This is a genomic window from Fusibacter sp. JL298sf-3, assembly GCF_053842995.1.
On record NZ_CM132608.1, the window covers coordinates 2,300,969 to 3,223,714 of the forward strand.

General features: G+C 47.0%; 858 protein-coding genes, 19 tRNA genes, 6 rRNA genes, 5 pseudogenes, 9 riboswitches and 3 other annotated features (1 of these 900 running past the window's edge). Of the genes and pseudogenes, 635 read left to right on the plus strand and 253 right to left on the minus strand.

What is annotated here, in order from left to right; genetic code table 11:
* Positions 1-189 precede the first annotated feature (189 nt).
* The 5 genes from ACR6HW_RS10960 (at position 190) to ACR6HW_RS10980 (ending at position 8,122) form a co-directional block, all read left to right on the plus strand.
* The gene (locus ACR6HW_RS10960; protein WP_455727766.1) at positions 190-3,414 is read left to right on the plus strand and encodes an S-layer homology domain-containing protein; all 3,225 of its coding nucleotides are present in this window, start codon (positions 190-192) and stop codon (positions 3,412-3,414) included.
* A gap of 410 nt (positions 3,415-3,824) precedes the next feature.
* Positions 3,825-6,836: an S-layer homology domain-containing protein gene (locus ACR6HW_RS10965; RefSeq protein WP_455727767.1), complete on the plus strand. Its 3,012-nt coding sequence runs from the start codon at positions 3,825-3,827 to the stop codon at positions 6,834-6,836.
* 392 nt (positions 6,837-7,228) lie between these two features.
* Positions 7,229-7,426, plus strand: coding sequence for a CsbD family protein (locus ACR6HW_RS10970; RefSeq protein WP_455727768.1), 198 nt, complete (start codon positions 7,229-7,231; stop codon positions 7,424-7,426).
* 33 nt (positions 7,427-7,459) lie between these two features.
* Positions 7,460-7,621 carry a DUF1328 domain-containing protein gene (locus tag ACR6HW_RS10975; protein WP_455727769.1) on the plus strand — a complete coding sequence of 54 codons (162 nt, stop codon included), beginning with the start codon at positions 7,460-7,462 and terminating at the stop codon, positions 7,619-7,621.
* 423 nt (positions 7,622-8,044) lie between these two features.
* The gene (locus ACR6HW_RS10980) at positions 8,045-8,122 is read left to right on the plus strand and encodes a Fic family protein (RefSeq protein WP_455730880.1); all 78 of its coding nucleotides are present in this window, start codon (positions 8,045-8,047) and stop codon (positions 8,120-8,122) included.
* A 496-nt stretch (positions 8,123-8,618) separates the two neighbouring features.
* Here the strand turns inward: ACR6HW_RS10980 and ACR6HW_RS10985 are convergent, their stop codons facing one another.
* The 10 genes from ACR6HW_RS10985 to hypB all read right to left on the minus strand — a co-directional run bounded on the left by ACR6HW_RS10985 (position 8,619) and on the right by hypB (position 19,286).
* Positions 8,619-10,001, minus strand: a complete 1,383-nt coding sequence (locus tag ACR6HW_RS10985; protein ID WP_455727770.1) for an FtsW/RodA/SpoVE family cell cycle protein — start codon at positions 9,999-10,001, stop codon at positions 8,619-8,621.
* Entirely contained in the window at positions 9,988-10,335 is a 348-nt protein-coding gene (locus tag ACR6HW_RS10990; RefSeq protein ID WP_455727771.1) for a PadR family transcriptional regulator, read from the minus strand. The genes ACR6HW_RS10985 and ACR6HW_RS10990 overlap by 14 nt, the downstream gene beginning before the upstream one ends.
* Before the next feature lie 200 nt (positions 10,336-10,535).
* Positions 10,536-11,324 carry a family 1 encapsulin nanocompartment shell protein gene (locus ACR6HW_RS10995; protein WP_455727772.1) on the minus strand — a complete coding sequence of 263 codons (789 nt, stop codon included), beginning with the start codon at positions 11,322-11,324 and terminating at the stop codon, positions 10,536-10,538.
* Positions 11,325-11,359: 35 nt separating this feature from the next.
* A complete protein-coding gene (locus tag ACR6HW_RS11000; RefSeq protein WP_455727773.1) occupies positions 11,360-11,707 on the minus strand; it encodes an encapsulin-associated ferritin-like protein in 348 nt (115 codons plus the stop codon).
* Between the two features lie 618 nt (positions 11,708-12,325).
* On the minus strand, positions 12,326-13,552 hold the full coding sequence (locus ACR6HW_RS11005; RefSeq protein ID WP_455727774.1) for a transposase: 1,227 nt from the start codon (positions 13,550-13,552) through the stop codon (positions 12,326-12,328).
* Positions 13,553-14,202: 650 nt separating this feature from the next.
* Positions 14,203-14,427: a hypothetical protein gene (locus tag ACR6HW_RS11010; RefSeq protein WP_455727775.1), complete on the minus strand. Its 225-nt coding sequence runs from the start codon at positions 14,425-14,427 to the stop codon at positions 14,203-14,205.
* Positions 14,428-14,503: 76 nt separating this feature from the next.
* Positions 14,504-15,430, minus strand: coding sequence for a DUF5692 family protein (locus tag ACR6HW_RS11015; RefSeq protein WP_455727776.1), 927 nt, complete (start codon positions 15,428-15,430; stop codon positions 14,504-14,506).
* A gap of 15 nt (positions 15,431-15,445) precedes the next feature.
* Positions 15,446-15,787, minus strand: a complete 342-nt coding sequence (locus tag ACR6HW_RS11020; protein WP_455727777.1) for a hydrogenase maturation nickel metallochaperone HypA — start codon at positions 15,785-15,787, stop codon at positions 15,446-15,448.
* Positions 15,788-15,846: 59 nt separating this feature from the next.
* Complete coding sequence (locus tag ACR6HW_RS11025) at positions 15,847-18,621, minus strand: FAD-dependent oxidoreductase (RefSeq protein ID WP_455727778.1); 2,775 nt, start codon at positions 18,619-18,621, stop codon at positions 15,847-15,849.
* A 2-nt stretch (positions 18,622-18,623) separates the two neighbouring features.
* Positions 18,624-19,286, minus strand: coding sequence for a hydrogenase nickel incorporation protein HypB (gene hypB, locus ACR6HW_RS11030; RefSeq protein WP_455727779.1), 663 nt, complete (start codon positions 19,284-19,286; stop codon positions 18,624-18,626).
* 652 nt (positions 19,287-19,938) lie between these two features.
* Between hypB and ACR6HW_RS11035 the strand changes: the two genes are divergently transcribed.
* The 6 genes from ACR6HW_RS11035 (at position 19,939) to ACR6HW_RS11060 (ending at position 25,968) form a co-directional block, all read left to right on the plus strand.
* On the plus strand, positions 19,939-20,916 hold the full coding sequence (locus ACR6HW_RS11035) for a helix-turn-helix domain-containing protein (protein WP_455727780.1): 978 nt from the start codon (positions 19,939-19,941) through the stop codon (positions 20,914-20,916).
* A 10-nt stretch (positions 20,917-20,926) separates the two neighbouring features.
* Positions 20,927-22,150 (plus strand): FAD-dependent oxidoreductase, encoded by a 1,224-nt coding sequence (locus tag ACR6HW_RS11040; protein WP_455727781.1) that lies wholly within the window; start codon positions 20,927-20,929, stop codon positions 22,148-22,150.
* Positions 22,151-22,455: 305 nt separating this feature from the next.
* A complete protein-coding gene (locus tag ACR6HW_RS11045; RefSeq protein WP_455727782.1) occupies positions 22,456-23,583 on the plus strand; it encodes a GGDEF domain-containing protein in 1,128 nt (375 codons plus the stop codon).
* A gap of 95 nt (positions 23,584-23,678) precedes the next feature.
* Positions 23,679-23,948 carry a hypothetical protein gene (locus ACR6HW_RS11050; RefSeq protein ID WP_455727783.1) on the plus strand — a complete coding sequence of 90 codons (270 nt, stop codon included), beginning with the start codon at positions 23,679-23,681 and terminating at the stop codon, positions 23,946-23,948.
* Between the two features lie 248 nt (positions 23,949-24,196).
* Entirely contained in the window at positions 24,197-25,444 is a 1,248-nt protein-coding gene (locus tag ACR6HW_RS11055) for a hypothetical protein (RefSeq protein WP_455727784.1), read from the plus strand.
* Positions 25,445-25,455: 11 nt separating this feature from the next.
* Positions 25,456-25,968 carry a hypothetical protein gene (locus ACR6HW_RS11060; RefSeq protein ID WP_455727785.1) on the plus strand — a complete coding sequence of 171 codons (513 nt, stop codon included), beginning with the start codon at positions 25,456-25,458 and terminating at the stop codon, positions 25,966-25,968.
* 520 nt (positions 25,969-26,488) lie between these two features.
* Here ACR6HW_RS11060 and ACR6HW_RS11065 read toward each other — a convergent pair.
* Positions 26,489-26,764, minus strand: coding sequence for a hypothetical protein (locus ACR6HW_RS11065; protein WP_455727786.1), 276 nt, complete (start codon positions 26,762-26,764; stop codon positions 26,489-26,491).
* A 134-nt stretch (positions 26,765-26,898) separates the two neighbouring features.
* Positions 26,899-28,938: a methyl-accepting chemotaxis protein gene (locus ACR6HW_RS11070; RefSeq protein WP_455727787.1), complete on the minus strand. Its 2,040-nt coding sequence runs from the start codon at positions 28,936-28,938 to the stop codon at positions 26,899-26,901.
* 239 nt (positions 28,939-29,177) lie between these two features.
* On the opposite strand from ACR6HW_RS11070, the gene ACR6HW_RS11075 reads away from it, so the two are divergent.
* From ACR6HW_RS11075 to ACR6HW_RS11090, 4 genes are all read left to right on the plus strand, one after another.
* Complete coding sequence (locus tag ACR6HW_RS11075) at positions 29,178-29,798, plus strand: copper amine oxidase N-terminal domain-containing protein (protein ID WP_455727788.1); 621 nt, start codon at positions 29,178-29,180, stop codon at positions 29,796-29,798.
* A gap of 47 nt (positions 29,799-29,845) precedes the next feature.
* Positions 29,846-30,736 carry a cation diffusion facilitator family transporter gene (locus tag ACR6HW_RS11080; protein WP_455727789.1) on the plus strand — a complete coding sequence of 297 codons (891 nt, stop codon included), beginning with the start codon at positions 29,846-29,848 and terminating at the stop codon, positions 30,734-30,736.
* A 15-nt stretch (positions 30,737-30,751) separates the two neighbouring features.
* Positions 30,752-32,377 (plus strand): sensor domain-containing diguanylate cyclase, encoded by a 1,626-nt coding sequence (locus tag ACR6HW_RS11085; protein WP_455727790.1) that lies wholly within the window; start codon positions 30,752-30,754, stop codon positions 32,375-32,377.
* Positions 32,378-32,534: 157 nt separating this feature from the next.
* Positions 32,535-32,660 (plus strand): hypothetical protein, encoded by a 126-nt coding sequence (locus tag ACR6HW_RS11090; RefSeq protein ID WP_455727791.1) that lies wholly within the window; start codon positions 32,535-32,537, stop codon positions 32,658-32,660.
* A gap of 152 nt (positions 32,661-32,812) precedes the next feature.
* Here ACR6HW_RS11090 and ACR6HW_RS11095 read toward each other — a convergent pair whose 3' ends face one another.
* Positions 32,813-33,376 carry a hypothetical protein gene (locus tag ACR6HW_RS11095; protein WP_455727792.1) on the minus strand — a complete coding sequence of 188 codons (564 nt, stop codon included), beginning with the start codon at positions 33,374-33,376 and terminating at the stop codon, positions 32,813-32,815.
* Positions 33,377-33,662: 286 nt separating this feature from the next.
* On the opposite strand from ACR6HW_RS11095, the gene ACR6HW_RS11100 reads away from it, so the two are divergent.
* The 6 genes from ACR6HW_RS11100 (at position 33,663) to ACR6HW_RS11125 (ending at position 42,965) form a co-directional block, all read left to right on the plus strand.
* Positions 33,663-33,800 carry a hypothetical protein gene (locus ACR6HW_RS11100; protein WP_455727793.1) on the plus strand — a complete coding sequence of 46 codons (138 nt, stop codon included), beginning with the start codon at positions 33,663-33,665 and terminating at the stop codon, positions 33,798-33,800.
* Between the two features lie 227 nt (positions 33,801-34,027).
* Complete coding sequence (locus ACR6HW_RS11105) at positions 34,028-35,200, plus strand: AfsR/SARP family transcriptional regulator (RefSeq protein WP_455727794.1); 1,173 nt, start codon at positions 34,028-34,030, stop codon at positions 35,198-35,200.
* 257 nt (positions 35,201-35,457) lie between these two features.
* Positions 35,458-35,676, plus strand: coding sequence for a hypothetical protein (locus ACR6HW_RS11110; protein ID WP_455727795.1), 219 nt, complete (start codon positions 35,458-35,460; stop codon positions 35,674-35,676).
* Between the two features lie 27 nt (positions 35,677-35,703).
* Positions 35,704-35,792, plus strand: a riboswitch (cyclic di-GMP riboswitch).
* A 28-nt stretch (positions 35,793-35,820) separates the two neighbouring features.
* Positions 35,821-39,846, plus strand: coding sequence for an InlB B-repeat-containing protein (locus ACR6HW_RS11115; protein ID WP_455727796.1), 4,026 nt, complete (start codon positions 35,821-35,823; stop codon positions 39,844-39,846).
* 421 nt (positions 39,847-40,267) lie between these two features.
* A riboswitch (cobalamin riboswitch) is annotated at positions 40,268-40,609 on the plus strand.
* Between the two features lie 86 nt (positions 40,610-40,695).
* On the plus strand, positions 40,696-42,465 hold the full coding sequence (locus ACR6HW_RS11120; protein WP_455730881.1) for a ribonucleoside triphosphate reductase: 1,770 nt from the start codon (positions 40,696-40,698) through the stop codon (positions 42,463-42,465).
* Positions 42,462-42,965: a 4Fe-4S cluster-binding domain-containing protein gene (locus ACR6HW_RS11125; protein WP_455727797.1), complete on the plus strand. Its 504-nt coding sequence runs from the start codon at positions 42,462-42,464 to the stop codon at positions 42,963-42,965. The genes ACR6HW_RS11120 and ACR6HW_RS11125 overlap by 4 nt, the downstream gene beginning before the upstream one ends.
* Positions 42,966-43,268: 303 nt before the next feature.
* Here ACR6HW_RS11125 and ACR6HW_RS11130 read toward each other — a convergent pair whose 3' ends face one another.
* The 6 genes from ACR6HW_RS11130 to ACR6HW_RS11155 all read right to left on the minus strand — a co-directional run bounded on the left by ACR6HW_RS11130 (position 43,269) and on the right by ACR6HW_RS11155 (position 51,413).
* Complete coding sequence (locus ACR6HW_RS11130) at positions 43,269-43,496, minus strand: thioredoxin family protein (RefSeq protein ID WP_455727798.1); 228 nt, start codon at positions 43,494-43,496, stop codon at positions 43,269-43,271.
* A 24-nt stretch (positions 43,497-43,520) separates the two neighbouring features.
* Entirely contained in the window at positions 43,521-44,525 is a 1,005-nt protein-coding gene (locus tag ACR6HW_RS11135; protein ID WP_455727799.1) for a permease, read from the minus strand.
* Between the two features lie 12 nt (positions 44,526-44,537).
* The gene (locus ACR6HW_RS11140; RefSeq protein WP_455727800.1) at positions 44,538-44,882 is read right to left on the minus strand and encodes an ArsR/SmtB family transcription factor; all 345 of its coding nucleotides are present in this window, start codon (positions 44,880-44,882) and stop codon (positions 44,538-44,540) included.
* Positions 44,883-45,032: 150 nt separating this feature from the next.
* A complete protein-coding gene (locus ACR6HW_RS11145; RefSeq protein ID WP_455727801.1) occupies positions 45,033-48,131 on the minus strand; it encodes an S-layer homology domain-containing protein in 3,099 nt (1,032 codons plus the stop codon).
* Positions 48,132-48,931: 800 nt separating this feature from the next.
* Complete coding sequence (locus ACR6HW_RS11150; protein ID WP_455727802.1) at positions 48,932-50,500, minus strand: Na+/H+ antiporter NhaC family protein; 1,569 nt, start codon at positions 50,498-50,500, stop codon at positions 48,932-48,934.
* A 75-nt stretch (positions 50,501-50,575) separates the two neighbouring features.
* Positions 50,576-50,754: riboswitch (Lysine riboswitch) on the minus strand.
* Positions 50,755-50,822: 68 nt separating this feature from the next.
* The gene (locus tag ACR6HW_RS11155) at positions 50,823-51,413 is read right to left on the minus strand and encodes a TetR/AcrR family transcriptional regulator (RefSeq protein WP_455727803.1); all 591 of its coding nucleotides are present in this window, start codon (positions 51,411-51,413) and stop codon (positions 50,823-50,825) included.
* 103 nt (positions 51,414-51,516) lie between these two features.
* On the opposite strand from ACR6HW_RS11155, the gene ACR6HW_RS11160 reads away from it, so the two are divergent.
* Complete coding sequence (locus tag ACR6HW_RS11160; RefSeq protein ID WP_455727804.1) at positions 51,517-52,857, plus strand: MATE family efflux transporter; 1,341 nt, start codon at positions 51,517-51,519, stop codon at positions 52,855-52,857.
* A 503-nt stretch (positions 52,858-53,360) separates the two neighbouring features.
* Here the strand turns inward: ACR6HW_RS11160 and ACR6HW_RS11165 are convergent.
* Positions 53,361-54,140: a prolipoprotein diacylglyceryl transferase gene (locus ACR6HW_RS11165; protein ID WP_455727805.1), complete on the minus strand. Its 780-nt coding sequence runs from the start codon at positions 54,138-54,140 to the stop codon at positions 53,361-53,363.
* An 8-nt stretch (positions 54,141-54,148) separates the two neighbouring features.
* A complete protein-coding gene (locus ACR6HW_RS11170) occupies positions 54,149-54,430 on the minus strand; it encodes a DUF4190 domain-containing protein (RefSeq protein ID WP_455727806.1) in 282 nt (93 codons plus the stop codon).
* 244 nt (positions 54,431-54,674) lie between these two features.
* Here ACR6HW_RS11170 and ACR6HW_RS11175 point away from each other — a divergent pair, with 244 nt between their 5' ends.
* From ACR6HW_RS11175 to ACR6HW_RS11185, 3 genes are read left to right on the plus strand one after another with little or no spacing between them, the layout of a single operon-like run.
* Positions 54,675-56,681 (plus strand): methyl-accepting chemotaxis protein, encoded by a 2,007-nt coding sequence (locus tag ACR6HW_RS11175; RefSeq protein ID WP_455727807.1) that lies wholly within the window; start codon positions 54,675-54,677, stop codon positions 56,679-56,681.
* 17 nt (positions 56,682-56,698) lie between these two features.
* Complete coding sequence (locus ACR6HW_RS11180) at positions 56,699-58,357, plus strand: putative bifunctional diguanylate cyclase/phosphodiesterase (RefSeq protein ID WP_455727808.1); 1,659 nt, start codon at positions 56,699-56,701, stop codon at positions 58,355-58,357.
* Positions 58,354-59,619, plus strand: coding sequence for a chloride channel protein (locus ACR6HW_RS11185; RefSeq protein ID WP_455727809.1), 1,266 nt, complete (start codon positions 58,354-58,356; stop codon positions 59,617-59,619). Before ACR6HW_RS11180 ends, ACR6HW_RS11185 begins: the two co-directional genes overlap by 4 nt.
* Before the next feature lie 775 nt (positions 59,620-60,394).
* On the opposite strand, the gene ACR6HW_RS11190 is transcribed toward ACR6HW_RS11185, so the two are convergent.
* Positions 60,395-61,327 (minus strand): magnesium transporter CorA family protein, encoded by a 933-nt coding sequence (locus ACR6HW_RS11190; protein WP_455727810.1) that lies wholly within the window; start codon positions 61,325-61,327, stop codon positions 60,395-60,397.
* A gap of 234 nt (positions 61,328-61,561) precedes the next feature.
* Here ACR6HW_RS11190 and ACR6HW_RS11195 point away from each other — a divergent pair, with 234 nt between their 5' ends.
* Both ACR6HW_RS11195 and ACR6HW_RS11200 read left to right on the plus strand, forming a co-directional pair.
* A complete protein-coding gene (locus ACR6HW_RS11195) occupies positions 61,562-62,671 on the plus strand; it encodes an HD-GYP domain-containing protein (protein WP_455727811.1) in 1,110 nt (369 codons plus the stop codon).
* A gap of 184 nt (positions 62,672-62,855) precedes the next feature.
* Positions 62,856-63,593: a GNAT family N-acetyltransferase gene (locus ACR6HW_RS11200; RefSeq protein WP_455727812.1), complete on the plus strand. Its 738-nt coding sequence runs from the start codon at positions 62,856-62,858 to the stop codon at positions 63,591-63,593.
* 59 nt (positions 63,594-63,652) lie between these two features.
* Here ACR6HW_RS11200 and ACR6HW_RS11205 read toward each other — a convergent pair whose 3' ends face one another.
* Together ACR6HW_RS11205 and ACR6HW_RS11210 are read right to left on the minus strand one after the other, a co-directional pair.
* On the minus strand, positions 63,653-65,476 hold the full coding sequence (locus tag ACR6HW_RS11205) for a hypothetical protein (RefSeq protein WP_455727813.1): 1,824 nt from the start codon (positions 65,474-65,476) through the stop codon (positions 63,653-63,655).
* 306 nt (positions 65,477-65,782) lie between these two features.
* Positions 65,783-67,234: a M14 family zinc carboxypeptidase gene (locus ACR6HW_RS11210; RefSeq protein ID WP_455727814.1), complete on the minus strand. Its 1,452-nt coding sequence runs from the start codon at positions 67,232-67,234 to the stop codon at positions 65,783-65,785.
* Between the two features lie 149 nt (positions 67,235-67,383).
* Here ACR6HW_RS11210 and ACR6HW_RS11215 point away from each other — a divergent pair, with 149 nt between their 5' ends.
* On the plus strand, positions 67,384-67,788 hold the full coding sequence (locus ACR6HW_RS11215) for a bacteriohemerythrin (protein ID WP_455727815.1): 405 nt from the start codon (positions 67,384-67,386) through the stop codon (positions 67,786-67,788).
* A gap of 39 nt (positions 67,789-67,827) precedes the next feature.
* Here the strand turns inward: ACR6HW_RS11215 and ACR6HW_RS11220 are convergent, their stop codons facing one another.
* Complete coding sequence (locus ACR6HW_RS11220; protein WP_455727816.1) at positions 67,828-68,514, minus strand: YjjG family noncanonical pyrimidine nucleotidase; 687 nt, start codon at positions 68,512-68,514, stop codon at positions 67,828-67,830.
* A gap of 88 nt (positions 68,515-68,602) precedes the next feature.
* On the opposite strand from ACR6HW_RS11220, the gene ACR6HW_RS11225 reads away from it, so the two are divergent.
* From ACR6HW_RS11225 to ACR6HW_RS11240, 4 genes are all read left to right on the plus strand, one after another.
* Positions 68,603-69,403, plus strand: a complete 801-nt coding sequence (locus ACR6HW_RS11225) for an undecaprenyl-diphosphate phosphatase (RefSeq protein ID WP_455727817.1) — start codon at positions 68,603-68,605, stop codon at positions 69,401-69,403.
* 156 nt (positions 69,404-69,559) lie between these two features.
* Positions 69,560-70,174 (plus strand): stalk domain-containing protein, encoded by a 615-nt coding sequence (locus ACR6HW_RS11230; protein WP_455727818.1) that lies wholly within the window; start codon positions 69,560-69,562, stop codon positions 70,172-70,174.
* A 29-nt stretch (positions 70,175-70,203) separates the two neighbouring features.
* Complete coding sequence (locus ACR6HW_RS11235) at positions 70,204-70,821, plus strand: DUF6273 domain-containing protein (RefSeq protein ID WP_455727819.1); 618 nt, start codon at positions 70,204-70,206, stop codon at positions 70,819-70,821.
* A 295-nt stretch (positions 70,822-71,116) separates the two neighbouring features.
* Positions 71,117-72,895 carry a 5'-nucleotidase C-terminal domain-containing protein gene (locus ACR6HW_RS11240; protein ID WP_455727820.1) on the plus strand — a complete coding sequence of 593 codons (1,779 nt, stop codon included), beginning with the start codon at positions 71,117-71,119 and terminating at the stop codon, positions 72,893-72,895.
* An 83-nt stretch (positions 72,896-72,978) separates the two neighbouring features.
* Here ACR6HW_RS11240 and ACR6HW_RS11245 read toward each other — a convergent pair whose 3' ends face one another.
* On the minus strand, positions 72,979-74,796 hold the full coding sequence (locus tag ACR6HW_RS11245; protein WP_455727821.1) for an HD domain-containing phosphohydrolase: 1,818 nt from the start codon (positions 74,794-74,796) through the stop codon (positions 72,979-72,981).
* A 201-nt stretch (positions 74,797-74,997) separates the two neighbouring features.
* Between ACR6HW_RS11245 and ACR6HW_RS11250 the strand changes: the two genes are divergently transcribed.
* The 4 genes from ACR6HW_RS11250 to ACR6HW_RS11265 all read left to right on the plus strand — a co-directional run bounded on the left by ACR6HW_RS11250 (position 74,998) and on the right by ACR6HW_RS11265 (position 80,348).
* Entirely contained in the window at positions 74,998-76,341 is a 1,344-nt protein-coding gene (locus ACR6HW_RS11250; RefSeq protein WP_455727822.1) for a TraB/GumN family protein, read from the plus strand.
* Between the two features lie 103 nt (positions 76,342-76,444).
* Positions 76,445-77,149: a coenzyme F420-0:L-glutamate ligase gene (locus tag ACR6HW_RS11255; protein ID WP_455727823.1), complete on the plus strand. Its 705-nt coding sequence runs from the start codon at positions 76,445-76,447 to the stop codon at positions 77,147-77,149.
* 13 nt (positions 77,150-77,162) lie between these two features.
* Positions 77,163-78,401 carry a histidine--tRNA ligase gene (gene hisS / locus ACR6HW_RS11260; protein ID WP_455727824.1) on the plus strand — a complete coding sequence of 413 codons (1,239 nt, stop codon included), beginning with the start codon at positions 77,163-77,165 and terminating at the stop codon, positions 78,399-78,401.
* An 18-nt stretch (positions 78,402-78,419) separates the two neighbouring features.
* Positions 78,420-80,348: a sensor domain-containing diguanylate cyclase gene (locus tag ACR6HW_RS11265; protein WP_455727825.1), complete on the plus strand. Its 1,929-nt coding sequence runs from the start codon at positions 78,420-78,422 to the stop codon at positions 80,346-80,348.
* On the opposite strand, the gene ACR6HW_RS11270 is transcribed toward ACR6HW_RS11265, so the two are convergent.
* A complete protein-coding gene (locus ACR6HW_RS11270; protein WP_455727826.1) occupies positions 80,340-81,401 on the minus strand; it encodes an endonuclease/exonuclease/phosphatase family protein in 1,062 nt (353 codons plus the stop codon). The genes ACR6HW_RS11265 and ACR6HW_RS11270 overlap by 9 nt on opposite strands.
* Before the next feature lie 148 nt (positions 81,402-81,549).
* Between ACR6HW_RS11270 and ACR6HW_RS11275 the strand changes: the two genes are divergently transcribed.
* The 18 genes from ACR6HW_RS11275 (at position 81,550) to ACR6HW_RS11360 (ending at position 104,208) form a co-directional block, all read left to right on the plus strand.
* Positions 81,550-83,505: a sensor domain-containing diguanylate cyclase gene (locus tag ACR6HW_RS11275; RefSeq protein WP_455727827.1), complete on the plus strand. Its 1,956-nt coding sequence runs from the start codon at positions 81,550-81,552 to the stop codon at positions 83,503-83,505.
* Positions 83,506-83,598: 93 nt separating this feature from the next.
* Positions 83,599-86,394 carry an S-layer homology domain-containing protein gene (locus ACR6HW_RS11280; RefSeq protein ID WP_455727828.1) on the plus strand — a complete coding sequence of 932 codons (2,796 nt, stop codon included), beginning with the start codon at positions 83,599-83,601 and terminating at the stop codon, positions 86,392-86,394.
* 398 nt (positions 86,395-86,792) lie between these two features.
* Entirely contained in the window at positions 86,793-87,968 is a 1,176-nt protein-coding gene (locus ACR6HW_RS11285) for a TolC family protein (protein WP_455727829.1), read from the plus strand.
* Positions 87,965-89,089, plus strand: coding sequence for a hypothetical protein (locus tag ACR6HW_RS11290; RefSeq protein ID WP_455727830.1), 1,125 nt, complete (start codon positions 87,965-87,967; stop codon positions 89,087-89,089). The genes ACR6HW_RS11285 and ACR6HW_RS11290 overlap by 4 nt, the downstream gene beginning before the upstream one ends.
* 90 nt (positions 89,090-89,179) lie before the next feature.
* Positions 89,180-89,725, plus strand: a complete 546-nt coding sequence (locus tag ACR6HW_RS11295; RefSeq protein WP_455730882.1) for a DUF4358 domain-containing protein — start codon at positions 89,180-89,182, stop codon at positions 89,723-89,725.
* 3 nt (positions 89,726-89,728) lie between these two features.
* Positions 89,729-91,105 carry an MBOAT family O-acyltransferase gene (locus ACR6HW_RS11300; protein WP_455727831.1) on the plus strand — a complete coding sequence of 459 codons (1,377 nt, stop codon included), beginning with the start codon at positions 89,729-89,731 and terminating at the stop codon, positions 91,103-91,105.
* 17 nt (positions 91,106-91,122) lie between these two features.
* Entirely contained in the window at positions 91,123-92,244 is a 1,122-nt protein-coding gene (locus ACR6HW_RS11305; RefSeq protein ID WP_455727832.1) for a DHHW family protein, read from the plus strand.
* A gap of 168 nt (positions 92,245-92,412) precedes the next feature.
* On the plus strand, positions 92,413-93,567 hold the full coding sequence (locus ACR6HW_RS11310) for a double-cubane-cluster-containing anaerobic reductase (RefSeq protein ID WP_455727833.1): 1,155 nt from the start codon (positions 92,413-92,415) through the stop codon (positions 93,565-93,567).
* Positions 93,567-94,343 (plus strand): acyl-CoA dehydratase activase, encoded by a 777-nt coding sequence (locus tag ACR6HW_RS11315; protein ID WP_455727834.1) that lies wholly within the window; start codon positions 93,567-93,569, stop codon positions 94,341-94,343. Before ACR6HW_RS11310 ends, ACR6HW_RS11315 begins: the two co-directional genes overlap by 1 nt.
* A 372-nt stretch (positions 94,344-94,715) precedes the next feature.
* Entirely contained in the window at positions 94,716-95,591 is an 876-nt protein-coding gene (locus ACR6HW_RS11320; protein WP_455727835.1) for a lipoate--protein ligase family protein, read from the plus strand.
* A gap of 3 nt (positions 95,592-95,594) precedes the next feature.
* Positions 95,595-96,680, plus strand: a complete 1,086-nt coding sequence (gene pdhA / locus ACR6HW_RS11325; protein ID WP_455727836.1) for a pyruvate dehydrogenase (acetyl-transferring) E1 component subunit alpha — start codon at positions 95,595-95,597, stop codon at positions 96,678-96,680.
* Positions 96,681-97,658, plus strand: coding sequence for an alpha-ketoacid dehydrogenase subunit beta (locus tag ACR6HW_RS11330; RefSeq protein ID WP_455727837.1), 978 nt, complete (start codon positions 96,681-96,683; stop codon positions 97,656-97,658).
* 9 nt (positions 97,659-97,667) lie between these two features.
* Positions 97,668-99,023: a dihydrolipoamide acetyltransferase family protein gene (locus tag ACR6HW_RS11335; RefSeq protein WP_455727838.1), complete on the plus strand. Its 1,356-nt coding sequence runs from the start codon at positions 97,668-97,670 to the stop codon at positions 99,021-99,023.
* Positions 99,024-99,046: 23 nt separating this feature from the next.
* Entirely contained in the window at positions 99,047-100,432 is a 1,386-nt protein-coding gene (lpdA, locus tag ACR6HW_RS11340) for a dihydrolipoyl dehydrogenase (protein ID WP_455727839.1), read from the plus strand.
* A 214-nt stretch (positions 100,433-100,646) separates the two neighbouring features.
* A complete protein-coding gene (locus tag ACR6HW_RS11345) occupies positions 100,647-100,862 on the plus strand; it encodes a FeoA family protein (protein ID WP_455727840.1) in 216 nt (71 codons plus the stop codon).
* 1 nt (position 100,863) lies between these two features.
* Positions 100,864-102,615, plus strand: a complete 1,752-nt coding sequence (locus ACR6HW_RS11350; protein WP_455727841.1) for a FeoB small GTPase domain-containing protein — start codon at positions 100,864-100,866, stop codon at positions 102,613-102,615.
* 20 nt (positions 102,616-102,635) lie between these two features.
* Positions 102,636-103,280, plus strand: coding sequence for an SAM-dependent methyltransferase (locus ACR6HW_RS11355; protein ID WP_455727842.1), 645 nt, complete (start codon positions 102,636-102,638; stop codon positions 103,278-103,280).
* Entirely contained in the window at positions 103,204-104,208 is a 1,005-nt protein-coding gene (locus ACR6HW_RS11360; protein ID WP_455727843.1) for a lysylphosphatidylglycerol synthase transmembrane domain-containing protein, read from the plus strand. Before ACR6HW_RS11355 ends, ACR6HW_RS11360 begins: the two co-directional genes overlap by 77 nt.
* An 88-nt stretch (positions 104,209-104,296) precedes the next feature.
* Here the strand turns inward: ACR6HW_RS11360 and ACR6HW_RS11365 are convergent, their stop codons facing one another.
* On the minus strand, positions 104,297-104,488 hold the full coding sequence (locus tag ACR6HW_RS11365) for a hypothetical protein (RefSeq protein ID WP_455727844.1): 192 nt from the start codon (positions 104,486-104,488) through the stop codon (positions 104,297-104,299).
* A gap of 59 nt (positions 104,489-104,547) precedes the next feature.
* The gene (locus ACR6HW_RS11370; RefSeq protein ID WP_455727845.1) at positions 104,548-106,479 is read right to left on the minus strand and encodes an endonuclease MutS2; all 1,932 of its coding nucleotides are present in this window, start codon (positions 106,477-106,479) and stop codon (positions 104,548-104,550) included.
* 793 nt (positions 106,480-107,272) lie between these two features.
* On the opposite strand from ACR6HW_RS11370, the gene ACR6HW_RS11375 reads away from it, so the two are divergent.
* The 3 genes from ACR6HW_RS11375 to ACR6HW_RS11385 are packed head-to-tail and all read left to right on the plus strand — an operon-like array spanning position 107,273 to position 111,838.
* A complete protein-coding gene (locus ACR6HW_RS11375; RefSeq protein ID WP_455727846.1) occupies positions 107,273-108,685 on the plus strand; it encodes an aldehyde dehydrogenase family protein in 1,413 nt (470 codons plus the stop codon).
* Between the two features lie 37 nt (positions 108,686-108,722).
* The gene (locus ACR6HW_RS11380) at positions 108,723-110,090 is read left to right on the plus strand and encodes an EAL and HDOD domain-containing protein (protein ID WP_455727847.1); all 1,368 of its coding nucleotides are present in this window, start codon (positions 108,723-108,725) and stop codon (positions 110,088-110,090) included.
* Positions 110,087-111,838, plus strand: coding sequence for a sigma-54 interaction domain-containing protein (locus ACR6HW_RS11385; RefSeq protein WP_455727848.1), 1,752 nt, complete (start codon positions 110,087-110,089; stop codon positions 111,836-111,838). The genes ACR6HW_RS11380 and ACR6HW_RS11385 overlap by 4 nt, the downstream gene beginning before the upstream one ends.
* Here the strand turns inward: ACR6HW_RS11385 and ACR6HW_RS11390 are convergent.
* On the minus strand, positions 111,816-113,120 hold the full coding sequence (locus tag ACR6HW_RS11390; RefSeq protein WP_455727849.1) for an L-cysteine desulfidase family protein: 1,305 nt from the start codon (positions 113,118-113,120) through the stop codon (positions 111,816-111,818). The two genes, ACR6HW_RS11385 and ACR6HW_RS11390, sit on opposite strands and share 23 nt — an antisense overlap.
* 169 nt (positions 113,121-113,289) lie before the next feature.
* Here ACR6HW_RS11390 and ACR6HW_RS11395 point away from each other — a divergent pair, with 169 nt between their 5' ends.
* Genes ACR6HW_RS11395 through ACR6HW_RS11405 form a run of 3 tightly spaced genes read left to right on the plus strand, consistent with a single transcriptional unit; the run spans position 113,290 to position 114,748 of the window.
* Positions 113,290-113,682, plus strand: a complete 393-nt coding sequence (locus tag ACR6HW_RS11395; RefSeq protein ID WP_455727850.1) for an OsmC family protein — start codon at positions 113,290-113,292, stop codon at positions 113,680-113,682.
* An 11-nt stretch (positions 113,683-113,693) separates the two neighbouring features.
* On the plus strand, positions 113,694-114,311 hold the full coding sequence (locus ACR6HW_RS11400; protein ID WP_455727851.1) for a glucosaminidase domain-containing protein: 618 nt from the start codon (positions 113,694-113,696) through the stop codon (positions 114,309-114,311).
* Positions 114,308-114,748 carry a 23S rRNA (pseudouridine(1915)-N(3))-methyltransferase RlmH gene (locus ACR6HW_RS11405; RefSeq protein WP_455727852.1) on the plus strand — a complete coding sequence of 147 codons (441 nt, stop codon included), beginning with the start codon at positions 114,308-114,310 and terminating at the stop codon, positions 114,746-114,748. The genes ACR6HW_RS11400 and ACR6HW_RS11405 overlap by 4 nt, the downstream gene beginning before the upstream one ends.
* Positions 114,749-114,985: 237 nt before the next feature.
* Here ACR6HW_RS11405 and ACR6HW_RS11410 read toward each other — a convergent pair whose 3' ends face one another.
* Positions 114,986-116,116, minus strand: a complete 1,131-nt coding sequence (locus ACR6HW_RS11410) for an IS4 family transposase (RefSeq protein WP_455727853.1) — start codon at positions 116,114-116,116, stop codon at positions 114,986-114,988.
* Between the two features lie 232 nt (positions 116,117-116,348).
* Between ACR6HW_RS11410 and ACR6HW_RS11415 the strand changes: the two genes are divergently transcribed.
* The 9 genes from ACR6HW_RS11415 (at position 116,349) to ACR6HW_RS11455 (ending at position 123,773) form a co-directional block, all read left to right on the plus strand.
* A complete protein-coding gene (locus ACR6HW_RS11415; RefSeq protein ID WP_455727854.1) occupies positions 116,349-116,873 on the plus strand; it encodes a sigma-70 family RNA polymerase sigma factor in 525 nt (174 codons plus the stop codon).
* Positions 116,870-117,175, plus strand: coding sequence for a hypothetical protein (locus ACR6HW_RS11420; protein ID WP_455727855.1), 306 nt, complete (start codon positions 116,870-116,872; stop codon positions 117,173-117,175). The genes ACR6HW_RS11415 and ACR6HW_RS11420 overlap by 4 nt, the downstream gene beginning before the upstream one ends.
* The gene (locus ACR6HW_RS11425; protein WP_455727856.1) at positions 117,168-117,800 is read left to right on the plus strand and encodes a hypothetical protein; all 633 of its coding nucleotides are present in this window, start codon (positions 117,168-117,170) and stop codon (positions 117,798-117,800) included. Before ACR6HW_RS11420 ends, ACR6HW_RS11425 begins: the two co-directional genes overlap by 8 nt.
* Positions 117,801-118,008: 208 nt before the next feature.
* Entirely contained in the window at positions 118,009-119,070 is a 1,062-nt protein-coding gene (locus ACR6HW_RS11430) for a siderophore ABC transporter substrate-binding protein (RefSeq protein WP_455727857.1), read from the plus strand.
* 269 nt (positions 119,071-119,339) lie between these two features.
* Positions 119,340-120,296 (plus strand): ABC transporter permease, encoded by a 957-nt coding sequence (locus ACR6HW_RS11435; protein WP_455727858.1) that lies wholly within the window; start codon positions 119,340-119,342, stop codon positions 120,294-120,296.
* Complete coding sequence (locus tag ACR6HW_RS11440; RefSeq protein WP_455727859.1) at positions 120,286-121,227, plus strand: iron chelate uptake ABC transporter family permease subunit; 942 nt, start codon at positions 120,286-120,288, stop codon at positions 121,225-121,227. Before ACR6HW_RS11435 ends, ACR6HW_RS11440 begins: the two co-directional genes overlap by 11 nt.
* Positions 121,224-121,979, plus strand: a complete 756-nt coding sequence (locus ACR6HW_RS11445) for an iron ABC transporter ATP-binding protein (RefSeq protein WP_455727860.1) — start codon at positions 121,224-121,226, stop codon at positions 121,977-121,979. The genes ACR6HW_RS11440 and ACR6HW_RS11445 overlap by 4 nt, the downstream gene beginning before the upstream one ends.
* Positions 121,980-122,018: 39 nt before the next feature.
* Positions 122,019-122,200: riboswitch (cobalamin riboswitch) on the plus strand.
* Positions 122,201-122,346: 146 nt separating this feature from the next.
* Positions 122,347-123,195, plus strand: a complete 849-nt coding sequence (locus ACR6HW_RS11450; RefSeq protein WP_455727861.1) for a YitT family protein — start codon at positions 122,347-122,349, stop codon at positions 123,193-123,195.
* Between the two features lie 14 nt (positions 123,196-123,209).
* Positions 123,210-123,773 carry a radical SAM protein gene (locus ACR6HW_RS11455; protein ID WP_455727862.1) on the plus strand — a complete coding sequence of 188 codons (564 nt, stop codon included), beginning with the start codon at positions 123,210-123,212 and terminating at the stop codon, positions 123,771-123,773.
* A 186-nt stretch (positions 123,774-123,959) separates the two neighbouring features.
* On the opposite strand, the gene ACR6HW_RS11460 is transcribed toward ACR6HW_RS11455, so the two are convergent.
* The 5 genes from ACR6HW_RS11460 to ACR6HW_RS11480 all read right to left on the minus strand — a co-directional run bounded on the left by ACR6HW_RS11460 (position 123,960) and on the right by ACR6HW_RS11480 (position 127,954).
* Positions 123,960-125,006, minus strand: a complete 1,047-nt coding sequence (locus tag ACR6HW_RS11460; RefSeq protein WP_455727863.1) for a zinc-binding metallopeptidase family protein — start codon at positions 125,004-125,006, stop codon at positions 123,960-123,962.
* Between the two features lie 69 nt (positions 125,007-125,075).
* Complete coding sequence (locus tag ACR6HW_RS11465) at positions 125,076-126,455, minus strand: alanine/glycine:cation symporter family protein (RefSeq protein ID WP_455727864.1); 1,380 nt, start codon at positions 126,453-126,455, stop codon at positions 125,076-125,078.
* A 337-nt stretch (positions 126,456-126,792) separates the two neighbouring features.
* Entirely contained in the window at positions 126,793-127,131 is a 339-nt protein-coding gene (locus ACR6HW_RS11470; protein ID WP_455727865.1) for a DsrE family protein, read from the minus strand.
* Positions 127,132-127,204: 73 nt separating this feature from the next.
* Entirely contained in the window at positions 127,205-127,447 is a 243-nt protein-coding gene (locus tag ACR6HW_RS11475) for a hypothetical protein (RefSeq protein ID WP_455727866.1), read from the minus strand.
* Positions 127,448-127,471: 24 nt separating this feature from the next.
* Positions 127,472-127,954 carry a glycine/sarcosine/betaine reductase selenoprotein B family protein gene (locus tag ACR6HW_RS11480; RefSeq protein WP_455727867.1) on the minus strand — a complete coding sequence of 161 codons (483 nt, stop codon included), beginning with the start codon at positions 127,952-127,954 and terminating at the stop codon, positions 127,472-127,474.
* A gap of 265 nt (positions 127,955-128,219) precedes the next feature.
* Here ACR6HW_RS11480 and ACR6HW_RS11485 point away from each other — a divergent pair, with 265 nt between their 5' ends.
* The 3 genes from ACR6HW_RS11485 to ACR6HW_RS11495 all read left to right on the plus strand — a co-directional run bounded on the left by ACR6HW_RS11485 (position 128,220) and on the right by ACR6HW_RS11495 (position 132,853).
* The gene (locus ACR6HW_RS11485; protein WP_455727868.1) at positions 128,220-128,555 is read left to right on the plus strand and encodes a winged helix-turn-helix transcriptional regulator; all 336 of its coding nucleotides are present in this window, start codon (positions 128,220-128,222) and stop codon (positions 128,553-128,555) included.
* 67 nt (positions 128,556-128,622) lie between these two features.
* Positions 128,623-129,636 carry a threonine aldolase family protein gene (locus ACR6HW_RS11490; protein ID WP_455727869.1) on the plus strand — a complete coding sequence of 338 codons (1,014 nt, stop codon included), beginning with the start codon at positions 128,623-128,625 and terminating at the stop codon, positions 129,634-129,636.
* Between the two features lie 676 nt (positions 129,637-130,312).
* Positions 130,313-132,853, plus strand: coding sequence for an S-layer homology domain-containing protein (locus ACR6HW_RS11495; protein ID WP_455727870.1), 2,541 nt, complete (start codon positions 130,313-130,315; stop codon positions 132,851-132,853).
* A 75-nt stretch (positions 132,854-132,928) separates the two neighbouring features.
* Here ACR6HW_RS11495 and ACR6HW_RS11500 read toward each other — a convergent pair whose 3' ends face one another.
* The 11 genes from ACR6HW_RS11500 to ACR6HW_RS11550 all read right to left on the minus strand — a co-directional run bounded on the left by ACR6HW_RS11500 (position 132,929) and on the right by ACR6HW_RS11550 (position 143,957).
* Positions 132,929-133,912, minus strand: coding sequence for a lipoate--protein ligase (locus ACR6HW_RS11500; protein ID WP_455727871.1), 984 nt, complete (start codon positions 133,910-133,912; stop codon positions 132,929-132,931).
* Positions 133,905-135,590 carry a dihydrolipoyl dehydrogenase gene (gene lpdA / locus ACR6HW_RS11505; RefSeq protein WP_455727872.1) on the minus strand — a complete coding sequence of 562 codons (1,686 nt, stop codon included), beginning with the start codon at positions 135,588-135,590 and terminating at the stop codon, positions 133,905-133,907. Before lpdA (ACR6HW_RS11505) ends, ACR6HW_RS11500 begins: the two co-directional genes overlap by 8 nt.
* Before the next feature lie 52 nt (positions 135,591-135,642).
* Positions 135,643-135,996: a carboxymuconolactone decarboxylase family protein gene (locus ACR6HW_RS11510; RefSeq protein ID WP_455727873.1), complete on the minus strand. Its 354-nt coding sequence runs from the start codon at positions 135,994-135,996 to the stop codon at positions 135,643-135,645.
* Positions 135,997-136,177: 181 nt separating this feature from the next.
* Positions 136,178-137,926 carry an ATP-binding cassette domain-containing protein gene (locus tag ACR6HW_RS11515; protein WP_455727874.1) on the minus strand — a complete coding sequence of 583 codons (1,749 nt, stop codon included), beginning with the start codon at positions 137,924-137,926 and terminating at the stop codon, positions 136,178-136,180.
* Positions 137,919-139,709 (minus strand): ATP-binding cassette domain-containing protein, encoded by a 1,791-nt coding sequence (locus tag ACR6HW_RS11520; protein WP_455727875.1) that lies wholly within the window; start codon positions 139,707-139,709, stop codon positions 137,919-137,921. The genes ACR6HW_RS11515 and ACR6HW_RS11520 overlap by 8 nt, the downstream gene beginning before the upstream one ends.
* A gap of 160 nt (positions 139,710-139,869) precedes the next feature.
* Positions 139,870-140,253 carry a MarR family winged helix-turn-helix transcriptional regulator gene (locus tag ACR6HW_RS11525; protein WP_455727876.1) on the minus strand — a complete coding sequence of 128 codons (384 nt, stop codon included), beginning with the start codon at positions 140,251-140,253 and terminating at the stop codon, positions 139,870-139,872.
* 101 nt (positions 140,254-140,354) lie between these two features.
* Positions 140,355-140,819: a pyridoxamine 5'-phosphate oxidase family protein gene (locus tag ACR6HW_RS11530; RefSeq protein ID WP_455727877.1), complete on the minus strand. Its 465-nt coding sequence runs from the start codon at positions 140,817-140,819 to the stop codon at positions 140,355-140,357.
* Between the two features lie 12 nt (positions 140,820-140,831).
* Positions 140,832-141,299 carry an isochorismatase family protein gene (locus tag ACR6HW_RS11535; protein ID WP_455727878.1) on the minus strand — a complete coding sequence of 156 codons (468 nt, stop codon included), beginning with the start codon at positions 141,297-141,299 and terminating at the stop codon, positions 140,832-140,834.
* A gap of 21 nt (positions 141,300-141,320) precedes the next feature.
* A complete protein-coding gene (locus tag ACR6HW_RS11540; protein WP_455727879.1) occupies positions 141,321-141,962 on the minus strand; it encodes a lactate utilization protein in 642 nt (213 codons plus the stop codon).
* 382 nt (positions 141,963-142,344) lie between these two features.
* A complete protein-coding gene (locus ACR6HW_RS11545; RefSeq protein ID WP_455727880.1) occupies positions 142,345-143,316 on the minus strand; it encodes a prenyltransferase/squalene oxidase repeat-containing protein in 972 nt (323 codons plus the stop codon).
* Positions 143,317-143,351: 35 nt separating this feature from the next.
* Positions 143,352-143,957, minus strand: coding sequence for a hypothetical protein (locus ACR6HW_RS11550; protein ID WP_455727881.1), 606 nt, complete (start codon positions 143,955-143,957; stop codon positions 143,352-143,354).
* Positions 143,958-144,147: 190 nt separating this feature from the next.
* Between ACR6HW_RS11550 and ACR6HW_RS11555 the strand changes: the two genes are divergently transcribed.
* On the plus strand, positions 144,148-144,666 hold the full coding sequence (locus ACR6HW_RS11555) for a YdeI/OmpD-associated family protein (protein ID WP_455727882.1): 519 nt from the start codon (positions 144,148-144,150) through the stop codon (positions 144,664-144,666).
* Between the two features lie 47 nt (positions 144,667-144,713).
* On the opposite strand, the gene ACR6HW_RS11560 is transcribed toward ACR6HW_RS11555, so the two are convergent.
* The 4 genes from ACR6HW_RS11560 to ACR6HW_RS11575 form a co-directional block, all read right to left on the minus strand.
* Positions 144,714-145,496: an alpha/beta fold hydrolase gene (locus tag ACR6HW_RS11560; protein ID WP_455727883.1), complete on the minus strand. Its 783-nt coding sequence runs from the start codon at positions 145,494-145,496 to the stop codon at positions 144,714-144,716.
* On the minus strand, positions 145,493-146,113 hold the full coding sequence (locus tag ACR6HW_RS11565) for a TetR/AcrR family transcriptional regulator (protein ID WP_455727884.1): 621 nt from the start codon (positions 146,111-146,113) through the stop codon (positions 145,493-145,495). The genes ACR6HW_RS11560 and ACR6HW_RS11565 overlap by 4 nt, the downstream gene beginning before the upstream one ends.
* Positions 146,114-146,281: 168 nt before the next feature.
* Positions 146,282-147,139 (minus strand): SDR family NAD(P)-dependent oxidoreductase, encoded by an 858-nt coding sequence (locus ACR6HW_RS11570; RefSeq protein WP_455727885.1) that lies wholly within the window; start codon positions 147,137-147,139, stop codon positions 146,282-146,284.
* 11 nt (positions 147,140-147,150) lie between these two features.
* Positions 147,151-149,088 carry an FAD-dependent oxidoreductase gene (locus tag ACR6HW_RS11575; RefSeq protein WP_455727886.1) on the minus strand — a complete coding sequence of 646 codons (1,938 nt, stop codon included), beginning with the start codon at positions 149,086-149,088 and terminating at the stop codon, positions 147,151-147,153.
* 134 nt (positions 149,089-149,222) lie between these two features.
* Here ACR6HW_RS11575 and ACR6HW_RS11580 point away from each other — a divergent pair, with 134 nt between their 5' ends.
* Positions 149,223-150,737, plus strand: a complete 1,515-nt coding sequence (locus ACR6HW_RS11580; protein WP_455727887.1) for a PucR family transcriptional regulator — start codon at positions 149,223-149,225, stop codon at positions 150,735-150,737.
* Here the strand turns inward: ACR6HW_RS11580 and ACR6HW_RS11585 are convergent.
* Positions 150,729-152,732 (minus strand): sigma 54-interacting transcriptional regulator, encoded by a 2,004-nt coding sequence (locus tag ACR6HW_RS11585; protein WP_455727888.1) that lies wholly within the window; start codon positions 152,730-152,732, stop codon positions 150,729-150,731. The genes ACR6HW_RS11580 and ACR6HW_RS11585 overlap by 9 nt on opposite strands.
* A gap of 214 nt (positions 152,733-152,946) precedes the next feature.
* Here ACR6HW_RS11585 and ACR6HW_RS11590 point away from each other — a divergent pair, with 214 nt between their 5' ends.
* The 10 genes from ACR6HW_RS11590 (at position 152,947) to ACR6HW_RS11635 (ending at position 162,812) form a co-directional block, all read left to right on the plus strand.
* Positions 152,947-153,309, plus strand: a complete 363-nt coding sequence (locus tag ACR6HW_RS11590) for a RidA family protein (RefSeq protein ID WP_455727889.1) — start codon at positions 152,947-152,949, stop codon at positions 153,307-153,309.
* A gap of 1 nt (position 153,310) precedes the next feature.
* Positions 153,311-154,417 carry an alanine racemase gene (locus ACR6HW_RS11595; protein ID WP_455727890.1) on the plus strand — a complete coding sequence of 369 codons (1,107 nt, stop codon included), beginning with the start codon at positions 153,311-153,313 and terminating at the stop codon, positions 154,415-154,417.
* Positions 154,418-154,428: 11 nt separating this feature from the next.
* Positions 154,429-155,280 (plus strand): carbon-nitrogen hydrolase family protein, encoded by an 852-nt coding sequence (locus ACR6HW_RS11600; protein WP_455727891.1) that lies wholly within the window; start codon positions 154,429-154,431, stop codon positions 155,278-155,280.
* A 242-nt stretch (positions 155,281-155,522) separates the two neighbouring features.
* On the plus strand, positions 155,523-156,326 hold the full coding sequence (locus ACR6HW_RS11605; RefSeq protein ID WP_455727892.1) for a DeoR/GlpR family DNA-binding transcription regulator: 804 nt from the start codon (positions 155,523-155,525) through the stop codon (positions 156,324-156,326).
* Between the two features lie 158 nt (positions 156,327-156,484).
* A complete protein-coding gene (locus ACR6HW_RS11610) occupies positions 156,485-157,351 on the plus strand; it encodes a carbohydrate ABC transporter permease (protein WP_455727893.1) in 867 nt (288 codons plus the stop codon).
* 10 nt (positions 157,352-157,361) lie between these two features.
* Complete coding sequence (locus ACR6HW_RS11615) at positions 157,362-158,192, plus strand: carbohydrate ABC transporter permease (RefSeq protein WP_455727894.1); 831 nt, start codon at positions 157,362-157,364, stop codon at positions 158,190-158,192.
* 14 nt (positions 158,193-158,206) lie between these two features.
* Positions 158,207-159,538: an extracellular solute-binding protein gene (locus ACR6HW_RS11620; RefSeq protein WP_455727895.1), complete on the plus strand. Its 1,332-nt coding sequence runs from the start codon at positions 158,207-158,209 to the stop codon at positions 159,536-159,538.
* 12 nt (positions 159,539-159,550) lie between these two features.
* On the plus strand, positions 159,551-160,996 hold the full coding sequence (locus ACR6HW_RS11625; protein WP_455727896.1) for a CehA/McbA family metallohydrolase: 1,446 nt from the start codon (positions 159,551-159,553) through the stop codon (positions 160,994-160,996).
* Positions 160,989-161,714 (plus strand): HAD family hydrolase, encoded by a 726-nt coding sequence (locus ACR6HW_RS11630; protein ID WP_455727897.1) that lies wholly within the window; start codon positions 160,989-160,991, stop codon positions 161,712-161,714. Before ACR6HW_RS11625 ends, ACR6HW_RS11630 begins: the two co-directional genes overlap by 8 nt.
* A 12-nt stretch (positions 161,715-161,726) precedes the next feature.
* Positions 161,727-162,812 carry an ABC transporter ATP-binding protein gene (locus tag ACR6HW_RS11635; RefSeq protein WP_455727898.1) on the plus strand — a complete coding sequence of 362 codons (1,086 nt, stop codon included), beginning with the start codon at positions 161,727-161,729 and terminating at the stop codon, positions 162,810-162,812.
* Positions 162,813-162,878: 66 nt separating this feature from the next.
* Here ACR6HW_RS11635 and ACR6HW_RS11640 read toward each other — a convergent pair whose 3' ends face one another.
* Positions 162,879-164,588: a hypothetical protein gene (locus tag ACR6HW_RS11640; protein ID WP_455727899.1), complete on the minus strand. Its 1,710-nt coding sequence runs from the start codon at positions 164,586-164,588 to the stop codon at positions 162,879-162,881.
* 399 nt (positions 164,589-164,987) lie between these two features.
* On the opposite strand from ACR6HW_RS11640, the gene ACR6HW_RS11645 reads away from it, so the two are divergent.
* Together ACR6HW_RS11645 and ACR6HW_RS11650 are read left to right on the plus strand one after the other, a co-directional pair.
* Complete coding sequence (locus ACR6HW_RS11645) at positions 164,988-165,137, plus strand: hypothetical protein (RefSeq protein ID WP_455727900.1); 150 nt, start codon at positions 164,988-164,990, stop codon at positions 165,135-165,137.
* Positions 165,138-165,360: 223 nt separating this feature from the next.
* Positions 165,361-165,612, plus strand: a complete 252-nt coding sequence (locus tag ACR6HW_RS11650; protein WP_455727901.1) for a hypothetical protein — start codon at positions 165,361-165,363, stop codon at positions 165,610-165,612.
* Positions 165,613-165,788: 176 nt separating this feature from the next.
* On the opposite strand, the gene ACR6HW_RS11655 is transcribed toward ACR6HW_RS11650, so the two are convergent.
* The 4 genes from ACR6HW_RS11655 to ACR6HW_RS11670 all read right to left on the minus strand — a co-directional run bounded on the left by ACR6HW_RS11655 (position 165,789) and on the right by ACR6HW_RS11670 (position 169,476).
* Positions 165,789-166,913 carry an aminotransferase gene (locus tag ACR6HW_RS11655; RefSeq protein WP_455727902.1) on the minus strand — a complete coding sequence of 375 codons (1,125 nt, stop codon included), beginning with the start codon at positions 166,911-166,913 and terminating at the stop codon, positions 165,789-165,791.
* Between the two features lie 104 nt (positions 166,914-167,017).
* Positions 167,018-168,190 (minus strand): PucR family transcriptional regulator, encoded by a 1,173-nt coding sequence (locus ACR6HW_RS11660; RefSeq protein ID WP_455727903.1) that lies wholly within the window; start codon positions 168,188-168,190, stop codon positions 167,018-167,020.
* Between the two features lie 32 nt (positions 168,191-168,222).
* Entirely contained in the window at positions 168,223-168,660 is a 438-nt protein-coding gene (locus ACR6HW_RS11665) for a GNAT family N-acetyltransferase (protein ID WP_455727904.1), read from the minus strand.
* 45 nt (positions 168,661-168,705) lie between these two features.
* Positions 168,706-169,476 (minus strand): IclR family transcriptional regulator, encoded by a 771-nt coding sequence (locus tag ACR6HW_RS11670; protein ID WP_455727905.1) that lies wholly within the window; start codon positions 169,474-169,476, stop codon positions 168,706-168,708.
* Positions 169,477-169,670: 194 nt separating this feature from the next.
* Here ACR6HW_RS11670 and ACR6HW_RS11675 point away from each other — a divergent pair, with 194 nt between their 5' ends.
* The 4 genes from ACR6HW_RS11675 to ACR6HW_RS11690 all read left to right on the plus strand — a co-directional run bounded on the left by ACR6HW_RS11675 (position 169,671) and on the right by ACR6HW_RS11690 (position 173,952).
* A complete protein-coding gene (locus ACR6HW_RS11675; RefSeq protein WP_455727906.1) occupies positions 169,671-171,041 on the plus strand; it encodes a YjiH family protein in 1,371 nt (456 codons plus the stop codon).
* 9 nt (positions 171,042-171,050) lie between these two features.
* Positions 171,051-172,217: a pyridoxal phosphate-dependent aminotransferase gene (locus tag ACR6HW_RS11680; protein WP_455727907.1), complete on the plus strand. Its 1,167-nt coding sequence runs from the start codon at positions 171,051-171,053 to the stop codon at positions 172,215-172,217.
* A gap of 673 nt (positions 172,218-172,890) precedes the next feature.
* Positions 172,891-173,403 (plus strand): hypothetical protein, encoded by a 513-nt coding sequence (locus tag ACR6HW_RS11685; protein WP_455727908.1) that lies wholly within the window; start codon positions 172,891-172,893, stop codon positions 173,401-173,403.
* 39 nt (positions 173,404-173,442) lie between these two features.
* Positions 173,443-173,952 carry a hypothetical protein gene (locus ACR6HW_RS11690; RefSeq protein ID WP_455727909.1) on the plus strand — a complete coding sequence of 170 codons (510 nt, stop codon included), beginning with the start codon at positions 173,443-173,445 and terminating at the stop codon, positions 173,950-173,952.
* A 267-nt stretch (positions 173,953-174,219) separates the two neighbouring features.
* On the opposite strand, the gene ACR6HW_RS11695 is transcribed toward ACR6HW_RS11690, so the two are convergent.
* Positions 174,220-174,903 (minus strand): hypothetical protein, encoded by a 684-nt coding sequence (locus ACR6HW_RS11695; RefSeq protein WP_455727910.1) that lies wholly within the window; start codon positions 174,901-174,903, stop codon positions 174,220-174,222.
* A 195-nt stretch (positions 174,904-175,098) separates the two neighbouring features.
* Here ACR6HW_RS11695 and ACR6HW_RS11700 point away from each other — a divergent pair, with 195 nt between their 5' ends.
* The 6 genes from ACR6HW_RS11700 (at position 175,099) to ACR6HW_RS11725 (ending at position 185,316) form a co-directional block, all read left to right on the plus strand.
* A complete protein-coding gene (locus ACR6HW_RS11700; protein ID WP_455727911.1) occupies positions 175,099-176,229 on the plus strand; it encodes an IS4 family transposase in 1,131 nt (376 codons plus the stop codon).
* Positions 176,230-176,606: 377 nt separating this feature from the next.
* Positions 176,607-178,235 (plus strand): ATP-binding cassette domain-containing protein, encoded by a 1,629-nt coding sequence (locus ACR6HW_RS11705; RefSeq protein WP_455727912.1) that lies wholly within the window; start codon positions 176,607-176,609, stop codon positions 178,233-178,235.
* Positions 178,219-179,796 (plus strand): ATP-binding cassette domain-containing protein, encoded by a 1,578-nt coding sequence (locus ACR6HW_RS11710; RefSeq protein ID WP_455727913.1) that lies wholly within the window; start codon positions 178,219-178,221, stop codon positions 179,794-179,796. The genes ACR6HW_RS11705 and ACR6HW_RS11710 overlap by 17 nt, the downstream gene beginning before the upstream one ends.
* Positions 179,797-180,011: 215 nt before the next feature.
* Positions 180,012-181,997 carry an oxidoreductase gene (locus ACR6HW_RS11715; RefSeq protein ID WP_455727914.1) on the plus strand — a complete coding sequence of 662 codons (1,986 nt, stop codon included), beginning with the start codon at positions 180,012-180,014 and terminating at the stop codon, positions 181,995-181,997.
* A 177-nt stretch (positions 181,998-182,174) separates the two neighbouring features.
* Positions 182,175-182,777: a TetR/AcrR family transcriptional regulator gene (locus ACR6HW_RS11720; protein WP_455730883.1), complete on the plus strand. Its 603-nt coding sequence runs from the start codon at positions 182,175-182,177 to the stop codon at positions 182,775-182,777.
* 295 nt (positions 182,778-183,072) lie between these two features.
* Positions 183,073-185,316, plus strand: coding sequence for a U32 family peptidase (locus tag ACR6HW_RS11725; protein ID WP_455727915.1), 2,244 nt, complete (start codon positions 183,073-183,075; stop codon positions 185,314-185,316).
* A gap of 288 nt (positions 185,317-185,604) precedes the next feature.
* Here the strand turns inward: ACR6HW_RS11725 and ACR6HW_RS11730 are convergent, their stop codons facing one another.
* The gene (locus tag ACR6HW_RS11730) at positions 185,605-186,306 is read right to left on the minus strand and encodes a hypothetical protein (RefSeq protein WP_455727916.1); all 702 of its coding nucleotides are present in this window, start codon (positions 186,304-186,306) and stop codon (positions 185,605-185,607) included.
* 273 nt (positions 186,307-186,579) lie between these two features.
* Between ACR6HW_RS11730 and ACR6HW_RS11735 the strand changes: the two genes are divergently transcribed.
* The 9 genes from ACR6HW_RS11735 (at position 186,580) to ACR6HW_RS11775 (ending at position 194,173) form a co-directional block, all read left to right on the plus strand.
* Positions 186,580-186,984, plus strand: coding sequence for a pyridoxamine 5'-phosphate oxidase family protein (locus ACR6HW_RS11735; RefSeq protein ID WP_455727917.1), 405 nt, complete (start codon positions 186,580-186,582; stop codon positions 186,982-186,984).
* Between the two features lie 73 nt (positions 186,985-187,057).
* A complete protein-coding gene (locus ACR6HW_RS11740) occupies positions 187,058-187,507 on the plus strand; it encodes a MarR family winged helix-turn-helix transcriptional regulator (RefSeq protein WP_455727918.1) in 450 nt (149 codons plus the stop codon).
* Positions 187,508-187,533: 26 nt separating this feature from the next.
* The gene (locus ACR6HW_RS11745) at positions 187,534-188,370 is read left to right on the plus strand and encodes an encapsulin (protein WP_455727919.1); all 837 of its coding nucleotides are present in this window, start codon (positions 187,534-187,536) and stop codon (positions 188,368-188,370) included.
* A gap of 10 nt (positions 188,371-188,380) precedes the next feature.
* Positions 188,381-189,121, plus strand: coding sequence for an NADPH-dependent oxidoreductase (locus ACR6HW_RS11750; protein WP_455727920.1), 741 nt, complete (start codon positions 188,381-188,383; stop codon positions 189,119-189,121).
* 310 nt (positions 189,122-189,431) lie between these two features.
* Complete coding sequence (locus ACR6HW_RS11755) at positions 189,432-190,271, plus strand: MurR/RpiR family transcriptional regulator (RefSeq protein WP_455727921.1); 840 nt, start codon at positions 189,432-189,434, stop codon at positions 190,269-190,271.
* Positions 190,272-190,274: 3 nt separating this feature from the next.
* Positions 190,275-191,168 (plus strand): N-acetylmuramic acid 6-phosphate etherase, encoded by an 894-nt coding sequence (murQ, locus tag ACR6HW_RS11760; RefSeq protein ID WP_455727922.1) that lies wholly within the window; start codon positions 190,275-190,277, stop codon positions 191,166-191,168.
* Between the two features lie 9 nt (positions 191,169-191,177).
* Positions 191,178-192,650, plus strand: coding sequence for a PTS transporter subunit EIIC (locus ACR6HW_RS11765; RefSeq protein ID WP_455727923.1), 1,473 nt, complete (start codon positions 191,178-191,180; stop codon positions 192,648-192,650).
* A gap of 1 nt (position 192,651) precedes the next feature.
* Positions 192,652-193,731, plus strand: coding sequence for a MupG family TIM beta-alpha barrel fold protein (locus tag ACR6HW_RS11770; protein WP_455727924.1), 1,080 nt, complete (start codon positions 192,652-192,654; stop codon positions 193,729-193,731).
* Positions 193,718-194,173, plus strand: a complete 456-nt coding sequence (locus tag ACR6HW_RS11775) for a PTS sugar transporter subunit IIA (RefSeq protein ID WP_455727925.1) — start codon at positions 193,718-193,720, stop codon at positions 194,171-194,173. The genes ACR6HW_RS11770 and ACR6HW_RS11775 overlap by 14 nt, the downstream gene beginning before the upstream one ends.
* 358 nt (positions 194,174-194,531) lie before the next feature.
* Here the strand turns inward: ACR6HW_RS11775 and ACR6HW_RS11780 are convergent, their stop codons facing one another.
* Complete coding sequence (locus ACR6HW_RS11780) at positions 194,532-195,323, minus strand: hypothetical protein (RefSeq protein WP_455727926.1); 792 nt, start codon at positions 195,321-195,323, stop codon at positions 194,532-194,534.
* 21 nt (positions 195,324-195,344) lie between these two features.
* Complete coding sequence (locus ACR6HW_RS11785) at positions 195,345-195,845, minus strand: NUDIX hydrolase (protein ID WP_455727927.1); 501 nt, start codon at positions 195,843-195,845, stop codon at positions 195,345-195,347.
* A gap of 215 nt (positions 195,846-196,060) precedes the next feature.
* Between ACR6HW_RS11785 and ACR6HW_RS11790 the strand changes: the two genes are divergently transcribed.
* Complete coding sequence (locus tag ACR6HW_RS11790; RefSeq protein WP_455727928.1) at positions 196,061-197,380, plus strand: IS1380 family transposase; 1,320 nt, start codon at positions 196,061-196,063, stop codon at positions 197,378-197,380.
* 223 nt (positions 197,381-197,603) lie between these two features.
* Here ACR6HW_RS11790 and ACR6HW_RS11795 read toward each other — a convergent pair whose 3' ends face one another.
* The 4 genes and pseudogenes from ACR6HW_RS11795 to ACR6HW_RS11810 form a co-directional block, all read right to left on the minus strand.
* Complete coding sequence (locus tag ACR6HW_RS11795) at positions 197,604-198,281, minus strand: ATP-binding protein (RefSeq protein WP_455730884.1); 678 nt, start codon at positions 198,279-198,281, stop codon at positions 197,604-197,606.
* Positions 198,282-198,350: 69 nt separating this feature from the next.
* Positions 198,351-198,785, minus strand: a pseudogene (locus tag ACR6HW_RS11800) (ATP-binding protein); the annotation flags it as partial.
* A 236-nt stretch (positions 198,786-199,021) separates the two neighbouring features.
* Positions 199,022-199,852 carry a hypothetical protein gene (locus ACR6HW_RS11805; RefSeq protein ID WP_455727929.1) on the minus strand — a complete coding sequence of 277 codons (831 nt, stop codon included), beginning with the start codon at positions 199,850-199,852 and terminating at the stop codon, positions 199,022-199,024.
* 123 nt (positions 199,853-199,975) lie between these two features.
* On the minus strand, positions 199,976-200,560 hold the full coding sequence (locus ACR6HW_RS11810) for a TetR/AcrR family transcriptional regulator (protein ID WP_455727930.1): 585 nt from the start codon (positions 200,558-200,560) through the stop codon (positions 199,976-199,978).
* Between the two features lie 167 nt (positions 200,561-200,727).
* Between ACR6HW_RS11810 and ACR6HW_RS11815 the strand changes: the two genes are divergently transcribed.
* Positions 200,728-201,297 carry an NAD(P)H-dependent oxidoreductase gene (locus tag ACR6HW_RS11815; RefSeq protein WP_455727931.1) on the plus strand — a complete coding sequence of 190 codons (570 nt, stop codon included), beginning with the start codon at positions 200,728-200,730 and terminating at the stop codon, positions 201,295-201,297.
* 344 nt (positions 201,298-201,641) lie between these two features.
* On the opposite strand, the gene ACR6HW_RS11820 is transcribed toward ACR6HW_RS11815, so the two are convergent.
* The 4 genes from ACR6HW_RS11820 to ACR6HW_RS11835 all read right to left on the minus strand — a co-directional run bounded on the left by ACR6HW_RS11820 (position 201,642) and on the right by ACR6HW_RS11835 (position 205,776).
* Positions 201,642-202,226 (minus strand): hypothetical protein, encoded by a 585-nt coding sequence (locus ACR6HW_RS11820; RefSeq protein WP_455727932.1) that lies wholly within the window; start codon positions 202,224-202,226, stop codon positions 201,642-201,644.
* Positions 202,227-202,297: 71 nt separating this feature from the next.
* Positions 202,298-202,642 carry a transposase gene (locus ACR6HW_RS11825; RefSeq protein ID WP_455727933.1) on the minus strand — a complete coding sequence of 115 codons (345 nt, stop codon included), beginning with the start codon at positions 202,640-202,642 and terminating at the stop codon, positions 202,298-202,300.
* Between the two features lie 413 nt (positions 202,643-203,055).
* Positions 203,056-204,179, minus strand: a protein-coding gene (locus ACR6HW_RS11830; protein WP_455727934.1) for an IS3 family transposase whose coding sequence is annotated in 2 segments (ribosomal slippage) — positions 203,056-203,927 and positions 203,927-204,179 — 1,125 coding nt in all. Because the reading frame shifts where the segments join, the coding sequence is not laid out codon by codon here.
* 181 nt (positions 204,180-204,360) lie between these two features.
* Positions 204,361-205,776: an ISNCY family transposase gene (locus tag ACR6HW_RS11835; RefSeq protein ID WP_455730885.1), complete on the minus strand. Its 1,416-nt coding sequence runs from the start codon at positions 205,774-205,776 to the stop codon at positions 204,361-204,363.
* Positions 205,777-206,028: 252 nt separating this feature from the next.
* Between ACR6HW_RS11835 and ACR6HW_RS11840 the strand changes: the two genes are divergently transcribed.
* The 8 genes from ACR6HW_RS11840 to ACR6HW_RS11875 all read left to right on the plus strand — a co-directional run bounded on the left by ACR6HW_RS11840 (position 206,029) and on the right by ACR6HW_RS11875 (position 215,258).
* Entirely contained in the window at positions 206,029-206,172 is a 144-nt protein-coding gene (locus ACR6HW_RS11840; protein WP_455727935.1) for a hypothetical protein, read from the plus strand.
* A gap of 349 nt (positions 206,173-206,521) precedes the next feature.
* Entirely contained in the window at positions 206,522-207,505 is a 984-nt protein-coding gene (locus ACR6HW_RS11845) for a hypothetical protein (protein WP_455727936.1), read from the plus strand.
* Positions 207,483-208,853 carry a hypothetical protein gene (locus ACR6HW_RS11850; protein WP_455727937.1) on the plus strand — a complete coding sequence of 457 codons (1,371 nt, stop codon included), beginning with the start codon at positions 207,483-207,485 and terminating at the stop codon, positions 208,851-208,853. The genes ACR6HW_RS11845 and ACR6HW_RS11850 overlap by 23 nt, the downstream gene beginning before the upstream one ends.
* Complete coding sequence (locus tag ACR6HW_RS11855) at positions 208,828-209,406, plus strand: hypothetical protein (protein WP_455727938.1); 579 nt, start codon at positions 208,828-208,830, stop codon at positions 209,404-209,406. Before ACR6HW_RS11850 ends, ACR6HW_RS11855 begins: the two co-directional genes overlap by 26 nt.
* 8 nt (positions 209,407-209,414) lie before the next feature.
* The gene (locus ACR6HW_RS11860; RefSeq protein WP_455727939.1) at positions 209,415-210,740 is read left to right on the plus strand and encodes a radical SAM protein; all 1,326 of its coding nucleotides are present in this window, start codon (positions 209,415-209,417) and stop codon (positions 210,738-210,740) included.
* Positions 210,741-210,750: 10 nt separating this feature from the next.
* Positions 210,751-211,713 carry a radical SAM protein gene (locus ACR6HW_RS11865; protein ID WP_455727940.1) on the plus strand — a complete coding sequence of 321 codons (963 nt, stop codon included), beginning with the start codon at positions 210,751-210,753 and terminating at the stop codon, positions 211,711-211,713.
* Positions 211,706-213,520, plus strand: a complete 1,815-nt coding sequence (locus tag ACR6HW_RS11870; protein WP_455727941.1) for an ABC transporter ATP-binding protein — start codon at positions 211,706-211,708, stop codon at positions 213,518-213,520. Before ACR6HW_RS11865 ends, ACR6HW_RS11870 begins: the two co-directional genes overlap by 8 nt.
* Entirely contained in the window at positions 213,486-215,258 is a 1,773-nt protein-coding gene (locus tag ACR6HW_RS11875; protein ID WP_455727942.1) for an ATP-binding cassette domain-containing protein, read from the plus strand. The genes ACR6HW_RS11870 and ACR6HW_RS11875 overlap by 35 nt, the downstream gene beginning before the upstream one ends.
* An 89-nt stretch (positions 215,259-215,347) precedes the next feature.
* On the opposite strand, the pseudogene ACR6HW_RS11880 reads toward ACR6HW_RS11875, so the two are convergent.
* From ACR6HW_RS11880 to ACR6HW_RS11905, 6 genes and pseudogenes are all read right to left on the minus strand, one after another.
* Positions 215,348-216,522: pseudogene (locus tag ACR6HW_RS11880) on the minus strand (IS3 family transposase).
* Between the two features lie 126 nt (positions 216,523-216,648).
* Positions 216,649-218,244 carry an IS66 family transposase gene (gene tnpC / locus ACR6HW_RS11885; protein WP_455727943.1) on the minus strand — a complete coding sequence of 532 codons (1,596 nt, stop codon included), beginning with the start codon at positions 218,242-218,244 and terminating at the stop codon, positions 216,649-216,651.
* 132 nt (positions 218,245-218,376) lie between these two features.
* Positions 218,377-218,676 carry an IS66 family insertion sequence element accessory protein TnpB gene (gene tnpB, locus ACR6HW_RS11890; protein WP_455727944.1) on the minus strand — a complete coding sequence of 100 codons (300 nt, stop codon included), beginning with the start codon at positions 218,674-218,676 and terminating at the stop codon, positions 218,377-218,379.
* Positions 218,669-218,980, minus strand: coding sequence for an IS66 family insertion sequence element accessory protein TnpA (gene tnpA / locus ACR6HW_RS11895; RefSeq protein WP_455727945.1), 312 nt, complete (start codon positions 218,978-218,980; stop codon positions 218,669-218,671). The genes tnpB and tnpA (ACR6HW_RS11895) overlap by 8 nt, the downstream gene beginning before the upstream one ends.
* Positions 218,981-219,149: 169 nt before the next feature.
* The gene (locus tag ACR6HW_RS11900) at positions 219,150-220,304 is read right to left on the minus strand and encodes a DUF262 domain-containing protein (protein ID WP_455727946.1); all 1,155 of its coding nucleotides are present in this window, start codon (positions 220,302-220,304) and stop codon (positions 219,150-219,152) included.
* An 8-nt stretch (positions 220,305-220,312) separates the two neighbouring features.
* The gene (locus ACR6HW_RS11905; protein ID WP_455727947.1) at positions 220,313-221,518 is read right to left on the minus strand and encodes an FRG domain-containing protein; all 1,206 of its coding nucleotides are present in this window, start codon (positions 221,516-221,518) and stop codon (positions 220,313-220,315) included.
* A 229-nt stretch (positions 221,519-221,747) separates the two neighbouring features.
* Between ACR6HW_RS11905 and ACR6HW_RS11910 the strand changes: the two genes are divergently transcribed.
* On the plus strand, positions 221,748-223,067 hold the full coding sequence (locus tag ACR6HW_RS11910; RefSeq protein WP_455727928.1) for an IS1380 family transposase: 1,320 nt from the start codon (positions 221,748-221,750) through the stop codon (positions 223,065-223,067).
* A 222-nt stretch (positions 223,068-223,289) separates the two neighbouring features.
* Here the strand turns inward: ACR6HW_RS11910 and ACR6HW_RS11915 are convergent, their stop codons facing one another.
* Positions 223,290-223,697: a 23S rRNA (pseudouridine(1915)-N(3))-methyltransferase RlmH gene (locus ACR6HW_RS11915; RefSeq protein WP_455727948.1), complete on the minus strand. Its 408-nt coding sequence runs from the start codon at positions 223,695-223,697 to the stop codon at positions 223,290-223,292.
* 139 nt (positions 223,698-223,836) lie between these two features.
* Here ACR6HW_RS11915 and ACR6HW_RS11920 point away from each other — a divergent pair, with 139 nt between their 5' ends.
* A complete protein-coding gene (locus ACR6HW_RS11920) occupies positions 223,837-225,033 on the plus strand; it encodes an S-layer homology domain-containing protein (protein WP_455727949.1) in 1,197 nt (398 codons plus the stop codon).
* A gap of 49 nt (positions 225,034-225,082) precedes the next feature.
* On the opposite strand, the gene ACR6HW_RS11925 is transcribed toward ACR6HW_RS11920, so the two are convergent.
* The 4 genes from ACR6HW_RS11925 to ACR6HW_RS11940 form a co-directional block, all read right to left on the minus strand.
* Positions 225,083-226,243 (minus strand): helix-turn-helix transcriptional regulator, encoded by a 1,161-nt coding sequence (locus ACR6HW_RS11925; RefSeq protein ID WP_455727950.1) that lies wholly within the window; start codon positions 226,241-226,243, stop codon positions 225,083-225,085.
* A gap of 152 nt (positions 226,244-226,395) precedes the next feature.
* Positions 226,396-226,644 (minus strand): hypothetical protein, encoded by a 249-nt coding sequence (locus ACR6HW_RS11930; protein WP_455727951.1) that lies wholly within the window; start codon positions 226,642-226,644, stop codon positions 226,396-226,398.
* Positions 226,645-226,665: 21 nt separating this feature from the next.
* Positions 226,666-227,382, minus strand: a complete 717-nt coding sequence (gene cobS / locus ACR6HW_RS11935; RefSeq protein WP_455727952.1) for an adenosylcobinamide-GDP ribazoletransferase — start codon at positions 227,380-227,382, stop codon at positions 226,666-226,668.
* 74 nt (positions 227,383-227,456) lie between these two features.
* The gene (locus tag ACR6HW_RS11940) at positions 227,457-229,001 is read right to left on the minus strand and encodes a DUF3369 domain-containing protein (protein ID WP_455727953.1); all 1,545 of its coding nucleotides are present in this window, start codon (positions 228,999-229,001) and stop codon (positions 227,457-227,459) included.
* A 153-nt stretch (positions 229,002-229,154) separates the two neighbouring features.
* Between ACR6HW_RS11940 and ACR6HW_RS11945 the strand changes: the two genes are divergently transcribed.
* From ACR6HW_RS11945 to ACR6HW_RS11960, 4 genes are all read left to right on the plus strand, one after another.
* A complete protein-coding gene (locus ACR6HW_RS11945; RefSeq protein ID WP_455727954.1) occupies positions 229,155-230,867 on the plus strand; it encodes a DUF4153 domain-containing protein in 1,713 nt (570 codons plus the stop codon).
* 83 nt (positions 230,868-230,950) lie between these two features.
* The gene (locus ACR6HW_RS11950) at positions 230,951-231,604 is read left to right on the plus strand and encodes an HAD family hydrolase (RefSeq protein WP_455727955.1); all 654 of its coding nucleotides are present in this window, start codon (positions 230,951-230,953) and stop codon (positions 231,602-231,604) included.
* Positions 231,605-231,736: 132 nt separating this feature from the next.
* A complete protein-coding gene (locus ACR6HW_RS11955; RefSeq protein ID WP_455727956.1) occupies positions 231,737-234,337 on the plus strand; it encodes a glutamate-cysteine ligase family protein in 2,601 nt (866 codons plus the stop codon).
* Between the two features lie 14 nt (positions 234,338-234,351).
* Entirely contained in the window at positions 234,352-235,377 is a 1,026-nt protein-coding gene (locus ACR6HW_RS11960) for a TRM11 family SAM-dependent methyltransferase (protein WP_455727957.1), read from the plus strand.
* A 550-nt stretch (positions 235,378-235,927) separates the two neighbouring features.
* On the opposite strand, the gene ACR6HW_RS11965 is transcribed toward ACR6HW_RS11960, so the two are convergent.
* Complete coding sequence (locus ACR6HW_RS11965) at positions 235,928-237,226, minus strand: MATE family efflux transporter (RefSeq protein ID WP_455727958.1); 1,299 nt, start codon at positions 237,224-237,226, stop codon at positions 235,928-235,930.
* 95 nt (positions 237,227-237,321) lie between these two features.
* On the opposite strand from ACR6HW_RS11965, the gene ACR6HW_RS11970 reads away from it, so the two are divergent.
* The gene (locus ACR6HW_RS11970; protein WP_455727959.1) at positions 237,322-238,116 is read left to right on the plus strand and encodes a MerR family transcriptional regulator; all 795 of its coding nucleotides are present in this window, start codon (positions 237,322-237,324) and stop codon (positions 238,114-238,116) included.
* Positions 238,117-238,318: 202 nt separating this feature from the next.
* Here the strand turns inward: ACR6HW_RS11970 and ACR6HW_RS11975 are convergent, their stop codons facing one another.
* From ACR6HW_RS11975 to ACR6HW_RS11995, 5 genes are all read right to left on the minus strand, one after another.
* Positions 238,319-238,543, minus strand: a complete 225-nt coding sequence (locus tag ACR6HW_RS11975) for a DUF3955 domain-containing protein (RefSeq protein ID WP_455727960.1) — start codon at positions 238,541-238,543, stop codon at positions 238,319-238,321.
* Positions 238,530-238,763, minus strand: coding sequence for a helix-turn-helix domain-containing protein (locus ACR6HW_RS11980; RefSeq protein WP_455727961.1), 234 nt, complete (start codon positions 238,761-238,763; stop codon positions 238,530-238,532). Before ACR6HW_RS11980 ends, ACR6HW_RS11975 begins: the two co-directional genes overlap by 14 nt.
* A gap of 13 nt (positions 238,764-238,776) precedes the next feature.
* A complete protein-coding gene (locus tag ACR6HW_RS11985; RefSeq protein ID WP_455727962.1) occupies positions 238,777-239,253 on the minus strand; it encodes a DUF2975 domain-containing protein in 477 nt (158 codons plus the stop codon).
* A 213-nt stretch (positions 239,254-239,466) separates the two neighbouring features.
* Positions 239,467-239,889, minus strand: coding sequence for a hypothetical protein (locus ACR6HW_RS11990; protein WP_455727963.1), 423 nt, complete (start codon positions 239,887-239,889; stop codon positions 239,467-239,469).
* Between the two features lie 10 nt (positions 239,890-239,899).
* Complete coding sequence (locus ACR6HW_RS11995; RefSeq protein ID WP_455727964.1) at positions 239,900-240,097, minus strand: helix-turn-helix transcriptional regulator; 198 nt, start codon at positions 240,095-240,097, stop codon at positions 239,900-239,902.
* A gap of 95 nt (positions 240,098-240,192) precedes the next feature.
* Between ACR6HW_RS11995 and ACR6HW_RS12000 the strand changes: the two genes are divergently transcribed.
* Positions 240,193-241,170 (plus strand): AraC family transcriptional regulator, encoded by a 978-nt coding sequence (locus tag ACR6HW_RS12000; protein ID WP_455727965.1) that lies wholly within the window; start codon positions 240,193-240,195, stop codon positions 241,168-241,170.
* Between the two features lie 167 nt (positions 241,171-241,337).
* On the opposite strand, the gene ACR6HW_RS12005 is transcribed toward ACR6HW_RS12000, so the two are convergent.
* Complete coding sequence (locus tag ACR6HW_RS12005; RefSeq protein ID WP_455727966.1) at positions 241,338-241,550, minus strand: hypothetical protein; 213 nt, start codon at positions 241,548-241,550, stop codon at positions 241,338-241,340.
* A 260-nt stretch (positions 241,551-241,810) separates the two neighbouring features.
* Between ACR6HW_RS12005 and ACR6HW_RS12010 the strand changes: the two genes are divergently transcribed.
* From ACR6HW_RS12010 to ACR6HW_RS12055, 10 genes are all read left to right on the plus strand, one after another.
* Positions 241,811-243,541, plus strand: a complete 1,731-nt coding sequence (locus ACR6HW_RS12010; RefSeq protein ID WP_455730886.1) for an ABC transporter ATP-binding protein — start codon at positions 241,811-241,813, stop codon at positions 243,539-243,541.
* The gene (locus ACR6HW_RS12015) at positions 243,534-245,258 is read left to right on the plus strand and encodes an ABC transporter ATP-binding protein (RefSeq protein WP_455727967.1); all 1,725 of its coding nucleotides are present in this window, start codon (positions 243,534-243,536) and stop codon (positions 245,256-245,258) included. Before ACR6HW_RS12010 ends, ACR6HW_RS12015 begins: the two co-directional genes overlap by 8 nt.
* A 309-nt stretch (positions 245,259-245,567) precedes the next feature.
* Positions 245,568-246,308 (plus strand): Fe-S cluster assembly ATPase SufC, encoded by a 741-nt coding sequence (gene sufC, locus ACR6HW_RS12020; protein WP_455727968.1) that lies wholly within the window; start codon positions 245,568-245,570, stop codon positions 246,306-246,308.
* Between the two features lie 9 nt (positions 246,309-246,317).
* A complete protein-coding gene (gene sufB, locus ACR6HW_RS12025) occupies positions 246,318-247,721 on the plus strand; it encodes a Fe-S cluster assembly protein SufB (protein WP_455727969.1) in 1,404 nt (467 codons plus the stop codon).
* A gap of 9 nt (positions 247,722-247,730) precedes the next feature.
* Positions 247,731-248,780 (plus strand): SufB/SufD family protein, encoded by a 1,050-nt coding sequence (locus ACR6HW_RS12030; protein WP_455727970.1) that lies wholly within the window; start codon positions 247,731-247,733, stop codon positions 248,778-248,780.
* Positions 248,780-249,985 (plus strand): SufS family cysteine desulfurase, encoded by a 1,206-nt coding sequence (locus tag ACR6HW_RS12035; RefSeq protein ID WP_455727971.1) that lies wholly within the window; start codon positions 248,780-248,782, stop codon positions 249,983-249,985. The genes ACR6HW_RS12030 and ACR6HW_RS12035 overlap by 1 nt, the downstream gene beginning before the upstream one ends.
* Positions 249,975-250,418 (plus strand): Fe-S cluster assembly sulfur transfer protein SufU, encoded by a 444-nt coding sequence (gene sufU, locus ACR6HW_RS12040; protein WP_455727972.1) that lies wholly within the window; start codon positions 249,975-249,977, stop codon positions 250,416-250,418. Before ACR6HW_RS12035 ends, sufU begins: the two co-directional genes overlap by 11 nt.
* A gap of 104 nt (positions 250,419-250,522) precedes the next feature.
* Positions 250,523-250,987: a hypothetical protein gene (locus tag ACR6HW_RS12045; protein ID WP_455727973.1), complete on the plus strand. Its 465-nt coding sequence runs from the start codon at positions 250,523-250,525 to the stop codon at positions 250,985-250,987.
* A 247-nt stretch (positions 250,988-251,234) separates the two neighbouring features.
* A complete protein-coding gene (locus ACR6HW_RS12050) occupies positions 251,235-252,770 on the plus strand; it encodes an ATP-binding cassette domain-containing protein (RefSeq protein ID WP_455727974.1) in 1,536 nt (511 codons plus the stop codon).
* 187 nt (positions 252,771-252,957) lie between these two features.
* Complete coding sequence (locus ACR6HW_RS12055; RefSeq protein ID WP_455727975.1) at positions 252,958-253,635, plus strand: ABC transporter ATP-binding protein; 678 nt, start codon at positions 252,958-252,960, stop codon at positions 253,633-253,635.
* A 64-nt stretch (positions 253,636-253,699) separates the two neighbouring features.
* On the opposite strand, the gene ACR6HW_RS12060 is transcribed toward ACR6HW_RS12055, so the two are convergent.
* The gene (locus ACR6HW_RS12060; RefSeq protein ID WP_455727976.1) at positions 253,700-255,673 is read right to left on the minus strand and encodes a stalk domain-containing protein; all 1,974 of its coding nucleotides are present in this window, start codon (positions 255,671-255,673) and stop codon (positions 253,700-253,702) included.
* Between the two features lie 218 nt (positions 255,674-255,891).
* Here ACR6HW_RS12060 and ACR6HW_RS12065 point away from each other — a divergent pair, with 218 nt between their 5' ends.
* The gene (locus ACR6HW_RS12065; RefSeq protein ID WP_455727977.1) at positions 255,892-256,554 is read left to right on the plus strand and encodes a hypothetical protein; all 663 of its coding nucleotides are present in this window, start codon (positions 255,892-255,894) and stop codon (positions 256,552-256,554) included.
* A 332-nt stretch (positions 256,555-256,886) separates the two neighbouring features.
* On the opposite strand, the gene ACR6HW_RS12070 is transcribed toward ACR6HW_RS12065, so the two are convergent.
* Positions 256,887-257,873 carry a S8 family serine peptidase gene (locus tag ACR6HW_RS12070; RefSeq protein ID WP_455727978.1) on the minus strand — a complete coding sequence of 329 codons (987 nt, stop codon included), beginning with the start codon at positions 257,871-257,873 and terminating at the stop codon, positions 256,887-256,889.
* Positions 257,874-258,079: 206 nt separating this feature from the next.
* Positions 258,080-259,165: a [FeFe] hydrogenase H-cluster radical SAM maturase HydE gene (gene hydE / locus ACR6HW_RS12075; RefSeq protein ID WP_455727979.1), complete on the minus strand. Its 1,086-nt coding sequence runs from the start codon at positions 259,163-259,165 to the stop codon at positions 258,080-258,082.
* Positions 259,166-259,526: 361 nt separating this feature from the next.
* Here hydE and ACR6HW_RS12080 point away from each other — a divergent pair, with 361 nt between their 5' ends.
* Genes ACR6HW_RS12080 through ACR6HW_RS12095 form a run of 4 tightly spaced genes read left to right on the plus strand, consistent with a single transcriptional unit; the run spans position 259,527 to position 265,345 of the window.
* Entirely contained in the window at positions 259,527-261,449 is a 1,923-nt protein-coding gene (locus tag ACR6HW_RS12080) for an amylo-alpha-1,6-glucosidase (RefSeq protein WP_455727980.1), read from the plus strand.
* A gap of 52 nt (positions 261,450-261,501) precedes the next feature.
* Complete coding sequence (gene malQ / locus ACR6HW_RS12085) at positions 261,502-262,983, plus strand: 4-alpha-glucanotransferase (protein ID WP_455727981.1); 1,482 nt, start codon at positions 261,502-261,504, stop codon at positions 262,981-262,983.
* Positions 262,983-264,752: a glycoside hydrolase family 13 protein gene (locus ACR6HW_RS12090; RefSeq protein WP_455727982.1), complete on the plus strand. Its 1,770-nt coding sequence runs from the start codon at positions 262,983-262,985 to the stop codon at positions 264,750-264,752. Before malQ ends, ACR6HW_RS12090 begins: the two co-directional genes overlap by 1 nt.
* An 11-nt stretch (positions 264,753-264,763) precedes the next feature.
* Positions 264,764-265,345 (plus strand): SOS response-associated peptidase, encoded by a 582-nt coding sequence (locus ACR6HW_RS12095; protein ID WP_455727983.1) that lies wholly within the window; start codon positions 264,764-264,766, stop codon positions 265,343-265,345.
* A 4-nt stretch (positions 265,346-265,349) separates the two neighbouring features.
* Here ACR6HW_RS12095 and ACR6HW_RS12100 read toward each other — a convergent pair whose 3' ends face one another.
* Both ACR6HW_RS12100 and ACR6HW_RS12105 read right to left on the minus strand, forming a co-directional pair.
* A complete protein-coding gene (locus ACR6HW_RS12100; RefSeq protein ID WP_455727984.1) occupies positions 265,350-265,514 on the minus strand; it encodes a hypothetical protein in 165 nt (54 codons plus the stop codon).
* Positions 265,515-265,592: 78 nt separating this feature from the next.
* Entirely contained in the window at positions 265,593-266,162 is a 570-nt protein-coding gene (locus tag ACR6HW_RS12105) for a DUF6709 family protein (RefSeq protein WP_455727985.1), read from the minus strand.
* Between the two features lie 179 nt (positions 266,163-266,341).
* Between ACR6HW_RS12105 and ACR6HW_RS12110 the strand changes: the two genes are divergently transcribed.
* Together ACR6HW_RS12110 and ACR6HW_RS12115 are read left to right on the plus strand one after the other, a co-directional pair.
* Positions 266,342-268,102, plus strand: coding sequence for an ABC transporter ATP-binding protein (locus tag ACR6HW_RS12110; RefSeq protein WP_455727986.1), 1,761 nt, complete (start codon positions 266,342-266,344; stop codon positions 268,100-268,102).
* A gap of 59 nt (positions 268,103-268,161) precedes the next feature.
* Positions 268,162-269,619: an aminoacyl-histidine dipeptidase gene (locus ACR6HW_RS12115; RefSeq protein ID WP_455727987.1), complete on the plus strand. Its 1,458-nt coding sequence runs from the start codon at positions 268,162-268,164 to the stop codon at positions 269,617-269,619.
* Positions 269,620-269,696: 77 nt separating this feature from the next.
* Here the strand turns inward: ACR6HW_RS12115 and ACR6HW_RS12120 are convergent, their stop codons facing one another.
* Both ACR6HW_RS12120 and lipA read right to left on the minus strand, forming a co-directional pair.
* Positions 269,697-270,572 (minus strand): DegV family protein, encoded by an 876-nt coding sequence (locus ACR6HW_RS12120; protein WP_455727988.1) that lies wholly within the window; start codon positions 270,570-270,572, stop codon positions 269,697-269,699.
* 56 nt (positions 270,573-270,628) lie between these two features.
* Positions 270,629-271,516, minus strand: a complete 888-nt coding sequence (lipA, locus tag ACR6HW_RS12125) for a lipoyl synthase (protein WP_455730887.1) — start codon at positions 271,514-271,516, stop codon at positions 270,629-270,631.
* 549 nt (positions 271,517-272,065) lie between these two features.
* Here lipA and ACR6HW_RS12130 point away from each other — a divergent pair.
* The 6 genes from ACR6HW_RS12130 to ACR6HW_RS12155 all read left to right on the plus strand — a co-directional run bounded on the left by ACR6HW_RS12130 (position 272,066) and on the right by ACR6HW_RS12155 (position 277,359).
* Positions 272,066-272,869 (plus strand): transporter substrate-binding domain-containing protein, encoded by an 804-nt coding sequence (locus tag ACR6HW_RS12130; RefSeq protein WP_455727989.1) that lies wholly within the window; start codon positions 272,066-272,068, stop codon positions 272,867-272,869.
* A 100-nt stretch (positions 272,870-272,969) separates the two neighbouring features.
* Positions 272,970-273,707, plus strand: coding sequence for an amino acid ABC transporter permease (locus ACR6HW_RS12135; protein ID WP_455727990.1), 738 nt, complete (start codon positions 272,970-272,972; stop codon positions 273,705-273,707).
* Between the two features lie 3 nt (positions 273,708-273,710).
* Complete coding sequence (locus tag ACR6HW_RS12140) at positions 273,711-274,430, plus strand: amino acid ABC transporter ATP-binding protein (protein ID WP_455727991.1); 720 nt, start codon at positions 273,711-273,713, stop codon at positions 274,428-274,430.
* 254 nt (positions 274,431-274,684) lie between these two features.
* Positions 274,685-275,641: an FAD-dependent oxidoreductase gene (locus ACR6HW_RS12145; RefSeq protein ID WP_455727992.1), complete on the plus strand. Its 957-nt coding sequence runs from the start codon at positions 274,685-274,687 to the stop codon at positions 275,639-275,641.
* 10 nt (positions 275,642-275,651) lie between these two features.
* Complete coding sequence (gene pdo, locus ACR6HW_RS12150; RefSeq protein ID WP_455727993.1) at positions 275,652-276,296, plus strand: protein disulfide oxidoreductase; 645 nt, start codon at positions 275,652-275,654, stop codon at positions 276,294-276,296.
* 115 nt (positions 276,297-276,411) lie between these two features.
* Entirely contained in the window at positions 276,412-277,359 is a 948-nt protein-coding gene (locus ACR6HW_RS12155) for an alpha/beta hydrolase (protein ID WP_455727994.1), read from the plus strand.
* Here the strand turns inward: ACR6HW_RS12155 and ACR6HW_RS12160 are convergent.
* Positions 277,316-277,876 (minus strand): hypothetical protein, encoded by a 561-nt coding sequence (locus ACR6HW_RS12160; RefSeq protein WP_455727995.1) that lies wholly within the window; start codon positions 277,874-277,876, stop codon positions 277,316-277,318. The two genes, ACR6HW_RS12155 and ACR6HW_RS12160, sit on opposite strands and share 44 nt — an antisense overlap.
* 97 nt (positions 277,877-277,973) lie before the next feature.
* Between ACR6HW_RS12160 and ACR6HW_RS12165 the strand changes: the two genes are divergently transcribed.
* From ACR6HW_RS12165 to msrA, 9 genes are all read left to right on the plus strand, one after another.
* Positions 277,974-278,852 carry a GGDEF domain-containing protein gene (locus tag ACR6HW_RS12165; protein WP_455727996.1) on the plus strand — a complete coding sequence of 293 codons (879 nt, stop codon included), beginning with the start codon at positions 277,974-277,976 and terminating at the stop codon, positions 278,850-278,852.
* Between the two features lie 14 nt (positions 278,853-278,866).
* Positions 278,867-279,919 (plus strand): A/G-specific adenine glycosylase, encoded by a 1,053-nt coding sequence (gene mutY / locus ACR6HW_RS12170; protein ID WP_455727997.1) that lies wholly within the window; start codon positions 278,867-278,869, stop codon positions 279,917-279,919.
* The gene (locus ACR6HW_RS12175; protein WP_455727998.1) at positions 279,900-280,661 is read left to right on the plus strand and encodes a GNAT family N-acetyltransferase; all 762 of its coding nucleotides are present in this window, start codon (positions 279,900-279,902) and stop codon (positions 280,659-280,661) included. Before mutY ends, ACR6HW_RS12175 begins: the two co-directional genes overlap by 20 nt.
* The gene (locus ACR6HW_RS12180; protein WP_455727999.1) at positions 280,658-281,005 is read left to right on the plus strand and encodes a glutaredoxin family protein; all 348 of its coding nucleotides are present in this window, start codon (positions 280,658-280,660) and stop codon (positions 281,003-281,005) included. The genes ACR6HW_RS12175 and ACR6HW_RS12180 overlap by 4 nt, the downstream gene beginning before the upstream one ends.
* Positions 281,006-281,045: 40 nt before the next feature.
* Positions 281,046-281,918, plus strand: coding sequence for a YegS/Rv2252/BmrU family lipid kinase (locus ACR6HW_RS12185; RefSeq protein WP_455728000.1), 873 nt, complete (start codon positions 281,046-281,048; stop codon positions 281,916-281,918).
* 156 nt (positions 281,919-282,074) lie between these two features.
* Positions 282,075-282,974, plus strand: coding sequence for a phosphogluconate dehydrogenase (NAD(+)-dependent, decarboxylating) (gene gnd, locus ACR6HW_RS12190; RefSeq protein WP_455728001.1), 900 nt, complete (start codon positions 282,075-282,077; stop codon positions 282,972-282,974).
* A gap of 10 nt (positions 282,975-282,984) precedes the next feature.
* A complete protein-coding gene (gene zwf / locus ACR6HW_RS12195) occupies positions 282,985-284,364 on the plus strand; it encodes a glucose-6-phosphate dehydrogenase (protein ID WP_455728002.1) in 1,380 nt (459 codons plus the stop codon).
* Complete coding sequence (locus ACR6HW_RS12200; RefSeq protein WP_455728003.1) at positions 284,345-284,983, plus strand: cyclase family protein; 639 nt, start codon at positions 284,345-284,347, stop codon at positions 284,981-284,983. Before zwf ends, ACR6HW_RS12200 begins: the two co-directional genes overlap by 20 nt.
* A gap of 21 nt (positions 284,984-285,004) precedes the next feature.
* Positions 285,005-285,475: a peptide-methionine (S)-S-oxide reductase MsrA gene (msrA, locus tag ACR6HW_RS12205; RefSeq protein WP_455728004.1), complete on the plus strand. Its 471-nt coding sequence runs from the start codon at positions 285,005-285,007 to the stop codon at positions 285,473-285,475.
* Between the two features lie 59 nt (positions 285,476-285,534).
* Here the strand turns inward: msrA and ACR6HW_RS12210 are convergent, their stop codons facing one another.
* The 5 genes from ACR6HW_RS12210 to sdaAB all read right to left on the minus strand — a co-directional run bounded on the left by ACR6HW_RS12210 (position 285,535) and on the right by sdaAB (position 289,142).
* On the minus strand, positions 285,535-286,044 hold the full coding sequence (locus ACR6HW_RS12210; RefSeq protein ID WP_455728005.1) for a hypothetical protein: 510 nt from the start codon (positions 286,042-286,044) through the stop codon (positions 285,535-285,537).
* Positions 286,045-286,046: 2 nt separating this feature from the next.
* On the minus strand, positions 286,047-286,235 hold the full coding sequence (locus ACR6HW_RS12215) for a hypothetical protein (RefSeq protein ID WP_455728006.1): 189 nt from the start codon (positions 286,233-286,235) through the stop codon (positions 286,047-286,049).
* Between the two features lie 522 nt (positions 286,236-286,757).
* A complete protein-coding gene (locus ACR6HW_RS12220) occupies positions 286,758-287,564 on the minus strand; it encodes a rhomboid family intramembrane serine protease (RefSeq protein ID WP_455728007.1) in 807 nt (268 codons plus the stop codon).
* Between the two features lie 14 nt (positions 287,565-287,578).
* A complete protein-coding gene (sdaAA, locus tag ACR6HW_RS12225; RefSeq protein WP_455728008.1) occupies positions 287,579-288,457 on the minus strand; it encodes an L-serine ammonia-lyase, iron-sulfur-dependent, subunit alpha in 879 nt (292 codons plus the stop codon).
* A gap of 10 nt (positions 288,458-288,467) precedes the next feature.
* Positions 288,468-289,142, minus strand: coding sequence for an L-serine ammonia-lyase, iron-sulfur-dependent subunit beta (gene sdaAB / locus ACR6HW_RS12230; RefSeq protein WP_455728009.1), 675 nt, complete (start codon positions 289,140-289,142; stop codon positions 288,468-288,470).
* Positions 289,143-289,280: 138 nt separating this feature from the next.
* Between sdaAB and ACR6HW_RS12235 the strand changes: the two genes are divergently transcribed.
* From ACR6HW_RS12235 to ACR6HW_RS12245, 3 genes are read left to right on the plus strand one after another with little or no spacing between them, the layout of a single operon-like run.
* Complete coding sequence (locus ACR6HW_RS12235; protein ID WP_455730888.1) at positions 289,281-291,068, plus strand: DegV family protein; 1,788 nt, start codon at positions 289,281-289,283, stop codon at positions 291,066-291,068.
* Positions 291,061-291,828 carry a DUF1295 domain-containing protein gene (locus ACR6HW_RS12240; RefSeq protein WP_455728010.1) on the plus strand — a complete coding sequence of 256 codons (768 nt, stop codon included), beginning with the start codon at positions 291,061-291,063 and terminating at the stop codon, positions 291,826-291,828. Before ACR6HW_RS12235 ends, ACR6HW_RS12240 begins: the two co-directional genes overlap by 8 nt.
* Positions 291,825-293,603 (plus strand): methyl-accepting chemotaxis protein, encoded by a 1,779-nt coding sequence (locus ACR6HW_RS12245; protein WP_455728011.1) that lies wholly within the window; start codon positions 291,825-291,827, stop codon positions 293,601-293,603. Before ACR6HW_RS12240 ends, ACR6HW_RS12245 begins: the two co-directional genes overlap by 4 nt.
* Positions 293,604-293,650: 47 nt before the next feature.
* On the opposite strand, the gene ACR6HW_RS12250 is transcribed toward ACR6HW_RS12245, so the two are convergent.
* A complete protein-coding gene (locus tag ACR6HW_RS12250; protein WP_455728012.1) occupies positions 293,651-295,207 on the minus strand; it encodes an ABC-F family ATP-binding cassette domain-containing protein in 1,557 nt (518 codons plus the stop codon).
* A gap of 141 nt (positions 295,208-295,348) precedes the next feature.
* Here ACR6HW_RS12250 and ACR6HW_RS12255 point away from each other — a divergent pair, with 141 nt between their 5' ends.
* The 4 genes from ACR6HW_RS12255 (at position 295,349) to ACR6HW_RS12270 (ending at position 299,918) form a co-directional block, all read left to right on the plus strand.
* Positions 295,349-297,139 carry a thiamine pyrophosphate-dependent enzyme gene (locus tag ACR6HW_RS12255; RefSeq protein ID WP_455728013.1) on the plus strand — a complete coding sequence of 597 codons (1,791 nt, stop codon included), beginning with the start codon at positions 295,349-295,351 and terminating at the stop codon, positions 297,137-297,139.
* Positions 297,136-297,696 carry an indolepyruvate oxidoreductase subunit beta gene (locus tag ACR6HW_RS12260; protein ID WP_455728014.1) on the plus strand — a complete coding sequence of 187 codons (561 nt, stop codon included), beginning with the start codon at positions 297,136-297,138 and terminating at the stop codon, positions 297,694-297,696. The genes ACR6HW_RS12255 and ACR6HW_RS12260 overlap by 4 nt, the downstream gene beginning before the upstream one ends.
* Before the next feature lie 94 nt (positions 297,697-297,790).
* Positions 297,791-297,931, plus strand: a complete 141-nt coding sequence (locus ACR6HW_RS12265) for a hypothetical protein (RefSeq protein WP_455728015.1) — start codon at positions 297,791-297,793, stop codon at positions 297,929-297,931.
* Between the two features lie 283 nt (positions 297,932-298,214).
* Positions 298,215-299,918: a DEAD/DEAH box helicase gene (locus ACR6HW_RS12270; protein WP_455728016.1), complete on the plus strand. Its 1,704-nt coding sequence runs from the start codon at positions 298,215-298,217 to the stop codon at positions 299,916-299,918.
* 87 nt (positions 299,919-300,005) lie between these two features.
* Here ACR6HW_RS12270 and ACR6HW_RS12275 read toward each other — a convergent pair whose 3' ends face one another.
* The 3 genes from ACR6HW_RS12275 to ACR6HW_RS12285 form a co-directional block, all read right to left on the minus strand.
* Positions 300,006-301,949, minus strand: a complete 1,944-nt coding sequence (locus ACR6HW_RS12275; RefSeq protein WP_455728017.1) for a 5'-nucleotidase C-terminal domain-containing protein — start codon at positions 301,947-301,949, stop codon at positions 300,006-300,008.
* A 202-nt stretch (positions 301,950-302,151) separates the two neighbouring features.
* Complete coding sequence (locus tag ACR6HW_RS12280) at positions 302,152-303,570, minus strand: polysaccharide deacetylase family protein (protein WP_455728018.1); 1,419 nt, start codon at positions 303,568-303,570, stop codon at positions 302,152-302,154.
* A 3-nt stretch (positions 303,571-303,573) separates the two neighbouring features.
* Positions 303,574-304,776 carry a class I SAM-dependent rRNA methyltransferase gene (locus ACR6HW_RS12285; protein ID WP_455728019.1) on the minus strand — a complete coding sequence of 401 codons (1,203 nt, stop codon included), beginning with the start codon at positions 304,774-304,776 and terminating at the stop codon, positions 303,574-303,576.
* 96 nt (positions 304,777-304,872) lie between these two features.
* On the opposite strand from ACR6HW_RS12285, the gene ACR6HW_RS12290 reads away from it, so the two are divergent.
* Both ACR6HW_RS12290 and sfsA read left to right on the plus strand, forming a co-directional pair.
* The gene (locus ACR6HW_RS12290; protein ID WP_455728020.1) at positions 304,873-306,207 is read left to right on the plus strand and encodes a deoxyribodipyrimidine photo-lyase; all 1,335 of its coding nucleotides are present in this window, start codon (positions 304,873-304,875) and stop codon (positions 306,205-306,207) included.
* Between the two features lie 8 nt (positions 306,208-306,215).
* Positions 306,216-306,950, plus strand: coding sequence for a DNA/RNA nuclease SfsA (sfsA, locus tag ACR6HW_RS12295; RefSeq protein WP_455728021.1), 735 nt, complete (start codon positions 306,216-306,218; stop codon positions 306,948-306,950).
* Positions 306,951-307,069: 119 nt separating this feature from the next.
* On the opposite strand, the gene tpx is transcribed toward sfsA, so the two are convergent.
* Positions 307,070-307,570, minus strand: coding sequence for a thiol peroxidase (gene tpx, locus ACR6HW_RS12300; protein ID WP_455728022.1), 501 nt, complete (start codon positions 307,568-307,570; stop codon positions 307,070-307,072).
* Between the two features lie 117 nt (positions 307,571-307,687).
* Here tpx and ACR6HW_RS12305 point away from each other — a divergent pair, with 117 nt between their 5' ends.
* The 3 genes from ACR6HW_RS12305 to ACR6HW_RS12315 are packed head-to-tail and all read left to right on the plus strand — an operon-like array spanning position 307,688 to position 309,870.
* Positions 307,688-308,467 carry an inositol monophosphatase family protein gene (locus ACR6HW_RS12305; protein ID WP_455728023.1) on the plus strand — a complete coding sequence of 260 codons (780 nt, stop codon included), beginning with the start codon at positions 307,688-307,690 and terminating at the stop codon, positions 308,465-308,467.
* A complete protein-coding gene (locus ACR6HW_RS12310; protein WP_455728024.1) occupies positions 308,460-309,047 on the plus strand; it encodes a flavodoxin family protein in 588 nt (195 codons plus the stop codon). The genes ACR6HW_RS12305 and ACR6HW_RS12310 overlap by 8 nt, the downstream gene beginning before the upstream one ends.
* Positions 309,048-309,051: 4 nt before the next feature.
* The gene (locus ACR6HW_RS12315; RefSeq protein ID WP_455728025.1) at positions 309,052-309,870 is read left to right on the plus strand and encodes a carbon-nitrogen hydrolase family protein; all 819 of its coding nucleotides are present in this window, start codon (positions 309,052-309,054) and stop codon (positions 309,868-309,870) included.
* A gap of 141 nt (positions 309,871-310,011) precedes the next feature.
* Here the strand turns inward: ACR6HW_RS12315 and ACR6HW_RS12320 are convergent, their stop codons facing one another.
* Positions 310,012-310,776: a hypothetical protein gene (locus tag ACR6HW_RS12320; RefSeq protein WP_455728026.1), complete on the minus strand. Its 765-nt coding sequence runs from the start codon at positions 310,774-310,776 to the stop codon at positions 310,012-310,014.
* Positions 310,777-310,872: 96 nt separating this feature from the next.
* The gene (locus tag ACR6HW_RS12325) at positions 310,873-312,237 is read right to left on the minus strand and encodes a hypothetical protein (protein ID WP_455728027.1); all 1,365 of its coding nucleotides are present in this window, start codon (positions 312,235-312,237) and stop codon (positions 310,873-310,875) included.
* 385 nt (positions 312,238-312,622) lie between these two features.
* Between ACR6HW_RS12325 and ACR6HW_RS12330 the strand changes: the two genes are divergently transcribed.
* Positions 312,623-313,306 (plus strand): early set domain-containing protein, encoded by a 684-nt coding sequence (locus ACR6HW_RS12330; protein ID WP_455728028.1) that lies wholly within the window; start codon positions 312,623-312,625, stop codon positions 313,304-313,306.
* Positions 313,307-313,385: 79 nt separating this feature from the next.
* Here the strand turns inward: ACR6HW_RS12330 and ACR6HW_RS12335 are convergent, their stop codons facing one another.
* Positions 313,386-313,634, minus strand: coding sequence for a hypothetical protein (locus ACR6HW_RS12335; RefSeq protein ID WP_455728029.1), 249 nt, complete (start codon positions 313,632-313,634; stop codon positions 313,386-313,388).
* A 227-nt stretch (positions 313,635-313,861) separates the two neighbouring features.
* Here ACR6HW_RS12335 and ACR6HW_RS12340 point away from each other — a divergent pair, with 227 nt between their 5' ends.
* Both ACR6HW_RS12340 and ACR6HW_RS12345 read left to right on the plus strand, forming a co-directional pair.
* On the plus strand, positions 313,862-315,955 hold the full coding sequence (locus tag ACR6HW_RS12340; protein WP_455728030.1) for a hypothetical protein: 2,094 nt from the start codon (positions 313,862-313,864) through the stop codon (positions 315,953-315,955).
* 23 nt (positions 315,956-315,978) lie between these two features.
* Entirely contained in the window at positions 315,979-316,437 is a 459-nt protein-coding gene (locus ACR6HW_RS12345) for a hypothetical protein (protein WP_455728031.1), read from the plus strand.
* A 727-nt stretch (positions 316,438-317,164) separates the two neighbouring features.
* Here the strand turns inward: ACR6HW_RS12345 and ACR6HW_RS12350 are convergent.
* Positions 317,165-317,821 (minus strand): IS630 family transposase, encoded by a 657-nt coding sequence (locus ACR6HW_RS12350; RefSeq protein WP_455728032.1) that lies wholly within the window; start codon positions 317,819-317,821, stop codon positions 317,165-317,167.
* The gene (locus ACR6HW_RS12355) at positions 317,791-318,345 is read right to left on the minus strand and encodes a helix-turn-helix domain-containing protein (RefSeq protein ID WP_455728033.1); all 555 of its coding nucleotides are present in this window, start codon (positions 318,343-318,345) and stop codon (positions 317,791-317,793) included. The genes ACR6HW_RS12350 and ACR6HW_RS12355 overlap by 31 nt, the downstream gene beginning before the upstream one ends.
* Before the next feature lie 10 nt (positions 318,346-318,355).
* Between ACR6HW_RS12355 and ACR6HW_RS12360 the strand changes: the two genes are divergently transcribed.
* The 9 genes from ACR6HW_RS12360 to ACR6HW_RS12400 all read left to right on the plus strand — a co-directional run bounded on the left by ACR6HW_RS12360 (position 318,356) and on the right by ACR6HW_RS12400 (position 326,052).
* The gene (locus ACR6HW_RS12360; protein WP_455728034.1) at positions 318,356-318,610 is read left to right on the plus strand and encodes a DUF6883 domain-containing protein; all 255 of its coding nucleotides are present in this window, start codon (positions 318,356-318,358) and stop codon (positions 318,608-318,610) included.
* A 19-nt stretch (positions 318,611-318,629) separates the two neighbouring features.
* Positions 318,630-318,824: a DUF4926 domain-containing protein gene (locus tag ACR6HW_RS12365; RefSeq protein WP_455728035.1), complete on the plus strand. Its 195-nt coding sequence runs from the start codon at positions 318,630-318,632 to the stop codon at positions 318,822-318,824.
* Positions 318,825-318,838: 14 nt separating this feature from the next.
* Entirely contained in the window at positions 318,839-319,423 is a 585-nt protein-coding gene (locus ACR6HW_RS12370) for a hypothetical protein (RefSeq protein ID WP_455728036.1), read from the plus strand.
* A gap of 14 nt (positions 319,424-319,437) precedes the next feature.
* A complete protein-coding gene (locus tag ACR6HW_RS12375) occupies positions 319,438-319,956 on the plus strand; it encodes an ankyrin repeat domain-containing protein (RefSeq protein ID WP_455728037.1) in 519 nt (172 codons plus the stop codon).
* A gap of 166 nt (positions 319,957-320,122) precedes the next feature.
* A complete protein-coding gene (locus ACR6HW_RS12380; RefSeq protein ID WP_455728038.1) occupies positions 320,123-320,383 on the plus strand; it encodes a hypothetical protein in 261 nt (86 codons plus the stop codon).
* A 394-nt stretch (positions 320,384-320,777) separates the two neighbouring features.
* The gene (locus ACR6HW_RS12385; protein WP_455727774.1) at positions 320,778-322,004 is read left to right on the plus strand and encodes a transposase; all 1,227 of its coding nucleotides are present in this window, start codon (positions 320,778-320,780) and stop codon (positions 322,002-322,004) included.
* Positions 322,005-322,105: 101 nt separating this feature from the next.
* The gene (locus ACR6HW_RS12390) at positions 322,106-322,294 is read left to right on the plus strand and encodes a hypothetical protein (RefSeq protein WP_455728039.1); all 189 of its coding nucleotides are present in this window, start codon (positions 322,106-322,108) and stop codon (positions 322,292-322,294) included.
* A 641-nt stretch (positions 322,295-322,935) separates the two neighbouring features.
* Complete coding sequence (locus tag ACR6HW_RS12395; protein ID WP_455728040.1) at positions 322,936-324,858, plus strand: PEP/pyruvate-binding domain-containing protein; 1,923 nt, start codon at positions 322,936-322,938, stop codon at positions 324,856-324,858.
* Between the two features lie 27 nt (positions 324,859-324,885).
* Positions 324,886-326,052 (plus strand): copper amine oxidase N-terminal domain-containing protein, encoded by a 1,167-nt coding sequence (locus tag ACR6HW_RS12400; RefSeq protein WP_455728041.1) that lies wholly within the window; start codon positions 324,886-324,888, stop codon positions 326,050-326,052.
* A 77-nt stretch (positions 326,053-326,129) separates the two neighbouring features.
* On the opposite strand, the gene ACR6HW_RS12405 is transcribed toward ACR6HW_RS12400, so the two are convergent.
* Positions 326,130-326,873 (minus strand): HAD-IB family hydrolase, encoded by a 744-nt coding sequence (locus ACR6HW_RS12405; protein WP_455728042.1) that lies wholly within the window; start codon positions 326,871-326,873, stop codon positions 326,130-326,132.
* A 128-nt stretch (positions 326,874-327,001) separates the two neighbouring features.
* Between ACR6HW_RS12405 and ACR6HW_RS12410 the strand changes: the two genes are divergently transcribed.
* Genes ACR6HW_RS12410 through ACR6HW_RS12420 form a run of 3 tightly spaced genes read left to right on the plus strand, consistent with a single transcriptional unit; the run spans position 327,002 to position 329,738 of the window.
* On the plus strand, positions 327,002-327,781 hold the full coding sequence (locus ACR6HW_RS12410; RefSeq protein ID WP_455728043.1) for an ABC transporter ATP-binding protein: 780 nt from the start codon (positions 327,002-327,004) through the stop codon (positions 327,779-327,781).
* A gap of 8 nt (positions 327,782-327,789) precedes the next feature.
* Positions 327,790-329,448 carry a hypothetical protein gene (locus ACR6HW_RS12415; protein WP_455728044.1) on the plus strand — a complete coding sequence of 553 codons (1,659 nt, stop codon included), beginning with the start codon at positions 327,790-327,792 and terminating at the stop codon, positions 329,446-329,448.
* A gap of 53 nt (positions 329,449-329,501) precedes the next feature.
* On the plus strand, positions 329,502-329,738 hold the full coding sequence (locus ACR6HW_RS12420) for a hypothetical protein (protein WP_455728045.1): 237 nt from the start codon (positions 329,502-329,504) through the stop codon (positions 329,736-329,738).
* Between the two features lie 63 nt (positions 329,739-329,801).
* On the opposite strand, the gene ACR6HW_RS12425 is transcribed toward ACR6HW_RS12420, so the two are convergent.
* Entirely contained in the window at positions 329,802-330,443 is a 642-nt protein-coding gene (locus ACR6HW_RS12425) for a lactate utilization protein (RefSeq protein ID WP_455728046.1), read from the minus strand.
* A gap of 217 nt (positions 330,444-330,660) precedes the next feature.
* Between ACR6HW_RS12425 and ACR6HW_RS12430 the strand changes: the two genes are divergently transcribed.
* Positions 330,661-332,967 carry an ATP-dependent Clp protease ATP-binding subunit gene (locus ACR6HW_RS12430; RefSeq protein WP_455728047.1) on the plus strand — a complete coding sequence of 769 codons (2,307 nt, stop codon included), beginning with the start codon at positions 330,661-330,663 and terminating at the stop codon, positions 332,965-332,967.
* 565 nt (positions 332,968-333,532) lie between these two features.
* Positions 333,533-334,129: a hypothetical protein gene (locus ACR6HW_RS12435; RefSeq protein ID WP_455728048.1), complete on the plus strand. Its 597-nt coding sequence runs from the start codon at positions 333,533-333,535 to the stop codon at positions 334,127-334,129.
* A gap of 375 nt (positions 334,130-334,504) precedes the next feature.
* Here the strand turns inward: ACR6HW_RS12435 and ACR6HW_RS12440 are convergent, their stop codons facing one another.
* Together ACR6HW_RS12440 and ACR6HW_RS12445 are read right to left on the minus strand one after the other, a co-directional pair.
* Complete coding sequence (locus ACR6HW_RS12440) at positions 334,505-335,107, minus strand: hypothetical protein (RefSeq protein WP_455728049.1); 603 nt, start codon at positions 335,105-335,107, stop codon at positions 334,505-334,507.
* A gap of 2 nt (positions 335,108-335,109) precedes the next feature.
* Entirely contained in the window at positions 335,110-335,814 is a 705-nt protein-coding gene (locus ACR6HW_RS12445; protein WP_455728050.1) for a hypothetical protein, read from the minus strand.
* A gap of 204 nt (positions 335,815-336,018) precedes the next feature.
* Here ACR6HW_RS12445 and ACR6HW_RS12450 point away from each other — a divergent pair, with 204 nt between their 5' ends.
* The gene (locus ACR6HW_RS12450) at positions 336,019-336,891 is read left to right on the plus strand and encodes a TrmH family RNA methyltransferase (protein WP_455728051.1); all 873 of its coding nucleotides are present in this window, start codon (positions 336,019-336,021) and stop codon (positions 336,889-336,891) included.
* Between the two features lie 256 nt (positions 336,892-337,147).
* Here ACR6HW_RS12450 and ACR6HW_RS12455 read toward each other — a convergent pair whose 3' ends face one another.
* Positions 337,148-338,455, minus strand: coding sequence for a D-serine ammonia-lyase (locus ACR6HW_RS12455; RefSeq protein WP_455728052.1), 1,308 nt, complete (start codon positions 338,453-338,455; stop codon positions 337,148-337,150).
* Positions 338,456-338,555: 100 nt separating this feature from the next.
* Between ACR6HW_RS12455 and ACR6HW_RS12460 the strand changes: the two genes are divergently transcribed.
* Both ACR6HW_RS12460 and ACR6HW_RS12465 read left to right on the plus strand, forming a co-directional pair.
* Complete coding sequence (locus ACR6HW_RS12460; protein WP_455728053.1) at positions 338,556-339,056, plus strand: hypothetical protein; 501 nt, start codon at positions 338,556-338,558, stop codon at positions 339,054-339,056.
* 143 nt (positions 339,057-339,199) lie between these two features.
* Positions 339,200-339,820, plus strand: coding sequence for a hypothetical protein (locus tag ACR6HW_RS12465; protein WP_455728054.1), 621 nt, complete (start codon positions 339,200-339,202; stop codon positions 339,818-339,820).
* 97 nt (positions 339,821-339,917) lie between these two features.
* Here the strand turns inward: ACR6HW_RS12465 and ACR6HW_RS12470 are convergent, their stop codons facing one another.
* Genes ACR6HW_RS12470 through ACR6HW_RS12485 form a run of 4 tightly spaced genes read right to left on the minus strand, consistent with a single transcriptional unit; the run spans position 339,918 to position 344,382 of the window.
* A complete protein-coding gene (locus ACR6HW_RS12470; RefSeq protein WP_455728055.1) occupies positions 339,918-341,654 on the minus strand; it encodes an NADH-dependent [FeFe] hydrogenase, group A6 in 1,737 nt (578 codons plus the stop codon).
* Between the two features lie 24 nt (positions 341,655-341,678).
* Entirely contained in the window at positions 341,679-343,472 is a 1,794-nt protein-coding gene (locus tag ACR6HW_RS12475) for an NADH-ubiquinone oxidoreductase-F iron-sulfur binding region domain-containing protein (protein ID WP_455728056.1), read from the minus strand.
* Positions 343,473-343,483: 11 nt separating this feature from the next.
* Entirely contained in the window at positions 343,484-343,879 is a 396-nt protein-coding gene (locus ACR6HW_RS12480; RefSeq protein WP_455728057.1) for a (2Fe-2S) ferredoxin domain-containing protein, read from the minus strand.
* Between the two features lie 2 nt (positions 343,880-343,881).
* Positions 343,882-344,382, minus strand: coding sequence for an NADH-quinone oxidoreductase subunit NuoE family protein (locus tag ACR6HW_RS12485; RefSeq protein WP_455728058.1), 501 nt, complete (start codon positions 344,380-344,382; stop codon positions 343,882-343,884).
* A gap of 255 nt (positions 344,383-344,637) precedes the next feature.
* On the opposite strand from ACR6HW_RS12485, the gene ACR6HW_RS12490 reads away from it, so the two are divergent.
* Positions 344,638-344,970 (plus strand): hypothetical protein, encoded by a 333-nt coding sequence (locus ACR6HW_RS12490; RefSeq protein ID WP_455728059.1) that lies wholly within the window; start codon positions 344,638-344,640, stop codon positions 344,968-344,970.
* A 153-nt stretch (positions 344,971-345,123) separates the two neighbouring features.
* On the opposite strand, the gene ACR6HW_RS12495 is transcribed toward ACR6HW_RS12490, so the two are convergent.
* Entirely contained in the window at positions 345,124-345,771 is a 648-nt protein-coding gene (locus ACR6HW_RS12495) for a peroxiredoxin-like family protein (RefSeq protein ID WP_455728060.1), read from the minus strand.
* A 178-nt stretch (positions 345,772-345,949) separates the two neighbouring features.
* Here ACR6HW_RS12495 and larC point away from each other — a divergent pair.
* The 3 genes and pseudogenes from larC (at position 345,950) to larB (ending at position 348,743) form a co-directional block, all read left to right on the plus strand.
* Positions 345,950-347,169, plus strand: a pseudogene (gene larC / locus ACR6HW_RS12500) (nickel pincer cofactor biosynthesis protein LarC).
* Positions 347,156-348,010 carry an ATP-dependent sacrificial sulfur transferase LarE gene (larE, locus tag ACR6HW_RS12505; RefSeq protein ID WP_455728061.1) on the plus strand — a complete coding sequence of 285 codons (855 nt, stop codon included), beginning with the start codon at positions 347,156-347,158 and terminating at the stop codon, positions 348,008-348,010. Before larC ends, larE begins: the two are co-directional and overlap by 14 nt.
* Entirely contained in the window at positions 347,991-348,743 is a 753-nt protein-coding gene (larB, locus tag ACR6HW_RS12510; protein ID WP_455728062.1) for a nickel pincer cofactor biosynthesis protein LarB, read from the plus strand. Before larE ends, larB begins: the two co-directional genes overlap by 20 nt.
* A gap of 59 nt (positions 348,744-348,802) precedes the next feature.
* Here larB and ACR6HW_RS12515 read toward each other — a convergent pair whose 3' ends face one another.
* Both ACR6HW_RS12515 and ACR6HW_RS12520 read right to left on the minus strand, forming a co-directional pair.
* Entirely contained in the window at positions 348,803-349,057 is a 255-nt protein-coding gene (locus tag ACR6HW_RS12515; RefSeq protein ID WP_455728063.1) for a hypothetical protein, read from the minus strand.
* Between the two features lie 158 nt (positions 349,058-349,215).
* Positions 349,216-350,412, minus strand: coding sequence for a helix-turn-helix transcriptional regulator (locus ACR6HW_RS12520; RefSeq protein ID WP_455728064.1), 1,197 nt, complete (start codon positions 350,410-350,412; stop codon positions 349,216-349,218).
* A gap of 170 nt (positions 350,413-350,582) precedes the next feature.
* Here ACR6HW_RS12520 and ACR6HW_RS12525 point away from each other — a divergent pair, with 170 nt between their 5' ends.
* From ACR6HW_RS12525 to ACR6HW_RS12570, 10 genes are all read left to right on the plus strand, one after another.
* On the plus strand, positions 350,583-351,128 hold the full coding sequence (locus ACR6HW_RS12525; protein WP_455728065.1) for a flavodoxin family protein: 546 nt from the start codon (positions 350,583-350,585) through the stop codon (positions 351,126-351,128).
* Positions 351,125-351,880 carry a nucleotide-binding protein gene (locus ACR6HW_RS12530; RefSeq protein WP_455728066.1) on the plus strand — a complete coding sequence of 252 codons (756 nt, stop codon included), beginning with the start codon at positions 351,125-351,127 and terminating at the stop codon, positions 351,878-351,880. Before ACR6HW_RS12525 ends, ACR6HW_RS12530 begins: the two co-directional genes overlap by 4 nt.
* A complete protein-coding gene (locus ACR6HW_RS12535) occupies positions 351,877-352,779 on the plus strand; it encodes an ABC transporter substrate-binding protein (RefSeq protein WP_455728067.1) in 903 nt (300 codons plus the stop codon). Before ACR6HW_RS12530 ends, ACR6HW_RS12535 begins: the two co-directional genes overlap by 4 nt.
* Before the next feature lies 1 nt (position 352,780).
* Positions 352,781-353,779 carry a FecCD family ABC transporter permease gene (locus ACR6HW_RS12540; protein WP_455728068.1) on the plus strand — a complete coding sequence of 333 codons (999 nt, stop codon included), beginning with the start codon at positions 352,781-352,783 and terminating at the stop codon, positions 353,777-353,779.
* Complete coding sequence (locus ACR6HW_RS12545) at positions 353,766-354,536, plus strand: ABC transporter ATP-binding protein (protein ID WP_455728069.1); 771 nt, start codon at positions 353,766-353,768, stop codon at positions 354,534-354,536. Before ACR6HW_RS12540 ends, ACR6HW_RS12545 begins: the two co-directional genes overlap by 14 nt.
* Positions 354,537-354,549: 13 nt before the next feature.
* Complete coding sequence (locus ACR6HW_RS12550) at positions 354,550-355,845, plus strand: nitrogenase component 1 (protein ID WP_455728070.1); 1,296 nt, start codon at positions 354,550-354,552, stop codon at positions 355,843-355,845.
* Positions 355,845-357,071, plus strand: coding sequence for a nitrogenase component 1 (locus tag ACR6HW_RS12555; protein WP_455728071.1), 1,227 nt, complete (start codon positions 355,845-355,847; stop codon positions 357,069-357,071). The genes ACR6HW_RS12550 and ACR6HW_RS12555 overlap by 1 nt, the downstream gene beginning before the upstream one ends.
* Positions 357,072-357,198: 127 nt before the next feature.
* A complete protein-coding gene (gene hcp, locus ACR6HW_RS12560; RefSeq protein ID WP_455730889.1) occupies positions 357,199-358,842 on the plus strand; it encodes a hydroxylamine reductase in 1,644 nt (547 codons plus the stop codon).
* 240 nt (positions 358,843-359,082) lie between these two features.
* Positions 359,083-360,204, plus strand: a complete 1,122-nt coding sequence (locus tag ACR6HW_RS12565; protein WP_455728072.1) for a radical SAM protein — start codon at positions 359,083-359,085, stop codon at positions 360,202-360,204.
* A gap of 20 nt (positions 360,205-360,224) precedes the next feature.
* Complete coding sequence (locus tag ACR6HW_RS12570; RefSeq protein ID WP_455728073.1) at positions 360,225-361,241, plus strand: MFS transporter; 1,017 nt, start codon at positions 360,225-360,227, stop codon at positions 361,239-361,241.
* 55 nt (positions 361,242-361,296) lie between these two features.
* On the opposite strand, the gene ACR6HW_RS12575 is transcribed toward ACR6HW_RS12570, so the two are convergent.
* A complete protein-coding gene (locus tag ACR6HW_RS12575) occupies positions 361,297-361,752 on the minus strand; it encodes a hypothetical protein (protein ID WP_455728074.1) in 456 nt (151 codons plus the stop codon).
* 134 nt (positions 361,753-361,886) lie between these two features.
* On the opposite strand from ACR6HW_RS12575, the gene ACR6HW_RS12580 reads away from it, so the two are divergent.
* The 3 genes from ACR6HW_RS12580 (at position 361,887) to ACR6HW_RS12590 (ending at position 365,098) form a co-directional block, all read left to right on the plus strand.
* The gene (locus tag ACR6HW_RS12580) at positions 361,887-362,780 is read left to right on the plus strand and encodes an ABC transporter ATP-binding protein (protein ID WP_455728075.1); all 894 of its coding nucleotides are present in this window, start codon (positions 361,887-361,889) and stop codon (positions 362,778-362,780) included.
* Positions 362,773-363,531: an ABC transporter permease gene (locus ACR6HW_RS12585; protein WP_455728076.1), complete on the plus strand. Its 759-nt coding sequence runs from the start codon at positions 362,773-362,775 to the stop codon at positions 363,529-363,531. Before ACR6HW_RS12580 ends, ACR6HW_RS12585 begins: the two co-directional genes overlap by 8 nt.
* Positions 363,532-363,838: 307 nt before the next feature.
* Positions 363,839-365,098, plus strand: coding sequence for an aminotransferase class III-fold pyridoxal phosphate-dependent enzyme (locus ACR6HW_RS12590; RefSeq protein WP_455728077.1), 1,260 nt, complete (start codon positions 363,839-363,841; stop codon positions 365,096-365,098).
* 129 nt (positions 365,099-365,227) lie between these two features.
* Here ACR6HW_RS12590 and ACR6HW_RS12595 read toward each other — a convergent pair whose 3' ends face one another.
* The 3 genes from ACR6HW_RS12595 to ACR6HW_RS12605 all read right to left on the minus strand — a co-directional run bounded on the left by ACR6HW_RS12595 (position 365,228) and on the right by ACR6HW_RS12605 (position 368,281).
* Positions 365,228-365,827, minus strand: a complete 600-nt coding sequence (locus tag ACR6HW_RS12595) for a response regulator transcription factor (protein WP_455728078.1) — start codon at positions 365,825-365,827, stop codon at positions 365,228-365,230.
* A gap of 12 nt (positions 365,828-365,839) precedes the next feature.
* Positions 365,840-367,846: a sensor histidine kinase gene (locus ACR6HW_RS12600; RefSeq protein ID WP_455728079.1), complete on the minus strand. Its 2,007-nt coding sequence runs from the start codon at positions 367,844-367,846 to the stop codon at positions 365,840-365,842.
* 216 nt (positions 367,847-368,062) lie between these two features.
* The gene (locus ACR6HW_RS12605) at positions 368,063-368,281 is read right to left on the minus strand and encodes a hypothetical protein (protein WP_455728080.1); all 219 of its coding nucleotides are present in this window, start codon (positions 368,279-368,281) and stop codon (positions 368,063-368,065) included.
* 516 nt (positions 368,282-368,797) lie between these two features.
* Here ACR6HW_RS12605 and ACR6HW_RS12610 point away from each other — a divergent pair.
* Positions 368,798-370,639, plus strand: a complete 1,842-nt coding sequence (locus tag ACR6HW_RS12610; RefSeq protein ID WP_455728081.1) for a GTP-binding protein — start codon at positions 368,798-368,800, stop codon at positions 370,637-370,639.
* 229 nt (positions 370,640-370,868) lie between these two features.
* On the opposite strand, the gene glnA is transcribed toward ACR6HW_RS12610, so the two are convergent.
* Positions 370,869-372,308 carry a type I glutamate--ammonia ligase gene (gene glnA / locus ACR6HW_RS12615; RefSeq protein WP_455728082.1) on the minus strand — a complete coding sequence of 480 codons (1,440 nt, stop codon included), beginning with the start codon at positions 372,306-372,308 and terminating at the stop codon, positions 370,869-370,871.
* A gap of 376 nt (positions 372,309-372,684) precedes the next feature.
* Here glnA and rsgA point away from each other — a divergent pair, with 376 nt between their 5' ends.
* The 3 genes from rsgA (at position 372,685) to ACR6HW_RS12630 (ending at position 374,985) form a co-directional block, all read left to right on the plus strand.
* Complete coding sequence (gene rsgA, locus ACR6HW_RS12620) at positions 372,685-373,674, plus strand: ribosome small subunit-dependent GTPase A (RefSeq protein ID WP_455728083.1); 990 nt, start codon at positions 372,685-372,687, stop codon at positions 373,672-373,674.
* A 71-nt stretch (positions 373,675-373,745) separates the two neighbouring features.
* Positions 373,746-374,564 (plus strand): Cof-type HAD-IIB family hydrolase, encoded by an 819-nt coding sequence (locus tag ACR6HW_RS12625; RefSeq protein WP_455728084.1) that lies wholly within the window; start codon positions 373,746-373,748, stop codon positions 374,562-374,564.
* A gap of 148 nt (positions 374,565-374,712) precedes the next feature.
* Positions 374,713-374,985, plus strand: coding sequence for a hypothetical protein (locus ACR6HW_RS12630; protein ID WP_455728085.1), 273 nt, complete (start codon positions 374,713-374,715; stop codon positions 374,983-374,985).
* Positions 374,986-375,028: 43 nt separating this feature from the next.
* Here ACR6HW_RS12630 and ACR6HW_RS12635 read toward each other — a convergent pair whose 3' ends face one another.
* Entirely contained in the window at positions 375,029-375,370 is a 342-nt protein-coding gene (locus ACR6HW_RS12635; protein ID WP_455728086.1) for a LapA family protein, read from the minus strand.
* 118 nt (positions 375,371-375,488) lie between these two features.
* On the opposite strand from ACR6HW_RS12635, the gene aroB reads away from it, so the two are divergent.
* The 4 genes from aroB to ACR6HW_RS12655 all read left to right on the plus strand — a co-directional run bounded on the left by aroB (position 375,489) and on the right by ACR6HW_RS12655 (position 380,449).
* Positions 375,489-376,559: a 3-dehydroquinate synthase gene (gene aroB, locus ACR6HW_RS12640; protein WP_455728087.1), complete on the plus strand. Its 1,071-nt coding sequence runs from the start codon at positions 375,489-375,491 to the stop codon at positions 376,557-376,559.
* A complete protein-coding gene (aroA, locus tag ACR6HW_RS12645; protein ID WP_455728088.1) occupies positions 376,552-377,808 on the plus strand; it encodes a 3-phosphoshikimate 1-carboxyvinyltransferase in 1,257 nt (418 codons plus the stop codon). Before aroB ends, aroA begins: the two co-directional genes overlap by 8 nt.
* Positions 377,805-378,824, plus strand: a complete 1,020-nt coding sequence (gene aroC, locus ACR6HW_RS12650; protein ID WP_455728089.1) for a chorismate synthase — start codon at positions 377,805-377,807, stop codon at positions 378,822-378,824. The genes aroA and aroC overlap by 4 nt, the downstream gene beginning before the upstream one ends.
* 86 nt (positions 378,825-378,910) lie before the next feature.
* A complete protein-coding gene (locus ACR6HW_RS12655) occupies positions 378,911-380,449 on the plus strand; it encodes a putative polysaccharide biosynthesis protein (RefSeq protein WP_455728090.1) in 1,539 nt (512 codons plus the stop codon).
* 101 nt (positions 380,450-380,550) lie between these two features.
* Here the strand turns inward: ACR6HW_RS12655 and speB are convergent, their stop codons facing one another.
* The 16 genes from speB to acpP form a co-directional block, all read right to left on the minus strand.
* Positions 380,551-381,402, minus strand: a complete 852-nt coding sequence (gene speB, locus ACR6HW_RS12660) for an agmatinase (RefSeq protein WP_455728091.1) — start codon at positions 381,400-381,402, stop codon at positions 380,551-380,553.
* Between the two features lie 8 nt (positions 381,403-381,410).
* Entirely contained in the window at positions 381,411-382,256 is an 846-nt protein-coding gene (speE, locus tag ACR6HW_RS12665; RefSeq protein WP_455728092.1) for a polyamine aminopropyltransferase, read from the minus strand.
* An 11-nt stretch (positions 382,257-382,267) separates the two neighbouring features.
* Complete coding sequence (locus ACR6HW_RS12670) at positions 382,268-383,719, minus strand: aminotransferase class I/II-fold pyridoxal phosphate-dependent enzyme (RefSeq protein ID WP_455728093.1); 1,452 nt, start codon at positions 383,717-383,719, stop codon at positions 382,268-382,270.
* A 10-nt stretch (positions 383,720-383,729) separates the two neighbouring features.
* Positions 383,730-384,545 (minus strand): adenosylmethionine decarboxylase, encoded by an 816-nt coding sequence (speD, locus tag ACR6HW_RS12675; protein ID WP_455730890.1) that lies wholly within the window; start codon positions 384,543-384,545, stop codon positions 383,730-383,732.
* Positions 384,546-384,769: 224 nt separating this feature from the next.
* Positions 384,770-385,249: a 4Fe-4S ferredoxin gene (locus tag ACR6HW_RS12680; protein WP_455728094.1), complete on the minus strand. Its 480-nt coding sequence runs from the start codon at positions 385,247-385,249 to the stop codon at positions 384,770-384,772.
* 232 nt (positions 385,250-385,481) lie between these two features.
* Positions 385,482-387,584, minus strand: coding sequence for a heavy metal translocating P-type ATPase (locus ACR6HW_RS12685; protein WP_455728095.1), 2,103 nt, complete (start codon positions 387,582-387,584; stop codon positions 385,482-385,484).
* A 12-nt stretch (positions 387,585-387,596) separates the two neighbouring features.
* Entirely contained in the window at positions 387,597-387,953 is a 357-nt protein-coding gene (locus ACR6HW_RS12690) for an ArsR/SmtB family transcription factor (protein WP_455728096.1), read from the minus strand.
* Positions 387,954-388,089: 136 nt separating this feature from the next.
* Positions 388,090-389,031 carry a DUF5692 family protein gene (locus ACR6HW_RS12695; protein ID WP_455728097.1) on the minus strand — a complete coding sequence of 314 codons (942 nt, stop codon included), beginning with the start codon at positions 389,029-389,031 and terminating at the stop codon, positions 388,090-388,092.
* A 167-nt stretch (positions 389,032-389,198) separates the two neighbouring features.
* Positions 389,199-391,358, minus strand: coding sequence for a M3 family oligoendopeptidase (locus tag ACR6HW_RS12700; RefSeq protein ID WP_455728098.1), 2,160 nt, complete (start codon positions 391,356-391,358; stop codon positions 389,199-389,201).
* A 182-nt stretch (positions 391,359-391,540) separates the two neighbouring features.
* Complete coding sequence (locus tag ACR6HW_RS12705) at positions 391,541-392,014, minus strand: MarR family winged helix-turn-helix transcriptional regulator (RefSeq protein WP_455728099.1); 474 nt, start codon at positions 392,012-392,014, stop codon at positions 391,541-391,543.
* Positions 392,015-392,406: 392 nt separating this feature from the next.
* Positions 392,407-392,829 carry a 3-hydroxyacyl-ACP dehydratase FabZ gene (gene fabZ / locus ACR6HW_RS12710; protein ID WP_455728100.1) on the minus strand — a complete coding sequence of 141 codons (423 nt, stop codon included), beginning with the start codon at positions 392,827-392,829 and terminating at the stop codon, positions 392,407-392,409.
* Between the two features lie 8 nt (positions 392,830-392,837).
* A complete protein-coding gene (gene fabF / locus ACR6HW_RS12715; RefSeq protein ID WP_455728101.1) occupies positions 392,838-394,076 on the minus strand; it encodes a beta-ketoacyl-ACP synthase II in 1,239 nt (412 codons plus the stop codon).
* Between the two features lie 15 nt (positions 394,077-394,091).
* The gene (fabG, locus tag ACR6HW_RS12720) at positions 394,092-394,814 is read right to left on the minus strand and encodes a 3-oxoacyl-[acyl-carrier-protein] reductase (protein WP_455728102.1); all 723 of its coding nucleotides are present in this window, start codon (positions 394,812-394,814) and stop codon (positions 394,092-394,094) included.
* 13 nt (positions 394,815-394,827) lie between these two features.
* The gene (fabD, locus tag ACR6HW_RS12725; RefSeq protein WP_455728103.1) at positions 394,828-395,787 is read right to left on the minus strand and encodes an ACP S-malonyltransferase; all 960 of its coding nucleotides are present in this window, start codon (positions 395,785-395,787) and stop codon (positions 394,828-394,830) included.
* Positions 395,788-395,795: 8 nt separating this feature from the next.
* Positions 395,796-396,740 (minus strand): enoyl-[acyl-carrier-protein] reductase FabK, encoded by a 945-nt coding sequence (gene fabK / locus ACR6HW_RS12730; RefSeq protein WP_455728104.1) that lies wholly within the window; start codon positions 396,738-396,740, stop codon positions 395,796-395,798.
* A 74-nt stretch (positions 396,741-396,814) separates the two neighbouring features.
* Entirely contained in the window at positions 396,815-397,039 is a 225-nt protein-coding gene (acpP, locus tag ACR6HW_RS12735) for an acyl carrier protein (protein WP_455728105.1), read from the minus strand.
* A gap of 165 nt (positions 397,040-397,204) precedes the next feature.
* On the opposite strand from acpP, the gene ACR6HW_RS12740 reads away from it, so the two are divergent.
* Together ACR6HW_RS12740 and ACR6HW_RS12745 are read left to right on the plus strand one after the other, a co-directional pair.
* Complete coding sequence (locus ACR6HW_RS12740) at positions 397,205-398,359, plus strand: sensor histidine kinase (protein WP_455728106.1); 1,155 nt, start codon at positions 397,205-397,207, stop codon at positions 398,357-398,359.
* Positions 398,356-398,991 carry a response regulator transcription factor gene (locus ACR6HW_RS12745; protein WP_455728107.1) on the plus strand — a complete coding sequence of 212 codons (636 nt, stop codon included), beginning with the start codon at positions 398,356-398,358 and terminating at the stop codon, positions 398,989-398,991. The genes ACR6HW_RS12740 and ACR6HW_RS12745 overlap by 4 nt, the downstream gene beginning before the upstream one ends.
* A gap of 432 nt (positions 398,992-399,423) precedes the next feature.
* Here ACR6HW_RS12745 and ACR6HW_RS12750 read toward each other — a convergent pair.
* From ACR6HW_RS12750 to ACR6HW_RS12760, 3 genes and pseudogenes are all read right to left on the minus strand, one after another.
* Positions 399,424-399,626, minus strand: a pseudogene (locus tag ACR6HW_RS12750) (transposase); the annotation flags it as partial.
* 152 nt (positions 399,627-399,778) lie between these two features.
* The gene (locus ACR6HW_RS12755; protein WP_455728108.1) at positions 399,779-400,603 is read right to left on the minus strand and encodes an aspartyl protease family protein; all 825 of its coding nucleotides are present in this window, start codon (positions 400,601-400,603) and stop codon (positions 399,779-399,781) included.
* A gap of 248 nt (positions 400,604-400,851) precedes the next feature.
* The gene (locus ACR6HW_RS12760) at positions 400,852-402,078 is read right to left on the minus strand and encodes a transposase (RefSeq protein ID WP_455727774.1); all 1,227 of its coding nucleotides are present in this window, start codon (positions 402,076-402,078) and stop codon (positions 400,852-400,854) included.
* A gap of 712 nt (positions 402,079-402,790) precedes the next feature.
* On the opposite strand from ACR6HW_RS12760, the gene ACR6HW_RS12765 reads away from it, so the two are divergent.
* From ACR6HW_RS12765 to ACR6HW_RS12780, 4 genes are read left to right on the plus strand one after another with little or no spacing between them, the layout of a single operon-like run.
* Complete coding sequence (locus ACR6HW_RS12765) at positions 402,791-403,681, plus strand: hypothetical protein (RefSeq protein ID WP_455728109.1); 891 nt, start codon at positions 402,791-402,793, stop codon at positions 403,679-403,681.
* Positions 403,674-404,603 carry an ABC transporter ATP-binding protein gene (locus tag ACR6HW_RS12770; protein ID WP_455728110.1) on the plus strand — a complete coding sequence of 310 codons (930 nt, stop codon included), beginning with the start codon at positions 403,674-403,676 and terminating at the stop codon, positions 404,601-404,603. Before ACR6HW_RS12765 ends, ACR6HW_RS12770 begins: the two co-directional genes overlap by 8 nt.
* A 9-nt stretch (positions 404,604-404,612) precedes the next feature.
* Positions 404,613-405,923 carry an ABC transporter permease gene (locus ACR6HW_RS12775; protein ID WP_455728111.1) on the plus strand — a complete coding sequence of 437 codons (1,311 nt, stop codon included), beginning with the start codon at positions 404,613-404,615 and terminating at the stop codon, positions 405,921-405,923.
* Complete coding sequence (locus ACR6HW_RS12780) at positions 405,916-407,067, plus strand: ABC transporter permease (protein ID WP_455728112.1); 1,152 nt, start codon at positions 405,916-405,918, stop codon at positions 407,065-407,067. Before ACR6HW_RS12775 ends, ACR6HW_RS12780 begins: the two co-directional genes overlap by 8 nt.
* 5 nt (positions 407,068-407,072) lie before the next feature.
* Here ACR6HW_RS12780 and ACR6HW_RS12785 read toward each other — a convergent pair whose 3' ends face one another.
* Entirely contained in the window at positions 407,073-408,086 is a 1,014-nt protein-coding gene (locus ACR6HW_RS12785) for a metallophosphoesterase family protein (protein ID WP_455728113.1), read from the minus strand.
* A gap of 12 nt (positions 408,087-408,098) precedes the next feature.
* Positions 408,099-408,542, minus strand: coding sequence for a MarR family winged helix-turn-helix transcriptional regulator (locus ACR6HW_RS12790; protein ID WP_455728114.1), 444 nt, complete (start codon positions 408,540-408,542; stop codon positions 408,099-408,101).
* Positions 408,543-408,733: 191 nt separating this feature from the next.
* Here ACR6HW_RS12790 and ACR6HW_RS12795 point away from each other — a divergent pair, with 191 nt between their 5' ends.
* The 5 genes from ACR6HW_RS12795 to ACR6HW_RS12815 all read left to right on the plus strand — a co-directional run bounded on the left by ACR6HW_RS12795 (position 408,734) and on the right by ACR6HW_RS12815 (position 414,551).
* Complete coding sequence (locus ACR6HW_RS12795) at positions 408,734-411,976, plus strand: DEAD/DEAH box helicase (RefSeq protein WP_455728115.1); 3,243 nt, start codon at positions 408,734-408,736, stop codon at positions 411,974-411,976.
* A 315-nt stretch (positions 411,977-412,291) separates the two neighbouring features.
* Positions 412,292-412,636 (plus strand): ArsR/SmtB family transcription factor, encoded by a 345-nt coding sequence (locus ACR6HW_RS12800; RefSeq protein WP_455728116.1) that lies wholly within the window; start codon positions 412,292-412,294, stop codon positions 412,634-412,636.
* A gap of 11 nt (positions 412,637-412,647) precedes the next feature.
* A complete protein-coding gene (gene arsB / locus ACR6HW_RS12805) occupies positions 412,648-413,697 on the plus strand; it encodes an ACR3 family arsenite efflux transporter (protein WP_455728117.1) in 1,050 nt (349 codons plus the stop codon).
* Positions 413,687-414,076: an arsenate reductase ArsC gene (locus tag ACR6HW_RS12810; RefSeq protein WP_455728118.1), complete on the plus strand. Its 390-nt coding sequence runs from the start codon at positions 413,687-413,689 to the stop codon at positions 414,074-414,076. The genes arsB and ACR6HW_RS12810 overlap by 11 nt, the downstream gene beginning before the upstream one ends.
* A 76-nt stretch (positions 414,077-414,152) precedes the next feature.
* Positions 414,153-414,551 (plus strand): secondary thiamine-phosphate synthase enzyme YjbQ, encoded by a 399-nt coding sequence (locus tag ACR6HW_RS12815; RefSeq protein WP_455728119.1) that lies wholly within the window; start codon positions 414,153-414,155, stop codon positions 414,549-414,551.
* 106 nt (positions 414,552-414,657) lie between these two features.
* Here the strand turns inward: ACR6HW_RS12815 and ACR6HW_RS12820 are convergent, their stop codons facing one another.
* Positions 414,658-415,575, minus strand: a complete 918-nt coding sequence (locus ACR6HW_RS12820; RefSeq protein WP_455728120.1) for a selenium metabolism-associated LysR family transcriptional regulator — start codon at positions 415,573-415,575, stop codon at positions 414,658-414,660.
* A 154-nt stretch (positions 415,576-415,729) separates the two neighbouring features.
* Positions 415,730-415,954: a binding site (T-box leader), on the plus strand.
* A gap of 148 nt (positions 415,955-416,102) precedes the next feature.
* Between ACR6HW_RS12820 and cysK the strand changes: the two genes are divergently transcribed.
* From cysK to ACR6HW_RS12835, 3 genes are all read left to right on the plus strand, one after another.
* Positions 416,103-417,014: a cysteine synthase A gene (cysK, locus tag ACR6HW_RS12825; protein ID WP_455728121.1), complete on the plus strand. Its 912-nt coding sequence runs from the start codon at positions 416,103-416,105 to the stop codon at positions 417,012-417,014.
* A 19-nt stretch (positions 417,015-417,033) separates the two neighbouring features.
* Positions 417,034-417,600 carry a serine O-acetyltransferase EpsC gene (gene epsC / locus ACR6HW_RS12830; RefSeq protein ID WP_455728122.1) on the plus strand — a complete coding sequence of 189 codons (567 nt, stop codon included), beginning with the start codon at positions 417,034-417,036 and terminating at the stop codon, positions 417,598-417,600.
* A 234-nt stretch (positions 417,601-417,834) separates the two neighbouring features.
* Entirely contained in the window at positions 417,835-418,554 is a 720-nt protein-coding gene (locus tag ACR6HW_RS12835) for an ATP-binding protein (protein ID WP_455728123.1), read from the plus strand.
* A gap of 75 nt (positions 418,555-418,629) precedes the next feature.
* Here the strand turns inward: ACR6HW_RS12835 and ACR6HW_RS12840 are convergent, their stop codons facing one another.
* On the minus strand, positions 418,630-419,160 hold the full coding sequence (locus ACR6HW_RS12840) for a Holliday junction resolvase RecU (protein WP_455728124.1): 531 nt from the start codon (positions 419,158-419,160) through the stop codon (positions 418,630-418,632).
* Positions 419,161-419,952: 792 nt separating this feature from the next.
* Here ACR6HW_RS12840 and ACR6HW_RS12845 point away from each other — a divergent pair.
* From ACR6HW_RS12845 to ACR6HW_RS12855, 3 genes are all read left to right on the plus strand, one after another.
* Positions 419,953-420,186 carry a glutaredoxin family protein gene (locus ACR6HW_RS12845; RefSeq protein WP_455728125.1) on the plus strand — a complete coding sequence of 78 codons (234 nt, stop codon included), beginning with the start codon at positions 419,953-419,955 and terminating at the stop codon, positions 420,184-420,186.
* A 102-nt stretch (positions 420,187-420,288) separates the two neighbouring features.
* Entirely contained in the window at positions 420,289-422,763 is a 2,475-nt protein-coding gene (locus tag ACR6HW_RS12850; protein WP_455728126.1) for an FAD-dependent oxidoreductase, read from the plus strand.
* Positions 422,764-422,784: 21 nt separating this feature from the next.
* On the plus strand, positions 422,785-423,045 hold the full coding sequence (locus tag ACR6HW_RS12855; RefSeq protein ID WP_455728127.1) for a metal-sensitive transcriptional regulator: 261 nt from the start codon (positions 422,785-422,787) through the stop codon (positions 423,043-423,045).
* 114 nt (positions 423,046-423,159) lie between these two features.
* Here the strand turns inward: ACR6HW_RS12855 and ACR6HW_RS12860 are convergent, their stop codons facing one another.
* Complete coding sequence (locus tag ACR6HW_RS12860; RefSeq protein ID WP_455728128.1) at positions 423,160-423,624, minus strand: hypothetical protein; 465 nt, start codon at positions 423,622-423,624, stop codon at positions 423,160-423,162.
* Between the two features lie 93 nt (positions 423,625-423,717).
* Between ACR6HW_RS12860 and ACR6HW_RS12865 the strand changes: the two genes are divergently transcribed.
* The 4 genes from ACR6HW_RS12865 to ACR6HW_RS12880 are packed head-to-tail and all read left to right on the plus strand — an operon-like array spanning position 423,718 to position 427,653.
* Positions 423,718-424,974, plus strand: a complete 1,257-nt coding sequence (locus ACR6HW_RS12865) for an efflux RND transporter periplasmic adaptor subunit (RefSeq protein WP_455728129.1) — start codon at positions 423,718-423,720, stop codon at positions 424,972-424,974.
* A gap of 1 nt (position 424,975) precedes the next feature.
* Positions 424,976-425,671: an ABC transporter ATP-binding protein gene (locus tag ACR6HW_RS12870; protein ID WP_455728130.1), complete on the plus strand. Its 696-nt coding sequence runs from the start codon at positions 424,976-424,978 to the stop codon at positions 425,669-425,671.
* A complete protein-coding gene (locus ACR6HW_RS12875; protein ID WP_455728131.1) occupies positions 425,668-426,891 on the plus strand; it encodes an ABC transporter permease in 1,224 nt (407 codons plus the stop codon). Before ACR6HW_RS12870 ends, ACR6HW_RS12875 begins: the two co-directional genes overlap by 4 nt.
* 21 nt (positions 426,892-426,912) lie before the next feature.
* Positions 426,913-427,653: a YIP1 family protein gene (locus ACR6HW_RS12880; protein WP_455728132.1), complete on the plus strand. Its 741-nt coding sequence runs from the start codon at positions 426,913-426,915 to the stop codon at positions 427,651-427,653.
* Between the two features lie 68 nt (positions 427,654-427,721).
* Here ACR6HW_RS12880 and ACR6HW_RS12885 read toward each other — a convergent pair whose 3' ends face one another.
* Complete coding sequence (locus ACR6HW_RS12885) at positions 427,722-428,486, minus strand: hypothetical protein (RefSeq protein WP_455728133.1); 765 nt, start codon at positions 428,484-428,486, stop codon at positions 427,722-427,724.
* Between the two features lie 197 nt (positions 428,487-428,683).
* A complete protein-coding gene (locus ACR6HW_RS12890; protein ID WP_455728134.1) occupies positions 428,684-429,874 on the minus strand; it encodes an NAD(P)/FAD-dependent oxidoreductase in 1,191 nt (396 codons plus the stop codon).
* A 264-nt stretch (positions 429,875-430,138) separates the two neighbouring features.
* Here ACR6HW_RS12890 and rd point away from each other — a divergent pair, with 264 nt between their 5' ends.
* The 5 genes from rd to rbr all read left to right on the plus strand — a co-directional run bounded on the left by rd (position 430,139) and on the right by rbr (position 432,345).
* Entirely contained in the window at positions 430,139-430,300 is a 162-nt protein-coding gene (rd, locus tag ACR6HW_RS12895; RefSeq protein ID WP_455730891.1) for a rubredoxin, read from the plus strand.
* Positions 430,301-430,331: 31 nt separating this feature from the next.
* On the plus strand, positions 430,332-430,736 hold the full coding sequence (locus tag ACR6HW_RS12900; protein ID WP_455728135.1) for a Fur family transcriptional regulator: 405 nt from the start codon (positions 430,332-430,334) through the stop codon (positions 430,734-430,736).
* A 20-nt stretch (positions 430,737-430,756) separates the two neighbouring features.
* Positions 430,757-431,134, plus strand: coding sequence for a desulfoferrodoxin (locus tag ACR6HW_RS12905; protein WP_455728136.1), 378 nt, complete (start codon positions 430,757-430,759; stop codon positions 431,132-431,134).
* Between the two features lie 70 nt (positions 431,135-431,204).
* Positions 431,205-431,714, plus strand: coding sequence for a ferritin (locus tag ACR6HW_RS12910; protein WP_455728137.1), 510 nt, complete (start codon positions 431,205-431,207; stop codon positions 431,712-431,714).
* A 55-nt stretch (positions 431,715-431,769) separates the two neighbouring features.
* Positions 431,770-432,345, plus strand: a complete 576-nt coding sequence (gene rbr, locus ACR6HW_RS12915) for a rubrerythrin (protein WP_455728138.1) — start codon at positions 431,770-431,772, stop codon at positions 432,343-432,345.
* 61 nt (positions 432,346-432,406) lie between these two features.
* On the opposite strand, the gene ACR6HW_RS12920 is transcribed toward rbr, so the two are convergent.
* Positions 432,407-432,949 carry an RNase H family protein gene (locus ACR6HW_RS12920; protein WP_455728139.1) on the minus strand — a complete coding sequence of 181 codons (543 nt, stop codon included), beginning with the start codon at positions 432,947-432,949 and terminating at the stop codon, positions 432,407-432,409.
* 110 nt (positions 432,950-433,059) lie between these two features.
* Here ACR6HW_RS12920 and ACR6HW_RS12925 point away from each other — a divergent pair, with 110 nt between their 5' ends.
* Positions 433,060-434,379, plus strand: a complete 1,320-nt coding sequence (locus ACR6HW_RS12925) for a hypothetical protein (protein WP_455728140.1) — start codon at positions 433,060-433,062, stop codon at positions 434,377-434,379.
* Positions 434,380-434,720: 341 nt separating this feature from the next.
* The gene (locus tag ACR6HW_RS12930) at positions 434,721-435,338 is read left to right on the plus strand and encodes a class I SAM-dependent methyltransferase (protein WP_455728141.1); all 618 of its coding nucleotides are present in this window, start codon (positions 434,721-434,723) and stop codon (positions 435,336-435,338) included.
* A gap of 247 nt (positions 435,339-435,585) precedes the next feature.
* Here ACR6HW_RS12930 and ACR6HW_RS12935 read toward each other — a convergent pair whose 3' ends face one another.
* Positions 435,586-437,358 carry a M3 family oligoendopeptidase gene (locus tag ACR6HW_RS12935; RefSeq protein ID WP_455728142.1) on the minus strand — a complete coding sequence of 591 codons (1,773 nt, stop codon included), beginning with the start codon at positions 437,356-437,358 and terminating at the stop codon, positions 435,586-435,588.
* A 372-nt stretch (positions 437,359-437,730) separates the two neighbouring features.
* Positions 437,731-438,933, minus strand: coding sequence for a sensor domain-containing diguanylate cyclase (locus ACR6HW_RS12940; protein ID WP_455728143.1), 1,203 nt, complete (start codon positions 438,931-438,933; stop codon positions 437,731-437,733).
* A 198-nt stretch (positions 438,934-439,131) separates the two neighbouring features.
* Between ACR6HW_RS12940 and ACR6HW_RS12945 the strand changes: the two genes are divergently transcribed.
* From ACR6HW_RS12945 to ACR6HW_RS12980, 8 genes are all read left to right on the plus strand, one after another.
* Entirely contained in the window at positions 439,132-439,572 is a 441-nt protein-coding gene (locus ACR6HW_RS12945; RefSeq protein WP_455728144.1) for an NfeD family protein, read from the plus strand.
* 38 nt (positions 439,573-439,610) lie between these two features.
* On the plus strand, positions 439,611-440,579 hold the full coding sequence (locus tag ACR6HW_RS12950) for an SPFH domain-containing protein (RefSeq protein ID WP_455728145.1): 969 nt from the start codon (positions 439,611-439,613) through the stop codon (positions 440,577-440,579).
* 194 nt (positions 440,580-440,773) lie between these two features.
* Positions 440,774-441,151 (plus strand): DUF2089 domain-containing protein, encoded by a 378-nt coding sequence (locus ACR6HW_RS12955; RefSeq protein WP_455728146.1) that lies wholly within the window; start codon positions 440,774-440,776, stop codon positions 441,149-441,151.
* Positions 441,144-441,512, plus strand: coding sequence for an SHOCT-like domain-containing protein (locus ACR6HW_RS12960; protein WP_455728147.1), 369 nt, complete (start codon positions 441,144-441,146; stop codon positions 441,510-441,512). Before ACR6HW_RS12955 ends, ACR6HW_RS12960 begins: the two co-directional genes overlap by 8 nt.
* A 10-nt stretch (positions 441,513-441,522) precedes the next feature.
* On the plus strand, positions 441,523-442,482 hold the full coding sequence (locus ACR6HW_RS12965; RefSeq protein ID WP_455728148.1) for a DUF4097 family beta strand repeat-containing protein: 960 nt from the start codon (positions 441,523-441,525) through the stop codon (positions 442,480-442,482).
* A 5-nt stretch (positions 442,483-442,487) separates the two neighbouring features.
* Positions 442,488-444,134: an ABC transporter ATP-binding protein gene (locus ACR6HW_RS12970; RefSeq protein WP_455728149.1), complete on the plus strand. Its 1,647-nt coding sequence runs from the start codon at positions 442,488-442,490 to the stop codon at positions 444,132-444,134.
* The gene (locus tag ACR6HW_RS12975; RefSeq protein WP_455728150.1) at positions 444,131-445,750 is read left to right on the plus strand and encodes an ABC transporter ATP-binding protein; all 1,620 of its coding nucleotides are present in this window, start codon (positions 444,131-444,133) and stop codon (positions 445,748-445,750) included. Before ACR6HW_RS12970 ends, ACR6HW_RS12975 begins: the two co-directional genes overlap by 4 nt.
* Before the next feature lie 148 nt (positions 445,751-445,898).
* Positions 445,899-446,999, plus strand: coding sequence for an FAD:protein FMN transferase (locus tag ACR6HW_RS12980; protein WP_455728151.1), 1,101 nt, complete (start codon positions 445,899-445,901; stop codon positions 446,997-446,999).
* A 96-nt stretch (positions 447,000-447,095) separates the two neighbouring features.
* On the opposite strand, the gene ACR6HW_RS12985 is transcribed toward ACR6HW_RS12980, so the two are convergent.
* From ACR6HW_RS12985 to ACR6HW_RS12995, 3 genes are all read right to left on the minus strand, one after another.
* On the minus strand, positions 447,096-448,034 hold the full coding sequence (locus ACR6HW_RS12985) for an FMN-binding protein (RefSeq protein ID WP_455728152.1): 939 nt from the start codon (positions 448,032-448,034) through the stop codon (positions 447,096-447,098).
* 142 nt (positions 448,035-448,176) lie between these two features.
* A complete protein-coding gene (locus ACR6HW_RS12990; RefSeq protein WP_455728153.1) occupies positions 448,177-448,497 on the minus strand; it encodes a YbjQ family protein in 321 nt (106 codons plus the stop codon).
* 12 nt (positions 448,498-448,509) lie between these two features.
* Positions 448,510-448,737 (minus strand): hypothetical protein, encoded by a 228-nt coding sequence (locus tag ACR6HW_RS12995; RefSeq protein WP_455728154.1) that lies wholly within the window; start codon positions 448,735-448,737, stop codon positions 448,510-448,512.
* Positions 448,738-448,907: 170 nt separating this feature from the next.
* Positions 448,908-449,136, plus strand: a binding site (T-box leader).
* A gap of 65 nt (positions 449,137-449,201) precedes the next feature.
* Here ACR6HW_RS12995 and ACR6HW_RS13000 point away from each other — a divergent pair.
* The 5 genes from ACR6HW_RS13000 (at position 449,202) to arcC (ending at position 454,701) form a co-directional block, all read left to right on the plus strand.
* Entirely contained in the window at positions 449,202-450,362 is a 1,161-nt protein-coding gene (locus ACR6HW_RS13000) for a dicarboxylate/amino acid:cation symporter (RefSeq protein ID WP_455728155.1), read from the plus strand.
* A gap of 368 nt (positions 450,363-450,730) precedes the next feature.
* Positions 450,731-451,006 carry a Veg family protein gene (locus ACR6HW_RS13005; protein WP_455728156.1) on the plus strand — a complete coding sequence of 92 codons (276 nt, stop codon included), beginning with the start codon at positions 450,731-450,733 and terminating at the stop codon, positions 451,004-451,006.
* Positions 451,007-451,290: 284 nt separating this feature from the next.
* On the plus strand, positions 451,291-452,526 hold the full coding sequence (arcA, locus tag ACR6HW_RS13010) for an arginine deiminase (protein WP_455728157.1): 1,236 nt from the start codon (positions 451,291-451,293) through the stop codon (positions 452,524-452,526).
* A gap of 139 nt (positions 452,527-452,665) precedes the next feature.
* Entirely contained in the window at positions 452,666-453,658 is a 993-nt protein-coding gene (gene argF / locus ACR6HW_RS13015) for an ornithine carbamoyltransferase (RefSeq protein WP_455728158.1), read from the plus strand.
* Between the two features lie 98 nt (positions 453,659-453,756).
* Positions 453,757-454,701 carry a carbamate kinase gene (arcC, locus tag ACR6HW_RS13020; protein ID WP_455728159.1) on the plus strand — a complete coding sequence of 315 codons (945 nt, stop codon included), beginning with the start codon at positions 453,757-453,759 and terminating at the stop codon, positions 454,699-454,701.
* Between the two features lie 97 nt (positions 454,702-454,798).
* Here arcC and ACR6HW_RS13025 read toward each other — a convergent pair whose 3' ends face one another.
* Positions 454,799-456,007: an FprA family A-type flavoprotein gene (locus ACR6HW_RS13025; protein WP_455728160.1), complete on the minus strand. Its 1,209-nt coding sequence runs from the start codon at positions 456,005-456,007 to the stop codon at positions 454,799-454,801.
* A gap of 383 nt (positions 456,008-456,390) precedes the next feature.
* On the opposite strand from ACR6HW_RS13025, the gene nifJ reads away from it, so the two are divergent.
* The 3 genes from nifJ to ACR6HW_RS13040 all read left to right on the plus strand — a co-directional run bounded on the left by nifJ (position 456,391) and on the right by ACR6HW_RS13040 (position 461,970).
* Positions 456,391-459,927 (plus strand): pyruvate:ferredoxin (flavodoxin) oxidoreductase, encoded by a 3,537-nt coding sequence (gene nifJ / locus ACR6HW_RS13030; RefSeq protein ID WP_455728161.1) that lies wholly within the window; start codon positions 456,391-456,393, stop codon positions 459,925-459,927.
* A 158-nt stretch (positions 459,928-460,085) separates the two neighbouring features.
* Positions 460,086-461,216, plus strand: coding sequence for an aldo/keto reductase (locus tag ACR6HW_RS13035; protein ID WP_455728162.1), 1,131 nt, complete (start codon positions 460,086-460,088; stop codon positions 461,214-461,216).
* Between the two features lie 109 nt (positions 461,217-461,325).
* Positions 461,326-461,970 carry a hypothetical protein gene (locus ACR6HW_RS13040; protein ID WP_455728163.1) on the plus strand — a complete coding sequence of 215 codons (645 nt, stop codon included), beginning with the start codon at positions 461,326-461,328 and terminating at the stop codon, positions 461,968-461,970.
* A gap of 168 nt (positions 461,971-462,138) precedes the next feature.
* Here the strand turns inward: ACR6HW_RS13040 and ACR6HW_RS13045 are convergent.
* Positions 462,139-462,214, minus strand: a tRNA-Val gene (locus ACR6HW_RS13045).
* Positions 462,215-462,743: 529 nt separating this feature from the next.
* Here ACR6HW_RS13045 and pyrE point away from each other — a divergent pair.
* The 11 genes from pyrE to ACR6HW_RS13100 all read left to right on the plus strand — a co-directional run bounded on the left by pyrE (position 462,744) and on the right by ACR6HW_RS13100 (position 473,081).
* Positions 462,744-463,376 (plus strand): orotate phosphoribosyltransferase, encoded by a 633-nt coding sequence (gene pyrE, locus ACR6HW_RS13050; RefSeq protein ID WP_455728164.1) that lies wholly within the window; start codon positions 462,744-462,746, stop codon positions 463,374-463,376.
* Positions 463,377-463,398: 22 nt separating this feature from the next.
* Complete coding sequence (gene trmB / locus ACR6HW_RS13055) at positions 463,399-464,040, plus strand: tRNA (guanosine(46)-N7)-methyltransferase TrmB (RefSeq protein WP_455728165.1); 642 nt, start codon at positions 463,399-463,401, stop codon at positions 464,038-464,040.
* Positions 464,041-464,057: 17 nt separating this feature from the next.
* Positions 464,058-465,611 (plus strand): cardiolipin synthase, encoded by a 1,554-nt coding sequence (gene cls, locus ACR6HW_RS13060; RefSeq protein ID WP_455728166.1) that lies wholly within the window; start codon positions 464,058-464,060, stop codon positions 465,609-465,611.
* Positions 465,612-465,619: 8 nt separating this feature from the next.
* Complete coding sequence (lspA, locus tag ACR6HW_RS13065; protein ID WP_455728167.1) at positions 465,620-466,075, plus strand: signal peptidase II; 456 nt, start codon at positions 465,620-465,622, stop codon at positions 466,073-466,075.
* Positions 466,076-466,100: 25 nt separating this feature from the next.
* Entirely contained in the window at positions 466,101-466,874 is a 774-nt protein-coding gene (locus ACR6HW_RS13070; RefSeq protein WP_455728168.1) for an enoyl-CoA hydratase-related protein, read from the plus strand.
* Positions 466,875-466,883: 9 nt separating this feature from the next.
* Positions 466,884-467,729, plus strand: a complete 846-nt coding sequence (locus ACR6HW_RS13075) for a 3-hydroxybutyryl-CoA dehydrogenase (RefSeq protein ID WP_455728169.1) — start codon at positions 466,884-466,886, stop codon at positions 467,727-467,729.
* Positions 467,730-467,831: 102 nt separating this feature from the next.
* A complete protein-coding gene (locus ACR6HW_RS13080; RefSeq protein WP_455728170.1) occupies positions 467,832-468,881 on the plus strand; it encodes an LCP family protein in 1,050 nt (349 codons plus the stop codon).
* 353 nt (positions 468,882-469,234) lie between these two features.
* Positions 469,235-470,401, plus strand: a complete 1,167-nt coding sequence (locus tag ACR6HW_RS13085; protein WP_455728171.1) for a hypothetical protein — start codon at positions 469,235-469,237, stop codon at positions 470,399-470,401.
* Between the two features lie 37 nt (positions 470,402-470,438).
* The gene (locus ACR6HW_RS13090) at positions 470,439-471,116 is read left to right on the plus strand and encodes a hypothetical protein (RefSeq protein ID WP_455728172.1); all 678 of its coding nucleotides are present in this window, start codon (positions 470,439-470,441) and stop codon (positions 471,114-471,116) included.
* A 231-nt stretch (positions 471,117-471,347) separates the two neighbouring features.
* Positions 471,348-472,019, plus strand: coding sequence for a hypothetical protein (locus ACR6HW_RS13095; protein ID WP_455728173.1), 672 nt, complete (start codon positions 471,348-471,350; stop codon positions 472,017-472,019).
* Between the two features lie 381 nt (positions 472,020-472,400).
* Complete coding sequence (locus tag ACR6HW_RS13100) at positions 472,401-473,081, plus strand: hypothetical protein (protein ID WP_455728174.1); 681 nt, start codon at positions 472,401-472,403, stop codon at positions 473,079-473,081.
* 249 nt (positions 473,082-473,330) lie between these two features.
* Here ACR6HW_RS13100 and tnpA (ACR6HW_RS13105) read toward each other — a convergent pair whose 3' ends face one another.
* Both tnpA (ACR6HW_RS13105) and murC read right to left on the minus strand, forming a co-directional pair.
* Complete coding sequence (gene tnpA, locus ACR6HW_RS13105; RefSeq protein WP_455728175.1) at positions 473,331-473,804, minus strand: IS200/IS605 family transposase; 474 nt, start codon at positions 473,802-473,804, stop codon at positions 473,331-473,333.
* A gap of 200 nt (positions 473,805-474,004) precedes the next feature.
* Positions 474,005-475,381 (minus strand): UDP-N-acetylmuramate--L-alanine ligase, encoded by a 1,377-nt coding sequence (gene murC, locus ACR6HW_RS13110; protein WP_455728176.1) that lies wholly within the window; start codon positions 475,379-475,381, stop codon positions 474,005-474,007.
* A 157-nt stretch (positions 475,382-475,538) separates the two neighbouring features.
* Between murC and purR the strand changes: the two genes are divergently transcribed.
* The 42 genes from purR to ACR6HW_RS13320 all read left to right on the plus strand — a co-directional run bounded on the left by purR (position 475,539) and on the right by ACR6HW_RS13320 (position 522,518).
* Positions 475,539-476,360 carry a pur operon repressor gene (gene purR / locus ACR6HW_RS13115; RefSeq protein ID WP_455728177.1) on the plus strand — a complete coding sequence of 274 codons (822 nt, stop codon included), beginning with the start codon at positions 475,539-475,541 and terminating at the stop codon, positions 476,358-476,360.
* Positions 476,361-476,496: 136 nt separating this feature from the next.
* Complete coding sequence (spoVG, locus tag ACR6HW_RS13120; RefSeq protein WP_455728178.1) at positions 476,497-476,787, plus strand: septation regulator SpoVG; 291 nt, start codon at positions 476,497-476,499, stop codon at positions 476,785-476,787.
* Between the two features lie 229 nt (positions 476,788-477,016).
* Positions 477,017-478,384 (plus strand): bifunctional UDP-N-acetylglucosamine diphosphorylase/glucosamine-1-phosphate N-acetyltransferase GlmU, encoded by a 1,368-nt coding sequence (gene glmU / locus ACR6HW_RS13125; RefSeq protein ID WP_455728179.1) that lies wholly within the window; start codon positions 477,017-477,019, stop codon positions 478,382-478,384.
* Between the two features lie 9 nt (positions 478,385-478,393).
* Complete coding sequence (locus tag ACR6HW_RS13130) at positions 478,394-479,350, plus strand: ribose-phosphate diphosphokinase (protein ID WP_455728180.1); 957 nt, start codon at positions 478,394-478,396, stop codon at positions 479,348-479,350.
* Between the two features lie 182 nt (positions 479,351-479,532).
* The gene (gene pth, locus ACR6HW_RS13135; protein ID WP_455728181.1) at positions 479,533-480,138 is read left to right on the plus strand and encodes an aminoacyl-tRNA hydrolase; all 606 of its coding nucleotides are present in this window, start codon (positions 479,533-479,535) and stop codon (positions 480,136-480,138) included.
* Positions 480,138-483,614 carry a transcription-repair coupling factor gene (mfd, locus tag ACR6HW_RS13140; RefSeq protein WP_455728182.1) on the plus strand — a complete coding sequence of 1,159 codons (3,477 nt, stop codon included), beginning with the start codon at positions 480,138-480,140 and terminating at the stop codon, positions 483,612-483,614. Before pth ends, mfd begins: the two co-directional genes overlap by 1 nt.
* 50 nt (positions 483,615-483,664) lie before the next feature.
* On the plus strand, positions 483,665-484,717 hold the full coding sequence (locus ACR6HW_RS13145; RefSeq protein WP_455728183.1) for a peptidylprolyl isomerase: 1,053 nt from the start codon (positions 483,665-483,667) through the stop codon (positions 484,715-484,717).
* Positions 484,718-484,850: 133 nt separating this feature from the next.
* Positions 484,851-486,500 carry a putative polysaccharide biosynthesis protein gene (locus ACR6HW_RS13150; protein ID WP_455728184.1) on the plus strand — a complete coding sequence of 550 codons (1,650 nt, stop codon included), beginning with the start codon at positions 484,851-484,853 and terminating at the stop codon, positions 486,498-486,500.
* Between the two features lies 1 nt (position 486,501).
* A complete protein-coding gene (gene yabN / locus ACR6HW_RS13155) occupies positions 486,502-487,971 on the plus strand; it encodes a bifunctional methyltransferase/pyrophosphohydrolase YabN (RefSeq protein WP_455728185.1) in 1,470 nt (489 codons plus the stop codon).
* A gap of 79 nt (positions 487,972-488,050) precedes the next feature.
* Positions 488,051-488,329 (plus strand): HU family DNA-binding protein, encoded by a 279-nt coding sequence (locus ACR6HW_RS13160; RefSeq protein ID WP_455728186.1) that lies wholly within the window; start codon positions 488,051-488,053, stop codon positions 488,327-488,329.
* A 250-nt stretch (positions 488,330-488,579) separates the two neighbouring features.
* Entirely contained in the window at positions 488,580-488,840 is a 261-nt protein-coding gene (locus ACR6HW_RS13165; RefSeq protein WP_455728187.1) for an RNA-binding S4 domain-containing protein, read from the plus strand.
* Positions 488,841-488,860: 20 nt separating this feature from the next.
* Complete coding sequence (locus ACR6HW_RS13170; RefSeq protein ID WP_455728188.1) at positions 488,861-489,184, plus strand: septum formation initiator family protein; 324 nt, start codon at positions 488,861-488,863, stop codon at positions 489,182-489,184.
* Positions 489,165-490,073: a Ppx/GppA phosphatase family protein gene (locus ACR6HW_RS13175; protein WP_455728189.1), complete on the plus strand. Its 909-nt coding sequence runs from the start codon at positions 489,165-489,167 to the stop codon at positions 490,071-490,073. The genes ACR6HW_RS13170 and ACR6HW_RS13175 overlap by 20 nt, the downstream gene beginning before the upstream one ends.
* Before the next feature lie 70 nt (positions 490,074-490,143).
* Positions 490,144-490,220 (plus strand) — tRNA-Asp (locus tag ACR6HW_RS13180).
* Positions 490,221-490,225: 5 nt separating this feature from the next.
* Positions 490,226-490,301: transfer RNA gene (locus ACR6HW_RS13185), tRNA-Thr, on the plus strand.
* Between the two features lie 379 nt (positions 490,302-490,680).
* Positions 490,681-492,009, plus strand: a complete 1,329-nt coding sequence (gene tilS / locus ACR6HW_RS13190; protein ID WP_455728190.1) for a tRNA lysidine(34) synthetase TilS — start codon at positions 490,681-490,683, stop codon at positions 492,007-492,009.
* 62 nt (positions 492,010-492,071) lie between these two features.
* Complete coding sequence (ftsH, locus tag ACR6HW_RS13195) at positions 492,072-494,057, plus strand: ATP-dependent zinc metalloprotease FtsH (RefSeq protein ID WP_455728191.1); 1,986 nt, start codon at positions 492,072-492,074, stop codon at positions 494,055-494,057.
* Positions 494,058-494,125: 68 nt separating this feature from the next.
* Positions 494,126-494,521, plus strand: a complete 396-nt coding sequence (locus ACR6HW_RS13200; protein WP_455728192.1) for a thioesterase family protein — start codon at positions 494,126-494,128, stop codon at positions 494,519-494,521.
* An 8-nt stretch (positions 494,522-494,529) separates the two neighbouring features.
* On the plus strand, positions 494,530-495,372 hold the full coding sequence (locus ACR6HW_RS13205; protein WP_455728193.1) for a fumarate hydratase: 843 nt from the start codon (positions 494,530-494,532) through the stop codon (positions 495,370-495,372).
* A 7-nt stretch (positions 495,373-495,379) separates the two neighbouring features.
* Complete coding sequence (locus ACR6HW_RS13210) at positions 495,380-495,931, plus strand: Fe-S-containing hydro-lyase (protein WP_455728194.1); 552 nt, start codon at positions 495,380-495,382, stop codon at positions 495,929-495,931.
* A gap of 20 nt (positions 495,932-495,951) precedes the next feature.
* Entirely contained in the window at positions 495,952-496,533 is a 582-nt protein-coding gene (locus ACR6HW_RS13215; protein ID WP_455728195.1) for a class I SAM-dependent methyltransferase, read from the plus strand.
* A 249-nt stretch (positions 496,534-496,782) separates the two neighbouring features.
* Positions 496,783-498,162, plus strand: a complete 1,380-nt coding sequence (locus tag ACR6HW_RS13220; protein ID WP_455728196.1) for an aspartate-alanine antiporter-like transporter — start codon at positions 496,783-496,785, stop codon at positions 498,160-498,162.
* A gap of 65 nt (positions 498,163-498,227) precedes the next feature.
* Positions 498,228-498,563 (plus strand): DUF3870 domain-containing protein, encoded by a 336-nt coding sequence (locus tag ACR6HW_RS13225; RefSeq protein WP_455728197.1) that lies wholly within the window; start codon positions 498,228-498,230, stop codon positions 498,561-498,563.
* 155 nt (positions 498,564-498,718) lie between these two features.
* On the plus strand, positions 498,719-500,227 hold the full coding sequence (locus tag ACR6HW_RS13230) for an acetyl-CoA hydrolase/transferase family protein (protein ID WP_455728198.1): 1,509 nt from the start codon (positions 498,719-498,721) through the stop codon (positions 500,225-500,227).
* Positions 500,228-500,358: 131 nt separating this feature from the next.
* Positions 500,359-502,035: an acyl-CoA mutase large subunit family protein gene (locus tag ACR6HW_RS13235; protein ID WP_455728199.1), complete on the plus strand. Its 1,677-nt coding sequence runs from the start codon at positions 500,359-500,361 to the stop codon at positions 502,033-502,035.
* Between the two features lie 25 nt (positions 502,036-502,060).
* Positions 502,061-502,462: a cobalamin B12-binding domain-containing protein gene (locus tag ACR6HW_RS13240; protein ID WP_455728200.1), complete on the plus strand. Its 402-nt coding sequence runs from the start codon at positions 502,061-502,063 to the stop codon at positions 502,460-502,462.
* Positions 502,463-502,489: 27 nt separating this feature from the next.
* Complete coding sequence (gene meaB / locus ACR6HW_RS13245; protein WP_455728201.1) at positions 502,490-503,422, plus strand: methylmalonyl Co-A mutase-associated GTPase MeaB; 933 nt, start codon at positions 502,490-502,492, stop codon at positions 503,420-503,422.
* A 176-nt stretch (positions 503,423-503,598) separates the two neighbouring features.
* The gene (mce, locus tag ACR6HW_RS13250; RefSeq protein WP_455728202.1) at positions 503,599-504,003 is read left to right on the plus strand and encodes a methylmalonyl-CoA epimerase; all 405 of its coding nucleotides are present in this window, start codon (positions 503,599-503,601) and stop codon (positions 504,001-504,003) included.
* Positions 504,004-504,026: 23 nt separating this feature from the next.
* A complete protein-coding gene (gene mmdA / locus ACR6HW_RS13255) occupies positions 504,027-505,574 on the plus strand; it encodes a methylmalonyl-CoA decarboxylase subunit alpha (protein ID WP_455728203.1) in 1,548 nt (515 codons plus the stop codon).
* Positions 505,575-505,590: 16 nt separating this feature from the next.
* Entirely contained in the window at positions 505,591-505,995 is a 405-nt protein-coding gene (locus ACR6HW_RS13260) for an OadG family protein (protein ID WP_455728204.1), read from the plus strand.
* Positions 505,996-506,028: 33 nt separating this feature from the next.
* Entirely contained in the window at positions 506,029-506,424 is a 396-nt protein-coding gene (locus ACR6HW_RS13265; protein ID WP_455728205.1) for a biotin/lipoyl-containing protein, read from the plus strand.
* A gap of 44 nt (positions 506,425-506,468) precedes the next feature.
* Complete coding sequence (locus tag ACR6HW_RS13270; protein WP_455728206.1) at positions 506,469-507,629, plus strand: sodium ion-translocating decarboxylase subunit beta; 1,161 nt, start codon at positions 506,469-506,471, stop codon at positions 507,627-507,629.
* Positions 507,630-507,782: 153 nt separating this feature from the next.
* Entirely contained in the window at positions 507,783-509,855 is a 2,073-nt protein-coding gene (locus ACR6HW_RS13275; RefSeq protein ID WP_455728207.1) for a methyl-accepting chemotaxis protein, read from the plus strand.
* A gap of 396 nt (positions 509,856-510,251) precedes the next feature.
* Positions 510,252-511,280 (plus strand): biotin--[acetyl-CoA-carboxylase] ligase, encoded by a 1,029-nt coding sequence (locus ACR6HW_RS13280; protein ID WP_455728208.1) that lies wholly within the window; start codon positions 510,252-510,254, stop codon positions 511,278-511,280.
* A gap of 8 nt (positions 511,281-511,288) precedes the next feature.
* Positions 511,289-512,083, plus strand: coding sequence for a type III pantothenate kinase (locus ACR6HW_RS13285; RefSeq protein ID WP_455728209.1), 795 nt, complete (start codon positions 511,289-511,291; stop codon positions 512,081-512,083).
* The gene (dusB, locus tag ACR6HW_RS13290; RefSeq protein ID WP_455728210.1) at positions 512,073-513,035 is read left to right on the plus strand and encodes a tRNA dihydrouridine synthase DusB; all 963 of its coding nucleotides are present in this window, start codon (positions 512,073-512,075) and stop codon (positions 513,033-513,035) included. Before ACR6HW_RS13285 ends, dusB begins: the two co-directional genes overlap by 11 nt.
* A gap of 142 nt (positions 513,036-513,177) precedes the next feature.
* Positions 513,178-514,647: a lysine--tRNA ligase gene (gene lysS / locus ACR6HW_RS13295; RefSeq protein ID WP_455728211.1), complete on the plus strand. Its 1,470-nt coding sequence runs from the start codon at positions 513,178-513,180 to the stop codon at positions 514,645-514,647.
* A gap of 810 nt (positions 514,648-515,457) precedes the next feature.
* Positions 515,458-516,987: ribosomal RNA gene (locus ACR6HW_RS13300) — 16S ribosomal RNA — on the plus strand.
* Between the two features lie 289 nt (positions 516,988-517,276).
* Positions 517,277-520,191, plus strand: a 23S ribosomal RNA gene (locus ACR6HW_RS13305).
* An 80-nt stretch (positions 520,192-520,271) separates the two neighbouring features.
* A 5S ribosomal RNA gene (gene rrf, locus ACR6HW_RS13310) occupies positions 520,272-520,388 on the plus strand.
* The 16S, 23S and 5S rRNA genes sit together here, the layout of an rRNA operon.
* A gap of 67 nt (positions 520,389-520,455) precedes the next feature.
* Entirely contained in the window at positions 520,456-521,181 is a 726-nt protein-coding gene (locus ACR6HW_RS13315) for an MBL fold metallo-hydrolase (protein WP_455728212.1), read from the plus strand.
* Between the two features lie 170 nt (positions 521,182-521,351).
* Positions 521,352-522,518, plus strand: a complete 1,167-nt coding sequence (locus ACR6HW_RS13320) for a GGDEF domain-containing protein (RefSeq protein ID WP_455728213.1) — start codon at positions 521,352-521,354, stop codon at positions 522,516-522,518.
* 27 nt (positions 522,519-522,545) lie between these two features.
* On the opposite strand, the gene ACR6HW_RS13325 is transcribed toward ACR6HW_RS13320, so the two are convergent.
* The 7 genes from ACR6HW_RS13325 to ACR6HW_RS13355 all read right to left on the minus strand — a co-directional run bounded on the left by ACR6HW_RS13325 (position 522,546) and on the right by ACR6HW_RS13355 (position 527,046).
* The gene (locus ACR6HW_RS13325) at positions 522,546-523,097 is read right to left on the minus strand and encodes a thiamine phosphate synthase (RefSeq protein ID WP_455728214.1); all 552 of its coding nucleotides are present in this window, start codon (positions 523,095-523,097) and stop codon (positions 522,546-522,548) included.
* A gap of 12 nt (positions 523,098-523,109) precedes the next feature.
* Positions 523,110-524,216 carry a 2-iminoacetate synthase ThiH gene (thiH, locus tag ACR6HW_RS13330; protein WP_455728215.1) on the minus strand — a complete coding sequence of 369 codons (1,107 nt, stop codon included), beginning with the start codon at positions 524,214-524,216 and terminating at the stop codon, positions 523,110-523,112.
* Positions 524,209-524,994 carry a thiazole synthase gene (locus ACR6HW_RS13335; protein WP_455728216.1) on the minus strand — a complete coding sequence of 262 codons (786 nt, stop codon included), beginning with the start codon at positions 524,992-524,994 and terminating at the stop codon, positions 524,209-524,211. The genes thiH and ACR6HW_RS13335 overlap by 8 nt, the downstream gene beginning before the upstream one ends.
* Entirely contained in the window at positions 524,991-525,602 is a 612-nt protein-coding gene (gene thiF, locus ACR6HW_RS13340) for a sulfur carrier protein ThiS adenylyltransferase ThiF (RefSeq protein ID WP_455728217.1), read from the minus strand. Before thiF ends, ACR6HW_RS13335 begins: the two co-directional genes overlap by 4 nt.
* A 2-nt stretch (positions 525,603-525,604) precedes the next feature.
* On the minus strand, positions 525,605-525,808 hold the full coding sequence (thiS, locus tag ACR6HW_RS13345) for a sulfur carrier protein ThiS (protein ID WP_455728218.1): 204 nt from the start codon (positions 525,806-525,808) through the stop codon (positions 525,605-525,607).
* Positions 525,809-526,463: 655 nt separating this feature from the next.
* Positions 526,464-526,742, minus strand: coding sequence for a hypothetical protein (locus ACR6HW_RS13350; RefSeq protein WP_455728219.1), 279 nt, complete (start codon positions 526,740-526,742; stop codon positions 526,464-526,466).
* Between the two features lie 178 nt (positions 526,743-526,920).
* Entirely contained in the window at positions 526,921-527,046 is a 126-nt protein-coding gene (locus ACR6HW_RS13355; RefSeq protein WP_455728220.1) for a phosphoheptose isomerase family protein, read from the minus strand.
* 470 nt (positions 527,047-527,516) lie between these two features.
* Here ACR6HW_RS13355 and ACR6HW_RS13360 point away from each other — a divergent pair, with 470 nt between their 5' ends.
* The 10 genes from ACR6HW_RS13360 to ACR6HW_RS13405 all read left to right on the plus strand — a co-directional run bounded on the left by ACR6HW_RS13360 (position 527,517) and on the right by ACR6HW_RS13405 (position 536,538).
* Positions 527,517-528,245 (plus strand): GntR family transcriptional regulator, encoded by a 729-nt coding sequence (locus tag ACR6HW_RS13360; protein ID WP_455728221.1) that lies wholly within the window; start codon positions 527,517-527,519, stop codon positions 528,243-528,245.
* An 11-nt stretch (positions 528,246-528,256) separates the two neighbouring features.
* Entirely contained in the window at positions 528,257-528,463 is a 207-nt protein-coding gene (locus tag ACR6HW_RS13365) for a beta/alpha barrel domain-containing protein (RefSeq protein WP_455730920.1), read from the plus strand.
* Entirely contained in the window at positions 528,460-528,579 is a 120-nt protein-coding gene (locus ACR6HW_RS13370) for a hypothetical protein (RefSeq protein ID WP_455728222.1), read from the plus strand. Before ACR6HW_RS13365 ends, ACR6HW_RS13370 begins: the two co-directional genes overlap by 4 nt.
* Positions 528,580-528,594: 15 nt before the next feature.
* Positions 528,595-528,900, plus strand: coding sequence for a class II D-tagatose-bisphosphate aldolase non-catalytic subunit (locus tag ACR6HW_RS13375; RefSeq protein WP_455728223.1), 306 nt, complete (start codon positions 528,595-528,597; stop codon positions 528,898-528,900).
* Between the two features lie 43 nt (positions 528,901-528,943).
* Positions 528,944-529,123 (plus strand): hypothetical protein, encoded by a 180-nt coding sequence (locus ACR6HW_RS13380; RefSeq protein ID WP_455728224.1) that lies wholly within the window; start codon positions 528,944-528,946, stop codon positions 529,121-529,123.
* A 1-nt stretch (position 529,124) separates the two neighbouring features.
* On the plus strand, positions 529,125-530,003 hold the full coding sequence (locus tag ACR6HW_RS13385; protein ID WP_455728225.1) for an aldose 1-epimerase family protein: 879 nt from the start codon (positions 529,125-529,127) through the stop codon (positions 530,001-530,003).
* A gap of 76 nt (positions 530,004-530,079) precedes the next feature.
* A complete protein-coding gene (locus ACR6HW_RS13390) occupies positions 530,080-531,546 on the plus strand; it encodes a methyl-accepting chemotaxis protein (RefSeq protein ID WP_455728226.1) in 1,467 nt (488 codons plus the stop codon).
* Positions 531,547-531,637: 91 nt separating this feature from the next.
* Positions 531,638-532,303, plus strand: a complete 666-nt coding sequence (locus ACR6HW_RS13395; RefSeq protein WP_455728227.1) for a M48 family metallopeptidase — start codon at positions 531,638-531,640, stop codon at positions 532,301-532,303.
* A complete protein-coding gene (locus tag ACR6HW_RS13400; RefSeq protein ID WP_455728228.1) occupies positions 532,300-533,961 on the plus strand; it encodes a SulP family inorganic anion transporter in 1,662 nt (553 codons plus the stop codon). The genes ACR6HW_RS13395 and ACR6HW_RS13400 overlap by 4 nt, the downstream gene beginning before the upstream one ends.
* A gap of 54 nt (positions 533,962-534,015) precedes the next feature.
* The gene (locus ACR6HW_RS13405; RefSeq protein WP_455728229.1) at positions 534,016-536,538 is read left to right on the plus strand and encodes a diguanylate cyclase; all 2,523 of its coding nucleotides are present in this window, start codon (positions 534,016-534,018) and stop codon (positions 536,536-536,538) included.
* A gap of 53 nt (positions 536,539-536,591) precedes the next feature.
* Here ACR6HW_RS13405 and mgtE read toward each other — a convergent pair whose 3' ends face one another.
* The 4 genes from mgtE to ACR6HW_RS13425 all read right to left on the minus strand — a co-directional run bounded on the left by mgtE (position 536,592) and on the right by ACR6HW_RS13425 (position 540,708).
* Positions 536,592-537,908 (minus strand): magnesium transporter, encoded by a 1,317-nt coding sequence (gene mgtE / locus ACR6HW_RS13410; RefSeq protein WP_455728230.1) that lies wholly within the window; start codon positions 537,906-537,908, stop codon positions 536,592-536,594.
* A gap of 12 nt (positions 537,909-537,920) precedes the next feature.
* Positions 537,921-539,654, minus strand: coding sequence for an EAL domain-containing protein (locus ACR6HW_RS13415; RefSeq protein WP_455728231.1), 1,734 nt, complete (start codon positions 539,652-539,654; stop codon positions 537,921-537,923).
* A 175-nt stretch (positions 539,655-539,829) separates the two neighbouring features.
* The gene (locus ACR6HW_RS13420; RefSeq protein ID WP_455728232.1) at positions 539,830-540,120 is read right to left on the minus strand and encodes a hypothetical protein; all 291 of its coding nucleotides are present in this window, start codon (positions 540,118-540,120) and stop codon (positions 539,830-539,832) included.
* Positions 540,121-540,300: 180 nt separating this feature from the next.
* Positions 540,301-540,708: a hypothetical protein gene (locus ACR6HW_RS13425; RefSeq protein ID WP_455728233.1), complete on the minus strand. Its 408-nt coding sequence runs from the start codon at positions 540,706-540,708 to the stop codon at positions 540,301-540,303.
* Between the two features lie 314 nt (positions 540,709-541,022).
* Positions 541,023-541,104, plus strand: a riboswitch (cyclic di-GMP riboswitch).
* Positions 541,105-541,141: 37 nt separating this feature from the next.
* Between ACR6HW_RS13425 and ACR6HW_RS13430 the strand changes: the two genes are divergently transcribed.
* From ACR6HW_RS13430 to ACR6HW_RS13440, 3 genes are all read left to right on the plus strand, one after another.
* Positions 541,142-542,701 carry an LPXTG cell wall anchor domain-containing protein gene (locus ACR6HW_RS13430; protein ID WP_455728234.1) on the plus strand — a complete coding sequence of 520 codons (1,560 nt, stop codon included), beginning with the start codon at positions 541,142-541,144 and terminating at the stop codon, positions 542,699-542,701.
* A gap of 122 nt (positions 542,702-542,823) precedes the next feature.
* Positions 542,824-544,470 (plus strand): thioredoxin, encoded by a 1,647-nt coding sequence (locus ACR6HW_RS13435; RefSeq protein WP_455728235.1) that lies wholly within the window; start codon positions 542,824-542,826, stop codon positions 544,468-544,470.
* Positions 544,471-544,494: 24 nt separating this feature from the next.
* Positions 544,495-545,376, plus strand: a complete 882-nt coding sequence (locus tag ACR6HW_RS13440; RefSeq protein WP_455728236.1) for a putative ABC transporter permease — start codon at positions 544,495-544,497, stop codon at positions 545,374-545,376.
* On the opposite strand, the gene ACR6HW_RS13445 is transcribed toward ACR6HW_RS13440, so the two are convergent.
* Positions 545,367-545,882 carry an HD family phosphohydrolase gene (locus ACR6HW_RS13445; RefSeq protein ID WP_455728237.1) on the minus strand — a complete coding sequence of 172 codons (516 nt, stop codon included), beginning with the start codon at positions 545,880-545,882 and terminating at the stop codon, positions 545,367-545,369. The genes ACR6HW_RS13440 and ACR6HW_RS13445 overlap by 10 nt on opposite strands.
* Positions 545,883-545,956: 74 nt before the next feature.
* On the opposite strand from ACR6HW_RS13445, the gene ACR6HW_RS13450 reads away from it, so the two are divergent.
* From ACR6HW_RS13450 to truA (ACR6HW_RS13475), 6 genes are all read left to right on the plus strand, one after another.
* The gene (locus tag ACR6HW_RS13450) at positions 545,957-548,623 is read left to right on the plus strand and encodes a cation-translocating P-type ATPase (protein WP_455728238.1); all 2,667 of its coding nucleotides are present in this window, start codon (positions 545,957-545,959) and stop codon (positions 548,621-548,623) included.
* 347 nt (positions 548,624-548,970) lie between these two features.
* Complete coding sequence (locus ACR6HW_RS13455; protein ID WP_455728239.1) at positions 548,971-549,540, plus strand: LemA family protein; 570 nt, start codon at positions 548,971-548,973, stop codon at positions 549,538-549,540.
* Between the two features lie 29 nt (positions 549,541-549,569).
* The gene (locus tag ACR6HW_RS13460; protein ID WP_455728240.1) at positions 549,570-550,343 is read left to right on the plus strand and encodes a TPM domain-containing protein; all 774 of its coding nucleotides are present in this window, start codon (positions 549,570-549,572) and stop codon (positions 550,341-550,343) included.
* Between the two features lie 137 nt (positions 550,344-550,480).
* Positions 550,481-551,641 (plus strand): O-antigen ligase family protein, encoded by a 1,161-nt coding sequence (locus ACR6HW_RS13465; protein ID WP_455728241.1) that lies wholly within the window; start codon positions 550,481-550,483, stop codon positions 551,639-551,641.
* Positions 551,628-552,938: a peptidylprolyl isomerase gene (locus ACR6HW_RS13470; RefSeq protein ID WP_455728242.1), complete on the plus strand. Its 1,311-nt coding sequence runs from the start codon at positions 551,628-551,630 to the stop codon at positions 552,936-552,938. Before ACR6HW_RS13465 ends, ACR6HW_RS13470 begins: the two co-directional genes overlap by 14 nt.
* Positions 552,939-553,679, plus strand: coding sequence for a tRNA pseudouridine(38-40) synthase TruA (truA, locus tag ACR6HW_RS13475; RefSeq protein ID WP_455728243.1), 741 nt, complete (start codon positions 552,939-552,941; stop codon positions 553,677-553,679).
* Between the two features lie 97 nt (positions 553,680-553,776).
* Here truA (ACR6HW_RS13475) and ACR6HW_RS13480 read toward each other — a convergent pair whose 3' ends face one another.
* Positions 553,777-554,268, minus strand: coding sequence for a cupin domain-containing protein (locus ACR6HW_RS13480; protein WP_455728244.1), 492 nt, complete (start codon positions 554,266-554,268; stop codon positions 553,777-553,779).
* A 157-nt stretch (positions 554,269-554,425) separates the two neighbouring features.
* Here ACR6HW_RS13480 and ACR6HW_RS13485 point away from each other — a divergent pair, with 157 nt between their 5' ends.
* Positions 554,426-555,250, plus strand: a complete 825-nt coding sequence (locus ACR6HW_RS13485) for a ZIP family metal transporter (protein WP_455728245.1) — start codon at positions 554,426-554,428, stop codon at positions 555,248-555,250.
* Between the two features lie 55 nt (positions 555,251-555,305).
* Here the strand turns inward: ACR6HW_RS13485 and ACR6HW_RS13490 are convergent, their stop codons facing one another.
* Positions 555,306-557,030, minus strand: a complete 1,725-nt coding sequence (locus ACR6HW_RS13490; protein ID WP_455728246.1) for a methyl-accepting chemotaxis protein — start codon at positions 557,028-557,030, stop codon at positions 555,306-555,308.
* 185 nt (positions 557,031-557,215) lie between these two features.
* A riboswitch (cobalamin riboswitch) is annotated at positions 557,216-557,397 on the plus strand.
* Positions 557,398-557,502: 105 nt separating this feature from the next.
* On the opposite strand from ACR6HW_RS13490, the gene ACR6HW_RS13495 reads away from it, so the two are divergent.
* The 4 genes from ACR6HW_RS13495 (at position 557,503) to ACR6HW_RS13510 (ending at position 561,533) form a co-directional block, all read left to right on the plus strand.
* Entirely contained in the window at positions 557,503-558,540 is a 1,038-nt protein-coding gene (locus ACR6HW_RS13495) for an ABC transporter substrate-binding protein (protein WP_455728247.1), read from the plus strand.
* Positions 558,537-559,580 (plus strand): FecCD family ABC transporter permease, encoded by a 1,044-nt coding sequence (locus tag ACR6HW_RS13500; protein WP_455728248.1) that lies wholly within the window; start codon positions 558,537-558,539, stop codon positions 559,578-559,580. Before ACR6HW_RS13495 ends, ACR6HW_RS13500 begins: the two co-directional genes overlap by 4 nt.
* Positions 559,580-560,338, plus strand: a complete 759-nt coding sequence (locus tag ACR6HW_RS13505) for an ABC transporter ATP-binding protein (protein ID WP_455728249.1) — start codon at positions 559,580-559,582, stop codon at positions 560,336-560,338. Before ACR6HW_RS13500 ends, ACR6HW_RS13505 begins: the two co-directional genes overlap by 1 nt.
* 97 nt (positions 560,339-560,435) lie before the next feature.
* Positions 560,436-561,533, plus strand: a complete 1,098-nt coding sequence (locus tag ACR6HW_RS13510; protein ID WP_455728250.1) for a zinc metalloprotease — start codon at positions 560,436-560,438, stop codon at positions 561,531-561,533.
* On the opposite strand, the gene ACR6HW_RS13515 is transcribed toward ACR6HW_RS13510, so the two are convergent.
* On the minus strand, positions 561,530-562,045 hold the full coding sequence (locus ACR6HW_RS13515; protein WP_455728251.1) for a MucBP domain-containing protein: 516 nt from the start codon (positions 562,043-562,045) through the stop codon (positions 561,530-561,532). The two genes, ACR6HW_RS13510 and ACR6HW_RS13515, sit on opposite strands and share 4 nt — an antisense overlap.
* Positions 562,046-562,177: 132 nt before the next feature.
* On the opposite strand from ACR6HW_RS13515, the gene ACR6HW_RS13520 reads away from it, so the two are divergent.
* The 8 genes from ACR6HW_RS13520 to ACR6HW_RS13555 all read left to right on the plus strand — a co-directional run bounded on the left by ACR6HW_RS13520 (position 562,178) and on the right by ACR6HW_RS13555 (position 568,680).
* On the plus strand, positions 562,178-562,774 hold the full coding sequence (locus tag ACR6HW_RS13520; RefSeq protein ID WP_455728252.1) for a GNAT family N-acetyltransferase: 597 nt from the start codon (positions 562,178-562,180) through the stop codon (positions 562,772-562,774).
* Positions 562,775-562,806: 32 nt separating this feature from the next.
* The gene (locus tag ACR6HW_RS13525) at positions 562,807-563,295 is read left to right on the plus strand and encodes a COG2426 family protein (RefSeq protein WP_455728253.1); all 489 of its coding nucleotides are present in this window, start codon (positions 562,807-562,809) and stop codon (positions 563,293-563,295) included.
* A 55-nt stretch (positions 563,296-563,350) separates the two neighbouring features.
* Positions 563,351-565,051: a sensor domain-containing diguanylate cyclase gene (locus tag ACR6HW_RS13530; protein WP_455728254.1), complete on the plus strand. Its 1,701-nt coding sequence runs from the start codon at positions 563,351-563,353 to the stop codon at positions 565,049-565,051.
* On the plus strand, positions 565,020-565,874 hold the full coding sequence (locus ACR6HW_RS13535; protein WP_455728255.1) for an alpha/beta hydrolase fold domain-containing protein: 855 nt from the start codon (positions 565,020-565,022) through the stop codon (positions 565,872-565,874). The genes ACR6HW_RS13530 and ACR6HW_RS13535 overlap by 32 nt, the downstream gene beginning before the upstream one ends.
* 12 nt (positions 565,875-565,886) lie before the next feature.
* Entirely contained in the window at positions 565,887-566,846 is a 960-nt protein-coding gene (locus ACR6HW_RS13540) for a nucleoside hydrolase (protein WP_455728256.1), read from the plus strand.
* On the plus strand, positions 566,843-567,724 hold the full coding sequence (gene galU, locus ACR6HW_RS13545; RefSeq protein ID WP_455728257.1) for a UTP--glucose-1-phosphate uridylyltransferase GalU: 882 nt from the start codon (positions 566,843-566,845) through the stop codon (positions 567,722-567,724). Before ACR6HW_RS13540 ends, galU begins: the two co-directional genes overlap by 4 nt.
* Before the next feature lie 69 nt (positions 567,725-567,793).
* Complete coding sequence (locus tag ACR6HW_RS13550) at positions 567,794-568,465, plus strand: GNAT family N-acetyltransferase (RefSeq protein WP_455728258.1); 672 nt, start codon at positions 567,794-567,796, stop codon at positions 568,463-568,465.
* Positions 568,466-568,527: 62 nt separating this feature from the next.
* A complete protein-coding gene (locus ACR6HW_RS13555) occupies positions 568,528-568,680 on the plus strand; it encodes a hypothetical protein (RefSeq protein WP_455728259.1) in 153 nt (50 codons plus the stop codon).
* 115 nt (positions 568,681-568,795) lie between these two features.
* On the opposite strand, the gene ACR6HW_RS13560 is transcribed toward ACR6HW_RS13555, so the two are convergent.
* Complete coding sequence (locus tag ACR6HW_RS13560; protein ID WP_455728260.1) at positions 568,796-574,297, minus strand: Cna B-type domain-containing protein; 5,502 nt, start codon at positions 574,295-574,297, stop codon at positions 568,796-568,798.
* Positions 574,298-574,325: 28 nt separating this feature from the next.
* Positions 574,326-574,412, minus strand: a riboswitch (cyclic di-GMP riboswitch).
* A 299-nt stretch (positions 574,413-574,711) separates the two neighbouring features.
* Between ACR6HW_RS13560 and ACR6HW_RS13565 the strand changes: the two genes are divergently transcribed.
* The 3 genes from ACR6HW_RS13565 to ACR6HW_RS13575 all read left to right on the plus strand — a co-directional run bounded on the left by ACR6HW_RS13565 (position 574,712) and on the right by ACR6HW_RS13575 (position 579,398).
* Positions 574,712-575,647: a M15 family metallopeptidase gene (locus ACR6HW_RS13565; RefSeq protein ID WP_455728261.1), complete on the plus strand. Its 936-nt coding sequence runs from the start codon at positions 574,712-574,714 to the stop codon at positions 575,645-575,647.
* Between the two features lie 161 nt (positions 575,648-575,808).
* Positions 575,809-578,370, plus strand: coding sequence for a DUF5050 domain-containing protein (locus ACR6HW_RS13570; RefSeq protein WP_455728262.1), 2,562 nt, complete (start codon positions 575,809-575,811; stop codon positions 578,368-578,370).
* 17 nt (positions 578,371-578,387) lie between these two features.
* Positions 578,388-579,398, plus strand: coding sequence for a DUF5050 domain-containing protein (locus ACR6HW_RS13575; RefSeq protein WP_455728263.1), 1,011 nt, complete (start codon positions 578,388-578,390; stop codon positions 579,396-579,398).
* Between the two features lie 63 nt (positions 579,399-579,461).
* Here ACR6HW_RS13575 and ACR6HW_RS13580 read toward each other — a convergent pair whose 3' ends face one another.
* On the minus strand, positions 579,462-580,427 hold the full coding sequence (locus tag ACR6HW_RS13580; RefSeq protein WP_455728264.1) for a DUF4097 family beta strand repeat-containing protein: 966 nt from the start codon (positions 580,425-580,427) through the stop codon (positions 579,462-579,464).
* Between the two features lie 151 nt (positions 580,428-580,578).
* Between ACR6HW_RS13580 and ACR6HW_RS13585 the strand changes: the two genes are divergently transcribed.
* Positions 580,579-581,598 carry a DUF7309 domain-containing protein gene (locus ACR6HW_RS13585; RefSeq protein ID WP_455728265.1) on the plus strand — a complete coding sequence of 340 codons (1,020 nt, stop codon included), beginning with the start codon at positions 580,579-580,581 and terminating at the stop codon, positions 581,596-581,598.
* Positions 581,599-581,676: 78 nt separating this feature from the next.
* Here the strand turns inward: ACR6HW_RS13585 and ACR6HW_RS13590 are convergent, their stop codons facing one another.
* The 3 genes from ACR6HW_RS13590 to ACR6HW_RS13600 form a co-directional block, all read right to left on the minus strand.
* Positions 581,677-582,825, minus strand: a complete 1,149-nt coding sequence (locus tag ACR6HW_RS13590) for a pyridoxal-phosphate-dependent aminotransferase family protein (RefSeq protein WP_455728266.1) — start codon at positions 582,823-582,825, stop codon at positions 581,677-581,679.
* 6 nt (positions 582,826-582,831) lie between these two features.
* Positions 582,832-583,359, minus strand: coding sequence for an ECF transporter S component (locus ACR6HW_RS13595; RefSeq protein WP_455728267.1), 528 nt, complete (start codon positions 583,357-583,359; stop codon positions 582,832-582,834).
* A 126-nt stretch (positions 583,360-583,485) separates the two neighbouring features.
* Complete coding sequence (locus tag ACR6HW_RS13600) at positions 583,486-585,246, minus strand: LTA synthase family protein (protein ID WP_455728268.1); 1,761 nt, start codon at positions 585,244-585,246, stop codon at positions 583,486-583,488.
* 140 nt (positions 585,247-585,386) lie between these two features.
* On the opposite strand from ACR6HW_RS13600, the gene ACR6HW_RS13605 reads away from it, so the two are divergent.
* From ACR6HW_RS13605 to ACR6HW_RS13620, 4 genes are read left to right on the plus strand one after another with little or no spacing between them, the layout of a single operon-like run.
* Positions 585,387-586,265, plus strand: a complete 879-nt coding sequence (locus tag ACR6HW_RS13605; RefSeq protein WP_455728269.1) for a sensor domain-containing diguanylate cyclase — start codon at positions 585,387-585,389, stop codon at positions 586,263-586,265.
* Positions 586,240-586,881, plus strand: a complete 642-nt coding sequence (gene pcp, locus ACR6HW_RS13610) for a pyroglutamyl-peptidase I (RefSeq protein ID WP_455728270.1) — start codon at positions 586,240-586,242, stop codon at positions 586,879-586,881. Before ACR6HW_RS13605 ends, pcp begins: the two co-directional genes overlap by 26 nt.
* Before the next feature lie 12 nt (positions 586,882-586,893).
* On the plus strand, positions 586,894-587,973 hold the full coding sequence (locus ACR6HW_RS13615; RefSeq protein WP_455728271.1) for an Ldh family oxidoreductase: 1,080 nt from the start codon (positions 586,894-586,896) through the stop codon (positions 587,971-587,973).
* A 16-nt stretch (positions 587,974-587,989) separates the two neighbouring features.
* Positions 587,990-589,237 carry a diguanylate cyclase gene (locus ACR6HW_RS13620; RefSeq protein ID WP_455728272.1) on the plus strand — a complete coding sequence of 416 codons (1,248 nt, stop codon included), beginning with the start codon at positions 587,990-587,992 and terminating at the stop codon, positions 589,235-589,237.
* 387 nt (positions 589,238-589,624) lie between these two features.
* Here the strand turns inward: ACR6HW_RS13620 and ACR6HW_RS13625 are convergent, their stop codons facing one another.
* From ACR6HW_RS13625 to ACR6HW_RS13645, 5 genes are all read right to left on the minus strand, one after another.
* Complete coding sequence (locus ACR6HW_RS13625) at positions 589,625-590,977, minus strand: aldehyde dehydrogenase family protein (protein WP_455728273.1); 1,353 nt, start codon at positions 590,975-590,977, stop codon at positions 589,625-589,627.
* 17 nt (positions 590,978-590,994) lie between these two features.
* Positions 590,995-592,110, minus strand: a complete 1,116-nt coding sequence (locus ACR6HW_RS13630) for a 4-hydroxybutyrate dehydrogenase (protein WP_455728274.1) — start codon at positions 592,108-592,110, stop codon at positions 590,995-590,997.
* A 9-nt stretch (positions 592,111-592,119) separates the two neighbouring features.
* Positions 592,120-593,394 (minus strand): acetyl-CoA hydrolase/transferase family protein, encoded by a 1,275-nt coding sequence (locus tag ACR6HW_RS13635; protein WP_455728275.1) that lies wholly within the window; start codon positions 593,392-593,394, stop codon positions 592,120-592,122.
* Positions 593,376-593,678: a NifU family protein gene (locus ACR6HW_RS13640; RefSeq protein ID WP_455728276.1), complete on the minus strand. Its 303-nt coding sequence runs from the start codon at positions 593,676-593,678 to the stop codon at positions 593,376-593,378. The genes ACR6HW_RS13635 and ACR6HW_RS13640 overlap by 19 nt, the downstream gene beginning before the upstream one ends.
* A 151-nt stretch (positions 593,679-593,829) precedes the next feature.
* On the minus strand, positions 593,830-595,296 hold the full coding sequence (locus tag ACR6HW_RS13645) for a 4-hydroxyphenylacetate 3-hydroxylase family protein (RefSeq protein WP_455728277.1): 1,467 nt from the start codon (positions 595,294-595,296) through the stop codon (positions 593,830-593,832).
* A gap of 536 nt (positions 595,297-595,832) precedes the next feature.
* Here ACR6HW_RS13645 and ACR6HW_RS13650 point away from each other — a divergent pair.
* The 3 genes from ACR6HW_RS13650 to ACR6HW_RS13660 all read left to right on the plus strand — a co-directional run bounded on the left by ACR6HW_RS13650 (position 595,833) and on the right by ACR6HW_RS13660 (position 601,912).
* Positions 595,833-597,920, plus strand: coding sequence for a methyl-accepting chemotaxis protein (locus ACR6HW_RS13650; protein ID WP_455728278.1), 2,088 nt, complete (start codon positions 595,833-595,835; stop codon positions 597,918-597,920).
* A gap of 545 nt (positions 597,921-598,465) precedes the next feature.
* Positions 598,466-599,737: a S8 family peptidase gene (locus tag ACR6HW_RS13655; protein WP_455728279.1), complete on the plus strand. Its 1,272-nt coding sequence runs from the start codon at positions 598,466-598,468 to the stop codon at positions 599,735-599,737.
* A gap of 651 nt (positions 599,738-600,388) precedes the next feature.
* A complete protein-coding gene (locus ACR6HW_RS13660; protein ID WP_455728280.1) occupies positions 600,389-601,912 on the plus strand; it encodes a S8 family peptidase in 1,524 nt (507 codons plus the stop codon).
* 200 nt (positions 601,913-602,112) lie between these two features.
* Here ACR6HW_RS13660 and ACR6HW_RS13665 read toward each other — a convergent pair whose 3' ends face one another.
* Positions 602,113-603,051, minus strand: a complete 939-nt coding sequence (locus ACR6HW_RS13665) for a helix-turn-helix domain-containing protein (RefSeq protein WP_455728281.1) — start codon at positions 603,049-603,051, stop codon at positions 602,113-602,115.
* 55 nt (positions 603,052-603,106) lie between these two features.
* Between ACR6HW_RS13665 and ACR6HW_RS13670 the strand changes: the two genes are divergently transcribed.
* Together ACR6HW_RS13670 and ACR6HW_RS13675 are read left to right on the plus strand one after the other, a co-directional pair.
* Positions 603,107-603,280, plus strand: coding sequence for a hypothetical protein (locus ACR6HW_RS13670; protein ID WP_455728282.1), 174 nt, complete (start codon positions 603,107-603,109; stop codon positions 603,278-603,280).
* Between the two features lie 148 nt (positions 603,281-603,428).
* Entirely contained in the window at positions 603,429-603,932 is a 504-nt protein-coding gene (locus ACR6HW_RS13675; protein ID WP_455728283.1) for a VanZ family protein, read from the plus strand.
* Here the strand turns inward: ACR6HW_RS13675 and ACR6HW_RS13680 are convergent.
* Entirely contained in the window at positions 603,889-604,551 is a 663-nt protein-coding gene (locus ACR6HW_RS13680; protein ID WP_455728284.1) for a CDGSH iron-sulfur domain-containing protein, read from the minus strand. The two genes, ACR6HW_RS13675 and ACR6HW_RS13680, sit on opposite strands and share 44 nt — an antisense overlap.
* Before the next feature lie 117 nt (positions 604,552-604,668).
* On the opposite strand from ACR6HW_RS13680, the gene ACR6HW_RS13685 reads away from it, so the two are divergent.
* Positions 604,669-605,682, plus strand: coding sequence for an alpha-hydroxy-acid oxidizing protein (locus tag ACR6HW_RS13685; protein WP_455728285.1), 1,014 nt, complete (start codon positions 604,669-604,671; stop codon positions 605,680-605,682).
* Positions 605,683-606,039: 357 nt separating this feature from the next.
* Here the strand turns inward: ACR6HW_RS13685 and ACR6HW_RS13690 are convergent, their stop codons facing one another.
* Positions 606,040-607,077, minus strand: coding sequence for a M42 family metallopeptidase (locus ACR6HW_RS13690; protein ID WP_455728286.1), 1,038 nt, complete (start codon positions 607,075-607,077; stop codon positions 606,040-606,042).
* Between the two features lie 147 nt (positions 607,078-607,224).
* Between ACR6HW_RS13690 and ACR6HW_RS13695 the strand changes: the two genes are divergently transcribed.
* From ACR6HW_RS13695 to radA, 15 genes are all read left to right on the plus strand, one after another.
* Entirely contained in the window at positions 607,225-607,863 is a 639-nt protein-coding gene (locus ACR6HW_RS13695; protein ID WP_455728287.1) for a flagellar brake protein, read from the plus strand.
* 15 nt (positions 607,864-607,878) lie between these two features.
* Complete coding sequence (locus ACR6HW_RS13700; protein WP_455728288.1) at positions 607,879-608,757, plus strand: B12-binding domain-containing radical SAM protein; 879 nt, start codon at positions 607,879-607,881, stop codon at positions 608,755-608,757.
* 216 nt (positions 608,758-608,973) lie between these two features.
* A complete protein-coding gene (locus ACR6HW_RS13705) occupies positions 608,974-609,990 on the plus strand; it encodes a LacI family DNA-binding transcriptional regulator (RefSeq protein ID WP_455728289.1) in 1,017 nt (338 codons plus the stop codon).
* 19 nt (positions 609,991-610,009) lie between these two features.
* Positions 610,010-612,220: a TIM-barrel domain-containing protein gene (locus ACR6HW_RS13710; protein WP_455728290.1), complete on the plus strand. Its 2,211-nt coding sequence runs from the start codon at positions 610,010-610,012 to the stop codon at positions 612,218-612,220.
* A gap of 44 nt (positions 612,221-612,264) precedes the next feature.
* On the plus strand, positions 612,265-614,631 hold the full coding sequence (locus tag ACR6HW_RS13715; protein ID WP_455728291.1) for a glycogen/starch/alpha-glucan phosphorylase: 2,367 nt from the start codon (positions 612,265-612,267) through the stop codon (positions 614,629-614,631).
* Between the two features lie 6 nt (positions 614,632-614,637).
* Complete coding sequence (locus ACR6HW_RS13720; RefSeq protein ID WP_455728292.1) at positions 614,638-615,606, plus strand: ROK family protein; 969 nt, start codon at positions 614,638-614,640, stop codon at positions 615,604-615,606.
* On the plus strand, positions 615,596-616,894 hold the full coding sequence (locus ACR6HW_RS13725) for a glucose-6-phosphate isomerase (protein ID WP_455728293.1): 1,299 nt from the start codon (positions 615,596-615,598) through the stop codon (positions 616,892-616,894). The genes ACR6HW_RS13720 and ACR6HW_RS13725 overlap by 11 nt, the downstream gene beginning before the upstream one ends.
* A 375-nt stretch (positions 616,895-617,269) precedes the next feature.
* Positions 617,270-618,289, plus strand: coding sequence for a hypothetical protein (locus ACR6HW_RS13730; RefSeq protein WP_455728294.1), 1,020 nt, complete (start codon positions 617,270-617,272; stop codon positions 618,287-618,289).
* Between the two features lie 16 nt (positions 618,290-618,305).
* Positions 618,306-618,905: a hypothetical protein gene (locus tag ACR6HW_RS13735; RefSeq protein WP_455728295.1), complete on the plus strand. Its 600-nt coding sequence runs from the start codon at positions 618,306-618,308 to the stop codon at positions 618,903-618,905.
* A 320-nt stretch (positions 618,906-619,225) separates the two neighbouring features.
* Positions 619,226-619,768 carry a hypothetical protein gene (locus tag ACR6HW_RS13740; protein ID WP_455728296.1) on the plus strand — a complete coding sequence of 181 codons (543 nt, stop codon included), beginning with the start codon at positions 619,226-619,228 and terminating at the stop codon, positions 619,766-619,768.
* A 799-nt stretch (positions 619,769-620,567) separates the two neighbouring features.
* On the plus strand, positions 620,568-622,919 hold the full coding sequence (gene nrdJ, locus ACR6HW_RS13745) for a ribonucleoside-triphosphate reductase, adenosylcobalamin-dependent (RefSeq protein WP_455728297.1): 2,352 nt from the start codon (positions 620,568-620,570) through the stop codon (positions 622,917-622,919).
* Positions 622,920-622,934: 15 nt separating this feature from the next.
* Positions 622,935-623,753 carry a hypothetical protein gene (locus ACR6HW_RS13750; protein ID WP_455728298.1) on the plus strand — a complete coding sequence of 273 codons (819 nt, stop codon included), beginning with the start codon at positions 622,935-622,937 and terminating at the stop codon, positions 623,751-623,753.
* A gap of 160 nt (positions 623,754-623,913) precedes the next feature.
* A complete protein-coding gene (fusA, locus tag ACR6HW_RS13755) occupies positions 623,914-625,995 on the plus strand; it encodes an elongation factor G (protein WP_455728299.1) in 2,082 nt (693 codons plus the stop codon).
* 157 nt (positions 625,996-626,152) lie between these two features.
* The gene (locus ACR6HW_RS13760; protein WP_455728300.1) at positions 626,153-628,606 is read left to right on the plus strand and encodes an AAA family ATPase; all 2,454 of its coding nucleotides are present in this window, start codon (positions 626,153-626,155) and stop codon (positions 628,604-628,606) included.
* Positions 628,607-628,608: 2 nt separating this feature from the next.
* Positions 628,609-629,967: a DNA repair protein RadA gene (radA, locus tag ACR6HW_RS13765; protein WP_455728301.1), complete on the plus strand. Its 1,359-nt coding sequence runs from the start codon at positions 628,609-628,611 to the stop codon at positions 629,965-629,967.
* A 77-nt stretch (positions 629,968-630,044) separates the two neighbouring features.
* Here radA and ACR6HW_RS13770 read toward each other — a convergent pair whose 3' ends face one another.
* The gene (locus ACR6HW_RS13770; protein WP_455728302.1) at positions 630,045-630,395 is read right to left on the minus strand and encodes a nucleoside triphosphate pyrophosphohydrolase family protein; all 351 of its coding nucleotides are present in this window, start codon (positions 630,393-630,395) and stop codon (positions 630,045-630,047) included.
* A 208-nt stretch (positions 630,396-630,603) separates the two neighbouring features.
* Here ACR6HW_RS13770 and ACR6HW_RS13775 point away from each other — a divergent pair, with 208 nt between their 5' ends.
* The 8 genes from ACR6HW_RS13775 (at position 630,604) to ACR6HW_RS13810 (ending at position 637,558) form a co-directional block, all read left to right on the plus strand.
* On the plus strand, positions 630,604-631,086 hold the full coding sequence (locus ACR6HW_RS13775; RefSeq protein ID WP_455728303.1) for a CarD family transcriptional regulator: 483 nt from the start codon (positions 630,604-630,606) through the stop codon (positions 631,084-631,086).
* A gap of 243 nt (positions 631,087-631,329) precedes the next feature.
* Positions 631,330-632,415 (plus strand): PIN/TRAM domain-containing protein, encoded by a 1,086-nt coding sequence (locus ACR6HW_RS13780; RefSeq protein WP_455728304.1) that lies wholly within the window; start codon positions 631,330-631,332, stop codon positions 632,413-632,415.
* Between the two features lie 14 nt (positions 632,416-632,429).
* Positions 632,430-633,140 (plus strand): 2-C-methyl-D-erythritol 4-phosphate cytidylyltransferase, encoded by a 711-nt coding sequence (ispD, locus tag ACR6HW_RS13785; RefSeq protein WP_455728305.1) that lies wholly within the window; start codon positions 632,430-632,432, stop codon positions 633,138-633,140.
* Positions 633,137-633,622: a 2-C-methyl-D-erythritol 2,4-cyclodiphosphate synthase gene (ispF, locus tag ACR6HW_RS13790; RefSeq protein WP_455728306.1), complete on the plus strand. Its 486-nt coding sequence runs from the start codon at positions 633,137-633,139 to the stop codon at positions 633,620-633,622. The genes ispD and ispF overlap by 4 nt, the downstream gene beginning before the upstream one ends.
* A 9-nt stretch (positions 633,623-633,631) precedes the next feature.
* On the plus strand, positions 633,632-633,907 hold the full coding sequence (locus ACR6HW_RS13795) for a cysteine-rich small domain-containing protein (RefSeq protein ID WP_455728307.1): 276 nt from the start codon (positions 633,632-633,634) through the stop codon (positions 633,905-633,907).
* Positions 633,908-633,926: 19 nt separating this feature from the next.
* Complete coding sequence (gene gltX / locus ACR6HW_RS13800) at positions 633,927-635,420, plus strand: glutamate--tRNA ligase (protein WP_455728308.1); 1,494 nt, start codon at positions 633,927-633,929, stop codon at positions 635,418-635,420.
* A 140-nt stretch (positions 635,421-635,560) separates the two neighbouring features.
* Positions 635,561-636,295, plus strand: coding sequence for a LytR/AlgR family response regulator transcription factor (locus ACR6HW_RS13805; protein WP_455728309.1), 735 nt, complete (start codon positions 635,561-635,563; stop codon positions 636,293-636,295).
* A gap of 9 nt (positions 636,296-636,304) precedes the next feature.
* Entirely contained in the window at positions 636,305-637,558 is a 1,254-nt protein-coding gene (locus tag ACR6HW_RS13810; RefSeq protein ID WP_455728310.1) for a sensor histidine kinase, read from the plus strand.
* Positions 637,559-637,636: 78 nt separating this feature from the next.
* Here ACR6HW_RS13810 and ACR6HW_RS13815 read toward each other — a convergent pair whose 3' ends face one another.
* Both ACR6HW_RS13815 and ACR6HW_RS13820 read right to left on the minus strand, forming a co-directional pair.
* Complete coding sequence (locus tag ACR6HW_RS13815; RefSeq protein WP_455728311.1) at positions 637,637-637,759, minus strand: AgrD family cyclic lactone autoinducer peptide; 123 nt, start codon at positions 637,757-637,759, stop codon at positions 637,637-637,639.
* Positions 637,734-638,324, minus strand: a complete 591-nt coding sequence (locus tag ACR6HW_RS13820; RefSeq protein ID WP_455728312.1) for an accessory gene regulator B family protein — start codon at positions 638,322-638,324, stop codon at positions 637,734-637,736. The genes ACR6HW_RS13815 and ACR6HW_RS13820 overlap by 26 nt, the downstream gene beginning before the upstream one ends.
* A gap of 315 nt (positions 638,325-638,639) precedes the next feature.
* Between ACR6HW_RS13820 and cysS the strand changes: the two genes are divergently transcribed.
* The 57 genes from cysS to truA (ACR6HW_RS14105) all read left to right on the plus strand — a co-directional run bounded on the left by cysS (position 638,640) and on the right by truA (ACR6HW_RS14105) (position 679,621).
* Positions 638,640-640,031 carry a cysteine--tRNA ligase gene (cysS, locus tag ACR6HW_RS13825; protein ID WP_455728313.1) on the plus strand — a complete coding sequence of 464 codons (1,392 nt, stop codon included), beginning with the start codon at positions 638,640-638,642 and terminating at the stop codon, positions 640,029-640,031.
* 6 nt (positions 640,032-640,037) lie between these two features.
* Entirely contained in the window at positions 640,038-640,493 is a 456-nt protein-coding gene (locus ACR6HW_RS13830) for a Mini-ribonuclease 3 (protein ID WP_455728314.1), read from the plus strand.
* Entirely contained in the window at positions 640,471-640,791 is a 321-nt protein-coding gene (locus ACR6HW_RS13835) for a hypothetical protein (protein WP_455728315.1), read from the plus strand. Before ACR6HW_RS13830 ends, ACR6HW_RS13835 begins: the two co-directional genes overlap by 23 nt.
* A 9-nt stretch (positions 640,792-640,800) precedes the next feature.
* Positions 640,801-641,568, plus strand: coding sequence for an FAD-dependent thymidylate synthase (thyX, locus tag ACR6HW_RS13840; protein WP_455728316.1), 768 nt, complete (start codon positions 640,801-640,803; stop codon positions 641,566-641,568).
* Between the two features lies 1 nt (position 641,569).
* On the plus strand, positions 641,570-642,301 hold the full coding sequence (rlmB, locus tag ACR6HW_RS13845) for a 23S rRNA (guanosine(2251)-2'-O)-methyltransferase RlmB (RefSeq protein ID WP_455728317.1): 732 nt from the start codon (positions 641,570-641,572) through the stop codon (positions 642,299-642,301).
* Between the two features lie 129 nt (positions 642,302-642,430).
* Positions 642,431-643,069 (plus strand): RNA polymerase sporulation sigma factor SigH, encoded by a 639-nt coding sequence (sigH, locus tag ACR6HW_RS13850; protein ID WP_455728318.1) that lies wholly within the window; start codon positions 642,431-642,433, stop codon positions 643,067-643,069.
* A 96-nt stretch (positions 643,070-643,165) separates the two neighbouring features.
* Entirely contained in the window at positions 643,166-644,356 is a 1,191-nt protein-coding gene (tuf, locus tag ACR6HW_RS13855) for an elongation factor Tu (protein WP_455728319.1), read from the plus strand.
* A gap of 244 nt (positions 644,357-644,600) precedes the next feature.
* Complete coding sequence (gene rpmG, locus ACR6HW_RS13860; RefSeq protein ID WP_204663619.1) at positions 644,601-644,750, plus strand: 50S ribosomal protein L33; 150 nt, start codon at positions 644,601-644,603, stop codon at positions 644,748-644,750.
* Positions 644,751-644,783: 33 nt separating this feature from the next.
* Positions 644,784-644,993 (plus strand): preprotein translocase subunit SecE, encoded by a 210-nt coding sequence (gene secE, locus ACR6HW_RS13865; protein ID WP_455728320.1) that lies wholly within the window; start codon positions 644,784-644,786, stop codon positions 644,991-644,993.
* Between the two features lie 55 nt (positions 644,994-645,048).
* Entirely contained in the window at positions 645,049-645,573 is a 525-nt protein-coding gene (gene nusG / locus ACR6HW_RS13870) for a transcription termination/antitermination protein NusG (protein WP_455728321.1), read from the plus strand.
* Between the two features lie 29 nt (positions 645,574-645,602).
* Complete coding sequence (gene rplK, locus ACR6HW_RS13875) at positions 645,603-646,028, plus strand: 50S ribosomal protein L11 (RefSeq protein ID WP_455728322.1); 426 nt, start codon at positions 645,603-645,605, stop codon at positions 646,026-646,028.
* A gap of 49 nt (positions 646,029-646,077) precedes the next feature.
* Complete coding sequence (gene rplA, locus ACR6HW_RS13880) at positions 646,078-646,770, plus strand: 50S ribosomal protein L1 (RefSeq protein WP_455728323.1); 693 nt, start codon at positions 646,078-646,080, stop codon at positions 646,768-646,770.
* A 37-nt stretch (positions 646,771-646,807) separates the two neighbouring features.
* Positions 646,808-646,938: a sequence feature (ribosomal protein L10 leader region), on the plus strand.
* A gap of 12 nt (positions 646,939-646,950) precedes the next feature.
* Positions 646,951-647,454: a 50S ribosomal protein L10 gene (gene rplJ / locus ACR6HW_RS13885; RefSeq protein ID WP_455728324.1), complete on the plus strand. Its 504-nt coding sequence runs from the start codon at positions 646,951-646,953 to the stop codon at positions 647,452-647,454.
* 37 nt (positions 647,455-647,491) lie between these two features.
* On the plus strand, positions 647,492-647,857 hold the full coding sequence (gene rplL / locus ACR6HW_RS13890; protein WP_455728325.1) for a 50S ribosomal protein L7/L12: 366 nt from the start codon (positions 647,492-647,494) through the stop codon (positions 647,855-647,857).
* Between the two features lie 408 nt (positions 647,858-648,265).
* Positions 648,266-651,940 carry a DNA-directed RNA polymerase subunit beta gene (gene rpoB / locus ACR6HW_RS13895; RefSeq protein ID WP_455728326.1) on the plus strand — a complete coding sequence of 1,225 codons (3,675 nt, stop codon included), beginning with the start codon at positions 648,266-648,268 and terminating at the stop codon, positions 651,938-651,940.
* 37 nt (positions 651,941-651,977) lie between these two features.
* Positions 651,978-655,502, plus strand: a complete 3,525-nt coding sequence (gene rpoC / locus ACR6HW_RS13900; RefSeq protein WP_455728327.1) for a DNA-directed RNA polymerase subunit beta' — start codon at positions 651,978-651,980, stop codon at positions 655,500-655,502.
* Positions 655,503-655,581: 79 nt separating this feature from the next.
* Positions 655,582-655,830, plus strand: coding sequence for a ribosomal L7Ae/L30e/S12e/Gadd45 family protein (locus ACR6HW_RS13905; RefSeq protein WP_455728328.1), 249 nt, complete (start codon positions 655,582-655,584; stop codon positions 655,828-655,830).
* Between the two features lie 33 nt (positions 655,831-655,863).
* Positions 655,864-656,280 carry a 30S ribosomal protein S12 gene (rpsL, locus tag ACR6HW_RS13910; protein WP_455728329.1) on the plus strand — a complete coding sequence of 139 codons (417 nt, stop codon included), beginning with the start codon at positions 655,864-655,866 and terminating at the stop codon, positions 656,278-656,280.
* Positions 656,281-656,591: 311 nt separating this feature from the next.
* Positions 656,592-657,062: a 30S ribosomal protein S7 gene (gene rpsG / locus ACR6HW_RS13915; protein WP_455728330.1), complete on the plus strand. Its 471-nt coding sequence runs from the start codon at positions 656,592-656,594 to the stop codon at positions 657,060-657,062.
* 70 nt (positions 657,063-657,132) lie between these two features.
* The gene (gene fusA / locus ACR6HW_RS13920) at positions 657,133-659,199 is read left to right on the plus strand and encodes an elongation factor G (protein WP_455728331.1); all 2,067 of its coding nucleotides are present in this window, start codon (positions 657,133-657,135) and stop codon (positions 659,197-659,199) included.
* A gap of 18 nt (positions 659,200-659,217) precedes the next feature.
* Positions 659,218-660,408 (plus strand): elongation factor Tu, encoded by a 1,191-nt coding sequence (tuf, locus tag ACR6HW_RS13925; RefSeq protein ID WP_455728332.1) that lies wholly within the window; start codon positions 659,218-659,220, stop codon positions 660,406-660,408.
* A gap of 254 nt (positions 660,409-660,662) precedes the next feature.
* Complete coding sequence (rpsJ, locus tag ACR6HW_RS13930) at positions 660,663-660,974, plus strand: 30S ribosomal protein S10 (protein WP_455728333.1); 312 nt, start codon at positions 660,663-660,665, stop codon at positions 660,972-660,974.
* Positions 660,975-661,080: 106 nt separating this feature from the next.
* Positions 661,081-661,713, plus strand: a complete 633-nt coding sequence (gene rplC, locus ACR6HW_RS13935) for a 50S ribosomal protein L3 (protein ID WP_455728334.1) — start codon at positions 661,081-661,083, stop codon at positions 661,711-661,713.
* Between the two features lie 24 nt (positions 661,714-661,737).
* On the plus strand, positions 661,738-662,364 hold the full coding sequence (gene rplD, locus ACR6HW_RS13940; protein WP_455728335.1) for a 50S ribosomal protein L4: 627 nt from the start codon (positions 661,738-661,740) through the stop codon (positions 662,362-662,364).
* The gene (gene rplW / locus ACR6HW_RS13945; protein ID WP_455730892.1) at positions 662,361-662,654 is read left to right on the plus strand and encodes a 50S ribosomal protein L23; all 294 of its coding nucleotides are present in this window, start codon (positions 662,361-662,363) and stop codon (positions 662,652-662,654) included. The genes rplD and rplW overlap by 4 nt, the downstream gene beginning before the upstream one ends.
* Before the next feature lie 26 nt (positions 662,655-662,680).
* Positions 662,681-663,511: a 50S ribosomal protein L2 gene (rplB, locus tag ACR6HW_RS13950; RefSeq protein ID WP_455728336.1), complete on the plus strand. Its 831-nt coding sequence runs from the start codon at positions 662,681-662,683 to the stop codon at positions 663,509-663,511.
* A 24-nt stretch (positions 663,512-663,535) separates the two neighbouring features.
* Positions 663,536-663,808, plus strand: coding sequence for a 30S ribosomal protein S19 (gene rpsS, locus ACR6HW_RS13955; protein ID WP_455728337.1), 273 nt, complete (start codon positions 663,536-663,538; stop codon positions 663,806-663,808).
* 28 nt (positions 663,809-663,836) lie between these two features.
* Positions 663,837-664,172 carry a 50S ribosomal protein L22 gene (rplV, locus tag ACR6HW_RS13960; RefSeq protein ID WP_455728338.1) on the plus strand — a complete coding sequence of 112 codons (336 nt, stop codon included), beginning with the start codon at positions 663,837-663,839 and terminating at the stop codon, positions 664,170-664,172.
* A gap of 15 nt (positions 664,173-664,187) precedes the next feature.
* Positions 664,188-664,937 (plus strand): 30S ribosomal protein S3, encoded by a 750-nt coding sequence (gene rpsC, locus ACR6HW_RS13965; protein ID WP_455728339.1) that lies wholly within the window; start codon positions 664,188-664,190, stop codon positions 664,935-664,937.
* A 30-nt stretch (positions 664,938-664,967) separates the two neighbouring features.
* Positions 664,968-665,399, plus strand: a complete 432-nt coding sequence (gene rplP, locus ACR6HW_RS13970) for a 50S ribosomal protein L16 (RefSeq protein WP_455728340.1) — start codon at positions 664,968-664,970, stop codon at positions 665,397-665,399.
* A gap of 26 nt (positions 665,400-665,425) precedes the next feature.
* Complete coding sequence (gene rpmC / locus ACR6HW_RS13975; protein WP_455730893.1) at positions 665,426-665,596, plus strand: 50S ribosomal protein L29; 171 nt, start codon at positions 665,426-665,428, stop codon at positions 665,594-665,596.
* A 17-nt stretch (positions 665,597-665,613) separates the two neighbouring features.
* Positions 665,614-665,868, plus strand: a complete 255-nt coding sequence (rpsQ, locus tag ACR6HW_RS13980; protein ID WP_455728341.1) for a 30S ribosomal protein S17 — start codon at positions 665,614-665,616, stop codon at positions 665,866-665,868.
* Between the two features lie 24 nt (positions 665,869-665,892).
* Positions 665,893-666,261, plus strand: a complete 369-nt coding sequence (rplN, locus tag ACR6HW_RS13985) for a 50S ribosomal protein L14 (protein WP_455728342.1) — start codon at positions 665,893-665,895, stop codon at positions 666,259-666,261.
* Between the two features lie 18 nt (positions 666,262-666,279).
* Complete coding sequence (gene rplX / locus ACR6HW_RS13990; RefSeq protein WP_455728343.1) at positions 666,280-666,591, plus strand: 50S ribosomal protein L24; 312 nt, start codon at positions 666,280-666,282, stop codon at positions 666,589-666,591.
* Positions 666,592-666,615: 24 nt separating this feature from the next.
* A complete protein-coding gene (rplE, locus tag ACR6HW_RS13995; RefSeq protein ID WP_455728344.1) occupies positions 666,616-667,155 on the plus strand; it encodes a 50S ribosomal protein L5 in 540 nt (179 codons plus the stop codon).
* Between the two features lie 13 nt (positions 667,156-667,168).
* Positions 667,169-667,354: a type Z 30S ribosomal protein S14 gene (locus tag ACR6HW_RS14000; RefSeq protein ID WP_455728345.1), complete on the plus strand. Its 186-nt coding sequence runs from the start codon at positions 667,169-667,171 to the stop codon at positions 667,352-667,354.
* 24 nt (positions 667,355-667,378) lie between these two features.
* Entirely contained in the window at positions 667,379-667,780 is a 402-nt protein-coding gene (rpsH, locus tag ACR6HW_RS14005) for a 30S ribosomal protein S8 (RefSeq protein WP_455728346.1), read from the plus strand.
* 25 nt (positions 667,781-667,805) lie between these two features.
* Positions 667,806-668,351 (plus strand): 50S ribosomal protein L6, encoded by a 546-nt coding sequence (gene rplF / locus ACR6HW_RS14010; protein ID WP_455728347.1) that lies wholly within the window; start codon positions 667,806-667,808, stop codon positions 668,349-668,351.
* Between the two features lie 17 nt (positions 668,352-668,368).
* A complete protein-coding gene (gene rplR / locus ACR6HW_RS14015) occupies positions 668,369-668,737 on the plus strand; it encodes a 50S ribosomal protein L18 (protein ID WP_455728348.1) in 369 nt (122 codons plus the stop codon).
* Between the two features lie 16 nt (positions 668,738-668,753).
* Positions 668,754-669,260, plus strand: coding sequence for a 30S ribosomal protein S5 (gene rpsE, locus ACR6HW_RS14020; RefSeq protein WP_455728349.1), 507 nt, complete (start codon positions 668,754-668,756; stop codon positions 669,258-669,260).
* 12 nt (positions 669,261-669,272) lie between these two features.
* Positions 669,273-669,449 carry a 50S ribosomal protein L30 gene (gene rpmD / locus ACR6HW_RS14025; RefSeq protein WP_455728350.1) on the plus strand — a complete coding sequence of 59 codons (177 nt, stop codon included), beginning with the start codon at positions 669,273-669,275 and terminating at the stop codon, positions 669,447-669,449.
* 23 nt (positions 669,450-669,472) lie between these two features.
* Complete coding sequence (gene rplO, locus ACR6HW_RS14030; RefSeq protein ID WP_455728351.1) at positions 669,473-669,913, plus strand: 50S ribosomal protein L15; 441 nt, start codon at positions 669,473-669,475, stop codon at positions 669,911-669,913.
* A complete protein-coding gene (secY, locus tag ACR6HW_RS14035) occupies positions 669,914-671,179 on the plus strand; it encodes a preprotein translocase subunit SecY (protein ID WP_455728352.1) in 1,266 nt (421 codons plus the stop codon).
* A 10-nt stretch (positions 671,180-671,189) separates the two neighbouring features.
* Positions 671,190-671,834, plus strand: a complete 645-nt coding sequence (locus ACR6HW_RS14040; RefSeq protein WP_455728353.1) for an adenylate kinase — start codon at positions 671,190-671,192, stop codon at positions 671,832-671,834.
* A 1-nt stretch (position 671,835) separates the two neighbouring features.
* Positions 671,836-672,600: a type I methionyl aminopeptidase gene (gene map / locus ACR6HW_RS14045; protein WP_455728354.1), complete on the plus strand. Its 765-nt coding sequence runs from the start codon at positions 671,836-671,838 to the stop codon at positions 672,598-672,600.
* Positions 672,597-672,878, plus strand: coding sequence for an RNA-binding protein (locus ACR6HW_RS14050; protein ID WP_455728355.1), 282 nt, complete (start codon positions 672,597-672,599; stop codon positions 672,876-672,878). Before map ends, ACR6HW_RS14050 begins: the two co-directional genes overlap by 4 nt.
* Positions 672,879-672,899: 21 nt before the next feature.
* Entirely contained in the window at positions 672,900-673,121 is a 222-nt protein-coding gene (gene infA / locus ACR6HW_RS14055) for a translation initiation factor IF-1 (RefSeq protein WP_455728356.1), read from the plus strand.
* Positions 673,122-673,132: 11 nt separating this feature from the next.
* On the plus strand, positions 673,133-673,246 hold the full coding sequence (rpmJ, locus tag ACR6HW_RS14060; RefSeq protein ID WP_455728357.1) for a 50S ribosomal protein L36: 114 nt from the start codon (positions 673,133-673,135) through the stop codon (positions 673,244-673,246).
* 101 nt (positions 673,247-673,347) lie between these two features.
* Complete coding sequence (rpsM, locus tag ACR6HW_RS14065) at positions 673,348-673,719, plus strand: 30S ribosomal protein S13 (RefSeq protein WP_455728358.1); 372 nt, start codon at positions 673,348-673,350, stop codon at positions 673,717-673,719.
* A gap of 18 nt (positions 673,720-673,737) precedes the next feature.
* Positions 673,738-674,136, plus strand: coding sequence for a 30S ribosomal protein S11 (gene rpsK, locus ACR6HW_RS14070; RefSeq protein WP_455728359.1), 399 nt, complete (start codon positions 673,738-673,740; stop codon positions 674,134-674,136).
* A 25-nt stretch (positions 674,137-674,161) separates the two neighbouring features.
* On the plus strand, positions 674,162-674,782 hold the full coding sequence (rpsD, locus tag ACR6HW_RS14075) for a 30S ribosomal protein S4 (RefSeq protein WP_455728360.1): 621 nt from the start codon (positions 674,162-674,164) through the stop codon (positions 674,780-674,782).
* A 68-nt stretch (positions 674,783-674,850) separates the two neighbouring features.
* Positions 674,851-675,801, plus strand: coding sequence for a DNA-directed RNA polymerase subunit alpha (locus tag ACR6HW_RS14080; protein ID WP_455728361.1), 951 nt, complete (start codon positions 674,851-674,853; stop codon positions 675,799-675,801).
* A 13-nt stretch (positions 675,802-675,814) separates the two neighbouring features.
* Positions 675,815-676,156 carry a 50S ribosomal protein L17 gene (rplQ, locus tag ACR6HW_RS14085; RefSeq protein WP_455728362.1) on the plus strand — a complete coding sequence of 114 codons (342 nt, stop codon included), beginning with the start codon at positions 675,815-675,817 and terminating at the stop codon, positions 676,154-676,156.
* 186 nt (positions 676,157-676,342) lie between these two features.
* Positions 676,343-677,173, plus strand: coding sequence for an energy-coupling factor transporter ATPase (locus ACR6HW_RS14090; RefSeq protein ID WP_455728363.1), 831 nt, complete (start codon positions 676,343-676,345; stop codon positions 677,171-677,173).
* Positions 677,158-678,081, plus strand: a complete 924-nt coding sequence (locus tag ACR6HW_RS14095) for an energy-coupling factor transporter ATPase (RefSeq protein ID WP_455728364.1) — start codon at positions 677,158-677,160, stop codon at positions 678,079-678,081. The genes ACR6HW_RS14090 and ACR6HW_RS14095 overlap by 16 nt, the downstream gene beginning before the upstream one ends.
* Entirely contained in the window at positions 678,075-678,869 is a 795-nt protein-coding gene (locus ACR6HW_RS14100; RefSeq protein WP_455728365.1) for an energy-coupling factor transporter transmembrane component T family protein, read from the plus strand. Before ACR6HW_RS14095 ends, ACR6HW_RS14100 begins: the two co-directional genes overlap by 7 nt.
* Positions 678,869-679,621: a tRNA pseudouridine(38-40) synthase TruA gene (truA, locus tag ACR6HW_RS14105; RefSeq protein WP_455728366.1), complete on the plus strand. Its 753-nt coding sequence runs from the start codon at positions 678,869-678,871 to the stop codon at positions 679,619-679,621. Before ACR6HW_RS14100 ends, truA (ACR6HW_RS14105) begins: the two co-directional genes overlap by 1 nt.
* 83 nt (positions 679,622-679,704) lie before the next feature.
* Here truA (ACR6HW_RS14105) and ACR6HW_RS14110 read toward each other — a convergent pair whose 3' ends face one another.
* Positions 679,705-681,120: an ISNCY family transposase gene (locus ACR6HW_RS14110; protein WP_455730852.1), complete on the minus strand. Its 1,416-nt coding sequence runs from the start codon at positions 681,118-681,120 to the stop codon at positions 679,705-679,707.
* 325 nt (positions 681,121-681,445) lie between these two features.
* On the opposite strand from ACR6HW_RS14110, the gene rplM reads away from it, so the two are divergent.
* Entirely contained in the window at positions 681,446-681,880 is a 435-nt protein-coding gene (rplM, locus tag ACR6HW_RS14115; RefSeq protein WP_455728367.1) for a 50S ribosomal protein L13, read from the plus strand.
* 14 nt (positions 681,881-681,894) lie between these two features.
* Positions 681,895-682,290, plus strand: a complete 396-nt coding sequence (gene rpsI, locus ACR6HW_RS14120) for a 30S ribosomal protein S9 (RefSeq protein WP_455728368.1) — start codon at positions 681,895-681,897, stop codon at positions 682,288-682,290.
* A 331-nt stretch (positions 682,291-682,621) separates the two neighbouring features.
* Here the strand turns inward: rpsI and ACR6HW_RS14125 are convergent, their stop codons facing one another.
* A complete protein-coding gene (locus ACR6HW_RS14125) occupies positions 682,622-683,623 on the minus strand; it encodes a helix-turn-helix domain-containing protein (protein ID WP_455728369.1) in 1,002 nt (333 codons plus the stop codon).
* A gap of 168 nt (positions 683,624-683,791) precedes the next feature.
* Here ACR6HW_RS14125 and ACR6HW_RS14130 point away from each other — a divergent pair, with 168 nt between their 5' ends.
* The 4 genes from ACR6HW_RS14130 to ACR6HW_RS14145 are packed head-to-tail and all read left to right on the plus strand — an operon-like array spanning position 683,792 to position 687,488.
* Positions 683,792-684,664, plus strand: a complete 873-nt coding sequence (locus ACR6HW_RS14130) for an ABC transporter ATP-binding protein (RefSeq protein WP_455728370.1) — start codon at positions 683,792-683,794, stop codon at positions 684,662-684,664.
* The gene (locus ACR6HW_RS14135) at positions 684,585-685,499 is read left to right on the plus strand and encodes an ABC transporter substrate-binding protein (protein ID WP_455728371.1); all 915 of its coding nucleotides are present in this window, start codon (positions 684,585-684,587) and stop codon (positions 685,497-685,499) included. Before ACR6HW_RS14130 ends, ACR6HW_RS14135 begins: the two co-directional genes overlap by 80 nt.
* A 26-nt stretch (positions 685,500-685,525) precedes the next feature.
* The gene (locus ACR6HW_RS14140) at positions 685,526-686,491 is read left to right on the plus strand and encodes a FecCD family ABC transporter permease (RefSeq protein ID WP_455728372.1); all 966 of its coding nucleotides are present in this window, start codon (positions 685,526-685,528) and stop codon (positions 686,489-686,491) included.
* Positions 686,484-687,488, plus strand: a complete 1,005-nt coding sequence (locus ACR6HW_RS14145) for a FecCD family ABC transporter permease (protein ID WP_455728373.1) — start codon at positions 686,484-686,486, stop codon at positions 687,486-687,488. Before ACR6HW_RS14140 ends, ACR6HW_RS14145 begins: the two co-directional genes overlap by 8 nt.
* A 98-nt stretch (positions 687,489-687,586) precedes the next feature.
* On the opposite strand, the gene ACR6HW_RS14150 is transcribed toward ACR6HW_RS14145, so the two are convergent.
* A complete protein-coding gene (locus ACR6HW_RS14150; protein ID WP_455728374.1) occupies positions 687,587-688,033 on the minus strand; it encodes a helix-turn-helix transcriptional regulator in 447 nt (148 codons plus the stop codon).
* Positions 688,034-688,171: 138 nt separating this feature from the next.
* On the opposite strand from ACR6HW_RS14150, the gene ACR6HW_RS14155 reads away from it, so the two are divergent.
* From ACR6HW_RS14155 to ACR6HW_RS14165, 3 genes are read left to right on the plus strand one after another with little or no spacing between them, the layout of a single operon-like run.
* Positions 688,172-688,330 (plus strand): hypothetical protein, encoded by a 159-nt coding sequence (locus tag ACR6HW_RS14155; protein ID WP_455728375.1) that lies wholly within the window; start codon positions 688,172-688,174, stop codon positions 688,328-688,330.
* Between the two features lie 2 nt (positions 688,331-688,332).
* Positions 688,333-688,551, plus strand: a complete 219-nt coding sequence (locus tag ACR6HW_RS14160) for a hypothetical protein (RefSeq protein ID WP_455728376.1) — start codon at positions 688,333-688,335, stop codon at positions 688,549-688,551.
* Positions 688,552-688,561: 10 nt separating this feature from the next.
* Entirely contained in the window at positions 688,562-688,789 is a 228-nt protein-coding gene (locus tag ACR6HW_RS14165; protein ID WP_455728377.1) for a hypothetical protein, read from the plus strand.
* A 27-nt stretch (positions 688,790-688,816) separates the two neighbouring features.
* On the opposite strand, the gene ACR6HW_RS14170 is transcribed toward ACR6HW_RS14165, so the two are convergent.
* Positions 688,817-689,455 carry a LexA family protein gene (locus tag ACR6HW_RS14170; RefSeq protein ID WP_455728378.1) on the minus strand — a complete coding sequence of 213 codons (639 nt, stop codon included), beginning with the start codon at positions 689,453-689,455 and terminating at the stop codon, positions 688,817-688,819.
* 231 nt (positions 689,456-689,686) lie between these two features.
* Between ACR6HW_RS14170 and ACR6HW_RS14175 the strand changes: the two genes are divergently transcribed.
* Positions 689,687-690,214, plus strand: a complete 528-nt coding sequence (locus ACR6HW_RS14175; protein ID WP_455728379.1) for a sigma-70 RNA polymerase sigma factor region 4 domain-containing protein — start codon at positions 689,687-689,689, stop codon at positions 690,212-690,214.
* A 111-nt stretch (positions 690,215-690,325) separates the two neighbouring features.
* Here the strand turns inward: ACR6HW_RS14175 and ACR6HW_RS14180 are convergent, their stop codons facing one another.
* From ACR6HW_RS14180 to ACR6HW_RS14190, 3 genes are read right to left on the minus strand one after another with little or no spacing between them, the layout of a single operon-like run.
* The gene (locus ACR6HW_RS14180; RefSeq protein ID WP_455728380.1) at positions 690,326-690,475 is read right to left on the minus strand and encodes a hypothetical protein; all 150 of its coding nucleotides are present in this window, start codon (positions 690,473-690,475) and stop codon (positions 690,326-690,328) included.
* Positions 690,476-690,495: 20 nt separating this feature from the next.
* Complete coding sequence (locus tag ACR6HW_RS14185; RefSeq protein WP_455728381.1) at positions 690,496-691,038, minus strand: hypothetical protein; 543 nt, start codon at positions 691,036-691,038, stop codon at positions 690,496-690,498.
* Positions 691,039-691,048: 10 nt separating this feature from the next.
* The gene (locus tag ACR6HW_RS14190) at positions 691,049-691,561 is read right to left on the minus strand and encodes a hypothetical protein (RefSeq protein ID WP_455728382.1); all 513 of its coding nucleotides are present in this window, start codon (positions 691,559-691,561) and stop codon (positions 691,049-691,051) included.
* Between the two features lie 593 nt (positions 691,562-692,154).
* On the opposite strand from ACR6HW_RS14190, the gene ACR6HW_RS14195 reads away from it, so the two are divergent.
* The 29 genes from ACR6HW_RS14195 to ACR6HW_RS14335 all read left to right on the plus strand — a co-directional run bounded on the left by ACR6HW_RS14195 (position 692,155) and on the right by ACR6HW_RS14335 (position 710,879).
* Positions 692,155-692,583, plus strand: a complete 429-nt coding sequence (locus tag ACR6HW_RS14195; RefSeq protein ID WP_455728383.1) for a phage scaffolding protein — start codon at positions 692,155-692,157, stop codon at positions 692,581-692,583.
* Positions 692,573-692,980: a phage tail terminator family protein gene (locus ACR6HW_RS14200; protein ID WP_455728384.1), complete on the plus strand. Its 408-nt coding sequence runs from the start codon at positions 692,573-692,575 to the stop codon at positions 692,978-692,980. The genes ACR6HW_RS14195 and ACR6HW_RS14200 overlap by 11 nt, the downstream gene beginning before the upstream one ends.
* 12 nt (positions 692,981-692,992) lie before the next feature.
* Positions 692,993-694,270 carry a phage tail sheath family protein gene (locus ACR6HW_RS14205; RefSeq protein WP_455728385.1) on the plus strand — a complete coding sequence of 426 codons (1,278 nt, stop codon included), beginning with the start codon at positions 692,993-692,995 and terminating at the stop codon, positions 694,268-694,270.
* 18 nt (positions 694,271-694,288) lie between these two features.
* Positions 694,289-694,756 (plus strand): phage tail tube protein, encoded by a 468-nt coding sequence (locus ACR6HW_RS14210; protein ID WP_455728386.1) that lies wholly within the window; start codon positions 694,289-694,291, stop codon positions 694,754-694,756.
* Positions 694,757-694,782: 26 nt separating this feature from the next.
* On the plus strand, positions 694,783-695,214 hold the full coding sequence (locus tag ACR6HW_RS14215; protein ID WP_455728387.1) for a phage tail assembly chaperone: 432 nt from the start codon (positions 694,783-694,785) through the stop codon (positions 695,212-695,214).
* A 266-nt stretch (positions 695,215-695,480) separates the two neighbouring features.
* Positions 695,481-697,400 (plus strand): tape measure protein, encoded by a 1,920-nt coding sequence (locus ACR6HW_RS14220; protein WP_455728388.1) that lies wholly within the window; start codon positions 695,481-695,483, stop codon positions 697,398-697,400.
* Positions 697,400-698,053: a LysM peptidoglycan-binding domain-containing protein gene (locus tag ACR6HW_RS14225; protein WP_455728389.1), complete on the plus strand. Its 654-nt coding sequence runs from the start codon at positions 697,400-697,402 to the stop codon at positions 698,051-698,053. Before ACR6HW_RS14220 ends, ACR6HW_RS14225 begins: the two co-directional genes overlap by 1 nt.
* A 3-nt stretch (positions 698,054-698,056) precedes the next feature.
* Positions 698,057-699,013: an XkdQ/YqbQ family protein gene (locus tag ACR6HW_RS14230; RefSeq protein WP_455728390.1), complete on the plus strand. Its 957-nt coding sequence runs from the start codon at positions 698,057-698,059 to the stop codon at positions 699,011-699,013.
* Complete coding sequence (locus tag ACR6HW_RS14235; protein ID WP_455728391.1) at positions 699,006-699,320, plus strand: DUF2577 domain-containing protein; 315 nt, start codon at positions 699,006-699,008, stop codon at positions 699,318-699,320. Before ACR6HW_RS14230 ends, ACR6HW_RS14235 begins: the two co-directional genes overlap by 8 nt.
* A gap of 4 nt (positions 699,321-699,324) precedes the next feature.
* Complete coding sequence (locus tag ACR6HW_RS14240; protein WP_455728392.1) at positions 699,325-699,732, plus strand: DUF2634 domain-containing protein; 408 nt, start codon at positions 699,325-699,327, stop codon at positions 699,730-699,732.
* On the plus strand, positions 699,725-700,789 hold the full coding sequence (locus ACR6HW_RS14245; RefSeq protein ID WP_455728393.1) for a baseplate J/gp47 family protein: 1,065 nt from the start codon (positions 699,725-699,727) through the stop codon (positions 700,787-700,789). The genes ACR6HW_RS14240 and ACR6HW_RS14245 overlap by 8 nt, the downstream gene beginning before the upstream one ends.
* Complete coding sequence (locus ACR6HW_RS14250) at positions 700,782-701,321, plus strand: putative phage tail protein (protein WP_455728394.1); 540 nt, start codon at positions 700,782-700,784, stop codon at positions 701,319-701,321. Before ACR6HW_RS14245 ends, ACR6HW_RS14250 begins: the two co-directional genes overlap by 8 nt.
* Positions 701,321-701,695 carry a hypothetical protein gene (locus ACR6HW_RS14255; RefSeq protein WP_455728395.1) on the plus strand — a complete coding sequence of 125 codons (375 nt, stop codon included), beginning with the start codon at positions 701,321-701,323 and terminating at the stop codon, positions 701,693-701,695. The genes ACR6HW_RS14250 and ACR6HW_RS14255 overlap by 1 nt, the downstream gene beginning before the upstream one ends.
* Positions 701,696-701,706: 11 nt before the next feature.
* Entirely contained in the window at positions 701,707-702,357 is a 651-nt protein-coding gene (locus ACR6HW_RS14260) for a LysM peptidoglycan-binding domain-containing protein (protein WP_455728396.1), read from the plus strand.
* Positions 702,350-703,285, plus strand: coding sequence for an XkdQ/YqbQ family protein (locus ACR6HW_RS14265; RefSeq protein WP_455728397.1), 936 nt, complete (start codon positions 702,350-702,352; stop codon positions 703,283-703,285). The genes ACR6HW_RS14260 and ACR6HW_RS14265 overlap by 8 nt, the downstream gene beginning before the upstream one ends.
* Positions 703,285-703,611 carry a DUF2577 domain-containing protein gene (locus tag ACR6HW_RS14270; RefSeq protein ID WP_455728398.1) on the plus strand — a complete coding sequence of 109 codons (327 nt, stop codon included), beginning with the start codon at positions 703,285-703,287 and terminating at the stop codon, positions 703,609-703,611. The genes ACR6HW_RS14265 and ACR6HW_RS14270 overlap by 1 nt, the downstream gene beginning before the upstream one ends.
* Positions 703,608-703,994, plus strand: coding sequence for a DUF2634 domain-containing protein (locus ACR6HW_RS14275; protein ID WP_455728399.1), 387 nt, complete (start codon positions 703,608-703,610; stop codon positions 703,992-703,994). The genes ACR6HW_RS14270 and ACR6HW_RS14275 overlap by 4 nt, the downstream gene beginning before the upstream one ends.
* On the plus strand, positions 703,994-705,052 hold the full coding sequence (locus ACR6HW_RS14280) for a baseplate J/gp47 family protein (RefSeq protein WP_455728400.1): 1,059 nt from the start codon (positions 703,994-703,996) through the stop codon (positions 705,050-705,052). Before ACR6HW_RS14275 ends, ACR6HW_RS14280 begins: the two co-directional genes overlap by 1 nt.
* Entirely contained in the window at positions 705,049-705,621 is a 573-nt protein-coding gene (locus tag ACR6HW_RS14285; protein ID WP_455728401.1) for a putative phage tail protein, read from the plus strand. Before ACR6HW_RS14280 ends, ACR6HW_RS14285 begins: the two co-directional genes overlap by 4 nt.
* Positions 705,591-705,989, plus strand: coding sequence for a hypothetical protein (locus ACR6HW_RS14290; RefSeq protein ID WP_455728402.1), 399 nt, complete (start codon positions 705,591-705,593; stop codon positions 705,987-705,989). The genes ACR6HW_RS14285 and ACR6HW_RS14290 overlap by 31 nt, the downstream gene beginning before the upstream one ends.
* A 3-nt stretch (positions 705,990-705,992) precedes the next feature.
* Positions 705,993-707,192 carry a lactonase family protein gene (locus ACR6HW_RS14295; RefSeq protein ID WP_455728403.1) on the plus strand — a complete coding sequence of 400 codons (1,200 nt, stop codon included), beginning with the start codon at positions 705,993-705,995 and terminating at the stop codon, positions 707,190-707,192.
* Positions 707,193-707,203: 11 nt separating this feature from the next.
* Positions 707,204-707,464: a hypothetical protein gene (locus ACR6HW_RS14300; protein ID WP_455728404.1), complete on the plus strand. Its 261-nt coding sequence runs from the start codon at positions 707,204-707,206 to the stop codon at positions 707,462-707,464.
* A 253-nt stretch (positions 707,465-707,717) separates the two neighbouring features.
* Positions 707,718-708,737, plus strand: coding sequence for a hypothetical protein (locus tag ACR6HW_RS14305; protein WP_455728405.1), 1,020 nt, complete (start codon positions 707,718-707,720; stop codon positions 708,735-708,737).
* A 15-nt stretch (positions 708,738-708,752) separates the two neighbouring features.
* Positions 708,753-709,157, plus strand: coding sequence for a hypothetical protein (locus ACR6HW_RS14310; RefSeq protein ID WP_455728406.1), 405 nt, complete (start codon positions 708,753-708,755; stop codon positions 709,155-709,157).
* Between the two features lie 18 nt (positions 709,158-709,175).
* Positions 709,176-709,292, plus strand: a complete 117-nt coding sequence (locus ACR6HW_RS14315) for a CD1375 family protein (protein ID WP_455728407.1) — start codon at positions 709,176-709,178, stop codon at positions 709,290-709,292.
* Positions 709,293-709,386: 94 nt separating this feature from the next.
* Entirely contained in the window at positions 709,387-709,494 is a 108-nt protein-coding gene (locus tag ACR6HW_RS14320) for a CD1375 family protein (RefSeq protein WP_455730894.1), read from the plus strand.
* Positions 709,495-709,560: 66 nt separating this feature from the next.
* Positions 709,561-709,938: a hypothetical protein gene (locus tag ACR6HW_RS14325; protein WP_455728408.1), complete on the plus strand. Its 378-nt coding sequence runs from the start codon at positions 709,561-709,563 to the stop codon at positions 709,936-709,938.
* A gap of 33 nt (positions 709,939-709,971) precedes the next feature.
* A complete protein-coding gene (locus ACR6HW_RS14330) occupies positions 709,972-710,157 on the plus strand; it encodes a hypothetical protein (protein ID WP_455728409.1) in 186 nt (61 codons plus the stop codon).
* The gene (locus ACR6HW_RS14335; protein ID WP_455728410.1) at positions 710,154-710,879 is read left to right on the plus strand and encodes an N-acetylmuramoyl-L-alanine amidase family protein; all 726 of its coding nucleotides are present in this window, start codon (positions 710,154-710,156) and stop codon (positions 710,877-710,879) included. The genes ACR6HW_RS14330 and ACR6HW_RS14335 overlap by 4 nt, the downstream gene beginning before the upstream one ends.
* A 685-nt stretch (positions 710,880-711,564) precedes the next feature.
* Here ACR6HW_RS14335 and ACR6HW_RS14340 read toward each other — a convergent pair.
* Entirely contained in the window at positions 711,565-712,791 is a 1,227-nt protein-coding gene (locus ACR6HW_RS14340; protein WP_455727774.1) for a transposase, read from the minus strand.
* Positions 712,792-713,714: 923 nt separating this feature from the next.
* Between ACR6HW_RS14340 and amrA the strand changes: the two genes are divergently transcribed.
* From amrA to ltrA, 6 genes are all read left to right on the plus strand, one after another.
* Positions 713,715-715,169, plus strand: a complete 1,455-nt coding sequence (gene amrA / locus ACR6HW_RS14345) for an AmmeMemoRadiSam system protein A (protein ID WP_455728411.1) — start codon at positions 713,715-713,717, stop codon at positions 715,167-715,169.
* Between the two features lie 9 nt (positions 715,170-715,178).
* Entirely contained in the window at positions 715,179-716,966 is a 1,788-nt protein-coding gene (locus ACR6HW_RS14350) for a glycosyl hydrolase family 18 protein (protein ID WP_455728412.1), read from the plus strand.
* A 9-nt stretch (positions 716,967-716,975) separates the two neighbouring features.
* Positions 716,976-717,194: a hypothetical protein gene (locus ACR6HW_RS14355; RefSeq protein WP_455728413.1), complete on the plus strand. Its 219-nt coding sequence runs from the start codon at positions 716,976-716,978 to the stop codon at positions 717,192-717,194.
* Positions 717,187-718,800, plus strand: coding sequence for an NAD(P)/FAD-dependent oxidoreductase (locus tag ACR6HW_RS14360; protein WP_455728414.1), 1,614 nt, complete (start codon positions 717,187-717,189; stop codon positions 718,798-718,800). Before ACR6HW_RS14355 ends, ACR6HW_RS14360 begins: the two co-directional genes overlap by 8 nt.
* A gap of 364 nt (positions 718,801-719,164) precedes the next feature.
* Entirely contained in the window at positions 719,165-720,583 is a 1,419-nt protein-coding gene (locus ACR6HW_RS14365) for a sodium-dependent transporter (RefSeq protein ID WP_455728415.1), read from the plus strand.
* 777 nt (positions 720,584-721,360) lie between these two features.
* On the plus strand, positions 721,361-722,779 hold the full coding sequence (ltrA, locus tag ACR6HW_RS14370; protein WP_455728416.1) for a group II intron reverse transcriptase/maturase: 1,419 nt from the start codon (positions 721,361-721,363) through the stop codon (positions 722,777-722,779).
* Between the two features lie 90 nt (positions 722,780-722,869).
* On the opposite strand, the gene ACR6HW_RS14375 is transcribed toward ltrA, so the two are convergent.
* The 3 genes from ACR6HW_RS14375 to ACR6HW_RS14385 form a co-directional block, all read right to left on the minus strand.
* Positions 722,870-723,298, minus strand: a complete 429-nt coding sequence (locus tag ACR6HW_RS14375; protein ID WP_455728417.1) for an aspartate carbamoyltransferase regulatory subunit — start codon at positions 723,296-723,298, stop codon at positions 722,870-722,872.
* Positions 723,285-724,214: an aspartate carbamoyltransferase gene (gene pyrB, locus ACR6HW_RS14380; protein ID WP_455728418.1), complete on the minus strand. Its 930-nt coding sequence runs from the start codon at positions 724,212-724,214 to the stop codon at positions 723,285-723,287. Before pyrB ends, ACR6HW_RS14375 begins: the two co-directional genes overlap by 14 nt.
* Before the next feature lie 470 nt (positions 724,215-724,684).
* A complete protein-coding gene (locus tag ACR6HW_RS14385) occupies positions 724,685-726,100 on the minus strand; it encodes an ISNCY family transposase (protein WP_455730852.1) in 1,416 nt (471 codons plus the stop codon).
* A gap of 399 nt (positions 726,101-726,499) precedes the next feature.
* Here ACR6HW_RS14385 and ACR6HW_RS14390 point away from each other — a divergent pair, with 399 nt between their 5' ends.
* Genes ACR6HW_RS14390 through ACR6HW_RS14405 form a run of 4 tightly spaced genes read left to right on the plus strand, consistent with a single transcriptional unit; the run spans position 726,500 to position 730,386 of the window.
* The gene (locus ACR6HW_RS14390; protein WP_455728419.1) at positions 726,500-727,753 is read left to right on the plus strand and encodes a dihydroorotase; all 1,254 of its coding nucleotides are present in this window, start codon (positions 726,500-726,502) and stop codon (positions 727,751-727,753) included.
* An 11-nt stretch (positions 727,754-727,764) separates the two neighbouring features.
* Positions 727,765-728,703, plus strand: coding sequence for an orotidine-5'-phosphate decarboxylase (gene pyrF, locus ACR6HW_RS14395; RefSeq protein ID WP_455728420.1), 939 nt, complete (start codon positions 727,765-727,767; stop codon positions 728,701-728,703).
* Positions 728,704-728,711: 8 nt separating this feature from the next.
* Positions 728,712-729,482: a dihydroorotate dehydrogenase electron transfer subunit gene (locus ACR6HW_RS14400; RefSeq protein ID WP_455728421.1), complete on the plus strand. Its 771-nt coding sequence runs from the start codon at positions 728,712-728,714 to the stop codon at positions 729,480-729,482.
* Entirely contained in the window at positions 729,475-730,386 is a 912-nt protein-coding gene (locus ACR6HW_RS14405) for a dihydroorotate dehydrogenase (RefSeq protein WP_455728422.1), read from the plus strand. The genes ACR6HW_RS14400 and ACR6HW_RS14405 overlap by 8 nt, the downstream gene beginning before the upstream one ends.
* Here the strand turns inward: ACR6HW_RS14405 and ACR6HW_RS14410 are convergent.
* Together ACR6HW_RS14410 and ACR6HW_RS14415 are read right to left on the minus strand one after the other, a co-directional pair.
* The gene (locus ACR6HW_RS14410) at positions 730,376-730,987 is read right to left on the minus strand and encodes a YczE/YyaS/YitT family protein (protein WP_455728423.1); all 612 of its coding nucleotides are present in this window, start codon (positions 730,985-730,987) and stop codon (positions 730,376-730,378) included. The genes ACR6HW_RS14405 and ACR6HW_RS14410 overlap by 11 nt on opposite strands.
* 171 nt (positions 730,988-731,158) lie before the next feature.
* A complete protein-coding gene (locus ACR6HW_RS14415; protein ID WP_455730852.1) occupies positions 731,159-732,574 on the minus strand; it encodes an ISNCY family transposase in 1,416 nt (471 codons plus the stop codon).
* A 464-nt stretch (positions 732,575-733,038) separates the two neighbouring features.
* On the opposite strand from ACR6HW_RS14415, the gene ACR6HW_RS14420 reads away from it, so the two are divergent.
* From ACR6HW_RS14420 to ACR6HW_RS14560, 29 genes are all read left to right on the plus strand, one after another.
* Positions 733,039-734,568: ribosomal RNA gene (locus ACR6HW_RS14420) — 16S ribosomal RNA — on the plus strand.
* 243 nt (positions 734,569-734,811) lie between these two features.
* Positions 734,812-734,887, plus strand: a tRNA-Ala gene (locus ACR6HW_RS14425).
* Positions 734,888-735,151: 264 nt separating this feature from the next.
* Positions 735,152-738,065, plus strand: a 23S ribosomal RNA gene (locus tag ACR6HW_RS14430).
* Between the two features lie 149 nt (positions 738,066-738,214).
* Positions 738,215-738,331 (plus strand): 5S ribosomal RNA (rrf, locus tag ACR6HW_RS14435).
* A gap of 5 nt (positions 738,332-738,336) precedes the next feature.
* Positions 738,337-738,411: transfer RNA gene (locus ACR6HW_RS14440), tRNA-Asn, on the plus strand.
* Between the two features lie 5 nt (positions 738,412-738,416).
* A tRNA-Leu gene (locus tag ACR6HW_RS14445) sits at positions 738,417-738,503 on the plus strand.
* 17 nt (positions 738,504-738,520) lie between these two features.
* A tRNA-Met gene (locus ACR6HW_RS14450) sits at positions 738,521-738,595 on the plus strand.
* A 4-nt stretch (positions 738,596-738,599) separates the two neighbouring features.
* Positions 738,600-738,674, plus strand: a tRNA-Glu gene (locus tag ACR6HW_RS14455).
* Positions 738,675-738,699: 25 nt separating this feature from the next.
* Positions 738,700-738,775, plus strand: a tRNA-Val gene (locus tag ACR6HW_RS14460).
* A gap of 5 nt (positions 738,776-738,780) precedes the next feature.
* Positions 738,781-738,857, plus strand: a tRNA-Asp gene (locus tag ACR6HW_RS14465).
* 5 nt (positions 738,858-738,862) lie between these two features.
* Positions 738,863-738,938: transfer RNA gene (locus tag ACR6HW_RS14470), tRNA-Thr, on the plus strand.
* 17 nt (positions 738,939-738,955) lie between these two features.
* A tRNA-Tyr gene (locus ACR6HW_RS14475) sits at positions 738,956-739,040 on the plus strand.
* A gap of 4 nt (positions 739,041-739,044) precedes the next feature.
* Positions 739,045-739,119: transfer RNA gene (locus ACR6HW_RS14480), tRNA-Gly, on the plus strand.
* Between the two features lie 5 nt (positions 739,120-739,124).
* Positions 739,125-739,201: transfer RNA gene (locus ACR6HW_RS14485), tRNA-Arg, on the plus strand.
* An 8-nt stretch (positions 739,202-739,209) separates the two neighbouring features.
* Positions 739,210-739,298, plus strand: a tRNA-Ser gene (locus ACR6HW_RS14490).
* A 13-nt stretch (positions 739,299-739,311) separates the two neighbouring features.
* Positions 739,312-739,388: transfer RNA gene (locus ACR6HW_RS14495), tRNA-Ile, on the plus strand.
* A gap of 6 nt (positions 739,389-739,394) precedes the next feature.
* Positions 739,395-739,470 (plus strand) — tRNA-Phe (locus tag ACR6HW_RS14500).
* Between the two features lie 141 nt (positions 739,471-739,611).
* On the plus strand, positions 739,612-739,875 hold the full coding sequence (locus tag ACR6HW_RS14505) for a chorismate mutase (protein ID WP_455728424.1): 264 nt from the start codon (positions 739,612-739,614) through the stop codon (positions 739,873-739,875).
* A 110-nt stretch (positions 739,876-739,985) separates the two neighbouring features.
* Complete coding sequence (cdaA, locus tag ACR6HW_RS14510; protein WP_455728425.1) at positions 739,986-740,819, plus strand: diadenylate cyclase CdaA; 834 nt, start codon at positions 739,986-739,988, stop codon at positions 740,817-740,819.
* Positions 740,809-742,101 carry a CdaR family protein gene (locus ACR6HW_RS14515; protein ID WP_455728426.1) on the plus strand — a complete coding sequence of 431 codons (1,293 nt, stop codon included), beginning with the start codon at positions 740,809-740,811 and terminating at the stop codon, positions 742,099-742,101. The genes cdaA and ACR6HW_RS14515 overlap by 11 nt, the downstream gene beginning before the upstream one ends.
* A gap of 2 nt (positions 742,102-742,103) precedes the next feature.
* Complete coding sequence (locus ACR6HW_RS14520; RefSeq protein ID WP_455728427.1) at positions 742,104-743,822, plus strand: sigma-54 interaction domain-containing protein; 1,719 nt, start codon at positions 742,104-742,106, stop codon at positions 743,820-743,822.
* Positions 743,823-744,042: 220 nt separating this feature from the next.
* The gene (buk, locus tag ACR6HW_RS14525; protein ID WP_455728428.1) at positions 744,043-745,134 is read left to right on the plus strand and encodes a butyrate kinase; all 1,092 of its coding nucleotides are present in this window, start codon (positions 744,043-744,045) and stop codon (positions 745,132-745,134) included.
* Positions 745,127-746,029 carry a phosphate butyryltransferase gene (locus ACR6HW_RS14530; RefSeq protein WP_455728429.1) on the plus strand — a complete coding sequence of 301 codons (903 nt, stop codon included), beginning with the start codon at positions 745,127-745,129 and terminating at the stop codon, positions 746,027-746,029. The genes buk (ACR6HW_RS14525) and ACR6HW_RS14530 overlap by 8 nt, the downstream gene beginning before the upstream one ends.
* 13 nt (positions 746,030-746,042) lie before the next feature.
* A complete protein-coding gene (buk, locus tag ACR6HW_RS14535; RefSeq protein WP_455728430.1) occupies positions 746,043-747,116 on the plus strand; it encodes a butyrate kinase in 1,074 nt (357 codons plus the stop codon).
* Between the two features lie 14 nt (positions 747,117-747,130).
* Positions 747,131-747,820: an ATP-binding protein gene (locus ACR6HW_RS14540; protein WP_455728431.1), complete on the plus strand. Its 690-nt coding sequence runs from the start codon at positions 747,131-747,133 to the stop codon at positions 747,818-747,820.
* 39 nt (positions 747,821-747,859) lie between these two features.
* The gene (locus ACR6HW_RS14545) at positions 747,860-748,081 is read left to right on the plus strand and encodes a 4Fe-4S dicluster domain-containing protein (protein ID WP_455728432.1); all 222 of its coding nucleotides are present in this window, start codon (positions 747,860-747,862) and stop codon (positions 748,079-748,081) included.
* 17 nt (positions 748,082-748,098) lie between these two features.
* Positions 748,099-749,163, plus strand: a complete 1,065-nt coding sequence (locus ACR6HW_RS14550; protein ID WP_455728433.1) for a 3-methyl-2-oxobutanoate dehydrogenase subunit VorB — start codon at positions 748,099-748,101, stop codon at positions 749,161-749,163.
* Positions 749,163-749,909 (plus strand): thiamine pyrophosphate-dependent enzyme, encoded by a 747-nt coding sequence (locus ACR6HW_RS14555; protein ID WP_455728434.1) that lies wholly within the window; start codon positions 749,163-749,165, stop codon positions 749,907-749,909. Before ACR6HW_RS14550 ends, ACR6HW_RS14555 begins: the two co-directional genes overlap by 1 nt.
* Positions 749,910-750,452, plus strand: a complete 543-nt coding sequence (locus ACR6HW_RS14560) for a 2-oxoacid:acceptor oxidoreductase family protein (RefSeq protein ID WP_455728435.1) — start codon at positions 749,910-749,912, stop codon at positions 750,450-750,452.
* A 44-nt stretch (positions 750,453-750,496) separates the two neighbouring features.
* On the opposite strand, the gene ACR6HW_RS14565 is transcribed toward ACR6HW_RS14560, so the two are convergent.
* Positions 750,497-751,003, minus strand: a complete 507-nt coding sequence (locus tag ACR6HW_RS14565) for a hypothetical protein (protein ID WP_455728436.1) — start codon at positions 751,001-751,003, stop codon at positions 750,497-750,499.
* Positions 751,004-751,135: 132 nt separating this feature from the next.
* Here ACR6HW_RS14565 and ACR6HW_RS14570 point away from each other — a divergent pair, with 132 nt between their 5' ends.
* Both ACR6HW_RS14570 and glmM read left to right on the plus strand, forming a co-directional pair.
* Positions 751,136-752,128 (plus strand): TMEM165/GDT1 family protein, encoded by a 993-nt coding sequence (locus ACR6HW_RS14570; RefSeq protein ID WP_455728437.1) that lies wholly within the window; start codon positions 751,136-751,138, stop codon positions 752,126-752,128.
* An 18-nt stretch (positions 752,129-752,146) separates the two neighbouring features.
* A complete protein-coding gene (gene glmM, locus ACR6HW_RS14575) occupies positions 752,147-753,490 on the plus strand; it encodes a phosphoglucosamine mutase (RefSeq protein ID WP_455728438.1) in 1,344 nt (447 codons plus the stop codon).
* Between the two features lie 601 nt (positions 753,491-754,091).
* On the opposite strand, the gene mnmH is transcribed toward glmM, so the two are convergent.
* Entirely contained in the window at positions 754,092-755,111 is a 1,020-nt protein-coding gene (gene mnmH, locus ACR6HW_RS14580) for a tRNA 2-selenouridine(34) synthase MnmH (protein WP_455728439.1), read from the minus strand.
* A gap of 92 nt (positions 755,112-755,203) precedes the next feature.
* Between mnmH and ACR6HW_RS14585 the strand changes: the two genes are divergently transcribed.
* The 9 genes from ACR6HW_RS14585 to ACR6HW_RS14625 all read left to right on the plus strand — a co-directional run bounded on the left by ACR6HW_RS14585 (position 755,204) and on the right by ACR6HW_RS14625 (position 762,440).
* Positions 755,204-756,286 carry an HD-GYP domain-containing protein gene (locus tag ACR6HW_RS14585; RefSeq protein ID WP_455728440.1) on the plus strand — a complete coding sequence of 361 codons (1,083 nt, stop codon included), beginning with the start codon at positions 755,204-755,206 and terminating at the stop codon, positions 756,284-756,286.
* 310 nt (positions 756,287-756,596) lie between these two features.
* Positions 756,597-758,423 (plus strand): glutamine--fructose-6-phosphate transaminase (isomerizing), encoded by a 1,827-nt coding sequence (gene glmS, locus ACR6HW_RS14590; RefSeq protein ID WP_455728441.1) that lies wholly within the window; start codon positions 756,597-756,599, stop codon positions 758,421-758,423.
* Positions 758,424-758,603: 180 nt separating this feature from the next.
* Complete coding sequence (locus ACR6HW_RS14595) at positions 758,604-759,197, plus strand: DJ-1/PfpI family protein (protein ID WP_455728442.1); 594 nt, start codon at positions 758,604-758,606, stop codon at positions 759,195-759,197.
* Between the two features lie 7 nt (positions 759,198-759,204).
* A complete protein-coding gene (locus ACR6HW_RS14600; RefSeq protein ID WP_455728443.1) occupies positions 759,205-759,414 on the plus strand; it encodes a DUF4268 domain-containing protein in 210 nt (69 codons plus the stop codon).
* Between the two features lie 196 nt (positions 759,415-759,610).
* Positions 759,611-760,462, plus strand: a complete 852-nt coding sequence (locus tag ACR6HW_RS14605; protein WP_455730895.1) for a SatD family protein — start codon at positions 759,611-759,613, stop codon at positions 760,460-760,462.
* Positions 760,462-761,262: a DUF3307 domain-containing protein gene (locus ACR6HW_RS14610; RefSeq protein WP_455728444.1), complete on the plus strand. Its 801-nt coding sequence runs from the start codon at positions 760,462-760,464 to the stop codon at positions 761,260-761,262. Before ACR6HW_RS14605 ends, ACR6HW_RS14610 begins: the two co-directional genes overlap by 1 nt.
* Before the next feature lie 17 nt (positions 761,263-761,279).
* Positions 761,280-761,735: a GNAT family N-acetyltransferase gene (locus ACR6HW_RS14615; protein ID WP_455728445.1), complete on the plus strand. Its 456-nt coding sequence runs from the start codon at positions 761,280-761,282 to the stop codon at positions 761,733-761,735.
* Between the two features lie 27 nt (positions 761,736-761,762).
* Complete coding sequence (locus ACR6HW_RS14620; RefSeq protein ID WP_455728446.1) at positions 761,763-761,963, plus strand: DUF6199 family natural product biosynthesis protein; 201 nt, start codon at positions 761,763-761,765, stop codon at positions 761,961-761,963.
* A 21-nt stretch (positions 761,964-761,984) separates the two neighbouring features.
* Positions 761,985-762,440, plus strand: a complete 456-nt coding sequence (locus ACR6HW_RS14625; protein ID WP_455728447.1) for a hypothetical protein — start codon at positions 761,985-761,987, stop codon at positions 762,438-762,440.
* 66 nt (positions 762,441-762,506) lie between these two features.
* Here ACR6HW_RS14625 and ACR6HW_RS14630 read toward each other — a convergent pair whose 3' ends face one another.
* The 3 genes from ACR6HW_RS14630 to ACR6HW_RS14640 all read right to left on the minus strand — a co-directional run bounded on the left by ACR6HW_RS14630 (position 762,507) and on the right by ACR6HW_RS14640 (position 764,471).
* Positions 762,507-763,319, minus strand: coding sequence for a histidinol-phosphatase HisJ family protein (locus ACR6HW_RS14630; RefSeq protein WP_455728448.1), 813 nt, complete (start codon positions 763,317-763,319; stop codon positions 762,507-762,509).
* A 162-nt stretch (positions 763,320-763,481) separates the two neighbouring features.
* Positions 763,482-763,557: transfer RNA gene (locus ACR6HW_RS14635), tRNA-Thr, on the minus strand.
* A gap of 74 nt (positions 763,558-763,631) precedes the next feature.
* The gene (locus ACR6HW_RS14640) at positions 763,632-764,471 is read right to left on the minus strand and encodes a YitT family protein (RefSeq protein WP_455728449.1); all 840 of its coding nucleotides are present in this window, start codon (positions 764,469-764,471) and stop codon (positions 763,632-763,634) included.
* A gap of 136 nt (positions 764,472-764,607) precedes the next feature.
* Here ACR6HW_RS14640 and ACR6HW_RS14645 point away from each other — a divergent pair, with 136 nt between their 5' ends.
* The 4 genes from ACR6HW_RS14645 (at position 764,608) to ACR6HW_RS14660 (ending at position 768,947) form a co-directional block, all read left to right on the plus strand.
* Positions 764,608-765,573, plus strand: coding sequence for a UbiA family prenyltransferase (locus tag ACR6HW_RS14645; RefSeq protein WP_455728450.1), 966 nt, complete (start codon positions 764,608-764,610; stop codon positions 765,571-765,573).
* Between the two features lie 53 nt (positions 765,574-765,626).
* A complete protein-coding gene (locus ACR6HW_RS14650) occupies positions 765,627-767,624 on the plus strand; it encodes a methyl-accepting chemotaxis protein (RefSeq protein ID WP_455728451.1) in 1,998 nt (665 codons plus the stop codon).
* Positions 767,625-767,659: 35 nt separating this feature from the next.
* Positions 767,660-767,824, plus strand: a riboswitch (cobalamin riboswitch).
* Positions 767,825-768,054: 230 nt separating this feature from the next.
* Positions 768,055-768,456, plus strand: a complete 402-nt coding sequence (locus tag ACR6HW_RS14655; RefSeq protein WP_455728452.1) for a DUF4430 domain-containing protein — start codon at positions 768,055-768,057, stop codon at positions 768,454-768,456.
* Positions 768,447-768,947 (plus strand): hypothetical protein, encoded by a 501-nt coding sequence (locus ACR6HW_RS14660; RefSeq protein ID WP_455728453.1) that lies wholly within the window; start codon positions 768,447-768,449, stop codon positions 768,945-768,947. The genes ACR6HW_RS14655 and ACR6HW_RS14660 overlap by 10 nt, the downstream gene beginning before the upstream one ends.
* A gap of 23 nt (positions 768,948-768,970) precedes the next feature.
* On the opposite strand, the gene ACR6HW_RS14665 is transcribed toward ACR6HW_RS14660, so the two are convergent.
* Complete coding sequence (locus ACR6HW_RS14665; RefSeq protein ID WP_455728454.1) at positions 768,971-769,573, minus strand: class I SAM-dependent methyltransferase; 603 nt, start codon at positions 769,571-769,573, stop codon at positions 768,971-768,973.
* Positions 769,574-769,744: 171 nt separating this feature from the next.
* Here ACR6HW_RS14665 and helD point away from each other — a divergent pair, with 171 nt between their 5' ends.
* Positions 769,745-772,000 carry an RNA polymerase recycling motor HelD gene (helD, locus tag ACR6HW_RS14670; RefSeq protein ID WP_455728455.1) on the plus strand — a complete coding sequence of 752 codons (2,256 nt, stop codon included), beginning with the start codon at positions 769,745-769,747 and terminating at the stop codon, positions 771,998-772,000.
* Positions 772,001-772,015: 15 nt separating this feature from the next.
* A complete protein-coding gene (locus ACR6HW_RS14675; RefSeq protein WP_455728456.1) occupies positions 772,016-772,738 on the plus strand; it encodes a GNAT family N-acetyltransferase in 723 nt (240 codons plus the stop codon).
* 85 nt (positions 772,739-772,823) lie between these two features.
* Here the strand turns inward: ACR6HW_RS14675 and ACR6HW_RS14680 are convergent, their stop codons facing one another.
* The gene (locus ACR6HW_RS14680) at positions 772,824-773,492 is read right to left on the minus strand and encodes an HAD family hydrolase (RefSeq protein WP_455728457.1); all 669 of its coding nucleotides are present in this window, start codon (positions 773,490-773,492) and stop codon (positions 772,824-772,826) included.
* 119 nt (positions 773,493-773,611) lie between these two features.
* Here ACR6HW_RS14680 and ACR6HW_RS14685 point away from each other — a divergent pair, with 119 nt between their 5' ends.
* The 6 genes from ACR6HW_RS14685 (at position 773,612) to ACR6HW_RS14710 (ending at position 780,059) form a co-directional block, all read left to right on the plus strand.
* Positions 773,612-775,483 carry an ABC-F family ATP-binding cassette domain-containing protein gene (locus ACR6HW_RS14685; RefSeq protein ID WP_455728458.1) on the plus strand — a complete coding sequence of 624 codons (1,872 nt, stop codon included), beginning with the start codon at positions 773,612-773,614 and terminating at the stop codon, positions 775,481-775,483.
* 510 nt (positions 775,484-775,993) lie between these two features.
* A complete protein-coding gene (locus ACR6HW_RS14690) occupies positions 775,994-777,310 on the plus strand; it encodes an SPFH domain-containing protein (protein ID WP_455728459.1) in 1,317 nt (438 codons plus the stop codon).
* A 4-nt stretch (positions 777,311-777,314) separates the two neighbouring features.
* Positions 777,315-777,728: a hypothetical protein gene (locus ACR6HW_RS14695; protein ID WP_455728460.1), complete on the plus strand. Its 414-nt coding sequence runs from the start codon at positions 777,315-777,317 to the stop codon at positions 777,726-777,728.
* Positions 777,729-777,844: 116 nt separating this feature from the next.
* Entirely contained in the window at positions 777,845-779,071 is a 1,227-nt protein-coding gene (locus ACR6HW_RS14700; protein ID WP_455727774.1) for a transposase, read from the plus strand.
* 113 nt (positions 779,072-779,184) lie between these two features.
* Positions 779,185-779,460, plus strand: a complete 276-nt coding sequence (locus tag ACR6HW_RS14705; RefSeq protein WP_455728461.1) for a hypothetical protein — start codon at positions 779,185-779,187, stop codon at positions 779,458-779,460.
* A gap of 224 nt (positions 779,461-779,684) precedes the next feature.
* Positions 779,685-780,059, plus strand: coding sequence for a C2HC5-type zinc finger protein (locus ACR6HW_RS14710; RefSeq protein ID WP_455728462.1), 375 nt, complete (start codon positions 779,685-779,687; stop codon positions 780,057-780,059).
* Positions 780,060-780,214: 155 nt separating this feature from the next.
* Here the strand turns inward: ACR6HW_RS14710 and ACR6HW_RS14715 are convergent, their stop codons facing one another.
* The gene (locus ACR6HW_RS14715) at positions 780,215-781,285 is read right to left on the minus strand and encodes a M42 family metallopeptidase (protein ID WP_455728463.1); all 1,071 of its coding nucleotides are present in this window, start codon (positions 781,283-781,285) and stop codon (positions 780,215-780,217) included.
* A gap of 226 nt (positions 781,286-781,511) precedes the next feature.
* Between ACR6HW_RS14715 and cls (ACR6HW_RS14720) the strand changes: the two genes are divergently transcribed.
* The 14 genes from cls (ACR6HW_RS14720) (at position 781,512) to ACR6HW_RS14785 (ending at position 795,801) form a co-directional block, all read left to right on the plus strand.
* On the plus strand, positions 781,512-783,038 hold the full coding sequence (gene cls / locus ACR6HW_RS14720) for a cardiolipin synthase (protein ID WP_455728464.1): 1,527 nt from the start codon (positions 781,512-781,514) through the stop codon (positions 783,036-783,038).
* A 19-nt stretch (positions 783,039-783,057) separates the two neighbouring features.
* Positions 783,058-785,745 carry a sigma 54-interacting transcriptional regulator gene (locus ACR6HW_RS14725; protein WP_455728465.1) on the plus strand — a complete coding sequence of 896 codons (2,688 nt, stop codon included), beginning with the start codon at positions 783,058-783,060 and terminating at the stop codon, positions 785,743-785,745.
* Between the two features lie 255 nt (positions 785,746-786,000).
* Positions 786,001-786,258 (plus strand): HPr family phosphocarrier protein, encoded by a 258-nt coding sequence (locus ACR6HW_RS14730; RefSeq protein WP_455728466.1) that lies wholly within the window; start codon positions 786,001-786,003, stop codon positions 786,256-786,258.
* A gap of 1 nt (position 786,259) precedes the next feature.
* The gene (locus ACR6HW_RS14735; RefSeq protein ID WP_455728467.1) at positions 786,260-787,165 is read left to right on the plus strand and encodes an N-acetylglucosamine kinase; all 906 of its coding nucleotides are present in this window, start codon (positions 786,260-786,262) and stop codon (positions 787,163-787,165) included.
* A gap of 9 nt (positions 787,166-787,174) precedes the next feature.
* Entirely contained in the window at positions 787,175-787,474 is a 300-nt protein-coding gene (locus tag ACR6HW_RS14740; protein WP_455728468.1) for a PTS sugar transporter subunit IIB, read from the plus strand.
* 87 nt (positions 787,475-787,561) lie between these two features.
* Complete coding sequence (locus ACR6HW_RS14745; RefSeq protein WP_455728469.1) at positions 787,562-788,839, plus strand: PTS sugar transporter subunit IIC; 1,278 nt, start codon at positions 787,562-787,564, stop codon at positions 788,837-788,839.
* Positions 788,840-789,001: 162 nt separating this feature from the next.
* Positions 789,002-789,301 carry a PTS lactose/cellobiose transporter subunit IIA gene (locus ACR6HW_RS14750; protein WP_455730896.1) on the plus strand — a complete coding sequence of 100 codons (300 nt, stop codon included), beginning with the start codon at positions 789,002-789,004 and terminating at the stop codon, positions 789,299-789,301.
* A 15-nt stretch (positions 789,302-789,316) separates the two neighbouring features.
* Positions 789,317-790,399 (plus strand): DUF871 domain-containing protein, encoded by a 1,083-nt coding sequence (locus ACR6HW_RS14755; RefSeq protein WP_455728470.1) that lies wholly within the window; start codon positions 789,317-789,319, stop codon positions 790,397-790,399.
* A 3-nt stretch (positions 790,400-790,402) separates the two neighbouring features.
* The gene (nagA, locus tag ACR6HW_RS14760) at positions 790,403-791,551 is read left to right on the plus strand and encodes an N-acetylglucosamine-6-phosphate deacetylase (protein WP_455728471.1); all 1,149 of its coding nucleotides are present in this window, start codon (positions 790,403-790,405) and stop codon (positions 791,549-791,551) included.
* Positions 791,548-792,291 (plus strand): glucosamine-6-phosphate deaminase, encoded by a 744-nt coding sequence (gene nagB / locus ACR6HW_RS14765; protein WP_455728472.1) that lies wholly within the window; start codon positions 791,548-791,550, stop codon positions 792,289-792,291. Before nagA ends, nagB begins: the two co-directional genes overlap by 4 nt.
* Positions 792,248-792,535 carry an HPr family phosphocarrier protein gene (locus ACR6HW_RS14770; protein ID WP_455728473.1) on the plus strand — a complete coding sequence of 96 codons (288 nt, stop codon included), beginning with the start codon at positions 792,248-792,250 and terminating at the stop codon, positions 792,533-792,535. Before nagB ends, ACR6HW_RS14770 begins: the two co-directional genes overlap by 44 nt.
* Positions 792,536-792,548: 13 nt before the next feature.
* The gene (ptsP, locus tag ACR6HW_RS14775) at positions 792,549-794,249 is read left to right on the plus strand and encodes a phosphoenolpyruvate--protein phosphotransferase (protein WP_455728474.1); all 1,701 of its coding nucleotides are present in this window, start codon (positions 792,549-792,551) and stop codon (positions 794,247-794,249) included.
* A gap of 29 nt (positions 794,250-794,278) precedes the next feature.
* A complete protein-coding gene (locus tag ACR6HW_RS14780; protein WP_455728475.1) occupies positions 794,279-795,091 on the plus strand; it encodes a mechanosensitive ion channel family protein in 813 nt (270 codons plus the stop codon).
* Positions 795,092-795,279: 188 nt separating this feature from the next.
* Entirely contained in the window at positions 795,280-795,801 is a 522-nt protein-coding gene (locus ACR6HW_RS14785; protein ID WP_455728476.1) for a peroxiredoxin, read from the plus strand.
* Positions 795,802-796,172: 371 nt separating this feature from the next.
* Here ACR6HW_RS14785 and rpsD (ACR6HW_RS14790) read toward each other — a convergent pair whose 3' ends face one another.
* A complete protein-coding gene (gene rpsD / locus ACR6HW_RS14790) occupies positions 796,173-796,772 on the minus strand; it encodes a 30S ribosomal protein S4 (protein ID WP_455728477.1) in 600 nt (199 codons plus the stop codon).
* Between the two features lie 258 nt (positions 796,773-797,030).
* On the opposite strand from rpsD (ACR6HW_RS14790), the gene ACR6HW_RS14795 reads away from it, so the two are divergent.
* Entirely contained in the window at positions 797,031-797,780 is a 750-nt protein-coding gene (locus tag ACR6HW_RS14795) for an NYN domain-containing protein (RefSeq protein WP_455730897.1), read from the plus strand.
* A gap of 224 nt (positions 797,781-798,004) precedes the next feature.
* On the opposite strand, the gene ACR6HW_RS14800 is transcribed toward ACR6HW_RS14795, so the two are convergent.
* Together ACR6HW_RS14800 and ACR6HW_RS14805 are read right to left on the minus strand one after the other, a co-directional pair.
* The gene (locus ACR6HW_RS14800) at positions 798,005-798,220 is read right to left on the minus strand and encodes a hypothetical protein (protein ID WP_455728478.1); all 216 of its coding nucleotides are present in this window, start codon (positions 798,218-798,220) and stop codon (positions 798,005-798,007) included.
* Positions 798,221-798,368: 148 nt separating this feature from the next.
* On the minus strand, positions 798,369-799,373 hold the full coding sequence (locus tag ACR6HW_RS14805) for a YeiH family protein (protein ID WP_455728479.1): 1,005 nt from the start codon (positions 799,371-799,373) through the stop codon (positions 798,369-798,371).
* A gap of 114 nt (positions 799,374-799,487) precedes the next feature.
* Between ACR6HW_RS14805 and ACR6HW_RS14810 the strand changes: the two genes are divergently transcribed.
* The 3 genes from ACR6HW_RS14810 to ACR6HW_RS14820 all read left to right on the plus strand — a co-directional run bounded on the left by ACR6HW_RS14810 (position 799,488) and on the right by ACR6HW_RS14820 (position 803,122).
* The gene (locus tag ACR6HW_RS14810; RefSeq protein ID WP_455728480.1) at positions 799,488-800,360 is read left to right on the plus strand and encodes a LysR family transcriptional regulator; all 873 of its coding nucleotides are present in this window, start codon (positions 799,488-799,490) and stop codon (positions 800,358-800,360) included.
* 67 nt (positions 800,361-800,427) lie between these two features.
* Positions 800,428-802,875: a heavy metal translocating P-type ATPase gene (locus ACR6HW_RS14815; RefSeq protein WP_455728481.1), complete on the plus strand. Its 2,448-nt coding sequence runs from the start codon at positions 800,428-800,430 to the stop codon at positions 802,873-802,875.
* Positions 802,876-802,906: 31 nt separating this feature from the next.
* A complete protein-coding gene (locus ACR6HW_RS14820; protein WP_455728482.1) occupies positions 802,907-803,122 on the plus strand; it encodes a heavy-metal-associated domain-containing protein in 216 nt (71 codons plus the stop codon).
* A gap of 325 nt (positions 803,123-803,447) precedes the next feature.
* Here ACR6HW_RS14820 and ACR6HW_RS14825 read toward each other — a convergent pair whose 3' ends face one another.
* Both ACR6HW_RS14825 and ACR6HW_RS14830 read right to left on the minus strand, forming a co-directional pair.
* Positions 803,448-804,392 carry a DUF1848 domain-containing protein gene (locus ACR6HW_RS14825; protein ID WP_455728483.1) on the minus strand — a complete coding sequence of 315 codons (945 nt, stop codon included), beginning with the start codon at positions 804,390-804,392 and terminating at the stop codon, positions 803,448-803,450.
* A 95-nt stretch (positions 804,393-804,487) separates the two neighbouring features.
* Positions 804,488-804,940 (minus strand): hypothetical protein, encoded by a 453-nt coding sequence (locus tag ACR6HW_RS14830; protein ID WP_455728484.1) that lies wholly within the window; start codon positions 804,938-804,940, stop codon positions 804,488-804,490.
* Between the two features lie 302 nt (positions 804,941-805,242).
* Between ACR6HW_RS14830 and ACR6HW_RS14835 the strand changes: the two are divergent.
* Together ACR6HW_RS14835 and ACR6HW_RS14840 are read left to right on the plus strand one after the other, a co-directional pair.
* Positions 805,243-805,761, plus strand: a pseudogene (locus tag ACR6HW_RS14835) (MBL fold metallo-hydrolase); the annotation flags it as partial.
* A 35-nt stretch (positions 805,762-805,796) separates the two neighbouring features.
* Positions 805,797-806,420, plus strand: a complete 624-nt coding sequence (locus tag ACR6HW_RS14840) for an alpha/beta fold hydrolase (RefSeq protein WP_455728485.1) — start codon at positions 805,797-805,799, stop codon at positions 806,418-806,420.
* Positions 806,421-806,603: 183 nt separating this feature from the next.
* Here the strand turns inward: ACR6HW_RS14840 and ACR6HW_RS14845 are convergent.
* Positions 806,604-806,679: transfer RNA gene (locus tag ACR6HW_RS14845), tRNA-Ala, on the minus strand.
* A gap of 107 nt (positions 806,680-806,786) precedes the next feature.
* Here ACR6HW_RS14845 and ACR6HW_RS14850 point away from each other — a divergent pair.
* Together ACR6HW_RS14850 and ACR6HW_RS14855 are read left to right on the plus strand one after the other, a co-directional pair.
* Positions 806,787-808,133 (plus strand): Na+/H+ antiporter NhaC family protein, encoded by a 1,347-nt coding sequence (locus ACR6HW_RS14850; RefSeq protein WP_455728486.1) that lies wholly within the window; start codon positions 806,787-806,789, stop codon positions 808,131-808,133.
* An 88-nt stretch (positions 808,134-808,221) separates the two neighbouring features.
* Entirely contained in the window at positions 808,222-809,070 is an 849-nt protein-coding gene (locus ACR6HW_RS14855) for a DegV family protein (RefSeq protein ID WP_455728487.1), read from the plus strand.
* Between the two features lie 81 nt (positions 809,071-809,151).
* Here the strand turns inward: ACR6HW_RS14855 and ACR6HW_RS14860 are convergent, their stop codons facing one another.
* The 13 genes from ACR6HW_RS14860 to ACR6HW_RS14920 all read right to left on the minus strand — a co-directional run bounded on the left by ACR6HW_RS14860 (position 809,152) and on the right by ACR6HW_RS14920 (position 817,072).
* Positions 809,152-809,856 (minus strand): alpha/beta fold hydrolase, encoded by a 705-nt coding sequence (locus tag ACR6HW_RS14860; RefSeq protein WP_455728488.1) that lies wholly within the window; start codon positions 809,854-809,856, stop codon positions 809,152-809,154.
* Between the two features lie 8 nt (positions 809,857-809,864).
* On the minus strand, positions 809,865-810,302 hold the full coding sequence (locus ACR6HW_RS14865) for a hypothetical protein (protein ID WP_455728489.1): 438 nt from the start codon (positions 810,300-810,302) through the stop codon (positions 809,865-809,867).
* 13 nt (positions 810,303-810,315) lie between these two features.
* A complete protein-coding gene (locus ACR6HW_RS14870) occupies positions 810,316-811,923 on the minus strand; it encodes a complex I subunit 5 family protein (protein ID WP_455728490.1) in 1,608 nt (535 codons plus the stop codon).
* Positions 811,920-812,303, minus strand: coding sequence for a sodium:proton antiporter (locus ACR6HW_RS14875; RefSeq protein ID WP_455728491.1), 384 nt, complete (start codon positions 812,301-812,303; stop codon positions 811,920-811,922). Before ACR6HW_RS14875 ends, ACR6HW_RS14870 begins: the two co-directional genes overlap by 4 nt.
* The gene (locus ACR6HW_RS14880) at positions 812,290-812,679 is read right to left on the minus strand and encodes an MnhB domain-containing protein (RefSeq protein WP_455728492.1); all 390 of its coding nucleotides are present in this window, start codon (positions 812,677-812,679) and stop codon (positions 812,290-812,292) included. Before ACR6HW_RS14880 ends, ACR6HW_RS14875 begins: the two co-directional genes overlap by 14 nt.
* On the minus strand, positions 812,669-812,941 hold the full coding sequence (locus ACR6HW_RS14885; protein WP_455728493.1) for a hypothetical protein: 273 nt from the start codon (positions 812,939-812,941) through the stop codon (positions 812,669-812,671). Before ACR6HW_RS14885 ends, ACR6HW_RS14880 begins: the two co-directional genes overlap by 11 nt.
* A complete protein-coding gene (locus ACR6HW_RS14890) occupies positions 812,938-813,480 on the minus strand; it encodes a Na(+)/H(+) antiporter subunit B (RefSeq protein WP_455728494.1) in 543 nt (180 codons plus the stop codon). Before ACR6HW_RS14890 ends, ACR6HW_RS14885 begins: the two co-directional genes overlap by 4 nt.
* Before the next feature lie 3 nt (positions 813,481-813,483).
* The gene (mnhG, locus tag ACR6HW_RS14895) at positions 813,484-813,777 is read right to left on the minus strand and encodes a monovalent cation/H(+) antiporter subunit G (RefSeq protein WP_455728495.1); all 294 of its coding nucleotides are present in this window, start codon (positions 813,775-813,777) and stop codon (positions 813,484-813,486) included.
* 13 nt (positions 813,778-813,790) lie between these two features.
* Entirely contained in the window at positions 813,791-814,042 is a 252-nt protein-coding gene (locus ACR6HW_RS14900; RefSeq protein WP_455728496.1) for a monovalent cation/H+ antiporter complex subunit F, read from the minus strand.
* The gene (locus ACR6HW_RS14905; protein WP_455728497.1) at positions 814,039-814,530 is read right to left on the minus strand and encodes a Na+/H+ antiporter subunit E; all 492 of its coding nucleotides are present in this window, start codon (positions 814,528-814,530) and stop codon (positions 814,039-814,041) included. Before ACR6HW_RS14905 ends, ACR6HW_RS14900 begins: the two co-directional genes overlap by 4 nt.
* Positions 814,531-814,654: 124 nt before the next feature.
* A complete protein-coding gene (locus tag ACR6HW_RS14910; RefSeq protein ID WP_455728498.1) occupies positions 814,655-815,686 on the minus strand; it encodes a M42 family metallopeptidase in 1,032 nt (343 codons plus the stop codon).
* Between the two features lie 67 nt (positions 815,687-815,753).
* Positions 815,754-816,350 (minus strand): redoxin domain-containing protein, encoded by a 597-nt coding sequence (locus tag ACR6HW_RS14915; protein ID WP_455728499.1) that lies wholly within the window; start codon positions 816,348-816,350, stop codon positions 815,754-815,756.
* An 11-nt stretch (positions 816,351-816,361) separates the two neighbouring features.
* Positions 816,362-817,072 carry a cytochrome c biogenesis CcdA family protein gene (locus ACR6HW_RS14920; protein WP_455728500.1) on the minus strand — a complete coding sequence of 237 codons (711 nt, stop codon included), beginning with the start codon at positions 817,070-817,072 and terminating at the stop codon, positions 816,362-816,364.
* A gap of 160 nt (positions 817,073-817,232) precedes the next feature.
* Between ACR6HW_RS14920 and ACR6HW_RS14925 the strand changes: the two genes are divergently transcribed.
* Positions 817,233-817,400 carry a hypothetical protein gene (locus tag ACR6HW_RS14925; protein ID WP_455728501.1) on the plus strand — a complete coding sequence of 56 codons (168 nt, stop codon included), beginning with the start codon at positions 817,233-817,235 and terminating at the stop codon, positions 817,398-817,400.
* 265 nt (positions 817,401-817,665) lie between these two features.
* On the opposite strand, the gene ACR6HW_RS14930 is transcribed toward ACR6HW_RS14925, so the two are convergent.
* Positions 817,666-818,901 carry a diadenylate cyclase gene (locus ACR6HW_RS14930; RefSeq protein ID WP_455728502.1) on the minus strand — a complete coding sequence of 412 codons (1,236 nt, stop codon included), beginning with the start codon at positions 818,899-818,901 and terminating at the stop codon, positions 817,666-817,668.
* 353 nt (positions 818,902-819,254) lie between these two features.
* Between ACR6HW_RS14930 and ACR6HW_RS14935 the strand changes: the two genes are divergently transcribed.
* From ACR6HW_RS14935 to ACR6HW_RS14945, 3 genes are all read left to right on the plus strand, one after another.
* The gene (locus ACR6HW_RS14935; RefSeq protein WP_455728503.1) at positions 819,255-820,454 is read left to right on the plus strand and encodes an HDOD domain-containing protein; all 1,200 of its coding nucleotides are present in this window, start codon (positions 819,255-819,257) and stop codon (positions 820,452-820,454) included.
* 98 nt (positions 820,455-820,552) lie between these two features.
* A complete protein-coding gene (locus tag ACR6HW_RS14940) occupies positions 820,553-821,296 on the plus strand; it encodes a peptidylprolyl isomerase (protein WP_455728504.1) in 744 nt (247 codons plus the stop codon).
* 100 nt (positions 821,297-821,396) lie between these two features.
* A complete protein-coding gene (locus tag ACR6HW_RS14945) occupies positions 821,397-822,356 on the plus strand; it encodes a 3'-5' exoribonuclease YhaM family protein (protein ID WP_455728505.1) in 960 nt (319 codons plus the stop codon).
* 66 nt (positions 822,357-822,422) lie between these two features.
* Here ACR6HW_RS14945 and ACR6HW_RS14950 read toward each other — a convergent pair whose 3' ends face one another.
* The gene (locus ACR6HW_RS14950) at positions 822,423-822,938 is read right to left on the minus strand and encodes an SEC-C metal-binding domain-containing protein (protein WP_455728506.1); all 516 of its coding nucleotides are present in this window, start codon (positions 822,936-822,938) and stop codon (positions 822,423-822,425) included.
* A gap of 138 nt (positions 822,939-823,076) precedes the next feature.
* Here ACR6HW_RS14950 and ACR6HW_RS14955 point away from each other — a divergent pair, with 138 nt between their 5' ends.
* From ACR6HW_RS14955 to ACR6HW_RS15015, 13 genes are all read left to right on the plus strand, one after another.
* Complete coding sequence (locus ACR6HW_RS14955) at positions 823,077-824,594, plus strand: carboxypeptidase M32 (protein ID WP_455728507.1); 1,518 nt, start codon at positions 823,077-823,079, stop codon at positions 824,592-824,594.
* A gap of 9 nt (positions 824,595-824,603) precedes the next feature.
* Positions 824,604-825,824, plus strand: coding sequence for a 6-phosphofructokinase (locus tag ACR6HW_RS14960; protein WP_455728508.1), 1,221 nt, complete (start codon positions 824,604-824,606; stop codon positions 825,822-825,824).
* A gap of 186 nt (positions 825,825-826,010) precedes the next feature.
* Positions 826,011-826,907 (plus strand): GDSL-type esterase/lipase family protein, encoded by an 897-nt coding sequence (locus tag ACR6HW_RS14965; protein WP_455728509.1) that lies wholly within the window; start codon positions 826,011-826,013, stop codon positions 826,905-826,907.
* Positions 826,900-827,349, plus strand: a complete 450-nt coding sequence (locus ACR6HW_RS14970) for a DUF4358 domain-containing protein (RefSeq protein ID WP_455728510.1) — start codon at positions 826,900-826,902, stop codon at positions 827,347-827,349. Before ACR6HW_RS14965 ends, ACR6HW_RS14970 begins: the two co-directional genes overlap by 8 nt.
* 187 nt (positions 827,350-827,536) lie before the next feature.
* The gene (locus ACR6HW_RS14975) at positions 827,537-829,009 is read left to right on the plus strand and encodes a UDP-N-acetylmuramoyl-L-alanyl-D-glutamate--2,6-diaminopimelate ligase (protein WP_455728511.1); all 1,473 of its coding nucleotides are present in this window, start codon (positions 827,537-827,539) and stop codon (positions 829,007-829,009) included.
* Between the two features lie 9 nt (positions 829,010-829,018).
* Entirely contained in the window at positions 829,019-830,869 is a 1,851-nt protein-coding gene (gene asnB, locus ACR6HW_RS14980; protein WP_455728512.1) for an asparagine synthase (glutamine-hydrolyzing), read from the plus strand.
* Positions 830,870-830,879: 10 nt separating this feature from the next.
* A complete protein-coding gene (locus ACR6HW_RS14985) occupies positions 830,880-832,100 on the plus strand; it encodes a carboxylate--amine ligase (RefSeq protein ID WP_455728513.1) in 1,221 nt (406 codons plus the stop codon).
* 11 nt (positions 832,101-832,111) lie between these two features.
* A complete protein-coding gene (locus ACR6HW_RS14990; RefSeq protein WP_455728514.1) occupies positions 832,112-833,176 on the plus strand; it encodes a lipid II:glycine glycyltransferase FemX in 1,065 nt (354 codons plus the stop codon).
* Positions 833,176-833,313, plus strand: coding sequence for a hypothetical protein (locus tag ACR6HW_RS14995; protein WP_455728515.1), 138 nt, complete (start codon positions 833,176-833,178; stop codon positions 833,311-833,313). The genes ACR6HW_RS14990 and ACR6HW_RS14995 overlap by 1 nt, the downstream gene beginning before the upstream one ends.
* A 10-nt stretch (positions 833,314-833,323) precedes the next feature.
* Positions 833,324-834,523, plus strand: coding sequence for a C39 family peptidase (locus ACR6HW_RS15000; protein ID WP_455728516.1), 1,200 nt, complete (start codon positions 833,324-833,326; stop codon positions 834,521-834,523).
* Entirely contained in the window at positions 834,520-835,230 is a 711-nt protein-coding gene (gene cuyB / locus ACR6HW_RS15005) for a cysteate racemase (RefSeq protein WP_455728517.1), read from the plus strand. The genes ACR6HW_RS15000 and cuyB overlap by 4 nt, the downstream gene beginning before the upstream one ends.
* A gap of 22 nt (positions 835,231-835,252) precedes the next feature.
* Positions 835,253-836,200, plus strand: coding sequence for a D-2-hydroxyacid dehydrogenase (locus ACR6HW_RS15010; RefSeq protein WP_455728518.1), 948 nt, complete (start codon positions 835,253-835,255; stop codon positions 836,198-836,200).
* A gap of 29 nt (positions 836,201-836,229) precedes the next feature.
* Complete coding sequence (locus ACR6HW_RS15015; protein WP_455728519.1) at positions 836,230-837,582, plus strand: aldehyde dehydrogenase; 1,353 nt, start codon at positions 836,230-836,232, stop codon at positions 837,580-837,582.
* Positions 837,583-837,742: 160 nt separating this feature from the next.
* On the opposite strand, the gene ACR6HW_RS15020 is transcribed toward ACR6HW_RS15015, so the two are convergent.
* From ACR6HW_RS15020 to ACR6HW_RS15035, 4 genes are all read right to left on the minus strand, one after another.
* A complete protein-coding gene (locus ACR6HW_RS15020; protein ID WP_455728520.1) occupies positions 837,743-838,183 on the minus strand; it encodes a MarR family winged helix-turn-helix transcriptional regulator in 441 nt (146 codons plus the stop codon).
* A 6-nt stretch (positions 838,184-838,189) separates the two neighbouring features.
* Positions 838,190-838,723, minus strand: coding sequence for a glutathione peroxidase (locus ACR6HW_RS15025; RefSeq protein ID WP_455728521.1), 534 nt, complete (start codon positions 838,721-838,723; stop codon positions 838,190-838,192).
* A 108-nt stretch (positions 838,724-838,831) separates the two neighbouring features.
* Complete coding sequence (locus tag ACR6HW_RS15030) at positions 838,832-839,524, minus strand: response regulator transcription factor (protein WP_455728522.1); 693 nt, start codon at positions 839,522-839,524, stop codon at positions 838,832-838,834.
* A 3-nt stretch (positions 839,525-839,527) separates the two neighbouring features.
* Positions 839,528-840,973, minus strand: coding sequence for a sensor histidine kinase (locus ACR6HW_RS15035; protein ID WP_455728523.1), 1,446 nt, complete (start codon positions 840,971-840,973; stop codon positions 839,528-839,530).
* A gap of 218 nt (positions 840,974-841,191) precedes the next feature.
* On the opposite strand from ACR6HW_RS15035, the gene ACR6HW_RS15040 reads away from it, so the two are divergent.
* The 8 genes from ACR6HW_RS15040 (at position 841,192) to ACR6HW_RS15075 (ending at position 851,222) form a co-directional block, all read left to right on the plus strand.
* Positions 841,192-842,127, plus strand: coding sequence for a hypothetical protein (locus tag ACR6HW_RS15040; RefSeq protein WP_455728524.1), 936 nt, complete (start codon positions 841,192-841,194; stop codon positions 842,125-842,127).
* 10 nt (positions 842,128-842,137) lie between these two features.
* Entirely contained in the window at positions 842,138-843,073 is a 936-nt protein-coding gene (locus ACR6HW_RS15045) for an OmpA family protein (RefSeq protein WP_455728525.1), read from the plus strand.
* A gap of 8 nt (positions 843,074-843,081) precedes the next feature.
* Positions 843,082-845,802 carry a phosphodiester glycosidase family protein gene (locus ACR6HW_RS15050; RefSeq protein ID WP_455728526.1) on the plus strand — a complete coding sequence of 907 codons (2,721 nt, stop codon included), beginning with the start codon at positions 843,082-843,084 and terminating at the stop codon, positions 845,800-845,802.
* A gap of 243 nt (positions 845,803-846,045) precedes the next feature.
* The gene (locus tag ACR6HW_RS15055; RefSeq protein ID WP_455728527.1) at positions 846,046-847,038 is read left to right on the plus strand and encodes a hypothetical protein; all 993 of its coding nucleotides are present in this window, start codon (positions 846,046-846,048) and stop codon (positions 847,036-847,038) included.
* Positions 847,039-847,050: 12 nt separating this feature from the next.
* Positions 847,051-848,376, plus strand: coding sequence for a protein kinase domain-containing protein (locus ACR6HW_RS15060; RefSeq protein WP_455728528.1), 1,326 nt, complete (start codon positions 847,051-847,053; stop codon positions 848,374-848,376).
* Positions 848,377-848,389: 13 nt separating this feature from the next.
* Positions 848,390-849,067 carry a vWA domain-containing protein gene (locus tag ACR6HW_RS15065; protein ID WP_455728529.1) on the plus strand — a complete coding sequence of 226 codons (678 nt, stop codon included), beginning with the start codon at positions 848,390-848,392 and terminating at the stop codon, positions 849,065-849,067.
* Entirely contained in the window at positions 849,033-850,574 is a 1,542-nt protein-coding gene (locus ACR6HW_RS15070; RefSeq protein ID WP_455728530.1) for a PP2C family serine/threonine-protein phosphatase, read from the plus strand. Before ACR6HW_RS15065 ends, ACR6HW_RS15070 begins: the two co-directional genes overlap by 35 nt.
* A gap of 171 nt (positions 850,575-850,745) precedes the next feature.
* On the plus strand, positions 850,746-851,222 hold the full coding sequence (locus ACR6HW_RS15075) for a MarR family winged helix-turn-helix transcriptional regulator (RefSeq protein ID WP_455728531.1): 477 nt from the start codon (positions 850,746-850,748) through the stop codon (positions 851,220-851,222).
* Between the two features lie 221 nt (positions 851,223-851,443).
* Here ACR6HW_RS15075 and ACR6HW_RS15080 read toward each other — a convergent pair whose 3' ends face one another.
* The gene (locus tag ACR6HW_RS15080; RefSeq protein WP_455728532.1) at positions 851,444-852,319 is read right to left on the minus strand and encodes a helix-turn-helix domain-containing protein; all 876 of its coding nucleotides are present in this window, start codon (positions 852,317-852,319) and stop codon (positions 851,444-851,446) included.
* Between the two features lie 250 nt (positions 852,320-852,569).
* On the opposite strand from ACR6HW_RS15080, the gene ACR6HW_RS15085 reads away from it, so the two are divergent.
* Both ACR6HW_RS15085 and ACR6HW_RS15090 read left to right on the plus strand, forming a co-directional pair.
* Complete coding sequence (locus ACR6HW_RS15085; RefSeq protein ID WP_455728533.1) at positions 852,570-854,234, plus strand: 2-oxoacid:acceptor oxidoreductase subunit alpha; 1,665 nt, start codon at positions 852,570-852,572, stop codon at positions 854,232-854,234.
* A complete protein-coding gene (locus ACR6HW_RS15090; protein WP_455728534.1) occupies positions 854,224-855,102 on the plus strand; it encodes a thiamine pyrophosphate-dependent enzyme in 879 nt (292 codons plus the stop codon). Before ACR6HW_RS15085 ends, ACR6HW_RS15090 begins: the two co-directional genes overlap by 11 nt.
* Before the next feature lie 570 nt (positions 855,103-855,672).
* Here ACR6HW_RS15090 and ACR6HW_RS15095 read toward each other — a convergent pair.
* From ACR6HW_RS15095 to htpG, 3 genes are all read right to left on the minus strand, one after another.
* Entirely contained in the window at positions 855,673-856,368 is a 696-nt protein-coding gene (locus ACR6HW_RS15095) for an LrgB family protein (protein WP_455728535.1), read from the minus strand.
* Positions 856,368-856,724 (minus strand): CidA/LrgA family protein, encoded by a 357-nt coding sequence (locus ACR6HW_RS15100; protein WP_455728536.1) that lies wholly within the window; start codon positions 856,722-856,724, stop codon positions 856,368-856,370. Before ACR6HW_RS15100 ends, ACR6HW_RS15095 begins: the two co-directional genes overlap by 1 nt.
* A gap of 129 nt (positions 856,725-856,853) precedes the next feature.
* A complete protein-coding gene (gene htpG / locus ACR6HW_RS15105; protein ID WP_455728537.1) occupies positions 856,854-858,728 on the minus strand; it encodes a molecular chaperone HtpG in 1,875 nt (624 codons plus the stop codon).
* A 253-nt stretch (positions 858,729-858,981) separates the two neighbouring features.
* On the opposite strand from htpG, the gene ACR6HW_RS15110 reads away from it, so the two are divergent.
* A complete protein-coding gene (locus tag ACR6HW_RS15110; RefSeq protein WP_455728538.1) occupies positions 858,982-859,608 on the plus strand; it encodes a CBS domain-containing protein in 627 nt (208 codons plus the stop codon).
* Entirely contained in the window at positions 859,598-860,578 is a 981-nt protein-coding gene (locus ACR6HW_RS15115; protein WP_455728539.1) for a YbgA family protein, read from the plus strand. The genes ACR6HW_RS15110 and ACR6HW_RS15115 overlap by 11 nt, the downstream gene beginning before the upstream one ends.
* Positions 860,579-860,672: 94 nt before the next feature.
* Here ACR6HW_RS15115 and ACR6HW_RS15120 read toward each other — a convergent pair whose 3' ends face one another.
* Positions 860,673-861,377 carry a TIGR01906 family membrane protein gene (locus ACR6HW_RS15120; protein WP_455728540.1) on the minus strand — a complete coding sequence of 235 codons (705 nt, stop codon included), beginning with the start codon at positions 861,375-861,377 and terminating at the stop codon, positions 860,673-860,675.
* 120 nt (positions 861,378-861,497) lie between these two features.
* On the opposite strand from ACR6HW_RS15120, the gene ACR6HW_RS15125 reads away from it, so the two are divergent.
* The 4 genes from ACR6HW_RS15125 to ACR6HW_RS15140 are packed head-to-tail and all read left to right on the plus strand — an operon-like array spanning position 861,498 to position 869,796.
* Positions 861,498-864,869, plus strand: a complete 3,372-nt coding sequence (locus ACR6HW_RS15125; RefSeq protein ID WP_455728541.1) for a PD-(D/E)XK nuclease family protein — start codon at positions 861,498-861,500, stop codon at positions 864,867-864,869.
* Positions 864,856-868,362 carry a helicase-exonuclease AddAB subunit AddA gene (gene addA, locus ACR6HW_RS15130; RefSeq protein WP_455728542.1) on the plus strand — a complete coding sequence of 1,169 codons (3,507 nt, stop codon included), beginning with the start codon at positions 864,856-864,858 and terminating at the stop codon, positions 868,360-868,362. Before ACR6HW_RS15125 ends, addA begins: the two co-directional genes overlap by 14 nt.
* A 13-nt stretch (positions 868,363-868,375) precedes the next feature.
* The gene (locus tag ACR6HW_RS15135) at positions 868,376-869,170 is read left to right on the plus strand and encodes a 3'(2'),5'-bisphosphate nucleotidase CysQ family protein (RefSeq protein ID WP_455728543.1); all 795 of its coding nucleotides are present in this window, start codon (positions 868,376-868,378) and stop codon (positions 869,168-869,170) included.
* A gap of 11 nt (positions 869,171-869,181) precedes the next feature.
* On the plus strand, positions 869,182-869,796 hold the full coding sequence (locus ACR6HW_RS15140) for a HutD/Ves family protein (RefSeq protein ID WP_455728544.1): 615 nt from the start codon (positions 869,182-869,184) through the stop codon (positions 869,794-869,796).
* Positions 869,797-869,982: 186 nt separating this feature from the next.
* Here ACR6HW_RS15140 and ACR6HW_RS15145 read toward each other — a convergent pair whose 3' ends face one another.
* From ACR6HW_RS15145 to ACR6HW_RS15165, 5 genes are all read right to left on the minus strand, one after another.
* Positions 869,983-871,605 carry a sensor histidine kinase gene (locus ACR6HW_RS15145; RefSeq protein WP_455728545.1) on the minus strand — a complete coding sequence of 541 codons (1,623 nt, stop codon included), beginning with the start codon at positions 871,603-871,605 and terminating at the stop codon, positions 869,983-869,985.
* Positions 871,589-872,278 carry a response regulator transcription factor gene (locus ACR6HW_RS15150; protein WP_455728546.1) on the minus strand — a complete coding sequence of 230 codons (690 nt, stop codon included), beginning with the start codon at positions 872,276-872,278 and terminating at the stop codon, positions 871,589-871,591. Before ACR6HW_RS15150 ends, ACR6HW_RS15145 begins: the two co-directional genes overlap by 17 nt.
* A 136-nt stretch (positions 872,279-872,414) precedes the next feature.
* On the minus strand, positions 872,415-872,909 hold the full coding sequence (locus ACR6HW_RS15155; RefSeq protein WP_455728547.1) for a DUF4342 domain-containing protein: 495 nt from the start codon (positions 872,907-872,909) through the stop codon (positions 872,415-872,417).
* Between the two features lie 22 nt (positions 872,910-872,931).
* Entirely contained in the window at positions 872,932-873,384 is a 453-nt protein-coding gene (locus ACR6HW_RS15160; RefSeq protein WP_455728548.1) for a UBA domain-containing protein, read from the minus strand.
* 220 nt (positions 873,385-873,604) lie between these two features.
* Positions 873,605-873,838, minus strand: coding sequence for a hypothetical protein (locus ACR6HW_RS15165; RefSeq protein WP_455728549.1), 234 nt, complete (start codon positions 873,836-873,838; stop codon positions 873,605-873,607).
* A gap of 24 nt (positions 873,839-873,862) precedes the next feature.
* Positions 873,863-873,948, minus strand: a riboswitch (cyclic di-GMP riboswitch).
* Positions 873,949-874,208: 260 nt separating this feature from the next.
* Between ACR6HW_RS15165 and acpS the strand changes: the two genes are divergently transcribed.
* From acpS to ACR6HW_RS15210, 9 genes are all read left to right on the plus strand, one after another.
* On the plus strand, positions 874,209-874,580 hold the full coding sequence (gene acpS, locus ACR6HW_RS15170; protein WP_455728550.1) for a holo-ACP synthase: 372 nt from the start codon (positions 874,209-874,211) through the stop codon (positions 874,578-874,580).
* A 23-nt stretch (positions 874,581-874,603) separates the two neighbouring features.
* Entirely contained in the window at positions 874,604-875,788 is a 1,185-nt protein-coding gene (alr, locus tag ACR6HW_RS15175) for an alanine racemase (RefSeq protein ID WP_455728551.1), read from the plus strand.
* A gap of 96 nt (positions 875,789-875,884) precedes the next feature.
* The gene (locus ACR6HW_RS15180) at positions 875,885-876,109 is read left to right on the plus strand and encodes a hypothetical protein (RefSeq protein ID WP_455728552.1); all 225 of its coding nucleotides are present in this window, start codon (positions 875,885-875,887) and stop codon (positions 876,107-876,109) included.
* Positions 876,099-876,455 carry a type II toxin-antitoxin system PemK/MazF family toxin gene (locus ACR6HW_RS15185; RefSeq protein WP_455728553.1) on the plus strand — a complete coding sequence of 119 codons (357 nt, stop codon included), beginning with the start codon at positions 876,099-876,101 and terminating at the stop codon, positions 876,453-876,455. The genes ACR6HW_RS15180 and ACR6HW_RS15185 overlap by 11 nt, the downstream gene beginning before the upstream one ends.
* A gap of 50 nt (positions 876,456-876,505) precedes the next feature.
* Entirely contained in the window at positions 876,506-877,267 is a 762-nt protein-coding gene (locus tag ACR6HW_RS15190) for a WecB/TagA/CpsF family glycosyltransferase (RefSeq protein WP_455728554.1), read from the plus strand.
* Positions 877,268-877,277: 10 nt separating this feature from the next.
* Positions 877,278-878,432 (plus strand): 30S ribosomal protein S1, encoded by a 1,155-nt coding sequence (gene rpsA / locus ACR6HW_RS15195; protein ID WP_455728555.1) that lies wholly within the window; start codon positions 877,278-877,280, stop codon positions 878,430-878,432.
* 243 nt (positions 878,433-878,675) lie between these two features.
* Positions 878,676-880,601: a DUF5693 family protein gene (locus tag ACR6HW_RS15200; RefSeq protein ID WP_455728556.1), complete on the plus strand. Its 1,926-nt coding sequence runs from the start codon at positions 878,676-878,678 to the stop codon at positions 880,599-880,601.
* Positions 880,601-881,698, plus strand: a complete 1,098-nt coding sequence (gene csaB / locus ACR6HW_RS15205) for a polysaccharide pyruvyl transferase CsaB (protein ID WP_455728557.1) — start codon at positions 880,601-880,603, stop codon at positions 881,696-881,698. The genes ACR6HW_RS15200 and csaB overlap by 1 nt, the downstream gene beginning before the upstream one ends.
* Before the next feature lie 179 nt (positions 881,699-881,877).
* The gene (locus ACR6HW_RS15210; RefSeq protein WP_455728558.1) at positions 881,878-884,283 is read left to right on the plus strand and encodes a Lon protease family protein; all 2,406 of its coding nucleotides are present in this window, start codon (positions 881,878-881,880) and stop codon (positions 884,281-884,283) included.
* A gap of 132 nt (positions 884,284-884,415) precedes the next feature.
* Here the strand turns inward: ACR6HW_RS15210 and ACR6HW_RS15215 are convergent, their stop codons facing one another.
* Positions 884,416-884,982, minus strand: a complete 567-nt coding sequence (locus tag ACR6HW_RS15215) for a 5-formyltetrahydrofolate cyclo-ligase (RefSeq protein ID WP_455728559.1) — start codon at positions 884,980-884,982, stop codon at positions 884,416-884,418.
* 186 nt (positions 884,983-885,168) lie between these two features.
* Here ACR6HW_RS15215 and ftsE point away from each other — a divergent pair, with 186 nt between their 5' ends.
* The 35 genes from ftsE (at position 885,169) to ACR6HW_RS15390 (ending at position 921,660) form a co-directional block, all read left to right on the plus strand.
* Positions 885,169-885,855, plus strand: coding sequence for a cell division ATP-binding protein FtsE (gene ftsE / locus ACR6HW_RS15220; protein ID WP_455728560.1), 687 nt, complete (start codon positions 885,169-885,171; stop codon positions 885,853-885,855).
* Positions 885,845-886,738: a permease-like cell division protein FtsX gene (gene ftsX / locus ACR6HW_RS15225; protein ID WP_455728561.1), complete on the plus strand. Its 894-nt coding sequence runs from the start codon at positions 885,845-885,847 to the stop codon at positions 886,736-886,738. The genes ftsE and ftsX overlap by 11 nt, the downstream gene beginning before the upstream one ends.
* Positions 886,739-886,747: 9 nt before the next feature.
* Positions 886,748-887,878, plus strand: a complete 1,131-nt coding sequence (locus ACR6HW_RS15230; RefSeq protein ID WP_455728562.1) for a murein hydrolase activator EnvC family protein — start codon at positions 886,748-886,750, stop codon at positions 887,876-887,878.
* Between the two features lie 9 nt (positions 887,879-887,887).
* Entirely contained in the window at positions 887,888-889,072 is a 1,185-nt protein-coding gene (locus ACR6HW_RS15235) for a S41 family peptidase (RefSeq protein ID WP_455728563.1), read from the plus strand.
* Positions 889,073-889,084: 12 nt separating this feature from the next.
* On the plus strand, positions 889,085-889,273 hold the full coding sequence (locus ACR6HW_RS15240; RefSeq protein WP_455728564.1) for a hypothetical protein: 189 nt from the start codon (positions 889,085-889,087) through the stop codon (positions 889,271-889,273).
* Positions 889,274-889,475: 202 nt separating this feature from the next.
* Positions 889,476-891,458: an excinuclease ABC subunit UvrB gene (uvrB, locus tag ACR6HW_RS15245; RefSeq protein ID WP_455728565.1), complete on the plus strand. Its 1,983-nt coding sequence runs from the start codon at positions 889,476-889,478 to the stop codon at positions 891,456-891,458.
* Positions 891,459-891,465: 7 nt separating this feature from the next.
* On the plus strand, positions 891,466-894,291 hold the full coding sequence (gene uvrA / locus ACR6HW_RS15250) for an excinuclease ABC subunit UvrA (protein WP_455728566.1): 2,826 nt from the start codon (positions 891,466-891,468) through the stop codon (positions 894,289-894,291).
* 140 nt (positions 894,292-894,431) lie between these two features.
* The gene (gene uvrC / locus ACR6HW_RS15255; RefSeq protein ID WP_455728567.1) at positions 894,432-896,330 is read left to right on the plus strand and encodes an excinuclease ABC subunit UvrC; all 1,899 of its coding nucleotides are present in this window, start codon (positions 894,432-894,434) and stop codon (positions 896,328-896,330) included.
* Between the two features lie 247 nt (positions 896,331-896,577).
* Positions 896,578-897,063, plus strand: coding sequence for an NADH-quinone oxidoreductase subunit NuoE family protein (locus tag ACR6HW_RS15260; RefSeq protein ID WP_455728568.1), 486 nt, complete (start codon positions 896,578-896,580; stop codon positions 897,061-897,063).
* A gap of 11 nt (positions 897,064-897,074) precedes the next feature.
* Positions 897,075-897,440, plus strand: a complete 366-nt coding sequence (locus ACR6HW_RS15265; protein ID WP_455728569.1) for a (2Fe-2S) ferredoxin domain-containing protein — start codon at positions 897,075-897,077, stop codon at positions 897,438-897,440.
* A 28-nt stretch (positions 897,441-897,468) separates the two neighbouring features.
* Positions 897,469-899,268: an NADH-quinone oxidoreductase subunit NuoF gene (gene nuoF / locus ACR6HW_RS15270; RefSeq protein ID WP_455728570.1), complete on the plus strand. Its 1,800-nt coding sequence runs from the start codon at positions 897,469-897,471 to the stop codon at positions 899,266-899,268.
* 41 nt (positions 899,269-899,309) lie between these two features.
* A complete protein-coding gene (locus ACR6HW_RS15275) occupies positions 899,310-901,061 on the plus strand; it encodes an NADH-dependent [FeFe] hydrogenase, group A6 (RefSeq protein WP_455728571.1) in 1,752 nt (583 codons plus the stop codon).
* 325 nt (positions 901,062-901,386) lie between these two features.
* A complete protein-coding gene (gene tmk / locus ACR6HW_RS15280) occupies positions 901,387-902,019 on the plus strand; it encodes a dTMP kinase (protein ID WP_455728572.1) in 633 nt (210 codons plus the stop codon).
* Positions 902,020-902,103: 84 nt separating this feature from the next.
* On the plus strand, positions 902,104-902,451 hold the full coding sequence (locus tag ACR6HW_RS15285; RefSeq protein ID WP_455728573.1) for a DRTGG domain-containing protein: 348 nt from the start codon (positions 902,104-902,106) through the stop codon (positions 902,449-902,451).
* A 9-nt stretch (positions 902,452-902,460) separates the two neighbouring features.
* Complete coding sequence (locus ACR6HW_RS15290; protein WP_455728574.1) at positions 902,461-902,907, plus strand: ATP-binding protein; 447 nt, start codon at positions 902,461-902,463, stop codon at positions 902,905-902,907.
* A 36-nt stretch (positions 902,908-902,943) separates the two neighbouring features.
* Positions 902,944-904,200 carry a [Fe-Fe] hydrogenase large subunit C-terminal domain-containing protein gene (locus tag ACR6HW_RS15295; RefSeq protein ID WP_455728575.1) on the plus strand — a complete coding sequence of 419 codons (1,257 nt, stop codon included), beginning with the start codon at positions 902,944-902,946 and terminating at the stop codon, positions 904,198-904,200.
* Positions 904,190-904,525 carry an AraC family transcriptional regulator gene (locus ACR6HW_RS15300; protein WP_455728576.1) on the plus strand — a complete coding sequence of 112 codons (336 nt, stop codon included), beginning with the start codon at positions 904,190-904,192 and terminating at the stop codon, positions 904,523-904,525. Before ACR6HW_RS15295 ends, ACR6HW_RS15300 begins: the two co-directional genes overlap by 11 nt.
* On the plus strand, positions 904,522-905,229 hold the full coding sequence (locus ACR6HW_RS15305; RefSeq protein WP_455728577.1) for a PHP domain-containing protein: 708 nt from the start codon (positions 904,522-904,524) through the stop codon (positions 905,227-905,229). Before ACR6HW_RS15300 ends, ACR6HW_RS15305 begins: the two co-directional genes overlap by 4 nt.
* 20 nt (positions 905,230-905,249) lie before the next feature.
* Entirely contained in the window at positions 905,250-905,771 is a 522-nt protein-coding gene (locus tag ACR6HW_RS15310; RefSeq protein ID WP_455728578.1) for an ATP-binding protein, read from the plus strand.
* Between the two features lie 28 nt (positions 905,772-905,799).
* Positions 905,800-906,540, plus strand: a complete 741-nt coding sequence (locus ACR6HW_RS15315; RefSeq protein WP_455728579.1) for a class D sortase — start codon at positions 905,800-905,802, stop codon at positions 906,538-906,540.
* Between the two features lie 118 nt (positions 906,541-906,658).
* The gene (locus tag ACR6HW_RS15320) at positions 906,659-909,025 is read left to right on the plus strand and encodes a diguanylate cyclase (protein ID WP_455728580.1); all 2,367 of its coding nucleotides are present in this window, start codon (positions 906,659-906,661) and stop codon (positions 909,023-909,025) included.
* Positions 909,026-909,147: 122 nt separating this feature from the next.
* Positions 909,148-910,974 carry a translational GTPase TypA gene (gene typA / locus ACR6HW_RS15325; protein WP_455728581.1) on the plus strand — a complete coding sequence of 609 codons (1,827 nt, stop codon included), beginning with the start codon at positions 909,148-909,150 and terminating at the stop codon, positions 910,972-910,974.
* 156 nt (positions 910,975-911,130) lie between these two features.
* Positions 911,131-911,520 (plus strand): hypothetical protein, encoded by a 390-nt coding sequence (locus tag ACR6HW_RS15330; RefSeq protein WP_455728582.1) that lies wholly within the window; start codon positions 911,131-911,133, stop codon positions 911,518-911,520.
* Positions 911,513-912,817, plus strand: coding sequence for a DUF5702 domain-containing protein (locus ACR6HW_RS15335; RefSeq protein WP_455728583.1), 1,305 nt, complete (start codon positions 911,513-911,515; stop codon positions 912,815-912,817). Before ACR6HW_RS15330 ends, ACR6HW_RS15335 begins: the two co-directional genes overlap by 8 nt.
* Positions 912,818-912,825: 8 nt before the next feature.
* Entirely contained in the window at positions 912,826-913,383 is a 558-nt protein-coding gene (locus tag ACR6HW_RS15340) for a hypothetical protein (protein WP_455728584.1), read from the plus strand.
* 10 nt (positions 913,384-913,393) lie between these two features.
* Entirely contained in the window at positions 913,394-913,999 is a 606-nt protein-coding gene (locus tag ACR6HW_RS15345; RefSeq protein ID WP_455728585.1) for a protein kinase domain-containing protein, read from the plus strand.
* A 134-nt stretch (positions 914,000-914,133) separates the two neighbouring features.
* A complete protein-coding gene (locus ACR6HW_RS15350) occupies positions 914,134-914,289 on the plus strand; it encodes a hypothetical protein (RefSeq protein ID WP_455728586.1) in 156 nt (51 codons plus the stop codon).
* A gap of 489 nt (positions 914,290-914,778) precedes the next feature.
* Positions 914,779-915,660: a Rossmann-like and DUF2520 domain-containing protein gene (locus ACR6HW_RS15355; protein ID WP_455728587.1), complete on the plus strand. Its 882-nt coding sequence runs from the start codon at positions 914,779-914,781 to the stop codon at positions 915,658-915,660.
* On the plus strand, positions 915,629-916,462 hold the full coding sequence (gene panB / locus ACR6HW_RS15360) for a 3-methyl-2-oxobutanoate hydroxymethyltransferase (RefSeq protein WP_455728588.1): 834 nt from the start codon (positions 915,629-915,631) through the stop codon (positions 916,460-916,462). Before ACR6HW_RS15355 ends, panB begins: the two co-directional genes overlap by 32 nt.
* 17 nt (positions 916,463-916,479) lie before the next feature.
* Positions 916,480-917,328, plus strand: coding sequence for a pantoate--beta-alanine ligase (panC, locus tag ACR6HW_RS15365; RefSeq protein ID WP_455728589.1), 849 nt, complete (start codon positions 916,480-916,482; stop codon positions 917,326-917,328).
* Between the two features lie 14 nt (positions 917,329-917,342).
* Positions 917,343-917,726 (plus strand): aspartate 1-decarboxylase, encoded by a 384-nt coding sequence (gene panD / locus ACR6HW_RS15370; protein ID WP_455728590.1) that lies wholly within the window; start codon positions 917,343-917,345, stop codon positions 917,724-917,726.
* A 270-nt stretch (positions 917,727-917,996) separates the two neighbouring features.
* The gene (murB, locus tag ACR6HW_RS15375) at positions 917,997-918,899 is read left to right on the plus strand and encodes a UDP-N-acetylmuramate dehydrogenase (RefSeq protein ID WP_455728591.1); all 903 of its coding nucleotides are present in this window, start codon (positions 917,997-917,999) and stop codon (positions 918,897-918,899) included.
* Positions 918,900-919,060: 161 nt separating this feature from the next.
* Complete coding sequence (locus ACR6HW_RS15380) at positions 919,061-919,789, plus strand: PHP domain-containing protein (RefSeq protein ID WP_455728592.1); 729 nt, start codon at positions 919,061-919,063, stop codon at positions 919,787-919,789.
* A 9-nt stretch (positions 919,790-919,798) separates the two neighbouring features.
* Positions 919,799-920,668: an RNase adapter RapZ gene (rapZ, locus tag ACR6HW_RS15385; protein ID WP_455728593.1), complete on the plus strand. Its 870-nt coding sequence runs from the start codon at positions 919,799-919,801 to the stop codon at positions 920,666-920,668.
* Positions 920,665-921,660 carry a gluconeogenesis factor YvcK family protein gene (locus ACR6HW_RS15390; RefSeq protein WP_455728594.1) on the plus strand — a complete coding sequence of 332 codons (996 nt, stop codon included), beginning with the start codon at positions 920,665-920,667 and terminating at the stop codon, positions 921,658-921,660. Before rapZ ends, ACR6HW_RS15390 begins: the two co-directional genes overlap by 4 nt.
* A 309-nt stretch (positions 921,661-921,969) precedes the next feature.
* On the opposite strand, the gene ACR6HW_RS15395 is transcribed toward ACR6HW_RS15390, so the two are convergent.
* On the minus strand, positions 921,970-922,746 hold the 3' portion of the coding sequence (locus ACR6HW_RS15395) for an IS4 family transposase (RefSeq protein ID WP_455727911.1). The gene runs 354 nt beyond the window's last position; the window shows 777 of its 1,131 coding nt (coding positions 355-1,131); its start codon lies beyond the right edge, outside the window; it ends in the stop codon at positions 921,970-921,972.

Below are 922,746 nucleotides of genomic sequence, written 5' to 3' on the forward strand. Positions count from 1 at the left end.
TACAATAAAAAACTTTGATTGACCATCCTATTACAGAAGTGATATAATCAATACTAGGTTTCGCGGCCTGTTTTTTGTCAAGCGGTCGAGACACCGAGGCGCGCTTTGGCCTCGGAAGGGGGTTATTGATCAAAACTCTCTTCTGTAAAAGGAAAGCAAGATTACCTATATTAAAGGGAGGATTTACACATGAAGAAAGTATTATCGTTAGTATTATCACTTGTGTTAGTACTAGGAATGATGCCAGTATTCGCTGTTGAGGACATGGGTAGTGCAGGTGAAAACCTTAAGCATTACGAGTTCATCACTGGCGGAACTGGTGGCGATCTTATGGAAGACAAAGAATTCACAAGAGAGCAATTAGCTAAAATTCTTGCTGAATTAAACGGCAAAGCTGAAGAAGCAGCTGCATTTGAAGGTACTGTAAACTTCAAAGACGCTGACGAAATCGGCGCATGGGCACTTCCATACGTTGCTTACGCAGTTGAACAAGACTGGTTAGTAGGTAACGACAAAAACGAATTCATGCCAAAAGGTATCGTATCTGGTAAAGAGCTTTTAACGGCTATGTTAAGAGTTTTAGGTTACGAAACTGAGTGGGCAACTGTAGTTGAAGAAGCTGCTGAAGTAGGTTTCACTGCATCAGAAGGCGAATTAACTAGAGGTCAAGCATTCGAAACACTCTGGACTGTAGTAAGTGAAATTCCTGCTAAAGGTTCAGACGTTGCACTTGGCGTTGAGCTTGGTAAATTAGAGCCAGAAACTCCAGTTGTAACTGATTTAGAAGTTAAGAATGTTGTTTCTAATAACTTAAAAGTTTTAGCTGTAGAATTCAATCAAGCTGTTGACAAAAAGACAGTTAAAGACTCTACAGTAAAAGTTTATGAAGGTTCAGCAAGCGCAGTCTCATCAACTGAAGTTTCAGAAGATGGTATGACGGTATTTGTTGAATTGAAAAACATCACGCAATCAGATTCAGTTAAAATGACTATTGAAGGCGTAAAAACAGCTGAGGGTAAAGAAGTTGTTAAGTATGAAGAAGAGTTCATTCTTAACGATGTAACTGTTCCGGCGCTTGAAAGTGCTGTTGCATTAAACCCTAAGCAAGTTGAGTTAACATTTACAGAGCCAGTTCAATTATCTTCTCCAGAGTTATTCACTTTGATGAATGATGTTAAAATTGACAACACTTCTGTAATTGCTAAAGCTGCACCAAACAATTTTAAAAACACTGTAATCTTAACTCTTTCAACTGCTTTAGCTGAAGGTACGCATACTATCGAAGTTAAAGGTGTTAAAGACTATGCACAGTTTGTTGCTCCTACAATGACTTTAGATTTCACGGTAGTAAAAGATGAAGCTGCTCCAGTAGCAACGTCACTTACTGTTAAAAGCAAAGATGAAGTAGTTGTAACTTTTGATGAACCTGTAAATGTAACAGGTAGCTTCAAGATTGATCCAAATCTTGCTGCATACACTCCAGCTAATGGAGATTGGAATGCTCAAAGAACTTCAGTTACTTTAAAAAATGCAAACTTAGGTATTGCTGCAATTGTTGAAGTAAAAGTTCAGTACAAAGGTCAAAAAGACATCATGGGTAATGAAGTAAAAGAATGGGCTTCTATTGTTACTAATGTAGAAGATGATTCAACACTTCCTACTGTAGAACTTACAAGTGTAGGTGAAAAGAACAAATTGACTTTCACTTTCTCAAAGCCTATGGCAAGTGCTGGTGAAATTCAACTTCTTAACAAAGATGGTAAGCTTGTTACTAAGTTAGTTGTAAACAATGACAACTTATTTAAAGCTGACACTAACCACACTGTAATCGAGTACACACCAGCTGAATTAAATAAAATTGATCCAGCAGATTACAGTGCTAAACTTGTTGATATGAAAGACAGAACTGTAAGAGCTAATCCATTAGCAACTACAACCTTAGCTTTCAAAGCTATCGACACAAAAGCTCCAAGCATTGCAGACAAATATGTTGTAACTCCTAATACTTCTACACCTGTAAACAATGACAAAGATACAATTACTGTATTCTTTACAGAGGCTATGAATGTAGAAACAATTCAAAATCTTGGTAACTACCAAATTGCTGGTAAACCATTAAGCGCTGACAGCAAAGCGGTTTCTGCTAAAGCAGCTTCTGATGCTAAGAGCGTAGTTATCACTTATAAGGAAGCTTCACTAGTTGACCCAGGTATGATCACTGTATATGCAGTTAAAGATGTTGCAGGAAACATGATTGGAACTGTAGGGAATACAGCAAGTAAGGGTAATACGGCAGACTTAACTGTTACGGGTTCTGCTCAAGCAACTGCTGTTAACAAAATAAGAGTCACGTTTGATACAGCTATTAAAAATGTAGCACCATCAGTATTTGGTGTATTTGAAGGTAACTCAGCAGTAACAAACTTTGTTGATGCGAAAGTTCTTTCTGATGGTAAAACAGTTGAGTTTACAACTGGCAGTGATATCAAGCCTAATGCTGAAATCTACACTATCAAAACTGTAGGTCCAACAAGTATTACAAATATCTATGGTAAAAATTTAGCTGCTACACAAGCTGATGTTGGCGTAGTAGATAAAATTAGACCAGAGTTGAAAAAAGTAGAACAATATAAAGCAAACGATGTAGTTATTAATAACAAAATTGCGTTCACATTTACTGAACCAGTACAAGGTAATTTTGTTAACCAGTTAATCGTTAAGTCGTCTGCTGGTGTAATTCTTGGAACAGGCGCTAACAACGCTGGAGATTTCCATGTAGTAATGGAAGAAAATGATACAAGAGTTGTTCTTGAAATCACTGGTAGTACTCTAGTAGCTATTCAAGATTCTGAAGCTGGAGAGAAAACTATTAAGGTTGGCTATCCACTTCCAGGTAATGTGACTGATAAAGCTACTCCAGCAAATGGTATCTTGTCAATTGCTGATCAAGAAGTAACAATTAAAGTAGATGCGACTAATGCTGCTGCTGAAGTTGCTGCTACAAACGCAGTTGTAGCATACGAACAAGCATCATTAGAAACTATCGCTGGCGTTACAACTGCTGAAGGTTTAAAACTCGATGCTGAAACTAAAGTAACTAATTTAAATGACGGTACTGTTAAAACAGATTTAACACAAAGAATCTCTAATAGAGCTGCAGTAATCACTGCTGAAAGAGCGAAGATTCAAACTTTGACAGACGCTGTTGCTGCTGCACAAACGCAACATGATAATGCAATTGAAGGTAATAATTCTGGTGAGTATCCAGCTCCAGCGAAAGCAGACTACCAAACTGCAATCACATCTGCTAATAGCGTAGCTACTACAGGAACTTCAACTATTATAGAAGTTGAACAAGCGACTACTGACTTAGGTAATGCTAAAACAACTTTTGAAGGTTTAGTAACTCCATAAAATTATAAAAAAGTGTTAATAGCAGAAAAGCATCTTGAGTATTTATGACTCAAGATGCTTTTTTCTAGTTCAAAGTCAGGCTCTAAGTCAATAATCGAAGTGGGATTCTAAATGAACCCCACCTCTTCTTTGTTGAGAGAGATTTGTCCAAATCCTCACTCGACTTTGAGGCACGGTTCTTTTAAAACAGAATCCCATCCATTTACCAAAAATAGAAAACCCATTGCCCCCGCAATGGGTTTTTTATCGTTGCACCATAGTTGACCGAGGGCACTTGTTACCCATAATTTATAAAAATAAACTGTAAACTAAAAGAAATAAATCTAACAAAATAAATAATTGTAATGATTATTTGGGTATGGTACACTTATAAAGCAAAAAACAGAAAGAAAAAAACAATAGGAGGAAAGATGAAAAAGATAATAGCGAGCACACTTGCGCTTTTGATGGTCTTTGCCGGCATTCCCGTCGGTCATGCCGAAGGGGCTACCGAAAGTAGCGTAATGAGTAAGTACCATAGCCTTAGCAGTCGTATCTCAAGTATCCGATCTGGAGGCGATGGGAGCGACTACTGGACAACAGAGGAATTCATGCCCTCAGATGATTTTGGTGGCATGGATGATATGTCCATGATACAGATGGACTTACACAGTTTTGAATCAGAATATGTGTATAGGCATCCAGATGATGGTTCTACATTGGACTGGGATCGTGCCCTTTCGAAGCTTGAAAGAATTGAAAGCAGTCTTTGGCGTGTTCAAAATGGCTACACGGGTCAAAGCAGTGTCAACTCTTCCAACAACAGAATTGAAAACTACAAAACACAGCTTACAGATTTTGTGACCAGTGTGGACGGTTCAGAGGTGGAGAGCACTCAAAAGTGGCTGACAGCAGATCAAAAGACGGCAGTGCTTGCCAAGCTAGACGCCTTAAAAGTCGTCAACGACAGCCTAGATTTTACAGGTAACTGGCCGGGGATGAGTGTTTCCAGTTGGCGAAATAAAGAGTCTGAAGCATTTGACTTCGTCACTTCAACCTTTAACGCCGCGCCGTACGGCAGCATCGTCTTACCTACAGAAGCGTCGTTGAAAACCCTTTACGATGCGGCAAACTTAAAGTGGTCGCGCATCTTTGTTTCAACAGATTCTGAAGAGGTTCTCACAGGCCACTACTATGTGGATCAAGCGGCATACGATGTCATGAAAAGTGCTCTTGAAACAGCACAGAGCTTTTTAACGGCGCATGCAGGCGATACAGACGCTGATTGGACAAGTGCAGAAACCGCTCTTGAAAATGCCAAACTGGCTTTTGAAGGGGCGATGCACGAAGGGTCGTTTAGCGTTATGGCAGACGACATTGACACAATCAATCAAATGGAACAAGCTGCAGCTGACCAGAAAGCGGCCATTGAAGCCCTCGTGGTCAGTGTAGACGGTACCGATGTGTCGGTAGAAGACAAGTGGATCACAGCGGATAAGAAGCAAGAGCTGTTGGGACTTCACACACAAATGACGTCGCTTTTAAGCGATTTAAAAGCTTGGGTACTTAATCCTGGCGATACGTTTAATGCGATTCAAATGACAGCGAGCGCATTTAGTGCGCTTAACGCATCGTACACTAACTTGTACAGTGCCTCAGTACAAAATGCGCCGGCGGGGACAAATGGGCTCGCCACAGAGGACAGCTTCGACACACTACTGGGTACCGTCGAAGCGAAGTTTTCGCGCATTCTCGTAGAGACACATACGGACAATGTTTTAAAAGGGCATCACTTTGTGAGCCAATCGGCGTACGACGCTATAAAAGCGGCTGTGGAAACAGCGCAGCAGTTTAAAACGGCACATGTAGGCGATGCAGATGCCAACTGGCAAAGTGCTCAGACGGCACTTAAAACAGCCCAAACCGCCTTTGAAGGGGCGATGCAAGTGGGAACAGACGAGCTTATCCCTAGCGAAATCGAAGCTATTGATGAGGCTTTAGCGACACTTGAAACGCAAAAGGCAGACATTGATGCCCTCGCAGTGAGCACTGACGGTAAAAACGTGCCAAAAGAACAGAAGTGGGTAACAGCGGCACAAAAAGAAGCGGTGCTTTCGCAGTATAATCGCGCTTATGACGGCTTAAAAGCACTGAAGGCGTGGAGTGCTGACCAAGATACTGATGTGTTTAACACCGTAACGGAGCTTGTAAGCACGATTGAAGAAGCGTATGTCACATACCTTTCGACATACGATGCTGTTGTCAAAGTGGCGGCATTCGGTCAGGGACAAACCCCAACCACACCAACGCCTGAACCGGAGGACGATGCCGATGACACGGATTCAGGCGTCACTATTGTGGTTAACGGCACAACGCAAAATGCCGGCACCATTCAAGTCAAAACAGTTGCCGGTGAAAGACGTATAGACATCGTCGTCAACGAAGCGATGATTCGCTCGAAATTAAAGCGTGACGCGGAGAAAGACGATGTGGACAAACTGGTCGAAGTACCGGTAAATAACGTCGGAGACGTAACACAAGCGGCTTTAAGCGGCGAAACTGTTTCTGAGATGGTCAAGGGTGGGTACACCTTCGGACTCAACACGCCGAACTTCCGCTACGATGTTAAACTCGACGCCGTGGACATTCTCACAGGTGAAACGGCTCTAAATGTCGCCGTTGCCCTCGATATCCGTAAGCTTTCAGACGAGCGATTAACAGCGCTGAACACCGTGGCAAAGGCAAGTGGTCACACACTGGTAGGCGAGCCGAGAGCGGTAGGCGTCACAGTGACCAACGGCACAGCAGAGACCCGCATAGAGAATTTCAGCACCTATGTGCCGAGAACATTTTCTTTTTCAAAAGTAGAAAAAATCACCACAGGCGTCGTGATGAATGCCGACGGCACTTACGAGCACGTACCGACAGTCATCACCATTGATGAAAACGGCAAGCAGCAGGTGCGTGTCAACAGCCTGACCAATTCAGAGTACGCGCTGATTTACAACCCGGTGAAACTCGAAGTCGCCGAGGGACACGCCTACGAAGACCAAATCAACGACATGGCGTCTCGACTCATTGTGACAGGTACCGGCTCATTTGACCCTGACGAAGCGATTACTAGAGGGGCGTTTATCGAGTACGTGACCAAGACGTTGGGGCTTTATAGAAAAGACGTAGAAGCGTCAAATACTTTTACAGATGAAGGCACTGAAAGCCAAGTGCGCGCTGTGGCTATTGCTGAGGCAAGAGACATCGTCAACGGCTATGTCGACGGCACATTCGGCTACGACAAAGCGCTTACAGTGCAAGAGCTGAACATCGTCTACAACCGTTTGTTGCCGATTATCGGTAGCGATGAAGAAGCGCGTGAAGTGGTGAAATCCATGGAAACCGTGACACACGGTGAGGTATTGGCACTGCTCAACGCATTAATGTTCTAAAGGGGACGGTTCTTTTGAGACAGAATCCTATATAATTTACCAAATATGGAACCCTGGCGTATGCGCCGGGGTTTTGTACGTTGACGTGCGGTTTGAACAGCGGTTGTAAAATACCCCAAAATAGCGGGCTAATGAGGCCTTTCATAGGGTACAACGTCTAGCCGCACGGAAGTCGGATATTTCTAATGAAAAAAGTTGTTACAAAACATTTAAAATCGCTCTAGGTATGTAATAACAGTGGGTACACTGGGGACTCACTTGTGTTTGCAACGACGCCACGTTTAAAATCATCACAGCTCGGGTAGATAAGTAGTGTATTCTATTTTAGCCGTTCGACACAACAGACGGTTGTACTCTAATTGTAAAACGATTTTAATAAGGAGGCCAATACGATGAACACAGATATTTTAGAAGGCAAATGGACACAAGTAAAAGGAACTGTTAAGACCAAATGGGCAAAATTCACTGATGACGATGTGGCATACATCGACGGTTCTAAAGATAAATTAATCGGCAAGATTAAAGAAAAGTACGGAAAGACGAAGGAAGACGCTGAGAAGGAAATCAAGGCGTGGCTTGACAGCTTCTAGTAAACGAAAACGGACGAATGAAAGGAGTTGACGATGCTTAAATGGGCAGTTGTATTTTTAGTGATTTCAATTATTGCCGGCATCTTTGGCTTTAGGCGTGTGGAGTCAGTGAGCACATCCATTGCCAAGGGTCTGTTCTTCATTTTTATTATTATTTTTGCGCTGACGGTGTTGTTTGGAAGCGCATTGTTTTAACTTAAATCCCGCCTAACATGGCGGGATTTTTTTGGGGACGGTTCTTTTGAGCACTAGCGTTGCACCACTTAGTTGCCTGATTATGATGATCAAGCCACTTGGTGGGTTATTTTTTTGTTTTATAACAAACAGAACTAAAGGGAACACCGCAAACATTAAATTTCTTGATACGAGATTTTTTTAAAAATGGAACGTCATTCTTCAAATATGAAGAAAATCATGCCAAAATCAAAAAAAAGGTGAGATAAGTGGATGTGTTGATGAACTTGGGTCAGGAGTCAGGAACATTTATAAATACAACAAGATATACTCAGGTGTCAATCCTGAATTTATTGAAGGTGATGTGTTTAAGACAATTATTCCATTGACCATCCAAGGTACCAACCAAGACACCAACCAAGATAATGAGGCTATAATCCTTTAATTAAAGGAGGTCTTCTCAAAATGACCCTTCCTGACAAGCCAACAAGCAGGAATCAAAAATATTATTCTAATAGATAAATGAAGAGCTCATCACAATGTGGTGGGTTTCACTAATATGGATAGTGAAACCCACCAAGAAGGTCTCTAGCATCGGAAAAGCACCGAACAGAGATGGGATATTGGCGGGTTATTTGTTTTTTTAATGCAAAAATGACTAAATCACTTTTGTGGGCAATTTCAGGAAATTAGCCCTTGTATGGAATACGGGGCATAAAATTTATAAGAAGCCGTTACAGGGCAAACTGAAGCGTCGTTTTTTAGTGACCCTTCAAAATTCCCTGTTGCTTGTAAAGCTTTTATTTCTAGTGCTTGCTTGGCAATTTAACGGTTTATGCGCATGGCGTTCTCTAATGCTTAATCCGTCAAGCAGCCATCTGAATGCACGCTCATCGACTTCAAGAGGTGAGTCTTCAGTACAATCACTTCGCTTTATTGGCTTCACGTGCCTTCAATTGAATATGGCTTTCTGTTTAACGTTTAGGCACGGTGCCTCTTCCATCATAAGTGATGTAGACTATGCTTTAAAATCTATAATTAATTTGCCGTCTCGATATGTGAATATAGGCCTTCTGCTTGAAGACTTTTGGACGAGAGTATGGTCACTGAATATATCGCCTGTGCGAAAAACAGAGAGCATAAATCCAATGAGTGCTGAATTAATTAAAAGGTTCACATTACCATAAGAAATAAAGGGTAATGAAGTAGAAAAAAACAAACCATATCCAAGATTAGAAATCAAATAAAAAAAGGCTTGTATAACAAATGTTAATATGATTGTTAAAGAAACGACTCCTCCCAACAAACTTTTTTCTTTTAACGCCTTATGGATTCCAAACACTGAAAAAATCACGAGAAGCAGTACAAGAACAACCATTATTACAAATCCAAACTGATGAACTAAATAAACAAGAGAATAATCTGTGCTAATATTGGGCAATCTTTCTGTAACATTTAAAGAATGACCTTTTCCGAAGAGAACGGATTGCGATAAAATATCTCTTATTACATAATATAAGTAGCCACTGCCCCAATGGTCTTGTTCTGGGTTGAAAAGACTATTAATGCGATTTAAAGCGTAGGGACTTCTAAGTAGCCGAGCCAATAATAGTATTGAAAATATGAAGGCGGGCATTAAAACGACCATAAGACCTTGTTTTTTAGGAATACCATACCACCCGCGACATATTGTAAAACAAAGAACCAGTAAAGCGGTCATTGTGTAAATGATAAAACCCGAAAAAGATGGGGCAACTGTTAATATGATTGCAAAAGGCAGATAGGCGATCCCACTTAATAAAACACCAACTTTTCCTTTATCCCTCATACTATAAGCAAATAAGGCAAAGGCAAGTGGAAAAATCAGTGATAAATAAAATGGTGAAAAATGAATACCTAAAATTCTAATCCAAACAACTGCGTTGTTCGCTTTTGTGGATGCAATTAAAGCAATGATCGAAGTCACTAAAATAGCGGTATATAGCGTTTTAGGGTATTTAGCTAAAATGGAGAAATCAGATAAGTAGCAAAGTATAAAAACACCAAAACCTAAAACATAAGGCAGCGTACTAAAGGTATTAGACGAATCGACAGAGGTCTCGATGAAATAATTTATTGATAGGCCAACTAACATAAAAAGAATGGTTAATGTTATCATAAAAAATTGTGGTTTTGGTTTATAGGCTTTATCAAGTTCTTGTCCTATGGTAACCGCATCGCCCATTTGCATTATTGCCTTTTTTGTTGCAGAGGTTTCATCATCACCCGTTGACATGTAGGCATTAGATTGGTCATACAGATGATTTTCTATTTCTTTTGATATAAGTGGTCGTGCCTTTTTCCACCGAACTTGTTCACATATTTTTTTGCAATATTCTTTTATTGAACTAAATTCTTGCATAATTTAGGCCTCCATTTAAAACTTTGTTTACCGCTTTAGAATAGGCAATCCATTCCTGATGTTTTTCTAGCAACAGCCTTTCCCCTTTTTCTGTAAGATGATAATATTTGCGAACTCGGTCATTATCTGCTTTTTGCTCATACGACTTAACAAATTGTTTTTTTTCAAGAGTGTGCAAAATCGGATAAATTGTTCCTGCCTTTAAATCAAAAGTATGGTCTGATTTTTCTGAAAGCGTGTTAATCATTTCATAGCCATACATATCCTTTTCTTGCAGCAGCTTTAATAATAAGGTGGTGGTACTTCCTGATAGCAGACTTTTATCAATGCGCATATGTGTATCTCCTTTATATATAGAATATCTATATATGATTATATATTGGGCATCTATATATGTCAACGACATTTTGGGGACGGTTCTTTTGAGACAGAATCCTATAATATTTACCATATATGTAAAGGGGGTTCTGGCTTTTTTTAAAGCTTTTGAGATAAAAAAACCGGCACCGAGAGCATCGGTGCCGGTGGGTGTGTTTATTCAAAAGCGACTATTAGAGCCGGGTCGAGGACTCTAAAGGTAAACGATTCGGTGATAAAGAATGTGATGGTTTGATCGGTATGGTGCTCGTAGCCGATTGAGAAGTCTTGGCCGATTGTCAGCTCCAGGTCCTCGTGGTTGTACGGTACCAGTAGCGCGCCTTCAAGTACTTCGGAATAGACGATGTCGCCGCCGATAAGGGTTTTGACCACATCTGCTAAAAGGCAGCCGTCGTGCAAGGTGTTTAGCTGTTTGTAGGCTTTTTTCCCCACAATCAGTGTGTACGGCTTTTTAACATACGCCTGATTGAGTGTTAAAATCGCTTGGGAAAGGGCTTCGAGAACTTTGCCACCTGTGTCCCCAAAAGACAAGGTTGTTTCGGCGACGGCTTTTAGACCTTGGATGTCCCCGTCTTTAAAGCCGTTGTACACGGCATCTTCTTCAAATAGGGCGAGTTTTTTGACGCCGTCTTCTAAGGCATCCAGTGCTATGTCTTTTGCACCTCTTGTGATGTCGTCCAGCTCCCACTTATTTAGTTCGAACTCAACACGTGCTTCTACGAGCGGTTTTACTCTGTAAACGCCGGTTTTAACGGCTTTGTCTTTTTGTTCGCTTACATCGAGTCGACCTTCGGAGAGGACGGTGTAGTCCCAGCCTTTCGGGCCGTTTACATTGACGACTCTGCGAGCCGATAGAACGCTGAACAATACGTCTTCTGCTCGAGCGTCTATTTCTTTCCAAGCACTTTTTGAGATGGGTGCCAATTCACGTTTTAATATATCCATTCTTGACCTCCTTTGTTCTCTACAGTTAGATACGCTTATTTTTTAAGATCGCCAATGGCCAAACCGCCATCGGCTTTTTCGTTATTTGATTGACCGGATGTTTCTACTTCCAGTATGGAGCCTTCTGTAAACAGGTACATTCTGAGTTGTTCGTCCCAGCCGGGCATGTTGCGTCTGAGCCATTCGATGGTCATGCAGGCGTGCTCGATTTCTTCGTCTCTGTTGTGCGCCATGATTTCTTTTAGCGCTTCATTGCCTGATGCATCGACCCGTTGGTTGTACCAGTCGACAGCTTCGATTTCTTCTCTCAAGCTGTTGAGGGCTCGGGTAAAGTCTTTTGTTTCTTCTGATAGTACGTCCATCGCTTCATGATAATCTTTCATAAGTACCTCCTTTTAAAGTTGTTTGCATCTGCACGTATACCCAGCTGTCGTGTGTTTAATCCCATTTACGAAAATTTATTTTAAAATATGCTTTTGGGGACGGTTCTTTTGAGACAGAATCCTATAAAATTTACCATTTGTGTAAAAATGGCGAGGCGTTTACCGGTATTTGATGTAAGCGGATTTAGGACGTGCTTTTATAGGGAGATTCGCAGTTTTTAGAACGCTTCTATGCTATGATAAAAAGCCTTTGAGAAGGTTGTTATCGGTGTATAGGGATCTGAAAGCGAAGACGCATCATGTGTCTTGGAGTCTATGTGTCTGAATATTCACAATCTTGTTGTTGAAAGGGGGTGTATGAAATGTTAAAATGTAGTAGCATCGACTTGAATTCTTTGTAGGTTCATCGAAAATATGGATTTTTAATGAGTGATGTAAACTGACGTAGAATTTGGGGTGGGAAAGTTGAGTCAACTCAATTAAAGTTGGAGGTGAAAATTTTATGAAAGAAACATTTACTTGAGACTCTTGCATAATTAACTCGATAATTTGAGAAAAAGGCTTAATCCTAAGTAACAGCCCCTGCCATGCTTTCAAATTTCAATCTTTTGTTGTTCATTATGCTACTAAGAGTTCCTCATTTCTGTTTACTTTAACTTTTGAAGCGATGGTTCCTGCAACCAACGCAATGCAATTTAACAACGCATGAACAGTTGCTTTCTTGATACCTTTAGACCGGATTGAATTCAAATTTAAAATCGTCTTTAGTCGACCGTTGCAACGTTCAACAGAAGTTCGCTTGTTGTATAGAGTCTTCCATTGATCAGATGATCTTAACGGATATCCGATTTGTCTTGGATTTTCTTTACGATTTATCTTGAGCGTATAACCATAATTGCTTGATGAACACCATGCACTCCCATGTGGACAGTTACATTTCCCCAGTACTTGTGGACATCTAAATTTCATGTAATCGCCGTCAATCCCCCAATAAACGAGTTTGTAACCACCAGAACAGACTGGATGAAACTCATCATCTAACCCTTCTGGGGCGGCGTGACTGCCTCTTGGGTTGTAGGCTATGATTGGAGTAGCTTCAAAGTGATTTATTACTGCATCATAGACAGAATTATAATCATATCCAGAGTCCATCGCATAGAACAATGGTCTAAACAGATCTCTATACTGCTTTAGAAACTCTTCAATCAGTGGAACTGCAATTGTTCCATCATGAACATTCGCTGGTGTTACCATAACTGAAAGTGGTAATTCACTGTATGAATCGCTCAGGATATGAAGTTTCCATCCAAACCAACGAATGTTATTACCGTGAGTATCGCGCTTCATTCCCCAGTTTGGGTTGGTGCCGTCATCTACAATATCTTTCTTTGGTTTTGAGGCTTCGAAAGCATCTACCTTAGTAGAGTCTATTGAAATATGACTACCATCAACAATTCCTAATTCTTTAGCATGAACAACTAAATCACCGAATAGTTTCAGCAACGCATCTGATTCTGACAGCTTATCTGCGAATCTGCTGAAAGTGGCTTCTGATGGTACTTTGGATAACACCTCAAAACCACAGTTATAACGTAACACTGGGTTCTCTTTCAACTGTCTCACCAACTCGCTGGTGGTCGAAATTCTCAGAATTTGCTTAGCAATTAATGCGTAAATCATCGGTGCGACTCTGTAACCTTTTGGACCTCTCAAATGACTCTGTTTAGATAATGCCGCAACCAAAGGTGAGATGTTGATCTGAGCAAGAATTAATTCCAATTTCGTTTCTTGCTGAAAGTTCATAATTTCTTCAAAGGAAAATAGACATGTTTGTCGAATATACATAAGTGGAAACTTCCTCCTTCGTTTGGATTGTGTTTGCTGCCACTTATATAATTCGACGTTTGGGGTGAAGTTTCCTTTTTGTTTCTTTAAAAACTTGTTAAATCAACGGTTATAAATTATGCAATTTTCTCACTTATTATATTGATGCAATAGTGTTTGCAGCAATCTTTGCTTTGACATTTAAGTTATTGGCGTATTTTAAGATTGATCTTAACTATATTTACATTATTATATTGACTTTAATTATTTTTGTTGCTGGTAAAATGGGATTGAAAAAATTTCTTTATAACAGAAAGAACCAACAGAGCAAAAGCGATAATTGATGCACTTCAGGGATAGGTTACAATAAACTCGACAACTGATTGTGTTAAGTGAAAAGCCATCTTTATAATAGCCGTTTTTCACGATTGTCTGATTTTGATAGTCTTCTAAAAAATTCATTTTGGCATATCACAGGTATTGGTTTATGGGGCTTTTAAAAAGAAGTTCATTGAAATTGATCTTTAATAAAAAGAGAGGTTACAAGTCGTTTTATTCCGGCTTACAACCTCTTTTATCATTTGAGTGTAAAATAAAGTCACCCCATCAAAGCGTAGGGGAGCCAATCCACTGTACGCAGCGTTGCTCAGTGGGTTTTGTGGTTTGGGTGGCTAATCGCCACGTTCAGACAGAAATTTGACCAGTCGTTCTTCTACGATGTAGGTGTAGGTCATGCCGTAGGTGGCTGTTTCAATACAGAAATCAGTCCCTTTTAGGCTGGCGACGACGAGGGTGGTGCTGTGTTGACTGAGCACCACCAGTGTTGTTGCATCTTTGATGACCCGATATTCTGTATCAAATACCAGTGTCCAGTCGCCTAAAGTGTAGAGATGCATGCTAGGCCTCCGTACAATTAAATGACAAATTAGGCGTGTAAAAAACCCCGCCAGTGTGATCCGGCGGGGCGACGTGCTACAAGTTGTTGTCCGCGATGGTACGTTTGTAAGCCGCTGTGTGTGTGTAGAGTTCTTGTTTCAGCGGGTTGATACGGCGCTTTTTCATCGTGTAGAGCATGTAGGCGAAGACGCCGACATTAAAGGCAAACGCCAGGCCGCTGACGATGAGCAGTGCCGATTCTGAGTACGTCGGCAAGATTTTGAAGTAAGATGCCGACTGATAGTCAAACGACAGTGAAAAAAGTGCGTAGAGCGACAGAATCTGTGCTCTGTGTTGAAGCCATACGCCGCGTTTGAAGACGTATTCGGCGATAATGGCGGCGATGAGGATGCCGAAACCCGCGTACATGGAACGGGTGGAGATGCAGTTGTACACGTAGGCGAAGTTCCAAAGGGTGTAGCCCACGACGTACATCCAAGTCATGTCCGGCCACACCATGTCGCGGCTGCGGTCTCTCGACACGCGAATGCCCACGAAGCCCGTTAGTGTCACAATGGTCAAAATCCCTGCGACGGCGTTGAGCAAGTTCCAAGTGCCTCCGAGAACGAGGATGCCGCCGGCATCTACTGTGAGCGTCTTGTAAGTTGCGTAGATTTCAAATTCTCTGTAAACCGCCTCGGCGATGTTCAGCGACAGGATGGTCACTGGGAAGTACGCCGCGAATTTGCGGTCGCCCAACTTGGTGAAGCGAATGAGCATAAAACCGTAGACGCCTGCCAGTGCGGAAACGACCTTAACCCAGCCAAACCACGTATTCCCCGTCGGCGAACCGAGAGGCCCCCAGAATACGCCAATGGCGAGTAGAATCGGCATCACGCAGTACACGGCGATGGAGACGCCTTTTGAACGCCTCGTTATTTCATTCACAAAAAGAAGGACAGCGATAAAACAAATTAGTGCAAAGAAGCTTTGCAAGGTGATCCCCTCATATAAAAAACCCATTGTTTACCCCTTTCTTTAATACGCCACAATCTCTTTAATATTAAATTCCTGACCGGAGAGCAGTTTGAAATCTTCGCCGCCACACGACGGACATACTTTGCGGTGTTCGACGATGTTGTACACCGCGTTGCACCCGTTGCAGCAGCCGTTTGCCGGTAGCGTGACGATTTCCAGTTGTGTCTCTTCATAAGCCGTCTCGCTGACGGCCGCCGGATAACATTCTTCGATAAATCGAGGAATTGCTTGCGACAGCTGGCCAATCTCCAGGACGATTTTATCGACTTTGGTCAGTTGGTTTTCAAGTGCGAAGTGATCCACGATTTTAATCACTTCGTAGACGATACCGAGTTCGTGCATGCTTTAACTCTCTTTCATAGTGGGGAAAGGCGGTGGCGCCTTTCCCTATGGGTGATGGTCTATCGCGTTTCAGAGAACGGATTGATTTTGTTCAGTGTAATTTTGGCCTTTCGGGTCAACGCCTTTTTGAGCACTGCTTTTGGCAAGTCGTCGATTTCGTAGCCTTTGACGTCGTGGACTTTCTCCAGTTTAATGGCGTCGAATTTACAGCGCAGTGTACAAGCGCCGCAACCGACACAGAGGTATTCGTCCACTTTGGTGGCGCCACAGCCGAGACAGCGCGCCGTCTCTTTTTGAATCTGCTCCTCTGTTAAGATACCGCGGAGGTCTTTGAACGTCGTTTTTGAGACCTTGCCGTCGACGTGGTCGATTCTTTGACGCGCCGTGCCGTCGTAGTCGATACCGGCATCGAGGTTGTCTTTGTCGAACATCTTGTAGGCGTGGTTGTCTCTGCCGAAAATCAGCGACTGACCGTTTTGAACGAATCGGTGAATGGAGACTGCCGCCTCTTTCCCTGCTGCAATAGCGTCGATGGCGAGTCTAGGGCCACTGGCCACGTCGCCGCCGGCGAAGATGTCTTCACGAGACGATTGCAGGGTAACTGGGTGCACGGCCACTGTGCCGCGTGGCGATAAGTCCACAGATTCGCCGGCGAGTAGGTTGCCGTAGGCAAATGTCTGTCCTACAGAGAGCAGGACGTGGTCGCATGGCACCACTTTGGTGTCGGTTTCGTCAAATATCGGGTTAAAGCGTCCTGAAGCGTCAAAAGTGGACAGGCATTTCTTGAACTCGACGCCTGTGACGCGACCGCCCTCTGTGAGGATGCGCACAGGGCCCCAAGCGTTGTGGATGCCGATTTCTTCTTCCAGTGCTTCGTCGACTTCTTCTTTGTGTGCCGGCATGTGGTCTCTCGCCTCTAGGCAATAGAGGTCTGTTTGAGACACGCTGTCGAGACGGGTGGCGCTACGTGCCACATCGATGGCCACGTTGCCGCCGCCGATGACCACGACTTTTCCGGTGACGCCGGTGTCTTCGCCGAGGTTGAGTTTTCTGAGGAAGTCCACACCGCTGAACACGGCGTCTGCGTCTTCCCCTTCGATGCCCAGCGCTCTGCCGGACTGCGCGCCAATGGCGATGTAGAACGCGTCGAACCCTCTTTTTCTCAGGTCTTTAAGGGTCACGTCGACGCCCACTTCCACACCGGTTTCAAAAGTGACGCCCATCTCTCGAATGACGTCGATTTCCGCTTCGAGCACGTCTTTTTCAAGTCGGTAAGAGGGGATGCCCAGTGTGAGCATGCCGCCCATGCGCTTTTCTTTTTCGAAGATGGTCACATCGTAGCCGTCCAGTGCCAAGTCGTAGGCACAAGTGAGCCCCGATGGGCCAGAGCCGATAATGGCGATTTTCTTATCGCTGTAGTCGTGGCGCTTTTTAGGAATAAATCGCGTCCCTGTTTCAAGGTCTTTTTCGGCGATAAATTTCTTGATGTCGTCCACTGCCACGGCTTCGTCGATGTCGCCGCGGGTACAGTCTTCTTCGCACAGTCTCGGACAGATACGGCCGCAGACAGCAGGCAGTGGGTTGTGCTTTTTAATCAGTTCAAGGGCTTCGGTGTACTTGCCTTGAGACGCCAGTTTGACGTAGCCCTGTACCGGAATATGTGCCGGACACTTGGTGATACAAGGTGCCGTACCGGAATCGAGGGTATTTTTGCGGTTGACGCGGTAGTCGCTGTTCCACTTGTCTTCTTCCCACGCGCTGTTTCGCGGCGTCACTTTGGTCACGGTTTCGTCCAGCGGCGTCTTTGAACAGAGCTTTTGACCGAGGCGCAGAGCGTTGGTCGGACACACGTCTACACATTCGCCACAGGCGACGCACTTGCTCTCGTCCACCACCGACTTGTAGTTGGAACGCACGATGTCGTTGTTGAGGTACTCGTTGGCCAAACGCATGGCGTAGCAGCCGCAGCCGCAGCAGTTGCAGATGGCGTGTGTGTGTCCCGGTGAGTCGAGGTTGGGAATGGAGTGCATCAGGCCGTTGTCTTCCGCTCTGCGGATGATTTCGTAGGCTTCTTCCCTTGTGATTTCACGGCCTCTGCCGGTTTTAATATAGTATTCCGCCGCGTGGCCCAGCTGGATGCACATCTCTTCTTTTAAGTGACCGCAACCTTCGCCCATGGCCTCTCTCGACGTTCTGCACGAACAGTCGGATACAGAGAAGACGTCGGATTCTTCAAGGTGTTTTGAAAGTTCTTCGTAAGACGCTTTGCGCGAGTTGCCGTCGATGGAGCGTTCAATAGGTAAAACGCGCATCGGGCCGGCGCCGATGGGCATAATGCCGGCGGCCATAGGGCCCTTTTTGCTGCCGAAGTAGTAGAAGGCCTCAGCCACTTCCGGGTGCTTTGCCACCAGTTCTCTGTTGTTGTTAATCATCTCGAGGTGGCCCGGTACGAAGATGTCGTGCCAGTACATGTCCACGCCGTCGACAGTGTTCCAGAACGTCACCCCTGTCCACGCCAAGTGATCGAGGGCCTTTTTAACTTTGTTTAGCGGCTCCCCGGCGGCTTTGGCAATGGCCTCGGCGCTCATTTTTTCTCTAAACGCCACATGGAGGGCGATTTTTGCCTGATACGGTGTGAGAATCGGCTCCAGCGCGTAGTATTCCGGTCCGAATGGAATGGCCTCGCGGCTGCTGCCCGCTTTGGTTCTGCCGATTTTATTGGCAAGATCGAGAATTTCCTGACGGTAAGGTCTACCGTCGACATCTGCCCAATTCAGCGCAAAGTTAAAGCGCTCGGATTTGTTGAAGTTGGTTTTTTGTTGATTTTTAGCCATGGTTACCCCCGCCCCATTTGTTTTTTAATCCAGTTTGCCCAGACGTCTATGCCTTCGCCGGTCTTCGCTGAAATCGCAAAGATTTCAATGTCTGGGTTCAATTTGCGCACGCGCTTTTCCAGCAGCGGCATGTCGAAGTCAAAGTGCTCGATGGTGTCCACTTTGTTAATGAGCAGTGCGTCGACTTTTGCAAAGATCATCGGGTACTTCAGCGGCTTGTCGTCGCCTTCCGGTACGCTGAGTATGGCGATGTTCTTCATCGCGCCCGTGTCGTAGCCCACCGGACAGATGAGGTTGCCGATGTTTTCGAGAAACACCAGATCCAAATCGTCGATGCCCAGTTCGTCAATACCGGCACGAGTCATTGTAGCGTCCAAATGGCACAACCCGCCAGTGTGCATTTGAACCGCTTTTGCCCCTGCCGCTTGGACGGTCTTGGCGTCTACGTCGGAATCCACGTCGGCTTCGATGACGCCGACGGCCATGTCGCTTTTCAGCGCTTCAATGGTGCGCACCAAAGTCGTGGTCTTGCCGCTGCCCGGCGACGACATGACGTTGATTAAAAAGGCGTTCTTTTCGCGCAGTGCCGCTCGGCTTTCGTCGGCTACTTTTTTGTTGTCTTCATGAATGTTCTTTTGGATTGAAAAAATTTTGAGTTCACTCACACGGTCACCCCTCTCCTAAATACAAGAAACACTAGTGTCCTGTAGCGTTGAGATTTAATTAAAAATGTCAGATAGTCTGTATCAGTGCAAGGCAAAAGATCGACGACAATGCGGGACATTGTCGAGAGATTTTAACGCCGCAATGATGCAGAGTAGATGAGCAGTTTTTTTAATTATGAACGCTACAGGACACTAGCATATACCCTCTATAGAAACAGCCCGTACGGCATGGTCGCCGTCAAAAAGGATTTAAAAAGCCCCAATCGTCGACTGTTTTTATCAATAAGTTTTATTCGGCGGCCTTCGCGATGACAAACAGCCCGCCGGCAACTGACTTTGTGGATTTTTTTACAGGGCAGAACCACTTCTCAACTTGAAAAATCGGTTCTGTTACGGTGATTATAACAAGCCGATTTTTCAGTGGCAACAGACGCCAACAGGTAAATTTAAGCCCCTTTTTACTTTGGCAAAGTGTTTACAAGTGTACGCATTGATAAACATTGGGAAAACGTGCGATTTCTTTGCGTTTTGGTCACAAACTGTTAACAGAAAGCTAAAGTAAAATAATTTTTTCACAAACGTTCTCATGTTGTGGAAATGCAGTATCCATGTTAAACTTTTCATAAAGTTAGGCACGCGAAAGGGGGGCGCCGTGAACCGAGAACAGAAGTTTAAAATTATCGCCGAAGGCCAGAAATTTGGCGTCTCGGAGACTTGTCGTCAGTACGGGATTTCGAGGACGCTTTACTACCGTTGGTTGAACCGCTACAAGTCCGGCGGTATCGAGGGACTCGACCCCGTCAAAAAGCAGTTTACGCCGGTGAATAAGACGGGTCGAGACGCGGTGGAGAGCATTTTAACGCTTGTGAAGATTTACCCGAAACGCGGGCCTAGAGAGCTGAAATTCTTGCTGGAGGAGTTCGGGTGTCACATGAGCGAATCGGCAGTTTACAATGTGTTAAAGCGCCACAATTTGTCCACGAGAGATCGGCGCCTAAAGTTTTCGAGAAAGAAACCACCTGCTGCCCGTGCGCCGCTGCCCGATTTCGGCACAATGGCCAGTGGGGAATGCTGGCTCTTTTGGGCGACGCCGTACGGCAAGTTTGAAACATCCGGCACAATTTACGAGTACACGATTTTCGACTGTAAGAGCAAAATCGCCTGCTCCAGACTCTATCAGGAGCTGTCGTTTGAGAACTTCGAGGACTTGCTCACTGCTGTGGCCATGCCGGTTGCGCAAGGCCTCGATTTCAATATTAAACACCTGTGCTTTTTTGAAGACGACCAGCGGAACAAGCAGGCTTTTTTAGACGGCGTACAGAAAACGCTTCAGGCGGGGGGCTACGACAGCGCCATCCACTTGTTGAAAGACGCCGACGTACCGAAGGGCGTCGGGCAACTCCGCGAGGGCTACACCCGCTACTGTCTGACATTTTTAATGCCCTTTGTGCAGTCGGGGATGGCGTTTGCGGGGCTGAAGATGCTTTTGCAAAAACATATTCGCGATTACAACCTGCACCATGTGTTCGACTACGATGGGCAGATGTGTTCGCCACTGGAATACCATATGAACGCCACAGGTAGCGACATGATTTTGCCGCTCTGGGCGTATATCGACCGTTTGTACTAAGGGGGGTTACATGCGTGTAGCGATTATAGGGGCCGGGTTCAGCGGAATGCTCGCCGCGTACCTGCTTGAAAAAAAGGGCGTTGAAGTGACGGTTTTCGAAAAAGAGGAGCAAATCGGCGGACATTTCCGCACGCTGGTGAGCAAAGATCTGTACGTGGAGCTCGGCACGGTTTTTTGCTTTGGCGAGCAGATTAAGGAGCTGTTGTTGGAACTGGATGTGCGCTATTCTGAGCGCTACACGTATCGAAACTTTGTCGATGCGCATTATGAAAAGGTCGAACACCTGTCGCACGAGGAGGTGGCGATTCTAATTGAGGAGCTTTCGAGATTGGAAGGGCTGTTGCAAGCCTATTGCCCGGGAGACAAGTGCTTAAACTACGGAGAGATTCACGAGGACTTGCTGTTGCCTCTCAGCGATTTTTTAAAGTTTCACAATTTGGAGACCATTCGCGAGGTGTTGGCGCCGCCGCTGTCGTCGTACGGTTTCGGCAATCTCGAGTCGCTTCAGGCGTACTACGCGTTTAATGTGTTCACCCTCGAGACGATTTATTCGTTTATCAAGGGCGACAAGCTCTTGTTTGTGGACGAGGGGGTGTCCACGGTGATTCACAAGCTCAGTCAAAACATCTCGGACATCCGTTACTCTATTGAAGTGAAAAACATTGAGCCGGTAGGTGACGCGGTAAAGGTGGAGACGGATTTCGGCTTCGAGTGTTACGACAAGGTGTTGATTACGACGAAGCTTCCGAGGGATGTTATCAAGGACGCGCTGTACAACGAGTTGATGAAAAAAATCGATACGAATCCCTATGTGACCTGTGCTTACGAGGTGAAGGGCAAGAACATCGTCACCACGTATTACAAGCAACATCTCGGGCAAAAGGGCAAGATTCAGTTTTTTCACACATACAAGCAAAAGGACAAGACGATTTTGGTGGCCTACGCCTACGGCACGGCTGAGGTGGATCTCGTCAACGGCATTACGGAGGACATTCGGCGCACGGGGATTGAGGTGAAGCATCTGATTACAGCGAAACAGTGGTACATATTCCCGCATCTAAAGCGCGGCAATTTGACGCCTCAGTTTTACGCGGATATTGAGAAACGCCAAAAGACCAGCAACATCTGTCTTATCGGTTCGCTCGTGTCGAAGCCGTCGTTTTCAAATCTGTATGTGTCGATTAAACGATTTATTGGGGACGGTTCTTTTGAGACGGAAAAACCTAATATTTGACAAAAAAGACATCTGCAGAAGGTGGGCAGTCGGTTTAAATAAAGAACCGTCCCCAAGTGGTTGCAAGGTGTGACACGTTTTCACTTGGCTAAATGTCCGGTTGTTTGCACATTGAGCGGGTGGTGTCTTTGGCGGCTACCGTGAAGCGGCAGAAGGCTGTGTAAAAACGGCGCAAAATAGCCGAATGCCTTGATTTGTGGAAGGCAGAGAGGTGTCCCTAAAGGCACAATCCGTGGTTTTGAGTGGTGTGCACCACATGAGGGTGGCGTTAAAATCTCAACGCGACCGGACACTAGACTTTTTTTATGACAGCTATGGAATCCCTCTACACGGCAGTTCCAAAGGTGTGTAAACTGCCGATTTATGGGTATTTATGTCACTATATATTTAAACCTATAGAGGGGAGAACGGGCATGTACCGGGAGATTGAAGTTAAGTTTTTAAAGCGCGTGTTGCTGTTTGCCATGGGGCTATCGTTTTTAAATATGGTGGTGAATACGCTGATTCACTTTCCCATGCAGGTGAACATCAAATGGGGGATATTATTTTTGGCTTCTGCTGTGACGTTGGGGGCGGTGGTGTCCTCTGAAAAAAGGCGGTGGGTGGTACTCGGGTACTTTGTCTTGGTTATCACGGTTTTTTTGCCTTTCGGCTATGTGGATTCCGGTGGGACGGCCAACAACACCATCGGCTACATTTTTTTGATTTTGCTCGCCATTACGTATATTTTTAGAGGGCGTCAGCGGCTTTTTTTGGTGTTGACGCTGATTGCGGTGTTTGTGGCTGTACAGGTGGTGGAATACCGGTATCCGGAACTTATTGCCGTCCACGGGGCGCAGACGCAGTTTGCCGATCGGTTGATTCAGATCCCGCTGATTCTGTTGACGGCCTACTTGATTATCGTGTATTTTGCAAAGGATTACGAGCGGGTTAACGCGGCGCTTGACAAGGCGGCACACTACGATGCGCTCACGGGACTGCACAACAGGCGGGCGTTTAATGAACACCTGGCGATACTTGAGGAATCGGCGGAGACGCGGTATTTGGTGCTGATGGATCTCGACAATTTTAAAAGCCTTAACGACAACCACGGGCACCATGTGGGCGACGCGTTTTTGGTTCGGTTCAGCAGACTGCTTCAAACGCATTTTTCGGTGGATGAAAATCTGCTGGCGCGATGGGGCGGCGACGAGTTCGCAGTGGTTTTTACAGGTGAGGAGAAGGAGCTGTTAAAGCGCCTCTGTGCGGTTAAGGCGGGGTTTGAACGCGAGGCCTCGACATACGAATCCGGTGTCAGTGTGAGTTACGGCTATGTGCGCATTGAGCCGGAAGCGGCTATGTCCGCTGTGCTCATTCAAGCGGATACGCTGTTGTACGCGCACAAGAGGGACGGTTCTTTTGTGTCGGAATCTCCTTTTATTTTCCAAAAATAGAAAATGAATAAGGCGCGTGTATTTTCTTACGAAGACTTTACACAGTGCCCTAATGCGTTTAACAAGCATCGGCTATGCTAGAGGTGGATAAGGTTTTGTGCATAGGAGGTGTTGTTATCTGTAAATCTGATTTTGTGGTGAAGCAAACATCTAGGGATTGGGTTGTGCGCCGAAAGGGCACCGACAGACATGGACATTATAAGACGATGCAGGGCTGTGTAAAGATTATCGAGCTGTTGTGCGCCAACAGACTGCCGCTAAAAAAGTACCATCGCGACTGTGCGCGGCGCCTATTGACAGAAGAGGAGTTTTCAAGACTGAAAAGTGGTCATAAGCAGAAATACTACAACCGTTCTCGACTTTAGGGGACGGTTCTTTTGTGTCGATAAACACTGAAATTGACCATTCTAAAAGGCGCTGTCCTATTGGTGTGGCTTTTTGCGCTAAATATTGACAAAAAGTAATAAAATGTTAGACTAGTAAGTGAGAAAACAGGCAATACACCTGTATACATATGAACGATGCGACAATTGATTCAGCCCAATCCACCTGTTTTCACTGTTGGTAAAGTCCGGATATCCGGACGCAATTTGGACGTTAATGGAGGGCAATAATGAAAAAAGTGGCAAGTGTTTTACTCGTTGTGTGCTTACTCGCTGCGATGATTCCGACGGCGTTTGCACAACCGAGGGACAAAGAAGTAATTCTGACAGCGTATGTGGAAAATCTCAGTGCCGACAGCGCCAGTTTAAAGACGCAGACATTGGACGGTGATAGGTACGCGGCGAAGTCTCAAAATGTACGCCTGTCTTATCGCGACGGCGTTTTAAACGCGCAGGGCAAAATTAAAGGGCTCAATAAGAAATTTGATATTCAAGCATCGGCAAAAAATACGGCCAGTGCGGGCTTAGTGGCCTTTGAGGGCTCCGATCGCCATAAGAATTTTGAAGTGATACATATGGCGTATTCCCAGCGCATTGCGGATACGGCGTTGTACCACGATGGGATGAAACGGGTATCGCCGGAGGCGTCGGTTTTAAAGCTCTATTTGAAGGCGCCAGGTGAGAACGCGTTGGCAGTTGTGGAGATTTTCAATCCGGCGGCTTTGGACCGCAGCGATTTGATGCGTGAAAAGCGCGCGCTGCCAATGGATGAGAACGCGGCGTTCTGGTACTCGAAGGTGTTTGCTGCTGAGGCGGAGGAGTTGCCGTCGCTGGCGCGCACGAAACATAACAACGACGGCACGTACCGCTACACGTTTGAGCATTTGGGTGGCAAGGTCTACCACAACATGACGTTGAGGCGCGAGGTGACGGTGCCGCAAAATCTATACGGTCAGGCGGATTTCGGCACGGTCCTGGAAGTGGTTAAGGAATGGTCGACGAGTACGGATTTTCCGGATCAAAACACGGACAACTCTTGTTTTTCTGTGAGCGATGTGAAGATTGAAATCGGCACGGGCGCATACGATTACATCGAGTCGTATCAGATTACGGGTACGGTGCATACGTCGTGGTCGGTGGATGTGAGTTTGGATTTCGATACGTCTATTCCGATTTACGGTCCTGTGAGCCTCGGTCTCAACTACACGAAGTCGGATCCGAGTGCTAAAATCAGCAACGATTTTTTCGACCTCAGCGGCATGCCGCGGGCGGCGCTTTCTTCTCTTGAATCGAACAAGCGACTGGAGAGCAAGGGGCACAAGTACTCGACGTGGTGGCGCATCAGCAAGCAGGACAGCACGACGCGCACCAACGATTTTAAAGTGCGTTTTTACTACGATCTCTCCAACATCTACGATTACACTTGGGGCGGTCCGAGAACGTTGACGAAGACGTATTCTTACACATCTAACAACTAGAGAGGTGCTGTATGAAACAGAACAAGTTTTTATGGGTGGTGGTGCTGATACTGGCACTTGCGGTGGTGTACCTCGTCTACGATAAGATGCTCGTACAGACGGCGGTGTACACAGAGGCACTGGACGACTTTAGAAGTCAAACGGTTCGCCTTTCAGATGCTGCCAAGGCACCGGAAGAGGCGCAGGCTATTGAGGCACTTGAAGTGGAACTCGCAGTGATGCGCGAGGTGATTGGGCGCGTGTACGACGCGGGTCTCGAAGCGGAGTGGGATGCCCTTCAGGAAATGACCATTGCCTACGAATACTATGTGAGTGACCTCAAGTCCGGCGCTGTTGACAGAGGTGAGGCTTTGAAACTGCTGGAAAGGGATTTTTCAAGTATGACGGCACTCATTGACACACCTGTAAAAATGACGTCTAGAAGGGCCCTCAGAGCGGCGCTTTCTAAGGTTTTGCTGGAGAGCGACAAGGTGGAACCGGTAGAGGCGGTGATGCAGGCGCATACGTACTTTAGAATGCAATAAAGGGGGACGGTTCTTTTGTGCCGAAAAACCCTAATATTTAACAACTGTAAAAGGGGAGAACAAGCTTGTACAAACGGCCGTTCCCCCAAGCAATAGCAAGGTGTAGCGTGTTTTCAATGAGTCGAACGCTCAGCCGGATGGGCACTTTTAGCGGTGCGCATCTACGACAGCTGCGTTAGTCCGTATGATAACGACATCAAAACGACATGAAAACGACGTAAAAACGGTTCAAAACGTTCTAAACCCTCAATATGGGGTGCAGTGGCGAAGGCCCGAGAGGTGTCCCCAAAGGCACGCCGGTGAAACTGCAAACGCGCCTTACAAGGCGGCCGCGGAGGACGTTAAAAGTATACGATAAAAGGCCTAGAGCACGGTAAATCCGTGGCTTTAGGCCTTTTTTATGTGAGCGTTTACATCCCTCTATAAAGCAGCGGGTTTTCCGCGGCAAAGGGCGTCTGTGTTTTGGCGGCGCGAAGAGCCGGTGCTCTGCACGCCTTGAGCTTCTGTTTTCAAACCCTATTTATTTTTCGGCTTTTCCGATGATAAAGGCTTCCGCCATGAGACAGCACGATGTAATGGCAATGGCCAGGACCCAGTAGGGATCGGTTTCTATGCCGAGGGCCTCTGCGACAGCGCCTTCAAAGTAAGCGGCGGCGACGAGGGCCAGTAGCCACAACAAGGTGTTTTGAAATACGAGGGTGCGGAGTGCCTTGTTATGTCTGTTGCGGGACAGTCGGTACAGGTTGTGTCCAACTGCTATGACGACAATTGTGTAAAACAAACCGATGTATTGCATCATCACCTCCTGCGACGATGGTCGCAAGTATAGAATACCTCAAAGGGTATGGCGTGTAAAGCGTCACATCACTCTAAGGGCGCAAAAAAGCACGCGCCGAGTGAAAGCCCGATGCGTGCCTTTGATTAGACCGGTTATTCGATTTTAAATGCGCGGAGCTCGTCTTGGAGCACCTTGGCGATATCGCGGAGATCTCTGGTGTAGCTTGCGAGCAGCTCAATGCTGGCCAGCTGCTCTTCAGTGGAAGCGCTCATCTCCTCAGTGCCGGCAGAAACTTGCTGTGCCGTCGCTGTAATGGAGCTGACGAGACCGACGATTTCGTCTTTCTTACGCGACATAATCAACCCGTCCTCCTTCGTCATTTCCGTAATGTCGATGAGTTCGCTGAGACGTGTGGAAATTTGCTCAAATGCCGCACGGGTTTCCTGAACAATCGCCTCGTTGTTTTTGACGATTTGTTCAGACGATTCCGTTTCTTCCACAGCGTGCTTGGATTTTTCCTGTATCGTCATAATCTGCGAGCGAATGCTCTCAGTAGAGCCCGACGTCTGCTCGGCGAGCTTTCTGATTTCCTCGGCCACCACGGCAAACCCTTTGCCGGCTTCTCCTGCTCTTGCGGCTTCAATAGAAGCGTTGAGCGCGAGGAGGTTGGTCTGTTCTGAAATCTGATTGATGGTGTCCACAATGCTCGAAATCTCGTTGGAGCTCTTGTCCATATCGGCTGAAATGGCTTTAATCGACTGGATGGAAGTCATGCTGTCGTGGCTGTACTGGGTCAGTGCCTGAATCGTATTGGCGCCTCTTTGAGACGTTTCAAAAGCGTCCTCGGTTTTTTCGTAAATGGCGTCGGCATTTTTGAGCACTTTTTCAATTTCCTGAGCCAGCACCTTGACTTCGCCGGAAGTGCTCTCGGTGTCTCTCGCTTGAGACGCCGTCCCCTCGGTGATTTCGTTAATCGTGGTCGAGATTTCCGACAGGGCCTTAGTGGATTCCTCTGAGATGTCGACGAGGCCTTCAGACGACTGATAGAGCTTTTCAGATGATTGAATCACTGTTGTAAACACATGTTTCAGGTTGCCACTGACGGTGTTAAAAGCATCGGCAATTTGACCGATTTCATCAGACGACAGGTCTTCCATGGCCACGGTGAAGTCGCCTTCGGAGAGCGTCTGAATGTTCTGGAGTAGGTACGGGACGCGCTTCAGCGTCGAGCGGGTAATCAGGGCGATTAGGAGCACCAGTACCAAAGTGCCCACGACAAACATGGAGATGATGCCAAAGGTCAGTTCGCGCACTTGTCCGGCGATTTCCGACTGGTCGATCATGACGCCGATGGACCAACCGTTTGAGAGAATCGGCGCGTAGGCGATGTACTTGTCGGTGCCTTCAAAAGAGTACGTGGACACGCCGGTTTCTCCGGCCACCATGCGCTCTCCTGGGAGGGTGATGTCGCTGTCCAGTTGTGTGACGTTGTCGTTTAAGATGCGGTCGGGATCGGGGTGGTACACCACGGTGCCGTCGGCGGCCACGAGGATGCAGTAACCGGACTCCCCAATTTCAAAAGACGCCAGATAGCTACCGATTTCCGAGATGGTGAGGTCCATGGCGGTGTTGCCGACGACCTTGTCGCCGACTTTCAGCGGGTAGGCGATGGTAATGACCAGTGCGTCGGTAATGGCGTCGAAGTAAGGGGGCGTGTATGTAAGGCCGTCTTCTTCAATCATTTGGGTGAACCACGGTCGACCGGTGATTTCAAAATCCGGTTTCGACTGGTAGTCGGTGTTGCTGAGCACGAGGTCTGAACTTTCTACAATCCCCAGCCAAGCGATGGAAATGTTGGGATCGGTGTTTTCAATGGCGCCCATTTGTCCCGCAATTTTTTTAAACTCTGGGTGATCAAATTTGTCCTGTCGCGTTTTAATGGCATTGACAAAGTCTGTAAAATCTGGATTGAGGGCCATTTGTTCCACAATGGTACCATTTTTATCAAAAAAGGTGTTGAGCTCTCCGGCGATGTTTTCAGCTTCGTACGACAGCTCTGATTTTGCCTGTTCCGTCAACTGTTTGTGCACTTGCAGGCCGATAACGGCGCCGAGGCAGACGAAGACGATTAAGGCCACTGAGATAGATGAGATAATTAACTTTCGAGACAAACTCTTTTTAAACCAATTCATAGATGAACCTCCTTCGTTCATTGGCACAATAAAATCTACTGAATGTGATACCCGTGATTAAGCCCTGTAATCACAAGGATGGCGATAAATGTTACGTAAAATTAAAAAAAGTTGTCTTTAAACAGTTGTTTAAAACGAGGCACTTTTTAAGACAAAGAATCATTATCGTTTCGTCAAATCCCATCTGTTATACTCAGTTTATGTACATAATCTATCTTATACTATGAGGAGGTATTGTTATGAAAATGGTAAAACGCACATTGAGTATGGGGCTCGCTTTATGGCTTGTACTGTCAACCGGCGCGGGCTTTGCACATTCGGGGAGAACAGATGGTTCAGGCGGTCACCGAGACAACCGCAACAAGAGCGGTCTCGGCAGCTACCACTACCACTGCGGCGGCTATCCGGCACATCTCCATTCAGGTGGTGTCTGCCCCTACAGCACGCCGCGCACCGAAACCTATGACGCCTCTGAGGCCGCTTCAAAACCCGCCGCAAAACCGGCTTACCATCGAGTAGAGGCGCAGTTCGACATCGGCGGCAACGCTCTCGCCCTCAATGGTATCGTCGAAGAGGGCACGACATTGGTGCCTCTGCGCGGCCTTTGCGATGCGCTTGAAATCGACGTCCAGTGGACAGCTGAAACGTCGACGGTCACCTGCCGAAAGGGGACTCAAACCGTGGTGCTCAAAGTCGATGCCACCACTGCGACCATAGACGGCGAACAGGTGGCACTTACCGTGTCTCCGAAACTGGTGGAGGGGCAGACCCTTTTGCCTGCGCGCTTTATTGCCGAAGCGTTCGGCCATTCAGTGGCCTATGACCCCGAAACCAAAAAGACCTGCATTGGGTGCAAGTGATTAAATGACCGGCATCGAGGGTAATTAAGGGTAGAGGAGGTGGTACTATGAGTGAGCACCATCATCACCATCATCACGAGAACGGCGGTGCCATCGGCGTCGCATTTTTACTCAATTTATCGTTTACCCTACTGGAAATCGTCGGCGGCGTTCTGACCAACAGCATGGCCATTTTGTCAGACGCACTCCACGATCTGGGCGACTCCCTGTCGCTGGGCATCGCCTGGTACCTCGAACGGTACGCCAAAAAAGGCCCCGATGTCAAATTCTCCTTTGGCTACGCGCGCTTTTCACTCCTAGGCGCCCTAATCAACAGCGTTATCCTCATCACCGGATCGCTGTTCATCCTTTACAAAGCCGCCTTCCGCATCTTGTCGCCGGAAAGCGTGCACCCCAAGGGGATGATGCTCCTCGCCATCATCGGCATCGCCGTCAACGGTCTCGCCGTGTTGAAACTCAAAACCGGCAGCTCCCTAAACGAAAAAGTCGTCTCGTGGCACCTACTGGAAGACGTCCTCGGCTGGGCAGTGGTCTTCGTAGCCAGCATCGTCCTTCTCTTTGTGGACTTGCCGGTAATAGACCCGCTCTTGTCCGTGGGCATCACACTTTATGTGCTTTGGAACGTCTATAAGAATTTAAAAGAAATTTTAACGGTGCTTTTGCAGGGCGTCCCACAAAACCTGTCCATTGAGCAGATGGAGCGGTTGATGCTTGACAAAACAGAAATCCTCGACGTCTACCACACGCACATTTGGTCGCTTGAAGGCGAAAAGCACTTTATCAGCACCCATGTAGTGGTTGCAGACGGTTCGACCCGCGACGACATTGTGGCGCTTAAAGAGGCGCTGCGCCAGTTGATGCACGCAAACGGCATCGAGCACGTGACGCTGGAGGTCGAGTTTGAGTGTGAGCGTCGACAGGACACATGTCATAGGTAAAAATAGGAGGTTGTTATGAAGCGTTACTACCGCTACACGTTTAAAAATTTTTTGGTCTATTTTCTGGTGCTGGGAATAATAGCCAATACCATCGCTTTTCTTATTTTCTACTATGTTGAAAATGAGTTGCAGGACTCGGAGTTAGAAGAGCTGAAAAACCATGAACGTGAGATACTCCAAATGGAAAGCGTCTTTTTTGGCAGAGAGTTTTCCATGGTGCTATCAGATCTACTGTATATTCACGATGTGAACAGAGAAGCCATAGTCGAAGGGCGGTATGAGGCCTTTATAAAAGACTGGGAGATTTTTGTAGAGCAAAAGCGTGTTTACGACCAGATTCGCTATATAGACGCACGCGGGAGTGAAAAAGTGCGCATTGATAAAACGGACGATGGCGCTGTCGTACGGGACGAAAGCGTCCTTCAGTATAAAAAAAATCGGTACTATGTGAATGAGGCCCTAAGATTGCCAAGTCGATCGGTTTATATTTCACCTATGGATCTCAATGTTGAAAATGGAAAAGTAGAAGAACCTTACAAACCCACCATACGTTTTTCTATGCCTATTTATGATAGTTCTGAAACGGTTCAGGGGGTGATTGTTTTAAATTTACTTGGGGAGTATATTTTGTCCGGCGTAGAGCAAATTGGGGATCAAAGTGAGGGCGAGTTTTTTTTACTCAATAAAGCAGGCTATGCACTGGTGTCAAAGGAACCGGAAAACAATTGGAATTTCATGTTTGTAGATAGACGCGAGCAGTCGTTTAAGAACATGTACCCTGAAATCTGGAATAAAATCGAACACGGAGAAATGCAGTTTTTAGTGGACGATGGCATGGTTTCAGTGGAACCGATTGATTTGTCGTATCAGTTTGAATCGACTAAAGTGGAAGCGCATCTCTACGACATTTTGACGGGTGAAGATCGCTGGTATGCGGTTACTATAGTTGGCGCGACAGACAAATATCGTGAAGTGTTTTTAGAAGGGGTTTTGGATTTTTCAATAGAAATATTTAAACACTACAGAATGTTTTTTGTTTTAATACTTAGTGTGTCGACTTGTGTCAGCTATATCATTTATTCGAGGCGTAAAGCCTATATGAAAATTCGTTATCATTCTGAAATAGATGATTTGACCCAGGTTTACAACAGACGTGCAGGCATTGAACTCATTGAAGCTCGAATGGCAAAAGGTCTTTCTAAAGATTCTATGATAAGCCTTTGTTACATCGACATCAATGGCCTTAAAGCTGTCAACGATACTTTGGGCCACGTTTCAGGAGACGCGTTAATTATTACGGTTGCGTCTGAGATTAAGTCTGCTATTCGTCGAGATGACGTGGTGGTTAGGCTCGGTGGAGATGAGTTTCTACTGATGCTGAATAAAGTCCCTGCAACTCAAGCAGAGGCGGTTTGGAAGAGGATTGTGACCCGGTTTGATTACATCAACAAGACAGAAAATCGAGCGTATGTTGTCAGTGTTAGTCATGGTATTGTAGAAGTTACAGATACTAAAAAGTATACGTTAGATGAACTGCTTCATATCGCTGATGAAAAAATGTATGAAGAGAAAAAGCGTATCAAACAAGACGTGACTGTTTTAAGGGACGGTTCTTTTGTGCCAGAATCCCCTAAAAATTGACAGGTGTTCTCGTGGTAGTGAAGCTGTTTGAACGGTTTGGTGCGTGAAGGGCATTGTGATAAATGGGTTTCGTGTAGGGCAAGGGGGCTTTGCGCGGCACAGGTGGACGCAATGAACGAAGTCATGGATTTCTTCTGTTTTCAATGGGTTGAGGGGGATGAGAGACATGCCTGTGCCGCGAGGGACGGTTCTTTTGGGCACATACTTGGGTGAAGAAAGAGGCGCCACCAGCGATGGTGCGCTTTTAAAGGGCGTTAGAAGAAAAGAGACGGTGTCCCTGTGACGCCGTTTTTTTATGTGGAGAAGAGGGGGCGATGGGGCGGTCTCTGAATGTGTGAAAACCGGCACACACCGGTAGTTGAAGCGGCGGCGCCGGTTTTGTGAGTTGGAATAAATGGTAAATTAAAGGCGAATTGTGCCCAAAAGAACCGTCCCTTAAAGCAAAATCTTGTTGAACACCTCGGCATCGGTCTTAACGCCAAAGATGCGCTTTAGCACCGACAGCACTTCGCTGTTTTTCTTGAGGGCGTCGAGCGCGTAGGGCCTATTGGCTTTTTTTTCATCTTGGTTCTGGCGCTCGTCCATGAAATCGACTAGCGTCATGCGCTTTGCACGGCGTCGTTGCGCCTTTTCCTCGGGGCTGTGTTCCACTTCAAACCGTTGGCCGTTGACGACAACCCAGCGTTTTTCATCGTCGACGCCGAGCTCTTCCCATTTGGGATCGCCATAGGTGGTGTGGCTCACAATAGTGTCGAAGGCGTTACGGTTGATTTGAACGGTCGTTTCTGCAGCAGTCCCCTTGTCTACTGAGAGAGGTCCCGAAAGTGTGCCGGGACTCACGGTGTTGAGGGTGCCTTGTTTGGTGTAAGTATCGATGTCGTACGCATGGGTCAATGAGCTGTTTTTAAAGGGTTTTTGTGCTCCTCTTGACTGCGAGAGCGCATTTAGCGCTGAAATTTGCTGGACATTGAGTCCGGCACTTCTGCTTGTTATTTTCATAATTTATCACCTCAAAGACATTATCGGCAGGTTGGCGATTAAACTGAGCCAGGGGGGACGGTTCTTTTGTGCCAAAATCCACTAAAAATTGACAGGTGTTCTCATGGTAGTGAGGCGGTTTAAACGGTTTGGTGCGTGATGGGTGCTGTGATGAAAGGATGCGATGTGGGGCGTGGGGGCTTTGCGCGGCACAGGTGGACGCAATGAATGAGGTCATGGGTTGACGGTGTTTTCAATGGGTTGAGGGGGATGAGAGACATTGCCTGTGCCGCGAGGGACGGTTCTTTTGGGCACATACTTGGGTGAAGAAAGAGCCGCCACCAGCGATGGTGCGCTTTTAAAGGGTGTGAGAAGAAAAGAGACAGTGGCATCGTGGCGCCGTTTTTTATGTGGAGAAGGGCGCGTAATACGCCGGTGGCTATAGGTGTATAAAACGGCGCGAACCGGCGATTGAAGGAGCGGCGCACATAAGTGGAGTTGTAAAAAAAGGTAAATACAAGGCGAATCGTGCCCAAAAGAACCGTCCCCCCAGGTGGTGCAATATAAACAACTATGGTATAATAAAAAATTGAAAAGGCACATCCATTACAACATTAAAATCATTGTAAAATAACAACTACCTATATAACAAAAACAGCAGGAGGCGTCATCATGTTACAGGTTCAAACACAGCCTATCAAAGTACATACGCTTGGACATTTCGACGTCGTCAAAGACAACCGATCGCTTGTCACGGCAAATGCCAGCGCCAAGAAAATCTGGGAGCTGTACAAGTTCATGCTCACACACCGCGAACAGCCCTTCACTCCCGAAGCTCTTATCGACCAGCTTTGGGTGGCGGAAGACTACCAAGACCCGCGTGCGACGCTGAGACGTCAAATGCACCGACTCAGAAAAATACTTGAAGAATCCGCAGAACAGGACAAAACAGGCGAGACGCTGACCTTTGAAGGCGGGTACTACCGGTGGAACACAAACGTTCCGATGGAAATTGATGCCGAGGTCTTTGAGGCCCTCGTGCACCAAGCGGAAAACACAGCGGATGCCGATGCGGCGCTGAGCTACTATCTCGAAGCCCTCCAACTCTACAAAGGGGACTACCTGCCCGATTGCGTCGAACAGCATTGGGTATTTTCCGTGCGCTACCACTACCGGCGCATTTACCTCAGAGCGGTTACCGGCGCCATTGAGTTGCTCAAATGCGGCGCAAAACACGACGTCGTCATCGACATTTGCCAAAAGGCCATGAAAGTCGACGTCTACGAAGAACCGTTCCACATCTACTACATGGAAGCCCTCGCAGCGCGCGGGGCCCACAAACAGGCACTTGAACACTACGAACACATCACGGGTTTCTTCTATAGAGAGATGGGCATCAAGCCCTCGGAAGAAATGAAAGCCGCCTACAAGACATTGCTCAAAACCAACAAAGGCGAAAACGTATTCGAAGCCCTCGACCAGAGTGCCCCCATTGACAACGCCTTTTACTGTGACAAAGAAGTCTTCAAGTCCATCTTTGAGCTGGAACGGCGCAGGAGCGAGCGGTCGGGCATCGACTTCAGCATCGCCGTCATCGAACTCAAGCCCATGCGCACCCAAAGCCTCGCACAGGGCGAACTGCGCTTCAAACTGTTAAAAGACCACCTCATGACCCACCTGCGCAAAGGCGACAGCTTCACCCAATGGGACGACAGACAACTGGCGCTCCTATTGCCCGGCGTGGACAGCCCCTTGATGCAAAAAGTATTGACCCGCGTCCTCAGCACCTTTAAGGGCAACGAAGACGTTAAAATTTCTAAAATAGAACACTTGGCGGCCAAATAACACGCGTTATCGCTTCCACATTAAAAAACCGCAACCGAAACCGACGAGGATGACAAGGGCAAACACAGCCCTTGTTTTTTTACGCCCTAAAATGCCCTAAAACGTCCTAAAGGCTTCTGATGTACCCCGAAATTTCTTCAAAACAAGCCGTGTCACGCAGATGTCACACAGGTGTACGGCACATGTCACAGCGGACTGGTATACTGGCTACAGTAGAACGAGAAATGTTCGCTTAGAGCTAAGGAGGCGATGAACACATGAAAGGTCACACAAATTTTTTAATATCCGTTCAGCGACAGGAAAATCACAGCTGGCAAGGTACCATTCAGTGGCTCGATTCCGGCAAGACCGTTCACTTTCGAAGTGAACTGGAAATGCTGGCGCTTATGGACGAAGCCGTCAAACAATCCGGTGAGGCAGAGGAAAAACGCTCATGGGATGAAGCGAACACCATTCAAGTTGTAAAAGGTCTGTAACCGCAGCTCGAACGCGGTAACATAGAGAAACCTTATGGGCAAACCCAGTGAAAGCTGGGGACGCAAAGTCAGGAGTCTAAGGTGGCCGAGGCCATGATGACCGTCCGACTGCCAAAAAATATAAATTTGGCGAAGGAGATAACTATGAAAAAGAAAGGTTTATCTGTTGTATTGTCGGTGTTTTTAATACTGACATCGTTTATGCCACTAACTTTTGCGGTGGAAGCGCAAAGTCCCGAGGCATTTGGCAACCTCGACATCGTCGAAACGACCAACAGCCCAAGCGCAACAGTCGCCGCATTGAGCGACGGCCAAATCTGGGCGGGCAAAGAAGTCACCTATAAAGGCGACGGCACCTTTGACATCACATTGAAAGCTGCCGGTCAAAACTACGCCGTAGAAACCGTATTGCCACAAGAGCAGTACGACGTCGTCCTCGTTTTAGACCGTTCCAGCTCCATGAGAGGCGGCGGTCTCACCAGTGCACAGACAGCTGCACGGAGCGCCGTTGAACAGCTCTTAACCGTAGAAGGCAACCGCGTCGCCATCGTATCGTACGCAGGTGGTGTACAGCGAAACAGCGGTTTAACAAGCAGTCGTCGACAACTCGATAGTGCCATCAACAGCCTGAGAGCTGACGGCGGTACCAATATCCAAGCGGCTTTTGTAGAAGCGCAAAGTATTTTGGGCAACAGAAGCGGGAGCGATGCCGAGCGCAAGTCCCTTGTCGTCCTTATGAGCGACGGCGAGCCGACGTACTACATCGACGCCTCAGGTGTTCGAAGAGGCGACGGTACACTTCAAGGTGAAGTGTTTTCGCGAACAGCGGCATGGCACACCATTGAACAGGCCAATGTACTGAAAAACAGCATTTCAGGTCTCCAAATCTTTACCATCGGCTTTGGCGTGGACAGCGCTTCCGGCAAAGCGACATTGATGCCGACGGCGGCCAATACCGCAGAAATGCGCGTAGAAAGCGTTGTACAGAAGCAAACGTATACCGAAAAGGGCGCGTTTCAAGTCCGTCGTTACAAAGAGTGGGAGTTGTTTGGGGGATGGTCTGATTGGTCAGAGTGGGCACCTACAGGCGCCGCTCGAAACACCGTCGCATCAGACCACTCGAACTGGTCGGATGCCGATCGCTACCCAAGCGACCTCAGAACAGAATACACGGCGCCACTTTTGAAGGGTTCTATTGTAGACATCGATAAATACTCTGGATGGGGTGTAAAATACGAAACGGGTTACCAATCGGGCGAAAGACAAGCGACAGCTTACAAAGTCGTCGACAGGGAAATCCCTTTTGCACACCAATACTGGTCTGAAGGCAGTTCTTTGACATCGGGCAACACCGATGCGTTAATCAAAGCGTTTACAGACATCGTTAAGAAAGCCACTGATGCAAAACCGAACAAAATCGACGAAGTGGACAGCTATTCAGACGTCGTCGTTACCGATGTACTCGGTACGGGCTTTGAATTGGTTGATGCCCCACAAGGCGTCACTTACGATGCCACCACCGGCACGGTAAAGTGGACCATTGAAGGGGAAGCTTTTGAATCACACGCGTCGGGCACAGCAGCCGTAGATGCGGCACTTGTCCAAAGCGTCACTTTCGGTGTAAAACTTAAAGCCGATGTGACAGCGGGCACTTACAACACCAACCAATCGGCCTCTGTCGCCTTTGAAGTGGCGAAAGACAACCCGACTTACACGACGACGCCAGTAACCGTTCCGGTTAGCGGCAACGGTACAATTGTCCTCAATGCGGCACAGGGAACTATCGTCGAAAAACACGTTTTCACAGACGACAGTCAAACCGTTGCACCGCAAACGCATACGGGCAATGTCGGCGAGAGCCGTACCTTTGAACCGATGGACGTTGCACACTACACGTACACCGTTTCACAACCGGAAACAAACGGCACCAGCGCGTTAACGTATACAAGAGCACCACAGACCATCGTCTACACTTACGCACCGATGACACACACGTTGACCACTGCTGTGGAAGGTGAAGGCAGCGTCACAGGTGCAGGCACCTATGCAGAAGGCACAGAAGCCACAGTCACAGCAACACCTGCAGAGGGCTGGACATTCGTCGGCTGGGAAGGTGCTGTAAGCGGCACTGAAACAAGTGCAACCGTGACAATGGACGCAGACAAAGCGGTAACGGCTGTGTTTGAAGAAAAAGCCGTACAATACACCTTGACCACCGGCACAACGGGTGAAGGGTCCGTAACAGAAGGCGGCACTTACGAAGCGGGCACAGAAGTTACAGTTACTGCAACACCTGCAGAAGGCTGGACATTTGTCGGCTGGGAAGGTGCTGTAAGCGGCACTGAAACAAGTGCAACCGTGACAATGGATGCAGACAAATCGGTAACGGCAATCTTTGAAGAAATCGTCGTCGAACCGACAGAATACACTTTGACCACCGGCACCAAAGGTCAAGGCTCAGTATCAGGTGGCGGCACCTATACAGAAGGTACAGAAGTCACTGTAACAGCAACACCTGCAGAGGGCTGGACATTCGTCGGCTGGGAAGGTGCTGTAAGCGGCACTGAAACAAGTGCAACCGTGACAATGAATGCAAACAAATCGGTAACGGCTGTCTTTGAAGAAACGCAAACGACACCAGATCCCGATCCGGTAACAGAATACACACTTTCTACTGGCGTAACCGGCCAAGGCTCCGTATCAGGCGGTGGCACGTATACAGAAGGTACAGAAGTCACTGTCACAGCAACACCAGCAAGCGGCTGGACATTCGTCGGCTGGGAAGGTGCTGTAAGCGGCACTGAAGCAAGTGCAACTGTGACAATGGATGCAAACAAATCGGTAACAGCAATCTTTGAAGAAATCGTCGTCGAACCGACCGAATACACTTTGACCACCGGCACCAAAGGCCAAGGCTCCGTATCAGGTGGCGGCACGTACACAGAAGGTACAGAAGTTACTGTAACGGCAACACCTGCAGAAGGCTGGACATTTGTCGGCTGGGAAGGTGATGCAAGCGGCGGCTCAAGTGCAACTGTGACAATGGATGCAGACAAATCGGTAACGGCTGTCTTTGAAGAAACGCAAACGACACCAGATCCCGATCCGGTAACAGAATACACACTTTCTACTGGCGTAACCGGCCAAGGCTCAGTATCAGGTGGCGGCACGTACACAGACGGTACAGAAGTCACTGTAACGGCAACACCTGCAGACGGCTGGACATTCGTCGGCTGGGAAGGTGATGCAAGCGGCGGCTCAAGCACAACTGTGACAATGAATGCAGACAAATCGGTAACGGCTGTCTTTGAAGAAACGCAAACGACACCGGATCCTGATCCGGTAACAGAATACACACTTTCTACTGGCGTAACCGGCCAAGGCTCCGTATCAGGTGGCGGCACGTATACAGAAGGTACAGAAGTCACTGTAACGGCAACACCAGCAGAGGGCTGGACATTCGTCGGCTGGGAAGGTGATGCAAGCGGCGGCTCAAGCACAACTGTGACAATGGATTCAGACAAATCGGTAACGGCTGTCTTTGAAGAAACGCAAACGACACCGGATCCCGATCCTAATCCGGACCCAGATCCAACACCGGATCCCGATCCGGAACCGGTCGACCCGACACCAGTCGATCCAACACCTACACCAGAACCGGAACCAGAACCAGTTCCAGCGGGCCCACAAGGGTTTGTAGAAGTCAGCTACATCGATCAAGACGGTTCGGAATTGGCATCTGCTTTTACCTTCTCAGGTGAAATCGGCACCAATTACGGCACATCGGCGAGATCGTTCAGTGGTTACGAACTGGTAGAGTCACCGTCTAACGCATCAGGTACTTTTGCTGACGGCACGATCTCAGTCACTTACAGATACTCAGACGGCTCAGATGAAGTCGAGCTCGAAGTAGAAGAAACGCCACTTGGCCCTGCTATCGACACGACAGAAGAAACGCCTGAAACGACAGAACCGGTTGTCGAAGAAACTGAGACAACAGAAGAAACAGAAACCCCTGTGGAAGTACCGGAAGGTGAGATTGTTCTCATCGATGAAACCACACCGGAAGGCCCTGCGGCATTGCCTAAGACAGGTCAACTGCCAATAAGCCTCTACTTCGGTATCGGTAGTATCCTTTCAGCAGCAGGTGTTTATTTAAGAAGAAAATAAAGTGAGATAGAGCCAAAGGCTGTCCCGAAGGGGACAGCCTTTGGCATGTGTGTTTAAAGGGACGGTTCTTTTGTGCCGTTGGTGGCAAAAAGGGCCGTGTGAAAAGGATGTACACCGTGAAAAATCAAAGGCTGTGGCCTGTGTACGGTGCATTTGGCGCCTTCGGTACGGCTTATGTGAAAGAGACGGCGGCAACAAAGAGTTCAGAGGCATTTTAAATGGAGAGATGCGGTAGAAAAGAGGCGTTTACGAACGTTTAGAGGCCGTTGGGGGTGTGGTAAAAATGGAAAAAACCAGTGGATTCCGGCACAAAAGAACCGTCCCCCCTTGACAATTAATTCACTTAGCGCTACAATCAAATTAGCTACAAATTGTGCATATGTGGATAAAAAACGCCACTTATCCACAATATATTGTAATACAACTGTATAGCATCTTTGGTGCGTACTTGAGAAATCAGGGCGCTTAAAAGGGAAGATTGGTGCAAAGCCAACGCGGTCCCGCCACTGTAAAAGACTGCAACGCTCATACCTCTGTGAAAACGGGAAGGGAGCGATTGCTAGTGTACTGTCTCGTTGAGATTTAATTAAAAATGCCAGATAGTCTGTATCCGTGCAAGGCAAAATATCGACGACAATGCGGGACGTTGTCGAGAGATTTTAACGCCGCAATGATGCAGAATAGATGAGCAGTTTTTTAATTGTGAACGATACAGTACACTACTGTCTTGAGCCAGGAGACCTGCCTGAGATGTGAGAACGCTAAAGCTCACGAGGATGAGACATGCGAACAAGCGCCGTCACCGGCGTCAGTTCCCTGTGTATTCGTGTCTTAAAGACACTTTTTTTTATGCGACAAGGAGGAAGGGCAATGCTCAAAAGCAAAGATATCGTGGAATCGTATTTACTTAAAAGCGACTGGCGGGTCAAAGAAAACTCAAACTCACCGTTTTCATTTGGCGCCTTAAACAAACATATAGCGGCAGAAGTCTCCAAAGACTATTGGCTCAGAGAAGTGTACCCAAAGGCCATTGCAGAGGGTTACATAAAGGGCGATTACCACATACACGACCTCGGCGGCATCACCCTCTACTGTTGCGGCTACTCGCTGAGAAGCGTCATACGCAAAGGGGTTCAAGGGGTTCCCAATATTCCGACGTCCACGCCGGCGAAACACTTTGCCTCTATACTCAACCAGTTGGCCAACCTCATCACCGTCTTTCAAAATGAAATCATGGGTGCCGTGGCCTTCAGTTCCGTCGACACCTATTTGGCGCCGTTTATCAAAGAAGACGGCCTCTCGTACGAAGATGTCAAACAGAACCTGCAAAACTTCATCTTCTCCATAAACTCCAATTCCAGAGGTGGCGCAGAGCCTGCTTTTAGCAACATCACACTGGATTTGACGCCGCCAAAAGACCTCATCGACCAAAGCGTCTACGTCGGGGACGGACAGCTGGACTACACTTATCGCGCCTGCCAAGAAGAAATGAACCTCTTCAACCGAGCGTTTTACGAGTTGATGAACACAGGGGATGCCAACGGCAGACCGTTTGCGTATCCGATTCCCACCTACAACATTCACGAGCGCTTTGACTTCGACAACCCGCTCAACGACGCCCTCTGGGAAATGGCAGGCAAATTCGGCTACCCGTATTTTGCCAACTTCATCAACAGCGACATGAGCCCTGAAGATGCGCGCAGCATGTGCTGTCGCCTGCGACTGGACCTCCGAGAACTGGAGCGCAAAAACGGGGGACTTTTCGGCGCAGGAGAAAGCACGGGCTCCATTGGCGTCGTCACATTGAACATGGCGCGGTACGGCTATAGGGCCAAAACCAAAGCCGAACTGTTCGACCTCATCGACTGCAACATGACCCTTGCGAAAGAGAGCCTCGAAATCAAGCGTGCCTTCCTTCAAGAAAACGTACTGGACGCCGGCCTCATTCCGGCATTCAGCACTTATGTCGGCACTTTTGACAACCACTTCAGCACCATAGGCCTCGTGGGCCTCAACGAAATGTGCGAGAACTTCCTCGGCAAAGACATCTTAGACGAAGCGTCCAGTGCGTTGGTCCTGGAAGTGCTCCATCACATGCGCGAAAAACTGAAGGACTTTCAAGAAGAAACCGAGCACCTCTATAACCTCGAGGCGACACCGGCAGAATCCACCGCCTACAGATTGGCGCGAAAAGACAAAGCACAGTACCCCGACATCTTGACACAAGGTACCGACGAACAGCCGTACTACACCAACAGCTGTCATATTCCGGTAAACAAAGTCGAATCGATACATCAGGTTTTCGAACACCAAGAGCCGATACAATTGTTGTTTACAGGGGGCACCGTCATCCACGTGTTCTTGGGCTCTCCGGTGTCCGGTGAAAAGGCCAAACACATCGTCAAAACCGTCTGTGAGCGGTACAAAGTGCCTTACGTGAGCCTTTCCCCGGTAAACCATTACTGTACGGCACACGGCTATATCGACGGCGCAGTGGACACCTGTCCCATCTGTGGCGAAACCGTGGAAAAATACCAGCGCATCACCGGCTATCTGCGCAATGTCAAATACTTTAACGACGGCAAAAAACAAGAGTTCATAGAGAGGCGACAGCTATGAAAATTCGATACAAATGCATCGAGCACGAACGCGTCGAAGACGCGCCTTTCGTCGGTGCGCTCATCGGTGCCATCGGGTGCCGCATTGGATGTAAGGACTGTTTTAACGCCCCGCTCAAGCAGCTGCCGACGCTGTTTGAAGACGTCGAAGCGGTGCTGGACGCCGTACAGAGCAACCCGTTTAACGAGGGGCTGATCTTCGGCGGTCTCGAGTGGTCAGAGCAACCGGAGGAACTGGTGGCACTGGCTTCAGAAGCGCTGAACAGAGGGCTGAAAGTCATGGTATACACAGGCCTCACACTGGAGGCGTTTCTCAAGAGCGTCCCTGCCATCGACAGCTTGGAAGGGACACTCTACCTGAAATACGGCAGCTTTAATGTGACGGCGCTCAGCACCGACCATCTGGACCACGGCGTCAAGCTGGCGAGCACCAATCAGCACATCGCTACTTTAAGGGACGGTTCTTTTGTGCACGATTCCACTAGTATTTACCATATTTAGGCGCCTAGCAATGCGTGGACAGCTTGTGTAATGGGTTGACAGATATAAGACTAAATCCTTATAAAAACTATATTATTAGAGGCGCCATTCCAAAGTAATCGCCTGAGGGCAGCAGAACAAGGGACACCGCGATTTTTATGAGGTGTAGGTGTTTTCAAAAGTGGTGGTTGAGCTGTTTTAGGCTGCCGCACCACAAGTGTATGAAACGACAAAAACCGCTCGAGAGAGCGGTTTTGCTGTTGTTTGGCATTAAGTTTTATCCGTAGACGGCATATGAAGTGCACAAAAGAACCGTCCCTTTGGTTACAGCAACTTTTCTATAGCGCTGGCGGACAACACTTTGCCCGTAGCCACCACTTTGCCGTCGACGACGAGCGCCGGTGTGGACATGACGCCATACGCCATAATGTCCTGAAGTGCTTCCACTTTTTCCACAGAGGCGGTAACGCCTTTGGCGTTTAGAGCCGATTGGACATTGTCGTACAAATCGTTGCATTTTTTACAGCCGGTTCCCAAAACTTTAATGGTCATAATAACCCTCCTAATGAATAATCGTTAGACAAAGAGAAACGCAAAGGCGTTGAACAAGAAGCCGATAATGAGAATACCGGCGGTGACGATACCGGTGAACACCACGAGCAGCCGTGTTTTCACCACTTTTTTAAGCAAAATCAAAGACGGCAGTGACAGCGCCGTAACCGCCATCATAAACGAAAGTGCCGTGCCGATGCCCACGCCTTTTGAGACCAGTGCCTCTGCAATGGGGAGTGTGCCGAAGATGTCGGCGTACATTGGAATACCTGCAAAGGTCGCCAGCGGCACAGCGTACCATTTGTCGTCGCCGAGAATCAGCTCAATAAACGATTGCGGCACCCAGTTGTGAATAAGAGCGCCGATGCCGACGCCGATGAGAATGTAGAGCCAGACCCGCTTTACAATGTCGGTCACTTGTTCCTTACAGAACGCCAAGCGCTCCCCAAATGTCGGGGCCTCTGAATCTTCTGCTGCCACGTGACCGTTGTACACAAAAGGCTCCACATACTTTTCCATTTTGGCCTTACTGATAAGCGTGCCGCCGACGACGGCGAGTAAAACGCCGGTGACGACATACGCCAGTGCAATGCGCCAGCTGAAGACCCCTGCGAGGAGCAACACCGATGCGAGGTCCACAAGCGGCGACGAAATCAAGAAAGAAAATGTCACGCCAATGGGCAAACCGGCGCTGGTAAAGCCGATGAACAGCGGGATAGACGAACAGGAACAAAACGGCGTTACAGTGCCGAGCAATGCGCCGAATAAGTTGGCCTTGACGCCGGTGAAGCGCCCGAGAATTCGGCGTGTCCGTTCAGGTGGAAAATAACTCTGTATATAAGAGATTGTAAAAATCAATACCGACAGCAACAGAAATATTTTGATGACGTCGTAGATAAAAAAATGCAAGCTGCCGCCGAGGCGTGTGGAAGTGTCCAGACCAAACACCGATTCCAGTACTTGGCGCACGCCGTCGTTCAGCCAATTCATTTTAAGCAGTTGATCGTTTAAGAAACGAAGTAATGGCATGGTGGTCTCCTTTTAAGGGGTACATTTTTCGAGGTACTGCGCGCGACCGGAGAGGCGCTTGACGTCCTCGGCGTACAAGGCGTAGGTTTCAGGTGCAGTACTTACAGCCGTTTCGACCGTTTCCAGCACTTGGCGCAACCAGTGACAGTCCGCTTTCAAATGGTAGACGATGAACTTATCTTTTCGAACCGATTCGACGAGGTCTAAGTCTCTGAACTTGGCGAGATTTTTAGAAACCCTCGGCTGAGGTACATCGAGGATGCCCACCAACTGGCAAACGCACAGTGGCTCTTCTTTTAAAAGCATGAGCATTCTCAGTCGCGTTTCATCAGAAAGGACTTTGAAGAGTTCAACCACAGCACAAACCTCCTTTATATTTTTATATTCCCATATGAGTATATGAAGAGTATAAACTGAATTTAAACGGCTGTCAAGAGGGCGGTTTTACACACTATAAAAAAAGCGCTCGTCCCCAAAATCCAAAGGGGTGAGCGCTTTTAAAAGTACCTATGAAATCAATTGTGCTTGTGTCAGTAGGTTGTGTAGAACTTGTATAGCTTCAGCAGCGGTGATTGCCGCCTTTGGTGCAAGGGTGTCATCGGGCTTGCCGCGGTAGAGTTCAGCGGAAACCGCATATGCCATAGCTGTTTTTGCCCAGCCCGAAATTTCTTCGGCATCGGCAAAGCGCTCGAGCGATTCAGAACCATCGGCTTCTACCGCGAGGACGGCGCCTACATTGGCCATTATTTGTGCCATTTGCTCACGCGTGATGGTATCCTCGGCACCGAAGTCGCCGTTGTCATACCCTTTGATAAACCCGCGGGCAGCTGCGATTTCAGCTGCTGACGACAAGGTGCCGACAGTCGTGATATCTTTGAATCGAGTGGTTTGAGGTGTCTCAGGCATTAAGCCAAGCGCCACAACAAGTGTTTCAACAAACGCACCACGCGTCATAGGCGCATCTGTGTCCAGTGTATCGAGATCGATAATACCGCGTCCTGCAAAGTCTTCCAGAACCGGAGCTGCCCAGTGGGCTTTCACAGAAGAGGCGTCAAAAGTTCGTTCGACAATGCCGTAGACAGAGTTCGTCATGCTGTAGACTCTAGCAATATAGCGACCGTTTTCATCTTTTACAATCCGCGTTGGCACGTGGCGGAAAGAACCGTCTTCGTTAAAGACAACACCTGTGGTCCCTTTGTTAGGGTCGTAGTCGGCAGGGAGTTCAAAAGTTCTCTCTACAGGCTTATTAAATGAGCGCACGGTGTTGTAGTGTCTCTTGCCATCCTTGGTGGTTACAGACATTTCCACACGGAACATAACAGGTTTGGTAATGGCGCGTATCTTCTTTTCTTTGTGTAATTTTTCAATGCGTTGACTGAGTGCTTTGTCTATAAAATCGTCTACCACAATACGCATCTCAACGGATCGGACGTCTTCGGCTTTGATGTCTGACGCCTTATAAAATGCCGTAGGGTCTAGTGCCTTTGCCGGAACGGTGTATAGAGCGCCGCCCTTGGTCACCTGTACCATACTGTCTTTGGCCAACAAACGCTCGACAGCAGCGCCGTCTAGAGCCAATCTTTTGTGCGATGCTTTAAGTTCAAATTTGGCGACATCTGAAGCAGTGGCTTTTTCAAGTGCCTGCTTTGACGGCCTTAGAACCGTCTCCGGTTGCTTCGGTGTCGTCACTGGTGTCGATGGTACTTGAGGCGTGTTGTTGTTTTCATCCGGTCGATAGAGTTTTGCCGTTCTAAGCGGGAAGCGCTTTTCAAATGTTTTTAACCCTTCCGGTGTTTCACGATCCATTTGAATGACGAAGTGGTAAGGGGTGTCTTCTTTTAAATCGTAAAAGTGAAACATGTTTTGTGAGTCAATGACGCGTTCTACCAATTTGCTTCTGTCTACAAGCCCACTCGGCGTGTCTGGGTCGATAAGGCCTACGTAGCACTTGTTTATGTCCATTCTATTGGTATTGACAGTCACGAAAACCATGTTGGTTGATTGCATCGACAACTCTATCTCACCCCACTCCAAGGGCTCATAGGGACCTGTTTTAAATTCTAGATATTCGGGAAGTACTTGACGATAGACCGAATCTGATTCTAGAGTCTTGTAAAAGGCAACGCTGTATGGCGTGTCAAACTTTAACCCCTCAATTTTTATAATAGCCCCTTCCGCGGGTAGGGTATGTCCCCAAGAGTGTTTGACGTTTCGAAAATCGCTTTCAGTTTTGTCATGCCCTTCAATGAGGATTCGAGAGAGGTCGATGTCTTCCACATTGTTCATGTTTACTTCGATGAGGGCAAAGGTGTCGTGGACTTCTACAACTTTCGGCGTGCCGTCTGTCCACGCATCTTTGGTCATCAGATCTTGTGAAAAAGTAACCGGGTAGCGAATAATAGTGAGATCATCTAGGGTTGGGGTGTCTACTGATGCATAGGCGAGGACGAACTCATAAGTTTCACCGATGACGCAGTTGCCAATGCCTGCTCCAGTTTGATTGTATTTGAGTTCCCTAGCGACTTGCAGGTACCTTTCCAATACATTTTCGTTGGAGAGAGCGTTTTCAGATTTAATTACATTGGTATAAACTTTTGTCAAAGGCAAAGACTCATCCAAATCGGCACTAAAGAACAACCACTCTTCAGTCGTAAGATACGGGTCCACAGTGACCTCAATTTTCCCCCTATCATTGAGGTTGGGTTCCGTATAAGTAACTTGATTAAAGGTGATAGAATCTGTAGGTGCCGAGGTTACGCGATAAGTAGACGCCTTGTATACCTCTGCGTCTGTAGCTAGGGTTTTGAGCGTCTCTGAGTCGTTTAAAAGCGTCTGATGCGCGTCGTTAGACAACCAGAACCCCTTGTTTAAGCCGTTTTGAGACAAATAGGCCAAGGCCTCTTCCTGTGAATCGGCGATGAAGTGGTTGGTCTCTGTTTGGATTTTTTGGATTTTTGCCTCCATGGCGGCAGCAGTGGTTTTCAGTGCCTCGATAGTGGCGTCATCGGTGTAGTAGCGGTAGGCATTCCCTATTCTTTCGCCGACCCCGACGATAAACGTTATGTCTGTCTGAATACGGGCTTGGTTAATGTCATTGCGCAGAGCGTTTGCATCGCTAGAAGTCATAAACGACGTTTGGCCGGCCAGTGCAGCAGACAGTTGCGCTGAGTCTGTAAGAACCCCATCTGGAACGATTAGCGGGTTGAGATTCAAGAACGCTTCAGGCAAACTGCCGACACTGACGCTCCCCGGTTGCCAGTCGATGGCTTTAACCGTTTCGTAGACGTCGGTGAATTCGGTTTTGTAGCGTTCTGCGTCGACAGTCTCGTTTAGAATAACCGTTCTAAAGGCTTCGAACCCCGAGAGTGTTGTCTCGAGTTTGTTGTAGTCTTCCGGTGTCATAAAGACGCCATCTACGGAGACGTCCGAAGACTGAGACGCTTTAACGCAGTTGATATCTGTGTTGTAGCGGTTTAATTTGCCCTTGATTTCGGCGATGGCAGGATCGATTTCGTCTGTTGTAACGGCGGTGTTGGCGAACACCGGTAGTGTGCCGAACAGTACGACCAAAGCCATAACGAAGGCGAGTATTTTCTTTAAGTACATTGTGCCCCTCCTAAAAAATATGTGTTTGCCGCTGTACGGGTAATTGAATTTTAATAAGTATAAAGATACAACTAAGCAAACCATCCATATCATACCATTTATGAGTCAGCATGTATATACATATTATGTTAAATGTAATTAATAATAGGAATTAAGTTTTGTTTGTATACAGTATTACGCAAGTTAACTCTACGAAAATGAATATATACAATTAAAACTATATGCAAATAAATCCTAAAAAAGATGCTGGGTGAAGGGGGTGTCAACGCTGATAAAAGAGCGGAAAAATAAGGTGAAAACCATGTGTTGTTGGCATACGATTGTTTTCAATCGCCTGGAATGGGTAATAATAGAAAAAGATGCATAAGCGATAAGGTGCGAAATTTTTTTCGCGGAAGAGATGTTATTTTATTTTGAACTGTGATAAGATAGATTATAAGGGTGTTTAAAAATACATCGCGATTGTGTAAAAATTAACAAATAAGTCATAAAAAGTTTTCAATAAAATTATCAAAGTCTATTGACATTAAATTCAAGATAAACTATAATTATCTCAAGTTGATGTATCTTTGCATTGATGTTATATAACAGTATATCGATGTACATCAGCCGCGTTTAGGTGCGTAAGTGTGGCTTTGATCTGTTATCAATGCTTTATTACGTCCGAGAACCTACTCTTCTCAAGAGTGTTCGGTTGTTTTTAATGAGTAGGATTAAAAACAAACACAAGAGTGCCCACAGGAAAAAACCAATTCACCCGAATTGGTTTTTTCTTTTTTTGGAGCACCTGTATGTGGGGCTTATGGCCGCTGTCCCACCACTTTTAGAGTCCCTATAAGGGCTGCACCTCCAAGGAGCAGTGAGAAGATGGCGGGGAAGCCCAAGCCGGCTGGGATGAATCCTACAGCTATTGAGACGGCACCGACCAACAGGGCGTACGGCATCTGTGTTTTAACGTGTGAGAGGTGGTCGCAGCCAGACGCCATAGAGGACATAATGGTCGTATCTGAAATCGGCGACATGTGATCGCCCATTACTGCACCTGTTAGCACTGCGCCGATGGTGGGTATCATTAAGTCGACACCGCCGGTCATGTACGACAGCGGAATGGCAATGGGCATGACGATGGCGTTGGTGCCCCAAGAGGTTCCTGTTGAAAACGCCACAAGAGCCGGAATGAGGAACATAAATGTCGGAATGAGGAACGCGGGCACGTTCTGTCCGATGGTGTCCACCATGAAAGTGGCGGTTCCAAGTGCTTCGTTGACGTTGCCCAGCGACCAAGCCAGCGCGAGGATCATTGCCGGAACAGTCATGGATTTCACCCCTTCCACAAAGGCGTCGGAAGTTTCTTTCACGGTGAGGTTTTTACCGGCAACAGACAGTACAGCGGCTGTAATAATGCCTGCAAACGATGCCCAAAGCAGGACGACGCTGGCGTCGGCATTGGAGTAAGCTTCTCGAAGGGTGGCGCCGTCAAAGCCGCCGCCGTTTTGATAGAGGCCGATAACGGTGACGCCGAGAACTACGAGAATCGGCACCACGGCAAGGGGCCATTTAGAAGCGTTTCGTCGAATCACTTCCGACTGTGCTTTTTCTTTATGTGCGGCCAGTGCGGCGCGCTCAGCCTTTAGCATCGGCCCGAAATCGCGGTTCATTAAGATGACGACGAGGACGAAGAAGAGGGCGAGCACACTGTAAAAGCGAAACGGAATGGACTTTAAGAACACGTCGTAAGCGCCCATTTCCAGACCTAAGCTTGCGAGGCCTTCTTGGATGAGGCCCAGTTCCATACCGATCCAAGTTGAAATTAGAGCCATTGATGAAATCGGCGCCGCGGTGGAGTCGATGATGTACGACAGCTTTTCTCGAGAAACGCCGAGGCTGTCGGTGATGCTGCGCATGGTGTTGCCCACAATAAGGGAGTTGGCGTAGTCGTCAAAGAAGATGGCGAGACCGAGGAGCCAAGTGGAGAGCAGCGCCGAACGCGTGGTCAGGGACTTTTGAACGAGTAGGTGGGCGATGCCCTGGGTGCCGCCATTTTTATCGATTATCCCAATGAGACCGCCGATGGTGAGGCAGAACACGAGAATGGAGATGTTCCACGAGTCGGTAAGTGCGCCGACGAGGTGGGTGTTGAGTGCCTCTTGAAACCCGAGGACGATGTTGCCTGTGATGATTGAAGCCCCCACGAGGACGGCGATAAACAGCGATAGCAAAACTTCTTTTGTGAGCAGTGCCAGCACTATGGCGATAAGCGGTGGTAAGATTGAGAGCCAGCCGAATTCCATAATAAACCTCCAAAATACATAAGTGATGTGATCGGGGACACGTGCCGATGATGCGGCCTTCCAGTGTCCTGTAAGCATAAAAAAACACCCGACAAAGTCGGGTGCTGTATTCCTAATAACATAAATACGCGCGCGACATTACCTTTAACCCTAAGACGAGATAGCACAACGGTAGACAGCGGGTACTGCAAACCGACAGTCCTGCACCTGTTCGATGCAGACCCAGCAAAGGCTTTGGGCGCCTAAGCTTCGGCGGTGGTTCCTTTTCGTGAATGTCTCGGGCTTCCGACCTCTTTTCACGTACTCATAAACACCGCGCCTCTACCTCATCGACGGATGAGGTAATGTATTCAATTGAGACCCATTCTAGCACGGATGACGGCGTCGTGTCAACCGCTTTTTAACAAATGGCGTCTTTTGCGAACATTTTGTAATTCATGGTGCCGTCGATTTGCTTGAACAAAATGTCGATAATCTCGGTGGGCGATTCCCGTTTCCCGTTGTTTACCCACTGTACGAGGATGTTGACAGCAATTCCCGAACGCATGGCGAGAAAATAGTTATAATGGTCTATATCGACACCGCCCTCTGAGTAGTAGGCTTCTATGCCGCTGCGAAGTAGGGTGACAAAGGCGTCTTTGAGGATGTGGATTTTGTCTGAGACGATGAGCAGTTCGATAATTCTAGAGTCCGCTTCCCAGTAGGTGAGGAAGGGGACGATAAAGAACTGCATGACGTAGTCCGGTTTGCTGGCGTAGTATCGGTTTAAAAATGTTTTAAGCCCCTTGAACTTGAGATCGATTTCGTAGTGAAGAATATCTTCGATGTGGTCGAAGTTTCTATAAAAAGTCGCTCTGGCAACTTGTGCGGCCCCTGTGAGTTCTGTGACGGTTATCTGTTCAAACGCCTTTTCCGCCATAAGCTGACAGAGGGCGTTGTAGAGCCGGGTTGCCGATTCAATTGAGCGCTTGTCGTCTTTAATACGATACATTTGCCCCTCCTTTGTTTCTTATCTTTTGCCCGTGTTGACTGACAGTATAGCGTATGGAATAATAAGAGTCAAATGTTTCGTAAAATTGGGAAGAGAGGTCTGTATGAACGATAAACGCATATTGATTTTAAAGGAGTACCCCATCCCCAAAGCGGTGATGAAGATGGCGATGCCGTCGATTGTGGGGCTCTTGGTAATGGCCATCTACAACATTGTGGACACCATGTTTGTGGCTTGGCTGGGTACGGAAGCCACCGGCGCCACGCAGGTTGTCTTTCCCATGGTCGTCGCACTTGGCGCTGTGGGGATGACTTTTGGTATCGGCGGCAGCTCTTATATCTCAAGGCTCCTCGGCGAGGGCAACAAGGAGCGGGCTGAGAGTGTGGTCACGTCAAACTTTGTGTTGGCCATTCTCAGTGGGATTGTTTTAACGATTTTAGGTATTTTGTTTATTGTGCCGACACTGAAAATCTTCGGCGCCACTGAGCGGATGATGCCGCTTTCAAGAGATTACGGTACTTATATACTGCTGGGGTCCACGGCGATTATTACCAATCAGACGCTGAACAATTTGCTCAGAGCAGAGGGCAGTGCCAAGAATTCCATGATTGCCATGATTGTCGGTGCGGTGCTCAACATTATTTTGGACCCGATTCTGATTTTTGGGTTCGACATGGGCATTAAAGGGGCAGCTATTGCAACGACGCTTTCGCAGTTTGTGACCACGGCGATGCTCATCAGTCAGTACACGCGCAAGAAGAGCGTTCTTCGCCTCGACATCAAGCGCTTCACCGTTGACAAAGAGCTGATTTTGGAAGTGTTTAGAATGGGCAGTCCTTCGTTTGCGCGACAGATTTTGACCAGTATTTCCATGGCGGCGCTGAACCTGCTCGCCGGCGTTTACGGCGGTGCAGAAGCCATTGCGGCAATGGGGATTGTCCTCAGGACGATGATGATTGTCATGTACATTATTTTCGGTTTGTCACAAGGCTTCCAACCGGTGGCCGGGTACAACTACGGGGCCAAGGACATCGGCAGGTTGCGGCAGGCTTTTTGGTACACCATGGGCGTTTCTTTTGCCATTGCGGCGGTGTCTTCAGCGGTGTTCGTGCTCTTTGACGATGCGATTTTGGGCATCTTTAGGCCGACGGCAGAGGTATTGGCGCTGAGCAAATCGTTCCTCAAGGTGTATGTGATTTCGATTCTGCTCATGTCGCTGACCAATGTGGTGGCGGTGTACTACCAGGCGGTGGGCAAGAGCTTGCCGGCGTTGGTACTGTCTATTTCGAGACAGGGCCTGTTTTTGTTGCCGGCGGTGTACTTCTTGCCGATGCGCTTTGGCTTGACGGGGGTCTTTATTGCACAGCCGGTGGCCGATGTGCTGACGCTGCTCGTAACGGCGTATTTGTTCTCGAGAAATAACATCAAAACGCTTGAGCTTTAAAGGGGGACGGTTCTTTTGTGCCGAAAAACACTATCTCTTTCCATTAATGGGACTTTGGAATGAGGGGGTGTTTTTTTCTTTGAGCAATTCCAAAGGGTTGAGAGCAGAAGGAAGACTGGAGGGGAAGGTGGGAGCTTCCGCAGGTGGATGCCCTCGGTTCAGAGGTTTTCTAGACAAATGTTCAAATTTCAACGGTTGTTTGCGTAAGGTGTGTCCCTTTGGGCACGACTGGGTACGACTGAGCACGATTGGGCGTGACGGGGCGTGACTGGAAACCGTCAGACAAGCGGGTGTCGTTTGCGAGTCCCATGTGGAGGATGCCCTAGGCGACGAGAGTCCAGTGGCCATAGGGCGGTCGATGCACTGACGAAGGCTTAGAAATCACATGTGTTAATCGCTATCTATTAGGGCGTTAAATCCTTCAAATGACATATTTCGGACATTAAAGTCTCCTATCTAGCTACACAAAAAAGCCTTCTTTACAAAATAAGAAGGCTTTTGGTTTAATGTGCCGATGTGTCGGCTTTTCTTTTGGCCCAGAAGACGGCGGCGATGGCGAATACGGCGAGGCTGATCCACTGTGAGGTGGAGAAGAGCCAGAGGTGGCCGCGAACCAAATCGCCTCTGAAAAATTCCAGTGTAAAGCGCATTATTGCGTAGCTCATGGCGTAGAGTGCCAGCAGTTTGTAACCGTCGCGAACGCGGTTCATGGCGTAGACGAGGGCGATGAAAAGGGCGAAGTTCAAGCCGCTTTCGACAAGCTGTACCGGAAAGAGTGGTATGGCACTTGGGGCGATTAGCGATTTTTCAAAGGTGACGCTAAGCGGTCCGTCGTAAGCGATGCCGTAACAGCAGCCGGCGCTGAAACACCCCAGTCTGCCGATGCCGTGTACCAGTGGAAATATCGGCACGAAGCAATAGAGCATGCGTTCGATGGAAAGTTTGTACCGTTTTGCGTACCAAATGAGTGCAAAGGTGCCGCCGATGAGGCTGCCGTAAAACACAAAACCACCGGTCATTAAATGTAGGAATTCTTCCGGGTGCTCGATGAACACACGGCGTGCTGCCCAAATACGCGGTGCCTCGACGAAAAGATACAAAATCTTTCCCCCAATTAAAATGCCGAGAACGCCGTAAATGTAGGCAAATAGGCAATCTTCACGCGTCAGACCGGCTTTCCTTGAAAAAACCAGTGCCACGAGCGCCCCTACGAAGATGCCTATGAGGATGATCAGGCCATACGACGCAATGGTATGGCCTAAGATGTGTACCGTCGGTAACATGTGGTCTCCTAGTAGTTGTATTCAGAAGGCAGAGACGCGAAAATTCCGACACATGCAACACAAGCGGCAATTGTTAAAGACGTCAATACGAGTGAGATGATTGAGAGAACAATCCCCGCAGTTGCCATCCCCGACGGATTTTCTTTACGCGAGTTCAGACCCAGAATCAGACCGACAATTGAAAGAACGATTCCAATAAAAGCAAATACACCCGTAAAGATTGTGACGAGCGAAATAATCCCTAGGACAAGCGACGCAACCGCTTTGCCGTCGTTATTTCTTTGTTCCATTTGGTATACCCCCTTTAAAATAAGTGTTGTACTAAATCAATAGTTTCGTTTATTTTATCATTCTCAAATCCGCTGTGCAATAAGGGATTACCGATTTTGAAAATATAAAACGGCTCTCCCAATTTCCGTAAGTGTCGCAAATTCCCATAATATTAAAATAAATTAAATAGACGATAATTCTTAGTTAATATAAAATAACCTTTGGGTTATGGTTGTTAGAGAGTATACATTGAAGGAGAGTTTTATGAAGAGTATCAAAGCAAGGCTAATAGGCTATTTTTCAGCGCTCATTGCACTTGTTTGCGTATTGTTCGGGATTTTCACCTTGATGACCACAGTATCGATTGTCAAAGAAGAATCGAACTATCTCATCCAAACGGTGTCCGAGAATACGGGACAAGTCATTGAGAGCAAAAATGAGAACCATTTTGTTTACTTAGAAGGGGTCGCCAAGCGCGAGCTGATTATGGACCCCTATGCCAGTCTTCAGCGGAAAATCGACCTGCTCGCCTTAGAAGTGGGGGCGGGCAACCACTTCATCTACATGGGGTTTGCCGAAAAAGACGGTCAGTTCAAGGGCATGGACAGACGCGAAGTCGATATTTCCGAAGAAGCGTATTTTAAAGCGGCAATGGCGGGTGAGCGCGTCATGCTCAACCCAACCACCGGCCTAAGCATCGTCGAAGACGGTGGCCTAGCCATGGTTTACGCCGTTCCCGTAACGTATCGCAACAAAATCGAAGGGGTGGTCATCGCTGTGGCGGACGCTTGGACACTCTCTGCGATAACAGACGACCTCGGCTATGGCGAAAAAGGGTACGCGTACATGGTGGACTCCCAGGGCACCCTGCTGGCGCATCCCAACAGAGACTATGTCAGCAACCAACTCAACGTGTTGGCACAGGCAGAAGTTGACGACGCTTATAAAGCCATTAAGCCGACGATAGAACAAGCAATTGCCGAGGAGAGCGGCGTTTCAGAGTACAAATTCGGCGGTAACAATCTATTGGCGGGGTATTCTAAAATTGCCGACACCGATTGGACCGTGCTGGTCATTGCCGACGAAAGTGAAGTGTTGTCCGAGCTCCCGAGTATCAGAGGCAAGATTTATTTGATGACTATTGGACTATTTATATTGAGTGTCCTACTGTGTTATTATGTAGGTAAATCCATTGCCAAACCCATCCTCAAGACAGTGGAGTATTCCGAAAAAATCGCTGCACTGGACTTCAGCAGCGATGTCGACGCGTCATTGATCAACAGAAAAGACGAAATCGGCCATCTCGCAGGCGCCTTTCAAGTGATTATCGAAAACCTTCGCGGCGTCGTGCGCAATGTGGCAGTGACTTCCGAGCGGTTGTCGGCGGCGTCACAAGAACTTACAGCGATTACACAGCAGTCGGCGGCGAGCAGTGAAGAAGTGGCGAAAACCATTGAAGCCATTGCAGAGAGCGCCAGCGAGCAAGCAGAAGAAACCGGCACGGGGATGACCGGCGTCGAAGCACTAAGCGAAATTGTAGAAGAAGACGCGGCGCTGTTGGTGACCCTGAACGATTCGGCCAACGCAGTGAATCAACTGAAAGACGAAGGGTCGTCGTTGTTAAAAGAGCTCGAAGAGAAGTCCGTCTTGACAAACGAAGCGTCGCTTCGCGTCAAGCGCATGATCTTTGAAACCAAAGCCAAGACTGAAAAAATCAACACGGCCAGTGAAATGATCCGCAACATCGCCGACCAGACGAATCTCCTCGCTCTAAACGCCGCTATTGAAGCAGCGCGTGCGGGAGAAGCGGGCCGCGGTTTCTCGGTGGTTGCAGACGAAATTCGCAAACTGGCAGAACAGTCGAACCTCTTTGCCAATGAGATTTCTGAAATTATTCAGGAGTTGACGGCGAAGACCGGAGATGCCGTGGTGGAAATGACGGAGAACGAAAAACTCTTAGACGTGCAAATGCGGTCGATGGCTGAGACCAGCGACAAGTTTACGGGAATTTCCGATGCGGTGGCTCGCGTCGACGGCATCATCAACCGCCTCAACGCTTCCAGCACCAAGTTGATGGATGAAAAGGAAGGCATTTTAACCATTATGCAAAAGTTGGCCAGCATTTCTCAAGAAAATGCAGCCGGCACAGAAGAAGCATCGGCTTCTGTAGAAGAGCAAACAGCGGCACTTGAGCAGATTTCAAGCTCTAGCGCATCGCTTTCTGAGCTCTCTGAAGAGATGCAGGAAATGATTCGCAAATTTACACTATAACACATCGAGGGGGCGCAATGTTCTTGGATAAGGCAGTGAGTTCGAACTACAAAATTCATAATTTTACACATCTCAACGCCGCTTATGCTCTATGGAGCTGGGATCTGGAAGCCGCCCCCCTCGAATCTTCACTGGGACTTGAGGAACTTAAAATCTGGCGGGGAAAATTGCACCCTGAAGACGCAGGCGCCGCTTATGACAAGCTGCTGCACTTTATTAACAGCCGGGAGATTTTCTTTGAAAACACCTACCGCATCGAAACGGTGTCCAGCGCGTACCGCTATGTGTTCACAAAGGCCATCGCGGAACGCAACGAACAGGGGGCATTGCTACGAATGTCCGGTATTCACATCGACATTACCGACCAGATGGACATGAAGTCTCAGATATACAGGCTTTCCAATTACGATGAAATGACCAGACTGCCCAACACATCAAAGCTCTGGGCGGATTTTGACGCCTACGTCGCACCGCATCTCAACACGAAAAACATCTACATGGTGTGCGTCGACGTCGACAATTTCAACTACATCAACAACAAGCTCGGCTACCACATCGGCAATGAAATCATTCTGAAGGTGGTCGAGCTCCTTAAACAATGCACACAGCCAGGCGACTATTTGGCGCGGGTCAGCGGCGACGAGTTCGTCTTAGTCATCGCCAGGGATTTCAACACTTACGATATTAATAGGGAACTGAAGGGGTTCCTCGATTTCATGCGCAGTCATTTGAGACTTGAAGCGTACCACGCGCAAATCACAGTAAGTGCCGGCTGTTCTGTCTACCTCAATCACGCTCAAAACTTACATACATTGATGCAAAAGGCCAATACGGCTCTACACTACGCTAAAAAACAGGGAAAAGACCAGTACAGAATCTATGAGAAAGACCTTGAAAGCGACGCCTACCGCACCATCGAGTGGAAGCAGCAATTGAAGGAGAGCATTAGAAACAGCGAACTGGAGATGTACTACCAGCCGATTTACGCTTGTGCGTCTGGGGAATTGGTGGGGTTTGAATCGCTGTGTCGGTGGTATCATAAAGTACAGGGCTATGTTCCGCCAAGTGTGTTCATCAAGATTGCAGAAGAATCCGACTTGATTATCGAACTCGAAAAATGGATTATTCGGGAGGTTTTTCAACAGGTAGAGCACTGGAATCAGCGGTTTGAAAAGCACTTTTTCGTCTCGATCAACCTCTCTGCCAAATGCATGACGGCTTACGATTTGCCCGAGTACCTAAGCCAGTTGCTCAGGTACTACACCATTCGAACAGAGCAAGTGGAGTTTGAAATTACTGAGACCAGCGTCCTTAAAAACCTCAATCTCTCGATGAAAACCCTCAACGCTTTAAAGGGAATGGGCTTTAAAATCGCTCTGGACGACTTCGGAACGGGCTATTCTTCTTTGAACTACTTGCGTTCCCTCCCCATTGACAAGGTCAAACTCGATAAGACGTTTATCGAATGCATGACGACAGATGAAAAGGATCAATTTTTGGTGAAGACGATTATCGATTTGTCTCGGGGGATGGCGCTTAAAACAGTGGCTGAAGGCGTTGAGACCGATGAACAAATTCTTCTTTTGAGGCGCTTTAATTGCGACTTCTTACAGGGCTATTTCTATTCTAGGCCACTTCATGTTGACGATGTAGAGAAATTGAAAGGTATTTTATGACGGAAAGACGATTGGAACATTTGGAGAATTTTGCGATTGCCATTGTCATCGGCATTGCCACCGGTGTGATTGCAGCGGGTTTCAATGAGGCGGTGGTACGACTCATCCAGCTTACGTCACCTGCACTCAGTTGGCACCGACTGTTCTATGTTGCACTCCCCCTTATCGGTGCGGGTCTGACCTATGTGATTTACCGCTCGGGCATCGATCGGGACGACATGGGCTTCGGCGTCGGTCAAATTCTCGTGGAACTGCGCTATATCAAACGCCAAATTATCAAGCCTATGGGGCTTGTCTTCAATACGCTTATGAGTCTTGTGACTTTGGCCACAGGGCTTACAGCAGGCCGTTTTGGCCCGACGGTGCACATCGGTGCTTCTGTGGGGTCTTTTGTTGCGTATCGCATGAAGTTAAAGGCCGAGAGCGTGCGCTTGCTCATAGGCTGCGGCATCGGCGGGACGCTTGCCAGTGTGTTCGGTCTTCCGTTTTTTGCGGTGGTGTTCGTGGTGGAGGTGATTTTTAGGGAAGCGGTTTACAAGAACGTGGCACCGCTTCTGATTACAACGTATGCCTCCTACGAGCTGTCTGCCACTCTGGGGTTCAGCAAGCCGCTCTTACCGGTGGTTTCGGATTTCTCGGGGTTTGTGTGGACGCAGAATCTGATTCTGTTTTGCATCGGCTTAGGGTGTTTTACCGGTGTGCTTTCAATTCTCTACATTAAGAGCCTTGAGTGGTGGCAGGTGGCGCTGGGCAAAATCGGAAGTCCCCACAAGCGCCTGTTTTTTGGCGCGCTGCTAGTTGGACTCAGCGGCTTTGTCTTGCCGATGCAATTCGACTTGCACAGCAGGACTTTGTCCTTGATTCTGGGGACGACGCTGTCGGTGGGGACGCTTTGTCTGTACATCGCTCTTCACTTGATGACGACGGGGATCACGCTAGGCGCCGGCTTTGTAGGCGGCAATTTTTTCCCGGGGATCGGCATTGGCGCAGCAGCAGGTGTCCTCTATACGAAGTTTTACACGTTGGTGCGTCCGGTACAGTTTGATGCGCAGAGCGTCGGCATTTTGGGCGCATGTGCCATGATGGCCGGTTTTCTCAATGCGCCGCTGTCGAGCATTGCCTTGTGTGCGGAGCTGACACAGTCTACTGCATTTGTGTTGCCGATTATCCTCATTTCGGCGCTCTCCACGATTTTTACTCAGGTTGGGCTCAAACGCGATGCCTTTACTCAGGCGGTGCAGAACACCATAAAGAAAATTTAAACAAAGGGGGACGGTTCTTTTGTGCCGGATTCACCTTGATATTACCAAAAATGGTGTGTGGGTATAATGCAGCTGCGACGGCATAGAGTAGGGTTGGAATACTTGCAATCACACGATATACCCATCGTTTTTTCCGCGGACAGCACCGGTGGTCGGGCGTGCATTTAAGGCCCTGTGTGCTCAAGGCCGAGACATTAGACCAACGTAAAACCGCCTTCTGCAACAGCTGGTGCCCATCATGTGATGTGCCGGTGTGCAGAAGGCGGTATTTTGTATGGATGGTTTGAGTTCACAGGCGTTCATAAGTGCAAGTGGGTATCGAAGGCACACCCAAAAATGGAAAAAACCAGTGTTTTCGAGCACAAAAGAACCGTCCCTTAAAGTGCAAGGGCTTTTGGGGACGGTTCTTTTGTGCCACAACCACCTTGATATTACCAAAAATGGTGTGTGGGTATAATGCAGCTGCGACGGCATAGAGTAGGGTTGAAATACTTGCAATCACACGATATGCCCATCGTTTTTTCCGAAGACAGCACCGGTGGTCGGGCGTGCATTTAAGGCCCTGTGCGCTCAAGGCCGAGACATTAGACCAACGTAAAACCGCCTTCTGCAACAGCTGGTGCCCATCATGTGATGTGCCGGTGTGCAGAAGGCGGTATTTTGTATGGATGGTTTGGGTTCACAGGCGTTCATAAGTGCAGGTGGGTGTCGAAGGCACACCCAAAAATGGAAAAAACCAGTGTTTTCGAGCACAAAAGAACCGTCCCCAAAAGCGTTAAAACATTTTCTTGCGCGCCATGAACAAAGCGAGGACGCTGGAGAGCGCCATAGAAATAGCGATAATAATGGCAAAAGCGTGCGGACTGCTTGTGAGTGGCACCGGCACATTCATACCAAAAAAACTGGCAATCATCGTTGGAATCGTCAGGACAATGGTCACCGACGTCAAAAACTTCATGACGATGTTGAGGTTGTTGGAAATAACAGAGGCAAAAGCATCCATTGTACCGCTGAGGATGTTGCTGTAGATGTTGGCCATCTCAATGGCCTGCTTGTTCTCGACAATAACGTCCTCCAGAAGATCCTCGTCTTCAGGGTACTTTTGGATACTGGCCATTTTAAGCATTTTTTCGAGAACGATTTCATTGCCGCGAAGAGACGTCGAAAAATAGACGAGACTTTTTTCAAGGGCGAGCAACTGAATCAGTTCCTTGTTTTTCATGGATTTATGGAGTTCCTTCTCAATCAAACTGCTGAAGCGGTCAATTTGCTTCAGGTAATTGAGGTAGTAGGTTGCATTTTTGTACAGGATTTGCAGAATGAAACGCGTCTTCTTAAACGTGTAGAAACTTTTTATTTTTCCCGACATAAAATCGGCAATTAAGGGTATCTCTTTGGTACATACAGTTATAATATTTTCACCGGAAAGAATAATACCGAGTGGCAATGTCGTGAAAATACTCGCACCGTCTTCTTTTTCTTTAAGCGGAACATCGACCAAAATTAAGGTGCTGTTGTCCTCCGTATCAATACGGGAACGCTCCTCTTCGTCAAGTGCCGCTCTCAGATGATCTTCCTCGATGTTAAACCGCTGGGCAATCATTTGGATTTCCGAAGCGGTGGGCGCGACAAGATTGATCCAAATGTTGTTTTCAATCGCATCGAGCTCTTTGAGTTGATCGTCAAGTGTTTTAAATAATTTGATCATGGGTGGCTCCTTTCATAGCAGCGACAGCTCTATGAAAAGAGTGGACGCTGCTGTTTTATTGAGTTGTGTTCAAATGCCAGGGAACAGTGTCCATATGTCTACTCCTTTTCTTTCAGTACAAATCCATTTCGTCATTATACATGAAAATATAAGCGGTGGCAAGTCTTGGGGGTTGCACATTGATAAATTTAAGCGTATAATGTCAACTTGATATCAATAAATGAGGATACAGGTATGAGACTAGTAAATATCTTTGAAATGTCACCGGATGACTACATAGCGCAAAACATCTTTTCAGCGACGGGCTCACTGCTTGTTAAGTCGGGCACGCCCATTAGTGTGAGAGTAATCAACACGCTGAACAACAACAAGATTTTTTCCGTATACGTCACCGATGAGATGACCGAAAAAATAAAAGAAGAACTGGGACTGGACGAGGCGTTTGATTTGGAAGATATTATCGACCCCAATTTGAGACGGACGTTCAATCAAAACATGAAAGACCAGTTTGAGCGCTTTAAAAAGTCGCGCGGTATTGGCCGATACAGTGCGGACGGCAACGATTTTATCGACCACATCACCGATATGGCCCAAAGTATTGTAGGGGAGCTCACTGTAAAAAAAGACCCCGTTGTGTCGCTGACGGATATTAAGCATCTCGACATATACGATTACGAACACTCTGTGAACACGGCGATTTTGTCGGTGTTGACGGGGATTAACATGGGGTTTAGTGAAGCTGACTTGACCGTACTGGCGCAGGGGGCGCTATTGATGAACGTCGGCAATGAGTTTATCGTCGACAAAATTAAGCAAAAGGAAGACGCTGTAGATGCCGACGAATGGCTGGTGTTAAAGCGCCACACATTGCTCGGGCGCGAGCTACTTTCAGACCGCACAAGCATCAATGCCTATGTGAAAAACGTCGTATTAAACCATCACGAGCGCATGAACGGTAGCGGCTATCCAAGGGGACTCGAAGGCGAAGACATCGACAAGTATTCGCGCATCGTCATGATTGCAGATGTGTACGACGCCATGACCTCCGACCGCTCGCACCGGAAGGCACACACGCCAAACGAGGCCCTCGAATATTTGATGGGGGCAACCAACCTCTTCGACCACAAATCTCTTGTGGCATTTACGCGCAACATCGTGCCCTACCCCGTCGGCGAGTTCGTCGCACTGGACAACGGCGACATCGGGTTGGTCATCGGGAACAACAAACACCTTCCCCTCAGACCGATTATACGCGTCACAGAGGGCCTGCACATCAACCAGTTGGTGGATTTGTCCGTGAACACCAACATGGTCATCACCCGAAGAGTCAAACGCCCGTGGTAGCCTTTCGCAGGTACCGGAATCTATAAATCTGAGTTCGTATGGCGTTCAGCTGGGGAAATTTTGCCCCAATGAACACCTATCAAAAGCACCTGTACCCGCGTATAGGTGCTTTTTCAATGGAAAATACAGATGAAAGTTTAAAATTCAGAAAATTTATGTTATTATGATAAAAAAGGAGGGCAAGATGATCGTTTCATTTTTTGAAAAGCAGTTGGCATGTGATTACGCATGCGACGTCACTCTCATAAAAAACAAAGAAAATGTGTTTGCACTCAGAAAGCCACAGACGGGTCGACGGTTGGGAGACGCTGAAGAAAGCGTGCTGAAAGTCGCCGTGTACAACGGCAGTCTCCTGTTTTCATCCACCGATGCCGAATTGTTGGCGTGGTGCAAAGACACCTATGGCGAACGCGATGGCACTTGGTTCTCCGACGTGGCAAGTCTGCGGCGCCTCGATTCAAAATTAGCCGACATAGGCCATGAAATTGCCGACATCCACCAGTACTACCTACCGTCGGGAGAAGCGGTAGAAGTGACTTCCACTCCCGAGCTCAAATGGTACGACGCCGAGGCCATCCGGGCATTTGAAGGCGACGAACGCTTCGACGAAGCGTTTTTATTTTCAGATCGGGTACCGGATATTTTGGCCGTGGCCGCTGTGGAGGACGATGAAATCCTAGCCATGGCCGGTGCCACAGAGGACAGTCAGCAGTTTTGGCAAATTGGCGTCAATGTCACAGCCGCCGGTCGAGGCAAGGGACTGGGGAGTTGTGTCGTCACACATCTGAAAAACGCGATTCTCAGTCGTGGAAAAGTACCGTACTACGGCACTGTCGGCTCTCACGTCAAATCTCAAAGAGTCGCCATACGATCGGGTTTTATCCCCATTTGGCTGGAGCTTTACACGCAAAAAATAAAGTAGTGGGTCGTCAACTTGGGCATTAAAAAAGCGCGAAGGCTTTTCCTTCGCGCTTTTACAATTTAGTTGATGTTAAAGTCGTACTCCACGAGGTCGTAAAGTGTCCACCACATATCGTCATCGCCGGCAATGGTGACCACATAAGTGTTACCATCTTCGACAAAGGCGTAAAGGGTATAGGTCACAGCGAAATCGTCGGAAGTCGCGTAGAGTTCATATGCGTCGTAGGAAGCAAAGTAAGACTCGTACGCTTCTGCCTCGAGGTCGAGCTTTTTAGCATGGGCTTCTAAGAACGTCTTTAGATCGTCGGAACCGTCTTTAAATCGGCTCACAATAACGGTGCCGTTGTCGTCGGGGCTCTTGTAACCAATGAGGTATTCTGAATTTTCACCTGCTGGCAGTGCTTCAAAGGCTTTTGGCACGTAAAAGCTTGCAAAGGCCTCTTCGCCAACGACTTTGCCAATAGCTTCGTAATCGGTTTCTTCGTAAGCGTAGTCGTCATCAAAATCGTAAGTGTCAAATGGGTTCGGAATGAACATCAACATCATGCTTGCGCTCTCCACAAAGCTGTCCAGTTGCATTTGAAGCGCATCTTTTTCAGCTTTAGGCAGTACAGCGGCTTTCTTTTCGATGTCTTTTAAGACATTGTCTACCGCTTCGCCCTTGATGAACGCCGGTAAGTGCTCGCTCATAATTTCGTTGTATATGTCTTCTGCAAGCGCTTCGTCTTCTGTAAACGCCAACATGTCGATGCTGTTCTCAACACTTGGTTTTTCTAGAACCACCGCATCACCTGTGGCGTTGACGGTGAAGTCATAAGTGAGTTTCACACCCATCATATCCATTGAGTACTGGTAGCCTCTGATGACAAAGTCTTTGTCAACGTAGAACTCGATGGTGTACTTGAGATCTTCAAAGCCCGGTACTGCTCTCATTTCGCTTAAATCGATGCCGTCGTACACATCGATGAGCTCGTCGATAAGATCGTCCCATTCTCTCTCGATGCCGCTTTCAAATTCTTCGATGGCTTCATCGATTTCTTCTTCAGGAATTTCAAGCGTTTTGTAATCGCCACTGTCTTTGAGGTGGTTGAGCATATCTAAAACCACTTCTTTAGCAAGCGCCTTGGCGTTTGGATCGTCTTTAACCACATTGAGCAACTGGATGTAATCTTTCATGAGTTTTTCAAGATCCAGTGTCCAAACGAGGGTATCGCAGTTGTATCCGGTGCCGTCTGCTGTTGTCACAGTTTTGCTTTCACCTTGTTCTATGCCGCTCAACATCGTTCTCAGTGCTTCTTCATAAGGCGCTTTGTTGTCCAAAAGTGCTTTGTAAGCGTCTTTTTCTGAGACGTCTAAGAGTTTGATATAAGCAGAGAGGTCGATTTTGCTAAGGTCGACACCTGTTTCTTCTTCAATCATTTTTAAAACGTCGTCTTTTTCAATTGTAAACGCTTTGTTGTAGAGTTCGGGAACAGAAATAAATCCGGTGCCTTCTGCGTAGCCGAGGTTAAACGAAAGCATTCTGTTTTCCCCATAGTTGAGGCCGAGGTCTTGTTGAAGGCCAATGGCGCCGTCGGACACGTCGAGGTCCACTTTGCCGCGACCGGCGTATTTCAGTTCAGAGACAATGCTGCTGACAAATGTCTTCATAGCTTCAGGGTCTTCAGAAGCAGTGGCCACTTGATCGAGCATGTCGCCTTCGACATCGACGCTCACCTCGTAGGAGAGGTCTAGTGCTTTAGACTGTGAGTTGCTGCTGGCGTAGAGCAAATAGTCTACAGGGTCTTTTTTTATCATTTCCGCCCTAATCATAGGATAGGCGAATGCCGCTGTCGTCGCCAACACAACGGCGAGTACAATTGCGACGATAACTTTCTTGTTCATAATATCCTCCTAAATAAAACTTAAGTGGTTCGCTTCAATTTCAACCCATTGCCCCCTCTGGCGAGGCCTATAAGGTTTGGCACTGCTCTATGATAACATATTTTTTGTTTGAAAATATAAAAAAACACTTAAAAAAGACAAGACAAAAGCATAATATGCCAAAAGACCTAGTGTTCTGTCTCGTTGAGATTGAATTCAAAATGCAGATAATCTGTATCCGTGCAAGGCAAATTATCGACGACAATGCGGGATAATGATGTAAAGTCGATGGCAGTTTTTTAATGGTGAACGCTACAGGACACTAGATTACGGCGTCGGCAGGAGCCAGTAGCCGTCGGCTGCGCCTTTAATTGCAGCGGACAAAGGCGGCAGATGCGCCTCCAGCTGCGACAGCGGCAAGTATTTGCCGTCGATTAAAGCGTCCACCGGGAGTTTAAAGGTATCCCCCGGTTGCGTCATACGCAGTTCGCGGTCAGGGGCGTAATAGTAGACGGTGTAGCCGAGGGCTTCAAAGGTGTTTTTAACCGGTAGGTAAAGGCCCTCTTCAGCATGCAGCACCTCAGAGACGACGACAGCGGTCTCCCCAAAATCCAGTGTTGTGGTGTGCGTCGGCGTCAGTGTTTCAACAGGGTTCCCGTCGTACGCAAACACCCTGCCGCCGTCGCGCTCTGCTATGGCTTCGGCATAGATCTTTGAACTGTAATCGCGGACATATGCCCCGTCTTTGTAGAGCTTGTAGGTGTCGTAAGGCCGCTCGGCCACCGCCTTTAGGAGCGTAAGCGGAATGCGGTCGAGGTGATAGGTGTCGTACTCGCTTTTAAAATACTTGTGTGGCGTCGGGAAACCGCTGTAGCCATGCGTCTCCACGACAATGGCGGGTTTTAACGTCTCGTTTTTAAAGTAGTGCGTCGAATACCCGTAGTCTCCGGCGTCCCCTTTGTATGGGCGATAACCGGTGACCGCTTCTATCTGGCGGACATAGGCGGTCGAAAGCGCCGCGTGTTCTTCGCCGAGATGTGTGTTGTAGTAGTAGAGGACCCGCCCCATGCTGTGATAGCTGAGATAGGCTTGAAAGTTGTAAGCGTTCATATAGGCCATGAGGACTTGCGTCTCCTTTTCACTGGCAGGTGAAGGCCCTTTTAAGAGGTGGGTTGGCGCATATGTCGCCCATCGGTCAACCCAGTCGCCGAGCGCCGCGTCGTAGTACGCGTCGGGAAAATTCCGATTGAGATCGACGCCGTTGAGGTTGCCTTTAAAACGCGCCGGCTGTGTCAGCGTCTGCACGAAATCGGCGTAGTTGACTTTGTCGGCGCCGTACTTGGCGACGTTGTAGCCGTCGGGATTGGAGAGTGGGATCACGTGAAGCACTGTTTCCCCAAGCAAAGTCCTCAGCGGAAAGCCTTCGTATGTACCGTCGCCTTCTGTCAGTGCAAGGCAGTAAGCTTCCAGTGTTTTCAGCACCAAAAATGGGTTGTATTGTTCTCTGGCGTGTAGCCCGGCTTCCACGAGCAGGTGTTTTTTGATGCCTGTTTTGGAGCGGTCGGTTAACGTCAGCGCGTAAATGGGGAGGCGGTCGGTGGAAAAGCCGATAACCGACAGTTCGAGGTAGTCCGGATACGTCTCCACAAGGCGTTTTGACAGCTGGTACAGGTTGTCTGCACTGTAGTCGTTGGCGGCTTCAAATGAGAACACATCCGCCCAAGACGGTGCGGCACTCAGAAGGCATAGGACGGCTATTAGGGCAAGGCGTTTGATCATATAGGTCTCCTCATATTGTTTTAATTAAAAAAGAAGTTACAAGGTGTATTTACCCGTTCTTATTACAAGGCAAACCGAGTGACTGAATTTTTAGACAAATACTGTTTAGCTGTATAAACCGCGGGTAAATTTCTGATGGAGGTGATGGAATGGATTTTTATAAATGGGACGATCGCTTGAAGATTAACCACTCTAAAATCGATAGAGATCACAAGATGATTATTGAAAAAGCTCGAGAGTTGAGCGAAAGTATGATGAAAGGCAACGACCGGAATCAGATTATGCAGACAGTGGATTTCTTAAACCGCTATGTGAAAACGCACTTTGAAGAAGAAGAGCGGCTTCAGCGTCAGCACGGTTATCCGAAACTCGCAGAACATCAAGCGAGCCACAAGTATTTTGTGAACCAGCTGTCAGATTTGTCAATGCGCATAAAAGCCGACCCGACGTCGGCAAAAAATGCCATCGATCTGAACAAGTTGATTTCGGGATGGTTCGTCAATCACATCAAGCGCATGGATGTGGAAGTCGGTGCCCATATTAAACATACTTAAATGTAGACGCTGCCTTTTTAGGGCAGCGTTTATACGTTTTTAGCCACAGACCACAGTTTCGAGCGCCTCAAAGTTGCGGACTTCGTAAGTCGGGTGTACATCGCTCGTGTTCGGAAGGCCCTGAGGGTTGAACCAAACGCTGTGGAGCCCGGCGTTGTGGGCGCCTTTGATGTCGCTGGTCAGGCTGTCGCCGATCATGAGAACACGTTTGAAATCGGAAATGCCCAGCTGACGGAAAGTCGCTTCAAAGATGGCGGGATCGGGCTTTGAAACGCCGATGCTTTCAGAGATGACGATGGCGTCAAAGTATCCGGCGATAATGGATTTGGCAATCCGGTTCTCTTGCACTTTTGTCAGACCGTTGGTGACAATGGCGAGTCGGTGCGTCTTAGAGAGTTTTGCCACCAGTGCCTCGGCGCCGTCCAGTAGAATGGACTGCCGCCCCAGTGCCTCGATGTACGCCGCAGCCATGTCTTCAGCCGATTGGGCAACGCCGACTTGGTCGAGCAACTTTGAAAAGCGTTCTACTTTGATGCGCTCTTGTGTAATGGTGCCGCTTTCAAGGGCGGCCCATAAGGCGCTGTTAATGGTTTCGTAAGCTGTCCGATTTTCAGGGGTATAGGGAACGCCGAACGCTTCAAAAGTCTCTTTCAGTGCGGCGCTTTCAGATGCTTTAAAATCGAAGAGCGTGTCGTCTGCATCAAACAGTAAAGTTGTATAGGTCATAAATGCCTCCTTGTGTATTAAGATAAATTATAACATACGAAGCAAAACTGTGTTATAATGAATCGTCAAACAGCACAAGGAGGTTAATATGACGACAATTCAAGCCATTATTTTGGGGATTATTCAAGGGTTTGCAGAACCGATTCCGGTCTCTTCCAGTGCGCAGACGAAAATAGCTGCTTTTTTAATGGGGGTAGAGACGCCGGGGATTATTTTCGAAGTGTTTTTAAATTTTCCTTCATTCTTAGCTATTTTATTTTTGACGCGTAAAGATGTTATCGCCATTATCAGAGACTTTTTTATGTTTATCGGGACGCGTAAAGACGCGTATAAGGTGAACTTTAAAATGGCACTCTACATTGTGGTGGGGACGATTCCGGCAATGGTGGTCGGTTTCACAATGAAAGACCTAATCGATGCGTATTTCAGTGGCATGACGAGTATCGCACTCTTCTTGACGCTGACTGGAGCGATGCTGTTTGTGGTGCGCAAGCGCAAGGGACTCAGAGACTTTTCTCAGATGACCTATAAAGATGCGCTGATTATCGGCGCCATTCAGGGCACTTTGGCCGTTATCCCAGGGGTATCGCGCTCAGGTGCGACAATTGTAACGGCGCTGTTATTGGGACTCAACAGAGACACGTCTTTTCGTTTTTCGTTCCTGCTGTACTTGCCGATCGGTTTCGGCAGCATGTTGCTCGGTTTCGGCGATTTAATGGCTTCGGCACATTTTAAGGCGAATACCGCACAGTACGGCTATATGTTTGTCGCGGGCTTCTTTGCGACGATCGTCGGCTACAAGCTGTTTAAGTCCGTTGTTGAAAATGGCAAATTGGCAGTGTTTACGGCTTATTGTTGGGTCGTAGCCGCTTGTTTATTGTTCCTTTAGGGACGGTTCTTTTGTGCACGAAAACACTGGTTTTTTCCATTTTTGTAAGTGGGAAAAACCTTTTTTTAGAGCTTTAACTCAAGGGGTAAAGGGCATAGGTAAATTAAGACATTAGAGACCTTGAGGTCTTGGAATAGGAGAAAGGAAGTCCGTATTTTGAAAGGAAAAGTGTTCTTGAGCTTCGTGCTCGCAGTGGGCTTAAGCGTCGGTTGTGCCTTTGCGCAGAAGGCGGCACCCATTGAAACTGTGGAACGACTGGACGTGACAATGGTACCGGTCCGCACCACTTTAGAGGCCATGGGGTATGAACTCCAGTGGCTGTCAAAAGAAAAAACAGTTGTCGTCAGAAAAGAAGCTTTTAAAACGGCGATTGTCATGGATAAAAATCAGTATGGCGATTCGGGAATGGCTTTGAGCCAATCGCCTTATGGGGCAGCGGGAAAAAGTTATGTCCCAATAGAATACCTGCAAGCGGTGCTTCAAGAGCCGATTGTCGTAAGTGAGGGACGCGTTTACCGGTCGGAAGGTGCCAATCGCATTCATGAAGGGATTGTTGAAACGGTTACTGTAGACAGTGACGGAACCCTTTCGCTCAAACTTGTAAAATCGCTGGAAGACACCGCTACGGAAAGCGCTCTAATCGTTCATACCTCATTGGAAACGACATTTTATCAAAAAGCTTTGGTGGAAGGTGAGTCGGTTAAAATTGTTGCACCTGATTTTATGACCACAGGTGTCCCCCCGCAGACGCCGGGGTATATTGTTTACTGAAGGGTTTCAGTAGAGGAAGGGGGAAAACGGTGATAACGTTTGGAGGGTATCAATGGCGGGTTCTTAAGGAACGAGGGGACATGGCTTTAATCATGACGGAGCAAATCATCGGACAGCTGCCGTATAACGATTGCGCCGGCGAGGTGACTTGGCGAGACTGTTCTTTAAGAAAGGTTCTGAACCACGACTTTTACAACGCGTTCACAGCGGAGGAGCAGTCCAGAATCCAATGGGTGGTCAACCGAAACGCCGACAACCCGTGGTACGGTTCCGCAGGTGGCGGCGATACCCGAGACGCCATCTTTCTTCTCAGTATTGAGGAAGCGGTGTGTCACTATTTTGGCGACAGCCGTAAAAATCTCGACAACCGCAGCGCCAAACAGAGGTATTGGTTTCAAAAGAAAGACGCCAACAACTGTAAGCGCAGGGCGACTTTCCAAGACTGTTCATGGTGGTGGTGGCTACGGTCTCCCGGTCGAGACAACAAGCGGGCGGTGTACGTCCACGGCGATGGCAACATAGGCATTCAGGGGAACGGTACCTTCCGGTACAGCAGCAAAACGGTTCACCCGTTAACCGGTGACAACTGCGGCGGCGTTCGTCCGGCACTGTGGTTGAAATCAGCGTCCTGTACCGTTCACAAGTAAAAAATGCATCGTCGTCAGTATTTTGCCGTGCACGGAAGCGAACGGTCTGACGTTGCCACGACACTATAAAAATAAAGAGCAAACGGGCGCCTGTTAACGCAAGCGCCCGTTTGTTGTCTTTCTAAAAGGTACAAAGTACCCTTTTAAAAAGACAATGGAAAACCGTGTAAAATGAAAATAAAATGTTTGTAAGTTCTCCACAAGAGTATACATATGATGTGGTGCTTACCACGCGGAAGTGATATAATTTACTATGCGAAGATTAAATTTTCGACAAATTTATGGAGGTACAATCGTGAAAAATGCATTTCTAAAAAAATGGTCTTCACTGTTACTCGTGGCGGTACTCGTGGGGATGTTTGCCATGCCGGTGGGCGTTTATGCCGAAACCACCGATGCAGCGGACACCATTAAAATCGTAACCTTTAACGATTTCCACGGCGCATTGGCCGAGGATACGAGAGAAGGCAGAAACGCCGGTATGGTCAAAATGATTGCGGCGGCAAGAGCGCTTAAAGAAGAAAATCCCAACACGATTTTCGTCTCAGCAGGCGACAATTACCAAGGCTCGGCCATGTCCAACTTGCTCTATGGCAAGCCCGTCTCTGAAATGTTGAAGGCGATGGACGTCAAAGCCTCTGCAGTGGGCAATCACGAGTTCGACTGGGGCGTCAAGTGGATGGCTCAGTGGCAAGAAGACGGCGGTTTCCCGTTCTTGGCATCGAACATTTACGACACGACAACAGACGAACCCGTCACTTGGGCAAAACCTTACTTAATTGTAGAACAAAACGGCGTTAAAATCGCATTTATCGGATTGGCGCATCCTGAGACCTCTGTACTTACAAAGGCAGAGTATGTCGAAGGCATCGAGTTTAGAGATCCGTCAGAAGCGGCACAAACTTGGGTAGATTACTTAAAAGCAGGCAAGGCCGAAGAGGGAACGCCTGACGTCATTATCGCATTGACACACATCGATTCAGCTCAAGACAAAGCGTCTGGTGTGATTACAGGCAATGCGGCGACGATTGCAGAAAAGGTCACTGGTCTCGATGCAATTGTTTCGGCGCACAGTCATCAAGAAGTTTCAGGCTATGTCAACGAAGTGCCTATCGTTCAAGCAAAAGCTTACGGCAGAATGCTCGGCGTGCTGACGTTGACACTTGAAGATGGCAAAGTTAAAATGATTGAACCGTCGATTGACCCAATTGGCGTTAGAAAAGTGGACATCTTGCCAATGGCAGAAGATACAGCACTTTTCGAGAAGTACGCTAAAGAAGTGGAACCGGTACTCAACGAAGTGGTGGGTACTGCAAAAGGCGAATTTACGCATGAACGCAGCATTCCGAACGTGACGCCTCTGGGCAGATGGGTATCGGAAGTAATGATTGAAAAAACAGGTGTGCAAGTGGCCATTCAAAATGGCGGCGGCTTGAGAAGAACGCTTGAAGAAGGCACCATCACCATGGGCGACATGTATGAAATCATGCCGTTTGACAACATGCTCGTTACATTTGAATTGCCGGGCAAAGACCTTAAAGCGGCCATTGACCACGGCATCTTAAACCCGGACATCGGCGACGGTCAGTTTGCCGGTCTCAAAGTGGTTTACGACGAAGAAAAAGAGTTTGAGAACAGAGTGGTTTCAATCACTTTACCAGACGGGACACCGTTGGATATGGACGCGTACTACACCGTTGTGGTGAACGACTTTATGTTCACAGGCGGCGACAGCTACGATTTCTCAAATGCGCGAAATGTGGTCGAAACGTATATCCCAGTTAGAGATGTCCTCGTGGAAGCCATTAAAGAAGCGGGCACAATCGAAGCGGTAGCGGCAGACTACATTATGGCGTACGAGCCGACAGACAAGCCGGATACAGGTGAGACGGAGAAACCGGACACTGGTGAAACTGAGAAAGAACCTGTGGTCTACGTCGTAAAATCAGGAGATGTGCTCTGGAAAATTGCGGCAAAATACAACATGACGTATCAAGAAATTGCAACGTACAACAACCTTGAAAATCCAAACTTTATCGTTACCGGACAAAAATTATTAATTCCGGTGAAGTAATAGCCATCTCATAAGAGAAGCCCCGCTGTGAACGTCAATCGTCACAGTGGGGCCTTTTTAATGTTCAATACGGGGCGGGTGTTTTATGTGCGCCCTGAAGCGATGTTTTTTAGGAAGGTGTGAATTTTTTTTGAGTCGTCGAAGTGGTTGTTTTCGCGGATTCTTTCTATGGCGTCGAGGTTTTCTAAAAAGAGGTCGACGAGTTTGGGTTCAAAGAATTTGCCGCGTTCTTCTTTGAGGTAGTCCACCGCTTTTGACACCGGCCAAGACGCCTTGTAGACGCGGTTGCTCCTCAGGGCATCGTAGACGTCTGCAATGCTGGTAATACGGGCAAAAATGTGGATGTTGTCACCTTTTTTGCCTTCCGGATAGCCGGAGCCGTCCCATCGCTCGTGGTGTTCAAGGGCCACAAGGGAGGCGTAGTGCAGCATCTCCTTGTCGCCGCTCTTGAGGATTTCATAGCCGATTTGCGTGTGGTACTTCATAATTTCAAATTCTTCTTCGCTGAGTTTTCCCGGTTTGTGGAGAATGGTCTCAGCGATGCCGATTTTCCCCACGTCGTGCATAGGGGAGATGGTTTGTAGCATCTTGGCGTCGGCATCTGTGAGGCCGTAAGCTCTCGCCAGCAGGCAGGAGACTTCTGCGACGCGGCTCACATGACTTGCCGTTTCGTGCGAGCGGGTCTCGATGACATCTCCCAGTCTTGCGATAATATCCTTTTGGGTTTCAATAATATCGAAGTTGAGCCGCGCGATTTCTTTGGTTTTGTCGTAGACGGCCTGTTTTTGTCTAAGGCCATAGGTGAGCAAGCCGATGACCGTGGCCATGGCGCCAACCACTAAGACAAAGGCGATAATGAGCACCCTGTTCTTTTGAAAATAGGACTGCGGTGCGTTGAGAACGACGGCGCCATCGGGAATGTGGCGGATGTTGTAGCGGGAGATAACCGGTGCGTCAAACACGTACCGCTGCCGTTCTCCCGTCTCATAGAGCAGCGCGGGGACGGGAATCGACTGCCACTGCTTGACGAGGACTTCAGCCGCCAGTTCACCGTAAAGCGCCGATGAGGCGACATGACCGCCGACGACGCCGGTACCGATGTAGAACTCCCAAAAAGTATAGATGGGCGTAGGTGCGCGCTTCGTTATGTACAGGGGGACTTCATCGTACTTGTAAGCTTTGCCGTTGCGGTCGCTGGTGTAGACCACGAAGAAAAACAATTCAGTGAGCGCCGCGTTATCAATGCGAGTTTTCAGCTCTTCCGGGGTGAGGTCGTCGTAGTGGTTCACACTGTATGCCGTAAAATTTTTCAGCGTCAACGTCTCGACGCGCTCCCGCATCAAAGCGCCTGTTGTCGATTGATCGTAGATAAAATTCAAAGTTTGAATGCCGTGAGCTGCATTTTGCCTGAGCGCAGTTTGAACCGTCTTCTTAATATCGGGCTTTTCTTCTATTAAAACCATGTTTTCGTCAATAGGGTCGTAGGGGGCCAATGTCGTGATCCCTGTTGCCACAACAGGCGGTGCCTCGTCGAACAGACGGTCTTTGTAGGTTAAGTAAAACCTGAGCGCGTCGTCGTCACCTAAAATAACGCCGTCGAGGTCGAGGGTTCTGTACTTGTCTGCCATAATGTCTGCAAGGGCCTCCAAGTGCAGCGGGTTGTTGCTGTTTTTGGTATCGAGGTACTCGTAGCGCAACCGGACTTTTTCATCTGAACTTTTAAAGTAGCTTTCAATGCCGCTTTCCATTTGAACCGTATGGGCATAATCTCTTTGGTAAGACTGGATGACGAGGACTTCTTTGGTGTAGAGGTCGAGGTCGGTGGAGAGTGAAAACCCATAGGAGAGGGTGACGAGTATGAGGGCGCATGCGAGTACGAACAACTTGAACGGGGATTTCAACGAAAACACCTCCTTAAAAATCGCGTAGTTGTTCATTTATTACCCACCCTTCGAAAGGTTATGCAAATAAAATAATCGAGACCTTGTCGCGTGAATTCTTAAAAGATTATTAAAATTCGCACCGCTGACGTGCAGGGCGTTAGAAAAGTGCTATAATGTGTTTTAGATATAAGTTTCACACAAAATTACTGGGAGGGTTTCATGAAAAAAATAGGATCATTGTTATTGAGCCTCGTGTTGATTTTCAGCGTGGTGCCGGCATTTGCAGCCGATGTAGAAGTCAGTCCTTGGGCGGTGGCCGAACTCAACGAAGTAGAACGCTACGGCATCCACAAGATCGATTGGTACACACAGGGCTTTTTAGGGGAAGTGAAAGCAGAAGAACTCGCGTACATTCAAGAGGGCTTTTTCTACAGATTGGAAGAAGCGGGCGTAAAAGCCGATGAAGCGTACGCGTTTACGGCGATTGAAGCGCCTTATACACGTGAAGACGTGGTGACACTTTACTACGATATTCTCAAGGCACACGGACTGGCAGGCGCCGACGACAGCGTCGAAGCGCTCAAAGCGCGTCAAGTGTTAAAAGGCACTGCGGCAGGGCTTGACCTCGACGCAGTTTGCTCGACGCAAGAAGCGGTGATTATGGGCAAGCGTCTGCTGGAAAACGTCATTAGAGAACTGGACAAAGACGCTAAAGGCCTACTGTGGAAAGTGTCTAAAGACGATGTGACCGTTTACATGCTCGGTTCAATCCATGCGGCAAACTATAAAACGTATCCAATGGACGAAGAAGTCATGCAGGCGTTTGGTGAAGCCGATGCCCTCGTGGTAGAGGCGTTAATGGGCCCTGAGCAGATTGCGGCTTTTCAAGAAGTGATGGTCTACTCAGGTGATGAAACCATTAAAGACTACATTTCTGAAGAGACGTATGCAAAATTGGATACGGTTCTTCAAAAATATGGGCAGACTGCGCAACAAGTAGAAAAAGTGAAAGTTTGGAACATCATCAACTCTTTGAGCAGTGTTTTGAATGCTGAACAGTCGGGGGCTGAAAACGCTAAAGCCTCTGTAGGTGCACAGCTTGCCATCGACACGTATTTTATGAACACGGCAAACCTCATGGGCAAACCGGTTGTAGAACTCGAAGGCCTTGTAAAACAGGCGGGATTTTTCGATACATTGAGCCAAGAAGGCAACGAAAAGCGTTTAAATGAAGTGCTCGACGCCCTATTGACACCGGAATCGGCAGAGGAAGAAGGCGAGAACTCAGGCGACCTCATCACTCAGTGGCTGGCGTACTGGCAGGCGGGCGATGAAAAGGCGTTTACAGAGTCTTTCCAAGCTTCTCAAGGGACTGATGAAGTTTCCAACATGCTCTTCGGTGAACGCGATGTGTACATGGCATCGAGAATCGACGAACTTCTCAAAAGTGGTGAAGAAGCGACGTACTTCGTCATGGTCGGTGCGGGACACTACACCGGAAAAGCTTCTATCCTCAAGAATTTGACAGAGATGGGCTACGAAGTGGAGTCTTTAAATCAATAAAGAAATTTCAGGAGACACAGCATCCGAAAGGGGCTGTGTTTCTTTTGATTTTTTGATTTTTTCAAGGTATAATGGGAATAATCAAAAGGCTCGGAGGCTTAATATGAGTGAATCAAATCGACGCAAAAAACACCCGGAAGTTCAAATTGAAAACGAAACATACCTGAGAATCCCGATTAAAACCCATGTCGTCATGCGCGAAGACCGCCTTGAAGATGTGGTAAAACAATATACGGAGGGGCAGCTGGAAGCAGGTGATCTCTTATTTGTCAGTGAAAAAATCGTCGCCATCACACAGGGGCGCGCCATCCCGGTAAAGGACATTCAGCCGAGAAAACTGGCGACTTTGCTGGCGCGTTTTGTCACAAAGACGCCTGCGGGTATCGGTCTCGGCATGCCGGAGACCATGGAGATGGCCCTTAGAGAAGTGGGGACGCCGCGCATCTTGTACGCGTCTTTCCTCAGTGCGGTGACCAAGCTCTTTGGCAAGCGCGGCGTCTTTTACGACGTGGCGGGATACAAGGCGCAATCCATCGACGGACCGACGCCGAACACACTGCCGCCGTACAACACCTATGTGGTTCTCGGACCGGAAGCGCCGGACGAAGTGGCTAAAACGCTTTCAAAATTGATTGGGGCGCAGGTAGCTGTCGTCGACATCAACGATCTCGACGGGGTGATCCTCGGCGCTTCAGACGCTTCTATCGACCGCGAAAAGCTCGTCAAGATTTTAAAAGACAACCCACTTGGACAGGATCACGAACAGACGCCGTTAGGCATTATTAGAAAAGTAACCCAAGTATCGTAAGGAGGCCATAGAGATGAAGACAAAATTACCACCGAGCGGCATGCGCGATTTTTTGCCGAGAGAGAAAGCTGTTAGAGAATACGTGATGAGCGCTATCCGAAAGGTCTACACAGCAAGTGGCTTTACTGAAATTGAGACCTCTTATCTCGAAAACATCGAAAACCTCACCGGCGGCGACGGCGGCGAGAACACCAAGTTGATTTTTAAGGTGATGAAGCGCGGCGACAAACTGAAGATTCAAGATGGGAAAACGGAGGACGACCTCGCGGACATGGGGCTTCGATTCGACCTCACGTTGCCACTTGTGCGCTATTACGCCAACAATAAAAACGAACTGCCGAACATCTTTAAGGCCATTCAAATGGGACCGGTTTTTAGAGCAGAACGCGCTCAAAAAGGGCGTTACCGTTGCTTTACCCAATGCGACATCGACGTTATTGGCGACGAAACGAATATGGCTGAAATGGAAATTATCCTAACCATTGCCAAGGCCCTTAAAACTTTAAATCTTAAAGATTTTACGATTAAAATCGGCGACAGACGCGTCTTGAAGGCACTGTGTATGGCAGCGGGCTTTGAGGAAGCCGCTTTCTCCGATGTCGCCATTACACTGGACAAACTGGACAAAGTAGGGGTAGAGGGCATCCGAAAGGAACTTTTGAAAAAAGGGTACCCGGAAGCGCCGATTGAAGCGTTGATGGCGCTGAATGAAAAAGTGTCACGCGAGGGGCTGGAAGGTGTTCGCACACTTTCAGAAGAGGGGTACGACAACCTCAAGGCGATTAAGGAAGTGGTCGGCGAATTTGAAGACGGTTTTAAAATTGAATTCGACCACACACTGGTCAGGGGCATGGGCTACTACACGAGCACTATTTTCGAAGTGACATACGGCTCGCTGGGGTACGCTATTGCAGGTGGCGGCCGATACGATAAGATGATTGGCAAGCTCATCGGTTCAGATGTCCCAGCGGTGGGCTTCTCCATTGGCTTTGAACGCATTATAGACATCTTGCTGGAAGAAAATAGAGCTATTGCCACGGGCAAAAAAATCGCGCTACTCTACAGAGAAGACTGTGACCTCAAATGTGTGATGCGTCTGTCGGAAGAGTTTAGAACGGCTTATGACATCGTCTCGCTGTTTAAGGCGAAGAAAAAGCTCGGCAAGCAGATTGACCAGCTTCAAAAGAGTGGATACGACGGCTTTGTCTTCTGTGAAGAAGAGCCTGTTATCAAGTGGTTCGACGCTGAATAAATGAGCTGAGGTGGTGCAATGAACGTAAGGCAATTGATTCGCGAAGTGGAAGCGCATCCAAGAAAATACCTTGACGTGTGTACTGAGATGACTGAGGAGAAGACACAGGAGGGCATTGACGCCCTCTTGTTTGGTCGCGCTCTCCTGTTGGTCGGGCGGCACGAAGAGGCGATTGGGCCACTGACGGATTGCTTTGAAGCCTATAAGAGTCAAAAGGCCTCTGAAGCGGCTTTTTACGCGGCACTGAACCTCAGCATTGCCTATAGAGAAGTGCAGGCGCCCTATATCGCCCTGAACTACAGCGAGTACGCTTTAGATGTGAGCTATGACCTCGCCGCGTTTTCCTACGTGATAGAAGCGCTGGTGACCCTCGGCTCCATATACATAGAAATGGGCAACGGCACACGTGCCCTGCAGTATTACGAAAAAGCCGCCACTTACGAAAATCAGCTGAAAGACACGCGCTTGCTCAGCCACCTCTACAACAACTACGCCTACGCCCTCATTGAAAACAACCGCCTGGAAGAGGCGATGATCTACTATGTAAAAGCCAAGCAGATGGTGGACCAACTGTACACCGACTACAGCAATGTGAACCGATTGATTTTGGAAATCAACATCGCGGAACTCTATTTTAAAATGGGGGCGTTTCGCGCCGCAAAGGCGTGCTATGAAACGTGTCTGACCTATGCTCAGCGCGAAGACATTCTCTTTCTAAAAAACGCCGCCCATCTCTACCTCTCAAAAATTGCCGAGTTCGAAGGCGATTACGCGTCGGCATATGCCCATTACAAAGAGAGCGCCGCCCTAAACCGTCAAGAGGAAGAACGGGGCGATCGTCACACCATAAAAAACGCCGCCGACCATCAGGAAAAACTGGTGGCACAGGGGCGTCACGTGATTCGAAACACGGCCCTTGAAAACCGGACGAAACGTCTGCAAGAGACGCTCAAACACTTGGGACGGGTTTCAGAAGTCGGTCGCAAACTCGTGTCGACGACAGACAACGACGCGATTTACAAATTGTTTAGAGATGCTGTGGTTGTAGACGAGTCAGTGGACGTGGTGTATTTGGCACTGCTCAACGCGTCAAAAAACGAGCTCACTTACGCGTACTTTGAAGAACGGGGGAAACGCCTTCCCGAAGTGTCGAGATCTGTGGACGACGCCTCCGGACTCGGGGCTTACGCCGTCGTGGACGGATGCGATATTTTTATTAAAAACTTCGATGTGGAATACACGGTGTACTTTGAAGAGGCGCCTTACAACCCGCATGGGAATATGGCGCGGCACAGTCGGTCTATATTGGTGAGCCGCCTCTTGATAGAAGGGCGTTGCATCGGCATCATCTCCATACAGAGTTACGCAGCCAACGCTTTTAATGAAGCGGATTTTGAAGTGTTTAAAACATTGGCGGGATTTGTGGCTATTGCAATAGAAAATGCGCGTAAGCATGCAATTATCAAAAGGGAGGCGCAGCGTCTGGAGTACCTCAGCTTCAGGGACTCGCTGACAGGGCTGCGCAATCGGCGCGCGTTTACGCGGGACATCGCCGACTACGAAAGCCGTCGCCTCGGTGTTATCGTCGGCGATCTCAATCACCTGAAACAGATTAACGACACGCTGGGACACCTCGTGGGGGACGGGTACATCCGTCGGGCGGGGGACCTTTTGAGGGCATTTGCCCAAGACGACTTGCTCTACCGCATAGGAGGCGATGAATTTGCCCTGCTTTTACCCGAGGTAACAGAAGCGGATTTAATCGGGTATCTGGACGCCATACAGGAGAGCTTCTCTCAGGAGAGCGTTATGGGCACGCCCCTATCTATCGCTCTGGGCTACGCCGTGAAAGAAGCGGCCAGTACGGCTTTTGAACACGCGTTTTCCGAAGCGGAGTCGAGGATGTACGCCCATAAGGCATCGGCGTTTAAACGGGCGTTACTTTAATCGGAAAGTTAGGGTCACCGGGTTGTGATCGCTGTGGACAAACCCTAAGTCGTGCCCTGTGATGGCGTCGATTTGAACATTTGGTGAGACGAGAAAGCCGTCGATGGTGGCTTCAAAAGTCTCACCTTTTTTGTAGGCGGTTTTTAAATCCCGCACAGTGTTGACATCGGTATCGTAGGCCCATTTAAAGCCGGACTCTACGAGGTCGCCGGGGATAGCTTCCAGCCATGTCGGCCAGTTTTCCATAAACTCGGCATCGCGCATTTGAGTGGGGTTGAGTTGCTGATTGAAGTCGCCGCCGAGGACGACGTAGTGTCCCGCATCGTACAACGCGTTCATGTAGCGCTTGAGATGTTCGATCTGCTGGGTTCGAAGAACGCCGCCCTTATCGTAGGCCGATAGGTGGAGGTTGATGAGGTACAGTTTCTTCCCGCCTTCAACGGGGAGTACGTGTTCCGAAAAACAGCGGTCGAGTTCGGCTAAGACCATTGGCCAGTCCGGTTGACCGTCCAGTGCGTGTCGGGCGGCGCTTCCAATGGTGTATTTGGCGTATGTGGCAAGCCCCGAGTTGGAATAGCCCAGCGGGTCGAAGAGCGGAACAGGTACCCAAAGGGCGTTGTAATTGTAAGTAAACGTTCTGTCATAGGTGCTCAAAAGGGTGTTTAGGCGCGTCAGTTCGTCTCGGTCGTAACTTCTATAGGCGCGAACATCGACCTCTTGAAGCAGGTATATATCGGCGTCTTCAGAAGCGATAAACGCCTCGATGCCCTCCAAGTTCGCGTCGACGATGTCGGCACTGATGGCGCGCGCGCTCTTGCCGCCGTCTGCAAAGAAATCGGCATCTGTCCCCAGACCGCCGTAGCCGATGTTAAACGTCGTCGCCGTATAGGCCACATCGGTTTCCAGTGTCGGGTTGTCGAAACGGGTCACTTCTAGGGGTTCTATAGGTGCGTGCACAGGATTAAAAATCGTGAGAAACGCAAAAAAACCGGCTACGAGGGCAATTGCCACAACGAGTAGGGCGAGGACGCCCTTTAAGAATCTTTTTTTCATACGGACCTCTTTTGATCAAATTTTATACTTCATCTTATCACAAAAAATAATGGGGAACAATTGGCAGGTGCTCCGGTGTTCGGAACGCTTGTTTTACGCGTTTTATGATATAATGAAAAAACAACCGTCTTTACTGAAAGGAGGGGGCATGGACAGCATCAAAGAGAAATTGCGCGTTGTAGACAGCGATCCCAAGTCGTATTTAGAGGCGCACACCTATGAACGAAGTGCCTACAGCACTTTAGAAGCCGCAGAAGAAGGCCTTCTGTTCGGGCGGGCGTTTTTACTCAGCGGCGCTTATGAGCGCGCCAATGAGATTTTTGAAGCCGTTTTGACTTTTTTTGAAAAAGGCGGCAGCTGTCTGCATCGGTTTTACGTCTACATCAATCGAGGCGTTTTGTTTAGAGAAATGGGGCGCTTTGAAAAGAGCGTCAAGGCATTTAACGCGGCGTACACGTTGAGCTATGAGCTGGACGATTTCGAATACATCATCGGCGCACTTATACACCTCGGCTCGGTCTACAGCGTTTTGTCGGACAACCAAAAGGCAAAAGTCTACCTCGAAGAGGCACTGGCACACGTCCATCAGCTGCCGGCCGGTAAAATGGCGGGGGATCTCTACAACAACTATGCGTACACCCTGCTGGAAGAGGCCCGTCTCGAAGAGGCGCTGGACTATCTCTTTAAAGCCTACGAAGCCTATAAAACGTATTACGGCCACCAAGAACACATCAATTGGATCGTCGTTCTGGGGAACATCGGCGAGACGTATTACAGACTCGGCGACGCCGAGGCGGCGGAACGGTATTTACACGGTGCACTAGATGGCGCCAAGCGACGGGGGACTATGCCGGTAATGGTAGAGGCGTCTTACTACCTGTCGAGAATCTATGAGGACCGAGGCGATTTTAAGAAAGCGCTGGATTACCACAAACTCTACGATGAAACGCGCTCTGCGCTGAACAAGCAAAAGAAAGAGACGTTGCTCGAGACGTTTAACAAGCGCTTTGAAGACGAGGCGCTCCGCTATAGAGAGGAAATACACGAGCTCAGAAACGTCGCCTTAAAGAGCAAGACAATGGAGCTCGAACGCACGCTGAAAAACGTGTCTTTGATTACCACCATCGGTCAAAAACTCACGTCGTCTATGGATATGGATGAGATATTCAGCATCTTGAGGACGTCGGTGTACAGTTTGGCCGAGGCGCATTTGTTTGGTCTCGCCGTTTACGACGACGCCGAAAAAAAGATTCGCTACAAGTATTTTGAAGAGGGTGGCAAGCCGCTGGAATGTCTCGAAATCGACATTTATCAAGGCGCTTCCCTAGGCTCTTATTGCATTTTAAATGAAACCGATCTCTACATTGCCGATTTCGACAGCGTCTACGAGCAGTATCTGCCGAAAAAGACCTTTGTCCCCATTGGCAACTCCAGGGGCGTCGACACACAGAGCATCATCTTTTGTCGACTGACCACAGAAGAGGGCTGTGTGGGGTTGATGACGCTTCAACATTACGAGCGGAACGCTTACAAGGCGTCGGATTTTGAAGTCATTAAGGCGCTGGCATCGTATGTGGCTATTGCCATTTCCAACGCGCAGAAAAAAAACATCATCAACGAAAAGGCGAAAGCACTTGAATTTTTAAGCTACAAAGACCCGTTGACGGGGCTTTACAACCGCCGGTACTTCAGCAAAATATCCGCTGTATACGCCGAGAAAAAGAGCGGTGCTCTAGGGCTGATTATGGGAGATATGAACCATTTGAAGCTCATTAACGACCACTATGGGCACGCCGTGGGCGACGCCTATTTAAAAACCGCCGCGGAGATGCTCACAGCGTGTGCAGAGGGGCACGAGGTGTTCAGGCTGGGGGGCGACGAGTTCGCCATTATGGTGGCAGATGCCACGACGACACAGCTGGAGAACATGGTGGCAAAAATTCGCCACGCCTGCGACGCCTTTGTGTTTGAGTACGTTCCGCTGTCTATCCCCCTCGGGTTTGAAATCGTCTCCGGGGCGCACATCGACGTATCGGCACTTTTTTCAAAGGCGGAGTCTAAGATGTACCGTGATAAAAGTGTTTTTCATAAAAAAGAAATGTAACGGTAACCTCAGCGGCATATTAAAATGTTATAATAAGATGCATTTTTAAATGCACTTCAAGTGACAGATTGAGAAAAAAATAGGGAGGCAACAATGAAGAAATTGATAACCCTTTTCTTATGTGTCGTCGTGTTGGCAACTGTGCCGACAGTGGCGGCACCCAAGACAGGTGCTGAACTTTTAAAAGAATACGGTTTCGTACAGGGAAACGAAAAAGGGGAGCTCATGGTGGACAAGCAGCTCACTCGGGCAGAGGCCTGTGTCCTCGTCGCCGAAATGTACGGGCTCAAGTCGTCGGCACAGCAGTACAAGCCGTCGACGTCATTTAAAGACATTACCAAAGACCAGTGGTACTACGGGTATATTTCCTATGCGCAGCAAAAGGGCTGGGTCAAGGGGTACACTGACGGGACCTTTAAGCCGAAAGACCCCATTGCCGCCAAAGAATGGGCGAGTATGCTTATGAACGCGCTCAATTACGATATGAACTGGGCCACTGTGGTAGACGACCTCATGACCCTCGGCGTAGTGGTCGTGGCAGAGGATGCAGAAGCCATTTCCAGAGGCGAGGCGTTTGAAGCCATGTGGCAAGCGGTGAACACCGCGCGCAACGGCGAGGAAATCTCGTTGGGCGCTGAACTGGGCAAACTTGAAAAGCCCGCTGAAAAGCCAAAGGCACCGAAGCTGACTAAGGGCACCATCGTCAGTTTGAAAGAAATCGTTCTCGAGTCCAACACGCCGCTGAACACCACAGAGGCGTTAAAGGCTGAAAACTATGAAGTGACCACAAAGGGCATGTACGACTTAAAAGTCGAAGATGTGCTTTACGATAAAGACGCGAAGCGGTTGTTTTTATACCTCAATCGCCCGGTTCTCCAGCAAGCTGATGTAACGCTGAAGGTGCGCAATTTAAAATCTGAAACAGGCGGTGTCTTAGAGGCGCAGACGCTGACGCTCAACATGCTGGACAACGTGCCGCCTAAAATTACCGGCGTACACATACTGGGCAAGCGCTTTATCAAAGTCGTTTTTTCAGAACCGATTATAAGCGGACAGGAGCAGTCGGGGAACTACGCTTCCGATACGGCGCCGACCTTGCCGTCGACGTCGTTTAAAGTGAACGACGGCAAAGTTTCCGTCAAAGGGGTAACCCTTCAAAAAGGTCAGACGGAAGCGTTAATCGAGACGTACGCCGACCTTAAAGACACGGTGAAAATCGAAGCGACGGAAACTGTTAAAGACTATGTCAACTTCGTCGTGGCCGATGGGAAAATGGAAGTGGCGTACAGCGCCGACAACACGGCGCCGACAGTTGTGGGGTATGAAAACGCTTCGCCGACAGGTGTTACGCTGATTTTTAGCGAAGACATACGAATTGTCAACAGCAGCCCAACAGCTTATTACCACAGCGTTTCAACCAATGTCGTCGACGGCCTCGTAACGATGAAAGACGTCGACGGCAACCGATTGAGAATGGCCTTTACTAAGAACCTGCTCATGCCCGGAAACAACGGCGTCATGGTAAACCCAAACGCCATTCAGGACTACGCGGGGAACAAAAACAGCACGGTGCACATCACAGTGCCTCTTGAAAAGGATTCGGTAAAGCCGAAGGTGCTCACTCAAGTGACGCCGGTGACGGAAACGCGCGTCCGAATTCCGTTCTCGGAGCCGCTTTACAACCGAAACGGCGAGGCGCAGAGCCGCGCACATTACCGACTTAAAAACGCTGAGGGCAACGATGTGACCCATCTCGTCAGCACAGTAATTTACAGAGCGGAAGACGCTTCAGTTGAAATCAGTTTTTTAGAAGCGCTCAACGGCACGTATTCCCTTGAAATTTCAGGGGTGAAGGACTACTCTGAAAACGTCATCGACACCCAGTCGTACGCGTTTGAAATGCGCGATTTGACCCCGCCGGATCCCGCTAAGTGGTCTGCCCGCGTCTACAACGCCGGCAAGGCCGATCAAATGATTAAAGTGCGCTTTGACGAGCCGATGGCACAGGAAGGTGCCCACTCCGTGCTCGAAGCGGAAAAATACATCGTCAACGGCAAGGCGCTGGACAGCCTCGAAGCGGGCTTAATGCGCATTGAGAGCGTAGACGACGGGGCTTCTGTGTTGATCCACTACCCAGGGGTCAACGTGAGAGGCGGTTACAACTTCACATCGGGGTCGACTTCAAAAGTGGAAATCGGCCGCGTCGCCGACACCATCGGCAACTACATCCAAGCGTTTTCAACGACTGTGAAACTCGAGGGCAAGGGGTACATGACCCTCGTCGAGGCATCGCAAGTGGGTCGAAATCAAATTGAGGTGGTTATTTCCGACGTGGTGACCGCCGTCAATCTGCCGGACTTCCGCATTGAGGGCAACGGCCAGACGTACAAGGCGATTGAATACGGATTCAAAACAGTGAACAACCGCGAGACGGTTCTGCTGTTGACGTTATCGGAAGACCTCACAGGCGATCCTAAAGCGGTGCGCGTTCGTGCAACCGGTGGCGGTACGACGAACCAATACGGCGAGACCCTAGACCCCAATGCCCCTGCAGTGGTGCTAAAGGATAAGATGGCGCCGTTTGTGAGACGGGCGTCGTTTGACGGCGTCGTAGGCGACTACGTGACGTATACGAGAAGTACAGGTGTTCTCGAAATTCAATTTTCAGAGACTATTGATCCAAAGACGGTGTCCCTGTTGTCCTTTGGCATCGGCAACTTTAAAATCAGCGACATCCGCGTAGACGACAGAAGCGTAAAACTCGTCGTCGATGCCGCCGATAGAGACAAAGTATCGCCATACGACGTGGTGACACAGCAAGTTGAGATTCGCGACCTCGCCGGTAACGGCGTGAAAAATCTCGCCCTTCAAATTTCAAAAGTTTATTAAGAGATAAAGACCGTTCCGAGAGGGACGGTTCTTTTGTGCCAGAAAACACTAATATTTAACAAAAATGACAACTAAAAAGCAGTCATCATCTCTTGAAATCCACAATCTGCGTCATGCTTGCAGACAGTTGGTGCAGAAGGTCGGTGATTTGTGGTAAAATAGTAGAGAAGAATCATTTAATAAAACGCTAATCATTTTTTAAGTTCAAATCAATGGACGCCTATTATACTGATGTCGTATAGCGTTCACAAGTAAAGCAAGTCCCCCTCATAGGTTGGCCACGGCGTTAAAGGCGCATGACTATGCACCATGTGGGCCTGCCTAAAGCAGCTGGGAACTTTATTTGATAGGAACGAGAGGCGATGCGGAATGCTAAAGAAATCAATTGGGGAGGCGACATGTTAAAGAAAGTAAAGAGAGGGGTCTGCGCTGTTTTGATACTCTGCTTGTCAGGGGTGGGCGCGCCGGTTTTTTCAGCAGATGAACTGACGCTAGACAGAGAGACCGCTATAGAACGGCTTTTGAACGAAGGCGGGCTCGTCGAACAAATGGATCGAGCGCTGTCGGATTTTGAAGACGCCTATTGGCCTGTGCGCAATGCCGCGGCAGAACAACGCTCTTTTCAAGACGACTACAATCAAATCGTTTCTTTTATGGGCGATCGGCTGCCCGATAGTTTTTTTCTAAATCATGAAGAGCAATTTAACAGCTTTTATACCATGCGCATACAGGAGGCGACGCTAGAGGCGCAATACGCGAATCTAAAGCTCGATCGCGACCGCCTTCGGGAAACGGCTGCAGCGCAAATCGACGGGGTGCTCCCGACCCTCTTACAGCTTCAAGCCCTGCTCGAAGTGCAGGAGGCGAGGTTGGCGTTAACCCAGAGGGAACTGGCGGGCGTTACAAAAAAATACGCGTTGGGACAGGTGTCCCAAAATGCCCTTTCCCACAAAGAAAAGGAAACGGCTATTTTAGAAGAAGAAGTGGCCATAACGACGCGTCAGGTTGAAAATCTCGAGTTGCAGCTCAAAAAAATGTTGGCCATAGAAGTAGAGACCCCTGTTCAGTGGCGCAACAGTTACCGCTTGATGACACACGCGCCGCTGGAGCCGGTGGACACCTACATCGCCTCTGCACGGACTGGGCAAACGGCGGTGTTAAAAGCTGAAAATCGTTTGGAAGGTGACGAAAAGGCGCACCGCCTGTATCGAGAAGTGTATTACAACCTCACCGACCGCGCCCGTGCAGAACTGACAGCTCAAAATTCAAAGCAGGCGCTTGAAACGTTGAAAACGGAAATCGAGATCTCCGTACGAGACGCTTACCGAGATATTGAAGGCAAGCGCGAAGCGCTGGAAGTAGCCAAGTTGCGTCTTGAGAACGCACAGGCGACTTATCAGACGCAGCGAACGCAACGCGCATCGGGACAGATAACGGCGCTGCAACTGGAAAGCGCGTATCTCAATACCGCAATGCTTCAAAATGAAGTGATGCAAGCTCTGGCGGACTATCAACTGGCTGTCGAACAGTTTATAACTGTAAATAGCAAAACCACTGAAGGAGAAGGACAATGAAGAAAAGAGGCCTCGCATGGTGCCTGTTGGTACTGTGCCTAATAAACGGTGCAGCTTTTGCAGATGCGTCTGAAGTCATCACCTATTACCCGCTTACACAATTTATCAACAGAGCCGTCGAAGTCGATCCGACCACTAAAACGCTGGAAGCGGAACTCGAAATCTTAGAAGAGGAACTGAAGAAACTTGAAAAAGACAACAAAGACCGTTCCAAAATCCACAACGACGCCGACGCGTACGTGGCCATTTACATGGACCTCGAATACAAGCCCAAGGCGAAGGCTGTGGCAATAGAGCAGGCGAAGCGCAAAATCGCCTACAGATCGAAAGAAGTCGCTTGGGAAGCGACTAAGAAATACTACAGTTTGAAAAACGCACAACTGGACGTCACCGAGCAGAAGAAGGCATACGACAAAGCAGTGGCCGATTACCAACTTAAAGAAAAAGCGTTTGAGAAAGGCTACATAACAGCAGCCGTACTAAAGAACTACGAAATCGCCAGAGAGAGTGAGGCGCTCGCCTTAGAACGCGCAGAGCGGGCACTGTCACTGGAGCAGATGACCATCAATGCGTATTTGGATCAAACCATCGATAAGGAAATGCAGTTGCCGTCACTGGTCAATACCGATATCCCCCTTGAATCCTTTAAAGTGGATATGGCGTTAATCGAACAGACCGAAGCGGTTACAGCGGCAAAAGAGGCGTACGACCTCGCCGTCTACAAACTCGATGTCTACGACCGGCACATGTACAACAGCAAGCCGCAGCTCAGTGACAAAGCGCGCTACTACGAGTCGCCGACGGGTTACTACGACGTGAAAAAAGCCGTGGCAGATGCAGAAGAAGCCTATGAAAAGACTAAGCGTACGTCGTACATCGATGCATTAGTGGACCGGAACGCGTGTCTCAATGCGCGGTCTCAAGTGCGTATTGAAACTTTGAAGTTTGAAAAGGCAGAGATGGACTACGAAGCGGCTAAAGTCAGACACGGCCTCGGGCTGGTAACCGATGCTGAGAGAGACGACGCCTATTACGCTTACAAACAGGCGCTGTACGCCAAACGAGATGCCGAAAGGGCACTTTATTACCAATGGCATGCGTTCAAAGGGAACTTTTTATAAGAACCCGTCGTCTAATTAATGAACGTTTGGGAAAGGCGTAAATAGAGAGAGCGCCTTTCCGTTATATGGAGGAGGTTTATTTTGAAAAAGATGAAACAGTGGACCAGTGTGTTGGTTCTTCTGACAGCCCTTGTGGTTTTTGTAGGCTGTACAGGTGGGAATGACGACAAAGCGACGTTGGGTGATGATTTCTTATTGATGGCACATGGAAATGTCAAAGAGGCTTATGGCGAAGATTACATGCCGAGTATGCCAATCGACGATGTGTACTTACAGGAAATTTACGGCATCGATCTCGAAATGGTGGATAAAGTCATTGCAGAAGGGCCGATGATGAGCGCCCATGTGGACACCTTTATCGGCATTAGAGCCAAGGAAGGACAAGCAGATAAGGTGGAAGAAGCGCTAAACGCCTACCGAGAAAATCTGGTATCGGAGAGTCTTCAATACCCTTCAAATATCGCAAAAGTTAACGCGTCGACAGTTTACAGAGTTAAAGACCACGTCTTTTTCCTCATGCTTGGAGCGATGGACTACGAGACAGAGCGCACCGAAGAAGAGGCACTTGACTACGCCAAAGAGCAAGTTCAAATCGCCGTCGATGCCATTGATGAAACGGTTAAGGAGATTGAATAACCCATGGTATTTAGCAGCTTAATGTTTCTATTTAGATTTATGCCATTGGCACTTTTGGCTTATTATATAGCACCCCGTTTTATGAAAAATGGGGTGCTGTTGCTCGTTAGCCTCATTTTTTATGCATGGGGAGAGCCCAAGTACGTTTTAATTATGTTCCTTTCCATCGCGGTAGATTACATAGCCTCCAACGGCATGGCGCGGTATCGGGAATCCAAATTTAAGAAAAACGCATTTATGGCGCTTTCAGTAGCCACCAATATGGGGCTGCTTTTGACGTTTAAGTACACCAATTTTTTTATTGAAAACATCAATTGGATCGGCGGTTTTTCACTGTCGCCTGTGGCGCTTACGCTGCCGCTGGGGATTAGTTTTTATACTTTCCAGACGATGTCGTACTCCATTGACGTCTTCAGGGGCAAGGTGGCGCCGGAGAAGAACCTCATCGACTTCGGCGCGTACGTCTGCCTGTTCCCTCAGCTCATTGCAGGGCCTATTGTCAAATACGTCGATGTTCAAAGAGAATTGAAGCAACGCCGTATGAACCTCGATCAGATGACCGAAGGGGTGCGCTACTTTATTATGGGGCTTTCGAGCAAAGTGTTAATCGCCAATCCCATGGGTCAACTGTGGAACGACGTCACTGTCCTCGGCGTCGACCAAGTGTCTACGCCACTGGCTTGGATTGGGATTATCGGCTTCGCCTTTCAGATTTATTTCGACTTCAGCGGGTACTCGCTAATGGCCATTGGCCTCGGCAAGATGCTCGGGTTTGAATTCCCTAAAAACTTTGACTTCCCCTACATGTCCAAAAGCATTACGGAGTTTTGGCGCAGATGGCATATGACGCTGGGCAGTTGGTTTAGAGAGTACGTCTACATCCCGCTGGGCGGCAACCGAAAAGGGGTGCGCCGTCAAATGCTCAACTTGTTTATCGTGTGGTTTTTAACGGGGTTTTGGCACGGCGCCAGCTGGAATTTTATCTTTTGGGGCCTCTACTTTGCGCTGTTCTTAGTTGTGGAAAAAGTCTTTTTGCTCAAGCGCCTAGAGCGGTACCGAGGGTTCTCCCATGTGTACGCCATGTTTGTCGTGCTCATTGGATGGGTGATCTTCGCCAACGAAGACCTCAGCGCCCTAGGGGCGCATCTCAAGAGTTTGTTCACCTTAAATGGCGGAGACGATTACAAGTACGCGCTCTCTCAGTACGGAACGACCCTCGTCTTAGCGGTATTCTTCTCGACGCCGATAATTAAAAAGATTTACCAGCGCCTTGAAAACCGACCGATTTTGGTTGGCATCGGCCTTATGGCGTTGTTTGCGCTATGCGTTGCTTATTTGGTAGACGCCAGCTTTAACCCGTTTTTATATTTTAGATTTTAGAGAGAGGAGAAGGGCCTATGAAAATAAAAAAACAACACCTGCTCTTTTGGGCGTTTGCCGTGGTACTGCTCTTGCTCTTCGTACTCGACGTTACTGGGGAAACCGTCGCCTTTTCAGATATGGAGAACCGCTATCTGAAGACCCGGCCGAATTTTTCGCTTAAAGCGCTTTTTTCGGCTAAGTACACAGCGGATTACGAAGCCTATGTGGACGACCAGTTTGTGTTTAGAGAGACGTGGATGAAAGTCAAGTCTTCCGCTGAACGCATCCTCTTAAAAAAGGAGAACAACGACATCGTCTTCGGCAAAGACGGTTACCTGTTTAACAAGTTCCTCGAGGTCCCGGTGCACTATCAGAAAAACCTCGTTGAAATCAAGGCGTTTTCTGAGCGGTACACCGACGCGACAGTGCGTTTTGCCCTCGCGCCGAACTCTTATGCGGTGCTGAGCGATAAAGTCCCTGAGGGCCTTTACAATGTCGATCAGCAGGCGGTGATGGCGACCAACGCCGAGAAACTCGGTCCTCGGGTTCAAATAATCGACCTATACGAGCCGCTGGAGGCGGCAAGGGGGGCTGAAATGCCGCTCTATTTCAAAACCGACCACCACTGGTCTCTTTACGGCGCCTACACGGGGTATGCGACTTATGCGAACGCCATTGGCGCCTCGCCGGTTCCTTTTACCCCGGAGACCATCCAATCGGTGCCGGATTTTTACGGGACGTTTTTCTCAGCTGCCAAACGGTTTAACAGCGCACCGGACACCTTGTATTACGACGCCGCGCTGTCAGAAGCCTATACGGTTACCATAGGTGACGAAATGCCGTCGTCGATTTACGACCTGTCCTTCACAAAGGGGCGCGACAAGTACGGCCTGTTCTTGCACAACAACCCGCCGCTCCTTACCCTCGAGAACAAAGCGCCTGACGCCAAAGGCCGTTTGCTGGTGTTTAAAGATTCGTACGCCAACAGCTTTCTGCCTTATGCCGCACAGCACTATGCAAAAGTGGACATCGTCGACTTGCGCTACTTCAACGGCACCGTTACCGAGCTGATGAAAGCACCCTATGACGACGTGCTGTTTATGTACAACTTTATAACGTTCTCACAGGACAAAAATTTAATCAAGCTGCGCTTTTAAGACGCACAATAAAGAAATGTCGCCTCCACGGCGGCATTTTTTATGGGTATAAAAATGCGTTATAATATCTCTAAAAACATAAACAACGCCGATTAGACTTTGTTGTCGTTTTAACATAGTATAGAACATGAGGATTAACAACTGTTCATGTAAAATGGGAGGAAAACTATGGAGTTAAGAAAGGCGTTACCAGACATATTTGATCAATTTGCGGAAGCTCGCAAAAACGGATTTTTAACAGCCAAAGCGTTAAAGGAAGAAAATGTTCCAATGGTGGGCACATTTTGTACGTACATGCCCCAAGAATTGCCTCTTGCAATGGGTGCGGCAGTGGTATCGCTCTGTGCCACATCAGACGAGACCATCGGCGCCGCCGAAGAAGATTTACCGAGAAACCTCTGTCCGCTGATTAAATCCAGCTACGGTTTCGGTAAAACAGACAAGTGCCCTTACTTCTATTTTTCCGACATCGTGGTGGGCGAAACCACTTGTGACGGGAAAAAGAAAATGTACGAATACTTAGGCGAAATCAAACCGGTACACGTGATGCAGCTACCGAACACACAAATCGGCGACGACGCGTTTACCCTGTGGAAAAACGAAATCATTCGATTGAAAGACGTATTAGAGGCTCAATTTGGCAAAGAAATTACCGAAGACGCCATCAGAGAAGCCATTCAGCTTAAAAATAAAGAGCGCAAAGCACTCAAACGCTTTTACAGTCTCGGTCAATTGAACCCACCGGCCATCAGCGGCCAAGACATCTTAAAAGTGCTCTACGGCACGACTTTCAAATTCGACCGCGCTGCAAATATCGAAGAAGTCGAAGCGCTAACCGACAAAGTGCTCGAAGACTACGCAGCGGGCAAAAAACTCGACAAAAAGCCACGCGTACTGATTACAGGCTGTCCAATTGGCGGCGTCACTGAAAAAGTGGTTAAGGCCATCGAAGACAATGGAGCGCATGTGGTGTTCTTTGAAAACTGCATGGGTGCCAAGGCGATAGAAGATTTGGTAGATGAAAGCAACCCGGACGTGTACGAGGCACTTGCCGAGAAGTATCTGAACATCGGTTGCTCGTGTATGACGCCGAACAACAACCGACTAGACCTGTTGTCTCGCGCAATAGACTTATACGAAGTGGATGGCGTTGTAGACGTGGTGCTTCAAGCTTGCCACACTTACGCCATTGAGACGCTGAGCATTAAACGCTTTTGCAACTCTGAGAAAAACGTGGCGTACACCAGTGTTGAAACCGACTACTCAACTTCTGACATCGGCCAGTTAAACACCCGTATGGCGGCATTTGTGGAAATGTTGTAATGATGAAAGCCATCGGTATTGATTCGGGGTCGACTACGACAAAAGGGGTTGTGATTTGTGGGGATAAAATCGTTCAGACGATGCTTTTACCCACAAGCTACAATCCGAGACAGACTATCGAGACGGTCTATTCGACATTAAAGGGAGACGACGATGCGGTGGTGGTGACTACCGGTTACGGTAGAGAACTGCTGGATGCCCGAAGCAAAGCGGTGACTGAAATTACCTGTCACGCCAAGGGCGCGCGGTTTCTCGCCCCAGACGTAAAAGCTGTGGTGGACATTGGCGGGCAGGACAGCAAGGTGATTGCACTGGACGGCGATTTCGGCGTAAAGGATTTCCTGATGAACGACAAATGCGCCGCCGGCACCGGTCGCTTTATGGAAGTGATGATGCGGATCTTGCACAAAGACCTGTTGGAGCTGGACGGCCTTATTGACGGCGTCGAGCCCGAGCCCATCAACAGCATGTGCGCGGTGTTTGCCGAAAGCGAAATTATCGGACTCCTCGCCGAGGGCAAGGAGCGGGGCGCCATTGCCATGGGCGTGGTGGACTCCATCTGCAAGCGGACGGCTAATTTTGCAAGGCGCGTCGCCGTAGGCGACAAGGTTTTCTTCAGCGGTGGTTTGGCTCAGAGCGCCGTGGTGAAGGGCACACTTGAAAAATACCTCGGCGTGCCGGTAGTAACACATGATATGGCGCAGTTTGTGGGTGCCGTCGGTGCAGCGGTAATCGCCAGGGGGGACGGTTCTTTTGTGCCAAGAAACACTAAATAATGGAAGTGCGAATCGACAAAGGCGGGTTGTGGCCTAGTCTCTATCGATTCAGTAAAAGGTGACTGATAACGGTCGCCTTTTTTCATGCGCATAAATCGAAGCCTTTGCATGCGTCGAGCAAAGAGGGGATCGAGACAACTATCTGGTGAGTAGCAGCAGTGCACAAGGCGGTTCTTTTGGGCGTATCGCCTCAAAAAGGCGCCTGCTGATAGCGTCGCGGCCAGTGAACGAATATGGAAAAAACTAGTTGATTCTGGCACAAAAGAACCGTCCCCTTTAGTTACATTTTCTTAATGAAAATAATTATCAACTAGATGTGTTTATAAAAGCTTATTCGGGTATAGAAAGAATAACAAGCGAGGTGAAAACTTTATGGGAAAGTCGTTGGTATACCTTTCGCCGCACAAGGACCCTTTTTTGAACCACGCCATTGAAATGACTCTATTCAAAGCGTATGAAGCTTATGAGTCTATTTTAATGCTATGGGTCAACGCGCCGGCCTTTGTGCTCGGCCGAAATCAAAATCCTTGGCGTGAAATCGACATCGAACAAGCAAAACAACAGAATATTCCGATTCTCAGACGCTATTCCGGTGGCGGAACCGTCTATCACGACGAAGGCAATCTTAATTTTTCCTTTATTAAGCACCATCAAAAATACGATGAGGCAGCACAGTTTCAAATGGTTATCGATGCGGCAAAGAAACTTGGCATACCGTTGGCGTTGTCAAACCGCAAAGACCTTCTGTGTTGTGATAAAAAAATTTCTGGGAATGCCTTTTACTTAAAGGGTAAAAGGAGAATGCACCATGGCACACTTTTAATCGGCGCGGATCTCGAAGCCATCAAAGGGTTGCTCAAAGCAAAGGATCCCGAGCATTTGAGCCGCTTTACCAACATGAAATCCGTCGCCTCAGTTTCCAGTCCGGTGATGAACTTAAACGCGTATGTGCCGTCGCTAACAGTGTCACAGATGATTAACGCCATTGTGGACACTTATTACAAAGCGGCCGGTTACGACGCCGACGTATTGGAAGACGCTGAGCTCTTTGAGCGTCACCGATCACATATCGACCAAATGGCAGAAGACTTGAAGACTTGGGAATGGACATTTGGACAGACGCCGTCGTTTGACTACAGAGCAGACGACAACCGGATTGTAAGTGTGAAATCCGGGAAAATAATACCTAGTGGTGTGCTTGAACCCACCGTGGTTCATCACTTGGAGAACAATCATTTTAGGAGGTAACGTATGTTTTTAGAAAATTATGACCCACTTAAAGACGACATGATTCAGATACTCGACAAAGACGGGAAAGTGGTAAGACCGGAGCTTTTGCCGGAGCTCTCAGAAGAAAAATTGATTGAAATGTACAAGACCATGCGCTTTAGCCGCATTATTGATGAAAAGACCCTACAGTATCAAAGACAAGGGCGTATGCTTACCTATGCGCCGAACCTCGGGCAGGAAGCCGCCCAAGTGGGGTCCATAGCAGCTGCTGAGAAAACCGACTGGGTGGCACCGTCGTTTAGAGAGCTCGGTGTTTGGCTTTACAAAGGCGCACCGCTCAAGAACATCTTCCTCTACTGGTTTGGAAACGAGTGGGGCATGCACATGCCGGAAAATGTCAAGATGCTTCCGGTTTCCGTGCCGATTGCCTCTCAAATGCAGCACGCCACCGGCCTCGCCTATGCGAGCCAGTACAGAGGTGAGAGCGATATTGCACTGGCCTATGTCGGCGACGGCGGTACGAGCCAAGGCGACTTCCACGAGGCGCTGAACTTTGCAGCGGTTAAGAAGACGCCAAATGTGTTTATCATTCAAAACAACCAATTTGCCATCTCTACGCGCAGAGGCATTCAAAGTATGACCAAAACCCTCGCCCAAAAGGCTCTCGCCTATGGTATTCCGGGGTATCAAGTAGACGGCAATGACGTTCTCGCCATGTACGTCGTCACAAAAGAAGCCGTGGACAGAGCGCGCGGCGGCGACGGACCGACCTTGATTGAGGCCTACACTTACCGCATGGGGGCTCACACCACCTCAGACGACCCGACCGTTTACCGCGACGATTCAGAAGTCGATGCATGGCGCGACAAGGACCCTATCGACCGCTTTAGAAAATACCTTATGGCAGAGGGCATCTGGGATGAAGAAAAAGAAAACGCTTACACCGAAGAACGCAACCAATTCGTTAAAGAAGTCTTTGAAGAAATAGAAAAACAAGGTGTCGTCGACATTGAAGACGTATTCGACTACGTTTATGCTGAAAGAACACCGCTACTCGAAGCGCAATATCAAAAGAAGAAAGCATTTTTTCAAAAGGAGGGCAAGTAAATGTTAGTACTTAATCTCGTAGAGGCATTAAATAACGCTATGGACGTCGCCATGACTGAGGACGACAGCGTCGTGGTATTTGGCGAAGACGTCGGTTTTGAAGGCGGTGTGTTTAGAACAACTAAGGGCCTACAGGCCAAACACGGCGAAAAGCGCTGTTTTGATAGTATTCTCGCGGAGTCGTCAATCGTCGGTTCCGGTATCGGTATGGCCATTAACGGTTTAAAGCCGGTGGTTGAAATGCAGTTTTCGGGCTTTATGTTCCCGGGATTTAACCAAATCGTCACACATGCAGCGCGTATGCGCAACAGAACCAGAGGCCTTTACACCGTGCCAATGGTCATCCGTATGCCATATGGCGGCGGCGTTAGAGCGCTCGAGCACCACTCTGAGAGCCTCGAGGTTTTATTTGCGCACACGGCGGGCTTAAAAGTGGTTGTGCCGAGTACGCCATACGATGCCAAGGGCCTATTGCTCGCGGCAATCAACGACCCCGATCCGGTTATCTTTATGGAGCCTAAGCGCATTTACAGGGCGTTTAAGCAGGAAGTACCGGAGGAATTCTACACAATTCCAATTGGCAAAGCCCGAATTGTCAAAGAGGGCAGCGACCTCACAGTGGTCACTTGGGGCGCCATGGTGCGCGAAACGCAAAAGGCCATTGAAAAGCTTGAAAAAGAGGGCCACAGCATCGAGCTCATCGACTTGAGAACGATTTCGCCAATTGACAAAGACACCATTATCGAGTCGGTTCAGAAGACCGGCAGATTTGCAGTGGTACACGAAGCGGCCACCAGTTTCGGTCCGGGGGCCGAGCTCATGAGCATCGTCAACGAAGGGGCGTTTTTATCCCTCGAGGCACCGCCGACTCGAATCGGCAGCATCGATACCATTGTACCGCTTCCAAAGGGCGAGCACTACTATGTACCGAATGCAGACTGGATTGCTCAAGAACTTAAACCTGTACTCGAATTTTAGGAGGTTCATATGTTTCATGTAAAATTTGCAGACATCGGCGAGGGCATACACGAAGGTGTGCTCCTCAAGCATTTCTTTAGCGAAGGCGACGAGGTCAAAGAGGGCGACTCCCTCTTTACCCTCGAAACAGATAAAGTTAACGCGGAAATTCCGTCACCTGTTGACGGCACCGTGAAAAAAATTAAATTTGGCGAAGGCGATGGGGTGAATGTCGGTCAAGTCATCTGTATTATCGACGACGGGCAACCCGGTGAGCGCTCGAATATGTCCGAGGGCGAGGACCTGGTACCACTGGACGGTTCAGCGCCTGTAGAGGCGTCTAGCGAAGCGCCGAGGGAGACGGAGACCGCCGGGGAAGACGGCAGTACCTCTGTGGTTGGGGCGATTGAAGTCTCGTCGGAAGTCATCGCTTCCAGCAACGAAATCGGCGAGAGCAAAAAGGCAAGTGCCACGGGCAAGAAAGTTTTGGCGACGCCGGTAGCGCGGAAGATGGCCAAGGACCTCGGTGTGGATATTCAAAAGATCGAGGGATCCGGGCCGCAGGGACGCGTTATGAAAGCGGATATTCAGCGCGCTGCAGATGCCGGTCAATCGCAGTCGACTTCTAAACCGCAAACGGAAGTGGCAAAACCGCCGGTAGGCGGCAAACACGCTGTACCGGAGACGGAGGGCACCACGCGCGTACCGATGACCATGCTCAGAAAAACCATCGCTCAGAATATGACGCTTTCGAAGTTTTCAATTCCGCATACGGCGGTTATGGACGAAATCGACGTCAGCGACCTCGTGGCGTTTAGAAGCCGTGTCAAAGAAACGGCGCAGGCACAGGGCATTAAGCTGACGTACCTCGCGTTCTTTATCAAGGCGATGATTAAAGGGCTCAAGGCCTACCCATACCTCAACGCATCGCTGGATGAAACCACTGATGAAATTGTGCTGAAGAACTTCTTCAACATCGGTATCGCCGTAGATACGCCAGACGGCTTACTCGTACCGGTGATTAAAAACGCCGACCGCCTGAGCATCTTCGAACTGGCGGAAGCCATAGAAGATCTCAGCGAAAGAGCGCGAGAGAAGCGCTTGACCCTCGACGAGCTGTCGGGCGGAACCTTTACCATTACCAATTACGGCGCTGTGGGCGCGAGCTTCGGCGTTCCGGTCATCAAGCACCCTGAAGCCGGTATTTTAGGCGTCGGTGCCATTGTGAAGAAGCCGGTTGTCGTCGACGATGAAATCGTCATCCGAAGCATTTTACCGGTATCGCTGTCCTTTGACCACCGCATTATCGACGGTGCTGACGCCGGCCGATTTGTCGGCGAAGTCAAGCAGTTGCTCGCAAATCCGGATTTACTCTTATTACGTTAGACAGAAGCTGAAGGAGGCGTATTATGAAATCGTATGATGTCATTGTAATAGGCGGTGGGCCAGGCGGCTATGTGGCGGCGATTAAAGCCGCCCAGCAAGGTCTGAAAACCGCACTTGTAGAAGGACATAAAGTCGGAGGCGTCTGTCTCAACTACGGGTGTATTCCGACGAAGACGCTGTTGAGAAGCGCCAAAGTGTATCAGGAAATTATGGAAAGCGCCGAGTTCGGCATCGACTTGCCGGCGGGCACCACACCGACGGTCAACTGGGACAAACTCATGAACCGAAAAGGCAAGGTCATCGATAAAATTGTCGGCGGCGTGGAACAGCTTTTAAAATTCAATAAAGTCGACGTGTACAGGGGCTTTGGAGAAGCCCTAGACGCGAAGACCGTGGTGGTGGGCGAAGACAAATTGTCGACAAAGCATCTGATTCTCGCCACGGGGTCCTCTGTAAAAGTACCGGATATTCCGGGGATACAAGAGGCCATGAAGGCGGGGAAAGTCATCGACAGCACCGGCGCCATTCAACTTAAAGAACAACCGAAGCGCTTGACGATTCTCGGCGGCGGCGTCATCTCCGTCGAGTTCGCGACCCTCTTCCGCACACTGGGCACAGAGGTCACAATTCTTCAGCGTTCGGACACCATTTTAAAAATGCTCGACAAAGATGTGCGCGACGTGATGCAGCGCCATCTTAAAAAAATCGGTGTGGCCATAGAGACCGGCGTATCGCTGAAACGCGTCGACGGTGCAAAAGTGGTCTATGAGAAGGGCGGCAAAGAGCTGTCCGTCGACGGGGACTACGTCTTGGCCAGTCTCGGCAGAAGCCCGAACCTCAAAGGGTTTGAAAAACTTGGCATAAAGACGGGCAAGAAGGGCGTCGAAGTGGACGACCATATGCGCACCAACGTCAGCGGCGTGTACGCCATCGGCGATATGTGCGGCAAGATGATGCTGGCGCATGTGGCGTCGGCAGAAGCGCTGGTGGCCGTAGAGGCCATTCTGGGCAACAAGACCACCATTGATTACAAGAAGGTGCCGTCTTGTATCTACAGTTTCCCTGAGGTCGGCGTCATCGGCTATTCCGAGGATGAGGCCAAAGAAGCCGGTTACGATGTGGGAACGAGCACATTCCCGCTTAGTGCCAACGGCAAAGCCATGGCAGAAGGCGAGACCACCGGTTTCGTGAAAATTGTTCACGATAAGAAGTACGGCGAAGTCATCGGGGTTCACATTGTGGCATCGCACGCGACGGATATGATTTCCGAAGCGGCAGTGACCATGGAACTGGAAGGGACGGTTCACGATGTGGCGAAGACGGTTCACCCGCATCCGACCCTATCTGAAATCGTGATGGAAGCCGCACACGGCGCCGTCGATCAACCGATTCATATGATAAAGCGCTAAACTCAATAGAATTTTACAACCGCTTTGGAGAGCACCTGTCTCCAAAGCGGTTTTTTTATGCCAAACGCCGTGCCTTTTACCTCTGTTAAAGAAACATTTGTCCAGAATAATTTGTCTAAAATAAAAAATATTTATTGAGGTTGATAATCAATTTAACTAGTGTTATAATCTTAACTAATTGTGCAAATGAAAGTCATTATCTTTTGGAGGGGCTATGTCTTTATATGAATTGGGAAAAGAAACAACCTGTTTGGTGCTGGAAGTACCTGATGAGGTGCTTTTGCAGTCATTGGGCCTTAGGGCGCAGATGACGGTGACGGTTTTAACGCGTCAGCCGTTTGGAGGACCTGTGGTCGTCAAACTTCGCAATCGCAACATTGCTATTGACAAACACATCGCAGAAAAAATCAAAGTGAGGAGTGTGACATAAGATGAACTGCCACAACGTGGAATCAAAGTGTTACAAGCGCGACAAAAGCACCTTGAGTGTGCTGCTTATGGGGAACCCCAATGTGGGGAAGAGCGTCGTGTTTTCAAAGTTGACCGGCATGGAAGTGATGACAGCCAATTACGCCGGCACAACGGTTTCGTATACACAGGGGAAAATCAAAGGGGTGGAGCCGCCGGTGACGCTGATCGACGTCCCGGGGACGTACAGTCTCGACGCCCTTTCACAAGCGGAAGAAGTCGCTGTGGAAATGCTGACACAAGGTGCCGATGCGGTGATTTGCGTTTTAGACGCCACCAATCTCGAGCGGAACCTCGACCTCGCGCTTCAAGTTGAGGCGTACGGTCTACCGATGGTCTACGCGCTGAATTTATCAGATGTCGCCCGTCGGCAGGGGATTGAAACGGATTTAAAGGCCCTTTCAAAGGCGCTTGGGGCGCCGGTTGTAGAGACAGTGGCCGTGAGAAACGAAGGCCTTGAAGCCTTGGTAAAAGCAGCAGTTGATGCCTGTGAGCAGGCGCCGAAAGCGGTCACTCAGGAAGAATCGCCTTCAGAGCGATGGGCGCGAGCCGAAGCCATCTGTGCCGCGTCACAGAAGGTTAAACCGGTAAAGCGCACGCGGGCAGATCGATTGGGTGACGCCATGATTAAACCGTGGCCGGGGATTCCCATCGCCGTGTTTATTCTCATTGCGTCGCTGGGGATTGTCGTCGGCGGCGGCAAGGCGTTGAGATCGCTGATTTTACTGCCGATTATTAACGACGGCATCGTGCCGTTGCTGACGCGTGGGGTCTCGTATATCGTCGACGACGGCATACTTAAAAACGTATTGGTCGGCGAGTTCGGAATTCTCGTCAAGGGCATCGAATGGCCTTTTGCTCTGATTTTGCCTTATGTGCTTCTGTTTTACGTGGTGATTTCATTTTTGGAAGACAGCGGGTACTTGCCGAGACTCGGCGTTCTCGTCGACGGCGTCCTTCGAAAGTTGGGGCTTCCCGGTGGCAACATCGTCCCATTTGTCATGGGATACGGCTGTGCCGTCCCGGCGATTCTCGGAACGCGGGCTTCCAACGCCTATAGAGAACGGTTGATTTTAAGTACCATGGTAGCGCTGGCAGTGCCGTGTACGTCGCAGTCAGGCGCCTTTTTTTCGCTGCTCGGCGACCGGTCGCTGGCGGTGTTGCTCCTGGTTTACGGCATTTCTTTTGTCGCCATTGTGCTCACGGGGTTGGTTATGAACCGCGTGATTCCCGGCGAAAGTGCCAAAATGCTCCTCGAGATTCCCAACTTACTCGTGCCGAGTCGCGGCGCTCTGTTTAAAAAGATTTGGGTGCGAATGAAACACTTTGTCGTGGAAGCGGAAGTACCGATGCTTCTGGGAATCGCCCTTGCGGCACTGGTGACGGAAACGGGCTTTTTAGACGTCATCGGCGGTGCACTTGAGCCCGTCGTAGAAGGGTGGCTCGGCCTTCCGAAGGAAGCGAGTCTGTCGCTGATGCTCGGTATCATCAGAAGAGAACTTGCGGTGATGCCGCTGCTCGACATGGAACTCACAACACTTCAAATGGTTGTCGGCGCAGTGGTGGCACTGTTTTACCTACCGTGTCTATCGGTGTTTGCAGTGCTCATCAAGGAGTTTAAACTGAAGACCGCGACGATAATCGCCTTGTCGACGATTGGCATTGCGTTCCTCGTAGGGGGCTTGATCAACCACGGCGTCGGTTTGTTTCTTTAGGCATTAGAAAAGAGGGGCATATGAAATGGATAGGAATCTACACGCAGAAAATAGAAGGGCTGTGCTGCCGGCAACCGCTTTTAGCGGCGGTGTGTCGCGGGTATTATAGAAGGCTCGTTCAAAGAGAAGCGGCATTGGGAGGCGTCAACAGCGACGATTGCGTACTCTGTATCGGCGGGGGGCCGGTGCCCAGTACCGCCATTGAAATCGCCCGACAAACAGGGGCAAAGGTGACCGTTGTGGACAACGATTTGTCCGCTGTACAGCAGGCGGCCTGTCTCATAAGAGGCCTCGGTCTCGAATCGAGAGTGACGGTTTTACACGCGTGTGGTGAAAACATAACGGCGGCGCCGTATTCTGTGGTGCATGTGGCGAAACAGGTGTCGCCGCGCCAGCAAGTGGTGGAGGCGGTGCTTCGCACAGCGCGCAGAGGGACGCGGGTTCTCGTTCGAAACCCCAAGTGCCGTTTTAAGAGGCTCTATGCGGAAATTGATGAGCGCGCTTGCGCACGGTGTACGGCGTCGATACAGGCGTCGGCAGACTGGTGGAGCGAGACGCATCTTTTGATAAAGGAAGAGGGACGAGAATATGAAAAAACGCCATGTGCTGTACAGCATCGGGCTGGCGGCAGTCGCCGCACTGCTCTATCAGACGGATTGGCCTAATGTCCTCTCGGGCATTCGAGGTTTCAATCCGGCGCACCTCGTTGTCGTCTGTGCGCTTCAAGTGATGACGCTTTTGCTAATTGCCTTTCAGTGGCGAGGCATTGCGGCACAGCTTGGGGTGCGGATGCCCTTTTGGCAGATGTTTACCATCAATTTGGCGGGCACCTTTGTCGAATGCGTTACGCCGGCTGTAAAAGCCGGTGGCGAAGCCTACAAAGTGGTGTTGCTCAAGGAAAAAGTCGGTTTGACCGGCGGGGCATCTGCCGCTGTGGTGGCTACACAAAAAGCGCTCTCTTCACTGGTTTTTGCCATTTTGTGTACAGGAAGCCTGCTCGTCTTTGCCTGGCGGGCTTCAGTACCGAGGGTGTACGAACACGCGCTTGTTATCGGGTTTATCTGTGTTGTACTCACGGCGTTTTTACTTATCGCTTGTCTGAAATCGCCGAAGGTTCTGGAAGCGGTGCTGTTGAAAGTACCGTTTTTAAATCGGCGACAGGTACACGTCAAGGGCTTTTTCAAACACTTTCAATTGGCCACTGCGCAACTCAGCACCGACAAAGTGGCTCTCGTTCAGCAGTTGGGCACGTCTTGCGTCATCTGGCTGTTGTTTCCGATTAAAACAGCTTACATTGCATACGTTTTGGGTGTTCCCCTTGATTTTGCCACGGTTAGCGCGGTGACGTACTTGACGTACATGATCGGCATGGTGCCGCTTTTGCCCGGTGGCATCGGTTCATTTGAGGCCGCAGTGGTCTTCTTGCTCATGCCCTTTGGCGTGACGCCTGATGTGGGCATGGCGCTGGCACTGGTTCTGCGCTTTGTGACATTTTGGTTTGTCTTCGGCATAAGCGCCGTCTATATGGGCATCGATATGCTGAAAAAAGGGCGAACAGACAAACGGCAGGTGGTTGAACTCAAGGAAGAGTGACAAGATGTGGATAAGTATGGGAAAGAGGGGTGACGGATCACCCCTCTTTTTTAGATGACACCAAAGACGTCGATGTCGAAAGGCGGCTTTACGATTTGTACCGCATGGCGTTCATAAGTGCAGAACAGCCCACTGTAAAGACGGCGCCTAAAAGGCCGATTAGGACAAGCGCCTTTAAGGTAAACGACACCGGGGTCGTGAGGACGATGACGCCATAGAGAATAAAGGCGCCGGCAGTTGCCGTCAGCCCCGCCCATTTTGCAGATGTGTTGAGTTTCATATTGCAGACCTCCTTTCGACGAGTTGTGCCTTTAGTGTACGCCTGTTTTCAGGCGTTTGTCAACTTTCTAAAACCACGTCTTTCTTGCCTTTTGAGAGGGCCTTTCGGGTTTTCCGTTCATCTTTGGATTTGGTGACAATGTCCATATCGTAGGCGTCTGGGTAAAGTGCGTCACCTTTGATGTTGAGAGACAGGCGTTTGTGGTTGACTTTGATTTTTTTCCCCAGCACTTGAACGGTGACCTCGCCTTTGCTGTTTTCGGTTTCGACGACAATCCCCGAGCGCTTCATGGTGTGAATCCAGACGTTGTCGCCAACGGCGAACTTCGGCTTTTTCTTTGGCGCGTAGACAGACTTCTGCACCGCTTTTGAAGCAGTCGGTTCAGTGGTGACATTTGGCGCTGGCGGCTGTGCAGCACGTTTTGGCGCTTCAATCACAGGCGCCTTATAGCGCTTTTTGGCGTTGTACGCCAGTTCGTGAGCCCGCTCGATCATGTCTTTGGGCATGCCGAGTCTAAGGGCGATGTGGAGGGCACTGCTCTCGCCGGCCGCGCCAAGTGTCAGCTGATACAGTGGGCTCAAAGTCTCGATGTCGAAGCCCATGCTCCCGTTGACGAACTTCGGGTGCTCAGAGGCAAAACGCTTGATTTCCCCATAGTGCGTCGAGGCGAGGATATAAGCCCCCTTTGCTTCGAGGGCTTCCAAGACGGCGATGCCGATGCCCATGCCCTCACTCGGATCTGTTCCGGAGCCGATTTCATCGAGGATGACCAGGGTCTTGTCATCTGCCTCGGCGAGAATTCGGTTGATGTTGGTGATGTGTGACGAAAAGGTACTGAGGTTTTGTTCAACGCTTTGTCCGTCGCCGATATCGCATAGAATACGGCTGAAGATGGGCAAAGTGGTTCCGCAATCACACGGCAGGTGAAGTCCGGATTGGGCCATCATGCAAAAGAGCCCCACAGTTTTCATGGTGACGGTTTTGCCGCCGGTGTTTGGACCGGTGATGACGAGGTTGTGACACGTCGGCTCAAGTGTGAGGTTCAGCGGTACTGCATCGGTGCCTAGAAGCGGGTGCCGTCCGGCTCTTATGGCGATGAGGCCCTGCGTATTTACAGCCGGCGCCGTGGCGTTCATCTGCTTAGACAACTTGGCCTTAGCAAAGAGCACATCGTAGGTAACCATACACTCGTAGTTGAGAGAGAGCGCCGGCAAGTCGGCGGCCACTTCGTTAGAGAGTTCCGACAAAATGCGGTAGACTTCACTTTCCTCTTGAATTCTTAGAGCGCTCAAGGCGTCGTGTAATTTCTTTATTCCCGCCGGTTCGATAAACAGCGTGCCGCCGGAACGCGAACGGTCCAGTATCTGACCGCCGACGTGCTTTTTGTGCTCGCTTTTAACCGGAATGACGTAGCGGCCGTCCCGTTGAGAAATAACGGTCTCAGAGAGGACGTTTTGGTAGCGGTTGTCGACTAAGTAACCTTGAAGTTTGTTCTTAATGTCCTGTTCGGTTTTAGCGCGTTTGCGCCTGATTTTAGCAAGGGCTTGAGAGGCCGAGTCGAGTACCTCGTCGTGGTAGACGCTCTCGGACAGCGCCGCATAGAGGGCGTCGAGTACATCGATGCTCAAGGCGTAACTGCTGACTTTGGGCGCATCGCTTTCTTTCCCGTACATATAGCGCTTCATACGCGTACAGTCTTTGATGAAAGTGGCTAAGAACCAAAAATCACCGGCTCTCAGCACTTCACCTCGTTTTATTTTTTCCAGTGTGTTGCCCACGCCGGATAAGCCGTGGAGCGGCACGCCTGAGGCTTGATCCACGAGGCGTCGCGCCTCAGTGGTTTCCGCCTGCATGTTTTCTATGAGGTAGAGGTCCTCTACAGGGGCTAAGTGTTTAAGTTTGACTTTGGCTTCTTCAGAAACCGCTTTTTCAATCAGTTTATCGGTAATATGTGCCCAGTCCAGCATTTTTTTTGTATGGGTATTGTCCATTGGGGATAATCTCCTTTTTAGTTAAAAAATTAAATTTAAACGTCAAAAAAGCAGCAGACACACGGTCTACTGCTTGCAATCAATCAAAAATAGATAGAAGAATAGCGTAGGTTGTGTTCTAAACGTCAGCTGGGAACACAGGTACGACGAAAAAACCTATCCTGTAGGTCACCTGTATAGTCCCAATCTTTAATTATGCGTTTAGAACGACCCCACTCATAAAAATTCTCCTAATTACGGTTTTACTTAGTCACTTTTGAGGATAGCATAAAAAAAATAAAAATACAAGCGGGAATTTTCAAAAAAGTGTTTTCGATGCGCCCAAAGGGGTATCAGTGCAATAGATAGGTATTGAAGAACGTTTTAAAAGTAAGTTTTAACTCAGAGGCCCTGCATTTTAGGCTTCTTCGGTGTACAAGCACTATAAGAATTACCGTTGATGATCCAAAAGTAGAATGAAAATAGTTTGAAACCTTTTTTGTTTAGTGTTGGTAAGTCAATCCGGGCTTAGGTCATGGGATTGCCTCAAATGAAAAGTTTTGAAAGTTAGTTTTAAGAAGTTTGCAAAGTTAAGCTTCGATACCTATCTTAAATATAAAGGCGGCCTTTGGGCCGCCTTTTGTTTGTCGGACACGAGGTGCTTGAATCCATATAGTTTATACAGATAAACCAATTCTGTTGTATGGGCGAAAGAAAGGGTTGTTCGTGTCCTTCTATAGGAATGACGAGACGAGTTGTGTTACAATAGTAACAACAAAATTGAGAAGCCAAATTAGTGAAGAGAGGTGTTAGAATGTACGATAAGCTTTATATAGACGGACAGTGGTGCACCGCTGTGAACCCCGATACCATCGCCGTGGAGAACCCCGCAGACAAGTCGGTTATCGCCAGTGTGCCCAGAGGCGGTGCCGCCGATGTGGATGCGGCAGTTGCAGCTGCAAAGCGGGCGTTTGACCAGTGGTCGACGACACCGCTCGCCGAGCGAAAAGCGGTTTTAGAAGCGGCGCTGTCGGCGTTTAAGACGTATGAGTCGGCGCTGGTGACACTGGAGGCACAAGAACTCGGCGCACCATTGAACTGGTCGCGTCAAGCCCATGTCGTGGGTCCTATTAAGCGGTTTGAGCACTTTTTGAAAATTATCGACGACGTCGCTTTTGAAAGCCAGTTTCCCAAGTTCCGCGTAGTACGTGAACCCATTGGGGTGGTGGCCTGTATTACCCCTTGGAACTATCCGCTGGGACAGGTGATGCAAAAGGTTATTCCGGCGTTGCTCTGTGGAAACACGGTAGTTTTAAAACCGTCTCAAATCACGCCGCTTTCCGCTTTTTATCTGGCTAAGGCCTTTGAAGCGGCACATCTGCCGGCAGGGGTGTTCAACCTCGTAACCGGGCGCGGTGGTGAAGTTGGGAACGCTTTGGCCGGCCACAGTGACGTCGATATGGTCTCCTTCACCGGTTCTACCGACGGTGGAAGAGAAGTGGGAAAATGTGCCATTGACGGCATTCGAAAGCTCTCCCTTGAACTGGGAGGCAAATCGGCAGCGGTGCTCCTCGAAAGTGGCGATATCGACCTCGCAGTGGACAGTGTTCTCGGATCGTGTTTTTTAAACACAGGACAGACCTGTGCGGCTTTGACCCGTTTTTTGGTGCCGGCGTCACTTATGGAAGCGGTAAAAGCCAAAATAGTTGAAAAAGCCGCCGGCTATTGTGTCGGCAATCCTTTTGACGAGGGTGTACACATAGGCCCCCTCGCCAGTGAAAAGCAATTTAATAAAGTAAAGCGCTACATTGAAATCGGTATTGAGGAAGGCGCTGAGTTGTTGGTGGGGGCTGTTCCGACGACACCGGACGGCGGTTACTATGTAGAGCCCGTTGTGTTTGCCGGCGTACACAACGCCATGCAGATTGCGCGGGAAGAAATATTCGGACCGGTAATCTGTCTGATGGCCTACGAGGGGGTAGACGAGGCGGTGGCAATTGCCAACGACAGCCCATATGGGCTCTCCGGAGCGGTCTATGGCACTGTAGAAGAAGCGGGCGCCGTAGCGAGACGCCTCAAGACGGGATCTGTGACACTCAACCGGGCAAAATGGGATGCTTCTGCACCTTTTGGCGGCTACAAACAGTCGGGTATCGGCCGCGAAGGCGGGCCATTTGGCATAGAAGAATTTTTAGAGATTAAGACCATTTTTGATGTCGGTGCTTAGTAGCCTGTAGGGTTCACAATAAAAAAAGGCTCGTATCATGGACGTCCTAAAAACAGTTGATCATGTGCTCTATGGCCGTCGTATACGAATGATGGATCCTTTTAAAATTTACAATACGTACATTACGAGAAAAGATGTGACCATATCACGGCGGCAGTCGATGCCGTCTTCAAACACGGGGGAAAGAATGTATATTGCAAGACAGCCTATATTTAATGAGCGCCTCGACGTCTTCGGTTACGAATTATTGTTTCGAGGTGATAAAGGGTCCGGCGGCTACGACGCCAAGAGTTCTGCCTATGCCACGGCAACGGTTATCGGCGGTTTATTTGAGTCGGGTATAGAGGAGATTGTCGGCGGACACCGTGCGTTCATCAACTTTGACGCGGCGTTTTTAAGCATGGATATTCCGGAAATCATTGAGCCCGATCGATTGATTATCGAAGTGCTCGAAGACGTCGTCGTAGACGATGCCCTTATTGAACGCCTTTTGACGCTTAAAGAAAAAGGCTACAAAATTGCCTTGGACGATTTTATTGAAGATTACCAACTCTACCCCCTGGTTCCACTGGCAGATATCATCAAGTTTGATTTAATGGCGACGCCGCTCGAGAGCATTGAAACCACCGTTGGCGAAGCCATCAGACAAGGCAAAATTCTCCTCGCTGAGAAAATTGAAACAGAAGGGGAATTTCTGAGGGCCAAGCAAATGGGCTTTAAGCTCTTTCAGGGCTACTTTTTTTCTAAGCCGCATATTGTGGGACAATCGTCGGCTAAGAAAATGGTCAAATCAAACTACTTGCAAATACTTACAGAATTGAAGAAAGAGGAGCCGTCGTATCAGGTGCTCGCAGAAATTGTTGAAAAGGACGCGCAGATGGCGTACCGCTTAATGCGCATCATCCATTCGCGCGCCGGAGACGACCTCGTGTACAGCATCAAAAAAGCGCTGACGTACATTGGGCTCAAGGAGTTGGAGCGTTGGATCAACGTGTTGATGATTCAAGACCTCGGTGGCGAAAAGCCTCGGGAACTTATGAAGTTGTCCTTGATGCGCACGAAGTTCTCTGAGCTGATTGCAGCGCACAGCGTCTTTAAAAACAGGAAGTACGAAGCGTCGATGCTCGGACTCTTCAGCACCATAGATGCCATGCTCGACGTCTCTATGGAAGAAGCCATGTCGAAGGTGGCATTGCCGAAGACCATTAGCGACGCCCTCGTCTCTTTCAGCGGGAAGCTTTCGCCGGTGTACAAATTGTTGCTCGCTTACGAACAAGCGGATTTTAATGAAGCGGATGAACTCTCAAAGGCGCTTGACATGAACTCGGAAGCGTTGTTTGAGTACTATAAAGAATCGGTTAAATGGGCAGATGAAATGATGTTGTTGATGGGAGTGAGTACATGAGTTTAAGTAAAATTATCGGCGATGTTCAAACGGTATGTGAAGCCATTGCCAGCGTCGTTCACATCGACGTCACCATTGTGGACGACGATTTGATACGCATTGCGGGAACTGGCCGCTACCGAGACACCATCGGTCGAAAGGTCAGTACCCGCTCGGCTTTTCACTATGCGCTGGACCACGATTTGGCGTTTACCATAGAAAATCCCGGCGAGCATCAGGCTTGTCTCGACTGCGAGTGCAAGGACAAATGCTCGGAACACGCGGAAATGTGCTGTCCTATTGTGACTGAAGACGGGGTAAAGGGCGTTATCGGCCTCATTGCCTTTATGCCCGACCAACGGCATAAGCTCATTGAAAATCAAGCGGATTTGATGCGTTTTTTAAGTAAGATGGCGGAACTTATCGCCTCCAAACTCAAAGAGCAAGCGGCGCGTGAGGCAATGGGACTCCTGGCTTCCGAGCTCAAAGTGGCTATGGACGCCATGGAAAGTGCTTTCGTCATCTCCGATGCTCACGGTGTCATCACCCGTAAGAACCAGCGGTTTGAAAAACTGTTTAAGGGGATTGAAGGCAAGCACTTGAACGAGTTTGTCGAGACAGAAGACATCTTGGCGTCTGTTAAACCCATGCGCAACAAGCGTTTGACTTTTCCAAACGGCTGTAAGGGGATTTACGATGTGGCGCCGGTTAGAAGCGAGGGGGGTATCGGCGGCTATGTCCTCACCATAACGCCGCTGGAGACCGTCCTGCAAACGGTGAACGCCATGACGCAAGATGGTATACTGACCACTTTTGATGCCATCATCGGCAGTTCAGAAGCGCTAAATCGCGTCAAGGAAATGGCTTATAAAGTGGCGCTTCAAGGGTCGACTGTTCTCATCGATGGCGAGAGCGGTACGGGAAAAGAGCTCTTTGCCCGTGCGATTCACAGCGCCAGCAAACGCGCCAATGCGCCTTTTGTTACAGTGAACTGTGCGGCGATTCCCGATACGCTTCTGGAAAGCGAGTTGTTCGGGTATGAAGAAGGGGCGTTTACCGGTGCGCGTCGCGGTGGCAAAGCCGGCAAATTTCAACTGGCTGACGGGGGGACGTTGTTTTTAGACGAAATCGGCGATATGCCCTTACACTTGCAGGCAAAGTTGCTGAGGGTGCTTCAAGAGCAGGTCATCGACCCCATTGGAGGCATCCACCCCATAAAAATAGATGTGCGCGTTATCGCCGCGACACATCAAAATTTAGAAGAAAAAGTATTGGAAGGTGCCTTTAGACAGGACCTCTACTATAGACTCAACGTCATACCGCTGTCGGTACCGCCGCTGAGAGCGCGGACAACGGACATTGAAGTGCTCGTCCGCCACTTTATCAGGGTGTGCAACGCGAAGCTCGAAAAATCTGTAACAGATGTCCACCCGGCCTGTCTCGACAAGTTTAAACACTACCCGTGGCCCGGCAATGTCAGGGAGTTGATGAACGTCGTCGAGTACGCTGTAAACATGTGTGAGGGAGACGAGATGTACTGCACGCATTTGCCGAGACATTTTCAGTCGCATTTTGAAAAGCGTACAAGTGACGGCGACACTACAGAGGCCGCGCCGCCACAAACACTGGAAACGATTGAACGCGAGGCCATCCGACGGACACTGGCGCTGTACGCCTCGGACAAGAGCGGGGTGGAGAAGGCGGCAAAAGCGTTGGGCATAGGACGCGCAACGCTTTATCGCAAAATTAAAAGTTATGAGCTTGATTGAGCATGACTTCGAGCATGGTGTGGTCCACAGTCGGCATGGCTTTGTCGGATAAGACGCCGAGGTTGTAGAGGCTCTTGTCGGCATTTTCGCCTACGATGCCGTTGCCTGAAGGCACGGCGATGCCCTCTGTGGCGAGAAGACACGACTGGATAGCGGACTGAACCGCTGTGGCCAGTTTTAGGGCACAACCCACTTTGGCACCGTCGCACACCATCCCGGTGGTGTTGGCGATCATGTTTTGTACTGTGGCGTCGAGGGCCGCGTCGTCTGCGCCCATAAGCCATGCGAGGGCGACGGCGGCACCTGTTCCCGCGGCGACACCGCAACCGCACAGGGCGGAAAGTCTGCCGATTTTATGCTTGACGACACTGTTGACAATGTGGCTCATCGCCGCCGCTTTGGCGAGGCGCTCGTCTGAGACGTCGAAGAGATCGGCGTAAGCGGCCAGTGGCAGAAGAGCGGTTAGACCGTTGTTGCCGCTGCCGTTGCTGCTCATAACCGGTAGTGAAACGCCGGACATTCGGGCATCTGATGCGGCGGCAGTGAGTACCATGGCCCATTGCATCAAATCTTTGGACAGGAGGCCGTCGGCGATTTTGCTGTTGAGCACGTAGCCGACAGCGAGGCCAGAGGGTTTGGCAAGGCCGGCATCGGCCACTTTTCGATTCATCTTAATGCCGTCGAGCATCCAGTCTACGGCTTCGGCAGGGAGGGCTTCTATGGTGTGTAACAGCTCCACAATGGGGGTATCAAACAATTGGGCGTTGTCGACGCCGGCGGCACAAGCGGCTTCTTCAAACGCTCGGCGTTCGAGATGGCTTTCCTCCAGTATAAACTGGTCGTGACGCCCTTTGATGACCGTGTGGCCGAAGTGCTCGCCACTGTGCGTGTCGACCCAGGCTTCAATGTATATTTTTTCTTGGGTGTCTTTGATGTGCATGGCGATTTGGCCGTTTTTAATCAATTGGCGCGCCTGTTGGATGGCGTCTGAATGAACTTTTTGAAAAACCTCAAGACCATCGGCGCTTTCGCCGATAATATACCCGAGGGCAGCGGCGTAGAGAATGCCGACTTCCTCTGTACCCGGAATGCCCACAGCTAAGGCGTTTTTAAACACATTGGGACTCAGGTGCAAAGTGACCTTTTTCAGTGTGTTGACGTCTGCGCCGGCGAGTTCGCGGGCACGGCAGACGGCGAGGGCGACGGCGACGGGCTCTGTACAGCCCATGGCGGGGCGCACCTCGGCTTCGAGGGTTTTAAGAATAACGGTTTCAAGTGACATTGGGGGTTTTCTCCTTTACAATAGGTTTTACCGGTAATAAGTGCAAGACTTATGCCAACGCGAAAAGCAGGATAACCAGACGAATTTTCTCGTTTTGAGACGATAGACAACAAAAGAAGTCTCAAAACGAGAAAAAATCTCAAAATGATACTAACGGGAGGCAGTTCATATGATGCAAAAAGAAGTGACACTGGCGTTTAAAAACGCTTTTGAAGGTGAAATGACCGCGCCTAAGGCGACGGCAAAAATAGGTGGAGAAGAAGGGATGCTCGCCCCTTATGACATGTTGTTTGGCGCGCTTGCCTCTTGCCTTTACGCGACGTTTTTAGATGTGGCGAAAAAGAAACGCATCGGCTTTGAAAAGGTGACGATGACCGTCACTGGGGAAAAGCGCGAAACGGTGCCGACGACACTCAAATGGGTCAATGTGTCGGTGACGGTTGAAAACGCCGAGAAGCAAAAGGGACTGGAGCAAGCCATGCAACTGGCGACGGAATACTGTTCGATCTATCAAACGGTGGGACATGTGGCGGAAATGTCTTACGACATCTCATTTGTTTAAAGGAGCCGGAAATGAAAGTCAATTTGCAACAGAAATTGCATATTCAAGTACCGTCTGTTCAGACATCTAGCAATTACGCCACAACCAAAGCGCGTTTTGATCGCATTTTGTCTGAAAAGTTGGGCGTTAGGCCATCGACACAGGCGGTTTCAACGCCAAGTCGAGAAGGCGGCGGGGCATCTGTAGACGCCGTGTATAACGACGTGCGCCTCAAGAGTGGTGCCACAGCTTCTGAAATCGACGAGCGGTTAAAGGGGACGCAGATGGCGGGACTGGGTAAGGCCTTTGTCGACGCCGAAGCCAAATACGGCATCAACGCGTGGTTTTTAACGGGACTTGCCGCCCACGAATCGGCGTACGGTTCCAGTCCAATTGCCCGGGATAAGAACAATCTGTTCGGTTACGGCGCCTACGACCAGACGCCGTACACCAGTGCGCGGACGTTTTCCTCTATGGCGGCCGGTGTGGAAAAGGTGGCGGAGAACTTGTCGAGAGCGTACCTCACAGAGGGCGGCAGTTACTTTAACGGCTACGGCATGGAGGCGATTAATCAGCGTTACGCCACCGATAAGAACTGGGCGCGTGCTATTAAAGCCCATATGAACCGCCTTACGGGGGCCTCTGAGTGAAGGTGACTGTGATTTCAGTGGGCAAGCTCAAGGAGGCGTATTTTAGAGACGCTGTGGCGGCCTTTCAAAAAGCCCTCGAGAAGCGCCACGAAGTTGCTTTAATAGAAGTCCCCGACGAGAAGGCACCGGAGTCTTTGAGCGACAAGGAGATGGTGGCTATTAAGGCGGCGGAGGGCGTGCGCATTTTGGATAAGATTGAGACAGGGGCCTTTGTGACGGCGCTGGCAATAGACGGTGAGCGCCTGACCGACGAAAAATTTGAAAGGCTCCTTCGCCTAGAAGGGCATCGGCCAATGGTCTTTGTTATCGGCGGTTCGTTGGGCCTTTCTGACGTCGTGTTGAATAGGGCGCAAAAGAAAATATCATTTGGTCAAGCAACATTTCCACATCAGTTGATGAAGGTGATGTTGCTTGAAAAATTGGAATCGTCTCTTTAGGGGACGGTTCTTTTGTGCCAGAAAACCCTTGAATTTTACATATATGGAATTAGAAAAAACGATTTATTGAAAAATGCACTAGCGTTGCATAAACTCAACTACAAATCTAGAGCAAATCCATATTACGCTTTATAAGGATAAAAATGTAACCCTGTCGATTCTACTAATGAAAAAAAGCTGACTCTAAGCAGACAGTCTCGTTGCACAGTGATGGGAGCCACATATGGATAGATTAATCTAAAAAGGATTGAGCCTCATAATCTTTCGTTTGAAACTTTCAAAAGTACTGTAAAGACTTGCTCTTATAGCAACCCTGATCTTGTTTAGTGGTGCGTCTGTTCTCAGGTTTTGCTTAAACAGAGCGAGTAGACAGTAGAGAATGAGCGAAAGGTAAATTTGGTTTACCGCGCCGACTTCATCAGTCGCAAAGAAATGCTTGACTTTAGAATGCTGTTTAAGCCATTTGAAAAAGAGTTCAATTTTCCACCTGAGTTTATAGAGATTACAGACGTCTTCAAAACAGAGCCCTGTGTCGGTTTCAAGGTCAGGGACGTTTGTCAAAAAGTGATAAATAGTTCCGTCATCATCTGCTTGCTGAATATAGTGGTATTCATGCCTAGTCTTTTTGCTGCCTGAACCCACAGGGCCTTTTGAGGCGTAAAGAACGCCCTTTGGATTATCATAGCGCGTATTCGCCCATGTCACAGAGTTGCTCTTCATGCGAACGACAAAACAACCACCAGCTTCGTGGATTTGATCTAGGCGATCGTAATCCACATAGCCTCTGTCATAAACATTGATGACGCCTGGTGTAAAATCCGTCACGCTGAGCATTTCACTCACATCATGTTCTTTTGCGCCAGTGACAGTGGCTTTACTTGGATAAAGTGCGTTTTCACCATAATAGCGAAGGCCGAGATGTAATTTGACACCCGCTTTTGTTTTTTGGTACTTCGCCCACGCCATGCCCGTTAATGCTTTTGTGATAACGCTGGCATCAACAATATTCAGTGCCAATGTATCTTCATTCAACTGGGCGCTCTCAAACTGCCCGTGAAGCTGTGACACCAGATGCGTGAAGATGTTCTGGAGCACAGATGTATCGAGAGCTGACAGTCGTCTATAGAGCTGGGAAGGGCTTATAGAATCTAGTTTAAGATACCTCTGATAATTGTCATCAAACAGCAGATCCGTTGAGATGGCTCTGAGGCCATCATGTTCTTTCAGGTTTGCGGTGACAAAGAGTTTGATTAGGTTTTGAGTCGTTAACTTCTTGGCATAAGCATCACAGTTATTCGTTTTGATGATATTTTTAACTTTTTTTGAATTTAGGGGTTCAAGTACTTTACCAATGGTCTTAAATTTCATATAATATAGATGTTGTGTTCCTTGTATTAGATTTGTGCGAGACCATCTATGTGTGCTCCATGAATCTAGTATAAGGACTTTTTTATTGATTTTAAACCCCTTAATAGACATTATTGTTATTTATTGTTCTTTTGCTATTGATTAAGTTTTATGCAACGCTAGTGTGAAAAATGGGTAAAAAAAACTGAACCTTTTGGCTTCACACTCGTATAGTCTAAGTGGAGGTGAGGATTTGAATCTTGAAACATGGCTCCTCTATTACAAAGAGCCGATATACAGGCTGTGTAGACAGCTTACTAAAGATGCGCACGAGGCAGACGATCTGTTTCAGGAAACGTTTCTAAAAGCCTACAGCGCACAGGGACGCGTTGCCGTGGACGACAAGACGGTTAAAAATTGGCTGTACACCATCTGCATCAACACTTATAGGGACGGTTACAACAAGAAAAAGCGGTGGCTCAAGCGGTTGATGCCCTTTTACGACACTGAGGCGCAAGATAGGGCGCTTGAAAAGGCTGTGGATTCATCGGCGGACATTGAGGAAGCGGTGTTTAAAAAGGCTTCTCAAGAAGCGGTTACTGCAGCTGTCCGAACCCTTGATGAAAAGTATAAAATAGTTGTTTTGCTGTACTATTTTGAAGAAGTAAGGCTCGACGAAATCGCCGAGATTCTGAATATCCCCGTGGGAACCGTTAAGTCGCGGCTGTATGCCTCGAAAAAACAGCTGAAAACCCTACTGGAAAGGAGTGCTTTATGAAGGAACTGTTGAACCTCGAAACAGTGCTTGCAGAAAGTGTCGAGGCGCATAAAGCCATGACGCCGGATGAGGCACTGGTGCGGCGCGTATTGGCTCGTGCGGAAAAAAGGCGGAATAGGCTACACGTTTCAGCGCTGTGTTTTATGGGGGCTTCTACAGTCGCTGGCATGGCGGGCGTGCTGTATGTGGCTTCTTTGTCTTCTCATCTGCAGTTGACAATAGGCCTCGCTCTTTTTTACGCTGTAGGTGGTTTGGCCGGCGCCTACGGTCTCATTAGAAAAGGAGGTGAACACCATGCTTAAGCTGGGTCTGCTTTTTTTAGGACTTTATCTAGCGGCGAAAATTTACGCGGCGTCACAGCTTCCGAAGGCATCGCTGCCGGTTCGGGGGCTGATTGTTTTAATGCCGCTTTACCTAGGGTTTGTTATTTATTTTGTAATGCATTATAGAAAGGAACGTGACATCATGACAACGATGAAAAAAACATTGGTGGCTTTGGCCGTCGGGGTATTGCTGCTCGCTGGCGCGCTAACGGCATTTGTGAAATTTTTAGATACGACGTCGGAAACGGCTTACCCGGACTACACGTCGGCAACGGGGATGATTGAACGCGGTTGGATTCCAGAGGTGCTTCCTAAAGTGGCGGTAGATGTGTACAATGTTTCGGATGTGGACAGCAACAAGACGTTTGGCTATTTCAAAGTGCCTGTAGAATCACTGGGAGACTTTGAGGCCGTACTTGAGCCGTCAAGTGACGCCCATGCACTGGAGCCCCTTCTCAAGACGGGCAGACAGTGGAAAAACGCAGTGGCCGGTGTCGAGGCCATTCGCCAGTCGGCGCGCGCTTATAAGGATGACGCTTTTGAATACCTCGTCTTTGACGACGGCACAGTGTTCTATTGGGGCATTCCGCAAACGTGGGAGTGATTTATAACAAAAACAGAATTGTATGTGTTAAAAGCGCTGAAATATAAAGGTTCTTCGGAACCTTTATATTTTTTTTAGTTTAAAAAACAGATGTGAAAAAGACTTAATAGCCCAATTGGACAACTGACAATTGACAGGGCATAGTGGCTATAGTATGCTGTTAAAACGTAATGATAATCGTTATCAAAAACATGGGAGGCATTAAATTATGAAAAAATTACTTGTTATGGTGTTGTCACTTGTGATGGCAGTGGCTCTAGTGGGCTGTGCCAAAGAGGCAGACGCGCCAAAAGCAAACGAAGACAATAAAGAAGCCGTTTCTGAGGAAGCGTCAAAGGAAGCATCTGAAGCGGAAAAAGCTGAGACAGAGGCGCCTGTTGCAACAGAGCGCACAGTGGCATTTGACTTCTCAGGCGAGACGAAAGAAGTCGTTATCCCGGCAGAACTCGAACGCGTTGTGGTCATCGGTTTTGACGTTCTCGATATTATCGATGCGCTTGGGTACAAAGACAAGGTTGTCGGCGTCGTCGATCCGAGCAGCCCGATTTTTCCAACGTATTTAGAAGGCTATGAAGGCGTTCAATCTGTGGGCAGCCTTAGAGGCGATGACCTCGAAGCCATTGCGGCATTAAAGCCAGACGCCATTATTGGCGGCGCGAGAACGCGTAAAGCGTACGACAGTTTAAATGAAATTGCTCCGACTGTTTGGTTTGCCATCCCGGGAATGGGTTCAGGCTACGAAGAGAAGCTGACGTCGAATATCGAACTTCTCGGTACGATGTTCTCTGCTGAGGAAAGAGCGGCGGAACTCGTGGCAGATGTCCAAGCAAAACTTCAGACGTTAAAAGACGAAGTGGCTGCTATTGAAAACAAATCGGCTCTCTTCTTATCGATTACGGGAAAAGAAATTTCTGTATACAGTGACGATGTGGAATCGCGCTACGGTTTTGTCTTCAACGAGTTTGGCTTTGAAACACCGGCGTCGTTAGAAGAAATTGAAAACGATGCGGCGACACACGGCAATTCGATTTCTTATGAGTTTATCAGCTCTAAGAACCCGAATTACCTCATTGTCCTCGATAGAGGTGCCTCCACCGGTGAAACGGATATTGTGGCAAGTGACACGCTTGACAACCCGCTTGTAGCGGCAACAGACGCAGTGAAAAACGACAACGTCCTCTACCTCGACGGTACTTCTTGGTACCTCGGTACAGGGGGGTACGAGGGTACGTTGATTATGATCGACAACTTATTAGAGCAGTTGAAATAGGCCGAAGGCGTTAGCGCCTTAACCGGCTTGCAAAGCCATAGCAGTGCTCTCCGCAAGGAGAGCCCGGGCTCTGCCCACAGTTAAAACGGAGGCATGGCCTCCGCTTTTTTTTATAGAATGAGCTCTTTGAAAGCCGGAAGTGTTCGCGATGCGAATGTCTTTCGGCAAAAAGTGTTTTAGGGCCTTTGTGTATGAGGGCAGTTTATCAAAAATGCAGAGATTGGCGCATAGATAGCGCCTTGCAGAGAAAGGGTGTAAACGTGAACAGAGTGAGGAAAGGATTACTGCTCATCGCCGTTTTGGCGATGGCGGCATTGTCGTTGAGTATCGGAGCACAGGAAATCGTCTGGTCGGATGTAGCGGATCCGGCGTCGATTTCCCATGTGATGTTCTTTAAAAGTCGCGTGCCGCGTACGTTGAGTATCGTCATCGCGGGCTTTGGCATGAGCATATCGGGCCTTATTTATCAGCAAATCAGTCGCAACAAATTTGTATCGCCGACCACTGCGGGATCGGTGAGCGGTGCGCAGCTGGGCATCGCTTTATCCATCGCCTTGTTTGGGAATTTGCCCACAGTGGGGAAAATGGGGTTTGCTTTTGGGTTCAGTTTGCTCGTGACGGGGATTTTTATGGCGATTATGAGCCGATTGAAGTTTAAGGAGCGGATTTATGTGCCGCTTTTGGGCATGATGCTCGGCAGCTTCGTCAGCGCCATCACGACATTTATCGCCTATAGAAGCGATGCGCTACAGGTTTTACAGGGCTGGTTTTTAGGCAGTTTTTCTCTTGTGACGTCCGGACGCTACGAGTTGCTCTGGCTCGTCGTCCCCGCCATTTTGCTCTCCTATCTGTATGCAAAGGCGTTTACAATAGCCGGAATGGGTGAAAATTTTGCAGTCAACTTAGGGCTCAATTATCAAAAGGTTGTGGGCATCGGCATGGGGCTGATTTCCCTTGTGAGTGCGTCAGTGGTCATCGTCGTCGGTAGCATTCCCTTTTTAGGGTTGGTCATTCCCAACCTGGTCTCTCTTTACGCAGGGGACAATCTCGAAAAGAACCTTTTGGATGTCGGGCTGTTGGGAACGCTCTTTTTGTTGGCGAGCGATGTGCTCTGTCGCCGCATCATCTACCCGTATGAACTGCCGATTGCACTGGTTGTCGGCGTACTGGGATGCGGTATTTTCTTAGGACTCGTCATCAGAAGGGAGGTGCGCCATGCGGCGTAAAGGACTGATTCTCTTAGGGGCAACTGTTACAGTCGTCTGTCTGATGATGTTTTGGAACCTCAATTTCGATATTATCGACTACATTATTAAAAAGCGTTCCGTTAAATTGCTGGCCATGCTGGTCGTGGCTGTGGCGACGGCAGTTTCCACGCTGGTTTTTCAAACGATTGCCACCAATCGCATTTTGACACCTTCTGTGCTGGGGCTAGACGCGCTTTACGTGTTGTTCAACTTATTGATGGTGGTGGTATTCGGTGCGTACACCCAGTGGGTGCACAACCCGTACCTGAATTTTGCGGCATCCGGTTTTTTAATGATGTTGTTTGCACTGCTGTTTTACAAGGTTATTTTTAGGAAGATTAAATCCATTTACACCATTGTCTTAATCGGCGTTATCATGGGGACGTTTTTTTCAAGTATCACAGGGATGCTTCAAATTCTCATTAATCCCGATGAGTTCAGTCTCGTTATGGACAAGCTCTTCGCCAATTTTGCCGATGTAAAAGACACGCTCTTGTATTTGTCACTGGGGATTGTGGCGGTCGCCACAGGACTTGTTTACCGATCTCGCCACGAGCTGGACGCCATGAGCCTTGGAAAGGATCATGCGCTCAACCTCGGCATCGATTACGATCGGCGCGTAATGGGGTATCTGATGCTCGTGTTCCTGCTCGTGGCTGTGGCCACGGCATTGGTCGGGCCGATTACCTTTTTAGGCTTTTTCAGTGTCAATATGAGCAAGACGTTGTTTAAGACCCATCGTCACGATGTGTTGTTGTTCGGGACGGTCTGCGTTGCGGTGATGATGCTGTTTTTGGGGCAGTTCTTTGTGGAACACCTCTTTAATTTCGGCATTCCGGTGAGTGTGGTCATCAACCTCGTGGGCGGCGGTTACTTTATCAGGTTGTTATTAAAGGAGAATAAGAGATGATTCAGTCAAATGGGTTAACCAAGCGCTATGGCGAGACGGTTGTGGTGGATGGCGTAAGCCTATCTATCCCAAAGCAGAAAATTACGTCGATTATCGGGCCCAATGGAGCGGGGAAGAGTACGTTTTTGGGGATGGTGAGCCGTACGCTTGAAGCCAGCGGCGGGTCGGTGAGTATCGACGACGTGGGTCTCTCCGGTTGGGATTCTACGGAACTGGCCAAGCGCCTCGCCATTATGAAACAGTCGGAGTCGATTTCGGTTCGGATTACGGTTCAGGACTTTGTGAGTTTTGGTCGCTATCCCTATTCAAAAGGGCGCCTCAAGCCCGAGGACCACGAGAAGATTGAGGACGCTCTGCGCTATATGGATTTAGACGCTTTTAGAGGGCGTTACATCGACGAGCTGTCGGGGGGACAGCGCCAACGCGCGTATATTGCGGCGATTTTGGCACAGGATACGGACTACATTCTTTTAGACGAGCCGCTGAACAACCTCGATATGAAATACGCTTCGGAGATGCTTAAAACACTTAGGCGGTTGGTGGATGAAAAGGGCAAGACCATCGCCATTGTTATTCACGACATCAATTTTGCCGCGTGTTACTCCGACCACTTGGTGCTGCTTAAAGACGGTAAGCTCGCCGCCGAGGGGCCGGTAGAGAAGGTCATGCAGTCCGACGTGCTGGAAGCTATTTACGAAATGCCTTTTAAAGTGTTTCAAATGGATGGCAAATGCCTCTGTGCTTATTATTAGTATTGACAATATGAGGTATTTAATGCTATCTTTATAGTACAAGTCAATAAGGCTATTGGTGCAATACACGTATTGCTTAAAAGGGAAGTTTGGTGAAAATCCAACACGGTCCCGCCACTGTAAGAGAAGAGCTGTTTTTAAAGGCCACTGTGCTGTGCATGGGAAGGCAAAAACGGCGTCGACGCTCGAGTCAGGAGACCTGCCAATGGTAACAGCGCAATAAGTCTCACGAGGATGGGAGGTGTTTAAATGATGAAACCGACGTTTCTTTTGTTTAAATTACCCTCTTCACATGGTGAAGAGGGTTTTTTTAATGACGCTTAACCGCCGTATGTCTTAGGGATTAACTTATTTAAGGAGGCATAGGGTGAAGAAGACGATTCAATCGTATGGGTTAATACATTTAGGGTTATTGGTTATGGCTGCCGGTCTGTATTTCTTTTTGATTCCTGCAGACCTTGCTGTGGGTGGGATCACCGGATTGGCAATGGTCATTCAATACTTTTTTAAAGGGGTCAATCTCGGCGTGTTGATGCTGGCGTTTAATGTGATTCTATTCGGACTGGCTTTTATTGTCATCGGCAGAGCTTTTGGTGGTAAAACCATCTATTGCAGCTTTTTGCTTTCGGGGATTATCGGTTTTTTTCAATGGCTGTTGCCACTGGAGGGCCCGATTGTCGACGATTTGATGATGAACTTGATTTTCGGCATTCTCATACAGGGCATCGGCATGGCCATTATCTTTTATGAAAATGCGTCCACAGGCGGCACAGATATCGTCGCCAAAATCATCAACACGTTTACGAGGATTCCCATTGGGAAGGCGCTCTTTCTATCAGACGCGTTGATTACCCTTGGGGCGGGGGCAGTCTTTGGCATAGAATTGGGGCTGTACGCTTTTCTCGGAATTTTAATCAACGGGCTCATTATCGACCAAGTCATCGCCGGGCTCGACAAAAAGGTTCAGGTATTTGTGATTTCAGAGGCATTTGAAAGCATCAACGCCTATGTTAAAAACGATTTGGTACGCGGCTCCACGGTGTTTACAGCCACAGGGGGCTATACCAACCGACAAAAGAATATTTTAAATGTCATTTTGACAAAAAAAGAGTATATGCGCTTGAGGCATTATATAAAAGAAGTGGATCCCAACGCTTTTGTGACGGTGAGTTTTGTACACGAAGTGTTTGGCGAAGGCTTCGGCTTAACCGGATGAGAGGAGGACCGAACATGAAAGTCAAGCAATTTGTACCGTGTTCGTACACGGATTTTCCAGGGTTTGTGGCCTGTGTGGCACATCTCGGATCGGTGATAAACTTGAAAGATTATTGGAACGAACACAAGATTATACGTTATCTCATGGAAAACAAGCAGCTGGTAGACGGTATCGTCCTCACCGGAGACGAGCCGACGCTGGATATGAGTGTTTACAATTTCTGCAAACGGGTTAAACCGCTGGGGTTTAAAATCAAACTGGACACCTGCGGCACCGGCCCGGGAATTTTAAAGCGTTTAATAGACGAGGGGCTGGTGGACTACATCAGCATGGAGCTGAAGGCGCCGCCTGAAAAGTATCTGAGCCTCACGGGGACGGAGTTTTCGAAAGTCAAAGAAGCGTACCGATTGGTGCGGGGGTTTGAGCATCACGAGTTCAAGACCTATGTCAGCGATGCGCTAGATCTCAACGATATTCAAAAGATTTCGGCGCTTACAGACAAGGAAAATTACTTTCTCAGCGGTAAAGGCGACATCATCAGATGGTCGCACGACCTCGGCATCAGAGCGAGAATTTAGCTGTTACCAGACAATCTGTTGTCATCACAAGCATCTGTCACAGGCCGTGCAGATGTGCCCAAATACTGTTCGCAAAGTTTGTCCTCAACCGACGAGTGAACTGTTGTCAGGTATTGTTGTGATATAAAAAGGACTTATCCGCGGCGCCACGCGCCGGGATAAGTCCTTTTTTTATGAAGAGCGGTGTTAAATTTCTACAGGGTAGAGGTTCTCTTTCCCCGTCATGTCTTTAATCATGTCGACGATGAGGCGCACTTCTGCGTCGATGTCGTCGAGGCTCACCACTTCACTTGGCGAGTGCATGTAGCGTAGTGGCAGGGAAATCAGTGCCACTGGGACGCCGTCACCTGTGAACCGGATGCGGTCGGCATCGGTGCCTGTCGCTCTCGGCGTGAGTTCGATTTGAAGGGCGTGGTCGTGTTTCTCTGCAGCGGCAGTAATCAAGCCGTTGACTTTGACGCTGATTTGAGAGCCCTTTGAAATGACCGGGCCGCCGCCGAGTTTGACATCGCCGTCTCTTCTGGCGCTGCTGTCCGACTCGTCTGTGGCAAATGTCACGTCCAGTGCGAGACCCATCTGCGGTTTGATTCTCGACGCAGCAAAGTAGGCCCCGCCCATGGTGGTCTCTTCGTTGACAGTGCTGACGCCGTATACGCCGACATTTAAATTTTCTTTGCTCAGCGCTTTGATGACTTCACCGACGATGTAGGCGCCGGTTCTGTTGTCAAGGCCTCTGGCGGCAATGCGGTTATTTAAGAGGTACGTGTAATCCACATCGTAGATGATGTAATCGCCGACGGCGACGATGTCTTTCAGTTCTTCTTTTGATTTCGCGCCGACATCGATGGTGAGATCTTCAGCTTTGATGCTGTCCTTTGCGCCACCTTTGTGCTGTGCCTTGACGCCGACGACGCCGTGGAGCACTTTTTGACCTAAGACGCGGACGCGGTTGCCCAGCGCCACTTTAGGGCTGATGCCACCGGCTTCAGTCACATAGAGGTAGCCGCGGTCGTCGATGTGTTTAACCATAAACGCGATTTCGTCACAGTGTCCCGCGAGCATCACTTTAAAGTCTGCCTCGGGGTTTAAGACAGCAATGGCGTTGCCGGCAAAATCCACCTCGATTTTATGCGCATACGGCTTCATTTCTTCTATCCAAAGTTTTTGAATGGCCGCTTCATCACCTGAAGGCGACGGACATTGGATTAATTTTTCTAAAAATGCGTTGTTCATTTTCTCGCCTCGATTCTTTTAGATTCAGTACTCTCTTTAGTATAATGTTTTTTCTGTCGGTGTGCAATGTTACTTGCGAGGCTCGAGTTTCTCCACATTGGTTTCGTAGTCGTTTAAAATCTTGACGACAATGCCGGTGAGGCATACGATACCGATGAGGTTTGGTACCACCATAAGGGCGTTGAACATATCGGCCATTTGCCAGACGACGTCGACGTTAAACAGTGGGCCGACGACGATGCACGCCAGTACCATCGGTCGGTAGACGTGAACGCCTTTAGAGCCGAAGAGGTACTTGACGTTCTGCTCTCCGAAGAAATACCAGCCGATAATGGTGGAGAAGGCGAAGAAGAACAGACAGATGGCGATAAAGTAGTTCCCGAAATCGCCGAAAGTCGAAAAGCCGACTCTAAAGCCCTCTTGGGTCAGTGCGGCACTGGTGAGGCCGGTGTCTAGGACACCTGTCGTCAAGATGACGAGGGCGGTAATGGTACAGACGATGCCCGTATCGATGATAACACTGATAATGGAGACGAGACCTTGTTCACCTGGGTGCTTGACCTTTGCCACGGCGTGGGCATGTGGTGTAGAGCCCATACCGGCTTCGTTGGAGAAGAGGCCTCTGGCGACACCAAAGCGCACAGCTTCTTTAACCGTTGTCCCCACGGCGCCGCCTAATGCCGCCTGTGGCGTAAAGGCGCTGACAAAGATCATTTTAAGTGCCGGTAGCACATTTTCCGCATGTAGGCCAATGATGGCAATCCCGCCTAAGATGTAAAGTGCAGCCATTACCGGCACAACGCGCTCAGTAAAGGCGCCGATACGGGTGATGCCGCCGACGAGAATTAGAGCGACGAGAACAGCTGTAAAGAGACCGATGGCAATCGGTGGCACCGGAAGGACTTGCTCAATGGCCATTCCCAGCGAGTTGGACTGTACGATGTTGCCCATGAGGCCCAGCGCCAAAATAATGGTGATGGCAAAGAAGCCCGAGAGCAGCTTGGCCACGGTTTTGTTTCGAATCCCCTTTTTAATATAGTAAGCGGGGCCGCCGGTGAACTCGCCGTCGCGCACTTCTCTGTATTCTTGCGCGAGAACGGCCTCTGCAAAGATGGTTCCCATGCCGAAGAAACCACTGATCCACATCCAAAAGATGGCGCCCGGTCCCCCGGAGACAATGGCTGTGGCGACACCGGCGAGGTTTCCGGTACCCACCTGAGCGGCGATGGCGGTGGCCAGCGACTGGAAGGAAGACATCCCTTTGGTACCGTCTTCAGACTCCGGTTTTTTAAAGAGTTGTCGCGCAGCGGCTTTTACTTTTCGGAGTTGTAAAAATCGGAGCTTAAATGTAAACCATATCCCGGTTCCTAGTAGGAACGCGAGCATTAATGGGCCCCATAAGACATCGTTAATCTGTTTTAAAATGGTGAGCATTTGTTCGGTGTTCATTTTTTCCCCTCCTAATTTCAATTTGATGTTCCATTGTGCTTATTTACTTATAAATTATTCTTTATTATAAGTTAAATTAATACTACCACACTCTTGTTAAATTATCTACAATATTTCACGCTTTTCCTGAAAAATTCAGAAAAAAACAAAATATTACACCACCGACTTTATGAAAAGGAAAGGAGTAGAAGCCGCATCACACCCGTGCAGAGTTCTTTTGGTCACAACTGCTGGAAAGAGAAAACGCCGATGCACGCATTTTAATTGCGGCACACGGCGGTATTCTGACGATGCAAACGGCGCGGTGCGCCTGATATACCTCAATCGAACCTCATACTTAGAGGGTGAGGACGTGGGCTTTGGACTTTAGAGCTTCTGAAAGCGGCACGCCCATGTAGTCGACGGTGACGCCCAGGTTTTCGAGTTTTTCTGTGACGCCGTAGCGCTCGGTACAGACGCGGCACGCTTTGACGTCGACGCCGATGTCCAGCGCTTTTTCCACCAGTGCCTGAAGGCCTTCGTCTTCGCTGAGACATTTGGAACTCGGCCCCCATATAATGAGTTCAGCGCGTTCAAACCAGCCGTTCATTTTGGCGTTGATGAGATAGAGAAAGAGCATTTCTTCTGCGACTTCTCTATCTTTTGTCGTCCACAATACCGTCAGTCGTTCAGTCATAGTATCCTCCTTGTGTGCATAGTCTTTGCGGCGTTAAAAGTTCTCGACACGGCTTTGCATTGTCGTCGATAAATTAGTCATTAAAAGGCATTTCGATTTTTTTAATCTGACCGGCGTGTTCGCTGGTCAGCAGATGTTCCAGTGCTTCTGATAAAACGGTCTTTTGGGTTGTACTGTCGTGCGGTGCGCCGAAGGGTGCGCCAAAAGGCAAGTTGCTGAGGAGTGTTCTCGGCGCCATGGTGAGGTGGCTCATCTCTTCAAAGACACTAATGGTAATGGTGTGAATCCCCTCGCGTTCGAGGACTCGTGCGATCAATCCCACGGATTGATGGCAAACCGGTCAAACCGGCGCGAGGAGCACGGCGTCGACCTTTTGACGTTTAAAGTGTTCGGCAATAGCCGCCGAAGTGTCGTTGATGAGTTGGTCGGTTTTGAGGATAAACCCCGAGATGCTGATGTGGCTTTCTGCGATGCCGCCGATGCATCCGTCGTTTTTAAAGTCCTCCAAATGCGCAAATGGCACGGCGACGTTTAAATCGGCTTCGATGTACTTGTGGTCGTAGTGCGTGTGGGCGATTCTGAGCGTCTCGTGTGTGGCGAGGTGCGGAACGACTCTAAAGGTCGCGTCGCCCTTGGAATCTTCTGTATCGAAAGGTTCTTCGCCTTCTACATAGATGCCGGAAGAAGTGACCACTCCGATTTTAAGTTTTGATAAAGGCTTTTCAAGAGGCGCGTAGGGCGTCCTGATGTTCCGATTGTCGACGAATTTGAATTTGCGATCCACTTTGAATTTTAAGAATTTTTCAATCATTTTTAACTGCATGTTATCGCCTCCCTTAACTTTTTTGAAAAACAGCCGTTAACTAGGATATAAAAACCACGACGGAGTGTTGGATTTCAGCATACGCGATGGATTCGGTGGTTAAATGGGCACATAGGTTCTTTAATAGCATAATTATTTGACGCAACGCCGTGATTGATTATAATTATATGTAAAAGATAACGGATTTCAATACCGCACATTTAGGTAGCTAAGTTACTTTTATGTGACCTTTAGGTGTTTTGCAGGCGATGAGAAGGAGAAGAAAATGAAAATTAAGAAGGAGACCTACACCTGTCCAATGCTGTTGACCCGAGATCTTGTCGGCGGCAAGTGGAAAATTTTAGTGCTTTGGCGGCTCAGCAAGGGGACGAAGCGCTTCAGTGATTTAAAGCGAGAAATTCCCAAGATTACCCGCAAGGTGTTGACCGAGCAACTAAAGGACCTCGTCGAAGCAGCACTTGTACACCGAGAAGCGTATGCAGAAGTCCCGCCGAAGGTCGAATACAGTTTGACGAACAAAGGCCTTGATTTTGTCCCCGTTCTCGACGCAATGGCGACTTGGGGCACCGCTTATCTGGAAGATGTCGACGGTGGTATTTAGGGATTTCGATGGGGTTCAAAAAGCGTTATAATGAGGAGAGAAACTCACTGTTAGGAGCGTGAAAAAAATGATTAGTTTTAAGAATGACTACAGCGAAGGGGCACATCCGAGTATCCTCGAACGCCTCGTCGCAAGCAATGGGCAACAGGAAGAAGGCTATGGCTACGACAGCCACAGCACGCGCGCACGCGCACTTATCGGCGATGCCGTGGACGATTCGAAAGCGTCGGTGCACTTCGTCGCAGGGGGAACGCAGGCGAACTACATCGCCATAGGAGCGTTTTTAAGGCCTTTTGAGGCGTGTATCAGTGCGGCGACGGGACACATTGCCGTCAATGAAGCCGGCGCCATAGAGCACGCGGGACACAAGGTGATTACGGTGCCTTCAGAGGACGGCAAAATCACTTCGGGTCAAATCGAGGCGGTGGTTGCCGCACATCCCAATGAACACGTGGTAAAGCCGAAGCTCGTTTATATTTCACTTTCCACTGAACTGGGGACGGTGTACACCCGCGACGAACTCGAAGCGCTCTACGCTGTTTGTCAGGCCAAGGGTTTGATTTTGTATATCGACGGTGCGCGCATTGGCAATGCGATTGCCTACGAGCCGGCACAGCTGGATTTTAAATGCATCTACGCGTACAGCGACGCCTTTTTTATCGGTGGGACGAAAAACGGCGCTCTCCTAGGCGAGGCCATTGTGATTAAGTCGTCGGCGTTAAGCGATGATTTCAGCCGCCACCTCAAGCAAAATGGGGCGCTTTTGGCAAAGGGACGCGTCGTGGGCATCCAGTTTGAAACACTCTTTGAATCGGGGCTCTACCTTCAGCTTGCGTCTTGGGCCAACGAGCGGGCACAGCAACTCGCCGAGGGACTTAAAGCGCGCGGCATTCAGTGTTTGGTGGCATCGCCTACCAATCAGGTCTTCCCGATACTCCCGAATGAAACGGTGTCTAAACTGCGGTCAGAGTACGCGTTTCACGACTGGAAGGCCATTGATGAATCGCATACGGCGGTGCGGTTTGTAACGTCTTGGGCGACTTCTGAAGCGTCTGTATCCGCTTTGCTCGAAGCGCTGTAGGGGAAGGGCTGAATGCCTTTTTGCCAGTGTGGCTATACGGTGTAAAATAAGAAAATACTTTTGCAATCTTGAACTGTCCTTTGCCGTGTAGACAAGCCATTAAAGTTTAAGCATCAATAAGTGCTTGGTTTCGATATCCCATCGAAGCCAAGCACTTTCCTTTTTTTGACTTCTTTTTTGCTGCATGCCACTGTCTCCAAGTTTTTTTGAATCCACAGGGTGGTGTACTCAGGGTAATGAAAGTGTCGTTTGGTTGAAGGGCTTAATAAAGACAGCCATTGGATTTGTTTGTCAACATGGGCGCACGGTGGTAGTGGGAGAGAGTGTTTGTCCTCATAGAGTTTCACAATAAGGTTCTGTAGCTGTTAAAACCGATACTCCTTTGCCATACGAGCGGTTTTAGCGGCTGGATCAAGTCAAGTGCATTTTGTGTCTGCATTATGATGCAAGAAATCAGTTGTTGGGAACAAATATGTTTTTATGAGAAGAAATTCCATTATAATAAAATGCAATTTTAAGTGCGATGGAGGGGATAGCCACAGCAAATGTTTTTTTGTGGGGTTTAGGGGTATCGTATGTTGTTTGAAAAATGTGATTAAAACAAGGAGGTACAATGAATCGAAAAGTTGTTGCAAGTCGTATAGGCTTCTATGGAAAAAAAACTAAATGGCTAAGTATGTTGTTAGTCTTGACGCTTTTGTTAAGTACCACAACACCAATGGTAGCCATGGCAGTCACCACCTCAGAGGAGATAATAGAAACGGGAACGCCACCTGTCCCCGAAGATGCAGTGGAAGGTGAAGGTACAGCAGTTCCCCCTACAGAAGGCGACACTGTCCCAGAAGGTGTTGTAGAGGGCGAAGATACAGCGGTTCCCCCTACGGAAGGCGATATGGCCCCTGAAGATGCAGTGGAAGGTGAAGGTACATCGGTTCCCCCTACAGAAGGCGATACGGCCCCTGAAGATGCAGTGGAAGGTGAAGATACATCGGTTCCCCCTACAGAAGGCGATACGGCCCCCGAAGATGCCGTAGAAGGCGAAGCGGTAGATCGTGTTTCAGAGCCCTCGAAAGTTATTAATGAGTTAGGAAGAATGACAGATACGCCAGTGGCTGAGCAATTTAACCTCCCCTTGGGAGAAACGTATTATTTTGATTTGTCTGGCGAAACTGGGGATGTTGGTAGCATTAATATGGGTTATCCAGGAAGTCTTGCGAGTATTCCAGACACCAGCTTACACTATGTGCCCTTTACCTACGCAGGTACAATAGAGGCTTATAGTCTTGACAGCAGTAGTAATGGAATTGTTACAACTGAGGAAATGGCAAATTCAAACCAAGCCCTTCGCAGTCTCTTTCTATCGGATTATAACGTCAGCCTCAGCCACACGACAAGTTGGAATGATTTAAATGCAAGTGACCTCATTTTTGGTAAAGACTTTGATACCCATTACACTTTGCGTTCCTTAAGTGTTGGTAATGGGAGTGGGAATGGAGGTGTGCCAGCTAATAATGAATGGGATCAACTTTTAGCAAAAGAGTCAGCTTTCATCAAAAAATGGTCTAATGTGTATTCTTGGGGACAAGATACTGATGCTCATTTTGAGGATTTTCGCGCGCATCGTGGTCACTCGGTCGCCGCCGATTGGAATACCGGTAATGCTACAACTCACTATTACCTCATTGGCTGGCGCCCCGCCCTTGAAGTTCTGAACGCTGGCTCATTGGGCTCTGACGGCTTGAAGGCAGTGACCCTTGACCTTAACGGCGGCAGTTTCGTAAGTGAACGCGACACTATTGGAGCTGTGGTTACCACAGTAAACACTGTCAACATCGTCTGTGCCGGCGACAGTTTTACGGCAACAAGCAACGTAGGGTTAACACGCCCTAATGGTAATACAGACACTTATTTTAAATGGAATACTAAAGCGGATGGTAGTGGCACTTACTATGATGTCGGTGAGAGCGTGCCCAGCACGGTTACCACTTTGTACGCACAATGGGCACCACCACAGACACATGCCATTACTGTAGTAAATGGTTCTTCGGATAAGCCAGTTGCCGAGGCAGGTGCAACAATTACGCTTACAGCAGATTCCCCTGCAAGTGGACAGGTCTTTGATCAATGGACAAGTGCAGATGGCGTGACCTTTGCCGACAAGACGGCTACAAGTACAACTTTCACCATGCCGGCTAAAGCGGTGACGGTGCACGCAACTTATAAAGAAGCACCACCACAGACACATGCCATTACTGTAGTAAATGGTTCTTCGGATAAGCCAGTTGCCGAGGCAGGTGCAACAATTACGCTTACAGCAGATCCCCCTGCAAGTGGACAGGTCTTTGATCAATGGACAAGTGCAGACGGCGTGACCTTTGCCGATAAGACGGCTACAAGCACAACTTTCACCATGCCGGCTAAGGCGGTGATGGTGCACGCAACTTATACAGGTGAGGGTACAGGTAACGGTACAGGTGATGGCGACTTAGCCGTTGACCCTCCAGAGACCTTCCCAGAAGGAGACGAAGCAAGTCGTGTCGAAGCGGGCGACGGGGGCACACTTGCGCCAGTGCTCAACAACAGACCTTATATCGTGGGCATGCCTGACGGGACCTTCCAGCCGGATAAGCTGTTGACACGTGCAGAAATCGTGGTGATGTTCGACCGCTTTTACCAACTGGAAGAAGACTATGAGGTGTTGGAAACGTACAACTGCTACAGCGATGTAACCCCTTCTGCATGGTACGCAGATGCTGTGAATCGAATGACCCAGCACGGTTTGGTTAAAGGCTATTTGGACGGTACCTTTAAACCCCATGCGACGATTACTCGAGAAGAATTGGCTCAAATTATCTACAATCAGCTCGATATCGATGCCTGTTATGAGCGAGAGCGCGTCGACCCCATGGACACTTATATGTACAATGACATCAATGGTCTTTGGTCGACACGGGCTATAGTGGGACTTCAGTCGCGTGGTTTGCTAAACGACTTAGCACAAAAACGCTTTAACCCCACAAAACCTGTGACCCGTGCAGAGACAGTTGTCGTGCTCAACCGCTACTTTAAATACGATGGTGCCAGTGGTGATGTCATAGATTTTAAGGATATTCCACAGGATTCAGAGTTGGCACCTGCAGTTGCTATGGCACATAAAGGCAACATTGTGTATTCACCATTTATAGAAGATTTAGTTCAGTGTGATGATTGCAATTAAATATGAGGGGTGTTAGTTAAAAAGGTGTTGTTGCAAATTGATAGGATAAGCGACAGCACCTTTTTAATGCCCTTTTTAAAACAAAGTACCGAGCCATGTGCTCAGTTCGTCGGCGATGGACGCGTTGTCGAGGGTCTCGAAAAGTACGGTTTTTAGTGCCTGTGCGTCGAGGGGGGTGCCTGGGAGTGCAGACGCCAATTCAGAAAATGCGTCGTCCTGCAGCGCATCGGTGTTGATTAGGCAGGTGTCGATGCGCCCGTTTGTCGCCGTCACTGCGAGCTCGAAAAGCCCCCAAGAGAATTTGTGGCTGTACGAAGCGTCAAACGCCGGTGTTTCACCAATAAGCCACTGCCAAGTGCGGTACGTCTCGGCGGCGTCGAGCACCGCCTGAGGCGCTGTGTCCTCTGTGAGCTGTTGTACAGTAGCTGTCGTCCCATAGGTCTTGCAGAATGTTTCAAACAAGGCGCGTATCAGGCATTCGGTATCGATGGTAGGTTCCAGTGTGCGCAGGTTGACCACTCTCGATTTTACCGAGTCGATGCCCTTTGAAGCTATTTTGGCTTCTGAGACGGTGAGGTAGTGTGACAGTCGCGTCAAATCTGCGTCGACGAGCACGGTGCCGTGGTGGAGATGGGCGTCGTCCAGCGTCATATAGGCGTTGCCTGAAAACTTGAGACCGTCTGTGGTGAGGTCGTTTCGACCGCTCATCTGCCCCTCTATGCCAAAAGTGCGCAAGGCGTCGAGAATGACGCCGCACTGTTTGGCCACATCGTAGTGTGCCGCATCGGTGACGAAGGTGAAGTTCAGGTTGCCCAGGTCGTGGTAGACGGCACCGCCACCGGTGGCCCTTCTGACGAGCTGAACGCCGTCTGCTCTAAGGGCGTCCAGTCGACATTCTTTGTAGGGGTTTTGGTGTTTGCCGATGACCACGGTTGCATCGTTTTGCCAGAGGTAGAACACCAGTGTGTCCGGCTCTGCGTGTTCCAGCAGGTACTGTTCGTAGGCGAGGTTGAACGCCGCATCGGTTTCCGCCGAACGGTACAGCTTGAGGTTAAGCAAAGTGCAGCCCTTTGCCGTCGAGCATGAGCAGTGCTTCGTGTACGGCTTCCGAAGTGGTCGGATGGGCGTAGATGACTTCTGCGGCGCTGTCGATGGTGGTCTTTGACACAATGAGGTTGGTGAGCACCGCCAGTAAGTCGGTGGCGTGTGCGCCCACAGCTGTACCGCCGATAAGCGTCCGAGTTTCGGCGTCGGCAATCAGTTTAATAAAGCCTTCCGGCGCGTCCATTGTGAGGGCTTTGCCGTTGGCCATCATCGGGAACTTGCTGACGAGGACTTCACCAGTGGCATTTTTTTCCGTTTGACCGACGTGCCCGATTTCAGGTGATGTGAAAATAGCACTTGGTACGGTGTCGTAGGCCATTGGGTGCGCCTTGCCGACGATGTGGTCCACGGCGACAATCCCTTGATGCGATGCGACATGTGCCAATTGAAGGCGGTTGGTCACATCGCCGATGGCGTAGATGTTTTCCACATTGGTACGCATGTAGGCGTCGACTTCAATGCCGTTTTGACGTTCGTTGAGTGCTACGCCGAGGGTTTCGAGGTCGAGGGTGTTCAGTGCGGCTTTTCGGCCTACTGCCATGGCGATGTGCTCTGCACAGAGGGCACTTTTTTCACCGTCGGTTTCCACTTCGAGGAGTTTTGAGCCGTCCAGTGTCTCCTGTATGGCCACGGCGCGTGTGTTTTCATAAATGCCGATGCCCTTTTCGGTGGCCGCTGTTCGAATGACTTCGGCGACGTCTGCGTCGACGAGGCCGAGAATTTGCGGTGCGAATTCCACCACGTTGACACGGGTGCCGAGGGCGTTGTAAATAAAGGCGAACTCCATGCCGATGACGCCGCCGCCGACAATGGTGAGGCTCTTAGGAATCTCTGTGAGGGTCAACAGTTCTTTGCTGGTGAGCACAGTGTCTGCCGTCGCCCCCTCTATAGGGAGCAGTGCCGCTTCTGACCCCATGGCGAGAACAAGTGATTTAAAAGTGCAGGTGTAATGCGCTTTTTTGGTTTCGACTTTGATGGTTTTGTCATCTGCCACTTCGGCTTTGCCGTTAATCCAGAGGATGTCGTGCGCCTCCATTAAGTGTTCGATGCCGCCTACGAGCTGGTCGACGATGCCGTCTTTGCGCTCGACAATTTTGGCGAGGTCGATGTTTAAGAGGTCGGCGTCGATTCCGTGTGACGCCGCCGCTCTGATTTTTTCGAGGACGTCTACACTGGCCGTCATGGCCTTTGTAGGAATACAACCGTAGTTGAGACAGGTGCCGCCGAGGCGATGCGCTTCTATAACAGCCACTTTTAAACCGGCTTGAGCGCCTCTAATGGCCGCGACGTATCCGCCGGGACCGCCGCCAATAATCAGGAGGTCGACATCGACGTTTTCTTTAGACGGCTTTGCGAGTCCGAAACTGTAGCCGCTTTTTTTAGGCGCCGATTGACCGTCGCTCTCCATTGCGCCAATGACCTGCCCTTTAACCACTGTATCGCCCTCTGAAACAGTGAGCGCTGTAATTTGTCCGGCGTACTTGGATTTAACCGGTAGAGAGCCTTTTCCAGATTCTATGGTCAAGAGGGTGCTGCCTATTTCGACGGTATCGCCTATGGCGACGGCGAGCTTGCCCACTTGGCCCTCTTTGTCGTGACCGTTGAGTTTTTCTATTTTAAGTTCTACTTTCATATGTTTGCCTCCAAAAAAAAGAATGGGGGAAGCCCCCCATTCCTACCGATGATTACTTGAATTCGTTTTCAAATTCTTCAATACACGCGTTGAGCAGTGTAACGGTGTACGCCATAGACGGACCGCCGCCGAAAGCGACTGATACCATGGCAGACTCTAAGATTTCTTCTTTTGTTGCACCGGCTTCAAAGGCTTTGTAGCAGTGGTATACGATGCAGTATTCGCATCTGTTGTAACAGCCGATGGCAACGCTCATCAACTCTTTTGTCTTGATGTCTAGGTGATTCGGTTCGTATGCCGCACCGAGAAGCCCCATAAAGGCGCCGACGTGTTCTTCATTGGTTTGCGCTAAGTTTTCAAGTCCACCTACGAAACTGTTGAGCATTTCTCTTACGTTGTAAGCCATAATAGCCTCCTTGTTTGTTTGCCTGAGCAATGATTGCTATAGCAAGTATTAAGTTAAGTATAGCAAGTATATTGATAAATTTCAAACGATATATTATTAAAAAAAAGTAATAAAATGTTTGGCAGTCAGAGAAAGCCCCCCGATAAACCATGGGTCAGTTTATCGGGGGGCTTTAAGGGCGTTAACTTCTGAGTGTTTGGTAGAGAAGATTTGAGGCCATGAGTTCTTCATGGGTGCCGAACCCGTGGACGCGGCCATCGTCCAGTAGGAGCACTTTGTCGACATATTGGACGGCCCCCATGCGGTGGGTGACGACAAAACTGGTGCGCTCTGCCATTATTTTGTGAAACAATTGATAAAGTGACGCTTCCATAACGGGGTCTATTGAGGCTGTGGGTTCGTCTAGGAGGACGATAGGGGCATGGCGATGACAGGCGCGTGCCAGTGCCAGTTTCTGCCATTGACCGCCGGATAAATCCGTAGAGCCAAAGGTTTTAGAGAGAATGGTTTCACCGCCCTCTGGAAAAGGCCCTTCTAGAGAAAGTCCCACAGCATTAAGCGCTTCTCCCAGTGACGCATCGTCTAGAAGTGTGTCATAATCGCTTAGACAGACGTTGTCCCTCAGGCGCATTTCGTACCGCTGGTACCGCTGAAACAGCTGTGTAAAATCTTCTGTACGGCGCTTGGACTCGGGGAGGCCTTCCCAGACAATATGCCCTTCGGTGGGGGTCAGGAGACCGGCGATAAGTTTGGTCAAAGTGCTTTTTCCAGCGCCGTTAACGCCTACCACGGCGATGCGTTCGCCTCTATTTACTGTAAAGGAGACCCCTTTTAGGGCCGACTCGCATCCTGGGTAAGCAAAGTGCACGTCTTTGAAGTGTAGGGCCTTAAAGGCCCCTTCATCATAGGCGGATAAAGTGGTCTGTTCCATTTCGGGCAGTTCGAGAAACTCGTAAAAGCTCGCCAGTTTGCCATATTGCATGGCCATTGGGCCGAAGCGCGAGACCAGAGCTTCTTCAAGGATTTTATAGAGTTCGTCCACGGTGTAGAACACAGCGGCAAAGGTGCCGACAGTGATGTCGCCACTCTTTAGAGCATCGAACAACAAGTAGAGGACGCCTATGTATCCCAGAACGGATACAAGGCGTGCTGACGCCTCCCAGAGAGAGCTCCTTACCTCTGCTTGGAAACGCTTGTCTTCTGCTTCGAAAAAGGTCTTTTTAAAAAGTGATCTGAAGTAGCTGAAGGCGCCGAGGACGCGTGTTTCTTTAAAAGCGGCCTTGCCACCGGCACATGCTGCGTAGTGCGTGTATGCGCGCCTTAAAGGAGCTGTTTCTAATTCAACGGTGCGCATGGTACGCATTTTGACCCATTGGGTGTACAGCACCGGTATGAAAATAAACAGCAGCGCACCCAGCAGTAGCGGTTTTAAGTAAAAGAGGTAAACCCCCATAAAGACAAACACCGGTGCGTACATGAAGACGAGGTCCATAGCGCTGTTTAAAAAGCCCATGGCGTAGTGACCACCACTTTTGGCCCGTTCGATTAAGTCCAGCTTGGAAGGCGTTTCAAAGTCTATTTGCGGCAATTTGCCCAACTTGTCATTGATTTTTCCGTTGATTAATTTGGCCATGTTGGCGTCGTAGGTCTCAGCGATGTAGTTGGCAAGGCCGTTTACGGAGGCGATGACGATTTCAAGTGTAAACAGTGCGCCCAAAGCCAGTAGAATTGGCGAAAGTCTGGTATCGCCTTGAGTAAACTGGACCACGGCGTCAAAGACGTTGGCTTTAAAATACACCATAAGGCTGAAGAGCATACCGCTTATGGCAAAGCCACCGTAGAGGCCTATAAATTTAATCGGTGCGTAAGAGAAGGCCTCTTTTAACAGACGTCCTATGATTTTTACAAATGACGGCGTTTTTTTAGGCATTGTACCACCCCCTCTGTGCGTCGTAAAGATCAAAATAAGTGCTTCTTTTTTTGAGAAGATCCGCGTGACAACCGCATTCAGACAGGCGGCCCTCTTTTAGTACGAGTATTTCGTCGGCGGTAACGGCTGCACCGAGGCGGTGGGTGATGATAAGTGCCGTCTTGCCGGCTTCAGTTTGCATGAAAAGCCTGTAAAGGGCGCGTTCCTGTATGGGGTCAATGGCGGCTGTGGGTTCATCTAGGATAGTAAAAGGGGCGCTTTTTAAAAGGGTCCGTCCAATGACCAGTTTTTGAAGCTGTCCTCCTGAAAGCGTCACGCTGCTGTCGGTCAGTTTCCCAAGAGACGTCTTGAGGCCTTTAGGCAGTGCTTCAATTTTTTCGCGCAAGTCCATTTGTTCGAGACAGCCCCAAATCGTCGCATCGTCTTCAGGTTTCAAAGCGGGATTTCCAAGGCACAGGAAAGCGTCAATGCCGATTTCGTAAGGTGAAAAATCTTGAAATGCCACGCTGTAGAAAGCCGATAAAGCCTCGCGAGAACACTTTTTGAGGTCGACACCACCGACGTAGATGGCGCCTTCATACGACAGGTAGAGACCGAGCATCAGTTTAACCAAGGTGGACTTGCCGGCGCCGTTTTCCCCCACCAACGCGTAGCGCCTGCCGTATTCGAATTCAAATGAGAGGTCTTTTATCGTGTAGGTGTCTGAACCGGGGTAGCGGAAGCTGACGCGGTCAAACACCACGAGTTTTGAAGCTTTGTGAGAAGGGCCAGCAACACCGGATGTTTGAATCGTCGGCCCTGATGCCGTCTCGAGATAAGAGAGGTATCGACGGATAAATCGGTTGTCTCCCGCCAGTGTTTTTAAAACCTGAACCATGTCCCGTGAGATGTAATCCACGAGGAAAAAGGCGTTGCCGAGTAAGCTCATGTATACCCCCGGCGTCATGTGCGCGCGGTTCAAGGGGATTAAAAGCAACAGGCCGATCACCACAGCGATGCTCTTTGAAACCACATGTGTAGCAGACATTTTCAGCATGAGTTTTTTCAGCGCTCGGTTATTGGCCACCACGCCTTTTTCATACCAGTTGTCCCAAAGACGGTGGACATAGGGGTGGTATTGAAACAGTGTGCGTTCCTCAGAGGCTTCTTTAGAAGAGAGGACACTTTCAAAGTAAGAGGCTCGGTGGTAATAGGTTTCGGCTTCTTCAAAAGCCTCGTAATCAAATTCACCGAGGCGACGAGAGAGCTTGAACATCAAAAGGCTCATGGCAACGACCAAAAAACCCAGCCACCATATGTATTGGGAAAGAATCCAAGTAAAGCCCACAATTCGAACAGTCAGTTCTAATATGGTAAGGCTTTGATTGAAAAAGCGCTGGAGCTTGAGTTCCGGTTCTTTTTCTACAATGGCCATCTCTTGCCAAAACGCTTCGCTGTCGACGTGTTCATAGGAAAGGCTCTGTCGTTTGTCTAATAAAGCCAATTGTACATGTGCGCGTACTTTTTTGTCCCTAATGAGCCCGCGCCACTTGATGAGTTCCCCAACGGCAAATTGAATGAGCAAGAGCCCCAGGAGTTGAGCCAGTATCCGGGTCAAATGCGCCGAGGTCATTTCTTTACCGGCAACGGCCAGTGCCACATCGATAAACTTTGCGGTGTAAACAATCATAGCAGTGGGAATCAGCGCTCGAGCCAAAGTCAAAATGGTGATAAGCGCGTTTTCAACAGGGGCGATACGGAGAAAGTGTTTTTTGTAGTGTTTAAAGGTTTGTCTGTGTGTCATGGGGACTCCTCGTATATGTATAGAATAAGTGATGACAAAGTCTTAAATCAGTAGTGTCTTTATTGTAACATTTAACTATAAAAGTTTCTATAAGATAATACTGCTTTTAAAATCAAAAAAACCGTTGCACCTTTCGGCACAACAGCTCTTTTATCACAAGTTAATCATTGGCTATATTTTGGATCATTTGATCGAGCACTTTCTCAAAAATCATCAATTCCGATTGGTCGATGCCTTGAATCAGCGCGTCGTTAAAGGCGTTGCCGTAGGGCAGCAGCTTTTCAAAGGTGGTTTGACCAATTGCGCTGAGTTGTATCAATGTAACGCGTCGATCAACTTCGCTTTGGAGCCGTGTAATCAAACCGTCGCGTTCGAGCCTTTCAATAAGGCGGCCGGCGCTGGAGTCCTGAACGTGCATGTAGTGGGACAGCTCTCTTTGTGAAATCGGCTGATGTTTGTAGAGGTAATAAAGGGCAATCCACTGGATGCGCGTCACCCCTGTGTCTTTGAGCCTTCGACCGAAGGCTTCGGAAATTTGCTTCATGGCATTTTCCGTTATGTGGCCAACTCACCTGTCTAAATTAAAATACACCGTCATCACCCCCTTATCTCTGTACCATTATAGCCCAAGGTGGGGGGCTTTGTCTATCGACGGCCTTTTCCGGTGAGGTGCTCAATGTCGATTTTGTACACCGCTGTCTTGGCGTGTGCATTTTGAATGTACTGTTTACCGGCGTCTACGAAGTCAGGCGAATACTTCTCAATGAGCTTGAGCAGCGCCCGCTGTTTTTCATCCCCTTCGACTTGAGACGCTCTGCCGAAGGCGACGGCGCTTTCGTACTTTGTACTGAACTTATCCGGCAACACCTCAGTAGAAGCGACGACACTGAAAGAAACTTTTGGGCAATAGGCGATATTATCGAGCTTTTGACCTTCGAGGGCGCAGTGAAAATAGAGGGCGCCTTCGTCGTAAACATAGCTCAGCGGTACGCTGTAAGGGTAGCCGTCCTCACCGCAAGTGCTGAGGGTTCCGTATTCCCCTCGGTTTAAAACGGCCTGTGTTTCAGCGGCGTCAAAAGCCCGCTGTGCCTTTCTCATAGGTCTGAACATAAGAGGTCCTTTCTATAACAATTGGTTTAAAAAGTTGAAGTGGACAACCGGACGGTTGTAAAAAATATCGAGAAGACCAGCTTCTTTCTCCGCCAAGACGCCTTTTTGAAGGTAATAGGCGTTGAAGTCGCGTTCCACAGCGCCGTTGTAAGTGGCGAGGACGCAGTATTCCGCCGCACTGCCGCAGAGGATGAGGGTATCGATGCCCCGCGCTTTTAACAGCGCTTCGAGATCGGTGCGCCAAAAGGCGTTGTTGTAGGATTTAAGCACTTCGAGGTCGCTCTCGGCGCCTTTAAAGTCCGAGACGGTGGGGCTGTCACCTTCTGAGAGGTCTCGAATCACCACGACGGGCTTGCCGGCGGTCCTAAAGACGTCTGCCGTGGCGTTAAGCGTCCAGAGCGCCTCTTCATAAGCTGCGGTGCCGCGTCTGTGGCCGACAGTGGCTTCTTGAATATCGATAACCAGTAATGCTGTGTTCATAAGAACCCCCTTACAGAACCTTTAATACCCGAGGACGTCGTCGACGATGAGGACTTTTATGCGCTCTGGGTCAAATTGTCCCCTAATGCTGACAAAGTCGTTGCAAATGCGCTCCGGACTGTTGCAATCCACACAACGTCCTGTGACGGCACAAGGGGTTTTCTTGTTGAGGCGTTTGGCGTCAATAGGCGCCGCGTATTGGCGGACGCGCTGTTCAGCAGCTGCCATGTCTCTCACCAGTTTGTTGCGCCCTACGACCACGATGACCTGACGGGGACCGTAGAGCATTGGGGCGACACGGCTGCCGTTGCCGTCGATGTTGAACAGTTCTCCGGCTTCAGTGACGGCGTTGGTGCCGGTGATAAATGTATCGGCAGAAAAGTTGGCTCGATACAACGCCTGTTTTTCTTCGCGGGTGATGCCGCTTGCGTACTTGTCTAAAAACCGATAGGACCCTTCCCTTAAAAAATCGACGACGCCGGTTTCAAAGAGCGTCATAGAGTCGCCTATGCCCACAGTATGCCCTTCGGGAATCAGCTGCTTTAGATGTGCAGTCAACTCGAAGGCGTCAGCGACAAAATAGCCTTTCATCCGTCGTTTTTCTAAATTTTTCAGTACGTTTTCCACTTGTTTTTCAATATACCATTTAACCGAGGGTTCCACGAGGCACTTCCTTTCTACAGAACTTTTGTTCTATTATACAGGAGCCTTCAAAAGATGCAAGCCTCTTTTGAACGAGCGGTATCGTCACCTGCATCTAAGCGTTTGCAAAGTGAGTCAACCAGCTGTTCAGGGGTCTTCACACTGTCTACGAGGTGTTCGCCCTTTAAAGGGACAATGGCGTAAGCGGCGTAGTGGGCTTTGGCGGCTCTTACGCTTTTAAAGCTTTGATTCGGCGCTTCAGGGGAATCGATGCGCGCTTGGATGCGCCTTTCCCAAATGGCGTCATCGCTACAAGTGAACAGAAAGAGGCGCCTTTCCGAAGGCGGCAGCGTCTAGACGCTGTGCGCAAAGGGCTGCTACTGTGGATTTACCGGTTGCGGCTTTACCGCGAAAAAATAGAATCATGAGAATCCCCTACCTGTTGTGGGCGTATACGGCTTTCGAGCGCCGATTGATAGAAGGATGCGTCGTAAGCTTTTAAGACGCGAAGCGCCCTCAACGTATTGATGCGGCCGCCGCGCGTTGCCTCTAGGGGAAAGTGTCTTTTACCGCTGTATTGCGGCCCTCTGAGCATGTAGCCGTTTTGGCCGAACTGTTTGCGAAGGCGATCCAGCGCTTCAGTCATACGCGGGTCAAACGGGCTGCCGGAGGTCTGAAAGTAAACGAGTGCGCGCAGGTAATCGTAGTACCAACGCGGTGGATAATGGGCGGTGAGGAAGCGCTTATCGGGGATTTTGCCGCTTCTCAACCCGTAGAGCAAGTGCCTTTCGAGCAAATAGGCTTCGCCTTCGCGCCTTTGCTTTTCGAGGACATCTGATAGGTACTGTGGATGGCAACGGGTAAAATCGTCATAGGCTTCCAGTACGGAGAGCGTGGTGTGAAAGGAGCTTACTGTAGAAGGTCTCGAGGTGCTGTTGCACCGACAATTCCAGCCGCCGTCGGGCATTTGAACCTCTGAGAGTTTGTCGATGATTTCAAAGAGTCTCGGGTCATCACTTTTGCCGTAAGCGGCGAGACTGGCCACCATGGCGATGACGCAGACATCGTATTGAGGTGTGGGCGATTCGTCCACTGCGCGCCACTCGCCGGTTAGCAGCAGATCGAGTGCCCGCTGGTAAAAAAGGTGCTCTGGGTCGACTTCAAGCGCCTTGAGCTCGCGCATGGTGTAGTGCGTCGACACCCACTTGGGGCCGTAGAGGCCGCCGCCCCAAAGGCCGGTTTCCGTATCGTAGAGCGCTAAGAATTTGGCGATTAGGCCCTCGTCGGCGTATGGTACGGATTCGCCGAGCAACTGTTTGCGTACAAGTCGGCTGATGGAGGGGTCTCCATCCAGCAACCAGTCCAGAAGTTTCATCGCGTGCCTCCTTTCAAAGGCTATAAGCGGTACAGTTACCGCTTGATAAAAAGGTAGTTGTCCGCTTGGTGTCGGTAGCGTGGCCCCTTCATTTTACTTTTTACGGCTTCGACGTCGATGGCTCTGTCCTTAGGCAGTCGAAACCACGTGTCCAGTGCATCGGTACTGATGTCGCCTGAAAGAGTCACTGTGCCGACGAGCTGGTAATCTGGGTCTAACTGTGCCAGTGTGGCGTCGCCGTGGCTGTCGTTACAGAGGAGAATGCCGCCGCTCTTTAAGTATTTTTTAGTCGATTGCCCGACAAAGCCGGCGTACTGTGAAATGAGCAGGTCAAAGGGGCCGATATCCAATGAGGCCGTGTAATCCGACGCAATAAACGCTATTTCGGATGAAGCGTCGTAAGTTTTGTTGGCTTCGACATGTTGCCGGATGGCATCGAGGGCCTTAAAGAAGCGCACGGTGCCTTTGAAGTTGTCGATGTAAGTGACCTGTGGGATGAAGAAAGATGGCGTGATGTCGACGTGGCTGCCGGGATACAGCGCCGAATGCACGTTGTAATGCTTGGCGATGCTCCGGTAGAGCGCGCTGCGGTCGCCGGTCTTTTGCATGTAGTCGACGTAGATGTCACGGGTTTTAGACATGGGGTACCTCCTCATTAGAAACTCTCCGGACGAGAGGGCTGTTAGAAAAGTAGAGAAAGGCCCTCTTTCACGTCGTGCGTTATTTTAATGATAGCACATTTTTGAAGTTTTATTCAAAAATTGAGTGCCCGGCGGCTGTTTTCAGATGGCGTGGGGTAAGAATAAGAAAAGGGGAGAAAGGAGGACGGGTATGAACAAAGCATTTAAAGCGGTGCCCGCCGTCGTCGAAGGGCGTACCATTGTCGTACTGCCTGAAGCCGTCAGCGCCAAGTTGCCGTCCCGGGGCATGGTTATGGCAGAAGTAACTATGGAGGGCCGGGTGTTTGAAGTGCCACTAGAACCCGATGGCAGAGGCAGTCACTGGTTTGAAGTGCCGCCGGAGATGTCAGGTGTCGCAAGTGTTTCAGAAGGCGGGATGGTGACTGTAATGGTGGCTGATGTGGCGGTGTGGCCGGCGCCGTCGATGCCAAGCGATATCCTGTCCGCTTTAGAGGCCGAAGCGCTTATGGCCGTTTGGCAGACCTTAACGACAAAGGCGCAGTGGTCTTGGCTGAGATGGGTGCGCTCGACCAAAGTGCAGGCCACTCGAACCAAGCGCATCGGGGTCATGTGCGATAAGCTTAAAAAAGGCGATCGCCGGCCTTGTTGCTTTGACCAGACGCGCTGTACCGTGCCGGAACTGTCTAAATCCGGCGTTTTAAACGTATAGGCGATTGAAAAGCTTCTCTGTCAACCATGAGACGAGAGAAGCTTTTTTTATGAGGTGGGCACCCACGTATACGCCGAAGTCGTCTCCAGGGGCGCATTTTTAAAAACCTGTGACAGAAGCTCAGTAAGGGCGGTTGGGTTTTCATAGGGGATCCCATGGCCACAGCCTTTGAACTGGATAATGCCACGGCACTTAAAGCCTTGCGCCAGCTTTCGAGCGGAGTTTAAGAGCATTCGGTGTTCATCTTCACCCACGACGATGACGATGCCCGATCCCTCGGGAAGCGGCGGTGTGAGTTCAAACAGTTGATTGGCCCTCAATAAATTTTCAAGTGTGGTTCGGCTAATGGAAAGCGACGTTTTGAAGTACGCTTCAAATAGGTCGTCAGTGATTCGGAGCGTTTTGCTCTGAGCTTTGGCAAACCATCTGTAGCGCGCCAGAGGCATCGCCAGTGCGGCGGCGATACCGACCCATTTTGCCGTGAATTCCGATCGACGGTTGAGGCAGCTGATCAGCACGGCGTGGGTAATAACCGCTCTGTGATGGGCGTAGAGGTAGGCGGCGATTTGTGCCCCGATGGATAAGCCTACGACGGCGCCTCTGCCGTCAGGGCTCTCTGCAGCGAGAATTTTGAGAACTTCTGAGGCGGTGGCTTCAATGGTGGTGAAGTCGAGTTCTGAGTTGGCGCCGTGTCCCGGGAGATCGAAGGTCACCCATTTGTAGGCGCTGAGGGCTTCTGACACTTCTGTCCACAGCCACGGACCGGTGCCGGCGCCGTTGATGGCGATGACGAGAGGGCCGTCGGGATTGCCCGTACAGGTGTAGTTCATAGGACACCGCCTTTCAAAAGACCTGTTTTTACAAGGGTCAGATGCGGTTTTAAGACCGTCTCAACACAGGTTTCCAGAGCGTCTTGTCGTGCCATCATCTGAAGGGCCATGGCATTAAAGCCGTTGAGTATCAGCGATACATGAGCGATTACAGCTTCTTTTGACGCCGTGTATTGAGACCAGTCGACGCCTTCGACCAGCGTCTTCTCATAGCTGCCGAGCACCGTTTGCCTTAGCGCGTGAATTTCGGCGGCACATGGCGTTCCGAAATCGAAGGACACTTTTAAAATCAGTTGGTACACTTCCGGCGCCGAGCGCCGGAAACCGATACTGCTCTCTGCCAGTGCCCATACCCTGTCGATGTAGCAGTGGGTATTCAGCGACGCGTGGGTGAACTGGTAGTCGACAAATTGTTTCAGCGCACACTCGATGACGTAGAGGTACAGCGTCTCCTTTTTGTCGATGTACTTGAATAAGCCGCCTTTTGAAATGTCGGCGGTTTGAATGATGCGGTTAATAGAGGCCTCTTCAAATGTATGCGCGGAGAACTCGGCGGTGGCGGCTTCCAATAGCCGCCTTTGGCGTGTGGCATCGGTTTTAAAAAAAGCTGCTTTCAAATGGCATTCCTCCTTTAGAGACTAATTGGTCTCTAAATAGTATCACAGAGGAGAGACGTCGTCAAGTACGTCCTTATAGTTGGACGAGGAAAAAATAGCTTTAAATGGCAACAAAAAACAGACAACTAAGCTTCATAAGAGAAGGGTTGTCTGTTTTGGTTGAAAAACCTATTGTTGCTTAAACAAGGCTATATCTGGATTGTGTCCATCTAATACATTTTTTACACGCAATCCGATTAGTGGGGTGTAATTAGGGTGTGTCAAGATATAAAAGTTTTCATCTTCAATGCCTTGGAAGACACTCATCCCCACTGAGTCAATGGGAAGACCGGTCTCAATTACGAATTTACCGTATTTTTGTCCGGCTGCATATTCAGGGCTCTTGTAGTAAGGGTCGTCGTTTAAGGCAAACTTGCCAGTTCTTCGAGAGTCACAGTTGTGAAGATCTGTTTGAATAAATCCCGGGCAATAGACGGACATTTTAATTTTACTTTTAATGGATTGAAGCTGATAGCTCACGGACTCACTTAAACCCACATTTCCGAACTTAGTCATATGGTAAGTTGGCATTGTTGGAGAACTTACTAAGCCGGCAACGCTGGCAACATTGACGATATGACATTCAGTATCTTGCTCAAGCATAATTGGAATAAAAGCTTTTAAGCCGTACATCACACTGTATAAGTTAGATTGCGTAATATAGTCCATATCGTTAACAGGAATTTCCCATATCTTCCCTTCAACCACAACACCTGCGTTGTTGACCAAAAGGTCGACTTGACCAAAACGCTCAATAGTCTTCTTTGCGACATCTTCTACTTGGTCATATTCTGTGGCATCTGAAACGAGTGAGAGCACTTCAGTACCTTCTGCTATCAGAGTATCAGCTAATTTCTGTAGATTGGTTTCATCTATGTCGGTAATAACGAGTTTCATTTTTCTTTTAGCGGCTTCTTTCGCTAAAGCATGTCCAATGCCATTGGCTGCGCCAGTAATAACCGCGACTTTGTTTTCAAATGCTTTCATGATGTGCTCCTTTATAGAATAAATGCTTTTTCCATACCCGTTTCAACAGCTTGACCAATTCTACCAGGTCTTACAGCATCGCCTAATACGAATACGCGGTCAAAGGCTTCTTTGAATTCATTAACGGCGGTTCTGTTAACTTTTACACCTAGTGACAACACAACGGTTTCTGCTTCCATAAACTCAGGTGCATTAGAAAACGTATCCATAAGATTTACACCTTCAGCGGTAATGCCCATTAAGCGCTTTCTCGGAATTAAATTGACATTGTGCTGTTTTAAGCGCATTGTAACGTCTACAACATTGGCTTTATAAGCCTCCTTAGCAATTTCATTTTGCATTTCAATCACTGTGACGTCGTTCCCTTTTTCGGCAAGGTATTCAGCGGTTTCAAGTCCAGTTAGGCCACTACCGACGACTACAACTTTGCTAGAACTGATTTGTACGCGTTCAGCTAAGACGTCTTCAATCGTGCAAACATTTTTACCTTGTACGCCTGGGATTGGCGGAATGTTAGGTTCAGCACCTTGTGCCACAAACACGGCATACGGTTGAAGTGCCTTGACGACATCGACGCTGGCTTCAGTACCCATGCGAACATCAACACCTAGGCGTTTCATTTCAGCTTCTAAATGCAATAAGAATTTGGTTAATTTTGTTTTTAATGGCGGTTTGCTGCCTAAATAAACGGAGCCCCCTAAAACGTCGTTCTTTTCAAATAAAGTCGTTTTGAAGCCGCGTTCAGCTAAAGTAATAGCGCTTTGCATACCAGCGGGACCGCCACCGATTACTGCGACTACTCTGCCATCGCCATCTCTTTTCATGCAATCGAACTCTTTTTCTCGACCCATTTTGGGGTTCACGGCGCATTTTAATCGTTTTCCGGACATGAGCTCTTCTATACAATACAAACAAGAAACACATGGTCGAATTTCTTCATGTTTGTTTTCAAGGGCCTTGTTAGACCATTCTGAATCGGCGAGTTGTGCTCTTCCCAATGCGACAAAGTCAAGGTTATCTTCTTTGAGAATGTCTTCCGCCACCTGTGGTGTGCGTATAACATCACAAGCGATTACAGGAATTTTAATGGCTGACTTAATCGATTTTGCCAAGTGTCTTTTCCAACCTTCTGGATAAGAAATGGGTTCGATGATTGTCAGCATGGAATCGTAGGTCCCAGAGCTTACGTTAATGGCATCAACGCCTACACTTTCAAGATAGCGTGCAATTTTAACGGCTTCATCTAACTTAATGCCACCATCGAGGTATTCATCGCCGTCAATACGGACAGATATAGGAAAGCCCTTACCGCAAATATGGCGGATGCCGGTGATGATTTCTGTAATAAAGCGCATTCTGTTTGCAAAGGAACCGCCGTATTTATCCGTTCTAAGGTTTGTTAGCGGGCTTAAAAATTGATTGATAAGGTAGCCGTGAGCACCGTGCAGCTCAATACCGTCAGCACCTGCAATCTGAACAATTTTAGCGCCTTTAACAAATTTTTTAACCAGTTCTTCAACTTCAGAAGTTTCTAAAGCCCTAGGCATCTCGCCAATGACGTTGCTCATCACCGCGCTAGGCGCTACAATTTGCTTGCCTCCAATTAAGCGGCCATGTGATTGACGGCCAGGATGGTGAAGTTGGAAGAAAATTTTTGAATCGTAACGGTGCACCGCTTTAACAAGTTTTTCAAGTCTGGGAATTTGATAAGCTTCTGTGGCACAAAGTTGGTTAGAGGTTCCAACGCCATATTCGTCATCAACTCTAGTGATTTCAGTAATAATTAAACCACAACCGCCTTTAGCCCTCTCTTGATAATAACGAATAATTTCGTCTGAAGCTTCCCCAGTTGAGGTCGCTAAAGAAGTACCAATCGCAGGCATAACAATTCTGTTTTTAAGCTCAAGTTGGCCAATAGTGCCTGTAGAAAATAATTTTGAGTTTTTCATAAACGTCACCTTTCTTTTTTATTTGTTAAAAAGATAACACGAAATCACTGTGCAGGACTATGTTTAAAAAATAGAAAATAACGTTGAAATTTGTGCACAGTGCACTATAATGAATGTATAAACGGAGGTGCAATATGGGTGTGACCATGCGTGAATTGGCACAGAAAATAGAAGGGAATCTCGAGTATAAGGCGTTTATTCATGTGTCGAACACGGAAATTAATAAGATTAAGTTTCTTTTAGAAGGGCAAAAAGAGTTTTTTGAAGACCATTTGTATATAGGTGATTTGGAACTGTTAAGCACATTGTCTGCAACAGAATTAACAGGCAACTTTGTGTTTTTTGTTGAAGCGTACGTCGACTTTGAAGACTGGAAATATCCAGGTATTAATGTGCTTGTTGTGAAAGGCAAGAGCAAACTGTACGAAGTCTCTAATCTTATAAATGAAGTGTTTACTGACGCTATGACTTTGTCTGCTTTTAAACAGTACACGTCTCTTCAACAGTTGGCAGACCACGGAGAGCATTTGTTCAACAACCCTGTTATTATTGTAGACAGCAGTTTTAGAGTGATTGCCCACTCCAATAGGGACAGAATTGAAGACGCGGTGTGGAAGCTCAATGTCCAGCGCGGGTACTGTTCCTATGAGTTTATTGCTTACGTCCGCACTATGGACGATATGAAAAATTCGAAAAACAATTCTGTACCATTTCCGCTCAAATGTTACAAAAGTCCCTACGACAGATACGCTTCAAAAGTTTTTTTAGAGGGCAAGTTGGTGGGGTATATTTTAGTTCTTCTACAGAACAAAGGTTTATCAGAATCGGATAAAAACATGTTGTATGAAATTGCTGGTTTAAGTGGGGCGTGTTTCAAGGCGCTGTTAAGCCATAAAAATATGTTGTATATAGAACATGAAAATTTCTTAATGGATCTTCTAGACAAACGCATTAGCAGCCAAGAGGTTTTAGATGAGAAAATTAAAATTCACAATGAATTTCTAAAAAGCAAGTATGTGGTCATTTGTTTTGACTTGACGGATTTTAAAGTTGGGACAAAAAAGAACGATTTTTTAGCGGAGAGCATTAATCATCTCTTTTACCGTCGACATATTTACTATGAAAACTATATTGTGCTTCTGTACGACTATGACCATTGGTTAGACAGCGATCGCCTTAATGAAATTAATGATTTTGCTGAGTTGAACAACATCGTCATTGGTATAAGCGATGAGTTTGTCGATTTAACAAGAGCGTCGGCGTATTATAGGCAAGCCAAGCAAACGGTTTTATCAAAAAAGCGATACAAGCTCAAGTCGAGTTGCTTGCGGTACAAGCAAATTAGCTATTTGGCTTTGGCGCTTGATTTCGAAGAAAAAGGAGGGGATACCTATTGCTATACCCATCCTTCTTTAGAAAAACTCAAAGCGTATGATGATGTAAATGGCACAGAGTTCTACTTGACCCTGTACACGTATTTGTTAAATGATCAAAATGCGGTTCTTACTGGAAAGGATCTATTTATTCACCGAAATACCGTTAAATATCGAATAGAGAGAATTGAAGAAATTGCAGATGTCTGTCTAAATGATCCCTATGAGAGAATAAATTTGCTCGTATCGTATACTCTAAAGGGGTTTTTACTTTGAACAATAAGTGGTTAAGTACGCATCGCCTTTAGAGGTGAGTACGGTGCCTCTTCGGCCTTGTTGTAAAAGAATGTAGCCCATTTCGCTTAAGTTCTTTAAGTGTTTTCTTACTTCGGCTTCTGAGATAGTGCACGTGGTTTTATTTAGGTGCTCTGTTAAACTGCGGCGCCCTGTGCTGTGTCCCGATTTTTGCCTCGTGGAGAGGGTTCTGAGAATAGCCATTTTAATCTCTGTGTCATCCAATGGGCGCATGAATGCCGGCCGTTCAATATAATCGGGCAAGCTTTCCACAGATAGGGCCGTATCGTCTATAACGCTCAAGTACTCGATGATGTTCTGTAGTTCGCGAACATTTCCAGGCCAAGTATAAGCGCTGGCGAACTTGTAAAAATCGGAGGTGGCTTCTAAGTTGTGAGGGGCCATGAAGTGCTGACATAGCAGTTGGATGTCATTCTTGCGTTTTCGAAGCGGCGGCAATGTTAAGGATAAAACGTTCAGTCTAAAAAACAGATCTGTTCGAAATGTTCCATTTTCTGTCATATCTTTGAGGTTTCTATTTGATGCGGCAATAACTCGGACATCTACAGAAATCATTTGGGTACTCCCAACTCTTCTTATTTCTTTTTCTTGTATGGCTCTAAGCAACTTCCCTTGAAGTGGGTAGGGCAGCTCCGAAATCTCATCTAGAAACAAGGTGCCGTTGTGCGCTTTTTCAAACAGGCCCATTGCGCCTGTTTTTTTAGCGCCTGTAAAAGCAGCACCTTCATAACCGAAAAACTCTGATTCTATAAGGGTGTCGGGAACTCCAGCACAGTTTACTGCCACAAAAGGGCCATTTTGCCGTGTAGATGTGTTGTGGATAGCGCTGGCAAAAAGTTCTTTTCCCGTACCACTTTCGCCATATAACAATACGGGGAGTTGAGACTTCGCAAACTTAGTTGCCAGTTTTTTTGCAGTTAGGAGTGATTTTGAAGTTCCGATAATATCCTGAAAATCATATTTTCCAATAAGACCATCACCTGTCAATTGTTTGTGAACGCGGTGGTGAGCAGCGGCTATGTGATTGTATTTTTCCATGAAAACAACTTTTCCGAGCCGCGGGGTATCGGGATCTAAAAAGCGAGTGTTGACGATATAAGTGTGGTTGTTTAACTGTACAACTTGTTCGTGTATTTCGCCAGGTGCCTTTAAAATAGATATTTCTGGGACGGCTTCGCAGAGGTCTTCTAGGTGGAGAGGCTGACGAGATGGGGGTGGTATCAACTTGCTGAAGTGCGTGTTGTAGGACGTAATGCGTTGGTCCTCTGATAGAACAGCCACTGCGTGTTCCAATTTGTCGTAGAGTAAACGCCATTGTAGAGAGAGAAATTTGTTGTTTTCTAAAAGGGTTTGCACCCCTTTGAGAAAATTTGGGACCATGGGGAGGTAGTTTGAAAATACACAATCAATGGTCTTCATATCCATATTAAAATAGCTTAAAATATCCATGATTACATCGGCTGTGATGATTCGACTTCCAATAATCGTCATAGGCACATCTAGTGACGGAAGAAAATCATATTTTCGGTGGGTTATCACCCATGAGACGTCAGGGAAAGATGTTTTCATATCAGGTGCCCACGGCAAAAGTTCAAGGGTATTGATACCGAGCTGATAAATGTTTGTCATGGTTTCGTGAGCCATGTAGCTGTTGATGTTCACAACAGCTGTTTTGGTGCCAGGAGGAATGGTTTTAAGCTTTTCACAAGCGTCTGCGGAAATGGTTCGCCGCATAAGAAGCAGTGGGGCTTTGCACCGAATATAAGGCTGCATTTCAATGAGGGCAGAGGGTTCGTGCAGCAAGATCAAGTCTGCGTTGTATAGAGGGTGTATTGGGACGGTGTCAGAAGCGTGGCAGGTTATGGTAAAAAGCTCTCCAAAGATATGCTCAAGTTGTTTGACTAAAAAAGTACTGCTCCAAGCGTACTGGGTAATGATGCTGATGGTGGGTTTCATAGGCACTCCTTAATTAACGGGAATAATCCCGTTTGTAAATGGGATACTCCCTATATTTATGTGGTTATCGTCAGTTTACATCAATTCACCAATGGGTTCAAGACTCTTTTGTCAGTGGGTTGAGTAAGGTAGGCGCTATTGGCATCATATTTGCATAATAAAGAGTTGTGAATAAATAGAAGCAGAGCCGTATTTGATTTTTTAGGAGGTTTTTATGTCAAACAAAAATGAGGCACACTATGTGCCGGTCTTAGCACACAATGGGCTTATTTACACTTCTGGACAGTTGCCAATTGACCCGACAACAGGCGTTAACGTTGACGGTGGGGTTGAAGAACAAACACTTCAAGCCCTGCAAAATTTAGAACGTGTCCTCAAATCAGCCGGATCGTGTAAAGAAGCGGTGATTCAATGTCGCCTCTATACACCGAATGTATCGAACTGGGACTGCATAAATAGAGTTTACGCTGCTTTTTTCGGAAAACACCGCCCTGTGAGAACCATTGTACCGACGACGACTCTCTATGGTGGCGCTCTTATAGAAATTGAGGCAATCGCTGTAGAAGGGGGGGCTTAGAATGAAGATTTCTGAATTGACAACACCTACTTTACTGGTGGACATAGACAAGGTCTTGGAAAACTGTGAGCATATGCAAAGGTACGCGCAAGAACAAGGGGTCCAACTGAGGCCTCATGCTAAGACACATAAAATGCCTTTTTTTGCGCAAAAACAAATTGCTTTAGGCGCGTCAGGGGTGGCCGTTGCAAAAGTTAGTGAAGCAGAAAGTATGGCGCGTCACGGGGTCAAGGACATTTTTATAGCCAATGAAATTGTGGGTAGCAGCCAGTTAGAATGTCTTAAACAATTAAATAAGCGTATTGAGTTGTCCTTTGGCGTCGATTGCGTAGACCATATCAAAAAAATTGATCAAGCGTTTAAATACTCTAGAAAGCCCGCGCAAATCCTTATTGAAATCGAGGTCGGCGAAGAACGCTCAGGCGTTGTTGAAGAAGAAGCTTTCCTAGAACTATTGGCGGCGATTAAACAGACTAAAAATGTTTGCTTAAAAGGTGTGTTCTCTCACGATGGGCACTCTTACGAGGCTGAAACTATAGATGAACTCCGTAAGATACACTTTGACAGTCAGGAAAAAACACTTTATTTTGCCGCTATAGCTAAATCTCAAGGTTTTCAACTCCAAGTAGTTAGTATTGGTTCGACACCGACACTTATTCGCCAGTGGCCTATTCTACAGGGGATTACAGAAATACGGCCGGGAACATATATTTTTATGGACAGTTCACAAGCACATGCGCTTGGAGACGAAAGTCGCTGTGCTGCCACTGTCTTGGCGTCGGTAATAAGCAAACCTACTGAGTCGAGGGTTGTACTGGATGTAGGCGCAAAAGGTCTGACGCAACAAGTACGCTCTATAGGCCTTTTGAAGACGCGGGGAATGGGGACGCTGAAGGGTTATGGCGAAACGACTATTCATCGCATGTTTGACGAGCACGCCATTGTTGAACAGGCGGCTTTTTCAAAAAGCGTTCAGATCGGTGATAAAGTTGAAATCATTCCCAATCACATCTGTCCGGTAGTGAACCTCTATGACAAAGTGCACTTGGTTCGTAAAGGCTTAGTTGTAGGAGAAGCAGTCATTGCTTGTAGAGGCAATGTTCAGTAAAGGAGATTTCAATGCGTGTTGCAGCTTTTCAAATGCTTATTGAGCAAGATTTAAAGTTAAATCTAGATACTGTTTCTAGAGTGCTGGAAACTCTGAAGGCAGAAAATATCGATATGCTTGTGTTGCCCGAAATGTTTGTTTGCCCTTATGATATTGAACTCTTTGCAAATTTTGCACAGAAAGAAGAGGGAGAGGTTTGGAAGGCTTTATCGAACCTCGCTAAAACCTATGGGATTTTTTTAGTAGGAGGCTCTGTACCTGAAAGTGCCGATGGACACTTATACAACACTTCTTATGTCTTTGATCCCATGGGCAAGGAAGTTGCCAAGCATAGAAAAATACATCTGTTTGATGTTTCTGTGACAGGTGGACAGCATTTTAAAGAATCAGAAGTTTTGTCGGCCGGTGTTGAGCCGACTGTTTTTCAAACACCTTTTGGCAAAGTTGGCCTTGCCATTTGCTATGACTTTAGGTTTCCAGAGTTGGCGCGCTTAATGGTGGATGCCGGTGCTGAAATTTTGGTGATTCCAGCGGCTTTTAACATGACGACAGGACCCTCACATTGGGAAATTTTATTTAGAACCCGCGCTTTAGATAATCAAGTCTATACCATAGGTGTGGCGCCTGCGCGTCGAGAACAGGCTTCCTATGTTTCTTGGGGGCATTCTATAGTGGTGTCACCCTGGGGCGAAACGGTTGAACAACTGGGAGCAGAAGAGGGTGTTCTCGTGGCCGATCTAGATTTGAGTCAGGTACAGTCGGTACGAAAATCTCTGCCCCTTTTAAAACACAGACGTCTAGATGTGTATCGATGCGAACCTGTTAAGTGCTCAGAAGGGGATAGACGACGCCGTCGTTTGTAGCTAAAGAAGCGATGACTGATTGTGTTGAGTCACTGCGTAAAAAGTTCTCGACTATCTTTATGCTGTCGAGAACTTTTTATCGCGTGTAAGGGGGGGCTTTCGCATGGCGTAAAAGCCCCCCTAAAAATCACTTTTTCCTTTTCAAAGCTTTAACGTCAAATTAACAGAGGCCCCTTTGAACGGAGGCCGCTCGATTGTTAAGATAGCGTAGTAAAGGCTTTAAGGCGAAGGGAGGCGTGTTCATGGCGATGACACAGAAAGTTAAACGGCGGCACAGAGACATTATCCGGTTGCTGGAAACCGAAGGGGAGGTGTTTACAGGGACGGTTGCCGCGCGGTTTAAGGTGACCAAAGAAACGGTTCGAACGGATTTCGACCACATTGCAAAAGTCTACGGGTACGAGCGTGTTCACGGCGGCCTTAAAGTTAGGGCACACGAAGAAGCGACGATGACCTATTTCTATCAAAGGCAGAGCGCCGAGCACATGGAGGTGAAAAAACAGATTGCTCATCGGGCAGTGGATCTCATTTCCGATCACGACTGTATTTACCTCGACGGCGGTTCGACGACGGCCTGCCTGATGCGGTACTTAAGTCGCAGGCGGCATTTGACAGTGGTGACGCCCTCTGTGGCCATTTTGCTGTCGTATGTGCTGGAGGGCGGCGCAGAGGCGTTTGAAGAAGCCGGACACCGATTGGTCTTTATCGGTGGTGCTGTGGACCTTGCCATTCACACCACTTATGGGGTGGTGTTTGATGCGGCGATTGAGGCGTACAACTTCGATGCCGTATTGGCTTCTTGCGACAGCGTGGACCTCGAGGCAGGGGGCAGTAACCGCGATGAAGTGGCACATCGCGTCGCCGTTGGCGCCGCCAAGCGCGCAAAGCGCGTCGTCTTAATGGCAGACAGTTCAAAGTTTCATCAGGTGCGCCCATACAGCACGTTTCAGTGGGAAAAGGTGCACTATTTGGTGACCGATTGCGTGTTAGACCCATCGGCGGAAGCGCAATTAAAGCAAAAAAATGTCGTCTATTACAAGGCGTAAACTTTGTAAAGCCAAATAAAATAACAAAGAATTGACAGAGAGACCAAGAAAAGCGGTAAATCTTTACACAGCTTAACGCGGTCTTTATTTTTTTTGCATGTTTCGGTGGTATGCTCAAATCGACAACAGATAGGGACTTAAAACGCTAGGAGTGAAACATGAAAAAAGTCAAAATGCACTGGGGCTTTGTGTTGCCGTTCGGCATACCGTTGTTGCTCTTTTGGATTGTACCGCTGGTCAGTGCGCTGTGCATCAGCTTCACAGACTGGGACTACATTTCCTCAGACTTTAACATCGTCGGGCTGGACAACTACATCGGCTTGTTTCGAGACCCCGATTTTTCAAAAGCGGTTTGGAACACCTTTGTCTTCAGCGCCGGCACCATCGCCGGCACGCTTGTCTTGGGATTGCTGTTTGCACTGCTTTTTCAGCGCAAGTTTACCGGTAGCCGATTTTACCAGATGGTGATTTTCTCACCGTGGATTACGCCGACGGTGGCGGTGTCTATGGTGTGGTCGTGGCTCTACGACCCGGAAAAGGGGTTTGCCAACTACTTGCTGAATCTTTTGGGGCTGCCCGCTTCCAAATGGCTTCAGAGCAGTGAAACGGCCATGCTCGCCATTGTCATTTTCACCGTTTGGAAGTCCATCGGGTGGACGATGTTGTTTTATTTGGGGGCTCTGGAACGCGTCCCTAAAAGTGCCTACGAGGCGGCGCGCATAGACGGTGCAGGGTACGGGTCGCGCTTTTTCCACATTACACTTCCGTTGATTTCACCCACGACGTACTTTCTGTTTATTGTCAACCTAATTTCGGCGATACAGGTTTACGATCAGATTCAGATTATGACGCAAGGCGGCCCCGGCGGCAGCACGAAGACGCTGCTTTACTTTTACTACGAGAAGGCTTTTCAGAATTTTCAAATGGGTGCGGCAAGTGCGGTGGCCATGGTCATACTTCTGTTGATACTGGGGCTTTCAATTGTCAGCACGGCCATCAGTCGAAAATACGTTCACTACGAATAGGAGGCCTCTTATGAAAAACAAAGCGGCAGTGGTCGCCAAACACTTTTTTCTATTGCCTGCGGCAGTGGTCTTCGCCTTTCCGTTTGTGTGGATGGTCATGGGGGCTTTTAAGACCAACAACGAGATTTGGCAGACGCCTTACAAGCTTTTACCGGCACAGTTTGACATCGGTGCGGTTCTAAAGACGGCGTCGGAAATTCACTTTGGTCGGTATGTGTTCAACAGCTTTTTTATCGGCGTAGTGGGTACCTTGGTCATGCTTGCCGTCACCACGCTGTTTGCGTATGCTGTGGTCTTTATGCCCACGCGTTGGACCCGCGGCCTATTTGCCGTCATTATGGGGCTGTACATGTTGCCCGGCGCCGTGACTTATGTGCCTTCATATGTGATTTTAAGTCGCATCGGTTTAATTGATACCCTTACAGGGCTAATGTTCAGCTATCTGGCGAACATCTTTGCGCTCTTCTACCTGAGGCAGTCGTTTATGAAGACCAGCCGGTCGTATGTGGAAGCGGCGCGCATTGACGGTGCCGGTCATCTGAAGACATTATGGCACGTGATTTTTCCCATGAACCGGTCGGCTTTTTTCACCGTGTTTGTACTGACGTTTATACAACAGTACAACAATTACATGTGGCCGAGCATTATGTTGAACGACCCGGAGAAGTACCTAGTGTCTCAAGGACTTAGACAGTTCTTTATACAAGAAGGGGCCTACGGCATGAACTGGTCTGAGGTGATGCTGGCGAGCACTCTCGCCATCTTGCCGGTGGTCGTCCTCTTTATCATCGCTCAAAAGTGGTTTCTAACGGGCATTGCCCAAGACAGCGGTTTAAAATAAGAAAGGATAATTAAATGAAAAAATTGATGTTATGGATGAGTGTTTTGTTAGTGATGGTTTCGGTTTTGGCGGGGTGTGCGCCCAGTGGGGCAACAGGGGGTGTCGATTCGACGGCGGAACCGATTGAAATTCCGTTTTGGCACGCGCTTGGTGGCAGTCTCGGCGACGGGATGCAGGCCATTATTGAGGCGTACAACAGCGGACAGTCGCAGTATGTGGTAAAGCCCGTAGTGGTGGGAAGCTACTCAGAAATCGACGAAAAGCTTCAGGCGGCGTATGCGGCAAAGAATGTTCCGGCACTTGTAGTAGGCGGTTCTCAGGAAATGTTTTATCAAAAGGGACTCGTAGAGCCGTTTGAGCGCTACATGCCGGACACATACGACAAGGCCGATCTCGTCGGGGGCTTTTTAAAAGCAGGTGAAAAAGAAGGAGAACTCGTGTTTGCACCGGCTTACGGCACCTCGCAAGTGCTCTATTACAACAAGGCGATTTTAGAGGCGGCAGGCCTCGACGATACGGCGCTTGAAAGCTGGGACAGCTTGGCGGCCATGTACCCGAAAGTCAAGGGCATCGACACCGGTGTTAACGCAGTGAAGTACGTTTGGGAGCCCATGTGGGGTTCTGGCAACATTATCGACATGGCGCAGAGCAACGGCGCAAAGTTCCTGTCAGATGACGGCAAGACGGTGTTAATCAATAGCCCCGAGTGGGTGGAGGTCCTGGAGCAAGTGCGCGTTTGGCTTCACGAGGACAGCTCTATGGCCATTCACTCCGGCGGACAGGGTTGGGAATACTGGTACAAGACGATGGACGATTGGGTCTACGGCAAGTCAGTGGGGTATACCGGCAGTCCGGGAGATTACGCCATTGCTCTTGAAGCGGTAAAAAAGGCGGTGGCAGAAGGGCATATTAACCAATTTGCCGTCGCGTGTCAGCCGGGGTGGGGCGACAATGCACCGGCGCCGAGTTTTTCAAGCTTGATGTATTTTATTCCGAAGAGCGACAACTTGACTGAAGCGCAGAAAAAGGGCGCGGCGGACTTCGTGACGTACGCCACCAACACCGCTAATACGGCGGCGTTTTCCATGGCGACGGGGTATGTTGCCGTGCGAAAATCGGTTTTAGAGTTACCTGCGTATCAAGCGTATCTAGGCGCTAATCCCGATGCCGATAGGGCACTTAAGCAAATTGACCAATACGCGGTACCGAGTTTTATCGATCCCACTGGCGGTGCGATTTTAGAGGCGCTCAGTGAAGCGGTAGATAAAGTTGAAATTGAAAATATGCCGGCTCAAGAGGCGCTGGATGCAGCAGCTGCTAAAGCACAGAACAAACTCAATCCCTAGAGAGGAGGGCGTATGAAACCGATGCAGGTAACACTAGATCAAGAGACGACGGTGCTTGAGATCGGAAGCCCAGGCGTGCCGATGGACCGACTGGTGCTCAAGCTGTCCATCGCCGCGGATACCCTTGTGTACTTGTGGGTCTACAGTCCGGAAGGCGTTTATTTGGGAGGGATTCATACGATGCCTACCAATTTGCCGCCGGCTCTGGTGCTGGGGGCGTCTCAATGGAGTCTCAACGGCGCCTGTCGGCCGCTGTCCGGCGGCAAATTTCGAGTGGTTGTCCAGCGCTTTGAACCGGTGTCTGCGGTTTTGACATATGCCGTAGACGGCGCAGGCGACGCAATGGTCGCAGCGCTGCCGCCGCATTTTCTTAAGAAGGCACCGCCTGTGGCACCACCGATTAAACCGGCTGTTTTTCAGTTCTACAAAGGCGATTTCCACGGTCATACGGTTTTTTCAGATGGCGAGATGAACGATTTAGAAGCGGCCGACGCTCTGAGGGTGCAGGGGCTGGATTTTATGGCGCTCACTGAGCACAACGCCATGCGCCTAGAGCCCCTCGAAGCGCCGTGTCCCATCATCCCGTCGTTTGAACTGACGCTGTCGACGGGGCATTTCAACATACACGGTGTTAAAAAGCAGCCATTGACGATGCCTAAGGCGCTCCTAGAAGGCGGTACATCGCTTGTGAACGCGTGTTTGAGAACATACCGTGAAGGGACTTTTATCACCGTGAACCATCCGTTTATGGCGCCTTGGCATTGTACTGAACAGGCGCTGGACATGGCGTTAGTGGACGCACTTGAAGTCATCTGCGACCCGACGTACCCATCGGCACCGGAAGCCAACGACCGAGCGGTGGCCTTTTTAGATTTTTTATGGCAAAAGGGGCTGAGACTGTTCGGCGTCGGCGGGAGCGATTGCCATCAAAAACCGACGGCGCGCTACGAGGGCGCACAACTCCCCAGTGTGTACGGCGATCCGTCGACGACTGTGTACAGCGCATCGGCGCAACCGGAAGCACTTTTGGCCAGTGCTCTAAGTGGGCATATGTATGTCGCGCGGTTCGTCTCTCTGTCACTGGACATCGACGGCGGTCTGCTTCCAGGGGAACAGTTCGACCCCGGTGAAGGGCGGCTGTTGACCTATGCAGTGACGCTGAACTGGCCGACGTTCTTTGCAGATGTCCCGCTCTGGCCGCTATTGGCACGTGGAAAATGCCAGTTCATTTTAAATGGCGAGGTGGTATCCAGTGAGCCGCTGTGTGAAGATCAAACACATGTGTACCGATTTGAGACGGCGGTATCTAGGGGTGCGGACATGTGGCTGAGATTCGGGATTGTCGATGGAGAGGGACATGAGCTCGTCTATGTCAATCCGGTTTATACAGTTGGCGAGCACGGTAAACGCCAAACCTTTGGCAATTATTTAGAGGAGTTTAAAAGACGGTATGATTAAAGGAATATTGTTTGATAAAGACGGCACCTTAATAGAATTTGAAAAAACATGGCATGCGGTTATGGGGCGTGTTTTCAATAAAATGGCGACGACGGGACTGGCTGATACAGACACCCTTCGGCGCATTAAAGCCTACTCGGGGTATTTGCCCCAGGGCTTTGCAACGGAAAGCAATGTACAGCACCTGCCCACGCGCGTTTTGGTCAGGGCGTGGGCAGAGCTGGTGTATCCGGAATCAGATGCCGCTTGCGAAGCGTGTGCAGGGCAGCTGATGCGCTGGGTGGACGAAGCCAGTCTCGATGCGTCCACACCTGTGGCCATACGCCCAGGCGTTCTAGAAACCCTTCACTACTTGTACGACAGAGGGTACAAGCTCGGCGTCGCCACTGCCGACACTCAGCGGTCGATGATGCACTCGCTGTGCAAAGCGGATGTGGTGCGGTTTTTCGACTATTTCGGCTCTGACGACGGCTTGACTCGCGGCAAACCCGCTGTGGACATGGCGGAGCGCTTTCGGCAGTGTTGTGGCCTCGAAGAAGGCGAACTGCTCATCGTCGGCGACAGCGTCAGCGATTTGGCATTTGCTCAAAAGGCAAAGGCCCATTTTGCAGGGGTGTTAAACAGCTACAGCGGTTTGACCAAAGCGCTTGTGGAAGCCACTGAAGACGCTGTGGGCATCGACCACATGGGTGAACTCATCAAAGTCTTTGAACTGTAAAGGAGGCGCAACGTGGCAACTTTAGCTTTAAATAATGTCAAAAAAACGTATGCAGGCGGGGTAATCGCTGTGGACGGTTTCACCCTCGACGTAGACGCTGGGGAGTTTATCATCTTTGTCGGTCCGTCGGGATGTGGCAAATCGACGACGCTGAGGCTGGTGGCCGGTCTGGAAGACATCGACGCCGGTGAAATCGCCATCGACGGCGTCTGTGTAAATCACATGGCGCCGAAAGACCGCGACATCGCCATGGTGTTTCAAAACTACGCGCTGTACCCGCATATGTCGGTGTACGACAATATGGCGTTTGGTCTTAAAATTCGAAAAGTTCCGAAGGCGCTCATCGATGAAAAGGTGCGCGAAGCCGCAAGAATCCTCGATATAGAGCCGTTGCTCGCGCGAAAGCCCAAAGCCCTTTCCGGCGGACAGCGCCAACGGGTGGCCATGGGCAGGGCGCTTGTAAGGGAACCCAAGGTCTTTTTAATGGACGAACCCCTGTCGAATTTGGACGCCAAGCTACGCGTTCAGATGCGGGCGGAGATTTCAAAGCTCCATCAAAAGCTCGGCGCGACTTTTATTTACGTCACCCACGATCAGGTGGAAGCCATGACGCTTGGGACGCGGATTGTGGTAATGCGCGAAGGGGTCGTTCAGCAAGTGGGCACGCCTAAAGCCCTCTACCAAACGCCGGCCAATGTCTTTGTCGCCGGATTTATCGGGTTGCCCCAGATGAACTTTATGCGTGCCGACGTGGTGACAACGGGAACCGATGTCGTTGCACTTCGTGTTGCCGGCGGGCAAATGCCACTCGCCCCTTTGCAGGGGGAGCGCCTTCATCAGGGCGGCTATATCGGCAAGCAGGTCATCTTGGGGATTAGACCTGAAAATATACAGCTGGGGGCAGGCGCATTTGATATGGATGTAGAAGTGGTGGAGATGTTGGGGGCCGATATGAATTTCATAGGCAAAATAGCCGGCGAATCCGTTGCTGTGGCCACACGTGCCACCGAATCGGTTTCCGTGGGCGATCGCCTGTCGGTGACAATTGACGCCGAAGCTTGTCATCTCTTCGACTGTGAAACAGAGAAGCGCATCTGATAGAGCGTAAAAAAACCCGCTCAAAGCTTTCATGCCTCCGAAAGCTTTGGCGGTTTTTTTAAACGCTTAATCGATAATGCCTAGGCGCTTTAAGTCTTCAACGTGCAAGCTGTAGCCGTGCTCGCTGAAGATGTATACGCGGATGCCTCCAAACACGTGCTCGCCGGTTTTGGAATGTCTTGCATCTGTAAGGCCTTCAAGGCGGTAGGATTTACCGTTTGCCACAATGGTAAATTCGTAAAAAGACCCCTTTGTTTTTTCAGGAACAAACTCTTTTTCTATCTCGATGCCCGGCATCTCTTCAAGTTTTGAAGAGGAAAGCCAGGTTTCGGAAAAGCTATCTGTTTCGTTTCTGTAGGCTTCATAAGGCTCAGCCACTTTTTTGATAAAAGAGGCTTTGTCGAAGTGTATCGATTTGTCTTTTAGAATTTTCAGCGTCAAACCGTCGACGGTTTGCTCACCGACTCGATCGAGATCGAAGTCGCCTAAAGCATACGAGAATCCCCAGTAGTGAGTATCCTCAGAGGCGATATTAGCAGGACCTGCAAGGCCCCCTTCATAGATGGCCATACCGTATACTTCCGACAATTCTGTTTCGTCGACCCATTGTTTTTGAAGGTTTAGAGCGGGTTCGATGAAGGCGTTCAACAAAGGCATAACATGTGTTTCAATATCCGGTCGATAGAGTCTGAGCACGCCGTCTTGTGCAATCATGCGTACCTTATTAAATTCTAGATAGCCGTTTTGAAACTGTGCGTATCCCGGTAACTCGTAGGTGTAGCCCAGTGTGAAGCCGTCTTTAGACCAGATGAGTTCCGGTGTTTCCTGACGAAAACCGCCGCCGGTATCCAACGTGAGGTGGTAGCTTTTTTCGAGTTCTTTCAGTGTCAGCCAATCTTTGTCGTGAATTTTAAAGTCGATGGTATCCGGTCTATAAGCGCCGTTAATGTAGTCTCTGACATATTCATCTGCACGTTGGTTCATGTCGAAATCGTCAAAGTAGTCCACGGCAAATTGACCGAAACTCTTTTCGATAACTGACCAGTTGACGCGGCCGAGTAAGTCGGTGATATGGCTATAAGCTTCTTTACGTGTGACAGTGGCGGAGATGCCGTTGTAAGTGATTCGGCCTCTATCGGACATAGAGAGCGGTTTCTTACGCTGAATAAAATACGTTGCATCCGGGTTGTCTAAAATATCCGACGCCACGTAGAGGGTGTAAACATCTTGCTCCGGAAAGCCGGAGAGAACGTCAAAGTCCTTGTGCTTATTGGATTTACCGGAAATGGTATAGGTCGGCTTTGTATTCGGTGGGGCGATTTTGTATTTGCCGACCTTTTTGGGGGCTTTTTTCGGGTCCAATTTAACCACATAGAGCGTGTTGTTGGCGTAATCGATGTGGGCATCATAGCCGATAACTTCGAGCAATGTAATGGCGTGCATATACGTTTGGCCGCCGCTCTTTTCAAACGGTTCTTGGAATGTGTAGCGGTATTCTGCGTTGGACAGCACGTTTTTGCCGTTTGAGTAAATTTTAATGCCGTCAAGTAAGGCGTAAGTCGACTTGAATTCTGCCCCGAAAAGTTTAAGTGTCGCTTCGTAAGGCAGCCATAATTCGTCGTATTCTCCGCCGAGCTTAGGTGCTTTTTCAAATTCAATGACGTCGCCGTTAAAGATGTAAACAAAGTTTTCCGCAGGCTTTAGGTCTGCAAATGAAGCTGCAGAGGCCATAGCGATGAGCACTGTCAGTGCAAGTATTCTAAGTATTTTTTTCATTTTGGTTGGTGAAAGACCGTTCTTTCACGCCTCCTTTCCCATTTTATAAAGCTGTTGTTGCCAACCCCTCCCTTTCTCTTACTTGTCAGATAAAAACAATTATTTCCTTCAAATAAAATTATAACATTATAATTTATGGGGTTCAAACAAAATGTGCCGAATTTTGGAAGGGGGGATAATTGGTAAGAAAATTTATAAGTATACAAAAAATATCGATTTAAAGTGTAAGATTTCGGCGTCTGGTACGTTATTATAATGAGTAGAAGAAAAAAGCTAAAGGGCCGTTGTTGAAGTGCTTAGAAATATCGGAGAGACAACATCAAAAGACTTTATTTTCCAAGGAGCAGGTGTATGACCCCATTAAAAACCTCTAAAAGACTCTTACTAACAATTCTCACCATGATTGCTTTAGTTGTACCTACTTTTGCTACAGACGAAAGTGCTGAAAGAGATGTCGACGACAGGAGTGGCCGCGTCACACGAATAGATATTCCGAATAATAAGCACGGTACGGTGTGCGCAATGAGGTCGAGCAATCTAGTCGATTGAGCTGCAAATCGGTTGTTATATTGACGCTCATTGTATGGATGATGTTGAGCGCTGGGGGCTTGAAAAAATGATGGGGGCTGATAGAGTCTTGTAGCACCTGTTGACGGTCTATATGAATAGGGTGACCATGTGAGTGTTTTAGAAAAGATGAGATTCTAACACCATGACAATGAACGCTTTTTCTTTGTAATTAATAAGAACTGTGAACAAAAGGAGACGAACTATGAATTTTAAAGCGCTGCCATTAATCGCTGTCTTTTTGGTGATACTTTTTTTAACCTATTTGATTTTGGGAACGTACAAAGCTGTTTTTTTGGTTGCAGGGGTATTTTTTATCGTATTGGGGCTCTTAAACTTTCTTAGAGACAAAAATAAGTTTGCCCGTTATGTAAGCTCTTTTCTCGTCAATAAGCAGTCGATCTCTTGGTATTTAATTCTCAATGGCGGCATACTTTTGTTACTCCGAGTGCTGTAAGGCGGCTGGTGAATACGTCCTAAAAATATGAAGGTGTACATAAAGCGTCGTGAGTAAACGCAAAGAGCGCGTTGTTAGGTTCCGTATAACCGGACGAAGACAACGCGCTCTTTTTTGATGGCGCTTGTAGACAGATGGTATTTAATTAAAGGGTATCGACGATAGGTACTGCGACTTTAGAGTGAATCAAATCGTCTGAGGTAGCGTTTAAACGCCGCCAATCCCCGCTTCAGTTCACTTGGGTTGAAGGCGTAGCCGATGCGCAGGCACCGCCCCATGTCAAAGCAGTCGCCCGGTGTCAACATAACACCCTCCACGGCAATGAGGTCGTGTGCGAGTTCTGTTGAAGCAACGGGCATGTCGTAATAGAGCAGTGCCGTCGTGCCCGCTTGTGGCGGTATATATTCGATATGGGGTTCCGAGGCGACCCACTCGTCTAAGAGCTGTCGGTTTTCAGCAATGATGGCATGGCTCCTCTTCAGCAACGCCGTCTTGTGCTCAAGGGCAAAGGCGCCGATGCATTCGTCCAGTATGCCGCAGCTGATTAGGGTGTAGTGGCGCATGTCGTAAGCCTTTTCAATGAAGGCCTTGGGTGCCGCCAACCAGCCCAGTCGCAGCCCTGCCATAGAAAAGACCTTGGACATGCTCCCAGTGCTGATGCCCTTTTCGTAGAGGTCGGCAATAGACGGTGGGTACGTTTCGTCGTGATTTAAATGGCGGTAGACTTCATCGCAGAGCACCCAAGCGTCGTTTGTTCTGGCGATATCGACGACGGCGTTTAGCGTTGCGAGATCGGCCAAAGCGCCTGTGGGGTTGTTCGGGTTGTTGAAGCAGATGACTTTTGTCTTTGGTGTAACGGCGGTTCTCAGCGCGTCGAGGTCCGGCATGAACCCCTGATCTTTTCTCAAGGGGACTGCTTTAACCACTGCGCCTAAGCTCTCTGGGACGCTGGTGTGCTGTTGGTAGGTGGGCACAATGACGACGCATTCGTCTCCGGGTTCGATTAAAGTCAATAATGCCAAGAGATTGGCGCCAATGGCACCGTTGGTACTGAGCACGCCGTCAGGCGACACCGTTTGATAAAGTGAAGCGACACCTTCTCGAAACGCCTGTTTGCCGGGGATTTCGCCGTAGGTGAGACGGGTGTTTTTCAGCACCTCGTCCAGTGCGCCGGCCGTACCGGTCAATTTCTCTAAATCGGCTAGGCTGAGGGAATCTACACAGGTTTCAGCCAAATTGTACGTGCAGCGCGTCTCGTATAGATCCATCCAGCGCTCGACGCCAAAAGGGGTAATGTGCATGCGAAAACTCCTTTCTCTATGGGGTAACGGTTCTATAGACAGTATAAGGCATAAAAAGAGCCGCGGGTTTGTAGCGGGTACAAACCGAGCGGCTTTTGTTTGAATTACAGACAAATGTTCAGTTCTATCAAGGCGTAGAGGCGGATAGCAATGGAGAGCTCTTCATAAAAAGTCCACGCGCCGGCCTCGGGGCACAGACGCTCGTGTATGGTTTTAATTCGATAGCGCACTGTGTTTTCGTGAACATACAGTTTCTGCGCCGCCACTTTTAAATCGCCACCGGATTCAATGTATTTAAGAGCCGTTTTTACCAACTCCGTGCCGTTTTCAGCATCGTGCGCCAGCAACGGCGCCATGTACTGCGCTTGGTAACTGCCGAACCAAAGCGAGTCCCGATGGGGCAACAGAAGCTTGTAAAGGCCGATGTCTTTGAAAGCGGTGACTGTGGCGGCACCTTTTGCGGCCATTTGCGCCCACACCGCTTCTCGAATGGCAAGGGACAGGGCATGAAAGGTTTCGACGACGCCACTGGCGCCGACGGACAACGTATCCGGCGAGAGCCCCATTTGAATGAGGGCGTCGTCAAAGGCGTGCCGATAGGCGGAGAACCGGTCTGTGCTTTTTGAGAGCAGCAGGAGGACGCCGCCTTTGTAGCAGAAGAGCGCACTGGAAGGCGCTTTGTCACTGCTTCGCGCGTAAGCGCCAGTCAAGCGTCTCGGGTCAAAAGTATCGCTTGACGAACGGGCGTAGAAGGCGACGACGTGGCTTTGAAAGCGCCTGTTCAGCGTGTAGACGATATCGCGATGTGCGTCGGGAGAAAGCGAACCGTGCATCAGCGTTTCAATTTGAGCTTCAAAGTACGCCAGCTGCCTCAGGGTGCGGAGGGCGTCGGTGAGCTCGACGATGATGGCTTCGAAATAAGTGCTGTTGTCAAACAAAAAGATGGGAAAGCCTTCGGCGTCCGCCAGTTGAACAACAGCTTTGGGCAAGGTTTTCACAAAGACGGTTTTAATGGCTAGGGCACTGACATTTAAGTCGATGAGCTTTTGTACCGTCTCCAGGAGACCGTCTTCATCGCGACAGGTGTTAAAAAGGCTGCTGAGCACAAAGTCCCCAGCGGTAAATTGGCGGGGGTACGCTTCTGAAACGGCGCTTGAGAATTCATAATCCAGAATGGCCGTCTGTTCAATAGAGGTGTCCAGCCCCTTTGAACCGGCGACGAGCTGAAGGTGCTCAAAGGTTTTGAGTGCCATGGCCTCTCGAACGGTTAGCGGCATGTGGCCTCCTTTCTCTTTGTCGTGTGCGGTGTCTATAGGCACATTTTTTCCATGAAAATGGCGGTGCCCTCCGATGCGTAACCGCAGGCTTTGTAAAGCGGCTCTGCACTTTGGTTTGCATACAGGCGGAGCCCCCTTGCACCTCTTCGTTCAGCGCATTCGTCGGCTTTTGACATAAGTGCCCTGCCGATGCCGCGCCTTCTGTATTCGGGCTGTACCCAGAGTTCGTCGACATAGAGGTAGCCGCGACCGCCGTATTTGCCCACTTTTGGCAAATAGATTAAGGCAATCCAGCCGACCATCTGGCCGTCTGCTTCAGCGGCGTACAGCGTGAGGTTAGGATTTTCCAGTTCTTTAAGAACCCTAGGGGCGATGCTTGTCGTTTCTTTTTTTTCGCACCCGTTTATGCGCCGGTAGACCATGGCGTCAAAAGCGTCGTAGTTGTGCGGTGTGATCTGTGTCAGCGTCATAGAGGACCTCCATAAGTTCGCATCGTGTTTAAGGGGGCAACAGAGCTACAACAAATTGTCGGGCTCGAGGTAGTCGATTAAGTCGGAGATGGTTTTGGCCGCCAGTTTAATTTTGCCTTCTAGGTCGGTCATGCCCTTGAGGGCCAATCTGGACTTGGGGCCACTGATGCTCACCGCAGCGACAGTGTTGCCGCGGTGGTGGACAGGCGCGGCGATGCAGTAGAGACCGTACTCGTATTCTTCGTTGTCGTAGGCGATGTGCCGTGTCAGTATGGCCTCTCTTTCGGTTAGAAAGGTGTTGTAGTCGACGATGGCGTTTTCCGTTCGCTTGACACAACGCTCGCTGCTGAAAAAGTCGGCCAGCGCCGCATCGGACTTGGTGCTCAAGAACAGTTTGCCGGAGGCTGAGCAGTTTAGCGCACTGATGGGAATTAGACGCGAAGCGAGGATAGAGTTCCCCGTGGACGACTTGTAGAGGTTGAGCGCATAGCCGGCGTGCTCGATGCTCAAGCTGATGCTTTCGCCGATGTCTTCTGAAAAGTTGTCGATGACAGGTTTGGCGAGAGAGACCATTGAGAGGCCGGCAGCCACTTTAGCGCCGTATTTAATGAGCACGAGGCCCAGACGGTATTTGTCGGTTTGTGGGGCCTTGTCCACGAGACCCCACTTTTCGAGGGTGGTGAGAATTCTAAATACAGTGGCTTTCGGAAGGTCGAGGTCGGCAGAGAGTTTGCTCACGCCGACAGCTTTGTCGGCCTTGTAAAGGTAATCCAGCACTTCACCGGTGCGGTCGATCATGGTATTGATATTGGACATGTGTGTGCTCCTTGTGTACAGATTCGCAAGATGCGTTTAGCGGTTATTTGACTCCATTATACCACAGGAAGGGGGCTTGCGTGGAGAACGTCGAGATTATCTTGAAACAACGTTTCAAAAAACTCTGGACATTTGTTAACAAAGTGTTATAATTTAAACAAATAATGAAACGCCGTTTCAAAAAGGAGGTCTGTATGTCAACAGATGTGAAGAGGTCGTTTACAGCGGGTCAAAAACTCAAATTCATCGTGCCGTCACTGGTGGGTTTGCTGCTCTTTGTGGTGCCGTTGCCTTGGGGCGGCGGTGATTTCACCATAGGCGTCGGTTACATGGCGTCGGCGTTTAAAGCCGCCTACGGCAGTTTTTTGCCCGCTTTTATGGTGGGCGTCGTCGGCGTGAGCGCGCTCCTCGCCACCCTGTGTACGGTTTTAAAACCCAAAGCGGTGATGGCGAGTACGTTTCTTAAAAACCTGTTGGTGCTGAGCCCCATGGGACTGGCGGTGCGCCTTGTATCGGCTTTTTTCGGCGCAGTCATCATCGGCGGTGTCGATGCCATGGGACTCGACAAAATATCGAGTGCGGTTACCGGCGGCGTGGTGGTCAACGATTTGTTTCCCGTTCTCGCCACTTGGTTTTTCTTTTCGGGGTTCTTTTTGCCACTGCTCATGGCGTTTGGCTCCATGGATTACCTCGGTACCTTGATTCGCAAGTTTATGCGGCCGCTCTTTAAAGTCCCCGGCCGTTCGGCTATAGATGCCATCGCTTCGTGGATTGGTTCGGGGCCGGTGGGCGTGGTCATCACCGACAAACAGTACCGCGAAGGGTACTACACGACCAAAGAGGCATCGATTATCGCCGTGTGCTTTTCACTGGTGTCGCTTCCGTTTGCCGTGTTTATCCACGAGTTTTTGAAATTGACGACGAGCTTTTTAGCCTTTTACGGTGCCATTAGCTTGGCGTCTTTTACCGCGGCGTTAATTCTTCCGCGCCTCTACCCTCTGTCGAGAAAACCGGAACGCTACAAAGACGGCGTCGAAGTGAAGATTAACGAAGTCGTTCCCGAAGGGCGGACGACGCACAGTTGGGCTTTTGAGCGCGGCGTGTTGAGAGCATCGGAGGCACCGGGCGTTAAAGGCCTCGTCCTTTCGGGTCTCCAAACGGTGGTTGACGTGTATTTCAGTTTGATGCCCATCGTCTTGCTGTTGGGGACGCTCTCCCTTATTGTCGCCGAATACACGCCGGTTTTTCAGTGGATTTCAAGGCCGCTGGTTCCCGTGTTCCAGTGGTTACAAGTTCCTGAGGCATCGGTGGCGGCGTCGGCGGCACTGGTGGGTTTTGCCGATATGTTTTTGCCGTCGATTTTCGTACAAGGGGCGCAACATGAAATGACGCGTTTTGTTATCGGGGCGCTGTCGTTTACTCAGTTGATTTACATGACGGAGACCGGCGCCATTATCTTGCGCTCAAAAATACCGCTGAGTTTACCGGAATTGCTGCTTATCTTTATCGAACGCACACTGATTACGCTCCCGATTGTCGTATGGATTGCACATTGGGTCTACTAGGAGGACAGAATGAAACACAAACACATCGCCAAACGCTATTGGAAAGACAAGTCGACGCCTATGGGCGCTGTGGATGCACTGGCAAAAAAATACGACGACGTCATCGATTTGAGTTTGGGCGATCCGGACCAAACCACTGACGTGGGCATTATTGACTTTGCTTTTGAAGAGGCGAAAAAAGGGCATACGAAATACACGGATTTTAGGGGCGATCCCGAACTGCGTACAGAGGTGCGCAAGTTTTACAAATCGGCTTACGAGGTGACGCTTGAAGACGAAGAAGTGATGATTTCCGCCAGTGCCTGCCTCGGCATGTTCTTAGCACTGGAGGCAATTGTCGATCCCGGCGACGAGGTGATTATTCACGCGCCGTACTTCACGCCGTACTACCAACAGATTGAACTGGTAGGAGGTGTACCGGTAGAGTTGGCCACTTACGAAAAAGACGATTTTCAAATTGATGTGGCACTTCTCGAAGCGGCGATTACCGAGCGGACGCGGGCCATTGTTATCAACTCTCCCAACAACCCCACCGGAAGCGTGTTCAGTTTGGAGACATTAGAAGCGGTGGCGGCACTGGCCATTCGCCACGACCTCGTCATCATTGCCGACGAAATCTACGGGGCGTATACTTTCGACAGGCCTTTTGTTTCACTGGTGACACTGCCGTCGATTCGAGACCGCTTGATTGTACTGAACAGCTTTTCAAAGGATTACACCATGACGGGGTGGCGCGTGGGCAACATCATCGCACCAAAGGCGATTGTATCGGTGTGTCAGACGATTAATGAAAACGTCGTCTTTACTGCGCCGTCCATTTCTCAGCGCGGAGCGCTTTACGCCTTGCGTCACCGCGATGAGATTCAGCCACCTGCTGTGGCACTTTACAAGTCGCGTGTGCTGTATGCCGCAGAACGCATTAACCAAATTCCGTGGATGCGCGTGTTGAAACCGAAGGGGACGTTTTACCTCTTTATCAACATTGAGGCGACGGGGTTGACCTCTGCTGAGGTGAGCAAACGGTTGCTCGATGAAGCGCAGGTGTTGACCATTCCGGGCAATGCCTTTGGCACATGTGGCGAAGGGTACATCCGCATCGCCTGTACGGTGGGCATCGAGACGCTGAAAACGGCTTTTGATCGCATCGCGCAGATACAGTTAAATACGATTCAATAGAAAAAGCGCCTGAGACCGCGTGGATGTCGTGGTTTTAGGCGCTTTGCGTCTGTGGAGGGCGCGTGATAATGTTAAATAAAATTAACAAGTGTAATGTTTAACCTTTGTTGTTCGTTTTTATAGGTAGAGATGAAAAAAATATTAAACATTCGTAAAATGTGTCCCTTTTTTGGGTTCTGGCGACATTATCTTATAGAAAGCTTGTTGTGAACACCCCATGTAATAGAGACGATGCTCAATAAAGTCATTTAAATCAGGGGAAAAGAACAACGGCTTAATAATGCGCGGCTGGAACACAGCTTAGTTGGATGATTTTTAACAATGGATTCGGTATGTTTAGAAATGAGGTCGAAATGAAAAAGTATGTTTTTATAGGGTGTGCATTTTTATTGGCTACTTTATCGCTGTTTTGTGTGAATACTCAAGACCAAGCGATTGGGGGAACGTGGAAGCTGGAGACGATATCTGACACAGATAAAAAAGTGCCTTGCGATAGGGGGGATATGATTTTAACCTTTGATAGAAACAACGCTTTCCGGTGTTTTGCGTACAAGGAGATATGAAGACAACACAAAAGATTTTTCCATTACGCTTACGATGGGAGATAAGATTTTATCGTTTGTTTCGGCGTAAATAATCTTATTGACAGGGTAATTTTTTAGGGGAGGATGACATGAAAAAAATATTTTGGTTTGTGATAATTGTTTTGTTGGTAGGCGGCTGTTCTAATTCTACGGGAGATACATCAAAGGTTGTAGATGATAATCAGTCGAGGGGGCAAAAAATACATGACGATGAGACCTATACGTTTTTCGTTAAGTTGGATGCCGATATGCCTGATTTTGAGTTGAAACTGCCCAAGGTCTTTTTCAGTTCAGAGGCTGCGTTTGGAATTCAAGTAGAGACAGGTGATAATAACAGCGCCTCTGTTGATTTTCTCTATTATGAAACGACTAAAGAGGGGATTGATTGCGGTGGCACTATTTTTCGAGTTCTTGTCTTTGAGCGTTCTAATCCTGATATTTATGGTGATGTTCTTGAAGAAACAGATGCGTTTACCTATACTTTTTGGACTTGGACTATGGAGACAGAGGAAAATGAGAGCGCTTCATTCTCTGAACTGTACAATGAGAAGTTTGTAGAACTTATGCCTTCAATCAAAAATTCTATTAAAATTATCGATTAAAAGGTTGTGTTCACAGTACTAAGAGAGGGAGGGGCGTTTATGAAAAGAGGGGTATTTTTTATAGGGTGCGTAGGTCTTATTTTAGGGCTGACTATTTTGGTTTGGGATGTCTATAACGCCATGGGTGTAACTGGAGAAGCTATTGAAGTTCAAGCCAGAGAAAGTCAAAATATCCCTGAAAGTTGGGAAGTGTCTAAACAGACCACTGAAAACCTGTCGGCTATGATTTTTTATAATGACACTCAAACTCAGCATACTTTTTCACTGTATGTGCGTCGTACAGGGGGCTATTTTTTTAGGCAAGGGGGAATTGCCACGGCTGTTGCGGCTGATGTAAGAGTGTTTAATCTAGAAGGGATAGAGGAGAATGCTTATATTTCTATGAACTCAAAAGGTTTGAGTTTGGTACAAATTACAAAAGGTACAGCTATCGAGACGGTAGATCTCGACCCCAATAAGCCTTTTGCTGTGATTGTGCACGAGAACGCAGGGGTAAGTTTTTTTGATGCCGATGGGAACGTCCTATACGAAAAACAACCGGAACAATAGCAATAGTGGTGTTCTGGAAAAAGATTTTAAGATGTAAAAAGGATAGACGGTGAAGTAATCTTATATTATTAGAGTGCTGTGTTTCCATTTGTCGCATTTTCATGGATATCTCCAGTAGAGATACTTATAAGCGTGTGTCTGTGAGACCTTTCTGTACGTTCGATGTGGTATCTCGGTGGTCTGTCTCCACCGAAAAGGGCCTGTAAAGTATTCTACAAAATAATACGCAAAAAACAGCCACCGTTTGGTCAGCGGTGGCTGTTGTGATTATTTCCCTACAGCCGTGAAGATTTCAACGGCCTCTTGGACTTGGGTTTCCAGTGCAAAGCGACCGTTGGTTGCGTCGTATTCAAAAGTCGAATTTTTTAAATCGGCGGCGGTTTCATAGACGTATAGGGCCACTTTTTTGTTGTCGATGTAGAAAATAACGCCGTCAACAGCGCCTACCATGTCGAAAAAGGGCTTTTCTTCGATATCTACGTCATGGCCTTTTTCGGTATAGGCTGCGACAAAATCTTCAAGTTGCATGTCGGCGTTTTCTGTAACCTCGGGCTCTTCGGAAGCTGTGTCTGCGGGCGCTTCTTTTGCCGTGTCTTTTGCGGTTTCCTGGCCGACTTCTGTTCCGGTGTTCTCAAAGAGGGTCTTGGCGGTGGCACTGCGCGTTTCAAGACCGAATCGACCGTTGACTGCATCGAATTCAAAACCGGAGTCCTCTCGCTTTTTGTCGCTTTCGTATGCGTAGATGGCGACTTTTTCGCCGTCGACTTCGAAGAGGATGCCGTCGGTTGCCTGAATCAGTGCAAACAGCGGTTTGTTTTCAAGAGTGACCGTGTAGCCTGCTTCGGTGTAGGTGTCGACAAAGTTTTCAAGTGTCAAAGGTGTCGACGACGAACAGCCTACGACACTGCCGATGAGCAGTAACATCAGCAGGAACAGCGTTGTTTTTTTCATGATGACCTCCATAATGATGTGTTTGATTTATCACTAGCGTTGCATAAAACTTAATCAATAGCAAAAGAACAATAAATAACAATAATGTCTATTAAGGGGTTTAAAATCAATAAAAAAGTCCTTATACTAGATTCATGGAGCACACATAGATGGTCTCGCACAAATCTAATACAAGGAACACAACATCTATATTATATGAAATTTAAGACCATTGGTAAAGTACTTGAACCCCTAAATTCAAAAAAAGTTAAAAATATCATCAAAACGAATAACTGTGATGCTTATGCCAAGAAGTTAACGACTCAAAACCTAATCAAACTCTTTGTCACCGCAAACCTGAAAGAACATGATGGCCTCAGAGCCATCTCAACGGATCTGCTGTTTGATGACAATTATCAGAGGTATCTTAAACTAGATTCTATAAGCCCTTCTCAGCTCTATAGACGACTGTCAGCTCTCGATACATCTGTGCTCCAGAACATCTTCACGCATCTGGTGTCACAGCTTCACGGGCAGTTTGAGAGCGCCCAGTTAAATGAAGATACATTGGCACTGAATATTGTTGATGCCAGCGTTATCACAAAAGCATTAACGGGCATGGCGTGGGCGAAATACCGAAAAACAAAAGCGGGTGTCAAATTACATCTCGGCCTTCGCTATTATGGTGAAAACGCACTTTATCCAAGTAAAGCCACTGTCACTGGCGCAAAAGAACATGATGTGAGTGAAATGCTCAGCGTGACGGATTTTACACCAGGCGTCATCAATGTTTATGACAGAGGCTATGTGGATTACGATCGCCTAGATCAAATCCACGAAGCTGGTGGTTGTTTTGTCGTTCGCATGAAGAGCAACTCTGTGACATGGGCGAATACGCGCTATGATAATCCAAAGGGCGTTCTTTACGCCTCAAAAGGCCCTGTGGGTTCAGGCAGCAAAAAGACTAGGCATGAATACCACTATATTCAGCAAGCAGATGATGACGGAACTATTTATCACTTTTTGACAAACGTCCCTGACCTTGAAACCGACACAGGGCTCTGTTTTGAAGACGTCTGTAATATCTATAAACTCAGGTGGAAAATTGAACTCTTTTTCAAATGGCTTAAACAGCATTCTAAAGTCAAGCATTTCTTTGCGACTGATGAAGTGGGCGCGGTAAACCAAATTTACCTTTCGCTCATTCTCTACTGTCTACTCGCTCTGTTTAAGCAAAACCTGAGAACAGACGCACCACTAAACAAGATCAGGGTTGCTATAAGAGCAAGTCTTTACAGTACTTTTGAAAGTTTCAAACGAAAGATTATGAGGCTCAATCCTTTTTAGATTAATCTATCCATATATGGCTCCCATCACTGTGCAACGAGACTGTCTGCTTAGAGTCAGCTTTTTTTCATTAGTAGAATCGACAGGGTTACATTTTTATCCTTATAAAGCGTAATATGGATTTGCTCTAGATTTGTAGTTGAGTTTATGCAACGCTAGTGTTGATTTATGTACTGTCTCCTATTTTATCCGATTTTGTCGCTTATGACCATATAATTATAGCATCTTTTAAATAAACAGCCTTTGGACGGTATGGCTGTGAGCTGGTTTGTGGTTAAGTCGGTCTTATTGCATTGAAAAAAGATGGAAAACTCTAAAACTATCGTATATAGTAAAAAGGAAGAGACATCTTTTACAGACTGTATATTGGAGGGGTTATGGGGAAAACTTTAAAGCGCATACAGGACGTCGTGTCACTTGTGAAAAAGAAACACGCGCTCATCCTGTTGTCTGTGCTCAGTGGTGTACACCACTTAATCGGCTTTGTCGGCGTACCACTTGCGTTTGTCGAGGTGGTAACGGTTATGACGGAGAAGCGGTTGTCGGCGTTTAGAGGTGCATTTGCGGTATTGGCTGTACTGCTCATATGCAATGCGATTGTGTTGAGGCTCAGGGCTTATTTGTCTAAACACATCACCTATCAGATGGCGTTGACACTAGAGATGCACGGTTTGTCCAAGCTTCAAGCGTTTAAGACGTGGGGCGACATGGAGAAGGGCGCGTACCTTTCAGTGATTAAAAATCTGGCGTCGACGATCTGTGGAACCGTTGTTCGTTTGTGCGAAGACGGCGTGGCGATAGGGGTGATGCTCACTGTCGGAACCGGTGTGGTTTTTAAAATAAGCCCATTGGCCGTTGTGACCAGTTACATATTGACGTTTTTTCTAATAGCCCTCAATCGAAAAAACGTGTCGGGGATTCCCAAACTTGAAGAAGCGCAAAATCAGTCGATGGACGATATGAATTCGATGATTGTGCATTTGGTGAACAACCACGAAATCACCCGTTTTCTCAATCGCTTTAAGCTGTCGCATTACTTCTTGGAGAAGAGTGAGGCCATTACGTCAAAGATGGTTGCACTGAGACGTAAAACGTACCGTGCCGATCAGATAAAGCGTTATGGGAATCTCGTGGTGGTTATCGCCGTTCTCTTGGTATCCGCTCTTCAATACAATCGGTTCGACGGACATCAAATTGCGTCTATTGTGTCCTTGTTGTTAATTGTGCCTAAAGTGACGGAACAGCTGTTTAAATTGCCCGATTTTCTCGTGTCGTTGAACACCACTGCAGGTAAAATTGACCGTTATTTTACGGTTGTAAACGGGGCGGCTTATGTCGGTGGTGAGACGCCTTTAGACGCCTTTGAATCCATTTGCTTTTCAGAGGTGAAGTTGCCTTTTGAGGGCTGCGACTTTAAAATCGACCTCGCTATTCAAAAAGGTGAAGTCATCGGCTTGACTGGGGCTTCCGGTGTCGGCAAGAGCGCCATTGTCAAAGCGTTGCTGGGTATTTCACCTTATGAAGGCGCCATACTGATAAATGGCATCGGTTTGGAAGCATATGACCGAAAGCAGTTGTGGCAAAGCGTCGGCTATATCGGCAATCAGGTGACGGTTTACAGCACAACTGTGAGACACAATGTGGTGTTGGGGCGAGTGGATGTAGAGGATATAGAGGTTTTAGAGGCACTGAAAGCGGTCGGTTTAGACGCTTTTGCAACTGAAGAAGGGCTGGGGCGCGCGGTGACAAAGGCGGATTTTTCGACGGGGCAGCTGAAGCGACTGGCGTTTGCAAGGGCGTTGATTGGTGCACGTGGGCTGTATCTTCTCGACGAGCCTTTGGCCTCAATAGACGAGGCGTCGTACAAGCCTTTAATCGATTTGTTAATGTGCAAGGTGCGAAAGGAAGAAGGCACAGTCATTTGGATCAGTCACAAGAAGACGCTGTCAGAATACGCCGACAGAGTTTATGAGATTACAAGGGGGAGTTATGAAAGGCTTTCGTGAGTTTTGGGCGATCAATAAAATCGCCATTCGGGGTTCTGTAAAACCCTTCGTCAGTTTTTTAGTGGCGTTTAGCGCTGTCCTTATTCTCTCGCCAATTGTAAAGCCCTTGATTTTTGTCGAGGCGTTAAATGCGTTTGAAAAAGGGCAGATTACCGCGATTTACAAGGCGTGTTTTTGGGCATCGGGTATTATCTTAGGGCTCTTTGTGGTATCGTATTTTCTAAATGTCTACGGCGACTCGTGGATTACGCGCATTATGAACAACGGTAAATTCTCTGTTTTAAGGCTGTACAGCGAAATGAGCTTTTACCGGACGAAGAAAGACCGTTCTTATGGCGCTGTTCAAAACACTATTGAAAGTGGCATCTCCGACAATATGGTGGTGTGGGCGAAGTTGACAGTAATCTTTTCAAAAGTCGTGTCAATTGTGTTTTTAACGGCGATGGGGCTTGAAATATCCAGGGCTTTTTTGGTTATTGCATTTTTCCTGATTCTACTGGAGTTTGTCATCTACAGCTTGTCAAGTAAATGGGTACGGTTCTATTCAAAGCAACAGGAAACGCTAAAGGGCGTGCGCAACACGTATTTAAACGATATGGTGTTGACGGTTGAAAACAGTGTTCTGGACAATATGTACGACTGGCAGTTGGCCGAGTACAGGCGCGTTCGGATGACCATGAACGACGTCTTGAATGCGAGCAATAGAAAACTGGCACTCTACAAAGGCATCAGCGATGGGCTAATCATCGTGACCAAGCTGACAACGGTTTTGGTTGTTTTAAACGCACTGGACAGCCGCGTGATTTCAGCGGGAATTATTTCAACGGTGTTTTTGGTGATTGACGCGCTCAGGGATTCTATTGTTCAGATGCGCGACGACGTGGTGAGCTTACAGACGATTTTCGTCCCGTCTGTGAATTTGAAGAACTTTTTAGATGCCGGTGCGCCTGCCCTTGTGTATGGGACAAGTGACACGCATGTGATTGAAGCGGACGCCATCAGTTTCAGTGTCGACGGTACATGTATTTTTGAGAACGTCAGTTTTGGCGTAAAACCACATGAGAAGGTGGCCATTATCGGTGAGAACGGCACCGGGAAAACGACGTTTGTTCGATGCCTGCTGTGCCTTTACGAGGTGGAGAATGGGGGGATTCGTTACAATGAGGCCTTTGTTGAGCATCCGCATACGCTGGCGTATATCCCCAACGACAATCAGCTGTTTAACCTATCTGTGACGGAAAACATCGAGATTGCTACCGCCGAGGCTGAGGCGCTAACTCTGGAGGACATTAAAGCGTTTGAAACTGGGGCGGTGGCGCACTTATCTGACGGTGAGAAGAAGCGCGTCTGCATCTCGAGAGGGGTCAATATGCCGTCTCGGGTATTAATTGCCGATGAGCCCTTTGAGGGATTGGATGCGAAGAACAAAGAGCGGTATATGGCATTTGTATGGCGTCATTTTGAAACGGTGGTGATGGTCACCCACGCCGGTGAGGATTTGGAGCGGTTTGATAAGGTCTATGAGATGAAAGACAAAGGACTGGTGTTGGTAGCCGGTTAGCGATAGGGTGCCCACGTGCATCGGGTATGAGAAAGGGATAGATGGGAAGGCATTGAGAGGCTTTCAACACGGTAATAGGTGTTGAAGGTCTTTTTTTGGGTGAGAATTCTCAAATAAAAGGCGTGCCTAAAACATATTGACAAGGTGTTAACAAGGGTATATAATTTGACATAACGTATTCGGCGAATATATTATGTCAAATTAGGAGGGTACTTATGACCATTGAAACAGGCAAGTTATTTGAACCGATGACCATCGGTAAGTTAAGACTGAAAAATCGCACGGCGATGGCACCAATGGGTTTGGTCGGCTATTCCGATGCTAGCGGCGGCTTCACTGAAGAAGCCCAAAACTACTATATTGAACGGGCTAAAGGCGGCGTCGGTCTGATTATTACGGGAATATGCGCTGTTAATCACAATGAAATACAAGAACAGGGACTTCCGTGTCCAACTTACAACCCGCTGCTGTTCAACATGTCGACGGCGCCGATGAATGAAAAAATCCACGCTTACGACGCCAAAATTCTATTGCAGATAACAGGCGGGCTTGGACGCTCTGCAATGCCCAACTTTATTAAGGTGGCCTATGCGCCGTCGGAGCAATCCAACCGTTTCGATCCGTCACTTAAACACCGCGAAATGACTGTAGGAGAAATCGAAGGCTTGGTTCAAGACTTTGTGAAGAGTGCTGCAATCGCCAAGCAGTCCGGATTCGATGGCGTTGAGATTCACGCTGTTCACGAGGGTTACCTCCTAGATCAATTTGCTATGGCTTGCTACAACAAACGTACAGACGAGTACGGAGGCGATTTAAGAGGGCGTTTAAAGATTGCAACCGATATTGTAAAGGGCATTAAAGCGGCTTGTGGAGAAGACTTTACGGTTTCTCTGCGCTTTAGTGTGAAGAGTTTTATGAAGGGGATGCGCCAAGGGGCTTTGCCGGGTGAAGTTTTTACAGAGTTTGGCAAGGACTGTGACGAGGGGATTGAATCGGCTAAAATTCTCGTGGAATCCGGTTACGACATGCTCAATGTAGACGCCGGCACTTACGACGCTTGGTATTGGAACCATCCGCCTATGTATTTTGAGAAGGGGATGTACCGTGAGTTTGGTCGAATGGTCAAAGAAGCGGTGGATGTCCCTGTTATTTTGGCGGGGAGAATGGACGATGTCGAAGTGGCTGTAGACGCTTTGAAGGACAGTTGTGACATCGTTGCGTATGGGCGACCGCTTCTGGCCGATTCTCATTTGGTGGAGAAAATTCAAATGGGGCAACTTGAAGACATACGACCGTGTCTGTCGTGTCACGACGGCTGTATGGGACGCATCGCCCACGGCTTGCCGCTGTCTTGTGCGGTGAATCCAGCCTGTGGTCGCGAGGTCAAGTACGGTTTGCAGCCGGCAGCAGCAAAGAAGAAAGTACTGGTTGTAGGGGGTGGCGTAGCCGGTTTGGAAAGCGCCAGAGTTTGTGCAACCCGAGGTCATGAGGTGACATTGGTGGAAGCGACAGACAAGCTCGGTGGGAACATCGTCCCCGGCGGTGTACCGGATTTCAAGGAAGACGATCGCCAGCTGATTGTCTGGTATGAGACACAGCTTAAAAAACTCGGCGTAGAAGTGGTTATGAACACTTCTGCTGACGCCGACTATGTCAAGGGTTTTCATGCAGACGCAGTGATTGCCGCCACGGGGTCTACCCCTATAGCACCTGATTTCGGCAATAAAAACAAAATTGTGTCCGCGGTGGACGTTCTCCTCGGCAAAGAGACTGTTGGTGATAAAATTGCCGTTATCGGTGGCGGTTTGGTCGGCTGTGAGGCGGCTTTGTGGTTGGCTGAGCAGGGCAAGAAAGTGTATGTCATCGAGATGCTTTCCGATATTCTCGGCGGCCCGCACGGCATGCCGTTTATGAATTACGACATGCTCAAAGACTTGCTTGCGTACAACCATGTCGACGTTTATCGCAACACAAAAGTGACCCGTGTCCACGAGCAATCGATTTCAGTTGAAGGCCCTGACGGCAGTGGCGACATGGAAGCGGACACGGTGATAACTGCGGTGGGCTTTAAAAGCGAAAACAAGCTGCAAGAAGCGCTGAGAGGCTGTGGTGTACCGGTGTACAACATAGGCGATTCCCGCAGTGTTAAAAACATTATGAACGCCATCTGGGACGCATACGAGGTTTCGAGGTCAATTTAATCTGTATGAACAAACAGTGGTTACGAAGACTGTGTGCTGTTGCCCCACTAAGAGGTTAGGGGGCAACAGTACTTTTTTAGGGGTAGGGGGTCAGTCGTTTCAAGCACCTCTCGATTTATGGTATAATTAAGGACAGCATGTACAATAAAATCGGAAAGAGGTAGACGGGTGAAACAAATGACAAACAGGCAACTCCAGGCGTTGGAAACGAAAAAAAAGTTGCTCGATGTATCGATAAAAATGATTCAAAAATACGGGTACGATACGGTGACGATTCAGCAGATTTGTGAAGAGGCAGGGGTATCTGTCGGCGCATTTTACCACCATTTTCAAAGCAAGGCGGGGATTGTCGTCGCTTCTTATGCGCAGTGCGATGACTATTTTGAAAACGAAGTCTATGGCAAATTGTCTAATGAAACTTATATTGACCAAATCGTCGCGTACATCGGTTATCAAGCACAGTACGCGATGACGTCGGGGCTAGATGTCACTGTTCAAATTTATAGAGCTCAAATAACCGAGGGGACGGCGTTTTTTCTGTCCGATGAAAGAGCACTGCCCAAGGGGCTCTACGCCCTCATAGAAAAGGCTCAGAAAAACGGCGAATTGACTGCGGCGGTTCCTCATAAACAAATTGGGCGGGAGTTGTTAATCATCTCTCGAGGGATTATATACAACTGGTGTCAATGCGGTGGCACTTATGATTTGACGCAGAAGGCCGAGGACATGGTGAGAAATTACCTCGCGGTGTATAGGGATTCGGGAAGTGCTGAAAGCTAAGAAGGCGATTTGAAAAAGAGGTCTGTAGAAGCCGGTAGGGCTTCTATGGGCTTTTTTTAAAAGTTTTTTGGTGACTTTTAGGGGGTACCGCCTCTAGGCGTATGGGGTCATCGGCTGTTGATTTTCCCCCTGAGAACCACAACTTTTCTTGTGTTGTGCAGTGTGACTTGTTATAATGTACTGTGGCAAATTGGGACGGATTTTAAAAATAGAGACACTCAAATAGTCCAACTTGGAAAAACTGTGTAAGCCGTGTAGCCCTTAGTGCTCAGTGGCGGGTATTGTGGAGGAAAAAATGACTGAATTATTGGCGCCGGCAGGAAATATGGAGGCTTTAAAAGCAGCTGTTTCTAATGGGTGTGATGCGATATACTTAGGTATGCAAAAGTTTGGGGCACGTGCCTATTCCTCGAACTTTGACTTAGAAGCGTTAAAAGAGGCCGTTGCATATGCACACCTCAGACAAGTTAAAATTTATGTGACGATGAACACCATTGTTTTCGAAAACGAAGTGGAAGAGATGCAGGCGCAGATGGACGCGTTAAACGCCATTGGTGTAGACGGGATTATCGTTCAGGACTTGGCGGCATTCGACTATATTGTAAAAAACTTCGTCGATATGGAAGCCCATTGCTCTACCCAAATGGGCATAGACGATTTAGACGGCACATTGCTCTTTAAAGAATTGGGCGCTAAAAGGGTGGTGTTGTCCCGAGAGGTTGAAATTGAAAAGGTAAAAGAGATTAGGAAACAGGCCAAAATCCCTTTGGAGATTTTCGTTCACGGCGCCCTATGTGTCTCTTATTCAGGCAATTGTCTCATGTCCGGCTTAATCGGCTATCGAAGCGGGAACCGCGGCAGATGTGTGGGGTCGTGTCGAAAGACTTACGAGCTCATCGACACCACCACAGAGACCATCTTGGGTAAAAACTATATTTTGTCGACGAAGGACTTAAACACCATCGATCATATTGACGCCTTAAAGGGCATCGACTCTTTAAAAATAGAAGGTCGAATGAAAGAGCCTGCATATGTTGCCAACGTCGTCTCCAGATACCGCATGGCTTTAGATGGCGAGATAACGCCGGAAGACAAAGAAAATCTAAGCAAGACGTTCAACAGAACTTTTACTAAAGGCTATCTGTTTCACGAGGACCAAAAAGAGATTACCAATATCTCAAGACCTAACAACTCAGGTTATGAAGTGGGCTGGATAAGCAAGCGGATTCAGGATAAGTACGAAATAACGCTTTCGCGGCCGCTCAATCAAAATGACATCATTCGAATCAGTCACGGCGATGAAGATGTAAATCTGACCGTTGTCAAGTTGTACGATAGGGAAGGGCAACTCATCAATAGGGCGGAGACGGTCTGTTACATTAAGGTTAAGGAAAAGTTGTCCAAGGGCGACCGGGTATATATTTCTAAAGATTACGCCTATTACAAAGCTTTAGAGGGGTCAATGGAACAAGAGTTTAGACGCTTTGATCTGGACATCAAAGTGTACGCGTATCCGGGGTCAAAGCTTGTGATAGAAGCGGCGGGCTTAGGCTGTCAGTACCTCTATGAAAGCGATGAGGTACTGGGTGAGGCCATTAACAATCCGACGACCGAGGAACAGGTAGTCAAGCAGTTTTCAAGAGTAAACGACACGGTGTTCAGGCTCAATGGCGTCGCGTTTGAGGCGGGCAATGCCTTTGTTCCCGCCAAGCTGTTAAATGTGGCGAGAAGAGAGATTGTGGCAGAGTTATACGCTCTTAAACTCAACAGCCAAAAGAAGAGAACGAAGGCGCCAAAAGCGAAAGATAAAATAAGCTTCGCCCCTGTGAAGCCGTATTTGACGGCGACGGTGACGACTCGGGAACAGTATGACGCTTGTGTAAGCTGCGGTATAGAACCCGTCTATTTTGAGAACGTCGTTAGAAGAAATCAAATCGACTACAAGCCCAAAGAGGGGGAGTTGCTCATAGGCGGTTATGGCGGCATTCACCATTACAAAGAGACGAATCCCTTTGTGACGGATTATTCTTTAAACGTTGTCAATTCAACAAGCTGTTACGAGTTGTTTAAACTGGGAGCCAAACGCGTTACTTTGTCTTATGAGCTGAACAAGCGACAGATTGAAGAGTTAGTATCGGCGTATCACAGAGAAAATGACGGTTATCCCGCTCTAGAAATGGTTGTATACGGCAGGGCGCCGTTGCTGTTTACAAAGTATTGCCCGCTGAAAAAGATGGATCAATGTGGCAAGTGTAGGACGAACCGCTATGAACTAAAAGACGAGCACGGAACGTTTCCGATTCTTTCTCATGAGGATTGTACGGCGACGATTCTCAATGGGAAAACACTGAACTTGCTGGATGAACTGCAAGCGATTAAAGACGTCGAGGCGTTCCGACTAAACTTTACAATAGAGTCGAAGGCACAAGTTATCGAAGCGATTCACCATGCGTTAGGCAAGCTGAACGGGTCGTTGACGGAGACGGTCTTTAATCAGGAGACAGATACAAGAGGTCATTTTAATAAAGAAATTATGTAGTGCGCTTCCCACCGGCCATGTGGGAGTTGTTTCTAAAAATAAACGCCCGAACCCCGCTGGCAGCATAGGGGTTCGGGCGTTTATCATTTCTCCAGTTCAAAATAACGCATTTCATTTTCATCCACAATATGCTTAAACCCAAGCTTTCGTAGGATATGCTTGCTTCTAACGTTTATTTTATTTAAGTTTAAATCGTTAAAGGCATAATCGATTATCAGCTGTTCTGCTTCATACCCTTTTCCTTTACAGAAATGTCTCCTAGCTTCATGTTTTAGGCGTTTTATTTACTTATTTTCCGACAGTAAAGCCGTCAAAGTAGTCGCCGCCAAATGGCGAGAGCATTTGGTCAATGAGTTTTATCAGAATCGCCTTATCTCTCGATGTGTAAAAACTTAGAATCTGTTTTTCAAACACTTCGGCAAATTTGGGGTCGTGTTTGTACATGGCGCGCTTAATCCATTTGGACTTACCAATCCAAGCGTTGTGAGTGAGCAAATAGAATTCATGTAGTTTGACCACGAGTTCATTTGCGATGAGAAGGGTTTCAAAATCATCTGTGCTTCCGACGAGATCTTCTTTTAAATCGGTAATAAAATACCTCATGGTGTCAACTGTTCTCTCAGACGGTTTTCCGGGCCCTTTTGAAATCAAGTTTGTCGCTTCTTTTCTCAGGGCGTCTAGAAAGTCGTTTTGGCGTATGTCGACGGATTCTTGTACCATAACCGGCAAGCTGGGCATTTTTCTATCACAGTCCTCTTTGAAGTAGTGTTTAAAGGACGCTTCGTTGTGTACAAATGCCTCTATGGGGACCCCTTCAAAAACAAACGATTCCCGATACCCTTTATGAATGCAGCTGTTGTAGATGATTAAATCAATATCAGAGGTCTCGGTGCCTTCACCTCTGACGATGCTTCCCGCCATTAATGCGCCGTCGCAACTAGGGTATTTGAGCTCGACAATTTTATGGGCTATTTCTAAATAATTGATCATGTGTTCAACTCCAGTGGGGTGTTCTAAGTATTTGAGACAGCAAATTGAGGGGATGGCGTTTCCCAGTCGCATTAAGTTGTTCTTCTGGGCGCGTACTTATAGTATAGCTTATTTTGAGGTGCGGTGTTCTTTTAAAATTCAAAATAATTTTACAAAAGATAATTGACAAAGACTCTCAAGAGGTATATAATCAATCTTGCAAGATTAATCTTGCGAGATTAAATTATGTTAAGTATGGCAAATCTAAATATATGACGAGAGAGGATGGGTATTATGCAAGAAGTTATGAGTTTTTTTGGCGATGTGAATACACCTGTAGCTTTTGCAACAAGCGATGGAGATAAACCAAGCGTGCGTTTCTTTTCGTTTAAAATGGTAGAGGATGGGAAGTTGTATTTTCTGACTTCTAATAAGAAAAATGTTTATTCAGATTTATCTAAAAATCCTAAGGTGGAAATTTGCTCTATGCCAAACGCAAATCAAGAATGGCTTCGATTAAATGCCACTGTAGCCTTTGACGACAATTTGGCGCTGAAAAAGAAAGCTTTTGAAATGCTTCCAATGCTTAAAAAAGCTTATGGAAAGCCTGAAAATGAAGAAGTGGTGTTGTTTTATCTGGAAAATATCGAGGCTAAAAAACACACCCTGTCAGGGACCGTAGAAGAAATTTGGGCTTAATAGGGCCGGGCTGTATGTTAATTGCAGCCTACTGAAGAAACCATTTTATTTAGAAAGGACAGGTGTCTTTTAAGTGACAACTGATGATAAATTAAAACTGGACAACCAACTTTGCTTTCCCATGTACAAAGCGGCTAAAGAGATTATCACAAAGTATGGCGAACTGTTGGAACCGCTTGATCTCACCTACACACAATATTTGGTGATGATGGTCTTATGGGAGTTTGAAACCATTGATATGAAAACTTTAGGGGATAAACTGTCCCTCGACTCCAGCACGTTGACGCCGCTACTCAATCGCTTAATTGAAAAAGAGTACCTTTCAAAGACGCGAGATGAGAAGGATCGTCGCTTGGTAATCGTCCAAATTGAGCCAAAGGGCATGGCCATCAAAAAAAGTGCCTTGTTAATCCCCGACCAGATTTATAAGAAGGTGGCTTTGACACCGGAAGAAGCAGAAAATCTGAGAAGTATTTTAGACAAAGTGGTCGAAAAGTTGTCTTCTAGCAAGTCTAAAAAGTAAAAGCAACTAAAAAAGGAGTGAACGATATGACTGTAGAGAGTACTGTTGGCTTAAAGGTATCTGATGAAGTGGTCAGTGAGTTTTTAAACACCATAGAAAAAGTGAAAAACACAACACTGGGCTTACATGATTTGAGGGGTACTGAAGCACTGGATTCTGTAGATATGGAAGTTATACAAGAAGTTGAAAACAAAAAAAATGCTGTTCAGGGACGTCGATTTAAGTTGCCTGAAAGCACAACGAAGTCGCAGAGCGTTTATACTTATGAGTCGATGCCTTATCTTGAGCCACGTTTTCCTTTTGCCATAAGCAAAGAAGAACTCAAGATGATTGAAGAGGGGCTAGAGCCGTTTGAACTTGCCCCTTTGGAAGATGCCATGAGAGCACTTTTACACTTTGAACAAGAGGTGTTTTTTAACGGCATCGGTCAACCTGGGGCGATGGGACTATTTTCAACTTTGAAAACCCCATCAGTTGTCACCGATGGCAGTCCACAATCGGTGATAGACAACCTTTTAAAAAGCGCTATGATTTTAAGAGAAAATTTCTTAAAAGGCCCTTATCGCATCATTATGGGAAGAGATTTTTTACGACACACATCGCAGTTGGTTAGCGGTCGCACGCTGGCCAGTATCATTGAAGATGAGTTGGGCAGAGATATTGAATTTTCTAATGTTATTAAAGGTGCTGTTCTTATGCCGGCTGAAACAGATGATTTTGTCATTGAAACTGGAAAAGAGTTGACTTTGGTGGTGGATCATGTCACAGAAGAAGCCGTTCATTTTTACTTGACCAAATCTTTTAGAGTTCAGTTCTTAAATCCCAACTTGGCAACACGACTACAACTATCTGAAAATCAATAGGGAGGCTTATATGAAAGATATCTATGAAGTGATGATGAATCACAAATCGATTCGCAAGTACAAAGAAGAACCCGTCCCTCAAAAGGACCTTAAAAAAATTCTCAACGCCGCTATTCACGGCCCAACGTCTATTAATGGTCAGCAGTTTAGCATTTTGGTCGTAAAAGACCAAGCAAAGAAAGACAAGATTGCCGAACTGGCTGGTGGACAGCCTTGGATTGCTCAGGCACCTGTGTTTTTAATCTTTTTAGCGGATTACCATCGCGTGGCGGAAACGATGAAGCGCGACGGCCTCGCCGTTGAAAACATGGACTCTATAGAAGCCACTATGGTGGGTTCTGTGGATTGCGGGATTGCCTTTGGCAATGCGATGACCATGGCAGAGAGCATGGGGTATGGTATCGTCCCTATTGGCGCCATTCGCCGAGAACCGTACGAAATTATCGAGATGCTCGAACTTCCGAAATACGTCTATCCAGTGGTGGGCATGTGTGTGGGACTGCCGGATGAAAGTCCAATGCTCAAACCGCGCTTCCCTTATGAAGTGATGGTTCACGAGGAGACGTATGCTGCCGATGTGAAAGCCGCTATTGAGGCTTATGATCAGGTGGTAACCGACTACATGAACGAACGTACGCAAGGCGCCGATGTGAGAACTTGGAGCCAGACGGTTAGTGGCGTATACAAGCAGGTTTATTTCCCTAAAGTGAAAGGGAGTCTTGAAAAACAGGGCTATACAAACGAGAAATAGCTTTAATCGGCGCGTGCTGGTAAGGGCTTAAAGAACAGCGTTAAAAGTTTTTTTAAAAGGGCTTTTAACGCTGTTTTTTCATTTTTTGCTGTTGGTATGCGAATACCTCGTCTTGATTGTATGAAAAATATCCGTTGAAATAAAGAAACGACTTTAAAAAAGGCCGTTTTTTGTACTGTCTGTTACAAAAGTTTCACATTCCCCTGTTATTTCTGTAAAATATACCGTATCATGAAATAAAGTTTCGTTCTAATTCGGTAATCTTGAAATAAAGTTCTCTTAACCGTATAGTGAAAATAAGGAGAAAAAGATGAAAAGCGTTGTTGTCAGATTGAGGGAGTATCTAAAAGAGACAAGTGGTGCAGAAAAAGAAGTCATCGACTATATTATTGAACATCAAGAGGAAGTTGCCCAAATAAATATTCACGAACTTGCGAGCCGAACGTACACATCGGCGTCGACAATTGTGAGGGTGTGTCAAAAGAACTCTTTTAAGGGGTTCAAAGAACTCAAAAACAACCTTGTTCAAGAGCTTGCCATTCAAAAACAATCGGCCAAAGAGTTCAATAGAGACCTCTCAGACGCAGATGACTTGGAATCGATTGTCGATACCATTACACATATTAACATGAAGTCTTTGGATGTCACGCGGAACTTAATTGATTTGCAAACGTTGGAACAATGCATTGAATCGATTGTAAGGGCCGTCAACATAGGCATCTTTGGTATAGGCTCTTCTCTGATTGTCGCTAAAGATGCACAGCAGAAATTCATGCGTATCAACAAACAGTGCTTTGTCTATGAAGACTGGCACCTACAACTGTTGCAGGCCAAAAATATGAACAGCAGCGACATCGGCATTGTCATTTCCTATTCCGGAGAAACCGACGAGATGATTCAGTGCATTCAAGAATTAAAGAAAAACGGTGTAGAAGTGATCTCCATTACGCGATATGTCGAGTCGAGGATTTCAAAGTTGGCAGACCACAATATCTTTGTGGCCGCCAATGAATCGACATTGAGAAGTGGTGCCATGTCCTCGAGAATTTCACAGCTGAACATCATTGATATATTGTACACAGGTTGTGCAAATAAGAACTATGATGCGTCCATTAAACGCATTCAAGCGACCTCTATGAAGAAAGGATAACCCATGACAAACTTAAGTGAGCTGGTGACGGAAAATAGAAATAAAAAGACGATGGATTTAGACGGCATGTCCATCGAAGAAGTGCTTCACGTGATGAATGAAGAAGACGCCTCTGTGGCCAAAGCCGTCGAAAAAGAACTCGGCGATATAGCCAGAGCCGTCAAGGCCGTTATAGAAGCGTTTGAAAACGAGGGGAGGTTGATATACGTAGGGGCGGGAACCAGTGGGCGTCTGGGGTTGCTCGATGCCGTTGAATGTCCACCGACATTTGGAACGCCCCCGGAAAAAGTTGTCGGTCTTATTGCCGGTGGCGACCAAGCGTTTTTACGCGCTGTGGAAGGCGCAGAAGACAGCGAGGCACTGGGTGCAGAAGACCTAAAGAAAATAGAACTCACGCGTAGAGACGTCGTTGTGGGTTTAGCCGCCAGCGGGCGCACCCCTTATGTCATCGGTGGTTTGAACTATGCGCGGCGGTTAGGGTGCAAGACCGTCGGCATCACATGTAACAAGGGGTCAAAAGTGGGGGCAGCAGCTGATATCCCCATTGAAGTGGTCACAGGCCCTGAAGTGCTCACCGGTTCGACGCGGCTCAAAGCCGGTACGGCTCAAAAAATGGTGGTCAACATGATCTCGACAGCTTCTATGGTCGGCATTGGAAAAGCGTATCAAAATTTAATGGTGGATGTACAGCAGACCAATAGGAAGTTAAAAGTAAGGGCTGAAAACATCGTTATGCAAGCGAGTGAAGTGGATCGTGAGACCGCGAGAAAAGCTTTGGAACAAGCAGAGGGACATGTCAAACTTGCAATTTTAATGCTGCTGTTGTCATGTGATGCAGAGACGGCAAAAGCAAAACTTGTAAAAGGGAAGGGACACATTAAAAACGCATTGATTTAGGAGGCCAGTATGGATTACAATCAATTATCAAAAGATATTATTGAACGCGTTGGGGGAACTGGTAATATACGAAGTGCCACAAATTGTATGACGCGTCTAAGGCTCGAGTTAAAAGAGGACAGTTTAGCCGATATTGAAGGTTTAAAAAAGCTCGAAGGCGTTATCGGCGTTATAGGCGATGGGACGTTACAGATTGTCGTGGGTCCCGGAAAAGCCAAACAATTGCTGGATGCGTTTTTAGTTGTGGCGCAACTCGGTCACGCGTCTGAAGAAAATTGGAAGGCCAACAAGGCCGCGGTTAAGGGGCATCAAAAACAAAGTCGATTAAAGCAAAGTCTTAGAACCATCGGCGAGATTTTTATTCCGCTGCTTCCGGCCATTATTGCCGCCGGTATATTCAACGGTTTTGCCGGCTTGATTACGAACCTTCAATCCACTGGGAACCTACCTGCAAGCGATGTTTGGAATACGATTCGGTTGTTGTTCTCACTTATTGGCGGCTCTTTCCTCGGGTACTTCACTATTTTTACCGGTATCAATGCAGCTAAAAAATTTGGGGCGACAGAAGCGCTTGGCGGGATGGTCGGAGCGATGTCCGTTATGGGACAAATTAACGAGCTCTCAGGGATTTTCGGGATGTACAACAGCGAGGCCCCTCTATTGTCGGTATTGCGCTCGGGTAAAGGTGGCGTTATCGGCGTTATTATCGGCGTCTATATACTGTCCAAAATAGAAAAACGCGTTAGAAAATGGGTGCCAGATGTTTTAGACCTTATTGTAACGCCTTTGGTGACACTGGGCGTAACCACTGTCGTATTTGTGGCTGTTATTATGCCGATTTCAGGTGTTTTCTCAGATTACCTTGTAAAAGCACTCGAAGTGCTGGTGTCCTCAGATATAGCAGCTGTTAACATCATCTCCGGGTTCTTATTGGCGGCTTTGTTCCTCCCGATGGTGCTGTTGGGCCTTCACCACGGGCTGATTCCCATATATGCGGTTCAACTTGAGGCTGTGGGCGGTGTCTCGCTATTTCCTGTACTCGCAATGGCAGGGGCGGGTCAAGTCGGTGCAGCTATTGCCATTTATATGAAGGCGAAGAAAGTCGGCAACCATCAAATGAAACAGGTGATTTCAGGGGCGTTGCCTGCGGGAATCCTCGGAATAGGCGAGCCGCTCATTTACGGCGTCACATTGCCTATGGGCAAACCCTTTATTACAGCGGGAATCGGAGCGGGCTTTGGCGGTGCGTACGTTATGATTACCAAAGTGCTTGCAACTGCTTGGGGGCCGTCGGGGATTACGGCGATTCCGTTGATGCAACCGGATTCGATGCTCAATTATTTTATCGGCTTAGTGGTCTCCTACATTGGCGGTTTTATTGTCACCACCCTCTTTATTAAAGAAAGCGACGTTGCAGAAGTGGGTAAGGGAGGCCTTGAAATACGCGGTGGCGTAGGTCAAGAGCGCTTAGGTGTGAAGTGATATGTGTAAAAAAGCGGACTTCGGATTTTCTGTATACGTGTCGTCTTATGAGCGGCAGAAGCCTTTTCTGAAGCAGCTCGCAGGTGAAGACGTTTACATCTTCACCTCTTTGCACATTATGGAGGAGGCCGCCGATGAGACCGATTACAAACGGCGCGCGGTCAGCATGTTGCGTGAACTCAAAAGTTTTGGATTTAAAATTATAGCGGATATATCCCGCCGCACCTTACAGCTTTTCAAGTGTGCCACGATGGTTGAACTGAAAGCGCAATTAAACGTCGATAGTTTCCGCGTCGATTATGGTTTTACCGTAGAGGAGATTGTTGAAGCCATGGAGACAATACCGGTTGCCGTCAATGCGTCAACACTTGATTTGGAGGCGATGAAGGCGCTGTCTCAGACGGAAAAAAAGCCGCTGGCCATACACAATTATTACCCGCGCCGAGAGACGGGACTGGCAGAACACTTTTTTAGGGAGAAAAACCGGCAGTTGCGCCTGTACGGGTATCGCGTCGCCATGTTTATCGCTGGCGACTGTGACCGGCGTGGCCCGATCTTTGAAGGGCTGCCCACCTTGGAGCATCAAAGAGAGGTAAATCCTTATGTGAGTTTTATGGAAGCTGTCAATCGGTACGAGATGGATTTGGTTCTTCTAGGTGATTTGTCTATGGAAAGCTTGCAGTTACAATGGGTAATGGCGTATGTCCGCGACGGCGTCATCAGTGTTCCGATTCATTTGAATCCTAAAGACGACGGGTTTTACGACATGACGTATACGGTGAGGGCGGATTCCGGGGCATATGCGTTCCGGTTCTTGGAATCGAGGGCATATTCGGTGGACAGTGGTCTACAGATTGAGCCAAGCAACTGTATTGAGAGACGGAAAGGCGCTTTGACGCTGGACAACGGGTTGTACAAACGGTATAGCGGTGAAATGCAATTGGTTTACAAGGCGCTTGAAGCCGACGCCCGTGTGAATGTCATCGGACAGGTGGACGATGTCTATTTGGGGCTTGTCGATGCGATTCAGCGCGGCGACCGCTTGCGTTTAGTTAGGAGGAAAGGGTATGGTGACAAATAAAGCTGTTCAGGTGTGTTCTCCTGTCGATGGAGAAGTGATGACGATGGATAAGGTGCCGGATGCTGTTTTCTCCCAAAAGATGATGGGAGATGGCTTTGCCGTGGCGCCGACAAATGGTCGGATCGGTGCGCCGATTAAGGGCGAGGTTATGGTGGTTGCTGAGACGGGGCACGCCTATGGACTGAAAGGTAAAAACGGCGTTGAAATATTGGTGCATTTTGGACTGGACACGGTGAAACTCAAGGGTGAGGGCATCTGCGTCAAGGTGAAGGTAGGCGATTGGGTCGAGGTGGGCGATGTGCTCTGTGAAGTGGCGATAGAGCGCATAAGCGCTAAAGTGCCGTCGCTTATTACGCCTGTCGTCGTCACTTCAGGACATGAAGTGACCATCGAGAAACTGGGAATCGTGACGGCTGAAGAGGAAGTGATGTCGGTAGGGTAGGGGTGCGAATGAAGCACTTTTATTCGCACATTCCGAGACTTTTTTCAATAAAAGTACCCCCTGCGAAGGAGGGGGAATACTTACGACCGCTGGCTAAGCCAGCGGTTTTTGTGTTTTTTTAGGTGATGGTGTTTGAAACTCATCGTCATGAAAAAGGTGAGCGTATAGCCTTTCAAATGGTACGTAACACCTTTTTTCATGCACACAATGTCCTGTAGGGGGTGGGCGCGGGACATTTCCATACTTGGAATCCTCGCCATGTTGGTAAACGTGAGTACCATAAACACCCCGATTTTGCTTTAAAGCAATTGTTCTAAAATCCGTTAATAGTAATCGTGCGATAAGTCGCCGCAAGGCACTAAACGGATGCGAGCGGTCTCTCGAGAGGCTCTGCTTCATTGGATGCCGACAACGCGCTTAAGCACCGCTCAAAATACGAATACACTTCATCGGCTTTTTCTTTAAACGCTTTAACGTCGACATCGCTATGGAGGTAACAGGTGTACAGATACTCAACTAAAGCAGGATCGATTTCAGAAAAGCTAATAATTGATTTTTTAATTTCAGCCATATCGTCTTGCCAGACACCCACATCCTCTAGTACTAACGAATACAATGCGCGTAGCAGGCGCTTAGAATACCCTTTTATATACCTACATTTAGCCTTAGAGTCTGTTGCATGGATTAGCGCATGATTGACACGGCTAATTTCTTGTTGAGTGTCCGAGTTTAAATCTAAAATGAACTGTCCAGAAATGACGATTGGTGGAACAGCTTCTCCGAAATCATCGCCATGTATGTTCACACAGATAATTTTAATCCAAAAGCCCCATTCGTTGGGCATATTTCTTACATCGTCTAGTGTGCAGATTGTCGTATCGATTTTAGTAACGAAGGGAAACTGCTCCAAGTGTTTTTCTTTGAGATGGGCCAGTTGAACTCTGTCGATATCTCCGGAGTTCTCGCAGAGAATAGTAAAATCTGCATCGGATTTATAGGGCTTAGCTGTTCCCTTGGGAATTGAGCCGCATATATAGAGGCTATGTATCTTGTCGCCAAATGCCTTTAAGAGCTGGTTTTTAAAGGACTCGACGAACACTTTGTAGTCACTGGTAATATGGGGAGGTGGTATTGTTTTTTGTAGAATCATAATTTTGCCTCCATTAGGTTTTTAGCCGTTCGTTTTTACGCTTTGTATGTACTCATTTATAATCGGCAATACGGTTTTGCTAATGTTTTGAGGTATGTCTGAGAGGTTATAAAATCTAGCGTCTCTACCTTCTGTTTCTTCCACTTTTATATCACCTTCATAGTCCCTGCACAAATAGGTTACAGTCACATTGAAAACTTCGTTTCCATCTGGATATTTGTAGTACTGGTCTTTTCCTGAATAGACGTTGAAGAGTTCTAATTTCAAACAGTCGATGTTTATTTCTTCTAATACTTCTCGACGGGCGGTATCTTCCATACTTTCGCCTAACGCCATTGCACCGCCCGGAAGTCCCCACCAATCTCTGTCGGTTCTGTGATGAAGCAATATTTCATTTTTCTCATTGATTATAATGACATTAGCACCACACATTATAATCGGCTGTGTTCCAATAAATTTTCTTAAATTTGAGATATAGTCCATTTTATACTCTCCTTTGGGTTGAGATGGTTTATCAATCATCTTTTTGAACGTCTTATTCGATCGAGTGCCATTATATCTTACCCTGAATTATTCATGACGGTTCACGAAACACTCCCCAAAACCGCATAGTTACTGTGTTTTAGACTACTTTTGCTTTTCACTTATCAAGTGAAACCTAAATAAATAGAAGAAGAGCTCCAACTTTGTTAAAATGAAGTTACCACACTCACAAACTAACAAAGGAGAAACTCTTCATGTCTAGTGTAAGTTCACTTCAGCTCGAAAGCAATAGTAAAATCAAAATAAATTTCAATGGAGGCGATTTATCCTCCGATTCGGGGCTGCTTCTCATAAAAGAATTCGCCCATAAGTTTGGCTTCAATAAACACATCAGCCAGTTTGTAACGGACAAAAATGATAGCTTCCGTAAACACAAAGACCATCAAAATCTATCCCAGCTAATTTATCAAATCCTTGCTGGATACTTTAATGACAATGATGCAGACGAACTGACCAATGAACCTGTCTTTAAAAGTATTCTGGGTAAACAGGCTCTTGCCTCACAACCCACACTGTCGAGGTTCTGGAACCGTATGGATGGAGATACAGTCAAACAGTTTGAAGATATCATCCGTCATATGAGATCATCGGCCTACAGGACTAAAATGCCAGAACAAGTTCTGCTTGATCTTGATTCAACCCTACTTAACACGTACGGCAAGCAGGAAGGCGAAGGCTTTAATTACCACTATCAAGCTCATGGATATCACCCCTTACTCTGCTATGACGGACTCACTGGAGATCTTCTCAAAGCAGAGCTTCGAGATGGTACCGCCTATAGTTCTACAGGCGTCTGCGAATTCATGCAACCTTTATTAGATGAATACTTTACGAAGTACCCTGATGTCCATCTGTTCCTCCGTGGAGACAGTGGTTTTGCAACACCAGACTTGTACAAACAGTGTGAAAGCAATGGTGTATCCTATGCCATACGTTTGAAAGCAAACAAAATACTGTATGCTCACGCAAAACATTTGGATGATGAAATAACCGAAGCTACAAAGGATAACATGATTGATTATGTGGTCCGTTATGATGAGTTCTTGTACCAAGCCGGTAAATGGGACTATCCTAGACGGGTTATCGTCAAGGTCGAGAAACCGTACAATCAGCTAACCAATCAGTATGCCTTTATTGTGACCAACATGGATCTCAGTCCTGAAGAACTAATTAAGTTCTATCGACATCGAGGCACCATGGAAAACTTCATCAAAGAAGGTAAAAGTGGCTTCAACTTTGCATCAACGCCAAGTAAGGACAAAGTCGTTAATGCGAATCATCTACTGCTCCATGTCCTAGCATACAACCTATTTAATTACTTTAAACGATTGGTATTACCTAAAAGCATGAAGAAAATGTTGATAGATACCATTCGATTGAAGCTGCTCAAAATCGCATCAAAGGTTGTTAAAGCAGCAAGATATATTCATTTCAAACTGTGTAGCAGTTGTCCATACAAGAATGAGTTCTATGAAATTCTTGAGAACATCCGTCGACTTCCACAGTTGGAATAAACGTAACTGATGAACTTTGAAATCTGAAAATCGAGAAAAGTATTGTCCACAGGATAAGTCTGCCCATTTTTAGGTGATAAACAGGAAGACGTCTTCTATGATAAGCATTATGAAGCGCAAAAACTTAAATCCGCTCGATTTTTGGTGATATCATGGGTTCATGAATAATTCAGGCTTACTTTTCGTGCCGACACTTTTTTTAAATTGTGAACGATATAAGACACTAGTCCTCTAACAAAAATTCGATAATGTTCTTGTGCTCAATACCATTTCTGGATCGATTGACTCTATCCATTGAAATCACTATCTTAGGAAAATTATCTTCAATGGCATCAAGAACAGAAAACTCTCTTTCTATTGTGGATTCTTCTGCGAGTAAATACGCCACTTGAATATACTTCATTGTATCGCCGTCAACAGCTATAAAATCAACTTCTTTATCGTCATATTTCCCAACATAAATTTCGTAGCCCCTCCTGCGCAGTTCTAAATAGACTATATTTTCAAGTGCTTGGCCTATGTCTTTCTCATTGTCGAAGTAAAGATTTCTAATCCCTAAATCATTAATGAAATACTTTTCATTAGTCTTCATGAGCTCTTTGCCTTTAATATTATACCGTGGCACGCCATGAACCAGGTAGGTGCTCTTTGCAGCTTCAATATAGTTGTAAATGGTTTCTTTTGAAAGGTTTCGACCTTCACTTTTTAGGTAGTTCGTTATAGTTACTGCAGAAAAAGTCTGACCGATATTATTGATGAGATAGGACATAAATCGCTGTAACAAGTCGACATTTCTCACATTGTAGCGTTTAACGATATCTCTCAATAAGATGGACTGATACATATCCATAAGGTAGTTCTTTGCAGTTCGTTCTTCTTCAAACTGGAACTTCCCGGGCATGCCACCTGTTTGTAGGTATTCTAGGAAAACGTCTTCACTTTTTGAAAAGCCTTCACTGATTTCTTTATAGGATAATGGCAATACTTCGATGGTATAAAAACGTCCTGTCAAATAGGTTGCTAGTTCTCCTGACAAAAGTTTTGAGTTCGACCCGGTGATGAATACTTCGACATCGCCTTTAGCGTTTAATGAGTTTACTACTTTTTCAAAATCTTCTACTTCCTGAACTTCATCAAGAAAAACATAGTTCTTTTTGCCTTTAACCTTCTTTGATTCAATGTATTCGTAGAGCATCTTATATTCTTTAAGCGTTTCAAACTCTAATCACTCAAAATTTAGGCTTATAATCTGATCGCTTTTTACCCCCTGGCTCAACAGCTCTTCTTGTATCTGCAACAGCAGTGTAGACTTTCCAACACGGCGCATACCAAGAAGCACCTTGATTACTTGCTTTCCCATGACTTTTTTTATTTCTGCTAAGTATCTTTCACGCTTGATCATCATAATTGTCCCCTCAACTTAAAAATGTCACACAAAAGTCTTTTGTACAAGACTTTTGTGTGATATTTTGTTTTTTAGTCTTTTGTAAAAGACTTTTTGAAAATTGTTTGTCCTTATTTATGACTCAGATAGGGGGCATGTGGACTTTTGACAAGCTCTATTTCATCCACAACAATATAGTTTTGTCCTTCACGGACGACATTATCAGACAACTGCTGATTGTATATCAAAAACTATTGCTATAAACATTTAAGAAAGCAGTAGTTATTGTCATATAACTGAAAACCGTTTTCTATTCCGAGGGATTCCTCATCAGTATCCTCTGTATACAAATCGATTTTTTTGACATTTTTCTTATATGCAGTCGATATAAATGCCTTTAATAGCTTTTCTTTAATGGCTTCGTCTCCACTAAAGCCTATTATTTCAGTGTAGTTAACAGAACCTCTGCCGATGATATGGCCTTTTAATTCTTTATCAAAATACCCAAGGATAATAAATCTCTCTAAATTTTCATTTATTCTTGTAGAAGTCCAATAGGTATTTTCATCAATATCTTTTTCAATCCACTCGTACATATCTTTTTTATTGATTTCATTTAACTCTTGAACAAATTCATTTGAATAATCACTATTGAAGTTCTCTAATTTAAGCATTACAGCGTCTTCGATTTTCTCGAAACCTTTACTCTCATAAAATCTAATTGATTTGGTATGCTCACGAGCTGTATTAACATAAAACTTATATCCCTTGAAATTCTCTGCTACATACTCGTACAAGGCATTTGCAACAGCTTCGTAGTCATATCCATAGGGGCCTTGAGTAAATGAAACATACAAATCTTTTGCCATCCAATAAATTGGGGTAACCCCCATCAACTTTCCGTCTTTTTCAACAAGTAATAGGTCTTGTTCTTCACGTTCAATATAGCGTAAAAACAGTTCATAAATCTCTTTCCTTGTAGCATCCACTAACAATGGCCGGCATCTGGTTTCAACGGATCCTTGCAGACTGAATGCCAAATCAACTGCTCTGTTAATAGCGTCCTTTGTAGCTTTAATTACTTTCATAGCATCCTCCTAAAATAGTTTTGTAGTGACATCTAATATACTGTGATTCTCGGTGACTCAAAAGCTGAAAAACAGGCGTTTAATAATGTATATAGAAAAAAATGCAGTTGATTATAATGGGGTTCATTGCACTTCACTAGACCGCGGTTTAGTGCTCGTATCGCTACTAGAAATAAGCTCATAATACACAGCAGACAGTTCCTCAGAGGATTCTTTTTTTCCAGTTCTAATCCAAGTTTTAAGAATACTAGCTAAACCATCTGCATAAAGAGGGTTGGCATATTTAGTAGCTGTATCCGACAACTCACACGCATTGCTTAAAAAATAGGTGCTGCATATGATTTCAAAATGATAATCCAAATGGTTCAAAGTCATCAACAAATCATGTTCATTGAGAAGCTCTAACAATTCTAGTTGTTCAAACCAAACTTCAAAGTAAAGAGGGACAAAATCCGCGTCTTGGATTGAATTTTCCAAACTGTATTCTTTATATTTTTCATCAAAAATCTTGTATATATGATAAGAGAGTACTTCTTCTTTTGAATTAAAGTGTGCATAAAATGTGTTTCTGACGACACCTGCATGAGACGTCAATTCTTTTATAGTAATGCGCCTAAAGGGCTTTATTTTCATGATACTCAAAAGTGCATCGACTAGCAATTGAATAGATCTCTTAGCATTCATGTTCATAGGTTCGTGTTTAAGCATAATTTCTCCTTTATCTGAGCAAAAATGGCTATGTGTGTAAATACTCTTTATAGCATTGACGTTTAACCATAATGTTATTATACTTCATTTATACAAGTTGAGCAAATGCTCAATTTTACACATAGTTTCAACTACTCGTGCTTAATATTTGAGAGAAAGGAAAAACAATGAAAACAACTATTATTTTAGCTCACCCTTGGCATGGAAGCTTCAATAAGGCTATTATGGATAAGGTACAAGAAAAACTTGAAACAAGAAAGAAGCAGTATCAGGTTATCGATTTAAATAAGGATGGTTTTAACCCAACTCTAACTGAGAGAGACCTTTCACTCTTTTCTAAAGGTGAATCGTCTGATGAGAAGGTGGGGATGTATCAGGATATGTTGATGCAATCCGACGAAGTCATCATAATTTTTCCTGTCTGGTGGTATGATACGCCTGCAATCCTTAAAGGCTTTTTTGACAAAATAATGTTAAAGAACTTTGCATATAAGGAAACCAAATCTGGATTGAAAGGTTTGCTAACTCACATCAAAAAAACAACGGTCATTACGACCTCTGAATACCCTACTTGGTACCTATTTCTTTTAGGTAACCCAATTAAAAGACTCTTTATTAATCTTACACTCAAAGGCATAGGATTAAAAAGAGTGAAATGGTTGAACAATGGCTCCACATCTACGGGAAAAGCGAAGGATAGAAAGAAGTTTTTGAGCAAGGTCTTACTTGCGGTTTGATATGAAGGAGAAATTCGTACGAAGGCTTTGGCGTTGCTGGGTGTTTAAAGGAAAATGCAAACGCTGCAGCGTTAGTGAATAAGTATTTGGAAGGGTTAAATGCCTGCAACAATAGCAAGAGCACTTCTAGGATCAATTTAGATTTAAAAGATATTAAAAGATGTAAAATTTATAATGCTTGTCAAATGGGCAAAACGGATTATTATGTCAACAAAGATGATAGGATTGACTTTGATAAGGGAGTAGGGGGCTGTAGGGATCATTGATTTGCAGCACCTAGGCAGTGCTGAAATAATTGATACTCTTGCATAATTATCTCGATAATTTGAGAAAAAGGCTTAATCCTAAGTAACAGCACCTGCCATGCTTTCAAATTTCAATTTTTTGTTGTTCATATATGATACTAAGAGCTCCTCTTTTCTTTTATTTTTTACTTTTGATGCTATGGTTCCCGCAACCAATGCAATACAACTCAATAATGCATGAGTTGTTGCTTTTTTGATCCTTTTCGATCTGATGGCATTTAGATTCAAGATTGTTTTTAGTCGACTATTACAGTGTTCAACTGAAGTTCGCTTGCTGTATAGGTCTCTCCACATCTCGGAAGATTTCAAAGGATATCCTATCTGCCGTGGATTTTCTTTACGGTTTATTTTGAGTGTGTATCCGTAATTGCTTGACCAACACCATGCGCTACCATGTGGACAAATGCACTTTCCCAAAATGTGTGGACATCTGAATTTCATGTAATCGCCATCAAGTCCCCAATAAACAAGCTTGTTACCTCCAGAGCATGTTGGATGCAAACTATCATCAAGCCCTTCTGGTGCAGTACGACTGCCCCTTGGATTATATGCAATAATCGGGATTGCTTTAAACTGATTAATTATGGCATCATAAACGGATTTATAATCATAATCGGAGTCCATTGTATAGTACGATGGTGAGAAAGCACTTACCTTAGTAGAGTCTATTGAAATATGACTACCATCAACAATTCCTAATTCTTTAGCATGAACACTAAATCACCGAATAGTTTCAGCAACACATCTGATTCTGACAGCTTTTTTGCGAATCTGCTGAAAGTGGCTTCTGATGGTACTTTGGATAATACCTCAAAACCACAGTTATAACGTAACACTGGGTTCTCTTTCAACTGTCTCACCAACTCGCTGGTGGTCGAAATTCTCAGAATTTGCTTTGCAATTAATGCGTAAATCATCGGTGCGACTCTGTAACCTTTTGGACCTCTCAAATGACTCTGTTTAGATAATGCCGCAACCAAAGGTGAGATGTTGATCTGAGCAAGAATTAATTCCAATTTCGTTTCTTGCTGAAAGTTCATGATTTCTTCAAAGGAAAATAGACATGTTTGTCAAATATACATAAGTGGAAACTTCCTCCTTCGTTTGGATTGTGTTTGCTGTCACTTATATAATTCGACGTTTGGGGTGAAGTTTCCTTATTTGATTCTTTAAAAACTTGTTAAATCAACGGTTATAAATTATGCAATTTTCTCAATTATGAACGCTACAGGACACTAGCTTAAGTGAAGCTGTTTTTTTATTGCCATTTGTATCGACGAGCTTTTTAATGATTTCATATTTTAGATTTTCATTCATACATAATTCTACCTTTGTCATTTAATTTACCTCGATGCTTTCATTCATTGAGGTATTATTATAGCATTATATCTTTTGGGACAAAATCACGTTTGATTACTTAAGAAATTTAACATGTTGGATTGTCAACACTTTATTAGACAATTTTCTTAAGGGTATTTCTTTTAAATTCTATAGGCGTCAGGTAGCCTAGTGTTGAGTGGATTCTTATGTTATTATACCAATTCACATAATCTGCTAATTCGATGCTAAGTTCATCTAGCGACTTGAATATATACCGATTTGAAAACTCTGTTTTAAATACTTTGAAAGTGGCTTCAGCAACCGCATTGTCGTATGGACAACCCTTTTGACTCAGAGATCTTTTTATATCAAATGTTTCGATCAGCCCTTCAATTACATTGTTTTTGAACTCACTGCCACGGTCCGTGTGGAATATCGAAATATCATTCAAATTTGCGTTTATCCGTGAGAAAGCTTGATAAACAAGGATTGCGTCCTTCTTTGGACCAGCGCTATAGTCAATAATTTCTCGATTGAATAAATCAATTAATATACAGACATAATTCCATTTTCCTGCAACCCTGACATAAGTCAGATCACTTACAACGACTTCTAATTGCTCTCTATTTGAGAACTCTCGTTTGACTTCGTTAGCAGTTAAATCTTCATTTGAAGGCTTTTTAGAAGGCTTGTATTGCGCAATTGTATAGGTTGAAACTAGACCATTTTCCCGCATAATTCTTCCGATTTTTCGCCTTGAAACGACTTTGCCTTCGTCATTTAGTTTTTTCTTGATTTTACGGGTACCATAATTGTTTCTGCTTTCTTTGAATATTTTTATGATATCTTGGGCTAAAGCTTCATCTTCTACGTTGACTTTTATTTCATAATAGTAAGTACTTCGAGATAGGTTAAGGACGGCACACATTGCTGATATCGAGTATTTGTCTGTATTCACTTTAATGACTTCTACTTTCGTCCTAATATCAGCGCTGCTTGCTTTAAAATGTCATTTTCCATCTTCAGATGTTCATTTTCTTTGCGAAGCTTGATTAATTCGTTTTCAGCATCACTCCTGTTGTCTTTTTCTTTGAAAGAACCCGACTGCTGATGCTGCGATATCCATCGATCTAGTGAAGAGGGGGTAAGCTCATATTCTTTGAGAATCATAGATTTGGACTTGCCATTGAGATATAACTGTACCATTTGATTTTTGAATTCATCTGTGAACTTTCTTCTTGGTCTTTTACTTGGCATTCGTGGCCTCCTTAAGGTTATTAGTTTATTCTAATTCACCTTAAGAAATCTGTCCAGTTAAGTATAGCCTATCCATGTGAATCATACACTTAAGTGTACAATATAAATATATATGTCAATCACTTTTGAAAATGTCCCAAAATAAATCAAACATGAGCACCAGTAAAAAGCTGGTGCTTTGTTAATTAGCGGAGAAAAAGTTTTCTTGAGTGTTAATGATGTCCTCAAAAGTATAATTGTGTTGAGCATAGTGTGTTTTGATAAATTTCTTGATGGCGCTCTTCCGCCATGGATGTATCATGGAAGGGATATTGCGTTTTTTAGGAAGAGCCTCGAACTCGTCCTCAAAATCAAAGTTCTTAGATTTTCTTAGATGAGAAGGGATAAGTTCGAGTTCATAAACGTTCTCGTTGACAGAGGCCATCAAGCAGCTGTTAAAAGCTTTAATAATGACAGCCGGAGTGCCTTTGTGGTAATAAATAGGGAGGCCTCTGTCATCTATCAGTTTAAAATATTGATTTTCAAATTTAATGCAATGGCCTGTATCAATTTTGCGCTCAGCAATTACCGCAAGCGTTAGATTGATTTTTTCATCAGACGGTTGCGTTTCAAACACAGATTTGTTATTATCAAAAGGCAGAGCAAACTTGTCATTGAATTTCTTTATGTAGGAGTTCAGAAATTCGTTGGCATGCTCTACGCTTGATACGCCTGCGTTTCTTAAGTCGATCGGCAGTCGTGATTGTAGTGTTTGGAATAAGCGTTCTACGCGTCCTTTGGCCTGTGGAACGCTTGTTACTTTTATATCTACCCCCAGTTGATGGCAAGCGTAAGAAAACTGAGTGAAGGTGTCCTTTTCAAGTGAAGGGGCCTTTTTTTGTTTGTACTCAAAAACAGTTCTTCTGTCAGTGTAAAACAAGTTTGGGATACCATAGGTCGTTAAAATTTGATGAAAGACATTGTAATAGCCTTTAAGTGTTTCTTGGTGGTCAAAGTAAGCCCCCACGATTCGCCCTGTGGCATCGTCTATAGCAGCGTGTAAGTGGGTTTTGACGCCGCCAAACCAGATGTGGACTGAAGCGTCCATCTGAAGCATTTCTCCAAAGTAGGCGGATCTAGGTCTTCTAGGGTGGCTTTCATCGAGTTCAACGATCTTGTGCTGAATAATCGCCATGTCCCTTTTAGAAGTAGTCTTTTTCTTTTGGGCTTCTAATTTTTTACGAAGGGCTTTCTTTGTTGACCTGTGAGCCTTGGGAGATAAAACATCTTGTTCCATAAGGATATTTTTTACAGTAGTTGGAGAAAGAAAAAGGTGTTCTTGCTCTGCTAGGATTTCAGTAAAATGAGCGAAATTCGCATCGGGATACTTGGTCCTGTAAAGTCCTAAAATCAACGTTTTAGTTTCGCTAGACAGGGCGTGAACGGGTTTCTTTCCACGGTTTCCATGGACAAAGAAGTCTTTCCCTTCTGACCGATAGCCCTGGATTAATCGATTAACCGTTCTAATACTACAGCCTAGCTTAAGTGAAGCTGTTTTTTTATTGCCATTCGTATCGACGAGCTTTTTAATGATTTCATATTTTAAACTTTCATTCATACGTAATTCTACCTTTGTCATTTGATTTACCTCGATGCTTTCATTCACTGAGGTATTATTATAGCATTATATCTTTTGGGACAAAATCACGTTTGATTACTTAAGACATTATCACATGTGAATCATACACTTAAGTGTACAATATAAATATATATTGACAATTTAAAGAAAATAATATAATATAATTAATGTAATTAATCAGATTTTTTGCATAAATCTATTTAATTAAAATATTTATAAGGAGGCGAGTATATGGGAAACAAAAATTTAGAGTCTAAAATTGATGAGTTAGTCAATCAGTTCAAAAATGTTAAAGATATTACAGATTTGATGCCTGAGTTCGACCAAGATGCATTAATGGTACACTGGACAAATAATACTGTTTCACCTACTTAGAGTTATCATTATCTAGCTTTTACTTGTTGTTGAGAATTAGGTGTATTTGCACTCTTGATTTGAAACAGTCTGTTCAATTATACTTACATAAATTATATGTATGTGGCTAAAATAATATAAGCTAATAGTGAGCTATGGTTTCTGATCATAGATGTATAGCAATATAAATAATTAATTATTGCAACAAGTTGTGAACAAAATAAGGTGAAGCTGAGGAATCATTAACAAAAGAAATGTAATTGTTCTTAGAGTTTAATCTTTGTTATTTCGATAGTGAGTACTCTAGGGACTATCAAAAGTGAGAGGTTACTCTCACTTTTTTTATCGATTTTAGTTTAGGAGCTTGTAAGTGGAAAAAATAATAACGAGTTTTTTTTCTGGACTGATTCAATATGATAAGAAATGTATTGAGTATTGGGATCCGTTGTCAAGAGAGATGTTTAGAACAAGTTTTGAAATATTCAAAGAAAAAAATAGCAATTGTAGAAAAGTAAACATATTAAAAAAGATTACTTTGAGTAGTTTAACTTTCTTGATTGTTGAACAGATGTATTCTGACTCACATAAACCAAAAGAAAAGAAAACTTACACAATAGTAAGTAAAAATAATAAATTTTATTTCTGTTACTTATCGAATTATCTTGAAAATCTCATAAGTTTTGATAATCTAAATGAGTATGAAATAAATAAAGTGAAAGTGTTTTCAGAAAATGTAAGTCGAAATGAATTGGAGATTCAAGAACATGTTCATACAGCTTTAGATTCAATAAGTACATATTTTATACTCTCAAATAACGGTTTTACAAATTTAAGACTATACTGGTTGAATAAAACTCATGTAATATACAAGTTACTTAAAAGAAGTTTTTTTGTGGATGCAAAAACGAAATGTATCTTTTGCTTTAATGATAATATTGACAGTCAGCAATTAGCACATGAAATCATTCATTCTATTTATGCAACCAAAGCGAATCATCTTGTTCATGTTCTTTTTAGAGAGGGCATTGCAGAAGCATTTTTTGAAAGAAAATACTACATAGAAAGAATAAAAGATATTAATAATTTAAAGTTCGATATAATTGAGTCTATACAATTTGATCAAAGCTTTGATGAAGAAACCGCTATTATTTATGGATTATTTTGTAGATATATTATTGAAAAGTATAATGTTGGCAAATTTGACGAAGCCTATTCAATGAATAGTAATAACTTAGAGTATATTTTTAGCAAAGTATACAAATGTGATTTTGCCACAATTGTAGATGAGTTTAACACATGGACTAAGTTTAGCTTTAGGAGTTGGAGTTATAATGAAGAAAATATTGATTGTTGAATGTAAAAATGACAAGAATTTTAATTATTATGTTAAAGAAAACCATGAGATGCGAATGTTAATGGACTATCTTATTTTGAAAGGATATTCTACTAAGCAAATAGTGATGGGATTAGAGAGTTATAGTGAAGATGATTTGTCAATGCAATTAGCTGATATTGATAATATCATTTATTCTGTAAATGAGTCGAACATCCACTCAACTCAAAGATTCATTAAAATAATTAAGGGTTTATGTCCACAATTACTGTGGTTTATAAGAAAAAAAAGTTATGAAAGGACTAAGAGCCAGATTAAAATGCTTGATTATCCGATTATTGTCGGTTCAGATTTTAATTTAATAACTGAACGCCTTAAAAATGCTAGATTTGACGAGAAGCTTGTTATTGGTGAAAGTAGTGTTATTGTAGCTAGAAAAAAAGAAACATTGAGTTCTACATATTTAAATTCAATAGTTTTGAATGGTGGGCTATGTGAAATAGTTAATTCACGAATATGCACAGAAAAATGCCCTGATTGTGAGAGACTTCTCAACTCAATTGATAGTAATAGTAACCCAGAGCTATACAATGAAATAGAGATTGTTTCCAAATATGCGAAAACGAGGAAAATTAGTATAGTTGACCTTAATATTTTATCAAATGGCAATAGATTTTCTAGTATAGTCGACATGCTAAACATGTCAAGTGAGAAATACAATGTTACATTTAGTATAAATTGTTGTTATAGAAACTTGCTAGATAATTATTGCGTTTTAAAAAATATGTTAACGTCGCTACACAATATTGAGTTATATATTGATTTTAACGATCCAAAATCATATGAAGTACTAAATAAAGTGAAGGATTTAGATGTGAGGATAAAACTTCATTTTATCATGGCTAATGAAAGTACAAATCAAATTAGGTTGTATAAACAATTAGATTACTTAATAGCATCAAATTTTGTTTTTAATCAAGATTTATTATTTAAGAGTGAAGGAATAATTGATGAAAAAGTTCATTGTATTTTAGAGGTGTGGAGGTTTTTGTACACAGAATTCATTATTCCGGAAGTGGTAAAACTTATTGATTTGGAGAATCAAATGAAACTACCTTTTCGTGAAGGAATTGACAGGAGATATGATTTACTACCAAAAATTGATAATAACATTAAATACATCTCAAAAGAATTAAACTGCTACACATACAACTTAATGAAATCATCAGCAATCTTATCAAAGCAGTCGGGTTATGATGTACGAAATACAATTATTGAACTCCTAAAAACTAATAAGGAGGTTTTGGTTAAGTTATCAAAAGTGATTAAGGAGAGTGATATTGTTGGAATTGACAGATATTCTAGATGATTTAAAGTATAGAGTACTTTCGAATAGTAGTAAATTTATACTTATTAAGGGATCATACGACTATGGTAAATCTACTTTGCTAAAGCAAATATATAGTAGCATAAAATATAAACCCAAAATATTTCAAGCAGGTGTAAATCCAAAGAATAGGGTCGTTGTTGCGAAAAGATTAATAGCTATTTCTAAGCACATAAATGAAAATAATATAATACCAATAACACTAATTATAGATGAAATTGATGACTCTGATTCATTAGGTATATTATTTGAAAATCAAAGTTTATTTAATAAAATGATTCTCTGTACTAATAGTCAAATACCATTAAAATATAGTGAAAAATTTTACGAAATTAATTTGGATAATGAGTTTCAAAGATCACATGACTTTGTTTGTGGCGATAGAAGTCCTGGTGAGATATTGAGGAGTAATTGTGGAAACACAAACTTGAAAAGTAAAGAAGAGTTAACTTCTGATAAACAGAGTGTAACGCATAGTATTACTGTGATAGAAACAAGCAATTATACAGATACATCTGTGATAGATTTTTGTTAGGAGGCACAATGAAGTTGTGTTCATATAAAGAATGTTCAATAATTATTAATGAGAAAACAGGTCGATGGATAAGCATGAAGTATCCAAATGATTTGGATCATAAGAAAACAATAAGAATTAACTCAGTTGATGAATTAGATAAATATTTTCCTGAGAAAATAGTGCGGTATATTAGATTGAATTATGATATGTTGAACCAAGAACACATTCAAAATGAAGTTGAAAATGGTAAGGTGTTAATTATACTTACATCAAATGTTTGTAATTTAAGTTGTGAATACTGTTATATGTCTTCTGGAAATAAAGGAGAGCTCATTTCAACTCAGATGATCATTAGAATTATCGATTCTTTAATAGAATATAGAGGTAATGATCAATTCAAAGTACTTTTTCAAGGTGGTGAACCAATGCTTTCTTTTAGTGAAATAAGAGAAGCTGTTGAGTACTATAAGAAGCTTGGATCAAATTTGAACTTCTCGATTCAATCTAATGGTACAATAATGACTAAATCAATGATTAAATTTTTTAAAGATAATAATATAAGTCTTGGAATAAGTCATGATGGTTCTAGCAATAAAGAAAATATCGGAAGGTTTAACGATAATTGTGTAAATAAAAAGATTGAAGGAACAAAAGAAAATCTTGAAAAATCAAATATTCCTTTTGGGATACTCTCAGTAGTATCCAATAATAATGTTGATAATCTTTATAGCTTTTACCTTGAAGAATCTTCTAATAATAGAGGAGTCTCATTTAATCCATTATATCCAATTGGCAAAGGTAGCGTGTTGTCAGATTTGGTAGTGAATCTAAATAAATATACTGAACTGAATAAATCAATTGTCAACAATACAATAAACAAGAATTTTCAAATGAATAAGAAGCCATTTGAAATTTGCTATGAAGGTAATCTAAGGGTTCTTCGTGATAGAGTATTCTATAGAAATTTTCACTCTTCAGTTTGTACAAAATCACCATGTGGTGCTGGAACAGAAACTATAACAGTGGATTTTAATGGATATATATATCCTTGCACATACTATTATAGTTTATTTGATAACAGTAATAAGATAGGCACAATAGACAATCTGAAAACAGCTTTTATTAATGGGCAAAATTGCAAAGCAAAAGAGAGAAGATGTGAGAATATAAGTATATGTTCTGATTGTGCATTCGCTGTTTTCTGTGGTGGCGGAGGATGTACAGGGGCAATTAACAACAGTTCAGAAGTATTAGCCGAGAGTCCATATTGTGAGTATTATAAGGAAATAATTCCATATATGATTGTTAAATCTATGGAGAGTTTAAATACACTAGTTTTGAAGAATTTTTAAGGAGTTTAATATGAAACTATTTTTGGAAGTGAATAATTACTGTGAGTTGAAATGTAGATTTTGTATAGCGGATAATAATCATCTTTATAACGCTACCAATCTTGAGTATGACTTTGTAAAAGAACTAATGGAAAAGTATAAAGATGAAAAACACAAAGCCGCATTTATTACTGGTGGAGAACCATTACTCCATCCTAGAATTAATGAAATTATTAGTCTTTTGAAAAGTGGCGGTTATTATATTTATATTACAACGAATGGTTTGCATTTCGCCAATCCAGATTTTCTTGTAGACATTCTAATGCGCGGAGTTGATAGAATTGCTATACCTATATATGGTAGCGAAGCAAGATTTCATGACGAAATGACAGGAGTAAAAGGTAGTTTTGACCAGTTAATGACGGCATTAGATAATCTTTTTTATATTAAACGCAAATATAAGTTGAATACTTTAATTGAATTACGTTTATTAATGTCAAGATTTACATGTCAAGATAACGTAAGTATTGTGAATTTAGTTTCAAAAAAATATCCTGATGTTGATTATCTTGCTCTATCGGGTTTACAGTTATCTAGTCAAACAACTAATTATGAAAGCATGATTGAACTTAGCTTAACTGAGGCTGAATCATACTTACGAAAAACAATTGATGCTATTTGGAATAGTAATATCAAGAGTATGGTAACGGGGATTCCTATTTGTATAATGGGAGAGAAATATGAAAAATTGTATGGATACGATAAATTAAATGACACTAAAGAGAAAATGTCAATGTTTCCTCATTTAAGCGTCGGTCCATATATGAGAGATTTTAAAGAAACTAGGTTTAGGAAGGAAAGTTCAAAGCAAAAGAGCCCATTGTGTAACTTATGTAAATATTTCAAGGTATGCGATGGATTGCAAGGACGCTATGTTGAAAGATATGGATTCGAAGATTTAAAGCCAATATTGGAAGCGGGTAAAAATGTATAGCACAGTAATTAATTATTTTAGACTATTAAAGTTATCATTTAAATGGGCACCTACTTGGGTAGTTTTTACACTTCTACAATATGTTTTAGGTGCGGTAAACATAGTTTTATCATCAGTATACGTAGTTCAGTTAGTATACCAAGGTATTATTGGAGAAATTGTCATAGAAGAGGTTTATCTTGGAGTAGCAATAGTAGGTCTCCTTGCTCTTTGTTTAGGTTTTGTTAACTCTTTATACTATGCAAGGGTTGATCCTATAGCAAAGCAAAAGATAAAATCTGGACTGATATGCTTGATAAGTGAAAAGTCAACAAAGGTCGATTTAAAAGAATATGCATCTTCTGACTTTATGCATCTTCATTTTTTAGTACAAGACAAGTTCTATAACACACTAATTAGTTCTACTGTATATTTTGCATTTTATGTGTCCAACATAGTTGCGATTGCTTTATGTGTAATCTTTGCGGTTACAATAGACTTAAAAATAATTGCATTTTCTATGTTGGTTGTACCATTATTGTTAAAACTAAATCTTTATAAAAAAGATATCTTATTGCAAAAAGAAAAAAAAGTTATCTCATATAAAAGAAAAATAGATTATATTAACAGTCTCTTTTTATCAAAATCTCATGCAGAGGAAATACGGATTTTTGATATTAAAAATTACTTTGATGGTGAGTTAGATGAAAATTATAGTTTACTTACAAAAATTATAACAAAGGCGCAGAAACGTATTTACGTATTGACAGCAATAAGTGAAGGAGCACTAGAAGTTATTATCTATTTCGGAGTTTTATTCTATGTGATATTGAACATTTCTAATGGTCTAGCAGATGTAAGCACCCTTATTCCATCTACTGCAATTGTTTACCAATTAGTTACTAGAATGAGTTCTTTGGTTAATGTTTTACCCACTATGAAGGAATTTTCTTTTTACTCAGATTACTTTTATGATTATATGAATTTTGAGAGTGTTGTTGAGAACCGTGAGGGCATTAAAATAGATAAACCATTTGAAAAATTAGTTCTAAATAATTTATCCTTCAAATACCCAGGAGAAGAGAAATTTGTTTTAAACAAAATTGATATGGATATAAAGTGTGGTGATAAAATTGCAATAGTTGGTGAAAATGGGGCGGGAAAGACTACTTTAACAAAGATAATATTGGGCTTATATAATAATTATTCTGGCAGTGTTTTTTTAAATGATATTGATGTAGATAGGTTAGAAATCAGTTCATATAGAGACATGTATTCTGTTGTTTTGCAGGATTTTAATCATTTTGCATGTTCTATTTCTGAAAATATTAAAATGGGATTTGAGGAAGAAAATTCAGATTTCCAAATTTCAAAATCATTAGAAGTGGCAGGACTAAGATCGAAAGTTGAAAAAATGGATGCTGGATTAGATACTATAGTAACTAAAGAATTCAGCGATCAAGGTATTGAACTGTCAAAGGGACAGTATCAGAGAATGGCAATAGCTAGAGCTTTCTATAAAAATAGAGATATAATTATTATGGATGAGCCGACAAGTGCTTTAGATCCGCATTCAGAATATGAGTTATATGATAGATTTATGAAAGAAAATACTAATAAGACCGTTATAATCATTTCTCATAAATTATTTACAATAAAAAATGCAGATAGAATATATTTTTTAAAGGCTGGAAAAATAACGGAATTTGGTAATCACGAAGAGTTGATGCAATTAGATGGCAACTACTCAAAAATGTACAAAGCACAAATGAGTAAATATGAGGAGACTATAAATGAAGAATTACAGTATAATTTTCATGAATCTTAAATATATTTTACATCATTTAATGAAAGCAAGTAGAAAAATAGTTTTTTTCGAATTATTAAGTATGGTAATAACAGTTACTGAATTTTTTTTGGTGAATGTACTAATATTGAAATATATTATTGATAGTCTTACGACAAATAGTTCTATTAGAAGTATAATTGCAGTTATATTAATCGGGATGATTTTAAAATCAGCTAAAATAGTTGTATGCAATTATTATAAACATTATGTGTTAGAAAATGAAAAGTTAAAGTTAGAAAAATACTTTAACTCTATTATTAATAAACAGGCAGCCACTGTTGACTTAGGTTGTTATGATAACGTTGAATACTTTGATAGTTATGTAATCACATCTAAGCGCATAAATGAAAATAGTTTGATTTTACTTCAAGACATTTCAATATTAGTAAGTACAATATTAACAATTATATTGACAACATCTTATGCATTGATTGTAGATTTTAAGTTGATATTACTTATTATTATACCTATTTTATTAGATAGTAGATTACGTATAATTATAGGTAAACTAGAAGCAAAGAAGGATATTGAACTAGAAAGGAAGAGAAGATTTCAAGACTACGTTGTAAAAATATGTAAAGACGTTAAGTTTGCAAAAGAAATGCGATTAACAAAAATGTCTGAATTTTACATGAATAAGTTTAATGAGAATAATAGCGATATTTTATATATTCACAATTCTTATTTTGGGAAACTAATGAGAATGTATTTATTTAGTGACTTTCTGTATGAACCTAAAAACATTATTGTTACACTTTATTTAGCGTATAACGTTATTGAGACTAAGAGTATAAGTCCTGGAGAATTTTTAGCTGTACAGGCTTCATTACTAGCTCTAAGTTCAAACCTTGGTAAGATAAATAAAAGATTGGTTGTATTTGATAAACATAGTCGATATATAGATAAATTTAAGGAGTTCATAGAGTATAAAACCAATCTGGTAGATGGAGATGTTACATTAGATAAAGTTGAATCAATAGAGTTTAAAAATGTTGCGTTTTCATATAGTGAGGATTCGGTTTTAAAAAATATTTCATTTAAAGTGAATAGAGGAGAATCTCTTGCTCTAGTTGGTGAAAATGGTGAAGGCAAAACTACAATATTAAAACTTTTAATGAGATTTTATGATGTTGATTCAGGAGCAATTTTGATTAATGGCTCGAATATTAAAGATTATAATTTAAAGAGTTTAAGAAGATCTTTTCAACCGGTGTTGCAATCCTTTAATATTTACAAAACAAACATTGTTGGAAATATAGCATTTAAAGGTGCTGATTTGACGGAAGAAAGTGATGTGACTAATGCAATAAAAAAAGTTGGATTATCAGAAAAATTTGTTGATTTATGTTGTTGTAATAATATGTATATAGGTAAAGATTTACATGATAATGCGATTGAGTTATCAGGTGGTGAGAAGCAGTTGCTAGCAATTGCAAGATCAATCCATTTTGAGGGAAAGATTGTTTTAATGGATGAACCTTCTTCTGCTTTAGATGCTCATGCAGAGTCAAGACTAGTAGATCTTCTAGATGCAATTAAATTAGATAAGATTTCTATAATAGTATCTCATAGATTAACTCTAGCTCATAAGGTTGATAAGATTGCAGTAATAAAATCGGGTGAGGTTGTAGAACATGGGAAGTTAATTGAACTCTTGAATAAAAAAGGTGTCTATTACGACATGGAAAACGCACAGCGTGAAACAAGAATTATCTAATTTATAAATGCTTACGTATAAAGCATTTATTGAAGTATTATCAATTGTATATGTCAAGTAAGAAATGGGGCTGGATTGTCAACACTTTATTAGACAATTTTCTTAAGGGTAGTTCTTTTAAATTCTATAGGCGTCAGGTAGCCTAGTGTTGAGTGGATTCTTATGTTATTATACCAATTCACATAATCTGCTAATTCGATGCTAAGTTCATCTAGCGACTTGAATATATACCGATTTGAAAACTCTGTTTTAAATACTTTGAAAGTGGCTTCAGCAACCGCATTGTCGTATGGACAACCCTTTTAACTCAGAGATCTTTTTATATCAAATGTTTCGATCTGCCCTTCAATTACATTGTTTTTGAACTCACTGCCACGGTCCGTGTGGAATATCGAAATATCATTCAAATTTGCGTTTATCCGTGAGAAAGCTTGATAAACAAGGATTGCGTCCTTCTTTGGACCAGCGCTATAGCCAATAATTTCTCGATTGAATAAATCAATTAATATACAGACATAATTCCATTTTCCTGCAACCCTGACGTAAGTCGGATCACTTACAACGACTTCTAATTGCTCTCTATTTGAGAACTCTCGTTTGACTTCGTTAGCAGTTAAATCTTCATTTGAAGGCTTTTTAGAAGGCTTGTATTGCGCAATTGTATAGGTTGAAACTAGACCATTTTCCCGCATAATTCTTCCGATTTTTCGCCTTGAAACGACTTTGCCTTCGTCATTTAGTTTTTTCTTGATTTTACGAGTGCCATAATTGTTTCTGCTTTCTTTGAATATTTTTATGATATCTTGGGCTAAAGCTTCATCTTCTACGTTGACTTTTATTTCATAATAGTAAGTACTTCGAGATAGGTTAAGGACGGCACACATTGCTGATATCGAGTATTTGTCTGTATTCGCTTTAATGACTTCTACTTTCGTCCTAATATCAGTAGATACCGGAAGATACCGGCGCTGAAAGCGGTTTACGAAGTAAACTTATGAGCTGCTTGCTTTAAAATGTCATTTTCCATCTTCAGATGTTCATTTTCTTTGCGAAGCTTGATTAATTCGTTTTCAGCATCACTCCTGTTGTCTTTTTCTTTGAAAGAACCCGACTGCTGATGCTGCGATATCCATCGATCTAGTGAAGAGGGGGTAAGTTCATATTCTTTGAGAATCATAGATTTGCATTTGCCATTGAGGTATAACTGTACCATTTGATTTTTGAATTCATCTGTGAACTTTCTTCTTGGTCTTTTACTTGGCATTCGTGGCCTCCTTAAGGTTATTAGTTTATTCTAATTGTAAGCGTAAAGCAGGTCACACATTGAAATCTGATGGCGAGCCTAGTAAACTAAAAAAGCCACCCAAGAGAATTGGCTGGCGTAAGAGTTCTAGTCTTGTTTGTCCGCAGTATTGCAGATCTCATCTGGTATAGATTTTGCCCATGGCAACAAAGCGTCCAAAGCTTTATCATCCTCGATATCGATGTTTGGAAGCTGCTTGAATAAATAGGTTAAGTAGAAAAACGGATTGAGCTTATTGGCTTTAGCCGTTTCAATAATGGAATAACTCATCGCACTTGCCTGAGCACCTTTAGGCGATCTTGAGAACAAGTAATTTTTCCTCCCAATTACAAAAGGTTTAATGGCACGCTCTGCAAGATTGTTATCGACTGCAATATGTCCATCAAGCATGAAGTTAATGAGCTTATCCCATTGATTAAGGCAGTATTTAACAGCCTCTCCAAGCTTGCTCTTCGGAAGTGTGCAGCGATTTTGCTCTTCAAGCCATGACCTCCAAGCGTCAAGAACAGGTTTAACAGCCTCTTGCCGTTTTTTAAAACGTTCCTCTGGCGTTAAATTCATATACTGCTTTTCATAATGGTATATCTGATTACAGAACCTAAGGCCTTCACTGGATTTGGTCCTCGAAAGCTCAGCATCTTCTGGAAGCGCCTTTAGGGCATCATTAAATTTACGGCGTGCATGAGCCAGACATCCCACCTGCGTGACATTTTCGACCGCATTATAGCCACTATAGCCATCTGTTTGAAGATACCCTGAAAATCCTTCAAGAAACTTCTGTGGATTTTTCTGAGATCTAGAGGATTGATAATCGTATAAAAACATAGGGTGCATGGCACTTTTAGCTGACGCATAGAGCCACATGTAGCCTTTTGAATTCTTCTTCTCATCAATGACTTTCAGAGGACTTTCATCGGCATGGACGACAAGCTCGTTTTTAAGAAAAACATGCATACGTTCATAAAGTGGCCTCAGCCAATTATTTGCGCCATACATTATCCAAGCGGCCATATTCTGTCTTGAAATATCGATGCCAAAGTTTTCAAAGGCCTTCTCTTGGCGGTATAGTGGCAAATGCTGATTGTATTTGCGCTCCATAATAAAGGCCAGAAGAGACGGTGAAACCATGCTGCCTAGCATAAGAGACTTTGGCATAGGTGCTCTTACAATCGTCCCTTCAGTGCCCTCTTTATCACAGCATCTACAAGCATAAACCTGACGGATGTGGTGAACGACTTTAACCTGCGCTGGAATGATTTTAAGTTCTCTTCGAATCTCTGTCTTCATTTCGTGCAAAGTGCCTTCACAGTTTGGACAATCCATCTGATCTTCTGACAGTGTGTAATGTACTTCTTCAACAGGCAGGTCGTCATAAGTTTTACGTGATTTTGAACGTCCATTCTTACGATTTTTAAGAATCACTTCCGTATGAGGTTCTTCGCTTTTTTGTGCAGACGCCTTTTCTGCCTCATTGAAAAAACTAAGCTGTTCTGGATTTGTCTGTTCACTTGAAGCTGCGTATTTCTGGTGTTGATTTAGACGAAAAAGCTCTTCATAGTGAGTCACTTTTGCTTGTAAAGCTTCTATTTCTAGTGCTTGCTTGGCAATGGTTTGCTCAAGTGTTTGAGTATTTTTGTCACTTGATGAAGTTGTATGTGATGTCGTGTTTTTTATAGTTTTCATACGTTTATTATATCAAAATTTACGGCTCAAAAAAAGAGATAAATCTCAGAAAACATAAATATTTGACTGTTTTCTGAGACTATATAATTTGTCGTTCGTTTAACGGTTTGTGCGCATGACGTTCTCTAATGTTTAATCCGTCAAGCAACCATCTGAATGCACGCTCATCCACTTCAAGATGTGAATCTTCGCATGATCAGGCCACTGAAAACGGTCTCTCTCAAGACGTTTGTAGTGTAGCCAGCCCGTATGATCCCACTCAAGAATCTTGATTTTATCACGTCTTCTATTACAGAAGACAAACAGACTTCGTGAGAAGAGATCAAGACTGAATTTTTCTTGAACGATTATCGAAAGGCCATCGATAGATTTTCTGAGATCGGTTGGTCCCAGTGCTAAGTAAACTTTGTAGGATGAATATTTGCTAAGCATAATGCATCAACACTTTTACAATAGCCTCAAGTAAGGATAGATTTGCGGCGTCGTGAACTTCAATACTGGCTGATCCTATACGGACTGTTAGTGCTTTACTTGATTTTACAGATGGCTTTAAGGACACAAATTCAAAATTACTTTTAGGTATTTTGTCACGTTCAGAGGTCAGGCGGCTTTTCCAGTACCTAAAATTATGAATGTTAATAGCGTTTTCCGCGCACCACTGAGCTTGAGTTTGACCACTTGCTGTTTGCTCATTGATTAGACCATGCCACTTTGCTTTATTTGCTTCGCGTTTCATTGGGATTCACCTCATTTCTAAGATGATTTTAGCAGAGACTGTTCTGTTTGAATATGTGCCTTCTGTTTGACGCTTACTTATAAAATACTTATTAGAGTGTGGTGGCTTGTCATCAAATATTCATGTTAGATACCTAAAGTCCTATTATTTTTCAAATAATGAAGTGTTATCAGTCAACTCCTCTTTTAAAGTAATGAAATCTTTTTTTAGGAATAATAGATTCATTCTTTGAAAAATCATAATTAGTAAAATCTGCAATAATTCTTTTAATATTTGTACTCGATCCAGAGTAAGTTGTATCAAAAAATAGAGTTTTTTCAAAAAAAACTTGTAACTCGTCAAAAAACTTTAAATCTTTTTTAATTTCAAAATAGTGATATAGTGCAGCTAAGTAAATTGCAATTCCAATCTGAAATTTATAATTTCTAGAATTAACATCTGAAAATAACTCCGCAGAAAACGGAAATGCAATTTTGGAATTGATGAAAATCATCATATTGTTAAAGTCATCAAAAAGTTTTCTAGTAGCATCTGTATTTTCATTACCATTTAAGTATTCATCTCTTTTCTTATGCATATATTTTTCTGCTAGTTCAGGTGATCTTCCACTTACTACTGCAAAACCGTTTTCAAGTACAGATAATATTGTAAAAATATGCTGATGTACTTTTTGTTTTTCCTTCCTATCTTTAGTAATATTATAAATTGAAAACAGCTGAGATGTTTCGCACTTAAACTCTTTTAATACGAATTCAGAAACAAACTCACTAGTCTTTGAATGATAAGTAGCTGCCCTAATTTCCTGATCTTCAAGAGGCTTTGTTTGTTGATTATAACGTTTGAATAATTCTATCTCTAAATCATCATTATTCAAATTACTAAATTCTAACACTGATATATGTGATGTTAAAATTTTTACTCTATCTTGCATTGTTAAATCTTTAAAAAACTTTCCTTCATAAATTTCTTTATCCAATATAACTAAACCAGAAAGCTTAAACTCATTTTTTACATATCTATAAATAGCATTTAATCGATGCTTTCCATCCATTACATTTCTAATATTACTTGTTTCATTATCTACTTTCACTAAGAATACTTCAGGGATCGGAATATTCAATAATATGGATTCAATTATTTGACTTTCTTCTTTTTCTCTTGACCTGTATTCTCTCTGATATGGAGGATTTAAAATTATTGCTTGAAGTACTTCTAGAGGATCTTCAAAATCTTTAATCAAATACTTTTCACCTTTGTCAATAAACGCAACAATATCTTGTACAGAAATTAAAGGTCTATTAAATGATATTTTCTTAATTTTCATAATATCCATTAACCATCTCTCCCATCTAAGAAACTTTTAAATTTTATACTTCGTACAGCATTATCTAAATCCGGATAAATACTCTCAAAATTCATGCCAATTTTAAATAATTCTTCAATAAGTTTTTCTTTAATATTTTGAGGAATTATTACAAATGTCGAATGCTTTGATACTTCTTTAATTCTCATATAGTTACCATTTTTATTAAGATCAACTTCATTTGGAAAGAGTAGAAATACTCCCTTTTGAAAATGAATACGATCATTTAAAGAATCTGACTTTACAAATATTGGCATTTTTATTTCTTTAAGAACTACATCTGTAGTATTCCCATTCGAATTCACAAAGTCAACATCACTACAATCTACAATATAATCAAGAGAATGGTACTTTGAATTATAACCTTGATAATCTATAAAAAGTACAATTCCAGCGGATGTACTATCTAAATTCTCTAGTGAAAATAATAATGAAACTAAATGCGACTCAGTAAAATCAAGCATATAAGTTGGTAATCCATAATGTTGTGCAAATGCTGTAATTTCCCAAGCTGTTTTATTTTTAAATTCAGGATAATAATGAGTTGCTTTTCTTTTAAATTCTGCTTGTAAATTTCTAATGTCTAAATTAGAAAAATATACATTATTAAAACTTCGATGGCCTGAAGGCAAAAAGTGATATTTAAAGTTGCTATAACCGCGTGAAACAATTTTACCACTTAAATTTTTAACATAATCCATGTATTCACTTAAACTAGTGACTTCAGTTATTTGATCATTTTCGATACCATATTCATTCATTAAAAAATTTACTACACTAACTTCTTCTCCACCAACAAATTCTATCGGTCTAGCAGACTCGCTTAAATCTTTTTTTGTATTATCATCTTCACAAACGTTTTGATTTGTCAAAAAACTTAACGCATTTTTTTTATTATACAATTCATAGCCAATAATACTTATTTTCTTATCAATCTCATCTTTAGAATCAATTTTAAATTCGAGAACAGACTCTGCTTTTAGAATCAGAGGCTTGTCTATCTTTTTAAGTTCATTATTGATGCTCAAGATTAGTTCACTTAAATTACTTGTGGAAAATTCTTTCTGAATCAAATTTTCTATGCTATTTAAAATTTCGCTAATATTTCCCTCTAAATTTAAACTATCTAATATTCTTTCTGTATACATTTTAACATTATCTAAATTATATAACATAGATCTTCCTCATTTTACTTTGTCTATCTATCATATTAACATTTTTATAGTCTAATCCTGAATTATTCATGACGGTTCACGAAACACTCCCCAAAACCGCATAGTTACTGTGTTTTAGACTACTTTTGCTTTTCACTTATCAAGTGAAACCTAAATAAATAGAAGAAGAGCTCCAACTTTGTTAAAATGAAGTTACCACACTCACAAACTAACAAAGGAGAAACTCTTCATGTCTAGTGTAAGTTCACTTCAGCTCGAAAGCAATAGTAAAATCAAAATAAATTTCAATGGAGGCGATTTATCCTCCGATTCGGGGCTGCTTCTCATAAAAGAATTCGCCCATAAGTTTGGCTTCAATAAACACATCAGCCAGTTTGTAACGGACAAAAATGATAGCTTCCGTAAACACAAAGACCATCAAAATCTATCCCAGCTAATTTATCAAATCCTTGCTGGATACTTTAATGACAATGATGCAGACGAACTGACCAATGAACCTGTCTTTAAAAGTATTCTGGGTAAACAGGCTCTTGCCTCACAACCCACACTGTCGAGGTTCTGGAACCGTATGGATGGAGATACAGTCAAACAGTTTGAAGATATCATCCGTCATATGAGATCATCGGCCTACAGGACTAAAATGCCAGAACAAGTTCTGCTTGATCTTGATTCAACCCTACTTAACACGTACGGCAAGCAGGAAGGCGAAGGCTTTAATTACCACTATCAAGCTCATGGATATCACCCCTTACTCTGCTATGACGGACTCACTGGAGATCTTCTCAAAGCAGAGCTTCGAGATGGTACCGCCTATAGTTCTACAGGCGTCTGCGAATTCATGCAACCTTTATTAGATGAATACTTTACGAAGTACCCTGATGTCCATCTGTTCCTCCGTGGAGACAGTGGTTTTGCAACACCAGACTTGTACAAACAGTGTGAAAGCAATGGTGTATCCTATGCCATACGTTTGAAAGCAAACAAAATACTGTATGCTCACGCAAAACATTTGGATGATGAAATAACCGAAGCTACAAAGGATAACATGATTGATTATGTGGTCCGTTATGATGAGTTCTTGTACCAAGCCGGTAAATGGGACTATCCTAGACGGGTTATCGTCAAGGTCGAGAAACCGTACAATCAGCTAACCAATCAGTATGCCTTTATTGTGACCAACATGGATCTCAGTCCTGAAGAACTAATTAAGTTCTATCGACATCGAGGCACCATGGAAAACTTCATCAAAGAAGGTAAAAGTGGCTTCAACTTTGCATCAACGCCAAGTAAGGACAAAGTCGTTAATGCGAATCATCTACTGCTCCATGTCCTAGCATACAACCTATTTAATTACTTTAAACGATTGGTATTACCTAAAAGCATGAAGAAAATGTTGATAGATACCATTCGATTGAAGCTGCTCAAAATCGCATCAAAGGTTGTTAAAGCAGCAAGATATATTCATTTCAAACTGTGTAGCAGTTGTCCATACAAGAATGAGTTCTATGAAATTCTTGAGAACATCCGTCGACTTCCACAGTTGGAATAAACGTAACTGATGAACTTTGAAATCTGAAAATCGAGAAAAGTATTGTCCACAGGATAAGTCTGCCCATTTTTAGGTGATAAACAGGAAGACGTCTTCTATGATAAGCATTATGAAGCGCAAAAACTTAAATCCGCTCGATTTTTGGTGATATCATGGGTTCATGAATAATTCAGGCTAATTGTAAATTATTAAATTATTAACTAGCTATTTGCTACCCCCCCTTCACTTATGATACGGTTCCCCCCGCATAATCCGAAACCCCCGATACACCTGCTCGAGCAGCACCGTCAAATCGAGCCCCGAGGAACTGCTGACACCGCTTAACGAAAACGCATCGTCAAAAGCCACCGCATCGTAAGTTCCCAAAACCAATTGAAGAGTGGAGTAACCGGATACCGCAAGCGTTTCCATGCGCTCGGACAGCGCTTCAGAACTTATCGAAGGGGCAGAGGGGGTAACAGAAAACGTGTAGACGCCGTCTTTTCCCACATTTTTAATTTGCTGCACCTTGGATACAGCGACTTTTTTCAGCTTACAGTAACGAGACAACCGCTTTTCATACTCGGCGGCAGAAGCCTTGTAGAAATCGGGCATGCCTTTGTCTTTTTCATAATAAACCACAATGTTCATGTGTAATCTCCTAACATATCCAGTTCTATTAGTATATCACAAAATAATCGAAAATTCTCACAGAAACACATTTGACAGAATAAAATAGAGATGTTACCATAAATAGGTATTAAAATACAAGTATACTGGAGGGGAAATAATGAAAAAAATTACCAGCTTAGTATTGGCATCTTCTGTATTGGCCGCATCTTGGGCGATGCCGACCTATGCAGCAGAAGTGCCTACATACGGCACACTGCTTCACGACATGAAACTTATTGGGGGGACAGACAAAGGCCTTGAAGAGGACAAGACCCTGACGCGAGCTCAAATGATGGTTATACTGGACAGACTGACCGTCGCAGAAGCAGACGTGACGCTGCCGGAAGAACCGACATTTACAGACGTTCCAAAGACGCACTGGGCGTATACCGCCGTAGAAAAAGCCTTTGCAGAAGGCGTTACCACAGGTGTGGGTGAAGGGACATTTGGAGCCAAGCAACCGATAACGCGAAAGCAACTGGCGCTTTTTATGGCGAGAGTCCTAGGGTATGACACCAGCGCCATCGACTACAAAACGGCAGAAGACGCCGTGGAAGAACTGACGGGTATCCGACTTTTAGGGCCGTATTCAGACAGCAAAAACGTCACCAGAGGTGAAGTATTCGACGTCATGGTACAGGGTCTTGCGAGTAAGCCGGTAGGCAGTGAAAAAACGCTTGTAGAAGTGCTCGATCTTTCAGAGGATGCCGTAGAGTTGTTTGTTGCCACAAAGGACAAAGCAGGGCGCTTTGTGGAGAGGGAGACAGCTTCTGAACCCGTTTCAAAAGCAGCAGAAGAAGTAACCGTACGCTACATCAGCGGCAACTACGCCAAATATTTGGAAAAAGACATTCCGGAAGATAAAAAAGCGTATGTAAAAGAAGCCATCAAAATCGACGAGGCGTCGAAAGCCTTTATCGACACGTATTTTAAAGACGGCGACAAAGCCGTTAAAGTGGCAAATGACGCAGTCGAAGTGACTCTTCCGAACTTTTACGGCATCGGATTCGCGTTTTACGAAAGCGGCTTCTACCAAAATGTCATGAACTTTATGCCGCGGTTCAGAGACGACAGCGTATTAATGGACATCTCGGCAACAGAGGGTGGCGCCTATGCAGGTGGCGGCATTAAAAGCGTCTACAAGTTTCCTAAAGTCAACGGGAAGACGCCATACCTCATCAACCTCTCTTACGGAGATGGTGAAACCGTCGACGAGCAATTGGCATTCACTTTAAATGCCTCAGGCGACGTCGACACGCTGTACGGCAACACCTCCTATGGCTACGGCATCTCAGGTGTGTACACCAGACCATAAAGTTATTGGCCGCTCGGAAGAGCGGCTTTTTTCATGTGAAGACGAGGGCTTACCCCCGTGTGTGCTCCAAGCGGTAGGCCTTAGGCGTCGTTCCGGTAATGGTCTTAAACACCGTCGAAAAATAGTGCTGGTTGTCGAAGCCGGCGTCTTTGGAGATGTCGTGAATGGACAGCGTCGTGTACGCCAAGAGGCGCTTGCTGTAGTGGATGCGCGTACGACGAATGTAATCGGTGAGGGTCATGTCCATTTCACTGCTGAACAGGTTGGAGAGGTAGCCGCTGGACAACTTGGCGTAGTCGGCCACATCGGCGAGTGTTAGAGGGTGTTTGAAATGTTCCTTAATGTACAAAATCGCTTTGCGTATTGGCGCCGACTTACCCTCTAGCACCTTGAGGTGTTGGTATTCCGAGTAGACCTTGAGAATCTTTTCGCCGATTTTAGCGAGACAATTGTAGCTCGTCGCCTTCATCAACTGGACGTAGAAGTGGTTCTTGGCGACGAGAATCTTATCGGCGCCGTTGTCGTCGTAGAGTTTGCTGCTGATAAGCGTCTCGAGGGTCAAAAGGCGCTGTTTTAAGAAGAAGGCCTCGTCTTTGAGGAGCACGTACGCGTTGTAGAGAGCGAGGGCTTCTTGCTTTTCGGCGTGCAGGACGAGATCGGCAATGAGTGCGAGGTGGGCGTGTGTCGAGACAATTAACCCCATATCCGACAAACTGTCCACAAAAGTGGGGGAGCTGGCGAAGTTCAGCACCGCGTTTTCCACAAGCGTGTGAATCAAATTGGCGGTGTAGAGGTCTTTTGGCGCGGGCTTGTACACCGTGTGCGGTATCAGGTACGCATAAGTGTCACATTGAACCAGCGGCAAGTTCATCGTCGTCGTAGGGCCCGATACAAAGGCGCCGACGTATACCTGCTCTTCGTAAATCGGGGAGAGGGTAAATTGAAACGCGCGGCCCAGCGTTACGGTGGACGTCTGCGTCTTCATACAGCATTGGCCTGTTTTAAACCGTTCGAGGGACCGTACCAGTTCCAGCATCACCGGCACAGCGGCGCCGTCTGTGAGAAAGTGACCGTGGGGAAACGCCCCGACAATGGCATCGGCGGCGTCAAAAAAACACACGGGGACATCGGTAAGGTAGTAGAAATTTTTCATAATGTGGTGTACCTGTTCATCTATAACTTGCTGCTTCTTGAGGGCAGTTGTGTTCATAAGAGAAACCCCTTTCATTAAGTGAAAATGATTACCATTATATATTAATAGATGTCGAGGGAAATGACAATAGAACCTTTTGTCATAAAACGGGATTTTTAATGGCAGGCCGCATTAAAAAAGCGCCCTCCTTTTGGAGAGCGCCTGTCTGGCTACCCGATGCGGGACTGTACAAAGGCCGCGAGAATAATGGCGACGATGCAAAGGTAGACGATTCCCTGTTGCCTCAGCTCGTTTTGAAGCTTCGCCTGTCGGTGCTGATAAGTGAGCAAGCGCTTTTCTTTGTCGTCGAGTAGTGGGTCGTTTTCAATTTCTTCAAGTGCTTTTTCTCGGTGCCAGTTGTTCATGGCGACGAGAATCAAGAAAAAAGCCGCTGCAATGATAAGTGCTAAGTAAACCATAAACCGTCCTCCTCCCAGAGATTAAAGTGCTGAAGCCGCCAGCAAAAAAGCCATTTGGGTCACTTCGATAACCAGCCCTACGGTGTCGCCGGTCATGCCGCCGATTTTTTTGTGAGCGTCCAGTGTGAGCAGCGCGCCGACGCCGGTGGCGAGAAGCAGTGCGCCGATGCCCGTTAGGCCGAAGAGGAAAAATGTGAGGCCAAAGAGGCCGAGGGCGTACACACACGATTTAGCGCGGGTGATTTCCGTGATAAACACATACCCCATACCTTGGTCGGGACGGGCGTAGGGGCTGAACCCCGCAAAGCAGAACCCCAGCGTCTTGCCCACCACAGGCATCCAAATCAGGTAGAGTGGGGGTGCGTCCAGAGCGGCGATAAAAAACGCCATAAAGTAGAGAATCAGTGCAATGACTCCAAAAGAGCCGATGCGTGAATCCTTCATAATCTCAAGTATGCGCGCCTTGGGTCTGCCGCTGAGAAGGCCGTCGGCGCTGTCGGCGAGGCCGTCGAGGTGAATGCCGCCTGAAATCCACAAGTAGACGAGAATCGTCAGAAACGCCGTCAGAGGCGATGCAAATCCCATCAGCAAACTGGGCAGAAAAATGATCCCCCCAATGATCAGCCCCACCAGAGGGAAAAACAAAATACTCTTTTTGTACCGTTCATCTGTATACGTCACAAGCGTGCCCACCGGCAAGCGCGTGAAAAAAGACACCATTAAAATAAAAGCTTTCATAAAACACCGTGTTGACGCATTGCGCCATCCTTTCTACGTCTATATTGTAGCGGAAAAGCGCTTTTTTGTCATCTCTAATCGCTGAATTGGGTTCTGATGTCGAGAAAAGCGTCGAGGTTTTTAAAGAGCAAGTCGATGAGGACCGGATCGAAATGGGTGCCGCTTCCGGCGCGCATGTAGTCGAGAATCTTATCAATAGGCCATGCGGCCTTGTAGACGCGGTCGGTACCGAGGGCATCGAACACATCGGCCACCGCCGTGATGCGACCGGCGATGTGGATGTTTTCACCTGAGAGCCCCTGCGGGTAGCCCGTGCCGTCGTACCGTTCGTGATGCTGCAGCGCCATCGTGGCGGCCATCTGCATAACGGGACGCGTGGACTTTCTCAGCATCTCATAGCCGGCAGTGGTGTGGGTTTTGATGACCTCGAACTCAGCCGGGGTGAGTTTGCCCGGCTTGTTCAGTATCGCATCGGGAATGGCGAGCTTTCCCACATCGTGCATAGTGGAGGCGATGTACATGACTTCGCACTCGGGTTCGGGGACTTTTAAAAGGCGCGCCAAAAGCCGCGTGTACTCCGCCATGCGCTTGACGTGCTTTCCCACTTCTTTTGAACGGGCTTCTGTGAGCTCGCCGAGACCAAAGATGATCTCCCTTTGCGTCTCTTCGCTCTCCTGTCTCAAATAGAGGTTGTCATAAGCCACGGCGACATTGGTGATAAAGAGCTCAATCAGTTCGATGTCAAAGAGGTCCAGTGGGTGGTTGCCCTCCATGTACAGCACGTGTTCAGAACCGGTGTCGGTATGGAAATAGAGGGCGATGTAACCGTCGCCGTAACAGTTGCTCTTGTCGGTGATCACCTGCCGGATGTACGCCTGTGCCTTGTCGTCTTCAATGGAGAGGACGTCTCGATGGAGGTAGGGGGCGTATTTGCCTGTGGCGGAGAGCACTTCAAAATGGGTTTGCAGTCTGCAGGCGGCGAGACTGGGGAGCCCTGCGTAGAGGGCGTTATGTGAAAATTCGAGGATGCCGGTGAGTTGCATCAGCACCCCTTCGATAAAGTCGTTTAAAGAGTTAAACTGTCCGAGGGTGTTGGAAGACTCGATAATGCGCTCGAGCCCCTTGCGGTTGTTATCGATTTTCATCAGATCTCTGTAGGAGCGCAATGAGGCCATGGTCGTGGTGTAGAGTTTGTTCGACGTGAGCTCGGTTTTCTCCTTGTAGTCGTTGATGTCGTAGTGGTCGATGACGTAGCGCTCCGGCGCCTGTCCGGGCTGGCCTGTGCGCAGAACGATGCGGACAAACTGGTTGTTCAGCGATTCGCGAATGGCTTGCACCACTTTTAGGCCGCTGTCGTCTTCTTCCATGACCACGTCGAGAAAGACCAGTGCCGTGTCGGGGTGTTCTCTCAGCTGTTCTATCGCCTCGTGACCGTTGTAGGCGCTGAGGAACATAAGCCCTCTGCCGGCGAACTCAAAGTCCGATAGCACCAATCGCGTTATGGTGTGGACTTCGCCGTCGTCGTCGACGATTAGGACTTTCCAAGGGCCTTCATTTATGGAGTTGTCGGTATCAATAAGTGCGTCGTCAAGTAGAAACATTAAATCGTCTGCTGCCATGTGTGTGCCCCTTCCTCGTTAAATTACGTCAGTAAACTGCACTAACATATATACCAAATTCTAATGCATTCATTCACTTATAAAAGAGAAAATTTTATCGGGTTTAAAAACCCGCGAAAAGTGTGTATACTTAAGAAAAAGGGAGGGATTCTAATGAAGAAATTGTTTGGTGCCATCCGAGATAAATTGGTACACGCCGGTCGGCGGTTTCCACAGACGGTCTTTGTGGCGCTGGCGACGACAGTACTCATGTTGGTGATGCCACGTGTGCCGTCAGACGCTTCTGCTCACGAGATCATCGGCAGGTTGGTGGCCATTGGCTGGCTGCTGATTCCCATGACGCTCTTCGTCTTGGTCTACGCCGAGCGCGCGGCATTTCAGCCGAGGAAAAAAGCGCTGTATCTCGCTGGGGCGGCAGTGATCGCAACGGTCTTTGTGTATCCCGCCAAACTCACGGAATTTTATTGGCTTCAGTATGCGGGACTTATGATAATCACCGCGATACTGTTCACCTTGGTGCCGTATTTTCCTAAAAAAGAGGGGTTGTCGCACTACGTGTTTCAACTTTTGGCAGGTGTCGCCGAAACGCTGATGTTCAGTGGTTTTCTATACCTCGGCATCGCGGGGATTATCGGCAGTATCGACGTCCTCTTTGAAGTGAACATCGACGGCGAACTGTATTTTGACGCGTTTAAAATCATCTTCGGCACTTTCGCCGTGGTGTACTTTATCGGCGTCATCCCCGACCGCTCGACGTTTTTTACACCGGCAGACGACAGCACGCTGTTTAAAAAGTTGTTGACGCACATCGTCATGCCGATTTTAGTGGTATACGCGGTGATTTTGCACGCGTACTTTATCAAAGTGCTCCTCGACCGACAGATGCCTCAAGGCGTCGTGGGACACCTCGTGCTCTGGTACGCCGTGGTCAGCATGGTGACGCTGTTCTTTATTAAAAATCACGCGCATACCAGTGCGTGGGTGCGCAGGTTTAGCAAAACCTACAGCTTTGCACTGATTATTCCGGTGGCGATGTTTTTCAGCGCCATGGCCATTCGAGTGGGGACTTACGGGTTCACAGTACCGCGCACCTTCGGGTTCCTCCTCGGCGTCTACACGACGCTGGTCTTACTCCTCATGCAACTGAGCAAAAAAGACATTGGCGTCCTCTGCGTCGCCTTGAGTATACCGATTGTGCTCATCGGGCTCTTTGGACCGCTTTCAGCGTATCGCGTATCGCTTCGCAGCCAAGAGGCGCGCCTTGAAACCATGCTCGAAGACTACGGCCTGTGGACGGAGAGCGGCGGCCTCGTGCCGAACGGCGCCCTCACTGTCGATGAAAAATACGCCATAGAGCGGCAAGTGTCCTATCTCGTGGACGCATACGGCGCCGACCGCATTGATGTGTTGCCGGACGATTTCACCTATGAAAAGGCGCCGGAACTGTTTGGGTTCGAATTCTTCAAGGGCTGGGGCCGCGACTGGACGTACTTTAATGTAGAGGCGCTTCAAAACCGGGACAAACTCATCGACGTCCGTTCGGCCGACTACCTGATGCACGTGCGCGCCTACGAACGGGAGATGACGCTGGCATTGGAAGACGGTTACGCCTTTGCCTTTAAACCGGATGAAAGCGTCGTCGTGCTGACACAGGATGGGGCGGAAAAAGCGCACATCGACTTTGAAGCGCTGGCACAAGAGGTGAAAGCCGCGCCGGAAGAGCCCCTTGAAAAAACCGTGCCGTATAGAAAAGGCAACTTGGTGTTGACGTTCTACTTCACCGACTTAAACGGCGAAATCGGCACACAGGGCGATTTGAGACTGGGCTATTACGAAGCGTACATCGCCATTCGCGTGGCGCCGTAATAAAGACCTAACGAAGCTTTAAAGAAAAACAGATGCGCTGTTAATAAACCGTCTGTATGCTATAGGCACTAGGAGGTGACCTAATGGTACAGACGGTTATTTTTGATTTTGACGGTACGATTATCAACACGAATACCTTGATAGAAGACGGCCTCAACTATTTTGCGTACCGCTACAGGGGCTACCGATTGACGCGTGAAGAAATCCAAATGCTCACAGGGCGACCGCTGGAAACCCAAATGGCTTATATATCAGAAGAAAAAGCGACGGTGATGACCGAACAGTTTCGCATCTGGTACGCGCACAATCACAATGAAAAAGTCAGCCCGTTTCCCGGAATGCTTCGCCTGATTAAGCGGCTGAAGACCGAGGGGTACACCCTCGCCATTGTGACGAACAACGGCAGGCAGGCCCTGTACATGGGGCTGTCGCATCTGGGACTAGAAGGCGTATTCGACGCCGTTATCACGCGAGAAGATGTGACGGAGACAAAGCCCTCAGCCGAAGGTCTGCTGAAAGTCCTCGGCACCACCGGAACGCTCTCTGAGGACGCGGTGTACATCGGCGACACGGCGAGCGATATGACTGCGGCGCGCACAGCGGGCGTGACCGCCATTCTCGTGGGATGGAGCATCCTATCGCCACAGGCGAAGGTGAGCGCCAACCCCGATTTTCTCGCTGTGAGCACCACCCATCTGGAAAATTTAATTAAGGGCATTGACGCAGAAGTGGCGTAGAAAGTGATGATTTTATAGCTTTTGGGGTATACTTTTAGACCCTAAGGGCTTTTTTTGTGCCTACTTGCGCGTAGGGGTAAAAGTGTTTATACTATTTAGATAGACGAAAGATTCGAGTAGAGAGGAAGAAATATGACAAATGCATCTTATATTGAAAATCAGGTGACGTACTTTAAAAACAGTTGTCAGGCAAAAGCCGACAAACTCGGTGTCGAAATGGAGCATTTGCTCGTGGACAAAGACACCTTGAGAAGCTATTCTTATTACGAAAAAGACGGTCAGAAAGACGTGGTGGAAAAATTGATGAAGCGCGGGTGGACGCTGTTCCTCGAAGAGGAAGGCTATCCCCTCGGCATTGTAAAAGACGGGACGACCATTACGTTTGAGCCGGGCGGTCAATTTGAATTCAGCCTGAAGCCTCTCAAAAGCGTGGCCGACGTGGCGCGCGTGTACAGAGACGTTTTAACCGACGTCCACTGTGTGTTACAGCCGAACCAAGCGCTTGTCTCAGTGGGGTATCACCCGAAGACGACCATAGCGGAACTGCCGCTGCTCCCCAAAAAGCGCTATCAGATGATGTACGACTACTTTAAAACCCATGGGGCAAAATGCCACAACATGATGAAGGGGTCTGCGGCGACGCAGGTCTCCATAGACTTCACCAGCGAAGAAGACTTTATTAAAAAGTTCAGAGTGGCGCATTTCTTGGCGCCGGTGCTCTCGGCGCTGTTCGATGCGACGCCGGTATTTGAAGGGGCGCTCTACGAAAAAGCCAATGCCCGTGTGGCCATTTGGCAGGAGACCGATTTGCCGAGATCCAAACTTGTGCCCGGTGTGCTGGACAAGCGCTTTGGCTTTGCCGACTACGCCGAGTACCTCCTCGGCGTGGCGCCGATTCTCATAAAAAAAGGCGATACCTACTATTATACAGCAGACGACACACTGGAGACCATTTTAACGCGCGAGACCTTTAACAACGATGAACAAGAGCACCTCCAGAGCATGGTGTTCCCCGATGCGCGCCTTAAAAAGTACATTGAAATCCGCATGGCGGATGCCATGCCGTTCCCGTACAATATGGCCGTTGTGGCCGCAGTGGAGACGCTGTTCTACCAAGACGACGTGCTTGACGCGGCATATGCCCTGTCGCTAGAAGTGGGCGACGACTGGGTCAAAGCGCAGAACATTGGCTTGACGCAGATGCCGGTTCAAGTGGACGAGCGCTTCAGAACCCTTAAAAAATGGGTACTGGAGACAGTTCAGGAGTCGATCAAACCCGAGAGCCGCGCGTACTGGATGCCATTTTTAGAAATCGTCAAAACCCACGGCAGCGTCGCGGGATGGCTTAAAAAAGTTTACAGTGGCGGTACAGCCGAATTTCTCAAGGCCATTGACGTCACCTCGCTCGTCGGCGTGCGGGAAAAAATGATTGAAACCGTCGTGGCACACCCAGAGGCACATGTGTCGGATTACCGCCAGATGATCGACGGCGTGGCACATTCAAAAGCCATTTACAAAGGGGCGCCTGTGCCGACCCTCTACGTGCCCATGGTCTACACCGAACGCGATGAACAGACCTTCAAACAGGCACTTGGCGGCATGATGGACGTGGTGCGCCGCACCATCGACCTCTACCTTGAAAAACCCGATGTTCGAGCGCTGTTCGATTTCGACGAAAAACTCGACGCCCTCATCCGTGTGCCGCATCAGTACGATGCCCACGTGCCAATGGGCCGCTTTGACATCTTCTACTACGGCGACGGCGACTTTAGATTCTGTGAACTCAACGCAGACGGCGCCTCAGCCATGAACGAACAATACGAACTGGCAAAAGTCTTCGAGCAAACGGCGCTCTTAAAAAGCTTTGGCGACCGCTACCAATTTGAAACCCACGAACTCTTCCACAGTTGGGTACACAGCGTTTCGGAGATTTACAAGAGCTATCAGGCCAACAGGGGCTTTGAAAAGGCGCGAAAGGATACCAATGTCGCCATTGTAGACTTTGTCGACAAGTCGAGTCCTATTGAGTTTGAAGTCTTTAAGGCCGCTTTTATAGCCGAAGGGTATCGATGTGACATCGTCGATCCGAGGGACATCGTCTGCGAAGACGGGAAGATGGTCAAGGACGGACAGGTCATCGACGTGGTGTACAGACGCCTCGTCACCAAAGACCTCATGGACCGCTACGATGAAATCCCGGGATTTGTCGAGGGGCTGCGCGCAGGGGAAACTTGTGTCATCGGCTCTGTTAAAACGCAAATCGTCCACACCAAGCGGTTTTTCGAGGTGCTTTACCGCCCCGAGTTCAGACAATACCTCTCGGCGGCTCAAATTGCCTTTATCGACGCTCACATCCCGATGACCAAGCGCTTAACCAATGCGCCGGATTACGTTGTCGACAAAGACGCCTATATCATCAAGCCGGTGGATTACTACGCGTCTAAAGGGGTCTGTGCCGGTTCGGACTACACGGAGGCCGAATGGGCCGAACTCATTCGAGAAAAAAGTGCAGAAGATTTTATCGTTCAGCGCTATTGCCCACTTTCCCTTCAGCCCAATGTGCTTTATAATGAAACAAGTGGTTTTGAACGGCATCTTTTCCGTACGATTACGGGGCTGTTCACCTACAATGAAAAACTGTCGGGCGTCTATGTGAGGGCAGGTCTCAATGCGATTATCTCAGGTCTTCACAGCGGCTACACGCTTCCGACGTTTATTGTGAAAGAAAAGTAGATTGGGAGGCATACATGCAATTTGGCTTGTTAAGGGTTCCACATGCCAATAGTCGGTATTTTGAATCGTCTAAGGTAATTTTGGAAAAAGAGGTGCGCGTGGTGCTCACGGCACTTAAGGTCCCGCACACGGTGCTGGGCTACCGCACAATCGGCGGTGTGGAACTGTTTTGTTTTGAACTGGAGAATGCGCTGGACGATGTGGTGAAACAGGCGCTGTACCGCGTGTCTTCAGGCTATGTGTTGTTTAAGGTAGAAACGGAGGCTCTCGTGCCGTTAAACGCCGACAAGGCGACGTATTTTAAGGACGATCTCGCGGGCATTTTAAAATACAGCGGCAAGACCAACGAGGACTTTACTCAGGCGCTTGTTAATTTGGCGGTGTTTTCGAGTCGGTTCGCCCATCAGTTCAATACGCCCCTCTGGGTACTGGATCCCATGTGCGGCAAGGGAACGACGTTGTACAGGAGTTTGATTCACGGCTACAATGCCGCGGGCATCGACGTGGATAAAAACGCGATTTTGGAGATGCAGAAGTTTTTGAAGCGGTATTTAAAGTACCATATGTACAAACACGAGGACGCGCATCAGACCATACACACACCGCATATGAAAAACGGTCTGAAGTACACGTTTAAGACGGCGGACACGAAGGAACATTACAAGGCACAGGACATTCGCACGCTGCAGTTCGCCTACGGCGACACGCGGGAAGTAAATCAGTTCTATAAGAAGGGTCAGTTTCACGTGTTTGTCACGGACTTGCCCTACGGTGTACAACACGCCGGCACATCGGACAACAAGGTGTTCGACATGGTGAAGCTTTTGAAGAGTGCCGCTCGCGAATGGTACAAGATGCTGAAGACGGGCGGTGCCGGTGCTATTGCGTACAACACGTACCACATCGAGCGCGCCGCGCTGGCTGACGTGTTTGAAGGCGCAGGGTTTAAGGTTTTGAACGCGCCGCCTTACGACAGTTTTGAACACTGGGTCGAGCAAGCGGTTAACCGCGATGTGCTCGTCGTGGTGAAAACAACATAATCGGCGGCAAGAGGCAATAAAGGACAAGGAAATGCAGTTCTCGTGAGAGAACTGCATTTTTTATCTTTTGGGGACGGTTCTTTTGTGCCAGAACCCACTAATATTTACCATAATTAAAAGAGTCGCATAGGCGTGCACGCCAGTGAAACAGCGCCTTGAGGTCGTCCGGCGGCACCATAGCCTGTGAAGCGTCCGGAGGTGCCGCCAAGGAGGCGTGTTAATGGCACCTGCTGGTGGGAGGTGCCGGGGAAAGTGGGGATTTCACGGCGCTGAGGGCAGGTGAAACGGCACAAAAGAACCAAGGGGGACGGTTCTTTTGTGCCAGAATCCACTAATATTTACCATAATTAAAAGAGTCGCATAGGCGTGCACGCCAGTGAAACAGCGCCTTGAGGTCGTCCGGCGGCACCATAGCCTGTGAAGCGTCCGGAGGTGGCGCCAAGGGGGCATGTAAGTGGCACCAGCTGGTGGGAGGTGCCGGGGAAAGTGGGGATTTCACGGCGCTGAGGACGTGGAGCGCTTGTGAAGCGGCACAAAAGAACCGTCCCTTTTAACCAGTGACGGGCAGGCGATTGGAGCTTTGAAGACAGCAGACGCCCATTACGGCAGCCTCGGCGATGACAATGCCCAGCCAGACCGCTCTCGGTCCCCAGAGCGCAGGCACGGCGAAAATGAACAACGCGTTCAACACAAAGCTTCTCAAAACGGCGATTTGCATGGCGCGCCCTGTCTGTTTCACAGCGAGGTAATACGTCGTGTAGACGATATTCACCGCTGCAAACAAAAACGAAAGTCCATAGAGCATCATGCCGTCGTAGGCGATGGCAACAAGAGTAGGCTGATTGTTGAACAGCCCGATAATGGCTTTGCCGAAGACGACCATCACGAGGTTTACGGCAAGTGATAAAGCGACGTTTACAAATAGCCCCGTCTTAAAATACCAACGGACATCTTCGTGTGCACCGGCACCATAGCTTTGGCCGATGAGTGGCTGAATCCCCTGTGAAACGCCCACAAAGATTGCAAGGGTCAGCGTAATCAGATAACCGACAACTGAAAATGCGGCAACGCCCATATCGCCGAAGATTTCAATGACCACGATGTTGTAACAGAAGATGGTGATAGAGGGGCCCATTTGTGTGATAAACTCCGGAAGTCCCCTGTGGAGAACCTCTTTTAACAAGCCGGGTTCGCGATCCGTTTTAGCGAGCCTCAAGACACCTTGGCGCCGGATAAAATGGGTCAAAAGAATGCCACAGGCGAGCACTTGACCGAGACCGGAAGCCACAGCGGCACCTGCGATGCCCAGTTGAAGCGGGAAGATAAAGAGCCAGTCTAGAAAGACATTGGCAAAGGCGCCGGCCATCATACCCCAAAAAGCGAGGCGCGGGTTTCCATCGTTTCTGACAAAGGCCGCCAAAGCGGCTGCACAGCAAAAGAATACGCCGAACAGCACATAGTATTTCAGATAGGTGGCAGTAGCTTCGACGAGTTGAGGGCTGGCGCCAAGTGCCGTTGCAATGGCGTTTGGAAACAGGAGACCGAGAGCGGCGACAGCCAGTGCAAAGGCGCCAACTGCTTTTAGACTCAGCGCAAATGCGCGATTGGCACCTTCGACGTCACCGCCGCCTAGGCGAATGGCCGTTATGGTAGCACCGCCCATGGTGACCATCATCGCCACCGCTGTGAGAAGGGTGATAAACGGCACTGAAAGGTTGACTGCCGCCAGCGCCGATGCGCCGATGCCCCTGCCGATAAAAATGCCGTCTACGACAATGTATAGAGCGGTAACCAGCGTGGCGCCAATGGCGGGCACGACAGACCGGACAAATTTTTGATGCTTGGACATAATAAAACCTCATTTCTTTACGGATTGTGTTGTGTTTGATAGAATTGAGTATAAACTATCCTATAATGGGAGAGTCAATAGGAGTTGAGGAAAAGATGAAAAAATATTTGTCCATTGGAGAAGTGGCAAAACTCAAAGGCGTCGGTGTAAAATCACTGAGGTATTACGACCGGATTGGCGTCCTTAAACCGGCCTATGTCGATCCGGAAACGCGTTACAGGTATTACGCTGTCGAGCAGTTGGCGACACTCGATATGATTTTCGTCTGTTTGGAACTGGACATACCGTTGAAAACCTTTCAGACGTATCGCGTCGACGCGCACACGGTGGATTTAAAAGCCCTTATAGAAGAAGGACAGCGCATAGCGGCGGCTAAGATTGCGGCGATTCAGGAAGTTTCGGCAAAAATGGCGTCTTTTTCGCGCAACATGGCGGATTTTAACCAAATAAGAGACCGACAGGGGCCCTATGTGCGCATTTTTGAAAAACGAGGGTTTCTAGTGGCGCCGTACGACGGGGCGTGGGACGATGCTTACCGCTATGCAGAAGCCACAACGGCACTCTACTTTAAAGCCAAAGCGCTCGGGTTGGTGATGCTTTACAACCAAGGGTATATGCAGTGCTTCACAGAGGCGGGGGTTGAGACCGCGGTCTGTGTCGAAGTAGAAGGCGATGATCCCGCTGTGATGACTTTACCGGCAGGGGATTGCGATTGCGAGCTCTTAAAGGGTGCGGCCATAGAAGAGCTTCAAAAACGGGCAGAAGCAGTGGTGTATCCGGCGGGCACAGTGGTGGTGTATATGGAGTTGTTTGACGTGCACTTTGAAAAGCAACCGGCGTATATGGAGATTCAGATCTGTCGAGGGGCGTTTGGGACGTCTGACAAGTGACGCCAGTGGTATAACCATAGAAAAAGCGCTGCTTAAACAATTAATGGAGGGGGTGATGAACCAGGTGGGCTAAAAGTGTCTGGATTACCTTGTGGCACTTCTTTTGCTATTTGAGAGCTGATTTGATGAGACTTTCCTTTATATACGCCGGCAAATTGAGGGCGTAAAAAAACAGCAGGGGATCCTACCTGCTGTTTGGTTTCTATTGCTTGTCTGACAAAATGTGTTTGATGCGCAGCACGGCTCTGGCGATGAGCAGAACCATGCCCACAACGGCGGCGAAAAAGCCGAGGGGAATTAAAAAGAACGGTTCTTGAAGGACGCCGTCAGCGCCCACTTCTGAGCCAATAGCGCTGTAGGCCAATGCACAGGCTGCGCTAATGGCAAGTGCGACAAATGCCGCGATAAACAACTTACGATAAGCCATCTGAGGCCTCCTCTTCTGTGTGTACGTATTCTAAAATATCGCCGGGTTGACAATCCAGCGCCTCGCAAATTTTATCCAGTGTGGAAAAGCGCACGGCTTTGGCTTTTCCGTTTTTTAAAATCGAAATGTTGGCCATTGTAATGCCGACTTTTTCCGTGAGTTCTGTGACGCTCATTTTACGCTTGGCCAGCATCACATCTAAATTGACAATAATAGCCACGACAGGACTCCTTTCATATGGTGAGATCGCTTTCTTCCTGCAAAGCGAGTGCCGTCTTGAGAATACTGTGCAGCACATCGGCAAAGAAGCCGACGCAAAGTGCAGCGAAAACGACACTGACGCCGATGATGAGGACTGCCGGATGCAAAGCATTTTGTACAAACATGAGAACGGCGCCGAAAACGTACCATGCCGATACGAAAAATGCGGCGTATTCAATGGCGCGTAAATGTGTGAGCGCCTGACGGCTGAAAGCCTGTTTTTTGTCTATGAGCCCCAAGAGCTGGTGGCCGGAGAACAACACCCATAAAAACGGTACTAAAGTGGCGTAGACGAAGATGAGTACGGGAAACTTTAAAAAGGCGAATTCCGGATTGGTCTCGGCAACTTTGGAAGCAAATCCGGGCATATAGCCGAAAGCCAGCCACAGAGCAGCTGCCCCCATGATGTAAATCACCCCTCTTAGAAATAGGGTTCGGTAGTTTTTCATAAAAACCTCTCTCTCAAAACTGTAATCTTCTATTAAAATACCATGTGTTTTATCGAAAGTCAATAAAAAAAGATTGATTAAAGTGAAAAGAAAGTACAATGAGCTCGGTGCTTGACAGCTAATTGAGAACGATTGTATACTAGACGTGGAGACGATATGTAAAGCTGTTTTCAACAGAAGAGGGCTTACCTCTGGCAGCCCTCTTTCGGTGTGTTACATCTTGTTTTGGTAGTGAACGGTGTAAGCGATGGCGAGGACGTGGTAGGCGCAGTAGATACCCACCAGCGACAGTGTGAGCCACAGCGGCAGTTCAGTCAGTATGGTGACGTAGGCGATGACGATGAGCATTAAGTTGGTCCACGTCGCCGCTTTTGAACGCGCTTTAAAGCGGATGGCCAAAAGGCGTTCGTCTTTCTGTTCAATAGCGCTGATTTTGGCGAGATGTGGGTGTTTGTCGTAAAACTTCACACTGGCGAGACCTGCAAAGCTCATACCGGCGAGGCCGGCGCCGATGCCGAACATAATGCCTTCGACGGGCTTTTGCACCTCGAAGACGTTAAAGGCGGCGAGTACAATTAAGACGATGCCGACGACGATTAAGCCGGCGTACAGGTACAGTTTCTTTCTTGAATCCATAGAACCCTCCTTATGTCTCTTCATCTGAGAAGACCGTTTCGATGGAAACGCCGAAGAACCGGGCGATTTTAAAAGCCAAGGTCAAAGAGGGATTGTAGCGCCCTTTTTCAATTGAACTAATGGTCTGTCGGGAAACTTCAAGGTGTAGAGCCAAAGCCTCTTGGGTGATGCCGCGCTTCTTTCGGAAATCCTCTACATAGTTTTTCACATAAATGCCCCTTTCACATGGTGTAAAAGTTCCTTTACATAACAGTAACATTTGCTTCTCAAAATGTCAAACAAACTTTACAAAAGAGGTCGATGATGAAAAGTGAAATTATGGATCGATTTTTTGACGGTATCTCTCGGCAACACAATGCCGAGGTGACACAGTCTGAATTTGTACGAGCCTACCGCATAAAGATGGAAACCGGGGAGCTGTTTTTGGAACGCATCCGAATTTCCTCTCATATTCAGTTGGTAAAAACGACGGTGAAGGGGACGGTGTACACGTCTTTTGACAACCGCTGTTTTGGCGACAACTACCTCGAAATCGGTTATGCATTTGCAGGTGAAAGCGATATGCTGACTTTGCCGGATAAAGAGCGTATGCACATCGACGCAGGAGACGTTTTTCTTTACAAGATGAAAAACAATGTGCCGTATTTTAAGTTTCGCCACCGCGAAGGTCAGAGCATATCCGTGTCTTTCGGCAGCGCGTTTATCAAAGAAGTCTCTGACGAGCAGTGGGCGGCGCATTCGGATGAGAACTGGAACGGCTACCTCGACCAACTGTTTAAGAACGACCGAGTGCTCGAGGTGCATCCCGCTTCAGAACGAACTCGGGAGATTGCCGCCGAAATTGTAGCGTCGGATACGACCAGTTGGATGTCCTTTATTTTGCTTAAATCCAAAGTGCTTGAAATGGTGGCGACGATTTTAAGCGCGCGTCAGAGGGACTGTTCAGTTTCTGCGCGCCTCGTGGAACAGGTGGCCGCCATTGTCAAACAAGATGTGGCGTCGGCGCCGAAGCTCGAAGAGCTCTCTAGGAGGTGTCATTGCAGTATTTACAAGATTCAGACGGCGTTTAAAAAAGAGATGGGCATGACGGTGTACCATTTTATCAAACGGGAGAGGGTTGAGGCGGCGAAAGCGCTTTTGGAAAACACCGACGCCAGTGTAATGGTTATCGCCGGTGAAGTGGGGTATGAAAACCCCAGCAAATTTGCCAGTGTCTTTGACGAACTCGTGGGGATGACGCCGCTAAAGTATCGAAAAGACTTTAGGGGACGGTTCTTTTGAGCACGAAAACCCTTGAATTTACCAAAAATAGGTTTTTCGAGGTGGGAAGAAGGTGCCCCGATTGAACTGTCAACTCTATAGAACTGCTTTTAGAAGAGCAAAACGACCGGTGGTTGCCGTGACCCATCTTTAAAAAACGGTGGTGAAGAGAACCTCACCGCCGTTTTTTAAAGGTGGGTCGCCATGGAAATTAGCGTCACGACAATAAAGAACAGCAGGATGCCAAGGCGCAGTTCACAGCTGTGGATGTACGCGACAAGGTGTTTGGAGTTGTCGTCATTTTCCACGGCATTCAGTGCTTTTTCGCGGCTTTTGTGACTCTTGTAAAAGAGGCCGACGACGAGTGCATAGGCGACTATTTTCATAAAAGTTGTATTCATTGAGAAACGTTTCCCCCTTTCTACTAACGGTGGTATCTAATAACTTCCATATCTACTATAACAGAATCGCCTGCGCAGGGCGATTTTATTTTTGGAGCATTTTATAACTCTTTTGGAGTGGATATTGATAATCGATATCAATAGAATAGGAAAGGTAAAGTTATATTTTTATTATAGGAGGGGCATCATGGACAGCAAAACCTATGGCAACCGATACAGTATACGCGCCTGTAACGGCGAGAAAAGCACAGGAGGCAGATATGGGAGAATCCAACTTTAAGTTTCTACTGCGCGTTTCCGGCAGGGAGAAATACAAACTCTATCTATCGGCAGTGCTCAGTGCGGTCAGCGCCATTTTGGCCATTGCGCCGTATGTACTGCTTTATAACATGATTCTGGAAATGCTCAACGACACAGGGGATTTCGAATCGTTAAAGGTACAATCGCTTTGGATAGCGGGACTTATTGTCTTTAGAATGGTCATCTTTCTCGCGTCCGGCATATTTTCACACATAGCGGCATTTACCATCCTCTATGAACTCAGGATGAAAGTCATCGAACACATCGGTAAGCTCAATATGGGCTTTTTTACGGGTAAGACCATTGGGGAGGTTAAAAAGACTGTCAATGAGGACATCGAGAAGCTCGAAAACTTCATTGCGCATCAAATTCCCGATTTAACGGCAGCATTTGCGACGCCTATTGTCGTCATCAGCTTTTTGTTTTACATGGACTGGCGTCTCTCTTTGGCGCTTTTGATTCCCGTGGTGCTCTCTATCTTTATGCAGTTCGGCATGTTTGCCGGTATTAAAGAGCGCATGGCAAAGTTTCACGAATTGTCCGGCCGGTTAAACGGCACCATTATCCAGTACATTCACGGCATACAAGTGATGAAGGCGTTTAATCTCAGCGCGAAGAACTTTGAAAAGTACAAGGCGGAAGCCAAGTCCTACGCCGACTACTGGTGTGAGATTTCCAAAACGTCGAGCAAGTACTACGCCGTCTTTCTGTCGCTTATTGATTCGGGACTGCTTTTTATCATTCCCATAGGCGGCGTTTTGGTTCTCGGCGGTACGCTGGACATTCCGACGTATATTTTGTTCCTCATATTAAGTTCCGTATTCCTGAATTCGCTTAAATTGTTAATGGAGTTTGGCGGACATTTTTCTATGTTGCTCGAAGGGGCGGGGAAAGTGCGCCAGATTTTAGAAATTGAACCGCAGGTCGATACGGAAGGGACTTTCGGCGGCGCTGTGGAAGGGCGCGTGACGTACCGAAATGTGTCGTTTAAATACGATAAGAAAACGGTATTGAAGCACATCGACCTCGACATTGCACCGAAAAAAGTGGTGGCACTGGTGGGGCCTTCAGGTTCCGGCAAGACCACAATGGGACAATTGGTCGGCCGTTTTTGGGATGTGGTAGACGGCGAGATTCTCATCGACGGTCGCAACATCGGCAGCGTCGGTATCGGCGAGCTTATGAACACGGTTTCTTTTGTGTTCCAAAGTGCGTTTATGCTACAAGACACCCTTTACGAGAACATCAAGATGGGCTTGGACGTTACACGTGAAGCGGTTGAATCGGCGGCAAAAAAAGCGCAGATTCACGATTTTATCCTGTCGTTGCCAAAGGGGTACGACACGTCGCTTGCAGAAGAGGGGATTAAGCTCAGTGGCGGTGAAAAACAGCGCATTGCTATTGCACGCGCCATTTTGAAAGACAGCCCGATTATCGTCCTCGACGAAGTGACCTCGTATTCCGATGTGGAAAACGAATCGAAGCTTCAAGAGGCGTTGTCGACGCTCCTGAAAAATAAAACCGCCATTATTATCGCCCACAGGCTCTACACCATTAAAAATGTCGATGAAATAATCGTCCTCGACGAAGGGGCTATTGTGGAACGCGGTACGCACGATGCGCTTATGGCCAAGAAGGGCTTATACGAAAAATTGTGGCAGATCCACGAGATGGGAGGATCAAATGTTTAGTTGCATAAGACGGGTCTTGGGCGCGGAGTCCAAGCATTTGAGAAAACCGATAGTGCTCTTGGTCATCGACACCATTTTCAGCATGTTCTTCTATGGGATGCTCTACATGGTCTTGATTGACCTAATTCACGGCACTTTTTCCTACGACAACATCAAGACGTATACGATGATTATGATTGGCGCCTTTGTCGTCCGAACGCTGGTGGGCATGGTGGCCTACGAACTGATACAGGTGCGCGGCGCGCGCGCCATTCAAAAGATACGCATTGATTTGGGCGACCACATTAGAAGCCTGAATCTAGGGTATTTCAACAAAAACTCCATCGGTTCGCTGTCCAACATCATGACCAATGACCTTCAGGACTTTGAGCAGATTTTGACGCACAACACCAGTGACCTCATTAAAACAATCCTGTTAACGGTCTATTTAACAGCGATTATCTTCGCCATTGATACGCAAATCGGTTTGATTCAACTCGGAGTCCTCGCGGTGTCCATTCCGATTATCTTGTTTGGCGGTCGTCGCGTCAGTAAAATCGGCGCAAAGAAGAAACGCGTGATGAACGACGTTATTTCCCGCATGGTCGAATACCTTTCAGGGATTCGCGTCTTTAAATCCTACGGGATGGTGGGCGATCGGTTTCAGCGCCTCGAGGCCACTTTTAGAGCGTTTAAAGTAGAGTGCATCCGCACAGAAGTGGCCATTGTGCCCTTTGTCATGATGTATCAGGTTATCGTCGACCTGAGCTTTCCGATTTTGCTCTGGATTGCTCTGTCGCGGTATGGGGCGGGGGCATTTTCAAAGCAGACGCTGCTCACGTACATGATTGTCAACTTGGCGCTGACCAATGTCCTCAGAGGATTCGGGCCACAGTACGGCATTTTTCGCTATATGAAACTCGCGGCCAGCAAACTTTCGAAGACGCTGGAACAGCCACCAGTGCCATACAAGTCGCGCACTGTGGCTTTCGACCACTACGACATCGAGTTCGACGACGTCAAGTTCAATTACGAGGCGGATACGCCGGTACTCGACGGCCTTTCGTTTAGGGCAAAAGAAGGAGAGATGATGGCGCTGATCGGGCCGTCGGGCTCGGGGAAGACCACTGTTACCAGCTTAATTGCCCGGTTTTGGGATGTGGACAGCGGTGTGATTCGAATCGGCGGAAAAGACATACGGGACATCCATCCCGACGCGCTGCTGGAGCACATCAGCATGGTGTTCCAAGACGTCTATTTGCTCAACGACACGGTGTACAACAACATCCAACTGGGCAACCCGAAAGCGACCCGTGCCCAAGTGGTTGAAGCGGCTAAAATCGCCAGATGTCACGAGTTTATTGAACAGATGGATAGCGGCTACGACACTGTTGTAGGCGAAGGCGGCTCCACCCTTTCAGGTGGGGAAAAACAACGTATCTCCATCGCCAGAGCGCTCTTAAAGGACGCGCCGATTGTGTTGCTGGACGAAGCGACGGCTTCTCTCGACGCCGACAACGAGTACGAAATTAGACAAGCCGTGCGCAAGTTGACCCGCGACAAAACGGTTGTGGTCATCGCCCACAGGCTCAACACCATTCAGGAAGCACAGCAAATTGTCATGCTCAGCGACGGCAAGATGCTTGAAAAGGGCACACATGAATCGCTAATGGCCCAAAATGGGCGCTATGCAAATCTTTATCAAGAAATTGAAAAATCGAAACAATGGGTTCTATAACACACAAGCTGTTTTAATGAGGGCTGTACAAAGCCTGAGAATAAACCCGTGGCGTCATGTGCTGTGAAACGGCACATTCCCCTGTTTTGTCATTCGGTTCTCAGGCCTATACAGCGCTTGGGAACCGTTTTTTTAGGTGGGGTTCTCCGGCGCTTCAGTGGCGGTTAAAATTGTGCGAAACCCTCGGGGCAACAGCGCTTGACAAGGACAAAAAAAAGCACTACAATAAAACCGAGATAATTCATATTAAATTAATAGGATATAAATTACTAGGATAAATAATGCATCAATAAAAGGAGGCCGTGTGGCATGGAAATTTTAAAAGTGACCGGACTGAAGTCTGAAGCAGAAGGTCAAAGCATATTAAAGGGGATTGATTTAACCATTCGCCCCGGTGAAATTCACGTGGTAATGGGGCCAAACGGCGCCGGGAAGTCGACACTTGCCAACGTTTTAATGGGGCATCCGGCACATGAAGTTACAGAAGGCGACGCCGTATTTGTCGGAAAAGATTTGCTCGACATGAAAGTCGATGAGCGCGCTAAGGCGGGGCTCTTTTTATCGTTTCAATACCCGCAGGAAGTCCCAGGCGTCACTGTGCGCAACTTTTTAAAGACGGCAAAAAAAGAAGTTTCGGGCATTATGCCGATGATGACGGCATTTGACAAAGAGGTAAAAGGCCAAATGACGACGCTGCACATGGATGAGAAGTACCTCGATCGCTACCTCAATCAAGGGTTTTCAGGTGGTGAGAAAAAGAAAAATGAAATTCTTCAAATGGCGGTATTAAACCCGAAGCTGGCCATACTGGACGAGACCGATTCCGGCCTCGACGTCGATGCCATCAAGGTGGTTTACGAAACTGTACAACAATTGAAGAAGGCCGATAACGCCATTTTGGTCATTACACACTACAACAAGATTCTCGATTACATCGAACCGGATTTCGTCCACGTCCTCGTCGACGGGAAAATCGTCAAGAGCGGCGACATGGCGTTGGCACACCAAATTGAAAAAGAAGGCTACGAAGTCTTTAGAACCGCACAATAGGGGGCGCATATGGCTAAAAAGACAGTCATTGCAGATGTCGATCGCGGCATCTACGATGTCATCAACAGGGAAGACCATCGCTTTGTCGTCGACAAAGGGCTGACAGAGGCGATTATACGGGAAATCTCCCGAGAAAAAAACGAACCGGAGTGGATGCTGAACTACAGGCTCGACTCTCTCAAAGTATATAAAGAAAAACCGATGCCCACTTGGGGCGCCGATTTAAGCGACCTCGATGTGGAAAACATCGTCCACTATGTACGCCCGAATACTGACATGCAGCACAGCTGGGACGACGTACCTGAAGACATTAAAATGACCTTTGAAAGACTGGGCATTCCGGAAGCCGAGCGCAAGTCGCTCGCAGGCGTCGGCGCACAGTACGACTCGGAAGTGGTCTACCACGCCATGCGCGACGATTTAAAGGCACAGGGCGTCATATACACCGACATGGAGTCCGCTGTACGCGAACACGAAGCCATTGTGAAAAAGTACTTTATGAAACTGATTACCAACCGCTGTCACAAGTTTTCGGCACTTCACGGTGCCGTTTGGTCGGGCGGCTCTTTTGTCTACGTTCCCGCAGGCGTCAAAGTGGACTTCCCACTTCAGTCGTATTTCAGACTCAACGCCAAGGGTGCCGGTCAGTTTGAGCACACGTTAATCATCGTGGAAGAAGGGGCGGAACTGCACTTTATAGAAGGCTGTTCGGCGCCGAAGTACTCGGTGCAAAACTTACATGCCGGCGCTGTTGAACTCTTTGTTAAAGAAGGGGCAACGCTGCGCTATTCCACTATTGAAAACTGGTCGCGGAATATGTACAACCTCAACACCAAGCGCTGTTCGGTGGAAAAAAACGGCCGCATCGAATGGGTGTCCGGTTCATTCGGCTCCAAAGTGTCGATGCTTTATCCAATGAGTATTTTAAAAGGCGAAGGGGCCTCAAGCGAGTTTACCGGTATTACCTTTGCCGCAAAGGGGCAGTACCTCGACACCGGTACCAAAGTGGTACACGCCGCGCCGAACACCAGCTCAGTGGTGAATTCAAAATCGATTTCCAAAGACGGCGGTCACGCCTTCTACAGAGGGCTCCTCAGGGCGACGCCAAATGCCAAGAACGTCAAGGCGACAGTCAACTGCGAATCCCTAATGCTCGACAACCGTTCAAAATCGGATACGGTGCCGATTATAGAGATGGGCAACGACCAAGTGGACATCGGCCACGAAGCCCGCATTGGCAGAATTAGCGACGAGACGATTTTTTATCTCATGAGTAGAGGCATTCCGGAAGCAGAAGCTAAGGCGATGATTGTCAGAGGCTTCGTAGAACCGATTACCAAAGAGCTTCCGCTGGAGTACGCCGTTGAACTGAACCACCTCATCACATTGGAACTCGAAGGCACTATAGGATAGGAGGGCATTATGTACCAAACGCCAAAATGGCAGCGCGTTAAACTGGAAGAGGGGCTGTTTGAGGGTTTAAAAGACCATCAAGATGCCCGCTGTAACGTGTCTCAGCCGGAACATCACATCAGCGCCGTGCCCGTCGAGTCACTGGGCATCGCACCGGCGCTCTATATAGAAGACGCTATGACCAAACACTTAGGGGAATCGTTTCTCGCCTACACCAACGAGCAGGCCAAAAACGGTTACTTCTTTACCGCAAAGGGGCGCAGTGAGACCCCGGTAAAAGTACAAACCGCCGTAGGGCGTCTCAATATTGAAAACCACTGGATTATAGCTGAAGAGGGCGCTCACGCGACGTTTATTTTCGACTACAGCGCCACAGACGAAGCCCCTTCCAAACACTTCGGCATCACCCGCGTCATTGCAAAGCCAGGCGCGGACATTACGCTGATTAAAGTCCAGCGCCTCGGTGAATCGGACAGCTTCTTTGACCAGTGTTTCTCCAGTGTCGCCGAAGGGGCGCGTCTCCGCATGGTGGACATTCAAATGGGGGCGAAGACCAAAGTCGTCACTTACGAATCACATCTCGAAGGCCGTCACAGCGCTGCAGAGCTCAAGTCGCTCTATTATGGCGCCGGCGGCGAACAGCTGGATCTGTCGTTTACCATGCGACACAAGGGCAGTAAATCCGAGTCGGACATCTTGTCCAAGGGCGTCTTAGACGGCGACAGCAAAAAGATTTTCAGAGGGAATCTCCTCTTTGACACGGGATCGCCGCAATCGGTGGGGAGAGAGCGGGAATACGTGACGCTCCTCTCTGAAAAAGTCCAATCGGATTCCATACCGGCACTGCTCTGTTCTGAAGACGACGTCATCGGGGAACACGCTGCCAGTGTCGGACAGGTGGATGAAATGAAACTCTTTTACCTGATGAGCCGCGGCATTTCTGAAAGAGAAGCCAAGCGTCTCGTCATTAAAGCCGCCTTTGAAGAAGTGCTCGGCACTGTGGCGGACGAGCAGGTGCGCAACGACGTGACAGAAGCACTCGACAGGAGGCTCGACTGATGATGAACAGCGGGTATAAACAGGACTTTGACCTCTTTAATCAAAAACCCGACTACGCTTACCTCGATCACGCGGCGACGGCACTCAAACCGGAAGTCGTCATAGACGCCATCGCCGATTTTTACAGAGGGTGTAGTGGCAGTCCGCACAGAGGCGCCCATGTGCTCAGTGTGGAGGCAACGGCACTTTACGATAAAGGGCGGGCGCGTATCAAATCTTTTATCGACGCGGGCGACGCCTACGACGTCGTCTTTACTAAGAACGCCTCTGAAGCGCTCAACTTCGTGTTTAAGAGCTATCTCGAAAACCGCTTAAAGACAGGAGATGAAGTCGTCCTCAGTGTCGATGCGCACCACAGCCTCATCGTGCCGGCACAAGAAGTGTGCCGGCGCAAAGGGGCGGTTTTAAAATACCTTTATGTGACGGACGACGGACAGTTACCTGCAAGTGAACTGGAAAAGCTGACACCGCGCACCGTGCTGGTGGCGGTACCTCAGCAGAACAACGCCTTGGGCAATGCTCACGACATCGCCGCAGTGGTGGAACGCGCACATGCCGTGGGCGCTGTGGTGCTCGTAGACGGCGCGCAGGCCATCGGTCACCAAAAGACATCACTTGACGCACTGGATTTCGATTTTTACGCTTTCTCAGGCCATAAACTGTACGGACCGCAGGGCATCGGTGCGCTCGTGGCGAAAACGGCACTCTTAGAAACCTGTGTGCCGTTCCTAACCGGCGGCGACACCATCGACTACGTCACAGAGCAGGAGACGACGTTTGCACCGGTTCCCGAACGGTTTGAGGCCGGTACGCAAAACGTCGCCGGCGTCGTCGGACTGACGGCGGCCATCGACTACGTCTCAGGCATTGGGCTCGACGCCGTGGCGGCACACGAACACGCAGTGGCGTCGGCGGCGCGCCTTGCACTGGCGGCACTGCCCTATGTCACTGTCATCGGACGCGGCGAGGGGCCGATAGTGGCCTTTACTGTAGACGGGGTACATCCCCACGACGTCGCGTCGATATTAGACGCCGAAGGTGTCGCCATCAGAGCGGGGCACCATTGTGCGCAACCGCTGATGCATCATCTCGGGCTGCCTTCAACATGCCGCGCGAGCTTTTCACTCTATTCGGATACACAAGATGTCGAGGCGTTGGTTAAAGCGCTTGAAAAAGTGAAGGAGGTGTTTGCACTTGAGTATTGACCACATGTACACAGAACTGATTATGATGCACAACAAAAGTGGGCACAACAAAGGGCATCTCGAAGCGCCTTCCGCCGTAGAACGTGGACATAACCCCAACTGTGGCGACGACTTGACTTTAGAAGTGTCGGTGACAGATGGCGTTATCGTAGACGCTGCCTTTGTGGGGACGGGGTGTGCCATCAGCCAAGCGTCTATGTCAATTATGATCGACCTCGTCAAAGGGCAGACGCTTGAAGAAGCCGGGGCGTTGGCGACACTTTATCTCAATATGATTAAAGGTGCTGAACTCACCGATGAAGAAAAAGAGCGTTTAATGGATGCCGCTGTTTTCGAGTCTCTATCCAAGATGCCTGCACGGGTTAAGTGTGGCACCTTGGGGTGGCATTGTCTCCTCACGGCGAAAAATGCCCTTGAGAAAACCCCCGACTAAGCATATAATAGTCCAGTGAGAAATTTTGCGCGTGTTTCGGCCAAAATAGGATATAAATAAGAAAAGCGTAAAATGACAGGACAATTATAGAAGTAGAGGGTGTTATGTACGATATCAGAGATGTGCTTCGAAAGGCGATTGACATCGCCCTGAGAAAGCGCGAAATGTTTGAAAAACTCAAAGAAGATGCTGGTGATATGCGCGTCCGAATGCAGATTGGCGTTTTCATCAAAGCGATGGACGCCGATATTCATTACTATGAAAACGTGATCAAAAACATCAGCGATGCCATGGCGGAGGGCATTGACTTCGGCGTTTACGATAAAATATCGTTTCTCGTCAACCAATTTACCCGTACCATTGTACCGCCGAAAATCGGGGATCCCAAGACCATGATGAAGTATTTTATCGAACAGGAAAAGGCCGCCTACGCGTTGCTGGTCGATATTCAGGGGCGCATGGTGACAGACGAACGCATTGCGTCGTCCATTGCGTACTATGTACTGCTCGAAGCCATCGAGGACAAGTCCAAGAAAATTGCGGATCTTGAAAAGTTTATACATGAATAAAGGGCTTGCTGCCGTTTGCAGAGGAAACTGTAAGCTGTAGCGCGTAAAACCGTCTGTTGCCAGACGGTTTTTTTAATGAAACAACAGACCTTTCTCACATAGGCCGCTTGCTAGACATTTTTAAAGACGTTCCAGCTGTATGGCATCCCCGTAACCTTTTAAAAATCAACATAAAAATTATAAGAATATTGTAACTATGGCAGCGAAATGTTATAATTTCTTAAAAAAGAGTAAAGAGAGGGGTAATATGCGTAAAGAAATTTCACTTCGGTATAAGTTGGGCGCTCTGATTTTCATTTTCTTCTCGGCGATTACCAGTGCGGGGTTTGGAATTTACATTGGAAAAATTGTGGACGTTATCAGCAAAGGGGAAAGAAGCGCTTTTTTGGGAACTCTTTTGATAATTTTTATGATTATTACAGTTAATGTCGTCTCTACACTTGGCGGCAAGTGGTGTGTGTATCGAAATGCCGCTGAGAAAGCCAAGGCGTTGAAAGATGCTCTCTACAATCGGGAGATGCGCCAAACAAAATCGGTCGGCGTCGACATTGCCAATTTTTCGAGTAAAATCGATGTGATTTTCAATGACGATTATTTGAGCCGATGGTTAATTGTCGACAATGTATTGATTTTTATTTTTTCAGCGGCGGCTATTATACATATCAACTGGATTATGTTTGTCGTTGCCATCGTTGTATCGGTTATTCCGATGCTTACGCCGATGCTTTTTAAAGCGTATGTTCAAAAGGCGGCGAAAGGGTACGCGGACACGTCCAGTCTGTATTTAAAGTTTTTAAACAGCACGCTGTCGGGGCGCAAAGAGGTCATGCGGTACAGAGTACTCGAGCAATTTGAACGCCGGCACAGTGGGAACAACGAGACAACAGAAGCCAGTCGCGTCCAGAACCGTTTTGCCAACTACAGTGTACAGGTTGTCACCGAAGGCGTCGGCAACTACGCGTTTATACTGGTGTTCTTAGTCGGCGGTCTCTTGTCCTTTAACGGTTATTTGGCTATTGGCGGGGTTATCGGCGTGGTACAACTGATGAACAACATCGTACGTCCGGTAATTGAGATTGCCAGCTTAAAAAGTAAGATTGGCGCGTGTGCACCGATACTGGCCGACTTAAATGCCCCTTTTGAAGAAGCGCCTGTCTCTATTCAAATTGAGGCATCGGAGGAAGAAGCGCTCCTGAAGGCCGAAGGCCTATTCTTTGCTTACGAAGGGGGTGGCCCCTTAATCGAAGATTTTTCATACGATTACTTAAAGGGAAAGAAATATCTGATACAAGGCGAGAGCGGCTGCGGCAAATCGACATTGGCCAAGTTGCTTGTAGGGGAACTCGCGCCGCATAAAGGCGCTGTTTACTACACAGGTGAAGCCCCTTTTGAAGCGCCGGATCTCATACGGTATGTGGAACAGCAAGCGTACCTGTTCAACGGTACCATCGATGAGAACATCGCTTTTTACAGAGGGGTTGCAGAAGAGCGGTTAACAGGGCTCAAAAAGCGTTTGGGGCTCGACGGAATCGATGCATCCAAGCATTTAGACGATGCCAACGGCTTGTCCGGGGGGCAGAAGTCCAGGGTCAACTTGGCCAGAGCCACTGTTCACTTGCCCCGAGTTTTGATTGTGGACGAACCGACATCGGCTTTAGACCCTGCAAATGAGCTGAGTATTATGAAGTTCTTGGCGGAGTTGCCGATAACAGTGATTGTCGTTTCGCATGCCTGTAGTCGAGAAATCACTGAGCTGTTCGACGACATCATCACTTTGTCTTAGCGCCTAAATCATCAATTCGGTATAATGTTACAATTCCATAATGACTGTTTCGAAAACTTAATGTGCTTAAACCCCGCTTACTTCAACGGATTCAGAATTTTGAGAAAATTCACTCGAAATACCCATTGTCAACAGTGGAACCATTATGATAGCATATTTATAAACACATCAAATGAGGGGGGCATTTATGGCGGAACAGTTGATAGAGTTAAAAGGCGTTACGAAAGTTTACGGCAAAGGGGCACTGAAAGTAGAAGCTCTAAAGGGCATTGATCTCTCAATAGAGCCGGGGTATTTTTACGCGATTATCGGTAAGAGCGGTTCCGGAAAATCGACACTCTTACATATACTCGGCGCTTTGGATAAGCCGACTGACGGCGAGATGTACTTAGAAGGGCAAAATGTCTTTGACCAAAAAGAAGATTTTATCACCTTACTTAGAAGGCGTCGAATCGGCTTTGTCTTTCAGTCGTTTAACTTGTTGCCGGAACACACCGTTCTGGAAAACATTCTATTGCCGGCGCACTTAGACGGTGTGGAACCGGAGCAAAAGCATCTCGATGAAATTGTAGACACACTGGATATACGCGAAAAGCTCAACTACTATCCCGACGAACTTTCAGGCGGTCAGCGGCAGCGTGTTGCCATTGCGCGGGCGCTGGTGACGAACCCCGCGATTATCCTCGCAGACGAGCCGACGGGCAACCTCGACGAAAATACGGGCAAAGAGGTAATGGCGCTTTTAAAGGCCTCTGCCAAACGTTTCAATCAAACGCTGATTTTGGTCACTCATGACCTCGGCATCGCAAGTGAAGCCGACCGCGTTATTGAAATCTCAAATGGTCATGTAATCTCTTCAATATAAAAAATCAAACGCCAAGGCTGAGAAGTCTTGGCGTTTGATTGTATAGACGCTCTCCGGCGCCTCTTTAGTGTTTAACTTCCGGTAGGGGCTCTAACAGCAGTGCCAGTGGCAAGTTGCTACCCGATGCCGGAATAAATTGAATCTCTAAAAGTTCCTCTGTATCGCCGGTGCGGTAGAGGACGACTTTTTCATCCGGCGTGAGCAAATGGCTCACCTTTGTCGCTTGGATGATTTCGCCGTTGATGCTGAATGAACCGCTGTAGTACCCGCCGCGTGCGTTAATGCTCACGAGGGTATTTGGTGCGACGCGCTCCAGCTGTACCGTGTGTACGACGCCAAAGATGCCGTCGTTGTCCACGACTTCGCCTGTGATGCCGTCGCGGCCCTTGTAGTTGACATCGCGTGTGCCGTCGCCAAGAGAGAGGCGCATCGGCGTTTCGCCGAGGAGTCGATCGAGGCGGATAGACTTCGTCGCGTTGTTGTAAGTGCCGCGTTTATGCACACCGTCAGGCATTGTTTTCTTAAGTGTCGGCAGCGATTCGAACAAGTCTTTGCTGTCTTTTAAGATAACCATTTGAAGCTTCAACGGGTTGTCGGTAAGGATGTCGCCATGTGCCGAAATAGTGCTTAGATAAGGCACCTTAGCAGCGCTCATCGGCGTCATTACAACTTTACTTTCCCCTGGTTTTAAAGTGATGACGCGGTTGTCCGGCGTGTTGAGTGTTTCGAGGTAGCGCGCGACGCTGAGTTTACCGGTGAGGTAGATCGATTCGTGAGGGCCGCCGATACCCACATGTGGTATTGTGATTTTTATCGGCTCTGCATTGGGGTTCGTCGCCACGAGGTAGAACCGCACAGGTGCCGCTTGATGGTTTTGGTGGTGAATCATAACGCGGGTCGGACCGCTGATGATGTCTTCGTAGTAGATGCCGTCTTCCAGCGCCGATTCCGGGCTGTTGCTTCTAAAGAGGTTGTACCCCCTGTTGACGATGGTGTAAGGGACTTTCTCTATGGAAGGCACTAAGTTGCCTTGGAAGCTGTACTTTTCACCCACTGGAACGAAGAGTTGATTGTACTCGTCGCGTGTGTACATGACCTCGTCTGTAATGGTAATCGTCTTAGAGAAAGTGCCTGTAAGGCCGAAGTCGTCAGTGACTTTAATCATAATTTCTTGTTTGCCCGCTTCGAAGAAGGCGGGTTCTTTGTTGAACCAGTCGGTGGAGACAATTGCGTCTTCAGCGTCGGTGCTGTCGTCGTAGTAGTTTATAGGTTCGCCAATTTTGTAGACGTCTTTGTTGGTTCTAAACGATGCCTCTGGCGCTTGGTTTGGCGGCAGAACCGTTACAGTGACGCTGTAAGGCGGTTGCCACACGCCGTCTTCTGTGAGGACGCTGCGCGTAATGGTGTAGACGCCGGCTTCCGGGAAGACGTCGTATTTTTCAGACCAGACTTCATCCAGTATCGGTGCGCCGCCCCTGTCGCGGTAGTCGTCGATATAAGTGACTTCTGTCTGTGTGGCGTAAATTTTGGTGGGCTCGATGCTGAACTGGCCGTAGGCCACTGTCGACCAGAAGAGATCGACGGTTTTTGGCGCTTCCCCCGGCATGACGACGATGTCGAAAGGCTGTGCAAAAAGTTTCACAGGCACCATGAGGACGCCTTCGTCGATAAAGGGAACGCCGTGTTCAGAGGTAAACGCTTCGCCGTCTACGGTGTAGCGTTCGGAATCTGCCTGAAACGATAAGTGAATGCCTTTTCCGATTAATGTAACGATTTTGGTTTCGTTGTCAAAAGACAATGTGAGCGATAAGCGCTCTGCAAAGCTTCTAAGTGACGTATAGGTGACGCCGTCGACAATGGTGTTTTCCCGCTGGCTTTCAAAGCGTTCCCCGTTGTGATAGAGGCTCTTGCTGTCAATCATCAGCGTAACCGTATCGGTGTAACGGCTCTTTTCATCTGATTGCGCATAAGATGCCGACGGGATAAAAGCGGTGACAACGAGGGCTAGAGCCACAAGTGTTCTTATCCAGTTTCTCATTCTATAACCTTCCTAACTCCATAAATTTTGTTTAACTGCCGCGAGCTTTGTCACGGCATCATCTTCATGATAACAGAAATTAAAGCCTTTTGTATTACAAGCGTATTAATTTCTTATAGCATTCAGATTTCCATAAAATATAACAAAGGCTTTGCCAGCATTGCATAATAAATGCTATAATGGGTATAAGTTTGTTACATTATATTTGGAGGTTTAGAATGAGCGAAGCAAATAAAAAAATATCGCAAACATCCATCCGTTACGCGCTCAGCATTCATATGAAATACGGTGAAGTCCTTCATCTCGAAGACATTACGAAAGAGGAGAAAGACAAGTATCTCAATTTTGCAAGACAAGATCATGCAACTTTGCTAGTAGAAGACAAACGGACGCTTAGAAACTTACACAGCAACGACGTCGCTAAAATTTCTGTTGTGGTGTACGACGCAGAGCAAGATAAACTCAGCCATACGATGAAGCAGATGTTCTACACGGAGAGCACACTGGGCAGACCTTTATTTAAGGGCATCATTAAAGCCTTCATTTGGATTGCCATTCTCGGCATCATCGGTTTTTTCGGAATAGCCATGGTGGAAGGGGGCTTTCTCGACGTGTTCCTCGAAATGGACAAGTTTGTCGCGGCATTTGACAAAGGCTTTGACTTCGCGGGAACACTGTTTACTGTAACGACAGTGGTACTCGTCTTACTGGCCCTTTTAGACATGGGACTCGGCGTTAAAAGCCGTTATTTTAGAAACCAAGACGGTGAAGAACCCGCGATGACCACGCGTCTGAGCAACGCCGGTCTGGTAGTCACTTTTATCGCCGTTATCGTAGTTCTCAAAATGGTGGCCAATGGCGTTTTAGGCGCTTTAAACTAATAGTGAAAACGACGTCCCACAGGTGGGACTCAATTTATGATGACAAACGAAAAAAACACCGTTGCCCCTCTAGACGATTAGAGGCGCAACGGTGTTTTTTATGCTTTCTGTTTTAAAGTGGCACAGATGAGGACTGAGTGGGCCTCTAAAGACCCCACACAGTCCTTTTGAACATTCGGCTGTTACAGCCGTGCTCTCCATGAGAAAAACACTCTATGTGGCGATTTCCGGCGCTGACAGCCGCGGGCTTTATAGGAGGCCGATACGTCATCGATGCAGGTTAAGAGCGCTACTGGTTTTTGCGCTCAGTTCTCATCGATTGAAGACCGTTGTTACTTGATTAAAGCCTTTACAGCGGCTTCGCTGTCGACCAGTCCGTTGCCGTATTCGTAGGCTGCCGGATTCGAAATTTGATCCCAAGCGTCATTTCCTGTTGCGGCGACTACAACGCAGTTTTTATCGACAGCATAATTACAGGCGTTTTCCATAGCTTGGGATGCAGGACCACCCCCTAGAGACATGTTGATGACATCGGCCCCTTGATCGGCGGCGTAGGTGATGCCCTTTGTTACCCAGTAGCCTTCTCCATAGCCGTTATCTGCGAGAACTTTCACAGGAAAAACAGTGGCCTTTTGCATAACACCTGTGAGACTGCCACTCGCTGCAATGATTCCCGCCACGTGGGTGCCGTGCCCCAAGCGGTCCATGGTATCGGACGCGTCACCACTGGTAAAGTTTTTTCCGAGACTTGCGCCGACATTTTGTTTTAAATTCTTGTGGGTATAGTCGATGCCCGTGTCGAGCACCGCTACCTTAACGTCGGCCGAACCGGTGGTCATTTCCCACGCCTGAGGCAGTTTAATCATTTCGTAATGCCATTTTTGCTTTTCTGGTATTTGTTGTTTGGTCACTGCAGGCGTCTCAAACGCTTTCACTCGGTAATTGGGCTCAATATATTTGACCTCATACCCCATGGCCTTCAGTTCTTCTTCCAGACCAATTTTCGCGGCGTTAAAATCTTTGTAAAGTTCTTTCGAATACGTCATGAGGAAAATATCCCCCATATTCTCTTTAGCAGGGTCCGCCTGTAAGGCGCTAACATCTTCTGAAGAAATGTCGCTCCAAAAGGCGTCTTTTACCGTAAAGCCCTCAATTTTGTCCATCGTGTTCACAACTCTTTGATTAGAAAATGCCACCGAGACAATCCGTTCGTTGTCAATGGCGTCAGGAGTTTTCTCCGTCGTTTGATTAACTGCGCCAAAAGACATCGACATCGAGACCATGCACAGCACCAATCCCACTGCAAACCATTTTTTCATGACACAACCTCCTTTTTGCAACAGTAAAGTTCATGATAGAACCGTTTTACACCAAGAGCCTCTATAAAAGCCTTCACTAATGTAATGTATTTAGCGGAGCAAAAAGGGACATTTTTTTAGCATTGATTTGTTAATTTTTCACGCCGACAAAAAGGGCCGCTTTAAAACGCTTTAACGCATCTTAAAACAGCCTTGCTCATCAGTTGTTAAAATTGAATTTGAACGCCCTCCGGTTTGGAGAGATCTGCCAGAGCGATGTGATCGCCGCGGCCCATATCGACCCTGAAACCGACACTTTTAATGCGCCCTTCAATGCACTGTCTGCAGTGGGCGGCTTCATCGCCGGTACAAATTTTGTCTTTGTAGAGTTCGTATTTTTCTCTGACGTCAATAGGGGACAGGTTTGGCATAACCACATTGCCACCTGCTTTTAGCGCTTTTTCACGGCCTTTGGGGTCCAGTGTCCCCATGGCCGTCGTCGACGGCAGAAGTACCTTAGGCAGCAGGAGCCGCGTAAGTGCCAACATGAGACAGGTTTTTTCAACTGTGCCGCCGGTATTGCCCTTGAGCGGTGTTTCATCGTGCGGAATGTACGGGCCGATGCCAATCATCTCGGGTTCAAGCGTCTTCAAAAATCGCAAATCTTCTACGAGGTCGGCGTTGGTTTGTTCAGGAAGGCCCACCATAAACCCGGCACCCACTTGAAAGCCAATGGCTTTTAAATCGAGGAGGCAGCGTCTTCTGTTTTCAAAAGACATATGGGGGTGGAGCGCTTCGTAAAGGGGCTTTGAAGCGGTTTCATGTCTGAGCAAATACCGATCTGCACCGGCATCGCGCAAGCGCTTGTAGCTTTCAGTGCTTCTCTCGCCGACGGACAACGTGATGGCGCAGTCCGGATAGGTGGCTTTAATCGTGGAGACGAGATCGGCGAGGACATCGTCTGTAAAATAAGGGTCTTCGCCCCCTTGGAGGACGAAGGTGCGATAGCCGAGTCGGTGGCCTTCCGCACAGCAGTTCATAATCGCCTCTTTGCTCAGTCGATAGCGTTCGACTTTACCGTTGGCCGCTCGAATGCCGCAGTAGTTGCAATTTTGCTTGCAGTAGTTGGTGAATTCTATTAAGCCGCGCATAAACACGGTGTCTTCGTAGTATTCGGATTTACGCTGCAGTGCTTTTTCAAATAAGTACGGGGTGTCTTCTTCGGAAATGGTGTCTAGAATGTAAAGCAGCTCAGCGTCAGAGAGGTTTTCCTCTCGGTACAATTGGTCAATCAAGTCTCGTACTCGGTGCATGCATTAACCTCCAAAAAATAAAAAGCCCTCGAGAAACATCTTTCAAGAGGAGACACAAATAGACCGGGTACGCCGTCCGGTTATTTTCCTGCAAGATAAGAACACGCTTCTCTTTTAGGTGATGTGTTTTCAATCTCTTCAGACGAGGCACAGCTTATCTGAAAAGAAAAGATTGTAAAAAGATTCACAAACTTATTCTTACTTTAACGAAAAAGCGCCAAAAAGTCAAGGGGTCTTGTGATTGTCAGCGGTCTTAAATTTTGCTATAATGACTCAAGCTAAAAAAAATATAAACCCTGATTAAGTGGGTATACATGCAATAGACTACGAAGTTGGTAACGTTACCAGAAAGGAGTACGACATGGTGAAGCCAGTTGAAATAATAATGAACAGGGAGTATTTGCTGACCAATGGGCTGGGGGGGTACAGCTTTTCCTCTTTGGATGAGGTGAACTGCAGAAAGTACCACAGTTTGTATACGGTGAGTGAAAACCCGCCGATTCAAAGGATGCATCTCGTCGCCAAGATGGTGCCGACGGTGCGCATAGGCGATCGGACGGTGCGGTTTACAGATGAAAACGAAAGGGGACGTCCTGAGACCGACAGCGCTTTGACGGCGTACAGCAAAGAGGGAGTCGTTCGACAGACGTTCGTTTCAGAAGGGGTGAAACTCGTGAAAACATCCGCCTTTTTATACGGCACACACGAGTTCGCCGTCGCGTATGAAGTGTCTGTAGATGCGCCGGCTGTTCTGACACTGGAGCCGTGGTTTCACTTTAGAGACCACCACGACGTCATGCCCATCGATGTAGAGGCGTACAGCGCCGAGTGGCTTCCGAGCGAAGGGCTTTTAACCGTTTCAAACGGCGACCGAAAAGTGTATTTAAAAACCGACGGGCACTTTGAAGCCGACCGGTTGACCACACCGATTTCGTACTACCCGATAGAGACGCGCAGAGGCTACCCGGACAGCGAACAAAACGCCGTATTGGGACGTTGGACGTATCCGATTTCCAAAGGGGTGACGCAAGTGACGGTAGGCCTCAATATCGAACCGAGTTTTACTGCGCCGGACACCGTACTGGAAAGTGCCAAGGTGCGTTACAAAGCGCTGACGGAGCGCGCCGAGTTTAAGAACGGCGCCGTTAACCGCTTGGTTCAAGCAGCAGACGACTTTATCGTCTGGCGTCAAAACACGGGGAAAAAGACGATTATCGCCGGATACCCTTGGTTCACCGACTGGGGGCGCGACACCATGATAGCGCTTCCGGGGCTGACGCTTTCCACTAAGCGCTACGACGAGGGGCTGGAAATGATTGAAGGGTTTTTATCGAAGGTCTACAAAGGCATTATCCCCAACAATTTTCCGGACGAAGGGGAGGCGCCGATGTACAACACCTCTGACGGCACACTTTGGTTGTTCAACGCCGTCTACGCCTATTATGAGCGCACAGGTGACGCGGCGTCGGTAAAGCGCCTTTTGCCGGACTTGCTCGGTATCTTGTCCCATCATATGGCGGGCACCATCAACGACATCTACATGGACACAGACGGTTTGCTCAGCACGGGCAACGAGACGACGCAACTCACTTGGATGGACGTGAAGGTGGACGGCTGGGTTGTGACGCCGCGTCACGGCAAGGCGGTGGAAATCAACGCCCTGTGGTACAACGCCCTCTCTATTACGGCGCATTTGACAAAGGCGCTAGAGGTGGCAACCGACATCGATTTCGACGCACTGATACCGAAAGTGAAGCAGGCGTTTAACGAAACCTTTTGGTGTGAAGAGGCGGGGATTCTCTACGACCTCGTTATAGACGGCGTACCGCATAATATTCCGCGTCCCAATATGCTGTTTGCCGTGAGTTTGCCGTTTCCCGTCCTCGAGAAAGCGCGGTTTAAATCAGTTGTGGACTTTGTGACAGCGCACCTGAAAGTGCCGTACGGGTTGTTGACCTTGACTCCTTCCGACCCCGATTTTAAAGGGCGTTATGGCGGCGACCTGCTGTCGAGAGACGGCGCATACCACCGCGGGACGGCGTGGGCTTGGCTTCTCGGCGCCTATTTTGACGCCCATTACAAAGCCTATGGTGACAAAGAGGCGATATTAAAAGAAATTCAGCACTTCTTTAAACATTTGGAGGAAGGTGTTTTGGGCAGTGCTTCTGAAATATTTGAAGGCGATGCGCCGCACGCTCAAAGAGGGTGTCCGGCACAGGCGTGGTCTGTTGCCGAAGTGCTTCGCGTCTACGAGGCACTGGGTCTCGACGCGTTGGTGTTATAACGCTTTCGGTTAGGGTATCACAAGTGTATGAGAACATGAAAGGATGAAGCTTATGAGAGAAAGAAGCAGTGGCGTATTGCTCCATATCGCATCTTTACCGGGTGCCTACGGCATCGGCGATTTGGGCAAAGGGGCTTACGAGTTCCTAGAATTTTTAAAAGAAGCGGGACAAAAGAACTGGCAGATACTGCCCATTGGCATCACCGGCTACGGCGATTCCCCGTACCAGTCCTTTTCAGCCTTTGCCGGAAACCCTTACTTTATCGATTTAGGGGAATTAATCGACATGGGGTACCTCGATAAGAAGGCCGCTGAAAAAGCGGATCTCGGCAAAAACAAGCACCGCATCGACTACGAGAAACTCTATCGGAATAAGATGCCGCTTTTGAGAACGGCGTACGACAACGCAAAAGTCAAATTGTCTCATGAGTTGGCGCGCTTTTACGAGGCGGAAAAAGACTGGTTAGAAGATTTTGCCGTGTTTATGGCGCTAAAAGCAGCAAATGGCAACCAGTCGTGGACAGAGTGGGCGCCGGGCTACGAAAACGCCTCTACCGAAGCCGTTGAGGCTTTTAAAGCCACCCATCGAGACGACATCGATTTTTGGGTGTTTACACAGTATTTCTTTTTTAAACAGTGGTTTGCGTTGAAGGCCGTTGCCAACGACATGGGCATTAAAATTATCGGCGACATGCCGATTTACGTGGCTGAAGACAGCGCCGACGTCTGGGGCAACCCCGAGTATTTTAAACTCGATGCAACGGGGAAACCCACTTGTGTCGCCGGTTGTCCGCCGGACGCCTTTTCTGAAACCGGCCAGCTTTGGGGCAATCCGATTTACGATTGGGCCTATATGGAGAAAGACGCGTACAAGTGGTGGATTGAGCGCACGCGTTACAGTTTTAAACTCTTTGACACCGTTCGAATCGACCACTTTAGAGGCTTTGAAGCGTACTGGGAAATCCCGTACGGCGACGCCACCGCTGAAAACGGCCAATGGGTCAAGGGGCCGGACAAAGCCTTGTTTAAAGCCATCAGAGAGGCACTTGGCGACGTAGACATTATCGCAGAGGACCTCGGCTACTTAACTGAAGAAGTGGTGGCGCTCAGAGAGTACACCGAGTTCCCGGGGATGAAAATTCTCCAATTTGCCTTTGACCCTCGCGAAGAGAGCGATTACCTGCCGCACAACTACACCGCCAACACCGTGGCCTATACGGGGACGCACGACAACGAAACCGTCGTCGGCTGGTTGAACAGCGTACCGAAGGCGGACAAGGCTTTTGCCATGGACTACCTGGGCTTGAACCGCGGCGAAGGCTATCACTGGGGCTTTATCCGAGGCGTTTGGAGTTCGGTCTCCTACCTCGCAGTTGCGCAGATGCAGGATTTCTTAGGACTCGACAACAAGGCGCGTATGAACTTTCCGTCTAAACTCGGCGGCAACTGGATGTGGCGTATTCACCACAAAGACTTGTCGCGGAGCTTGGCCCAAAAAATGTACGCGCTCACCAAACTGTATGGGAGATTATAATGAACGTTTACGGCATCGTGCACGAAGCAAAGAGCAAATACGCCTATCAAGCTGAAGAAGGCGTCTTACACCTTCGCATTAAAACGGCGGTAGGCGACGTTTCCGGCGTCGACCTCGTCTGGGGCGACCCCTTTTTCTGGACGCGTCGAGAGGGATGGCAAGCGGAACCCGAATCGCCGAAAGCTATGACCTTAGAGCACAGTGACGCGTATTACGATTATTGGTTTATCGCCATTGAGCCGACTTACAGACGCGTGCGCTATGCATTTGTCCTAAAGTCGGAAGAAGGCCGGTGGGTCTTCGGTGCCAATGGCCTTACCGATACCGCTGTCCACAAAGACGCCCACCGCAACCTGCGCTACTTTTTCAACTTTCCGTACCTCAATGAAGAAGATCGGTACAAAGCACCGGCGTGGGTCAAAGACACCGTTTGGTATCAAATTTTTCCGGAGCGCTTTGCCAACGGCGATTCGACGCTGAATTTAAAGGGCACCTTACCTTGGAACAGTCAACCGGAAGTGACCAACGAGATGCGCTTTGGCGGCGACCTCGAAGGCGTGGTGGCGCATCTTGACGACATACAGGCGCTCGGCGTGACCGGCATCTACTTTACGCCGATTTTTGAAGCGCCGACAACGCACAAATACGACACCATTGACTATTTTAAAATCGACCCGGCCTTTGGCGACAACGCGACGTTTAAACGGCTGGTAGAAGAAGCTCATAAACGCGGTATACGGGTTATGCTCGACGCAGTGTTCAACCACTGCGGCTTTAAACACCCGTATTTTCAAGACGTGGTGGAAAAGGGATTCGACGCTTACTACGCTCAGTGCTTTCACCTGCTAAGGGAGCCGGTGGTCAACTTTCCACTCGATAAAGACGGGTTTCCGGATTGCAGGGCGATGGACACAAACGGCACGCTCAACTACGAGACCTTTGCCTTTACGCCGAATATGCCGAAGTGGCGAACAGATAATCCGGTGGCCGCTGAGTATCTACTGGATGTGGCGACTTACTGGATTGAGCACTACGACATCGATGGCTGGCGCCTCGACGTATCCAACGAAGTGTCTCACGCGTTTTGGAGACGCTTTAAAGAACGGGTTCAAAAAGTCAAGCCCGATGTCTTTATTATGGGAGAAAACCTCGACAACGCAGAGCCGTGGCTAAAGGGCGACCAGTTTCACTCGATTATGAACTACAGTTTTACCTATGCGGTTTGGCGTTTATTGGGGGGAGATGAGACGGCATTGGATTTTACTGTGGCCGACTACAAAGCGGCGGTGAGCGCCCTTTTGGTAGACTACCCCATACCTGTGGCGGAGAACCTGTTCACGTTCTTAGACTGTCACGATACGTCGCGGATTATGACGTTGCTCGGCAAATCTACTGAAAAAGTTGAGATTGCCTACTTGCTCCAAATGACGTTTCCAGGATGTCCTTGTATTTACTACGGCAGTGAAATCGGCTTAGAAGGCGTTCACGACGGCAACAGGGTCTGTATGCCTTGGGAACCGGAGCGACAGGCGCATCCGTTAAAAGCGCATGTACAGGAATTAATTCGGCTGCGAAAGGCACGGCCGGCTATGCGGGGCACGAGATTTGAGTGGTTGGCGACTGATGACACCGGACGCGTATTGGCTTTTGAAAAATCTGCCGAAGGCGACCGGATGGCGGTCGTTATCAACACAGGCGATTCAGAGGTGACTTACGCATATGGAAACGACGTCTACAAACTGTTGCCTTACGAATGGCGGATACTCTAAAGGAGGCGCGTATGTGCGGACAATTTTTATTGGCAGAAGACGCCGCGGCGCTGGCAGAGTTTTACGACATTGTCAACAAAATTGGGGAAAAGTCGGCACCAAAAGTGATTTATCCACAGATGGCGGCGCCGGTGATTATCGATGTCGGAACTGAAAGGCGCTTGGGGGAGATGCTTTGGGGCTTTAGCCCCGTGAAAAAAGGCCGCCCGCTGATCAACGCACGCAGTGAAACTGTTCACCTGAAGCCCACTTTTGCACCGCATCTGGTCAAGCGGCGGTGTGTCGTGCCGTTTTCGGCGTATTACGAATGGGATAAAGCCAAACAACCGCACACGTTTTACCCGGAAGTGGGGACGCATGCCGGTTTTGCCGGACTCTATAGAAAAGAGGCCGACGGCATTTGGCGATTTGTCCTGTTGACGCGAGAGAGCACAGGTGCCTGTGCCGAAGTGCACCACCGCATGCCGGTGGTTCTGAATGCCGAGGAAGTGGGGGCTTATCTCCAATCGGAGACAGCCCTGCAAGAGGTGCTGGAAGCGCCACCACACGCGCTTCGCATTGAAGCTGGAAAAGATGAAGTGGGCACCGGATAAACGTTTAGAAAAAGTTTGCCATCGTCTTCATTATTGCAACTATTTTTGTGGCGATGCCAGTGCCATCGGCCTCAAGACGGGATTTTATACTGACGCGGCGCATGGTCAACACTAGGGAAGTGGTCGACCCCAGCAGAGGGACAGCCATTACCACCACACTCGCCTTCATTCTAAACGCAGTGCTTTTCTACAGTGTCTCTTTCTAAGATAAAGCCCCTTCGGGAAAATAACCGAAGGGGCTTCATTTTTATGAATGAAAGGGGATTTCGATAAATTGGCGTATACAGTTTTCATAAGTGGCGAGGTATTTGGAAGAATAGCCGACCACCATGTGCTCAAACCGATGGGCGTATGTATGTAAGGCGTAATCCGTGGCGTTTGAGCTTCTAAGCACGAGGTGTATCGTTTTTCTTCGACGCGTTTTCAGCGTTAACGTCCTGTTGTCAGCGGGTTTTGCATCGCAGGGATTTGAGTGGCGGTAACACCAGATTAAGTCGGCATTGGCAAGCAGGTGGGCGTGGCATCCCTTTAGGTAAAATGTCCATTTATCACCGATCCAGAGGCCTTTTTCTACAGGGGTGGCAGTACTGAAATCCGCTTTCAGGTCTTGGGCGTGTACCTGGGGATGTGTGGCGAGGTACTGTCGAAGTGCTTTTAGATGATGATTTGAAAAGCCTTTGTAAAGGCAAACGAGCAATGCGGCAAAGCCTAGTGGCCGTACGTAGTGAGAAAACGGCGCGTATACAATCAAGGCGATAAGTGCCGCGCTTTGTGCAAGCGCACATAGAAGCCCTCTTCTTTTTAATGTAGCGTTCATAACCGGTCCCCCCCCTTTTTGCAGTCTATATAAATTATCGGCGAAAAAGCGGTCGATGCTAAAGTCTTTATATAAAAATAGTTATAAAGTACTAGGGCTAAAAAGGGCACTTGACTTTTCTAATCAGAAGTGTAGAATAACATTCCATAGAGATACGAAATAATTTAAGGGGGGAAGGTATGTTTAAGAAGTTTATGAGTTACTACAAGCCGTACAAGAAGCTTCTGTTTTTCGACTTAATAGCGGCGATTATCTTGTCTGCAGTTGATTTGGTATTCCCGATGGTATCGAGGGAGATTATTAACAATCATATTCCAAACGGCGCTGTACAAGCCATTGTGCGCCTAGGGGTTATTTTAGCGGTGCTGTTTGTCATTCGAGCGGTCTGCATGTGGTTTATGAACTACTGGGGACACGTCATGGGCGCCAAAATGGGGCGGGATATGCGAAAGGATCTCTTTGAGCATTACTTGACGTTGCCATTTAAGTTTTACGATGAAAACAAAACCGGTAAATTGATGAGCCGTTTGACCAATGACCTCGGCGACATCGCTGAGGTGGCGCATCACGTTCCCGAAGACGCCTTGATTTCCACCATTATGCTCGTGGGAAGTTTGGGTTTCCTCATGACCGTCAACGTTCAATTGACCTTGATTTTATTAGCAATGGTGCTCTTTTTATTTGCGTTTGCCCTGTACAAACGCAAGGCGATGCAGTCGGCATTTCGAGTTCACAGAGAGCGTGCAGCAGTGATTAACGCACAAATAGAGAATTCGATATCAGGTGTCCGACTCTGTCAGTCATTTGCCAACGAATCGTTTGAATCCGGCCGTTTTGAGGAAGTGAACGACGAGTACTTGGATTCGAGAAAGAACGCTTTTAAAGCCATGGGCGAGTTCATCGCGGGAACGAACTTTTTCACGGACATTATGAATCTCGTCATCATAATACTCGGGGGGATTTACGTCATAAACGGTTGGATTAACGCCGGTGACCTCGTCGCCTTTTTGCTTTACTCCAACTTCTTTATGCGACCGGTGAAGGGCCTCGTCATGATGATTCAACAGATTCAGTCGGGTATCAGTGGCTTCGAACGGTTCTATCAAATCATCACTTTAGAATCTGAAATTAAAAACACCAATGCGCCGGCGCCAATTGACAGCTTGTCGGGCGATATCACTTTCGACGATGTGTCCTTTGGCTACGAAGCTAAAAACACGGTGCTCGACCACTTGAATTTAGACATCAAAAGCGGGAAGCACATTGCCCTTGTCGGGCCTTCAGGTGTCGGCAAATCCACTATTATCAGTTTGATTCCGAGATTTTACGATGTGACTGAAGGGGCCATCTACATCGGTGGACACAACATTAAAGACATCGATTTAGGACTTTTGAGAAAGTCCATCGGCATCGTTCAGCAAGACGTTTTTATGTTCCACGGCACCATTCGGGACAACATCGCCTACGGCGACCCGAATGCCACAGATGAAGCCGTCGTCGCCGCTGCCAAACAAGCGTATATCCACGATTTTATCAATCAGTTACCAAGTGGGTACGACACCGTCGTGGGCGAACGCGGGGTGAAACTCTCCGGCGGTCAGAAACAGCGAATTTCCATTGCACGGGTCTTTCTTAAAAATCCGCCGATTGTCATACTCGATGAAGCGACATCGTCACTGGACAACGAGAGCGAACTCTTCGTTCAAAAGGCCCTGGACAGACTCGCCGTGGGCAAGACCACTGTGACGGTAGCCCACCGGTTGTCGACGATTATGAACGCAGATGAAATTCTCGTCCTCGAGGACAACGCCATCGTCGAACGTGGACGCCATGCTGAACTCCTTGAAAAAGATGGTATCTATCGAAAGCTGTACACCGCCCAATTCAAAGGCTTTATGCCGGACGATATCGAGAAGCGACCGGCGCGACAAGGTGCATAATGCCCCTAAGTGTGTTAAAATGTGAAAGAAACACATCAAAATTGAAAGGAGCTTTTTTTATGAACGAATGTCTTAAAGACCTCAAACCGGAAAAAGTTTTTAAGTATTTTGAAGCGCTCACAGAGATACCGAGAGAGTCGGGAAATGAAGCAGCTGTTGCCAGTTATTTAGAAGGCTTTGCCAAGACACACGGCCTGGATGTCGTACGCGATGAAGCCAACAATGTCATCATAAAGAAGCCGGCTACCCAAGGGTATGAGACGGCTAAACGCGTTATCTTGCAAGGACATACAGATATGGTATGCGTCAAGCGAGACGATTTGACCTTTGACTTTGAGAAGGATCCGATTCCATTGGTCGTCGACGGCGACTTTGTGAAAACAGAGGGGACGACACTTGGCGCCGACAACGGCATCGCCGTGGCTATGGCCATGAGTATTCTCAGTGACAATACCCTAGAACACCCTGAAATCACAGCACTTTTTACGACGTCTGAAGAGACGGGCATGGACGGCGTTATGGCGTTAAAGCCCGGAGATGTGACGGGAGATGTTCTCATTAACATCGATTCTGAAGAAGAAGGGGTGGTTCTGGCTTCTTGTGCAGGCGGTGTGAACAACATTACTGAAATCGATGTCCAAACGACACCATGTGCTTATGACGCAGCCTTTGAACTCACTATTTCAGGCTTACAAGGCGGGCACTCGGGAATAGAAATCGGCAAGAAGCGCGCCAACGCGCTAAAGCTTCTCGGCCGTACGATGACCATCTTTAAAAATCACTTTTCCTATGGTGCTTACGAAGCGTGGGGCGGGGAAAAAATGAACGCCATTGCCAAGACGGCACATATGAAGTTTGCCCTTAGCAACAGCGACGTCTTCTTAATGGAGGACTTGGTGGCGTCTATTCAAGAGACGTTTAAAAACGAATACGCTGTCACTGAACCGACGCTCAGTATAACCGTTTCGGAAATCGATCCGCCAGAAACCGTCTTTGAGCCGGTGACGCAAATGGCTTTAGAGAAGTTGTTGCGGTTTACACCCTTTGGCGTTTACGCCATGAGCGCCGGTATGGAGGGGCTCGTCGAGACTTCGAACAACCTCGGCGTATTGGAAATGAAAGACGGCGTCATTCGGTTGACAAACGCTGTGAGAAGTTCTGTCAACAGCAAAAAACAAGCGCTTAACGAGCTTATGGCACTGATTGCGGAATCCATAGGCGCGAAAAACCACACGGTTGCCGACTATCCGGAATGGCCGTTTAAGGTTGAGTCGCCTGTGAGAGAACTTATGAAGTGCGTTTACGCCGAACAGTATGGCGAGGAGATGAAAGTCGACGCCATTCACGCGGGTCTCGAATGCGGCTTCTTAAAAGAAAAGGTAGGCGACATCGATATGGTGTCTATTGGACCAAATCTATACGATGTCCACACGCCTTACGAACACCTGAGCATCTCGTCGACAGAGCGCGTTTACAACTTCCTCGTGGAAGTGCTCAAACGCATGAACACTCTGTAGATCAAGTGATAAATAAAAACGTCTTTCTCGGCCCCAGTCGCCGAAAAAGACGTTTTTTGTATAAGTGCTTATAAATGCTATTCTCTTTCATCGCCTATAAAAGCGATGGCGAGCATATTGGGTCCGACATGTGAAGCGATGGTCATGGAGAGTTCGGAAACGATAATCTCGGCATTTTTTGCATACGGCTCGACGGCGGCTTTTAAGGTTAGCGCGTCGTCGATGGCGTTGCCATGACCAATAAGTACAGTTTGTGTAAGTGTTTCGCTAAAATGTTCTTTAAACTTAGACGCCAAAAATGAAATGGATTTCTTGCGCCCTCTGACGTTGCCATAGGGCTTGAGTTTGCCTTCGTGATCGACGATTAGCGTCGGCTTGACGTTGAGTACGCTACCGACAATAGCCGAGGCCGCTGAAATTCGGCCGCCGTTCTTAAGATAGTTTAAATCGTCTACGCCGAACCAGTGTTGCGCGTTGAACTTGTGTGCTTCCAACCAGTTGACGATATCTTCTGTGGACGCGCCCGACTTGACGAGGTCTACGGCACGAATCACCAGTGCCCCGAGGCCTATGGACGCAGAGAGCGTATCGACGGTGTAGAGGCCGGCTTCCGGCGTTTCGGAAAGAACGGTTTCTTTCGCGATGCGAGCGGAGTTAAATGTACCACTCATCCCGGAGGAAAAGCCGACGTATACGACGTCGTAGCCTTGATTTAAATATTTTTTAAACAGCTCTTCAAATCGGAAGGCATTAATCTGAGAAGTCGTCGGCATAGTGCCGTTTCTCAGCGCGTTGTAAAAGGTCTCATGTGCGTAGGATTTACCGAGGTCGTCGATGATCTCCTTGCCGTTTAACTGAACCGGCATACCGATGACATCGAGGTGCTCCGTGTTGGACTGGGTAAAAAACAGGGGTAAATCGCAACATGAATCGGTGATGATTTTAATCTTCATTTGGTCCTCCTGAGCAAGGAAACAGTTGAACTGCTTCTTCGGATTTGAAGAATCCCTTACACTTTATTATAACTTAAATGTGTAAAAGTTTCCATTGCATTGTACGAACTTCTCACCAGAGGGGCCGAAGCAACTGCTTTTATACCGACACTTCTCGCATAGGCGCCATAGGCGTCAAAGGCGTCGGGATGGATGTAAGCTTTCAATGGCGCGTGCTTTTTAGACGGCGGGAGATACTGCCCAATGGTTAAAATGTCTACGTCGTGTGCTTTTAAATCGTCGATGAGGGCATAGACGGCGGTTTCGTCTTCGCCGAGTCCGAGCATAAAGCCGGATTTTGAAAAAATACCAGAGTCCAGCTGTTTAATGCGTTTTAACAGCGTTAAACTCTGTGCGTAGTCCGCTTCAGGGCGTATATCGTCGTAGAGCCCCTGAATGGTTTCGACGTTGTGGTTGATAATGTCGGGATTGGCGTCTACGACGGCTTTTAAGGCTTCTAGACTGCCGTTGAAATCGGGAATTAAAACTTCCACAACAGTGTCCGGCATACGGGCTTTTATGGCGCGAATAGTATCGGCGAACAAAGAGGCGCCGCCATCTTCGAGATCGTCTCGCGTCACCGATGTAATGACGGCGTGCTTGAGGCCGAGCGTCGCTACGGCTTCCGCCACACGAGACGGTTCTGTGATGTCCGGCGGGAGCAGTTGTCCGCTCTCGATGTTGCAAAAACGACAGTGTCTGGAACAGACGCTGCCTAGAATCATAAATGTCGCCGTTTTTTTACTGAAGCACTCGAGGCGGTTGGGGCAATTGGCGCCGTGACAAACCGTGTTGAGGTTCAGGGAGCGGATGAGGGTGTTCACCTGTGTCAGATGTTTGGGGCGCTCTATTTTAACTTTGAGCCATTCCGGTTTCTTCTGCATAAGAGACCTCCTTTTTGCAATGTCGTTGCCCCTATTGTAACAGGCTCATCTTAGAAAAGCATTAATTTTCTCCAAATAGGTTATTGTAATTCTTTATAGGGGTTATAAAGCGGGGATTTCCCGGGGTTTAGCGGGACATCTGAATCATGAAGAAATTTTGAAATGCTAGCGGCATGATACAAGGTGAAGTCTATGAAATGTAATGACATAAAAACGTTTGGTTGAGCAATACCGTCTAGACAGCCATGATTATTAGCCGTTTACGGGTATTTAAATGAAAAGATGTACTTGCTGCTACCCGTGTTCGGCGTATTGCTCTTAACTCTGAAGGACATTATCGACGTTGATGTCAAATGTGTCACTAGAAGGCGCTCACTACAAAGGCGCGTGACATGTAAGCTGTTTAGAGTTTTAATGAACGGTTCGCTTGCATTTTCAAGTTGTTTTCAATCGATTTTCATAGCACTCCCACGAATAAGTCACGATTCTGATTAAAAAAGTTTAAGTACGGGGCTTTTTTGGTATATACATAGCATCTTTTATTAAAATAACCACTATTAGGAGGACACTATGAGCGGAAGAATGCGATTAGGCGCTTTTTTATTGTTTGTTTTTATCTTGGCGGTCGCGCTGGCCGGCTGTACAAAAACGACTGACGATACAGTGCTGAAGGTTGGGATGGAACTCAAATACCCACCTTTTGAAACAAAAGATGAAGCGGGGAACCCAACGGGGGCATCTGTCATGTTGGCAGAAGCGCTTGGCGAGCACCTCGATAGAGAAGTCGAAATCGTCGACACGGCCTACGCGAGTTTGATTCCGGCACTGGAGCAAGGTGATGTCGATATAATCATTTCGTCGATGACCATTACGCCGACACGTGAGGAAGTTGTGGACTTTTCAGATCCTTATACAAATTCACAGCTGATGATGCTGGTTTACAAAGATTCAAAAGTTCAATCGCCGGACGATGTGAACAGCGAAGACGTCATCATCGCCTCTAAATCGGGCACCATCGGCGCCATTTGGGCCGCTGAAAACGCGCCTAAGGCAAAGATACTCAACATTGAAGAAGAAGCCACAGCGGTACTGGAAGTGGCACAGGGGAAAGCGGATGTGTTCATATACGACCCGCTGTCCATTATTCGACACCATGAAAACAACCCGGACACCACGCGTGCTGTTTTAGAGCCATTGCCTAACACTAGGGGCTGGGGCATCGCCATGAGAAAAGGTGAAGACGACTTAAAAGAACAGATTAACGCGTTCTTAAAAGAGGCCAAAACAGACGGTACTTACGACACGATTCGGGAGACTTTTTTACAAGATTACATGAAGGAATTTGAAGACAACGGTCTCGATTTCTTCTTCTAAAATGCCGTATGAAGCGGTTGAAGTTTAAGGCGTTCTGCATGCAGGCGTCTTAAAACTGTGTGGGGCGTTTTATGCGCCTCTTTCTATCGAAGGAGCAAAAATGAAGAAGCTACTCAACTTTACATTGGCCTTGATGATTTACGCTTTGTTCTTTCTTTTCGTTTATAAAATAACGGTAGGAAAGCCCTTGGATTTTGAGCTGTACAGTACTTACAAGCGCGTTATTTTTAACGGCTGGCTCACCACGATTGCCATCAGTGCCGTCGCCCTCGTCATGGCGTTGGCCATCGGTCTCGTCCTCTACTTTATGCAACTTTCAAAGTGGGGCGTCGTCCACTACCTTGCAGAGATTCACAAAACCATCGTCTTTGGAACGCCGTTGCCGGTCATTTCGATGATTGCTTATTATTATATCGGCGACGCCTTCGGTCTCAAATCGAAGTTTTGGGTCGGTGTGGTGACTCTGGCGCTTTATATCGGCGCCTATGTGGCGGACATCTACAAAGCGGCTGTGGAAGGGATTCACGTCAATCAGTGGCAGACGGCTAAGATGTTTGGGTTCACGCGCTACCAGACCTACCGTTACGTGGTTTTTCCACAGGTCATCACCAGCGTGCTGCCGCCCCTTGCAGGACAGTTTGCCATGACCATTAAGGGCAGTGCCATCCTCTCGTATTTGGCAACCGACGAGTTTTTCAACACCATTCGAACAGTTCAATCGGTGAGCTTTAAGTACCTTGAGGGATTTATCATTGTCACAGTGGGCTATCTGCTGTTAACGGTTCCACTGATCTTGCTCGTCCGCTATATGGAAAAAAGACTAAATTACAAGGGGTAGGACATGCGATTAAAATTAGACCAATTGGTTAAACGATACGACGACAAAACAATATTGAGGGGCATCGATTTGGACTTCAGCGACATCAGCGTTTTAGCGCTCATCGGTGCTTCAGGAAGCGGAAAGTCGACACTTCTCAGGCTTATAGCAGGTCTCGAACTCTTTGACGGCGGCGCCATAACCGTCAACGGCAGAACGCTGTCGCAGGGAGACGATCCCGAATACAGAAAAAAGGTGGGCTTTGTTTTTCAAGACCATAACTTGTTTTCCCATCTGTCGATTCGAGAGAACATCTACTTGGTTCTGGAAAAAGTGCATGGGAAAAAACGCGCCGAAGTGGAAGCCAAAGTCGACGGATTGCTCACGCAGTTCGGCCTTTTGGAACACGCCGACAAAAAACCGCATCAAATCAGCGGCGGCCAGTCCCAGCGCGCTTCAATTGTTCGGGCGCTCGCCATTGAACCGGAGATTATCTTGCTCGACGAGCCCACTTCGTCGCTGGACCCCGTGCTCACCTACGAAGTGCTCACCGCTGTGAAAAAGCTTGCCGAGCAAAAAGTGGACTTTATCATCGTGACACACGAAATCGGCTTTGCCAAACGGGTTGCCGATAAAACGGTCTTTATGGAAGACGGGCAAGTGGTCGAAGTCGGTGGCAGCGAGATGTTCGATGTGCCGAAGACGGCCCAGCTTCAAAATTTTTTAGAGAAAATTGTACATTAGTGTCCTGTATCGTTCACCATTAAAAAAACTGCTCATCTACTCTGCATCATTGCGGCGTTAAAATCTCTCGACAATGTCCCGCATTGTCGTCGATATTTTGCCTTGCACTGATACAGATTATCTGGCATTTTTAATTAAATCTCAACGAGACAGTACACTAGTGCGTTGTCTCACTACCGTAAAAAATGCCGTCCGACAATGGATGATGCATTTTGAGAGAGACTGTACGCGAACAGAGCAGAAAGGATAAAGATATGGAACTCAATTTAAATTTAGGTGATAAAACAACGGGATTTGACAAGAGCATTCAGTACGATGTGTTGATTATCGGTGCGGGACCTGCGGGACTCAGTGCGGCACTTTACGCCAAGCGCAAGGGACTCACCGTGGGCATCGTCGGTGCCAAAGCAGGGGGGCAGGTGGTGGATACCACGTCTGTAGACAACTACATCGGCATTCAAGACGTCACAGGGGAAGAACTCTCCAAGCGCTTTTCGGCACATATCGATCAGTATGGCGTCCCGATTTTAAGAGATGAGACGGTAAAGACGTTTATTAAAAACGGCGATGTGTTTACGGTGTCGCTGTCCAGCGCCGATGTGATTAAGACGCGTGCACTCATTATTGCAACAGGCAGCAAGCCCAGACCGCTCGGCGTCGAGGGGGAAGAGGCCTTTAAGGGACGCGGTGTCGCTTATTGCGCCATTTGCGACGGCCCGTTGTTTGAGGGCATGGACGTCGTTGTCGCAGGGGGTGGTAACTCCGCAGTGGAAGCGGCTATGGACCTCAGCAAAATCGCTCGGACAGTAACCATCGTCCACCGCAGCCAGCTGAGAGCCGATCAAATACTTGTGGATCAAATGCAGAAAATCGACAACATCAAAGTGCATTTGGAAACGCAGATTGAAGCCATCGTCGGGGAACAACTGGTCAGCGGTGTCGAGGTGCTCGACAAAAAGAGCGGTGAGCGCTTTAAAGTAGAGGCCTCAGGCGTGTTTGTGGAAATCGGCTACTTGCCGAACAGCGATTTTGTGAAAGGGATTGTGGCGTGTAACGATCGAGGGGAGATCAAAGTCAATGCGCGCAACGAGACCTCGGTACCTGGGGTGTTTGCCGCCGGAGATGTGACGGACAGCCCTTACAAGCAGATTGTCATCAGTGCAGGAGAAGGCGCGAAAGCGGCGCTGACGGCAAATGATTATTTGAGATAGGAGGCCTAACGTGGGGTTGATCAATCAAGATATTCGGAAACAATTAGAAGTGGTTTTTAGCGAAATGAAGAAAGACGTGACCATCGCCGTGTTTACAAAAGAAGGGCTTTGTCCCACTTGTGATGAGACACTTTCTTTTATGAAGGAAATTGAGGACATCAGCGCACACATTCATTTTGAACATCTCGATCTCGACAAAGACGCTGAACGCGCAGCGGCGTACAATGTGACTATGGTGCCGAGCATCGTCTTGTTAGACGAGGCAAAAACGTATGTGGGCATTAAGTTCAACGGCATCCCGGCAGGGCATGAAATCAACTCGTTCCTACCGGCAATTCTATCGGTTTCAGGTGCCGGGGAAGGCCTTCCGGAAGCGCTTAAAGAGCGCATTTCGGGCCTTGATAAGCCGGTGAACATCAAGGTGTTTGTCACACTCTCTTGTCCACACTGTGCAGGTGCAGTCCAAAAGGCGCACGCCCTGGCACTAGAGAGCCCGTTTATCGACGCCGAGATGATAGAGGCGCAGACCTTTGATGTGCTCTCCACGCATTTCAAAGTCTCCAGTGTGCCGCTAGTGGTGTTTAACGACGACAAACGCTTTGTGGGAAATCAACCGATGGAGGTGTTTATCGAAGAAGTTGAGCGGTTTGTCTAAAACAATAAACAGCCGATTTTCCGTCAGAGGAAGGTCGGCTGTTTTAATAATGTGATGCGCCTCGGTGGGGATGATGATATAATGAAACAAAAGGATAGGAAAAGGAGAAAGCACAATGATCGTATTTGGCCTGTTGTTTGCAGTTGTCATCGCAGGAGTGATTGGCCTCAGCTACCGGTTTACCGTCTATGCCCTCTACCCTAAGACGCGCACACATGAAAATGCGCTGGAAAGAGAAATGGAGATAGGCAATTGGGAAGCAGAGACGTTTGAAGCGCTTGAAAAAGAGGCGTTTGAATATCCCACGCCGAGGGGGTACAACCTCTTTGGGTACTGGATTCCCTGTGAGGGGAGTAAAAAGACCATCGTCTTTGTACACGGTATCACGTACAACCTCTACGGTTCAGTTAAATACATGTGGATGTTTCGAAGATGGGGCTTCAACGTTCTGATATACGACCATCGCAATCACGGTAAAAGCGGCGGTTCGGTAACGACTTTTGGCTATTATGAGAAACAGGATTTAAGCTTAATGATTGACGAAGCACTTCGTCGAACGGGTGACGGCGCTCTTATCGGCACACATGGGGAATCCATGGGGGGCGCCACAGTACTTCAGCACATCGCCGTAGACCCCAGACCGGCTTTTGTCATCGCCGACTGTCCCTTTGAGAGCGCCTACGCAGAGTTTGAACACCGTTTAAAAGAAGACTACAACTTGCCGCCATTCCCCCTATTGCAGATGGCGTCCTTAATGTCGTATTTGAAAACCGGCGCTTTTTTTTCGGAGATGTCGCCGATTAAGACCATTGAGTCTGTGGAGACGCCTATTTTATGGGTACATGGCCTCGACGACCGCTATGTGCCACCGGAGCACTCCATGCATATGTATGAAAAAAAAAGAGGCGCAAAGGCCTACTACTGGGTAAAGGGTGCGAGACACGCCAAAGCGTATTATCAAGACCCTGTTCTCTATGAGAACGCCGTTCGACAGTTCTTAGAAAAAGAAAGCATCCTCACTAAGCCTGAAAGCGTTCGAGAACAGGCGTCATATTCGAAATAAAACCCTCGTACAAGATGGTTTCGCCACCGATGTCGAGGAGGTCGAGTGTGGTAATGAGACCCGGGTGTTTTTCCAAATCGACCAATCGGTGTTTGTAGAGGAGTTCGTAGACAAACTGGGTACAAAAGTAATGGTTTTTTCTTTTGATCGGTCGATTGATTAAAACGCCGAACAATCCGATAAAATTGTAGCCGTAACGGTGTTGATTTCGATAGAAATATTCGACATCTCGCTTAAGTCCGTCAAACTGCTTGGCAGAGACCTCGACTTTGAAGATGATACACTCACTTTTCCCCCATTTTTTAAAGACGCCTTCGTAGAGATTTTCTCTTACGAAACCGCCTGAAAACGGGTTGTTTGGGTTTTTGCGTCCAAATGAATACATTTCTTTAAACGAGCTGTCAAAGCTGATGGAGGTATGGACGTATTTGGTTTCTGAAAAAATTGAAATCGTCCGCGCAAGCCATGTACCTGTTCGAGTGAAAACCAGATAGATGTGTTTTGACATAGGGTCCATGCGTGTACTCCTTTTATTGTAAATTCTTTATTTACTGAATTATTTAATACCGTGATATCTTATTATAATACAAAATAGGCTAAAAGAGAAACATTTTATGAGAAAGCGAGGTTTTGTAATGAATGTCCGTTCTGTTCCGTTATTAGAAGGCGTTATGTATTTGGATACGTCGTACCGCTATGTCAAAATCAACGAAAGTGCAGAGCGCTTGACCGGCTTTAAGAGCGAAGAGGTCGAAGGGCGTTATTGCCACGAAGATTTGTTGAATCCGGTGGACTTGGACGGGCATATGTTATGTCTCGAGCCTACGGAACTCGGCGACGCTGAACTCTACCGCGAGCGCGACATCTTTTTGCATCACAAAAACGGGCATCGCGTGCTCGTCACCAGTCGTTTGACCCGCTGGATGGAGGGGGACATACACATTGGCTACATTGAGATGTTTTTAAAGAAACACGTGCAACTTCCCGTCGACCCGTATCCGGACGACTTCGAAGACCCTGTAACGAAACTGTGCAACATGTCTTACGCAAAGACTTTTCTAGGGCTTCAAATTGAACTCGAACGCATTGTGGGCATCCCCTTCGGCATCATCATTATGGATATCGACAACTTTGAAGGACATAACCTCACTTACGGCAGGGCACTTGGCGACGAAATGTTGCGCGTCGTTTCTCAGAGCCTCAAGGAAGTGTTTTACGAAGCGTCTCTAATTGCTCGGCTGGAAGGCGATGAGTTCATGTTGGTGTTTTCAAACATTTCGAGCAACCGTCTGAAGGACATGGGGGAGAAACTTCGCATCGTCATGGAAAATACCAGCCTTCGGGGACAGGCGTTTAAAGAAGTGGATATGACCGTTTCCATTGGCGGCACCTTAATTCGCCCGAGGGATACGACGACAGTAATTCTAGATAGGGCAATGGACTTTTTAAGAAAATCAAAATCCCGCGGCGGCAACCGCGCGGCAATAGTATAACGAAAGAGCAGGTTATGTTTTACAAGCAACTCAACAATTGGTTTACTTCGGCAAAGCGTTCACTTCCTTTTAGGGAGACGCGCAATGCCTACAACATATGGCTGTCTGAGGTAATGCTTCAGCAGACGCAGGTGGCGACAGTCATCGACTACTACAACCGATTTACAGCGCGCTTTCCCGATGTGTACAGCTTGGCAGAAGCAGATGAAGAAGAAGTGTTTAAACTTTGGGAGGGCCTCGGTTACTACTCCAGAGCGCGGAATCTCATGCGCACGGCACGCCTCGTAGCGGACACTTACGACGGCATCTTTCCGGACAATCGACCGGAGTTGCTGAAACTTCCGGGGATAGGGCCTTACACGGCAGGGGCAATCTTAAGTATCGCCTACGACGTACCGACGCATGCTGTCGACGGCAACGTCATGCGAGTGATGTCTCGGGTGTTTGACATGGATGCTGATATCAGCGATCCAAAGTCCCGCAAGCTTTTTGAAGACGTGGTCATGCGGGAAATGGGCGGTGCGCCACATGTTTTCAATCAAGCGCTTATGGAGCTCGGTGCCCTCGTCTGCACGCCTAAAAAGCCGAAGTGCGCCACGTGCCCTGTACAGTCGATGTGCGCAGCTTACGAGCGGAACATCGTCGATAAGCGACCGGTAAAGCTCAAAAAAATTAAAAAAGGAAAAGTAAAAATTGCTGTGATAGTCGCCCGATATCAGGGTAAATATTTAATAGTAAAGCGACCAAACGAAGGGCTTATGGCCAACTTGTGGGGCTTTCCGAACCAGCCTTATGAGACGCTTGCCTACGGCGACATCGAAGCTCATCTGGCGTCGGAGTTCGGCGTTGAAAGCCGCGCGTATGCGGACAGAACCGGAAAGAAACACGTCTTCACACATTTGATTTGGGAAGTACAGCTGGTGTTTGCCGAAGTCACAAAGGCCCCGGGGACTGTTGAGTCGCCTGAAGTCAAGTGGCTTGAACGCCAAGCGTTTGAGACGTTGGCCTTTCCCACGGCGTTTAAGAAACAGTTTGAGGCGATAGAGGATGAAATGGAAAAAAGCTGAACGACAGACCGTTTACGAGAAAGCGCTTTGCGACCCCGTGAGGCACTATTTTATTGCCCTGTCATTAAAAAAAGTGCCCTCACCTTACAAAGAAATATTGGTTTCCGAGGACGGTGCGTGTTGGGTACTGTTTAGAAAATCGGGCGGCGTACAACTCCTGGTGGACACCCCCGTGGGTTATTCACACATCGCCCGGCTGTTAAACAGGCGGCAGTACACAGAAGTCGTCTGCACGGAAGCTGCGATGACGGCGCTTATGGCACAGGGACTCCGCGCCCGTGTTAGAAAGGGCAGCTCTATTGCGGTGTTGACACGCAACGCGCTCATTGAGCCCGAAAAACGGCACGCAACACAGCCGCTCGACAGCACCCTGTTAGAAGCTGTCGAGGCCCTATACCGAAAAGTTTTCAAAGGCTTTCCATCCTCTGCATACATGCGGGAGAAACTCGATACCCTTAGAGGGCGGGGGGAAGTGATTTTGGCATCGGGGCTTCCCGTCAGCGTCGCACAAAGCGATTTTGAAACGCAGACGCAGGCGGTTATCGTGGGGGTTGCCACAGACGCTACGGCACTTTACAGGGGCTATGCGACAAGTTGCACCTATGCACTTTGTCATAAACTGATAACTGCCGGCAAAACGGTAGGGTTAATTTATGAAAATGAACAGGCTGGTCGGATTTACAAACGTTTGGGATTTGTTGAAGTAGACCATCTGTATCATTTGGAAAGGATGGGAGTATGAAAGAGATCGTCATGTATACCACCTCAACATGCCCGCACTGCAAGACGGCGAAAGCTTATTTGCAGGAAAAAGGGTACCATTTTATTGAAAAAAACGTACAGTTGGACAAAGCGGCCGCCGAGGAAATGCGGCATCGAAAACTCATGGGCGTCCCTGCATTTGTCATTGGAGAGGAGACCGTCGTCGGGTTTGATCCGGCTAAAATAGAAGCCGTTTTAGACTACACCGTGGAAGCTTGTCCGAACTGTAGCAGACGGGTGCGCCTTCCGAAGGGAAAAGGCAAAGTGCGCATTACTTGTAAACACTGTCAAGAAGCCTTTGAAGTCGTTTCAAAAAAGATGTAAGATAGTCATATAAAACACATTATCAGAAAGAAGGGCTATTATGTTCGTATTACTGCTTTACAATCCGAAGTCCGGAACGGGAACGATGGGCGACAACCTCGACTACATCATTAAGCGCTTTCAGGAGAAAGGACAGCATGTCGTCCCCTTTCGACTGGACGATAGAGCGGCGCTCAAGTGCTTTATGTCCGATTTGCCTAAGTCCATAAAAAAAATTATTGTCTCAGGTGGCGACGGCACCATCCATCAAGTGGTGAATCTGATGATTCAAAACGACATCGACTTGCCCATTGCACTTTTTCCAACGGGAACCGCCAACGATTTTTCGCAGTATTTCGGAATTCCAAAGGATTTGGACGGCATGATAGACGTCGCAATTAAGAATTCATTTACCCGCTGTGACGTCGGTAAGGCAAACGAGCAGTATTTCATCAACGTGGCTTCGCTTGGCAACCTCGTAGACATCAGTCAGCGGGTAAACGATCAAGCAAAAAACGTCTTGGGCGTCCTGGCGTACTACATCAAGGGCATCGAGGAAATACCGAGGCTAAAGGCTTTTGACGTCCACATAAAAAACGGCGACGAAGTGCATGAGAGCACGGTGTTTTTCGTATTGATTATGAACGGTAAATCGGCTGGTGGCTTTAGAAAGCTGGCGCCGCGTTCAGAGATTAACGACGGCCTCTTAGACGTTGTGGTATTTAAAAAATGCCCGGTGCTCGACTTGATGCCGCTTTTAGTGAAAGTGGTTAACGGCGAACATCCGAAAAGCGATCACATCGCCTATTTTAAAACGGCCGATGCCACGATAACCTGCAGTGAAGCTGTGGGAACGGACTTAGATGGCGAAGAGGGTCCTGACTTCCCGTTACATGTCAGCGTATTGAAAGAAAAATTGAAAATCATCTCTTAGTGTACGGTTGTTCTCTCAATCAAAATGTAAGGCAAGACTGACGAGACAACACACGCGTGAGAAGGCGCATCTGACGGTTTCTTTTAGAATTCAAAAAGATGCGTTTTTTATGTGTTTTTAAAGGGTAAGAATTGAAAAAACTGAAGGAGAGAGTTTATGAAAATAGGAATCGTAGGACTGGGAAAAATGGGTTATGCCCTTGCACTGAACATGCGCGACAACGGCGTAGAGGTACTTGCGACCAATCGTTCACCTGAGAAAGTAGAGGCTATTCGCAAAGAGGGCGTCAAAGGGTTTGAGACGACAGAAGCGCTGATTGCCGATTTCAAAGACGATAGGAAAGTCATCTGGCTGATGGTGCCTGCGGGAGAGGCTGTGGACAGCAACATTGCGGCGCTTTTTCCGCAACTTAAAGAAAACGACATCATTATCGACGGTGGCAACTCCAATTACAACGACACCGTGAGACGTTACAATTGGTTGAAAGAAAAAGGCATTTGTTACGTGGATGTCGGTACCAGCGGGGGAACTGAAGGCGCCCGAAACGGCGCATGCCTTATGGTGGGCGGCGATACAGAGCCTGTGGCGTATCTGGAGCCCGTTTTGAAGAAACTCGCTGTGGAAGGCGGTTACGGGTACTTTGGGGACGCCGGCAGTGGTCACTATGTTAAAATGATTCACAATGGCATTGAATACGGCATGATGCAGGCCATTGGGGAAGGCTTTGATATTTTAAAGGCCTCTGAGTACGATTTGGATTTTGAGAAAGTTTCAAAAGTGTGGGCCAACGGTTCGATTATAGAAGGTCTCTTAATGCGCTTGATGCACGAGGCGTTTAAAGACAGCGCCACCTTAGAGGGTATTGCCGGCAAAGTAGACGCCTCTGGAGAAGCGGATTGGACGATGCAAGAGGCGGTTCGTCTACGCGTGTCGGCGCCTGTAATTGCACAGAGCCTCTTTGTCCGCTACAAATCCAAAGACGACGATCTGTTCAGCGAACGCTGTGTGGCGGCATTGCGCAACCAGTTTGGCGGCCATAAAATCTACAAAGCGTAGGTGATGACAGATGCTGTTTACGTTATTTGGGGCAACAGGCGATTTAACGACGAAAAAACTGATTCCGGCACTGTACCATTTGTATTTGGAACAGGCGCTGCCCGAGGGCTTTCGAATTATTTGCGTCGGTAGGCGCCCCTACACATGGGACGAATTTGAGGCGCACTTGGTCAACAAGATGGACGTAACCAAGTTTGAGCAGTGGGCGGCCTTTAAAGCCCACCTCTGTTACCACGCCATGGACATCGGTGACGAAAGTGCTTATGCGGGACTCAAGGCCACTGTCGACGGCCTCGACCCCTTTAAGCACCGCATTAAAATTTACTATTTGGCTACGGCACCGAGATTCTTTCCGGTAGTGGCGCGGGCGCTTGTGGCCAACGACCTCATTCACAAGAGCGAAGCGCGCGAAAAAATGGTCTTTGAAAAGCCGTTTGGGGAAAACCTCGAGACGGCAAAAGCGTACAACAAAATTTTACTCGAGTTCATTGACGAGAGCCAAATTTACCGCATTGACCACTACCTCGGAAAAGAGATGCTTCAGAACATTTTAACGGTGCGTTTTGCCAACAAGATTTTTGAAAACATTTGGTCGGCAGAACACATTGACTACATTAAGATATTTGCCCTGGAAAGCGAGGGGGTAAAAGAGCGCGGCGGTTATTATGACAGAGCGGGGGCGTTAAAAGACATGGTGCAAAACCACTTGTTTCAAACGCTTTCCCTTGTGGCGATGGACCCGCCGAGCGGCATTAACGACGACTGGATAAAGGATGAGAAAGTCAAAGTGATGCATCATTTGAGAATTGACCCATCGGTGGTCAAAGGGCAGTACGTCGGTTATCTCGACGAAAAAGACATTCCCGATGCGTCTACCACAGAGACTTTTGTGGGCATTAAGGCATTTGTAGATACACCGAGATGGTTGGGAATGCCGTTTTATCTGATTACCGGTAAAAAGATGAACGAAAAGCACGCGGGGATTGAAATCGTCTTTAAAGACACGGCGTACTTCTTTGAAAAAGGGCAGCCGGAACGCAACCGACTGACCATAGAGATTTATCCGAGAGAGGGGATTGTCCTACAGTTTAACGGCAAGGCCCCAGGGCTTCAGGCGTATACGATGCCCATGAAACTCGACTACTGTCACAATTGCCATATTATGGGCAACTCGCCGGAAGCTTATGAGAAGCTGCTCTTGGATTGTTTGCACGACGAGAGCGCACTGTTTACCCGCTGGGATGAAGTTGAAAAAGCGTGGGAAGTCATTGAGCATATGGCGCAGGTAATGGCTGCAGTGCCGCTACACGCCTATAAAACCGGCGAGGACATCTATAAGGTTATGACGGACACTTGGAAGGAGGCACTATTTGACTACGAAATGGATTGATGTGACCATGCCCATTTCACCGGAAATGATGGTCTATAAAAATAAAGCGGAAAAGCGCCCGGTGATTATCAGCCGAGCGACGCATGCGGAAAACGGCTATTGCGAAAGCGGTATTCAGATGGATTTGCACACGGGAACACATGTGGACATGCCCCTGCATATGGTTGACGGCGGTGCGGATTCGACGGCTTTCGATGTGACGAAAATCAACGGTAAGGCGCTGGTTATCGATTTTAGCGGAGAAGAGGCGACGGCCATTACCGAGGCCTTTCTAAAACCGCATCTCGATAAGATACGCCCCGGCGACATCGTCATCTTTAAGACAAAAAATGCCTTGAGCGATGCCTTTAATTTTGAGTTCGACTACCTAGATGCCTCCGGTGCGGCGTGTTTAGCCGCGCTGGACATTAAAGCGGTGGGCATCGACGCGCTGGGGATTGAACGCGGGTCGAAGTCACATGAGACGCACAAGACTTTGATGGGTGCAGACATCTACATTATCGAGGGGTTGGCGCTTAGAGAAGTGGCGCCTGGCCGTTATGATTTCCACTGTCTGCCGATGAAAATAGAAGGCGTCGACGGCTTGCCGGCACGTGCATTTTTATCGGAACTCGGTTAAAATAGAGACAGGAGGTAGAGCATGAAAAAAATAGTTTTAGCAGGCGGTTGCTTCTGGGGCATGGAAGCCTATTTTAAAAGACTTGCCGGTGTATTGGAGACGGAAGTCGGCTACGCCAATGGCCAAACAGAAGCGCCGACATATGAAGAGGTGTGCAAAAACATCACCGGACATGCAGAAGTGCTGCACATGGTATACGATCCCGATGTCATTGCGCTGGACGATATTCTCGGTCACTTTTGGAAAGTTATCGACCCGACGCTTTTGAATCGCCAAGGTGGCGACATCGGCAGTCAGTACCGTACGGGGATTTACTACATTGACGACGCCGACCTCCCGGTTATTCAAGCGTCGGTGAAGGCGGAACAAGCCAAATTGGACAAACCTATTGTAACAGAAGTGATGCCGCTCAACTGTTATTACAAAGCCGAGGCATACCATCAAAAGTACCTCGATAAAAATCCAAACGGCTATTGTCACATCCCACTTTAGAATAAAGGTGCTGTTGCAAATCTAAGAAATTAGATGAGCAACAGCACTTTTTTAGTTTTTTAATTTTTATCGTTTGATTGACGCTCTTTTTTATATCGGTAAATATTATATTCAAACCACGCAAAATCTGTTACAAAAGCAAAACTGATTGCCATGCACAGTTCGAAAAAAGTCTGAATAACCTTGTTTTCGGAAATCAGCGAGAAAACATAGTCTTTATCTAATACAAAATGTACAACTATTAGAAAAAAAAACGAAAAGACAGTTGAATCTAAAAAGTAATGCAAGATTCTTTGCTTTAAAGGTCTTCTGTACATCGCAATAGTTTTATTCCCCGTCAAAGTTAGTGGTAGGTCGTATTTTTTGATAAGGATTCGATGAACGCTAATTGAAAGCGACATAGAACAAAGTAACACAATCTCAAAATAATAACGACTTACAGGATAATTTTTTAAGACCTTATAAACGATACTGATAATAGTAATAATATATGCAATATAAGCGGCAACGCTTAATGAAGCAGCAACATCCTCAAGAGCTTCTTTATTAACTTTAGCCAATTTACTCATACTTATACGTATCCTCCTAATCTGTAGGGACAGTCCCAACCATCACTTGAAGTATACACTATCCCTTCTGATGTTTTTCTAGCAACTAAATCGTTTAAAGCTCTGTTTAGTGTATGTCCATAAGAAAAGTGCTGTCCAATAAAAGAAAAACAGAAAAGTAAAGTAAAACAGCAGACAAAAAATTTTTTCATGAATGTCCTCCTATTTTTCAAAATCGTATTTTGGGTTATTATTCCAACGAAATTTAAACATTTTAGAAATCACTCATTCAACTTTAGCTTACCCTTCAGAATAAAAACGAGTAACTCGCTGAAATCTTACACTTGTTAACAAAACTTAACATTCGAATTGAGAAGGCGCCTCACACGAAAGGGAAGGAGACAACAAAAATGAAAAGAAAAACCGTACCTGATGATAGACACTGCACGAAAACACTGAGAAAACGTAGACCTCCGCTTTTGGAGGTTAATCGGGTCAACGGCTGGTTTTTTACCTTGTTTTCAGTAGAGTGCTTTTAAATTCATCTCCTCTACTTTATTGCACGCCAGTCTGACTTTACTGTCCTTGGGAGGGTTTTTCAGAGTACAAAAATGATAACTCATCTGAAGCGGTTCTAAGCCTCTCAACATAAAAATGACTAGAACACCTCCTTAGGAGCATTCTAGTCATTTTTTAGTTACGGGCTATTTTGCAACAGCAGCTATTGTACGGGTCTAGCTGTTCTTAACGTGTTTGTGATCTCTCAGGTGGTCGATGCAGTACTCCGATAGGTCGTCGCATTGGCTACAGTAACGGAACTCCATATTGGGATCGTCCTGCTCGGTGATGCCGCAAATGGCACATTTGTGTACGACTCTCAGATGGTTGTGCGCACGGGTTTGACTGTTGAACCGGCGTCTGTTGGCCGAAACGGTTCTGCGAAAGGACAAAGTTTCGTAGATGTCTCTGGCAAAGAACAAGATAAAGTTAAAGAGCGCCATTAAAATAGCGAGCTTCATCGTTGCAGAAGCACCGAGGAATCCTACAAAAGTCAAAATGCCACTGATGCCCGCGAGGTACTTCACCTTCACCGGGAAGATAAAGTAAAGCTGCAGGGTGAAGTTTGGATAGACCATGGCAAAGGCCCAAAAGATGGACAAATCCAGATAAAATGTCGTGGCGACACCACCGCCGATAAATGCGGAAAGCGTCGTACAGAGGTAGCCGATGAGGTAAAACAAGTTGAATCTGAAGGTGCCCCATTCGTGTTCCAGTCCCTGACCGTAAGTATAGATGAGCATCAGTGCAAAGATTACAAATATCGGACTGCTGCTCGGCGGTGTGGCGATGTACGTAAACAGACGCCAGACCTCGCCTCCGAGGACTCTGCTTGGAATCAGCGCGATGTTGTACAGGTATCTGCCGCTGGGATCCATGTAACCGATGACATAGGACACGGCTTTGAGAAGAACGATAAACGCCATGAGGTTGGGAATGCCCTTGTCATGGTATTTACGATCGAGTTTGTTGAGCCATTTCATAGGGGTAAGCCTCCTTATTTTCCGAAGAGTTCTGTGTTGATTTGGACAGCGGTTTTTGTAACGGCGAGACCGCCCATAGACGTTTCTCTAAGCGACGGCGGCATCGTTCTGCCGACGCGATACATCGCCTCCACGACTTCGTCAAAGGGGACGATGCTCTCGATGCCGGCGAGCGCCATTTCGGCACACATTAAAGCGTTGGCGGCGCCCATGCTGTTTCGCTTGGCACAAGGGCTTTCAACGAGGCCTGCAATAGGGTCGCAGACGAGGCCCAACAGGTTTTTAAAGCACATAGCAGAGGCGTTAAAAGCCGCTTTGGCGTCGCCGTCCATCATGTGAACACAGGCAGCGGCGGCCATGGCACTCGCTGTGCCTACTTCTGCTTGACAACCGCCCTCAGCCCCAGAAATCGTCGCATTTCGTGCGACGACGCTCCCCACCATATTCGCGGCGAGCAAACCGTCTACGAGGGTGTCGTCATCCAGTTCAAAGCGCTCCTTCATTGTAATGAGGACGGCGGGCAAAACCCCGCAGGAACCGGCTGTGGGCGAAGCGACGACTTTGCCCATAGAGGCGTTGACTTCCATGGTACTAAGGGCGTAGGCGGCTGCAGTGGCCACTGTTTTTCCGCAAATGGTACGCGTGGACTCAAAACGCTTTCTCAAGAGCACGCTGTCGTTGCCGATGATTTTCCCGTGGATGGCGTTGTCGTTGTCGTTAATGCCTGCGTGAACGGCGACAGACATGGTTTTGAGGACGGTTTTAAGGTAGTCGCGAATGTAGCCGTAGCTTCTGCCTGTTTTTTGAATTTCGTATTGAAGCGCCAGTTCGCTTAGCGACAGCTGTTTGGACTCGCAGAGCGCAATGGCGTCTTGTGCGTTTTTAATGTTCATAAGGGACCTCTTAATCGTAAACTTTCTGAATGACGTTGACATAGCGAATGCCGTCGACTTTCAGGAGTTCGTCGATGACGTTTTGCGCTATCTCTTCATCGGTTTCAATAATACTGAGGGCCTTGATGCCCTTTTCTTCTCGATAGACTTTCATAAAAGCGATGTTGATGCGGTTTTCTGAGAGGATGGTGGAAATTCTCGAAAGCATGCCGGAACTGTCGCGATGATGTGTTACCAATGTGTTGTATTCGCCGGTGTAGTTGACGTCTATGCCGTTGATGGCCTTGATAATCATCTTGCCGCCGCCGATGGACTCGCCGATAATTTCCCAAGTTTCCAGTCGGTTGGTCTTGGCGATGATTTTAACAGTGTTTGGGTGTGGCATCTCGTCATCAGTGGCGATAAAGGCGTACTGGAGTCCCCGGTTGTCCGCAATTGCAAAGGCGTCGACTATCCGTTCGTCATCGGGTTTCATGCCGAGAAAACCGCCGAGAAGGGCGATGTCCGTGCCGTGGCCCTTATAGGTTTTGGCGAAAGAACCGTAGAGCACAAAGGTCACTTCAGTGATTTCGAGTTTGATAATGCTCTGGGCCGTGTACCCAATCCGGCAGGCGCCTGCGGTATGTGAACTGGAGGGGCCGATCATAATCGGACCAATAATGTCGAAAATACTGTAGTCTTTCATTTCAGCTCCTTTTGAACCCTTGGTTTTAGTAGTGAACTTTAGGTTAAATTAAATCACAATTCCACTCGATTGACAATATTATTTTAGAAAATGGGTATAAAGTTTACACTTGAATACATGTATGGAGGCGAATAAGTGATGGAAACCGTATTAAATGGAAAAGACTTTTACAATTTTTTTAAATCAGGTGCTCATGAAGTATCCAGCAAAAAAGAAGCGCTTAACGCCATTAATGTATTTCCGGTGCAAGATGGCGACACGGGCACCAATCTCGTTATGACGCTTCACGCAATCGTAGATGAAACGACTCTCCACGAGGATTTTAACTTAGTGGTTCAATCGATGTCGGATATAGCGCTGGAAAGTGCCAAGGGCAATTCCGGCCTTATATTTGCCAGTTTTATAAATGGCTTTTACAGCGCCTGTGACAACCTTAAAGTCGTCACTATGGCCGAGTTCGGCACTGGTGCTTATAAGGCGGCAGAAGAAGCCTACAGCGCTGTTTCAGAACCTGTAGAGGGGACGATGCTCACCGTTATGAAAGCGTGGTCCGGGTATCTTTTTGAGCACCACGCACAGCATCTGTCTTTCAAAGAGTTGCTTAAAGCAGCGTATAAAAAAGCCCTGAGTGCGCTGGAAGAAACGCCGGAGAAACTCGAAGTGCTTCGGCGCAACAAAGTGGTCGACGCAGGGGCCAAGGGATTCGTGCTCTTTTTAGAGGGTGTCAACCGCGTCTTTTCAGATTTTAAAGAGGCTGTGGTCGACGCGCAGTCGGCGGCGCCAATAGTGGAAATGCAGGTACACAATCAGACGGAAACGGCGCTGACCTATCGGTATTGTACCGAATTTATTCTGAGGTGCGGCGCAGAAGAAAAAGGGGTTATCAAAGCCATTGCTGAGAAATCAGCAGATTCTGTGGTGGTTTCAGGGAATGCGAGGATTGTCAAAGTGCATCTCCACACAGAGCATCCTGAAAAAGTCGCTGAAGAACTTGTACAGCGCGGGTACGTCATCGGTAAGGCAAAAGTCGATGATATGCGGGTGCAAAGAGCTGTAACAGAGCATCCCAAATCAAAAGTGGGTATTTTGACGGATTCCATTGCCGACATCCCAGATGATATACTTTTAAAAGAACAAATTCACATGCTCCCACTGAGCATAGTGGCTGACGGCAATACTTATTTGGACAAAATGACGTTGACCGCCGGACAGATGCAGCGCCTAATGGACGAAAGTGCCGTATACCCGAGCACTTCACAACCGGACGTCAAAGGCATTCAGTCGAAACTCGACTGGATGCTCGCACATTACGAGGAAGTCGTGGTCATCAGTGTTTCACAGGCACTTAGCGGCACGTACAGTCAGTTTCAAAAAGCCATCGGCGAGCGGACAGACGTCGTTCACCTCGTGGACTCAAAACTGAATACAGCAGGTCAAGGGCTGGCGGTACTCCAAGCGGCAACACTGGCCAATGCAGGGGCATCAGCGGAAGCCATTGTCTCTGAAGTCACCTCTCTCGTAGCGCGTACAAAAGTTTTTGTAAGCCTCGATACATTTAAATACGCTGTGAAAAGCGGTAGGGTGCCCAATGTCATTGGGCGGTTCTTAACCGCCTGCGGCGCCAAACCGATTATGAGCCTCAAACCCAGTGGCGAGGGCACGGCGTTTGGTCTGGCGCTTTCAAGGCGCGGAATCGACCGACAAATCGAACGCCTTGTACGCACCATTCGCGATAAGAGGGGCATCTCAAGGTACGCCGTTGTACACGCCGGCAACGAGAAGTTGGCAGAGCGCTATGCAGAGCGCTTCACTCAGCTGATTGGAACGCCACCGGCATACCTTATGGCGATTTCTTCGGTGACGGCAATTCACGCCGGCGTCGGGGCAGTTGCTATTGCACTGATTGAGGAGGTACCAAATGACTGAAGCGGTTTTATTGGTGTTTATCTATTTTACAGCTTTTTTTATCGTGGGTACCGCGATTAAAAACAACAGCATTGTAGATTTCGGTTGGGGCATCGGTTTTGTCTGTATCAGCGTTTTTACCATGGTGCGAAACGGTGCCTACACGAGCGTATCCCTAGTAACGACTCTATTGGTAGCGCTGTGGGGCGTCCGGCTCTTTGTCCATATCTTGAAGCGCAACCTCGGTAAATCCGAAGACTTTCGGTACGCCAATTGGCGAAAGGCTTGGGGCAAATGGGTGGTGCCGAGGGCTTTTCTACAAGTGTATATGCTGCAGGGCTTTTTTATGTTGGTAATCGCCGTTCCCATTGTGTTTATTCACGCTCAAACAGGGGCGACCTTTACTGCGTTAACAGCGGTGGGGATTGGAATTTGGTGCGTCGGCTACTTCTTTGAGGTGGTTGGCGACGCTCAGCTCAAAGCGTTTAAAAATGAGCCGGCCAATAAAGGCCAATTGATTACCACGGGACTTTGGCGTTATACGCGACACCCCAATTACTTCGGCGAAGCGTTGATGTGGTGGGGAATCTGGGTGATAGGCTTGTCTGTCGACCTCCCGGTCTGGACGATTGTCAGCCCACTTACCATAACGGTTTTACTCAGGTTTGTCTCCGGCGTGCCGATGCTTGAGAAGTCGATGCGAAAACGCCCCGGATTTGAGGCGTACGCAAGGCGTACGAACACCTTTATACCGTGGTTTGCGAAAGGGGATAAGAAATGAGAAGCATTCGGGGAAAAATCATTACATTGGTTTGTGCGAGTTTACTCGTCTTGACACTCGTGCTCGGTACCGTTGCCATTTACGGCATCTACACGACCAACATGGAGCGCGTGGACCAGATGGAAGCGAACATGCGCACCAGTTACGACATGAACATCAAGCACAATGTGCAGATTGTCGTCAGCCAGTTAGACGGCATACTCAGTCACGAAAAGAGCGGCCAAATCGATAAGCGCACAGCTGAAAGTTTAGCAGCGGATACCATTCGAAATGCCGTTTATGAAAACGGCGGCTATTTTTGGGCAGATACACTAGAAGGCGATAATGTGGTGCTGCTCGGTAGAGACGATGTTGAAGGCAAAAACAGACTCGATCTGGAAGACCACTTTGGCAATAAAATTGTGGAGCAGATGGTTGCACTTGCAAAATCAGAGGGCAGTGGCTATCTCGAATACTATTTTCCAAAACCGGATACCACGGAGCCACTTCCGAAGCGCGCCTATGTACAGCTTTATGAGCCGCTGGGGTGGGTGATAGGAACCGGCAACTACGTCGACGATATCGACGCTGTGGTCGCTCAGGAGCGCGCCCTTGTGGACAAGCAGATACGAGATGCCGTAGTGATTGTACTCCTTGTCGTGCTGGGAACCCTCGCACTGGCGATTTTTACTGCGTATCTGGTCAGCGGCAGAATCTCCAAGCCGATTTTGAGTTTGGCGCTGATTCTCGATAAGACATCTAACCTCGATGTCCAAGACGACGACTCTTACGATTACTTACTCAAGTACAAAGATGAAACCGGCGTCATTTCCAAGTCGGTTGCCAACTTACGCGTGGTGTTAAGGGAGATTGTCAAGACGATGAACGGCGACGCGCTAAAACTCGACGACGCATCAGAGGTGCTCTACAACGCTGTAGAAACCGGAAAAGAGAGTATCGATGCCGTTACGCAAACGGCGGGGGACTTCGCACAAGGTGCGACTGAGCAGGCAGAGGACGCCCAAAAGGCCTCCGAGAAAATGGTGGAACTCGCCGGTGCTATTGAAGAAACGGTGAAAGGGGCCGAACAGCTCAAGGCGTATACAGAAGAAGTGGTTCAAAGCAATATGGAGGGCGTGGACGAGCTGAAGGCACTTAGTGAGCAGTTCGATGTGACGACCAAAGCCAACGACTCTCTCAGTGCAAATGTCAAGACGCTGAGCATTAAATCGTCTTCAATTGTGCAAATTACCAGCACCATTCAAGAAATTGCAGAGCAGACGAATTTGCTGGCGCTGAATGCCGCTATAGAAGCTGCACGCGCCGGTGAGGCGGGTCGCGGGTTTGCCGTTGTCGCAGAAGAAATTCGAAAGCTCGCCGAAGAAACGTCAAAATCGACGACGCAAATCGACGGCATCATACAGGAAATTCTCAAAGAAATCAGCACCACTGAGACCAATATGTCCAGTTCCAGCGCAGCGATTAAGCTTTCAGATGAAGTGCTGACACGCGTAGAAAGCGCTTTTGAGACGATTGAGTCGGCCATGCATAAGACGGTGACACAGCTTAGAAGTATGAGCGCCAGCATCGAAACAGTCAACGTCAACAAAGATGCAGCGACCTCTTCTATTCACGGCATTTCCGCAATTACTGAAGAAAATGCCGCTGCAGCAGAAGAAATTGCAGCGACGATGGATACCCAATCGGATCTCATGGGCAGTATTCAAGACAGTTCACACGAAGTCAAGAAAATATCCGGTGAAATGACCGAGATTATCAGACGTTTTAAACTTTAACTTCAAAAGCCGCAATGGGCGTTTCTGCTCATTGCGGCTTTTTGCGGTTAGATAATTTTAGTCGTCCACTGCTCTAGGTTCCATACCTCAGTGACCACATCGTTGTAGAATTCGGGTTCGTGGCTGATTAACAGAACAGTGCCTTTGTAGGCTTGGAGCGCTCTTTTGAGCTCTTCTTTTGCGTCGACGTCCAAGTGGTTGGTCGGCTCGTCGAGAACGAGGACATTTGACGGCTCGTTAATCAATTTACACAGGCGCACTTTGGCTTGTTCGCCGCCGCTAAGCACGAGGACCTTGCTTTCGATGTGCTGGCTGGTGAGGCCGCACTTGGCCAGTGCGGCGCGCACTTCGTATTGCGTGTAGGCGGGAAACGCTTCCCAGACTTCTTCTATACAGGTTTTGTAGTTGGCCTCTTTGATTTCCTGTTCAAAATAGCCGATGTGTAAAAATTCCCCGGTTTCGACGGTGCCGCTGATGCTCGGGATGTGACCGAGGAGACTTCTTAAAAGGGTGGTTTTTCCGAGGCCGTTGGCGCCGACGACGGCTACTTTTTGCCCGCGTTCGAGTTTAAGGTTAAGCGGTCTGCAAAGCGGGTCGTCGTAACCGATAACGAGGTCTTTGGCTTCGAAGATGAGTTTGCCGGATGTACGGGCAACTTGAAAATGGAACTCCGGTTTCGGTTTTTCGCGGCCGAGCTCAATGCGGTCCATTTTATCGAGCTTCTTTTGTCTCGACATGGCCATGTTCCGCGTGGCGACACGGGCCTTGTTTCGAGAGACGAAGTCTTCCAGTTCGGCAATTTCCTGTTGTTGTTGCCTGTAAGCCGATTCAATTTGCTTTTTCTTGGCCTCGAAGATGCGCATAAAGTTGTCGTAGTCGCCGACGTATCGGTTGAGTTCGCGATTGTGCATGTGGTAAATCAGATTGACGACGCTGTTGAGAAACGGGATGTCGTGTGAAATCAGGATGAACGCATTGTCGTAGGCTTGTAAAAAGCGTTTGAGCCACTCGATGTGTTCTTCGTCTAAGTAGTTGGTCGGCTCGTCGAGAAGCAAGATGTCGGGTTTTTCGAGTAGGAGTTTTGCAAGCAACACCTTGGTGCGCTGGCCACCGCTCAGGTCGCCAACCGCTTTGTCGAGGCCGATTTCCAGTAGGCCGAGGCCCTTGGCAACTTCGTTGATTTCGGCGTCAATCATGTAAAAACCGCTGTGGTCGAGAATGTCTTGAATGGTGCCGACATCTTCCATCAAGGCGGTTAGCGCATCGCCGTCCACATCGCCCATCTTCATGTACATGTCGTTGATTTCGGTCTCGAGATCGTAGAGGTACTGAAACGCACTTTCGAGAACCGCTTTTATGGTATCGTCGTTGTTCAGCGCTGTGTGTTGATCTAAATAGCCTGTACGAACGCGTTTAGACCACTCGATTTGCCCTTCGTCCGGTTCGAGCTTGTGGGTGATGATGTTCATAAAAGTCGATTTGCCTTCGCCGTTGGCGCCGATTAGGCCGATGTGTTCGCCTTTTAGAAGTCTAAATGAGACGTTTTCAAAAATGGCGCGGTCACCGAAGCCGTGGCTGAGGTCTTTTACCGTTAATATGCTCATGGGTCTTTCCTTTCTTGTTTAAAAAGGCACCAAATTAGGTATAAATTCTATTAGTGCACAAAATCCTTCAAGATACATCTTAATAGGAAATGCACAGAAATTCAACCCATAGGTTGAACGTTTTTTAAGGAGGCGATCGTTTTGGGAAAAGTACTAATGACAGGCAATCAAGCAATAGCAAGAGGGTTCTTTGAAGCGGGTGGCCATTTGGCGGCGAGCTACCCGGGTTCCCCGACGGTGGAAATGCTGGAAGACATTAAGGCGCATTACAAAGAGATTTATGCCGAGTTTTCAGTTAACGAAAAAGTGGCCCTCGAGGTGGGCATCGGGAGTTCGTTTGCCGGTGCTAGAACGCTCGTAGCAATGAAACACGTCGGCGTCAACGTCGCGGCAGACCCCTTGATGACGTTTACACAAACTCGGACAAAAGGCGGTTTTTTACTCATGTCCGGCGATGATCCGGGGATGGCGAGCTCGCAAAATGAACAGGACAATCGCCTGTTTGCACAGTTTGCCAACATGCCGGTTCTCGACCCTTCTGACAGCCAAGAGTCGAAGGACTTCGTCCGCATCGGGTTAGAGGTCAGCGAGACCTATGAAGCGCCGGTAATGCTTCGGATTACTTCGAGGCTCTGTCATAGCAAGAGTGCGGTGACACTTGGTGACCGCGTGGAGAAAGAAATAGCCGGCTTTGAAAGAGCGCCTCAAAATTTCGGTATGATACCGCCGAACACATTTGACAAACAACACCATATGAAGGCCCGCATCGAATCACTTGCGGAAAATCTAGAAGCACTTGGGGTCAATCGGTACGAGCCGAAAGCAGGCGCCAAAGTTCTCGTCGTCACTTCAGGCCTCGTCTATCAGCACGTCGCGTCTTTAGAAGCCGACGTCAGTGTCTACAAGTTGGGGATGGTCTACCCGCTCCCTATTGAAACACTGCGCGAGATAAGCACGTCTTACGAAAAAATCGTCGTCGCCGAAGAGATGATGCCCTTTATCGAAAATCAGTTAAAGCTGGCCGGCATCGCCTGTGAGGGCAAATCGCTGTTTTCTTTTACGGGAGAAGTCGATGTCAAAGAAGTACGAGAAGCGTTTGAAACACTTGGCGTCCTAGAAAAGTGTGAGACAGAACCGGTCGATGGGGCCGAAGTTATGGGGCGTTTGCCGATGTTTTGCGCAGGCTGTCCGCATCGACCGGTGTTCGACATACTAAAAAAATCTCGAAGACGGGTTATTGGCGATATCGGTTGCTATTCAATGGGCATCCTCTACCCGCTGGAAGTACTTGATACGGTCATTAGCATGGGCGCCAGTCTGGGCATCGTCAAAGGGATACAAAAAGCCCATAAAATGGCGGGGAAATCGGAGCCGCTTGTAGCGGTAATCGGCGACGGTACTTTTTACCACTCAGGTATGACGGGCATGTTAAATCTATTGCACAATTTGGACGACGACGCCAATACCACCATTATCATTTTGAACAACGGCACGACGGCCATGACGGGCGGTCAACCCAACGCCAGTTCTAAGGCGTATGGCGACGGCAGCGATATGGCATTGGACTTGCCGAATCTGTTATCGGCAATGGGAATTGAACGCGTTAAAGTGGTCGATCAGTTTAATTACAAAGAGGCGAAGGCTGCGATTGACACTGAAATTAAGTACGAGGGGTTGAGCGTCGTTATGACGACGCGGCCATGTGCCTTAAAGTATAAAATCAAGTCGCCGCACTTTTACGTGGATCCCGAGGTGTGCATTGCTTGCAGAAGCTGTGTGAAAACCAATTGCCCGCCGATTCACATGAAGGACTACGAGGGCTTTGACAAACAGAAGTCTTCTATTGACCCCAATTTATGTGTCGGCTGTTCGGTTTGTTCACAGGTTTGTCCCGTAGGGGCCATAAAGTGTTCAGAGGAGGTGTCTCAATGAATATTATCTTAGCAGGTGTTGGCGGACAGGGACTGGTTTTGACAACCGATATGATTTGCGAGGCGGCCTTTAGAGACGGTAAAAGTGTTAAGAGCAACGACGTTATCGGCCTTTCGCAAAGGGGAGGCAAAGTTTGGGGGAGTGTGCGCTTTGGCGACAGGGTACACACGCCTAATATCGAAGCGGGAACGGCTGATGTTCTTTTGGCGCTAGAGCCTCTAGAAGGCCTTCGGTGGCAGTCGTATTTGAAGCCCGGTGGGGTTTTGCTCATGAACACAGAGCCGATTTACCCGGTGTTTGCCATTGCGGAGCGCGCGCCTTATCCACACGACTTCATCGAACAAGTACGGTCTGATGTAACACTTGTCCACGCCAATGTACAGGAAATTGCAGCGGAGATTGGTACGGTTAAGATTGTCAACGTCATTATGTTGGGGATGCTCGCCAAGCACACGACAATTCCACTCCCAACTTGGCGATCGGTTATTGAGGCGAAAGTCCCACCTAAGTTTTTGGACATGAATCTAGTGGGATTTGAAAAGGGTTATGCCCTTTAAAATCTATACTTGTATACATGGGGGATATGTGGTAAAATGAACTGTTATTTTCAGATGAAATCATGTGCTTAGGGGCGCGAAAGGGTCCTTTTTTATGATGCTGAACATACCATCAGGTAAAGACCTGTTGAGTTGGGAAACGACAAGGCTGACAACAATTGCCGTCTATTACGAGACGCCAAACCGATTTTTGACGATGCCTTCGCACCAAGTGTACACGCTCGTTCACAATTAAAAAAACTGCTCACCTGTTCTGCAGCATTGCAGCGTTAAAATCTTTCGACACTGACCCCTATGGTCGTCGATATGTCGCTTTGCATAGATACGAACTATCGGGTATTTTTAATTGAATCGCAACGGGACCGTACACGCGTGTGTGCTTATATGAACGCTTTTCGGCTCAAATCTTGTTGTGTAGCAGCATGTCCAAGACAGTAGAACTGCAGGGCAGTTGCTTTATTTTAGACTTGTGGTTTCCTCATATAGAGACAGTCATAAGAAATACGAAAGGAATTATAATGAATAACACTCAATTCAATGCGTTAAATTGCTCGGAAGAAATATTAAGAGCTGTAGCAGATATGGGCTTCGAGGAGATGACGCCGATTCAAGCGGCGGCGATTCCAGTTGCGTTAACCGGAAGAGATCTCGTCGGACAGGCTCAGACGGGTACCGGTAAAACGGCGGCTTTCTCGATTCCAATGCTCGAGCGCATTGACCTAAAAACCAAAAAAGTACAATCTTTGGTACTCTGTCCGACGCGAGAGCTCGCCGTTCAGATTGCCGAAGAAGTGAAAAAAATCGGAAAACAGTTTAAAGGCTTGCATATCCTCCCCGTCTTTGGCGGACAAGATATAGAAAGACAGATTAGAGGTCTTAGAAGCGGCGCACAGATTATTATCGGTACACCTGGGCGCGTCCTCGACCACTTGAGACGCGGCACGCTGAAAATGGACCATTTGAAGATGTTGATTTTGGACGAAGCTGACGAAATGCTCAACATGGGCTTTAGAGAAGATATTGAAATGGTGTTGGATCAAGTGCCCCATGCTATCCAGACCATGCTCTTTTCAGCGACGATGCCAAAAGAAATTATGAACATCATCAACAAGTATCAAGAGGATCCTGAAATCGTCAAAGTGGCGCATAAGGCACTCTCTGCGCCGAGCATCGAACAGGTTTATCTCGAGATGAAAGACCGCGATAAAGTGGAAATTTTAACGCGATTAATCGATCTCAAGAACTACAAGATTTCGATTATTTTCTGTAACACCAAGAAGCGCGTAGACGAGCTCACGGACATGCTTCAGGCGCGTGGCTACCTCTGTGACAAAATCCACGGCGATATGAAGCAGACATTGCGCCTCAATGTAATCAATAAATTTAAGCGCGGGGATATTGAAATTCTCATTGCGACAGATGTCGCGGCGAGAGGACTGGATATCGACAACGTAGAAGCTGTATTCAACTACGATATGCCGAGTCACGAAGAGTATTATGTTCACCGAATTGGCCGTACAGGCCGTGCCGGCAGAGAAGGGGTTTCGTACACGTTTGTCACGTACAGAGATTACCACTTGCTGCGCAGCATTATCCGCTACACCAAGTCGGACATCAAACCGTATCCGATTCCGAAAATCAGCGATATCGAAGCCATCAAGCGTGAAAATTACCTCGAGCAGGTGAAAGAGCGCATTGAAGCGGGTATCGATCGCAAGTTTATCGATGTTGTCGAGGCATTCACTGATGAAACGTACAGCCCGATGGAAGTTGCGGCGGCACTTCTTCAGATGGAACTCGAAGTTGAAGACATGAGAGAAATCGACAGCGTGGACAACAACCGCTCGTACGTCATCAAAGGCGAGAAGACAAAAGAGCGTAAGAGCAGCCGTGCAAAAGGTATTCGAAGTGGTATGGCGCGTCTTCACATCAACGTCGGTAAAAATCAGGGTGTGAGACCGAGAGACATCGTCGGTGCAATCGCCAACGAAGCCGGTATTGAGGGCAAGAAAATTGGTAGCGTCGACATCTTTGATTCGTTTACGTTTGTAGAAATTCCTGAACAACAAGCTAAAAAAGTCGTCGATCGCATGAACGACCGCATGATTAAAGGCAAGAAAATCATCGTGGAGACGGCAAAGGGCAAGGGCAAACCGTCCGGCGGCAAGCGCAAGCACGATGCCGGTAAAGATCGAAAACGTCCAAAGCACAAGCGTTCATAAGAGGACTTGCAATGGCCAGAAGTGCCTAAAGTCCGAGCAATAATAAAAAGTTCCGAAGCCATTGCAGGTTTCGGAACTTTTTTTAAGTTACATAGGGACCACGAGGTTTTGTCCCGGGAAGATGAGGTTTGGATTTTCCAGTGCGTTGAGTTCCTGCAGGGTTTGCCAAGTGGTCTTGTACTTTTCAGCTATACGCCAAAGCACATCGCCACGCTGAACTTCGTAGACGCGGTCTTCAATATAACCGCCTGCTTTGAGCATTTCGACGGTAATCGGTTTGACGTTTAGCGTGCGACCGTCTTCTGAAGTTGGCAACGTCAGTGTGCCGTCTGCTAAAAGCGCTTTTACGCGGTCTAGATACGGCGAGTTTTCAATTTCTGTACCGATAATCGACCAGTTGTCGTCAACTGACGGAACGAGCGCGCCGTTTTTCACCTCTTGTGTGTAAGCGATAATGAGATCGCGGATACGGCCGGCATCTTGCATGGCCTCGTAGCTGTCGTAATATTTGTCAGCCATGGTCACGAGGTCGAGACTGAGCAAGGTGCCGAATCTGTAATTGTTCACAGCAAGTTTATAGACTTTTTCGCTATCGATGGGGGCACCTTTAATAGTAGCCTCTGTAATTCTCTCGCCAACCGGCTTAGAGATATCGATGCGGTAATCAATCCCGCTGAACATATCGTAGTTATAGCCCCTAATCTCCGGGCTGAAACTAATGGTCAAATCGCCCTCAGCATAAGTGTTGTAATACGCAGCGGACCATTCCATGTACTTGAGTAGGTTTTCACCGGTGATGTTGACACCCATGAGCGTGTTGTCGTATTTGTAGATGAAAGCGACATCTTTCTTCTTGAATGGACCGGCTTTTAGGTTCGATCCGAAGTTAAAGAGCGCAGCACTGCTGACGTCGGATTCGGCGTAGTGCATTTGCACCGCGTTGATGAGGTCGATGATAGCTGTGTCTTCAATTTGTGCCGTCGGAAGTGTGGTGATGGTGTCTTCCCCTGTGTAGTAATCGGGACGCTCGATAAAATCTTCCGAGATTTGTCCGACCACTTTATTGGCCTCTTCCAGAGAGCGTTCGTGGACGCTTTTAAATGTTTCTAACAGCTGTGCGTCGGGTTCTACCGACTGCGTTTCCACATTGACCACGTCGACGGATACAACGTTCCACCCGTCGGCGGTTTTTTCCAGTGCAATATCGGATTTGGCAACTGCCCAACCGTAGCGACCGGGTTCGATGAGCTTGACGCCGCCGATGTCATTGGTGTACTTGCTGTGTGCGTGACCGCCGAAGATGACGTCGAACTCTGGAAATTTCTCTGCGACAGTTTCGAGACCATCGTAACCGTGTTCGCCTTCAGGGCCGATGTGATAGGCGCCGACGAGGACATCGTATTGGCCTTCAAGCGCTTTTAGTGTCTTTTCAGTCTCTTTGATAACATCAGTGAACTCGAGATTTTTAAAGTGATCCGGTGTACTGGCTTCCCAAATTGGCACATTTGGCGGCATCATGCCGACTACGGCGACGCGGACGCCTGCTGTTTCGTAAAGTGCGTATGGGGCGACAAAATGCGTTTGCGTATCGGCGTTATAGATGTTGGCTGCGAGGACATCCCCTTCAAAGGCGGCGATGTTTTTGTTTAAGAAATCGAGCCCGAAGTTGAACTCGTGATTTCCCACGACCCATCCGTCGTAGCCGATGAGGTTCATGGCTTCTATCATGGGGTGGACGGGGTTTTCATTAAAGAGCTCGGCGCTGTTGTCTTGTAACGTGTCGCCACAATCGAACAGCAGCGTGTTTGGGTTTTCGTTTCTAATGGTTTTGACAACGGTGGCGACTTTTGCCAAACCGGCATCTGCATCTTCAGAATCAGTGGCGTACTCGTACGGGTAGATGCGACCGTGAAGGTCACTGGTGCCGAGGAGGGTGATAACAGTTTCTTCAGCTGTTTCACCAAAGGCTACAACCGGCAGTGTCATAAGTATGAGCAGTAGCGAGAGTAACAGGGACAGTTTTTTCTTCATCTTAGCCTCCCTAAAGTTAAGTATAGTTGTCGAGGGCCAGCCCCTCGAACACTTTTATTATATCAAAGAATCGTAGGGGAAATGTCTTAAATATTAAAAAAAATAAACATTTCCAGAAATCTATGGCGCTGTGCGCCCTAAAAGTCTCCCCTTAAGCCTTTACCTGCTAAATAAAAGCGCTGTCAATGACAGCGCTAAAAAATTAATTTTTACTTGTGAACACCCTCAATCGGTTGGAGGCGTTGTGTGCATTGATGTTTAAGAGTTCCGATACGGGGACGATTTCATAGCCGGCCTCGTTGAGGGCGTCAATCATGGCACCTATTGCCTGCGCCGTCCCCACTTGTGTATCTCTCAGACGGACGATGGCGCCGTCACTGGCATAGGCCAGTACATGTGAGGTGATGTAGTTGGGATCGTTGTACACATTGTCTTGCGGGTCGATGTTCCACAGCACAATCGGCATGCGGAGGCGCTCGATAAGCGCTACATCGTATTGACCAAAGGGTGCTCTAAAGAGAAACGGCGGCGACCCTGTGAGTTTTTCTAAAATGTTCTGAGAGGCTTCTATTTCGCCAGACCGTTTGTTCTCGGGTATTTTGAGAATTTGCGGGTACGAATAAGAAGCGTTCCCGATATCGTGTCCTAGTGAGGCCGTTTCTTTGACGATGCTCGGGTACTCCTTTGCCCGTTTCCCAATGTAGAAAAATGAAGCGGTGACATCACGTGCCCGAAGTGTTTCGAGAATAATCGGCGTGTAGACCGGATGTGGACCGGATTCAAATGTCAGGGCAATCTTTTTGTCTTTTCTGACGTTGGTACTCGGGTAGGTGATGGCGTCGTCTCCTAAAGTCACCGGGGTGTCGGCGTTGTGATTTTCAATTATCGGCGGGCCGATTTTTATATTGAGCGCTGTGTACTGCTCAAGGGCTTTTAACGACAGGGAAACGCTCATGGGTGCATCGGTCTTGTACTTGAGTTGATCGGGGTTAAACCAGAATTTCATCGCGTGATCGGTGAGGATAAAGTTGACGAAGTTGCTGTCGATTGGCTCTATCGGCGGGTCTCCGACGACGATGTTTTCTTTATAGTAGGCGTCCAGCACCAGTTCGTAAAGAATTTGGGTGGTGGCAGTTCCCTGAGTCAAGACATCTTCCAGTTTAAGCTTTCGGTTGTTTTTGATGTCGTAATTAAAGGTATAGACTTTTTCAGATTGGTTGCTTTCACCGACGTAGAGGCGCTCGACAAACTGAATTGATATCAGCTCTTTTGATCGAAACAGAATCTCGTAGTTGAGGTGGAGTTCATAAGGCAGACGTTCCTCTTCATCTGTTGTCGCATTCTTGACGAGCTCTCTGTAGTTGCCGATGAGACTGTCGGTAAACAGCTGCATCTCTTCGTCGATAAAGGCATATCCCGTCACAGGGTAGTGCACACTCATGGTGTAGCGCTCTTTTTCTTCGATGATCGACTGGACGCCGACCTCAGATGACCGATCGTTTTCTGCAAAAATCGACACTTCGTTGTGGTGTTCCAGCGGCGCCTCAGGGTACTTGGCGTCACAAGCGGCGAGCAAGAGCAGAAGGCAACAGATTGTAAAGATCAAACGTCTGACAGACATACCTTAACCTTTCTTTTTCAGCACTTTGATAAAGTGTACTTTGAGATAGTCGCTCGGCTCATAGAGTCTGTGTGTTCTAAAGTCTCTAGGCAGTGTGAATGTCTCTAAGATTTCAAAACGAGCGTTGGCGAGATTGAAGCCTTTGCCTACAATTTGATTGAATTTGTCCATTGAAATGGTGGACGTGTTGTTGCTGGCGATGATAACGCCTTCGTTTTCAGTGATTTCCACAGCGCCAGCTAGGAGTGCCGGGTAGTCTTTTTCCGCTGAAAACACATAGTTCTTGGATTTGGCAAAACTCGGTGGGTCTAAGACGACGAGGTTGTAGTGCAGGCCTTTCTTTTGAGCCAATTTGTAATACTCAAACACATCTTCAACATAAATGTCTTCGCTAGACGGGTCGATGGCATTGAGCTTGAAGTTGTCTTCTGTCGCCTCTTTGCTTCTGTTGGCGAGGTCGACGCTAACAGTGTGCTTGGCACCTCCGATTTTGGCGAAGACGGAAAAGGCACCTGTGTAGGAAAACGTGTTGAGAACCGTTTTGCCTTTGGCGTAGCGATCTCTGAGCGCTTTACGAACCTCTCGCTGATCGAGGAAGAAGCCCACCATAGCGCCTTCGTCAAATCGAACGTTGAGCTCGACGCCATTTTCTCGAACGACAATTGGGAACTGTGCCGGTTTCCCGGCGACAAAGCCGTCGTCTTCGGTAGTCTCTTTGCCAAAGCGTTTCTTTTCGTAGATGCCGTCGTACTCGACGATCTGCTTTAGGGCGTTTACAATGGTGTCTCTAAAGTGGTAGATGCCTTCGGAATACCAAGAAATCAGGTAATAGCCGTTGTAAAAGTCCACAGTGAGACCGCCGATGCCGTCTCCTTCGCCGTTAAAGACCCTAAACGCATTGGTCTTAGGATTGTTAAAGAGGCCGAGGCGCTTTTCTATTGCGCCATACAGTTTGCGCATAAAGAATTGAACATCGATTTTTTGCTTGGGGTTTTGCGTTAAGACCCAGCCAATGCCCTTGTTTTGAATGCCGTAGTAGGCGGTACCGATGTATCGGGCGCGTTCATCGGTGAGTTTCAGCAGGGTGCCCTGTTCGAAATCGGGCTGTTCAAAGAGATGACTACCCATAACTGCTTCTTTAAAGAGCAATGGGTAACCGCTTTTAAATTTTTCTACGTGACGATTGTGTATCTTAATTTCAATCATGATTCCTCCAAGTATAGTCTTTTGAATGCTTTAATTATATTATAAAGCGTCGATTAAAACAATTGTTTGTGATAGAATTAAAAAAAGGAGGTTCCGATGCAAAGAGGACGTGTCGTACAGATAAAAGAAAATAAAAACTCAGAAACAGGGGCGTATGTCCTATACTGGATGCAGGCGGCTCAGCGCACCGTTGACAATCACGCGCTGGATGTTGCGATTCGCCTTGCCAATGAACGCCGACTACCTGTGGTGGTGGCCTTTGTATTGATGCCGAATTTCCCGGAGGCCAACCTCAGGCACTTTGAATTTATGCTGGAGGGTATGGAAGAGACTGCGGCGACGCTTCAAAAGATGGGCGTTGGATTCAAATGGTTTGTCGGTGTCGAAGGCGCCTTTGAAAAATTCGCAAAGCAGGCGGTAGCTGTCGTGCTCGACAAGGGATACGGACGCTTTTTAACAGCGCTTAGAACGGCGTTTGTAAAGACGCTGCATCAGCGGACTTACCTCGTCGACACCAATGTGGTGGTACCGGTTGAGGAGGCTTATTCTAAAGAGGCTTACGCGGCGTACGCCATTAGACCGTCACTTACAAAGCTGTTGCCACTTTACGGCGATGCTTTTCATTTGACAGAGGTTCTTTGCCGATGGGATGGCGTGCCGGAACGATTTTCTAAAGAAGCGATTGTCGAGGGGCATCTGAAGCATCTGCCAGTTTTAGGCCGGACGCAGACTTTTCGAGGCGGTGAACAGAATGCTTTAAACGCGTTAAATTCATTTATTGATGCGAACCTCGCAAATTACGAAACACTTGGCGGCGACCCTTCAAAGGATGCGACCAGCCGTTTAAGCCCCTATTTGCATTTTGGCCAACTGTCGCCTGTCACGGCGTACAGTCGCGTGTTAAAGAGTGGTCTGGATTCCCGTGCGTTTGTGGAGCAGCTCGTCATCAGACGGGAGCTCAGCTTTAATTTTGTACACTATAACCCGCAATACGATGGGGCTCTTGAAGCGATATTGCCAAATTGGGCCAATGAGACACTGGGACGTCACCGTTTGGACACTCGGGACGTGACGTATACGTCGAGTATCTTAGAGGAAGCGCGTACACACGACATCTATTGGAATGCCGCGCAAAGGGAAATGGTGCGCACCGGATACATGCACAACTATATGCGGATGTACTGGGGGAAGAAAATCATCGAATGGATGCCCTCCTATGAGGCCGCTTATGCTTTTATGAAGGCTCAAAACGATAAGTATCAGTTAGATGGTCGAGACCCCAACGGCTATGCGGGTATCGCCTGGTGCTTTGGGAAGCACGATCGACCGTTTTCAGAACGCGCTGTCTTTGGTAAAGTGCGCTACATGAATGCAAAAGGACTCAAACGCAAATTTGATATCGACGCGTACGCGTTTAAACATAGAGAGTGAGGCAGGATATGGTGTTGTATACGATTGAAGGACTGACGCCCGGCGTGTTTTTGGAGCGCCCCAATCGCTACGTAGCCAAAGTGGCTTTAGAGGGGGCGCCGGTAACGGTACATGTGCACGACCCCGGTCGATTGAGGGAATTGCTCTACGAGGGCAATCCCTGCTTAATTCGCTATGCGGCAAGTGAAACCCGTAAAACGGACTGGGATATGATCGCCGCGGCGAAAGCTGATGACTACGTTCTTATTCACTCAGGCTATCACCGCTATATTGCAGAAGCGCTCATTCGAAATGAAGCGCTCAACCCCTTTGGTGAGGCTTTTTCTGTGAAGGCTGAAGTCAAACACGAGAACTCTAGAATTGACTTTAAGTACGTCGATGCAGAAGGGCGAAATGTGTGGGTAGAAGTGAAAGGGTGTTCGCTTTCGGAAGACGGCGTCGCCAAATTTCCGGACGCCCCGACGGTGCGGGGAACGAAACACTTGAGAAGCCTGATAGACATTAAGGCGAGTGGCGATCGCGCCTGCGCCCTCATACTGGTTTTAAGTGCCTCAGAGGTTTTTGCGCCCAAAGTGGATACCGACCCGAAGTTTTCAGCTTGTTTTTACGAAGCGCTGGAGGCGGGCGTAGAGATTGCACCTATAAAGGTACTTTTCGATCCTGAAACCGGTGCGTTGGTCTACAAAGGCCGCTTGCCGATTATGCCGAAGGCTGAAGCCTATGCGCTTTCAAAGGGAGAATAGCAGGAGTGAGGGCTTTGGTTACCTGTAGTGATGCTCTCTCAGCGCTACTTATTGAACAAAAATTGACCCTTGCCAATTGGCAAGGGTCAGGTAAATGGGGAAAATGGGAAAAAAAGTTTTTATAAGGTCTCGACAAATTCGAGGACTTTATCGTAATCAGGGTGTGAACCGACTTCGTTCACGTATTCGACGTAGCGAACTTTGTTGTCGCCGTCTACGACGACAATGCCTCTTGCGAGGAGTCGTAAGCCTTCAATGGCGAAGCCATATTTTTCGCCGAAGTCTAATGTTTGGTAGTCAGAGACGACGATGGCATTTTCAATGCCGTTGGCTGCGCAAAAACGTTTTTGTGCAAATGGCAAGTCGACACTGATGGTGAGGACGGTGACGTCCGGACGCTTAGTCGCTTCTTCATTGAAACGTATGGTTTGAAATTCGCATACGCGCGTGTCGACAGAAGGGACGACGCTGATGATTTTAATTGGCGTTTCCAGTTCTGAAAACTTAAATTCCGACATATCTTCTTTAACGGCTCTAAAGTCTGGTGCACTATCGCCGACTTTGATTTCGTTGCCAAGTAATTTGATTGGGTTGCCCCCCATCGTGATATTAGATCTCATTTCTACCTCCAAAGTATTCTATAAAGTTGCCTCGATTTCAGTAATATAGTTACCCTATGAAATGGGTTTAAACCGTCAAAATTTAATTTTACAAATTGTTAAAAAGTGAGGTGTAAAATGCCAATTAGCAGCCAATACGTGCCGATCGTTGAATTGGCCAAAGCGGTAGGCGCTTATCAAAAAACGTATTTTCGAACCGATAACCTAAAGGTGGAAACCAAGAGTACGGCCATTGACATGGTGACAGAGGTGGATATTGCCTGTGACCAAAAGATTGTCAAGAAGTTAAAAAGTTTGTTCCCAGAAGATAATATTTTATCTGAAGAACAAGGGTACTGTGATCGCTCGGGAGCGTACACTTGGATTATCGACCCCCTTGACGGAACGACGAACTTTTCTGTCGGTCTGCCTGTATTTGCTGTTTCCATCGCACGTTTTCACGGCCATCATCCTGTGTTCGGCGTGGTATACGTGCCTATGCTCGACGAGCTCTTTGTTGCAGAAAAGGGGAAGGGATCGTACTTAAACGGCAGCAGATTACACGTATCCCAGAGGACAATACTTTCTGAATCGGTACTCGCCACAGGGTTCCCCTACGACCGTGCAACTGCGGTGAACAACAACTCTAAGAACATCGAGACAATGGTTCCTCTTGTGAAAGGCATTCGGCGCATGGGGGCGGCAGCATACGATATTTGTCTCGTCGGCGCAGGGATTCTGGATGGTTTTTGGGAGCTTAAGCTGGGCAAGTGGGATATTGCGGCGGCGTGGCTTGTGGTAACGGAAGCCGGTGGCGCTTTCTTTGCCAAGGAGGGTGAGAAAGGGTATAATGTAATATGTGGCAACAAAGCGCTATGCGATGCAATAGATGAGGTGGTGGATTTTACAGGTGCATGATGTCTTGCTGCTGATAGGCAGCCATAAACGCGGTGGTTTTTCTGAACGCGCCGCAGAGTGGATGAAAAACCAATTGGAAGCTTCGGGTAAAACCGTCGAGACCTTAACTATAAGAACCCTAAGATTGGAACACTGTTTGGATTGCCCCTATTGTGAAGAACACTGTGGCAAGTGTGTTATTGACGACGATATGAACCACGTGTACGCTAAACTTAAAGCGGCGCAGCATTTGGTGGTTTTGACGCCGGTGTACTTTAACGGCGTACCAAGTCGCCTCAAAGTGCTCATCGATCGAACACAGATGATTTTTATGACGGGATTTGCACACAAGCAGGTATTCCCACTCTGTCCAGATGAATCACAAAAAGGCGCTTATATTGTGAGTTTTGGCGGTGCAAAAGCCTATGAACATCAATTCTACGGCGTGGCGTCGACACTGGACTGGGTCTTTCGAAATCTAAAGATGCCGCTTCGCGCACATGCGGTGTTTTCGGGAACCGATCATATAGAGCGCGGTTTGCTAACAGAGGCTATGATACGGGAGCTCACAGGTATTTTAAAGGAAATTGTCGAGAGGTAAGTGTATGGAAAACATGATGAAACTGGCTGTTATTCAAATGCAAGTAACGGCGGATAAGGAAATCAATGTTAGAAAAGCGATGGACAACGTCGCCAAGTTGGCTTCGAGAGGGGCTCAAATGGTGGTTTTGCCGGAGATGTTTAACTGTCCTTACGATACAGAGCGATTTGCCGATTATGCGGAACGCGAAGGGGAGATGACTTGGCTCGAAATGTCCCATACGGCACGGGCAAATGGCATATACTTAATCGGAGGGTCTATTCCCGAACTCGATGGGAAAGCGCTTTACAACACCAGTTATATTTTTGATCCCGAAGGCGAGCAGATTGCAAAGCATCGGAAAATCCATATGTTTGATATCGACATCAGCAACGGCCAGTATTTTAAGGAGTCTGACGCCTTGACCGCAGGTAAAAAAGCGACGGTGTTCGATACGGCATTTGGAAAAATAGGTGTGGCGCTGTGTTACGATATTCGGTTTCCAGAGCTTGCACGTCAGATGGTCAATAAAGGTGCACGGCTTTTAATTTACCCGGCTTCATTTAATATGACAACCGGACCTGTTCACTGGGAGCTCTTGTTTAGGGCGCGTTCTGTGGACAATCAAGTCTTTACAGTGGGTTGTGCCCCTGCCCGTGACGAAGAGGCCAGCTATATTTCGTATGCCCATTCTATTGTGGTAAACCCTTGGGGCGATGTGGTAGGCGGTCTTAACGAAGAAGAAGGGTTTCTAATGGGCACCATCGATTTTAACGAGGTCGATCGCATTCGTACTCAGCTGCCATTGCTGAAGCATCTGAGACCGGATGTGTACAAGCGTTAGATAGGGTTCTTAATTGACAAAACCAGCCGTGGCGGCTGGTTTGTTTGTTTTTTGTTCAATTGATGTTGAGTTTAAAGACGGCCTGATGTGTCGTGGGTGTAAAATTGTTTTAAGTGGTGAGATGCGTATGCGTCATCGCGGTTATTGAGCCGGTTTGAACAGTTCGTAAATATCACTTATAATTTTTTGTCCGTCTGTAGTGTAGAGTACAGCTTTTACGTAGGTAGGATTGCCGACCATGTCAATAGTTGCGATAGAAGTATTGTTTTCTGAAGGTGTAGCCAATTCAAAAGAAGTCGCATTTTCAAGATTAAATGTATCACCGACAAAAACTTCTATTTTCTCTATTGAACTGTTTTCGTAGGCGTTGTGGTGAATACGTAGTGTCGATTGAGATTCTCCAACGGCAACATCTGTAAAAAACATATGGGGTTGGGTCATTGCAACTTGCAATGGCAGCGCATAGTGCCAGATAAAATCCCAATCTTCATTTTGCTGAAGGTAAGCAAATGTGTAAAAATAAGTTCTTGCGGGTTCTAATCCTTCCAAAGCTTTATGGAAAACCAAGGTGTTGTCGGTTGGGTTTAATGTGACGACGCCATCTTTAAGGTAGACGCCTTCAGGGAATCCAGAGACCGGCGTATTTTCAAGGTTTTTCAACGACCAGTAGTCTTCGCTGTAAAGCAACATGAGGTGCGTTTCTTCTTCAAAGGTACTTTTATAGGACCCGTTTAAGAAAGTGAGGGTCGTAAAGTCCGTTTCGGTATCAAGGGCTAAAATTTCAAATATTTTGTTTTCCACAGGGGCAACCACGCTGGCTGGTGACGTGTTTGTCGCGTAGTTTGGTGTAGAGATACTTGCAGTTGCTAAGAATGTTGCGAGTGCACAGGCGGTTAGTCTTTTCATAATAAGTCTCCTTAATAATATAATAATGTGAGGGATATCTCCCAAAGTAACATTGATACGTTCTATTCCATCGTTATCATTTTTATAACCAGTGGGTTAGCTGTTTTCAGAAGTCAGTTCGATTATTGAAGTGCTATACGTGTCGCCGCCCTTAAGATGTACTGTCGCTTGAATGTAGGTCGGGTCAGCTGGTGGGTCGAAGTGTATTTCAAGTGCGCCGTCTTCAACGTCACGGTATGTTTTCGTCATGTAGATGTTTTGAAAAGATATTTCTGTGTAAAAATCGACGACAATTTTAGTAATTTCTTTTGCGGGGATTTTTGGGTACATAAGCGTAACGCTTGCATCGACTGGCGCATAGTGCACCTTACCCAAATCGGCAAAGTATTCTCTAATCATAGGGACTTCCACGTAGTAATCTTGAGAAGTATTTTGGGGGTCAAAGGTGTTGTCGTCTTTAAATACACTGTGTTCCGTGAGGTCTTTCTCTTCGGTATTGACTTTAAAGTGTTTTGTGTAGCCTTGGGCATAGGCGAAGCGTTCTGAGTGGATATTTATTAACTTCTTCAAGTCCGCAACGCAGAGGTTAGCACGATTTCTAACATTTGAGAAAGCTGGAAGTGGAAATTCGATTTTGCCATTGACAATACGTCTTGTCGGGTAGATGCCTATTAACGTATACCCGCTATGATCCAGTTCATAAAAGTCGAGATAGAGGTCTGTTCGAGACAGGTAACTTGGGTTAGAGAACGTCACTGTATAGGTATTGACCGTCTCTAGAAACGACGTACTCTGAAGGGAGATAATCCCTTTTTGACTCATGGTGCTGCGCTTAATCTTCTGAATGTCGGTGTAAAAGGCTTTCTCAGAAGGGCGCGGCAGTTTCTTTTGTACGAGAAAGTGACAATCACTTTTTTCATCTTTTGCGATTGGGAAATACAACACGCTGTTGACTAAAGCTGTCTCTGTGTGTCTACCGTAGCGGTCAAATCCCATGTTGACTCTTACGACCTCATCCGATTGAGTTTTTGTTAAAGGCATTTTTACCAGTGCATGTTCAAAAAAGACCACTTTAAATGGGACTTCACCATTGAAATAGCCTGTAATCGCTATTACCTCATAGGGATATTCAGTAGGGTAACTGTAGAGCGTGGCATTTTTTTCATCGATGCGGATGCTTTTAGGGGCAAAATTAGAAAAATCAATTGATACCGGCGTACCCTCGCCGTCTTTTGCCGAAAGCTGGATGTTTTTTTTCATGGGTAAAAACAACAGCCACATCTCTGCTTCTTGATCCCAAACAATTTCGCTTTCCGGGATTTTTCCAGTGAGCTTGCTGACAACTTCAACTGTGTAGTCTGAACCAGCTGCAACCGGAGGCGTCTCGGATGCAAATAGTGGTGTTGACAGGCATAGGAGAACTAAAACCATAGCTGTCATAAGAACTTTGTACTGTTTCATTGAAACCTCCATAGAGTATAGTAGTAGCTCAGTGTACAACGCTAATATGTATTTTTGAGCCCATAGTCTAGTTTAATTTTATTAAGATGAATTGTCAATAAAAAGAAAAATAATTACTTCTAGGAACTATTATTATAGTGTTTCGTATAGATTGAATCTTTAGCCGCCTTATTGTTTAGTTTAGATGACTTCAAATAGGTCTACAGAACTATTGTGCAAAGAATACAATATCGTTTAAACTACAATTATATTTAAAAATCAAATAAAATTGAATAATTTCATATTTTTGTGAAATATAGATTTTATTATTTTTTATCAATCTAAAGTGTGTCCCCTTCACTAGATACATACTTTTAAAACTAAATAGAGAAAAAAAGGAGGCATTATGGCCATTACACTACGTTATGAAAATACGGAATATTTTGAAATTAAAACGCTGTCGGTCATTGGGAGCTTTAATGATTACGACCCCGGGCGTGGACGAATGACATTAGAGGGGAATGAATGGGTCTACACTTTTGAGGTGGGGCCTGGAGAACATCTGTATAGATTTTGGGTCAACGACGCCTATGAATTGGTAGATCCCGAAGCCGGACTGTTTTCCGTTGATGACGCCGATAAGTTGTGGTCACTTGTACTTATTGATGAACAGAACCAACGGCTTTACAACTCTGAAGATTCGAGTGTGCATGTTGAACAGTATTTTATGTACAACAAAATCACAAACGAAGCGTTAAACGGAAGCAAGAAGATTTTCAACTTAATGTTTGATCAGGAGGTTTGCGTCAAATTTGAGTTCACCGATATTGTCGGTCTACATAATGCAACAATTGTTTGGTTTTCACCATTTGGCGATGTGTTACAAGTCGATGAACACCCCATCTTTTTAGAAGACGAAACTGTATCTGAGTTTCATTTATGGTCAGCGCTTCCCATTGCTGAGATTGGCGGGCAATACGCCCAAAAAGGATGGCGAGTAAATTTATTTATCAACGGAAGTTTTGTGCTTGAAGATATGTTTGATGTTCATCGGTCATCTGGGTATTCTTCATTGGGCAAGTTTAAGTAACAAGCGCTTGAAATAGACAGCACTGCAAGGTATATTGCCTCAAAAGGCTTTATATAAATTATCTTAAAGGAGTATTTGTCTATGGCAAGAATATCAAGCAGTTATCGGTACTCGACGTATTCAAGAGCGTCATCTTCAAGAGCGTCGTCTTCAAGGTCATCGTCTTCGAGGTCATCGTCTTCGAGGTCATCATCTTCGAGGTCATCATCTTCGAGGTCATCGTCTTCGAGGTCATCATCTTCGAGGTCATCGTCTTCGAGGTCGTCGTTTTCGAGGTCGGCATCTTCGAGGTCGGCATTCTCGAAATCAACGTATTCAAAGCCGACATCTTCAAGATCAACGTATACGAAAGCGGCTGCGTCGAAACCTACACCATCGAAACCGACGTCGCGGAAAAAAGCCTCAGGTGGATTTTTTTCAAAAGTTTCAGGTGGACTTAAAAAGGCTGCCAGTTCTGTTAGACAAAAAGCAGTTGCCTCGACAAAGGCAGTTGCAAAGGCAACAGTATCTGTAGGAAATCAAGTTAAAAACAGTGCAAAGAAAGCTGTCAGCACTGTGAAATCAGTAACAACTAAAACCGTTCGAAAGGTTTCAAGAACAACGGCTACAGTTGCAAAGAAAATTGCGAAGTCGACAGCGTCTACGGTATCGTCTTTCAAACGGCGGGCATCCACGGCAGTAAGGCAAACGCGTACAGCTGCGGTGAAGTGGAGCGGTCAAGCTAAGAAAACCGTTACGAGTGTCAGTCGCCAAGTTAAGAATACGGCGGCCAAAGTTGCTTCAAAGGCGAAGGTTGCCGTTAAGAGAACCGTTGCTGCAGGCGCTTCTGTTGCACAAAAGGCAGTGCGAACTTCTGCAAAAATGGCAGCCAGTGTCAAACAGCATACATCTAACATGGTGAGGCGCGTTAAAAGTGTCGGAACAACGTGGGTGAATCGCTCGAAAAAAGCGGTTGTAAGCGTTGGTAACCAAGTAAAGCGCACGGCATCAAAGGTGGTTACGACAACAAAGGCCGTGGCAAAGAAAGCTGTAAAAGCCGCGTATGTGGCTGGTAACAAGGTTGCTCAGAGCTCAGCTAAGCTGGCGTCGAGTGTAAAGCATCACACTTCTAACCTAGTGCGGCGCGTGAAGCGTGCGGGAACATCTGTGGTAGCTGGAGCTAAGAAGGCAGTGGTAAGCGTCGGAAACCAAGTGAAGCAAACGGCTTCAAAGGTAGCTACGACAACAAAGGCCGTGGCAAAGAAAGCTGTAAAAGCCGCGTATGTAGCCGGTAACAAAGTTGCTCAGAGCTCAGCTAAGCTGGCGTCGAGTGTAAAGCATCACACTTCTAACCTAGTGCAGCGTGTGAAGCGTGCGGGAACATCTGCGGTAGCCGGAGCTAAGAAGGCAGTTGTAAGCATAGGAAACCAAGTGAAGCAAACGGCATCAAAGGTGGTTACGACAACAAAGGCCGTGGCAAAGAAAGCTGTAAAAGCCGCGTATGTAGCCGGTAACAAAGTCGCTAAGAGCTCAGCTAAGTTGGCGTCAAGTGTGAAACATTATGCTTCAGACCTCGCGCAACAAGTAAAGCGTGTGGGGACATCTGTGGTAGCAGGTGCAAAAAAAGCGGCGGTAAGCGTTGGCAATCAAGTGAAACAAACAGTATCAAAAGTAGCTGTGGGAATGAAAAACACGGTGAGGAGAATATCGGCGGTGGCTTCATCGGCTTCAAGTAAGCTGAAATCGCTGTCTGCTTCTATGGCCTCTAGTGTTCGGCACCATGCTTCCAATATGGTAACTCACGTGAAAAATGCTGGTGTTACTGTTGGCAAATACGCTAAGAAAGCTGCTGTAACTGTCGGCAATGTTGTAAAGGGTATTGCGCAATCGTTTAAGGAGAGCAAACCGATTGATAAGGTTCAAACGGTGCTCGACATAGCCGGTATGGTACCGCTCATCGGTGAGGTAGCCGATGGCGCCAACGCGTTAATTTACCTCGCACGAGGTGATTTTAAAAACGCTTCGCTTTCAGCGGTGGCCTGTATTCCGGTAATTGGGAGTGCGGGAACCGGTGCCAAATTGGGTATAAAAGGCGTGGATGGTGCGACTTCGGCGTACAAGGCAGCAAAAACCGTTGGGGAAACTGCTGATCTAGCGACGGATGTAAAGCGCGTTAAAGCCACTGTTGAGGTTGGTGAGCAAGTGGCATCAACTGCAAAAGTGGTGGATTCAAATACGCTAAAGGCCGCTCAGGATATCGGTTCTGCGAAAAAGGCTGGACAGGTTGTTGAGGGGGCTGGAGAACTTGCTGAGGCAATGCTCAAAACAGATTCAGCTAAACTTTGGGGAGTTGCTACAGATGGTACTAATCAAGGTATTAAGCACTTTAACAACTATTGGACAAGTCAACCAGATAGAATACCTTCATTAGCAAAACGTTTAGGTGTAGATGCTAGTGACTTCGCTAACACAGTAGATGGATTTGAGAATTTTACCAAGCAAGCTCAAAGAGTTGTTGATAATGGTTTAGTTAATGATGTTGGTGGTGGAAAATTATATCATTATTTGGCAACAGATGCTAAGAATGGTGTTATTGCAATAACATATGATGGTAAACTACAGACTATGATGCCGAGCAATCTAAAATACTTTAATAAACAAGTAAAATAGTATCAATGAAAGGAGAGGTACATGTGGTTGGTAAAGTAGAAGAAATAATGATAAATGGTACAGGTTATGAAGCGATTCTATTAATGGACTTTGAGGAACTTGGAAAAATATACTGTTCTGTTATGTTAGACCATGAGCATGACCCCGCAAAAAGTTATGATATTATTGAGGTATATTTTGAAGATAATCCTTCTATGAAACTGGAAGTCGGTTCTATCCTTAATTCAACTTTGAATGTTAACTATGGGAATGATATACGAGTTGCCGATAGTAGAAAAAAGGGTTATGTACAAAATATTGAAAAATCCCCTCATGGACTATTTACATGTAGAGTCTTAGAAGTGTTAGAAGATGACATGTTAGTTTGCGATTTAGGAAGTGTACTCAATGAAGTTAAAGCTGAGTTTGAAGAATCGACTGAGAAGATAGCACTAGGAGATATGATTTGCTTCTCAGGGGAGTTTGTTTTAACACTTAATTAAGAATGAGCTTTGCTCTAATTGCGATGGTGAGATGAAATTTCAGCATCGCTTTTCTTTGTGCGCCCAGCATGGGCGCACTCTAGTCGGTTCAAGTCCGATACGGGGGCTGGTAGTGCCAACCGTTAGCCAAGAGCAAGGGTTGGTCGCAGACAAAGTCTGCTGCTCACCTATGCAACCGGGGTGTCGTGGGTGACTGCGAATCTGAAGGAAGCTGGAGACAAATTGCCGAGCTGAGGTACACGAATCACATTTGAGGCTTTCCCAAATGGATAAGGTTGCAAAACAAACTGAATTCCAATAACTACCCGAAATTTGGAGAGTAAATGTGGCGGCTACATGGCATGAAAGAGTGCGCTCTTACCTGGGGAGATCTCAGGAACAAGTCCAAAAAGAATTTTTTTTCACGGAACAACCCGTGCAGTGATGCACGACTGAATCCTGAGAAGTCAGCAGAGGTCATAGTAATCAAAGGGTCATGAAACTTTGATGAAGGACTGAATATTAAACGAGGTGAGTATTTATGAATCTCTCAAGACGAGAACAAAGACGGCAGAAAACTTCATATGAAGGCTAATTGGAAGAGATAAGGCTGGAAGTCGAAAAGGTACCAAGAGCGCAGAGTTACGACTTGGCGAATTCATCAAAGAAAGCCAGAACCGAAATCTATACAGAGAATCTGCTAGTGTAAAGACACGTTCATTAATGAACTATAATTAGCCTGTCCTCTCTATATTTCAGGATAAAGTGATGCCAGTTTTATCCTTGCATCCTTTGTTCTAAACTGCCAGTTGATTTTTGCATAGCTGTTGTTCTTCTTACTTTCCCAAGCAAAAAGTTCTTTGCGAAGTAAATCGATATTTTCGATTCTTCGTGATAAGCATTGTCGGGTCATAACATTAAGTTCTATCTCAGCAATATTCAGCCAACTGCCATGTTTTGGTGTATAGTGAATTTCGAGTTTCTTTAGTATTCTTCTGGCTTCTGCTGGTGGAAACGCTTTATATAATGACGATGGTTTATGTGTATTGAGATTATCCATGACAAGAATGATTTTTTCATTATGAGCATAAAATTCATCCACAAGATATTTGATTTCTTGTGCCCAGTCTATAGCTGTACGTTGTGTTCTAACACTGACATGGTGTTTGCCTCCAAGCGGTTCCACAAATGAAAATATACTACAAGTACCTTTTCGAACATATTCAGAATCCACTTTTTTGTGATCGCCAGGTCGCATTGCCCATGAATCGCGTGCCTCACCAAGTAATTGGTAGGGTTTCTCATCCATACAAACGACTGGAAGGTTTGGATTATAGGGCAGTTCATAGACATCAAGAATATCTTCTAAACACGCTATGAATTCGGGATCTCTTTTTCTTGGCAAACACCAATAGTCGGAGCGGTGAGGTCGAAGCCTGTTTTTTTTAATGATCTTCGGATTGCTTCTCGGCTGATCGACTCATCAAATTCAATTCTCATATGTTCTTCTAATAAACGGATCGTCCAGCGGCTATGACCTTCTGGAACGGGACCACATGCAAGCTCAATAATATGTGCTTCAACTCTTCCATCTACTTTGCGGCGTGCATTATCAGAATTGATATTTCGGTGCGTAGCAAGCGCTGAGTCAATACCGCCAGAAGCATATAGTTTTACCATTTTTGCGATAGTCGCTCGACTTACATTTTGCCGCTGAACACATTGTTCATATGTTAGAGCAGGTAAGTGGTTTTCATCAAGATCAATTAAAATTCGGCAACGATTGCAGATGGTTTGGGTTGTATTTTTCTTCTTTAGAAGAGCTTTTAGTTGTTTTAACTCAATGTCTGTTAACAATATTTTATTTTTCTTTGGACGCGCCATAGGGATAACCTCCGATAGTAATATTTTATCATCAAAGACTATCATATCAAAGTTTATGAATTGTTTCAATTTTCATCGTGTCTATACACTAGGTTATACTCAAGATAATATGGATTCGCTAGCAAAGCAAATTGTATTTGATCCAAGTAAAGCTGTTCAAACAGGTGTAACGAAGTATGGAACAAAGTTTAATCAAACTATCTCAGTTACTGGGGCAAATGGTAAAGTTATTGATGTAGCATTTGCTTGGATGAAGAGTGCCAAAGACGATGTTGTGAGACTTGTAACTGCAATTCCAACTAAGAAATAATATGCATAGGGAGGTTTTGATGTATAAGGAATATGATGTTGTATATGCAAAAAGAAATTTGAGTGAAATGGTGAAAAAAGGCACAAAAGGGGCTATTGTACTCATACTAGATGAAAAGTGTAGTGAATATGAAGTTGAATTTATCAATGATATTGGGGAGTTTCTTGAACTTCTAAGTGTTGATGAGAGTGATTTAGACTTGAAAAAAGGGTAACCTTAAAACGGTGAGTGGATTATCTACTCACCGTTTTAACTGACTGCAGTTTTCTACCTAAGGGGACGAGTAAACTTACTGATTTAGCTAAGAGTTATGTTGATGATATTGTTGATGTAGCCGGTAATGTAGATGCAACTAAAATGAATGATTTGAGATTAGCTCTACAAAAAGGTACTTTTAGTGCTGATGAAATCAAACAGATTAGCAAGCATATGGGTGATGTTGGAGCAACAGAGGCATTTGAAACAGCGATGAAGAATGTTGACTTTGGTAAATATCTGAGAACAGTTGCGGGGGCCCCTCCAGTAGATATGGTTAATCCTCATGCGCATCATATTCTTTTTAAGACAGGATCAGGAGCTGCACAAAAATCGTTAGTACAGGAAGGTCAAGATATCTTGAGGAAACATGGAATTGACCCGATAGTTGGTGTAGAAAACCTTGTATGGGCCCCAAATGCTGTGAAAGGTCAACATAGTTTCGAAGCAATTGAGAATGTAGTCAATCAGATAAAAGCTGTTGATGCTGCTGGTGGTGATTACGATGATATCGTTGAGATACTTCAATACCTTGGAGAATTTGCAAGTCAAAGATAGATAGGAGTGAAAACGTGGAAGATAAGGCGATTATTAAGGAAATCAGAAATGGCATAAAAAAAGGCGATACAGAAAGTGTTATTCAATTACTAGAAAAGCATCCGCATCTTTTGAATGAGATGACCCCTTTTGGTACATGGCTACATGTTGCCGTAAAAAGAGGAAACATGAAAATTATCGAATACCTTATTTCAAAAGGTATAGATGTTAATGTTAAAGGCGGAACTTTTGATGCAAATGCTTTAAAAACTGCAGCTGGAGCTGGTCAATTAGAAGTAGTGCGTTATTTGATTGATAATGGTAGTATAATGGATACGAGTCTTGCACAAAGAAATCCACTGTTTGGAGCTATTTACAGCGGACATATGAATGTGGTAAAAGAGTTAGTTGAAAGGGGAATTGACGTTTCAGTTAGATACACTAGTGAAAGCCTTGATAACATGGATGCTCATGATTATGCAAGAGAATTTGGTCAGACTGAAATTGCAGATTATCTCAAGGGTAAAATTAGAAATCAACCTATTTTTAACTAACTACAAAAGTAAACAAAGAAGTGGTGGAATTGACAATCATAGCCGTTCCATCACTTTTTCTGGTTTTGAGGAAATAGATTACACTGCATACTGATGGTTTTGCTAAATGACATGAGAGCCCATCAGAATCAAACGGAATGTAGGTGAAAACGGTTCTAATTGGAACTTGGGGAGATTTCAAAAAAATATTGGGGGCATGGGAACCGGTGCCAAATTGGGTATAAAAGGCGTAGATAGTGCGACTTCGGTGTACAAGGCAGTAAAAACCGTTGGGGAAGCTGCTAATCTAGCGACGGATGTAAAACGCGTTACAGTCACAGTTGAGGTTGGTGAACAAGTGGCATCAACTGCAAAAGTGGTGGATTCAAATGCGATAAAGGCCGGACAGGTTGTTGAGGGGGCTGGAAACTCTACCGCTTACTATTGAGTTCAAGGTGGCGTCGGAGATAATACAAGTCAATTTAGAATTTCTATTGATGATGTTGGTGATTTGTCAATTAGTATCAATCCTTTGAATCAGGGTAAAACTGCTCCTAAAATAGTTGACCCATCTAAACCAGGATGTGCATATGACTTTCCAGAGCCATGGATAGAATGGTTAGAGGAATATGGCACTCCGAAGTAATGTGATATAATGTAGAGAACAATGGAAAGGATAAGAGTATGGCGAATAATGATACATTTACAATTGAGAAAATTGCATAATTTATAACCGTTGATTTAACAAGTTTTTAAAGAAACAAAAAGGAAACTTCACCCCAAACGTCGAATTATATAAGTGGCAGCAAACACAATCCAAACGAAGGAGGAAGTTTCCACTTATGTATATTCGACAAACATGTCTATTTTCCTTTGAAGAAATTATGAACTTTCAGCAAGAAACGAAATTGGAATTAATTCTTGCTCAGATCAACATCTCACCTTTGGTTGCGGCATTATCTAAACAGAGTCATTTGAGAGGTCCAAAAGGTTACAGAGTCGCACCGATGATTTACGCATTAATTGCTAAGCAAATTCTGAGAATTTCGACCACCAGCGAGTTGGTGAGACAGTTGAAAGAGAACCCAGTGTTACGTTATAACTGTGGTTTTGAGGTGTTATCCAAAGTACCATCAGAAGCCACTTTCAGCAGATTCGCAGATAAGCTGTCAGAATCAGATGCGTTGCTGAAACTATTCGGTGATTTAGTTGTTCATGCTAAAGAATTAGGAATTGTTGATGGTAGTCATATTTCAATAGACTCTACTAAGGTAGATGCTTTCGAAGCCTCAAAACCAAAGAAAGATATTGTAGATGACGGCACCAACCCAAACTGGGGAATGAAGCGCGATACTCACGGTAATAACATTCGTTGGTTTGGATGGAAACTTCATATCCTGAGCGATTCATACAGTGAATTACCACTTTCAGTTATGGTAACACCAGCGAATGTTCATGATGGAACAATTGCAGTTCCACTGATTGAAGAGTTTCTAAAGCAGTATAGAGATCTGTTTAGACCATTGTTCTATGCGATGGACTCTGGATATGATTATAATTCTGTCTATGATGCAGTAATAAATCACTTTGAAGCTACTCCAATCATAGCCTACAACCCAAGAGGCAGTCACGCCGCCCCAGAAGGGTTAGATGATGAGTTTCATCCAGTCTGTTCTGGTGGTTACAAACTCGTTTATTGGGGGATTGACGGCGATTACATGAAATTTAGATGTCCACAAGTACTGGGGAAATGTAACTGTCCACATGGGAGTGCATGGTGTTCATCAAGCAATTATGGTTATACGCTCAAGATAAATCGTAAAGAAAATCCAAGACAAATCGGATATCCGTTAAGATCATCTGATCAATGGAAGACTCTATACAACAAGCGAACTTCTGTTGAACGTTGCAACGGTCGACTAAAGACGATTTTAAATTTGAATTCAATCCGGTCTAAAGGTATCAAGAAAGCAACTGTTCATGCGTTGTTAAATTGCATTGCGTTGGTTGCAGGAACCATCGCTTCAAAAGTTAAAGTAAACAGAAATGAGGAACTCTTAGTAGCATAATGAACAACAAAAGATTGAAATTTGAAAGCATGGCAGGGGCTGTTACTTAGGATTAAGCCTTTTTCTCAAATTATCGAGTTAATTATGCAAGAGTCTCAATTATGAAAGATACATTTGGAAAAGAAGGTTCAGACGAGAAATGTGAAGGTCTTACATTAATTATCGATGGCAAGTTAAAAGAGGTCTTTGATACAATAGTATCTAATTCAGATAATTTTGAGGATTATACATCAGTTCTTAGTGAAGCTGTCATTCATGGATTGAATTACATTCTTAAAAACCGTATGTAGTCACTGCATATTAATACAATCTCACAACTTAACTCAATAAAAAATCCATAGAAATGGCAATGCTAGTCGTTCTGTGGATTTCTTTTCGTATGCGGAGAAAAATTGCATTACACATCGATGATTTTATTCATATTAAGGCTATTACAAAAAGAATAGACTGAGCCAGTCAACAAAAATTCGACGAGAAACAAGAAGTATATCAAGCACTTGAAGGCAGTGCCAGTTATCAAACATCTTAAGTCAAAAGAGATTTTATCTAATTTGTATGTTGAGCCCATTGGCCGATAAAATGAGGATTACTATACATCTGTAAAGCGCAATAAAGTATAGGTTAACCCAGTGGGTAGAAGTGGTGAAAGAACGGATGACGGCTTTACAACTTTACCTGAGCTAAGTTCACCTTGTTCACATAACTAATCCTCAAAATCTTTGCGCTAAAAGCTCAATTGATTTTTTCCACAAACAAACATGTTTGTGATAAACTAATAACTGTAAAGAAGCGGGTGATTTGAACGATTAATCGACGAAACGTTTTAAGAAGCTGCAATCAAAATCAATATGTGTTGTCCTAAAAAAGGCGTGTTTATCTATAGTCAGAAATTTAATGGCGATGACTTTCTAAAATAGTATAAGGAGCGGCTATGGTTTTAATCCCTTTATTAAAAGAAAACAAGTTTCCACCAACAGCAGTGGGGGCAAAGGCTTATAATTTATGCTTGTTGAAAAATCTATCGGTGAAAACTATCGAAGGTTATGTGATTTCCACTGATATTTTTGAGAAAGTGGTAGCGTACAATAATGTTTCTACACAGCTGGCAGAGCTAGACACGCCCAATACAATTGCCAGCTTTAGAGAGCGCATTAAGACGTTCGTGTTGCCGGAGGATTTCATTAATGAACTGTATAAGAAGGCAAATGCGCTAGGTTATCCGGTTATACTAAGATCGTCGTCTCCTTTAGAAGACCTTGAGCAATCGAGTATGGCGGGTATGTTTTTATCAAAGGGGCCTATTGACAACCAAGAGGCTTTGATTGACGCACTGTTGGAAGTGTGGGCAAGTGCCTATTACAATAATATCTCTGAAAATCAGCCTATTGCAGTCATCATACAAAAGTATGTCATGGTAGATTTGGGCGGTGTTCTCTTTTCAAGGCACCCTCTTGGAAAAACCGGGTGTTATGGAGAGTACTCGGCAAATGGCACAGCCGACGTTGTCAACGGACTAGAAGCCAAAGCTTTTGAGCTGAATGGAAAGGGGAGTCTGGTTAATAGTGATCCCTTTATTGAAAAGTATGTCTCGCACTTATTCTTTTTGATGACACGTATTCAAAAGTACTTTAACTACGATGTAGATATGGAGTGGGGCGTTGTCGATGGAGAGATTTGTGTGTTTCAGGTGAGACCCATGACTGCCGTTGTACGGAAAAAAAAGCAACATACTTTCTCTATTATTGACGTCGACGATAGGGAAGCACTTCAGACGATAGAGATGGAGGGGTTTTATGACAAGTATATGAAATGGTTTGATAAACGGCATGATTTGCGTGCTGCTTGTTTAAAGCATGGTGTGCATTTGCCAGTGGTTAAGTACTTGTTCTATAATGAGAAAAACTTAGATATGGACGCTCTGTTTAAGGTGTTTGAAGACACGGAGGTGTTTAAAATCGAGTTTTCGGATAAGGTAAAAACGCGTTCGAGAGAAGAACTCAAACAGACTTTGAGAGAATACGCCAGTGCCTCGGGAAAACTGATTAATATTGTGCGTATACAGCAGGTAACTGCCACCAATTATTGCGGCAACGTTTGTATTTCGGGTGACGATAGTGTCTACATAGAGTTTATGCCCGGTGGTTTTGGGGGCTTTCTTTCTGGGAAATTAGATTTTTCTAGGTATATTTTAGATGGTAGTGGGCAGCTGGTATTCAGTGATTTGTTAACGTATCGCTCCATTTGGAAGATGCATCCCCTGACGAAGCGTTTTATTGAAGTCGAGTTGAATAAACCAGTGAAAGCAGCACTACCAGTACATTTGATGAAAGAAGTCGAACAGATGGCTCGTTCTATGAATCGAGAATTTCCCAATATAAAGATAGAGTTTGAAGCGACAGCGGAAAAAGCCTATTTTAATGACGCAACTCTTGAAAAAACTATGCTTCCAAGTGCAAATGCTGAGAGAAGAGTCTTATCTGAAGGCAGTTTCTCAGGGGTTTTAGAGTTTTTAACGCCCGAAACTTTTGAGCGGATAAAGTGTAACCTGGGAACACGAAGTATTGTTGCGGAAAGCGAGTTCATCTTAAAAAGCAGACACTTTCAAATGGACGTGCCCGCTGAAAAATCAGCAAGGCGCAAGATACTGGTTGCCCCTTATCCGGATCCTTGTTTATCAGTTATGTTTCCCTATTATGAAGGCTTTATCTTTGAAAGAGGCGGCTTGCTTTCTCACTTAGCCATTTTATTGAGAGAACATGACAAACCGGCCATTGTAGATCCTGAAATAATTAAGTTTTCTGAAGGGGCGTGTGTCACCGTAAAGCAGGGGCAATTGATGGTTCAAATTGAGTAAAACAGCTTGCATAGAGGAGGTATGATGATGAAGAAGGTATCGAAAATAGTATGTTTGATTGCATTTATTGCGCTGTGCAGTATCAAAGTAGGTTACACCATTTCTGAAAGCGACGTGCGCGTTGTCTACAACACAAAGGTACTTCCATTGGAGCAAAGTTGCCTAAGCCATGAAGACCGTGTCTACATCCCCTTAAGAGCTTTTAGCGAACAGCTTCACTACACAGTCAGTTGGAACAATAGAGAAAAATGTGCACGTGTACAAGACACTCTAAACGATTTACATATCTATATGGCGGGCTCAACAAGCCTAAATGGTGTAGATGGAACCGTTTCAGCCCCGCTCCTGTCTGTGGAAGGAACGGTCTATGTCCCGCTGCGTTTCGTTTCAGAGTACCTGGGCATTGACGTCGAGTGGAACCCGCGCCACAATACAGTGGCTATGACGGGGCGTACGCTTTACACCCTCTCTAATCAAAATGAACTGATTGCGTTTACCAAAACGGGAAAAGAGAGGGTCACTCAAATTACAGCTGTTGATAATGACACTGTAGAGCTGGATCTGGTGAACCGAACTGAATACAGCGATGTGGTTGATGTACACTATACATCGTATGGTGCAATAACAAGAGCGGTAAACGCACAGCTGTATATAAAAGAGGGACACTTGGTCTATCAGACGCCTTTTAAATCAGAAAGGGCAATGCCTTATACGGGAAAGGCACTTGGCGTTCGATATTACGACGATAGAGTGGCTTTTTTAACACGAGATGAGCGTTCTAACGCTTTAATTAAAATTTTCAATGACAAAACGGGAACGCTTTTAGAGACCATTAACACGACGGCGCTGTATCGGGATGTGTACAACATACAGGCTGTAGGAGAAGATTTTTTAGTTGTCAACATGTTGCTGGAGGGCGAAAGTCTGTCTGACGGTTCTTTCTCAGACAAACACTTTATGACGACGGTTGTTGAGTTAGGTGGCGGTTCGATGACGCCGGTTTACGAAAATGCGCCGTCACCCGACAGCTACCTTATAGAGGCGACGAGGACATCGCAGTATATTATTACCGGTCTTCTTCCAAGTGATGGCATAGTCTTTATGGAAAAAAACGGCGACGATTTACGGTTTGCTTGTATGCCAAGTGCTGTTGAAACGGTGGAAGTGATTCATAGGTTGACCCATCCACAATAAGAGCGAATCAACAGACTAAAAGTGGTATGTTCAACATAAAAAAAGCACCTGAAAATCAGATGCTTTTAGAGGGTTGCTTACTCACCAATGTCCGATTCTTCCAGTAGTGTTACATCGGAATCGAGCTTGTAGATGACATCTTTACGCTCAATGATAATTGTGGCGCGCGCTGCGAGGTCGGGGTCGCTCTGAATGCTTTGAATAAGCTCCTTAGCGGGATTGATGGCAATAGGGTTGCCGACCTTTCTCAGCATGGATAAATCCCCGTTGGTATCGCCATAGGCATAGCTTTTCGAAAGGTCGATGTGAAACGCTTTCGTGAAGCCGTCTATGGCCTTGTCCTTGTTGACCGAATCCCACATGGGCGCTACTTCTCCGGTAAAGTGCCCGTCTTCATCTAAGATGTAGCCGGTGCCGCGATAGCCGTCAATATCGTATTTTGACGCCATCTTGGAGACGAGAAAATCAGGACTCCCCGAAATGAAAAACACTTTGTGACCTTGTGCTTTATGCCATAAGATTCGGTTGCGCGTGTACTTGTACACGATGTCGCCGTTGAGGTGGATAACTTGGTTCGAGATAAACTCCAGGTCTTGTGCTTTGCGCCCCTTTAAGGCTTCGTAGTAAACTTCTACGAGTTCAAGCATGTAGTCTTCGTATTCGCCGACGCGTTTACGCCATTCGACGAAGGTGTCTTTTAAACTCGTATGCCACAAGCTGGGATCGATAACTTCGTACTTCACCATTTTTTTAAAGTGCTCAATCATCAGTGAGTTTCGGTACAAGGTACCGTCGATGTCTAAAAATGCAGCAGTATTCATAAGGGCCTCCTGATCATAAATTAGGATTTGTAAAGCGTATTTTAATGAAAATTTCATTTATAAGCGCGTATAAAGTGTTAGAATAATTATATCATAACATCTCGTATGTAACCAAAGGGGGACAATTTATGGAAAACGTTATTGAAATAAAGGACTTAAAAATGCGCTATGACGCCGGCGGTGAATGGGTACTTAAAGGCGTCGACCTCGACGTCGCGCCTGGACAGATTATTGGCTACATTGGACCAAATGGCGCCGGGAAAAGTACAACAGTCAAGATTATATTAGGTATGGTTACCCAATACGACGGCTCTGTACACATCTTTGGCAAAGACATTAAAGAGGATCCTATTCAATACAAGTCGAGAATTGGCTATGTGCCTGAAATCGCCAACCTGTACGACAGTTTAACAGGGAAAGAGTATTTGAATTTTATCGGAACGCTTTACGGCCTCGAAGAAGGTGTTATCAAAGATAAAGGCGAGGCGCTCTACAGACTCTTTGGCATTGAAGACGCCCTCCATTCGAGGATTGTTTCCTATTCCAAAGGGATGAAGCAAAAGCTGATGATTATCGCGGCGTTGATACACGACCCCGAGTTGCTATTCTTCGACGAACCAATTAACGGCCTCGACGCCAACAGCGTCATGATTTTTAAAGCGCTGCTCAAAAAATTATCCGAGCAAGGCAAGACCATTTTTTACTCGTCACACATAATGGAAGTCGTTGAGAAAATCAGCGATCGAATCGTCGTTCTCAACGACGGTGTCGTCGCTGCAGACGGACATTTCGACACCTTAAAGGCCGAGGGACACGTCGAGTCGCTTCAAGATGTCTTCAATCAATTGACGGGCTTTCACGAACACGACACCATCGCCCAATCGATGGTGGATGTCATAGTAAGGTAGGGGGATGTATGCTTGGTAAAGACTATATGCTCATAAAAATTGTCAAGCGTTTTAAGCCGCTCATTGAAAAAACAGGCATTAACTTTTGGCAGTTCGTTTCGATACTACAGCTTAAATTGACACTGGACGACCGAAAGACATCGCTTCAGGAGTCCATGGGCAATAAAAGCAAGCTTACGGGTACGCAGCAGAATCTTTTGGTTCTCGGATTTGTGGGGCTCTTTAGCGGTATGCTGATGCCGATGCCACTGGATCTTTACTACAAAGTGGCCAGCCTCGCGGGCATCAACTTGTTTTTCCTCGTCATGTACATGGTCTCCGATTTTTCGTCGGTGTTGCTCGACGTTAGAGACTCGACCCTTATTATGACGAAACCCGTGGATGCAAAGACGATGAACGCGGCGCGAATTGTACACATTACGTATTATATGATGACGATGTTTGCAGCACTCAACGCCATTTCACTGGTTCTGGGAACCGTGGCGCACGGGCCGATGTTCGCAGTGAGCTTGCTGATTACAATGTTCTTTTTATCGTTCCTCATCGTCTTTTTAACGACGATTCTCTACAGTTTGCTGTTGAAATTTTTCAGTGGTGAAAAGCTCAAAGACGTCCTGAACCTGTTTCAAATCGTATTGTCTGTAATTACTGTTGTCGCCTACCAAGTGTTGGCGCGCATGTTTGAGTTCGTGGATATGAACTTGACCATTAACATCAAGTGGTGGTCGTACCTGTTGCCACCGACGTGGTTTGCCGGCTTGTTTAAAATCCTTGTGGAGGGCGACACGCAAGTTGCCTTTATCCTAATGGCAGTACTGGCCATTGTGGTTCCAATTCTATTGGGTATTGTCCTCAAAACGTGGATTTTGCCAAAATACGAATCGTATTTGACAAAACTCGGTGTGGAGGGGCAGCTTAAAGAAAAGCGCAGAGGGCCTATTAGAACGCTTAAAGAAGCGGTGATGAAAGCGCTCTCGAAAGACCATGTGGAGTTTGCATTTATGCAGTTCACCGACGCCAACCTCAGCCGTGACAGACGACTGAAGTTAATGGTCTATCCAAACCATGCTCTGGGGATGCTGTTCCCGTTTATTATGCTGTTTTCGATGACGCGTTCTCACGAGAGCATCGGTGCGGCACTTACCAGTTTGTCCGGTTCTTCTTATTATTTGGCACTCTATTTTTCAGTGATGTTCCTCGTCACAAACTTTGATTTTCTAAAATTCAGCAGCAATGCCGATGCGGCCTCTATCTATAAGAGTCTCCCGGTGGAAAACATGGCGCTGTTTTATAGAGCGGCGGTTAAAGCGTATTATCTCAAGTTTGCTTTTCCGACGATGTTGGCTCTCAGTGTGTTGTTTATGCTGGTAATAGGACCGTCGGGGTACTTGGGGATTTTAGTCGTCAATGTGATGGTGCCGCTGTTGCTTATTTTAAAGGGGTTTGTCGTCGGCCTGTTCTGCCCGTTTGCAACGCCATTCGGTACGACGGGCAATAAAAACCTCGCTGCGACATTTGCCATGATGTTTGTATGTGGTGCCGTAACAGGTGTGCACTACGTGACGACAAAAATTCATTTTCTAGCACCTGCCGTGCTCCTCGTGCTCTGCGTCGTGTTGTGCAAAACCTTTTCGTATGGATTGCTCAAGAAAAAGCTGGTCTTGTAATTTGACTGAAAGATGTGTAAAATGAAAGTACAGTTTATCGACAGGAGGTTCTGATGGCAGAGCAGTTATTGAAAGTACGGATAGAAGCAGATCAGTCGACCATGCCCTTTTCAGAAGAGACGATTTTCAAGGCGATTTCGGAGAACATCGAGAGCGTCACAACCGATTCCGATGAAGCGTGCTTGCTCGTCACAGGGCCGATGGCCATCGTTCTCTATTGGGAAGAGGATGTCGCGGTGGTACAACAAGTGTTGTACGCATCCGATATTATGAAAGACCACGAGTGTTAGTTTAGATGTAAACAAAGGCAATGCCCGTTGTATGACGAGAGCATTGCCTTTTTTCATAAGCGTTTAGAACCCCAGCGGCTCGTCGACAAAGAGCACCTTGATTCTGCCGGATTGTCGTTGATAGCCGATGACGCTGTAACTGCAGCAGATGCGTTCAGGGCTGCTGCAGTGTTCGCATTTTCCCGTGGTCTTACATGGGGTCTTAGTGCCCAGACGCACGGCGTTTGCAGGTGCCGCGAGAGTTTCGTTGCGCTTTATGGCATCGTCGAGTGTCGGGACGATTTTGTTGGTCCCCGCGATGATAAAGACCTGCTTAGGGCCATAAGTAATGGCGGCGACGCGGTTGCCGTTGCCGTCGACGTTGTAGATAAGGCCGTCTTCTGTAATGGCGTTGGCACTTGAAAAGTAGACGTCTGCGTCAAACGATTGAATGTAAAGCCGGCGTATGGCTTCTGCGTCAAGTCCCGGTTTGTAGCGGTTTAAAAAGGTATATCGGCCGCTGTCGAGATGGTCGATAAGACCTGTTTCAAACAGTGTCATCGAGCCGCCGACAGAAACGACGGCATTGGCGTCTACGGCATTTTGAACGTAGTCGATTAGCGCCGTTTTTGAAGGGAGCAAGACCGCGTCCATTTGATGTTTTTTGAGCGCCTCTACTGTGCGTTCAATTTGCTTCTTACGAATAAAAGTGACCGGTTGTTCCATAGTAACCTCCTAAATGTGATGCTCTCTTTATTTTACCGTGACCAATTGTTTGTCGCAAGGCTTATCGGGTAAAGCATAGAAAGTGGAATGTTCATAAAAAATTAAACTTTGGTCTATGAACTGTTGAACAAAATAGGCTATAATAAAACCATGCAAAAATTCAGGCTTATGTAGGTGAAGTAACCGCATTTGATATAGAAAAGAGAGTGTGATGACTATGAAAAAATGTTCCAATTGTAAAAAAAACGTCGCCATGATGCGAACGGCAAAAATTGAAAACGGCAAAACCGAATACATCGACCTATGTCTTGAGTGCGCGGAGAAGAAGGGGTTCCCCGTAATGGATGAGATTATGAACCAAATCAATCTCACCCCTGAAGAAATGGACAACTTGTCCAAGCAGATGAACCACTTATTCGACAACATCTCTCACGACGAGGATAACCCTTTAATGAACTTGATGAACTACGATGCCGAACAGGCGTCACACGAGGCGTCGGAAGACGAAGACGTGTATTACGATGATGAAGGCTATGAAGTGCTGGAAGACGAGGCGGCTTTCTATGAGGACAAAGAGCCGGAACCGGATCAAAAAATGGGTAAGAAGAAGCGCGTTTTCAAGCAGCTGAGCAAGTACGGGAGCAACCTCATTGAAAAAGCTCAAAATGGCGAAGTCGACCGGATTATCGGGCGACATCGAGAAATCGATCGCGTGGTTCAAATTTTAAATCGACGCAATAAGAACAACCCGATTCTCCTAGGAGAGCCCGGCGTCGGTAAAACGGCCATTGCAGAGGGGCTTGCAGTGAGAATTGTGGAAAAAAGTGTTCCCGAGAAGCTGCTCGACACAGAAGTGTATTTGCTCGATATGACTGCAATTGTCGCGGGTACGCAGTTTAGAGGGCAGTTTGAAGGCCGCATGAAAGCCATTATTCAAGAAGCGACAAAACATGGCAACGTGATTTTGGTTATTGACGAAGTGCACAATATCATGGGCGCCGGAGAAGTACACGGCGGCGTCATGAATGCGGCAAATATCTTAAAACCCGCACTGGCCAGAGGTGAGATTCAGGTCATTGGTGCGACGACTTTAGAAGAATACCGCAAGCACATTGAAAAAGATGCGGCGCTGGAAAGACGTTTTCAGCCGGTTGTGGTAGATGAGCCCAACATCGAAGACAGCATTGAAATTCTCAAGGGAATTAAGGATTACTATGAAGCGTACCACAAAGTTCACATTGACGACGCGGTTATTGAAGCGGCAGTTAAAATGTCCAGTCGCTACATTACAGACCGTTTCCTACCGGACAAAGCCATTGATGTTATCGACGAGGCCGGGTCGAGAGCCAACCTTAAGAACCACGGGCTCGTGGAGTTAAAGGCACTTGAGGAAGAAGCGGAAAAGCTAGAAGCCGAGCGCGTAGAAGCCATTGAAATGGAAGACTTTAAACGATCTGCAGACCTTCAAGTGGAGCTGTTGCGCATTGCTGATAAAATCAAAGCGCTGGAAAAAACCTCTCAGGAGGTAGCGTTAACGGTAGAAGATGTGGCTTATGTAATTGAAGCGTGGACGAAAATTCCCGTTCAGAAGATTACAGAGGAAGAAGCGGCGAAGCTTCTCGCCCTTGAAGAACGTCTTCATGGTCGCGTCATTGGGCAGGATACGGCGATTGAAGCGATTTCCAAAGCTATCAGAAGAAGTCGATCGGGCTTTAGGAAAAAGAGAAAACCGGCGAGTTTTGTTTTCGTCGGGCCGACAGGGGTCGGAAAGACTGAACTTGCGAGAGCACTTGCTGAAGAACTGTTTGGCTCTGAGGACGCGATGATTCGCGTCGACATGTCGGAGTATATGGAGAAACACACTGTTTCCAAGTTGATTGGTGCCCCTCCGGGATACGTCGGTTACGAACAAGGCGGTCAGCTGACAGAGAAAGTACGCCGAAAGCCGTATTCTGTTATTTTAATGGATGAAATGGAAAAGGCACATGGCGATGTCTTCAACCTGTTGCTTCAGATACTGGAAGACGGTCGACTGACAGATGGTCAAGGACGTACGGTCTTCTTTGAAAATACAGTGATTATTATGACCTCCAACATCGGTACACAGCTTAAGAGCACGGGAATCGGCTTTGGTAGCGATTCGGTTACCCGACATGAAGAACAAGTTAAAGCGATGATGAAAGAGGCGTTTAAACCGGAGTTTCTCAATAGAATTGACGATATCATCGTCTTTAAGTCATTGAGAAGAGAAGAACTGAGACAAATTGTCGAGCTTCAACTCGGCGAGGTCAACTCTGAGGTGGCTGAAAAGCATATGAAGTTGTCCATTAGTCCAGAGGTTAAGGAACTGATTGTCGCACAGGGCTTTGATGAGAAGTACGGTGCGAGACCACTTAGAAGAACCATTCAGCGATTGATTGAAGATGAAATCGCTGAACTCTATATCCGAAAACTCTTGAGGGAAGGCAACTTGCTCAGAGCCGTTGTGGAAAATGAAAAAGTCAAGATTAAGGTAGAAGCGTAACTTGGTACAAAGGTTTTAAGTCAACAGTCGAGGTGGTATTCGTTTAGAATGCCACCTCGTTTTGTATAGGGGACATCCTTCTAAATGAGGCGCTATTTTCGGTGTGTTATAGCTGTGCGGAGTGCTGAGCAGACAGATTGAGCCTCTATGAAAGTAGGCTTGGCAATAGATTTTTTGGGGAAATTAAGGACTTTTCAATAGCACAATAAATACATCCTCTGCTTGGGATCACAATAATTGATAAATTAGTTTTTTTCAAAGGTATTGAGAAAGGTATGAGAAAAATGTTAAAATGTAGAAGTAACTGTTTGGAATCTTCTTAAGTTCATTGAATGTATCAAGTTTGAATACTTTGCATAAAATGATGAGCTGTTTTGAGAGCCTATTTTTGTGTGAAAGTGGTTTTGAAAATGTGAATTTTACTAAATCATCAATTAAATTATGGAGGTTTTTATGAACAGCAGTTAATTGCAAAAAAATACATAATTACACTCAGTTGACTCTTGTCAGCCAATTACAATAATTTGAGCTTCTATTTTAGTTCGTATAATAAAGGGGTGTAGAAATGAAAATAAACAAAAAACATCTGAGCCTGTTGTTGGTTTCGGTTCTTGCTATCGTTCTGTTAATAATCAACTTGTTTATCATGGCTAAAAATAATCAATTGGATAGATCTGCTGATTTTAAAGACGTTATAAACTGGGAAGATTATCAATCGTCTTTTGAATACGTCGTTGACAATTTCCAGGTTGATGGCTTGTCGGTTAAAGCAAGTACTAAAGGGGGGAATGTAACGGCTGTAAATGTGTATGAAGGCCTTAATAATAGACCTTTTTTAACACTTGACGGAGAGTACAATCTAAAACCAACAGAAGAACAGTTGATTATTGAAAATCCCGATCAAACTATCCAAATAACGATTACACTTGCTTTTACAAGTCATTTTATAGGTTATGACATTTTAGCCTATCCTACAAATGAAGGGTTTGCAAAACTGAATGAAAAATTAGTGAAATCATCTACAACTATATTGGGTTCTTACAATAACTTGATTTTTAACATCAGTCAATCTTCATTGAGTGCATACGACCCTGACCTAATGGATCAAAGTGTCAACGAACTTGTTCGATTGATTGAAGAGTACTTTGATAACAAGAATTAAGTACAAAAGAAAGACTTACAGATACTATTAAGGCGACACTCGTACATAGGGCTGTTCTGAACATCCAAGCTGTCAGGGACGACTTTTTGATGCAGGCATTGCTGACGAGCAGCTTAGGAAAGCGGTTATTGAACTTAGAAATGGAAATGGTGCACAGCATTGTAGTGGCAAGTAGGAATGATGGCTTCTCAACAGTTGTCTGTAAGCGGCAGAGTGTCTTCTTTCAAATGGTTTGCCATAGGGTACCGTTAAGAATTTTGTAAACATCCTTTCACTCCCTATTGAGACACATAAAGAAAAGCACAAAAGTCCTCAAACGACTTTTGTGCTTTCTTTCTAGTAGGAAAATAAAATGACGTTACTTTTGGAGACGCACTAAGCATCGTATTCTAACAGAAACTTTTGAATGGTTTCTGTTAAATTTTGTAGAAAATCACTTTGATCTAAAGCGGTTTTTTTACGGTCTGTCGTCTCTTCAACTGAAAACACCGTCACTTGAACGACGAGTCCGGGATTTGTAAATGTTTCTTGACAGATGAGAGGCACTTGATACGCATCGCCAATTACAAATTCGGAGACTTCATCTAAGTGGTTAATGGCTAGGAAGTCACGCCCTTTTATGCTAGGATTGTAATGAAGACCGACTTTGGCCATCAAACTTTTATCTTCTGACAAGGCGAAAATCTCCACCTTAAAAGAGTCCCCAATTTCTAAGTTTTTATCATTTATCACCTGAAAATGGTCGCCGATAGTTTCTGCCCAAGCGTCGTCTTCATTGTGGCTATAAGGCTGAATGTTTATGTGAGTAAAACTTTTCTCGTAGACATTAAAAGTGCCTTTTAATTGGTTGTACAAGCTTTCCGTTAAGTCGACAAACGCTTCATAGGTTGGGACTTCATCGGTACTAGACGGTATGCCACATCCACTTAGTGAAAACGCGAAGAAGAAAATGAGCGTCGTGTAAAGAAGTCTTTTCATAATTAGCGTTTGTAAGCAGCAGACGCGTGAATGGTTGTATGTTTCGTCGGATAAAGTGCACCGCCTTCTAGAGGGTAAGTTATTGTGCCACTGTTCCCGGTTATATCGTCCCATCTGTATTTCGCACCTCCACTTGTATAAATCCCATGATAAAAAATGTCTATATAATATACAGCACGGTCATTAAGATTGTGGACATTGTATACAGTGCCCACAGCACCGGCAGTAGAATTGGCAGTAACAAGCTCGACATCATGTTCCAGTTGAACACCTTGGTTAATAACAGGGGCTGTTAAATAGTCACTGCCTTTTCCAGAAAACGAATGTGACCCTGTAACTGTTCTTGAAGAGTTAAATGTAAGCTTATACCCGTCTTTTGTGTAGTTGCCTTTTCTATTGTCGGCACTAGCGGTGTAAACTAAAAACGCATCGGGCTTGTAAGTAACGACCTGAGGAACGTATGAGTCGAAGTATTCTTTATACATAGAACTGCTTGGAGAAATCCTTTGCGTTTCATCATAGTGTAACCCCTGTATAGAATGCGTGTTCAGTTGCCACTGATCCTCTTGAATGAGTTTTTCTAAGTGCGTTTTACCGTATTGTTCGATTGCTTCTTCCGTATACGGTGTACTTTGTGTATAAGTATTTGTAGATAGTAAAAGTGTTCCGCACATTAAGGTGCATAGAATCAATTTAGGTAATTTCATAAAAAAGCCCCTTGTATGAGATGATTGCTTTCGGTTACAGTTCAACACCAAACTGTTTCCCAGATGTTGAAAACGATTTAAGTTTTTTCACTCTAAGTATTAACAGTTACATCCTTTTTATAGCTTTATGATTTGAATATATCACAAGAAACTAAAAATTGTCAATTCGTTTTTCTATGTTATACTATCAATGGAGGAAAGCCTATGTTTACACAAAAAAACGTTGAACAAAGAGAACAGCATATCCGAAAGCGGTGGGGCACAAAAGTCAGCTTTAAAGGCAACAAAGCAAAAGAAGTAAAGCAAGTGACGGAGATATACAATAATAAGAAGGGCAACCGTGGTCTCTATGTGCCTGTTGAAGGGATCTGGGCCAATCGATTTGTCGAGGATAATGAGCTGGAGCTCATCTATATACTGGTGGCTGTAGAAGACGTGAACACGCCGGAGGCATACGCGCTGATGTGTGCACTGGGCGATCGCGCGCCGAAAGTACATTTGGTTTCCGCCAAGACGATGAAGAGCCTATCGGAATCGGGGAACCCCGCCGGTCTAATTAGCGTGTGCCGATTTCCAAAGCGCCCTTTGACCCAATTGCTACATAAGAAAAACAACCTCATCGTCATTATGGACGGTCTGGAGATTCCGGGGAATGTGGGCACCATAACGCGGTCGGCAGACGGTACAGATGTGGACGCGCTCATCATCTGTAATAAAAAGACCCGTCTGACGCATCCAAAATTTATAAGGAGTTCACAGGGGTCGTGCTTTAAAGTGCCCATTGCAGAGGCGACTTTCGACGAATTGGCCGATTTTTTGCAAAAGCACCATTTTAAAATTGTGCTGAGTGATACGCGTGGTTCGAAACCGTATTATGAAAACGATTATGCCGGAAATGTGGCCATTGTCATGGGGAGCGAACGCTACGGCATCTCCAAGGGGTTTTACGAACTCGCCCACGAAGCCGTACACATCCCGATGTTTGGAAGCTGTGACTCACTTAACGTCGGCATTGCGGCAACGGTGATTCTGTACGAGGCGGCGCTAAAACGCAAAGGGTTTTTAGGACGCAACTAGTGTACTGTATCGTTCACAATTAAAAAAACTGCTCATCTACTCTGCATCATTGCGGCGTTAAAATCTCTCGACAATGTCCCGCATTGTCGTCGATATTTTGCCTTGCACTGATACAAACTATCTGGCATTTTTAATTAAATCTCAACGAGACAGTACACTAGTGTCCTGTATTTTTATTCAATTTCAACGAGACTGTACACGAGTAAAAGCACGTCGAAAGACGTGCTTTTACTCGTGTTGTTTTTTAGTGGAAGTGCTACAGCGCCGTCATCTGTATGGCCTTGCCTTTTTCGATTTCGCGAGCCATCGCATCTGCCGGTACAAGGCTTCCGCCGGTTGCCCAAGAAATGTGAACGGCCTGCGTCATTTTTTCAAGCAGGTTGTGCTTTAACAGAACCTCAAACCCTTCTTGTGTATAGAAGAGCTTGATGGGGCCGAGTAAACCGGCTGTTGCCGACGGTTCCACCTGAATGTTTTCAGAAACATTTAACAAGTGGACAAGCCACTGCATTTTATCGTCTGAGACCGTGTAAATCCCATCGAGGATAGGCGCCATCAGCTGACCGACAAAACCAGAAGGGCGCCCGACAGCTAGCCCATCGGCGACGGTGTGACCATCGAGGCCCAGTTCGTCAATGTGGCAGTTGCCGTGCTTACCGCTGGCCATCCCATAGAGCATACAAGGGGCGCCGGTGGGTTCAGCAAAAAAGAGATAGACATTTGCGCCAAAACACAGTTTGGCAGCGTGTGCGATGCCTCCCGGCGCGCCGCCGACGCCACAGGGCAGGTAGAGAAAGAGCGGTTTTTCCGAGTTGATGACAGTGCCCGCCTCAGCAAGTTGGTCTTTTAACCGGAGTGCCGCCACGCCGTAACCGATAAAGAGGGTTTCGGAATTTTCGTCGTCTACGAAATACGCTTTGGGATCCAGTGCCGCCGCATCGCGTCCGGCAGTTACGGCAGCGGAGTAATCGGTTTCGTGAAGGACAACGGTTGCGCCGAGTGCACGTAGCCTGTCCATCTTCCAAGGTTTTGCATCGCTGGACATATGAACAGTCACATTGAAACCAAGGGCTCTTGAAATGGTGCCGATGCTCAAGCCGAGGTTTCCCGTAGAGCCCACATAAACGGTGTATTGGTTGAAAAGGTCTTGAAACGGCGGGGTCAGAAGACAGCTGTAGTCGTCACTTAACTTGAGGTGTCCCGATTCAAGGGCGATTTGTTCTGCCCATGTGACGATTTCATAGACGCCGCCTCTGGCCTTTACCGATCCCGAGATGGGCAAGAGGTCATCGCGTTTCAGAAACCAGTCGCCGAGAACGCGACCGCCTACAAAGGGGATAATACCCAGTTTAAAGTGTTCAAGGGGGGAGAGCGGCGATTCAATGAGACCGGTGACGTCGTCAAAAGCAGCCTTGAAAAACGGATCAAATCGTCGTAACCGAGCGTCGGCCTCTTGTATATCTGCCAGCGTTGGGGGCGTTGTCACCTCAGTAGCGCATTTGTCGGTATTGACCCAGAAATATTCCGATTGATTTTTTAAGGCGTTTAAAGTTGCAGCTTGCATAAGTTACGCTCCTTTATTTTAGTCTTATCAACGATTGGTTAAAATGTTATAATAGAGTTGATTTTTATTACCCCCAGAATGATCATAGGAGGCAGTATGTATGGCCAATCTTAAAAAGTTTAGACAAACGATTTTAATGGCGACGAGCTTGTTGATTGTCATCGCGTTTTTCCTTTCGTGGCTCTCAGTTAATCCGGACTTCGATATGTTTGCGGCATCGAGAGACAGCTACTCAGGGTTCCACCTTGTCAGGGGGATTCAATTGGCGGCGCCCACAGTAGACCTCCTCGGCAAGACATACAATTTTGAACTCGCAGCCAAACTGATTTACGTCGGCTACCTGCTGTGGCTGGTACCGATACTCGGTGTCATTGCCATTGTACTCAGTGGGCTGGGCAACAAGAAAGCAAAGTGGTTCCATTTGGGGCAGTACGCCATTATGTTGCTCATCGTACTCGTATTTGCCGTTGCAGTTAATTACAATCAGGATATGAGAACACTCTTTAAATCGATGTTTCGCTTTGGCTTCGGGTTTTACATGAGCCTGCTGATGTCGGTTCTCGGCATAGGGACGCTGGTTATGACGCGTTCACGACGCTAACCCTATTATACAGGAATTAAAGTTTAAAATCACTTGTCTAACAGGTGATTTTTTCTTTTGGCAAACAATTGACTTCAAATGGAATAAATGGTAACGTGGGTATGAAGTGAACCTGTTAAACAGACATGAGAAGTGGGGGACTTATGAAACGTACGACAATTTTAGAGTTTGTTCGGCGACTCCTTATCGTTGGATTGGCGATAGCCATCGTCTATTACGCCTTTCGGAATACGACGACTGCTAATGACGCCGTGTGGGTGATTTTGGGGTACTACGCGATTTTTGCGCTCTTATGGGGAGGCTATTGCTTCGAGCGCTTGCGCCGAGCGCCGATTTTTGAGTTGCGTATACTCTGCACGATTCTAATTCTTTACGCCTTATCGCCGCGGCTTATTTACTACAAGGACTCAGAACACATCATCGTTTTTCTACCGGGATACATCAACGAGTTCCTAAAGTGGAGGAAGCAAGGAAACCATTGGCACCACCTCTTTGCAGCGGTAAGTGTGTGGGTAATTATCACCCTCTTGCCGTTTCAAACAGCATCTAAAGTAGAAAACGCTCTAGACACATTCCTCGAACAGCAGTACCCGGAAATGACCTCTGTTATCGTGCAGCAGAACTTTCCCACAAAAGGAGCAAAACTCAGCTACGTCTACGTCAACATCTGGTATGAGACGCCTACAGGGGAGCAGATCGCAGACCGCTGGCTTGTTTTTGAAGACGACGTCTTAAAGGAACGGGGGGATGCGGTATCCAAATGAAAAAACATTAAAAATGCACAGAGCCTATGCGCCCTGTGCATTTTTTTACGAAACGGTATCGCCACCTGAGCAAAGGGGGTTAAACCGCGCGTATGGGTTATATTTTTTCTTTAGGGATGTAGTGCGTGTGAAGGAGTTCATGCGCCTTTTCGCTGTTCGGTTTCCCTAAGTACTCATCGTAGAGTTTTTTGATGTACGGGTTCTCATGGGATTTTCTCAGCACCTTGTACTCATCCTCTTTGTAGATGGCCGCTTGACGCTTTTTGATAATCTCCATGTCACCGTGATGGTAAGGCTGGCCGCCACCACCGATACAGCCGCCCGGACAAGCCATAATTTCAATGGCGTCAAAGTGCGACTTGCCGTCTCTAATATCTTCTAGCAACTTTCTCGCATGACCGAGACCGTGCGCAATACCGATTCTAAGGGTCATATCGCCCACTTGAACTTCCGCGGCGCGTATGCCTTCAAGGCCTCTCAACTGGTGGAAATCCACTTTTTCAAGGGTTTCACCAGTCATCCAATCGTATGCGGTTCGCACAGCGGCTTCAATAACGCCACCCGTTGTACCGAAAATGACAGAGGCACCGGTGCTCTCGCCGAGGATTTGATCAAATTCTGTATCTGGAAGCCCTGCAAAATCGACACCTGCTTCTTTGAGCATTTGACCGAGTTCGCGGGTGGTAATGACGATGTCGACATCGTTGTTGTGGTCTTTTGTGAGTTCCGGTCGAGCCGCCTCTGCTTTCTTGGCGAGACATGGCATTACGGATACGACGACAATGTCTTTGGCTTTCTTGCCGATTTTGTCGGCGTAGTAAGTCTTGGCCATGGAGCCGAGCATAATTTGTGGCGACTTACAAGTAGAAGGAATGTCCAGAAGGTCCGGAAACTGATGTTCGAAGAATTTGACCCAAGCGGGACAACAACTGGTGAGCATCGGTAATCTACCGCCGTTTTCAATGCGGTGGATCAGTTCGGAGGCCTCTTCCATAATGGTGAGGTCGGCGCCGAAATCCGTATCGAAAACAGCGTCGAAGTCGAGACCTCTAAGAGCGCTGACGAGTTTGCCCGTGGCAATTTCACCGGCGGGCATATCGAAGAGTTCGCCGATGGCCACGCGGACAGCAGGCGCCACTTGGACGACGACGTGCTTAGACGGGTCGTTGAGTGCTTCCCAAACTTTGCCTGTATTGTTGACTTCAGTGAGCGCCGCAGTTGGACAGACGGCGACGCACTGACCGCAGAACGTACACGAAGTGTCCACCATATCGAGGTTAAACGCCGGGCCGACGAAGACGTCGAAGCCGCGGTTGACCGCCGACAAGATGCCGCACGTTTGAACGTCGTTGCACATGGTTTCGCATCGACGGCACATGACGCATTTGTTCGGGTCTTTCACCAGCGAGTACGACGACGTATCTTTCGGGTAGTCCATCTTTTCACCGGTATAACGTATTTCATGAATCCCCAGCTCTTGAGCGAGCTTTTGAAGATCGCAATCTAAATTTTTAGGACAGACGAGACATTCGAACGGGTGATTGCTCAAAAGGAGCTCCACAGCAGTTCTTCTGGCGGAAATAGCGCGGATTGAATCCGTTCTAATGGCCATGCCCTCTACACAGAGCTCGGCACACGACGGTACCAGTGCCGGTCTGCCTTCAACTTCCACCACACAGACGCGGCAGGAAGCGGTTTGGTTCACAATGCCGAAATCTTTAAGATTGAGGTGGCAGAGTGTCGGAATTCTAAGGTTGGCCATTTTAGAGGCTTCGAGCACAGTTGTGCCCTCAGGTACCTTATAGTCCACGCCATTGATTTTTATGTTTAACATATTCAAAGTCGATACCCCCCTTTATTATGGCTTCAACACGGCGTCAAATCGACAAGCTGTAAAGCATGCGCCACATGCGATACAAGCCGCTTCGTCGATGACGTGTTTTTCTTTTGGTTTACCGGCGATACAGTTGACAGGACAAACTCTAGCGCACGCCGTACAACCGATACATTTTTCTTCGATAATCTTGTATTTGGAAAGTGCTTTACAAGCACCTGCAGGACAGCGTTGTTCTTTAATGTGTGCGATGTACTCATCGTAGAAGAAATCCAGCGTACTGAGCACCGGATTCGGCGCTGTTTGACCGAGACCGCATAGGGCGCTATCCTTGATGGACTGTCCCAGCTGCTTCAGTTTGGTGATGTCGGACATCTCGCCTCTGCCGTCTGTAATCTTCTCGAGGAGTTCGTACATGCGTTTTGTCCCGAGACGGCATGGCGTACATTTTCCGCAACTTTCGTCCTGAGTGAACTCGAGGTAGAACTTTGCGATGTTGACCATGCAGTCGTCTTCGTCCATGACGATCATACCGCCTGAACCCATCATAGACCCGATGCCCTTGAGGCTCTCGTAGTCAATTGGCGTATCGAGGTCTTCAGTGGTGATAACGCCGCCGGAAGGGCCGCCGGTTTGAACCGCTTTAAAAGCTTTGCCGCCGATGATGCCGCCACCGATATCGTAAATGATTTCTCTGAGTGTGGTGCCCATAGGTACTTCCACGAGGCCGACGTTGTTGACTTTCCCTGCGAGGGCAAAGACTTTCGTCCCTTTAGAGCCTTCGGTGCCGATACTTCTAAACCATTCGGCGCCTTTTAAGAGAATCGGCGGCACGTTGGCAAACGTTTCGACGTTGTTAACAGAAGTCGGTTTTTTCTTATAGCCTTCAATAGAAGGGTACGGCGGCTTTTTCGTCGGTTCGCCGCGGTTCCCCTCGACAGAATGTATCAAAGCGGTTTCTTCACCGCAGACAAAGGCGCCTGCGCCGAGTTTAATCCATATGTCAAAGCTGAAATCCGTTCCGAAGATATTGTCGCCTAAGAGGCCGTAGCTTCTCGCCTGTTCGAGGGCGATTTCAAGGCGCTTAATGGCAAGTGGGTATTCTGCGCGAATGTACACGATGCCCTCAGAAGCGCCGATGGCATAGCCCGCTATGGCCATGGCCTCAATTATCGAGTGCGGATCGCCCTCCAAAATGGAGCGGTCCATAAAAGCACCGGGATCGCCTTCGTCGGCGTTGCAGATGATGTACTTTTGCTCTGAAACCGGCTTGCGCGTAAATTCCCACTTGAGTCCCGTCGGGAATCCGCCGCCGCCACGACCGCGTAAGCCACTGGTTTTGATAACTTCGATAACGGCTTCAGGCGTCATGTCGCTCACAGCGCGTCCGAGCGCCTCGTAACCGTTAAAAGCAATGTATTCATCGATATCTTCTGGATTGATTAAACCGCAATTTCTGAGCGCGATGCGGTATTGCTTTTTATAAAAGCCCATATCGTCGTGCTTCGGAAGCGGTTTTTCTGTTGCCGGCTCTTTGTAGAGCAGGCGTTCAACAGTACGCCCTTTGATAATGTGTTCATTGACGATTTCGTCGACGTCGTCGAGACCGACCTTGACGTAGAAGACATTGTCCGGATGTATTTTAACAATAGGACCTTGGCCGCAGAATCCAAAGCAGCCGGTCTTTAGAACTGTAACTTCCTTATTGTAGCCCGCGTGTTCGAGTTTGTTCTTAAAGGCCTCGACCATTTCGAGGCTCCTCGAAGAAACGCAACCGGTACCGCCACAGACCATAATGTGCGTTCTTTGTGTAGGCATCCCCAACCTCCTTATAGTGCGCTGTTAAAAGTTTTAATTAGAACGTGGTCGTCTAATATTTCGCCGCCAAGTATGTGTTTTTCCACAATTTCTTTAACAAAGGCCTTATCGACATTGCCGTAGATAATCGGTTCTTTGCCCGGCATATTGATCTGTACCGTCGGCTCGCTGTGACAATAGCCCATGCAGCCGACCTGAATCACTTTGACGTGATCGATGGCCTTTTCGCTGACGACGCTAACCAGTTCGTTGAGGACGTCTCGACTGCCTGCAGCGATGCCGCAAGTCGCCATGCCGACGAGGACTTCTACCGTGTTCTCATCTGCTTCGCCGTTGTCTCTGAGCTTGACTTTTCTAACGTGTTCATCACGTATCTTTTTCAGTTCTTCTAAAGATTTGATAGGCATGTCTACTCTCCTTCTAATGATTTACATTCGTCGATGATTTTGGTTACGTCTTCCGGCTTGACATGGCCGTAAACCTTTTCATTGACCATGACCACCGGTGCGAGACCACAAGCGCCAATACAACGCACATCTTTAAGTGTGAATAAGCCGTCTTCTGAAGTGCCGCCGTTTTGAACGCCTAGTTGGTTTGAAAATTCGTCCATGACTTTGTCGACGCCTTTGACAAAGCAAGCTGTTCCCATACAGATGTTGACTGTGAATTTACCGCGTTTTGTTTGAGAAAAGTACGAATAAAAACTCACCACGCCGTAGACTTTAGCTGCGGGGACGTTTAGTTTTCTTGCGATATACAGTTGAAGTTCGCTGGGTAGATAGCCGAATAGGTGTTGTGCTCTGTGCAATACTGCAATAATGGCGTCCTCTTTTGAGGGTTGTTTTTCTATAAACGCATCCAGTTGCTGAAGTTTTTCAGCGGCGTTTTCGTGAGATAAAACATCAACCATCGTTCAACCTTCCTTTCATAAATTCGGGGTATCTCCACGTGATACCCCTTTGAGTTTGCGCACCTCAATTAAAAGTGGAAAAAATACAATTTCCAGAATAATTAAGATAATTACATTATATCGTTAAAAGAATGAAAAGAAAAGTTAAAATGACTGAACTATCGGCTTATTGATGTGAAAGGTTGATTTTTTTGAAAATTACGGTAAACTGAGAGTGGAGCACGAACAGCCTCACAAAGACAAAGGGGGATAAAGATGACGAGTAAATATTCAGTCGTCGCAGTGGCGTATAAGGACATTACCGACGACGTAAGAGAAACGATTGGCAAATACAGCATAAGAAAGATTGACGAAGCTTCTGACCTGCAGACGTTTTCAAATTACGGCAGACAGCTCAGCCAAGACACGCGCACGGAAATTTATCTCGAATGGTATCAGAAGAAGATATTGGCGTACCTGAACAAAGGGTATGAAATCATGCTTCTGGAAATACCGCACAGCAGCAGCAAACCCGTTAAAGAAGCACTAAACGATATCGACAAGGCGCTTGGCGAGCAGGTTCTTGTCATAGAAGAAGACGATGTTTAAAAAATAGGAAAAACTGTCTCCGGCACAAGGGTGTGGAGACAGTTTTTTTAATAAAGGAGTAGGGCGTATGTGACGTGCGCTCTCGACCATGTGTTTGCCTTGCGTCCATAAAGAGCACGCCGGTATTTTTAATGATATCTCGACGAGACCGTATTAAATCAAGTCTTGTAAAGCGTCGATGGCGACTTGCGGGTCGAGGCGCTGGGTGTAGTCCGCGTTGACGTAGCTCAGAGCGATGCTGCCGTCGGTATCGATCACGTAAGTGGCGGGAATCGGCAGAGAGTAGTGTGCACTCCCGTGGCGTTTTTTTAGGTCGATGCCCAGGCTTTCGTACGCGTCTCTATAGGTGCCGTCGACGTCGAAAACGATGCCGAAGTCTCTGGCGGCTTTATTGCCGAGGTCGGAGAGCACCTCGTAGGCAAGGGCGTGTTTTTCGACGAGTGTAAGGGACTCGTCGGGAACTTCAGGCGACACGGCGATAAACTGTGCGCTGAGGGAACGAATGTCTTCAAGGCGCTCTTGATACGCCTGGAGTTCGAGATTACAGTACGGACACCAGCTCCCTCTGTAAAAACTGAGGACCACGGGCCCTTCTTCGAGGAGGTCGTAAAGGGCCACGGCCTCACCGGTGGCGCTCATCAATTTGAAGTTCGGCGCTTTGTCGTGTGTTTGAAGCGCTTTTGAAGCGACGTCGTCGTTGATGAGTTTGGTCAAATGGCGTTTGAGCATATCCACTATCGGAGCCGGGGTGTTTTCCACAAAAGAACGGTTGACTTGTTCCAGTTCAAATTTTAAATTCATAAGTAGCCTCCATTTGTTTTTAGTAACTATACCACTTTGAGGCACTTGAAAACAGGTAAAATCATCACGAGAACCTTAAACATTGTCAGCACTTCGTTCGGCGGCGTAAAAAATGTTTCGATTTTCGAAATAATACGGTATAATATGAGAGAAGTCAAACTATTTTTGAGGAGGCGCAATGAAAACTTTGTATTACGATTGTTTTGCAGGAATTAGCGGCGATATGAATTTGGGCGCCATGATAGAGCTTGGGGTGTCATTTGAAGAACTCAAGCGTCAGCTAAGTTTGCTGGGGCTCGACGACGAATTTGAGATAACGCTGGAAAAAGGCGAAAAACAAGGTATAACGGGATCAAAAGTAACGGTTGTCGATAAAAACAACCGCGACCACAATCACGGTCATCACGACCACGATCACGTGCATCAGAGGGATTACGGCGCGATTAAGCTGCTGATTGTGGACAGCCCATTGGCCGTAGGCGTAAAAGAGAAGGCCATTGCAATTTTCGACGAAGTGGCGCAAGCAGAAGCAAAAGTGCATGGTAGAACAGTTGAAGACGTGCATTTTCACGAAGTGGGCGCTATTGATTCCATTGTAGATGTCGTCGGAGCGGCCATCTGTTTTGAACTGCTCGGTATCGACCGCGTATGTGTTTCAGACGTGGAAGTCGGCTCGGGTTTTGTGAAATGTGCTCACGGATTTATGCCCGTTCCCGCACCGGCCACCGCGGAGATTTTAAAAGGCCTTCCAATTGTGTCGAGAGTCGATAGATTTGAAATGACCACGCCGACAGGTGCCGCCATATTAAAGGGGATGGGTGCGCTTCACACAGACGACAAGCAGTTTGTGATAGAGAAAATCGGTTACGGTCTTGGAACGTGGTCACTTGAGATTCCCAATGTGTTGAGAGCGATGGTGATTACCGAAAAAAAAAAGAACCGGTTCAGTGGCTTGTAGAGACCAACATCGATGATATGAGCGCTGAGCAGTTGGTATACGCAGAAGAAAAACTACTGGAATGTGGTGCTTTAGACGTCTTTAAGACGCCGATTGTCATGAAAAAAGGGCGTCCGGCGGTGAAATTGTCCGTCTTGACAAAAGCGTCCATGCTCAGTGCTGTACAGCGGCTGATAGTCACTGAAACCACCGCTATCGGCATGCGTTATTATCCAGTAGAGAAACTAAAGTTAGAAAGAACATATGAGACCCTTGAGACGCCGTACGGCGCAGTGACGCTAAAGCGGGCTTTTTTAGACGGGGTTTGTGTCAATGAAAAGCCGGAGTACGAAGACTGCAAACGCCTTGCTAAAGCACAAAACCTATCTTTAAAGGCGGTGTACGAGGCCGTATCAAGGGCGAGATGGACCGAGAAAGGATGGGGAAATGACAACAGTTGAAACGCTTAGAAGGGAGTCGTCTAAGTTTGATGAACTCTGTAAAAAACTCGAAAGTCTAGGGAGTATCGTCATCGCGTTTTCCGGTGGTGTCGACAGTACGTTTCTCGTCAGCGTCGCTTCCCAAGTGCTGAAGGGGAAAGTGCTGGCGCTGACTGTAAACGCGCCGTACATTGCCGATTGGGAGATAGAAGAAGCGAGGGCGCTGACGACGACGCTCCAAGTAAGACACGAGTTTATCACGGTATCGATTCCGCATTGCATTGAGAAGAACCCGGAGAACAGATGTTATCTGTGCAAAACGGAGATTTTTTCCACAATAAAGGCTTACGCCATTGAGCGCGGCTTTCACGCTGTTTGCGACGGCTCAAATGCCGATGACGTCGGGGACTATAGACCTGGAATGCGCGCACTTCAAGAACTGGACATCAAAAGTCCCCTGCTGATGTGCGGCATTACAAAAGCCGAAATCAGGCAGTGGTCGAAAGCGTTAAACCTCGAGACTTGGGACAAACCCCCATACGCCTGCTTGTTGACGCGATTGCCTTATGGCACTGAAATCGCCGTAGAAGATCTCAAGATGATCGAGGCGGCGGAGCACTACTTGATTCAACGGGGAATTCGCGCCGTACGCGTGCGGAAGCACGGTGAAATCGCGCGCATTGAAGTGGACTTTTCAAGGACGGAGCATCTCTTGTCTCTCAATGTGTTCAAAGAAATCTCGGAGGCTCTAAAAGGCTTTGGGTTCAAATACGTTACGCTGGATTTAGACGGCTATACCATGGGCAGCTTTAACCGCGATTTAAAAGAGAGTGAGGCGGCAGATGAAACGCAGTCGAATTGAGGCACTTTTGGCGTCGGTCAAAGCGGGGACAACCCCGGTGGAAAGTGCCGTCAAGCAACTGGAAAGTTTGCCTTTTGAAGATTTGGACTTTGCGGTAATCGATCATCACAGGGCGCTGCGGGTCGGCGTTCCGGAAGTGATTTACGGCGAGGGAAAGACCACCGCTCAAATCTTGGCAATTGCTGAAGAACTCTGCCGAAAAGGGCAGGATGTGTTGGCGACGCGTCTTTCAGAAGCGAGTGCCGCGGCGCTGGTCGCCGCTTATCCCTCGGCGCGACACAACGTGCTGGGGCGCACTGTGTACATGCGTTTAAATGCAGACGAGGCGCCGCCGGAAGACGGTCTAATCGTCATCGTCGCAGCGGGAACATCGGATTTACCCGTAGTGGAAGAGGCGTATGAAACGGCCCTTGCTCTCGGCAACCGCGTCGAGAAAGTCGTGGACGTCGGCGTGGCAGGTATTCATAGACTCTTTGCCAAACTGGAAATTATAAGGCGCGCCAAAGTGGTGGTGGTAGTCGCCGGCATGGAAGGGGCGCTGGCCAGTGTGGTCGGCGGTCTAGTGGACAAGCCGGTTATCGCCGTTCCCACCAGTGTGGGATACGGCGCCAGTTTCGGCGGCATCAGCGCTTTGCTGACGATGTTAAACAGTTGCTCGAGCGGTGTGACGGTGGTGAACATCGACAACGGCTTTGGCGCTGCTTATGCCGCGTCACAAATCAATAAATTGTAGTGGCACAAACAAAGCCCCTTGGCATCGGTTTAGACCGAGTCAAGGGGCTTTGTGAGTCTCTATGGTGTTTGGGATTCCAAAGCCTCGATAACCGCTTCGAGTTCGCGCCGAGCTTCTTCAAGTGCTGCGTCATCGGACGGGTTTTCTTTGAGCGTTTCAATGATGGCCTCTAGCTTTTCAGCTTCGGCCTCGAGGTCGGCGGTGAGATCGATCTGAAGTGTTGACGTTTCTTGGGGTTCAGCTTTGTTTCCACAAGCTGTGAAGAGGCATAAAATGAGGATGTAGAGTGCCCCTTTTTTTAAGATGGACGACATGGAAAACCTCCTTTTGTATGTAAATAAATACAATTTGTTTGTTGCGGTCATTCTACCACCTTGGCGTATAGAAGTCAACAGCTTCGAGGGAGGCGCTTTATAACAGCCCCCCGGTACAGAGCCGGTTGACTCGGTACTCGGAGGCTATTGAAGGTCTTCTATTGACGCACACTTTTTCTGTAGCCATTGGGGGTCATCCCGGTTTGGTTTTTAAACACCGTCGAGAAATAGTTTTGTGTTTCAAAGCCGGATTCATGGGCGACTTCTAAAATGGATGCGTCGGTGTGTGCGAGCAGTTGTTGGCTGTATTCGATGCGCGTGGAGCGAATGAATTCTGTAAGGGTAGCGCCGGTTTCTTCACTGAAAAGGGTGGAGAGATAAGCCTTGGAAAGTCCGACATTTTGACAGATGTCCTCTAAGTGTATCGGGGCGCTAAAGTGCGTTTTTACATATTGGATGGTTTTGCGCACCGGCTGGGATTTGCCGTCTAGCAGCTGTTGATTGGCCAAATCGCTGTAGACGGTTATAATGCTTTCTCCAATGGCAACGAGGTCGTCGTAGTGTTCGGCGTGCCAAAGCTTTAAGAAAAATTTGCTTTGGAGGGCGACCACTTTGTCGACGTCGCAGGCGTCTTTTAAGAGTTCGTGACTGATGAGCGATTGAAGTGCCGTAAGGCTTTGTTTTAACGCCATTAAGCCGTCGCCTTTGAAGGGGCAGCCTTCCACTTCGCATAAAAAGTCGTCGAAGAGGAGACTCTTTTCATAGAGGTCGAGGGCTTTTTGCTTTTGATGCGTGACGACCATCTTTACAATAAAGGCGAGGACGGCACCTGTATGCGGCGTGCTCTGACGCATGCGCATGTCTTCAAATGTAATGTACTGCGGTGCTTGGTCACTGCGCTTAACCCCCTTGATGTAAATGCTTTTGGAAATTAAATGATGCATCAATTGGCCGAGGTAAAAGTGTCTCGGGGGCTTTTTATATACCGCGTGTTTAGAGAGGTCGGTCTGCTCGAGCACAGCTGTCACGCGGTGGTGATCGGGTTGAGTAACGATAGGGCCTGCCACAAGAGTGCCTTTTAATACGCCTTGACTGAAAATAGCTGCGAGCAAGAACAAGTAGTGTTGGGCAACGGTATGGGTGTACAAGGCGCCGTCGCTGTTTGGCAGTGGGGCCAGCGCGGTCTTTAGTTCATCGGTGAACAGCGATGCCGCAGACGCCGGATAAGTGGCCAACACGTGTTTTTGTTCGCTGAGATAGGCTATGGGGACTTCTGTACAGTAGTAAAAGCTTTTGAGTGTGTGGTCGAGATGGGCACGTATCAAATGCCCTTCTCGCGTAAAAAGAACGTTCACAGCATCACCTCCTAAATGATAACAACTCTTATTTTAAAGTATTTATCAATAAAAAACAATCGACCGAATCAAATTTAAAAAAATCCAAAAAAGCTGTAAGACATTTTGGCGCAATTGGCATAACATATTTGCGTAAGTGATAACTATTTTCAATTGATAAAGGAGGCCGTATGAAAGCGACCATTTTATATTCCTCACTCACAGGGAATACCAAGCGCGTTGCCGAAGCTGTACAAGCAGAACTTGAAGTCAATGCGTTCTCGGTGACGCCGGTACATTTAGAGGCGAACAAGCCGGTTGATATGGAGGCGTGGCCTAAAGAAGCCCTTTACGCCGTCGGGTATTGGGTTGACAAGGGGACGGCCAATCAGGGCATTATCAACTGTGCAGATGCCTTTGAGGGGAAAGACGTCTTCTTGTTTGGAACACTCGGCGCCTCACCGGATTCTGAACACGCTAAAAAGTGTATTGAGCGCGTCGAAGCGCTTTTTGAAAAGAGCCGCGTACACGGACATTTTCTATGTAGAGGCAAAATAGACCCCAAGTTGACGGCGCGTTTGAGACAGCTGCCTGAAGACCATTCGCACCGTATGACCCCTGAGCGCGAAGCCCGTCACAGAGAGGCGGCAAAACATCCGAATGAAGCGGACTTTGAGGCGGCAAGAGTCGCAGTGAAATCCGCTGTTAAAGGTCTTAAGGAGAAGCGGAGATTATGAAGCGTATCGCCATTTACGGCAAAGGGGGCATAGGCAAATCCACGACGGTTTCCAACATTGCCGCGGCGCTTTCAGTGCTCGGTTACACAGTTATGCAAGTGGGGTGCGACCCCAAAGCGGATTCCACAAAGAACTTAAACGGCGGGCGCAACATTCCCACAATATTGGACAGGCTGAAGGTCGATGAAGACGCTGAACTGGAAACGCTTGTGACTACAGGGTTCAATGGGGTCAAGTGTTTTGAGGCCGGCGGGCCGACGCCGGGGATAGGCTGTGCCGGTCGAGGCATTATCACGGCATTTGAGAAGTTGGACGAGCAGAAGGCGTTCGAGTGTTACAAGCCGGATATCGTCCTGTACGATGTGCTTGGAGACGTCGTTTGCGGCGGTTTTGCCATGCCGATTCGAAACGGCTATGCAGAAGAGGTGTATGTGGTGACGTCGGGAGAAATGATGAGCCTCTATGCGGCACACAACATCGCCACAGCAGTTCGACAATTTAAAGCCAGAGGCTATGCGCGTTTGAGGGGCTTGATACTCAACGGCAAAGGCATCGATCGAGAACTCGAACTCGTCGGCGCGGCAGCTGAAGAAATCGGGACGGAAATTATACACTGCGTGCCGCGACACCCTCTTGTGCAAGAGGCCGAACACCAAGGCATGACTGTTGTAGAAGCTTTTCCCGAATCGGAAATGGCCAAGCAGTATTTTGAACTCGCAGAAAAAATAATGGACAAAGGAGCAGACGCATGAAAAAAATAGTGAGTCTTATAGGTGTATTTGCAGTTGTAATCGGTCTTTTTACAGGATGCGTTCAAAAAGAATCTGAGGTGGAGAATCCGCCTGTCGAGGAAAAGACGGCAGAAGTTGAAGCCCCTGTCGTCATTGCGGGAACAGTGAGTACAGCGCGCATTCTTCACGGACTGGGGGTGCCGCTTACAGCCATCCCCACCACTCAAAAAGAACTGCCTGCAGAATTAAAAGCACTTCCTACAGTGGGGTCGCCTATGAGCCCCGACATCGAACTGGTGAAGTCGTTTAATCCCGATTTCTTTGTAACAGATGCCGGTCAAAAAGAAAAACTCGGTGACGCCATGAAAGCGCAATCGGTTGAGACGCTCTTCGTCGAAACATCGAGTTACGATGCCATCGTTTCGGCGATAGAAACGCTAGGGGCCCAGTTTGACAAAGAGGAAGCGGCAACTGAGATGGTCGAAGGCATTCGCGCCTATGAGGATGAGGCGCTGAAAGTCGTGGAAGGAAAAGAACCTGTAAGCGTTGCCGTTATATTCGGAACCCCTGAAAACTTTATGTTTGCCACACCGGCCTCTTTTGTAGGCGATTTGATCAGTCGTCTCGGTGCTGTAAACATCGCAAGTTATGTCAAAGTCGGGAGTCCCTATGTGCCGTTTTCTCTAGAGACACTTGCCGAAAAAGACCCCGACTACATTTTGAGATTGACACATGTGGCCCCGGCGCAAAGTAAGCAGATGTTCGATGCCGCTTTTGCAGAAAACGCGTTTTACAGCACTTTAAAAGCGGTGAAAAACGAACAGGTTGTGGATTTGGATCCCGCGCTCTTCGGCGTCGTCGCGACAATTGATGGTGGTGAAGCGCTGTTAAAGCTCGCAGAAATTTTGTATGGAGAGTAACATGTCACAGCGCAGTCGAAACAAAGTGATGAAAATCCTTGTAACAACAGCGCTTCTCTTAGCGGCGGTCTTCTATGCCGTCGCCAAGGGGAGTGCCCAGTATACCTTTTCAGAAGTTGCCGCAGCTCTTTTGACGCAACCGGAGACAATGGCCACAGCAGTGGTATTAAACCTTCGGTTGCCACGTGCGCTGCTTGCGATTTTTGTCGGTGCCAACTTATCGGTGAGCGGCGCCTTGCTTCAAGCGGTGATGAAAAACCCGCTGGCAGACCCCGGATTGACGGGGATTTCCGCAGGGGCGAGTCTCGTTGCCATTATTATACTGATTCTCTTTCCCACCTCCTACGGCCTCTTGTCTATAGGTGCCTTTTTAGGCGGTGGCATCGCGTGTCTAATGGTCTATCTCCTCGCCTGGCAAAACGGCATCAAACCCATACGCATTATCTTGGCTGGGGTAGCGGTGAACGCCATATTGGGCGGCGCCACTTCTCTTATTTCCATTTTGCACGCCGACAAAGTTCAAGGGGTGCTCATGTGGCTCAACGGCAGTATGAACGCCAAAACGTGGGTACACGCTCAGACCCTCATCCCCTATTCCGCAGTGGGCCTTTTGGTCAGTGTGCTCTGTATCCGTGGGGCCAATCTCTTACAGCTGGGCGACACGGTGGCGACAAATCTCGGCGCAAATGTCAATCGACTGCGACTGATTCTTTCGGCGGTGGCCGTTTTCTTAGCGGGCATTTCTGTGGCGACAGTTGGGCTTATTGGATTCGTCGGATTGATTGTGCCGCATATTTGCAGGCGGCTCGTCGGTACAGATTACCGCTTCCTATTGCCGCATGCCATGGTACTCGGCGGCTTGACGGTTTTGTTGGCCGACACGCTGGCGCGTACGGTAGCGGCGCCGATTGAACTGCCTGTAGGCGTCGTTATGGCTGTAATAGGCGGGCCGTTTTTCTTGTACCTGCTCAGAAAGGAGGTCGACCATGCTCACAGCTGATGGCATACGAATTGGCTACCACGAAAAATGTGTGGTCAACGATTTTTCATTTCATTTCGAAAAGGGCAAAATTTATACGATTATCGGGCCCAATGGCTCGGGCAAGTCTACTGTGGTCAAAGCACTTTCACGTCTGTTGCCCCATCGCGCCGGAACAATCGACGTAGCGGGGAAGCACATCGAATGTTACCACACCAAAGCGCTCTCTCAAATTTTAGCGGTGCTGTCCCAAACCAATCACGCGCCGAGCGATTTCACCGTACGGGACTTGCTTCGATTCGGTCGGATGCCCCATAAGAAGTTTTTCCAGCCCATAGACGCCTCAGACGAAGCTGTCGTCGACTGGGCCATGGCGGAGACGCATCTCGAACCGTTCGCGAACAGGCGGGTTTGCAGCTTGTCAGGTGGCGAGCGGCAGCGCGCTTGGATTGCCATGAACCTCGTCCAGCAACCGCAAGTATTGATATTGGACGAACCGACCACGTATCTGGATATCCAACACCAGTTTGAGGTAATGGAACTGGTAAAGACGCTCAATCGCACCTTGAAGATGACAGTCGTCATGATTTTACACGATCTCAATCAAGCGAGTCTTTATTCAGATGAAATCATCGTTATAAAAGACGGCGTCGTCGTCTCTTCAGGACCGCCTGAAGCGGTGATGACCGAGCAGTTAATCGGAGACGTATACAAAATCCAAGTGACCATCGCCCGCCACCAATCCGGACGGCCGATGGTTTTTCCAGTCGGCATATAAGAAAGGAATCGACATGCATTACGAAGAAAACATCAAGAAGGCCAAACCACTGAGCGCCATCTGTTCAGATGAAGACATTGCAGAGCTTTCAAGTGCAGTTTTCCCGGGGACACACTGCCCTCTGTTTGGAGCGTTGCTGGCGGCGAGTTACATCAAAGACCTCGCCGTGCTCAACATCGGCACGCAGGAGTGCACCTTTTACGGAAAAGATTTTTCGAGGTTGAGACAAGGAGGGAGCGATTGCGTGTATTCGTATGTCCTGAGTAAAAACGACGTGACATTCGGTGCTTCAGAAAAAATTGCAGACGCTGTCTCGGAAATTATAGCCCTCGAATCGCCAAAAGCGCTCCTTCTAATTTCCACTTGTGTTATGGAGCTGATAGGGGAAGACATTGCCGCTGTGGCACAGGCGCTCGACGCGAAGTACAGCCTTCCCGTCCTGTATGTTAAAACAGAGCATTTCAAGTGCAACAGTCATATGCCGGGGCTTATGGATACGCTGGCGGCTCTGGTTCACGTTATGACCCCCATGCCTCAGAAAGAAAAGACTGTAAACGTCCTCGGACATCGCTTCGACGATTTTCACCGCACAGAATTGGCTAAAGTCCTTTCAAATGCCGGTGTAGAAGTGCATATGAGCATCCCGTCTCAGTGTACAGTCGAGCAGCTGAAAGCCGCCGGAGAAGCGGCGCTCAATATCGTGACGGATTTCACCGCTTTGCCGCTGGCAAAAGCCATGGCGGAAAAATTGGGTCAGCCGTATGTGGTCTTTGACAAACACTTGCTCCCCGAACGCATTACCGCCTGCTACAAGGCGCTTTCAGAGGCGCTTGCCGTCGATTTAACCCAGTGGGTGGCGGCGTCTGAAGCGGCCTGCCAAACCGCCTTGGAATCGGCGCGAAAACAGTTTCAAGGCAAGACGTTCATCTACGGGAACACGCCGATGAAGGCTCTGGAATGCACCCATTTTATGGCGACACTGGGGATGGCCCCCCTCTGGGTACAGATGCGCGAGCTCTATGACGATGACGCGCAGTACCAATCGGCTATTTTGACGACGGGGCACGATCCTAAAGTGTCTCGTATCGCCAACATCGTGCCGATGCGCGAACTGTACGGTACATTAAAACCCGACTATTACATCGGCCATGAAAACCCGATGTTCTTAATGGAGAGGGGAATCGTACAGCTCACGTTTGACCGCGAAGCCGGAGGCCTCGGGTATCAGCTCCCAATGGCCGTTGTAGAGAAAATGAAGACCGCCGGCGAAATGCCGATGAAGATGATGAAAAAAGGAGGGGGACACTGATGCTGCACAAATACTATCCGACGCCGTCTTGTCGCATGGGGGCGCTCTTTGCACTTTCAGAAATTCGAGATATTGTCGTCGTAGAGTTTGGCCCTGCGGGAACGACGCATTTTTCACTTGAGGGAATCGCCAACTTTAACGGCGAAGCCCTTTCCCACGCGTATACCACCCACATAAGAGAGCGGGACTTGACCTTTGGGGACACGGCGCGGTTAGAGGCGGCACTGCGAGAAATCGATCGGACAAAGGCGCCGAGAGTCGTGTTTGTAATGGCGTCGACGCTGAGTTCCGTCATCGGTATCGACATCGCCAGTGTGTGCGAGATGATGCAGCCTGAAATAGCGGCGACACTTGTTCCGCTAAAAAGCGACGGGTATCGAGGGGACTATACTTACGGCGTTGAAGAGGTGCTTCTCGCCGTTGCAGAGCACATTGTAAAAGCGGCGACAAACAAGTCCCCAATGACTTACAACATCGTCGGAAGTCAGATGGACGGCTACACCGCTAAAAGCGATGTGAAGGCGCTTAGACGCCTAATGCGGGACGTGTTTGGCGCCCAGTGTCACACGGTGTTTACCTCGGGGACCACTAACGATGCACTTGAAAACGCCGGCAGTGCTGAACTGAACCTGTGCCTTAGAAGAGAAGGGGTGAAGGCCTGTCGGTTGCTGGAGGAAAAATGCGAACAACCCTTTGTGACTCAGATGCCTTACGGCGTTGAGAACTTGGCGCACTTCGTGTCAGCAGTGGAAGCGGCAACGGGTTGGAAGCGGGACGAGGGGGTGTACCGACAGATGATGCTCGAGGGCAAGCGTTTGACGCGTCGGTTGTCCGCGGCGTTTGAAGTAGCGCCTAAAAAAGTTTTGGTTTCGGGGAATGTCGACACAGTGATAGGCGTCTTAGAGATGCTAAGTGAGAGCGGCGTCTCGGAGGTCTTCGGCCTCGTCAATCACAAAGTCAAGGGAAAAGAGACTCTCCCTTATCCGGTTGCCAACCAAGTGAGCGAGGGGCAAAAAATGGAGACCCTAAAGACTTTTTGGCCCGACATCGTCCTCGGCGACGGCGTTTTGTTGACCATGGGGGTGAAACACGGCATTTTTAGTGCGGACAAGGGCATGCAGATTTCCAATCCCAATATGAACCGGGTACTTTTGCATCACGAACTTCCCCTCGTCGGCATTGATGGCATGCGGGTTCTGGCGGAGAACCTCCTCAACCGATTTTAAAATTTTGCACTGCGTAACATGGGTTACCGATTAATCTTCTTTTTTTGGGTATTATGCATATGTAAGCACAACACCTACGGAAGTATTCATAAAGATCACGCGAGTGAAAGGAGATTAAGTTATGAGCATGTTTTGTTACCAGTGTCAAGAGGCAGCCGGCGGCAAGGGCTGTACGAAAATCGGCGTCTGCGGCAAAAAAGACGATGTCGCAGGTTTACAGGACTTATTGATCTATACGTTAAAAGGTCTTTCAGAGTTCAATCAACAGGCGAGAAAAGCGGGTCTTGCAAAGGCAGAGACCAACGCCGTTTTACTCGATGGTCTCTTTGCAACGATTACCAACGCCAACTTTGACGGCGCGGCTATTGCGAAAAAAATCGAAAACGCCTTAAAAGTAAGAGATGAAATTAAAGCGACACTTGAAGCAAAGGGTGCGCTCGAACAAAAAACATACCATAAGAGCGCCACTTGGATCGGAGCGGCAAGTGATTTTGAATCGATTTCAAATCAGTCGGATATCGGCGTTTTAGCAACTGAAAACGAAGACGTAAGAAGTCTGAGAGAGTTGATTATCTACGGCCTCAAAGGGATGGCTGCTTATGCAGAGCACGCGGCAAATCTCGGATTTTTCAAAGAAGACATCTACGACTTTATGGAAAAAGCCCTCCTCGCAACCATCGACGATACGTTAACTGCAGACGATCTCGTGGCGTTGACACTTAAAACGGGAGAGCATGGCGTCGGCGTTATGGCATTGCTCGACGAAGCCAACACCAAGACCTACGGCAATCCTGAAATTACAGAGGTCAACATCGGCGTGCGCAACAAACCGGCGATCCTAATCAGCGGCCACGACCTCAAAGACATGGAAGAACTCTTAGCGCAAACAGAAGGCACCGGCGTCGACGTGTACACACACAGCGAGATGTTACCGGCGCACTACTACCCTAAGTTCAAAAAATACGAACACTTTGTAGGCAACTACGGCAACGCGTGGTGGAAGCAAAAAGAAGAGTTTGAAAGCTTCAACGGACCGATTCTCTTTACAACTAACTGTATTGTTCCGCCACTTGCAAGCTACAAAGACCGCGTTTACACAACCGGTTCATCGGGATTTGAAGGTTTCCCACACATTCCGGCTCGCGTAGACGGCCAACCGAAAGACTTCAGCGCCATTATCGAGCACGCCAAGCGTTTACCGGCGCCAACTGAAATTGAAACCGGTAAAATCGTCGGTGGTTTCGCACACAACCAAGTCCTCGCATTAGCGGACAAAGTGGTTGACGCTGTGAAGACAGGTGCCATTAAGCAGTTCTTCGTTATGGCAGGCTGCGACGGTCGTATGAAGTCCAGAGACTATTACACTGAGTTTGCAGAGGCACTGCCGAAGGATACAGTAATCTTAACAGCGGGCTGTGCCAAGTACCGTTACAACAAGTTGAACCTCGGCGATATCGGTGGCATTCCAAGAGTTCTCGACGCCGGTCAATGTAACGACTCGTATTCACTTGCCGTCATCGCCCTTAAACTTAAAGAAGTCTTTGAGCTCAACGACATCAATGAACTTCCGATTTCGTACAACATCGCATGGTACGAGCAAAAAGCCGTTATCGTATTGTTGGCGCTCTTGTTCTTAGGCGTTAAAAACATCAAGCTTGGACCGACACTGCCGGCATTCTTGTCGCCAAATGTAGCGAATGTACTGGTCAATACTTTTGGCATCAACGGCGTTACAAGTGTTGAAGAAGACATGAAGCAGTTCCTTGGCTAATGCCTTTTGAAATAGAATAGTACTTGAAGCCAATGACTGGCTTCGAGCCGATCTTTTGACGTACAAGTTCGGTCAAAAACCCTTTCTGGAAACTTCGGAAAGGGTTTTTTGTTGGTATAAAAGCATATAAAATATCATTTTAAAAAGACAAATAACGCTTAAAAAAGAAAAAAAGTAATAAAATTTCTTTACAAATTCGGATGAAGATGCAACAATTATGTAAAATATTTTAATTATATAATGGAAGGTAAAAATACTTATGTGCGATTTGTTAAGCATGTATTTAGACAACGGGTTACGGGTCGTCATGCACCGCATACCAAAGAGACGACGTCGTTTTACATGACGGGTCTAAACGATACCATCGATTTGTGCCTGGATTGTCTTTCTAATATCGTCATTGACCATACGAGTTTTGAGAACGACTTCTTTGAAAACGAAAAGAAAGTCGTCTTTAAAGAAATCGACAGTTATCTGAGCTCCTTTAATCAAATTAAAGAGCGGATGACACAGCAGGTTAAAAAACTGGTGGTTACGTGGTTCGGTGGCGAACCGACATTGACCTTAGAAGAAATACGCTATTTGTCAGAGGGGATAATCGCCAGTTGTGAAAAGAACAACTGTGCTTATGAAGCGCTGATGGTAACCAATGGGTACTTGTTAGACGAAGAGACCTTGAACTATTGCCTTCAAAACGGCATTGAACGGTTCCAAATCACCATAGATGGCACTGAGGCAGCACATGACAGTTTGAGACCACTTGAAAACGGAGAGGGGACCTTTTCGAGAATCGAGGCCAATTTACTGAACCTTTTAAATCACGACGTCGAGCTGGTGCTCAGAGTCAATGTCAATGCGATGAACTACCAATCCCTTGACGACGTTCTGGACATCATTCCCGCGGAACACCGCCGCAGGGTGTCTTTAAGTCTGGTCAACGTCTTTCAAAACGCCAGCAAGTTCAGGTTGTACGACGGCTACGTCAAAGCGCTGGAAAAGGGCTACGACATCAGTTTTATCAATCTGACCAAACTCTGTACAGAGTGCCGAAAAAATGCCATGACGGTGGAACCTGACGGCGATGTGGTCTTTTGCTCTATGGCGGGCGAAGCCGGCATCAAATTCGGCAAGCTCACAGAAGAAGGCATTTTGGCTATTGTAAATCAGTCGGTCTACTACAAGTTTAAAACGCTTTCAGCTTTTGACTCTGAAAAGTGTAGAACTTGTGATGAGGCACCGTGGTGCTTAGGTGGATGTCGACTGGCGCGGCTCGGGAATGCCCAGTTTTGTGTTAAAGAAAGAGGGGTAGACCTCACAGTGCGCGATAAAATCAAGTTGTCGCTGATGTCGGCAAATGGTTAAATATACAAGGGGAGGGGCATATGCTCAAAAATCACATTCTGATAAAAAATAAAAATTTTAGGCGTTTGTTGGCGGGCGGTTTTGTGTCTTCGCTGGGCACGAACCTTCAGAGCTTTGCCCTTTCGCTATACGTCTTAAATTTGACGGGGTCTGCAGCCGCGTTTGCCGCAGTGCTTTCAGTGGCGTTTATTCCGAGACTGTTGTTGCTGCCTTTTATGGGGGTTGTGGCCGATTGGTTCGACCGTAAAAAAATGCTGGTCAGATTGGATGTTCTCAGCGGGGTGATTATCTTGGGCGCAGCGGCGTATTACGCTGCTTATAAGACATTGCCGCTTGCAGGGGTATACGTTATCGTCATTGCATTAACCGTCATCAGCTGCTTGTTCGGCCCGACGGCAGGGGCGGTGCTCCCGATGATTACCACCAAAGAAGAGCGACCGGCGGCTAACAGCATGAAGTCTTTTTTTTCAACCCTCTCGGGGATTGTATCGCCAATTGTCGCCGGCATGTTGATGGGGATGTTCGGCATCGGCATCATTTTATTTCTCAACGGCATCAGCTTTATTTTGTCTGCCATCAGCGAACAGTTTATCGAGATAGCGTCTCCAAAACTGGATAAGAGCAAACTCAATGTCAAAGGTTTTGCCACCGATTTGAAAGAGGGGCTCCAGTACACGTTTACTTCCCGTGCACTCGTCTCTATGATGACGGTGAGCATGCTGATCAACTGCTTTTTAGGTGCGGTGTACAACGTCGTCCTGCCGTTTTCTCTCAGAGTTGAACTCGGTTATTCAGAGACGCTCTATGGGATTACTTCTGCCCTTGCGATGTCGGGAATGTTTATCGGCATGTTTTTTTACACGCGTCTCCAAAAGCGCCTCTCTTCTGAGAAAATTGTCACTCTCAGTACCTTTATGATCGGGGCGTTTACCGTGGTCTCAGGCGGGGCCGGATGCTTGGTGGCGCTCTTCTACTATAAAATTGCCACTAAAAAATTACCGGAGGCATCGGTTCAGCCCAATGCGGTGTCTTCTTAAATCAAAACTATAAAAAAATAGCGTTGCAGGTTGGTTAACTTGCAACGCTATTTTTTTATAGTTTTTGGAGTTCGTCTAAAAAGTATTTTTTGTCCTCGGCGCCTGCGATGTGTTCGGCGGCTTCTAGCGCATTGGCCTTACAACGGTTGTAAGCCTCTTGGTCACCTAAGCATTTGTGTGCCCGCGTCAGCCCTTCGTACGCGAAGGCGATGTCGAAGTCTGCAATGTCGTGTTCAAGGCAGATGTCGAGGCACTGTTGGGCGTGAAAGAGTGCTCGGTCGCCGATGCCGGCCTCGGCGTAGGCCCTTGAGACCAACCACTCGCCTCTTTCGAGGTTTTTGGCGTCGCCGACTTTTCCCCATAGGAACCGAGAGGTATGCGCCATGTGGATCATTTCGAGCGTCTCTGCTGCCGTCCTCTCTTGATTATCGATAAAATCCCAAGTTGCGTTGTTGTACGCAACGGCGTACTTCTTATGGAACGCTTTTTCCTGTTCGTTTAAATTGGACATGACCCCTCCTAAAATAGTTGATACTTTATTTTAATAAAAATCAGAATATTTGTACAGCAAATCTGCACAATGTACTCATTTGTAAGAGCCGTCTTCTTGATAATATAAATAAAAAAGCAGTGAGGAGACCGTTTATGATAATAGAAGGGCGTAGTGTAAGTGTGTCTTATAGTGGCAAACTGGCGCTTGATAAAGTTGATTTTAAAATACAAAAAGGAGAGGTTTATTCGATACTCGGACACAACGGTGCAGGAAAGAGCACATTGATTAAAGCCATTATGGGGTTGGTGGACTACGAAGGTGACATCGACGTCGCATTTAATCGTGAGTACCTTTACAAAAATATCAGTGTACAATTGCAGACCAGTTCTTTTGAGGAGGGCGTTAAGGTGATAGAAGTTTGCAAACTTTACAAAGCGTTGATGAGGCGTGCACTCGATGTTGAAGAACTGTTGTTGGAATTTAATCTGTACGAGCATCGCAATAAATACGTCAATGTATTGTCCGGTGGTCAGAAACAGAAATTGACTATTTTACTGACACTGCTCAACAACCCGGAGATTATCATTTTCGACGAGCTGACGACGGGGCTAGATGTCGTTGCAAGGCGTAAAATATGGGCTGTTTTGAAGAAAATCAACAAGGAAAAAGGGACGACGCTGATATTGACAAGCCATTTTCTAGAAGAAGTGGCGTTCTTAGCGGATAATCTGCTGATTTTGGAGCGAGGGAAGGTAAAGGTCGTTGGAAAAGTCGATGAAATTGTCCACAACTTGTTTGGCGATAAGAAGAAAGCGGTGTTCTCTGCGGACAATCGGTTCTTGTACACGAAATTTGACTTCCCGTTTACACGTGACGACAACCGAATGGTGGTGACGTACAGTGCCGAGGAAGAAAAGAAAGTCTATGAAAACATCGTCGACTGCGGTGGCTACAACATCACTATTAAACACCATACATTTGAAGAGGCGTTTTTAAAAATACTGGGCTATGAACTAGGAAAGGCGGGTGAAATCCAGCATGTATAATCTGTACATATTATCGAAACATCAGACCAAGATGCTCATGCGAAATGCTAAAATGACAATTATCGGTTTTCTTGTTCCCGTGATGATGTTTTTGGTTTTCAGCAACTTGCTAAGCAGCATGACGGTACCGGATACGGGAGCATCCATCGTCAACTACTTGATACCGGCGTATATTCCGATTATCGTCATCAATGCTGTGGTCGTCATATTTGGGCAGTACTATTCGCTGTACAAAGAACGCGGCGATTTGCTAAAATACAAACTCATTGGAATAAAGCCGATTGTCGTCGCTTCAGGCATTTATTTTTCGACAATCCTCTTTCAAATTCTCGCCATCACACTTTTAGTGGCTGTCGGCAATTTGAGCAAAGGGCTCGTCGTTCCGATTGTCAATATGCCGGCAATACTATTGGCGCTAGGGCTCATCAACGTCTATCAGTTTTCACTGACGTACTTGATTGCCGCCCTAGTGAAAAAAAGTACGACGTATCAGTCGGTGGCATTGGTTGTATTTTATTTGCAACTATTTTTGGGCGGATTGACTTTTCCACCTGAAATGTTCCCGGCATTTTTGAAACGGCTCGTCTATGTCTTCAACCCAATTGTTCACGGCCTTGAAATTATGAGAGGGGTTTGGACAGAGGGGGCCGGTATAACGCGTTTTCCCCTTGAAGCGGGGGTGTTGGTCGGCGTTTCTTTCATTCTAATAGCGGCGGGCTCTCAAGTGAACAAACGCCGTAAAGAGTTTTAGTTGGTAAATCCCCTGCGAAGAGAGTAAGACCTTGTAACACGAGATGAGCGGTTTACAAACGCCATAGAATACTTAAAAAACCTGCTTTTGCAGGTTTTTTTGTTGAATTCATAAAAGGTGGGGCATATATATGATAGCATGTTCTTTAATATATAAAAACCGTGAAGGTTTTTTCTGGAAAATAAATAAGGGTTCTCGAGAAACTGTGTTCGGTTACAATCAGTTTATCAAGCAATTTGAGCAGTTGGTTTCTTTCGAAAGCTTGAGGCAATTGCCGACGGACAAGTTATTATAGAAGGAGTAGGCTATGGCGTATTACCATTATCCAATGACAAAGTTTAATCAGGAAAATCATGCAGCACTGAATGTCTTAAAAAGTACAGAGAGCTACTTGTTCGACGATCGTAATGTAAGATACGTCGACTTAAAAAGCGGCTTGTGGAATGTTTCGCTAGGATATGACGCCGAATGGCTGTCCAGTGTGGAGGAACATGTTAAAAGTGTTTTGCACGACGGGTTATTTTACCTCGACGCACACGCCTACAAAACGCCTCTTTACGACCGCTACGCCAAGTCCTTGTTGACGTTTGCCTGTGAAGACGAAAACCGTCCTAAAGCGTTTGCTAAAGTTTTTTATACCAACAGCGGCTCTGAATCTACGGAGCTCGCTCTTAAGTTATCGCGATTGGCAAGACCTAAAGAAACACGGAAGAAGAAAATCGTCGCGTTTTCAGAAGGGTATCACGGGACATTTCTAGGAGGGCTTCAGGTGAGTGGTGTCGATCAAGCGGTTGCCGAGCGCTACGAAGTTGAAAATCCCGCTGTTGTTTTTTTACCGACGCCGAAAGATTTTATTTCGTTTAGCGCTTACATGGAAACCATAGAAGCTATGCACGAAGAAGTCGGGCTGATTATAGTCGAATCGGTGGTTGCTTCTGGCGGCGCTTTAACCGTTGCCAAAGAGCATCTCAATGCAATCATGTCTTTTGCAAAAACGCACAATATCTACGTTGTTTTTGACGAGGGCGTCACAGGCTTTTATCGTCTCGGTAGGCGTTTTAGCTTCACCGGTCTTGAGCACACGCCGGATTTGGTCTTACTGAGTAAAAGTATTAACAACGGTTTTCTCCCCTTTGGCGTTGTTTTGGTTTCAGAAAAGATGGCTGTTGATTTAGATGATAAGTTTGTGGACCACTTTTCAACCCAAAACGGCAACGTTTTAGGGGTGGCTTCTGCCATGGCCACACTTTATTACATGCAAAAGAAAGAGCGTGATATTCTAAGGCGTGTTCACGCCTTTGAAGCAATTTGGTACCGCAACCGAACCGAGAGAGAAATGCGTGGTGAAGGCGCGCTTATCGGCCTGCCTATGCACTCTAAAGAGCAGGTGAGTGCTGTGGTGTCAGCACTTAAAGAAAAGGGGTATTTGTGTTGCTGCTATGGGAGTGGCGTCGATGACGACGGCCTTTTGCTATTGCCCAATTATTTAATGTCGGAAACGCTCTTTGAAGAAGCCTTGAAAGAAGTCATTAAGAGCATGGACCGTTTTGACGGCGGGCTTTTATGAAGCGGTTTGTACATTTTTATGTACAGGGGTCTTTTTAGAGGCACAACAGCCCCCCACGTAGGGATACCGCCGTACAAATAGAAAAGCTGCACTTCATGTGCAGCTTTTGTTATGGGATGAGGTGATTTTTCATCGCGTTCTGCCGTTGAGGCTTACAATTCCGAGTTCGATGCCCCTTACGATAGCGGCAATCGTCGAATGGACATAAAATTTCTCGTTGATGGTTTGGATGTGGTTGTTTACTGTGCGTCGACTGATAAAAAGCCTTTCTGCAATCTCTTGTTGTTTTAAGCCTTCCGCTGCCAGTTGGAGGACTTCTTTTTCCCGAGGGGTCAAAGGTTCAGTGTCACAGGTGTACTTCGGGAAAATTGTGCCGCCGCCGGCGACGATGTTGACTTTATCGACAAAGTCGTGAATGCCGACATTTTTGTTGATAAAGCCCTTTGCCCCCATTTTAATGGCTTCATTGTGGTATTCAATCAAATCGTAGCCGGACAAGAACAAAATTTTCAGTTCTGGGTAAAGCGCCAACAACTCCCTAGCGATGTCCAAGCCATTGTACGCGCCCATATGAATATCGAGCAACAACAGGTCGGGGTGCTTGTTTTCGACAATTGAGACGATGTCTTCGGGACTCGTGTAGATTTCAAAGGCGGTCACGTATTTTTTTATGGCAAATTCCAGACTTCTTGCAAACAACTCGTGGTCGTCAAAGAGAATGAGTTTCATAGAGAGGCCTCCTTAGTGTTCATCAATAGGCAACTGAAACTGAACCTGTGTGCCCTGTGGTATCTTGTTCTGAATAAGCAAATCACCATTGAGCATTTGGAGTTCTTGCTTTAGTGAAAGCAGGCCGATATGTTGTGTTTCTTTGGCCAACTCCAAGGCATTTACGGCAATGCCAACCCCATCGTCTAACACGCTGATGTACAGATGACGTTTTTTCTCATCATAGGTAATCTTAATTTCTATAACGTTTGCACGGGCGTGTTTAATAGCATTTTGTACCAACTCTTTTGTCATTCTGAAAATCGGAAATTTTAAAGTGCTTGGCACGTCAATTTCTTCATTGAAATTGCATTTAATGAGTGGCGCTTGTGGTGAGCTTCTGAACTTTTCGCAAAGTGCGTTTAAGCTTTGCCCCATGCTTAAATCGGATAATGTCGAAGGATAGAGCTCAAACATCTGGTCTCTAAGCGATTGATTGAGCTGAGACATTTGAGTCAAAATAAAGGCCTTCATTTCTTCATCTGAACCGGGCAACAACGCCATTAGGTTTTTGACGGCGAGAACGGTCTGTAACACGTCATCGTGAAGGTAGAGCGACAGTGATTTTCGCATCTCGTCGGACTTGATGACCATCTGTCGCTTGAAGCGATTGTCGTAATTGACCTGTGGCAACGTCAAGTAGCGGCTTTGGTTTTGATTTAAAATCTCCGTTGTTTTAAGAATTTCGCAGAGGGTTCGCGATAGGTGTTTCAGTTTTTCAATTTCGAGTTCGCTATAGTGAGAGCCATTGGATTTAGAACCAAATGTCAGTCGACCAAGTGTGGCGTCTTCGTAGACGAGCGGAAAGGAAAAGAAAGACTTTCCGCAAATTTCGATGGCGTATTCTTCATTGTAAATCGATTTTATCAATTCTGTTGTCAAAGTGACTTCTTCAAAGCATCCTTCTTGATGTAGGATGAAGGGGGTGTCGTCTTCACTCCAAATGAGCAGTGTGCCGTCGACTTCAATGGTATTTCGTATAAGTTCCACAATCAAGTCGGTGAGAGAGTCAAGGTAATTGTCATAAGTGATGTTTTGATAGATATCCAATCGTTCCTTTTCAAAAGTACGCTTTGTTTTATCAATAAGATCGAGCTGTTTTTCATCGAGTTGACGCTGTAGCATGCTATAGAGAAAAGCGCCTATTGACACAAAGAGCAAGACAATCAGCGTGTTTGTGAAAGTTAGCCCCATAATAAAATACAGCAACGCCGCAAGGGCGATGGCGAAAAACAGTTGAAAGACAATTTTATAAAGAGTCAGTTGGTAGTCGTGTTCTAAATAGAGTTCAGAGCGTTTGATCAAGATGCCGCCTATTGTAATAGGTAGTATCAGCACCGTATGGTGTGAAAGGCGAATCAGCACATCGTTCTGAATCAACGGGACAAAGGTTCGTGTGAGAACAAATGGCAAAAATGCCACTGCAAGTGCCAGCAAGAGGGTCTTTTGATGCTTTTTATGAAACGGTCTCCGTTGACGCGCTGCTTTTCTAGAAAGCCCGATGATGCAGAGTAAACTCAAAAAAATCAAGAAGTAAAAAGTGTAATTGAGTTTGTAGATAAATGTTTGCAGTGCGATGATTGTCAGTGTGGAAGCTGCACAGAGAACCGTCAGCAACTTCTTGTACGAGGGCAATTGGGTAAGCGATGAAAAATGTGCTAAAAAAACGTACAATAATACTGGGGCAATACCCATTAAAAGTCGACTCAGCCTATGAGAAATCCGGTACGGGCCGAGTAAGAGTAGCAGGATCCATGTGGTAACGGTTAACAATAGAAAAAAGTACAAGTCCACTTTTTGTTTTGCCGAGTAGACGTAGAAAAAATTGCCAATAAGTATGAGCAGAGACACCAGAATGGATTCTGCCAAAAAATAACGAGGGGAAACCGTTGGCATGTGGTTGTAGAAATAAATAAGTGTCAAAGCTGAAAAAATCAAGTTTACCGGTACGAGTTTAACAAGGGTATCAGCACGCTTCATACAAATTCTCCATTTTAAAGTAGTTGAGCAGAGGCGACTTTTTTACAGCCATGCAATCGTTGTACGGTTCTTTTAGATACATATAACCCCTCCATTGATTGTTTATTTACACTATTATACAATTGTATTATAGGGCGTTCAACCCAATGAAAGTCATTGGTCACAAAAAGCGTTTCCTAGACGCGCGTGTCAATGGGCACACATGTTCTTTTTCCTTCAGCACCATGAGCCGTCGTAACGGTATCTGAGCCAATCGCCGTTTTTAAAAATCACTTTGAAATACCGTTCTTCGCTTTCGTCAATAAGGGCAATGGGCACATAAGCCTTCCGTTTTTTAGAGCTTAGCGTCGCCCGATGGTTGTCATAGACTTTTCGAAATAGGCGTTTTTGATGTTCTGAAAGTGGCCCGTAACCTTGAATGCAGTGAAAGTTCATCAAATGACCTCCCAAATGTCTTTATTCTGATGCCCTCTTTTGTAGGGTCGGTTTCTTTGCATACTTTGAAGTAGGCAACTTTAAGCTGACTATGTATTAGATTACTGTCATTATAGCCCTTCAAAACGGCCCTCACATGAGTAAATTGTGCAACAGTTCTGAACTTTATTACAATTTGGTGACAAGTCTTTCAAGGAACTTGCTAGAAGGGGTGGAAGCCTCTATAATGGAACCATCATAGAAAAGGAGGGTGCAAAGATGAGAAACAAAAAGCAGACAACGGATTTAAACAACACATCTTTGCAGCTGGGGTTATTTTAAGGAGAACATCACTATTTTCTCGCCGCAGACTGCTTCTGCGGTAAGTATTTGAATCATTCTCAAAGCTTTTTTGAAGCGCCATTAAAAAGACTACCGCAGTAAAAGACTGTGGTTTTTTTGTGCTTAAAATTAGGGCACTGTCTTTTGCACTTTTGGCAAATGATAGGGTGCCAGACGCGAAGAGGAGACGATGAGATGTTTCAACATAAAATAAGTGTGGGTATTGTCGCCCACGTAGATGCGGGGAAAACGACATTAACAGAACAGTTGCTCTATAAGACGGGAACCATTCCACAAGCTGGGCGCGTTGACAAACGGGACACCGTCACGGATTTCATGTCGGTTGAGCGAGAGCGCGGCATTACGGTCAATGCTGTAACGGTGGGATTTCAATGGCAGGAGACGCAGTTTTACTTACTCGATACGCCGGGACATATGGATTTTATAGCAGAGGTAGAACGGTCGCTGGCGGCGCTTGACGTAGCGGTGCTCGCCATTTCCGCTAAAGAAGGGGTACAAGCGCAGACGCGGGTACTTTTTAGTGCGCTGAGACGTTTAAAGATACCGACGTTGCTGTTTGTAAATAAAGTCGACAGAACCGGAGTCGATTTGGAGAGGGTTTATGAGCAAATTGAAATGTATCTGACAGAAGCTTTTGTACCGCTACAGAAAGTAGGTGGTGAGGGGACGCGCGATATAACTCTCGCACCGCAGACAGGCGACGAACGACTCGCCTACGTATCCGACCGCTATATGGCCGCGTATTTGAAAGGTGATGTCGAACCCGCCTGTTTTCAAGAAGCGTTAAAAGAAGTGTTTAACAAGGGGGAGTGCTTTCCGGTTTTACACGGTTCCGCCTTGCATGGCATCGGCATAGAGCCGCTTTTAAAGGTGCTTGCAACACTGTGTGCACCGGAGCGCACCACGGTGTTGTCGGCAAAATGTTACAAAGTCGACCGAGATGAGAAGGGGCTCAGGCGTTGTTACGTTAAAATAGAAGGCGGCACTTTGGCGTTAAGAGAGACTTACCCCGTGGCCGGTACTGAGCGGCACTTTAAAATTCTCAAAATGGCGGCCTTAAAAGGGGCGAAGCCTGTGACAGCAGCTGCGGCGTATGCAGGGGACATCGTGTTAATTTACACTGGAGAAATCGGCATCGGTGACCGATTGGGCGCAGAAGCGTCTGAACCAGAGGTAGAGGTGTCGCTGGGGACGCCGACACTGGTGACAACTTTGGCGCCGGCAGAAGCTTCTGAGCGCCGGTCATTGCTCGAAGCATTGACCGTTCTAGCAGACGAAGACCCCTTTGTGCGGTTTGAGATCAATCCGCGTACAGAGGCCATTGGCGTTCAGCTTTTTGGAGAAGTCCAGCTGGAAATTTTAGAGAGAACTATAAAAGAGCGGTTTCAATTGAGCGTTGTCACCGGGTCGCCGAAGACGCTCTTCAAACAGACGCCTGCCGAGGCGGCTTCTGCAACATGCTATATGTACAAAGACACGCACTATGCGGCGACCATTGGCTTCGAGGTGCTTCCTTTGCCGGTAGGGAGCGGTATTCAGTACGAGACCCAAGTATCGTATGGCGATTTAAGACAGTCTTTTCAAACCGCGGTAAGGGATGGGGTGATGAAACGCGCCGAAGAAGGTGTCGACACATGGCCACTGACCGATATGAAAGTGTGTTTTGTGTACTCTGAGTACGACAGCGTCATGAGCACGCCGTCTGCTTTTCGCCACTTGGCATCTGAAGTGCTTGAAAAAGCACTTAAAGACGTGTCACTTACCCGCTTAGAGCCCTATTTGGCCTATACCGCCTATGTCCCTCGAAGTGCCGTCGGTAAGGTGGTTTCAGAAGTGCTGAAGTCCAGGGGATCAGTGGCACCCCCGCAGTTTGTCGGTGAAAACGCGACAATCACCGGTGTGATTCCGGTGGAGACCAGCAGAACATTCGCCCTTGAAATGGCGGCGTACACCGGTGGTGAAGGGGTTTTCCAAACGGAGTTTTCAGGCTATAGACCTTACGGCGGGGCCTCGTAGCGGACGATTTGAGTTACATCAGAAGTAAAAAAGCCAGCCCAAAGTTCTTGGGCTGGCTTTTCAATAGACTAGTGTACTGTCTCGTTGAGATTTAATTAAAACTGCCAGATAGTTTGTATCAGTGCAAGGCAAAATATCGACGACAATGCGGGACATTGTCGAGAGATTTTAACGCCGCAATGATGCAGAGTAGATGTGCAGTTTTTTTAATTGTGAACGATACAGTACACTAGAGTTCATAGTACAACTTAAATTCTTCAGGGTGCGGCAGCGACTGGATGTAGAGGTGTTCTTTCTGTAGGCGCGCCATCTGGTTGTGGATGAGGTTTTCTGAGAACACGTTGCCTTTAAGCAAAAATTCGTGGTCGTCGCTTAGCGCTTCGCAAGCTTCTACAAGCGAAGTCGGAAGCGATTTTATCTGCTTTTGCTCTTCTGCACTGAGCTTATACAAGTTGATGTCCAGTGGACCAAACCCTTCAACTGTCGGATCAATTTTGTTTTCAATGCCGTCGATAGCGGCCATCAACATGGCGGTATACGCAAAGTACGGGTTGGCCGTCGCATCTGGGGAACGCAGTTCAAACCGCTTGGCATCCGGTGTTGTGGCATAACCTGGTATCCGAATGACAGCGCTTCTGTTGGCTGTGCCGTAGCAGATGCTCACAGGCGCCTCATACCCGGGAACCAGACGTTTGTAGGAGTTGGTACTCGGGTTGGTGAAAGGCATGAGTGCACTGGCGTGTTTCAGAATACCGCCAATGGCGTAGAGGGCCGTTTGACTGAGTTGGCTGTAACCGTCTTTGTCGTAGAACAATGGCGTCTCACCGTTGAAAAAGTGCATGTGGATGTGCATGCCGCTGCCGCATTCGTCGGTGAATGGCTTCGGCATAAACGTCGTCGTCAAGTTGTTCTTGAGTGCGTTGTTCTTGAGGACGTATTTGAGTTTTTGCGTGCGGTCGGCCATTTCCAATAGCGTGGCAAACTCGACTTCGATTTCGACTTGACCGGGACCGCCGTTTTCAGAGTGGTGGTATTTGACAGGAACGCCGTTGTCTTCTAAAAGGCGGACTGTTTCGTTTCTAAAATTGTAGCTGGAATCAAAGGGCAGGTCGACGTGGTAACCACCGTGACCCGGGACGTGAGCGCCGAGATTTTGTCTATCGGAGATGCCGGCGTTCCAAATTGCTTGATTGGAATCAATCTTGAGTTCCATGTGGTTGGTGCTCGTGTTGTATGAAATGTGATTTAAAACGTAAAATTCAAATTCCGGGCCGAAGAGGGCTCTATCGCAAATGCCCAAATCCTTTAAGTATTGTTCCGCTTTCTGCGCCATGAAGCGCGGATCGTCTTCAAATCGCTCTCTTAAACCGTCTTTAAGTCTGTAGATATCGGCGATAAAGACCAAGGTCTTTTGTTGCGTGAAGGGGTCGATAAATGCGGTGTCTAAATCCGGGATAAAGACCATGTCGGATTTTTCAACGGTTAAGAAGCCATAGCTCGAGCCGTCGAAGCCGATGCCGTCGGACATGACTTTTTCATCAAAGCGTTCTGCGGGAATGGAGAGGTGATGCCATCGACCTTTCATATCGATGATTTTAAAGTCGACGATGGTGATGTCGTTTTCCTGAATAAACGTCATGACGTCTTGTGCAGATTGAAATACGAACATAAAAAAACCTCCTATATGAGATGTGGTGGTGCTTTTACTTTATTGTAACCTTTATACAGAAAGAGTCAATAGAATATTCAGAATAAATAGATGTTGACAAACTATTTAAAACAAATTATACTGAAAGAGTCACTGATAGTTGTGTTTATAGAAAGGAGTTGTGTAATGATGACTGTATTATTTGGAGGGTTTATAGGATAACTGAATAGCGCGCAGTGTGATGCTGTGCACCAACTCCGGCAATCTGAATCGTGTTTTAACTGCGCGCTTGGAAGGCGTGTTTTTTTATGCTTAAAATTAAATCGAAAGTGAACACCGCAGAAGATTGGTCTGCGGTTTTTTTGTACCCAAAATTAAGAAAATATGAGGTGAACACATGATAGAATACTATGGATTTAACAAGACTTGGCTCGACGGCGTATCAGATGGTATGGGCGGCCGCATTGTAGCGGATTTCGGTATGCGCTACAAAGTGGTGACAGATTTAGGCGAGAAATGGCTAGAAAGAGGGGCGGCGCCCTTGGCCGTGGGCGACTTTTTAATCGTCCGCACACTGGGGGATTCAGAGCACGTAGAACTGGTGAAATGCCTTGACAGGAAGACCAAGTTCTCGAGACAGGCGGCAGGCATAGAAGTGAAAGAGCAGATTGTCGCCGCCAATATGGAAACTGTTTTTTTGATGCAGTCGCTGAATTACGACTTCAATATGAAACGGTTGGAGCGTTACTTAATCGCCACCTATGAAAGTGGTGCAATTCCCGTCGTCGTCCTGACGAAAAGCGACCAATGCGACGATGTGGAGGCGAAAATTGAAACGGTGCGGACAGTAGCGCCCTTTGAGCCGATACACGTAGTGAGCAGTCACACCGGAGAAGGGCTGGAGGCATTGGAGGTCTATTTTAAAGGCCACCGTACAGTGGCGCTTTTGGGCTCATCCGGCGTGGGCAAATCGTCGTTGGTCAACGCGCTTCTCGGCGATGTGTATTTAAAGACACAGGGCATTCGAGAAAACGACAGCAAGGGTCGACACACGACGACCCACCGAGAACTGGTACGTCTAGAGGGCGGTGGGCTCATTATGGACACCCCCGGTATGCGGACAATACAGTTCTGGGATGCCGAGGTGGGAATGGCTAAGCATTTCTCAGAAATTGAGGCACTTAAAGACAAATGCCGATTTAACGATTGCAGACACAAAGGCGAGCCGGGTTGCGCTGTCGAGGCGGCGATTCTAAACGGCACACTCACCAGAGAAGAGGTCAAACGGTTTGAGAAACTCAACCGAGAAATCGCGTTTCAAGAAGCGCGGCGTGCGCACAAATTGAAGCGCTTAAACCGTCGGTCATCTAAGCGAAAAGAATATTAAAGTCCATTGGCCTTCAAACTGTGGTATAATGGTGCCCAAACATAGAGGAAACAGAAAGGAATTGTATAGTAATGAAGGATAAAATTAAAGTGGTGATATCAGACCTCGACGGCACGCTTTTAATGCCGGATCACCAATTGGGCATTTATACAAAACGCGTTGTAAAAGCGGTGAAAGAAGCCGGGTATCACTTTTGGATTGCCACAGGCAGACACCATAGCGATGCCAAGGGCATCAGCCGAAAGCTGGATGTTGAAACCGTTTTAATTACAGCCAATGGTGCGACCGTTTCAGACGCTTCAGGAGCACTTACGCGAGAAGAGCAAATACCGCGAGCGGCGGTAGAGGGGATTCTGGCGTTGCCATTTGACAGCGGCGTTTATCAAAACCTTTATCAAGGGGAGCTGTGGTTGATGGAACGCGAAGACAAAGTCTTTGAAAACTATTACGCCGATGAAGACTTTAAGTACACTTTGTGTCGCTTTGAGGACCATTTGCACAAGCCGGTCAATAAGATTTTTTACACGTCATTAGAGCATCAAAAGTTGTTGCCGATTGCAAAAGCAGTAGATGAGGCATTTGGGGATGTGGTTGATTGGACATTCTCTATGCCGGAGTGTCTGGAAATCATGCCGAAGGGCTCTAACAAAGGCGACGCTATTTTAAAGACGCTCGAAGCTCATGGGTTCAAGGCAGAAGAAGTGGTGGCTTTTGGCGACGGTCTCAACGACTTGGAGATGCTCTCCGTTCTGCCCCACGGCAAGGTTATGCAAAACGCCAATCCGATTTTAATTGAGAAATTACCGCATCGCGAAATCATCGGACATAATGGTGACGAAGCCGTTGCAAGATGGTTGGTTGAGCATTTAGAACTGTCTGTCGACGAGTAGTTTTACAAAACGCCTGTTTTTCAGGCGTTTTTTTATAGGCGGTATGTTGTGTTTTAAACGGCATGTGGTATCCTATAGATGTAAAGTTATGGATTTGAAAGATGGATAGAAGTGTGCAACTATGGCAATTGGCCGTTGGGAGGACAGTATGTGGACTAAAGACTATGCGCGCATGAAGACTGTGGCAGTAAGTGCCGGAAAGCGATTTTCTTTTGAAAAGGCGCAGGGTTACATAGGGGTGGTTCTTATTTTTCTAGGCATCGCCTATGGCGGTAATATAGCGGCATTTTTAAGCGGCGGGTTCAATCAATCGGTAGTGTTCATAGACCCATCACTGACGCGTGGGGTGACAGTAGGGCTCGTTGTCCTCGGAGGCTATCTCATGGCGATAGACCTTATACGTCGTGTAAAAGCATCGTGAGGCCACTAAAAAAATCCGACAGTTGTCGGATTTTTTAATGATTTTACACTTGGTCGTCAGGTGTTTCAGGTGTCGCTTGTACTACGGGCTCGGCAGGTTTTTCCGCTTCGGCTGCCGCAGATGCTTTAAGTGCGTCCAGTTCTTTCGTCAACGTCTCGATGGTCTTTTCATTGCCTTTGATAATCTTCTTGTATTTGAAAAGCGCAATGGCATCGATGGAGTAGACGATAATGGCGCCGATGCTCGCCGCAATTAAAATAACCAGAGCTGCAGATATTTGAACTTTAGCGAAGATCAGATTGACGGGAACCGCACCTGCGTTTAAAATCGCAAAGAGCGCAATGACAATGGCAAAAAGCAACGTGACGATAATGTTTTTTTGCATAACCCCTCCTCATATTCTTTTTAATATTATAGCATCAACAGCCCTAAAAACACAATTGCACATTTCGCTAAAAACTGTGGTAAAATAAGTGGAACACACGATAAGGAGGGACATGAAGATGACCACTTTTTTTAAAATGCATTTAAATGATAATGAAATCCCTTTTTACTTAGAAAATTTAGAGGCGTTAGACACGTGTATCGAGGCCGTTTGCAAAGGTCGAAACCGCTTGTTGGTCACCGACGCACATGTCTTTGAACTCTACCCCACACTGTTTGAAGGCGAACCTGTTGTCGTCATTGAGGCGGGGGAAAAAAGCAAAAATGTTTCGGTTTACGCAGAAATATTAGAGGCCTTGCACAAAGCGGGCCTGAAGCGCGACGATTATCTCGTTGCAGTAGGCGGTGGCGTCGTCGGCGATGTAGCGGGTTTTGCGGCGGCGACCTATCGGCGCGGCATGCGGTTCGTTCAAGTGCCCACCACACTGCTGGCGATGGTGGACAGCAGCATCGGCGGGAAGGTCGGCATCGATTTTCTCGGCGGCAAAAATAACGTGGGCAGCTTTTATCAGCCGGAGGCTATTGTCTATTGTACGGCTTTTCTAAAAACACTCCCTGAAAGGGAATTGAACAGCGGCATGGCAGAGGTGCTCAAATACGCCATCGGCATGGACAAAGCGCTTTTAGAACGGCTTTTTGCCCACCACTTGGCGTGGCGATACGAAATAGCGCTGGATGCCTTTTGGCGAGAAATCGTTTGTACCTGCGCCCAAATTAAAGCGCGGGTTGTCGAAGCCGATGAACGCGATGTGGGATTGAGACAGACGCTAAATTTCGGTCACACGGTGGGACATGCCATTGAGCAGTACTGCAATTTTGAGACGTACACACATGGCGAAGCGGTAGCCATCGGGCTTTGGGTACAAGTGGAGCGGGCGCGTTTAGAAGGCGCTTTAGAGGCCGGTGTATACGAAGCGCTCTCGGCGCTGTTCGACCGATTGGCACTGCCTAAACAATTGCCTGAAACGGTAGATCTTCGCGCGCTGACGGCTTTGATGAAAGGCGATAAGAAAAACGTCGATGCGTCTATTGTCTGGATGCGGCTTTCGGAGATTGGCAAGTTGGAACGGGAATGTTTGTCAGAGGATGCTTTATACGATTTGCTTAAAGGAGGACTTTTATATGCGTAAGGGTGTATTGAGGCTAATTGGCGGCGCCCAACTTCGCGGAGAAGTTGTGGTGCCCCCATCTAAGAGTTTGTCGCATCGGGTATTGATTGCAGCGGCCCTTTCTGAAGTGCCTTGTACAGTGGGACCGATTATGGTCTCAGAGGACATCGACGCAACACGAGGCATTTTAGAGCAACTGGGCGCTGTATTAACCCCCGTTGCAGGCAAGAGCGGTTATTACATTGTGGATAACCCTAAAATTCGAGAATTTTATACACAGGGCGGCACGCTCTGTGCCGAGGGCGCTCGCTTTCAGTGCAACGAATCGGGGTCGACGCTCAGGTTCCTAATCCCATTTTCTTTTTTGGCACCTTCTTGTACATTTGAAGGGCGGGGACGTCTCGTCGAGCGGCCACTAACGCCGTATTACCGGTTGTTCGAGGAAAAGGGCATCGCCTATCAAACAGCAGACGGCTTGTTGCCGCTCGCTGTTGAAGGCGGCTTTAAAAGTGGCGTATTCTCTATTCCCGGCGATGTGAGCTCGCAGTTTGTCACAGGGCTTTTGATGGCACTTCCGCTCCTAGACGGGCCCTCGGAAGTGCGCGTTGAGCCGCCGTATGAGTCAAAGCCTTATGTCGACCTGACTTGTTCCGTATTGAAGGCATTTGGCATACGTGTGGAGAGTGTCGATGACTTCACGTACAAAATTAGCGGAAACCAGCGTTACTGCGCCGAAAAAGCAACTGTTGAAGGCGATTACTCACAAGCGGCATTTTGGCTAGTTGCGCAGAGTCTCGGCGCGGCTATTGACGTCAAGGGCATCGCGGTGGATTCGGAACAGGGCGATCGGGTTATCGTTTCGTACATCGAGGCCTTTAACAGAGAAGAGAGGCGTCTCGACGTTACCGATTGTCCGGATTTGTTGCCGATTCTCGCGGTAAAAGCGGCGCTGACTGAGGGGGAGACAGTGCTGTTCGGTGGGAAGCGCGTTCGCCTTAAAGAGTCCGACCGCATCCATGCGATGGCATGCGAGCTCGCGAAACTCGGTGCCGATGTCGAAGAAGTGGCAGACGGCCTAATAATCCGTGGCAAACAGACTTTAACCGGTGCATCGGTAGACGCTTGGGGCGATCATCGCATTGCCATGGCGTTGGCGGTGGCCTCTTTAAAGACAGAAGGCGATGTGGTGCTTTCAGGTGCAGAACACGTGAAAAAATCCTACCCGTCGTTCTGGGAAGTCTTTAAGCAGCTGGGTGGTGACTGTCGATGATGGGGACACTGTTAAAATGGACGCTTTTTGGCGAGTCTCACGGCACCGGTGTCGGCTGTGTGCTCGAGGGGCTGCCGGCGGGGATAAAAATCGATAGGGCGTTGCTCGAGCGCCGGATGGCAGAGCGTCGTCCGGGTCAATCGGGGTTGACGACGCCGCGACGAGAAGGCGATGAGGTGCGATTTCTAAGTGGCGTTTTGGACGATGTCACCACCGGTGCACCGCTGACGGTATTTATAGAAAACCGCGACCAGCGGTCAAAAGACTACGAGGCCCTCAGACGGCGATACAGACCGAGCCATGCGGATTACACCGGTGCTGTTAAATACGGTGGACACAACGACTACAGGGGTGGCGGTCATTTTTCGGCGCGGCTTACAGCCGGCGTCGTCGCGGCGGGCACTTTGGCGGAGCAATTTTTAAGCGCCGAGGGCATAGAGATTAAGAGTCGACTCGTCTCGGTGGGACCGGTGTCTGTGTCGCCGGCAGAAATTGAAGACGGCTGTTTAGATGCGCGACTAACGGCGCCTATTGAATCGGCGCGACGCTCTGGCGACTCTGTCGGGGGGATTGTGTCGACGGCGATTACCGGATTGCCTGTGGGTCTCGGCGGTACGACTTTCGACGGCATCGAGGGGCGTTTGGCTCTGGGGCTCTTCGGTATTCCGGGGATCAAAGGCGTGGACTTCGGCGCGGGCTTTGAGCTGTCTAAAATGCATGGGTCTGAGGCCAATGACTGTTTTTACGAAAACAACGGCTGTGTTCAGACGCGTACCAATGCCTCGGGGGGCATTAACGGCGGCATTTCAAACGGTATGCCGGTAACGCATCGATGTGTGTTTAGGCCGACGCCGTCGATTGCAATGACGCAGACGTCGTTGGATTTTGAGTCGATGACAGAGGTGGCGTTTGCCATTGAGGGTCGCCACGACCCCTGTATTGCCGTTAGAGGGGTTCCCGTCGTCCGTGCGATGACGGCACTTGTCACAGCAGATTTGTTTCTCATGGGTAAATAAGACTTTATCAGAACTGAAATTTGAGCTATAATAAGACTATTCGCTAAATAAAGGGCGTTACGTCCAATTGTAGAAAAAGAGGTACTATGAAAAATAAATTTGCAAAGAATCTAGGTATTATGGGGATTATAGGGGTTCTGATTAAAATAATCGGCGCCACTTACCGCATACCCCTCGTTCATTTTATGTCGGAAGATGCCGTGGCCTATTACGGCCTCGCTTACCCTTGGTACACATTTCTCATTACGCTGTCATCGGTTTCTGTGACGGCGGCTATTGCGAAACTCGTCGCAGAGTCTATTGCACTGGATGATAAGCGCGGTCAGATGGAAGTCTACGTGGTGTCGTCGTGGTTAATGCGCGGTTTCGGTCTTTTGTCGGCGCTGTTCTTAATCGGCGGTGCCGGGGTTATTTCAGGTATGCTCAACGAGCCGGGAACGGTGTATTCGTTTTACGTACTGGGGATTGCGACGTTGTTCGTATCCTTCAACGCCGTTTTCAGAGGGTTTTTCCAAGGCCATCAGCGCCTTGAATACTATGCCAATGCCCAGCTGATTGAGCAAGTGGCACGCGTGGTACTCGGTATCGGCGCCGTGGTAATCGTGGCACGCCTTCAGTTTGGAGACGCGCAACTCGCAGGTGCGGCGACTTCAGGGGCGCTGTTCGGTGCCTTTGCCAGTTGGCTGTACGCCAACTACAGGTTTAAAAAGACCATTGGCATTCAAAAGGAAAAAGTTCGAGACTTTAAGGGACTGGCTAAGAAGATTATCAAGATTGCGGCACCGGTTGCCGTCGGCGCTTCTATTTTGCCGATTCTGGCCATTGTCGACAGCGTTATGGTTCAGCGAATTCTCTACAGCATCGGCATGGGGGATTCGGCAAAAGTGCTCTACTCGTATATTTCAAGTTACTCCGCACCGATTGTCAATTTGACGCAAATCGTGTTTTCAGCGCTCTCACTGAGCTTGTTGCCTATGATTGCGGAATCCTTTGTTCAGAAAAAAACAGAACTCCGGCATCAAGTGGGGTTGGGCGTGCTCTTGTCGCTTGTGCTGGGGCTGCCGATGGGACTTGGCATCGCCACGTTGGCGGAGCCGATTCTGATGCTCCTCTACCCGTCAAAGGCAGAGCTTATGGTGGATGCGTCGTCGGTACTGGCACTGCTCGGCGTCGGTACGATTTTCCTATCGCTTTATTTGGCGACAACCAGTATCTTGCAAGGGCTCAATGCGTACAAAGAGCCTGTGCGCCATCTGGTCATCGGCGCGGTAATTAAAGTCGTCGTCGGTTTCTTGCTCATTAGAATGCCATCTGTCAATGTGGACGGCGCGGCGATTTCCACGCTTCTTGCGTACATGGTGGCGTCGTTGCTCAACCTCAGGCTGGTGTTTAAACTTCAAGCACCTGAGGCCGAAGTGGTTAAAAAAATCGGCATGACACTGGTCATCAATGTGTTTATGGCAGTGATTGCAAAGTTCAGCTACGATTTCGTGGCGGGTATGGTGGTCGGCCGCAAGGGGCTGGTCATTAGCTTGTTTGTTTCAATTGTCCTCGCAGCGGGCTTCTATGGCGCGGCGGTACTGGGGCTTAAAATTGTAACGAAGAAGGATTTTGAACGTTTGTAATAGAACGGTTTGGTTAAAAAGCGCCGCTGGAAAGCGGCGCACTTAAAAAGACTTAAACGCAACGGTTTAAGTCTTTTTTTTATTGCCTTTACAGCAAGCACTTATTTCAAAATCGTCAACATCAGTTCGCGGATTACCTTACAGGCGGTTGCCGTACTCACGCCCGTGGGGTCGTAATGCGGCGACAGTTCCACCACATCGGCGCCAATGATATTGAGCCCCTGTACGGTTTTTAAAATCGCCATCATGTCGTGCCACCAGATACCGCCTGGTTCTGGGGTGCCGGTACCGGCGAAAATCGACGGGTCAAAGACGTCGAGGTCGATGGTGATATACACAGGGGTTTCAGTACCGATAGCGGCCACAGAGGCCCCTAGCGTCTCGTAAGTAAACTTTTCGAGATGCGTGTGGGTCTTTGCCCAGTTGAACTCCTCGCGTTCTCCTGATCGAATACAGAACTGATAGATGGTGCCGTCGCCCATAAAGTCCCAGGCACGCCGGATAACCGCTGCGTGGGAAAGGGGTTCGCCCATGTAATGGTCCCTCAGGTCGGTGTGGGCGTCGAAATGCAGCAGCACCATGTTTGGGTAGTGTTTGTAAGCCGCTCGGATACTCCCCAGCGAAACGAGGTGCTCGCCGCCGATTAAAAAGGGGATCTTGCCGTCGGACAACACGCGATCAGCTGTATCTTCGATACACTTGAGTGATTTTTCCGCATTCCCGAAGGGCAAATCGAGGTTGCCGACGTCGGTGAGCGGGTAATCTGCTAGGTCTTTGTCGAGGTACGGGCTGTAGGTTTCGAGGCCGAAAGAGTCCATTCGAATGTAGTCGGAAGCAAAGCGCGTCCCGGGTCTAAACGACGTCGTGGAATCAAACGGGGCGCCGAAGATAATCAGTTTCGCTTCTTCGTAAGGGCTGTCGCAGCCAATAAATGTGTGGGTATTGGATTGCATAGGCGCCTCTATTCTTCGAGCATGCGTCTTACAAATGTCGGCAGTGCAAAACAGCCGGTGTGCAAGTCGGTGTTGTAGTAGCGCGTATCGATGCCGAAGCTCTCCCATTTCTCTTTATTGAAATCGGCAATTGGATCGAGTTTCTTAGAGGCAAAGCCAAACAGCCAGTGTCCCGAAGGGTATGTTGGCATGTGGAACTGGTAGACTTTGCTGATTGGGAAAATCTTTTTGATTTTACTGTGTGAGCGCTTCATCTCTCTTGCATAGCTCGGGTAGTAAGGGCTCTCGTGCTGGTTGACGAGGATGCCGTCTTCTGAAAGCGCTTTGAAGCAATCGGTGTAAAACGCTTCTGAAAACAGCCCTTCGCCGGGACCGATGGGGTCGGTGGAGTCTACTAAAATCAAGTCGTAGGCGTTCTCTTTGCCGTGGATAAATTTAAGACCGTCTTCAAAGTACAGCGTCACGCGCGGGTCGTCGAGTTTGGATGCGGTGAGCGGCAAGTATTTTTCGCAGGCGCGTACCACCATCTCGTCGATTTCCACCATGTCGATTTTTTCAATATGTGCGTAGCGGGTCAACTCTCTTACTGTACCGCCGTCGCCGCCGCCGATGACGAGCACGCGTTTAATAGACGGGTTGGTGGCCATGGCCACATGGGTAATCATATCGTGGTAGACGAACTCGTCTTTTTCATTGACCATCATTAAGCCGTCTAGGGTAAAGAACGTGCCGAATTCTTCTGATTTAAAGAAGTCAATGGTCTGAAAAGGGCTTTTTGCCGTATAGAAATGTTCTGTAACTTTAATTGAAAAGTCCACTGTATCGGTGTGTTTTTCAGTGTACCATAATTCCATGTGAAGCCTCCTTATTTAATCACTTTGATAAAGTTTGCATCTGGGTCTTCCATTCCGGTGATAATCCCGTGAGACGCTTTAAACAGTTGGATTTGAGCGACAACGGATGCGTTGATGCGCTCGCCGTAACTGACGACGGGAATCCCCGGCGGGTAGCTCATCAGGGATTCGGCACTAATTCTGCCGACGGTGTCTTCAAGCGGCACCATTTCTTTGTCGGCGTAAAACGCCTCTCTTGGTGTTAATACCACTTCAGGGTAGTGCAAATCGATTTTTTTATAGTCGAGCCGTTTGACTTCGGTGCGTTTGCTGCGAATCGTCTTTAGAGCGTCGATAAGAGCGTTTACCCCGTCGTAGTCATCGCCCAGACTGAGAATGGCCAGCGAGTTGTAGACGTCGCCGGTTTCCATCTGGATGTTGTAGTCGTCTCTGAGCAAATCGTAGAGTTCCATACCGTTGAGGCCCATGTTGCGCGTGGTGACGCTGAGTTTCGTCGGATCAAAAGCGTAGACGCCGGGGGAACCCACGGCCTCATTGCCAATGGCGTAACAGCCGTCGATGGCGTTGATGGCGTCTCTGGCGTAGTCGGCAACAGCCAGTGTGTGTGCCAGCAGTTCTCTGCCACGTGTGGCCAATTGATGACGGGCGAGGTCGAGCGATGCCATCAAAAGGTACGATGGGCTGGTGGTTTGCATAAGGTTGATGATTTTTCGAACATAGGGGGCCGCCATGCGCCGGGTGTTGAGCAATAGTGCCGAACTTTGTGTCAATGAGCCACCGGTTTTATGGAGGCTCACGGCGGAGAAATCTGCCCCTGCCGCCATGCCGCTTATAGGAAAGGCGTCGCTAAAGTGAAAGTGCGTACCGTGGGCTTCGTCTACGAGGGCGTAGAGGCCCTTCTCGTGGCAGAAGTCGACACACGCCTTGAGATCACAGGTGGCACCGTAATAGGTGGGGTTGATAAACAATGCCGCCTTTGCTTCGGGGTGCGCCTCGTAAGCGGCGCGGAGTGTTTCAATAGTTATGTTGTGCGAAACGCCCATTTCCGTATCGAGCTCCGGCGCCATAAAAACGGGAAGTGCCCCGCAGAGAATCAGCGCGTTGATTACCGACTTGTGGGCATTTCTCGGCAAGATGATTTTGTCGCCGTTTTGAACCACCGCCATAATCATGGTCTGGACGGCAAACGACGTGCCGTTGACGATGAAGAAGGCGTTGTCGGCACCGAAGGCGTCGGCGAGAAGCGCTTCAGCCTCTTTGATGACAGAAGTCGGGTTGCCGAGAAAATCCAGTGGTTTCATGGAGTTGACATCCAGCTCGAGAACGGTGTCGCCGAAGTAATCGGCAAATGTGCGGAGACCTTTGCCGTGCTTGTGTCCGGGGACGTCAAACGGGACGACGTTTCTCCGGTGGTAGGCCTTCATGGCGGTAAAGAGCGGCGTTTTATTTTGATCGAGTCCCATGGCGCACCTCCTAAATCTTTCGGATATTGCGACCGTAATAGATCTCACTCATTTCCTTCGTGAGTTTGCTTTCGATTTCACGTTGTTCCTTAGGGGTCAAATCGTCTTTTTTAACTTCAAAAAGGTAGTCGTTGAGTTCAAAGTCTTTGAGCATCATCTTTGTGTGGAAGATGTTCTCTTGGTACACGTTGACGTCGATCATTTGATACTTCATCAAAGTGCGTTTGGCGATGAAGTTTTGAACGGAGTTGATGTTGTGGTCGATAAAGAGCTTTTGTCCCGAAGCAGCTCTTGTGAAGCCTCTGACGCGGTAGTCGATGGTGATGATATCGGATTCAAAGCTGTCAATAAGGTAATTGAGGGCTTTGAGGGGCGATATCTGACCGCAGGTAGAGACGTCGATATCGACTCTAAACGTACTGATGCCGTTGTCAGGATGGTATTCCGGATACGTGTGCACCGTTAAGTGGCTTTTGTCCAAGTGACCGACGACATGTTGGGGGATGTTGACTAGGAGCCCTTTGTTGCACGAGGGGTCGAGGTCTTTTTCCGGCACTTCTTCTTCAGAGATGAGGATGGTGACGCTGGCGCCTTGGGGGTCGTAATCTTGTTTGGCGACGTTGAGCACTTGAGCACCAATCATCTCTGTAACATCTTTTAGAATGGTGGTCAAACGCTCGGAGTTGTATTGCTCGTCGATGTAATCAATGTATTTTTGACGTTCTTCACTAGAACGGGTATAGCAAATGTCGTAGATGTTAAAACTCAGTGTCTTGGTGAGGTTGTTAAAACCGTGCAGTTGAATTTTTTTAGAACCTTTCAATATGAACCTCCTTAATACGCGCCTTATGAGTGCAATAATACTTAAAATATTAACCTTTAAGTATACTAATACTATTTTTTACACAAGACTAATTATAACAGATAACCGTGAAAATACTAGCTTTTTTTGAAATTTATTCGTGTAAAATTTTTGGCTGTTTTTCCAAAAGAATAGTTTAAAATATTAAGGAAAGTAAACGGTTTAACCAAACAAAAAAACTCTAAAGACTAGGCATTAGAGTTTTTAACCTGAATTTGCTTAATGAGGTGTGTGGCGTGGCCCATAGGGCAAACAGTGCACCAGCTTCGTGGCTTGAAGACGATACCGATGAGAATCCCGACGATAAACGACATGCCCATAAATCTGAAAAAGGCGCCGGCGAGCTTGCGAAAATCACCTCCGGAATGGTAGACGGCCAGGCTGAAAACTGAGAGCATCAAAACGAGCAATAGGTTTTTAAACCTCTTTGTCGTCATCCATTTGGGCATCGGTGCACCAATGCTGATTTTGTCGAGAAATTTACCGAGGAACGAACCACGCGGACAATACTTGACGCAGTGGATTTTGCCGCGGCCCCTGACGGCGTGGTAAATGGGGGCACCCATACAGAACATTCCCAGTATGCCGAAGCGCATATCGATTACACCGAGCACAAAAAAGCTGACGATAATCACCCAAGACCAAGACATGTGACTTTTTTTAGACATAAAGACCTCCTTATATTCTACCCCCTATATGGGGGGTAGAAACATCATAACAAAAACCTTATAGAGAGACAAGATGTCACGTGAAATATGAAGGAATTTTAATAGCTGTTGAAGTCGGAAAGGGTTTTGTCTAACGTGGTCATGAGTGTTGGGAGGTTGGGGATACTCAAAGGGGTAGATAGAAAAAACCAGTGAGCCCTCATTGGGTACCCACCGGTTTTAAAGTTGTTTTTTAAGATCTTAGTGCACGCATGGCGTTGAGTACGGCGATAAGGGTTACGCCGACATCTGCGAAGATGGCCATCCACATGGAACTGACGCCTACGACGCCCAGCGCCATAATGGCAAATTTTATGCCCAGTGCCATAACGATATTTTGCATAACGATTTTAACGGTGCGTGTAGAAATATCAATGGCTTTTAGCAGTTTATGCGGTTCGTCTGTCATTAAGACGACGTCGGAAGCCTCAATGGCCGCGTCGCTGCCGATGGTTCCCATGGAAATCCCCACAGTAGCACCTGCTAGAACCGGAGCGTCGTTGATGCCGTCGCCGATAAAGGCGACTTTCTTTTCGTCTTTAATTAAGCCGGAAACGATGTTGTACTTGTCCTCAGGGAGGAGTTCACTTTCAAACGACTCGAGCCCCAGTTCTTGGGCAACGGCCTGTGCAGCCGGTTTTCGGTCGCCGGTGAGCATCATGGTGTGGAGGCCTTTTTGATTGAGGCCTTCAATGGCCGCTTTGGCATCTTCTTTAACCTTGTCTCGGATTTCAAAAGCGCCGAGGAAGACATCGTTTTGCGCGAGGAAAATCAAAGTGTGTACAGAGTCTATGGCTTCTACATCTATTTTGTTTTCACGCATCCACTTGCGATTGCCGACGACGGAGACGCCTTCTGCAGTGGTAAGGCGGATACCGTGACCGCTGACTTCTTCGTAGTTTAAAATCTCGGATTCATCGAGTGTGCCGTCGTAGTTTGCGACGATGGACTTGGCAATGGGGTGATTGGAGTGCATTTCAGCCAGGGCCGCCAGCTTCTCCACTCGACCGTGCGCTTTGCCCGCTTTTGACAGGTGGAGACGCGATACTTCAAAGACGCCCTCAGTCAATGTGCCGGTTTTATCGAAGACGACGGTATCGATGCCGCCCAGCGCTTCGAGGTAGTTGCTGCCCTTAATGAGGATGCCGTTTTTAGAGGCGTTGCCGATGCCGCTGAAAAAGGTTAGCGGAACGGAGACGACGAGGGCACAAGGACACGAGATAACGAGGAACACGAGACCGCGGTACAACCAGTCGGAAAACGTCCCCATATTGAGTAGAAACGGCGGAATCAGCGCGAGGCCAATAGCGGCGAAGACGACGACCGGCGTGTAATAGCGTGCAAACTTAGTGATAAAGTACTCGGCCTGTGCCTTGTTGGCAGTGGCGTTTTCCACGAGGTCGAGAATTCTTGCCACAGTACTCTGAGAGAACTCAGAGGTGACTTTTATCTTGAGAACCCCGTCTTGAACCACAGAGCCCGAGAGTATTTTTTGATCGGGTTTAACCGCTTGAGGCAGAGATTCACCGGTAAGTGCCGCCGTGTCTACGAGGGCTGTACCTTCTACGACGATACCGTCTAGGGGCACGCGTTCGCCGGGTTTTACCATAATGAGTTCGTCGACGGCGACATCGCTAGGGGACACCGTCATCCAGAAGCCGCCGCGGTTGACATTGGCAGCGTCGGGGCGGATGTCCATAAGGCCGCCAATTGCTTTTTTAGAACGGGCAACGGCGAGGCCTTGGAAGTATTCACCGATTTCATAGAAAACCATAACGGCAACGGCTTCAGGATACTCGCCAATGGCGATGGCGCCAATAGTGGCAATACTCATCAAGAAGTTTTCGTCGAAGACCTGACCGCGTCTGATGTTGCTAAGGGACTTCCAGAGCACCTTGTAACCGGCAATGGCGTACGATACGAGTAAGAGCGCCGGTGCGAAAGCCGATTTGTCCTCGAGGACGATACCCAGAATGAGCAATAAGAGGGCGCCACCGAGGCGTAAGAGCGTCGGTTTGTCGTGAGTGCGTCCCGAGTCGTTACTGTGCGCGTGACCGAGGTGGGCATCGGGATCTTCTAGTGTGACTTTAACATGGGGTTCAAGGGACATGACGATGTCTTTTACCTGAGTGACCAGCGGCGTCTTGTCTTTGGCTTCGGTAAACGCCACGAGCTTTGAGCGCGAAACGTCGACGACGACATTGCTGAGTCCTTCGATTTTAGAAGAACGTTCTTCTATTTTTGCCGCGCAATTGGCGCAGCCGAGACCTTCCAGTCGAATACTGATTTTTTCCATAGCAGTTCACTCCTATTTGTGTGCAATATGATCGATACCCTGAGTGAGCAAGTTGAAGACATGGGCATCGTCTAGACTGTAAAATACGACTTTTCCTTCTTTTCTATTCTTAACAAGCCCGGCTTGTCGAAGCGTTTTTAATTGATGCGATATAGCGGAGTGCGTCATGTTTAACACGTGTGTGATGTCACAGACACACATTTCAGAGAGTGACAACAACTGCAAAATTTTAACGCGCGTGGGGTCGCCAAGGGCCTTAAACAGTTTAGCTGTCTCTACAGCCGTGTTTTCATCAATACCTTTTTCTTTTCCAAGTGCGACAGATGCATCGTTGATTACCGTGCATTGGCACGTCTCTACAGCTACCATAGTACCTCCCGTTAATAAAAAAACATTTGAACATATGAGCAATTATTCATATGTTAATCATACTACAACACTCGGAATTAATCAATGCCCAAAAAAATTAAAACCCCGTAACAATTACGAGGTTTTAATAAGTGCTTTAAGCCATGGTATTTTCTGCGACGACGCGCTGGTATGCGGCTGTATCGGTATAGAGTTCGTCTTTGAGCGGGTGCAATTTTTGTCTTCTTATTTTAGAGAACTGATAAATGACCAATGCGAGGTTTGCCAGCAGTGCTACGGCACTTACTGCAAAGAACGCCGTCGGGTTGTGTGTCGTCGCCACTGGTGCAATGCGGTCTGCAAACTGTGGCACGGTCATGACGAACATAATCCAAAGTGCCAAGGTCTGTGCCCTGTGCTGCAACCACGCGCCTTTTTTGATAAAAAAGGTCGGGATGGTACAAGACAAGAGTAGGGCCAGGCCGCAATAAAACGAGTGGTCGGCGATACAATTGTAAGTATAAGCAAAGTTCCAAAGGTCGTATGCAATGACCCAAGCCCAGATCATATCCGGCCAGATCATATCTTTGGTTTTGTCTTTAGAAATGAAAATCCCCACCCAGCCGCAGATGGCAACGATGTTTAACAGCCCTGCGATGCCGTTCATAATGTTCCACGGGCCGGACATCATCCAAAGGTTGTCGATGTAAGCGCCGTTCCAGGCCCCATATGAAAATACCTGAAAATCTCTGATGGCGGCTTCGAGAATGTTGAGTCCCAAAATAGCCGGCGGAAAGTAAAGAATCCATTTTTTTTGCATAAGCGCCGGTCTATAGCGCATGGCCATAAAGCCTAAGCACCCTGCCAGTGCAGAATAAGTTTTTACCCAGTTAAACCAAGTGCCGGTGCCGTATTCGTTGCCCGGTGCAGCGGTCTTTGGCCAAACGAAAATAGTGAGGACAATCGGCACCACTAAAAACAGCGCGATACCGCCCCATTTGGTGGCGCGTCCGAATTCGTTGAATGCCATCAAGGCAAACAACACGAAAAGCCAAATTCCCCAACCGGATAAACCGGCTGATTCATACAAAATTCCCATTGTTTTTCCCTCCCAATATATGTTGTGCAACCCACTGAGTATTGTAACACTTAAGTTTCAAAATGACCAGTCGTCAGTTTATAAGTTTTGTTAACTATCAGTTAAAGGTTTCACACAGTATGGGATAAAAAAACCAGACCGGTTTAGAGGTCTGGTTTCGTATTAAATTACAGTGGCCAATCGGCGTCATCGTATCCCCTGTCCTCGGGAGTTGAAAGCCTCTGTGCCTTGAGATAATCGTTTTCTTCAACAAGTGCCTGTGCCTTTTTCTTGTATTTTGAGCGAGAGACTAAGGCGAGCATGAAGCCTATTGTAATGCCGACTAGGAGGAGCACAGCAAAAGCCATCGTGACAAAGAGTAGGGCAAATGCCCCCTCGCGCATGTCGCCGTCAGCGCCCCCTGCGAGATTGTAATAAGTGAAGTAATCTTCAATTTCATCTAGCGTAATCATGGTCGCAGGGTATTCTAAAACGCGCTCAGGGTCTTTTAGCGCTGTGTCGATACGCGCTGTTAAGCTGCGCATTTGATTGAATACATCGTCGTAAACAGCACCGTCTGTAAAATCGACGCCGACATCAGCGAGTGCGTCTAGAGGCATTTGTGAACTGCCTACTTTCAAAAAATCGAGGTATGCTGAGACGCCGTCGACATCTGTAATGGTTTTGATTTTTTGTGCTGCTGCGAGGCTCATGGCATAGGCGTAGACATAGTGGTTTTGGTAGAGATGTGGCACGCTCATCCAGTAAGTTTCATAAGAGGGTTCAATGGTTACTTCCTCTCCGAAGTAGTGCGCCGCCGTCTCTTTAAACAATTGGTTTAGTACATCTAAGCTCAGCACCTCTCCGTTGTCCACAGCTTCGTGGACGCGCATTTCAAAATCTGCCAGCATAACTTGTTCAAAAAATGTTTGAATGAAAAAATCCAGTTCGTTTTGTGTGTAAGCCAGCTGTTCTTCAGCGTCATCTGTCTGTGTGCGCAAGTAGTCCATTAGCTGAAGTTCGTTGTAAATCGAAGTGACTTCCGCCGGAAACGGGGTCAACTGGGTGTCGAAGAAAGACTGATTTTCATTAATATAAATCTGATGGATGGCGTGTCCGAGTTCATGAGCCACTGTGGAGACGTCTGCAAGGGTCTTTTCATAGTTGAGTAAGACGTATGTCGGTGAACCGTAAGCCCCCCAAGAATACTGTGAGGTGGTCTTGTAGTCGGCCGGATAGACGTCGATGAGGCCTTCTTTAAAATAGGCGCCTAACTTTTGAGCGTAGTCGTCACCAAGGGGCTTTAACGCCTGAGTGACCATTTTGACGGCGTCCTCATAAGGGTAACTCTTAGAAAAATCGGTACCGTAGGGGAGCAACAGGTCTGACGTGGTGAGTTCTTCGAGACCGAGCGCTTCTTTTTTCATGCGCAAATAGCCTTGATACGCATCGACGTTGTCGCGCGCGGCTTGAATTAACGTCTTGTAGGCATCGACGTCTATTGTACCTGAGAGGGCGTAGGCCAAGCTGCTGTCAAAGCCGTTGGCTTCTGCCTGAAAAGCATTCTTTTGAACCTCTGCAATATAGGTCGCTGCAAGCGTGTTCTTTTGGTCGATATAGGGCGAGTAAAGGGCTTCAAAGGCGCGTGAGCGCATATTGGCACTGTCTGAATACAGGTAAACCGTGTCCCATTCGGGATCAAAAGTGCGCGTATTGCCGAGGTGGTTGGTAAACTGCCCAAAGCGCGCGTCGGAGAGCGTCGCTTGAGAATAGATTTCTTCAGGTGCCGTGACGAGGGGCGTCATCATGGCGAGCAGTGCTTGACTCTCCTCGCTGAGCGCAGTGTCACGCATTGCGGCGACAGAGAGAATTAAACTCGAAAAGCGTTTAAAACGCGGGGCCTCAGCCAATGCGGAAAGCTCGGCATCACTGCGCTCTAAAAGCGCGCTGTTCAAATAGGCGCTGGCTTTATCAAAGGCGCTTGAAGCATCGTAAGCCCTCGTACGCAACGCTTGATAGGTCGTGTTGGTGCTGTCGGTGTCTTCGAGCATAGAAGCGTACGTTACCAGTTTTGTCGCTTCAATTTGTGCGCTCTCGTAGAGTTCGAGACACTTGAGCAGTGTGTCGTCGTCTGCGAGATTTCCCTTGTAACGCGTCATCGCCTCGACGGCCGTTTCAGATAAAAATGCCACCCCTTCGTCAAAGGCCGCCTCATCTGCATACATGCCCGACAGGTCCCATTCGACGGGGAAGTTCTCTGCGGCATAAGCCGTACTCAGAGGGGTGATAAGCAGTATTAGAGAAAAGGCCAAAACAATGGCGCGGTTCTTAAACAATTGACGTTTCATTGGCAAAGCTCCTTTATCCTTTAATGGGTTGATGTACTTCATTATAGCATGGTTTTAATTGGAATGACTTAGGAGTTTTCTTAAAATATCATAAGAAGCGCGCAATGCCGACCCTTTGAGAACGCGCCTCTACAGACAAAAAAATGAAAAGACCTCGCAGTGCGTTGCGAGGTCCGTGCAAGCTAGTGTCCCTTGTGTGTCGGTGGTAAAAGCGTTTCTGAGAGCACAGTGTTTAAGTTGGCCATAGATTCGTCTAAGCGTTCTAAACTCGCGCCGTCGAGGTCGACGAGTTGCTGGCTCATTTCGTTGGAAAAACGGCTCAGCGTGCTTTCCACAATCATTTTGCCTTGTTCCGTCAGCGTGATGTAATAGACGCGTTTGTCATCGCTGTCGATTTGCTTGTAAAGGTAGCCGTCTGCAATTGCAGTTTTTATGTATCTGCTGCAATTCGGCAAAGAGATGTTCAACAGTTCTGATAGCTCTGATATGGTGAGTTCTTTGCGGCGATATACGGTATGCAACATTCTGAATTCTAATTTGCTAACAGAGGCACTCTGATTTTTAATGAAGTTGTTTTGGATGACTTCTTCATAAAAATCGTTAAAAATCATGACTTGTTTCAAGATGCTTTGGATTTTGTTTTTATTATCTTTCATAGCAACCACACTCCTAAAATAATTATAAATTGAAATGTATAGATTTGCAAGTGAAGGTTCTAAAAATTGTCACTGTTTATTAGAAAATTCAATAAACTCTAGACAATTTAAAGACTTCCTATATCTTATTGCCCAAATTAAACTGTTTTTAAACAACAAATGTAAAATTTAATTAATAAAAAAGTAAAACGTCCGCTTTTCTTTATTTTTCCTAATGTTAATCGAACAACGTATGAGGCGTTTTTCACTGACGACTAAGTCTTTGGGCTCCATGCTTGTTGCCTAAAAAAAATAAGAACAACAAATGAACTGTTGTTCTTATTATAACATAGATTTGATAAAACAAGTTAAAAAACTATAAAATATGTGAAAACATTACTTATTTTTACTTATTATGACAATGCGAATGACAATTCACACGTACACGCAGCTTCGTCTCCGACATAAGCAGCGGCTTTACCGACGCCGTAGCCGTCCCGCATTCGGATGAGCTCGAGTTCTAATCTCAAGGTGTCTCCCGGAACCACTTTACGTCTGAATTTGCAGCTTTTTATGCCTGCGAAGTAAGCGATTTTGCCTTGGTTCTCTTCTTTTTTTAGCAGGAGTACTGCCCCGACTTGTGCCAACGCCTCGACAATGAGAACGCCCGGCATCACATGTTCTTGTGGAAAATGTCCTTGAAAAAAATATTCATTGACAGTGACATTCTTTATACCGACTATTTTTTGGTCGTCTACAATTTCGACGATTTTATCGACGAGGACAAACGGGTAGCGGTGGGGAAGTATTTTTTGAATGGCGTTGCTGTCTAACATTGCGCCTCCTATTTCTCGTATTTTCCGAAAATCAATGTGGCGTTATGCCCGCCGAAGCCGAGAGAGTTGGTGAGTGCGTAACGCACTTCCATCTCGCGTCCTTTATTAGGCACATAATCCAAATCGCACAGCGGGTCGGCTTCGTTGAAGTTGATGGTTGCAGGGACGAAGTTGTCTTTGACGGCGAGGGCGCAAACAGCGGACTCGATGCCTCCGGCGGCTCCGAGAAGGTGACCGGTCATGGACTTGGTAGACGATACCGGCAATTTTGGTGCGCAGTCGCCAAAGGTCGTTTTAATGGCCGCAGTTTCAAAGATGTCGTTATAAGGGGTGCTCGTACCGTGGGCGTTGATGTAATTAATGTCTTCCGGTGCGAGACCTGCATCACGAATGGCCATTTTCATCGCTCTTGCGCCGCCTTCTCCGCCTGGAGCCGGCGTGGTGATGTGATGGGAATCGCTTGTTGAACCGTAGCCCACCAGTTCGGCATAGATGGTGGCGCCTCTTTTGAGGGCGTGCTCGAGCTTTTCTAAAACGAGCATGGCGGCACCTTCTGCCATAACGAAACCACTGCGGTCTTTGTCGAACGGAATGGATGCGCGGTTGGGGTCATGGGCCTCACAGAGAGCCGTCATCGCTTGGAAACCGCCGATCCCCAGTGGGGAAATCGAAGCTTCTGTGCCACCGGCGATGATGACGTCGTGTTCGCCGTATCGAAGCTCTTTTAGGGCTTCGCCAATAGCGCTGGCACTAGAGGCACACGCTGTGTTGTAAGTCAGACAAGACCCTTTAGCGCCGACTTCAATAGAGACGTTACCTGCGGCCATATTGGAAATAGACATGGGAATAAAGAACGGCGATATACGCTCTACACCTTTGGCGTACAGTTTATCGGTGTTTTCCTGAATGGTGATCAGACCTCCGATGCCGCTGCCCATGTAGACGCCGACTTTTTCGGCGTTGGCATCGTCAATAGTCAGTTCGGCGTCTTCAAGCGCCAACTTCGATGCACCAATGGCAAAATGGGTGAAGCGGTCCATACGTTTGGCTTCTTTTTTAGAAATGTAGTCCTTGACCTCGAAATCTCTGATCTCACCTGCTACTTTAACTTTGAAGTCAGCTGTATCGAACGATTCGATGGTTTTGATGCCGCATGTACCGGCTTTAATAGCGTTCCAAAATGTTTCTCTTCCCGTACCGATAGGGGATATCACACCGATTCCGGTGACGACAACGCGATGTTTCATATTGACCTCCATAAATTACATAGCCATCCCGCCGTCGACGGCGATGACTTGACCTGTGATATACGATGCTTGTTCAGATGCGAGGAACAGGACGAGGTTGGCCACGTCTTCCGCACTTCCGAAGCGTCCGAAAGGAATTTGTCCCAATGCCGCAGAGCGTGCGTCCTCGGAGATGGCGTCGGTCATATCGGTTTCAATAAACCCCGGTGCAATAGCGTTGACCGTAATGCCTCTCGGCGCAAGTTCTCTGGCGACAGATTTGGTAAAGCCGATGACGCCGGCTTTTGAAGCGGCGTAGTTGGACTGTCCGGCATTGCCTTTAATGCCGACAACAGAGCTGATGTTCACAATGCGGCCGCTTTTTTTCTTCAGCATGTACCGCGAAACGTGCTTGGTTAAATTAAAAGTGCCTTTTAAATTGGTTTCGATAACGTCGTCAAAAGCCTGTTCGTCGAGGCGCATTACGAGATTGTCTCGCGTAATACCGGCGTTGTTTACCAAGAGGTCGACTTTGCCGTAGGCATCGATGGCCGTTTTGACGATGAGTTCCGCTTCGTCGTAGATGCGCACGTCGCCTTGAACGAGGGTGTAGGGTGTCTTCAGCGTTTCGAGAAACGCTTTGAAATCGTCGGATAACGAACGGTAGTTGAGCACCAAGGTGTACCCGGCTTCTGAGAGACTTTGCGCAACGGTTTTTCCGATGCCGCGCGTCGCTCCTGTTACAATAGCTACTTGCATGTTGGTCTCCTATCTAGATGGCCGTTTTGACCTCTTTTAGTGTCTTCAAAGTGTCCACCGCTTCTTTCAACGACGGCATATCGTAGATGGAAATGACTTTAATCGATCGGTCGATTTTACCGATGAATCCCGAAAGGGCTTTACCGGGGCCGAACGCCACAATGGTCTCTATCCCCATCTTTTTCATAGAGTTGACACAATCGATCCAGCGGACGCTAGACGTCACTTGACGGGCAAGTGTTTCGGCGATGGCTTTTTCCGAAGCGACGATGCGGCCGTCGACGTTGCTGATGACCGGCGTTTCCATATTGTAAAAACGGGTGGTTTCAAAGGTCTTGCGAAGGTTTGTCTCGGCGTCTGCGAGCATCGACGTATGAAAAGGTGCGCTCACCGGTAAGTCGATGACGCGGCGCACGCCTTTTTCAGTGGCAATGGCTTTCGCATGTGCCAGTGCTTCCAGTGCGCCTCCTAGTACCGTTTGCTTCGGTGAGTTGTAGTTGCAGACCTCGACACAGCCTGCATCAGAGGCTTCTCTGGCGATGGCTTCTGCCGTTTCTACGGAAGCGCCGACGAGAGCGATCATGCCGCCGACGCCAATTGGCACGGCTTCTTGCATAAACTTGCCGCGTTTTTGAACGAGTTGAACTGCGTCTTCAAAGACCAAGCTGCCGGCGGCAACGTGTGCGGTGTACTCGCCTAGCGATAGGCCGCACACGGCATCAGGTGTTATTTCAACTTGAGCCTGCAGTGTTTTCATCATGGCGACAGAGGTCGTCAGGATGGCGGGCTGTGTAATTTCCGTTTGGTTGAGGGTTTCCTGTGGTCCCTCAAAGCAAAGTGTTTTCAAATCGTAGCCCAGCGCGAGGTTTGCTCTGTCGAATACAGCGCGCGCGCTTTCATGTGCGTCGTAAAAGTCTTTTCCCATACCGGTGCACTGGGCACCTTGACCTGCAAATACAAATCCGATTTTCATAGAGCCTCCTATTTAAAACGCGGTTTCATCGCGTCGTAGGCGACGCGACAGCCAGTGACAATATCTTCGATAATGGCTTGGCAACTCTCTTGCTTCTTCACCAAACCGGCCACTTGACCGGCCATAATAGAACCGTAAGTGACATCTCCGAGTACAGCGGCTTTTCGCAGTGTCCCGGCACCGAGCGCCTCAATGGCCTCGATGTCCGCACCGGATTTTTCAAGGGCGTTGTACTGGCGGTAGAGTTTGTTTTTAATGATGCGCACAGGATGTCCCGTGCTTCTGCCTGTAACGACGGTGCTGGTATCTTTGGCGCCGATGACGGCGCTCTTATAAGCTTCGTGAACGGTGCATTCGTCGGCAACTAAGAAACGCGTGCCCACTTGTACCCCTTCTGCCCCCAGCATAAAAGCAGCTGCGGCGCCTCTGCCGTCTGCAATGCCACCTGCGGCAATAACGGGGATGGAGACGGCGTCCACCACTTGGGGGACGAGGGCCATCGTGGTGAGTTCACCGACGTGGCCGCCGGCTTCGGTGCCTTCGACGATAATGGCGTCGACCCCCAGCGATGCCATGCGCTTTGCAAGGGCAACAGAGGGGACGACAGGGATAATTTTAATGCCGGCGGCTTTTAAGCGCTCGACGTATTTGCCTGGGCTTCCGGCGCCGGTGATGACGATGGGAACCGCTTTTTCTATAGCCAAATCAATAAGGTCGTCTGCATAGGGACTGAGGAGCATAACATTGAGTGCAAACGGTTTATCCGATAAATTTTTTATTTGATCCACCTGCTCGGCGATAATGTGTTTCTCCGCATTGCCTCCTGCGATAACGCCAAGGCCACCGGCGTTGGAAACAGCAGCGGCCAACTGTGCGTCGGATATCCAAGCCATCCCGCCCTGTACGACGGGGTGGTCGATTTTAAGTAAGTCACAAATGGATGTATGAATCATACGGCCTCCTAAAACGCGATATTAAGAAAGAAAATCCTCGGATTTGCCGGGATTTTCACTAAAGGGATGGTTGATTATTGTTTGTCGATGTAGTTGACGATGTCTGAAACCGTGACGATAGAAGCTGCTTGGCTCTCGTCCACTTTGATGTCGAAAGCGTCTTCGATTGACATGATTAAGTCCACCATATCGAGTGAATCGGCACCGAGATCGTCTTTTAACTTGCTCTCAAGTGTTACTTCATCTGCATCTAAGTCTAATTCTTCTACTAAAAGATTTTTTACTTTTTCAAAAGTCATATGATTTCCTCCTCAGAAAATACGTTTTTATTTCAGATTTTGCTCAAGACACTCAAAGTATATTTGAATGATTCAGAACATTCAAGGGCTTTTATAAATTGTTTATAATTGAGCATAATTTCTTAATATGGTAAAGTAAAAAGAAAACGACGAAATGAGGCCCTTATGAAATACAAATGGCTTAAAGTGGCGATGCTCGCAGCGCTGTTTGCCGTCGCCATGCAGTTTGAAAACGCCATGCCGCCGCGCTCGCAGTTGCTCTATGGATTGATGGCGCTACTGTGTGCATCGACATTTCTCAACCGCAAAGCACATCCCGTAGTATTCTTTATCGACATCGGCGCGATTTTGGGACTGAACCTTTACTCCCAGTACGTGGTGAGCCCGCTTTTTTTGCTGATGTTCGGCGTGGTGATTTTAGACGTTATGCAGACGCTAAAAAAACCGTACCACGTGATGTACGCTATTTTTACGTTGCTCGCACTGGCGTATGTGCTCAGTCGCCGTTTTCTCTACCAATTGAATTACCAGTCGGTAGCTGAGGTGATTTTCACCGCTTTTATGTTTGCCACCTTTGCGGTGATGCTGTTTTACGTGCGCTCCTACCGGGAGGCAAAAGAAGACCTCGAACACATCAATGAAAAGCTGTGTGAAAACAACGACGCACTTAGGGCATCGCAGCGGGCGCTGGAAGAAGCCCGTGCAGAAGTAGCGCGTCTGGCAAAACTCGAGGAGCGCGGGCGCGTGGCACGGGAACTGCACGATACTGTAGGCCACGATATGACAGGGCTGATTATGGAACTGGAGATGCTGAAACTGTCAGCCACCGACGAACCTCAAAAGACGGCGTGTCAATCGGTGACGCGTCACGCTAGAGATATTTTATCGGCACTGCGCCAATCGGTGACGGCACATGTGAACGAGACACCGCTCTTTGAAAAGCTCATGCAACGCATCGACAAGTTTAAAGAGCAGACGGGGCTCACCATCCACAGGCACTTTGAGCCCATATGGCATCTAGTGGACGACGCCACCGGCGAGTGCCTTTACAGAACGGTGACAGAGGGGCTTACCAATGTCGCCAAACACGCCGGCGCTACGGAAGTCTGGCTCTCTATTCAGCGCTTTGGCGAGGCACAAGTGCTGCTTAAAATCGTGGACAACGGTAAAAGCGGCGGGGCATTTGACGAGGGGCACGGTCTGAAGTTTATCAAAGAGCGCGTCGTCGCTTTAGGCGGTGACGTCACTTATAGAAAAGACGCCGATGGGTTTGCCATCGTCGCAAAACTCAATTGTTTTAAAAGGGAGAACATGTCATGATAAAAGTGGGCATTGTAGACGATCAGAAGTTGTGGTTAAACGGTCTAAAGATGATTTTATCCGCTGTGGGCGGTCTCGACGTCATCTGGACGGCGGAAAACGGGGAAGTGGCGACATTTATGGCGAAACAGACGCCGCCGGATGTGCTTTTAATGGACATACGCATGCCGGTAATGGACGGCGTCGCCGCGACAAAAGCGATTTTAAAAGCCAATCCGGCGATTAAGGTTCTCATCTTAACCACCTTTGACGAAGAAGCGTACATCTACGAAACGCTTAAATACGGCGCTTGCGGGTACTTGCTCAAGGAGTCGGAGCCCGAGGTCATCGTCAAGGCGATTGAAAATGTCCACATGGGCGGTGCTGTGGTGGATAGAAGTGTTGCACAGAGAGTGTTTCAAAACATAGGGCCCGTTGCCGGCACCCATCTCAACTGTCTCTCTGAGCGAGAGCAAACGGTGGCGCGTGCAGTGGCCGATGGTTTAAACAATAGGGAAATTGCCGCTTTGTGTCATGTGTCGGAGGGGACGGTAAAGAACCATTTGACACATATTCTAGAGAAGCTGTCACTTAGAGATCGAACTCAACTCGCCATTTGGGTGCTTAAAGGCGTTTATGAGCGAAAGGGGTAGGGGGCGATTCGCCCCTTACTCATCACTAAACGTGTTGGAGTTGTACTGCCTTAGTGTCGTTTGATGGTACAATGCCAACAAGCAATACCTGTCAAACTGGAAATATCCAACGGGTTTACGAGAGAAAAATTTGTTTACCACTATGCAAATCACTTGAACATAAGAGAGTTCATATCCGGTTGACTCCAAATAAAAAAGGTAATTTTATGAGTGGTTTTGTCTATCTTGCCGCTTTTCATCGGTCAAAGCGGCATGTTGGATAAAAATACAACTTGTATTTTGTGTTTTTGCCAACGTCTCTGTATTTTTCAATATCTATGCGACGTATCCCCTTTATTGACTTAATATAGTTGAGCAATCTGCAATTATTCTATTTCTATCATTTGAAAAATTGCCATTTAAGTATTCTTCCTTATAGAGGTTCCATAAACCGCATAATTCGTAAAGCCCAGGTGTGGCAAAGCCACTGTCTCCTCTTGTCAAAATATGTGCTTTAGGATAGTGTTCTTTAAGCCATTTGAGCTATTATAAAGCATTAAGGGATGATAGTCATTGGAATTATAGTGATAATTATAAGCCCTTTGTTCTTGTTTGCCATAAACTTTAAAAAGGGTAGAATCAATATCTAAAACAATTTGCTTATTAGAAATTAGGTGAATAGTTCAGGTTCAATATGTATTGATACACGAGGGCGTCCAACACAACGATTCTGATGCATTAAAAAAAGTGTTACTTAAAGCGTTATTGTATAATTACATGAGGAACATCACTATATGTTAGACGAAGCTTACTCAATTAAAAATTTATTGCTTTTAAAGTCTAGCCACAGAATTCTGTTTTCTATCAAATCCGCACCTAATAACCCTTGTACCTTAAACCTCTTTGTAGGAAATACCTCTCTATCTAACAGTGTTAAACTCTTTAAAACAATTTCATTGCCACATACCTTTAAGTTTAATGCCTCTAGTTTTTCAACTTCAATTTCCTCTCTTCCATCAATTCCAACCATCAGTTCTTTTTCGTGATATGTGTTCCTTAAAGTTGCATCGAAGTTAGAGCCTAGAATACTTTCAGTGTTACCTGTATCAAAACCAAAATGTAACTCTTCATTGTCTGTATTAACGGAGATAATTGGCATGTTATCCCAAAATAAATTATTTTCCTCTTCTGTTTGAGCTGAAGTAAAGACTTCAATTTCATTATTTATACGGTCTACTTTCCAAGAAAAGTTCTGAATGATATCCCACCCTAGAAATCCATCAATTTTCAATTGGATACCCTCTTTGTCAACACCAAAATCTAGCCTTGAATCTTCTACAACTATGACTTCTAAGTCAGAAATTATTATACTACCAATTCTAATTTCTTCGATTATTTTTGTATTGCTGCTAATTTTTACGCCTAAATTTCCAGCGCAATGAACTTCCTTTCCTTCTCTTACAATATGAGCTTTCTTTAGCGTTGATTCATTAATGATAGTCATGGAAGCACCAGTATCAAATACCATTGGTATTTTGTTGTTGTTAATATTAACATTAATTAACGGAAGATTTGCAAACTTTTTTTGTACTGTTTCTAACACTTGAGGTTCTATTCCGTATTGTATTCTCATTTATTTCTCCTAAGGTGATTTTTTGTACAACACTGTATTTTAAGATATTTAAGCAGTTTTTTAGAAATTAGGTGAATAATTTAGGTCAAATATTGTTTAGAGTATTTTTCTTTAAACTCGATGTACTTGGTGTCCTGTATCGTTCACAATTGAGACTCTTGCATAATTAACTCGATAATTTGAGAAAAAGGCTTAATCCTAAGTAACAGCCCCTGCCATGCTTTCAAATTTCAATCTTTTGTTGTTCATTATGCTACTAAGAGTTCCTCATTTCTGTTTACTTTAACTTTTGAAGCGATGGTTCCTGCAACCAACGCAATGCAATTTAACAACGCATGAACAGTTGCTTTCTTGATACCTTTAGACCGGATTGAATTCAAATTTAAAATCGTCTTTAGTCGACCGTTGCAACGTTCAACAGAAGTTCGCTTGTTGTATAGAGTCTTCCATTGATCAGATGATCTTAACGGATATCCGATTTGTCTTGGATTTTCTTTACGATTTATCTTGAGCGTATAACCATAATTGCTTGATGAACACCATGCACTCCCATGTGGACAGTTACATTTCCCCAGTACTTGTGGACATCTAAATTTCATGTAATCGCCGTCAATCCCCCAATAAACGAGTTTGTAACCACCAGAACAGACTGGATGAAACTCATCATCTAACCCTTCTGGGGCGGCGTGACTGCCTCTTGGGTTGTAGGCTATGATTGGAGTAGCTTCAAAGTGATTTATTACTGCATCATAGACAGAATTATAATCATATCCAGAGTCCATCGCATAGAACAATGGTCTAAACAGATCTCTATACTGCTTTAGAAACTCTTCAATCAGTGGAACTGCAATTGTTCCATCATGAACATTCGCTGGTGTTACCATAACTGAAAGTGGTAATTCACTGTATGAATCGCTCAGGATATGAAGTTTCCATCCAAACCAACGAATGTTATTACCGTGAGTATCGCGCTTCATTCCCCAGTTTGGGTTGGTGCCGTCATCTACAATATCTTTCTTTGGTTTTGAGGCTTCGAAAGCATCTACCTTAGTAGAGTCTATTGAAATATGACTACCATCAACAATTCCTAATTCTTTAGCATGAACAACTAAATCACCGAATAGTTTCAGCAACGCATCTGATTCTGACAGCTTATCTGCGAATCTGCTGAAAGTGGCTTCTGATGGTACTTTGGATAACACCTCAAAACCACAGTTATAACGTAACACTGGGTTCTCTTTCAACTGTCTCACCAACTCGCTGGTGGTCGAAATTCTCAGAATTTGCTTAGCAATTAATGCGTAAATCATCGGTGCGACTCTGTAACCTTTTGGACCTCTCAAATGACTCTGTTTAGATAATGCCGCAACCAAAGGTGAGATGTTGATCTGAGCAAGAATTAATTCCAATTTCGTTTCTTGCTGAAAGTTCATAATTTCTTCAAAGGAAAATAGACATGTTTGTCGAATATACATAAGTGGAAACTTCCTCCTTCGTTTGGATTGTGTTTGCTGCCACTTATATAATTCGACGTTTGGGGTGAAGTTTCCTTTTTGTTTCTTTAAAAACTTGTTAAATCAACGGTTATAAATTATGCAATTTTCTCAATTAAAAAAACTGCTCATCTACTCTGCATCATTTTTAATTAAATCTCGACGAGACAGTTCGCTAGTTTCACCATTCATCCGGATATTTACAATATCAAACATAATCATCCTCTCATAAATCGAGCTCATAAAAAAGGTCAAATGAGGATTTGACTGTGGTCAATGACATTATACCATATCCTAAAAAGCTTTTAACTGCAGTAAATAACTTTTTACTTCTCCTCTATTCATAAGAAAATCGACCGCGTTCAAATGTGGTCGATCCCATTGTGTAATAAAAGTCATCAGTTCTACTGGTGGTTCTCTATTTCAGTGCTTTCAATGGATTCCCATTCGTTCAACCAACCCTATATAAAAGTGCACGCAACAACCCCCCCAAGATGAACTGGATAGGCAAAAACAGAGATTTTAAATACACCCCATGTGGTAAGCGCGTCCGCGGCCCCCATATCGTCGGAGAATCTCATAAGTAACACACAACCATGACTTTAGTCATGGTTTTTTTTATAAGTTGTGCCAATCGTCTATGTGCTGCGGTAGCCGAGGGGGGTATACTGGTAATGAAAAGGGGGTAGAGCTCATGAAAAAATGGTTATGGGTACTGGTGGGCCTTTTGGTTCTCGCCGGTTGCGGTCGAGACGACTACGCCGACTACATGGCGGCAGTGGACAAAACGGAAAATGCCGAGTCCGGCAAAGTCGTTATCGATGTCGTTATAGAAAATGGCTTCGGTGAAGCATCGGACACTGAAACCCTGTTGGTTAAAACGGTACACCGCTTTGAGAATCGCGGAGCGACATCGGTGTCAGATATTCATTATTTTGGTGGGGAACTGGGGATGGACAGCAGTTTCTACAGGTTGCCTGACGGAAAGGCGTATTTAAAACTGCCTTATCTGCCCTATTATTTTGAACCGGAAGTGCCGCGGGAAACCGCCGAAATTTCCGGTATTGCAGGGCCGCTTAGAAAGGCGTGGTACGCGCTGCTCACAGCAGATAACGTCTTCAGCGGAAAAGACGAGGTGCTCGAAACCGATAGCGGTGAGGTTAAAGCCAAGGTGTATTCGGTGAAGCCCACCAGTGAGCAGCTCCGAACATTTAAAGAGCGCGTCGAAGAGATGTTGCTTACAGAAGAAGAGACCGTTCGGTCCTATGTGGCGTCTTTTGTGACACAGGAAACTCAGGTGCCGGATATACAAACCGTGTTGTCCCATTTAGAAATCGTCGGCTATGAAGAAAAGGCCTATGTCAACTTCGACGGCTATCTCGTCGGCGAGGCGCTGGAATTTCATATACGCGTGGCATCGTCGGAGGCCTTTGAAAGCCGCTTGACAGAACAAAAAATCGTCGTAAAGACGCACTACTCAGAACTGGGGCTAAAGCAGGGACTTTCTTTCGACGCCATCACTGAAGAGACCATTAAGCCGTTAGAGGCACTAGCGGAACTATACGAGGAGGCTTTCCATGATTGAACTGATGAATGTGACCAAGAAATTTGACGACTTTACAGCGGTGGACAACTTGTCCCTGAGCATTCCCAAAGGTGAAATCGTCGGCTTACTCGGCCCTAACGGCGCGGGTAAATCCACGACGATTTCCATGATTGCCACCTTGTTTAGGCCCACCACCGGTCGTATCTTATACGGCGGGGAAGACATTATTAAAAAGCCGAAAGCCATCCAGCCCAATCTCGGTTACGTCCCACAGGAAATCGCGCTCTACGGTAGCCTGTCAGGCGAAGACAACCTGCGGTACTTCGGCGGTCTCTACGGCTTAAAAGGCGCGGCACTGAAAGAGCGCATGGCGGTTGTCTCGGAAATTATCGGTATCGGCGATCGGATTAAAGAACGCGTTGAAAACTACTCCGGCGGTATGAAGCGTCGTCTAAACATCGGCGTGGCGCTGTTGCACAATCCCGAGTTTATCATTATGGATGAACCCACCGTGGGCATCGATCCGCAGTCGAGAAATCATATCCTCGAGACTGTCAAGCGGCTCAATGAAGCGGGGACGACGGTGCTTTACACCAGTCACTACATGGAAGAGGTGTCGGCGATTTGCTCCCGCGTTCACATTATGGACAAGGGCAAGTTAATTGCCTCAGGGTCTCAGAGTGCGCTTTTAGAGCAGTCCGGTATTCAGACGGCACTCCACATGAAGTTTGAAAAAGACATTCGCGATAAGGTCGCACAGTTAAAGGCGCTGACGCATGTTATGGCGGTAACGGTGTTGGGCGACTGCGAACTGTCCATAGCGGTATCGTTTGAACACGCCGTCAAAGACATCTTAAAAGAAGCGATGCAACTGGATGCGGGTCTGGTGGCCTTCGACGTGGTCAAACCGAATCTCGAGCAGGTGTTCTTAAAGATGACGGGCCGCGCGCTGAGAGATTAGGAGGCGGGCATGAGAGAATTGTTTAAAAAAGACATCAAACTGCTGTTTGCCAATAAAAAGACGATGGTGACGTTTATTCTGATGCCGATTATCCTCACCGGTATTTTGAGTATGGCCCTTCGAGGCAGTTTCGACACGGGCAGTTTTAAGAACCGCATCGATGTCGCCATTGTAAAAGGCTACGATATAGAAGTGGAAAATGCGAGGATTCGCGAGACGCTTGGGCAGTACGGCATTGTGCCGGAGCCCGGAGATGAGCCCGTGGACCCTGAAAAGTTGTTTTTCGACACCTTCTTGGGTTCAGAGGGGATTAAAAAAGTGTTGGAAATCCATGTGATGACAGAGGCGGAGGCCATGTCGGCACTGGAAGCAAAGGAAGTGGGCGTGGTGCTGACGTTGCCGGAGGGGTTTGTCTACAATCAAGTGGTGAACTTCGTCCTGCCGGTACGCAACGATATTGAGATAGAGCTCCTTCAGCATCCGGAGTTCAATTTTTCAGGCAATATTGCTACGAGCATTTTCGAAGGGTTTTTCACAGAGATCAACACGTATTTTGTCAACAAGAACGTCTTTTTAGAAGTGGGTTCTAACTATACGGAACTCGCCAACCTCTTTCCGGAACTCGAGCGGGTATACGCGTTTGACAGTGCTGAAACGAGCGCTTTATCCGTCGCAGTTGAAGAAGGGCGGCGCCCGATTGACAGCGCTACGTACTACGCTGTGGCCATGACGTCCATGTTCATCCTCTACGGCTCTGCACTTGCGGGGCGGGAGTTGCTCAGCGAGAAAAAAACCCGGACACTGGACCGGAACTATGTCGCCGGTATAGGGTATACCAAAGCGTTGGTTTCAAAAGGGCTCATGGCTGTTATCCTATGTACTTTTCAGATGGCTGTGCTCTTGTCGGTTTCAAAACTGGCCTTTGGTGTGGACTGGCAGCGGTTTGACCAGCTGTTTGTGTCCATTGTCTTTTCAAGCATTGCCATTGCGGGGTTAGGGGCTTTTCTCAGCGCCATCACCCTCATTAACGACAACTACAGAGTAGCCAATATTTTTGAAAACGTCGTGGTTCAGTTTATGGCATTGGTCGGCGGTGCGTACATTCCGATGGAAGTTCTACCGGGGATTTTTCAGCACCTGAGAATTTTTGCGCTGAACAGCATTGTTCTGGACGTCCTGCTCGACATCTATCAGGGGACGACTTGGGAAGCCCTTGCCGGCAACTACTTGAAACTCGTCGGCGCAGGGGGCATCTTCTTGATGCTGGCGTATATATTGGTGCGCAGAAAGGAGAAAGCGGCTTATGTGGGCGATGCTTAAACTGAAATTCAAATTGATGAGAGACAACAAAACCTTGTATTTGATTATGATAGGCATGGCGCTTCTGATGGCAGGGGTCTTCAGCGGCAATATGGGTGGCAGTTACAAAAGTTCCGTGGCGTTTGTGGGTGACAACAACGCACTGCTGAGCTCTGACCTCGCTGTCGGCCTCAGAGAACGTCACGCCATAAACGTCGAGCTGATGACGGCGGAAGAAGCCAAAGAAGCGGTGAAACAAAGAAGTGTCGTCGCCGCCATAACGCTCCCTGAGGGCTATCCCGTCGAGGGTACTGTCGAGTTCCTGACTTGGGGCGAGACGGTGGAGTACTTCCAACTGGAGCAGGCTGTCGCCAGTGAAATGGCGAAGGGCGCCAACCTTATCGCCCTTACGGAAACGATAAGCGACGTATTGAAACCCTATACCTCTGAGAATCTGGAAGGCGTCATCGAAAGTGCTTACGACACGCACTGGCGGTATAAGCGACCGATAGACTTTGAGCGCGTCGTTCTCGAAGGCCGTTTCACCTCTTACGCTCAAAATCTGCAGGCGGTGGTGGGGATGACCCTGTTCTTCCTGACGTATTCGGTGCTGTTTACAGTGGGCGATATGCTGGAAGATCAGCGGCTGCGCACCATGGACCGATTCGTCGTCTCTTCTGTGAGCCGCAGCAGTATTTTGGCGGGAAACCTCATACCGGGGTTCTTTATCGGCATGGTGATGCTGGTGGTGATGGTGTTTGCCGGACAGTACCTGTTTAATGTGACATGGGGCAATGCCGTCGGCGCGGTCCTCGGCGTCGGCACCTTTTACGTCCTTGCCATTGCCGCGCTGAGTCTTCTCGTGGTCAGCGTGGTTCGGACGATGTCTCAGCTGGGCGTCTTGGCACCTATTGTGTTGACGGGAATGGCCATGATAGGCGGTTGTATGTGGCCACTTGAAATCGTGTCGTCTAAAATCTTGTTGACCCTAGCGCAATTGACGCCGCACAAGTGGGCTCTGTCCGCTATTACCCAGCTCGTTCAGACTGGGAAGGTGACACAGGACACGTATTGGGCGATGGGGGTGTTGCTGGCTATGAGTGTCGTTTTCTTTACAATAGGAGAGCGCATTCTCTATAGAAAATCGAGAAATGCGCTCCAGTAAATGCGTTAGTATAAAGGAACAGGCGTCGGTGTCAGCGTCTCTGAAAGGTAGAGTATTTTCGGTGTGACGCGTTGGTAATAACTGTCGGTGGACGGTGCGCCTGACGAAAACACAGTGGTGACTTTGCCGCCGAAGACGGTTTCAATGCCGTCTTCGATGCTCTCGTGTCCTCTGACGATGCCGTCGATGCCCGTGTGCGTTGCAAAGGCATCGTACTCGGCTTCGGTAAATTTAAAACGTTTGAACGTCAATCGACGGTCTTGTTCCCCTCTGTGCGGGTCGCTCCATTGGAGCACATCGCACAGGGCGTGTCCAAGGGCGTCTTTTTTAGTGGCATCAGTGAGGTCGATGAGCTTTTCAATGTAGCCGTAAGGGGTGATTCCTTCAGCATCGGGTTTGGGGATGCCACCGTGAACGCACATGAGGACTTTTTCGTCCCCGACGAGGTAGTGGATAATAGGCAGTGTGTTGAACCACTCGAAGGTTTTTTCAAGGAGCGTCATATCGCCACCGTGTTCGCGCGTCAACCGGTCTTTAAAGTAGTGTGGGAAATAGGCCAGAGGGTCGTCGTCTTCGGGAACGCGGTAAGGCAGTTTAAAGCCACCGTCTGACAGCAGTTCGCCGCCGTCGTGGTTGCCTCTAAGGAGGACGATGTGACGCGGGTACTGAATTTTAAGGGTCATTAGAAGCGTCAGCGTTTCAAGGTGCTGTTTCCCTCTGTCTACATAGTCTCCGAGAAATATGAGCTGGATGGGGTGGCCTTCCCGAACGCGTCTGTAAAAGTCGGTGGTTTTGAGAACCTGTTCAAGGGCGTTTAGGTCGCCGTGTAAGTCGCCGATGACGTAGGTGGCGCCCACTGCTTTTGAAACAGAGATTCGGTGACTGAGGTAAGGGAGTTTTAAAGTGCTCAGCGCCGCTTTAATACAAGGTGTTTTAGACAGTGGCGTCCCTTTAACAGCGGTGACCACAGTAAGTGTGTCGAGTTTTTGCCTATAGGTGCCGTCTTGTAGTGCGTTCATGTTTCAAGCCTCCTAGGTGTGTGTTTTCATTGAGTCAATATGTGCCAACACTTTCGAGTGAATGGCATGCAGCTGTTCCACTTCTTCTAGAGAGACGGTGTTGTAATAGCTCTCTAAAAGCTGTGTGCGTCTCATGTCATAGGCGCTGACAGTCAGCTGGCCCTTTGAGCCGAGAGAGACAAAGACTTCTTTTCGGTTGTGTGGGTTGATGCGTCTGCTAATCAGTTTTTTTCGGCCCATTCGAGAGAGAAGCTGGCTCATGGAACTTCTCGAAATATCCAGCAGCGTCGCGAGTTTGCCGACAGTAGACTCACCGAACTCCGCCAAGAATAAGAGCACTTCGGTTTGCTTTGGCGGCAGACCTGCGAGTTCGTCCGCTTCGAGAGACTTGTTCATCTCGTAAGCAATTAAATGGTTCATACGATTGGTCTCTTTCAAAAGTTCGATTTTTTTCATAGTAACCTCGATTTCAAAAATTGGTTGCCGACATTAATTGTTAACATTATACCATATGTTTGTATAAATACATTCTCGATGGTGTGTACGGCCAATTTATTGTAGCGAAAAACAAAAAACTGGATGTCGACGAGCCGTTGAGGTATAATTAAATTTTAGGACACAAACATCTTTTTTAAAAGGAGTCGCAGATGTTTACAGAACAGTATATTAGATTTGAGGCCGGCGACGCAAGGGTATTTCAAAAGGGCAAAGACTATTATTTGGCAGGTTGCGTCTTTGAAATCGATTACCAGCCGCTGTTAAAGCGTTTTTCAGCCATGGTGGAGGGTACATACGACTACCACGTCCTCATCGATATAACGGGAGACTCTAAAGTGGACAATTACTCGTGCACTTGTCCGGCGTTTTTTAATTATGGGGGCGCGTGCAAACACATTGTAGCGACGCTTTTTGAAATTTTATCGCGCAAGAGCGAATGGGCCGTGCAAAAGCAAGCCTGTGAAGTTCAACCGGCGACGCGGACGCTCTTCAGTTGGGCGGAACAACTTTCTTCAGTTGTATCGAGTCGCGAGACTGTGGCTCTGACGCCAGTTCTCTGTGTGCGCAGCGATGCTGCTGTTTGGCTCGAGCTCACCATCACCAGCCAGCGGACCTATGTGGTAAAGGACATCAAGGCCTTTGTGGAAGCTTATTTACACGGGACGCCGCTTCACTTCGGCAAGCAGCTGACTTACGATGCCCGCGAGCATACTTTAAACGATGTGGGCGAGGCGCTTATGGCCATTTTGATTTCACAATACCACGACGAGGCACCTACGAGACAGTACAAAGTGACGGCACTTGGCGCCAAACTCTTAAAGAGTGCGTTTTCTGAACCCAGACAATTTAAGCTGACCCATGCACAGCTCGAAGCGGTCATCGCCGTTCTCGAAGGCGGTGCGTTCAATATGTACGTCAATGAGATTTTGAGAGAGGACGTCGTGGTACGTGACGGTCGACCGCCGCTGGACTTATCGGTTCGCCTTTCGGGAAGAGGTGCACAGGTGGCACTGGATGTTCCGTACGACCACTATGTTCTTTTAGACGCAGAGGGCCGCTATGTGTTTTACAAAGGGGTTATCTACCGAATGAACCGCCGCGAAGGGGCGTTTTACAAATACTTGATGGCGTGTTTTTCCGAATCGAAAAAAAGCGCTTTTGAAGTGCCGGAGCTGCTAATGGATCGCTTTGTCTACGATGTGTTGCCCACAGTGCGGGCGCATGCGAGAAAAGTGGATTATTCGGCGATACTCGCCTTATACGAGACGCGACCGTTAAAGACTTCGGTGTATTTTGACCGCTTTGAAAGCGGTGTGACAGCAAAGGTGCTTTTCGATTACGACGGCAAAGTGTTCAATCCGTGTGTGGAAGCAGAAGAACCTGTGGTTCTGGGCGGTAAGCGCCTTTTCCGAGAGTTTTATGAAGAGCGCCGCGTCACGGATTTGCTCACGGCCTTTGGCTTTGATGCCAGCACACAGCATTATGTGTTACACGATGAAAACGCGCTCTATTACTTCTTAGAGGCTGGGGTAGACCCCTTAAAGACTCTGGCCGACCTCTATTATTCAGATGACTTCAAACAGATTAAAATTCGAACGGACTTAGAGTTCAGCTTTAAAGCACAGGGCAGTGGAGAACACAATTGGCTGGAGGTGACATTTGACTACAGTTTGGACGAGGCCGAAATGCTTCTCGCCGTGTACGACGCGTATGTGCAGAAGAAAAAATACCATCGGCTGAAGGACGGCACGGTCTTAAAGCTCGATGCACCGAAGACCGTGGAAGCCATGACTGTTTTGGAGCACATGGCACTCAGCAAAAATCAACTGGCAGCCGGCGCCGTTCAAATGCCGCTGCACAAAGGTCTGTATCTGATGCGTCTTCTCGAGCGTCAGAGCGGCGTCACCCATGAGATGAGTCCCGAAGTACACGCGCAGTTGAATGCACTTAGACAACCCGGCTTTACTGAGGACGCCATTGTGCCGGCACACCGGACACTTCTTAGGGACTACCAAAAAACCGGTGTCCTTTGGCTAAAGACTTTGGCGCATCTCGGGTTGGGTGGGATTCTCGCCGACGATATGGGGCTGGGCAAAACCCTTCAGGTGCTGTCCTTTCTCGTAGGCGAAAAGGTCGACGGAAACCGTCGTCACCCGGCGCTGGTGGTAGCGCCGACGTCTCTGGTGTACAACTGGCAGGAAGAAGCGAGGCGCTTTACGCCGTCGCTTGACGTCCACGTCGTCGTCGGCACCCGAAAAGAGCGGCTGGAGAAATTTGAAGCCGCTGTAGACGGCGACCTCATTGTCACCACCTATGGCATGCTCAAGCGCGACATCGACGTCTACGAACAATCGGCATTTGACTTTTGCTTTATCGACGAAGCGCAGCATATTAAGAACCCTAAGACGCTCAATGCCCGAGCGGTTAAGCGGGTGCGTGCCAAAGCGTTTTTCGCGCTGACGGGGACGCCTATAGAAAATGCGCTCACAGAGCTCTGGTCCATATTTGACTTTATACTGCCGGACTACCTCGGTACCTTGAAGCAGTTTATGGCGCGCTATACAAGTGAAAGTGACGGCGGGGAACACCTGGGGCTGCTTAAGCATCAAATTGAACCCTTTGTTTTGAGACGTGTGAAAGAAGACGTGTTAACCGAGTTGCCGGATAAAATCGAGAGCAAAATGATCTGTGAGATGACCAAGGGCCAAAGTGCGCTTTACAAGGCGCAGCTTTTGGCGGCGCAGGAATCGGTGCGTGCATCGGTGGAGGCGGGCAGTTTTAAAAAAGACCGCGTGCGCATATTGTCGCTTTTGACGCGGTTGAGACAAACCTGTTGTCACCCGTCGATGTTTTTAGAGGACTACAAAGGAGGCAGCGGCAAAACCGATCAATTGATGGAAATTATAGGGGACGCCGTGGCAGGGGGGCATCGACTGTTGATATTCTCCCAGTTCACCAGTTATTTAAAGATGATAGAGACCCAACTTGCCGAGCGCGAGCTAAGTTACTTCTATCTCGACGGTTCCACGCCGTCACTGCTTCGCCTAGAGTACTGCAAGGCGTTTAACAGTGGAGAGGGCGATGTGTTCCTCATCAGCTTAAAAGCCGGGGGCACGGGACTCAATCTCACCGGTGCCGACATGGTCGTACACGTGGATCCGTGGTGGAACCCCGCCGTGGAAGATCAAGCGACGGACCGGGCGTATCGAATGGGTCAGACCAAAGCCGTTCAGGTGTTTAAGCTGATTACCAAAGACACCATAGAAGAAAAAATCTTCGATATGCAGCAAAAGAAAAAAGCGTTAATCGACGCGGTTATTGAATCCGGCGGCGAACAGCTTATGACCATGGACGAATCGGCTCTGCTGTCCCTGTTCGATATCGATCATTAGAGGCAGCCATCAGTGCGTTCACTCACCGAACGCACTGATTTTTTATGCCACCGTGGCAAATCAAATGTTGTAAACAACAAGGTTTGCGCCGAAAGGATTGCCGCGAATGTTTAACGCGGAAAGCCGTCAGCGCAGGCCGTTTTGATGGGTTGAAGGCAAATCAAATGTTGTAAACAACAAGGTTTTCGCCAAAAGGGGTGCCGCGAGTGTTTAACGCGAAAATTAAAGTGGCCGATTAGGGTTGAAAAACGGCGGCAAACATGCTAGTATATGCGTATATTCAATTATGTGAATATACGAAAAGTGGAGGTCACTATGGAAACGGTTTTTAAAGCGCTTGGAGATGAAAGCAGATTGCGCCTGCTGAACTTGCTGACAAAAGGCAGTCTTTGTGTTTGTGAGTTGGAGTCGGCACTGGATATGTCTCAATCCAATGTGTCGAGGCATTTGACGCGGTTGAGACGCGCCGGTATCGTCTGTGCTTCTAAGAAGGCGCAGTGGGTATACTATCGCGTAGACGATCGATTTGCGCAAAAGTATCCGAAACTCTACAGTCAGCTGTTGGACGTCTTTGATACAGAGCATCTCTATTTGGCGGACGCGAAATGTCTCACCGTGCTGAAAGAGAGTGGATACAGCTGCGAGGTCATCAAAAAGTAGGAGGGGGAAACATGGAAAATAAATTAGGGAAATTTGGCCGTTACTTAACGGTTTGGGTCATTTTATGTATGGCAGCGGGGATTCTTATTGGACATTACTTCCCGGCAGTGCCAAAGGCGATGAGTCGTTTGACTTACGCCAATGTGTCGTTGCCGGTGGCGGTTTTAATATGGTTGATGATCTTTCCCATGATGCTGAAAGTCGATTTTACATCGATTAAAAATGCGGCGAAAAAGCCGAAGGGATTGACACTGACTTGCGCCGTCAACTGGTTGATTAAACCGTTTACCATGTATGTCATCGCGGCTTTCTTTTTAAAGGGCGTATTCAGCTTTGCCATTGATTCAAGTCAGGCGGATGCGTATTTGGCAGGGGCGATTTTGCTCGGAGCGGCGCCGTGTACAGCGATGGTCTTCGTCTGGAGTTATCTCACCGATGGCGACGCGGGGTACACTGTGGTTCAAGTGGCACTCAACGACATCATCCTGCTGTTTGCCTTTACGCCAATTGTCATCTTTTTGCTCGGCATAACACAGGTGACCATACCCTACGATACTTTGCTTTTATCGGTTGGCCTATTCGTCGTCATCCCATTGGTCGCAGGGTACTGGGTGCGCCGTCTGGTTATTCAGCGGAAGGGACTGACGTACTTTGAGACCGTCTTCTTAAAGAAATTTGACAAGACGACCATTTTCGGTCTCTTGGCCACCTTGGTGTTGATTTTTTCATTTCAAGGTGAAACGATTCTCAGCAATCCCGTACACATTTTGCTCATAGCAGTGCCGTTGATTCTTCAAACCGTTTTAATTTACGGCGTGGCCTACTTCTGGGGCTACAAATGGCATCTGCCGCATCGCGTGGCGGCACCGGCAGCGCTTATTGGCGCCAGCAACTTCTTTGAACTGGCCGTGGCCGTGGCCATTGCGCTGTTTGGACTGGAGTCCGGCGCCACACTGGCCACAGTGGTCGGCGTTCTGGTGGAAGTGCCTGTAATGCTGATGCTCGTCGCTTTTTCCAATAAGACAAAAGGGTATTTTAAGGAGGGGGCTTATGAAAGCTAAAGTCGCGTTTATCTGTGTACACAATTCTTGTAGGAGTCAAATGGCCGAAGCGTTGCTCAAAGCCTATGGGGGCGATGTGTTCGACGTGTATTCTGCCGGAACAGAAGCCTATCCTGAGGTGAAACCCCTTGCGGTGGCCGTCGTCGAAGAACTCGGCATCGACATGTCCGGTCATCATCCGAAACTGCTTACCGACATCCCCGAGCACGTGGATTATTTAATCACCATGGGGTGCAACGTCGTCTGTCCGACAATGCCTGCGGCGCATGTAGAGGACTGGGGGCTGGAAGACCCTTCTGGGGGGCCGATAGAAGCGTTTAGGGTCACTAGGGACCTGATCTCTGAAAAAGTCAAGGCGTTTATCGCCGAGCATTCGTAAACTTCGTGTTTAAATCCTTGGGTTTCGCAGTATAAGTATAAAAAGGGATACTGTTTGAAAATGCGAGGAGGAGCTTATGTTCGAGGTGCTCAATATTAAAACGAGAGACAAGATTAAGATGTACGAAATACTCGACGAGGTCAAGGCGTTTGTCAGTGCTTCAGGTGTTTTAAACGGCATTGTCTGCCTGTCGGTGCCACATACGACAGCGGGACTGACACTGAATAAAAATTACGATATCGTCGTACAGGAAGACATTATCAACAAGATGCAGGAGTTGATTCCTAAGGAAGGCAACTACAAACACATAGAGGGGAACAGTGCCGCACACGTTCAGGCATCCCTCTTCGGCAATACGGCGACGATTATTTTAAACGAGGGTCACTTGGAGCTCGGGATGTTTCAATCGATTTTCCTCTGTGAGTTCGATGGCCCTAGAAAAAGAAAAGTGTTGATGAAAATCGTGTCGGGTTAGACCGATTCTCTCAGACCATTTAAATTAGAAAGACGCTTTCTGTCGGAGAAAGCGTCTTTTTTAAACAACAAATGGTTAACGTGTATTAAAATAGTGTTAAAGCCGGCTACACATAAGCCGGTTGTGTGTGCGGTTCTTCAGCGGCCTGCTTGATTAAGAGTTTCACAAAATCTTCTGTGGCCGGAGACAGCGTGCGCCTCTTGTTGGTGATTACGTGCACGTGGCGCTTAATCTCAAGGCCTTTGATGGCAAACGATTCGACATCTAAAAAGTTTTTGTAGCAGTCGTAGATGCTCTTAGACATGTAGGAAATCCCTCGATTTTGTCTGACGAGCCGCATGATAAAGTTCATGTTGTCGCTCTCGATAATCGTGTTGAGAAGTGAGGTGTCGTAACCGATTTCAGTCATGGTGCGTTCGAGCTCACGGCGCGTGGACGACTGTTCGGTGCGGTGGATAAATTTGTAGCCGCAGATTTCCTGAAAAGAGACGGTGCCCTCTAGGGCGGCCTCCTTTGAACAGACGAAGACGAGGGGGTCTTCAAACAGCGGGTAGGTGTTGAAGCGTTCGCTCTCCACCCCCATACTGACGATACCCACATCGGAGTTCAGAGAACACACGTCTTCTAGAATCACAGTGCTCGGTTTTTCTTCTACGATGAATCGCACGTCGGGATGCGCGTCTTGAAACGTCTGGATGGCCTTGGGCAACACGGTTAAGTTAGGCGTCAACGTGGTGGAAATGTGGATGCTGCCGGAGATGGCGTTGTTGGCTTTGACCACGTGATGGATGGCCTTGTTTTTCATATTGATCATATCCAGGGCGTAGTTGAGAAACTCACTGCCCGCAGGGGTGAGGTTGACCTCTTTCGACGTTCGGTCGAAAAGTGAGACGGAAAGCTCCTTTTCAAGATTGGAGATATGTAGGCTCACTGTCGGTTGCGATAAGTAAAGGGCCTTGCCCGCCTTTGAAAAACTTTTGTATTTGGCGACGTTTACAAACGCCTCTAATTGTCTAAAATCCATGGAATCACCTCTTTGTTTATTTTATCACAGAAAATGCGTTATCCCAAATTTTCTCCAGAGAAAAAAGTTTTTTTAAAAAAAGTATTGACAAGTGTGCAAAAGGCATGTACAATCACTTACAACGAAACCTTACTAGAATGGTGGGGATTAATTAAAAGAAGCGTTGAAGAAGGAAAGTAACGAAGTAGAGGCTTTTAGAGAGGAAACGGTTGGTGAAAGTTTTCAGTTTTTAGTTTGTGAAGTGCCCTTCGGAGCTATGTACCGAATGTCAAGTAGGCTACATCGGGGTTGCCCGTTACAGCAATAGAGCATGCCAGTGCTCGAAAAGTGGACTTTTTGTCAATGAAGAGTGGAACCGCGGATGATATTCGTCTCTTTGCATCGTTTAAGCATGCAATGGGGCGTTTTTTATTGCTCTAATAACCGTCGATTCATGTTTTAGAGTGTTCTTTAAAGCGTGATGCGAAAACAACCACACAAACTGGCTATCGAGAGACTATTAATTTTGAAAAGCGAGGAGAAAGCGTATGAAATTCGAAAAAGCACTTGATTTGGTTGGTAAAACACCTGTGGTAAAGTTGAACAAAGTAACCGATGCCGATATGGCGGCGGTTTATGTGAAACTCGAAGGGAACAACTTCACCGGCAGCGTAAAGGTAAGACCGGCACTTGGTATGATTGAAGGCGCCGAGAAGGACGGGGACCTCAAGCCGGGGATGACGATTATAGAGCCGACCAGTGGCAACACGGGCATCGCCATTGCCCTAATCGGTAAAATGAAAGGATACCGCGTGGTCATCGTTATGCCGGATACCATGAGCGTTGAAAGACGCAACATCTTAAAGGCATATGGCGCCGAATTGATTTTAACAGACGGCACAAAGGGCATGAGCGGTGCCATTGAAGAGGCGACACGCCTTTCAAAAGAGCCGAACTACTTTATGCCGCAACAGTTTGAGAACCCTTACAACAGCCAAGTACATTACGATACCACGGCGGTTGAAATAATAGAAGACTTTGAGCGCGTCGACGCCTTTGTCGCTTCTGTCGGTACCGGTGGCACCATTACAGGTGTCGGCAAACGTCTGAAGGAAACTTACGACGGCGTTCAAGTGGTTGCCGTAGAGCCGGAAGAATCAAAGGTACTTTCGGGAGAGGGCCCGGGGCCGCACAAGATTCAGGGCATCGGTGCCGGTTTTGTCCCTCGAATCCTCGATACCACAGTTTACGACGCCATTGAAACGGTAACCAGTGAAGAAGCGTTTGTCATGACAAAGCGCCTCTTTGAAGAAGAAGGGCTCTTCGTGGGGATTTCCACAGGTGCTGTCGTCGCAGCGGCGCTTAAAGTGGCCAAAGCTGTCGGCGCCGGCAAGACCTTAGTGACCATTTCACCGGACAATGGTGAAAAATATATTTCAAATAAAGTTTTCGAGTCCTAGAACGAAAGGAGAGCGTGCCATGCGCAGTTACTTGAAACACATTAGAAACAGCGATCCCGCTGCAAAATCGTATCTGGAAGTTCTTTTGTACCCGACGGTATACGCCATGGCGTCTCACCGCATCGCACATGTGCTCTATCGCCACAACTTCTATTTTCTGTCGAGGCTGTTGTCTCAAATGACGCGTTTCTTTACCGGCATTGAGATACATCCCGGCGCCCAAATCGGCAAGCGCTTCTTTATCGACCACGGCATGGGCGTCGTCATCGGCGAAACCACTGTTATCGGCGACGACGTCACCCTGTATCAGGGGGTGACCCTCGGCGGCACCGGTAAAGATACCGGCAAACGGCATCCGACCCTCGGCAACCGCGTGGTGGTCGGCGCAGGTGCCAAAGTCCTCGGACCGATTCACATTGCAGCGGGTTCGAAGATTGGGGCGGCTTCAGTCGTCCTTTCAGACACTAAGACAGAATCTACCGCCGTCGGTATTCCCGCCAAAATCATCGGCGGTCGAGAAGCTTCTGTTATTCCCATTGAATTTCGTAAAGACCACACCGCTGTGTTTAACGACATGGTTATTTAAAACCTTTTTAAAATACGCCTTTAAATAATCACTATACCGCCATTTAGCTGATTAAAAATGCCGCCGTTTCCTCGGGGGCATTTTTTGTTTGTACGCGATGTGCAGAAGGCGTATCAAATGCTGTTCTATAGAAGAAAGATTTAAAAAGTAACATTTGTTACGGACACGATACGGGCGATGGTGTATGATAGACTCAACAAGAAAACAACGGGTGCGAAAATAGGAGGTTCTGAAATGAAGAGAAATGTGATTCAAATTGATGAAGATAAATGTATCGGCTGTGGCCTATGTGCAGGCGCGTGTATGCAAGGGGCTATTGAAATTATCGACGGCAAGGCGAAGTTGGTTAGCGATTCATACTGCGACGGCCTCGGCATGTGTTTGCCGAAATGTCCGGTAGACGCCATTCATATGGTGGAAAAAGAAACAGAGGCATTTGATCAGAGCAGAAAAAACATCAAGGCGCAGGGCGAGACCCTCGGATGCGGTTGTCCGGGAACGGCACAGCAGAAAATAGAGCGCTTGGCGACGCTTCAACCAATGCCGAAAGCAGCGCCGGAGGCAAAACCGACTTTCGAGGGGACAGTGCCATCTGAACTTATGCAATGGCCGGTTCAGCTGAAACTGGTGAGTCCCAATGCACCGTATTTCCAAGGTGCAGACTTGCTCGTGGCCGCCGACTGTACCGCATTTGCTTACGGCGACTTCCACAAGGACTTTATCAAAGGTAAAATCACGGTTATCGGTTGCCCGAAACTCGACGACAACGCCTACAACGTCGAAAAGCTCACGGCTATATTGTCGGCAAACGACATTAAGAGCATTACGGTGGTACGCATGGAAGTGCCGTGCTGTACGGGGATTGTCAGCGCGGTAAAAGAGGCGATGCTAAACGCTAAGTGCATCGTGCCATATCAAGAAGTAACCATTCGCACAAATGGCGAGCGGATGTAAAGGACTATAGACATAAAGAAAACTGTTGTATGCCAGAAACGGGCTGTACAACAGTTTTTTTATGGGATTATTGTATTAGAGGGCCTTGTCTTTCTTCAGCGCAACATAGGTGTTGAGCGCTTCTAAGTAATCAATGGTGCTGCCCCCCCTGGTCTTGGGGATGAGCAGGCGCTCGTCCATCGCTGAATAGGGAATGGACTTTCTTTCATTTTGCGTGTAGTAGCGCTCAAGGGTTTCAAACGGCAACAGAAAGTACGTGTCGTTAAACTTAAAGTGGGTGATGATGAATGCAAGCCCCCCCTGGCGGGTAATATCTTTCATATAGGCCACTTGATGGTCGTGGATGTTTTTAAGAGGCAAGCTCTTCAAATTGGTCTCTTTTGCATCAAAGGCGACAAAGACGCCTTGAATAATGCCAATAAAGTCGACGGTAGATTTCTTTTCAAAAAAACCCTTCACAATATGCCCTTGCTGGTCGATTTCAACCACCTTCACGGGGGTACTTACCTTATCGATTCTGCACAGGCCCAGCTGTCGGTAATAGTCGTGTGTATAATTTAATGTCTCTTCCAGAACGTCGCCTCGAAGACCTCTTTTTCCCCACATAATGGACTCCTTTTTTTGATTAACCCTCATTGTAAAATGATTTCTACAGTTTGTCAAGGTGTGAACAAATGGATAAGTCCTGTGGATTAAATTGTGGATAGTGTGTATAACCGAACTTTTTTTAATTGTAAAATTCTTTAAATAGCCGATTGAACTTAATTTATGTGCCCAATTCGGAATGAAACAAGCACTTTGTTAAGGAATGTTCGAAAAAACCATACGCGAATTTAACAATTCGTTAAAAGCCCTGAATATTAAAAGCTTTTTAAATAACCGCGATAGAGGGTGGAAATGTGGATAATCTGTGAAAAAAGCTGTGAAAAGCGTCTTTTGGAGAATTTTTTGCGAAAAGGGGTTGACACGTTTGGGGAAATACGTTAATATGAACCCAAGATAACCCCTACCCCCTAGGGGGTGGATTTAGAAAGGAGAGTCTCATGATTGTAGAATTGGCTCAAAATGCTTTAGAGCATTTGAAGAAAGATCCGAATCAAGACAAGACATACCGCATTCACGTCGCAGGGTACGGTTGAGGCGGCCCAACATTTGGTATTGTTCGGGACGAACAAAAGGAAAATGATTATTTAGAGACCAAAGAGGGTATTAATGTTTTGGTCGACAAATCTCTGCTGGAACAGTACGGCGGCTTTCGCGTAGAGTACTCGTCGTTTTGGTTGACCAAAGGCTTTTACGTTTCAGCAAAAAATATCGGTTCAAGGTGCTAAATTCGACAAGCACTGTTATACTGTTAAAGTAGACACACAAATTATCATTACAAATGGAGGAAAACAAATGTCTAAGAATGTAGTTGTATTTTCAAGCAATTCATGTGGTTACTGTACAATGGCGAAAGAATACCTCAATGAAAAAGGTATCGAGTTTACAGAGCGCAACGTGTCAACAGATGTGGAAGCGAGAAAAGAATTAATGGCAAAAGGCTTTATGGGCGTTCCCGTTATCTATGTCGGTGAAGAAATCATCCAAGGTTTTGACAAAGCAAAATTAGAAGAATTGCTCGGACTATAAGAAGGGGAGGACCTCTGAGGTCCCCTGAGCAGGATTAAGCCCCTTCTGGGGCTTAATTTGTTGCCTTATAAGTAAAAAATATCTAAAAATGGAGGTAAAAGTATGAGTCGAAAAATTTTAATTGTCGGCGGTGTAGCCGGAGGTGCGAGTACAGCGGCACGTCTTAGAAGAATGGATGAAAACGCTGAAATTGTCATGTTTGAGAAAGGGCCCTATATCTCATTCGCCAACTGTGGTTTGCCTTACTACATAGGCGGCACCATAGAAGAACGCGATGCGTTGTTGCTTCAGACGCCGGAGGCGATGCACGCGCGTTTTAACATCGACGTGCGCGTTGAAAACGAAGTGCTGTCAGTGGATGCTGAAAAGAAAACTGTGACAGTAAAAGACCATCGAGCGAATAGAACTTATGAAGAAACGTACGACAAACTCGTCCTCTCGCCGGGCTCTACGCCACTGAAGCCACCGATTAAAGGCATCGACGCACCCAATATTTTTACCCTCTGGAATGTACCTGACGTGGACCGCATTAAAGCGTCTATCAACGATTTGAAGCCCAAGCGTGCAGCGGTTATTGGCGGCGGTTTTATCGGTCTCGAAATGGCGGAGAATCTCCACGACTTAGGCATTGAAGTGGCCATAGTGGAAATGGCCGATCAAGTGATGGCACCGCTCGATTTTGATATGGCGCAAATTGTTCACAAGCACTTGAGGCAGAAGGGCGTCGATCTCAGGTTGTCCGACGGCGTCGACTACTTCGATTACAGCGACGGCGTGACGCGCGTTCACTTGAAAAGTGGTGCCGTTGTAGAGGCGGACTTGGTGATGCTGTCCATTGGTATCCGTCCGCAAACGGAACTGGCCAAAACAGCGGGGCTCGAAATGAATAAGCGCGGCGGCATTGTCGTCAACGACAAACTCGAGACTTCCGTTCCCGACATTTACGCCATAGGAGATGCCATTGAAGTGGTGGACTTTATCACCGGTGAACAGACGATGATTCCGCTAGCGGGACCTGCTAACAAACAGGGGCGTATTTGCGCCGACCAGCTTGCAGGGGTTGACAGCCGCTACAACGGGACACAGGGTACTTCCGTGGCCAAGGTCTTCGATTTGACGGTTTCAAGTACCGGCATTAACGAAAAGGGGTTGAACCGCGACGGTAAAGTTTATGGGCGCGACTACCAGACGCTCATTATTCATCCGAATGATCACGCCGGTTATTATCCGGGGGCGCTGCCAATGTCGCTTAAACTCATCTTTGACAACGACGGCCGAGTGCTAGGGGCTCAAAATGTCGGTTACGAAGGCGTTGAAAAGCGCATCGACATCATCGCCACGGCTATTCGCTACAAGGGCACTGTCTATGACTTGACGGCACTTGAACTGGCTTATGCGCCACCTTACGCATCGGCGAAGGACCCGGTGAATATGGCGGGCTTTGTGGCAGAGAATATCTTAAAGGGTGTCGACAAGCCGTTTCAATGGCATGAGTTTGAAACACTGGAAGAAGACGCAATCGTCTTAGACGTCAGAGAGCCTATTGAACGGGATATGGGCGCTATAAAGGACTCTGTCAACATACCAATTGATCAGTTGAGAGGGCGTTTAGACGAGCTCGACCGCTCCAAGAAAATTGTCGTTTATTGTGCGGTGGGCATCAGAGGTCACGCCGCTTCGAGAATTCTACTTCAAAACGGCTTTGAAAACGTGTATAATCTTATAGGAGGTTACGCGACGTATGCGGTGACGTTGTGTCAAGATGATACGACGCCGTGCGGCGGCATAGCCCTCGACGAAGAAATGCATGTAACGGAGTTCGGCGATATAGAAAATTTGCCGAAGGCCGATGGGCGCACCGTTAAGGTCAATGCCTGTGGTCTTCAGTGTCCCGGCCCGATTATGCAGGTGAGCAAAGCACTTGAAGAAATGGAAGTGGGCGATGTCCTCGAAATTAAAGCCACCGACCCCGGCTTTATGAACGATATCGGCGTCTGGTGTGACAAGACGGGCAACACGCTCCTCGAATCGTATAAGGAAGACAAAGCGTTTTTCGCCCGTGTGCGAAAGGGCGCAAAAAAAAAGCCTAGCGGCATGGCGCCTGTAAAGGACGATAAGACCATGGTGGTCTTCAGCGGCGAGCTCGACAAGGCTATTGCGTCACTTATTATCGCCAATGGTGCGGCGAGCATGGGCAAAAAGGTGACGATGTTCTATACGTTCTGGGGCCTCAACATCTTGAGAAAGCCTGAAAAGGTCAAAGTCAAAAAAGACTTTATCGGTCGCATGTTCAGCGGCATGCTCCCGAGGGGAACGAAAAAGCTGGGGCTCTCTAAGATGAATATGTTCGGCATGGGCCCTAAAATGATTCGCATGGTTATGAAAAAGCACAATGTGGACTCGCTTGAAACACTGCTTCAAACGGCGATAGACAACGGTGTCGAAATGGTTGCCTGCAACATGTCCATGGACTTAATGGGCATCAAAGCAGAGGAACTTATCGATGGCGTCACTTTCGGCGGCGTGGCTTCTATGCTCGGGGCTTCAGAGGATTCCAATATGAGTTTGTTTATTTAATAGAGAAGTAGGAGGCGTTTAGTGGCAGAACAAGAATCTAAAAAGAAAGTGATCAATCGTTTGAGAACGATCAAGGGACATATTCAAGGTATCGAGAATATGGTTGAAAGTGGAAAGGGTTGTAATGAAATTTTAATTCAGATCGCTGCCATTAAGCAATCCATTCACAAAGTGGGCCTCGTGATTATGGAGGAACAGGCGTCGCAGTGTCTTTCAGATGAGAATATGGACAAGGACAAAATTGAAGAGCTCATTCGCTTGATGTTCAACTACACGAAATAAGACCATTGTAAGTTGTACGGTTGCACCTTGAGGTGCAACCGTACTTTTTTCATTTTTTGAGGGACGGTTCTTTTGTGCCGTCTCACGGTGGCTGTCCACTGCCTAAGTGTTGCACTAGGCAGATTCTAAGGGGATGGCGTGTCGCGTCGCACAGGCGCAGGCATGCATTTGCCCCATTGCAGTATCGGGAACTGAACGCCGGCAGCACTTTGTGAGAAAAAAGCGGACTGCCGGCAATTGCACCGGTTGTGTGCGCTCTAAACTGTAAAATATTAGTGGATTCCGGCACAAAAGAACCGTCCCTCTAGCACAGCGCGACAAAGGGGACGGTTCTTTTGTGCCGGTGTACGGTGGCTGTTCACTGCCTAAGTGCTGCAATAGGCAGGTTCTAAGGGGGCGGCGTGTCGCGTCACACAGGCGCAGGCATGCATTTGCCCCATTGCGGTATCGGGAACTGAGCATCGGCAGCACTTTGTGAGAAAGGAGCGGACTGCCGGTAATTGCACCGGTTGTGTGCACTCGAAACTGTAAAATATTAGTGGATTCCGGCACAAAAGAACCGTCCCCCCTTGGTGGCATGTACTTTTTTAATGATTTTTTAATGGATGATTTACCCCATTTTACGAAATAATCGTGTAAAATAAAATTAACTTATATATAAAGGAGTTACTTATGAGCAAAAAGAAAAAAGTGGGCATCGCAATGGGGATTATCGGCGCGGTAATTGTCTTTGTTGTCGTGGCACTTGCCAGACAAGGACAAAATGCAGGCGCTGCCGATAAAGCGGAAACATACTACGTTCAAACAGGCACTGTAGAAAAAGAGCCGATAGAATCAGTTATCTACACAAAAGGCGACGTCGTTGCAGAGGCGTCTGTTGCCATTGTACCCGAAGTGCCGGGAACGGTTGAAACCGTCTTTGTCAGCGTTGGCGACGCTGTAAAAAAAGGCGATCCAATACTGAAGCTCGAGACGGCGACCATTGAAAAGAGCATTCGCGACGCCAAGTTACAACTGGACATCGCGCAGACCAACTACTCGAACAGTGTGAGCCTCTCCAGTCAAGAGAACAGTGCACAGGCCAACCGTCAGGCGTCTTCAGTGAGAAACGCGAAACTCGTTTATGAAAACGCACTGAAATCGTATGAAGAAGCCAGCGCCTTGTTCGAAGCCGGTATCATCAGTGCAAAAGAAAAAGACGCGGCAAAATTATCTTACGACCAAGCGTACAACGCTTATGTCGATGCACAGAACGATCAAACCGTGAAAACAGACACCGTAAAGGTCAATGCGCTTCAACTGGAATCGACGCGCAATGCGTACAACGACCTGGTCGCAGAGAAAGAAAAGTACACGTTGAGAGCGCCGATAGACGGCGTTGTGACGACACTCGATGTGGCCGCATACGATACGGTTATGCAAACTTCTCAGGCGGCCACTGTGGAAACGGTGTCGGACTTGAAAATAAAAACCTACATCGGCGAATACGATATTGCCAGCATTGCAGTGGGCATGCCGGTTAGAATCACGGGGAACGCCGTTGGCGACGAGGTCTATGATGGCGAAATTTCAGAAGTGGGCGCTTCGGCAGTGGTACAAGGACAGGAACGCAGTGTACCGGTTACCGTTAAACTCTCCGGTGAGACGGCGTTTAAACCCAACTTCACAGCAGATCTTGAAATCGTGTTCGCCCGTTCAGAAGAGGCGCTGACCATTCCCTATGAAGCGTGGGCTAAGCGCGACGGGAAAGATTATGTCTACACCGTTAAGGACGGCAAAGCCGTACAGAACGAAGTGACCGTCGGCGTCATCGGCGACATTCGAATCGAAGTCATCGGCGAGGGCATCGACGCAGACAGCGTGCTCATCTTAAAGCCTCAAGCGACCCTTGAAGACGGAAGTCCGGTGAAAGTCATCGGAGGTGAATAAGATGATTCACATTTCTAAATTGTGGAAGGTGTACGACACCGGCGCCGTTAAAGTCAAAGCGCTGAAGAATGTCAGCCTCTCCATAGAAAAGGGGGACTTCGTCGCCATTATCGGTGCGTCGGGGTCTGGGAAATCCACATTGATGAACATCCTCGGCTGCCTCGACAAGCCCACGGCGGGCTCTTATGTGCTGGATGGCATTAAAACGGACGAAATGAATCCGGAGGCACTCGCAGAAGTGCGGAACGTCAAAATCGGCTTCGTCTTTCAATCGTTTAACCTCATCCCCAGGACGAGTGCGCTTCAAAATGTGGAACTCCCTATGATTTATGCGCGAGCGGGCAGAAGGGCGCGACTAGAGAAAGCACAATCGGCATTGGAACGGGTCGGTCTCGCAGACCGAATGGACCACAAGCCCAACGAGTTGTCCGGCGGTCAAAAACAGCGTGTGGCCATAGCGCGGGCGTTGGTTAATTCGCCGTCGATTATACTTGCCGACGAACCGACGGGTAATCTCGATTCCCATTCTACGGAAGAGATTATGGGGGTTTTTCAAGGGCTCAACGCCGAGGGCGTCACCATTGTCCTGGTAACCCATGAGTCGGACATCGCCGCTCAGGCAAAGCGCGTCATCACTTTTAGGGACGGTGAAATCATCAGCGATGTGCGAAACGACGGCAAGGAGGCGACACAATGAATTTTATAGAAAGTGTGCGCATTTCGCTAAATGCCATTCGCGTCAACAAGATGCGCTCCCTGCTCACGATGCTGGGCATTATCATCGGCATTGCGTCGGTGATTGCAGTGTTTGCCATAGGCAATGGCGGTGAGTCTGCTATTAACAGTGAGTTCGAGGCATTTGGCGTCAACCGCATTATGTTGATGACCAACTGGGAGGAGGAGACGACGCAGCGCGATATGATGACTTTGGACGATGTCGATGCCATCGGTCGCGTCTTTTCAGACGATATTCTGGCGATTTCGCCTTCCTATACTGAAAGCATGATGCTGATTCAAAAAACGCAAAAGAAAAACGACAAGGGCACCTCTGTCAGCGTGACCGGGGTCAGCCATCAGTACATCGATATACAGAAAATCGACTTGCTCAACGGGCGCTTCCTTTTAGAAAGCGATTACGCGGGGATGCGCAATGTCGTGATTATTCCGGATACCTTTGCAAAGGACGTCTTTGGCAAGACCGATGTGCTCGGCGAGAAGATTGCCCTGAAATACCGCAACCAAAATGTGGTGTTCACTATTGTAGGCGTTGAAAAAACCGAGAGCGAAGGTCTTTTGTCGAGTTTCGTTCAAACGGTGACGGTCTACGTGCCCTTTACGACGCTCTCCAAAATCAACGGCATGGGCAATGAGGTTTCAATGATTGAAATCAACACCACTTATGAAGCTGACAAAAAAGCGCTTGAGTCAGATGTCAAGGCACTGCTGTCACAGCGGCACCGAAACGAACCGGAAAAATACAGTTTGTTCAGTGCACAAAGTCAGATGGAAGTCATCAATACCGTTACCGGTGTCGTCACGGGCGTTATCAGCGCCGTCGCCGCCATCTCCCTTTTGGTTGGGGGCATCGGCGTCATGAACATCATGCTCGTTTCCGTCACAGAGAGAACGCGGGAAATCGGCATCCGAAAAGCGCTGGGGGCTCGGCGCAAAGACATCTTAACACAGTTTTTAGTGGAGTCCGTTATCATCTCCCTGATTGGCGGAATCGTTGGGACGGCAATCGGCGCCGGTGTCGCAGCACTTGTGGCGTCTAGGCTGAACTTGCCGCCGACAGTGCCGATGGATGCCGTGTTGTTGGCGTGGGCCTTTTCAGCAGGCGTCGGTATCTTTTTCGGACTCTATCCGGCAAACAAGGCGGCAAAACTCGATCCAATTGAAGCCTTGCGATATGAATAACACACAAATGAGGAGGAAATCATGTCTGATCCAATGTTTAACGAAGAAGAATTGATTTTTGAAGAAACCGATTTCTTAAAGAACCAGAAACCCCAACTCAACGTCTTTCAAAGGTTTTTAAACGTGTTTATCGCACCATCTAAAACTTTTAAGGACGTCGATGTGGCACCGAGGATTTTGGTGCCGATGTTGATTGTCTTTGTTCTCTTTCTCGGCATTAGCGCCATGAATTGGGATGCTTTAGTGGCTATGCAGGAAGAAGCCCTCGCGAGTTCCCTGCTCCAAACCACTGGTGAAGTGCCCACAGAGAGTCTCTCCCTATTTGTGACGATTACTTCCGTAGTGGGCTTGGTCGTCGGCGCGGGTTTTATCCTCATTTCAATTGTCATTAAGTCCGCCTTTGTGCGCGGAATTGCGACATTTATGAACGGAGAGGGCCAGTTTAAGCGCATTTTCAGCGCCTTGTTGTATGCGTATGGCATCGTCCTCGCAGGTATGTTGCTGAGACAGATACTTGTCATGGCACTTGGCCTCGACAGTTTGAGCTTCTCGCTGGGGATGCTTTTACCGGCGGATTCAAACGGTGTCCTGGTGGCGGTACTCAATGCGTTTGAGTTTTTCACGTTGTGGTACTTGTTTGTATCAGCAGTAGCGATTAAAATTATCGAGCGCATTTCTTTTAAAAAGGCGCTTGTGTGTTCGGTGATACCGTTTGCCGTCAATGTGATGATTTCTATAGTCATCAGTCAGTCGGTGGTATAAGGTAAAAAACATAAAAAAGTCGAGTCCCTCGAGGGGGCTCGACTTTTTTGCGTGGCCGTTTTCAGATTTTAATTGGAAAACGGCCTCAGCTGGAACGGTATGTTGGTTAATAGAGGCGCTTTTTTATCTGGCGCATCTTTAGATGGGACGACGGCATACAGCACATCAAAAGAGAGGCGCTCAATTTGATTGCGGCGAAGGGCCTCGTCATCGGCCTTGACTTTGTGGCGATAGGTACTGTCGTCAAAGGTCAACGCGTTGGTTTTTAGATAGCCTTCCGCCTGTAGGCTTTGGGGGAGATTCACTTGAATCTTAGGTTGATTCAAGGCGCCGTTAAAGTTTAGACCCATCACTTCATAGGTCATGTCTTCAAGTAAGCTATGTTTTTCACCGATGGTGTAACCGCCTATGGTGTAGTCCGACTGTTCGAAACTGTAGTCGCCCGTGTATAGAAACCGCTCCTCTTCATGTTGGGTGACTTTAATCTTGTTAAAGGCTTTTACGTACTCGTGAAGTACTAAGCGCACGTGGTCCTCTTTAACAGCGATGACTTCAAAGTTGACGGACAGGCGGGTATCGTCGTGGTACAGCGCCACATCGTCAAAGGTGTACTGAGAAATGTCTTCCGGAAAAAAGAGTTCGACTTCCTTTGCACTGTCTTTTAAGAAATACAGGTAGTTGACCTCGTGCGCCGCATAGTTTTTAAACAGACTGTTTGAATCGGCGTCGTAGTAGGGAGACACGGCGGCCTTTTTTGAAGGCAGAATGAAAACCATTAGGCAAATAAGGGCAAGTGCGATTGTTTTTGCGACGCTGTTTTTCTGAGTGTCCAAGTTCAAACCTCACTTTCGTTTAGATGATTTTACAAGTTGTGGGAATCATATTTATCCTTATGTTAGGCTCAAAGCCTATATTTGTCAAGTTTTGCGAAAGGCATCTGAAATGGAGACGTCTTAGCTCTCAGGTTGCAGCATAAAAAGCCACTGGATGTTCTCCAGTGGCTTAACGGTTGAAAGTGAGGTGGATGAGCTTAACGCTTGCCTTCTAAAATGGCGGCGTTAAAAGCTTCGCGCGTTGTTTCAGTGGCGAGGGCTTTCTTCAGATAACCGGATTTTGAGATGTCGCCGATGAGAATACCGCCGACGAGTCGATTGTCTATGAAGAAGAATTTCTCCAGTGTGTCCAATGTCACCGACTTATGGACATCATAGGTTTTAGAGGGATCGTTGCCCACATCGCCAATAGAAAAGAGGCGCAGGTTCATGCCGTGGTACAAGTGAAACGGTGTAATCGGATCGTAGGCCACGGATTTTCCAACGGCGCTCAGACCGGCGACTTTGCCCTGGGCGCTGGCTTCAGGCCAGATGGCGTAGTTGATGCCGTGGTGTTCGGCGCAATCGCCTGCTGCGTACACATCCGGAAGCGACGTGCGCATGTAATCGTCTACGATGACGCCGCGCGAGACTTCTGCGCCTGCTTCGCCGAGCAGCTTGGTGTCTGCGCGTACCCCTACAGAGAAGTAGACGAGGTCGGCGGGGAGAGTGGTGCCGCTGGAGAGGGCGACGCCCTTTGCTGAAAACTCGCCTTCAATGGCAGTGGTCTGAACCCCTGTGTGGAGATTCATGCCGGTTTTCTCCACAGCTTTCTGGAAAAAAGCCGAGCTCTCTTCATCGAGTTGTCTCGGTAAGAGGCGATCCATCATTTCCACGACGTCCACCGAGTGGCCGAGCTTTTTGAGTTGCCAGCCGAGTTCGAGGCCCAGTAAGCCGCCGCCGATGACGACGACGTCTTGGGTACCGTCTGTCGCCGCTTTAATGTGTTCGGCATCTTCTAATGTGCGGAGGCTGCCGACGCCTCTCAGGGTATAGCCCGGTAACGGCGGCACAAAATTGTAGCTGCCGGTTGTGACGATAAGTTTGTCGTATGGGAGACGCGTACCGGAATCGAGCACGACCGTTTTCTCCTGAGAATCAATGGCATCCACCGCCGAGTTTGTGAGTGTCGTCACATTGTTTTCGCGGTACCATTCAATGGGCTTTATAAAAAAACGCTGAGGCAACGTTTCTAAGCTGATGTATTCCGACAACATCGGTCGGTAGTACACGGGCGTTTTTTCTTTGGTGACAACTGTGATGTCGCAAGGTTCCTTTGATGCGATAATAGCTTCAAGTGCTGAGTGTCCAGCAGCTCCATTCCCTATAATGACAATTTTTTTAAACATGTAAGAACCACCTTTCTAATAGTAGCCTGTTGTGATACAATAAATTTATACCAAATTTTTATACGTTAACGCATCTTTGATAAAAAAATGTTTAACAAATATAAGGGTTTGGGTATATAAATTATCGGTTGAACCGTTAGCGTTTTTAAGAGAAAAGGTTAAAGCGTTGACAAGTTCACGCAAACGTGTTAATATCAATTTGTAATCATTACAAATTGAAAATGATGTTGCGCATGCAACAAATATCTTATAAAAGGAGAATTTATTATGAAGTATGAATGTGTAGCATGTGGTTATGTGTACGATCCAGAAATCGGCGATCCAGACAGCGGTATTGCACCGGGTACAGCATTTGAAGATATTCCTGAAGATTGGGTTTGCCCTCTTTGCGGCGTAGGCAAAGACATGTTCGAACCGATGGCATAACATTAGATTTTGAAAGCTAGTAGGTGAAGAGATGCAGGAAAATTTTGTTGGCGATTTTTTAAAGTCAAACGGTATTAAGCCGTCTTTCCAAAGAATCAAAATTTATGAATACTTGATGGATAACAGAGAACATCCAACAGTGGAAACGATTTACAATGCGTTAAACGGTCAGATCCCAACGCTTTCAAAAACAACTGTTTACAACACGCTTAAAGTATTCATCGACAAAGGCATCGCCATGGCGATTACCATTGACGACAATGAGGTAAGGTTTGATGCCGATGTCGGTGTGCACGGTCACTTTAAGTGTGAAAAGTGTCATAGAATTTTTGATTTTAAAGTGAACTTAGATGCTGACGTACGCGAAGAGCTCGACGGGTTCGAAGTGCTGGACCAGCAGATGTTTTTTTATGGAATCTGTAAGGACTGTAAATAAAACGACAAGGGGGTACTCAAGTGAAAAGATTAGATGTTTACAAATGCGAGAAATGTGGCATTATCGTAGAAGTTTTACAAACAGGCGCAGGCACATTGGTATGCTGTGGTGAAAACATGGTGAAGCTCGATGAGAAATCAGCGGATTCTACAGTTGAAAAACACGTACCTATGGTTGAGGCAGTAGATGGCGGCTACAAAGTGACTGTCGGCTCAACACTTCATCCGATGAAAGACGAGCACTACATCCAATGGATTGAACTCGTTACGGAAAGTGAAACGCTGATTGCATTCTTAAAGCCTGGCGATGAACCTGTTGCGACATTTAAAACGGATTCTAAAGCTGTATTGGCAAGAGAATACTGTAATTTACACGGACTTTGGAAAAACGAAATGTAAGCCTAATACCTCTCAACACGAGAGGTATTTATTTGATAAGCACGTTACTTTGTAAAAGGAGGTTGCAGAAATGATTCATGTAAGATTAGAAGAAGCGATTAACAAGCAAATCAACGCAGAGTACTATTCGGCGTATTTATACCTTTCAATGTCGGCGTATTTTGAAGAGCAAAATCTTCCGGGTTTTGCAAACTGGATGCGCGTACAGTTTGAAGAAGAGCAATTCCACGCAAAACTCCTCTTTGACTACTTGGTAGAAAGAGGCGGACGCGTTAAGCTCGAGGCAATTGAACAACCAAGAATCGAGTGGGACACAATTATCGAAGTATTTGAAGAGACGTTGGAGCACGAAAGACATGTGACCAAGCTTCTCAACGACGTTGCTGAAATTGCAGAGCAGGAGAAGGACAGAGCGTCTCAAAACAAACTCAACTGGTTTATCGATGAGCAAGTTGAGGAAGAGAGTACAGCGGAAGGCATTCTCAATCAGTTGAAACTCATTGGCGGTGAGGGACACGGAATGCTTATGCTCGACAGAGAATTTGCGGGCCGTACTTTTGCACCTCCTACAAATGTCTAGACATTTGTAGGGCGTGTACAGTTTATAAAATCAAGTTCACACAGGAGGTATTGAAATGGCGAGTATTAAAGGAACTAAGACAGAACAAAACTTGTTAAAGGCGTTTGCCGGCGAATCACAAGCGAGAAACCGTTACCAATTGTTTGCAAAGCAAGCTGAAAAAGAAGGGTACAGACAAATCGCAGATTTCTTCATGGAAACAGCTGACAACGAGCGCGTTCACGCGGCGAGATTCTTCAGCTTCTTAGAAGGTGGCGACCTCGAAATTACAGCGACTTATCCTGCCGGAAAAGTGGGTACGACACTTGAAAACTTAAAAGCAGCGGCAATGGGCGAAAACGAAGAGTGGTCAGAACTCTATCCTGAGTTTGCTCGAATCGCAAAAGAAGAAGGCTTCCCAAAAGTAGCCATCGCTTTTGAAATGATTGCTAAAGCTGAAGTTGAGCACGAAGTGCGTTACAACAAGTTAGCTGAAAACATCGAAAAAGAACGCGTTTTCAAAAGAGAAGAAACCGTGCGCTGGAAATGTAACAAGTGTGGTTATGTGCACGAAGGCAGCGATGCGCCTGAAGTTTGCCCATCTTGCTTACACGGCAAAGAGCACTTTGAGTTAAAAGAAGCCAACTACTAGGTTACAAATACAAAGCAGGCCATTCGGCCTGCTTTTCTTTATAGGTAGCGTTAGACGGTGCCTACTTAAAAGGCGCCATCCCTTCGTTGGCCAGCGCGTCTGCGCGGTGATTTAAAAGGACAATTTCTTCAAAGAAATCGCGGGTGACGCCAAGTGCATTGTCTTTGTTGAATTTAGCGTACCACTTGTCGACATCTGACGGCTTGTTTAAATCGAGATGCCCTTTTATTTTATAAAAGTTCACGCGGTGGAACCCCTCGACTTTTGATAGGAGCAGTTGCCAGAGTGCCTTGTTTTCGACGGGCTCTTTTTTAGAGTTTATCCAGCCGTTCTTCTGCCATTTCACATACCAGCCCTGCTTAAAGCAATTGACGACATAGGCGCTGTCGGAAAAAATGGACACTTCGAGGTCAGGGCTTTTGAGGGCGTCTAGAGCCTCTATAACCGCAGTGAGCTCCATAATGTTATTGGTGGTCGACGGCGCGCCGCCGCAGAGTTCTTTGGTGTTTGTGCCGTATTTTAAAACGGCGCCCCAGCCACCGGCACTGTTGCCGTTGCCGTTTCCCGAACAGGCGCCATCGCAAACAATGGTTATTTTTTTCATAAGTCACCTCTTTCGTTCTCTATTATAGCATATGAACACAGATAGATTCTTGTAAAAACCGCCTTAAAATGAGATAATATAAAATAAATTAAATCGACAAGGACAATTTTATGAGTGATAAGAATTTAACCCGCCAAGGCACGGAGTCTTTGAACCAACTCCACAGTGTATTGGCCGAGACGACATATTTTATAAAACGACCGAAGACCCTTCAAGTTGAAGAAGCTTATGACGCTTGGTCGGTGCCGGCGCTCTGGGGTCTTGTAGACAACGGCGCGGAGAAGACGTGCCTCTTCTTTGTGACGCCTTCAAACGCGGTCGCTATCGACCTTTTAAAGCGTCTTGTAGATGCGACACTCCCTGTCAACCTGCTGATTCTTTCAACGGTTTTAACAGAATCTATATACAAAGAAGCGTATACGCTAAAACAGCTGAAGAATCACTTGGCGCAGCGTTTTAACTTGGCGCTTGTCACAGGTGTCGATTGCCGCGTAAGCGGCATGCTGGAAGAGGGCGATGTCGAAATCAATTCGGGCTTCACCGGTCAGCTTCAACCGTTTGTATTGGTGAAAGGCGATGTGTCCGCGGCGTACGAACCCTTTAGCGGTCTCAGCAGCTTGGGGATTCTCATGGAAGTGGTCAAGGCTATTGAGCTCAATACGGAAATGTGCGATCGCGCCTTTGGTCAAATGTCTGCACCGCCGACGTTCTTGGGACTTGGAGATATTCGTTGCCGTGAAGAGGCCGCCACGCCGCCATACGCGGCGGGGTATTTTAATTGGCCGTATTACACAGAGCACATCGGCGAGAAGTTCAACCAACTGAAGGCCCTTGTGATCTGGTCTGCTGAAGATGCCATTAACCAATACAATTATTCGTTCAACGAGTACTTGAGGAAACAGCGAAAGCCCAGCTATCAAAACTGTCAGGAGATTCCCGTTGAAGTGTTGCTGTACGAGGAGCTGATTGCTCAGTACAACGGCGTCTTCCCCATGAACACGGAATGTGCTCTAGAGGGGACTCTCGATATTGTAAAACACATGGTGGCGACACTGGAACGCAGCCATCCGGTCATTGTTATGGGGCTGTTGCCCACCGCGTATCCTTCACAAGACAACGATGCATTTTTTAGTGCCGTTTTGTTTAAAGTTCTAGAAGCTTTGGGAGAGAAAACCGGTGTACAATGGCGGCACCGCCATTACAGTAGAGTGCCGAGCGTCTTGAGTTTCTTCGACGGCAAGAGTCACCCGTCAGAGGTAATGCGTGTAAAAATGCCCCTTGAGCCCGACGGGCATTACATGAAGGCGCTTGAAGAAGAAGAGCAGTCGATGCCCTGTGTTCAGGTGACGTTTTCGGAGCGATATGGTGCTTCTGAAGCCGCTCCGACGTTTTTAGAGTATCTGATTAGAGAGATGATGACTCAGGAGTAAAGTCGTACTCGAGTCCCGTGGAGGGCGTTGGTGTCTGCAAACGGAGAAGGCACTCGTGTCGTGTAGCGTTGAGATTTAATTAAAAATGTCAGATAGTCTGTATCAGTGCAAGGCAAACTATCGACGACAATGCGGGACATTGTCGAGAGAGTTTAACGCCACAATGATGCAGAGTAGATGAGCAGTTTTTTAATTGTGAACGCTACAGTACACTAGATGCGATGATTTTGAGGCAGCTGCCTAAAGCATTTAGACCGCTCTTCCAGTGGTATTGTCGCGTATTCACATCAAGTCATAAGAGGATAGATTAAAATAAAGTTGATTCATAAGGGGAGCGTGTGATGTTAAACAGCAAGGGGTTTGATCTTTGGGCAGACGGTTATGACAAAAGCGTCAATATCAGTGAAGAGAGGGACGCTTATCCATTTGCGGGATACAAAAGCGTACTGGGGACAATCTATAGTACAATTATGCAGGAAAAGGGAAAACAGATTCTCGATGTCGGTTTCGGAACAGGTATCTTGACAAAAAGACTGTATGACGCCGGTTGCCTCGTCACGGGAATTGATTTCTCAGACCGAATGATAGAGATTGCAAAGTCGAAAATGCCCAGCGCAGATTTGTTCCAGCATGATTTCACAAAGGGGTTGCCTTGTTCTCTGTCTAACATAGAATTTGATTTTATAATTTGTACTTATGCAATCCACCATTTAAACACCCCTCAGAAGATATCATTTATTAGGCAGATGGTCGAGCACCTTTCTGCCAACGGTAAGGTCTTAATCGGCGATGTCGCGTTCAGTACAAACGTTGAAATGGAAGCCTGCAAAGTTAAAAGCGGCGACGCGTGGGATTCTGATGAGGTGTACCCGGTAGCTGAGATGCTTTATTCCGAATTTCCTAATATGGTGTTTGAGAAAATTGGTTTCTGCTCGGGAATTTTTACATTTACAAAATAAGTTCGTGTCCGTAGCTAATTTAAATTTGTTCGACTAAAATTATAATGAAAATTTAGGGCCTCGCCGTCTGTTGTAACGGTGAGGCCCTAAAAAAGCTTTTCTTCTGAATACGCTCTGAATTTGTTGTCAAACACCATTTTTCAAGTGTTTATCCACAGGGATTAAACGGTTCGTCAACAAGGTGTGTCTATTTAATCACAAGGAATGTGGATAACTCTGTGGACAATGTGGGCAAACGGGCGTTTGCTTATTTTAATAAAAGTTCATAGCGGGCGACTTCTTCTTTTATTTGATCCAATGACGCTTGCCAGAAGGCTTTTTGTGTCGGATCGATACCGACGCTCATGCAGACGTCTTGAATAGACATTTTCCCGGTGGCGTTGAGCAGCTGATCGTATTTCGGTAGGAAACTATCGCCTTCTTTTTCGTAGAGGGCGTAAAGACCTCTGGCAAATAAAAGACCGAAGGCATACGGGAAGTTGTAGAAGTTGCGCTGTGCGTAGTAGTAGTGCGTTTTATTGAGCCACATATACGGGTGCAGAACGTCTTCGTCGAGACAGTTGCCGTAAGCTTTCTTTTGAGCTTCCAGCATCAGCGTTTTGTACTCATCTGCAGAAAGCGGGTGGTCTTTGCGCGTTTCAAAGATAGCTGTTTCGAAGTAATAGCGCGACAGAATGTCCATAACCACTTGTGAAGCACCGCTGAGGCTGCTTTCTAAGATAGAGAGCTGCAGCGTGTCGTCGGCCCCTTTAAGTGCGGCATTGCGCACAATGGTCTCGCAGAAAATAGAAGCGGTTTCTGCCAGAGGCATTGGGTACGTCGTGTTGAGTAGGCTTTCACCTCTCAGGCAGTCTCCGTGGTAACCGTGACCGAGTTCATGTGCAAGTGTAAAGACGTTTTTAAGTTTTCCGGTAAAGTTGAGTAGGAAGCGACTCTCGCCAATAGGTGCGAGGTTAGAGCAGAAAGCACCACCGACTTTTCCGGCACGCGGCTCAAAATCGATCCACTCTTTATCGAAGGCTTTTTGAGCAAATGCCTGTAATTTTGGATTGAATGCACCGAAATGTTTCAGGACGAAATCGCGCGCCTGTTCGATGGTGAAGTCGGCATCGCCTGAAGAAACAGGGGCAAACAGGTCGTAAAACGGCATCGGGCCGTCGTGTCCCAAGAACTTGGCTTTTATGCCGACGTATTTTCTGAAAGTCGGAAGATTTTCCTCCATGGCTTCGATCATAGCGTCGAGTATGGCGCGGTCCATGCGGGAGTTGTAAAGGGTTTCAGCAAGTGGAGACTCAAAGCCTCTAGCCTCTGAAACGGTGAGCACTTCGCCTTTAATCCCATTGAGTGCTGCGGCAGAGACGTCTTCGTGTTTTTTGTAGGCTGCGAGTTCGGCTTCGTAAGCGGCCTTTCGCGTAGCGGGGTCTTTGGTAAACGCGAGGTTGCGGATGCTCATAATCGGCAGTGTCTCTTCTTTGCCGTCGATAACGACGGTACCGGTGAGTTCTGACGATACTTTTCTCTGAAGCGTCTCCCAAGCGACGGAACCTGTAAGTCTCAGTTTTGAGAGCAGAACTTCTTCCCCGGTGCTGAGCATGTAGCGGGTTTTGTCTTTTAAAGAGGTGAGGTAGAAGCGGTGTTCGTCGACGACGAGGTCTTTACCGAAGAGGTCGTCAAAAGCTTCTAGTTCTTTAAGCCAATTGTTAAAAGCGGTGGTTACTTTGGTCAAGCGACTGCCGGCGAGACCGACTTTATTGCTCAGTGTCAGCGCTTCTTGGTTTTTAGAGTTCACAGAAACCGACAGGCTTCCGAAAGCTCCGGCCTTTCTAATAAGAGAGAGGTCGCCCATGAGCTGGTCGAGGTAGAGACGGGTGGTTTCTACCGGCGTGTTGTGATGACATAAATGCGTTTCGATAAACGCGTCGTATTTTTCTTGAAGGTGCTCTAAGGTTTTAAGGTCGGCGGCCAAAGCCGGATCGTCAAACCCCGTGTAAAGTGAATCGAGTTGCCAAGTGGTTTTCATAACGCCTCCTTTAAAATGTTTAGTGCGACGAAATAACTTCATTTCATTATAGCATATTTTTGCGACAAAAGGGGACGGTTCTTTTGTGCCGGAAAACACTATAAATTTACATATTAACCAGTTTGGTGTTTGTGAAAACACAGCAATTGCAATGGTGGTGACTGAGACGCTCTCTGAGAAAAGGCGCGATAGTATCGTAAAGGGCATACCCGTGAGTTGTCAGTATATGTTTGACGACGGGAGATGCCAGTAGATGAAACGCTGTGTTTTCAGGGGCACTGACCCGATGGGAACGATAGGGCGGCACAAAAGAACCGTCCCCTTAAAACCAAAACAAAAAGCGCCCCTGAACCCAGGGGCGCTTTAAAAACGCTAGAGCGTACTTTGCTTGACCGCTTCTTTAAAAGCGTACATGCGCTCATCAGCTATTTTGACTAAGACGTCGTAAATCATGGAATCTTCAGGTGAAAAGGCCAGACCGTAGCTAAATGAGATGGGTATTTGATGTTGGTGGTACTGAACCGGACTGCCGTTAACGGTTTGATAGAGCTGATCCATCTTCAACTGTGCCGCCGCTTCGGACTTGTTGCGAAATAAGATGACGAACTCGTCGCCGCCGATTCGGGAAAAGACATCGGTGTCGCCGAGGGTGTTTATAACGCGGTCGGAAAAGGCGACGAGCAGTTGGTCGCCGGCGGCGTGCCCGTAAGTATCGTTGACCACTTTTAGGTTGTTTAAATCGCACAGAGCCAGTGCATACGATTCGAGATTTTCCAGTGTTCGGTGGCGCTGAGCCGCAAATATTTTTTCAAAATAGTCTCGGTTGACGGCGCCGGTCAGTCTGTCGTAGCGGTTGAAATGCAATGTTTCGTCGACGAGCTCTTTTTGTTTCAGCGCCATGCCGATTTGTTTGGCGAAAAAGTGAATGAGCTGTTCGTCTAGGGCGTCAAAGGCATTTGAGCGTTCGCTGTCGATGTTGAGAATGCCGATGATTTTACCGTCGATGAGGATGGGCGCCGAAAGCGCTTCTTTGACATTCATGCCGCCGGCGCGCTCGATGTTGGCGTTGACCGTCGGGTCGAGAAATTTCGAGTCGTGGTGACGAATGTCTTTGACGACTACAGGTTTGTCGATGTGGCCATTGGCATTTTTATAGAGAAAGGTCTCCTCGAGTAGAAAACTGACTGTTTTGAGCCCGTCGAGGTCATACCCGTGACACGCTTTAAACTCAAAGCGGTTGTTGAGCGGGTTGAGGATTAAAAAACTGCCTTTGTGACCGTTGGGAATGACCTCAATGGCTGCAGTTAAAATAAATTCGTAGTGGCCTTCTGCCTCTTCTATGTTCCAAAAAATACTGCCGACCTTTAGAAGGGTGTCCAGTGTGTGATTTTTGAAGGTGACGACGCGCTCCAGTTCGGTGAGGCGTGCGTGTCGGGCGGTGGTGATGTAGAGCAGAATCCATGCGAGTAAGGCGAGAAAAACTGCTGAGAGTGTCGTGGGGAGTTTTTCGTAGACGAAAGCGACGAGAAATGCAGCTAAAGTGATGAGTAGAATTTTGAACGGTTGTCGATGCATGAGGCTACTCCTTTATGGGTAATGACTGCGTCTAATGGCGTGTAAAATACAGGTTGTTTAAGCCGGTGTTAAGAGTTTTTTAATATTATTGGTGTATAGTTTAGATAAAGAGATCATTGGCTTGAAACTTATACTGTTATTATACACGAATGAAATGGTATAATAAAGTACAAGTCAAATGAAAGGAGGCGTTACAACGTGGATTATTCTATTATTCTATGGGCAGCATTAATTGTCGTTTTTACAATTGCTGAGGCGTTGACACTCGGATTGACTTCAATTTGGTTTGCAGTGGGTGCTCTTGCAGCGCTGATTGCCGCATCATTGGGGTTTGGCATCGTGGTTCAAATCGTCGTGTTCTTGGTGGTGGCGTTTATTTTATTGTTTTATACGCGACCGATTGCCAAGAAAGTGTTCAAAGTGGGGCAGAACAAGACCAATATTGACGCACTAATCGGAAAGACCGGCTTTGTCACCATGGCGATTGAAGTGCAGTCGCTTGGACAAGTGAAACTGGGTGGCCAAGTGTGGTCCGCCAAGGCACAGGGGCACGAAGCCATCGACGTTGGGGAAGAAGTCGAGGTACTTGCAATTGAAGGGGTGAAACTCATCGTCAAGAGGGCAAACGCAACAGCTTAAGCTGTTGACGATAAAATTATGAACAGGGAGGTTTTACTATGGGATTAGAAATTGGCGTTTTTGTAGCATTGGGCCTAGCGGCATTTGTTTTGATAGTCATCGTTTCCAACGTAAAAGTTGTTCCACAGTCCAATGGCTACGTTATTGAGCGTCTAGGGGCGTACTTAACAACTTGGGAGACTGGGCTGCACTTTAAGATTCCGCTAATCGATCGCGTGGCAAAGAAAGTGACACTCAAAGAACTCGTCGTCGACTTTCCACCGCAGCCGGTTATCACAAAAGACAACGTCACCATGAAGATCGACACCGTCGTCTACTATCAAATAACTGACGGTAAGCTTTACACTTACGGCGTGGCACAACCGATTGTGGCGATTGAAAACTTAACGGCTACAACGCTGAGAAACATCATCGGTCAATTGGAACTCGACGAAACGTTGACTTCCAGAGACCTAATCAACACGCAAATGAGAAGTATCCTAGACGAAGCGACTGACCCTTGGGGGATTAAAGTCAACCGCGTCGAGGTTAAAAACATCGTGCCGCCAAGAGATATTCAAGACGCAATGGAAAAACAAATGAGAGCAGAGCGTGAAAGACGTGAAGCCATCTTAAGAGCTGAAGGCGAAAAGCGTTCGGCAATCCTAACTGCTGAGGGCCGTAAGGAATCGGTTATCCTCGATGCAGAAGCGGATAAGCGCTCGGCGATTCTTAAGGCAGAGGCGAAGAAGGAAGCGCAGATTAGAGAAGCAGAAGGTCAGGCAGAGGCCATCTTGAAAGTCCAGAAAGCGACAGCTGAAGGTCTCGAAATGCTCAAGTCGGCAAACGCCGATCAAGCGGTCCTCATGCTCAAGAGCTTTGAAGCCCTTGAAAAAGTGGCGGACGGCAAAGCGACGAAACTCATCGTCCCTTCAGATCTTTCAAGTGCAGCCAATATGGTTGCCAGCGTGTCCGAAATAGCAGGCTTCGGCAAATCGGCGCCGGCTGACTCACCGCAAACTAAATAATATTAATATTCAAATTTAAAATTAAGCATCTTTTAAAAGAGATGCTTAATTTTTTTTATTCTGTAGTTAAACAAATTAATAGAGAATGGTTAGAAAATGATTAAAAAGTTCAGAATATTATTGACGATTAAGCCAAACTGCTTTATTGTTAAGATAACGTAAAAACCAACGCGTTTTAGAGAAAGGAAAGTCTAATGGAAAAGCCCGTTTTGGGACAATGTCCGGTATGTGATGAACGACTTCATGTTAAAAAACTTCAGTGTCAACATTGCAGAACGACGATTGAAGGCGACTTCGTTCTCGACAAGTTTACCTACCTCTCCAAAGAGGACAAGGCGTTTATTGAAATCTTTGTTAAGAACCGAGGCAACATAAAAGAAATTGAAAAGGAGATGGGGCTGTCTTATCCCACTGTCAGACGTAATTTAGAGCGCGTTATCAAAGCGCTGGGTTACAACACTGAAGAAGAAAAACCGCAGGTGGACAAACAGGCAGTCCTCGAACAACTTCAAAAAAAAGAGATTACTTCGGAAGAAGCCCTTAAATTATTGAAAGGAGAACGCTATGAGTAACGAAAAAAAGAAAATACTAAAGATGATTGAAGACGGTATTATTACAGCTGAGGAGGGCTTTAAGCTCTTGGAGGCGATTTCGGAAGAAGATGTACAAAAATCCCAATCCAAAGGGGGCGCGAAGTGGGTGCGCATTCAAGTGGTCGACGAGCGCACGGAGAAAAATGTAAACATTAAACTCCCTATAAGCGTTTTAAAGGTCGCCATTAAATTCGGGACGAAGTTCTCCATGAACATCGACGGTGTCAAAGCGGAGGATTATTACGACGCATTGATTAAAGCTATTGACGACGGCGTTATTGGAGAAGTGGTCAATGTAGAGACAGACGATGGCAACCACGTCTGCATCAGTTTGGAATAGGAGGCGCATGATGAGTCAAAGATTAGAGATTTTAAAGATGATTGAAGCCGGCGAAATTTCAGTTGAGAAGGGGTTAGAGCTCTTAGAGGCCGCAGATCAAACGGAAAAAATTGAAGAGGATTTGATGCGTAAAGAACGCCCACCGGTTTACGAGCGCTATGGCGACCAAGGGGAAGAGATGGACATCAAAGTATCGCTTATTAACAGCAAGCTCAATGTGGAGCGCTCCAATGTGAACGAAGTGACGGTTGAACTCTACGACAATCGGACGCGTGAGCTCATTCATCAGCCGGAGTGGCTGGAAATTCGAGAGGAAAAACAGACGCTCTATATTAAAGAGACTAAAAAAGGGACCATTATCAACCTCTTCGACATTTTTAAACCCGACAAAGAGTCGGTGGGCACGGCGTTTATCAATGTCAAACTGCCGAAGAACACTTTTTTATCCAATTGCAAGATACAGAGCATCTCCGGCAGTATCGGTTTAATCGGTCTCAAAGGCGATGCCATTTCCGCCACGACGGTTAGCGGCAAAGTACACGTGGCAGATATCCTCTGTGAAGAACTTAAACTCAAGTCTACATCGGGGAGTGTCATAGGCGAGCATGTTCAATCAAAAGTCGCCGATTTCGGTTCGACTTCCGGGAAAGTCAAAATTTCAGGGGAAAACGAGACGCTTCGGTTGAAATCGGTTTCCGGCAGCATTCACTACGTAGGGAACGAACAGCTTAAAGCGCTGACCGGCGGAACGGTTTCAGGTAAGGTAACGGTAATCGTTCCGACACCGGAACAGTACAACCTCGATATCTCTTCGCTGTCGGGACGCGTAGATACCAGCGGGTTTGCACCAGTGGACCGCGACATGTCCGGAAAGCGCAGAGTTTTGGTAGAGAACCGGTCGAAAGAAAATCAGATTAAACTTTCTTCCGTTTCAGGCAGTATTTTGTTAGATAGGATGACAAAGGAGTAACGTGTATGAAGACGTTGTTGATGAGTCGAAAAAAAGCTTTTAGCATTTATATTATCGCCTGTTTTATTCCAGTTGCATCGCAACTTATGGGGAACTTTGTCTTTGCCTATTTGCTGGGGGGCATTGAAAATGCCTCCCTGTCTTTCGCCTACCGCGGGATGGTCATCGGAATCGGCTTCGTCGTTTTGTCGACACTCATGTACATGACATCGAGATTTTTGAGAATCCGATTTATGCGCGATACGATTCTCGACGTGCGGCTGTCGGCATTTGATAAAATTCTCAAAATGGATTTTCACAACTTTTCGAAGAAATCAAAAGAAGTGTACATATCCAATTTGATCAACGACGTCAATCTCTTTGAAAAGAATTTCTTTCTCAAGTTGCTCAATGTCATTTTCTTAGGGGGCACTTACGCTTTTACCGTGTTGATTTTGCTCTTCTTGGATTTGAAATTCGGCCTCGTGGTATTTGGCTTGTCACTGGTGCTGTTTTACATCACCAAGTCTTTTGAAGGGAAGACTGTTGCCTTGCAACAAGACGTTTCTGACCTCAATGAAACATTTACAGTGGAGGTTTCCAATACGTTTAACGGGATGGAAATTCTAAAGCTCAACAGCATCGAGTCTATTTTCTTAGACAAAACCATGCGTTCAGTGGACCGTGTAGAGCGCCGTAAGCTCTATTACTCGGTGTTTACAGCGGGGCAACGCAGTCTCTCGATGATTATGGGCAGCTTCATTTTTATTGGTTTGCTCATTTACCTGCTTCTACAGGTGAGAAACGGTATGAGCATCGAGCAAATGGTGTTTATGCTCCAACTGGGAACTGGGTGTATTTGGCCGCTTCAAAATCTCGTGCCGACTTACAATGAGCTCAAATCGTCGGTAAACATCTACAATAAAATTACCGCTGCGCCGGAAGTTGAATCGGTACAAAAAGGTACGGTACCGTATCGATTTGAAAAAGCGATACAGGTTGAAGATCTGACGTACACTTACGATGATCGAACGGTACTCGACAAAATTTCCTTTACACTGGAAAAGGGCAAGAAGTATTTGTTGAAAGGCGAAAGTGGCTCGGGAAAGTCCACGCTTATTAAAATTTTGTCGAAGACCTACACCGACTACAAAGGCAGCGTGGCCATCGACGATGTGGATTTGCGCTCGACGGCAGATGAACACTTTAACCGACACGTGTCGTTTATCTATCAGGATGTCTTCTTATTTGAAGACACATTGGCCAACAACATCACGCTTTTCGGCGATGTCAATGAAGAAAAGCTGAAGTACGCCGTCTCGGTCTCCGGGTTAAACGACTTTGTCGAGCGCGATGCAGCAGGTTGTCATCAAATGCTTTTGGAAAACGGCAAGAACCTCTCCGGGGGCGAGCGCCAGCGCGTTTCTATCGCTAGGGCCGTTTACAAAGAAACCGATATTTTGTTTGCCGACGAAGCGACGTCAAGTTTAAACCACGAGTTGGGACTGGCCGTCGAGAAGGCGATTTTAGAACTGCCGTGTACGGTGGTTGCCGTATCGCACCGGTATTATGACGGCATTACCAATCAGTACGATTACGTGTTGGCCTTAAAAGACGGCGTTTTACACGTGACACCGGCTGAAGACTATTTTGAGAAGGAGCGTGTGGCATGAAGAAGGTGTTCTTAAAGCAAATTCCCAGACATTTTTATCTGCCGGTGCTCATGTTGTTGGTAATCGGTGGAGAAGCGTTGTTTTCCATTGCCCTTATGGAAGTGGTGGATACGGTGAAAGCCGTGGATATCGATGTCTTTGTCGACGCGTGTAAAAAGTTGATCGGCATTGCCGTCTTATTGTTGCCGCTGACGTTGCTTTTGGCGTATTCAAAAGGCGTCTTTGTAAAGGACAGCGTTATGGCGCTGAAAGCCCGCTATTTAAAAGGGGTATTTGAAAAGGACATTCACGCGTTTCACGGCACCAATACCGGCGACTACGTTTCCGGGATTACCAACGACATCCACATCATTGAAACGCAGTATATAGAAGGTCTTTACACGTTGATTTACGGTGGCCTCTCATTTGTGGCCAGCGTCGCAGTAATCGCTTATGTGAGCCCTTACATCCTCTTGGGCGGCGTCGTGTTCGGCGGATTGGTGGCGGTGCTCTCTATTATAATGGGCAAGCCGCTGAGAAAGCAGCAGGAAGCACGCAGTGAATTGCTCGACGGGTACACCGGGTTTATTAAAGAAGTGTTGAGTGCCTTTCACATTATTAAGGTTAACGCACTGGACGAAAAAGTCAAAAGCGATTTTTACAAAAAGAGCAAACACATCCAGGACCGCGGCTACGCCATCGACAAGATGGTGACCTATGTCTCTTCTTTTCAGCAAGTCATCTCCTTAGGCATATTGGTGGGCGTTATAATCTTCGCCATCTTCTTGAGCATTAAGGGGCAGTTGACATTTGGTGGCGTCATCTTAATTGTCAACAGCATGGAACGCATTATGCGCCCGCTTAACGAGGTGGGGGAATGGTTTCCTAAGATTACAGCGGCAAGCGGTCTGTTTAAGAAGCTCGAAGGCAAAATCCACGACGATGCCGTCGTGTGTGAATCCTTGGAGATGGCGCAATTCGAAGACAAAATCGAACTGGAAGATGTGGCCTTTGCCTATGAAGACAAGTCGGTTTTGGAACGGGTTGGCTTGACGATTGAAAAGGGTAAAAAATACTTGGTTGTCGGCCCAAGTGGCGGGGGCAAGTCCACAATGCTCAGAATTTTAAGGAAGTATTTTTCGCCGACCTCAGGGGTGGTGCGCATCGACGGCAAGCCGCTTGACCAGGTGAAAAAAACAGATTATTACAAGCTCATTGCCAATATTGAACAGCAGGTTTTTCTGTTTGAAGACACCTTGCGAAACAACTTGACACTCTACAAGGACATTTCCGATGAAGAATTGATGGCGGCACTTGAAAAGGCGGGCTTAAAAGGTTTTGTCGACACCCATTCCGAGGGACTGGATTACCGTATCTTTGAAAACGGCAAAAACCTTTCCGGCGGTGAACGCAGTCGGATTGCCATAGCGAGGGGGCTGCTCCAAAACGCCCAGATTCTCTACCTTGACGAAGCGTTTTCAAGCCTTGATGCAGCAGTGGCTTCAGAGATTGAAAAGACCCTTCTGGAACTGCCCGATATGACTGTGGTCAATGTGAGTCATGTTATCTTTGAACAGCGAAAAGCTCAGTACGACGCAGTGGTGCACGTGAACCGCACCGTCACTGTTGGCGCGTAGCGCTTTGGTATTTAAAAGCCGTTGTATCCCATCTCAATCAGATGGCGGCACAACGGCTTTTCGTCTGTTTTGCTCTCGAATCCAGATGCTTTTGTGTTATAATGTTTCATGGTAGTAATGACACATTTGAAAAAGAGGAGCAGATACGATGAAAAAAACCAACAGCGTCATTTTAATTTTGTGCGCGTTGCTTCTCGCTGTAGGTTGCGAGAAAGCTGAGAATAACGTTGAAACAGGAGACGTCATAAGAAGTGAATCCACGGTCAAAAAAGACCCTGAGAGCGGACAAGTGCTGACGACGCAGCAAAGCTATCAAATAGGGACCCAAGTGAGCATTGGTATCTATTCACAAGAGCAGGTACCGGACACTGTGTTTGACGAGTTGTTTGCCGCGGTAGACGGCTACGAGCAGACAATCAGTAAGAACATCGAGGGAACAGAAGTGGACCTCATTAATCAACAGGCGGGCATTGAGCCGGTGAAAGTATCCGAAGGCTTGTTTGAGTTGGTGACACAGTCCCTAGCGTATGCGAAGGCTTCCGATGGCCTTCTCGACGTGAGTATCGGCCCCGTGGTCAACCTTTGGGACATCGGAACAGATGACGCAAAAGTCCCGACGACAGAAGCACTAGAGGAGGCCGTATCCCATGTGGGGTATGAAAACATTGAACTGGACGCAGAAGCACAGACCGTATTCCTCAAAGAAAAAGGCATGGTGCTGGATTTAGGCGGCATTGCCAAAGGGTACATCGCCGATGAAGTGGCAGCGCTCATTCGTGCAAAAGGCTATGAACGCGCCATCTTAAATTTTGGCGGCAATGTGCTGGCGCTCTCGGATAAGCGACCTGGAACCCCTTGGGTCATCGGTGTGCGCAACCCGCTGGGCGAGGGCTTGGTCGGCACTGTGAAAATGGTGAATCAGGCAGCCATCAGCTCCGGCGTCTATGAGCGCTTCTTTATAGAGGACGGGGTGCGTTACCACCATATTCTCAACCCTGAAACCGGCTTCCCGGAGCAAAACGGCCTAGTCTCTGTGACCATAGTCACACCAATGGCCATAGACGGCGATGCCCTGTCGACGACGCTTTTTTTAATGGGACTCGACGACGCCCTCGCTTTTGCTGAAGAAGACGCGCGCTTTGAAGTTATACTGATTACAGACGACTACAAGCTCTACACTACCAAAGGCGTTGAAGAGGCCTTTGAACTTGAGAACGACGCCTACGAATGGATTAAATCCAGCCGGTAATTCGTTTGTTGCCTAAAAAGAAAGCCCTTGCAGTTTGCCTGCAAGGGCTTTTAATTCGTGTTTGTCTGTTGTTTGCAAAATCTGATTTTTTATTGACTATCTTAAAACAAGTGCTTCCTTTGCAAGTTCAACAAAGTCACCAACGCTGATTGTTGCGCCTGTTACAGCATCTGTTTTACCTTCATCATTCAGCACGATTGCATCAACATCTTGAGTTTCGATTAAGAAGTTTTCAACTGCAGCTGCTTGTTCATGCCAAGGTGCAGAAGCGTTGCCGTTTTCTACCATGCCGTACTCGCCATCGATAGAAGCCGTCTTCTTGTCTTTTTCCATACCTTCTTTAACGCCGTTCCAGTTAGCTGCAACGATGTTACCGTTGATTACTGTGAAAGAAGCTGTTGATTTCCATCCTGAGCTAGCTGCTTCGTCAGCTTCTACATAGTAGTTGCCGTCAGCGTACTTGCCAGCGCCTACAGGACCGTTTTCAAGCGCTTTGTTCACGAGGTCTACGAAAGTACCGACTTTGATTGTCGCGCCAGAGATTGCATCTGTGTGACCTTCTTCGTCAGTGATTGTGATTTTGTTCACATCTTGATTTTCAACTAAGAAAGCTTCAACTGCAGCCGCTTGCTCGTGCCACTCAGCGATTGCTTTACCTTTTTCTACCATGCCGTATTCGCCATCAGCAGAAACTGTTTTTTTGTCTTTACCCGCATCTTTGTGCGCGCCGTTCCAATCTACAGTTGCGATTTTACCGTCTTTAACTTCTAAAGTTAAAACGTACTTCCATCCTGAATCGCTGAACGCGTCTTCAGAAGCGAAGTAGATGCCGTCTGTAAGTTCGGCACCAGCTTCATCGCCAGTTTCGTCGCCAGTTGTATCGTCTTCTTTGTCAGCTGGCTCCTCATCTTTGTCTGCAGGTGCTTCAACATCTGGTGTATCAGGTGTCTCTGCTGGATCCTCAGTCTTACCACATCCAATAAATAAGCTACCTACTAATGTTAAAATTAGCATTAACCCTATTAATTTCTTCATAATTAATATCCTCCTCAATTGTTGCAAACAACCTACACGTATTATACCCAAAAAACAAAAAAAACACAAATGATATTTGTACATTGTAATAAAGCAAATTAAAAAAAGAAGCCCAATCTATGACGGGCTTCTTTAAAAGCGACTATTCCGATTCCAGAACCACAGCGGTGCCGTAGGCCAAAATTTCTGCGGCGCCCTGCATGACGTTTGAGGTCGAGTAGCGAATATTGACCACGGCGTTGGCGCCGAGCATTTCTGCTTCGTCAATCATTTGCTTTGTCGCAATTTGACGCGCTTCTGTAAGCATTTCGGAGTACTCTTTCATTTCGCCGCCGACAAGGTGTCTAAAGGCAGACGAGATGTCCTTTCCGATGTGCTTGGCGCGGATGGTGCTACCGCGAACCAACCCCAGCGTCTTTTCAATTTTTTTCCCGGGAACTTCCGGTGTGTTAACCAGTAACATAAGCGCCTCCTTTTACAAATCTTTGTAGTCGTCGCGATCCTTCTCCTCCAGTTTCGCGTCTTTGTAACGGTCGACAATTAAAGCGATAATCGACAAGATGCCGGCAATTAACATACCGAGAGACGCAATGTTGATAATCAGCGGAATATAGACGGCGCTCTCTATAAAGACGGTTAAAAAGCCGACGACGATAATGCAGGCGAGAAAGAAAACAAACAAGAAGCTCGACAATTTAATCATGAGAAAGCCTCCTTTCGATGTCTATCGTACTCTATAGTCTTATTGTACCAAAGTTTAAGACTTTTGAATCTTAAGAAAGCATTAAACTGATTGTAAATATTACAAAAAAGCATTAGAAATAATGTTGACATAACCATAAAGCCTATGCTATCATGAGCCATAATCCAAAACAAAAGGCGACGAAAGAGGAAAGTAGTTTGCGGTGACGTTGTAGAGAGAGGGTGATGGTGGAAATCCCTTACGAAGCAGTGAACGAAGTGCCCTCTCGAGCTGTGCACCGAATGACGAGTAGGCTGCAACGGGATCTCCCGTTATAGAGATAGGGTATGCCGGCACCTGAACAAAGTGGATGCGATGCATCAAATAGAGTGGAACCGCGGAGTTAACTTCGTCTCTATCGATAGATAGAGGTGGGGTTTTTTTGTGTTTAAAATTTTAGGAAAAATAAGAACAGGGGTGATTGTATGTTAAAAAAAGTGGGGTTAATCCCCAAGCTTCTCATTGGAATCGTGCTCGGATTTGCTGTAGGACAACTGGCACCGCATAATGTTGTGGCCTTTTTCGGTACGGCGAAATCTATTTTAGGATCTATTGTATTCTTTGTTGTGCCGTTGGTTATCTTGGGGTTTGTGACACCGGCGATAACAGGACTTAAGAACAACGCAAGCAAGATGCTTGGCGCCTTTTTGTCCATGTCGTATCTTTCGGCTGTGGGGGCATCGATCTTTGCGGCAGTGATGGGGTATTTAATTGTCCCTAAGCTCGGGATTCACGGCGAGGCGTCGACACTTCTCGAAGCGCCGAAGTTTGATTTTACATTGGCTATTGAACCGGTAATGCCTGTAATGACGGCACTCATCTTAGCTATTTTTATCGGTCTCACGGTCATCTGGACGGACGCGCGCCGAGTAGAGGCGCTGTTAAATGAAGGGCAGCAGATGATTATGGCACTTGTAAACAAGGTGATCATTCCGATTTTGCCCGTTTACATCTTTTCGACTTTTGTCGGCCTTTCGTACACGGGAATTTTTACGGAACAGTTGCCGACATTCTTTAAAATGATTGTTCTGGCACTGGTGGGACACGCTATTTGGCTGACGGTGCTTTACAGTGTGGCGGGGATTGTCTCAGGTGTCAATCCGCTGAAAGTCGTGAGACACTACTTGCCCGCTTATTTGACGGCTATGGGAACGATGTCCAGCGCCGCGACGTTGCCAGTTGCCATCCAGTGTGCAAAGAAATCGGAAGTGCTTCCGGATGAAGTCGTGGACTTTGCCATTCCTTTGGGGGCGACGACACACCTCTCGGGGTCTGTGCTCACAGAGACGTTTTTTTGTATGACCATTGCGCAGATGCTCTACGGTCAGATGCCTTCAATTGGTGCGGTGGTAACGTTTGCCTTTTTATTCGGCATATTTGCCATTGGGGCTCCCGGAGTTCCCGGCGGTACAGTGATGGCGTCGCTGGCCATTGTTTTCAGCGTGTTGGGCTTTGATGAGACAGGCGTCGGTCTTCTAATTGCTGTATTTGCCATTCAGGACAGTTTCGGAACAGCAGCCAATATCACAGGCGACGGTGCGTTAGCTTTAATGCTCAAGGGCTTGTTTTATAGGAAAACGACGTAGGAAATCGTTACAGAGCTGGGCCCTTATAAAAAGGTCCAGCTTTTCTAATGGCTTTAGTAGGGTCTCGTTGAGATTTAATTAAAAATACAGGGGCGTGTCGAGGGCGTTTAACGCCGCAATGATGCGGTGTAAATGAGGAGACATTTCCTGAGAACGATGAAAAGACGGCTGTATTGAGCCCCCATAATGCCCGTAAAGCCGCTCATTTAGCGCTTTTTTATATTACATTATGATGACAAGTTTGAAAAAAGTGTTGAAAGATTGGAAAACCAGTATTGACATCTGTTGAGAATGGTTGTATAATAATTGACTTTTTTGATTATTTGTGTTATGGTTTTTGTAGTATGTGTAAAGGATGGTGGTATATTTTGGCGACAAGACAGACGTTAGATGGCATTAAAAGTAATGTAATGGCGTGTTTGGGCAAGAAGGTCATCCTAAAAACCGATAAGGGAAAGCGTAAGGCTAAAGTGAGTGAAGGTGTAATCGAGAAAGCTTTTCCAAGTGTTTTTACAGTAAGAGTCGATCAGGGACAGGATTCAGAAAGAACTGTATCGTACAGCTATTCAGACATTTTAACCGAAACTGTAGAAGTTACATTATTTGGAAACAAAGAACTGAAGGAATTAAAGGAGATCTCTTAAAAATAAGGTGTAGACCTTATTTTTTTTTATGAAAATTTATAAATATTTATACATGAGATAGGGATTTTGGGGGAGATGACAGCAGGTATACTGTGCGTTTACATAAAATAACATTATATTCAGCGGATGAATATACAGAAATTTCACTACAAAACACAGCTCTTGAAAGGCGCTTAAATTCAAAGGCTTGATAAATATTTGCTTTTGATGATATACTGAAATGGTGAAAGACAAAATGAATAAAATTACAAAATATGTAATTAAAATAAGAAAGAGGTGCAATCATGAGTCTTAGTGGTTTAAATGTCTATTCGGAGATTGGCCGGCTGAAGAAAGTGTTGCTTCATCGACCGGGAGCCGAAATTGAAAATTTAACACCAGATTTAATGGAACGCTTGTTGTTCGACGACATTCCGTACTTAGAAGTGGCACGTCAAGAACACGATGCCTTTGCAAAAGTGTTCAGAGACAACGGGGTTGAAGTTTTTTATCTGGAAGACCTCGTTGCAGAGGCGCTTGAGAAACCGGAGATTAAAGGACAATTTATCGCTCAATTTTTAGAAGAAGCGGGGATTAAAAACCCACAGCACTTGGAGCAACTTACGGCTTATTTCGAAGCTTTTGAAAAGAATCGCGATATGGTGGATAAAATGATGGCGGGGGTTAGGAGAGAAGAGGTCAAACTTTCTGAAGGGCGCTCGCTCTCTGAGAGACTGGGACAATCTTATCCGTTTGTTATCGATCCGCTACCGAATCTTTACTTCACGAGGGATCCGTTTGCAAGCATCGGGCGCGGCGCTTCAGTAAATAAGATGCGTACTGTGACACGTTGCAGAGAGACGATTTTTGCGGATTACGTGCTCAAGTACCATCCGGAGTTCGCATCTACAGAAATTCCTTTCTATTATAATAGAGATGAAGCTTTTGCTATTGAAGGCGGCGATATGCTCGTTTTAAGCGATAAAGTCATCGGCATCGGTATCTCCGAGCGCACCGACGCCGAAGCGGTGGAAAAGTTCGCCGAGAATCTGTTTAAAACCGATGAGTCTTTTACCACTGTTCTCGCCTTCGACATTCCTAAGGTTAGAGCGTTTATGCACCTCGATACCGTCTTTACAATGGTGGACAAAGGCGTGTTTACCATCCATCCAGAAATCGAAGGACCACTGTCTGTATACGCGTTAAACAAAACTGATGCTTCCGGCGCCTATACGATTGAAAAAGAAGAAGGGGAACTGGAGGCCATATTGGCAAGACATCTCGAATGTGAGAGGGTTAAGCTGATTCGCTGTGGCGGTACGTCTTCTATAGACGCAGGCAGAGAGCAGTGGAACGACGGCTCCAACACGCTGGCCATTGCGCCTGGAGAAGTTATTGTCTATTCGAGAAACCACGTGACGAACAAGTTGCTCGAAGCGGCGGGGATAAAGCTTCACGTCATCCCATCTTCAGAACTCTCAAGAGGACGAGGTGGCCCGAGATGTATGTCGATGCCGCTTGAAAGAGAAGCCTTAAAATAGGTTTTTAAAACAGCTATTGAGCGCAATGCTTTAATAGCATGGTACGCACTAAAGGCCCAATTAGGTGATTAAGGCGAATGGTCTTTGTGCACGGCCATGTCATAAATAAACTGCAACTATTTTGAAGGAGGAACGAAACATGCCTGTTAATTTAAGAGGAAGACACTTGTTAACTTTAAAAGATTTCACACCGGAAGAGATCACTTACTTGCTCAAACTTTCAAAAGAACTTAAAGCGAAAAAGAGAGCGGGCGTAAAAGGCACTTTGTTAGAGAGAAGAAATATTTGCTTGTTGTTTGAAAAAACGTCTACGAGAACGCGTTGCGCATTTGAAGTAGCTGCTTATGACGAGGGGGCCAACGTCACATTCCTCACCAACAGCCAAATGGGTAAAAAAGAGAGCATCGAAGATACGGCAAAAGTGCTCGGTCGCTACTACGACGGCATCGAGTTCAGAGGCTTTAAACAAAGCACTGTCGACGCGCTCGCAAAACATGCCGGTGTACCGGTATGGAACGGCCTGACAGATTTGTACCATCCGACTCAAATTTTAGCTGACTTTTTAACGGTTATGGAACATGTCCACAAGCCGATGAACAAAGTGAAGTTCGTTTACGTCGGCGATGCGCGAAACAACATGGGCAACTCCCTTATGATTGGTGCAGCTAAGATGGGCATGCATTTCGTCGCCCTTGCGCCAAAATCGCTTTGGCCGTCTGAAGAGCTTGTTGAAGAAATGAATGCTGTCGCAAAAGAAACAGGCGCTGTTATTGAACTCTCTGACGACATAGCCTCTGTAGACGGTGCCGACGTCCTCTACACCGACGTTTGGGTGTCTATGGGTGAAGAGCATATGTTCGAAGAGCGCATCAACTTATTAAAACCTTACCAAGTCAATATGGATATGGTGAAGAAGACCAACAATCCGGATGTCATTTTCATGCACTGTCTGCCTGCTTTCCACGATGTGATGACTGAAATCGGCTTAGACATTCAAGAAAAATTCGGCATTTCAGAGATGGAAGTATCGGACGAAGTCTTTAGAAGCAAGCATTCTGTAGCATTTGATGAAGCGGAAAATAGAATGCATACCATTAAAGCGGTTATGGTAGCCACTATCGGCAACTTGTAATCACTTTTAAAGACAGAGCGTCCTCGCAGTTGCCACTCGAGGGCGCTTTGCGATTTTTATGCGGCGACGCAATACTAAGATTTGGGAGGGTGAAGTGTATGAAAGATAAGATTGTGGTTGCCCTGGGCGGCAACGCATTGGGTAAAACGCCAAAAGAGCAGCTGGCGCTTGTTAAAAACACGGCGAAGCCGATTGTCGATTTAATTGAAGCCGGTCATGAAGTCGTGCTGGCACACGGTAACGGGCCCCAAGTTGGGATGATCAACCTCGCCATGGCGACGTCTGCCGCTTCTACAGCGGGGACGCCGGAAATGCCGTTCCCTGAATGCGGTGCAATGAGCCAAGGTTACATTGGGTATCATCTTCAAAACGCTATTCGCGAAGAATTGCTTTCCAGAGGAATGAAGACGCCTGTTGCCACTGTGGTTACACAAGTAATCGTAGACAAAGAAGACCCGGCGTTTGAGCATCCGACAAAGCCTATTGGCGCGTTCTATTCTAAAGAAGAAGCAGAGCGTCTGATAAGTGAAAAGGGCTATGTCATGGTGGAAGATGCCGGTCGTGGTTACAGACGCGTCGTGGCGTCGCCTAAGCCGATTGATGTGGCTGAAAAGCAGACCGTGGCGGCACTTGTCGAAAAGGGCCACGTGGTAATTACTGTTGGCGGTGGCGGTATTCCAGTGTACGAAGACGGTCATGCGCTCATCGGAGTGCCGGCGGTTATCGACAAGGACTTTGCCTCTGCTAAAATTGCGGAAATTTTAGACGCCGACTACCTCATCATCCTCACTGCGGTAGAGAAAGTAGCGGTAAATTTCGGTAAGCCGGAAGAAAAGTGGCTTTCGGATCTTTCAATCGATCAAGCACGTGCTTACATTGAAGAAGGACACTTTGCGCCGGGCAGTATGTTGCCAAAAGTTGAAGCGGCGATGCAGTTTGCCGCGTCTAAGCCGGGAAGAAAAGCACTGATTACGTCGCTTGAAAAGGCGAAAGAGGGCATTGAAGGCAAGACGGGCACTGTTATTGTACAAAGCGCGCGCTAAACCGCCAGCGCTTTTGCAGCGATACACATAAAAATAAGGGACTGTTTTCAAGGCGATGACATCATCGCTATGAAACAGTCCCTTTTTAGGTGCCGTGCTACGCCTCTTCAGGGTAGAGGGCGTTGAGTTTTGTAGAAATTTCTTCTCCAAGTGCTTTAAGTGCTTCAAACTCCGCGTCTTTAGGAGAATAAGTGGCTTCAATTGAAGGGCCAATTTTTTCCCAACCGATGTCCTCGACGAAGGCTTCGATGCCCGAAACGCCGCCACCGGACCAAGATTTGTTGCCGAACACAGAAATCAGTCGGTCTTTAAGTCCCGAGTTGCTCAATTTTGCCAATACGGTTTCGACAGAAGAGAACACCTTGGTGTTGTACGCACATGAACCGATGACAACAGACTTGTATTTCCATATTTCACTGAGAATATAGGAGTTGTGTGTTTTAGAGGCGTCGAAAACTTTGACGTTTTTGATGCCGTTTTCGGCGATAATACGTGCGAGGTAGTCCGCCATTTTCGCAGTGTTGCCGTACATGGAGCCGTAGACGATTACCACGCCTTTTTCAGCTTCAAATCGAGACCACTTGTCGTAGAGTTCGACGATTTTGCCCGGATTTGAACGCCAAACTGGCCCGTGTGTCGGTGCAATCATCTGAATGTCCAAGCCGCCGAGCTTCTTTAAGCTTCTTTGAACCATCGGGCTGTATTTGGCCACGATGTTGGAATAATAGCGGCGCGTTTCGTCTTCATAGAACTCGTAGTTGATTTCATCGTCGAAGATACCGCCGTCGAGTGCGCCAAATCCGCCAAAGGCGTCCATTGAGAAGAGAATTTTACTCGTCTCGTCGTACGTCATCATCGTTTCAGGCCAGTGAACCATCGGCGTCATATAAAAAGTGAGTTTGTGATGACCGAGGTCGATGGAATCGCCTTCGCCCACTTCGTAAAAGTTTTTATTGATGCCATAGAACCCTTCGATGAAAGGAAATGTTTTTTTGTTGCCGACGATTTGCATGTCGGGGTAAGCGCCAAGCAGCGCGATCATAGAACCAGAGTGGTCGGGCTCCATGTGGTTGACGATTAAGTAATCCACTGGGCGATCGCCGATGATCTCTTTGATTTTTTCAAGATACTCAGTCGTTTTGTTGAACTTAACGGTATCCAAAATAGCAACTTTTTCATCGTTGATAATGTAGGAGTTGTACGCAACACCTTTTTCCAGTGGCCAATAATTTTCAAACAAAGTCGTTTCGCGGTCGTTGACCCCAATCCAATGCACTTTGTCTTTGATACTCAGTCTACAATTCATGTAATGTCCTCTCCTTATCAAATGTTTGCGCCAAAAACGCTTAAATTAGCATACATTATACTTTATTTTACCCCATTTAAAGACAAAAAAATACATCAAATTCGTAATAAATAAAGATTTTCAGAATTCATTAACAAAAAGCAGTGTTGTTATTGTATACAAAATACAAATATGCTATAATGCTAACGTGTCCAATTTAAAAAGGGTTCGGTTTACATTGTTTTGAATCTCTTATATAATGAAGAAGGACACGATTGGGTGAGTGACCTAAAGACTTTGTATTTTATTTAACGAAATAGTAATGCGAGTCAGAAAACAGTGTTGTATGGCGAATACGATATTGTTCTTGTAATCAATGATGATTAAAAGGAGGCTATTTTAAAATGGGTAAAAGAGTTATGAAAACCATGGATGGCAACACGGCTGCTGCTTATGTGTCATACGCATTTACAGACGTTGCCGCAATCTATCCGATTACCCCATCATCAAACATGGCGGAAGTAGTTGATGCATGGGCTGCCAATGGCAAAAAAAATATTTTCGGTCAACCTGTATTAGTTTCTGAGCTTCAATCAGAGGGTGGCGCAGCAGGTGCTGTTCACGGTTCACTTCAAGCCGGCGCATTGACGACGACGTTTACAGCGTCTCAAGGCTTGCTCCTTATGATCCCGAACATGTACAAAATCGCCGGCGAACTTTTACCAGGCGTCTTCCACGTCAGTGCGAGAGCGGTTGCATCACATGCGCTTTCAATTTTCGGCGATCATTCTGACGTCATGGCGACGAGACAAACGGGCTTTGCAATGCTCGCTTCAGGTTCTGTTCAGGAAGTTATGGACCTCGGCGGCGTGGCACATTTATCTGCCATCAAAGCGCGCGTACCGTTTTTACATTTCTTCGACGGTTTCAGAACGTCTCATGAGATTCAAAAGATTGAAGTCATCGATTACGATGAGTTTGCAAAACTCGCAGACCATGAAGCGATTAAAGCGTTTAGAGCCAGTGCGCTTGCACCGAACCATCCTGTAACAAGAGGAACTGCTCAAAACCCAGATATCTTCTTCCAAGCAAGAGAAGCTTCGAACAATTTCTACAACGCTGTCCCTGAAATCGTTGTAAACTACATGAATGAAATCAATAAAATCACAGGCAGAGACTACAAGCCTTTCAACTACTACGGCGCAGAGGATGCAGAGCGCATTATCATCGCTATGGGTTCTGTGGTGGAAACTGCTGAAGAAACTATAGATTACTTGTTGGAGCGCGGCGAAAAAGTCGGTATGATCAAAGTCCGTCTTTACAGACCTTGGGTACCTCAATACTTCTTCGACGTATTGCCTTCAACTGTTAAAAGCATCGCCGTACTCGACAGAACAAAAGAACCGGGTTCTGATGGCGAGCCGCTCTACAAAGATGTTAGAGCGATGTTCTACAACAGAGAAGCGGCACCGGTGGTGGTCGGCGGTCGTTACGGCCTCGGCTCAAAAGACACCACACCGTCTCAAATCAAGCGCGTCTTTGACGAACTTAAAAAAGAGACACCTGCTAACGACTTCACTATCGGTATCAACGACGATGTAACCAATTTGTCTTTAGATGTGGAAGAAAACATCGTAGCAGAAACCAAAGGTACAATCAGATGTAAATTCTGGGGTCTTGGTTCTGACGGTACAGTTGGGGCGAACAAAAACGCCATTAAAATCATCGGTGACGAGACCGACATGTACGCTCAAGGTTATTTCTCATACGATTCTAAAAAATCCGGCGGTATCACGGTATCTCACTTGAGATTCGGTAAAAATCCAATTCGTTCAACGTACTTAATTGACGAAGCGGATTATGTAGCGTGCCACAACCAATCGTATGTGTACCAATACGACCTCTTAAAAGGGCTTAAAAAAGGCGGTCGCTTTGTCCTCAACTGCAAGTGGAATCAAGAAGAGGTAAGCGCCCTTCTTCCAGCAGCGATGAAGCGTTACCTCGCTAAAAACGAAATTGAATTCTACACCATCGACGCGACGAGCATCGCAGAAGAAATCGGTCTCGGCAATCGCATCAACATGATTATGCAAGCGGCATTCTTTAAACTCGCCGACGTCATCGACATCGACGATGCTGTTAAATACCTCAAAGACGCTATCGTAAAATCTTACGGCAGCAAAGGTGAGAAGATTGTTGCGCTCAACAACAAAGCGGTAGAGCTCGGCATTGAGAAACTCGTTAAGGTCGCTGTTCCAGCTGAGTGGGCAAATGCTGAAGAAGCAGTTGTTGAAGCCAAAGGTGAGCCGACGTTCATCAAAGACATCTTGAGACCGATTGCGGCTCAAAAAGGCGATGATCTTCCGGTAAGTACTTTCAAAGGTAGAGAAGACGGTACATTTGATGCCGGCAGTGCAGCCTTTGAAAAACGCGGTATTGCAGTTAACGTACCGGAATGGCAAATTGACAACTGTATTCAGTGTAACCAGTGTTCGTTTGTATGTCCACACGCTGCGATCCGTCCGTTCCTTCTCACTGAAGAAGAAGTGGCAAATGCACCGGAAGGCTTCAATACGAAAAAAGCTATGGGCAAGGGCTTAGAAGGTCTTGCTTATAAGATTCAAGTGTCTCCGTTTGACTGTACAGGTTGCGGTAACTGTGCTGACGTATGTCCTTCAAAAGTTAAAGCACTTGTTATGCAGCCAATTGAATCTCAAGCAGAAGTTCAATCTAAGAACTGGGATTACGCAGTAACATTACCGGTTAAAGACGATAAAATGCCACTTAGCACTGTAAAAGGTTCTCAATTTGCACAGCCGTTGTTCGAATTCTCAGGCGCTTGTGCAGGTTGTGGTGAAACGCCTTATATGAAAGCCGTCACACAATTGTTTGGCGATAGAATGATGATTGCCAATGCGACAGGTTGTTCTTCAATCTGGGGCGGTTCTGCACCATCTACACCATACACCAAAAACGCAGAAGGCAAAGGTCCGGCTTGGGCGAACTCGCTCTTTGAAGACAATGCCGAGTACGGATACGGTATGGCCATTGCAGTAAAAACCATCAGAGAGCAATTAAAAGAAAAGTTTGCTCAAGTTGCTTCAACCGGTGCTGACGACGCAGTTAAATCGGCGTTTGCCAACTGGATTGAAACGATGGAAGACGCCGATGCTTCTGAAAAAGCCTCTGAAGAAGTCCTTCGAATTGCAGAAAGCACAGAGACGTCAGATGAGACGTTAAAAGCGGTCTTCAAATTCGCTGTAGACAACAAAGACTACCTCGTGAAGCGTTCCGTATGGATCGTCGGTGGCGACGGCTGGGCTTATGATATCGGCTTCGGCGGTCTCGACCACGTCCTCGCTTCTGGTGAAAACGTCAACGTTCTCGTATTCGATACAGAAGTATACTCTAATACCGGTGGTCAGGCGTCAAAATCGACACCTGTTGCGGCGGTTGCAAAGTTTGCAGCTTCCGGTATGAAAGTTAAGAAAAAGGACCTCGGCATGATGGCAACCACTTACGGTTACGTTTACGTGGCACAAATTTCCATGGGTGCCAACCAGGCTCATGCACTTAAAGTCCTCCAAGAAGCAGAAGCGTACGACGGCCCGTCACTGATCATCTGCTACGCGCCATGTATCGCTCACGGTATCAAAACCGGTATGGGTACAACACAAAGAAGAATGAAAGAAGCCGTGACTTCTGGCTACTGGCATTTATGGCGTTTTGACCCTAGAGTGGAAGCGGAAGGCAAGAACCCGTTTGTTCTCGACTCAAAAGAGCCGACAGAGAGCTTCAGAGAGTTTATCATGGGTGAAACCCGTTATACCATGCTTCAAAAAGACTTCCCTGAAATTGCAAACGATTTGTTTGACGTTGCAGAGAAGCAAGCGAAACATCGCTATGAAGGTTATGTAAGATTGGCTAAAATGGAATACTAAAATAAACGGTTGACCATTTGTAAAGAGCGAGGCGCAAGCCTCGTTCTTTTTTACGTGGTGCGCAGCGTCTAAATGTCTGAAAAATGAATATAATTTGACATTTGGGCGTCTGCCACGTACAATTAAATTAGTTCGGGTATAGAAATAAAGGAGGCACTATGAAAACACGTTTAATTGGGAAGACCGGTATTGAAGCATCTGTTCTGGGATTCGGCTGCATGCGCTTGCCGATTGTAGACGGCGACAGTAGCAAGATTGATGCCCCGGAAGCCATTGCACTTATTCGACATGCAATTGATTCCGGTGTCACATACATCGACACGGCGTATCCTTACCATGGCGGGACGAGTGAAGCGCTAGTGGGCAAAGCCTTGAAAGACGGTTACAGAGAGCGGGTGACTTTGGTGACGAAGTCGCCGAGTTGGCTTCACAAAGCGCCGGAAGATTTTGAGAAGTATCTCGATGAACAACTGGCGAACTTAGAGACGGACTGTATTGATATTTACCTGCTTCACGCCCTTAACCGGAAGTACTGGGAGACATATAAGTCTATGGACGTCTTTAAGCATATTGAAAAAGCTAAGGCAGATGGGAAGATTAAACACATCGGTTTTTCGTTCCACGATGACTACCCGCTTTTTGAAGAAATTGTCGACAGCTACAATTGGGACGTCTGCATGATTCAGCTCAATTACATGGATACTGAGGAGCAGGCGGGACTGAAAGGGCTCGCATACGCTGAAGAAAAGGGGATACCAGTTATCGTTATGGAACCACTTAAAGGCGGCATGCTCGCCACACCTTCGGAAGATATCGCAGAGATGTGGCAAGATGCCCAGATGACAATGTCACCTGTGGAATGGGCCCTTTCTTATGTGGCGAATTTCGAAAATGTCAAAGTGATTTTAAGCGGTATGTCCAATAGAGAACAGCTTGAAGAAAATCTCGCCATTGGCAATCGGTTGGCGGTGGGGCGTTTGGATAGCGACGCGCTGGCCGTTGTAGCTCAGGTCAAGGCAGCTTATGATTCAAAAGTTCAGGTGAAGTGCACCCAGTGCGAATACTGTATGCCGTGCCCACACGGCGTGGAGATACCAAGGGCATTTACGTACTTCAACCGTGCGCATATCTTCAATGCCCACGATGCTATTCGCAAGCAGTACCACACGGCGTTTAAGCCGGAGTCCATGGCGGGGCAGTGTGTGGCTTGTGGTGCCTGTGAGCCGAAATGTCCGCAGAAGATAGAAATCATCGAGAATCTCAAGAGGGTGGCGGCCGCTTTTGAATAGTATTCCACAAAAAATTGACCTCTTGTAAAATTTGTTGAAGTTTTAACGCAAACAGTCTATAATGAGGGGGGACTTATTTTAACTTAAAACAAAGAATAGAGGTGACATTTTGAAGAAAGGCGATTTTATTTGGGGGGCAATACTCATTGCGTTTATCGGCTTTGTCGCTTATCCGACGACGCATGAAATCTTTGCTAGCACAACGGCAGCACATCCGTATCTCGGCGGTTTTTTCAAATTTGCGTTGCTTGCCACAATGGGTGAAATGCTCGTTTTGCGTTTGACAAAGGGCAAGTGGGAAACGGCACCGGGATTTGTATGGCGCGTCGTCATTTGGGGCTTTTTAGGGATGGTCATTACATTGATTTTCCAAATCTTTGCCGGCGGTGTTCACGCTGCATTTGACAAAGGGTACTTAATCGGCGGCGAGTACAAAGTCTTCGTGGCGTTTATGATCAGCTTCACCATGAACTTAACTTTTGCGCCGACGATGATGGCTTTTCACCGATATACCGATACGTATTTAGACCTTAAGTACGGCGAAGGGGTAGCCAAGCCTACAGTACATCAAATTGTAGGTCGCATCGACTGGAACGGCTTTGTTAGTTTTGTACTGTTTAAGACGGTACCATTCTTCTGGGTACCTGCACATACCATCACGTTTTTATTGCCTGAGAATTACCGCGTTTTAGCGGCGGCTATGTTGTCGATGGCATTGGGCCTTTTGCTAACAGTGGCAAAGAGAAAGAAATAAAACATTTAACAACCGCGAAGATGCACAGTCATTGCGGTTGTTTTTTATTGAGACAATAGAAAGTGAGCGGGGGCGGTTGTGATGCGTCTATAAAACTTATGAGAGCAGCCTAGAAAAGTACGTATAAAAAAAGCAACTTCGGAAATATTCCGAAGCTGCTTTCGCTTTTGGTGGTTGATGCGGGACTCGAACCCACGACCCCTACCATGTCAAGGTAGTGCTCTACCAACTGAGCTAATCGACCGTCAGTAATAATATTGTACCACAAATTTCAGATTTGTGAAGGGGGAATTTTGAGAAAATGGAGGTAAGTTTTGGAGCTCTTTAAATTCTAAAAAAAGGCATTTTGATTGAAGGGAGAGTTGCCGACTGTCATGTCTATTGAGTAGATGCTAAGCTGAATGAGGGACGACGAAAACAGAAGCGGTAACAGAGACGGGATAGCGGCTGATGTTCAATGCAATTACCGGTAAAAAGGTTGAGTGCCTCTTTTTTAAACAGATAAATACATCTCTTAAAAAAGAATAACGCACTGCTACACAGGTTACTTAGAAGGTTAAAGGCTACGGCCGCGCACTCAAATAATGCGGTAGCATACAAAAGAAAAGCACCGATGCAGAGGACGCTTCACCGGCTGTAAAAAGTGCTTGGCGCACACGTCGCGAGGTCGGGTGTAAAAAACCATAGCCTTTACGCCGGTATTTTGATAAAATAGTAGCATGTGAACAGCCGTTAACGGTTGCCATATAAAAAAACTTAAAAGGAGCTTACACATGGTATCAAGAGAGATTGCAGAATCATTATTAGAGATTAAAGCTGTAACGGTTGTCGATGAAAACCACTTGTTTACATGGGTATCTGGGATAAAATCGCCAGTTTATTGTGACAACCGTATGACCATCAGTTATCCGGCGGTAAGAAAGCGCATAGCAAAGGGGTTTGCCGACGCTATTCAAACGCGCTTTCCGTCAGTGGAGATTATAGCGGGAACAGCTACAGCGGGAATACCACATGCCGCTTGGGTCGCCGATTTATTAGATCTTCCGATGGTCTACGTGCGCAGCACGCCTAAAGGGCATGGCAAGGGCAAACAGACGGAAGGACATTTACCTGCAGGTGCAAAAGTCGTCCTAATAGAGGATCTCTTTTCAACTGGTGGCAGCTCGGTAAAGGCGTGTGAAGCCCTTATATCAGAAGGGGCAGACGTCATTGGTTGTCTGGGGATTTTTAGCTACAACTTCAAACAGGTTGCAGAGCGTTTTGAAGAAAAGCACATTCCGTTTGGCACATTGACCGATTACGAAACGCTGTTGCCGATAGCCGTTGAAAAAGGGTATATCGATGCGTCATCCTATGAAACGCTCTTAAAATGGCGAGAGAATCCAAGGATGTTTACAGAAGACTAAATAGAAAATTGAGGTGTTACATTTGAGAGTTAGAAGAAAGCCGGGGTCTTATGAGGCGCTACAGGCCATAGACGCGTATTTTATCGAGACGCCGGAAAGCTATAAAGGCAGATGGTCGGAAGCATTTGGAAACGACCGACCAATCCACGCGGAGTTTGGCGGCGGAAAGGGGCGCTTTATAGTCGGGATGGCGAAGTTGCATCCTGAAATCAATTATATTATGGTAGACGTCGTCCCCGAAATCGCTTTAAAGGCGGCGCAACTGATGGAGGCGGAAGGACTGTCCAATGTCAAACTCATTTTGATGGACCTTGCAAATCTCGAAGAGGTCTTTGAAGCAGAGGCGCTGGATCGCATCTACTTGAATTTTTCAGACCCGTGGCCTAAGAGGCGTCACCATAGAAGACGTTTGACGTACAGACGCTTTCTTGAGCGCTATGCGCGGGTTCTAAAATCCGACGGGTGGGTACACTTTAAGACGGACAACCGACGCTTATTTGAGTTCTCGTTAAACGAACTCGCAGAATGCGATTGGGTGATGCGTTCCATATCACTGGACTTGCATCACAATTTAACAATTGAAAATGTCATGACAGAATATGAAGAGAAGTTTGTGAACCTAGGTCAGCCGATTTATAGGCTGGAAGCGACGTTCAGGACTTAGTAGACAAGAGGTGTATTATGGAAAAGACAGTCAAAAAAATAGTTTTTGGCGGTGCAGTGGTGGCGATTCTCGCTCTCGTTTCATGCTTTGCTTTCGGCGCTTTTGACGCGTTCTTTTCCTCAACGCCCCTGTTGAGAACGGTGTATACCGTTTTGCGCGTGTTGATACGCGTCAATGTACTTTGGATTGGTCTGGTCATTTTTTTAGAAAACAAAAACCCTTCGCGGACGATTGCGTGGCTCATGGTGCTCGTATTGTTGCCGCTTTTCGGATTTTTGTTTTACATGCTTTTTGGCAGAAGTTATCGCAAGAAGTCACGTGCGGAAAACAAGATACTCATCGACTCCGACCGCATGACCAAGGCGGCAGAAGTCCAAATGAGTCTATTGAACTATATGATTTTGCCCAACAGTGAAGATCCGGCCAATAGGCGACTCATGCAGTTGCTTTTAAAAAATGCCAAAGCGCCATTTTCACTTTCGAATGAGGTCGAAGTGCTCTCTGACGGCAAGACAAAGTTCAAGCGTCTCATGGCGTATATGTTAAAAGCCAAACATCATATTCACATGGAGTACTTTATCATCAAAGACGATGCCATAGGGAACGAAATTGCAGAAGTTCTCATTAAAAAGGCAAAAGAAGGCGTTAAAGTACGGGTGGTTTACGACGACGTGGGATCGTGGGCGCTCGGTAGGCGTTACACGGGACGGCTTCAAGCGGCAGGCGTGGAAATAAAGCCGTTTTTTGAAGTGGCGCTCCCGGTTTTTTCGAGGGAACTCAATTACAGAAATCATAGAAAAATCGCCATTATCGATGGTGAGGTAGCTTTTTTAGGGGGATTGAACATCGGCGACGAGTACATCGGCGGCGGGCGAAAGTTCACCTATTGGCGCGACACCCACCTCGTTTTAAAGGGGGAGGCGGTGTATGCTCTCCAGACGATTTTCTTAAACGACTGGAACTTCGTCTCAGGCGAGCAAATCGAAGAAGAAGTTTACTTCCCTAAAATTGAAGTGTCTCATCAATCGCTGCTTCAAATTGCCGCGTCGGGACCAGATTCAGAATGGAAGAGCATTTTACAAGCGTTCTACAAGATGATTGCAGGCGCCAAAGACCGGCTGTGGATTACCTCGCCTTATCTGGTGCCGGAAGAAAGTTTGCTCATGGGGCTAAAGACGGCGGCGCTAAGCGGCGTGGACGTCCGCATCATCATACCGGCAAACCCCGATCACTTTTTTGTCTACTGGGCCTCTCAGTCCAATATTGAAGGCCTGCTTGAAGCGGGGGTTAAGATTTACAGCTATCAGAAAGGGTTTATCCACTCTAAAATCGTTATCGTCGACGACCTTTGTGCATCAGTGGGGACGGCCAATTTCGATATACGGTCTATGGAAATCAACTTTGAAGTGAACGCATTTTTATACGATACTGAAGTGATTAGGCGTCTTGAAGACGACTTTTACAAAGACTTGGAGTCTTGCGAAACATTGGTACTTGAAACTTTTAAAAAGCGAAAATGGCATCGCAAGTTTTTAGAGGCTTTGGGCCGACTTGTGTCGCCTTTACAATAGGAGAATCTATGATCAGTTATTTCTTGGCGGTAGTGGCGCTAATCGGCGCCGATCAACTCACCAAACTATGGGCTGTAAAAACCCTTGTCGGCAAAGGACCGGTTAAATGGCTCGATCCGATTTTAGGGTTTAGATACACGCAGAACACCGGCGCAGCATTTAGCATTTTACGCGACAAGCAGCTGCTTTTAATCGGACTGACGTTCCTCATTATGCTGGGGATGACCGGGCTGATGGTCAAGGCGATTAAAACGGGTCAACACTGGGTCGTCAAATGGGCGTATGTGTTGATTATCTCAGGCGCAGTGGGCAACTTTATCGATCGCGTGCGCCTCGATTACGTCGTCGACTTTTTGGAATTTCGATTTGTTTCGTTTCCAATATTCAATTTGGCAGATGTCTTTGTCGTGTCTGGCGTGTGTTTACTCGTCATTGCGACGGTGTTTTTAAAGTACGACTTTTAACAGGAAACAGGTAAAGGTTTAGGAGGTGTTGATGTCACATATTTTATTTGAAAAGATGGACGGTGTCGGCGTAGTGACGTTTAATCGGACGTCCGCTCTAAACGCATTGAACACTGAGGTTTTAGGCGCGCTGGAAAGGCTTGTTGAAGAAGTGAAAAAGGATGACAGCCTGCGCGTATTGGTCTTTACCGGTGCCGGAAAAGCGTTTGTTGCCGGCGCGGATATTAAAGAGATGTCCACAATGTCGGCTGAAGAAGCGCGACAGTTTGCGGGAAGGGGTCAGCGCGTCTTCTCGGAAATCGAAAAGATGGATAAAGTCACCATTGCAGCAGTGAACGGTTTCGCCCTTGGCGGGGGTTGCGAAATGGCACTGGCATGCGATATCAGACTGGCGGGAACCAAAGCGAAGTTCGGACAACCGGAAGTTAAACTCGGCATTACCCCGGGATTTGCAGGCTCTCAACGTCTGCCAAAGCTCATCGGCGTCTCGCACGCGAAGTACATGATCTTGACCGGTGATATGATCGGTGCTGACAAGGCCCTTGAACTGGGCTTAGTTAGCGGTGTGTACGAAGATGTTTTAGAAGAGGCTATTTCGTTAGGAAGCCGTATTGCCCGCAATGCGCCACTGGCGCTCAGCTACAGCAAGAAGGCAATCGACGAAGGGCTCACCGTGCCTCTTGAACAGGGCAATCGCATTGAAGCGGCTTATTTCGGCCTTTCCTTTGCAACTGAGGATCAAAAACGAGGCATGAAGGCTTTTATTGAAAAGGAAGAAGTTGAGTTTAAAGGAAGATAGGAGGCGTATATGTTAGTTGGTGTATTAGGAGCCGGTACCATGGGAGCCGGTATTGTCCAAACGCTCGCGCAGAGCGGTCACGAAGTCGTATTGAGAGACATTGATCAAGGCGTTTTAGACAAGGGCTTTGCAGGTATAGAGAAGGTGTTTTCAAAACTTGTAGCAAAGGAGAAAATTGCTGAAAGCGATAAGATTTCTTTTTTGCAAAAGATTCAACTGACGGTTGCTGTGGAAGATTTGAAGGACTGCGACCTCATTATAGAAGCGGCTACTGAAAATATGGCAGTAAAGAAAAAGATTTTTGAAGAGCTCGACCGCGTCGTCTCTGAAAAGACTATCCTTGCCACCAATACGTCGTCGCTGTCGATTACGGAAATTGCTGCGGCAACCCAGCGCCCCGATCGCGTCATCGGCATGCACTTTTTCAATCCGGTGCCGTTGATGAAACTCATTGAAGTTATCAAGGGCATTGCCACTTCCGAAGAGACGTTAACTAAGGTGACTGCGCTTTCAGAGAGTCTTGGCAAAACACCTGTAAAAGTGGAAGAAGCTCCGGGATTTGTGGTCAACAGAATCTTAATTCCGATGATTAACGAAGCGGTGGGCATTCTCGCAGACGGTGTTGCGTCGGCAGAAGACATCGACCAAGCGATGATGCTCGGTGCCAACCACCCGATCGGTCCTTTGGCACTGGCGGATTTAATCGGCAACGATGTGAACCTCGCCATTATGGAAGTGCTTTATGAGGAGTTTGGCGATACCAAGTACAGACCGCATCCACTTCTGAGAAAGATGGTGCGCGCTGGATTGCTTGGACGTAAAACCGGCAAGGGTTTTTACGACTACGCCAAGTAAACTGTAACGTAAATTTAAAAATGTATTTTCAGAAGGTTGTGATAAAATATAATGCGTACTATGATTCTAATAAGGCGAAAAGAGGCGTGAAAGGACTTTTAAATGAAAGCATATTTAAAACTTTTTCTAGTGGCATTTTTCTCGTTCCTCGTTCTTTTCACCGGTGTTTATTTTGCAATTGAGGCTATTTACGATAAAGGCGACGGCAAGACGACAGATCCGGTAGAAGTGGGCGTTGACGGAAAAGATAAAGACGATAAAGACAAAGAGCCGGTTGCGGAAGTGGATTTAAGCACGCTGGAAAGCGCCATAGAAACCAGTGGACGCATTAATGTTATCGCGTTTGGTTTAAACGGCATGTTGGCGGATACGATGATGTTTCTCAGCTTCGACCCTGAAAAGCCGAGTATCGATATTCTCTCCATTCCTCGGGATACGTACCACCACGTTCAAGGGTACAATAGAGCCGATCAAAAGAAGATGAACGCTGTTTACGGCTTTGGGAGTGACAATGGCGGTCCCAATGGCATGAAACGGTACTTATCCGAGTTTCTCGGCGTGCCTATTGACTATTACGTGCGTGTAGACATGCAGGCGGTGGAAAGTGTGGTTGATACATTGGGCGGCTACGAGGTAGAAGTCCCTTACAATATGAATTACAACGACTACGCTGGGAACTTCCATATCAATTTACAAAAAGGTTACCAGACGTTAAACGGCAACCAGACGCTACAGTTTTTAAGGTTTAGAAAAAATGACTCAGGTACAATTCAAGAAGGCGATGTGATTCGTATTCCGAGACAGCAGGCTTTTGTCAAGGCGATGATTAGCAAAACGGTTGGAGAAAATCTCTCGGCAGTTCTCAACACAGTTATTTCTAATAAATACGTTAAAACGGATTTGACTTTTGAAGAGGCGTTGACCTATGGGTTAAAAGCGGCGACGCTAAATCCTGACGACATTCACCTTTACACAATTGAGGGTGAAGCGAAGTATATGAACGAGGCATCTTACTGGATTCACAACCCTGAGAAACTGGTTGAGACGATGGAGGCCATCTACCGCGTTGAAAAGCCGGAACCTGAACCCGAGACGGTTGAGGGGGAAGGCGACGCGACGGAAGAGGCGCCTGAAACAGATGAAACGGAATAAAGTATAACACATTCGTGTGTAAGAAAGCCCTACGCATCATCTTTTGTAAGATGTGTGGGGCTTTTTGATTGCAGTTTTGCTGAGTTGCATCACGCTAAACGCTCCCCAAACGATAATCAAAATGTTTTATATCTTACAAATAATAAATTAAATAAAATTAATAAATAGAATTATGGTGGAATAAACGGATATATATGGTACAATTAAAGTGATTTGGTCGTGCGTGGGGTTCAAATCAATAATTGTTATATTAATTTGAAAGGAGGGGTTAATAGTTAAACATCTATAAATTTCAAGTGACAAAATCGTAGTTTTGAATTTTATTCGCTAGTACAACTATATTAGGAGGAATTATGAGTAAAGTTAAAAAATTATCAATTTTTGTAGCACTGGTTATGGTTTTTACTAGTATGTCGCATGCAATGTCGGTACCGCTTGAACAAGTAGGTTCAATGACTGTTGAAGTTGATTCATTTGATGTTTCTAATGGCAAAGTAGACTGCAAAATTAATGTAAATGTAGGCGCTTACAATGAGTCGATGGAAATTCATGGTGAGTTCTATAATTCTGTGGTCACACCTAACCGTAAAATTGTTTCTATTCAAGCGAGTGAAAACAGAATAGTGCCTACGGCGATGTCTTTTGATGATCAAAATTTAAAATTGTATTTGTACGATAAGAAAACAGGTAACCTTGAAGGGATTGAAGTGCCCTTAGATAACTCTAGACGTCGTATGACCCATCAGACTTTATCTGCTAATAGTCCTAGGGCAGTTGAAGCAGAAGAACTATACAGGATGGAGTACGGTTGGATGCGTTATGCTACCCCGGATATTAAAGTTGAGCCTGTTGATGATAAGCATAATATGCTTAAAGAACGACTATCGTCTTCAGGAGACTGGATGCAAACTTATACGCTTCAAGCTACATATAGAGATCCTCTCTCTACAAAACCGGTAGAACTTACAATTGTCTACGAGTTAGGAATAACTACATTTAGAAATGGAGAAGTAGGGTATATGTCGAGCTCTTTAGAGATTGTAGATGAGTATCAAGTGGACAACGGTAGAACGACGACTTTCAAAATGTTAAGCATGAAAGATATCACTTGTGATATGGGAATGAAGGAACGCTCTTTCAATTCTGGCTATATTTATAGCGCTTCGGCACCTTTTGAAGGGGAGTATTTAGTGGATGCAGACATCAGTATATCATTTGGTGTATCAGCCTACGGTGCTTCGCTCAATTATACCCCCCCATTTATAAGACGTGCAGGGAGAAGTGATATTCCTATGAGGTATGGGGAAAAATCTCAAATAAAGCGTATTAAGGCAAATACTCCGGCCCAACTAAGAAATAATGGAGTAGATTTGGTAAACTTTAAATTAGAATATCGGTTAGAAAACAAGAACACTTACACGGTATATGGTAGTAGTGTTGTATCCTACAATGCGTATTTGTTTGAAAGTACACGGCTTGGTAGCTCACCAGTGCACGAGCGAACTTGGCGTATTAATTAATGAGATGTAGGCTTTTGTTTTTAGGAGAAGGGAGACGATGATGCACAGCGAAAATAGCCGATTGGAGAAACTATTTTTATGGAAGTACCGGTGGCTTGCACTCTTGCTTATCGTCGCTATGCTTATTTGGTACATTCACGGCATCGTCGAGGCACGCAATCGCGCTGAACAACATATTGAAGAGCTATTTTTTCAAAAAATGGATGAAGTACATTTTAATCGCGTGAATTTTGCAATATCAGAAATCGAAAGCTATTTGTCAGAGGGTGGATCGGAATTTGTAAAAAGAAAAAAGCTGGAATGGGTGGCTAATGACCTCGAAGAAATTGTTATCGGTAATTATATGGATGATTTTGGTTGGTATTATCGCTATATCGATGAAAAATCAGATTTTAATCCAGCTGCGTATGAAGAGCTTTTTACCACTTATGCAAATTTGGCTAGAATGTGGTCTGAGGCTGAAACACTTCCCGAGAGGGCTACGGTTGAACTTTACTTGGAAGAGGTTGCACGCTTGGGCGATTTTTTTAAAGTATCGGACACCGGCGAGCTCGACCCAGAAAGTGATTCTCAAGTGGCAGGACGCTCAACATATAGAGATTTTGGCATTGCTTTGGGCGCACTTGTTGAACAGATAGAACTTCCCTATATAAAAGAGAATCTTAGCTATGTACTATATCGCTATGGTCGATTGGAGTCGCCTAACATCGACTGAAGTCTAAGCCTTGCTGCGACCAGCAAAGTCCTAAAAACCTTTTAGAAAATTAAGCAAAGAGCCCCACGCATCCTCTTTTGTGAGAGGCGTGGGGCTCTTTGAGTAGGCATAGACTATTGTTTGTTTGACTTTCAATACAGTGGGATTATTTATATCGAATGGCATACACGCTACAGTTAACGTACTGTGTTGCTTAACAAACAGCGTTTAGTACTAGATAGAGGAGGATGCATGGAAAATCAAATTAGCCGATGGGAGAAGTTTTATTTGAATAAACGCCGGTGGCTTTTGCTCTTGCTTATCGTCGCCGTGCTCGTTTGGTACATTTATGGGATTGTCCAGGAGCGTAACCGCGCTGAACGATATGTTGAAGAGCAATTTCTGAAGAAGATGAATGAAGTACATTTTCGTCATACCGAGTTTGCAATAATGGGGCTCGAAGGCTATTTATCAGAGGGCGGATCGGAGTTTGAAAAAAGAAGGGATTTGGAGTGGGTGGCAAAATGTCTCGAGGGGGTAGCTCTCGGCAATTATATGGATGATTTTGGTCGGTATTATCATTATGTCGATGAAAAATCAGATTTTTATCCAGATGTGTACGAAGAACTTTTTACCACTTATGCAAGTTTGGTTAGAATGTGGTCCGAGTCTGAAGAGCTTCCCGAGAGGGCTTCAGTGGAACTCTTCCGTGAAGAGATTACACGTTTACGCAATTTTTTTAAAGTATCGGATACCGGCGAAATCGACCCGGAAGGTGATTCTCAAGTAGCGGGACGTACGACTTATAGACATTTTCGAGTTGCTATAAGTACGTTAGTTGAACAGATTGAATTTACTTATATCAAGGAGAATCTTAGTGTTGGGCTTTACTATTATGCAATGTTAGAACCACCGTATGAGTAATGACATTGCGCCTTGCTTTGACGAGTGAAGCCCTAAAAACCTTGTAGAAAATTAAGCAAAAAGCCCCACGCATCTTACTAAAGATGATGCGTGGGGCTCTTTAAGTAGGCATAGACTATTATTTGTTTTGAGTAAGAAGGAATATTTATATTAAACGACAAATTCGATTTAATTAATGTGTTGCTTAACAAACAACGTTTAGTGCTAGTGTCCTGGATCGATCACCATTAAAAAAACGGCACATCTACTCTGCATCATTGTGGCGTTAAACTCTCTCGACACTATCCCGCATTGTCGTCGATAGTTTGCCTTGCATGGATACAGACTATCTGGCATTTTTAATTAAATCTCAACGAGACAGGACACTAGAGAGGAGGATGCATGGAAAATCAAAATAGCCGATGGGAGAAGCTTTATTCATATAGACGCCGGTGGCTTTTGCTCTTGCTTTTGCTTATCGTCGGCGTGCTTGTTTGGTACATTTACGGGAGTGTTCAGAAGTGTAACCGCGCTGAACAGCATATTGAAGAGCAGTTTTTGAAGAAGATGAATGAAGTGCATTTTCATCATGCGAAGTTTGCATTATCAGGACTCGAAAGCTATTTGTCAGAGGACGTATCGGAGTTTGTAAAAAGAAAAAATCTGGAATGGGTGGCTAAAGACCTCGATGGAATTGTTATTGGTAATTACATGAGAGATTTTGGACGATACTATCATTACATCGATGATGAATCAGATTTTTATTCAGATGCGTATGAAGCGCTTTTTACCACTTATGCAAATTTGGCTAGAATGTGGTCCGAGTCTGAAACGCTTCCCGAGAGGGCTACGGTTGAACTCTTCCGTGAAGAAGTCGCGCGTTTACACAACTTTTTTAAAGTATCAGCCACTGGTAAGGTCGACCCAGAAGTTGATTCTCAAGTGGCAGGACGTTCAACTTATAGAGGGTTTGATACCGCGCTGAAAGAGCTGATTGATCAGATTGAACTCCCTTATATTAAGGAGAACCTTCACGAGTGGGTTTATGAGTACGCCGGAATCGAGTCGCCTAGCATCGACTGAAGCGGCGCCTCACCGGTCGTCTAACAACATTAGTCATGCCTCCGGCATCGCTAACCGTTTTTCGCTGACGCCTTGCCGTGTTAAACATTCGCGGAAAGCCCTTCGGCTCAAATCTTGTTGTCTAAATCATGACCGCCGGCTTAGCCGGCGGTTTGTTCTGCCCCTATAAGGGGCTGGTACCTGCTGCACTCGGAAGTGCATGAATAGTCCGCCTTGCGCACTAACTTTCTCAACTACCGCTAAAGCGGTTTATTTTTTGTTTTTAATCTCCTGCTTACCCGTAAACGGGTCAATGTACTCTTTCAGACTGATCTGATCAGCTATCTTATCTTCTTCTATCTGATTTCTAATGTATTCCTGAATCTTCTTTGCATTCTTTCCCACTGTGTCGACATAATATCCTCGGCACCAGAAATGTCTGTTTCCATACTTATACTTTAGGTTTGCATGTCTATCAAATATAATTAGACTACTTTTTCCTTTTAGATAACCCATTATTTGAGATACGCTGTACTTAGGTGGAATTCTTATCAGCATATGCACATGATCTGAACACAGTTCGGCTTCAACTATTTCTATCCCTTTTCGATCACATAAATCTCTTAATATTTTCCCAACATCAGTCTTCAATTTTCCGTAAATAACTTGTCTTCTATACTTCGGTGCAAACACTATGTGGTATTTGCAGTTCCATCTTGTGTGTGTTAAACTCTGATTGTCCATACGGGACGTTCCTCCTTTTTAGCTAGTGCGGTCGGCAAACCAACACTAGTATACTAAAACGGAGGTTCTTTTTGCTTGAAGCTAAAGCCAATCCCTCCACTCGCATAGCGAGTGGTTTATTTGTTTTGAACACTTCGTGATTCAAAACACACTAAAGTGTACAATAAAAATAAGGAAGCCCTTGGGCTTCCTTTTAGTCGTTATTCTGTTGCTACAAGTCGTGGCGCTATTTGCGTCACAGAGCCTGCGCCCATTGTGAAGATCAGTTCTCCTGCGGCAGCGGTTTCTCGGATATAGGCGACAATGTCGTCGAAGTTGTCATAGTATTTTGCAGAAATGCCTTCTGCGCGAATGAGTTCCAACAGGTCTTTTGAATGGATGTTGTAAATGTCCTCTTCTCGCGATGGGTAAATATCGCATAGAATGACCTCGTCTGCTTGATGAAAAGCACTGGAGAACTCGTGCAAATGCTCTTTAGTACGCGTGTACGTATGCGGTTGGTAGATGACCCGCGTTCGCGTGACCGACTGGATTTTAGAGGCGGCTTCAAGTGTGGCCTTAATCGCCGTCGGATGGTGGGCATAGTCGTCGACAACGGTGGCGCCGTTGAACATGCCGATTTTTTCAAATCGTCGATGCGAATTTTTAAATGCTTCCAAACGCGTTGCGATGTCCTTGACTTCTACACCGATTTCAAGGGCTACGCAGATGCTTGCCAGAGCGTTGTAAATGTTGTGGCTCCCCGGAACATTGAGGTTAAATGTGCCAATGCGCTCGCCTTTGACAGAGACGCTGAAAGTCGAAAGACCGAAGTCATCGTAAGTGATGCCGTGCGCCACGACATCGCAACTGTCCGAGATACCGAAAGTGCGTGTGCGGCCTTTATAGTAAGGTAAAATCTTCTTAGAGTTGTAGTCGTCGCCATTGATAATGAGGACGCCGTCGTCTTTAATATTCTGCGTAAACGCCACAAACGACTGGATGATGTTGTCCAGATTTTTAAAGTAGTCAAGGTGGTCTTCGTCTACATTTAAAATAACCCCTATTTTAGGGAAGAACGATAGAAAGCTGTCTGTATACTCGCAGGCTTCCGTTAAGAAAATAGAGCCTTCGCCAATGATGACGTTGCTGTTGAGGTCTTCCAGTAGGCCGCCGACCAATGCTGTGGGGTCGAGACTAGGCGTGTTGAGAATCTTGGTCGTCATAGACGTCGATGTCGTCTTGCCGTGTGTGCCGGCGATACAGATGCTGTTTTCGTAGTCGAGCATCAGTTGACCGAGCATCTCGGCGCGGCTGAGGCACGGAATGGCGCGTTCATTTGCCCGTACCATCTCCGGATTGCTATCGTGGACTGCGGCTGTGTAGACGATTAAGTCGGCACCGTCAACTTGCTCAGCTTGGTGACCTAGGAAAACTTGAATGCCTATCGCTTCTAGGTGTTTCGTGTAGGCGGAATGCGACTTGTCGCTGCCTGAAACTTCAAATCCACGCTTGGCGAGAATTTGTGCAATAGCGCTTGTACTAACGCCTCCAATGCCAATAAAATGAATGCGTTTGACAGTGCTTAAATCTATCATAAATGAACTCCTTTTCGTCTAAATTAAAACCATATAGATTATAACACAGATTGCATTAAATTGATAATACGATTATTTTAAGTAAAAACTATTGAAGTTCACTCAAAAAACGAATAAAATTAGAGTAATAAAGCTAAAATATTCGGAGTGTGATGTTGTGAGTAAATTAAAACGAAATGAACGCATTGGCGCCATTGTGAAAATTCTTTGCGATGCGCCCAATAAAGTCTTTACACTGAACTTCTTTACGGAGATGTTCGACTCTGCCAAATCGACCATCAGCGAAGACCTCGTCATCGTCAAAAAGATTATGGAGGATTTGTCGCTAGGGAAGGTCATTACCATAGCCGGTGCCGCAGGCGGCGCCAAATACGTCCCGAGCAGAGGCAAGGCGGAAAAACTCGCACTGATTGAGAAAATCTGTGAGGACATTCGCAAACCCGAACGAATTATGCCGGGCAAGTACCTTTATATGGCGGATGTCCTGTACAATCCCGCGTATACACAGGGCATTGGAGATATCTTTGCCGAACGTTTTAGTGGCGAGCACAACCGTGTGGACTATGTGCTTACAGTTGAGACAAAGGGGATTCCCATTGCCATGATGACTGCTCGCGGTTTAAATGTACCACTGGTTATCGCTCGACATGAGAACAAGGTGACAGAAGGGCCTAAAATAAGCATCAATTACATTTCGGGCACCACAGGAGCGCTACAGACCATGTACATTTCTAAGAACGCCATTGCGCGCCACTCGAAGGTGCTTATCGTCGACGACTTTATGAAGGCGGGGGGCACGGCAAAGGGGATGGTGCAGCTCGTGGAAGAACTCGAATGCGAAGTGGCGGGAATCTGCGTGCTGTTCGACTCCATTAAACCGGAGGTCAAGCTGGTGCAGAATTACATGTCCCTTATTCAGTACGAAGGCGTAAACGATCGTGAAGAAATTGTCGTTTACCCAAATCAAAATTACCTGTAAAAACGTCTAAAATCCCTTGAAAAATGCTTAAAAGTAAAAAAAATCGAAAAAAATAATAAAAAGTCTCAAAAAAAAGAAGGAAAATTAACATTTATATCGAATATAACTTTTACAGCTAACTTAAGGGGGATAGAGAATGAATATCACGGACGTAAGAATTAGAAAACTCAAAGATGATGGAAAAATGAAAGCCGTCGTATCGTTAACATTTGATGATGCATTTGTTATCCATGACATCAAAGTAATCGAGGGGCAAAACGGATTGTTTGTCGCCATGCCGAGTCGCAAGGTGGGAGAAGCGGATTACAGAGATATTGCGCACCCGATTAACCAAGAGACGAGAAGTAGGATTCAGGACATTATTTTTGCCGCATACGATGAGGCAAAAAACGCACCTGTTGAAAGCGACGTGTACGAAACAGTGTAATCGTCGAAACAATTGTTTTGAGCTGTACAGAAAAGGTTAAGGCCGTGGCCTTAGCCTTTTGTGCGTCTGTAAGCTGTTTACGAATTATTTGTCATTTTTCGCATTTGATGTTTCGTTTTTAATTAAAAAGTGTTATAATTTGCGTGACTAAAATTTAAGAAACGCCTGTTGTAAGAGATATTATAGGCGGTTGTTCCGTACAATCGCTTTTTTAGAGAAAGGATTGTCTATGTCACTAACGACCATTATATTGGCAGCCGGTTTTGGCAAACGCATGAAATCTGAAAAACCGAAAGTGCTTCACGAAATCGCGTTTAAGCCGCTTGTGAAACACGTGACGGCGTTGTCGAGACAATTGGGCAGCGACCAAACGGTGGTTGTGGTCGGCCACGGTAAAGAAGCGGTTATGGAAGCTCTAGGCGATGAAGAAGTGGCGTTTGCGGTTCAGGAAAACCCACAGGGCACGGGACACGCAGTGATGATGGCGGAAAGCTATTTGAGTGAAGGACAGGTTTTGATTCTCTGCGGTGACACGCCGCTCCTGTCGGAAGAAACGCTTAAGGCATTTGTCGAATTTCATCGCACCAGTGGCAACGAAGCGAGCCTTATATCGATGGTTGTAGACCCACCACAGGGCTACGGGCGCATCGTACGCGACTCAAGCGGCCAGTTTAGTTGTATCGTTGAGCAAAAAGACGCCACAACAGAAGAAGCTTTGATTACAGAAGTCAACAGCGGCATCGGTCTCTTTGATGCGGCATCCCTCAAGTGGGCGCTAGGGCATTTGACCAACGACAACGCACAAAAAGAGTACTACCTTACAGATGTGTACAGCATATTGAAAAATAAAGGGAAGAAAGTAGACGCATACGTTGCGCCGGACGCGGAGTCTTTTTTAGGGATTAACGACAAGGCGGCACTTGCAGAAGCTGATGAAGTGTTGCAGGCGCGGTTGCTGAGAAAGCATCAATTGTCTGGCGTCACCTTCCTAAGACCTTCTACGACATACCTTGGAGCAGATGTGGTGATTGGGCAGGATACGGTCATTTACCCGAACTGCGTGCTGAAGGGGCGCACCGTCATTGGTGCCCACTGCGAAATCGGACCGAGTGCCGATATTGAAGATACCGAGATACGCAATGGTGTCACTGTTAAGCATTCCACGCTAAAGCAAGCGTTTGTAGACGACATGTCAAAAATAGGCCCTTATGCGTATTTGAGACCGGGTTCAAAAATTGGGAAAGATGTCAAAATCGGCGACTTTGTGGAAGTTAAGAACACTTCAGTGGGCGATCATTCCAAAGTGTCTCATCTGACGTATATCGGCGACGGTGAAATCGGTGAAAACGTCAACCTCGGTTGTGGCGTCGTGTTCGTCAACTACGACGGGGTGAACAAGCATCTTACAAAAGTTGAATCGGGGGCGTTTGTGGGGTGTAATAGCAATCTGGTTGCGCCTGTTACAGTGGGACAGAATGCCTATGTGGCCGCCGGTTCAACTATTACAGAAGACGTGCCGTCAGAGGCGCTCGGCATAGCGCGTGCGAGACAAGTTAATAAGACCGATTGGTCTGGTAAATACAAAAAGAAAAAGTAGGAGGAAACAATGCATACTAGGGGTAAGAAGATAAAGGTTTTTGCTTGTAATGCGAGTCAAGGCCTAGCGAAAGAGGTTTGCGGAGAGCTGGGACTGCCGATGGGAGACGGCATTGTAAAAACTTTTAGCGACGGTGAGATATCAGTCAATATCAACGAAACGGTTCGCGGCGTGGACGTTTTTGTCGTTCAATCGTTCTCACTTCCCAAAGTCAACGATTACTTGATGGAACTTTTAATTATGATCGATGCGCTTAAACGTGCGTCTGCCGGTCGCATTACAGCGGTTGTACCGTATTACGGCTACGCGAGACAAGACCGTAAAGCAAAGGCGAGAGATCCTATTTCAGCGAAGCTGGTGGCGAACCTTATTGTGGCTGCAGGTGCAGATCGCGTCTTGACGATGGATCTACACGCATCACAAATTCAAGGGTACTTCGACATTCCGCTGGATCACTTAAAAGGTGCACCGATTATCGTCGACTACTTTAAGCAAAAAGACTTGAAAGACCTAGTAATTGTAGCTCCTGACCTCGGTTCTGTAACGCGTACAAGAGACTTTGCGCACAAACTCGGTGCGCCGATTGCCATCGTCGACAAAAGAAGACCGGAGGCCAATGTCTCTGAGATTATGAACATCATCGGAGAAGTTAAAGGTAAAAATGTCGTCCTTATTGACGATATGATCGATACAGCTGGTACGATTTGCAATGCGGTTAAAGCTTTAAAAGACCTCGGTGCCAAAGACATCTACGCCTGCTGTACACACGGTGTGTTCTCGGGTCCAGCAGTTGACAGAATTAAAGATGCACCGATTAAAGAACTGATTGTTCTCAACACCATTAACATCTCAGACGAAATGAAAGCGCTGGACAACGTGACATCGCTGTCTGTTGCTCCGATTTTTGCTGAAGCGATTAGAAGAATTTTCAACAACGATTCTGTAAGCACCATGTTTTCAGAGTAGATAATAAGGGCGCTGGAATGACTTTAGCGCTGCTGTACAGATGGTGGTGCGGAAAATGACAAGGCGATTGGCCGTTTTCCGTACTGCCCTTTGAACGAGAGAGACGCCGAAACCATTCGGCGTTTTTTTGTGGTATAATGGTTTACGATTAACCGTATGATAAACAGCGATGAGGAGAAGTTATGTATATAATTGTAGGCCTGGGGAACCCGGGGAAAAAATACGACGGCACGCGGCACAATGTCGGTTTTGACTGTATCGACTATTTAAGTGAAGCGTATCATATAAAAGTGAACAAAATCAAACACAAAGCCCTTATCGGCGAAGGGATGATCGGCACTGAAAAAGTGCTGCTCGTAAAGCCTCAAACATTTATGAACCTCAGTGGCGAAACGGTGTTGAGCTTATGTAACTATTATCAATTGCCACTGGAAAACCTTATTGTCGTCTACGACGACATCGACACCGAGTCGGGGAACTTGCGCATTCGTCAAAAGGGCAGTGCCGGTACGCACAACGGTATGCGGCATATCATCTACATGTTGAAAGACGACCAATTTCCGCGGGTGCGCATTGGCATCGGTAAATCCGACACCATTCCTTTAAAAGACTATGTGCTTCAGCGGTTTAGCAAAGAAGAAGCGCACCAGATGATGGCGTGTATTAAGCAGGCGGGCGACGCCGTGGCGACAATTGTCAAGGAGGATGTCGAGAAAGCGATGAATGTTTTCAATACGCGCAAAAAGGCGAAGGAGACTAAACCGGAACAGGATGAAAGAGGTCACTGATGGAAAACTTACTGTTGAATGTATTTGAACAGTCGACGGAATACCACAATCTCATCACCAGCGTTCGAGAAGGCATTTCCCCTGTACTGATTCACGGCTCAGATGCAGCGGTGCTCAAGTGGGCCTTTGAAAAACTTATGGCGGATACCGGTCGACCGGTCATCGTCTGTTTTGACGACGACTACAAGGCCAAACTCGCTGCGGAGGAAGTGCCGTCTTCTAAGTACCTGCCCACGCCTGAAATGGTGTGGTTCGAGTCTTTTGCACACTCCAGTCAGACGCAAATCGAGCGCACGGAAACACTTATCGAAATGGCGCAGGCCCCTCAGACCCTCGTCTTTACCTCTATTCAAAATTTATCTTACAAATACCCGACGCGCCAAACGCTTTTGGAGAGCCGTCTGGTTTTTGACATGACGACGACTTGGGCGCTTCCGGAGCTTCAGAAGACGTTGTTTTACCTAGGCTATGAACGCGTCGACATCGTAGAGGCCAAAGGGCAGTACGCTATGCGTGGAGGGATACTCGACGTCTTTGCCGTGGGGCATCAGCACCCGCTTCGCGTGGAGTTCTTCGGCGATGACGTGGACTCTATTCGCTATTTTGACATCGAATCTCAACAATCGCTTGAAAAGCTCGAAAGTGTTGACGTTTACCCGAGACAGGAGTTGGTGCTGAATGCGGATAGATTGGCGACGACGGTTGAGACGCTTCAAGCGCTAAAAGACGATTACGACGCCTCTCGCGCAGAGAAAATCGGACGCTTGCTCGAAAATTTGACCTCCGGCACTTTTGTCGACGGGTTGGACCGCTACTTCTCACTGATCTACAAAGAGACTTCGACACTACAGGGGCTTGTGAAAGACCCTATTGTCTGCGTTATTGGTCACAACGCCACATTCCAGCGGTTAGAGCAGTATATTGACGAGTACAACCGACAGTTTGCAGATTACTTAGAGCGCGGCGACGTCATTAAAGAGCAGTTCGGCAGAATTAATACCTTTGAAACCGTCCTTGAAACGCTCAAGCGCGAGACTTTGGTTCTCAACGAACTGTTGATTAAACGCGTGGCGCATTTTGAGGTGGCGCAGATCATCAAATTTACCGCAAGGGAAATGAACAAGTACTTCGGGAAGTTTGAGCAGGTGGCACAGGATATTCTACACTGGAAACTCAAGGGCTACCGCGTCTTAATCGCCCTCAGCACTGAAGAGCGCATGGATCGATTCGTCAAAAGCATGACCGATCTCGATGTCATTGTATCGCCTAGGGGCGATGAGACGCGTGTGGTCAGTGGTCAGGCGCTGTGTTTTGTCCACCCTATTGGGGCGGGCTTTTACTTCGATACATTTAAAACCGTCTTGCTTACGGAAAACGAAATCTTCGGTGAAGGCAAGCGGATTACCAGAAGGAAACAGACCGGTAAAGTCATTAAGGCCTTTACGGAACTGAAAATCGGCGACCACGTCGTCCACGAGAACCACGGGGTCGGTCAATACGTCGGCATTCAGCAAGTTAAAATCGACCAGACGCGAAAAGATTTTATTAAAATCAAGTACGCCAGTGAGGACTACCTCTACATTCCTGTAGAGAGCGCCGGATTGATTCAAAAATACATCGGAACTGATAAAGAAAAACTCAAACTCAACAAACTCGGTGGTACAGAGTGGAAAAAAACCAAGCACCGCGCGAAAAAAGCCATTGAGGAGATGACGGACGAACTCATTGAACTCTACGCGGCGCGACGGGCAAAAAAGGGCTATGCGTTTTCAAAAGACACCGAATGGCAACGTGACTTTGAAGCCATGTTTCCCTATCAAGAAACCGGTGACCAGCTCAAGTGTATCGACGAAATCAAAACGGATATGGAAAAGGCGTCCCCAATGGAGCGCCTGCTTTGCGGCGACGTGGGGTACGGCAAGACCGAAGTCGCCATGCGTGCGGCATTTAAAGCGGTGATGGACTCCAAACAAGTGGCTTTTTTAGTGCCGACCACTATTTTGGCACAGCAACATTACAACAACTTGAAAGAGCGGTTTTCTAAGTTTCCCGCGAACATTCAGGTGTTGTCGCGATTTAAGACAAAAGCGGAGCAAGATAAAATTATCGACGACGTGAAGGCGGGGGTCGTCGACGTGGTGGTGGGAACCCACCGATTGCTTTCAAAAGATGTGGTCTTTAAAGATCTCGGGCTTTTAATTGTCGATGAAGAACAGCGGTTCGGCGTTAAGCACAAAGAGCGTCTTAAACAGCTTAAAGAAAACATCGACGTGTTGACATTAACGGCGACGCCAATACCGAGAACGCTTCACATGTCCATGATTGGCATACGGGATATGAGTGTCATCGAAGACCCGCCTGAGGACCGCTACCCGATTCAAACCTACGTGGTCGAACTCGACGAGCACCTCGTCAGAGAGGCGATTATCAGAGAACTGGAGCGGGGCGGGCAAGTGTATGTCGTCCACAATCGCGTGTCGGACATCGACCAAGTGGCAGCCAAGATTCAAAAGCTCATACCGGATGCCCGTATCGCCTACGCACATGGGCAGATGAATGAACACGCTCTCGAGGCGCTGATGATGGGTTTTATGAACCACGAATACGACGTTCTCGTATCTACGACAATTATTGAAACGGGATTGGACATCTCAAATGTCAACACCATTATCATCAACGACGGCGACCGCTTCGGCCTCTCTCAGCTCTATCAGTTGAGAGGGCGCGTGGGCAGATCGAATCGTCTGGCGTACTGTTACATTTTCTATCGACAAAACAAAGTGCTAAACGAAGTGGCTGAGAAGCGCCTTAAAGCCATCAAAGAGTTTACTGAACTCGGGGCGGGCTTTAAAATCGCTATGCGGGATTTGGAAATCCGGGGTACCGGCAATGTACTTGGGACGGCACAGCACGGTCACATGGAAGCTGTCGGCTACGACCTCTATTGCAAAATGCTCGAGGAGAGCATGCTGGCGAAGAAGGGAGAGATCGTTCAAGAAAAACCACAGGCTAAAATCGACTTTCATATTAACGCCTACATTCCCGAGCGCTATATTGAACACCCGCAGCTTAAAATCGAGATGTACAAGAAGATTGCTTCTATTGACACCCGAGTGGCGTATGACAAAATCTACGAGGAGATCGAGGACCGTTTCGGCACCGTTCCGACGCCGGTTGACAACCTGATGCGTATCGCCTATATTAAAGCTCTGTGCGAGCAGATGGGCATCGAGGAAATAGGACAGGATGTAAGAAGCTTTAAATTGGTGTTTTCAACGGATGCGCGCATCAGTCCGCTGTTTATCAGCGAAGTGCTTAAAGACGACAGCCGGGACATCGCCTTTGAAGCCAAAACCCCTGCTGCATTTAGAATTAAAATTACAAATGCGTTAAGAAACAAAGAAGAACAATTAAAAAGGCTTGAAAAAAGCGTCGAAAAAATATATAGTTTTCATAGCGATTATATCAACCATTGATACGCGTAAAAATATGTTTTAAATTAAAGGAAAGTTAGGGGAGAAAAGTGATGTTTAAACATAAAAGCCTTTTGCTGGTATGTTTGTTAAGTGTTGTGCTGTTGGTTGCAGGCTGTTCCAAGGACGAGACGCCAAAAGAGGAAGTTCTGGAGTCCGGCTTGGTAGTGCCTGCCGATGTCATCGTGCGCGTTGACGATGTTATGGTCAATAAAGCGATTTTTGACAAGTACTTGGCGCTTAATTTCCAGTGGTATGAAAACGACTTTGGTAAAGAGTCTTTAGATCTAGAATACAAGGGCATGCCGGTTAAAGACGTGCTCAAGGAACTCGTGGTCAATCAACTTTTAGACCAAAGTCTCAAACAAAAGTATGTGACTGAGAACGGCTACACCATTGACCAAGCTGTTTTTGACGAGAAACTGGCAGAACAAAAGAAAGTAATTGCTGAAGACGAAGCCCAAAAGGCGCTTTTTGATGCTGTGGGCATTGACGATGCGTTTATTAAATACGCCGTTAACGTGAGTATCGTTCAGAGCGCCTACAATGAGATGGTAAAAGAAGTGATTCTCAGTGATAAGGAACGCGTGACGCAGCTGTTCTCGCAATATCCGGTAGAAGTTAAAGCAAAGCATATCCTAGTGGAAACAGAAGAAAAAGCAAAAGAAGTCAAAGCGAAATACGATGCGGGAGAGCCGTTTGAAGAGTTGGCGAAAGCGTATTCGACAGATAGTGCCAACAAAGACAAAGGCGGCGACTTGGGTTACTTCCCGAGAGGCGTCTGGTCTGCAGAGTTCGATGAAGTAGCGTTTGCCTTGCCGGTAGGTAGCGTGAGCGACCCTGTAAAAACAGCATTTGGCTACCACATCATCTATGTGGAAGGCATTAAGACCATTGATAACCTCACTGAAGAAGGTGAAGACGAAGTGCTTCTCGAAGGGTACAAGGACATGGTCCTCGGCACGGTATTTAACGAGTACAGTGAAAAGCTATTGACGGAAACCAAGCAAAACAATGAGACGGAAATTTACTACGATCGTCTAAACACGCCTGAAGAAGAGACTGACGGCGAAGGTGAAGGCGATACATCGGGCGAAGACAAGTAGCGCGATAAGTTGAATAAGAGCTTTAAAACCTGCCGAAGAACAAGGGGCTTAGCCACCGGATGTCTTCGGCAGTTGGCTTGTTTAAAATGAGAGGTCGGCAACTGCTGGCCTCATTTAAATCGAGGAGCGTGGCATGAGAGACACCCACAACAAAGAGTCCTCTTCAACGTTTGTAAGAGGCGCATTGATATTAGGGATAACCGGTGTCGTCATTAAAGTAATCGGTGCATTTTTTAGAATTCCTCTCGGCAACTTAATTGGCCCCGAGGCGATGAGTTATTATCAGAGCGCCTATCCGATTTACATCTTCTTTATCGCCCTTGCGACGACGGGTTTCCCTTCGGCGCTTGGTCGCATGGTTTCTGAACGGAAGGCGACAAAAGACTACAACAACCTGAATCGAACGGTGCAGACGGCGATGGTATTAATGCTCAGTATCGGCGCATTTGGAACGCTTGTGATGTTCTTTGGCGCCGGTTGGATCGCCAATGCGTTTAACAATCCCGAAGCGGTCTACTCGTTTAGAGCGCTGGCCCCTGCTGTGGTCATCGTCACAGCGCTCGCCATCTACAGAGGCTTCTTCCAAGGGGTTCAAAATATGAAACCCTTTGCGACATCGCAGCTGATTGAACAGTTGGGGCGGGTATTCTTCGGTTATTTTCTCGCGTATGTCCTTTTAAAGAAAGGCTTGCCTTTTGCGGCAGCCGGTGCGACGTTCGGTTCCACAGCCGGCGCCTTTCTCGGACTTTTGGCCATCTACTGGATGTACAGGCTCTTTAGAGCCTCGAACCCCAAGTACTTTACGTACAACCCCGCGCTGCCGGTATCGTCTCGAAAAGCCATAGCAGGGGAGCTCTTTCGTATCGCCATCCCAATTTCACTTGGCGCTGCAGTTATGCCGCTTATGGGCCTTATTGACGTGAGCATTGTCATGAACAGACTGGCCGACATCGGTTACGGGGCGCAGGCCAAAACGCTTTACGGGTTGCTCAGCGGCTACGTCATGACCCTGATCAATCTGCCTCAGGCCATTACAGCGGCGATTCAAATCAGCATTGTCCCCGCAGTGGCCAGTTGTTTCGTCAAGCGCGAGTTTAAAGCGCTTGGGCGCACTGTGGAAAGTGGTATACGAATGGCACTGGTTATCGGTATGCCTGCGGCGGTAGGGTACATGGTGCTGGCGGAACCGATTATCAACCTCTTGTATCCAAAACTCACAGAAACGGGCACCGTGGCGGCTTCAATACTGGCTGTGTTTTCGTCCGGCGTCATCTTTCTGGGACTTTTTCAGGTGACCACCGGAATTTTACAGGGCATGAACCTGCAGATGAAACCGGCGTTTAACTTGTTAATCGGTGCGACAGTGAAAGTGGTCTTGACCTATATTTTGGTGGGCATCCCCAGTATCCATGTTAGAGGCGCGGCCTTTTCGTCGGTTATCGCCTATTCTGTGGCGGCAATTCTCAACATCTTAACGTTGAAACGGCATGCCGACGTGGAACTCAAAGCCTCCCATGTGGTCTTTAAGCCCCTGGCCTCGTCTGCAGTCATGGGGATTGTGGTCTTTGGCGTATTTAGAGGTCTACATGTGTTTATGAGCAGCAATAAGGCAACGTTGCTTTCGATTTTAGTCGGCGTCGCCGTTTACGGCTATATGTTGTTGGCCACGCGGACATTGACCGATGAAGATTTGTCGATGATGCCGGGAGGTCGCTACATGAAGCGCCTTAGAGATAAACTGGAATCGAAAAAACTGATTCCGAAGAGAATAGATAGGAGATAACATGCACACACTTCAAATCGTTGGGATGGGCCCGGGCAGCATGGCGTATTTGACCATGAGCGTCCACGAGCTCCTCACAACAGCTGAAAGGGTCTATTTGAGAACGGCAAAACATCCGGTGGTGGAAAAACTCGTCGAAAACGGGATGCAGTACACTTCTTACGACGCATTTTACGAGAGTGCAGAAACCTTTGAAGAGACGTATAGTCGTATTGTGGCGGACGTGGTGAGTCGATTGAAAGACGGTCCTGTGGTCTACGCAGTTCCGGGGAACCCGTTTGTCGCAGAGGAGACCGTCCGGCTCCTAATGGGGCAGTCGGAAGTACAGGGCTTCCCGGTAACAGTTCACCACGGGGCGAGTTTTCTCGATGCGATGATTACAACGCTGGGTTTCGACCCCGTAGAGGGGCTGGTGGTTCGAGACGCCCTCAAGGTGGCAACCAATCAAATTACCGACAAGACCGATCACATCTGGATTCAAGTTTACAGCCCGCAAGTGGCTTCGGAGTTGAAGCTTCAGTTGATGACTTGCTTTGACGACGAACACGAAGTGACGATTATCAGAGCCGCAGGGATTCCCGACCTCGAAGTGGTTGAGACTGTGCCGCTTTGTGAGATGGATCGACACGGCACGCTGTTCGACCACTTGACCAGCGTCTATGTGAAAAAGGCCTCGACGCCCCGCCGCGACTTATGGGATTTAATCGATATTATGGCTAAACTTCGCAGCGAAAACGGTTGTCCTTGGGACCGCGAGCAAACACACGAAAGCCTGACGCGTTATTTGATTGAAGAAGCGTATGAAGTGAAACAAGCTGTTGAGAACGGCGACGACGAAGAATTGGTCGACGAGCTCGGCGATGTTTTGCTACAAGTGATCTTCCACGCGCAATTGGGCGATGAAGAAGGGTACTTTAACTGGCGCGACATTGTCGATGCTATTTGCGAAAAGATGGTTCGTCGCCACCCACATGTCTTTTCAGATGTATCGGTTAGAGACAGCGCTGAGGTGCTCACCAATTGGCAGGCCATTAAAAACAAAGAGAAAAAGCACACGCGCGTGTCGGAAAGCATGAGGGGGCTTCCTATGAGTTTGCCCGCACTTATGCGTGCACAAAAAGTACAAAAGCGCGCTTCAGATGTGGGCTTTGATTGGCAAGATGTAAAGAAGGCCGTCGAAAAAATTATGGAAGAAGTGGACGAGGTATCCCATGCCTTAGAACATTCTCACAGTGCACATGTTTTTGAAGAACTTGGCGATTTGCTTCTCATTGTTACCAATGTCATTCGGATGCTCGGCGGCGACGCGGAGCTCATTATGAATGAGGCGGTTGACAAATTCGTCAAACGGTTCGAATTTGTGGAAAAAAGCATGGAAGAAGCAGGCATTGAGATGAATTTTAACCAACTGGATGCAATGGAGCGCTTTTGGCAGGCGGCGAAATCAAAAAAACACGATAAAAGTGAATGAAAAGTCTTGTAAAAGTTGAAATTTCAACGTATACTAGTAATAGTTAAAACAACTTAATAAATAATCAGGAGGTTTTGTTGTGAATAAAGCTGAATTAGTGGCTAATATGGCCGAGAAATCTGGATTAACAAAAAAAGATGCAGAATTGGCATTGAACGCTTTTATGGAAAGTGTTGAAGAAGCTTTAACAGGTGGTGGAAAAGTTCAATTAGTTGGATTTGGTACATTTGATGTTAGAGAAAGAAAAGAGAGAACGGGAAGAAACCCTAGAAATCCTGAAGAGACAATTAACATTCCAGCTTCTAAAGCACCTGTATTCAAAGCAGGTAAGGCTTTAAAAGAATCCGTTAACAAATAAGACGCACTTTAGTGGGTACGGCTGTAATGCTATTTTTAAAATAATAAGTTGTTTTGCGAACGTACAGACAGTTTGTACAGACGGATTTAAAACTTGAGAAATTGTATCGCATCGTGCGAAATAGATGAGAAAAGCAGCCTAGCTGCTTTTTCTCACATTTAAAATGCACGGGCGCCGTCTGGCACTCGGTCTATAAGAGAAGATAGCATTCAGCCGACACTAGGCGTTTGATCTACTGAGGAGAGGCAAAATGAGAGTTGATAAATATTTAAAGAATGCGCGTTTTATCAAGCGCCGTACACTGGCTAAAGAAGCGTGTGACGCGGGGAAAATAGCGGTCAATGAAAAAGTGGCCAAGCCCGGTACTGAGGTGAAAGTAGGCGACAAAGTGGCGATGCGTTTCGGTTCCAAAGAAATTGTCATCCAAGTGACTGCCGTCAGTGATCACGTATCAAAAGACGATTCCAAAAACCTTTACGAAATCGTTTCAGAAAAGGCTTTGACAGAGTAAGTTGAGACAAGGAGGTGGCCATGAGAAAATTCGTAAAAAGAAATAAGTTGATTTTATTCTTTTTAACGGCTCTAGGGGTGTACTTTTTTGTGAATTTGCATTCGACCAATGTCAAACTGAAGGAACTAGGGGCGACGCGAGAGGTGCTCTTGGGAGATATTAAAGCGCTCGAGGCACAAGTGGAGCGCCTGAACGACGAGTACGAGTATGTACAAACAGAAGAGGCCGTGGAAAGAGAGGCCAGAGAAAAGCTAAAGATGGTCAAGAGTAACGAGATCATCTATTTGATTCGAGGCTCCGAAAATACAGAAGAAGGAGAGGCAGATGAAAAGAGCGACAATTGATATAGGAACAAATTCCGTGCGCCTTCTTATAGCCGACTATGAGAACGGCGCTTTTTATAATGCCGAAAAAGCCGTGGAGATTACGCGGTTGGGCAAAGGCGTCAACGAGACAGGACGGCTGTTGCCCGATCGAGTTGAGGCCACAGTGGCGGCGGTTTCGAACTTTTACCAGAAGGCGCTGTTGTCCGGAGCGGAGACTGTCGACGTTATGGCGACCAGTGCGGCGAGAGATGCGTCCAATCGTTCGGAACTCGTAGAAGCGATTGCCGATCGTACGGGGATGACGCTGGCGATTCTTTCTGGAGATGAAGAGGCGTCAATTGGTTTTCTCGGCGTCGTCGCCGGGTTGGAGCCGGACGTCAACCGTTGTCTGGTTATCGACATCGGAGGCGGTTCGACGGAACTGATTGTCGGCGATCGCCAAGGCATTGCATTTGGGAAGAGTTTGGACATCGGTGCCGTTCGGCTCACCGGTGCTTTTGTGAAAGGCGAAACGGTGGATGCGCCAACTTATGAAGCCATTAAGCAGTATGCGCTCGATGCGCTTTCAACGGTGCAGGACGATTTAAAAGCACACGCTTTTGAAGTGGGCGTCGGCATAGGCGGAACTGCGGCGACATACATTACAATGGCGCACCGCATAGGCGTGTATACGCGTGCGGCAGTGCACGGCCAAACGGTAACACTTGAGACCGTAAGGGCGCTTAACCGGAAACTCGGTGCTCTGTCACTGGAAGAACGAAAGGCCGTTGTAGGCTTGGAACCCAAGCGGGCAGACGTTATTGTCGCCGGCGGCATTATTCTCGAGGCGGTACTCGAATGCCTAGGGCTTGAGGCGGTCGTGTTTAGCGATTACGACAATCTCGAAGGGTATATGATAGAAAAATAAGTATAATGAAAAAAATATAGAAAAATAGGTTGACAACTTTGACGATTTGTTATAAGATATATTTGTTGCTGGTCCAGTAGTTCAGTTGGTTAGAACGCTAGCCTGTCACGCTAGAGGTCGAGGGTTCGAGTCCCTTCTGGATCGCCAAATATGCCGGTGTAGCTCAATTGGTAGAGCAACTGACTTGTAATCAGTAGGTCGCGGGTTCGAGTCCCATCACCGGCTCCATTTAAACACAGTGTTTGAACACTGTGTTTTTTTTGTGTGCTTTTGGGGACGGTTCTTTTGTGCTCGAAAACACTATAAAATGGTAAAAAAGGAAAATTTTAAATGGTTTGAAATTTGCACGCGACAGCGATATGAGCGGCTTGAGTTTTTGAAGACAGTTGGTTACAATGAAAAGGCCAATCAGCTGTTTAAAAAGAGTTTACAAAGTCTGTTGATTTCTAGTGACAATTATGCGGTATGATAAGTTTAACTGTCTGGAACGGATTTTGAAGAGATACAAAGCTCTTTAATTGTAATTGTTGTAGATTTATAAAAAAATGTTTAAAGGGGCTGAGACCGGTCGATAAATGTAACAGATTAGAGAATAGAGGGGACGCGTGTGATTGACAAAGTATTGAAGACCATCGATAAAGAACAGTTACTTACTCATGGAGACGGCGTCGTCGTCGCCTTATCCGGTGGCGCAGATTCCGTGGCGCTAGCGGAAATGCTCATGGCACTTCAGCCGACTTACGGTTTAAAACTCGTTGCGGTACACGTCAACCATCTTTTGAGGGGAGAAGCGGCGGAAGCAGATGCCGAGTGGGTCGCCAAGTGGTGTGCCGAAAAGGGTCTCCCTTTGGAAGTTTTTCGCAAAGATGTCGCCGATTACGCACAGCGTCATAAGCTTTCGGTGGAGCAAGCGGGGCGCGATGTACGCTACAGGTGTTTTGAGGAGATCCGGCAGGCGTATGGCTTTCAGAAAATTGCCAGTGGCCATCACAAAAACGACGTAACGGAAAGTTTTTTTCTCAACTTGTTTAGGGGCGCCGGTATTACAGGGCTGAGCAGCATCGCCTATCGGAAGGGCAATCGCGTACGGCCGCTCTTGGATGTGACCAAAGCTGAAATCAACGCTTACTTGGACGCGAAAGGGATTGCGTACTGCACGGATCACACAAATGATGAAAACGACTACACGCGCAACAAGATACGCAATGTTCTGTTGCCTCAGCTGAGAGCATCGTTTAACCCGAACATCGATGAAACCATCGGGCACACCGTGGCACTGATGAAATGTGAAGAGGCCTTTTGGTCTGAGCACATTTCAAACGTGTTAAATCAGATTTCAAAGGTGGATGAAGCGCAAAATTATGTTATGATAGAAAGAGAGGGCTTTGCCCGTTGTCATCGCGCAGAAAAATACCGTCTGCTGAGAGCATGTGTCGAACGCCTCGAAGGGTCTTTAAAAGACATCTCATACGGCGCATTGACAGAAGTGTTGGCATTAAATGAAACCGGCAAGCAGAAGGCGCTTTCAGGGGCATATACTGCCTATTTGACCGCGGAGCACCTCTACGTGGCCAAAGCGGATGTGGCGCTTTACCGGCGTGGCGATTATCGGCTCAGCGTGTCGCGCATCACTCGAAGCGCGTGGTCCGGGAAGACGGCATCTAAGTGTGAAATCGCCGTCGATGCAGATGCCGTTGTCGGCGCATTGTCCATACGCTACAGGCAGAATGGGGACAGCTTCATCCCGCTCGGCATGACCGGTCGAAAGAAGCTCAAGGATTTTTTTATCGACGAAAAAGTGCCGAGAGAAAAACGCGATACAATCCCACTGATATGTGACGATGAGAAGATTTTATGGGTTTTCGGCATGAGGCAGGACGCCCGTTCAAAAGTATGTAAAAAAACTGAAAACATTCTGATAATCCGGCTTGAATGAGTTGTTTAAGGGCGATTATTATGCTAAAATAGTACGATGTATACTCTATAAGGGAGGAAGCTATGAAGAAAGGACTAAAGGGTGCATCAATATATATTGTCATATTTATAGGCATATTGATATTGGTGACGTTGTCGGGTGTGAATACCAACAAGATAGAAAACATCACATACGACGAATTTATGCAACAACTGAACGACAAAAAAATCATATCGATGAAAGTGGATGGCAATAAAATAACCGGTGAGTTGAGCGACACGACAAACTACAGTGTCGACGTACCGACGATGCTAGCGCTGACAACAGGGGACATTATTTCTTCATATCGCGAAGACAATCCCAACGTCAAAGTTGAAGGCGTGCCTCCGGCAAGTCGCCCTTTCTTTATCGACATATTGCCGACGCTTATAATGATATTGGTCGTCGTGGTCTTCTGGTTTGTGTTTATGCAGAATTCACAGGGCGGCGGCTCTAAGGTGATGAATTTCGGAAAGAGCAAGGCTAAGATGGTTAAAGACGGCGGTAAGAAAGTGACTTTTGCCGACGTAGCCGGCCTAAAAGAAGAAAAAGAAGAAATGGCGGAAGTCGTGGACTTCCTCAAGAATAAGAGACGCTATCTCGCACTTGGAGCGCGTATCCCAAAAGGCATCTTGATGGTGGGCCCTCCGGGAACGGGAAAAACGTATTTGTCTAGAGCGTGTGCCGGTGAAGCCGGCGTGCCGTTCTACACGATTTCAGGTTCCGACTTCGTCGAGATGTTTGTCGGCGTCGGGGCGTCTAGGGTACGTGACCTCTTTGAAGAAGCGAAGAAAAATGCACCGTGCATCGTCTTTATCGATGAAATCGATGCCGTAGGTCGACGCAGAGGTGCAGGTCTTGGCGGCGGTCACGATGAGCGCGAGCAAACGCTCAACCAACTCCTCGTCGAGATGGATGGTTTTGCAGAAAACCAAGGTGTTATCGTTATTGCAGCAACCAATAGACCGGATATTCTCGACCCTGCGTTGTTGAGACCAGGTCGATTTGACAGACAAGTTATGGTCGGTGTACCGGACGTTAGAGAGCGTGAGCAGATGCTGAAAATTCACGCGAAAAACAAACCGATTGCCGACGATGTCGACTTTGCAAAATTGGCACAGAGCACACCGGGCTTCACACCGGCGGATTTAGAGAACGTCATGAACGAGTCGGCGTTGCTTTCGGCTAGACGCAAAGATCGCATCATTCGCATGGAAGCGATTAAAGAATCCATTACCAAAGTCATTGCAGGGGTTGAAAAGAAAAGCCGTATCGTCAGTGAAAAAGAACGCAAGCTCACGGCATACCATGAAGCAGGGCACGCTGTGTTGGCAAACGCACTACCGGAGTCGGATCCCGTGCATCAAGTGACCATTATTCCAAGAGGCCGCACAGGTGGTTTCACCATGCAGTTGCCTGAAGAAGATAGAAGCTATGCGACGAAAAAGAGCATGGAGAGAGAGTTGGTTATGCTCCTCGGCGGCCGTGTGGCAGAAAGCCTCGTCCTCGGGGATATCAGTACCGGTGCTCAAAACGACTTGAGCCGTGTGACGAAGATTGCCAAGGCGATGGTGATGAAGTACGCGATGAGCGATAACCTCGGTGCCATGAGTTATGAGACAGAAGAAGAAGTCTTCCTCGGCAGGGATTTTGCATCGCAGAAGAACTATTCTGAACACGTCGCAGCGGAAATCGACAGAGAAGTTCGCAACATCGTAGACCGCGCTTATGAGACGGCAAAAGAATTGCTTACAGAGCATATGGACGAACTCCACGTCGTCGCTGAGGCGCTTCTCAAGTACGAGACCATCAGTGGCGAAGAGTTTAAACTCGTTCTTTCAAACGGCCTTGAGGCGCTGACGGCGAAAATCGATTCTCAACGAGAAAAGATTGAGGCAGAGCGTCAAAAAGTAATGGAAGACGAACAGCGTGAAAAAGAAGCCTTTGAGAAACTTAAGGCGGAATTGGACAAAAAAGAACAGGAAAGTACGCAAGTTAAAGATGACAATCCATTTAACGCCAATGCTTAAAGTTCTACAACGATTGAAAAACAGCGTTAGCAGCGCTGTTTTTTTTATAAAAATCAGGAGGTCTTATTATGCATCAATTAAAAATCGGCGATTTATTTGAATCCAAACTCATCGTTGAAGAAAAACACACAGCAGCCGCATTTGGTAGCGGCGATATTTTGGTGTTTTCAACGCCGATGATGGTTGGGCTAATGGAAAATGCGGCGTTAAAATGCGCCGAGTCCGGGCTTGAAAAGGGCTACAGCACAGTGGGGATTTCTCTAGATATCAAGCACACGGCGGCGACCCCCGTCGGTCAAGAAGTGGTAGCCAAAGCGGAGTTGGTTGCCATAGAAGGCAAGAAACTGACTTTTAAGGTCACGGCAACTGACGAAGTGGAGGGTATAGGGACAGGTGTTCACGAGCGCTTTATCATCAATTCTGAAAAGTTTCTCGCCCGCGTTAACGATAAGAAGAACAGATAGGAGCCCCCATGAAAACCATTTGCGTAAGCGAAATTGTAGAGGCTGTGGAAGCCGCGTGTATAGCGTGTAACAAAGTCATTGATCCGGCAGTGCGTGCCGCTTTTGACAAGGCGCTTGAACAAGAGACTTCGCCAGTCGGTCAGCGTGTGATTCAGTCGCTGGTGGAAAACGCAGCTGTGGCGAAAAATAGAGAAATGCCCATCTGCCAAGACACCGGTATGATTGTCGCCTTTGTTACGGTAGGGCAATCCGTCGTCGTCGAAGGCGGTGGGATTGAAGCCGCTATTAACGAAGGCGTGCGGAGAGGGTATGAGAAAGGGTATCTGCGAAAGTCAGTTGTGGCCGATCCGTTGCTTCGCACAAACACGAAGGACAATACGCCTGCTGTTGTGTATTTCGAAGTTGTAGAAGGCGATTGTTTTAAGATTGAGCTGGCGGCAAAGGGGTTCGGCAGTGAAAACATGTCCAAACTGGCGATGCTCAAACCTGCAGATGGCGTTGAAGGTGTTGAAGCTTTTGTTGTCGAGACAGTAAAGGCAGCGGGGCCCAATCCGTGTCCCCCTATAGTGGTCGGCGTCGGACTCGGCGGCACCGTGGACAAGGCGGCGCAGATTGCTAAAAAAGCATTGCTTAGGCCGCTTGGAGCCTCAAATGCACAAGCGCATTTAGCAGAACTGGAAGAGCGGTTGCTCGAAAAAATCAATGCACTCGGCATCGGACCGCAGGGGTTGGGTGGCAATACGACGGCTTTGGCCGTTCATGTAGAAGCCTTTCCCACGCATATAGCGGGGCTCCCTGTAGTGGTGAACATCAACTGTCACGCATCGAGACATGCGGTTATAGAGTTGTAAGGAGGGCATGATGATTTATTTGACGACACCATTGAAAAAATCCGATGTGGCTGCGCTTAAAGCCGGCGACGAAGTGGCCCTTTCAGGGGTGATTTATACTGCGAGAGATGCGGCGCACCTCCGGATGATTGAGGCACTGGCCAGTGGTAGAGCTTTGCCCTTTGAACCGGAAGGACAGGTCATCTACTATTCGGGGGCTTCTCCGACAAAGCCTGGAGATGTCATCGGCGCCTGTGGCCCGACGACCAGTTACCGAATGGACAAAATGACGCCGGCACTTTTAAAACGCGGCGTTTTGGGTATGATAGGAAAAGGAGATCGATCGCCTGAAGTCATCGATTCGATTGTAGAAAACGGCGCAGTTTACTTTGCGGCGATTGGCGGTGCAGGTGCTTTAATTGCGAGCACTGTTGTGAGCAGTGAAGTTATCGCCTATGAAGATCTCGGGACAGAAGCGGTTCGAAAACTCGAGGTAAAAGACTTCAAAGTCACGGTGGTCATCGACGCCGAAGGCAACAATCTATACAAGACAGAAGCAGAGCGTTATCGAACACTGTAATAAAAGAAAGGGGTGTGCCTATGATTCAACAATACTACAATGCAAACGCCAGAGACTTATATGAGAAAACCATTGACATCGACTTGCAGGACATCTACGATGCATTTGAAGCCTACCTAAAAATGGGTGATAAAATACTGGATGTCGGTTTTGGTTCAGGTCGGGACAGCCTCTATTTTTGTGAAAAACGCTACAACGTCGTTTCGATTGATTTTGCGAAAGAAGTGGTGATGCGCGGCAAGAACTTGCTCAACAACGAAGTGCTCTTAGTCGACGTGGAAGACATACGCTACGAAAACGAATTCGACGCCATCTGGGCCAGTGCAGTGTTGCTACATTCCACAACCGATAAGATTCACGACATTTTGAAGCGTTGCCATGCGGCGTTAAAACCGGGTGGGATTCTCTATGTTTCGTTTAAATACGGCGAAGGAGAGGCAACGCGCAAGGGGCGTTATTTTAATGATTTCAACGAAGAAAAGTTCCAAAAACTCATGTCGACTGAGGAGGGCTTTGCCATTGAAAAGATGTGGCAGACAGAAGACGCCAGACCGAGTCGAAAAGGGTATTATTGGTTAAACGCCTTGTTGAAAAAAGTTTAAGAACGCGCATGGAAATGAAAAAAACTTAACAACTCCTGTTTTGTATGTTATAATATTATCAAGTTAACGAACAACGCCATACCAATATTTGGTGATTCCCCATCACCTCTCCATATTGATTAGACGGCATAGCATTTATTTGCTATGCCTTTTTTGTTGTCTGCCTGCATCGTTTCGACATAGATGCACTAGGGACAATACGCGCGCGGTTAACAAATAACAAGCAACAAATAAAGGAGGAATTGAGTTATGAGTTTTGACTACATGAAATGGCTAATGAATCCCTTTGTTCTTATGTTTGTAACAGTCGTTTCGGGATTGCTGTTCGGTAAAATCAAGTTCGGAAAATTCAAGTTTGGCACATCCGGAGCGCTCTTCACAGGGCTTCTCATTGGGTGGTTAATGCTTGGAATGGCACAGAACGTCGACCCCAAAACGGCTAGTGAGAGTACTGTCAAGGCGTCAGAAGCGCTGATAAAAAGCGGTGTGGTTGACAAGGGATTTTTCACGCTGTTTCTGATACTCTTCGTCGTAGCAGTCGGTTTGCTGGCGGCAAAGGATATCGACATTGTGTTGAAAAAATACGGCGCCAAGTTTATCATTATGGGTTTTTTAATTACATTTATAGGGGCCGGCACAACTTACGGGATGACGCATTTTTTTAAGTCAAACAACCCGTATGAGGTATCCGGTGTGTACACCGGGGCGTTGACGAGTTCGCCGGGGCTAGCGGCGGCAATAGAAACCGCAACCAAACACGCCACCAACGAAGTGACCAAATTCGATGATATGTCCACAGAAGATCGTGAACGATTTATCAATATGCTGGACAAGAATTTAGATCCGAGTTCAGTGACCACCTTAACGGAAGAGCAAGAGAAGCAGTTTATCAACAACGCAGCGGCCAGCATAGGCGTCGGACATGCCATCGGCTATCCTTTCGGCGTTCTCATCGTTATAATTGCCATGAATTTCTTCCCGAAGATTTTCAAAATCGATGTGGCTGCTGAGAAAATACAGTTTGCACAGGAAATGGCTGAAGCGCGAAACGGTAAAACCGGCAAGGTCATACCGGAAGTCAGCTTTGATATGATTGCTTTTGTAATTGCCTGCCTGTTCGGGTACACGGTGGGGCAAGTCACCATCGACCTCTCGTTCATCAAGCTCGGCAATTTTAGCCTCGGTGCCACCGGTGGGGCTTTAATCGGCTCGTTGTTCTTGGGGTATATCGGCAAAATTGGCTTTATACATTTTAGAATGGACACGAAGATATTAGGCGTTATCCGGGAGTTGTCTCTGACATTTTTCCTCGCTATCGTCGGTTTGCGATACGGCTTTGCTGTAGTTGATGCCTTAAAAGGACCGGGAATCAATCTCGCCATCGTCGCGCTGGTGGTCGGCATCGTGGCTATGATGGTGGGCTATTTACTCGGACGGTACGTGTTTAAAATCAACTGGATTATGTTGTCCGGCGCCATTTGCGGCGGTATGACATCGACGCCGGGACTGGGAGCGGCTGTTGAAGCCATCGGTTCCGACGATCCGGCGGCAGGTTATGGTGCGACGTATCCATTTGCGCTTTTAGGTATGGTTATTTTCACAATTGTCTTGCATCTCCTACCGATGTAACAGTAGAAATGCTATAATAAAATCATGGTACAATCCCTCTTAATTTAAAGAATAAGGAGCGTATTATGGACACGACACAAATATTCGTAACAGGCTATGCAAAGCTCCCGCATGGGATTACTGCAAAAGAACTTTACTCGGTGATTGCCGTCGGTCTGGTTGTCGAAAGGCATACTGGTGTGATTATCGATTCTGATTGCTCCCTTGCGACAGACCTTGCTAAGAACTTCGTTAAGAGAATTTTAGTGGGCACCAATTTAAACGATATGGATGCCATTGAAAAGAGAATTAAGACTTATTATTTTGGTAGTGCCAAAAAAGCCATTACTTCTGCGGTAAAGACCTGTGGTGAAAAATACAGGCAAATTATGGAGAACGGCGATTTGGTAAATGAAGATTAGATAAAGGCGCGACAAAGAAGCGTCTAACTCAAGAGGGTATTGAACGCAATTGCCAATGGGGACAAATGACCTTTGCCTCTTTTACTTGGTGACAGCAAGTCAAATAGCCAATCTTAACAGATGGGTTATTTGGCTTTTTTGTTTGCCGCAAAGAGATGACGGAGGTTATGATGATTGAAAATCGTATAAGATATGAGGCGTTAAAAGAGAAAGTTATGAGTGCCGACGAGGCAGCGAAGCTTATTAAAACAGGTGATTTGGTTGCGACAAGTGGATTTACACCGTCTGGTTATCCGAAAGCGGTGCCGCTTGCATTGGCAAAGCGCGCTGAAAATGGTGACAAAGTGGAGATTACTTTGGTGACGGGGGCATCTGTTGGCCCTGAACTTGATGGCAAACTCGCAGAATTGGGTATTATTAAAAGGCGATTTGCCTACCAGACGAACTGCGACATGCGCGACGGGATTAATAACGGGAACATTTGTTATGCCGACATGCACCTGAGCCATGTGCCGCAGTATTTGGAGTATGGTTTTTTCGGTGACGTCGACGTCGCCATTGTCGAAGCGATTGCCATTACTGAAGACGGCGGGATTGTCCCTTCCACTTCTGTCGGCGTGTCGCCACAGGCAATACGCAACGCCAAAGCGGTTATCGTGGAAATTAATACGGCACAGCCTGAAGCGTTAGAAGGGGTGCACGACATCTATATGACGGAAAAACCACCGTTCCGTAAGCCGATACCGATTGAAAGCTCAGGCGATCGAATCGGTACGCCGTTTATTCCGTGTGATCCCGACAAAATTGTCGCCATCGTCGCGTCGGATATCACCGATAAAGTTCGCCCACTTGGCGCCATTGATGAAAATTCTAAGCGCATTTCACGGCATATCATCGAGTTCTTTAAGAAAGAAGTGGCTGCCGGCCGCTTGCCGGAAAACCTCTTGCCGCTGCAGTCGGGGGTCGGTTCTGTTGCCAACGCCGTTTTAGGCGGGCTTGTAGAATCGGATTTTACCGATTTGACCTGCTACACAGAAGTAATTCAGGACTCGATGCTCGACCTCATAGATGCGGGTAAAGTCACCGTGGCGTCGGGGACATCGTTCACCCCTTCAGAAGAAGGCCTCGTACGCTTAGTGGCAGACATCGACCGCTACACTCAGTATTGTATTCTAAGACCGATGGAAATCAGCAACCATCCGGAAGTGGCCAGACGTCTCGGGGTCATCGCTATGAACACGGCCATTGAAATCGACATGTACGGTCACGTCAACTCCACCAATATCATGGGGTCGCGGATGATGAACGGCATCGGCGGATCCGGAGATTTTACGCGGAACGCGTACATTTCCATCTTCACGACGGTTTCCACGGCTAAAAATGGCGACATATCTTCGATTGTTCCAATGGTTTCACATGTAGACCACACGGAGCACGACGTACAAGTGGTCGTCACTGAACAGGGGATTGCCGATTTGAGAGGCTTGTCGCCGAAGGAGCGCGCGTTGGCGATTATAGAAAATTGCGCACATCCCGATTACAAACCACAGTTGCTCGATTACTTCAATCGCGCTTGTGAGACGCGCTTTAAACACGAACCACACCTCATGGAAGAGGCCCTTTCTTGGCATGCAAGATTTCTTGCAACAGGCAGCATGAAATAGCGTTCATTTTTATAAAAAGTTAAGAAAGTATACAATTATACTTTAGAGAAAAGCAATGAATTTTCTAAGGATTTGTGGTACTCTTATAGAGGTTAAAACCAATGCGGTCATTAAACAAGGAGGAGTAAAAGATGTTTAATAAGGATCAGATTTCTATTTTAAAAGAAGCTGTAGATAAAGAGAAAGCTAAAACGCAAGAAATATTGCAAAAACGTCCTGAAAGAAAACAACAATTTACAACGGGATCCGGTGCACCAATTGAAAGATACTACACGCCAGCCGATATAGAGAACTTGGATTACTTCCAAGATATCGGTCTTCCGGGACAATACCCTTACACGAGAGGGGTACAGAGCACTATGTACCGTGGTCGCTTCTGGACGATGAGAATGTACGCCGGTTTTGCTACGGCAGAAGAATCCAACAAGCGTTACAAGTTCTTGGTTGAGCAGGGATCTAGCGGACTTTCCGTCGCCTTTGACTTACCGACTCAAATCGGTTACGACTCAGACCATCCGCTTTCAGAAGGTGAAGTTGGTAAAGTTGGTGTCGCCATCGACTCGCTTGCCGACATGGAGATTTTATTCGACGGCATTCCGCTGGATAAAGTCAGTACTTCTATGACCATTAACGCACCGGCATCCGTACTGCTCGCGATGTACATCGCAGTAGCGGAGAAGCAAGGTGTGGATTCCACTGCCCTCAGAGGGACCATCCAAAATGACATATTAAAAGAATACATCGCAAGGGGGACTTATATTTTCCCAACTGAGCCGTCTATGCGATTAATTACCGATATTTTTGAATACTGCTCTAAAGACGTACCGCTTTGGAACACGATTTCCATTTCAGGGTACCACATTAGAGAAGCGGGCTCTACCGCGGCACAAGAAGTGGGTTTCACTCTGGCCGACGGTATCGCTTATGTAGAAGCAGCCATTAAAGCGGGCCTCGATGTCGATGCGTTTGCACCGAGATTGTCGTTCTTCTTTAACGCACACAACGACTTATTAGAAGAAGTTTCTAAGTACAGAGCGGCGAGAAGACTCTGGGCGCGCATTATGAAAGAGCGTTTCGGCGCGAAGAACCCTAAATCTATGGCGCTTAAATTCCATACGCAAACAGGTGGTTCTACACTCACGGCACAACAGCCGGACAACAACATTGTCCGCGTGGCCATTCAAACGCTTGCAGCTGTACTGGGCGGAACACAAAGTTTGCACACCAATTCAAAGGACGAGGCACTTGCGCTTCCAACAGAGGATTCGGTTAGAATCGCCCTTAGAACACAACAAATCGTCGCACATGAAAGCGGCGTAGCAGAGACGGTAGATCCACTTGCGGGTTCTTACTACATCGAAGCTAAGACCAAAGAAATTGAAGACGAAGCCATGACGTACATCAAGAAAATCGACGAAATCGGCGGCGCGCCGAAAGCCATCGATATGGGCTACATCCAACAGGAGATTATGGATGCGGCTTACGATTATCAAAAGAAGGTTGAGAACAACGAAGTCATCGTCGTCGGTCTCAACAAGTATCAAGTACAAGAAGAAGCGCCAAAAGGTCTCTTGAGAGTAGACCCTTCTGTAGGCGAAATGCAAAAGAACAAGCTGAAGGAACTTCGTGCAACTCGTGACAACGCAAAAGTTGACGCGGCACTGGAAGCGCTTAGAGGCGCTTGTGAAGGCACGGAAAACGTCATGCCGTTTATCTTAGAAGCCGTTAGAGCGTATGCGACGCTTGGAGAAATCTGCGGCGTTATGAGAGAAGTTTTCGGCGAGTACCAGCAAGCGGTAAGTCTTTAATTTGGTGTAGATGAGGAGGATCAAAATGGATAGACCTATTAGAGTATTGGTAGCAAAACCGGGATTAGACGGTCATGATAGAGGGGCGAAAGTTATCGCTAGAGCACTTAGAGATGCAGGGATGGAAGTCATTTATACAGGCTTGAGACAAACACCTGAGCAAATTGTAAACGCGGCAATTCAAGAAGATGTCGACTGCGTGGCGCTGAGCATTCTCTCAGGGGCACACAACACACTCCTTCCGAAAGTGGTCGAACTTTTAAAAAGCGAAGACGCTGACGATATTCTCGTTATCGGCGGTGGCGTTATTCCGGAAGACGATATTCCGGGTTTAAAGGAAAGAGGCATCGTCGAAGTCTTTACGCCGGGTACACCGACGCAAACGACCATTGCATTTATCCAAGAGAACGTAAAGAGAACCGTTTAATTACAATAGAAAAAGTTAGGGGTTAACATGGACATTGAAAGCAGAGTACTTAAAGGCGATAAACGCGCTACTGCTCGCTTGATAACCTTGCTGGAGAACAAAGTGCCGGAGGCGGTTGAAATCCTAAAGCGCCTCTATTCGCACAGCGGCAAAGCATATGTTGTCGGTATTACAGGTCCCCCCGGCGCCGGAAAGAGCACGTTGACAGACAAGCTCGTCAAGGCGCTGAGAAAACAAGAGTACAAAGTGGCCATCGTTGCCGTGGATCCGACATCGCCCTTCACTGGAGGGGCGATTCTCGGAGACCGCGTCAGAATGAACGACCTCAGTATGGACCCCGGTGTCTTTATTAGAAGCATGGGGGCAAGAGGCCATCTAGGCGGTATTTCAGAAGCGACGGCTTCTGCTGTGAAGGCACTGGACATCATGGGTGTCGATTACATCTTTATAGAAACCGTCGGCGTCGGTCAGTCGGAAGTGGACATCGTCAAGAATTGTGATACAACGGTGATGGTGATGGTGCCCGGACTCGGCGACGACATACAGGCCATAAAAGCGGGCGTAATGGAAATCGGAGATGTTTTTGCGGTAAACAAATCCGATCGGGACGGCGCGAAGAGAACCGCTAGAGAAATCGACATGATGCTCGATTTCAATAAAGATGTCTTATGGCGACCACCGGTAAAAATGGTGGTGGCAACAGAAAATAAAGGGATTGATGAGTTGTTAGAAGCCATTGCCGCTCACCGAGCACACATGGCAGAAGACGGCAGATTTATGCAACGGCGCACACAAAACGCCAAAGACGAAGTCGTCGGTCTCATCAAAGAACGGATAGAAAGTCAGATACTCGATCAATCGGATCGAGAGAAGCAATTGACGGCATTTGCCGAACGCATAGCAGAGCGCAAGCTCGACCCATTCTCAGCAGTAGACGAGGTTTTTGCGATGATTCAGTAACCCGTCCGTTCGGCCAACAGTGAATAAAGGTCTTTTTTAACAATCTGCTTTATTTTGAAAGCGCCCTTGTGAAATTGCTTTAATTTGATAAGTTAAGGGGCGTGAAACGTTTAAATATTCCGTTTACTAAAAATAATCAAATTGTTAAAATAGACAGAGTAAAATAGGAGGGACAGATGAAAACGTTAAAAGTGGATCACATTGGTATTGCGGTTAAAAATCTAGAAGAGACACTGAGCTTTTATCAAGATGTTCTCGGCTTAGACCTTCAGGGAACAGAAGTCGTAGAGGAACAAAAAGTAAAGGTGGCATTTCTACCGGTGGGCGACACGGAAATCGAACTGTTAGAGTCGACTTCTGAAGACGGCCCAATTGCCAAGTTCATCGAGAAGAACGGTGAAGGCGTTCAACATATCGCGTTTAAAGTGGACGACATCGAGGAAGCTATCGCGTATATGCAGTCAAAAGGCATGAGAATGATCGATGAGAAACCAAGATACGGTGCAGGCGGCGCTAAAATCGCGTTTGTACATCCGAAGAGCTCACATCGTGTGCTTGTGGAACTCAGCGAAAGATCATAAAAATACAGGGTTGGAGGGACAAAATGTCTGTGAATAAGTTAGACGATTTAAGACAGAGAAGAGAGACGATTCTCGCTGGCGGCGGTCAGAAACGCATTGATAAACAGCATAAAAACGGCAAGCTGACAGCGCGTGAGCGCCTCAATCTTCTCTTTGATGAAAACACGTTTGTCGAGTTGGACGCGTATGTGAAACACCGTTGTACAAACTTCGGCATGGAAAAAGTTGAAGCGCCTGCAGAAGGTGTTGTAACCGGCTACGGAAAAGTCGACGGTCGCCTTGTATACGCTTACTCTCAAGACTTTACAGTCGTGGGGGGGTCTCTAGGCGAAATGCACGCCAACAAAATTTGTAAGACGCTTGACAACGCGATGAAAATGGGTGCGCCAGTCGTCGGTTTAAACGACTCAGGTGGTGCCAGAATTCAAGAGGCGGTAGATGCGCTTTCCGGTTACGGTAAAATCTTCTTTAAAAATACGATGGCGTCAGGGGTTATTCCTCAAATCACGGCAATTATGGGGCCGTGTGCAGGTGGAGCCGTCTATTCACCAGCGCTTACGGATTTCGTTTTCATGGTAGACCAAACCTCTCAAATGTTTATTACTGGACCACAGGTTATTAAGACTGTAACTGGTGAAGAAGTTACTGCAGAAGCACTTGGCGGCGCTATGACACACAACTCCGTCAGCGGTGTTTCCCAGTTTATTGCGTCAAATGACGAAGCGTGTATCGCTGAAATCAGAAGATTGTTGAGTTTCTTACCTTCAAACAATATGGAGACAGCGCCTGAGTTCGCTTGTGAAGAAGACGTCAATGCACTTGACGAAGCACTCGACGCGATTATTCCTGACAATCCCAACAAGCCTTATGACATGTTTAACGTTATTTCAAGTATTGTCGACGGTGGCGACTACATGGAGTACCTGCCACATTATGCGAAAAACATCATCACGTGTTTTGCGAGAATCAACGGCAAGTCCGTGGGCATTATCGCCAATCAGCCAAGTGTGTTGGCCGGTTGTCTCGACGTAAACGCTTCCGACAAATCGGCGCGTTTTATCAGAACTTGTGATGCATTCAATATTCCTTTATTAAATATTATCGACGTACCGGGCTTCTTGCCGGGGACGCAACAAGAATACGGCGGCATTATCCGTCACGGCGCCAAAATGCTTTACGCATACAGTGAAGCAACTGTGCCTAAAATCAGCTTAATCGTCAGAAAAGCATACGGCGGTTCGTATCTCGCCATGTGTTCAAAAGACCTCGGTGCCGATCTCGTATTGGCGTGGCCTTCTGCTGAAATCGCAGTAATGGGACCTCAAGGCGCTGCCAACATTATCTTTAGAAATGAGATTAAGGAAGCAGACGATCCGGTAGCGACGAGAGCACGTGTGATCGACGACTACACAGCGGAGTTTGCAACACCTTATAAGGCGGCGGAACGCGGGTTTGTAGACGATGTCATCGAGCCTTCAGCCACAAGACCTAGACTTGTAGATGCTTTTGACATGTTATCTTCAAAAAGAGAGAGTAGACCTGCTAAAAAACACGGCAACGTGCCACTGTAATGGGAAGAGGTGACTCATGGATATTTTAGAACAATTTAAACACGCAGAATCGTTTGAACTCATGAGCATGGGGGATAAGCTGATCGCGACGGGATACGCCATTTTACTAGGCATGTTCGTTACGTTTACAGCGCTAATCCTCATTATGTACCTCACCAAGCTTATGTCGTTCGTTCTCGGAAAACTGGAATCGGGTAAGAAAGAACCGGCGCCGGTAGTTGTGAAACCTGAACCCGTTCAGACAGTCGTTGAAGAAGCAGACGACGATGAAGAACTTATCGCGGTTATCACAGCGGCAGTAGCGGCTTCGATGAATACGTCGATGCACAACATTGTGGTGACGAATATTACAAGAGTGCAGGATACGACACCTGTTTGGGGTAAGAGCGGTCGTAACGAAGTAATGGGATCGCGTTTATAAATAGTGGAATATAATTTTGGAGGATAATTCATCATGAAAAAGTTTAATATAACGGTAAACGGTAAGGCATATGAAGTTGAAGTAGAAGAAGTTGGCGGCGTATCGACAGCGGCGCCTAGAGTGGCGGCACCGGCTCCTAAAGCAGCGCCTGCAGCCCCTAAAGCAGCAGCGGCAAAACCGGCTGCAAAAACGGCACCAGCACCGGTTGCAGAAGGCGGCGAAACCATAAATGCACCGATGCCGGGAACGGTTCTCGACATCAAAGTTGCCGTGGGCGATACCGTTAACCAAGGCGACTGCGTCGTTATCTTAGAAGCGATGAAAATGGAAAATGAAATTTCTGCACAGACATCTGGAAAAGTACTTTCTATCAATGTCAATGCAGGTGCATCAGTAAATTCAGGGGATGTATTATTGGTAATCGGCTAAGAGGTTCCGGCTAATCTACCAATAATCTTGAAAGGAGATGCATTATGCTTCAGACGTTAAAAGATTTTATAGGAACCACGGGATTTGCGCATATGGACCTCGGTTCACTTGTGATGATTTTGGTCTCGTTTGTGCTCCTATATCTTGCGATTCACAAAAAGTTTGAACCGCTCTTGCTCGTCCCAATTGCGTTTGGTATGTTCTTGACGAACTTGCCTGAGGCCAACCTAATGGCTGAGCCTCTGTACAATTCAAAGGGCGAACTTCAGGAAGTGGGCGGTCTGCTCTACTACCTCTATCAGGGGAATAAATTGACGATTTTCCCGCCGCTCGTCTTTTTAGGCGTCGGCGCTATGACGGACTTTGGTCCGCTTATTGCCAACCCGAAGTCCCTTTTACTCGGTGCGGCAGCGCAGTTCGGTATCTTTTTTACCTTCTTCGGTGCCATTGCATCGGGACTGTTTACACCGCCGGAAGCGGCGGCTATCGGCATCATCGGTGGTGCCGACGGCCCGACGGCAATTTTCTTGTCGTCTAGATTGGCACCGGATTTAATGGGTTCCATCGCGGTAGCGGCTTATTCTTACATGGCACTTGTGCCGGTTATCCAGCCGCCGATTATGAAACTGTTGACGACGAAAGAAGAGCGAAAGATTAAGATGAGCCAGATGCGCAGCGTCTCTAAGCTCGAAAAAATCGTATTCCCAGTTTTGGCAACGTTAATTGTCACCATGATTGTACCGGCTGCCGGTGCGCTCGTGGGTATGTTGATGCTCGGTAACCTCTTTAAAGAGAGTGGCGTCGTAGCCCGTTTGGTGGACACGGCTCAAAATGCACTGATGAACATCGTTACCATTTTCTTAGGCCTCACAGTTGGCGCCACAGCAACTGCGGAGAAGTTCCTTCAAACAGAAACCCTCGCCATTATCGCATTAGGCGTTGCGGCATTCTGTGTGGGGACGGCATCCGGTCTTCTCTTGGCGAAGTTGATGAACAAATTGTCTAAGGATCCGATCAACCCATTAATCGGTTCAGCCGGCGTTTCGGCAGTGCCGATGGCGGCCCGCGTATCACAAGTGGTCGGTCAAAAAGAAGACCCATCGAACTTCTTGCTGATGCACGCCATGGGACCAAATGTCGCAGGCGTTATCGGCTCGGCTGTTTCAGCGGGGATCCTGCTGAACCTGTTCGGTAATTTCTATTAATTAAGTAATAAAAGACATTAAGACAACTATTTAAAGATATTTGTCTTAATGTTTTTTTTATGTTAAAAAAGCCTATCTATTTAACAGAATTTTAGGTATAATAAAAATATTGTAATATACAATGAACTGTTAAAGTTACATCGAGGAGGGTTTATGAGTGAGTCATCTTCTAAGGGGTTGAAGAAAGATCGTTTTAAACGCAAAAAGAAGGCCAAGCGCTTGAAAAAGACAAAAAACAAACAGCACGTGGGAAGAACGCGATCGAAGTTTGGGCAAAAACTAGCGGGAATCTTGATTTTGAGCATGCTCGTCCCCGTCGTCGTCATCGGTAGCGTGCTCTATTTGAGACTGAGCAACTACATTGACAAAGACGTGAGACAGAACAACGCCGTGGTGCTCAACGAGGTCAACGCCTACATACGGTCTGAACTCAATAGCGTGGCCAGCGTGGTGTCTATTTTAACAGAGGTCGACTACGTCAAGCGGATGCAGCCGTTTATCGTAAAATCGATGTTTGAAAGCGTTCAGGGGTCTTATGATTTGGTTGAGACCATTAACGTTATCGATAAAAACGGAAAAATCATCTATTCTTCCCGAGGGGATACGGGCACTGATTCAGGTGGCTATATACAGCAGACTTTTGACGACGGCGTCTTGCGCTTTTCAGAAATTACTGTCAACGCGTCTGGTGCAAAAGTCATCAATAAGGCATTCCCTATTTTTAGCGATACGGGGAGGCCGCGTGGCGTGATGGTCTGTGAGCTTTCAGTGAGCGCTATTGAAGAAAAGCTGAGAGGGCTTACCCTTCCAGAGGGCGCCGATGTTATGCTCATCGACAAGTCCGGCAACCTAATTGCGCATTCGTCTCCGGAAAAATACGTCGAGTTGGCGGAACAGTCTTTTGAAACGTATACGCCTTTCGTCGAAGCTGATTTCGGAGCGGCTGCGTCGAAGGACTTTGCCTTTGGTGGCGACAAAGTTTTGGCTTCCTATGAAAAAATTGAGGGCTTGGGCTGGACCACTTCTGTTCAAATACCGGAGGATAAAGCGTTTAAAGAAGTTGCCAACAGCCAGTTGCTCTTTGTGGTGATTTTATTAGGTGCAGCACTTGTCGGCTTTGGCGTTTCTCGTAGAATTGCACGCTCAATTGTAAAACCGCTCACCGATATATCCACTTCCGCTTTGGTGGCGTCAGGTGGCGACTTTACGGTGCAAATCGACGATCGAATCATTTCTCGAAGCGACGAGTTCGGCGACTTAGGACGCGCGTTTATGAGTATGGTGGAAGCCTTTAGGAACATCGTTCTACACATTAAAAACTCTACAGATGTCCTAGACGATACTTCAGATGAGCTGGTCAACGCGTCACAAGTGTCAGCAGAGGCGTTCAAGTCGATTATCGACCAGTCATTCCACCTCAGCAATACGGCAAAAGACGACATCGATCACGCCAAACGGGTTTTGGTCAATGTAAACGACATGAGTGAAGGCTCGGAAAACGTGGCACAAAATACAGATCAATTAAACATGCTCATTAAGAACAATGTAGACTTTTCCAATAAGGGCGTTCAGAAGCTGGATCATACAGTGGGATTGATTGATGATACGGTTAGAGCGCATGAGCGTATTGAACAGAATATCAAGGGTCTTCAAAAGTCAGCAGTGGACATCGGTGGCATTACCGACTCCATAATGGCCATAGCCGACCAGACCAATTTGTTGGCGCTGAACGCAGCCATTGAAGCGGCAAGAGCCGGAGAAGCCGGCAGAGGTTTTGCCGTGGTGGCAAACGAGATTCGAAACTTAGCGGATCAGTCCAATAAATCGGCGAGCAACATCACACATATTATAAAAGAGATTCAAAAGGATATTGAAGACACATCCAATGTCTTTACTGAGGCTTCTAACTTGCTTGAAAATGTAGCGGATGCCTCTCAAGAGACGGTTTCACAAATGAACGAGGTGTTGGCAGATTCACAGAAAGCCGCCCTTGCCATTGATGAAATCAGCGCCGTCACCGAAGAACACGCGGCGACGTCGGCGCAAATCAACGAGATGATGGCGAGTATGCTAGAGACATTAGAAGATACCTCGACAACATCTACAGGTATGTCGGCACTTGTTAATGAACAACAGGAAAAGAACCAGACGACCGTAGAGAAAATCGCCAATATCAAAGAGATCTCAGGCGAGTTTAAAAACATTACAGAAGCTTTCAAATGCTGATGTTAAAAGTAAACAGCCCTTTAACAGTTGACACGCTTTAGTCTGTTGATGAAGGCCTTGAACTCAATGCTTGTCGTCTAAACGAGAGCAGCGCATTTTATAAAGAATGCGCTGCTTTTTGTGTGTAAGATATGCTATAATTAAAAGGTTAATGCACTAGGAACGTAAAATAGGCGTGTGTTGCCAGAACATTCAGGCTGTCTCACATTGTGTCGCATGGACAACTCTAAGAGGCGGCATCGCCAAAATAAAGAGCTCCCGACGGCTCATCTACGCCGTACAATTGTGGCATTAAATGCCCTCGATAGCTTGCACACACGGAGACGATGGTCGGGCATTTATAATGTACTCTAAACAGTAAAAGACACTAAGGGCCGGTTTAGAAAGAGGACTAACGTGAAGAAGAAAATTTTACATGCTCTTTTAAACAAAGAAGACGACTACCTTTCAGGAGAACAGCTGAGCCAAATGCTCGGCGTTTCGCGCACTGCAATTTGGAAACATATGAAACGGCTAAAACAAGAGGGCTATGAGATCGAATCGGTAACTAAAAGGGGCTACAAACTGATAAAGGCGCCAACCGACATCGATGGCAGCGCTCTAGAAAAAGCGTTGATGGACGACGGGACCATGGATGCCTTTATAAAACAGGTCTGTTACTTTGATACCATCGACTCAACCAATACCGAAGCCAAGCGCCTTGGTGAGAAGGGCGCGGTGGTCAACACGCTAATTGTTGCAAATGAACAAACCCGGGGGAAGGGCAGACTCGGGAGAAACTGGGAAAGTCCTAAGAACCAGGGGATTTTCATGAGCTTGTTGTTAAAGCCCGAATTGGCACCTGCGTTTGCTTCGCGCTTTACTTTAGTAGCGGCAGCAGCTGTCGCTGAGGCGCTGAAAGAAGTCACCGGGGTACAACCGAAAATCAAGTGGCCCAACGACCTCATTTTGGACAATAAAAAAGTCTGTGGCATCTTGACGGAACTCAGTGCCGAAATGACTCAAATTCATTATATTGTTATCGGCATTGGCATCAACATCGCCCAAGAAGCATTTGAAGAGGCGCTTGCAGATAAGGCAATTGCCATTGGACAGGTCGCCGACGATAAAGTCAATCGTCTGGATATTGTTAGAGCTTTTGTTTCCGCTTTTCGTAAATATTACGATGCGTTTGTAACAGAAGGGGATGTAAGTGCGGCCATTGCATACAACAAAGCGCATTCTGCGACACTTAATAGAGAAGTTTGGCTGATTGAGCGCACGGCTAGACGGCGCGTCCACGCCGTGGATATAGACGAAGCCGGTGCGCTAATTGTAAAAACCGAAGACGGTATTTTGGAGACGATCACCTCAGGTGAAGTCTCCGTAAGGGGCATCAACGGCTACACAGATGACGCTGCTGCACCGAGTAACAAGGAGGTTTAGGAGGGAATATGTTATTAACTTTTGATGTCGGAAACACCAATATTGTCATGGGCGTCTACAAAGACGATGTCTTGCTAACCAATTGGCGCATGGCCACGGATCACAGTCGATCTGCCGATGAAATCGGGATTTTTATACTGCATCTCTTTGAGCATGAAAACTTAGACGCTAAAGAAGTGACGGACATCATCATTTCATCTGTTGTGCCGCACGTGATGTATTCGCTTCAGCACATGGCGCAAAAGTATTTTGATAAAGAGCCTATCGTTATCGGCCCAGGTATCAAGACGGGGATGAACATAAAATACGACAACCCGAGACAAGTTGGCGCCGATAGAATCGTCAATGCTGTTGGCGCTTTTAAAAAGTACGGTGGCCCGTTGATTGTCGTAGATTTCGGAACGGCGACGACCTTTTGTGCCATCAATGAAAAATGTGAGTACCTCGGTGGCGCAATTTTACCGGGGATTAAGATTTCGGCAGACGCATTATACGAACGCGCCGCCAAGTTGACGCGCGTTGAACTGATAAAGCCTGAAAAAATCATCTGTAAGAATACCACGCAGAGTGTTCAGGCGGGCATCGTCTACGGTTACGTCGGCAGTGTGGATTACATTGTGAAGAAGATGAAAAAGGAACTCGGCGGCGATGTCAAAGTCGTCGCCACTGGCGGTCTTTCTACGCTGATTGCATCGGAGTCAGACGAAATTGCCATTGTGGACAGAAACTTGACGCTGGATGGGCTGAACATCATCTACAACATGAACAAGCACCCAAAGCATGGAGATAAAAATGAACATTAGAGAAGTCGTTCTCAAAAACGACGTCGTATTGGCGCCGATGGCGGGTGTGACGGATTTGCCCTTTAGGACGATTGTCCGCGATTTCCACGAAGGGCTGATGGTAACGGAAATGGTCAGTGTCAGCGCCCTGTATTACAACGACCGGAAAACTGAGAAGCTCATGACCATTACCGATGGCGAGCAGCCCATGGCGCTACAGATATTTACGAAAGAACCGGACAAAGTTGAGGCGGTTATGGATAGGCTCAACGCACATAACCACGAAGTTCTGGACATCAACATGGGCTGTCCGGCACCGAAAATCGTGAACAATGGTGAGGGATCGGCTTTGATGAAGACCCCTGAGCTGGCGGAAGCGATTATTAAAGCCGCTGTAAAAACATCGAAAAAGCCCGTGACCGTGAAATTTCGTAAAGGGTGGGACGCGGCGTCCGTCAATGCCGTCGAGTTCGCAAAAATGGCAGAAGCCGCCGGTGCAAGTGCCATTGCGATTCACGGCAGAACCCGTGACCAAATGTACATGGGCGAGGCCGATTGGTCGATTATCGGTGCGTGTAAACGCGCTGTTTCTATTCCCGTTATTGGAAATGGCGACGTCTTCTCTGTAGACGACGCTGTGAAACTTAAAGAAGAGACGGGCTGTGACGGCATAATGATTGGCCGAGGCGTTCAAGGCAACCCGTGGTTGATGCAGGCGGTCGCCCACTATTTAAAAACGGGGCAACGGTTGCCGGAGCCCACGCCGGAAGAAAAACTCGCAGTTACTTTAAAACACTTTGAGGCGTTGCGACAGTTTAAAGGGGACCATATTGCCACTTTGGAAATGCGCAAGCACGCCGCTTGGTATTTTAAAGGGTTGTATGGTGCGGCGCGCTACAAGAACCTCATCAACAAGGCGACGTCAGCAGAAGTTGTCAAAGCGCTATTAAAGGAAGCTTTTTTAGAAGGGTAGCAATTGAGTGGAAAGGTCGACGGCGCCGCGGAGAGACCATAAGGTTTAACCGTCGGCGAATGCCGAATTGACTTTAACTTATCAATATACTATAATGTAACGAATCAAAAAGGTTCAAAATAAAAAGAAGGAGGTTAAATTGATGGAAAATTTAAATGAGTTGTTGCAAATCCGTAGAGAAAAACTCGAAAAACTAAGAGAAATGGGGCAAGATCCTTTTAAGATAGAGAAATATGAGCGCACCAATTTTTCTAAGGAAATTGTAGACAACTTTGAAGACTTTGATGGCAAACATGTACGCGTGGCAGGGCGTGTTATGGCCAAACGCGATATGGGCAAAGCCTCCTTTATCGATATTCAAGATAGCGAAGGCCGTGTTCAGTCTTATGTCAGAAAAGATGCAATCGGCGAAGCTGTATACGATGTCTTTAAGACTTATGATATAGGGGATATCGTCGGCGTGTCCGGCGTTGTCTTTAAAACTAAAAAAGAAGAAATTTCAATTAGAGCTGAAGAAGTGGTCCTTTTGTCCAAGTCTCTTCAGATATTACCGGAAAAATGGCATGGGCTTAAAGACCAAGAAATCCGATACCGTCAGCGGTATGTCGACCTAATCGTCAATCCGGAAGTTAAAGAAAAGTTCTTGCAGCGCTCTAAGATTATTAAAGCGATGAAAAGTTACTTTGATAGCCAAGACTTTATAGAGGTGGATACACCGACACTTGGCACTATTGCCGGCGGCGCTTCTGCAAAGCCGTTTATCACACATCACAACACCTTAGATATCGATATGTACATGCGTATTGCCAATGAGCTCTACCTCAAGCGCTTAATTGTAGGGGGCTTTGACAGAGTTTATGAGATGGGCAAAATGTTTAGAAATGAAGGCATGAGCATCAAACATAATCCGGAGTACACAGCCGTCGAACTCTACGCGGCGTACGAAGATTACGAGTTTATGATGGAACTGACTGAGAACGTGGTCGCTCATTGTTGCAAAGAAGTTCACGGGACGACGCAAATCGATTACCAAGGGACGACGCTCGACTTCACACCGCCTTGGAGACGCGCAGCCATGCACGAACTGGTTGAACAAAAGACAGGCGTAGACTTCTACGGCGTAGCGTCTGATGAAGAAGCCCGCCGCATTGCTAAAGAGAAGCTTCATTTAGAGGTAGAGGCACATATGACAAAAGGCCACCTCGTCAACTTGGCGTTTGAAGAGTTCTGCGAGGAAGATTTAATTCAACCGACATTTGTCTTGCATCACCCGGTTGAAGTCTCTCCACTTTCAAAGAGAAACCCTGAAAATCCGCACTATACCAATAGATTTGAAGCATTTGCAAATACGTGGGAGATTGCCAATGCCTTCTCCGAGCTCAACGATCCTATTGACCAAAGAGCCCGTTTTGAAGATCAGTTGAAGCAAAGAGATGCAGGGGATGAAGAGGCGCATATGATGGATGAAGATTTCCTCAACGCCCTAGAAGTAGGCCTTCCGCCAACTGGTGGTTTGGGTATTGGCGTCGATCGATTGATTATGTTGTTGACCAACGCAACGTCTATTAGAGATGTTATCTTGTTCCCGACAATGAAGCCGAAGGCTGAGTAAAAACTCGTCTCATAAATAGATGACGGTTAAAATTAATGCTGTTGCCCATCTGAGAAATTAGACGGGTAGCAGTTTTTTTATAGATTTTTATAAAGTTGATGACGCACCGCTGTCAGTATCGAATAATTGATTGAGTACTTTCCGTTGATGCTCATGGAGAATAGGGGCTTCAAATGCCGTAGTAGAGTTGCTTTGGTAGCGCGAACCTTAATAAGGGTGCTGTGACAACTGTGCAGGCGTCTTTGCTTCAATGGTTTAAAAGAAAGTAAAATAAATGTTTGAAGCATGTAAAAACGGGTAGAAGTTATAAAGACGCTATAATTTCAGGCGACGCTTAAAATGATAATTCTGACTATTGAAAAGGCCCTTGACGACTAGGGGGATCTGTAGTAAACTTGTCTAAGTTGCCAAGCGGAAGTTATGACAACAAAAATAAAAGATAAAAAAACAGTTGACAAACCTCATCGGGTTTGATAAACTAAATAAGCTGTCGTCGAGAGGTGACACACTAGAATCTTGAAAATTAAACAGTGTAAATGCAAGAAAAACCAAACGTCAAAACCTACTCGGAGAAATTCGAGAAGAGTGATGAAAAACGGAAAAACAAATGCGCGTGTGTTGTTTCGTATCCGCTTTAGAAAAGATGTCAGATGTTTTGCGGCAGTGCAAGGAAAGTATTTGAAGGCAATGTGGTACATTGTCGAGAATGCTTGACGAAGCAATGGCGTAAAACAGGTCGGCAGATTTTCAAACTGGGAGCGACACAACACACACAGTTAGCTCGTTTTGAGGTAACAGGCGTCAAACATTATAATTAAGAGTTTGATCCTGGCTCAGGATGAACGCTGGCGGCGTGCCTAACACATGCAAGTCGAGCGAGAAGAAATGGAATGCGGTTTCGGCCAAATGAAGTTTTGGAAAGCGGCGGACGGGTGAGTAACGCGTGGGCAACCTGCCCCATACAGAGGGATAGCCACTGGAAACGGTGATTAATACCTCATACTTCGCACGGGACACATGTTCTGAGCGACAAAGATTTATCGGTATGGGATGGGCCCGCGTCTGATTAGCTAGTTGGTAAGGTAACGGCTTACCAAGGCGACGATCAGTAGCCGACCTGAGAGGGTGATCGGCCACACTGGAACTGAGACACGGTCCAGACTCCTACGGGAGGCAGCAGTGGGGAATATTGCACAATGGGCGCAAGCCTGATGCAGCAACGCCGTGTGAGTGAAGAAGGTTTTCGGATCGTAAAACTCTGTCCTAAGGGAAGAAAAAAATGACGGTACCTTAGGAGGAAGCCCCGGCTAACTACGTGCCAGCAGCCGCGGTAATACGTAGGGGGCAAGCGTTATCCGGAATCACTGGGCGTAAAGGGTGCGTAGGCGGCTTAGCAAGCCAGGGGTGAAAGGCATTGGCTCAACCAATGTAAGCCTTTGGAACTGTTAAGCTTGAGTGCAGGAGAGGTAAGTGGAATTCCTAGTGTAGAGGTGAAATTCGTAGATATTAGGAGGAACACCAGTGGCGAAGGCGACTTACTGGACTGTAACTGACGCTGATGCACGAAAGCGTGGGTAGCGAACAGGATTAGATACCCTGGTAGTCCACGCCGTAAACGATGAATACTAGGTGTCGGGTGTCAAAGCTCGGTGCCGCAGCAAACGCAATAAGTATTCCGCCTGGGGAGTACGCACGCAAGTGTGAAACTCAAAGGAATTGACGGGGACCCGCACAAGTAGCGGAGCATGTGGTTTAATTCGAAGCAACGCGAAGAACCTTACCAGGTCTTGACATCCCTCTGAAGTAGCCTTAGCCGGCTATGTCCTTCGGGACAGAGGAGACAGGTGGTGCATGGTTGTCGTCAGCTCGTGTCGTGAGATGTTGGGTTAAGTCCCGCAACGAGCGCAACCCTTATGTTTAGTTGTTAACAGGTTAAGCTGAACCCTCTAGACAGACTGCCGTGGAGAACACGGAGGAAGGTGGGGATGACGTCAAATCATCATGCCCCTTATGATCTGGGCTACACACGTGCTACAATGGTCGGTACAACGGGCAGCGAAGGGGTGACCTGGAGCGAATCCTAAAAAGCCGATCCCAGTTCGGATTGTAGGCTGCAACTCGCCTACATGAAGTTGGAGTTACTAGTAATCGCGGATCAGAATGTCGCGGTGAATGCGTTCCCGGGTCTTGTACACACCGCCCGTCACACCACGGAAGTTGGGGGCGCCCGAAGCCAGTGGCCTAACCGTAAGGAAGGAGCTGTCGAAGGTGAAATCAATGACTGGGGTGAAGTCGTAACAAGGTAGCCGTATCGGAAGGTGCGGCTGGATCACCTCCTTTCTAAGGAGTAAATAGACATTTACACTGTTTAATTTTGAGGGTTCTAGGAACTTTCAAAACAAGATGTAATCTTGGACGAGTATTCGTCACTTTCTTTCAGAAAGTGCCTCACGCAAATTCAAGACTGACGTCTTAGGATGCTGACGCATCCGGCGAACTTTGCTGACGCAAACTTCGTAAATTAGCACCTTGAAAACTGTATATATAAAGAACCGACTATTAAGTTAGTAAAAAAGCAAGCATTGAAAAAACAATGTAAGCCAAAGTAAAAACTCAAACTCAAAAGTAAGGTCAAGTTACTAAGAGCATAGGGTGGATGCCTTGGCACCAGGAGCCGAAGAAGGACGTGGTAAGCTGCGAAAAGCTACGGGGAGCTGCAAGCGAGCGCCGATCCGTAGATGTCCGAATGGGGGAACCCACCTAGAGTAATGTCTAGGTATCCATGACTGAATTCATAGGTCATAGGAAGGGAACTCGGGGAACTGAAACATCTAAGTACCCGAAGGAAGAGAAAACAAAAGTGATTTCCTAAGTAGCGGCGAGCGAACGGGAAACAGCCCAAACCCAAGTCTTCGGACGAGGGGGTGTGGACAGTATATCAAGTAGAAGGTACCCTAGCCAAAGGACTTGGGAAAGTCCGCCGAAGCGTGTGAGAGCCACTTAGGCGAAAGGGGAAGATCGAACGTACTGATCCGGAGTACCACGGAGCACGTGAAACTTTGTGGGAAGCAGGCAGGACCATCTGCCAAGGCTAAATACTACCTGGTGACCGATAGCGCACAGTACCGTGAGGGAAAGGTGAAAAGAACCCCGGGAGGGGAGTGAAAAAGAACCTGAAACCCTATGTTTACAAGCAGTGGAAGTTCGTTAAAGAACGACCATGTACTTTTTGTAGAACGGGCCAACGAGTTACGTTATGCAGCAAGGTTAAGCGCTTCAGGTGCGGAGCCGCAGCGAAAGCGAGTCTGAATAGGGCGAATGAGTTGTATGGCGTAGACCCGAAACCGGGTGACCTATCCATGTGCAGGGTGAAGCGAGGGTAAAACCTCTTGGAGGCCCGAACCCATATCTGTTGAAAAAGGTTGGGATGACATGTGGATAGCGGAGAAATTCCAATCGAACCCGGAGATAGCTGGTTCTCCTCGAAATAGCTTTAGGGCTAGCCTTGAGTTAAGAGATACGGGGGTAGAGCACTGAATGTCCTAGGGGCTTTCACCGGCTACCGAAGACTATCAAACTCCGAATACCGATATCTTTTACTCAGGAGTCAGACTATGTGTGATAAGATTCATAGTCGAAAGGGAAAGAGCCCAGACCATCAGCTAAGGTCCCAAAATGCAAGTTAAGTGGAAAAGGATGTGGGATTGCACAGACAACTAGGATGTTGGCTTAGAAGCAGCCACTCATTTAAAGAGTGCGTAACAGCTCACTAGTCGAGTGATCCTGCGCCGAAGATTACCGGGGCTAAAACTTGCTACCGAAGCTATGGAATTGTTTAGACAATTGGTAGAGGAGCATTGTGTGAGAGGTGAAGTAAGATCGCAAGGACTTATGGATATCACACAAGAGAGAATGTTGGCATGAGTAACGAGAGACGGGTGAGAATCCCGTCCGCCGAAAACCTAAGGTTTCCTGAGGAAGGTTCGTCCGCTCAGGGTAAGTCAGGACCTAAGCCGAGGACGAAAGTCGTAGGCGATGGACAACAGGTGAAGATTCCTGTACCACCGAGACCCGTTTGAGAGAAGGAATGACACAGGAGGTTATGCTGAGCATGCGAATGGAAGAGCATGTCCAAGCAGCGAGTCTGTAGCGTAGGCAAATCCGCGCTACTGAGGATGAGCTGTGATGGGGAGTGAACTTAAGTAACGAAGCAGCAGATATCACACTGTCAAGAAAAGTTTCTATCGAGGGAGCAGGTGCCTGTACCGTAAACCGACACAGGTAGGAGAGTAGAGAATACTAAGGCGCGCGAGAAAACCATTGTTAAGGAACTCGGCAAAATGACCCCGTAACTTCGGGAGAAGGGGTGCCGGATCAGGTTTAGAGCTAGATCCGGCCGCAGAGGATAGGCCCAAGCGACTGTTTACCAAAAACACAGGTCTCTGCTAAATCGAAAGATGATGTATAGGGGCTGACGCCTGCCCGGTGCTGGAAGGTTAAGGGGAAGTGTTAGTTTAGGCGAAGCACAGAACTGAAGCCCCAGTAAACGGCGGCCGTAACTATAACGGTCCTAAGGTAGCGAAATTCCTTGTCGGGTAAGTTCCGACCCGCACGAAAGGCGTAACGATTTGGGCGCTGTCTCAACAATGGACTCGGTGAAATTGTAGTACCGGTAAAGATGCCGGTTACCCGCAGCTAGACGGAAAGACCCCGTGGAGCTTTACTGCAGCTTGGCACTGGATAATGGTATATGATGTACAGGATAGGTGGGAGACTAAGAATATAGGACGCCAGTCTTATAGGAGTCGCTGTTGGGATACCACTCTTTGTATACCGTTATTCTAACTATGGACAGTGATCCTGTTCTAGGACAATGTCAGGTGGGCAGTTTGACTGGGGCGGTCGCCTCCTAAAGAGTAACGGAGGCGCCTAAAGGTTCCCTCAGCGCGGTTGGAAATCGCGCGAAGAGTGTAAAGGCAAAAGGGAGCTTGACTGCGAGAGAGACATCTCGAGCAGGGACGAAAGTCGAGCTTAGTGATCCGGTGGCACCGCATGGAAGGGCCATCGCTCAACGGATAAAAGCTACCCCGGGGATAACAGGCTTATCTCCCCCAAGAGTCCACATCGACGGGGAGGTTTGGCACCTCGATGTCGGCTCGTCTCATCCTGGGGCTGAAGTAGGTCCCAAGGGTTGGGCTGTTCGCCCATTAAAGAGGCACGCGAGCTGGGTTCAGAACGTCGTGAGACAGTTCGGTCCCTATCTGCTGTGGGCGTAGGAAATTTGAGAGGAGCTGTCCTTAGTACGAGAGGACCGGGATGGACAAACCTCTGGTGTATCAGTTGTTCTGCCAAGAGCACTGCTGAGTAGCTAAGTTTGGAAGGGATAAGCGCTGAAGGCATCTAAGCGCGAAGCCCCCCTCAAGATGAGATTTCCCATCTTTTAATAGAGTAAGACCCCATGAAGATAATATGGTAATAGGCCTGAGGTGTAAGTGCAGCAATGCATTCAGCTGACAGGTACTAATAGGTCGAGGACTTGACCACGCTTTAGAGTAAGAGGATTTATCGGTTCTTATATATACAGTTTTGAAGGTACTAACCTTCACAGTTTCATAGTTAAGCAATTCAGTGACGAAGGCGGAGGGGCAACACCTGTTCCCATACCGAACACAGAAGTAAAGTCCTCCAGCGTCGATGGTACTTGGCGGGCAGCTGCCTGGGAGAGTAGAACGTTGCTGATTTATTGAGACCTCATTCCGTAATTGGAGTGAGGTTTTTTTACAAATAAAAATCATAGGAGGAGACCTGATGAAAGTTATAGAGTTGTCAATTAATCACGACCACAAGGGGGTGCGCCTTAAAATTCACCCGGTAGTCGTTCAAACTGATAAAATGACTGTACTTGTTGACTGTGGACATCCAGGGGACTTAAAGGCTTTAAAGTCGGAACTGGGCGACTCACATTTGACGTTTGACGAAATCACGCATCTGTTTATCACGCATCACGACCACGATCATATGGGGGCAGCTGCAGAAATTTTGGCACAATACCCACATATTCAGGTGGTGACTTCAGAAGTAGAGGCCCCTTATGTACGAGGAGAAGAAAAATCACTGAGATTGACGCAAGCAGAAGAGATATACGATTTTTTACCGGAGAGCGAAAAAGATGGCGCTCGTCAATTTCAGGCGTATTTAGAGCGTATAGAACCTGTTGAAGTGCAGCGGACACTTGGAGACAGGGAATTTATAGACGACGAAAGAGGTATAATGGGTGTAATGTCTCCAGGGCATATGCCGGGGCACATGTCTATTTACCTGCCGGAAAAGGCGCTGCTAATCACTGGTGATGCATTAATGTTGGCAAAGGGGCATCTACATATCCCCAATCCCCAATACGCGATGGACCCCCTAGCGGCAAAAGAGACGCTTAAAAAGTTGACGACTTTGAAGATTAATGAATGTCTGTGCTATCATGGGGGACATTATCAAGGCGATTTTAAAACTGAAATAATCAATTTATTAGATAAATAATAAACAGCTGGAACTGAGCGTTCGTAACGAGGGAAGACTTCAAACATGGGCGTTTCGTTCCTTTTTTATTTGAAGAAAAAGAACAAAGAAATAGGACTTTAGAACTAATTATTGAACTTCGTAATAAGTTATTGTAAAATTAATAGAGAACCTTAAACAGGAGGTAGATTTTGGATTTAAAAACGGTTGTCATATTAAATTTTCTAGGGACGGTTCTAACACTTTATATGACTTTTACATATAGCAAAGCCACTTTCTCGAATCCCGTCATACGTTTACATACTTTTTCTTTGGCTGTTGTCTCCGTCGGATACTTTTTCTTTTTTTTAGGCTGGGAAGGCATTGGTGGATTACCAAAAGGATTTGATGCCGTCGCTGGGAACACAGGGATGATTTTTGGTGCCACACTTGAGTTTTTGGCGATTAGAGCACATATATACCCACAAAAAAGGCAACGCCACAGCATCTACTACACCATCGCCGGTCTGCTAGCGGTATTGAACAGTTATTGGGTCTTTTATAAAGACGTACCGTTACAACGGATTGTGATTGTCAGTTTGTCAGTGGCTGTACTGTGGGGGATATCCGGTATTTATTTGCTTAAACCCGCTGAAAAGTCTAAACTTCAAAAGTCTATTGGCCGTATGTTTGTCATAGCCGGAACTTTAATGTTATACCGCGTTGTCGAGGCGCTCATCTACGGTTCCGACTACCATATTCAAACGGGAACACCGGGCCATGTATTTGCTTTTATTGGCCTCTTTGCCTATATGATGGTCTCAGGTGTCGGGGTGGCATTGCTCACTAAAGAGCGAACAGATGCCGCATTAAAACGAGCGGCAGAGACAGACGCGCTGACGGAGGTCTACAATCGAGCGTACTTTATGGAGCGGCTGCAAAAGAGTTTGATAGAACGCAAGAAAAAGCCTTTTAGTCTCGGTGTCGTTATGATGGATCTCGATGCCTTTAAAGCCATAAATGACAAACATGGGCATGTGATTGGCGATGAAGTGTTGAAGTATTACGCTGAGGCAATTTTGAAACATACAGCGCCTGATGACTTATTGGCACGTTTTGGCGGCGATGAATTCTTGTTGCTCTATCAAAATGTATCTGAAGAAGACATGCGCTATAAACTGTCGTATTTATGCACACACATTAACGCACTGCGCTATAGAGATATTGAGATTTCATCGAGTTTTGGTATGGTCTATCTAAACGCTGAACAGCCATATGAGCCTCGGGACGCCTACGATTTAATCGTCAGTGCCGACGATGCGCTTTATAGCGCAAAACACAGTGGTGGTGCACAAGTGTGCTGTCAAAAGTGTTCATAAAAAAGCCCCTGTAACACAGGGGCATCTTTACAAGTACGGATAGACGCCGGACAGCATACAAATACCTTTTGCGCCTACGGAGTGGGCGCTTTTAATATGGTTTAAATTGAGCCCACCGATGCCGTAGACGGGAATGGGGACCGCCTTGGATACGGCATTTAAAAATTCAAATCCCCTCGGAGGGAGGCCCGGTTTGGAGTGGGTTTTTAAAATATGACCAGCAATGAGTTGATGGGCGCCGTTTTCATAGGCGAAGCGCGCTTCTTCGACGCTATGTACGGAGACGCTGATGTCACAATGAGGGCGCTGACCGATGTTGTCTACAAAATGACCGTAGGACATATGAACGCGCCTAAGAGCGAGTTTGTCGAGCAGAGAGAGGTGTGTATGCAAGCGCAAAGGAATGCCGCTACGTTTGCAGTTGGACAATAGTTGCTCGGCAAGCGCGCAGTAGGCGGTGACGTCGAGTGTCTTCTCCCTTAAGATTATTTCGTCCGGTTGCATCTGGCAGACGCCTTTGATATAGGTTTCTACATCAACCGGACAGGTTTTGAAGTCTGTAATAACAATAAAAGACATCGAAGGGCCCCCTTACAGGTGAATATGACTCGAAAAAACGGGCTGCAAGTTCTGTGCTTCTAACATGTGTACCATTTCTTCAACCGTTCTTGAATCTGCAATTTCAAATTGAACATCGCTTTTTTCTTGTGCGACATGTCCACCGACACCGACCTTTGCTTCAGCAGAGAGTTTGTTGACAACCCATTGACACGCGTGGTCTCGGTAAAAAGCGCGTTCCCTTGTGGATAAAGTGATGGTTGAAAAAGGCATAAAAAGACGATAGGCGAGCATAATTTGCAGCAGCTGTCTTTCAGAGACCGGCTGAACGTCGACGACAGAACCTTCGGAACTATGGATCGGTCGCATACGCGGCACTGAAAAACCGATTTCAGCGTAAGGGTATTTTTGGTGGATCAGCATTGCGTGGAGTCCCGTTGCCAAAGCGTCTTCAAAGGGCGTTCCAAGTCCAAAAAGAGCGCCAAATGCGACGCCGTGCATTCCGGCAGTAAGTGCACGTTCTTGCGCGTCGAATCGGTAGCGAAAATCGCGCTTACGCCCTTTTAGATGAACTTGGCGGTATAAGCTTTCATCGTAAGTTTCCTGATAAACGCTGACAAAATCGGCACCGGCTTTGTGGAGCTTTGCGTAGGCGTCGACATCCAAAGGCATGATTTCCAGTCCGACACATTGAAACTGAGCCTTACTTTCTCGCACAACTTGGGCGAGGTACTCTAATGGCGTGTGGCGGACGGACTCTCCCGTTAAAAGAAGAATTTCTCTCAGCCCTGTCCGCCGTATAGCGGCGAGTTCCTCAGAAGCTTCTTCCAAAGAGAGCTTCGTACGCGCCATTGGATTTTTACAGCTGAAGCCACAGTAGAGACAGTGGTTGTCGCAGTAATTGGACAGATACAATGGTGTAAATAAGTTGACAGCGTTGCCGTGATGCTTTGATTTAAGGTCTCTTGATTTTCCGGCCATCTGCTCGAGATGGGGTTCTGCTGCAGGTGACAACAGTGCGGCAAAGTCCTTAGGCGACAGGCGCTCTTTTGAAAGGGCGGACAGAACGTCCCCCGAGGTATGGTGCAAGGGCAGCAGAGCGGTTTTTAAATCGTTAAAAGTTTCGTAGAGATTATTCATGGTCGAGTGCCTCCAAAAATCCGGTTAGCGGGCTCGAAGCTTCTGCTCGGTGTCCTAGGGTTCTACCAAGCTTGGCAATGTAGGCCAATCGTCCTGCAACAATGGCGTTTCTAAAGGCTTCTGCCATAAGGGGGATGTTTTCTGCAGTGGCGATTGCGGTGTTGGCCATCACCGCAGCACAGCCCATTTCCATAGCTTCACATGCTTGTGAAGGGCGTCCAATGCCGGCGTCTACGATAATCGGCAGGTCGATTTCATCTATGAGCATTTGAATAAAGGGTTTCGTCAAGATGCCTTTGTTTGTTCCTATAGGCGATCCAAGGGGCATAATAGCAGCCGCCCCCGCATTTTTCATATCCCGCGCCACGTTTAAGTCCGGATACATATAGGGCAGGGGAATAAAGCCTTCATTGGCCAAAGCGTCAACCGCTTTAAGGGTTTCGTAGTTGTCCGGTAAAAGGTAGCGGCTGTCGCGAATGACTTCAATTTTGATAAAATCGCCGCATCCAAGTGCGCGGGCGAGTTTTGCAATGCGCAGTGCTTCGTCAGCGGTACGCGCTCCGGAAGTGTTGGGCAGTAGTTTGACATTAGAAGGGATACCAGTGAGAATATCGTCAGTGGCATCTGGCGCTGCGCGTCTGACAGCTATTGTGGCCATTTCCACACCGCCGGCGCTGAGAACGCGCTGCATCATATCTACTGAGAATTTACCGGATCCGAGAATGAATCTCGATTGGAATGTTTGTCCGCCTAATACAAAAGGGTCGTTTGGTTTCATCGTAAAGTACCTCCTGAGATAAGTTCAATAACTTTATGGGCTTGATGTGCGGCGCAGAGCTGAACGCGTGTCGATAAAAGCCCAACGGCTGGTGTGTAGTCGGTCGTCATGTCGCCACATACCCATAGGCGTTGCATGACTCTTTGTGTTTTGATGGTATCTGCCCCTTGTGTGCCCGCCATTCCGGATCCTGAGACGATAGTCATATTCGGGCATTGAGAGAGCAAAGTAGAAATAAGCATCGCTTTCGTCTCGGCGCCGTCAAAAGCTTCTACGACGATATCAAACGCACCGAGCAGATCAGGCGCGTTTTCGGCATCGAGTTTAACTTGATGGGTGTGCACGACGAGTTCTGGATTGATATTGAGCAGGTGACGTTTTAAAGCGTCTGTTTTTGGGTGTGTGAGGTCTTGAATAAAATAATGCTGTCTGTTTAAGTTGCTGTACTCAACGGTGTCGTAGTCGAAAAGACTTAGAGCGCCGATGCCTGCTCGGGTCAAAAGCACTGCGACATTAGACCCGAGACCACCGGCGCCTGCAACGGCAACATGGGCCTTTTGCAGGGGCGATTTTAAGGACTCTGGACAGCGTTCGGTATGTTTGTACATGATTACCCTCCTCCGACAAAGCAAACGATTTCAATTTTATCTTCGTGGTTGACGGTTCTGTCTTTAGCGGCTGTATAGGGGAGAACATCGCCGTTGATTTCTAGAGCAATACGCTCGCCGATGTAGCCGAGCTTTTCGATGAGTGCTTTGATGGTCAGCCCAGCCGGAAGGGCTTCGCGACGCCCATTTAGCCTATAATACATCATATTGCGCCTCCTAAAAAAAATATTGTAAACAAAAAAAGCACAAAAAGTTTGACACCCTCGGTGGTGTCCCCCTTTTTGTGCTTCTGTTAGAATATTAACACATCAAAGATGCTTTGTAAAGGTCTATGCCAGAGAAAATCGTAAACTCTCTGCAAGTTTGACATGGTATCATATTATGTGCTAATATTGTTTTAAATAGATAATTAAATTTACAGAGATACGCTTTATAAGACTTTATTCTCAGTATAGGACTTTTTATTTAAAAAAAACAACAATTTAGTTGACAATTGAAAATCAAAATGCTATTATGTATATAACGTACCAATAATTGACAAAATATTGGTGCGTAATATTACTGAGGGGTGGAAGTATCATGAGTAAAAAGAATGAAGTATTAGGAAGCGAGCAAAAAGAGAGCACCTGCTGTAATTGTAAAGTTTGTAATTCTACTTACAATACGGTGCCTTTCAAAGACAGCTATATTTGTGAAGACTGTGTCACTTTTGTGAAGTCTGAATCGTAGCAGCTGGCGTTGCTCCTTGACCCAAGTACTGAAGACATGGTATCAAAAGAGTGCTTGCATCAAAGTACATAATGGGTTGAAAATGAAACAAAGCGGGAACACTTTTGGCGTTAAGTGTTCCCGCTTTGTTTTTTATTTTACTTGCGCTTTGGCAATTTCAATGGCACCGTATAGGGGGTCAATGGCCTTTGGATGTCTTATTAACCGCGTATCAACTTTGGTGAGGGCTTCGTCAAAATACGCCATAAAAGGGGTACTGTGATGAAAGATACCACCTGAGCACGAGAGGGGAATGGCGAAAAAATCGTCCCAGTGTTCAAAGCAAGCGGTGTCTTTTAGACGGTGACCTTTCTGAAATTGGTCGCGTCTGACCGGATTGGGTTCGACGACGGCGACTTTTACATTTTTCATAACAGTACCTCCTCATATGGATGACAACACCTTGGACGACACGGTTTACTTCGCCTGAAGGACACGGGGTGTCGGGCACATTTGAATCGGTCAGGCGCAACCAGTGTACCGACTTACGGATGTCCGTAGGCTTAACTAAGCCGTTTGAGAGGACGAGCAACTGTGCGACGCGATTGTCTTAATTAAACTCTTTAATGAGGTCAAAGTCGTACGCATTGCTGTAGGCGTCGCTGCTCAATGCCACGACGACGAAGGTCTTGGGACCGTATCTAAAGCTGAGGGGGGCGTCATGTGTAGCGACCACTGCCCAGATAGACGCACCTTTTAAAGGGCCCTGTGGCAAACGCCTCTAGAGCATTCATAAAATCGGGAGTGTCTATCAACTGACGACAGCACTGTGCTGTAGCCATATAGGGGGCCGCTACAAAGTCTGGTGAAAAGAGAGCGATTGCGCTGAGGTAAATTGTTGTGAGACCGCTTGTCATGGCAAAACCTCGATTGTTGCTGCCATCAGGCATTAGCCAAGCCAAAGTACGCGGGTGTCGGGTATGCTGTTTGTAGAGAGCCCCTCTACATTACAGGTTATAAAGAGGTGATAGACAGCGTCGACGAGCTGGTTGGCGAGTTCCACGACTGCGAGGCTTTCAGGGCTGTTACCGGAACGTGCAAGTGATTCACAAGTCGTCAGACTAGTCGATGCAAATTGACAATTCGGAAAAATTTAGTTATGATAAACGAAACTGGTTATTACCAGTTTTGAAGGAGCGTGTAGAAATGACTAAAATAGATAAAAGAAGCCGTGTCCCGTTGTATGCGCAATTAATGGACGCCATCATAGAGAAAATTGAAAACAAAACCTTGCTTACTGGGGCGCAATTGATGTCTGAGCGTGAAATGTGTGCGTACTACGACGTGAGTCGATCGACTGTGCGGCAAGCAATACAGGCACTTGAACGCGAAGGGTATATTGAAAGTGTACACGGCAAGGGCACCTTTGTCAGCGACCACAAGATGACTCAAAACCTGTCGACTTTTTACAGCTTTACCGAAGAGATGAAACATCAGGGGAAAGTCCCGTCGTCGAGGGTATTGCAGTATCACATTATACAAGCCGACAAACACCTGTCGAGTAAGATTGGCGTCTCAGAAAAGGCACCTGTTATCCGATTTGAGCGCCTAAGGCTGGCCAATGGCGAACCGATGATGCTCGAAACGACTTATCTACCAGAAGTGTATTTTAAATCATTGACACAAGAGGCTTTGGAAACGCAACCGCTTTATACGTTGCTTGAGTCAACTTACGGCCTGGTGTTGACGCATGCAGAAGAAAGCTTTTCTCCTGTACTCACTGACGAGCGAGAATCTGCGTTGCTCGGAACAGATACAGGAACGCCCAGCTTGCGCATCAGCCGGTGGGCTTATGCGGGCACATTGCTCGTAGAATATACGGAGAGCATTACGCGAGGTGACTGCATCAAGTACCGCGTCGTGCTCAAAAAATAAGGGGGAGTCCGATGAAACCGGTAGGGAAATCAGCAAAGGCACACTTGTTGGAGGCACAGCTTCAGGGGTATGCTATTCCAGCGTTTAACATTCACAACTTAGAAACTTTGCAAGTGGTTTGGGAAGTAGCGGTACCACTGGTGTTGCATGGTGCCAGTGGCTTTCTAACGAGGTGGTCAAGGCGTGCATACAGCGAGGCGTCTGCAAGGTCAATGTGACAACAGAACTGAAATATGCATTTGCTCGTGGCCTTAGACATTACTTGGCCGAGTATCCCGAGGCGACGGACCCCATACAGTATTTTCAATACGCCAAAGAGGAGAAGAGCACATGAATATTTTAAAACGCATTGTCCGAGGACAAAAACAAGCAGTTCCAGTGGGAATATACGCCGTTTGGGAGGACGCCTGTCGTCGGTAGCGAGGTGCCGGCACTGACCTTTGCATTGAGAGAAGCCTTGTTTGCTTTGGAGGCCATCGAACGCGAACTGATTTTAGAGCGTCACTCACAGTCGCATTTGACACATGTTATTAAAAAATTATGCAAAAGGAGCCAACGCACTGGTCGCGCAACTACACGGGGAGCGACGTGGAAATTGCCGTGGCCCAAAAATTCAGTTATTTCGATTGCATCCGCAGGTGGAATAGGCGGTTAAGAAGCTCTTTTACAACATCGATCGACACTCAACGCGTATACCGATGCCTATTTTCAGTCAGTATATGCCGCTGGAATATGCTAAAATAAAAGTGGGGGCAATTCTCATACGTGCACGTGAACTGGTTATGGCGCATGTGCAAACGTGTTTGGTGCCTTATGTCGAAGCGTCACAATTGCATTTGTTGAATGAAATTAAAGGGTATACAGATGAGGTGGTATAAGATGAGTCCAGTGTTTACTGTGGAAAATGAGTTTTTAAAAATAGCTGTAGCGCGTCATGGCGCTCAGCTGGAATCCGTTTGGGATAAAGAGATGGGGTATGAGTACATATGGCAAGGCACCCCGCCTTACTGGCGGAGAAAGGCCCCAATTCTATTCCCGATTGTCGGTGCACTTAAAGAAAAAACTTACAGTTACAGGCATCAGACCTATACTTTGTCACAACACGGGTTCGCTAGGGATTTGCCTTTTGACTGTCTAGAACACGATGAAACCGCCGTTAAAATGCGGCTGACGTCCAATGAGGCGACTAAAAAGAATTATCCGTTCGATTTTTCGCTGGAAGTATGCTACCGACTGGAGGGGCGTACACTGACGGTTTCGCACGATGTACAGAACATCGGTGCACTGGATATGTACTATGGTTTAGGGGGACATCCCGGTTTCAATGTGACCTATCCCTGCGATGTCGTCTTTGAAGAAATGGAGCGCTTAACCACCTATAACGTGAATTTGGAAAACGGTTTGATTGCCACACAGAGGCGTCGAATCAACGAACATAGGATTACCTCTGATGGACATTTGCATTTTACATTGACGCCGGAAGTTTTTGAGCAAGACGCGATTATACTCGACGATATTCACTCAAAGACAGTCACTTTACACTCAGGCAATGCAGGACACGGGGTGGCACTCACAATGGAAGCGGCACCTTACTTGGGCATTTGGAGTGACAAAGGCCCCTTTGTCTGTCTTGAGCCGTGGTGGGGGATTGCAGATTTTGAAGATACCGATCAAAACATAGAGCATAAAAAAGGGATGCAGTGTCTTGAACCCAATGCTTCAAAAAAACATGTCTATTGTCTCGAATTTTTTAAATAGACCCGTTCCCCGTTTTCCTCTGTATGGTATAATAGCAGTGGCTTTACACGTATACAGACATAATAGAGGAGGGGTTATGCGTTACGATCTTAAAAGAGCCGTCCGGACGAACTTGATTATACTGTGGGTGTTTTCGATTGTTTTACCGATGACAGCATGGATAAGCAGTGGTTCGAGTTACGGCATTAAAGCATTTGTTGCAGCAGGTGCCACATCTTTGGTCGCCACGGGACTTTATTTTTTACCGATTAATTTGCATATCAAAGGGCAGATTATTGTGGCATTTCCATTTTTAGCGGCGTTGGGCCTTTCCGCAGTTAGCGGTGGCGTCTCCAGAATGTTCAATGTCTACATGGTGGCGTTTGGGATGCAGGCACTTTATTTCAACAAGAAAAAATCGCTATACTTCGGCATGGGGCTCATCGGCGTCTTGGTGGCATGTTTTGTTATCGACCCGCAGCTCATATTGGATGACGGTATGGGACTGGGAGAGTTTATACCTAGAATCGGCGCCGTATTTACCATTTGGGCGGTGCTCTACCTGCTGACAAAGTGGGGAGAGGAGACCCTTAAAAGTGTCGAGGCATCTGCGAGAGAAAACGCTCAGAACTTGGAGCAGCTTCAATACACTTTTGATAAAGTTGAGACGTCGACAACGGAACTCGAAAACACATCCCGTAATTGCGCGGACATGATGGCTGAGAATCAGCGCAATACAGAGGCGATTAATTGCGCCATACAGGAACTTTCCAAAAGTGTCGACGATGCGGCAATAACTGTTTCTGGCGTCAATGAGAGCACTCAAAAATCGTCTCAAAATGTCGGGGCCACATACGACATCATGCAAAAGTTGACGGCAGTTTTCGAGACTTTAAAAGATGATTTTAAAACCAGCAGTCTTTCAATGGGACACATGAAAACCAGCATTGAGACGACGCATCTATCGGTGGACAATTCTATGGGCACTGTTCGTACACTGGCAGAGCAAATGCAGCAAATCGACGCTTCTTTAGAGGGGATTCGACGCATTGCAGAGCAGACGAATCTCTTGGCGCTCAATGCTTCTATTGAGGCAGCGCGAGCAGGTGAACACGGGAGAGGATTTGCAGTCGTTGCTGAAGAAATCCGAAAGCTCTCAGTGGAGAGCGATGCGTTCGCCGGTAAAATCGGGGACATCGTCGGCGAGTTGGGCGAAGCTTCCAAAGAAGCTATCGCACATTCTGAAGAGGGGAGACTGGCCATGCGCAGCATGGAAGAGGCAATGGTCATGCTCAATACACGCTTTGAGTCCGTGGCTTCTATTCTGGGAGAAGTCGAGGGCTATATGTCGCAAGAAGCGGCGTTTGTTACAGCCGTATCCAAAGAGTTTACGAGTATCGACGATGCCGTTACCAATATAGCGGCGTTGCTAGAAGAAAATGCTGCACACTTTCAGGAAATTTCGGCTCGTGTTGAAACGCAGACGGCGACATCAGAGGCCATTAAAAACGAAGTCGATCAAATTGCAGTTATAGGGAAAGTCCTCGCAGAAAGTGTTCAATAAACAAATCATTTTAAACATATGTTATAAAAGCACCCGTCGGGGTGCTTTTGTGTTACAATATAAGGCGCTAATAGTTGAAGGAGGGCGGCAGATGATCAACAGCCCTATTAAAATTGTTTACTCTAAGAGAAAAACTGTATCGTTTAGGTTAACTGAAGAAGGTGCTTTAAAGGTGCAGGCACCGTCGTATTTAACAGAAGAACAGGTTTTAAAAATCGTCGAAAAGAATGCTGATAAAATCAACCGGTGGTTGGAAGGTCGGCGACAGTCTCGTTCTATTTTTTACGGTGGTGATACGGCGTACTACTGGGGGACGGCATACCGCGTCTGTGAAGGGACATCGCGTTTGGTACCGGAAGTGACGGTGGACGAGGAGAAACACGTGCTATGGGTTCACAGCGATGGCCAATTGGGCTTGACGACGGTTCTATTGAATTTTTACAAAGAGGAGACACAGGCGTTTTTAAAAGCGGATTTGCCACGTTGCGCAGCCGCTGTAGGCGTTGAGCCGAAACGCATTCGGGTGAAGAATCAAAAGACGCGTTGGGGAAGTTGTTCTTCTAAGCAAAATCTCAATTTTAATTTGAGGTTGGCAATGGTGCCGCGAGAAGTTGCGCTGTATATCGTGGTGCACGAGTTGTGCCATTTGGTTCACATGAACCATTCGGCAGATTTTTGGAACCTTGTGGAACACCATGTCCCCAATTGGAAATCCCATAGACATTGGCTAAAAAAACACGCGGGGGTACTAATATGAACCACTTTAAACCAAAACTGCTGACAACGCTCAAGACTTATGATAAAGCACAGTTTCTAAAAGATCTCACGGCGGGTCTCATTGTGGCGATAGTTGCGTTGCCACTGTCTATTGCACTGGCCATCGCTTCAGGGGTATCGCCTGAAAAGGGGCTACACACGGCGATAATTGCCGGATTTTTAATTTCGTTATTAGGAGGCAGTCGCGTTCAAATCGGCGGGCCGACAGGTGCGTTTATGGTCATTGTCTACGGCATCGTGATGACGCACGGTGTGGACGGTTTGATTATGGCGACGGTAATGGGGGGCTTCTTTATGTTTTTAATGGGGCTGTTCAAGCTGGGCAGTGTCATAAAATTTATACCGCATACGATAACGACCGGTTTTACAGCCGGCATTGCCGTGACCATTTTTTCATCTCAAATTAACGATTTTTTCGGCATGAACCTCACCGATGTGCCGGCGGCTTTTCTCGACAAATGGCAGCTCTATGCAGCGCATGTCAGCGCAATTCACTGGCCGACAGTTGCTATTGGTGCAGTGGCTTTGGCCATTATTGTCTTTTGGCCTAAGACAAAGCTCAAAATACCGGGAACTCTTGTCGCGCTCATTGTGGCGACGGCGATAACACAACTCTTTGCATTAGATATTATGACCATCGGCGGTAAATTCGGCGAGCTTTCTAAGAGTTTGCCGGCACCACAGTTGCCTGCTTTTAGCATGGAAAAGATGTCGGCATTGCTGGCGCCTGCGATGACGATTGCCGTTTTAGGTGCTGTGGAATCGCTGCTGTCAGCAGTTGTTGCCGACGGCATGATCGGCGGCAAACACCGTTCGAATACAGAGTTAATGGCACAAGGTGTGGCCAATATGGCCTCGGGACTTTTTGGCGGCATTCCGGCAACCGGTGCAATTGCACGGACGGTAACCAATATCAAAAGCGGTGGACGAACGCCTGTGGCCGGAATGATTCACGCCGTGGTGCTCCTTTTAATTATGCTTTTGTTTATGCCGTTGGCGCAAATGATTCCGCTTACGGCGCTTGCAGCCGTACTGATGGTGGTCGCTTACAATATGAGTGAGTGGCGTGAATGCGCGGCGCTTATGAAGTCTCCGAAATCCGATATACTGGTTTTGACAGCCACTTTTCTCATTACAGTGTTCGTCGATCTGGTCGTCGCCATTGAAGTGGGGATGGTGCTTGCGGCTATGCTTTTTATGAAGCGCATGGCAGAAGAATCCTGTGTTCGCGAAATGACTAGAGACACTGCTGAAGAGGCCGAACACTTTACGCCGGCTTTTGATGTCGAGGTAATGAATGCCCTCCCCACAGGTGTCCAGATGTATGAAATCAACGGTCCGATGTTCTTTGGCGTGGCCGACAAGTTCTTAGAAGTGTTGAACAGTATCGATTCTGAAACAGAGGTTATTATTTTAAGACTGCGCAATGTGCCTTGTGTCGATGCAACGGCTATTCACAGTATGAAGCGCTTTATTACTCTGTGTAAAAACAAAGGAATTCAGTTGCTTGTTACGGGTATTCAACCTCAACCGTATACAAGTTTTGAAAAAGCCGGTCTCATTGAGGCCATCGGCAAAGAGCATTTTTATGAAAAGTTTGAAACAGCTCTGGAAAGAACAGCGGGAATAAATGATTAACCCTTCTTGTAGAAAGGTATAATTATAAGGAGATTTACCGCAGAGGAGGGCGCTATGATAAAGATTATCAGAAAATTTTACGGAGTAGGCATTGTGCTAGTCGTACTCATAGCGCTTGGTATGACGCTACAAATGGTTTATTTTAACCGGGTACTCGAAAAAGAGATGGTACGCATTTTAAACGTGGAGGAAGAACACGTTGAGTTCTCTGTAAATGCGTACTTCTCAGAGTACGAACAGATTGTTGAAAGCGTTGCACTTCTCGTCGAAACGTCTGAGGGCGCGGCACCATTGCTGTCCTTTATGGAGGAACTCTTAGAAAACCACCCTTTTTTTTCGTCGGTTTACTACGCCACCGAAGACAATGAAATGGTGAACGGCAGTGGCTGGATACCACCACCGACTTTTGATGCGCGGGTGCGCCCGTGGTATATAAAAGCAAAGGCAGAAGGCGCTTTGATTTACACAGACGCTTTTTTAAATGCCAGTCGTGAAAATTGGATATTGACCATTGCAAAGCCTGTTTACAACAAGGGCGACGAGGTCGTGGGCGTCGTCGGGGGCGATGTAGACATTAGCAATCTTTTAGAGATTATCATCGACATCAAGCCGTCTGAAAACGGCCTAGTCTTTATTGTCGATGAGGAAAATCGCGTTTTAGCACATCCCATGTTGGACACTTCTGGAGAAACTGAACCGCCGATGATTAGCGATATTGTCCAGTTTACAAATTTTCAAAATGACGATGTCTACAAATCCAAGATGTTGGGCCATCGAGGGTATATGAGCGACCGTCTGTTGCCGCATAGCAACTTGCGTGCCTATGTCTTTATACCTGAAAGCGATACAGTGAACTACTATGAACAGCTAGGGCTGATAGGGGGCAGCGCAGTACTCATCCTCATTTTAATGACAGTTGTGTTTGCTTACCGAATGACAAGCTTGATTTTCAAACCGGTCTTGGCCATCTCTAGAGAGGTCAAAGCAATCCCTGTGGACAACTTGCTAGGTTATCGTCTCGAGCATACAGAAGGCGAAATTTACGGCGATTTAAAAGAAACGATCAATGCGCTTATTGAGAAGTCTGAGCAGTCTGCCGAGGCACTTCAAGCCTCTAACAGTCGTCTCGAAGAAATGCTGGCACATTTGACGTCGGTCGAAAAGGAGTTGCGTGCCAATCACGAGAATTTGGTCCAGAGTGAAATGCGCAATGCCGCTATAATCAACGCATTGCCGGATATTTTGTTTAGACTGGATTACAACTGCCGCTTTATCGATTGTCAAGTGGGGGATGAACGGCGCCTCATTGCTGAAAAGGACTTTTTTATTGGCAAGCACTTTGACGAAGTACTCCCGAAGGACGTTGCCAAAATGGGCGAAAAGGCAATCAAGAAAGTAGAAGAAGGCGGTGTATTAGAAACTTTCGAGTATGCTTTGGTATTCCCGACGGGTAAGTACTATTTTGAGATGCGTATGGTACCAAGTGTCAACAACGAGGTGTTGGCAATCGTTCGAGATATTACACACCAAAAAGAACATCAACAGCGTATTACGTACCTCAGTTACCACGACCAGCTGACGGGGCTTTACAACAGACGCTATTATGAAGAACTCTTAGCGTCGATTGATTATGAAACCGCTTTACCTTTAAGTGTTTTGATGATGGATGTCAACGGCTTAAAACTAACGAACGATGCCTTTGGACACGTCAAAGGGGACTTGCTTTTAAAGAGTTTTGCTAAGATTTTGACCACCATCTGTCGACCTTCAGATATTATTGCTAGAGTAGGCGGCGATGAGTTCGTCGTCATTCTGAAGGAAACACCTAAGTCTGAGGCGCTCAAAGTTTCTGATCGCATCTACGATGCCATCGGTCAGATGAAGCACGATTTAATTGTGCTTTCCGCCTCTATTGGCGTGGCGACGCTAGACCATGAAGAGCAGATGCTGGAGTTTGTTCTACGAGAAGCGGAAGATTTAATGTACGCTAAAAAAGTCTATGAAAGTCAAAAAATGCGCAATGAGACCATCGCTCTAATTTTGAAAACCATTGATGCGAAGGCGACATATGAGAAGATACACTGTATGAGAATGCACGCTTTTGCCGAACGCCTTGCGACATTTTTCGGTTTATCAAGACAAGAAGAAGAAGACCTTGAGCAGGCTATCCTTCTGCATGATGTGGGAAAAATCGCCATTTCTGAAGCTGTTCTTTACAAAGACACGGCCTTGACTCCACTTGAGTTTAAAGAGATTATGAAGCACCCTGAAATAGGGTATCAGTTGCTCAAAAGCACAGATGCTTATGCCCCGATTGCTGAGATTGTCCTCTCACATCACGAGTGGTGGGATGGCACGGGGTATCCGAGAAATCTATCGGGAAACAAGATTCCGCTGCTCTCCAGAATTATCTCTGTTTTAGAGGCACTGGAATCGATGACTTCCGAGCGACCGTACAAGATGGCGTTGACCTTTGAAGAAGCGGCAGTCGAATTGAGTAAAGGCGCGGGCAGTCAGTTTGATCCCTATGTCGCCGGTATCGTGAGCACACACATGGATATGATTTCAGATATATAAGAAAAAACGCTTTAAAGCAAAGGCTTTAAAGCGTTTTTTGAGTTCTAAGTCAATTACAAAAGCAATACAGTGGCAAGGCCTAAAAAGAAGAAAAAACCTAAAACATCTGTAAGTGTGGTGACAAAAATTGAAGATGCCAGTGCAGGGTCAACGCCTATTTTTTTGAGACTGAGGGGGACAAAGTACCCTGAAAGCGTAGCGACAATAAGGTTGAGGAATATAGCGGATCCGATAACGATGCCAAAGACGATATCCCCTTCCCAATAGGCACCCAGTGCACCGATAAGTAAGCCGAGGCAGCAGCCGTTAATCAGTCCGATAAAAGCTTCCTTTACTAAGATGCTCTTCTGATTTTCAAAGGTGAGTTCGCCGAGGGCAATCCCTCGAATAATCATTGTGAGCGTCTGAGTACCTGCGTTGCCGCCCATACCGGCGACAATGGGCATAAATGCTGCTAGCGCTACAATCTTTGAGATGGTTCCTTCAAATAGAGAAACCATGCCGGCGGCTAAAAGAGCGGTAAAAAGATTGACAATTAGCCAGGGCAGTCTCGAAGCGACAGCACCGCGAATGGTCCCTTCCAGTTTCTCTTCCTCATCTAATCCGGCGAGGCGGAACAAATCTTCTGTGTATTCTTCTTTAATAATTTCAAAGATATCGTCAAAAGTTACGATACCGATGAGTCGACCGGTTGCATCGACTACCGGCATGGCCATGAAACCGTATTTTTCAAAGAGAATCCCGACATCCTCTTGGTCCATTGTGTCGGGAACGCTGATAATGCTCGTATTCATAATATCTGAAATAATCCGGTCTGGCGTTGCGATGATAATTTCTCTCAAAGGAACCACACCTTTTAGAACCCCGCCTTCGTCTACGACATAAATGTAATAGGGCGTCTCTGAGTTTGGAGAAACCTGTCTTAAATATTCTATTGTATCTGCAATGGTCATCGTTTCGCGAATGGCAATGAACTCGGTCGCCATAATACCGCCGGCGGTATCGCTCTTATAGGAGAGTAGGGTTTGAACTTCCTGTGCATCTTCATGGCTCATTTGGGAAATCAAGGCGTCTTTTTCGTCTTCCTCAACATAACCGAGCAAATCGACGAGCTCGTCTGATGACATTTCGTTCATGATTTGTTTTTTTCGCTTTTGTGAAAAGTATGAGAGCAATTCGAACTTCTCATCGTCTTCTGCGGTATCGATGACAAGGGCGATATAATCGTCGGGTAATTTTTCCAAAATGGCGTATTTGTCGCCTTCATAATGGCTGAGAGACTCGAGAAAGTCCACGGGGTGAATATCGTCGATTTCGCTTAAAATAGTAGAGATGGGAGCATTTTTTATGAATTCAATGATGTTTACCATAGGTCAACTCCTTTATTGGCTGTGCTGATAAAAGTAATGTTTGAAATCCTCAGTGGTCATAGGGGCCTGTTCCAGATACCCTTGACAAATCCTACAGGCAGTCTTTTTAATTATAGACAATTGGCGTGAAGTTTCAACCCCCTCAGCAACAGTTTCAATCCCCAAATCACCGAGCATTTCGACAATGTGGATAAAGAGTTTTTCCGATTTTTCAAAGGAATCGATGTCCTTGATAAGACTGCGGTCGATTTTAACTGTATTGAGAGGCAAACTGAGAATGCTCGAAAGGGCTGAATACCCCGACCCAAAATCATCCAACGACAAGTGAAAGCCGTTTCCCCAAAGGTGATGCAGTTGTTCGATGGCCTTTTTATCGTTTTCAAAAAATGTGCGCTCAGTAATTTCAAGCTCAATTTGATCGGGTTTTATGCCGTACTTCACACAGTGGTGTTCCAAAAGACCGACGATGTTTTGGTGAACGAGTTGATACGCTGAGAGGTTAAAGCTGATTCTAAACTGACGGCGGTTGCTGAGCAGGTCGCCGAGGCTTTCGAAAGTTGCGTCTAAGAGCACCTCGGTAAGTTTACCTATAAGGGGCGTGTCTTCAATATAGTCGATAAAGGCGTAGGGGGTGCGAATGTCGGCATCTGAGTAATGCCAGCGCGCCAGAACTTCTCCTCCGATAATTTCTCGCGTATTCGTATCCCATTTTGCCTGAACATAGGGGACGAATTGATTGGACTTTAAGCCCTCTGCGATGGTGTGAATAATGTCCTCTTTTAATGTCGTATGGTCGGAGCGCCTCTGTAAAATGACGTGTAAACTTTCCAGTTCCGCTGCAAGCTGTGTGTTTTGAGAAGCCAAATGATGAATGCTTTCAAGTTCTTTCAGCAAAGAACCTGTGTGCTTTACAACAGCAGGCTTCTCACGATTTAACGTCATTTTAATGTGACTGTCCAGGTACATATTTAAAATGTCATTGGCTTTGTCCAATTGATTGCTTCGACGGTAGTAGTCTGAGATAATCTTAATAGAGCCTTGTAGAAAGGGAAAGAATCCCTGCTTATTTGCAATTTCAAGCGCTGTATCTATGTAGGAAATGGCTTTCGAACTGTTTTCTGATTGAAAATAGGCTTCGCCGATATTGACCAGTAAAACGCAGTAGTTGAGATACTCATCTCGTTCATCCAGCTTGGCATAGTAATTTTCGGCGTGGTGATAAGCGTTAAGACAGGCTTTTAGCTCATGGCGTTCGTGCAGGAGAAAACCGTAGTTCATATAGATGTCTCCTTTTAGAGCCGGGTTGTCCACATATGGGGTCATTTCTACAGCTTTTGTTGCGTATGAAATGGATAGACTCAGGTCTTCAATGAGGTGAAACGAGGTACTTAGATGAACAAGAGACCGTGCAATAAGTGCAGGGTCGTCTAATAGAAGTGCTCGATCGTATGCGTTGACGAAGCTTCTAAGTGCATTAGTCGGTTGCATAATGCTCCTCGACATAATCCCTTCTGCACAGAAGTAGATGTAGGCGCGAAGTGGGTCGCTCAACTCGTCGTGTTTGCTCTCTAACTGCGCTTTGACTTTATCGAAATAGTAAACGGACTCGTAGTTGGCACTGGAGAGCATAAGAAATAACAGGTTGTCAGTCGAAACCGAATCCAGCGCATCTTCAAAGAGGAGAAGGTGTTCCCTTAAATACTTTTTGGGATTTTTTCGAATCAATTCGATTTGTCGTTTAAACATGGCAACTCCTTTTCGTAACGGGATTATTGGTAATAAAATTGGTTGCGACCATTGACTTTTGCTTTGTAGAGCAAGGTGTCGCAGAGCTGAAAGTCTCTATCGAAATCCTCAGTCCATGTCGTCAATAGATCAACGCTAACGGTGATATGATTTTCGCTAAAAAACCATCAGTGCTTCAATCCACTGGACAGGTTCTTGCACAGCCGATAACGACAAGTGTTAGTGAGAAAAGCACTAAAAAAGCTACGAGCACCCTAAGGGGCGTTTTGGGGTAGCGGATGAGACGCATTGAAGCATTTCTCTCTAGGGCGTTGAGTAGTTGTTGAGAACGTACTGATTGTTTAACGTAATCATTCATATCATACGCTGAAATGTCTTCCACTGCAATGAGCAATTCCGCAGATTTTTTGTACGAATCGAGGGCGTAGTAAGATTTGGCCATGAGGAATCGAATTGTATTTGTCATGTAGTTGTCAAGAGCTTCTACGTCGATTTTTCGTCAAATCCTCGATAAGTACTTAGAAGTATCAGTGCTTCTTCAACAGGCAGATCTTCTTCAATTAACTTGAGCAATGAAAGGGGGAGTGTTGTATGTTGTTGCACATAGGGCAGTAGAATCTCTTGAGCCTCTGTCTCTCGAAAATTGTTATTTAGATACAGATATTTTTCCATTAAGAAGTAGCGTTTGGCTTTTGTGGGTCCATATTAACTCGTACAAGAGGCGTCCCTTTAGAAAATTGGCGTCGGCTTCGAAATGAAAATCATTGTTTGCAACAGCCCAATCATTGGCTTTACTCCAGTAGTAAAAAGCCATGCCTTTGTTGTACTGGAGCGCATAGATTTGGCCGATATACAGATAGGCAACGGCGTGTTTCAGTAGCTGAGACGCCTTTTGAAGCATGTTGTAATAGCTCATAAGAAAGTCGTCTATTTCTAAAAGATACCCCAGTGCCTCAGCGCGCTCTGAACAAGAACGATTGGAATCGTTTACCATTGTCTCTAAGGTGTTGTAAACAAACTTTAAACTACTGTTACTATAGACTTTATTTCTCATGAAATTAATATCCGAATCCGACTTCGACGATTTGATTGAAAAAGCAACCTCTATAGCATTCGTTCATATGGTGAGCAGGCGTATGCAGATGACCGCGGGGTCAACATGTAACGCCCTCGTACTTTATCTTTTATAATTTCATTATCATCTATACCCAATTGACCTTAAATAAAACCTCCTGGAAAGGCCTCAAAGGTCTAAAAAAGTGTGATAAAATGCGTAGGGTCTATGTGAGTGGGTATAAAGTTAACATCAAATTCAACCGATAAATATAATGTAACCACTTATAACCGATTAATTAAATTTACGTCAATAAATCGTAAGGGTGTGATGAACCTCATTTCGTATTTGGGCACTTGAAATGAGAGGAGCAAGTAGTGCAACCGACCTTGACTTAATGGTGTAGACACACCATCGAGAAAGGGTGTTGTATATGAAAAAAAGGACAGCTTACAATGGGTTTAACCGAAAGCAAAAAGCATGGCGAGCCAATCAAGCAATAAAGAGAAAGATATTAACCACTGTTTTGATTGGTAGCTTTGCACTAATGAACGTTTTTAGCGCGAGTAGTGCCTACGCACTTTCGTCGAGCTCTATGACAAAGCACTCGGGAAACACACCGTCTCACGCCAATGCGCATAAAACCGACGTTGTCGGTGACACATGGGATGGTTCGACTTTCCAAGTGACCTACAATTACATGGGCAAAACGGTAGTCATTGACATAACATTTGATGAAGATGGGCGATACATGGATTGGTCGATAAACGTGGCAACTGATGACGATGTTATCGTAACCGGCGTTTATGTAAAAGGTGGCAATGGTTATTATTATTACGATTATGCGGGAACGGGATTAGATGCTGATACAGGTTTGTACTCACCAGAGAACAACGGCGGGAAAACACCTGAAATCAGCCATTTTAATTTTGAATTTGATTTGGACGACGATGGCGACGCCGATGCAGACGCCGATGCCGATGCCGATGCAGATGCTGATGCTGATGCGGATGCCGACGCAGATGCAGACGCTGACGCCGATGCAGACGCAGATGCAGATGCTGACGCAGATGCCGATGCAGATGCTGACGCCGATGCCGACGCCGATGCAGATGCCGACGCCGATGCAGACGCTGATGCCGATGCCGATGCCGATGCTGACGCTGATGCCGATGCGGATGCAGATGCTGATGCCGATGCCGACGCGGATGCAGACGCAGATGCAGACGCAGATGCAGACGCAGATGCAGACGCCGATGCAGACGCCGATGCAGACGCCGATGCAGATGCCGATGCAGATGCTGATGCAGATGCCGATGCTGACGCTGATGCTGATGCCGACGCTGATGCTGATGCGGATGCCGACGCAGATGCAGATGCAGATGCAGATGCAGACGCTGATGCCGATGCTGATGCCGATGCTGATGCCGACGCCGATGCCGATGCCGATGCAGATGCTGATGCAGACGCAGACGCAGACGCCGATGCAGACGCTGATGCCGATGCTGATGCCGACGCAGACGCCGATGCGGATGCCGATGCTGATGCTGATGCCGACGCCGATGCTGACGCCGATGCCGACGCAGACGCCGATGCAGATGCCGATGCAGACGCAGATGCCGATGCCGATGCAGATGCTGATGCCGATGCGGATGCCGATGCCGATGCTGACGCTGATGCAGACGCAGATGCGGATGCCGATGCCGACGCCGATGCTGACGTAGACCTTCCAGATGAACCGACTCCAGAAGGACCAGGTACTGAAATAATTGAAGAAGAGCCTGTTCCAGAGGGACCGGGTACCGAAATAATTGAAGAAGAACCTGTTCCGGAAGGACCAGCAGTAGATCTCTCCACTGAAATTGAGTTAACTGAAGAAGAGGTGCCATTGGGAGACGCATTGCCACAAACAGGACAAGCTTCAGCGGGAATGTTTGCAGGAATTGGCAGTTTGATGACTTCATTGGGCATTTACATCAAACGCAAGAAATAAAGATAGAAAATATTAGCCGAAACAGTTTAAAAGTTGCTATAATAGAGTCATATAGAGAAACTATAAGACGCTATATGGCAACTTTTTTTCGTATAAATCTGAGTGGCGTAAGGGGTACTTGTATGGAAAATAAGATGATTAATGTTGTAAAAAACTACTTTGAAACACGTGTCTCAGAAGAGCGTGCATCGCAGGCTCAGCCTGTAGTGTTTCTATCGTTTACAGATGGCGAGGAGCGGGCTACCGTGGTTAAGGGGCATTCGGACACGTATGCTCTGAGCTTTGATGAAGCGGCGGATAAGTTGAAACGCCACATCCAAAAGACAGGACATTTTCCCAAATGGCTGAAAGTCGATTGGGTGAGAGAGACGGCTGTATTGCCGTACAAAGTTTTTAAGGAAGAATGGTTAGGTGCTAAGCTGCATTATTATCGAAAGGGTGTTTCTTTTGACCCTGCGTTTAAGTTGGCATTTTTGGAACAGGAAATGAACGCCAATGCTTTTATCGTCGAAGACAAGAAGCAAAAAAAGAAGCGCATCCACTGGCGTAATGTGCATCACTACATTAAGCAAAATTCGGGACACCAACTTTGGATTGACGAGCGGATGATACGGCAAGTCATTGTCTTTCAAACGGAAAGCTTTTTCTTCGATGGCAGAACTTTTGTCGATTTGTCAACAGCGCCTTATTTTAACGGTCAGAGGAAGCGAGAGCGCTACAATATCGGGACACTATACGAAATGATAGATAACGCGTCTCAGTATTTAGCGGGACAAGTGGAAGACAGTGGCGCTTATCACTACGGGGTCTTTCCCTATTTTCAGCGAGCCATTAACCACTACAATATCCTAAGGCACGCCAGTAGCACATACGCACTAATAGAAAGCTATGAAGTTACAAAGCGTTCTGAGTTTATCCCGAAGATACAGGTGGCACTGGATTACTTAATTGATACGGCCTACTATGAAAAAGTGTTCTCTGACGGGACGCGTGTAGGGTATATTCGAGAGACGTCATCTGAAAATGAAATTAAACTCGGCGCCAATGCAGCAGCACTGCTGGCTCTAAGCAAGCACTATGAGGTGTTTGGTAAAAACACCTATAAAACGGTTGCCCAGAGGCTTTCACAGGGGATTGTCACTTTTTTTAGAGAAGGGCGTTTTATCCATGTTCTCGATGCCGATGCCGACGAGGTTAAAGAAGCTTTTAGAATTATTTATTATGAAGGAGAGGCCGTTTTTGCTTTGCTAAAGTATTATGAGTGGTGCGGCGACGCCGCTTTGCTCGATTTTTGTGAAACGGTTTTTGAACATTTTTACGAGGCGCAGTACGAACAGTTTGCCGACCACTGGCTAAGCTATGCGTCGTACCATCTGTTTAAGCATCGACCGAACACAAAGATTTTTGCTTTCAATCTCGCCAATGCCGGTAAAATTTTACCGTTTGCATCGACTCGAGAGACGACCTATGCAACGCTTCTCGAGCTCTTTATGGCAACAGATGCGTTGCTTGAGCACAATCGCCACTTACCGAAGCCCTATGAGATCCCAGAGACATTCGACGAGGCTTTTTTCCGAGAGGTTGTTAATTTCAGGGTGGTTCAAGGCTTTTCGGGTTATATGTATCCGGAAGTGGCCATGTATTTTAAAGCACCTATGGCGATTCTCGACAGCTTTTACATCCGGCACCACAGTTTCAGAATTAGAATTGACGATGTCGAGCATGCGTTATCGGGCTACTGCCGTTTCTATTACAAATTGCGCAGGTAAAAATTATGAATGGAGTTTAATTCTATGGGTATAATAGAAGTCATGTGGTTGTTTTTAACCTACGGTTTTATCGGCTGGTTATGGGAAACGCCCTATGTATCCCTATGTGAAAAAAGGTGGATTAACAGGGGCTTTTTGAGGGGACCGTTTATTCCTATTTACGGGTTTGGTGCTACGACAATTGTGTTGTTTATGAATTTTTTCGAAACCCACGTCCAGCTGGCACCCCCTCTAGACGTTTTAGTCGGCATGTTTTTTGCCATGGTGGTGGCCACAGTCCTCGAGTATGTGACCTCTTATCTGATGGAAGTTGCTTTCAGCACCCGTTGGTGGGATTACTCCTCTAGGAAGTTCAATATCAACGGACGAATCGCGTTATTGCCGTCCCTTTTTTGGGGCGTTGGCGGCTATACCTTGTGGCGGTATGTCAATCCGACGATAGAAGGGCTCGTCGACACGGTTTTTGGCCCGTACAAAATGGCAGCACTTATTTTCTTTTACGGCGTTTTGGCAATAGATACTGTTTCCACTGTTGGCGAACTGGTGTCTTTGAGAAAAGTGTTGACGCGAACGCGTGCGTTATCGGATAAGTTTTCCGAGTTTATTGAAGAGAACGAAGGCCTAAAAGAATGGGTGGACGAAGCCAAGAGCACGCTTAAAGCCAACAGCGTCTACAAGAGGCTGGAAGGCTTTAAGGAGTTAAACGATTTTACAGAGTTTATCAAGTCCAAAGCTCAGGAGCTTCAGGGCAAAAACTTAGAAGAGATTACAAAAGTTATGTCCAAGCTGAAAAAACACGACCGATTTGCACGGAAGTATCCAAATGCCCGAACCAAGAAGATGCCCGATATCTTTTTTAGCATACGAAAAAAAGACCGTGATAAAAAGGCCGAGGATCAAAGTTGAAGTTTTTTGAGCACAGCAGCTCGAAGGGCTAGAGCTTGGTGCCTGTGTTTAGAGCTGACGCTTTCAACTACGGCACAGTATTTGTCGACGGCGCAGAGCAACAGAGCACTTTTGTAGCGCGGTATGGCGAGTGGGGTCAATGGCCACATATGCGATAAAATCATGTTGGAGAGTTCGTCATCTACATCAAAAACGGCTTTTACATTTTGTAGGGCGATTTTCGGATGCCGAATACCGTGCAGTTTAATGCGCCCGGTGGCCTCGGGATGACCGATGTGCCAATCGTAAAGGTACAAGTCGTGTAAAAGTGCCCCTCGAACCACTTGATGCGATGCCCAATTAAAAAAATTACAAATCCGATAGATTGTATAGGCGACGAAGAGTGCATGCGCCATGCAGCTCACATCTCCATGGTGTGGGAACGCGTCGCTTTCTTGAAAAATTTTCGAAGTGAGCACCGCTTGGTGATTGTCAATCATTTCGTACAGCAATAATTCATTTAACATAATACACCACCTCTACAACACATTATAGTAGGTGGCGGTTACAGACTCAAGAGAAAATGCAGAAAGGAGCCAGTATGTACTACAACAAAAGCAGTAACGAAGTCGTAGAAGCACTGAAAGTTGTGCCTGAATCGGGCCTCTCAGATGCGGAAGTTTTGGAAAGGCGCAGTCAATATGGTGAAAACAAGCTCAAGGAGGGTCAAAAAAAGTCGCTCCTCGCCATGTTTTTCAGCCAAATGAAAGACCCTTTGATCTACGTTCTTTTAGCGGCGGCAGTTGTGACGATCGTTGTAAAAGAGTACACCGATGCGATTATCATTTTGGCTGTTGTCTTGCTAAATGCGGTCATAGGGCTTGTACAAGAGAGCAAAGCAGAAAAAGCTATTGAGGCACTTAAGCAGCTGACGTCACCGCATACCATTGTCAGACGCGGTGGGAAGACTGTGGAAATCGATTCCAAAGAGCTCGTCCCAGGTGATGTTGTCATTTTAGATGCCGGACGTTTCGTACCCGCGGATATTCGATTGACGGAAACTAAGACCCTTCAAATTGAAGAGTCGTCCCTTACGGGAGAATCGGTTCCTACAGATAAAGACGCGACATTTGTATCCGATAGCGATAAATGCCCGCTTGGCGACCGCCAAAACATGGCGTTTATGTCAACTTTGGTCACCTATGGACGAGGAGAAGGCGTCGTCGTCGGCACCGGTATGCAGACTGAAGTCGGAAAAATTGCCGAGAGCCTTAACGAAGCGACTGATCAGTTGACACCTCTTCAGAAAAAATTAGAAGAAATCGGCAAGTTGCTCGGCTTTATGGCACTGGGGATTACCATTATTATGTTTGTTCTCGGTCTTGTTCAGAATAGGGACTTGTTTACAATGTTTATGACAGCCATCTCACTTGCTGTTGCCGCTATTCCAGAAGGCCTTCCGGCAATTGTCGCCATCGTTCTCGCACTTGGCGTGACGCGAATGTCCAAAGCGAATGCCATTGTTAAGAAGTTGCCGGCAGTTGAGACGCTAGGCGCTGTCAATATTATTTGTTCCGATAAGACGGGGACTTTAACGCAAAATAAAATGACGGTTATGTCCATTTACACGCAAGGAGGCGCCACTTCGGTGAAGTCACCTGATGCAAAAGCGCTCACTGACGATGAAAAAGCGCTGATTCGCTCCATGGTGCTTTGCAGTGACGCCACGGCGGATGAGACGGGCAGTACAGGCGATCCCACCGAGGTGGCACTCGTTGTCCTAGGCAACCAGGTGGGTCTCGAAAAGGCGTCTATGGCGCGTCAAGCCAAGCGCGTCGGTGAAAAACCTTTCGATTCCGACCGCAAGATGATGAGTACATTGGTAACGGTTGAAGGCGGCTATGAAGTCCACACCAAGGGCGCCGTAGATCAGTTGCTAAAAGTGGTGACACATATTCAAGACGGTGGCGTGGTTCGCGCCATTGAAGACGCGGACAAACAGGCGATTTTAGAAGCAGCAGAACAGTATTCGAAAGAGGCGCTTCGCGTCTTAGGGGCGAGTACCAAACGCGTTCAGACTGAAATCGCTCCAGATGCCATGGAGTCTGAGTTGATCTTTTTAGGTTTGGTGGCCATGATCGATCCGCCGAGAGAAGAAGTTAAGCCGGCGATAGAAAAAGCCAAGGCAGCAGGGGTAACACCTGTGATGATTACAGGCGACCACGTCGTGACGGCTTTTGCTATTGCCAAAGAGCTCGGCATCGCAACAGAAGTCTCACAGACTATTTCCGGTGAGGAACTGGATGCGCTTTCAGAAGAAGCTCTAAGCGATAAAATTGAGAGCTTGCGCGTCTTTGCGCGGGTTTCTCCGGAACACAAAGTCAAAATTGTAAAGGCATTTAAGTCCAAAGGCCACATCGTTTCTATGACCGGCGACGGCGTCAACGACGCACCGTCTCTCAAACATGCGGACATCGGTGTCGCCATGGGTATTACGGGAACGGATGTTTCTAAAGGCGCCAGCGATATGATTTTGACAGATGACAATTTTACAACCATTGTCAAAGCGGTTGAAGAGGGCAGAACCATCTACAAGAATATTAAAAAAGCGGTGGTGTTCTTGCTGTCGTGTAACTTTGGTGAAATCGTCGCCATCTTCACATCTGTGCTGATGAACTTTGCCATACCGCTTTTACCGACCCAAATACTGTGGGTAAACCTCGTAACAGATTCACTCCCGGCGTTGGCACTTGGTGTAGATCCTGGGGACAAACGCGTTATGTCGGAAAAACCGCGTCGACCGGATGAGAGCTTTTTTGCAGGCGGCGCCGGCTTTAGAGCCATATTGGGTGGCCTACTCGTCGGTGCGACGACTTTAGTCGCCTTTGCAATCGGCCTTCAAGAAAACGGCTACTCTTTGATGACGTCGCAAGCGGCGAGTGAGTCGGCCTTGACATATGCACGTACCATGGCGTTTGTCGTATTGGCTTCGTCACAATTGTTCTACGCTATCTCAATGCGCAGTCTAGAAAAACCGCTTTACAAAGTGGGCGTTTTTAGAAACAAGCGTCTTTTCGGTGCTGTTGTCGTCGGTTTGGTGCTTCAAGCCATTGTCATTTCAGTACCGGTGCTCGCAAGTGCCTTTAAAGTGATGCCGTTGCCGCTTCACGACTGGGTGATTGTTTTTGCACTGGCGGTGATTCCGTTTATTGCCAGTGAAGTGGTTAAAACCGTTCGCTACGCATTAAAAAAAGGCGATGTTCAATAATTTTTTAATACTTCTTTAATCTATGTGGTATACACTATAGGAAATGATTCGATCATTTCCTATTTTGTTTAACAACAAGCCTTGAACCAAAAGTGTTCTCGCGAATGTTCAACGCGAGAATGCGTCAGCGAAAGGGGGTCTGATACGCTAAAAACGTGTCAAATGTTGTAGACAACAAGCCTTGAACCAAAAGTGTTCTCGCGAATGTTCAACGCGAGAATGCGTCAGCGAAAGGGGGGTTGATACGCTGAAAGCGTGTCAAATGTTGTAGACAACAAGCCTTGAACCAAAATGGGATGGCGGCATCGTGCTGCTAAACATATTTAAATTCAAAAGGAGAACAAATTATGAAAAAAGGATTGATTGCGGTGATTATCGTGCTGGTTCTGCTAGCGGGAACCGTGTTCTTAACCATTTCCAAGTACAATGGACTCGTCGTTTTGTCTGAAGAGGTCGAGATGAGCTTGAGTCAAATTGACAACCAGCTTCAGAGACGGAACGATTTGATACCGAATCTCGTTGAAACCGTAAAAGGGTATGCCAGTCAAGAAAAAGAAATTTTCTCGGATATTGCCGATGCACGCTCTAAACTTGTTGGCGCCGGCAGTGTAGCGGACAAAGCCAATGCTGATGCAGAGCTTTCAGGCGCTCTTTCGAGATTGCTCGCCATTTCTGAGAGCTATCCCGATTTAAAATCAGACGCCAACTTTAGACAATTGGCCGATGAGCTCGCCGGTACTGAAAATCGCATCGCCATAGCCCGACAAGATTACAACGAAGTGGCTAAAAGCTATAATCAGAGGACGAAGCAGTTCCCAATGGTTCTTTTTAGAACGGTGATGGGCTTTGAGGAGTACAGCTACTTTGAAGCACAAGAAGGTGCTGAAAACGTGCCCACTGTAGATTTTAATAACTAGAATCGGTGTGTCAAAGAGAGGGGGACGCGTTGAAACAATTGAGAGTTAAGAAGGTGGCCGTCTTATTGTTGTTCGTCTTTGCTTTAGGGATGGCAGCGGGTTTTGCGGCAAGTGAGTACCCCGAACCGACGCAAAACTTTTTTATTAACGACTACGCCGGTGTTCTTTCAGAAGCCACAGAAATTGAAGTGCTGCAGATGGCAGTGCCGCTGAGCGAAGGCACCGGGGCCCAGGTGGCGGTACTCACCGTCCCCACTTTGGGCGATGCGGATATTGAAAGCTATGCCAACGGCGTGTTTAGACAATGGGGCGTAGGTGATGCCAAAAAGAAAAACGGTGTTTTAATTGTTGTTGCGACAGAGGACCGTCAATCACGAATTGAAGTGGGATATGGTCTGGAAGGGCGATTAAACGACGGCAAAACGGGCCGAATTCAAGACGCCGCTTTAGAGGCCTTTCAAAGTGGCGACTACGATACGGGCATTCTCAGCATGGTCGATGCCCTCACCTCGGAAGTTCTCGTCGAGTACAACCTCACGGCGGCGGATTTACCGTCGGTAAACGTTCGCTATTACCCTTATGAGGCGTCTGGAGCCGAGCCCAAAGAGGGCCTGACAATAGGCAAGGTGTTTTTAGGGATTATCGTCTTTACTCTCATCGTATTAGACGTCCTCTTTAATCGCGGTAGATTGACGCGGTTCATTCTCTATACGGTGTCTCGTAGAGGTGGCGGCAGTTCTGGTGGCGGCTACTCAGGGGGCGGTGGCAGTTCCGGTGGTGGCGGCAGTTCGCGCAGTTGGTAAGGTGAAATCGTTTTTGAAACGTCGCAAAGAGCCTTTGCGGCGTTTTACATATTGAGGGGGTCGAAACTTATAACAATTGCATTTAGAGGATAAATCTGTTATGATAATTGCGTTTGTTAGTGAGAAGGAGACCAATTATGAACACAGCACTCATTATGATATTTCTGTCGCCGTTTACCGCTTGGCTCGTGTTGGCTTATGCGTTATACGATGGCTTAAAAAAAAGACCCAGACGTCCGCTTGACGCCATTGATAAATGCTTGCTGGCACTGTCGGCACTATCCGTTGTCAGCGGTGTCCTAAACGGCGACTGGCTGTCTATAGGCGGCGCTTTTGTTTTTATTGGCTTTATTGGCTTTAATCGGTGGCTTAAAGCGCATCTTACCTCGAGAGATAAGGTGGAAAAACTACTGGAACGCTTTTGGCACCTCGGCCTCCTAACTGGCGGTATCGGTGTCGTGGAAAAAGTGGCTTCAACTTTTATAGATATGAGCTGGTTCCCCAAGCTCTTTTTTAACCCGACGTACTATCCTACGGCAGAAAGCTACAGGATTATGTCGACTTTCGGCAACCCGAACATCGCTGCAGATTGGTTTGCAATACTGGCGTTGCTCAGTTTTTATTTTATGGAAAAAGGTAGAAAGCATTACAAAGCCGGGGCAATTCTCTTTGTGGCCAATTTGATGTTCACAGGCTCCAAGGGCGCTTTAGTGGCTTTTGTCGTATCTATTATTTTCTACTGTGCCCTTAAAAAATCCAAGCAACTTTGGCATTACTTAAGCGGTGTCATGGTGTTTATAGGCGTTACGCTGACGGTGTCATTTGACCTGTTTAACAGCATTAACTTGAGAGGTGAGATATGGCGCCGATGCCTTCAAATGATTTATGAGAAGCCGATTTTCGGATCGGGATTTTACGGGATTTATCAGCGTATGGGTGAACCGCATGCACACAATATTTTTATATCGATTACCACCAGCCTAGGGGTTGCGGGTTTGATAGCCGGTATTGCACTTTCGTTATTTTGTTTAAAAGACGGCATTCACATCGTCCGGCACAAAGTGCCGATGAGCAGACTGCTACTTTCGGTTATGGCGGTGTTGTTTATACACGGTCTTGTGGATTTTACATTGTTAGCGCCTCAGACCAGTGTTCTTTTCTTCGGCACCATGCAGTTAATGCGTCTTCTTTCTGAACAGACCAGTGCTGAAAAAGCCCGGGTTTATCGTCTGAAGAAAACGGATTTAAGCCACTACACGTGGCACGCGTACAAGGAGGGAAATCGTGAAATCTATTAAGAGCCTTTTATTGGCGGGGCTTATAGGCCTCAGCGCCGTGGGTGTAACCTATGGTGAAACCCCTACAGGAATCAAGTGGGTGAAGCCTATGGCAATCGATGCCGAAGAGCGGTTGGTTCCTCAAGTGGTTATCGACGACCGCACCTACGTGGGCGTACGCCATCTGTCGGAAATTATAGGCAAAGAAGTAACCTACAACAGTGTGGAGAAGACGGTTTATGTCACAGACGGTACCAAAGTGGTTCAAGGGATGTCGGACGACGCACCTTCTGAAGAAAAAGTGGCGGCTGTGCCGACAACTGTACACCTTGTGTATGATGGTCTAAGCGTGGCGGAAGCCGGGGTTAATGTCGAAGGGCATTTGTACGTCCCCCTTCGCGCGGCGGAGCGGGCTTTGCCCATCGACGTGGAATGGGATGCTGCAAAGCGCCATGTCGTCGTGAAGACTTTTGAACGCCCTCTGATGGGTACCTCCAGAGAAACCATTCGCTACGGGGCGTTTCACAACGAGCGCACCATACAAGCCAACGCCTATAAAGCGCAGTACGGAGACGCTATTATGGCTTCTGTCATAGACGGAGAGCCGTTTGGTGTGAAACTCGATGCCGCGGTACTGGAAAAATTTAAAATGGATTTGCTCGTACGGGATTTTTTAATCGGTGAAGGAATCGATTACACGCCGATTTCTGAAGCACAATACCTACGTTTTCTCGAGGATTACGCAGAAGACGCCAATATGCAAACCGTTCTCGAGGGGGTTGCTTTGACGCGGACGTTTGTCGACGAGGTCTATAGGACGCAGCACTATCAGCGTTCATTTGAGACGCGTATTCACGAGCAACTTCTACCGGAGATGGCGGCGTTAAAAGCCGACGAAATCGTCGAAGTTGAAGTGCGTCACATCCTCTGCGCGACGTTTGAAGAGGCGGAAGCAGCTAAACGCCGCATTGAAAAGGGCGAAGCGTTCGATACCGTAGCAGATGCCGATTCTTTGGATGTCAATGCCAAAGGGGGCAAATTAGGGCGCTTTGGTCGTGGGACAATGGTACCTGAGTTTGAAGAGGCGGCATTTGAGCTTCCAATCAATACAGTGAGTGCGCCCGTTAAAACATCGTTTGGCTATCACATCGTCGAAGTCACAGGGCGATGGACTGTAGAGACGCTTGAAGCTGAAGGGGAGACGTCGCGAGCGGCGGCGTATTACGACGCACTTTACACGATGAAGAGAGATGCTGCGGTGACGGCGTTCATTGCGCAACTTTCTGACTCTGTTGAAATTCAAAGGTGGGATAAATAGATGCAAAACTATAAAGGCATCGTACACTATGAGGGGACTAAGTACAAAGGCTGGCAGCGGCTCAAACAGTCTGGAGACACCGTACAGGGCAAAATCGAGGAGACGTTGAGTCGTTTGCTCAACGAAACCGTGGCCATTAACGGTTCCGGCAGAACAGATGCCGGTGTTCACGCCAGAGGGCAGGTCTTTAATTTTCAAACGGCACACGCAGTGGCGCCGGAGTGGCTTTTGCAACAGGTCAACCACTACTTGCCGGAAGACATTGCGGTGTTGGCCATCGAACCTGTGGACGCGCGGTTTCATGCGCGCTTTCACGCTGTGTCAAAGACGTACGTGTATCGGATATGGCGTGCACCTTATCCACCGGTCTTTCAGCGCCGAACAGTGTGGGCTTATGACGGCGAACTGGATAGTGCCACCATGCGCCAGATGGCGCAGCTCATGGTTGGCAAGCGGGATTTTAAGGCGTTCAGCACCGATAAGACGAAGAAATCGACCGTGCGCACTTTGACCTCTATTGACATCGTCGAGTCGGAAGAACTGATGACGTTGACGTTTAAAGGCGACGGCTTTCTCTACAATATGGTGCGCATCTTGGCGGGGACACTGTTAGCGGCAGGGCGCGGCGAGTTCACACCTGAAAAGTTGAATCGGGCTTTTGAAACAGGCGACCGATCGCTGGTAGGAGAAACGCTTCCGGCCAAAGGCCTCACTTTGGAGGCTGTCGTATACGATAAATAGCGCAAAGGCATAAAAATAGCCGGGGGATTACATCGCTTTTTAGGCGATGTGGTCTCACCGGCGCTTTGTTTTTTTGGGAAAAAGTTTGAACGACAGATTAAAGAGTTAACTTTTCAATGATGTCGGCATGGTCGGGATACGCCTCTGTCAGCGCGTCTCTTTCGAAGAGCTCAAAATCGTCAAAGTCAAAACCGTAAGAAACGACGCAACCGACGAGACTAAAACCGTCTGGTGTGTCGCTCAATGGCGCAGAGCCAAAAATCACACCTGCGGGAACGAGCAGCTGAGGTCTCTGCCCCGCTTCCAAGTCGAGGCCAAGGGTTTCCACGCGTAAAGTCCCCTCAGTATCGATCATGTAAATGTTCAGTGGCTCGCCGTCGTGGAAGAACCAGAGTTCATCGGACTGTAAGCGGTGAAAATGGGAGACATCGTCTTTTTCAAGTAAAAAATAGATGCTCGTAGACAGTGGACGCGTCTCGCCGTCGGCCTTTTTAAAGACGTCGGGGCTGGCATAAGTTTGCGCATAGTACCCGCCTTCCGGGTGCTTGTTCATTTTTAAAACTTCGATGTAGCTTGTTGCTTTAGACATGTGTAACTCCTTCTTTCCTAAACCATGCAACTGATGTAAAAGTATTTCGAAATGAGTATATCAGAAAAAAAACAGATGTACAACAAAAGGGCGTTTTAAAAACGGGTGGACAGGCGTATAATAAGACTAGATCTTTTTACAGAAGGGAAGGGGTTATATGTTAGAATGGTTTGAGCAATTTTCGCCTGTACAACAGGCGCTGATAGGCACGCTGTTTACCTGGGGCGTAACGGCTTTAGGAGCGGCACTTGTATTTTTCTTTAAGCAAATCAACAAAACGGTGCTCAACGGCATGCTGGGATTTGCCGCAGGGGTAATGATTGCCGCGAGTTTCTGGTCGCTGTTGGCGCCGGGCATCGAAATGGCCGAAGCACTTGGTCAAACGGCCTATCTGACCGCTGCGATTGGCTTTTTATCCGGTGGCGGGTTCTTGTTTCTAGTGGACAAGCTCTTGCCCCATCTCCACATGGGTCTGGATACGAGCCAAGCCGAGGGGGTAAAGACCAACTGGCAACGCAGTGTTCTGCTGGTATTGGCCATTACGCTTCACAACATTCCGGAAGGGTTGGCCGTCGGGGTCGCCTTTGGCGCCGCTGCAAAAGGCATTGGATCTTCTGCAACGCTGGCGGGCGCTATTGCCCTCGCCATCGGTATCGGTCTTCAAAACTTTCCTGAGGGGGCTGCTGTATCCATTCCGTTGAGGCGGGAAGGTTTCAGTCGTAAGAAAGCGTTTTTATACGGCCAGGCCAGCGGCATTGTGGAACCGATGGCAGGGGTTGTCGGTGCGTTTGCAGTCACCCGTATGCAACCGATATTGCCCTATGCATTGGCCTTTGCCGCAGGGGCGATGATTTACGTGGTTATAGAGGAACTGATTCCAGAAGCCCAGCGGGAAGAAGGCGGCTCAAAGACAGATGTAGCGACCATCGGCACCATGCTCGGCTTTACGGTAATGATGATTTTAGATGTGGCTTTAGGTTAAAAAAAACGTCGGCACAGCGCAGTTTAACAAGCGCTTGTCGACGTTTTTTTTAGGGTTACAGTTTTAATTTTTCAATTATTTTTGAAAGGGCGGCGGACAGTGTGCTCAGTCCTTCGATTTCGTCGGCGAGTTGGCCGATGTTTTGATTTTGAGCGATAACTTTGTTCATCACTTCTTCAACACTGCTGTCACTGAGATCAAACGAGGTGTTGAGCGCGTTCATTTCGCTGTTGACGGTATCGCTGAACGCCGTAATTTCCTCGGTGGCCCCGTGCATCTCTTGTACCATGGCCGTCACTTGGGCGATATCGGCGGCAATAGCTGTAAACTGCCCTTCTACATTGCCTACCATTTCGTGTTCCTTTTCAATCAGCGCTAGGGTTTTGCCCATTGAAACTTGCGTGGTGTCGATGCGCTCTTGAATGTTGACAATGAGGGCTTCAATAGAAGTCACTTGTTCGGCGGATTCTTCGGCGAGTTTCCGGACTTCTTCTGCCACCACGGCGAAACCGCGTCCCTGTTCACCGGCTCGAGCCGCTTCTATAGAGGCGTTAAGTGCGAGCATATTGGTTTGACTGGCGATGTTTCGGATGCTGGTGACAATGGAGCTGATGGCCAAAGATTCCGCCTTGAGCTCGGCGACCTTTTCACCGGTTCCGGAAACTTGTGAGACCGTCTCGTCGACGAACTGGCGCATCTCGGTCATTAGTGTCGTCCCGTCTTCGGCACTTTCAGAAGTTTTGATGGCCACTGTGCTGAGAGAGGCCGTGTGTTCCGCCACTTGTGTGATGGCATCGTTGATTTGGGCCACCTGGTCGACAACGCGCCGCGTGGATTCGGTGCGCGTTGCAATGGTGGCGTCGCTTGCCTCCATGGCGGTTTCAATAACAAGGGCGTTGCTCTCTGCTTCTTCGAGCATGGCGGTAAAGCTCGCCGTATTTTCTGTAAGCTGTGCAGACGATTGGCGAATGGTGGACATCAAACCCTGAATGGTGTCGAGCAGTTGGTTGATGTGCGTGGCCATTTGACCGATTTCGTTGTTGCTCTTAATTTCAATGCGCTTAGTGAGATCGCCTTCGAGATTTGATATCTCCTCAACTTTTTCAACCAGTGTTTGCATCGACCGCATCTCAGCTTTAACGATAATACTTACGACGATGTTTACAGTGGCCAGTACGAGGAGGAGTAAGGCGACAAAAGACCCGATGATACCGCCGATGACCAACCAAATTAAATCGGTTTTGATGGTGGTGTGAATGACGAGTCTTTCGCCGTCAGCTGTTTCAGCGGGGAAATAGAAATCCAGGGGCTTTCGGTTGAGTAAAAACTTTCCGGACAAATCGGTGCCAGTGGCCGTACCGGTGGCATACGCCTTTTCGAGATCTTCAGAGACCTCGGCAAGCGGGTCTCCGGTGTCATGAAATTTCCCGTTTTCAATGCCGTAGAGGTACACCCATGCCCCGTCTTTTTTCGTCAATATATGCAATCTGTCAGATACTGCAGAGATGTCTTTTTCAAGAGCGACGATTTCTTCCTTAATGCGTTCAAAGGTACCGTAATCACTGTTTGTTTCGTCCCATAGCCCGTCGGATGTCATGTGGCTGAAGCTTTTTTCAAGCCCGGTGCCGACGGCGTTAAAGGAGAGTTTGGCAAGTGTCGAGACGTTGTCAAAAATAAAAGAAGTCACGACGATGCCGACGACGAGAAACAAGAGGGTCATAACCAACATAATTCTCGTTGTAATCTGTCGACCGAGCTTTTTCGTTTTTTGCTTTTTCATGGTCGTAGCAATGCCTCCGTAATATTTTATAGTGATAACCTATTGGTAGCGTAATCTTTTTTCACAAAGTTGTCAATTCATCTGTTTAAAAGTTTGCAATATTAATAATGTGTTTACAAATATTATGACCGGGCAACCGGCTATTGCTTGACTTTGTATAAGATGTTGGGTATAATCAAATGACTTAAAAAAATAGGTTGCGAGGTTGGCGTGTCCTGCACGTCATTAAAAGGGAAGTTTGGTGAAAATCCAACACGGTCCCGCCGCTGTAATAGAGGAGTTTTATACGAAAGCCACTGGGTGACCGGGAAGGCGTATAAAATGATGAGACTAGAGTCAGAAGACCTGCCTTGCAAACGCACCGATACTCCACGGACGATGGAGGGGGCTGTTTCGCGATAAAGCGATTATTCAACCCTTGCCGTCTGTGGTAAGGGTTTTTTTATGCACACAAAAGACTAAGGAGAAGAAGATGAAAAAACTGAGTACCTTATTGATGGCATTTGTGTTGCTTTTTTCACTTGCCGGATGCGGAGCGGACGACTCCGCGAAAGAGACGCCTACGACGCCAACGGATACGACGAAAGAAGCCGACGCTGAGAAAGCACCTGATGAAACAGCAGATGGTGCAGAGGCACATTACCCTGTGACTATTACGACGTACAACTACGCAAAAGAACCGGTAGAGATTACATTTGAAAAGGCGCCTGAGCGCGTAATTGCCGTTTACCAAAACTCGATAGAGACACTTTTGGCACTTGGCTTAGAAGATAAAATTGTGGCGGCGTCCGGGCTGGACCATGAGGTGAAAACAGAACTGCAATCGGCTTTTGAAAATGTGACCTATTACGATCAACGCATTAGCAAGGAAGAAGTCATTGGCCTTCAACCGGACTTTATCCTCAGCTGGTTTTCACTGTTCGGCGAAAAGAACCTCGGCGATGTGTCGTTTTGGCACGAAAGAGACATCAACACATACATGGCACAAAACAGTGGTGTGATTCAACCCAACACCCTTGACAACGAGTACGAAGATATTTTAAATATAGGCAAGATTTTCGATGTGGAAGAGAAAGCGAAAGCCATTGTCGAAAATATGAAAGCAGAAATTGCTTCAGCACAGGCGTATGTCGCCGACAAAGAAAAGGTTAAGACCGTTATCCTCGAAGTTCAAAAAGACGGCGTGTACAGAATTTACGGTGAAGACAGCATCGGCGGGGACATTGCTACGAAAGTCGGTGCAGACCTCGTCGCTAGAGAAAACGGCAAAATCGGTTCGGAAGATTTGGTCGCTTTGAATCCGGAAGTTATTTTCACCGTCTACTACGGTGACGCAATCGTCAGAGACCAAGCGTTGGAGAGTCTTCTAAACAACGAAGGGCTTAAGAGCATCCAAGCAATTGAAAATGGACGCGTTCACCCTATTATGCTTAGCGAAGTGTACGCAAGTGGTATCCGTACACTCGACGGGATTCAATCGATTATCAAAGGGCTTTACCCAGAGAAATGAAGCCATTTAAAATGACTGTAATTTTGAGCCTACTGGTCGTAGTACTGGTGGGCTCTGTCCTCGTCTCGGTCTCCATCGGCAGTGTCAACATACCGGTTGGAGATGTTTTTGGTGTCATTTACGGTAAAATTGCCCATGACGATACCCTGCTGAAAACGTTTGAAAGAGGCACGGAAGACATTGTGTTTTATATAAGGCTGCCGCGGGTGCTGTTGGCCCTTTTGGTCGGCGTGGGCCTTTCCATATCCGGTGTTGTTATGCAAGCTGTGGTGAAAAACCCACTTGCCGACCCCTACATCCTCGGGATATCCTCTGGCGCCTCTCTCGGGGCGACTCTCGCTCTCGCCGCGGGCATCGGTACTTTTTTTGGGCCGAATTTTGTCGGCATCTGTGCGTTTATAGGGGCTTTCTGTACCGCGCTGTTGGTGCTGACTTTGGCGGGGATACGCGGGAAGACCAGCGGTACGCGCCTGATTTTAGCGGGGATGGCCCTCAGCACGGTGAGCTCTTCTATTTCGAGTTTTGTCATCTATTTTTCAGACGACCGCGAAGGCATTCGCAGCATCGCCTACTGGTTAATGGGCAGTGTCTCCGGTGCCAAATGGGACTCTTTAAAGATTTTGGCGTTGCTGACGGTTTTGGTCACCGTGTTTTTTATCAGTCAGTGGCGTACACTAAATTTAATGCTCTTAGGCGATGAAGTGTCGCTGACACTTGGAAAAGAGCTTCATCACTACAGGACACTGTACCTTTTGGTGGCGTCGCTACTCGTCGGTTTTGTGGTGTACAGCTCGGGGATTATCGGCTTTGTGGGTCTTATCGTGCCACACTGTGTGCGGATGCTCGTTGGAACAGACCACAAGAAGGTCTTGCCGGTGGCAACCCTCGCCGGAGGGATTTTCCTAGTGTGGGCCGATCTCGCGTCGCGTGTAATTGTCAAGGGAAGCGATATGCCCATTGGCATTGTGATTTCCATGATTGGCGCGCCGCTTTTCATCTATTTGATGCTTAGAAGATCCTATCATTTTGGAGGCGCGTAATGGTCATAGAAAGTCAATCGGTTTTTTATGAAATCGAAACAAAGCAGATATTGAACGGTGTGGATTTTATTGCCCCTGAAGGGGCATTTGTGGGCATCATCGGCCCCAACGGATGTGGCAAAAGTACTTTTTTACGCTGTTTGTACAAAGCCATTAAACCTTCTAAAGGTGCTATTTTCCTGGATGAAACCTCTGTGGATAAAATCAAAACGCGCCAAATGGCGCAAACTATAGGCGTTGTAACGCAACACAACGATTACGTCTTTGATTTTAAAGTGGAGGAAATCGTCCGAATGGGTCGAACGCCTTACAAGAAGTTTCTAGAAGGCGATTACCATAAGGACACGGCCATCGTCTTAGAGGCGCTTAAGAAAGTCGATATGTACGGTTTCAAGGACCGCAGCTATGCGTCTTTATCAGGCGGTGAAAAACAGCGCGTCGTGCTCGCGCGGGCACTGGCGCAGGAGACGCCGTTTTTGATTCTCGACGAACCCACCAACCATCTCGACATCAAACACCAACTCAGTTTTATGAAAACGGTTAAGAAATTGCCGTGTACAGTGATTGCCGCTGTGCACGACCTCAATATAGCCGCAGCGTACTGTACCCATTTATACGCCATGAAAGACGGTGTGATGTGTTACAGTGGCACACCTTCAGAAGTCTTGACGCCGGAGGTGATTAAAGAGATTTACGAAGTCGACGCGCAAATTGTCCACGAGCAGGGGATTCCCCACATTTTGTACAAAGCGCTTTAAGATTAAAAGTCTGTTAGATTCTGATAACTTTCAAAATCTATCGGACTTTTTGTGTTATGATGGTACTAAAGTTTTTGAAAATGGGAGGCGTTGTCCAATGAAAAAGCAACGTAAAAAAGGGTTGTATTATGTCGTGCTCATAATTATAGGTGGGGTAATCGGTGCCCTTGAAGGCCGCTTTGGCGTGCTGAGTGGTTTTTTAGGCATTTATTCCCCTGTGGACTATCTTTCACTGATACCACTTTTAGGGGTTGCATTTTACCTTACCGTTATCGTACACGAACTCGGACACCTGTGTATGGGCGCGTTGGTCGGTTTTCGCCTGATTCGATTTAACACTCTGATTTTAACCGTTGTGCGGGTAAATGATCGACTGAAATGGCGCCTTGAAAAGATGCGAAAAGGCCAGAGCTACATCGGTTACTGTGCGATGATGCCAAAAGATGAAACCGTGGGCAACAAGGCTTACGCATGGTTCTTTCTGGGGGGCTTGTTGATGAACGCACTGGTCTGCGCTTTGTTGATCATCGCTTTTGCTGTTGGAATAGACAGTGCTCTAACCAGACGATTTTTCGGGCTTTTGCTCGCGTTGAACGGTTTGTTTTTCTTATTTAACCTTTGGCCTAGAAAAGAGGGGATGCTGTTGACAGACGGTCTTTACTTTAAGAGTCTGTACCGAGAGGTGCCTCAAAGTGCAAAGATTCGTGCTCTCTTCAATTTATCCGGTGCATTGGGCAACGGAAAGCTCTATTCAGAAGTAGAAGTAACGACCCCTTACCATTCGGATTTTGAAGATGTCCTCGATTATTCTCTTGCTATTGTCACAGGGTCTAAGGCACACTATGAAAATCAAACAGCTTTGTGGCTAAAAGTTGCAGGCGACTTGGAAGACCATTTGACGGCTGCACCGGGGTATCTTAAAGCCGATGCAATGCTGTGTGTGTTTATGGCGATGTGCACAGAAGAACGGTTTGACGACGCCAAGGGCGTATTTGAAAAGTTGGCACCTCTGTTAATAGCGGAGAGCACGCAGCAAATTATAGGGCATGCTTACAAAGCTGTGTATCTGGATCGGGATGCAGAATCGTTTGAGCTCTGGGCAACTAAAGTGGGAAGCCTCAAGGTGCCGGCAAGTGATAAGGCATATTGTGTCGAGGTACTTCAGCGCCTTGAGGCTGTGTTAAGAAGCTGTTAGCGTCTTAGATAGGCACCTAAGAGCAAAAGACCGCATCCGATGCCAAATGCAATGCCGGCAGGTGCGTGTCCGGTTTGAGGCAAAGCGTCTGACAGCGGTATGTCTTCATCTGTCAACGTAGGTGCCGAAAGGCTCTCCTCAGTGACATAGGTGTCAGAGAGGCTCTCCTCAGTGACGTAGGTGTCAGAGAGGCTTTCCTCAGTGACATAAGTGTCCGATGAGGTGACTGTGAGGGGGCGGTAGCGTATTTCTACGCGGACGCTGTCGTGCCCGTAAAACCCCACGGCGTTTTCCGGCATTTGTCCCGGACCGTAGCCCTCAAAGTCCAGTGCAACAGCGTAGTAGGCATCGCCTATTGGACCGTTCATGACGACAGGTGGTGCCAAAACGTCGCCATCTTCTGAGAGGTGAAAGACGACGACATCGCCGGCGTCATTAGTTGCAAAAACGGTCGTTCCCAACATCAGTAGAAGACAGGTGAGCAGAAACAGATTTTTGTACACAAACCTCATGATATACTCCTTTCTCGTTCTTTATGGCCTTTTAAGTACATACCCGATTTTATCTTAAAGTTCACTTAGAGATGGTTGTCTTGTCTTCCTTTTTATATGGGAATTTGGTATGCTAAGACGAGAGGTGAGACGATGAAAATAATTAAACAACCTAGGGAGGCTTTTGAGCGTATCTACGAGCGTTTGGAGGCGACCTTTCCACCAAATGAGCTCAAATCGAAGCGCACTTTTTATAACTTAATAGACGACGGTGCCTACGACATTATTGAAGCGTTTGACGAGACAAGTGACGCGTATGTGGGGTTTGCTTTACTGCATACAATTGAAGAGACGCAAACGCTGTGGTTAGACTTTATCGCCATCGATGAAGAACAGCGGTCAAAAGGCTATGGCAGCCGTTTTTTCAACGCATTGTGTGCCTATTATATGCCGAAGTACACCAGTATGTTGCTAGAGGTAGAAATGCCCACAGGAGAAGATGAAAATCAGCTGCGCCGGATTCGATATTACGAAAATCTCGGCGCCAGTGTGTTGCCAATGGTTTACGCCTTACCGACATACGACGGTGCGTTTCCGATGCACCTAATGTACAAAGGCCTTCAAGACGGGGCAGTACCGAAATCAACCTGTATTTTAGCGTCTATAAAAGCCACTTTTAACTATATTCATAGAGATATTCCGCATAAAGATGCTGTTTACACAACTGTAAAATGGGGTAAAAATATCTAGCTTATGAACTGTTTTAGCGTTTAGGTGAGCGTATGTTTACAACTCTATCAGAACTGTTGGACTTTTTGTCCATTGAATTTAAAGTCTTGTTGACGGCGGCCATGCCGGTTGTGGAACTAAGAGGCGCCATTCCCGTGGGTATTTCATTGGGCTTGGAGCCATGGCATGCGATGCTGCTCAGCATTGTAGGGAGTATGTTGCCCGTCCCCGTCATCTTGTTTACGGTTAGGCCGGTCTTCAACTGGCTGAAAAAAACGCGGGCCTTTGGCACGCTGGTCGAGGGCCTTACCAAGCTCTCGCTAAACAACAGCGGACAAAAGGTTCAAAAATACGGCGCTTGGGGACTCGTTCTCATTGTGGCCATTCCGCTTCCGGGAACCGGTGTTTGGAGCGGCAGTTTGGCTGCGGCGCTCCTCAATATTCGGTTTAAGTGGGCTTTTCCGGCGATATTCGCCGGAAACCTCATCGCGGCTTTTGCCGTGACCTTTCTCAGCAAAGGCGTTGTGAACATTCTAAGCTGAGTGTGCCGCTTTTTAAGCGGCGATACATATCGTATTAAAGTCTTGAAGGTGACGCATGTTTGATAAAAAGAGAAAGCTTTTATTCACATACAGTTGGACGCTTTTAATTGTCGTACTGTTGGTATTTTTATCTCGCTTTTTTTACGGCGAGACTCTAAAACTTCATCAAAGGGGTGTCGCGTATCTCGACAGCGGTTGGACTTTTGAAACGGACGGGCGCACAGAGGCGGTAGAAGCGCCTCTCCCGACACATTACCATCTGCCGGAGAATATGCAGTACGCTGTTAAAAAAGTTCTCCCAGAGGCTTTTGACGCCGAGCAGACCCTTTGCTTTCGCGGCTCTTTGCAGCGCGTTTCTGTTTGGTTAGATGGCGTCGAACTCTACAGTCGACAGTTTGAATCGATACGAGGGCTATCGATGCCCGTGGCCAGCGCTTGGCATGTGATGACGCTTCCACCGAAATCAGCGGGCAAAACGATTGAAATCAGATTGTCATCGCCTTATGAGGATATGTCTGGCTACCTCAACCCAGTTTTTTACGGTGGACAAGGCGATGTTATGCTGGAAGTGATAGAGACACATGGTTGGGATTTTGTGACATCCTTTATCATCCTCGTCATCGGTGCCGTTATGGTGGTTTTTCCGATGCTGTTTAGATTGCCTAATCGCAAGCAGTTTCTCTACCTGGGTCTATTTGCCATCAGTATTTCACTTTGGCTGATTGCTGAATCTAGGCTCATTCAGTTCTTTGTCGGCAGCGCCTTTTACATAGGCAGTAGCGCCTACATCATGCTGACGCTCTTCCCCATTCCCATTTTACTATTCGTTAGGGAGTTTGTACTCATCGGTTATAAAAAGTACTATACATTTGCTGTGCGCTTGTTCGCTTTCGAAGCAGTTGCCATTTTACTGATGCAGCTTTTCTCAATAATGGATTTTTACGAATCGGTTCGCATAACGCATTTTACCATTTTTTTGACGATTTTAATGTTGGCGTACACGATGCTCTATGAAATTAAGAACAAACGCAATGAAGAAGCCCTGTACTTTTTTAAGGCCCTGCTCGCCCTTTTGATATTCGGAATATTTGAGTTGATTCACTTTTACTTTATTGGGGTTATCGCCGTGTCGCTTTGGGTGCGCTTAGGGTTTTTATCCTTTGTGGTAACGCTGGGCGTTCACACGGTTCAGAGACTTTTAGATGCGTTAAGAGCCTCGTTTGAGACCGAGTATTACCAAAAACTCGCCTATGAGGACCGCGTTACAGGGGGGCCTAATCGAACGGCCTTTGAAGAGGCGTTTGAGGCATTTTTTAAGGCCCCTGAAAAACTCAAAACGCTACGGCTGGTCATTTTTGACTTAAATAAACTGAAGATTATCAACGACCAGTATGGGCATGTAGAAGGCGACCGGGCTATTCGATTGGCCTACACTTGTATCTCGGAGACCTTTGGCCTCGTGGGGACATGTTATCGAATTGGAGGCGATGAGTATGCATGCCTTATTGAAGGCAGTCAGTGCGATGACGCGCTGTTCAATAAATTGGAAGTCCTTTTCCATAAGAAAATCGATCAAGCCAGTCGTTCAGTGACTTACCCGTTTGGCGTCGCCTTTGGCGATGTGACCTATGACGCGCGCTGCGACACCACCGTAAAGGCCATGATGTACAGAGCGGATCAGAAGATGTATGAAGACAAGATTAGAAGGCAGATAGGAGGGAGCTATGCTCAGCGCAAAAGCGAAGCTGGCGCATGATGCGCTCAAGACCATGGGGTACAAAGAAAGTCTCGATTTTATCAACCCACCGCGCATTCGCCGCAATAAGTTGCCGAAGTTTTTACTCAAGCTCTACGAAGTCGCCGAAAAGCATCTGGACGGGTGTCGCTACTTTACGGTAGGGCAGTCTTGTGAGCGGCATGTGGTCTTTTTCCACGGCGGTGGGTACGCGTTTGAAGCGGCTATCGGCCATTTTCTCTGGATGAAGCGCATATTAGAGACCTACCGTTGCCAAATAACGTTTATTGAATACCCCTTGGCACCTGAAAATGAAGCGACTAGAACTTTTGATGTGGCAATCAAGTTGTACGAGAGACTTGTCGCCGAGAATCCCGACCAGGTGTTTACGCTAATGGGGGATTCGGCTGGAGGTGGCCTTGCACTGGCTGTCGCCGTTGAAATCAAGCAGCGGGGACTAAAGCAACCGGTCTCCAACATTCTCATATCGCCGTGGCTCGACGTCAGCCTTTCAAATCCTGAAATTCCCGCTCTCGCCGAGCGCGATGTGGTACTCGATATTGAGAAAACACGAGAAATCGGAGCGGTGTACAGTCGTGTGCTCGGGAAGGCGCATTACAAAGTCTCACCCATCTATGGCGATCTCAATGGTCTCGGTGATATCCTAGTCCTCTATACCAGTGAGGAGATTCTGAAACCCGATTGTCTAAAGCTCATTGAGGCGGCGGATTTAATAGGGACGCGGATTAAAGGCATTGAATTTAAAAATCTTTGGCACGACTTTATCTTGTGGCCTATCCCCGAGCGGGATGAGGCGTTGGCATTGTTGTGTGCATATTTGTAAGGAAGGCATAAAATGACAGATAAAATTAAAATGATACTCGATGTCGACACCGGCATCGACGACGCAATTGGGATTGTTTTAGCGGCGACTGCACCGGAGGTGACGCTCCTAGGGATTACCACGGTTTCGGGAAACATCGATTTGGAGTCGGCGACAAAGAACACCCTTCGCGTTCTCGACTTAATCGATGTGACCACTGTACCTGTTCACATGGGCGCGGCAAAACCGCTAAAGCGGTCCATACGCTATGCTACTGAAGTTCACGGGGCCTCCGGAATGGCGGGGCAACTTGAGGATGTGGCGGTGGCGCTGCCAACTGGTAAGGACGCTGTTTCATTTATAATTGAGCAACTTGAAGCACACAAAGGTGAAGTAACACTTGTGATGACCGGTCCTCAGACCAACTTTGCGCTGGCACTGGAAAGAGAGCCTAGAGTTGCCCAGTGGGTGAAGAACATCGTCATTATGGGCGGCGTGGTGCTCGGGCGCGGCAACGAGTCACCTGTGGCGGAGTTCAACATCGCCATAGATCCAGAAGCCGTAGACAAAACGTTTAACTGTGGTGCGCAAGTGACGATGATCGGTCTCGACGTGACTAAAAAGGCTATTTTAACAAAGGCACATTTGGAGGCACTCGACGCTTCGAAACCCCTGACACAATTTGTGAAAGGCGTGACCAAGCAGTATATGGATCGTTATTTCATGGACGACGGCATCTATGGCTGTCCGATGCACGACCCGCTTGCAGTAGCGGTGGCCATTAACCCTGACCTCGTTAAAACACAAAGGCATTTCGTCGCTGTGGAGCAAAACAGCACTTACTGCGATGGTCAGACCATCTGCGACTTCAACGGCAAGTGGGGAATAACCCCTAATGTAGATGTTGCACTGGAAGTGGATGACCAAGCCTTTTTAAGCCTGCTAATCGATCGACTGAAAACGGCCGGCGTCCCTCGAGGAGGTCTGAAATGAAAAAGGTGCGAAAAGCCGTAATTCCCGCAGCGGGGATGGGCACGCGGTTTTTACCTGCGACAAAGGCCATGCCCAAAGAAATGCTGCCGATTGTAGACAAGCCGACGATACAGTATATTATCGAGGAGGCTATAGCTTCCGGAATAGAAGAAATTTTGATTATTACCGGGCGCAACAAGCGCGCCATTGAAGATCATTTCGACCGCTCTATAGAACTTGAACTCTTGCTCGAAAAACAAGAAAAAGCCGAACTTTTGGCCTGTGTTCGCCGCGTATCGGAAATGGCGGATATTCACTACATCCGCCAAAAAGAGCCGAAAGGTCTTGGGCATGCAATCCACTGTGCCAAAGCATTTGTGGGCGATGAGCCCTTTGCGGTTTTACTTGGGGACGATATTGTATATGCCCCGGAAAAACCGTGCTTAAAGCAGTTGCTCGACCAGTACGATCGCCTTCAGACGTCTGTTTTAGGGGTCCAAGAAGTCCCCATGTCCAATGTCAACCAATACGGTATCGTCAGTGGCACTTCTATGGAAGAAGGTCTGTATGCTGTAGAGGAACTCGTTGAAAAGCCCGCTGTAGAAGATGCGCCGACAAATGTGGCCATATTGGGGCGCTATGTGATTACGCCTGAAATTTTCGAAGTTTTAGGGAACACAGCGGCGGGGAAAAATGGAGAAGTCCAGTTGACGGATGCCTTAAATACCCTTTTATCAAAGCAAAAAATATGTGCTTACACATTTGAAGGCAAACGCTATGACGTCGGCAACAAACTGGGCTTCTTAGAGGCGACAGTTGAAATGGCGTTGCGTCAAGAAGCCTTAAAAGAGCCTTTTTTGGCGTATTTAAAAAGCGTTCTAAACACCGACGTCCTGTAGGGCGCGACGGATAAATCCTCGAAATGACTTCTTCGGGGATTTTTTATGGTATAAAAGGAGGGAATTGTCTTGAATTTTAACAGCGTTGATATGAAGCGCTCTGCTGACAAACGGGCTGAGATCGAGCGCTTGCTGTCCGACAACTTTATGGAGGACCCCTTGTATGAGTATATATTTCCTCGGGAGGAGACGCGGAAAGCGTGTCTGTCCATTTTTTTTAAAGCCTATTGTCGTTATTTGGCGTCGACGTCGTCTTTTATGGTATCGGAAGACGGTCATGCAGTGGGCGTCGTATATGACCCGATGCTTTACAAAGGGGGGCTTGTCGAACGCTTTCGGCAAATTCGATTTGCAGTCGAGGCTTTGCCCATGGTGCGATACGTGGGCCTAACAGGGTATCGGCGTTGGTTTCAGGCGGTGTCCAAAATGAGTTCGGCGTGGATTGAACGGCATTTTGATGCCCCTGTTTACCGACACCTCGATTTAATGGTTGTGTCGCCGTCGCAACGAGGGAAAGGGTATTTTAGAGCGTGGTTTGATGCTGTATGCGCCGCCTGTCCACCTGAGGTTGTGGGGTTGACACTGGAAACGCAGAGTGCAGAAAATCAAAAACGCTATGCACATATGGGGTTTAAGACCGTTGAAACCATTGATTTTAGAGAGGCGCAACTCACACAGTACTGCATGGTGTATTTTGTAAAAAATTCTAATAAAAATTCGTTAGAATATTTACAAAATTAAAAAAATGTGATACACTATTGGTAAGTTTAATGAACTTACTAACAAAAGGGAGGTTGCGTGTAATGAAAAAAAGAGTTGTTTCGGCCATGGTTCTTTTTGTATTAATGGCAACAAATGTTTCTGGGGTGCTTGCAATGATGGACAATTCCAACAGAGGAGCAGAGGTGCTCTACGATCCCCCTCCAGTAAGATCTTCTACAGATTTAATCGAATAGCAGACTTTAAAACGATTTATGTGTTGGTGCATAAATCGTTTTTCATTGTAATGGAGCGTCAACAGTAAAAAAATCAGTACAGTCAAAGACTGTACTGATTTTTTTTGTTGTGCGCTTAGCGTTGAAGCTTAAGGAAGATACCAAAAGCGGAAATCATGCTGCCGACGAGGAAATACCATTCGTAAGGCAATTGGCCTGTTTCAGGTAATGCCGGTCCAAGTGGCGTATCTTCATCGTCGATGTCTACAGTGTCCGTAGGTTCTTCTGGTGTGTCGGTATCCGTATCGGTACCCGGTCCGAGCGGTGTGTCTTCATCATCGATATCAATAGGTTCTTCGCCGTTTGAGTAGACGTAGGTGACTTCTATTGTACCGCTTTCAAATGCACCAGTGGCATTTGAAGGTGTTTCGACCAGTTCGTAGTCGGCAATGCTTCTTGCGGAAGTGCCGTAACCGGTACCGATTTCACCTGTAAAGCTGAAAGACGGTGCCAACGTGTTGCCTTCGGTATCGACGTAATTGACGATGACGGTGCCGGAAGGACCTGTTGGGTCCGGATCTGGATCTGGATTCGGGTCTGGATCCGGATCTGGGATAACCGGTGTTGGGTTGACGGTTGCGGTGGCCGTATCTTCGTCAGTAACTTCTAGGTCACCATAGTAGCCGTAGGCATTGACTTGATTGTCGTAAGTTCCGGCGACGGAAACGGTCACTGTGTAGTTAAAGGTCATACTTTCATCAGGCTTAAGCGGACTGTCAAACGTGTATTTCACAGTGCCATCTGTTAAGATCTCTGATGGTGCCGGATCGTAAGTTTTGATGCTCCCTGTCGGCGTTGTCAACGCATCGTTAAAGAAGATGCCGTCGAGAGTTCTGTTGCCGCTGTTTTTAATCACGACTTCGTATCGGATGGTTGCCCGTTGATTAGAAGCCAATGTAACCAGTGGTGTCAGCGCGGTCTTTGTGACTTCGATGCCCGGTGCATCTTTGGTACGGTTGTTTAAAATAACTGAAGTCGCTTCAAGTGCTCCGGATTCAAAGGTGATTTCTTCACCGTCGTACGAAACTTCAAAAGCTTCTAAAGTGGTGATTTCTTCAATGCGGTATGTGTTTTCTACGTTCAGATTCTCACGTACCACTGTCCAGTTGTTGTTTTCAGATAGAATCATTGTGGCGTCTTCTGCCACACCGTTGATGTAGAGCTGAACTTCAACTTGGTCAACAGGTGCTTGCATCGGTTCGCCTTCTTCGTCAAACCAACGTTTTTCAATCGTAAGCGAGCCCTTCTCAGGTGCGTACGCGTTGACGATGGTCAAGTCGACGGTTTCGTTTGGTACAAGGACAGGTGTCTCTGTGTTTTCTTCGTCGTAGAGGTCTAAGCCGCTACCACTTTCAGTTGCTTTGTAAGTGTACTTCACACCGCCAGGGCCGTAGACGTCAAGGCCTGTTAAAAGCATCGTCCAGTTGTCCTGAGCTGTGAGTGTAAAGGTTCTAATAAAGTTGTCGTCTATGACATCGCCGACCATTCTTTCAATTCGGATGTCGATGCTATCTGGCACTTGAACGCCATCTGAGACTTCCCATGATTTCACAAATCTCAAGTTGCCGACTTCTGGGATATACGTGTTGGTAATCGCAATTGAGCCAGGAGGAACGGTGCCGTTGGATTTGCTTGGGCTGTAGCTGTTGTTCGAAATTTCTGTGGTGTACTGTGTGACGGCGTGTTCTCTCACACTGTACGTTGAACCGAGGTCTAAATCTGTAAAGGTGTGTGAAGCTGTAAACGTCACAGTATCTACAACGGCATCGTCTTTTAATAAATCGACGGTGACTTCAGACGGTGGGTTCGGGTTGTTGCCGTGATTCCAAACTTTAGAAACGGTAAGGCTGCCCTTTGGATCGGTATAGGTGTTGGTGATTTCAACCGCTTGATTGTTTTCAAGAGTGAAGTCGTTAACACTGTAAGCACTGGTGTAGAACGGTACTGAAACTTCTGAAACTCTGTAGACAATATGCGTACCCGTTTCTAATCCGACAAACGTGTAACTCGGGTTATCTCGCGTCAAGGTTACCGTGCCAACGAGCTCTTCAACTGGTGCCGCTTGAATGGCTTCGGCAACAGAGGTTGTCGGTTGCTCTTCATTAGCCGGTTGCTCTTCACTAGCAGGTTGCTCTTCATTAGCAGGTTGCTCTTCATCAGCAGGCTGTTCTTCATCAGCCGGTTGTTCTTCATTAGCCGGTTGTTCTTCATCAGCCGGTTGTTCTTCATCAGCCGGTTGTTCTTCATCAGCCGGTTGTTCTTCATCAGCCGGTTGTTCTTCATTAGCCGGTTGTTCTTCATTAGCCGGTTGTTCTTCATCAGCCGGTTGTTCTTCATCAGCAGGCTGTTCTTCATCAGCCGGTTGTTCTTCATCAGCCGGTTGTTCTTCATCAGCTGGTTGTTCTTCATCAGCTGGTTGCTCTTCATCAGCAGGCTGTTCTTCGTCAGCTGGTTGTTCTTCATCAGCAGGCTGTTCTTCGTCAGCCGGTTGTTCTTCATCAGCAGGCTGTTCTTCGTCAGCAGGCTGTTCTTCATCAGCAGGCTGTTCTTCGTCAGCCGGTTGCTCTTCATCAGCAGGCTGTTCCGGTTCGACCGGTATTTCTAAGCTAACCGGCATGAGGTTTTGATGCACTGTTCTGTATAGAGAGACTTCAACTTGGTACGGTTGTTCAGCCTCTGGGTTGTTGCCATCGACCCAAGATTTGGTGATGGTAACGGTGCCTTTAGCGTAGGTGTTGGTTAAAGTCGCAGTCGCTTCTCTCGTGTTTGGACCATACGCGATACTGGTGCCACCTGTAGAGTAGACGATATTTTGCTCATAATTCGCAAATTTCTCAGCGTCTGTTGAACTTTCAGTGACATAATAGGTGTCGTTTAGAGGGAGTTCTTCAAACGTATATTGCCAATTGTTGCTTGCACTTAAGTTGATGGTGTCGATTGGACCATTTGAGCCGTAAAGGGTGACGTCGATACTCGCCGGTCTGACGAGGTCTGGTGAAACGTCTTCAACCCAGTTTTTCACGACGTTTAACTTACCGGTTGGGTTGTTAAATGTGTTCGTAATGTTCAGGGTTCCAGTGCGCTCGCCGTCGATGGTCAATTCAATCGGTGCGCTATAGGTAGTGGTGTAGTCGTCAACTGCGACTTCTTCCACCGTGTAAGTGCCAAATGGCAAGTTCTCCAAAGTGACTTCCCAAGCGCTTGATGAGAGTTCTACATCTTGTACAAAAGTACTGTCTCGGTAGAGCTTAGCGGTTATGGTTTCCGGTCTGAAAGCGAGGTGGTTGTTGTCTTCCGCCCACGCCTTTTTCACTGTAACAGTGGCAGTCGGTTCAACATAGGTGTTGTTAAACGTCACGCTGGCTTTTCGGCCGGCAACTGGTGAAAGTGTAATGGTTGCGCTCAGCGGATTGCCTGTGACGGTGTAGTCTTGTGGGACAACTTCTTCAATGGTATAAGTGCCAAAAGTTTCTGTCTGGTAAATCTTCTGCCAGTTGTCTGAGGTGTCGGGAACCATTGTGAGCATTTCTGTCCCGTTTGGACCGGTCAATTTAAATTGAAGTTGAGTCGGTCTTCTACCGGACGCGTTGTCGTCGTCTGACCAGTTTTTATTGATTTCAATGGTGCCGATTGGCGTGTTGTAATTGTTAGTGATCTCGACTTCCGTTTCCAGAGCTGTCGGTGTAAAAGTGAAAGTCGTTTGACTGTATTCAGCATCGTAATCCAATGGAATCGGTGTTTCGACGATGCGGTAGATTTTATTCAGATCCAAGCCACCGATGACCACAGGTGCTGTGCTCCCAGCAGAAATACCGTAGGCATCGCCGACTTTTTGCCATGTGTTTTCGGCAATTTTTTCTTGGAGTTCAAACGTAATGTCATATTTCGGACCATTGCCTGTCCAAGATTTGGTTACGGCAACAGACCCTTTTGGAGCGTATTGGTTGGTAAAAGTGACTGATGCGCTGGTATCGCCTCTGTTGATGAGAATCGGTTTACGCGCGCTGTTGTCGTAATTCCAAAATTCAGGGGCGGTATCGATTTCGTCTGCATAGTAAGTCACCTGACCATTTGCATCGAACTTAGAGTCTTCAATACTGAGTTGGGCGACTTTACTTGCTGTACCGGCACCTGAAACGGTAATGGCGTGAGGGCCGCTGACGAGGTTGCCGCCTGTCGGCGCATCGTAGAGGTTAATGGTAAAGGTGTTGTCACCAGTTACCGGCCCTGTGACCGTTTTGTTAATGGTGAGGGCGACTTCGGTGTTCGGCATAGTGAGGACGACCCAACCGTTGTTTGGTAGTGTCGTTTCGAGTAAACTGCCACGATTGTCTTCATACGGTGTGTATGGGTTGCCTTCATGTACTGTAAATTTCGACTTGGCGCTATCGTTGGTGTAGTGTGTTCCAGCAGACGCCGAGTCTTTAAGTTTGACTTTGATGATAACGGCGTTGACTTTCTCAGTGTCTACAGAAGTGGCGCCTGAGTCCATTGTTTTAAATTCATCTCCCGGGATGGTCCAAGTGAGTTTGCTGCCGTCTTGTGTGACGCCTGTAGGAAGGGCGCCGTCCACTTCAAAAGCGTCTCCGAGAACGTCCTCGATGACGACGTTTGAATAAGTGCCAGACGAGAGCTTTTCAATTGGTTTGACATTGATGTACGGGTCGATAATATCGACGATGATGTCGAGGAGCTCAGAAGCGCCGTCGACAGTGGTGCTGCTACCGTCAGACCAGTATTTGTGGTTGAAAGCATCGCCGCCTCTGTAATAGACAGTATTTGATTCTGTCGGCATGAGGGTGGCAATGGCGTAGGGTGATGTCCCAATTTCAAAACCAATGGTGTAGATGTCGAGGTTGGCGGTGGCGTTTTTCGCCTTCATGGCTTCTTTTACAGTCTCCCAGACGTGGTCACCACTGCTGTTTGCACCGTTTCCACCGCGGTATTCAGTTCCAAACATGTTTTTCTTGTAGTAGTAAGTTGGGTAGCCATCGCTCATAAGGATGATAATTGGTTTGCGAGAGGTGTCGGAACGGTTGGTCATCATTCTGCTGGCGTCTCTGAAAGCGTCCTGTGTAAATGTACCACCATCTGCCTCCAAGTCGTCGATCTTGTTTTCAAGCGTCGTCGCGTTGTTAGTGAAGTCGACGCGGTTGCTGTAATTGGCGTAAGAACTGAACGGCAAAATCGCCACGCGGTTGCCGTCGACACTTAGAATCTTGTCGATAGCCGATTTTGCGGCGTTTTTCATGGAAGTCATTCTGCCGTTGCTGCCCATTGAACCGGAGCGGTCCAGGACCAGTAAGACGTCGATGAGTTCCTGTGGATCGGGATTGTCCAGTTTGAAGTTTTGCCCGAGTGCGGTGAGTTTGATTTCAAAGTTGCCGTCGCCCATGTCGTAAACGGACTTATCGGTAAATACTTGTCCGTCAGAGAGCGCGGTCGGAAGAGGTGTTGGCGCATCGGCGCCAGAATCCGACAATATCGGCGTCAATGCCGCTGCAAAAGACAGTGGCGGCAAGGTGCCGACTATGAGCAGTAAGCTCAATAGAAGGGAAAAGATTTTTTTGGTTCGCATGTAAACACTCCTTTGCCAAAAAATTGATTTTGGCAGTCGGACGATCATCGTGGTAAACCACCTTAGACTCCAGACTTTGCGTCCCAAGCTTTCGCTAGGTTTGCCTTTTTCGTTACATGTAAAATAAGGATAGAGTTTTCTATCGGCATGTGTGTAAGAAATGGAATCCCCCAGTAGTCACAGATGATGTATGTATTGATTGATGGAATGCTTGGTAGGATTATCGGTATGACAATCACTTGTGAAAAACAGATGCCCCCAATTTCTAACTTGTATTTATTATAATACGCAATTTCAGCAAAAGTAAACCTTTGTTATTGATTTCACGATAGGAAAAGTAGATAAATTGGGCTTTTTCCATTATAATATTAAAAGAAATTCAACCTCAATAAAAAGATATGACAGGAGTAAGAGATGACTAGGCAGGAAATTGAAAAAAAGCGTTTTTGGTTTCGCGTGAGGGTACTCACAGTATTGGCACTAATTGTATTAGGAGGGCGATGGGCTTTTAAGGGGATTCAAAGTATGTTGTCAGAAGATGGACAAGTGCCGGCAGTGGCGGAACCCCCTATGGCAGAAGAAGCGCAGCCGGTAGTTGAGACACCGACTGTGGAGGCGGCTTTGCCTTTTGAAGAGGTGCCTTATTACACGTCAGAAAATGCCGAGCGGTATGAGGCATATGCTACGCGTTACCCTGAATACGACGATGCGCGTGTGGTGCGAGAGGTCAACATGAAGCTCGATTACGCATTTTACAGCGACGATGCCATTGAGCCGGCAGCGCAGATGAACACGCTTATGGTACTCTGCAACAAGTTCAATCAAATTCCTGCGGACTACAAAATCGAACAGTTGACTGATGTGCCGGCGTCCTATCATTTGAACGATTCGAAGACCTACAGACTCGACCAAAGAGCTTTAGATGCTTTTGTAGAGATGCACAGTGCGGCAAAAGCCGAGGGCGTGTCCTTGACCATTGTCTCTGCTTACAGGACACATGATTTTCAAAAACGCCTCTACGACAACTATGTGGCACGTAGTGGTAAATCTGAAGCCGATCGCTTTTCTGCGCGTCCGGGACATTCTGAACACGAGACTGGGCTCGCCATAGACCTCAACCAGATTGCCGAGCGGTTTGAAGATACGGAGGCCTTTCGATGGCTTTCTGACAACGCGCACACTTACGGCTATATTTTACGTTACCCAAAGGGACTTGAAGGGGAAACGGGGTATATGTATGAGCCCTGGCACTATCGATTTGTCGGAAGAGAAGTGGCAGAATTTATAAAAACAGAAGACATCACTTTTGACGCGTACCACGCCATGTACCTCGTCAATCCTTCAAAATAATTAAAACCCAGTGACGACGAAATGCCCTCTGTCACCTCGATGGAGGTCATTGCTTCTTCACTGGGTTTTTGTAATTTTCTGAAAAATGTAAGGGTTTAAGATGACGTTTCCGGCGATAATATGTTAAACTATAAAAAAATATTTTTTTATGGGGGATACATATGAAGGGGTATAAATGGCTTGTGATGGTACTTTTGTTGACGTTGGTCGGATGTCGGGGAACTGTTTTAGAAGCGCCTGAAGAAAAACCGTTAGGAGACGAACCCTATGCGGCAATGAACTGGATGCATTTTAAGAAGATGGCAATGGACGACTCGTATTACTATATCTCAGATGATGTTGTACATTCTGAAGAAATGTACCGGCTGAACAAAGTGAAACGCGATGGGACGACGCGAGAAGTGCTGCTGGATACAGGCGTGAGCTTTTTATGGGATAAAGACGACTGGCTGTACTTTGTTGCCCCCTTAGAAGAGGTTGGCGAATACGATAACCCTTATCGCGTTTATAAAATGAAGAAAGACAGCACTGAACTGACGCAAATTGAAAAGGCACCGTCTTCAGCGGCGTATCTCTATGAGGAGAAGCTTTATTATACGGTAGAACTGGATAATGCGCCCTTGAGGAATTTATGTGCTTACAATATTGTTACTGAGGAAAAGCATGTATTTGAAGACATCTACCCAAGAGATTATATGATAATTGGTTCGGGCCTTTACTATATGACTCATGGGTTCGATACACTTTGGTATTTAGATTTAGAGACTTTGGAAAACAAAGTGTTTTCAGATGAGATTGCCACATTTGGTGGTGTATTCAACATCATAGATGATTATTTTTATGCGAACTGGAATCGATACAATCTCGAGACAATGGAAGTGGAGCCTTTAGGCACCGGTGGGCGCGCTGTTCAATACGAAGAAGAGGGTGCCTATCATATATACTACCGAGAGCCAGAAAAGCAAGATATGGACGATTACACCGTATGCTACACCGATTACGTTTCAGGGGAAACTCAGGTGTTTGACGTGCCGCTAATTGTATCTAACAACTATCTGATGCGCATGGAGGACTGGCTTTACTTCCACGCACGTCCAAAAGAAAAAGACAGTGTGTACCATTGGTACCGCATCCAAATTGATGGGAGCGGCCTTGAGAAAGTCGAACTATCTGAAAATGTAGAGCGTAACCAGTCGAAATCACATACGAAAGAGTTTAGTAGTGAGCCCCATGAGACAGTTCCAGAAGGCGCGCTATTAGTTGTAGACGGCGCACCGTACGATATTGAACAGGTTTTGATGCTAACAGAAGCAGAGCGGTTGAATGTCGGCATAACAAATGAGTTAGTGGAGCACTTTATAGAAGGTCTGCCGCCGCAAATCTATGACAATCATATCGATCTAATAGAGTCATGGACTCAGACTTCTAAAAATACCGTAGACTTCGCTGAGGAATGGGGACCTACCGAAAAGTTACCTGATGCGGCAATGAACTGGATGCATCATAAGACGATGGCAATAGATAAGGCGTATCGCTACATTTCAGTCACATTGGAGGGCAGAGAAATGTTTTACAAAGTGAGCCTAGACGGCAAACAGCAGCAGGTGCTTATGGATTCAGGGGTACGCTTTATCTGGGAAAAAGGAGCGTGGCTGTATTTTGTTGCGCCTATTGGCGAGGTCGAATGGTATGGTAGCCTAGATAGGGTGTGCAAAATGAAAAAAGACGGTACAGAGTTTGCCGTGATTGAAACAGATCCCTCCACAGGGGCGTATTTGTCGGGTGATTGGTTGTACTACATTGTACAGTCTAACAGCGTAGGCAGTTGGATGTTGCACGGTTACAACACAACGACTGGTGAAAAGAAAGAGGTGGCGGGGGTTTCGCCCTACTACTATGTGGTTTTCGGTCAAAAGCTTTATTACATCGATAGCTATACCGGAAATTTTGAAATGAGGAACTTGGAAACGGGAAAAGAGTACACTTATGAATGGGGGAACGAGTCGGATAGGCCTTCACGGTTCAGAGTCGACCGCAATACTTATAAAATCAATTGGAGGTGTGTGGATGTAAGAACTCAAGGGCAACGGTTGCTGGGGCTTGGGAGTGAAATGGTTTGGTATGATGAAACTTGCGCTTATTTTATTGATAAGGCTGAAGGGGAGAGTAGAAATAAACTTTGTCGCATCGTGTATGAAACGGGCAAAACGGATTGCTACGATATGCCATTGGAGATTTCCGATGAGATGTTAATGTGTCTAAACGATAGGCTCTACTTTTATGCGAAGGCTTCAGATAAAGGTGATTCTTTCAATTTGTACTGTATTCAGACCGATGGGACAGGCCTCGAAAAAATAGTGCTACCTCAAAGCACGCAGGATACAAGTCCCCCGAAAGAAGTGGCAGATGATGGTACTGAGTATGCTCAAGGAGAAACTTATGGCGAAGTTGGTCGCGTGGTAAATGGGGTGCTCTACGGTATGGAGGATATCATTGCAATGCCTTATTTCATAAGGGAAAATTATGGTATACCCACAGAAGATGTTTTGCGGATAATTGAAATGCTCTCACCGGAAATGCGAGAGAAAAATAAATTGCCTCTTGATGAAGTAGCGCGGACAGTAGGGGGAGAACAAGCGTATCTAAAGGCTCACCCGCTGATTCGTTACATTGAAGTGAAGTCGCCGCCAATTGAGCCGGTTCTTCCTTTGTCAAACGACTAGTGAAAAGGAGTGCTCATATGAAAAAATACAGTTGCATATTACTTTTAATGTTGCTTCTTCTAAGTGGCTGCCAAAGCACCGGTGAAGAAAAAACGTTAGGAGACGAACCCTATGCGGCAATGAACTGGATGCATTTTAAGAAGATGGCAATAGACGACTCGTATTACTACATCTCAGACGATGTTGTACATTCTGAAGAAATGTACCGGCTGAACAAAGTGAAACGCGATGGAACGACGCGAGAAGTGCTGCTGGATACTGGCGTGAGCTTTTTATGGGATAAAGACGACTGGCTGTACTTTGTCGCTCCCTTAGAAGAGGTTGGCGAATACGATAACCCTTATCGCGTTTATAAGATGAGAAAAGATGGCACTGAACTGACGCAAATTGAAAAGGCACCGTCTTCAGCGGCGTATCTCTATGGGGAGAAGCTTTATTATACGGTAGAACTGGATAATGCGCCCTTGAGGAATTTATGTGCTTACAATATTGTTACTGAGGAAAAGCATGTATTTGAAGACATATACCCAAGAGATTATATGATAATTGGTTCGGGCCTTTACTATATGACTCATGGGTTCGATACACTTTGGTATTTAGATTTAGAGACTTTGGAAAACAAAGTGTTTTCAGATACAATAATCACGGGCGGGAGTGTATTCAACATCATAGACGACTTTTTTTACACAAACTGGAACCGATACAATCTCGATACAATGGAAGTGGAGTCTTTAGGCACTGGTGGGCGCGCTGTTCAATACGAAGAAAAGGGTGCCTATCATATATACTACCGAGAGCCAGAAAAGCAAGATATGGACGATTACACCGTATGCTACACCGATTACGCTTCAGGGGAAACTCAGGTGTTTGACGTGCCGCTAATTGTATCTAACAACTATCTGATGCGTATGGAGGACTGGCTTTACTTCCATGCACGTCCAAAAGAAAAAGACAGTGTGTACCATTGGTACCGCATCCGAATTGATGGGAGCGGCCTTGAGAAAGTCGAACTATCAGAAACGCAGTAAGCCTATCTGTCACTACAAAAAACAGCCCCTTTCCGCAGAAAGGGGCTGTTTTAAAATGGGTGTTTAGAGCGCTTCAAAGTAAATTTCACCGACATTGACATCGAGGTCGAGTTGATAGTCGGCGTCTTCTTTAGCGCCGTTGAGGAAGTAGGTGTTGTCATTATCCACTAGGTAAGAGAAGCCTTTGAGGTGAATCTCCGATGTGTACTTGTTCAAATCGGTTTCAACAGCTGCGACGAGTGTTGTAGGCGCTGTGACTTTAATATCGCCGGTGTCAGTGTCCATATTGGCGTCGAGTCCCTTAGAGAAGTCGCCGGAGAGTATCGTCTTGATGTCGCCCACGTTGGAAACTTCTCTCACAGAAAGTTTTTCGTCGAAAGTGCCTGCCAGTTCCACGGTGATATCGCCGACATTGGTGTCGTTGTCAATTTGAGTAAGCGCTTTGTAATCGCCTTTGAGAACGACTTTGACGTCGCCCACATCACCAGTTGTCTTAACCAGTTCCAACGCTTCGGATTGATCCAAGATTACTTGGGTGTCGCCGACATTGGAGTGGAGTTCAATACGTGTGAAAGTCAGGGCATCGCCTGTAAGACTTTGGTCGCCCACATCAATAGTCGTGTAAAACTCTGTCGCCAGTTCTTTTGGCAGGCGGAGGGTTACCTTGCTGTTTTGGACGGCGTTGTTCAGTTTAAACTTCGGCGCGTTTTTAAAGCGGATGGTAAGGGTATCGCCGTCTTCTTTGGTGTCCATATCGGCGAGAAGTTCTTCTTTGTTGGCTTTTTGGTCGAAATACACCGTATCGTCATCGCTTTCGAGAACCGTCAAATCGGTGACCGTCATTTCCACTTCGATTTTCAGCGTTTTAAATCCTTCAGTGGATTGCTCATAAGACTGCTCTTGGTCGAGTTCTTGAGACGTGGCGTCCGCTATTTTATCAAGCGTGTTTTCTGCAGCCTTTTCCAGCTGGCAGCCGGCAAATAGGATGAGAACCATTGAAAGTGTAAGTAAGTATTTAATCCATTTCATTATGAATGCCTCCTTTTTAATTAAGTTCATTATACCGTTTGAGCGCTTCAAAAGGGTTAGAGTGAGATTAAAAATAACTTAAATTTTGTTTTTTGAAACGAAGCTGTTATAATAATGTCAGAATTAAAATACAATTGAAGGAGGCAGCCGAGTGAAACAAGCGACAAAAGCGCAGTGGCAAGCACTTTATGACATTGCCTACGATATACAAAAACTCAAGCCGTGGGAAGTCTACGGCGATATTGAACTCATCGGTTTGACGCCGCGAGGGTTTAGCGATTCGTTCTACATCAGCGTTATGGGCATGGAAGGCGAGTTTAAAGAGGTTGTCGTCTACATGGGCATCGAAGGGTTTAGAGACTTTTACAGGCTCATTGCCTCGGAACAGCTGGGCATCCCGCCGCGATACGCCTTTTACGAACAAACGTATCTCAGCTGTCAGTACGAACCTGTAGAGCGTTTGACCTCGGAACAGGCCGAGGCCGCTCAGATGCTCCTTGGAGAAGCGGTGTATGGCAGCGTCCCCGTCTTCGAATCGTTTAAAAAAGGGTACGAGCCCTCTGAACTGGATGAACTCGCAGTGCTCTTAATGACGCATCTGTTGCACGAACTGAAAAAAGTGCTTGAAGATACAGAAATAAAATCCCAGTGCCGTTACGGCTCTGGCGAATATGTTCACAGACGCTATGAGATGCCGCTGGGGACTTATGTACACGCCATAGATGCCCTACCGCTGGACTTAAACCTCGTCGAGGAAATTGAAGTAACGGATCAACTGCTTGTCAAACGGGTGGAAAAACAGCCGGAGAGCGCTTATTCCGTTGAAGTCGACATCGATTACGCCCCACTGAGCGTAGAGGGGGTTGACGGCAATCGACGGATACAGCCTAAAATGCTCGTCATCTGTGACAGCGAAAGCGGCGATGTGCTCGGACACGAAAGCATCGGTCCAGACATGGACGAAATCGCCATTGTTTTAAAAAAACTTTCTGAAGTAATTATGGCACAGGGGAAGATGGAAGCGGTCTATGTGCAAAATGCCATTGTAGAGGGCATGATCGGCGACCTCTGCGACAAGACGGGCATACAGCTTGGATTCGTTCCCAACTTGCCGCAAATCAACTCTTTTTTAGAGGCGTTTTACCGCTCTATTGAAGATGAAAATGCTTAGGCTGTTGGTTAAAACTCAAAAAGTCACCACCGATGTTTGTCGGAAGGTGACTTTTTTGTGCCCTGTTGAGGGGGAAATCTACTCTTGTTGAATCAAGGTTTCAAATGTCGTATGAAGTGGTACTTCAAGTGGGACGCCTGCCTTAGTAAAGACCGTATTCAGAGCTTTAAGCGTCTTATAAAGGTTCTCTTCAGAACAGCCCTCACCCATATGACCCATTCTAAACACATGCCCTTTTAAATAGTCGATACCGCCGCCAATCATAATTCCGTAGTCGTTCACGAGGGTGTTGAACAGCGTTTCAAAGGCGATTTCAGAAGGGACCATAACGGTTGTCACTGTGTTGGCATGGCCCTCTTGAGCATAGAGCTCCAAACCGGCTTTTTCAAATGCACCGCGTACAGCCTCGGCCATTTCTCTGTGACGTGCGACGAATCGACCATCTTCTAAAAGCACCTGTACGGCTTCATCGAGTTGGTAGATGGCGCTAATCGGCTGTGTATAGGGGAACCACTGATCTGCCACGCAGTTTTTGAACAGCGTCAAATTGGTGTAGAAGCCCGGAAATGGTGTCTGCCTGTTTTCCATGTGGTGCCATGCTTTTTCACCGATACTCATCAGCGTCAATCCAGGCGCTGCCGAAAGACATTTTTGCGTACCGGCGATGACGACGTCCATTTCCCACGCATCGGTTTCCAGTTCTTCCCCTCCCAGTGCTGAGACGGCGTCTACTACGGATAAGATACCGTAGCGACTGAGCAACGGGCAGAGTTTGTCGACGGGGTTGGTAATTCCCGACGGGGTTTCACAGTGTACCAGCGTGGCCAGCTTAAAGTGGTGGTCGGCTTCTAAGAAGCTCTCGAGAACCTCTTCAGTGACGGCTTTTCGATAATCCGCCTTGAGGGTGACGACTTCAGCGCCATACATCTTCGCAAAATCGCCAAAGCCTTTTCCGAACACGCCGTTGTCTATACAGAGGACGCGGTCTCCAGGCTCAATTAGCGATGCACAAGCGGCTTCAAGTCCTAAAATGGCCTCTCCGGAGAGTACCACTACGTCGTTTTGCGTTTTAAAGAGCGTTTTAAGCCGGTCTAAGACGACACCGTGGTACTGAAAATAGCGCGCGTCTAAATCCGGATTGGTAATAGGGCGCGCAGCCGCATGGCGCACGCGTTCGTTTATTGCTGTGGGACCGGGGGTCATCAGCATAGGCGTCTTAAAAGTCATAATCGTCTACCTCCCCATGGCTTTCATAATCATTGGTGCGACAAAGAGTGCAAGTGTACCGAACACCAGCTGGATAACATCGCCGGGAATCGAAGTCAGCGGTGTAATCCAGTTATGGTATAAAATAACTTCTGTGATGTAGTAGCCCGGAATCATCCAGAGGCTTGCGAGCAGGATGCCCAATGCGTTTCTAAAGAAGCTCTTACCTTCAGCGCCACCGGAATAGGCGATAGCACCGACGATGTAGCCCATAACCCCTCTAATGACAAAGGTGAACGGTGCCCAAAGATACCAGCCGCCGACGATGTCAAAAAGGCCCATACCAAAAGCGCCGGCAAGTGCCCCCTTGTTTTTACCAAATAAAATTGCAGACAAAAACAGCGCGACGTTACCCATGTGAATCAACCCACCTTTAAGTGAAACCGGCAGCTGAATATTGATAAACAATGTCGAGACAAAAACCAGCGCAATGAGCAAACCGGTGAGCACGATGTCTTTTACAGCAATCTGCGTGTGTTTCGATGATTTAACCATAGCAATCCCTCACTTTACATTTTTCTTACTTCTATTATATAAGGAATTTGTCATTGGCCAAATGGTTAATTGTCCGTTTTTCAATCGGGTCACTTGGAAGGCCCTTTTATGTAAAAACCCCCGACATCAGTTGTCAGGGGGTGTGTCTGTACCGTGATACAGTGCGCGCTCTTGTAGCTGCGCGTATATGGCTTGGATTTCCTTGTAAGCTTCTGTGGTACTCGCGTAAGCTTCTCCTTGAGGCGTCATAAAGTAATCTCTTAGAAAAAGGGGGGCGCGGCTGGCAAGGCGGTCGATGGCCTCGTAAATTGGCGGTTTGTTAAGTCCCGCCTGTTCCAGAAGCACCGGGCTCATAAACGATGCGTTTTTAAGCGGTTGTTCACCGGTTTCAATCGGGTAGTTGGCCCAAAGCACATACGGCACCGTCGTCATGCGCAAGTCGTCTTTTAAGGCTTCAGACGATTCGTCGTCGATGTAGCCCGTCTCGCGGTAAACGGCGTAGTCGTCTCCGAGCATCGGCAAATGGTCGCCAAAGAACAGCACCAGTGTCGGCTCATCCATTTTTCTGAGCGATTCAACCAGATGCCTAAGTGCCGTTTCCGAATGGGAAATGCCCTGTGTGTAAGTGGACAAGAGCGTTTCGGAAGCCTCAGTAAGCGGTGTGCGCACTGCGATGGGGTCTTCGTAACGGTTGTCGTCGTAAGGACCGTGGTTTTGCATGGTCACTGTATAGTTAAACACGGGCTTTTCCTCTTGTTCAATGAGTTTTAGAAGTTCGTTTGTCACGACGGCGTCGGATATAAAAGGCTGGTAATCGCTTTCGTCCAGCGTCGGTGCCAACTCCTCTATGGAAATAAAGGCGTCGAAGCCCAAAAGTGGATAAACTTCGTTACGACGGTAGTACCATGGGTAATAAGGATGTAAGGCAACTGTTTTATAGCCGTACGTCTTAAAGGCTGTGGCCAGCGACGGGTGCGGTTCGAAGATTTCTTCCCGATACACCATATGCCAATCGTAAGGGAAATTTTTGATGCTCATTCCCGTGAGAACCTCGTACTCCGTATTGGCAGTGCCACCGCCGAATACCGGAACATAGAGTTCGCCGTATTGACTCTCGGTCTTTAACTGGTCGAAGTAGTGCAGCGGGTCGTATTCGAACTCGACGCCGAGTTTTCGCACATCCCAAAAGGATTCGCTCATAATCACGAGGACATTGGGTTTCACTTTCGGCGCCACTTTCTGCCAGCGGTCTTGGTCTAGGATCGGCGCAATTTTCTCATGGGCTTTCTCGACGATGGCGTCATCGATTTTCGGCGTCGGTCGCGTGCTGTTTGACAGCGAGTAAATAAACCCGGCGTCCCACGCATCCATATCGTTTGTATAGGCGAGTTGGCCAAAGGTGAGAATGACGACGCTTAAAAGACAGGCGATGTGTATCGGCTTTTTATAGTCTTCAAACTTGACAATCCCAAAGAGCTTTTTAAAGAGTTTCAACGAGCCGTAAACCAATGGTACGGCCAAGACGATAAGGACCAGCGTCTTGGTGTTGATGAGCTTCGGCAGAAGCACCCAGACTTCCTTTAAAAGAAAAATGTCTTCAAAGACCAGAGGGGTGCTCCTAAGGCTAAACTTATTGGCATTTGCTATGCCAAGTGATAAACTGGTAATAGTGACGAGCCATATGGCCAGATAGGGTCTTTTCGTTAAATAAGTCAACAGCGCTGTGGCGGCGATTAAAAACGCGAGGTTCATAAGTGCCGGCAACGGATTGTGCCACAACCAACTGAAAATTGCGCTGGGACTGAGGCGGAACATGAATTCGTTGACGAAAATGAGTACGACGAGTAGTGTCAGTATGCTCAGACATTGTTTCCATTTAGATTGCATGATGGTCACCTCTTTCGCAAATATGCATTCATTATAATTATAATCTTCTTTGAGAGTCCTGTAAAGTTTGTAAGCATTTTGACATAATGATGTAAAAATTGGGTAAAAGAAACTTTATAATATGGCAATTGGAGGGGCACATGCAAAGAGAAGAGGAACTGCAACGGTTGAAACAGAGCTATGATATATTTTTTATGAAGTCGCCTATCAATTATGCGGTATTGAACTCAGAATACCGCATTGTAGATTTTAATATAGCTTTTGAAGCCACTTTTGGCGTAGAACGCAACTGTGAGCACATTTTTACGAATTTTGTGGAGTTCGACGACCAAAGCAACATCCGCCAGTTTTTTGAAGAGGTTCAAGCGCAAATGAGACCGCAAGAGATTTTGGTGAAAATGACCGACGGCATGCACGCTTACGATATTAAAATTATCTGTAGGCCGGTGCTGGATCGAGAGGAAATGACGTATTATTGTGCTTTAATCGATGTGACCAATGAACTCAGTGCCATTCAAACAGTGGATTTTTTAAGTGTCCACGATCAGTTGACGGGTCTTTACAATCGACAGTACTTTGAAGAAAAGCTGAGTTTACTTAAACGCAATCGCACCCTGCCCATTGCTATGATTATGGGCGATGTGCTGGCCTTAAAAAAAATCAACGGCAACCACGGGTTTGACACGGGCAATCAAGTGCTGTATGCCATCGGCGTGCTCTTAAAGGAAAAAGTGCGCGGCGACGACATTGTTGCCAGAGTAGGGGAAGACGCTTTTGCCGTTTTGCTCGCCAGTACCACAGAAGAAGAAGTGAAAGCCCTCGTCCACCGACTTGAACTCTGTTTTGAAGACCTGGTTGTTCGCGGCATTCACGTGGACGTCATCTGGGCCTACAATGTCATGTCAGATGCGCAGGACTCATTGCTTGACTTCGTTCAATGCACTGAAATCGCAGTAATGAATAAAAAATCCAGTATAAAAAAAGGAGATCATCATGACAATACTCGTAACGGGGTTTGACCCCTTTGGCGGAGAATCCATCAACCCGGCGATTGAGGCCGTTAAACGCTTGCCGGACACCGTGGCAGGTGCCACCGTAATTAAAGAAATGCTACCGACTGTCTTTAAAACAAGTGGCGAGGTTTTGCGCGGGCTGATTGAGCAGCATGCACCGGATGTGGTCATCTGCGTGGGTCAGGCGGGAGGCCGCTCACACATCACCGTGGAGCGCGTGGCCATTAATGTCGACGACGCGCGCATTGCAGACAACAGCGGGGAAGCGCCTATTGACGAAGCGATTGTAGCTGAAGGCCCAGCCGCTTATATGACGACGTTGCCGCTAAAAGCGATGGTGGCACATATGAAAGACCAAGGGGTGCCGGCGAGTGTGTCTAATTCAGCAGGCACTTTCGTGTGCAATCACATTATGTACGTGGCGCTTCACGAGGCGCAATTAGCTGAAAAGCCATTTAAAGCCGGTTTTATTCACATTCCGTTTTTGCCGGATCAAGTGCTTGAAAGAGCCGGAGTGGCGTCGATGCCGCTTGAAACAATTGTAAAAGGCTTGACACATGCTGTCGAAGCAGCAGTTCAAATAAAAGAAGACATTAAAACAACTGGAGGCACTATTTGTTAAAGGAGGTTGCCGATGAGATGGGTACCATTTGATGAAATGGAACAGTTTATGACAGAGGTTTTCATCAATGCAGGCGTTCCAGAGAACGATGCAAAACTCTGTGCAAAGGTGTTGATAGAATCCGACAAACGCGGGATTGATTCACATGGCATCGGGCGCCTTAAACCGATTTATATCGATAGAATCAACGGGGGGATTATCGATCCCGTAACGCGTATAGACGTCGTCAGAGAGGGGCCGACTACAGCGGTTTTAGACGGCAACAACGGCATGGGGCAGGTGGTGTCTCAAAAGGCTATGGAAATGGCCATAGACAAGGCCAAGCAGTATGGTATGGGCATGGTGGCTGTTCGCAATTCTAATCACTACGGCATTGCCGGGTATTACGCGACAATGGCGACGCAAGAAGGGCTTATCGGTATCACAGGGACCAATGCGCGACCGTCAATTGCACCGACTTTCGGCGTCGAGAACATGCTGGGAACCAACCCGTTGACGATTGGCATCCCCACTGATGAAGCTTTTCCTTTTGTCCTCGACTGTGCGACGAGTATTTCTCAGCGGGGTAAAATCGAAGTGTATCAGCGCGAAGGAAAGGCGCTTCCCGAGGGTTGGGTCATCGGTGCCGATGGCTCTGCCCGAATGGATACAGAACAAATTTTAGCGGATCTCGTCACAGGTGGCGCCGCTTTGGCACCACTTGGTGGTATTGGTGAAGAACTGGGCGGTTACAAAGGGTATGGCTACGCGACAGTGGTTGAAATTCTATCGGCTGCGCTTCAAGGCGGCGCCTTTTTAAAAGCGCTCTCAGGTGTGAGAAATGGTGAAAAAGTGCCGTATGCGCTGGGACATTTCTTTATGGCTATAGATGTTCGCGCCTTTACAGAACTGGAGACCTTTCAAAAGACGACAGGCGATATTTTACGTGCACTTAGGGCGTCTAAGAGAGCACCGGGACACGACCGCATCTACACAGCCGGAGAAAAAGAATACTGCGCCTATCTCGATCGCAAAGAGAAAGGTGTTCCCATAACAGAGGCACTTGAAAAGGACATTCGTGCGTTAAAAACACTTTACGGTGTAGAGGTGTAGGGGCGAGGAGGCAACTGTGAGATCAAAAAAAATCAAGTGGCTCGTCGGGGGTTGGATACTGACCATTTTAGCGGTAACCGTCGTGGCATTTGTCAGTGCTCAAGAAGGTGTAAAAGAAAAGCTGGGCAGCGGCGTCGAGTTACTCGCCTTGAACATCGCTCAGAACACCAAGGTGACACCGGCTAAAGTAGCGACGTTAAAGTCAATTGAATACGATGATTTGGTGGATGATCCTACAAACAGAGCGTTTGAGGAGAAGGCACGCGTTTTAATGGCGCGTTCGGAAATCCAGTACATCTATGTGGAGGTACTCGCATCGGAGACACCTTATGCGGTGTTAGAGGGAGAGACTTCTATCTATGAGGCCCGTGAGGGCACACCACTTGATGTTATGTACCTCTTAGACGCAGTTCCCAATGAAGTCGATCGATTTTTGGATGAAGGCACGCGGCCTTTTGCAGACAAGAGCCGCTATTCGGTTTTGAGTACTGCCGGACAAAGACTCCATGGCGTTAGGGTGAGTAGTTACTATGTCGCCGAGGACAAGTGGGGGAAATATATCAGCGGCTATGCGCCCTTTTACGACACTGCGGGCAACTACGTCGGCATGCTCGGCGTCGACTTAGATTTTGCTGTTTACCAGCGTCAACTGACCAAATACTTAATTTTTATCGGGATTTTTGTAACCACCAATCTGTTGATGCTCATTTGGGTTCTATACCTTGTTTTTAAGGTCGATCGCCACGTGGCGATCTCCAGTGTGGACACGTTGACGCGGGTATACAACCGAGGCCGTATATGGGAACTTTTGATAGAGAAGTGGTATGTGGCCAAACAAGGGCAATCGCCACTGGCGGTGTTGATTTTAGACATTGACTATTTTAAGGAATACAACGATTACTATGGGCACATTGCAGGAGACGAAGTGCTCAAAAAGTTGGCACTTGTTTTCAGGCGATTTGCCGAAACGCATGGCGGTTGCGTCGGACGCTACGGCGGTGACGAGTTTATTTTTCTCTTGCCGGAGTTATTGCCGGACGACTGTGAGGCGTCGCTCAAGAAACTTTTCCGAGAGATTAAGGCCTTGAAGATTCCGCATCTCAACTCGTCGGTTTCCGATTGCGTGAGTGTGAGTATCGGCGGGGTTGTAACTGTGCCGCGTCTACATGCGACGCCGGAAGAGGCATTTGATATTGCCGATGCGGTATTGTACGAAGTGAAACAAGCCGGGCGCAATCAGTACAAGATGAAAGCGCTCCACTAGAGTAAGAAAGTGAAAACCGACGTACGTCGGTTTTTTTGCTGTGCCCGGGGGGACGGTTCTTTTGTGTCGTCTTGCGATATGAGAGAGGCCGCTAGCTATTGATGGCGGCGCTTTTGAAGCCATAGGGTCGTGAGCTGAACCGGTGGAGAAACTGCGAGCGGGTCTGTCGCATGGAAGCAGCACCTGTGGTATTTACCCAGTTGATATGCAGAGGCCAATACAGTGTTTACAGGGGGGAGAAGGGGATTGGCGCCGCCTGAGAATTGTAAAAAAATAGTGGATTCCGGCACAAAAGAACCGTCCCCCCAAAAACAAAAAAACAAAAATAAAACGACCCCAGCCACCCGGAGTCGTTTTTTAATAGAGGATAACGTTTAAAATAAAGTGTTACACAGCCCAGATTTGTTCGTCGTCGAGAACTTTAACATCTTCTCGCAACAAACCGATTCTGGAGATGTTGATTAAATGCTTGTAAGTGAAGTTTTCAGAAATAGAGTTGTTGCCCCAGCTGCCGCAACCGAGCGTCGTCGTCGGCGAGAAGCCGTTGAAGAAGCTGCCGCCGGCAGTTGTAGACGATGGTGCGTTGACCACGAGACGCGAAATCGATAAGCGCTCGCCGGCTTTCTTGATGTTTTCAAGCGTGTTCGAGTGAATTGCCGCCGTATGGCCATTGCCTTCTACTTCTAAGTTTGTCTTAGCGATGTGAACCGCTTCGTCGATGTCTGAATAAGTGAGCATTGTGAGCACCGGGCACATTTTTTCCTTGCAAAGCAACTCGTGTGCACCGTAAGTGTCCGCTGGCAACAAGATGACACGAGTGCCTTCAGGAATAGCCACACCAGCCATTTCAGCAATCTTTTGAGGCGATTGTCCCACCACGTCTTTGTTCATATGACCTTGGTGGAAAATCGTGTTTTTAAACTTCTTAATCGTGTCGGCGTCTTTTACATAGAACGCGCCATTGGCTTCAAAAGCTTTAACTACTTGAGCGTAGTCTTCCTTGTGTGCAATGACCGTTTGCTCACCAGAGCAGATGATGCCGTTGTCAAACGTACGGCCGTCGACAATCTTTTTAGCCGCATCGCCGAAGTCCACATCTCTGTCCACAATAACCTGAACATTTCCGGCTCCGACGCCGTAAGCTGGTTTACCGCTTGAATAAGCCGCTTTAACCATAGCCATACCGCCTGTTGCAACAACCACATCTGCCTGTTGCATCAACGCATTGGTCTTTTCAATAGAAGGTTCGTCAATGACTTGAATGAGGTGTTTCGGCGCGCCGAGCTCAGCCAATCTTTCGTTAATAAGTTCCACCGTCTTGGCACTGCACTTTTTAGAACGTGGATGCGGTGCGACGACGATAGCGTTCTTGCCTTTAATCGCGAACATCGCATTGCACATTGGGGTTACAATTGGGTTCGTCGTAGGCGTTACAGCACCGACGACGCCAATTGGCTTGGCAATTTCAACGATGTTGGTAACAGGATCTCTTGAAATCTCGCCCACAGACTTTTTGTCTTTGAGGTCGTTCCAAATGGTTTTGGACTTGCCTTTATTCTTAGCAACCTTGTGCTCGTAAACGCCCATACCCGTTTCTTCAACCGCCATTTTAGCGAGCATGTCCGCGTTGTCATAAACCGTTTTCCCGATCTCTCTAACGAGCCTATCGATTTGTTCTTGCGTGTACCCTTCGAGTGCTTTTTGAGCAATACGTGCTCTTTCAATTAACGTAGCAACCATAGTGGCCTCCTCATAGATTAATAAAGACGTGAGTAAATACCTTCTATATCCGCTTCAGTAAGCGGCGCGTAATTGTTGGCGAGCAGACGCTGTTGAGTAACCATAACGCCGCTTGCAAACCCGTTGACTTCTTCTGGCTTCATACCATATGTTTTAAGTGGGTTCTTTTGAATCAGCTTACCGAGTACAGTTTCCAGCTTGTCGTAGATGTTTTCAACATCGGTATTTAAGAGCCGTGCATAGAGTGCATTGACCTCTTGAATTCTGCCATTTGGCGCTTTGGACTCGTAAACTTTGAACACCTCAGTGAAGAACTGATAATTGGCTTCACCGTGAGGGACGTGGTAAGTGCCGCCCAGTGGATAAGAGAGTGCGTGGACAGCGCCGACGCCTGCGTTTCCAAAAGCGATGCCGGCGTAGTTGCTCGCCATCAGCATATCGTCAAGGCGTTCAAATCGATAAGCTTCCCCTTTTTCAATAATGTTCATGTAGATGTCCATAATAATTTCAATGGCGCGTTCACTGAACAGACGCGTGTACGGATTGGCTTTCGGAGAGACATAGCTTTCTGTTGCGTGGATAAGGGCGTCGATAGAGCTGTAAATATAGAATTTATAAGGTAAGCCCTTTAACAGTTCGGGAATGAGTACGGCATGATCCGGGATGAGCTCCGGTGTTGCAAGCCCCATTTTGGTGCCTTTGCTCTTGATTTCAGCGATGGTGATATTGGTCACTTCGCTACCGGTACCACAAGTGGTCGGTACGGCGATTAACGTTTTTTCTTTAATAAAAGGCACTTTTTTCTCGAAAGCATCGACGACGTTGTCGATATTGCCGAGAACGAGAATTTTTGCGATATCGAGGACTGTTCCACCGCCGATGGCGAAAATGCGCTTGACATCGTGTGCGCTCATATCTTTTAAAATAGCGTTCATCATTTCATCTGAAGGTTCGCCGCCGCCGTACTTTTCTTGCATCATAAAATGTGCATCGAGTCCAAGAGCCTTCATAAACGGTTCGTAAAGGAATTCGTGTGTGAGGACGAGATCCCCTTTTCCGATTTCGAATGCTTTAGCAAACTCTGCAAATTGATCAAACTGATGGAGCTGTGTGCTGACTTTTAAAAGTTCCATGACTGCCTCCTAAAATCTCTTATTATAAGCTTCGAGAAGAGAGGGTCTAAAATCTGGATGCGCGATATCAATCAGCGCCTTAGCACGCTCTCGAAGCGTTTTGCCTTTTAAGTCTGCGATGCCGTATTCCGTCACGACATAATGCACATCGTTTCTCGAGGTGGTGACGGCGCTACCCTCGTCTAACATAGGAACGATTCTCGACAGTTTGCCTTTTGAAGCCGTCGACGGCATGGCGATAATAGAGCGGCCACCCAATGACATGCTGGCACCTCTGACGTAGTCCACTTGACCGCCGACGCCGCTGAACTGTCTGAGACCGATACTTTCAGAGGATACCTGTCCCATAAAGTCTACCTGTAGGCAGGAGTTGATGGAGACGAGGTTGTCGTTGCGCATAATAATAGCGGGGTGGTTGACGTAGTCGACAGGGTGTAGGGCAACTGTCGGGTTGTTGTCGACAAAATCGTAAAGTTTTTTCGTGCCCATTAAGAATGTGGCAATCATTTTGCCGGGGTAAAGGGACTTTTTCGAGTTGTTGACGACGCCGGCTTCAATGAGTTCTAAGACGCCGTCTGAGAACATCTCCGTGTGAATCCCCAGGTCTTTTTTATCTTTTAAGAACAGCAGAACGGCGTCTGGTATGGCGCCGATGCCCAGTTGTAACGTATCGCCATCTTTAATGAGCTTGGCGCAGTTTTCGCCGATGGCTTTTTCAACATCGCCGATTTTCGGCGGCGCGATTTCAGGGAGCTCGTAGTCGCACGGCACGATGTAGTCGATGTCGCTGACGTGGATAAAGTTGTCTCCGTGAACGCGCGGCATGTTGGGGTTCATTTCAGCAATGACCACTTTGGCGCATTTTGCCGCTGTGCTGGTGTAGTCGCAAGAGAGTCCGAAACTGCACAGGCCTCTTTCATCGGGTTCAGAGACTTGAATCAGAGCGACGTCTACCGGTAGCCGATTTTCATTAAAGAGTGACGGCACTTCGTAGAAAAACGAAGGGGTGTAGTCGCCTTGATGCCTTTCAAGGGCCTTACGCGTGTTGCCACCGACGAAGAGGGCGTTGTGTTTAAAGTGTCCCGCCATATCTTCTCGGGTATACTCAGCGCCGCCGAGAGAGAGCATGTGTACAATTTCTACATTTTCAAAGTTTTCTTTTTCAAGGGTCATCGCTTTGATGACTTGTGTGGGTGTTGCAGCAGCATGTCCTAAAACGACACGAGAGTTGGATGGAATCTTAAGTGCAGCTTCAGCTGCGGTTACTATTTTGTGTTTGTACATGTCGCACCACCATTTAATATCTTTTTTGCAAAGTGGATCATATCTTCCGATACGTCACTTTTTAAAACAACTTTTTTAATCTCGGGAACGCTTTCCGTTACTTTTAAGCTGACGAGGTCTTGCATCGTCATTTGAGCCCCGGGGCAGCCTCTACAGGCACCGAGAAAGGCTACCTGTAGACAGTCGCCTTCAATACCGATGACGCGAAGGTCACCGCCGTGGTCTCGTAAAAGCGGTCTGACATCGCGGTCGATGACAGCGTGAACTTTTTCGAGTGTGGTCATAAGCTAAGCTCCTTTGATAAAAGGCTTAAGGCAGAGATGTGTCGCCTAAATAATGTAGTGAACGGTTGGGGTGGGCCATGTGGCGCCACGAGTAATGGGGTTCGCAGTGAGTGGCACTTAAAGCCCCACCAGCTGCGAACCGTTTGATGCATTAGCCGTTGAGTGTCTCGTCGACTTTTGCGATTTTTTTAGCCATTTCTTTTTTAGCAGCGAGGTTGCCTTGTCGCGCAATCATAATTCTTTGCGCCTGTGGCGATCCCGCACCGTGCATGGACTCTGTTCTGTAACCTACAGCGGCAGTGCCCAGCGTCAAGTTTTCTATCAATCTTAAAATGCGCATTCTGTTTTCAGTTGCCACATTGTTTTGTCCTTTGAAGTACTTTTTAACGAGAGGGCCGATTTCAGGATGCTTGAGATCGCGCTCACTTGGCATGGTAACCATTAGACCACCGGCGATATCTTCGGCGAGTCTTGCGATTTCATAAGGCATTCTCGTAACGTTTTGCTTACAGATGTTGGCGAGCAACATGTCGATTTGGTAGTTGCCCGCTAGCGTCGCTTTACCCTCAGAAGAGCATGCGATGCCACAGCAGTAAAGGGTTTCATTGAGGTGCGTCATTTCAATCAGCTTGTCTTTGATGTGAGACGCTTTTTGGACGCCGTTGTATTCAGCGGCAGTGGCAGCCGCGCCGATGAGCACATCGCCTACGCCGACTTTACAACCGCCGTACGATTGTCTATGATAACCTGCAAAACGCTCGACGAGCATTCCGGCAAATTCGTGTTCGCCGCATAAGAAGATTCTGTCGTTCGGAACGAAGACGTCATCGAAGACGACGAGGACTTCGTGTCCACCGAACTCGCTGTTGCCGAGGTCGATGTCAGCGCCTTCTTCTAACTTTCTAGCGTCGCAAGATTGTCTGCCGTAAATCATAATAACGCCCTCTGCATCACTTGGGATGGCAAATGAAACTGCGTAATCTTTGTCAGCTTCTTTCATAGCGATGGTTGGCATAATTAAATGTTCGTGAGAGTTCACCGCACCTGTCTGATGGGCTTTTGCCCCTCTGACGACAATGCCGTCCTCTGTGCGTCTTACAATTCTCAGGAACATGTCCGGATCTTCTTGCTGTGAAGGAGACAATGCGCGATCGCCTTTAGGGTCGGTCATTGCACCGTCTACGACGAGGTCGTTTTCTTGGACGAATCTCATGTACTTGAGGAAGTTTTCATGGTAGTTGGTCCCATGGGCTTTGTCGACTTCAAAAGTTGTGCTGTACACGGCGTTAAACGCATCCATACCGACGCAACGCTGGAAACAAGAAGCTGTCTTTTGTCCCAGAAGTCTTTGCATTTTGACTTTGTTCTTGAGATCTTCAGTGCTGGTGTGAATGTGACAGAAGCGGTTAACCACTTCGCCAGTGATTTGTGAAGTCGCCGTCATCAATTCTTTGTACGCTTCTTGTTGCGCGAGTTCATACGTCATCGCAACGGAGTTTAGTGACGGTCTAATCATGGGATGGTCCACCGGGTTCTCTACGAGTTCGCCCATAAGGTAGACTTTAAGATTGAGTTTTCTCAAACTCTCAATATACTGTTCCTTAGTCATAAGTGCCATATTCATCTCTCCTATACTATCGCGTTGTATCCCTGCCTGCGTGTTAATAATATCACAAAGTATAAGGCCTTACAACGGATGTAATGGGGATAAAATAAGATAAAATTGTATCAATTAAAAAGAGATGTTAAAATGACGTAACAGAGACTGAGGGATTCAATAACCTTGTATCCAAAGGTCTTTTCAACGCTTAAATGTTAATAAAAAGACACAAATGACGAGGGGAATCTGGCAGTATATGGCGTTATATTATTAACGAACACAAAGTGTTTCCAATGGTTATGTGATTTTTTTGTCAATATAAGATTGGCGATTGATGGTCGCCTTTACAGGGCGGGTAGTGCTGGGTGAATTGCTGAAATTATTGGAAATACAGAGTTTTTAGAGATGCAAGTACAATTCTTAAAAAATTCAGATGAATAAAAAGGACTTTGGGACTATAAAACATTTACTGTAAACGAGTCGATAAATGCTATAATGGTAAGTAACTGTGGTATTGATTTTACAAAAAGGAGGGGTTTCATTTGTTTAAAAACATGAAGCTAATACACAAGGTCGTTTTATTGGCGGTAATCATTATCGGCATCAACCTTGTTTTGCAAACAAATTTTATCCTAAAAATGCGTGAGACGGATATCGAAACAGCAAAGTTCGGTAGTTTATCTGAAGCGGTGCTTCAAGCCGGACGTTATGAAAACGAGTTTCAGCGCATTGAAAGGCTCGTAAAAGGGTATGCAGATGATTTCGGTCAGTTGATAGAACGGGGTGAACTGACTCGAGAGGCGGCCATTGAACTTTTAGGGAGAAGTTTAGAGGCCAATGAAAGTATCGTCGGACACGGCTTGGGGTTTGAAGCCAATGCATTTGACGGACAAGATGCCGCACATAGCGGTGCTTCCAATTTGGGAGCAGACAGCAGAGGGCGATTTTTGCCTTATATTTCGCTCGACGACGGCAAGAGAGCGGTGGAACCGCTTACAGGGTATGACGTCGAAGGCGATGGCGACTGGTACCTTATCCCCAAGAATACATTACAGTCGGTTGTAACCGACCCATATGTCTATCCTGTAAACGGCGAAGACGTGTTGATGTTTACGATTTCCTATCCGGTTCTCAACAACAATCGATTTATTGGCGTCGTTACAGCGGATATTGCACTGAGTCAAATCGACGGCTTCTTGCTCAGAGATTCTGAAGAGAGCCACTACGATTTACAGAGCACCATGCTTACAGAGTCCGGAAGCGTTATTGGATCGACGATGGACGCTATTAAAAACGACGGCACTGTCGCGGAAAATCCGGTGGTTCAAACGATGACGCAAGATACGGAAGAAGGGGTGTATTTTGACGAAACGTCTTGGACCGACGGCAAACAGTTGGTCGCTTATGTGCCTATTGAATTCTTAAGCGATACCAATCGGTGGTTTATGATGAACCTCGTGCCGGAAAGACAAATTTTAAAGGATTACCGACAGAATCTTTACTTCAATTTGGGCATCATTGCGGTGGCCTTGGTGTTTATCATCGTTCTCATCTATTTTATACAGCGTAGCATTAAAACGCCGATCAATAAGCTGTTGACGGTTATCAGCACCGTGGAAAACGGGGATTTGACGCAGTCTTGTGAGCTGGGAACTAAAGATGAGATGGGCATTTTGTCCGAGAACTTCGACCACATGATCGACAAGATGAAGCAACTGATTTACAATGTACAGAATTCGTCGACCATTGTCGGCGAAAGTGCAGAGAAAATGGCTGCGGTTACGCATCAGAGCGTTGTTTCGATTTCAAATGTCAACAGCGTCGTCAGCCAGATTGCAGATGCACACAGCAAACAATCTGAGGACATTGAGGAGATCGTCCAGAAGACAGCGTTGCTCAGCGAGCTCATCAACGACACGACGGCCTTGATTGAACAGGTGGCGGGGATTTCAGAAAACACGCAAAAAGTTTCGAATGAAGGCCTTGTCATCCTCAACGACCTCAACGAGAAGACGCAGATTACGATGGATCGATCCGACGACATCTCAAAAGCTGTGGACGAAGTCAATGCTTCTGTTGAAAGCATCAGTGGGATTACGACGATAATCGACGACATTGCGGGTCAGACGAATCTCTTGGCACTCAACGCCTCTATTGAAGCGGCACGCGCAGGGGAAGCGGGACGAGGCTTTGCCGTTGTGGCAGAGGAAATACGGAAACTGGCAGAGCAAACGAGTGCGGCTACGGCTGAGATCAGCAAGGTTATAGAAACGGTTATGACCAAGTCCACACAGGCAGTTACGCGTGTAACTGAGGTGAGCACTTCCCAACAGGCGCAGTTCTCAAGTATTGAAAAATCGTCTGAAATCTTCCGGGCGATTAACGAATCGTTTATGTCGTTGAAAGAGAAGATTATCGCCGTTGACGAGAAGTCGACGGTAATCGAGCGCAGCAAAGAGGAGATTCTCGATGCGGTGACGAATATTTCTGCGGTGTCTGAGGAGACGACGGCGAGCACTGAGGAGACGACGTCTATGATGAACGAACAAAAACAAGCGATTGAAGAGCTGAGTGACTACAGCGAAACGCTGAACAATTTAACACATGAGCTCAAGCAATATGTCAACGCGTTTAAAGTTTAATAGTTAGTTAAGTTTTTTATAAAAACAGGAGGTATCTGAGGATGCCTCCTGTTTTTTGACTTTTGGGGACGGTTCTTTTGTGCCAGAAAACACTAATATTTACCATAAATGTGGTTTTGAAATTAAGTCCTAATGCGTGTCACACATATTCCTCAAAGAGGAATTAATTGGATAAAAGCAGAAACCCTTCTGCACTTTGTTTGACAATTCACAGGTATAATACAAATAAGATGTTCAGATGTATATAAAAGGGATAGAAGTTGAAAAAAGGGGGTGGAAAAGCTCTCGCCAAGGGGCTGTCTGTCGACGGAGCAGTTGAACGAACAGAGAAATGCACTAATTGAAGCAAGAATCGCGAAACAAAATAACACGTTGATTTTACTTAGAAATTGCTTGCAGGACAGGGCTTTACAGGTGACTATCGCGAGGTGAAAAGAGCGTGTGGGCACACTTGTAGGCATATATACAAATGGACATCCATACGGTGTGGTTCCACACGAGAATTGATTTTTAACAGTCACAGTCGGATTTAGAAGGGAGAAAATATGAGAAAAATAGGTTTGTTAAGTTTAATTCTTTGCTTGGTACTGTCTTCAATGTCTTTTGCATCAGGCCCAATTGTGTTTCCACAGGAAAACAATTCCAAAACAGAACTGATTGTATCTGTCGAACCCGCAAACGGTCTTTCGTTACGCAGCTCGATGGCCGAAAGTGCCGCCGGCAGTTTTGTTATTAAAGACGCTGTATTTGAAGAGGTTTCGACACGCGGTCTCTTTGATGACGCCGTGGCACTTAAAAGCAAACCAGAGGGCAACATCTATCTCGTCAGCTATTCAAAGAACGAATACAGAGATTTTGAATCGGCAAAAGCTGGCGTAACAGCATATTTTGAAAATCAGGGTTACCGCGTAAAATCAGTAGATCGTAACGATGAGATGCGCGCTATCGGCTACCCTGCGTATGATTTTCGGACAGCGGCTTCTATCCACAATTTACAAAAGCCGCATTATGACCTAATTAATCTGACACAAGCTTGGGCCATGAGCACAGGCTCATACGATGTTAAAGTGGCTGTACTGGATACGGGGATTGATCACAATCACGTCTCACTTAAAAATCATGTGGACACCTCACTCGGCAAGAATTTTACGACGAGTAATCCAGCCGATACAATGGATAGACGAGGACATGGGACGCATGTTGCAGGAACGATTGGTGCATATGGTGGCCTCTCAGGTGTGATGCAACAAGTGACACTCATTCCTGTAAAAGTACTAGGTGATGGCGGCACTGGTGATTCTTTTTGGGGTATTAAAGGCATTTACCATGCGGTGGCTCAGGGTGCAGATGTCATCAATATGTCACTTGGTGGCGGCAGATACGTTCAAGCATACAGCGATGCTTGTGACTATGCGGTACAACAAGGCGTGGTAGTTGTAGCGGCAACGGGTAACGATTCAAGAAACAGCATCTCTTATCCTGCAAAGTACGCGAGCACTATTGCTGTGGGCAACATTGATGTCAACAAACAAAGATGGGGAACCAGCAACTATGGCGACGGTTTAGAAATTATGGCACCGGGTCGCAACGTTTTGAGCACGACGCCGAACAACAAATACGCGCGCTATACCGGCACCTCTATGGCGACACCGCATGTGGCTGGCATCGTAGGACTTATGGTTGCGGCAAACCCAAACATCACGCCAAATGAAGTGCGACAAATTTTGAGAAACACAGCTGAAAATGTAGGACCTGCATGGGAATACGGCTACGGTCTTGTCGATGCAGAAGCAGCTGTTAGAGAAGCTTTGAAGTAAGTTTAGTTAATAAGTTACAGTACCTTTTGTGATACGCACCTCCAAAAGCGAGGCTTCCATCCTCGAGTTTGGGGGTGTTTTATTTAACAACAAGACTTGAGCCGAAAGGCGTCAGCGAAAATGGCTAGTGGTTACTCACGCTGTTGTGTATGAGTTGCTGTTTTAAAGAGCAGGTAGATTCAGTTTTCGAGCTCAATTTGTAAAAGCTATCAAGAGAACATCATATTGTATTATGTTATAAAATATTTTTTGAAATAAACAATAGAAGGTTGATAAGGGGACTGATTGGTGATAAAAAAAGGAAAAGAAGTTACGTTGTAAGTGACGTATTGAAAACTATAGATTTAAAGGCATGTAGCTTTTCTATAAGATAAGAATTTCATATAAATTTCGTGCCTCCATAAGGGGATTAAAGCAAATTGCAAAAGGTCAACAGGAACGACAAAAACTTATAAAATGGATAAACTTAACATTTGAAAGCTGTGTTTGGTGAGTTTTCACGAATCTTCTGTGAATTCAGAAATGCAGAATGTGTTCTGCATTTTTGTTAAGGAATATTCATGTATAATACTGCTAAAGCGTCCTATTGTGAACGCTTGGCAATGAACAAAGGGAAAGGGGATTTCCTTTGTATGAGAAAGGGAGGAACACATGAAAAAACTATGGGTATTTGGACTGATTTTGTGTCTGGTTTTATCGACGGCATCTTTTGGTGCAGTGGGGTACCGTCCAAGTGACGACACAGCTATGATCAGTGGCGAAATCGTCGTAGCGGTGGAGCCGTCTCGCGACTTTTCAACATTTTCAACTTCTGCTCAGTCTATAAAGTCTATTGAAGGCTTTACAGTGAAGGATGCACTCTGGGAAAGTGTTTCACAAGGTGGAGATACTTACAGTACAATGCGTACCACCAATCAAAGAGTTGGCGACGTCTACTTGATGACCTACTCAAACGGCACGTATAAAAACTTTGAAGCGGCAAAAAAAGCTTTGGAAAACAAAGTAACCAACATGGGCTATACGGTTAAGTACATAGAACCGAACTATGAAGTGAAAGCATTCGCCACAATTCCTCAAGAACAACAATGGCATTATGAAATGATTAAAGTACCACAAGCTTGGCAAGTGACAACGGGTTCAAGCAGTGTTAAAGTCGCTGTTCTAGACACCGGCGTCGATCACAACCACGCTAACTTGAGAAACAATGTTAATACAGCATTGGGTAAAAACTTTACAAGCGGTAGCGCAACTGACACAATGGACAGACAAAGCCACGGTACCCACGTTGCAGGGACTATTGCAGCTTACGGTAGCGTAACAGGCGTTATGCAAACGGCGACAATCATTCCGGTAAAAGTCCTCGGTGACGACGGAACGGGTTCGACCTATGGTATCCAACAAGGTATTATTTTTGCAGCTGATCAAGGTGCAGACGTTATCAACATGTCCCTAGGTGGCGGCGGTTTCTCACAAGGGATGAACGATGCTTGTGAGTACGCAGTTGGAAAAGGCACAATTGTTGTAGCGGCAACGGGAAATGACGGTGTGGGTACAGTGTCTTATCCGGCGGCATACCCTTCAGTTATTGCTGTGGGTTCGGTAGATGCCAACAGAAGCAAGTCTTGGTTCTCAAATTACGGTCAAGGTTTAGAAATTATGGCACCGGGCTCTAACATTTACAGCACGACGCCAAACAATCAATTTGCGAGTTATTCAGGAACATCAATGGCGACACCTCATGTTGCCGGTGTAGCGGGCTTAATGCGTGCAGCCAATCCGAATTTAACAGTTGCGGAAGCGCGCCAAATTTTAAGAAGTACCGCACAACCTGCAGGCGCCTCTAATCAATACGGTTATGGCATCGTAGATGCAGCTGCAGCTGTTCAAGCGGCAACCGGTGGTGGCGGTACACCGACAGATCCGGTAACTGTTACAGGTTATGAAGCGCGCAATGTTCAGACTTGGGAAGGCAGCTACTGGTGGTGGACAACTTACAATATCTCAGCAGATATCTACATCGTTTTGAGCGATGGCACCACTTATTTCCACGGTACTGAAAGTGCGTCCAGCTACAATCCGAATCCATCGATTAATAAAACGGTTTCAGGTACAGCCACTGCAAATTCAACTGGAGAAAGCGTACCTTACCAAGTGACAATCAACGTTACACAATAAACAAAAAACCGCTACAAGCGGCACAAAGCTTATGAATTAAAATGGCCTGTCGGCATTTGTCGACAGGCTACTTTTCAAGTGGGTGTGTTATGTACTTTTAGTGAAATTCTATATTAATTTCTATAAAATGGATAAAAGCAGAAAACCTTCTGCACCACCTCTAGAGACTTTCCTCTATACTAAAGCTGTAGAGGTGGCGGTTACAGATGGATATCCAAATGGTATTTATTTTTTAGAACGGACTGGTAGACATCGTATAAATTACCTTGGTCGAGAATAGCCAGTATGGCAAGAGAACACTTTAGTGAGTTTATGTAATTGGGAGTGCCCAATGCGTGCTCGGCGATACCTTTTCTGAAAAAGAGCAGGTAAAGCGACGTAAATGTGTTGTGTGTACGTGCCAACGCAATACCTTTGTCGGCATAGAGTATAACCTTTTCGTGTTGATCGGTCAGGTGGTAGTTATAGGCGATATTGGCATAGAGGGTAATCGCGAGTTTGTGGTTGAGGATATTGTCTCTGCTATGCCGGTATTCGAGAAAAGTCAGCAACGTGTTGCTCAGTGTGTACTGCCCCAATTTGGCATAAGTTAGGCTTAGGAGTAAGAGAATTCGGATTTCCATGTAGTTATACTTAAATGTTTCGAAGCGCTTGACTGAAAAATCGGGAATAGTGGTTTTTATGCTTCGAATGAGCAGCGGCTCTACAGCAATGATGTCGTTTTGAAACGGCGAGTAGTAATAGTCGATTGCTTTTAAGAAGAGTTTGTATTGTTCCAGCTCCTCGCGTGAAATCAAAGCGTCGTGCTGTTGGTCGACATAGGCGTTAAGTGATTTGCTTATCGATTGCAATTTCTCTTTTTCATAAAAGGCAATTAAGCTGTCCACGTGGTCGTAAAAATAGGTGAGCGCGTCGTTTGAGCGATGCGTGCGCAGAACCTCGAGCAAATCTCTCTTGTACAAAATTGAGAGACGCTCGAGTGTTTCAAATCTTGGTACGACGGTACCGTTTTCAATACGCCTAAGTGTATCACGTGAAATTTGTGTCTTTTCGGCGACTTCTTCTTGTGTCAAAAAGAGCTGTTTTCTTATCTTGCGTACGGCTTTACCAAAAGTGTTTAAATTGTAAGTACTGAACATAGCGTCACCCCTTTGTAAATAAATACAATTATACAATAAAAAGGAGGTCATTACAATGACAAATATGTTAAAAAAAGGTTACCTGTTTGTGGCAGGACTCGTTCTCGTTGCCAGTTGTTTTTCGGTAGTGGCGGTTTCAACTCAAGGAGAAGAAGATGTACCGCGTGTTTTTGGCAGTGAACAGAGCGTGATAAGCGCAGGCGAAGAGGATGTGCCGAGAGTCTTCTAAAACTGACTAAAATCCGAAGTAAAAGCGCATGAAAATGCGCTGTAGCTTCGGATTTGTTTTTAAAACGTTTACATCCCCCCTCTTGAATAATCATGCAAATCGTTGTAAAATGAGTGCGTTGTTTATTAAAAGGGAATGGGAAAATAATATGCGCACACACAAATCTTATTATAAATGGATGCCTTGGCTTCTCGTCGGCCTCTGTATGGCTGCAATTTTTTATTTTTCGAGCCAGCCGGGGCAGCTGTCGGATCATCTTAGCAGAGATGCTGCCAAAAAAGTTCTGAGCTGGACTGAGGGCGCCCTTGGAATGGATGCCAATGCGGTACAAGCTGTCAATATAAAACTTCGTAAGTACGCTCACTTTTTAATTTTTATGTGTTTGGGAATCGCCCTATCGGCCGCTTTGATTCGGAGTAAGCACCTACATTACAAGCGTCTTTTTGTCGTTTTTGCCCTCTGTGTCGGTTATGCGATACTCGATGAAACACACCAGCTTTTTGTCCCCGGAAGAGGCGCACAGGTGCGCGATGTCTTTATCGATACGGCGGGGGCTTTTACGGGAATCGTCATATATGTACTGATATTAAGGGCGTCGAAGCGCACCTTTAGAGCGATTCGTCGTTGCGCTCGTCGAGAAACTTCACTCTAAAGTGATCACCGGTGCAAAACGGCATGTTTTTTGAATGCCCGCAACGGCACAGCGCATAATGGGCATCGGTGTATGGTACGTTGCCGTCTTCGTCTTCAAAGGGGATATGCCCCTTGACTTCAAGTGGGCCATCGTAACCATAGCGCCTTTTGGCGAAGCGTACTTCCCAGTCGGCATCTGTTGCTTCGTGGGTTTGCTCTCCGCCCGGTAGTGCGTAACTTAAAGCGCCTGAAGGGCAGCGTCTACAAATATCGATAATAGCGTCGACGGCGCCTGCGTCGGGATCTATAAAAGTCTCTGTGTTCATTTGAAAGACTTTGGGTAGTGTCTCGTAACAGGTACCTTTGTGGCTACAGATTTCTTTGTTAAAATAGAGGGTGATGTGTTGCCCCTTAAAAATACGTACAGGGGCTTGAACCCGAAAGGGGTCCTTGCTGTCGTCAAACTCAAAAATGATGTGGTTGCCGTCACAAAAAGGTAAATCAAAACTGTTGCCACATCGACAAATTTCAGTGTGTTCAGGATCGATTTCAAGTGTTTGGCCGCCTTGAGTCTGGATTTTGGAGATGCCGGTAAGCACGAGAGGGCCGTTTTTTACGGCTTTTATTTTTTTGGACATAAAGACCTCCTTTTTAAGTAGATACCCTGTTTTAACGGTGTGAATCTGCCGCTTGATGCATGGCATAGTTGGGGCTATAATAGGCTTTAGAACCTATAATATAAAAGGAGTGGGACAATGCAGACGTATAAGGAAAGAGCGAAAACAACGATTGGCATTTATTGCAAAGTTTGCCGCGTGTGTAACGGTGTGGCGTGCAGAGGGGTTATTCCTGGACCAGGCGGCAAGGGTACTGGAGCGGGATTTGTGAGAAATTACGACGATTTGAGGCGCCTGACGCTGAATATGGATACGTTGCACGACGTCACAAAGGCGGACACCTCCACGACAGTGTTTGGCGAACAGTTCTCCGCGCCGATTTTTGCAGGGCCTATCGGTGCTGTTCAACTTCATTACAGCGATTTGTACAGCGACTACACCTATTCTAAAGCACTGTTGGAAGGCTGTGTAGAGGCGGGAACGTTAGCCTTCACAGGGGATGGCGTTCAAGACGAGGTGTTTGTTTCCACAGGAGAGGCCATTGCGGCGTTAGAGGGCCGTGGTGTGCCGACGATTAAACCGTGGGAACCGGCATTGATTGAGGCGAAAATGCGCATCGCTGAACGCGCAGGGGCAAAAGCAGTGGCTATGGATATCGATGCGGCGGGCCTGCCTATTTTAGCGGGAAAAGAAAAACGCGTGTCGCCTAAGTCACCTGAAGTGCTGAAGGCTGTGATTAAAACGTGCGAAAAACCGGTTGTTCTAAAGGGCATTATGACGCGAGCAGGCGCACTTAAAGCTATTGAGGCGGGGGCTTACGGCATTGTCGTCTCCAATCACGGCGGTAGAGTTTTAGATGAGACGCCGTCGACGATTTCAGTTCTGGAGGAAATTGTAGACGCCGTAGAAGGCCGGTTGAAGGTCTTTATAGACGGTGGTTTCCGGTCGGGGATCGATGTGTTTAAAGCCTTGGCGTTAGGTGCAGATGGGGTCATTATTGCGAGACCATTTGTCACCGCGGTTTACGGTGGCGGAAAAGCAGCGGTGGCCGACCTAATGGCGCAGTATCAATCCGAACTTGCAAGTGCAATGGTCATGACCGGATGTGCCGAAATAGCTGACATTAAGGCGTCACATGTGCGGTGGGTTTAGAACTCGGCGATCGGTTGGATGCTAACCAAGAGGGTACCCGTATACGGTGTTGCTTGCAATAAAAAACTGCTCACCTACGCCGCACCATTTCCGCATTAAACGCTCTCGACGCTATTCTGTAGTGTCGAGAGCGTTTTTACCTTGCAGTGATACGACCTATTGGGCAGTTTTAATTAAATCTCAACGAGACAGGACATCAGTGTCCTGTCTCGTTCACAATTAAAAAAACTGCACATCTACTCTGCATCATTGCGGCGTTAAAATCTCTCGACAATGTCCCGCATTGTCGTCGATATTTTGCCTTGCACGGATACAAACTATCTGGCAGTTTTAATTAAATCTCAACGAGACAGGACACTAGCCGCGCATCATGTAGCGGTAGATGAGTTGCGTCGTCGCTTCAATGCTCTCGTAATGTGTGCGTTCGTAATGATGTGTGGCGTCTACTCCGGGACCGATACAGGCGTGGCGCACGTCAAAGCCGTGATGAACTGCTGCAGAAGCATCTGAGCCGTAACGGTTGTACACATCGACTTTGTGTGGAATGTCATGGGTCTTACAGAGCTGCGTCAAGAGTTTTCTAAAGGCGTAGTCGTAAGGTCCTTTGTTGTCTTTTGCTGCGATACAGACAGAGAACTCGTCAGAGGTTTGATCGCCGCCGACGGTGCCGATGTCCAAAGCGAGAATTTCAGTGACGCCACTGTCTACAACAGAGATACCGTGGGAAACTTCTTCATAGTTAGAAATGTAGAAGTACGTCGTGTACGCCGGCTCTTCGCTTTGTGCTTTGAGATAGCGTGCGATTTCCACGAGCATGGCGACGCAAGATTTATCGTCTAAGTAGCGGCTCTTGATAAAATCGCTGGCGGTGACTTCAAATCGCGTGTCGAAAGCGAGGATATCGCCAACGGCAATGCCCAGTGCGCGAACGTCTTCGGCATTTTTCACGCGTTCGTCCAAACGAACAAAGACGTTGTGTTCATCTCTGCCGACAGTGCGAGCCACTTCACCGTAGATGTGCGTAGACGCCTGCTTGGGAATCATCGACCCTCTAAAGACCTTGTCGTCTGTTGTAAAGAGCGTGACGTTCTCACCTTCAGTTGCATGGTAAGAACCGCCGCCGAGCTTATGGTATCTTAAACGACCGTCTGGTGTAATGGCTTTTACAATGCCACCTAGGGTATCGATATGAGCGGCAATCATTACCTTTTCATCAGTAGATTTACCGGGGATTTCTACAATAAGTGCCCCCTTGTTGGTGGCGGTCACTGCATAGCCGAGTGCTTCAAAATCGGCTTTGACAGCGTCGAGTGCTTTGTAAGTATAGCCGGCAGGTGACGGGATGCTGAGGTAGTGGGCCATGCGGTCCATTAGGTGTTTTTTGTCGATTAACATAAGAACCTCCAGTGTTCGCGTTATAGTGTGTTTTGTATGCTCAACAACGCCTCTATTATAGCATAATTTTATAAAAAATTTTGCTGTGTTTGCGACAGGTGAAAAAATTGTATATAATAGATATAACCTATCGAGGAGGTGGCTTTTATGAAGCGCAACATGTCCGCACTCGTGGCGGAAGGCGATTGTTGTGAACTGAAAATCAGAGGTCAAAATGGCGATACATACACTTTAGATGCGGCACTTGAAACTGTGTACGACCGTGATAAGTTAATCCTGCAAACCCAACGGCACATTAAAGTGGGCGAGGCGGGCAACGTCGAGATGCTGTTGAGAAATCGAAAGTCGGGCATCGTCAAATGTATCGGGCACATTGAAAAATGGGTGCCTTATGAAAACGGCGCACTTATACAAATTGTGGTGACAGGGGGTGTCGACAATTTGCAGCGGCGCTCTTACTATCGGTTACAGACTTCAAAGCCCGCCACTGTATCCGCCGGCGAACGGCATATTTACGATGTCGTGACGCGCGATCTCAGTGCCGGCGGTGCGAAATGCGCCATCTCAGAGCCTCTAATTGCCGGTAGCACCATACAACTTTCGATGGCTCTAGAAGAGCAGGCACTACAACTTCAGGGGCGCGTTCTGGAGTGCCGAGAAGAACCGAACCGGCATTATGTATTGCGCCTTCAGTTTGAACGACTTGACGAGGGAACGCAGTCCAAACTCATGGCCTACGTTTTAAAAGAGCAGAGTAAGCGCCTGAGAAACAGAGCGCATCAATAAGGAGAGAAAACAATCGTGAATTATACAGCACCTGTGTACAGACCCCCAAGTGAAGCAAAGAGTTTAATTGTACAAGTGACCACGGGTTGCGCCCACAACACCTGCACCTTTTGCAGCATGTATAAGGGCAAACCCTTCAAAATCGTACCGGTAGACGACATTTTGTCTCAGCTTGAAGCCATTTGCGATACCCATCGACACGTGAAGCGGATATTCCTCGCCGACGGCGACGCACTCGTTTTAAAAACAGAGCATTTGCTCACCATTTTGAACTTTATAAAGGCGCATTTTCCAAATGTGGAACGGGTCTCGTGTTACGCGACGCCGAAGGACATTTTAAACAAAAGCGACGAAGCGCTAAAAACCCTTTATGCACATGGATTGACCATGGTGTACATGGGCGTAGAAACCGGCAGTGACACCTTGCTCAAGCGCATTAAAAAAGGTGTAACGTCAGAAGAAATGATTGAGGCGGGTCAAAAAATCAGACGCGCCGGCTTCACTCTGTCGGTAACGGTGATATCCGGACTGGGCGGTTGCACGCATAGGACGGCGCACGCCGTGGAAACGGCACGGGTCATCAGTGCCATCGAACCCGAATACCTAGGTCTTTTAACACTGATGGTGGAGCCGGGAACACCGCTTTACAAAGACGTACAGGCGGGGGTGTTTACAGTCCCCGATGTCGACGAACTCTTGGAAGAGACCTATCAACTCGTCGAGGCGATTGAAACGCATCACACCGTGTTTAGAGCCAACCACGCCTCTAATTTTATTGCGTTTTCAGGCGTATTGCCACAAGAGAAGACGGCTATTCTCGAAGATATTGACGGCCTGAGGCGAGACCCCGAGTTTCTTGCGTTGGTCAAAGAGACGAAATTGAGAAGCCTTTAGAGGCTAAAACTGCGGTTGTTGTACCGGTGTGCCACAGCGCCAAAAGACAGAGGGGCAACAGCATGCGTCTCTCAGCGGCCCTATACTTCCAAAACCCTTGTATAAGGGTTTTTTTTATGTCATTTTCACTTTATAAACCGAAACAATTGTGGTATACTCATTAAAAATGGAACCGTTTCCGAAAACGATTCCATAACTGTTTTGAAAGGAATGACCATGCGCAATTTAAACATTAAAGATATAGCAAAGCTGGCAGGTGTCGGCGTCAGCACGGTCTCGAGAGTTATTAATGAACACCCCGATGTAAAGGCGGATACGCGGCAACGGGTGCTCGAGATTATTGAGACTTACAATTACATTCCCAACAACAGCGCTCGAAACTTAAAGCGCCTCGATACCAACCATGTGGGCATCTTAGTCAAGGGGATGTTCAACCCCTTCTTTGCACAAATGGTTGAAGTAATCGAAAAAGAGCTGGCCAAGGAACAGTACACCGCAGTGCTGCACTACAATCGAGAATCGCTCAAAGACGTCGATGCGGCACATGAGTTTATCATGGAAAAAAAACTCAAGGGGATTATTTGCCTCGGCGGGGACTTCGACGAAATGACCGCGGAAGACATTAAGCGCTTGCGCGTGCCCGTGGTACTGGCTTCCACAGAAATTCCAACCCATCTCGATAAAACCCTGTACTCCAGTGTGCTCATCGATAACGAAAAGGCCGCTTTTGAGGCGGTGTCCTACCTTTGTGAGAAAGGACATCGTAAAATCGGATTGATTACCACCGGCGAGGGCGACCGCTCCATAGGCAACCGTCGTACCGAAGGGTATTTAAGGGCTCTGAAAGCACATGAGATTGAAAAAACAGATCGTTACTTCGAGTTGGGAGACTATTCTTTTGAAAAAGGTTATGAAGCGATGCAACGTCTACTTGAAAAAGCACCTGACATCACGGCGGTTTTCGCCATTTCAGATATTATGGCCATTGGCGCCGCCAAGGCGGTACGAGAGAAGGGGCTCAAAATTCCCGACGATTTGTCCATAGTCGGTTTCGATGACATTGAATACGCCGCTTTTTTTAACCCACCGCTTACCACAGTGCATCAACCGGTCCTCCAAATGGCTCAAAAAGCCGCTGACGTCGTCGTGTCGATTTTAGACGAAGCCGGCGGACACGCACACGAAGTGTTTCAAACGGACATTGTGAGACGGTGTTCAGAAAGACCCCTTTAGAATGAGAGAGGAGGCAACTATGTTGTCAGAATACCAATTGGCTGAAACTATAGAAGTTTATAAATCGGAAGCAGGTGTTGTGAAAATCGTACTGGGCGATCAGGTGTCCACGGAAACCGTAGACGATCCCACTTTTGAAAAAGTGACGGCTGCCGCACTAAGAGGTTCTCTGTTCGATACGGAAAGCCACTACGGTTGGCAGTTTGCACTTTCACCGGACGACGTCGTCTACGGCTTGGGTGAGTCCGTGCGCGGAATGAACAAGCGGGGCTTTGTCTATGAGGCATTTTGCGCAGACGATCCGTCGCATACACCGGACAAATCGGCTCTTTACGGCGCACACAACTTCTTCGTCGTCGTAGGCGAAGAGACCTACGGCGTATACGTCGATGCCCCGGGATGGGTCAAGTTCGATGTGGGGTTTGAAGAATCGGATCGGCTCAAACTCTATTTTGAAAAACCGAGCTTTCAAATTTATCTGTTCAGTGGCGATTTTCGAGAAATCGTCTCGTCGTTTAGAGCGCTAATCGGCCTCAGCTACGTTCCGCCAAAGTGGGGCTTTGGGTATCAACAGAGTCGATGGAGCTATGAAAATTCAGAAGTTGTGTCGACACTTGCCGATACGTTTAAAGCACACGATATTCCAATAGACGCCATTTATCTCGACATCGACTACATGACGCGTTTTAAAGATTTTACAATAGATGATGGGGCATTTCCGGACTTTAAAGCCTTTGTCGCCGAGATGGCATCGCAAGGCATAAAGCTCGTGCCGATTATCGACGCGGGGGTTAAAATAGAAGACGGTTACAGCGTCTACGAAGAAGGCATCGAAGGCCGGCATTTTGTGAAAGATGTAGAAGGCAACCCGTTCGTCGCAGCAGTTTGGCCGGGACGCGTGCACTTCCCTGACTTCCTCAACGCCGAAACCCGGCGCTGGTTCGGTGCAAAATACCACCTCCTGCTCGAAATGGGCATCAAGGGGTTTTGGAACGATATGAATGAACCCGCCGTCTTTTATTCTGAAACCGGTCTCAAAGAGGCGTTTGCCTATGCTCGAGAACAAGAAGATAAAAATCTCGACATTTACACCTTCTTTGGACTCAAAGACCGTTTTATGCACCTTTCCAACGCAGAGCGCGATTACAAAGCCATGTACCACGATGTAGACGGCAACTGCGTCAATCACTGGGACGTGCACAACCTCTACGGCTACAACATGACCAGGTCGGCTTTCGAGGGCTTCCAGAGCTACGATGCGCGTCAGCGCGTACTGATGATTACCCGTGCGTCACATATAGGCATGGCCAAGTACTCGGGGATATGGACAGGGGACAACGCCTCGTGGTGGGAACATCTCAAACTCAATATTCAAATGATGCCGGCGCTGAACATGGCGGGATTCCTCTATGCCGGTGCCGATACAGGTGGTTTCGGTGCCAATTGCAGCGGCGAACTCCTTACGCGCTGGATGCAGTTTAGCCTGTTTACACCGCTTCTCAGAAACCACAGCGCCATGGGAACGCGACGTCAGGAACCTTGGCAGTTCGGCGACACCGTGCTGAAAAATGTGAGAGAGACCATTCGATTGAGATACGCTTTAATCCCGTTCCTTTATTCTGAGTTTATGAAGGCCAATTTTGACCAGACGCTGATGTTTGCACCGCTTAGTTACCGTTTCTCAGGAAGGCGTGTGCTGGGCGTAGAAGATCAGCTGTTGCTCGGTCGAGAAGTGATGCTCGCACCGGTATACGAACAGAATGCCGTCGGACGGTATGTTCACGTTCCGGAAAAAATGGCGTATGTGCCGTTGAAATCATATGAGGCCCTAGGCGAGATGCAGTGGCGCCTGTATGAACCCGGCGACTACCACATCGACGTGCCAATGGACGAGACGCCGCTCTTTTTGAGAAAAAACAAATTGGTACCGCTTGTAGCGCCGGCATCTCACGTTGAAGCCTTGGAAAGCGATCGCTACGATGTCATCGGCTACGTGGAAGAGTACGCGACGTATACACTCTACGATGATGACGGCGAGACGTTTGATTACTTGGACGGGATGCGTACAGAGACCACTTTTGAAGTCAAGCGCACCGACGAGGGCTATAGCGTTTCCGTGGAAACAGACAATCTCAAATTAAAGCAAATACGTTTTTATATTCTCGATGAAAAGGGTATAGGACACACAATAGAGTTTAATACGCAAGGAACACCTATCAACTATGTTTAACGCAAAGACAGTTATAAAAATGGAAACGTTACCAAGGAGGCAGTATGAAAAGTTATTTAGAGGACATCCAAATGATTTTAAAGGCGGCGTTCGGTAAGACCGTTGATACAGCGACTCAGAAAGAGAAATATTTCGCCTTGTCCAAAGCCGTTATGGCGGATGTCGCCGAAAACTGGGCAAAGAGCAACGCGGTCTATGAAGAACAAAAGCAGGCCTTTTACTTGTCGGCGGAGTTTTTAATGGGTCGTGCACTGGGGAACAACCTCATTAACTTAAAGCAGTACGAAGCGGTGGAAGAAGCGCTCAAAACACTCGATATCGATTTAAATGAGTTGGAAGAGGCAGAAGAAGATGCGGGGCTCGGCAATGGGGGCCTCGGTCGCCTAGCAGCGTGTTTTCTCGATTCGGCAGCGACGATGAACGTCCCGCTACACGGCTACGGTATTCGTTACGACTACGGTATTTTCAAACAGTATTTTGAAGACGGTTTTCAGAAAGAACTGCCTGACAACTGGTTGAAAGACGGCGATCCATGGTCTGTGAGAAGAGAATCGGAATCGGTGACGGTTACTTTTAGCGACGGCTCGGTTAAAGCGGTTCCATACGATACGCCGATTATCGGTTACGGTACAAACAACATCAACACCCTTAGACTCTGGAAGGCGGAATCGGTGGCGCCATTTGACTTCGATGCCTTCAACGATCAGAATTACGACGCTTCAGTTGAGAAGAAGAACCGCGCTGAGGACATTTCTCGCGTCCTCTATCCCAACGACAGTGAGAACGAAGGCAAGATTCTTAGACTCAAACAACAGTATTTCTTCGTTTCGGCATCGCTTCAAGAACTGGTGCGCAAGTTCAAAGAAAAGCACGGTGACGACTTCTTTAAATTCCCGGAAGTCTATGCCGTTCAGCTTAACGACACGCATCCAGTGGTGGCAATTCCCGAACTGATACGCCTCCTCGTGGACGAAGAGGGCTTAAATTTCAACATCGCCTTTAAAATCGCGCAACGTACATTTGCCTATACCAACCACACCATTTTACAAGAAGCGCTTGAAAAATGGTGGGTGGGCTTTTACAAAGAGCTGTTACCGCGCATTTACGAAATCATCCAACAATTGGATGCCCGCTTTGCTCGCGAACTGGAGAAGAAGCGGTACACCAAGCGTAAAATTGCGTCTATGCGCATTGTACAAGGGGACTTGATCCACATGGCGTTTCTCGCCATCTACGGCACGCATGCCACCAACGGTGTGGCGGCACTCCATACGGAAATTCTCAAGAATCAGGAACTGAAAGACTGGTACAAACTTTATCCGGAACGCTTCCAAAACAAGACCAACGGCATCACTCAAAGGCGTTGGTTGAAACTCACCAACAAGCCGCTCGCCGAGATGATTACTGAACTTTTGGACTCCGACGCTTGGGTGAGAGACCTTTCGGAACTTGAAAAACTCAGTGCTTTTGCACAAGACGAAGCGGTACTGCGCCGATTTATTGCTATTAAAAAACAGAAAAAACGCGAGTTGGCCGACTATATAAAGGCCGTTGAAGGGATTGAAATCGATCCGAACAGTTTGTTCGATATTCAGATTAAGCGCTTGCACGAATACAAACGCCAATTGCTCAACGCCTTCCAAATTTTGAACCTCTATTACGACATCAAGGCGAATCCGTCTATCGATGTTGTGCCGAGAACGTATATCTTCGGTGCAAAAGCGGCACCGGGTTACTTTAGAGCGAAAGGCATTATCAAGTACATTCACGAAATTGCCAAATGTGTCAACGACGACAAAGACGTCGCAGGGCGCATCAAAGTGGTGTTCGTCTCCAACTACAGGGTGTCTTATGCAGAGCGCCTATTCCCTGCAGCCGATTTATCCGAGCAAATTTCTACAGCAGGTAAAGAGGCGTCAGGTACGGGGAACATGAAATTTATGCTCAACGGCACGCCGACCATTGGGACATTAGACGGTGCCAATGTGGAAATTGTCGAAGAAGCCGGCCTTGAAAACAACTACATCTTCGGTCTGAAAGTCGAGGATATTAAAACGCTCAAGCGCACCTACGATCCTGAAAAAGTCCTCAAAGGTCATCCGCGCCTCAACAAAATTGTCAACACGCTTATTGACGGCACTTTTGACGACGGTGGCACGGGCATGTTTAAGGAACTCTACGCATCGCTTCTCGAAGGGGCTTCATGGCACGCGCCGGACAACTACTTCCTCTTTGCCGATTTCGACAGTTACATCGAAGCACAGCGTAGAGTGGACGCCGATTTTAGAGATGAACTGGGCTATGCAGAAAAATGTTTTAAAAACATCTGTGGCGCCGGTAAGTTCAGCTCAGACAGAACCATTCTCCAATACGCCAATGACATTTGGAACATCGAACAGACTTGGGTGTAAAGGCGTATGTATATAGGAATTGATTTAGGCGGCACCAACATTGCCGCAGGCCTTATAGACGACGCGGGGCAGGTACTTGCAAAGCACGCTGTCCCCACGTACGCGCACCGGACGCCGGAGGCTATTGTAGAAGATATGGTGGCGCTGATACAGCATCTGGCGTCTGTAGCTGAACAAGGAGACCGCATCGACGCCGTGGGGATCGGCATCCCCGGTATTTTTGACCCGGTGACAGGGCGGGTGCTGGCTTGTGTAAATCTCAACTGGTACGATTACCCGCTACGCGACGTGTTGAGCCGTTATATTCAGCTCCCCGTCTTTGTATCCAACGATGCCACAGTGGCAGCGGTGGCAGAATTTGAAGTGGCGCAACGGGGCAGATACGATAACGCCGTACTCTTGACCCTAGGCACGGGGATAGGTAGCGGCATTATCGTCAACGGACAGGTGATTAACGGCGTACACGGCATCGCTTCAGAAGTGGGGCATATGAAGGTCGGCGAAGGCCTTTATACCTGTGCGTGCGGCGGCGAAGGTTGTCTTGAAACTTTTTGTTCCTCAAAGGGGATTATACACTATGCCCGCCACCTCCTAGAAATGACGGATTTGCCGTCTGTTCTCAGGACGACTGCTGTGGAAACGCTCGATGGGGCACAGATTTTCGAGGCGGCAAAAGTCGACGATGTATTGGCGACAAAAGTTGTCGATCGCATGGTCAAGTACCTCGGCATAGGCATTATGAACATCATCGCCACCATAGACCCCGAGGTCATTTTGCTCGGCGGCGGGCTCTCTATGGCAGGGGAATTTCTCCTGGAGCGCGTTAGAGAACAAGTGGAGAAACTTAAATTTTTTAAAGCGGCAAAGCACGCGACAATAGATGTTGCCAAGCTTCAAAACGACGCCGGCATCATCGGCGCCGGCTTATTGGCTAAACTCGAATTACACCGAATAGGAGGCATATATGGCGCTTAAATTTCAATACGAAGAAGGGATGCTCAACGCCAACGATTACGAGGGACTGAAGTGCCACGTAGCAAAGGCGCATGACATGTTGCACAACGGGACGGGCCTCGGCAACGATTACGTCGGTTGGGTGGATTATCCGGCGCGTATAGACGAGGCACTTGTAGACCGCATTGAACAGACGGCGCAACATATCGGTCAAATGGCCGATGTCCTGATTGTCATCGGTATCGGCGGGTCGTACCTCGGCGCTAAAACCGTCATCGACGCGCTCTCTCACAGTTTTTACAACGAACTGCCGAAAGAAAAGCGCAAGGGTCCCAAAATCTATTTTGCAGGTCACCACATTAGCGGGACATACCTCAGCGAGTTGCTGGAAATGCTCGAAGGGCAAGATGTGTGCTTAAACGTCATCTCCAAATCCGGTACGACGACAGAGCCGGCCATTGCCTTTAGGGTTCTGAAAAAGGCACTTGAAGACAAGTACGGTGCTGAAGAAGCGGCTAAGCGCATTTTCGCCACGACAGATGCGGAAAAGGGGGCACTTAAAAAGCTGGCCGATGAAAAAGGCTATGCTCAGTTCGTCATCCCTTCAGATGTGGGCGGCCGTTATTCCGTCTTGACGCCGGTTGGGTTGCTCCCTATTGCAACAGCTGGTATTGACATCAGAGCGCTATTAAAAGGCGCTAGAGACGGCTATGAAGCGTTTGGAAATGTCGATACCGATGCGAACCCGTGTTACCAATACGCAGTGGTTCGAAATGCCCTCAACCGCAAGGGCAAACAAATTGAAATTCTCGTGAACTACGAGCCGTCTATGGCTTTCCTCTCCGAGTGGTGGATGCAGCTTTTCGGCGAAAGTGAAGGCAAAGACGGAAAGGGGCTTTACCCGACGAAAATGACCAATACGACAGATTTGCACTCTATGGGTCAAATGGTGCAGGAAGGGCCGCGTCACATTTTTGAAACGGTGGTGCGTGTGACCCAGTTCGAGAAAGACGTGGTCATCGAGTCGGATTCCGCAGACCTCGATGGTCTCAATTACCTCGCCGGTAAAACCATGAGCGCCGTTAATGAAAATGCCTTCAAGGGGACGATGATGGCACATGTGGACGGCGGCGTGCCGAACCTCGTCGTCGAAATCGACAAAAAAGACGCTTATCACATCGGCCTCTTGTTGTATTTCTTTATGAAGGCCTGTGGTATCAGCGGTTATCTACTCGGCGTCAACCCGTTTGATCAGCCGGGCGTAGAGGCCTATAAGAAAAACATGTTTAAGTTACTGGGCAAAAAATAAGGTCTGGTATTGAGAGTCGGTTGTCGGTGACAATCGGCTCTTTAAATGTGTTGGGGGTATAAAAAGTAAAAAAAGAAAGTGAAATGTCTATATATTCCTTGACAGTCTCTTTTTCGTGGGATAGTATATGCTTAAAGGATATGGAAAATGATGTTATAGTGTAATTTGAAGAAAGGGGCGTTTTTATGAAATATAGACGTAGCTACTTGAATTCTTCATAGGTTCAATGATAATATCTAGTGTTAATAAATTTTGAAAAAGGGCGTGGAATGTAGGGGGGCTCATATGAGTCATCCTATCATAGTTTGTCGTCTTGCTACTAGTTATCGAATATTTACTGTAAACTTTTATAGCAAAAAATAGGGAGAAAATACTATGAAGAAATCAATAAAAATACTATCGATGATATTAACTGGGGTATTTATTATATCAGCAGTAACTACGACTTCCGTTTATGCTGATGATACAAGGATGAATAAAGAATCATTTTTAGCTATGGCTCGTGAACTTGCGCAAGATGAACAACCAGAAGCACTAAGGGGGTTACATAGTTCACATTCGTTTAATTACACATATTATGATACTGACGAGGATTTAGCATATATTTATCAAGCTGTTGACGGGAAAGAAAACGTTATTGTTGATCAAATGGTTGAGCAAGAAGTAAGTAGGAGTGAAATGTTACGTACGGATTATGGATACTTCGCCAAACAATTGGTTTCTAATTATGGAAAAAAATACATCCAAGCGACTGTAACACTACCACAATGGGGATATACTTATTATACCGACAAGGAAGTTCCAACATATGGTGAAGGAGGTACACAACCTTATATTTATCTAGGAAACTCAGGTGGAACTGAAGTAGACGCAGGGTTAGCGGGCTCTGTAGCGGTTGGAAAAAAACTGTATGGTTTTGTACCATTTATTAGCGTAGGTGACGGTAACATGTATGCTCCAGATAAAACATATGGTGGTGCAGGTGGAGACAATCAAGCGTTTTGGGAAAATTGTTACAAAGATGCAACGAAAGTACAGATTACTTTTTGGCCGAGTTATAAAAATAGTAACAATAAGATTGTTACACGTTTAAAAACAGTAGGTAGAGCCTATTATGACAATAAACAGGGAACAGGTACTGCGAGTTCTAGTGGGTATCCAGACACAAGTATAATTGAAGTTAGTGGTGCAAGAACTGGTACGGCTTTCAAAATGTTGTCTACAGTTGCTAATGAAACAGAGCGGGTAACGGGCGTAAAAAATGTAGCGAAATTTACAAGTATAAACACAGATGGCGCAACACCGACTTTTTTAACAAGTACAACAGCTGGAAACGCAAGTCGTGTGGTTAAAAATTCTTCAAATTCGTTAACACTGACAGCAAGTCATAATTAGTTAGGGAGGTGGCATTATGTTTAGTAAAAAGATAATCGTTATGATGTTGGGTATTTTAATAATTAGTAATACAATAATTTATGCAAATGAAGATGTTGGAAAACGCACGCCGTTTAATGCGTACCCAACAGAGTTGTTTTATAACGACAAACAATTAGAGGATGCATTTCTTTATAAAAGGAAAAGCTATTTACCACTAAGAGCGTTATCAGAAGAATTGGGCTATGTAGTAAATTTTGAAGCTTTTGACCCTGAAAAGGACTTAGATGAGGGAGATTATTATAATCCGTATGAAGTGCACGGTACTTTTACAATTACTAACGGTACAGATACAGTTGTTATCAAACGTACAGGAAGAAGAGGAAGTATTTTAAAAAATGGTATAGATGTAACTAAGGCTTTTACTATTAAATTAATAAATTGGGATCATGTTAAGGGAAATTTAGATGCGTCTATAGAACATGGTTTTACATCTAAAAGCGATGATCTAACAAGGTATTTAGAAGAGGACACTGTCTATATAAGGTTAACGGATTTTGCATGGATATTTGACGGATACAATATTCGTTATGATAAATCAACAGGACGTGTGTATGTTAGTGATGTTTCTATATAAAAAATAGTTGTCAATCACTTTCGAAAATGTCCCAAAAGCAATTAAATATGAGCACCAGTAAAAAGCTGGTGCTCTTCCGCCATGAATTACCCGTTCTAATACGACAGCCGAACTTAAGTGAAGCTGTTTTTTTATTGCTACTCGTATCGATTAGCTTTTTAATGATTTTATATTTTAGATATTCATTCACACGTAATTCTACTTTTGTCATTTGATTTATCTCGATGCTTTCATTCACTCCAAAGAATTGACAGGTCGTCCCCAATAACGTAGTATGTAATTGTAAACAGTTACATACGAATGTATTGAGAGGGGACTTTATGCAAAAAAAGTACTTGGCGGGAATAGTCTTTACAACACTTGTCATTGTGTTGGTCTGGCTCTGGCCGCAGCAGAGCCAGAACGAGGTAGCGGAGCAAGCGCCTGACGAAGGCGCTGTAGAGCCCTCGTCAACTGTTGATACAACTGCGTCAGAAGAACTTTGCGATTTTTCACCGCCTCATTTTAAAGTCAGTGGCTTTGAAGTGCGTTTTGATACAGAGGCTCAAGAATTGGTGTTTACACTGGCTTATCGTATAGATGAAGAACTCTATAGGCAGCTGGAGAGTGATGTGACGTATTACCTTGAAATTGAGCCGATGGAAGCAGCGCGCGATGGCGATAGGCGCACCGATCTCTTAGAAGGGCCAGTGCCTAGCGACGGCAAACTGGGTGATTATACCGTTGCGCTGAGCATGCCTTGGACAGAAGAGATGCCTTACAATGTCGATCAAATGCGTTACACCCTCTATATCTACAACAGCGCGAAAGAGCCTGTGCAAGTTTTTGTCGATGTAGAGGCCTACAACGCCTTTGGACAGTAGTATTGTGACGTAAAATTTGCGTCAGCATCTTTAATTTTACGATTTGTGTCATTTGTGTAGGGTCTCGAAATGATACGAAAATAACGGTGTGTATCGAATGATTGGCATTAGCGCATTTGATAAAAGTGCGCTTTTTTTTGCGCCTAAAATCACCTTAAAAAGCATTTACAGAAGAACCGACCGGTGGTACAATATGTGGGTAGTAAAAAATATCAAAATACTAAATATAGTGTTTGAATTGATAAACAACAAGATTTGAGCCGAAAGCCTTTTCGCGAATGTTCAACGCGAAAAGACGTCAGCGAAAATCGTTTTGGTGCCCAAGCGCGGGCATCAAATGTTGTCGAAAAAAATAACAAGATTTGAGCCGAAAGCCTTTTCGCGAATGTCCAACGCGAAAAGACGTCAGCGAAAATCGTTTTGGTGCCCAAGCACGGGCATCAAATGTTGTCGAAAAAAACAACAAGATTTGAGCCGAAAGCCTTTTCGCGAATGTTCAACGCGAAAAGACGTCAGCGAAAATCGATTTGGTGCCCAAGCACGGGCATCAAATGTTGTCGAAAAAAACAACAAGATTTGAGCCGAAAGCCTTTTCGCGAATGTCCAACGCGAAAAGACGTCAGCGAAAATCGATTTGGTGCCCAAGCACGGGCATCAAATGTTGTCGAAAAAAACAACAAGATTTGAGCCGAAAGCCTTTTCGCGAATGTCCAACGCGAAAAGACGTCAGCGAAAATCGATTTGGTGCCCAAGCACGGGCGTCAAATGATGTTGGAAAATATAAGAGTGGAGGGATTGAATGAAAGTCAAAAAGCGCGATGGCGGCATCGTGGATTTTAAAATTGAGAAAATCACACGTGCAATACAAAAAGCCATGATGGAAACCACAGAAGGGGTGGACGAAAACCTGAGCCTTGAAATCGGGGAGAAAATCGTACGCGTAGCAGAAGAGAGCGAGCTGCCTATTACGGTAGATGAGATACAAGATCTTGTGGAAGATCTTTTAATGGAAAGTCCTAGAAAAGACGTGGCAAAGCGCTATATCATTTATAGAAATGAAAAAGATAAGACGCGTTTAATGCGCAAAACCGAAGACAACCGCTTGCTAACAGACGAGTTTATCAGCAAATACAAGCATATGAATTCGCCAATGCAACAATTGGGGGACTTCGTTTACTACCGGACGTACTCCAGATGGCTTCCGGCTGAAAAACGCCGAGAATACTGGTGGGAAACCGTTAGACGTGCAGTAGAGTACAACTGTGCCATCGTGAAGACAAGCCGTTCAGAGGCAGAAGAACTGTTCGATAACATCTTTCATCTAAGACAGTTTCTTTCGGGAAGAACTTTCTGGGTCGGGGGCACACCGGTTGCGAAGTACTACCCAATGGCAAACTACAACTGTAGTTTCCAAGTCATCGATAATTTCGATGCCTTTAAAGACATCTTCTATCTACTGATGATTGGTTCAGGTGTAGGTGTTCGTATTCTGAAAGACGATGTGGCTCAGCTGCCAAAAGTCAGAACGGATTTTGAAGTGGTACACAAGGACTACACGCCGCTTGCAAAAGCTGAGCGCGAAGACAACACGAGCCTCGAGTTCTTCTACAACAACACCGTTAAAATCACCATCGGCGACTCCAAAGAAGGCTGGGTTCAATCGCTCGACTTCTTCCTCAAGTTGATTCATACCAACGAGTATCGAAACATTAAGACCATTATTATCGATTATGACCACGTCAGACCAAAGGGCGAAAAACTCAGAACTTTTGGTGGAACGGCAAGTGGACACACGAGCCTCAAGAACATGTTCCATAAAATCGACCGCGTTATTAAAAAAGCCGGTTTACTTGCAGAAGCTAAAAATGTAAAATTGAGATGTATCGATTGCTTGGACATCGCCAATGTCATCGGCGAAAACGTCGTTGTCGGCGGTGTGAGAAGAACAGCAGAAATCGTCTTAATTGATGCAGATGACAAAGAGTGTATCGAAGCAAAATCCAACCTGTACACCATGGAAGATGGCAAGTGGCTTGTTAACGAAGAAATTCTACACCGTCAAATGAGCAACAATTCCATCTACTATAAGGAGAAGCCTACAAGAGAAAAACTGAGATGGCAGCTCGAGCGCATGCGCTATTCAGGAGAGCCGGGATGGGTCAACGAAGTAGCCGGCTCTAAGAGACGCCCGAACTTCAACGGCGTCAACCCTTGTGGCGAAATTCTTCTCGACAACAAAGGCCTGTGTAACTTGACCACCATTAACGTCTTTGCGTTTGTCGACGAAAACGGCAACCTAGATGTACCGGGACTTTTAAAAGCACAGCGTTATTCCGCAAGAGCTTCTTACAGAATGACCTGTGTGGAACTCGAACTCCCAATGTGGAACAACGTCCAACAAAGAGATAAGCTCCTCGGGTGCTCGCTCACAGGATGGCAAGATATGGTCAATGCGACGCAAATGACGAGAGATGAGCAAAAAGTTCTCTTAACACAGCTTCGCGACGCCGCGAGAAAAGAAGCGGAAATGTACGCGGCAGAGCTCGGTGGCGGTGTACCGGTTCTCGTAACCACAGTAAAACCAGAGGGGACACTTTCGCAGCTGCCGACGGTATCCAGTGGTGTCCACTATTCTCATTCACCGTACTACATCAGACGTGTGCGCATCAACTCTCACGACCCGCTTGTTAAAGTGTGTGAGGAGTTGGGCTACTCTGTTAAACCGGAAGTTGGCCAAGAGTGGGAAACGTGTACGACAAAAGTTGTGGAGTTCCCTGTTAAAGCACCAAACGGCAAGACCAAGTACGAAGTCAGTGCGTTGGAGCAACTGGAAAACTACAAACTCTTTATGGACTATTACGTCGATCACAACTGCTCGATAACTGTACACGTGCGTCCTGACGAGTGGGAAGCCGTGGAGGAGTGGGTTTACGACCATTGGGACGATACGGTCGCCCTATCGTTCTTACCACTTGACGACAGTTTCTATCAGCTGTTGCCATATGAAGCAATCGATGAAGCAGAGTACAAACGCCGTGTTGAAGAGATGAAGCCATTTAGACCGTCTCTCATCACAAAATACGAAAAAGAAGAAGTTGAATTGGATATCGGCATCGAGGGCTGTGAATCAGGCGCTTGTCCGGTAAGATAGCGAAGGAGACTGAACATGAATACTCAAGAGATATTGCAATTGGCATTGAATTTAGCAGGATTGGAATCGGCACCGGCGGATACGGTTATCAGTGTTCCCGGCGAGTCGATTGAAAAAGTGATTATCGGCGTCGACATGGACACGCCTGAGCTCTTGCTCGCAAAGCAACTCGGTTATGATCTCGTCATCAGTCATCACCCGAAGGCAGACACGGCATCGGCGCATTTTCACAACGTCATGGACATTCAAATTGACAAAATGGTCGAAAACGGCGTGCCGATTAACAAGGCGCAAAAAGCGCTGAGAAAAAAAGTGACCGCTGTTGAAATAGGCGATCACGTCGGCAATTACGACCGCGCGTCTTCTGCGGCAAAGTTGCTGGATATGCCGTATATGAACATCCATTTACCTGCAGATCTCATTGGGGAGCGTTTTACGCAGAATTATCTCAATGACGCTTTAGACGGCAATGCAAAAGCCAAAGTGCAAGATGTCGTCGACGCTTTAATGGCACTGGACATCTATAAAAATGCACTTGTTCAGCCCGTTGTAAGATGCGGGAGCGGTTCGGATTACGCCGGAAAAGTCCTCGTGTTGTTTGCAGGGGGAACCAATGGCGGCGCAGATGTCTACAAAGCGTATTTTGAAGCCGGTGTCGGCACCATTGTGGCGATGCACTGTCCTCAAGACGTTTTGAAAGAAGTCCGTGAGCAAAATATCGGTAATGTCGTTGTCGCAGGTCACATGCCAAGCGATTCTATTGGGTTGAATGTTTTGATTGAAGCACTTAAAGAAAAAGGGCTGGATGTCACTAAGATGTCGGGCATCTTATAGAACAGTTTGCGTTTAAATTTTCGCATACAGATTATATCCTCAACAATTTTATATTGTTGGGGATTTTTTGTGTGAATTTAAAGGAGTTTTGGGGTAAAGTATAGAATATTATAAATAGTGCAACAATTCAACGAATCAACTTGAGAGGAGAACTTTATCTATGAAGAATTACACAGTAGACAAGGTAAGAAATGTCACATTTCTTGGCCACGGCGGAAGTGGCAAAACAACACTCACAGAAGCATTACTTTTTACAACAAAGGTAACAAAGAGAATGGGAAGCGTTGAAGATGGTAATACTGTTTCAGATTTTGATAAAGAAGAGATCAACCGCAAATCAAGTATAGGCACCTCGATTATCCCTATTGAATGGCACGAGCACAAATACAACTTTTTAGATACGCCGGGGTATTTTGACTTCGTCGGCGATGTATTTGGTGCACTGAGGGTTTCAGGGGGAGCCGTGATTATGCTGGATGCCTCGTCGGGTGTTGAAGTCGGCACTGAAAAAGCATGGAATTTTACTGAGAAGCGCAACATGCCTAAAATCATGTTTATTAATAAAATGGACAAAGAAAACGTCAATTACGTCAAGTTGATCAAAGAAATTAAAGATACCTTCGGCAAAAAAATCGCGCCGTTTTGTATTCCTATAGGTGAAGGCGGTGAGTTTAAGGGCTTTGTCAATGTCGTCGATATGAAGGGGCGCATCTATAACGGTTCGCTGTGTGAAGACGCACCGATACCGCCGGAGATGGAGCAACGCGTCAAACCGATTCGAGACATGCTCATTGAAGCCGTTGCTGAAAGCGACGAGGACTTGATGATGAAATACTTCGACGGCGAAGAGTTTACCAATGAAGAAATTCACGAAGGTCTTAGGAAAGGCGTTATCGCAGGGGAGATTGTCCCTGTGCTCGTAGGTGCCGTACAAAAGTGCATTGGCATCCATACACTGATGGATATGATTTACGATTACTTCCCGACGCCAAAAGAATTAAACGAAGGGGTCTACCTCGGCGAGATGCCCGATTCAGGTGAGGCGACGGAACGCAAAGTATTGCCAGATGAACCGTTTTCAGCCTTTGTGTTTAAAACCATCGTCGACCCGTTTGTGGGAAAAATCTCTCTGTTTAAAGTGTATTCCGGCGAACTCAAGAAAGATATGGAAGTCGTTAACGCCACGCGCGATGAAAAAGAGCGCATCAGCAGCTTGTTCCTCCTAAGGGGAAAAGAGCAGCTCGAAGTCGACCGCGTTATCGCCGGCGATATCGGTGCGACTTCGAAACTTCAGTACACGCAAACGGGTGACACCTTATGTGACAAAGAGCACCCCATCGCCTTTGGGCAGATGAATTTGCCGAAACCGGCGCTCTTTATGGCCATAGAGCCGAAGGCCAAAGGCGACGAAGAAAAAATTTATTCATCGTTGCACAAACTCATGGACGAGGATCCTTCGTTCACCGTAGAGCGCAACCAAGAAACCAAACAGACGCTTTTAGGTGGCCAAGGATCGATGCATATACAGGTGATTACAAGCAAGCTCAAGAACATGTTCGGCGTCGATGTGACGCTTGAAAAACCAAAAGTGGCGTACCGCGAAACCATTAAAAGCGTCGCTACGGTACAAGGGAAGCACAAGAAACAGTCCGGTGGCGCCGGTCAGTACGGCGATATTCACGTTAAGTTTGAACCGTCTAATGAATCGTTTGTGTTCGAAGAAAAAATCTTTGGCGGTTCCGTACCTAAACAGTATATTCCGGCAGTTGAAAAGGGATTGGTCGAATCTTGTGAAAAGGGCATATTGGCAGGCTGTCCGGTGGTGAACATCAAAGCGACGCTTCTCGACGGCTCTTACCATGCAGTAGACTCTTCCGAGATGGCGTTTAAAATGGCGGCGCACATTGCCTTCAAAAAAGGTATGGAGCAAGCGAGTCCCGTACTCCTCGAACCCGTTGCACATGTTGAGATCTATATTCCAGACGAATACATGGGCGATATTATGGGTGATATGAACCGAAGACGCGGTAGAATACTGGGCATGGAACCTAATGAAACCGGTTATCAGAAAGTCATCGCAGAAGCACCGCAATCGGAGATGTTCGAGTATGCCACAGAGTTGCGTTCTATGACGCAGGCGCGCGGCTGGTTCAATATGCGCATCGACCGTTATGACGAAGTGCCGACACAGATTGCCGTGAAAATTATCGAACAAGTTAAGTTGGACAACGACGCGCATTAAGTAAGCATTAGATAAACCCGAGGGAAGCCCCCTCGGGTTTTTAAGTTAAAACGCGGAAAGGGGTCGACGAAAGGCTGTTCAATGTACCGGACGATTGTCAGCTCTTGTCTAAATGTGGTACACTTAAGAAGAAAATACATGGTGAAAGGAGCCGGCTATGTACCCTTATAATTTTGACGAAACCGCCAACGATGTCATTCATTTCGCCTTTCGAGAAGCGCGAGACCTCGGACACCGTTTCGTCGGAACTGAGCATCTGGTTTTGGCCTTGGCGCAAATTGAGCGTCAGACCATCTCGGAACTGTTTAAACAATACGGCGTCACAGCCGAGGACATCCGCATAGAAGTCATTAACAGGCTGGGGCGACAAGCGCAGTTTGAGCGGATAGAAGATTACACCTATCACGCAAAAGCGTGTTTGGAGCGCAGCCATCAATATGCCATCAAGACCAATGCCGCGGAGATACTACCGGAGCATTTGTTCGTGAGTATAATGCACGATGCGGAGACCATTGGCTATAAGATTCTCATGGCGCTGAGAATGGACGTAAAAATGTTGCTCCAGAGCTTATACGCCACAGCGGAGACCGGCGAAAAAGGCGCTAAGATTATCAAGCATAGCCGTTCGTCAGAAGTTTCGGTTAAGACGTTGGCACTGGATTCGGATTACGGGCAGTCGGCGCTGGAGGCGCTTTCGGAACTGGGAACAGATCTCACTGCCATAGCAAAAGATGCGCCCTTTGAAGCGGTGGTTGGCCGGGAACGCGAAATCGAACGCATGCTTCAAATTTTGTCGAGAAAAGAAAAAAACAATGTCTGCCTGCTTGGGGAAGCTGGGGTTGGAAAAACGGCCATTGTCAGGGGCCTCGCCAATAAAATCGCCATGGGCGATGTACCGGACGCCTACAAGTACAAGCGGCTGTTTGAACTCAATGTAGGCGCACTGGTTGCCGGCACCATGTATCGCGGGCAGTTTGAAGAGCGTATGAAAGCGCTTATTGACGCCTTGTTGTCGGAAGAGGGGACCATTGTCTTTATTGACGAGTTTCATCAACTAATGGGTGTAGGGGCTACCGGCGACAAATCACTGGACGCCATCGGTCTCTTGAAGCCATACTTGACACTTGGGAAAATACAGATTATCGGTGCGACAACTTACAGAGAGTACGAGAAGTATGTGAAGAGCGACCCGGCTTTGGTGCGGCGCATGTTGCCGGTTCACGTGGAAGAACCCACTGAAGCTGAAAGTTTTGAAATATTAAAGCATGTCAAAGAAAGTTACGAGCGTTTTCATCAAGTGGTGATTACCAAAGAAGCTGTACAAGCGGCTCTAAAACTGTCGATACGCTATCTTCCTGAAAGACACCTGCCGGATAAGGCCATCGACTTACTCGACGAAGCGTCCTCGAGGAAACGCCTTGAAAACATCGATGTGCTCAAGTTGGTGGAAGAGCTGAAATACAGGCTGTCGACTTTGAAACACGAAAAAGAAGAAGCGATTATCGCCGCTGATTTTGAACGCGCCTCTAAAATCAAGGCTGAAGAAAAACGCCTGCTGGAGACCGCTGAGCAGCATCGCGGGGCTTCAGAAGCGCTGTCGGGACAACCGCTGATTGTCACTGACGAGGACATTAAGACCGTTCTCGCCGAATGGATTAAAGTTCCGGTGCAAGAGATGACGCTGAAGGACCGCTACGCGCTTTCCAATATGGAATCGGCACTCAAGGGCAAGGTCTACGGACAGGAAGCGGCGGTTCGCGTCGTCACCAAAGCGCTTAAAAGGGCGCGGGTCGGACTGAAAAAAGCAGATGGCCCCGTTGGCGTCTTCCTGTTTGTCGGACCGACAGGTGTGGGTAAAACAGAACTTTGCAAGAGCGTGGCGGAGGTATACTTCGGTCAGGCTTCTCAGCTGATTCGACTGGATATGTCCGAGTACATGGAACGGCACAGCGTATCGAAACTCATCGGTTCGCCGCCCGGCTACGAGGGCAGTCGTGAAGGGGGCTACTTGACCAACGCCATCTCCAAGAACCCACACGCGGTGGTGGTTTTCGACGAAGTGGAAAAAGCCCACGAAGAAGTGCTCAACGTCCTGCTTCAAATTATGGATGAAGGGCATGTGAAAGACGGTAAAGGCGAACGCCATCACTTTAAGGACGCTCTAATCGTTATGACTTCAAATCTCGGCAGTCACACTGAAGGACTGGCCAAAGTGGGGTTTGGCGCTGAAGATAAGGGCTACGAGAAAGACTTGGCTGTCAGGGAGGCGTGTCGGGGCTTTTTTAAGCCGGAGTTCCTCAATCGTATAGACGATATCGTCGTGTTTAAAGCGCTTGAAAACGATGCGTTAGAACGCGTTTACGATAGGGAAATCGAGGTGCTTAGAGCGTTCCTCGAAGAACGGGGCACGACACTTGAGGTAGACAGTTCTGTAAAACGACATCTGCTGGCGACGTATCAGAGCAGTCGGTACGGTGCGAGACCTTTAATTCGAGGCATTGCAACCGATGTCAAGGACTTGATTGTCGATCAATTGATTGTCACCACGAAGGCCGTTCGCGGCATGCACCTCGCATACGACGAGCGTATAACCATTGAAATAGAGGAGTAATTATGGCCAAAACGAAAACCAAGTTTGTCTGTCAAAACTGTGGCTATGTATCGCCCAAATGGCTTGGCAAATGTTTAGACTGCGGTTCTTGGAACAGCTTTGTCGAAGAACTCGAGACAAAGCCGCTCAAATCGGGAAACCTCAACATCGGCGGCGAAAGCAAACCGCAAAAACTCAAAGACATTGCGTTTAATGAAGAAGAACGTTACCGGACGCATATTAAAGAACTCGACCTCGTCTTAGGTGGCGGGGTCGTAAAGGGCTCTTTGATTCTCGTCGGTGGCGACCCGGGTATCGGAAAATCGACGCTGCTTATGCAGGTGGCACATCAAATGGCGAAGGGTGCTCAGAAAGTGCTCTATGTTTCAGGCGAGGAATCGGTGAAGCAAACGAAACTTAGAGCGCAGCGATTAGAAGTCGCCGCAGAGGAGATTTACATCGTCGCAGAGAACAACATCGAGCGGATAAAAAAACACGTAGAGGACATTGCGCCGACAGTGCTGATAGTCGACTCGATTCAGACGGTTTACGGCCAAGAAGTGTCGTCGGCACCGGGCAGTGTCAGCCAAGTCCGCGAAGCGACCAATCAGTTTATGAACCTCGCTAAGAAGAACGGCATCAGCACGTTTCTCGTGGGGCATGTGACGAAATCCGGCAGCATTGCTGGGCCTAAAGTCCTTGAACACATGGTGGACACGGTTTTGTATTTCGAAGGCGAGGGACACAACCTCTTTAGAATTCTCAGAGCGGTTAAGAACCGTTTCGGATCGACCAACGAAATCGGCATTTTTGAGATGACCAACTTCGGTCTTAAAGAAGTGGACAACCCATCGAAAATCTTTTTGTCAAACAGTACCCATCACGCCTCTGGCTCTGTTGTCGTACCGACTTTAGAAGGGACGCGAACCGTACTCGTCGAGATGCAGTGTCTCGTTTCTCAGACCAACTTCAACATGCCGCGTCGCATGGCAGTGGGCATTGACTACAACAAGCTGGTACTGCTGACGGCGGTACTGGAGAAAAAAGTCGGTATGAGCCTCTACAATCAAGACATTTACCTCAATGTCGTCGGCGGCATGTCCATAGACGAACCTTCGGCAGACCTCGCCATCGTCCTCGCCATTGCATCGAGTTTTCGCGATGTGGTGCTTTCACAGGAAATGGTGTGTTTTGGAGAAGTGGGACTCACTGGTGAAATTCGAGCGGTGAGCCATCCACAGCAGCGGATTAACGAGGCTGCCAAGATGGGTTTTAAAACAGCGCTTATTCCACATGCCAACTTAGAGGGCCTTAAGCGTCCGGAGAACTTTAACGTCATCGGTATGAAGCATATTGAAGAGGTGTTCAAGTACTTCTTTTAAAGAGGTGGAGGCGACAAGTGTCCATTACTTCCAATAAAAAACAGCTAGGCGTTGAGGCGCACTAGCTGTTACTCGCTTTAGTAGAGGGTGTACTTACCGAGGGTGTTAATTTTTTTGTATTCTTTGAGAAGCACATCGTAAAGATTGAGATCTAATGTGTTGCAGAGTGCCGCTATGTAGAACCCCAAATGGCCGAGTTCTTCTTCGATTTTTTCACGGCAAATCGAACAGACTTCCCCGTCGACAGGTGCTTCCTCATGTGAACTCTTCAGTTGGACGCAACCACACTGAGTGATGGTCTTTGTCACTGCGCGATTGGATTTGGACGTCGCATCTGACAGTTTGCTCATAATATCGAGTAAACTGGCGTGACGCACCAACACTTCGTCTACTTTATTCTGAAACTCGTCGTAAATAACGTCTTTCATGTGCCCTCCTTTATGACCGTCTCTTGAATGGTTGAGAACATTTTATCACAAAATTCTGTAAACAAAAAGTAATATTCAAAACTTTCTCTTAATAGAAATTTAATGCTTGACAAACAAATGTTTCGAATAGTAAAATGTAAGATTGTTGATTAAAATTCAAAAATGCGTTATAATAAAGTGAGATAGATAGGCCGCATGGAGGGATAGTATGTTTAAAATTGGAGATAAAGTGGTTTACCCTATGCATGGCGCTGGCATTATCGAAGGTATCGAAGACCGTGAGATTCTAGGAGATATGAAGTCGTTTTACGTTTTGAGATTGCCGATAAAGAGTATGAAAGTGATGTTACCTGTCGATAATGCTGAGAAATTAGGAGTGCGCAAAATTGTAAGAGATGACGAAATCACACGTGTGATTTCGTTACTGGGCAAAGAAAAGGGCAAGATGCCGGATAATTGGAACAGAAGATATCGATCAAACCTTGAAAAAGTCAAGACCGGCGATATATTTGAAGTGGCTACTGTTGTAAGAAATTTGGAAATTCTCGATAGAGAAAAAGGTCTATCTACCGGTGAGCGCAAAATGCTCAACAACACAAAACAGATTCTAGTCAGTGAACTCATTTTAGCAAAGGATATGGGTGAAGACGAAGTTGTTTCTTTGGTGAACATGACCATAGGTGACCACTAGTGTCCCGTCTTGTTGATCGTTCATTCGAAGTTTGCAGCTGCGCTGTAAAACGGGTGAGCCGTTTTTAAACGGTGAGCGAGAAAGTACATTCGTCTGAGGAAGTCGGCTCTTAAGCAAAGAGTCGGCTTTTTTACTTATAGGCGTGTCGAATAGTGGCGGGTGTTAGTCGAAAATGTGATTGTATCCAAAACTGTCTCTATGTTACAATAAAACTAGTGCAATAAACCTATTAAGGAGGGGCGCGTGATAGAGAGAATCATAAAATACATCCTTGCGTTTGTAGGGCTCAGCGTTGGCGCAGGGGCGGGGTTTTACCTTGGAGAAGTGCTTAACAGAAGCGAGTGGTTCAACCTACCTGAAGCTGTGTTTACCGTTGTAGTCCCTGGAATTTGTTCATTGTCCCTTGGCTTAGCTGCTTATTTTGCATCGCGTGTGGTCATTAAGCGCGGGAAGAAATTGGCTGCCTATGTTCAAGCAGAGATCGAAAAGCTGCCCCCAACTGAGCGCATCGTCGGTCTAATCGGCCTTGTCATCGGGTTGTTCGTCGCCTTTTTAATCAGTGGTTTATACGATATTATTCCCCTGGCGACAGTGGCAAATGGCCTTAGAATACTGACGTATCTGTTTTTAGGGTACTTCGGGATTATAACCGCTCAAAAGTTCAGCAAAGAGCCGTTTAAGTGGCAGGAATGGTTCGAGCGTTCGAACAAGGAAAAGACAAAAGCTCAGACGCCTACCGGAAAAAAGATCCTCGACACCAGTGTGATTATAGACGGTAGAATTTATGACATCTGCAAAACAGGGTTCTTAGAAGGTGAGTTGATTGTCGCCGAGTTTGTCTTGGGAGAGTTGCGGCATATTGCCGACTCTTCTGATGCTTTAAAGCGGAATCGAGGCCGCAGAGGGCTCGATATTCTGAAACTGCTTCAAAGTGAGCCGGAGATCGCTATTAAAATTGTGGACGATGACTTTGACGATGTACAAGAAGTCGACATTAAGTTGATTAAACTCGCTCAAAAAATAGGGGGGAGTATTTTAACCAATGACTACAACCTCAACAAAGTTGCTGTGCTTCAAAAGGTTAAAATTCTCAATATCAACGAGTTGTCCAATGCCATCAAGCCGGTGATGTTACCCGGTGAGGAGATGACCATTCAGATTATAAAAGAAGGCAAAGAGAACAATCAGGGGATTGGCTATTTAGACGACGGTACGATGATTGTCGTCGAAGACGGGAAGAAACACATTCAGCAGACGCGAGAGGTCGTGGTGACCAGTGTGCTTCAAACTGCAGCCGGACGAATGATTTTTGCCAAATTGAAGGTGTAAGAAGAGGAATGGATATGGAAATAGAGAAGGCATATGCGGCAGTTATCCCTTTGGCAGGTGCCGGTAGGCGAATGGGAGCAAAAGCGCGCAAACAGTATATGATGCTTGGGGACAAAAGCATTGCAGAGCGCACAGTGGAGCGCTTTTTAAAGAGCGGTTTTTTTCACGTGGTGGTGCTCGTGGTGCCGGTTGGAGAGTGTCTGGAAGTAGAGCAGGCGATGACGGCACTTGCCGAAGACGTTGGTTTTACAGGACGGCTGTGTGTTGTAGAGGGTGGTGAGACCCGACAAGCGTCAGTACGTCTAGGGCTTAAGGTCATCAAATCCTGTGAAACGGTGTTCGTCCACGATGGCGTCAGACCGTTTGTCAACCTCGCCCACACTGTTAAGGGGCTTGAGCTCATGGCGACCTACGACGGTTTTGTCGAAGCGGTGCCGGCTATTGACACGCTCAAAGTCGTCGAAAACGGGCAGGTCGTTGAAACACTCGACCGCAGCAAGCTCTGGTGTGTTCAAACCCCTCAAGTGTTTAAGTACGAGCTGCTTTGCGCCGTACATGAAAAGGCGCACGCCGAAGGGTTTGTCGGTACAGACGACGCCAGTTTGGCGGAACACTACGGCTATACCGTGGGGGTTCATGAAGGCCTTAGACACAACATTAAGATAACGACACCATACGACCTCGCAATAGGTCGCGCGATTATAGCAGAGGAGGCGCTGAGATGAAAATCGGCATGGGTTATGATGTGCACCGTTTGGTAAAAGACAGGCCGCTGATTATAGGTGGCGTCACTATTCCCTATTCACACGGCTTGTTGGGGCACTCAGATGCTGACGTGTTAACACACGCAGTTATCGACGCTATTTTGGGGGCGCTTGGACAAGGCGACATCGGAAAGGCGTTTCCGGATACGGACGCCGCTTATAAAGACATTTCCAGCATGGTGTTACTGGAGCGCGTGTACGGCTTGATGGTCGACGCGGGCTATGCAGTGGGAAACATCGATGCCACGATAGTCGCTCAGGCACCTAAAATGCGTCCACACATTGACGAGATGGTGAAATGTGTGGCCAAAGTGTTGCAGTGCAGCACAAAAAGCGTTAATATAAAAGCTACCACAACGGAAACTTTGGGATTTGAAGGTCGCGGAGAAGGCATTTCCAGTCAAGCTGTTGTCTTGCTGGTGCCGCGAACTGATGGCGAATAGGAGGGGCTTATGAGCGAACATTACAAGTTTACACAACATAAAAAGTGCGAGTATTTTCCGTGTCACAAAGGCGTTGATGCCGCTGAATTCAACTGTCTGTTTTGCTATTGCCCACTGTATATGTTAGGTGAAGCTTGCGGCGGTGACTTTAAAGTGACTCATGGCATTAAAGATTGTAGCGATTGTGTCAAGCCACACGACGCAAACAGCTACGCCTATATTATGGGTCATATGAAAACTGTTATTCAAAAAGGTTCTGCCTTTATAGAAAAAAATAAAGACTAAACAAGAAGGAGTTTACCGGATGAAACCAAGAGTAAGATTTGCACCGAGCCCGACGGGATACGTCCACATCGGCGGTTTGAGAACAGCGCTCTACAACTATTTGTTTGCCAAAAACCAAGGCGGCACTTACCTCGTCAGAGTGGAGGACACCGACCAGACGCGTCTCGTCGGCGATGCCATCGAGGGCATGATTGACGCCATGACTTGGGCGGGAGTTGAACACGAAGAGGGCCCTTTTATAGACTCAGAAACAGGTGACGTGGTACAGAAAGGTGCCTATGGTCCGTATATTCAGTCTGAGCGTTTGGCGCTTTACAAAGAGCATGCAGACGTTTTACTTGACAAGGGGGCGGCTTACTACTGCTTCTGTTCTAAAGAGCGTTTAGACAGCGTTAGAGAGGCTCAGAAGGCCGCAGGTGAAACGCCTAAGTACGACGGTTGCTGTCGCGGGCTTTCTAGAGAAGACGCTGAAAAGCGCATCGCCGCAGGTGAGTCTCATGTCTTGCGTTTGAAGTTGCCGGAAAACCGCGTCATTGAGTTCGAAGACGCGATTAAGGGCAAAATAGAGGTCAACACCAACGATATGGACGACCAAGTGTTGATGAAAGCGGATGGGTTCCCAACCTACCATATGGCTGTAGTGGTAGACGACCACCACATGGGCATCACACATGTGGTTAGAGGAGACGAATGGTTGATTTCGACGCCGAAGCACATTTTCACTTATGAAGCCTTCGGTTGGGAAGCACCTCAGTTCGTTCATCTGCCGGTTATCCTCGGACAGAACAAGAAAAAACTGAGTAAGCGACAGGGGGATGTGGCTGTTGAGGACTTTAAGGCCAAAGGGTACCTGCCGGAAGCGCTGGTCAACTATATTGCCCTTGTGGGGTGGTCTCCTGAAGACGGTGAAGAAATCATGGACATGCCGACGTTGATCGAGAAGTTCAGCTTCGATCGCGTTTCAAAATCCAGCGGCGTGTTCGATGTCGACAAGCTCAACTACATTAACAATCACTATATTAAAGCATACGATTTAGATCAATTGACGGCACTGTGCAAACCGTACTTTATAGAAGCGGGCTTTGCGGATGAGGCAACTTTTGACGCCGCTTATGACCGCCATAAGAAAATCGTTTCTGTTTTAAGAGAACGTTTAAACAAACTGGAAGACATCAAAGCATACTTTGAACTCTTTACAAACCACACTTTTGAATTGGAGGACGAAGAAGCGGCTGAAATGATTGGAATGGCGCATGTGGGCGCGATGTTGGAATGCTTTGAAAAAGAGCTTTCAGCCTACCCTAATATTCTGGCTGCCGATGTGAAAAAAGCGCTTAAAGCGGTACAAAAAGAAACAGGCCACAAAGGCAAGAATCTGTTTATGCCTGTACGCGTCGCCGTCACGGGACAAGTTCACGGGCCGGACATTGCCGAAGTGATTGAAATTTTAGGACTTGAAAATACTTTAAAGCGCGTGTCGTACAGCAGAGAAAAATTCTGCACGGCGAAGTAGCGCTTGTGAAACGCCAGATTGAGCCGTCTGGCGTTTTTTTAACCGTATGTAGCAAGAGATAGTGCTGTAAAGAGCTGCCGTTAAGTCTCGGAGAAGGGCGGTGGCATTCGTTTTGAAAACTACTTGTCGGGGGTGCTAGAGTGGATCAAAAGAGAATATTGGTTGTTGAAGATCAAGTGGTGCAACGTAAAAACCTGGTGAAAATGGTGCAGATGTCCGGACGGCGTGACGCGTACATCGTCTTTGAGGCAGAGGGCTATTCGGAGGCCATGAAAATTGCGTTGCGCGAGTCGATTGATTTGTTTTTGTTGGATATCGATATCAACAGCGAGGAGAATGGGTATGAACTCGCCTTGGACTTGAGAAAGCTGCCGAAATACAAACTGACTTGGATGGTGTTTTTAACTGTTCGGTCAGATTACGAACGCACGGCGTTCAAACAAGTGCACTGCTATGATTATTTGATAAAACCTTATACCAAAGCCGACCTCTCGGCGCTTCTTGAAACATTGCTGAAGGCGGCCACTGCTGTGGAACAACAGTTTATTACCGTGGGAAACGACGGCACGGCAGTGCGATTCAATCTGTCGGAGCTGGTTTACGTTGAAGCGCTCGGGAGAAAATGTAATTTCTTTACGACGCGAGGTGAAGTGGAAATGGCCTATGTGACGCTGAAATCAGTGGAGGCACTGTTGGCGCCGTACGCACAGTTTATGCGCTGTCATCGGTCGTACATTGTCAATACGGATTTTATCAAGACATTTAACAGCAAGGCATACCGTCAAAAGTACCTCGAGCTTTATGAAGTTGAACGGCCATTACCTGTATCGGCTGGGTACAAGGAACAGCTGGTTAAGTTTTTATCAAATAAATAGGGGTGTATTATGACAAAAGATTTACTGGGGACAATTGTCGGCACGACGTTTGAGCATATTACATTGGTATATGTGCTGTGCAGATTGCTTAAAATCGGAAGACACAAGTGGTTGCTGTTATTCGTTATGGCGTTGCTTTGGAATGTGTTTTCTATTGCAATTGTTTTTACGATACCTGTATACGCACCATTTATTATATTTCCGGTTCTCATTGTCTGTGTGACATACATTTCTCAAGAATCATTCTTTAAAGTGTTCTTCACATTTTTGGGGTTCGCATTTTTAATGATTGTGATTCAGCTACCACTAGTTCCGATTTATCATTACATGGGAAACTCGTTAGAAGCACTTCTGGGCATATCTATATTTGTTTTGTTGGCGGTAGCATTAATTCTCTATCGTTGGGAAGAGATCCTGATTTATCATATTGAAAAATATGAAAACAAGTACATCAATTATTTGGCGTTAAATTTGGTCCTATTTGGATTTTTGTATAAAATCATTCACGAATACGACAAAAGCATTTTAGCGGAGAATTTTCTCTATCTAGGTTTTTTATTGGTTCTTATGTTGGTGCTCAATTACTTTATCTACAAAGAAGTCGCCCATATCAGTGAGCGAAACAAGTTGCTTGAGGTCCAGGAGCAAATTAGAGAGCCCATGGGGCAACTGATGGACGAGGTGCGCAGCAAACAGCACGAGTATAAAAATCACCTGAACACCATTTTGGGCATCTTGGAGACTTCCTCTACGGAAGCGGCTGTGGGCTCTGTCAAGAGTTACATGTCCTCAATTGAAACGCATGAAGCTTTTGACGCGGCAATTATCGCCGCTGACCGAGACATTTTAAAGGCCATTCTTCATGTGAAGCGGAATGAGGCGTACAGCAAGGCCATTGACTTTTCAGTAGTGATTAAAAACGACTTGTCTCAACTGGACATGTTGGATTACGAGCTGTCCATCGTTCTAAACAACCTACTTAACAACGCTTTTGAAGCAGTGCTTCAAGAAGGCAACCCAACGGTAGTCTTTGAATCCGGCTACGACGAAAGGGCGAACAAACACTATGTGCTCACGAAGAACGCCTGTTCAAAAGTGCCTTTTGGTGAAGTCATTAAATTTACAGACAAACGCTATTCGACAAAGGATGGTGGAAAGCGCGGCTACGGTTTGTACAACGTCAAGCGCATCGCCGCCAAACGCGGCGGAGGTGTGGAACTCTATTTTGAAGACGAGATGCTCGTGGTAAGAGTGCTCTTGTAAATGCGCGGGGGACAACAGAAAAAACCATCCGGAAGTGGCCGGATGGTTTTGCGCAGTAGGTGCGTTTGTGGGAACTTATTACTGCTTTTTAGGTGGTTTCACTTCACCGAATAAAAATGATGAAGAACTATTAGAAGCTACTGCTGCTACAGTGAGCAGTAGCGTTCCTGCAAAACTAAACAGATTCTTTCTTTTTGTCATAGCGAATACCTCCTGCATACAATTGAATGTTGTAGAGACCGAGTGATACGACAAGGAGTGTTAAAAAGCGGTTATTGCTTGTGATCAGACTACTTGCTACGTAAATAAAATTCGTTATGACAAATACAATGCGTCGAACAGTCAGCGTCCGGCGGCTAACGGTGTGGTAAATCGACGGTACCGGTGCGAGTACCGCGCCAATACCTATAAACACCATGAGCACAAACGTCGCGACGAGTGGCTGGTTCTCGACAAAATTGTATAGAACCTTTACCCCAATGATCAAGAGGACAAAGTAACATCCGGTGCCCCAAAAACAACGCCAATACGTACTGAAGTGAAAGCCGCCGGCGCTTATGCGGTAGGTGCAAAAGATGGCGAATGCGGCTAAAAAAAGGCGCGTTTGGCCCATGGCGGCAAAAGCGACAAAGAGCAGAAGAAATTTCGTCCACTCGCTAAGTAAAATCTCCAGGCCATAAACCATATGTGGCTTTTGTGTTTCATCAAATGCGGGTAAATGCTGATATAAGTAGTCTACCGTGTTCTTCGAAAATTCGTGCAACATATAGGGCTCCTCGCGGGCTCACTAAAAAAGTAGATGATAAGTCTCACGTCTCGGAGAAGAAGTGGGTATGGGGCTAGACTTATCATCTGTGGCGGAAAACCGCTCGTACAAAACTACTTAAATCAAGAATAGCACGGTGCCAAAAAACTTCAATACATCTGTAATGAAAGTGTTGTTTCTCGTCATGAATTGTGTTTTAAATGGTTGAAAATGTATATCAATATGCTGTAGACATGTAGTTTACAAAGTTTTATTGTAATGAGAAGGCAATTTGGTATAATATATCAAAGAAGCGTATAATGGAGGAGACAACTGATGAAAATCTATAACAGTCAAACGAGAAAAAAAGAAGATTTTGTACCTGTGACCCCGGGAAAGGTAAAGATGTATGTCTGCGGGCCGACTGTGTACAACTTTTTTCATATAGGTAACGCCCGTCCGTTTTTAGTGTTCGATGCTTTCAGACGCTATTTGGAGTACCGCGGTTACGAGGTGACATACGTTCAGAACTTCACTGACGTCGATGATAAAATTATAAAAAAGGCCAATGAGGAGCAAGTGTCGGCATGTGAAATCAGCGATCGATACATCGATGCTTACTTTGAAGACGCCGATGCTCTAGGCATTCAGCGCGCGACGCACCATCCGAAAGTGACGGAGAACGTCGACGCCATTATTGCGTACATTCAGGTGCTTATAGATAAAGGCCATGCGTACAGCGTCGGTGGCAACGTCTATTTTTCAGTAGATTCTTTTCAAGGCTACGGCAAGTTGTCGGGACAAAAGCTGGAAGACCTCGAATGTGGCGCGCGTATTGAAGTGTGCGATGAAAAGAAGAACCCGTTAGACTTCGTTCTCTGGAAAGTCAAAAAAGAGGGCGAACCCGCTTGGGAGAGCCCTTGGGGTGAAGGACGTCCTGGGTGGCATATTGAATGTTCAGTAATGAGTACGGGGCTGATGGGCGACACCATCGATATCCACGCGGGCGGTCAAGATTTGATTTTCCCACACCACGAGAACGAAGTGGCGCAGAGTGAAGCGTACTCCGGAAAACAGTATGTGAATTATTGGATGCATAACGGTTACATTAATATTGAGAACAAGAAGATGTCTAAATCGGTTGGCAATTTCTTTACAACCCGAGAAATTCTCGACGCTTTTGAACCTGAAGTGGTGCGATTTTTCATGCTTAGTGCCCATTACAGAACGCCGATTAACTTCAGTCGAGAGTTGATGGAAGCGGCTAAAAACGGTTTGGACAGACTGTACAATGCTAAAAATCAGCTGGAGCACCTTTTGGGCTGTGCAGGAGACGGGCCTGTTGACGCCGAGTTGGTTGAAGCTATTGAGCGCTACAAAGCGCGTTTTGTAGAAGTAATGGACGATGATTTTAACTCTGCAGACGGTATTGCCGTCATCTTTGAAATGGTGCGCCACTTCAATACGGTGTTGTCCGCGGCGTCTTCAAAGGCTTCTGTCGCCCTAGCGCTGGAAGCTCTTAAAGAACTTACCGGCGTATTGGGCATTGTTCAAAAGGGCGAGGCGACGCTAGAGGAGGAAGTGGCGGCGCTAATAGAAGCGCGCCAAGCGGCGCGAAAAGCAAAAGATTTTGCAAAGGCCGACGCCATTCGAGATGCGCTAAAAGACAAGGGGATTGTTCTCGAAGACACACCGCAAGGGGTGAAATGGCACAGGTTAGAAAGATAGGTGAACATGGAACCATTTTGTAGTGCAATGGATTTAGACGGCCGATCTAAACGCGAAGCCGGACTGCTCAATCCGCTGAAATTGGCTTTTTTGGGTGATGCGGTTTACGAGATTTATGTGAGGACGTACATTATGAAGCACTTTGTGATGACGCCGCACGAAATGTCTAAAAAAGCGATTTCCTATGTAAAGGCGTCTGAGCAAGCGTACGCTGTAAAGGCGATGATGGCGCAGTTGACGGAAGAAGAAGTGCGCATGGTGAAAAGGGGGCGCAACCAAAAGTCGGGAAGTGTCCCCAAGAATGCACAGATGTCGGATTACCGGTACGCCACCGGGTTTGAGGCTCTTTTAGGGTATTTGTTTATGAGTGGCGACTCCAAGCGCGCAGAGGCGCTGTCGCTTTTGGCTATAGAACTGATCGACGGCAAAGGAGAAGCCGATGAAGAGAAAGTGGACGACTAAGGAAAAGGTGTTGGTGGGCGCAGTGGTAGCGATGCTCTGTTTGCTCGTTGTCAAATCTGTTTTTCTCGATCCTATTCGCGTAGAGGACGAAAAGACGGCAGAAATTGTCGCGGTGCTCGAAGAAATGATCGATAAAAAGTACGATAGCTGGTTGTACCGAACACCTGTGATGACGGTGCGCATTATCGATGTGGAACCCGTGGGGACATCAGATTTTAAAGGCCATTATAGAAAATACTTCGCAGGGTTTTTCCCTGTAGGAGATGTTTATTTTTCGTCTAATGAAGAAATGAGGTAAGACGTTCGTATGAAAGTACTTTTATTAGAGCATACGCCGAATCCGGAGCGCGTTGTCGCTTCGGCGGCAAAGCTCTGTTATTCACCGGTGGGTGTTGAACAATTAAGTGAACAGATGTCCGATGAAGCCGTGGACAAATTTGTGGAAAAACTCATGAAGATGGGACACTTGTCCCCACTCGAACACGTGAGTTTTACTTTTGCAGTTGAAGGGGTGAGTCGCGTGTTGACGCATCAGTTGGTGCGTCATCGAATTGCCAGCTATACGCAGCAATCGCAGCGCTACGTCAAACTCGATGCGTTTGAGTACATTGTGCCACCTGCTATTGAGGCGCATCCCGAGGCAAAGGCGCTCTTTGAAAAAGCCATGGCTGAAGATCAGCGGGCCTACGACGATTTGGTTGGGCTGTTGATGCCGACGTATACGGCGGCGTTTGAAGCAGAGGGCTATTCGGAGAAAAGGGCTGTGCAAGCGGCGGAGAAGAAGGCGATTGAGGATGCGCGCTTTGTGTTTCCCAACGCCTGTGAGACCAAAATCGTCTTTACGATGAACGCTCGGACGCTGATACATTTTTTTGGACACCGTTGTTGTATGCGCGCCCAGTGGGAGATTAGACGCATGGCAGATGAGATGCTGAAGGCTCTGAAATCTGTTGCGCCGAGTTTGTTTGCACTGGCGGGCCCCAACTGCATCTCGGGACCGTGTCCGGAGGGCAAAATGACATGTGGCAAAATTGAACAGGTGCGCAACAAGTATGCGGGAAGGGAAGGCGCTTAATATGGAAGATTTAATCTACGGCAAAAATCCGGTTGTCGAGGCGCTGGAAGCCGGACACGCCATTAACAAACTGTTGATTCTCGACGGTTCAAAAGATAAGGCGATGTCTAAAATCGTCGATAAAGCCAAGCGGGCGAAGGTCGTTGTGCAGTTTGTCAACAGGAAGAAGCTCGACCAGTTGACCGATGGGCAGAACCATCAGGGCGTTGTGGCGTTTATCGCCCCTTATGCGTATTCGGAACTCGAGGAGATTTTCGATGTGGCCGAGGAAAGGGGAGAGGCACCGTTTATCATTATCTGTGACGAGGTGACGGACCCGCACAATCTCGGGAGTGTTATAAGAACGGCGAATGCCGTGGGTGCCCATGGCGTCGTTATTCCTAAGAGGCGCAGTGCAGCTGTCAACGCCACTGTCGTCAAAACGTCTTGTGGCGCTGTGGAGTACGTTAAAGTCGCCCGTGTGACCAACATCGTCGCGGCGATTAAGGAGATGAAGGCCAAAGGCGTATGGGTCGCCGGAACGGATATGGGCGCACCAAACTACACGGAGCAGAATCTGAAGGGGCCTATTGCCATTGTCATCGGTAACGAAGGCAGTGGTATTGGACGCCTTGTGAAAGAGACTTGCGATTTTATGGTATCGCTTCCGATGCTCGGCGAAGTGTCGTCGCTCAACGCCGCTGTGGCAGGTGCTGTGGTGATGTATGAAGTGGTGAGACAGCGACGCCTTTGATGAAATGTTATAAAAGTGTAATGAAAAAAGTGCGCAAAGATGTTGACTTGACTAAGCGTTTGTGCATCATATATAATAACGATAAGGTTATTGGGGGGAAGAGCGTTTTAGAGGAGGCTTCTGACGAGTATGGAACGTAACAAAACGCTTAAAAGCATCGTGCGTTCGCTTCACGAATTAGATGACGAGACGCTGGTGGTGTTGTCGCAAAACGGGGATACCAAGGCACAGGACTATCTTATTCAGAAGTACAAGAACGCCGTTAGGGGAAAAGCAAGGGCATATTTTTTAATGGGTGCCGACCGAGAAGACATCGTACAAGAAGGCATGATCGGTCTGTTTAAAGCGATTAGAGATTACAATGTAGATAAGATGGCATCGTTTAAGTCTTTTGCCGAGATGTGTATCAAAAGACAGATCATCACGGCCATTAAGACGGCGACGCGTCAGAAACACATGCCGCTCAACTCTTATGTATCGCTGAATAAGCCGGTTTTTGATGAAGAATCGGACCGCACGATGTACGACATGATGACCAACAGCAGAGAACTCAATCCGGAACACCTCGTCATTAGGCAGGAAGAGCTCGAAATGATGGAACACAAGATCGGGCAGGTGCTCAGCGAGATGGAGTGGGAAGTGCTCAGCGCCTACCTCGAAGGCCAATCGTACAGCGAGATTGCAACGCGTATGAACAAACAGGTGAAATCTGTAGACAACGCTTTACAACGCGTCAAGAAAAAACTTGAGAAACACGTTCAAAATTAGGTTTAAGCAAGGCTCAACTTGTTTAGATAGAGAAGTCTTTGCAAACGCAAAGCAACGATGAATGATAAAATACGATATAAGGAGGACGGACAATCCATGGCTAAGCAAAAGTTTGAAAGAAATAAGCCACACTGTAACATCGGTACAATCGGTCACGTCGACCACGGTAAGACCACGCTTACAGCGGCCATTACAAAAGTTCTTTACGACACTTATCAGTTAGGTGAGAAGGTGGACTTTGAAAACATCGATAAAGCGCCGGAAGAACGGGAAAGAGGCATTACGATTTCAACGGCTCACGTCGAGTACGAAACACCTGCTAGACACTATGCGCACGTCGACTGCCCAGGTCACGCCGACTACGTTAAGAACATGATCACCGGTGCGGCGCAGATGGACGGTTCTATCCTCGTCGTTTCAGCTGCTGACGGCCCGATGCCTCAGACGCGTGAACACATTCTTTTATCGAGACAAGTCGGTGTGCCGTATATCGTCGTCTTTTTAAACAAATGCGATATGGTGGATGACGAGGAACTTCTTGAACTCGTCGAAATGGAAGTGAGAGAGCTTCTAAGCGAATACGATTTCCCAGGCGACGACACGCCAATCGTCAGGGGCTCAGCGCTTAAAGCGCTTGAGGGCGATGCGGAATGGGCGAAGAAAATCGTCGAGTTGTTTGAAATCATCGATGCATACATCCCACAGCCTGAGAGAGATACGGATAAAGATTTCCTCATGCCGGTGGAAGACGTCTTCTCAATTACCGGTCGCGGTACAGTTGCCACAGGTAGAATTGAGCGCGGTATTGTCAAGGTTCAAGAAGAAGTTGAACTCGTCGGTATACACGAAGCCACGAGAAAGCTCGTTGTAACCGGTGTGGAAATGTTTAAGAAGCTCCTCGATGAAGGACGTGCCGGTGACAACGTCGGTCTTCTTTTAAGAGGGATTCAAAGAACGGAAATCGAAAGGGGCCAAGTCCTTGCCAAGCCGGGAAGCATAAAGCCGCATACGAAGTTCGAAGCTCAGGTTTACGTTTTGACCAAAGAAGAGGGGGGCAGACATACGCCGTTCTTCAAAGGGTATAGACCGCAGTTCTTCTTTAGAACGACAGACGTTACCGGTTCTATCGACTTACCTGAAGGCGTGGAAATGTGTATGCCTGGCGATAACGTCGAGATGCTAATTGAATTAATCGCGCCAATCGCCATTGAAGAAGGTCTTAAGTTCTCCATCCGCGAAGGCGGCAGAACAGTGGGCGCGGGTTCAGTTATTAAGATTTTAGAGTAATTCAAAAATTACAGTTGATTTTTGAATGGAAATACGATAAAATACTTTGAGTGTTTAAAGTCTAATTCAAACATTGATAGAAAGGACTAGTGGCAACTAGTCCTTCTTAGCTTGTCTCCATGTGGATAAATGTTGAGAAATGGTCTTCGTTTATTGACAGCCAAAATGTTTTGTGTTAGTTTTAATAAGTGACGTTAAAAATTCAGGTGCATTGGACAAAAGCCCGAGTAGGAGGTGTCGAGAGATGAGAGTTAATATTACATTAGCTTGTACGGAGTGTAAAAACAGAAATTACAATACATCTAAAAACAAGAAGAACAACCCTGACAGAATCGAAATGATGAAGTATTGTAAATTTGACAAAAAACACACGTTACACAAAGAAACGAAGTAGTCGTTCATACTTTATTAAAAGGGGTTGAGATAAATGTCTTCTAGCAATAATGAAAAAAAGAAAAAAGCTGGTGCCGGTAAGTTCTTTAAGAGTGTCAAGAGTGAAGTGAAAAAAGTCACTTGGCCTTCTAAGAAAGACGTTTGGAACTACACAGTCGTCGTACTCGTGATGTGTTTCATCTCTGCAACAGCCATCGGTATTATGGATACTGTTTTTAAGTTTTTCTTCAACTTGCTTGCTTAATCCACTGAAATTTAATGCTATGGGAAGGGAGGTTCGAGGTTAAAACCGAGAAAACATGTCAGATTCAAATAACGCAAAATGGTATGTTGTCCACACTTATTCCGGTCACGAGAACAAAGTGAAGGCCAACATTGAAAAAATCGTTGAGAATAGAGGTATGGAAGACGTTATTCTCGAAGTAGTCGTTCCCACCGAAATCGTCGTGGAAATCAAGGACGGCAAAAAGAAGGATAAGTCTAAGAAAATCTTCCCAGGCTATGCATTGGTAAAAATGATTGTTACAGACGAGTCTTGGTATGTCATCCGAAATACCAGAGGTGTAACGGGGTTTGTCGGCTCAGGCACCAAACCGATTCCGCTTACGGAAGAGGAAGTTGTCAACATGGGGCTTGAGAAACATACTGTAGAAGTCGATTTTGTTGAAGGCGATTCCATTACAGTGATTTCCGGCCCATTCGAAGGATGTGAGGGCGTCGTAGAGGAAATCAACTTGGAGCGACACAGCATCAAGGCAATTATTTCAATGTTCGGCAGGGAAACGCCAGTCGAACTCGAGTTTGATCAAATTCATAAGAATTAGATAAATACTTTCCAAGGAGGTGACACAAGATGGCTAAAAAGGTAACAGGTCTTGTAAAATTACAAATCGCAGCAGGTAAGGCGACACCAGCTCCACCAGTTGGTCCGGCTTTAGGTCAGCAAGGTATTAACATCATGCAATTCTGTAAAGAGTTCAATGCGAAGACAGCTGACAAAGCAGGTATGATTATCCCTGTTGTTATCACTGTTTATCAAGATAGATCATACACTTTCATCACTAAGACGCCACCGGCTGCAAACTTATTAATTAAAGCTGCAGGCATCAACGGCGGTTCAGGTGAACCAAACACTAAGAAAGTGGCAACTATCAAGAGAGACAAAGTGAAAGAAATCGCTGAGCTTAAAATGCCTGACTTAAACGCAGGTAGCATCGAGACTGCTATGAGCATGATCGAAGGTACTGCAAGAAGTATGGGTATCGTTGTCGAAGACTAAAATGTTTGAACTGTGGGAGGGAAACCGTTTGACCACAAGGAGGTAAGAAATGCCTAAAAGAGGTAAAAGATACGAAGAAGCGATGAAGAGCATCGAAAAGCAAAAGCAATACGATGTTGAAGAAGCTATCGCTTTGTTAAAGCAAATTTCAAAAGCTAAATTTGACGAAACTGTTGAAATGCACATCAAACTCGGTGTTGATGGTAGACATGCCGATCAACAAGTTAGAGGTGCAATTGTATTACCACACGGTACTGGTAAATCGAAGAAAGTCCTCGTCGTTGCTAAAGGCGATAAAGCTGAAGAAGCAAAGAACGCAGGGGCAGATTACGTAGGTGCTGAAGATATCATCGCAAAAATTCAGAGTGAAAACTGGTTTGATTACGATGTTATCGTTGCAACACCTGACTTAATGGGACAATTAGGACGTCTTGGTAGAGTTCTTGGTCCAAAAGGCTTAATGCCAAACCCTAAATCGGGTACTGTAACATTTGACGTTGAGAAAGCAGTCAAAGAAATTAAAGCGGGTAAAGTCGAGTACAGATTGGATAAAACCAACATCGTACACGTTTCTATCGGTAAAGTTTCTTTCGAAGAAGCTCAACTGAAAGAAAACTTAGACGCTTTAATCGAAGCTATTGTTAAAGCCAAGCCATCTGCTGCTAAAGGAACGTACTTAAAGAGCGTGACACTTACAAGCACAATGGGCCCTGGTATTCGCTTAAACGCTGCTAAATTTTAATTGACAAAGTGGATTTTATCTGATAAAATCAATTTGTTGTGAAAAAGTATATTAACCGTAGACAGTAGGTGCTCGTGCTTAATTTCCTACCGAGGTATGAATAAATAGTTTATTTCGATAAATTATAAACCTCTCTTGTCTACGGAAGAGAGGTTTTATTATTTACAAGGAGGTGGACACATGTCAAAAAATTTCGAATTGAAAAAACAGGCTGTTGAAGAAATCAAAGAGCGTTTTTCGAGTGCGAAGTCTGCTGTGCTTGTAGATTACAGAGGTCTTACTGTTGGCGAAGTAACTGAACTCAGAGAGAAGTTCAGACAAGCTGGCGTTGAGTACAAAGTTTATAAAAACAACCTCGTTAAGTTAGCGATTAAAGATACGGATTTCGAAGCTTTATCCAGTGACTTAACAGGCCCTAACGCGATTGCTTTTGGTATTGAAGATGCGGTTATTCCCGCTAAAATCGTAAAAGAATTCGCGAAAGAGCACAAATCGCTTGAACTCAAATCAGGCGTTGTGGAAGGTGCTTACTGTAATCTAGAAGAAATCGAAAAAATTGCGGATTTACCGTCAAAAGAAGTGCTACTTGGAAGATTCCTTGGAAGTATCAAGGCGCCGGTATCAAATTTTGCTTACTTCTTATCGAATCTTATCAAAGAGAAAGAACAAGGGGAAAGCGCTTAGTTTATTAAGTTGATAAATAATTATGGAGGTGTACGTAATGACTAAAGAGCAAATTATTGAAGCTATTAAAGGCATGAGTATTTTAGAAATCAAAGAATTGGTAGAAGCTTGCGAAGAAGAGTTTGGTGTATCTGCTTCTGCTCCAGTTGTAGCTGTAGCTGCTGGTGCTGCAGAAGGTGGCGCTGAAGAAAAATCTGAGTTCGACGTTGTATTGGCGAACGCAGGTGCTAAGAAAATCGGCGTAATCAAAGTGGTTAGAGAAATCACTGGTTTAGGCTTAAAAGAAGCTAAAGACTTAGTAGATAACGCGCCTAACACAATCAAAGAAGGCATCGCTAAAGAAGAAGCTGAAGAAATGAAGAAAAAATTAGAAGACGCTGGTGCTGCAGTAGAATTAAAGTAGTCTCAGTCCGGACTTCGACTAAAGTTGAACGATCGACACACAATAGCCACCACTTTTATAAGGTGGCTATTGTTTTTTAAACGCAGAAAATCAAAATGTCACACCTCGGTGCAGGGATTAAAAAGTACCGAGGATTTCAATTAAAAACTCTATTTTAAACAAACTTATGAAAAAATGTTGACACAGCAGTTGATGTGTGTTACTATTTTATAATGCTATAAGTGTGCTTAGAATGGAGTTTTTTGTCTCTCTTATAGCCTGTGCAGTTAAAAAAGGTTAAACCTTTTATATAAGAGGGAAGTTGCGTGCCCCCGTTTCCTTTTAACGGCGACATCGTATTCAAGCGCGTTAACTTGAATGTCAGCTTCCCATAACAACGAATTTTTTACACAAGGGGTGAAAATTTTAATGCCACAACCTGTAATGCTCGGAAAAACAGAAAGAATGAGTTTTGCTAGAATCGATGAGTTACTGGAAAAGCCAAATCTGATCGAAATCCAAAAGACGTCGTACGATTGGTTTTTAAAAGAGGGTCTTAAGGAAGCTTTCAGAGATATTTCTCCGATTGAAGACTACACTGGCAATTTAATTTTGGAGTTCGTTGACTACGAATTTGACGACGAACCGAAGTATGAAGTCGAAGAGTGTAAAGAGCGCGATGTCAACTTTGCTGTGCCTTTAAGGGTGCAAGTGCGCTTTATCAATCGAGAAACTGGAGAAATCAAAGAGCAGAAAGTATTTATGGGCGATTTCCCGCTTATGACAGAGTCCGGCACTTTTGTCATCAATGGGGCGGAGCGCGTTATCGTCTCTCAGCTCGTGCGTTCACCGGGCCCTTACTACGATGTCAAGCTGGACAAAGTCGGAACCAAACTCTACTCCAGCACCATTATCCCCAACAGAGGTGCGTGGTTAGAGTACGAGTCGGATTCTAACGACGTCGTTTCCGTACGTATCGACAGAACGAGAAAACTTCCGGCAACAACGCTTATGAGAGCGCTTGGCTATCAGTCGGACCACGAGATTATCTCTCTGTTTGGCGAAGACGAACGCTTAATGCGAACACTTGAGAAAGACAGCACCGTGAATCAAGAAGAGGGTCTCATTGAAATTTACAAAAAGTTGAGACCAGGTGAGCCACCGACGGTGGAAAGTGCGAGAAATTTAATCGGGTCGTTGTTTTTCGATGAAAAACGTTATGACCTCGCCAAAGTCGGTCGCTACAAGTTCAACAAGAAGTTGGGTCTGTCCAACCGCATCGAAGGCTGTACGGCGTATGAAAACGTCATCGATCCGGAGACAGGAGAAATCATCGTCGAAAAAGACGAAAAGATTACCATTGAGCTCGCAGGCACTATTGAAAACACTGGCCTAGAGCAAGTCGTCGTTTACGGCGAAGACGGGAAACCCGTGCGCGTTATCGGCAACAGATTTGTCGACATAAAAGCCCACTTTGCTTCTGAACAAGTTGAAATCAAAGAAAAAGTTTACTATCCAGTACTTAAAGAAATCCTCGAAGCATACTCAGAAGAAGAAGATCGCGTACAGGCGATTAAAGACAGAATGTCTGAACTCATCCCAAGACATATTACAATCGCCGATATTTTAGCGTCTTTCAGCTATATTTTAAACCTCAATTCAGGCGTCGGCCAACTGGACGATATCGATCATCTCGGCAACCGCCGTATTCGATGCGTTGGCGAGTTGTTGCAAAACCAATTTAGAATCGGTCTTTCCAGAATGGAAAGAGTGGTTCGCGAGAGAATGACGATTCAAGATATGGAAGCGATTACACCACAGGCGCTGATTAATATCAAACCCGTCGTTTCCTCTATTAAAGAGTTCTTCGGAAGTTCTCAGTTGTCACAGTTCATGGACCAGACGAATCCGCTGGCGGAACTGACACATAAAAGAAGACTTTCGGCACTTGGACCGGGCGGTCTCTCAAGAGAGCGTGCGGGCTTCGAAGTAAGGGACGTTCACCACTCCCACTACGGTAGAATGTGTCCGATTGAAACGCCGGAGGGTCCAAACATCGGCTTGATCGGCTCTTTGAGTACGTATGCGCGTATCAACGAGTACGGTTTTATCGAGTCCCCTTACCGCGTCATCGATAAAAAGACCGGTATTATTACGGAGAACATCATTTACCTCACGGCAGATTTGGAGGACAAGTACATCTTGGCGCCTGCCAATGAGCCGATTGGCGAAGACAACCGCTTTGTCAGCGACCGCATCGTCGCAAGACGTCGCGCGGATATCAAGGAGTACCCTGCCAGCGAAATTGACCTCGTCGAAGTTTCGGCACAGCAAATGGTTTCCGTTGCAACGGCAATGATTCCATTCCTCGAGAACGACGATGCCAACCGTGCGCTCATGGGATCCAACATGCAGCGTCAGGCTGTACCGCTCGTAAGAGCTGAGGCGCCGATTATCGGAACAGGTGTCGAGTACATTGCTGCAAAGGACTCCGGTTCTGTTGTGAAATCACCTGTAGACGGCGTGGTGGAGTTTGTTTCCGCCGATGAAATCGTCATCAGGGGAACAGAAGACAAAAAGAAGTACCGTTTGAAATTGTTGAAGTTCAAGCGTTCCAACCAAGGGACGTGTATTAACCAAAGACCGCTCGTCCTCAAAGGCGAAAAAGTGCGCCGCGATCAAATCATCGGCGACGGCCCTTCTACGGACAACGGCGAAATCGCTCTTGGAACCAACCTGATGATTGCCTTCATGACTTGGGAAGGGTATAACTTCGAGGATGCGATTCTAATCAGTGAAGAGCTGGTTAAACAAGACAAGCTCAGCTCTATTCATATAGAAGAATACGAATCAGAAGCGAGAGACACTAAGTTGGGACCGGAAGAAATCACACGCGATATTCCGAATGTCGGTGAAGATGCCCTTAAGAACCTCGATGCCGAAGGGATTATCCGAATTGGCGCCGAAGTTGTACCGGGGGATATTCTCGTCGGTAAAGTGACGCCGAAAGGCGAAACGGAATTAACTGCTGAAGAGCGTCTTCTCAGAGCGATTTTCGGCGAGAAAGCACGTGAAGTTAGAGATACGTCGCTCCGTGTACCACATGGTGAATCCGGTATTATCGTAGATGTGAAACGATTTGAGAGAGAGAACGGCGACGAATTGTCTCCGGGTGTCAATAAATTGATTCGCGTTTACATTGCGAAAAAGCGTAAGATCAACATCGGCGATAAGATGGCCGGTCGTCACGGAAACAAAGGGGTTATCTCTAGGATTCTTCCTATTGAAGACATGCCTTTCCTCGACGACGGGACACCTGTTCAGATTATGCTCAACCCACTGGGTGTACCATCGCGTATGAACATCGGTCAGGTTCTTGAGGTTCACATGGGGATGGCCGCTAAAAAGCTCGGTTGGAAAGTGGCAACGCCGGTATTCGACGGTGCCCACGAGAGACAGATTCAAGAAGTACTCGTTGAAGCGGGCTACCCTAGAACGGGTAAAATGCGCGTAAGAGACGGTAGAACAGGACAGGAGTTCGACAACCCCGTAACCGTTGGTTACATGTATATGTTGAAACTTCACCACCTCGTTGCCGACAAGATTCACGCCAGAAGCACGGGCCCCTATTCCCTCGTTACGCAACAGCCACTGGGCGGTAAAGCGCAGTTCGGCGGCCAGCGTTTTGGTGAGATGGAGGTTTGGGCCCTTGAAGCATACGGTGCAGCGCACACGCTTCAGGAAATTCTCACAGTGAAATCCGATGACGTCGTAGGTCGTGTAAAAGCTTACGAAGCTATTGTAAAAGGTGAGAGTATTCCAGAACCGGGTATTCCGGAGTCATTTAAAGTCCTTATTAAAGAGCTTCAAGCCCTTGCACTCGACGTCAAAGTCTTGAGAGACGACGCCGGTGAAATCGAAATCGACCTCATGGACGACGACGATGACGGCCTCGACTACAATACGGCGCTCAAAGAGACAAAAATCTCAAACGACGTTGAAAACGGTGCTTTCCTAGACGCTGAAACCAGTGAATCAGGTGCGCCTGAGCAAGCGTCAGACGCAAAGGAAGAAGCGTTTGACGGTGAAGATGACGACTATTAGGCAATTATGGTTATGTTAGAGAAGGGAGAGGTACCCCTTGATCGAATTCAACAATTTTGATTCTATTAAAATAGGGTTGGCATCACCTGATAAAATAAGATCTTGGTCTAAAGGTGAAGTTAAAAAACCGGAGACAATTAACTACAGAACGTTAAAACCGGAAAAAGAAGGTCTTTTTTGTGAGAAAATTTTCGGACCGACAAAAGACTGGGAATGTCACTGTGGTAAATATAAAAAAGTGCGTTACAAAGGCGTAGTCTGCGACCGTTGTGGCGTCGAAGTAACGAAGTCAAAAGTCAGACGTGAGCGCATGGGGCATATTGAACTCGCCGCCCCTGTGTCACACATCTGGTATTTTAAAGGCATCCCCTCTAAAATGGGGATCCTCCTCGACATGTCGCCGAGATCGCTGGAAAAAGTGCTTTACTTTGCGTCGTACATCGTCGTCGAGCCGGGAGAGACCAGCCTCGAGTACAAGCAACTTTTAACAGAGAGCGAACATTCTCAATACCGTGAAAAGTACGGGAACGCTTTTAAAGCGATGATGGGTGCTGAAGCGGTTAAGGAAATCCTCGAACAAGTGGATCTCGAAAAGCTTTCTGAGGAACTTAAAACGCAGCTTAAAGACAGTACGGGACAAAAGAAAATCAGAATCGTTAGACGTCTTGAAGTCGTCGAGGCGTTTAGAAATTCAGGCAATGCCCCTGAGTGGATGATTCTAGATGTCGTACCGGTTATTCCACCGGATTTAAGACCGATGGTACAACTCGACGGCGGTCGTTTCGCTACAGCGGACTTAAACGACCTCTACCGTCGTGTTATCAATAGAAACAATCGACTCAAGCGACTGCTTGAACTCGGCGCACCGGACATCATCGTCAGAAACGAGAAACGCATGCTCCAAGAAGCGGTGGATGCGTTAATCGACAACGGCAGACGCGGCAGACCTGTAACCGGACCGGGTAACCGTCCGCTTAAATCGCTTTCTGATCTCTTAAAAGGTAAACAAGGGCGTTTTAGACAGAACTTACTCGGTAAGCGTGTCGACTATTCCGGTCGTTCGGTTATCGTCGTCGGCCCTGAACTGAAGTTCTACCAATGTGGTCTTCCAAAGAAAATGGCGCTTGAACTGTTCAAACCATTTGTTATGAAGCGCTTGGTAAGAGACGGCTACGTTCACAACATCAAGAGCGCCAAGCGCATGGTGGAACGCGTAAAGCCTGAAGTGTGGAGCATCGTAGAAGAAGTGATTAGAGAACATCCAGTCCTTCTCAACCGTGCCCCGACACTGCATAGACTGGGCATTCAGTCGTTTGAGCCGGTATTGGTAGAGGGCAAGGCCATTCGTCTTCACCCACTCGTTTGTACGGCGTACAACGCCGACTTCGACGGCGACCAGATGGCGGTCCACGTGCCACTTTCTGTGGAAGCGCAAGCAGAAGCGCGCTTTATGATGCTCTCTGTCAACAACATTTTGGCGCCGAAAGACGGTAGACCGATTACGACGCCAACACAGGATATGGTTCTCGGCGCGTACTACCTGACTTTTGAAAGCGATACGCAACCGGAGCACCTTTGTACCTTTAAAGATTACGACGAAATGTGTCTCGCTTACGACACCGGCGCGATTCACTTGCATACGCGTGTGAGAGTCAGACGCTTTATAGAAGAAGAAAACAAGCACGTTCTCGTAGAGAGTACTGTAGGCCGCTTTATTTTTAATGAGCGCATCCCGCAGGATTTGGGATTTGTCAATCGCGACGAAGACCCATACGGTCTCGAAGTCGACTTCCTCTGTAAAAAGAAAGACCTTGAAGAAATTATCGCCCGTTCGTTTGCTGTAAACGGCAATACGAGAACAGCGGCGCTTTTAGACCATATGAAAAATATCGGCTTTAAGTATTCGACGCGTGGTGCGGTTACCGTATCGGTATCGGATATGGACATTCCGGAAGCGAAGGCGGAGATTATCTCAAGTGCCCGCGACGTGGTCGACAAGTATCAAAAAGCGTTTAAACGCGGTTTGATTTCGGAAGAAGAGCGTTACGAAAAAATTATTCAGACTTGGACAAAGGCGACAGATGACGTTACTGAGGCACTTATCAGCAACTTGTCCAAACTCAACAATATTAAAATCATGGCGGACTCCGGTGCCCGTGGTTCCAAAAACCAGATTCGTCAGCTCGCCGGCATGCGTGGTCTTATGGCCAACGCCACTGGTAAGACTGTCGAGATTCCGATTGTATCCAACTTCCGTGAAGGCCTCTCGGTTCTGGAGTACTTTATCTCAACAACAGGTGCCCGTAAGGGTCTCGCCGATACGGCGCTTAGAACCGCCGACTCCGGTTACTTGACGAGACGTCTCGTAGACGTTTCACAGGAAGTCATCGTCCGCGAGGTAGACTGTCATACGGATACGGGGATTGAAGTCGTTTCCTTTAAAGAAGGCAACGAGCTCATCGAGCACGTTGAAGAACGTATCCACGGCAGATTCCCGGTTAGAGACGTCCGTCATCCGGAAACCGGTGAACTCCTTTGCGATACCAACACGATGATTGATGCGCGTATTGCCGCTAAAATCGTCGCTGCGGGCTATGAGTCTTTAGAAATTCGTTCAGTGCTCACTTGCGAAACGCAGTATGGCGTCTGTGCGAAGTGCTACGGTCTCAACCTTGCGACGGGCAAACCGGTACACGTCGGTGAAGCGGTCGGTATTATCGCGGCGCAATCCATCGGTGAGCCGGGAACGCAGTTGACCATGAGAACGTTCCATACCGGCGGTGTTGCCGGGGGCGATATCACGCAGGGTCTCCCGAGGGTTGAAGAGCTCTTTGAAGGGCGTAAACCTAAAGGTCTTGCCGTCATCGCCGAAATCGACGGCGTGGTTTCTTTTAAAGAATCGAAAAAGAAAAACGAAGTCGTCATCACCAACCCTGAAACCGGTGAAGAAAACGCTTCTCTTATCGTCTTTGGTGCAAAACTCAAAGTTAGAGAAGGGGATCAAGTTAAAAAAGGTCAATCGCTTACAGAAGGTTCCATCAACCCGCATGACTTGCTCAGAGTGGTTGGCGTAACTGGCGTGAGAGAATATATCATCAAAGAAGTACAAAAAGTGTATCGTCTACAGGGCGTTGATATCAACGACAAGCATATTGAGATCATCGTCAAGCAAATGCTGTCGAAGATCAAAATCGACGAATCCGGCGACTCACTTCTGTTCCCAGGCAGTGTCATCGGCATTAAGGAGTTCAACAAAATCAACGAAGAACTCATGGAAAAAGGCCTTGAGCCGGCAGCGGGTACCCGTTCTCTGCTGGGGATTACCAAAGCCTCACTTGCAACGGAATCGTTCCTTTCTGCAGCTTCTTTCCAGGAGACCACACGCGTCTTGACGGAAGCGGCCATCAACGGCAAGGAAGACAGACTCCTCGGTCTCAAAGAGAACGTTATCATCGGAAAGCTGATCCCAGCGGGTACGGGGATGCGTTACTACAAGGACATGAAAGTGAAAACTGAAGAGACCTTTGACCTCGAAAGTCTCGATGCCGTTAAAAGTATTTAATATAAAACCTGTTGACAGCTATTTTCTATGGTGATAAAATGATGAAGTGCATATTGACGACTTCAAGGAGGCTAACAGTATGCAGTTAAACAAATTGTCAGAACACCCCAAGCTCGTCATCGGCGTAAAGCAGACGACGAAGATATTGATAAGCGACAGAGCTGCCGTCGTATTCGTTGCAAAAGATGCTGAGCAACACGTCACAAGGCGTATTATTCAGATTGCAGAAGAAAAAGGCGTAGAACTGATCTACGTGGATACGATGAAAGCACTTGGGAGTGCCTGTAACATTGACGTTGGTGCTGCGACAGCGGTTATTGAAAAATAAATAATAAAAATCGAAAGGAGGTGCTGAGAAGGAATGCCTACTATAAACCAATTAGTAAGAAAAGGAAGAGCAAAAATTGAAGAGAATTCTACTTCTCCTGCATTACAGAGAAGTTATAATACTTTAAAGCGTAAGCAAGTTAAAAAGAGCTCGCCACAAAAGAGAGGCGTTTGTACAAGTGTTAAGACTGTAACACCTAAGAAGCCGAACTCGGCTCTTAGAAAGGTTGCCAGAGTTAGACTTACAAACGGATTCGAGGTTACTGCTTACATCCCAGGTGTTGGCCACAACCTACAAGAGCATAGTGTTGTTCTTATCAGAGGTGGTAGAGTAAAAGACTTACCAGGTTGTAGATACCATATCGTAAGAGGCGTGCTTGATACTGCTGGTGTTAACAACAGAATGCAAGCTAGATCTAAATACGGTGCTAAGAGACCTAAGAAGAAGTAATTAAATGATAAACCTCTTCTGTTAAGAAGGGGAACGGACTGCCGACCTCGTCGGCAGTCTGTGGGCTTTTAGGAAACTCTGAACTGCAGGGCTGCGGACATCATTCACAGACGGGGGCGTGCACAGCACGCGCAACGGATAAGGGGGTTGGCTACAAGCACTGTGTTTCGGAGTTTATCTACGAGCTTGGGCCTCTTCCAAAAGGGAGAGGCTTTATAGAGTCAAAGAATTCAATAAAAAGCAGTTTCGCACAACGACATTATTGTCGAGTACCGATGAATGACCAAAACACATTATAAGGAGGGAAGACAGTGCCTAGAAAAGGAAATGTACCTAAAAGAGAAGTTCTAGCCGATCCTTTGTACGGTAGCAAAGTGGTTACTAAGTTAATCAACAGCATCATGTACGACGGTAAAAGAGGCGTAGCTCAAAGCATCGTATACGGCGCATTTGAGCAAATTCAAGAAAAAACTGGTAAATCGCCTGCTGAAGTTTTTGACACAGCGATGAACAACATCATGCCGGTTCTTGAAGTAAAAGCAAGACGTGTTGGTGGTTCTAACTACCAAGTACCAATCGAGGTAAGACCTGAAAGAAGACAAACCTTAGGTATCAGATGGCTCGTTACTTTCGCACGTAAGCGTGGCGAAAGAACAATGCGAGACAGACTTGCTAAAGAAATTATGGACGCAGCCAACAACACCGGCGGCGCAGTTAAGAAAAGAGAAGACACGCATAAGATGGCAGAAGCTAACAAAGCATTTGCACACTATCGTTTCTAATTCTGAATTTACAACTAAGATTAGGCTCTTGAGTCTAAGAGCCTGATTTCACATGCAAGGAGGATATGTGATGAGTAGGGGTTATTCATTAGAGAATACCAGAAATATCGGTATCATGGCACACATCGATGCGGGCAAAACGACTACTACTGAGAGAATCCTCTATTATACAGGTGTCAACTACAAGATTGGTGAAACACATGAGGGTGGCGCTACAATGGACTGGATGGAGCAGGAGCAAGAGAGAGGGATTACCATCACTTCTGCTGCGACAACTTGTGCATGGGCTGGAAAGCGTATCAACATTATAGACACACCGGGTCACGTTGACTTTACCGTAGAAGTTGAGAGATCACTTCGTGTATTAGATGGATCCGTTGCAGTATTTTGTGCAAAGGGTGGCGTAGAGCCGCAATCGGAAGCAGTTTGGAGACAAGCTGACAAGTATGGTGTACCGAGAATGGCATTTGTCAATAAAATGGACATTACAGGTGCTGATTTCTTCAGAGTTGTAACGATGATGAAGGATCGTTTAAGAGCAAATGCAGTGCCGGTTCAATTGCCAATTGGTGCAGAAGATAAATTTGAAGGTTTGGTAGACCTTTTCGAAATGAAAGCGGTTTACTACCGTGACGACTTAGGGAAAGAAATCGAGGTTGTCGATATTCCTGAATCGTTACAAGAAATCTCAGAAGAGTACAGAAACAATCTCGTCGAGTCTATTGCTGAGACAGACGAAACGCTTATGGAGAAATACCTTGAAGGCGAAGAGTTGACTGAAGCTGAATTAAAGAGTGCCCTTAGAAAAGCGACAATCGCTAACGAAATTGTCCCTGTATTCTGCGGTTCTGCTTACAAAAACAAAGGCGTTCAAAGAATGTTGGACGGCGTTGTTGAATTCATGCCTGCGCCTACAGATGTAGAAGGCATCAAAGGCACTGATGAAGACGGCAACGAAATCACTAGACAATCTAGCGACGACCTGCCTTTCGCGTCATTAGCTTTCAAAGTTATGACAGACCCATATGTCGGTAAGCTGACATTCTTCAGAGTTTACTCAGGTACTTTGGACTCAGGTTCATATGTACACAACTCTACAAAAGACAAAAAAGAGCGCGTTGGTAGAATTCTACAAATGCATGCCAATAAAAGAGAAGAACTCGAAAGAGTTTACGCTGGGGACATTGCTGCTGCAGTAGGTCTTAAGCACACGACAACGGGGGATACATTATGTGACCCCGACAATATCATTATTCTCGAGTCTATGGAATTCCCAGAGCCCGTTATCAAGGTTGCAATCGAGCCTAAGACGAGAGCTGGACAAGAGAAGATGGGTATTGCTCTTGCTAAATTAGCTGAGGAAGATCCGACGTTCAGAACATACACAGACGAAGAAACTGGTCAGGTTATCATCGCAGGTATGGGTGAGCTTCACCTTGAAATCATCGTAGACAGACTTCTTAGAGAATTCAAAGTTGAAGCGAACATCGGTGCACCTCAAGTTGCTTACAAAGAGACAATCACTAAGCCGGTTGATATCGACTACAAGTACTCTAAGCAGTCTGGTGGTAGAGGTCAATACGGTCACGTCAAAGTCAAATTCGCTCCAAACGAATCCGGAAAAGGGTATGCCTTCGAGTCTACTGTTACAGGTGGTGCGGTACCTAGAGAGTACTTCAGCGCAATTGACGACGGTATCCAAGGCGCTATGAAAGCGGGTATCTTAGGCGGCTATGAAGTCGTGGATATCACAGCTAACCTTTACGACGGTTCTTACCATGAAGTCGACTCCAATGAGATGGCGTTCAAACTCGCTGCTTCCATGGCGCTTAAAGACGCTATGAAAAAAGGCAACGCAGTATTGCTCGAGCCTTTCATGAAAGTTGAAGTAACGGTGCCTGAAGAGTATTTCGGCGACGTTATGGGCGACATCAACTCAAGACGTGGTAAATTAGATAAGATGGAACTGGTACACGGTGCTCAAGTCATCAACGCACATGTTCCGTTATCTGAAATGTTTGGTTATGCAACAGACTTACGTTCTAGGTCACAAGGTCGTGGTACTTACACAATGATCTTCAGCCACTACGAAGAAGTACCTAGAAGCATTGCAGAAGAAGTTATTGGAAAAAAATAATCCTTAGGAGGCAAGCAAATGGCTAAGCAAAAATTTGAAAGAAATAAGCCGCACTGTAACGTCGGTACAATCGGTCACGTTGACCACGGTAAAACTACTCTTACAGCTGCAATTACAAAAGTTTTATTCGACACTTACCAATTAGGTGAGAGAGTTGACTTCGAAAACATCGACAAGGCACCAGAAGAAAGAGAAAGAGGTATCACTATCTCTACTGCTCACGTCGAGTACGAAACACCAGCTAGACACTACGCTCACGTAGACTGTCCAGGCCATGCCGACTACGTTAAGAACATGATCACTGGTGCAGCTCAAATGGACGGTTCAATCCTCGTTGTTTCTGCTGCTGACGGTCCAATGCCACAAACTAGAGAGCACATCCTCTTATCAAGACAAGTTGGCGTTCCGTACATCGTTGTTTTCTTAAACAAATGTGACATGGTTGACGACGAAGAACTTCTTGAACTCGTTGAAATGGAAGTTAGAGAACTTCTTAGCGAGTACGACTTCCCAGGCGACGACACACCAATCGTTAGAGGTTCAGCTCTTAAAGCCCTCGAAGGCGACGAAGAATGGGCTAAGAAAATCGTTGAGTTATTCGAAATCATCGACGAGTACATCCCACAACCTGAGAGAGATACAGACAAAGACTTCTTAATGCCTGTAGAGGACGTTTTCTCAATCACTGGCCGTGGTACAGTTGCGACTGGTAGAATCGAGAGAGGTATCGTTAAGGTTCAAGAAGAAGTTGAACTCGTAGGTATCCACGAAGCAACTAGAAAGCTTGTTGTAACAGGCGTAGAGATGTTCAAGAAACTTCTCGACGAAGGTCAAGCTGGCGATAACGTTGGTCTTCTTTTAAGAGGTATCCAAAGAACTGAAATCGAAAGAGGCCAAGTTCTTGCTAAGCCAGGTACAATCAAGCCACACACTAAGTTCGAAGCTCAAGTTTACGTTTTAACTAAAGAAGAGGGTGGTAGACATACACCGTTCTTCAAAGGTTACAGACCACAGTTCTTCTTCAGAACAACTGACGTAACAGGTTCAATCGACTTACCAGCAGGCGTAGAAATGTGCATGCCTGGCGACAACGTTGAAATGAACATCGAACTGATCGCTCCAATCGCGATTGAAGAAGGTTTAAAATTCTCAATCCGTGAAGGTGGTAGAACAGTAGGCGCTGGTTCAGTTATCAAAATTTACGAATAATATTGCGCTAAATTAATAAAAAAACTTTTACAACCCCTTGCAAATTGCAAGGGGTTGTTGTATACTGTTATGGTGCACTAAAGCGATGAAGCGGAAAGTTACTAAGCTATGAGAGAATTTTCGTGGAGAATTGTCCATACTCGATATGGGCGACGAGTTTGTCCTATAAAATGCGATACGCACGGCATAGTGGACGGTGTTTACTTGGTCGCATGCTCATAGCATACATGCGATAAAAAATTAGGAGGTTAGAAATGGCTAATAAGCAAAAAATCAGAATCAGATTGAAATCATTCGATCACAAAGTGCTTGACAACACAGCACAAAAAATCGTTGAAGTGGCTAAAACGACTGGCGCAGACGTTGCAGGTCCAATCCCACTACCAACTAAGAAGGAAGTTGTTACAATCCTTAGAGCGGTACACAAATACAAAGACTCTAGAGAGCAGTTTGAAATCAGAACGCACAAGAGACTTGTAGACATCTTAAACCCAGCTCAAAAGACTGTAGACGCTTTAATGAAGCTTGAATTGCCTGCTGGTGTAGACGTAGAAATCAAGCTGTAGTCACCATTAAGTTTTGCTAAGATTTCGGTTTAAATAGATAAACCTGATTTTTTAGAATGATTACCGTATGGTAATCCGCTGTAAGAATATTAGGAGGTGCGAAAGCATGGTAGGAATTATCGGTAAAAAAATCGGTATGACCCAAATTTTCAACGAGAGCGGTATCGTAACACCTGTAACTGTTGTTGAAGTAACACCTATGGTTGTTACTCAAATCAAAACAGTTGAAACAGACGGTTACAATGCGATTCAAGTTGCATCTGGGGACGTAAGAACAAAGCATGTCAATAAGCCAATGAAAGGCCATTTTGATAAAGCTGGCGTTGCTTACAAAAAGACATTAAAAGAGTTCAGAGTGGAAAACCCAGCTGAATTCACAGTAGGTCAAGAAATTGACGCGACGCTGTTTGAAGGCGTTGAAAAAGTTGACGTCGCAGGAACTTCAAAAGGTAAGGGAACAGCTGGTCCGATCAAGAGACATAATCAGTCTAGAGGTCCGGAAACACACGGTTCTAAATACCACAGAGGCGGCGGTTCAATCGGTGCTGCTTCATATCCTGCAAGAGTTATCAAAGGGATGCCTATGGCGGGTCGTATGGGTAATGAGCAAGTAACTGTTCAAAACCTCGACATCGTTAAAGTCGACGCTGAGAGAAACTTATTGTTAATCAAAGGTGCGGTGCCAGGACCTAAAAAAGGTCAATTGGTAATCAAAAAAGCTGTTAAGGCAACAAAGTAATAGCTGACGAAAGGAGGAAGCACAGTGCCTAAATTAGACGTATTAAACGTAAGCGGTCAAAAAGTTACTGAGATCGAATTAAATGAAAACGTGTTTGGAATAGAGCCAAATGTCCCGGTTATGCACGAAGTGGTTAAAAACTACCTCGCCAACCAAAGACAAGGTACGCAATCTGCTAAGACAAGAGCAGAAGTAAGAGGCGGCGGAAGAAAGCCGTTTAGACAAAAAGGTACGGGTAATGCAAGACAAGGTACCATCAGAGCCCCTCATTATGTAGGTGGTGGTATTGCGTTTGCACCAAAGCCGAGAAGCTACCGTTACACATTGCCTAAAAAAGTCAAAAGACTAGCGCTTAGATCAGCATTAAGTGCAAAGGTAAGAGATAACGAAATGGTAATTTTAGATGAACTTTCAATGGCGGCGCCAAAGACAAAAGACATGATTAACATCATCAACAACGTAAAGATCGACGGTAAAAAAGTTCTTTTCGTAACAGAGGGTGTAGAGCAAAACGTGGTTAAATCTGCAAGCAACATCGAAGGTGTGATGACGAGCTTCGTAGGTCAAATCAACGTATACGACATCTTAAATCATGACTTCTGTGTTTTGACAAAGCGTGCTGCTGAGAAATTAGAGGAGGTGTATGCATAATGAGAACCTCTTATGATGTGATTGTAAGACCAATCGTAACAGAAAACTCAATGATGCAAACTGCTGACAGAAAGTACACTTTCGAAGTTTTAAAGAACGCTACGAAAACAGAAATCAGAAAAGCAGTTGAAGAAGTGTTCGGTGTTAAAGTTGAAAAAGTAAACACAATGAACGTAAATGGTAAACTCAAGAGAATGGGTAAACACCAAGGCTATACAAGAAGCTGGAAGAAAGCAATTGTTAAACTCACAGAAGATAGCAAGACAATTGAATTCTTCGAAGGTATGTAATCGAAGAACTGAAGGAGGTATAACCAATGGGTATTAAAAAGTTCAAACCGACTTCGCCTGCTATTAGACAAATGACAGTGTCAACATTTGAAGAAATCACTAAGAAGCAACCTGAGAAGTCTTTAGTGGTGACTTTAAAGAAAAACTCTGGTCGTAACAACCAAGGTAAAATCACTGTTCGTCATAGAGGTGGCGGCGCTACTAAAAAATATAGAATCATCGATTTCAAAAGATTAAAAGACGATATTCCTGCAAAAGTTGTTGCAGTAGAATACGACCCAAATAGAAGCGCAAACATCGCGTTGCTTTCATACGCAGACGGTGAAAAGCGTTACATCTTACACCCGCACGGTCTTAAAGTCGGCGATACTGTACTTTCAGGCGCTTACCAAGATATCAAAGTGGGTAACGCGATGCCGCTTATGAACATGCCTGTAGGTACTGTTGTACACAACATCGAAATGAAGGCGGGTAAAGGTGGCCAGCTCGTAAGATCTGCAGGAAACTCTGCACAGCTTATGGCGAAAGAAGGCAACTACGCACTTTTAAGATTGCCATCTGGCGAAACGCGTTACGTGCGCAAAGAGTGTAGAGCGACTATCGGTCAAGTGGGCAACATCGACCACGAAAACATTACAATCGGTAAAGCGGGCCGTAAGAGACATATGGGTATCCGACCTACTGTCAGAGGTTCCGTAATGAACCCTAACGATCACCCTCACGGTGGTGGTGAAGGCCGTTCACCTATCGGTAGACCAACGCCAGTAACGCCTTGGGGTAAACCGGCACTTGGCTACAAAACTAGAAAGAAAAAGAAAGCTTCGGACAAACTTATTGTTTCTAGAAGAAAGAAATAGTAATACGACAAAGGAGGACAAGTCATGGGTAGATCTCTTAAAAAAGGACCTTTTATTCACAAGGGCCTCTTGAAGAAAATCGAAGAGATGAACGCGAATGGCGACAAGAAAGTCGTTAAAACTTGGTCTAGATCATCTACAATTTTCCCACAGATGATCGGACACACAATTGCAGTTCACGATGGTAGAAAACACGTGCCTGTTTACGTTACTGAAGATATGATCGGTCACAAGCTTGGTGAATTTGCGCCAACTAGAACGTTCAGAGGACACGCTGGAGATAAAAAGAGCAAATAGAACAAAAATCCGAAAGGAGGTATCATAAATGCAAGCAAGAGCGGAAGCGAAGCATATTAGAATTTCTCCTCGCAAAATGAAGCCTATCGCCGATTTAGTGAGAGGAAAAAACGTTAAAGATGCACAAGCCATTTTAAAGTTTACACCGAGAAAAGGTGCTGAGATATTTTTAAAGGTTTTAAATTCAGCGGTTGCAAATGCTGAAAACAACAACCACTTAGACGTTGAGACTTTAATCGTAAAAGAAATTTACGCGAACCAAGGTCCGACAATGAAAAGATGGAATGCCGGTTCTATGGGTAGAGCAAATCCAATCCTTAGAAGAACGAGCCATGTTGGCGTTGTCGTTGCTGAGAAAGAGTAAAGGAGGGTATACTGAATGGGTCAAAAAGTTAGCCCACACGGACTTCGAGTAGGAGTCATCAAAGATTGGGACTCAAAATGGTATGCAAACAAAAAGAATTTTTCAGACTTGTTAATTGAAGATTTTGAAATTCGTAAATACGTAAAGAAGAGACTTTTTACGGCAGGTATTTCTAGAATCTACATCGACAGATCTGCAAACAATAAAGTTCACATCAACATCTTCACTGCTAAGCCAGGTATGGTTGTTGGTAAAGGCGGCGAAAACATTAAAGTTCTCCGTCAAGAACTTGAAAAAATGACTAATAAAACAATTCAATTAGACATTTCAGAAGTTGACAACATCGACACAGACGCACAACTCGTTGCTGAAAACGTTGCATTCTCACTAGAAAGACGTGTTTCTTTCAGAAGAGCGATGAAGCAAGTTATGGGTAGAGCGATGAAGTCTGGTGCTCAAGGGATCAAAGTTCAAACATCAGGTAGACTTGGTGGCGCTGAGATGGCAAGAGTTGACGGTTACTCAGAAGGCAATGTGCCGTTATCCACTTTAAGAGCGGACATCGACTACGGTTTTGCAGAAGCGGATACAAGCTACGGTAAAATCGGTGTTAAAGTGTGGATCAACAAAGGTGAAGTATTGCCAAGTGTCAGCGAAGAAACAAGACTCAGAAGAAAAGAAGCTAGAAAAGCAAGCGACAAACGTCCTAGACCTTCAAGAAACAACAAATCTAGAGGTCCTAGAAAGCCGAGACAAGGAAATTAAGATAGAAATTTGTGAAAGGAGGCAATGACTATGTTAATGCCTAAAAGAGTTAAACGCCGTAGAGTTCACAGAGGAAGAATGAGCGGTACTGCTCAAAAAGGTAACAAAGTAACTTACGGTGATTACGGTTTAGTAGCAATGGAACCGACATGGATTACAGCAAACCAAATTGAAGCTGCCAGAATTGCGATTAACAGAAGAATCAAAAGAGGCGGTAAGGTTTGGATTAAAATATTCCCGCACAAGCCTGTTACACAAAAACCAGCTGAGACACGTATGGGTGCCGGTAAGGGTTCTCCAGAGTACTGGGTAGCGGTTGTAAAGCCGGGTAGAGTATTATTTGAACTTTCTGGCGTCGATGAAGAACTTGCTAGAGAAGCGATGAGACTCGCTGCTAACAAGCTTCCAATCAAATGTAAATTCGTTAAGAAAGAAGACACTGTCGAAAAGGGTGGTGAATAAAGTTGAAAGCAAATAAAATTAAAGAAATGACTCCTCAAGAGTTGAACGAAAAAGTAGTTGAGTTGAAAAATGAGCTTTTCAACTTAAGATTTCAGTTAGCGACCGGCCAGTTGGAAAATCCTATGCAAATCAAGGCCGTTAAAAAAGACATTGCGCGTGTTAAGACGATCTTAAGACAAAAAGAGATCGAAGCATAAGCAAAGGAGGTTACGCTGTGGAAAGAGGCAGAAGAAAAGTAAGATTAGGATACGTAACCAGTGATAAGATGGACAAAACAATCGTCGTTTCAGTCGAAGAGTTTGTACGTCACCCACTGTATGGTAAGCGTGTTAAAAGAACTAAAAAATTCAAGACACATGATGAAGAAAACACATGTGGCATTGGCGATAAAGTAAGAATTATGGAAACTAGACCACTTAGCCGTGATAAAAGATGGAGACTTGTAGAAGTCGTCGAAAGAGCGAAGTAGTTTAGCTTAAAGGAGGACAAAAGCATGATACAAAACGAAACCCGTTTAAAAGTTGCTGATAACTCTGGTGCGAAAGAAATACTTTGTATCCGTGTATTAGGTGGTTCAAAGCGTAAGTTCGGAAATATCGGAGATGTAATTGTGGCGAGTGTCAAAAATGCAACGCCAGGCGGAGTTGTCAAGAAAGGCGATGTTGTTAAAGCCGTTATCGTAAGAAGCAACTATGGTTTAAGAAGACCTGACGGCAGCTACGTTAAATTCGATGAAAACGCTGCTGTTATCATAAAAGAAGATTTATCTCCAGTAGGAACACGTATCTTCGGACCTGTTGCTAGAGAGTTAAGAGATAAGAAGTTTATGAAAATTGTTTCTCTAGCTCCAGAAGTTCTTTAAACTCAGGAGGTGTAGTAAATGCATATTAAGAAAGACGATACTGTTATCGTTATTGCCGGCAAAGACAAAGGCAAAAAAGGTAAAGTATTAAGTGTGAACCCTAAGACGGAAAGAGTATTGGTTGAAAACGTGAACATGGTAACGAAGCACCAAAAGCCTTCTATGAAAGTGCAACAAGGTGGCAGAATCCACATGGAAGCACCAATCCACGTTTCAAACGTTATGTTATACGATGCGAAAGCAAAAGCAGGCACTAGAGTTAAATCAAAAGTATTAGAAAACGGTAAAAAAGTCAGAGTTTCAGTGAAAACTGGCGAAGTAATCGATTAAGCCTGTCAGAAAGGAGGTTAGCTCGTGGCAAGATTTGCAGATAAATATAAAAACGATGTAGCAAAGCAACTTATGGAAAAGTTCAGCTACAAGAGTGTTATGGAAATCCCTAAAATTGAAAAGATCGTTATCAACATGGGTCTAGGTAGTGGCAAAGATAACCCAAAAGTTATCAAAGCTGCTGTTGAGGAACTTGCGACTATTTCTGGTCAAGCCCCTGTGATCACAAAAGCTAAGAAGTCTGTAGCGAACTTCAAAGTGAGAGAAGGCATGAACGTTGGTGCTAAAGTTACACTTAGAGGCGCTAGAATGTACGAGTTCTTAGATAGATTTGTTTCTATTGCATTACCGAGAGTAAGAGACTTCAGAGGTGTTAACCCGAACTCATTCGACGGTCGCGGTAACTATACACTTGGTATTAAAGAACAGCTTATTTTCCCAGAGATCAACATTGATCAAGTAGAAACCGTTAGAGGTATGGACATCACTTTTGTAACCACTGCTAAAACAGATGAAGAGGCAAGAGAGTTACTCAAATTGATGGGAATGCCATTTAGCAAGTAAGGAGGGAATTACATTGGCTAAAACAAGTCTTAAAGTAAAGCAATCAAGACCGCAAAAATACTCGACTAGAGAGTACAATAGATGTAAAATTTGTGGTAGACCACATGCCTACCTTAGAAAATATGGCATTTGCCGTATTTGCTTTAGAGAATTGGCGTACAAGGGTCAAATACCAGGTGTTAGAAAAGCAAGCTGGTAGAATAACGAAAGGAGGTAATTTCTCATGGCTATGACTACAGATCCAATCGCGGATTTACTAACGCGCATCAGAAATGCGAACATGGTTAGACATGCGACAGTTGATGTTCCGGCATCAAACATGAAAAAAAGATTAGTAGAACTCTTCTTAGAAGAAGGCTACATTAAAGGATATGACCTTATTGAAGACAATAAGCAAGGTATTATTAGAATCGAACTTAAGTACGGTGAAGGCAAAGAACGCGTTATCACTGGTTTAAAGAGAATTTCTAAACCAGGCCTTAGAGTTTACGCGAAGAGAGCTGACGTCCCTAGAGTATTAGGCGGCTTAGGAACAGCGATCATTTCAACTTCTAACGGCGTTATCACTGACAAAGAAGCTAGAAAGCTCGGTGTTGGTGGCGAAGTACTTTGCTACGTTTGGTAATTAAGAATAACTAGGAGGTGTGACAATGTCAAGAGTAGGTAAAGCGCCTATTACAGTACCTCAAGGGGTTCAAGTTAACGTATCGGAGTCTAATCTCGTTACGATTAAAGGACCACTAGGTGAGTTGTCAGAACAAATTGATAAAGACATTATGATTGAAGTCGATGGCGAAACATTAGCAGTTAAGCGTCCATCTGACAATAAAAGACACAGAGCTTTACACGGTTTAAGTAGAGCCCTTATCAACAACATGATACTCGGCGTAACAAAAGGTTTTGAAAAGAAACTTAAAATTGTCGGCGTCGGTTACAAAGCTGCAAAGAGCGGCAAAAAATTAGAATTGTCTCTAGGTCATTCGCATCCTGTTGTTATGGAAGACCCAGAAGGCATCACAACTGAATTACCAAGTGCAACTGACATTATTGTTAAAGGTATCAGCAAGCAACTTGTCGGTAACTACGCAGCAAAAATCAGAGAGTGGAGAAAACCTGAGCCTTACAAAGGTAAAGGCGTTCGTTACGCTGATGAGTACGTAGCACGTAAAGAAGGTAAGACAGGTAAGAAAAAATAGGAAAGGAGTAGCATAAAATGGCTTCTAAAAAAAGTAGAAACGTAAATAGAAAAGCGCGTCATGCCAGAGTGCGTAAGAAGATTTCCGGTACAGCAGAGCACCCGAGACTGAACGTGTTTAGATCTAACCAAAACATCTATGCACAAATCATTGATGACGTTGCCGGCAACACTTTAATTGCTGCTTCTAGCCTTGATGCAAGTATTAAAGAGCAAGTGGCCAACACAGGCAACAAAGAAGCTGCTAAATTAGTCGGTCAATTGGTCGCTAAGAAAGCACTCGAAAAAGGCATTGAAAATGTCGTATTCGATAGAGGTGGTTACCTTTATCACGGCCGCGTTAAAGAGCTTGCTGAAGGTGCAAGAGAAGCGGGATTAAAATTTTAATTAGGGAGGTATAAACATGAACCGTCAATTAATTGATGCGAGTAAATTAGACCTCAAAGAACAGGTTATTAATATAAATCGTGTTACGAAGGTTGTTAAAGGTGGTAGAAATTTCAGATTCAGCGCACTCGTTGTCGTTGGTGATGAAAACGGCTACGTTGGCATCGGTACGGGTAAAGCGAAAGAAGTACCTGAAGCGATTTCAAAAGCTGTTGAAGATGCTAAGAAGAGATTGATCTATGTTCCTACAGTTGGAACAACTATACCTCACAACGTAGAAGGTCGTTTCGGTTCCGGTTCTGTAAGAATCATGACGGCTAAAGAAGGTACTGGCGTTATCGCCGGTGGTCCTGTACGTGCGGTATTAGAACTTGCTGGGATCAAGGATGTAAGAGCGAAATCTTTAGGCAGCAACAACCCAAGAAACATGGTGAATGCCACTATAGAAGGTCTTACGAGTCTTAAAACTGCTGAAGGCGTTGCCAAGTTAAGAGGCAAGACAGTAGAAGAAATCTTAGGTTAGGGGGTATGAACCTTGGCTACAATTAAAGTAAAATTGGTTAAAAGTACAATAGGCACATTACCAAAGCATAGAGCAACTGTTCAAGCTTTGGGCCTTAAGAAAATTGGTCAAGTGGTTGAAAAGCAAGACAATGCTCAAATGAGAGGCATGGTTGCTAAGGTTAATCACTTAGTACAAATAGTAGAGTAATATTCACAAAAGGAGGTGTGACCATGAGACTTCATGATTTAAGACCTGCAGAGGGTTCGACTAAGTCAAAAAAACGCGTGGGTAGAGGTACTGGTTCAGGACTTGGTACAACTGCTGGCCGTGGTATGAATGGTCAAAATTCGCGTTCAGGTGGTGGTGTAAGACCAGGGTTCGAAGGTGGTCAGATGCCATTATTCAGAAGAATCCCTAAGCGTGGATTTAACAATATATTCAAAAAAGAATGGACAATCGTTAACGTAGAAGTGCTGAACAGATTTGAAGACGGTACGGAAATTACACCGGAAGTTTTATTAGAATCTGGTATCGTGAAAAAAGTGAGCTACGGCATCAAAGTTTTAGGCGATGGAGAATTGAATAAAAAGCTTGTAGTTAAAGCGAATAAATTCACTCAGTCAGCGATTAGCAAAATTGAAGCTGCTGGAGGAAAGGCAGAGGTGATTTAATTGTTTTCGACACTTAGAAACGCTTGGAAAATCCCTGATCTAAGAAATCGTATCCTCTACACATTTGCTATGATTGCGATCTTCAGATTAGGATCTGCAGTACCAGTACCAGGAATAAATAGTGCAAAGTTAGCTGAAGCTTTTTCGGCAAGCCAAGACGGTCTTTTAGGTTTATTCAACTTAATGAGCGGTGGTAACTTCAAAACTTTCACTATCTTTGCCTTGGGGATCAGCCCTTATATCACAGCATCTATTGTTTTAAACTTACTTCAAATTGCGATCCCTTCGCTAGAAGCTTTAGCTAAAGAAGGCGAAGAAGGTAGAAAGAAAATTGCAAGATATACAAGATATTTAACAGTAGTATTAGCGGTATTACAAGGCATCGGTTTTAGCCTCGGTTATTTTCAAAGATTCTTTGATAAGCCGGGCGCATGGTCAACTTTCATTGCTGTGTTAACACTAACAGCGGGAACGGCGTTTTTAATGTACTTAGGCGAAAAAATCACTGAAAAAGGTATTGGAAATGGTATTTCCCTCTTTATCTTTGCGGGGATCATTGCCAGCCTACCGAGTTCAGCTTTACGTATGGTTAGAAACATAAGAGCTGATCAAATGAACATTTTACAATTGGCATTATTCATCATCTTAGCGGTTGTCATTATCATGGGCATCATCTTTATCCAACAGGGTACGAGAAAAATCCCGGTTCAATACGCTAAGCGCGTTGTAGGCAGAAAGATGTACGGCGGACAGAGCACACATATACCTCTAAAAGTTAACCAAGCAGGTGTTATCCCGGTTATCTTCGCCATCTCCATCTTGATGTTCCCTATGACCATCGGCGCATTTTGGCCGGAATCCGGCTTCTATCTCTTTATGAAGCAGTGGTTCAGTCAAACGTCGATTCTTTACAACGTGATTTACGCACTCCTCATCATTTTCTTCACTTTCTTCTACACGAGCGTAACGTTCAACCCGATAGAAGTCAGCGACAGATTAAAGACAAATGGCGGCTTTATCCCAGGTATCAGACCGGGCAGACCGACTGCGGAGTACCTCAGCAAATCACTTAACAAAATTTCAATCGTCGGAGCGCTTTTCCTCGCAGTTATTGCGATTTTACCGAACTTCCTCGGTGGGATTACGAATATGCAATTCAGCTTCGGCGGTACCTCGCTGCTCATCGTCGTATCGGTGGCACTTGAGACCATGAAGCAAATTGAAGCACAAATGATGATGAGACACTACGAAGGGTTCTTGAACTAAGGAGGCAACTATGAGACTGATTTTGCTAGGCCCACCGGGGGCTGGTAAAGGCACTCAAGCTGAGTTTATCGTCGAGAAGTACGGCATTCCACATATATCTACTGGGGACATCTTCAGAAAGAATATCAAGGAAGGCACGGCACTTGGCGTTAAAGCGAAGTCGTATATGGATCGTGGTGAACTGGTTCCAGACAGCCTCGTCGTAGAAATTGTTGAAGATCGACTGGGTGAAGCCGACTGTAAAGACGGCTTCCTACTCGACGGTTTTCCAAGAACGGAATTTCAGGCAGTAGAACTTGACAAAGTCCTTAAAAAACTGTCGGTGACACTCGACAGAACACTTAATATCAGCGTTAATCCTGATGTGCTCGTCGAACGCGCCATTGGCAGAAGAATCTGTAAAGCGTGCGGCGCCACTTATCACATCGTCTACAACCCGACTAAAGTCGAAGGCGTTTGCGATAAGTGCGGCGGCGAACTCTACCAGAGAAGCGACGATGTTGAAGAGACTGTTAAAAATAGAATCAGTGTGTATATGAATGAGACTGCGCCTTTGATTCGTTATTACGAGCAGCAAGATAAACTTGCAAATATCGACGGCGAACAGGACATTCAAAAAGTCTCTGATGACATTGTACAGGCATTGAGAGGCTAGCATGATTGTTATAAAATCAAGCAAAGAGATTGAGCTAATGCAAGTGTCAGGTCGGATTGTTGCATTGGTTCATCAAAAAGTTAAAGAAGCGATAAAACCGGGTGTTTCGACTTTGGAACTCGATCGAATTGCAGAGCGTGTAATTGTGGAAAACGGTGCTAAGCCTTCCTTCAAAGGCTACCACGGCTTTCCGGGCTCAATATGTGCATCTGTTAACGAGGAAGTTATACACGGTATTCCTGGAGGGCGTATACTCGAAGAAGGGGATATCATCAGTATCGATGTCGGCGCTCTAAAAGACGGCTACCACGGCGATGCCGCTAAAACCCATCCTGTTGGCAAAGTAAGTGCTGAGAGACTGGCGCTTATCGAAGCCACGAAACAAAGTTTTTTTGAAGGACTAAAGTTCTGTCGAGAAGGGTATAGATTATCTGATATCTCACATGCCATTCAAGCGTATGCGGAAAGCAAAGGCTATGGTGTGGTGAGAGACTTCGTTGGACACGGTGTTGGCAGAGAACTTCACGAAGACCCGCCGATACCGAACTACGGTGCACCGGGACGCGGACCACGACTCACTAGGGGCATGGTACTTGCGATTGAACCGATGATTAATGAAGGAACACATAAGGTGTGCATCTTAGATGACGACTGGACTGTGATTACTGAAGACTGTAAGGCGTCTGCGCATTACGAGCACACCGTACTGATTACCGATGGGGACCCTGTACTCTTAACTTGTCTAAACGACGAGGTGGCAAAATGATAGCATCTACAAAAGAACTTGAAATTGGCCAATTTGTGAAATCCAAATCTGGTCGTGACAAAGATAAAGTCTTCATTGTTATCGAGATACTGGACGATTTTTACGTACATCTTGTCGACGGCGATGTGAGAAAGCTTGAAAAACCGAAGAAGAAAAAAGTGAAACACCTCTACAAGCTCAGCTTGGTCAGCGAAGAACTGCAGAGCAAGGTGGCGGACGGTGTGAAGTTCAATAATGCTTTTATCAGAAAAGAAGTTGAGAAAGCAGGCTTAATCTAGTCCAAAAGGAGGGACAACTTAATGGCAAAAGGCGATTCAATTGAAGTTGAAGGCGTAGTCGTTGAAGCATTGCCAAACGCGATGTTTAAGGTAAAACTGGAGAATGGGCATATTGTATTAGCGCATATTTCCGGAAAGCTAAGAATGAATTTTATTAGGATTTTACCTGGAGATAAAGTGACATTAGATTTATCACCATATGATTTGACCAGAGGTCGAATTGTATGGCGTGGAAAGAATTAGGAGGGATAACAATGAAAGTTAGACCATCAGTAAAACCTATGTGCGAAAAGTGCAAGATTATCAGAAGAAAAGGTAAAGTCATGGTAATCTGTGCAAATCCTAAGCACAAACAAACGCAAGGTTAATCTGGATTGTATGCGGTTTAAAGCGCGGCTGATTACCTTTAAACTTGCGACATTATAAATGCTACTAAAAATGATTTATACACATTAGGAGGTGTAATTCAATGGCAAGAATTGCAGGTGTTGACTTGCCTAGAGACAAGAGAGCTGTTATCGGCTTAACTTACATCTATGGTATTGGAAAACCAACTTCTCAAGAATTATTAGGGAAAGCTGGTATTAGCGAAGACACGAGAATCAAAGATCTTACTGAAGAAGAAGTCAGTAAATTAAGACAAATTATCGAAGACGATTACCTTGTAGAGGGTGATCTCAGAAGAGAAGTTGCCCTTAATATCAAGAGACTTAAAGAAATCGGATGTTTCAGAGGCATCAGACATAGAAAAGGCCTTCCTGTTCGTGGACAAAAGACTAAAACTAACGCGAGAACGCGTAAGGGTCCTAAGAAAACGGTAAGTCGTAAGAAGAAAAAATAGGTAAAGGAGGCAGACTAAATGGCTGTTGCTAAAAAAGCACGTAAAGTTAGAAGAAGACGCGAACGTAAAAACATTGAGCGTGGACAAGCCCACATTCAAGCGACGTTCAACAATACAATTGTTACTTTAACAGATAACGACGGCAATGCAATTGCTTGGTCAAGTGCCGGTAGCTTGGGCTTCAAAGGTTCAAGAAAATCGACACCATATGCTGCTCAGATGGCTTCTGAAGCAGCAACTAAGGCGGCTATGGAACATGGTTTAAAATCAGTTGCTGTATTCGTTAAAGGACCGGGTTCCGGAAGAGAAGCGGCGATTAGAGCACTTCAAGCAACGGGTCTGGAAATTTCGTCTATCACGGACGTAACACCAATTCCACACAACGGTTGTAGACCGCCAAAGAGAAGAAGAGTATAGGACTGAGTATTAGGAGGTGTTTTAATTGGCAAGATATACTGGACCATCGTGCAGAATATGTCGTCGTGAGAACCAAAAGATGTACCTTAAAGGCGACAGATGCTACGGTGATAAATGTGCATTTGAAAGAAGACCGGTTGCTCCGGGGCAACACGGCGCTAGAAGAAGTAAACTTTCTGGCTACGGCACACAATTAAGAGAAAAACAAAAAGTTAAAAAATACTATGGCCTTTTAGAAGGACAATTTAGAGCAACTTATGATCGCGCTGAAAAAATGACGGGCATCACAGGTGAAAACCTGCTCCAACTTTTAGAGCGTCGTTTAGACAACGTTGTTTTCAGACTTGGTTTTGCCAATTCTAGAAAAGAAGCGCGTCAATTGGTTGTACACGGTCACTTTACTTTAAACGGTCATAAAGCAAACATTCCGTCAATGGCGCTTGAAGTAGGCGATGTGGTTCAGCTCAAAGAAAAGAGCAAAGCATCAGAAAAATTCAAAGCATTATCAGAGGCTGCAAAAAACACACCAAAGTGGGTTGACGTTGACTTTGAAAAGATGGAAGGGAAAATTACAGCTTTACCTGTAAGAGATGATATTGATCTACCAATCGAAGAGCATCTTATTGTCGAGCTTTACTCTAAATAGGTTGGTTAGTTATATTATTACCCTCAGATGTGTTTTTATGACTTGTAAGAGAAGGAGGGTCTTAACTAGTGATTGAAATTGAAAAACCAACGATTGAATGTGTAGAAATGAGCGAGAGTGGCGATTACGGCAAATTTGTCGTAGAGCCACTTGAAAGAGGCTATGCAACAACACTGGGTAACAGTTTAAGACGCATTTTGCTTTCTTCTCTGCCAGGCACCGCAGTGAGATGGATTAAAATAGAAAATGTTCTTCATGAATTCTCAACAGTACCAGGGGTTAAAGAAGATGTAATCGAAATTATATTAAACCTTAAAGAACTCTACGCTAAAATTCATTCTGACGAAGACGTCAAGATCTTGCGTATTGAAGCAGATGAAGCCGGCGTGATTACTGCTGGGGATATTATTGCAGACGCAGATGTGGAAATTCTTAATACGGATCTCCATATCTGTACCCTTGAAGAAAATTCTAAGTTATTTATCGAAATTGCTTTAGGGCGTGGTAGAGGGTATGTTCCAGCTGAGAACAACAAGGAAGCAGGCTTGCCAATCGGAATTATTCCGTGTGACTCTATTTATACACCGGTTAAAAAGGTCAACTTTTTGGTCGATAAAACGAGAGTTGGCAAAATCGCTGATTATGACAAATTGACACTTGAGGTGTGGACGGATGGCACGATAAAAGCCGATGAAGCGACATCTTTAGGTGCAAAGATTATGTCTGAACACTTGAACCTCTTCATCAACATGACCGACAGCGTCAACGGTGTTGAAATCATGGTGGAAAAAGAAGAGGACATCAAGGAAAAAGTACTCGAAATGACAATTGAAGAACTCGACCTATCGGTGAGATCGTACAACTGTCTTAAGAGAGCTGGCATAAACACTGTTGAAGAATTAACAAACAAAAGTGAAGAAGATATGATGAAAGTCCGAAATCTAGGTAAGAAGTCGCTTGAAGAAGTGCGTTTCAAGCTGGCAGAATTGCAGTTAGGTCTCAGACAAGAAGACGAATAAAGGAGGGAAGAAGATGGCAGCTTACCGTAAACTTGGTCGACCAAGTTCACATAGAAATCTGATGCTTAGAAACTTAACGACATCTCTTCTAAAGAATGGACAAATTAAGACAACTGTCACAAGAGGTAAAGAAGCAAAGAAACTTGCAGAGAAAATGATCACACTTGCTAAAAGAGGTGACTTACACGCGAGAAGACAAGTCCTTGCTTTCGTTACTGAAGAAGCCGTTGTTGCAAAATTATTTGACGAGATCGCACCAAACTACAAAGAGAGAAATGGTGGTTACACGCGATTAATTCAAACAGGTCCTCGTAGAGGCGACGCAGCGCCAATGTGCAAACTTGAGCTCGTTTAATCAATAAGCCAAATTCAGAGAGTGACAACAAGGGACTAAGGATTGACTTTAGTCCCTTTTGTGCATACATAAACCTTTTCCCCAATATTACATATGACAAAAAAGATACATTCAAACGGTGGCATTCCCGCCTAAAAAATTTTATAATGACATATGAGACTGTGATGATAAAAGTTAGGGGATAATATGATAAAGACAGAACAGCTGACGTTTCGTTATCCGGATGAAAAAGATCCTGATAAATACGCTTTAAAAAACGTTAATTTGGAGATAAAAGAAGGCGAATTCGTCGTGATTATCGGCCATAACGGTTCCGGTAAATCGACGCTTTCTAAGCTTTTCAACGGTATCTACTTGCCGACAGAGGGCAAGATTTATATAAACGGCATCGACACTTCTATAGAAGAAAACGTTTGGGAAGTGCGCCGGAACGCGGGGATGGTGTTCCAGAATCCCGACAACCAGTTGGTGGCCACCATCGTTGAAGAAGACGTGGCCTTTGGCCCCGAGAACCTCGGCGTTCCCACAGAGGAAATTCGCACGCGTGTCGACGAAGCGCTGAAAAGCGTCAGTATGGAAGCGTTTAAACGGAAGCCGCCGCATCACCTTTCCGGTGGGCAAAAACAGCGCGTTGCCATTGCGGGCATCTTGGCGATGAAACCGCGTTGTATCATCTTCGATGAACCGACGGCGATGCTCGACCCCTCCGGTCGCAAAGAAGTCGTCGAGACCATCCTCCATCTCAACAAGGTGGAAAAAATGACGGTGGTACACGTGACGCACTACATGGACGAAGCTGTTGACGCCGATCGCATTATCGTCATGGACAAAGGCGCAATCGTCTTGGAGGGCACGCCAAAAGAAGTGTTTTCAAAAGTCGATGCTCTAAAAGAAATCGGCCTCGACGTCCCTCAGGTGACGGCGCTGTCCTACGAACTGGAGAAGCTGGGCTACGCGGTGTCAAAAGAAAATTTAACTGTGGAAGAATTGGTGGATGAATTATGTCTATTGAAATAAAAGCGTTATCACATCTGTACGACATGGGGACGCCCAATGAAACGCGTGCCCTCGACGATATCAACTTGACGATAGAAGACGGCGAGTTCATCGGCTTAATCGGCCATACGGGTTCCGGCAAGTCGACGTTGATTCAACAGCTCAACGGCATTTTAAAACCGAGCACCGGCGACATTATCGTCAGTGGCCTCAACATCACTGAGGGGATCGGCGCCCCTGCTAAAAGCAGAAGGGCTCGAAAACAGCAAAAAGAAGCGCGTAGAAAGCGTCTTTTGGAAGTTCGGAAGCGCGTGGGACTGGTGTTTCAGTACCCTGAGTACCAACTTTTTGAGGAAACCATTGAAAAGGACATCGCCTTTGGTCCCCAAAACCTCGGCCTAGACGAAACCGAGGTGTTGAGGCGCGTCAAAGCCTCTATGGCACTTGTCGGCCTCGACTACGAGACGTATCGGGAGCGGTCGCCGTTTGAGCTCAGTGGCGGTCAAAAGAGACGCGTCGCCATTGCAGGCGTTTTGGCGATGAACCCCAGTGTTTTAATTTTAGACGAGCCCACTGCCGGTCTAGACCCTAAAGGACGCGACGAGATCCTCGGGCAAATCAAAGCCCTACACGCTAAAGAGCAGTTGACGGTAATCATCGTTTCACACAGCATGGAGGACATGGCGAAAATTTCGGAACGCCTCATCGTTATGAACAAGGGCAAAGTGGCCCTCGACGGCAAGCCCAAAGAAGTCTTTAGAGAAATTGAGCACCTCGAGCGCATTGGCCTCGCAGTGCCTCAAATTGCTTATCTCATACGCGCCCTCGACGAGCGGGGCTTTACAGTTCCGAAAGACATTATTACCGTTGAAGAGGCGCTTACAGCCATAGACGCCCTCGGTCTTAAGAAGGATGTGACGCCATGCTAAGAGATATTACTATTGGACAATACTACAGCGCTGAGTCGCCCATTCACAAAATGGACCCGCGCTTTAAAATACTGGCTTCTATTATGTACTTGGTCTCTCTGTTTCTCGTGGAGAACCTGTGGGCATACACCGTGGTGGTGGCGTTTATCGGCACGTGCATCTTTCTTTCCAAGGTGCCGTTAAAATTCATTCTCAGGGGGCTTAAGCCGATTTTGATGTTGATTATCTTCGCTTTTTTAATCAACATGTTTCTCACCCCGGGGGAAGGCGCGCCGTTGGTGCACGTAGGCTTTGTGAAAATCTACGCCAAAGGACTGGAACGGGCTTTCTTTATGGCGTTTAGACTGATTTTGCTGATTATGGGCACGTCGCTTTTGACGCTGACCACTTCGCCCATAGAGTTGACCGACGGCATCGAACATTTGCTCACGCCGTTTAAACGCATCGGGCTTCCGGCACACGAGCTGGCTATGATGATGACCATCGCCCTGCGTTTTATTCCGACACTACTTGAAGAGACGGATAAGATTATGAAGGCGCAAATGGCACGTGGCGCCGACTTTGAGAGCGGCAATCTCGTGAACCGCGCCAAGGCGCTGATTCCGCTTTTGGTACCGCTGTTTATCTCTGCGTTTAGACGTGCCGACGACCTCGCCATGGCGATGGAAGCGCGTTGCTACCGCGGCGGGGAAGGGCGCACGCGCCTTAAAGTGCTCCGCTATACGAAGCTCGACGCCATCGGCACGGTGGTGACGGCGGTTTATGTCGCCGTGTGTGTGGTGATTTAATGGACGGTCATTACGCATTGTGGGTGGCTTACGACGGAAGTGCTTACGCCGGTTGGCAAAGACAGCAGAACGCGGTGACGGTACAGGGCGTTGTGGAAAAGACGCTGGCGCATATCGTAAAGGCGCCGGTTACTCTTCACGCTTCCGGCCGCACCGATGCCGGTGTACACGCGCTGGCACAGTGCGCTTCTTTTACAGCACCGGCTCTGATGCCGGCTGACAAGCTGCGCTTCGCCCTCAACAACCGTCTGCCGGAGGACATCTATGTGACGGCACTGGAAGAGGTGCCGGCGGACTTTCACGCCAGATACAGCGCCGTGGGGAAGACCTACGCCTACAAGCTCTACGTATCTGAGGCGCGCAACCCTTTTTACAAGGCACATTACGCGCAGGTGAAAAAGCCGCTGGACGAGGTTGCTGTGCGTCAGGCGATGACGGCTTTTCTAGGCACCCACGATTTTAAGGGCTTCATGGCCTCAGGCAGCCATGTAAAGACGACGGTGCGCACGGTGCACGCCTTTACACTGGAGGTGTCCGAAGGGCTGTGGACATTTGAGATTACAGGTGACGGCTTCTTGTACAACATGGTTCGAATCATTATCGGCCTGTTGTTGCGCGTCGGTCATGGGCACATTGATTCTGCTGCTGTTCCCGAGATTATCGCCAGTGGCGATCGCTCAAGGGCGCGGTGGACGGCACCGCCAAATGGGCTCTATCTCGTCTCGGTAAGTTATCCACAAAAAAACGATTAATGTTGAGGATAACCATGTCAATCACTTTTGAAAATGTCCCAAAATAAATGAAACATGAGCACCAGTAAAAAGCTGGTGCTTTGTTAATTAGCGGAGAAAAAGTTTTCTTGAGTGTTAATGATGTCCTCAAAAGTATAATTGTGTTGAGCATAGTGTGTTTTGATAAATTTCTTGATGGCGCTCTTCCGCCATGGATGTATCATAGAAGGGATATTGCGTTTTTTAGGCAGAGCCTCGAACTCGTCCTGAAAATCAAAGTTCTTAGATTTCCTTAGATGAGAAGGGATAAGTTCGAGTTCATAAACGTTCTCGTTTACAGAGGCCATCAAACAGCCGTTAAAAGCCTTAATAATGACAGCCGGAGTGCCTTTGTGGTAATAAATAGGGAGGCCTCTGTCGTCCATGAGTTTAAAATATTGATTTTCAAATTTAATGCAATGGCCTGTATCAATTTTGCGCTCAGCAATTACCGCAAGCGTTAGATTGATTTTTTCATCAGACGGTTGCGTTTCAAACACAGATTTGTTATTATCAAAAGGCAGAGCAAACTTGTCATTGAATTTCTTTATGTAGGAGTTCAGAAATTCGTTGGCATGCTCTACGCTTGATACGCCTGCGTTTCTTAAGTCGATCGGCAGTCGTGATTGTAGTGTTTGGAATAAGCGTTCTACGCGTCCTTTGGCCTGTGGAACGCTTGTTACTTTTATATCTACCCCTAGTTGATGGCAAGCGTAAGAAAACTGAGTGAAGGTATCCTTTTCAAGTGAAGGGGCCTTTTTTTGTTTGTATTCAAAAACAGTCCTTCTGTCTGTGTAAAACATGTGTGGGATACCATAGGTTGTTAAAATTTGATGAAAGACATTGTAATAGCCTTTAAGTGTTTCTTGGTGGTCGAAGTAAGCCCCCACGATTCGCCCTGTGGCATCGTCTATAGCAGCGTGTAAGTGGGTTTTGACGCCACCAAACCAGATGTGAACCGAAGCGTCCATCTGAAGCATTTCTCCAAAGTAGGCGGATCTAGGTCTTCTAGGGTGGCTTTCATCGAGTTCAACGATCTTGTGCTGAATAATCGCCATGTCCCTTTTAGAAGTAGCCTTTTTCTTTTGGGCTTCTAATTTTTTACGAAGGGCTCTCTTTGTTGACCTGTGAGCCTTGGGAGATAAAACATCTTGTTCCATAAGGATATTTTTTACAGTAGTTGGAGAAAGAAAAAGGTGTTCTTGCTCTGCTAGGATTTCAGTAAAATGAGCGAAATTCGCATCGGGATACTTGGTCCTGTAAAGTCCTAAAATCAACGTTTTAGTTTCGCTAGACAGGGCGTGAACGGGTTTCTTTCCACGGTTTCCATGGACAAAGAAGTCTTTCCCTTCTGACCGATAGCCCTGGATTAATCGATTAACCGTTCTAATACTACAGCCTAGCTTAAGTGAAGCTGTTTTTTTATTGCCATTCGTATCGACGAGCTTTTTAATGATTTCATATTTTAGATTTTCATTCATACGTAATTCTACCTTTGTCATTTAATTTACCTCGATGCTTTCATTCATTGAGGTATTATTATAGCATTATATCTTTTGGGACAAAATCACGTTTGATTACTTAAGACATTATCACATGTGAATCATAAAAAACGATTAATGTTGAGGATAACCATTGACAAGACTGGCTTTGTCCTGTAAAATAGATTGTGGTTTGTCATGTGAATTGTGACAATCGCGAGAGATTTCGTCGTACATAACGGCGAACATGACTTTAGAAATCAAAAATCCTGCCCCGGGTTTTGTGATGATATAAACGGTGAAATATTTTTAAGGAGGTCACTAGATGAAGTCTTACGTTGCAAAACCGCTTGAAATCGAAAGAAAGTGGTACGTTGTCGATGCTGAAGGCAAGACACTAGGTAGATTAGCTTCAGAAGTTGCTAAAATTTTAAGAGGAAAACATAAAGCGATTTATACACCACACGTTGATACAGGTGATTTCGTAATCGTTATCAACGCTGAAAAGGTTAGAGTTACAGGTAAAAAAGTTGATCAAAAAATGTACAGATGGCACACAGGTTACATCGGTAACATGAAAGAGAGAACTTTTAGAGAAATGAACCAAAGACAACCTGAGAAAATTGTTGAGCTCGCTGTTAAAGGCATGTTACCGCACAACACTTTAGGTCGTCAAATGTATAGAAAATTAAAAGTATACGCCGGTCCTGAGCACAAGCATGAAGCTCAAAAACCTGAAGTATTAGAAATTAATCTGTAAGGGAGGTTGTTTGAATGGCTAAATCGATGCAATATCAAGGTACAGGAAGAAGAAAAACCTCTGTCGCAAGAGTTAGATTAGTTCCTGGTACAGGTAAATTTATCGTTAACGGTAGAGATGTTGATGAGTTCTTCAACTTCGATACATTGAGAAGAGAAGTAAGAAGACCCCTCGACTTAACAAACAACGCTGGTAAATTCGACGTTATCGTTAGAGTTCACGGCGGCGGTTTCACTGGTCAAGCCGGTGCTGTAAGACATGGTCTTTCTAGAGCGCTTTTACAAGTAGACTCTGAAAACAGACCGGTTCTTAAGGCTGCAGGTTTCTTAACGAGAGACCCAAGAATGAAAGAAAGAAAGAAATACGGTCTCAAAGCAGCGAGAAGAGCACCTCAGTTCTCAAAGCGTTAATACAATTTCAAATGCAACCCCCGAAACCATTGGAATTCGGGGGTTTTTTTATATTTTGATTTCTTTGAAATAAGCTCAAAAATAGGTTATAGTATACACGTAGTATACAAACAATATACACTAAATTTTGTTTATCTCGACACGTACGTATAGACGACCTGTGTGGCACCTTAACCTTTATGACCTACGATCTTCCAATAACAAGCTAATAGCGTACTGACGGGACAGCTTCTGGAGACGTTTACGAATACGAAAGCTGTTAAACTAGACAAAACACGGCTGATACCGCCGTGTTTTGTCGTATTTTTGAAAAGGCACTGCTAAAGCGCCCTCACGTTCGCGTCTTGTGAAACTTCCTATACTTCAGCGGGGTACGGTCGTACTTTTTCTTAAACGCCTTTGAGAAATTGGAGGGGTGGCTGTAGCCCACTTTCGTAGAAATCTCCTCAATAGAGCAGTCGGTGGTGCTCAATAAGTTGGCCGCCTCACTGAGCCGCAACTCTTGTATGTAGTTGCCCACAGTGGTCTGATAAACGTTCTTAAACCCCGATGTCAGTTTTTGCTCGTTGATGTACAGCGCTTGACAAATTTCTTGAATAGATGGCGGTGCGCTTAACTGTTCGAGGAGCATTTCCCGAACTTGACGGATAATGGCCCTATCGCTGCGGCCCAAGTAGACATCGCGACTGGATTTTAAAGACAGCGACGCGTTGTGGAACAGCGCCTGTAGATGTTCCTGAGGAAACGCCTGTAGGCCCAGTCCGATTTCAGCGAGACACTCGAGCACCTTTGCCTCTAACAGCAAAGGCGTCAAGGTGTCTTTTTTTATGTGCGCTTCCACGAACCGTAGAATGTCCACCACTTCAATAGGGACGTAGAGCAAGGCTTGATTCACTGGAAAAGTCAAGAGCGACTGCACACTGGGAAAAGTTTTAGACAGGGCTTTCAAATAGCTGTATTCCACAAAGATTTCAATGCCCGAGTAACGCTGACCTTTTTTCCACCGCTGTGTACCGCGGAGGTCTTTTTCAATGGCCATAAATGGCGCGGGCTTAAAATGTGTCGTCGGCTGATTGTGCACTTGGTACTCGGCATTGCCGGCTGAGACGATGCCAAAGCGCAAGTGATGGATAGAGGCGTTAAAAACCACGTCGAAGGACGCCGGAATTTGATAATCGGCGAAGACGACGGTGTAGGATCCGGGTTTGGTGTAGTAAGAGACAAAGCCGATTGAAGGGTCGTCGGGGTTGGAATAGGTGGTTCTGTACCCGTGTTCAGTTTTTTTAAAGCCTAAATGGTGCATAAACGTTTGTTGAAACGGCGTTAGTTCCATTGGGGTCACCTCAAAATAGTGCAAAACAATGCAAAAATAGTGAATGCCTTATCATCCTTGAAATGATAGGCGTTATCAATTATAATCAGTGGTGTTGTTGTATAATTCCAAGTAAAATTGTATGGATTATTATACCATACGTCAGTATAAATGAGAAGGGACATCGCTATGGAATATATTGTCTCAGAGCGGCTAACAGTCGGCTATGGACGGGAAGATGTGGTCAAAAAAGTGGAGTTGTCTTTGACTCAGCAGAAGACCACGTCGATTATCGGTCCGAACGGCTGTGGCAAATCGACACTTTTAAAAGCACTTGCAAATGTAATCCCCTATGCGGGCAGCGTGGTTATCGATGGTAAAAATGTGCGCGATATGCCGCGTAAAGCGTTGGCCAAGGTGCTGGCAATGTTGCCGCAAAAGCCCGAGGCGACCAATGGTCTCTCGGTGGAAGAACTGGTTATGTACGGCAGGCACCCCTACGCCAGCCGACTGGGCAACCACAGCAAGGCGGACTACGATAAGGTGCGCTGGGCGATGGAAATCACAGGGGTTTACCCCTACAGAAAGCGCCCACTGGAAGCGCTGTCAGGTGGGCAGCGGCAAAGAGTTTGGATTGCACTTAGCCTTGCACAAGACACGGACATCATCTTTTTAGATGAGCCGACGACGTATTTGGACATCGCCCATCAGTTGGAGGTGCTCGAAATTCTCGACAATTTAAAGAAGAACCACCGCAAAACCATCGTTATGGTGCTTCACGACATGAATCAAGCGTCGAAGTATTCCGATTACATCATTGCGATGAAAGAGGGCGAGATTGTCAAGCGCGGGGCCAGTGATGACGTGATTTGCGAAGACGTCTTAAAGACGTTGTTTAACGTCGACGTGGAAATCGGTAGAGATAAGACAACGCAAAAACCTATGTGTTTGTCGTACAGTTTAACAACAAATGGGAGGGAACATGAAAAAGACTCTATGGACAGTATTGGCGCTGATGCTCATTGTACTGAGCGGGTGCTCGAATACTGCGGAACAAGATGAAGCAGCTGTTGAAAAAGAAACCGCTATGCGCACTTATGAATCGGAAAACGGGCCGATAGAACTGCCTGAAGATCCGGAGCGCATCGTGGTACTCGATCCTTCAGCGGCAGGAGCAGTACTGCTGTTTGACGGCGATGTGGTTGGGCACGAAGCTTGGATAGGCGGTAGCCCACTATTTGCGCCTTATCTGGAAGGCTCCACAGAGGTATCGGTGGACAACCTCGAACAAGTGATGGCACTTGAACCGGATTTAATCGTTATTTCAACGACCAATGAGAACTATGAAGAACTGTCTCAAATTGCGCCGACGGTGGCCTTTTCCTATGGGCAACTGAGCTATCTTGAAACTATTGTAGAATACGGCAGAATGCTCAACAAAGAATCGGAAGCACAGGCTTGGGTAGAGACCTTTAAAGAAAAGGCTCAAGCGGTAGGCGCAGACATAAAAGCACAGCATGGCGAAGACGTCAGCATCTCGGTTATTGAAGCCTATGGCGAGGACCTGTACCTCTTTGGAGACAACTGGGGCAGAGGCACGCAAATTGTCTATCAAGAAATGGGTCTTGCGATGACCGATGCGGTTAAGGAAGTCGCTTTAACAGACGGCTACTACAGCATTTCATCTGAAGTCATTCCGACGTATGCAGCAGATCTTATTATTTTCTCTTATTTTGAAGGTTCCAATAGGGCCTTTACAGAAACCGATACTTGGCAGAACCTCGACGCCGTCAAATCGGGGAATGTGTTAATGGCACAGGCAGAAGCGTTCTATATGACGGGGCCGATTACACTGGATTACCAACTGGAAGAGATAGAGGCGTTTTTCGTAGACTAATGGAGAGCGCAAAGAGAAAAGGTGCGATGCTGATACTACTTGTGGTATTGGCATTTGCTGTTTTGTCAGCACTTGCTTTCGGTGCGGCAGACATACCGTTTAAAGAGGTGAAAGCGTTTATTTTCGGTCTGCATGAAAACGACCAGACCCTAATATTAAAAGAGATTCGACTGCCGAGAATCGTAGGTGCTCTGTTAGCGGGAATGGCTTTAGCGGTGAGCGGTGCCTACATGCAGGGGATGACGCGCAACCCTATGGCCAGTCCCAGCTTGTTCGGTTTGACCGCAGGTGCCAGTGCGCTGCTCTCCATTGGCATCGTCCTGTTGCCGTCGTTTAACAGTTATGGCGTCTTGTTGCTGTGTTTACTGGGCAGTTCTCTGGCGGGCTTTCTCGTCTTTTTTATCAGCGCCAGAGGGCGACACAGTTTGAGCAATCAGAAAACCGTGTTGGCAGGTGCTGCTGTATCGACGTTGCTGTACGCCTTGTCCGATGCCGTTGCGCTTCGATTCACGACGTCTAAGCAGATGACCATGTGGGCAAACAGCGGCCTAGTCGGCACCAACAGCAAGGAAGTTTTAGTGGTACTGCCGATCATTTTACTGGGGCTGATATTGGCACTGGTCTACAGAAACAAGTTGACGCTGGTGAGCTTAGACGAAGAGCTGGCCTTGTCTCTTGGCGAAAATGTCCGGCGCCTTAAAGTCATCTTCTTTTTTATGGTGACGTTTTTAACGGGAGTGGCCATCGCCCTTTCAGGCAGCATTGTGTTTTTAGGGCTTATTGTGCCGCATTTTGTCCGGCGCCTTGTCGGTGGGGACTACAGGCACATTGTGCCGTTTTCCATTGTGACCGGCGGCATTTTCTTAGTCGTCGCCGACTTGTTGGCTCGGGTTGTCAACGCGCCCTATGAAACGCCTGTATCGGCGATTATGGCTGTTGCCAGCTACCCGATTTTCTTAATTGTCGTCAAGAAAGGAGGCCGCAATGATTGAGTCTAATGCCATGAGGCGTCTGAGCTACTTGGGCTTATTCGCGGCGTTTGCCGCCTTATTTGTCTTCGGTCTCTCGTTTGGCTTTATTAAGATGTCGGTTCCCCGTGTCCTCCAAACCCTTTTGGGAGAGGGCACGTCGCAAGATCACTTTACCCTGTTCACACTGAGAATGCCGCGTTTGATTATTACGGCGGTAATGGGCATGGCGCTCGCTGTGAGCGGCAGTGTGCTCCAAACACTTACGCGAAACGACTTGGCGGATCCGGGGATACTGGGCGTCAATGCAGGGGCGGGGCTGGGGGTAACCGTCGCCTATTTGACACTGGACTTCACTTCGGCAAACGTCGTCTTATTGTTGCCTGTGTTGGGGTTCGTCGGAGCGAGCTTAACGTTTCTCGTCACATGGCTGTTTTCAATGGATAAAGGCGGTCAGCTCAATGTGGACAAGCTGGTGCTGGTGGGCATCGGCAGCGGCATCTCTCTGTCCGGTGCGATGATTGTCTTTGTATCGTCCGCGGGTAGAGAAGAGGTGCACTTTATCTACAAATGGCTCAGCGGCAACATCTGGGGCGACAAGTGGGTGTTTGTGCAGGTGACGGTGCCCCTCGTCCTCCTCTTAATGGCCGTGGTGTTTCTCAAAGCGAACACTATGGATTTGTTGGGACTGGACAACATCTCCGCTCAGAGCTTGGGCGTCGACTTAAAGCGAGAACGTCGCCTCCTCGTCGCCGTCGCTGTGGCGCTTGCAGCGGTGGTGGTGTCCGTGGCAGGTGCCATTGCATTTGTGGGTTTGATTATCCCGCACATTGCCAAACGGCTTTACGGCCCTAGGCACAAACACTTTTTACCGGGGAGTGTTCTGCTCGGCGGCATCTTTTTAATGGCCGCCGATACCATCGGCCGCAACATTTTGCCGCCACAGGGGCTGTTGCCGGGAATCGTCGTCTCACTTGTGGGGGCGCCTTATTTTCTCATGCTGGTGATGCGCAAACGCTAGCGTTTCAATTTTAAAAATGATGGACACTAAAAAACACGGCGATGACTGCCGTGTTTTTCTTACATATGTAGTCGATGAAACCCAAAGAGTCTAAAGACTTAACGCTTTGGGTTTTTTGGTGCCTTAAAAGGTTCTTTTTGTTCTGCGACGAGTTGGGAGCGGTAGCTTTCCAGTTCGTCGACTTCTTCCGCCAGTACAGCGCGCGACAGCGATTTTACAAAAGTTCGTATCGCCCTTCGATTCGATGACGAGAGATTTAAATACGTCTCGACGATTTGCTTGTCAAGTGTCTCTAAGCGGTACTGTGCAGCCAGTTCTTCTATTAAAGCGGCGCTAGGTCTTTCAAACATCTCACCGATGCCGTCTCGAAGCCATGTCTCTCTGATGCCGAACTCGCGACAGATGTCGTTGACGATGCGGTCGGTTAGGGCGCGGGTCCCGTTTTCCAGTGATGACACGTGAGATCTCGAAAGGTTTAGCTTCTTACAAAACGCTTCTTGGCTCATGTTCAGTTCTTTCCTCAGCTGTCTCAATCGTTCGTTCATAAGCTTATTCCCCCTTATGAGATAAGTATACACGCCTAAATGTCTCATTGCAACAAAAAAGTGTAAAAATCTATTGACGAAAGTCTCAAAGAGTCATATAATTGACACAAAGAAACGTCAGATAAGGAGGTAAGTCACATGGATGGAAAAAAAAGAGTCACTCAGGACCATGTCGACGCGTTTATTAAGTCGTTGCTTAAGTTGTCTAAGTCGGAGCGCATAAAAGTGTACTATATGTTAAAAGGCATGGCGCTCACAGAAGAAGCCGTTGAAAACGAAGAGGAATCGGAGGGCTAGGGATGAACTTTTACTGTATACAGGGCTATCAGACACTTTCAGAACCTCAAAGACACCTGTTTCAGAAAGCGTACAACAACCATCGGGCGACGCTCAGTCCCAAAAAGCGCGCGGCTTACGTGCCCATTGCCCTTATTGACGAAAGCGAGGGGCGCTACTTCAAAGTGATCTTCAAGAACGGCGACTGGCTCAGATACTGCTATGACGGCACGTGGTACTGAAGGGGGGCCTATGATTGTGAAACAAAAGTATGTAGGTTGGCTCGGTGTGTGCGTCAAAGGGCTCGTGGTTAACGAGAGCATCTTCTTTACAGTAAGTGGCGACATGATGGCGCAACTGTCCCCGTACGACGCGACGGTGCCGGAACTCACAGAGTTGTTGGCGGCACTTGAAAAAAATCAATCGTGGGCCAAGACACATATTGAACTGTTGAAAACGATACTTAATACAAAAGTGTGAGAGCAAGCGCCCGGGAGGGCGCTGCCGCTACACAATTTGTCCTTGGAAAGCGATGGCTTTGCCTAAAATCCGAATGGATTTGCCGTCTTCGGGTTTAAAGACGATGGGTTTGTAATTCGGATTTTCAGCTACGAGCATAATGTTGCCGTTGTTTTGGTAGACGCGTTTAAGCGTCGCCTCGTCGTCGATGAGAACGGCGGCGATTTCGCCTTCGTCCACGGTATCCTGTTGCTTGATAAAGACCACATCGCCGTCGTAAATTCTGGCGTTGATCATACTGTCCCCTTTGACTTTGAGACAGAAATCGGCCTCGATATCGGAACCCGCCGCAATGTAACTGTCGTATTCTTCTTCAGCGTAGATGGGTTTCCCAGCGGCAATTGTTCCCAGTACGGGAATTTTTCGGACTTCGATTTTTAGAATGTTGTCGGGATAGGCGCAAGTGGCGGTTTTCTCCATGGGGACGTCGTACCCCATGAGCCACCCCTCGCTGACATCCAGTGCTTCCGCAAGCAAAAAAAGGGCTTTTTGCTTGGCTTCATACTTGCCGGATACATAGTGGTTGACCGCCGATTTGCTGAGTCCCGTCTTCTGAACGAGGTCTACTTGCTTGTAGCCACGAAGTGCCATCGCTTCGCGCAACCTTTTATCAAAGGCTTCTTTCATGACACACCGCCTTTCTACGTCCTATTATACACAAAAGTTTAGGAAAATGAAACCCTAAAATTCAACTTCCTAAACTTTTGATTGACTTTTCTTTTGACGTGCGGTAAGATGGGTATAGAATCGCAAAGGCAAAAATTTGAAAACGTGTATGGGGGTGGCGGCATTTTGACGATTTAATTTTTTTAAGCACAAAGTTTAGCTTCATAAACATTTTGAAAGGATTGTGATACGATGAACGTCAACGAAATTATAGAAAAAACCGCTGCAGCTGTTGCGTCAGAGTTTAAAAAACAAGGGTTGGTCAAAGAGAACCGACACAGCCCCTACGAAAAAACCGAGCAACTCCTATACAATTACCGACATTTTAAAGGGGCGATAGAAGACCGGGAAAAGCAGATAGAGGCGTTAAAGAGCGAGTGCGACTACTTGCGCTCAGGGGCGTCGGCGTCTAAAAAAGAGGCACTCTACGACGTGGCCGCCGCTTTTGAAGCGCTACAAGATAAAATTGCCACTCTCGAACACAGCGTGGCCATCACCCGAAAGTTTGTGGCGCAAATCGACGACGCTTTGGCGGGGATTCAAGACGACCCATACTACGAGATTATCCCCCTCAAATATTTTGAAGGCCTCAGCCGAGAGGCGATAGCCGATGAAATCTTTGTGGACGTACGCACCATTTCCAGGCACAAGACACGCCTAGTGAACTTGCTTCAAATTAGGTTGTTTACGGACGACTACTTGTACGAATTACTTATTTAACACATAGAGAGAGAGGGCGGTGCCCATAAACCACAGCCCCTCAAAAAGAGAAAAAAGACCGATGAATGCCGTCAAGTGTTCATCGGTCTTTTTAGTGTAAGCGCTACATGTTTAAGAGCGCCTTCCCCGCCACCACTTGTGAAGCACCAGTGCGATAAACGGCGCTAATTTTAGCAGCGGGTTGATGTCCGGGTTTTGAAGGATGCCGGTGTAGAGGAGAATCCATAGCAAACCGGCGTAAATCAACAAATAGATGAGCATATCATCCTCCATTAAAGGGCTTATTCGTCGAAATCCAAATCGTCCAGCAGCCACTGGCCGTCTTGGTAAATAAAATAGGCGTTGAGCGATTCAATGCGGTTGGTGACGTCCGGACGCCGCACATTGTAGATGGCGTGGTAGGTCGTCCCGTCGTCGTAAAGGCTGTAAGCGCGCTGCTGAATAGTGAAGGGTGTCGGGACGGCAAAGGGCTCGCCGCCGATGTACACGCCATCGTCTATAAGTGTGATACGAGCCGTGGTGTGATGGTTCCTTAAATCGACTGTTTCTTTTTGAACGGCCTCTAGAAACTGACGACACTGCCAATCGAGGGGCCCCCTCAACTCGTGACTCATCGCAAGGGTGTCACGTGTATGTTGAACGCTTTCGGTGGTCGCTTTAAGAGCCAACTGTTCGGCACCTAGGGCTTCTATCTCCCCACTTAACTGGGCTACGGTTTCTTCAAGCGTCTCTATTTCTCTTTCTATAAAATGGGTCTTGTAAAGTAAGAGCGCCGCCAAGCACAGGGCAATACCCACGGCACCGATCCAAAGTTTTTTTCTCATATCGACCGCCTCACTTTAAAAACTCGAGGTCGTCGAGTTGCCAGCCGGCGTCGTTCCGAACGAATCGCGCTTCCAAATGCCTCTGGTTCGAAGGCATTTTGTAGTGCGCGTAGAACGTGGTGTCGTCTTTGAGGAAGCCGAAGTCCAGCTGCCGAAAGGCTAGGCTTTGCGGGAGGTTAAAGGCTTCGCCGTCTATGTGAACACCTGTATCTCTGAGGTCGATGCGGTCTGACAGTTGGCCGGCAAGTGCCTGTCCCTCGAAGGTGCGGTGGAACAGAAGATCGGTCTCAAGGCGCGCCGCATACAGCGCTTCATAGTGTTCACTCTCTAAACGTATACCGGTTAATGCGCGCTCGAGTGCTGTATTTTCCAAAGCCAGAGCGTTTTTCTGAGTATTGAGTTCGGCGTAGGTCGCCTGAAGTGCCATACGCGTGTCGGTCAGCTGGTTGTACCTAAAACCGACTAAAACGAAACACAAACTGAGGAGCATCAGGCAGAGGATACTTTTGTAATTGAGTTTCATAGAACCTCCTTTCAAATCGTTCTAGAGGTGCCTTTGGGGCAATCGGGGAGCCGTGGTTTTTTTATTGCCCACGAAGGCGCGCCGCGCCAAATAAAAGAGAAGGGCGAGCTTTACCGTTGAATAGATCATCCCATTAAGCCGCATGGATTTCATTAGGGCTACGTTTTCTTTTGAAACCATGTCCTGGACGATAAGACTGTTCATTTCGCGATAGACGCTCATCGCTGAATCAAATGTGAAAAGATGACTAAGAGCGTCAGCATGTTAAAGAATTTTGATGTCATAAGTATAAGCCTTTCTTAATCTGTGTAAAGATCTTTATCTTATTTTCTAAAAACACCACGAACAGTTTAATACTACCATAAAAGTAACAACTGGCCTATAGGACGAATAGCATAACTGTAAGGGTGTTCAGCCCTATTGCATAACCGGCGGTAAACGCCGTGTATTTTTATTGTCCCACGAGAGGTCTTATCGTCAAAAGTTTAGGATGCTATACTTAGTACATTCCAACGTGTGAACGCCGCACCATAAAGCGCGTGCCAATTGGCAACCGTCGAGCAGACGTTAACTCAATTTAGCAGGAGGACTCTATGCAGAAGCAACTGGAGGCGATGGGGCTGTCGCAGGCCCAAATCGATGAAATAATAACCTATCAAAAACAGACCCTTTTAAACTTTGTACCGAGAAGCCGCTTCAATCACATGAACAGTCGGCGCAAAGTCGCAGAAGAACGCCTAGAGGGCGTCTCAAACTACGACGTGATAAAAGCGCGGGCCGAAGGCCTCTCGTATGAGCTTAAAACCGTCAACCGACAGTACCATCGGCTTATAAAAGAACACCTTGTATTGAAAACACTTTTAAAAAAGCAAAACGTATTCGTCGACGCGTGGTTGGCTCAACTGAACTTAGAAGGGATTCGAGTAGAAGACGGCGATTTGATAGGTCTCGACGCCCAGCTCACGCCTTTGGCGACAGAGATAGAGGCCTCCTGCCCATTAGGAGAGACATATGGTGACTGACCTATTAAAGACCATCGCCGCAGTGCTGGAAGCAAAGGGCGAACGCGCTTATTACCTGACAGAAGGCGATCAAAGCGCCTTGCCTTACTTCCAAATCGCACACATCAAGACGGCTTATACCCCGGCAGGCGGCCGGCGCGGGGTTCAAAAAAACCACTTTGAAGTTCGCTACCAAAAAAGCACAGATGCCCCGCTTACCGTCTTTCACGAAAAAGCGTGCCTGCTGTTCGACCTGCTGGACATGCTCCAGCCTCCGGCGGGACAACCGGTGAAAGCTCACGAGATGGGGTACACCATTCGAGAAAACACGCTGGTCTTCACCGTGCGCTACGACGGCCTCTACACAAAAGCAGAAACGCCGTCTGAGCCAATGGGGACCTTGACCTTACATCAATAAAGGAGAGATTACATGAAGACGACCACCTTACCCGGAAGTTACATCAACTTCGTCAACGTGGCGAGAGCGCCTCAAATTCTAGGCGAAAGAGGCACCGTCGCTTTCCCCGTACACTTGAATTGGGGTGTAGCCGACGCGGTATTCACCCTTTCGCAAGAAGACTACTACAAAAAAGCCTTTGAGACCTTCGGTTACACCGTAGATCATCCGGAGATGAAAGCGCTGAACGATCTGTTTAAAAACGTTCAGAAAGCCCATTTCGTCAGAGTGGGCACCGCTTCCACAAAAGCTGAGAACACCTACGCCGTGGCCAGATGTGCCGGCACCAGAGGCAATGCCATTAAAACGGTGATTTCGACAGCGGATACCCTTCTGGAAGTCAAAACTTATGTGGACGAAACCCTCGTCGACGTGCAGGCCGTAGTGGACAGCACCAATCAACTGATGGACAACGCTTGGGTGCGCTTTAAACCCGACGTGGCACTGGCGGCTACAGCGGGATTGCCGCTCACAGGAGGCACCGATGTGGCACCGACGCCGGCAGCGTATGAAAGCGCCCTCGAGAAGCTGGAGAACTACAGCTTTAACATCGTGGCATGCGCCAGTGCAGACGACGCCGTAAAAGACGCAGCTGTGGCCTTTGTAAAGCGCCTGAGAGAAGAGGTGGGCGTCAAAGTACAGGCCGTTGTCTACAGAAAGTCAGACGCCGATTCAGAAGCGGTGATTTCAGTTGAAAACAAAGTGGTAGACGCCTTGTTCGACGAAAGCGCCCTCGTCTACTGGGTGGCAGGGGTACTCGCCAGCTGTCCGCTCAACAGAAGCGCAACGCACAAAGTTTACGACGGCGCCTTTGAAATCGAAGCCGATTACAAACAAGAAGCGCTGAGAGCCGCCATTGAAGCCGGCAAGTTCATCCTTCACAGAACCGGCGACGACAGACGCGTCTTAAAAGACATCAACACCTTTAGAAGCTTTACCGACGAAAAGTCAGAGGACTTTGCCAGCAATCAGACCGTGCGCATCTTGGATCAAATTGCCAATGACATTGCGCATCTGTTCAGCAAAAAGTACCTCGGCGTCATTCCAAACGACAACGACGGGCGCATCAGCCTTTGGACAGATATTGTCAAGCACCATCAGGAACTTCAAAAGCTGAGAGCCATTGAAGGCTTTGTGCCGGATCACGTCCGCATTACAAAAGGGGAGACGAAACAATCGGTCGTCATCGCCGACGCCATTACACCGATTAACGCCATGACACAACTCTACATGACCGTAGTGGTTCAATAGTAAAAAGGAGATGAGACCATGAGTAACGTAATGAACGCAAGAGACGCCATCAGCGCCGCATTGGCAAAGTGCTATGTCACCATTGGCGAAGACCGCTTTGAGTTTATGCAGGCCATTAATTTAGAGGCCAACTTTGAAAAGACCAAATCGGAAGTACCGATTTTGGGCAAGACCGGTAAAGGCAACAAAGCCACCGGCTGGAAGGGCACAGGCAGTGCGACGTTCCACTACAACACCAGCGTCTTTAGAAAACTGCTGGAACAATACAAAGACACCGGTAGAGACATCTACTTTGACATCCAAGTGACCAACGAAGACCCGTCGTCAACTGTGGGCAGACAAACCGTCTCGCTCTTAGGCTGTAACCTCGACGGCGGCCTGTTGACCAAGTTCGACGCCGACGCCGAATACCTCGACGAGAGCATCGACTTCACCTTTGAAGACTTTACAATTCCGGAAACGTTTAGCCGACTCGGCGGCATGTAGTTGATAACAGAGAAAGGACGAATGATATGAGCCAATTCACCGCTTTTTTAGCACAGAACGCACAACCTGTTGAAAACCTTAAGCACCCAGCGTCGAAGCGCTTTGTAGACGACGCCGGCGCACCGCTCCAGTGGGAGATTCGGTGCGTGACGTCCACAGAAGACGAAGCCCTGAGAAAAGCCTGTACCAAACGCGTTCCCGTGGCGGGCAAACGCAACCAGTTCACTCAAGAAACCGATTTTAACCTCTACATCGGCAAACTCGCTGCAGCGTGTACCGTGTTCCCGAACCTCAACGATTCAGAACTCCAAAACAGCTACGGCGTCATGGGGGCGGACGTCCTCCTAAAAACCATGCTGACACCAGGAGAATACGCCGACTACATCGGCAAAATCCAAGAAGTCAATGGATTCGACACCACATTTGAAGAGGCGGTTGACGAAGCAAAAAACTCATAGTTGAAGGTGATTTCGAGGCCAACATCGCTTATTATTGCCTTCACAAACTCAAAATTCTGCCGTCCGATTATCTGAAACTCGAGCGCAATGAAAAAGCGTTTATTGCCGCTGCGATTCAACTCAAGCTCGAGGAAGACCGGAAGAGAGCAAAAAAACTCAAGAAAAAATAGCGAAGGGAAAAGATAGGAGGCAACCGTCGCTTGTCTTTTCTCTTCAAAACACAGGCCCTCTAGAGGGCCGAGGAGGTGAGACCGATAAGTAATCAATTGCAATTAGTAAACTCGAAAGGGCCCGAAGCACTGAGTCAATCGTATGGCAAAAGCATACAGGTTATGAACGCCTTCAATACCAGCCTTCAGAACAATGTTTCCGTCATTAACAACAACATCAAACGGCATTTGGATCTCACGCAGAACAGCTATAAAGCCGTTCAAAACAACTTCTTCGACAACCGGCAAATCAACAACGTCTATGTGATGCAAACGGCCGTGGAAAGGGTCGCAGACGCCACAGCTGCCGCATCAGAGAGCCAAGCGGATCTCGCAGGTGCTTCTGAAAACAGCGCGGCGAGTCTCGAAGGGCTTTTCGGCAAACTGAAAGAAGTGGCGGGCCTCAATCTAGATGCGCAGAGTATGATGGGCTTTGCAGATGGCGTCACCCAAGCGTCTGTTAAAGTAGCGGCACTCAACGACGGCCTTCAGAGCAACTATGAACTGGAACAGAGCATACTGGCGGCCTCGCAGTCGACGAAGACCAGTTACGGTGAAACCGTACAGGCAATGACTGCAATGGAAGACGCCTTGGGAAGCGGTTTCGGTAGTACAGAGGAACTCCTGCAGTTTACAGAGCAGCTCACCATGGCGTACAAAATCGAGGGCGCCGATCCCGAACAAGTGGGCAGCGGCATGCAAGACGTCGCCGGCGGCCTCGAAGACGGCCGAATCGACACCAGTGAGCTGGCGTCAAACGGCATGATGGCAGGCGCTCTTGCAGGATCCATGGGCATTTCAGAAGGGGCGTTGACCGATTTGGCTGCCAGAGGGGCGCTCACCGCAGATTACCTCAAAAACGCCATGAGTACTTCCGCCGACGTTTTAAACGAAAAATTTTCAAAACTCCCCACCACTTTTGCTGAACTCGGCGTAATGATTCAGAACTCCATGACGAACTTCTTGGCGCCGATGATTGAACTCGTAGGTAGGGGGGCACAGTTTATCTCGAGCAACTGGTCGGTCATCGAGCCGATTATTTGGGGACTCGTTGCAGCGTATACCGCTTGGAAACTCATCACCTTTGCCACTGACTTGGCCACGAAAGGGCTCAATATGACCCTGCTAAAGAACCCGATATTCTACATCGCTCTGGCCATTGGGCTCTTGGTGGTGCTGATACGCAAGTGGATCGACTCAGTCGGTGGCCTCAGTGTGGCGTGGTTGATTGTAAAAAACAACCTGCTGCTGGGGTGGGACCTGATTAAAATCGGTTTTTACACCGGTGTGTACGCCGTTATGAACCTCTTTGACAAAATGCGGCTGGGCTTTATGCGCGTCTCCGTCGGCATTCAAAATGTCGTCGGCGATATGAAAGCAGGCGTACTCGTGTTGCTTCAAGGCCTTGTGAACGAAGGCATCGACATTATCAACGGTTTCATAGGCGTGTTAAACAGCATTAAAGGCGTCTCCATAGAAGCGGTCCAAAAAGTAACCTTCGGCACAGATGCGGCCCTGAAAAACGAGGCGGAAAAGCAAATGCGCAACGCCGAACTCGCCGACGCCGAAGACGAGATGAACGCGCGTATGAAAGAGCGCGAAGCCACGCTGGACAGCATGAAGCTGGATATGGAAAAAAACTTTGATAACCGTCAGGCAGAAATCGAAGCGGCACAAAATCAAATGCCTTCAGGGGAAGAGACCAACGGGGCACAGATGCTGGAGACCATGAATCAAACCGCCGCCAATACAGGCACCATGGCGGGGACGATGAGCATGGCAGAAGAGGATTTGAAATACATGCGCGATTTAGCAGAACAGGAGGTCATCAACCGATACACCACCTCAGAAATCAAAGTGGAGATGCACAACCAAAACGCTATCAGCTCTGATATGGACATCGACGGCGTCATTTCCACACTGGAGGACAAACTGTACGAGTCGATGATTCTCACAGCGGAAGGGGTGCATGCGTAATGGCGTATACCGTAAAACTCGGGTCGGTGGTTTTTCCCGTACCACCGCCCAAAATTGAAATCAAAGGTGCCAATCAAAACAAAACCGAAACGCTGATTAACGGCGACCACTATACCGTGCTGAAAAAAGCCGGTCTGAGAACCATCACTTTTACCGTGATGCTTCCGACAGTGCCCTTTCCGTTTGCCCACTACGAAGACGGCTTTGTACCGGCAACCGATTACATCGCCGCTGTAGAGGCGATGAAAGACATTAAGTGGCCGGTGACCTTGCGCATCTCTCGCACGGGGTCGATGTTAGCGGAAACTGAGATGAAAGTCTCCATAGAAACGTACACCGTGAGAGAAGACGTCGCTCTCGGACAAGCGCTGGAACTGGCGCTGGAGCTCAAAGAGTACAGCGGTAAAAAGACGGCGTTCGTCCTCGACACCGAAGTGGGGCGCAAGCGCGTCGAACGCATTAAAAGGCTGGACGAGAAAGCAAGCCCGCGCGAAATCGTCGTACGAAAAGGCGACACTTTGTGGAACATCGCCAAAAAATACCTCGGTGACGGCGCGCTGTACACATCCATTCACCAACTGAATAAAAACACAGTGAAAAACCCCAACAAAATTCAAACGGGGCAGACGCTGAAGCTTCCGGAAAGGCGGTGACCCATGCTGACCGTAAACATTTATAGAGGTCTCCTGCGCTTTACCCCACTTGTGGAAGGCGCTGTACAATGGGACACCGCATTTAAAGGTCAGGCGAGTAAAGCGACCCTCACCATTATCGACGACGGCAACATCGCACTTTCCGAAGGGAACACCATCACCATTGAGACGCCGACGCACCGCGTTTTCAAAGGGTACATTTTCTCCATTAAGCGCACCGAACTGCACAAACTCTCCATTACAGCCTACGACCAGATGCGCTATTTAAAAAACAAGGATACCCGAAAGTACAGCGATTTAACCGCCAGCGGTCTGATTCGCGATATCGCCGCGGACTTTATACTGGAAACCGGCGACATTGAAGAGACCGGCTACCTGCTCCCCAGCCGTATTGAAGACGACAAGAGCCTGATGGAGATGATTCAAAACGCACTGGACGAGACACAATTTCAAAACGGCAAAATGTACGCGTTTTACGACGATTACGGCGCTTTAACGCTAAAGGAACTGTCGAAAAACGGCGCGGCCAACGTCATAGAACTGGACGACATCGGCGGGTTTGACTACACGCGCTCCATTGACAAAGACACTTACAACGTCGTCAAACTCGTCTACGACAACGAAAAGAGCCAAAAACGCGATGTCTTTAAAGTACAGGATTCGCACACCATCGACCGGTGGGGGATTCTACAATACTTTGAAAAAATCAATGCCCCAGACGGTGCGCCTCAAAAGGCAGAGGGCTTGCTCAAGCTGAAGAACAAACCCGTTAAGCGCTTGTCGCTTTCAAACGTCATCGGCGATTTCGACATCCGCGCCGGGCGCCTTGTGCGCGTGGTGCTGAGGGAAAAACCCTTCCACATCGACCACCACATGATTGTGACCAAAGCGACGCACCAGGTGGACGGCGATGCCCACACCATGTCGCTGGAACTGATTGGAGGTGATTACAGTGCCTAATCTAATAGAAACCATAAAAATCGCATCACTTGAGGCCGTTGCCGCTACCAATCCCGTGGCGTTTGTCTACGGCACGGTTAAGGCGACAGAACCGCTTGAAATTGCCATCGGACAAAAGCTGACGTTGACCGCACCGCACCTGAAAGTCACCGCCGGCGTCACCGAGTACGAAACTTCAATCAGACAGCCCGGTGAGACGGCGTCTACGCCAATCGTTATCGACAACCGGCTGGCAGTGGGCGACGGCGTGCTGCTCGCCAAATGTCAAGGCGGCCAACAGTATATTGTTCTGGACAAAGTGAGGTGACGGCATGATTCCTAAAAAACCCGAAGCGTATCTCAAGGCAGAGGCCAACACATTTTTGGCCAGCAAAACATTTGAACTGAACCCGCACACCCATACCATCGGCAGCTGTGTTTCGGGACTGGACGCCATGAGACAGGCCGTCTACTTGATGCTCAGCACCGAGCGCTACAGACATCTGATTTACTCGTGGGACTACGGACTCGAACTGGCCGACCTCATTGGCGCCAACCGCGACGAGGTGACGTCGGTTATCGAACAGCGGATTCGAGAAACCCTGCTTCAAGATTTGCGCATAGAGGCGGTGACGGATTTCAAAATCGAAACACAAGGCGCTCAGGTGACGGCGACATTTGTCGTCCGCACCCTCTACGGCGACTTTACAACAGAAAAGGTGGTGACACCCCATGTATGAAGACGTAACTTACGACCAAATTCTCAGCCGCATGCTCGATGCCGTAAAGACGGCGACCCCCGACCTCGACGTGGCAGAGGGCTCGCTGCTGTACACGGCGCTGGCACCTGCTGCGGTGGAACTACAGAACATGTACATTGAACTGGATCGGGTGCTGCGCGAAGTGTTTGTGGACACCCAGTCCAGAGACTATCTTATCAGACGGTGTGAGGAGCGGGGCATCGTCCCCTATCCGGCGACACAGGCGGTTCTCAAAGGCGTGTTTGACGCACCGGTGCCCGTCGGCGCGCGCTTTTCACTGGGCACGCTTAACTACGAGGTTACCGAGGCCCTAGCGGAAGGCGGGTACAAACTGCGCTGTGAAACGGAAGGGCCCGCCGGCAACCGACAACTGGGGACGCTAATCCCCATTGAATACATCGAGGGGCTCACCGAGGCGGCACTGGTTAAAGTGCTGATTCCCGGCGAAGCGGAGGAAGATACCGAAGCCTTGAGGAAGCGTTACTACGCCTCCCTCGATGCCCAAGCTTTTGGCGGCAATATCGCCGACTACAAAGCAAAAGTCCGCACGATTCCCGGCGTCGGCGGCGTCAAAGTCTACCCGGCGTGGTCCGGTGGCGGCACGGTTAAACTGGTCATCACCGATGCCCTTTACAGAGCGGCACATGACACACTGGTGACACAAGTCAAGGCGGCGGTAGATCCCGCGGACGCCACAGGTAAAGGCAAGGGCCTCGCCCCCATAGGGCACCGCGTTACCGTCGAGAGCGTCACGGCGCGCCCGGTGGCAGTGACCTTAAACATCACCTACGAAGACGGGTGGCAATTTGCCGATGTCAAGCCTTACATTGAAGAGGCGCTAGACGCCTACTTTACCGAACTCTCGGCGACGTGGGAAGACGCGACGCAGCTGGTGGTGCGGGTCAGTCAAATTGAAACGCGACTGCTCGGTTTAACGGGCATTGTGGATCTCAGTGACACACAACTCGACGGCGTCGCAGGCAACTGCATGCTCCTGCCCGACGAGATTCCGAAGCGGGGGGCTGTCAATGGATAGAAACCTCATCGATTATTACCCCGAGGTGCTCCGACCTTACCGCGACATCAAGGCGCTGGCGGCCACCGAAGAAAAGGAACTGTCGGCGCTGTGGTCGGCACTAGAAAAGGCGCTGGACAATCAGTTTGTAAAGACTTGCGGAAAGCAGGGGCTGGAGCGGTTTGAAAGCTTGCTGGGCATTGTCCCCAAGGCATCGGACACCGACGCGGTCAGGCGCTTTCGAATCCTGACGCGCTTTAACGAACAGCTTCCCTACACGGAAAAGACCTTGCATCAACAGCTTGAGACGCTGTGCGGCAAAGGCGGTTACACTTTAGAGGTGGCACACGACGCGTACGAGGTCACTGCACGGGTGAAGATGGACGCCGAGGGCAAGTACGACGAAGTCGGCGCCTTGCTCGGGCGCATTCTCCCCGCCAACATGTCCCTCGATCTGAGCCTTTTGTACAACACCTACGCGCAGTTGATGCCCTATACCCATGCGCAGTTATCGGCGCACACACACGAAGCGTTAAGGAGGGTGAATTTATAATGGCGACTCAAACGCAACATTTGGGGCTTATCAAGGATAGCCCGTCAGACTTTTACAACTTAGATCGAATCAACGGCAACTTAGACGTCATAGACGGCGCCATCGCCGCTCTGTCCCCGACAACAGGTGCGTTGACGATTCCCACAACGGGGTGGGAGGCTCACGCCGCCGGGGGCTATAAAAAGTACGTGGCGGTAGAAGGCGTGTCTCCGGCGTCTTGGGTAGACCTCGTCGTAGACAAGTCACATCAAACGATTGCTCAAACCGCTGAAATCAACCCGACCGTAGAGGAGGTCGACGGCGGCATTATCCTCTATGCAGCTCACATCCCCACTGCGGCCATAAGCGTCGAGTACCGCAGTCAGCGGAGATAAGGGGGAACGCAATGCACAAAGTATTTGTCGACGGGTACTGTCTGCCCGTCGCCCCCAGCAAAATCGAAACCAAGACCAAAGACAACAACCAGACGGAAACCTTGCTCGACGGCGGTGAAATCAGTCTGCTAAGGGCACCGGGGCTAACTACCGTCAGTTTTAACGCCCTGATTCCGGCATTTGATTACCGATTTGCTTATTACGAAAACAAAGTGTTTTTACCACCCACGCACTTTTTACAGGTGTTTGAGGACTTGAAACTCTCCCGCAAACCCTTTAGACTGATTATTTCCAGAGTGACGCCCTACGGCGGTCTCTTTGAAACCAACATGTGGGTGAGCCTAGACGCGTACGCGTATACCGAGAGCCGCGACAACGGCGACGATTTGATGTTTACCTTAAAGTTTAAACAGTACCGGGCGCCTACGGTTTACACCGTCACAAAAGATCCGGAAAGCGGTGAAGCCTCTGCGGAAAACAAAGGGGCTCAGCGACCGACCAAAGACAAGCCCTCATCCGTCACTGTTAAAAAAGGCGATACGCTTTGGCGCATCTGTAAAAAGGCATTGGGGGACGGGGCGGCCTACAAACGCGTGGCCAAACTCAACGGCATCGCAAACCCCAATCTCATTTACCCGGGGCAGGTGATTCGATTTGAATAGGTACGAACTGCTTATCGACACCGGGGAAGACCTCATGGCGCCAATGGTGACCGGCGACATCAAATGGACTGTCGACCGATTCGGCGTCGCTGGAAAGCTCACCTTTTCCGTGATGAACACCGAGGCCCTGCACCTTTCAGAAGGCAATGCCGTGGCCTTTAAAGTAAACGGTATCGGCGTGTTCTTCGGCTTTATCTTCACTTTGGATGCCGACAGCAGACAAGTGAACATCAAGTGCTATGACCAACTCAGATACCTTAAAAACAAGGACTATGCGGTGTACAAAGGGCTGCGCGCCGACGAAATCATCCGACGCGCAGGGACTAAGTTCGGCCTCCGAATGGGGACGCTGACAGAAACCGCGTATGTTGTGCCAAAGCTGCTTCAAGAGAATCAGTCGCTCATCGATTTGTTTAGCGACGCACTGGATCACACACTGACCAACACCGGCAAGCTGTACGTGCTCTATGACGACTACGGCAAACTGACACTGAGAGATATTGAGACCATGCGTCTGAATCTCATCTACACGTCGCGTACATTGGGCGATTTTAACCTCAGCAGTTCCATTGATTCCGACACCTACAACCGCGTAGTGCTCGTGGACAACGACGGCAAAGGGCATCCCTTTACCGACGCCGATACGGTGAAACAGTGGGGCGTTCTACAACACATTGAAAAACTCGGCGAAGGCGAAAACCCCGTTGCCAAAGGGCGCAACATGCTCGCGCTGATGAACCGCAAGTCTAGGACATACAAAGGCAGCAAACTCATCGGCGACTTGCGCGTTAGAGGCGGTTCGGGAATTGGCGTACAGGTTGAACTGGGTGCGGAACGCGTTCAAGTGTACATGGTGGTTGAAAATGTCACACACACGTTTAGCGGCGGCGGTCATTTTATGGACGTCACCTTGAGAGGAGGGGCTTAGTGGCCAATTTAATCGACATCATCAAGAAAACAGCGGTAGATGCTGTTAACGCATCGAAACCCGTGGACATCGTCGTGGGCGATGTCGTCAGCACAGCGCCTTTAAAGGTGCGCATCGGTCAAAAAATCGTTCTCGACGAAGACTTTTTAATTCCCACAGCGGGGTTTCGCCAACAGACCCTTGAAGGCGACGCGGAAATAGACGGTCGCGTCACACCGCTGAAGTTGACGGTGGAAAACACGGTAGACATCGGGGATCAGCTTTTGCTTATCCGAGCGTTCAGCGGTACCGACTACATTATATTGGATCGGCTGGTGCGCGTATGATTCCTCATACGGTGCTCGACACCATTCACATGAAGCCTCAGCCGACGAAGACGTACAAAGTCGACGGCCATGTGGTCAAAGGGTTTACAGATGCCCTTAGCGCTGTGGCGCAAGCGGTGTACTTTATGCTTAACACACCGCGGTACACCTACGAAATTTACTCTTGGGACTACGGTGTGACATTTGACGACCTCATTGGCCGCACACCTGAGTTTGTGTATGCAGAAGCCAAGAGCCGTATAACAGAGGCGCTGATGACCGATGAACGCATTAAAAGCGTCGACAATTTTGACTTTAAACGCAATCGCGAAGTGGTTGAAGTGCACTTTACCGTGCGCACCCTTTACGGCGATTTTGAACACAGAAAGGCGGTGCGCCTGTAATGGCTTTTGAAAACATCACTTATACCGATCTGCTCAACAGGCTAATGGCAAAAGTGCCCGGCGACCTCGATAAACGCGAAGGCTCGCTTCTGTACAACGCACTGGCACCTGCCGCAGCAGAACTCAAGCAACTGTACATCGAACTGGATGTCGTATTAAACGAGACCTTTGCGGACAGCGCCTCTCGCACCGCCCTCATTCGGCGCGGTGCCGAGCGCGGCCTCGCCGTAAAACCCGCCACTCACGCGGTTTACAAAGGGGTCTTTGACGCAGAAGTGCCTGTGGGCACTCGGTTTTCAGCAGAGGAGAGTTTCTTTACGGTGACTGAACAGACCGGGAGCCTCGAGTACCGGCTAACTGCTGAAAGCGCCGGTTCGGCACACAACCACTTTGTCGGTTCGTCGCTGATACCGGTGGCCTACATTCCCGGACTTAAGGCGGCGATCTTAGAGGCGTTATTGATTCCCGGAGAAGATGAAGAGGATACAGAGCACTTTAGAAAGCGTTACTTCAACAGCTTCAACGCACAGGCTTTTGGCGGCAACCGAGCCGATTACACGGAAAAAGTCAACGCACTTCCCGGGGTCGGCGGTTGTAAAGTTTACAGAACGCCGGAAGGCACCGGCTCTGTGGGCATCCTGCTTATAGACAGCGCTTACGAAACGCCAAGTACAGAGCTGCTGGATTCGGTTCAAGAGACCCTTGACCCCGCGGCGTACACCGGAGAAGGCCTCGGCATCGCTCCTATTGGGCACCGAGTGCTGCTCAAAGGGGTTGAGGTGCAACACTTAACTGTGGAGACGCAGATGTCGTATGCACCGGGGTGGAACTGGGAGGCATTAGAACCTTATTTTAACGCTGTCATCGACGCCTATTTGCTGGAACTCCGAAAAGCGTGGGCACACACCGATCAGCTTATCGTCCGAATTGCTCAAATTGAATCGCGGCTCTTGAACCTTCAAGGGGTCGTCGATATTACCGGTACGCTATTAAACGGCAAGGCGCAGAACCTCGTGCTGGAACCGCATTGCGTACCGAAGAGAGGGGGGCTCGCATGATAAAGGCGGTGAACATCAAAGGGTACTGGCCGGAAGTCGTATCGAAGATTTACGCTTTTCAGGCCATTGCCGAAGCCGAAGACGCGGCCTTCTCTGAGGCGTGGGCGGCGTCACAAGCGGTTATGGACGACCAGTTTATAGAGAGTGCCACGCGCCGCGGCATCGAACGATGGGAACGGCGGCTGGGCATTGCCCCAAAGGCCAATGAAGCCTTAGAAGACCGCAAGTTTCGGTTGTTCAGCCGTTTTAACGAGCAGTTGCCGTACACTGAGCAAGCGCTGAAAGAGCGCCTGACCACTTTGTGTGGAGACGGTTTTACGGTATCGCTGGATACGGCGTCGGCTACTCTGACTGTGCGCATTGAGCTCACTGTAAAAGAGCAGTTTGAGGTGGTGGCACAGTTGCTCGAGGACATCGTGCCGCTGAATGTGGGGATTGATTTGTCGTTGAGGTATAACAGCCACGCTGTTATAAAGCGACAGACCCACGCGCAGTTGGCTGCACGTCAGCATACGCAAATTAGAGAGGAGAAGGTAGAGTGGCAAGACACACGGCAAACTACAATTTAGTGAAACCCGATGAAACGGACTTTTACGACATCAGCGTGCACAATGGGAATATGGATGTGATTGATGGGGCGTTAAAAGACATTGAAGATATAAAGGAACCACGCTCTTTGAAAGGCATCATCACGGTTGACAATACCAACTGGGTGAGTGGTTCATACGGCGATGGAATGGCCTACAGAAAACAAGTACCTGTAGTGGGGGTGACATCAGCAGACTTCCCTATAGTCGCTTTTGATTTATCAACAAAAGAAATTGCCCATGACGCGAGAACGACGCATGTCAAAAGCTATAACGGCGGTTTTTATTTGTATTCAGAGTCGATTCCGACGGGTTCGGTTACTTTTAGTTACAGAGTGATAAGGGGGTAAAGCATGGATGGCGTAACGAATGTATCAGAAGCAATAGAAATAAACGGTCAAGACATTGTTTCTGGGAGGGCTATGGAATCAATAAGTAAAAACGACCCTGTTTATTTAAGTCAATTATTAACGCCAACTAAACTACCAAACCCAAGTCAGTTGCCGACAGGTATAGGAGTTGGAACAGCATTTAGCCCAGATGGTAATTATATGTCAGTAGCGCATCGTGATCCGCCTTACATCACAATTTACAAACATAGTGGTGACACATTTACTAAATTACCAAATCCAAGTCAGTTGCCGACAGGTATAGGAATTGAAACAGCATTTAGCCCAGATGGTAATTATATGTCAGTAGTGCATCGTGATTCGCCTTACATCACAATTTACAAACGTAGCGGTGACACATTTACTAAATTACCAAATCCAAGTCAGTTGCCAATAGGTATAGGACGCAGCATAGCATTTAGCAAAGATGGTAATTATATGTCAGTAGCGCATGATACTTTGCCTTACATCACAATCTACAAACGTAGTGGTGACACATTCACAAAGCTACCAAACCCAAGTGAATTTCCGACTAGTAATGGTCAAGAAACAGCATTTAGCCCAGATAGTAATTATATGTCAGTAGCGCATGATACTTTGCCTTACATCACAATTTACAAACGCAACGGAGATACGTTTACAAAACTACCAAACCCGAGTCAATTGCCAACGGGCGCAGGATTCGGCACAGCATTCAGTCCGGACGGCATTTACATGTCGGTGGCGCATTACGGTTCGCCTTACGTTACAATCTACAAACGTAGTGGTGATACGTTTATCAAAATGCCGAACCCAATCCAATTGCCACCAGACGAGGGATACGGCATAGCATTTAGCCCAGACGGCAATTATATGTCAGTAGCGCATTTTAGTTCGCCCTACATCACAATTTACAAACGCACTGGTGATCCGTTTACCAAATTGTCTAGCCCAAGTCAATTACCAACAAACCGTGGAAACGGCACGGCATTCAGTCCAGACGGTACGTATATGTCGGTGGCGCATTACGGTTTGCCTTACGTTACAATTTATAAAAACGTATTTAACTATGAAATTTATAAAACAACATCAATTCAAGATTTAGAAGGTCAACAAGGAGCAGGATACGCAAAACAAAACGGAAACATTAACGACACGATTGAAATGGTACGCATATTTAGATAGGAGGTTCACACATGAAATATTTACAAGTACAAACAGACGGTACTATAACAGATTGCATCAGTTTCCCATATGGCGATTATGTGCCGTTTGAAGGAGATGTGCCACAAGACGTTATGGGCGGTTGGTATAAATTGATTGACGGGGCTATTATAGAGTTCCCAGAACTTAAACCGGTGAATCGAAAAGATGAAATTGAGAAACTCAAAGCAGAACAAGCTCTAGTGAAGAAAGCATTGGATGAAATACTGTTTAATCAAGGGGGGGCACTGTAATGGGAGACTATTTGGCAATGAGAATTTTAGAAAGGGCTTACACATACGACTATGTGGTCTCAAATAGGCCTGATTTAAAAGCAAGCGTTGATGAAGCGCTAACTCGGCAAGGTCATAGTGAACTGATAACAACCCCATAAGCTTCATGAGTGATAGGGTCATAATCTTGTATATAAAAGCCTAGCGCGCTTTATATTGGATAGGTCGTATGGCTTCACTTGAACACAAATTTTACAAAAGGAGAATTGATAAAATGGCAAAATACACAAATACGCTAAATCTAAAAAAGCCAGATTTAGAAGATTTCTTTGATGTTTCGGATCAAAATGGAAATATGGATATTATTGACTCCGCCATAGAAGGATTGAGTCAATTGGCAAAAAGTGTAGGGACATCTAACGCAATAGAGCTGAGTGTTTCTCATCTTAAAAGTTATAGCAACTGCTTAAAAATTAGCTTTGTCGCATCTGCTAATAACAATGGTACTGCAACGACTGTCAATGTGAATCAATGGGGAACAAAGAACTTGTATAAGCCTAACACCACAACTGCGCCAGTTTTAATTGCTGGCAAGGCATATGACATATGGTTTGATGAGGCAAGTGATTGTTTTTTTCTTAAAGCCAGTGCAGAAGGGAATGCCATTGCTGCAAATGTACTGGCAGGAAAAACCTTCAGCAATGATGATGATACTGGGATAACAGGAACGATTCCAAGCAAGGGTGCAGCTACAATCACACCAGGAACAACCAATCAGACAATTGCAGCTGGTCAGTATTTAAGTGGTGTTCAGACAATTCAGGGATCAGCAAACTTAGTTGCTGGTAACATCAGATCAGGTGTTAATATATTTGGTGTAGTTGGGAACGTTAATCCTGAAAAACCTTTCGGTTATGCACCTTCTACAACTAACTGGACGGCTTCTATAAATGGTATAGTACAGTCAACACACACAAAACAATCCACTCAAAGTATTAAAATGAATATGGGTGGACGTGTGACTGTAAAAGCAGAAGGTTATTCTACTGGTGATGGTAATAAAGGTGCAAACTACGGTACTATGTCAATTCTAAAAAACGGGGTCGTTATGGGTAGCGTATCTGTTTTAACAACTAACCTTCCATCTAATAAAAGGGTTTTAACAATTGAAATAGATGTTAATGTTAATGATCTTATTAAAGTAAGTTGCCAAGGTTTGAAAGCCACTAATGGTGCGGTATACTATTCAGCGGTTGTTGGTTTTCAACAAATCACAGTACCAACAATTGTGTAAGAAAGGGGGTAAATTATGACAAACTCAAAAATTTATTATTTGAAACAGACGGGGGAAGTGATACTTCACATACCTGAAAATTACAATCCGCGGACAAAACCAACAACAAGGGAACAAGATGAAGCAATTTACACACCACTTCAAACCTACAACCCACAAGAAGTTGCTTTGTTAGAACTTGAATCGGGTCAATATGCAAATGACTTTCTATCAGCAACAAGTTATAGGGTCAATCTTGATACAATGGTATTGGAATTTTCTTATCCTGTTTTCAACCAACCATTGACTGAACGGTTGAACCAACTAAAAACAGAAAATGTAGAATTAAAGTCAAAGCTCTCACAAGCAGAACTGGACAACCTTATTACACTTGAAGCACTTGCTGAAGTTTATGAACTGTTTCTTGCAATGCAATCATAAGAAAGGATTGGTGAAGATATGGCACAAGTTTATTTTAAATTGATCAAGGCTGGAAGCAGAACAATTGAACAAGTTCCTGAAAACCTAAGATTAGAGGTACAAGCACTTTTGGATGCTGGTGCAGCTTCAAATTAAGGTGGTGTTATACATGGAACTACTTACTAAAATAAGGCTATCAATAGCCGTTTTGAAAGGTGGTGAAATTATGGTAGACGTATAGGTAGCTTTAATCGTTAGAGGTAGAAGAACAATCGAGCAAGTACCTTCTAACTTCAGACAACAGGTATTGGACGAACTAACTCCTTTGGGGTTAGATGGAAATTGGAGTTCTATATAATAATGCGAGTTTGAAGCTTCTGATGAAACGTCAACTGCTTAATTTTTAACGAAAGGCAGGTGAACCATGCACGACACACTCATCAACACCCACGAGCAGATGTTCAGCGACCTCAAGAGGACTGTCGCAGACCTCGAGCGTGTCGTCGGCACCGTCAAAGAGCGCGTCGTCGTCGTAGAACAATCCACAAAGTCTGCGCACCATCGATTGGACAGCCAAGAAGAACAGACCAAAGCTATCATCAAAATGGCGACAAACATCGAGTACATGGCCAGACAAATTGAGGACATGCTGTATTTGCTCAAACAGCATGACGAGCGTCTCGACGCTATAGAAAAACGCCCGGGCAACGCGTTGATAGCTTACACCAAGCTTTTTATCAGCGCACTGATTACCGGCGGCGTCGGCATCGCCCTCGGCATGCTGCTGAAAACCGGGCGCTAGCGCCTAAATCGTATAAATGAAAGGAGGAACCTTATGAAACTGAGAGAAAAGCTCTTGAAACTCTTAGAAGTCAAGAGCATCATATCTGTCATATCCGCCGTCATCTTCGCTGTACTGGCCATTAGAGGCGATCTAGGGATTGACAACACCATGATCCTCCTCACCTTGGTGTTCCAATCCTTTTTTAACTACCAGAGTCGAAAGGGGGAACCCCAGTGAGACCTTTAATTGCACTTGACGACGGCCACGGCGCCGAGACACCGGGGAAGCGTACGCCCCCCTTAAAGGCATTAAACGGCGTCAGCGTTAGAGAAAACACCTTTAACAGCACTGTCGTTGCACTGCTGAAGACCGCGCTACAAAGATGCGGTCTCGACGTGTTATGCGTCGCCCCCACAGAGCAAGATGTGTCACTTAAACAGCGCGTCGCCACTGCAAACCGCGCAGGGGCGACGCTCTATCTTTCCATACACTACGACGCCTACGACGGGCAGTTCGACGCCTACGACCCAGAAGGGCATACCGTCTACATCTGCCCGGGGTCAAAGGAAGGGCGTCGTCTTGGAGAAAGCGTTTTAAAGTACCTTTCAAAGGGGACGCCACAGAAAAACCGCGGCATCAAAGAAGCGCCCTTTTACGTCTTGAAGTACACAGACATGCCGGCAATTCTTACAGAAAACGGATTTATGGACAACGAGAGAGAAGCTTTGCTCATGGTGGACCCGACTTTTCAAAAAGAGGTCGCAGAGGAACACGCACAGGGCATTTGCACTTACTTAGGCATCCCTTACGTAAAAGAAGACGTTGTTTCAAAGTGGGCTGAAGCCGCACAGGCGTTTGTCATAGAAAAAGGTGTCTCCGACGGCACGAGACCACGCGATGCAGTTACTCGTGAGGAAGTTTGGGAGATGCTTAAGCGGTATGACAAGTCACTTCGTTAAGGGAGAAGCATATAAACGATGATATAAATTAAAAGGGCAGATGCCGTGAAGCCGGGTCTGCCCTTTTGAAGTATTTTATTCTACTTGAAGCACTCTTTGGTTTAGTCCTTTTTATGTTGTCCAGTTATCAACATTAATATGAGTCTAAGAACGATGAGTATAATAATGGGCTCTAAAACATAGTGGTAAGCATTAAATAAAAAGAACCTTAACTCATTATAGGATGTTTCAATACTAGCATACACATGCGTATAGTATAAACGGCCATAAATTAGAATCAATGATAGTGGGTATAGCCATCGAGTAATCTTATCAAACTTAAAAAAGCCTTTTATCATGTTAAATCCCCCAATCTAATATTCATAATAAAGGTGATGGAATTTGTTGTGACAACATAAGTGCCAGCTTCTGTTTTATCAATACTAAAAATATCACCACAAACGCTTATTTCCAGCGAAAATGAAACCCTCTTGAGTATTAATATTTAACTTCTTACAGACATGTACAGAGTCTCAGTAGAGTTTGAAATATCTCATACGCTTTTTCAATAGAAATATTAAAACGCTCCGAAAGACTTTTTACATAGTTGAGACTCTTGCATAATTAACTCGATAATTTGAGAAAAAGGCTTAATCCTAAGTAACAGCCCCTGCCATGCTTTCAAATTTCAATCTTTTGTTGTTCATTATGCTACTAAGAGTTCCTCATTTCTGTTTACTTTAACTTTTGAAGCGATGGTTCCTGCAACCAACGCAATGCAATTTAACAACGCATGAACAGTTGCTTTCTTGATACCTTTAGACCGGATTGAATTCAAATTTAAAATCGTCTTTAGTCGACCGTTGCAACGTTCAACAGAAGTTCGCTTGTTGTATAGAGTCTTCCATTGATCAGATGATCTTAACGGATATCCGATTTGTCTTGGATTTTCTTTACGATTTATCTTGAGCGTATAACCATAATTGCTTGATGAACACCATGCACTCCCATGTGGACAGTTACATTTCCCCAGTACTTGTGGACATCTAAATTTCATGTAATCGCCGTCAATCCCCCAATAAACGAGTTTGTAACCACCAGAACAGACTGGATGAAACTCATCATCTAACCCTTCTGGGGCGGCGTGACTGCCTCTTGGGTTGTAGGCTATGATTGGAGTAGCTTCAAAGTGATTTATTACTGCATCATAGACAGAATTATAATCATATCCAGAGTCCATCGCATAGAACAATGGTCTAAACAGATCTCTATACTGCTTTAGAAACTCTTCAATCAGTGGAACTGCAATTGTTCCATCATGAACATTCGCTGGTGTTACCATAACTGAAAGTGGTAATTCACTGTATGAATCGCTCAGGATATGAAGTTTCCATCCAAACCAACGAATGTTATTACCGTGAGTATCGCGCTTCATTCCCCAGTTTGGGTTGGTGCCGTCATCTACAATATCTTTCTTTGGTTTTGAGGCTTCGAAAGCATCTACCTTAGTAGAGTCTATTGAAATATGACTACCATCAACAATTCCTAATTCTTTAGCATGAACAACTAAATCACCGAATAGTTTCAGCAACGCATCTGATTCTGACAGCTTATCTGCGAATCTGCTGAAAGTGGCTTCTGATGGTACTTTGGATAACACCTCAAAACCACAGTTATAACGTAACACTGGGTTCTCTTTCAACTGTCTCACCAACTCGCTGGTGGTCGAAATTCTCAGAATTTGCTTAGCAATTAATGCGTAAATCATCGGTGCGACTCTGTAACCTTTTGGACCTCTCAAATGACTCTGTTTAGATAATGCCGCAACCAAAGGTGAGATGTTGATCTGAGCAAGAATTAATTCCAATTTCGTTTCTTGCTGAAAGTTCATAATTTCTTCAAAGGAAAATAGACATGTTTGTCGAATATACATAAGTGGAAACTTCCTCCTTCGTTTGGATTGTGTTTGCTGCCACTTATATAATTCGACGTTTGGGGTGAAGTTTCCTTTTTGTTTCTTTAAAAACTTGTTAAATCAACGGTTATAAATTATGCAATTTTCTCAGTTATCTTCAGCACTATCCCTTAGTGTATAGCCACTTATAGGCTCATTAGCAAAAACACTAGCCACCATTCCAGTTATTCTTTAAACCAGCATGTTTCATTCTCCTTTCAAACTCAAAACCTATTAAGCTTCTCCTTCTGCTAATACACTACAGTTCTATCCCCCCCCTTTCAGAATAAAAATATACGGTTTTCCAAAAAACACATAACCCATGTCGCTAGAGGACTAAAAAGAACACCTTTAAAAAATTTGTGTTGCTCAAATTAATCTGTATAGCCTTTATTTATAGAACGAATGAAAGGAAGGACATCTTACAGGTATTAATAAAATTTAACAACTGCATTGTAAAGATCCTAATGCCAATAGGGGAGAATGCCCCAAAATGAGAAGAATTAGCACTTGACGATGGATAAAGCTCGAAGACACCTAGGAAACGTACCCCGCCAATAAGGCACTGAGAGGTGCCTCCATCAAAGTAAACCCCTTCAACAGTGTGTCACGCTTCTTCAGCTTCTGAACGACACAAACGTTCAGCGAGGTCAACTTCAAAGTGTTTAAAAAGCGGCTTTCTAAAAGTGAGTTGATAGCAGTATCATTAATCAAGAAGGTACAACTAAAAGAGTCAATCTTAAAAAAGATAAGCGGCCTTTGTTCGTCGGGTGCTTTTGTAACCCGACCACTCCCCCTTCCTAAAAGCGGTGGATTTAACACAGAATTGATACATAAATCTTAACTTTCGTATGATATAATGGTCTATAATCGACTTCTTAACCGCTGAAAAGGAGCATGTTATGGGAATTCAAGCAACTTACGTACTGCCACATGCGCCGATACTCATTGGTGCCATTGGCAACAATCAAACCGAACCATTAAAAGCCACCGTCGCCAGTATGCGCAAAGTGGCTGAAGAAATAAAAGCGTGGGCGCCGGATGCCATCGTCGTCGTATCGCCACACGGGCCGGTGTTTAACGACGCCATCGCCCTGTACCAGTTAGACGCGTACAAAGGGGATTTTGGCCTCTTCGGAAAACCGGACTTGGCGTACGACTTTAAAAAGTCCGACGGGTTGATGCGTGCCATCCTCGAAATGAACGATGCCCTCGAGGGACAGTATTACCCGCTGGTCGAGGCTGAGTTTAAACTGTTTAACTACGAACCGACACTGGATCACGGCGTTTTGGTACCGATGCATTTTTTAAAAGAAGCCGGTGTGGACGCGCCGATTGTGTGCATGAGCTACGGCACACTGGGGTATGAAACGCTTTTGCGCTACGGCCAAATGATTAAGCGAGCCAGTGACGCCGCGGGTCTTTCTGTCGTCGTCATCGCCAGTGGCGACTTATCCCACGCTCTGTCGGACTGTGGTCCCTGTGACTACCACGAACACGGCGAAGTGTTTGACCACCACTTTGTGGAGATGCTGAACCATCAAAAGCCGTACGACATCTTGCTTTGCGACGATACGGTAATAGAAAATGCAAAAGAATGCGGTCTCAGAAGTTACGCCATGGGACTTGGCGCCCTTATGGATACGTCTGTTGAGGCGACGATTTACAGCTACGAAGGGCCATACGGCGTCGGCTATTTGTGCGCGCGGCTCATAGGCACAGAAAATGATGACCGCGCGGGTTTCAACGCCTTTATGACCAAGCGGCAGCAGCAACAGCAAAAACATATGGAGCGCGAGCACTTTTACGCCAAATTGGTACGAGGCATCGTCACCTATTATGTCGAAAACGGCGCAAAGCCCTCATATACTGTCGGTGACGCCGAAGTTACTTTAGGCGGCAATGTATACCGTTTGCCCTACGACGTATTTCCGTCGGATCTCGAAACGCCTAAAGGGTGTTTTGTGTCCATTAAAAAAGAGGGCGCGCTGAGAGGGTGCATCGGCACTGTGGAAGCAGACGACCGGCCTTTAATGGCGGCGCTCATTGAAAACGCCATTGACGCCTGTTCAAACGACAGCCGTTTTGAACCTGTTGCGAAAGAGGAACTCATGGCGCTGAAGTTTTCAGTGGACCTGCTATCGCCCCTTGAACCCATCGCGTGTTCAACGACTGCTTTAGACCCGGATGTCTACGGCATCGTGGTCACCTGTGACACGCGTTCAGGCGTTTTGCTGCCGAGACTGGAAGGGGTGCACACTGCTGAAGAACAACTGAATATCGCCTGTAGCAAAGGGGGCTTTGCCCCGGATCACATAGAAGCGCTCTACCGTTTTACGGTGGCGCGGTACACATAAGGAGGCCCTATGAAAAAGACCTTTAAAACACTAATTGTACTGTTGGCTGCTGCGACGCTTATTGTCAGTGTCGTTTTGGCCTTTAATGTACAGCTGAATTTGAAAATCAGACGGAAAGTCTTTGAATTGACTCACGACTACGTCGACGCGCCTATAGAAGCGGGTGTGGGCTTCTTGGAAAAAGAAGGCCTCGTCCTAAGTGAAGACAACGCGACACTTATGGCGCTGAAAGATCAGACCGGTACCAGCTACTTTGACGCCCAGTGGCTCAAAGTGGGCAATACCACGGCGCTCTACGATGAAAAACTCGGCGGTTTAAGTGTGGTGGGGCCGGGGTTTGAACTCTGGATTGAAGACGACGGCACCGCTATGCTAGACGGCGAGGCACTTGGAATAACCATCGACTTTAAAGCGCAGGACGGCCGGGTATTTTTGCCTTATGAGACGTTGAGCGCACAGCCGTTCTTTGAAAAGACGGGTTTGAAAAAGCTGCCGTATGAAGACGGCGGACACATTATTTTTTATAGCGATTACATTGGATACGCCGTGTACACTGTGGCGGGAAAAACGCCGCTGTTCGACACGCCGGAAGCACTAGAAGCGTACCAGAGCACCCTATATCAGTATGCACCTTTCATCGAACTTAAAAAAGTGTTTCAAAAGGTTCCGGTAACGGGTGTTGCAAAAGACGAAGAAGTGATGGTATTTGCCTCAGAAGGGCAACCGACCTATGCGGTAACGTCTGATGGGGAATCGGGTTATATCGGTGCTGTGGACGAGGCGTATCTCGTACAGAACCCGCCGGCGATGCAGCACGACCTGTCGCCGCGTTACGATGAACCGATTCTCATGGCTTGGGAAGCGGTGTACAGCTACAACCCGGACACGACTAAAATCCCGGATATGCGGGGCGTGAACGTCGTATCGCCGACGTGGTACGAACTCACGGATGAAAAGGGGAACGTGTCGTCGAAGGCGTCTGTTCCGTATTTAGAATGGGCAGAGCAAAAAGGCTACGCCGTTTGGGCGCTGGTCACCAACGCCTTTGACATCGATAGAACCCATGCGTTTTTGTACGACAAAGCGGCGCGTACACAGTTTATCGACTATATGATTGCCGAAGCAAAGTACTACGGCTACGAAGGCATCAACATCGACTTTGAACACATATACAAAGCGGACAAAGACGCTTTGACGCATTTTGTCAACGAGTTCGCCCTAAAAGCGAAGCGGGAGAACCTCATCCTGTCCATGGACGTTACCATTATGGGCGGCAGCGACAACTGGTCGAAATGCTATGACCACGAAGCGCTCGGCAGCATTGTAGACTACCTTATTGTCATGACGTATAACGAGCATTGGCTCGGCAGCCCGGTCAGCGGACCGGTGGCGTCGTACAACTGGGTGGAAAAATCCATTAACGCGCTGTTAGAGGTGGTCGATGCGCGCAAGCTCGTCATGGGCGTGCCGCTGTACACGCACGTATGGCGCGAGTACCCCTCCACTGAGAAGCCGAACCAGTACACCAACAAATCGGCAGCAGTGGGTATGGAAGCGCAAAACAACCTCATTGAAAAGAATAACGTCAAGCTCATTTGGGACGATGTGCGTAAGCTCTATTACGGCACGTATTTCGAAGAAGGCGCTCAAGTGAAGATTTGGGTTGAAAACGCCGTCACCCTCAAAGAAAAAGCTAAAATTGCCAAGCAAAACGGCCTCGCCGGAATAGCGGGGTGGGAACGTGGCCTCGAGACCAACGACGTGTGGGGCGCAATGGCCGATGTGCTTGTGAAGTAGGAGGCCCTTATGAAACACCTGCTCTTCAACGAAAAGAAAATATACGCCTTGTTCTTGTGGCTGATGCTCGGCATCGGCCTCATCTTCTACGGCGTAATCAGTTATACTATCGACATGCGCACATTTAAGGCCCCTCTCACCGATGAAGAAATCATCGAGCGTGCGAAGGGACTGGGCATGGTCGAGCTCAAAGTAAAATTAAATTCAGACGAGGCGACAGATGATTAGAATTAATGAAATAAAGTTTTCTCTCGACGAGCCGTTCACCCATGAACGGCTCGTTAAAAAATTGGCTCAGAAAGCCAAAGTAAAAACGGACGATGTGCAATCGGTTGACATCGTCCGAGAGTCTATTGACGCGCGCAAGGGCATCCAGTTGACATACACGGTTGACGCGGTTATCCGAAACGAAAAGCACTACCGGCATTTAAAAGATAAACAGGCGCCTGCACCGCATCGCGCTGTTCACGAGACGCTGACGGCGGAACAAAGGCGCAAAATTGAAGCGGGCTCTTCCCCGGTGGTTATCGGCCTAGGACCTGCCGGACTCTTCTGTGCACTGGAACTGGCGCGCGCAGGTGCCCGGCCCATAGTTGTGGAAATGGGTGAACCTGTAAAGCGGCGAGACAAAAGCGTCGAAACCTTTTGGGAGACGGGGGTACTTAACCCGAAATCCAATGTTCAGTTCGGTGAAGGCGGTGCGGGAACGTATTCCGATGGTAAACTGACGACGCGCATTAAAGACAAACGCGTTGAAACGGTGTTGAAAGAACTTATCGCCGCAGGGGCGCAGCCGGAAATTGCCTATAAGCAGAAGCCGCATATCGGCACCGATGTGCTCAAGCATGTGGTGGTGAACTTGAGAGAGACCATTATCGCACTTGGGGGCAAGGTCTATTTCGATGCGGAAGTCACCGACTTGTTGGTCGACCCAGACAGAGGCTGTGTCACCGGCGTCGTCGTAAACGGCACCGAGCGCATTGAAGCCGATGCTGTCGTCGCCGCCACTGGGCACAGTGCACGTGCATTTTACAAATGTTTGTACAACAAGCATTTAACCCTGACGCCGAAGCCCTTTGCCGTGGGCGTGCGCATCGAGCACCCACAGGAAGTCATCGACAAAGCTCAGTACGGGCGTCATTACAAGCACCCGAAACTGGGAGCTGCCGAGTACAAACTCAGCTATCGGGCGACAAACGGTAGGAGCGTTTACTCGTTTTGTATGTGTCCCGGCGGCAAAGTGGTGGCCTCTGCATCGGAAATGGGGCGTTTGGTGGTCAACGGCATGAGTTATTCCAAACGCGACCTTTACAACGCCAACAGCGCCATGCTGGTGACGGTAGAGCCAGAGGATTTTCCAAGTGCGCACCCACTGGCGGGAATTGAGTTTCAGCGGGCTATAGAAGCGCGTGCCTATGCAGTTGCAGGAGACTACAAGGCACCGATACAGACGGTTGGTGCATTTTTAGGCAGCGATGCCCTTACAGACGAGCCGAGTTTTGAGCAGTTGGTGCCGACTTATAGACCGGGGACTGTGGAAGCGGAACTCGCCGAGTTGTTTCCGGAATCGGTGGTAAGCGCGTTAAAAGAGGCTATTCCTTACTTTGGGCAAAAAATAGCCGGTTTCGACGATGCCAGAGCTCTGATGACGGCACCTGAGACGCGGAGTTCAGCGCCGGTGCGCATTGAGCGGTTGCCAGATACCTACGAGGCGACGATGTTAAAGGGCTTCTACCCATGCGGCGAAGGCGCTGGGTATGCCGGAGGGATAACCTCCGCAGCAGTAGACGGCATCAAAGTAGCAGAAGCCATCTTGCTGAAATGGATGTGCTAAAATAATTGTTGCGCAAATTTTAATTGAATGTTAAAATATATTAATAAATCTACTCTGTATACAAAGAGTAGATTTATTTTATTTAACAACACTTTGCGTCAGAGGCCGTTCCATGAAGGGAGGTGTTTGGCGAGGCGGGCACATTGGCGTGCCGAGAGTTGTTAAACTGCGAGAGGTGAGCCTGAAAGGTTGTTGCGTATACGCGCGCAGCGACGTTTTAGTCCCGATCGATTTGAACCGGGAACAACGGTTCAAAAGTTGCAGGAGGGGTTGGTTACCAAGGGCAATGTTGCGTAGGGAAGGCCGCAACCATTGATCCTAGTAAGTGGCGTTTCCAAATTCTTATCACGCAAGGAGGGATTGAATGGCACCAAAAAGAGAACATTGGGGTTCTAGGATAGGCTTTATTATGGCGGCGGCAGGGTCCGCTGTCGGTCTCGGCAATATTTGGCGTTTCCCTTATACAGCAGGGGAAAATGGCGGTAGTGCATTTATTTTGATTTATCTGTTTTTTACTTTTGTCATCGGCCTGAGCATCATGCTTGCGGAGTTTACCGTGGGAAGAAAGACGGGACTTGCAGCTGTAGGGGCGTACAAAAGCATTAATCCAAGATGGACATTTGCCGGATTATTGGGTGTCATTTCAGCGTTCTTAATCATGGGTTTTTACCCTGTCGTCGGCGGCTGGTCGCTCGCGTACATTTTTAAGTCGTTTACAGGGCTTTTAAATACGTCGGCGGGGATAGGCGCTGCATTTGAAGGCTTTATTGAAAGTCCGATTGAACCGATTCTGTGGATGCTCGCGTTTTTGGCGCTCAACGTCGTCATCGTGGCAAAGGGCATCTCTGGCGGTATTGAGAAAGCGGGCAAAGTGTTGATGCCGACGCTGTTTATACTCTTGATTTTACTCGCTGTGCGAAGCGTGACCTTGGAAGGCGCATCAGGTGGCCTCGAGTTCTTGTTTAAACCGGACTTTTCAAAAGTCACCGGAGAGACGTTCTTGGCGGCACTTGGACAGGCGTTTTTCTCACTGAGTCTCGGTATGGGCTGTATGATTACGTACGGTAGTTACTTGAGTAAAGGTGAAAAACTGCCAAGCAATGCGTTCATCGTTACGACATTAGACACTGCAGTGGCGTTGCTTGCAGGTGTGGCAATTTTCCCAGCGTTGTTCGCCTATGGATTTGCGCCAACGGAAGGTCCAGGGCTCATATTCGTCGTCGTTCCGGCGGTGTTTGCCGAAATGAAGGCGCTTGGCACATTGCTTTCAGCACTGTTCTTTATAGCACTTGCCGTTGCGGCACTTACGTCGTCTGTATCGCTACTGGAAGTCGTGGTTGCGTACTTAATCGACCAAAAGAACATGGTGAGAAAGAAAGCTGTTTTCCTCACGGCGAGCATTATGACCGTGACCAGTATACTCGCGTCGCTTTCTCTCGGAACACTTAAAGGCTTTAAACTCTTTGGCGCCAATATATTTGACTTCTTCGATATCCTCACCGATAAAATATTCCTCGCCATCGGTGGGATGTTACTTGCGATCTTTGTCGGCTGGTTTGTCGATAAAGAGGAGATGCGCAAGGAGATTACAAACGAAGGCACTATCGGTTTCAAGTTGTTCGGCGTTTGGCACTTCTTGATTAAGTGGATTATTCCGGTGGCCATTGCCATCGTCGCCTTTATGGGCATCCGCTCAATTGAACAGCAGAGCTTGATGATTTTCGGTGTTTCTGTCATCGTCCTGATGGGAGCTGTTTCATGGCTAAGAGGTGAACGTCAATAAGATCGGGATACCCCAAACCACTCTGTATACTGTGCAGAGTGGTTTTTTTACGCTTAAAACGCCGAAACGTTTCAAATAAAAAAAGTTAAGGAATTATTAAAAAAGCACTTAAATGTATCAAAAATGACTTAAAAGTATTGCGTTAAGTGACACAATTTGTTAAAATCTATTAAAACAATGCCATTTCAAAATAGTGAGATATCGTTGTGATTCGCCTTGAGATCGCTTATTTACCCTTTTAGTTTTTTCTTTATACACACTGTCTCGTGGCTCTGCCGGCCTAACCAACTGGCGGAATAAAGAAAAATATAAGCGATTTCACCTAATTGAAAAAGCTACCTGTGATACGTTGGTATCGGCAGGTAGCTTTTTTAATGTGTGCCCAGCATGGGCACAATCTAACAGGTGAAAGTCCTGAACACGCCCTAGTAGTGGGAAGTGTATAGCTAACGGCAAGGGTGTCCTCGGCGACGAGGAATCTGAAGGAAGCCTACGGCAAATCTCTGGTCTGACGAACAGAAATCACATCAGGCGCAGGTTGATGGATAAGGTTGCATTACAAATTGAAGTCCAATAACTACTCGGAATCAACAGCGTAAATGTGGCAGATAGATGGAGAGAAAGATTGTGCTCTTACCTGGGGAGGTCTCATGGACATGTGAAAGGCATCTCAGAAGCATGGTTGAAATAAGATTTGTCATGAGAAGTCAGCAGATACCATAGTAGTGTCTACACAGGTGTAGACATGAAGGGTTGAACCTAGGGAGGTGAAAGTCAATGAAAGTTACCGAAATCGGGACGAAGAAAAGCAGAAAACATCATGAAGTTGATGGCTACTGTCAGAGAGATAGTGCGGAACACAAAGGGTATGACAGAGTGCTTACTGAAAAGAGGATAACTGAAAACAACATCACCGATGCCGACAGAAATGGGTATGGACTTTTGGAACAAATCTTGTCCCAAGAAAATCTGAACAAAGCTTATAAACGTGTGAAGAAAAATAAAGGGACTCACGGAGTCGATGGAATGGAAGTAGAGCATCTTCTACAACATTTGAAAGATAATGGGGAAGCGTTAAGAAAGTCTATACTGGATGGTAAATACCGTCCTAAACCAGTGAGACGTGTAGAAATACCCAAAGACACTGGGGAGAAAAGACAGTTGGGTATACCAACAGTAGTAGATAGAATGGTTCAGCAGGCAATACAGCAAGTAATGTCAGAATTATATGAACCAACATTTAGTGAAACAAGCTATGGCTTCAGAGAGAAACGAAGCGCACATGATGCCTTGAAGAAGTGCCAAGAATACGCCAATGAAGGCTACACTTATGTAGTAGATATGGACTTAGAGAAATTCTTTGACACAGTGAGTCAATCGAAGATGATAGAAATATTATCAAGAACCATTAAAGATGGTCGAGTGATATCGTTGATTCATAAATATTTAAGAGCGGGTGCAATCGCTGATAAGAAGTATGAAGCAACAGTTAAAGGACTAGCCCAAGGCGGGAATCTAAGCCCTCTTTGTAGCAACGTCATCCTAAATGAGTTAGACAAGGAATTAGAACATCGCGGTGTGCGTTTTGTCAGATATGCCGATGACTTAATGTTGTTTGCAAAAACAAAGCGAAGTGCTAAAAGGATACTAGAACACATTTTACCATTCATAGAAAAGAAGTTAAAACTTCGAGTGAATAAGGATAAAACATCCGTATCTTATATAGGCCGTGTAAAATTTCTTGGCTATGGATTTTATTCATCAAAAGGTGGTACGAAATTCAGAGTTCATAAGAAAAGCATTATTCGCATGAAGAGCCGAATAAGACAAATAACCACAAGACGGCGTGGTATTCGTTATGAAGTATTAAAACGAGAGCTGAAACAGTATGTAGTAGGCTGGACGAACTACTTCAAATTAGCTGATATGAAGAAACTTCTAAAGAGTACGGATGAATGGTTGCGTAGAAGGTTACGCATGTTCATCTGGAAGAGATGGAAGAAAATCAAAACACGCTACAGGCGATTAAGACAACTTGGATATAACCATTCTAACGCAAAGAAGTATTCTAATACTAGAAAAGGCTACTGGCAAATAGCCGGTAGCCAAGTACTTCAATGCTCTATTACAGATAATCTCTTGAGAAAAGCAGGTTATCAATTCTTTTCTGATTATTACAAATCTGTTAGTGCATAAACTTAGGAAGCGCCGTATACGAGACCCGTATGTACGGTGCTGTGAGAGGTCGGGAAAGATACTCAACTTTCCCTCCTACTCGATTGCGGGTTACAACTTGTAGCTGGTGATTTCTTCGCAGTATGAGCACTCGTATTCGAGCTTGCCGTTCTGACTGATCAGCGTAAACGTCGGAATGGCGTAGTCGTCTGTGTGCGTAATGCATCTCGGATTTTTACATTCGATGCCGCCGACGATGGTCTTTGGAATTGAAACGTTCTTTTTATCCACGAGTTGTTCATTTTTAATGTAGTTGATGGTGACGCTTTGATCGATAAGGCCGAGCAAATCCAAATCCACATCGCAAGTCCCCTCTATTTTAATAATGTCCTTCTTGCCGAGTGCTTCGCTTTTGACGTTCATCAACAAGACCACTGGGTGATCGATGTCTGAAAAGAGCTTGTTGAAAATTTTCAAACCGTTGCCAGCTTTAATGTGATCGAGTACAATACCGTTTTCAATACCTTTAACCTCTAGCATAAGGGCCCACCTCCAATAATCTGCTAATCAATGCCATTCTGACATAAACACCTAGTTGAGACTGTTCAAAATAAATCGCTCTTGGGTCTTCATCGACGTCGTAGGCGATTTCGTTGACTCTAGGCAGTGGATGCATGACAATCATGTCGGCTTTTGCCGGCTTGAGTTTGTCGCGCGTCAACTTGAAAGAGTTTTTGAGCTTCAGGTAATCTTCTTCATTAAAGAAACGCTCTTTTTGGATGCGCGTCATGTAAAGAACGTCTATATCTTCTATAACGTCTTCAATGTTAAACACTTCGACGAGTTCTACTTGGTATTTTTCTGTGAGCTGGCGTTTGAGTGCAGAAGGGAGTCTTAGTTCTTCCGGTGAAATCAGTGTGAAGCGCTTGGTGCCGAAGCGCGCAAGTGTTCGGATAAGTGAGTGTACGGTACGGCCGTATTTGAGGTCGCCACAGAATGCCACGTTGTGCCCTTCAATGGTGCCTTTGTATTTTTTTATGGTGATGAGATCGGTGAGGGTTTGCGTCGGATGCTGATGGCCGCCGTCGCCGCCGTTGATTACCGGCACGCTGGAATAAGCAGAAGCGAGTTTTGGGGCGCCTTCTTTAGGATGGCGCATGACGACGATGTCTGCGTAGTAGCCCATCACTTTGATGGTGTCTGCGAGACTTTCGCCTTTTTTGGCAGAAGTGGTTTCTGCATCGGAGAAGCCGATAACGCTGCCGCCAAGTCGGTGCATTGCCGAGTCGAAGCTGAACTTCGTACGCGTGCTCGGCTCGAAGAAGAGCGATGCGAGAATCTGACCTTTGCAGATGTCGCTGTAAGCCTTCGGGTTTTCAAACATGTCGAGACCGGTGTCGACAAGGTGTTGAATCTCTTCTAAGGTAAAGTCTTCTGGTTCAATTAAATGTCTCATACTTCCTCCTTGTGATTTCACTGAATCGCATTAAAGTGTGGAAAATTTCTGCAACATTAGAGTCGCTTCCAGCGTCTCTAAACAATTTTCGCTGACGGCTTTACGCGTTAGACACTCGCGAAAAGCCTTTTGGCTCAAATCTTGTTGCTTACAACATTAGAGTCGCCTACTGCGTCTCTAAACGATTATCGCTGACGGCTTTACGCGTTAGACACTCGCGAAAAGCCTTTTGGCTCAAATCTTGTTGCTTACAAAAAAACCTCCATGTGGGCACACGGAGGTAGAATAAGCCTGTAAACTTACTGTTTTCCTTTTCGACCTCTCGTGCCAATTTAAAGGGTTTTTTATTTTCTTAGCCATAATACCACAGCTTCCTGAAAAGCGCAATATTAAATTTCAAACTGTCAATCACTTTTGAAAATGTCCCAAAATAAATGAAACATGAGCACCAGTAAAAAGCTGGTGCTTTGTTAATTAGCGGAGAAAAAGTTTTCTTGAGTGTTAATGATGTCCTCAAAAGTATAATTGTGTTGAGCATAGTGTGTTTTGATAAATTTCTTGATGGCGCTCTTCCGCCATGGATGTATCATAGAAGGGATATTGCGTTTTTTAGGCAGAGCCTCGAACTCGTCCTGAAAATCAAAGTTCTTAGATTTCCTTAGATGAGAAGGGATAAGTTCGAGTTCATAAACGTTCTCGTTTACAGAGGCCATCAAACAGCCGTTAAAAGCCTTAATAATGACAGCCGGAGTGCCTTTGTGGTAATAAATAGGGAGGCCTCTGTCGTCCATGAGTTTAAAATATTGATTTTCAAATTTAATGCAATGGCCTGTATCAATTTTGCGCTCAGCAATTACCGCAAGCGTTAGATTGATTTTTTCATCAGACGGTTGCGTTTCAAACACAGATTTGTTATTATCAAAAGGCAGAGCAAACTTGTCATTGAATTTCTTTATGTAGGAGTTCAGAAATTCGTTGGCATGCTCTACGCTTGATACGCCTGCGTTTCTTAAGTCGATCGGCAGTCGTGATTGTAGTGTTTGGAATAAGCGTTCTACGCGTCCTTTGGCCTGTGGAACGCTTGTTACTTTTATATCTACCCCTAGTTGATGGCAAGCGTAAGAAAACTGAGTGAAGGTATCCTTTTCAAGTGAAGGGGCCTTTTTTTGTTTGTATTCAAAAACAGTCCTTCTGTCTGTGTAAAACATGTGTGGGATACCATAGGTTGTTAAAATTTGATGAAAGACATTGTAATAGCCTTTAAGTGTTTCTTGGTGGTCGAAGTAAGCCCCCACGATTCGCCCTGTGGCATCGTCTATAGCAGCGTGTAAGTGGGTTTTGACGCCACCAAACCAGATGTGAACCGAAGCGTCCATCTGAAGCATTTCTCCAAAGTAGGCGGATCTAGGTCTTCTAGGGTGGCTTTCATCGAGTTCAACGATCTTGTGCTGAATAATCGCCATGTCCCTTTTAGAAGTAGCCTTTTTCTTTTGGGCTTCTAATTTTTTACGAAGGGCTCTCTTTGTTGACCTGTGAGCCTTGGGAGATAAAACATCTTGTTCCATAAGGATATTTTTTACAGTAGTTGGAGAAAGAAAAAGGTGTTCTTGCTCTGCTAGGATTTCAGTAAAATGAGCGAAATTCGCATCGGGATACTTGGTCCTGTAAAGTCCTAAAATCAACGTTTTAGTTTCGCTAGACAGGGCGTGAACGGGTTTCTTTCCACGGTTTCCATGGACAAAGAAGTCTTTCCCTTCTGACCGATAGCCCTGGATTAATCGATTAACCGTTCTAATACTACAGCCTAGCTTAAGTGAAGCTGTTTTTTTATTGCCATTCGTATCGACGAGCTTTTTAATGATTTCATATTTTAGATTTTCATTCATACGTAATTCTACCTTTGTCATTTAATTTACCTCGATGCTTTCATTCATTGAGGTATTATTATAGCATTATATCTTTTGGGACAAAATCACGTTTGATTACTTAAGACATTATCACATGTGAATCATATGAAAAGCGCAATATAAAATTTCAAACTTGACAAAGGCAGGTGGCTGTGTTAGATTGGAAAAAATGATGCACCTTTAAACAGGTACGAGAGACCTGCAAGGTAAAGAGTTGAGAATGTGACGACAGCTGGTAATCCCTCTAGGGGTGCCAGATGCATACAGTCGTAAGAATTCTAAGTCCTAGCAGGTGCTAGGGCTTTTTTTTATGTAGCCACATGGCTACAGATAGCGGCTCCTCGAAGTCACGAGGGCTGAACACAACTAGGAGGTAGGATGAAAACACTGATTAAAAACGGTAGAGTAGTCAACCCGAAAACCGGCTTAGATGGGGCGTACGACGTACTTATTGACAGTGCGCGCATCGAGGCAGTGGAAGCGCGCGGCGCGTTTGACGCTTTGAAAGAGGTGGTGTGCATCGATGCAACAGGCTGCGTCGTCGCACCGGGGTTTATCGACCTGCACGTTCATCTGAGAGAACCTGGATTCGAGCACAAAGAGACGATTCAAACAGGGACCGCAGCCTGTGCCAAAGGCGGTTACACCACAGTGGCCTGTATGCCCAACACGTCGCCGTGTATCGATACAGTAGAGACCTTTGAACACCTTCAAGACATAATAAAAAGAGACGCACTGATTGACGTAAAACCCATAGCTGCCATTACACTGGGCATTAAAGGAGAGACGTTGACCGACCACGAAGCGCTTCTCAAGCGCGGGGCATTAGGGCTGTCTGATGACGGCAGAACAACCATGAGCGCCGATTACATGCGCGCGGCGTTTAACAGCACAAAAGCTTATGGCAGAGCGGTTATGACCCACTCGGAGGATCACGCGCTCACGGTGCAGTACAAAGACAGTGTGTTTCCTATAGATGCAGAGACAGACATTGTCAAACGCGACATTGAACTCTGTGCAGAGACGAAGGGACACCTTCATATCGGGCACATTAGCGGCAGTGAAGCCATAGAGGCCGTTCGACGGGCAAAAGCAGCAGGCATACACGTTACCTGCGAAGCGACGCCACATCACTTTGCGCTGAACAACACATGGGTGAATGTCCTTGAACCCAGTGCAAAAGTCAACCCACCTATTCGAGAAGAGGCACATCGTCAGGCAGTCATCGACGGACTGAAAGACGGCACCATCGATATTATCGCCACAGACCACGCACCGCATGACGCCGAGAGCAAGTCGGGGCCATACGGCAGTGCGGCATTTGGCATAAGCGGCATTGAATCGGCGTTTTCAGTAGCGTACAAGACGCTGGTTGTGGACGAAGGTCTATCGCTTAGCCAAATACTGGACATGCTCACTGCAAAACCGGCTGCCATAGCCGGACTAGAGGGCGTCGGCACACTGGAGCCGGGATATTACGCCGATGTGGTGCTTCTCGATTTAGAGGCGCCGGTGACCATAGACAAAACAACCTTTGTATCTAAAGGACACAACACGCCGTTCCACGGCAGAACCTATAAAGGCGTTGTCAACCAGACGGTGTTTAGAGGCAAAACCGTCTATCAAAAATAAAGGAGAAATGTATGCGCTGCATAAGTGACCAGTTGATTGAAGCAATTATAGAAAAAAAGTGCCCTGTAGTGGTTGGGCTCGATCCGAGATGGGACAAAATTCCGCACCATATTACAGGCAAGGCCTTGAGACAACACGGCAAAACATTCAGAGCGGTATCGGAAGCTTTTATCGAATTCAATAGGGGAATCATCGACGCGGTGGCGGACGTCGTCCCCTGTGTAAAACCTCAAATTGCCTTTTACGAGCAGTATGGCATCGAGGGGCTTATCGCTTACAAAGACGCTTGCGATTACGCGCGTATGAAAGGGCTGATTGTCATTGCAGATGTCAAGAGAGGTGACATCGGTTCTACATCAAAGGCGTATGCAACCGCTTACCTCGGGATGACCGATATTGAAGGGCAAGCACAAAGCGCGTTCTACTCGGACTTTGCAACTGTGAACCCGTACCTTGGTGACGACTGTTTGAAAGAATTCGTCGCGGACATTAAGGCCTACAATAAGGGCATGTTCGTCCTCGTCAAAACATCTAATCCGACATCTGGCCAACTGCAAGATCTTCTGACAGAGGGAGAGACCTTTTATGAAAAAGTTGCCGACATCGTCGGTGCTTGGAACGAACAACTCGTCGGTGAACGCGGTTACTCCCCAGTAGGTGCAGTGGTTGGAGCGACATACCCTATTGAACTGGAAACCCTAAGAAAACGCATGCCGAAAGCAATTTTCCTCGTGCCGGGTTACGGTGCGCAAGGTGGTGGTGCCCGCGATGTGCTCCCAGCTTTTAATGAAGACGGACTCGGTGCTGTCATCAACAGCTCAAGGGGCATTTTGTACGCTTACGAAAAGTCGAGCCTGTCCTATGAGAAGGCGGCGAGAGAGGCGGCAGTAGAGATGAGGGACGCCATAAACAAGGCGCTTGAAACTGAAGGCAAAGTGTATTGGGAATAGGGGTGTGTATGAGATTTAACGACAGTGTCAGGGTACTGAAAAAAGTCGACTTAAATAAAGAAGTGTTTCAACTGGTGGTCGAGCGTAAAGAAGCTATGGGTGAGATAAAGGCCGGACAATTTTTCAACTTGAAAGCGGCCGGTGTCTTGTTGAACCGTCCCATATCCGTCAGCGATTTCAACGAGGTTTCCATAGAGTTTACCATCAAAATACTCGGTGAGGGGACAGCACAGCTTCACCGTTTACAAGAGGGCGAGTCATTGGCGCTTATGGGGCCTCTAGGCAACGGTTTTGAGTGCGTTCCGGCTAAAAAAATCCTACTCGTCGGCGGTGGCATCGGCATTGCGCCGTTGAAGAGGCTGTGTTACGAAACTGTATACAAAGAGACGACCATTCACACGGTGCTAGGGTTTAGAGAGCAACCGTATCTGGAAAAGGCCTTTGCAGAAAAAAGCGCCCTTTGCCATTTTGTTTCAGAAACGGATTCGGCCTATGAACTGGGGTTTGTCACAGCGCCGCTTGAGCGGCTTTTAAGTGAACACACCTACGACCAAGTGTTCGTTTGTGGCCCGATGCCGATGCTCAAAGCGGTATCGGCAGTATTGGCGAAAAAAGAGGTCGATGCCCAGCTGTTAATGGAAGAAAAAATGGCTTGTGGCGTCGGGGCGTGTTTGGTGTGTACCTGCAAAATTAAAGAAGGCGAAAACGGCTTTAAGCACAAACGCATGTGCAAAGACGGACCGATGTTTTACGCAAGCGAGGTGGTATTCGATGACTAAAAAACTAACAGTAGACCTCAATGGACTGACACTTAAAAACCCCGTTACGGTGGCTTCGGGAACCTATGGGTTCGGGAGAGAATACGGCGAATACATCGATTTGAACCACCTAGGGGCTATTTCTGTAAAGGGATTGACATTAGAATCGCGCGAGGGCAATGAGGGACGCCGAATTGTCGAGACACCTATGGGCATGATCAACAGCGTCGGCCTTCAAAATCCGGGCGTTCATTATTTTATAGAACACGAAGTGCCGTTTTTACGGCAATACGACACAAAGATTATCGCCAACATCAACGGCAATACAATAGAGGAATACTGTGAAATGGCGCGTATTTTAGACAGTGCTGATGTGGACTCTATAGAACTTAACATCTCATGTCCCAATGTAAAGAACGGTGGGTTGGCATTCGGCACAAACCCGGAAGTTGTGCGCGAAGTGGTACGCCGTGTGCGTCAAAGCACCTCAAAGCACTTGATGGTCAAGCTGTCGCCAAATGTCACCGACATTAAAAGCATCGCGCAAATTGCGGAAGCAGAAGGTGCAGACTGTCTGTCCCTCATCAACACACTGACGGGGATGGCCATTGATATTCACAGCCGAAAAACCTTTTTAAAACGCGGAAGCGGTGGTCTTTCCGGCCCTGCGGTAAAACCTGTAGCGCTTAAACTGGTGCACGATGTCTTTAAAGCCGTCGACATTCCGGTACTCGGTATGGGCGGCATAGCAAATGCCACTGATGCGCTGGAGTTTATTATCGGCGGCGCGACGGCAATAGCGGTGGGAACCGCCAATTTCTATAACCCCAATGCCCCTGTTGACATATTAAAAGGCATTGAAGCCTATATGGATCAATACGATCTCGAGGACATCAATGCCTTGGTGGGCTGTGTTAAATTTTAGCAGGAGCCGCTTTGGATTTGGGCTCGAACTTGTGAAAGGCAAAGATGCGTTGGAGAATCCAGCCGCCGAGCAAAGCGTTGACCACCGTGCCGACCCCTATGGTTGCACCCAATAGAATACCGATTGACAAAACCGTTACTTCGATCATCGGCCTGATGACAGTGACGGTTTTGCCTGTTATTTTAGAGAGTCCAACAAACAGACCGTCTCTCGGTCCGGCACCTAGTTGAGCGGATAGATAGATGTAGATGCCGTAGTTGAAGACAATGAGTCCTGCAATTAAATAGGCAATGCGCCAAACCGGTGTCGTAGCTGTTGGAAGCAAGTGAAAGTAGCTGATGAGGTCTATAAAAAGACCAATGGCAATCATGTTGAGAACAGTTCCAATTCCCGGGCGAATTTTAATTAAGAGAGACAATAAGATGATGGCGAGTCCGGTGAGTTGGGAAACCTGCCCAAAGGAGAGGGGGGTGTTCATTGCAATGCCTTGATGAAATGTGGCCCAAGGATTCATCCCCAGCTCCGAGTGGAGGGTGAGCTGTGTGCCGGTGGCAATCGTAAAAAAACCGATAAAAAGTCTGAAGATTCGTTTTAAAAGCATAGTCTTGAACTCCTTGTTGTAATTAGGGTGTCTAACTATAAGGTAGCATAAAAACGCTAATAAATGAAGAAAAAAAATAACGGTGTAAACTTTTAAAAAACACTGTCAATCACTTTTGAAAATGTCCCAAAATAAATGAAACATGAGCACCAGTAAAAAGCTGGTGCTTTGTTAATTAGCGGAGAAAAAGTTTTCTTGAGTGTTAATGATGTCCTCAAAAGTATAATTGTGTTGAGCATAGTGTGTTTTGATAAATTTCTTGATGGCGCTCTTCCGCCATGGATGTATCATAGAAGGGATATTGCGTTTTTTAGGCAGAGCCTCGAACTCGTCCTGAAAATCAAAGTTCTTAGATTTCCTTAGATGAGAAGGGATAAGTTCGAGTTCATAAACGTTCTCGTTTACAGAGGCCATCAAACAGCCGTTAAAAGCCTTAATAATGACAGCCGGAGTGCCTTTGTGGTAATAAATAGGGAGGCCTCTGTCGTCCATGAGTTTAAAATATTGATTTTCAAATTTAATGCAATGGCCTGTATCAATTTTGCGCTCAGCAATTACCGCAAGCGTTAGATTGATTTTTTCATCAGACGGTTGCGTTTCAAACACAGATTTGTTATTATCAAAAGGCAGAGCAAACTTGTCATTGAATTTCTTTATGTAGGAGTTCAGAAATTCGTTGGCATGCTCTACGCTTGATACGCCTGCGTTTCTTAAGTCGATCGGCAGTCGTGATTGTAGTGTTTGGAATAAGCGTTCTACGCGTCCTTTGGCCTGTGGAACGCTTGTTACTTTTATATCTACCCCTAGTTGATGGCAAGCGTAAGAAAACTGAGTGAAGGTATCCTTTTCAAGTGAAGGGGCCTTTTTTTGTTTGTATTCAAAAACAGTCCTTCTGTCTGTGTAAAACATGTGTGGGATACCATAGGTTGTTAAAATTTGATGAAAGACATTGTAATAGCCTTTAAGTGTTTCTTGGTGGTCGAAGTAAGCCCCCACGATTCGCCCTGTGGCATCGTCTATAGCAGCGTGTAAGTGGGTTTTGACGCCACCAAACCAGATGTGAACCGAAGCGTCCATCTGAAGCATTTCTCCAAAGTAGGCGGATCTAGGTCTTCTAGGGTGGCTTTCATCGAGTTCAACGATCTTGTGCTGAATAATCGCCATGTCCCTTTTAGAAGTAGCCTTTTTCTTTTGGGCTTCTAATTTTTTACGAAGGGCTCTCTTTGTTGACCTGTGAGCCTTGGGAGATAAAACATCTTGTTCCATAAGGATATTTTTTACAGTAGTTGGAGAAAGAAAAAGGTGTTCTTGCTCTGCTAGGATTTCAGTAAAATGAGCGAAATTCGCATCGGGATACTTGGTCCTGTAAAGTCCTAAAATCAACGTTTTAGTTTCGCTAGACAGGGCGTGAACGGGTTTCTTTCCACGGTTTCCATGGACAAAGAAGTCTTTCCCTTCTGACCGATAGCCCTGGATTAATCGATTAACCGTTCTAATACTACAGCCTAGCTTAAGTGAAGCTGTTTTTTTATTGCCATTCGTATCGACGAGCTTTTTAATGATTTCATATTTTAGATTTTCATTCATACGTAATTCTACCTTTGTCATTTAATTTACCTCGATGCTTTCATTCATTGAGGTATTATTATAGCATTATATCTTTTGGGACAAAATCACGTTTGATTACTTAAGACATTATCACATGTGAATCATAATAACGGTGTAAACTTTTAAAAAACACTTGACGTGTCGCGCCCTAGGTGATAATATTATCAAGCAATATCGATTGCAAAGTTTTCGTTAACGCTTTGTAAAACAGCTTGAAAAAATGATAAAAAAAGTGTTGACATGGAAAAACAAAAATGTTAATATAACTAAGTCGCCAGTTGCTGAACAAGCCGGCGCGACACGCTAGAATCTTGAAAATTAAACAGTGTAAATGCAAGAAAAACCAAACGTCAAAACCTACTCGGAGCAATCTGAGAAGAGTGATGAAAAACGGAAAAACAAATGCAAGTTAGCTCGTTTTGAGGTAACAGGCGTCAAACATTATAATTAAGAGTTTGATCCTGGCTCAGGATGAACGCTGGCGGCGTGCCTAACACATGCAAGTCGAGCGAGAAGAAATGGAATGCGGTTTCGGCCAAATGAAGTTTTGGAAAGCGGCGGACGGGTGAGTAACGCGTGGGCAACCTGCCCCATACAGAGGGATAGCCACTGGAAACGGTGATTAATACCTCATACTTCGCACGGGACACATGTTCTGGGCGACAAAGATTAATCGGTATGGGATGGGCCCGCGTCTGATTAGCTAGTTGGTAAGGTAACGGCTTACCAAGGCGACGATCAGTAGCCGACCTGAGAGGGTGATCGGCCACACTGGAACTGAGACACGGTCCAGACTCCTACGGGAGGCAGCAGTGGGGAATATTGCACAATGGGCGCAAGCCTGATGCAGCAACGCCGTGTGAGTGAAGAAGGTTTTCGGATCGTAAAACTCTGTCCTAAGGGAAGAAAAAAATGACGGTACCTTAGGAGGAAGCCCCGGCTAACTACGTGCCAGCAGCCGCGGTAATACGTAGGGGGCAAGCGTTATCCGGAATCACTGGGCGTAAAGGGTGCGTAGGCGGCTTAGCAAGCCAGGGGTGAAAGGCATTGGCTCAACCAATGTAAGCCTTTGGAACTGTTAAGCTTGAGTGCAGGAGAGGTAAGTGGAATTCCTAGTGTAGAGGTGAAATTCGTAGATATTAGGAGGAACACCAGTGGCGAAGGCGACTTACTGGACTGTAACTGACGCTGATGCACGAAAGCGTGGGTAGCGAACAGGATTAGATACCCTGGTAGTCCACGCCGTAAACGATGAATACTAGGTGTCGGGTGTCAAAGCTCGGTGCCGCAGCAAACGCAATAAGTATTCCGCCTGGGGAGTACGCACGCAAGTGTGAAACTCAAAGGAATTGACGGGGACCCGCACAAGTAGCGGAGCATGTGGTTTAATTCGAAGCAACGCGAAGAACCTTACCAGGTCTTGACATCCCTCTGAAGTAGCCTTAGCCGGCTATGTCCTTCGGGACAGAGGAGACAGGTGGTGCATGGTTGTCGTCAGCTCGTGTCGTGAGATGTTGGGTTAAGTCCCGCAACGAGCGCAACCCTTATGTTTAGTTGTTAACAGGTTAAGCTGAACCCTCTAGACAGACTGCCGTGGAGAACACGGAGGAAGGTGGGGATGACGTCAAATCATCATGCCCCTTATGATCTGGGCTACACACGTGCTACAATGGTCGGTACAACGGGCAGCGAAGGGGTGACCTGGAGCGAATCCTAAAAAGCCGATCCCAGTTCGGATTGTAGGCTGCAACTCGCCTACATGAAGTTGGAGTTACTAGTAATCGCGGATCAGAATGTCGCGGTGAATGCGTTCCCGGGTCTTGTACACACCGCCCGTCACACCACGGAAGTTGGGGGCGCCCGAAGCCAGTGGCCTAACCGTAAGGAAGGAGCTGTCGAAGGTGAAATCAATGACTGGGGTGAAGTCGTAACAAGGTAGCCGTATCGGAAGGTGCGGCTGGATCACCTCCTTTCTAAGGAGTAAATAGACATTTACACTGTTTAATTTTGAGGGTTCTAGGAACTTTCAAAGTAAGCCATCAATAGATGGTGGTAAGTTAAAATTAAAAATTACCCATGGGGGCATAGCTGAGAGGCGGCCGACAGGCAGTCTCAAACGCGAAAGTCACAAAACCTTGTGACGAAAGCGTGAGCGAATCGAACGATGGGGATTGAAACGTCATTTTAAATGACACTTAAAATTAAAAATTACCCATGGGGGCATAGCTCAGCTGGGAGAGCACCTGCCTTGCACGCAGGGGGTCAAGAGTTCGAATCTCTTTGTCTCCACCATTCAGTAAAGCACACGCTTTACTGTTCATTGTGAAAAGATGTAATCTTGGACGAGTATTCGTCACTTTCTTTCAGAAAGTGCCTCACGCAAATTCAAGACTGTCGTCTTAGGATGCTGACGCATCCGGCGAACTTTGCTGACGCAAACTTCGTAAATTAGCACCTTGAAAACTGTATATATAAAGAACCGACTATTAAGTTAGTAAAAAAGCAAGCATTGAAAAAACAATGTAAGCCAAAGTAAAAACTCAAACTCAAAAGTAAGGTCAAGTTACTAAGAGCATAGGGTGGATGCCTTGGCACCAGGAGCCGAAGAAGGACGTGGTAAGCTGCGAAAAGCTACGGGGAGCTGCAAGCGAGCGCCGATCCGTAGATGTCCGAATGGGGGAACCCACCTAGAGTAATGTCTAGGTATCCATGACTGAATTCATAGGTCATAGGAAGGGAACTCGGGGAACTGAAACATCTAAGTACCCGAAGGAAGAGAAAACAAAAGTGATTTCCTAAGTAGCGGCGAGCGAACGGGAAACAGCCCAAACCCAAGTCTTCGGACGAGGGGGTGTGGACAGTATATCAAGTAGAAGGTACCCTAGCCAAAGGACTTGGGAAAGTCCGCCGAAGCGTGTGAGAGCCACTTAGGCGAAAGGGGAAGATCGAACGTACTGATCCGGAGTACCACGGAGCACGTGAAACTTTGTGGGAAGCAGGCAGGACCATCTGCCAAGGCTAAATACTACCTGGTGACCGATAGCGCACAGTACCGTGAGGGAAAGGTGAAAAGAACCCCGGGAGGGGAGTGAAAAAGAACCTGAAACCCTATGTTTACAAGCAGTGGAAGTTCGTTAAAGAACGACCATGTACTTTTTGTAGAACGGGCCAACGAGTTACGTTATGCAGCAAGGTTAAGCGCTTCAGGTGCGGAGCCGCAGCGAAAGCGAGTCTGAATAGGGCGAAAGAGTTGTATGGCGTAGACCCGAAACCGGGTGACCTATCCATGTGCAGGGTGAAGCGAGGGTAAAACCTCTTGGAGGCCCGAACCCATATCTGTTGAAAAAGGTTGGGATGACATGTGGATAGCGGAGAAATTCCAATCGAACCCGGAGATAGCTGGTTCTCCTCGAAATAGCTTTAGGGCTAGCCTTGAGTTAAGAGATACGGGGGTAGAGCACTGAATGTCCTAGGGGCTTTCACCGGCTACCGAAGACTATCAAACTCCGAATACCGATATCTTTTACTCAGGAGTCAGACTATGTGTGATAAGATTCATAGTCGAAAGGGAAAGAGCCCAGACCATCAGCTAAGGTCCCAAAATGCAAGTTAAGTGGAAAAGGATGTGGGATTGCACAGACAACTAGGATGTTGGCTTAGAAGCAGCCACTCATTTAAAGAGTGCGTAACAGCTCACTAGTCGAGTGATCCTGCGCCGAAGATTACCGGGGCTAAAACTTGCTACCGAAGCTATGGAATTGTTTAGACAATTGGTAGAGGAGCATTGTGTGAGAGGTGAAGTAAGATCGCAAGGACTTATGGATATCACACAAGAGAGAATGTTGGCATGAGTAACGAGAGACGGGTGAGAATCCCGTCCGCCGAAAACCTAAGGTTTCCTGAGGAAGGTTCGTCCGCTCAGGGTAAGTCAGGACCTAAGCCGAGGACGAAAGTCGTAGGCGATGGACAACAGGTGAAGATTCCTGTACCACCGAGACCCGTTTGAGAGAAGGAATGACACAGGAGGTTATGCTGAGCATGCGAATGGAAGAGCATGTCCAAGCAGCGAGTCTGTAGCGTAGGCAAATCCGCGCTACTGAGGATGAGCTGTGATGGGGAGTGAACTTAAGTAACGAAGCAGCAGATATCACACTGTCAAGAAAAGTTTCTATCGAGGGAGCAGGTGCCTGTACCGTAAACCGACACAGGTAGGAGAGTAGAGAATACTAAGGCGCGCGAGAAAACCATTGTTAAGGAACTCGGCAAAATGACCCCGTAACTTCGGGAGAAGGGGTGCCGGATCAGGTTAAGAGCTAGATCCGGCCGCAGAGGATAGGCCCAAGCGACTGTTTACCAAAAACACAGGTCTCTGCTAAATCGAAAGATGATGTATAGGGGCTGACGCCTGCCCGGTGCTGGAAGGTTAAGGGGAAGTGTTAGTTTAGGCGAAGCACAGAACTGAAGCCCCAGTAAACGGCGGCCGTAACTATAACGGTCCTAAGGTAGCGAAATTCCTTGTCGGGTAAGTTCCGACCCGCACGAAAGGCGTAACGATTTGGGCGCTGTCTCAACAATGGACTCGGTGAAATTGTAGTACCGGTAAAGATGCCGGTTACCCGCAGCTAGACGGAAAGACCCCGTGGAGCTTTACTGCAGCTTGGCACTGGATAATGGTATATGATGTACAGGATAGGTGGGAGACTAAGAATATAGGACGCCAGTCTTATAGGAGTCGCTGTTGGGATACCACTCTTTGTATACCGTTATTCTAACTATGGACAGTGATCCTGTTCTAGGACAATGTCAGGTGGGCAGTTTGACTGGGGCGGTCGCCTCCTAAAGAGTAACGGAGGCGCCTAAAGGTTCCCTCAGCGCGGTTGGAAATCGCGCGAAGAGTGTAAAGGCAAAAGGGAGCTTGACTGCGAGAGAGACATCTCGAGCAGGGACGAAAGTCGAGCTTAGTGATCCGGTGGCACCGCATGGAAGGGCCATCGCTCAACGGATAAAAGCTACCCCGGGGATAACAGGCTTATCTCCCCCAAGAGTCCACATCGACGGGGAGGTTTGGCACCTCGATGTCGGCTCGTCTCATCCTGGGGCTGAAGTAGGTCCCAAGGGTTGGGCTGTTCGCCCATTAAAGAGGCACGCGAGCTGGGTTCAGAACGTCGTGAGACAGTTCGGTCCCTATCTGCTGTGGGCGTAGGAAATTTGAGAGGAGCTGTCCTTAGTACGAGAGGACCGGGATGGACAAACCTCTGGTGTATCAGTTGTTCTGCCAAGAGCACTGCTGAGTAGCTAAGTTTGGAAGGGATAAGCGCTGAAGGCATCTAAGCGCGAAGCCCCCCTCAAGATGAGATTTCCCATCTTTAATAGAGTAAGACCCCATGAAGATAATATGGTAATAGGCCTGAGGTGTAAGTGCAGCAATGCATTCAGCTGACAGGTACTAATAGGTCGAGGACTTGACCACGCTTTAGAGTAAGAGGATTTATCGGTTCTTATATATACAGTTTTCAGGGTACTAACCCTAAAAAAGCAACAAAAAAGTGTTGACAGCACTAAAGTGATTATGATATAATATAACTCGCTGGTGAGAGAAAACACGAGCTAAAGAGATAATTCAGTGACGAAGGCGGAGGGGCAACACCTGTTCCCATACCGAACACAGAAGTAAAGTCCTCCAGCGTCGATGGTACTTGGCGGGCAGCTGCCTGGGAGAGTAGAACGTTGCTGATTTATGTTCCAAGGTAGCTCAACGGTGGAGCACTCGGCTGTTAACCGATAGGCTGTGGGTTCGAATCCCACCCTTGGAGCCAAAAGTGCCGGGGTGGCGGAACTGGCAGACGCACAGGACTTAAAATCCTGCGATGGCAACATCGTACCGGTTCGATTCCGGTCCTCGGCACCATTAGAAATACCCAATATCGCGGAGTGGAGCAGTGGCAGCTCGTTGGGCTCATAACCCAAAGGTCGCAGGTTCGAATCCTGCCTCCGCAACCATTATGGCCCCTTGGTCAAGCGGTTAAGACACCGCCCTTTCACGGCGGTAACAGGGGTTCGATTCCCCTAGGGGTCACCAATATTGTGAGCGCCAGCTCACACATGGGAGTATAGCTCAGCTGGGAGAGCATCTGCCTTACAAGCAGGAGGTCATAGGTTCGATCCCTATTACTCCCACCAAATGCGGTCCAGTAGTTCAGTTGGTTAGAACGCTAGCCTGTCACGCTAGAGGTCGAGGGTTCGAGTCCCTTCTGGATCGCCATTTATGCCGGTGTAGCTCAATTGGTAGAGCAACTGACTTGTAATCAGTAGGTCGCGGGTTCGAGTCCCATCACCGGCTCCATCTTAATTTAATACAGTGGAGGGGTTCCCGAGTGGCCAAAGGGGGCGGACTGTAAATCCGTTATCGTCGATTTCGAAGGTTCGAATCCTTCTCCCTCCACCAACATGCGGAAGTGGCTCAGTGGTAGAGCATCGCCTTGCCAAGGCGAGGGTCGCGAGTTCGAATCTCGTCTTCCGCTCCATATGTGCGTTAGTAGCTCAACTGGATAGAGCACCGCCCTTCTAAGGCGGGGGTTTGGGGTTCGAGTCCCTACTGACGCACCACATATTGAGGAGAGGTACCGAAGCGGTCATAACGGGGCGGTCTTGAAAACCGTTAGGGTGCAAGCCCACGTGGGTTCGAATCCCACCCTCTCCGCCACTTTTTTAAAAGTGGGCGTATAGCTCAGCTGGTTAGAGCGCACGCCTGATAAGCGTGAGGTCGGTGGTTCGAGTCCACTTATGCCCACCATATTTAGCCCAGATAGCTCAGTCGGTAGAGCAGGGGACTGAAAATCCCCGTGTCGGTGGTTCGATTCCGCCTCTGGGCACCAGATGAAATCAATGATTAAAGTCATTGGTTTTTTTTCGTTTAAATTGAACCGTTTTTAAAACTTTTAATAATACAATAGGATTGGAATATGTAATTTTAAAGAGATAGGGTATAATAGAGGTAGTGGACAAAGGAGGTTTGCTTGAAATTTTTAAAAGATAGAAGAGATGAGATAGATGTCTTAGACGCGGAACTGACGGCATTACTTGAAAGGCGCTTTGAACTTTCAAAGGAAATTGGCCATTTTAAAAAAGTTCAAGGACTGCGGATACAAGATGAAAACAGAGAACAGATGCTTATGGAAGCCATAGAACAGCGTGTTGAAAAGGCAGACAACATCTTATATATTCAGCGCGTTTACGAAGCCATCTTAACGCAAAGTAAAGAAGCGCAAAAATATTTATAACGATTAATTACAAGTTTATTAAAAAAGTGGCTGAATGAAGTCAGCTTAAAACGAGTGTAGTATACTGTCTATTAGGATAATGATCATTAAAAGAATTCGAGGGGACGATTATGGAGATACTTTCTACCGTGATGAACTTTATAAAAGCGTTCGTATCGGGCATAGAGATCAATTATATATTGGATATTTTGATTATTGCCTATGTCTTTTACAAATTATTGGGCCTGATACGAGAAACGCGTGCGGAACAATTGGTTAAAGGTTTCTTAATCATCTTAATTATTTCTAAGGTGAGCGAATGGGGAAAACTTTATGCCATCAACTACGTTTTGCAGAGCACATTGACCATTGGTGTTATTGCACTCGTCATCATTTTTCAACCAGAGCTCCGAAAAGCTCTTGAACATCTCGGACGCAGCCAGTGGATTTTGACGCCGGGGCGCAAAGGCGTTGACGATGAGTATAAACGCACCATAAATGAAATTGCCGATGCAGCCAGTGTGATGTCTCGAAAAAAAATCGGTGCATTGATTGTCGTGGAACGCACCATTGGCATTAACGACATTGTAGAGACGGGGACGATTACGGACGCTAAAGTGTCCGCTGATTTACTGATGAATATCTTTTACCCCAAGTCACCACTACACGATGGGGCTGTGGTTATTAAAAACAATCGCATTATGGCCGCGGGCTGTCTTTTGCCGCTGTCATCTAATAAGTACATCAGCAAGGAACTGGGCACAAGGCACCGTGCTGCAATGGGCATGACTGAGAGTTCAGATGCCCTTATTGTCATCGTTTCTGAAGAAACCGGTGCTATTTCTCTTGCAGTGGAAGGCAAGTTGCAACGTTTCCTCGACCCGACGACACTTAAAGAGCTGATGCTTAAGACGTTAAACGCTGAAAAAGAGGAAGAAAAGGCAGGTGATGTCAATGAGCGGTAAGCAAAATGAATCGTGGTTTCAAAAAATAAAGCGCATGCCATCGAGATTTATCGACATCAATCTGTCACACAATACGGGGATGAAAGTCTTTTCCCTCGTACTCGCCATTTTGTTTTGGTTTTTTGTAATGGATCAAGTCGATCCGGAAATGACGCGCTCTTTTGAAAACATTCCGGTGGAGCTCATCAATATGCAGGATCTCGAGCAGGGCAATCTCAAAATCAAAAATCAACAGGACTACTTTGTAACCGTTGATGTAAAAGGACGGCGTAACGACGTATTGAACCTCGCGCCGAGCAGCATTAATTTGTGGGCGGACATGCGTACTGTGCGAAGCGGCATTAATAACGTGTATATTAACAGAAGTATCAATTCTGATTCAGTTATTATTAAAGAAGTGGTGCCAAATGAAATCGTTCTCACTGTAGAGCGCATCGTGTCGGTACCTAAACCCGTTAGAGTCATCTACAACGATAACTTCCAAAAGAACTACTATGAGATCAGTCGTAAGGTGTCTCCGGAAGAAATCCGCATCGTAGGACCTGAGAGCATCGTAGAAACAGTAACTCATCTCGGCGCCTATGTCAATGTGGGGACCTTCACAGGCGATGTGGCAAAGGAAGTTTCTTTGGCACCGTACAACGCAGATGATGAAGTCGTCACCGGTGTTACACTTGAATCTTCTACAGCTCAACTGGAACTTGAAGTAGGGCTCAAGAAAGAAGTGCCACTTGAAGTGGCCGTAGAAGGGGCGCCGGCTGAGGGGACGCGCGTTGTCTCGGTTAAGCTGTTGCCTGAAACCGTCTGGATTTCAGGAGCTGCGGAACTGGTCGGCGGCATTGATAAAGTCGTCGGTGAACCGGTAGTCCTCAACGGTGAAGAAGCGTCTACACTGATTGTCAATAAGAACTTGACGTTGCCTGAAGGCGTATCACACGATCTTGAAAACGGTGTTCAAGTCGAGGTGGAAATAGAACCAATTGTGGAAAAAACATTTGAGTTTCCCCTTGAAGCTCTGGAAATTAGAACCCTCGCACCTGAATATGTCGTTTCTTACAACGACGAAACACAGACGGTTACATTCACGGTAAAAGGCCTAGCCTCTGTGATGGAAGCTTTGACAGAAGATGCGCTTAAACCGTTTATGAACGCCGCTGACGTCGACAAGGAAGGGACGTATCGGTTGATTCCTCAGCTGGAGACGACAGCTGAAATCGACGGTTTTAAAGCCGAGCCGGAATACGTCGAACTGGAAGTCGTCACAGCTTCCAGTGGAGGGTGATGATGCATAAAGAGATACAAAAGATTCTCGATTCTACACATGATGCCATGATTGTCGTCGACAAGCATGGTATCATCACGTTATTTAATACGTCAGCTGAGAGACTCACGGGGAAAAGCCGAAAGGAGGCGCTTGGAAAGTCGGTAAACACGGTGATAGACAACACGCGACTTCCCATCGTCCTCGAAACCGGTGTGGCAGAGCGGAACCAGCAACAGCCGCTCAACGGCATTACCATTGTGACGAGTCGAATGCCCATCAAAGATGACGACGGTGAAATCATCGGCGCTATTGCCGTTTTTCGCGACATTAGCGAGTTGATTGAACTCGCCGAACAGATTACCAACCTCAACCAAGTCAGAGAGACGCTAGAGGCCACTTTTAATGCGACGCAAGATGCCATTTCTGTCGTCGATGCAGCGGGAATTGGGGTGTTGATTAACCCGGCGTACACCAAAATCACCGGCTATACAGAACGGGATATTATCGGGAAAGATTGTACGTTTGATCTCGCTGAAGGCGAGAGCGTTCATATGGAAGTTTTGAGGACTAAAAAGCCGGTTAAAGGCAAAAAGTTGAAAGTTGGGCCTCAAAAAAAAGAGGTTATCGCCGAAGCGGCTCCCATTTTGGTTAAAGGTCAAATTAAAGGTTCAGTGGCCATTATTCACGACTTAACAGAAATTAATCAAATTTACAAGCAGCTGGATCAAGCGAAAAAAATCATTAGAAGCCTCGAGGCCAAATACACATTTGACGACATTATCGGCAAGAACGAAGGCTTGCTCAACGCTGTAGAAAAAGCGCGGCTCGCGGCTGAAACGCCTGCGACGGTTATTATCAGAGGCGAGAGCGGCACCGGCAAGGAGCTCTTCGCCCACGCGATACACAACGCTTCTAGTCGTCGGTATGCCCAGTTCGTCAGAGTCAACTGCGCAGCCATTAGCGAAAACTTGCTGGAGAGCGAGTTGTTCGGTTATGAAGAAGGCGCGTTTACCGGCGCTTCAAAGGGAGGCAAAATCGGCCTCTTTGAAAAGGCCAACGGCGGCACCATTTTTTTAGATGAAATCGGTGAGCTCTCACTGAACACACAGGCGAAGCTGTTGCGGGTACTTCAAGAAAAAGAGATTCTCAGAGTCGGTGGCAACAAGCCCATTGCCATCGATGTCCGGATTATCTCGGCAACCAATGTCGACCTGGAAAAAGCCATTGTAGAGAAGCGTTTTCGACAGGACTTGTACTACAGGCTCAACGTGGTACCGATTAATATTCCGGCGCTACGCGCGCACAAAGAGGATATCCCCGCACTGGTCAACCATTTGATGATTAAGTACAATCAAGAATATGGACGCAATGTCGTCGGCGTTCACGAAAACGCCCTTAAATGGATGACGGCTTACGACTGGCCGGGGAATGTCAGAGAACTCGAGAACTTTATCGGTCGCTCGATGATCAACATCAAAATGCACGACCATACGTTGGAAATGAAGCATTTGCCGCCTTTTTTATCTGAGACGGCGGCAGAGCGGATGAGCATGCTCGAGGAAAATCTCGAATTTGAAGGTGAAATTCCCAAGCTGGATGAAGCCATGGCGCAGTACGAGCGCGAGTTTCTCTTAACGGCGCTCAAAGCCAACGGCGACAGCCGTGAGAAGACCGCAGAAGCCATCGGTGTCTCACTGAGGACCTTTTACTACAAATTAAAAAAACACGGCATCAATTAATGCAATAAATTGCATTTTTATAAAACTTCATGCAATAAACTGCATGAAGTTTTTTGCATGTTTGCAGGGGGACCAAAGCAAATTTGCAAAAAAATTAACGTTAAAAAAATGCCAAACACAGACAGATACCGCACTTGGCAAGTGCTGTCAAACAACGCATCTAAGTTGGCATTATAATTGCTTATATATAACTGTGCGAGAAAAACGATGGAGGTGTTGCATGGAAAGAGAACTGGTACTCGTTATTAATCCCGGATCAACTTCTACGAAACTTGCGATTTTTAAGGGATCAGAAAAATGCATTCAGGAAAATTTGGATCACGACACAGAGAAGCTTGATCAATTTGAAAAAATTGCGGATCAATACGATTTCAGAAAGACGGCGATTCTAGAGTGGCTGGCGAAGCAAGGTGTGGAGACAGCTGAACTGATTGCAGTCGTAGGAAGAGGCGGTCTGTTGAGACCGATGCCGAGCGGTGCCTACAAGGTGACAGAACCGATGGTTAAAGACCTTCAAATCGGTTACCAAGGTGAACACGCATCGAATTTAGGCGGCTTAATCGCCAAAGCGATTGCCGACGGCGAGGGCATAGACGCCTTTATCGTCGATCCGGTTGCTGTAGACGAATTCGAACCGCTGGCGCGGATTTCGGGGATGCCTGAAATTGAAAGACGCTCTTTGGTACACGCTTTAAACATTCGAGCGATTGCGCATAGTTATGCGAAAGACATCGATGAGAAAATCGAAAATCTAAATTTGGTAGTGGCGCACTTAGGTGGCGGCATTTCAATCGTTCCGATGAAAAAAGGTAAAATCATCGACGCCAACAACGCCAATGAAATGGGGCCTTTCTCTCCTGAGAGAGCCGGTGGTTTACCGGTGGGCGACATTGCGCGCATGGCGTTCTCAGGCGAGTTTACACACGCCGAGCTCAAAAAGAAAATGCGCGGTAAGGGCGGCATGACCGCTTATCTCGGTACCAACGATGCGAGAGAAGTGCTCAAGCGCATTGAAGCAGGCGATGAAGAGGCAAAATGCGTCTTCGAAGCCATGGGGTATCAAATCGCCAAGGAAATCGGCGGTATGGCCACCGTCTTAAACGGCGATGTGGACGCCATCCTGTTGACAGGTGGTGTTGCGTACTCGACGTACTTGACGGACTTTATTACAGAACATGTCGGTTTCATTTCAAAAGTCGTGGTCAAACCGGGCGAAGACGAAATGGAAGCGTTGAACTTAGGCTTTTTACGCGTTCACGCTGGTGAAGAAAAAGCTAAAATATATGAAAATGAGGTGACCATCAATGATTAAAAACTTTGATGAATTGTTAAAGATTGCAGTGGAAAAAGGCCCTAAAACCGTAGCGGTTGCCTGTGCGCAAGACGACGACGTGCTCAAGGCGATTAAAGCGGCTTACGAAAAAGGCATCGTCAAGGGGATTCTCGTCGGCGACGCAACTAAGATTAAAGCCATCGCAGCGGAAATCGCGCTGGACTTATCGGAGTTTGAACTCGTGGACATCGCCGATATGGCAGAGGCGTCGTTAAAAGCTGTTGAACTCGTTTCAACGGGCAAAGCAGACCTCGTTATGAAAGGGCTCGTGGACACATCGATTATACTGAAGGCGGTTCTCAACAAAGAAGTGGGCCTCAGAACGGGTAACGTCCTCAGTCACGTGGCGGTCTTCGACGTACCGACGTACCACAAAATTCTTACGGTAACCGATGCGGCGATGAACATTGCGCCGGACCTCAAAGCGAAGAAGCAAATTATCGAAAATGCGTTACATGTTACAAGAGCGCTTGAAATAGAAGAAGCCAATGTCGGCGTCATCTGTGCAAAGGAAAAAGTCAATGCGGCAATGCCTGCAACAGTGGATGCTGGAGAGCTTGTTAAAATGAACGCCGAAGGCGCGCTGACAGGTTGTAAAGTCGGTGGACCGTTTGCACTGGACAACGCCATTTCTAAAGAAGCGGCTGAAATCAAAGGGATTAAAGATCCAATGGCAGGCGATGTGGACATTCTCCTATGTCCGGCAATTGAAGCGGGCAACATTCTTTACAAAGCCCTAAACTTCTTAGCCAACGCCAAATCAGCCGGTATTATCGTCGGCGCCAAAGCACCGATTATCTTAACATCCAGAGCGGATTCCGACGCATCAAAACTCAACTCCATTGCACTTGGCGTGTTGATGTCGTCGATTTAATAGAGGGGGAACTATGGAAAACTACAGAATATTGGCGATTAACCCGGGCTCAACGTCCACTAAAATCGCCATTTACGACAACGAAAAAGAAGTGTTTGAAACGACACTTAGACATTCCAACGAAGAAATCGAGCAATACGACAAAATCGCCGATCAATACGACTTTAGAAAAGATGTTATTTTAAAAGTGCTCAGCGAAAATGAAATCAATTTGACAAAGCTCAGCGCTGTCGTCGGTCGAGGTGGCCTTTTGAAACCGATTAAAGGCGGCACTTACGCTGTTAACGACGCGATGATTGAAGACCTTAAAGTCGGTGTTCTAGGAGAGCATGCGTCAAACCTCGGTGGCATGATTGCCAACGAAATCGCTGTTCAGTTAAACATCCCGGCGTTTATCGTCGACCCTGTTGTCGTCGACGAAATGACTGAAATCGCAAGAGTTTCAGGGATGCCGGACATCCAGAGAGCGTCTATATTCCACGCCCTCAACCAAAAAGCAGTTGCACGCCGCTACGCTGGCGAACAAAATAAAAAATACGAAGACCTCAATCTTATTGTGGCACATATGGGCGGCGGCGTTTCTGTCGGCGCACATGAAAAAGGACGCGTCGTAGACGTCAACAACGCACTCGACGGCGAAGGCCCATTTTCACCTGAAAGAGCCGGTGGTCTCCCTGTAGGCGATCTCGCTAAAATGTGCTATTCAGGCAAGTACACACACGCGGACATCAAGAAAAAAATCAAGGGCAAGGGCGGTATCGTCGCTTACCTCGGTACAAACGACGGTCGCGAAGTGGTAAAGATGATTGAAGACGGCGATGAAAAAGCCAAACTTGTATTTGAAGCCATGGCATACCAAATTGCCAAAGAAATCGGCAGCTGTGCAGCTGTGCTCAAAGGTCAAGTCGATGCCATCGTTTTAACAGGTGGTCTCGCTTATGGCGAAATGTTGACAGATTGGATCAAAGAGCGCGTGGCGTTTATCTCTGAGGTGGTCATCTACCCTGGCGAAGATGAGATGAGTGCTCTTGCATTAGGTGGTTTAAGAGTCTTAAAAGGCGAAGAGACCGCACAAGAATACAAATAAGAAAAGGTGAGGAAATGACATTGGATTTAATGAAGGACAAACGTATAAGAGTCATAATCGGACATTACGGTAGCGGCAAAACGGAATTTGCAGTCAACTACGCTTTGGCTTTAAGTAAGCAGACATCGGATATTGCGATCTGTGATTTGGATATTGTAAATCCTTACTTTAGATCCAGAGAGAAGGCGGCCCTTTTGGAAGACAGCGGTATACGCGTCTACTCCGGCGCCTTTGGTCACGAATCCAACTTAGATTTACCCATGCTATCGCCGAGCTTGGTGGCACCGCTTCAAAACGAGGCGACAAAAGTGATTCTCGATGTAGGCGGCGACGATGTCGGCGCTAGGGTCTTGGCCCAATACAAAGCTTACCTCAAACCGGGAGCTTATGATATGTTTTGCGTGATTAACGCCTACAGAGAGCAGACGCAATCGGCTGTCGACGTGATTTCGATGATTCGAAAAATCGAAGACACTTGCGGTGTGAAAGTGACGGGATTAATCAACAATACACATCTTCTCAGATCGACAACTGCTGAAGATGTGATGTATGGTCAGACATTGGTCATGGAAGTGTCGAAACAAACCAATATACCGGTTCGATATGTCAGTACTTTGGAAAAGGTTACCCGCCAATTACCTGGTGACATAGAGGGCGAAGTGCTTCCGGTGCATATGATTATGCGGGAAGACTGGATGGTTTAAGGCGCTTCCAGTCAATAGTATAGATGTTTAATGGGAGGTATGAAAGTGGCGAAAGGTAAAGTTACGTTTAACGAAGACAAATGCAAAGGCTGTGCCCTTTGTACAACAGCTTGTCCTGTAAAAATCATCAAAATGGACACGAGCAAAATCAACAAAAAAGGTTTCCATCCGGCTTCTGTTGCGGACATGGACAAGTGTATCGGTTGTGCAAACTGTGCAATGATCTGTCCTGATACAGTCATTACAGTAGAGAGAATTTAATCTAGGGGAGGTATAAAATGGCTAAGGTATTAATGAAAGGTAATGAAGCAATAGGTGCAGCTGCAATTAAAGCAGGTTGTAAGTATTTCTTCGGTTATCCGATTACACCTCAAAATGAGTTACCGGAATATATGTCAAAAGAAATGCCTAAAAACGGCGGCGTTTTCGTTCAAGCGGAGAGTGAAGTATCGGCGATTAACATGGTGTACGGTGCAGCAGGTGCCGGTGCAAGAGTTATGACGTCTTCTTCATCTCCTGGTATCGCGTTAAAGCAAGAGGGCATCACTTATATCGCAGGTGCTGAACTGCCTTGCGTTATCGTCAACATCGTTCGTGGCGGCCCTGGTCTCGGCGGTATTCAACCGGCGCAATCGGACTACAACCAATCGACGCGCGGCGGCGGAAATGGCGACTACAAACTGCTCGTATACGCACCAGCTAACCTTCAAGAGATGGTAGACTTAATGCAAGAGGCATTTGACGCAGCGGATTACTACAGAAACCCTGTAATGCTCGTAGGCGATGGTATGATCGGCCAAATGATGGAGCCTATCGAGTTTAAAGAAGCGTCTTCAAGATTCACATTACCTGAAAAAGACTGGGCGACTACTGGGACAAAAGGTAAGAGAAAGCCAAACATCATCAACTCATTGGCACTTGACCCTGCGGAACTTGAGAAGCACAACATCCGCTTACAAGAGAAATACGCAGAGATGAAAGAAAAAGAAGTGCGCTATGAATCGTACAACCTCGAAAACGCTGAAGTTGTTTTAGTGGCGTACGGCACGACTTCTAGAATTGTTAAAAACGCTATCGTCGAGCTTAAAGAGCAAGGCATTGAAGTGGGCTTAATCAGACCGATTACGCTCTGGCCTTTCCCTGAAAAAGCGTTTGACGAAATTCCTTCAACTTGTAAAAGCCTTGTCTCTGTTGAGATGTCAATGGGTCAAATGATCGACGACGTTAAAATCGCGTCAAACGGCAGATGGCCTGTACACTTCTACGGACGTTCAGGCGGCATGATCCCTTCTCCTGAAGGCGTTATCGAGAAAGTTAAAGAATTGGTTGGAGGTGCGAAATAATGGCGACTGTATTTTCAAGAACAAACGGCTTAACTGAAAAGCAAACCCACTACTGCCCAGGCTGTACACACGGTATTATCCACCGTTTAGTGGCGGAAGTTTTAGAAGAATTAGACGTACTCGGCGATTCAATCGGTGTTGCACCGGTTGGCTGTTCGGTACTGGCTTACGACTATTTCAACTGCGACATGCACGAAGCGTCTCACGGTAGAGCACCTGCAGTTGCAACAGGGATCAAGAGAGTTCATCCGGACAAAGTGGTCTTCACTTACCAAGGCGACGGCGACCTCGCGTCAATCGGTACGGCGGAAATCGTTCACGTGGCACACCGCGGTGAGAAAATCACGACTATCTTCGTCAACAATGCCATCTACGGCATGACAGGCGGCCAAATGGCACCGACGACACTTATCGGTCAACGTGCGACTACAGCGCCACTCGGTAGAACTGTTGAGCACTCAGGGATGCCTTTAAAAGTTTCAGAAATGCTCGCGACAATTAACGGTGCGGTCTTTGTAGAACGCGTTTCCGTAGATTCTCCGGCAAACATCAGAAAAGCGAAAAAAGCCATCAAGGAAGCGTTCCAAGTACAACTTGACGGCAAAGGCTTCGGTATTGTAGAAGTGCTTTCAACTTGCCCGACAAACTGGGGATTAACACCTGTTGATTCACTTAAGTGGTTACAAGACAACCTCGTGCCTTACTATCCAATGGGCAACTTAAGAAGACCAGAGGAGGATAAATAGATGTTAAACGAGAGAATTATTTGTGCGGGATTTGGTGGACAAGGCGTGATGCTTATGGGACAGTTGATCTCATATGCAGGCATGATTGAAAATAAAGAAGTTTCTTGGTTACCGTCATACGGTCCGGAAATGCGCGGTGGTACAGCGAACTGTAGCGTTATGGTTTCTGAAAGACCAATCGGTTCTCCGATTATTACAGACAACGCGACAACAGCTATCGTTATGAACTTACCGTCATTAGACAAGTTCGAAAGCGATGTGTTGCCGGATGGCAATCTGTTAATCAACAGCTCGCTTATTGAAAAGAAAGCGGAAAGAGGCGATATCAAGGCGTACTATGTACCTGCAAACGACATTGCAGTGGAATTGGGTAACTCGAGAGTTGCCAACATGGTCATGCTGGGTGCGTACCTCGAACTCACTAAGATTGTCTCTGTTGAAAGTGTTATGGCAGCGCTTAAGAAAATCTTTGGCGAAGCAAAAGCACACTTAATGGAAATCAATGAAAAAGCTTTGGCAAAAGGCGCTGAAGCTGTAAAATAATTTTCAAAATAAAAACTGTCTCCGGCAATTTGGAGACAGTTTTTTTAGTCTATTTTAGAGCTTTCTGTGGTATTCAGGTAGTCTTCGAGCATTTTCACCAGTGCCTGTTCGCGTTCCAGGCTCCTGTAGATGTTAAAGTAAGTGACGCCGGCAGCTCCCAGCGCCAAAGCGATGAGTGCTGAAAAGGGCTTTATCAGTTCGATGAAGGGCGCCTGCGACAAGAGGAGCAACAGGGCAATCCCACCGATAAAAATGCCGAAGAGGCATAGCGTCAGCCAGTAGAGAGGCATGAGTTTAAAGCGCCCTTCTACAAGGCTGTCGTTGCCGTCTCGTCTAATGCTGGCGCAAAATCGCCGATAGTTGTAATATTTTAGTCCTGTTCGCGTACGTAAAAGCTGCGTATGGTCCGCTACCCAAAATCGCCGTGTGCAACTGTCGACGCAACCGATGTAACCGAGACTACGGCTGAAGCCGAAGGAATCTTCAATGAGAAACTTATCGAGTTTGGCACATACCAAATCCGGGGGCGCGGCAATGCGGAACTGAATCATAGGGGGCCTCCAATAGACGTTTAAAGTTTAAGTTGATTATACAGGTCGTCGGATGGCGTTTCAATAGGCAAAAGATTGAAGCAGCCGACTTTTTGTGAGATAATAAAAGTCGGGGTAAAAGGAGTTTTTTTAATGAGTGAGTTAATAAAGGCGTTTTTTTTAATATTTGTCGCTGAAATGGGGGACAAAACGCAAATTATGGCGATGGCATTTGCGACGCAGTATGCCGTTCGAGGCATCCTCGCCGGTGTTTTTATCGGGAGCTTCCTAAATCATGGTATCGCAATCGTTCTCGGAGCGCTATTTCTTTCAAAAATACCGGTAGACTTGCTTCAACTGTGTGCCGGAGCGCTGTTTATCTTTTTCGGTTTAATGTCTCTCGACATTGAAGAAGGTGAGGGCGATGCCAAGGCCAAAAAAGCAAAAAGCGCTGTGGTAACAGTGGCGCTGGCCTTTTTCTTAGGCGAACTCGGCGACAAGACGCAGCTGACGGCCATGACGCTTGGCAGCAGTTCGACGATGCCGGCGATGACGCTTCTGGGATCCAGCCTCGGCATGGTGGCGGTAAGTTCTTTTGGTATCTTTATCGGCGCAAAATTGGGGAACAAGATTCCCGAGCACTATATGAAACTCAGTGCATTTGCCGTATTTATGGTCTTTGGTCTTTCAAAAGTGTACACGTCCGCCTATGTGACGGTTGCTATCGGCAGTGTGGTGGCAGTGGCGATAGCAGGGCTTTCGGTGCACAGAGGGCTGCGCTTTAAGAGGCAGCTTCAGACAGTGCAAGCTTCTGCACTTAAATCCGGTGCGATGCGTTTAAAGGCCTTTCGCGAGGAAATCAAAAGAGATGTCGATGCGTTGTGTAAAAACTGCAGCGCCTGCAAGAGCGGCGGCTGTATGGTGAAACACGTACAGCTTATTTTGGACGACGTTCCGGAGCTCAATACGCTGGTTAAGGTGGATTTAGAGGCGTTGGATCACGAGGCACTGGATCTCGAAAAAGCACAGGCAATCGAAGACAAAATCAATCAATTTTATAGTGAAAACCCCGATGTCAAACAAAATCACGAAGCGCTTCAACACGTACACGAGGCGATTTCACATATGTTGACGGAACATCATTAGGATAAGGAAGGTAGCAGTATGGCAAGACTATTTGGAACAGACGGCGTTAGAGGCGTTGCCAATGAGGCACTTACAACAGAGCTCGCAATGGCGCTCGGCAAATACGGCGCACATGTGATTACACGCGGTAAGAAAAAGGCGAAAATCGTCGTCGGTAAAGACACGAGACTTTCGGGGGATATGCTTGAAAACGCTTTGATTGCTGGAATTGTATCGACTTCTTGTGACGTTATAAAACTCGGTGTCGTGCCGACACCTGCTGTGGCGATGCTCGTAAGGGAACTCGGTGCAGACGCAGGCGTTATGATCTCGGCTTCTCACAATCCGGTTGAATTCAACGGCATTAAGTTTTTCGATGAAAAAGGGCTTAAATTGCCGGACGCTATGGAAGATGACATCGAAAGATGCATCGAGGAAAAAAAGGACATCCACATGCCTGTCGGCCTTGAACTCGGCCATATTTCTGTGTGTACGGAAGCGGAGAAGATGTACATGGCCTATGTGATGGACACGCTGGAAGGGGTGGATTTTAAGGGCATTAAAGTGGCGGTGGACTGTGCCAACGGCTCGGCTTTCCAAGTGGCGCCGCTGACGCTCAACGCATTAGATGCCAAGGTGTACAGCATTCATCACGAACCGGATGGCACCAATATCAACCGCAATTGTGGGTCGACGCATATGGACGATTTGTGCAAGTTTGTGAAGGTGGTTGAGGCGCAAGTGGGTCTGGCTTTCGACGGCGACGCCGACCGTTTACTCGCTATAGATGAAAAGGGCAATATGGTCGATGGCGACAAAATTATGGCTATCTGTGGAGCCCATTTGGCCGAGCAGGGAAAACTGCGCAACAACACCATTGTAACCACTGTGATGAGCAACCTCGGCTTCGACAAGGCCATTGAGTCCAAGGGAATCGCCTCGGTTAAGACGAAGGTCGGCGACCGCTATGTGCTCGAGGAAATGCTGAAGTCCGACTACTGTCTCGGTGGCGAGCAATCGGGTCATATTATCTATCTCGACTACAACACGACGGGCGATGGTCTTTTAACGGCTGTTCAGCTGTTGAAGGTTATGAAGGAAACGGGCAAGCCGCTTTCTGAGCTGGCGTCTATTATGACGGTGTACCCGCAGGTGCTTAAGAATGCCCGTGTCGCCAACGAACACAAATACGATTACATGAACAATGAGAAAATCGCCGCGAAGATTAAAGAAGTGGAAGAGGCGTTTCACGGCAAGGGTCGCGTGCTGATTAGACCTTCCGGTACTGAGCCGCTGGTGCGCGTTATGATTGAGGGTGAAGATCAAGCGACGCTGGAATCGGTTGCCGATGAGTTGGTGGCATTAATTGAAAACGAACTTTAAGGGACGGTTCTTTTGTGCCAGAAAACACTAAAAATTAACATTTATGTATAATTAGGTGGCCTGTAACCGTTGGAATAGGGAGAACGCTCTCTCACTGTGTCGGTACGTCTCAATGGGGACGACAAGAGATGGCCGCCTGGTGAAAGGGTGTCCGGCGTCGTCGCATTACGGAAGGTGACAGCGGACAGATGCCTTGATAGGACAGCGCCCTGAAGGTTCAGAGGCGTTACAGTGTCGCAATTAGCGTCACAAAAGAACCGTCCCTTTGTATCGCTTGACCAAAGGGGACGGTTCTTTTGTGCCAGAAAACACTAGAATTTAACATTTATGTATAATTAGGCGGCCTGTAACCGTTGGAATAGGGAGAATGGTCTCTCACTGTGTCGGTACGTCCTAATGGAGACGACAAGAGATGGCCGCCTAGTGAAAGGGTGACCGGCGTCGTCGCGTTACCGAAAGCGACAGCGGACAGACGCCTTGATAGGACAGCGCCCTGAAGGTTCAGAGGCGTTACAGTGTCGCAATTAGCGTCACAAAAGAACCGTCCCCCCTTGAATAAAAGCTGCAGCCCTTCTTATGGGGCTGCAGCTTTTGGCTTTGTCTACTGAAAAGTCTGTATGAGGGCCTCGGCGCAGGCGTCGATGGATACGGCGCTGAGCGATTTTTTATACGTTTGGTTTTGGATGCTCTTGAGGTATTGCGGGTCGTAGTGTTGACGCAGGAGCATTTCGGTTAACTGGGCGTATTCTTCGGCCTCGTAACAAGCTTCTATGCGCTTTAAAACGTCTGGGGCAACGTAGGGCTTGAGTCGCGGTAAACTGGCCTCAAAGAGCGGTTTAAAGTTGTCGGCGATGGTGTATTCGTCGATAAGGCGCTTTACCCGTGTGTCTACCGGTGCGTTGAGTAAAACGTGTTGACCGCGTTTCATGTGCTCGAAAAACGGCTTGGGAATGTAGACTCTGCCGATTTTACGGCTTTCGGATTCAATGAAGCAATAGGGCTGCTCGAGGTGAATCAATTGCTCATACAGGGTGTTTTCAAATGTCTGTGGCGCTTGGTAACCGTCTGTGCCAATAGCGCCGAGATGGCTGCCCTTGTGATTGGCGGCGCCTTCTAAATCGACGACGGGCGCTTTACGCGCCTCCAGAGCTTTTAAAATCTGCGTTTTTCCAGTGCCCGTGTAGCCGTGTAGGACAATGCACTCGGGAAACTGAGCGTCCTCGAAGTAGGTGGTCACTTGTTTGCGGTAGCTTTTGTAACCGCCGTCCAGCCAATAGACGGGGATGTCGAGGCTCTTGAGCAACAGCGCAATAGAACGGCTTCTGTAGCCGCCGCGTGCACAATAAAACACGTAGCGGTGCTTCGGTTTTTCAGCTTTGAGGGTACAGAGCAAGTCGTAGTAGCCCTGTAATTTGGCGCTGCCGTATTGGAGCCCAATGCGTTTGGCGCCGTCGATATCGCCGTTTACATAAAGGGTGCCCACGGTCTGGCGCTCCTCGTTGGTAAGAATCGGTGCGTTGATGGCACCGGGAATATGGCCTTTTTCGAATTCAAACGGACTGCGCACATCGATATAGACGATGGCATCATTGGTCGGCTTGTAGGGTATTGCTGAATACATAATCATCTTCCTTTCTGTCTCCTATCATACCACAAAAAATCCAATGCGATAATCACTTTAAATCGGGTAAAGAAACTACAGGGAGGACGATTATGCGTTTAGAAGAGACTTGTCGACTAAAAGACGGACAACTTGTGGCAAAACATATCTACGACAGTGGGTTAAATGTCCTTGTAAAAAAAGGGACGCCTGTGACCTCTGCTGTCAAAGAGGTGCTTCAATCGGCGGCTATTCCATACATATACATCAACGACGCCTTGTCTGAGGGCATTGTCATCGACCCTATAATTTCAGATGACGACAAGTTTCAAATGGTGCGTTGCATGAAGAACATCTGTGACGGGATATTAGCCCATAGAGCGCATGTGACGCCACCGGGGCTTTCTTTTCTCTATGGGATTGAGGCCATTGCCGACCAACTGTTTAACGCGTTGGCATCCGGAATCGACAAAACCTATTACACCACGGAGCTATTGGGCGAACAGATTTACCACTACGACCATGCCATAGAGACTGCGTTTCTCGCCCTGTGCATTGGCGAGCGGATAGGCCTTGACCACAAGACCCTGAGGGCAATGGTCGTCGGCGCTCTTCTTGCAGATGTAGGGAAAATCCTCGTGCCGGATGCCCTTCTTTACAAGACGACGCCTTTGTCTGCAAGCGAGTACGACGCTTTAAAAGCCCATGTTCAGTATGGCGAGCATTTGACAAGGGCCTATTTTAACGTGGGTTCTTTTTCAGAGGAAATCATTTTGAATCACCATGAAAGGCTCGACGGCTCCGGCTATCCGAAGGGCATAGGCGCTTCTAAACTGCCGCTTCACGTTCGGATTGTGACGATTTGCGACATGTTTACAGCCATGGTGTCCGATCGCGTATACAATCAGAGAATTTCTGTAAGCGACGCTTTAACAGAACTGAGGAAACACGCGCCGCATCAAGTGGACATCGACAGTCTTCAACTCCTTCATCAAGTGGTGCAACTCTATCCTCAGGGGACTTTTGTTATTTTAAGCGATGGGCGCTTGGGCATCGTAAAAGCCGTGAACGCACATTCGCCTTCTCGTCCGGTGATTCATCTTATTGAAGGCGATGCCCTTGGAGCGGTTGTAGACCTCATGGACGACTTAACGGTTTTTATTAAAGAGGCGCCTCAATCGAGGTGTTGTTTTTAGTATTGTCATAAATTTATAATGCTATTACAGGCGGAGATGTGGTATAATGCCTAAAGATGGAGGTGATGCCATTTGAATGCGACAAGTGAATAAAAGCGCCAGAGCTGATGAAGTCATCAGTTGACGAGGGCGAGGTTAATCGAAAATTCGGCGGGTGCCTCGCGGTGTAATCAACACCGATAAACGCTATACAAATCCGGGAAGTGATTTCCGGGACAAAGTTAGCGGCTTGGTTCATGCTATAAGTGCGCCTATTTTGCACAAAGATAGGGGTATTTTTTATTTTTTGAAAACAAAGGAGAATTTATATATGTGTGGTATTGTCGGTTATATCGGGGACAATAAAGCCGTTCCTTATTTAATGAACGGTCTGTCAAAACTGGAGTACAGAGGGTACGATTCCGCGGGCATCGCGGTACATTTAAACGATGGCATCGAAGTGTTTAAAACCAAAGGGCGCCTTAAGAATCTAGAAGCCAAGATTGACGAACAAATGGCTACAACCGTGGGCATCGGCCATACGAGATGGGCGACGCACGGCGTGCCGTCAGAGGTAAACGCGCATCCGCATACCAACGGCAACAGCACCATCGCCGTGATTCACAACGGCATTATTGAAAACTATATGGAGATTAAGAACTGGCTGTCAGAAGACAAGCACATTGCGTTTAAATCGGAGACCGATACAGAAGTCATTGCGCACTTAATCGACATGTATTACGAAGGCGACTTGCTAGAAGCGGTAAACAAAGCGGTGCGACGCATGGAGGGCGCCTATGCCATCGGCGTCATCTGTAAAGACGAACCCGAGCGCCTTATTGCCGTGAGAAAGGACAGCCCGCTGGTGGTTGGTCTCGGCGAAGGGGAGCACTTTATCGCATCGGATATTCCGGCGCTTTTAAAGTACACGCGGGATATTCTGCTCGTAGAAAACGACGAAGTCGTAGACCTCAGAAAAGACTCGGTAACCATTTACAACGCCCTCGGACAGGTTCAAGAGAGAGCGGTGATGAAGGTCGACTGGGATGAAGACGCAGCGGAAAAAGAAGGGTTTGAACACTTTACCTTAAAGGAAATTCACGAACAGCCCAAAGGTGTCAGAGAAACGCTTATGCGTCGTATTAATGCAGAAGGTGATCTCGTGTTGGAAGGCGTGCATTTAGACGAAGACATGCTGAAGAACATCGACAGAGTTTACATCGTCGCCTGTGGAACGGCTTATCACGCGGGACTGGTGGGCAAGCGCGCTATTGAGCACTTTGCGAAGATACCGGTTATTTGCGATGTGGCGTCGGAGTTTAGATACCGCGATCCGTTTATCGATGAGAAGACGCTGTTTATCGCCGTATCTCAGTCCGGTGAGACGTTGGATACGCTTCAGTCGTTGAGAGAGGCAAAGCGCAGAGGTGCGCGTATCTTGAGCATCGTCAACGTGGTCGGCAGCTCTGTGGCGCGTGAGAGCCACGACCTCTTCTACACCTGGGCGGGACCTGAAATCGGTGTAGCCTCTACAAAGGCGTTTACAACTCAGCTCACGGCGTTTTATCTGTTGGCATTACACTTTGGTCGACTGAACGGCAATCTCTCAGTAGAGCGCTACCACGAGGTCATAGAGGCGCTAAAAGAGATGCCTGCGCACATACAGAGCATTCTCGACGAGAGCGAGCAGATTCAAAAGCTGGCCGCTGAACAGTTCAACAACGAAAAGGTCTTCTTTATGGGCAGAGGCATCGACGCCGATTTGTCGCACGAGGCCTCTTTGAAGCTCAAGGAAATTTCGTATATCAATTCGTTTGCCATTGCCGCCGGGGAGCTCAAGCACGGGACGATTGCCCTTATTGAAGACAATACCTTTGTGGTAGCACTGGCGACGCAAGACCGCTTGTACGATAAAATGCTTTCCAATATCACGGAAGTTATGGCCCGTGGTGCCCATGTTTTTGCCGTGGCCAAACGCGGTCACGAGAAAGTGCACCATACGGCAGACGAAGTGTTCTACATTCCCGTTGTGGAAGACATGTTGACGCCGATTTTAGCTGTGGTACCGATGCAACTCTTTGCGTACTACGTGTCTGCGCTCCGCGGCAACGATGTAGACAAGCCGAGAAACTTGGCGAAGAGTGTGACGGTGGAGTAGAGAGCAGAGACTGGAAGTAGAATAAATGTAGAGCGGCATCTCCATAGAGTTGCCGCTTTTCTTATGCGCTCTAAACAGTCTAGAAATTTTATGGTATCATTAACTGTCGGTGAAGTGCATGCGTGTTTGAAATTACATAGCGCTGAACGCCCTTTAGAAAACAAAATGGAGGATAAAAAGATGGATGTCAACCTCTTGCTTTTTGACGGATTTGAAACCTTAGACGCCTTTGGCCCGATTGAAATTTTGGGACGAATAGAGGGCTTTAAGCTCACTTATTGTTCTCATTTTGGCGGGACAGTTGTATCGGCACAGGGAGCTCAGATAGCGACGAAATCTATTCTAAATGCAGATAAAAAGGGGATTTTGGTAGTCCCCGGTGGCCGTGGTACAAGGCAGTTGGTCGACGACGCGGCCTTTTTAGCTCTGCTAGAGACTCTAGCGAATCAGGCAGCTTATTGCTTATCGATTTGTACAGGGGCTGCACTCCTAGCGAAATGCGGCGCTTTAAACGGAAAAAAGGCGACGTCCAATAAGCGCGCCATGGCATGGGTTAAAGCGACTAGTAATCAAGTGAACTGGGTTGACAAAGCGCGCTGGGTCATCGACGGCAAATACTATACGTCTTCCGGTGTATCGGCCGGCATGGATATGGCATTGGGCTTTGTCAGCGATTGTTGTGGTAGAGACAAGGCCGAGGAAATCGCGACACTTATTGAGTACGTTTGGAACGACGATTGTACAAACGATGATTTTGCACTGAAGAGACTTTAAAAGAGATTTGAGGCGCTGCTTTAATCACAAAGAAGAAATTGAGCGCGCAATGGGAACCCCACTTGAGTGGATGGAACTTCCCACTAAGAAAGCGAGTCGAATAAAACTTACAAAAGAGGCCGATTTTTTTAACAGGAAGGACTGGACGCGACAGTTCAACTGGATAAAAGAGCATGCGGAGTTGTTTGCGGAGACTTTTATTAAGTATGTCAAATAGCTTTTAAAACCGTTCATTGGCCTACTGAACTTTATTTAAAAAGGCCGCCTTCATCCGTACGGGTTAAAAGTCGGAAAAACAATTTGTCGGTCTAAAACCCGGATTTTTATTTGTAAGGGTTTTGAGCCGGAAAAACATTGGCATAACAAATGAGATATGGTATTCTGTGTATAAAAGGGGGTGCGGTGTGAAAGAGATGGATCAAAAGCTTCATGTTGAAGCCCTTAAAACGCGATTTAAAGCGTACAAGACCATCGCTGTAAAAGATTTTTACACATTTTATGCCGACGTATACGGCGATATTAAAAAAAGCACAGTACATTGGTACATTTACGAACTGAAGAAACAGCACGTGATACGAAATGTGTCGCGTGGACTGTACGTTTTGGAAGAAGAGAATTCGGCGACAAACAGCACCTATATGGTGGTGACGCTGGACATCGTCAAGTCGTCGACTTATGACCCTCAGACATTTGATGCGACTTTAAAAGCGCAGGTGAACGCATTAAACGCCGCCATAGAGACCACTTTTGAAACCGAGCGGCAGTACCATGTTTCACAGGGCGACGAGCTCCAGTTGCTCATGCCTTTAAGGCCTGACATCGGGCGGCTTTTGTTGCTGACCTTTAGCTACTTACAGCCGTATGAAGCGCGGTATGCCATTGGCATCGGCGAAGTGGACGGTGCGATAAAAGAGAATTCTTGGGAGATGAACGGGCCAATTTTTTGGAACGCAAGGGACCAACTGGCTGAGCTGAAAAAGAGCGCACATTACGACGGTCGCGTGGCAACCGGTTACAGCCACACGGACAGCGTGTGCAACGGGGTATTGCCCGTGGTACACAAGGCGCTTGAAAAGATAACCGATAAGCAGTGGGCGGCCATGCGCTATGCCCTTGAAAACGTTGAGCCATCGGCGGCATATCAGGCGCTTAAAATTAGTCGTTCAAGTTATTACGAACGTTTGAGCAGCGCCAATATGGAGGAACTCTTGGAAGCGTACAGCGCGCTGTACACATTGGTGACGGCGAGAAAGGCGGTGGGGTAATGCTGGTGATGGTGCTTTTGTTCGCACATGTTTTGTCGGACTTCGTCTTTCAGACGACGCAAATGGTACGTGAAAAATCACAGCTGAATCCAAGAGGTTTTCTCAAACATGGGGCAGTGCTCTTTTTCACGGCGTTGCCGGTGATTTTTGTAGCGTATCCCAGTGAGATTCTATGGCGCATAGCCCTTGTGTCGGTGCTGCACATTGTGGTGGATATCGTTAAAGAGGGCCTGCAAAGGTGGGGAGAACAGCGACGGGCACCGGAAGTTGCTAGAGCACTCTTGTTTGCCGCAGACCAAGCGGTGCATATTGCGCTGATTTTTATCGTCGCACGCGGGGTGCCCATTCGGTACCATGCGGTAAACGCCTATTTTGTCGAGACCTTCTTAAACGGCAACGGGGTGTCTTACGAAGAATTCAAAGCGGGCTTTATCGTCCTCTATACGGCGCTATCGGGGATTTACTTTGTGCCGCTCTTGTTCGACATCGCCTACCGAAAAGTTCCGGACTACGCCGCCAAACTCAACGACCAATTGAAAGTGGACCTCGTCGAGGCCGACTACGACTTTATTGACGAAGTGAAGACCGGCAAATGGATTGGCGTGTTCGAGCGCTTCTTAATTGCTGTGTTTCTATTGGCCGGACAACTGGCTTCAATTGGATTTGTCGTGGCACTTAAATCTTTAGCGCGCTTTAAAATGATGGCGCATAAAATCTTTGCAGAGTACTTCTTACTGGGCACTTTGTTCAGTGTCGGGTATACCTTTATCTTGTACGCTGTCTTTCAAAAACTTCTATAGAAAAGGCAGGTTAACAGATGATTAGAAAGTATGAAACAGGCGATTTGGAAACCGTTATGGCCATTTGGCTAGAAACCAATTGTTTAGCACATCCCTTTGTGGCGCGTTCGTATTGGACGGGGCATTTTGAAGAAGTTAAAACTCAGCTCCCTCAGGCGGAGGTGTACGTCTACGAAGCAGACGGCGAAGTCGTGGGCTTTATTGGTCTAATGGACACTTACATCGCCGGAATTTTCGTGCGGGAAACCCACTGGGGAAAAGGCGTGGGACGCGCACTTCTTGAAACGGCAAAAGCACAAGTGGACACGCTGACGCTCAGTGTTTACAAGGCCAACGAAAAGGCCTATCGTTTTTATTTAAAAGCGGCTTTTCAAACGGTGGCCGAGCGACCGGATTTAGAGGCGGGGGCGGTAGCCGTTGAAATGGTATGGAAAAAGGAACCCCCTCGCGCAAAGGCGTGCGTGTCATCATAGAAAATCACATGAGAGAAGGAGAGCTTTATGAATCTTTTTGGTAAACTGGTTTTGTCACTGGTGTTGGCACTTGGCATCGTCAACCCTAAGTTGTTTTTAAAAGTTACAGAGTTTTGGCGTGTGACGCACACGAGGGAGCGTTCTGAGATGGCGCTCAAAATGACGCGCATCCTTTCGGCGGTGGCCCTTATTTTCTTTTGGGTGATGCCGCTGGTGTACAAGTCTTAATCCTCTATAGAACGCGAGGTGATGATGCGAGGGATTAGAGTTTTAAGAACGAAGACACTTGAAGGGTACCTATTGAAGACCTCTTGGGCGAGTAACAAGACAGTGGGCTTCACTTTAATTTACGACTGCAGAAGGCCGAGCACTTTAAACGACTTCCCCTACTTGACTGGGATTGAAGATCGAGAAACCTTTGGTCGAGCCAACTACATTAAAGTGTGGCACATGATCAGTCCATCTATAGACAACTCGGCAGTGCTTAGTGAACTGGAGGTCATGGTAAGTTGTCTTTTAGAACCACTTGAAGGTTGTCACTGGAATATGGAAAAACAGGTTGTGACAGACCGCCATCTGAACCACATGTCTCAGTCGAGAGCGATTATGTTCGAGTTCTTTGAAGCGCTACTTAAATCAGAGGGGTGCGAAGAGGTGCTCAAAAAGGTCACAGACGATTCGTATAAATATTTATCACAAGATTGATAAGATAAAAAAGACGCCTACAAGTGAGCACTTGACGGCGTCTTTTTTCTTGAAATTTATCAGAGGCTACAGCTTGTGAAAGACCGGCTGCCGCTTTTCAAACGTACAGGCGTATTGGAAGCCCAGTGCTTTTAAGTGGGCGACATTTGCCTCATAGGCATGGGCGACATATCCGGTGGAATGGGCATCGCTGCCGAGGGTGATAATCTCTCCACCGAGGTCTTTGTAGAGCTTTAAAATCGGTGTGTCGGGGTTGTTGTGTCCGAGGTTGTATCGATGACCACCGGCGTTGACCTCGATGCCTTTGCCACTTTCAATCACCTTCTTCAGTAGCGTTTCAACATAATCTGAAAAAGCTGAAAAAGGGACATTTCTCGTCTGAGGGTGGTACCTCAGGTAGAGATCGAGATGTCCGAGAACGTCGTAATTATCGTATGCGCATATGTTGTTGAAGTACGCTTCAAAATACGTTTGAATGGCCGTTTTAGCAGAGCCGTCTGTAAAATGTGGGCTGAGGTAGACGTCTTTTTTTTCCAGCGTGTGAAGCGAGGCCAAAATAAAATCAAATGGATAAGCTTTGCACAGAGCGTCGTTTTTTTCTGCTGAAATTTCTTGAAGGCCGATTTCTGCCGCATAATGTAACTTGATAACGCCGTCGTACCGGCGATTAAATGCCTCGACTTGATTGAAATAAGCCGGCTGGTCAAAATCCCACTCGGTGGTGCGAAGCGATGGGTCGCTGTCGTAATCCACGTGCTCGGTGAAGGCAATGTGGGTTACCGATTGGTCGATTGCCGCTTGAAGCATCTCTTCCATCGGTGCTTTTGAGTCACTTGAAAAGTCACTGTGGACGTGAAAATCCATTTTAAACGGTTTCATAAAAGCCTCCTCAATTTAGACAAGTCGTTGGCATGTGTTTACGGATTGGCAGTAGGGGTAATAAATGCACGCCTCCACAAAGCCATTAAAGTTCCCTGTTTTTCTGCAACAACATTTGTTGTTAAAAAAGAAAAACCTCTAGCTTGTGCTAGAGGTTTGAATTGGAGCCGACGATGAGATTCGAACTCACGACCTACGCCTTACCATGGCGTTGCTCTACCTGCTGAGCTACGACGGCATTCTTTTGTTATTATAAATGATTTTTTTATAAAAAACAAGAGAAAATTCAGGTGATTAATTTTTTTTAATGTTCTAGCTGAAAAAGCCTTCGCCGAGGACTTCCCGCACGTTAGAGACCATCACAAATGCCTTAGGGTCAAGGGCTCTGACGTGGGTTTTCAATCGGACGAACTCTTTTTTACCCATCACCGACGTGATGATTTCTTTGTCGCTCATGGTGTAGGCGCCTTTAGCCGTGTAGATGGTGGCGCCTCTTTCGAGACTTTCCACAATATACTTTTGAATGGCAACGGACTCGCTCGAGATAATGGACACATTGACTTTTAGATTGAAGCCCTCTATGGCCGCATCGATGATAAAGCCGTTCATAATAATGCCGAGAAGTGCGTAAACAGCCAGCTCTATGCCGAAACTGAAAGCGGCGAGTGTGACGACGACGAAGTCCGCCATGAGCAGTGAGCGGCCGATATCGATGTTGAGGTATTTGTTCAACACCTTTGCTATAATATCGGTACCACCTGTCGAGGCGTTTTGATTAAAGACGATGCCGAGGCCCAACCCAGATACGAGGATGCCGGCGATTAAGTTGACGAGTAAGTCGTCGACAATCGGACCGTCTAGAGTGACGAAAGCGTCGAAAACGTATACCAGCCCTGTCAATAGGGCAGCAGCGTAGATGGTTTTCGCGCCGAAAGCCTTGCCGATGGTTAAAAAGCCGATGCCGAAGAGCACGACGTTGAGGATAAGCAGAGCGTTCCCAATGGAAATTGCGGGAACGAGCTTATGCGTAACAAGGGCGAGACCTGTGATACCCCCAGTTGCGAGGTTCGCCGGAATAAAGAAGAGACAGATGCCGGTAGCGACCAGCAGTGCCCCAAGTGAAATCAGCAAGTACGATCGTATATTCTTCATGAAACACCTCCAATGATGCAATCTGATATTATTATACGTTTCCGAACATAAGGCGTCAATTGATGTTACAAGCTTTTTAATATATGGTATACTGTATAATCGATGTGTCGATAGAATAATAAGAAGGTGAAAAAAGATGATTAAGAAATTTTTAAAATTTGTAGAAATTCAGACAAAAGTCGCAAGTGTCCTGCCGTTTTTGATGGGGACGTTGATGGCGGCTTATTCCGGTGTTGAGCTCGATGCGATTAACGCGCTGTTGATGCTGACGGCCCTGTTGCTCGTGGATATGGGCACCACAGGTCTCAACCACTATATGGACTATCAAAAAGCGGAACTTAAAGAAGGGTATCATTACGAAGTGCACAACCCCATGGGGGCAGGTGAACTGTCGGTCAAAAATGCGCAATTGGTCCTATATGCACTCTTTGGTCTAGCCGTTATAATAGGACTTGTTTTATTTGTTCGAACGGATTATATTGTACTTTTATTAGGTGCGGCTTCCTTTGGCGTCGGGATGCTGTATTCGCTTGGACCGTTGCCCATATCGAGAACCATTTTAGGCGAGGTGTTTAGCGGCAGCTTTATGGGGGGCATCATTCCGTTTTTAGCGTTTTATATCCACAGTTACAGCAAGCAACCTATTCGCGTACACTTGCAAGGCGGCTGGTTGACTGTTGCCTTAGCGCATCAGGTGCTCTTGCCTATCGCGTGGCTTTGCGTGCCGTTTGTTCTGCTGATTGCCAACATCATGTTGGCCAACAACATCTGCGACAGAGAAGAAGACATCGTTAACAAACGCCATACACTACCGGTGGCCATCGGCCGTCAGGCTGCAGTAAAACTTTATATTGGCAATGTCATAGCGGCTTACGCCGTGGTTTTAATCGGAGTATTGTGTGGGGTTCTTCCGACGGTACTGCTCGGCGTTTTTGTTTTGACGCCGATTGTCTACAGGCAGACCGAGCGCTTTGTAAAAGCACCTGTAAAGGGAAAAACCTTTGTTTTGGCGGTTAAAAATTTCGTTATGACAGCAACAGTTGTAAATATACTACTTTTTGTAGGGGTACTGGTGAATGAATGGATCGAACTCGGGGTATAAAAGCGAATATTACGATTTTTTAATGAGGCGCTTTTATAGCGAGGAGGGTTTGTATGAATGAGATTAAAGTTAAGAGAAGTATTAGAAAACTGGTCATTTCAATTTTTGTAGCAGTTATTCTAATCGTACAAATTTTAGTGGGGGGGCTCACTTATTGGCGGGTATCCGGTATTATTAAGAGCGACCAATTAAAAGCCACACAGGATGTGGGCGATCAGATAGCCATGTCTATGGAAAGCTATTTGTCGGGCTATCAGGGCATTGTCGAAGCGCTTTCTAAACAGGCGTTGCTGGCGGATCCGGCGATAAACGAACGCGCTATTTTAGAAGTCCTCGACAGTTATGCGTCGAGCAACGACGGCATTTTCTCCATCTATATGGGAACGACAGCCGGCAAGATGTTGGTGAAACCGGACGACGACCTCGGAAGCGACTACGATCCGCGGACGCGCGACTGGTACACACTGGCCAAAGACAGCGGTAAATTTGTCTGGACAGACGCTTATTTCGACGACACGGTAAACGCCATGATGATTACAGCGTGTGCACCGGTGTACAACGCACAGGGAAAATTCGCAGGCGTTATCGCCGCTGATTTATTGCTCGACACTCTAAACGATCAGACCAAAGATTTGAGAATCGGCGAAAAAGGTTATCCGATTACCGTGGATGCCAACAACATTATTATGACCCATGTAAACCCGTCAAAAATCGGCGAAGAGATGGATTCTGAAGTCATTAAAGCCGCTTTGGTTGAAGGCCGCATGGAGACCTTAGACTACACCAATACAGAAGATGGTGAAAAGCACAAAAAACTGGCTTCGTTCTCACCGATTGAAAGCGTGGGCTGGACTGTTGTTTCAAGCTTCTATTACGACGAAATTCAAGCGGATTTAAACACCATTATTACAAACATCGCCTTGGCGTCATTGCTCGGCTTTGTCATTGCCGTGATACTGGTCTTCTTGTTTACAAAGAGCTTTAACGATAACATCAAGCGACTTGTCGAAGCGATGAAAACCGCTCGTACCGGAGACCTCAGTGTTCATTCGGATATTCAATCCAAAGACGAGATCGGCGTGTTGAGCAAGTTCTTTGATGAAACCATCTCAGACCTTGGGAAGTTGGTAAACAATGTTCAGCAAGTGTCCGGACAATTGACGACGTCGTCGCAAAGCCTTGCAGCTACAAGTGAAGAAGTAAGTGCTTCTGCAGACGAAGTGGCGAAGACTGTTGAAGACATCGCCAAAGGGGCACAAGATCAAGCACAAGATGCCGAGCAGAGTACTTTGGTGGCGCGTGCACTCTCAGAGAAGTTCGTCAGACTCAACGAGTTCACAGACGAGATGCTGCTTTCTGCTAAGAGCACAACAGAGGCGTATGAAGGCGGTCTTAAATCCGTCGGCGACCTCAGCGATAAGAACAGAGAATCGATGGACGCCAACAAGGCCATTGAAACTGTTATTTTACAACTTAACGATCGCACACAGGAAATCGGCGGTATTTTGGATTCCATTTCGGCGATTTCAGTTCAAACCAACCTCTTGGCACTTAACGCCTCTATTGAAGCGGCGCGCGCCGGAGAGCACGGCAGAGGCTTTGCAGTTGTCGCTGAGGAAATCAGAAAGCTGGCTGAAGAGTCTGCCAATGCAGCAGAGCAGGTTAAAGAAATCGTCCTCAACATCCAACAAGACGGTGCTGAGTCGGTGAGCAGTATGACGACGCTCAAGACGATCTCAGAAAATCAAAACAGCGCGGTGAACGACGTTATCGGCGCCTTTGAAACCATTAAGTCGGCGTTCCAAAAAATCACGCGCAACATCGATGAAATCGGTCAGTCTGTATCGGAAGTTAACGAAGACAAGGAGCGCATCGTCAGCAGTATTGAGAACATCTCAGCTGTTTCAGAAGAAACGGCTGCCGCTTCAGAAGAGGTAACCGCTTCTATGGATCAGCAGACCTTTGCCGTGGAGGAAGTGGCGAAGTCCGCACAAGACCTCAACCAAATTTCTGTCCACCTCAATGAAGAAATCAGCAAGTTCAAAATCTAGTTGCAATTGGCTTTTAAATTCATTATAATGAGTAAGAACAACAGAACGTCAACAGGTGTCGCAAGACTTAATAGGGAATCGCTTAGCGAGCTGTCCCAGCAACCGTATGGCCGACGAACGCCACATACCACTGCGCAAGCGGGAAGGGTGGTCAGAGGATGAAGCCTAGCCGGTAGACCTGCCGTTGATGAACGATAGAAGTCTCCTGGGAAGTGGGATGGAAATGAAGCTGATACAGCCCGTTTTCCCTTTGGAGAACGGGCTTTTTACGCGTGAGAAGGCGCTCTTGAGACAAAGCGATTTTTAGAAAGGTTGCCGAGTAAAGCTCGGTGGTGAGAATCGACTTAAAACCTCGAGACGACGTCGGATGTTGTTGAAAAAAAAACAGACGTTCTCAGTGCGAGAGCGGATAATTACTAAGGAGGCTATAATGAAAAACAAACTGGTCATTGCACTGGTTGTGGTATTGGTTGCAGTAGGCGCACTTTTTGCCTACAATCAATTCTTCGGTGCAGAAACACAAGAGGGCTCAAAAGCCGTTACAGTTGAAGTGGTTATCCCGTCGGAAAACATCGATGAAAAAATGACACTTCACACCGATGCAGAATACTTATACGATTTGCTCGAAGAGAAGAAAGAAACACTCGGGACTGTATTTGACGAACAAGATTTTGGACCGATGCTCATCGGTATGAAAGGGTATGTGGCAACGCAAGAAAAGAAAGAGTTTTACCACATTTCCATCAATGGAGAACCCGCTATGGTCGGCGTAAAAGACATTCCGGTACTCGACGGCGACGTCTATCGGTTTGAGATTCAAAATTGGGAATAAAAACGAGAGATTTAACCCTCATAGCCATTTTATCCGCGGCGCTAACCGCGGGTAAGATGGCCTTATTTAGCATTCCAAACGTGGAAATTGTCACGTTTTTGCTCATTGTGTACACCGTTGTTTTTGGCAAGACGCGGACACTGCTTGCAGCGTTTGTGTTTGTAACCACCGAGGTGTTGTTGTGGGGGTTTGGGACTTGGATAATCGGCTATTACTTTATATGGCCGTTGCTGATTGTGATGGCGAGTTTGTTGTCGAGGGTTACGCGAAATGAATACGCCTATGCAGGGCTCTCGGCAGTATTTGGTTTCACATTTGGCTTGATGTTTGCTATCTTTGAGTCGTTTTTTTACGGCGCCGCCTACGGCTTTACGTATTGGATCAGCGGCTTGCCGTTTGATATCGTACACGGCGTGTCAAATTTTCTCATTGCGCTGTTTTTATTTAAACCCGTTGTGAGAACTGTTGAAAAAGTAAAACCGCATATGTAAAGAAAAACTCTAAACGCGTTGGTTTAGAGTTTTTTGCATTCTGCGAGCATTAAAAAATACCGTTTTTCAGGTAAAGGCTGTTCAATGGTGTCGCCAACTTGATGGTACATAGTCACCTGGTCGAAAATTTCGAGGCGCTCTAAAAATTCGGCCTCAGTGTATTGGTGAACGTGGTAGGGACAAGTGCACGGCTGGCCGACGCCTCTGCCAAATGGCGTCGAAATAAACAGCGTACCGCCGGGAACCAAGAGGTCGTAGAGCGTCTGAAGAAACTGCCTGTCGCCGTGAAAGTGCTCGATGGTTTCAAAGCTGATGATGACGTCAAAAGTGCCGAGCTTTGACGGCAGTGTTTTGTCCAGTGCGTCCCCTACGAGAAATTGGCGGTTTTCTCCCCCGTAGTGTTCAGTTGCGTAAGCGACAGTTGCCGCGTCGATGTCGACGCCGACGTAGCCGGTTACTTGGAGGTTGTGGATGTGGTCTGCGCCGTAGCCTGAGCCGCAGGCGATGTCTAAGACACGGCCCTTACAGTGAGACTTGACGAAGTCGTAGCGCGCTTGATGCTCAATGAGCATGCCGTTGGTCGGGCGCATATTTTTAGGGTACACCCGTTCCTCAAAACGTTTCATAATAGGTCCTTTCGTTACATAGTGATTAAGATTATATCAAAAAAGGCGCTTTCTTTAAATGCCCAATTGAAACCAAGGCGTTAAATGTGGTAAAATAATTTTCCACGAATTTCACCAGTGTCGACTTAAACGCGCGGAAATCCAAGCGATTTCCCTATGAGAAAAGAGGCAATGATGACTGAACGAAAACACCCAGAATTCGAGTCAGAGGAAGCGCGGCTCTCCTTTACAAGAGACTATATGCGCATGACCATTCACGCCACTGAGCAGTACAAAGCGCTCTACGGGCGGAACGTCAAAGAGGCCATGGCCGATCTCGATGTCCTGGACGGTTCGCAAAGCTACATCAGCATTATGTTAAACACGCGTTATATGGAGATGGCGGAAAAAAACTATTTGAGTTTGACGCGTTCCTATGACAAACCTTATTTTGCACGGATTGATTTTAGGGCAGACGGCAGTGACAAAATCGAACAAATGTACATCGGCAAGACGTCGTTGATGAAAGAAGACGACGATTTGCCGATTATTGTCGATTGGCGCGCGCCGATTGCCAGTGTTTATTACGAGGGTCGACTCGGTGAAACCACTTACGATTCGCAAGGGGAAACGTATGGCGGCGAACTCCTGCTCAAGCGCCAATACGAGATTGAAAAAGGCGTGCTCAAGCGGTATATGGACATCGACATCGCCACCAACGACGCTTTGCTGCAGGCATCACTGAATGCAGGTGCCGACAACCGGTTAAAAGATATTGCCACGACGATACAGGCGGAGCAGAACCGAGTGATACGGGCAGATATGCGCAAGCCCCTGATTGTACAAGGCGTCGCCGGCAGCGGCAAGACCACTATAGCCCTTCATAGAATCGCTTACTTTATCTACACGTATCAGGACATTATACGGCCTGAAGCGTTCATGATTATGGCACCCAATCACCTGTTCCTCAACTACATTTCCCAAGTGTTGCCGGAGCTCGGTGTGGAGAAAGTCGTCCAGACGACTTTTGAAGCTTTTTTTAGAGGGTGCACGGGCCTTCGAATGAAAATCGAGCCGCCGATGAAAAAACTGACGACTTACTTTGAGCGCGGATACGATACGGCGCTGTCGGTTTCAAAGTACAAGGGGAAATTGGCGTACAAAGTCCATGTGGAAGCGTACTTCAAAGCTTGCGAAGCGGCGTTTTTACCGACGGTGCCCTTTGTCTACGAGGGGCATGTGCTCATGTCTGCCGGAGAAATGAGAAAGCTCTTACGTGAGGATTTGGGACACCTGCCGCTATACAGGCGATTGAAGACACTGGAAAAAACATTGAAAATAAGAACGCAACAACAGTTTGAACGGCTGAGAAAACGCGCCGTAACACACTATGACGGCACCATTGAACACCTGCTCAGAACACTGCCACCTGACGAACAGCGACGGGAAAAAGTTGTGGCGTTAATGGACGAAAAGGCATCGCGGCTCCAAAAGTTGGACGCCGATGTAAAAACGCTGGTCAAAGTGTATATGCAGGCCTTTGAAAAAATCAAGTTGTTCGACCACTACAGGGCATTTGCCACTTTTCTTCAATCGACGCCCTCGGCGCCGGAAGCCGTGGGGGCACATCTTGAAGCACAGCTGAAAGCACGTCAACTGGAAAAAGAAGATATGGCGGCACTGATACTGCTCAAAGCCCTATTTTTCGGCGTAGACGGCGCCAGTGACATCAAGACGATTGTCATCGACGAAGCACAGGATTTCAGCCCCTTTGAAGTGGCCGTTATCCAAAACGTCTGTAAGACAGAGATGCTGACACTGCTCGGCGATGTGTCACAGGGGATTCACGCTTATAGAAGTATGGACAGTTGGGGAGAGCTCATCGGCGAAGTATTCCGTGAAGACCACGTGACGTATTTGACACTTGAACAAAGCTACAGAACGACTGTGGAAATCATGGCAGTTGCCAACCACATCATCGGCAAATGGGAAAACGCTGAAAAAGTTTTGGCAAAACCCGTTATTCGCCACGGAGAAAAGCCTGTAATTGAGTCACATGCGTCGGAACAAGCTTTGTATGACGCGTTGGAGAACGGACTAGCGGAATGTGTCGACGCAGGTTATCAGTCGATAGCGCTTATTTTAAAGACGGAAAACGAATGTAAAAAAGTATTGCAGGCGCTGAAAAAGCGCAAGCAATATGCACCTAAAATGCTAAAGGGTGACGAATCGGAATACGAAGCGGGAATGGTTATTTTACCGGCTTATATTGCCAAAGGGCTGGAATTTGACGCCGTGTTTATCGTATCGCTTGAAGAAGCGTATACACTGGATGCACTCGACGTCAAGATGCTCTATGTGGCGTCGACGCGCGCGATGCACCATATGGCCGTACACGCCCTGTCAAGCGTATTTCCCGAGCCTTTAAAAACGTATAGAACCACATGACAACAGGGGGAGAATGTGACTGGAAGAGACGCAATAGAAGACGTGGGGGCACTGCCTTTCGCGTCGCGGACTGAAATGGATTTTGGAACGCTCTATCACAGTGCAGAGGATAGAACGTGCAACATCGCTGTGGTGAGAAAGGCGCAGGTGCGCAATTTAGAAGGGACGTTGCGTTTTATCAAGCGCTTTTATCAGTTAAAAGGGGTGGTGCCGACAATTGTGCAAAGTGCTGAGGACAGCGGGTACTTTGAGGCCAACGAGGCCCTTTTTAACGCCAACGACTTTCAGGTCACTAGTGGTTTGAAAGTGTACAAGATGGCATTTGACAAAGTGGCCGGCCGCATGGGGACGACCGCTGTCGTTTGCCTTGAGCATTGGGATGAGCGCCTTGCGACGCAATTGTGCATCCCATTTGACGCCATCTACAAAATTCCGGCTCTTAAATCGGCGGTGCAGACGCCGGGGTATCGACTGTACGCAGTGCAGTCGGGCGGGCGGTATGTAGGGGTTGCGTACGGGCACTGGACAAAAGGCGGTGGTTTTTGTCTCGACGACGTCTTTGTGGCACCGCCTCAGAGGCGCCGCGGCATTGGAACGTCTTTAATCTGTAAGGTACTGACAGAGGCCTCTGCTTCAAAATCGGTGTACGCATTTACAGAGGCTTCTGCGAGTTTTGAAGCCTTGGGTTTTTCCATTGTACAGACGTTGGACACCGCTTTGGCGTCTCTAAAGGGGTAGCAACCCACTGTAAAAAAGCCGACACGATGCGTACGGGCAGTACGACGTCGCGTCGGCTTTAAAATTAGCTGGACAAGGCGCTTGGCTATTCGGCGAACACTTCGTAATCGGCCAGTTCGGCAAAGGTGTGAATGACTTTGTCCGGATTTTCTGCGGCGAGCGCCTCTGCTGTGTGTGCACCAGTGGCAATGGCAATGGCTTTTGCGCCAATATGGCGCGCCGTTTGAATGTCCAAAACGGTATCGCCGATGACGTAGAGGCGGTCGTAGGTTTTCCCGTAATGGGCCTCGGCTTTTTTCAAGGCGCTCTCTGCGATTTCAAAGCGCTTGAGACCGTCCTCGCCAAAGCCGCCCACGGGGAAGTGCGCGTACACGCCGATTTTTTCCAGTTTGTACTGAGCGCCTAAGGACAATTCGCCGGTGATTAGAGCGAGGTCGACGTCTTTAGTGGCAAGGGCTTTGACAAATGGGACGGCGTCGACATTGGCCCGCCAGACATCGCTGTCTTTGTAGGCTTCAAGTTGCGTGCGGTACAAGGTGCACAGGGTTTCGAAAAGCGCTTCTGTATAGGGGCGGTTGAACTTGCCCAGAACCTCTTTAAAAACGTCCTTGTCGCTCCGTGCCGCAGTATCGACGCCTTTTAAGGCGTCTTGGGTGTCGAGCAAGGTGTTCATCGCTTCTTCTATAGGCAAATCGGTTCGAGCATCGCGTTCGATTAATGTGCCGTTGATATCGAAAAAAATCAGTGTAGACATAAGGACTCCTTTTTTTCTTTTTACGGTAACAGATTTTACGCCTTTATGCAACGGTTTGGACTTTTTTACAGGTCGGTGATATAATTTGATAGATATTGAAATAAAGGAAGGGTGAACACATGCATTTGCTCACAGCAGAAAACATCGGAAAGGCTTACACCGAGCGTCAGTTGCTCGAAGCGGTAAACTTTAGTATAGAGGAAGGGCAGAAAACGGGCATTATCGGCGTCAACGGCACCGGCAAGTCCACTTTGCTGAAATTGATATTGGAACTCGAAGCGCCGGACAGCGGTCGCTTTCTCAAAAAGAACGGCCTAAAAATCGGCTATTTGCCTCAGGAGACGGCTTTTGAACCGGAGGACACAGTTATGGATTACGTTTTTGCCGGTACGTCAGAGGCCTTTGAAGTCATGCGGGCTTATGCGCATGCTGAAAACGGCGAAGTTTCTCCGGAAGCTATGACGGCACTCGTTCAGAAGATGGATGCCATGCAGCTCTGGCAACTTGAGAGCGATGCCAAGACGGTGCTCACACAATTGGGCGTCGGCAACACTTATGCAAAAATAAAGACCCTTTCAGGGGGACAACGCAAGCGCGTTGCTCTTGCAGGGGCATTGGTTAGACCTTGCGACCTCTTGATTCTCGACGAGCCGACCAACCACCTCGACAACACCACCATCGAATGGTTGGAGACGTATTTACAGCGTTTTAAAGGGGCGCTTTTAATGATTACACACGACCGCTATTTCTTAGATCGCGTGTGTACGCAAATCTTTGAAATCCACCGCGGTACGGTGTATACCTACGAAGGCAACTACAACGTGTTTTTGCAAAAGAAAGCGGAACGCGAGCAATTGGAGTCTGCTGAAGCGACGAAGAAGGAGAATCTCTATAGACGGGAGCTCGCTTGGATTCAGCGCGGTGCACGGGCGCGAAGCACGAAGCAAAAAGCGCGTATTGAACGTTTTGAAACGCTCAAAGCGTCTATGGGGCAGGCCACAGACGACGAGATGGACATCAGCTTTAGCGGTGCGCGGCTGGGACGTAAAATTATGGAGATTGAGAACCTCTCTATGGCATATGGCGACAAAGTGCTCTTTGAAGGGTTTGAGTATACCGCGGCTAAGGGCGATCGCATCGGGATCCTCGGCGCCAACGGCATCGGCAAGTCCACGCTTCTGAAAATCATAGCGGGGGAGATTGAGCCGACTGCCGGGCGCATTGACGTCGGCGACACGGTGGTCTTTGGGTTCTTTACACAAGATCAGATGCACATGCCGGCAGAGATGCGGGCGATTGACTACATCAAAGAGGCCGGGGAGTACGTCAGGACTGCTGAAGGCGACCGCATTACGGCGTCGCAGATGATGGAACGCTTTTTGTTCGACAGCACGCTTCAGTTTATGCCCATCGGCAAGTTGTCCGGCGGCGAAAGAAGGCGTCTTCACCTTCTGCGTATTTTAATGGGCGACCCCAATGTGCTCTTGCTTGACGAGCCCACCAACGACCTCGACATTCAGACACTGACGATTTTAGAGGATTACCTCGAAAATTTTGGTGGCGTGGTTATCGTCGTGTCCCACGACCGCTACTTGCTGGATAAGGTCTGCGAAAAACTCTTCGTCATTGAAGACGGACGCGTGGTGTCGTACACGGGGAATTACGCGACTTACCTAGACCTCAAACCTGCGGCAGTACCTGTTGTCGAGGAAAAGAAGGCCAAACCCGCAGAACGGCCGGTACGAGAAAAGAAACTAAAGATGTCTTTTAAAGAGGCGCGCGAGTGGGGGACTATCGAATCTGATATTGCCGCACTGGAGAGCCAGATTGAAGAAAAGGCAGCGGCACTTCTAAAGGAGACGACCGATTACGTCAAACTTCAAGCCCTTACAGATGAGAAAGAGGCGCTGGAAGTGGCACTAGAGGAAAAGATGACGCGTTGGATGTACCTCAACGACTTGAACGACGCGATAGAGGGGGAGAAGGTGTAGGAGGTTTATTAGGGCAGTTACTGTAATCCCCCGATGCTGTTCGTCAGGGCGCGTGTTTTTTACGGTGTGTTGGAACTCCTAAGTTTAACTTGGGAGTTCTTTATGTGTGCCCGGAATGGCGCACTCTTGTCCGTGAAAGATCGTTATACCGGTAAAAAAGTGAAAAGTAGCCGACCAAGGGGCTATAGAGTTACGCCAATAGGGCAACCGTACACACGTCGCTAAACTGTATTTCAGTGGCATAGCTTCAAAACTGGAAACAAAGGGAGAAGAGGCGCTTTTGGCAGCATAAATAACGATGAAAACACTATTTCAAAATCTACAAAGAATTTCTAAGTCATTACATTTGATTTTTTGTTGTAAGAGAAATATAATAAAATGACTCAGCATTTCTTATAAAGATAGAACCAATCATGAGATAAGTAATAATTGGGGATAATGGCAAATGATTTCTGTTTGTAAATGATAATCACTTATGGCCATTTAAATATTTGAGGGAGGAAAGAACATATGGCAGTAGTAGAGGTCGTGAAATACAACGGCGGACCTAATGTTTTTGCTTGGAAATACCCGAGTGAGGAACTAGGCACTTGGACACAGGTTATTGTAAACGAATCGCAGGAAGCGGTGTTGTTTAAAGGGGGAAATGCGTTAGATGTTTTAAAAGGGGGAAGACATACACTTGATACAGCAAATATCCCCGGTTTAAGCAAACTTATCAATTTACCTTTTGGCGGGAGATCGCCTTTTACCGCTGAAATTTGGTATGTCAATAGATTGTTTAAACTGGATATAAAATGGGGAACAGCTTCTCCTATTCAGATACAAGATCCAAAATACGGTGTATTTATTCCAGTTCGCTCAAATGGTTTGTTCGGTATTCGAATCAAGGACTCCAAAAAATTTCTAGTAAAACTGGTAGGCACAATGTCTAGTTTCGATGAACAGAGCGTTATTCGGTATTTTAGAGGACTTTATATTACCAAAGCAAAAGATGCGATTTCTACTTATGTTGTGAAAAATCGTATCAGTCTACTGGAAATCAATATGTACATTGATGAGTTGTCTTTATCTTTAAAAGAGCAAATAAAACCTCATATGGAAGAGTATGGGATAGAGCTGGTTAACTTTTATGTTAATGATATTAGCATTCCAGAAGATGACAGTGCAGTCGTTAAACTCAAAAACGCCTTGGCTAAAAAAGCGGAAATGGATATTATCGGCTATGATTATCAACAAGAACGTTCATTTGATACGATGGAATCTGCAGCTAAAAATGAAAGCGCAGGTGCGGCACCTTTTATGGGTGCCGGTATGGGACTTGGCATGGGCGTCGGTGTTGGGGGCGCGATGGCAGGCTCAATGTCTAATGTTGCAAGTCAAATGGTCTTAGACAATAAAAAGAATGACTTTATGGAATGTCCTAAATGTCATTTTAAAGTACCAAGTGAACAGAAGTTCTGTGGATCGTGTGGTTATAGTGTGTCCAAGCCAGTTCAAGAGGAAAAATCAAAAGCAGAAAAACTCAAAATCCTGTGTACCAGTTGTGGTAGTGAAGTTAGAGGTACAAAATTCTGTGTGGAATGCGGTAAAAAATACATCCCTTGTCCGGATTGTAAAGCGGATATGGACGAAGGTGAAATAGCTTGCAAGGTATGTGGTTATGAAAAACCTGAAACTTGTCCCAACTGCGATTGCAGTTTATCAAAAGAAACCAAGTTTTGTCCAGAATGTGGGTCATCAGTTGCAAATGCGTGTCCTAAATGCAACGTTAAAATCACAGGAAATCCCAAATTCTGTCCAGAATGTGGCGAAGGGTTAAGGTAACCGTATGAAGAATAGAGTGGGAGTTATCTCAATTATTGGAGCATTGATATTATTTATATCAGTAGTGATTTTTATACTAAGCCATCCAGTCATCTTCCCAAGCACAGTTATTGGGTTTGCTTTTCTTTTGTATAGTGAGATTGTATTTTTTGGTGGCGGTGTCTTGATAGAATACTTTTCAGCTAAATCCTCGGGGATTATAACTAGAGTTGGATTGGGAATGACAATTGGTATATATGCAATAATTGTTTTTACTTCTTCCCTTATTTTTATGAATCTACACCTTGTCTATTATAGTGGATTCATTATAGGGCAGAGTTTATTATTTGTATGTGTGATTGCAGTAGGTTTGGTTATTTCTGTAATATCAAGAAATAGGTATCTTAGGGATTCAAAAATACTTGAGAAAATTGCATAATTTATAACCGTTGATTTAACAAGTTTTTAAAGAAACAAAAAGGAAACTTCACCCCAAACGTCGAATTATATAAGTGGCAGCAAACACAATCCAAACGAAGGAGGAAGTTTCCACTTATGTATATTCGACAAACATGTCTATTTTCCTTTGAAGAAATTATGAACTTTCAGCAAGAAACGAAATTGGAATTAATTCTTGCTCAGATCAACATCTCACCTTTGGTTGCGGCATTATCTAAACAGAGTCATTTGAGAGGTCCAAAAGGTTACAGAGTCGCACCGATGATTTACGCATTAATTGCTAAGCAAATTCTGAGAATTTCGACCACCAGCGAGTTGGTGAGACAGTTGAAAGAGAACCCAGTGTTACGTTATAACTGTGGTTTTGAGGTGTTATCCAAAGTACCATCAGAAGCCACTTTCAGCAGATTCGCAGATAAGCTGTCAGAATCAGATGCGTTGCTGAAACTATTCGGTGATTTAGTTGTTCATGCTAAAGAATTAGGAATTGTTGATGGTAGTCATATTTCAATAGACTCTACTAAGGTAGATGCTTTCGAAGCCTCAAAACCAAAGAAAGATATTGTAGATGACGGCACCAACCCAAACTGGGGAATGAAGCGCGATACTCACGGTAATAACATTCGTTGGTTTGGATGGAAACTTCATATCCTGAGCGATTCATACAGTGAATTACCACTTTCAGTTATGGTAACACCAGCGAATGTTCATGATGGAACAATTGCAGTTCCACTGATTGAAGAGTTTCTAAAGCAGTATAGAGATCTGTTTAGACCATTGTTCTATGCGATGGACTCTGGATATGATTATAATTCTGTCTATGATGCAGTAATAAATCACTTTGAAGCTACTCCAATCATAGCCTACAACCCAAGAGGCAGTCACGCCGCCCCAGAAGGGTTAGATGATGAGTTTCATCCAGTCTGTTCTGGTGGTTACAAACTCGTTTATTGGGGGATTGACGGCGATTACATGAAATTTAGATGTCCACAAGTACTGGGGAAATGTAACTGTCCACATGGGAGTGCATGGTGTTCATCAAGCAATTATGGTTATACGCTCAAGATAAATCGTAAAGAAAATCCAAGACAAATCGGATATCCGTTAAGATCATCTGATCAATGGAAGACTCTATACAACAAGCGAACTTCTGTTGAACGTTGCAACGGTCGACTAAAGACGATTTTAAATTTGAATTCAATCCGGTCTAAAGGTATCAAGAAAGCAACTGTTCATGCGTTGTTAAATTGCATTGCGTTGGTTGCAGGAACCATCGCTTCAAAAGTTAAAGTAAACAGAAATGAGGAACTCTTAGTAGCATAATGAACAACAAAAGATTGAAATTTGAAAGCATGGCAGGGGCTGTTACTTAGGATTAAGCCTTTTTCTCAAATTATCGAGTTAATTATGCAAGAGTCTCACTTAAATCAAAAGCTATGATGAGAACTTTTGTAGATGAGCTCAATCTCATAAAAGAGAAAAGCAACAATAAGGCACTCGTTGATCAGCTGATTGAGTCTATAAAATACTCGGATACTTCATCTATGAGTGACATTGAGCTTAAGATTGATGAAGCCATAAAACAACTTAAATCAATTGTATCAGCTGTACCCATTGATGATAGGCAATTTAGTAAAGAGGTCGAAACAATTGATGACTTAATTAAAAATAGAAATATCAAGTTGAATCAATTGAAGCAAGGTGGTCTTTAAAAAGTATTCTAATCAGACAGACTTACGATTAAATGCAAGGAAGTCGTGTGCAGTATATTTTATTTAGGAAAAGCTGTAGCCAAGTGAAAAATTATTAAAAAAGTGTAAAGCGTTGGTTGTTCAAGGATCTTTCGTTCTAAAAAATAGTTTGATAAATAGAGTGATGGAAAAAAAGACTTGAGCAATTTTATTGATGGGTAAACGTAATTAAATAAAGGCGGTGTATGATGAGTAAATCAAAAGCAGCAATTGTGGTGAGTCTCATTATTGAGAAGGTTGAACTGGTCGTGGGGGGATTGTGGACTGTATTTTTTGGATTGGTCATTTTGGTCTCTATACAAGATGATTTGTTGAATAATCTGGCTACGCTTATTGTCCTTTTACTGATAGGAGCCATTGGCGTGTGGATGTTTATGAAGGGCATGAAAAGAAGAAAAATCCGTTTGCAATTTGAAAAAGATGTAACTAAATTATCTTCTGATCCAACAGCAAAACCTGTTTATCAGTCTTGTAATTGTCCCAATTGTGGAGGTATTAACAAAATACTGAAGGGGACTGTTTCAGAATGTGATTTTTGTGGCTCTCCTTTGGCAGGGTAAATCTGCCATCACATCTAAAACACTTCAAAACCACTAGGAATACTGGTGGTTTTCTTCATACAAAAATGACCAGCCCCCCTAAAAAAGCGGTTCTGGTCATTTTTTATTGGACACTAAGGGCATTTTATAACAGCCCCTTAGAAGTTACGTTCCAATTACTTTACACGATGTGTCAGCGCGTCGATGTCGAGGTGTAGCGCCACTTGTTTGGCGAGAGCGACGGCGGCGTTAAAGTCTTCTGCCGCTGCGTAATTGTAGTGGGTGTGGACATAGCGAGAAGGAACGCCGAGCACGAGCACCGGCACCGCTTTGTTTTGCAAGTGGATTTTACCGGCATTTGTTCCCCCTTTGTGACGAACGGCACTTTGGTAAGGAATGTTCTTTTGGTCGGCCATTTTTTTAGCCGCGTCGATAAAGCGTCTGTGACTGATGTAGCTGGCGTCGCGGTGTCGGATTTGAACCCCTTTTTTCAGTGCGCCTTGACTTTGATAGGCATCGTAATAGAGGTCGTCTGCAGGCGAGCCTTCAAAGACGATGGCCACGTCCGGTTTGACGACCTGTGCCGTTACTTGAGCACCGCGCGTGCCCACTTCTTCTTGGGCGGCAAAGGCGCCGACGACGTTAAAGGGGAGGTCGGTGTGGCTTTTTAGTTCGAGCAGTGTCTGAAGCACACAGGCACATCCCAAGCGGTTGTCAAAAGCTTTGCCGAATAAGACGCCGGTCGACGTGTTTTCTGAAAAGGCCACCTCTGGGGCAATGGGGTCACCGGGCTGAATCCCGAGGCGTTCCACCACTTCACATCGCGAGGTGACGCCGACGTCGATTAATAGGTTTTCCAGCACGAGAGGGGCGCTCTTTTCCGCGTCGCTCATAAAGTGGGGCGGTTTAGAGGCGATAATGCCCTTGACTTTGTCGCCGGACTGGGTTTTGATGTGTACCGTATGTGCCGGCACGTTGCTCGGCACCCAACCGCCGAGAGGGGCCATGGCGATGAGACCGTTTGCGTGGATGCTTTGAACCATAAAGCCCACTTCGTCCAGATGTGCGTCCAGCATAAGGGTCGGTTTATTGGGATCGTGTGGGTTCAAGTACACGTAGACATTGTTCATGGCGTCAACCTCATAGGTCAGTGGTGTGGCGTAAGAGGCGACGACGTCGACGACCTCTTCTTCAAAGCCCGATGGGCCGAATGCTTCTGAAAGTTCTTTAATCATTTGACTGTTCATGGGAAACCTCCTCGTTTCATTAGATGCATTTATTGTATGCTTTTTGTGATACTTTGCCAACCTATTATTTCGGAATCCGTAATAGATATTTTTCGTAATATTGACTTTAAACCACCGAAATTATATACTGTAACTAATCAAAAAACTTTGAAATTATCGTATTTAGGGAAATTGTGTCGTGCAATTTCCCTAACGCGTATCAGGGGGCGTTATTGAGGAGGTTTTAATGGGTAAGTTCATAAATTTATTGACGCATCGCGCTGTTACCGTCAGCTTTGCCATACTGATTCAGTTGGCAGTGCTCGTCGTTATCATCACATTTTTTAACGGTTCATTTGCGTCGTTTTACGGGGTTATGGCCTTTTTCTCGGCAGTTGTGGTCATTCGCATCGTCAACAGCAAAAGCAATCCCGCCTATAAGATTGCGTGGATTATTCCCATCATGCTCGTACCGATATTTGGGGTGATTTTCTATTGGATATTCGGCGGTGGCAGTTTGACGAAAAAAGACAAAGAAAAGATGAAAATTATCGAGGATAAAAGCAAGCAATACGCGGAAAAGAGTCCCGGCGTCATGATGGAAATCGACGCTTTGAACCCGTCTGCGGCGGCACAGGCCCGCTATATACAGGAATACGCGTACTCCCCGCCGTATGCCAACACCAAGACCACTTACTACAGTCTAGGGGAGGAGATGTTTGCCGCCATGCTCGACGCTCTGAAGTCGGCGGAAAAATACATTTTTATGGAGTACTTTATCGTCGAAGAAGGTGAAATGTGGGATTCGATCCTCGACATACTGGTGGAAAAGGCAAAGGCCGGGGTCGACGTCAGAATGATTTACGACGACATCGGGTGCATTATGACGCTTCCGCGCAAATACGACCAAAAGTTGCGCGCCTTGGGCATTAAAACATCGGTATTCAACCCTTTTTTGCCTCGGATGTCTTCGCGCTTTAATAATCGCGACCATAGAAAAATCACGGTGGTCGACGGCTTAGTTGGGTTTACAGGCGGTTGCAATCTCGCAGATGAGTACATTAACGCGTATGAAAAATACGGTCACTGGAAGGACTCAGCTGTTAAACTCGAGGGCGAGGCCGTTTTCAGTTTGTCGGTGATGTTCCTTTCTCTTTGGGATTATATCAACGGGACGGATGAACCGTATTTGGCCTTTAAACCGGCGTATCCGGCAGTGGAAGCACCGGGGTTCGTACAGCCGTTTACCGACAACCCACTGGACGACGAACCTGTCGGCGCGAGTATTTACCTCAATATGATATATAGGGCTTCCCGTTACGTGTACATTAAGACGCCTTATCTCATCATCGATAACGAAATGACTTTGGCGCTTTGTACAGCGGCTAAATCGGGCATTGACGTTCGAATTATTACGCCGGGAATCGCCGACAAGTGGTATGCCCATGCAACGACGCGCTCGTATTACGAAAAGCTTATAGAAAGCGGTGTCAAGATTTATGAGTACACACCGGGCTTTATTCACGAAAAGGCGTTTGTCGTCGACGATTGCTATGGCGTCATCGGAACCGTGAACCTCGACTACAGGAGCTTGTACCTGCATTTTGAGTGTGGCGTATGGCTTTATAACGCGTCTTGTATCGCCGATATGAAAGACGATTTTGTCACCATGCTCGCCAGCTGTAAAAACATTACCCTGGAAAGCTGCCGAAGCGTTCAATGGCCGAGGCGACTTGGCCGTGCCGTGCTCAGAATTTTTGCACCGTTGATGTAGGAAGGTGTCGCAAGCTATTATGAAGAAGATAGAGTTGGTATACAAAGCCATAGTGGAAACAGGTGGTCAAGACGACAGAGGTGTAACCGCCAGCGAGCTGTCGAAAAAACTGGGTATAGACCGTTCAAATATCAGCCGGTATTTAAACCAACTGTGCGCCGAAGGGCGGCTTGAAAAATCCACAGGGCGTCCGGTGAGTTTTAAGGTGGTAAAAGCGGAAAAGAGGCGCACCTCTGCCTTTAATGAAAACGGCTCGACACTGGACTTGCTCATTGGAGCGGAAAAGAGTTTAAAAGTGCCGATACAACAGGCAAAAGCGGCAATTCTCTATCCGCCGAGGGGACTGCACACGCTGATACTCGGTGAGACCGGTGTGGGGAAGTCCATGTTTGCAGAGCTGATGTACAGTTTTGCAAAAGAGGTGCATATGATTGACGACACCGCGCCCTTTATTCGTTTCAACTGCGCCGATTACGCCGAAAATCCGCAGTTGTTGGTCTCTCAGATATTTGGGGTAAAGAAGGGCGCGTACACAGGCGCCGATAAAGACCGCGACGGCCTGTTAAAAAAAGCCGACGGCGGCATCCTCTTTTTAGACGAGGTGCACCGCCTGTCCAATCAGGGGCAGGAGATGCTGTTTACTTTTATCGACAAAGGGTATTTTAGAAAGCTCGGCGATGCAGACGAGAAAGTGTATTCTAAAGTGCAGATTATCGCCGCCACAACGGAAGACCCCGTTTCGGCGCTCCTCGGGACTTTCACACGAAGGATTCCCATGTCCATACACTTGCCGACTTTGACAGAGCGCGGTCTCAAAGACCGTTACAAGCTTATTGAAGTCTTTTTAAAAGAAGAGTCCAAACGCCTGCAAAAGAGCGTCTACATCAACCGCTTTGCCCTAGAGGCCTTTTTACTCTACGATTGTCCAAGCAACATCGGTCAGCTCAAGAGCGACATTCAGCTGTCCTGTGCCAAGGCCTTTCTGAATTACATGTCGTCGCAAAAAGCGTATATTCTCATAGAACAAGGGGACTTGCCGAAAAACGTCAAAAAAGGGCACCTCAACCTGAAGCAAAAAAGAGAGGCATTGGAAGGTCTCCTAAAGCAACAGGAAGACATTTACAAGTTTTATTTTGAAGAAGACGAAAGCTATTTGAACGACACCGGGACCGCCAATGCGTTTTTTTACGAGACCATAGAACAGAAATTGGCGGAACTCCAAGCGATGGGGCTGAGCTCCAAAGAAATCAACGAGCGAATGAGCCTCGACATCGAAAAGCATTTTCAGCATTATCTAACCGAACAGGTGAAAGAAGACGACATTGCAAAAGTCGTCGATCCGACGGCGCTGAAGGTTGCACACCAGTTGCTCGATGAAGCAGCAAAGCGCCTCGACAAAAAATACGACGATAAAATATACCTCGGACTGGCACTTCACCTCAACAGCAGTGTGGAGCGTATCAGGGCGGGGAAGTCTATCTACCATCCGAAGCTCAACGACATACGGGTGACCCAACAAGACGCTTTTCTACTGGCGATGGAGTTGGCCCGTTGGGTAGACGACGCGTTTTCAATAGAAACACCACTCGATGAAATCGGGTACTTGGCGATGTTTTTTGCCACAGAGCCCTTTGTCTATGACGATGCCCGTGCCGGTCAAGTGGGGGTTGTGGTGATTATGCACGGCAACAGCACGGCGAGCAGTATGGTGGAGGTGGCCAACGAACTGGTTGGCGAGCCGCACGCCGTGGCCATCGACATGCCGCTGAGTTTAAAACCCGAAGAGATTTACCACAAGGCGAAAGAACTGGTGGTACGCGCCGATCAAGGCGCCGGTGTCCTCTTACTTGTGGACATGGGGTCTTTAATCAGCTTCGGAGACATGATTGCCGATGAAACCGGTATTTTTATCAAATCTCTCGACCGCGTCAGCACACCGACACTTTTAGAGGCGACGCGTAAAGCGGTGCTGGGTAGAGAACTCATCGACATTTACACCAGTGTGAAGGAGATGGTTCAAAGTGCCGATCAAATGGCGCAAGTTCAGGGGCTGGGTAAGAAAAACCTCATTATTACCGCATGCTTTACAGGCGAGGGGGCAAGCGAAAAGTTAAAGCATCACATTGTGGAGAAACTCGCTCTTAAAGACCAGTGCGACGTCATCAGCCTCAACATTGTCAACCGGAAGGAGTTTTTAAACTTAATTGCCTATTACCGTTCAACCTACCACCTCATTGCAGTGGTGAGCACGGTGGACATGCCGGTGTCGGGGGTTCGGAACCTCAGTGCGCTACAAGTGCTTTCAGGCGACGGCATCGAAGTTCTGGAACGCCTGTTGGCACAGGAAGACGTCTACGCCAAAATCGGCGCGTCGCTAAAGTCACACCTTAAGCTCGTAGACAGCGAAGAGTTACTCAAACACGTGCGCAAGTTTATTGAAAAGAACGCCAAAACGCTTAAAGTGGCGCTTACTCAAGATGTGAAAATCGGTATTGCACTGCACCTCAGTTTTCTCGTAGACAATATGCTGCAAGGGTTTCACACGAAAAAATCAGGGCTTTTGTCGGAGTTTTCCAGTCAGTACCCAATGGAAATGAACTTGACCAAAGAGCGGTTGATGCCCATTGAGCAAGCCTACGGCGTCGCCTTTCACGATGAAGATGTGATGTATCTATGTAAAATGTTTTTATCCAACCATCTCAAATAGGTTAATAGTGTGTACATTCTACACACTATTAACCTATTTTTTTTACTGTGTAAAATAAAACACACTTATTTTACACTTTCTTAACGCTTAGTTTACATTTGATTTGCGTGTATACACTGCGGTATTTTTCAGAAATTTTCCGCAGATTTCCAACGTTTTGTATAAGTCTAAAAACAAAAAAGCAAAAAAGTTGTAAGGCTTCTAAAGAATTGGCACGGTTTATGCGTATATAATGGCGTGTAAGGAGGTAGATGTGTGAAATCAATAGAAGTTACCGTTCAAAGCGGCACAGGTTTACATGCACGCCCGGCGAGTTTACTCGTTGCCGAGGCGACAAAATATGAATCCGACATCACGGTGAATCGCGAGGGCGCTTCGGCCAATGCAAAAAGTATTTTCGGGATACTCAGTCTCAGTGCTTCAACAGGCGACACCATTACAGTGATCGCCGAAGGCAATGATGAGACACAGGCCATAGAAGGGATTCAAAAATTATTTGACGAGGGGCTATAATATGTCTGTTTACTACATCGGTATGGACGGCGGCGGTTCCAATACGGTGGTGGCTATCTCCGACGGAAGCGACGTCTTATGTGAACGCCACTTCCCGGCGACGAACTACCACAACGTCGGCATAGAGACGGTCAAGTCGGTTATTAAAATCGCCATAGAGACCATGCTGGAAGAGGTGGGAGCCGGCCTCGGCGCTGTAAAGGGGATTTGCCTCGGCGGTGCCGGTGTCGACACATTGGAAGATGAAAAGCGTTTAAGGGAAGCCATTCGAGCGACGGGGTACACCGGACCGCTCGTGGTGGTGAACGACGCTGTAACGGCGCTTGTAGGTGCCAACGGAAAAAAGGAAGGCGCCGTCATCATTAGTGGCACCGGCTCCATTGCCATCGGCATAAAAGAGGACGCTGTTTTGCGCGTCGGGGGTTGGGGACACATAATCGGTGACGAGGGCAGTGGTTACAGCATTTCGCGAGATGCGTTTAAAGCGGCTTCTATGCAGGCAGACGGCCGTTTGGAAAAGACGGTTCTCTACGATACCATCGCAGAGGTGCTGGACTTTCAGTCGCCTGACGACATCATCGCCTATCTGTACGATGGGCAGCGTGGAAAAGACGATGTTGCCGCACTGACAAAATCAGTGTTGCCGCTGTATCACGACGATCCCGTCGTCAAGAAGATCGTCGACCGAAACATCGACGATTTGGTCGAGATGGTCAAGGCACTGGCAAGACGTATGGAAAACGACGCATTCCATTTGTCTGTAGCCGGCAGCGTATTGACCAAGAGCACGACGTATTATGCGCTTTTTAAACAAGCACTCGGTGAAGTTCTGCCGAATGTAGACGTTTCTAAATCTAAAAATCACCCGGTAATTGGCGCGCTGGAGCTCGCCAAACGGGGCCATTAGGAGGAAAAAATGAGAAGGATTATGCTGGTTTGTTCAGCGGGCATGTCCACCAGTATGCTGGTGACTAAAATGAAAAAAGCGGCGACAGAGCAAAGCATTGACGCAGAAATATTTGCGTGTTCTGAAGCTGAGGCGAAGGAAAAATACGGCGAAGTCGACGTCATTTTACTGGGGCCTCAGGTGAGATTTTTACTTTCTAACATTAAAAAAGCAGTTGAAAGCCGAAACATTCCCGTCGCTGTGATCGACAGCATCGAATACGGCACAATGAACGGCGCGGCTGTTTTAACCAAAGCAATGGCCATGTAATTTAGGGTAATGGCACCTTCGACGCTGAAGGTGTGATTATAAAGCCGCCTCTTAGGAGGCACCAAACTATTCAAGGGGGATTTTTTTATGAACAGTTTTATGCGTTTCATGGAAGAAAAGTTTATACCTGTTGCAGCTAAAATCGGTGCGCAGCGCCATTTGGTTGCCATTAGAGATGCCTTCGTTTCCATTATGGCACTCTTAATCGCAGGTTCCATGGGTGTCTTAATCAACAACATGCAGTTTACAAGGCTTGTGGAAAACGACCCGTACCAAAACTTCATGAACAACCTTTTCGGCGGTCTGGGCTGGAAGGATTTCGGCGGCAACTTGTGGTGGGCATCTTTTGCAATCATGTCTATTTTTATCGCCTTCTTAGTTGCTTACAACCTTGCAAAGTCCTATGACTCAAACGGCATTGGCGCCGGCGTCACATCTACGGCCGTGTTCTTTATGTTCATTCCGAAGTCGGCTGAGAGCATTTGGGGTTTCACCAATCAAATGGGCCTCTTCGTCGCTATTATTGTCGGTTTGGTCGTAGCGGAATTATTCGTCAGATTATCGCGTTCTAAAGCATTGGTTATTAAAATGCCTGAAAGTGTACCGCCTTCAGTTGGGCGCGCTTTTGCCGCATTGTTGCCGACGTTGATTATTATGTCAATCGCGGCGTTCTTCCACATCTTTATGACAGCTATTGAAAAAGACTTGTTCTCAGTGATCATGACCACTATTCAAGCGCCGATTCAAAATGTGGGCGATACCTTGTTCGTCGCATTGTTGTTGCCGCTTATCCAGCAGTTCTTCTGGTTCTTCGGCATTCACGGTTCTAACGTTATCGACCCAGTTATGCAGGCGATTTACGTACCGGCAGTTGTCGAAAATGCCAACGCGATTTTAGCCGGTCTTGACGCGCCGAACATCGTTACAAAATCATTTTACGACGCCTTTGTCAACATGGGTGGTTCTGGAACGACAATTGCTCTCATTGCCGCTATTTTCGTAGGCTCTAAGCGCAAGGACTACCGCCTTGTCGGCGGTATGAGTGCGGCACCTGGTTTATTTAACATCAACGAATCGATTCTCTTCGGTTTACCGCTTGTACTCAACCCGATTATGCTCATCCCATTTGTGTTCACACCGATGCTTTTGACACTGATTGCGTACGTTGCCACAGCCATAGGATTGGTACCGGCGACCATCAACGTCATTCCGTGGGTAACGCCACCTGTACTGGGCGGTTTCTTCGCAACAGGTGATATCAGGGGTGCGCTGTTATCGCTGTTCAACTTAGTGGTGGCCTTCGTCATCTACTACATCTTCGTTCTCATTGCAAACAAGAGCAAAGATGCTGCAGAACACGTATAATACCTTTATATAGATTGTAAAAGCCTATTATACCTTCCCAAGACAAAAGTTGCATTAATCCTATCTGCTCCGACGGGCAGATAGGGTTTTTGCACTTCTGTCACATCGGCAGTACGCGTACTGCAAATTAACATTAAAAGGAGAACACTTGTGAACTTAGAAATGACCATATTAAATTTAATCACCTTCAGCGGTGAAGCAAAAAGCGATGCAATGGAGGCGATTGGCCACGCGAAGTCAGGGGCGATGGAAGCGGCGCAAGCAGCCATTGAGAAAGCGTCTGAAAATCTTTCTAAAGCACATAAAAGTCAAACGGATTTAATTCAAAGCGAGGCCAAAGGCGACTCTGTGGAAGTGAGTATCTTATTGATTCACGCACAGGACCACCTGATGAACGCCATTACGATTAGAGATTTGGCAAAAGAAATGGTGGACATGTACAGTTTAATTCACTCTAAATAAAGTAAGGAGCAGACGATGAAGAGATTAGGGATTTCGGTTTATATTGATCAAGCGGAATTGGATGCAGTGCTGGCGTATATCCGCAAAGCGCACGAACACGGTTTTACTCGGATTTTCACTTGTATGATTTCTATTGAAGGGGATTTATGGGAGGCGTTTAAGAAGGTGTGTGCGTACGCCAAGTCACTGGGGATGGAAGTCATGGCAGATGTGGACCCGGAAGTGTTTAAGCGATACGACCTCACTTATGACGATCTCGGCTTTTTCAGCGAACTCGGCTTATCGGGCATTCGTCTCGACATGGGCTTTTCAGGTCAAGAAGAGGCCATGATGTCGAAGAACCCATACGGTTTAAACATTGAACTCAATATGAGCAACGGCACCAAGTACGTCGACAACATACTGAGTTACAATCCCGATCGCTCAAAGATCATCGGCTGCCACAACTTTTACCCGCACCGCTACACCGGTCTGGGCAGAACGCATTTCTTGAAGTGCTCTGAGCAATTTAAAGCACAGGGGCTAAGAACTGCCGCTTTCGTCTCTTCCGCTACAGCAAAGTTCGGTCCTTGGCCGGTCTCTGAGGGCCTTTGTACTATGGAAATGCATCGGGAACTCCCCATTGTCACACAGGCAAAAGATTTGTTCAACACGGGTCTTATCGACGATGTCGTCATCGGCAACATGTTTGCCTCTGATGACGAACTGGCAGCTCTCGGCGCACTGGATAGAAACACGCTTGAACTGGAAGTCGTCTTTGAAGACAATGTGCCGGATCTCGAGCGCCACATCGTGCTCAACGAGCCGCATTTTAACAGAGGGGATGTGTCGGAGTACCTCATTCGGTCGACACAAAGCCGCGTCAAGTACAAAGGCCATAACTTTGAGTGTTTTAATGCAAAAGCCATTGAACCCGGCGACGTTTTAATTGAGAGCACCCTTTATACGCGTTACGCAGGAGAATTGCAACTGGCATTGAAAAATATGCGAAATAGTGGTAAAACGAATGTAGTAGCAAAAGTTGCAGCGCACGAGCTGTACCTCATCGATGAAATCAAACCTTGGCAAACCTTTAAATTTGTTGAAAAAAAGGAGTAGCGTATGAAGGCCATTATTAACGGCACCATTTTAAAACAGGAGGCGGTTATCGCGTCCGGCTATATTGTATTCGATGAAAAAATACGGGCAATTGGCGAGATGTCGGCGTTTGTCCCCGAGGGCATCGACACCGTAATAGACGCCGCAGGGGCGTATGTGGCACCGGGGTTTGTGGACATTCACATTCACGGTTTTGCCGGTGCCGACAGTATGGATGGTGACGTTAAGGCGCTGGAAACAATCTCTAAAGCCGTCGCCGGAAATGGGGTAACCAGTTTCTTGGCGACGACAATGACCCAGTCAAAAGAGGCGATTCACAGGGCGCTCGACAGCGTCAAAACCTTTGTGACGCCGGCGGGGGGCGCAAAGATACTCGGCGTTCATCTCGAAGGGCCGTTTATACACCCCGACAAAAAAGGCGCTCAGAACGGCGCTTACATTCAAAAGCCCAATTTTGAACTCGTAGAGCCGTATTTGGACATTATCAAGCTCATTACCATTGCACCGGACACAGAAGACGCTTTTGAATTTATTGAAAAAATGAAAGCCTATCCGGAAATCAAACTCTCTGTGGGCCATACGTGCTCGGATTTTGAAACAGCCGTTAAAGCGCATGGGGAAGGGGTCGACCACATCACCCACTGTTTTAACGCCATGCCGCCGCTGCATCACCGAAAACCCGGGGTGCTGGGCGCTATGCTCGCAGGCGGGTATACGGCAGAGTTGATCGCCGACAACATCCACGTACACAGGGGCCTGTACAAAGGGCTCTACAGAGTCCTAGGCGAGGAAAACCTTATCTTGGTGACAGACAGCATGCGCGCCGCGGGGTTGAGCGACGGCGTGTACGACCTCGGCGGACAATCGGTTCGCGTTTCAGAGGGGTCGGCGCGACTGGTGGAAAATGATTCCCTAGCGGGGTCTGTGCTGAAAATGAACCAAGCGATTAAAAATGTTTACGAAGCGACAGCATTGCCGCTGAATGTCGTCGTCAATCTCGCGACGATTAACCCTGCCCGCGTTATTGGTCAGCAGGACGAAGTGGGCAGTTTGGCTGTCGGTAAATCAGCCGATATTGTCGTGATGCGACACGACTTTGAAATAGAACGCACCATTATCAACGGAAACGAACGAGGAGGCACACGTCAATGAAAATCTACAAGGTGGCGTCTTACGAACAAATGAGCCAAGAGGCCGCAAAACACATCTTAAAAGTTATGACAGAGAAGCCGAATGCCCTATTGGGACTGGCCACGGGCTCGACACCTGTGGGCATGTATCAGGCCTTGATTCGGGAAACGCGGGCAACCGGGTTTTCGTGGCAACACATCGTCACCTATAATCTGGACGAATACGTGGGGCTCGACGCCTCAGACGAACAGAGTTACGCACATTTTATGAACGTCAACCTGTTCGACCACGTATCTATCGACAAAGCCCATGTCCATATTCCAAACGGAAAAGCGGAAGACCTCGAAGCGGAGTGTCGCGCCTATGAGGCGTCGCTAAAAGCCGCAGGAGGTGTAGACATTCAGGTGCTCGGTATCGGACGAAACGGTCACATCGGCTTCAACGAGCCGAATGACGCCTTTGAGCCCTACACGCATGTGGTACACCTCGACGAAAAGACCATTGAGGACAATGCGCGCTTCTTTGAATCCAAAGAGAAAGTGCCGAAGACCGCCATCAGCATGGGGGTGGAGAGCATTTTGTCAGCTAAAAAAATTATTTTACTCGCCTGTGGCAAAGAAAAGGCCCAAGCGCTTTACGATATGCTCTACGGTCCGATAACCCCTCAACTACCGGCTTCTATTTTACAAAAGCACGGCGATGTGGAGGTGATCTGCGATGAAGCAGCAGCCAGCCTGCTCAAGGGGCCATTTGACGTTTAAAGTTGTCGACCTCTATGGGTTACACGCGCGGTCGACGGGAAAACTGTTGAGATTTTTAGACGAACACGATGTTACAGGGGCGCTGATTTACAAAGGTGAGCGCGTGCCGCTGGATTCAATTATAGATATTATGCGTCTCAACATTAAACACCTCGATGTGTTTCAGCTCGAACTGTCTAAAGAGGTCGATACAATTGATAATTTTGACGCCATTCTCGCCTACGCGGGCATCGTCAAGTTGTGAGAAAGGAGTTGCTATGAAGGGCATCGGAGCTTCCCAAGGGTATTGTTTGGGTGTGGCATTTGTTAAAAAAGAACTGAAGAAAATCGAAAAAAGGTTTGCTGAGGACAAAGCTGCAGACGTTCAGCGCCTTGAAGAAGCAATTGCGTATGCACAGGCGGCACTGGAAGCAGAATGTGCTGTACAAAGTGAAAAATTCGGAGAGGATCAAGCGGAAATTTTTAAAGCGCATCAACTGATGCTCCAAGATCCGGAACTCGTCAAGTCGATGAAAGACGGGATTGAAGTTCACGGCTACGCGGCAGATTTTGCCGTTCAAGAGACCATGGACACTTTTGTGGGCATGTTCGAAGCCATGGACAACCCGTATTTTAAGGAGCGGGCATTGGATGTCAAAGACATCTGCAGACGGTTGATTAAGCGCATTAACCGCATTGAGGAGACGTTGCCGGCAGTGGACGACGCCATTGTGGTCATCGCCAAGGATTTGACGCCGTCCGATACGGCAAAACTGGATTTAAATAGGGTTAGAGGCTTTGCCACGGCGCAGGGCGGCGATACGTCGCACAGCGCTATTATTGCGCGTACAATGGGCATCCCGGCGATTATGGGGGTCAAGAACATCGATGAGACGGTTAAGACGGGCGCGTTTATTATTCTTGACGGCTTTACCGGTGAGGTTTTTGTCGACCCTGACGAAGCGACGGTGGCGGATTACCGCCAAAAACTACAGACTTATGAAGCCGAACAACAGGCGCTGATGGCGTTTAAAGACAAGGCATCTGTAACAAAATGCGGTAAGTCCATTGAAATTGCGTCAAATATCGCGTCTGTGGAAGACGTTGAAAAAGCGGTGTACTACGGTGCAGACGGCGTCGGTCTCTTTAGGAGCGAATTCCTCTTTATGAACCGAGAGACGCCGCCGACAGAGGCGGAGCAGTTCGCCGTGTACAAGGCGGTTTTAGAGGGCATGGGCGACAAACCCGTGGTGATTCGAACGCTGGACGCCGGCGGCGATAAGATGATTCCCTACCTCAACATACCGGAGGAAATGAACCCGTTCCTGGGGTATCGCGCCATTCGCGTCTGTCTCGACGATACCGAGCTGTTTAAGACACAGCTTCGGGCGTTGTTGAGAGCCAGTGCGCACGGCACATTAAAGGTGATGTACCCGATGATTTCAAGTCTTGAAGAAGTGCGCCGTGCAAAAGCGCTCTTTGAAGAGGTACGCCGAGAACTGGACGCAGAGGGCGTGGCTTACGACGCCTCAGTAGAGCAGGGCATTATGATTGAAGTGCCGGCGGCTGCAGTGATCTCGGATATACTGGCAAAAGAAGTGGACTTTTTCAGCATCGGTACCAACGACCTCGTCCAATACACGGTGGCTGTCGACCGCATGAACGAACACATTAAAGCGCTGTACACCCCTTATCACCCGGCGGTGCTGCGTTTAATCGAACAGACGATAAAAAGCGGTCTGGAGGCGGGCATTTGGGTCGGCATGTGCGGTTCTGTCGCAGGCAACCCCCTGCTGTTCCCACTCTTGCTGGCCATGGGTTTGACGGAGTTCAGCATGGGGCCAAATCAGATGCTGACGTGCCGCAAGATGGCCGCCGATTACACCATTGATGAACTTACAAAACATTTGGACGCTGTTAAGCAGATGGCCACAGCAGGTGAAATTGAAGGGTACCTAAAGACGCAATTTGGTGTATAATAGAGTATATCTAACCAAAGGAGGTCTTTATGGATTTTATGGAGTTAAAAGACAAACTCTTTGATTCTGCATACGTTTTAGCAAAGGATTTACTCGTTGCCCTTATAGTGCTCTTTATTGGCTTTAAAATAGTCAAGTTTATTGAGAAGCGCGTGTTCGGCAAAGTTGGATTTTTGAAAGTGGATGAAACGTTACGTCGATTTTTGAGAACCATTTTGTCGGTAACTCTAAGAGCGGTTGTCGTTATAACTGCCGTGGGCATTGCAGGTGTCCCTATGGCGACGTTTATTACGTTAATCGGTACTGCCGGTGTGGCTATTGGTCTCGCCCTTCAGGGCAGTTTGTCCAATCTCGCTGCCGGGGTTTTGATTATCGCTCTCAGACCGTTTAAAGTCGGCGATTTTATCGACGGCGGCGGACATTCAGGCACTATTACGGACATCGGCCTCTTCTATACGCGCATGACAACTGTAGACAACCGGGCGATTATTTTGCCAAATGCCGATTTGTCTTCGAGCTCTATTGTCAACTACGGTTACTACGACAAAAGGCGTCTCGATATGACTTTCGGCGTCGGTTACGACAGCGACATTTCGAAGGTTAAAACGACGATTTTAGAAGTGGTGAACAAGCATCCGATGATGTTAAACGATCCGGAACCTTTTGTAAGGCTTTCTGAGCACGGCGACAGCGCGCTGGTGTTTACGCTTAGGGTTTGGGTTAAGACACCGGATTACTGGGCACTGCACTTTGACTTGCAAGAGCAGGTGAAAGAGGCTTTTGATGCAAACGGTATTGAAATCCCGTACCCGCATCTGGTCGTTCAGAACAAAGCTGAATAGGATGAGAAAAGTATGCCAATTAGGCGCCTTTCCAGTGTGGAAGGCGCTTTTTACATGCGCTAAAAAGGGGATAAAAGCGTTATTGATAAAAAAACTCAAAAAACTTTTATTTTCAACTTGTAATCATTACAGTTTGTGTTATAATACTTTTGAAAGCAAAAACCAATTGAGATATAGGAGGAATAATCATGGAAAGAATCGTAGGGATGAAGGCACCAAATTTCAGTATGGCAACGGCAAAAGGCGACGGCAGTGATTTCGGTCGCGTGTCACTTGACGACTACAAAGGCCAGTGGCTGGTACTTTTCTTCTACCCGTTAGACTTCACTTTTGTATGTCCAACTGAGATTACGGGGTACTCAAAGCAGTACGAAGCCTTTAAAGCACTTGGCGCAGATGTACTCGGCGTCAGCATCGACAGTGAACATTCACACAAAGCGTGGATTAACAGCGATTTGGGCAAGCTCAATTTCCCACTGGCATCTGATATTACAAAGAGCGTTGCAAACGATTACGGTGTGTTAATTGAAGACGCCGGTATCGCGTTGAGAGGTCTCTTCATTATCGATCCTGAAGGCGTGGTACGCTACAGTGTGGTACACGACCTCAATGTCGGCAGAAGTGTCGATGAGACGTTGAGAGTGTTGAAGGCGCTTCAAACAGGCGGTCTTTGCCCAGTGGACTGGGAAGAAGGCGAGAATTTACTTTAAGTAAAACTTTTAAAGCAAAGCACCATAGGCAACAGCTGATTATTTATAAATTGAAATGTATGGAAAGCCCCTTTGTCGTTTGGCAAAGGGGCTTTCTTATGGGGACGGTTCTTTTGTGCCGGAAAACACTATAATATTCCAAAAATGGTGTTTCTAAAAAGGATTTTGTTGATATTGAGCCCGGTTAGTCAATAAAAACACGCCAAATGGTTGGTTCTCGTCGCCGATATAGGGTCAGTAAGAGGGCCAATGTTAAAAAAAGCGGTGTAATGGTGGCATTTACGGCAACAGGTGTCCCTATTGGCACAGGAAGGGATTGAATAAAAAAAACCGCAGTAAAAACTGCGGTATGCGGGCTGCTGCCCTCTGTGCTAGCTGAGTTTTGAGTAGTACTCGACGACCAGATGCACATCGATTTCAATGGGGATCTCTTCCATCTCAGGAACTCTGTCAACAGTTGCCTGATAGTGGTCTGCATCGACGGTTAAATACTTCGGTGCGGACAAGGCGCGCGCTGAGATGTTTTCTTTAAAGAGTTCGTTCTTTCTGGATTTTTCTCTAAGGGAAAGGACGTCGCCTACGCTGACGCCATAAGACGGTATGTCGACTTTTTTGCCGTTCACTAAAATGTGACCGTGAACAACCATTTGTCTCGCTTGTCTAATTGACGAGGCGAGACCTGCGCGGTAAACGAGGTTGTCGAGTCTGAATTCCAGTGTTTTTACGAGGACGTGACCGGTTTGTTCCGGCGCGCTCATAGCGGTTCTCACATAGCGTCTAAACTGTTTTTCCATGACTTCGTAGTATCCGCGAAGTCTTTGTTTTTCCAACAGTTGTCTTCCGTATGATGACAGATTTCGCGTCTCTCTCGACTGTCCGTTATCTGCACGTTTCATTGCTTTTGGGTGTCCGCAGACATTGAGTCCCAATCGTCTACACTGTTTAAAGCGTGGACCTCTCATTCTTGCCATAATATTCTCTCCATAACATAAATTTTAGCCGCGATAATTTATGCCTACGCCATTTTAACATATTTCCAGACAAATGTAAACGATAATCGTTATCAACACAAGATAAAAAATTAGACACTTTTGTAATAGGCGTCTAAAAAACCGTTAAATTGCGAATTTTCTCGGAGAACATGCAGGTAAACATTGACGATTTGTTAATAAACCTATAAAATAGAAGGGAATATGACATAAAATAAGTATGAGGTTGATATGGAGACGATTAAGCAAGATAAAAAAATAGCTGTTTTGATCGATGCAGACAATGTATCTGAAAAGTACATAAAACTGATTTTCGATGAACTGTCCAGTATTGGCGTGCCCACGTACAAGCGCATCTATGGCGACTGGACCAAACCGCAACTTTCTTCTTGGAAAGGTGTTTTGCTGGACTATTCAATTACACCGATTCAACAATATTCTTACACAACAGGAAAAAATGCAACGGATGCGTCACTTATTATCGACGCGATGGACATTCTTTATTCCAGCAATGTAGACGGCTTTTGTATCGTATCGAGCGACAGCGATTTTACGAGACTTGCATCGCGCCTTAGAGAAGCGGGCATGACAGTTATCGGCATGGGGGAACGCAAGACGCCTAAGGCGTTCATTTCCGCCTGTGAGAAATTTAAGTACCTCGATATTATCGGTAAGAAGCCCGGGGAGATAGAAGCGGAGATGTCCTCTAAGGACGACAGAGCCGGCAAGAGCGGCATTATATCGCGCAGCGAGTTGATCGAGGTCATCAATCGCATCATCAGCGAGATTTCCGATGAAGACGGCTGGGCGTTTCTCGGCGAGGTGGGCAGCGTGCTCAACAAGCGCTACCCGGATTTTGACACGCGGAACTATGGGTTTACTAAGTTGACGCCACTGGTGTCTTCTTTGAAGCAGTTTGAGATTCGCTCGAGAAAAACCAACAATAAGAGCGTGAGTTTGAAATACGTGCGCAGTAAAAATCATCACTAGAAAAACGCGATACGCTTCAAGCGCATCAAAAAGATTTTGTCACGACTTCTTGACTTGAGCAATTATTGAGAAGTCTTTGGAATCAGCATTTGTAATTTAACAGTAAAAGCCGCCTATATCAAAGGCGGCTTTTTGTGTGCGCGGAAAACCTGTACTGGCCGAAAGTTAAACCCCCGGTATGCATTTTGACGCACACCGGGGGTGGGTATAAACAATTAGGTGTCTCAGTTCATTCTCACAGAACCGCTGCAGACAGCTGTTGTATAGTAGGCTGTAACGGCCGTGCCCTCGACGTTGATGTAGACGTTGACGTCGCCGGCTTCCTCGAGATCATAACCTTTTTTCAATATGTCCGCTTCTATCAGCCCTTTGATTTCACACTCTCTAATACTGGCAATGTCGATGCCGCCGAGTTGGAGTGTTACATGTTCAATAGTCATACAGCTTCCTCCTAACATACTTTTCGTTAGTTGTTAAATACCCTAAATCGGGCTGGCTAACCACGAAAAGTACGCGTGGTTGCGTTTACTCTAGAAGAAAAAACCTGTCGTTTATGGCATGGTGAACGCTACAGGACACTACAGGACACTAGACTTGCCCTAAAAACATTTGGACGGTGATGGAGACGACGACGACAAGTGCCGAGACGAAAAAGCCGTGAATCAGCGGTTTGATACCCGAATGGGACATTTCCTTAAAGTTCGTTTTCAGCCCAATGGCACCGAGGGCCATGACCATAAAGAACTTGCTGATTTGTGAAGCGTAACCACTGGCCGCATCTGAGACGATCCCCGTGCTCTTGACGCCGACCATGACGAGGAAGAGCAAGATGAAGTAGGGGAAAATCGCCTTGATAGAGACCCTTTTACGTGCGCCCAACTGATGTGACGTCTTAGCGTGAATATAGGAAAAAGCAAGGACAATGGGAATGATAAAGAGTGTTCGCGTCAGCTTGACAATAACGGCGTACGACCCCGCCGCATCGGAAAACGCGTAGCCCGCCGCGACAACGGATGACGTATCGTTAACAGCTGTTCCCGTCCAGAGGCCGAAGCCGATGTCGCTGAGTCCGAGCCACCTGCCTGCAATCGGAAACAATATAACCATGAGGACGTCGAAGAGAAAAGTCGCCGAAATCGCATAGGCGATGTCCTTGTCCTCGGCTTCAATGGTCGGCGCAAGTGCCGCAATGGCGGAGCCACCGCAAATACCGGTGCCGGTGGAGATGAGGCTCGAGAGCTTCCAGTCCATTTTAAACGCTTTGCCCATGAGGTGGCCTCCGGCGTAAGCGGCAAAGAGTGTAAACACCATGACCACGAGCGCGTAACGGCCGACGTAGAGCACCTGGCCAAAACTCAGTGTCAACCCCATGAGGACAATGGCGACGCGAAGCACTTTTTTAGAAACGAAGCGTATGCCCTTGTCAAAGATGGGGTACTGGGAGGCAATGGGGTTGAAGAGCATGCCGATTAACAGTGCGAAAACACTTGCGCTAATAAGATGCATGGGCACCCAAGTGCTGATAAGCTTAGCAATAAGGGCAAACAGCACTGTTAGTGTAATACCTGGGATGTAAGATTTAAAGTTTGTCATAAGTCACCTCGTGAATTTTTATCGGTTCGACTTGATTATAATACAATTTCATGATAAATATAAATTATGCTTACTTATGTATTCATTATTTTAGATTATAGATAGGAGTAGACCATGTTGGACTTTAGACATTTGACTTTTCTCACCTTGTGTCAACAACAGCATTTTACGAGGACGGCAGAACTTTTGCATATGACGCAACCGGCTGTTTCACAACATATCAAGGCGCTAGAGACGCTTTATGGTGTTAAACTATTTGTTTATAAGAACAAAAAAATGACGTTGACACCGGAAGGGCAGAAACTTTACGAAATGGTTAAACGCATTCATGCAGATTGCGTCTACGCGGCAGAGCGCATGGGAGAAGAGACGGTATCGGTGGTTCGCTTTGGGGCGACGCTGACCATTGGCGAGTTCGACTTGCCGGCGCGTTTGAGCCGCCTTATAAAAGACGCACCTAAAATGCGATTTGAAATGGCTGTGGACAACACGCAGGTCTTGCTGAGTCGCATCGACGCAGGGGCGCTGGCCTTCGCGTTTTTAGAAGGGTATTTCGACAAGGGCAAGTATGGGTATAGGGTATTTAAAGAAGAGCCCTTTATTGCCGTTTGTGCACCGGATGCGCCCTTTGCGTCGGGCACCCACCGTTTTGCGGACCTCTTTGACGCCACACTCATACTGAGAGAAGGCGGGTCGGGGACGAGGGAGATTTTAGAAAGAGAATTGATTAACCGCAACGCCTCTGTAGACAGTTTTCAAAACGTCCTTGAAATCGGCGGCATGAACGCCATCAAGTCCCTGGTTCGAGAAGGCGTCGGTCTGTCTTTTATGTATGAAACAGCGGCTCGAGAGTGGATAGAAGAAGGGAAACTGTGTAAAATCCAACTTGAGGATTTTCAATTGATGCGCACTTTTCACTTTATCTACCTCAAAGACAGCGTCCACGAAACACAATACCTCAATTGGCTAGAAAAAATGAAGGGTTGACATACCCCCTAGGGGTATAGTACAATGAGGGTGAAAGACAATAAGAATTAAGAAATGAGGTGTTGAAATGTCAACAAGTGAAAGACGTTATGAAGTTAAAAACATGACCTGTGCCGCTTGTTCCGCCGCGATAGAACGGAGTCTTAGGAAAACGGCAGGCGTCGAAGTTGCAGACGTCAACCTCGCGACAGAACAGCTTCAGTTAAAGTTCAATCCCGATGTCGTCTCTGAAAGCGCCATTATCAATAAAGTGGAAAAACTCGGTTACGGCTTGTCCGAATTGAATACGTCGAGAGAAATTGTCATCCCCATAGCGGGAATGACCTGTGCGGCTTGTTCAGCGGCAATTGAAAGAAGTCTGAACAAGATGGCGGGAATCGAATCGGCCTCAGTGAACTTGACAACTGAAAAAGCAACCGTTGTCTACGACAGCCAAACCGTAAGAATTTCTCAAATAAAGGACCGCATCAAAAAAGTCGGTTACGAACCACTGGAAGCGGACATGGGGCTTCAGGTCGATGAAGACAAGGCGCGCAAAGAAAAAGCGCTTAAAGTGCTCAAGACGAAACTCATTATCGCCGCCATTTTTACGATTCCCCTGTTTTACATTACCATGGGGCATATGCTCGGCGCGCCGCTCCCGCAGATAATTGATCCGCATCACCACCCGCTGAATTTTGCGCTTATCCAGCTCTTTTTAACGGTGCCGGTGATGCTGGCGGGGTATAAGTTCTACCAAGTGGGCTTTAAAGCACTCTTACACCGCTCGCCTAACATGGATTCACTGATAGCCATCGGAACGAGTGCCGCGTTTATCTACGGCGTCTACGCCATTGTGGAAATCGCCAAAGGCAACCACGACATGACCATGGCGCTCTATTTTGAAACCGCAGGCGTTATCATCACGCTGATTATGCTGGGCAAGTACCTCGAAGCCGTTTCAAAAGGCAAGACGTCAGAGGCCATTAAGCAACTCATGGGGTTACAGCCTAAAACGGCTGTGGTCATCCAAGATGGCGAAGAAATGGTCATCGCAATAGAAGAAGTTGAAATGGGCGACACGCTCCGCGTCAAGCCCGGTGAGAAATTCCCCGTCGACGGCGTCATCACTTCCGGTTACACGTCGGTAGATGAGTCGATGTTAACCGGTGAGAGTATCCCCGTTGAAAAGAACATCGGCGATCCCGTTATCGGCGGCAGCATCAACAAAAATGGTCTGATACAATTTGAAGCCACAAAAGTCGGAAAGGACACTGCACTTTCTCAGATTATCCGATTGGTTCAAGAAGCTCAAGGTTCCAAGGCCCCTATTGCCAAAATGGCAGATATCATTTCCGGGTACTTTGTACCGGTGGTAATGGTAATCGCCGTAGCGGCGGGACTGTTTTGGTTCCTAACAGGACATGACGCGACGTTCTCCTTGACCATCTTTATTTCCGTTCTCGTCATCGCCTGTCCGTGTGCACTGGGCCTAGCCACGCCGACAGCAATAATGGTCGGTACGGGAAAAGGCGCCGAGTACGGCGTGCTCATTAAGAGCGGCGGCGCTTTAGAGATTGCACACAAAGTCCAAACCGTTGTCTTCGATAAGACTGGGACGCTGACAGAAGGGAAACCGGTGGTCACCGACATCGTATCCAAAATAGATGAAAACGAGCTCTTAAGACTTGCAGCTTCTGCTGAAAAGGGCTCTGAACATCCTCTCGGTGAAGCCATCGTTAAGGCGGCGGAAGACAGAGGCCTTGAACTGAATGCCCTCGACGATTTCGAGGCGATACCGGGACATGGTATCCGCGTGGCCATAGGCGGTCAAACAGCCTTGCTGGGCAATGCAAAACTGATGAATGACTACAAGATAGACATCGATGACGTCGATGCGGCCAACCGTTTGGCGGCGCAAGGCAAAACCCCGATGTATGTGGCGATAGACGACGCATTTGTCGGTATTGTCGCCGTGGCCGATGTGGTCAAACCCAACAGTCAAATGGCCGTTGAGCAGCTGCACCAAATGGGCATAAAAGTCGCGATGATTACAGGTGACAACAAGAAGACAGCAGCTGCCATTGCCGAGCAAGTGGGCATCGATGTGGTCCTTGCAGAAGTGCTTCCTGAAGACAAAGCGTCTGAAGTGAAGAAACTTCAAAGCGAGGGTCGAGTCGTCGCCATGGTCGGGGACGGTGTCAACGATGCGCCGGCACTCGCACAGGCCGACGTGGGTATCGCCATAGGTTCGGGAACAGATGTGGCCATGGCTTCAGCCGATATCGTTCTGATGAAGAGCGACATCAAAGATGTGGTCACTGCAATTAAGCTGAGCAAAAAAACCATTACGAATATCAAGCAGAATCTCTTTTGGGCCTTTGGCTACAACTCGTTGGGCATTCCGCTCGCCGCAGGTGTGCTCTATGCGCTGGGCGGCCCGCTCTTAAACCCAATGTTTGCAGCGGCCGCTATGGCGCTGAGTTCTGTATCCGTTGTTTCCAATGCACTGAGGTTGAGAAAATTCAAACCTTAGACTCACTATAGACAAATTTAGGAGGAAGACTATGAAAAAGAAATTAATTATTGAAGGCATGAGCTGCGGTCACTGTGTCGGTCGCGTAGAAAAGGCTTTAAATGAAACAGACGGCATTGTATCGGCAACTGTGGACTTGTCGTCCAAGAGCGCTACTGTTGAGCTTGAGAAAGCCATTGAAGATCAGCAACTGATCGATATCATCGACGAAGCCGGCTACGATGTGGTTTCAGTAGAGCAACTGTAGGATTGTTTAGCTGTATCGCGCAAAAGCACACCTTTGAGGAGGTGTGCTTTTTGACGTTCTTCAAGGGGGGACGGTTCTTTTGTGCCATTACGCGGTATGCCACCTGACGAACAGCCTTGAGAGACCTGAGGTCGCAGGGGATCGGCATAGGCCTTTCTCACAAAAAAAGACCGCCATATGGTCGTGGCAGTCTCTCACTTGGGTGCGTCCGGCTCTATTTGTCGAGAGTCGCCGTATGCGTGGTATACGAGTGAGTTCGAGTTGTTCGGGATGTAAAATACTAGGCGATTCCGGCACAAAAGAACCGTCCCTCTTTGCAAAGCTTCTACTCAGTTAGATGCTCAAACAAGTCCAGTTGCCGCACTTTACACGATGTTACAGGGCGCTCAACCAGATAATCGCCTTGAGTCAACGCACCGTATAGAAGCGGCGCATCGACAACATGTTTTTCAAAATTACTTTTTACCGCCGTTAAACTGTGATTGGCGTAGCAGTAGAGGCAACCGTTCTTACACGAATGGTACATGCCGATGTCAATGCTGCTTGCGCACCCGCACTCAGGGCGCTGATTTTTATCTTTGTCAACGCGGAGGGCATAGCCGCCAATGCGTTCCAAGCGAGCGCTGTCGATGCAACGTGCAGGGGCGATGCCTGCTGTTCCAACAGCTTCTGCGCAAGTGGCAATAGAAAGGCCGTATTGAGCGGCGATGACCGAAAAGTGGGTTAGGAGTTCAGCCTGTTCCTCGGTGGATGGGCGGCGTAGATTAAGCGACCGCGTATTGCGTTGAGTACTCCGGTAGAGGTCTATAAAGCTGATGGTACAGAGGTCGGTGTAGGGGTGGAGTTTGCGCACGAGACGTTCAAAGGCTTTACAATGGTAGCGGTACGTGTAGTGCGCGTTAAAAAAAATCGGGTCGTAGCGCCAGAGAACGCGCTCTTTCCCGATTTTCTGCGACAAAGCCTGAAACCCTGGGATGAGGACGTCATTCTTTGACGGCACATGGGACTCGACATCTTTGGCGTAGGCGTTTAGCGTAAACTGAAAATAAAAGGGGTACGCTTTGAGTTCATCTAGCCGTTGTAACATCGGCAGGGGGTTTTTACTCCAAAAGACGATGCCGTCTACGACATCGGGCGAAAGGTCAATTATGCTGATGCGATGAGGGTTCATCGGCGTACGTACCCAAACAAAGCCCTCTTGAATGCGCCTATAAAACCACTCTGAATAATACGCTGGGATATCTGTCCGCCTACTGGCACTTAAAATCATAAAAATCACCGCCTTTCAACGCTCTGCATTTATCCAAACGATAGTTTGCACTCCGCCGGGGGAGCTATCAAAAAAAGAGGCCCAGTGAGGGCCCGTTACTGATGGGGGGTATCAATTGTCAGCGTACAGGTACAGACCAATTGGTCGAGCACCGGATCGAGGTCTTCTTTACAAGTAAAGCCCATGGCTTCATAGTAAGGGCGCTCCTTTGCGCCGCAGCTTGCCTCCAACGTTAAAAAACGGTAGTCGTCGATCATTTTATCGATAAGATCTTTTAGAACGGTTAGAGGGACACTATCGCCTGAGACAGCGACGTTTTTAACGATAAAATGCGTGCTGTCGACACGGGTGCCGCCGACAATGGCGCGCGCCTCGCCTGTATCAACGGCATAAGCGGCATAGAGAACGCCCTGTGTTTTGGCATAGGTGCTTTGCGCCAGACTCTGAACTTTCCCGTCAGTGGGCGTATACAACGTTTTTTTAAGGAGCTCCGAGAGTTCGAGGGTCTCGTAGAGCATGGTGTAGTCTTCAATACGTTTAATGGTCATGTTGCCTCCAGTGAGTGTTTTTTTATACTTTACATCAAGTGGGGGAAGACGTCAACTCACAGAGTGAATCTAGCGGTTCTCTCAACCTAAGACTTTGAGGTCGCTGTTCGTTGGTGTATACTTAATATAACCAGCTCTACTAAGGGAAAAGCGGAGAGTGGAGAAGCCGTTTTAAACGTCGGCAACAGAGTGGTCAACACGTACCTGTATCCAAAGGAAAATGGATGCGTTCTCATTGATACAGGCTATGCGCACAGCTACTTGAAATTTAAGCGCAATCTTTTTAAAATGGGCTTAAAAGTGGTGACATACGGTATGTGTTTCTCACGCATGCCCACGACGACCACGCGAGATTTCTCAACGCGTTGCTCACTGAAGTTCCTACGATTGAGGTCGTCGCCAGTTATCAGGCGGTACCGACACTATTAAAGGGACAAAATCCCTTCCAAGGCGGGTGTTCAAGTCGCAGGGCCTTTGCTTTTTGCCTGCTGCTCAAGGCGCTCGGAAAAGGCGACCACCGATTTCCCCCTTTGAAGAAAGCGCATTTATCTCGGGTACAGTGTGTGACCGATGAAAGCAGAGAAAGTTTTGGCAATTTGTTGAAGGGAAAAATTATCGATACCCCAGGCTATACGGCGATGAACGGTTTTCCAAGTCACCACAAGCTCTCTATATGGATTGAAGACAAAGCCGCTTGCCAGATGTCTTGGAAAACTTTAACGGCACCGGCGTTCAAGTGCCTTTGTCCATCTCATGGCAAGCCATTTGCACTGGAAGTCTTGGAACGCAACAAACGGTTTATTAAATGCATTGGCTGTTAGCCCATAAAAAATAAAACATCTAAGGAGGTTGTGTAATGGCTGTTATTTTTCTTCACGGTTTGGGGCAAAGGGCGTCCAGCTGGGAGGCGACGATTCGAGAGTTGTCTATAGGGGGTGAGAGCTATTGCCCCGACTTCGTCGACTTGCTTCACGACAAACCGTATATCTACTCGAATTTGTACAAAGCGTTTGACTCCTATTGTGAGACCTTCACAGAACCGCTCACGCTATGCGGCCTTTCTCTCGGCGGTGTAGTCGCTCTGCAATACGCCATTGAAAACCCCGAAAAAGTCAAGGCGCTCATATTAATTGGCACACCGATTGAGATGCCCAAAAAAGTCCTCAAATTGCAGAACGCCGTATTTAAGCTTATGCCAAAACGCGCTTTCGAAAATAGGGGCATTTCTAAAACCGCGGTTATAGAACTGTGCCGTTCGATGATGGCTTTAAACTTTCGGAACGATTTAAATAGACTTAACTGTGATGTGTGTATTGTTTGCGGAGAAAAAGATAGGGCGAATAGAAAATCGGCTTTACAGCTCGAGGCAGCTATTGAACAGGCGAAGGTTGTTTTTGTTAAAGGCGCCGGGCACGAAGTCAACGTAGACGCGCCTGAAAAGTTGGCGGAGTTGCTGGTGCCCCATATCGTTTACAATTAAGAAACGGCTCATTTACGCCGCGATTTTGCATTTTAATCAAATTTCAATGCGACAGTTTACTAGAGCCCTTTTACAGTAGGGCGGCAAAGGGCTGAGAACGGTACGAGGCTCTTACCGTTTTTATAAAACAATAAAAAAACCGAATGCACAATCCTTCAGGACTGCATTCGGTTTTTTACTGGTTGGTGGAGATAAGGGGACTCGAACCCCTGACCCCTTGACTGCCAGTCAAGTGCGCTCCCAGCTGCGCTATACCCCCATGGCCATAAATGTATTTTAATACGTTTCCACAAAAAAATCAACAGGAAATTATCAATTTCGTATCACTTTCGTGTTACAATAAAGAAAAATCTTTCGAGGTGACAGATGAAACAGGTGAATATCAAGTGGGGCGCGTGCTTGCTTTTACTGTTTGCAACAGGGGTTGGCCTGTGTTTGGCGACGGGTAAAACGCTGGCCTATGCCATAGGCGCGACGCTGATTGCGGGCATCGCCGTCGGTATCGCACACGGTTTTGACTGGAAGTTATTAGGACGACGTGCCTTTGGCGCCGTAAGAGAAGGAGGGCATGTGTACGTCCTCGTTCTGATTATCGGTATGAACATATCCATGTGGATTGCGTCGGGCATTGTCCCGACAATTGTGTATTATGGCTTCGACGTCATCGTCCGCGTCAATTTTTTGCCAGTGGCCTTCGGTCTCAGCGCTTTTCTCGCCTTTTTTCTCGGCACGGGGCTCGGTACGGTGAGCACCATCGGCATTGCCCTTTTGACACTGGGAAAAGCGTCGGGCATCGACGAAGCCGTGCTTATGGGCGCTCTGATATCGGGTGCCTACCTCGCCGACCGGCTATCCCCGATTTCTGCGCTGGTGAACTTTGCATTGGATACCGTTCAAGTGACCTTTCGGTCGGCGTTTAAAGCGACAGCCAAAGCGCTGCTCCCCGCGTTTGTTTTGACGGGACTTTTTTATCACATCGTCGGTTTGAAAAGTGGTACGGGGCTCACTGGAGATGCCGTTGAAGGGTACCGACAATTGTTGGGGGCACATTTTGCCATAACGCCGGCACTTTTTATCATCCCCCTCGTCGTGCTCGTCTTGAGTTTTTTGGGGGTGGGGGCGCTGAAAGTCTTGTCAGTGGGCATTGCCACTGGATTCGGTTGCGCCGTTTGGCTACAGCATATGACGGTGTGGGAAGGGTTAAACTATTTGATGTTTGGCTACAGTCGAACTTTTGAAACCGATTGGATGAAGGCGTTTAACATTGGAGGCGCCTGGTCTATGGTGGAAGTGGTGATGGTTATTGCAGGGGGGATGGCGCTTCTCGCCTTGTTTGAAGCGTACGGCTTTATCGCACCGATTAAAAAGCGATATTTTAGTGGCCGGCAAGACAAAGGCCGCCTCTTTGTCAAAACGGGTGTGCTCAGTTTGACGCTCGACGCCGTAACTTGTGACCAAACCGTGGGCATCCTGTTGCCCGGCAAGCATTTGAAACCCGTTTATGAAGCCAATGGTCAATCGAGAGAAGCTCTGTATCAGACCATTGCGAACAGCGGCACCGCATTGGCACCTTTAATGCCGTGGAACGTAAACGCTGTGATTATCTACACCATTACGGGAATTTCAGCGGTTCAGTACGCACCTTACGCGCTGTTAAACTGGCTCCCCTTTGTGTTTACGCTATTTTACGCACTAAAAATAAAGAATAAATAGACGAATTATAACAATCCCATAAGGCGCATTGACAGGCGTTCTCAGTCCCTTTATACTGACGAAAAGCACTTACTGAAAGGAGCACTTTATGGGCATTACATTAATTACAGACAGTACATGTGATTTGCTGCCAAAGGACCTTGAGAAGAGAGGCATTCGATTTGCATCCCTCAAAGTTCTCTTTGGTGAAGAAGAGTTTATAGATAAAGTCAGTTTAACCAATGAAGCTTTTTACGACCGCATGAGACAGGCACAGGCATTGCCCACCACGTCTCAAGTCAACCCCAACGAGTTTGTCGAACTGTTTCAAGAAGAGCTTGACAAGGGCAATCAAATTATCGGGCTCTTTATTTCTTCCGAACTGAGCGGTACCTACAACGCGGCTTCTATTGCCAAGCTCATGCTCGAAAGCGATGACATCCACTTGGTCGACAGCCGAACCACCAGCTTCGGACTGGCGCTTCTCGTACACAAAGCGCAGGACTTAATCGATGAGGGCCTCGAGATCAAAGAAGTGGTTGAAGCCATAAAACCCTATATAGAAAACAGCCAACTCTACGGCATGCTCGATAACTTAACCAACCTCAAAAAAGGGGGGCGGTTGCCTTCGAGTCACGCCGTTATCGGGAACTTATTGAACTTGAAGCCGATTATCGAAGTCAAAGAAGGCGTTGTAGAAGTGGCCAACAAAGCGCGCGGCGCTAAAAAAGGCATGCAGTGGATGATCGACAAACTGCTCGAAACGTTTCCAAATGGCAAAATCGACACCTTAGGGGTCGCCTACGCCAACGACTTGGAAAAACTCAGACAGTTTAAGACGTTCTTAATGTCGAAAATTCAAGTTGAGAATTTTGTAGAAGTTCAAATTGGCACTGTCGTCGGCACACACACCGGCGAAGGTGCTGTTGGAATCGCCTACTTCAAAAATCATTCATAGAAACGCCACATAAAAAAGCCTATGGCAAACGGGGGCACCTCAGCACCCGCTTTGTCGTAGGCTTTTTTCGTTCTATAAGCTTTAGTGTCGCCGCTCGGCGACAAACGCCTCGATGGCGTCCACGGCTGCGCGTTGTTGCGCTTCCCGGGTTATGGTGGCCTCTGCGTCTCCGCGCTGAGGGCCGTAATTGCCAAACTGTGCGTGGTTGCCCCCCTCAATGGCGACGATATTTTCTTTGTAGTCGATTTTATCGGCCACAGTTGTGTTCAGTGTCCCGTAAATGGTTAAGGCATCTGCCGGCGGGTAGTCGCCGTAAACGTAGGCGCCCATGAGGATGAGCCCCTCTACGACCTCGGGATACTTAGAGGCGTAAGCGCTGGCCATGGCGCCACCCATAGAGTGTCCGCCAATATACCAGTGACGAATACCGGGAAATTTTTCAAAGATGTCGTCAGCTGCATTTGAATTGAAAATCGCCATGTTTAGCGGCATGTCCACGAGGATACAGGTGATGCCGGTAGCGCGAATTTCATTGAGAATCGGCAAGTAGGCAGCGGCCTCTACTTTTGCTCCGGGATAAAAAATCAGCGCGGTATCCGCCTTAGAACCGGCGGGTAAGAGCGTTAGATTGCCGTCTGAATAAATATCGGGGGCTTCTTTTAAAAGGCGTTGCGCGACCTCGTCAGGGCCGTAGTCGATGCCTGCGTAAATGAGAAAGCCCAAAGTCGACAGAAGCAAAACGGCGATAATGGCCAGTGCCGAACGTTTAATCGTTTGCAGTTTCATAGCGTACCTCACTGTAATAAAATGTGTAGAATAAAAGCGGCGGAAAACATAATGAGAAAACCGGCAATCATTGTTCCCAAAACTTTAGAATACCCCTTGGGGGTAATGTCGCCGTTTCGGTCGAGCGCTTTGATAATCGGATGGAGTTTCCAAAAGTAAGTGGCGATTGAAGCAATCATCGCCAAGACGGCGAGACGTTTTGTCTCAAGATCTGCGGTGCGTACAATGACGAGAAGTAGGACGATGAAGATGAGTTTCGTCCCTGCTACCCACGCGGTCATGTACCGTGCAAACAGGTGATCGTTTTCATTTTGTTTGCTACGCTCCCAAGCGTTAAAGACGGCGACGCCGTTGCCGCGCTTTGAATCCGGCGCAAAGTAGAGGATGCAGATGTTTGCCGTCTCCATGATGATAAAAACCCATAGGGCAATGTCCAGTAGATTCATAACAACTCCTAGTCTATATCGGTGAAACGTATCTCAAGTACATCAGCGTAAAGAAGAAAAAGCTGACAATGGCGATGCTGATGCTGTTAAAAGTCAGTTCGAGGGATCGCAATTTGCTGAAAAACCTGGAGCGCAAGACGTAGTACTTATAAATCAACAGCGCCACGCCGTAGAGGGCGAGGTAGACTGGCAGCTTTAAGACCTGGTCTATTGCCGACAGCGTGTATGGCGCGTCGAAAACATAGGTCATCATGAGGTTGCCGCCGGCGCCGAGAAAGACACTGACAGCCGCCATAATGTAGATGACGAGGCGTTCGTTAAAAGAGATGATACGCGGCTGCCTGGCCACAGTGCCGGGTTTGAACATGGCGATGAAAAATTTGATAAACGACGTCATCGTCCCGATGTTAATCAACCAAAAGAGTATTTGATAACCGAGGCCTTCATAGCCTTTGGCGATAAAGTACTTTGAGAAACCGCCACTCATAAACGGCGCGCCGGTAATGCTGAGAATCGCTATGATAAGGGCAATGGAAAGACCTTTTTCCACATAGAAAAAACCGGCCATTTCCTTGATTTTACGTGTTTTAAAATAGCGAATCATCAACCCTGCAATTAAGAACAAAGACGATTTGAAGATACCGTGTGCCACAATATGGTAGAGACCACCGATGTAATTGTAATCGTGGTACCCGCTGACGCCAATTAAAATGAGGCCGATTTGCGAAACCGTGTGGTAAGCTAGAATCAACTTGATGTCCGATTGGCTAATGGCAAAAACGAAACCGGAGAGCGCCGTCATAAAGCCGATGATTAAAAACAGCGATTGCATGTCGATGACCGGATAAAAAATAGTCTGCATGCGCAGGAGCAAGTACATGCCGGCTTTGACGAAGATACCGGACAAAATGGCCGAGACAATTGAAGGGGCGCTGGCGGTGCCGTGTGCCTTGGGAAGCCAGCTAAAGAGCGGCATAAGCGCCGCTTTCAGACCGACGCCGGTTAGGAGAAAGGCGAACGGCAAATAGAGGTTTTGCGGTTGGGTTTCTAAAGCCACGGCATTTCGGATGCTTTCGAAGTCGAGGACGCCGTAGAGTTTGTAGAGAAAGCCCACACCAAATAGAAAAAACGCCATGCCCACCATGTTGACGATGAGGTAGATCATCCCGTCGTACATGGATTGGGAATCTTTTTTATACATAATGAGTATACTGGCGGTTATAGTGGCCACTTCAATGAGGATGTACACATTGAAAAAATCAGTCGATAGAAAAATGCCGTTGATTAGGCCCTGCAAGCTGAGAAACAAGAATACGAACAAGTGCTCCATAAACGGCTTATGGTAACTGAACAAGAATGTGCACATAAACAAAAAGTTGCTCAACAGTAAAAACACAGCCGTCATTCTGTCCATTCGCAAAGCCATGCCGAAGGGGAGCGGCACCTCGATTAAGGGCATTAGGAAGTTGCTCTCCAGTGTAATGGCGTACCAAAGGGCGAGGCCGAACAAAAAGAACTGAACGGCGATGGCCACTTTTTTAGACAAATGGTGTTTAAACAAATAGAGCAGTAGCCCTGTGATAATAGGGAGCATTACAAACAAAAGCAAATGGGGCATCATTCGAGCTCACCTCGCTTTCGCTTGACGCGGTTCCAGTTGGTTGAACCGTATTTGTGGTAGAGGGATACAAACATGGTCAAGCTGGTGGCCGTTACAGAAATCCCCACCACAACGGCGGTAATCATCAACGCTTGAGGTAGAGGGTCCGCCACATGTGTCGCCGTGCTGAGGGACTCGCCAATAGGGGGAATGTTACTCTCTGTGGCGTTGATGGATAAGAAAAATAAAATGAGTGCCGCCTGCATGACGGCGAGACTGATAATAGTCTTGAGGATGTTGCGCCGGGCGCAAAGGCCGTACATGCCGATAAAAAATAGGAGTATAGCGACGTTTTCTCCGTTGATAATCTGCGAAATCATATGACAATCACCTACTTTCATAAAAGGCAAAACGATAGAAAATAATGCTCATGCCACAGGCGACTTTCAGGCCGATGAGCGCGTTCATTAAAATGAGGTAAAGCCTTGTCGTCAAGACACTGATTCGGTACAAGTGAAACGACATAAACGTCAATGCAAATAGTAGAAGGGCTAAGAGCAGTATTTTTTCCACAACTTGAAAATGACTGAGGGAAACGTCTTTCATCGGCACCATCAAGTATTTGCAAATGAAGACAGAAGCGAGCAAAGCGCCGCCCTGAAAGCCACCGCCTGGCGATACATGGCCGTTTAGGATAATGTAAATGCCGACGATAAGAACCAGTGGCAGAACGAGTCCTAAAGTTTTAGAAACGAGATTGGATTGTTCAGGAATCATATTCACTGCCCTCCTCGTGCACTGACATATAGATGACGCCGATAATGCTGAAAAGCAACATTAAAGCCTCAAATAGCGTGTCGTAATAGCGGTAGAATAAGTAGATGGATGTAATGGCATTTGCTGACCCCGTGTGTTCAAAAGCGTGTTTAATGTAGTATTGGCTCATTTGAAAGTAAATCGCGGGTTCCAGCCGTTGGTTAAACAAGAGCACAGAAGCCGCAATGACAATCATCAATAAGGCGATAAGGCGTCTTCTCATTCGATGACCTCCTCAATTTCTTCAATGCGATAAGGCTCCTTGAAGTGGATTTCCTTTTTTAAAAAAGCGTCTAGGTTCTCTAGTTGATTGTTCTCGTGGTGACCGTAGATGACCAGTGTGTCGTCGACTTCATCCACAATCAACGCGTACTGGTGTTTTTGTAAAATCGCTTCGAGAGAGAGCGATGAAAAAATAACCTGTGCCTCGAGTTCCTGTTTGGTACAGAACTTTTCCAGGGTCTTGAGCAATTGGAGTTTGTACTTGGAATAGTGTTCGGTAACACAGCTTTCGTCGTCTTGAAGCAGGTAATAGATGGTGAAAATCTTGTATTTTTGCAAGGCGACGAGGTAGAGAATCGTCGCGATGGTACTGCCCACGACAGCCTCTGCGATGGCCACATCAGGCGCGTTGTAAAGCAGATACACAAAGGAAATAGAGAGCGAGAAGACGGCGAGGTAAATAACCGCGTGTCTCAGATAGCGCGTTTGAATCGCCGCCACTGAAAAAATGACGAGTAGGATTAGGGCAAATTCTAACATAGGCTATTCCTTTCCGATTTTATAACCGCTGATGTATGCCGAACGGACGATGGCATGGGTGACCAGCGGATTGACGACGAGCGTGATGACCAATATAAGCAGTACTTTAAGTGAGAAAAAGCCCCAGCCTTTGCGTATGACGATGCCGAGGAGCAAGGTCAGATAGCCCACGGTATCGATGTTGGAAGCGACCAATGCCCGCGTATAGAACTGCTTAAACCGGTAGATGCCGATGACCCCTATTAAAACAAAGATAAGACTTGCGCCGATGAGGATGTCGCCGATGAGTATATGCATGGTGGCCTCCTTTCTAGTAGCGGCCCTTTTTTTGGACGTAGAGGGCGATAAATAAAATGCCGATAAAGCTGAGCAGCGCGTAGATGAGGGCGGTGTCAAGAATCATGCTCAAGTCTTTAACATAGGCAAAGACAATCATAATCATAATAATTTTAGCAGTCAGCAGGTTAAGCGCCAACAGCCGGTCCCATAGTGAAGGCCCTTTTAAGATGCGAACGGCGCTAAGTAGCGCGTAAAATGTTAGGAGTGTCATGACAATTTTCATAGGCGCGGCTCCTTGAACAAAGATTCAAACTGCCCTTTAATCATTTTCCCGGCAATTGTCGGCTCTTTGGTCTTTGGTTCAATCCAGAGGACGAGCAACCGATGGCCGCTGACGTCAATGGTGATGGTGCCCGGCGTCAGAGTGATGGAGTTGGCCACCATTGAAACGTTAAGTGGGTTTTCAAGTTCAGTTGTAATCGAAACCACAGCCGGATGCGCGGAACCTGAGAATATAATCGGTATCAGTTTGAAGCTGGATACATAGATTTCTTTAATCAATGTCAGGCTGTACCTCAATAGAAAGAAGAGGTTGAAATAATAGAGTTCGTAATACGAATCTTTTAATAAGAATTTTTCAGACAGGAAAATCGCCGCTGCTGAAACGAGTGGTGCGGCAATTAGGTATTCAAGCGATAAGGACTCAAACAAGATGATGAAAATGGTGGAATAGATACAAACGAGCTGCAGATAATACAAGCGTTTTCTCATAGAGCCTCCCTTCAATTGCATTGTAAGTTTCCTCTATGTATACCCTAGAACAGACAAAATAAAATAAAAAAATGAAATTTCTATAAAATCAATAATAAAAATAGAAATTTCATTTTTCGATAGACTATGCGGTTAAATAGAGATAGACCAGCTTCATCGTATCTCTAAGGGCACTCATGTGCGTGCGCTCAAGGCCATGAGAGGCATAGACACCCGGTCCGATTAAAGCGCCTTTAATGTTGTGGCCGGCGCGCAATGAAGCAGAAACATCGGAACCGTAGAACGGATAGATGTCTACAGCGTATTTCAGTTCGTTGGCTTTGGCGAGATCGATTAAACGGCTAACCATGTGGTAGTCGTATGGGCCGGAAGAGTCCTTGGCACAAATGGACACATCGTATTCGGTACAAGTTAAGTCGAGACCGATGCAGCCCATGTCAACTGCGAGCATCTCTTTAATATCACTCGGCAGATACGACGCGCCGTGACCGACTTCTTCAAATGCTGAGATGACCACTTTGGTTTTAAATTTAGGTCGGATGCCGTTGGTGGACAGATACTCCATAACGCCAAACAAGCACGCTACAGAAGCTTTGTCATCTAAAAAGCGCGACTTGACGAACTCGTTGACAATGGTGGTTTTGGTGTCGATGCTGATAAAGTCGCCGACGCCGATGCCCAGTTTGAGGACATCTTCTTTTGATTTAACGGTTTCGTCTAGGCGCACGATCATATCGTCAGGCGTGCGCGCCTTGGTGCTCGCGTCCTTGTACACGTGTACGGCAGGAGATGTGCTGAAAAAAGTACCGGAGAAGACTTTGCCTTCGCGGGTATGGATTTGACAGTACTCGCTGTCCAGTGTCGGAACAATAGGGCCGCCAATAAGAGTGAAATGGATGTCGCCCTTTGAGTCGATGCTGCGCACCATGGCGCCGAGGGTGTCCACATGAGCACTGAGGCCTACGGTTCGAGAACTGTCTTCGCCCTCGATGGTGATAATGCCCGTGCCTTTTTCGGTCCACTCAAACGCATAGCCGAGCGCCTTCGTCCACGCTTCTATTTGCGTCATTAAATGATGCGTGTAGCCACTTGGGCTGGGGGTATTCAAAATGGTTTCTAATTTTTCGAGAAAATAGCTTTCATTAATGGCAATCATTTGATTCTCCTTACATCATTATTTTAAGGTCTAAATTTACATTAACGGAAACCCTCAATTTTGTCAATTACCGATTGGCCTCATAGTCCTCTATAGCGGTCATTATGCCGTCGAGCGCCTCCTGTTCCAAAAGTCCGGGCTGATAGAGATAAAGCTCGTAATCGGGACTGATAAAAAACGTCGTCGGAAAACCTCTAATGCCGAAAGTACCTGCAAGTTCTCCTTCTGGGTCGATAAAGGCGGGCATGCTGTAGCCGTTCTCATCTAAATAAGCTTTCGCTGTTTCAGCGTCCTCACCGACGTTAACAGCAAGGACGACGACGTCTTCACGCGCGTTGAGTGCATCGAGATGCGGCATGGTCTGTGCGCAAAATTGACAAGTCGTCGTCCAAAAGTTGAGGACGATGGTTTTGTCTTTGTAAGCGTAAAGCGATGTTTCAGTGCCATCGACCAAAGTCATCGGCAAATCTTCAAAAGTGAAGATCTCCTCTGGGGCGGCCTCGGTGTCCGAAGGCTCTGTCGACTCAGCAGTCTCCGCAGGTTCTGTCACTTTTTCGGTTTCAGAAGTCGCTTGGCTGTCGATGAGCCCGGAAGTGGTTTCGTCGGTGCCACAAGCGGTTAAAACGGCAGTTAATGCCACGAGAAGTATTAAAAAACGTTTCATAGAAGACTCCTTTACAGTCCAAATAGTGTGTAGAGCTTATTGGTTAATGCCTGCATGTTGCCGCTGAAGATCAGCAGTCCGATAGCTACCATTGAGAAGCCTGCCACAGGCTTGAGCCATTTGGCGTATTTATCAAACGAAACGACACGTCGTTCAAAGAAGTCGATAAAATACGCGGTGAGTAAAAAGGGGACGGCCATGCCGACGGAGTACACGAGCAACAGAACGATGCCGTGCGTCAATTGTTGACTGGCAAAAGACGTGTACGCTAAAATTGCGCCTAGGATAGGACCAAAGCAGGGGGTCCATCCAAAGGCAAACGCCATGCCCAGTCCTATGGCCCCAACAAAGCTGACGGGATTGCCACTGCGTCTGCGCCTATGGTCCTTGGCGAGTGTGGGAATTTTAAGGTACCCCGTCATAATGAGACCGAAGAAAATAATAACCACCCCGCTGATTTTAGCGAGTACGGCCTGGTGCCGGATGAGCAATTTTCCGAGGGCGCTGGCTGAAACGCCGAGCAGCATAAACACCAGTGTGAAACCGAGGATGAACCCCAGCGTCTGTAAAAGCGCACGCTTTCTTTTGGATCGAACGGCGTCGCTGCTGTAAGCGCCTGTTAGAAACATAATATATCCGGGTATAAGTGGCAGTAGACAGGGGGAAAAAAATGAAAAAAGTCCCGCTGTAAACGCCGCCACATAGCTGACATTGGTTAACATGATGCACCTCTCTTAAACGTATTGACCCCATTATATAATAGGTGATAGTGATTTTCAACCATAACCCGCCATATGGGGGGTGAAAAAAAGAGGTGGTTTTTTTTTAAAACATCTAATAAAATAGTACTAGAGTGTATAGTCATGAAATGAGGGGGGAAAGATGCAAGGTTACCGATTGACAAAGATGGGGAAAGGGTTGTTGGCAGTTTTGATGATTGTCTTTATTGCAGCCGTTGTAAAAGGTACGGTGTATTTTGCCGTGTTTGGATTTGTTTTTTGTGCACTGATGCTCTCACTAATGGTTTACGAAGTTTTTTTTAACAGATAAAGCAAACAGTCGATGTTTCATCTGCCTCGGCAACAGCTGTGTCTAGCGTCTTGCTTCGTTGAGGTTTAATTCAAAATATCAGATTGTCATACTAGGGCGTCGACTACAAACAATTTATTATAGGTGCACGAAACCGCGTACCGGACAGTAAAACTCTGCAGATTTTTCGACGTTGTTTTGCACTGAAAGTCACAGGGCTTTTTAACAACACTTTGACACACCCCGAGGGTGTGTTCTTTGTTTTTTTGGCACGCAGTTTCGCGCTTTAGACGATGTCGACATCGCCGTCTTCTGAGACGACGATTGAAAGACACCTTGAAAACGCCTCGTTTTTAGAAATGGTTTCCACATACCGGATAACGGAGTTGTAGCGCGCCCCTCTGGACGGGTCGCCTTTTTCAGTGGCGATGCCATCCAAAATGACGCCGATGCCGTGACAGACGCCGTCGAGGTCGACCATAACGGCGCCGTCTATACTGGTAATGGAGAGCATGACATCTGGGGTGAGCTTTAAGGGCTCAATGAGAAACCCTTGTCGCCTCAAACGATAGGCTTCGCTTCTGGCATTTTTGCTGATGATAATGATGGTGCCTTTGCTCTGTTTTGTCGCCTCTAAGACCAATCGATACAGCGCGCCCACGCGTTTGTTTTCCACATGTGGGTTAAACGTTTTAAAGATGCGGTTGAATTTAAAAAAGCTGATTTTGGGTTTGGGAATATACACGTCTTCATAAGTGACCACCATAAGCTTTTGTGTACCGCAGACAACTTGCCAACTGGAATGGCTGTTAAATTCAACGATTAGCGCGTCTTTGTAGAGCGATTCGTCGCTTAGAGAGACTGTGGCTGTGAGCTCTTCGCCGTTACAGAGCAAGGCGACATCATTTTGGCTCAGTTCGAGGAGCTTACGCGCGTGACGGTGCTGTGTCAGCGGCACGGCAGTCTGAAATCTCAGTAGAGCCGATTGGAAGCAAGCTTCGTAGCGCTCGGCTGTCGGTATGACGATAAAGCCCGATGAGTAGGCTTTTTCATAACGCATGGCGGCGATTTTGTTCAGCGCGCCAAAGGGACTCACTGCATAGCCTACACCGATTAAATCGGAGATAAAGCGCTTTCCGGAACGCCGGATGAGGTCAGAGGCACTGACCTCCGAAAAGGTGGTTTTATTGAGGTAACTGTTTAAAGTCCCCTCTATATAAGAACGGAGTTCCTCGATAATGGCTTCCAGCAATGTGTCTTCGCTCTCGCCGTCGATGCGGTAATAACTGGAGAGAATATTGGCGTCAAAAGCCAGTGAAAACACGTAGTATGCTGTGTTTTTACCTAAGGGTTTCGTATGGTAGAGAACAATTTCATCTCGGATTTCGGGTTTGACGCGCTCGTGTGGCTCATCTGTAATGTCGAGCAGGACTTCAGGCGCCAGTTCGTTGTCCATGCGCTCGAAAATGGTGGTGCAGTATTCAGCTATGTAGCGGTGCAAATCGTGTATGGATAAGAACACGGCCGGACCTCCTTTCAGTGTACGCTTATTCATTTATACCATATTATGTGAAAAAATACGCACTGAGATTTAAAAGGGGATGCGCGCAAAAAAATACTAGAGTTGGGACTCTAGTATTAAGGAATGATGGTTTCAGCTAAGGGTGTGTCCTGTAACATAGGGATTTATCAGAGGGAAGTACAAAACACCACCAAATCTGAAATTCATTATTTTTTATTTTACCACAGGTCGGCGAGAGGTTTCAAGTGCGACTTCTCATCAAATCAATGTGACGAGAAGTTTAGAATTAATGCGGTACGATGGGGTATAAGAGTAAAGAGACTTTTGAAATAATGGGAAGGTTGAGGTCCTAGATGAAGAAAATATTGCTTTTAACTGAAGATAAGGGATTTGTAGAAAAATTTATAAAACAGAGACCGACTGAGACCTATGAGGTCGTCGTCGAAGACGAGATCAGCAGGGGGCTGATTCGCCTTGCTGTGGAGGCATTCAGCGTCTGCGTCTTAGATGCGACAATAACTTCTGACAGCACCACCGTTATGAAGCGCGTTCAAAAGATCAACCCGCGTATCGTGCGTTTGTATTTGCAGCAGGGATGTGTCACCGATGTGCACGACGTCCGTCAAAAGTACCATTCGAAACTCGTCTATAGCAAAGCCATGCACCTTGACGACCTTTGGGTTTGGATAGACAAATGCGTGGCGTTTAGTGAACGCGTTCACGACGCCGCCCTCGTCGAGCTAATGGTGGCGCTTAAGCACATGCCCACGGTGCCGAGGATGTATTACAAGCTCAGCGACATGATTGTGAAAGAAGCTTCTATGGGAGCTATTGCACGGGAGATCGAACAAGACCCTGCGATTTCGGCCAATATTCTCAAAATGGCCAACACCGCTTTTTACAGCGCTAAAACGGGTTCTATTCGACAGGCGATGATGTATATTGGACTCAACAACATCAAGAATATTGTCCTCACGACGGCGGTGTTCGGAAACGACGGTTTGTCGCCTGAAGCGCGCGAAATCCATTGGGAGCACGTCAGGCTCACCAATGAATTTCTCATAGCGTTGTACGAGCAGTTGCTTGGAAAAAGACTCGACGAAAATTTATCGGCGGTAGGGCTGTTACACGATATCGGCGCCATTGTCCTCATGAGCAATTTCCCAGAGGCGTACGATACAGTTGTGCGCTGTGTTCAGAGGAATCCGGCGCTATCGTTTAAGAGCGTGGAAAAGAAACTCGTGGGCTTTAATCACGAGCAAATCGGCGGCTATCTCTTGGACTTGTGGGGATTGCCGCAACCGATGGTGGAAGCCGCTATGCACCATCACACGCCCTTGTTAGAGGGGTTGATAGACGGCGAACTGGTGAGTGCGGTTCATCTGGCGCACTTTGCGTCGTGGCAGATTATGGGGATACAAAAAGAAGAAGAACTCCTCGACAAAGGGGTTTTTGCGTATTTGAAAGTTCGCGAGGCAGACTATTTTGAACTCGTCGAGAAATTTAAGAAATCCAGCGGAGAGCGTAGCCAGATAGACAATAATTTGTTATGATAGATTGAAGGGTTTCTCAACGGAAGACCCCAAAATAGACACGGGATACTGCGCGTACAAACCGTCGGTGATCTCAAATGGTTTGAAGGGAGTAAATAATGACAAACAAAGTATTAGCGAAAGTGAACGGCAGAGAAATCACCGAAAATGATTTCAACTTATTTTTCCAAACATTAGGTCAACAAGTACAGGGACAATTTCAAGGCGAACAAGGTCGTGAGCGCCTTTTAGATGAATTAATTTACCAAGAGTTGTTTTACGCTGAAGCCCTCGAGACGAACTTAGGGGATGACGAAGGGTTCAAAGAAGAGTTAAATCGCGTTTCAGAAAACCTTTTAAAGCAATACAACATCAAGCAATTAATCGAAAGCGTTCGCGTTTCAGACGAAGAATCCGAGGCTTTTTACAAAGAAAACCCACAGTATTTTCAAACAGGTGCACAGGTTAAAGCGTCGCACATCTTAGTGGATACTGAAGAAGAAGCGGCTAAACTTAAATCTGAGATCGAAGCAGGCGCTACATTTGAGGACGTTGCAAAGGCGAGCTCAAAATGTCCTTCAAATGAAAAGGGTGGCGACTTAGGCTTTTTCCAAAAGGGACAAATGGTTCCGGAGTTTGAAGAAGTGGCGTTTGCTATTGACAGAGAAGTGGTATCTGAGCCTGTAAAGACACAGTTTGGCTATCACCTCATTTACAAAACGGATGAAAAAGAAGCGGAAACACAAAGCTATGAAGCTGTAAAAGATCAGATTGCACATCAACTGTTGATTCAAAAGCAGAACAGTGCTTACCTCACGAAAGTCGAAGACTTAAAGAGTAAGTACACTGTAGAAAGACTGTAAGGTCAAACGCCGGGGGGGAGCAAGCCCCTGGCGTTTTTAATAAAGTCGCCGCAGTGCATTTGTGGCAAAGCGGTGTAAAATCAGTCAAAGGGGTGAAAAGATGCCAATTAAAGATTTTAAAGTCGGCGAAGAAGTAACGGCTTTTTTCCTCGTTAAAGCTCGAAACATTAAAGTATCCAGTGCCAATAAGCCGTACATCGACTTTACGTTTCAAGATATTACAGGCGAAGTCAATGCCAAGCTATGGGACGCCAAAGGCGATTTAGAGAAACAATATGCGCCAGGCGAAGTGGTTAAAGTTCAGGGAACGGTTACCCAGTGGCAGCAGTCTATACAACTCAAAATCATTAAAATTCGTTCAGCAAATGAAAACGACGTTATCGATTACAGCGACTTCGTGCCGTCGGCGCCGATAAACCCGGTCCAAATGTACGCGTCTATTAAAGGGTATATAGACAAAATGTCAGACGATGCCATCAAGCGTTTGACACTGGCGGTTTTAAGTGATTACGAGGACAAGCTCATGTATTATCCGGCGGCGAAGTCCAATCATCACGCCATTAAGTCGGGCTTGCTCTATCATATATTGAGGATGCTTAAATCCGCTGATGCGTTGTGCGACATTTACAAAAATGTAAACCGCGACTTGGTATTCGCCGGTGTTATCTTACACGACATTGAAAAAATCAATGAAATGACCGCCACAGAAGCGGGCGTTGTAGAGACGTATACCACTGAAGGGCAGTTGCTCGGTCATATCATCATGGGCATTAAGCACATTGATGAAAAGGCAAAGGCGTTGGGCATTGATGAAGAAGTGTCGTTGCTGATTCAGCACATGATTTTGACACATCACTATGAGCCGGAATACGGCAGTCCTAAGAAGCCTCTAATTCCCGAGGGCGAACTGCTGCATTACTTAGATATTATCGACGCGCGGATGTACGACATGGATAAGGCGCTTAAAGGCGCACCGACTTCGTCGTTTACCGATCCGGTATTTGTACTGGACAGAAGGCGTTTGTTTAAGTCCAAGTACGCTTGTGAAGAACTGTATTAATTAAAAAACACCTGTTGTGCCCTTTATTAAAGGGCGTAACAGGTGTTTTTTTATGAAATAAATGCTCTACGCGTCTTGTGCTTTGTCAATACAGCACTTTTTGTACTTTTTGCCACTGCCACATGGACAAGGGTCGTTGCGACCGATTTTGTTTTCGATTCTAACAGTGATGCTGTCGGCGTAGTCGCGTTTGATGTTTTTTTGCTCTTCCTCAGTGAGAATATCATCCCAAGCTTCTAGGGTATACAACCATTCCGCTTTGGCTTTGTGCATATTGAAATACAACTTTTTGAAATCAACTGTCAAATCGAGTTCAGAGTCCTCTGTGAGTGCCTTGAGGTCTACAGGGGTTTCGAGGCTGGTGTTGATGCCGTCGATAAATCCAAGAGCAAGTGTCGGTACCAAGTCGTGTGCTTCTCCGAACGCTTGTAGGGTGCCGGTAATTTTCGCGTTTTTAGCGGTTAACATCTCGCTGTAGATGTCTTGTTCTTTCTTTAAGTACGCGTTCCAAAACTCATCGGATTGCGCATTGGTCATACCTTTTCCTTCAAGGATGCTGTTCCAGTTCGCCAATAAAGACATAATTTTATCCTCTTTTCCTATTGAAATTCAAAAATAAGTTTATCACATGCATTAAATGGTTTCAACACCTATCTTTTTTTGATATAATTTAAGCGTGTTCAGGTTGTACAAAAACAATAGAGGAAAAGGAGCAGGTATATGACAGTGAGTAACGAAGTAAACGATGCACTCAGTCGTTTTAAAGCGTCTTATCGAACAAGCCAAGCTTTAAACTACGCTTCTTCAATTATGTTTTGGGACGCTTCAACAGGTGCGCCGAAATCCGGTGCAGATGTTCGCAGTGAGGCCGTCGGCGTCATCAGCGGCTACAGTTTCAAGAATTTTTTCAATGCGCAAATGGGTGCGGATTTGGAATTGCTCACAGCACATAGAGAATCGCTTGATAAGCTCGATCAGATCAGTGTCAAAAAGGCTAAAAAGCAGTACGATCAGTTAATGAAAGTGCCGCCCGAGCTGTACGAGGCGTACAGTGCCTTTGTCTCTAAGTCCACCATGGTGTGGGAGGAGGCAAAAGCGGCCTCGGACTTTGCGATGATGCAGCCGTATTACGATCAAATACTATCGTACCTCAAAGAGTTTGCCGAAATCAGAGGGGCTGAAGGCCATGTCTACAACCTCTACCTCGACGACTTTGAAGAGGGGATGACCATAGAGCAACTGGATGTCTTTTTTGAAGGGCTCCGAGCTCGGATTGTCCCTTTGCTGAAGAAAGTGATGGACAGCAACGTGGCGGTAGACGATAGTTTCTTGCATCGACATTACCCCGTCGACGCGCAAGCTGAGCTCTCGGAGACGCTACTGGAAACCATCGGTTTCGACTTGAGTAAGGGGCTGTTCAAAGAGAGCGAGCACCCGTTTACCATCGGCATAGATGTGGACGATGTGCGTTTGACGACCCATTATTATGAAGACGATGTGGTGTCGGGGATGCTCAGCACGATTCACGAAGGCGGTCATGGCATTTACGAGCAGAATTTTGACAGGTCGCTGAAAGGGACACCGCTTGCAGGTGCTGCATCTAGCGGTGTTCACGAATCGCAGTCGCGCATTTTTGAGAACAACTTTGCGCGAAGTAAGGCGTTTTTAAGCCACCTCTTCAAGACGATGCAAGCGCGTTTTAAAACGCAGCTCGCCGACGTGTCTTTCGATGCGTTTTACGCTGCTATGAACAAGGTGACCCCTTCTTTAATCCGTACGGAAGCCGATGAGCTCACCTATTCTTTGCACGTTATGTTGCGTTATGAAATTGAGCGCGGCCTCATTGAAGGCTCGATACAGACTGCTGATCTGCCAACTGTATGGCGTGAGAAGATGAAAGGGTATCTCGGCATTGAACCGGAAGACGACCGCACAGGTGTCCTTCAAGACGTCCACTGGGGCGAGGGACTTTTCGGTTATTTTCCGACCTATGTCATCGGCACGGCACTCGCCGCGCAACTGGAGCACTACATGCGCAAGGACATCGACGTCGACGCCCATCTTTCAAAAGGGGAGTTTGCGCCGATGAAAGCATGGCTGACTGAAAAAATACACAGGCACGGCTCTGTGTACACGCCGAACGAACTCGTAGAACTCGCGACTGGTGAACCGTTAAACTCTCAATACTACTGTGATTATCTGGAGAAAAAATATTCGGAGATTTACAAATTGAGTTAGGAGGTCAACATGAGTCAATTAAAAGGTAATTTATTAGTGGCACAAGGCGGCGGTCCAACTGCCGTCATCAATCAATCAATGGTGGGTGTCGTCTTAGAGGCGAGACGTTACGCACAAGTAGAGCGTATATACGGCGCAGTACACGGTGTTGAGGGCATCGTCAACGAGGCATTTATGGATTTGACAAAAGAAACCGTTGCCAACCTTGAGGCGGTTGCTGCAACACCTTCTTCTGCTCTTTTATCCACGCGTGTGAAGCCGACACCTGAGTTTTGCAAAAAGATGTTTGAATCGATGAAAGCGCACAACATTCGCTTTTTCTTCTACATCGGCGGCAACGATTCTTCGGACACGGTACGCATCGTCAACGAAGAGGCCAAAAAACAGAATTACGAGTTTAGAGCAGTCCACATACCTAAAACAGTGGACAACGACCTCGTTATCAACGACCATACGCCGGGCTACGGTTCTGCTGCGCGCTATGTGGCGTCTGCTTTTGCCGGAATCAATTACGATAACCGAGCGCTTTCAGGTGTTTACATCGGCGTTATCATGGGCCGACACGCCGGTTTCTTAACAGGGGCAGCGGCACTTGGACGCGTCTTTGAAGAAGACGGCCCGCATCTCGTTTACTTCCCTGAAAGACCGTTTGCTATCGATCAGTTTATTCAAGACATCAAAGCGGTTTACGACAAGTACGGCAGATGTATCGTCGCCGTATCCGAGGGGATTCAAGACGCTGACGGCGTCGCCATCGTCACCAAACTTCAAGACGATGTTGAAAGAGATGCACACGGCAACGTACAGCTTTCGGGAACCGGCGCACTTGGCGACTTGCTCGTGGCAGAAGTTAAAGCAAAACTGGGCATCGGTCGCGTCAGAGCGGACACGCTGGGCTACATGCAACGTTCATTCCTCGGTTGCGTGTCGGATACCGACCAAAAAGAAGCGCGTGAAGTCGCTGAGAAAGCAGTGCAGTTTGCGCTTATCGACAACTGTGACGGTTCTGTGGTCATGGAGAGAACCGGCGACTATGCCATAGGCTACCGACTGGTCGCTCTCGAAGAAATTGCAGCAAAGACAAAACACATGCCGGATGCGTTTATCAATGAAGCCGGCAATCATGTAACAAAGGCCTTTTTGGATTACGCTCGTCCCCTTATCGGTACCGGCTTTAATCCGGGGTCTAGACTAAAGGCGCCTATGGTGGAGAAAATACTCGACAAGTAGTATCAAAGAATCAAGCGGCCTCGAAATTGGGGGCCGCTTTTTACAAAAATGTTATGAACCGTTTTAAAACTTTGTGCAGGCGTCAGTCGTCTATTTCATAAAGGCCTTTGGCCGGTAATTAAAAGTGAGAATGGAGCGTTAGAGATGTACAGCTATCGAAAGAGACGAAGACGAAAAAAATTAATAATGACCGCAGCAGTGGTGGTAGTGGCTGGCGCCTTGAGCTACATAGGCTACACCGTGTTTGCTCCGCAGGAAGCGCCAGACGTTCCGGACGTCGTTAAAATGCCTGAAGCCGAAGCACCTGCAGCAACAGAACCCGAAGTGAAAGAGACGCCTCAGAAAGAACCTGAGAAAAGCGACGCGGTTGCTTTAGAAGGGGACGAAGCGCTCGCCGAACCCGCAGACGGCGAAGCCGCCGATGCGTCCGAGGCAGACACGGCCAAAGAAGCCGAGGAAACGCCGACTGCCGTAGATGAAACGTATTTTGAAGACGCCTTGTTTATAGGCAATTCGCGTACAGAGGGGTTTCAAATTCAGTCGGGCATTGTCAACGGGACTTTCTTAACACATAAGGGACTCACTGTGGACAGTGCACTTGAAAAAGAAGTGGTGAAATGGAACGGCCAAAAGACGACTGTGGTTTCTGCAGCTGAACGCGGGACGTTTGGTAAAATTTACATTATGCTCGGCGTCAACGAACTGGGGTGGGCATACGACTACCTGTTTATAGAAAAGTACGGTGCGCTCATCGATGCGCTTAAAGAAGCACAGCCCGAAGCGGTTGTCTACGTACAGTCTGTGATTTACGTCAGTGAGAAAAAATCCAGTGGGGATAAAATCTATAACAACGATAACATCAACCATTACAACGACTTGATTCAGAAGATGACCGAAGAAAAAGAGGTGGTGTATTTGGACCTCAACGCGGTTCTTTCAGATGAAAACGGAAATCTCATTGACGGGGCGAGTTTTGACGGCGTCCACTTGAGGCCGGAGTATTGCAAAATCTGGTTTGACTATTTAAAAGAAAATACAGTGGAAAAGGCGGAAGCAAATGAAAGGAATAAAACGAATGAATAAAAAACTGGCAGCGGTACTTCTCGTGCTGACTCTCTTATTCTTAGGCGCCTGCTCTAAAGAAGAGGCAACTTATGATTTTGAGAAGTTGACGGAAGACATTCAATCCAAAGTTGCCTTTGAAGATGGGGTATCGTCTGTTGGCGGACACGTTGTGGAAAGCATTTACGGCATCGATCCGGAGACGTTAGAAGAGACCGTCGTGTATAAGGGATCAGGCGCCACCAGTGAAGAATTTGCACTTTTCGCGTTTGATACAGAGACCAATGCCGAGGCGGCAGAGGCACTTTTAGAAGCGTATTTGTCTGACCAAAAGACAGCTTATGCCTCTTATATGCCAAAAGAAGTGGCGCGTCTTGAAAAAGCCGTTTTGTATCGAAACGGACGCTATGTTTTTCTCTGTGTTTCAGATGAAGCTGAAGCATTTGAGAGCTTAGTGAAATAGAATTGTTAAAGATGACAGCTATTAGATAAAAAACTTGCAAATACTCGATTTCTGTGACAAGATATATAAAGGAATAGATATATGTTTAAAGCCTATATCACCAGTACAACACTGGGTCGCAAAAGCAATAGGGAAGTGCACAGTGTACTTTCTCAACATAGAGTATTTTGAGTAGAGGGCTGTTATTATGAAACTGATAGAATTACTTGATGGGATTGAGTATGATATAATAGCCGGTGATGTCTCCAGAGACGTCAGCGGCTTATATTATGACTCGAGAAAAGTCGGTGAAGGCGATGTTTTTGTCGCTTTAAAAGGTGAAATTCAAGATGGGCACCTCTATATCAGCAGAGCGGTGTTCAACGGTTGCGCGGCAGTAATCGGGGAGTTCTTTGAAGGCGTCAATTTGGAAGCTGAACAAGATGTGGCGCTGATTCAGGTTGACGATAGCCGTAAAGCACTGGCGAAGCTCAGTGCCAATTACTACGGACATCCCACACGCGACATACGCCTCGTCGGCATTACCGGTACAAACGGCAAGACGTCGACGTCTATGTACTTGCGCGCCATTTATGAAGCGGCAGGGCAAAAGGTGGGCGTCATCGGTACAACCGGCGTGTTTATCGGCGACAAACGTTATGAAATCCCCAACACGACACCGGAATCGACGGAAGTTCAGCGTTTAATATCAAAAATGGTTGAAGAAAATATAAAATGTTGTATAATGGAAGCTTCAAGTCATGCACTTGAAAAAAACCGCGTAGACGGCTGTGATTTCGATACGGCGGTGTACACCAATCTAACGCCTGACCATTTGGAACTCCACGGGACTATGGACGCCTATTTCGCGTCAAAAGCCCGGTTGTTTGAAATGACCACAGGGAAAAAAATCATCAACGGAGACGATTACTACGGTCAAAAATTGATAAAGCAGCATATGGAATCGGCGATTGTCTACGGGATGAGCGCCATTTACGATGTCTTCCCAACGGCGATTGAAGCCACTATTGAGGGCTCTCAATACGTATTAAATACACCGGCTGGCAACATCGATGTAACCATTCGACAGCCGGGAGCGGTGAATGTTTACAACAGCATGGCCGCTGCGGCGACGGCACTTGCCGAAGGCATCGACTTGGAGACCATAAGCGCAGGACTGGCTCAACTCGAGGCCATTAAAGGGCGCTTTGAAACCGTTTATAAGGATGCGGACATTCAAGTTATCGTCGATTTTGCCCATACTGAAGACGGCCTTCAAAAAGCGCTGGAAACCCTTAGACCCTTTGCGAAAAACAAACTCAGATTGGTCTTCGGCGTCTATGCACCTGAGGGCCAAGCCGGTGATGATAAACGCAAGGGGATGGCCACTGTTGCCGCCCAAAATGCAGACGTTATCGTCGCCACTTCAGACAACCCAAAATTTCAAGATCCGGTGAAGATTTTATCGGATATTTCCAATACGCTGTCGGCATTAGGCGCCTCTTACAAGGCCATTTTAGACCGAGAAGAGGCGATTGGCTATGCTCTGGACCAAATGGCGTCTGGTGACATCTTGCTAATCGCAGGCAAAGGACATGAAACAGCACAGGCCATCGGCGGCGTTGACATCCCTTTTAATGAAAGAGAAATTGTCAATCGACACATGGCAAACAAAAAATAGGAGTCGTATATGTGTGGATTTGTAGGGTTTAAAAACCAGTTAACAGCAGATAAGAAAGAAATTAGAATCAAAAAAATGATGGATGCCATCGTGCACAGAGGGCCTGACAGTTCGGGCATTTATGCCGATGACTCTGTGGCACTCGGCTTTAGAAGACTGAGTATTATCGACTTGTCCGAGGACGGCAGCCAGCCGGTAGCCAATGAAGACGGTGACATCGTAATGGTGTTCAACGGCGAGATATACAACTATTTGTCTTTGCGCGAGACGCTTATAGAGAAGGGACATGTGTTTAAATCGCATACGGACAGCGAAGTCATCGTCCACGGTTATGAAACCTACGGTCTCGATATTTTAGCCCATCTTCGGGGGATGTTTACCTTTTGTATTTGGGATAAGAAAAAAGACCGGTTGTTTATTGCACGCGACTTCTTCGGGATTAAGCCGCTTTACTACACGCAAAACACCCGAGACGGCGCGTTGCTTTTCGGCTCGGAAATCAAGTCGTTTCTGCCTTTTGAAGGTTTTAATAAAGTGTTGAACAAGGCGGCTTTACGGCCTTATTTGACGTTTCAATACTCGTCCATGGACGAGACGTTTTTTGAAGGGGTCTACAAGTTGCCGCCGGCACACTACTTGCTGGTTGAGGGCGATGCGCTTTCTATTGAGCGCTATTGGCACAACGATTTTAAAACGGGCAAAGGCGCGCTTAAAGACAATGTGGCCGCCATTGAACGCACAATGGCTGAATCTGTAGAATACCATAAGCACAGCGATGTAAAAGTCGGCTCTTTTTTATCGGGAGGCATCGATTCCAGTTATATTACGGCGTTGCTCAAACCCGATAAGACGTTTTCAGTGGGATTTGAAGAATACGAAGCCATGTTTAATGAAACCCATCATGCAAAGGCGCTTTCGGAGATGTTGGGCATAGAAAACCATACGAAGATTATCAGTGGAGAGGAGTGTTTTGATGCCCTTTCCACGATTCAATACCACATGGATGAGCCGCAGTCGAATCCGTCTTCTGTACCGCTTTATTTTTTGTCTGAATTGGCGAGAGAACACGTAACGGTCGTTCTTTCGGGAGAAGGGGCAGATGAAATCTTCGGTGGTTACCCGTGGTATCAAAGTACCAAACACATCGAGCGCTACGACAAATTGCCGCTGGCCTTTCGAAGAGGTGTCGCCCGCGTCGCCAAGGCGTTACCGCGCAATCGCGCCACGCGTTTCCTCATTCGAGAGGGCATGCCGCTGGAAGAGAAGTACATCGGTGCGGCGCGCGTGTTTACAGAAGACGATGCCGTGCGCGTCTTAAAACCCGCTTACCGCGTCGGGCCTACGGTTAAAAGCATAACGGAGAAAGTTTACCGAAAGGCTCAGGATAAAGACGATGTAACGAAGATGCAATTTTTAGATTTAAACTTATGGTTGCCTGGAGATATTTTATTGAAAGCCGACAAGATGAGTATGGCGCATTCACTGGAATTGAGAGTCCCTTTCCTAGACAAAGAAGTTATGGAACTGGCCAAGCACATACCGGCCGATCAGCGCGTTACTTACGACGAAACCAAAGTGGCCTTGCGTCAAGCTGCACTCAACAAGTTGCCGGAAGAGTGGGCGAAGCGTCCGAAACTCGGTTTTCCGGTGCCGATTCGCTATTGGATGCGCGAAGAAAAGTTCTACAAGAGGATTAAAGAGATGTTCGAGCGACCGTTTGTAGAAGAATTTTTCGATGTATCGTTGCTTCAGCGTTATTTGGAGGAGCACTATCAGAACAAAGCGAATAGAGCACGGTACATTTGGACGGTTTACGTGTTCCTCGTATGGTACGAGGCGTACTTTATAGAACGCAATTAGAGGAGGCGCCATGCAGCAACAGACTTTTGTACCGGTGATTATAGGTACAGACATCAACGCCTACGGTATGGCAAAAGCTTTTCACCAAGCGTATGGAATCAAGAGCATCATCGTAGGGAAAGGGCGTTTGTTTACCACTGAACGCTCTCAAATATGCGATGTGCGCGTCTTTGAGGATTTTGGCACCGATGCGGGCTTCGTCAACCGCTTAACGGCTCTCGGTCAAACCTTGAAGGCCGTTTACGACCGCTGTGTGCTCGTCGCAGCCAGCGACGGGTATGCGTTATCGATTATTAAACACCGGGACGTGTTGAGTCCTTATTTTGAGTTGCCTTTTGCGTCTGCCGAACTGGCAGAAGCGTTGGGATCTAAAGAGGCTTTTTACGCCATGTGTGAAAAACACGCCATCGATTACCCGAAAACGCAGTATATAGAAGGGGATGTCGAGAGGCTCGAAACAGCGCCAATAGAGTTTCCAGTGGCGCTTAAAGCCTCGGACAGTACGCGGTATTTTAACTGCCGCTTTGAAGGCAAAAAGAAGGCGTATATTTTGGAGAGTTTAGAAGCGCTAAACGCAGTTCTCAGCCAAATTAGACGCGCGGGCTACGACGGTACGATGATATTGCAGGAGTACGTCGCCGGTGACGACAGCGCCATGCGCGTGCTCAACGGTTACAGTGGTCAAGATGGGAAAGTGCGTCTAATGAGTCTCGGACAACCGCTTCTCGAAGACCCGACACCGGAACTGATTGGCAATTACACGGCGATTGTAGACGCTTATGACGAACCGCTGATGATGAAATACAAGGCGTTTCTCGAAGACATCGGCTACGTCGGCTTTTTTAACTTCGATATGAAGCGAGACGCCAAGACGGGTCGATACAAAGTGTTTGAAATCAATTTAAGGCAAGGGCGCAGCAGTTACTTTGCTACAGGCAGCGGCTACAACCTCGCCAAGGCTTTGGTAGCCGATGTCGTCGAGGGACGTCCGGCGGAGTTGACGCTAGCGAAAACGGAGCACCTTTGGTTGGGGATGCGCCCCAAAACGGCGCTTAAATACATTCCTCACGAAGCCCTAAAAGCGCAGGTGCGCCGATATATTGAGGCAGGTAAAGTGAGTTACACCCTATATTACGAAAAAGAAGTCTCTCTAAAGCGCAAGATTGCCGTCTGGCGCTATTATAGAGGCTATGACAATAAATTCAAGCAGTATTTTATTCAGAAGACATAAAGGAGTTACGGATGCCGATACTCAACAAAGAGAATTCACAGGATGTCGAACGCTACAGCGCATTTGTCCAAAATGCCGTCTATACGTCGGCCACACAAGATCTCAATTGGCATAAAGTTAAAACCGAATGGGACGACGTACAGTTCTATGTCGAACGGCAGGGGCGCATTGTAGCCGCTATGTCGGTACTCGTCCGAAAAACACTTGGCTACGCCATGCTTTACGCGCCTAAGGGCCCTGTGTGCGATGTTTACGACATACAGCTGGTGAAGGCGCTCCTTGCAGAGGTCAGTGCATACGCTAAAAAGCACAAGGCCTTTGTGTTGAGGATGGACCCAGAGCGTCTAATGGACCCTGAACTCGAGACGTTGTACAAAGAGGCCGGGTTTAAAGTGCGCAACAGAGGGGTTGCCTACCAAGAGCTGATTCAGCCGAGGTACAACATGGTGCTTACTCTAAAGGGCTTTGACGAAGAAACATTGATCGCACAGTTCAGTCAAAAAACCCGCTACAACATTCGGTTGGCCGCGCGCAAGGGCGTGACCGTTTACCACGAACGCTCTCAAGAAGCGCTCGATATTTTTTATGAGCTCAGTGATATTATGTGTACACGTCAAAAGTTGTTCAACCGTCCTAAAGCGTATTTTCAAAGGATGATGGACGCTTTTGGTGAAAATGCCCGTATCTATATCGCCAGTCACGACGGTGAGCCGTTGGCCGCAGCGATTGCCATTCATTACGGGGACAAGTTGTGGTACATTTACGGCGCCAGTTCAGACCACAAGCGCAATCTTATGCCCAACTACCTGATGCAATGGGAGATGATACGCTGGGGCTTGACACTCGGCGCCGATTACTACGATTTCGGCGGGGTTTTTGAGCTCAACAAAGAGCATGGTCTCTACAAGTTTAAAGAGGGCTTTTGCCGAAAAGACGGCGTGACAGAGTTGATTGGTGAAATCGACAAGGTATACAAGCCATTGGTCTACAATGTTGTCATGGACTTGTACCCCAAGTTTAAAAAACTGCGCAGTCGAAAATTGAACAAAAAAGGAAAAGCGGCGTCTGATGATTAATGGCGTGTCTCGTCCACGTTTCATTAAAAATGCCGGCAAAAACGCAACGGTGCTGTAGCAATACGGCCTCGGTAGCCGGTATTTTTAATTGTGAGCGATACGCGGCGTCAGGCGGCGCTTTAAATACAATGGTTTAGGAGCAGAAAAATGAGCAAAAAATACTACAATCAGAAAAAGAAGTTTCCTTTTGGAAAAATTCTGCTGGTCGCTGTGGTCATCGTCGGTCTCGTGATGGTGTACAACAGCAGCTTAATGGTGAAGATCGGTTTACGGGACAACCCAATACCGGATTCGCTGAACATCGATCCAATGGATCCGAGAATTGTCGAAACTTTCGACGCTGAACTCAAGAAAAACTTCGCTGAAAAATCCATGGACAAACTGTATGCGTTGTTGACTGGACGTCCTGAGCAGGGACGGATTAAAATTCACGCATTCGATGTGGACAGAGGCGTGGGGATTCCGGGAATGCGTTTTGAAGTCGTCGATGCCGTCACCAATACGGCCATCGAGACAGTTCAGACAGACCTAGAGGGGAACGCTTTTTCAGATCTTGTGGATTACGACCGCGCGTACCGGGTAAAAGCTATTGAAAGTGTATCGCAATACCCGCTTTACGCAGAGGACGTGCTCTTTAAAATGAACTCAGAGGTCGTAGAGGTTAATCTGGCACATAAAATGCCAAGTCGTATTGTCGATTACGACATCGATGCGCAAGGGGCCGTAAATATTACCCACGCTCAAATAGAAGTGCCTTTGATTATGCAAATTCCCGAGTTGCCAAACGGCTGTGAAATCACTGCGATGGCATCGGTTCTTCAATACTACGGCTACGAAGCCAATCACCTGAAATTGGCTGACGACTACTTGCCGAAGCGTCCGTTTTACAGAGTAAACGGCGACTTGTACGGTCCGCATCCGGATCAGGCTTTTTCAGGCAACCCGAGAGATGCGCACGGTTGGTACGCCTATGTGCCGCCGACACTTAAAGCCGCAAACGATTACTTGGTAGATGTGGCAGGCAAGCACCGCGCAGTTGACGTCTCCGGCATAAAGGAAGACGGCATTATTGCCAATGTAGAAAAGGGCATACCGATGGCGCTTTGGGTCACGCGTGACTTACAGCTCGTACGCTATGAGTACGGTTGGTACACTGACGACAACTCAGGCACGTATTACGAAGCTGCAGTCAACCTTCACGTTATGGTGATTTACGGCTTTGACGGCGAAGACGTCCTCGTGATGGACCCGCTCAAAGGCAATATGCGCTACAACAGAGAACAATTTTTCAAGGCTTACGAGAGCCTTGGAAGCAGAGCGATTATTTTGGAAGAGGTTAATTTATGATAAGAGGCAAGCTAGGTGTTTTAGGGGGCATGGGCCCGATGGCCACTTCGGTTTTTTTTGAACGCGTCATTCGCAGAACCGAGGCGACCTGTGACCAAGACCATTTGGATATGGTGATATTGAACCACGCCACATTGCCCGATCGAACACTGGCTATTGCCACAGGGCAACATCATATATTCTTAAAGGCCATTGAAAGCGACTTCAAGGCTTTTGAACAGTGTGGGGTGACGCAAATTGCCATTCCGTGCAATACGTCTCACTATTTTTACAAAGCGTTGAGTCGAATGACGTCTATTCCGATTATTAACATGGTGGAAGAAACAGCCGTCGCCCTTGTGGCGGAAGGTTTTAAAGGCGCTAAAATAGGGGTGTTGGCAACGGATGGGACGATTAATTCAGGGGTCTATAAAGATGTGTTGGCGGCACATGGGATGTCGTGTGTCGTACCGATGCCCAAAGAACAGGCCATTGTAATGGACACCATTTATGGGATTAAATCCGGTGATAAAACCAAACTTTTTGAAATTGAACACCTTATTGATCGACTGGTTAACGAGGCGGGGTGTTCCAAGGTGGTTCTAGCGTGTACGGAACTGTCGTTACTGGACTTAGAAGCTTCGGTGAGAACGTATTGCATCGATGCTATGGATCAGTTGGTCTCCGCTTCGATTTTACGTTGCGGCAAATCGTTGAAAAAAGGGTAGAAAACTGAGAAGGAGTTGTCATATGAAAATCGTAGTATTAGACGGCTATGCGTTGGCGCACGACGATTTATCGTGGGAGGCGCTCAACGCTCTGGGAGACGTGACGGTATACGATCGAACGACAAAAGACACTGTTGTGGCCCACGCTCGCGGTGCCGATATATTATTGACCAATAAGACGCGACTTAGAGAGCCCGAGTTGGCTCAGCTTGAAAGTGTGCGGTACATCGGTGTATTGGCGACGGGGTATAACATCGTCGACGTGGCGTATGCAAAGTCCCGTGGCATTGTAGTAACCAATGTACCGAGTTATGGAACGGATGCCGTGGCTCAGTACGTCTTTGCCTTGCTTTTGCAAATTTGTCACCATGTTGTGGAACATGCGGCACTGGTTCGAGAAGGCAAGTGGAATAGGCATGAAGATTTCTGCTTCTGGGATTACCCGCTGATGGAACTGGCCGGAAAGACGCTGGGCATTGTGGGGTACGGGCGAATCGGAAAGCGCACGGCTGAGATTGCGCGGGCCTTTGGGATGCAAGTGATGGTCTATACGCGATCGAAAAGGGCCCCTGAGCCCGGCATTGAGTTTGTAGACTTTGATGTTCTGGTCGAGTCGGCAGACGTCATCAGCCTCCACTGTCCGTTAACAGACGAAACGCGCGGCATCCTCAGTGCAGAGGCGTTTCAAAAGATGAAAGACGGCGTCGTCATTATCAACACGGCGCGCGGTCCACTTATTGATGAGACGGCCTTGCTCGAGGGGCTGAAATCGGGCAAAGTTTACGCGGCGGGACTGGATGTGTTGGCGGTGGAGCCGCCACGTGAACATCACCCGTTGTTCGACATGCCAAACTGTTTTGTGACACCTCATATTGCATGGGCGCCTGTTGAAGCGCGGCAAAGACTCATGAATACGGCTATTGATAATGTCAAGGCCTTTATCGACGGCAACCCGGTAAACCGGGTTTAACGAAAGGAGGGGGTACTGTGGTGCTCGAAATGATACAAAAACAACAAGCGTTTTACAAAACCGGCGAAACGCGACCGGTGGCTCACCGAATTGAAAAGCTTAAGGCGTTAAAGGCTGCAATTGTCAAGCACGAAGCGGCTATTGTCGAGGCACTCTATCAAGATTTGAACAAACCCGCATTTGAAGCCTATGCGACAGAAGTGGGGTTTGTCCTCGACAGTATAGGACACACCATAAAGCATTTGCATAAATGGGCAAAGGATGAGAAGGTGAAAACGCCTATCCACCAACCTTTTTCAAAGGCGTTTGTTCGTTACGAACCCTACGGAACCGTCCTCGTTATCGCACCGTTTAACTACCCGTTTCAACTGGCCATCGAACCGTTAGTCGGTGCTATTGCAGCCGGCAATACCGTGATTTTAAAGCCTTCGGAATACACGACGGCAACTGAGCACATACTCGAAGTGCTTTTACAGGAAGTCTTTGACGACGCCTATGTGGCCGTAGTTAAAGGCGGTCGAGAAGTTGTAACAGAACTTATTCACGCCCCTTTTGACTACATTTTCTTCACCGGCAGCGTCCCAGTGGGCAAAGTGGTAATGAAGGCCGCTGCAGAAAATTTAGTACCGTTGACACTGGAACTCGGCGGCAAGAGTCCGACGATTGTGCACAGCGATGCCGAAATAGAGACGGCGGCAAAGCGCATCGTTTGGGGCAAGTTTATGAACGCCGGGCAGATTTGTGTTGCACCGGACTACGTCTATGTACACGAGCGGATAAAGAATCAGTTTATTGATGAAGTGTGCAAACAAATTGTCGACTTTTACGGGGCGCGTCCTGAGCAAAGCCCAGATTACTGCCGCATTGTCAACCGTCGACATTTAAAACGATTGACCCAGCTGATTCATCACGGCAAAGTGGTGACCGGAGGGCAGTACGATGAGGCCTCTCTGTACTTGGCGCCGACGGTAATGAAAGACGTCACTTGGGACGACGCGGTGATGCAAGATGAAATCTTCGGTCCAATTATGCCCATCCTTACCTATACCCATTTAGACGATGTGGTACAGGCGGTTAACAGTCGACCAAAACCGTTGGCATGCTATGTTTTTTCTGAAGATGCAGCCACTGTCGACTACCTTGTGGATGCCATTCCTTTCGGCGGCGGTTGTGTTAACGACACTGTGTCTCATGTGGCGTCGCCCTATATGCCGTTTGGCGGGGTGGGGCACTCGGGAATTGGCAGTTACCACGGTGTTCACAGCTTTAAGACGTTTTCCCATGCGAAGAGTGTGATGAAGAAATCTTCTCAATTCGATGTGAAAATGCTCTATCCCCCATACAAAGACCGCGTGTCTTGGGTAAAAAAAATCATGAAGTAAAAAAACGGCCTTCTACAGTGATGTACTTGTAGAAGGCCGTTTCTAATTTGACAACAAGATTTGACGCGAAAGGCTTATCGCGTCTGTTCAACGCGGAAAGCTGTCAGCGAAAAGCGGTTCGTGATGCTGAAGGCATCACGCATGTTGTTGCGTTAAAAAGTTATTTGTCTAGGTGTTCGTCGATGTACTTGTGCAGCAGTCGGTAAAGGGTCTGAAGCTCGGTTTGAGTCATGGAGGTGTTTTTTATGATTTCGTGTGGCACGTGTAATACGTGATCTCTAAGTTCTAACCCTTCACGTGTCACATGTAGGCGAACGGTGCGTTCGTTTTTGTGATCGCGTGTTCGCGTAATCCAGCCGGCAGCCTCCATTTTTTTTAGGAGCGGCGTCAATGTGCCGGAGTCGAGGTATAGTTTTTCACCAAGTGCGCTGACGCTAATCCCATCGTTTTCCCAAAGAGCCATCATGGCGATGTATTGCGTGTAGGTCAATCCAAAAGGGTCTAAAAGCGGCTTGTAGCGTCTGATAATTTCTTTGGATACGACGTAGAGCGGAAAGCACAGTTGGCGGTCGAGTTTTAATGCATCGTATGGATTTGGCATAGGCACCTACTTGTTTAAGAGTGCCTCAATAGGGGCCTTGAGAGCTTCCGGTTTGGTTGTAGGAGAAAATCTGCCGACGATGCGACCGTCGCCATCGACGAGAAATTTGGTGAAATTCCACTTGATGCTGTCGCCGAGGACATTGCTTTTCAGTTTCGAAAAGAGCTTTTTGAGGCCCTCTGTTTCTTCGCCGCTGACGGTAGAGTGTTTTTTTAGGTAAGTAAACAACGGTGCGGCGTTGTCGCCGTTGACGTCGACTTTATCAAAGGTCTTAAAAGTGACGCCAAACTTGCCTTGGCAAAAGTTTTGAATTTCACCGGAAGTGTCAGGCGCTTGTCCACCAAACTGATTACAAGGGAAGTCGAGGACTTCAAATCCAGAAGCTTCATAGCTTTCCTGAAGCATTTGAAGCCCGGTGTATTGCGGGGTAAAGCCACATTCAGTAGCGGTGTTGACAATGAGGAGCACCTTGCCTTTGTAGGCTTCCATCGAAACGTCGTTGCCTTCGGCATCCTTAACTGTAAAATCGTATAGTGACATAATAAAACCTCCTTTTAATATTGAATACAATTAAATTGTACACAATTTAATTGTAAGTGTCAATAGAAAAAGCCCTACTTTTTTAGTGTGTAGGACTTTAATGGTTTTCTATATGATTTTATACCCCACGCCCCACACGGTTTCAATAAGTGGGGTGTTTGGTGCAATTTGTTCGAGTTTTTCTCGGATGCGTTTAACGTGGACGGTCACTGTGAAAGCGTCGCCGAGGGAATCGTACTTCCAAACGCGCTCGTAAATCTCTTCCTTTGAAAACACGCGACCTCTATTTTTCGCAAGGAGTAAAATGATTTCAAACTCCTTGGGCGTAAGGTCCACGACTTCACCGTTTAGGGTAAATATTTTCGTCATCTCGTTAATGACCATGTTGCGAATCGCGATATTGTTTTCTTCAAAGTTGGCTGAAGACGCATTTTTCATTTTGCTGTAGCGTCTCAATTGCGCTTTAATCCGTGCGATAAATTCATTGGTGCTAAAGGGCTTGGTCATGTAGTCATCCGCACCGACGCCCAGCCCGAGGACGATGTCCATATCTTGGTTTTTGGCAGAGACAATCATTATAGGAACATCTTTGAGGCTTTGAATTTTTTTACACAGTTCGATGCCATTGCCCTTGGGGAGCATTAAGTCGAGTACCACTAAAGAGACGTCTTCCAAAAGCGGAATGACGTTTTCCTCGGCGCCGGTGTGCTCCAGTACCGCTGAAAAGCCGTTTATTTCAAGGTAATCTTTTTGAAGGCGCGCGATGCTTTTGTCGTCTTCAACAATGAGTATTTTTTCCATAGTTTAAGGCTCCATTTCCTCAGTTAAATAGTCCGGCAGTCGAATAGAGATGGTGAGACCGTCGGAGTCGTTGCTAGACGCAGATATTTTACCGCCGTGCGATTCGATGATTTCTTTACAGATGCTCAAGCCGATGCCGCTGCCCCCCACATTGAGGTTGCGGGACTTGTCGCTCCTGTAAAAGCGGTCAAAAAGTCGTCCGGTATCTTCTTCCGGCACGCCGATGCCATTATCGGAAATATTGATAAAGACCCCATCGTCATCTCGATTGGCGAGGATGATGACTTCCACCGGACGATGACTTCTGTACTTGATGGCGTTTTCAATAATATTGATAAACACGCGCATTAGTTTTTCAGGATCTACGCGTATCTGCGTGTCTTTAATTATATAATGAAGCGACAGCGTGCCGCCACATTTTTTAACATCTTTTTCGAGTTCGTCTATACAATCGGTTAAAAACCCCCTCAAGTCCACTATTTGAGGACTCAGGGCAATACCGCCGCTGTCGTAGCCTGAAATCTCAGAGAGGTCGTTGACAAGGGACTCGATCATGTACGTTTTGCTCTCAATGGTTTCGAGGTACTCGCGCTGCATTTCTTCTGTTCGAGCGACGCCGTCTCTAAGGCCTTGGGCGTAGCCGCGAATGGAGGTGACCGGCGTTTTGAGGTCGTGAGAAATGTTGGCAATCAATTCTTTTTTTTCTTTCTCCAGCTGTACCTGTTTTTCCATGGCGCGTTTTAAGGCGATGCGCATGTTTTCAATGCTGCGTGCGAGTTCGGTAAAGTCGTCGTTTTCTCGATACGAGAGTTTGTCGTAGTAGTTCCCCTTGCCGATTTCACTGGTGGTGTGTGCCAGTCTGGCCAAGCGCCTTTGTACCGGTTTTGATATCCAAGTGATTAAAACCGTAATCAGTACGAGGTTGGCAATGGCGTAAAAGATAAAAAACAACCGCTGAAATACCTGACGCGCTAGAGCTAGGCGCTCGCTGTCAATCATAAAGCGCACGTCGATGATGTCGCCATTTGACGCGGTGTAAAGGTGTTGCTTGAGCATATAAGCCGAGCGCGAGGTGTCCGCTTGTATCCAGTCGAAGACAAAGCGCTCGAGGAATGTCCCGTCGTCGTACTCCGATTGATAAGACGTATAGCGCCGTTGGTTATCGGCCCAAATTTCGACAATAATAAAAGGCGAGCTGAAATTGGCTTCGACCTCTGCTTGAAATTCCGGCGACAGAAAAGCCGTAGGCGTTTTAGCATAGGCTGTTAGAATGTCGTCAAAAGCCTGAGAAGACTTTGAGAAGTTGGAGAATATGTCGTCGTAGTCGTCTAGGTAAGGAACAAATCTCAAGTGGTCGCTGAAGATGCTGCTGGTGATGTTGATGGAAAAGAGGATGGGGATTAAAATCAGCAGTGCCAGCGCAATGATAAACTTCGTTCTGATTTTCATAGTGCCGCCTTTCATGGTTACTTTCGTCTATTGTATTATACCATGTTGTGTTTTTTATAAAGAGAAAATAACAAAATTATAAAGGGGATTTGGAATATTAAAAGCATTTTAAATCTTAATGATGAATCATTTACAACCGTGATAAAACAATAGGTTTATGATATGATGTTGGCAAGACGGGTCAAATAAGAAAGGGGATAAGAAAGGAGCTTTTCAATATGATAGATTTGATTTTAAAAATGAATGTCGTCGGCGTGGGGATAATAGCCGTCATCGTAATCGTGTTCATTTTAGCGCTAATCGCCATGTCGAATATCAAGCGCACATACAAAAAGATTACAAGTGATATTACAACGGAGGACAACCGTCAAAAGCAGGTGTTTAGCAACCGAATCAACAACGATTTAACAGCGGATTTTAAGCAGGCGATTAAACTGCGTGTAACTGATATCAACACGCCTGCCATTGTAGACAAGCAGTTGAATGCACATCTTTCAAAGACGCATCTACAGGAGCGCTTTGTCTCAAAGGCGCCGGGGATGATGATTGTTCTCGGAATCGTCGGGACATTTTTCGGCTTGACACTTTCCATTGCCGAGCTGGTGGATTTGCTTAGCAACTCGCCGGAAGCAACCCTCGGCGAAGTGACCAATATTACCACGGGACTTCTCAATGCCATCAACGGCATGGCAGTCGCCTTTATCACGTCACTTTTCGGTATAGGGGCTTCCATACTCTTTAACGCGGCTTCTATTTTTACCGGCTTGTCCGAGTCAAAAGACTACTACACGTCGGCTGCTGAGGAGTACCTCGACAACGTTCTCGGTCACAAGACATCGGATATGACCCTTGTAGACGAACACGGACGCACGCCGATTGAAATCGCTTTTGAAGAGTTGGGCGAACGCCTCTCTGGGGATTTAAGAGCCGTTTCAGAAGGGATTTCGTACAAGTTGACTGTGGCATCCAACAGTATGAAAGAAACAGCAGATACGCTGGATAAGAGTCTGGACCGATTTGATGAAGCCGTGGAGAACTTCTCGAAGAATACCCGCGATTTCAGCGAATTCAACCATCAATTGAAAAACAATATTCAAAGGATGTCCATCGCTTTTGACGACGTGACGCAAAAACTCAAATCGGAACGCAAGTGAGGAGGGCCTTATGAAACGTAGAAGACGACATGCCTCACAACCCATTGAAGAGAATTACTGGCCGTCGTTTACAGACATGATTTCGACGATTGCCATAATTTTGTTCTTCCTGATGTTTCTAATGTACATCAACAACATCATTACGGGAAAAAATCTCGAATACTTGAAAAAAGAACTCGATGACACACAGCTTCAATTGGAGGCGAGCAATGCGGAAATTTCAAGAGCAGAAAATCAACTGCGCCTCAAAAAGAATGAGCTCGAACGCATTACCGCCGAGTTTGAAGAAGGGCAGCGCCTGTTGACCTTGTCGAACGAAGAGCTTGAAAGACAACGTGAAATCATCGCGTCGAGCAATCAAGAGCTCGGCGATTTGCGACAAAAGCTACAGGGTATTGCGTTGATTCGCTTGGATGTGCTCTCGGCCGTCAAAGGGTCTGTTGAAAACATCTTAGGAACCACAAGTGCCACTGGCGATGCGCTTGTTACTATCGGCGACAACGGGAATATTATCATCAATGAAGGCCTTGTGTTCGACCGCAACAAATACGTGATTAAAAACGAGGGAAAGGTTCTGCTGGACCAATTGTCAGTGGCGTTTGAGCAGGTGCTCCGAGATGAAGAAGTACGTCGACATATCGACGCTATTAACATTCAGGGGCATACCGATGAACGGGGGAGCAGTGCTTCCAACCGGACACTTGGTGCGCAGCGCGCCAACAGCGTTGTAAATTATATGCTCGAGACCAATCCATCATTGGGTAATGAATTTGCGTCGTATTTTCTCGCGAGTTCGTATTCCGAAGACCGCCCGGTTAATAGTGGGACCTCGGAAGCGGCATATGCCGAAAATAGACGTATTGAAATCAGCATTATTTTAAAAGACGCAGAAATTCAAAATATTATCGAAGACTACTTGAAAGAATCGATGAAAGTATTTAACTGAGGTGGAGAATGAAAAAAAATCGATTGGTTAAAGCCGGTATCAGCTGTGTGCTCACCGGCATACTGATGGCCGGGTCGCTTACATCGTTTGCGAGCTATCAGACCATATACGAAGAAAAAACGTCTGAGGCCGTTTACGCGGAAGGCGTTACACGTGAGAACATCCAGCGCTTTACAGATGGCGGCTGGCTCAATATCGAAGTCATCCGAGTCGCCTTGGAAGCGCCGGTTAAAATGGACGTCGTGGTAAATGAATACCTGTCGTCGAGAGACACACTGAGCAACATCGTTAAAAAGAACAATGCGAATAAAGACATTGTCGCGGCGATGAACGCCGATTATTTTGACGTTAAAAACAACACCACGATGGGACATGTGGTAAAGGACAGCGAAATCCTGACCACGTCCATTGGCGTGGACCAGTTCGCTTCGTTTAATATCAGTGGTAAAGGCGTGCCCTATGTGGCCTACATCAATCAGACCAAAAATAGATTGAGCAGTGCAGACGCCGAAGTTAAAGTAGACTACTTTAACAAACCGTATTTAAAGTTTAATCGTGTCATTTATTACGACCGCCTTTGGGACGATCATTCTCTCGGCAATACCGCCGGGACACCGGTTATCGAAGTCGTTGTGGAAGACGGCGTCATTACGGCGATTCACAAAGATGCCCCACCTGTGGAAATCTCTGAGAACGGCTACGTGGTTTCAGCAGTCGGGGAAGGGATTGGGCTCGTTGAAAAGGCTTTTGAAGTTGGCGATGCCGTTACTATTGAAAAAGATGCCAACCTCGGCCTGATGCAAATGGTAGTCGGCGGCGGAACGCAACTTGTCAAAGACGGGAAGCTTGCGACGTTTACTCAATCTTCTGGAGGGTACCAGCCGCGCTCTGCCCTGGGGATAAATAAAGCGCGAAACGAGTTGATTATGGTTACTGTAGACGGGCGAAGAAACCCTTATCGCGGTATGACGTTTACAGAACTTGCAAAGCTCATGATGGAGCTCGGCGCCTACGAAGCCATTAATTTCGATGGTGGCGGTTCGACACAAATCATGGGCAAGGCGCCTTGGGAGGAGACGCTCAGCGTGTTAAACACCCCTTCAGATGGTGGCGAAAGACGCATGTACACCGGGCTTGTCGTACGCAAGGAACGTCAGGATGCGCCGACGCTTAAGGGCGTCAAGCTGGACCTCGGTCAAGAAAAGTACTATATGGGGACATCGATTCCGTTAAAACTGATTGCTTTCGACAGCAACTACGATGAGATGACTGTCGATTACGATAAAGTCATCTGGTCCGTCTCCGGTGTAAAGGGGACTTTTAAGGACAACTTGTTCGTTCCTTCTGAATCGGGAAAGGCGACGATACAGGCGGTTTATGAAGGCCAGCGCGCCGAAGCGACTATTGAAGTCTTAAAAGGTGCACAGCGGCTAATTGTCTCGCCGAGTCAATTGGCACTTTCACAAAATCAAAAGCAAGGTGTTTCTTTTTCTGTACAGACCGCTAGCGGTGAAACTTTTGAGATTCCGGCGTATGCCGTGGGCTTTGAAAAACACGTAAGTGTCGGCGAGTACGATCCGATATCGGCGACCTATAGAAGTGGCGACACCACGGGACAAGGCTATTTGACCTTCACTTTTGAAGGGCTTAAAACACATGTGCCGGTGTCAATTGGGACAAAAGCTTTCAAGTTGTACGACTTTGAAAAACCGACGGCTACGGCACGCCCTTATCCTGAAGCCGTGACCGGACATTACTTTGAAAACCCGAATCTCTCTCGATCAGGTCAATCGGGACAGTTGGTTTACGACTTTTCTCAGACAGAGGGCACACGTGCCGTCTACATGGATTTTAACGCCATGTCGGTGCTGCCAACCAATGCCACAGGCATCGGTATGTGGGTCTATGGTGACGAGGGCAACGGTCACTGGCTGCGTGCACACGTCACCGATGTGGAAGGCAAACAGCACTTTTTGACGCTGGCGAGAAATGTGAACTGGAAGGGTTGGAAATACCTCAAGGCGGACTTGCCGGAAGGCATAGTGGGCCCCGTAACACTTAACAGACTGTATTTGGTGGAGACCGACGATCAAAAGAAATCGGCCGGTTTTATCGCCGTCGACGACGTCGAGGTTTTGTTGGCCAACGAGGTGCTCGTGGACTTGCCGAAAAACGTCACAAAAGTCAAAGCCCTTAACGCGTACGCACTTCCGCAAGGTGTTACGGAGAAAAGTGATCGCGTCTTCAATATCGGGTACGCAAAAAAATGGAAAGAGACTTTGGCGCTTCTCCCCGAAGACAGAAAATTGAAGTGGGTAGATACAGAAAATGGCTTCAATGCGGAGTTTGTCAACGGCGCTTGGCTCGTTACAGTGAACAACAAGGGGCTGTCTATTAAAAACAACGGCATCGGTCAATGGAAGAAGATTTTTGAGTTCCTAGAGTTGAATGCGAAAGCACCAGTAATCGTGGTGATGAACGATGGCTTTGCGTTTAAAGACCCACTGGAAAAGTCGCTTTTCTATCGAAAGTTCGAGGCGCTTGAAGGGGACATTACCGTCGTACATCCGACGACATTAAAAGAACCTCTACTACGCTATTATGAAGGCGTTCGCGTTCTGCACCTGCCATATGCAACAGACAAAACACTGCCATACGCGACCTTTGCTGTTAAAGACGGCACCATCCACTTTAAAATTGGTGAAGAAACACTGAAAACTAAATCGTAAGTTAATGACACGCGAGTACGTGGCCAATCGGCCCGTACTCGTTTTTTAGACACCAAGCGTTGAGCCGAAAAGCTTACCGCGACTGTTCAACGCGGAAAGCGTGTCAAGTGACTTTGAGCGGCCTGAGAAGACAGGTAAAGATTTGGTTAAAAAATACATAGAAAATACTAAGGGAATACTAAACAAACATAGGTGGAGACGGGGCTTCAATTGCTTTATAGTAAGGGTGTAGGAGGTGATACGGTGTTTCAGTTCAAACCCAAACGACTCTCAGAAGATGCTCGAATAGCCAAATTGAAAACTGTTCTGGACTTGTGTGCACCAGATGCGTTGGACACCAAACAGTTTAAGGGACTGTTACACGATTACATCCCGCATGAAACCGGCTATAAAGCTCGATTGGCACTTCTCGGTCAAAGTGGGACGCTTCAAAAGGTCATTCGATTAAAAGATAAAAAAAAACATCAGCAAGATAAAATTGAGAAACTGGCAAAAGAGTTCAGCAACACGTATGGCTTTCACTACCCCATTGTGTTGGAAACGCTTACCGATGTCGCCAAGGCACTGGAGATTCCGGCACCTGAACGCGCGGAAGAGACCGCACAAGCAACGCGAGAAATCGTGTCAGGCGTGTCGAGCGGCAACTTTTCAAAAAAACATTTGGATGTGCCCACGGGGAATGTGACAGCAGAAGGTCAATCGGTACAAATTAAAGCCAAGGGACAACCCCCTCTTCGCAAAAAGGCCCCAAAACGTCAGAAGTGGGCGCTCCCGATGTTGTTGGTCTATCTGTTGATGACCATCGGCGGCTATATAGCCCAAGTGACTTACTTTAAAGACACAGCAGTGGCTCAGGAAGTGGTGACGCGTCTGTGGGCCGCATCATTTAGACATCCACTGGTAATTGCGGGGAGCGTCGGACTGATTTTGATGCTCGTACTGCCGCCGCTCTTGCACCGAAAAAAGAAAATGAATTTAACCACGGTTTATCCCGTGCTCATCATCCTGATAGAATTGGTGGCCGCCGCGCTTTACGTCGCCGCACCTCTCCAATATGAAATGGTGCAAATTCTCATTGGCAGTTTGCTGTCGGTATCTTTTTTACTGTTGCTCATACCGATTTTTCTATCCAACCAAACACCGAGCGCCGCGTTGTCGAGAAAAATGGTCGTTCCCTATGTACTGACCACGGCAACTTGGATTGGGGCGCAAGTATTGATTCGATATTTCTTATAAAGGAGGTTCACAATGTCGGATATTTTAAAACCGGGCGATTGGGTCGCTTCCGGCGAGGAACGCTTTACAGTCGTCAAAGAACTCGGCGAAGGCGGACAGGGACGCGTCTATTGTGTCAAGTCCGGGGAAGACCTCTTCGCACTGAAGTGGTACAACAAGACGTCGAGTACCAAAGAACAGTACGAGGCGATAGAGACGCTTATAGACAAAGGGGCGCCAAGCGACCACTTCGTCTGGCCCATGCGTCTTGTAGAAGGCGCGTCGAGCGATCATTTCGGTTACATTATGCCGTTGATTAAGACGCATCGATTTAAAAAGCTGGCCCTTTACTTTAGCGGGGAAGAAAAAGTCGAGCGGTTTGAAGTGCTTATAGACGCTTGCCTTCAAATGGCTGAGGCCTTTCACGCGTTGCACTTGAACGGCCTTTGTTACAGAGATATTTCTTTTGGCAACCTTTTCGTCGATCTGAAAACCGGCGATGTCCAAATCTGTGACAACGACAATGTGACGTTTGATTCCCTCACCAGCACAGATGACATCTGGGGAACCAACGGCTTTATGGCACCGGAAGTGGTGCGCGGAGAGGCGCCGCCAAGCTCTTTAACAGACCTTTATGCACTCTCGGTAGTCATCTTTAGAATGCTACACCTTCAGCATCCGTTGCAAGGTCAAAAGGAATACGATGTCGTGATTACCGATTATGAAAGCGAACTCGAACTCTACGGTAAAAATCCGATTTTTATTTACGACCCCATCGACGCAACCAATCGACCGGTGAAGGGCAAGAAGGACATGGCAGATGCGTTTTGGCCTTATTATCCCGAGGCGCTTAAAGAAAAGTTTATCAAAGCCTTTACAGAAGGGTTGCACAACCCACATGAACGCATTCGGGAAACCGAGTGGCTCAAAACCCTCGCGTTGTTGAAGGGGCAATTGTACTACTGTTACAGTTGTGAAAAGCAACTGTTTTATGCCCCAACGCAGTTATCGGAAAGTCACCATTGCCCGAACTGTGGCGAAGAGGTGCGCGTAATGCCGCCGAGACTCAAAGTCGGCGACCGCGTTTTGGTACTGCCGCATGACGGCAAACTCTACGCCAGCCAGATTCATGAAGAAAGGCTCTTAGACCACAGCGAGTTGGTGGCACAAGTTGAAGTACATCCCGATCATCCTAAGGTATGGGGGCTTAGAAATCTCTCAAGTGATGTCTGGCGTTACTTTTTAAAAGACGGCACAGTTAAAGAAGTTTACAAAGGCGATGTCGTGCCGATTGTACACGAGCAAGACATTGTTTTCGGCCAAGTAACCGGTACAATTAGAGCCATGTGCTCAAAATAAAAGGAGGTATTGTATGTCAGTAGAAAGAACAGGAAAAATGGGCGCAAGAGATTTGCATTTATTCTTTTTAATAGATGCTTCAGATTCTATGAGCTATGGTGGCAAAGCAGAGACTTTGAACAACGCCATCCGCGAGGCGATTCCGCACATTCGGGACATCGCCAAAGAAGCCGAGGGCACGATTAAGGTACACGCCCTGACGTTTTCAACAGGTGCCAAGTGGATAGCCAACCACGTGGACATTCACAATTTCACATGGGAAAACATTCAGACCAAAGGCGTAACCGATATGGGACGCGCGTTTGAACTGTTGTCTGAAAAACTGGAAAACGACTTCGCAGGTGAGCGGGGCTATCAGCCGGTGATGATTTTGCTTTCAGACGGTTTGCCGACTGACGACTACGAGAAAGGCCTCAAGGCTTTACAGAAGACGACATGGGGCGCAAAGGCCATCCGTATTGCCATTGCCATCGGCTCTGAGACTGACATGGACGTCTTACAGGAGTTTATCGGCGACAGTTTTAGAGGCGAGCTCAAACCGCTACAAGCGAAGAACGCTTACGAACTCAAAAATTACATTCGCTGGGCATCGACCACCGTTTCCCACGCGTCAATTCAGCCGGCTAAAAGCACGTTGCCACCGCCACCGGTTGTAGATGCAGGCGTCGATCCGGAAACACTGGACTGGTAAAGACGTGTTGCTCTACGGGCATTCAGTGAAAGGGCGTGCCCATGTGCGAAAGGGCATGCCCAATCAGGATGCGTACTTTATTGGCGTCGACGACGCCTTTGCAGCTGTAGCGGATGGACACGGCGGTGGGGCACATCCTTACAGTGCAATTGGCGCATCGCTGGCAGTAAAAGCTGTCCGCGATGCGTTTTTAGAATACCGAGCGCATTTTGGACATTTTGACAAATGGGAAATGATTAAGTTTCTAGAAAACGATTTTGCCTATGCGGTGGACATGGCGTGGAAGGCTTCTGTGGCGGCACATTACCGGACGCTGGAAAACCCCGTTGTCGGAGAGGTGAGTGTTTATACACTTTATGGAACGACGCTGCTTATGGCATTTGAGCACGGCGGTGCTTACTACTTCTTGCAGATTGGAGACGGTAGCATTTTTATCATCGACGGCGACACGGCTGTGTTCCCGATAATGCCCGACAAACGGTTGCATCATCACTTTACGACTTCCCTCGCGGAATCAAATGCTTGGCTGTCCATGCGCGTCGCTCGATATGAACCCACGGATGCTCTGGCGTTTATCGGTTTGTTTTCTGATGGCGTAGAGGGCGCTTACCCGGGAGGCGGCGAAGAGGTGTACGATTTCGCCTATGAACTGTTTGAACAAATGAAATCCCATCCGACGCAAACGGCCCTTGAACGCGCACTGGCAAAGGCGATGCAGTATTCTACAGACGATACCACAGGTGTCGTTTACGTAAACGAAAACGATTGGCCTAAGTCCGAAGTGAAGCAACTTTCAAAAGTGACGGTAGAAGACGACAAGACGTGGCTGCCCATTGCCCTTCAAGAGATGGACGTCCATTTGCGACTGGAATGGTTGAGAAACCTTTGTAATCAGTCTGTTGATACCCATTGGTTTTCCACGGACTTGTCTTTGAAAGCATTGGCTCTAGACGCACTGGGTAACGTGGTGCGCTTAGATGCCAGACCGGATCCCGTTGGAACATTTAGTGCCGAACATTTTTACCGCGCGGTGCAAGTGGTTTTAAACGCTCAACCGAAAGCTCTGCTAAGTGGCAACGCACTGAGCCGAAGCATTCCGGCTGTTAAAGCGGCTCTCGACTGCCGGCTGAATCAAATGAAGTTGTGCTATCGATGTGGGCATTACAATTTAGAATCGACCACGACTTGTGCCATCTGTGAAGAAAAGTTGCAGGGACGCTTTTTTATAGAGCGCTTGGGAAAATGCTTTCAGCTGTTTTACAACAGCACCATTTACTTGCATCACGTCATGCCTTTGGTCGGGCGATTTGACCCCGTCATAGGACGCGTCGTCCAACATCCGAAGCATCCGCAGTTTTGGGCAATTGAAAACTGTAGCACGGTGACGTGGTATGTCGGTGACGATTTAACCGGACGTGAAGTTCACAGTGGGGAAAAAATCGTGATTCGCGAAGGCGAAACCATCACTATATGTGGCTGTCCTATTAAAATAGCATACAGAGAATAGAAAATAGGTATTTTTGATAGCGTTAAAATGTCAAAAATGCCTATTATTTTTGGCCAAATTAAAAAAAACTCAAAAAAATATGATTTTTTCTTAAAATTTTGTTTTTATTCTTCGATAAAGGATATTATAATATATATATGGAATTGACTATTCTGAATAATTTGGAAGGAAGTGAACGCAGTGAGCGAAAAACGCACAAAAGACCTTGAAGTACTCATGGAAGAAGTATTAGTTCTCGTCCCCACGTTGAACAAGCGATTTTTACGAGAAGACGAGTTGTTTAAGTCAGAAGGCTTGTACCCGTCGCACATGCAGATAATGATGTTGCTTTCTGAGCACAAGCAGATGACGATGTCGCAAATTAGCAAGGGGATACATGTTATCAATTCAAATTTGACGCCGCTAGTTGACAAGCTCATTAAGCTGGGGTATTTGAAGCGGCATCCTTCAAATCTAGACCGACGAGTGGTGCATATTACGTTGACGGCAAGTGGCCGAAAACAAGTAGAAAAACATAAAGAATATGTAAAAGAGCTCCTTGGGTCCAGATTAGAAGAATTGTCAGATGAAGAAGTCGAGCAGTTCATCAATCAAGTTAAGGGAATTTCAAAAGTGGTACACAACTGTGTCGATCAACAGAAGCTGTAACATCGCGCCGTGAGCGGAAACTGGCGTGCGACGTGACAGAGGTCGTCGCGTTTAATGACAGAAGCAGATCACCACACAACAGTCGGGAGGGGTGCATGCCGGCAACGACATGAGGCAGGTTATGAGCAATGTTTAGGCATTGCTTTTTTTTGCGCGGAACTATAGATGCAAAAAGCCCTCAACTGAGGACGGATGTCTCTAGTTGAGGGCTTGTCATCGGGTTATTTTACAAAGTGTTCTTTGAGAATCGCATCGATATCTAGGAAGGGGACAAAGGCGTGCAGGCCTTTTACGCCTTCAGTTTCCAATACGCGCTTGCTCAGTTTGTTCAAGGTCTCTTCCGAAAGAAATGGCATAAAAGCACACAAGTTGTCGGGGCCTTCAGTTTCTAATATATGTCTCCCCAACTGGTCCAAAGTCTCATCCGAGAGGAACGGTAGGATGATGTCAATCGTTCTTACACCGCCAATTGCGTAAAGGTGTTCAGCAATTTTATCGAGTGTGCCTTCACTGAGAAATGGTGCAGCAACGCCGAGTATCTCCTGTGCTTTTTCGGCATTGATTTCCGGTGAGAGCAGCGCAGTTTCTGTTAAGCGATCCAATGCGTCTTCGCTAATAAAGGGAATAAAGTCCTGAATCAGTTTGATGGCATCGCTGTCGAGTGAAGGGGCGCTTTCAAGTGTTTGCATCAATATCTGATCCAGAAGTTCAGTACTGGCAAATGGTGCAAGTGCCGAGATGTCTTCCAATTTTAAAGGCGCTTTTACAGATGCCACAATATCGTCAACTTGAGCGGGTTTGAGAATGGGGGCGACATCTTTAATGGCGTCGACAGTTGGTGGTGCAGAGAGGGGCTCGTTATCCAACACCGATTTAACAATTCGGCCGCCGGAAGTGCGATCGAAGAGCACGTCGATTGAGACACCTAACACATCGCTGAGCAACGGCAGTTTGGCAATATCCGGCATGCTGTCGCCGCGCTCCCAGTTGGAAACCGCCTGGTAGGTGACAAACAATTTGTCGGCGAGTTCCACCTGTGTCATGTTTTTTTCTTTTCTCAGTTTAGCAATTTTGTTTCCAAATGTAACAAAGTTCATATGAGTTCTCCTTTCGTTGTGGGGTTGTCTCTATCATAAAACACAGGGGGAAAAACGACAATCAAGCGGCACTTGAACGGACTCAAGGCACGCTTGAATCCCTTTAAGCGTACACAAATCTAAAGAAAATGTAAAGAGTGTGTGAAAGACTCAAAAAGAGGTATATACCAAATGTAAACTAAAGAGAATCACTCTCAAATTATTCCGTGCGTTTAATCGTACAAATACCCTTAGAAATGAAGGTGGATCTATGAGAAAAACAATCGTTATTGCAGGTGCCGCAGGCGAGGGCATCAACACAGTCGAAATGTACCTGGAAAAGCTGTTAAAGCAGAGCGGGTATGACATATACGCTTATAAAAATTACATGTCGAGAATCCGCGGCGGCTACAATTACTCAACAATCACAGTTTCCGATGAACCCGTATACAGCATAGATGCGCAGGCGGATTATTTTGTTGCCCTCAACAAAGAAGCATGTGAGGCAGCAGAAGAACAAGAGGGGGTCTTAATCACGACAAGTGCTCTGGTCGGCGACTCTGCCGGCGAAAAAGCCGTCGTTTTCGACAGCGCTCGTATTAAGGAACAGTCAAAGAATAAAAACGCATTTGGCATGGTTGCTGTGGGCTACTTGCTGAAAACGTTCGGTGTCGCTGAAAGCCACCTTGGGAAGATTACCAGTTCCAAATGGTCGGAGCAAATCAATGCGGAAAACCAAGCACTGGTGACACTGGGGTTCGCCGAGGCAACTGTTCAACAGGAGAGTGGTCGAGCGGATGAAAACCGAATTGTACTCGGCGGTAACCAAGCGGTAGCACTAGGCGCGCTAAGTGCAGGACTCGATTTTTACTGTGCGTATCCTATGGCGCCGTCTACAGGGATTATGAATTACTTGTCACTTCACGATAAAAAAGCCCATATGATTGTCGAACAAGCTGAGGATGAAATTGCTGCGGCAATGGCGGCAATCGGTGCGGCGTCAAATGGTGCCAGAGCTATGACGGGAACTTCCGGCGGCGGCTTTTCGCTTATGGTAGAGGCGCTGGGATTTGCAGCAGTCGGCGAGGTGCCGGTGGTCATATGCAATGTGCAACGACCCGGACCGGCCACCGGATTGCCGACGCGAACAGAGCAAGCCGACCTCGCCTTTGTCACAACGGCATCTCAAGGGGAGTTTTCTCGCATCGTCATGGCGCCGCAAACGGTAGAAGACTGTTTCTATGCGACGTTTAGAGCGTTTAATCTCGCTGATAAATACCAAGTCCCCGTTATTTTGTTAACCGATCAACTCCTTGCAGACTCGGTACAAAGTGTGTCGCGTTTTAAGACGGAAGATCTTAAAATTGAACGGCATTTGCTCAAAGAAAAAGTTGCAGATTACAAGCGTTACGATATGGACAATTTGTACGGTAACCGCAAGTATCCCGTAATTGACGACGAAACATTGATTATGACGGACTCACACGTTCATACGCCTTATGGGTACATTACAGAGGACGAAGGCCTCTCCATCGCCTTGAAGAACAAGTTCCTCAGACGGACGGAGGCCATTAAAAGCGACCTCGTAAAGCCATCCCTCTATGGCGCTTCCGATTACGAAACGCTCTTTATCGCATGGGGCTCGACTTACGGCGCGCTTAAAGAAGCGGTCGACGCTTTGACAGCTCGAGGTGAAAAGGTGGCGATGTTGACGTTTACAGATGTTTACCCAATTGCTGAAAATGTACTCGACGACTATGTCAAAGAAGGCACTGTCGTGGTCAATGTCGAAGGGAACGGCACCAACCAGTTCGGTAAGATTCTTAGAGCTGAAACCGGTGTCAAATGGCACCACAGCATTAACAAATACGACGGCCGACCGTTTACACGCGACTATATTCAGAAAGCATATGAGGTGATTGCAAATGGTAAATAATGTTGTCGATTTAAATATGAAACCCAATCCGTTTATAAAATCTATTGCTACCAGTTGGTGTCCCGGCTGCGGGAATTTCGGCATCTTGGATAGCTTGAACAAGGTGTTGTTCGATGCGGGTTTGAAGCCACAGGAAGTGCTGATGGTATCCGGTATCGGACAGGCTGCAAAGTTGCCGCATTACATCAACGCTCACGGTCTCAATACGCTGCACGGCAGAGCGCTTCCGGCAGTTTTAGGTGCACAGGTGGCCAATGACGCATTGAAAATTATCGTCAATTCAGGCGATGGTGACACGTATGGCGAGGGTGGCAATCACTTCTTGCACAACATACGTCGAAACCTCGATATTGTGCACATTGTCCACGACAATCAAGTGTATGGGTTGACCAAAGGACAGGGGTCGCCGACGACGCCGAAGGGGCAGGTAACGCGCCTGCAACACGATGGTGTGAAGTCCGATCCGTTGAACCCTGTTGCACTGGCTATTTCCCTCGGTTGCAGTTTTGTCGCCAGAAGCTTCTCAGGCGACGGTGCCCATTTACAGGCAATGATTAAAGCGGCGATGGCGCACAAAGGCTACGCGTTAATTGATGTCATGCAGCCGTGTGTGACGTTTAATAAAATCAATACGTTTAAATGGTACAAGGACCGCGTACAGCCATTGCCGGAGGGCTATGACCCGACTGACAAGGTCAAGGCATTTGAAACGGCTCAAAAATTCGGGGATGAAGGCATTCCCGTAGGTATTCTCTACAGGGACGAAAAGCCGACTTTTATGGCGCAGCAGCGGCATATTGAGAAACCGCTTATCGATTACGATAGAACGCCTGCGGTTATAGACGGTATTATGGACACGTTAGTATAATCTATAAAGGGTGTCGCTACCAATGTGTAGCGGCACTTTTTTATCGCAAGGAAGGGGGGACGGTTCTTTTGTGCCGTTTCATTGTGCTCAAGAACTGTTCAAGTCCTGCGGTAGGCGGTGTTCAGAGGACTTGTAATCTCGCACCGTATGAACGGAAATCAGTTAGCCGCCTACCGCGGTTTCGGCAGTTATGTCAAAATGTGCAGTTTGTAAAAAGACGCTGTTTGCAAGTCGTGAGGCCGATTGAGTATATACATAAATGTAAAATAATAGTGGATTTTGGCACAAAAGAACCGTCCCTTTGGGGTCGCGCGACAAAGGGGACGGTTCTTTTGTGCCATTTCATTGTGTTTAAAGTTTGCTTAAGTCCTGCGGTAGGCGGTGTTCAGAGGACTTGCAATCTCGCACCGTATGGGCAGAAACCAGTCAGCTGCCTACCGCAGTTTCGGCAGTTATGCCAATATGTGCACCTTGAAAAAAAGGCGCTGTTTGCAAGTTATTAGGCCGATTGTGTATATACATAACTGTAAAATAATAGTGGAATCCGGCACAAAAGAACCGTCCCCCCTGTTATTTCACAAATACAGTGTATAGAAACGGAACGATGACCACCGTCATTAAGCCGGCGAGGCCAATGGCCGTACTGCTCAGAGCGCCTTCTTCCTCACCGAGTTCCAGTGCCTTGGCTGTGCCCACAGCGTGAGAGGCCGTCCCGATGCCGACACCGACAGAGACGCCGCTCATCTTAGGCAAGACCTTGAGCACAAACGGTACGAGTAAAGCCCCACCTGTACCGGCGATAATGACCATCACCACAGTAATGGCGGGCATACCGTCTAGTATTTCCGTAAGGGACAGCGCCATAGGCATGGTAATGGACTTTGCAAAGCTCGACGTCATCAACTGTTCGTCTAAATTGACGAGTCTGGAAAGCATTAGAATGCTGAAGAAAGACGTCAAGACGCCGCTGAAAATACCGACGAGCAGTGCAAGAAAGTGTTTTTTAATCAACGCACGCTGTCTATAGAGCATCAATCCAAGTGCGACTGTCAAGGGCCCTAAAACGTAATGGATGCCCTGTGCCCCAATCATGTAGTCGGCATACGGAATCTCGGCAACCGTTAGAAAGGCGATAATGAGCACCATGGCAATCACCAGCGGGTTGGCGAAATCAGAAGCCGTTTTTCGCTTGACCCAGAGGCCGATCTGATAGGCGACAATAGTGAGAATAAGGCCGAAAGCAGGTGTTTTAAATAAATCGGACATTAGGAGGCCCCTTTCTTGCTGAGAACATGAGTGACCAGCATCGTGACCACCATAGTAATAATAGTAGAAACAATTCCGACGAACAGCAGTGGCAACAATATCTTTAAGCTAAAACCTTCAATGGCCATAATGCTGACGCTGATGGGGATGAAAAAAAAGGCGATGTTGCCGAGCAACCAGTCGCAAAGTTCTTTAATATGCGCTTCTTTTAAAACACCTGTCAGCAGGGCGAGAAAGAACAAAAGCATGCCGCTGACAGCGCTGGGAAGGGCGAAGATGGGGGCGATGAGCCGGCTGAGGACGTCGCCCAATAAAAAGAAGGACAACAGGAGGCCGGTTTGTTTAATGAGTTTCATAAATGCTCCTTAAGGGTGTACGTGAAAACCGACAAAGCACAAGGCTCTGTCGGTTCCTTTCGATGACGCCATAGGCAATCGCAGTAGAGTTACTTGCGATGCCTCGGGTTTTGCCATCCCTATTATAAGTTATATCAATCTTAAAAGCAATGCGTTGCTGCGTTTTATAAAAGCGCTCATGGCTTCCGATTCAAGCGGCCCGTGAGACAACATAGCGAGGTCGTAGAGCTGCTTGCAGATGAGGGCGTTGGTCTCTGCATCTTTTTCGCCATCGACCAAGTGTTTGACCAGCGGGTGGTTGAGGTTCAGCATTAGCGTCGTCTCCGGCGCAAACATAGCGGGATCCATGCCCCCCATACTGTACATGCGCATCATGTCTTGCATACGGCGGGATTCTTCACTGAGAATAATCATTGACGACACGTCTTCGCCCTTGAGAGATTCCAGTTTCAGTGTGAGTTTCTCCATGCCGAGAGCTTCTTTAAAGGTTGCAGTCAGCTGGTCTGTCGCCTCTGTGAGCGCTTCGTCTGAAAGCGTTGTGTCGGCTTTCATATGCGCGTTGATATCGGCGTCGACTCTCGAGAACGTCACCCCTTCGTTTTTCGCTTCTAAATGCGAAATAAAGGCGTTGTCAATCGGGTGATCGAGGATGACGGCAGATAGGTCGTGCGATTTGAACAGTCGCGTGTATTGTGCTTGTTGGACTGTATCGGTGACGTAGAACACTTTGTTCTCGTGTTTGTCTTTAGCGGCTTCCAAATATTCTTCCAAAGTGACGAACGTATCGTCAGTCGTTTTAAACAGATAGGCCGATTTGACGTTGTCGTAGAACTTGTCGTCTTTTAAACCGCCGAACTTAATAAATGGATTGATGTCTTCCCAGAAGCCTTCGTACGCTTCGCGTTCGGTTTTAAACAGGCCGTTGAGCTTATCTGCCACTTTTTTGCTGATGTAGTTTGAAATCTTGCGGACGAACCCGTCGTTTTGAAGAGAACTTCTCGACACATTAAGTGGGAGATCCGGACAGTCGATAACCCCTTTAAGCAGCATGAGAAACTCCGGAATAACTTCTTTGATGTTGTCGGCAATAAAAACCTGCGTGTTGTACAGTTTAATCTGCCCCTCAATGGTATCGAACTGCGTGTTCAACTTAGGGAAGTACAGGATGCCCTTGAGGTTGAACGGGTAGTCCATATTGAGGTGAATCCAGAACAGCGGCTCTTTAAAATCTTTAAAAGTATCTCTGTAGAAGTTTTTGTAATCTTCATCTGTACAGCTGCCAGGCGACTTTAAGTAGAGCGGCGTCGTTGTGTTGAGGGGCTCCGGTGTTTCTTCAACAACTTCGCCCTCTTCATTTTTTTCCGGTTCTTTGCCGACGACCTCTAGATAAATGTCGTAAGGCATAAATGAACAGTATTTGTTAAGTGTATCGCGAAGCGTGTATTCTTCTAGGAATGACTGGCCTTCCTCGCCGATGTGGAGGATGATGTCCGTCCCTCTAGTGGTCTTGGTACCCGGTGTCATTTCATAAGAAGTACCGCCGTCACAGCGCCAGATAACAGGGGCTGCCCCGTCTTTATAAGACAGCGAGTGGATTTCCACTTGTTCCGCAACCATAAAAGCTGAATAAAAGCCCAAGCCGAAGTGACCGATGATTTGGTCTTTGTCTGACTTGTCCTTGTACTTTTCAATAAAGTCCTCGGCGCCAGAGAAAGCGATTTGATTGATGTATTTTTTGATTTCTTCGTCGGTCATACCGATGCCGTTGTCAGAAAAAGTGAGGGTTTTCTTTTCGGCATCGAGTTCGACGTGAATGGCGAACGTCTCGTCTTGAGCCAAAGTCGCTTCGTTCATCGTACTGAGCTTTTTGAGTTTGGTAATGGCGTCGCTGGCATTGGAAACCAGTTCACGTACGAATATATCGTGGTCGGAATAGAGCCATTTTTTTATGATTGGGAAAATATTTTCACTGTGAATAGACAAATTGCCTTTTTCATTTTGCATAGTATCACTCCTTTTTTATCATTCTAACCATAATGATAAAGCGCATTGTTCAAAAAGTCAATAAAAATTAGCACTCAACCGATTAGAGTGCTGACACGCTGTTGGGTTATAAAAATTTTCAACCAATAGTCATTAAATCTATGATACAATTGTTATATCTCACGAGATGTGGGCATAAATGATAATGAAAGAAACGAGAGCGAACTTTTAGCCGCTTGGCTATAAATATGTGAAAGAGGAAAGGAGAAGCCCTATGAAAATTAGAGCAATCATGACACCAGTTAAAAAATTGACCATCTTACAACCAACGGATACAGCAAAAAAGGCAATCGAACTCATTGAGTCAAATGGCTTTTTGTCTTTACCAGTAGCAGAAGGCGAGAAATTTATCGGCTTCCTGTCAAAGCAGTTTATTTACGATACGTTTTTTAGTGAAAAAGCGGACGACATCGATACATTTTTAGAGAGACCGGTTTCTAAGTTTATTCACAATCAGGTGGCACCTGTAGACCCTGAATTGCTTATTGAAGAAGCAGCGGACATCTTTTTCAAAAATCGTGTGCGCTTCTTGCCAGTAGTCGAGGCCAACGGCAACTTCGTGGGCATTGTGACACAAAATGCACTTTTCGGTATCCTTACAAAAGTATACGGTTTGAAACACTCGAAAATCTCCATTATCACTGATGATTTCAAAGGCATCTTGACGCGTATCGCCGATATTATCGCGCGCAACGACGGCAACATTCGCAACATTGCGCTTCTGGATACTGAAGTCATGGGGATTCAGGAAATTTCCATTCGCCTTGAAGGGGGCGACATCGATAAGATTGTCGAGCGATTAAATGAAAGAGGCTTTAAAGTCAGAGACTATGTCAAATAACAGACCAAAGATTTTATGTAGCGCATGTCTGGAACATTGTAAATGTCGATACGATGGTAGTGTTATTGAAAACACTACCATCAAACATTTACAGCCTTATGTCGATTTTGTGACGGTTTGTCCCGAAATGGGCATCGGTCTCCCTTCGCCGAGAGAGGCAGTTCGCGTGGCGCGTATAGACGGCAAAAAAAGGCTTATCGATTCCTACAGCGGTACGGACCGCACAGAAGCGATGCATACTTATATCGATGCTTTTTTAGAGGCACAAGAGGCGTCGACTTTTGACGGCGTCATCCTCAAATGCAAGTCGCCCACCTGTGGCTTTAAAGATGTTAAGCTCTACAGTGGTGCAGGCAAACAACCGAGTTTACCGGAAAAAACTGCCGGCTTTTTCGGCGCGGCAGTAAAGGCAAAGTTTGCCCATGTACTCGTAGAAGACGAAGGTCGCCTCAAGCACTTTAATATTAGAGAACACTTTTTTATGACGGTGTTTTTAAGCAGCCGTTTTAGGGCGGTTGCTTCTGAAGTGTGTGAAAAACAGCGGTTAAAGCCGTTGGTGGATTTTCACAGTGAAAACAAGTACCTTATGATGGCGTACAATCAATCGGCGTTGAAAAAACTCGGCGGCATTGTGGCCAACCATGAAAAAAGGACACTTGAAGCAGTTGTCAAGGCTTATGGCGAGACATTGAGTGTCATTTACAACGCGCATCCGAGCATCGGTAAAAACGTCAATATGCTGTTGCATTTGTTCGGGTACTTTAAAAAGGGGCTAACCGCTGAAGAGAAGGCTTTTTTTCTCGACCAAGTGTCTCTTTACCAAACCAAGAAACTGCCTTTTTCATCGGTATTGTCCATTCTTCACGCTTGGGCCATTCGCTTTGAAGAAACGTATTTGATGCAGCAGACGATTTTTAATATGTTTCCAAAGGCCCTAATCGAAATGACCGATTCAGGCAAGGGGCTCTAGTGTCCTGTAGCGTTCACAATTAAAAAAACGCACTTTCGAAGGTCGGTTTGCAACGACTCTTTCGATAAGTGCGTTTTTTAGTATGCCTGTGATTTTAACGAGCGTCTGGAATTTCTGAAAGTTGTTTTTTCTTATGGTAGTGGCGGAGTGCAAAATAGATGCCGCCAAGCCCAAGATATAAGGCGGCGCAAGTCGCCAACCAAATCTGAGTAAATTGAATAAAGAACTCGAGGGGCATCAGCTGAATTAAGCGGTCTTCAAGGGGATTCAACAACCAGAGGTCATTTGGAAAAAATATTTCGTGAAATTGAACGAAAGCCGCGTTGAAGTCCAGTGCGGCAGCGCCGACACCGAGAACGATTAGAAGCGTTAAAATAAGCAACGCCGCTTTTAGGGCCCCTAGCACGCTCCGGCGGTCACCGGTGAGTGCAATGACGACAATAGCTATTAGCATCGCCAACTGAGCGCCAAACAAAACGCGTTTGCCCCAGTCGAAAAGTTGTTTCACATCGACCATGTGTTGGATTTCTTTTGCATTGAAAAAAGGTTGCTGGCGTCCCTCTAAATAGACGTCGACATCTAGTGTGGGGATTTCGCCGTCCATATAGTCGACCAATGTTCGACTGACTTTTGAAAGGTCTGAAGTCGATAGGCCGATAGCTTCGTGTACTTCCAGTTTTAAAAACTGTTTGGTATAGTAGGCGTCGTTGAGTGCGTAGTGTTCAAAACTCAATAGGAGCAAGTTACAGACGATGCCGATGGCGAGAACCCATCGCGCACAAATGCGTACGTATTTCATAGAGACCTCCTCAGTTGATTTTATTATATCGAAGGCGGCGGGTTTAGGCAAGGTGGCACGCCTTGAAAGGCTCGGCATTAAATGATAAAATGAAACAATATCACATTAGGGAGGTGGGCCATGGTACGGTTGTTTTTGGGTAAGGCAAAAAGCGGGAAAACGTCCGCCATATTTCAGGAAATGAAGGCGTCTATTGAAGCGGGATCGGCACATGAAATCATGTTGATTGTTCCGGAACAGTATACGCTTGAAGCCGAAAAACAATTGATAAAGGCCATCGAAACAAAAGGGTTTTTAGGTGTCGAGGTGGTCAGTATCAAAAGGCTGGCACATCAAGTGCTCAAGGAAACAAGACAATTCGATAAAGTGAAGATAACCGAAACCGGCAAGCAAATGCTGCTCAGAAATTTGTTTACGACAAACAGAGACCTGTTAAAAATATATCAAAACGCATTTGACAAAGCCGGTTTTTTAACGCGCTTTTTAGACTTGATTAAAGAGTTCAAGCAAAGTCAGATGACACCAGAACACCTTGAGGAAGCTGCGGAAAAATTAGAACCGTCATCGATATTAAAGCAAAAGCTCAACGATATTTGCACCATTATGCGCGCATATGAAGCGGCAAAATCGACGGCGTATTTCGACGACGAAGATTTGTACGAGGCGTTGATAGAGGGCATCGATCAAAGTGAAAAAATAAAGGGAATGACGCTCTATATAGATGGTTTTGACAGTTTTACAGCACAAGAACACGCCGTTATTCAGGCACTTGCACAGCGCTGCAAAAAGCTGACGGTCTCTCTTGCACTCGATGGCGAAGACACGCCATATACTTGTTTTAAACACACACAGCGCACCTTCGACAGAATCGCCGAAGGACTGGTGCACTTTGAAATCAAAAGCTTCGACGGCAACTACCTTTGGGAACGTCAGCACGCTCTGGCACTTCAAGTGATGCAGTATCCCTATGTGGCACACGACGTAAACGACGGGCGCATCAAAGGGTTCGCAGCGGCCAATCGAGAAAATGAAGTGGCGCATTGCTGTGTGGAGATTTTAAAGTGCATGGAACGCGACGGCTACGCCTACAAAGACATCGCCGTGGTCACCAATGCCCTAGACGCCTACGAAGCCACTGTCACACGGCTGTTCGAACTCTACGACATCCCATTTTTCCTAGATACCAAGGTGGGGGTGATGGACAACCCTTTTGTCCACTTTGTGCTCAGTTTGTTAAAGGCACCGATGGCGTACAGGCAGTTGCAGAGTGTTTTGATGCTGCTTAAAACGGGCTTTGCCCCCTTTGAAGATGCCGAGGTGTATGCCTTTGAATTCTACATCAAGCAGAACGGTGTCACACTCAGTCAGCTGTTCAAGCCCTTTGAAAAGCCCCCTACGGGTCAGGTTTCGCTGGAAGCTCTAGACGCCATAAGGGCTACTGTAGCCACATGGCTTGAACCGCTTTACAAGCTGTCTAAAAAACAGCCGTCGACGGTATCGACGTATGTCAAAACTTTGTACGAAGTCCTTCTCGACGCCGACGTCTACGTTAGGATACAAGACTTAGTGGCGCGGTTTGAACTGGAAGCGGCATCGGATAAAGCGCAGGCTTTTGGACAGATATGGAACGCCTTTATTCAACTGATCGATGAGATGGTGGCACTTATGGGGGAAGAGCGCATGGCGTACGATGCGTTTGTACAACTGGTAGAGACTGGGCTGGAGACTGTGGAAATCGGCAAGTTGCCTTTAGATGAAAACACCGTGCTCGTCGGCAGTATGGACCGCTCGAAAGCCCATCCGATAAAAGTCTTATTCTTGCTTGGCGTCAACGACGGGGTATTGCCCGAGAGCGGCGGTCAGGCGCAGCTGATACAAGAGACTGAAAAACAGTTGCTCAATCAAAGCGGCGCATCGATAATCGCCGACCAGAAGATGTTTTTGGACAAGGAGGCTTTTAATCTTTACACCACCCTTACGCGGCCGTCAGAGCGTCTCTATTTGAGCTATGCGACCTCAGATTCAGAGGGGCGCACATTGAGGCCGTCTTATCTGGTGTCAAAAATGGAGAAAATCGATCGTCCGCTGGCGTTTGAGCCGGATCGGCGCGCGCTGGTGGACGACGCTGGCAAGCCGTACTGGGTGTATGGCAAGGCGGCGACATACCGTCACCTTGCAGTGGTTTTGAGAAAATGGATGGACGGCTATGAGGTTGACCCGCACTGGTTCGATGTGCTCGCTTGGTTTGAAGCACATGAGCCGACGCGCTACAATTTGCTGATAACCGCCCTTCGCCACGATAACAGTGTCGGTAGACTCGACGGCAAACAAGTGGCGTCTATTTATCCGACGCCGCTTAGAACCAGTGTTTCTAGACTGGAGACTTACGTGCAATGTCCGTTTAAGTTCTTTGTACAGACGGGCCTCAAACCCGAGGTGCTCAAACCTTATAAAGTCGCCTATCCCGATGTCGGGGTGCTTTTCCACGGCGCTCTCGAAAACTTTGGTAAAAAGTTGTTTGAGGAAGGCCTCTCGTGGCAAAACGTCGATGAAGAAACCTGTGAAGCGCTTATCGACTCTATTGTAGACCAAATGGTCGACGCGGACCTTTACAGATCCAAGTTCAGCTATCAGTATATGGCACAGAAGCTCAAACGCGTGTCAAAGCGCGCGGCACTCACCCTGAAACACCATTTGATGCAAGGGGGCTTCGAGCCGAAGGCCTTTGAGCTGGCGTTCGGACAAGGTGCTGAAAGCGTGCCGCCTATTGTTATTGAACTCAGCAATGGTCACAAGATTTTTCTGCGCGGGGTTATCGACCGCATCGACATCATGGCTTTAGACGACGGACACTACATTAAAATTATCGATTACAAATCAGGCAGTAAAAGTTTGTCCTTGACGGATATATACTACGGTTTGCAGATGCAACTTATGGTGTATCTCAAGGCGAGCCTGGGGCAGCCGTCTTACTTTAGAGCCAACGCCGTGTATCCGGCGGGGGCGTATTACTTTAAAATTGACGACCCGCTCATTGAAAGCACCGCCCAAGTCAGAGAAGTCGTCGCCGGCGAGGTCATGGCGCAACTCAAAATGGACGGCCTCAGTTTGGACACTTTGGAAGTCTTGGAACAACTGGATGGCGCACTTGCCGAAACGGGGAAATCCGACGTCATTAAAGTCAAGTTTAAGACCGACGGCACATTTACCAAGGACTCAAAAGTCGTCAATTTGGAGCAGTTTAACGCCCTGATGCTTTGGGTAGAGGAGACTGTGCGCACCATCGGTACGGCTATATTAGACGGCGATATGCGGGTCGACCCCTGTCAACTGGGCAACTTTACAAGCTGTGACTACTGTACGTACAGTGCGCTGTGTCAGTTTGACCTCAGCTTTGAAGGCAGTGGCTACAGGCGCCTTGCGACGCTTGACGACGAAACCGTGCTCGACATCATAACGCAAAAGGAGGCAAAAGACCATGTGGACCAGTGAACAGGCGGCAGCAATTGAATTGAGACATGCGAACTTGTTGATTTCTGCGGCAGCGGGATCGGGAAAGACCGCTGTACTCGTCGAGCGGGTGATTCAGTTGATTTTAAACGCGGAGACTTCTGTCGACCGGTTGCTGGTTGTAACGTACACCAACGCCGCTGCGGGCGAAATGCGCGGCCGTATAGAAAAGGCGCTTTCTGAGGCCATCGAGCAAAATCGCGGCGATAAAAAACATTTAAGCGAGCAGATTAAATTGCTCAGTCACTCGAGCATCAAGACGTTTCACGCATTTTGCTTAGACGTCATCCGTGCGCATTTTCAGAAAATCGACATCGATCCCAATTTTCGAATGATCAACGACAACGAGCGTTTGCTCATGCTCGAGTCGGCAATGGAGGACACGCTTGAAAGGGCTTATGAGGCACTGGAACCGGCGTTTGTTCAGTTGGTTGAGGCGTTTTCAGGCAATCGGGACGACCTCAAACTCCGCAAGATGATCCTTCAGCTCTATCAGTTCATATTGGCACATCCGAATCCAAAAACTTTTTTAGACGCTCAGCGGGCGGTGTATGCCGACGAAACACATCCTGTAAGACAGCAGTGGGCGCAAGTGATTACGGCACATTTTCAGCAGTTGATCGAAAACGGCATCGAACACATTGAAGAGGCCATTGAACTCTGCCAATACCCCGGTGGCCCGACGCCGTATATAGCGACGCTTCAAAGCGATAGAGAAAAACTTCGCTTATTGGAAGAAGCAGCTGCTGTTGGGATGCGCGCCCTTGAGCAGACAGTCGCCGACCTGAAACTCGACCGAATTGCATCCATTAGAAAAGCCGATAGAGACCAATACGACGAAGGCCTTATTGAGCAAGTCAAAGGGTACTGCCGAGATAAGGTCGTTAAAAAACAGGTACTGGAAGTGATAAAGAACTTCTTTAGTTACAAGTCTTACGACCGCTTTAACGAGGAAATTCAGGCGCTACAGCCCCATATCGACGCGCTGTGCGATTTGACAGAGGACTTTATGAGGCGCTATACCTCGGCCAAACGCGCAGAAAACCTTATGGATTTTAGCGACTTGGAGCATTTTGCTATTGAGATTCTCGACGACGCGGCCATTGCCGCACTTTACAGGGCACAATTCGATTTTATTTTCGTCGACGAGTACCAAGATGCAAGTGCCATACAGGAACATATCGTACAGGCCATTAAGCGAAGGGGAAACGTCTTTATGGTTGGCGACGTCAAGCAGAGTATTTACAAGTTCCGGCTCGCCGACCCGAACTTGTTTATTGAAAAATACAAGCGCTTTACCCACTACGACACGTTGTCGAAGAAGGGGGAAAAGACGCCGGAAGCGGTAAACGCCTATTTGAGCGAGCAGTTGGACGAGCAATTCGTAAGAGTGGACTTGCGGTGCAACTTTAGGACGCGACCGGAAGTTCTGGACTCGGTGAACAACGTCTTTGAAAACATTATGTCAGAGGCGCTGGGCGACATTGTATACGACGACGCGGCTAAGCTTTATGGAAAGATGGCTTTTGAAGATACCGGTGCCCCGGCGGTGACCGCTACTGTAATCAGCAAGAAGGGCATCGAAGAGGAAGACGATGTGCTCACCTTCTTAAAGACGGACGAAATAGAAGCGCGCCATATTGCCCACATGATTAAAAAAACGGTAGGCACGCCGGTGTATTTTCCGAAAGAAAAGCAGTTGAAACCCTGTCGATATGCAGACATCGCCGTGCTGCTGAGAAGTACGAAATCTTGGACGTCGGTATTTGAGCAAGTGTTTATCGAGGAGGGCGTGCCCCTGTATACAGAAAGTCAAACGGGGTACTTTGATACTCTTGAAATCAAGTGGTTGATGGCTCTGCTAAAGACAATTGACAACCCTTTAAACGACTTGGAACTCCTTACGGTGTTGCGCTCGCCTTTTGTCGGACTGGATATCAATGCGCTGGCCGCTATTAAAACCGCTGCACCGGAAGGCGCGTATTACGATAAAGTGAACGCCTTGGCGTCAGGCGACGGCCCTAGTGCAGAAAAACTGACCGTTTTTTTAAAGCGCCTTAAAGTTTGGCAAAAACAGGCGCGGTACCTTCCGCTAGACGAGTTGCTGTGGACCGTTATTGAGACCTCGGACATCGCCGCCTATGTGTCGTGTATGCCCGGCGGGGTTGCGCGTTGCAACAACTTGGCGCTGCTGGTCGAACGCGCTGTGGGTCTCAAACAGTCTAAACTGTTTACCTTGCCTTACTTTATAGCGTTTATTGAAGAAATGATTGCGTCTAACGGCGATATGGGGACTTCTAAAAACGTAGGGGAAGGGGAAGATGTGGTCAAGCTGATGAGCATACACAAATCCAAGGGCTTGGAGTTTCCGATTGTCATCTTGTCCGGTATGGGACGCAAGTTTAACCAGCTCGATACAACAGGGGACTTTATTTACCACAAACAACTGGGACTGGCGTTGCCGTTTGTAGACGTGTCCCTGAGGACAAAGACGAAGACCCTCCCACAATTTGCTCTAAAAGAGCAGATTAAACGCGAGACGCTCTCGGAAGAAATGCGCGTCCTGTACGTGGGGATGACACGTGCAGTGGACCGCATGATTGTCGTCACCACTGTAGCAGATGCGAAGAAGCGTATAACGACTTGGGAACGGCCGTATTCGCCGCATGGACTCTACCACGCTACAGGTTTTTGCGATTGGATTCAACCGACGTTTATGACGGACGAAACAGTTGTAACGGCATTTGTCGAGCCCAGTGACTTGGTGACAGATGAAGTGGTTTTATCGCGCCGGCAAGACGAGCAGTTGGCGGCACTTCAGCTTAAATGCCTAGAGGCCGACAGCACATGGGTTACCCCGCGGTTTAAAATGCCGCCGCGCGGGTTGTCCGGCCAAATGCCTGTGAAGCGTTCCGTCTCGGAGCTGAAAGAAGACAGCCGGCAGACCGTCGTCTTAGCAGAGGCGCCGAGCTTTGTGAAGCCGACACCTGAAATGCAGTCGGCAAAGATCGGAGAAGTGGTTCACGCCCTGCTGGAGCGTTTGCCGTTTAGAGAAATCGACGATCTCTCAGGGCTCAAATCCTTTGTGGAAGACACGTGTACGCGCCTCGACGGCGACCCAGATATTTATAGTAAGATAAATCTTTTCAAAATCTTAGCTTTTCTCAAGTCGGATTTGGGTATAAGAATAAAAACAGCACAAGCCGTTTATCGTGAGACGCCGTTTGTCTACGAGGAAAGCGGCCAATTGGTTCAGGGGGTCGTGGACCTTTATTTTGAAGAAGCGGACGGGTTTGTTGTGGTCGATTATAAAACCGACGGCCTAAAGGGACGAACACTCGATGAAGTGGCGGCACCGCATGGTGCACAAGTGTCCTATTACGCGCGGGCCATTGAAGGCATAACCGGCAAAAAAGTCAAAGAAAAGTACATTTATTTTATAAATTTAGAAAAAGTTTACCGTGTAGCAGAGTAAAGGTTGGTGCGTTATGAAATACGAAAAAGAACTACAAATTGCAATTGAAGCCGCCTGTTCGGCGGGGGATGTTATCATGACCGTTTATCAAACGGACTTCGACGTCTCTATTAAAAAAGATACGTCGCCGGTAACAGAAGCGGATATTGCGGCAAATCACGTAATCCTCAACATGTTGAAATCGGCGTTCCCCGAAGACGGTTTTCTGTCAGAAGAGGTTAGGGACGATGAAAGTCGTCTGACTAAAAAGCGTTTTTGGGTGATAGACCCGTTAGATGGCACGAAGGAGTTTATTAAGAAAAACGACGAATTTGCTGTAAACATCGGCCTTGTCGTGGATGGAGACATCCATTTGGGACTCGTCTATCTGCCGGTGTCGAGAAAAGTTTACTACGGTATCCGCGGTGAGGGTGCCTATGTCAGATCGTGTGAAAGTACGACGCCGAGACGCATCTTTGTGTCGAAAAGACGAAAGCCGTATCACCTTTTGGTGAGCCGTTCGCATCCGTCTGAGAAAACGCTTACTTTGTTGAAACAGCACGCTGATGAAATTGAAACGGTAACGGAAATGGGCAGTGCCATTAAAGGTTGTCTCATTGCGGAGGGCCTGTACGATGTGTATTACAACTTTGGACATTCGAGGAAATGGGACACTTGTGCAATGGAGTGTATCGTAGCCGAGGCCGGTGGCGTTTTGAGAAAGCTCGACGGCGTGCCGATTGACTATATGGAAAAAGACACGTTAAACCGCGGCTTTTATATTGTCAATAGCGAAGAAAATTGTGTGGATTTGACACAGATCCTTTAAGGAGGGATGCCATGAGCGTTCAACGGATTAGACCCGACGCCTACCGGACGACGAGCTGGTCGGGAGGTGAGACGACAGAGCTTTACATCTACCCGGAAGACGCCTCTTTTGCCACGCGTCAATTCAGATTCAGACTTTCGAAAGCCACTGTGGCGGTGGACGCTTCTGATTTCACGCCGTTAAATGGTGTGACTAGGTGGCTTATGCCGTTGACGGGGCCGCTTAAGCTGAGCCATCAAAACGAGGGACAGAAGTTGTACGATATCTATTTGGAACCTTTTGATGCCCATTGCTTTAGAGGGGACTGGTCGACGAAGAGCGTCGGGCAGGTGACGGACTTTAATTTGATGCTGAAGGGGCACACCCGCGGCGATTTAGCCGTATGGGAGCCGGAGAGGGCGGCTGGTGTTCTCAACGACAGCCTTTCTGCTGAGGCACTTGCAAGTGGCGCTTTGTTTGCCCTTTACGTCTACAGCGGTGCGTTAACCGTCGACGGGGTGCGCGCGGAAGCAGATGACTTGTTAATCATCCGGCTGGAAGCGTCTGAGCGCCGCTTTAAAAAAATGCAGTATACCAAAGAAACCGATGATGTGCGCGTCATTGTGGCGCAGATCGTCGATTTGTAGTGTCCTGTAGTGTTGAGATTTAATTTTATGTATTTTGAACTTGATTCGTGGCTTAAAAAAACTGTTGTCTACAGAAAAAGACGGCTCCCCAAACAGGCGCCGTCTTTTATTGTTAATGTTTATACAACTAAAAAAGTATACAACAAGATTTGAGCCGAAAGCTGCATCAGCTAAAATGGTAGAGTCTCAGTCTGTTTTTATCGGCAACTGGATTAAGAAGGTGGTACCGACATTTAACTCGCTGGTCACTTTGATTTTACCTCGGTGCTGGTCGATGATGATTTTGGCGATGGATAAGCCGAGGCCTGTGCCGCCGTGCTGATTTTCTTTCATCTTCGTTCTCGATTTGTCTGCGCGATAGAAGCGGTCGAAAATATGCGGCAGGTCTTTCTTGGAAATACCGATGCCGTTGTCGGACAATCTCAAAACGGCATAGCCGTTGTTTTGCGTCAGTGACACCTTGATTTCGCCGCCGTTTGGCGTGTACTTAATGCTGTTGTCTATGAAGATACGGATGGCTTGCTTGAGTTTTTCACAAGAGCCGAACAACAAGATGTTTTCTTCTAACGTATCGACAATTTGATGGTCGGTGTCAATGAGATGGGTTTCTTTGACAATCTCCTCTAAAAGCAAACTGAAGTTAAAGTCGCTTTTCTCCATTTTCAGGGTGCCTTTATCGTTGCGGGCGATAAAGAGCAGGCTTTCGACGAGAGAGTGCATGTTGTCGGTTTCGCCGACAATGGCGTCGATGCTTTCCTCTAGGACATTTGGATCGTCTTTGCCCCAACGTTTGAGCATGCCGCCATACCCTTTGATGACAGCTATCGGCGTGCGCAGCTCATGGGAGGCATCGGATACAAATTGCTTTTCCCGCTCGTAGCTTTGTTGGATGTCGTCGAGCATGTTGTTAAATGTGCTGGCGAGGTCTTTGAGCTCGTCTTTTGTGCCGCTGACATTGAGCCGTGTGCTCAGGTTGTTGGCAGACATGTCTTTAACTTGCTCCGTTATGGTGTGAATCGGCTTTAGGTGCTTTCGCGCCAGTCGGCTGGAAGAACGCGCAGCTGAGAGGAGCAATGTTAAGCCGATAATGATGGCAATGGGAAAAGTGGCTTCTAATGTCTCAGCGGCTTTGGTGCGACTGAGGTGCAGGGCGTAAAACGCACTGTTCTCGAAAAATTGCCCGTCGAGGGTGCCGTAAGTCACCGCATTGGGGAATTGCGGAAATTGGCTGAGCTTGTATCGGTCTTCCCAAATGGCGTCTTTGTAGGCCAGCAGGTTCCCGTCGCTGGCGTAGAGTGTCTTCTTATCGCCGTCGAAGATATAGAGGGTAAGGGCGTTGTGCGACAAGTAGGTCTCGACTGTTGGCAGCGGTGTTTCAGGTGTCTCCCAGACGGTGCTCAAGTACGCTTTATGCGTCTCGAGGGCGGTTTCACTGCTGTAATAGAGGTAGTAGGTGAACGCGCCGTATAGGCCGATGACCATAAATAGGATAAAACCAATCAAACGCATGCTAAAGCCCAAACTCAGTTTAAACGTAATATTGAATCGAAAGAGCGATGCGATTCTGTTGGTGAACTTCGAAAATTCTGATGCTTCCGGATCTTCTTCATAGCGGTATACCGGCTCGACCTTGGGAACTGGTTTTGGCACTGGTTTGCGCTTAGAAGCCTTAGGCGCTTTTGAAGTTTTGGGCGCACTTCGAGTGACGCGACGCGCTTCTGATTTATTTTTTTGCCGCTTAGGTGCTTGCCGTTTAGGCGATTGTCGCTGCGGCGATTGAGCAACGGTATCTTTACTTACTATTTTCATCTTTAAACAGGTATCCCACCCCTCTAACCGTATGAATAAACTTGGTTTCATACTGGTCGTCGATTTTACTTCTGAGATAGCGGATGTAGACGTCGACAATCTTCGTTTCGCCAAAATAGTCGTAGCCCCATACTTTGTCTAAAATTTGTTCGCGGGACAAGGCGATGTTTTTGTTTTCTGTCAAGTAGTGCAACAAGTCGAACTCGGTTTTGGTCAGCTCAATTGGCGTTTCGCCGTAAGCGACGGTGTACTGGTTGTAGTCGACGACGAGATTGCCGGAGACGAAGACGTTGGCGTTTGAAATCGGCGTTTGGCGCACAGTGCGGAAAATGCGGCGGATGCGCGCCAGAAGCTCTTCGATGGCAAAGGGCTTGGTCATGTAATCGTCTGCGCCGAAGTCCAGCCCCATGACTTTATCCATGGTGTCGTCTTTTGCCGTGAGCATAATAATCGGAATCTGTGAGTTGAGACGAATGCGCCTACAGACCTCCATGCCGTTGAGTCCCGGGAGCATAATGTCCAGAACGATGAGATCAAACGGCTCGGCAAGTGCGCGCTCGAGCCCCTCGCGACCGTTGTGTTCTGCTGCCACCTCAAACCCTTCGTGTTTGAGTTCCAGCTCTATAAAACGAGCGATTTTGACATCGTCTTCAATCACTAATATCTTGTGCATATTGCCTCCTAAAGCGTGGATTTAACAGTGGTAAACTGTTTGTATAATGTTATTATACCACGAGAAAGGCGCGGAAAAAGAAAAAAAGCAAGGCGGGCACCTTGCTTCATTTCATTGGGAGGACAAGGCCATGGGATTACGCTCTGCGATCCACTTCTTCTTGTTCCACTTTAACTTCTTCTTCTTGTGGTGCGCCTTTGCTTTCTGAAAACGTCTCGCCGAAGTTTACTTTTTTGCCTTTTTCATCGATGAGGATAAACTTGTAACCGAGTAGGAGCGGAATCAACAAGATGATAAGCGATACCGGGAGTGTGAACAGAATGATGAGGGACGCAATGGTCAAAGGCAAGTCGAGGACTTTGTGTCCCTTTTTACCGATGGTGAACGACGTCTTGTGCATCTTTTTAATAAAGGCGCTGACGTCGTCGAAGAAATCTCTTCTAGGCGCTTGCTTGCGACGCTCACCCTGTGCTTTTTTCTGTTTGTTGTAATTTGTTTTTTGGGAAGACTCGAGTTCGATTAAAGCTTCCACCATGTCCCCGTTGTGTCTTTCCAGGGCGTCTTTTGCTTCTTTGTAGGAAATGTTGGCTCTTTCCATGAGCATATCAATTTTTTCTAAACTTACTGACATAATAACCTCCTTATAAACGTGTTTACGATTTTGTACGTTGTCTCAGCCATTCAGAGACTTCGTTGGTCTTGCCGAACGCGCTCTTTATATACAGCTTAATACCGAAGAAAAACGGCAATGCGATGACGATTAATGAGAACGGCATCAGCCATAAGACGAAGAGCGCTACGAGTAAGAGCGGCACTTCGAAAAGCTGTACGTCATTTTTCTTCCAGATGACTTTGATGTTGAGTGAGAACTCGATGGCTTTGCAGGCTTTCTTCAAGGCCCATTTGGCTTTTTCCTGCCATTCGGGTTCCGGCTTTTCACCTTGAAAAGCGTCGTCAGTTGTGCCGGTGTCGGTTGTGTCGCCTTCGATTTGGATAATGGCTTCGATGACATCGCCGTTCGATGCCTCCAGCGCTGCTTTCGCCGTCGCATAATCGGCTCCGGTTCGTTCAATAACGCGATCGATTTGTTCAAGTGTTATCGACATGTTAACCTCCTTTTTGAGCAGTGTACCGAACTCTTGAACTCATTATAGGCGTTCATGATTAATATGACACTTACAAAAGGTTAAAAAACAGCTAGAATTTATCCAGGGGGCTGATTGACGCCAAAGCACATATTTGGTACGATGTATCTTATTCCTTGGAAAAGCGCGTAAAAAAGCCCCTTGCCACCGGCTAAAGTCCGGCGACTAGAGGCTGATTATGTTAATGTCCCATAAAGAAGAGTTTGAGTTTTTTTAAGGTATCTGAGCGATACTCCTGTCGGTGTACGAGATCGTGGTACCATTCCGCTAAGAAGATGGTCGCCATTTCGTTGCCGTGTTCGGCTTTGGCGATAAAATCACTGAGTACCGTCTCTTTAGGTGGCGCACTGTGGGATTGATACACGTATTCTTCACTGACAAACTGAAAAATCGCTTGTTTGAATTCTGTTGTCATTTTAATGCCTCCATCGTCTTTTGCTTTGGGAGTCTGGCAATCGTAGAGGAAACCTCCTTAGACCCATGACTTTGCGTCATCACCTTTCGGTAATTTTGCCTTTATCTGCTAGGGCAATTTAGCCTTTATCATTATATAATGAACAGTGTATAAACTTCAAGGTTTATCCTTAAAATAAGTCAGAAGTCACAAAGAACCTCTGAAGGTCTTTTGGTGCAATATACCCAAATGATTTCAAACAACACAAAATATTTGGAATTCAAGGTGTATTGAGAGTTCTTTGAATAGAAAGAACACGGCGTAGATTATTAAAAATTTAACACAAAACTATGAAAAATGTGTATAATGTATCTTGTGGAAGGAGTCTGCTATGAAGATAAAAAATGGGGTCGATCTCGTTGAAATCAAGCGAATTGAGGCCTTAATAACGCGTAAGGAACATTTTGTCAGACGCTTTTTTACAGAAAAAGAATGCGCGCTGTTTGAAGAAAAGAACGGGCGCGCAGAGACAATTGCGGCAAATTTTGCGGGAAAGGAAGCCATTGCCAAGGCCTTTGGAACCGGGGTGAGAGGCTTTGATTTAAACGAACTTGAAATCTTACGTGATTCCCTAGGGAAGCCATATGTCACCTTGTATGGCAGGGCTCGGGAGCGCGCAGAAGAAGACGGTTTAAAAGCCATTGAAATTTCACTTTCGCATACTGCAGAACACGCCATTGCATTTGTTATAGCAATATACTAAAATAGGGAGTGAAGAGGTTATATATGGAAGCCAGTGGATTGTTGCGCCCCGTGTGGGCAGAAATAGATTTGGATTGTGTGGCACACAATATGCGCGAGGTGAAACGCGTCGTCGAAGATGGCGTCGCGGTAATGGCGGTGATTAAAGCCGACGGTTACGGTCACGGTGCCGTACACATCGGACAAACGCTGTTGGATAACGGCGCCGACCAATTTGCGGTGGCGACGCTGTCTGAAGCCTTAGCACTTCGCCACGTCTATCGAGACGTTCCGATACTCGTTTTGGGGTACACCCCGGAGGCGTATCTGGAGCAAGCACTCGCTTGCGACATTATGGTGACGCTCTTCACCGAAACTCAAGCGGTCTTTCTGTCTGCACTTGCCGGTAGACTGGGAAAGACGGCACAGGTGCATCTAAAGGTAGATACCGGGATGCGCCGTCTGGGATTTCCCGCAACCGCTGAGACAGTAGAGATTATTTCAAACATAAGTGCATTGCCCTCTATAAAGATAGAAGGGGTATTTACGCACTTTGCCAAAGCTGATGAGGCGGACAAGTCATTTGCCCACGAGCAAGTGAGGCGCTTTTGTTCGGTGACGGATGCTTTAAAGGCACGCGGTATTGATTATGGACGGCTACACGTGTCGAACAGTGCTGGGATTATCGATTTACCCGAGTATCAGTTCGATATGGTGCGCGCCGGCATCATGCTTTACGGTCTATACCCTTCAAAAGCAGTGCGGCGTTCCACAGTCCGACTAAAAGAAGCCATGTCGCTTAAAGCGCGCATCGCTCAAGTCAGGACGATTGAACGCGGCGACGGCGTCAGTTACGGTCATCGCTTTGTCGCCGACAGCACCCGTAAAATAGCCACATTGCCCATTGGGTATGCAGACGGCTTTTCCAGATTGCTGGCAGGGCGCGTACAGGTGTCTGTAGACGGTGTAAAACGCCCGATAGTCGGCACCATCTGCATGGATCAGTGCATGGTGGATGTGACGGATCTCGAAGTGAAGCGAGACGACGAGGTGGTCTTATTCGGTATAACTGAAGGTAACGATATAAGTATTGATGTGTATGCATCGTATTTGGGTACGATTAACTATGAAGTTGTTTGTATGGTTGGAAAACGCGTACCGAGAGTATATTTTCAAAATGCAAGTATTCTACATGTCGAAGATTTTAATTTGATGCATGATTTTTTTTAAAAAATGTGGTATGATAATCTACAAGGCAAGTTAGAACTTGTACACGGAGAAGATAGCGCGGTATGGACATTTAAATGTTTTACTGGGGGTATTTTTATGAAAACACATACGCGCGGTTTACTACAAGAAGAACTGGCTAAAAAGTTCAGTGTCGATATTTCACGTAAGCATCTCATAGCGATAGAGAAAATGAAAAAAGGCTATGAGAGCATGGCACAAATCAATTTAGATATGTGTGAAATGGGGGCTTGTGATTATCTATACGCACTTTTGGTCTGTGAAGAACAACTGATTGGAGATGATCAAGAAAGTGAATATTAAAAGAGGCGATGTCTATTTTGCAGACCTTTCCCCTGTTAAAGGTTCGGAACAAGGCGGTCAGCGTCCTGTTCTCATCGTGCAAAATAACATTGGCAACAAATACAGCCCTACGGTTATTATAGCAGCCATTACCGCTAAAATAGCGAAAGCCAAATTACCCACACACGTAGAAGTCGAAGCATCAAAAGTGGGGCTGATTAAAGACTCAGTGATTTTGCTGGAACAAGTTAGAACAATAGATAAGACGCGATTGATTCAAAAACTCGGTCAGCTCGATGACGATGTGATGACCCTTGTGGATCAGGCGCTTATTGTGAGTCTTGGATTGTTAGATAAAGATGAGTAAAATACCTGTATATTTTTAATATGCAGGTATTTTCATGATAGGGAGGTACAATGTCGACTGTTGACATTCATAAAACGATACGCATTTTCGGTATGAAAGTAGATTGCGTCACAATGGACGACGCTTACAAGCGGTTTGTTTCTTTTATGACGACGCCGGGCACACAGATGATTTTTACACCGAATCCGGAATTCGTCATGACGGCGCAAGAAGACTCAGAGTTTATGGAAGTGCTCAACGCAGGGGACTTGGTCGTACCCGACGGCATCGGTTTGCTGTTGGCGTCCAAAGTGCACAAGCTGGGTTTGACAGAACGCGTACCTGGAATCGAACTGATGGGGAAAATGCTCGAATACGCCAATAGAACTGAAAAGTCTATTTATCTGTTCGGTGGCAAGCCGGGCGTAGGAGAAGCCGCTGCTGAAAACATTTTGAAAGCTTATCCAAACATAACACTCAGCGGTACGGCGAACGGCTACGTCGATCAGAGCGGCATGATGAAGGTTTTGGATGATATTAATGAAAAAAAACCGGATTTGTTGTTTGTGGCACTGGGCGCACCAAAGCAGGAAAAGTGGATTTACACGCATCGAAAGTTATTGGATGTCAGTGTGGCCATGGGTGTTGGCGGTGCATTGGACGTTTGGGCAGGCACCGTAAAAAGGGCGCCGAGAGCGTTTCAAAAATTAGGGCTCGAATGGTTTTATAGACTGTTAAAGCAGCCGTCGAGAGTACTTAGAATGATGGTACTGCCAAAGTTTATGATCCGGGTTTTACTGACGCGACACATCGATGAAAAAATAAAAGGATGAGGAGGGCGTTATGTCTGATAATGTAACGATGAAAGAACTGATGGAGAACTATGAGGGTACGGAGCAAATCCAGAGAGGCGACGTTGTAGAAGGCACTGTAATTTCGTTAAACGACGACGAAGCCATCCTCAATATCGGCTATATGGCAGACGGCGTTTTGCCGAAAACCGAAGTCTTTGAAGAAGAGTGGGAGCACCTGAAAGTAGACGACCGCGTACCGTGCTATATCGTCAAGACGGACGATGGTGAAGGCAGTGTGTTGCTGTCACTTAAAAAGGCACAGGAGATTGTGGTTTGGGATGTCTTAAAGGACATGGAAAACCGTGGTCAAGCTCTTGAAGTCAAGGTGAAAGAAGCTGTAAAGGGCGGCGTTGTAGCCAGATACCAAGGGGCGCGCGTCTTTATTCCGGCGTCACAACTGTCCTTGAGCTATGTCGAAGATTTGACAGCTTATGTCGGCACCAAACTCGAGGTGAAACTCATAGAGGTAGACGGCGACAAAAAGCGTGCGGTTGCTTCACATAAGGAAATTCTAAAAGTTCAAAGAGCAGAGCAACGCGGCGACCAACTCGCGCGATTAAAAGAGGGCGATACGTTGACGGGAACAGTTGTCAGACTCGCCAACTACGGCGCTTTTGTCAACATCGGTGCTGTAGACGGTCTCGTACACGTTTCTCAAATGTCGTGGAGACGTGTGAAGCACCCGTCAGAGGTGGTTAAAGAAGGCGACGTTGTAGAAGTTATCGTAGTCAGTGTGGACAGAGATGCTGAAAAAGTTGGGCTCAAACTTGCGAAAGTTCAAGACAATCCGTGGACGTCAATCGAATCGCACTACGAAGCGGATCAAATCGTTAGGGGAACTGTGACGCGCATTGCAAGCTTCGGCGCCTTTATCGAACTCGAAGAAGGCATCGAGGGTTTGTGCCATATTTCTGAACTCTCAGAGCAACATGTTCAAAGCGTTCAAGAAGTGGTTTCTGTTGGCGATGAAGTCGAGGTATACATCCTTTCTATCGATAAAGAAGCGCAACAAATGGCATTGAGCATTAAAGCTGTGAACGAAGCGCCGGAAGAAGCCTTTGATTTGGATGAACTGACTTCAGAGGAAGCACCGGCGACGCTTAGCGATATTTTTGGCGACAAACTTAAAAATCTTAAACTATAGGTTGCCGGCGGGGGGGACTAGCGACCTCAAACAGTCGAGAGCATCGACGACGGTTGAACGCGTCTTCAAACAGGTTGTTAAATAGTGGAGAAGGCTTTAAGAGCAACAGCCACTCAACGGATTTTGAGTGTAAATGCGTATTTAAAAGTCAATCGACGTGTTGGGACTTGCTTCGGCAAGTCCTTTTGCCCTATGGGTACAACGGAATGACGCGTTAGACAAATGCCGCTGAAGGAGGCACAAATGAATAAAAAAATGTCAGTAGTAATCGCCCTTGTAGTGTTGGCGGCAGTGGGCTTGTCGCTGTATCAGGGCGTCAATCGACACGGCGCAGATGCGGCGTACAACCAAGTACAACTTTTACTCAACTTCGACAATCTCGAAAAGTTGGCTTTGACGACAAACCGCTCTTTAGAAGTTGTTGCAAAAGACTTTAAAGAAGCGGGGGCGACGGGCGTTCTCGTAAAAGAACGCTCGATTAAGCCTGCCTTTGCAGGGGCCAACAACTCCTTAATAGAAGGCAATGATGCCGTGGTGTACAAGGGGATTGACCTCGTCAACCAATTTTCACGTGAAGAAGACACTTCGAACATCCGTCTGGACAATCAGTACCTCTTGGTTTTAGACGATGGACTTAGAGCGCAGGTACAGGCGCATCTGCTTTCAAAAGCAGGTTATTGCGAGCGCGTGACATTGGGGGGGACGGCGTATCTCGATATCGGCGTGGAGAGCAAATACGTTTCGGAAATCGGCGTCGGTTACCCGATGGCCGCCCTTGAAACCCTTGCTGCAGAAGGCCTTACCGTCTCGCCTCAAGTGAAGGATTGGGTGCCGCTGGATCCGGCGTCAGTGGACTTTGTCATCGACGACTTGCGCAGCATCCCTCATCTCAACGGCATCTATTTTAACGACAGCGCAGTGCCCGCTTACGACGACCCGCGCATGCAGGCGTTTGTAAAAGAAGAAATGGGCGGCTTTGTGGAGTTTTTCTCTAAAAAGCAAAAGGGCATTGAGACCCTCTTGAGAGCTACAGAAGACGACGGCGTGATGCACATGTTGAGGCTTCATAGCATTAATGAAGCGCAGATGGATCGACTCTCTGAAAAACAAAGTCTCGACCAAATAGAACTGGCGGTCAACGAGCGCAATCTCAGAGCGGTGCTCATCGGCATGCCGACGCTTGGCGTACCCGAAGAAGACTATGCCTTTGCACTCGATTTTATTCAGAAGACAAAAGCCATGCTAGAAGACGATGGGTTTGTCATCACAGGAGAGATGCAGACCTTCGGCGTCAAGGCACTGCCGAACTGGGCGGCCTGGCTCATTGGCCTAGCGGCCATTCTCGTCCTGTGGTTTATTGGCGAACGCCTTGACCAAAGGCGACTGACAATTGCGGTTATGGCCATTGGCATCGTGGGCTACACGGGGCTTCTGTTCCTAAAACCGCACATAGCGCGACAACTGATGGGGATTTACGCGTCTATCGTCTACCCGACGCTGGCGATGTTTATCGTCGTCAAAGAGACGCGCCAGAGCGTAAAAAAAGCTGTAGGCGATTATTTTGTATTAGCGGGCATTACGCTGCTGGGGGCTTTAAGTGTGGTCGGTTTAATGACGTCGACAACGTATACAATGGGCATCGATCAGTTTAGAGGGGTTAAGCTTGTAGCGACGATTCCGCTGGTACTGATTATCGCCTTGTTGAGTCTGAAGTTTGACAAGTTGACACTTCAAGACATCAAAACGTTTTTACTGAAACCTGTGAATTACTTGATTATGGGAATCGCAGGGACAATGGCCATTGCGTTGCTCTTTTACGTGAAGCGCACGGGGAACGGCGGCAGTATTTCCAGTTTGGAATTGATGTTTAGACAGCTGCTCAGCGATGTCCTCGTCGTGAGACCGCGTACAAAAGAGTTTATGATCGGTCACCCGGTAACGCTGTTGTTGTTAATATGGGGCTTTAAAAAGCGCTATATTCCGCTGGTGATTATCGCCATGATTGGTCAGGCGAGTATGGTCAACACTTTTGCACATCTTCACACACCAATTTTTGCGTCGATTATCAGAACCGTACACGGGCTGTGGTTAGGTCTTGTTATCGGTTTAATCGGCTACTTCGTCTTAGAGCAAATACGTAAATTCTTAGTCAGAAGGGAGCTCTTATAATGCCGAAAATCGTCTTATCAGGCTATTATGGATTTGACAACGCCGGCGATGAAGCCGTCTTGTTGTCTATTATTCAGGCACTTAAAGCGGTCTATAACGATGACGTGTCCTTTGTGGTCTTGTCAGGTGACCCGGAGGCGACAGCACGTGCGTACGGTGTAGAAGCCGTAGACCGATGGAAGCTCAGCGCTGTCTATCGCGCTATTAAAAGTGCCGATTTGTTGGTTTCTGGTGGGGGGAGTTTGTTTCAAGATGCGACAAGCAATCGGACGGTGTTTTATTACGCTGCCATTGTGAGCATGGCAAAATGGCTGAAAAAAGAAATTGTCTTTTACGCACAGGGCGTCGGCCCGTTAAAATCGGACCGCAGCAGGCGCATCGTTCAACGTGCAGCGGACAAAGCGACGCACATCTTTGTAAGGGACGCCGCCTCCAAAGCGCTCCTCGAAGAAATCGGTGTCACCAAGGCGCCTATTGACGTCGTAATGGATCCGGTGGTTGCGATGGCCCTGTCGGATGAAGCGTGGTTACATGGCGTGGAACTGCTCGCCGAAGAAGTCGGTACCGTTGAAAAACCTTGTGTCGGTTTCTATTTGAGAGAGTGGTCTGTGGAAGGCGACTTTAACGAACGGTTTGCAAAAATCGTCGAAGGGGCTATTGCGTTGGGGGTTCATCCCGTGTTCGTACCGATGCATTTTCCCGGTGATGTCACTGCAGCGCTAGGTGTTGCAGAACATTTGACCAAGGGGACATACACGGTGATTAATAACCACTATACGCCGACGGAAATTCTCGCCATAACGAAGGCGCTGGATTACGTGGTCGCCATGCGTCTTCACGGTCTTATTATGGCGGCAAATGCCGGAACGCCTTTTACGGGGATTTCTTATGATCCCAAAATTGAAGCTTTTGGGAAGGCGCTTGGATACGGTGAGGTTTTTTCGGTTAATCCACTTGACGAGTGCGCTGTGAGGGCACACCTTGAAAAGCAGCTGAAAACCCTTGAAGCGGAACGGGTAGCGCTTGAATTACAGCGCCCTCAGTTCTATGAAAAAGCTATTGAACCCGCTAAGCGAATCCGCGAAATTTTATCTTAATGAAAAGCCGTCTCCCGTTTTGGGGGCGGCTTTTTTAAGCCTAGCGTCCTCAACGAGACAGCACACCAGTGGTCGACGCCTTTTGAAGTGTCGACCACTCTTTTGCTCTCTATAGATTAGTGAGGTGTTAAGTGGGTATACTTTATGCGAACATGAGTAAATCTACGAAGGAGGACGTTATGGACCATTTAAAGCTTACACCACAGCAACTGAGCAACGCATGTGACTTGTCATTACTCAATTTTACCACCACTGAAGAATTGGTGCCGATACGGGGCATAATCGGGCAGGATCGGGCAAAAGAAGCCTTGAGATTTGGCCTCAATGTTACACAAAAAGGCTACAATATTTACGTTTCCGGACAATGGGGAACCGGCCGCAACCGATTTGTCAACATGTTGACAGAAGAACAAGCGATTAAAGGGACGCCGCCGTGTGATTGGCTCTATGTCAACAACTTTAAAGATCCTTATCACCCTCTGGCCATTCAAGTGGAAAACGGTAAAGGCAAAAACTTTATTAAGCTTATTGAGCGGGCCATCCGGTTTATTCGACGCGGTATTATTGAGATATTTTCAAGCAGAGAGTACGAAAATGCACGTCACAAGTATATGGACGACTACAATCAGCGCGCCAATGCCATTGTGGAAGAACTCAACGCCATCGGCAAAAAATACAACTTTATGTTTACATTGACCGAGAAGGGCATTGCCAGTATTCCGCTGAAGGACGGTCAACCGATGAGCGAAGAGGCTTACAATGCCATTAGCCAAAAAGAATACGACCGATTGGTTGAAAACTCTCAAAAACTCAATCTAGAGACTATTGATTATTTCAACCGTCTGCGCGTTGAAGAAGAAAATTTAAGGGTTAAACTCAAAAGTTTAGACGAGCAGATGGTGCGCCATCACGTGAAGTTTCACTTAGACGACATCAAGGAAAAGCATAAAAACAACGAAGACATTAAGCGGTTTATCACGATGCTCGAAGACGACATCGTCGAAAATCTCGACCACTTTAAGGCAGAGGAAAACGAAAAGGAAAACAACAACCCCTTTGCGATGTTTGCCGCTTCCAGGGAAAATAAAGAAGCGTTCTTCGAACGTTACCGAATCAACCTTTTCATCGACAACAGCGATGTACAGACGGCGCCAATTGTCTTTGAATCGAACCCAAGTTATCAAAACCTCATCGGGAGCATCGAGTACGTTAACGAAATGGGTGTGATGAAAACTGATTTTTCCATGATTAAGCCTGGAGCGCTACATAAGGCGAACGGGGGATATCTGATTTTGTTGGCAAAAGATATTCTCAGCCACCCGTTTGCGTGGAAGAGCCTCAAACGCAGCTTGCTAGATGAGGCGGTGGACATTGAATCGCGGAGTACTTACAACAGCGCGTATGTGGCGCAGACCATCAAGCCACAACCGATCTCTATAAATGTAAAAGTCATTATTATCGGCGATTACTACACGTATTCGCTGTTAAATGCCTACGACGAGGAGTTTCAAAAGCTGTTTAAGATTATGGCGGATTTCGATGTGGACATGGCGCGCAACAGCGCCACCATCGATCAGTTTGCACGGTTTGTGGCGACCAAGTGCAAGACCGAAGATTTAAGGCATTTTACGAAACGCGCAGTGGCATTGCTCGTGGAACATGCCACGCGGCTTTCAGACGATCAAGAAAAGTTGACAGCACATTTAAAAACCCTCGGTGACGTCATTATTGAATCCGATGCTTGGGCCCAATATTACAACGCCGATGTCGTCGACGAGACGCATGTTAAAAAAGCACTTACAGAGCGTATTGTCCGGGCAAACAAGTATGAAGAACAGACGCTTAAACTCTATGAAAACGGCACTTATCTGCTGGATGTCGATGGTTATAAAGTCGGCGAAATCAACGGTCTTGCAGTGGTCGGTATCGGGTTGTACAGCTTTGGTAAACCCTCGAAGATAACGGTTTCGACATATCAAGGGCGTCAGGGCATTATCAATATCGAGCGCGAAGCGCGCACCAGTGGTAGCCTGCACGACAAAGGGATTATGATTCTCACCGGTTTCCTCGGCAGGATGTTTGCACAAGACAAGCCATTGGCACTCACGGCGAGCATCGTCTTTGAACAACTGTATTCCGGTGTAGATGGCGATAGTGCGTCGAGCACAGAACTCTACGCACTGATTTCGGATTTGTCCGGTGTGCCGATTAATCAAGCCATTGCGGTAACGGGTTCTGTGAATCAGCGCGGTTACATTCAGCCTATTGGCGGGGTCAACGAAAAGATTGAAGGTTTTTTCAAAGTCTGCAAACGCAAAGGGTTGACCGGAGAACAGGGCGTAGTCATCCCCGTGCAGAATGTGAAAAATCTCATGCTGTGTGATGAAGTTGTAGAAGCGGTTAAAGCCGGTAAATTTACTATTTGGGCAGTGTCTCACGTCGACGAAGGCATTGAGTTGCTCACCGGTAGAAAGTCCGGCAAACGAACAAAAAATGGTCACTTTGAAAAAGGCACTATTTACGATTTGGTGGATACGCGGTTGAGACATCTCGCCGATGAAGCACAGGAAAACGGCAAATCGTAGCAGACGGTAATTAAGAGTCCAATAAAAAAAACGCACCGCCATGTATTAAAGGCGGTGCGTTTTTTATTAGAGAACAGATGTTGAGCCGAAAAAATGCCCTCGCCAGCGACAGTTCTGAGACCGGTGAGCGCTTTAAAACTTGGTAACACCCTCTTCGGTAACCACCAGATGCAGGGGTTGATCATAGGCTTCAACGACGAGTCGATCGGTGAGTTGGACGTTAAAGGCGAGGCCGATGCGCATGGCGTCGACGCCTTCCGTTGAAAAGAGTTTGTCGTAATAACCGCCGCCATAGCCTAGACGATAACCGCTTTGGTCAAAGGCGAGACCGGGAGAGAAGATGACGTCAAACTGCTCGGGAGATGCCACAGGATGCCGTGTTTCATCCGGCTCGTAAATGCCGTAAGGCCCTTTTACAAGTGTGTTGAGATCGTCGACCCAGTAGAAAACCATTAGGTGTTTGTCCAGAAAGACTTTTGGCAGTGCCAGCTTTTTGCCGCTTTTGAGAAGCCATTGGTGCAGGGCTTCAGTGGCGATTTCACTTCTAAATGAGACAAAGGACGCCACGGACTTTGCCGTTTGAACTTCCGGCAACCCTTGTACATTTGTCAACAGCTTTGCACCGGCTTCTAAACGTTGGGGTGCCGTCAGCGACTGGCGTCGATTTTCGTATTCTCGCCTCAGTGTTTTCTTATCCATATCCAGCCTCCTGTAATACATTCTTAATGTTATTATACTATTAAATATCCAAAGAAATAAAGTATAATAAAAAGAGTGGTGTAAATTCATATGTTAATCGGTTTACTGAAACCGGCGAATTGTTTATAATAGGTAGGTGAAGACGCGGAGATCAACCGCAAAGTAGTCTTTGTTAGGAGAAGGTGCATGATAGAATTTAACAGCGTATCTAAGAAATACGACAACGGTGTAATGGCGCTGAACAACGTCAGCGTTCAGATTGAAAAAGGAGAATTTGTGTTCTTAGTCGGCCCCAGTGGCGCAGGTAAGTCCACTTTTATAAAATCCATTTTAAAAGAAGTCGATGTCAGCGGGGGTTCCGTTGTGGTCGACGATTTGACGGTGAACAAGCTCCATCGGCGAAAAGTGCCGATGCTACGGCGTAAAGTCGGGGTGGTTTTTCAGGACTTCCGCCTGTTGCCCAATAAAACGGTCTATGAAAACATAGCGTTTGCCATGGAGATTACAGGGACTTCGCAGCGCATGATTAAGAAGCAAGTGCCGATGATTTTGGCTTTGGTCGGCTTGAACGGCAAGGGGACTTTTTATCCGAATCAGCTTTCCGGGGGAGAGCAACAACGCGTATCTATTGCGCGATCGATTATTAACAACCCACCGATTCTCATTGCAGATGAACCGACGGGGAATCTTGACCCGGATACTTCATGGGAAATTATGAAAGTGCTCAGAACCATTAACCGAAGGGGAACCACCATCCTTATGGCCACACACGACAGAGAAGTGGTAGACATTATGAAAAAACGCGTAATCGCACTTGAAAACGGCAAAATAGCAAGGGACGAAAAAGTAGGAGTGTACGGCTATGACGATTAAACCCATATTTACATTTAAAGAAGCGCTTAAAGGGTTGTGGCGTAACCGGCTGATGAGCATCGCTTCGGTGACATCAGTGGCGGCCACCTTAATTATATTAGGTATTATTTTTGCGATGGTTATCAATATCGCGGCGATATCGGAGTCAGCTAAAGATCAGTTCGATTCCATAAAGGCCTATTTGTTAGACGATGTAACACAAGAAGAAGTGGCTGTTTTGGTAGAAAAAATTGAAGCTGTCGAAGGGGTCGATAGGGCGCTTTACGAAAGCAAGGCACAGGCACTTGAGAATTTAAAGAGCTCATGGAAGGAAAACGCCTATCTGTTGGAAGGTTTGGAAGAGAACCCACTACCGAGTTCGATTATCGTTTACTTGAAAGATATTTACTATGCGGAAGAGGTGCTTAAGGCTCTTGAGACATTAGAGGGCATCGAAGAAGTTAAATCGTATCAAGATGTCGTGGAAAGGCTTTTAAGTGTGACGGAGCTCATACGACGATCGGGAATGATTGTCATCTTTGTCCTCATCGCCATCTCGACATTTATTATACACAACACCATTAAGCTTACAGTTAACTCCAGACAGCGCGAAATCACCATTATGAAATACGTCGGCGCCACCAACTGGTTTATCCGTTGGCCATTTCTCGTAGAAGGCATGCTTCTCGGGCTCGTAGGGGCACTGGTGTCGGTAGGTGTTATCAAGTTCGGATACGAATACGTTTACAAAATGTTGAAGACGGATTTCTACGCCTTTATCACAGGCTACTTGATACAGCCAAAAATTTTAGTAGGCGACGTCATCTTCCTGTTCTTGATTATCGGCGTCGGCATCGGTGCACTGGGTAGTATCTGGTCGATGCGCAAGTACTTAAAGGTTTAGGAGGCCATCATGGGAAAACGCTTATTGACGGCAATTTTAGCGCTTGTCCTCGTTGTGAGCTTGTCGGCGGCTTACGCCAACGACGAGCTTAAACGACGCGAACGCGAGTTGGAAGAACTCAAACAACAAATGAACAACCTCGATGCCTCTATTGACGCCAACAAGGCGCTTCAATCGGAGACCAATCAGAAAATAAGCAATGTCAACCACAACATACGAACACTTGAGAGCGAAATGAACGCTTTAAACGGTCAAATCGACGTGACAGAGAACGCCATTGTCGAAAAGGAAGCGGCACTTAAAGCTTCGGAAATCGCTATTGTGGATAAAAACGATTTGTTGGAAGACCGCCTAAGGGTCATGTACAAAACCGGTAGCATCGGCTATCTCGAAGTGCTGTTCGGCTCTGAAGATTTTAACGACTTGCTCTCCCGTGTGGATATGATTCAAAAAGTGCTTATTCACGACCAAAACCTTTTGGTTGAACTGAAGGAGGCGCGCGACGATATTGCGACGAGAAAAAAGGAGCTCGAGGCGACGAAGGACAACTTGCTCGTGCTTTTTAAGGAAAAAGTTAGCAAACAAAAACAGCTCAACAGCTCTTTACAGACACTGGTCGCTTACAAAGAGGATCTTAAAGAGGACGAGGCCGCATTGGCGGAATTTGAATCTCAGCTTTTAAAAGAAGCGGACCAGTTGACTGCGATTATTAAGAATTTAGAGCTTTCAGAAACGTATATCGGCGGTGAGATGATGTGGCCGGTACCGGGGCATTACAATATTTCGTCGCCATTTGGCGAGCGGATTCACCCGATTACAAAAGTCTACAGCAAGCACACCGGTATCGACATACCGGCAAGTAAGGGCACCCCTGTTGTCGCCGCACAGACGGGCACCGTGGTGTTTGCCGATTGGTTTGGGACTTATGGTAAGGCAATTATCATCGATCACGGCGGCGGTTACACGACGTTGTACGGTCACAACAGTGCCATTTATGTAAAAGTCGGTCAAGCGGTGCGAAAAGGCGATACCATTGCAGGCATCGGCAGTACAGGCGGTTCCACGGGGAATCACTGTCACTTCGAAGTTCGAGAAAATGGTAACTACGTCAACCCGCTCAATTTTGTCAAGAAAAAATAGGGTGATCTATTGAAAAAGCAAGTCAAATGGATGGTAGGTGCCGTTGTTGCACTGGCAATTGTCAGCACCGTTTTAAACGTGATGGTGGTCTTTCAAATTCAAGCAGGCGACCGCGTTGTCGTCAAAAAGTCTGAACTCGACCAGTACAGGACGCTAATCGATCGCTATAGTGAAGTTGAATCGCTGAGCGCGTTTGTCGAGAAAAATTACTATTTGGAAGTCGATGAATCGACGCTTACCGAAGGGATGATGAAAGGGTTGTTTGAGGCCTTGGATGACCCTTATTCGGTGTTTATGGACGCCTCTGAGTTCGAGCAGCACTCGGCGGCACTCAGCGGCGAGTTTCCGGGAATCGGCATCTATTACCAGCCCAACGAGAAAGGGCAGGTAGAAATCGTATCGCCTATAGAGGGCACGCCGGCTGACCGCGCCGGCCTTCAGCCGAAAGACGTTATCTTAAGTGTAGATGGAACCGCTTATACCAGTGAAACCATCGACGACATGGTAGACGCTATTAAAGGAGAGGTCGGCACCACCGTGGAACTCAAGATTTTCAGACCGAAGAGCAAAGAGGAAATCGATATGACAGTGGAGCGCGCGTGGATCAGCACCGAAGTGGCGTATTCAAAAGTGTTGGAGGATTCTATTGGCTACGTGCGGTTGACCCTGTTTGACGAAGACTCGGCAAGTGCCTTGAAGAAGCATTTGGATGCGTTTGAAAAACAGGGACTGAAAAAGGTCGTTTTTGACTTGAGACAGAATCACGGCGGTTATTTAGACGAAGCGCTAAAGATTGCCGATATGTTTTTAGATGAAGCCGTTATTGTTTCCACCAAAGGGCGCAACGGGGAAGACGAAGTACACAAGGCCAAAAATGGCAAATACGACTTTGAACTCGTGGTTCTTATAGACGAGGGATCGGCAAGTGCCTCTGAAATCGTCACTGGTGCGCTAAAGGATAACGATGCGGCGACTATCGTCGGCGACACCAGTTTCGGCAAGGGACTCGTTCAGACAATTTACACGTACAACGGCGGCAGAGGGTATAAGTTGACGACTTCTCAGTACTTTACACCTGACGGCAGCTACATTCACAAGAAGGGCATCGACCCCGATGTGCCCGTCACTTTAGACGAAGACCCTGAAACCGACGAACAACTCGACAAGGCTGTTGAACTTTTAACTCGTCCTTAAAAAGGAGGCGTCATGGGCATCGATGTAAACAAGTACAAAGAGAAGGCAGAGGCAATAAGCTCGGATTTAGAGCGCCTAATTGTAGAACAGTCGGCGACTGAGATGCCGGCGGATATGAAGCCGCTCGTCATTGCAGTGGCAACCGGAGCGGTAATTGTCGTCACTTTAATTGTTTTGGTCTCCATCTGGGGGGTAAAATAACAACAGAGATTTTTTTAGAGAGTTAGCGAATTTTCGCTAGCTTTCTTTCGTTAAGCGGGGCGTAGACCGATGTCATAGAATGTTTTATAATTTTCATGTGCTGAAGGCAGCAGGAGGGGGAACAATGGTGTATCCATCAAAAAGTTGACGCTCACGGCGAAATAGTTTACAATAAAAACCGAACGAATGTTTGGAGGTGACGATGAATCGATTTAAAGTGGTATCGGATTTTAAGCCGACCGGCGATCAGCCGGAAGCAATAGATGAAATTGTAAAAGACTTAAATGCAGATAGGAAACACAACATATTGCTCGGTGTAACGGGGTCGGGCAAGACCTTTACAGTGGCCAACATCATTGAGCGCGTTCAACGCCCGACGTTGGTTATTGCGCACAATAAAATTTTGGCGGCGCAGCTGGCTTCAGAGTTCAAGGCTTTCTTTCCCGATAATGCCGTCGAGTTCTTTGTCAGCTACTACGATTACTACCAACCGGAAGCCTATGTGGCGCGGTCTGACACGTATATAGAAAAAGACGCGTCGATTAACGATGAAATCGATAAACTGAGGCACAGTGCCACATCGTCGCTCTTTGAGAGGCGCGATGTCATCATCGTCGCTTCAGTGTCCTGCATCTATGGCCTCGGTGACCCGATTGACTATTCCAGTATGACGTTGACAGTGCGTCCCGGTATGGAAAAGACGCGAGAAGAAATTATTCGCAGGCTGGTGGATATTCAGTACAACCGAAACGACATCGACTTTACGCGGAATACGTTTCGCGTGAGGGGCGACGTCATTGAAATTATGCCGGCTTACGAATTTGAGAAAGCCTATCGGATTGAGTTGTTTGGCGACGAAATAGACAGAATCGGAGAAATCAACGCTTTGACAGGCGAAGTGCTGGGGTACCGCAACCACCTTACCATCTATCCGGCTTCTCACTACGTGACGCCGCCGGATAAACTGGACGCCGCCATTGACGAAATTGAGCGTGAGCTGAAGGAACAGGTTCAGTACTTTAAGGATCACGATAAGCTAATCGAGGCGCAACGCATTGAGCAACGGACGAAATACGATATAGAAATGCTGCGGGAAATGGGCTTTTGTCAGGGCATTGAGAACTACTCCCGCGTCCTTTCTGGCAGACCGCCGGGGAGTCGCCCATTTACGCTGCTCGACTATTTCCCAGACGACTTTATGATCGTGATCGACGAATCCCATGTGAGCATACCGCAGATTCGTGCCATGTACGGTGGCGACCGCACCAGAAAACAGTCTCTAGTGGACTACGGTTTCAGGTTGCCGTCGGCAATGGATAACCGACCGCTCAACTTTGAGGAGTTTGAGTCGATTGCCGGTCAGTTGCTCTATGTCAGTGCCACGCCGGGGCCTTATGAAATGGACCACTCGGACAAGGTCGTCGAGCAGATTATCAGGCCGACGGGCTTACTCGACCCCAAAATCGACGTTCGGCCGATTAAGGGACAGATTGATAATCTCTACGCTGAAATCATCAAGTGTATTGACAAAAATGAACGCGTTCTCGTCACGACGCTGACGAAAAAAATGTCTGAGGATTTAACCGATTACTTTAAGAAATTGGACTTAAAGGTGCGCTACATGCACTCGGAAATCAAGACCATTGAGCGTATGGAAATTATCAGGGACTTTAGAAAAGGCGTTTTCGATGTACTCATCGGCATCAACCTTCTGAGAGAGGGGCTCGACCTTCCGGAAGTGTCGCTGGTCGCCATTTTGGACGCGGACAAAGAGGGCTTCCTGCGTTCTGAGACTGCGATGATTCAAACGGTTGGCCGGGCGGCGCGGAATGTCGAAGGCCGCGTCATTATGTACGCCGACAAAATAACGCCTTCCATGAAGCGCGCCATTGACGAGACGGAGCGTCGCCGAGCGCTTCAGGAAGCGTACAATCAGGCGCATGGCATTACGCCGAAGGGCATTGTGAAGGCTATCCACGAAGTGATTGAAGCCACCGTTGCGGCAGAAGAAGAGACGCCGTATGAAGCGAAGAAAATCAAACAGATGACGCGCCCTGAACTGGATGTCTACATTGAGGGACTCGAGGCAGAGATGTTTGAAGCCTCTAGAGAGCTCAAGTTCGAACGCGCGGCACAGCTGCGAGACATGATTGTCGAGCTGAAATCCATGAAAGTGAAAAAATGAGGTCTGTATGAGTAAAAATGTGATACATGTAAAAGGTGCCAAAGAGCACAATTTGAAAAATATAGATGTGACCATACCGAGAGATCAGTTTGTGGTGGTCACGGGGCTCAGCGGCTCGGGCAAGTCGTCGCTGGCTTTTGATACCATCTACGCAGAGGGACAGCGCCGATACGTAGAGAGTCTGTCGTCTTACGCACGTCAGTTTCTCGGTCAGATGGAAAAGCCAGAAGTCGAGTACATTGAAGGGCTTTCGCCTGCGATTTCCATCGATCAAAAGACGACGAGCCGAAACCCGCGATCTACGGTGGGGACGGTAACGGAAATTTACGACTACCTGCGCTTGCTCTACGCGAGAACGGGAACGCCACATTGTCCCGTATGCGATGTGGTTATAGAACCCCAAACGGTAGACCAAGTGGTCGATCAGATTATGAAGCTCGACGAAGGAACGAAGATTCAGGTACTGGCGCCGATGGTCACCGGGAAAAAGGGCCAACATACCAATCTGCTCAACCGCTTGAAAAAAGAAGGGTATATTCGCGCCCGTATCAACGGCGAAACTTTAGACGTTACAGAAGAAATTAAACTGGAGAAAAACAAGAAGCACACCATTGAAGTGGTGGTGGACCGATTGGTTATCAAAGCGTCAATTCAACAGCGGCTAACGGATTCGATTGAATCGGTGCTGGCTCTGTCAGATGGGCTTATCGTCATCCAAGTGGTGGATGGTGAAGACCTCGTGTTCAACACGAAGTTTTCGTGTGCAGAACACGGCCAAGGCATTTCCGAAATGGAGCCGCGAATGTTTTCATTTAATGCCCCCTACGGGGCTTGTCCCGACTGTAACGGTTTGGGCTACACCAAGAAAGTCGATCCAGAGCGCCTCGTTCCCGACGGCAACTTGTCTATTGCAGAGGGCGCGTTGTTGCCGATTGCCGGCAGTGCCGAAGGAACGTTTTACGTCAATATGATCAATGCGCTTGTGGAAGAGGCCGGTGCATCGACTGAGGTGCCGTTTAACACGTTGCCTGAAAGTTTGAAACGGGAAATCTTTTACGGTACCGGCGATCGAAAAGTGACGTTTAATTACGACAGCAAATACGTGGGGTACGCGGAGTTCAACCGACCGTTTGAAGGCCTTGTCCCCAATTATGAAAGGCGATATGCGTCTACGAACTCCGACTACATTCGCTCAAAAATAGATGAGTTTATGAGCATGATTGAGTGTAGTACCTGTAAGGGACGCCGTTTGAGAGACGAAGTGCTCGCGGTCAAAGTCGGCGGCAAGAGCATCTGGGAGATAACGACGATGTCGGTTAAAGAGGCCTTGGGGTTCTTTGAGGCTTTGGAGCTCAAACAGGCGAAGGCGCACATTGCGGCGCAAATTGTCAAGGAAATTGTCGCGCGCCTCTCGTTCTTAAAGAACGTCGGTCTCGACTACTTGTCCTTGTCCCGCGCGGCATCGACACTTTCAGGTGGGGAGTCCCAGCGGATTCGATTGGCGACGCAAATCGGTTCCGGACTCGTAGGCGTCTTGTACATTTTAGACGAGCCGAGTATCGGCCTCCATCAGAAAGACAATCAGAAACTGTTGAAGACCCTACGTAACTTAACGGATATGGGAAATACCCTGCTCGTCGTCGAGCACGACGAGGAGACCATAGAAGAAGCGGATTATATATTGGACCTCGGTCCCGGAGCGGGAGAACATGGGGGCTATATAATCGCCGAAGGCGATGTGGAGGCGATAAAGGCTTCTGAAGCCTCTATTACCGGCCAGTACCTCTCAGGTAGAAAGAAAATCGAAGTGCCTGAGCAGAGACGTGGAGGCAACGGCGAAACCGTTCGCATTTTAGGTGCTGAGGAGAACAACCTCAAGAAAATAGACGTGGGCTTTCCACTTGGCGTTCTCTGTTCGGTTACCGGTGTGTCGGGGTCGGGCAAGAGCACGTTAATCAACGAAATTCTCTACAAATCCTGTGCGAAAAAGCTCAATAAGAGCCGTGTTAAGGCCGGCAAGCACAAGGATATTGAAGGCCTTGAACACGTGGACAAAGTCATTGAAATCGACCAGTCGCCAATCGGCCGGACGCCGCGTTCCAATCCGGCGACGTACACCGGCGTGTTCGATCATATAAGAGACCTCTTTGCGCAAGTACCCGAGGCGAAGATGCGCGGGTACAAGAAAGGGCGTTTCAGCTTCAACGTGAACGGGGGCCGCTGTGAAAACTGTAAAGGCGACGGCATCATTAAAATCGAAATGCACTTTTTGCCGGATGTGTACGTTCAGTGCGACGTCTGTAAAGGCAAGCGCTACAACAGGGAAACCCTCGAAGTGAAATACAAGGGCAAAAGCATTTCAGAAGTGCTTGCGATGACCGTAGAAGAGGCACTGACGTTTTTCGAGAACATTCCTAAGATACACCGAAAACTGAAGACGCTTCACGATGTGGGTCTCGATTACATCCGGTTGGGTCAGCCGTCGACGCAACTGTCCGGTGGTGAGGCACAGCGTATTAAACTGGCCAGTGAGCTCAGTAAGGTAAGTACCGGCAAGACACTCTATATTCTGGACGAACCGACTACCGGTCTTCACACCGCCGATGTACACAACTTGATTCAGGTGTTGCAACGGTTGGTAGACGCGGGCAATACGGTGGTTGTCATCGAACACAACCTCGATGTTATCAAGTCTTCGGACTACATCGTCGACCTCGGTCCCGACGGCGGCGATAGAGGGGGTACAGTTGTCGCTACGGGAACACCGGAAAAAGTGGCAAAAGTCAAAGGGTCGTACACCGGCACTTTCCTCGCCAAAATACTCGAGCGCTAAATACAAACGACAGAACACAAGACGGCGCACAACTCTGCGCCGTTTAGTGCGCGAAGGTGTCAGCGCAATGTGCTTGTTGTTGGTGACGATTTTAACAATGGCATAGGTGCCGATTGTGTAGCCATAGAAAAGAGGTTGATGTGAGCGGCAAAAAGTTTGTTGCTTCAGAGCATATAAAAGAACAACTTAAGACCGTGCCCCAGGAACCCGGCGTCTATTTAATGCGGGATGCCGACGGTGAAATCATCTATGTGGGCAAGTCTAAAAAACTCAAGAACCGACTCAGCTCTTATTTTAGAGGGTTTGATTCGCACTTGCCCAAAGTGCAAACCATGGTGGTAAACATTCAGTCTTTTGAATACATTTTGACCGATTCTGAAATGGAAGCGCTGATTCTCGAAGCCAATTTGATTAAGAAATATTTGCCGCGTTTCAACATCCTGTTAAAAGACGATAAGAGTTACCCGTATATAGCGCTGACGCTGTCGGAAAACTTTCCTAGATTGTTGATGACGCGCTCCACAGAGAATAAGGCCTACAAGTATTTCGGCCCGTATACGAGCAGTGAGCACGTTAGAACGGCAATTGAAGTGATGCAGACGGTCTTTCCCATACGCGAATGTAGCAAAAAGATTACCGATAAGGTCGAACGGCCGTGTCTGAACTACCATATCGGCAGGTGTGCAGGTGTCTGCAATCACAAGATTACCCAAGAAGCGTACCAAGTGTACATCGACGAGATCATCGCCTTTTTAAACGGCAATAAAAAGGGCCTGACCGACCGCCTAGCAGAAAAAATGATGGTCTGTGCCGAGAAAATGGATTTCGAACAGGCGGCAGTCTACAGAGATCAAATCGAGGCGCTAAAGGCTTTGAACGAAAAGCAAAAGGCGCTGAAAGTGGACGGCAAAAATCAGGATTACATCGCCTACTACCAATATGAAGCGCGTACTTGCGTCATGGTTTTTCAAGTGAGGAGTGGGAAAATAGTGGGCCGCGACTCCTACGAAGTCTCCAACGCCGACTACCAGTCGCCTTCTGATATCATCTCGTCGTTTCTCGTCCAGTACTATTCCGGCATCGGCGAAATCCCGAAGGAAATCTACTTGTCCTTTGAAATCGAGACCATGGCACTGTACGCCGATTGGCTGAGCAAGCTCGCAGGGTACAAAGTGCATCTCAACGTGCCTCAACGCGGTGAAAAACACAAGACCATTTTGTTGGTGGAAAAAAACGCCAAAGAGTACATCATGAAGTTTAAAGAGCGTCTAGACAAAGAAGAGGCGCTGAGAACCAATGCGGAAAAAGAGCTCCGCCAGTTGCTCAGCTTTCCCGAGAACTTGCCGCTCAACCGCATCGAAGCTTACGACATCTCCAATACATCGGGGGTCTACTCAGTGGGCAGCATGGTGGTGTACCAGAACGGCAAGAAAAAGCGCAGCGACTACCGGCGCTACCGCGTTAAGACCATCGAGGGCCCTAACGACTACGGCTCGATGCAGGAAGTGCTCTACAGACGTTTTAGACGCGGACTTGACGAACTGAAAATTGCCGAGGAGACAGGGGTGGTGAAAAAGGGGTTTTCAGCATTTCCCGATTTGATTCTCATCGACGGTGGGAAGGGACATGTTAACGCGGTGCTACAAGTACTCAACGCCATGAAACTTTACATTCCCGTGGCTGGCATGGTCAAAGACGACTTTCACAACACCGATGACCTGATTTATGAAAATGAAAAATTGGGGCTCAAAAACTGCACCAGTGCATTTCGACTCGTCAACGATATTCAAGAAGAAGTCCACCGATTTGCTATTGAATACCACAAGAGCTTGCGCTCAAAAGAAATGATTCATTCGGAATTGGAAGAAATTGAGGGTATTGGTGATAAAAAACGTATTGCGTTATTGAAACATTTTAAGTCGATAGAAGCGATAAAAGCAGCGGACTATAACGCTTATTTGGAAGTAAAAGGCATCAGTAAGAAAAATGCTGAAGCCATAGCTTTATACTATGGTAAAAAAACGAAAAATACTGAATAGTCTAAAAACGAGAGCCTTGCAAATGCAGGGTTTTTGTTTTTTTAGCCCACGAGTTAAATGTTACAAAAAATTAGCTAAATTAAAAAAATACTTAAGTGTATACATAACAATCGAACTGTGTTATAATCTATTTCGAAATGAGTTAATTTCTTAACAATCGCCCTATAACCTAGTTAAACACTAGGGATTGGATTGAAATAAGGGAGCTTATTCAATCGGATTTACGGAGTATAAGGAGGAACTATTAATGTCCAAAAATTATCTATCAGAAGAGAATTTTGCAAAGCTTGATCGCGTCATCGATGCGAACAAAGACAAGCAAGGTCCTTTGATGCCTGTATTGCATGAAGCCCAACATATCTTTGGTGCTATTCCTATTGAAGTTCAAAAGGTGATCTCTGAGAAGCTTAACGTGCCTATGGCGGAGATTTATGGCGTGGTAACCTTCTATTCACAATTCACACTGGAACCAAAAGGTCAGTACCTCATCGGCGTGTGCCTCGGAACGGCATGCTACGTGCGTGGCGCGCAGCAACTCGTCGACAAAATTTCTGAAATGACTGGCGTTGGGGTCGGCAAGACATCGGCAGATGGCAAGTTCTCGTTAGAGGCGACCAGATGTATCGGCGCTTGTGGTCTTGCACCGGTATTGACCGTTAACGAAGATGTTTACGGCAGATTAACACTGGATGATATTCCGGGTATCGTTAATAAATACAAAGAAGCCAACTAAGGAGGACGACGATGAAGTCTATTGAAGAATTAAAGAAATTGAGAGATGAAGCCATCAAAAAGGTAGATATCAGAGGTCAGAAAGACGGCGTAAGAATCGTCGTCGGTATGGGGACATGCGGCATCGCGGCGGGAGCGAGACCGATTATGTCTGCATTAATTGACGAAGTGCAAAAGCGCGGCTTAAAAGATGTCACCATTACGCAAACCGGTTGCATCGGCGTTTGTCGTTTCGAGCCCATCATCGAAATTTACAAAGAGGGCGAAGAAAAAGTGACATATGTTGAATTGACTGAAGAAAAAGCGAGACAAATTGTGGCGGAGCACGTCGTAAACGGCCACATCGTCGAAGCGTATACAATTGGCGCAAACGCATAGATAACACTCAATTTTAGGAGGTATTGTAATGGATTTTTATAGAGCGCATGTGCTTGTCTGTGGGGGTACAGGCTGTGTTTCTTCGGGCTCGTTAACACTTGAAGAAATGTTTAACAAAGCTTTAGCAGATAAGAATTTGGACAAAGAAGTTAAAGTGGTTAGAACGGGATGTTTCGGCCTTTGTGAAGCCGGCCCTATTTGTATCGTCTATCCGGAAGGGTCGTTCTATTCTCGCGTCGAGCAAAAAGACGTCGAGCGCATTGTGGAAGAGCATCTTTTAAAGGGTAGAATTGTTAAGGATTTATTATATGTAGACAAGGCGGCAGCGCCGACAACGGATATTCAAACGTCTATTAACAACGTGACGTTTTATAAGAAACAAAAGCGTGTGGCGCTTAAAAACTGCGGTTTAATCAACCCCGAAATCATCGATGAATACATTGCTTTTGACGGCTATCAAGCACTTGGAAAGGCACTTACTGAAATGTCGCCTGAAGACGTCATCGAAGAAATCAAGAAGTCTGGGCTTCGCGGCCGTGGCGGCGGCGGTTTCCCAACGGGCTTAAAGTGGGCGTTTACCAGAGCGTCAGAAGGCGACATCAAATACGTTGCCTGTAACGCCGACGAGGGCGACCCAGGGGCGTTTATGGACCGTTCAGTTCTCGAGGGCGACCCACATGCAATTATCGAAGCTATGGCGCTTGCCGCCTACGCTGTAGGCGCACAAAAAGGCTATGTGTACATCCGTGCGGAGTATCCGATTGCGGTTAAACGCCTTGGCATCGCCATCGACCAAGCTAAAGAAATGGGCCTTCTCGGAGAGAACATCTTCGGTACGGACTTCTGTTTTGATATGGAAATTAGACTGGGCGCAGGGGCCTTTGTCTGCGGCGAAGAGACGGCGCTAATCGCTTCTATTGAAGGCGAGCGCGGTATGCCGAGACCAAAGCCACCGTTCCCTGCACAAAAGGGTATTTTCGGCAAGCCGACAGTTATCAACAACGTTGAGACCTATGCGGTCGTGCCTCAAATTATATTGAACGGTGCCGACTGGTTCACGTCATTCGGTACTGAAAAGTCACCGGGAACGAAAGTTTTCGCTTTAGGCGGTAAGATCAACAACACAGGTCTTGTTGAAATTCCAATGGGTACGACACTCCGTGAAGTTATCTACGACATCGGCGGAGGCATCCCGAATGGTAGAAAGTTTAAAGCGGTTCAAACGGGCGGTCCGTCAGGCGGCTGTTTAACAGAAGAACACCTCGATACGCCAATTGACTTCGATACGCTGACAGCATTGGGCTCTATGATGGGTTCAGGCGGTATGATCGTCGTCGACGATACCAACTGTATGGTGGACTTCGCGCGTTTCTTCCTCGACTTCACCGTAGATGAATCTTGCGGTAAGTGCGTACCTTGTAGAGAAGGTACAAAGAGAATGCTCGAAATCTTAGAGCGCATTACAAGTGGTAACGGCACTATGGCCGATCTCGACAAACTCGAAGAGTTGGCATACGCCATTAAAGACTCGTCGCTTTGCGGTCTCGGACAAACGGCGCCAAACCCTGTTCTTTCGACATTGAAACACTTTAGAGAAGAGTACGAAGCGCATGTTGTGGACAAGAGATGTCCTGCGGGCATGTGTCAAGACCTCTTGTCGATTGTTATCACAGACGGTTGTATCGGCTGTACCGCATGTAAGCGCGTTTGTCCGGTTGATGCCATCAGTGGTGAAGTGAAGAAAGATCACGTTATCGACCAATCTAAATGTATTAAATGTGGCGCTTGTATTCCTAAGTGTCCTAAGAAAGTCATCGTAAAGCAATAGGCGGATGCTTAACTGATTAATGAGAAAGAGGTGTTCAAATCGTGAGTAATGTAAAATTGACGATAAATGGTGCTGAGTACGACGTACCGAGCAACTTAACCGTGTTGGAAGCGGCGAGATCTGTAGGCATTGATATTCCAACACTTTGCTTCCTTAAAGACATCAACGAAGTTGGGGCTTGCCGCGTCTGTGTGGTCGAAGTAGAAGGTGCGAGAGCGCTTCAGGCATCTTGCGTTCTCCCTGTTAGAGAAGGCATGGTAATCAACACCAACAACACGCGCGTTAGAAAAGCGAGAAAAAATACGGTAGAGCTTCTGCTCGCCAACCACAATAGAGAGTGTACCACTTGTGTGCGTAGCAAAAACTGTGAGCTTCAATCGGTTTCGGAAGAACTCGGTATCCGCGACATCGGATTTGAAGGCGTCAAGAGAGAAGGGCATTTTGACAACTTGTCCCCTTCAATCGTCAGAGATTCTTCTAAATGTATTCTCTGCGGCCGTTGTGTCAGCGCTTGTAAAAATGTTCAGGGCATCGGTATCCTGGACTTCACCAATAGAGGTTTTGAAACCAACGTAGGGCCTGCTTTTGAAATGAGCATGAACGAAACGCCTTGTATTTACTGCGGTCAGTGTATGGTCGTTTGTCCGGTAGGCGCTTTGACTGAAAAGTCGGCTATTGACAAAGTGTGGGACCTTATTGAAGACAAGTCTAAACACGTTATCGTTCAATCGGCTCCTGCTGTTAGAGCGGCACTTGGCGAAGAGTTCGGTTACCCAATCGGTACAAATGTCACAGGTAAGCTGGCGACATCGTTGAGACGTCTCGGCTTCGACAGAATTTTCGACACCAACTGGGGGGCGGATGTCACCATTATGGAAGAGGGCTACGAGTTGTTAGACCGCATCCAAAACGGCGGTGTGCTGCCGATGATTACATCGTGTTCACCGGGCTGGGTGCGTTACATCGAGTTCCAATACCCGGAATTGTTGCCGCATTTGTCGAGCTGTAAATCACCTCAAAATATGTTCGGTGCTTTGGCGAAGAGTTATTACGCTGAAAAGCACGGCATCGACCCTAAAGACATCGCCGTGGTATCGGTAATGCCTTGTACGTCTAAGAAATCAGAGATCGCACGTCCTGAGCTCGAAGTAGAGGGCTTGAGAGACGTAGATGTTTCTATCACAACGCGTGAACTTGCGCTGATGATTAAAGAAGCGCGTCTCGAATTCGATAAGTTGGAAGACGGTACTTTCGACGCTTTCATGGGCGATTACTCCGGCGCAGGTGTTATTTTCGGCGCAACAGGCGGTGTTATGGAAGCGGCTATCCGTACGGTAGCAGATGTTCTGACTGGTCAAGATGTGGAAGCGGTAGATTACACAGCCGTCCGCGGCCTCGACGGCATCAAAGAAGCCAGCATCAACGTCGCCGGTCAAGATATTAAAATCGCTGTGGCGCACAACACGACAAATGCGGGTATCCTCCTTGAGAAAATCAAGAAGGGCGAAGCTGATTACCACTTCATCGAAGTGATGGCGTGTCCAGGGGGCTGTGTCAACGGTGGCGGGCAGCCAATTCAGCCGGCCAATGTAAGAAATGTTATCGACATTCGCTCTGAGCGCGCGAAAGCCCTCTATTCAGAAGACGCGTCTAAGTCGATCAGAAAATCGCACAAGAACCCTGAAATTAAGAAACTCTACGATGAGTTCTTGGGCAAGCCGAACAGTCATAAAGCACATGAACTGCTTCACACGCACTATGTGAAGCGTGAAAAATACCCAATCGACAAATAAGTTTTAACCATAGTTAGAACTTATTGAGTCGTCCTTAAACCGCCCCCGACATCGAGGGCGGTTTTTTAAACAACAAGCGTTGCGCCGAAAGCCATCTCGCGAATGTTCAACGCGGGAAGGCATCAGCGCAACGCGTTTTGATGCGGTGAAAGCGCATCAAATGTTGTTGGACAAGTGTTGCGCCGAAAGCCATCCCGCGAATGTTCAACGCGGGAAGGCGTCAGCGCAACGCGTTTTGATTAAGGGGTATCGACAAAAACCATTTCAAAAAATTAAAAAATAAGGTAGAATAGAAGGTGACATTTAGAGTTTAGGAGGCAGCCGATTGTTAGAACATAAGAATAAGATTATTTCAATAGAAGGCGGTGAAGGGTCTGGAAAGTCAACCGTTATACACTATATAAAGACTTTTCTGGAAGAGAGGGGCGCCGACGTTATGATCACCCGAGAACCGGGGGGCGTGGACATCTCTGAGAAGATTCGAGCGGTGATTTTAGACTGTGCGCACACATCTATGGACGCCAAGACAGAGGCGCTTCTGTTTGCGGCAGCGCGCAGACAACACTTAGTCGAAAAAGTTCTCCCCGCCGTCGCAGAAGGCAAGTGGGTCGTCTTCGACCGATTTGTGGATTCGTCGTTGGTGTATCAGGGATTTGTACGCGGTATCGGCGTCGAAGAAGTGTATCAAATCAATCAGTTTGCCATTGAATCGTTTTTGCCCGATTTGACCTTGTATCTAGACGTGGAACCTGAAGTGGGCCTAAAACGCATTTCTAGCGATCCAAATCGAGAGATTAACCGATTGGATAGGGAGACTACCGCTTTTCACGAAAGTGTGCGAGAAGGGTACTTACAGCTTTTAGAGAAGTATCCGGAGCGCATGGTTAAAATCGATGCTTCCGGTGCGTTGACCTCTGTATTCGATCAGATTAGAAGAGAAATTGAAGTCTTGTGGTAAAGATGCTATAATGGAGTCAAGGGATTGTGAAAAAAATAACTTGTGTCCTAAGGGCATCTAAAACCGTTTGGGTAGGAGGCGCGTATGAAGGTAGAGCAGATTGTGGCGGTAACTGAAGCAAAGCTGCTGACGTCTACAGAGGGGCTGTCGTGGGAAGTGCATTCGGCATTCAGTTCGGATTTGATGAGCGATGTGCTCGCATATGTTGAAGAAGATACGCTTTTGATAACGGGACTTGTCAATCAGCAAGTGGTGCGTACGGCGGAAATGCTCGACATCAAGGCAATCTTGTTTGTTCGGGGCAAGGCGCCTACAGCCGATGTCGTCGAATTGGCAGAGACGAAGCACATGATTTTGATGTCGACAAAACTGCCGCTATTTACAACGTCGGGACGGCTGTACAGCGCAGGACTTGAAGGCATTCGTTTATAAGGGGTGTGTATGAAACCGTCGAATAGAAATGAAGAAAATGTCGCGATGAAACTGCATTACGATATCGCCAACGACGACTTCTCGCGTGCAGGCGAGGCGTCGAGCAAAATCAAGCAGGTGCTGAAGCAGTTGACAATAGACGCGGGCATTGTTCGCCGCGTGGCCATCGCCACCTACGAAGCTGAAATCAATCTCGTCATTCACTCTGAGGGCGGTGCGATTGACGTTTACTTAAAACCGGACCAGATTGAACTGTATGTCGACGACGTCGGCCCAGGGATAGAAAATATTGACCTCGCCATGACACAGGGGTATTCCACCGCCAGCTCACATGCGCGGGAAATGGGGTTTGGCGCAGGTATGGGCCTACCTAACATGAGAAAAGTCTCCGATACTTTCGACATTGAATCAGAACTCGGAAAGGGGACGTGTATCAAAATGGTTATCGAGTACTGAGAGCACCCCCTAAGGGGCTTTTGCGAGGAGGCGACAATGGAAAAGTACTGGCATTCAGTCGTGCTTGAGAAGGATTATTGCAACGGGTGCACCTATTGCCTCGACAGGTGTCCGACTCAGGCAATCAGAATCGTCAATCAAAAGGCGAAAATCATAGAAGCCCGCTGCATCGATTGCGGCGAGTGTCTTAAAGTTTGCCCATACCACGCCAAAGGCGCCATGGTCAGCGGCCTAGAAGTCATCGGACGCTACCGATATACAGTGGCGTTGCCGGCGATTTCTTTTTATGGACAATTTCCAGAAAATTATGACATGAACACCGTGTACAACGCCCTCATTGACTTGGGGTTTGACGAAGTATACGATGTGGCACATGCCGCAGAACTTTTGACCGTTTACGAAAACCAAATGCTCGACAAAGAAGGGGTTCCCAAACCGTTGATTTCGACCTACTGCCCCGTAATTACACGGCTGATTCAAATTAAGTTTCCCGCGCTTATCGACCACATCATCAAATTGGAGTCGCCTATGGAAATAGCGGCTCGGCTGGTAAAGCGGAGACTGGTAGAGGCCGGAATGTCTGAATCGGATATCGGCGTCGTCTACATCACCCCGTGTCCGGCGAAGATTACAAGTATTAAAAATCCCATAGGTCTTGAGAAGTCCTATATCGACGAAGCGGTGTCCACAGAGGAAGTGTACTACAAAGTGATGAAAATCATCGATAAAGTCGCCTCGGATAAACCGCTGCAAACCAGTACGGGAAAGGGGATTGCTTGGGGGCGCGTCGGCGGGCAGAGTTACGCCATGGCCATTGAGGACTACATCGCCGTGGACGGCATCGAAGAAGTGATTAAAGTCTTAGAGTCTATGGAACTGGGCAAACTCAACAGCCTCGATTTCTTAGAGGGGTACGCCTGTGTCAACGGATGCGTCGGCGGCCCGCTCAACGTGGAGAACACGTTTATCGGCAAAAATCGCATTCGCAAACTCAGCAAGCGATACGGGATGGACCATCCGGTTAAAGTAGACATTCCATTGACCAAAGAAAATATGGAATGGGACCTCCCCATACAACCGATGCCGATTTTCAAACTGGATACCGACTTTAAAAAAGCCCTTGAGAAAATGGCTAAAATTGAGGAAATAACGCAGACATTGCCCGGTATCAACTGCGGCGCATGCGGCGCGCCCTCCTGTAGGGTGCTCGCAGAAGACGTGGTGTATGGCAGGGCCAAAATCAGCGACTGCGTGTTTATAAAAAACAAAACGGAGGATGAAGATGAACGCTAAAATTTTAATAGAAAAATACGGATTTAAACACCTTTCAGGCGAAGCGGTAGAGCGCCCAATAGACGACGTGTACGCTTGCGACCTCCTCAGCTGGGTCATGGCAAAAGGGAAAAACAACACCGCTTGGATTACAGTTCAGACCCACAACAACATACTGGCGGTTGCATCGCTTCTCGACTTCGCTTGTGTCATTGTTCCCGAGGGGATTGAACTGGAAGCCGAAGTAATTGCCAAAGCGCAGAATGAGGATGTGGTCATCCTGTCGACGCCGCTTGAAGCTTACGAAATATTTAAGATTCTCTACGAAGAAGGCGTTAAAAAATGAAACTGTACTACGACCTGCATATCCACTCCTGTCTATCGCCATGTGGCGACGACGACATGACCCCTAACAACATCGTCAACATGGCGTTGATAAAAGGGCTCGACGTCATTGCCGTCACCGATCACAACACCGCGCAAAATGTCGCAGCGGTTAAAGCGGTGGGCGATGCCAACGGCTTGTTGGTCGTCCCCGGTATGGAGGTGCAGACGAAAGAAGAAATTCACGTCTTGTGTTATTTTCAGGCGCTCGAGGCAATTGAAGCTTTCGAGCAGGTGCTGGACAACTACCGGCTCCCCATCCCCAACGCCGTCTCGAAGTTTGGTCATCAATGGGTCATGGACGCTGAAGACACCATCGTCTCGGAATACAAAAGTGCGTTAATTCTTTCACTAACCTTGTCGCTAGACGATTTAATGGCGCTCGTCACCGAGTACGGTGGCGTCGTCGTCCCCGCGCACATCAACAAAGCGGCCAACAGCTTGCTCAAGTATTTGGGATTTGTGCCGGAAAACCTTATGGGGCACACTATGGAAGTGTTTAAAATGGCGCCAATCGACCCGTTTGTATTGGGCGATTCCCGCGTGGTTTACAACTCAGATGCCCATTTTTTAGAGCACATCAGTGAACCGGAACATTTTATGACGGTTGGAGAGGCAACGCTCGAAGCCGTACTCGATTTTTTGAAGGGAAGGAAAAGAGGATGAGGGAACTTTCACTCCACATATTGGACATTGCGCAGAATTCCATAAAAGCGCAGGCGGAGACCTTGCGTATCGCCATTATAGAAGAATTGGACAGCGATAAATTGGTGATTAAAATTAAAGACGACGGCATTGGCATGGCTGCTGAAACACTTGAAAAAGTCGTCGATCCCTTCTACACATCGCGTACAACGCGTAAAGTGGGGCTGGGGATTCCCTTGTTTAAAGCGTCGGCAGAACAGTGCGACGGTTACTTCGAAATTCATTCCCAACTCGGTGTCGGCACAGAAATCGTGGCGGCGTTCAAGCACAGCCACATCGACCGCGTGCCACTCGGCAACATGCCTGAAACGATTGTCACCATATTAAATGCGTGTGACAATATGGACTTAATTTACACACACTGCTATAATGGACATAAGTTCACATTGAACAGCAAAGAAATCAAAAAATTGCTCGATGGTGTTCCCATTGGCAATTTAGACGTCATCAAATGGCTCAGAGACTATATTACAGAAGGGTTAGCAGAAATCTGTAGCCGATGACCAACGCAAGAGAAAGGATGGACTGCTTTTGAAAAAAATACTGTCTTATGTCTTGATAATAGCAGGTATTTTGGTGATTCTATATCCTTTTGGCAGCAAGCTCTACTACGATTATTGGAATCAAAAACTCCTTGACGAATACGAAGCCCTTTACGCGCTAGAAGATGAAGCAGCAGTGGAAACAGAAGACGAGTATGCCGCATTGGATGATGTGTTTGTGGAAGGGGCCGTCTCTGAGACGCTGGGCGACGACTTGATCGACGTCTCGGATTACGAAGTGGACACCGGGGCACTGGAGCCGAGACCGTCTACAGAAGGCGAAGGCGAGGCGACACCGGATCCTCCTAAAGAAAAACCAAAACCGCAACCAGCGTTGCCGATTATCGGTCAGATTAAAATTCCTAAAATAAATGTAAAAATGGCTATACTAGAAGATGCAACTGAACGCCACCTCAACCGAGGGGCAGCGCATATTAACGGCACTTCTTACTTTGGAGAAGTGGGGAACATCGGCATCGCCGGACACCGTGGGCGTTCGTATGGACTGATGTTCAATCGCCTCGACGAATTGGGTGAGGGCGATACCATTGAAGTATCGAGTGGTGGTACAAAATACGTCTATACCGTGTACAAGACCCACCTTGTGGAACCGACGGATGTCAGCGTGCTCTACAGGAGCAAAGAGCATGAAGTTCTAACCCTTGTAACCTGTGATCCGGTGGTTAACCCGACACACCGATTAATTGTTCACGCCGTTCGAGAACCTTAAAAAAACGCATCTTTTGCGTTTTTTTTATGCTTTTTGTATTTCATGGGTATAAACAAAGCAATAAGCTGCGAACTCGGTGTCTACTGACGTCAGCTTAAATCTACTTGGGAGGCGTCGTATGACGAAAAAAAACTTAACCAATCAGTTTAAGCGCTATGTGTTTTTCTTGATGATTGCGACCCTCTTTATGACGGTGTTGCTCATGAGGTTTGGCATCGGATCTGTTGTCGATCGATTTTCGTCGAACCTCGCTCAATTGTACACGTCAGACCTCGTCAATGAAATTGAAAGGCATGTCATTCCCGAGTTGTCAATTACACAGACCATCGCCGAGTCCCGTGCGACGCAGGCTTTTCTAAAAGAGGCCAACGCATCGAATCGAACGGCGTTTTTAGAAGTTCTCGACACCGTTTCCGGCATCTCGGAAGCCGACACACTGTTTGTCACCAGCGCCTACGACAGCGGCATGTACTTTTATGAAGACGGCGAGTTGCAACGCGTCGGAGAATTGGCGCCGACCATTGAGGAGGATGCGTGGTTCTACGAGTCACTGGCGCTACCCGAAGCATTTAACCTCAATATAGATGTCGATCGATTTTTGAAGCAAACCAACGTTTGGATCAACTACAAAGTCGTCGACGCCTCCACGGACTTGGTATTGGGGATTGTAGGTGTCGGCTTGCCCTTGAATCGCTACGTCGAACAGATTGATGCAATTCAGTCAAAGCACAACGCTAAAATGATTATCGTCAACGGCAACGGTGCGATTCAACTGGATTCGAACTTTGACCGAATCGTTCAAAATATATTTGCATTTGAAGTGGCAGACGACAAGAGTTTTCGTCATTACGTCGACGATGCCGCCGACGCAGCGACTGTTTTAGAAGCGTTTCAAAAAGGTGAGAATGAAGTGTTTGTAGAACTCAGTGGTACCTATGATTATGTCTCCGCCGAGCGCATCTACACCACCGATTGGTACGTAATGACTTTTTACCATCAAGAGGGATTGGTGAGTACGGTTCAGTTTGTACCGCTGTTGCTCATTGCCGTCCTCTTTATCATATGGCTCGCCGTGATTATCAATCGACTGTTCAACCGCATGCTCGGCAGGCCTTTTGACGACTTGTCAAAGAGTTTAAAGGCGCAGAAGGGCGGTGATGCCATCAGCATTTCCGGTTCTGATCGAAACGACGAGTTCGGTGAAGTTTCCAGGGCGATTGAACACTTGTCCAATCGGTTGGTTCAAAGTGTTCCCGTTGGCATCTTTGAGATGGAACCCAACCTAAAGTTGCGGTATGCCAACACGTATTTTCTTTCTCTTTTTGCCGTTTCGGACATTGCGGTACTCAACGAGGCATTAGACACGCAACCCCATACCGTCTTTGCCGCAAAAGAGACTAGAGATTGGCTGATTGAATCGGTTGCCACCGGTGAAAATGCTTATCGATTTGAAGTGGAGTTCGTCAACAAACGGCGTGAAACCTTCTGGGGGGAAATGCGTCTGACCAAAAAAGGCGACGTCTACGAAGGGTTGCTCATCAACATACAAGAACAAAAACGCTATGTCAATCGGCTGATGGATTTGGCCGAAACCGATGCGTTAACAGGGCTTAAAAACAGACGTGCCCTAGACGCCACCATTAAATCCGAGATTGAACGCGCCAAGCGCTATCGCTTGGAACTGACCCTCGTCATGTTCGACTTAGACAGATTTAAAGACATTAACGATACTTTTGGTCACGATGTGGGAGACAAGGTGATTGTGGAGACTGTCGAGCTCTTCAAAACGCAGTTGCGCGCCACCGACTTTTTTGCGCGCTGGGGTGGAGAAGAGTTTATGATTCTCTTGCCGGAAACGTCTTTGACCAGTGCCGGTGAAGTTGCAGAAAAGTTGAGACAGCGTCTGGAACAACATATCTTCGAAGAAGCGGACGCCGTAACGGCCAGCTTTGGCGTCGCACCGTGGCTAATGGGAGACACCCCTGAGCTGCTGTTCAGCCGCGTGGACAAATGTATGCTCAGCGCCAAAAAAGCGGGGAGAAACCGCTGTGACATCTTTGAAGTCAGTCGCTTGCCTTCTGTGCACATGCCCTGGCATTCGAGTTATGAAAGCGGCGACAAGCAAATTGATTTTGAACACAAACAGCTCTTTGAGTTCGCCAACGCCTTCTTATCCGAGGAGAATGTGCAAAAATCGGAAGCCTATCATTTGAATCAGATGAAACAGTTGATTGAGTTGATTGCACAGCACTTCGAAAATGAAATACTCATTCTTGAAAATTGCAAGTACCCCGACCCGATGTTAGACGCACATAAACGTCTGCATGCGTCACTGCTCACGTGTATTCGCGAACACTATGAGGCTGTACAGCGCGGAGAGATGTCCATAGGCGATTTTTACCTGCATCTGGTTGAAGAAGTGGTGTACAAGCATATGATCGATGAAGACACCAAATTCTTCGCTTTTCTCAAGGGGGAACATTAACAATTTGTAACAGTTTAAAAAATCAGTATATTTTAAAGACATTGTGTTATACAATATTAAAGTTGAGGCGTAACCTTTACGCCTCATTTTTAATGGATTTTAAGTTTAGAATGGAGTAAGGTATGTCAGAACACAAAGGCATTATCAACATCGCAGTTATAGCGCATGTCGATGCTGGTAAGTCTACTTTGGTAGACGCATTTTTAGCACAAAACGGCGTATTTAGAAACAACGAAGTGGTTCCTGAATGCGTAATGGACAGCAACGATCTGGAAAGAGAACGCGGCATTACAATTTACTCGAAAAACTGTTCAATCGTTTACAAAGATTATAAAATCAACATAGTCGATACACCAGGTCATGCCGACTTCTCGTCAGAAGTCGAGCGGATAATGAAAACCGTGGATTCCGTTATCCTATTAGTCGATTCATCTGAAGGCCCGATGCCGCAGACGCGATTTGTTCTTAAGAAGTCGCTGGAAGCCGGCTTAAGACCAATTCTATTTATCAATAAAATCGATAAAAAAGACCAACGTGCAGAAGAAGTGGTGGACTTGGCCTTCGATTTATTTGTCGAACTGGGGGCAACTGATGAGCAACTTGAGTTCCCAATCGTTTACGGCATTGCCAAAGAAGGTGTTGCCAAATTGGATATGGCAGACGACGCCACCGATTTATCCGCTTTGTTTGAAACCGTCTTGTCACACGTCCCGGCTTATGAAGAAGATGCCGAGGCACCGGCTCAGTGTCAAATTTCCTCTCTCGATTACGACGATTACATCGGTAGATTAGGGATTGGCCGCGTTGTCAGAGGGACTTTAAACGCCGGGGAAACTGTGGCAGTTAGCAAGCGCGACGGCAGCGTGAAACGCGGAAAAATCGGCAAGCTCTTTGTCTACGAAGGGTTAAATCGCCGCGAAGTGTCCTCGGCAACTGCCGGAGAAATGGTGATATTAAGCGGTATTGAAGAAATATCCATCGGTGAGACCGTCTGTGACCTCGAAGTGGTTGAACCGTTGCCAATTATTGAAATTGAGGAGCCGACGCTGTCGATGAACTTCTTAATTAACGATTCGCCTTTCTGCGGAAAGAGCGGGAAGTACGTGACCTCGCGCCATATTAAAGCGCGTCTTGAAAAAGAGCTTGAAGTCAATGTCGGCTTGCGGGTCGATGCACTAGACAGTGTTCAAGATGGTTTTAAAGTGTCTGGAAGAGGCGAACTCCACTTGTCGATCTTACTTGAAAATATGAGACGAGAAGGTTATGAAATCGCCGTTTCCAAGCCGCAGGTTTTGATGAAAGAAATCGACGGTGTGAAGCACGAACCGGTGGAAAGGGTTATCGCCATTGTGCCGGAAACCTATTCAGGTGCTGTAATCTCTGAACTCAGCCTCAGAAAAGGCAACCTTGAGGAAATGCAGACAGAAGAGGGCTACACCCGAATGACATTCCTCGTGCCAACGCGGGGACTTCTCGGGTACAGAAGTCTGTTTATTAACGTCACGCGAGGGGAAGGCGTCTTGTTGCGCTCTTTCAGTGAATACGCACCGTTTAAAGGTGAGATTCCAAAGAGGAGTAACGGCGTGTTGATTTCTCAGCAGGGCGGTGTAGCAATGGCGTATTCGCTGTTCAACCTCTCTGAACGCGCAACGATGATGATCGATCCCGGAACAGATGTCTATGAAGGCATGGTTATCGGCATCAACTCTCGTAGAGAAGACATGACCGTGAACCCGACGAAAAACAAAAAGTTGACCAATACCCGTGCTTCTGGGTCAGACGATGCCATTAAACTGCTTGCACCTAAGAAGTTTAGTATGGAGGAGGCGTTGACTTTTATAGACGATGACGAGCTTCTGGAGATTACGCCGGACGCATTGCGCATTCGTAAACGCATATTAAATGAAACTGAACGCATGAGAGCGAGAAACCGGTCACAAGCGGTTTAACGACCATGCCCTTTTGCGCTAAATAGTTGCGAGAGCATTAACAGTCGTCCACAGCTAAATTCTGTGGACGGCTTTTTTTATGCGCAAATCCATATATTGACATATAAAATAAGATAAGGTAAAATATAGTCAATATATGGAGAGAGGGGGTGCAGTATGCACAGTTTAGAATCTACAATTGTCATTCCCATGGTGTTGGTTATGGTTTTTTTTGCTTTAATGTTGGTCTTTTTCATTGCACAGCTCGACTTGTTTTCACTTAAGACAGAGCGTGATTTTTTGGCTGAGGGCTTCGATTCTGTAGAAATTGATGGAAACCCCATCGGATTTGCGGACGAATCGCCAGTCGTATCGACGCACTATTTTGTAGTTGAAAACTTGCGTTATGAGCCCGTGCAACGTGTGGCGAATCCATTTGCCATCGTTTGGAACAAAGAGCAGTTCGAAATGACGCGCTTTTACCGGCAACGAATGCCTCATCGCATCCGAATGGGCTTAATTGCAAAGTATGGCGAAAGCCTCTTTGAAGGAGACGCTCATGACTAGGAGACGCGGCAGTCTTTCACTGTTTATGGTACTGGTCATTCCAGCCATCATCCTCGGATGTGTTGTTACATTTCGCCTCCTCTACGATGAGCAGGTGGAGAACAAGCGCTTAAAAGTAATACAGTATGCCAGCGAAACCACCCTGTCCACTTACAACGATTTTCTCCTGAGTCAGTATGGGTTAACCGGTTATTACAGCAGCGACAACCCCGAAGCACTAGTGACGTATTATTTAGAACGCAACGGGTTGGCTCTGCCCGAAACGCTCGAAACAACGCACTTACCGCTTTCTTCCCCCGAACACTTTGCTAAAGCGTCATTGGCGTCTGCTAAAGTTCTCGTTCCCATAGCCTTTGTCGACGAAGCAAAGCAGCGAATAGAAAACCCGAAACAGCCGTCGGCACCCACAGGAGATGACGTGCCTACTGAGGCGGAACTCGAAGCCGCTGAGGAAGAGGGGGGCGTTCCGGAAGAAGTCGATCAAGTTGAAGATATGGAAGCGCGTGCCGAGGAGATGAAAGAGGGCGGCGGGAAAGGGGGCAGCGATACCCGAATTGATTCGCGTCAGTGGGAAGGGGCGAGCGGTTTTTTAGCGGAGGTGTCGCTGCTTGAGAAAACGTTGATAAAAGAATACTATTTGGCTGTGTTTAGCAGTTACGACCCGGGGACGCCGCATGCCTTTGACCCCTTGGGGCAGAAGGCCTCTTCCGCTCGCCTGTTTAAAGGCGAAGTGGAGTACCTAATCGCTGGAGAGAACACCGATGCCGCCAACAAGCGCGAAGTCTGGTTGAAAATTTACGGCATGCGCGAACTGACGAACCTCGCACATCTCGCCCTCTCACCGGACAAAATGAGCCAAATCGGGACATGGACGGCTGCAATTCCACCGCCGTGGAACCTCGTGGCACATGCGGGCATCGTCGTGGCATGGGCGTCAGCTGAAAGCTATGTAGATATGAACATTTTGGCCGATGGCGGCGGCTTGTATCCCATAAAGTCGTCTGTCGATTGGACACTCGATTTTGATAGCCTTTTAACCGGTAACTGGCGTATGGACACCCAGAAGGGGAAGGGCGATTCAGACGCGCTGAAGTGGTATTATCAAGATTATCTTCGCGCCCTTATATATCTCACAGACACTGAAAAAACAGTTTGCAGAGCCATGGACCTCGTCGATGGCAGCCTTCAAAAGCAAAGCCAAAAGGCGCTTAAAATCGACGATTTTGCCATTGGTCATCGCCTACACACGGTTTTTAAAGATGGCGACAGCATCACTGTCGAAAACACATACCCATAGGAGGCCACATGAAAAGAGAACGCGGTAGTATTTCGCTAGAGGCCGTTATAACGCTCAGTGTGTTCATGATGGTGATGATGTTGTGTCTGGGCATGTTGTTGACCCTTTATGTCGATGCCAAAGTGCAGTGGTGTGTCAAAGAAGTGACCGACGACATCGGGCTCAGTCCCTTGGACATCGATCAACACCCTTTGCTCCTTGAAACCGCCCTGACAGGGTACCTAGATAAGAAACTGAAAAAAGAGGGGCTAGAACACTTTGTCAAACTCCAGCACTTGTACAAATCCGACTTTCGAGACGACGGCGTGTTCAGCTGGGCGATTCACTACAAGTACACCTTCTTGACGCCCTTTAAGAAAGACGTGTGGGTTGTTCCAGTGGCTTCGTTTATACAGGGCGATCACTTGACACTGGCGTCACCTCTTGTCTATATCACGACCTATGGCAAGAAGTATCATGTCGGTACTTGCCGATACCTTAAAAAAAGCAAACACCCAATCGATTTAGAACAGGCGGTTGAACGTGGATACACCCCGTGCAGTGTGTGCAGTCCTCCGCCGCCATAGGAGACTTCTTATGAAAAATTCGGTTAAAACGCGCAGAAAAGTGTTGCCCTCCTCAATCGGGCTCAACGCTGTTCGCGCTTATCAAACAATTTCTTGTAATGCCGTCCCCACACTGATGGATTATCACTTTGATGAAGGGAACCTCGTTTTATCGCTGTACCATATTGAAGGCAGACACCTCGGCGAATGGGCGGCGACTTCAACTTGTCTAGAGCATTTGCCCGCTGTTTTGGCCAACAGCTTTCGCGCGCTGATGACTATACATCACTTCGGATTTCTTCATCGCGACATAAAGCCGGAGAACCTTATTGTGGATTCGGCGAGTTATGTGTTCTTTATCGATTTGGATCAGGCGTTACCTGTAGAGGAAGCCAAATACACGACGGAAGTCGTAGGAAGCTTGCATTACATGGCGCCGGAAGCGTTGTATCAACCGGAAGATATCGACTTTTCTTCGGATTATTACGCTTTGGCACGTGCTTTTTTACATGTTTTGGAACCGCATATGGCCTGGGTACAGCCTAGTATTTTGAAGGCCTTGGAAGAAATGTGCGCCTATGCGGTTGTACAGCGGCCGCAAAACATCGAACGGTGGTTGAACGAAATGTTAAAATGAATTAACAAAAAACTTTACATGCAATTTACCTTTAAAAATCATTAAAAACACTTGAAATATGCAATGAATTGAGTTATAATATTCACAAGAGAATAATTGTATACGATAATACGATGTGATGAGGAGGTAAGTGTATGAAAGAAGCTATGAAAGGGAATCAATTTGAAATTAAGTTTTGCAAGCGTTGTGGTGATGAAAAGCGCGTTAATAAGTTCAACTTATGTAAAAGCTGTGAGTTGGAAGTCGATCAAGAGTACGCAATGATGTACGAAAGCAAATCCAGAGAATAGGAGAAGGGGCCTCTCAAAGCGGTTTATACCGCTGAGACCCCCTTTTTTTTATTTTTTTTTTACAAGGCACTTTTCAATTTGAAATCTTGTGCTATACTATTTACGATGATACCGCAAGGATCATACGCAATTGTTTTAATAGGTGTACAAGGGTGAGAGGCCCTCGTGTACCGTATCGTTCACAATTAAAAAGCAGCTCGTCACCTTCGCATCATTGCAGCGCTAAAATGTCTCGCGTTGTCGTCGACAGTTTGCCTTGCGCTGATGCAAACGACTGGAATTTTTAATTAAGTCTCACAGAGACCGTGTATTAGAGAAATTCACAAAAAAGCTTTGAGCAATTTGCCGAAGACTTAAAAAGCCATAGAACCCGTAGGCTCTTTTTGTCGTGTGCAAAAAGGGTTTTTTTAGTGGATATAAACAGGCGGAAATCGCCGATTAGAGAATTGGATGTCGGGTAAAGCGAAGGGTTAGAATGAGGAGGCGTATATGGGCCCGAAGAGAGTAGCGTTTGTAGGCGCCGGTGCTGTCGGCCGCACGTTAGGTGTTTTTTTTCAGAGCAAAGGCGTGTTCGTCTCAGGCTATTACAGCTTGAACAAAGTGCACGCTGAAGAGGCGGTAAGATTAACCGGCGGTTGTGTGTACGAAAGCGTGGAAAGAGCAGTTGCCGATGCGGACTGGATCGGTCTGACGGTTAACGACGACGCCATAAAGCCCTTGGCAGACTCAATTGCGTCATCGGGTCAAGCCCTTGACGGCAAAATTTTTTTTCACACCAGCGGGGCACACAGTACAGCACTACTGGCGCACATAGAACAAAGAGGGGGAGCTGTTTTAAGCCTTCACCCACTACAGGCCTTTAAAACTCAAAACATTGATCTTGAAAAAGTACAAACGGCGACCTTTTCTGTGGAAGGCACCTGCGCCGAGGCGGCGCGTGAATGGCTAAAGAGCCTGGGACTCGACGTCCTCCTATTGACGCGTGAAGCCAAAGTGCATTACCACACAGCGGCGGTAATGGCGTCGAACTTTCTAGTGCCGCTTATGCGATACAGTTTAGGCGAAATGGGCCGCGCCGGCATTGCAGAAGCCGATGCGTTTAAAGCCCTCCGACCACTAATAGAAGGCACTTTAGAAAATATTGAAGCCCTAGGGGTCGACGGTGCACTCACCGGTCCCGTAGCTAGAGGTGATGTTCAAACCATTGAAACGCACCTTGCACACCTTGAAGATGAAGACACAGCGAACTTTTATAAATACATGTCCCTGTGCGCGCTGTCACAAATTGATGCGCCACACAAAACCGAGGCGTTGGCCTCATTGCTTAAGGAGGCAAAACATGAAACCCGTAACTGTGACGACGCTGAGTGAAATGAAGGCAAACGGTGAAAAAATCACCATGTTGACAGCTTACGACTACTCGACGGCAAAGTGTCTAGACAAAGCCGGTGTAGATACGCTCCTCGTCGGGGATTCACTCGGCATGACCATGCTGGGGTATGAGAACACATTGGCCGTGACATTGGAAGACATGATTCACCACTGTAAAGCCGTTAAGCGCGGTGTGAAGCGCGCCCTTGTCATATGCGATATGCCGTTTCTCAGTTATCACATCAGTCCGGAAAAAACCGTTGAAAACGCAGGTCGTATAATAAAAGAGACCGGGGCACACGCCGTCAAAATAGAGGGGGGCGTCGAAGTAAAAGCGCATATTGAAGCCCTGATTCGCGCACAGATTCCCGTCGTGGGGCACTTGGGGTTGACCCCTCAGTCGGTCAATGCCCTCGGTGGCTTTAAAGTGCAGGGCAAAAGCGAAGCACAAGCTAAGAAGCTGATAGACGACGCGTTGCTTTTAGAAGCGCTGGGGTGCTGCGCCATTGTCTTGGAGTGTATTCCGGCGGCATTGGCAACACTGGTATCCGAGCGTATGTCAGTGCCGACCATCGGCATCGGTGCCGGTGCGGGGTGTGACGGTCAGGTACTGGTCATTCAAGACATGCTCGGTCTCTACAGCGATTTTGTTCCCAAGTTTGTCAAGCGGTATGCCGATCTCGAAGCCGTTATTGATGCAGCAGTCGGGACTTATTGTAACGACGTTAAAAATGGGACATTTCCGGAAACAAAACACACGTTTAAAATAGAAGACGCCGTGATTGAAAAACTTTACGGCTAATAAATCGGAGGTTTTAGATGCAAATTGTACACACAATAGAGGCGCTGAAAGCACTTGTTCGCACTCGAAAAGAAAGCGGCGATACCATTGGTTTTGTACCGACGATGGGGTATTTTCACGAGGGGCACCTGTCCCTAATGCGCGAAGCCAAAAGACAGACGGATTTTGTCGTCGTCAGCTTGTTTGTCAACCCGACACAGTTTGGGCCCACTGAAGATTTTGACGCTTACCCGAGAGATTTGGCGCGGGATGCGGCACTTTGTGAAGGCACGGGGGCAGATGTTCTCTTTGCGCCATCTGTAGAGGAGATGTACCCGTCGGGGTACAGCACATACATTACTTGTGAGGGACCGATTACTGAAGTCCTGTGTGGTGCTCAAAGACCCGGTCATTTTAAAGGCGTCACCTCTGTTGTGGGCAAACTCTTCAATATCGTCGAGCCGGACTGCGCTTTCTTTGGACAAAAAGACGCTCAGCAGGTGGCTGTCATCGAGAAGATGGTGCGCGACTTAAATATGGCTGTGCGCATTGTGCCGTGTCCCATTGTTAGAGAAGCTGACGGCCTTGCGCTGAGCTCCAGAAACGTTTATTTAACCGATGCCGCCAGAAGAGAAGCGCTGGTCCTCTCGCAAGCATTGAATTTGGCAGAAGAAATGATTCAGAGTGGTGAGCGCAGTGCACAGCGCCTTCGCGAAGCTATGACGGCGCATATAGAAGCCGCCGAAAGTGCGGTGATTGATTACGTGGCCGTTGTCTCTGCACAAACACTTGAAGCACTGGAAACCTTAAGCGGCGACGTACTCATTGCCCTCGCGGTTAAAGTGGGCAAACCGAGATTGATAGACAACAGAAGATTAATGGTATAAACGAGGAGGCCTAAATGTTACTCACACTCTTTAAGAGCAAATTACACCGTGCGACGGTGACAGAAGCAAATCTCAACTATGTCGGCAGCATCACGATAGACGAAGCGTTGCTGGAAGCGGCGGGTATTTTAGAAGGTGAAAAAGTACAGATTGTCAACAACAACAACGGGGCGCGTTTAGAGACGTACACCATTAAGGGCGCGCGTGGCTCGGGGGTCATCTGCCTGAACGGCGCGGCAGCGCGTTTGGTTCAGCCTGGCGATACGGTGATTATCATCGCTTATGCGCAGATGACACCGGAAGAAGCAAAAGGGTTTAAACCCAATGTGGTCATTTTAGGCCCTGAAAATCAAATTGTCGACAGCTGTCATGAAGAAAAACATGGTGAAATCAAATAAAGTGTTTGTCATGGCACCTCATTTGTGATAGAATGTCTTAGGTTGACCATAAATATGGCTCAATTTATTAAATGGCCATAAGGCCATTTTTTGTTGATGGCCCATGTACACTATGGTATGAGACAGTTTGAACTGTCGGTTGACTGGGAGCCGGTGTGGTTTCCCCAAAAGTGACGATGAGACGTCAGTGCCTGTTTCTTTTGCGTAAACGAGACGCGGTACAAACGTCAGAATTATTTATAGAAATGCCTGTTGTGAATGGAGACTAATATGATTTTTGAACAATTAAAGACCATCTTTCGTGAGGATCAGATCTTATTGAACGAGCCGATGTCAAAGCACACTTCTTTTAAAATCGGGGGGCCGGCAAAGGCCATTATTTTACCTGAAAATGCCAGGCAGATTGCCGATGCTATTCGAGTTTGCAAAGCGTTGGAAGAACCTTATCATATCATGGGGAACGGCTCCAACATCCTCGTAGAAGACGAGGGAATTGCAGCAATTGTTATAAAAATCACAGACAGGATGAGTGCCGTAACGATTGAAGAAGACTTCGTTACTGCACAGGCAGGGGTGCTCCTTTCAACCCTGTCAAAAAAGATTATGGCGGCTTCCCTCAAAGGGTTTGAGTTCGCTTCGGGGATTCCCGGAACCTTGGGCGGCGCTATCTTTATGAACGCAGGCGCCTATGACGGCGAGATGAAAGACGTGGTCAAGTGGGTGGACGTTCTAACGAAGTCGGGGGAAATCGTCAGACTTCAAAACGGCGACCTACAGTTTGGCTATAGAACCAGTGCAGTAAGGGAGAACGACTACGTGGTGCTCTGTGTGGGCATTCAGCTGGCGCACGGTTCTATTGAAGTCATTAAAGAAATTACAGAAGAGTTGACGGAGAAGCGCACGAGCAAACAGCCGCTCAACTACCCGAGTGCCGGTAGTGTGTTCAAACGGCCGGAGGGGTTCTTCGCCGGAAAGCTCATTGATGATGCAGGGCTGAGAGGCCTGAGACACGGCGATGCACAAGTCTCCGACAAACACTGTGGCTTTATCGTCAATGTGGGGCAGGCGACGTGTAAAGAAGTGATGGACCTCATAAGTGTGGTGCAAAAAGTGGTTAAAGATACATTTGATATCGCACTTGAACGCGAAGTGCGCATATTTGGAAAAGAATAGGTTTAAATCGACGTCTAGGCTGCCTAGGCGTTTTTTATAGCAGATTTACCGTTATCCCGCTGTATTAAATGGTATAATAACAACGAGAACAGAAATAATTATAAGCGGTTGTCGCCGTGAGTGACACTGGCGACTGACATATATAGAAATGAGGTGAGCGTATGCGACTTAGAGGCGACTACCACATGCACTCCAAGTACAGTGGCGACTGCAAAAACGAACTGGAAGACATCGTTAAAAAGGCCATTGCCTTGGGACTTGAAGAAATTGCAATAACCGATCACGGGCCGGCACATGCGGGGTACGGTATTAAAAAATCCGATTATCCGGCGCTGAGAGCGGCCATTGACGCTCTTAATGAAGCGTATCCTGAAATTCATATTTTACTCGGCTTAGAGGCCAACCTCCTCGGCACTGACGGCACTATTGACATCGACGAGGACATGCTTGAACTCAACGACTGGCTCAATGCCGGCTACCACTTCGGCAGTCGTTTGGGGCGAGATTGGGGGCTTCACGTCGTCAACTTTTTAAGTCGATTTTCAAAGTTTTTTTACGAGAAAGCCAAACGCAACAACACGCGCGCCATGGTCAACGCCATGAAGCGCAACAACATCACCATGATAACGCATCCGGGTGCAAAAGGGCCTATCGACATTGATGCCGTTGCACAAACGGCTGCGGAGACCGGCACCATGCTCGAAATCAATGCCAGCCACGGCCATTTAACCGTAGAGGCGATACAGAAGGCTATGGCTTATAATGTGTCTTTTGTCGTCAACTCCGATGCCCACAGTATAGAGCGCATTGGAGATGTGGCCGAGGGCATTAGACGCGTTGAAGCGGCGGGGCTCACTGTTGACCGAGTATTCAATCTTGTAAAAGAGTAGGAGGCAATTATGAACTTTGTCATTATTTCCGGCCAGTCAGGTGCCGGCAAAAGTCAGGCGAAAAAGGCCTTTGAAGACTTCGGATACTATTGTGTAGACAATTTGCCACCGTCGTTAATTCCCAACTTCATTGAACTCATCGAGCAAAGTTCAGAAAACATCAGCAACATCGCTTTGGTCATCGACATTCGCGGTGGTAAGTTTTTCAGCGATTTACAGCGCAACTTAAGCGACCTTCGCGACCGTGGGTACGCTTTTAAAATCTTTTACTTTGAAGCTGATGACAAAGTTCTCATTAAGCGCTTTAAGGAATCGAGGCGTTCTCATCCACTCGATTTAGCAGGGCGCATAGAAGACGCCATTGCAGAAGAAAAGCGCCGACTGAACGTTCTCAAAGAGAAAGCGGACTACGTCATCAACACCAGCTACTTGACACATGCGGCGCTTAAGAAAAAGCTTTTAAAAGCGCTGGACAGCGACGATCAGCACCTTCACATGGCGCTGACCTTCATGTCTTTCGGCTTTAAAAAGGGCATTCCACTCGACTCGGACTTCGTATTCGACGTGCGCTTTTTACCGAATCCCTATTACATCGAAGCGCTTAGGCACCTTACGGGCAATCAACAAGAGGTGCGCGAGTACGTGATGAACTTTGACGAAAGCAAGGCCTTTTTGGATCAGATTGTCCAGATGCTGGACTTTGCAATTCCGTTTTTCACCAATGACGGGCGCTCTCAACTGGTGGTGGCAGTGGGCTGTACCGGTGGGCAGCACCGTTCGGTGAGTTTTGCCAACGTTTTGGCCGATCACTACGAAGCACAGGGTTTTCTCACTTCTAAGGTACATCGCGACGCCAAACGCGTTGGAGGTGAAGGGTGAAGATTGTCGCCATAGGTGGTGGCACGGGGCTGTCGGTTCTCCTCAGAGGACTGAAGACCATTACGCCGGACATCACAGCGGTGGTGACTGTCGCCGACGACGGCGGCGGTTCCGGCGTACTGCGTGAAGACCTCGGCATGTTGCCGCCGGGCGACGTTCGAAACTGTATTTTGGCCCTCGCCAACAAAGAACCGATTTTACAGGATTTGTTTCAATACCGCTTTGATGAAGGGCGGCTTAAAGGACAGAGTTTCGGCAACTTGATGATTGCCGCTATGGTGGGCATATCGGATAATTTTGAAGCCGCCATCCAGAAAATTGCGGACATCTTTGCCATTACGGGCAAAGTCTATCCGGTGTCGCAAGAAGACATCGTGCTCTACGCCAAACTGCAAAACGGCACCCTCGTCGCCGGGGAATCGAACATCCCCTACGAGGTGCTGAAGCGCAAATCCAAAATCGACCGCATTTGGCTGGAGCCGAGCGATGCAAAAACCAGTGAGCACGTCGTTCAGAGGGTGCTGGAAGCCGATGCCATCGTCCTCGGCCCCGGGAGCCTTTACACCAGTGTCGTGCCCAATTTGCTCATTGACGATGTGGTCAGTGCCATCAACAACCGAAAGGGCAAAGTGTTTTACCTCGCCAATTTGATGACACAACCCGGTGAAACCGATGGTTTTTCCGTTAAGGACCATTTAGAGGCCCTCTACAGTCAGACGCGCCTCGGTCACGTGGACTACGTGGTGGTGAACTCCGGTCACATGGATCCGGCGCATTTGAAACGCTATGAAACCGAGTCGGCAAAGCCGGTACACTTCGGCGAAGCCGATCGCCAATATTGTACACAAAAGCGCATTGCCGTCATGGAGGGCGACTACGTCGAGGTGGTCAAAGGCTACGTTCGACACGATGCCGTCGCCATAAGCAAAGCCATTGCACGTCAAGTCGAGAAGATTTACGTGCCTAAAAAACACACCAAAAAATCGATGTAAGGGGACAACTCACTGTAAAAGAGTTCCCTATTAGCAAGCACCTTTAATCTGGCGATTGAGGGTGCTTTTTTAGGTGTCGTAACCACAATCATCTCACAAAAGATTATAAAAACAATTTACATATTTTGTTGACAACCTCTAATCATAGCACTAGCGTTGCATAAACTCAACTACAAATCTAGAGCAAATCCATATTACGCTTTATAAGGATAAAAATGTAACCCTGTCGATTCTACTAATGAAAAAAAGCTGACTCTAAGCAGACAGTCTCGTTGCACAGTGATGGGAGCCATATATGGATAGATTAATCTAAAAAGGATTGAGCCTCATAATCTTTCGTTTGAAACTTTCAAAAGTACTGTAAAGACTTGCTCTTATAGCAACCCTGATCTTGTTTAGTGGTGCGTCTGTTCTCAGGTTTTGCTTAAACAGAGCGAGTAGACAGTAGAGAATGAGCGAAAGGTAAATTTGGTTTACCGCGCCCACTTCATCAGTCGCAAAGAAATGCTTGACTTTAGAATGCTGTTTAAGCCATTTGAAAAAGAGTTCAATTTTCCACCTGAGTTTATAGATATTACAGACGTCTTCAAAACAGAGCCCTGTGTCGGTTTCAAGGTCAGGGACGTTTGTCAAAAAGTGATAAATAGTTCCGTCATCATCTGCTTGCTGAATATAGTGGTATTCATGCCTAGTCTTTTTGCTGCCTGAACCCACAGGGCCTTTTGAGGCGTAAAGAACGCCCTTTGGATTATCATAGCGCGTATTCGCCCATGTCACAGAGTTGCTCTTCATGCGAACGACAAAACAACCACCAGCTTCGTGGATTTGATCTAGGCGATCGTAATCCACATAGCCTCTGTCATAAACATTGATGACGCCTGGTGTAAAATCCGTCACGCTGAGCATTTCACTCACATCATGTTCTTTTGCGCCAGTGACAGTGGCTTTACTTGGATAAAGTGCGTTTTCACCATAATAGCGAAGGCCGAGATGTAATTTGACACCCGCTTTTGTTTTTCGGTATTTCGCCCACGCCATGCCCGTTAATGCTTTTGTGATAACGCTGGCATCAACAATATTCAGTGC

Coding starts and splice junctions, on each gene's coding strand:
- ACR6HW_RS11805 (WP_455727929.1), bottom strand. CDS start 199,852: ATGAAAGTAATTAAAGCTACAAAGGACGCTATTAACAGAGCAGTTGAT.
- rlmB (WP_455728317.1), top strand. CDS start 641,570: ATGGAAGATTTAATCTACGGCAAAAATCCGGTTGTCGAGGCGCTGGAA.
- ACR6HW_RS11290 (WP_455727830.1), top strand. CDS start 87,965: ATGAAGAAAAGAGGCCTCGCATGGTGCCTGTTGGTACTGTGCCTAATA.
- ACR6HW_RS14205 (WP_455728385.1), top strand. CDS start 692,993: ATGAAGACGACCACCTTACCCGGAAGTTACATCAACTTCGTCAACGTG.
- ACR6HW_RS11060 (WP_455727785.1), top strand. CDS start 25,456: ATGAAACAGAACAAGTTTTTATGGGTGGTGGTGCTGATACTGGCACTT.
- ACR6HW_RS15230 (WP_455728562.1), top strand. CDS start 886,748: ATGGGAAAACGCTTATTGACGGCAATTTTAGCGCTTGTCCTCGTTGTG.
- ACR6HW_RS12250 (WP_455728012.1), bottom strand. CDS start 295,207: ATGAGCATATTAACGGTAAAAGACCTCAGCCACGGCTTCGGTGACCGC.
- ACR6HW_RS14285 (WP_455728401.1), top strand. CDS start 705,049: ATGATAAAGGCGGTGAACATCAAAGGGTACTGGCCGGAAGTCGTATCG.
- ACR6HW_RS11430 (WP_455727857.1), top strand. CDS start 118,009: ATGAAAAAATTACTTGTTATGGTGTTGTCACTTGTGATGGCAGTGGCT.
- ACR6HW_RS11020 (WP_455727777.1), bottom strand. CDS start 15,787: ATGCACGAACTCGGTATCGTCTACGAAGTGATTAAAATCGTGGATCAC.
- ACR6HW_RS15165 (WP_455728549.1), bottom strand. CDS start 873,838: ATGACAACAGAATTCAAACAAGCGATTTTTCAGTTTGTCAGTGAAGAA.
- ACR6HW_RS13415 (WP_455728231.1), bottom strand. CDS start 539,654: ATGTTTAAACGACAAATCGAATTGATTCGAAAAAATCCCAAAAAGTAT.
- ACR6HW_RS11550 (WP_455727881.1), bottom strand. CDS start 143,957: ATGTCTAAAACCCGTGACATCTACGTCGACTACATGCAAAAGACCGGC.
- ACR6HW_RS13260 (WP_455728204.1), top strand. CDS start 505,591: ATGGATATTTTAGAACAATTTAAACACGCAGAATCGTTTGAACTCATG.
- ACR6HW_RS11850 (WP_455727937.1), top strand. CDS start 207,483: ATGAAGAAAATATTGATTGTTGAATGTAAAAATGACAAGAATTTTAAT.
- ACR6HW_RS12810 (WP_455728118.1), top strand. CDS start 413,687: ATGAAAGCTAAAGTCGCGTTTATCTGTGTACACAATTCTTGTAGGAGT.
- ACR6HW_RS13705 (WP_455728289.1), top strand. CDS start 608,974: ATGCGCAATTTAAACATTAAAGATATAGCAAAGCTGGCAGGTGTCGGC.
- ACR6HW_RS14705 (WP_455728461.1), top strand. CDS start 779,185: ATGATGAGAACTTTTGTAGATGAGCTCAATCTCATAAAAGAGAAAAGC.
- ACR6HW_RS13510 (WP_455728250.1), top strand. CDS start 560,436: ATGAAAAAGCAACGTAAAAAAGGGTTGTATTATGTCGTGCTCATAATT.
- ACR6HW_RS11960 (WP_455727957.1), top strand. CDS start 234,352: ATGCAATTTGGCTTGTTAAGGGTTCCACATGCCAATAGTCGGTATTTT.
- ACR6HW_RS14515 (WP_455728426.1), top strand. CDS start 740,809: ATGAGCGGTAAGCAAAATGAATCGTGGTTTCAAAAAATAAAGCGCATG.
- ACR6HW_RS14255 (WP_455728395.1), top strand. CDS start 701,321: ATGGCGACTCAAACGCAACATTTGGGGCTTATCAAGGATAGCCCGTCA.
- ACR6HW_RS13420 (WP_455728232.1), bottom strand. CDS start 540,120: ATGACAAATACAATTCGATTCCTCATGGCCAAATCTTACTACGCCCTC.
- ACR6HW_RS12475 (WP_455728056.1), bottom strand. CDS start 343,472: ATGCCTACACAAAGAACGCACATTATGGTCTGTGGCGGTACCGGTTGC.
- ACR6HW_RS11640 (WP_455727899.1), bottom strand. CDS start 164,588: ATGAAAAAAATACTTAGAATACTTGCACTGACAGTGCTCATCGCTATG.
- ACR6HW_RS15000 (WP_455728516.1), top strand. CDS start 833,324: ATGAGCAAAAAATACTACAATCAGAAAAAGAAGTTTCCTTTTGGAAAA.
- ACR6HW_RS11790 (WP_455727928.1), top strand. CDS start 196,061: ATGTCTAGTGTAAGTTCACTTCAGCTCGAAAGCAATAGTAAAATCAAA.
- ACR6HW_RS12555 (WP_455728071.1), top strand. CDS start 355,845: ATGCTGCACAAATACTATCCGACGCCGTCTTGTCGCATGGGGGCGCTC.
- ACR6HW_RS14280 (WP_455728400.1), top strand. CDS start 703,994: ATGGCTTTTGAAAACATCACTTATACCGATCTGCTCAACAGGCTAATG.
- truA (WP_455728366.1), top strand. CDS start 678,869: ATGGACGGTCATTACGCATTGTGGGTGGCTTACGACGGAAGTGCTTAC.
- ACR6HW_RS12450 (WP_455728051.1), top strand. CDS start 336,019: ATGTTTACACAAAAAAACGTTGAACAAAGAGAACAGCATATCCGAAAG.
- ACR6HW_RS14680 (WP_455728457.1), bottom strand. CDS start 773,492: ATGTCTACACTGATTTTTTTCGATATCAACGGCACATTAATCGAACGC.
- ACR6HW_RS11950 (WP_455727955.1), top strand. CDS start 230,951: ATGGTACAGACGGTTATTTTTGATTTTGACGGTACGATTATCAACACG.
- ACR6HW_RS15150 (WP_455728546.1), bottom strand. CDS start 872,278: ATGCACAAGATATTAGTGATTGAAGACGATGTCAAAATCGCTCGTTTT.
- ACR6HW_RS12210 (WP_455728005.1), bottom strand. CDS start 286,044: ATGAGTAAATTGGCTAAAGTTAATAAAGAAGCTCTTGAGGATGTTGCT.
- ACR6HW_RS11455 (WP_455727862.1), top strand. CDS start 123,210: ATGAAAGTCAAGCAATTTGTACCGTGTTCGTACACGGATTTTCCAGGG.
- ACR6HW_RS13640 (WP_455728276.1), bottom strand. CDS start 593,678: ATGACCACACTCGAAAAAGTTCACGCTGTCATCGACCGCGATGTCAGA.
- ACR6HW_RS11425 (WP_455727856.1), top strand. CDS start 117,168: ATGCTTAAGCTGGGTCTGCTTTTTTTAGGACTTTATCTAGCGGCGAAA.
- tnpB (WP_455727944.1), bottom strand. CDS start 218,676: ATGCTTAGCAAATATTCATCCTACAAAGTTTACTTAGCACTGGGACCA.
- ACR6HW_RS12355 (WP_455728033.1), bottom strand. CDS start 318,345: ATGATAGTCTTTGATGATAAAATATTACTATCGGAGGTTATCCCTATG.
- ACR6HW_RS11110 (WP_455727795.1), top strand. CDS start 35,458: ATGAAAGGTCACACAAATTTTTTAATATCCGTTCAGCGACAGGAAAAT.
- rplN (WP_455728342.1), top strand. CDS start 665,893: ATGATACAAAACGAAACCCGTTTAAAAGTTGCTGATAACTCTGGTGCG.
- murC (WP_455728176.1), bottom strand. CDS start 475,381: ATGATAGATTTAAGCACTGTCAAACGCATTCATTTTATTGGCATTGGA.
- ACR6HW_RS13025 (WP_455728160.1), bottom strand. CDS start 456,007: ATGAATTGTAGACTGAGTATCAAAGACAAAGTGCATTGGATTGGGGTC.
- ACR6HW_RS13270 (WP_455728206.1), top strand. CDS start 506,469: ATGCTTCAGACGTTAAAAGATTTTATAGGAACCACGGGATTTGCGCAT.
- ACR6HW_RS13645 (WP_455728277.1), bottom strand. CDS start 595,296: ATGGCACTTATGACTAAGGAACAGTATATTGAGAGTTTGAGAAAACTC.
- ACR6HW_RS13480 (WP_455728244.1), bottom strand. CDS start 554,268: ATGTCTAAAGCAACAAGCTACATCGAAGTTTTAAAAATGAACAAGCAC.
- ACR6HW_RS15135 (WP_455728543.1), top strand. CDS start 868,376: ATGAAATACGAAAAAGAACTACAAATTGCAATTGAAGCCGCCTGTTCG.
- ACR6HW_RS14375 (WP_455728417.1), bottom strand. CDS start 723,298: ATGCTAGAGGTTAAAGGTATTGAAAACGGTATTGTACTCGATCACATT.
- ACR6HW_RS11280 (WP_455727828.1), top strand. CDS start 83,599: ATGAAGAAATTGATAACCCTTTTCTTATGTGTCGTCGTGTTGGCAACT.
- ACR6HW_RS13630 (WP_455728274.1), bottom strand. CDS start 592,110: ATGGAACTTTTAAAAGTCAGCACACAGCTCCATCAGTTTGATCAATTT.
- ACR6HW_RS11655 (WP_455727902.1), bottom strand. CDS start 166,913: ATGCACATTACCCCTTTTGGCGTCGAGCGCTGGATGGATCTATACGAG.
- ACR6HW_RS14710 (WP_455728462.1), top strand. CDS start 779,685: ATGATGAGTAAATCAAAAGCAGCAATTGTGGTGAGTCTCATTATTGAG.
- ACR6HW_RS11710 (WP_455727913.1), top strand. CDS start 178,219: ATGAAAGGCTTTCGTGAGTTTTGGGCGATCAATAAAATCGCCATTCGG.
- ACR6HW_RS13175 (WP_455728189.1), top strand. CDS start 489,165: ATGAAAAGAGCGACAATTGATATAGGAACAAATTCCGTGCGCCTTCTT.
- ACR6HW_RS12090 (WP_455727982.1), top strand. CDS start 262,983: ATGAACGTTTACGGCATCGTGCACGAAGCAAAGAGCAAATACGCCTAT.
- ACR6HW_RS14995 (WP_455728515.1), top strand. CDS start 833,176: ATGGCGTGTCTCGTCCACGTTTCATTAAAAATGCCGGCAAAAACGCAA.
- ACR6HW_RS13380 (WP_455728224.1), top strand. CDS start 528,944: ATGCCTATTTTCAGTCAGTATATGCCGCTGGAATATGCTAAAATAAAA.
- ACR6HW_RS11870 (WP_455727941.1), top strand. CDS start 211,706: ATGTATAGCACAGTAATTAATTATTTTAGACTATTAAAGTTATCATTT.
- ACR6HW_RS12935 (WP_455728142.1), bottom strand. CDS start 437,358: ATGAAAACCACTTGGCAACTCGATTCACTTTACACGGGGTTTGACGAT.
- ACR6HW_RS14940 (WP_455728504.1), top strand. CDS start 820,553: ATGACAAACAAAGTATTAGCGAAAGTGAACGGCAGAGAAATCACCGAA.
- ACR6HW_RS11370 (WP_455727845.1), bottom strand. CDS start 106,479: ATGGACAATACCCATACAAAAAAAATGCTGGACTGGGCACATATTACC.
- ACR6HW_RS14700 (WP_455727774.1), top strand. CDS start 777,845: ATGTATATTCGACAAACATGTCTATTTTCCTTTGAAGAAATTATGAAC.
- ACR6HW_RS11775 (WP_455727925.1), top strand. CDS start 193,718: ATGGTGACAAATAAAGCTGTTCAGGTGTGTTCTCCTGTCGATGGAGAA.
- ACR6HW_RS11155 (WP_455727803.1), bottom strand. CDS start 51,413: ATGTATCGTATTAAAGACGACAAGCGCTCAATTGAATCGGCAACCCGG.
- ACR6HW_RS11745 (WP_455727919.1), top strand. CDS start 187,534: ATGACTGTAGAGAGTACTGTTGGCTTAAAGGTATCTGATGAAGTGGTC.
- ACR6HW_RS12275 (WP_455728017.1), bottom strand. CDS start 301,949: ATGAAGAAAAAACTGTCCCTGTTACTCTCGCTACTGCTCATACTTATG.
- ACR6HW_RS12385 (WP_455727774.1), top strand. CDS start 320,778: ATGTATATTCGACAAACATGTCTATTTTCCTTTGAAGAAATTATGAAC.
- rpmJ (WP_455728357.1), top strand. CDS start 673,133: ATGAAAGTTAGACCATCAGTAAAACCTATGTGCGAAAAGTGCAAGATT.
- sufC (WP_455727968.1), top strand. CDS start 245,568: ATGGAAATTTTAAAAGTGACCGGACTGAAGTCTGAAGCAGAAGGTCAA.
- ACR6HW_RS12435 (WP_455728048.1), top strand. CDS start 333,533: ATGAAAATAAACAAAAAACATCTGAGCCTGTTGTTGGTTTCGGTTCTT.
- ACR6HW_RS15265 (WP_455728569.1), top strand. CDS start 897,075: ATGAAGTCTATTGAAGAATTAAAGAAATTGAGAGATGAAGCCATCAAA.
- murB (WP_455728591.1), top strand. CDS start 917,997: ATGATTTTTGAACAATTAAAGACCATCTTTCGTGAGGATCAGATCTTA.
- ACR6HW_RS14990 (WP_455728514.1), top strand. CDS start 832,112: ATGCCGATACTCAACAAAGAGAATTCACAGGATGTCGAACGCTACAGC.
- rplX (WP_455728343.1), top strand. CDS start 666,280: ATGCATATTAAGAAAGACGATACTGTTATCGTTATTGCCGGCAAAGAC.
- ACR6HW_RS13525 (WP_455728253.1), top strand. CDS start 562,807: ATGTTTACAACTCTATCAGAACTGTTGGACTTTTTGTCCATTGAATTT.
- ACR6HW_RS11785 (WP_455727927.1), bottom strand. CDS start 195,845: ATGATTGATAAACCATCTCAACCCAAAGGAGAGTATAAAATGGACTAT.
- ACR6HW_RS11520 (WP_455727875.1), bottom strand. CDS start 139,709: ATGACACACAGACAAACCTTTAAACACTACAAAAAACACTTTCTCCGT.
- ACR6HW_RS12240 (WP_455728010.1), top strand. CDS start 291,061: ATGACTGAAGCGGTTTTATTGGTGTTTATCTATTTTACAGCTTTTTTT.
- ACR6HW_RS13145 (WP_455728183.1), top strand. CDS start 483,665: ATGTTTAAACATAAAAGCCTTTTGCTGGTATGTTTGTTAAGTGTTGTG.
- secE (WP_455728320.1), top strand. CDS start 644,784: ATGTCTTCTAGCAATAATGAAAAAAAGAAAAAAGCTGGTGCCGGTAAG.
- ACR6HW_RS11395 (WP_455727850.1), top strand. CDS start 113,290: ATGATGCAAAAAGAAGTGACACTGGCGTTTAAAAACGCTTTTGAAGGT.
- ACR6HW_RS11220 (WP_455727816.1), bottom strand. CDS start 68,514: ATGACCTATACAACTTTACTGTTTGATGCAGACGACACGCTCTTCGAT.
- cls (WP_455728166.1), top strand. CDS start 464,058: ATGGAAAAGACAGTCAAAAAAATAGTTTTTGGCGGTGCAGTGGTGGCG.
- epsC (WP_455728122.1), top strand. CDS start 417,034: ATGCGCAGTTACTTGAAACACATTAGAAACAGCGATCCCGCTGCAAAA.
- ACR6HW_RS13165 (WP_455728187.1), top strand. CDS start 488,580: ATGAGAGTTGATAAATATTTAAAGAATGCGCGTTTTATCAAGCGCCGT.
- ACR6HW_RS15335 (WP_455728583.1), top strand. CDS start 911,513: ATGACTAGGAGACGCGGCAGTCTTTCACTGTTTATGGTACTGGTCATT.
- ACR6HW_RS15020 (WP_455728520.1), bottom strand. CDS start 838,183: ATGCCAAATCCATACGATGCATTAAAACTCGACCGCCAACTGTGCTTT.
- ACR6HW_RS11575 (WP_455727886.1), bottom strand. CDS start 149,088: ATGAAAAACTCAAAATTATTTTCTACAGGCACTATTGGCCAACTTGAG.
- ACR6HW_RS13360 (WP_455728221.1), top strand. CDS start 527,517: ATGACTAAAATAGATAAAAGAAGCCGTGTCCCGTTGTATGCGCAATTA.
- ACR6HW_RS15120 (WP_455728540.1), bottom strand. CDS start 861,377: ATGAAATACGTACGCATTTGTGCGCGATGGGTTCTCGCCATCGGCATC.
- ACR6HW_RS13225 (WP_455728197.1), top strand. CDS start 498,228: ATGGACACGACACAAATATTCGTAACAGGCTATGCAAAGCTCCCGCAT.
- ACR6HW_RS12260 (WP_455728014.1), top strand. CDS start 297,136: ATGAATATTATCTTAGCAGGTGTTGGCGGACAGGGACTGGTTTTGACA.
- ACR6HW_RS12270 (WP_455728016.1), top strand. CDS start 298,215: ATGAATAACACTCAATTCAATGCGTTAAATTGCTCGGAAGAAATATTA.
- ACR6HW_RS12330 (WP_455728028.1), top strand. CDS start 312,623: ATGGCCATTACACTACGTTATGAAAATACGGAATATTTTGAAATTAAA.
- ACR6HW_RS11700 (WP_455727911.1), top strand. CDS start 175,099: ATGAAATTTAAGACCATTGGTAAAGTACTTGAACCCCTAAATTCAAAA.
- sigH (WP_455728318.1), top strand. CDS start 642,431: ATGGAACGTAACAAAACGCTTAAAAGCATCGTGCGTTCGCTTCACGAA.
- ACR6HW_RS11380 (WP_455727847.1), top strand. CDS start 108,723: ATGGACGTCCTAAAAACAGTTGATCATGTGCTCTATGGCCGTCGTATA.
- ACR6HW_RS14410 (WP_455728423.1), bottom strand. CDS start 730,987: ATGCTTTTAAAACGAATCTTCAGACTTTTTATCGGTTTTTTTACGATT.
- rplM (WP_455728367.1), top strand. CDS start 681,446: ATGAAGTCTTACGTTGCAAAACCGCTTGAAATCGAAAGAAAGTGGTAC.
- ACR6HW_RS13200 (WP_455728192.1), top strand. CDS start 494,126: ATGCATCAATTAAAAATCGGCGATTTATTTGAATCCAAACTCATCGTT.
- ACR6HW_RS13830 (WP_455728314.1), top strand. CDS start 640,038: ATGGAACCATTTTGTAGTGCAATGGATTTAGACGGCCGATCTAAACGC.
- ACR6HW_RS11390 (WP_455727849.1), bottom strand. CDS start 113,120: ATGTCACTTGAAACCGTTATTCTTAAAACCCTCGAAGCCGAGGTGCGC.
- ACR6HW_RS15155 (WP_455728547.1), bottom strand. CDS start 872,909: ATGTCAGTAAGTTTAGAAAAAATTGATATGCTCATGGAAAGAGCCAAC.
- glnA (WP_455728082.1), bottom strand. CDS start 372,308: ATGTTCGTATTTCAATCTGCACAAGACGTCATGACGTTTATTCAGGAA.
- ACR6HW_RS11355 (WP_455727842.1), top strand. CDS start 102,636: ATGAAATGGATAGGAATCTACACGCAGAAAATAGAAGGGCTGTGCTGC.
- ACR6HW_RS11145 (WP_455727801.1), bottom strand. CDS start 48,131: ATGTACTTAAAGAAAATACTCGCCTTCGTTATGGCTTTGGTCGTACTG.
- ACR6HW_RS14225 (WP_455728389.1), top strand. CDS start 697,400: ATGGCGTATACCGTAAAACTCGGGTCGGTGGTTTTTCCCGTACCACCG.
- ACR6HW_RS12335 (WP_455728029.1), bottom strand. CDS start 313,634: ATGTCGGCTTTGAATACGTTGATTTCGAGAATGCCGACCTCGAAGATG.
- uvrB (WP_455728565.1), top strand. CDS start 889,476: ATGAATCGATTTAAAGTGGTATCGGATTTTAAGCCGACCGGCGATCAG.
- malQ (WP_455727981.1), top strand. CDS start 261,502: ATGAGAGAAAGAAGCAGTGGCGTATTGCTCCATATCGCATCTTTACCG.
- tnpA (WP_455727945.1), bottom strand. CDS start 218,980: ATGAAACGCGAAGCAAATAAAGCAAAGTGGCATGGTCTAATCAATGAG.
- ACR6HW_RS14090 (WP_455728363.1), top strand. CDS start 676,343: ATGATAAAGACAGAACAGCTGACGTTTCGTTATCCGGATGAAAAAGAT.
- mfd (WP_455728182.1), top strand. CDS start 480,138: ATGGAAAACTTACTGTTGAATGTATTTGAACAGTCGACGGAATACCAC.
- ACR6HW_RS15040 (WP_455728524.1), top strand. CDS start 841,192: ATGATAGATTTGATTTTAAAAATGAATGTCGTCGGCGTGGGGATAATA.
- nusG (WP_455728321.1), top strand. CDS start 645,049: ATGTCAGATTCAAATAACGCAAAATGGTATGTTGTCCACACTTATTCC.
- ACR6HW_RS13435 (WP_455728235.1), top strand. CDS start 542,824: ATGGAAAATAAGATGATTAATGTTGTAAAAAACTACTTTGAAACACGT.
- ACR6HW_RS12410 (WP_455728043.1), top strand. CDS start 327,002: ATGGAAAACGTTATTGAAATAAAGGACTTAAAAATGCGCTATGACGCC.
- ACR6HW_RS11205 (WP_455727813.1), bottom strand. CDS start 65,476: ATGAACAAGAAAGTTATCGTCGCAATTGTACTCGCCGTTGTGTTGGCG.
- ACR6HW_RS14175 (WP_455728379.1), top strand. CDS start 689,687: ATGAACGTCAACGAAATTATAGAAAAAACCGCTGCAGCTGTTGCGTCA.
- ACR6HW_RS12995 (WP_455728154.1), bottom strand. CDS start 448,737: ATGATTAAATTGTCGAGCTTCTTGTTTGTTTTCTTTCTCGCCTGCATT.
- ACR6HW_RS11485 (WP_455727868.1), top strand. CDS start 128,220: ATGAAAATTAAGAAGGAGACCTACACCTGTCCAATGCTGTTGACCCGA.
- ACR6HW_RS14870 (WP_455728490.1), bottom strand. CDS start 811,923: ATGATGCCCCATTTGCTTTTGTTTGTAATGCTCCCTATTATCACAGGG.
- ACR6HW_RS12100 (WP_455727984.1), bottom strand. CDS start 265,514: ATGAAGGCGAGTGTGGTGGTAATGGCTGTCCCTCTGCTGGGGTCGACC.
- ACR6HW_RS12925 (WP_455728140.1), top strand. CDS start 433,060: ATGAGTGATAAGAATTTAACCCGCCAAGGCACGGAGTCTTTGAACCAA.
- ACR6HW_RS13450 (WP_455728238.1), top strand. CDS start 545,957: ATGTACTACAACAAAAGCAGTAACGAAGTCGTAGAAGCACTGAAAGTT.
- ACR6HW_RS11480 (WP_455727867.1), bottom strand. CDS start 127,954: ATGCAGTTAAAAATGATTGAAAAATTCTTAAAATTCAAAGTGGATCGC.
- rplV (WP_455728338.1), top strand. CDS start 663,837: ATGCAAGCAAGAGCGGAAGCGAAGCATATTAGAATTTCTCCTCGCAAA.
- ACR6HW_RS13205 (WP_455728193.1), top strand. CDS start 494,530: ATGAAAACCATTTGCGTAAGCGAAATTGTAGAGGCTGTGGAAGCCGCG.
- ACR6HW_RS14200 (WP_455728384.1), top strand. CDS start 692,573: ATGGTGACTGACCTATTAAAGACCATCGCCGCAGTGCTGGAAGCAAAG.
- ACR6HW_RS12425 (WP_455728046.1), bottom strand. CDS start 330,443: ATGGAACAACCGGTCACTTTTATTCGTAAGAAGCAAATTGAACGCACA.
- ACR6HW_RS15160 (WP_455728548.1), bottom strand. CDS start 873,384: ATGTCGATAACACTTGAACAAATCGATCGCGTTATTGAACGAACCGGA.
- ACR6HW_RS14180 (WP_455728380.1), bottom strand. CDS start 690,475: ATGCTCATCTATTTGTTGATTTACGCCGGTTTGCTATGGATTCTCCTC.
- ACR6HW_RS13835 (WP_455728315.1), top strand. CDS start 640,471: ATGAAGAGAAAGTGGACGACTAAGGAAAAGGTGTTGGTGGGCGCAGTG.
- ACR6HW_RS11305 (WP_455727832.1), top strand. CDS start 91,123: ATGAAAATAAAAAAACAACACCTGCTCTTTTGGGCGTTTGCCGTGGTA.
- ACR6HW_RS13715 (WP_455728291.1), top strand. CDS start 612,265: ATGAAAAGTTATTTAGAGGACATCCAAATGATTTTAAAGGCGGCGTTC.
- ACR6HW_RS15180 (WP_455728552.1), top strand. CDS start 875,885: ATGAAAACACATACGCGCGGTTTACTACAAGAAGAACTGGCTAAAAAG.
- ACR6HW_RS11185 (WP_455727809.1), top strand. CDS start 58,354: ATGACGGAAAGACGATTGGAACATTTGGAGAATTTTGCGATTGCCATT.
- ACR6HW_RS11530 (WP_455727877.1), bottom strand. CDS start 140,819: ATGTTCAGACCTATGAGAAAGGCACAGCGGGCTTTTGACGCCGCTGAA.
- ACR6HW_RS13750 (WP_455728298.1), top strand. CDS start 622,935: ATGAATACTCAAGAGATATTGCAATTGGCATTGAATTTAGCAGGATTG.
- ACR6HW_RS14095 (WP_455728364.1), top strand. CDS start 677,158: ATGTCTATTGAAATAAAAGCGTTATCACATCTGTACGACATGGGGACG.
- ACR6HW_RS14970 (WP_455728510.1), top strand. CDS start 826,900: ATGAATAAAAAACTGGCAGCGGTACTTCTCGTGCTGACTCTCTTATTC.
- ACR6HW_RS14405 (WP_455728422.1), top strand. CDS start 729,475: ATGACTAAAAAACTAACAGTAGACCTCAATGGACTGACACTTAAAAAC.
- ACR6HW_RS14875 (WP_455728491.1), bottom strand. CDS start 812,303: ATGAAAGTAGGTGATTGTCATATGATTTCGCAGATTATCAACGGAGAA.
- ACR6HW_RS11365 (WP_455727844.1), bottom strand. CDS start 104,488: ATGAAACTCAACACATCTGCAAAATGGGCGGGGCTGACGGCAACTGCC.
- ACR6HW_RS14415 (WP_455730852.1), bottom strand. CDS start 732,574: ATGAATGAAAATCTAAAATATGAAATCATTAAAAAGCTCGTCGATACG.
- rsgA (WP_455728083.1), top strand. CDS start 372,685: ATGATAGAATACTATGGATTTAACAAGACTTGGCTCGACGGCGTATCA.
- ACR6HW_RS11400 (WP_455727851.1), top strand. CDS start 113,694: ATGAAAGTCAATTTGCAACAGAAATTGCATATTCAAGTACCGTCTGTT.
- ACR6HW_RS11045 (WP_455727782.1), top strand. CDS start 22,456: ATGACAGCTATGGAATCCCTCTACACGGCAGTTCCAAAGGTGTGTAAA.
- ACR6HW_RS14605 (WP_455730895.1), top strand. CDS start 759,611: ATGGATCAAAAGCTTCATGTTGAAGCCCTTAAAACGCGATTTAAAGCG.
- ACR6HW_RS11545 (WP_455727880.1), bottom strand. CDS start 143,316: ATGAAACTTCTGGACTGGTTGCTGGATGGAGACCCCTCCATCAGCCGA.
- ACR6HW_RS14915 (WP_455728499.1), bottom strand. CDS start 816,350: ATGAAACGTTTTTTAATACTTCTCGTGGCATTAACTGCCGTTTTAACC.
- pdhA (WP_455727836.1), top strand. CDS start 95,595: ATGTTTTTAGAAAATTATGACCCACTTAAAGACGACATGATTCAGATA.
- ACR6HW_RS14140 (WP_455728372.1), top strand. CDS start 685,526: ATGCTGATACTACTTGTGGTATTGGCATTTGCTGTTTTGTCAGCACTT.
- rplA (WP_455728323.1), top strand. CDS start 646,078: ATGCCTAAAAGAGGTAAAAGATACGAAGAAGCGATGAAGAGCATCGAA.
- ACR6HW_RS11295 (WP_455730882.1), top strand. CDS start 89,180: ATGAAACAGTGGACCAGTGTGTTGGTTCTTCTGACAGCCCTTGTGGTT.
- ACR6HW_RS11265 (WP_455727825.1), top strand. CDS start 78,420: ATGAACGTAAGGCAATTGATTCGCGAAGTGGAAGCGCATCCAAGAAAA.
- ACR6HW_RS14330 (WP_455728409.1), top strand. CDS start 709,972: ATGAAACTGAGAGAAAAGCTCTTGAAACTCTTAGAAGTCAAGAGCATC.
- ACR6HW_RS12445 (WP_455728050.1), bottom strand. CDS start 335,814: ATGAAATTACCTAAATTGATTCTATGCACCTTAATGTGCGGAACACTT.
- hisS (WP_455727824.1), top strand. CDS start 77,163: ATGAAGACAAAATTACCACCGAGCGGCATGCGCGATTTTTTGCCGAGA.
- ACR6HW_RS13690 (WP_455728286.1), bottom strand. CDS start 607,077: ATGTTAATCGACAAAAAACACCTAATGGACCGCATGGCCCACTACCTC.
- ACR6HW_RS11410 (WP_455727853.1), bottom strand. CDS start 116,116: ATGAAATTTAAGACCATTGGTAAAGTACTTGAACCCCTAAATTCAAAA.
- ACR6HW_RS12975 (WP_455728150.1), top strand. CDS start 444,131: ATGAAGAAGGTGTTCTTAAAGCAAATTCCCAGACATTTTTATCTGCCG.
- ACR6HW_RS15295 (WP_455728575.1), top strand. CDS start 902,944: ATGGAAAAGTACTGGCATTCAGTCGTGCTTGAGAAGGATTATTGCAAC.
- rpsE (WP_455728349.1), top strand. CDS start 668,754: ATGAACCGTCAATTAATTGATGCGAGTAAATTAGACCTCAAAGAACAG.
- ACR6HW_RS14885 (WP_455728493.1), bottom strand. CDS start 812,941: ATGAGAAGACGCCTTATCGCCTTATTGATGATTGTCATTGCGGCTTCT.
- ACR6HW_RS13230 (WP_455728198.1), top strand. CDS start 498,719: ATGACGGAGGTTATGATGATTGAAAATCGTATAAGATATGAGGCGTTA.
- ACR6HW_RS15090 (WP_455728534.1), top strand. CDS start 854,224: ATGGTAAATAATGTTGTCGATTTAAATATGAAACCCAATCCGTTTATA.
- ACR6HW_RS11645 (WP_455727900.1), top strand. CDS start 164,988: ATGATTGCTTTAGTTGTACCTACTTTTGCTACAGACGAAAGTGCTGAA.
- ACR6HW_RS13235 (WP_455728199.1), top strand. CDS start 500,359: ATGTTTAATAAGGATCAGATTTCTATTTTAAAAGAAGCTGTAGATAAA.
- ACR6HW_RS12585 (WP_455728076.1), top strand. CDS start 362,773: ATGTATAATCTGTACATATTATCGAAACATCAGACCAAGATGCTCATG.
- ACR6HW_RS15200 (WP_455728556.1), top strand. CDS start 878,676: ATGAATAAAAAAATGTCAGTAGTAATCGCCCTTGTAGTGTTGGCGGCA.
- ACR6HW_RS12165 (WP_455727996.1), top strand. CDS start 277,974: ATGAGAAAGCGAGGTTTTGTAATGAATGTCCGTTCTGTTCCGTTATTA.
- ACR6HW_RS11755 (WP_455727921.1), top strand. CDS start 189,432: ATGAAAAGCGTTGTTGTCAGATTGAGGGAGTATCTAAAAGAGACAAGT.
- ACR6HW_RS12820 (WP_455728120.1), bottom strand. CDS start 415,575: ATGGATTTTAGACAATTAGAGGCGTTTGTAAACGTCGCCAAATACAAA.
- ACR6HW_RS13575 (WP_455728263.1), top strand. CDS start 578,388: ATGAAAAAATACAGTTGCATATTACTTTTAATGTTGCTTCTTCTAAGT.
- aroA (WP_455728088.1), top strand. CDS start 376,552: ATGCGTAAGGGTGTATTGAGGCTAATTGGCGGCGCCCAACTTCGCGGA.
- ACR6HW_RS11470 (WP_455727865.1), bottom strand. CDS start 127,131: ATGACTGAACGACTGACGGTATTGTGGACGACAAAAGATAGAGAAGTC.
- ACR6HW_RS14570 (WP_455728437.1), top strand. CDS start 751,136: ATGAGTGAGTTAATAAAGGCGTTTTTTTTAATATTTGTCGCTGAAATG.
- ACR6HW_RS13695 (WP_455728287.1), top strand. CDS start 607,225: ATGAAGCGCAACATGTCCGCACTCGTGGCGGAAGGCGATTGTTGTGAA.
- panD (WP_455728590.1), top strand. CDS start 917,343: ATGTTACTCACACTCTTTAAGAGCAAATTACACCGTGCGACGGTGACA.
- ACR6HW_RS12220 (WP_455728007.1), bottom strand. CDS start 287,564: ATGAAATGGCTCAACAAACTCGATCGTAAATACCATGACAAGGGCATT.
- ACR6HW_RS15140 (WP_455728544.1), top strand. CDS start 869,182: ATGAGCGTTCAACGGATTAGACCCGACGCCTACCGGACGACGAGCTGG.
- ACR6HW_RS11585 (WP_455727888.1), bottom strand. CDS start 152,732: ATGAAACCCACCATCAGCATCATTACCCAGTACGCTTGGAGCAGTACT.
- ACR6HW_RS12955 (WP_455728146.1), top strand. CDS start 440,774: ATGGAAAAGCCCGTTTTGGGACAATGTCCGGTATGTGATGAACGACTT.
- ACR6HW_RS12765 (WP_455728109.1), top strand. CDS start 402,791: ATGAAAAAATGGTTATGGGTACTGGTGGGCCTTTTGGTTCTCGCCGGT.
- ACR6HW_RS12670 (WP_455728093.1), bottom strand. CDS start 383,719: ATGGGACTCGATCAAAATAAAACGCCGCTCTTTACCGCCATGAAGGCC.
- ACR6HW_RS11120 (WP_455730881.1), top strand. CDS start 40,696: ATGCGACAAGGAGGAAGGGCAATGCTCAAAAGCAAAGATATCGTGGAA.
- ACR6HW_RS12480 (WP_455728057.1), bottom strand. CDS start 343,879: ATGCCTATCAAATCTTTAGAAGAACTGAAAAAGATACGTGATGAACAC.
- ACR6HW_RS14325 (WP_455728408.1), top strand. CDS start 709,561: ATGCACGACACACTCATCAACACCCACGAGCAGATGTTCAGCGACCTC.
- ACR6HW_RS14560 (WP_455728435.1), top strand. CDS start 749,910: ATGTTAAACGAGAGAATTATTTGTGCGGGATTTGGTGGACAAGGCGTG.
- ACR6HW_RS11630 (WP_455727897.1), top strand. CDS start 160,989: ATGATTAAAGGAATATTGTTTGATAAAGACGGCACCTTAATAGAATTT.
- ACR6HW_RS15010 (WP_455728518.1), top strand. CDS start 835,253: ATGAAAATCGTAGTATTAGACGGCTATGCGTTGGCGCACGACGATTTA.
- acpS (WP_455728550.1), top strand. CDS start 874,209: ATGAAGATAAAAAATGGGGTCGATCTCGTTGAAATCAAGCGAATTGAG.
- rpmG (WP_204663619.1), top strand. CDS start 644,601: ATGAGAGTTAATATTACATTAGCTTGTACGGAGTGTAAAAACAGAAAT.
- lysS (WP_455728211.1), top strand. CDS start 513,178: ATGGAAAATTTAAATGAGTTGTTGCAAATCCGTAGAGAAAAACTCGAA.
- ACR6HW_RS12035 (WP_455727971.1), top strand. CDS start 248,780: ATGATGAACAGCGGGTATAAACAGGACTTTGACCTCTTTAATCAAAAA.
- ACR6HW_RS11330 (WP_455727837.1), top strand. CDS start 96,681: ATGTTAGTACTTAATCTCGTAGAGGCATTAAATAACGCTATGGACGTC.
- ACR6HW_RS12420 (WP_455728045.1), top strand. CDS start 329,502: ATGGCAGAGCAGTTATTGAAAGTACGGATAGAAGCAGATCAGTCGACC.
- ACR6HW_RS14640 (WP_455728449.1), bottom strand. CDS start 764,471: ATGAAGAATATACGATCGTACTTGCTGATTTCACTTGGGGCACTGCTG.
- ACR6HW_RS13090 (WP_455728172.1), top strand. CDS start 470,439: ATGATGCACAGCGAAAATAGCCGATTGGAGAAACTATTTTTATGGAAG.
- ACR6HW_RS12030 (WP_455727970.1), top strand. CDS start 247,731: ATGTACCAAACGCCAAAATGGCAGCGCGTTAAACTGGAAGAGGGGCTG.
- arsB (WP_455728117.1), top strand. CDS start 412,648: ATGGAAAATAAATTAGGGAAATTTGGCCGTTACTTAACGGTTTGGGTC.
- ACR6HW_RS12610 (WP_455728081.1), top strand. CDS start 368,798: ATGTTTCAACATAAAATAAGTGTGGGTATTGTCGCCCACGTAGATGCG.
- nagB (WP_455728472.1), top strand. CDS start 791,548: ATGAAAATCTACAAGGTGGCGTCTTACGAACAAATGAGCCAAGAGGCC.
- ACR6HW_RS13670 (WP_455728282.1), top strand. CDS start 603,107: ATGACAAATATGTTAAAAAAAGGTTACCTGTTTGTGGCAGGACTCGTT.
- ACR6HW_RS13675 (WP_455728283.1), top strand. CDS start 603,429: ATGCGCACACACAAATCTTATTATAAATGGATGCCTTGGCTTCTCGTC.
- ACR6HW_RS11255 (WP_455727823.1), top strand. CDS start 76,445: ATGAGTGAATCAAATCGACGCAAAAAACACCCGGAAGTTCAAATTGAA.
- ACR6HW_RS11770 (WP_455727924.1), top strand. CDS start 192,652: ATGTGTAAAAAAGCGGACTTCGGATTTTCTGTATACGTGTCGTCTTAT.
- thiF (WP_455728217.1), bottom strand. CDS start 525,602: ATGTACAAACATACCGAACGCTGTCCAGAGTCCTTAAAATCGCCCCTG.
- ACR6HW_RS14945 (WP_455728505.1), top strand. CDS start 821,397: ATGCCAATTAAAGATTTTAAAGTCGGCGAAGAAGTAACGGCTTTTTTC.
- ACR6HW_RS11315 (WP_455727834.1), top strand. CDS start 93,567: ATGATGAAAGCCATCGGTATTGATTCGGGGTCGACTACGACAAAAGGG.
- ACR6HW_RS12845 (WP_455728125.1), top strand. CDS start 419,953: ATGTCTAAGAATGTAGTTGTATTTTCAAGCAATTCATGTGGTTACTGT.
- ACR6HW_RS14135 (WP_455728371.1), top strand. CDS start 684,585: ATGAAAAAGACTCTATGGACAGTATTGGCGCTGATGCTCATTGTACTG.
- ACR6HW_RS11040 (WP_455727781.1), top strand. CDS start 20,927: ATGCGTGTAGCGATTATAGGGGCCGGGTTCAGCGGAATGCTCGCCGCG.
- ACR6HW_RS15380 (WP_455728592.1), top strand. CDS start 919,061: ATGCGACTTAGAGGCGACTACCACATGCACTCCAAGTACAGTGGCGAC.
- ACR6HW_RS14305 (WP_455728405.1), top strand. CDS start 707,718: ATGGCAAAATACACAAATACGCTAAATCTAAAAAAGCCAGATTTAGAA.
- ACR6HW_RS12245 (WP_455728011.1), top strand. CDS start 291,825: ATGAGAAGCATTCGGGGAAAAATCATTACATTGGTTTGTGCGAGTTTA.
- ACR6HW_RS14725 (WP_455728465.1), top strand. CDS start 783,058: ATGAAGAAGATAGAGTTGGTATACAAAGCCATAGTGGAAACAGGTGGT.
- ACR6HW_RS13635 (WP_455728275.1), bottom strand. CDS start 593,394: ATGTACAAACACAAAATAGTAACCGCAGCTGAAGCTGCACTTAAGATT.
- rpmC (WP_455730893.1), top strand. CDS start 665,426: ATGACTCCTCAAGAGTTGAACGAAAAAGTAGTTGAGTTGAAAAATGAG.
- ACR6HW_RS11170 (WP_455727806.1), bottom strand. CDS start 54,430: ATGGAACAAAGAAATAACGACGGCAAAGCGGTTGCGTCGCTTGTCCTA.
- ACR6HW_RS11115 (WP_455727796.1), top strand. CDS start 35,821: ATGAAAAAGAAAGGTTTATCTGTTGTATTGTCGGTGTTTTTAATACTG.
- ACR6HW_RS11990 (WP_455727963.1), bottom strand. CDS start 239,889: ATGGATTCAAGAAAGAAACTGTACCTGTACGCCGGCTTAATCGTCGTC.
- ACR6HW_RS12965 (WP_455728148.1), top strand. CDS start 441,523: ATGAGTCAAAGATTAGAGATTTTAAAGATGATTGAAGCCGGCGAAATT.
- ACR6HW_RS12700 (WP_455728098.1), bottom strand. CDS start 391,358: ATGAAACGTCAATTGTTTAAGAACCGCGCCATTGTTTTGGCCTTTTCT.
- fusA (WP_455728331.1), top strand. CDS start 657,133: ATGAGTAGGGGTTATTCATTAGAGAATACCAGAAATATCGGTATCATG.
- ACR6HW_RS14565 (WP_455728436.1), bottom strand. CDS start 751,003: ATGATTCAGTTCCGCATTGCCGCGCCCCCGGATTTGGTATGTGCCAAA.
- ACR6HW_RS14130 (WP_455728370.1), top strand. CDS start 683,792: ATGGAATATATTGTCTCAGAGCGGCTAACAGTCGGCTATGGACGGGAA.
- ACR6HW_RS13535 (WP_455728255.1), top strand. CDS start 565,020: ATGCTCAGCGCAAAAGCGAAGCTGGCGCATGATGCGCTCAAGACCATG.
- ACR6HW_RS11095 (WP_455727792.1), bottom strand. CDS start 33,376: ATGAAAATAACAAGCAGAAGTGCCGGACTCAATGTCCAGCAAATTTCA.
- murQ (WP_455727922.1), top strand. CDS start 190,275: ATGACAAACTTAAGTGAGCTGGTGACGGAAAATAGAAATAAAAAGACG.
- ACR6HW_RS14655 (WP_455728452.1), top strand. CDS start 768,055: ATGAAAAACAAACTGGTCATTGCACTGGTTGTGGTATTGGTTGCAGTA.
- ACR6HW_RS13905 (WP_455728328.1), top strand. CDS start 655,582: ATGCAGTTAAACAAATTGTCAGAACACCCCAAGCTCGTCATCGGCGTA.
- ACR6HW_RS11310 (WP_455727833.1), top strand. CDS start 92,413: ATGGAGTTAAGAAAGGCGTTACCAGACATATTTGATCAATTTGCGGAA.
- ACR6HW_RS11715 (WP_455727914.1), top strand. CDS start 180,012: ATGACCATTGAAACAGGCAAGTTATTTGAACCGATGACCATCGGTAAG.
- ACR6HW_RS14615 (WP_455728445.1), top strand. CDS start 761,280: ATGATTAGAAAGTATGAAACAGGCGATTTGGAAACCGTTATGGCCATT.
- mnhG (WP_455728495.1), bottom strand. CDS start 813,777: ATGCATATACTCATCGGCGACATCCTCATCGGCGCAAGTCTTATCTTT.
- ACR6HW_RS11385 (WP_455727848.1), top strand. CDS start 110,087: ATGAGTTTAAGTAAAATTATCGGCGATGTTCAAACGGTATGTGAAGCC.
- ACR6HW_RS14295 (WP_455728403.1), top strand. CDS start 705,993: ATGGATGGCGTAACGAATGTATCAGAAGCAATAGAAATAAACGGTCAA.
- glmS (WP_455728441.1), top strand. CDS start 756,597: ATGTGTGGTATTGTCGGTTATATCGGGGACAATAAAGCCGTTCCTTAT.
- ACR6HW_RS11900 (WP_455727946.1), bottom strand. CDS start 220,304: ATGAAAATTAAGAAAATATCATTTAATAGACCTTTAATTTCTGTACAA.
- ACR6HW_RS11165 (WP_455727805.1), bottom strand. CDS start 54,140: ATGTTACCGACGGTACACATCTTAGGCCATACCATTGCGTCGTATGGC.
- ACR6HW_RS11910 (WP_455727928.1), top strand. CDS start 221,748: ATGTCTAGTGTAAGTTCACTTCAGCTCGAAAGCAATAGTAAAATCAAA.
- ACR6HW_RS15080 (WP_455728532.1), bottom strand. CDS start 852,319: ATGAACTTTGTTACATTTGGAAACAAAATTGCTAAACTGAGAAAAGAA.
- ACR6HW_RS12080 (WP_455727980.1), top strand. CDS start 259,527: ATGGTGAAGCCAGTTGAAATAATAATGAACAGGGAGTATTTGCTGACC.
- cls (WP_455728464.1), top strand. CDS start 781,512: ATGGGTAAGTTCATAAATTTATTGACGCATCGCGCTGTTACCGTCAGC.
- ACR6HW_RS10970 (WP_455727768.1), top strand. CDS start 7,229: ATGAACACAGATATTTTAGAAGGCAAATGGACACAAGTAAAAGGAACT.
- ACR6HW_RS12070 (WP_455727978.1), bottom strand. CDS start 257,873: ATGAAAAAATGGTTTGCAGTGGGATTGGTGCTGTGCATGGTCTCGATG.
- ACR6HW_RS14190 (WP_455728382.1), bottom strand. CDS start 691,561: ATGAAACTCAATTACAAAAGTATCCTCTGCCTGATGCTCCTCAGTTTG.
- ACR6HW_RS14965 (WP_455728509.1), top strand. CDS start 826,011: ATGACCGCAGCAGTGGTGGTAGTGGCTGGCGCCTTGAGCTACATAGGC.
- ACR6HW_RS11665 (WP_455727904.1), bottom strand. CDS start 168,660: ATGACGCTGACACAGATCACACCGCACAACTACGACGCTTTTGACGCC.
- ACR6HW_RS12265 (WP_455728015.1), top strand. CDS start 297,791: ATGATGCTGAACATACCATCAGGTAAAGACCTGTTGAGTTGGGAAACG.
- ACR6HW_RS13075 (WP_455728169.1), top strand. CDS start 466,884: ATGTTAGTTGGTGTATTAGGAGCCGGTACCATGGGAGCCGGTATTGTC.
- ACR6HW_RS12390 (WP_455728039.1), top strand. CDS start 322,106: ATGAAAGATACATTTGGAAAAGAAGGTTCAGACGAGAAATGTGAAGGT.
- ACR6HW_RS12055 (WP_455727975.1), top strand. CDS start 252,958: ATGGCGGAACAGTTGATAGAGTTAAAAGGCGTTACGAAAGTTTACGGC.
- ACR6HW_RS11160 (WP_455727804.1), top strand. CDS start 51,517: ATGAACGATAAACGCATATTGATTTTAAAGGAGTACCCCATCCCCAAA.
- rplJ (WP_455728324.1), top strand. CDS start 646,951: ATGTCAAAAAATTTCGAATTGAAAAAACAGGCTGTTGAAGAAATCAAA.
- acpP (WP_455728105.1), bottom strand. CDS start 397,039: ATGACTTTTGAAAAAGTAAAAAATCTTTTAGTAGAAGAATTAGACTTA.
- ACR6HW_RS14975 (WP_455728511.1), top strand. CDS start 827,537: ATGAAACTGATAGAATTACTTGATGGGATTGAGTATGATATAATAGCC.
- ACR6HW_RS13215 (WP_455728195.1), top strand. CDS start 495,952: ATGATTCAACAATACTACAATGCAAACGCCAGAGACTTATATGAGAAA.
- ACR6HW_RS12865 (WP_455728129.1), top strand. CDS start 423,718: ATGAGCAAAAAGAAAAAAGTGGGCATCGCAATGGGGATTATCGGCGCG.
- ACR6HW_RS11595 (WP_455727890.1), top strand. CDS start 153,311: ATGAAGATTTCTGAATTGACAACACCTACTTTACTGGTGGACATAGAC.
- ACR6HW_RS15145 (WP_455728545.1), bottom strand. CDS start 871,605: ATGAAAATAGTAAGTAAAGATACCGTTGCTCAATCGCCGCAGCGACAA.
- fabK (WP_455728104.1), bottom strand. CDS start 396,740: ATGATTCATACATCCATTTGTGACTTACTTAAAATCGACCACCCCGTC.
- ltrA (WP_455728416.1), top strand. CDS start 721,361: ATGAAAGTTACCGAAATCGGGACGAAGAAAAGCAGAAAACATCATGAA.
- ACR6HW_RS13565 (WP_455728261.1), top strand. CDS start 574,712: ATGACTAGGCAGGAAATTGAAAAAAAGCGTTTTTGGTTTCGCGTGAGG.
- cysS (WP_455728313.1), top strand. CDS start 638,640: ATGAAAATCTATAACAGTCAAACGAGAAAAAAAGAAGATTTTGTACCT.
- ACR6HW_RS13240 (WP_455728200.1), top strand. CDS start 502,061: ATGGATAGACCTATTAGAGTATTGGTAGCAAAACCGGGATTAGACGGT.
- ACR6HW_RS12485 (WP_455728058.1), bottom strand. CDS start 344,382: ATGGTTGATGTTTTATCTCACGAAAACGCCGCTGAAAAACTTCAGCAA.
- ptsP (WP_455728474.1), top strand. CDS start 792,549: ATGAAGGGCATCGGAGCTTCCCAAGGGTATTGTTTGGGTGTGGCATTT.
- ACR6HW_RS12790 (WP_455728114.1), bottom strand. CDS start 408,542: ATGAAAAAAATCGAACTTTTGAAAGAGACCAATCGTATGAACCATTTA.
- thyX (WP_455728316.1), top strand. CDS start 640,801: ATGAAAGTACTTTTATTAGAGCATACGCCGAATCCGGAGCGCGTTGTC.
- ACR6HW_RS11965 (WP_455727958.1), bottom strand. CDS start 237,226: ATGTCCAAGCATCAAAAATTTGTCCGGTCTGTCGTGCCCGCCATTGGC.
- ACR6HW_RS11250 (WP_455727822.1), top strand. CDS start 74,998: ATGAAAAAAATAGGATCATTGTTATTGAGCCTCGTGTTGATTTTCAGC.
- ACR6HW_RS14365 (WP_455728415.1), top strand. CDS start 719,165: ATGGCACCAAAAAGAGAACATTGGGGTTCTAGGATAGGCTTTATTATG.
- ACR6HW_RS12155 (WP_455727994.1), top strand. CDS start 276,412: ATGATCGTATTTGGCCTGTTGTTTGCAGTTGTCATCGCAGGAGTGATT.
- ACR6HW_RS11130 (WP_455727798.1), bottom strand. CDS start 43,496: ATGACCATTAAAGTTTTGGGAACCGGCTGTAAAAAATGCAACGATTTG.
- ACR6HW_RS15210 (WP_455728558.1), top strand. CDS start 881,878: ATGGACCATTTAAAGCTTACACCACAGCAACTGAGCAACGCATGTGAC.
- ACR6HW_RS13820 (WP_455728312.1), bottom strand. CDS start 638,324: ATGTTGCACGAATTTTCGAAGAACACGGTAGACTACTTATATCAGCAT.
- ACR6HW_RS14955 (WP_455728507.1), top strand. CDS start 823,077: ATGACAGTGAGTAACGAAGTAAACGATGCACTCAGTCGTTTTAAAGCG.
- ACR6HW_RS14230 (WP_455728390.1), top strand. CDS start 698,057: ATGCTGACCGTAAACATTTATAGAGGTCTCCTGCGCTTTACCCCACTT.
- ACR6HW_RS12785 (WP_455728113.1), bottom strand. CDS start 408,086: ATGAACGCACTACAAGACGGCACCTATAGGCAAAAACTCGACACACTT.
- ACR6HW_RS12215 (WP_455728006.1), bottom strand. CDS start 286,235: ATGAAAAAATTTTTTGTCTGCTGTTTTACTTTACTTTTCTGTTTTTCT.
- ACR6HW_RS14780 (WP_455728475.1), top strand. CDS start 794,279: ATGGATTTTATGGAGTTAAAAGACAAACTCTTTGATTCTGCATACGTT.
- ACR6HW_RS13170 (WP_455728188.1), top strand. CDS start 488,861: ATGAGAAAATTCGTAAAAAGAAATAAGTTGATTTTATTCTTTTTAACG.
- nifJ (WP_455728161.1), top strand. CDS start 456,391: ATGGGTAAAAGAGTTATGAAAACCATGGATGGCAACACGGCTGCTGCT.
- ACR6HW_RS14840 (WP_455728485.1), top strand. CDS start 805,797: ATGGCTGTTATTTTTCTTCACGGTTTGGGGCAAAGGGCGTCCAGCTGG.
- buk (WP_455728428.1), top strand. CDS start 744,043: ATGGAAAGAGAACTGGTACTCGTTATTAATCCCGGATCAACTTCTACG.
- ACR6HW_RS11610 (WP_455727893.1), top strand. CDS start 156,485: ATGAAAAAAGTCAAAATGCACTGGGGCTTTGTGTTGCCGTTCGGCATA.
- ACR6HW_RS14890 (WP_455728494.1), bottom strand. CDS start 813,480: ATGTTAGAATTTGCCCTAATCCTACTCGTCATTTTTTCAGTGGCGGCG.
- ACR6HW_RS12685 (WP_455728095.1), bottom strand. CDS start 387,584: ATGGAAAAAATCAGTATTCGACTGGAAGGTCTCGGCTGCGCCAATTGC.
- ftsX (WP_455728561.1), top strand. CDS start 885,845: ATGACGATTAAACCCATATTTACATTTAAAGAAGCGCTTAAAGGGTTG.
- alr (WP_455728551.1), top strand. CDS start 874,604: ATGGAAGCCAGTGGATTGTTGCGCCCCGTGTGGGCAGAAATAGATTTG.
- ACR6HW_RS14630 (WP_455728448.1), bottom strand. CDS start 763,319: ATGAAACCGTTTAAAATGGATTTTCACGTCCACAGTGACTTTTCAAGT.
- ACR6HW_RS14585 (WP_455728440.1), top strand. CDS start 755,204: ATGCGTTTAGAAGAGACTTGTCGACTAAAAGACGGACAACTTGTGGCA.
- ACR6HW_RS11620 (WP_455727895.1), top strand. CDS start 158,207: ATGAAAAAATTGATGTTATGGATGAGTGTTTTGTTAGTGATGGTTTCG.
- argF (WP_455728158.1), top strand. CDS start 452,666: ATGCCTGTTAATTTAAGAGGAAGACACTTGTTAACTTTAAAAGATTTC.
- ACR6HW_RS14520 (WP_455728427.1), top strand. CDS start 742,104: ATGCATAAAGAGATACAAAAGATTCTCGATTCTACACATGATGCCATG.
- mce (WP_455728202.1), top strand. CDS start 503,599: ATGAAAACGTTAAAAGTGGATCACATTGGTATTGCGGTTAAAAATCTA.
- rpoB (WP_455728326.1), top strand. CDS start 648,266: ATGCCACAACCTGTAATGCTCGGAAAAACAGAAAGAATGAGTTTTGCT.
- fabG (WP_455728102.1), bottom strand. CDS start 394,814: ATGCAAGTAGCTATTGTAACAGGAGCGACGCGCGGCATCGGAAAAACC.
- ACR6HW_RS12490 (WP_455728059.1), top strand. CDS start 344,638: ATGACGAGTAAATATTCAGTCGTCGCAGTGGCGTATAAGGACATTACC.
- ACR6HW_RS11190 (WP_455727810.1), bottom strand. CDS start 61,327: ATGATCAAATTATTTAAAACACTTGACGATCAACTCAAAGAGCTCGAT.
- rplL (WP_455728325.1), top strand. CDS start 647,492: ATGACTAAAGAGCAAATTATTGAAGCTATTAAAGGCATGAGTATTTTA.
- ACR6HW_RS15115 (WP_455728539.1), top strand. CDS start 859,598: ATGTCAAATAACAGACCAAAGATTTTATGTAGCGCATGTCTGGAACAT.
- ACR6HW_RS14260 (WP_455728396.1), top strand. CDS start 701,707: ATGCACAAAGTATTTGTCGACGGGTACTGTCTGCCCGTCGCCCCCAGC.
- ACR6HW_RS15100 (WP_455728536.1), bottom strand. CDS start 856,724: ATGAAACTCATTAAACAAACCGGCCTCCTGTTGTCCTTCTTTTTATTG.
- ACR6HW_RS12405 (WP_455728042.1), bottom strand. CDS start 326,873: ATGAATACTGCTGCATTTTTAGACATCGACGGTACCTTGTACCGAAAC.
- ACR6HW_RS14150 (WP_455728374.1), bottom strand. CDS start 688,033: ATGAACGAACGATTGAGACAGCTGAGGAAAGAACTGAACATGAGCCAA.
- ACR6HW_RS14050 (WP_455728355.1), top strand. CDS start 672,597: ATGATAGCATCTACAAAAGAACTTGAAATTGGCCAATTTGTGAAATCC.
- ACR6HW_RS13505 (WP_455728249.1), top strand. CDS start 559,580: ATGGTCATAGAAAGTCAATCGGTTTTTTATGAAATCGAAACAAAGCAG.
- ACR6HW_RS13430 (WP_455728234.1), top strand. CDS start 541,142: ATGAAAAAAAGGACAGCTTACAATGGGTTTAACCGAAAGCAAAAAGCA.
- ACR6HW_RS12285 (WP_455728019.1), bottom strand. CDS start 304,776: ATGATTGAAATTAAGATACACAATCGTCACGTAGAAAAATTTAAAAGC.
- ACR6HW_RS12320 (WP_455728026.1), bottom strand. CDS start 310,776: ATGAAAAGACTAACCGCCTGTGCACTCGCAACATTCTTAGCAACTGCA.
- ACR6HW_RS14665 (WP_455728454.1), bottom strand. CDS start 769,573: ATGAAACGTTTTGAGGAACGGGTGTACCCTAAAAATATGCGCCCGACC.
- ACR6HW_RS14390 (WP_455728419.1), top strand. CDS start 726,500: ATGAAAACACTGATTAAAAACGGTAGAGTAGTCAACCCGAAAACCGGC.
- ACR6HW_RS13555 (WP_455728259.1), top strand. CDS start 568,528: ATGAAAAAAAGAGTTGTTTCGGCCATGGTTCTTTTTGTATTAATGGCA.
- ACR6HW_RS14860 (WP_455728488.1), bottom strand. CDS start 809,856: ATGAAACTGCAAACGATTAAACGTTCGGCACTGGCCATTATCGCCGTT.
- ACR6HW_RS14555 (WP_455728434.1), top strand. CDS start 749,163: ATGGCGACTGTATTTTCAAGAACAAACGGCTTAACTGAAAAGCAAACC.
- ACR6HW_RS14610 (WP_455728444.1), top strand. CDS start 760,462: ATGCTGGTGATGGTGCTTTTGTTCGCACATGTTTTGTCGGACTTCGTC.
- ACR6HW_RS14755 (WP_455728470.1), top strand. CDS start 789,317: ATGAAGAGATTAGGGATTTCGGTTTATATTGATCAAGCGGAATTGGAT.
- ACR6HW_RS15070 (WP_455728530.1), top strand. CDS start 849,033: ATGCAGGCGTCGATCCGGAAACACTGGACTGGTAAAGACGTGTTGCTC.
- sufB (WP_455727969.1), top strand. CDS start 246,318: ATGGCTAAAAAGACAGTCATTGCAGATGTCGATCGCGGCATCTACGAT.
- ACR6HW_RS12900 (WP_455728135.1), top strand. CDS start 430,332: ATGCAGGAAAATTTTGTTGGCGATTTTTTAAAGTCAAACGGTATTAAG.
- ACR6HW_RS12290 (WP_455728020.1), top strand. CDS start 304,873: ATGCAAAGAGGACGTGTCGTACAGATAAAAGAAAATAAAAACTCAGAA.
- ACR6HW_RS11445 (WP_455727860.1), top strand. CDS start 121,224: ATGATTCAGTCAAATGGGTTAACCAAGCGCTATGGCGAGACGGTTGTG.
- ACR6HW_RS12590 (WP_455728077.1), top strand. CDS start 363,839: ATGGCGTATTACCATTATCCAATGACAAAGTTTAATCAGGAAAATCAT.
- ACR6HW_RS13440 (WP_455728236.1), top strand. CDS start 544,495: ATGGGTATAATAGAAGTCATGTGGTTGTTTTTAACCTACGGTTTTATC.
- ACR6HW_RS15320 (WP_455728580.1), top strand. CDS start 906,659: ATGACGAAAAAAAACTTAACCAATCAGTTTAAGCGCTATGTGTTTTTC.
- ACR6HW_RS11600 (WP_455727891.1), top strand. CDS start 154,429: ATGCGTGTTGCAGCTTTTCAAATGCTTATTGAGCAAGATTTAAAGTTA.
- ACR6HW_RS15330 (WP_455728582.1), top strand. CDS start 911,131: ATGCACAGTTTAGAATCTACAATTGTCATTCCCATGGTGTTGGTTATG.
- ACR6HW_RS14855 (WP_455728487.1), top strand. CDS start 808,222: ATGGGCATTACATTAATTACAGACAGTACATGTGATTTGCTGCCAAAG.
- ACR6HW_RS14690 (WP_455728459.1), top strand. CDS start 775,994: ATGGCAGTAGTAGAGGTCGTGAAATACAACGGCGGACCTAATGTTTTT.
- lpdA (WP_455727839.1), top strand. CDS start 99,047: ATGAAATCGTATGATGTCATTGTAATAGGCGGTGGGCCAGGCGGCTAT.
- ACR6HW_RS14170 (WP_455728378.1), bottom strand. CDS start 689,455: ATGAAAGAAGCCTTTGATAAAAGGTTGCGCGAAGCGATGGCACTTCGT.
- ACR6HW_RS13650 (WP_455728278.1), top strand. CDS start 595,833: ATGAAGCTAATACACAAGGTCGTTTTATTGGCGGTAATCATTATCGGC.
- ACR6HW_RS15065 (WP_455728529.1), top strand. CDS start 848,390: ATGTCAGTAGAAAGAACAGGAAAAATGGGCGCAAGAGATTTGCATTTA.
- ACR6HW_RS12680 (WP_455728094.1), bottom strand. CDS start 385,249: ATGTCTAAAAAAAGTCACATGTCTTGGTCTTGGGTGATTATCGTCAGC.
- ACR6HW_RS12930 (WP_455728141.1), top strand. CDS start 434,721: ATGTTAAACAGCAAGGGGTTTGATCTTTGGGCAGACGGTTATGACAAA.
- ACR6HW_RS13725 (WP_455728293.1), top strand. CDS start 615,596: ATGGCGCTTAAATTTCAATACGAAGAAGGGATGCTCAACGCCAACGAT.
- ACR6HW_RS11920 (WP_455727949.1), top strand. CDS start 223,837: ATGAAAAAAATTACCAGCTTAGTATTGGCATCTTCTGTATTGGCCGCA.
- ACR6HW_RS11705 (WP_455727912.1), top strand. CDS start 176,607: ATGGGGAAAACTTTAAAGCGCATACAGGACGTCGTGTCACTTGTGAAA.
- ACR6HW_RS11955 (WP_455727956.1), top strand. CDS start 231,737: ATGACAAATGCATCTTATATTGAAAATCAGGTGACGTACTTTAAAAAC.
- ACR6HW_RS11270 (WP_455727826.1), bottom strand. CDS start 81,401: ATGAAAAAAAGATTCTTAAAGGGCGTCCTCGCCCTACTCGTTGTGGCA.
- ACR6HW_RS11945 (WP_455727954.1), top strand. CDS start 229,155: ATGAAGAAATTGTTTGGTGCCATCCGAGATAAATTGGTACACGCCGGT.
- ACR6HW_RS12690 (WP_455728096.1), bottom strand. CDS start 387,953: ATGGTAGCTGTAGAGACGTGCCAATGCACGGTAATCAACGATGCATCT.
- ACR6HW_RS14245 (WP_455728393.1), top strand. CDS start 699,725: ATGTATGAAGACGTAACTTACGACCAAATTCTCAGCCGCATGCTCGAT.
- ACR6HW_RS14355 (WP_455728413.1), top strand. CDS start 716,976: ATGAAACACCTGCTCTTCAACGAAAAGAAAATATACGCCTTGTTCTTG.
- ACR6HW_RS12105 (WP_455727985.1), bottom strand. CDS start 266,162: ATGAACGCTACATTAAAAAGAAGAGGGCTTCTATGTGCGCTTGCACAA.
- ACR6HW_RS12000 (WP_455727965.1), top strand. CDS start 240,193: ATGAAAAGTGAAATTATGGATCGATTTTTTGACGGTATCTCTCGGCAA.
- ACR6HW_RS11375 (WP_455727846.1), top strand. CDS start 107,273: ATGTACGATAAGCTTTATATAGACGGACAGTGGTGCACCGCTGTGAAC.
- hydE (WP_455727979.1), bottom strand. CDS start 259,165: ATGCACCGAGTACGAGACTTGATTGACCAATTGTACCGAGAGGAAAAC.
- ACR6HW_RS14850 (WP_455728486.1), top strand. CDS start 806,787: ATGAAACAGGTGAATATCAAGTGGGGCGCGTGCTTGCTTTTACTGTTT.
- ACR6HW_RS13085 (WP_455728171.1), top strand. CDS start 469,235: ATGAGTAAAGTTAAAAAATTATCAATTTTTGTAGCACTGGTTATGGTT.
- ACR6HW_RS12185 (WP_455728000.1), top strand. CDS start 281,046: ATGTTCGTATTACTGCTTTACAATCCGAAGTCCGGAACGGGAACGATG.
- cysK (WP_455728121.1), top strand. CDS start 416,103: ATGAAATTCGAAAAAGCACTTGATTTGGTTGGTAAAACACCTGTGGTA.
- ACR6HW_RS11535 (WP_455727878.1), bottom strand. CDS start 141,299: ATGAACACAGCATTACTGGTTATCGATATTCAAGAAGCCACTGTCGGC.
- dusB (WP_455728210.1), top strand. CDS start 512,073: ATGAACATTAGAGAAGTCGTTCTCAAAAACGACGTCGTATTGGCGCCG.
- fabF (WP_455728101.1), bottom strand. CDS start 394,076: ATGAAACATCGCGTTGTCGTCACCGGAATCGGTGTGATATCCCCTATC.
- ACR6HW_RS13580 (WP_455728264.1), bottom strand. CDS start 580,427: ATGAAATGGATTAAATACTTACTTACACTTTCAATGGTTCTCATCCTA.
- ACR6HW_RS11345 (WP_455727840.1), top strand. CDS start 100,647: ATGTCTTTATATGAATTGGGAAAAGAAACAACCTGTTTGGTGCTGGAA.
- ACR6HW_RS12795 (WP_455728115.1), top strand. CDS start 408,734: ATGTTTACAGAACAGTATATTAGATTTGAGGCCGGCGACGCAAGGGTA.
- ACR6HW_RS12140 (WP_455727991.1), top strand. CDS start 273,711: ATGCGATTAAAATTAGACCAATTGGTTAAACGATACGACGACAAAACA.
- ACR6HW_RS15045 (WP_455728525.1), top strand. CDS start 842,138: ATGAAACGTAGAAGACGACATGCCTCACAACCCATTGAAGAGAATTAC.
- ACR6HW_RS12850 (WP_455728126.1), top strand. CDS start 420,289: ATGAGTCGAAAAATTTTAATTGTCGGCGGTGTAGCCGGAGGTGCGAGT.
- ACR6HW_RS14145 (WP_455728373.1), top strand. CDS start 686,484: ATGATTGAGTCTAATGCCATGAGGCGTCTGAGCTACTTGGGCTTATTC.
- ACR6HW_RS12430 (WP_455728047.1), top strand. CDS start 330,661: ATGAAAAAATGTTCCAATTGTAAAAAAAACGTCGCCATGATGCGAACG.
- ACR6HW_RS12580 (WP_455728075.1), top strand. CDS start 361,887: ATGATAATAGAAGGGCGTAGTGTAAGTGTGTCTTATAGTGGCAAACTG.
- ACR6HW_RS14400 (WP_455728421.1), top strand. CDS start 728,712: ATGAGATTTAACGACAGTGTCAGGGTACTGAAAAAAGTCGACTTAAAT.
- ACR6HW_RS12160 (WP_455727995.1), bottom strand. CDS start 277,876: ATGGACCCTATGTCAAAACACATCTATCTGGTTTTCACTCGAACAGGT.
- htpG (WP_455728537.1), bottom strand. CDS start 858,728: ATGCAAAATGAAAAAGGCAATTTGTCTATTCACAGTGAAAATATTTTC.
- msrA (WP_455728004.1), top strand. CDS start 285,005: ATGAAAAAAATAGTTTTAGCAGGCGGTTGCTTCTGGGGCATGGAAGCC.
- ACR6HW_RS11725 (WP_455727915.1), top strand. CDS start 183,073: ATGACTGAATTATTGGCGCCGGCAGGAAATATGGAGGCTTTAAAAGCA.
- ACR6HW_RS12095 (WP_455727983.1), top strand. CDS start 264,764: ATGTGCGGACAATTTTTATTGGCAGAAGACGCCGCGGCGCTGGCAGAG.
- ACR6HW_RS12985 (WP_455728152.1), bottom strand. CDS start 448,034: ATGAAGAAATTAATAGGGTTAATGCTAATTTTAACATTAGTAGGTAGC.
- ACR6HW_RS11925 (WP_455727950.1), bottom strand. CDS start 226,243: ATGAACACAACTGCCCTCAAGAAGCAGCAAGTTATAGATGAACAGGTA.
- ACR6HW_RS12470 (WP_455728055.1), bottom strand. CDS start 341,654: ATGTTAAACATAAAAATCAATGGCGTGGACTATAAGGTACCTGAGGGC.
- ACR6HW_RS13665 (WP_455728281.1), bottom strand. CDS start 603,051: ATGTTCAGTACTTACAATTTAAACACTTTTGGTAAAGCCGTACGCAAG.
- ACR6HW_RS11675 (WP_455727906.1), top strand. CDS start 169,671: ATGTCAACAGATGTGAAGAGGTCGTTTACAGCGGGTCAAAAACTCAAA.
- ACR6HW_RS13325 (WP_455728214.1), bottom strand. CDS start 523,097: ATGTCTTTTATTGTTATTACAGACTTCAAAACCTGTCCGGTTGATGTA.
- ACR6HW_RS11090 (WP_455727791.1), top strand. CDS start 32,535: ATGAGAGACATGCCTGTGCCGCGAGGGACGGTTCTTTTGGGCACATAC.
- ACR6HW_RS12940 (WP_455728143.1), bottom strand. CDS start 438,933: ATGCATCGACAACCGTTCAAAATTCTACTCATCACTTTAGCTGCATTT.
- ACR6HW_RS13740 (WP_455728296.1), top strand. CDS start 619,226: ATGCAAAAAAAGTACTTGGCGGGAATAGTCTTTACAACACTTGTCATT.
- rplR (WP_455728348.1), top strand. CDS start 668,369: ATGGCTTCTAAAAAAAGTAGAAACGTAAATAGAAAAGCGCGTCATGCC.
- ACR6HW_RS11525 (WP_455727876.1), bottom strand. CDS start 140,253: ATGAAGCAAATTTCCGAAGCCTTCGGTCGAAGGCTCAAAGACACAGGG.
- map (WP_455728354.1), top strand. CDS start 671,836: ATGATTGTTATAAAATCAAGCAAAGAGATTGAGCTAATGCAAGTGTCA.
- addA (WP_455728542.1), top strand. CDS start 864,856: ATGTGGACCAGTGAACAGGCGGCAGCAATTGAATTGAGACATGCGAAC.
- ACR6HW_RS12235 (WP_455730888.1), top strand. CDS start 289,281: ATGGAAACCGTATTAAATGGAAAAGACTTTTACAATTTTTTTAAATCA.
- ACR6HW_RS11080 (WP_455727789.1), top strand. CDS start 29,846: ATGAGTGAGCACCATCATCACCATCATCACGAGAACGGCGGTGCCATC.
- ACR6HW_RS14385 (WP_455730852.1), bottom strand. CDS start 726,100: ATGAATGAAAATCTAAAATATGAAATCATTAAAAAGCTCGTCGATACG.
- ACR6HW_RS12135 (WP_455727990.1), top strand. CDS start 272,970: ATGAAGAAGCTACTCAACTTTACATTGGCCTTGATGATTTACGCTTTG.
- ACR6HW_RS11865 (WP_455727940.1), top strand. CDS start 210,751: ATGAAACTATTTTTGGAAGTGAATAATTACTGTGAGTTGAAATGTAGA.
- ACR6HW_RS15290 (WP_455728574.1), top strand. CDS start 902,461: ATGAAACCGTCGAATAGAAATGAAGAAAATGTCGCGATGAAACTGCAT.
- ACR6HW_RS11000 (WP_455727773.1), bottom strand. CDS start 11,707: ATGAAAGATTATCATGAAGCGATGGACGTACTATCAGAAGAAACAAAA.
- ACR6HW_RS11605 (WP_455727892.1), top strand. CDS start 155,523: ATGGCGATGACACAGAAAGTTAAACGGCGGCACAGAGACATTATCCGG.
- ACR6HW_RS11905 (WP_455727947.1), bottom strand. CDS start 221,518: ATGTTATATAATTTAGATAATGTTAAAATGTATACAGAAAGAATATTA.
- ACR6HW_RS11660 (WP_455727903.1), bottom strand. CDS start 168,190: ATGCCGCTAACCGTTCGAGAGGCCATGGCACTCAAAACCTTTGAGCAC.
- ACR6HW_RS14650 (WP_455728451.1), top strand. CDS start 765,627: ATGAATGAGATTAAAGTTAAGAGAAGTATTAGAAAACTGGTCATTTCA.
- ACR6HW_RS13385 (WP_455728225.1), top strand. CDS start 529,125: ATGAGTCCAGTGTTTACTGTGGAAAATGAGTTTTTAAAAATAGCTGTA.
- cobS (WP_455727952.1), bottom strand. CDS start 227,382: ATGAAAGCTTTTATTTTAATGGTGTCTTTTTTCACGCGCTTGCCGGTG.
- ACR6HW_RS14645 (WP_455728450.1), top strand. CDS start 764,608: ATGATTAAGAAATTTTTAAAATTTGTAGAAATTCAGACAAAAGTCGCA.
- ACR6HW_RS15260 (WP_455728568.1), top strand. CDS start 896,578: ATGTCCAAAAATTATCTATCAGAAGAGAATTTTGCAAAGCTTGATCGC.
- ACR6HW_RS14545 (WP_455728432.1), top strand. CDS start 747,860: ATGAAAGTGGCGAAAGGTAAAGTTACGTTTAACGAAGACAAATGCAAA.
- ACR6HW_RS13570 (WP_455728262.1), top strand. CDS start 575,809: ATGAAGGGGTATAAATGGCTTGTGATGGTACTTTTGTTGACGTTGGTC.
- ACR6HW_RS14740 (WP_455728468.1), top strand. CDS start 787,175: ATGAGAAGGATTATGCTGGTTTGTTCAGCGGGCATGTCCACCAGTATG.
- zwf (WP_455728002.1), top strand. CDS start 282,985: ATGCTGTTTACGTTATTTGGGGCAACAGGCGATTTAACGACGAAAAAA.
- ACR6HW_RS13265 (WP_455728205.1), top strand. CDS start 506,029: ATGAAAAAGTTTAATATAACGGTAAACGGTAAGGCATATGAAGTTGAA.
- ACR6HW_RS14530 (WP_455728429.1), top strand. CDS start 745,127: ATGATTAAAAACTTTGATGAATTGTTAAAGATTGCAGTGGAAAAAGGC.
- ACR6HW_RS13605 (WP_455728269.1), top strand. CDS start 585,387: ATGCAAAGAGAAGAGGAACTGCAACGGTTGAAACAGAGCTATGATATA.
- ACR6HW_RS13390 (WP_455728226.1), top strand. CDS start 530,080: ATGCGTTACGATCTTAAAAGAGCCGTCCGGACGAACTTGATTATACTG.
- ACR6HW_RS11930 (WP_455727951.1), bottom strand. CDS start 226,644: ATGGTTTACTTAGCACTTATCATTGCAGCGGCTTTTTTCTTGATTCTC.
- rpsI (WP_455728368.1), top strand. CDS start 681,895: ATGGCTAAATCGATGCAATATCAAGGTACAGGAAGAAGAAAAACCTCT.
- ACR6HW_RS15095 (WP_455728535.1), bottom strand. CDS start 856,368: ATGTCCGATTTATTTAAAACACCTGCTTTCGGCCTTATTCTCACTATT.
- ACR6HW_RS11005 (WP_455727774.1), bottom strand. CDS start 13,552: ATGTATATTCGACAAACATGTCTATTTTCCTTTGAAGAAATTATGAAC.
- ACR6HW_RS11625 (WP_455727896.1), top strand. CDS start 159,551: ATGAAACCGATGCAGGTAACACTAGATCAAGAGACGACGGTGCTTGAG.
- ACR6HW_RS13720 (WP_455728292.1), top strand. CDS start 614,638: ATGTATATAGGAATTGATTTAGGCGGCACCAACATTGCCGCAGGCCTT.
- ACR6HW_RS15050 (WP_455728526.1), top strand. CDS start 843,082: ATGAAAAAAAATCGATTGGTTAAAGCCGGTATCAGCTGTGTGCTCACC.
- aroB (WP_455728087.1), top strand. CDS start 375,489: ATGACCACTTTTTTTAAAATGCATTTAAATGATAATGAAATCCCTTTT.
- fabD (WP_455728103.1), bottom strand. CDS start 395,787: ATGAAAATCGGATTTGTATTTGCAGGTCAAGGTGCCCAGTGCACCGGT.
- ACR6HW_RS13730 (WP_455728294.1), top strand. CDS start 617,270: ATGAAGAAATCAATAAAAATACTATCGATGATATTAACTGGGGTATTT.
- radA (WP_455728301.1), top strand. CDS start 628,609: ATGGCCAAAACGAAAACCAAGTTTGTCTGTCAAAACTGTGGCTATGTA.
- ACR6HW_RS15350 (WP_455728586.1), top strand. CDS start 914,134: ATGAAAGAAGCTATGAAAGGGAATCAATTTGAAATTAAGTTTTGCAAG.
- ACR6HW_RS11685 (WP_455727908.1), top strand. CDS start 172,891: ATGAAAAAAATATTTTGGTTTGTGATAATTGTTTTGTTGGTAGGCGGC.
- rpsK (WP_455728359.1), top strand. CDS start 673,738: ATGGCTGTTGCTAAAAAAGCACGTAAAGTTAGAAGAAGACGCGAACGT.
- ACR6HW_RS11875 (WP_455727942.1), top strand. CDS start 213,486: ATGAAGAATTACAGTATAATTTTCATGAATCTTAAATATATTTTACAT.
- ACR6HW_RS13500 (WP_455728248.1), top strand. CDS start 558,537: ATGAAGCCATTTAAAATGACTGTAATTTTGAGCCTACTGGTCGTAGTA.
- yabN (WP_455728185.1), top strand. CDS start 486,502: ATGCACACACTTCAAATCGTTGGGATGGGCCCGGGCAGCATGGCGTAT.
- asnB (WP_455728512.1), top strand. CDS start 829,019: ATGTGTGGATTTGTAGGGTTTAAAAACCAGTTAACAGCAGATAAGAAA.
- ACR6HW_RS13595 (WP_455728267.1), bottom strand. CDS start 583,359: ATGGTTAAATCATCGAAACACACGCAGATTGCTGTAAAAGACATCGTG.
- ACR6HW_RS12630 (WP_455728085.1), top strand. CDS start 374,713: ATGTGGACTAAAGACTATGCGCGCATGAAGACTGTGGCAGTAAGTGCC.
- ACR6HW_RS12920 (WP_455728139.1), bottom strand. CDS start 432,949: ATGAAAAAAATAACCATTGTTTGCGATGGCGCCTGTTCGGGAAACGGC.
- ACR6HW_RS12060 (WP_455727976.1), bottom strand. CDS start 255,673: ATGAGAAACTGGATAAGAACACTTGTGGCTCTAGCCCTCGTTGTCACC.
- ACR6HW_RS12840 (WP_455728124.1), bottom strand. CDS start 419,160: ATGTGGGGAAAAAGAGGTCTTCGAGGCGACGTTCTGGAAGAGACATTA.
- nagA (WP_455728471.1), top strand. CDS start 790,403: ATGAAGGCCATTATTAACGGCACCATTTTAAAACAGGAGGCGGTTATC.
- ACR6HW_RS14815 (WP_455728481.1), top strand. CDS start 800,428: ATGTCAACAAGTGAAAGACGTTATGAAGTTAAAAACATGACCTGTGCC.
- glmU (WP_455728179.1), top strand. CDS start 477,017: ATGTCACTAACGACCATTATATTGGCAGCCGGTTTTGGCAAACGCATG.
- ACR6HW_RS15060 (WP_455728528.1), top strand. CDS start 847,051: ATGTCGGATATTTTAAAACCGGGCGATTGGGTCGCTTCCGGCGAGGAA.
- ACR6HW_RS14920 (WP_455728500.1), bottom strand. CDS start 817,072: ATGTTAACCAATGTCAGCTATGTGGCGGCGTTTACAGCGGGACTTTTT.
- ACR6HW_RS13600 (WP_455728268.1), bottom strand. CDS start 585,246: ATGCAATCTAAATGGAAACAATGTCTGAGCATACTGACACTACTCGTC.
- ACR6HW_RS13400 (WP_455728228.1), top strand. CDS start 532,300: ATGAACCACTTTAAACCAAAACTGCTGACAACGCTCAAGACTTATGAT.
- ACR6HW_RS11555 (WP_455727882.1), top strand. CDS start 144,148: ATGAACAAAGCATTTAAAGCGGTGCCCGCCGTCGTCGAAGGGCGTACC.
- ACR6HW_RS15085 (WP_455728533.1), top strand. CDS start 852,570: ATGAGAAAAACAATCGTTATTGCAGGTGCCGCAGGCGAGGGCATCAAC.
- ACR6HW_RS12045 (WP_455727973.1), top strand. CDS start 250,523: ATGTACGATATCAGAGATGTGCTTCGAAAGGCGATTGACATCGCCCTG.
- ACR6HW_RS12960 (WP_455728147.1), top strand. CDS start 441,144: ATGAGTAACGAAAAAAAGAAAATACTAAAGATGATTGAAGACGGTATT.
- ACR6HW_RS11025 (WP_455727778.1), bottom strand. CDS start 18,621: ATGGCTAAAAATCAACAAAAAACCAACTTCAACAAATCCGAGCGCTTT.
- ACR6HW_RS13285 (WP_455728209.1), top strand. CDS start 511,289: ATGTTATTAACTTTTGATGTCGGAAACACCAATATTGTCATGGGCGTC.
- ACR6HW_RS10985 (WP_455727770.1), bottom strand. CDS start 10,001: ATGCAAGAATTTAGTTCAATAAAAGAATATTGCAAAAAAATATGTGAA.
- ACR6HW_RS11720 (WP_455730883.1), top strand. CDS start 182,175: ATGACAAACAGGCAACTCCAGGCGTTGGAAACGAAAAAAAAGTTGCTC.
- panB (WP_455728588.1), top strand. CDS start 915,629: ATGAAACCCGTAACTGTGACGACGCTGAGTGAAATGAAGGCAAACGGT.
- ACR6HW_RS12980 (WP_455728151.1), top strand. CDS start 445,899: ATGAAAAAAACCAACAGCGTCATTTTAATTTTGTGCGCGTTGCTTCTC.
- tpx (WP_455728022.1), bottom strand. CDS start 307,570: ATGAGATCTAATATCACGATGGGGGGCAACCCAATCAAATTACTTGGC.
- ACR6HW_RS13530 (WP_455728254.1), top strand. CDS start 563,351: ATGTTTGATAAAAAGAGAAAGCTTTTATTCACATACAGTTGGACGCTT.
- infA (WP_455728356.1), top strand. CDS start 672,900: ATGGCAAAAGGCGATTCAATTGAAGTTGAAGGCGTAGTCGTTGAAGCA.
- ACR6HW_RS12835 (WP_455728123.1), top strand. CDS start 417,835: ATGAAGAGAAATGTGATTCAAATTGATGAAGATAAATGTATCGGCTGT.
- ACR6HW_RS13495 (WP_455728247.1), top strand. CDS start 557,503: ATGAAAAAACTGAGTACCTTATTGATGGCATTTGTGTTGCTTTTTTCA.
- ACR6HW_RS12535 (WP_455728067.1), top strand. CDS start 351,877: ATGAAAAAAATAGTGAGTCTTATAGGTGTATTTGCAGTTGTAATCGGT.
- ACR6HW_RS11590 (WP_455727889.1), top strand. CDS start 152,947: ATGTCAAACAAAAATGAGGCACACTATGTGCCGGTCTTAGCACACAAT.
- ACR6HW_RS11670 (WP_455727905.1), bottom strand. CDS start 169,476: ATGTCCAATATCAATACCATGATCGACCGCACCGGTGAAGTGCTGGAT.
- ACR6HW_RS15340 (WP_455728584.1), top strand. CDS start 912,826: ATGAAAAGAGAACGCGGTAGTATTTCGCTAGAGGCCGTTATAACGCTC.
- ACR6HW_RS14750 (WP_455730896.1), top strand. CDS start 789,002: ATGACCATATTAAATTTAATCACCTTCAGCGGTGAAGCAAAAAGCGAT.
- ACR6HW_RS14825 (WP_455728483.1), bottom strand. CDS start 804,392: ATGATTTTAAGTGCCAGTAGGCGGACAGATATCCCAGCGTATTATTCA.
- ACR6HW_RS12910 (WP_455728137.1), top strand. CDS start 431,205: ATGATTCATGTAAGATTAGAAGAAGCGATTAACAAGCAAATCAACGCA.
- ACR6HW_RS11125 (WP_455727797.1), top strand. CDS start 42,462: ATGAAAATTCGATACAAATGCATCGAGCACGAACGCGTCGAAGACGCG.
- mutY (WP_455727997.1), top strand. CDS start 278,867: ATGTTTTACAAGCAACTCAACAATTGGTTTACTTCGGCAAAGCGTTCA.
- ACR6HW_RS13210 (WP_455728194.1), top strand. CDS start 495,380: ATGATGATTTATTTGACGACACCATTGAAAAAATCCGATGTGGCTGCG.
- ACR6HW_RS11085 (WP_455727790.1), top strand. CDS start 30,752: ATGAAGCGTTACTACCGCTACACGTTTAAAAATTTTTTGGTCTATTTT.
- ACR6HW_RS12515 (WP_455728063.1), bottom strand. CDS start 349,057: ATGTCGTCCATCTTAAAAAAAGGGGCACTCTACATCCTCATTTTATGC.
- ACR6HW_RS11695 (WP_455727910.1), bottom strand. CDS start 174,903: ATGAAAAAAACAACGCTGTTCCTGCTGATGTTACTGCTCATCGGCAGT.
- ACR6HW_RS12780 (WP_455728112.1), top strand. CDS start 405,916: ATGCTTAAACTGAAATTCAAATTGATGAGAGACAACAAAACCTTGTAT.
- ACR6HW_RS10965 (WP_455727767.1), top strand. CDS start 3,825: ATGAAAAAGATAATAGCGAGCACACTTGCGCTTTTGATGGTCTTTGCC.
- ACR6HW_RS12360 (WP_455728034.1), top strand. CDS start 318,356: ATGAATTGTTTCAATTTTCATCGTGTCTATACACTAGGTTATACTCAA.
- ACR6HW_RS14360 (WP_455728414.1), top strand. CDS start 717,187: ATGATTAGAATTAATGAAATAAAGTTTTCTCTCGACGAGCCGTTCACC.
- ACR6HW_RS11200 (WP_455727812.1), top strand. CDS start 62,856: ATGATCGTTTCATTTTTTGAAAAGCAGTTGGCATGTGATTACGCATGC.
- ACR6HW_RS14810 (WP_455728480.1), top strand. CDS start 799,488: ATGTTGGACTTTAGACATTTGACTTTTCTCACCTTGTGTCAACAACAG.
- ACR6HW_RS12740 (WP_455728106.1), top strand. CDS start 397,205: ATGAAATACAAATGGCTTAAAGTGGCGATGCTCGCAGCGCTGTTTGCC.
- ACR6HW_RS13520 (WP_455728252.1), top strand. CDS start 562,178: ATGAAAATAATTAAACAACCTAGGGAGGCTTTTGAGCGTATCTACGAG.
- ACR6HW_RS11010 (WP_455727775.1), bottom strand. CDS start 14,427: ATGCATCTCTACACTTTAGGCGACTGGACACTGGTATTTGATACAGAA.
- ACR6HW_RS14910 (WP_455728498.1), bottom strand. CDS start 815,686: ATGATTGCCATTAATGAAAGCTATTTTCTCGAAAAATTAGAAACCATT.
- ACR6HW_RS14770 (WP_455728473.1), top strand. CDS start 792,248: ATGAAGCAGCAGCCAGCCTGCTCAAGGGGCCATTTGACGTTTAAAGTT.
- ACR6HW_RS11360 (WP_455727843.1), top strand. CDS start 103,204: ATGAAAAAACGCCATGTGCTGTACAGCATCGGGCTGGCGGCAGTCGCC.
- ACR6HW_RS11815 (WP_455727931.1), top strand. CDS start 200,728: ATGAAAACAACTATTATTTTAGCTCACCCTTGGCATGGAAGCTTCAAT.
- ACR6HW_RS14785 (WP_455728476.1), top strand. CDS start 795,280: ATGGAAAGAATCGTAGGGATGAAGGCACCAAATTTCAGTATGGCAACG.
- ACR6HW_RS11570 (WP_455727885.1), bottom strand. CDS start 147,139: ATGAAAGCATTTGAAAACAAAGTCGCGGTTATTACTGGCGCAGCCAAT.
- ACR6HW_RS13735 (WP_455728295.1), top strand. CDS start 618,306: ATGTTTAGTAAAAAGATAATCGTTATGATGTTGGGTATTTTAATAATT.
- ACR6HW_RS13560 (WP_455728260.1), bottom strand. CDS start 574,297: ATGCGAACCAAAAAAATCTTTTCCCTTCTATTGAGCTTACTGCTCATA.
- ACR6HW_RS13540 (WP_455728256.1), top strand. CDS start 565,887: ATGACAGATAAAATTAAAATGATACTCGATGTCGACACCGGCATCGAC.
- thiS (WP_455728218.1), bottom strand. CDS start 525,808: ATGATGTATTATAGGCTAAATGGGCGTCGCGAAGCCCTTCCGGCTGGG.
- ACR6HW_RS12635 (WP_455728086.1), bottom strand. CDS start 375,370: ATGCAAAAAAACATTATCGTCACGTTGCTTTTTGCCATTGTCATTGCG.
- ACR6HW_RS13775 (WP_455728303.1), top strand. CDS start 630,604: ATGTTTAAAATTGGAGATAAAGTGGTTTACCCTATGCATGGCGCTGGC.
- ACR6HW_RS11105 (WP_455727794.1), top strand. CDS start 34,028: ATGTTACAGGTTCAAACACAGCCTATCAAAGTACATACGCTTGGACAT.
- ACR6HW_RS14595 (WP_455728442.1), top strand. CDS start 758,604: ATGGATGTCAACCTCTTGCTTTTTGACGGATTTGAAACCTTAGACGCC.
- ACR6HW_RS14125 (WP_455728369.1), bottom strand. CDS start 683,623: ATGGAACTAACGCCGTTTCAACAAACGTTTATGCACCATTTAGGCTTT.
- ACR6HW_RS12570 (WP_455728073.1), top strand. CDS start 360,225: ATGCTCAAAAATCACATTCTGATAAAAAATAAAAATTTTAGGCGTTTG.
- ACR6HW_RS12595 (WP_455728078.1), bottom strand. CDS start 365,827: ATGAAACTCATTCTCTTTGACGACCACGAGTTGTTTGCAAGAAGTCTG.
- ACR6HW_RS14340 (WP_455727774.1), bottom strand. CDS start 712,791: ATGTATATTCGACAAACATGTCTATTTTCCTTTGAAGAAATTATGAAC.
- ACR6HW_RS13035 (WP_455728162.1), top strand. CDS start 460,086: ATGAAAACACGTTTAATTGGGAAGACCGGTATTGAAGCATCTGTTCTG.
- ACR6HW_RS11765 (WP_455727923.1), top strand. CDS start 191,178: ATGGATTACAATCAATTATCAAAAGATATTATTGAACGCGTTGGGGGA.
- ACR6HW_RS14820 (WP_455728482.1), top strand. CDS start 802,907: ATGAAAAAGAAATTAATTATTGAAGGCATGAGCTGCGGTCACTGTGTC.
- ACR6HW_RS14350 (WP_455728412.1), top strand. CDS start 715,179: ATGAAAAAGACCTTTAAAACACTAATTGTACTGTTGGCTGCTGCGACG.
- rpsJ (WP_455728333.1), top strand. CDS start 660,663: ATGGCTAATAAGCAAAAAATCAGAATCAGATTGAAATCATTCGATCAC.
- ACR6HW_RS14935 (WP_455728503.1), top strand. CDS start 819,255: ATGAAGAAAATATTGCTTTTAACTGAAGATAAGGGATTTGTAGAAAAA.
- mmdA (WP_455728203.1), top strand. CDS start 504,027: ATGTCTGTGAATAAGTTAGACGATTTAAGACAGAGAAGAGAGACGATT.
- ACR6HW_RS14315 (WP_455728407.1), top strand. CDS start 709,176: ATGGCACAAGTTTATTTTAAATTGATCAAGGCTGGAAGCAGAACAATT.
- ACR6HW_RS11560 (WP_455727883.1), bottom strand. CDS start 145,496: ATGAACTACACCTGTACGGGCAATCCCGACGGCCCTCTCGTCATCGCC.
- rplK (WP_455728322.1), top strand. CDS start 645,603: ATGGCTAAAAAGGTAACAGGTCTTGTAAAATTACAAATCGCAGCAGGT.
- galU (WP_455728257.1), top strand. CDS start 566,843: ATGAAAAAGGTGCGAAAAGCCGTAATTCCCGCAGCGGGGATGGGCACG.
- typA (WP_455728581.1), top strand. CDS start 909,148: ATGTCAGAACACAAAGGCATTATCAACATCGCAGTTATAGCGCATGTC.
- ACR6HW_RS12005 (WP_455727966.1), bottom strand. CDS start 241,550: ATGAATACAACTTTTATGAAAATAGTCGCCTATGCACTCGTCGTCGGC.
- fabZ (WP_455728100.1), bottom strand. CDS start 392,829: ATGTTAGACAGCAACGCCATTCAAAAAATACTTCCCCACCGCTACCCG.
- meaB (WP_455728201.1), top strand. CDS start 502,490: ATGGACATTGAAAGCAGAGTACTTAAAGGCGATAAACGCGCTACTGCT.
- ACR6HW_RS10975 (WP_455727769.1), top strand. CDS start 7,460: ATGCTTAAATGGGCAGTTGTATTTTTAGTGATTTCAATTATTGCCGGC.
- ACR6HW_RS14275 (WP_455728399.1), top strand. CDS start 703,608: ATGATTCCTCATACGGTGCTCGACACCATTCACATGAAGCCTCAGCCG.
- ACR6HW_RS12120 (WP_455727988.1), bottom strand. CDS start 270,572: ATGAAGATTAAAATCATCACCGATTCATGTTGCGATTTACCCCTGTTT.
- ACR6HW_RS13350 (WP_455728219.1), bottom strand. CDS start 526,742: ATGAAAAATGTAAAAGTCGCCGTCGTCGAACCCAATCCGGTCAGACGC.
- ACR6HW_RS11440 (WP_455727859.1), top strand. CDS start 120,286: ATGCGGCGTAAAGGACTGATTCTCTTAGGGGCAACTGTTACAGTCGTC.
- ACR6HW_RS12400 (WP_455728041.1), top strand. CDS start 324,886: ATGAAGAAGGTATCGAAAATAGTATGTTTGATTGCATTTATTGCGCTG.
- ACR6HW_RS15035 (WP_455728523.1), bottom strand. CDS start 840,973: ATGAAAATCAGAACGAAGTTTATCATTGCGCTGGCACTGCTGATTTTA.
- ACR6HW_RS12175 (WP_455727998.1), top strand. CDS start 279,900: ATGAAATGGAAAAAAGCTGAACGACAGACCGTTTACGAGAAAGCGCTT.
- arcC (WP_455728159.1), top strand. CDS start 453,757: ATGAAAGATAAGATTGTGGTTGCCCTGGGCGGCAACGCATTGGGTAAA.
- ACR6HW_RS12495 (WP_455728060.1), bottom strand. CDS start 345,771: ATGAATTTAAAATTTGAACTGGAACAAGTCAACCGTTCTTTTGTGGAA.
- sdaAA (WP_455728008.1), bottom strand. CDS start 288,457: ATGAACATTAAAAACGCACAAGACGCCATTGCGCTCTGCGAGTCCAAA.
- ACR6HW_RS14110 (WP_455730852.1), bottom strand. CDS start 681,120: ATGAATGAAAATCTAAAATATGAAATCATTAAAAAGCTCGTCGATACG.
- ACR6HW_RS12130 (WP_455727989.1), top strand. CDS start 272,066: ATGAGCGGAAGAATGCGATTAGGCGCTTTTTTATTGTTTGTTTTTATC.
- ACR6HW_RS11970 (WP_455727959.1), top strand. CDS start 237,322: ATGAAAAAATATTTGTCCATTGGAGAAGTGGCAAAACTCAAAGGCGTC.
- ACR6HW_RS11420 (WP_455727855.1), top strand. CDS start 116,870: ATGAAGGAACTGTTGAACCTCGAAACAGTGCTTGCAGAAAGTGTCGAG.
- ACR6HW_RS12760 (WP_455727774.1), bottom strand. CDS start 402,078: ATGTATATTCGACAAACATGTCTATTTTCCTTTGAAGAAATTATGAAC.
- rpsS (WP_455728337.1), top strand. CDS start 663,536: ATGGGTAGATCTCTTAAAAAAGGACCTTTTATTCACAAGGGCCTCTTG.
- rpsH (WP_455728346.1), top strand. CDS start 667,379: ATGGCTATGACTACAGATCCAATCGCGGATTTACTAACGCGCATCAGA.
- ACR6HW_RS11975 (WP_455727960.1), bottom strand. CDS start 238,543: ATGGCTTATCGTAAGTTGTTTATCGCGGCATTTGTCGCACTTGCCATT.
- ACR6HW_RS12305 (WP_455728023.1), top strand. CDS start 307,688: ATGCCAATTAGCAGCCAATACGTGCCGATCGTTGAATTGGCCAAAGCG.
- ACR6HW_RS14165 (WP_455728377.1), top strand. CDS start 688,562: ATGATTGTGAAACAAAAGTATGTAGGTTGGCTCGGTGTGTGCGTCAAA.
- cdaA (WP_455728425.1), top strand. CDS start 739,986: ATGGAGATACTTTCTACCGTGATGAACTTTATAAAAGCGTTCGTATCG.
- ACR6HW_RS15355 (WP_455728587.1), top strand. CDS start 914,779: ATGGGCCCGAAGAGAGTAGCGTTTGTAGGCGCCGGTGCTGTCGGCCGC.
- ACR6HW_RS12180 (WP_455727999.1), top strand. CDS start 280,658: ATGAAAGAGATCGTCATGTATACCACCTCAACATGCCCGCACTGCAAG.
- hcp (WP_455730889.1), top strand. CDS start 357,199: ATGTTTTGTTACCAGTGTCAAGAGGCAGCCGGCGGCAAGGGCTGTACG.
- rplF (WP_455728347.1), top strand. CDS start 667,806: ATGTCAAGAGTAGGTAAAGCGCCTATTACAGTACCTCAAGGGGTTCAA.
- ACR6HW_RS11195 (WP_455727811.1), top strand. CDS start 61,562: ATGAGACTAGTAAATATCTTTGAAATGTCACCGGATGACTACATAGCG.
- ACR6HW_RS15345 (WP_455728585.1), top strand. CDS start 913,394: ATGAAAAATTCGGTTAAAACGCGCAGAAAAGTGTTGCCCTCCTCAATC.
- tuf (WP_455728332.1), top strand. CDS start 659,218: ATGGCTAAGCAAAAATTTGAAAGAAATAAGCCGCACTGTAACGTCGGT.
- ACR6HW_RS13130 (WP_455728180.1), top strand. CDS start 478,394: ATGCATACTAGGGGTAAGAAGATAAAGGTTTTTGCTTGTAATGCGAGT.
- rpsD (WP_455728477.1), bottom strand. CDS start 796,772: ATGGCAAGAATGAGAGGTCCACGCTTTAAACAGTGTAGACGATTGGGA.
- ACR6HW_RS11460 (WP_455727863.1), bottom strand. CDS start 125,006: ATGAACAACGCATTTTTAGAAAAATTAATCCAATGTCCGTCGCCTTCA.
- ACR6HW_RS12880 (WP_455728132.1), top strand. CDS start 426,913: ATGTCTGATCCAATGTTTAACGAAGAAGAATTGATTTTTGAAGAAACC.
- ACR6HW_RS13795 (WP_455728307.1), top strand. CDS start 633,632: ATGAGCGAACATTACAAGTTTACACAACATAAAAAGTGCGAGTATTTT.
- ACR6HW_RS12440 (WP_455728049.1), bottom strand. CDS start 335,107: ATGAAAAGACTTCTTTACACGACGCTCATTTTCTTCTTCGCGTTTTCA.
- ACR6HW_RS14155 (WP_455728375.1), top strand. CDS start 688,172: ATGGATGGAAAAAAAAGAGTCACTCAGGACCATGTCGACGCGTTTATT.
- rpsA (WP_455728555.1), top strand. CDS start 877,278: ATGTCTGATAATGTAACGATGAAAGAACTGATGGAGAACTATGAGGGT.
- lpdA (WP_455727872.1), bottom strand. CDS start 135,590: ATGAAAGTAGAACTTAAAATAGAAAAACTCAACGGTCACGACAAAGAG.
- ACR6HW_RS12325 (WP_455728027.1), bottom strand. CDS start 312,237: ATGAAACAGTACAAAGTTCTTATGACAGCTATGGTTTTAGTTCTCCTA.
- ACR6HW_RS11465 (WP_455727864.1), bottom strand. CDS start 126,455: ATGAACACCGAACAAATGCTCACCATTTTAAAACAGATTAACGATGTC.
- ACR6HW_RS12875 (WP_455728131.1), top strand. CDS start 425,668: ATGAATTTTATAGAAAGTGTGCGCATTTCGCTAAATGCCATTCGCGTC.
- ACR6HW_RS12605 (WP_455728080.1), bottom strand. CDS start 368,281: ATGAACTTTCACTGCATTCAAGGTTACGGGCCACTTTCAGAACATCAA.
- ACR6HW_RS12625 (WP_455728084.1), top strand. CDS start 373,746: ATGAAGGATAAAATTAAAGTGGTGATATCAGACCTCGACGGCACGCTT.
- ACR6HW_RS11495 (WP_455727870.1), top strand. CDS start 130,313: ATGTTGTTAGTCTTGACGCTTTTGTTAAGTACCACAACACCAATGGTA.
- ACR6HW_RS14905 (WP_455728497.1), bottom strand. CDS start 814,530: ATGAGAAAACGCTTGTATTATCTGCAGCTCGTTTGTATCTATTCCACC.
- thiH (WP_455728215.1), bottom strand. CDS start 524,216: ATGAATAATCTCTACGAAACTTTTAACGATTTAAAAACCGCTCTGCTG.
- ACR6HW_RS13365 (WP_455730920.1), top strand. CDS start 528,257: ATGAAACCGGTAGGGAAATCAGCAAAGGCACACTTGTTGGAGGCACAG.
- buk (WP_455728430.1), top strand. CDS start 746,043: ATGGAAAACTACAGAATATTGGCGATTAACCCGGGCTCAACGTCCACT.
- tnpA (WP_455728175.1), bottom strand. CDS start 473,804: ATGGACAATCAGAGTTTAACACACACAAGATGGAACTGCAAATACCAC.
- ACR6HW_RS13405 (WP_455728229.1), top strand. CDS start 534,016: ATGATAAAGATTATCAGAAAATTTTACGGAGTAGGCATTGTGCTAGTC.
- ACR6HW_RS12145 (WP_455727992.1), top strand. CDS start 274,685: ATGGAACTCAATTTAAATTTAGGTGATAAAACAACGGGATTTGACAAG.
- ACR6HW_RS13660 (WP_455728280.1), top strand. CDS start 600,389: ATGAAAAAACTATGGGTATTTGGACTGATTTTGTGTCTGGTTTTATCG.
- ACR6HW_RS11650 (WP_455727901.1), top strand. CDS start 165,361: ATGAATTTTAAAGCGCTGCCATTAATCGCTGTCTTTTTGGTGATACTT.
- ACR6HW_RS15305 (WP_455728577.1), top strand. CDS start 904,522: ATGAAACTGTACTACGACCTGCATATCCACTCCTGTCTATCGCCATGT.
- ACR6HW_RS13220 (WP_455728196.1), top strand. CDS start 496,783: ATGAGTTTTGACTACATGAAATGGCTAATGAATCCCTTTGTTCTTATG.
- ACR6HW_RS13655 (WP_455728279.1), top strand. CDS start 598,466: ATGAGAAAAATAGGTTTGTTAAGTTTAATTCTTTGCTTGGTACTGTCT.
- ACR6HW_RS13680 (WP_455728284.1), bottom strand. CDS start 604,551: ATGTCCAAAAAAATAAAAGCCGTAAAAAACGGCCCTCTCGTGCTTACC.
- ACR6HW_RS13455 (WP_455728239.1), top strand. CDS start 548,971: ATGAAAAAAGGATTGATTGCGGTGATTATCGTGCTGGTTCTGCTAGCG.
- ACR6HW_RS14950 (WP_455728506.1), bottom strand. CDS start 822,938: ATGTCTTTATTGGCGAACTGGAACAGCATCCTTGAAGGAAAAGGTATG.
- sdaAB (WP_455728009.1), bottom strand. CDS start 289,142: ATGAAAGACTACAGTATTTTCGACATTATTGGTCCGATTATGATCGGC.
- ACR6HW_RS13810 (WP_455728310.1), top strand. CDS start 636,305: ATGACAAAAGATTTACTGGGGACAATTGTCGGCACGACGTTTGAGCAT.
- ACR6HW_RS11215 (WP_455727815.1), top strand. CDS start 67,384: ATGGATTTTTATAAATGGGACGATCGCTTGAAGATTAACCACTCTAAA.
- mgtE (WP_455728230.1), bottom strand. CDS start 537,908: ATGGTAAACATCATTGAATTCATAAAAAATGCTCCCATCTCTACTATT.
- nuoF (WP_455728570.1), top strand. CDS start 897,469: ATGGATTTTTATAGAGCGCATGTGCTTGTCTGTGGGGGTACAGGCTGT.
- ACR6HW_RS15125 (WP_455728541.1), top strand. CDS start 861,498: ATGGTACGGTTGTTTTTGGGTAAGGCAAAAAGCGGGAAAACGTCCGCC.
- ACR6HW_RS12465 (WP_455728054.1), top strand. CDS start 339,200: ATGAAACGTACGACAATTTTAGAGTTTGTTCGGCGACTCCTTATCGTT.
- ACR6HW_RS11055 (WP_455727784.1), top strand. CDS start 24,197: ATGAAAAAAGTGGCAAGTGTTTTACTCGTTGTGTGCTTACTCGCTGCG.
- ACR6HW_RS15285 (WP_455728573.1), top strand. CDS start 902,104: ATGAAGGTAGAGCAGATTGTGGCGGTAACTGAAGCAAAGCTGCTGACG.
- ACR6HW_RS13625 (WP_455728273.1), bottom strand. CDS start 590,977: ATGGTTGCTACGTTAATTGAAAGAGCACGTATTGCTCAAAAAGCACTC.
- ACR6HW_RS13395 (WP_455728227.1), top strand. CDS start 531,638: ATGATCAACAGCCCTATTAAAATTGTTTACTCTAAGAGAAAAACTGTA.
- sfsA (WP_455728021.1), top strand. CDS start 306,216: ATGGTGTTGTATACGATTGAAGGACTGACGCCCGGCGTGTTTTTGGAG.
- ACR6HW_RS12655 (WP_455728090.1), top strand. CDS start 378,911: ATGAAAAATAAATTTGCAAAGAATCTAGGTATTATGGGGATTATAGGG.
- ACR6HW_RS15110 (WP_455728538.1), top strand. CDS start 858,982: ATGAAAATTAGAGCAATCATGACACCAGTTAAAAAATTGACCATCTTA.
- ACR6HW_RS11985 (WP_455727962.1), bottom strand. CDS start 239,253: ATGAAAAACTACCGAACCCTATTTCTAAGAGGGGTGATTTACATCATG.
- ACR6HW_RS13760 (WP_455728300.1), top strand. CDS start 626,153: ATGTACCCTTATAATTTTGACGAAACCGCCAACGATGTCATTCATTTC.
- ACR6HW_RS12065 (WP_455727977.1), top strand. CDS start 255,892: ATGAGCGAAGCAAATAAAAAAATATCGCAAACATCCATCCGTTACGCG.
- ACR6HW_RS11860 (WP_455727939.1), top strand. CDS start 209,415: ATGAAGTTGTGTTCATATAAAGAATGTTCAATAATTATTAATGAGAAA.
- ACR6HW_RS11835 (WP_455730885.1), bottom strand. CDS start 205,776: ATGAATGAAAGTTTAAAATATGAAATCATTAAAAAGCTCGTCGATACG.
- ACR6HW_RS14745 (WP_455728469.1), top strand. CDS start 787,562: ATGAACAGTTTTATGCGTTTCATGGAAGAAAAGTTTATACCTGTTGCA.
- ACR6HW_RS11750 (WP_455727920.1), top strand. CDS start 188,381: ATGAAAGATATCTATGAAGTGATGATGAATCACAAATCGATTCGCAAG.
- pyrE (WP_455728164.1), top strand. CDS start 462,744: ATGGTATCAAGAGAGATTGCAGAATCATTATTAGAGATTAAAGCTGTA.
- ACR6HW_RS11730 (WP_455727916.1), bottom strand. CDS start 186,306: ATGATCAATTATTTAGAAATAGCCCATAAAATTGTCGAGCTCAAATAC.
- nrdJ (WP_455728297.1), top strand. CDS start 620,568: ATGAAAGTCAAAAAGCGCGATGGCGGCATCGTGGATTTTAAAATTGAG.
- ACR6HW_RS11065 (WP_455727786.1), bottom strand. CDS start 26,764: ATGCAATACATCGGTTTGTTTTACACAATTGTCGTCATAGCAGTTGGA.
- ACR6HW_RS14805 (WP_455728479.1), bottom strand. CDS start 799,373: ATGACAAACTTTAAATCTTACATCCCAGGTATTACACTAACAGTGCTG.
- ACR6HW_RS14960 (WP_455728508.1), top strand. CDS start 824,604: ATGAGTCAATTAAAAGGTAATTTATTAGTGGCACAAGGCGGCGGTCCA.
- ACR6HW_RS10990 (WP_455727771.1), bottom strand. CDS start 10,335: ATGCGCATTGATAAAAGTCTGCTATCAGGAAGTACCACCACCTTATTA.
- ACR6HW_RS12970 (WP_455728149.1), top strand. CDS start 442,488: ATGAAGACGTTGTTGATGAGTCGAAAAAAAGCTTTTAGCATTTATATT.
- pcp (WP_455728270.1), top strand. CDS start 586,240: ATGACAATACTCGTAACGGGGTTTGACCCCTTTGGCGGAGAATCCATC.
- ACR6HW_RS12115 (WP_455727987.1), top strand. CDS start 268,162: ATGAACGAATGTCTTAAAGACCTCAAACCGGAAAAAGTTTTTAAGTAT.
- ACR6HW_RS12600 (WP_455728079.1), bottom strand. CDS start 367,846: ATGAAGCGTGCTGATACCCTTGTTAAACTCGTACCGGTAAACTTGATT.
- ACR6HW_RS13515 (WP_455728251.1), bottom strand. CDS start 562,045: ATGAGGTTTGTGTACAAAAATCTGTTTCTGCTCACCTGTCTTCTACTG.
- ACR6HW_RS15300 (WP_455728576.1), top strand. CDS start 904,190: ATGAACGCTAAAATTTTAATAGAAAAATACGGATTTAAACACCTTTCA.
- ACR6HW_RS13080 (WP_455728170.1), top strand. CDS start 467,832: ATGAAAGCATATTTAAAACTTTTTCTAGTGGCATTTTTCTCGTTCCTC.
- ACR6HW_RS11580 (WP_455727887.1), top strand. CDS start 149,223: ATGGGTGTGACCATGCGTGAATTGGCACAGAAAATAGAAGGGAATCTC.
- ACR6HW_RS12455 (WP_455728052.1), bottom strand. CDS start 338,455: ATGCAAGCTGCAACTTTAAACGCCTTAAAAAATCAATCGGAATATTTC.
- ACR6HW_RS11275 (WP_455727827.1), top strand. CDS start 81,550: ATGGACAGCATCAAAGAGAAATTGCGCGTTGTAGACAGCGATCCCAAG.
- ACR6HW_RS13445 (WP_455728237.1), bottom strand. CDS start 545,882: ATGTTAAATGAATTATTGCTGTACGAAATGATTGACAATCACCAAGCG.
- ACR6HW_RS12770 (WP_455728110.1), top strand. CDS start 403,674: ATGATTGAACTGATGAATGTGACCAAGAAATTTGACGACTTTACAGCG.
- ACR6HW_RS11735 (WP_455727917.1), top strand. CDS start 186,580: ATGCAAGAAGTTATGAGTTTTTTTGGCGATGTGAATACACCTGTAGCT.
- ACR6HW_RS13150 (WP_455728184.1), top strand. CDS start 484,851: ATGAGAGACACCCACAACAAAGAGTCCTCTTCAACGTTTGTAAGAGGC.
- ACR6HW_RS11615 (WP_455727894.1), top strand. CDS start 157,362: ATGAAAAACAAAGCGGCAGTGGTCGCCAAACACTTTTTTCTATTGCCT.
- pth (WP_455728181.1), top strand. CDS start 479,533: ATGTATATAATTGTAGGCCTGGGGAACCCGGGGAAAAAATACGACGGC.
- ACR6HW_RS14100 (WP_455728365.1), top strand. CDS start 678,075: ATGCTAAGAGATATTACTATTGGACAATACTACAGCGCTGAGTCGCCC.
- rpsL (WP_455728329.1), top strand. CDS start 655,864: ATGCCTACTATAAACCAATTAGTAAGAAAAGGAAGAGCAAAAATTGAA.
- ACR6HW_RS12415 (WP_455728044.1), top strand. CDS start 327,790: ATGCTTGGTAAAGACTATATGCTCATAAAAATTGTCAAGCGTTTTAAG.
- tuf (WP_455728319.1), top strand. CDS start 643,166: ATGGCTAAGCAAAAGTTTGAAAGAAATAAGCCACACTGTAACATCGGT.
- ACR6HW_RS13710 (WP_455728290.1), top strand. CDS start 610,010: ATGTTGTCAGAATACCAATTGGCTGAAACTATAGAAGTTTATAAATCG.
- ACR6HW_RS11210 (WP_455727814.1), bottom strand. CDS start 67,234: ATGATCAAACGCCTTGCCCTAATAGCCGTCCTATGCCTTCTGAGTGCC.
- ACR6HW_RS14310 (WP_455728406.1), top strand. CDS start 708,753: ATGACAAACTCAAAAATTTATTATTTGAAACAGACGGGGGAAGTGATA.
- ACR6HW_RS12775 (WP_455728111.1), top strand. CDS start 404,613: ATGAGAGAATTGTTTAAAAAAGACATCAAACTGCTGTTTGCCAATAAA.
- ACR6HW_RS11175 (WP_455727807.1), top strand. CDS start 54,675: ATGAAGAGTATCAAAGCAAGGCTAATAGGCTATTTTTCAGCGCTCATT.
- ACR6HW_RS14800 (WP_455728478.1), bottom strand. CDS start 798,220: ATGACTATTGAACATGTAACACTCCAACTCGGCGGCATCGACATTGCC.
- rbr (WP_455728138.1), top strand. CDS start 431,770: ATGGCGAGTATTAAAGGAACTAAGACAGAACAAAACTTGTTAAAGGCG.
- ACR6HW_RS14830 (WP_455728484.1), bottom strand. CDS start 804,940: ATGACCATTAAACGTATTGAAGACTACACCATGCTCTACGAGACCCTC.
- aroC (WP_455728089.1), top strand. CDS start 377,805: ATGATGGGGACACTGTTAAAATGGACGCTTTTTGGCGAGTCTCACGGC.
- ACR6HW_RS12550 (WP_455728070.1), top strand. CDS start 354,550: ATGCATTACGAAGAAAACATCAAGAAGGCCAAACCACTGAGCGCCATC.
- ACR6HW_RS14540 (WP_455728431.1), top strand. CDS start 747,131: ATGACATTGGATTTAATGAAGGACAAACGTATAAGAGTCATAATCGGA.
- ACR6HW_RS11810 (WP_455727930.1), bottom strand. CDS start 200,560: ATGCTTAAACACGAACCTATGAACATGAATGCTAAGAGATCTATTCAA.
- pyrB (WP_455728418.1), bottom strand. CDS start 724,214: ATGAGACATTTAATTGAACCAGAAGACTTTACCTTAGAAGAGATTCAA.
- ACR6HW_RS11795 (WP_455730884.1), bottom strand. CDS start 198,281: ATGCCCGGGAAGTTCCAGTTTGAAGAAGAACGAACTGCAAAGAACTAC.
- ACR6HW_RS11335 (WP_455727838.1), top strand. CDS start 97,668: ATGTTTCATGTAAAATTTGCAGACATCGGCGAGGGCATACACGAAGGT.
- ACR6HW_RS12860 (WP_455728128.1), bottom strand. CDS start 423,624: ATGCCACCAAGGGGGGACGGTTCTTTTGTGCCGGAATCCACTAATATT.
- ACR6HW_RS13000 (WP_455728155.1), top strand. CDS start 449,202: ATGTTAAAAAAAGTGGGGTTAATCCCCAAGCTTCTCATTGGAATCGTG.
- ACR6HW_RS12110 (WP_455727986.1), top strand. CDS start 266,342: ATGTTTAAGAAGTTTATGAGTTACTACAAGCCGTACAAGAAGCTTCTG.
- rplQ (WP_455728362.1), top strand. CDS start 675,815: ATGGCAGCTTACCGTAAACTTGGTCGACCAAGTTCACATAGAAATCTG.
- gnd (WP_455728001.1), top strand. CDS start 282,075: ATGAAAATAGGAATCGTAGGACTGGGAAAAATGGGTTATGCCCTTGCA.
- larB (WP_455728062.1), top strand. CDS start 347,991: ATGAAACGCAGTCGAATTGAGGCACTTTTGGCGTCGGTCAAAGCGGGG.
- ACR6HW_RS11840 (WP_455727935.1), top strand. CDS start 206,029: ATGGGAAACAAAAATTTAGAGTCTAAAATTGATGAGTTAGTCAATCAG.
- ACR6HW_RS12755 (WP_455728108.1), bottom strand. CDS start 400,603: ATGAGAATACAATACGGAATAGAACCTCAAGTGTTAGAAACAGTACAA.
- ACR6HW_RS12800 (WP_455728116.1), top strand. CDS start 412,292: ATGGAAACGGTTTTTAAAGCGCTTGGAGATGAAAGCAGATTGCGCCTG.
- ACR6HW_RS11825 (WP_455727933.1), bottom strand. CDS start 202,642: ATGAACTTTCAGCAAGAAACGAAATTGGAATTAATTCTTGCTCAGATC.
- ACR6HW_RS14985 (WP_455728513.1), top strand. CDS start 830,880: ATGCAGCAACAGACTTTTGTACCGGTGATTATAGGTACAGACATCAAC.
- ACR6HW_RS12010 (WP_455730886.1), top strand. CDS start 241,811: ATGGGAGAATCCAACTTTAAGTTTCTACTGCGCGTTTCCGGCAGGGAG.
- ACR6HW_RS11075 (WP_455727788.1), top strand. CDS start 29,178: ATGAAAATGGTAAAACGCACATTGAGTATGGGGCTCGCTTTATGGCTT.
- ACR6HW_RS10960 (WP_455727766.1), top strand. CDS start 190: ATGAAGAAAGTATTATCGTTAGTATTATCACTTGTGTTAGTACTAGGA.
- ACR6HW_RS12525 (WP_455728065.1), top strand. CDS start 350,583: ATGAAAGCGACCATTTTATATTCCTCACTCACAGGGAATACCAAGCGC.
- rpsM (WP_455728358.1), top strand. CDS start 673,348: ATGGCAAGAATTGCAGGTGTTGACTTGCCTAGAGACAAGAGAGCTGTT.
- ACR6HW_RS11150 (WP_455727802.1), bottom strand. CDS start 50,500: ATGCTTACAGGACACTGGAAGGCCGCATCATCGGCACGTGTCCCCGAT.
- ACR6HW_RS14210 (WP_455728386.1), top strand. CDS start 694,289: ATGAGTAACGTAATGAACGCAAGAGACGCCATCAGCGCCGCATTGGCA.
- ACR6HW_RS14925 (WP_455728501.1), top strand. CDS start 817,233: ATGCAAGGTTACCGATTGACAAAGATGGGGAAAGGGTTGTTGGCAGTT.
- speB (WP_455728091.1), bottom strand. CDS start 381,402: ATGCAATCCAATACCCACACATTTATTGGCTGCGACAGCCCTTACGAA.
- ACR6HW_RS15240 (WP_455728564.1), top strand. CDS start 889,085: ATGGGCATCGATGTAAACAAGTACAAAGAGAAGGCAGAGGCAATAAGC.
- ACR6HW_RS11690 (WP_455727909.1), top strand. CDS start 173,443: ATGAAAAGAGGGGTATTTTTTATAGGGTGCGTAGGTCTTATTTTAGGG.
- mnmH (WP_455728439.1), bottom strand. CDS start 755,111: ATGTATTCAGCAATACCCTACAAGCCGACCAATGATGCCATCGTCTAT.
- ACR6HW_RS13615 (WP_455728271.1), top strand. CDS start 586,894: ATGAGATGGGTACCATTTGATGAAATGGAACAGTTTATGACAGAGGTT.
- rplC (WP_455728334.1), top strand. CDS start 661,081: ATGGTAGGAATTATCGGTAAAAAAATCGGTATGACCCAAATTTTCAAC.
- ACR6HW_RS14195 (WP_455728383.1), top strand. CDS start 692,155: ATGCAGAAGCAACTGGAGGCGATGGGGCTGTCGCAGGCCCAAATCGAT.
- ACR6HW_RS14625 (WP_455728447.1), top strand. CDS start 761,985: ATGATGCGAGGGATTAGAGTTTTAAGAACGAAGACACTTGAAGGGTAC.
- ACR6HW_RS12695 (WP_455728097.1), bottom strand. CDS start 389,031: ATGGGAATTTTGTATGAATCAGCCGGTTTATCCGGTTGGGGAATTTGG.
- ACR6HW_RS15025 (WP_455728521.1), bottom strand. CDS start 838,723: ATGTCACTATACGATTTTACAGTTAAGGATGCCGAAGGCAACGACGTT.
- ACR6HW_RS12950 (WP_455728145.1), top strand. CDS start 439,611: ATGGGATTAGAAATTGGCGTTTTTGTAGCATTGGGCCTAGCGGCATTT.
- truA (WP_455728243.1), top strand. CDS start 552,939: ATGCAAAACTATAAAGGCATCGTACACTATGAGGGGACTAAGTACAAA.
- ACR6HW_RS12540 (WP_455728068.1), top strand. CDS start 352,781: ATGTCACAGCGCAGTCGAAACAAAGTGATGAAAATCCTTGTAACAACA.
- fusA (WP_455728299.1), top strand. CDS start 623,914: ATGAAGAATTACACAGTAGACAAGGTAAGAAATGTCACATTTCTTGGC.
- ftsH (WP_455728191.1), top strand. CDS start 492,072: ATGAAGAAAGGACTAAAGGGTGCATCAATATATATTGTCATATTTATA.
- lspA (WP_455728167.1), top strand. CDS start 465,620: ATGATCAGTTATTTCTTGGCGGTAGTGGCGCTAATCGGCGCCGATCAA.
- ACR6HW_RS14250 (WP_455728394.1), top strand. CDS start 700,782: ATGGATAGAAACCTCATCGATTATTACCCCGAGGTGCTCCGACCTTAC.
- cuyB (WP_455728517.1), top strand. CDS start 834,520: ATGATAAGAGGCAAGCTAGGTGTTTTAGGGGGCATGGGCCCGATGGCC.
- ACR6HW_RS13590 (WP_455728266.1), bottom strand. CDS start 582,825: ATGACTTTTAAGACGCCTATGCTGATGACCCCCGGTCCCACAGCAATA.
- ACR6HW_RS13100 (WP_455728174.1), top strand. CDS start 472,401: ATGGAAAATCAAAATAGCCGATGGGAGAAGCTTTATTCATATAGACGC.
- ACR6HW_RS11940 (WP_455727953.1), bottom strand. CDS start 229,001: ATGGCAGCAGACGATTTAATGTTTCTACTTGACGACGCACTTATTGAT.
- ACR6HW_RS15190 (WP_455728554.1), top strand. CDS start 876,506: ATGTCGACTGTTGACATTCATAAAACGATACGCATTTTCGGTATGAAA.
- ACR6HW_RS11300 (WP_455727831.1), top strand. CDS start 89,729: ATGGTATTTAGCAGCTTAATGTTTCTATTTAGATTTATGCCATTGGCA.
- rpsC (WP_455728339.1), top strand. CDS start 664,188: ATGGGTCAAAAAGTTAGCCCACACGGACTTCGAGTAGGAGTCATCAAA.
- ACR6HW_RS12565 (WP_455728072.1), top strand. CDS start 359,083: ATGGAAGGTAAAAATACTTATGTGCGATTTGTTAAGCATGTATTTAGA.
- ACR6HW_RS12705 (WP_455728099.1), bottom strand. CDS start 392,014: ATGAAAGATAATAAAAACAAAATCCAAAGCATCTTGAAACAAGTCATG.
- ACR6HW_RS14880 (WP_455728492.1), bottom strand. CDS start 812,679: ATGATTCCTGAACAATCCAATCTCGTTTCTAAAACTTTAGGACTCGTT.
- ACR6HW_RS12890 (WP_455728134.1), bottom strand. CDS start 429,874: ATGTTTAAAAAAATTGTCATTATAGGGAATGGAGCTGCTGGACACTCA.
- ACR6HW_RS13275 (WP_455728207.1), top strand. CDS start 507,783: ATGAGTGAGTCATCTTCTAAGGGGTTGAAGAAAGATCGTTTTAAACGC.
- ACR6HW_RS11320 (WP_455727835.1), top strand. CDS start 94,716: ATGGGAAAGTCGTTGGTATACCTTTCGCCGCACAAGGACCCTTTTTTG.
- ACR6HW_RS11350 (WP_455727841.1), top strand. CDS start 100,864: ATGAACTGCCACAACGTGGAATCAAAGTGTTACAAGCGCGACAAAAGC.
- larE (WP_455728061.1), top strand. CDS start 347,156: ATGACAACAGTTGAAACGCTTAGAAGGGAGTCGTCTAAGTTTGATGAA.
- ACR6HW_RS14185 (WP_455728381.1), bottom strand. CDS start 691,038: ATGAGAAAAAAACTTTGGATCGGTGCCGTGGGTATTGCCCTGTGCTTG.
- ACR6HW_RS15015 (WP_455728519.1), top strand. CDS start 836,230: ATGATACAAAAACAACAAGCGTTTTACAAAACCGGCGAAACGCGACCG.
- ACR6HW_RS14865 (WP_455728489.1), bottom strand. CDS start 810,302: ATGAATCTACTGGACATTGCCCTATGGGTTTTTATCATCATGGAGACG.
- ACR6HW_RS12460 (WP_455728053.1), top strand. CDS start 338,556: ATGGCCAATCTTAAAAAGTTTAGACAAACGATTTTAATGGCGACGAGC.
- ACR6HW_RS13095 (WP_455728173.1), top strand. CDS start 471,348: ATGGAAAATCAAATTAGCCGATGGGAGAAGTTTTATTTGAATAAACGC.
- amrA (WP_455728411.1), top strand. CDS start 713,715: ATGGGAATTCAAGCAACTTACGTACTGCCACATGCGCCGATACTCATT.
- ACR6HW_RS11180 (WP_455727808.1), top strand. CDS start 56,699: ATGTTCTTGGATAAGGCAGTGAGTTCGAACTACAAAATTCATAATTTT.
- ACR6HW_RS13335 (WP_455728216.1), bottom strand. CDS start 524,994: ATGAAACCAAACGACCCTTTTGTATTAGGCGGACAAACATTCCAATCG.
- ACR6HW_RS11135 (WP_455727799.1), bottom strand. CDS start 44,525: ATGCCATTACTTCGTTTCTTAAACGATCAACTGCTTAAAATGAATTGG.
- ACR6HW_RS12015 (WP_455727967.1), top strand. CDS start 243,534: ATGTTTAGTTGCATAAGACGGGTCTTGGGCGCGGAGTCCAAGCATTTG.
- ACR6HW_RS11680 (WP_455727907.1), top strand. CDS start 171,051: ATGAAACACAAACACATCGCCAAACGCTATTGGAAAGACAAGTCGACG.
- ACR6HW_RS11490 (WP_455727869.1), top strand. CDS start 128,623: ATGATTAGTTTTAAGAATGACTACAGCGAAGGGGCACATCCGAGTATC.
- ACR6HW_RS12280 (WP_455728018.1), bottom strand. CDS start 303,570: ATGTCTGTCAGACGTTTGATCTTTACAATCTGTTGCCTTCTGCTCTTG.
- ACR6HW_RS13685 (WP_455728285.1), top strand. CDS start 604,669: ATGCAGACGTATAAGGAAAGAGCGAAAACAACGATTGGCATTTATTGC.
- rplO (WP_455728351.1), top strand. CDS start 669,473: ATGAGACTTCATGATTTAAGACCTGCAGAGGGTTCGACTAAGTCAAAA.
- ACR6HW_RS11510 (WP_455727873.1), bottom strand. CDS start 135,996: ATGGCTTACAACGTAAGAGAAATGCTCAACAGTTTCGTAGGTGGACTT.
- ACR6HW_RS11915 (WP_455727948.1), bottom strand. CDS start 223,697: ATGAACATTGTGGTTTATTATGAAAAAGACAAAGGCATGCCCGATTTC.
- spoVG (WP_455728178.1), top strand. CDS start 476,497: ATGAATATCACGGACGTAAGAATTAGAAAACTCAAAGATGATGGAAAA.
- ACR6HW_RS12745 (WP_455728107.1), top strand. CDS start 398,356: ATGATAAAAGTGGGCATTGTAGACGATCAGAAGTTGTGGTTAAACGGT.
- ACR6HW_RS11820 (WP_455727932.1), bottom strand. CDS start 202,226: ATGGACTCCGATTATGATTATAAATCCGTTTATGATGCCATAATTAAT.
- ACR6HW_RS11070 (WP_455727787.1), bottom strand. CDS start 28,938: ATGAATTGGTTTAAAAAGAGTTTGTCTCGAAAGTTAATTATCTCATCT.
- ACR6HW_RS13315 (WP_455728212.1), top strand. CDS start 520,456: ATGAAAGTTATAGAGTTGTCAATTAATCACGACCACAAGGGGGTGCGC.
- ACR6HW_RS12315 (WP_455728025.1), top strand. CDS start 309,052: ATGGAAAACATGATGAAACTGGCTGTTATTCAAATGCAAGTAACGGCG.
- rapZ (WP_455728593.1), top strand. CDS start 919,799: ATGAACTTTGTCATTATTTCCGGCCAGTCAGGTGCCGGCAAAAGTCAG.
- ACR6HW_RS11515 (WP_455727874.1), bottom strand. CDS start 137,926: ATGCCTAAAAAAACGCCGTCATTTGTAAAAATCATAGGACGTCTGTTA.
- ACR6HW_RS14300 (WP_455728404.1), top strand. CDS start 707,204: ATGAAATATTTACAAGTACAAACAGACGGTACTATAACAGATTGCATC.
- ACR6HW_RS12870 (WP_455728130.1), top strand. CDS start 424,976: ATGATTCACATTTCTAAATTGTGGAAGGTGTACGACACCGGCGCCGTT.
- ACR6HW_RS13770 (WP_455728302.1), bottom strand. CDS start 630,395: ATGAAAGACGTTATTTACGACGAGTTTCAGAATAAAGTAGACGAAGTG.
- arcA (WP_455728157.1), top strand. CDS start 451,291: ATGAGTCTTAGTGGTTTAAATGTCTATTCGGAGATTGGCCGGCTGAAG.
- ACR6HW_RS12365 (WP_455728035.1), top strand. CDS start 318,630: ATGTATAAGGAATATGATGTTGTATATGCAAAAAGAAATTTGAGTGAA.
- ACR6HW_RS13815 (WP_455728311.1), bottom strand. CDS start 637,759: ATGACAAAAAGAAAGAATCTGTTTAGTTTTGCAGGAACGCTACTGCTC.
- ACR6HW_RS11780 (WP_455727926.1), bottom strand. CDS start 195,323: ATGATTCTACAAAAAACAATACCACCTCCCCATATTACCAGTGACTAC.
- ACR6HW_RS11285 (WP_455727829.1), top strand. CDS start 86,793: ATGTTAAAGAAAGTAAAGAGAGGGGTCTGCGCTGTTTTGATACTCTGC.
- ACR6HW_RS12530 (WP_455728066.1), top strand. CDS start 351,125: ATGAAGCGTATCGCCATTTACGGCAAAGGGGGCATAGGCAAATCCACG.
- ACR6HW_RS14685 (WP_455728458.1), top strand. CDS start 773,612: ATGCATTTGCTCACAGCAGAAAACATCGGAAAGGCTTACACCGAGCGT.
- ACR6HW_RS14735 (WP_455728467.1), top strand. CDS start 786,260: ATGTCTGTTTACTACATCGGTATGGACGGCGGCGGTTCCAATACGGTG.
- ispD (WP_455728305.1), top strand. CDS start 632,430: ATGGAAATAGAGAAGGCATATGCGGCAGTTATCCCTTTGGCAGGTGCC.
- uvrA (WP_455728566.1), top strand. CDS start 891,466: ATGAGTAAAAATGTGATACATGTAAAAGGTGCCAAAGAGCACAATTTG.
- ACR6HW_RS14160 (WP_455728376.1), top strand. CDS start 688,333: ATGAACTTTTACTGTATACAGGGCTATCAGACACTTTCAGAACCTCAA.
- panC (WP_455728589.1), top strand. CDS start 916,480: ATGCAAATTGTACACACAATAGAGGCGCTGAAAGCACTTGTTCGCACT.
- ACR6HW_RS14620 (WP_455728446.1), top strand. CDS start 761,763: ATGAATCTTTTTGGTAAACTGGTTTTGTCACTGGTGTTGGCACTTGGC.
- ACR6HW_RS14550 (WP_455728433.1), top strand. CDS start 748,099: ATGGCTAAGGTATTAATGAAAGGTAATGAAGCAATAGGTGCAGCTGCA.
- ACR6HW_RS14215 (WP_455728387.1), top strand. CDS start 694,783: ATGAGCCAATTCACCGCTTTTTTAGCACAGAACGCACAACCTGTTGAA.
- pyrF (WP_455728420.1), top strand. CDS start 727,765: ATGCGCTGCATAAGTGACCAGTTGATTGAAGCAATTATAGAAAAAAAG.
- ACR6HW_RS13490 (WP_455728246.1), bottom strand. CDS start 557,030: ATGAAAAAGCAAAAAACGAAAAAGCTCGGTCGACAGATTACAACGAGA.
- ACR6HW_RS14695 (WP_455728460.1), top strand. CDS start 777,315: ATGAAGAATAGAGTGGGAGTTATCTCAATTATTGGAGCATTGATATTA.
- ACR6HW_RS12990 (WP_455728153.1), bottom strand. CDS start 448,497: ATGTTACTGGTTAACACACCGGAAGTTCCCGGGAAAAAAATTGAAAAG.
- ACR6HW_RS13465 (WP_455728241.1), top strand. CDS start 550,481: ATGAACACAGCACTCATTATGATATTTCTGTCGCCGTTTACCGCTTGG.
- ACR6HW_RS12050 (WP_455727974.1), top strand. CDS start 251,235: ATGCGTAAAGAAATTTCACTTCGGTATAAGTTGGGCGCTCTGATTTTC.
- gltX (WP_455728308.1), top strand. CDS start 633,927: ATGAAACCAAGAGTAAGATTTGCACCGAGCCCGACGGGATACGTCCAC.
- ACR6HW_RS15030 (WP_455728522.1), bottom strand. CDS start 839,524: ATGGAAAAAATACTCATTGTTGAAGACGACAAAAGCATCGCGCGCCTT.
- ACR6HW_RS12575 (WP_455728074.1), bottom strand. CDS start 361,752: ATGTCCAATTTAAACGAACAGGAAAAAGCGTTCCATAAGAAGTACGCC.
- csaB (WP_455728557.1), top strand. CDS start 880,601: ATGCCGAAAATCGTCTTATCAGGCTATTATGGATTTGACAACGCCGGC.
- ACR6HW_RS11015 (WP_455727776.1), bottom strand. CDS start 15,430: ATGGGTTTTTTATATGAGGGGATCACCTTGCAAAGCTTCTTTGCACTA.
- ACR6HW_RS12815 (WP_455728119.1), top strand. CDS start 414,153: ATGTTCGAGGTGCTCAATATTAAAACGAGAGACAAGATTAAGATGTAC.
- ACR6HW_RS13425 (WP_455728233.1), bottom strand. CDS start 540,708: ATGAGAAATAAAGTCTATAGTAACAGTAGTTTAAAGTTTGTTTACAAC.
- ACR6HW_RS11225 (WP_455727817.1), top strand. CDS start 68,603: ATGACGACAATTCAAGCCATTATTTTGGGGATTATTCAAGGGTTTGCA.
- ispF (WP_455728306.1), top strand. CDS start 633,137: ATGAAAATCGGCATGGGTTATGATGTGCACCGTTTGGTAAAAGACAGG.
- ACR6HW_RS14240 (WP_455728392.1), top strand. CDS start 699,325: ATGATTCCTAAAAAACCCGAAGCGTATCTCAAGGCAGAGGCCAACACA.
- glmM (WP_455728438.1), top strand. CDS start 752,147: ATGGCAAGACTATTTGGAACAGACGGCGTTAGAGGCGTTGCCAATGAG.
- speE (WP_455728092.1), bottom strand. CDS start 382,256: ATGGAATTATGGTACACTGAAAAACACACCGATACAGTGGACTTTTCA.
- tnpC (WP_455727943.1), bottom strand. CDS start 218,244: ATGAAAACTATAAAAAACACGACATCACATACAACTTCATCAAGTGAC.
- ACR6HW_RS12545 (WP_455728069.1), top strand. CDS start 353,766: ATGCTCACAGCTGATGGCATACGAATTGGCTACCACGAAAAATGTGTG.
- ACR6HW_RS10995 (WP_455727772.1), bottom strand. CDS start 11,324: ATGGATATATTAAAACGTGAATTGGCACCCATCTCAAAAAGTGCTTGG.
- rplB (WP_455728336.1), top strand. CDS start 662,681: ATGGGTATTAAAAAGTTCAAACCGACTTCGCCTGCTATTAGACAAATG.
- ACR6HW_RS14715 (WP_455728463.1), bottom strand. CDS start 781,285: ATGAACAGTCAAATGATTAAAGAACTTTCAGAAGCATTCGGCCCATCG.
- ACR6HW_RS14900 (WP_455728496.1), bottom strand. CDS start 814,042: ATGAAAATTGTCATGACACTCCTAACATTTTACGCGCTACTTAGCGCC.
- ACR6HW_RS12395 (WP_455728040.1), top strand. CDS start 322,936: ATGGTTTTAATCCCTTTATTAAAAGAAAACAAGTTTCCACCAACAGCA.
- ACR6HW_RS14040 (WP_455728353.1), top strand. CDS start 671,190: ATGAGACTGATTTTGCTAGGCCCACCGGGGGCTGGTAAAGGCACTCAA.
- ACR6HW_RS15215 (WP_455728559.1), bottom strand. CDS start 884,982: ATGGATAAGAAAACACTGAGGCGAGAATACGAAAATCGACGCCAGTCG.
- helD (WP_455728455.1), top strand. CDS start 769,745: ATGATGACTGAACGAAAACACCCAGAATTCGAGTCAGAGGAAGCGCGG.
- ftsE (WP_455728560.1), top strand. CDS start 885,169: ATGATAGAATTTAACAGCGTATCTAAGAAATACGACAACGGTGTAATG.
- rplP (WP_455728340.1), top strand. CDS start 664,968: ATGTTAATGCCTAAAAGAGTTAAACGCCGTAGAGTTCACAGAGGAAGA.
- ACR6HW_RS13485 (WP_455728245.1), top strand. CDS start 554,426: ATGTTAGAATGGTTTGAGCAATTTTCGCCTGTACAACAGGCGCTGATA.